Here is an 896,858-nt window from a genome sequence, read left to right on the forward strand (position 1 = left end):
GATCTCGGCGGTCTCGCCGACCACCACGCCCATTGCGTGGTCGAAGAACACACGTTCGCCGATCTTGGCGGCCGGGTGGATCTCGATGCCCGTCATCCAGCGCGCCCAGTGCGCGATGAAGCGCGCCGGCCACTTGAAGCCGTGGGTCCAACAGGCGTGCGCCCAACGGTGCAGCACCACGGCATGGAAGCCGGGGTAGACCGTGATCACTTCCCAGGCGCTGCGGGCGGCCGGGTCGCGTTCGAGGATGCACCGGATGTCGGCGCGCAGTCGAGAGAACATCGCTGCCTTTTGTCGTTATATCTATATGGGGCGGGCAGTCTATAGCCCGCCGCCATCGCTTACGGGCGATAAGGTTTTATTCGGGCAGCGAGCCGCGGGGTGGCTTGGTCGCGTCGCTCATGGCCTTGGCGATGCCGCGCAGGATGTGGATTTCTTCGGGCGTGGGCTGGGCCCGGTTGAACAGCTGCTGCAGCCGCGGCATGAGCTTCTTGGGCGCCTCCGGGTCGAGAAAGCCGATGTCCACCAGCGAGCGCTCCCAGTGGTCGAGCATGCCGGCCACGGCCTGCGCGTCGGCGGCCTGCACCGGGTTGCCGGCCTCGCGCACTTCGTAGCCGCCCAGCGCCAGCCGCCATTCGTAGGCGATCACCTGGATGGCCGCGCCCAGGTTGAGCGAGCCGAATTTCGGGTCGGTGGGAATGGTCAGCGCCACGTTGCAGCGGTAGACGTCTTCGTTCCGCATGCCGAAACGCTCGGAGCCGAACAGGAAGGCGACGTGCTGGTCACCCTGCTTCGCCAGCGGCTCCAGGTGCTCCCGGGGCGTGCGGGTGGGCGGGCCGAAGTCGCGCGGGATCATGGCCGTGGCGCAAAGGTGGGTCACGCCGTCGAGGGCTTCGTCCAGCGTCTCGACGATGCGGGCGTTGGTCAGCACGTCGAGCGCGCCGCTCGCGCGCTGGATGGTTTCCTCGCGCCGCAGCACGTTGGCCCAGCGGGGAGCCACCAGCACGAGTTCGGAGAAGCCCATGGTCTTCATGGCGCGGGCGGCGGCGCCCACATTGCCGGCGTGGCTGGTCTGGATCAGGATGAAACGGGTGCGCATGGCGGGTTCGGGAGACACGGAACGGCGGAGCCGGTAAAATGCCCCGATTCTCGCTGCCCGCATCGCCGGGCCGCCTCCGGGGTCCTCCCCACCGTTCTTCTCACAATCCAATGTCGTCCCCCAACCTGCATCCCATGCTCAACGTGGCCGTCAAGGCCGCACGCGCCGCCGGCGCGATCATCAACCGCGCTGCCCTCGACGTCGAGGCCGTGCGCATTTCGCAGAAGCAGGTCAACGACTTCGTCACCGAAGTCGATCACGCGAGCGAGCAAGCGATCATCGAAACGCTGCTCGGCGCCTACCCGGGGCACGGCATCCTGGCCGAAGAATCGGGCACCGAACACGGCGCCAAGGACTCCGACTACGTCTGGATCATCGATCCGCTCGACGGCACTACCAACTTCATCCACGGCTTCCCCGTGTACTGCGTGTCCATCGCGCTGTCCGTGCGCGGCAAGATCGAGCAGGCCGTGGTCTACGACCCGAGCCGCAACGACCTGTTCACGGCCACCAAGGGCCGCGGCGCCTACATGAACGAGCGCCGCATCCGCGTGTCCAAGCGCACCAAGCTCACCGAGTGCCTCATTTCCACGGGCTTCCCGTTCCGCACCGGCGACAACTTCAAGCAGTACCTGGCCATCATGGCGGACATGATGCCCCGCATGGCCGGCCTGCGCCGCCCCGGCGCGGCGGCCCTGGACCTGGCCTACGTGGCCGCGGGCTTCACCGACGGCTTCTTCGAGACCGGCCTGAACCCCTGGGACGTGGCCGCTGGTTCGCTGCTGGTCACCGAAGCCGGCGGGCTGATCGGCAACTTCACGGGCGAGCCCGAATTCCTCGAACAGCGCGAATGCCTGGCCGCCGCGCCGCGCATCTACGGCCAGCTGGTGCCGCTGCTCGCCAAGTACTCCAAGTTCGCCAATGTCGACGACAAGCTGCGCGCCAGCGACCGCATGCGCGCCGTGTCGGCCTCGACCAAGTCGAACCCCGACGATGCGTCGGCCGACCTCTACGCCCGCAGCACGGTGGTCGATTTCGCCGACGAAACCGCTGAAGGCGACAAGCCCGCCGTGGCCGCCCCCGCCGCGCCGCGCAAGCTCACGCGCGTGCGCCGCGACGCCGCTCCCGCCGCTGGAGCCCCCTCCGAGGGCGACACTTCCGTCAAGTGACGATGCTGGGGCCCCGCGCCGCCCACCGGGTTCGCGCCGCTCTGCGCATTGCGCTGAGCCACTATGTCGCGAGCGGGCTCACCGTGGCGCTGGGGCTGCTGTTCATCTCGGGCGGCATCCACCTGTGGCTGGGCACCCTGGCGGCCTCCACGGCCGCCACCGGCGTGATCGTCACCGCGCCGCCCGACCTGCCCGGCCCGCGCCGCGGCAAGTTCTTCCAGATGCTGCCGGCGCCGCTCATCGGCCTGCCGCTCTTCTTTGCGGTGCAGATGCTGCACACCGCGCCCATCCGCCTCGGGCTGCTGCTGGTGCCGGCCACCTTCATGGCCTTCCTGGCCATGGCCTGGGGCAAGCGGGGCATCCCGATCGCCATCGCGGTGATGTTCTCGATGATCTTCTCCATGGCCACGCAGACCCCGCGCGACATGGCCGATGCCATCGAGCGCACCTGGCATTTCGGGCTGGGCGCGGGCCTCTACGTGATCTGGGCCACGCTCGCCAACCTGCTGCTCAACGGGCGCTTTCGCACCCAGTCGATGGCCGACGTGCTGTATTCACTGGCCGCGCTCATGCGCACCGAGGCCGGCCAGTTCCTGCCGCACGACGACACCCGCGACGTGCGCGACACCCCCGCGCCCGTGCTCGGCCAGCTGCTGCGCGAACAGGCCGCGCTGGCCGACCAGCTGCAGGCCACGCGCGACATCGTGCTCGAATCGCCCCGCACGCCGCGCCGCCAGCGGCTGGCCGCCATGCTGGTGATCGTGCTCGAAATGCGCGACCAGCTGCTCGCGAGCGAGCTCGACCTCGACACCCTGCGCGCCCACCCCGCGCATGCCGCGGCGCTCATCGAAATGCGCGAGGTGCTCGAAGAACTCGCCGACGAGACCATCGCGCTGGCCGATGCGCTGCTGATGCGCCGCCATCCCGCCGCCGTGGCGGACCGGCGCCCTCGGCTCGCGGCCATCCATGTGTCGGCGGACGACAGCGCCAGCACCCATGGGGGCGGCGGCCACATCGGCCCCACCGCCGCCATGCTGGCGCGCGGGCTGGCCAGCCGCATCGGCCACATCAACGACGAGGTGCTGCGCCTGTCGGCCATGGCCCGCGGCGACGTCGAGCCCAACCTTGCCGTGGTGCGCGCCAACTGGCAGATGTTCGTGAGCCCGACCGACTGGTCGTGGCGCCCCTTCTTCACGCTGTGGCGCTGGGACCAGCCGCCGCTGCGCCACGCCATCCGCGCGTCGCTGGCCATCGCCGCGGGCTACGCCATCGCGGTGTCGATGCCGTGGGGCTCGCACGACTACTGGATTCTGCTGACCATCGTGGTCGTGCTGCGCGGCAGCCTCTCGCAGACGCTGGAGCGGCGCAACGCGCGCGTGGCCGGCACGCTGCTGGGCTGCGTGCTCGCGGTGGGGCTGCTGTCGGCGCATCCGTCGGCGCTGGCGCTGCTGGCCATCGTGACCGTGGCGCAGGCCATCGCGCACAGCTTCGCGGTGCGGCGCTACCTCATCACCGCCGTGGCCGCCACCGTGCTGGGCCTGGTGCAGGCCCACATGCTGAACGTCGGCGTGGCGCCCATCTTCGCGCTGTTCGAGCGCATCGCCGACACGCTCATCGGCGCCGCGCTGGCCTGGGGCTTCTGCTATGTGCTGCCGTCATGGGAGCGCACGCAGATTCCGGCGCTGGTGGCGCGCGTGCTCACGGCGCAGGCCCGCCATGCGCGCCTGGCGCTCGGCCTGGGCCAGTTGCAGGCCATCGACAGCAGCCCCGAGCTCGAATGGCGGCTTGCGCGCCGCGAGGCCTACGACAGCCTCTCGGCGCTGGTGCAGGCCACGCAGCGTTCGCTCTCCGAACCGCGCGCGGTGCAGCCGCCGCTGGAGCCGCTCGAACACCTGCAGGCCCACAGCTACCAGCTGCTCGCGCAACTCAGCGCGGTCAAGTCGATGCTCGTGCTGCGCCGCGACCGCCTCACGCCGGGCGAGGTCGAAGGCCCCATCAGCCGCACCTCGCAACGAATCGAGGCCGCCATCGGAACTATGCCGACCACCGGCCCCTCTCACCCCGAGAGCAGCGGTTCCACCGCCGTCGGCGGACCGATTCCCCTGCCCGACCCGTTCGACAACGACATCAGCCCCTGGCTGCTGCGCCGCCTCGATCTGGCCACGGCCCTCGCCACGCAGCTGCGCGACGACGCGGCCCGCATTCTTCAACCACTGAACGAAACCACAGCACAAGCAAAGACGACCACCGCCTGATGATCAAAGAGATACTCGCCCACCCCTGGTTCGGCACATGGGTTGCCGCCCTGATCGCAGTTCCCCTTTCTCTTCTCGCGCACCGTATCGGCGGCCTTGTGTTGAGGCGGGTCACCCGCCCCGCCCCGACGATCCATTCGATGGTGGTCAGCTGCAATTCCGCGGCGCGGTTCGTGCTGCCGCTGCTGGCGCTCAACGTGGTGTGGCAGGGCGCGCCCGACAACCTGCAGTTCATCGGCAACGTGCGCCATCTCACCGGGCTGCTGTTGATCGCCTCAACCACCTGGCTCGCGGTCAGGGCCATCAGCGGCTTCGCCGAAGGCGTGCTGGCGCAGAACCCCTCCGACGTGGCCGACAACCTGCATGCGCGCCGCGTGCTCACGCAGACCCGCGTGCTCGCGCGCACCGCCATGACGGTGGTGCTGGTGGCCGGCGGCGCGATGATGCTCATGACCTTCCCCGGCGCGCGCCAGGTCGGCGCCAGCCTGCTGGCCTCCGCCGGCGTGATCGGCATCGTGGCCGGCCTGGCGGCCAAGCCGGTGTTCAGCAACCTCATCGCCGGCCTGCAGATCGCGCTGGCGCAGCCGATCCGCATCGACGACGTGCTGGTGGTCGAAGGCGAATGGGGCCGTGTCGAGGAGATCACCGGCACCTTCGTGGTCATCAAGATCTGGGACGAGCGCCGGCTGATCCTGCCGCTCACCTACTTCATCGAGAAGCCGTTCCAGAACTGGACGCGCCACTCGTCGCAGCTGCTGGGCGCGGTGTTCATCTACGCCGACTACGGCATGCCGCTCGCGCCGCTGCGCGAAGAGGTCGAGCGCATCGTGAAGTCTTCGCCCGAATGGGACGGCCGCTTCTTCAACCTGCGCGTGACCGACGCCACCGAGCGCACCATGCAGATCCGCGTGCTGTGCACCGCCGCCACCTCGGGCCTGGCCTTCGACCTGCGATGCAACGTGCGCGAAGGGCTGATCGACTTCATGCAGCGCGAGTACCCGCAGTTCCTGCCCAAGATGCGCATCGAGAGCGAAGGTGCGCAGGAGCAACAGCAGCAGCCGATGCTGTAAGCCTGTTGCCGTTGTTCAGGGCGCGATCACGCCGACGGGGTACCTTGCTCCGCGAATGCCCCCCGGCCTGCGGCCTCCTCCTTTATTTCGCTGCACAGGACGGCCATTCAAGCAGCGTGAACGCCCGCAGCAGCCATTCGACCGGGCCATAGGCAAAGCGCTGCATCCACCAGCGGCTCAGCAGCAGTTGCACCGCGAAAATGGAGAACGCAAACCCGAAGCTGGCGAGCGGCCCGACCGAGCCCATCAGCCGCAGTCCGTAAGCCAGGAAGATCCACGCGCACACCAGCGACTGCAGCAGGTAGTTGGACAGCGCCATGCGCCCCGCCGGCGCGAGCCACGCGACAAGCGCCCGCCCGCGCGGCGCCTGGAACAGCAGCACCAGCCCCGACGCATAGGCGGCGGTGAGGAAAGGCGCGGTGAGCAGGCCGAGCGCAAGGCCGACCACCTCGCGGCCGCCGTCGCCGGAGCGCGTGGTCGAGAGGGCATAGAACATGGCGCCCGGCACGCCGATGAGCAGCCCGCAGAAGAACAGGCGCTTGAACAACGGGCGGTGCGCGCCCGCATCCGCCAGCAGCAGGCCGCGCCGCCCGGCGATGAAGCCCGCCAAGAACATCGCCAGCGCCGTCGGTGCCTGCGCGAATGCGAGCACCACCCACACCTGCGCCAGCTCGCGCACATGCTGGGCGATGACCGTTGCAGGGGTGCCCCGGTAGGCTTCCAGCGCCGCGAAGGCCTCGGCATGAAGACTCAGGGTGTCGGCATCCACGCCCGTGCGCGTCATCAGGTAGCCGAGGCTGGCCCACAGCAGCGATGTGAGCAGCACCAGGCTGACCGCCCAGAACGCCATGACGCCGTCGCCGCGACGCCGCAGCAACAGCAGCACGCCGCCGATCACCGCGTAGGTCGTGAGGATGTCGCCGTGGTACAGCACCACCGCATGCAGCAGGCCCAGCACCCACAGCCCCGCCAGCCGCCGCAACATGCGCGGCGCGAAGGGCCTGCCGTCTCGCTCGGCCGACTGCATCTGCAACGTGAAGCTGTAGCCGAACAGGAACGAGAACAGCAGGTAGAACTTGGTCTCGAACAGCAAGGAGCGCGCGAACAGCGCCGCGCGCTCCACCGCCGACTGGGCCATCGGGTCGGACAGGCCCAGGCCGTAGAACGGCGACGAGAAGCTCGCGATGTTCACCACCAGGATGCCGAGCAGCGCGAAGCCGCGCAGGGCATCGACCAGCGGCTGCCGCTCGTGGGACGGAGGCACCGTGCTCATGCCGCCTCCACCGGGCGCAGGCTCATGACGGGCTTGCGCTTCTGCACGATGCCGTGGATGGTTTCCATCAGGAGCCGCGCGCCCTCGCCCGGCTCGCCGTTGCGCCGCACCGTGAGCCCCACCGGGCCTTCGGTGCTGCTGGTGTCGATGGCCACGCGCTCGAGCTCGCCGCGCGCCACAAAGCCTTCGACCGCACCCTGCGGCGCGAACCACACCGCATCGGAGCGCTGGAGCAGCCCGATGGCAAAGCTGGTGTCGGTCGCCTCCACCTGCCGGTTGGGCAGGGCCACGCCCTGCGCAATGAGAAAGGCGTCCGCCGTGTGGCGGATCAGCGAGCCCGACACCGGCAGCACCAGCGGGTAGCCGGCCAGCGCATCGAGCGCCGGCTTGCGCCGCGAGGCCAGCGGATGCCCCGGCCGCACCACCAGCAGCAAGGGTTCGCTGTAGAGATGCTCGAAGGCGAGATCGGCCATGGCCGAGGCCTGCGCGAGCCGGCCCAGCACAAGGTCGATTTCACCCTGGCGCAGCTGCGTCATCAACTGCGCGTTGATGCCGCTGACCACCCGCACGCGCAGCGCCGGATGCGAGGCATGCAGCAAAGCCACCGCCTCCGGCAGCAGGTTGGCCACCATGTTGGGCAGCGCGCCGACGGCCACGTGCAGTTGGTCGGCCTCGGGCATGTCCATGGCCAGGCCCAGGCCTTCGCTCAGCCCGCGCAGCGCAGACACGGCATGGCGCACCAGCACTTCGGCGGCCGGCGTGAGCTCGACGCCGCGGCGGCGCCGCAGCAGCAGCGGGCGGCCGATGATTTCTTCCAGCTCAGCCACGGTCTTGGACACCGCCGGTTGCGTGAGCGACAGCGCCTTGGCGGCGCGCACCAGGTTGCGCTCCTGCGCCACCATCACCAGGCATTGCAGGTGGCGCAGCTTCAGGCGCGCAAAGTTCATGGCTGACATCGGTCTTCCCTTGGAGCGACGGGCTTGCAAATATAACCAGCCGGAATACCTGGCAGAAGAGCTTTCAGTTGTGCCGGCCCCGCCGCCGGCCTAGAGTTGCCTCAGACAAGGAGACAAGCCAAGACATGAACACCGTTTTCAAGAACGCCCTGGGCGGCGCGCGCCGCCGCTTTGCTGTAGCTGCTGCCTGTGCGGCGCTGCTGCCGCTGGGCTTCAGCGCCACGGCGGCGCAGGCGGCCGACGCCCCCTACCCGGCCAAGGCGGTGAAGCTGCTCACCAACTTCCCGGCCGGCGGCCCCATCGACATCCTCGCCCGCGCGCTGGCCGACGCGCTGCAGAAAGACCTGAAGCAGCCCTTCATCGTCGACAACCGCCCCGGCGCGGGCGGCAACATCGGCGCCGACCTGGTGGCCAAGAGCCCGGCCGACGGCTACACGGTGCTGCTGGGCATCGACACCACCTTCACCATCAACCCGCACCTCTATGCGTCGATGCCCTTCGCGGCCAAGGACCTGAAGCCGCTGATGATCTTCAGCTCGTCGGGCCTGAGCTTTGGCGTGGCGGGCAACGTGAAGGCGAAGACGCTGCCCGAGTTCATCGCGCAGGCCAAGGCCGAGCGCGCCACCTTCAGCTCGGCCGGCAACGGCAGCCCGGGCCACATCGCCGCCGAGATCTTCGCGAGCGAGACCGGCGCGAAGATCACGCACGTGCCCTACAAGGGCAACGCGCCGGCGGTGCTGGCGCTGATGGGCGACGAAGTGCAGGCCGGCATCCTCGCCACGCCGGGGCTGCTGCCGCAGGTGCAGTCGGGCAAGCTGCGCGCCCTGGCCGTGACCGGCCGCCAGCGCTCGCCACTGCTGCCGCAGGTGCCCACCGTGGGCGAACTGGGGCTGAAGAACCTGGAGTTCGAGGTGCTCTACCTCGCGATGGTGCCGGCCGCCACGCCCGAGCCCGTGATGCAGACACTGCGCACGTCGCTTCAGAAGGCAATGGCGCTGCCCGAGGTCAAGTCGCGCCTTGCCACGCTCGACATGGTGCCCCTCGGAGAAACCGGCGCCGCCGCCAGCGACCACCTGACCGCCAGCCTTGCGCGCTACGGCCGCATCGTCAAGGCCACCGGCATGAAGGTCGACTGAACAGGGGCATGAGCGCCACACCTGGGTAAACCAGGGCAATGGTTGATTTGAACAATCGAATGCAGCGTCTTCAGAATCGTCCGCAACCGCGGACATCGCGGTCACACTCATTGGCCATTGCCTGAACCGAAGAAGACAAGGACCTGCACATCATGCTGCCGACCCACTCCCTCACCCGCCGCGCCACCCACCGCCTCGTCGGCATGCTGGCCGTAGCCGGCTTCACGGCGGCTTTTGCCACCGGTGCCGCCGCCCAGGCCAAGCTGGACACCCCGCTGCACATCGTGGTCGGGTATGCGCCCGGCGGCGCCACCGACCGCGTGGCGCGCGTGGTGGCCGACAAGCTCGGCACCAAGCTGGGCGTGGCGGTCATCGTCGACAACAAGCCCGGCGCGGGCGGCCGCCTCGCGGCGCAGCAGGTGAAGGTCACGCCGGCCAACCAGAACGTGCTGATGCTCGCCAACCCCGCCGTCATGGTGGTGGCGCCGCTGGTCTTCAAGGACAACAACTACGACCCCGACCGCGACTTCGTGCCCGTGTCGCACGTCAACGACTACGACTTCGCGCTCGCCGTGTCGCCCACCCTGCCGGTGCGCGAACTGAGCCACCTGCTCGCATGGATGCGCGCCAACCCCGACCAGGCCAACGTGGGCGTGCCCGCCACCGGCAGCCTGCCGCACTTCTTCGGGCTCATGGTGGGCGAGAAGGCCAAGGTGCAGACCCAGGTGATCGGCTACCGCGGCTCCGCGCCGCTGCTGAACGACCTGATCGGCGGGCAGGTGCCCATTGCCGTCGACACCGAAGACGTGGTGCTGCCGCAGCACGCGGCGGGCAAGCTGCGCATCCTGGCGCTGTCGGGCGCCAAGCGCTCGCCGTTCGCGCCGAACATTCCCACCTTCAAGGAAGCCGGCCTCGACCTGGCCGCCACCGGCTGGAACACATTCTTCGCGCCGACCACCATGCCCAAGGCCAAGGTCGAGCAGCTGGCCACCGCCATCCGCGAAGTCATGCAAGACCCGGACACGCAACGCAAGTTCAAGGACTCCGGCATGACGCCCGTGGTCAGCACCCAGGCGCAGACCGTGGCCATGCTGAAGGCCTACCGCACGCAGTGGGCGCCGGTCGTCCAGAAGTCCGGCTACCAGCCCTGAAGAAAAAGAACTCCAGGAGATATATGACCAGACCCAACATCATCTTCATCGTGGCCGACGACCTCGGCTATGCCGACCTCGGCTGCTACGGCGGGCGCGATGCCGCCTTCGGCCCCGTGTCGCCCGTGCTCGACGGCCTGGCCGCCAACGGCCTGAAGCTCACGCAGGGCTACGCCAACTCGCCCGTGTGCTCGCCCACCCGCTTCGGCATGATCACCGGCCGCTACCAGTACCGCCTGCGCGGCGCGGCCGAAGAGCCCATCAACAGCAAGAGCCGCGGCAGCACCACCCTGGGCCTGCCGACCGACCACCCCACCCTGCCCTCGTTGCTGAAGGCCAGCGGCTACCAGACCGCCCTCATCGGCAAATGGCACCTGGGCTACCCGCCCAGCTTCGGGCCGCTGCGCTCTGGGTACGACGAATTCTTCGGGCCCATGTCGGGCGGCGTCGACTACTTCACGCATTGCGACTCCACCGGCCGCCACGACCTGTGGTTCGGCGAAGAAGACAAGGTCGAAGAGGGCTACCTCACCGACATCCTCTCCAAGCGCGCAGTCGACTACGTCGACCGCATGGCAGAACTCCAGAAGAAAGAGGACGACGCGCCCTTCTTCCTGAGCCTGCACTACACCGCGCCCCACTGGCCGTGGGAAACCCGCGACGACGCGGCCAAGGCGCCGAACATCAAGGACAACCTGTTCGACCTGGCCGGCGGCAACATTCATGTGTACCGCCGCATGATCCATCACATGGACGAAGGCATCGGCTGGATCATGGCCGCGCTGGAAAAGCACGGCATGGCCGACAACACCCTGGTGGTGTTCACCAGCGACAACGGCGGCGAACGCTTCTCCGACAACTGGCCGCTGGTCGGCGGCAAGATGGACCTGACCGAAGGCGGCATCCGCGTGCCATGGATCGCCCACTGGCCCGCCGTGATCGGCAAGGGCGGCGAAAGCCCGCAGCTGTGCATGACCATGGACTGGTCGGCCACCATGCTCGACGCGGCCGGCGTGGCCGCGCACCCGGACTATCCGCTGGACGGCGTTTCGCTGATGCCCGTGCTCAAGGACGCGTCGAAGAGCTTCCGCCGCCCGCTGCACTGGCGCATGAACCATCGCGGACAAGAAGCGCTGCGCGACGGCGACTGGAAGTACCTGAAGGTGGACGGGAACGAGTACCTGTTCAACATCCCTGGGGATGAACGCGAGCGGGCTAATCTGGCGAAAAAGGAGCCTGAACGACTCGCTGCGATGCGGGCGGATTGGGCGGCTTGGAATGCGACTATGCCGGCTATTCCGGAGGATGCGACTGTGAGTTTGGGGTACTCGGTTAAGGATATGCCGCAGAGGTGACGGGCGGCAGCAAAGAGTGCCGTCGCAGTGCACGCGTGCGGCGCCGACGCCGACGCCGACGCCGACGCCGATTTGGACCAAATTAGTGACTCTGATCGCTCCGCCCTCTCCCAGTCCGTGGTCAAGGCATTTCATACCCATTGAATGACTGCTCAAGACGGCGGAATCAACCGATCGATGCAACAGTTTGACTAACCGCTTGTTGCCTTCGCGAAAGTCACGTTACCAAAGTACCCCCGGGTTCGGCGAAAACAGCCGCCGCATCTAGAGAGCATCAGGCGCAGACGTCAAGGCCTTGTAGATTTCGCCGTAATTCGCCGCCCGTCGAACTTCGCCCAAGAGCATGTCGCAGTCTGGAACCTTGGCCCTGACCCGCCGCACGCTCTCGAGCGTGCGCTTGTCAACATAAGTGACGTCCGCATAGGGCGCCAAGCAAAGCAGGTGCACATCATTCAAGTCACTGCCCTTTCGCTCCGGCTGGTCGTGCCCATGAACCCGCATGCCGTCCTCGATTACGGTGATCGGCAGGCGATTCCGCCTCGCCGTACGTTTTAGAGCGCGCCAGGGCAGCGCATCAGCATCGGCCACCATACGCAGCCGCTGATGGAAGACCAGCAGATCCTGCATCTCGCCGAAAGTCGCATCGCGATCGATGTCCTCGGGTTCGTGACCTGCGCTCAGTAGAAGCTGAATCACAGGTGGCACGATGTGGCTCCAAGGGCCCTGCAATGGCACCTGAGATGCAATTTCCGCGATGAACTGCCCCGCCAACGCGTCGGGATCCGCAATTCGCTTGTCTCCACGGGTGGCGATCTCGCGCGCCAGCGCCTGTCGTTGATGTAACAGTGCCCGACCCACGTCCCCAGGCGCGCGAAACGAGGCCTGCTCCAAATCTTTGATCCGGACGTGGTCAACGTTCGCCGCGCGCCATTTGGAGATTGCGGCTACACGCCTGGCGTTCTCTTGCTGAGCGTTCAAGGCCTCCCGCAGATGGCGCCAGTCCTTGAAGATGTCGGGAAGTGCATCCGCGCCGGAACCGAACGAAAAAATACGGGGGCGCGTCAGCTCGCGTACGCCATGCACATCAGCGTCGGGGAAGTCATAGGCCGCGCAGACTTCCATTCGCCAAGCATCGAACACAGAGCCTGGACCTGCCTCCTTAGATCGGATCCACGCCAACAACGGCCAACTCTGAATGAAGCGCAGACGCTCGTCCACCAACGAATCATCTCGATGCTGCATGAGCTCCTGCACCTGATGCCAGCTGAGCAGCAACACCCACCCGCGCTCAATGAGCCGCGGAACGAACGAACGTGCCGCCTCCTGTCGACTGCGGACCGGGGACGCCCAATCGAGGGCCAATCCCGCTAGATGCGACGAGTCCATTGCGAAGAAGCGCGTGCGAAGGACTGGGCTGGCGGGGGTCATGTGGACATCCGACCTGCTGACTCGCGCTGAACATCCATGACGACCTCTTCGCCATCAAACCAGCCCTGATTGATAACAAAGCTCTTGATGCGCTCCGGAGCAGAGGAGTACGCAACGAGTGCAAGGCTTTCTTTAGCCCTGCTTGCGGTCACGTAGAACAATCGTCTGGTCGCTTCAACGGTTTTGTCGCCCGCGGCCTTGCCTCCGAAGAGATCCTCGTACTTAAAAAGGAAGCCTCGCGCTTCCGTGTCGTCCATTACGACCATGACACGGTCGAACTCGAGTCCTTTGACACCCTGATGCGTATCGAAATGAGCCTTGCCAGCAAGGTACTCGGCCATGGGCTCAACTTGCGAAAATGGCGCCTTCAGGAAGGCTTGGATCGCGAGATCCCGTTCAGACTGGCGGTCCTCACTTTCATCTTCGGCAGAGGACGTTGCAGCCGCTGCTTCAATGGCTCCCGAGCCATGCGCGATAAGGGCATCGGGAAGCTCAAGCAGATTGCATCGGGCGGTGAATTGAAGAATGCTGAGCAGCGAAGGATCAGCGTTGCTTTCCCACAGGCCCTCCAGCTGCGTCAAAAGGTCGTCCACTGCCGCAAGCGATGCCCGCGTGTCTTTGGACTGCTTAAGCGCCGATGCACTAAGCAGAGGCGAATGTGTTTTGAGGATGCGGGCTACCGCAAAACGGTCCTTTGCCCGCCTGGCTTTTACAAGTGGCAAGACCTGCTCTGAGAAAAAGCGGAACGCGGGCAGGCTCCCTCCCAGAAAACTCGTGCGCCAGCCCTCGTAGTCATAGAGCGCCGCGAACGCTTCTAGGAAACCGAGGCGGGCCGCGGCCATCCGGTGCTCAAGGGTCAGTGTCTTGACGGCACGCTGCTGAGACCAATTGTTATCGCCCGTAACCTCAGCCATGTGTGTGCGGATTGCGCTCTCAATTTGTGGCTTGTTCGTGGTGTTGCTTGAAAGAATGAAGAATCTAATGAGCCCCTCCGTGGCCTCATCTGGTGTTTCCTGGTGCTGTTTGTCAGTGGTGCTGCGGACCTTGTTAATGAGCTTGACGATGCGCTTGGGGCATCGGTAATTCATCACTTTCTTCGGCCTTGCCCAATCCGCTGGCAACTCATTGCCGAGGCCATCTTTTCCGTCCGAATAGATGCGCTGCATCATGTCGCCGAGTAGCCCGAGCACAAGCCTTCCCTTCAGGCTGGCCTGCGCTACAAACAAGGCATCGACCAGATGCTTGTTCGTGTCTTGGCTTTCGTCAATGAGAAGTACAGGATGGCGGCCGGCAAGGATGCTTTGCATCGCAGGCTTTGTCCTCAGGAAGTAAGCCGTGAGTTTCAGCACCTCTACGTGGTTCAGGGCGTCACGGCCTCGGTTGTCGCCGACAGGGCTGTACGTGAAGGTCTTGACGTTCGGCAGATTCCGGAGCCGCTTCGTTTTAGACTCAATCTTGCTAAGACGGGTCGCAGACGCCTTGGTCCCTTTTCTTCCCTTGGCCTCTTCGGCTCTCAGATCTGCAATGTCTTCAGCCAGATCAACTTTCAGCCACTCAAAAATGTCGCGATTGAGCCCCTCGATCAATGACCATGCAAAGCTATGGATGGTTCGCACATCGATGAGCGGATCGAACAGAAGGCGACTCTTGATCTCATCGCTGGCAGCGTTGGTGAAGGTAATGACCGCGACTCGCTGGCCCTTCACGCGTAGCCGCTCGCTCATCGTCTTCTGAACGTGCTGAAGCGCGGTCACGAGCGACCGGGTCTTTCCGGACCCGGCCCCTGCAAACAGAAAAAAGCTCTGGGGCGTGTCAAGGTTCAGGCAAGCGGCGATCTCCACGTCAACCTGCGCATCGTTCAGCTGCATATCTAATGTGGCGGCTGGCATCATGCTGCCACCAGCGCACTGCCCTGAGCTGCGTCGCTGGCCGGCACCAGGACGAGTGCTATGGCGCCTTTCCCGAGCACGTCAACTTCCTTGCGTTTGAGTTGGTCTGCGAGCCAAGCAAGGCCCTTGTCGATGTATGCAGGAACGGTCAGCGCATCGATTTCAGTGCTGTACAGGAGCTCCATAGCAAATTCGGCCTTACCTCCTTTGGCGAGGCCATCAAAGACGCGTTTGGCTAAGTCCGCGGCGTCTGTGCTTGCCTCGATAGCTTCCCGAAATCGTCCCAATAAACCGGCACCCTTCATGCCTTTAAAGATCGAGAGATTCTCATATACAAGAGCATCTTCAAAGGTGTTAGCAAGAAGCTCAGTTGGCACCCCTTTCTTGAACTGCAAAAGGACCGGTTGCTGGTAGGCCACGCGGACTCCGTAACCACTCTCATCGGTAATCGAAAGCGCTTTCTCAGGCTTGTCGAGCAGGTTGTCGAATGACTCATCCTTTGGACACCACGACTTCAGCGACTCGTTTCGCGTAAGGAGTCCGTCGCCCCGCGCAGGTGGAACGGATTTCCCACCCTTGTCTTTTGCATCGATGTCCGTAATGACGAGGGTATTCAAGCCAAGATGCTCGATGAGATCCTTAAGCCGATGGGCATGGCTCCCGCCGATCTCTAGCCATGTCACGTAGCACCTACGCAGGAACTCATACTTGTCTCTCGATCGAACGAAATGCGGCACGATGATTCGCTCAGCCGGTCCTTCAACAAAGACGGCGCCGTCAGCAAAGAAAAGGTCGCAATGCGTGGCCTTCAGGTAGCGTTTGACAAACCGCCCGGTCTCGTCTTCGTCTCCAAAAGTCTCGGAAAGATTGACGACGCTAGACATCGGCACCGAGCCTTCAACGGCTTTCACAGGCAGCCGACGGAAGTAACGAAGCGACGCGAACTCGGCCTCATGCGCGATGTGGCTCGAATGTGTGCTCACGACGAGTTGGGTGCGAAGGTCAGTTGAACCTTTCAGCTTGTCGTGTTTGCGCAGCACTTCATAGGCTTGGTTGATGAAGACTTGCTGGACCTGCGCGTGCAGGTGGGCTTCAGGCTCCTCGATGAGCACCAGATGCAACGGCGGGATCAAGTCATCCGCTTCGAGCGTGCTACTGGCGGCCTTCCCAACGCGCATCCACTTGTCGCGAAAGCTCATCAGGGCAAACACGATCGATACGAGATTCTGGTATCCAAGACCGTTGGATTCTTCAGGTAAGCGATGGACGAGATTGCCTCCGGCAGTCTGATGGGTCGGTACAACATACTGGACGGCAGAGGCATGGTTAAGCCCCTCTACCGGCTTTATATTTGTTGAGATCGTCAGCTTCGGATCGGAAACACCTGGATAGCCTATATCTTCGAGCTCTTTGAGTGCAACTGCGAAGCTTTCGGTGAGGCGCTTTCCGAAGGCGGACTGTGCACCGTAGAGTGCCTTCAGGGCTTCGAGATCCTCTGGCTTCGGCTGATCAAACGGGTCAAGATGCTGCGTGTAGTACTGACGAAGCTGGCTTGAAAGCTTGCGACCGCCTGGTCGCGAATCCTCTTGGTCTTCCTCCCCCCGGGCATTCGTCGAAGAAAAGCCGAAGCCACGCTGTGCATTGATTTCGTCGATGCGAATAATCTTTCGCAATGGATCTCCTTCGACTGGCTCGCTGCCCTCTGGTAACGGTTGGGGCGAAGCAATGCCGCCAACCGGTGCCTTCAGCTTGTCTGGATCAAGGAGGTAGGCCCGCACCTCGAAGGTTGTGCGCAGCTTGACGGCAAGGTAATCCGTCAGCGAGCGCGGCCAGATAGAAAAGCCCTCCGGTGGTGCAACCGGGGGTTCAGCTGCGTCGTTGGCGGCCATGACGGCTTCGGCGCCGCGCTTTGCCTTTAAGTAGTCCTGCCTGAGCGCCACCGCGTCTTTTGGCTCGAACCGAAGTCGGACGCCAATAAGCGATCCCGCCCAATCGAGAGTGGGCAGGATTTTCTGTACATGATGAAGTTCATCCGTTGGCACTTTCAGCCACACATCGAGGTGCGGTAATACCGAATCCCAGTCGAACACCTCCTCCTCTGCGCCCGTCTGGGAATCTGCCCATCGGCTCCCCTGCGTGTCAAGCGCAGCCCAGTTGGATAGCGTGAAATCATTGATCGAGAACTCACCACGTTTGACGAGGAATTGGCGAAGAGCGACCATTGCGGAGGTCTTGCCGCTGTTGTTCGCGCCGACGAACACGGTTGTATTGGTCGCGAGGTCGACGCGTACCCTTTGGAGCTTGCGGAACTGCCCGATTTCTACATGCTGGATGTGCAACGGTATCTCCTCTTCTTGCGATCGTTAGTGTTGATCTCTACGTAACCTTGTCGCAATGGCGATCTGCATCAAATGCGGAGAACGAAGAAGCACTCAAAGCAATGCGCGTTGAGCAGATTTCAGAAACCTGAATCGCAAGACGCGTTTGTCTTAGGTGATGCGCTGCGCATCAGGGCATTCTGATGCCCGTAGAACAATTTGCGGATCGGCATTGGAACCCTCCTCGACGCGACATTAACGTGGAGGAAAGTTCCAGAGCATCCCGTCTTTGTGGGATGCCCTGGGACGTCAGCCGATCCCGCCTGCCCTCGCCCCCACGCTGACCTCTAACAACATCTCTGCCTCCCGCGCCAAATCCGCAGCAATCCAAAGCATGTGATCCCGATGCTTCTCCCCCGCCTCCTCGAACCACCCATTGCCGTCGCCATAACAGCACCACAGCAGCGAGTTCAGCTGTGCCAGTTTGATTTCGAGCAGTTCTCTTGCCTCATCGGCTGTCGGGGTGGTGTTCGCCGTGGGCTTCGTAGTGCCGCGTGTGCGGCGGGGAGATTTGGGCGCAGAACGCCCGGCCATAATTCGCTCAGCCATTTGGTGTGCTTCCTCTGAAAAGTTGTGCACGTCATGTGGTCAGACGGTCAGGGTGTTTGCGCGCCCTGGCCGTCGCCTTTTGTGCCTCACGTTCGCACCGATGCACCAAGGGAGCACCGGCAACCCGCCGTGAGGTGGGCGGTTCATCAATTCACTTGATCAGTCGTTCGGGGAGTTCCTTTTCAAGGTGTTCGTCGCCCACAAGGAGGGGCGTCTTGCGGCAGGGGCATTCACTGTAGAGAAGCGAAGCCGAGCAAGAGAAAAGATTTCGTCGAGGATTTCTCGAATCGGCGAGATATCTGCCGGGACACTGCGGCGAGACACAAAGCTCTGACAGTTGGGAGCTGTTGCTCACTGAAATACCGGTGCGAGGCGCTCTCGTCTTTATGTTCGCCAAGGCTGCACATGGACCGAGTCACCCGGATTCGCGAGGCATTTCGATTCGACCAGGCTGCCTGATTTAGGAAAATCTCTTGATGGACATCATCTGCGACCTTTTTCTTGCGACACCAATCCAGGGAGACACGCCCTGGCTGAAGAAACTGGCGCTATTCCATCGCGAGTTTGTTCCAAAGCCGGAGCGGGCGTATGCAGGTTTTCTTGGCCTGAACATCTCCAGGCTCATGGCCGTCGCGCATGTCACGACGGCCCGCAAGGATCGCATTGGGATCTTGAGCATTCCCGTGCGATACAGGGACTCGACACGACTGACTGAAGCCGAGGCAATGGCGGCTGCGGTGCGCCAGTATCCAGATTGGAGTTTGTCGACAAGGTCGAGCTACCCCGCGCTTGGCAACCCGATGTTCTACAGCTTCTTCGGCGGTCCGATCAGTGCCGAGCCGTCAGACGAAGAACGTGCAGGTGGAGGCAACATCGCAATCGACTCGCTCGACGGCCATGCGTGGGTGGGAGACGAGATGGCGATCTACCACTACGACTATTGCAACCTCCTATGAAGACTTTGGACGAGCAGTCGAACTCGTTCAAGACGTTGGCAGCCCGTCACTCAATGCGAGCAAGCTCTGCCTCGATATCGCCTCGCAGCCGCAGCGGATCGACGACGACAATCTTGCCCTCAGGGGTAGGAAAGACGGCAACCTTCATGCGGTCCTTGGCAAGCCCAGGAAGCCATTTCTCGATCCATTCATGAACTTCGATTGGCGTCAGGATCACCTGCGCCCATGAGTCCACGGCCAGCATGCGCGCATAGGGCTCATGCGGCCACACGGGAAACATCGGCGCTCCCGTTTCGTCTGAAATCGAAACCCAGCCATCGGGAGAGCGGAGGCCCCAGACGGCCTCCCAGTCGGCGACCTGACCAATGAAATGCGAGTACCGGGCAGGCCCCTCTAGCTTGAATACGGCCGCAATTTCCTGTTCACGCAGCTGCTTCATCGAGGGCTCTCGCTGACCGAATCCAGATAGCGCGGCCTGGAAGACCGCGTTCCTTTCAATCAAGCCGGATCAAACCCCGGCGCCGAATTGATCTCCGTCGGCTTGTAGATCTTGTGCTGCGCCACGCCGCTGCCCGCATCGGTCACCACCAGCAGGCGCCACAGCGGCTCGCGCACGGAGCAGTCGCTTTCTTCCTTGCTGAGCTTGAAGCTGGGCACGCCGGGCGCGGTGCCCTTGACGACCACGCGCAGCAGGGTCTGGCCCTTGGCGCTGGACACTTCGAGGTCGAAGCCCTTGCCGGTCATGTTCTCGGCCTTGTAGCCGTAGCCGGTGAAGTGCTTGACGACGTATTCGAGGGCAGCGGCCTGCACCTGTTCGGGCGATGCCTTGTTGTCGCCGCCGCCTGCCGCGCCCGCATTGGCCGTGGTCGAGATGGGCTGCGGCACGTTGCCGCGCGCCCTGGCGGCCTGCACTTCGGCGTCGGTGGGCGTCCAGCCGCTCGGGCCGCGCACGAGCACGGCCAGCTTGTGCTCGGGCTCCCAGCTGGCAACGTGCCATTCGTCGTCGTCGCGCACGCGGGTGGACACCTTGGCGTCCTTGTTGCTCTCGACTTCGAGGATGGCGATGCGGTTGGTCTGCACCACGGCGCGGAAGCCGCTGCCGCTGTCATAGCTGCGCTTGAGCAGCGCGAGCCGGTCTTTGGCGCGCTGTATCTGTTGCGCGTTGCGTTCGCCGCCGCCGGCGCGGTGGTGCACGTCGAGCGACTCGAGGTAGAACCAGCGCCCGTTGGCCGCCACGTTCACCCATTCGGCCCAGATGGTGGCGATGATGTTGTCGCCGGTGGCCAGCCAGGCATGCTCGAAGGGCTTGTCGCGAGCGTCGAACACACCCATTTTTGCAACGATCTCGACCGGTGTGAGCCGCGGGCCCGAGAGCCGCATCTCGTCGATCACAGTGAGTACGCGGGGGTCGACTTCCTTGTCCATTCAGTGGAATTCTGGTGAGTTTGAGGGGGTGGGGAGTATGCCGCATCGACCGGCAGGGCAGCCGGTGGATGCGGGCATGGGTGCATCAGGCGCCGCTTCAGCCGGCGAACGGCACGCTGCGGTAGGGGCTGCGCGCATCGCTGAGCAGCATGCGGTTGGTGCGAAGCAGATGCTCTTCGCGCGCATCGGAGTACTTCCAGATGAGCCCGCCCGCGATGTATGCGGCGCTCACTTGCGACCAGCTGGAGTAGGCCTCGCGCATCTTGGTGGCGAGGCCGCCGGCAAAGCCCGCGAACTCGGCGCGCTCGATGTAGCCGAGCTGCACCGCCCAGCGCGAAAGGCTGGCAAGGCGCACGGCGTCCCACGCGACCAGGTCGGGCACATCGGCCGCGGAGACCTGGAAGTGCTTGCGCAGGGCCTCGACCCAGCTCGGGCTGCCGGTCATCAACGCCGACAGCTCCTGCGTCGACTTGCCGCTCTGCGCGGCGAGCTGGCGATAGTCGAGGCTCTTGCGCGCCTTGATCTGGAAGAACGCGGGAAAGAAGGCCTCCATGGCCATCCGCAGCAGCATGGGCGTTTCCCGCGTGGCGGTGTCGATGGCAGCCACTGCATTCCACAGCGGGCGGTAGGCCGAGCGCTGGCCCTCGTCGACCAGCCAGCGGGCAGTCTGCTCGAAGCTGGCGCGGTCGTGCACGCTCCAGACGTCGGCGATGCCCTCGCGCAGCACGTCGCTGTCCTTGCCGGTGGCCACCGCGTTCACGAAGTCGCCATTGAAAGCAGACAGCGGCGCACTGAGCGTGACCAGCCATTGCTCTTGCCCCGTGAGCACCTCGGCGGTGTCGAAGTGAAGCTTGTCGTTGTCCATCAGCGCGTGGCCGAGGGTATCCATCATCCCCATTGAAACTCCCTGTGATCGAAGCCAAACGGACCGGGTTGGCGTGGCGGGCACGCCGCAGCCCGCGGAACGGCACATGTTAACCAGCATGGGCGGCAGGATACCGAGGGCCACGGGTAAAATGAGAGCAATTCTCATTTGCCGCACTTTCGTTCCATGCCTTCCCCCGCTGCGACAGCCCCGATCGATGCGCTTTACCGGGAGCACCGCGACTGGCTTCAAGGCTGGCTGCGGCGCCGGCTGGGCGACGGCCACACGGCCGCCGACCTGACGCAAGACACTTTCGTTCGCGTCATCAGCGGCGGCCAGGCGCAGGCGATCCAGGAGCCGCGCGCCTACCTGACGACGCTGGCGCAGCGGGTGCTCTACAACTTCTGGCGCCGCCGCGAGCTGGAGCGCGCATGGCTCGACGCACTTGCAGCGCAACCGCAGGAACTGGCGCCCTCCCCGGAAACCTACGCGCTGGTGCGCGAAGCGGTCGAAACCATCGACCGCTGGCTCGACGGCCTGCCGCCCAAGGTACGCGAGGCTTTCCTGCTTCGCCGGCTGGAGGGCCTGGCGCATGCCGACATCGCGGCGCGCATGGGCATCTCGATCACCTCGGTCGAGCGCTATGTGAAACAGGCCATCGTGCATCTCTACACCTGCCCGGTGCAGGCGGAGGCCTGAGATGCCTGCGCACGCCCATGCACTGCCGCTCGATGCGGTCACCGAGCAGGCCATCGACTGGCTGGTGCGGCTCGACTCGGGCCACAGCAACGATGGCGACCAACAGGCCTTCGCGCAGTGGCTTGCCATGGCCCCAGCCCATTCCGCCGCATGGATGGACCTGCAGCAGCGCTTGAACCAGCGGATCTCGCCCGCGTTGAGCCAGTTGCAGGCCGACGGCCATGCATCCCCCAGCGTCCGCGCCCTGAGCACGGCTGCGGCCCATCGCCCAGGCCGTCGCGCACTGCTGGGCAGCGCCGCGGTGGCTTTGCTCACGGCCGCTGGCGGCGGAATCTGGTTCAACCGGCGCATGCCGCTCATGGCCTGGTCCACCGACCTGCACACGGGCACGGCCGAACGCCGGCGCTTCGCGCTGGAAGACGGCAGCGACCTGCTGCTCAACGCGCGCTCGTCGGCCGACCTCTATTTCAGCTCGACGCAGCGCCTCGTGCGCTTGCGCGCGGGCGCGTTGATCGCCCAGGTCGCGGCCGACGCGCTGCGGCCCTTCGTCGTGCAGACCGCGCAGGGCACGGTGCGCGCGCTGGGTACGCGCTTCATGGTGCAGCAGGAACAGGGGCGCACGCTGGTGTCGGTGCTGGAACACAGCGTGCGGCTGGCCCCGGGCGACGAAGGCGCCGGCATCGCGTTGGAGCAGGGCAGCAGCGCTTGGATGCAGTCGGACCGCGTCGAAGCGGTCTTCGCCACGCGTGTCGACACCAGCGCCTGGTCGGCGGGCGTGCTGGAAGTGCATGACCAGCCGCTGGCCGACGTGCTGGACGCGCTGCGCCCCTACACGCCTGCCGTGTTGCGCGTGAGCGCCGCGGCCGCGCGCGCGCGTGTCTTCGGCGTCTACCCGCTGGACCGGCCGATGCAGGTGCTGCAGGACTTGGTGGACACGCTGCCGCTGCGCGTGCGCCGCTGGAGCGATCTGGTGGTGTACGTGGACGTGCGCGACGCATGAGCTGACGGTTTTTCGCACCCTCGCGGGACATACAGGGTTGAACACTCCGATCAACCCAGACAGAACCGACGAGGAATGTCCGACGTGACGCTCTCCCCTATTTCATCGGCCCGCCCGAAGGCCGGCCCACCCCTGCCGACGCGCAAGGCCACACTGGCGCTGGCCGCACTGTTCGCATGCGGCAGCGCATCGTTCGCGCAAGCGCCAACCGCATCCCCGGGCGCTCCCGCTGCAACCGACGGCGCCCTGGCATGGAAGCTGCCCGCCGATGAGCTGGGCATCGTGCTGGCACGCATCGCCCGCCAGAGCGGCCGCACCATCAGTGCGGCACCCGCGCTCGTGGCCGGACGCCGGGCGCCTGCGGTGCAAGGGCGCCTGACCGTGGCGCAAGCGGCGCAGCAGGCGCTGGCCGGCAGCGGACTCGCGTTGGCGCAGACACCGAGCGGCACGCTGACGGTGGTCGCGTCCGAAAGCAGCGCGGCGCTGCCGTCCACGCCTGAAGCGGGCTCCACGCTGGCCGAGGTGCGCGTGACGGCGCAGGCCGACCGCACTGGCACCACCGAAGGCACTGGTGCCTACACCGCCAGGGGGCCGAGCAGTTCGGCCACCGGCCTTGGACTGGGCCTGAAGGACACGCCACAGTCGATCAGCGTGATCACGCAGCAGCGCCTGGAAGACCAGAACCTCACCAGCATCGGCCAGGTGCTGGCGCGCACGCCGGGCCTCTCGACCTCGACGCTGGGCACGGAGCGCAACAGCGCCAGCGCGCGGGGCTACCCGATCACCAACTACCAGCTCGACGGGGTCAGCACGCACAGCGAATTCCTGGGCCTGGATGCGCTGCCCACGCAGAGCATCGCGGACATGGCGCTGTACGACCGCATCGAGGTGATGCGCGGCGCCTCGGGCCTGACCACGGGGGCGGGTGATCCGTCCGGCATCATCAACATGGTGCGCAAGAAGCCCACGGCCGCGTTCCAGGGCGTGGCGGAGGCCAGCGTCGGCTCGTGGGGCGACCGGCGCGGCATGCTGGACATCTCGACCCCGCTGAACGAATCGGGCAGCGTGCGCGGCCGGATGGTGGCGGTGCACCAGGAAGGCAACAGCTACATCGACTACTACCGCAAGAAGAAAGATGTGTTCTACGGCGTGGTGGAAGCCGACCTGACCTCCACGCTGAAGCTCACCGCGGGCATCGACCATCAGGAAAACCGGTCGCGCGGATCGCTGTCTTACCTGGGCTATCCGCTGTTCAACAGCAGCGGCGAGCAGGTCGACTTTCCGGTGTCCTTCAACGGCGCGAGCCGCGACAACCGCTTCAACACCAATTCGACCAGCGGCTTCGTGACGCTGGAGCAGTCGCTCGCCAACGACTGGAAGCTCAAGCTCTCGGCCAACTACCTGCGCTCGAAGCAGCGCGAAGACTCGGTCTACCTGGCGGTCAACAGCAGCCTTTTCGACAAGTTCACCGGCGACGGACTGAACCTGAACGCCGAGCGCCGCGACTACAACCTGCGCAACAAGACGGTGGACCTGAAGCTGACGGGCCCGTTCACCCTGTTCGGCCGCCAGCACGAAGCCGTGATCGGCGCCGACTACACCGACTTCCGCAGCCTCACCAACGGCAGCTTCGACATCTCGGGGCTGCGCAATGCGCCAGTCAACATCTACAGCTGGAACAACACGGGCACGCCGGTGTTCGGGGACCGTTACGTCACCTTCGACAGCACGCGGCGGCAAAAGAGCATCTACGGCGCGGGCCGCCTCCAGCTGAGCGACCAGTTCAAGCTGGTGGTGGGCGGCAAGCTGCTTGACTACGACAGCGACTACATCACCGACACCACCGACGGCTACCACACGAACTCGCCTTCGTCCGAGCGGCGCGTGTTCACGCCCTATGCCGGTCTGCTGTACGACCTGAACGAGAACCACACGCTCTACACAAGCTTTGCCACGATCTACAACCCGCAAAGCTCGGTCGACCGCAACGGCGCGCTGCTCGATCCGCAAAAGGGCGACACGTACGAGGCCGGCATCAAGAGCAGCTTCCTCGACGGCCGGGTGACGAGCAGCGCCGCCGTCTACCAGATCAAGCAGGACAACGTCGCGGAGGCGGACTCGGGTTACTTCGTTCCGGGCACCACGACCACGGCCTCGCGCGCCATCAAGGGCGCGACGACGCGGGGCATCGACCTGGAGCTCAACGGCACGCTGGCGCGCGGCTGGAACGTGGCTGCGTCCTACAACTTCAGCACCTCGAAGGACCCCAACGGCCAGCGCATCAACACCACCTTTCCGCGCCAGATGGCTCGCCTGTGGACCACCTATCGCATGCCCGGCGACTGGCGGCGGCTCACGCTGGGCGGCGGCGTGGACTGGAGCAGCGGCTTCTACTACACGGGAGAGGCCTGGCAGATCGAACGCACGGTCACCGCACGCCAGGGCGCCTATGCCGTGGCCAGCCTGATGGCTCGGTACGAAGTCAACGATCAGCTCTCTCTCACGCTCAACGTGCAGAACTTGTTCGACCGCAAGTACATCTCGTCGGTTTCGGGCTGGTGGTACTCGGGCACGTACGGCGCGCCGCGCAACGTGCAGCTGACGGCGCGCTACAAGTTCTGATAGGGCACCAAGCCGCTCGGGCGGCGGCAAACCACGCGGCATTGCGGTCGGCGGCTGCGCTGAAGGGAAAGTCGTCCGTGCGGGTGATGAGGCTGGGAATGGTTGGCGGCCGCGGGTACCAAGCCGATTCAGCCGCCACCCCCCATGCGCTCGACGTTCGCGTCGACCCGCAGCAGCAGCGCCGTCAGCTGCTCGACCTCTTCGGGGGAAAAGTCGGCCAGCGCCTTTTCCACGTGCGCATCCATCAGCAGCTTGGCCTTGGGCAGCCGCTTGGCGGCCAGCGGCGTGAGCGAGATCAGGCGGCTGCGCTTGTCTTCCGGGTCGTCCACGCGTTCGACCAGCCCGTCGCGCTCCATGCGCGCCAGCAGTTGCGCCATGCTGGGCTGCTCGACCTGTGCGATCCGCGCGAGCTCTGCCTGCGACAGCGCCTTGCTCTTTTTCAGCGACACCAGCACCGGCAACTGGCCGGCCGCAAGGCCCAGCTCACGCAGGCCGCCATCGACGATGCGCGTGAATCCGCGGGCCACACGGCCCAGAAGCTTCAGGGGGTTGGGTTCGGGGGTGTCTGCCATGCCGTCATTCTACTTTCATAGGAGCCTATGCTAATATGAATAGGAACCTATCTTTATTCGGAGTCGATCGAATGAACAAGCATCCCCGCATCGCCATCGTCGGCGCCGGTCCCGGCGGCCTCACGCTGGCGCGCCTCCTTCACCTGTCCGGCGTCCACGCCACCGTGTTCGAACGCGACGAAGACCCGCTCTCGCGCCCGCAAGGCGGCACGCTGGATCTTCATGAGGACTCGGGCCTGCTCGCCATCGAGGAGGCCGGCCTCGGCGATGCCTTCCGCCGCTTCGCACGCTATGAAGACCAGGGCTCGCGCCTGCTCGACAAGTCAGCCCGCGTGCTGTTCGAGGAGCCCGATCCTTCGGCCGGCAACCGCCCCGAGATCGACCGCACCGCGCTGCGCGACATCCTGCTGGCCTCGCTGCCGGCCGACTGCGTGCAATGGGGCCGTGCGCTGCGCGACCTGCGGCTTCAGGAGGGTGGGCGCTGGAACCTGCTGTTGGCCGACGGCGAAGCCGGCCCCTTCGACCTGGTGGTCGGCGCGGACGGCGCATGGTCGCGCGTGCGGCCGCTGCTCTCTCCGTACAAGCCGCAGTACAGCGGGCTGACCTTCATCGAGTTCGGTATCGATGACGTGGACGACAGCCATCCGGCGCTCTCCAGGCTGGTGGGCCGTGGCAAGCTCGACGTGGAAGGGGACGGCAAGCTCATCATCGCGCAGCGCAACGGCAATGCGCAGATCCGCGGCTACGCGATCTTCCGCGTGCCGCCCGACTGGGCTGCGAAGCGCTTCGACTTTGCATCGCCCGCCGCAGTGCGCAGCGCGCTGATCGACGAGTTCGCAGGCTACGCCGACGCCCTGACCGACCTCTTCCGCGCCAGCAACGACCTGTTCGTGCCGCGCCCCATCTACGCACTGCCGGTCGGCCATTGCTGGGCGCCCCGCCGCGGGCTCACGCTGCTGGGCGACGCTGCACACCTGATGTCGCCCTTTGGCGGCGAAGGCGTGAATGCCGCAATGCGCGATGCCGTCGAACTGGCGGCCGCGCTGACGAAACAAGCCGATTGGGCCGGCGCGGTGACCGCCTGCGAAGCGCAGATGTTCGAGCGCGTCGCCGAAGTGGCCGAGCGATCGGCCGAAGGCGCGGCCATACAGATGTCGCACATCGGCGAGGCACTGTCGCTCGAACATTTGCGTCAGCACCGGGCCTCCGCAGCCGCCTGAGCCCTCCGCCCGGGCATCCCGGCATGTATCGATTTGACTTTCTTTTAGATATATCTAAAATAATTTCAGACATACATCGAAAAGGATGCCCACCATGAGACATTTCCACTTCGGCCACCACCACTTCCACACCGCGCGCGGCGAGCATGAAGACGGCCTTTCCGGCGGTCGCGGACACCGTGGCGGGCGCGGCGGCGGCGCTGGCGGCCGCGTGTTCGGCCACGGCGGGCTGCGCTTCGTGCTGCTGCAGCTCATCGCCGACAAGCCCGCCCACGGCTACGAATTGATCAAGGCCATTGAAGACCGTCTCGGCGGCAGCTATGCGCCCAGCCCCGGCGTGGTCTACCCCACCCTCACGCTGCTCGAGGAGCTGGGCTACCTGAGCGTGGAAACCGCCGACAACGGCGGGCGCAAGCGCTACAGCATCACCGCCAGCGGGCACGAATTTCTCGCGGCCAACCGCGAGACGGCCGACGCCATGATGGCCCGCATGAGCGGCGGCGTCGACGGCGCCGGCCCGCGCGGCGGGCGCCCGCCGCAAGTCACGCGCGCCATAGAAAACCTCAAGCTCGCCATGCGCATGCGCCTGTCGGGCACACCGCTGACCGAGCAGCAGGCGCACGACTTTGCCGCCGTGCTCGACAGCGCCGCACAGCAGATCGACAAGATCTGAGCCACCACCACCGAATCTCAACCCGCCCTGTTCCCACAGGATTCATGCAATGACTGACTTCAGTACTTCGCCAACCGCCTCCGCACCCGACCGCACGCCGCGCCGGGTGCGGCATGAACTGCGCTTCCGCCAGCTCACGGTCAAGACCGTGGAGCGCGTGACGCCGCACCTGATCCGCGTGACGCTCACCGGCGACGACCTCGCGGGCTTCCACAGCCCCGGCTTCGACGACCACGCCAAGATCTTTTTTCCCGACGCCGCCACCGGCAAGCTCACGCTGCCGACCGCCGGCCCCGAAGGCCCGGTGTGGCCCGCAAGCGGCCGCCCCACCATGCGCGACTACACGCCGCGCCGCCACGACGCCCAGGCCGGCACGCTGGAAATCGACTTCGCGCTGCACGACGCCGGCCCCGCCACGCAATGGGCGGAGCAGGCCAGGCCCGGCGACATCCTCGGCGTGGGCGGCCCTCGCGGCTCTTTCATGGTGCCGACCGAATTCGACTGGCACCTGCTGATCGGCGACGACACCGCCCTGCCCGCCATCTCGCGCCGTCTGGCCGAGCTGCCGGCCGGCACACGCGCGGTGGTGCTGGCGGAGGTCGACAGCGAAGCCGACGAGCTGCCCTTCGAGACCCGCGCCGAACTCACGCTGCAATGGGTGCACAGGCGCGGCGCCGAGCCGGGCACCAGCCCCGTGCTGCTCGACGCGCTGAAGGCCGCGAAGCTGCCTGCCGGCGACTTCCATGCGTGGGTAGGCTGCGAATCGGCCATCGCCAAGGCGCTGCGCGCGCATCTGGTGGGCGAGCGCGGCGCGAATCCGAAATGGACGCGGGCCTCGGGCTACTGGCGCAAGGGCGCGGTGGCGACGCACGACACCCACGACGAGTGACCCGGTATTGCTCCTTCCCCCGCTGGGGGAAGGCCGGGATGGGGGCAAGCAGCGCTCGACAACCCGCTGGTGATCGATAAGCCGCCGAGCCCCCACCCCTGCCCTCCCCCAGCGGGGGAGGGAGAAATTCAATGCGGCACTTCCGCCGGGCCCGACGCCGCCGCACTCCGCTTGGGGCTTCGAATCAGCAGCAGCAGCGGAATCGCGAGCACCGTGATGATCATCATGATCGCGAAGTCATCCAGGTAACCCACCAGCGCCCCCTGCCGCGTCACTTCGGCATTGAGCAGCGCCAGCCCGGTCATCGTGTCTGGCGACATCATCTGCGGCAGCGTGGAAAGCGCCTGGTTGCCGGGCGCCACGGTCGAGGCGATCTGCGCATGCGCCTTGCTGGAGCCTTCGGTCAGCAGCGCCTGCACGATCGAGATGCCCACGCTGCTGCCGATGTTGCGCAGCAGGCTGAAGATGGGCGTGCCCTGGTTGCGCAGCCGCGGGGCCAGCGTGGCGAAGGTGGCGGTCGACAGCGGCACGAAGGTGAAGCCGATGCCCAGCCCCTGGATGAAACCCGAGACGACGATCAGCGTGCTGTCCATCTGCAGCGTGAGCCGCGTCATCTGGTAGAGCGAAAACGCGGTGAGGCTGAAGCCCACGGCCATGATGGCGCGCACGTCCACCTTCTGCACCAGCCGCCCGACGATGATCATCGCGATCATGGTGCCGACGCCGCGCGGCGCCGTCACCTCGCCGGTGTAGACCACCGGGTAGCCCATCAGGCCCTGCAGAAAGTTGGGCAGCAGCGCCATCGTCGCGAACAAAATCATGCCGACGATGAAGGCGAACAGCAGGCCGGTGACGAAGTTGCGGTCTTTCAGCAGGTCGCGGTCGAAGAATGAAACGCCCTGCACCGTCCACGTGTGTACCACGAAGAATCCGAAGGCCACCAGCGCGGCGGCCGCTTCGAGCTTGATCTCCCACGAGTCGAACCAGTCCAGCTGCTCGCCCCGGTCCAGAAAGAGCTGCAGCATGCCGATGGCCAGGCTCAGCGTCACGAAGCCGAAGATGTCGAGCTTCTCGCCCTTGGGCCGGCTCTCCGGCAGATACCGCGCAATGCCCCAGAAGGCGAAGATGCCCACCGGCAGGTTGATGAAGAACACCCAGCGCCAGTCGAAGTTCTCGGTGAGCCAGCCGCCCAGCAGCGGCCCCAGGATGGGCCCGACCATGATGCCCGCGCCCCAGATCGCCATGGCCTGGCCGACCTTCTCGCGCGGGTTGATGTCCAGCAGCACCGCCTGCGACAGCGGCACCAGCGCCGCGCCGAAGATGCCCTGCAGCAGCCGCGCCGCCACGATCCCGACCAGCGAGGTCGCAAGGCCGCACAGCGCCGAAGCCACGGTGAAGCCGATCACCGAGATGATGAAGACCCGCCGCCTGCCCCAGTGCCCGCAGAGCCAGCCGGTCAGCGGCAGCGCGATGGCCGAGGCCACGATGTACGAGGTCAGCACCCAGGTGATCTGGTCTTGCGATGCCTGCAGGCTGCCCTGCATGTGCGGCAGCGCGACGTTGGCGATGGTGGTGTCCAGCGCCTGCATGATGGTCGCCAGCATGATCGAGATGGTGATCATCCCGCGGTGCGGCACCGTGGTTCCGGGCGCGACGCTCACGGCTTCTGCCCTCCGCCCGAGGTGATGTCGACCAGGCTGCCGTGCACCTTGCCGAGCAGGCCCAGCAACTGGGCGCGCTCGGCCTGCGACAGCACCGACATCACGCGGGCGTTGAGCCCGTCGCTGATGCTCAGCGCGGCGTCGAGCGCTTCTTCGGCGCTGGGCTCCAGGTGGATCCTGTTGACGCGGCGGTCGGTCGGGCTGGGTTCGCGGCGGATCCAGCCGGCCGCGGCCATGCGGTCGCACAGGCCGGCCACGGCCATCGGCGTGAGGTCGAGGCGCTGCGCGAGTTCGGCCTGCGACAGCGGCTCGTCTTCGTCATGCATGGCCAGCGCGCCGAGCAGGCGGCACTGGGCGCTGGTGAGTCCGATGCGTTCGCGCGCGAGGCGGTCGAACTCTTCGCTGTAGAGCTTGCCCACGCTCTTGACGAGGAAGCCGAAGCGCTGGGTGAAGTCCCTTTTCATAAGGGACTAGATTATCTACATGTTTATTAGTTTGGCATTAGCGAGCGCCGGCACCCGTCAGAGCCAGCCGGCCCGCCTGAAGCGGTAATACAGGTAGCTGCAGGTGCTGACGATCAGCGCCAGCGCCACCGGGTAGCCGTAGCGGAATTTCAGCTCCGGCATGTGCTCGAAGTTCATGCCCCAGATGCCGGCGAACGCGGTGCACACCGCGAAGATGCTGGCCCAGGCGGCGAGCCGCTTGGTGACTTCGCTCTCCTCGATGGTCACCATCGACAGGTTCACCTGGATAGCGGTGGCGATGGTGTCGCGCACCGCGTCGATGGAGCCGTTGATGCGGCCCAGGTGGTCGCCCACGTCGCGGAAATACTCTTGCGAACTCATGCAGATCTGCGGCACCCGTCCGCCGTGCATCTTGCCGGCCGCCTCCAGCAGCGGCGCCACGGCGCGCTTGAGGGTCATGCTGCGGCGCTTGAGGTCGTACAGCTGCTTGATCTTGTCGCGCGCCGCGCCGCCCTGGCCGAAGATCTGCTGTTCGATCGCCTCCAGCTCCACCTCCAGCGCGTCGATCACCGGAAAATAGCGGTCGACCACCGCGTCCATCAGCGCATAGAGCACGAAGCCCGCGCCGTTGCGCAGCAGCTCGGGTTCGCGCTCGCAGCGCTCGCGCACGCCCAGGAAGCCCTGCTGGCTGCGGTTGCGCACCGACAGCACGTAGTTCTTGCCGACGAACACGTCGACCTCGCCCACGTTGGTGCAGTGCTCGCCCTCGGGCGATGGTTCCACCAGGTGCATGACCACGAACAGCGAATCACCGTATTCCTCCACCTTCGGGCGCTGGTGGCCGTGGTGGGCGTCTTCCACCGCCAGCGGGTGCAGGTTGAATTCCTTCTGCATTTCGCCGAGCTCGGCGTCCGAGGCGTCGCTGAGCGCCACCCACACGAAGCAGCCCGGCCGGGAGATGTAGTCGCTGATGTCCTCGACCGAGATGTCGGCGAGCTTGGAGCCGTTTTCATAGGCGACGCAATTGATGAGCATCGGTACTCCCGCAGTTCACGTTGGTGCAATCTGCGCATGGTGCCACGAGGCGGCGGCAGTGGCTTGCGGCGCGCGTGCCACAGCCGATTCAGGTTGGTCGGCTAGAGTTCGCGCTCGTCCGCCTGGCAAACGGACCATATAAATAGATGAGGGGGGAGGATCATGGAAACAAGTTCGTACGGGGAATCGATCAAGTGAAGCGGGACGTTGGCCTTGCAAAGGCCCTGCTTCTGGCCGTCATGGTTTCGGTGTCGACTGCCACGGCCTGGCAGCTCTGGGTGGTGCGCCACCAGACGCTGGCCGCGGCCGGCACCAACAATCTCAACCTGGCCAAGGCGCTGAACATCTATGCCGAAGGCGTCTTCACGCAGAGCGACATGCTGCTGCAGGGCGTGGCCGACACCCTGGTTTCGGAAGACGACGCGCATGGGCACCTGCAGCGCGTGCAGTCGCTGATCGAGCACCAGAAGCGCATGCTCGACCAGCTCGACGGCGTGGCCGTCCTCGACGCCCAGGGCAACTGGCTGCTGTACTCCAAGGGGCAAGTCCCGCCGGGCACCAACAGCGCGCAGCGGCCCTACTTCACGCACCATCGCGACACCCGCTCGAACGAGATCTTCATCAGTCCGCCGCTGCGCAACCCGTTCTCGGGTGAATGGGGAATCACGGTCAGCCGGCGGCTGGAAGACCGCGAGGGCAGATTCGCCGGCGTCGCGGTCATCGGGCTGGGCCTGGCAAATTTCCTGCGCGCCTTCGGCACCATCGCCCTTGGCAGCAGCGGCACCATCAGCCTGACGACCAACGCCGGAAAGATGCTGGTGCTCTATCCCTACCGCGAACAGGATATCGGGCTCGATTTTTCCAAGTCGGCCAACTTCCAGCGCCACTTTGCCGGCACGGTGGGCACGGCCTCGTTCCGCTCCAGCATGGACGGGCGGCAACGGCTCTACGCCTTTCGCAAGAGCGACCGCTACCCGGTGCTGACCACGGTCACGCTGCGCCACGACGAGGCACTGCAGGCCTGGCGGCAACAGGCACTGCTCACGGTCGGCGTGGTGGGGGCCCTGCTCGCGGCAATGGCGGCGGTGGGCTGGCGGCTGATCATCAACATCGGCCGGCGTGTCAGCGCCGAGGCCTCGCTGAGGGCCGCGCGCGAGGACCTGCTGCAGGCCAACCGCCGGCTGGCCGTGCTGGCCACGCAGGACCAGCTCACCGGGCTGGCCAACCGCCGCAGCTTCGACGAGGTGCTGTCTCAGGAATGCCGCCGCGCGGTGCGCGAAGGAACCAGCCTCGCGCTGCTGCTGCTCGACCTGGACTACTTCAAGCGCTTCAACGACGAATACGGCCACGTGGCCGGCGACCAATGCCTGAGGGCGGTCGCCGACGCCTTGCGGCAATGCGTCAGGCGCCCGGGCGACCTGGTGGCGCGCTACGGCGGCGAGGAACTGGCGGTCATCCTGCCCAACACCGAGCTGCCCGGCGCCCTGGCCGTCGCCGACCAGCTGCTCGCACATGTGCGCGAGCTGGACATTCCGCATCGCGCCAGCCCGCATGAACGGGTCACCGTGAGCATCGGCGCGGCCACGCTGTGGGGCACGCAGGCCAGCGGGCCCGAGCAGCGGCTCATAGAGGCCGCCGACAGCGCACTGTACAGGGCCAAGGAAATCGGGCGCAACCGCGCGATGGGGCATGAAGAGCGATTGGATGGCCGGGCGCCCGGCTGAGGCCGGCAGCAGCCCGGCGCGGCGCGCACCGAACGTAAAATGCCCCGGCATTCCGCCCGTGCACATGCGGGCTCCGGCGCCGCGCTCCCCCATGCACTCCCCCAGCAAGCCCCCCAGTTCCGCGGAGGCAGGCCGCCGCTCCATGGCGCCCGGCACTGCCGCCCCCGCGCGCCGGTGGCACGGATCGCAAGTTATTGATTGAAATGAACAAGTCAGACGTCTCTGCGCACACGCCCATGATGGCCCAGTACCTGGGCCTGAAAGCCGACCATCCGGACACCCTGCTGTTCTACCGGATGGGCGACTTCTACGAGCTCTTCTGGGGCGACGCCGAGAAGGCCGCGCGCCTGCTCGACATCACGCTCACCCAGCGCGGCCAGTCGGCCGGCCAGCCGGTGGTGATGTGCGGCGTGCCCTTCCACGCGGTCGACACCTACCTCGCGCGGCTCATCAAGCTGGGCGAATCGGTCGCCATCTGCGAGCAGGTGGGCGAGGTCGGCGCCAGCAAGGGCCCGGTCGAGCGCAAGGTGGTGCGCGTGGTCACGCCCGGCACGCTGACCGACGCCGAGCTGCTCAACGACAAGAGCGAATCGCTGCTGCTGGCCGTGCATGCCGGCTCGCGCAATACATGCGGGCTGGCCTGGCTCAGCGTGACCGGCGCCGAACTGCGGCTGGCCGAATGCCCGGCCGACGCGCTCGAAGCCTGGATCGCGCGCATCGCGCCCAGCGAATTGCTCTACAGCGCCGAGGTGACGCCGGCCTTCGAGCAGCGCCTGAAGGCCGCGCGCGGCGCCACGCCCTTCACGCTGTCGATCCGCCCCGCGTGGCAGTTCGACGGCGGCCTGGGCGAGCGCAAGCTCTGCGAACAGATGGGCAGCAACAGCCTGGCCGCCTGGAACGCCGAATCGCTGACCAACGCACACGCCGCCGCCGCCGCGCTGCTGGGCTATGCCGAGCACACGCAGGGCCGCGCGCTGTCGCACGTGCAGCGCCTGTCGGTCGAGCGCGACGGCGACCTGATCGAGCTGCCGCCCACCACGCGCCGCAACCTCGAACTGGTGCAGACGCTGCGCGGCGAAGAATCGCCCACCATGTTCTCGCTGCTCGACACCTGCATGACGGGCATGGGCAGCCGGCTGCTGAAGCGCTGGCTGCTGTCGCCCCGACGCGACCGCTCCGAGGCGCAGGAGCGGCTCGAAGCCATCGGCGCGCTGCAGGCCACGGTGCTCGGCGCCACGGCCGCGCCCTGGCGCACGCTGCGCGAGCAGCTCAAGAACACCAGCGACGTGGAGCGCATCGCCGCCCGCATCGCGCTGCGGCAGGTGCGCCCGCGCGAGCTGCTGGCGCTGCGCCAGGCGCTGGCCAAGGCGGAGCAACTGGCGCCGCTGCTGCCCGGCGGCGCCGCGCTGCTGGCCCGGATCACCGAGCGCCTGGCGCCGCCGCCGGGCTGCGCCGACCTGCTGGCGAGCGCCATCAAGCCCGACCCGTCGGCGCTGGTGCGCGACGGCGGCGTCATCGCCACCGGGCATGACGCCGAACTCGACGAGCTGCGCGCCATCAGCGAGAACTGCGACGACTTCTTGCTGAAGCTCGAAGTCAGCGAACGCGAGCGCACCGGCATCAGCAACCTGCGGGTGCAGTTCAACCGGGTGCACGGCTTCTACATCGAGGTGACGCAAAGCGCGCTCTCGAAGGTGCCCGACAACTACCGCCGCCGCCAGACGCTGAAGAACGCCGAGCGCTTCATCACGCCGGAGCTGAAAGCCTTCGAGGACAAGGCCCTGAGCGCGCAAGACCGCGCGCTGGCCCGCGAGAAGTGGCTCTACGAACAGCTGCTCGACGCGCTGCAGCCCTCGGTGCCCGCGCTCACGCAGCTGGCGGGCGGCATCGCCACGCTCGACGCGCTGTGCGCGCTGGCCGAGCGCTCGCACACGCTGCACTGGCGCGCGCCGAGCTTCGTGTCGCACCCGTGCATCGAGATTTCGCAGGGCCGCCACCCGGTGGTGGAGGCCCGGCTGGCCGAAAAGTCGTCGGGCGGCTTCATCGCCAACGACACGCAGCTCGGGCCGCAGCAGCGCATGCAGGTCATCACCGGCCCCAACATGGGCGGCAAATCGACCTACATGCGGCAGGTGGCGATCATCGTGCTGCTGGCCTCCATCGGCTCGCACGTGCCGGCGGCCGCCTGCCGGCTGGGACCGATCGACGCCATCCACACCCGCATCGGCGCGGCGGACGACCTGGCCAATGCGCAGTCGACCTTCATGCTCGAGATGACCGAGGCCGCGCAAATCCTGCACAGCGCCACGGCCCAATCGCTGGTGCTGATGGACGAAATCGGCCGCGGCACCAGCACCTTCGACGGGCTGGCGCTGGCCGCGGGCATCGCGGCCCAGCTGCACGACCGCAGCAAGGCCTTCACCCTCTTCGCCACCCACTATTTCGAGCTGACCGAGTTTCCGGCCACGCACCACGGCGCGGTGAACATGCACGTGAGCGCCACCGAGGCGGGCCGCGACATCGTGTTCCTGCACGAAATGCAGCCCGGCCCGGCCAGCAAGAGCTACGGCATCCAGGTGGCGCGGCTCGCGGGCATGCCCGCGGCGGTGGTCAACCATGCCCGGCAGGCGCTGGAAGCGCTGGAGTCGCAGCATGCGCAGACCCGCGCCCAGGTCGACCTGTTCGCGCCGCCCCCGGTGGCCGAGACTCCGCTGGTCAGCGCCGTAGAATCCGCGCTGGCTGCGCTCGACCCTGACGCCATGAGTCCGCGCGAAGCCCTCGATGCCCTGTATGCCCTTCAAAAATTGAACAAACGTGAACTCGGTGCCGCGTGATCGGGCACCGTTCATGCAAGATGAACTCATGACTTACTGCGTAGGCATCAAACTCAACGCCGGCCTGGTGTTCCTGTCCGACTCGCGCACCAACGCGGGCGTGGACCACATCAGCACCTTCCGCAAGATGATCGTCTACGAGCAGCCGGGCGACCGCGTCATGGTGCTGCTGTCGTCGGGCAACCTGAGCATCTCGCAGTCGGTGCGCGAAATCCTGCAGATCGAAGAACTGCGCGAGACCCGCGAAGACGGCACGCCCGGCGACCCCATCACCATCTGGAACGCCAAGAGCATGTTCGACGCCGCCCGGGTGCTGGGCTCGGCGGTGCGCCATGTGTACGACCGCGACGCCGAGGCGCTCAAGCACGCGGGGCTGGACTTCAACGTGTCCTTCATCTTCGGCGGGCAGGTCAAGGGCGAGGGCATGCGCCTGTTCCTGGTGTATGCGGCCGGCAACTTCATCGAAGCCACCACCGAGACGCCCTACTTCCAGATCGGCGAATCGAAATACGGCAAGCCCGTGCTCGACCGCGTGCTCACCCCCGAGACCCCGCTGGACGAAGCCGCCAAGTGCGCGCTGGTGTCGATGGACTCGACCATGAAGTCGAACCTGTCGGTCGGCCTGCCGCTCGACCTGGTGGTGTACGAGGCCAACAAGCTCGAGACCGACCGCGTGATCTGCATCGACGCCGACAACCCCTACTACCGCATGATGCACAACAGCTGGGGCCAGAAGCTGCGCGAGGTGTTCGACAGCATCGAAGACCCGGTGTGGGACGACGGCCATACCGAGCATCCGCTGAAGATGCCGGCCACGCGCCACAGCCCGCTGCGCAAGATCTCGACCCCCGACGAAAAGCTCATCTGAACGAGGCCATGGCCATGCCGCCCGTCGTGTTCTCGCACGGCAACAGCTTTCCCGCCAGCACCTACCGCGTCGTACTCGACAGCCTGCGCAATCGCGGCTTCGAGGTGGACGCCATCGAGAAATTCGGGCACGACCCGAAGTACCCCGTGACCGACAACTGGCCGCACCTGGTGCAGCAGCTGGCCGACTTCGCCAAGGCACGCGCCGACCGCGCGGGCGGCCCGGTGTTTCTCATCGGCCATTCGCTTGGCGGCTTCCTGAGCCTGATGTGCGCGGCGCGCCACCCCGAGCTGGCGCGCGGCGTGGTGCTGATCGATTCGCCCATCCTCGGCGGCTGGCGCGCGAACACGCTCAACATGGTCAAGCGCACGCCGCTCATGAAGAGCATTTCGCCCGGCGCGGTCAGCCGCAAGCGCCGCAACAGCTGGGAGCATCGCGAGGCGGTGTTCGAGCACTTCCGCAGCAAGAAGGCCTTCGCGAAATGGGACGAGCAGGTGCTGCACGACTACATCGACCACGGCACCTTCGACAGCGACGACACCCGCGCCCTGAGCTTCGACCGCGACGTCGAGACCGCCATCTACAACACCCTGCCCCACACCCTGGGCGCACTGCTGCGCGCGCACCCGCTCAAGTGCAAGGCCGCCTTCATCGGCGGTCGCCAGTCGGCCGAGATGAAGCGCGTGGGCATGACGATGACCCAGCAGGTCACCAAGGGCCGCATCACCATGCTGGACGGCTCGCACCTGTTCCCCATGGAAAAGCCGCTGGCCACAGCCGCGGCCGTGGAAGCCGCGCTGCGCAACCTGCTGTGACCCGCGTCGTCAGTTCTTGGTGACGTGCACCCCGGGCCGCTGGCCTGCATTCCACTTGCCGCCGAGCGCCCGCTCGATCTGCGCGGCCAGCTGAAGCAGCAGCCCGTCGTTCGCCTGCGCGGCCTGCGCCTGGATGCCCAGCGGCAGGCCGTTTTCCTGCGAGGCCATCGGCAGCGAAATGCCCGGCATGCCGCAGAGATTGGCCAGCGGCGTGTACGCGAAGTTCTTCCACAGGTTGGCGAACCAGTCGTAGACGGAAGGGTTGGTGCTCGTCGTCAGGTACTCGCTGGTGCCGACCTTGGGCGTGGGCAGCGCGGTCACCGGCGTCAGGATGATGTCCCACTGCTGGAAGAAGTTGCCGAAGGCGCGCGAGGTGGTGTTGAAAACCGCCTGCATCTTCGATCGCTCGGTGTACGAGGTGTGCAGCCCCGCTTCCCAGATCTTGATGTTGATCGGCTCCAGCAGCTCCGCCGGCGGGCGCTCCAGCCCCAGGCGATGCAGGTGGCCGTCGATGACCTGCGCGAAGTTGCTGATGTAGCAGGTGGTCTGGGCCGCGAAGGCGGTCTGGAAGTCGACCTCGGGCAGCGCCCATTCGACATGGTGGCCCAGCCCTTCGAGGAACTTGCCCACGCGCTCCAGCTCGGCCACGAAATGCGGCGTGGCGCGGAAGTCGCCCCACTCGTGCGACAGCGCGATGCGCAGGCGGCCCGGGTCTTTCTTGATGAGTTCGCTGTACGGCTCGGCCGGCGACCAGAAGGGCATGAACTCGCCCGGTGCGCCGCCGCGCGCGTTGTCCACGAAGGCGGCGGTGTCGCGCACGGTGCGGCTGTGGCAGCCCTGGATCGACACGAGGCCCGACAGGTCCGACAGCCCCGGTGCCAGTGAGAACACGCCGCGCGACACCTTCAGGCCGATGTTGCCGTTCACGCCCGCCGGAATGCGGATGGAGCCGCCGCCGTCGGTGGCGTGCGACAGCGGCAGCACGCCCGCCGCGACCACCGCCGCAGTGCCGGCGGACGAGCCGCAGGTGGTGTATTCGAGGTCCCACGGATTGCGGGTGACGCTGATGGAATTCTCTGCCGAGCTGCACACGCCGAACTCGGGCGTGGTGCTGCGGCCGACGATGTTGAGGCCGGACTTGCGCAGTTGCTGGGTGAGGAAGCTGTCGGCCGCGGGGCGATGGCCCTGCATCATCATGGAGCCGAATTCCTGCAGCCGACCCTTGAGGGTGGGGCCGAGGTCTTTCATGAGGTAGGGCAGGCCCGCGAACACGCCTTCGGGGTTCATGCCGTCCTTGAGCGGGTCGGCCACCACGTCGTCGAACACTTCGACGACGGCATCCAGTTGCGGGTTGACCTTCGCGATGCCGGCGGCGGCCTGCGCTGCAAGTTCCGCTGCGGTCACTTCGCCTTTGCGTACCCGTTCGGCCAGGCCGATGCCGTCATGCGAGGCCCATTCGTCCCAGCTCATTGCCAAAGTCATTTCTTCGTTCTCCATTTGTGTTCAAGGAAAGTTTGTATTTGTTCAGGGCGAGTGCGCAGGCCACCGGATACTCCCCTCCGCGAATGTCCTCCGGCCTGCGGCCTCCCCCTTTATTTCGCTGCGGGGAGCACCCGGCGCCCTGCGCACAGGGCACGCTGCTGGTGTGTGGCTGATCAACGACCGTTCTGTCCAACGATCACGCCGGCGGGGTGCCTTGCGCAGCGAAATAAAGGAGGAGGCCGCAGGCCGGGGGACATTCGCGGAGCAAGGTACCCCGTCGGCGTGATCGCTCCCCGAACAACGATGCGAAACATCGACAGCAAGGTACATCAAGCCCATCCGAACCCCAGTCGCAGAAGCATCAGCGTACCCGTGCCGACAAGAATCGTCCCGGTCACGTCGTTTCGTCGAACGAGGTAGTAGGTCAATGCGGCGGCCACTGCAAAGAGCCGCGCATCGTGCCAGTCGGCCAGCATGCGGCCGTTGCTCAGGAACACGTCGGGCACCACCATCGCGAGCAGCGCCGCCACCGGCGCATGGCGCAATCCGCGCCACAGCCAGCCCGGCAACTTCGGCTCGCTGTCGGGCAGCAGGAAGAAACTGCGCGTGAGCACCGTCACCCCCACCAGCGCGCCCACGGCCAGCCACACGTACACATCGTGCCCCAGGTGCATCAGCGCGTGCCCCAACGGCGGTCGGCCAAGGTGCCGGCCGCGAAAGCCGTGGCGATCGCGGCCACCACATTGAGGCCCATCGGCCACGAGGCCGTGGCCAGCGCCACCAGGCCGGCCGCCAGTGCGGAGCAGCGCACCGCGCGGTCGGTGAGCATCGGCAGCGCGAGGGCCAGCAGCGCCAGCACGCCGATGAAGCGCAGGCCCCAAGCGGCGGGAATCGCGTCGGCCAGGAAGATGCCCGCGAGCGACGCCACATGCCACGCCGCCCAGTTGGTCAGCGCGAGGCCGAGGAAGTAGCCCTGCTGGCGCGTCGTCGTGCGCCCGGAAGGCGGAGGCTGCGGGTGGCGCTGCACGAACTGGGCATACACCGGGTCGCCCGCAAGGTACGACAGCAGCACGCGCTGCATCCTGCGGTGGCCGCCGAAGTAGCGGCGCCAGTTCACGCTGAACACCACGAAGCGCAGGTTGAGCACGCACGCAGTCGCCACGATCACCCACAGCGGCGCCCCGGCCGCGATGAGCGGCAGGCAGGCCAGCTGCGACGCGCTCGCGAACACCAGCAAAGACATGGCCAGGATCACGCCCAGCCCGACGCCGCTCTTGGCCATGGCAACGCCCGCCACCAGCCCCATGGCCATGGTGCCGAGCGCTGCACCCGCGATGTCGCGCCGCCCTTCGGCGAAGGCACCGCGCCAGACGGGATCGGCCATCGATGCGCGCCAGGCGCTCCAACGGCTCACCGTGCGCTCGCGAGTTCCGCACGCGGCGCGGCCGCCAGCAGCCGCCGCGTGTAGTCGTTGGCCGGCGCGCCGAACACCTGACCCGTGGGGCCCTGCTCCACGATGCGGCCCTGGCTCATCACGATGACGCGGTCGCACAGTTGCGCCGCCACGCGCAGGTCGTGCGTGATGAACAGAATGCCCAGCCCCAGGTCGCGCTGGATCTCGCGCAGCAGGTTCAGGATCTGCGCCTGCACCGACACGTCGAGCGCCGACACGGCCTCGTCGGCCACCAGCACCTGCGGCTGGCAGGCAATGGCGCGCGCAATGGCCAGGCGCTGGCGCTGGCCGCCTGAGAACTGGTGCGGATAGCGGTCGAGCGCGGTGCGCGGCAGCTGGATACGGTCCATCAGCTCCTCGGCGGTCTGGCGCGCATGCAGCTTGCTCAGGCCGAAGTTCATGGCGCCTTCGACCATCGACGAGCCCACGGTGCGGCGCGGGTTGAGCGAGCGGTTCGGGTCCTGGAACACCACCTGCACCCGCGAGCGCAGCGGCCGCAGCCGGCCTTCGGGCAGGTCGCGCACTTCGGCGTCGCCCCAGAGAATGCTGCCCGCGCTGGGCGAAATCAGCCGGATCATGCAGCGCGCGAAAGTCGACTTTCCCGAGCCCGATTCGCCCACCACGCCCACCGTCTCGCCGCGATGCACGGCCACGCTGGCGTCCTGCAGCGCGGTGTTGTGCTTCGCGCGGCCGAGCCAGTCGCGCCGCGTGTAGATCTTGCCGACGCCCTGCCCCGCCAGCAGCGGCTTGCCGCCTGGGAGTTCGCGCGCGGGCGGCGGCGTCATGCCGGGCACCGCGTCCAGCAGCATGCGGGTGTAGGCCTCGCGCGGGTTGCGCAGCACCTGTTCGCACGGGCCCTGCTCCACCAGCGCGCCGCGGTGCATCACCATCACGTCGTCGGCGATCTCGGCGACCACGCCCATGTCGTGCGTGATGAAGAGCACGGCGCTGCCCTGCTCGACCTGCAGCTCGGCGATGAGCTTGAGGATCTCGGCCTGCGTGGTCACGTCCAGCGCGGTGGTCGGCTCGTCGCAGATCAGCAGGCGCGGCTTCAGGATGATGGCCATCGCGATCACGATGCGCTGGCGCTGCCCGCCCGAGAGCTGGTGCGGGTAGCTGCCGTGGATGCGCGCCGGGTCGGGCAGCCGCACGCGCTCGAAGATCGAGAGGATGTGCGCCTTGCGCTCGGCCGCGCCCCACGCGGTGTGCGTGCGCAGCAGTTCGTCGACCTGCTCGCCGCAGGTGAGCACCGGGTTCAGCGCGGTCATCGGCTCCTGGAACACCATGCCCATGCCGGTGCCGCGCAACTGGCGCAGCCGCTTGTCGGAAGTGAAGCGGCCATTGTCGACCAGCTTCTCGCCCGAAAGAATCACGTCGCCGCCCGCGAGCACCAGGCCCTTGGCCAGCAGCCCCATCACGGTGGTGGCCAGCACCGACTTGCCCGAGCCGGATTCGCCTACGATGCACAGCGTGCGCCCCGCCTCGATGCGCAGGTCGAGATGCTCGATGGCATGCGGCCGGTCGGCATCGGAGGGCAGCGCGACCCGCAGGCCGCGCACTTCGAGGATGGCGGCGCTTCGATTGGAATCAGTCATTGGATCTGCGCCTCACACGCGCTTGGAAAACTTGGGATCGAGCACGTCGCGCAGGCCGTCGCCCAGCATGTTGATGGCCAGCACCGTGGGCACCAGGAACAGCGCGGGAAACAGCACGTTGCCGGGGCTCTGCGAAAACTGCACACGGCCCTCGGCCATGATGTTTCCCCAGGTCGGTACGTCCGACGGCAGGCCCAGGCCAAGGAAGCTCAGGATGGCTTCGGTCAGCACGGCCGAAGCCGCGATGAAGGTGCCCTGCACGATCAGCGGCGCCAGCGCGTTCGGCAGGATGTCGCGCCACAGGATGGTCGCGTCGGCCGTGGCCAGCGCACGCGCGGCCTCCACGAAGGGCTCGTCGCGCAGGCTCATCACCAGCGCCCGCACCAGCCGGGTCACGCGCGGCACCTCGGGCACCGCAATGGCCAGGATCACGGTCGGCAGGCTGGCGCCCAGCACCGCCACCAGCGTGATGGCGAGCAGCACGGCGGGGATGGCCATCACGCCGTCCATCACGCGCATCAGCACCGCGTCGACGGCGCGGAAGTAGCCGGCCAGCATGCCCAGCAGGCAGCCGAAGGCAATGGCGACGAAGGCGGTGAACAAACCCACCGTCATCGAGATGCGGGTGCCGTAGAGCACGCGACTCCACACGTCACGCCCCACGCTGTCGCTGCCCATCCAGAAGGTGTGGGCGAACTGCGCGCCGTCGGGCATGGTCACCTGCCCTGCGGTGCCCGCGCCTACCGAAATGAAGCTCGGGTCCATGGCGGAAGGATCGAAGGTACCTAGCCAGGGCGCGAACACGCCCAGCAGCGCCAGCACGGCCAGCACGACGACGCCGCCGCGCACGGCGGTGTTGCGCCAGAGTCTTTTCAGGGTGCTCATGTCAGTCAGTCAGTCAATCAATAGCGGATGCGCGGATCGATGAAGAGATAGCTCAGGTCCACCAACAGGTTGACGGCCACGTACACCACCGCGAAGAACAGCACCACGCCCTGCAGCACCGGAAAGTCGCGGTTGAGCACCGCGTCGACCGTGAGCTGGCCCAGCCCCGGAATCGCGAACACGGTTTCGGTGACCACCACGCCGCCCAGCAGCAGCGCCGCGCTCACGCCGATCACCGTGACCACCGGCACCGCCGCATTGCGCAGCGCGTGGTGCTTGAGCACTTCCAGCTCGGTGATGCCCTTGGCGCGCGCGGTGCGTATGTAGTCTTCGGTCAGCGCCTCGCTCACCGCCGCCCGCGTGACGCGCGACAGCAGCGCCACGTAGGTGATGGCCAGCGTGAGGCACGGCAGCACCAGCTGGTTCAGCCACGGCCCCACGCCATCGGCGATGCGCCGGTAGCCCTGCACTGGAAACCACTGCAGCTTCATCGCCAGCAGGTAGATCAGCACATAGCCGACCACGAACACCGGCACCGAGAACCCGGCCACCGAGAACGCCATGACCGCCTTGTCGAGCCAGCCGCCCATGCGCCATGCGGCCAGCGTGCCCAGCGGCAGCGCGATGGCCACCGCCAGCAGCAGCGTGCCGCCGGCCAGCGAGAGCGTGGGCTCCATGCGCTGGCCGATGAGCTCGGTCACCGGCTTGTTCAGGAAGAACGAGAAGCCCAGGTCGCCGTGCAGCACGCCGTTGCACCAGATCGCGAACTGCTCCCACAGCGGGCGGGTCAGGCCCAGCTGAGCGCGGATGCGGTCCAGGTCGTCGTTGGTGGCGCTGTTGCCGCCGATCACGGCCGCCGGGTCGCCGGGGGTGAGGCGCACGATCATGAAGATCGCGAGCGCCACCACCAGCAGCACCGGCAGCGTGGCGAGCAGGCGCTTGCCGAGAAACGTGAGCATGGGCTTATTGCTTCTTGATGTTCCAGTACACCTGCGCGCCGGCCGGCACCAGGCCGCTCACGTTCTTGCGCACCGCGGCGGGCTGGTTGTACTGGCCGACAGGCACGTGCGTGGCGGTCTCGAAGGCGCGCAGCTGCGCGGCCTGCGCCAGCTTCTTCTTGTCGGCGTCGGTCTTGGCCTGGGCGAACTGCACCTTGATCTCTTCGAGCCTGGGGTCGTTCTGCCAGCCGAACCAGCCCTTGTCGCCGCTGGCGTTCATCATGGCCATGGTGATCGGGTTGAGGATGTCCGAGGCGGTCCACGAGGTCATGAAAGCGCTCCAGCCGCCGGCCGAGGGGGCATCCTTCTTGGCGCGGCGCGCCACCAGGGTGGACCAGTCCATCGACTGCATGTCGACCTTGAAGCCGGCCTGCTCCAGCTGCTGCTTGGCCACCAGCGGCAGCTTGCCGATGGTCGGGTTGTCGGTCGGGCGCATCAGCACCACGGGCTCGCCCTTGTAGCCGGCCTCCTCGAGCAGGGCCTTGGCCTTCTGCGGGTTGGCCACGCCGGTGTAGTCGCCGGTCTGCTCCGATTCGAACAGCGTGCCGCACGGGAACATGCTCTTGCAGTAGCGCGTGAGGCCCGGCGTGCCCACCTGCGTGCGCAGGAAGGCTTCCTGCCCCAGCGCCAGCAACGCGGCGCGGCGCACCTTCTCGTTGTTGAACGGCGGCTGCAGGAAGTTGAAGCGCAGGATGAACTGGTTGCCCGCGGGCTGCGCGTCGATCAGCTTGATGTCGGGGTTGGTGCGCAGCGTGGCGTATTGCTCGAAGGCGGGCTGCTCGAGGATGTCGGCCTCGCCGTTGAGCAGCGCATTCATCTGCGTCTGCGCGTCGCGGATGATGAGCCACTCCACGCGGTCCACGTACACGTTCTTGCCGCCGGCCGTGCCCGAAGGCGCCTCGGCGCGCGGCTTGTAGCGCATGTTCTTGGTGAACACCACGCGCTCGCCGGGGCGGAACTCGTCGGCCTTGAACACGTAGGGGCCGGAGCCGATCGACTCCTTGATCTGCGTGTCGCCCGAGGTGTCGGCAATGCGCTTGGGCATGATGAACGGCACGTTCGACGAGGGCTTGCCCAGCGCTTCGAGCACCAGGCCGAAGGGCTCCTTCAGCACGATGGAGAAGGTCTTGGCATCGGGCGTCTCGTAGCGCTCCGTCACCTTGGCGAGCTGCGCGCCGAAGGTGTCGCGGCTCGCCCAGCGCTTGATGGAAGCGACCACGTCCTCGCTGGTGACGGGCTTGCCGTCGTGGAACTCCAGGCCTTCGCGCAGCGTGAAGGTCCAGGTCTTGTTGTCGGGCGACACCTTCCACTTGTCGACCATCTGCGGCTTGATGTGGCCTTCGAGGTCGGTGGCGAACAGCGTGTCGTACACCATGTAGCCGAAGTTGCGCGTCACGTAGGCGGTGGTCCAGATCGGGTCGAGCACAGTGATGTTGCTGCTCGGAATGATCTTGAGCGTGGTGGTCTGCGCCACGGCGGGAACGACGGCCGCGCCAGCCAGGAGCACGGCGGCGCCCCATCGGGCAAGGCGGCGCGACAACACGGCGCGCGAAGGCGAAAAGAGCTGCGGTTGCATGTGATTTCCTGAAGACGGCAAGGGCTCCATTGAGTCATCTGACAGGAAAAATGCATATATACAGTTTTAATCGTCTGTAGTAGAACAGTCGCTTGCCTGCCCCGTGTTTGTCCCCGTGTTGGGGTTTTTCGTGCACACGAAGCGTGCACGCCTTGCCGTGATCACTGTCAATCCTTCGCTGCCCGCGCCCCTGGTTCGCCAGCTCTACGACGCCCTGCTGGCGCAGATCGCCTCCAGCGCCATGAAGCCCGGCGACAAGCTGCCTTCGGTGCGCGCGCTCGCCACCGACTGCGGCGTGAGCACCATGACCGTCACCAACGCCTACCAGCGGCTGGTGGCCGAGGGCCATGTCGAGGCGCGGCGCGCCAGCGGCTACTACGTGGCCGAGGCCGAGCGCTCGGCCACGCGGCGCAAGCCCTTCCTGGGGCGCACCTCGGTCGACTCGCTGTGGCTGCTGAAGCACGTGTACGAGGACGACCGCACGCTGCTGAACGCGGGCTGCGGCTGGATCCCGCCCGAGATGCTGCATATGGACGGTGTGCGCCGCGCGCTGGCCGCGCTGTCGCGCAAGCCGGGCACCGGCATCGCGAGCTACGGCACGCCCTACGGCTACCTGCCGCTGCGCCAGCAGATACAGACGCTGCTCGCGCAGCAGGGCATCGAGACCGCGCCGCACCAGATCGTGCTGACGCACGGCGCCTCGCAGGCGCTGAACCTGGTGGCGCGCTGCCTGCTGCAGCCGCGCGACGTGGTGCTGGTCGACGAGCCCGGCTCCACCAACCTGTACGCGATGCTGCGCTCGCTGGACCTGAAGCTGGTGGGCGTGGAGCGCACCGTGAACGGCCCCGACCTCGCGGCGCTGCAGGCGCTGGCGCAGCGCCACGGCGCCAAGGCCTTCTTCACGTCCGGCAACCTGCACAACCCCACGGGCAGCCAGTGCACGCCGGCCGTGGCGTACCAGATGCTGCGGCTGGCGGAGCAGCTCGACTTCCACATCGTCGACAACGACGTGATGGCCGGCCTGGAGCCGCCGGGCGCGGCCACCCCGCTCGCGAGCCTCGACCGCCTGCGCCGCGTGATCCATGTCGGCAGCTTCTCCAAGACGGTGTCGCCGGCGCTGCGCGTGGGCTTCGTCGCCTGCAGCGAGGAGTTCGCCGAGAAGATGATCCTGCAGAAGATGGTCAACAGCCTCACCACCTCGGAGCTCACCGAGCGGCTGCTGCACGGCGTGCTGGTCGAAGGCCGCTACCGGGCCCACGTGGCAAAGCTGGCCGAACAGCTCCAGGCGGCGCAGCGCACCGTGTGCGACCGGCTGGAAGCGGCCGGCATGCAGCTGTTCACGCGGCCGGCGGGCGGGCCGTTTCTGTGGGCACGCTTCGAGCGCGACGATGTCGACATGCGCGCGCTGGCGCAACGCGCCATTGCCGAGAGCTTCCTGCTGGCGCCTGGCGACCTCTTTCGCACCGATCTGCGGCCCACGCCGTGGCTGCGCTTCAACGTGGGCTACGCCGACGACCCGAAGCTGTACCGCTTCCTGGCGCAAGAAGCGAAAAGGCTGCGCTCCAAGGCCAAGGCGGACCCGGCCTGAGGCAGACGCGGCAAACCCGGAAAAGGGGTTGCCCTGCCTAGAATCGCGCGGGTCATGAAGAAGCCCGAATCCGAATTTCCCTCCACGCCCGCGCTGGCCGACGCACTGATCGTCGATCCCTTCTATCTCGCGATCTCCGTCGATTTCGAGCACGACATGGCTGCCCGCAAGGCGGTGCTGGCCTCCTACTTCGGCTACTCGCTGGGCGAGGCTGAGCGAACCGGGCGCTGCCTGGCGACGGAAGACGGCCGGCTCGGCGCGGCCGCCTGGCTGCTGCCGCGCGCGGAGTCGGTGGACGCGGCCGAATCGGCGGCGAAGAACGAATTCCTCCTGGCAACGCTGGGCCCGCGAGGCCACCACAACTACCACCGCATCGTCGAATTCATGGCCGCGCGTGCGCCGGCCGTGGTGCCGGAAGGTGCCTGGTACCTGTCGATCCTGGGCGTCTCTCCCGCCGCGCAGGGGCGCGGACTGGGCGCCCGGCTGCTGGCGCCGACGCTGGCCGAGGCCGACGCGGCGGGCGTGCCCTGCTTCCTGGAAACCTTCACGCCGCGCAGCGTGGCGTTCTACGAGCGGCTGGGCTTTCGCACGGCGGCGCGGCACCTGGAGCCGGTCACGAGCTCGCCGTACGCGATCATGTGCCGCCTGCCCGGGACATACTTGGCGCCCAGCACGGAAAATGGCTGACCCGTTCCAACCCTCGCGCCGCGCCGGCCGAAGAGCCCTCGAATGTCCCGAGCCCCTGTCGAAGACGCAGAACCTGTCTCGCTGAGCCCCGCCCTCATCGTCGAGGACGACCCGGCCATGCAGGAGCGCCTGCGCCACGTGCTGTCCACGCTCGGCTGCAACGGCAACCGCATTGCGGCTGCCGACAGCGTCGCGGGGGCGCGGCAACTGCTCGGCGAACATGAGTACGGCGTGGTGCTGGTGGACATCGGCCTGCCCGACGGCAGCGGCGTGGAACTGATCGGCTGGCTGCGGGCGCACCACCCGGGCGTGCCGGCGGTGGTGATCTCGGCCTGGCGCACCGAGGAAATCATTTTTGCGGCACTGCGCGCGGGCGCCATCGGCTACCTGCTGAAGGAGCGCGACGACGTCGAGCTGGGCATTGCGCTGCGCAGCATCCAGCAAGGCGGCGCGCCCATCGACCCGAGCATCGCGCGCCACATCCTCGGCTGGCTCGCGACGCAGCAGCCACCGGCCGACGCACAGGCCAGCGCCCCCGGCGAAGCGGCGCCGGCCGCGCTGACGCGCCGCGAGCACAAGATCCTCGAGCTCGTGTCGCAGGGCCTGAGCAACCGCGACATGGCAGAGTCGCTGTCGATCTCCAGACTGACCGTGGAATGCCACACCAAGAACATCTACCGCAAGCTGGCCGTCAACTCGCGCACCGAAGCCGTCTTCCAGGCGCGGCGGCATGGCTTGCTGCGCTGACGGGCGCGCTGCTCCTCTTCCTTCTTGCAGCCCCCGCGGCCTTTGCCCAGGCCGGCGCGGAGGCCCCCGCGCTGCGCGTGGAGGCCGTGCGCGGCAACGGCTGGAACGACACAGCCCCGCCCGCCGAGGGCTGGACGCCCGTCACCCTGCCCGACAGCTGGGCCGCGCGCTGGCCGGGCTTCGACGGCGTGGTCTGGTACAGGCTGACCTGGGACCAGCCCGCGCAGGTGCACGAAGCCGGCCTGCTGCTGCACTACCTGAACATGGCCGGCGAGGTGTCGCTCAACGGCACGCCGATCTCGCGCGACGACAGCCTGGTCGAGCCGCTCACGCGCGCCTGGAACACGCCGCGCTACTGGCTGCTGGCGCCGCCGCTGCTCAAGCCCGGCACCAACACGCTGCTGGTGCGGGTGTCGGGCCTGTTCGCCTACCAGGCCGGGCTGGGGCCTGTGAGCCTGGGCACGCCGGCCGCGATGCAGGCGGATTTCGAGCGCGAGCGCCTGATCCGCCGCGACCTGCAGGTGCTGGGCCTGGCGGTGAGCGCGGCGGCCTCGGCCTTCTTCGCCGCGCTGTGGCTGCTGCGCCGGCGCGAGACGGCCTATGGCTGGTTCGCGCTGATGTCGGTGCTGTGGCTGCTGTTCGGCTACAACCAGATCGCGACCAGCCCCTGGCCCTTTGCCAGCAACCACGGCTGGCAGGCGCTGAACGTTTCCCTGCTGCTGGTGTTCGGCGTGTCTTACGTGGTCTTCGCGCTGCGCTTCTGCGGGCGGCGCATGCCGCGCCTGGAGGGCGCGGCGCTGCTGCTGGCGATGGCCGGCGTGCTCGACCTGTGGCTGGCGCCCGGTGCCGACCTGATCGCGCACCGCGCCATCTGGACCCTGGTGGGCGGGCTCACGGTCATGGCCGTGAACGGCACCGCCATCGTGCATGCCCTGCGCCACCGCGACAGCCCGATGCGCCCCCTCGCCCCGTTCATGGCGGTGTCGGCGCTCACCGATGCGCACGACCTGCTGGTGTTCACGCAGATCATCGACAGCAACACCTACTACACGACGATGTCCTCGTACATCCTGCTGCTGGGCATGGCGCTGACGCTGGCCGCGCAGTTCGTGAAGAGCCTCGAGCGCATCGAGAACTTCAACACCGAACTCATCGAGGAAGTGAACGCCGCCAAGGCCGAGCTGGCCGCCACGCTGGCGCAGCAGCATGCGCTGGAGCTGACGCATGCGCGCATCGGCGAGCGTGTGAACCTGGTGAGCGACCTGCACGACGGACTCGGCGGCATGCTCGTGGGCAGCATCGCCAAGCTGGAGCGCACGCCCGGGGACCTCGGCGCACCCGAGCTGCTCGCCATGCTCAAGCATCTGCGCGACGACCTGCGGCTGATCATCGACGCCACCGGCCGCGACGACGGCGCCCGCGCACTGGGCGAGCTGCTGGCGCCGATGCGCTACCGCAGCACGCAGCTGCTGGAGGCCAGCGGCATCGACTGCCGCTGGAGCGTGTCGAACATCGAGACGCTCGAGCTGCCCGCGTCACAGAGCCTCGACCTGATGCGCTTCCTGCAGGAGGCGCTGACCAACGTGCTCAAGCACAGCGCCAGCCGGCGCGTGGACGTGAGCGTGGCGCGCGCCGGTGCGGAGCTTCGGCTCAGCGTGCGAGACGACGGACGTGGCTTTGCCGTGGAGAACATCGAGAAGGCCGCCGGTGCTGGCCTGCGCAGCCTGCATGCCCGCGCGCGGCGGCTCGGGGCGCAGCTGCAGCTGCAGTCACGGCCCGGCGAAACGCAGGTGCTGCTGCGCATGCCGCTGGCCGCGCAGGCCTGAACGGAACTGCCTCAGTCGGCCCAGACCACCGTGCCGGTCCACGCCGTGGCGAGCACGACGATGCCGAACACGATGCGATACCAGGCGAACGGAACGAAGTTGTGGGTGCTGATGTAGCGCAGCAGCCAGCGCACGCACAGCCACGCACTCACGAACGAGAACACCAGCCCCACGGCGAACAGCGGAATGTCGGCCACCGACAGCAGCGCGCGCTCCTTGTAGAGGCTGTACACGCCCGCGCCGATGAGCGTCGGGATGGCCAGGAAGAAAGAGAAGTCGGTCGCCGCCTGCCGCGACAGCCCCAGCAGCATGCCGCCGATGATGGTCGAGCCGCTGCGGCTGGTGCCGGGGATCATCGCGAAGCACTGCACCAGTCCGACCTTGAGCGCGTCCCAGGGCGTCATGTCGTCCACGTGCTCGATGCGCACCGAGCCCGGCGGCCGCTTTTCGGCCCAGAGAATGATGAAGCCGCCGATGATGAAGGTGCTTGCCACCACGGTCGGGATGAACAGGTGCGCCTTGATGACCTTGCCGAACAGCAGGCCCAGCACCACCGCCGGCAGGAAGCCGATGAAGATGTTCAGCGCCAGCCGCTGCGCCCGCGGCTGCCGGGGCAGCGCGACCACGGTCGACCTGATCTTTTCCCAGTAGACCAGCACCACCGCGAAGATCGCGCCGGTCTGGATGGCGATGTCGAAGACCTTGGCCTTGTCGTCGTCGAAGCCGAGCAGCGAGCCGGCAAGAATGAGGTGGCCGGTCGACGAGATCGGCAGGAATTCGGTCAGCCCCTCCACGATGCCCATGATGGCGGCCTTGACCAGCAAAACGATGTCCACGCGTACTCCTTGAAAGAGCCGCAATTATCACGATGGCGCCGGCGGCCGGCGTTCAGGTGCAGGTCAGCATACCTAGTTCAGGTGATATGCCGCGGCGCCGCGTTGACCCATAGTGGAAACCGCCCGGACGGGTTGATCCGGGGGAGTTTCACCGATGCCCACCTCCACCCTCGCGGACCGCCTCGAAGAGCATGTCTCGACTGCCGAAGACCATGGCGAAGACCGCCGCAAGAACGCGCGGGACATCGAGGAGGAGCAGTGCGCATCGATGCGGCGGGTGGTCCGGGCCACCGGCGCCTCGGCCGGCGAGTTGCGCCAGCTGATGCAACGGCTGCGCGAGATCGACCGCGCCGGCCACGGCACCGGCATCGTGGCGCAGGGGCACATTGCCGCCGACCGCATGGAATCGGTCATGCAGGAGCTGGACCTGGGTGACGGCATCGCCGCCGGACAGCGCACCGACGCGGCCCAGAGCATCGACTTCTGGCTGCTCGAGCCGCTGGACCCGGCGCACGACAAGAAGTGGTACGCCCGCTGGAAGTTCTGGAGCTTCATCCTCGGCGCCGCCGCGCCCGAGGTCTCGCTCACCCTTCAGGGGCTGGCCCTGCGCCCGACCGAGCCCGGCGACGCGCATGCCGACCTGGTGGCCAAGGCGCGCAAGGTGCTCGAGAGCTGGCGCCGCACCTCCGAGGCGCTGTTCTGGGGCGCCTTCGAGTGCTATGTGCGGCAGCAGTCGTTCTCGCTGGAGACGCAGGCCTACCTGCTGCGCTGCATTGCCGCCGTCTTCGCGGGCGACCCGATGAAGCTGTCGAACGCGCAGAGCGAGGAGCTCACACGCATCCTCGCAGACACCTACTGCGACGCGCTCGGCACGTCGGCGACCATGCCTTCGGCGGACATCTACCGGCGCCTGTCGCAGGGCCTGGAGGGCACCGACCGCGAGAGCTTGGTCACGCGCCGGCTGGGCCGCGGCGATGCGGCGCAGATCGCGATGACGGCGCTGTTCTCGGTCATCGAAAACACGCGCGCCTCACGCTGATGAGCGCCGGCGCAGCGCGCGCACCGCGCTGTCGACGGTAGTCAGCACCGGCAGGCCGCTGGCCGCTTTGCAGGCGGCGCGCGCCCGCGCCATGCTGAACTGCGCCAGCGCCAGGCGCGTGCAGCCGCGCTCGCGCAATGCGGCGGCCTGGGCGGCGATGAGCGCGTCGTGCCGCTGCACGTCGCCGGCGTTCAGCGCATCGAGCGCGCCTTCGGCCAGCGCGAGTTCAAGCGGCGTTCCTTGCGGGAATTCGGGCGGCATCGACGCCAGCGTGGGCGCGAAGGTGGCGATCAGCCCCAGCCGGCCCTGCCCTTGCGCCGCCTCGTCGATCATGGCCTCGTTGGGCTTGAGCACCGGAATGCCCGCATGCCGCCGCGCCACCGCCTCGATGCAGGGCCCGAAGGCCGAGCAGGTGAAGAGAATGCCGCGCGCCCCGGTGTCCACCGCGTACTGCGCCAGGCGCTGGAAGCGCTCGTGCATCGCCTCGTCGAGCCCCCTGCCGCCCCGCGCGAGATCGGCCGAGAGGCTGTCGTCGAGCAGGTTCATGCGCTGCGCCTCGGGCCAGTCGCGCGCGAAGGCCTCGTTGATGGGAGCGACGGAGTGCGAGAGCGCGTGGATCAGGGCAATGCGGGTCATGGGGTCGTCGGTGTCAGATGCCTCTGGACGAGGGATTCGCGAACGCGTCCTTCGTCTCTGCGTTGAGCGGGTAGTTGATGTTGATGCCCTTCGGCGGAATCGGCGACATGAACCACCGCGCGTAGAGCTTCTCCATCTCGCCCGACTTCATCATGCCCGACACCACGCGGTCGACCAGCGCCTTGAAGGCCGGGTCGTCCTTGCGGAACATCAGCGACTGGTTCTCGGTGCGCAGGCTTTCGCCGGTGATGGTGAAGTCCTTCGGGTTGCGCGCATTGGCGAGCTGGCCGGCCAGCAGGATGTCGTCGAGCACGAAGGCATGGGCGCGGCCGCTTTCCACCAGCAGGAAGGAATCGCTGTGGTCCTTGCCCGGGAGGTTGGTCACGTCGAGGCCGCGGCCGCGGTCGGCTTCCCGCAGCAGCCGGAACGAGGTGGTGCCGCTGGTGGTGGCCACCGTCTTGCCCTGCAGGTCGGCGATGCTCTTTATGCCCGAATCGGCCTTGACCAGCATGCGCACGTTGTAGCGGAAGATGTCCGGCGAGAACGCCACCTGCTTCTGCCGCTCGACCAGGTTGGTGGTGGAGCCGCACTCGATGTCGACCGTGCCGTTCTGCACAAGCGGGATGCGGTTGGCGGAGGTCACGGCCTGGTACCTGATGTCGATGTTCGGCATCTTCAATTCCGTCTTCAGCGCGTCGACGATGCGGTTGCAGATGTCGATGCTGTAGCCGATCGGCCTGAGGTTGCCGTCGAGGTAGGAGAAGCCGAATGACGACTCGCGGTAGCCGAAGGTGATGGCGCCGCTGGCCTTGATCTTGGCGAGCGTGTCGCTCTCCTGCGCCTGTGCTGCGCCCAGGGGCAGCAGGGACGCGAAAACCAGCGCGAACGCGGCGGCACCGCATGAAGACAGCGGACGAAGCTTGGGCATGAAACGCTCCTCGGAACGACGGTTGAAGAAAAAAGCGAAGGGGGAAAGCGGCTCTCAGCGCGCGGCGGCGCGCGTCACGGCGTCGATCGATTCGGCCAGGCGCTCGACGATCCGCCGCAGGTCTTGCCGGGTGGCGATGAAGGGCGGCGCCAGCAGCACGTGGTCGCCCTGCCGACCATCGACCGTGCCGCCGAAGGGGTAGCACAGCAGGCCGCGCGCCATCGCGTCTTTCTTGACGGCCGCATGGACCTTGAGCGCCGGGTCGAACGACGTCTTGTCCGCGCGGTCGGCCACCAGCTCGAGGCCCCAGAAGAAGCCGCGGCCGCGGATGTCGCCCACGTGCGGATGCGCGCCCAGCGCCTCGGCCAGCATGGCACCGAAGACGATGCCGTCCTCGCGAACCTTTGCAACGAGGCCGTCGCGCCGTATCACCTGCTGCACCGCGAGCGCGGCGGCGCAGGCCATCGGATGGCCGAGATAGGTGTGACCGTGCTGGAAGAAGCCGCTGCCCTTGGACATGGCCTCTACGATGCGGCGCTGCGCCAGCACCGCGCCCACCGGCTGGTAGCCGCCGCCCAGCCCCTTGGCGATGGTCATCAGGTCCGGCACCACCCCTTCCTGCTCGCAGGCGTGCAGCGTGCCGGTGCGGCCCATGCCGCACATCACCTCGTCGAGGATCAGCAGCACGCCGTATTTGTCGCAGACCTCGCGCACCGCCTTGAAATAACCGGGCACCGGCGCCAGCACGCCGGCCGTGGCGCCGCCCACCGTCTCGGCCACGAAGGCGATCACGCGGCCGGCGCCCTGCGCGAGGATGGCTGCTTCCAGCTCGGCCGCCAGGCGCAGGCCGTACTGCTCGGCGCTTTCGCCGGCGCGCTGCTCGCGATACGGGTAGCACGGCGACACATGCGTGGCCGGCACGAGGATGGGCGCAAAGGGCTCGCGCCGCCACGCGTTGCCGCCCACCGCCAGCGCGCCCAGCGTGTTGCCGTGGTAGCTCTGGCGGCGCGCGATGAAATGGGTGCGCTGCGGCTGGCCGATTTCCACGAAGTACTGGCGCGCCATCTTGAGCGCCGCCTCCACCGCCTCGGAGCCGCCGCTCACCATGTACACGTGGCTCATGCCCCCGGGCGCCGAGCCGATGAGCTCGTCGGCCAGCCGCTCGGCCACGTCGCTCGTGAAGAAGCTGGTGTGTGCATAGGCCAGCGTGTCGATCTGCGCATGCATGGCCGCCAGTACCTCGGGATGCGCATGGCCGAGCGAAGACACGGCCGCGCCGCCCGAGGCGTCGAGGTATTCGCGCCCTTCGCGGTCGCGGATGTACATGCCGTGCGAGCCGGCGGCAACGGGCGGGGTCTGGCGGAGATGGCGGTGGAAGACGTGCGTCATGTCGGGCGGGATCGGTGGATTTTCTTTGGAACTAACGTTTCGCCCGAATTATTATTTGGAACATTTGTTCCGTCAACTGCCGCGATTGATCTCGTCCGGTACATTTGTTCCAACCGCAACAGAAGCCATCAGGAAGAGACATCGCCATGGGCGCCAAAGACCGGATCCGCGAGCGCTTCAACGAACTGAGCCCCGCGCTGCAGCAAGTGGCGCGCTACGTGCTCGACCACCCGAACGAGGTGGTCACCGGCTCGATGCGCAACGTGGGCACGCGCTCGCAGAGCACGCCCGCCACGCTCGTGCGCTTCGCGCAGACTCTGGGCTTCGAGGGCTGGCCTCAGCTGAAGGAGGCGTTCGCCGCCGACATGGGGCTGGACGCCGACACATACGGCGAGCGCGCCAAGCAGCTGGTCGGCCGCGCCAGCGACAAGAGCCTGACCGGGGAGATGTTCGAGGTGCAGCGCCGCAACCTCGAGGCCACCCACCGCCAGAGCGAGCAGGCGCTGCAGAAGGCCTGCGCGCTGATAGAAAAAGCCCCCGCCGTGCATGCGGCGGGCTTCCGGGCCTGCTTTCCTATCGCTTTTTCGTTCGTCTACGTGTATCGGCTCTTCCGCGACAGCGTGCACCTGGTCGACGGCCAGGGCGGCTCGCTGGAGATGCAGCAGCGCGCCTTCGCCAAGGGCGACGCGCTGGTGGTCGCGAGCTTCGCGCCCTACTCGCGCGAGGCGCTGCAGGTCACGGAGGCGGCCAAGACGGCGGGCTGCCGCATCGTCGCCATCACCGACAGCGCGGCCTCGCCGCTGTCGCTGTTGGCGGACGAGACGCTGCTGTTCACCATCAGCAGTCCATCGTTCTTCCCGTCGGTCGCGGCCGGCGTGGCGTTGACGGAGGCGCTGGTCGAACTGCTGGCCAGCCGCGCGGGCAAGCCGGGTATCCGGCGCATCGACCAGGCCGAAGCACAGTTGTTCGAATCGGGGGCGTACCTGGTGCCGCCGGCGGTGCGCGGAGGCTGAAGCCCCGCGCCGACCGGGTCAGGCCAGCGCGCGCACCCGGCCGCTCTGCTTGCCGAGGTGGCGCACCAGGAGGTCGCGGTTGGCGGTGATGTGCTCGCGCATGAGCGCCTCGGCGTCGACGGCTTCACCGCGGCTGAGCGACTCGACGATCTGGCGGTGTTCTTCCAGCGCGCGCTCGGCCTGCGCGCGGTGGTAGAGCGGCAACGACGCGTCGCGGTTGTGTGGGCGCAGATTGCTGTCGAAGATGATCGGCAACTGGTAGGCGCGGCCTACCGCCTCGCTCAGCCAGCGGTTCTCGGCCAGCATGAGCAGCTTGCGGTGGAATTCGAGGTTCAGGTCGTGCCAGCGCGTGGCGCGCTCGTCGCTCCAGCCGTCGGAGCGCATCACCTCGTGCTGCTCTGCGAGCATGGCCACCAGTTGTTCCAGCGCGGAGCCGTCCAGCCCGCGCTCGCCGACGATGCGGCAGCCCATGCCTTCGAGGTTGGCGCGCACGCTGAAGGCGTCGAACACGTCCTTGGCGTTGAAGCGGCGCACCTGGAAACCCTTGTTCGGCAGATAGACCAGCAATCCCTCGTCGGCCAGCCGCGCCATCGCGCCGCGCACAGGCGTGCGCGACACGCCCAGCTCGTTGGCGAGGGTGATCTCCATCAGGTGGGAACCGGGTGCGATCGCACCGTCGAAGATGCGATTGCGCAGCGTATCGGCCACGGACAACGCGCGTGTCCGGGAGGTATCTGGGGGGGTCATCGGAAATCGGAAACGGTGCGCCCGGGATCGGGCCGCGCGGATGGTACGGCCCGGTATCAAAGCTTCATATCCCCGATTTCCGTAAAAATCAGTTTTCGGACTTTTTCGATGAACAGGCAAAAATTTATAACATTTACTAACACATTTAAGAATAATCACTGTAGTCGTACTTGGGAAGTACTAAACGGCACCTTTTAGGTGCATTTTTTTATGTTTCTGCCCGGCGACGCCTGCAAAACGGAACCGCGTTCTGAAATGAAGGTCAAAAACTGGCGCGATGCCTTGTCGCGACAGGAGTAACAGCCATGAAACAAGTCAAGCATTGGCAGGATCCAGTCAACGCCGTCGCCGGCGCGTGGCTCATCGTCTCGCCCTGGGTCCTGGGTTTTTCGGACATGCAGTCCGCGATGTGGACGATGGTGGCGACCGGCATCGTGCTGGGCGCCGTGGCGCTGGGCGCGACCTTCGTGCCGCGACAGTGGGAAGAATGGAGCGAGGTCGCGCTGGCGGCCTGGCTCGCGGTGTCGCCCTGGCTGGTCGGGTTCCGCGGCTCGGAAACGGCCTTGATCAACGCAGTGCTCGTGGCCGCGGTGATCCTGGTGCTGGCGCTGTGGGTGCTGGTGACCGACAAGGACTATCTCGGCCATGCGATGGACCGTCCGGCGCACTGACCGGCGACGCGTCATCGGAACGTGACCCGGCGCCCTCGACGGGGGCCGGGTGATCAGGCGATCACGGCCTGGCGGATGAGGCCGGTGAGGCGGCAGGCTGCCCTGGCTGCGCCTCGCCTTCCATCCAGCCCGCATGCCAGCCGCCGCCGAGCGCCTGGATCAGCGAGACGGCAGCGAGCTGCCGGTTGAGCTGCACCTGCACCAGCGTGCGCCGCGCGTTCAGTGCAGCCACCTGGGCAGTCACCACGTCGGTGTAGGCCACCAGGGCCGAGCGGTACTGGTTGAGCAGGATCTGCTCGGTCTTGTCCGCGGCCGCGGAGGCCTCGCGGTACATGCCTTCCTGCTGCGCCAGCGTGGCGCCCGCGGTGAGCTGGTCTTCCACGCCCTGGAACGCGGCGAGCACGGTCTGGCGATAGCGCGCCACGCTGGCGTCGTAGCTGGCCTTGGCCGCGTCCACGTTGGCCGAGATGGCGCCCGCGTCGAACAGCACCTGCGCCGCCGAGAGGCCGAGCGACCAGAGCGAATTCGACGCATTGAACAGGTCGCCGACCCGGCTGGCGCTGCCGCCGACTGCCGCGCTGAGGTTGAAGCTCGGGAAATAGGCGGAACGCGCGATGCCGATCTGCGAGTTGGCCGAGGCCACCGAGCGCTCGGCGGACGCGATGTCGGGCCGGCGCTGCAGCAGGGTCGAAGGCACGCCGGTCGGAATGCCGGGCACGGTCTGTTTCCAAGCCGCGGGCGGCAGGCTGAAATCGGCCGGCACCGCGCCCACCAGCATCGCGATGGCGTGCTCGTAGGTGGCGCGGTTGCGCACCAGCGACAGGCGCGTGGCGCGGGCCGTGGCCAGCTGGCTCTGCGCCTGCAGCACGTCGGACTGCGCGGCGATGGCGGCCTTGTAGCGGTTGCTGGTGATGGTGTAGGCGCGTTCGTAGCCTTCGATGGTCTGGTCGAGCAGCCCGATCTCCACGTCGGCCTCGCGCAGCGACAGGTAGTTGGTGGCCAGGTTGCCGATGGCCGACAGGCGCGCCGATGCCAGGTCGGCCTCGCTGGCCTGCGCATTGGCCGACGCGCTGTTCACCGACTCGCGCAGCCGGCCCCAGACGTCGGGTGCCCAGGTCGCGTCGAGCGTGGCGGAGAAAGCGTTGGAAGGACTGGTGCTGCCCGTGTCCGAGCGCCTGCCGGATCCGTTGAGCGACACCTGCGGGAACAGCCCCGCGCGCTGCCCGCGCACCAGCGCCTGCGCGTTGGCGTAGTTGGCGACCGCCGCGGCGATGTTCTGGTTCGACACCTGCACCCGCGAGGCCAGCTCGTCGAGCGTCGGGTCGCCGAACAGCTTCCACCACTCGCCGCGGTCCAGCGCGTCGGCCGGCGCGGCGGGCAGCCAGCCTTCGGCGGCCTTCTGCTCTTTCCAGTCGTTGGGCAGTGCGGTCACGGGCTGGTGGTAGAGCGGGCCGACCGAGCAGCCCGCGAGCAGCGCGGCCAGCGCGAGCGCCGAAAGCGAAAGGCGCCCCGGCGCGCGGAAAAGAGAAGAAGGAAGCAGTGCTTTCATGGCGATGGTCTCAGGCGGTCGTGGCACGGCTCAGTTCGTGTTCGTGGGCGCTGCGGCGGCGCAGCTTGTCCAGCAGCAGGTAGACCACCGGCGTGGTTAGCAGGGTCAGCATCTGGCTGGCGATCAGCCCGCCGATGATGGCCACGCCCAGCGGCCGGCGCAGCTCGGCGCCTTCGCCGAAGCCGATGGCCAGCGGCAGCGCGCCCAGCGCGGCGGCCATGGTGGTCATGAGGATGGGGCGGAAGCGCAGCAGGCAGGCCTCGCGCACCGCCTCCAGCGGGCTGAGGCCGCGCGAGCGCTCGGCCTCCAGCGCAAAGTCGATGATCAGGATGGCGTTCTTCTTGACGATGCCGATCAGCAGGAACACGCCGATCAGCGCAATGATCGAGAACTCCATGCGGAACATCAGCAGCGCCAGCACCGCGCCTACGCCGGCCGAAGGCAGCGTCGACAGCACGGTGATCGGGTGCACCAGGCTCTCGTACAGGATGCCCAGCACGATGTAGATGACGACCAGCGCCGCCAGGATCAGCATGGCCTGCTGGCTCTGCGACTGCTGCGCGCTCGCCGCCGTGCCCGCGAACGCGCCGCGCACGTTGGTCGGCATGGCGATGTTGGCCTCGGCCTTGGCGATGGCTTCGCGGGCGTCGCCCAGGTTGGCGCCTTCCACCAGGTTGAACGAGATGGTGGTCGCCAGTTCGCCGTCCTGGTGGCTGACCGAAGTGGCCACGGAGCTTTCGTAGAACTTCGCCACCGCGGACAGCGGCACCAGGGACGTGGCCGTGTTGCTCAGCACGTTGCCCGACGAGGCATTGCGCAGCGCCGGGTTGGCCGACACCGGCACCGAGGTGCTGGACGCGCTCGAACCGGAAGCCGCGGCCGTGCCCGTGCTCGTCTTGCTGCCCGACTGCGCCGAATTGGAAGTCGTGGTCGGCGCCGCGACCTGCGTGGTCACCGCCTGCCCCGCCACCACCGTGGTCCTGGTGGCCGGCACATACACGTCGCTCAGCGCATTGGGGCTGAGCGTGTAGCGCGGCGCCCATTCCATGATCACGTGGTACTGGTTGAGCTCGGTGTAGATGGTCGCCACCTGCCGCTGGCCGAAGGCGTTGTACAGCGCGTTGTCCACGGCGGTGGAGGTCACGCCGAGCCGGTTCGCGGTGTTCTTGTCGACCTGCGCCATGGTCTCGACGCCGTTCTCGGTCTGGTCGGTGTCGATGTCGGTCAGCACCGGCTGCAGCTTCATTTCGTCGGCCAGCTTGGACGCCCAGGTGCGCAGGTCGGCCAGGCTGTCGCTCTTGAGCGTGTACTGGTAGGTCGAGTTGCTGGAGCGCCCGCCCGAGCGCACGTCCTGCACGGTGCCCAGGAACACGCGCAGGCCGGCCACCGCATTGAGCTTGGGCCGCAGCCGCGCGATCACGGCCAGCCCGCTGTCCTTGCGCTGGCTGGCCGGCTTCAGGTTGACGAACATGAAGCCGCCGCCTGCCCGGCTGCCGCCGGTGAAGCCGACCACGGTGTCGACCGCCTCGTCGGCGCGGATGATGTCGACCACCTCGCGCAGCTTGGCGGCCATGGCCTTGGACGAAATGCTCTGGTCGGCGCGCAGGCCGCCGTTGAGCTGGCCGCTGTCCTGCTGCGGGAAGAAGCCCTTGGGCGTGGCGCTGAACAGGTACACGTTGAGCCCGACCACCGCCACCAGGATCAGCATGACCAGCCCCTTGCTGTCCAGCGCCCAGTCGAGGCTGTGCTCGTAGCGCTTGAGCACCCAGTCGTAGCTGCGCGCGGCCATGCGACCCAGGCGGCCCTGCGGCTTGTCCTTGTCGTGCTCGCCGCCGGGCTTGAGCATCCAGGCGCACATCATGGGCGTGGTGGTCAGCGAGATGACGAGCGAGATCATCACCGCCGCCGACAGCGTGACCGCGAACTCGCGGAACAGCCGCCCCACCTGCCCGCCCATGAACAGCAGCGGAATGAACACCGCCACCAGCGACACGCTGATCGACAGCACGGTGAAGCCGACTTCCTTGGCGCCCAGCAAGGCCGCCTTCATGCGCGTCATGCCCGACTCGATGTGCCGGCTGGTGTTCTCCAGCACCACGATGGCGTCGTCCACCACGAAGCCCGTGGCCACCGTGAGCGCCATCAGGCTCAGGTTGTTGAGGCTGAAGCCCAGCAGGTACATCACCCCGAAGGTGCCCAGCAGCGCCGCCACCGTGGCCACCGCCGGCACGATGGTCGCGCGCACGCTGCGCAGGAACAGGCTCACAACCAGCACCACCAGGATGACGGAGATGACCAGCGTGAACTCGACTTCGCGCAGCGAGCCGCGGATGGAGTTGGTGCTGTCCGAGGCCACCTGCAGCGTGACGTCGGGCGGCAGCTGCGCCTGCAGCTCGGGCAGCAGCGCGCGCACGCTGTCGACCGTCTCGATGATGTTGGCCGAGGGCTGCCGCGTGATCAGCACGATGATCGCGGGCTCGCCATTGAACAGGCCCAGCGTGCGCGTGTCTTCCACGCCGTCGAGCACCTCGGCCACGTCCTGCAGCCGCACCGCCGCGCCGTTGCGCCAGGCGATGACCATGGGCGCGTAGTCGCTCGCGCGCAGGGCCGGTGTCTGGGTGTAGATCTGCAGCTTGCGGCCCTCGCCCTGCACCATGCCCTTGGGCCGGTTGGCGTTGGAGGCCTGGATGGCGGCGCGCACGTCCTCGGTGCTGATGCCGTAGCGGTTGAGCGCGAAAGGCAGCAGCTCGATGCGCACCGCGGGCAGCGAGCCGCCGCCGATTTCGACGTCGCCCACGCCCTCCACCTGCGACAGCCGCTGGCTCACGATGTTGGAGACCGCGTCGTAGATCTGGCCCGGCGTCTTGGTCTTGGAGGTGAGCGCCAGGATGATCACCGGCGACGAGGCCGGGTTCGCCTTGCGGTAGGTCGGGTTGCTGCGCAGCGTGGCGGGCAGGTCGACCCGGCTGGCGCTGATGGCGGCCTGCACTTCGCGCGCGGCGCCGTTGATGTCGCGGCTCAGGTCGAACTGCAGCGTGACGCGCGAGGTGCCGACCGAGCTGGTCGAGGTCATCTCGTTGACGCCCGCGATGGTGCCCAGGTGCCGCTCCAGCGGCGTGGCCACGCTGGTGGCCATGGTCTCGGGGCTCGCGCCCGGAATGGACGCGTTGACGGAAATGACCGGGTAGTCGACCTGCGGCAGCGGCGACACCGGCAGCACGAAGAAGGCGGCAATGCCGGCCAGCGCCACGCCGATGGTGAGGAGCACCGTGCCGATGGGGCGGCGCACGAAGGGCAGCGAGAGGTTCATCGCTGCGCTCCTTGCGTTGGGCTGAGGCCGGAAACGCTCCGCTCCTCGGCGCAGCCAGAAGGGCGTTGAAAACCGGACGCGCCATTCCTGCGCTCGGCGCGGAAGCGCAGCCGCGCAGCGGCTGTGCCACATGGGGCCGAGCGAAGCAAAGGCCCGAGTGGGTTCCCCTCCCCTCTGGCTGCGCCGAGGAGCGCAGCGTTTCGCGGACAAGGGCTCGCAGCTGTTTGAGCGAAGCGAGTTCTGCGAGACCCCGCGAAACACGAGCACCGCAGGTTGCCCCGTAGCGCAGCGCAGGGGTCGCAGACAGCGGGGTCGCCTTTTCTTTGCTTACTTTCTTTTAACGAAGCAAAAGAAAGTGAGTCGCCCGCCGGGGCGAGTCCCGGCCCCGGAAAAACAAGCCGGCAAGCAGCCAAACGGTTCAAGCCGCTTCCTCCTCGATCGTGCGCCGGGTGCTTCCCCCACCCAGCCGGTCGAACGCAAGATAGATCACCGGCGTGGTGAACAACGTGAGCAGCTGGCTCACGATCAGGCCGCCGAAGATGGCCAGGCCCAGCGGGCGCCGCAGCTCGGCGCCGTCGCCGAAGCTCAGCATCAGCGGCACGGCGGCGAACAGCGCGGCCAGCGTGGTCATGAGAATGGGCCGCAAGCGCAGCAGCGCCGCCTGGTGGATCGCCTCGCGCGCCGACTTGCCCTGATTGCGCTCGGCGTCGATGGCGAAGTCGATCATCATGATCGCGTTCTTCTTGACGATACCGATCAGCAGGATGATGCCGATGATGCCGATCACCCCCAGGTCGTTGCCGGTGATCATGAGCGCCAGCAGCGCACCCACGCCGGCCGAGGGCAGCGTCGAAAGAATGGTGAGCGGATGCACATAGCTTTCATACAGCACGCCCAGCACGATGTAGACGCACACCACCGCCGCCAGAATGAGCCAGAGCTGGTTCGACAGCGAGCGCTCGTACGCGCCCGAAGCGCCCAGGAAGCTCATGGTGATGCTGCTGGGCAACCCGATTTCCTTGGCCGCCGCGCGGATGGCGTCGACCGAGGAGCCGAGCGACACGCCCGGCGCGGTGTCGAAGTTCAGCGTGCTGGCCGGGTACTGCGCCACGTGCGTGATCTGCAGCGGCGCCTGCTGCTCGCTGATGTTGGCAATGGCCGAAAGCGGCGTGGCCGTGCCCGAGCCGGCAATCAGGCTGAGCTGGCCCAGGCTCTGCGGCGTGTTCACCATGCCCGGCATGGCCTCGAGGATCACCCGGTACTGGTTGGTCTCGGTGAAGATGGTCGAGACGATGCGCTGGCCGAAAGCGCTGTAGAGCGCGTCGTCCACCGTGCTCGCGGTGATCGACAGTCGCGCGGCCGTGTCGCGGTTCACGTTCACGAAGGCCGCCAAGCCCTGCGCGCCCGCGTCGCTGCTCACGTTGCGCACCTTGTCGGAGGTCTGCAGCCGCGCCACCAGCTTCGTCATCCATTGGGTGATGGCGGCGCTGTCCACGCCTTCGAGCGACACGCGGTATTCGGTCGGGCCGGTCTCGGCGTCGATGGTCAGGTCCTGCGTGGGCTGCAGGTAGAGCGTGACGCCGGCCACGCCGCGCACGCGCTCGCGCAGCCGGTCCATGATCTTCTGCTGGTTGTCATGGCCGGGCTTCAGGTTGATCAGCATGCTGCCGGTGTGCAGCATGGTGTTGTTGGCCGCGTCCACGCCCACGAAGGAGCTGAGGTTCTCCACGTCGGCGTCCTCGAGGATGGCGTGCGCCGCCTGCTGCTGCAGCTGCGCCATGCGGTCGAAGGACACGTCCTGCGCGGCCTGGATGCGCGCCTGCAGCTGCCCGGTGTCCTGCGTCGGGAACAGGCCCTTCGGAATCGAGAGGTACAGCACCACCGTGAGCACCATGGTGAGCAGCGCGACCAGCAGCGTGAGCGGCTGGTGGTCGATCACCCAGTGCAGCGAACGGTCGTAGCGCACCATCACGCCGTCGAAGAAGCGCTGCGCGCGCGCGCCGAGGCCCTGGCTGGCGGTGTCGCGCTTCGGCTCGTGCTTGAGCCAGCGCGCCGACATCATCGGCACCAGCGTGAGCGACACCACCGCCGAAATCAGGATGGTGATGGCCAGCGTCACCGCGAACTCGCGGAACAGCCGGCCCACCACGTCGCCCATGAACAGCAGCGGAATCAGCACCGCGATGAGCGACACCGTCAGCGAGATGATGGTGAAGCCGATCTGCGTGGCGCCCTTGAAGGCGGCCTGCAGCGGTTTTTCGCCCTCCTCGATGTAGCGCGCGATGTTCTCGATCATCACGATCGCGTCGTCCACCACGAAGCCGGTGGCAATGGTCAGCGCCATCAGGCTCAGGTTGTTCAGGCTGTAGCCCAGCAGGTACATCAGCCCGAAGGTGCCGATGAGCGAAATGGGCACCGCGATGCTGGCGATGACGGTGGCGCGCAGGCTGCCCAGGAAGGCGAAGATCACCAGTACCACCAGCACCACGGCCAGCACCAGCTCCATCTCGACGTGCTCCACCGAGGCGCGGATGCCGGCCGTGCGGTCGCTCAGCACGGAGATGTTCAGCCCGGTGGGCAGGCCGGCCTGCAGCTCGGGCAGCTGCGCCTTGATGGCGTCGACCGTGGCGATCACGTTGGCGCCGGGCTGGCGCTGCACGTTCATGATGATGGCCGGGGTCAGCCTGGTGCTGCCGTCGACCTTGCTGCCGGCCCAGGCGCTGAGCTGTGTGTTCTCGGCGCTGTTGACCACCTGGGCCACGTCGACCATGCGGATCGGCGCGCCGTTCTTGTACGAGACGATGAGGTTCTTGTAGTCATCGACCGTGAGCAGCTGGTCGTTCGAATTGATGGTGTAGGAGCGCTTGGGGCCGTCGAAGCTGCCCTTGGCGCCGTTGGAGTTGGCCGCCGCGATGGCGGTGCGCAGCGTGTCCAGCCCGATGCCGTTGGTGGCCAGCGCCTGCGTGTTGGCCTGGATGCGCACCGCCGGGCGCTGCCCGCCGCTCAGCGACACCAGCCCCACGCCGGAGACCTGGCTGATCTTCTGCGCGAGCCGGGTGTTGACCAGGTTCTGCACCTCGGTGAGCGGCAGCGTGTCGGAGGTGATGGACAGCGTGAGCACCGGCGCGTCGGCCGGGTTGACCTTGGCGTACACCGGCGGTGCCGGCAGGTCGGCTGGCAGCAGCGAACCGCCGGCATTGATGGCGGCCTGCACCTCCTGCTCGGCCACGTCCAGCGTCTGGCCGAGCGAGAACTGCAGCGTGATGATCGACACGCCGGCCGCGCTGGTCGAGCTCATGCGGTCGAGCCCCGACATCTGGCCGAACTGGCGCTCCAGCGGCGCGGTGACGGTGTTGCTCATGACCTCGGGGCTGCCCCCGGGGTAGAGCGTCTGCACCTGGATGGTCGGGTAGTCGACCTGCGGCAGGGCCGACAGCGGCAGGAAGCGGAACGCCACCAGGCCGGCCAGCACGATGGCGACCATCAGCAGCGAAGTCGCCACCGGTCGAAGAATGAACGGGCGTGAGGGACTCATCGGTCGCGGCGCTTGCGGTCGGTCGGTCTGTCTGTTGGAGCGCTATCGGTCAGCGCATCGTGCCGCCGGGCGCGGCGGGCGGCGTGCCCGGCTGCACCGCGGGCGCGGCCGGAGGCACCGAGGGGGTGGCCGAGTCGGTTGAAGCCGGCCGCTGCCGCGTGCCCGCGCCTTCCGCGCCGCCCGCGCCGCCCGCGCCGCCTTCTCGCCGGCCACCTCCGCCAGCACCGCCGCGCTCGCCGCGATGCCCGCGGCGCTCCCCGGAGGCCGCGCCCGCCGGCGGTGCCGCCGGCCGGTCGACCGTGGTCTGCACCCGCGCGCCGTCCTTCAGGCGGTCGCCGCCCTCGGTCACGACCTGTTCGCCGGCCGCGAGGCCGGAGGTGATCGCGACGTTGTCGACGCTCGACTCGCCGCGCGTCACCGTGCGCTGCGCCACGGTGCTGTCGTCCTTCAGCACGTACACGTAGTCGCCGTTGGGCCCGTGGCGCAGTGCCGTCACCGGCACCACCACCGCGCCGCTCACGGTGCGCAGCAGCAGCCGCAGGTTGACGAACTGGTTCGGGAACAGCGCGTTGTCGGCATTGGAGAAGCGGGCCTTGGCCTTGACGGTGCCGGTCGCGGTGTCGACCAGGTTGTCGAGCGTGGCGAAGGTGCCGGTGGCGAGCCTGCGCGTGCGCGTGCGGTCGAAGGCGGTGGCGTCGAGCTTCGCGCCCTGGGCCAGGCGATCCTGCACTTCGGGCACGCGGTCTTGCGGAATCGCGAATTCGACGTCGATCGGCGCGATCTGGGTGATGGTGGCGATGCCGTTGGTGGCGCCGGTCGAGATGTAGTTGCCCGCGTCCACCGGCCGCAGGCCGATGCGCCCGCTCACCGGCGCGGTGATGCGGCTCCAGGTGAGGTTGAGCTTCGCGGTGTTCTCGTTGGCGCGGTCGATGGCCACGGTGCCTTCGAGCTGCTTGACCAGCGCGGCCTGGGTGTCGACGTCCTGCCGCGCGATGGAGTCCTGCCCGAGCAGGGTCTGGTAGCGCGACAGCGTGACGCGCGCCGCCGCCAGCTGGGCCTCGTCGCGCTGGCGTGCGCCGCTGGCCTGCGCCAGCGCGTTCTGGAACGGCTGCGGATCGATGGTGGCCAGCACGTCGCCCTTCCTGACCATCTGCCCTTCCTGGAAGAGCACCGCGGTGAGCACGCCCGACACCTGGGGCTGCACCACCACGTTGGCCAGCGGCGTGACCGTGCCCAGCGCCTCGAGCTGCACCGGGATGTCGGCCTGCCTGGCCGTCGCGATGCCGACCGTGCTGACGGCCGCGCCGCCGGGGCCGCCGGGACCGCCGCCACCGCCGCCGCGTGCACCCGGGCCACCCGCACCGCCCGGGCGCCCGCCAGGGGCCGCGCCCGGCGCACCCGCGGGCGTCTTCGCGCGCTGGATCAGGTACCACGCACCGCCCCCCAGGGCCGCGAGCAACAGCAGCGTCAGCAACGCCCCGACCCAGCGACGCCTGCGCACCTGTGGATGTGTGGGAGACACGTTGGCGGGCAGGGGCTCGGGTGGTTTTTCTTGTTCCATGGGCTGTGCGTGCGAAGGGGGCGAGGTTCGACCTAGAGTACAGCGCGGAATGGTAGCCGCGGAGTTTGCTGCGCCGTAAAGCGTCGGTAAAGCTGCCGCCCGTGCCGCAGCAGTTCACGCCCGCCTGACGCAGTTCGCGCCGCCGCCCGGCATTTCGTCGCACGCCGGTGGCCGGCAGGGGTCGGGCCCGGCAAAGTCCGCTCCATCGATTCTTCTCCCGCCCTTCGGCTTTTCTTCATCTTTCAACGGAGCGCCACCATGCTGATGCAAGTCATCCTCCATACGCCCAAGTGGGTGTTCGCCGTTTTCTTCCTCCTGCTCTGGCTCGGCGCCAGGCAGTTGCTCACCAACGAAGTGAGCCTGTCCCGGGTCACGCTGATGCCCGTCGCCATGGGCGGCCTGTCGCTTTACGGCGTGATCTCGGTCTTCGGCGAATCGTTCGCCGCGCTGCTCGGCTGGGCCCTGGCCGCGGTCGTGATGCTGGCGCTGGTGCTGCAGCGCCCGCTGCCCGCGGCCACGCGCTACGACGCCGCCGAGCGCCGCTTCCACGTGGCCGGCAGCCCGGTGCCGCTGATGCTCATGATGGGCATCTTCCTGACCAAGTACGTGGTGGGCGCGGCCCTGGCCATGCACCCCGAGCTGGGCCACCAGGCCGCCTTCGGCATCGTGGTGCCGACGCTGTACGGCGCCTTCACCGGCGTCTTCGTGGCCCGCGCGGCACGCCTTTGGAAGCTCGCCATCCGTACTGACGCCATGTCGGCCGGCGTGCGCGCCGCCTAATATCGGCAACCGGCCCCAAGGAACTGCCACCATGAACGCGCTCTTGCTCATTCTCAAGATCTCCGTCACGGTGGTGCTCGTCGCCTCCATCGCCGAAGCGCTGGTGCTTTCCCTGCGCAACGGCTGGCGCAGCTACGACTGGAAGGCGTCCGGCGTCTCGGTGGTCGACTTCCTGGTTCGCGAATACCCGCTGCGCTGGCTGTTGCCGCTGGCCTTCTGGACCGGCGCCATGGATTGGTTCTACGCCCACCGCCTGTTCACGCTGCCGATGGACCACTGGACCGGCTGGGCCGCCTGCTTCATCGGCCAGGAGTTCTGCTATTACTGGTACCACCGCGCGGCGCATCGGGTGCGCTGGTTCTGGTGCACCCATGCCATCCACCATTCGCCGAACCAGCTGAACCTGTCGGCCGCCTACCGCTTCGGCTGGACCGGCCGCCTCACCGGCACCCTGGCCTTCTTCATGCTGGCGCCGCTGCTGGGCATGCCGCCAAAGGTGATCCTGCTGATGCTCACGCTGAACCTGCTGTACCAGTTCTGGATCCACGCGACCTGGATTCCGCGCCTCGGCCCGCTGGAATGGTTTCTGAACACGCCCTCGGCACACCGCGTGCACCATGCGTCGAACCTGGAATACCTCGACGGCAACTACGGCGGCGTGCTGATCGTGTTCGACCGGCTGTTCGGCACCTATATTCCCGAGCGCGCCGACCTCCCCTGCCGCTACGGGCTGGTGAACCCGATCACCACGAACAACATCTTCGAGATCGAGTTCACGCACTGGCGCTCGCTGTTCCGCGACCTGGCCTCGGCGCGATCGGTGCGCGCCTTCGTGGGCTATCTCGTGAAGCCGCCGGGCTGGAAGCCCGACGGCCCCGGCGACACCACGGAAGAACTGAGACGGCGCGCGGCCCTGCAGGCAACGCCTCCGGCCCCGTCGACGACCCCTGATTTCATTCCTGTCCAGTACAACAAGGAGCTGTCATGAATCCCTCCTCCGACAACACCCGGCCCTCCGATGTCGAACGCCTCGCCCGGCGCCGGGCCGGCGCCAAGATGGGCTGGTACATCCACGCTTTCGTCTATGTGCTGGTGAATGTGGGCCTGGTCACGATCTCGGCCGCCAACGGGCGCAGCTGGGCCATGTATCCGCTCATGGGCTGGGGGCTGGGGCTGCTGATCCACGGCGCGGTGGTCTGGTTCATCGCGCCCGGCGGCGGCTTCTACGACCGCCTGGTGGAACGCGAACGCCGCGCGCTGGGCGCCGGGGACCGCGGGTGAGCCTGGAGCAGGCCCCGCCACTTCCCCGGTTCGGGTCGGCAAACCTGCGGGACATGCTCCGGCATGGCCTGATCACCGCCGTCTTCTGCTGCCTCATTGCCACGGCGCTCACCATCACTGAAGGCGGCGGATGGGCCGCGCACCTGGTCTATTCGCTGTCGATCGGCACGGTGAGCTGGCTGTTCATCGACTGCGGCCGGCTTCTGCTCACCGGGCACCATGAAATCCACTGGCCCGGCGGCCCCTGGGGCCTCCTGCTGGTGGTGGCGGGCGTGTTCGTCGGCTTTTTCGTCGGAAACCTCATCGGCGACGCATGGGTCGGCGCGCCCGCGTTCGACTTTCTCGACATCCGGGGCCACAAGCTGGCCACCGCCGCCGTCATCACCATCGTCGCGACGGTATGCATGTGCTTCTTCTTCTACAGCCTCGGCAAGAGCAAGCACATGCAGAGCCAGATCGAGGTAGCCCAGCGCAACGCCACCGAAGCAAGGCTCAAGCTGCTCGAAACGCAGCTGGAGCCGCACATGCTGTTCAACACCCTGGCCAACCTGCGGGTGCTGATCACCGTCGACCCGGCGCGCGCCGTGGCCATGCTCGACCGGCTCAACAGCTACCTGCGCATGACGCTCAGCGGCTCGAGGACGCTGTCGCATCCGCTGTCGGCAGAATTCGAGCGGCTGGCCGACTACCTCGAACTGATGTCGGTGCGCATGGGCGAGCGCCTGCGCTACACGCTCGACCTGCCCGAAGCACTGCGCGACGTTCCCGTGCCGCCGCTGCTGCTGCAGCCGCTGGTCGAGAACAGCATCCGCCACGGGCTCGAGCCCAAGGTGGAAGGCGGGGAAATCACCGTGCGTGCGCGCCAGGAGGCAGGCCAGCTGGTCATCGAAGTGATCGACACCGGCGTCGGCCTCGATGGCGCACCGCCCTCCGAGGGCAGCAGTTTCGGGCTGGAGCAGGTGCGCGAGCGCCTGGCCACCGTGTATGGCGCGCAAGGCGCCCTTCGCCTGGCGCCCGGCGGCACCGGCGGCACCTGCGCAACTTTGAATTTCCCCCTGCCCGTTTGAGATTCCAGGATGACCCCGACAGCCCTCATTGCCGAAGACGAGCCCCTGCTCGCGCAAGCCCTCAAGGCCGAACTGGCCGCCGCCTGGCCGGAATTGCAGGTCGTCGCCATCGCAGGAGACGGCCGCGGCGCCGTGCGCGAGGCGCTGCGCCTGCTGCCGCAGGTGCTGTTCTTCGATATCCGCATGCCCGGCCTGGACGGCCTGGGCGCCGTCGCCGAGCTGGCCGACTGCTGGCCTGCCGACCAGGCGCCGATGCCGCAGCTGGTGTTCGTCACGGCCTATGACGAATACGCCGCGCGCGCCTTCGAGGCCCAGGCCATCGACTACGTGCTCAAGCCGGTGCAGCCGCAGCGGCTGCGCAAGACCGTGGCCCGGCTGCAGCAGGCGCTGGCCGCCCGCCAGCCCGCAGCCACGCCCGCCGTGGCCGACGAGGCCCTCGAGCGCACCCTCGCCCAATGGCGCCAGGTGCTGAGCGCCGCGGGCGCGGGCGCCGAAGCCCTCGCGCCGCCGGCCGCCCCGCTGCGCATGATTGCCGCCAGCGACGCCGGCGGCAGCACTGTGCGCATGGTGCCCATCGACGAGGTTCTGTATTTCGAAGCCGCGGACAAATACCTACGCGTGCTGACCGCCACGCACGAATACCTGATTCGCACGCCGCTGAAGCAGCTGCTGCCCCAGCTCGACGCCGACACCTTCTGGCAGGTGCACCGGGCGGTGGTGGTGCGCAGCGCGGCCATCGAGTCGGTACACCGCGACGAGGCCGGCAAGATGCATCTCATGCTGCGCGGGCGCGCCGAGAAGATCCCGGTCAGCCGCCTCTACGCCCACCTGTTTCGCGCCATGTGAAAAGCCGGCTTCCGCCGCACCCATGAAAAAACCGGCCCTCGCGAGGGCCGGTTTTTCATTCAGTCACAAAAGCCGTTGCTAATTAGCGCCAGTGGCCATGACCGCGGTAGTAGCCACGACCGTAGTAGCGCGGGCCGTAATAGGCCGGCGGGCCGTAGTAGACCGGGGCCGGACGGTAATACACCGGCGGCGGGTTGTAGTACACCGGGGCCGGCGGCGCGTAGTAGACGGGTGCCGGCGGCACGTACACAGGGGCCGGAGCCGGGTAATAGCCCGGGTTGCCCACGCCGACAGCCACGCCTGGCACGCCGACGCCGATCGACCAGCTCACGTCGCTGCGAGCGCTGGCCGAGGTGGCCGCAAACAGTGCACCGGCTGCCACGACACCTGCGGCGGCCCATTTGAAGAAAGTAGAACGTGTGAGGCTCATGATGTGGACTCCTTGTTTGGGGCGCTGCGTTCGGGTCTGAACCGCCCATGTACGTATTGAACGCGGCAAATGCAAACGGGGTGCACCCGCCAATGTGAAGAGAGTTGCCAAAGGTAACGCTCAAAGGGCGCCCTCTAGAATGCCGCAATGACCTCCCCGACCGACAAAAACGGCGCCAAAACGACCGCTGCACCGAGCAATTTCCTGCGCCACGTGATCGAGAACGACCTCGCACAGGGCGCCTACGCAGGCCGCAAGTGGGGCGGATCGCCCGGCAGCGCCGCCCACCACGCCCAGGGCATGGCCGATCCGGCCAAGGTGCGCATGCGCTTCCCGCCCGAACCCAACGGCTACCTGCACATCGGCCACGCCAAGAGCATCTGGCTCAACTTCGAGCTGGCCAAGGAATACGGCGGCGTGTGCCACCTGCGCTTCGACGACACCAACCCCGAGAAGGAAGACCAGGAATACGTCGATTCCATCCGCGACGCGGTGAAGTGGCTCGGCTACGAAACCTACCTGGCCGACCGCCCCAGCGCGCCCGGCACGCTGCAGGAGCACGAGTACTTCGCGAGCAACTACTTCGACTTCATGTACGAGGCCGCCGAATACCTCATCGGCGCCGGCCTCGCCTACGTGGACGAGCAGACCGCCGACGAAGTGCGCGCGAACCGCGGCGACTTCAACACGCCCGGCACCGACAGCCCCTTCCGCACCCGCACGCCCGAGGAAAACCTGGCGCGTTTCCGTGCCATGCGCGACGGCCAGGTCGCCGACGGCGCCGCCATCCTGCGCGCCAAGATCGACATGGCCAGCACCAACATCAACATGCGCGACCCCGCGCTGTACCGCGTGCGCCGTGCCCACCACCACAACACCGGCGACAAGTGGTGCATCTACCCGATGTACACCTACGCGCACCCCATCGAAGACGCGCTGGAGCAGATCACCCACAGCATCTGCACGCTCGAGTTCGAAGACCAGCGCCCCTTCTACGACTGGCTGCTCGACCGCCTCGCCGAAGGCGGCCTCGTCGCCAGCCCGCACCCGCGCCAATATGAATTCGCGCGCCTCAACGTCACCCACGTGATGACCAGCAAGCGCAAGCTGCGCCAGCTGGTCGAGGAGAAATACGTCGACGGCTGGGACGACCCGCGCATGCCCACCATCGCCGGCCTGCGCCGCCGCGGCTACACGCCCGAAGCGCTGCGCCTGTTCTGCGAGCGAAGCGGCACCACCAAGTCGGGCGGCTGGATCGACTACGCCAGCCTCGAGGCCGCGCTGCGCGACACCCTCGACCCTGTCGCTCCACGGGCCATGGCCGTGCTCGACCCGGTCAAGCTCGTCATCACCAACTGGGGCGAGCTGATGGGCGGCGACGACTCGCTCGACGACTGCTCGGCCCCCGTGCATCCGCACCACCCCGAAATGGGCAAGCGCGAATTCAAGCTCGGCCGCGAAGTGTGGATCGAGCGCACCGACTACGAAGAAGTGCAGCCCAAGGGCTTCTTCCGCCTGTTCCCCGGCAACAAGGTGCGGCTGAAGTACGGCCACGTCATCGAATGCACCGGCGGCACCAAGGACGCCGACGGCAAGCTCGTCGAAGTGCAGGCCACGCTGGTGCCCGACACCAAGAGCGGCACGCCCGGCGCGGACGCGATCAAGGTCAAGGGCAACATCACCTGGGTGGCCGCCGCCGATGCGGTGCAGGCCGAAGTGCGGCTGTACGAACGGCTCTTCGCGGAAGCCAACCCGGGCAGCGGCGAGCTGCTGGACGAACTGAACAAGACCAGCCTGGAAGTGTGCTCGGCGTTCGTCGAGCCCTCGCTGGCAAAGGCCGAGCCAGGCATCGGGATCCAGTTCGAGCGGCACGGGTACTTCGTGCGCGATTCGAAGGGCGACGCCGATGGCAAGCTGGTGTTCAACCGCGCAGCGGGCATGCGGGACAGCTGGGGCAAATAAGGCGGCCCGCGTCCCTCCAAGGCGAAAGCCGGGGCCTCGATGGCTCCGGCTTTTTTGTTTTTGTCAGTACGCGCCCGGCCGCTTGTAGACGACGCCCAGCACCGCGCTGTTCTCGTCCGTGGTGCAAACGGCGGGCCGCGCTTGCGGCCCGACCTTCAGGTTGATCGTGTAGACCCCGTCGCGCGGCGTCGAACCGCTGTCCACCACGATGCTGGCCGGTGGCACCCGCAATTCACGCGCTGCGGCGGCAACGCAATTCTTGACGCTCGCCTCCGGCGCGCCGCCGACGCGCAGGGACGTGCTGCTGCAGGCCGCCATCAGAAAACCCGCCGCCGCCACGCAAGCGAGATGAATAGAGCTTCGCATCGTCATTTCCGGGTTCTCCTTGGTGATGAACCCATTGGAGCCACCCACCGCAGCGAATGTTGCAGGACAGACCCGGGCTATCCTGTCGGCTCATGAACCTTCCGAGCCCTTCTTCCCGCCTGATCCGCTTCAACAAGCCCTATGGCGTCCTCAGCCAGTTCACGCCCGAGGGCCGCTGGCGCGGCTTGAAAGATTTCATCGACATACCCGGCGTCTACGTGGCCGGCCGGCTCGACGCCGACAGCGAAGGCCTGCTGCTGCTCACCGACGACGGCAAGCTGCAGGCGCGCATCGCCGATCCGCGCTTCAAGATGGAAAAGATCTACTGGGTGCAGGTGGAAGGCACGCCGACCGAAGAGGCGCTTGCTGCGCTGTGCAACGGCGTTCAACTCAACGACGGCCCCACGCGCCCCGCCAGGGCGCGCCTGCTCGACCCGCCGCCCCAGGTTTGGGAACGCCAGCCCCCCATCAGGGAACGCAAGAGCATCCCCACCGCGTGGCTGGAACTAGCGATACGCGAAGGCCGCAACCGCCAGGTGCGGCGCATGACGGCGGCCGTCGGGCTGCCGACGCTGCGGCTGATCCGCGCCGCCATCGGGCCACACACGCTCGAAGGGCTGGCGCCGGGGAGCTGGCTCGGCTGACCCTGTCCCGCATCGAAGAACCTTCAACGACATCTATTCATGCCAATCAATTTCGACTTTTCCGACCGTGCGTCTTCCATGCTGAATCGCCGCTCTGCCCTGCTCGGCGGCCTCGGCCTGCTCGCGATGCCTGCTTCACAGCTGGCCAACGCCGCCTCGCCAAAGAAAGCGCAGCAACCCGCGCACGCCGATGTCTGGCCTCACGCATCCCAGGTGCCGGGCGGCGTGGCCCGCCTGTCGCTCGGGCCGGCTGCAAAGCGGCCTGCTGCCTTTGCAGGCGACATACCTCTGCTCGTGCTGGGCGACGCCATCGAATGGACCGCTCTGGTCGGCATTCCCCTCGCCGCCGAGCCGGGCGAAGCCAGCATCACAGTGCGCCCCGAAGGCCGCCCGGAAAGGCAGATCACCTACACCGTCGCCCCCAAGCAATACCGCGAGCAACGCCTGACGGTCGCCCCGCGCACCGTCGACCTGGCCCCCGAAGACCAGGCCCGCTACGAGCGCGAACGCGAACACCTGAGCGCCGTGATGGCCACGCTCACCGACATGCGCCCCGACGCAGCGCTGCAGATGCGCGTGCCCGTGCCGGGCCGCCGCTCCAGCTCGTTCGGCCTGCGCCGGGTGTTCAACGGCCAGTCGCGCAATCCGCACAGCGGCATGGACATCGCGGCGGGCACCGGCACGCCCGTGCTGGCGCCGCTGCCCGGCAAGGTGATCGACACGGGCGACTATTTCTTCAACGGCGGCACCGTGTGGCTGGACCACGGCGGCGGACTGCTCACGATGTACTGCCACCTGAGCCGGGTCGACGTGAAGGTCGGCGACGTGCTGAAGACCGGCGAGAAACTGGCCGCGGTGGGCGCGACCGGGCGGGTGACCGGGCCGCACCTGCACTGGTCGGTGATGCTCAACCGGGCGATGGTGGATCCGGCGTTGTTCGTTGCGGCTTGAGGCGTTCGAGGCATTGCCGCACAGCACTACACTGCGACCATGCGCCCTTCGGAAGCCTTGTCCCTGCATCGCGCTCGCATTCGCGAGATCGTGCTGAGTCACCATGTCAGCGGAGTTCGGGTTTTCGGCTCCGTATCGCGCGGCGAGGACGGTGCAGACAGCGACCTGGATCTGCTGGTGGACCCCACCGAGCAAACTACGCTCATGGACATTGGCGCCATTCGCTACGAACTGAAAGCCCTGCTTGGCATCGAGGTGGATGTACTCACCCCTGCCGGCCTGCCTCCCAAGTTCCGTGATCGTGTTCTGCGCGAAGCGGTGCCTCTATGAGTCGCAGCGATCCGCGGCGAGTTGTGGACTATCTGGGCCATATTCATCCGGAGTTTTCGTCGATGCACCCTGAAATTCCCTGGCGCATCGCATACGAAATGCGAAACGCGCTCTCGCATGGCTATTTCACTGTCGATCACACCATCGTCTGGCAGACAGTGCAGAACGATTTGCGGCCGCTTCGCGTGCAGATAGCCAAGTCGACCCCGCTCGCCTAAGTCGCCTTCGGCCGCGCCGTACTCCACGCAATCACCGCCAGCAACACCACCTGCAAAGGCAGCCGCGCCACCAGCGCCCAGTAAGGCACGTTCGCGAAAAAGTCCGCCCGCTGCAGCATGTAGACATTCGCGGGCGTCACCGCAAGAGTCAGCAGGAACAGCCCGACTCCCGCAGCCCGGCGCGTCGGCCGCCACAGCAAACCGGCCGCGCCCAGCAGTTCGAAGACGCCGCTCACCCACACGGTCTCGCGCGGGCATGGAATCCACGGCGGCACGATTTGCATCTCGGCTTCGGTCGCCACGAAATGCGCGACGCCGCCGATGGCGAACCACAGGAAGACGAACACCAGCCCCGCCACGCGCCAGCGACTCATGGCGGGGATCGTGGTCATCGAACAGCCGGCCTCACAGCGGCTTGGTCAGGTACACGGCTTCGCGCCCGACGATCGTGCGCTGCGCGGGCATGAAGATCGTGCAGTCGTCGCACAGCGCGCGAATCTCTTCGTCGCCGTTGGTGGCGATCAACTCGCCCTTGGCAAAGGTCTCGAAGCCGATCAGCGGGCGCAAGAACGCGAAGTCTTCCGACTTGATGACGTAGGTCTGCAGCAGCTGGAAGCGGCGTTGCGCCTCGGGCGGCGGCGTGGCCGGGTCCTTGTCGACGAGGCCGAAATACGCGAGGAAGTCGTAGGTGACGGCGGTCGCGAGTTCCGACGCCGAGCGCAGGAAGTGCTGGCCGCACTCGACCACCATCGCCACGCCCTTGCCGTCCGGGCCGCCATGGCTGCCGTACTGGATCAGCGGCGTGCCCGAGCCCAGGCCGTCGGGCATCACCAGGTGCACCGACGGGCGCCCGATGGCCAGCGCGACCTTGGCGTTGCGCTCGAACGCCGGGTACACCCAGAACGGCACCACGGGCTGGCTGGTCGAGTGGATGTCGAGGATGTGGTCGGCCGCCTCCACCACCGGGCGCAGGATGCGCGCACGGCGCAGCTCGGGGCTGTCTTCCTTGCCGTCGAGCCACTCGGGCGACCAGATGCGGTTCAGGTTGTGCACGATCTGGCGGCTGTCGAAGGGCGCCTCTTCCTTGAACGACTCGTAGGCCTCGATGTTGGCGAAGGCCACGGTGAGCGTGCCGATCTTCGGGCGCACGTTGTTGTCGAGCAGATGCGTGGCGGCGGTCATGCCGCAGATCTCGTTGCCGTGCGTGAGCGCGTTGATCAGCACGTGCGGGCCGGGCTTGCCCGACTCGAAGCGGTGCACGTAGTCGATGCCGACGTTGCCCTTGCGGTAGGCGGAGAGGTCGCGGGGGAGGACTTCGAGGGCGGGGGGCAGTTGGGTCATGGGGCTGTGGGGAGTGAGCGAAGCAGCCGGCAAGTTTGCTACAGATGGCCGTTTCGCGCCTCGCACGCCGCCAGGGCCCATTACCAGTTCACTTCACGCTCCGGCGTCGCCGAAATATGGTGGATCGAAAGGTCCGCCCCGTCGTATTCCTCTTCCTGCGTCAGCCGCAGCCCGACCGCCTTCTTCAGCGCGCCGTACACCGCCCACCCTGCCAGGCCGGCCCAGACGACGCCCATCAGCGTGCCGATCAGCTGCGCCCACACGTTCACCCCGCCCATGCCACCCAGCGCCTGCGTGCCGAAGATGCCTGCCGCGATGCCGCCCCAGGTGCCGCACAGGCCGTGCAGCGGCCACACGCCGAGCACGTCGTCGATCTTCCATTTGTTCTGCACCAGCGTGAACATCTTGACGAAGATCGCGCCGGCCACGCCGCCCACCACCAGCGCGCCCAGCGGGTGCATCAGGTCGGAGCCGGCGCAGATGGCCACGAGCCCCGCGAGCGGGCCGTTGTAGACGAAGCCGGGGTCGTTCTTGCCCATGGCCAGCGCGACCAGCGTGCCGCCGACCATCGCCATCAGCGAGTTGACGGCGACGAGGCCGGAGATCTTGTCGATGCTCTGCGCGCTCATCACGTTGAAGCCGAACCAGCCCACGCACAGCACCCATGCGCCGAGCGCCAGGAACGGAATGTTCGACGGCGGGTGTGCGCTGAGCGAGCCGTCGCCCCGGTAGCGGTTGCGCCGCGCGCCCAGCAGCAGCACGGCCGGCAGCGCGAGCCAGCCGCCCACGGCGTGCACCACCACCGAGCCGGCGAAGTCATGGAATTCGTGGCCGGTGAGCGACGCTATCCAGCCCTGGATGCCGAAGTGCTTGTTCCACGCGATGCCTTCGTACAGCGGATAGACGAAGCCGACGATCACCGCCGTGGCGATGAGCTGCGGCCAGAACTTGGCGCGCTCCGCGATGCCGCCCGAGATGATGGCCGGAATGGCCGCCGCAAAGGTCAGCAGGAAGAAGAACTTCACCAGCTCGTAGCCGCTTCTTGCCGACAGTTCAGTGGCGCTCACGAAGAAATGCGTGCCATAGGCCACGCCGTAGCCCACAAGGAAGTACACGATGGTCGACACCGAGAAGTCGACCAGGATCTTCACCAGCGCATTGACCTGGTTCTTCTTTCGGACGGTGCCGAGCTCCAGAAAGGCAAAACCGGCATGCATGGCCAACACCATGATCGCGCCGAGAAGGATGAACAGCGCGTCAGCGCCCTGTTTGAGTGCGTCCATTGAAGCTTCTTGCAGTTTTTTGGTTTGATTTGGTGCAACGCACCCGAATTGCTCGGAGCGGCGCCGTGAGCAAGCAAAAAAGGTGCCTGAAAGCTCTTTGATGGTGCAGAACGAACCAATAACGGGCTTGCCAAGCCCGTTCGCGCACCGGATCAGCCCGCGCCGGCGCGCAGTGCGTCCCGGTAGCGGCGGCTGCAGGGCACCGTAGTGCCGTCGTGCATGTGCAGCCGGGCGTCGCCGCCGTCCAGCGGCTCGATTTCCTTGACGCGGCCCAGGTTCACCGCATGGCTGCGGTGCACGCGCGCGAAGCGGTCGGGGTCGAGTTGGGTCAGGAAGTCGGTGAGCGTGGCGCGCAGCAGGTAGTCGTGGCCGTTGACGTGCAGGCCCACGTAGTTGCCTTCGGCCTGCAGCCAGTCGATGTCGGTGGCGGCGATGAGGAATTCGCGGCGCAGCTTTCGCACGAGGAATCGTTCGGGGCGCGGGGGCGGCGGTGGCGTGGCTTCCGGCACGGAGGGCGCCGCCTCTGTCGCTCCCTCCTCCGGCGAATCGAGCACCCGGGCCTCTCCCTGCAAGCGCAGCAGGAACCGCCGGTAGACCCAGATGCCGAAGATCATGCTGGCGTACACCCGCACGTCCTTCAGGTACTCATAGCCCCACTGGGCGGTCCAGCTGGAAAAGCCGTAGTGCTCGCCGGCCATCGAATAGACCAGCGAGCGCAGCCCGAACATGCCGGCCACGTGGACCACGCTGACCGCCACGCTGGCCGCCAGGTGCCAGGCCAGGAAGCGGAACCAGTGCCTGCTCGCCAGCGGCGCCAGCCGGCGCTCGATGGCCGCCAGCGCCGGCACCAGCAGCAACAGCACGAAGTGGCTCGACACCTCCCAGGTGACGACTTCCCAGCGGGCATGCGGCACCGCGCGATTGCCGACATCCGCGATCGCGACCAGGGTGCTGAACGCGGCCTGCAGCGTCATCAGCACGATCCAGAAGCCCACCTCGACATAGCGGCGGATCGGCTCGTAGCGTTCGTAGAGGTTCTTGCGTGGATCGCCCATGCCCGGAATTCTCGCGAAATCGCCCCCTGGGGCCGGCGAATTTCGTCCCTGGGGGCCACCGCTCGTCACAAAGCGGGGGCAATCCGTCCCGGCGGCGCGCCGCCGCGGCACCGGGCGCCCGAACATCGCGGCCTTCCCGCTTCGAGGCCCCCAAGATGCACACCGCCGCCTACATCCCGCCAGACCATCGCCGCCACGACATCGACGCCCTGCGCGCGCTGGCATTCCTGTTCGTCATCCTCTATCACGTGGGCATGTACTACGTGGCCGGCTGGCACTGGCACCTCAAGAGCCCTCACGAGGCCGAATGGCTGCGCTGGCCGATGGCCATGCTCAACCTCTGGCGCATGGACCTGGTGTTCCTCATCTCCGGCGTGTCGCTGGGCTTCCTGAGCCGCGGCCAGGGCACCTGGGCGCTGCTGCGCAGCCGGGGCCTGCGGCTGATGCTGCCGCTGGCCTTCGGCATGGCGGTGATCGTGCCCTACCAGGCCTACGCGCAGGGCGTGGCCAACGGGATGGTGGCGCCGGGCTTCGGCGCCTTCCTGCTGCGCTACTTGTCGATGAGTGCGCCGTGGCCGAAGCAGGCCTTCGATGGCGCGGATTTCGGCATCACCTGGAACCACCTCTGGTACCTGCCCTACCTGTTCACCTACACGGCACTGGTGGCGCTGACACTGCCGCTGTGGAAGTCCGCCGCCGGCCAGCGGGTGCGGCGCGGCTTCAACGGACTGCGCGGCTGGAAGCTGCTGTTGCTGCCGGCTGTGCCGCTGCTGCTGTGGACGATGCTGCTGGCCTCGCGCTTTCCGGCCACCCACAACCTGGTGCGCGACTTCCATCTGCACAGCATCTATTTCACGATGTTCCTCTATGGCTACTGGATGGGCGTGGACACCGGCGTCTGGAAGGAACTGGAGCGGCTGCGCCGGGTGTCCCTTGCGCTGGCGCTCGCGGTGATCGCCACTTTCTTCGCGCTGCGCGCCGTCACCAGCGGGCCGCCCTCGGGGCTGTCGATGGACGTGCTGCGCGTGCTCTACCTGTGGCTGACGGTCTCGGCCATCCTGGGCTACGGGCACCGGTACCTGAACCGGCCCTGGCCCTGGCTGCGTTGGGCCAACGAGTCGGTGTACCCGTGGTGCGTGCTGCACCAGACGCTGATCATCATCGGTGCGGTGCTGCTGGCCCCGCTCGCGCTCGGGCCGGTGGTAGAGCCCGCGCTGCTGGTGGCTTTGACCATCTTCGGCTGCTGGGCGCTGACCGACGGGCTGGTCCGCCGCGTCAACTTCCTGCGGCCGCTGTTCGGGCTGAAGCTCAGGCGGCCGGCTTCGCGGCAGCCTCTTCCACCGGAACCAGAATGGCGTTCCCCGTCGCCACGAGCTTGAGGGCATCGCCCTCGCCCTGCGCATAGAGCTCGGCCGCCGCGAACACCTGCTTGCGCCCGGCCTTCACCACCCGGCCCCGCGCCACGAAGGCGCTGCCCACGGCGGGCGCGATGCAGTTCACCGAGAAATGCGACGCCAGCACGCGGCCCGCCACGCTGGCGGCCGCGAAGCCGCTCACGGTGTCGAGCAGCGCGCCGATCATCCCCGCATGCAGGAAGCCGGCGTACTGGCCCATGTCTTCCTCGCGGAAGTCCATGCGCAGCTCGGCCTCGCCGTTGGCGGCGCTCGTGACTTCGAAGCCGGCCCAGCGGTTGAAGGCGGCGGTCTTGTTGATGGCCTGGATGGTGTCGAGCATGGCGTGCAGTCCGTTGAAAGCGATGCAGGCCACTCTACGAACCGCCCCCCGCATTCGTCGTCGCGCGCGTGACCGCTCACGCGCCGGCGGTTGCCTTGGCGACAGCGGCCGAAAATTTTCTTGCGATGCCTTAACCCCTTTCGCGCGGCCCGTCCGTAGCAGTGGGGGTCTGTCCCATTTCTTTCTTCGAAGGCATCCCATGAAAGCAACGAACCCCGTCTTCCTTCGCGCCACCGCAGGCGCCGCCGTCCTGCTGGTGCTGAGCTTCAGCGCGCAAGGGCAGGCCGCCACGCAGCCGGCGGCCTTTTCCAGCTCGCGCATCACCCAGGTGAAGGTCTATCCCGGCAGCGCCACCGTCGATCGCGTGGCGCGGGTGGCGGCCGGAAGCCGCTCGGTCACCTTCGCCTGCCTGCCGGCAGGGCTGGACGTGCAGAGCCTGCAGGTGTCGGCCGACGCATCGGTGCGCGTGGGCGAGACCTCGGTGCTGAGCGAGGCGCGCGAGCTTTCCGCGCAGTGCGCGACCAGCGCGCTGGATGGCCGCATTCGCGAGCTGGAAGATCAGAAGGCCGCGCTGCAGGCCGAGAGCGATGCGCTCGGCATGGTCAACGGCTACCTCAAGGGCCTGGCCGGCAGCGGTGGCGACACGCCCCAGGGGGCCCGCGCACCCATGGATGCGCGCAACCTCGTCGCCATGACCGAGGCGATGCGCCGCACCGGGCAGGACTCGCTGCTCAAGCAGCACCAGATCCAGCGCCGGCAGACCGACATCGACCGCCAGCTCAACCCGCTGCTCGCCGAACGCACCCGCACCCAGGGCAGCGGCGAGCAGGTGATGGCCGTGACGGTCACGCTGGCGGCCAGCGCGGACGCCGACGTCAGGCTCAGCTACCAGGTCAACGGCCCCGGCTGGACGCCCAGCTACCGCGCGCTGCTCGACAGCGGCACCGGCAAGGTCCGCATCGAGCGCCAGGCGCTGGTGGCACAGGCCACGGGCGAAGACTGGCGCGGCGTGAAGCTGGTGCTCTCCACCGGCCAGCCGCGCCGCGAAACCACCGGGCGGCTGCCATCGGCATGGCGCATCGGCGTGGAGCCGCCGCCGGCGCGCACGCGTAACGAAGAACTGGCGCCGATGCCCGCCGCGCCGATAGCCATGGCTCCCGAGAGCGCCAGGCAGTCGCGGGAGCGCCGCGCACCGCTGTTCGACGTGAGCGTGTTCGACAGCAGCTTCGCCACAGAGTTTTCAGTGCCGCAAAGCATCGACGTACCCTCCAACGGCCAGCGCGTGACCCTGGCGCTGGGCCAGCATGAAGACACCGCCAGGCTGGTCGCCCGCACCAGCCCGCGCGTGGATGCCAGCGCCTTCCTGGTCGCCGACATGGCGCAGCCCGACGGCGTCTGGCCGGCCGGCCCGATGCTGCTGTACCGCGACGGCGCCTTTGTCGGCAACGGCCGCTGGAGCCCGCCCACCGATGCCCGCCTGACGCTGTCCTTCGGCCGCGACGAACTGGTGCGGGTGCAGGCCGAGCCCGAGCGCGACAACCAGGGCACCGGCGGCTTCGCCGGCTCGCGCGCCGAGCGCAAGGTGCAGCGCGCCTACGTGGTCGAGAACCGCCACCGCACGCCGGTCACGGTGGAGGTACTGGAAGCCGCGCCGGTGTCTGTCGACGAGCAGGTGCGCGTGAGCTCGCAGTTCGCGCCCAGGCCCGACGACCTGTCGTGGAACAAGCAGCCCGGCCTCACGATGTGGCGCTTCGACCTGGACGCAGGCAAGTCCGCCCGCGTGGCGGCCGACTACACCATCGGCTACCCGAAGGACGCGCGGCTGCAGATGCGCTGAGCGCCCTCGCCCGCGGTTCGAGCGCGCATGAACCTCGGGCTTGCGGGCCGCTCCTCAGATCCGAGTCAGGCCGGCGTGGCATCCTCATGGACCCAATCGCTCATCCATGGGAGAAAAAACGTGAGAAGGATTCATCGGCGAGGCGCGCTGGCCTTGTCGGCCGCGTGCGCGGCGTCCGCCCTGCTCGCCGTCTCGGGCTGCGAACGGAAAAGCGCGCCCGCCGCAGCCGCCGCCGCGCCGCCGGAACCCGCCCTGCCGGCCACCGCCATCGGCAGCGTGGAAATCACGCAGGAAGACATCGACTGGTTCCGCCGCAGCAAGGCCGAGTGGGTCGACTGCGAATCCGGCGCACCCGGCATCGTGCCGCCCGACCTGACGCTCGAGCAGTTCGGCGAAGCGCTCGACGGCGCCTCCTCTGCGGCGGTCGAGCGCTTCACCAACGTGACCTCGGCCTTCTTCCTGCACGCGAGCTTCGCGCAGGGGCACTACGCCTTCCAGCCGCCCTTCGGCCAGCGCGACGCCTTCGACGTGACCGACGAGCACATCCGCCTGCTGCAGCGCGCAAACTGGCGCACCTTCATGATCGACTGCAAGCGCCCGTACGGCGACTTCACCCACTTCGAGATCGACATGGCCGACATCCTCGGCCTGCCGCTGAAGAAGGACGCCAAGGGCCGCGCGCAGATCGGCAAGGACGCCGAGCAGCGCATGGATGCGCTGCATGCCGACATGCTCTATGCGCTGCAGGCGTACATCCGCTTCGCGCGGCTCAACCCGGGGCGCTACGTGGTGCCGGGGCGCAGCTTCTCGCGCTTCGTGAGCCGGCCGCTGTGCCGCCCGGTCTCGGCCACGCGCGTCGCGCTCTACCAGCGCGCGCTGAAGGCCGCCGGGCCTCACCCGGATTCGCGCCGCACGGTGGCGCTCAACGAGGCGGCGGCGGCGTTGTTCGCGCTGGACTGAGGGCGCTCAGGCTTCCTGCCCGGGCGCCGTCTCTGGCTTCGGCTTGCCCTTCTGCTTGCGCGCGGCCTTCTTCGCGGCCCGCTCGGCGTCGCGGCGCTGCCCATCGGCCAGCCATTCGGCAAACTCTTCCGGTGTTTCGAGCGTGATGCGCCCGAGGTTGCCGGCGCGGAACTCGTGCATGACGATTTCCGCCGCCTTCTGCAGGTTGACGCGCCCCTTGCCCAGCAGCGCACCGCGCTTGCGGCCGATGGTGTCGAGCAGCGCCTCGTCCTTCATCTCGGCCATGGTGGCGGCGTCGAGCTCCACCAGCTTGAAGCGCGCGGCCACGCCGGCGCCGTAGTGCACCTTGAGGTAGTTGAGCAGCTCGAGCGCCACCTCTTCCTCGTCGAAGGCGTTGCGCCCCACGGCACCGCTGGCGGCCAGGTTGTAGCCGCTCTTGGGCACGATGATGCGCGGCCACAGCATGCCGGGCGTGTCCCACAGGTAGAAGTCGTCGGCCAGCGTGATGCGCTGTTCGAGCTTGGTGATGCCGGCCTCGTCGCCGGTCTTGGCCTTGCGCCCGCCAGTCAGCGTGTTGATGAGCGTCGACTTGCCCACGTTGGGAATGCCGCAGATCAGCACGCGCATCGGCTTGGCCATGCCGCCGCGGTTGGGCGAGAGCTGGTGGCAGGCCTTCACCAGTTGCTGCGCGGGCGTGGTCTGGCTCGCGTCCAGGCCGATGGCGCGGGTGTCGGGCAGCGCGTTGTAGTGCGCGAGCCACTGCACGGTGCGCTCGGGGTCGGCCAGGTCCTGCTTGTTGAGCACCTTGAGGCTGGGCCGCCCGGCCGTGAGCTCCGCCAGCATGGGGTTGGCGCTGGAACCGGGCAGGCGTGCGTCGAGCAGTTCTATGACCACGTCGATGTCTTTCACCCGTTCGGTGATGGCTTTCTGGGTCGCATACATGTGACCGGGGAACCACTGGATCGCCATCGGTAGGCTCTTTCTTTTCGCGCTGACTGCAATTCGGGGAAACGGACCGGCCTTCGGGCCGGGGTGCGAATTGTGAACCGGGAACCTGAACGCTAGCTGCGCGCTACGTTTTCGATAGCTGCGCTCGGCGATTCTGCCTACCCCGCTGAGCCGCGTGTTCGCATCGGCGCGGCACAGCATTGATTTTTGGCGCATTGCGCGCGGGTTGCACACACGCGCAATCCCCTAGAGGGTTTTGCGACGCCCGAGGCGCGTCCGCCCCTATCATTTGAACGAGCGCGGCGCATGAGCGTCGGTCGAGTCGAAAACTTTTTTATGGAGTTACCGCGATGAAACCCGTCTCCGAACTGCTCAAGCGTCACGATTCCGCGGCCTGGCGCACCTCTCCCAACGCCACCGTGTTCGACGCGCTGGCCACCCTCGCGCGCTTCGAGGTGGGCGCGCTGATGGTGATGGAGGGCGAGAAGCTGGTCGGTTTTCTTTCAGAGCGCGACTACACCCGCAAGGTGGCGCTGCAGGGCAAGAACTCGAAGGAAGTGCGCGTTTCGGAGATCATGACGCCCGATGTGATGACCGTCACCCCGCAAACCCGCACGCGCGCCTGCATGACGCTCATGAGCCAGCGCAAGTTCCGCCACCTGCCGGTGGTCGACGGCGAGAAGGTGGTCGGCATGATCTCGATCCAGGACCTGATGGACGACATCATCTCGGACCACGAGGCCACCATCGAGCAGCTGACCACATACATCCAGAGCTGAGAAACCGCCGCATTGCGGACCCTGCCCGGCGCGTGGGTAGGGAATAGACCTACGCACGATGCGTCGCATCCGGGCGCACAGTGAGGCTTCGTTCATCCATCCAGCAGGGAGATTGCATGCAGATTCAGGTCAACACGAGCAACGGCATCACCAACAAGGACGCGCTGGAGCGCTGGGCCGACACCGAGATCAAGCAGCACCTGAGCCGTTTCGTCGACGACGTGACACGCGTCGAAGTACACCTGAGCGACGAGAACCACGACAAGACCGGCGGCGCCGACAAGTGCTGCGTGATGGAGGCGCGCCTGGCGCACCACCAGCCGCTGGCGGTGAAGCAGCACGCCGCCACCCTCGACGAAGCCTTCCGCGGCGCGGCCGACAAGCTCAAGCGGCTGCTCGACAGCACGCTGGGCCGCCTTCACAACCACAGGGACCGCGGCTCGATCCGCACCGACCCCAGCTTCATTGCGGAGTAGGCGGCGCTGCGGCGGCTTTGCGCCGGCGTGCGCGAGGCCGCGCGGCCGTTGCCGTGCCGCCCGACTCGGCCGGAATCGGCAGCGGCCGGTGGCCGCTGGCCATCCACTCGTCATAGAAGCCGATCTTGCTTTCGACCAGCGTGAGCGCCCTCTTCCATTCGGCGATGGTGCCTGTCACGCGTTCGCGGTGCGCTGCCAGCATGTCGCGCCGCTGGCGCAGCGTGGACTTGCCCTGCACCGCCAGCGCCGTGTACTCGCGCATCTCGGCAATCGACATGCCGGTGCGGCGCAGCCTTTCCATCAGGTCGAGCCAGCCGACGTGCGGCTCGCCGTAGAGGCGCCGCCCACCCTCGTCGCGCGCCACGCCGGGCACGAGCCCCTGTGTCTCGTACCAGCGGATGGCGTGCACCGTGCGGCCGGTGCGGGCCGCCAGCTCGCCGATATGGAAGGGCGTGCCCCTGCTCTCAGCCGGCATGGGCTGGGGCGGGAGGCGGCTGCAGCGCCTCCTGCACGAGCGCTGTGTCGAAGTATTCGGTCAGCTCTTTCACCTTGCCTCCTTCGAGTCGGTAGACGTAGCAATAGCGGTTGTTGTAGCGCTTGCCGGCCTTGGTGGGCACGTCGCCGCTGAACAGCACCACCACGCGGTCGCCCTCGGCGATGACGCGCTCCGTCCTGCTGCGGTAGGGCGCCGCGAACTGCGCGAAGAGCGGGTCCAGCAATTCCTCGCGGATCGCCTTCTTGCCCTGGTAGGTGCGCGACCACGCAGTGCTGCCTTCGAGCTTCCAGCTCGCGTCGTCGGCGAGGCTGTCGACGAAGGCCTGGCCGTTGCCCTTGTCCAGCTCGTCGTGGATGTGCTGGACGAGGGCCTTGTTGTCGATCGTGTTCATGGCTTGATTTCCTTGCGTTGAATGAATGAACCGAGCGCCCAGGAGGCGCCCGGAGAATTCATTGGAAATGCTCGAGTGCACTTGAGGTCAAGCGCGCCGTGAACGGAACAGGCGGCAGGCGTTGCCGTCAGCCCCGCTTCGCGCTGGCCATGCCCTTGGCCACTTCGTTGGAGCCCTGCGCCGCGCCGCTCTGCGGCACGATCTCGCCCTCGCGCTCGGTCACCTCCGACAGGCGCGCGGCCAGCTGCTCCGGCGTGTCGGCCTCGATGCCCAGCCACGCGCCTTGCGTCAGCGTGATGTGCGCTGCCTCGAAGGTGCCGGCGCCGGCACAGAGGATGGTGCGGTTCGGCGCGTCCTGCGCGGCCAGCACCAGCATGGCGGGCACCACGGCCTCGGGGCGGAAGGCCTCGAGCATTTCCTTGGGGAACAGGTCCTCGGTCATGCGGGTGGCGGCGGTGGGTGCCAGGCAGTTCACGCGGATGTCGTTCTTCGCGCCTTCGATGCTCAGCGTCTGCATCAGGCCCACCAGCGCCAGCTTGGCGGCGCCGTAGTTGCTCTGGCCGAAATTGCCGTACAGGCCGGACGACGACGTGGTCATCACGATGCGGCCGTACTTCTGCTCGTTCATGAGCGCCCAGACGGCCTTGGTGCAGTTCACGGCGCCCATCAGGTGCACGTCGACCACCAGCTTGAAGTCGGCCAGCTCCATCTTCGCGAAGCTCTTGTCGCGCAGGATGCCGGCGTTGTTGACGAGGATGTCGACGCGGCCCCAGGCGTCGACCGCTTCCTTGACCATGGCCTGCACCGCCTCGAAGTCGGTCACCGAGGCGCCGTTGGCAATGGCTTCGCCGCCGGCCGCCTTGATCTCGTCGACCACCGCCTGCGCGGCGCTCACCGAACCGCCGGAACCGTCGCGCGCGCCGCCCAGGTCGTTCACCACCACCTTGGCGCCGCGCGCAGCCAGCGCCAGCGCATGCTGGCGGCCGAGCCCGCCGCCCGCGCCGGTCACGATGGCCACGCGGCCCTTGAAGTCGATGCTGCTGTTGCTGCTGCTCATGTCTCTTTGTCGCTTTCCTAGGGAGTTGCTTGCCGTAGTTCGTCGTTGCCGCCCGAAAGGCGGCAGCGTGGCGTTTTACCCCAGAAAGGCGCCGGTGCGCAGTCTTGTTGCGCGCGTCAGCCGGCCGGCCCCGGTTCAACCGTGCTCAACCGTGGGCGGAGCGCACCTGCTCGCAGTACGCGACCAGCTGGTCGAGCTCGGCGGACTTGTCGAAGAAGGCGTCGGCGCCCAGCTGCTCCGAACGCTGGCGCATGTCGGTGGTGGCGTAGTTGCTGAGCACCACCACCTTCTGGTGCGGCGCGCGGTTGCGGCAGGCCTGGATCACGCCGAGGCCGTTGCCGCGCTTGAGGAACAGGTCGACGATGGTCAGGTCCCAGTCTTCGCTGTGCAGGCGCAGCCAGGTCACGGCCTCGTCTTCTGTGCTGGCGGAGGCCACGACCTCGGCATCGGCCACGTCCTGCAGGAAACCGACGAGGTTCTCGCGGATCACGGGGCTGTCTTCGACGAGGTAGGCCCTGAAGCTCATGGCGACAGCGCCGGCTCGGCGGCTGGCCGGCAAGTACTGGATGACGAAGGTGGTCGGTGCATGCCCACATCGTCGCAACCCGGGCGACGCCCACGGTGAGCCATGCGGGCCAATGCCTGTAGGCCATCGGCCAGCACGCCTGTCGGCATGCGAGGCGCGGGGCCGCTCAGGTGCCCCGCCGCATCGGGGCCAAAAGCCTAGGCCGCCAGCGCCACCACGCGGCCGCGCGTCATGCCCAGCCGCGAGGGCGACACGTACTGCTCGCGGTAGATCTCGAAGGGCATGGTGTCGGCCGCCTCGATGCGCTTCTGCTCCTGGATCGACTCGGCAGTCATCCGCTCGAACGCGGCCTGCTGCTCGGCCGAGAACGGCATGGCCAGCAGCGCGGCGCGGGTCTGCTCCGACTGGGCGCGCACGAAGCCGACGAAGGAATTGCCGTGCTGCTGCTCGATGGCCGCCAGCACGCGGGCCGAAGGCAGGCTGTCGGGGTCCTGCAGCGCGGCCAGCGCGGCACGCACGGCATCGACATGCTGCGTGCCGCCGCCGCCGTGCGCCGCGTCGAGCGCAGCGGCAATCGGCAGGCATTGCTCGGCCAGCTCCACGCCCCAGTCGGCCAGCGTCACTTCGCTGCCGCCGCGCGCGAGACGCAGGCCCGGCTCGCGGCCGCGCGCGGCGGTGAGGTGCTGGTTGCGCGCGAGGTCGGCGATTTCCTGCGGCGTGTCGTCGGGGCTGTCGCTCAGCAGGCAGTGCAGCAGGAACACGTCGATGAAGCGCATGGTCTGCGCGTTGATGCCGACGGTTTCGAAGGGGTCGAGGTCCATCAGGCGCACTTCGACGTACTCCACGCCTCGCTCGCGCAGCGCATGCAGCGGGCGCTCGCCGGGGTTGATGACGCGCTTGGGGCGGATGGTGCCGTAGAACTCGTTCTCGATCTGCAGCAGGCTGGTGGCAAGCTGGTTGTAGTCGCCGCCCAGGTTGCGGATGCCGATGGCCTCGTAGGCCGGCCACGGGCGCGTGAGCGCATCCTGCAGCGAGGCGCCATAGCCCTCGAGGCTGTTGTAGCTCACGGCCAGCGAAGCCTGCGCGTCGCTCTGGTAGCCGAGCCGGCCCATGCGCAGCGAGGTGCCGTGCGGCATGAACATGCTGCCGTCGCCCAGCGGCTGCAGCTCGTGCGGGCGGCCCGCCACGAAGCTCGAACACAGCGCCGGCGAAGCGCCGAACAGGTACAGCAGCAAAAAGGCGTGGCGGCGGAAGTTGCGGATCAGCGCGAAGTACTGTTCGCTGGACACCTCGGGCAGCGACCAGTTGTAGTGGATGCCCGAGATGGTCTGCATGCGCCGGCCGTAGCGGTGGCTCAGGCCCATGCGGTAGACGCTCTTGGCGCGGCCCACGTTCGACGAGCCATAGCGGCCGATCGGAATGGTCTCGTCGGTCGGCAGGCCGCAGGGCATGCTCGACACCCACAGGCGCTCGTCGCCCAGCGTGTCGAGCACGCGGTAGGTGAACTGGTGCACCCGCGTGAGCTCTTCCAGTGCCGACTCGACGCCGCCGTGCACGCCCGTGATGAGTTCGAGCTGCGATTCGCTGAAGTCGGTCGTAATGTGCGGATGCGTGAGCGCGGAGCCCAGCGCCAGCGGATGCGGCGTGAGCGCGAGCTTGCCGTCCGGCAGCGCCCGCAGGCTTTCCTTCTCGATTCCGCGTCGCATGCCTTTCAGTCGTGTCGCTGAAAGAGCACCCAACCTCTCCTGCAATCTGTTGCTCATATTGTTATGACCCATCAATCTTCTGAGGGGCTGGAAGGTAGCACGGGCGCGCGCGCGTTGCTTGTGCAGGGAATCCCGCATTCGGCTAGCCTGCCGGGCGCTATTTTTTTGATAGCTTCACGCATAGCTGCCACGCGGGTTGAACGGCTCGACCGTCGCTCGATGCGGGCCGGAATCAGGCCTTGGCGCGGCCCGCCGAGAGGTCGATCTCGTCGGACTGGTAGACATGCATCTCCGGCATGCCGTCGGCCATGGCCGCCAGCGCCTTGGCGAAGGCGCGCGAGGCGTCCACCCGGAAGTGCGCCTGCAGCGCGGCCATGTCGCTCCAGCGCTCCACGAAAGTCAGGCGCAGCGGCTGCAGCGCGTCGGTCGTCACTTCATGCGAGATGCAGCCCGGCTCGGCGCGCGAGCGCTGCACGTGCTCGGTGCTGATGGCCAGCATCGCCTGCAGGGTGTCGGGCTTTGCCAGCGCGTGTCCGATGACCAGGATCATGGGTCGCCTCCTTCAGCCGAGCACCCGCAGCAGAAAGCGGTTCAGGTCGGCAATTTCTTCCATGCACACCGAATGCGCCATCGCGTATTCGTGCCACTCGACGGTGTAGCCCAGGCCGGTGAGCGCGTCGCGCGAGCGCACGGCGGCGGCCAGCGGCACCACCGGGTCCTGCCGGCCATGCGCCAGGAACACCGGAGTTTCGTGGTTGGCGGCGTGGCGCTCGGCCGCGGTGGTGGCCGCGATCGGCAGGTAGCCCGAGAGGCCGACGATGCCCGCCAGCCGCTCGGCATGGCGCAGGCCCGTCATGAGGGCCATGGCGCAGCCTTGCGAGAAGCCCGCCACCACGATGCGGCCGGCGGCGATGCCACGGGCCTTCTCGCTGGCGATGAGCGCCTCGATGGTGGCCTGCGAGCGGCGCAGGCCGGCCTCGTCTTCGCGCGCCGCGAGATCGGCCACGGCAATGTCGTACCAGGCCGGCATCTGGTAGCCGCCGTTGATGGTCACGGGAATGACGGGCGCGTTGGGGAACACGAAGCGCACGGGGCCCACGGCTGCCAGGTCGAGTTCATTGGCGATCGGGACGAAGTCGTTGCCGTCGGCGCCGAGGCCGTGCATCACGATCACCGTGGCGGTGGGGTTGGGGGCGGTTTCTATCTCGATGGGGGGACGGGACATGGTCGGGCAAAGGTATTCAGGAACGCGAATGACAGGACCTTAGCGCATTCGGGGCCTGCCAGAGGCATGGAAACGGCCGGTTGGCTGACTTGCACACGGTTGCGCCGTGCCCAACATGGCCTGAAAAGACACCAAGGAAACCCGCGTGAGCCATTCCCCTCCCCTGGTAGAGACCAAGCTGGCCGGCGTCGTGCTGGTCTGTGGCGACTGCGAAGAACGCAAGGACGGCCCCACGAAGCTGAGGGCCAAGCAGGTCCGCAAGGAACTGAAGCACGGCCTGTCGCACCTGCCGGTGCGGCTGCGCGTGGTGCAGTGCAGCTGCCTCGGCCTGTGCCCGAAGAAGGCCGTCGCGCTTGCCGCCGTGGCGCAGGGCCATGCCCCGCTGGCGGCCGAGGCGTGCACCGAGCAGGACGTGGACGCCTTCGCCAAGGCGCTGGCCCGGTCCGTCAAGTGAACGGGCGAGGCGCTATTCGGCCTTGATGCCGACCGCCTTCACGATCTGCGCATAACGCTCGTACTCGCTCGACACCTGCGCCTGGAACTGGCGCTGCGGATGGCCGGTGGCCTCGATGCCCTGTGCCGCGAGTTCGGCGCGGGCGGCCGGTGTCTGCACGATGCGCCCGGCCTCGGCCGCGATGGCGTCGACCACGGGCTGCGGCGTGCGGGCCGGCGCGAACAGCCCGAACCAGGTGCCCGAGCGGTAGCCCGCGTAAGTCTCGCCCACGGTGGGCACCTCGGGCAGCAGCGCATGGCGCTTCTCGCCGCTGGTGCCCAGCGCCACCAGCCGGCCGCTGCGGATCTGCGGCAGCGCCGGGCCCACGGCGATGAACATCACGTCGACCTGCCCCGCGATCACGTCCTGCATGCCCAGCGGGCCGCCGCGGTACGGAATGTGGGTGACGTAGATGCCCGCCTTCTGCTTGAGCAGTTCCATGCTGAGCTGCTGCGGACTGCCGTTGCCGGCCGAGGCGTAGTTGATGCGGCCCGGATGGGCCTTGGCCGCGCGTACGAAGTCGGCCACCGTGCGAAAGCCCGTCTTCGGGTTGGCCACCAGCACGAAGTCGATCTGCCCGAGCGACACCACCGGCACGAGGTCGCGCCGCGCGTCGTAGGGCAGGCCGGCCTGGATGTTGGGGAGGATGGTGATCGGCCCGTCGGCCCCCACCAGCAGCGAATAGCCGTCTGGCTGGGCCTTGGCCACTCCGTCGGCCGCCAGGATGCCCGCCGCGCCGGCGCGGTTGTCGATCACCACCGGCTGCTTCCATTGCTCCGACAGCCGCTGCCCCAGAAAGCGCGCCAGCACGTCGGGCGAGCTGCCGGGCGTGTTGGCGACCGTGATGTGCACGGGCTTCGACGGATAGGCAGGCTGCTGCGCCTGCGCGGCCAGGGGAAGCGACAGGCCGGCCCACAACGCGCCCAGGGCGAACATCGGAGTCAGCAGGAAACGGGCGCGCATGGTGAACTTTCGTTGGCAAAAGGCAAAGCGCGCGATTCTGGAGCGCTCCCGCCCGCAGGCAAACGACCCATTTGTCAGATGCTTAGCTGCGTTCGGGCATATGCCCCGGCTTGCCGGCGCCCCCGATGGGGACGCGGGCACCCCGGATGCAACACAATGGCGTTTCGCATGAAGACCACCACCCCGCAACCGAAGCCCCCTCTTGCCGCCAGCGCCGCCGCGGCGCCGTTCGACAGCGAACGGCTGCTGCGCGACAGCGGCCTGCGCGTGACGCGCGCCGCGCAGACCGTGCTCGAACTGCTCGAACGCAGCTCCCAGCCGCTGACCCACGAGGAAGTGGCCGCCGCCTACACGGCCACCGCCGGCGAGGCGCCCGACCGCGTCACGGTCTACCGCGTGCTCGACCGGCTGGTCGAGGCCGGCCTGTGCGACCGCCGCGTGGGCGCCGACCGGGTCAACCGCTTCTCGCGCCATGTCGAGGCCGCCTCGGGCAACACCTTCGAATGCGACCAGTGCCACAAGGTGCTGGCCCTGCCGTCCGACCCGGAACTGCCGAAGGTGATGGGCCGGCTGGGCAAGGCGCTGCGCAAGCAGGGCATCGACACCCGCAACACCGCGCTCACGCTGCACGGCACCTGCGGAGAGTGCGCAAGGTAGCTTCAGCCGTTCACGCGTTCCAGGACGGGAAGGGATCGGGAAAGTTCTGCCACCACGAGGCGCCGAAGCGCATCTCGTTTTCCGTCAGCAGGCAGGCGTCGAGCCGCGCGCGCAGCGCGTCTTCATCCATGCCGATGCCGATCAGCACCAGCTCCTGCCGCGCGTCGCCCGTGGCCGGGTCCCAGTTCCTGCGGATCAGCTCCAGCGCCTCCGGGTCGGTCGGCCAGTGCTCGCGCGGCACCGCCGCCCACCAGAAGCCCGCTGCACCGTAGCGGCAGGCGCCGCCGGCCTGCGACCACGAGCCCGCGCGGGTGGCGCGGCTCGCGAGCCAGAAGAAGCCCTTGGAGCGCACCACGCCCTCCCACTCGCTCTGCACCAGCTTCCAGAATCGCATCGGGTGGAACGGCAGGCGCGAACGGTAGACGAAGCTGCGGATGCCGTATTCCTCGGTCTCGGGCACGTGTTCGCCGCGCAACTCGGCCAGCCAGCCGGGCGCCTGCTCGGCCTCGTCGAAGTCGAACAGGCCGGTGTCCAGCACCCGGTCGAGCGCCACGCGGCCGAACTCCGACACTTCGATGCGGGCGCGCGGATTCAGGCTGCGCAGGATCGCCATCAGCCGCTCCCGTTCCTCGACGCTGACGAGGTCGATCTTGTTGACCACCAGCACGTCGCAGAACTCGATCTGCTCGATCAGCAGGTCGACCACGGTGCGCGTGTCCTCGTCGCCGAGCGACTGTCCGCGACTGCCGAGGCTGTCGGCCGAGCTGTAGTCGCGCAGGAAGTTGAAGGCATCGACCACCGTCACCATGGTGTCGAGCCGCGCCACGTCGGCCAGGCTCTTGCCGTCTTCACCGGCGAAGGTGAAGGTCTCCGCCACGGGCAGCGGCTCGGAGATGCCGGTGGACTCGATCACCAACTGGTCGAAGCGCCCCTCCTTCGCGAGCCGGCCCACCTCCACCAGCAGGTCTTCGCGCAGGGTGCAGCAGATGCAGCCGTTGCTCATCTCGACCAGCTTCTCGTCGGTGCGCGACAGCTGCGCGCCGCCGTCGCGCACCAGCGCGGCGTCGATGTTGACATCGCTCATGTCGTTGACGATGACCGCCACGCGGCGGCCTTCGCGGTTGTGGAGGATGTGGTTCAGCAGCGTGGTCTTGCCGGCACCGAGAAAGCCGGAGAGCACGGTGACGGGGAGGCGATCGGCCATGGGGGCAGCTTCCATATATGCAACAGAATTGCATTATATGGATCAACGCAACTTGGTTGCGTTTGCCGCTCAGTATTGGAGTTGGGGATACCAGTCCTTGCCCCGCCCTTCGGGCGTCATGTCCAGCAGGTTCCAGATCGGCATGGCGTCGGGCGCGCCGCGCGGGTCCTGCCCCGGGTCGGCAGTGCCGGGGCTCATCTCGGCCGCCCAGAAATGGCGGATGGTCTCGCCGTCGCGCCGGAACACGTTGAACGCCGGGTTGTCGCCGCCGTCGGGCTTCTCTCCGGCGTAGTCGCGGTTGAAATCGTTGCCGCCCGACGAGTACAGCGGCAGGTGGCGCCAGCCACGTTCCCTTGCAAAGGCCGCCATGCGGTCGATGGGCGAGGTGGCGATCACCGCAAACGCCACGCGCTGCAGGATGTCGGGCATTTCGCCGTCGTAGGCGCTGAGCAGCGAGGTGCACATGGAGCATGGCCGCTCCCGCTTCGGGCCGAACATCCAGTTGTAGGTGATGAGGGTGCCGTGCCTGCCGAACAGCTCGGAGAATTTCACCGGGCCGTCGGTGCCCTGGAACAGGTAGTCCTGCGGCACGATGCCGCCCGGCGGAAGCGCGCGGCGCATCTCCGCCACGCGCTCGATGCGGCGGCGCAGATCGATTTCTTCGGCGAGCAGTTCGGTGCGCGCCTTGCGGTACTCGGCGCTTTCGCCGGGAAAGCGGACGGGGTTGGACCTTGCGAGCTGGCTGGCCGAAGCAAGGCCCAAGGAGTCTGCACTGGAAGACATGGCGGATCACCTCCTGAAGCCCGGAAGATGGGCATTGACGTCGATCGCGGCGCCATATTGGCCCCGAACATTGCGCCGCGCCAGTACGCGCTTTTCCCCTGCCGGACCTGGAGTTGTCCTACGCCGCCCTACATTTCGAACGCCTCGACCTGCCGCCCGTCGACGTCGGTGAAGCCGTAGGCACGCGCCAGGTCGGCCACGCGCAGCACTTCGCCGGTCTTGTCCATCACCGCGGGGTCGGCAGCCAGCGCGGCCACCGCCCGGCCCAGATAGCGCGGCGATTCGGTGCGCGCGAGTTCGGGCTTCTCCTGCCAGTGCGCCTCGTCGGTCTTGTGCCCGGCCAGCACGAATTCCGTGCGCATCCAGCCCGGCGACACCGCGACGGACGCCACGCCGTGCGGCTTCAGTTCATGCGCCATGCCGAAGGCCAGCCGCGTCATCGACGCCTTGGCCAGGTCGTAGAACAGGCTGCCGCGCAGGTAGCGGCCCCGGTCCCAGAAGGTGGTGGTGACGATCAGCCCCTTCTTCTGCCGCACCAGCATTGGCGCGGCGCAGCGGCTGGCCACCAGATGGTTGCGCACGCCGCGGTCGAACATCGTGTCCCAGTTCGATAGCGGATGTTCCCAGAACGGCGCCTCGAACACGCCGTTGAAACTCTCGTGGCCGCCCCAGGCGTTGTTGACGAGCAGGTCGAGGCGGCCATGCTCGCGGTCCACGCGATCGAACAGCGCGGCCACTTCGTCTTCACGGGTGTGGTCGCATTGCACGGCGATGCCCCGGCCACCCTGGCGCGTGACCTCCTCGGCCGTGTCGTCGATGCTTCCGGGCAGCGCCTTCAGGTCCGACAGGGCCAGCAGTTGGCCGTAGCTGGAGGCAGGCTGGTCTCGCGTGCTGCGTCCGGTGACGTACACGGTGGCGCCGGCCGCGCCCAGTTCGACCGCGATGCCGCGCCCTGCGCCCCGGCTCGCGCCCGTGACCACAGCCACGCAGTCCTTCAGCGGACGGTCGGTGCTTTCTTCTTTCTGCATCTTTTTCGGCTCCTTGCTTGAGAGCGCATGACGATAGGCCGCGCTCAGCCGCCCGTCTTGGAAGAAACCGAAACCGTTCGCCCGAGGAATTCGGTCGGCGTGACGCCGCACAGCGCGCGGAACTCGTTGACGAGGTGCGACTGGTCGTAGAAGCCGCCTTCCAGCGCAAGGTCGGCCCAGTCCGGCGCCGGCCGCTGCCGCAGCGCGCGCAGGCAGCCGTGCATCCGCGCGAGCCGGCTCCAGGTGCGCGGCGACAGGCCGACGTGTGCATGAAAAAGCTGCTGCAGCCGACGTTCGCCGACGCCGACCGCCACCGCCACATCGCGCAACGGCAGCCGCCCTTCGGACGCTGCGATCAACCGCGTCGCATGCGTGGCGATGTCGTTGCCCGCGATGCGGCTGCCGCGCAGGCGATGCAGCAGCGCGGCATGCAACAGCGCGACACGCTGGGCGTCGCCGGGCGCTTCGGCCATGCGCTCGAGCAGCGCCGAACCCTCCCCTCGCCACAGCGCATCGAGATGGACCGCGCCGCCGCCGATCTCACCGGCCGGCAGCCCGAGCAAGCAGGCAGCGGCGCCAGGGCGCAGGGTGACGGAAAGCCCCTCGACTTGGCCCCGCATGCGCACCACGACCGGTGCGGCCGAGGCGCCGATGGCCTCTACCTCCAGGCCGTCCCCGTCGCCAGCAGACGGCGCGTCGCCGAAGTTGAAGACCAGCCGCACCGCCCCGTCGGGCAGCACGCGCTCGCGCATCTCGTGGCCGTCGGCAAAAGTTTCGCGGTACAGCATGAGGTGCGACACATGCCCGCGCAACGCGGCACCCACCGCAAACGCGCGCAGCGTGCCGGCGGGCACGGCCGATTCCGGCCCGTGCAGGGGGTCGTCTTCGAGCCGGAGGAAAAGGCGTTCGCCCATGGGTGCCGATTGTGTTGAAAAAGAGGCCACCTCAGGTCGCTGAAAATCGGCCTCTCCACTTTTTCGGTACCGTCCGCCGCATGCCCGCCACCGCCCTGCCCGTTCTCTACTCGTTCCGCCGCTGCCCGTACGCCATGCGCGCGCGGCTCGCACTGGCGGCCGCGGAGCAAGCCTGCGAGCTGCGCGAGGTGGCGCTGAAGAACAAGCCCCCGGAAATGCTCGCCGCCTCGCCCAAGGGCACGGTGCCGGTGCTGCTGCCCGGCGACGGCACGGTGCTGGAGCAGAGCCTGGACGTGATGCTCTGGGCGCTGCGCCGCAACGATCCGCTGCGCTGGCTGCAGCCCGAGGCCGGCACGCTCGCTGACATGCTCGCGCTGGTCGCCGAATGCGACGACCGCTTCAAGCCCCTGCTGGACCGCTACAAGTACCCCGACCGCCATGCGGACGGCGGCGCGCCGGCCCGCGAACAGGGCGCGCTGTTCCTGCGCGGCCTCGAAGACCGGCTCTCGGCCGCGCCGCAGCTCGCCGGCCGCCACGCCACCCTGGCAGACGCCGCGCTGATGCCCTTCGTGCGCCAGTTCGCGATGGTCGACGCCGCATGGTTCGCCGCGCAGCCGTGGCCCCGCCTGCAGGCCTGGCTCGACGGCTGGACCGGCTCCGGACTGTTCGAACGCGTCATGCAGAAGTACGCGCCGTGGAAGGCGGGCGAGGCCGGCGTCCGGTTCTAGCCGGACATGACCGCCGCGGAAGCGCGCTGGATGCACTCGATGAAGTGCTGCGCCGCCGGCGTCGACAACTGTCCCCTGCGCCGCAGCACGCACACATTGAGCATGGGCAGTGCCTCGTCCACGTCGACCCGGCGGATGCCGTGGCGCTTGAAAGTCAGCTTGACCAGCGGCTCGACGAACAGGCCGATCAAATCCATGTTCCCCACCAGCCCCAGCGCCACCGTCACCGACTGCCCCTGGATGATGCGCGAGGGCGGCGGAAGCCCGAGCGGCGTGAACAGCGGCGCCACCGACTCGCGCCCCCGGTGGTCGTCGCCCGGCAATATCCATTCGGCCGGGTACAGGTCGAGCAGCGAGCGCGCCCCGCGCAGCGGATGGCGGTTGCGCATGCCCACCACCAGCTGCACCGGAAACAGCTCCAGCGCCTCGAACTGCGGATCGAGCGTGCCCGGCACCACGTGGGCCACCGCGAAGTCGAGGTAGCCGTCGCGCAGCCGCGCCAGCATCCACGGCAGCACCGCTTCGCTGAACTGCACGTCGACGGCGGGCAGGCGGGTGTGGAAATCCTTGAACGCGGGCGGCAGCACGGTGAGCGCGAACGATGCGCTCACCGCCATCGACACCGAGCCGGTGGCGCCGTCGCGGATCTGCGCGATTTCGTCGCGCGCGCGCTGCATGTCGGCCAGCAGCAGCCGCGCGCGCGGCGCAAAGGCCTGGCCGAACTCGGTGAGCCGCACGCCCTTGACGCTGCGCTCCACCAGCGGCGCGCCGACCTCGCGCTCCAGCTCGCGCACGATCTTCGTCACCGCGGGCTGCGACAGCCCCAGCACCCGGGCCGCGGCGCGGATGCTCATCTGCTCGACCACCGCCACGAAGGCGTGCAACTGATTGGGCTTCATGACAACCAAAAGTTATCGTTATGGCCCAATTATTGTCTTTTCATGACAGCGGCGAGTCTCTAGCATCCGGCGCGGCCAGGGGCATACATACCTTCGGCAGACATCCATACAAAGCAAGCACACACTGGAGAGACATGAGCATCCCAAGCAACCCGCCGGCATCGAGCCCCGCGCGCCGGCGCCAGACCATCGTTGCCACCACCATCGGCAACGGCCTGGAGTTCTTCGACTTCACCGTCTACGGCTTCCTGGCGCTCGTGATCGGCAAGCTCTTCTTTCCGACCTTCAACTCCTACGGGCAACTGCTGCTGACGGTGGCGAGCTTCGGCGTGGGCTTCATCATGCGGCCGCTGGGCGGCATCGTCATCGGCGCCTACGCGGACCGCGCGGGCCGCAAGAAGGCCATGACGCTCACCATCTTCCTGATGGCGCTGGGCTGCGCGCTGATCGCGTTCACGCCCACCTACGCGAGCATCGGCGTCGCGGCGCCGATCGTCATCGTGCTGGCGCGGCTCATCCAGGGTTTCTCGGCCGGCGGCGAGGTGGGCGCTTCGACCACCCTGCTGGTGGAACACGCCACGCCGGCCAACCGCGGCTACATGGCGAGCTGGCAGTTCGCCAGCCAGGGCCTGGGCGTGCTGATGGGCGCCGTGGTGGTGGGCGTGCTCACGACCGCGCTCTCGGCCGAATCCATGCAGAGCTGGGGCTGGCGCGTGCCCTTCGTGATCGGCATGCTGATCGCGCCGGTGGGCATCTACATCCGCCGCCACCTCGAAGAGTCGCTGCACATCTCGCCGGCCGAAGCCGCCGCGCCGCGCGAAAGCAGCCTGAAGATCGTCTGCACGCAGCACGGCAAGACGGTGTGGCCGCCATCCTCACGCTGGTGGGCGGCACCACGGCGGCCTACGTGGTCACGTTCTACATGCCGACCTATGCGGTGCGCGAGCTCGGGTTCACGCCCTCGGTGGCGCTGTTCGGCGCGGCGCTCACCGGCCTCATCTCTTTCGCTTTCGCGCCCTTCGTGGGCAAGCTGTCCGACGTGGTGGGCCGCAAGCCGCTGATCCTGTGGAGCCGCATCGCGCTGGCCGTGCTCATCTACCCGGGCTTCCTGTGGCTCAACGCCTCGCCCACGCCCAAGGTTCTTTTCGTGGTGCTCGGCGTCTTCAGCTTCGGCCTGGTGGTGCAGACGGTGCCCGGCATCACGATGCTGCCGGAGATGTTTCCGAAGGCGGTGCGCGCGAGCGGCATGTCGCTGGTGTACAGCGTGGGCGTGGCTCTCTTCGGCGGCTTCGCGCCCTTCATCAGCACCTGGCTGCTGAACGCAACGGGCAGCAAGCTGGCGCCGGCCTGGTACCTGGTGGCGATGACGGTCGTCTCGCTGCTCGGCCTGCTCTGGCTGCGCGACCATACCGGCCGCGACATCGACGCCGCGGGCGCCCACGCGGCCTCTGCCTGAAGAGTTCCTCCCGATATTCCAAGCACAGGAGTCCCCACCTCATGACGACACAACGCTCCGCCGCCACGCGGCATTTCTCAGGCACATATGCCGAAGCCCGCGCCAAGTTCCTCGACGCCGCCGCACAGCGCGGCGCGGCCGTCGAGTCGTTCGTGCTCGATGCGCACCGCGGCGCGCTCGGCGAAGAGCTCGCCACCGACGTTGCGCTCATCGGCGCCATCGACGCGAAGAAGCTGCTGCTCGTGACCTCGGGCACGCACGGCCCCGAAGGCTTCAGCGGCTCGGGCGCGCAGATCGCCACGCTGAACGACGCCGACCTGCTCTCTCGCCTGGAGCAGGCCGGCGTGGCGCTGCTGCTGGTGCATGCCGTCAATCCGCATGGCTTTTCGCACCTGCACCGCACCAACGAAGACAACATCGACCTGAACCGCAACCACATCGACTTCAATGCGCCGCTGCCGGTGAACGCCGCGTACGCCGAAGTCGAGCCGCTGGTGCTGCCCGCCAGCTGGCCGCCCACGCCCGCCGACGAGGCCGCCGTGGGCGCCTATATCCAGAAGCACGGCATGACCGCTTTCCGCGCGGCCGTGACCAAGGGCCAGTACACCTCGCCCGACGGCCTGTTCTACGGCGGCACCGCGCCGTCGTGGAGCAACGGGACCATCCGCAAGATCCTGCGCAAGTACGCGGCCTCGGCCACGCACCTGGGCTGGATCGACGTGCACACCGGCCTGGGCCCCTACGGCCACGGCGAGAAGATCTACCCGGGCCGCAACACGCCCGAAGACCTGGCGCTGGCCCACGCCTGGTGGGGCGCCGACGTGTTCGCGCCGTTCGCGGGCGACTCGGCCTCGGCCGACGTGTCGGGCCCGGTCATCTCGACCGCTTACGACGAATGCCCGAACGCGCGCATCGCGCCCATGGGCCTGGAGTTCGGCACCCTGCCCGACCTGGAGGTGCTGAACCGCCTGCGCGCCGACACCTGGCTGCGCCGCCACCCCGAAGCGCCCGACGCGCAGAAGCGCGAGATTCGCCAGCAGCTGCGCGACGCCTTCTACTGCGACAACGAGGAATGGAAGGGCATGGTGCTGGGGCAGACCCGCGTCGTTCTATTGCAAACGCTGCAGGGCCTGCGCAAAGCCTGATCGCTCACTCGAATTTGGGCGCGCGCCGTTCGCGCAGCGAGGCAACGCCCTCGCGCACGTCGGCGCCTGCAAAGCCCATGAATTCGAGTGCCAGCGACGCGTCGAAGGTCGGCCCGGCCTGGCGCAGCCAGTTGTTCAGCGCGTACTTGGTGAGGCGAATCGCGCTCTGGCTGCCGGCCGCGAGCCGGTCGGCCACCTCGTAGGCGCGCGGCAGCAGGTCGGCTTCGTCCACCACGAGCGACACGAGGCCGATGCGCTCGGCCTCTTCGCCGCTCACCGGCTCGCACAGCAGCAGGTGGTACTTGGCCTTGGCCATGCCGCACAGCAGCGGCCACACGATGGCCGCATGGTCGCCCGCCGCCACGCCCAGTCGCGTATGGCCGTCGACGATCTTCGCGTTTTTGGTGGCAATGGAAATGTCGGCCAGCAGGCCCGCCACCAGCCCCGCGCCCACGGCCGGGCCGTGCATGGCGCTGACGATGGGCTTGTCGCAGTTGATGATGTTGTAGACCAGGTCGCGCGCCTCGCGCCACACGCGCTGGCGCACCGCGTCGTCGGTGGTCATGTCCTGCACCATCGCCAGGTCGCCGCCGCCCGAGAAGCCCTGGCCCTCGCCCCGCAGCACCGCGCAGCGCACCGTGTCGTCGGCCGACACGTCGCGCCATATCTCGGCGAGTTCGCGGTGGCCGTCGTGCCCGGCCGTCGGCAGCTTGCCGTTCGCCGCGCGCATCTGGATGTCGAGCACCGCGCCGTTCGCGCCCCGGCGCGTGATGGCAAGGGTCTGATAGCGGGTGTAGTCCATGGCGGATCCGTCTTTCTTATTTCTTGGCGGCGATCTCGCGGCAGCGCCGAACGTTGCCGTCGAAGCGCGCCGCGAGGCCGGGCTCGCACGCATCGTCGCCGGGGGTGAGCTTGCACATGCCAACCACCACGTAGTCCATGACCGCCGACGTGCACATCGGGTAGGCCGCGAGCTCGGGGTTGGCCTTGACCTTGAAGCCCCAGCGGTCCGAGAACTCCACCGTGCGCGCCATCGCGTCGTGGAAGAAGCCGCGGTCCTTTGCGGCGATGGCGGCCTCCATGCGCGGCAGTTCCTCGTTCAGGTAGCCGACCGCATCGAGCGGGAAGTCGGCGGGATTCTGCTGCGCCGTGGCCATGGATGCGGCCAGCACCAGGGGCAAGGCAGAAAAGATGCGCAAGGCCGGAGCGAGCGCGGAACGAAGGGACGGGCTTTGAGGGTGCATGGCCGTGAATTCTGCAACGTTTTGAAGCACTTTTGAATGAGCGGCGATGCGCGGGCGCGACGGCGCCTACTTTCCCTTCTTCTGCTTGTCGTACTTGCGCCAGTACTGGAACTCGTCCTCGTGCACTTCGAGGTCGATCTCCGAAATGCGCATCTGCAGCCGTTCCTGCACCTCGGCCACGGCCTTGTTGTAGACCAGCGGGCCGACTTCCTCGAGGAAGAAGCCGAGCAGCGCGCCGGCGCCGATGTTGCCGATCGGCTCTTCCATGTTCTCGCGGAAATAGCGCTCGATGGAGGTGATGGCCTGCTGGCGCGCTTCCTTCGAAATCTCGATGGTCATGGGTGTGTGTCTGTCAGGGATGGAGTCGATCGATTGTGCCGGGCGCGGCCGCGTCCCGGCGTTCGCTACCATGCGCCCACAACAACACACAACCGGAGACAGACACCATGAAGATCCGCCCCGCCGCGCTCGCGGCCCTTGCCCTGGCCGCCCTCGCCTCGCTTTCCGGCTGCACCTCCATGACGCCCACCGTGGCGCAGCGCCAGCTGATGCTGGTGGCCAACGACGAGAAGCAGTCCTGGAACGACGCCGGCGCCGTCATCCTCGGCCCCATGGGGCGCGACACCGTGCAGGTGCTCGACATCGGCACCGACCCGCTCGCGCCCAAGGTGCTGGGCACGCTGCAGCTCGACAACACCATCGCCGGCCCGCCGACCAACCTGGCCATCACGCCCGGCGAAACGCTCGCGCTGGTCGCCAACTCGCTCAACGTGGTCGAGGAGAACGGCGTGCGCAAGCAGGTGCCCGACAACCGGCTGTTCGTGATCGACCTGACCACCACCCCGCCCAGGCTGCTGGACACGCTGCAGGTCGGCAAGCAGCCCTCGGGCCTGTCGATCAACCGCGCGGGCAACCTGGCGCTGGTGGCCAACCGCGCCGACAACTCGGTGAGCGTGCTGCGCATCGCGGGCAAGAAGGTCACGCCGATCGACACCGTGGCCATGGGCGATTCCGTGGCGCACGTGCGCTTCACGCCCGACGGCAGGCGCGCGCTGGCGGCCAAGTTCCCGAGCCACAAGATCGCGCTGCTCGACGTGGACGGCGAGAAGGTCAGCTACAACAAGCTCGACCTGGCAGCGGGCCTGTGGCCCTACAACGTCGACGTGACGCCCGACGGCAAGCTCGCGCTCACGGCCGACAACGGCAACTCGGGCGCGTCCGACGGCCAGGTAGACACGGTGAGCGTGATCGACATGGAAGCCGCGCCGCCGCGCGTGGTCGACAAGGTGGTGGTCGGCGACGGGCCCGAGGGCCTGGCCGTGAGCCCGACCGGCAGGCATGCGGTGGCGGTGATCCTGCGCGGCAGCAACGCGGCGAAGAACGCCTACTTCTACAACCGCAACGGCTCGGTGGTGCTGCTGAAGATCGACGGCAAGAAGGTCACGCGCGCCAACGAGGTGGTGGTGCGCGGCCTGCCCGAAGGCGCGGTGTGGAGCGCCGACGGCAAGTACCTCTACGTGGGCAACTTCATCGACAAGGACATCACCATCCTGCGGCTGGACGGCGACACGCTGGTGCCGACGGGCAAGTCGTTCGTGCTGGAAGGCCATCCGGCCGCGATGCGCGGGACAATGACGCACTGAATCCACTTTTCCCGAACGAAGAACAAGCCATGGCGCAACCCAAACGACAACTCCGCACGCTCGAACGCGGCATCCTCTGCCTCGTGATCGGTGCAGCCGTTCTGCTGGCGCCGCGCTTCCTTCAGGGCACGCGCTGGTTCGAGATGGTGGCGGGCGCTTATATCGTGGGCTGGTTCGCGCTGGTGCTGGGCGCGGTGCTGGTGGTGGTCGAGCTGCTCAAGCGCGGCAAGCCGCGCCAGTAGCGCAAGGAGCGCAGCCAGGCCCCGATCGGATCGCCTGTCAGGCCTTCTTGCCGCGCAGCTTGCCGACCAGTTCCACCACGGCCAGCACGATGGCGCCGGCCACCACGCCCACGCCGGCGTTCACACCCATGGAGCCCAGCGTGCCGAACACGCCGCCGGTGGCCTTGGCCCAGTCTTCGACCGCATGGCCGAGTGCCGGCACGCCGTGCACCAGGATGCCGCCGCCCACGAGGAACATGGCCGCGGTGCCGGCCACCGACAGCGCCTTCATGAGCCACGGTGCCGCCACCAGGATGCCGCGGCCCAGGGCCTGCGCACCCGCGCTGGCGCGCCGGCTCAGGTAGAGGCCCGCGTCGTCGAGCTTCACGATGCCGGCCACCAGGCCGTACACGCCGACGGTCATGATGAGCGCAATGCCCGCCAGCACGGTGAGCTGCGTGGTGAACGGCTGGCCCTGCACGGTGCCCAGCGTGATGGCGATGATTTCGGCCGAAAGGATGAAGTCGGTGCGCACCGCGCCCTTGATCTTGTCCTTCTCGACCGCGACCACGTCGACCGAAGCGTCGGCCACGGCCTGTTCATGGCGCCCGGTGTCTTCGGCGTGTTCCTTCTTGTGCAGGAACTTGTGGGCGAGCTTTTCGGCGCCCTCGAAGCAGAGGAATGCGCCGCCGACCATAAGCAGCGGCGTCACCAGCCACGGCAGCCAGGTGCCGATGGCCAGGGCGGCCGGCACCAGGATCGCCTTGTTGATGAACGAGCCCTTGCACACGGCCCACACCACGGGAATCTCCCGTTCGGCCCTGACGCCGGACACCTGCTGCGCATTGAGCGCAAGGTCGTCGCCCAGCACGCCGGCCGTTTTCTTGGCGGCCACTTTGGTAAGAACAGACACGTCGTCCAGGACGGTCGCGATGTCGTCGAGCAGCAGGAGCAGGCTGGAGGCCATGGGCAGGTCGGGAAGAAAAGAGAAGCGGCGAGCTTAGCCGTTGCCCTGGACCCGCCCCTCAATACCCATATGGGGCCGGTTCAGAGCGCGCTCAGCGCCAGTGCCAGCACCGCCACCAGCGAGGCGCCGAACACCGCCAGGCCCACGCGGCGGCGGCGGTGCGTGAGCATCCACAGCGCCACGCCAGACACCGACAGGAAGATCAGGCTGCCGGCCAGTGTGTCGACCAGCAGGATCCACGGCAGCGGCATGCCGCCGCCCTTGTGCATGTTGGTGAGCGTGGCAACGAAGCCGTTGTGCATGGTGGCCACCCCCACGGAGCGATTGCCTTGCCAGTACTCGGCCTGCACCATTTCGTTCGGCCCGCCGAAATTGAAGACCCAGTGCGCCGGCTGCGTGAGCGTCGGTGCCCCGCGGTCATTCTTGTCGGCCCATGCCACGGGTTTGGCGGGCTCGATACGGGTGGAGTTGGGCGGCCCGCTCATGCGCAGTGCCTCCTGCAGCCATCGGCTCATGGCCTCGGGAGTCTCGGGCGCGGGCTCGGGCAGCGCCAGCTGAGCGCGGGTGCGTTCCTGCGCCTGCGGCAGCTTCAGCACGTTGCGGTGGTTCAGCCAGATGCCGCTGAAACCGAACAGCAGCCCCAGCACCGCGCCCCAGAGGCCGATCCAGCCGTGCATGCGGCGGATCCACTGCACGGCGGCCGTGCGGCGCTGGTGGGAGCGCACGCGCGCGGCGTGGCCCAGGGTGCTGCTGTCGTGGTCCATGGCAGCGGGTATCAGGAAACGTCGCGCTTGAGCCGGATTTCCTCGACACGCACGGTGCCGAAGGCGGTGGTCTTGGCGGTCTTCATCTCGCGCTTGAAGCCGGCGAGTTCGTGGAAGCGCATGGCGCGGTCGTTGCGAATGGGCACCCAGATCGTGACCGTGGTGCAGCCCTCTTCTTCCAGGCCTTCGCGCGCGGCGTCCCACAGGGCCACGCCTGCGCCCTTGCCCCAGTGCTCGGGCTTGACGTAGATGGCCCAGATTTCGCCGGTGGTGGGCGGGGTCTTGGGGTCGCGCGAGCGGTCGAAGCCGACGAAGCCGACGATCTGGCCGCCGTGCGTGACCACGTGCACCTGGGGTTCGCTGTATTCGATGGCTTCGCGCCACTTGGCTTCCCGCGACGCCGGGGCCAGGGTGCGCAGCTCTTCTTCGGGGAGGATGCCTTCGTAGGCAGCCTTGGCGGCCAGGGCGTGGACTTCGGCGACGGCCTTGGCGTCGCGCAGGGTGGCGGGGCGAACTTCGTAATCTGACATGAATGCGGGGAAATCAATGGAACCGCGTATTGTCGCCGCACCGCTAAACTGCCCGCTGCATCCGTCGTAACAACAGGAGAAATCGACATGGCCAAGGGTCAGCAACGCAGCACCAAGGAAGCGAAGAAACCGAAGAAGGACACCTCGCCGCCCAAGCCCGTCGGCACCGGCGGCATCGAACCGGTCCGCACGGTCACCACCGCAGTGATCCCGCGCGGCAAGCTCAAGAACAAGTGACCGACGCAGCACCGGCCCCGGCCAGGCCCGCGCAGCCGCGCAATCCGCTGCACGGGCTCACGCTGGAAGCCATCGTGACGGCACTGGCCGGCCACTATGGATGGGAACAGCTCTCGGAGCTGGTTCCCATCCGCTGTTTCGCGATCGACCCGAGCGTGAGCTCCAGCCTCAAGTTCCTGCGCAAGACGCCCTGGGCGCGCGAGAAGGTCGAGAGCCTGTACCTCTTCATGCTGCGCGAGCAACGCCGCGAACAGCAGCAGCAGCAGCAGCAGAATCCAAACACTCCCTGATCCCGCAACGATGAAGGTTCGACTCGAACCGTCGGGCCTCGGCTTCGAGGCCGACGCCGGCACCACGCTGCTGCAGGCCGCCGAGGCCGCGGGCATCGAGCTGCCCAGCTCATGCCGCAACGGCACCTGCCGCACCTGCATCTGCCGGCGGCTGTCGGGCGAGACCCGCCACACCATCGAGTGGCCGGGCCTGAGCATCGACGAAAAAGAAGAAGGCTGGATCCTGCCCTGCGTGGCGCAGGCGCTGGGCGACCTCACGCTCGACGTGCCGGGCGCGCGCGCCCTCTTCCCGGACTGAGTTCGCCGGCCAGGCTACGAAGACACGGGCCTGGCAGCGGCAGGCGCCGCCACCGTCAGCCGGTCGCGCTGCGCCAGCGAGGGGAACAGCTTGAACCACGTGAGCGCCACCAGCATGGTGCCCACGCCGCCCACCACCACGGAGCCGACCGGCCCCAGCAGCGCCGCCGTGGCGCCCGACTCGAACTCGCCGAGCTGGTTGCTGGCGCCGATGAAGATCGAATTCACGGCGCTCACGCGCCCGCGCATGGCGTCGGGCGTTTCCAGCTGCACCAGCGTCTGGCGGATCACCACGTTGACCATGTCGGCCCCGCCAGACACCGCCAGCGCGATCAGCGACACGACGAAGCTCTTGGAGATGCCGAACACCACCATGCACAGGCCGAACAGCGCGATGGCCATCAGCAGGGTGCGCCCCACGTGGCGCTCGACCGGCCGGCGCGTGAGCGCGATCGACATCACCAGCGCGCCCACGGCGGGCGCGCCGCGCAGCAGGCCCAGCCCCCAGGGGCCGGTGTGCAGGATGTCCTTGGCGTAGATGGGCAGCAGCGCCACCGCGCCGCCCAGCAGCACCGCGAACAGGTCGAGCGAGACCGCGCCGAGCACCGGCTTGCGCTTCCAGATGAAGTCGACGCCCGCGAACACCGTGGCCAGCGTGACCGGCTCGCGCGCGGCCGGCGTGTAGGCATAGCGCAGGCGCAGCACCAGCGCGCAGGCCAGCGCAAAGCACACCACGCTGGCGCCGTAGACCACCGCCATGCCGGCCACGAACAGCAGCCCGCCCAGCGCGGGCCCGCCGATGATCGCGCCCTGCATGCCGGCCGAGCTGAAGGCCATCGCGCGCGCCAGCATGGTCGGCGGCACCAGCAGCGGCGTCAGCGCCTGCTGCGCCGGCATCTGGAAGGCACGCACCGCGCCCAGCACCAGCGACAGGCCCAGCAGCAGCCCGCGCGTGTCGTGCTTGCCCATCACCGCCAGCAGCAGCACCAGCGCGACCAGCCCCTGCACCGCGAAGCAGGCCGCGACGATGCGCCCCCGGTGATGGCGGTCGACGATGTGGCCCGCCAGCAGCGCCAGCAGCAGCGCGGGCACGAACTGGTAGAGGCCGACCAGGCCCAGGTCCCAGGCGCTGCCGGTGAGGTCGTACATGTGCCAGCCGATGGCCACCAGCAGCATCTGCGAGGCGGCGGTGCCGAAGAGCCGCGCCGTCCACATCTGCATGAAGGGACGTTCGCGGGTCAGGTCGGAAAAGCTGGGGGAGGAAGCCGCGCCGGCCGGAACGGCGGAGGCTGCGGGGGGCAAGGAAGCGGGAGCGGGGTCGGGGCCGGACATCCGCTCAAGGATAGCCGAGGCTTCATGAGCGGGCCGTGAGGCGAGGCGACCGTCCCTCCACCTCCGTGGGCCCGCTCTCTAAACTCGGTGCCTCCATGACCCTGCCCGCCCCCCTGCACCCCGTTCACGAAGACGACCACCTCCTGGTGTTCGACAAGCCCGCCGGCCTTCTCTGCGTGCCCGGCCGCGGCGAGGACAAGCAGGACTGCCTGAGCGCGCGCGCCATTCGCCAATGGCCCGACGCGCTGATCGTGCACCGGCTCGACATGGGCACCAGCGGCCTGGTGGTGATGGCCCGCGGCATCGAGATGCAGCGCGCCCTGAGCGCCGCATTTGCCGAGCGCCGCGTGCACAAGCGCTACGAAGCCGTGGTCGACGGCGCGATGCCGCTGCGCGAGGAGTGGTCGGTGATCGACGCCCCATTGATGGCCGACTGGCCGCGCCGGCCGCTGCAGAAGGTCGACCCGGCGGGCAAGCCGAGCGTCACACGCTGGAAGGCGATTTCAGCCTGGCCCGGCGAACCGGCTGCTGCTGCCGCCACGCATGTGCTGCTGGAGCCGCTGACCGGCAGATCGCACCAGCTGCGCGTGCACCTGCTGTCGATCGGCCATCCGATATTGGGAGATGCGCTCTATGGCGATGCAGCCTTGCAGGCACGTGCGCCGCGCCTGCTGCTGCATGCGAGCGAGCTGGGCTTCGTGCATCCGGTGACGCGGCAGGAGCTCCGCTTCAGTCGGCCGCCGGATTTCGTTGCCTCGCGTGGCTGAAGAAGAACTCAGCCGCCCTTGACGACCAGCACCGGCATGTTCGCGTCCTGCAGCACGCGCTGCGTGACGCTGCCGAGCAGCAGTTTCTCGATGCCGCTGCGGCCGTGCGACCCCATCACGATGAGGTCGGCCGCGATGGCGATGGCCGTGTCGACGATGCCTTCATGCACCACGTGGCCGTCGATCACGCGCTGGTCGCTGTGCAGGCCTTCGGCCGCCAGCGCCGCCACGCCGCGCGCGAGTGCCGCGTTGGCGCTTGCAGTTGCGGCAGCGAGGTATTCGTTCTGGCCGAGCGCATAGTCCGCGCCCACGCCGATGAAGGGATAGTTGTCGATCACGTGTATCAACGTGATGCGGCTTCCGAAGGCCAGCGCGAGGCCGCTGGCCTTGCTGACGGCGAGCATGGAAGTTTCGGAGCCGTCGATCGGAACCAGGATGTGATTGAACATGGCGGGACCTCGCTTTCGTTCGCAGACAGACCCGGCTCACAAAGAGCCGGGGCTCGAATTTAACCGCTGTTCGGGTGGCCGGACTGTAGGACTCGTACCAGCGGCGGCGCAACGCGCTCTCGCACGCCGCGCCGCGCGGGCTCAGTCGCCCTGAAAACCCTTGGCCCGGCAGGTGATCACGAGCGTGTCGCGCCAGCCTTCGCCGCCCTCTTCGAGCGGCTGGATGGGCGTGGACTCGTGGATCACGCGCGCGTCGTCGAGCAGCAGCAGGGTCCACGGCTCGGTCATGGTGAAGCGTTCGCCGCGCCGGCCGTTGGCCTCGAACACCCGCGTCTCGCCGCCCTTGATGCCCTGGCGGCCGATGAGGGCGACAGCCACCAGGTCGACGCCGTCGCGGTGCGCGCCCTCGGGCGTCGGTCGGCCGATGCCGCCGGCGGTGTCGATGCGGAACTGGTGCGCTTCCACGAACCAGCGCTGCGGTGCGCCGCGCATGTCGCTGCTGGTCTTGCCCAGTTGCTGCAGCAGGCGCTGCCACACAGGCTGCGCCACGGTGGCGTCGAGCATCGGAGCGAACCAGCGCTGCATGCCGCCGTGCAACGCGTTGTATTCGACCGGCTGCCAGTGCGCGCGATGCGGCACCCGCGCCAGCGTGGCGTGGTCGTCGGCCTCGACGGTGAAGCAGGCATGGCGCCGCGTGCGGTAGCGGCCACCGTCCTTCAGGTATTCATCGGGCGGGAGTTCGTTCCAGTCAGCGTGCAGCGCCTCGAGCTGCGACAGAGGTGCGCCGAGCCATTCGCTGACGCCCTGGGGGCTCAGCACCGCATAGCCCTGGCCGCGCAGTGCGTCCGGCAGGTCGGCGGGGGCGATGAACGGAGGTGTGAAAGCAGCCGCGGTCACTGCGCGCTGACCTTCACGTCCTTCCAGAACGCGACGCGGTCGCGAACCTCTTCTGCTTCGGGCTTCGGGTCGGCGTAGTACCAGGCGGCGTCGGTGTTGAGCTCGCCGTTGACCAGCAGCGAGTAGTAGCTTGCGGTGCCCTTCCAGGGGCAGGTGGTCTTGTGGTTGCTGAAGGTGACGACGTCGCGGTTGAGCGAACTCATCGGGAAATAGTGGTTGCCTTCGACGAGCACGGTGTCGTCGCTTTCGGCGATGGTGACGCCGTTCCAGGTTGCTTTCATGTCTTGGTCTCCAAGGGGAGGGGTTGCGGGCGCTGGCCGTTGCGCTGCCGCACGGGGCTTGGGTATTGTGCCGCTGCTTCGGACGGTAGCTTTTTCTGTGGTCGTATCTGGGCTGGTTGTGCAGTTTTTTCCCGGGGCCGGGTCTCGGCCCGGCGGCCGAGCTACTTTCTTTTGCTTCGCCAAAAGAAAGTAGCCAAAGAAAAGGCGACCCTGCTGTCTGCGCCCCTTCGCTTCGCTACGGGCAACCTGCGGTGCTCGACTCCGGCGGGGGTCCGCAGAACTCGCTTCGCTCAAACAGCTGCGGCCCTGATCCCGCCTACGTCTGCGCTCCTCGGCGCAGCCAGAAGGGAGTTGGAAACCGAACGCGCCATCGCTGCGCTCGGCGTGGGCCTGCTGCAGCATTGGCCGAGCGAAGCAAAGGCCCGGATGGCTTCCCCTCCCCTCTGGCTGCGCCGAGGAGCGCAGCGTTTCGCGGATCAGGGCTCGCCCTTGTTTGAGCGAAGCGAGTTTGGGCGAGACCCCGCGAAACGCGAGCACCGCAGGTTGCCCGTAGCGAAGCGGAGGGTCGCAGACAGTGGGGTCGCCTTTTCTTTGCTTACTTTCTTTTGGCGAAGCAAAAGAAAGTGAGTCCGCCGCCGGGCGGATATCCCGGCCCCGAAACCAAACCTAGGCAGCCAACCAATGCACGCTAAAAAGCCTCTCAGGATCCGTCCAGACAGCCCCCGGACGAAACCCCGCCCGAACAGCCAAAGCCCGCAACCCTTCAACGGTGAACTTGTGCGAGTACTCCGTATGAATAGTCTCGCCCTCCTCGAACCCGAACCGCTCACCATTCAAGCAAACGCTCTGGGCCCGCCGGCTCACCAGATGCATCTCGATCCGCCGCCGAGGCGCGTTGTAGAACGCCGCGTGCGAGAACCCGTCCAGATCGAAGTCGGCGTTCAGCTCCGAATTGGCACGACGCAGCAGGTTGAGATTGAACTCTCCCGTCACCCCTTGCGCATCGTTGTATGCCGCATGCAGCCGCGCCGGGTCTTTCACCAGGTCGACACCGATCAGCAGTCCTCCGCCACGCAACATGCGCGCAGCCAGTTGCAGGAAGGCCAGCGCCTCGTCGGGCTCGAAATTTCCGATCGTCGACCCCGGGAAGAAGCCGACTCGCCGCCCCGCCCCGGGCATGGGCGCGGGCAGCACCATCGGCATCGTGTAGTCAGCCGCAATGGGCTGCACCACGAGCTCCGGATAGTCCGCCCTCAACCGCGCCGCGGCCGCTTCCAGGTGCTCGCCGGAAATGTCGATGGGCAGATAGCGCTTGGGCGTCTCCAGCGCATCGAGCAGCAGCCGCACTTTCGTGAGCGACCCGGCCCCGAACTCGACGATCTCCGCATTCGGGCCGACCTGCTGCGCGATCTCTCCCGCGCACTCGCCAAGAATGCGCAGTTCGGTGCGCGTCGGGTAGTACTCGGGCAGATCGCAGATCCGGTCGAACAGCTGCGACCCCGCCACGTCGTAGAAGAACTTCGGCGAAATGCTGCGCGGCGAGCGCGCAAGCCCCGCCTGCATCTCGCGCCCGAACTCCGACAGCGGCGCTGCGGATTCGGATGCAGTGGCAGCGGCGCGCGCCTTGGCGGGCGCGAACGACAGGGAGGAAGAGGAAGTCGGATTTCGCATGATCAGATGTCTTTCGCGAGCCGCAGCCCCGAGAACTGCCAGCGCGCTGCCGGCGGAAAGAAATTGCGGTAGCTGGGCCGCGTGTGCCCGGCCGGCGTGGCCACGCTGCCGCCGCGCAGCACCAGTTGCCCCACCATGAACTTGCCGTTGTATTCCGCCGCGATGCCGGGCATCGGCCGGAAGCCGGGGTATGGGTCGTACGACGAACGCGTCCATTGCCAGACGTGGCCGGTCATCTGGGTGATGCCGGGGGCGTCGTATGCGGCCTCCCATTCGAACTCGGTCGGCAGCCGCGCGCCGGCCCATTCGGCGTACGCGGCGGCTTCGTAGAAACTGAGCTGCGACACCGGCGCATCGGCCTCCAGCGGGCGCGCGCCGTGCAGGCCGAACACATGCCAGCCGGCGGAAGGCCCTTGCGGCGGCTGCAGGCCGAAGCCCAGCCGCGGATCGTCGGGCGCGAGCCAGTAGGCCGGGTGGCGCCAGCCGTTCGCCTGCACCGCCGCCCATCCGTCGGACAGCCACAGCTCGGGCCGCTGGTAGCCGCCGTCGGCAATGAACTGGGCGAAGTCGCCGCAGTTCACCAGCCGGTCGGCAATGGCATGCGGCTGCACCAGCGCCTGGTGGCGCGGTGTCTCGTTGTCGAAAGAAAACTCGCTGCCGCCAAAGCCCACCTCGACCAGCCCCCCGCGCTGCTCGATCCAGCGCATGGCGGGCGGCACGGCGGCCAGCCTCAGCGCCGGCCCGCTCGCGGGCTTGTAGGCGGGCAGCATCGGGTTGCACGACAGCGCATGCAGGATGTCGGTGAGCAGCAGCTCCTGGTGCTGCTGCTCGTGGTTGAGCCCCAGCGTGACGATGGGTTCGATGGCCGCCCAGTCGCCGCCGCCCGCTTCGAGCAGCGCGACCACTGCCTCGTCGACATGCCTGCGGTACGCATGCACCTCGTCCACCGACGGCCGCGTGAGCAGCCCGCGCTGCGGGCGCGGATGGCGCGGGCCGAGCGCTTCGTAGTACGAGTTGAAGAGGTAGTGAAAGCGTTTGTCGAAGGGCAGGTAGCCCGTGGCATGCGGCTGCAGGAGCACCGTCTCGAAGAACCACGTGGTGTGCGCCAGGTGCCACTTGGTCGGGCTCGCGTCGGGCATCGACTGGACGCACTGGTCTTCGGCGGAAAGCGGGGCGGCAAGCGCCAGGCTGGTGGCGCGCACATCGCGGAACTTGTCGCGCAGTGCGCTAGCCGCCTGTGTGATCGGCCGGGAAAGCGTCATGGGGTCTCCAGTCGGGTCAGCCGCACTTTGTAGCCCATTCGCGTGAAGAAGGCGCGTAGGACAAAACGCCGCGGGCTCGCAGCCGAAAAATCGGCGGACAGGCACTGTGGCACAAGACGCGCGGGCTTGCATGGCGGGCTGCGTATCATCCATCGGATGCAAACGACCAACCCATCGGGCACATCGGGCAGGCCGCGAATCGTCATCGTCGGCTGCGGTTTCGGCGGACTGGAAGCGGCGCGCAAGCTCCAGCACGCGGACGTCGACGTGACGGTGATCGACAAGACCAACCATCACCTGTTCCAGCCCCTGCTCTACCAGGTGGCGACCGCCGGGCTCGCGGCACCGTCGATCGCAGCGCCGGTGCGCGCGCTCTTCCGCAAGCAGCCGCGCATCACCACGCTGCTGGGCGAGGTCACGGGCATCGACCCCGCCGCGCGCACGGTGCGGCTGGCCAACGGCGACAGCGTGCCCTACGACCACCTGATCGTCGCGGCCGGCGCCACGCACAGCTACTTCGGCAACGACCAGTGGGCGCCGATCGCTCCCGGTCTGAAGACGCTGGCCGATGCCTTCGAGATCCGCCGCCGCGTGCTGCTGTCGTTCGAGACGGCCGAGATCACCACCGACCCCGACCGCCGCCGCGCGCTGCTCACCTTCGTGGTGATCGGCGCCGGGCCGACCGGCGTCGAGATGGCCGGCACGCTGGCCGAGATCGCCAAGCACACGCTGTCGGGTGAGTTCCGCCACATCGACCCGGCCAGCGCGCAGGTGCTGCTGGTCGAAGGCGGCCCGCGCGTGCTGCAGGCCATGCCCGAGTCGTTGAGCCAGAAAGCGCTGGAGCAGTTGGAGAAGCTGGGCGTCGAGGTGCGGCTGAACGCCCGCGTCACCGCCATCGACCCCACCGGCCTCGAAGTGCAGACCGGTGGCGGCGCTGACGGCGCGCCCGCAGCCAGCTACCGAATCGATAGCAGTTGCGTGGTGTGGGCCGCCGGCGTGGCGGCCTCGCCGCTGGGGCGCATGCTCGGCGCCGCCACCGGCGTCGAATGCGACCGCGCGGGCCGCATCAAGGTCGAGCCCGACCTGAGCCTGGCGGGTTATTCATCGATCAGCGTGGTGGGCGACCTCGCCGCCGCCATGAGCCATGCGCCCGGCAAGCCGCCGAAGCCGGTGCCCGGCGTGTCGCCCGGCGCCAAGCAGATGGGGCGCGCGGCGGCGGCCAACATCCTGCGCCGCATTTCAGGCCAGCCGACGGTGCCGTTCCGCTACGCCGACTACGGCAACCTGGCCACCATCGGCCGCAACTCGGCCGTGGTCGACCTGGGCACGCCCTTCGGCCCGCTGCGCTTCAGCGGCCGCCTCGCGTGGCTGTTCTGGCTGTTCGCGCACGCGTACTTCCTGATCGGCTTTCGCAACCGCATCGTCGTGATGATGGACTGGGCCGGTGCCTACTGGAGCTTCCAGCGCAATGCGCGCGTGGTGGCCGACGTGCAGGGCAAGGGCGAATCCTGAAGATCCGGGCGCCGATGTGCAGCCGGCGCTGCGCTGCCAGGGCTGCGGCGCCCGCTCAGGTTCAGAAGAAAAAGAAACCGTGGTGCCGCGAGTCGCGCTCGCTGCGGCGCCACTCCCAAGGCGGCGTCGGCCTCGGGTCGGCCCACAGCCCCAGGCGCTTGCCCCGGGCCCTGGCCTCCAGCTTGAAGAGCCCGCCGCCGCGCCTGGTGGCGAGCTTGTTGTAGTCGTAGACCCAGGCCCAGCCGTCGGACACCATGCGGCTGCCGACGTCCTCGCCGTTGCAGCTGACGTCGGCTACCGTGCGGCCGTAGCGGTCGGTGTCGATCTCGGTGATGAGCGCGGTTTCGCTGAAGCACAGGCTACCGAGCGCCTGCCGGCTGCGCTGGCCGTAGGGCTGCGCCTTCTCGGGGGCGTCGATGGCCGCGATGCGCACCTTCACGCGTTCGTAGGCGCCGATGCGCCCGCAGCGCGCGGTGAGCGTGTCGCCGTCGCTGATGCCCACGACGAGGCAGGAACGCGGGGCGGCTTGGGTCAGGAGGGGAAAGAAGGCAAGAAGGCAGGAAAGCAGCAGCGCGCGCGAATGCATGAAGAAGCGGGAGATAGGCAGAATGCGGGACCGATCGAGGCTAAGTGATCCACCCGCCGGAACCGGCCGGTACACAGACTTTTTCTTTTGAACCACGTTTCGAAGGAGAGCACGCACCATGCAAGAACCCACCCAGGACGACTGGTTCCTCGCGGCCAACGACGCATGGGACGCCGGCGCGCACAAGAAGGCCCTCTCGCTGTTCCTCAAGGCCGCGGCGGCGGGCGAGACCCACGCGCTGAACAGCGTCGGCTATTTCCTCGACCACGGCATCGGCGTGAAGAAGAATCCCGAGGCGGCGCGCGACTGGTATCGCAAAGCGGCCAAGGCAGGCGACGTGGCGGGCTGCGCCAACCTTGCCATCTGCTATCGCGACGAAGGCAACTTCCGCTGGGCGCGCTTCTGGTTCGAGAAGGCCTATGCGCAGGGCGACGGCGACGCGGCGCTGGAACTGGGCCGGCTCTTCCTGTGGGAAGGTCCGAACCAGAACCGGCACAAGGTGGTGGACTACCTGGGCAAGGCGGTGGCCTCGCAGTCCATCACGCGAACGGACGCACCGAGGCAGGGGCGCTGCTGAAGTCGCTGGGCCTCACGAAGTAAAGCCCGCCCTGCTCAGTTCGCGCGGCTCTCGTCTTCCTGCAGCAGCCGCCACATCACCTTGCCGCTGCCGCTCTTGGGCAGCGCATCCACGAACTGCACCTTGCGCGGGATCTTGTAGACCGCCATGTTCTCGCGGCACCAGTCGATGATCTGCTGCTCGGTGGTGTCCTTGTGCGTGGCGCGCAGCACCACCACCGCCTTGACCGATTCGCCGCGGTAGTCGTCCTTGGTCGAGATGACGCAGGCCTCCTGGATGGCGGGGTGGCGGAACATCAGCAGCTCGACCTCGGCCGGCCACACTTTGAAGCCGCTGGCGTTGATCATCCGCTTGAGGCGGTCGGTGATGAAGAAGTAGCCGTCCTCGTCCATGCGACCCATGTCGCCCGAGCGGAAGAAGCGCTTGCCCTCGAACTCGACGAAGGCAGCCGCGGTGGCATCGGGCCGTTTCCAATAGCCCTGGAACACCTCCGGGCCGTGGATGATGATCTCGCCCGATTCGCCGATGGGCATTTCGGCCAGGGTGTCGGGGTCGACCACCCGCGCGTCGGTGCTCATGAACGGAATGCCCAGGCACTGCTGCTTGGGGTGGTCCGACGGGTTGGTGTGCGACGGCGCGGCGGTCTCGGTCAGGCCGTAGCCTTCCTGGTACTTCAGCCCGTACTGCTCGAACAGGCGCTGCGCCACGGCCTGCGGCATGGCCGCGCCGCCGCCGCCGATGTAGGTCATGCTCGACAGGTCGTAGCTCGCGAAGTTGGGGCTGGCCATGAGGTCGATGACCATGGTCGGGATGTTGGTCCAGGCCGTGACCTTCCAGCGCGAGATGAGCCGGCCGGCCACGTCGCGGTCCCAGCGCGGCATGATGATCAGCGTGGCCGCCGCCAGGATGGCGGTGTGCATCATGCTGACCACGCCGGTGATGTGGAACATGGGCACCACCGCCAGCACCACCGTCTCGGAGGTCGAACAGCCCCAGAGCTGCCCGGCCATCGCGTTGTGCATCAGGCTCGAATGGTGGTGCACGCAGCCCTTGGGCAGGCCGGTGGTGCCGCTGGTGTAGGGCAGCAGCGCCATGTCGTCGGCGCCCACCACGTGCGCGGGCGGCGGATGGCCGGCGGCCAGCACGTCGGTCCAGGCCAGCGCCTCGCCGCCGGCCAGCGCGGGCAGCGGATGGCGGGTGGTGAGCCATTCCTTCCAGGCCGGTGCCGGGGCGTCCTCGCCGGAGATGTCGGCGTCGAAGGCGTCGGTGAACTGCGTCACGATCATGTGCGACAGCCGCTGCTCGGGCGGCAGTGCGTTGCTGGCCTTGGCAAGCTCGGGCGCGAGGTCGCCGGTGATGATCGCCACCTTGGCGTCGGGGTCGGTGATGTAGTGCTTGAGCTCCTCGGCCCGGTTCATCGGGTTGACCGGCACCACCACCGCGTTGGCGCGCAGGATCGCGAAATGCGCAATCACCAGCTGCGGGCAGTTCTGCATGTCCAGGATCACGCGGTCGCCGCGCTGCACGCCCAGCGCATGCAGCGCCCCGGCCAGGCGCTCGGCCTGTTCGGCGAATTCGCGATAGCTGAGCACACGGCCGAAGAACACGAGCGCCGGCTTGTCCGGGTAGCGGGCGGCCGAGGTGGCCAGGTTGTGCCAGAGCGAGGTGGCGGGGACGGTGATCGAATGCGGAAGGCGTTTGGGCCAGAACTTGTAATGCGGGCGTTGTTGCATGGTGAGAACAGGCGGGGAAAGCAGAGGGGAGAGACAAAAAAGCGGCTGCACGCAGCCTAAGCCGCCAATCACGCCGCTCCCATCGGGGAAGCCCGTGGAGCGTCGCCTAGGTGACGCCAATTTTTCTGACACCGCCGAAACACACGCTTGCGCCATGCGACTACAGACAACGGGCGGCCCATCGGCGATACCTGCCCTTCCCCCCACCCACCGCACCAAGGAGTCGACATGGCAGCAGACAAGCACGCAAGCGTTCACTGGGAAGGCGCCGGCAAGACCGGCAAGGGCCTGGTCAGCACCGAGACCGGCGCCCTCAAGGACTACCCCTACGGCTTCGCCAGCCGCTTCGAGGACGACAAGCGCGGCACCAACCCCGAGGAAATCGTCGGCGCGGCCCACGCGGCCTGCCTCACGATGGCCTTTGCCTTCGCGCTCGAGAAGGAAGGCTTCACCGCCACCCGCATCGACACGCGTGCCGCCGTGCGGCTGGCCAAGGATGGCGAGGGCTTCAAGATCGACCGCATCGCGCTCGAACTCGACGCCGCCGTGCCGAAGCTCGACGAAGCGAAGTTCCAGCAGATCGCCGCCGCCGCCAAGGCCGGCTGCCCGCTGTCGAAGGCGCTGGCGAGCGTGCCCGAAATCACCCTGAAAGCCACGCTGGCCGGCTGACCGGGCTGCTTATGATCGTCTCCACAACAAGGAGACGGATCATGAACAAGCCCATCCGGACCGCCCTGGCGGTCCTTTCTTTCAGCCTCGGCACCGCCGCGCTGGCCGCCTACCCCGACAAGCCGATCAAGCTCGTCATCGGCTTTCCGGCCGGCGGCCCGCTCGACCAGCATGCGCGCCTGCTGACCGACAAGCTGCAGGCCGTGCTCGGCCAGCCGATCATCATCGACTACAAGCCCGGCGCCGGCGGCTCCGTGGGAGCCGACGCGGTCGCCAAGAGCCCCGCCGACGGCTACACGCTGATGCTCGCCAACACCGGCGTGGCGGTGATCAACGGCGCGCTCTACAGCAAGCTGCCCTACAACACGCAGCGCGACTTCGTGCCCATCGCCCGCACCGCCATGCAGCCGCTGGCGCTGCTGGTCACGCCCAAGCTGCCGGTGCAGAACCTCAAGCAGTTCGTCGACTACGCCAAGGCGCGGCCGGGCCAGGTCAACTACGGCTCGGCCGGCAACGGCGGCATCAGCCACCTGGTGCCCGAGATGTTCAAGACCGCCACCGGCATCTTCATGGTGCACATCCCTTATCGCGGCAGCGCGCCGGCCTTCACAGACCTGATGGGCGGGCAGGTGCAGTTCATGGCCGAATCGATTCCGCAGGCGGCCAACTATCACAAGCAGGGCAAGGTGCGCGCGCTGGCCGTGACCAGCCGCGAACGCAACCCCGCCCTGCCCGAGGTGCCGACCGTGATCGAGTCGGGCGTCAAGGGCTTCGAGGTGGTGGGCTTCTACGGCTTCCTCGCCCCGAAGGACACGCCGAAAGACGTGGTCGCCAGGCTCGGCGACGCCTTCAGGCAGGTGCTGAACAACCCCGAAGTGCGCGACCGCATGGTGAGCCAGGGCGCCGACCCGGCCTACCTGGGCAGCAAGGACTTCGCTCGCTTCCTGGCAACGGAAACGCCGCGCTGGGAGAAGGCGGTGAAGGCGTCCGGCGCGCGGATGGACTGAGGGTTCCGTTCAAGGCCTCCGCACCGGGCCTGCGCTCCATTCAGGTGCACACAGCTTGCATACCAGTTGGCACAGAAGCTGCTGGTATGCAGGCATATGGCCATTTCCGCATCCGAAATCAGTGCACGCATCGTCGAAGCGGTGATGGCGCAGAAGCTCGCGCCGGGTTCGCGCCTGGGCGAGCAGCAACTGGCGATGCTGTTCGACTGCAGCCGCACCATCGTGCGCGAGGCGCTCACCCGGCTGGCGGCGCGCGGCATCGTCACGGTGAGCGCGCGGCGCGGCTGGTTCGTCATCGAGCCTTCGCAGGACGAGGCGCGCGAAGCCTTCGAGGCGCGGCGCGTCATCGAGCTGGGGCTCATTCGGAGCGCAGGCAGCGCGGGCCGCAACGGGAAGATCGAGAAAGCCGCCCTGCGCCAATTGAAGGCGCACCTGCAGCGTGAAAAAGCCGCACTGAAAGAGAGCGACGTCGGCAACCGCAGCTTCCTGCTCGGCGATTTCCACGTGTGCCTGGCCGAATGCCTGGGCAACACGCTGCTGGCCGACACGCTGCGCGACTACACCGCGCGCACCACGCTGATCGCCATGCTCTACCAGTCCACGCACGATGCGGTGCAGTCGTGCGAAGACCATGTGCAGATCGTCGCGGCGCTGGAACGCGGCGACCACGCCGCCGCCGAGGCGCTGATGGCCGAGCACATCGGCACGGTGCAGTCGGCCCTGCGCGTGCAGGCGCCCACCGACCCGCTCGCGCAGCTGCGCGACGCGCTGGCGCCGCTGCAGAACACCCAGGCCGCCGCGGTTGCGGCGCCAAAGGCCAAGCGCCGCAAGCCGGGCGCCACCCCCCCCGATTCCGATTCTTCGACTTACCTAGGAGCCTTGCTATGACCTTCTCTTTCCTGTCCAAACGCCAGTTCGCGCTCGCCATGGTGTCCGCGGCCATGCTGGCCGCCACCGGCGCGGCGCAGGCCCAGAACGCGCTCGACAACGTGCTCAAGGCCAAGACCATCAAGATCGCCGTGCCGACCGACTACCCGCCCTACGGCTCGGTCGACAAGAACATGAAGCCGCAGGGCCTCGACGTGGAAATGGCCGAGCTCATCGCCGCCAAGCTGGGCGTGAAGGTCGAGCTGGTGCCCGTGACCAGCGCCAACCGCATTCCCTACCTGCAGACCCGCAAGGCCGACCTGGTGATTTCCACGCTCGGCAAGAACCCGGAGCGCGAGAAGGTGATCGACTTCTCTTCCGCCTACGCGCCCTTCTTCCAGGCCGTGTACGCGGCCAAGAGCATGAAGCTCACCAGCTTCGCCGACATGGCGGGCAAGACCGTGGCCGTGACGCGCGGCGCGATGGAAGACCAGGAGCTGAACAAGGTGGCGCCGCCGAACGTCGACTACCGCCGCTTCGAGGACAACAACGCGACCATCGCCGCCTTCGTGGCCGGCCAGACGCAGACCATCGCCACCAGCGCGGCTGTCGCCGGCGACATGCTCGCCAAGAACCCCAAGGTGAGCGCCGAGTTCAAGCTGCTGCTGAAAGACAGCCCCTGCTTCGTCGGCGTCGCCAAGGGCGAGACCGCACTGAAGACCAAGGTGAACGAGATCATTGCCGCCGCCAAGAAGGACGGCACGCTCGACGCCATGTCCAAGAAATGGCTCGGCAAGGCCGCCGGCGACCTGCCCGTCTGATCGAGCCACGCGGCCATGAACATCGAATTCGACTTCGGGGCGGTTCTGTCGGAATGGCCGCTGCTGCTTCGCGGCGTGGCGTGGACCATCGGCCTCACGGCCGTGGGCACCGTGCTGGGCATGATCGTCGGCACCTTCTGCGCCTGGGCGCGCGCGAACGGGGCGGCATGGCTGCGCATCGTGGTGGGCACGTATGTGGAGCTGATCCGCAACACGCCCTTCATCGTGCAGCTGTTCTTCATCTTCTTCGGGCTGCCGGCGGCGGGCGTCAAGCTCTCGCCGGAGGTGGCTTCGGTGATCGCGATGGTGATGAACCTCGGCGCCTATTCCACCGAGATCATCCGCGCCGGCATCGAGGCCACGCCCAAGGGGCAGATCGAAGCTGCGGTGAGCCTGGCGCTGAGCAAGTCGCAGGTGTTCCTGCGGGTGGTGCTGCCGCCGGCGCTGAAGAAGGTGTGGCCCGCGATGGTGAGCCAGATCGTCATCGTGATGCTGGGCTCCGCCGTGTGCGGCCAGATCTCCACCGAGGAGCTGAGCTACGCGGCCAACCTCATCCAGAGCCGCAACTTCCGCGCCTTCGAAGCCTTCATCGTCGCCACGCTCATCTATCTCGCGCTGTCGGTCGCGTTGCGCCGGCTGCTCGACTGGGCGGGGCCGAAGTTCTTCTTCGGCCGCTGACCGAACACGGGCCCTTTCACCATGGTCGATTTTTCTCTCTGGGACATCCTGCGCAACCTGCTGATGGCGTTGCGCTGGACCGTCGTGCTGTCGCTCATCGCCTTCGTCGGCGGCGGCATCGTGGGGGCGCTGCTGCTGTTCCTGCGGCTGCGCGGCGGCAGGTTCGCGAACAAGGCCGTGGGCCTGTACGTGCAGCTCTTCCAGGGCACGCCGCTGCTGATGCAGCTGTTCCTGGCGTACTTCGGCATTGCGCTGTTCGGCATCGACGTGTCGGCATGGACGGCCGCCAGCGTGGCGCTCACGCTGTACACCAGCGCCTTCCTCGCCGAGATCTGGCGCGGCTGCGTGGCCTCGATTCCCAAGGGGCAATGGGAAGCCTCGGGCAGCCTGGCGCTGAGCTTCGGCGAGCAGATGCGCCACGTCATTCTTCCGCAGGCCGTGAAGATCGCCATCGCGCCGACGGTCGGCTTCCTGGTGCAGGTCATCAAGGGCACGGCGCTGGCCTCGGTGATCGGCTTCGTCGAACTCACCAAGGCCGGCAGCATGATTTCGAACGCCACCTTCAAGCCCTTCGTGGTGTTCAGCTGCGTGGCCCTGCTTTATTTCGTACTGTGCTTTCCCGTGAGCCTGTACGCCAAGACCCTCGAGAGGAAAACCCATGGCCGCCGTGCTTGACGAATCGCAACAACAGCCCGCCACCTCGGTGGGTGCGCCCATCGTGCGCATCACCGCGCTGCGCAAGTCCTACGGCACCAACGAGGTGCTCAAGGGCATCGACCTGGACGTCAAGCGCGGCGAGGTGATCGCCATCATCGGCAAGAGCGGCTCGGGCAAGAGCACGCTGCTGCGCTGCATCAACGGGCTCGAGGTGTTCCAGGAAGGCTCGCTCACCGTCGACGGCAAGCCGCTGCTGCATGAAAGCGCCATGGCCATGCGCGAGCTGCGCCAGCGCGTGGGCATGATCTTCCAGAGCTTCAACCTGTTCCCGCATCTCACTGTCGGCAAGAACGTGATGCTCGCGCCCACGCTGGTGAAGAAGCGCGCCGGGCTCGAAGCCGCCTCGCAGGCGCGCAAGCTGCTCACGCGCGTGGGCCTGGCCGAGAAGTTCGACGCCATGCCCGACCAGCTCTCCGGCGGCCAGCAGCAGCGCGTGGCGATTGCCCGCGCGCTGGCGATGGAGCCGGCTGTGCTGCTGTGCGACGAGATCACATCGGCGCTCGACCCCGAACTGGTGGGAGAAGTGCTGCGCGTGGTGGAGTCGCTGGCCGACGAGGGCATGACGCTGCTGATGGTCACGCACGAGATGAGCTTTGCGCGCAAGGTCAGCGACCGCGTGATCTTCATGCACCAGGGCCGCGTGCACGAGATGGGACCGCCGGCGGAGCTGTTCGGCAACCCGCAGACGGCCGAGCTGAAGCAGTTCCTGTCGTCGCTGCACGACTGACTGATCGAGGGGCGCCGCGCGCCATGGGCTATCCTCCGCCCATGGCCTGCCTGCACATCGCGTCGATTATTCGCACCATTCGAAAGATGGTGGGTTAGCGCGCGGTTCCTCTACAGACTTCACGCCATGCAACCCGCCCCACGAGGCGGGTTTTTTGTCTCCTGGGGTTTTCTTCAAGACCACGACAGGAGATTGAACGATGTCATCGAACCCCACCCGCCCCGTAGTTCGTCCCGTGCTTCACATGGTCTGCGGCAAGATCGCCGCGGGCAAGTCGACCCTCACCCAGCGCCTCGCGGCCGAGCCAGACACCGTGCTCATCAGCGAAGACACGTGGCTCGCCACGCTGTACCCGGGCGAGATCCGCGAACTGCCCGACTACGTGCGCGCATCCGGCCGGCTGAAGGCGGCGATGGCCGACCACGTGGTGGCCCTGCTTGCGGCCGGCGTGTCGGTGGTGCTCGACTTTCCCGCGAACACTGTTGCCAACCGGGCCTGGGCGCGCGGCATCTTCGAGAAGGCGGGTGCAGCGCATCGGCTGCATTTTCTGGACGTGCCCGATGAGGTCTGCAAGCAGCGGCTGCGGGCGCGCAACGCGTCGGGCACGCACGCCTTCGAGACTTCGGACGCCCAGTTCGAGTTGATCAGCAGCCACTTCATGCCGCCCTCGCCGGACGAAGGCTTCGAGGTGGTGCGCCATGCCTGAGCCGCTAAGCTCAGGCTCCATGCAGATCGAGCAAGCCCGCCCCGAGGAAGCCGCCACCGTCGCGGCCGTATTGAATGAAGCCGCGCAGTGGATCGCCGCCGAAGGCCGCCCGCTGTGGACGGCCGGCGACATCGCCCCCGAGCGCATCCGGCGCGACACCGAGGCCGGCGGCTATTTCATCGCACGCAATAACGGTGACCTGGCAGGCGTCGTCCGGCTCGACCTCGAAGACCCGCACTTCTGGCCCGAGATCGAAAGCGGGAGTTCGGTGTTCGTGCACAAGCTGGCGGTGCGCAGGGCGTGGGCCGGGCAAGGCGTGCCGATCGCGCTGCTGGGCTTTGCGCGCGAGCATGCGCGCGGACTCGGCCGGCCCTGGCTGCGACTCGACTGCGTGGCCGACCGTGCGCCGCTGCGTGCGCTGTACGAAGGCTTCGGCTTCTCGCTGCACAGCGTGGTCCATAAGGGCGAGCGCGCGTTCGCCCGCTTCGAGCTGGCCGTGCCGCCGCTCGCCGAATAGCCTTTCGACCGGCGCCGCGCGGCGCCCTGTCTGGCTGCGCGCCGCCGCGCCATGGCGGATTTGTCCGACCGATGCCCCGCCCGACTTCTGCTAGCTTCCCGGGCTGGCGGCAAAACGGGTGACAACGGGCGAACGGCCCCAGGCGGTAGAAAGCAGCGCGCATGCTCAACGGCACATCGACAACGGCATATCCCTTCCTGGCGGGCGGCGGCGAACTCGCCGGCCTGATCGCCGGCTTCGACTGGGCCGCCACCGGGCTCGGCCCGCTGGAGACCTGGCCCGGCCACATGCGCAGCGCGGTGTCCATCATGCTCAGGTCGGACGTGGCCATCGCCACGCTGTGGGGCGAGCACGGCGTGCTGATCTACAACGACGCCTACGCCGCGTTCTCGGGCATCCGGCATCCCCAGGTGCTGGGCATGCGCGTGCGCGAGGCCTGGTCGGAGGCGGCGGCCTTCAACGACCATGTGCTGAAGGTCGGCCTGTCCGGGCGGACCCTGAGCTTCCAGGACCAGGAGCTGGTGCTGAACCGCCGCGGCGTGGCCGAGCAGGTGTGGATGAACCTGAACTATTCGCCCCTGCTGGACGACCACGGCAACCCTGTGGGCGTGTGGGCGCTGGTGATCGACACCACCGCCAAGGTGCAGGCCGAGCGCCGGCTGCAGGACGACCGCGCGCGCTTCGCGCAGCTGTTCGAGCAGGCCCCCAGCTTCATGGCCATGCTGGAGGGGCCGCAGCACCGCATCGTGCTGGCCAACCCGGGCTACCTGCGGCTGGTCGGCAACCGGCCGGTGGTCGGCCTGCCGGTGGCCGAGGCGCTGCCCGACGCGGCGGCCCAGGGCTACGTGGCGCTGCTCGACAAGGTGTACCGCGACGGCGAGGCCTTCACCGCGCACGGCTCGCGCTACGACGTGCAGGTGGAGGCGAACGGGCCGGTGCGCGAGTGCTATGTGGACTTCGTGTTCCAGCCGATCCGCGATGCGTCGGGCGCGGTGTCGGGCATTTTCGTGGAGGGCGTGGACGTCACCGCGCGCATGGCCGCGGAGGCCCGGCGCGCGGCGCTCGCCGACTTCACCGACAAGCTGCGGGGCCTGCGCAGCGCGGCCGACGTGGGCCTGGCGGCGGCGGAAATGCTGGCCGCCACGCTCGGCGTGAGCCGCGCGGGCTACGGCAGCGTCGACCACGACACCGGCGAACTGCGGGTGGAACGCGACTGGCACTCGCCCGACTGCGACTCGCTGGTCGGCGTGCTGAACCTGGGCGACTACGGCTCGTTCGTCGACAGCCTGCGCAACGACGAGTTCGTGGCCGTGCCCGACGTGCGGCTGGACCCGCGCACGGCCGCCACCGCCGGCGCGCTGGAAGCACGGCACGCCCGCGCCTTCATGAACGTGCCGGTGGTGGAGCAGGGTCGCCTGGTGGCGCTGCTGTTCGTCAACCACCTGCACGTGCGCGAATGGACGCCCGAGGAAGGCGCCTTCATGCGCGAGATTTCCGCGCGCACGCGCACCGCCGCGGAGCGCGTGCGCAGCGAAGCCGCGCTGCGCGAGGCCAACGAGTCGCTGGAGCTGAAGGTGGCGCAGCGCACGCAGGAGCTGATGGAGGTCGAGGCCCGGTTCCGCCAGGCGCAGAAGATGGAGGCCATCGGCCAGCTCACCGGCGGCATCGCGCACGACTTCAACAACCTGCTGGGGGGCATGAGCACCAGCCTGCAGGTGCTGGAAAAGCGGCTGCAGCTGCAGAAGTTCGACAACGCCGGCCGCTACATCGGCATGGCGCAGGACGCGGTGCGCAGGGCCGCCTCGCTCACGCAGCGGCTGCTGGCCTTCTCGCGCCGCCAGACGCTGGACCCCAAGCCGACCGACGTGAACCGGCTGGTCGCGGGCATCGAGGAGATGGTGCGCCGCACCGTGGGCCCCTCGGTGGTGGTCGAGGTGGTGGGCGCGGGCGGGCTGTGGCTGACGAGGGTGGACGCCTCGCAGCTGGAGAACGCGGTGCTCAACCTGTGCATCAACGCGCGCGACGCCATGTCGCCGCACGGCGGGCGCCTGACCATCGAGACGGCCAACAAGTGGCTGGACGACCGCAGCGCGGCCGAGCGCGAACTGCCGCCGGGGCAGTACATCTCGGTGTGCGTCAGCGACACCGGCACTGGCATGACCAGCGAGGTGGCGGCGCGCGCCTTCGACCCTTTCTTCACCACCAAGCCCATGGGCCAGGGCACCGGGCTGGGCCTGTCGATGGTGTACGGCTTCGTGCGGCAGTCGGGCGGGCAGGTGCGCATCTATTCCGAGCCCGGCGCGGGCACGACCATGTGCCTGTACCTGCCGCGCTTCGTCGGCGAGGCCGAGGCCGACCTGCCGCTGCCGCAGCCGGCGGCCGATCACCGCGGCGAAGGCGAGGTGGTGCTGGTGGTGGAGGACGAGGCCACCATCCGCGCCATCGTGGCCGAGGAGCTTGAAGACGCCGGCTACCGCGTGGTCTCGGTGGCCGACGGCGCCGCCGCGCTGAGGATGCTGCAGTCGGACGAGGGCATCGACCTGCTGCTAACCGACGTGGGCCTGCCCGGCGGGCTGAACGGCCGCCAGGTGGCCGACGCGGGCCGCGTGACCCGCCCCGGGCTGAAGGTGCTGTTCATCACCGGCTACGCGGAGAATGCGGCAGTGGGCAACGGCCTGCTCGAATACGGCATGGAAGTGATCACCAAGCCCTTCGACGTGGCTGCGCTGGTGGCCAAGGTGCAGGAGATGATCGAGCGCTGAACCCTTCCCGCACAGCACCCGGGCCCGCCCAGGCTGTGGCAAGCTCGCGAGCCGCATGACGAACCGTATGACATTCCGCTTCCCACCCTCCCCGTCGTTCCCGACCCTGCCCGCGCGCCGCCGGATGCTGCGCGCGCTGCTGGGCGCCGCGGCCCTGCAGGCGCCCTTCGCGGCGCTGGCCGGCTTCAACTTCTTCACCAGCGAATACACCGCCACGCGCGACGAGCTGCAGGCGCAGATCGCCAGGCGCTTTCCGGTGGCCGAGCGCTACGCGGAGATCTTCATGGTCGGCCTGCGCGATCCGCAACTGGGCCTGGACGCACGCAACAACCGCGCGGCCATCACCGCCACGCTGACCATCGCGAGCCCCCTGCTGGCCGCATCGCCGGTGCAGGGCGTGGTGTCGGTCAGCAGCGCGCTGAAGTACGACGCCGCCACGCGCGCGCTGCGGCTCGACCAGCCCAAGGCCGAGCGGCTCGAGCTGCAGGGCGTCGAGGGACGCGACGCCGAGCGGCTGCAGAAGATCGGCGCGGTGGTCGCGCAGGAACTGCTGCAAGGCCAGGTGCTGCGCAGCTTCACCGCCGACGAGCTGACGGTCGGGCGCAAGACCTACGAGATCGGCGACATCACCGTGTCGGACAACGGCATCAAGGTGCAACTCAAATGAAGATGAAATTCACCCTCCTCGCCGCCACCGCGCTGCTCGCCGCCGGCTGCGCAGCCATCTTGCCCACGGCCAAGCAGCATTTCGACCTCGAGGCCCATCGCGGCGGCCGGGGCCTGGCGCCCGAGAACACGCTGGCCGCGTTCGACAACGCCATCGACCTGGGCGTGACCACGCTCGAACTCGACATCGGGCTCACGGCCGACGGCGTCGTCGTGATCTCGCACGACACCTCGCTCAACCCCGACCACACCCGCGACGCCAGCGGCGCCTGGCTGGCGCCCAGGAGCGGCGCAGCGATCCGCTCGCTCACGCTGGCGCAGCTGCAGACCTACGACGTGGGCCGGCTGAACCCGTCGAGCAACTACGGCAAGCAGTTCGCGCTGCAGCAGCCGCGCGACGGCGAACGCATTCCGACGCTGGCCTCGCTGTTCGAGCGGGTGCAGGCGCGCGGCGCCAATGCGGCCACGGTGCGCTTCAACATCGAAACCAAGATCGATCCGAACAAGCCCGGCGAAACGGCGGCGCCCGAGCCGATGGTGCGCGCGCTGCTGGCCGAGATCGACAAGGCGAAGATGGCCGGCCGGGTGACCGTGCAGAGCTTCGACTGGCGCACGCTGGCGCTGGTCGGCCAGCTCGCGCCGCAGCTGCCGCGCGCCTATCTCACCACGCCGCGCACGCTGCAGGACCCCCGCTGGACCGCCGGCCTGGCACTTTCGAACTTCGCCTCGGTGCCGCAGATGGTCAAGGCCGCGTCGGCCAACGGGACCGGCCCGGTGATCTGGTCGCCGGCCTACGCCGACCTGTCGCCCGCGGTCATCAAGGAGGCGCAGAAGCTCGGCATGACCGTGCTGCCCTGGACCGTGAACCAGCGCGCCGACATGCAGCGCCTGATGGACTGGGGTGCCGACGGCATCATCACCGACTACCCCGACATGCTGCGCGACCTGATGCGCGAACGCGGCCTGGCGCTGCCGCCGCCCGGAAAGGTCGCGCCATGAGCCGCGAAATCGCCACGGCCCAGCTCGACGCCCTGGCCGCGCGCATCGCGGCGCTCAGCGGCAGCGGTGGCGGCCCGGTCACCGCGCTGTCCGACGAGGCACGCGGCAGCGCCGAGCTGCTTGCCGCACTGCCGCCGCGCTACGGCGAGGTGCTGCTGAACCTGCTCGACAGGCTCGAGTCGAGCGCGCTCTTCAGCGAGGAAAGCTGCTCCTTCAGCCAGAAGGACCTGCTCGACAACCTGAAGGTGTGGGCCGACAAGGCCCGTGGCCAGCTGGTGGCATAAGTCGCCGGTTTATCATCCCGCCCCATGCGCACCCTGCTGCTCGCCTTGATGATCGCCCTGCTGCCCATCCGCGGCTGGCTCGGCGACGCCATGGCGGTGGAGATGGTGCGGCACTCGCTGCCGGCGGCCTCGATGGCAACGGCGGCCACCCAAGCCCATTGCCATGAGGCAATGGAGGCGGCGGAAGCCGGCGACGGCATGGACCACATGGCCATGTCCATGGCCGACCACCACGCCGGCTCGCAGCACAACGGCAGCGACAACGACGGCGCCGGCCACCAGGGCTGCGGCACCTGCACCGCCTGCCAGGTCTGCCACACGGTGGCACTCGGCGGCATGCCCTTTGTCGACATCGTGCACAGCGCGCCCCAGGCGCCGCCTGCCGCACACGCGACCCGCTTCGCCAGCGCGGAGCCCGCCCCGGGCCTGAAGCCGCCCATTTCCTGATCTCCCTGCCCGTAGTCCGTCCGCAGTGAGCCTGTCCCGGCTCGCGGCGTCCGTCGTATTGCTCATGGAGATCGAGCGTGAACCCCAATATTGGCCGGCCGCCTGCCGGCCGCGATTCCCCTTCTTCCGTTTCATTCGTCCGCACCACGGCCGCGCTGGCCGCGGCGCTGGTGCTGGCCGGCTGCGCCAGCCTCTCGTCCGACGGCGGCAGCGCCGACGTGCAGGCGCTGACGGCCGGCAATCCGCTCGTGGCCGGCGCCGCGGCCCAGCGTGCGCCCGACGAGGCCTCGCGCAAGCGCATCGGCGAGTTGCTCGCACGGCCGCTGGATGCCGAATCGGCCGTGCGCATCGCGCTGGTCAACAGCCCGCGCGTGCAGGACGCCTTCGCGACGCTGCAACTGAGCGACGCCGACCGCGTGCAGGCCGCGAGCCTGCCGAACCCGGTGCTCGCCTTCAGCCGCCTGCGCGAAGGCAGCGAGCGCGAGTTCGAGCGCATGCTGAGCTTCAACGTGGTGGGCCTGCTCACGCTGCCGTGGCAGGCGCGCTGGGCCGGCCAGCGGCATGAGTCGGCCAAGCTGCAGGCCGCGCAGAGCGTGCTGGTGCTGGCCGCCGACACCCGCCGCGCCTGGGTGCGCGCGGTGGCCGCGCAGCAGAGCGTGGCCTACCTGCGCGACGCGAAGGAGGCCACCGAAGCCGGCGCCGAACTCGCGCACCGCATGGCCAGGGCCGGCAACTGGAGCGCGCTGCAGCGCACGCGCGAACAGCTGCTGCTGGCCGACGCCTCGGCGCAGCTCGCTCGCGCGGAACAGTCGGCCGTCGCCTCGCGCGAACAGCTCACCCGGCTGCTCGGCCTGAGCGGCGGCGACACCGCCTACACCCTGCCCGACCGCCTGCCGCCGCTGCCCGATGCAGTGCCCGAACTCGGCGACGTGCAGGCGCTGGCGCTGCGCGACCGGCTCGACGTGCGCTCGGCCACGGCGCAGAACGCGGCGGTGGCCGGCTCGCTCGGCCTCACGCACGCCACCAGCGTGATCAACGCGATGGAGCTAGGCGTGGTGCGCAACACGAAGTTCGACAACGGCGCGGACCGCTCGCGCAGCACCAAGCGCGGCTTCGAGCTCGACCTGCCGATTCCGGTCTTCGACTGGGGCCAGGCGCGCAACGGCCGCGCCGAGGCGCTGTATCTGCAGTCGGCCGCACGCGTGCGCGACGTGGGCGTGCTGGCCGCGAGCGAGGCGCGCGAGGCATGGCAGGGCTGGAACACCGCCTACGCCATCGCCCGCCGCTACCGCGACGAGGTGCTGCCGCTGCGCAAGCAGGTCAACGAGGAAATGGTGCTGCGCTACAACGGCATGCTCGCGAGCGTGTGGGAGCTGCTCGGCGAAACCCGCGCCAGCGTGCTCGCGGTGAACGCGGGCATGGAGGCGCAGCGCGACTTCTGGCTGGCGGACACCGACCTGCAACTGGTGCTCACCGGCAGTTTGCCCGGCGGCATGACCGCGCTGCAGACCGCCGCGTCCGGCGAGACGCCAGCGGCGGGAGGCCACTGACATGAACCGTCGCAACTTCTTCGCGGGCGCGGCCACGGCCGTTGCCGCCACCACCGTGAGCCGCGTGGGCATGGCCGCATTGCCCGAGCCGGTGTCGCAAGGCTCGACCGCCACCGCGCCGCCGCTCGAGCCGCCCAACGGCCGGCCCTACAACCCTGTCGTCACGCTCAACGGCTGGACGCTGCCCTGGCGCATGAACGCCGGTGTCAAGGAATTCCACCTCGTCGCCGAACCCGTGGTGCGCGAGATGGCGCCCGGCTTCAAGGTCAACATGTGGGGCTACAACGGCCAGTCGCCCGGCCCGACCATCGAGGTGGTCGAGGGCGACCGCGTGCGCATCTTCGTGACCAACCGGCTGCCCGAGCACACCACCGTGCACTGGCACGGCCAGCGCCTGCCCAACGGCATGGACGGCGTGGGCGGCATCACGCAGCCGCACATCCCGCCGGGCAAGACCTTCGTCTACGAGTTCACCGCGCGCCGGCCCGGCACCTTCATGTACCACCCGCACGCCGACGAGATGGTGCAGATGGCGATGGGGATGATGGGTTTCTGGGTCACGCATCCGCGCGAGGCCCGCAGCCATCCGCTGATCGAGCCGGTGCAGCGCGACTTCTGCTTCCTGCTCGGCAGCTTCGACGTGGAGCCCGGCAGCGCCACGCCGAAGGTCAACACCATGACCGACTTCAACATCTGGAGCTTCAACAGCCGCGTGTTCCCGGCCATCGACACGCTGAACGTGCGCCGCGGCGACCGTGTGCGCATCCGCGTGGGCAACCTCACGATGACCAACCACCCGGTCCACATCCACGGCCACGAGTTCGAGGTGACGGGCACCGACGGCGGCCCGGTGCCGCGCACCGCGCGTTGGCCCGAGGTGTCGGTCGACGTGGCGGTGGGCCAGATGCGGCAGATGGAGTTCATTGCCGACGAGGAAGGCGACTGGGCGCTGCACTGCCACAAGGCGCACCACACCATGGGCCCGATGGGCCACGAGGTGCCGACCATGATCGGCGTCGACCAGAAGGGCGTGGCCGAGAAGATCCGCAAGCTCGTGCCCGACTACATGGTGATGGGCGACAAGGGCATGGCAGACATGGGCGAGATGGAGATGCCCATTCCCGACAACACCGTGCCGATGATGACCGGCACCGGCCCCTTCGGCTCGGCCGAGATGGGCGGCATGTTCACGCTGCTGAAGGTGCGGCGCGACCAGAAGCCGGGCGACTACCGCGACCCGGGCTGGTTCAGGCACCCGGCGGGCACCGTCGCGCGGGAAGTGCCCGGGGCGAACGTGCCGCCGGCCACGCGCAGCGCCCCTGCCGCCAAGGGCGGCGGCAACAAGACCGACGCCAAGGGCGGCGGCGACAAGACCGACGCCAGCGTGCGCAAGCCTTCGGGCCACGGCGCGCACGACCACTGATCTCTTTTCCTGGAACCCACCTCATGAACAAGACACTCGCATCCATCGCCGCCTGCCTGGCCCTTGCGGCAGCCGCCACCGCCGCGCAGGCCCACGAGGCCCACGTCGCCAAGCCGCAAGGCGCCGCCACGCCCGCCCCCGAACAGAAGCCCTGGGGCATCGCGGGCAAGGCCGGCGCGGTGAAGCGCACCATCGACATTGCGATGGCCGACGACATGACTTTCACGCCCTCCGTCATCGAAGTGCGCGAAGGCGACACCATCCGCCTGCGCCTGAAGAACCGCGGCAAGGACCTGCACGAACTGGTGCTGGGGACCACCGCCGAGATCGAGGCGCACGCGGCCATGATGAAGAAATTCCCGGGCATGGAGCACGACGAGCCGTGGATGGTGCACGTGCCCCCGGGCAAGACCGGCGACATGGTCTGGACCTTCAACCGCGCCGGCGATTTCGACTTCGCCTGCCTGGTGAAGGACCACTACGAGCTCGGCATGGCCGGCCGCGTCCGCGTGCTGCCCGCCGCCGGCAAATCCTGAAGGAGAAATCATGCATAGAAGAAAGCTGCTGCTGGCATTGGCGTCCACTGCCGTGCCGTTTGCCACCACGACCGCGATGGCCGCGGCGCCGATGGTCGAGATCTGGAAAGACCCGAACTGCGGCTGCTGCCAGGACTGGGTCAAGCACCTCGACAAGAGCGGCTTCGCCACGCGCGTGCACGACGAAGGCAATACCGCCGCACGCACCCGCCTGGGCATGCCCGCCAAGCTGGGCTCGTGCCACACGGGCCTCGTCGGCGGCTACGCCATCGAAGGCCACGTGCCAGCGCGCGAGGTGCAACGGCTGCTCAAGGAAAAGCCCAAGGCCGTCGGCCTCGCCGTGCCCGGCATGCCGGTCGGATCGCCCGGCATGGACGGCCCGGCCTATGGCGACCGGCGCGATCCCTACGACGTGCTGCTGGTGCTGGCCGACGGCAGCACGCGCGTCTATCAAAGCTATCGCTGAACCAACCGCCTACCGAAGAAAGCAAACTCATCATGAAAAAACTGTTCACCGCACTCTCCGCCGCCCTGCTCGCCGCAGCCGCCTTCGCGCAGGCTGCATTGCCTTCCGTCGAGGGCGAGGTCCGCAAGATCGACACCGATGCGAAGAAGATCACGCTGAAGCACGGCGACATTCCCAACCTCGAGATGACGGGCATGACGATGGTCTTCCGCGTGAGCGACCCCGCGCTGCTCACCAAGGTGAAGCCCGGCGACAAGGTGCAGTTCACGGCCGACAAGGTCGACGGCGCGCTCACGGTGCTTTCGATAGCGCCGGCGAACTGAGATTCGCCGGCCGGCTTCAGGACTAGAAGCGTCCCGGATCGAAGGGCGCCAGCGGTATCTCCGCCGCAACGCCAGCGAGCAACTGCGCCGCCAGCCGCCCCGTGCGCGCCGAGCCGCACAGGCCCACGTGGCCATGCCCGAAGGCCAGCACGATGTCGGTGCTGGCACCTGACGGGCCGATGCAGGGCAGCCCGTCGGGCAGGCTCGGGCGATGCCCGAGCCAGTGCTTCACGGAAGGCGCGCCCGGCGCGGGCCGTGCAAGCGTCGGAAACATCGACTGCAGATGCTCATGCAGGATTTCGGCACGGCGCCAGTCGGGCTCCGCTTCAAGGCCCGCGATCTCGACCTGCCCTGCCGCGCGCAGGCCGCCGTCCATCCAGTGCGCGATGAGCTTGCCGTCGGCCACCATGGTCGGCGTGCGCGGGCCCGCCTTGGCGTCTTCGACGACCACGTGGTAGCCGCGCTCCGACTCCAGCGGCACCGCGGAGCCAGCGGCCGCGGCCAGCGCGCCTGAGCGGGCACCGGCGCAGATGGCGGCGCCGTCGCAGGCGATTTCGCCGGCCTCGGTGCGCACGGCACGCAGCCGGCCGCCCTCGATGCGAAACCCCGTTGCGCGGGCGGCGACCCGTTCGGCGCCCGCATCGAGCGCATGCTGCGCCAGGGCCGCCACGTAGGCGCCCGGGTTGCGGCAGTGGCCGGCCTCGGGCACGAAGATGCCCAGGGTGTAGCGCGGATCGAGATCGGGTTCGCGGCGGCGCAGTTCGTGCTCCGGCCATTCCTCCCACTGGATGCCGACGCGCCGGCGCACGCGCCAGCCCAGGGCATCGCCGTCGAACTCCGCGCGCGAGCGGTAGGCGTGCAGCAGCCCGCGCCGCTCGATGAGCTGCGGCACGCCCGCTTCGGCAGCCAGTTGCGCGTGCAGCGCGGGCGCGTCGGCCAGCAGCGTGCGCAGTGCGTCGGCGGTGCGCTGCACGCGCGCCTCGGTCCAGCCCGAGGCCAGGTAGCGCAGCAGCCATGGCAGGGCCCGAGGCAGGTAGCGCCAGCGCAGGGCGAGCGGCCCGAGCGGGTCGGCCAGCCAGCCGGGCACCTTGCGCCAGGCCCCCGGCAACGCGGGCGGCACCACCGAATGCGACGACAGCCAGCCGGCGTTGCCGTAGCTCGTGGCATGCGGGCCGCCCGGCTCGCCGGGCTCCACCACCGTCACGCGCAAACCCGCGCGCAGAGCCTCGATGGCGGTGGCGCTGCCTACCGCGCCCGCGCCGATCACCACGACATGACGGCTCCCGCCGTCGGGGGAGAAACTTCTTGCAACTGTCATGGTGCTGATCGTAGAGGGTGCGGTCTCATAATCGGCCGCCATGCCAGCCTCCTCTTCCAACTCTTTCGCCTCTTCCCATTCCGCCGGTTCCATCACCGACGTCGCCGGCATCGAAGTCGGCCATTTCTCCGACACTCGCCGCCCCACCGGCTGCACCGTGATCATGGCGCGCGACGGCGCGGTGGGCGGTGTCGACGTGCGCGGCGCGGCCCCCGGCACGCGCGAGACCGACCTGCTCGCGCCCGGCAACCTGGTGCAGCAGGTGCATGCGGTGATGCTCGCGGGCGGCAGTGCCTGGGGCCTGGCCGCGGCCGAAGGCGCCATGCGCTGGATGGAAGAGCGCGGCATCGGCATGGACGTGCGCTTCGGCACGCTGCCCATCGTGCCCGCCGCCGTGCTGTTCGACCTGCCGATGGGCGATGCGCGCATCCGCCCCGACGCCGCGGCCGGCTATGCCGCCTGCGAGGCCGCGAGCACGGCGCCGCCCGCCGAAGGCAACGTGGGTGCAGGCTCCGGCGCGCTGGTGGGCAAGCTCTTCGGCGTGCACCGTGCGATGAAGGGCGGCATCGGCACCGCGTCGGTCAAGGTCGGCGGCGTCACGGTGGGCGCGCTGATCGCGGTGAATCCGCTGGGCGACGTGATCGACCACAACACCGGCCAGCCCGTGGCCGGCGCGCGCACCGAAGACGGCAAGTCGCTGCTCGACACCCGCCGCGCCCTGCTGCGCGGCGACAGCCCCAAGCCGCTGCTGGCAGGCACCAACACCACCATCGGCGTGATCGCCACCGACGCGGTGCTGACCAAGGTGCAGGCCAACCGGCTCGCCATGGTCGCGCACGACGGGCTGGCGCGCTCCATCAACCCTGTGCACACCATGAGCGACGGCGACACGCTGTTCGCGCTGGCCACCGGCCGCATGCCGCTGGAAGGCAACGCACCGGGCATGACGGTGCTCAGCACCATGGCCGCCGAGGCGGTCGCCATCGCCACGCTGCGCGCGGTGCAGGCGGCGCGCGCGGTGACGGTGGGCGAGCTGCACATTCCCTGCGCGGCGGACATGGCAGCAACGCGCGGCTGACACTTCACGAGAAGACCACCATGGCGTTCCCCCGGACCTTGAAGCTCATCCTGCTGTCGATCCGCGACCTGATCGCCTCGGCGGGGCCGATCGTGTTCATCGTGATCGGCCTGCTGGTCGCCGCCTACTGGTGGCTGCAACCGCAACCGCCCAAGCACGTCACGCTCGCCACCGGCCCCACGGGCAGCGCCTATGCGCAGTTCGGCAAGCACTATGCGGAAGCCCTCAAGCGCGCCGGCATCGAGGTGGAGCTCAAGCCCACCTCGGGCTCGACCGAGAACCTGCAGCTGCTGCGCACCGGCGGCGCCGACGTGGGCTTCGTGCGCGGCGGCAGCGCCGACCCGGTGGCGGACGAGCAGGCCGGCCTGACATCGCTCGGCAGCCTGTTCTACGAGCCGATCTGGCTCTTCTACCGCGCCGATTCGGCACAGAAGATCGACCGCAAGACCGGCACGCTGACATCGCTCACGCAACTGCGCGGCCTGCGCGTAAACGTCGACCTGCCGGGCAGCGGCCTGCCGGACATCATGGAGCGCATGCTCAAGGCCAACAAGCTCGGGCCCGGCGACCTGCTGCTGTCGAACCTCGAGCAGGCCGCCGCCGCCGAGGCGCTGCAGGCGGGGCTGCTCGACGCCATCGTGCTGTCGTCGGCGCCGCAGTCGCCGCAGGTACAGCACCTGCTGCGCTCCGACGACATCAAGCTCATGGACTTCGGCCAGGCCGACGCCTATTCGCGCCGCTTCCCGTTCCTGTCGGCCGTGACGCTGCCGCGCGGCGTGGTCGACCTGTCGAAGGACCTGCCGCCGCACGACGTGTCGCTGCTGGCCGCCACCACCTCTTTGCTGTCGCGCGACGAAACACACCCCGCCCTGCGGCAGCTGTTCGCGCAGTCCGCGCAGACACTGCACAGCGGCGCCGGCTGGTTCAACCGGGCGCGCGACTTTCCCAACACGCGCACCAGCGAGCTGCCGGTGAGCCCCGAAGGCGACCGCGCCATCAACGGCACGCCGCCGGCCTGGCAGCGCTACCTGCCGTTCTGGGCCAGCAACCTGATCGAGCGGATGTGGCTGGTGCTCGGCGGCCTGCTGGTGCTGATGCTGCCGCTGAGCCGCGTGGTGCCGCCGCTCTACCAGTTCCGAGTGCGCCGCCGCGTGTTCCGCTGGTATGCGCGGCTGCGCGACATCGAGGCCAAGGTCGATGCGCACAAGGGCGAAAAGAAGGCGCTGCTGGACGACCTCGACCAGCTCGACCGCACCGTCAACAAGGTGGCCGTGCCGCTGTCGTATGCCGACGAGCTCTACGCGCTGCGCAACAACATCTACGCGGTGCGCAAGCGCGTGCTCGCGCGAGGCATGCCGGAAGCCGAACCGGCGGCGGCCGCAACGAACAATGCCGGGTGACGGCAAGGCGGTTGCGGGCCGTCGCGCCTGCTGGTGGCCCTCTCAGATCAACGACACCGCCGCCCTGCGCGCGGGCTTCAACGAAGCGCTTGACTTGGAGCGCACTCTAATTTCGAGAATCAACGCCATGGAAACCAGCCTGACCATTGCGGAAGTCGCGAAGCGAACCGGCCTCACGGCCTACACGCTGCGCTACTACGAGCGCATCGGGCTGATTGCCGCGGTGCCGCGTGCACCGGGCGGTCAGCGGCGCTACGCGAGCGCCGACATGGACTTGCTGGATTTCCTGTTGCGCCTGCGCGAGACCGGCATGTCCATCCAGGGCATGCAGGCCTTCGTCAGGCTTCGAAGCCAGGGGGACGCCAGCGTCGGCGAGCGGCGCGAGATGCTCGAGCAGCACCTTGCCGAAGTTCAGGCCCGGGTGGCGGCGCTGCAGCAATCCATGCAGGCGCTGTCGCTCAAGATCGGCCACTACCGCAAGGTCGAGAAGACGAAGAGGCGTCCTCCTCCATCGGGCAAAGCCCGGGAAGGAAAGACGAGCAATGACGAACACACGGAACCAGGGCCACGACGACAACCTGCGCTACACGCGTGGCCTGGCCAAGCTCCAGGAGATCGACGGTGAAGGCGGCGTCAAGGTGGTCGAGAGCCTGGCCGGCATCGCGCCCGACTTCAGCCGCCTGCTGATCGAGTTTCCGTTCGGCGACATCTACTCGCGCCCCGGCCTCGACCTGCGCGCCCGCGAGATCGCGACGGTGGCCGCGCTCACCGCCATGGGCAATGCCGCGCCGCAACTGAAGGTGCATATCCAGGCCGCGCTGAACGTCGGCGTGACGCGCGACGAAGTGGTCGAGATCATCATGCAGATGGCCGTGTATGCGGGCTTTCCGGCGGCATTGAACGGCCTCTTCGCCGCACGCGATGTGTTTGCCGCGGACGATGAAAAAAGCGCGCGGCCCCTTGCGGAACCGCGCGCTCTTGCCGAAGCAGACTGAGCTTTTTTTCAGAAGCCGTCGGCCCCCACCCCAACCCTCCCCCGGCAGGGGAGGGAGAAACTCCAGGAACACCGCGAAGCCGGCTTTGCCGGGCCGCTGGTGTTGCCCCCGGCAGGGGGTAGGCGAAGCGACACGAAGTGCGCGCAGCCTGGGGGCGAGCTTTACTTCAGGGCTTTGTAACGCATGCGCTTGGGCTTGGCGCCTTCTTCGCCAAGGCGCTTCTTCTTGTCGGCTTCGTACTCCTGGTAGTTGCCGTCGAAGAAGGTCCACTGGCTGTCGCCTTCGGCGGCCAGGATGTGGGTGGCGATGCGGTCGAGGAACCAGCGGTCATGGCTGATCACCATGACCGTGCCGGCGAACTCGAGCAGCGCGTCTTCGAGGGCGCGCAGGGTTTCCACGTCCAGGTCGTTCGACGGTTCGTCGAGCAGCAGCACGTTGCCGCCGGCGATCAGCGTCTTGGCCAGGTGCAGGCGGCCGCGTTCACCGCCCGACAGCGTGCCGACCTTCTTCTGCTGGTCGGCGCCGTTGAAGTTGAAGCGGCCCGCATACGCGCGGCTGGCCATCTGGAACTTGCCGACGTTGATGATGTCCAGGCCGTTCGAGATGTCTTCCCACACGGTCTTCTGGTTGGCCAGCTCGTCGCGGTGCTGGTCGACGAAGGCCATCTTCACGGTCTGGCCGATGACGACCTCGCCCGAATCCGGCTTTTCCTTGCCCGCGAGCAGCTTGAACAGCGTCGACTTGCCGGCGCCGTTCGGGCCGATGATGCCGACGATGGCGCCCGGCGGAACGGTGAAGCTCAGGTTGTCGATCAGCATGCGGTCGCCGAAGGACTTGCTCACGTTGTGGAACTCGAACACCTGCTGGCCCAGCCGCTCCGCCACGGGAATGAAGATTTCCTGCGTTTCGTTGCGCTTCTGGTATTCCATGTCGCTCAGCTCTTCGAAGCGGGCGAGGCGTGACTTGCTCTTGGCCTGGCGCGCCTTCGGGTTCTGGCGCGACCACTCCAGTTCCTTCTTCAGCGCCTTGGCGTGGGCTTCTTCGCTCTTCTGCTCCTGCGCCAGGCGTTCGCCCTTCTGCTCGAGCCAGGTGCTGTAGTTGCCCTTCCAGGGAATGCCGCGGCCGCGGTCCATTTCCAGGATCCACTCGGCCGCGTTGTCGAGGAAGTAGCGATCGTGGGTGATGGCCACCACGGTGCCCGTGAAGCGCTGCAGGAACACTTCGAGCCACTCCACCGATTCGGCGTCCAGGTGGTTGGTCGGCTCGTCGAGCAGCAGCATGTCGGGCTTGCTCAGCAGCAGGCGGCACAGCGCCACGCGGCGCTTTTCACCGCCCGACAGCACGCCGATCTTGGCGTCCCAGGCCGGCAGGCGCAGGGCGTCGGCGGCAATTTCGAGCTGGTGTTCGGAATCGGTGCCGGCGGTGGCGATGATGGCTTCGAGCTGGGCCTGCTCGGCCGCCAGCGCGTCGAAGTCGGCGTCTTCGGCGCCGTAGGCGATGTACACCTCTTCCAGGCGCGCCTTGGCGGCGAACACCGCGCCCATGGACTCCTCGACCGATTCGCGCACCGTGTGCTCGGGGTCGAGCTTGGGTTCCTGCTCCAGGTAGCCGATCGTCATGCCCGGCATGGGCAGTGCCTCGCCCTCGAATTCCTTGTCCACACCCGCCATGATCTTGAGCAGCGTGGACTTGCCCGAGCCGTTCAGGCCGAGCACGCCGATCTTGGCGCCGGGGAAAAAGGACAGCGAAATGTCTTTCAAGAGCTGCCGCTTGGGCGGCACGGTCTTGCTGACACGGTTCATCGAATAGACGTATTGAGCCATCTGGGAGTAGTTACCTTGGGTACAAAGATTCGGGGGAAAGCGCGGGCGCCAGAAAAGCACGTTCGGGCGCGGCAAACCACCGATTATCGACTCATGCGACAATAGTCTCCGTTGCCGGGTCCAGTTGCCCGCAACACCGGCTCTCTGCCGGGGACGAAGAAAGCTCCATCCAACAACCCTTTCGCGAGGGCGGACTTTCCGGCTCCCACCCCTGACCTTCATCTGCCTTGACTGGCTCGGCGTCAACAAGACGCCAAGCGGGCCGATGCCACTGCGCCGTGTATGGCGCTTATTGTTTCCAATGAATTTTGACGAACTGAAGCTGGCCCCCGCCATCTTGAAGGCTGTGCACGAGCACGGCTACGACTCGCCCACCCCCATCCAGGCGCAAGCCATCCCCGCGGTGCTCGAAGGTCATGACCTGCTGGGCGGCGCACAGACCGGCACCGGCAAGACCGCCGCCTTCACGCTGCCGATGCTGCACAAGCTCAGCATGAGCCGCAGCGCCACCAACAAGTTCGGCGGCGTCGGCATCCGCGCCCTCGTGCTGACCCCCACCCGCGAACTCGCGGCCCAGGTCGAAGAGTCGGTGCGCACGTACGGCAAGTACCTGCAGCTCGACTCGACCGTGATCTTCGGCGGCGTCGGCATGAACCCGCAGATCAGCAAGCTCAAGAAGGGCGTCGACATCCTCGTGGCCACCCCCGGCCGCCTGCTCGACCTGCAGCAGCAGGGCATGCTCGACCTGAGCCAGGTCCAGATGCTGATCCTCGACGAAGCCGACCGCATGCTCGACATGGGCTTCATCCACGACGTGAAGAAGATCCTGGCCCTGGTGCCCAAGGAAAAGCAGAGCCTGCTTTTCTCGGCCACCTTCAGCGACGAGATCCGCGACCTGGCCGCCACGCTGCTGAAGAACCCGCAGAGCATCCAGGTCACGCCGCGCAACACCACCGTGCAGCGCATCACCCAGGTGATCCACCCCGTGGGCCGCGGCAAGAAGAAGGCGCTGCTCGCGCACATCATCAACGAGAACAAGTGGAGCCAGGTGCTCGTGTTCACGCGCACCAAGTTCGGCGCCAACAGCGTGGCCGAATTCCTCACCAAGAACGGCATCGAGGCGATGGCGCTGCACGGCAACAAGAGCCAGAGCGCCCGCACGCAGGCGCTGGCCGGCTTCAAGAGCGGCGACATCCGCGCGCTGGTGGCCACCGACATCGCGGCTCGCGGCATCGACATCGACGAGCTGCCGCACGTGGTGAACTACGAGATCCCGAACGTCAGCGAAGACTACGTCCACCGCATCGGCCGCACCGGCCGCGCCGGTTCGAGCGGCGAGGCCGTGAGCTTCGTGTGCCTGGACGAAGAAGGCTTCATGCAGGAAATCGAACGCTTCACCAAGCAGACGATTCCCGTGCAGATCGTCGAGGGCTTCGGCCCTGAGGAAGGCGAGCGCGCCGAGCCCATCGCCATGGGCCGCCAGACGATCTGGGGCGGCGCCGGCCGTCCGCCGAGCCGCGATGTGATGCAGGCAGCCGCCAAGGCCGCCCGCACCGAGATGCTGCAACGCATCCGCGAGAACAAGGCCGGCCAGGGTGGCGGCAACGGCGCTGGCGGCGGCAACGGCGGCGGTCAGCGCCGCGGCGGCGGCCAGGGCCAGGGCGGCGGCCAGGCCCGCAATGCCAACGGCGGCGGACAAGGCCAGGGCCCGCGCGGCCCGGGTGCCCGCGCACCGCAAGGCCGCGGCCCGCAAGGTCCGGCACGCGCACCGCACCATGCACCGCATCAGCATCAGCAAGCCCATCAGCCGCATGACGAGCGCCAGCCGCGCCATCACGGCAACAGCCACAGCCCGACGCAAGCCAACCAGGTCGCGCACCTGCGTGCCGAAGCGGTCGCTGGCGGCGCAGGCCAGCCGGATCCGTTGCGCACCAGCGTCGACCACATGGGTGGCGGCCGCGGACGCGGTCGTCCGGGCGGCGGCGGCGGTGGCTACGGCGGCAACCGTTCGGGCGGCGGTGGCCGCTCGGGTGGCGGCGGTGGTGGCTATGGCGGCGGTGGCGGCCGCTCCGGTGGCGGCGGTGGCCGTTCCTTCGGCCGCTGAGGCTGAAGAAAGCACACGCATCCGGGCGGCACGCCTGTCCGGAAACAGAACAAGGGCACTTCGGTGCCCTTGTTCATTGGTGGCGCGGCACCGCCCTGGCCCGGGGCCACAATCGTTACGCCATGCAATACATCCCGCCCAACTACGCCACCCTCTTCGTCGCCACCTGCAACCTTCTCAACCTCGCGAACCCGAACCGGACGTACTACGAGAACCAGGACGCCTACAACGAGCGTGAGTACGAGCGAAAGATCGACTGGACCGGCGAGCGATTCCAAGCGCTCAACGCCGACGTGCTGGCGGTGCAGGAGGTGTGGGACGAGGCGGCACTGAAGGCCGCCATCGCCCGCAGCGGCCTGCGCTACGACTTCGTGTCTGTGCCCGGCGCCGAGAACACGCCGCCGCCCGGCAGCCCCGCCGGCACGCCGGCCAGGCCGGGCGCGCAGGGCACGCCGCGCGTGGGCATCGCGACCCGGCTCAAGGTGGACGAGGTCCGCTCCTTCGTCGACTTCCCGCCAGGCTTCGGCGTCGAGGTGCCGGGCCTGGGCGCGCACACGCGCTTCGAACGCCCGCCCCTGCTGGTCACGGTGCGCATGAAGCACGGCCAGCAGGTGCATGTGCTCACGGTGCACCTGAAGTCCAAGCGCCCGAAGTTCCTGCAGGACGCCCAAGGCAACCACCTCGAGGACCGCGACGACCGCAAGGTGGGCGTGATGGCGTCGCTGCGCTCTCTGCTGATGCGCGGCGCGGAGGCCGCGGCCCTGCGCTGCATCGTCATCGACCTGCTGCAGGGCACGAACGTGCCGCTCGTGGTGATGGGCGACTTCAACGACAACCCGCACAGCGTGACCACGCAGCTCGTGGCGGCCACCTCCGAAGTGGCCTACGACAAGGCCGCGCGCGACGTGGCGCTGTTCAACGCCTACGAGATGCAGGGCGAGTCGGCGCTCAAGAAGGACGTGGCGTACTCGCACATCCACCAGGGCTATCCGGAGGTGCTCGACCAGATCCTGGTGAGCGAGGAATTCGTCGCCACCAGCCGCCACAGCCTGGGCGACGTGCGGCGTGTCGACTACTTCAACGACCACCTGCACGAAGGGCGCGACCGCTCGCGCTCCGACCACGGCTTCGTGCGCGCCCTGCTCAGGCTGCGCACGGACTGACCCGAGGGCCGCTCAGCCCATGCGGCGGCCGGTCTGCCGGTCGAACAGGTGCACGCGCGGCGTGTCGATCGCCAGGTTGACGATCTCGTCGGGCCGGGCATCGACGCGGCCATGCACCGCCAGCACCAGGCGGGACTCGCCGACCTGCACCAGCAGTTCGGTCTCCGCGCCCGTAGGTTCGACCACGATCACCTTGGCGGCTACCGACTGCGGGCCGCCGCCGAGCGTGATGTCGCCGGGCCGCACGCCGTAGTGCACCGGCTGGCCATCGGGCGCCGATGTGGTGGGCGGCACCGGCCAGCGCGCGCCCTGCGCCTCGACCCAGCACTCGCCGCCCGCGCGGCGCACCGTGCCCTCGATCACGTTCATCGACGGAGAACCGATGAACTGGGCCACGAACAGGTTGTCGGGCCGGTCGTACAGGTCGAGCGGCGTGCCGATCTGCTCGACGATGCCGTCATGCATCACCACGATGCGGTCGGCCATGGTCATGGCTTCGATCTGGTCGTGCGTCACGTAGACGGTGGTGGTCTTCAGCCGCTGGTGCAGCGCCTTGATCTCCGCGCGCATGGCCACGCGCAGCTTGGCATCGAGGTTGGACAGCGGCTCGTCGAACAGGAACACCTTCGGGTCGCGCACGATGGCGCGGCCCATGGCCACGCGCTGGCGCTGGCCGCCGGAGAGCTCGCGCGGATAGCGGCCGAGCAATGCGTCGAGGTTGAGGATCTTCGCGGCGCGCGCCACGCGCTCTTCGGTCACCGACTTCTCGGCGCTGCGCAGGCGCAGGCTGAAGCCCATGTTCTCGCCCACCGTCATGTGGGGATACAGCGCGTAGCTCTGGAACACCATGGCGATGTCGCGATCCTTCGACTCGAGGTCGTTGACCACGCGGCCGTCGATCATGATCTCGCCGCCGCTGATGTCTTCCAGGCCCGCGAGCATGCGCAGCAAGGTCGACTTACCGCAGCCCGAGGGGCCGACCAGCACCACGAACTCGCCGTCGGTGATGTCGAAGCCCAGGCCCTTGATGATCTGGACCTTGCCGAAGGATTTCTGGATATTGCGAAAGGAAACGGATGCCATCGTGTTGTCCCTGAGTCGTTCGTTCAGCTCTTGACGGCGCCGGCGGTAAGCCCGCCCACCATGTAGCGCTTGAAGGTGTAGTAGATCGCCGCGGGCGGCAGCGCGTAGATGAGGCCGGTGGCCATGAGCAGCTCCCACGGCGAGTCGTCGGCCGAGAGGAAGTTGCCAAGCGCCACGGCCAGCGTCACGCTCTTGTCGTTGGACAGCAGCAGGAACGCGTAGAGGTACTCGTTCCACGCCAGCAGCAGCGAATAGGTGCCCACCGCCACCAGCGACGGCACCATCAGCGGCAGGTACACCAGGCGGAACAGCTGCAGCGGCGAGGCGCCGTCCATGCGCGCGGCCTCGTCGAGCTCATAGGGCAGCTTGTCCGACGCCTGCTTGAGCACCCAGATGCAGTAAGGCGAGGCGATGGTCACCATTGCCAGGATGAGCGCCCACTGGCTGTTCAGCAGCCCGTAGTTGCCCATGGTCTTGTACATGGGCACGGCCAGGAAGGCCGCCGGAATGAAGTACGTGAACAGCGCCAGGTTCATCACCGTGCGGCCGCCGCGCACCCGCAGCCTGCTGATGGCGAAGGCGGCGGTGGTGGCCACGAACAGCGTGAGCGCGCCCACCGACAGCGCGATCACCAGCGAGTTCCACAGCTGCAGCCAGAAGTGGTCGAGGTAGAAATGCTTCTGCTGGAACACGATGCGGAAGTTGTCCAGCGTCGGGTTCTTGGGCCACAGGTGGCCCGAGGTCGCGGAGTCCTTCGACGAGATCGCGAACAGCACCATGTGGTAGACCGGTATCAGCGTCCACAGCAGCACCGGAATGCCGATGAGCAGCAGCTTGGCCTCGGTCGCCATGGCCTTGGGGGTCCAGCGTTTCATTTCGAGAGCCTCTTCATCATGAAGTACACGAGCGGCAGCACCAGAGGCAGCGCCACCACGATGGATGCCATCGACAGGTCGACCTGGTCGAGCCGCAGGTAGCGGATGCCCAGGGTTGCGAGCACGTGCGTCAGGTCGGCGGGGCCGCCACCGGTGAGCAGGTACACGCTGTTGAAGTCGCCCAGCGTCCAGATCATCGAGAGGATGAGCGAGGTGATGTAGAGCGTCTTGAGCGCGGGCCAGCTCACGAAGCGGAATTTCTGCCACGACGAGGCGCCGTCGACCGAAGCCGCTTCATATTGCTCGGTGGGAATGGCCAGGCGGCCGGCCACGAGGATGAGCGTCCAGAACGGCAGCGACTTCCAGATGTGCACGATCATCGCGAAGGCCAGCGCCAGCGAGGGATCGTTGAGCCAGTTGGGGCCGTCGGCGCCGGTCAGGCGGAAGATGGTGCTGTTGATCACGCCCCACTCCGGGTTCAGCATGAAGCGGATCGACAGGATGGTGGGAATCGAGGGCATGGCCCACGGCAGGATGAAGATCGCCGCGACGATCTTGATCCACCAGCGCGAAGTGACGAAGAAGCCCGACAGCACGAGTGCCACGACCATCTTCAGGTTGATCGCCACGACCAGGAAGATGGCCGTGTTGATCACCGAGCGGAAGAAGATCGGGTCTTCGACCAGCTTCACGTAGCTTTGCGGATGGCGGGCGAGCCAGAGCCCGTAGCCCACCGGGTACAGCACGAACACCACGAACACCAGCAGGTAGGGCACGACCATGACCGCGCCCCAGAACTGCCAGCGCGCATGCCGCGCTCCGGGATTGACGACAGGCGCCGGTGTGGTCGACGCGGCGGCGGTGGCAGTGGCGCTCATGGTGTGCAGCTGCTGGTGTTGACGGGTGCCGTGCGTGCGCGGCCTACTGACCCGCCACCGTCTTGATGCGGGCGATCATCTCGTCCACGGCCTTGTCCACCGGCACCTTGTCGGTCACGACGCGGCTCATGGCCTTGGCCCAGACGTTCTCGTTGTTCAGCACGGTGAACTTGTAGTTCTTGGTGAATTCGAAGGTCACGGTGCCGGCGGCGTACTGGTTGTAGACCGAGAGGCGATGCGGGTCGGCCTTCCAGAAATCACGCTGCTGCGCGGCCTTGGTCACGGGGAACCAGCGGCCCAGCGAGCCCTCGACGTACGGCGTGAGGTTGTCCTCCTGCATCAGGAAGGCGACGAACTCCTTGGCGCGCGCCTTGTTCTTCGCGTCCTTGAACACCACGCCGGTCTTCACCGCGGTGCGGTAGACCATCTTGCTGCCGTCGGGCTTGCTCGGGAAGCCGGCCGTGCGGATGCGCTCGGTGTAGTTCTTGCGCGCTTCCTCGCGCTGCTCCGGCGTGAGCGAGGCGTTGGTCGAGTCGTCGAGCCACTTGGCTGCAATGGAGATGGTCGCGTTGTGCGTCATCACGGTCGTCTTGTTGTGGAACGCGACGTTGTTGTCCGGGTCCTTCCAGCTGGTGGAAGAAGGCGGCGTGCAGCCCTTGGTGTAGGGCGCGGTGTAGTCGGTCATGGCGCCGATCAGGCCGGTGCGCACCTTCGGATCGTCGACCAGCAGCTTGCCGTTGTCATCGACCAGCTTGACGTTGTAGGCGTCCATGAAGGTCAGGAACGAATAGAAGGCGTCGCTCGAATCCACGCCCATGGGCTGGCCGATGCCGAAGGTGCGCTTGCCGCTTTCCTTGCGGCTGGCGGGCTGCACCTTGTCGCACCAGAACGACCAGTACTCCTTCCAGGTGGCCGGGATGTCCGACTCCTTGAAGCCGGCCTCTGCCAGCATGTCGCGCCAGTACTCGATGTGCATCGTCTGCTGCTTGATCGGGAACGCGTAGTACGCCTTGGCCTTGGTCTGGTCGTTGTAGAGGTACGTGGTTTCCAGCGTGTTGGGCGCGAAGCGGTCCTTCATGGGCGTGAGCACGCTGCTGATGTCCTCGAGCTTGCCGTCGTAGGCCCACTTGCCGGTGACCTGGAAGTCGTACACGTCGGCGTAGGCCACGTCGGGTGGGCTGCCCGAGTCGAGCGCGGACACGGTCTTGGGGATCATGTCCTGGATCGGATACTGCGACAGCTCGATCTTGACGTTCTTGTTCTTCTCCTCGAACTTCTTGATGGCGGCGAACAGTGCGTCGTCCTCCGCCTTGTAGAAGCCCTTGACCCACCAGACGGTGAGTTTTTCCTGGGCAGCGGCATTGCCCGCCGCTATGAGGCCCAACGCGACGAGCGTCGGCGCGATCAGCGATTTGACGAGTTTCATGCTTGTTGTCTCCTTCTCTTCTTCGGTGGAATCGGCTCGGGCGCGAGCCAGGGGTGAAAGAACCGGATGCGAACTGCGGGAAAACGCGTGGTCGGCGCCGAAGCTGCTAGCTGGCCTTGAGCCTGGGCGGCGGCCGGCTCAGGCGCGGCAGCCTGCGGCGCGAGCCGAGCACGTCCTCGATGTCCTGCCGCGCGCCGTCGATGAGGCGGATGATGGCCAGCTCGGCCTTCGCGGGGTCGTGCGCGATGACGGCGTCTAGCACCGCGCGGTGCAGGGGCAGCGACAGCGCGGGACCGTCGGGCTTGGTGGTCGATATCTCGAAGCTGGTGCGAAGCAGCGCGTTGAGCACCTTGCTCATCTGCGAGAGCATGCGGTTGCCGGCGGCGGAAAGCAGCCCGTTGTGAAAGCGCAGGTCGAAGGCGACGTACTCGCCGCCGTTCTCCACGGCCTCTTTCATGCCCGCGTAGGCGGCCTCGATCTCCTCGATGTCCTTCGCGCTCGCACGTTCGGCGGCAAGCCGCACGGCCGCGGGCTCGACCACGCGGCGCAGGTCCTGCAGGTCGCGCAGGAACTCGGGCGTGAGGCCGGCGCGCGCCTGCCAGGTGATGACGTCGGGGTCGAACCAGTTCCACTTGTCCTTGGGCAGCACGCGCGTGCCGACCTTCGGGCCGGTGACGATCAAGCCCTTGGCCGCCAGCGACTTGATGGCCTCGCGCACCACGGTGCGGCTCACACCGAGTTCCTCGCCCAGCACGGGCTCCGCGGGGATCGACGCACCGATGGCGTAACGCCCCGACACCACGGCTTCACCGAGCAGCTCGAGCGTTCGACCGTGGATGTTCTTGATCATGAGCGATGTGAATTCCGGTATCCCGCCAATCCAAAAAACAGAGGCTCTGGCAGGCTCTCCGCGCTTATCATATGATGATTGAAACTGCAGCCCGGCAGGACAAACCCTGAGGTTTGTCACCACAAAAACGGTACTCGGAGACAAACCCCATGAGCACGATCCCCAAGAAGAAACCCGGCGAACTTCGCAGCCAGCAATGGTTCGGCCGCAACGACCGCGACGGCTTCATCTACAGAAGCTGGATGAAAGGCAAGGGCGTGCCGCACGACCAGTTCGACGGTCGTCCGGTCATCGGCATCTGCAACACGTTCAGCGAACTCACGCCCTGCAACTCGCACTTCCGCACGCTCGCCGAGCAGGTGAAGATCGGCGTGTACGAAGCAGGCGGCTTCCCGCTCGAATTCCCGGTGATGTCGCTCGGCGAAACGCTGCTGCGCCCCACCGCCATGCTGTATCGCAACCTCGCGAGCATGGACGTGGAAGAAAGCATTCGCGGCAACCCGCTCGACGGCGTGGTGCTGCTCATGGGCTGCGACAAGACCACGCCCGCGCTCATGATGGGCGCCGCCAGCGTCGACCTGCCGACCATCGGCGTGTCGGGCGGCCCGATGCTTTCGGGCAAGTGGCGCGGACAGGAGCTCGGCTCGGGCACCGGCGTGTGGCAGATGAGCGAACAGGTGCGTGCCGGCACGCTCAAGCTGCAGGAGTTCTTCGAGGCCGAAAGCTGCATGCACCGCAGCCATGGCCACTGCATGACGATGGGCACCGCGAGCACCATGGCCAGCATGGTCGAGTCGCTGGGCATCGGCCTGCCGGGCAATGCGGCCTACCCCGCCGTGGACGGCCGCCGCAACGTGCTCGCGCGGCAGGCGGGCCGGCGCATCGTGGGCATGGTGCATGAAGACATGAACATGTCGAAGATCCTCACGCGCGAGGCCATCGAGAACGCGATCAAGGTCAACGCGGCCATCGGCGGCTCCACCAACTTCGTGATCCATCTGCTGGCCATTGCGGGCCGCATGGGTGTCGAGCTCACGCTCGACGACTTCGACCGCCTTGCCGCCGAGCTGCCTTGCCTGGTGAACCTGCAGCCGTCGGGCCAGTACCTGATGGAAGACTTCTGCTACGCGGGCGGCCTGCCGGTGGTGATCAAGGAAATCGCCGACCACCTGCACAAGGATGTTCTCACCGTCACCGGCCAGAGCCTGTGGGAGAACGTGAAGGACGCCGAGAACTTCAACCCGCAGGTCATCCGCACCCAGGCCGAGCCCTTCAAGGACAAGGCCGGCATCTGCGTGCTGCGCGGCAACCTCGCGCCCAACGGCGCGATCATCAAGCCCAGCGCGGCCACGCCGGAGCTGCTGGTGCACAAGGGCCGCGCGGTGGTGTTCGAGAGCGCCGAAGACCTGCACAAGCGCATCGACGACGAGAACCTGGACATCGACGAGCACTGCGTCATGGTGCTGAAGAACTGCGGCCCCAAGGGCTACCCCGGCATGGCCGAGGCAGGCAACATGCCGCTGCCGCCGAAGGTGCTGCGCAAGGGCATCACCGACATGGTCCGCATCAGCGACGCACGCATGAGCGGCACGGCCTACGGCACGGTGGTGCTGCACACGGCGCCCGAGGCCGCGGCCGGCGGACCGCTGGCGTTGGTGCAGGACGGCGACATCGTCGAACTCGACGTGCCAAACCGCAGGCTGCAACTGCATGTGAGCGACGAAGAGCTGGCGAAGCGGCGCGAGAAATGGGTTGCGCCCAAGGCACCGCTGGATTCGGGGTACTGGAAGCTGTATGTCGACACGGTGCTGCAGGCCGACCAAGGGGCCGACCTTGCTTTCCTGCGTGGGCGTCGCGGGTCTTTCGTGCCGCGCGACAATCACTAGCCACTAGGATTCAGGCTGGTTGCTGTTCGGGGCGCGCTCACGCCGACGGGGTGCCTTGCTCCGCGAATGTCCCCCGGGGCTTCGCCCCTCCTCCTTTATTTCGCTGCGGGGAGTACCCGGTGGCCTGTGCGCACGCCCTGAACCAAAACACGACAAGACAGACAAGGACAAATGAAGAGACTGGTAGCCATCGACTGGGGCACGAGCTCCCTGCGCGGCGCCTTGCTGGATACCGACGGCAAGGTGCTGGAAGAACGCAGCGACGCGCGCGGCATCCTCACCGTGCCTGAAGGCGGATTTCCCGAAGTCTTCGAGACGCTGTTCGGCGACTGGATGCGAGCCGAAGGCACCCGCTGCCTCATCTCCGGCATGGCCGGCAGCAAGCAGGGCTGGGTCGAGGCGCCCTACTGCGCCTGCCCCGCGGGCCGCGTCGAAGTGGGCCGCAAGATCATCGACATCCACGCCATTCCCGACAAGCGCATTGCGATCGTTCCCGGCCTGAGCGACGAGCATGACGGCGTGCCCGACGTGATGCGCGGCGAGGAAGTGCAGATCTTCGGCGCCATGTCGATCACCGGACTGGACGACGGCGTCTTCGTGCTGCCCGGCACCCACAACAAGTGGGCCACGGTCAGGAAGGGCCGCGTGGCGGGCTTTCGCACCTACATGACGGGCGAGTTCTATGCATTGCTGAGCCAGCACTCGATCCTCGCCCGCACGCTCGACGCCGCTGCGCCGCTCGACGAAGCCGCTTTCCTCGAAGGCGTGACCCGCTCGGAGAACGGCCACGGCCTGCTGCACAACGCCTTCGGCGCGCGCACGCTGGCGCTGTTCGAGCGCATGCCGAAGCAGGAGCTTGCAAGCTATCTCTCTGGCCTGCTGATAGGCGAAGAGCTGCGCACGCAGTCGTTGCAGGCGGTCGGCGAAGTGGTGCTGATCGGCTCGCCCGCCCTCACCCAGCGCTACACGCTCGCGCTGCGCGCCACCGGCGTCACCACGCGCACGCTGGGCGCAGAAGCCACCTGGGCCGGACTGCACGCGATGTCCGGCTTTCTCGACACCGACAGAACTGCAGCCGCATGACCACTCCCCTCGAAAAATTCAACACCGCGATGCGCGAGCTGCCCCTGGTGGCGATCCTGCGCGGCCTCACGCCAGCGGAAGCGGCGGACGTCGGCGACGCCATCGTCGAGCCCGGCTTCCGGCTGCTCGAAGTGCCGCTCAACTCGCCGCAACCGCTGGAGAGCATCGCGCTGATGCGCAGGCGCTTTCCGCAGGCGCTGGTCGGCGCCGGCACGGTGCTCGGCGCCCAGCAGGTGCGCGACGTGCATGCGGCCGGCGGCGAGTTGATCGTCTCGCCCAACTACAACGCCGATGTCATCGCCGAAGCCGCGCGGCTCGGCATGGTCTGCCTGCCGGGCGTGATGACGCCCACCGAGGCCTTCGGCGCGCTGGCGGCCGGCGCCACCGGGCTCAAGCTGTTCCCGGCCGAGCTGGCCTCGCCCGCCGTGGTGAAGGCGCTGCTGGCGGTGCTGCCGGCCGGCACGCCGGTGATGCCCGTGGGCGGCATCACGCCCATGAACATGGCCGAATGGCGGGCGGGCGGCGCGGCCGGCTTCGGCATCGGCTCCGCGCTCTACAAGCCGGGCAAGCAGGCCGCGGCGGTGCGCGAAGACGCGAAGAAATTCATCGCGGCCTGGACCGGAGTGATCCAGGCCTGACCCCCGGCCAACCCACAAGAACCAGGAGAAACCCCCACGATGTCCGCCGATTCCGACTACGCCAGCCCCGCGGTCCGCAAGCTGCGCGAAGACCTCTCGCTGGCCCTTCGCGCCGCCGCGCACCACGGGCTTTCCGAGGGCGTCTGCAACCACTTCAGCGTGATGCTGCCGGGCGCGCAGGACCGCTACCTCATCAACCCGCGCGGCCTGCACTGGAGCGAGATCGGCCCGGACGACATCGTGCTCATCGACGTGCACGGCGAAGTGCTCGCCGGCCGCCACCGCGTGGAGCCCACCGCCCTGTTCATCCACGGCGCGGTGCACCGGCTCACGGGCCATGCGGTGGTGCTGCATTGCCACATGCCCTACGCGACGGCGCTCACGATCACGGTCGACCGCGCGCTCGACCCGACCTCGAGCCAGAACGCGATGCGCTACATGAACCGCATCGCCATCGACGCCGAATACAACGGCCTGGCGCTCGACGATGCCGAGGGCGAGCGCATCGCCCGCGCCATGTCGGGCAAGGACGTGGCCTTCCTGGCGAACCACGGCGTGATCGTGGCGGGAGGCACCATCGCCCATGCCTATGACGATCTCTACTACCTCGAGCGCGCCTGCCTGCACCAGGTGATCGCGCAGTCGACCGGCCGCCCGCTGGCGCCGGTCGATGCGAAGCTGGCCGCGCACGTGGCGGCACAGATCCAGGGCGAACGCGAACAGTCGGACCTGTTCTTCGAGGCGCTGCGCCGCATGCTGCCGGCGCCGCGCGGCTGAGCGTCCGGCCTACGGGCCATGGGGCCGAAGGCCTGCCCGCGGAGGTGATCCGAGGCGCAAATCTGCTTCAAAATTGTGTCCTGCTCGCGCCGCGTCCTACGCGCACGGGCTTACAGCTCTTCATCCGATTTCGCTCCAGCCTTACAAGAACTTCACACTGGGCCGCGAGGATGAGGCTTCGAAAACACAAGTGGGGATCAGAGATGAAAAAGCTTACTTTGGCATTCGGTGCAGCAGCCTTGTTGTCGCTGGCCGCATTCACCGCACCGGCCCAGGCACAGCCCGCCGGCAGCTTCATCCAGGCGCAGGTCTACGTGGTGCCGCCACCGCCGCCGCGCCCGCGCTACTACGCGCCGCCGCCTCCGCCGCGCTACTACCACGCCCCGCGGCACTACCACGGCAATGACCGCTACTACCGCGACCGCCGCTGGGACGACCGCCGCCACGGTCGCCGCGACAACGACGGCGACGGCGTGCCCAACCGGTACGACCGCCGGCCGAACAATCCGTATCGCTACTGAGGGCCGGAGCCTTTATCGGGCAGGCGCCGCCGCATAGGGCGGCGCATCGCTCGACAGGCCCTGCTTGAGCTGCCGGGAGACCGCGTCGGCCAGCACCTCGGCCTTGCCCGCCTCCACGCCCTCCAGGGCCTGCCGCGCGACGTCGTCGGGCGAGGCCTTGGCACCGGGCACGTGCGCGGCCATGTCGGTGTCCATGAAGGCCACGTGCAGGCTCGTGACCTGCGTGCCCTGCCCCGCCAGTTCGTTGCGCAGGCCGTTGCTCAGCGACCATGCGGCCGACTTGGTGGCGCTGTAGGTCGCCACGCTCGGGAAGGTGGTCCAGCTCAGGGCCGACAGCACGTTGACCACGGCACCGCCGCCGTTGGCCGCGAGCACCGGCGCGAAGGCCTGAGTCATCGCCCAGGGACCGAAGAAATTCGTTTCGAATTCCGCGCGCGCCGCAGCCATCGCATCGGGCGAACCCAGCAGGCTGGAGCCGCGCGAAATACCCGCGTTGTTGACCAGCAGCGATACATCGCCGCAGGCGCGCACGGCCGCCTCGATCTGCGCGGGCTGCGTCACGTCAAGCGCCACAGGCGTCACGCCGGGCAGCGTGACGGAGCTGGCGTCGCGCGCAGCGCCGTAGACCTTGCGCGCGCCCGCGGCCAGCGCCGCCTTCGCGAAAGCGAGGCCGAGGCCGCGATTGGCGCCAGTGATGAAGACGACCGAGTCCTTGATCTGCATGATGTGCCTTTGTGTCGAGAATCGTCAGAAGAAATTGCGGCTTCGCTTCAAGCCTGCGCCACGCGGCGCAGCAAGCCGCTGGTGGTGCGCGGCCAGCCCACCCGGCCGAACCACGCACCGCCCGCGATGGCCGACGCGATCACGATGCCGTAGACCACCAGCGCAACGCCTTGCGCCGCGAACACGCCCGTGAGCCCGCCGCCCCAGCGCAGCGCCAGCCACCCGCCCGTGCCTGCCACCGCGAGCCGCGCGATGTTGCCGAGCACCGGCCACAGCAGCCGGCCGGCGCCCTGCGATGCGAAATACAGCACCAGGCCGACGCCGAAGAAGCCGTAGAGCGGCCCCACCACGCGCAGGTAGTGCGCGCCGGTCTCGAGCATTGCAGGGTCATTGCCGAACAGCAGCAGCCACGGGCGCGGGAACAGCGCCGCCGCGAGGCCGATGGTCTCGGTCAACGCAAAGGCCAGCGCCGCGCCGGCCCAGGTGGCGCGCAACGCGCGTTCGCGCTGGCCCGCCCCCATGCAGGTGCCGACCATCGCGACCAGCGGTGCGCCGAGGCCGAACACCAGCGGCACCAGCAGGTACTCGAGCCGCGAGGCCGTGCCGTAGCCGGCCAGCGCGCCCGAGCCGAAATGCCCGGTGAGCGCGGTCGCGATGCCGATGGAAAGATTGGTGGCCACGGTGGACACCGCACCCACCAGCCCGATGCGCAGGATGTCGCGGAACAGCGGCCAGCGCAGCTTGAGCGCGGCCAGCGTGGGCCGCAGCAGGCTGCGCGGCGAACGCAGGTAGACGATGAGCGCGATGGAGCCCAGCAGGTAGTACAGCAGCAGCGCCATCGCGCCGCCGGCGATGCCCATGCCGGGCAGCGGGCCGATGCCGAAGATCAGCAGCGGCGACGCCGGAATCAGGAAGACCACGCCCACCACCGTCACGTTGGCCGGCACCGACATGTTGCCGGTGCCGCGGATGATGGCCGACAGCGAGTTGAACAGCCACACCAGCACCGCGCCCGAGAACACCCAGTGCGAGTAAGTGAGCGCGGCTTCGAGCGCCGGCCCCGTGCCGCCCATGACCCCGTAGAGCCAGCGCCCGCCCAGTATCAGCGCGAGCGTGAAGCACAGGCCGAAGCCCAGCGCGATGACGATGGCGTGCCACACCAGCGCATCGGCGTCGGCGCGGCGGCGCGCGCCGAGCGCACGGGCGATGGACGAGGCGATGCCGCCGCCCATCGCGCCGCTGGAGGTCATCTGCATCAGCATGACGATGGGGAACACGAGCGCCATGCCCGCGAGCGCGTCGGTGCCGAGCTTGCCGACGAAGTAGGTTTCGATCAGGCCGACGGAGGCCTGCGCCACCATCACCAGCACGTTGGGCGCTGCCAGTCGCAGCAGTGTGGGAACGATGGGCGCCTCCAGCAGGCGGCGGGTGCGCGGGTCGAGTTCGGCGGTGTTGCCGGGAGCGGTCATGGCGGGGCCTCGATGGGTTCGGTTCAGGCGCGTGCCGCGGCGGGCGTCACGGGTGTGCCGGCCTTGGCAGCCGGGCGGCGGATCATCATCACGATCAACGCGGCCACCAGGCAGGCCGCGCCGGCTGCATACAGTGCGGGCGTGTAGGTCAGCAGCAGCGTGCGTGCGAAGCCGGCGCCGTAGGCAGCCGTGGCGGCGCCCAGCTGGTGCGCGGCAAAGACCCAGCCGAACACCAGCCCCACCTTGGCGGGGCCGAAGGCGGCGCCCGCGAGCTTGACGGTGGGCGGCACGGTGGCGATCCAGTCGAGGCCGTAGAACATCGCGAAGATGCCTAGGCCGTAGATGGTGAACTCCGAATGCGGCAGCCAGAACAGCGACAGCCCGCGCAGGCCGTAGTACCAGAACAGCAGCTTGCGGTTGTCGTAGCGGTCCGACAGCCAGCCCGAGAGGATGGTGCCGACGAAGTCGAAGGCACCCATCATCGCCAGCACCGACGCGGCGGGCACGGCGCCCATGCCGTTGTCGCCGCACAGCGAGATGAAGTGCGTCTGCACCAGGCCGTTGGTGCTCAGGCCGCAGATGAAGAAGGTGCCCGCCAGGATCCAGAAGGTGCGGTTGGTCGAGACTTCCCTCAGCACGCGGAACGGCGTGGCGAAGTTCATGGCGGGCGCGGCGGCGGCGGGCGCGGCCGGCTGCGTGCCGGGCTTTTCACCGTAGGGCAGCAGGCCGATGTCGGACGGCCGGTTGCGCATCAGGCACAACGCGAGCAGGCCGATGAGGATGCTGCCGATCACGATCGGCACGATGGCCGAGCGCCAGCCCCAGTGCTCGATCATCCAGGCCGCGAAAGGCAGGAACGCCAGCTGTCCCGTGGCCGAGCTGGCCGTGAGCATGCCGATGACGAGGCCGCGCCGCGCCACGAACCAGCGGTTGGCCACCACCGCGCCGAGCACCAGCGCTGTCATGCCGGTGCCCAGGCCCAGCATCAGGCTCCACAGCACGAACAGCTGCCACAGCTGCGAAGCCATGGTGACGAGCGCCATCCCCAGGCCGACCAGCGCGAGGCCGGTGCAGATGACCGCGCGCAGGCCGTAGCGCTCCATGAGCACCGCAGCGAACGGGCCCATCAGGCCGAACAGCGCGAAGCGCAGCGCGAGCGCCGACGAGATCTGCTCGGTGCTCCAGCCGAATTCCTGGCCGAGCGGCTTGAGCATGGCCCCCGGCAGGCCCAGCGCGGCCGACATGGTCAGCATGGTCAGGAAGGTGATGGCGGCGACGATCCAGCCGTAGTGGATGCCGCGGCGCTGCAGCCATGCGGAAACTTGGGTTGCGAACATGGGACCTCGGATGTTGGAATGCGATGTAGAGGACGAAGAAAAAATCGGGGGCAGCGCGCGGCCATGCGCGTGATGTGGATGCGTGGGGGAAAAAGCGGTGGGTGGGGGAATCAGTCGTCGGCGTCGGGTGCGTCGTCGGCGCCCAGCAGTTCCATCGACTCGTCGATCAGCAGGTGCAGCGCCAGCACGCGCTCCACGCCCAGCAGCGCATTGAGCTTCTGCTGCGCGGTCTTCCAGTGGCCCAGCGCCTCGCGCCGCTTGGCTTCGCCCTCTGGCGTGACCTGCACCAGCCGGCTGCGTGCATCGGCACCGGCGGTCTGCGCCACGAACCCCGCGGCAATCAGCGGCTGCAGGTTGCGGCTGAGCGTGGAGGCGGTCATCTTGAGTTCGGCAGCCAGGTCGACCGGCCGGCAGGGGCCGATGCGGGCCAGGTTCGACAGCAGCGAGTACTGCGTGGTCTTGAGGCCGCTTTGCGAAACCTCGGCGTCGTAGTGCTGCGAGAGGCGGCGCGACAGCTGGCGCACCTTGAAGCTGGTGCAGCCGCGGGGCTTGGTGGGGGTGTCCATGGGATATTATTGTATGTGCAACTATTGCATATGCAATCAACACCGCTCCGCAAAGCCCCCAGAAGGAACACAGGCATGACACAGAACCCCAACCAGCTCGAAGGCTGGATCGCCGAAGAACGCCGCATCACCGAGCGCCTGGACGCCGGCCCCGGTCCCGGCCTCGCCCGCCCCGAGCAGATCGCGGGCAAGACCGGCCTCGAAGTGATGCAGGCCATGCTGGCCGGCGAGATTCCGTACGCGGCCATCGCCAAGACCCTGGACTTCACGATCGTGGAAGTGCGCGCCGGCGTGGCCATCTTCCAGGGCACGCCGCTGCCGCAGCACCTGAATCCGCTGGGCACCATCCATGGCGGCTGGGTCGCGACCATGCTCGACTCCGCCCTGGGCTGCTCGGTGCACACCATGATGCCGCCCGGGCGCGGCTACACGACCGCCGAGCTGGGCGTGAACTACGTGAAGGGCCTGACGCCCAAGGTTCAGCGCGTGCGCGCCGAAGGCAAGGTGATCCATTGCGGCAAGCAGCTGGCCACCGCCGAGGCCCGCCTGTACGGCCCCGACGGCACGCTGTACGCGCACGCAACCACCACCTGCCTGGTGTTCGAGATTCCGCCGGCGCGCTGACCCCGACCTGCCCGGAAGCGGAGTAGGCCTTCGACCTGTAAGTCCAAAGGCGTCGGCCTTCGCACGCCCAGTGATAATTATTCTCATCGCCGCCGCTGCCGAGGCAACAGGCGCCGACGTTTCCAGAATATTTCACAGCCGCTTCCCGGAGGATTTCTTCATGTTCACCGAACGCAAAAGCGTCCGAGGCCGCGCCGCGCGCGCACTGTTCAGCGCCAGCGCCGCCTGGCTGGCCGTTGCCGCCCTGCCCGCGCAAGCCGCGACCGACGAACTCACGCTCTACACGACGCGCGAGCCGGCGCTGATCCAGCCGCTCATCTCGGCCTTCAGCGCCCAGAGCAACATCAAGGTCAACACCGTGTTCGTCAAGGACGGCCTGCTGGAACGGGTGAAGGCCGAAGGCGCGCGCTCGCCGGCCGACGTGCTGATGACGGTGGACATCGGCAACCTCATGGACCTGGTGGACGGCGGCGTGACGCAGCCGGTGAAGTCGGCCGCGCTCGAATCGGCCATTCCCGCCAACCTGCGCGGCGCGGACGGCCAGTGGTTCTCGCTCTCGATGCGCGCGCGCGTGCTGTACGCCGACAAGAGCCTGCCGATCAAGAGCTTCCGCTACGAAGACCTGGCCGACCCGAAGTACAAGGGCAAGGTCTGCATCCGCGCCGGCCAGCACCCGTACAACACCGCGCTGGTCGCCTCGCTGATCGCGCACGACGGCGAAGCCAAGGCCGAGCAGTGGCTGCGCGGCGTCAAGGCCAACCTGGCGCGCAAGGCCACCGGCGGCGACCGCGACGTGGCGCGCGACATCCTGGGCGGCATCTGCGACGTCGGCCTGGCCAACTCCTACTACGTCGGCCAGATGAAGAGCGCCAAGGAAGGCACCGACGCGCGCAAGTGGGGCGACGCCATCAAGGTGGTGCGCCCGACCTTCGCCAACGCCAGGAGCGGCGGCACGCACGTCAACATCAGCGGCGCGGCCGTGGCCAGGAATGCGCCGCAGCGCGCCAACGCGGTCAAGCTGCTCGAGTTCCTGGTGTCGGAACCGGCCCAGGCGCTCTACGCGCAGGCCAACTACGAATACCCGGTGCGCAAGGGCGTGGCGCTCGACCCGATCATCGGCCAGACCATCGGCGAGCTGAAGGTCGATCCGCTGCCGCTGACCGAGATCGCCAAGCACCGCAAGCAGGCCAGCGCGCTGGTCGACAAGGTCGGCTTCGACCAGTGACTTCGACGGAGCCGGGCACACCTTGCCGGCAAGTGACTGAATGAGCTTCCTGCGGCGCCGGCCGCCGGGCCTGCACGCCGCGGGCCCGGCCTGGCGCTGCGCGTCTTTCCTGATCGCCGTCGGCGTGCTCGCCCCGGTGGTCTCGCTCGCGTGGATCGCGTTCGGCTCGGGCGTCGGGCATTGGGGGCCGTTGCTCGCGCACGTGCTGCCGCAGGCGGCGCTCAACACGGCCTTGCTGCTGGCCGGCGTCGGCACGCTGGTGCTGCTGATCGGCACCGGCTGCGCATGGCTGGTCACGGCGCACGACTTTCCCGGGCGCGGTGTGCTGCACTGGGCGCTGCTGCTGCCGCTGGCGATGCCGACCTACATCGTCGCCTTCGCCTACCTCGACCTGCTTCATCCCATCGGCCCGGTGCAGGGCGCCATTCGATGGATGCTGGGCTTCGACAGCCCGCGCCAGTTCCGCCTGCCTGACCTGCGCTCGATGCCCGGCGCGATCTTCGTGCTGGGCTTCGTGCTGTACCCCTACGTCTACATGACGGCGCGCGCGATGTTCATGACGCAGCCGGCCCACCTGATGGAAGCCGCGCGCATGCTCGGCGAGAACCGGCGCGGCGCATTCTTCCGCGTGGCGCTGCCGCTCGCACGGCCGGCGCTGGCCGTGGGCCTGAGCCTGGCACTGCTCGAGACGCTCAACGACATCGGCGCCTCGGAATTCCTCGGCGTCAACACGCTCACCGTGGCGGTCTACACCACGTGGATCACGCGCTCCGACCTCGCAGGCGCCGCGCAGATCGCATGCGCCATGCTGTTCATGGTGGTGGCGCTGGTCTGGCTCGAACGCAACGGCCGGCGGCACCAGCGCTTCGGCTCGGCGCAGCGCATGCGCGCCGTGCAGCCACGCCGTCTGCGCGGGGCCGCGGCATGGGCAGCGACCGCCGCCGCCGCGCTGCCGGTGCTGATCGGCTTCGTGGCCCCGGCGCTGTACCTCGTCTGGGAAAGCGCCAAGCGGTTGCGCCAGGGCGGCGGTATCTCGCAGGGGCTGCTCGCGAGCCTGGGCAACACGCTGGCGCTGGCGGCGGGCGTCACCGTGACGGCCGTGGCCGCGGGGCTGGTGGTCGCATGGACCGCGCGCACGCAGGGCTCCGGCATCAACCGTGCGCGCTGGCAGGCGCGCGTCGCCACGCTGGGCTATGCGGTGCCGGGAACGGTGCTCGCCATCGGGCTGCTGACGCCCGCGCTGACGCTCGACGCGGCGCTGGCCACCGCCTTCGGCTGGCAGGGCCTGCCGCTGATGGCCGCTGGCGTGGTGCTGGTGGTGGCCTGCACGATCCGCTTCCTGGCGATGCCGGTGGGCGGCATCGAGGCGGGTCTATCGCGTATTCCTCCGGCCATCGAGCAGGCCTCGCGGCTGCTCGGCGAAACCACCGGTGGCACGCTGCGCCGCGTGCACCTGCCGCTGCTGCGCCCCGCGCTGGCGGCCGGCGCGCTGCTGGTGTTCGTCGACGCGATGAAGGAGCTGCCCGCCACGCTGCTGCTTCGGTCCGCCAATTTCGACACCCTCGCCACCTGGCTCTACGCCGAGGCCGCGCGCGGCACCTACGAGGAAGGCGCGATTGCCGCGCTCGGCATCGTGCTGGCCGGCCTTCTGCCGGTGGTGCTGCTGGCGCGCAACCAACTGGGTACGCCCGCTGCCACTTCCAGTCCGGATACCCCATGAGTTCTTCGCTGCACCTCGATTCGCTCAGCCTCGCCTACGACACGCCGCGCGGCCCGCACACGGTGGTCGACGGCTTCTCGCTCGCGCTGGACGCGGGCGAAATCGCCTGCCTGTTCGGCCCCTCGGGCTGCGGCAAGACCACGGTGCTGCGCGCGATTGCGGGCTTCGAGCCGGTGCGCGCCGGCACCATCCGGCTGGGCAGCGTGCTGCTGTCGTCCGGCCAGGTTCACCTGCCGCCGGAGCAGCGCCGCGTGGGCATGATGTTCCAGGAGTACGCGCTGTTCCCGCACCTGTCGGCCGCGAAGAACGTGGCCTTCGGGTTGCGCCGCATGCCTCGCGCCGCGCAACATGAGCGCGTGGCCGAAATGCTTGCGCTGGTCGGCCTCGCAGATGCCGCGGAGCGCTATCCGCACGAGCTTTCCGGCGGCCAGCAGCAACGCATCGCGCTGGCCCGCGCGCTCGCGCCCTCGCCCGCCCTGCTGCTGCTCGACGAACCTTTCTCCAACCTCGACGGCGGCACGCGCGAACGCCTGACGGCACAGGTGCGCGGCATCCTGAAACAGGCGGGCCAGACGGCGATCCTGGTCACGCACAACGAGACCGAGGCGCAAGCCATGGCCGACCGCATCGGCGTGATGCACGGCGGGCGCATCACGCACTGGCAAGGCACCGCGGTGGCTTAGCACAAGGGCGTCTTTTCTCGAATGGGCTTTTCGGGAAAAGGTTGTTCGGCCCCGCAAGAATCGCGGCGAGCCGAAACACCTCTTCGAGAACGGAAAGCCCCATGTCCCCGACACTCACCCTCGTCAGCCACCTGCTGTGCCCGTACGTCCAGCGCGCCGCCATCGCGCTGCATGAAAAAGGCGTGCCCTTCGAGCGCGTCGTGATCGATCTCGCCAACAAGCCCCAGTGGTTTCTCGACATCTCGCCGCTGGGCAAGGTGCCGCTGCTGAAGGTGCGCCGGCCCGACGGCTCCGAGGCCGTGCTGTTCGAGAGCAACGTGATCTGCGAGTACCTCGAAGAAACGCAGCCCGGCGCGCGCCTGCACCCCGAAGACCCGCTCGCGCGTGCCCAACACCGCGCTTGGATGGAGTTCGGATCGGCCATCCTCGCCGACCTCTGGGGCTACGAGACCACGCAGGACGCCGCCGTGTTCGAGCAGAAGCGCCTTGCACTCGCAGCGAAGTTCGAACGCTTGGAAGCCACGCTCGGCGACGGCCCCTATTTCGCGGGCAGCAGCTTCAGCCTGGTCGATGCGGTGTTCGCGCCGGTGTTCCGCTACTTCGAGGTGTTCGACGCGATCAGCGACTCGCGCGTGTTCGACGGCAAGTCCAGGCTCAACGCATGGCGGCAGGCACTCGCGGCCCGCCCCAGCGTGCGCAATGCGGTGGTGCCCGAGTACCCGCAGCACCTCATGGCCTTCCTGCGCAAGCACCAGGCCCACCTGCTGGCCCTGGCGGCTTGATCGCCGCGCGCGGAAGCCGACAATAGCGGCCTCCCCCTTCATGACTACAAGGCACCACGAGATGCGACTTCTTCACACCATGCTGCGCGTCGGCAACCTCCAGCGCTCCATCGACTTCTACACCAAGGTGCTCGGCATGAACCTGCTGCGCACGTCGGAAAACCCCGAATACAAATACAGCCTCGCCTTCATCGGCTACGGCAAGGGCAACCCCGACCAGGCAGAGATCGAGCTGACCTACAACTGGGGCACCGAGAGCTACGAACTCGGCACCGCCTACGGCCACATCGCGCTCGGCGTGCCCGACGCCTACGCGGCCTGCGAAAAGATCAAGGCGGCGGGCGGCAACGTCACGCGCGAAGCCGGTCCGGTCAAGGGCGGCACCACCGTCATCGCCTTCGTGACGGACCCCGACGGCTACAAGATCGAGCTGATCCAGCGCGACGAAGGCGCCGCCGGCGGCGGCCTGCGCTGAATCCGGGCGTAGCTGCGCCATGCCAGGCACGAAGAAGGCCACAGGCACGATCCGCCATGTCGCGCTGCTGCGCGGCGTGAACGTCAACGGCATCACGATCAAGAGCGCCGAACTGAAGGCGCTGTTCGTCGAACTGGGCTTCGGCGCGGTGCGCACCGTGCTCGCCAGCGGCAATGTGCTGTTCGACACCGACGAAAGCGACGGCGACGCATTGCGCACCCGCATCGAGCAGGCCCTGCGCAAGCGCTTCGGCTACGACGCATGGATCGTGCTGCTCACGCAGAAGACCGTGGCGGCCATGGCCGCGGACTACCCCTTCGAACGCATCGACGACGAGCGGCATCCGTACCTGGTGTTCGGCTCCGACGCCGCCATGCTCGACGAGATCGTCGAGAAGGCCGGCACCGTCGATGCCAAGGTCGAGCGCCTGAAGCGCGGCAAGGGCGTGCTTTATTGGGAATGCCCGCGCGGCGAAAGCACCGACACGCCAGTCGCCAAGCTGCTGGCGAAGACCCGCTACAAGTCGAGCACCACCGCGCGCAACCTGCGCACGGTCGAGAAGCTGCTCACGGACTGATCAGCAGCCCAGCAGGTCGGCCAGCTCGTTGATGTCGCGCGCATGCAGATGGTTGTCCGGCTGCGGCGACACGTCCTTCGGCCTGGCGCGGCCGAACTCATGCGGGCGCTCGATGTACGCCGTCTTCAGGCCGCAGGTGCGCGCGGCGGCCAGGTCGTCGTGGTGCGCCGCGGCCAGCATCACCTGGCCGGGCGTGGCGTCGAACACGCCCGCCACGCCCAGGTAGGTGCGCGGGTCGGGCTTGTAGGCCTTGAACACCTCGGCCGACAGCACGCAGTCCCAGGGCAGGCCGGCGCGCTTGGCCATTTCGGTGAGCAGGCCGATGTTGCCGTTCGACAGGGTGCAGATGGTGAATTTCTTCTTCAGGCGCGTGAGTCCGGCCACCGCGTCTGGCCAGGCCGGCAGCCGGTGCCACGCACGGCTCAGTTCGCGCTTGGCGGCGGTGTCGAGGCGGTCGGCCAGGCTGAAATCGTGCAGCACCTGTTCGAGCATGCTCAGGTGCAGCTCGTCGAGCAGGGTGAAGCCGCCCTCGCCCGCGGCGATGCGCTCCATCACGGCCTTCATCGCGGGCTGGTAGCCCGCGCGCCACGCCAGCGCGAACGCGGCGCCATCGACACCCGGCAGCGCGCTTTCGGCCTCGGCCGCAATGCCGCTGTGCCAGTCGACCACCGTGCCGAAGACGTCGAACGCGATGACCTTGAGGTCGCTCGCGTCGAACCCGGCGCGCATGGTCAGCGCGGCAGCTGGCTCGCGGCGCGTGCCAGCTGCTCGATGCGGGCCCAGTCGCCGTCGCGGATGGCGTCGGTCGGCACGATCCACGAACCGCCCACGCAGGCCACGTTCGACAGCGCAAGGAACTCCGCCGCGTTGCCCGCGTGGATGCCGCCCGTGGGGCAGAAGGTGACGTCGCCGAACGGGCCTTGCCAGGCCTTCAGCATCGGCAGGCCGCCCGCCTGCAGCGCGGGGAAGAACTTCAGCTGGGTGTAGCCGTCTTCCTGCGCGGTCATGATCTCGCTGCCGGTGGCCACGCCGGGCAGGAGCGGCAGGCCGAGGTCGTGGCAGGCCTTGCCGACGGAGCGCGTGTAGCCCGGGCTCACGCCGAACTTTGCCCCGGCCAGCGCCGACGCCTGTGCGTCGGCCGCGCTGCGGATGGTGCCCGCGCCGGCCACGGCCTCGGGCACTTCCCTGGCGATGGCCTCGATGCACTGCAGCGCCTGCGGCGTGCGCAGCGTGACCTCGAGCATGCGGATGCCGCCGGCCACCAGAGCGCGCGCGAGCGGAATCGCGTCTTTCACGTCGTTCAGCACGATGACCGGAATGACGGGTGCGTCACGCATCACGTCGAGAGGGGTGAGTTTGTCTGTCATCTCATGGCTCCATAGATTTCGTACAGCCCGCAGCCTGGAACTGCGCAGGGCTCGATTCCAGAAACACCGCGGAACCGGCTTTGCCGGGCCGCTGGTGTTGCCCCCGGTAGGGGGAAGGCGAAGCGACACGAAGTGCGCGCAGCCTGGGGGCGAGCCTGATCACAGCCATGAGCAGGCTCCTTCTTCTGCAGTCAATGCGTTTCTGCGCATGCCGGCGAACAGCTCGCGACCTAGGCCGCGTCCGTCGGCGTTGCGCTGTGCTTCGGGCAGCGTCGCGATTTCGCGCGCGGCCCATTCGTCTTCGGGCAGCAACACGGCGAGCGTACCCGCCACCGAGTCCAGCCGGATCACGTCGCCGTCGCGCACCTTGGCGAGCGGGCCGCCGGCGGCCGCTTCGGGTGACACGTGGATGGCGGCCGGAATCTTGCCCGACGCGCCGCTCATGCGGCCGTCGGTGACCAGCGCCACGCGGAATCCCTTGCCCTGCAGCACCGACAGCGGCGGCGTGAGCTTGTGCAGCTCGGGCATGCCGTTGGCCTGCGGGCCCTGCCAGCGCACCACGCAGACCACGTCGCGCTCCAGCTCGCCGGCGGTGAAGGCCTTGTGCAGCGCCGCCTGCGAGTCGAACACCCGCGCGGGTGCCTCGATGACATGGCGGTCGTCCGGCACCGACGACACCTTGATGACGCTGCGGCCCAGGTTGCCGCTCAGCAGCTTCAGGCCGCCGGTGGCGCTGAAAGGGCTGCTCACCGGCCGCGCGACGGCGTCGTTCTTCGATGGTGCGGCGGAGGTCCAGCGCAGCTGTTCGCCGTCAAGCTCGGGGACGTTGGCGAATTCGCGGATGCCGCCGGCGCGCACGGTGAGCACGTCGCCGTGCATCAGGCCGGCGTCCACCAGTTCGCCGATCACAAAGCCGGGGCCGCCGGCCGCCTGGAATTCGTTCACGTCGGCGCTGCCGTTGGGGTACACGCGGGTCAGCAGCGGAATGATGTCGGAGAGCCTGGAGAAGTCGTCCCAGTCGATCACAATGCCGGCCGCGCGCGCCACGGCCACCCAGTGGATCAGGTGGTTGGTGGAGCCGCCCGTGGCCAGCAGCGCGACCATGGCGTTGACGATGCAACGCTCGTCGACCATCTCGCCGATCGGCGGGCACTGGAAGGCAGCCTCGCCTGCCTTGCCCAGCACCGTGCGCACCGCCTCGCGCGTGAGCGTTTCGCGCATCGCGTCGCCGGGCTGGATGAAGGCCGTGCCGGGCACGTGCAGGCCCATGGCCTCGAGCAGCATCTGGTTGCTGTTGGCGGTGCCGTAGAAGGTGCAGGTGCCCTGCGTGTGATAGGCCGCCATTTCGGCGTCGAGCAGCCCCTGGCGGCCGACGAGCCCCTGCGCCGCCTGCTCACGCACCTTCGACTTGGCGCCGTTCGACAGGCCCGAGGGCATGGGGCCGGCGGGCACGAACACGGTCGGCAGGTGGCCGAAGTGCAAGGCGCCGATCAGGAGGCCCGGCACGATCTTGTCGCACACGCCGAGCATCAGCGCGGCGTCGAACATGTCGTGCGTGAGCGCGATGGCGGTGCTCATGGCGATCACGTCGCGGCTGAACAGGCTCAGCTCCATGCCGGGCGTGCCCTGCGTGACGCCGTCGCACATGGCCGGCACGCCGCCGGCCACCTGGGCGGTGGCACCGAGGCGGCGGGCCTCCTGCTTGATGATGTCGGGGTAGCCCTGGTACGGCGCGTGGGCCGAGAGCATGTCGTTGTAGGCGGTGACGATGCCGATGTTGGGTGCGCGCTCGGCCACCACGCGGAATTTGTCGTTGGCCGGAATGCCGGCCACGGCGTGCGCCACGTTGGCGCAGCCCATGCGGTCGGAGCCGCGGTCTCGGTTGCGGATCTCGGCCAGCTGGGAGAGGTAGGCGCTGCGCGGCCCATGGCTGCGCTCGCGGATGCGATCGGTGACGTCGCGGACGGTGGGGTGTGTGCTGCTGCTCATGGGGATAGTGGCTCTTGCTGCGTGTCGCCGGGGCGACTGTGGGCCTGGAGGCCCATGGTACCAAGCCGGGCGCCGCGGGCTGATGAAATCAGGACGCCGGGCGATACGAATTTACTCAGTCATGCCCCACGAGGCGGCGCGCATGAAAAAAGCCCGGCGGACCGGGCTATTTTTGGCTTGCGAGGGTGGCAAGGCGGTCAGTCGACCAGCTTGACCTCGACGCGGCGCGCTTCCGCGTTGTTGCCGGTACCGGCGGTGACTTCGGGCTTGTGCAGGTCGACCTTGGCGGCCGGAACGCCCAGGCCCACGAGCACGTCGCGCACCATTTCGGCCCGCTTCCTGGCGAGCTGTTCGTTGATGGCAGCGTCGCCGGTGGTGTCGTGGAAGCCGGAGATCACCGCCTTGCGGCCGCTTTCCACGCCCTTGATGACCGCGGCCAGCGCCTCGGCGGCGCCGGGCGCCAGGTCGGCGCTGCCGGTTGCGAAGTAGAAGTTCACCACACCGTTGACCACGCGGATGCTGGCGCCGTCGGGGATCGTCACCGTCACCGTCTCGGTCACTTCGGCCAGCTTGGGCTCCGCGCCGGGCGCGGGCGCCGAGATCACCACCGCCGGCGGCTTGGCGGCCGCCAGCGCGGCGGCCGGGCTGTGCGACTTGTGCCAGAGCACGATGCCGATCACGAAGAAGATCACGAGAGCGATCAACGCCATCAGGAAGCCGAGGATGAAATTTTGCTGGCTGTCGTCGTCGCTCATTGCGGGTCTTGCTCCGTAGGAAAGGGGACGGTAAATAATGGTGCGGTGAACCATGATCACGAAATTGTAGGCTCCGGCCCCGGCACGCCCGTGTCGGACCCGGCGCCAAATCCCGGTCCGCCGGGACTCGACCCCATGCCCAAGCCCCTGCGCGACCCGCAACCGATGCTCGAACGCGCCATCGCCGACTGGGGCGGGCATGAGGATCTGTGGCTGTTCGGCTACGGCTCGCTGATCTGGCGGCCCGAGTTCGACTTCATCGAGCGGCGCCCGGCCTGGGTGCGCGGCTGGCACCGGGCGCTGAAGATGTGGAGCCGGGTCAACCGCGGCAGTGTGCAGGTGCCCGGCCTCGTGTTCGGCCTGCTCTCGGGCGGCAGCGTGCGGGGCATGGTGTTCCGGGTGCCGAAGGCCGAAGGGCTCGAGACCCTGCGACGGCTCTGGCTGCGCGAAATGCCGACCGGCGTGTACGACCCCAAGTGGCTGCGCTGCGGCACGGCCGAAGGCCCGGTGCGGGCGCTGGCGTTCACGCTGTCGCGGCGCAGCCCCAACTTCACGGGCGAACTCAGCGACGACCACTACCGCCACATCTTCGCCAACGCGGTGGGCCGCTACGGAACTTCGCTCGACTACGCCCGGCAGACGCTGGCGGAACTGCGCCGCCACGCCATCCACGACGCGGCGCTGGCCCGGCTGGTGGCGCTGGCCTCGGCGCAAGAGCAGCAAGAGCAGCAAGAGCAGCAAGAGCAGTCCGCCGCCGATTGCGGCGCGCCGCAGCCTCCGGTATATGTTCCGGGGTCTGCAGACAAACCCTCCCACCCCTCTTCCGGACCGTCCAAGGAAAACACATGAACCATCGTCGTCTCTCCGCCATTGCCGCCGCCCTGGCCGCCAGCGCCGTACTCGCCGCCTGCGGCAGCATGGGCGGCAAGCCCAGCACGGTCGTGGAGCTGGTGCCGACCGGCGCGATCACGCCCAACCCGACCCGCGGCACGGTGACCTTCACCGCGCTGGACCACGGCGTGCGCGTGTCGGGCGAGGTGCGCGGCCTGGTGCCGGGCAGCGAGCACGGCTTCCACATCCACGAAAAGGGCGACTGCGGCAACAACGGCGATGCCTCCGGCGGCCACTTCAACCCCACAGGCGCCACGCACGGCAAGTTCGCCGCGCCGGGCAGCCATGCCGGCGAACTGCCGAGCCTGGTGGCCGACGCCGGCGGCGTGGCGCGCTTCAGCGTGGAAGACCACTCGATCTCGCTGACCGACGGCACCCCCAACAACGTGATCGGCCGCGCGCTCGTCGTTCACCGCGACCGCGACGACTTCACGACCCAGCCTTCGGGCAATTCCGGTCCGCGCATCGCCTGCGCGGTGATCACGCGCTGAGGCTGCCCGGCCCGGCGAGCCAGAGCGCCTCGGCGTGCGCCAGGGCCTCTGGCGTGTCGATGTCGGTCACCACGCCGATGTCGTCCACCGGCAGGTCGAGCACCGAGTCCGCCGCGCGCATCGCGCGCAGAACGGACGATGCGCCAAGGGGCCCTTCCAGCGCCGCGAGTTGCGCATGGCAGGCGGCCCCGAAGCCGACCGGGTGGCCGCGCTCTCCGCGGTATTGCGGCTGCACCGCCCCCACGCCGGTGCCCAGCGCGGCCGCCACAGCCATCAGCGTTTCGGCCCGCACCAGCGGCAGGTCGCCCGGCAGGATCAGCCAGCCGGCGGCATCGGACGTGGCCCGCACCGCCGCCGCGATCGAATCGCCCATGCCGGGGTGCCCGGCATCTTCCAGGTGCCACGGCAGTCCGCTCGCACGCACCGCGTCCAGCGTGCGGGCCAGCACCGGCTTGCCGGCCAGCGGCGCCTGAAGCTTGGAGCCCGTGCCGCCGGCCGCGATGAAGCGTTCGCCGCGGCCCGAGGCCAGCACGATCACCACCGGGGAATTCGCCTTGTTGGTCGTCATGGGCGGAGTATGTGCGCAACAATCCTGTCATGACTTCCCCTCTTTCCAATGACGCGCTGGCCGCGCTGCGCAAGAGCTACGAGCGCGCCGAGCTCGGCGAGGCCCACAGCGAAGGCGATCCGCTGAAGCAGTTCGAACGCTGGCTCACCGAGGCCATCGACGCGCAGGTGCCCGAGCCCAATGCCATGACGCTGTGCACCGTGGGCAGCGACCTGCGGCCGTCGAGCCGCATCGTGCTCATCAAGGGCTACGACGCGCGCGGCATCGTCTGGTACACCAACTACGAGAGCCGCAAGGGCCGCGAGCTGTCTGGCAACCCGTATGCGTCGCTGCAATTCCATTGGGTCGAGCTGGAGCGCGTGGTGCGCATCGAGGGCCGCGTCGAGAAGGCCGGCGCCGACGAGAGCGACGCCTACTTCGCCAGCCGCCCGCTCGATTCGCGCATCGGCGCCTGGGCCAGCCCGCAGAGCGAGGTGATCAGCGGACGCGACGTGCTGGTGAAGAACGCGGCCCTGTTCGCCGCCAGGCACCTGCTCTCTCCGCCGCGCCCGCCGCATTGGGGCGGCTACCGGCTGGTCCCTGATCGCTGGGAGTTCTGGCAGGGCCGCAAGAGCCGGTTGCACGACCGGCTGCGCTACCGGCTCGAAGGCGCGGACTGGGTGCGCGAGCGTCTCGCGCCCTGAGCCGCATCGCCAGGCCTTGCTTCAGGGCAGCCACTGCACCCAGACCATCACCAGCGTGAGCGTGCCGAGGGCCAGCACCGTCGACACAGCGACGCTGGCCGTCACCAGGTCTTCGGCGGTGCGATAGCGCTGCGAGAACAGGAACACGTTGGCGCCGATTGGCAGCGCCGCGGCCACCACCATCACCGTGAGCGGAATGCCGCGCACACCCAGCACCCAGCCGATGGCGGCCACCAGCAGCGGGTGCAGCAGGTTTTTCACCAGCGCCTGCGTCAGCGCGCCGCGCCAGTGCCGCCCGATGGGCGTGAGCGCAAGCGTGATGCCCACCATCACCAGCGCCACCGGTCCGAAGGCCTGCCCCAGCAACTGGATCGGCTTGTCGATGACCTCGGGCATCACGAGTCCGGTCTGCGCGAACAGCAGCCCGGCCAGGATCGGCAGCGGCACCGGATGGATGATGGCGTTGCGCAGCGCGCGCAGCACGGTGCGCGCCATCGAATGTTTCTGCGCGCCGCCGTCGGCTGCGTGCTCGCGCGCCACCGCCAGCTCCAGCACCACCGTGGCGCTGGTCAGCAGCACCAGCGAGTGCAACGAAATGAGGGTGAGCAACACCACCATGCCGTCCTCGTCGTAGGCCAGGCCGATCAGCGCGATGCCGATCATCACGGTGTTGCTGTAGGTGTTGGCCAGCGCGATCACGGCCGCCGTGCGATTGAATCCGCGCAGCGCCATCGTGCCCGCGAACAGCAGGCCCGAGGCGATGAAGTACGCCGCCACCGGCTTGAGGCTCAGCTGCTCGACGTGCACCGTGCTCATGGCACGGAACAGCAGCGCGGGCGCGAGCAGCAGGAAGATGAGGTTCGACAGGTCCTTCACCGCATTGCCGCCGATCCAGCGGCGCCTTCCGGCAAGGTAGCCCGCGGCGATGAGCAGGACGACGGGAAGAAGCGAGGAGATGACGAACGAATTCACCCGGCGAGGATAGCCGAGCGTTTTTGCTCCTTCCCCTCCCGGGGGAAGGCTGGGATGGGGGCAAGCGGCGCTTGGACAAACCACGGCTTCAACCCAGGCCGCTGGCCCCCACCCCTGCCCTCCCCTAGAGGGGGAGGGAGCAAGGCAGGGTCAGAACGTCACGCGCAGCCCGACCTTCAGCGTCCGCCCCGGCAGCGGGGCATTCGGGTACACCGTGGTCGTGAGGATCGATGTCGGGCTGTAGGCCAGCTTGTTGGTGATGTTGTCGACGCGCGCATACCAGGTGAGGTTCGCGCGCTGCACCTTCATGCGGTACGTGATGGCCGCGTTCCACAGCGTGTACGCATCGGTCTCGCGCGCGCCCACGCTCGGCACCCGGTGCTGCGCGGCGTTGTAGTCGAAGCCCAGTCGCGCGGTCCACGGGCCGTTGCCGTAGGCCAGCGTGGCGCCCAGGCGCAGCGGCGCGATGCGCGGCAGCGGCTCGCCGGTGTCGAGGTTCTTCGCGCGCACGATGTCGCCGCGCCACTCCAGGTCGAGCGTGCCGGCATCAGCCATGCGCGCGAAGCCGTCGGCGCCCAGCAGTCGCAGGTTGCCGTTGGCCTCGATGCCGGTGAAGCGCGCGCGCACGCCGCCGTAGAGGTATTCGGCGAGCGTGTCGGGCGTGCCGGGCTCGGCCACATTGCCTTCGGAGTCCAGCTCGCGGCCCGAGGCGGTCAGCCCGATGTAGTTGCGAAAGCGCGTGACATAGGCGTTCACGCGGGCCGTGTTGGGGCCGTCTTTCCACTGCGCGCCAAGGTCGAAGCCGGTCGACTTTTCCTTCTTGAGCGTCGGGTCGCCCACTTCCCATGCAGCCGTGGCCACGTGCGGGCCGTTGGCCAGCAGCTCATAGTCCTTGGGCGCGCGCTCGGTGTAGGCGATGTTCGAGGTCAGTTGCCACTGCGGCGCGAGGTTGACCAGGGCACCGAACGCGGCGCTGTGCGGGTTGAAGGTGCGCTCGCCGACGGCGAAGCGCGTCACGCTCGGGTCTTCCGGGTAGCCGAGCGAACGCACGCGGACCCGCTCGGTGCGCGCGCCGAAGCTCAGGCGACCCCACGAGGTGCCATATTCCTCGTGCAGGAACAGCGCGGTCGAACGCGTGCGGCTGTGCGGCGCGAAGGCTTCCTCGCCGTCGGCGGCGAATCGGTTGGTCTCGCTGCTGAAGCCGACCAGGCCCTCGAAGTTGCCGATCTTCCGGTGGCGCGCCTCCAGGCGCAGGTCGTTGCTCACGTTGGAGAACGCGGTGCCCGGCTCGCGGCCCTCGAACTCGGTGTGGCGGTAGTTGGTGTGGCTCAGCTTCGCGTGGATGCTGCTGATGAAGCCGCCCGGACGCCATTCGCCTTCGAGCGCCTGGCGGTCGGACTTCATGCCGATGGTCACGTCGTCCTCGGCCACGGTGCCGTAGGTGCTGCGGTAGGTGCTGACCGACGCGCCGACCCAGCCCTGGTCGAAGAACACCGTGCCGCCGAACGCGCCGCCGTGCGCTTGGTTGGCGGAGTTGCAGATCCTGCGCGCCATCCACGGCGAGCCCGGCTTGCTGCACTCCAGGGTGATGGGCACCGACACGTCTTTCGAATCGCGGTTGAAGGCATCGACGTGCAGCGCGATGCGGTCGTTGCCGCCCTCGAGCAGCACGCCGCCGCTCTTTTCCTTGTTGCCGGTGGCATAGCCCAGGTCGGCACGGCCGCCGAAACCGTTGATGGGCTCGGACGGAATGCGGTTGTCGATCACGTTGACCACGCCGCCGACGGCGCTGCCGCCGTACTGCAGCGCCGAAGGGCCGCGCAGCACCTCGATGCGCTCCGTGACCAGCGCATCGACCGGCACCGCGTGGTCGTAGCTCAGCGCCGAGGCGTCGGGCGCGCCGCCGCCGTTCTGCAAAATGCGGATGCGGTCGCCGTCCTGCCCGCGGATGCTGGGCCGGCTCGCGTTGGGACCGAAGTAGCTGCTGCTCACGCCCGGCAGGTTGTTCAGCGTTTCGCCGAGGGTCGATTCGGAGCGCAGCAGCAGCTTGTCGCCCGACAGCGAAGTCGTCGGCGCGATGAGGTCGCTGGCGCCGAGCGGATTGCCGGTGACGGTCACTTCGCGCAGGCTCGCGTCATCGGCGGTGGAAGGCGCAGGCGCGGTCTGCGCGTTGGCCGCACCCGCCAGCGCGGCGAGCGAAAGAACGGCAGCGCCGATGGCGTTGCGACGGAAATTGGGGATCATGAAAAACACTCGTTGAAATCAAGGGGCGACCGGCCGCCACCCGCGCAAGGCGGGTGGAGGCAGCGTCGGAACACGTGGGAAATCAGCGAGCGATTGGTGGACCGCGTGCGTCGAACAGCACGATCCAGCGGGCGATGGCTTCGCCCTGCAGGTAGGCGAAGGTGGCCGACGGCAGCACCATCGGCAACACCACCAGCGGCACGCCGGGCATGCTGAAGCCATGCGAGAGACGGTCGTACAGACGGCACTCGGCATCGGTCTTGTCGCCGAACAGCGCATGGATCCAGCCATGCCGCTGCGCCGGCGCGTGCCTTGCCGAGGGCTCGGCCGCGACGGTCGCGGCCGCCACGGCCCACGCGCGGTCGCCTGGCACGTGCAGCGTGGCATGCACGAGGCCGAGCGTAGCCGTCACCCACACTGCGAAGAGCAGCATGAGTGCGACGGTGCGCGACAGCCTCGGGTTCATCATGCGCGCATCAGAAGTGCGTGGTCATGCTCACGTACAGGCTGCGCCGCGTGCCGTACTGCGGCGCACCCACGCCCACGCCGGTGCCGTCGCGCAGCAGGTAGCTCTTGTCGAACAGGTTCAGGATGGCGATGCGCCCGACGATGTCGCCGCCCGACGGCTCCTTCCAGGTGTGCGAGTAGGCGGCGTTGACCACGGCGTAGTGCGGCAGCGCCGCGCTGTTGGGCGCGCCGCCGTCGGGCGTGCGGCGCAGGCCGCTGCCGAAGATCAGGTCGCCGCTGACCTGGTTGTCGCCGAAGCGGTAAGCCGCCCCGCCCGACAGCGTGTAGGTCTGGTCGTGGTCCAGGTACACGTAGTGGTTGGCGATGTAGCTCAGCTCGTCGGCGCCGAACAGCGACTGGCTCGACACGATGTTCTTGCCCATCGCCTTCTGGTAGGCGAAGTTGGCGTAGGCCGACCAGTGGTCGTCGTTGTAGCGCGCCGACAGCTCCAGCCCGCGCGCGAAGCCCTTGGCGTAGTTGAACGGCGACAGGATCAGCGCCTGGCCGAACTGGCCTTCGTCCAGCAGGTTGGTGATGTTCTTGTAGTACACGTCGGCCGACAGCGACAGGTTGTCGTTCAACTTGTGGTCGAGGCCCAGGTCGAAGTAGTGGGTGCGCTCGGCCTTCACCGGGTCGGAATTGGCGATCTCGGGCTGGTTGGTGGTGCCGGCGTAGAGGTTGATGCTCTGCTGCGAAGCCAGCTCCTGCGGCGGCGGCGTGAAGTAGCGCGCGTAGCCCGCGTGCAGCGCCGTGTCGTCCGAGAGCTTGTAGGCCAGGTTCAGCCGCGGGCTCCACTGGTGCTCCTTGGTGAACGCGTCGACGCTGTCGTAGCGCAGGCCGTAGTTGAAGGTCAGCCGGGGGTCGATGCGCCATTCGTCCTGCACATACAGGCTGGCGAGCCGGCCGACCTTGCCGGAGTTGTCGTTGATGAGCACCGGCGTGTTGCCGGCCTGCGCGCCGCTGTCGTCGACCGGGAACACGTTCACCGCATTGATGCTGCGCGTGCTCTGGCGCGTGTAGGCGCCGCCGAAGCGCAGCGTGTGGGCGTCGTTCAGCTTGTACGACGCATCGGCCTGCAGGCCGTTCGACGAGTTGGAACGCAGGGTGTCCGACGCCACGCCGTTGTAGATCAGGTCGCCCACGGCGTCGGGCAGGTAGTGCAGGTTCGAGTACTGGTGGAAGGCCGAGATCTGGAAATCCAGCGCGCCCACGGTCTTCTGGTAGGACAGCGCGACGAAGCGCGTGGCCTCGGTCTGGCGCTCGCGCACATCGGAAGACGGCAGGCCGTTGTAGCCCGTGCCCAGGTCGCTGTAGCCGGCCAGCGAGAAGGCCGGCGTCTGGTTCGGGTTGGTCGGGATCTGGAACTTGCCGTTGTAGGTGCCGAACATCAGGCCGAGGCGGGTGTCGGCGTCGAGGTAGTAGCTCAGGTTGCCGAAGGTCTTGCCCTGCCGCGTGCGGTCGTTCTGCGCGTTGAGCGTGGGCTGCGGGTTCTCGATGCCGTTGGTGTTGGACACCAGGCTGCCCGACAGGTAGTAGCTCAGGTTGCCGGTGGTGCCGTAGACGGACCCGCTCTCTTCCAGCGTGTTGTGGCTGCCGAAGGTGAAGCCGAGCGAACCGCCGGGCTTGCCGAAGCCCTGCTTCGTCTGGATGTCGACCACGCCGGCGGTGCGCAGGCCGTACTGCGCCGGCAAGGCGCCGGTCAGGAAGTTGACCGAGTCGATGTAGCGCGTGTCCAGCGACTGGCCGAAGCCCGAGATGCCCTCGGGCAACTGCACGCCGTTGACGCGGTACTGCACGTTGCCGTGGTCGTCGCGCACATGCAGCGAGCCGGAGGCCTTGGAGTCCTTGGCCACGCCGGGCAGGGTGAGCAGCACGTCGTCCAGCGGCGTGGCGTCGCCCTTGCCGAGCGCGTCGATGGCCGCGCGGTCGATGCGATAGACGGTCGCGCCGACCTCGGGCGAGAGCTCCATGCGCGCCTTCTTGAGGCGCTCGGACTGGATCTCCACGGTGGACAGCGTGCCCTCGGCGCTGCTGGGCGCAACCGTGGTCGTGGTGGTGGTGCTCGTGTCCTGGGCGAAGGCCGACCAGGACAGCAGGGAAAGAACTGCAATGCCAACGGCACTGCGACGGAAATTGGGAATCATGAATGGGCACTCGTTGAATCGATGAACGATCCGCAGCCGCCCGCTCGATGCGGACAGCTACGGCCGGAACACGGAGGGATTCAGCGAGTGGAAGGCGGACCGCGCGCGTCGAACAGCGCGATCCAGCGGGCGATGGCCTCGCCCTGCAGATAGGCGAAGGTGGCCGAGGGCAGCAGTATCGGCAGCACCACAAGCGGCACGCTGGGCGCCGTGGAGCCGTGCTCCAGCTGGTCGTAGAGCCGGCACTCGGCATCGGTGTGCTCGCCGAACAGGCTGCCCAGCCCATGGGCCGCATGCTTGTGCACGCCGCTCTGCGATGCCTGCTGTACCTGCACCGCCGCCGCGGCCTGCGAGAGGCCCGGCACGTGCAGCGACCGGTGCATGACCCCGAGCGTGCCCGCGATCCACAACGCGAACGCCAGCGCGACGATCAACGCGCGCGACGAACGGGAGGGCGACTGGCGGGCGATGTGCACGGGTCGGGAGCCGATCAGGCGATCAGGCCTTCAGGCGCGAGGCGAAGGTCTTCTGGAACTTCTCGACCTTCGGGCCCACGACGAACGCGCAGTAGCCCTGGTTCGGGTTGTTCAGGAAGTAGTCCTGGTGGTAGGCCTCGGCCGTCGAGTAGTTGTCGAGCTTCGCCACTTCGGTGACGACCGGCGAACGGTAGGTCTTGCTGGCCTCGATTTCGCGGATGACCTCTTCGGCCACCTGCTTCTGCGCGTCGTCGGTGTAGTAGATGCCGCTGCGGTACTGGGTGCCGACGTCGTTGCCCTGGCGGTTGAGCGTGGTCGGGTCGTGTACCACGAAGAAGATCTCGAGGATCTCGCGCAGGCTGATCCGGGCCGGGTCGAATTCGAGCTTCACCACCTCGGCATGGCCGGTGCGCCCGGTGCAGACCTGCTCGTAGGTCGGCTTGACGACCTGGCCGTTGCAATAGCCCGACTCCACGTCGAGCACGCCCTGCACCCGGTCGAACACCGCCTCGGTGCACCAGAAGCAGCCGCCACCGAGCACGATGGTTTCTGTGGGCGACGATGAAGAGGTCATTGCACTGCTCCGGAAGGTTGGAAAAAGACGAACCCGATATTGTCGCGGCTTGACGTGACAGATGCCGCTCACTACATTACTAACCCGCGAGTCATTAAAATCATGCCCACGCCCCGATCCTTTGTCGACAAGATCTGTCCGGTACGCGCCAAGCGCGAGCGCCGGAAGGAAGCGCGCCCCGGCGAATTGCTGGCAGCCGCGCTCGACCTGTTCGTGGAAAAGGGCTTCGCCGCCACCCGCTCAGAAGAAGTGGCGGCAAGGGCCGGTGTTTCCAAGGGCACCCTCTTCCTGTACTTCCCGAGCAAGGAAGAACTGTTCAAGGCCGTGGTCATGGAAAGCCTGGGCGGCCGATTCAATGAATGGAACGCCGAATTCGAGGCGTTCGAGGGCACCTCGGCCGAAATGCTGCGCTACTGCATGAACGTGTGGTGGGAACGCGTCGGCATGACCAAGGCCTCGGGCCTGACCAAGCTGATGATGTGCGAGGGCTCCAACTTCCCCGAACTCGCGGAGTTCTACCGCCGCGAGGTGGTGCGCCCCGGCCACGACCTGCTGCGGCGCATTCTGCAGCGCGGCATCGACCGCGGCGAGTTCGCCAAGGTCGACATCGACCACGCGATCTACTCGGTGGTCGCACCCATGGTCTTCCTCATGCTCTGGAAGCATTCGGCCATGGTCTGCGTCGACGGCGCCGCGACGCTCGACCCCGAGAAATACCTCGCGACGCAGGCCGAAACCGTGCTTTACGGCCTCTGCGCGCGCGCCGGAGACAAGGCATGAAGCATCTCGCAAGGCCGACCGGGCCGCGGGTGTCATCGGCGCCACCTAAAATTGAAGGTTTGTCCTGAGCCCACTAGGAAAGCCACGCCATGAACCCCACCCCCACCCTCGAGCGCTTGCGCTTCAACATGATCGAACAGCAGATCCGCCCCTGGGATGTGCTGGAGACCGACATCCTCGAACTGCTGGCTGAAATCCACCGCGAGGACTACGTGCCCGACGAGCACCGCACCCTGTCGTTCTTCGACATGGAACTGCCGCTGCTGGACGGCTCCGTGCCCGGCGAGATCATGCTGTCGCCCAAGGTCGAGGCCCGCACGCTGCAGGACCTGCACATCCAGAAGCACGAATCGGTGCTCGAGATCGGCACCGGCTCCGGCTTCATGGCCGCCCTGCTCGGCGCCCGCGCCGCCCAGGTGCTGTCGCTCGAAATCAACCCCGTGCTGGCCGCCCGCGCAGCCGAGACGCTGCGCCGCAACGGCGTGACCAACGTCGAGGTGCGCCACGCCGACGGCTCCGTTCCCCTGGCCAGCGGCCCGAGCTTCGACGTGATCGTGCTCAGCGGCTCGGTCGCGCGCATTCCGCAGAACCTGCTGGGTTCGCTGAAGGTCGGCGGCCGCCTCTCGGCCATCGTGGGCGACGAACCCATGATGCGCGCCCACTTCGTCACGCGCACCAGCGAAAGCAAGTGGGACACCATCCAGCCCTGGGACACCGTGGCCCCGCGCCTGCTGAATTTCCCCGAGCCCTCGCGCTTCTCGTTCTGAGCGGACGGCAGCCATGATTGACCAAGTCCGCCCCGCCGACCTCGCCGCCTGGTTCGCCCAGGATGCCGACGCCGCCCCGGTTCTGCTCGACGTGCGCGAGCCCTGGGAGCTGCAGACGGCGAGCGTCGCGCCCCAGGGCTTCACCCTGGTCGCGATCCCGATGAACGAGATCCCCGGGCGCCTGGCCGAGCTGGGCGAAGGCAAGCGCATCGCCTGCCTCTGCCACCACGGCGCGCGCAGCCAGCGCGTGGCCGCCTTCCTGAGCCAGAACGGCTTTGCCGACCTGGCCAACGTGGCCGGGGGCATCGACGCCTGGTCCTCGCACGACCCCACGGTCCCGCGCTACTGATTCTTTCTCCAAGGACGTTCAATGCCTTCCAGGCCCCGGCTCTCGCCACTTTCCGCAGCGCTCGCAAGCACCTTCGCAGCACTGCTCGCATTGCCGGCCCAGGGCCAGACACTGAACGAACTGTATGACGCCGCCCGCAGCTACGACGCCACCTACCAGGGCGCGCGGGCCCAGTACGACGCCAACGTGGCGCGCGCCGCGCAGGCCAAGGCGGGCATCCTGCCGGCCGTGGGCCTCACGGCCGGCGTGACGCGCAGCGACATCGAGATCGACATCCTCACGGGCGCCGGGCGCGGTACCACCACCCCGCGCGACTTCAATACCCAGAACGTCGGCATCAACGCCACGCAGCCGCTGTACCGCCCGGCCAACTGGGCCACCTACGAGCAGGGCAAGCGCCAGGCCGACATCGCGCAGGCGGTGTTCACCATTGCGGAGCAGGACCTGATCGTGCGCGTGAGCCAGGCCTACTTCGACGTGCTTGCCAGCCAGGACAGCCTGGCGCTCGTGCGCGCCCAGAAGGTGGCCGTGGCCGAGCAGCTGGCATCGGCCAAGCGCAACTTCGAGGTCGGCACCTCGACCATCACCGACTCGCGCGAAGCGCAGGCCCGCTACGACCTGGTGATCGCGCAGGAAATCGCCGCCGAGAACGACCTGCAGGTCAAGAAGGTGGTGCTCGACCAGCTGGTCGGCCGCCCCGGCAGCGTGCCGGTGCCGCTGGCGGTGCCGGTGGTGCTGCCCACGGCCATGCCCGCGGACATCAACGCCTGGGTCGCGCAGGCCGACGAAGTGCACCCCGCGATCAAGCAGGCGCGCCTGGGCGTCGACGTGGCCGGGCTCGAAGTGGAGAAGGCCAAGGCCGGCCACAAGCCCACGCTGGACGCCAACCTCGGCTACAACGTCACGCGCAATCCGACCGGCACCACCACCAGCACGGTGGGCACGCGCGCCAACGCGGCCACGGTCGGCGTCACCTTCAACCTGCCGCTGTTCGCCGGCTTCGCGACCGAGAACCGCATCAAGGAAACACTGGCGCTCGAAGACCAGTCGCGCAGCGTGCTCGAAGGCACGCGGCGCAACGTGGCGCAGGCCACGCGCGCGGCGTACCTCGGGCTGGTCTCGGGTGCGGGGCAGGTGAAGGCGCTGGAGGCCGCCGAATCTTCCAGCCAGAGCGCGCTCGATGCGAACCGGCTGGGCTACCAGGTGGGCGTGCGCATCAACATCGACGTGCTGAACTCGCAGAGCCAGCTGTTCCAGACCAAGCGCGACCTCGCGCAGGCGCGCTACAACGTGCTGCTGGGCAACCTGAAGCTGCGCCAGGCCAACGGCACGCTGACCACCGACGACATGAATGCGATCAACGCCACGCTGGCCAGCAACGCCGGCGTGCCGGCGGTGCCCTCGGCCACCGCGCCCGACCGCTCGCCGCAGCAGCAGCAACCGGTGGTGCCGCCGAGCATTCCCGTGATTCCGCCGGTGCCGGTGCAGCCGTTCAATCCGCCCGCGCCGACGATGCCGACGCCGCCCGTGCCTCCGGTGATCCTGAATCCGCCGGTTCGCTGAGGCATTCGTCTTTCTCCCTCCCCTTTCGGGGGAGGGCCGGGGTGGGGGCACGACGGCCTTCACCCATTCGCAACGCTCATTCGGCGCGAGCCCCCATCCCAGCCTTCCCCCAGAGGGGGAAGGAGCAATGCGGGCTCGGTCAGTCCAGCGTAGGTTCGGCGCGCGGCGGCTGGTCTTCTTCCAGCGGCGCGTTCACGGTGTCCACGGGATCGGCAGCCTGCGCGATCGCCAGCACCGCCGCCGCCGTGCGCTCGGCCGCTCCGCGGTTCGACGACGCAAAAGCCTGCGCGGCCTGGGCCATCGCCGCGCGGCGCTCGGGGTTCTCGACCAGCTTCAGCGCCGCCGTCACCGCCTGCTCCATGCCCTCGACGCGCAGCGATGCGCCCGCGGCCAGAGACAACTGCGCCGCCTCCGCGAAGTTGAAGGTCGACGGCCCCATGACCACCGGGCAGCCACAGGCCGCCGGCTCGATGAGGTTCTGCCCGCCCAGCGGCTCGAAGCTGCCGCCGAGCAGCGCCACGTCGGCCAGGCCGTAGTAGAGCGCCATCTCGCCCAGCGAATCGCCGAGCCAGATTTCCGATTCGGCCGGCTGCCCCGCCGCGCTGCGCCGCGCCACCGCGAAGCCTTCGGCCTCGATCAGCGCCGCCACTTCGTCGAAGCGCTGCGGATGGCGCGGCACGATCATCCATTGCACCTCGTGCACACGCTTGGCGATGGAGCGCACCGCGCCCTGCTCCGGCGGCACCGGCGAGGTCGCGCCGAAACGCTTGAGCACTTCGAGCAGCATGCGCTCTTCGCCGTCGCGCGAACTGGCGAGCACGACCATCGGCCGCGGCAGGTGCTCGCGCAGCGACATGGCCGTGGCGAGCTGCCGCGCGTCGGGCGTGGCGTCGAACTTGAGGTTGCCGTACACACCGGCCACCTTGGCGCCGAGCGACACGAGCCGGTGCGAATCGGCCTCGGTCTGCGCCCACACGGCGGCAAGGGCCGAGTAGGCGGGCCGCGAGAGCCAGGCAAGGCGCTCGGCGGCCGCCAGCGATTTTTCATTCAGGCGCGCATTGGCCAGCACCAGCGGAATGCGGCGCTCGGCGCAGGCGGCGGCCATCTCGGGCCAGACCTCGGTTTCCATCAGCACGCCGATGCGCGGCTGGAACTTGTCGAGAAAGCGCGCCACGGCGCCCGGCGTGTCCCACGGCTGCCAGACCTGGGTGTCGCCCGGCTCGAGCAGCTTGGCGCCCTCCTCGCGGCCGGTGGAGGTGCCGTGCGTGAGCAGGATCGGCACGCCCGGATACTGCCGCCGCAATTCGGCAATCAGGATGGCGGCCGCGCGCGTCTCGCCGAGCGAGACCGCATGCACCCAGCACTGGGCATGGCCGGTGATGGACTCGTCGTAGCGGCCGAAGCGCTCCTCGACGGCCACGCCATAGCCGGGCTCGGCCACGGCACGGCGCCGCAGCTTCCGGCGGACCAGCGGTTGCACAGCGGTGGTGAAGACGCCGTAGAGGCGCAGCAGTAGCGAACGCACAGGCTCAGTGGGCGGCTGCCGCCAGTTGGGCGTCGGGCTTGGCGGTACGCAGCAGCGCCAGCATCTCGGCCTCGATGCGCTTGAGCGCGGCATCGGTCTGGCCTTCGAAGCGCAGCACCAGCACGGGGGTGGTGTTCGACGCGCGGATCAGGCCGAAGCCGTCTGGCCAGTCGACGCGCAGGCCGTCGATGGTCGACACCTTGGCCGGCGCCGCGAAATCGGCGCTCTTCACGAGCTTGTCGACCACCGCGTGGGGCTCGCCCTCGGCGCAGGCCACGTTCAGCTCGGGCGTCGAGAAGCTGGTGGGCAAGGCATTGAGCACCGCGCTCGCGTCGGGGCTCTTGCTCAAAATTTCCAGCAGACGGCAGCCCGCATAGGTGCCGTCGTCGAAGCCGAACCAGCGCTCCTTGAAGAAGATGTGGCCGCTCATCTCTCCGCCCAGCGGCGAATCGACTTCCTTCATCTTCGCCTTGATGAGCGAGTGCCCCGTCTTGTAGATCATGGCCTTGCCGCCAGCCGCCTCGATGGCCGGGGCCAGGCGCTGCGAGCACTTCACGTCGAAGATGATGGTGCCGCCCGGCACGCGCGACAGCACGTCCTGCGCGAACAGCTGCATCTGGCGGTCGGGGAAGATGTTCTGCCCGTCCTTGGTGACGATGCCCAGGCGGTCGCCGTCGCCGTCGAAGGCCAGGCCCAGCTCCGCGTCGCCCGAGGCTAGCGCGGCCATCAGGTCCTTGAGGTTCTCGGGCTTGCTCGGATCGGGGTGGTGGTTGGGGAAGTCGCCGTCGACCTCGCTGAACAGCTCGGTCACTTCGCAGCCGATGGCGCGGAAGATGGCCGGCGCGGTGGCACCCGCGATGCCGTTGCCGGAGTCGACCACGATCTTCATGGGCCGGGCCAGCTTGATGTCGCCGGCGATGCGCTTCACGTAGGCCTCGGTCACGTCGACCTTGCGAACGCTGCCGCCGGGGGCGAGCTGCGCGGTGCCGGCTTCCATGGTCTTGCGCAGGCCCTGGATCTCGTCGCCGTAGATGGCGCGGCCGGCCAGCACCATCTTGAAGCCGTTGTAGTCCTTGGGGTTGTGGCTGCCAGTGACCTGGATGCCGCTGGAGGCCAGCGTGTGGGCCGCGAAGTACAGCATGGGCGTGGTGACGGCGCCCACGTCGATCACCTCGATGCCGGTTTCCACCAGGCCCTTGATCAGCGCTTCGACGAGCATCGGGCCCGACAGACGGCCGTCGCGTCCAACGGCCACCGACTTTTCACCGGCGGCGCGGGCGGCGCTGCCGAAGGCCCGCCCGAGTGCTTGCGCCACTTCGGCGTCGAGAGTGACCGGCACGACGCCGCGAATGTCATAGGCCTTGAAGATCGACGCGCTGAGCTGCATGGAATGCGGTTTCCTGCTGGGTTTGTAAACGAGCCATTGTAGGCAACGCCCCGGGGTGCCACATGTCCGAAAACGGCCAGTTGAAACGAGTCGAAACCGTATCATTTCCCCATGCCTTCCACCCACGCCCCCACCGAAGCGCTCGAGAGCGACGCCTGCTACCTGGCGATGAAGACGCACGACGCGCGCTTCGACGGGTCGTTCTTCACCGCCGTGACCTCCACAGGCATCTATTGCCGGCCGGTCTGCCGCGTCAAGCTGCCGCGGCGCGAGAACTGCCGGTTCTTCCGCCACGCGGCGCAGGCGGAGGCCGCGGGCTTCCGTCCCTGCCTGCGATGCCGGCCGGAGCTGGCGCCGCGCGCGGCCAGCTGGTCGACCGAGGACGCCTCCCGCATCCTCGCGCTGCAGGCCGCGCGGCTGATCGACGAGCCCGATGCATGGTCCGAGGACGGCCCCGGCGCGGCGCAGATCGCGGCCCGCCTGGGCGTGAGCGACCGCCATCTGCGCCGCATCTTCGAGGCGCAGTTCGGGGTGTCGCCGCTGCAGTACCTGCAGACGCGCCGCCTGCTGGCCGCCAAGCAATTGATCGCCGACACCCGCCTGCCCATGACGCAGGTCGCGCTGGCCAGCGGCTTTGCGAGCGTGCGGCGCTTCAATGCCGCATTCGTGGAGCACTACGGCCTCAACCCGAGCGCACTGCGCCGAGCCGGCGGCGCGGCCGTGGAGAACGGCGCGGGCCGGGCCATCGAGGTGCGGCTGGGTTTCAGGCCGCCCTACGACGACAACGCCATGCTCGGCTTCTTCGCGCGCCGTGCGCTGCGCGGCATCGAAGTGGTGGCCACGGCCGACGGCAAGGAGCCGGCCAAGGGCAGCACGCCCGCCTATGTGAAGCTGGCGCGCACCCTGCGCATCCAGCAGGGTGGGCAGGCGCATGCCGGCTGGCTGCAACTGCGCTTCGACCTCGATCGCGAACAGGCGCTGCTGTCGGTCAGCGACTCGCTGGCCGCCGTGCTGCCTATCGTCATCAGCCGCGCCCGCGCGCTGTTCGACCTCGACGCAGAGCCGATGGCCATCAACGCCGCGCTGCATGCGGCCTTCCCGCACGGCGACGGCCTGCGCGTGCCCGGCGCGGTCGACGGCTTCGAGCTGGCGGTGCGCGCGGTGCTGGGCCAGCAGATCACGGTGGCCGCGGCGCGCACGCTGGGCTCGCGGCTGGTGGCGGCATTCGGCGAAACCATCGCGACGCCCATCGAAGGACTCGACCGGCTGTTTCCCACGCCGGCCGCAATCGCCCAGGCGAGCGGCGACGCGCTGGGGCAGCTGGGCATCGTGCGACAGCGGCAGGCCGCCCTGCAGGCCATCGCCCGCGAGGTCGCGCACGGCAGGCTGGCGCTGCATGCGGGGGCCGACGTGCCCTCGACCATCGCGGCGCTGCAGGAGTTGCCGGGCATCGGCGCCTGGACCGCGCAGTACATCGCGATGCGCGCACTGCGCTGGCCCGACGCCTTCCCGGCCGGCGACGTCGCGCTGCAGAAGGCGCTGGGCGTGACCACCGCGCGCGCCGCCAGCGAGGCCTCGCAAGCCTGGCGCCCCTGGCGCAGCTATGCGGTGCTCCGCGCATGGCACGCGCCTCCGGCGCCCTCCACCGCCAACGCGGCCGCGGCTGCGTCTCCCCTCATCACCACGGCAGGCCTCACCGCCTGAAATGCCATGAAGTTCAAGAGCAAGCTCATCTACACGTCGCACATCGACACGCCGCTCGGCGGCATCACGATGGCGGCCACCGACCAGGGCCTGGCCGGCGTCTGGTTCGACCAGCAGCGCCACTGGCCCGACACCACGGGCTGGATCGCCAAGGACGACCACCCCGCGCTGGTGGAAGCGGCCGCGCAGCTGCACGACTACTTCGCGGGCAGGCGCGACCACTTCGACATGAAACTCGACCTCTCGCACGGCACCGCGTTCCAGCAGAGCGTGTGGCAGCAGTTGCTGACCATTCCGGCCGGCGCCACGCTGACCTACGGCACGCTGAGCGCCAAGCTCGGCAACCCCACCGCGGTGCGCGCCGTGGGCGCGGCCGTGGGGCGCAACCCGATCAGCGTGATCGTGCCCTGCCACCGCGTGCTGGGCGCCGACGGTTCGCTGACCGGTTACGCTGGCGGGCTCGAACGCAAGACGGCCCTCCTCGAACTGGAAGGCGCGCTGTAAGGCAACCACCAGGAAGAACGAAAAAAGCCGCATGAGCACAACGAACAACAACATTCCCACCAAGGCCGTCGCGCCCGCCAACTCCGCAGCATGGCTCGTCGACCTGGTGCTGCTGGGGGCACTCTGGGGCGCATCCTTTCTCTTCATGCGCATCGGCGCGGCGGAGTTCGGCGCCCTGCCGACGGCGGCCGTGCGGGTGGCCATCGCGGCGCTGTTCCTGCTGCCCATTGCGCTGCTGCGCGGACAGGGCCCGGCCCTCGCAAAGCACTGGAAGGCCAGCTTCGCGGTCGGCGTCTTCAATTCGGGCATGCCGTTCGCGCTCTTCTGCTTCGCGCTGCTGACCATCAACACCGGCCTGGCCGCGGTGCTCAACGCCACCACGCCGATGTTCGGCGCGCTGGTGGCCTGGGCCTGGTTCCGCGAACGGCCCGCGGGCTCGCGGATCGTGGGCCTGGTGATCGGCTTTGCCGGCGTCGCGATGCTCGCGAGCCGCAGCGCCGGCCTGCATGCGGGCGCCACCGGCCATTCGGCGCTGTGGGCCGTGCTCGCCTGCCTGGGTGCGTGCCTGTGCTACGGCATCTCGGCCAGCGCCACGCGCCGCCACCTGGGCGGCGTGCCGGCCCTGACGACGGCCACCGGCAGCCAGATCGGCGCCACGCTGTTCCTGGCCATCCCCGCCTTCTGGCTGTGGCCTGCGCAGATGCCGAGCCTGCGCTCATGGCTCGCGCTGCTGGCGCTGGGCATCGCCTGCACGGGCATCGCCTACATCCTGTTCTTCAGGCTGATCGAGCGCGCCGGCCCCGCACGTGCACTGACTGTGACGTTCCTGGTGCCGGTGTTCGCGCTTTTCTACGGCGCGGTGTTCCTCGACGAGCGCATCACGCAGTGGATGCTGATCTGCGCGGCCGTCATCGTTTGCGGCGTTGCGCTGTCGACCGGCATCGTCAAGCTCGGCCGGCCACGCAAGGCCGCGGCCTGAGCATCCCGCCGCGCGCTCAGGAAAAGGCGCTGGCCACCACGTTGACCGACAGGGCCAGCACCAGCATGTTGAAGGTGAACGACAGCACGCTGTGGATCAGCGTGATGCGGCGCATCTCTTTCGACGTGGCCTGCACGTCGGAGACCTGCGAGGTCATGCCGATCACGTAGGAGTAGTAGAGAAAGTCGAAGTAGTCGGGGGCGTCGTCCTTGCCCGGAAAGTCGAGGCCGCCGTCGGGCCTGCCGCTCTTCTGGTCGATGTAGTAGCGGTGCGCGTAATGGAACGCGTAGATCGAATGCATCATCAGCCACGACCCCGCGAGCGCCACCAGTCCGAGCGCGACGTGGGCGGCACGCTCCCAGCCGTCGAGCTGCTTGACCTCCTGCAGCAGCATGGCGATGGCCACCACGCTCACGCCCACCGCCACCAGCATCGACACCAGGATCACCACGTTGGGCTGGTCCAGCGACTGCGCGCGCTCGCGCGTGCGGCGCGCGTCGAAGGTTTCGGCCAGCCACCAGGTGAGCACCTGGTAGACCAGCACGCCGGCACACCATCCGGCCAGTCCGCGCGCCATGCCGCTCATGGGCCATGGCACCAACGCGACCGCGGCGCCCGTGAGACTGCCGTAGAGAAGACGCTGGGGCCCGGTGGTGGTGGAGAGGTGTTCGCGCATGCGGCGACTGTAGCGCCGCACACGTGCCCGTGACGGCAAAAAACTCGCGCAGTCCGCGACCATCAAGAAAGTCCTACACACGCAGCCGCCGAGCGCGCATGTAATTGATCACGCGCTTCCACTACCTTGCCGGCCGCCCTCAGGGAGCTGCCTTGGAATGCGCATGCGCGAGGCTTTTCTTTTCCATCTGAAGGATCCATTTTCATGTTGCAGCTTCATTCCCGTCCTTTCGACTGGACCGTCCGCTTCGGCGCCATCGGCGCGCTCATCGGCACAGGCTTCCTGTTCGCCGCCGCGCCCGCACTCGCCGATCCGTCGCCGGCGCTCGACCGTTTCAGCTTCTCCGTGGGCGGCTACAACGCCGACCCCAAGTTCAACGCTTCCGTCAACTCGCCCTACGGCTCGCTGCAGTCGGGCGACATCAAGCCCGGCCGCGTGACCATGCCGCGCGTCAGCGCCGACGTGCTGCTCGGCGACAGCCAGGGCATTTCCTTCGACTACTACCAATACAAGCGCGACTACTCGGGCGGCATCGCGAGCAACAACAGCTTCGGCAGCTTCGGCTCGCTCAACACCTTCGGCAACGCCAACATCAGCACCAAGCTGGACTTCGCCAAGCTGTCGTACAAGTGGTGGATCGGCAGTGGCAACACGGTGCTGGGCCTGGGTGCCGGCGCGGCCTACTACCGCGCAACGCTGGGAGCGAGCGCCAGCGCCGTGGTCAACGGACAGGTCGGCACGTACAGCCAGAGTTCGAGCGACAACGCGATCGCGCCGCTGCTGGAAATCGGCGTGCGCCATGCCATCACGCCGGACCTCCGGCTGTTCGCAGACGCCTCGGGCGTGTGGAAGAACGGCGGCCGCTTCCACGGCAACATCTACAACGCCTCCGCGGGTGTGGAGTGGTTCCCGGTGAAGAACGTCGGCTTGGTGCTCGCCTACAACGTGACCAACATCGACCTCACCCGCGACGCCGACTTTGCAGACACGCGCCTGAAGGTGCGGCTGCAAGGCCCCTCGGCTTTCCTGAAGGCCCGCTTCTAGGCAACGCCGCAGCGGCTGCGCGCAGCCAGTCTTCGCAAGACGCGACGCGGGGGCCAGCCTTAGGCTGCGCCCCAACGAACGAAGAACGGAGACATAAGCATGCCTGCAGCCACCACCACGGCCGTCAACGGCCTCGCGCCCTCGTCGGCCCCGCGCCTCCACGCGCGCATTTCACGCGTAACCCTGGGCGACGTGGTCCATCGCTCCGCGCGCCGCTTCGGCGAGCGCACGGCGCTGATAGAGGGCGAACATCGCCTCTCCTACCGCGCGCTCGACGCGGCTTCGAACCGCTTCGCGCACCACCTGCTGGACCTGGGCCTCGCCAAGGGAGCGCGCGTGGGCATGCTGTGCAACAACTCGACCCAGATGGTGATCGCCATGCTGGGCATCCAGAAGGCCGGGCTGGTGTGGGTGCCGATCAACACCGCGCTGGCGGTGGACGCCATCGGCTACATCCTTGCGCACGCCGAAGTGCGGCACGTGGTGATCGACAACGCGCTGCACGCGAAGCCGGAGCTGCGTGAACTGCTGCAGGCCACGGGCGTGTCTCCCCTGCTGTGCGTGCTCGACAGCGACACGCCACCGCCGGGCATCCCGACCGTGCAACAGGCCGTCGCGCAAGGGCCAGAGACGCTGCCCGACGTGGACATCGACAGCACCGACCTCGCGCTCATCATGTACACCAGCGGCACCACCGGACGCCAGAAGGGCGTGATGCATTCGCACGCTTCGGTGCATTCGGTGCTGCTCAGCAACATGGTCGAATGGGGCAGCAGCCCCGAGCGCGCCGATGTGTGGAGCAGCGTGCTGCCGCTGTTCCATTGCGGGCAGCATACGGTGCTGATGTCGGCGCTGTCGGTGGGTGGCGCGGTGGTCGTGCTGCGCGGCTTCGACCCCGGCGCCATGCTGGCCGCCATCGAGCGCCACAGGATCACCGTGGCCGTGGGCCTGCCGATGATGTACGGCGCGCTGCTGGCCCATCCGCAGCGCGCCTCACGCGACTTGTCGAGCCTGCGGCTGTGCGTGTATGCGATGGCGCCGATGTCACGCACGCTGCTGCTGCGCCTGCTCGACGAGTTCTGCCCCAGCTTCGCGCTGGTGTCGGGCCAGACCGAGATGTATCCGGGCGCCACCATCTTCGAGGCGAGCGAGCAGCGCAAGCGCTTCGGCTCCTACTGGGGCGTGGGCACGCTGGTGAACGAGGTCGCGGTGATGGGCGACGGCGGCGAACTGCTGGCCCCCGGGCAGGTCGGGGAGATCGTCTTTCGCGGGCCCAACGTGATGCTGGGCTACTACAAGGACCCGGAGGCCACCGCCAATGCCCAGCGCTTCGGCTGGCACCACTCCGGCGACCTCGGCAGGATGGACGACGACGGCCAGCTCATCTTCCTCGACCGCCTGAAGGACATGGTGAAGTCGGGCGGCGAGAACGTGCCCTCCATCAAGGTCGAGGAAGTGCTGCTGCGCCACCCGGGCGTGATGAACGCCGCCGTGGTGGGCCTGCCGCACGAGCACTGGGGCGAGGCCATCACCGCCTTCGTGACGCGCCGCCCCGATGCGCCCGCGGACTTCGACGAAGCCGCGCTCACGGCGCACTGCAAGGAGCACCTGGGCGGCTTCGAGGTGCCCAAGCAGATCATCTTCCTGGCGGCATTGCCGATGACGTCCACCGGCAAGATCCAGAAGTTCGAGCTGCGCAAGGCGCACCAGGACAACTACACGCGCGGCTGACCGGCGGCCTGCAGCAGCGTCGCGCGCACGTCTTTCTTCAGCACCTTGCCCACCTTGGAGCGCGGCAGGTCGAGCCATACCTCGATCTGCTTGGGCGCCTTCACGCTGCCTATGCGCGACTTGGCGAAGGCCTTGATCTCTTCCACGTCGACCTGCCGCCCGGCATGCAGCTGCAGAACGGCCACCACGCGCTCGCCCCACTTCTCGTCGGGCAGGCCGACCACCGCGCTGTCCTGCACGTCGGGGTGCTGCATCAGCGCCTGCTCCACCTCGGCGGAGTAGACGTTGAAGCCGCCGGAGATGATCATGTCCTTGGCGCGGTCGACGATGTACAGGTAGCCGTCGGCATCGAGGTAGCCGATGTCGCCCGTGTGGTGCCAGCCGAAGCGGCTCGCTTCCTCGGTGGCGCGCGGGTCCTTGTAGTAGCCCTGCATCACGAGCGAGCCGCGCACCACGATCTCTCCGCTCTCGCCGGCGGGTAGCAACGCGCCATCGCCGTTCATCACGCCCACCTGCACCAGCGGCCCAGGCCGGCCGGCCGATGAAAGCCGATGGCGCGCCACGGTGCCGTCGGCATTGAAGTGCTCGCGCGGCGACATCATCGAGATCATCATCGGCGCCTCGGTCTGGCCGAAGAGCTGCGCCATGACGGGGCCGATCTTGTGCAGCGCCTCCTCGAGCCGCGCGGCCGACATGGGCGCGGCCCCGTACCAGAAGCATTGCAGCGAATCGAGCTGCGCCGAGGCGAGCTGCGGATGCTGCAGCAGCATGTAGATGAGCGTGGGCGGCAGGAAGGTGTGGGTGATCTGGTGCGACTCGATGAGCCCGAGGAACTCGCCCAGGTCGGGCCTGGGCATGATCACCACCCGCCCGCCGAGCGCCATCACCGGCAGGCACAGCACGCCGGCCGCATGCGTGAGCGGCGCAAGCGCCAGGTAGGCGGGCCGGCCTTCGAAGGGATAGCCCATGAGCGTCAGCGCCGACATCGCCTCGAGGTTGCGGCCCGACAGCATCACGCCCTTGGGCTGGCCGGTGGTGCCGCCGGTGCCGGCGATCATGGCCACGTCGTCGGGCGGAGAGATGTCGATGGGCGAGTCGTCCAGCCCTTCGAGCCAGTCTTCCAGCGAGGGCGCGAAGGGCTGCCGCCCGTCGAGGCAGACCAGCGCCCGCAGCTTGGGCAACTGCGGGCGCATATGGCCGACCATGTCGGCGTAGTTGCCGTGGAAGAGCAGGCACGTGCAGTCGAACGCATCGAGCACGAAGGCGTTCTCGCTCGCCTCGTTGCGCGGGTTGACCGGGCACCACACGCAGCCCGCGCGCGAGATGCCGAAGACCGTGGCGAAAGCCGTCGCGTCGTTGCTCGAGAGCACGGCCACCTTGTCCCCCGGCCGCACGCCGGCGCGCTGCAGGCCGCGTGCCACGCGCCAGCTGATGCGCTGCACCTGGGCATAGCTCAGGTCGGCGGCGCCCAGGGTCAGGCACGGCGCATGGGCACCCAGCTGGGCGCCCTTGTCGAGGTAGTCGACGAGGCGCATGGCGTCAGCCCAGCCGCGTGAGCGCCGGCTCCTGCACCAGCCCGAAGCTGCGCAGCGCACCCAGCAGCTCGCGATGCCCGAAGGCCTGGCAACCCGAGGCGAAGCCGGCCCGCCTGGGCGGCTGCTGCAGCAGCGAGGCGGCGGCATAGGCCTGCAGCAAGCCGGTCTGCTTGTAGTTGCAGTTGCCGAAGATCACGCAGTGCACACGGCCCAGCGGACCGGAGGCATGCACAGAATCGACGGACTTGTTGATGCGCGGGTTCTCGCGCGGGGGCATGGTGTTCATCACGCCCGCCGCCGTCTTGGCCAGCGCGGCATAGCGGTCTTCGTCGTTCATGCCCTCGGTGGCCTTGAGCGCGGCGGCGACGATCTGCGGCACGCCCTGCATCAGCGCCTTGTTGAAGACGCCGCCGAGCACCTTCACGTTGGCCACGCGCGGATCGCGCTTGAACCACACCGGGTGCGAGGTGCCGCCCCATGGCAATGCCAGCGCCGCCTCGTGCTGGCCCGGAATCGACAGGTGGTACAGGCCGGCGTCGGGTTGCCATTCGACGTACTCGTTCTGCTCCAGGTAGTAGGCCTTGGACGTGGCCGCATTGACCAGGATGGTCTGGGTCGACGCGATGGTCGGGCTGCCGCCCCAGAACACGGCGATGTCCAGCGTGTCGAGCCCCGGCGTCTCCAGGCACAGTTGCGCCGCGATCTCGCCGGTGGTGTACATCTGCGCCAAGCCCGGCGAGAGCAGCAGGCCGGCCTTGGCGAACCTGTCGCCCCATTTGCGCTCCAGCGTGATGAGCCAGTCCTGCTCGCCGGTGGTGTCGGTGTAGTGGCATCCGGCGGCCAGGCAGGCCTCGACGACCTCGGGACCGAACTTGGCGAAAGGCCCCACGGTGTTCAGCACCACCGATGCGCCTGTGAAGAGCTCTGTGAGCGCGCCCACCGAATGCGCCACTTCCACCACCTCGTAGTTCGCGGTCTCTATGCCGGGCACGTTGGACTTCATCGCCGCTTCCACCTTCTGCGCGCTGCGTCCCGCTGCAACGAAGGGAATGTTGTACTCGCGCAGATACTCGCAGATCAGTCGGCCGGTGTAGCCGGAGGCGCCGTAGACGACGACGGGTTTCTTCTTGCTGCTGCTCATGTTGTGTCTCCTTGATGCCGTGTGCTCACATGCCCATGCCGCCGTCCACCGCGAGGCCGGCGCCGGTGATGAACCGGGCTGCGTCGCTGCAGAGGAAGACCACCACGTCGGCCATGTCGCCGACCTCGCCCAGGCGCCCGAGCGGCGTCTGGCCGACCACGTCGCCCACGGCCGCTTCCACGCTGGGCGCGAGCCCAGCGGCCACGATGTCGTTGGCGAGCTTCATGCCCATGTCCGTGGGCACCAGCCCGGGGTAGATGCAGTTCACGCGCACGCCGTAGCCCAGCTTGCCGGACTCCATGGCGGCCACGCGCGTGGCGCGGTCGACCGCCGACTTGGTGGCCGAGTAGCCGGCGATGGCCGGGAAGGCGATGGTGGCCGCGACCGACGCGATGTTGACCACCGCCCCGCCGCCGCCCGCGCTGCCGCCGGGGCGCATCGCGCGGAACGCGTGCTTCATGCCGAGCAGCGTGCCGGCCACGTTGACGTCGAGCATGCGACGCAGGTCGTCGCCGTCGACATCGATCACCAGAGAGGTGATCTCGATGCCCGCGTTGTTGACGAGGATGTCGAAGCCGCCGAGCTCCTTCACCGTGGTCTCGGTGGCCGAGGCCCAGTCGCCGTCCTTCGTGACGTCGAGCGGAACGAAGCCCACCTTCGCGCCTGAAGAAGAAAGCCGGGTGGCGGTCTCACGCCCGAGGTCGGCGAGCACGTCGCCGATCATCACGGACGCACCGGCCGCCGCCAGCGCTTCGGCAATGCTCGCGCCAATGCCGCGCGCGCCGCCCGTCACGAGCGCACGGCGCCCTTTCAAGTCGAACTTGGCCATCACTTGTCTCCTGTGGATATGTTTGTGAGATGGAGCGGCCATGCTAGAAATCGACTTGACACGTGTCAAGGATTTATTTGACGAGTGTCAAGAATCCATAGAATGGCATGCGTGACACGCCGGATGCGGGTTCTTCCGCTTGCGTGCTATGGTTTGCAATCAACACGGATACAGGGGGCCGGCATGCAAGCGGTCCGTTTTGAAATGACGACAGAACAACGCTCAACAAAGAAGCAAGCGGAGCGCGTGCCCAAGGCAAGGATCGACAAGTTCTCGGAGCGGCGTGCGGAACTGGGCGAGGCCGCGCTCACCACATTGGCCGCGCTGGGCTATGCGCGCACCAGCCTGCGCGAGATCGCGCAGAACTCCGAGTTCTCGCACGGCGTGCTGCATTACTACTTCAGCGACAAGATCGACCTGATCATCTGCAGCGTCAAGCAGTACAAGGCGCGCTGCGTCACCCGCTACGACCATGCGGTCGACAGCGCGAACACCTGCGACGAGCTGATGGAAGGCTTCCTGCAGAGCCTGGCCGACACGCTGCGCGACGAAGGCCATGTGCACCGCCTCTGGTACGACCTGCGTTCCCAGGCCCTGTTCGAGGAAGCGTTCCGCTCCGACGTCGTGCAGATCGACAAGAGCCTGGAAGACATGATCTGGCGCATCATGAGCCGCTTTGCCGAGCTGTCCGGCGAAGACCCCGGCTTGACGCCTTCGGCCACCTACGCGCTGTTCGACGGGCTGTTCCAGCAGGCGCTGCTCAAGCATCTTTCGGGCGACGCCGGCGCGGTGGCCGCGATGCAGGCCGACGTGCGGCAGTCCATCGTGCGGCTGTTCTCGCTGCAGGCCAAGCCCGCGCCGGCAGCACGCAAGCGCGCTCAACGCGTGTGAGGCGATGCGATCGCACGTGCGATCATCTTTTTCAGGACCTCACGTGCGCCTTCGCGTCTTCCGTACATGCCTCCCTTCAACACCGCCTACCGGCGGACCTTGCTCGCCGGCCGACTCACCCTGGGCCTGATGACGCCCGTGGCCCGCGCCAACGGCGCCATGGCCGACCCCGAGGCGGAGCGCGAGGTTGCCGCCCTCGCCGACCGGCTCGGCTTTGCCGCGCTGTGGACGCGCGACGTGCCGGTGATGGTGCCGCAGGGCGAAGAAATATCGGTGCTCGACGAACCCTTCGTGTGGCTCGCGATGCTGGCGGGCGCCACGCGGCGCATCGCGCTCGGCACGGCCGCGGCGGTGCTGCCGCTGCGCCATCCGCTGCATGTGGCCAAGGCGGCGCTGTCGCTGAACCGGCTGTCCGGCGAGCGCTTCATCCTCGGCCTGGGCTCCGGCGACCGCGAGGCCGAGTTCGCCATCTTCAGGCAAGACATCGCGCTGCGCGGCGACGCTTTCCGCGAGCGCTGGAACCTGGTGCGCTCGGCGCTCTCGCCCGATGAAGCCGGCCGCGCCGCGCTGCGCGAAGCCACCGGCGGCCACGACCTGATGGCGCCACCCGACGAACGCATCGGCATGCTGGTGGTGGGCTCGGCGCGCCAGTCGCTGCAATGGACCGCCGCCCATGCCGACGGCTGGGCCACCTACCACCGCGACGAGGCACGCCAGCAGGGCCGCATCGGCCTGTGGCAGACCGCGCTGCGCGAGCGCGCGGACGGCGAGGCCAAGCCTTTCATCCAGTCGCTGCAGATCGACCTGCTCGAAGACCCCGCCGCGCCGGCCGAGCCCATCGAGCTCGGCCTGCGCACCGGGCGCGACGCGCTGGTGGCCTATCTCGATCGCATGGAAGACGCCGGCGTGGCGCATGTGCTGATGAACGTGGTGCGCGGCCTCCGGCCCGCCACGGAGGTGGTCGAGGAACTGGGGCGCGAGGTGTTGCCGCGGCTGCAAGGCCACGCACACACGCCGGCGGCCTGACCCGTGCAGAATCCGGCGCTTGCAGTTTCCGTGAACCCAAGGACACCATCCATGACCGATCTCTCGAGCTTCCCCATCACGAAGAAATGGCCCGCGCAGCACCCTGAACGGCTGCAGCTGTATTCGCTGCCCACGCCCAACGGCGTGAAGGTGTCGATCATGCTGGAGGAAACCGGCCTGCCCTACGAGCCGCACCTCGTGAGCTTCGAGACCAACGACCAGATGTCGCCGGAGTTCCTCTCGCTCAACCCGAACAACAAGATTCCCGCCATCCTCGACCCCGAAGGCCCGGGCGGCAAGCCGCTGGCGCTGTTCGAGTCGGGCGCGATCCTGGTGTACCTGGCCGAGAAGACCGGCGAGTTCATTCCGCAGGACGCCGCCGGCCGCTACCAGACCCTGCAGTGGGTGATGTTCCAGATGGGCGGCATCGGCCCGATGTTCGGCCAGCTCGGCTTCTTCAACAAGTTCGCCGGCAAGGACTACGAGGACAAGCGCCCGCGCGACCGCTACGTGGGCGAATCGAAGCGCCTGCTCGGCGTGCTCGACAGGCACCTCGCGAACCGCGAATGGATCATGGGCGACAGCTACACCATCGCCGACATCGCCACCTTCCCGTGGATCCGCAATCTCGTCGGCTTCTACGAGGCCGGCGAGCTGGTGGGCTTCAACGATTTCACGAACGTCGCCCGCGTGCTCGAAGCCTTCGTGGCGCGGCCCGCCGTCGTCAAGGGACTGGGCATTCCCAAGCGCGGCTGAACGGGCCGCGCTCATCGGCGCACTCATGTCACCAGCCGACGCCACCCTTCACCTGCCTCCAGGCGAAATTCATCTCTGGTTCTGCCGCCACGGCGAATCGGGCGATCCGGCGCTGGAGGCGGCCTGCCGTGCGTTGCTGGAGCCTCATGAACTTGCGCGGACCGCGCGCTTCCACTTCCAGCGCGACCGGCATCGCCACCTGCTGACGCGGGTGCTGGTGCGCACGGTCCTGTCGCGCTATGCGCCGGTGCAGCCGCAGGACTGGCGCTTTGCCGAGGGCAGCTTCGGCCGCCCTTGCATCGCAGAGCCGATGACGCAGGCCGTCGACGGGCTGGATTTCAACCTGAGCCATACGGACGGGCTGATCGTGCTGGCGCTCGCGCGAAACCTCGAGGTCGGTGTCGATGCCGAGAGCCTCGCCCGCACGGCCTCTCTGGAGCTCGCCGACCACTTCTTCTCGCCGGCCGAGGCGAAGGCGCTGGCCGCGTTGCCGCCCACACGGCGAGCGCATCGCTTCTTCGAGTTGTGGACCTTGAAGGAGAGCTACATCAAGGCGCGCGGAATGGGCCTGCAGATCCCGCTCGACAGCTTCGGCTTCGCGCTGGACGATGCCGAAGACCGCATCGGATTCGCGCTGTGGGGTGACGCGCGCGGCGACAACGCACCGCATCGGCATTTCTGGCAACTGAGGCCCACACCCGGGCACCTGGTTGCCGTCTGCGCCGCCACCGACGGCAGCGGCATGCGGCTGGTTTGCCGCGACATCGCGCCTCTGCAATGGGAGAGGCCCCTCGACATACGGGCGGTGCGCAGCGGGGGATCGGCGGGCATCTAGAATTCCGCCCCTCTCCCCGATCCCGCACCCATGAACATCGTCGTCAACGAAGAACTCAAAGCCTACATCGACCCACTGACGCCGGAGGAGTACGAAGCGCTGGAACGCAGCATCCTGGCCGAAGGCTGCCGCGACGCGCTGGTGCTGTGGGGGGACGTGCTGGTCGACGGCCACAACCGCTACGGCATCTGCCAGAAGCACGGCCTGCCGTTCCAGACCGTGCAGAACACGCGCTTCAAGAGCATCGACGACGTGCATCTGTGGATGATCGACCAGCACCTGGGCCGGCGCAGCATTTCCGATTTCCTGCGCGGCGTGCTCGCCTTGCGCAAGAAGGACATCGTGGATCAGCAACGCGCCCGCGTGGCCTCCGCCGCCCCGGCGCCGGCGGGCGATGCGCCCTTCGACGTCGATCCGCCGGCCGACACGGGCGCCGAGGAAGGCGCCGTGCCCCTGCCGCCGCCCGCCCCGCTGAACAGCCGCGAGGCCATTGCCAGGGCCGCGCGCCTGAGCAGCAGCCAGGTCGTGATGATCGAGAAAATCCAGAAGCAGGCAGCGCCTGAACTGGTGGCGGCCGTGAAGTCGGGCGTGATTTCCATCAACACCGCCGCGGCAGTGGCCACCTTGCCGGCCGAAGAACAGGTGTCCGCGGCGAATGCCGGCAAGGACGAACTCAAGCAGGCGGCCAAGCGCGTGCGCGAGTCGAAGAAAAAACCACGTGAGGAGCCCGCTGAAACCGCGGCCGGCGACGATGAATCGTCCTCCGACGCGGACACGGTGCAGCTGCTGAAGGAGCGCGTCCTGCAGCTGACTGCGGAGAACGACGCCCTGCGCAAGCAAGTGGCCGAGCTGCAGGCGCGGCTCGGCCACTAAGTGCTTTTAGCGAGCGGTCAGCTTACAGCTGGATTTCGGTGATCTTCGCGCCAGACAGCGAGACGCCGGCTTCCAGGCCAACGTTGGTCATCACGAAGCCCACGACCGGTTGGCGCAGGGTGTTGGTGTCGACGCTGCCGTTGGCACCGATGGTTGCAACGGCCACGGTGGCGTCGGCGCCGGCCGTCCAGCCCTTGCTGTTGCGGAACTTGTCCAGCGCAGCCTGCGTGGTGAACACGTAGACCACGGCCTTCGACTGCGCACCGGCCTGGAAGCCCAGCGAGCCCGAGGTGGTGCTGTAGTACGACTGGGTGCGCCCGTTCACGCGCAGTGCGCCGCGGCCGTATTCGGCGCCCACGCCCATGCTGGCACCCACCACGGCGGGGAACACCAGCACGCCGCTCGAACGCGCGACCAGCTCGCGGGAGCCCTTCACGGAGTCATACAGCTTGGACAGCGAGGCGTCGACCTGCGCGTCGATCGAAGTGCGCGACGACGTGCTGCTGGCCTGATCCTGCGGCTTCGTGGTGGTGCAACCGACAAACGCGATGCTGGCCAGGGCGACAGCAGACGAAACGGCAAGCGTGCGGAGATTCAGGGTGTTCATAGCGTCTTCCTTTGGAAAAACATGGTTCGGCGAAGAAATCTCTGCCTCCCTCGGCAGATGAGCCATGCTAAATCCGCAAAACCGGGGCAAATGGGGCTTGAGGAATCCGCCTACGCGAAGACACGGTGTCGGTGAACGAATCCGGTGCTCGACGCAACAACTTCGCCCGTAATGTTGTGTTTTTATTTGCAACAGGTGTTATATTTTTATCGTCACACATATTGATACAACCCTTTCCTGCGAGCCTGAGTTGCATCCAAACCGGCATATCCGCCCCATGCTGACGCCCTCCGTCGAGGCGCATCGCAGTCACGCATACCTGCCATGACGAGCGCCGCCACTCCCGCGATCAAGGGCCAGCGCGCCTTGCTGAGCTTCAGCGTCGAGGGGTTGCCGCCCCGCGAAGAGCTGCTTCTCAAGTCGCTGGTCCGCCTGCTTGACCACCGCACCCACCAGCACTGGGCCTGGAAGGCCGGCCAGGCAGACCTCCGGGTGGTGGGCGGGCAAGCCAGCGCAGAAGCCGACGATCCGGCGCCGGCCGTGCCGGTACTGGCCATCGGCCAGCCCGATCCGCAGCGCGGCGGCCATTTCCTGTCGCTGCCGCTGCATGCCGATGAGTTGGAGAACACGCTCAACCGGCTCGGCGCGATGGTCGTCCACGCACGCGGCCTCGGGATCGCGGCGCCCGACTCCCACATTGCCGACGACGAGGAATTCCGCCTGCTGCGCTGGCCGCCCGCCGCCCTGCTGGAGACGCCCGCGCGCGTTCGCCTGGCCACCCTCATGACCGGCCGGCCGACCTCCCTGCTGCTGCTGCGGCAGCGCTCGGGCCTCGCGCCGCAGGACTGCCTCGATTTCCTCGCCGACCTGCGGCGCGCCGAGTTGCTCGAAAGCGCCCGCCAACCCGCGCTCGCCGCCGTCGCCGTGCCACCGGTCGCGCTTGCCACGCCGTCCGCGCCCGATTCGGTCCCGCCGCTCGACAGCCGTCCGCAGGCCCTGGCGCGCGACCCCGTGCAACCCGGCCTGCTGGCGCGCATCCGCAGCCGCCTCGGCCTGCTGACGACCGGGCACAAATGACTGTCGAACACAAGATCCTCTTCACCGGCACCATGGGCGCCGGCAAGACCACCGCCATCGGCGCCGTGAGCGAGATACCCCCGGTCAGCACCGACGTACGCAACAGCGACACCTCGGTGGCCAAGGCCACCACCACGGTCGGCCTGGACTACGGCGAACTCACGCTCGACAACGGCGAGAAGCTGCGCCTGTACGGCACGCCCGGCCAGATGCGCTTCGACTTCATGTGGCGCATCCTGGCGCGCGGCGCGCTCGGCCTGGTGATCTTGGTGGACAACAGCCGCCCCGATCCGCTGGCCGACCTGGACGTCTACCTCGACGGCTTTGCCGAACTCATCGCCAGGACTGCCTGCGTGGTCGCCGTGGGCCGCATGGAAGCCCACCCCCAGCCCGACATCGACGCCTATGCGCAGCGTATGGAATCCCGGGGCGTGCTCTGCCCCGTGCTGCCGGCCAACGTCACCGACGCACGGCAGGTGGTCGAGCTGCTGGAGTTGCTGCTGCTGCAGCTCGAAACCTGAGCCCCGTCCTTCACCCTCGAGTCCTCATGCAAATAACGCCAAGAATCAAGCTCGCCGCCGAAGCCGCCATCGACACGCTGATGCACGAGATCAAGGGCGTGAAAGCGGTCGTGATCTCGACCGAGGACGGCCTGGAACTGGCCGCGCGCGTGGAGAACACCGCGCAGGTGGCCCGCCTCTCGGCCATTGCCAGCTCTCTGGCGGCGCTGGGCGCGGTCGCGGGCGAGGAAAGCAACCTCGGCGCCTGCGACAACGTGACCATCGAAGCGACCCACGGCCACATCCTGATGCTGCAGGCGCGCCACCCGGAGATCACCCTCATCGTGAGCGTCGTCACGGGCAAGGACGCGATCATCGGCCAGGTCCTCTACTTCGCGAAGCAGGCAACGCTGTCGCTGCAGCAGGCCTGAGGGCCCGCCCCGGCCGCACCGGTTCGACTCCGGCAGCCGCCCACCTCTTCGCCCGGGTGGCTGCCGACTTTCAGGGGCGAGGTACTAGGAAAGATTCCGATGGCAAATATCAAGCAATCCATGGACGACCTGATGACCTGCGACGGCGCGCTGTGCGCGGCACTGGTCGACTCCAGCAGCGGCATGATCCTGGGTCAGATCGGCTCGGGCGTCGACCTGGAAGTGGCGGCGGCGGGCAACACCGAAGTGGTTCGCGCCAAGCTGCGCACCATGCGCGACCTGGGCCTGAACGACGTCATCGAGGACATCCTCATCACCCTGGGCAGGCAGTACCACATCATCCGGCCGATGCAGAAGAAGGAAGGCCTGTTCGTCTACCTCGTGCTCGACAAAGCCAAGTCGAACCTCGCGCTGGCCCGCCGCAAGACGCTGGACGTGGAGCAGAACCTGGCCGTCTGAGCGCGGGGCGCATGCGCCGAACAGCGCAATGTTCGCGCAATGCTGATTCATAGCATCGCAGGTCTGGCACGGGCGGCTCGCTGCAGCCGCCCGACATCCGGCGTCCGACCCGACCCTGCGAACTCCGATGACATCCGATCCTGCAAGGCCGCCGCGCTATTCAGCCGCAGGCGGCTCCCCGAGCCAATCGAACACCGCCGCGCCGCGCGCGCGATACCCGGCAGTGCCCGGGTCCGCGCAAGCCACTCGGCGCCTTGAACTGCTCGACGCGCTGCGCGGCTTCGCGCTGCTCGGGGTGCCGCTGCTCGACGCGAGGTCGATCACCCTCTTCGCGCTGCTCTTCGGCGCCGGCTTCGCAATGCAGTCCGGCGGCACGCGGCCCTGCAAACTGCGCATGCCGGTGCTGCAGCAGTCGGTGGCGCACCGGCGCTTCTGGGCCAGACTGTTGCGCGCGAGCTTCGGCGTCGGCGTGGCCGCGGGCACGCTGCTGCTGATGCTGCAGCACGGCGACAACCGCGTCGCTGCCTGGCTGCACGGCGGCGCGGGCCTCGTCCTTGCGCGCCTGCTGCGCGACATCGCGCCGCTGTCACTGTGCCTTTTCTGCATGGCGGGCTTCGTGCTGCTGTTCCAGCAAGCCGCGTGGCGCCGATGGTTGTGCAAGCTGGCGCCGATGGGCCGCATGGCGCTGACCAACTTCCTCGCACAGACGCTGGTCGGCCTTGGCTTGTTCCACGGCATCGGGCTGGGCCCGGGGCCGCGGGTCGGCCCCCTGGGGGTTGCGCTCGCCGGTCTCGCGATCTTCGGGCTGCAGGCGCTTTTCAGTTGCTGGTGGCTGGGCCGCTTCCGCTTCGGCCCGGCAGAGTGGGTGTGGCACAGCTTGGTCCACGGCAAGCCACAACCGATGCGCCTGCGCGCGCCGCCGGCCGCTCAGGGCGGCGTGGCGTTGGTGATGCGGTCCGTTGCCGGCGGGGCCAACGGGCTGCCGGCCTTGATGTAGGCCTCGAGCGCGTCCACGTCCTGGTCGCCGCCGAGCGTGTTCGTGCCCTGGTTGAACACAGTGAAGTTGTCGCCGCCCGTGGCCAGGAAGCTGTTCATCGTGACGCGATAGCTGGTGGCGTCGGCCATCGCGGTGCCGTTGAGCGCCATGTTGGTGATGCGCGAGCCGGCGGGCTGCGCAAGGTTGTAGGTGTAGGTGAAGCCGGCCGACGGCAGCAGCACCCTCGGCGCCGCGGTCGTGTTGGCGCCGCTGTTGAACTGCTGCTCCAGCACCGCCCGGATCTGCGCGCCAGTCATGGTCTTGACCACGAGGCTGTTGCCGAAGGGCTGGACCGCGAAGATCTGCCCGTAGGTCACGCTGCCGTCGGAAGCGGGCGCGAGGTCGGCGCGCACGCCGCCCGGGTTCATGAAGGCGATCTGCGCGGCGCCCTTGTCGGCCGGCTTGGTCGCGGCCAGTTGCGCGTCGGCGATCAGGTTGCCCATCACGCTTTCCCGCGACGACGTCTGCGTGCGTGTGGCAGTGGCGGTGAGCTGGCCCACCACGCGCTGCACCAGCGGCCCCGCGATGGTGAGGTACTGGCTGATCAGCGCAGCCACTTGCTGGTTCTTGCCGAACACGGGGTACTGGTCGGTCACCGCATAGGTGGTGGCGCCGCTGGTGTAGCCCTCGCCCTGCACGATCACGTTGTCCGCCGCCTTGGCCGTGACCTTGCGCGTGCGGGTGTCGATGGTCAGGTTGATGTCGGTGAGCAGCGTGCCGTACTGGCCGGCACTGGTCAGCAGGAAGGGCTTGGCCGGGTTGGTCTTGCCGTAGTCGCACACATAGGAACGGTGCGTGTGGCCCGAAATGACGACGTCGACGGCGGCATCGAGCTTGTTGAGGATGGGCAAGATGTCGCCGCTCAGGCCAGTGCAGCTCTTGTCGTTGTAGCCCACGGTGGTGGTGCCGCCTTCGTGGATCACCACCACCACGGCGTCGGCGCCCTGGGCCTTCAGCTGCGGGATGAGCGCATTGGCGGTGTCGGCCTCGTCCTTGAAGCTCAGGCCGGCGACGCCGGCGGGCGTGACGATGTTGGGCGTGCCCTTCAGCGTCATGCCGATGAACGCCACCTTCACCGTGGCGCCGTCCTTGGTGAAGCTCTTCATGCCGGTGGCGGGGAACAGCGTGTTGCCGTCGGTCTTCACGGTGTTGGCCGACAGGAAGCCGAAGTTCGCACCCGGGAAGTTCTTGTTGACGCGGCACGGCTCGAGCGCGGTGTTCTTCGCGCAGCCGCCGTTCTTCATGCGCAGCAGTTCGGTCTGGCCCTTGTCGAACTCATGGTTGCCGACCGCGTTGAAGTCGATCTTCATGGCATTCACCGCCTCGATGGTCGACTCGTCCAGGAACAGCGCGGACACCAGCGGCGACGCACCGATCATGTCGCCGGCCGACACCACCGCGTTGTTCGGGTTCTTCTCCTTGAGCGCCGCGATGGCCGAAGCCATGTAGGCCGCGCCGCCGGCCGGCACCGCAACCGTGCCGCCACCCTTGGCAGGCGCGGAGATCGTCAGCTTCGGGGGCTCGAGGTTGCCGTGCAGGTCGTTGAAGGCAATGAGCTTGACATCCACCGTGCCTGGCACCGCGGGCGCTGGCGCTGGCGCAGGTGCCGGCGGATTGGAAGCGGTGGGCGCCGGCAGCGGCAGGAGGCTGTTCGAATTGTTGCTGCCGCCGCAGGCGGTCAGCGTGGCGAGTACGACGCCCGCCAGGGCGAGCTGTTTCAATGATGGTTGCATGGCACCTCCTCTGTTTTGAGTGCAGCCGATGCTGGTGAAGGCGCATGACGGCGCCGTGAATCCCTTCGGCCCTTGGAGGTTTCGGAGCTTTCTCGAAACTCAGGGCAGCTGGACCAGGCGGGCCGAGACACCTGGGCCAAAGGCACTTTGCAACAACGACAGGGCCTGTGCGCTGCGCGAGTCGGCGAGCGACTGCACCGCGAGCCGCGCCTCGGCAGGCTGCCGCTGCAGGTGCCAGCCCTCCTGCCCAAGACGGATGAGTCGCGCGAGCGCCGCCGGGTCGGCCACGACGAGCCCTGTGGGTTTGATGTCGAGCCAGTCGGTCACCTGGTCGGTCTCGCCGCCCAGACGCTCGGCCGCGGCTTGTGCCAACGCATGCTGCGTGGCCGAGTCACGCACCGCGCCCTGCAGCACGATGCCGCCGCCATGCCAGCGGATCTCGAGCAGCGGAACCGATGCGGCGTCGCTCACGCTGGCGGCTTTTTCAGTCGCGGGGCTCCATGCCGCGAGCACGACCACCACGACAGCCAGCAGGCAGGCGGCCAACGCAACGACTCGATGCAGCGGCTTCATCGCACTTTCTCGATCTCAATCCATAGGGGAACGAGCGCGAGCGTGCCACGCGGCACATGACGCCGATATGACGACCGCGAACGGCGGTCAGGCCTACACGATTCGTCGCGGTGCGACGCCCCCTCCTGCGCACAGGCGCGGTAAGCTGATGGCTCCGCCACCCCAGCCCAAGGAATGCACCCCATGCCAGCGAACGCGAAAGTCACCGGAGATGTCGAGTACAGGGCCGGCGATGGCCCCCTCATCCTGATTCCCCAGGGCCCGATCGAGGTCCAGTTGGCACCCGACAGCGCAGTGCTGAGTTGGGGTGACGGCGGAAGCGCACAGACGACGGCGATTCCCATCGCCGAATACCAGCGCTATCTCGATGAAGGCGTGATCCAGCCGGACTGAGCCGAGCCTGGGCACAGGCGGCAGTGCCCCAGAGCGTTGCCTTCAAGATCTTCAAGAGCCTTTTCGTCGACAGCCGCCGTCGACGAAATCTCCGTCACCTTCACGCCGATGCGCTTCCCAACGCGCCTTGCGCCCTCCATCGCCTGATCCCCCGAGTCAGGCCTGCACGCAGCCTGAAACCTGAGCAACGGTAAGCAATTGCCGTTCGCGCGGACTGCTCGCGTTTGCACTCAAGACCAATCACGCCCTCTCGTCGGCAAAAACGCGCCGGATAGTTCGCGGCGCCCGTCGGCTCGACGTGAAATTTTTCGCGCCTGTCCTTGAAATTGAGCGCGCCAATCTTTCACTGCGTTCTTTGAATATTTCAAAAATTGCAATGAACGTGCAATAAATAATTCAGGGAGCGCTCAGCATCAGTTTTGTTTCGTGCTCTTTTTCACGATTACTTTGAATCGCACCCCCACAAGAATAAATTTGGTGGTCGCGATTGTCATCTGCCTTCAATGATTGAAATATTCAGAACGCAATGTAACCCACTACATTGCGCTGTCCGAACGATCTGAAAGGGTGTGCCGATCTCGCTCGGAAGCCCAGCCCGAGGGCAACCCCTGGTTGGCAGCAGCACATATCGCACCCATTCAATTGCGTTCAAAAGAAGTAATTGATCTCGGATTTAAAAAGCAGGGAATAGAAGATGTTTTCGTTGGAAGTAATTGCTAAGCGTGGTGGAGAAGTCAGCCAAATCCTGGTGAACGAGGTCTCCTTGAAAGCGGCCTCGGTCGTTCGAATTGGCCTGTCGAGTGACAGGATCAAAGGCATGCGTCGTGTCGGCAATGATCTGGTCGTGACCGCTGTTTCGGGCGAGGTCATCACCATTCATGACTTCTTCACCGCTTTCGACGGAAACAGGAACGACCTGGTACTGAACGACGATCAAGAGGGCATGTGGCTCGCCGAAATCAGCGACAACCAGGGCGACCTGGCGGTGGAGTACTTGGATATCGATTCCATCGAGCCATTGCTGCTGCACCAGGACTTCGAGCTCGGCCTCGTGCCTTTTCTGGTTGGCGGCGCTCTGGCGGGAGGAGTTGCCTTCGCCAGCAGGGGCGACGACTTTCAGGCGTTCGTCTTCCCCTCTGCGCTGCCGGCACCGGGCGACACCATTCCGCCCGCGGCTCCCACGATCAATCCGACCAACGGCAAGCTGATCACAGGCTTGGCCGAAGCCGGCTCCGTGATCACCATCAAGGACGACTCGGGCAACATCATCGGCAGCACCACCGCCGCGTCCGACGGCACGTACACCATCGCCCCGGCGAATCCGCCGAAGGACGGCACGGCTCTGCACGCCGTCGCCACCGATGCAGCCGGCAACGCCAGCCCCGAGGCCACGGCCGCGGTCGACGGCAAGCCGCCGGTCATCGGCATCGCCATCCTCAATGACGCCAACAAGGATGGCTTCATCAACGCCAGCGAGAAAGGCGCCGATGTGACGGTGCAGGTCACGCTGGTGTCCGGCGCGACCGCGGGCGACGTCATCACACTTGCTGCAGGCACGGCCTCGTCCAGCATCACCCTGACCGCAGCGGACGTCGCCAACGGCTTTGTCAACGCCTCCTTCGCCAATCCGGTGGAAGGCGACGCGATCAGCGTGAGCGCAACCAGCCGCGACATGGCCGGCAACGTTTCCCCACCGGTGACGACAGGAAACGTCCGCCTCGACACCAGCGCTCCCGGCGCGCCTGCCATCGGTGCTGCCTCGGACGACATGGGCCCGGTGCAGGGGCCGCTCGCCAGTGGCGGCATCACCGACGACACCACGCCCACCCTGACCGGCAGCGGCGCAACGCCGGGCGACGTCATCAAGGTCTACGACAACGGAAGCGCCATCGGCAGCACGACGGTCAGGGCCGACGGCGGCTGGAGCTTCACGCCGCCCAAGCCTCTGCCGGAGGGGACGCATCGGCTCACCACCACCGCCGTCGACCCCGCCGGCAACGAGAGCAGGCCTTCGGCCGCCTTCACGGTCGAGGTGGACACCACGCCGCCTGCGGCGCTGGAAGCCTCCGTCATCCAGGTGCTGGACGACATAGGCGCCGTGCGCGGCCCCATTGCGGCGGGTGCGCAGACCGACGACAGCAAGCCGGAATACGTGGGCAAGGCCGACCCGGCGCAAGTTTCGAGCGTCAGGGTCTACGACAACGGCACGCTGATCGGCAGCACGGCGGTGAACGCCGACGGCACCTGGCGCTTCACGCCCGCACTGCCCCTGTCCACCGGTGCGCACAGCTTCACCGCGCAAGCGGTCGATGTGGCAGGCAACGCCAGCCCTCTCACACCGGCGTCCACCTTCACCCTGCTGGGTGATGCCCCTGCCGCGCCGGCCATCGTCGGCGTGAGCGACAACAAGGGCAGCATCAACGGGAACATCGCCAAAGATGCCAGCACCGACGACAACACCCCCACGCTGAGCGGCACGGGCACCGTCGGCACGGTCGTCACCGTGTACGCCGACGGCGTGGCCGTGGGTTCGGCCAGCGTGGCCGCCAACGGCACTTGGAGCGTCACGACCGATCCTTTGACCGGCGACGGCGTCAAGAACCTGAGCGCCATCGCAGTCGACGGCGCGGGCCAGGCCAGCCCCGCAACCGGCGACTACCCGATCGTGCTCGACACCACGGCGCCGGCGACACCGGCCACCCTCGTGGCCACGGACGACCAGGGCGCAGTCACCGGCGCCATCCTCGCCGGCGGCTCCACCGACGACGCATCGCCCACCTTCAGCGGCACCGGCGCCAGGACCGGGGACATCGCCAAGCTGTATGACGGCGCCACCCCCATCGGCAGCACCGCGGTCAAGGCCGACGGCAGCTGGAGCCTCACGCCGGACAAACCCCTGGGCCAGGGCGCGCACAGCATCACGCACACGCTCACCGATGCCGCGGGCAACACCAGCGCCGCCAGCGCGCCGCTGGCTTTCACGGTCGACACATCGAATGTTGTGGTCAGCGTCGGCCACGCGGTGGACGACCAGGGCAGCAAACAAGGCAACCTCGCTCCAGGGGCTCTCACCGACGACACCACTCCCACGCTCGTGGGCACGGCAACGGCCATGGCCGTCGTGACCGTCACGGAAAACGCGACTGTCATCGGTTCCACCACGGCGGATGGCAACGGCAACTGGCGTCTCACGCTGCCGGCACAGGCCGAAGGCACGCACAAGTACACGGCCACCGCGGTGAACGCGGCAGGCACCAAGGGCGAAGCCTCGCTCTCGCTCACCATCGACACGACGGCACCGACCGCGCCCTCCATCGCCAAGGCCATCGACGACGTCGGTTCGGTGCAGGGCCCGTTGACGAGCGGCAGTTCGACCGACGACACCACGCCCACGCTGACCGGCAGCGGCGCAACGCCAGGCGACGTCATCAGGGTCTACGACAACGCCAGCCCCATCGGCAGCGCGACGGTGCTGGCCGATGGCAGCTGGAGCTTCACGCCGACCACGCCGCTGGCCGAAGGCACGCATCGCCTCAGCACGTCGGCCATCGATGCCGCCGGCAACGAAAGCCCGCGTTCGGGCGACTTCACGGTCGACGTGGACACCACGCCGCCCTCGCGGCCGGACGCCTCGCTCATCCAGGTGCTGGACGACGTGGGCGCCGTGCAGGGGCCCATCGCCTCCGGCGCACAGACCGACGACAGCCGGCCGACCTACACCGGCAAGGCCGACCCCGCGCAGGTGTCGAGCATCAACGTCTACGACAACGGCTCGCTGATCGGCAGCACTGCCGTGAACGCGGACGGTACCTGGCGCTTCGAGCCCGCGCTTCCGCTGTCCACGGGCGCGCACAGCCTCACCGCGCAGGCCGTGGATGCGGCGGGCAATGCCAGCGCCCTCACGCCCGCTTCGACCTTCACGCTGCTGGGCACCGCGCCCGCGGCACCGGCCATCACCGGCGTGAGCGACAACAGGGGCGGCGTGACCGGCAACATCGCCAAGGACACCAGCACCGACGACAACACCCCCACGCTCAGCGGCACCGGCTCCGTCGGCACGGTCGTGACCGTGTACGCCGACGGCGTTGCCGTGGGCTCGGCCAGCGTGGCCGCCAATGGCACCTGGAGCGTGACCACCGACCCGCTGGGTGCCGACGGGGTCAAGAACCTGAGCGCCATCGCGGTCGACGGCGCGGGCCAGGCCAGTCCTGCCACGGGCATCTATCCGATCGTGCTCGACACCGCGCCTCCCGCCACCCCGGGCGTGGTCGTGGCAACGGACAAGGTTGGCGCGGTGCAAGGCACGGTCGCGTCCGGCGGCACCACGGACGACGTCTCGCCCACTTTCAGCGGCAGCGGCGTCAAGGCCGGAGACACCGTCAGGGTGTACGACGGCGCCACCCTCATCGGCAGCGCCACGGTCGCGACCGATGGCGGCTGGAGCGTCACGCCCGCCGCGTCCTTGGGCGCGGGCCTGCACAGCATCACGCAAACGGTCACCGATGCCGCGGGCAACACCAGCGCCGCCAGCGCGCCGCTGGCTTTCACGGTCGACACCTCCGACGTCATCGTCAGCGTCAAGCAGGCCCAGGAGCGCACGTCGGGGCGCGGAGCAAGGCAGATTGCCGGGCTCACCAACGACACCACACCGACGCTCGCGGGCAAGGCCACGGCCGGCGCGGTCGTCACGGTCACCGAAGGCGCTGCAGTTCTCGGCTCCGCCACGGCGGACGCCAGCGGCAACTGGAGCCTCACGCTGCCGGAACAGGCCGAGGGTGCACACGAATACAAGGCCATCGCGGTGAACGCCGCCGGCACCAACGGGCAGGCCATCCTCGGCCTGACCATCGACACCACGCCGCCGAAGATTCCTGCCATCGACCAGGCCACGGACGACGTGGGCACGTTGCAGGGCCCCCTCGCGAACGGAGGCGCCAGCGACGACACCACGCCCACGCTCACCGGCAGCGGCGCAACCGCCGGCGATGCCATCACGGTCTACGACAACGGCAGCGCCGTCGGCAGCACCACGGTCAAGGCCGACGGCAGCTGGAGCTTCACGCCCACCACGCCGCTGGCCGAGGGAGCGCACCGGCTCACGACCACGGCCACGGATCCCGTGGGCAACGAGAGCAAGCCGTCGAGCGACTTCGTGATCACCGTGGACACCGTCGCTCCGGCCACGCCGGTCGCGGCAACCGGCTATGCCGACAACGTCGGCGCCATCCAGAACCCGGCCAGCACCGCCAGGATCACCGACGACACCACGCCGGGCATCAACATCGGGACGCTGCTCAACGGCCTCACGCCCTCGCTGTATGTCGATGGCACCAAGGTCGCCTCGACCTATGACCCGGTCGCAGGCACGCTGACGCCCAATGTCCCGCTCGGCGACGGCGCGCACCAGCTCGGCTACACGCTGACCGACGCCGCCGGCAACGAGAGCATGCAGGCGCCCGCGCTCGCCGTCACCGTCAGCACGAACGCTCCGGCCGCGCCTGTTGCGGCAAGCGGCTATGCCGACAACGTGGGCGCCGTCCAGAGCCCGAACAGCACCGCGCCGGCCACCGACGACGCCACGCCGGGACTCAACATCGCACCGGTGCCATCCGGCTCCACGCCTTCGCTGTACGTCGACGGCACCAAGGTCGCCGCGACCTATGACCCGGCCCTCGGCACGCTGACGCCGGATGCCCCGCTCGCAGAAGGCGCGCACCGCCTCAGCTACACGCTGACCAATACGGCCGGCAACGAGAGCGCCCAGGCGCCGGCGCTTGCCGTCGTCGTCGACAAGACCGCCCCGGTCGCGCCGGTCATGCCGACGAGCTATGCCGACGACATCGGCACCGTACGGAACCCGGCCAGCACCGCGCCGAGCACCGACGACAGCATGCCCGGGCTCAACATCGGCACGGTACCCGCCGACACGACGCCTTCGCTGTATGTCGACGGCACCAAGGTCGCAGCGACATATGACCCGGCCGCAGGCACGCTGACACCGAACGCGCCGCTGGCCGAGGGCTCGCACCGCCTCAGCTACACGCTGACCGATGCGGCCGGCAACGAGAGCGCGCCTTCGGGCGCTCTCGTGGTCAGCATGGACATCACGCCGCCCCCGGCGCTCGACGCTTCGGTGCTGCAGGTGCTGGACGACGTGGGTTCGACGCAGGGCCCCATCGCTTCCGGGGCACAGACCGACGACAGCAAGCCCACCTACGCGGGCAAGGCGGACACTGCACAAGTGGCCAGCGTGAATGTCTACGACAACGGCATGCTGCTGGGCAGCACGGCGGTCAACGCCGACGGCACATGGCGCTTCACGCCGGCGCTGCCCCTGGCAACCGGCCCGCACAGCTTCACCGCGCAGGCCGTGGATGCAGCAGGCAACGTCAGCGCCGCCACGCCCGCCTCCACCTTCACCCTGCTGGGCGACGCGCCCGCGGCCCCCGCCATCACCGGCGTGAGCGACGACAAGGGCAGCGTCAGCGGCAGCATCGCGCAGAACGCGAGCACCGACGACAACACGCCCACGTTGAGCGGCACCGGTACCGTCGGCACGGTCGTCACCGTCTATGCCGACGGCGTGGCCGTGGGCTCCACCAGCGTGGCCGCCAACGGCACCTGGAGCGTGACCACCAGCCCGCTGAGCGGCGACGGCGTCAAGAACCTCAAGGCCATCGCCGTGGATGGCGCCGGCCAGGCCAGCCCGGCCACGGGCGACTACCCGATCGTGCTCGACACCACGGCGCCGGCCACTCCGGCCACCGTCGTGGCCACGGACGACCAGGGCGCTGTCACCGGCGCCATCCCCGCCGGCGGCTCCACCGACGACGCCTCGCCCACCTTCAGCGGCAGCGGCGCCAGGGCCGGCGATACCGTCAAGCTGTATGACGGCGCCGCCCTCATCGGCAGCACCGCCGTCAAGGCCGACGGCACCTGGAGCCTCACGCCCGAGAAGCCACTTGCCAAAGGCGCGCACAGCATCACGCACACGCTCACCGATGCCGCGGGCAACACCAGCGCCGCCAGCGCACCGCTGAGCTTCGCGGTCGATACCTCCGGCGTCGTCGTCAGCATCACCCACGCGGTGGACGACCAGGGCAGCAAGCAGGGCAACCTCGCCCCGGGCGCCGTCACGGACGACACCACGCCCACCCTGGTGGGCACGGCAACGGCCGGCTCCATCATCACGATCAGGGAAGACTCGAGCGCCCTGGGCTCCACCACGGCGGACACCAACGGCAACTGGAGCCTCGCGCTGCCAGTGCAGGCCGAAGGTGCGCACAGGTACACCGCCACCGCCGTGAACGCCGCCGGCACCAAGGGCGAAGCCACGCTGGCCCTGACCATCGACACCACCGCTCCCAACGTGCCCACCATCGCCAAGGCCACGGACGACGTCGGCTCGGTGCAAGGCCCGCTCGCGACCGGCGGTGCCAGCGACGACACCACGCCCACGCTCTCCGGCGCAGGAGCGACGCCCGGGGACGTCATCAAGGTCTACGACAACGGCAGCCCCATCGGCAGCACCACGGTGCAGGCCGACGGCAGCTGGAGCTTCACGCCCACCACGCCGCTGGCAGAAGGCACGCACCAGCTCACCACCACTTCCATCGACCCCGTGGGCAACGAAAGCAAGCCTTCGGGCTCGTTCGTCGTCAACGTAGACACCACCGCGCCAGGCACGCCGGTCGCGGCAACCGGCTATGCCGACAACGTCGGCGCAGTCCAGAACCCGGCCAGCACCGCCAGGATCACCGACGACACCACGCCGGGCATCAACATCGGCACGGTCGACGCAGACCTCAAACCCTCGCTGTATGTCGACGGCATCAAGGTCGCCTCGACCTATGACCCGGTCGCAGGCACGCTGACACCGAACGTCCCGCTCGGCGATGGCGCGCACCAGATCGGCTACACGCTGACCGACGCCGCCGGCAACGAGAGCAAGCCGGCGCCCGCACTCGCCGTTACCGTCAGCACGAACGCTCCGGCCGCTCCGGTTGCGGCAAGCGGCTATGCCGACAACGTCGGCGCCGTCCAGAGCCCGAACAGCACCGCGCCGACCACCGACGACACCACGCCCGGCATCAACATCGGCACCGTGACCAAAGACTTCACGCCCTCGCTGTATGTCGACGGCACCAAGGTCGCGTCGACCTACGACCCGGTCACCGGCACCCTCACGCCGACCAGCGCACTGCCCGAAGGTGCGCACCAGATCAGCTATACGCTGACCGATACCGCCGGCAACGAGAGCAAGCCGGCACCGGCGCTGTCCCTTGCAGTCGACAAGAGCGCTCCGGCCATTCCGGCCATTGGCGCCGCGTCCGACAACATGGGTTCCGTGCAGGGCCCGCTCGCCAACGGAAGTTCCACCGACGACACCACGCCCACGCTCTCCGGCAACGGCGCAACGCCGGGCGACGTCATCAAGGTCTATGACAACGCCACCCCCATCGGCAGCACGACGGTGCAGCCGGACGGCAGCTGGAGCTTCACGCCGGCCACCCCGCTGACCGAAGGCACGCATCGACTCACCACCACGGCCGTCGACCCGGCCGGCAACGAGAGCGCGCCATCGGGTGCCTTCACGGTCAGCGTGGACACCACCGCGCCCGCGACACTCGACGCCTCGAAGATCCAGGTGCTGGACGACGTGGGCGCCGTGCAAGGCCCCATCGCCTCGGGCGCTCAAACCGACGACAGCAAGCCTGAATACGTCGGCAAGGCAGACCCGGCCCAGGTCGCCAGCGTCAACGTCTACGACAACGGCAAGCTCATCGGCAGCACGGCGGTCAACGCCGACGGCAGCTGGCGCTTCACGCCTGCGCTGCCCCTGACGACCGGCCCGCACAGCCTCACCGCGCAAGCCGTGGATGCGGCGGGCAACGTCAGCGCCATCACGCCCGCATCGACCTTCACCCTGCTGGGCGACGCGCCCGCGGCGCCCGCCATCACCGGCGTGAGCGACGACAAGGGCAGCGTCAGCGGCAGCATCGCGCAGAACGCGAGCACCGACGACAACACGCCCACGCTCAGCGGCACCGGTACCGTCGGCACGGTCGTCACCGTCTATGCAGACGGCGTGGCCGTGGGCTCCACCAGCGTGGCCGCCAACGGCACCTGGAGCGTGACCACCAGCCCGCTGAGCGGCGATGGCGTCAAGAACCTCAAGGCCATCGCCGTGGACGGCGCCGGCCAGGCCAGTCCGGCCACGGGTGCATATCCGATCGTGCTGGACACCACGCCGCCAGCCACGCCCATTTCGGTCGTGGCCACGGACGACCAGGGCGCGGTCACCGGCGCCATCCCCGCTGGCGGCTCCACCGACGACGCCTCGCCCACCTTCAGCGGCAGCGGCGCCAGGGCCGGCGACGTCGTCAAGGTGTACGACGGCGCCACACTCATCGGCAGCGCCGCTGCGGCGAGCGATGGAAAGTGGAGCCTCGCGCTCAGCACCCCGCTGGGCGATGGCGCGCACAGCATCACCCACACCCTCACAGACGCCGCGGGCAATACCAGCGCAGCCAGCGCCCCTCTGGTTTTCGCGGTCGACACCGCGAATGTCGTCGTCAGCGTCGGCCATGCTGTGGACGACCAGGGCAGCAAGCAGGGCAACCTCGCTCCCGGCGCACTCACGGACGACACCACGCCCACGCTCGTGGGCAAGGCGACGCGCGGTGCCATCGTGACTGTCCATGAAGAATCGGTCGTGCTCGGCTCCACCACGGCGGACGCCAGCGGCAACTGGAGCCTCACGCTGCCGGCGCAGGTCGAAGGTACGCACAAGTACACGGCCACCGCGGTGAACGCGGCGGGCACCAAGGGCGAAGCCTCGCTCTCGCTGACCATCGACACCACCGCTCCCAACGTGCCCGCCATTGGCAAGGCAACCGACGACGTCGGCTCCGTGCAAGGCCGGCTCATGACCGGCAGCTACAGCGACGACACCACGCCCACCCTCTCCGGCGAAGGGGCGACGCCCGGCGACGTCATCAAGGTCTACGACAACGGCAGCGCCATCGGCAGCACCACGGTCAAGGCCGACGGGAGCTGGAGCTTCACGCCGACCACGCCGCTGGCAGAAGGCACGCACCAGCTCACCGCCACGGCCATCGACCCGGTCGGCAACGAGAGTCCGCGTTCGGGCGCCTTCGTCGTGAATGTCGACACCACCGCGCCAGGCACGCCGGTCGCGGCAACCGGCTATGCCGACAACGTCGGCGCGATCCAGAATCCGGCCAGCAATGCCGCGACCACCGACGACACCACGCCCGGACTCAACATCGGCCCGGTATCCGCGGACCTCACACCCTCGCTGTATGTCGATGGCGTCAAGGTCGCCTCGACCTATGACCCGGTCGCAGGCACGCTGACACCGAACGTCCCGCTCGGCGATGGCGCGCACCAGATCGGCTACACGCTGACCGACGCCGCCGGCAACGAAAGCGGGCAGGCCCCTGCGCTGTCCGTCGCCGTCCGCACTGGCGCGCCAGGCGCGCCGTCCACTCCGGCAGGCTACGCCGACAACGTCGGCGCCATCCAGAGCCCGGCCAGCACCGCGCCGACCACCGACGACGCCACGCCCGGCCTCAACATCGGTCAGGTGTCCAACGGCTTGACGCCGTCTCTGTACGTGGACGACGCCAAGGTCGCTGCGAACTATGACCCCGTGAGCGGCACGCTGACGCCCAACACCCCCCTGGCCGAAGGCGAGCACCGGATCAGCTACACACTGACCGACACGGCCGGCAACGAGAGCAGGCAGGCCCCGGCACTCGTGGTCACGGTCGACAGGACCGCGCCGACGGCACCGAAGGTTCCGGCGAGCTATGCCGACAACGTCGGCACCATCCAGAGCCCGGCAAGCACCGCCGCGACCACCGATGACGCGATGCCCGGCATCAACATCGGCACGGTGGCGTCCGGCTCGACACCGTCGCTGTATGTGGACGGAGCCAGGGTCGCCGCAATCCACGACGCCGCGAGCGGCACGCTGACACCGAGCGCGCCCCTGACCGAAGGCTCGCACCGCCTCAGCTATACGCTGACCGATGCGGCCGGCAACGAGAGCCCCCAGTCGGGCGCCCTCGTGATCGACGTGGACACCACGGTGCCCGCGACGCTGGACGCCTCGAAGATCCAGGTGCTGGACGACGTGGGCGCCGTGCAAGGCCCCATCGCCTCGGGCGCTCAAACCGACGACAGCAAGCCTGAATACATCGGCAAGGCAGATCCCGCCCAGGTCGCCAGCATCAACGTCTACGACAACGGCAAGCTCATCGGCAGCACGCCGGTCAACGCCGACGGCACATGGCGCTTCACGCCCGCGCTGCCCCTGGCAACCGGCCCGCACAGCTTCACCGCGCAGGCCGTGGATGCAGCAGGCAACGTCAGCGCCACCACGCCCGCCTCCACCTTCACCCTGCTGGGCGACGCGCCCGCGGCTCCCGCCATCACCGGCGTGAGCGACGACAAGGGCAGTGTCAGCGGCAGCATCGCGCAGAACGCGAGCACCGACGACAACACGCCCACGTTGAGCGGCACCGGTACCGTCGGCACGGTCGTCACCGTCTATGCCGACGGCGTGGCCGTGGGCTCCACCAGCGTGGCCGCCAACGGCACCTGGAGCGTGACCACCAGCCCGCTGAGCGGCGACGGCGTCAAGAACCTCAAGGCCATCGCCGTGGATGGCGCCGGCCAGGCCAGCCCGGCCACGGGCGACTACCCGATCGTGCTCGACACCACGGCGCCGGCCACTCCGGCCACCGTCGTGGCCACGGACGACCAGGGCGCTGTCACCGGCGCTATCCCCTCCGGCGGCTCCACCGACGACGCCTCGCCCACCTTCAGCGGAACCGGCGCCAGGGCCGGCGATACCGTCAAGCTGTATGACGGCGCCGCCCTCATCGGCAGCACCGCCGTCAAGGCCGACGGCACCTGGAGCCTCACGCCCGAGAAGCCACTTGCCAAAGGCGCGCACAGCATCACGCACACGCTCACCGATGCCGCGGGCAACACCAGCGCCGCCAGCGCACCGCTGAGCTTCACGGTCGACACCTCCGGCGTCGTCGTCAGCATCACCCATGCGGTGGACGACCAGGGCAGCAAGCAGGGCAACCTCGCCCCGGGCGCTGTCACGGACGACACCACGCCCACCCTGGTGGGCACGGCAACGGCCGGCTCCATCATCACGATCAGGGAAGACTCGAGCGCCCTGGGCTCCACCACGGCGGACACCAACGGCAACTGGAGCCTCGCGCTGCCGGTGCAGGCCGAAGGTGCGCACAAGTACACCGCCACCGCCGTGAACGCCGCCGGCACCAAGGGCGAAGCCACGCTGGCCCTGACCATCGACACCACCGCTCCCAACGTGCCCACCATCGCCAAGGCCACGGACGACGTCGGCTCGGTGCAAGGCCCGCTCGCGACCGGGGGTGCCAGCGACGACACCACGCCCACGCTCTCCGGCGCAGGGGCGACGCCCGGGGACGTCATCAAGGTCTACGACAACGGCAGCCCCATCGGCAGCACCACGGTGCAGGCCGACGGCAGCTGGAGCTTCACCCCCACCACGCCGCTGGCAGAAGGCACGCACCAGCTCACCACCACTTCCATCGACCCCGTGGGCAATGAAAGCAAGCCTTCGGGCTCGTTCGTGATCAACGTCGACACCACGCCACCCACCGCCAAGGCCACGCTCAGCGCGATCGGCACCGACACCGGCACGAGCAACAGCGACTTCGTCACCAGCGATCGCACGCTCGTAGCGACGGTCACAGTCGACAAGGCCATGGAGCCGGGCGCCACGGTACAGATATCCCTGGACAACGGAAGGACCTGGAACAAGGCCTCGCTGGTCGGCGGCGATACCTACCAGTTCGACAACACGGCCACCGCCCTGGCCGATGGCAGCCACACGTTCCTGGCACGCGTGGTGGATGCCGCAGGCAATGCGGGCTCGCCCACCTCGCAAGTCATCGTCATCGACACCAGCGCACCGACTGCCGACAACGCCGTCGCCATCACCGCCTACATCGACGACGTCGCGCCCAACACCGGCGAGTACGGCACCGGCACCAGCACGAACGACACGACGCCGACGCTCAAGGGCACCGTCTCTGGCCTGAAGACCGGCGACGTCGTCCAGATCTACGAAGGCACCACGCTGCTGGGCACGGCCACCGTGTCCGGTTCCGCCTGGACCTTCGCCACGCCGGCTCTGGCCGACGGCAGCACCCACAGCTACACGGCGGCAATCGCCGATGCCGCGGGCAACAAGGGTACGACCTCGGGAGCCTTCTCGCTGACGGTAGACACCACCGTGCCGACGCAGGCCGTCACCATCGTTTCCTACACCGACGACATCGGCACCAACCGGGGCGACTTCGCCAGCGGCACGAGCACCGACGACACCGCGCCGGTGCTCAACGGCAAGCTGAGCGATGCCATCGGCGCCACCGACGTGGTTCGGATCTACGAAGGCACGACCCTGCTGGGCACCGCCACCGTCACCGGCACGAGCTGGACCTTCGCCGTTCCGGCCCTGGCCAGCGGCAGCACCCACAGCTACACCGCGGCAATCGCCGACGCGGCGGGCAACGTCGGCGCAGCCTCCCCGGCCTTCACGCTGACCGTGGACACCACGCCCCCAGCGCAGAGCGTGACCATCACCGCCTACACCGACGACGTCGGCACCAACCGGGGCGACTTTGGCAGCGGCACCACCACCGACGACATGACCCCGCTGCTGCGCGGCACGCTGAGCGAAGCCATCGGCGCGACCGACGTGGTGCGGATCTACGAAGGCACGGCGCTGCTCGGCACCGCCACGGTCACGGGCACCAGCTGGACCTTCGCCACGCCCGCGCTGGCCAACGGCAGCACCCACACCTACAAGGCGGTGGTGGCCGATGCGGCAGGCAACCAGGGCGCGGCTTCGAGCGCCTTCACGCTGACCGTGAGCACGTCCGCGCCCGCGCAGACCACGACCATCACCGCCTACACCGACAACGTCGGGTCCATCCAGGGAGACTTCGCCAGCGGCACGAGCACGGACGACACCACGCCCGTGCTTCGCGGCGAACTGGGCACGGCCATCGGCGCCACCGATACCGTGCGCGTCTACGAAGGCACCACGCTGCTGGGCACCGCCACCGTGACCGGCACCCGCTGGAGCTTTGCCACGTCCACGCTGGCCGAAGGCAGCACGCACAGCTACATGGCGGTCGTCACGGATGCCGCCGGCAACGAAGGCGCGCCCTCCTCGCGCTTCACGCTGACGGTCGACACGACCGCGCCGACGCAGGCGGTGGCCATCACGAGCTATCTCGACAACCAGGACCCGCAGCAAGGCACATTCGCATCCGGCAGCAAGACCAACGACACCGCGCCGCAGCTCAACGGCACGCTCGCAGGCACGCTGGGCGCAGGTGAAGTGGTGGCGCTGTACCGCGACGGCGTGCGCCTCGGCGCCGCCACCATGACGGGCGCCGCGACCTGGACCTTCCAGGACACCGCCCTCGTCGACGGCACCAGCTACAGCTACACCGCGCGCGTCGAGGATGCGGCGGGCAACCGCGGCGGAGCCTCGGCAGTCTTCACCCTCGTCGTCGACCAGAGCGCTCCCTCGGCGGCACCGTCCATCGACAGCATCACGGACGACGTGACGCCGGTCACCGGGCCGATCACGTCCGGCAGCACGACCAACGACACCCGCCCCGAGCTCAAGGGTTCCGGCGCGGAGCCGAACGGCACCGTGAGGATCTACGACAGCGGCAGGCTGATCGGCACTGCCACCGCCGACGGCACGGGCACATGGAGCTTCACCCCCGCGGCGGGATCGGAGCTCTCCAACGGCGCGCACAGCCTGACGGTGAGCAACGTCGATACGGCTGGCAACGAAGGGCCGAAGTCGGTTCCCGTGACCTTCACGGTCGACACGGTGGCGCCAGCCACGCCTCCCTCCATCGACAGCGCCACGGACGACGTCGCACCTGTCGTCGGCCCGATCAGCGCGGGCAGCACGACCAACGACGCGCGCCCCGAGCTGAAGGGCACGGGTGCCGAGCCGAATGGCACCGTCAGGGTCTACGACAACGGCGCGCTGATCGGTTCTGCCACGGCAGACGGCACCGGTAAATGGAGCTTCACGCCCGAGATGGGCAAGGAACTCGCCAATGGCGCGCACAGCCTGGCGGTGAGCAGCGTCGACGCGGCCGGCAACGAAGGGCCGAAGTCGGCACCGCTGGCATTCACGGTCGACACCGTCGCTCCAACGGCGGCGCCCTCGATCGACGCCCTCATCGACGACACGGAGCCGGTCACCGGCCCGGTCACCCCCGGCGGCACGACCAACGACACCCGCCCCGAGCTCAAGGGTTCCGGGGCGGAGCCGAACGGCACCGTCAGGGTCTACGACAACGGTTCGTTGATCGGCAGCGCCACCGCGGACGCGGCGGGCAAGTGGAGCTTCACGCCCGAGGCTGGCAAGGAGCTGGCCAACGGCGCGCACAGCCTGGCGGCGAGCAACGTCGACGCCGCGGGCAACGAAGGGCCGAAGTCGGCACCGACGGCTTTCACGGTCGCCACGGTTGCGCCCACAGGCGCGCCGTTGATCGACAGCGTCACCGACGATGTCGCACCGGTCACCGGCCCGATCGTCTCGGGCAGCACGACCAACGACACCCGTCCCGAGCTGAAGGGCTCGGGCGCGCAGCCGACCGGCACCGTCAGGATCTACGACAACGGCGCGCTGATCGGCTCCACCACGGCGGACGCCTCGGGCAAGTGGAGTTTCACGCCCGAAGCCGGCAAGGAACTGGCCAACGGCGCGCACAGCCTGACGGTGAGCAACGTCGACGCGGCCGGCAACGAGGGGCCGAAGTCCACGCCGCTGGCCTTCACGGTCGACACGGTCGTTCCCTCCACGACGCCGTCCATCGACAGCGTCACGGATGACGTCGCGCCGGTCACCGGCCCGATCACCTCGGGCAGCACGACGAACGATGCCCGCCCCGAGCTGAAGGGCTCGGGCGCGGAGCCGAACGGCACCGTCAGGGTCTACGACAACGGTGCGCTGATCGGCACCGCCGCGGCGGACGCCTCGGGCAAGTGGAGCTTCACGCCCGAGGCTGGCAAGGAACTGGCCAATGGCGCGCACAGCCTGGCTGTGAGCAACGTCGACGCCGCAGGCAACGAAGGACCGAAGTCGGCGCCCCTGGCCTTCACGGTCGACACCGTCGCACCCTCCACGGCGCCGTCCATCGACAGCGTCACGGATGACGTCGCGCCGGTCACCGGCCCGATCATCTCGGGCGGCACGACCAATGATGCCCGCCCCGAGCTGAAGGGCTCGGGCGCCGAGCCCAACGGCACCGTCAGGATCTACGACAACGGCGCGCTCATCGGCACCGCCACGGCGGACGCCTCGGGCAAGTGGAGCTTCACGCCCGAAGCCGGCAAGGAGCTGGCCAACGGCGCGCACAGCCTGACCACGAGCAATGTCGATGCTGCGGGCAACGAGGGGCCGAAGTCGGCACCGCTGGCCTTCGCGGTCGACACGGTGGCTCCTTCCTCGGCACCTTCCATCGACAGCTTGATGGACGGCGTCGCGCCGGTCACCGGCCCGATCGTCTCGGGCAGCACGACCAACGAAACCCGGCCTGTCTTGAAGGGCGCGGGAGCGGAGCCCAACGGCACGGTCATGATCCATGACAACGGCACGCTGATCGGCTCCGCAGGCGCCGACGGCGCGGGCAACTGGAGCTTCACGCCCGAAGCAGGCAAGGAGCTGGCCAACGGCGCGCACAGCCTCGCGGTGAGCAACGTCGACGCGGCCGGCAACGAAGGGCCGAAGTCGGCACCGCTGGCGTTCACCGTCGACACCGTGCCACCGCCCGTGGCCACCCTGGGCCTGGACAACTACTCGGACAGCTTCGCCGCTGCAGGCACGCTGGCCGCCAATCAATCTTCCGACCGCTACAGCAACGACAACACCTTCGATCTCGTGCTGACCGGCGCCGACACCTCGGCCGCGAGCTATGAGGTGTCCACCGACGGCGGCACGGTCTGGAAGGCAACGACGGCTGCGCAAAGCAACCTGTCCGACGGAAAGTACCTGTTCCGCGCAACCCTCACCGATGCAGCCGGCAACACCACGCCCGCAGCCAGCATCGTCGCCGTGACCGTGGACCGGACCGCCCCCGGGCTCGATCTGCAGCGCGTCGGGGGCAGACTGGTAGCGGGCAAGACCGAAGCCGGCGCGCTGGTCGCGATCGACGTGGGCAACAACGGGTCTGTCGAGGCGAGCGTCACCGCCGATGCCGACGGCAACTGGACCTGGACGCCATCGACGTCGATCGCCGCCAACACGGTCGTCTCCGCCGTGGCCTACGACCTTGCCGGCAATGCCTCGAGCAAGGGCTCGCAAGCCGCCGACACGACCCCACCCGAGGTCACCATCCAGAAGAGCGACGGCACCCGCTTTTCGGGAACGACCTCGGACGCCGACACGCCAACGGTTTCGCCCACCTCGACGAGGCCGATCACCGTGACGCTCAGCGTCGACAGGAACGCCGACGGCGTGATCGACTACGTGCTCCCCTTCACGGCCACGGTCACCGCCGACGGCGCATGGAGCATCGACGCGTCGTCCGCGCCGGTGAATATCGGCGCGATCGTCACGGCCGTGGCACGCGACTACAACGGCAACGCCTCCGCGCCGGCAGTGGTGACGGTGGGCGGCGGCACCAGCCGGATTTCCGGCACCACCAAATCCGACAACTTCGGCTACGACGTGCAGGCCATCGGCGACTTCAACGGCGACGGCTACAACGACTTCGCGGTCGTGGCGCCCCATGGATCGTCGGCCGAGCGCAGCGCGAACAAGTGGAGCGTCAACATCCTCTACGGCAGCAAGCAAGGGCTGCCGGACCTGAGCAGTGTTTCGAACCTGCCTGGAACCGACGGACTGAAGATATTCACTTCGGGCGATATCTCCGACTCGAACATCCTGACCGCCGTCCAGGGCTATGGCGACGTGAACGGCGACGGCTATTCGGACGTGATCCTCTACGACGACAACCTGAACAGCGCCTGGATCATCTTCGGGAGGTCTTCCGAGGGTGCAGGCTCCGCTCCGGTGAACGTGGATGTGCGCACCATCATCTCGTCCGGCGGCGACAGCAACGGCGTTGCGATCGTGCAGCGCGAGGGCGGGTCGACCTGGTTCGGCGCAGCCGGCGCGCTCGTGGACGTGAACGGCGACGGGTACGCGGACATCATCATGCAGGACTGGCAGCGGGGCACCGGCTCGTCGGGCACGGCCATCCTCTATGGGCACGCCGGCGCCGCGGGCTCGGCAGCCTGGTCCAACTACTACGTCGGCTTCACCGGTTCGAGTCCGGCGAGCTATGTCTCGGACAGCCGCAACTCATCGGCGGAAAGCACCCGACCGCACACGATCATCTACAACGACAACACGAACGGCTACCCCACCAACGTGATGAACATCGGGGACATCAACGGCGATGGCTACGCGGACTTCGCCTACGGCATGTACAACGCCAGGAATCCAGCTGGCAACATCGACAACGCCGGCGCCATCCAGGTGATCTACGGCACGTCGAAAGGCTTCCCGCAGGATTACAGCCTGCAGACCGACTACACGAACATCAGCAATGGCTTCCGCGTCTACGGCGAACAGGCGAACCAGTACCTGGGCACCTACATCGACCCGGAACCCTACGGCTACCTGTCGAACACGGGCATGCCCATCTCCTCGGGCGACGTCAACGGGGACGGCATCGCGGACATGATCATCGGATCGCCGCAATTCGGGCCGGACGCTGGAGAGCAACGAGGGCCGGGCCGCGTCTACGTGGTCTACGGCAAGGCCGGCGGAGCGGCCTCGAACGTCAACCTCGCCAACCTCTCGTCCGCCGATGGCTTCGTCATCACGGCGTCGGACAGCACGGCGGATGCGATGTTCGGCAACGGGACTTCGGTGGGTGACTTCAACGGCGACGGCATAGACGACATCGCCATCGGCGCGCCACTGGCCGACGTGGGCGGCATCAACAACGGTGCCGTCTACATCCTGTACGGCCAGCAAGGCGGCTACTCCGGGTTCCAGAGTGTCACGGCGGCCTACAGGGGTACCCAATCGGCAACGGTATTCGACGCCAACTATCGCCAGAACGGCGACGCGAACTCCGGGTCGATGCTGGGCGTGAACGTGGCGTTGTCCGACCTGAACGGCGACGGGCAGGCCGACCTGGCCCTCGGTTCCCCATACCACGACATGCCGTGGTCGGCGGCGACGGGCTACCTGGAGGTGGTCTATGCGGACGCATTCAACTTCACCAACCTGCTGACGGTCGGCGACGACGTCATCAAGGCCACCGATGGCCGGGACAGGCTTTCCGGCGGCGCCGGCAACGACGTCATCACGGGCGTGCGCTCAGGCGACAGCGCCTACGGCGGCGCGGGCAACGACAGGATCCACATCGAGGAAATCAATGGCGTTGTTCGGGTGGACGGTGGCCTGGGCATAGACACCCTGGTGGTCGATGCCTCCAACATCACGCTGGACCTGGCAGCGCTTGGGCTGAAGGTGAAGGGCTTCGAGAACTTCGATCTCGGCACCGGCGCAGCCAACAAGGGCAATGCCCTCAAGCTGCGGCTCTCCGACGTCCTGAACCAGCAGAGCAGCACGGGCACGGTGAATGGCACGGGCCAGGGTCATCTGCGCGTTACCGGCGATTCAGACGATACGGTGCAGCTGCTGCATGGTTCGGACAAGTGGAGCAACACCGGATCCAGGACGGTCGATGGAGTGAACTACAACATCTATCACAACAGCACCATGGATTCGGCGAACACGCTGGGAGATATCTGGATCCAGCAGGGCATCTCGGTCATCTGAACGAAGAAAGGAGCCCTTTTTGGGGTTCCCTTCTTTTCGACCATGTCCATGGAACCACTTGCATGCTGAATCTTCGCAACATGTCCCGCGCCGTCGTCGTCGGCGGCGGGACCGCGGGCTGGTTCGCAGCCCTGACATTGCGCCGCATGTTCGCGCCGCAGGTCGAAGTCCGGGTGATCGAATCGCCCGACATCGGCATCGTCGGCGTGGGAGAAGGCGGCCTGCTCAACCTGGTCGAGGCTCTGCACCGATGCGGCATCGACCTTGACGAGTTCGTGCGGGAAACCGGCGCGGCCTTCAAACTTGGCTTTTCCTATGAGGGCTGGCGCACCGGCGCCGAGGACGACCGCTATTACCACCTCTTCGGCCGGCCCGGCCTGCCGGAGACGGACTGGATCGAGCGCGGCTTTTACCCGTTGTTCTCGGGCATGGTGCACGAGGGCATCGGCCTGCACCACTACATACCGGGCTTTGCAGAGATCGCATCGAATGCGACGCAGCAGGAGACCGCGGCCATGCTGCGGCAAGGGCCGGGCTCGGGCCTGTCGGCCTCGTTCCATTTCGACAGCCACAAGCTGGCGGACTACCTGCGCCGCGTGGCGGTATCGCGCGGCGTGGTGCACCAGCAGGCCCGGTTCGATGAGCTGGCGTGCGACGAGCAGCGCATGGCGCGCAGCTTCAGGCTGGACGATGGAGAAACCGTCGGCCTCGACCATCGGACTGGCCTCGGGTTTCGTGGAACCGCTGGAGGCGACCTCCATCGGCCAGATGCTGGAGCAACTGCGCAACTTCGAGCGCATCGTCACCGCCAGCAACGGCGTGGTGTCAGGCTTCCTGATCGAAGGCTTCAACGAGGCCAATGCGCGGTGCTGGTCCGGCATCCGCGATTTCTTGCGCATGCACTACGACTGCCCACGGCGGGACACCGCCTTCTGGCGCGACGTGGGGGCCCTGCCCTTGCCGGAGAGCTACGCCGAGCTCAAGCAGTGTTTCCAGCAACGCACGCCGCGGCACGTGGACGTGCAGGACTACGCCATCCATGGATGGCAGAGCATCTTCCACGTCATCAACTGGCTGTTCGTGGCGGCGCCATTGGGCGTGGTACCGCCCGAAGCGGCAACTGCCGAGCTGGCCAGTCTTCCAGCCGTGAGCCGTCGGCGCGTCGCAACGCGCATGGCCGAACTGCGCAGGAGCTCAGATCTTGCTTGAGGCCATGTACGGTTTCGATGCGATCGCCGCGTCATCGGGACGAAAGCTGCAAAGCATGAGATTCGTCTCGGCCAGCTTCGCGATCTGCGCGGACGACATGTTGGCAAGGAGTTCCGCCAGATCCTTGCCAATGCCCAGGCGGCGCATCGCCACCGCCTCGTCCTGCTTCACCAGCTTCTGCGCCAGGAGCATGTACATCAGGTTGAAGTCGCCAATTTCCTTCTGCAACTGCCTGTCTACGCCACTCAGGTTTTCAAGGGACATCGTGTTTCCTCCAGATCTGGTTGGGGAAGGCCGCGCGAGACGACCCTCCAGCGGCCGGCTGCAATCTCCGCGGCATAGGGGGCGGGGATGCTGACGCTGTAGCGGCCGTTCCTTACGACGGCGCAATAGGTGCAAACGGCCCCGCCGGAGGCGTCGTGCAGCGTCCAACGGACGGGCGTGCCATCGGGAGCGGAGTGCGCAACCTTCATGGAGGGCGAGCCGATGTTGGCGCCCACGTGGGCATAGCGCGGATCCACCGTCATCGGCACATGCGCGGGAAAAGGCTGGCTGCCGGACAGGTCGAACCACTCGTCGTGGCTGAGCATGCTGGTCGCCGCCACCTTCCAGATGCGGTGGCGCAGGAAATGCTGGTCGGCGTAGCGCGACGAGAACGTCCGGCTCTTCAGGTATGCGCGCATGTCGCCCGCCATGTCCGTGAAGACGCCCCGGCACGCACCCCACATGCCGGCCAGCATCAGTTCGGTGTGCGAGTGGTAGTCGCGCATGACATGAAACCAGCGGTCGGAGGCGCACCATGCACGCACCGCCGCCTGGTCGCGCGTGGACAACAACGAGTCGGCGTCGCGAAACTGCACGCGATCGACACGGGGATCGTCGAGCGCAAGAAACCGCCACATGGTGCCCGGCAGGTCGTGACCGCCGATGGAGCGCACATCGACGACGGACGCGCCCTCCGCCAGCAGCCGCTCGCAGACGGACCTCGGCACCGAGGCATCGACGTAGAAGCGGCAGACCCACGCAGGAAAGAACTCGCGCGCGGCCCGCACATTGAGCACGGCCATCTCGCAATAGCGCGGATCACCGCCGAACAGGCTGAACGCAATGACGTTGCGCTCGCGACGCCTTTCGTCGAAGCACGGCAGCACGGGCGATTCGGCGGTTGCGGCAGTCGTTTCTTCCGCCGCCTCCAGTATCTTCAGCTCGAGGGATATGGTGCCGAACTCTCGCACTTCCCTCCACTTTCCCAGTTGCCCCGCGGCCTCCGCAAGGCCGTCATAGACGTTCGGGGTCTTCAGGTACTCGACGACACCATGATAGATGTCGTACGCCTGCATCGCCCGGCCCAGCCGCATCTGGCACAGCGCCACGTCGGCCAGGGGCTGCGGGCTGCGGGTTGCCTCCCATGCCTGCGTAGCGAACTTCAACGCCCGCATGAAGTCGCCTTGCGCGAAAGCGGCTCGGAACTCTTCGCCCAGCAGGTTCAAGGCCTGTTGCGTGATGGCGGGCCCGCGGCGCGGAATGGGCACTCTTCTCATACGGGTCTTTCAGCGCTCGCGCAAGGCTTCGCGCGCCTTGTTCAGCGGCTTGAGCAGATAGTCCAGCACCGACTTGCTGCCCGTGTGGATGTCGACGTTCGCGATCATGCCGGGCACGATCGGAAAGCTCTCCCCGCGCTTGTTCTTCAGCTGGTCGACGTCGGTGCGGATGTACACGCGGTAGTAGTACACGTCGCGCTTCACGTCGTCCTGGATGGTGTCCGGCGAAATCGTCGTCACCCTGCCCGGCAGGCTGCCGAAGATGGCGTAGTCGTACGCCGTGACCTTCACCGCCGCTTCCTGGCCCGGATGGATGAAGGCGACGTCGCGAGGCGATATGCGCGCTTCGACCAGCAGCTTCTCGTCGAGCGGCACGATCGCCATGAGCCTGCCGCCCGGGGGCAGCACGCCGCCCACCGTGGTCACCGCGATGTCCTTCACGATGCCGCGCACCGGCGACGCGAAGGTCAGGCGCGTGAGAGAGTCGGAGCGCCCGCGCGTGACCGAGCGCTGCGCCTCGATCTCGGCGTTGGCCCTGGCCAGGTCTTCGCGTGCCTTCACGTAATACTGGCTCTTGAGGTCGGCCGCCTTGGTTTCGGCTTCGTTGATCTGCCGCTTCAGGCGCAGCACCTCGACATCGCTTGCGGCGCCGCGAGCCACCAGCGGCTCGGTCAAGGCAAGCTCCCTGCGCATCAGCGCCAGCGCCTGCGTCACGCCCGAAAGGCTGCTCGCGAGCTGGTCGCGGCGCGACTGGTAGAGCGCGGTCTCCGTGCGCACCAGGTCGGCGTCGGAACTCACTTCGGCGGGAAACACCAACGGCGTGCCTCCCACCTCGGCCGTGAGCCGCGCCGACATGGCCAGCGCGGCGCGCACGCGCGAAGCGCTTTCCTGCACGGTCGACTCGGTCTTCGTCCTGTCGAGTTGCGCGAGCACCTGCCCCTCCTCGACGATGTCGCCCTCGCGCACCTTCAGGTCGACCAGGATGCCGCCCTCGAGCGACTGGATCATCTGCTCGCGCGACGACGGCACCACCTTGCCTGCGCCGGTGGACACTTCGTCGAGCCTGAAGAGCCAGGCCCACGCCAGCAGCGCGAGCAGCAGCGCCGCAATGATCCAAACAAGCAGCGATGCGCGCGGCAAAGGAGGCTCGGGCGGCGAATAGTAGGCGGCGGGCGCGGTCCTGGAGCGTTCCGTGGGCTGGAAAGGAGACTTCGCGCGTGGCGGCTTCGCCCCTGAAGCAAGACCGGGCGGCATCGTCATGCCGACCGCGGTGGCTGGCGCCTTCACCCGTACTTTTTCAGGCGTTGCCATGTGAGAGCCTTCCAAGAACCTGTTCCTTCGAACCATCCATCACGATGCGGCCGCCATCGATCACCACGATGCGGTCCACCCACTGCAGCACCGGCATGCGATGCGTTGCCACCACCAGCGTGCGCGGCCCCATCCAGTTGCCGACCAGATCGATCACGTGCCGTTCAGTGACCTCGTCGAAATGCGCGGTCGGTTCGTCGAGCAGCACGATCGACGGCTGCCGGATCAGCGTACGCGCGAGCAGCAATGCCTGCCGCTGCCCGCCGGACAGACCCAGGCCGCCCTCGTGAATGAGTTCGTCCAGCCCCTCGGCGCGCGACTGGAGAAATGGCAAGGCACCCGCCATCGCGATGGCCTCGAACACCTGGTCGTCGGTGGCCAGCGGCATGCCCATCGTCACGTTCTCACGGATGGAGCCGTGGAAGAGCCGCGCGTTCTGCGTGAGCAGGCCGACGTCGCGGCGCAGGTCGGCCGGGTCGATCAGCGAAAGGTCGAGCGAATCGAGCGCCACGTGGCCCTGCTGCGGCGACTGCAGGCCGGACAGCAGTTGCAGCAACGTGGATTTGCCCGCGCCCATGCGGCCCAGCAACGCGACCTTCTCGCCTGCCTGAATCTGCAATTGCGCGACTGCGAGCGCCGGGCTCTTGTCGTCCTTGCCATAGCGAAACTCGACGCCGGCCAGTGCGTAATGCCCGTGCAGCGCCGGCGCATGCACCAGCCGCGTGCCGTCGGCCTGGTCGACCGGGCGCTGCATGAGCTGGTCGAGGCCGGCGCGCGCCACCTTGGCCTGCTGCCAGCGCGCGAACACGCTCGACAACTGCGCCAGCGGCGAGATCATGCGAGACGCGAGGATCGACGAGCCCACCAGCGCGCCCGTCGTCATGTCGCCGCGCATCACGAGGAAGCAGCCCGCCAGCAGCACCACGGCATACACGATGGTCTGCACCTCTTGCGTCCACGTCATGAGCATGCTCGTGAGAAAGCGTTGCCGCATGCTGACGCCGGCGGACACGTCGTTGACGTGGTTCCACTGGTTCTGGAAGCGCGGCTCGGCGCGCATGAGCTTGATGTCCTCGATGCCTTCGACCGCCTCGACCAACAGGGCGTTGCGCAAGGCCGATTCGCGCATGCCTTCGCTCGCCAGGCGCGCCAGCGGCTTCTGGATGAGCAGGCCCGGAATGACCAGCAACGGCACCGCCGCCAGGGCAACCAGCGCAAGCGGTCCGGCCACCAGCCAGAGAACGACCAGGAACAGCAGGAAGAACGGCAGGTCGGCCACGGCGGAGATGGTGGTGGAGGTAAGCAACTCCCTCACCTGCTCCACCTCGCGCACCTGGGCGATGAAGGAGCCTGTCGACTTGGAACGCGCATTGGTGCGCAGACGCAGCGCATGGCCGAACACGACGTCCGACACCTTGAGGTCGGCGCGCTTGCCGACCACGTCGGAGATGTGGGTGCGCGACACGCGCAGCATGAACTCGAAGGCCACCGCCAGCATCACGCCACCGAACAGCACCCACAGCGTCGGCTCCGACTGCGCGGGCACCACGCGGTCGTAGATCTGCATCGAGAAGATCATCGACGCCAGTGCCAGCACGTTCGCGAACATCGAGGCGAGCATGATGTCGCCGTAGCGCCGCCAGTCGCGCAGCGCGATGGCCCGGAACCAGTTGGCCTTGTAGGGCTTGATGTAGTCGTCCACGCGCGCATCGGGCACGGCGGTGTTGGGCCGCAGCACGGCCACGCGTTTCGCGCGGCGGCGCAGTTCGTCGAGCGGCAGCGCCGTCTCGAGCCCATGGTCGCCCCCGAGCAGCACGCCCAGCTGGCCACGGCCGTTGGAGGCTCGCACCACGCCGACCTCGCCGTTGTCGAACTCCACCACCAGCGGCAGGCGCCATGGGTCGAGCAGCGTTTCGGAGAATTCGCCCAGCCGCACCGTCAGGCCGAGCTGGCGCGCCATGTGATCGAGCAGCGTGTCCAGCGGCGCGCCGCGCTCCCAGGCCAGCGAGACGCGCACGTTCTCCTCTGAAGCGCCTATGCCGTAGTGGCGGGCGACGAAAAGCATGGCGTCGAGCCAGCTCGTGTACTGCGAAGGCAACTTCATGGAAGCACCTCGATTCCCTGCACGGTGGTGTTGTTCAGGCCGTAGTACGCGCGGGACTGCCCGGTGGCGCCTATGTAGCCGACGCGGCTGGTCCAGAGCTCGTGCAGCACGGCCTCTTCGTCGGCTGCGGCCTGGTGGATCTCCTGCTCGGCATTGAGCAGGTCGAGAATGGAACGGGTACCGAGCGTGTACTGCTCGCGGTAGAGATCGCGCGCCTCGGCGATGCTTCGGCGTCGGTCGGCCAGCACGCCCAGGCGCGCCTGCGCGCCGATGACCTGCTCGCGGAAATTGCGTACCTGGTCGCCGGCGTTGAGGCGGGCGGTCTCGATGCGCATGCGCGCAGCCTGTTCGGCCGCCACGGCGGCGTTGACCTGCGCTTCGAGCGCACCACCCTGGTAGAGCACGCTAGACAGGTTGAGCATGACCGAGTGGGAGCCGCCGCTGCGCTCCGGAACACCGGAGTTCATGCCGCCCATGGGCCGGTTGACGGAAGCGTCGAGGCTGAGCGTGGGATAGCGCTGGGCCCTGGCGACTTCGAGCTGGGCGGTGGCGACACGGCGTTCGGCTTCGGCGGCCAGCACCTCGGGCATGAGGCTGGTGTCGGGCTGCATGTCGACGCGCAGTTCACTTGCCAGGTGCTCAGGCAACGGTGCCATGCGCGGCGGCACGGAACGCCCCAGCAGCGTACCCAGGCGCTCGCGCCACTGCGCCAGCTGCGACTTCACCTGCAGCAGGTTGGCACGCGCGCTGTCCACGCGCGACTCGGCCTGGATCGGATCGGCCTTGGTACTGAGGCCCGCGGTGGCGCGCAGCTGTGCGGTCTGCAGCACTTTCTCGACCGCCTGCACCTGCTCCTGCGCAATGGCGACGAGCGATTGGTAGCGGTGCGTCATGACCACGGCTTCGGCCGCCTGCTGCGCGACGGCGTCGATCTGCTTGAGGATCGTCGCCTGCTGGCGCTGTACCTGCGCCTCCGACTGGCCGACCGCACCCGAGACCTTGCCGAAGTCGTACAGCATCTGCGACACCGAGGCGGTAGCGAGACCGCCATTGCTGCGCCCCTGGCCGGCGGAGCCGCGGTCGTTGACGCCCGCGCCCACACCGACACGCACCAACGGGTAATAGCCGGCGCGTGCCACGTCCACGCCGCCCGACTGCTGCGCCAGCACGGCGATGGCGTCGGAGATGGACGGATGGCGCGCCACCGCCTGCCGCACGGCATCGGCAAGTTCCAGCGGCGTCGTGGTTTCGGCAGCCTCGGGCAATGCGGGGCCAGGCTTGACGCCCAGTTCCTTGGCCAGCGTGCTCGGAGCGAGGCGCCGGGACAGCTTCAGCTCGCCGTCGCTGCTTTGCGCGAAGGCGGGCGCACAGGCCGCGAGCAGGCAGGCCGCAGCCAACCGGGGTCGAATGAGTTTTTTGTTCATGTTGTTTTTTCAGGCAGACAGGAGCGACACGGCCGGAGCCCCGCCGCCCTGTTCCGCCAAGGGTTGCGTCAGACCATGACGAGCTGCTGGTTGGAGAGCAATGTGGCCAAGTCCACCCGCAGATCCCGCAGGGTCAGAAGCGGAGCGAAGTCGTGGCCATTGCCCGCACCGTCGCGGTCCACCGAGATCACCGTGTCGCGCCCGTTGACCACCGAGACCTTCAGGTAGCTGGCTTCGTTGCCCGGCGTGAAGCCGACCAGCAGTTCACGCAGGTCGATGCGGTCTGCATTCGGCCAGGCCACGAAAGCGCCGACCTCGAACCCGTAGACGTCGTCCGCCCCATTGCCCCCTGTGGCGTCGCTGGCTGAGAGCAACTTGTAGAGCAACGTGTCGCGGCCCCCGCCCATGAGGGTGAAGGTGTCGTTGCCGCCACGGCCCTCGAACTGGTTGTCCGCCGCGTTGTCGACGAAGATGTCGGAACTGCTGCCGCCCGCCAGGCCCTCGATGTTCCTGAAAGTCGCCGTGCCGAAGCCGGTGTTCTGTGCGCCAGTGATGCTCAGATCGATGGTGAGTGGCGTGTCGCCCGCCAGCTTGTAGTCGACGATGTCCATGCCGCCGGTGTTGCTCCAGGCCTTGACGCCCGACACCGTGACCGTGCCGCCGCCGCCTTCGTACTTGTCGTCGCCCCGGGTGGCGAAGAATGTGTCGTTGTAGCCGGTGCCGACGATGCCATTGCCGATGTTGGCATTGGCGACGTTGATGCCGGATTCGGTGGTCAGCACGAAGGCGTGGTTGGCCTCGCCGGCTTTCAGGCCCGTCCAGGCGGCATTGACGACCTCGATGGTGTTGCCACCCAGCTCGTCCTTGCCACCCACGTCCGCGGCACTGCCGTTGGCGATGCGCAGGAGCGCCAGCGTGTAGGTCTCCTTCGCGTCAAGCCCGTAGAAGTCGACGATCGCCGAGCTGTCGTTGGTCTGGTTGCCGGACTGCGGATTGATGATCTGCGTGGAAACCAGCTTGCCTGCCGAGTTGAACAGCTGCACGGTGTTGCCATACAGCGCATTGATGCCCTGCGCATCGAGGATGCGGAAATGCAGCGAAGTGCCGTCCGCCACCGTGGTGGTGTTGGTGATGAACCGGGTGTTGCCTTTCTGGGTGAACACCAGCAGATCCCGGTCGCCGTCCCAATCCGTGTCGGCCGCAATTGCTCCGGTGACGGAATCGCTGAGCTCGGGCCTGTAGTCCCAATCGCCGATCGTGTTGGTCCCTCCCAGCAGATTGTCTCTGACGAACTCGAGCGTCTTTCCCGAGCTTTTGTTCGTGTAGAGATTGATCGGCCCCTTGTTGCCGTCCTTCGTGACTCCGCCAAGGTCACCGAAGCCCGGCAATTCGATGGCGTCCATCTTGCCGTCGCCATTCCAATCGACCGCGAGCGAAGGACCACCTTGCACCAAGCGTCCGCCATCCGTCACGCCGAACGTATACATGCCCGACGGCGTGGTGCCGATCTTGTCGAGATCCGGGTCGTTCATCTCCAGGTGGCCGCGGCCGTCGTTCAAGAGGATGCGGCTTTGATACTGCTCATCGGGTGTTTTTCCGTAGCCGCGCCCCATGAACAGGTCCATGTAGCCGTCGCCGTTGAAGTCGGCCCAGGTCATGGAGATTCCGTTGCCGAAAAAAGCGTACTGATTGGCAATGTTCTGGAACGCGTTCTCGATGATCTGCGTGTTCTCCCAGGTCCCGTCGCCCTTGTTGCTTGCAACGACCAGGCGGTGCGGCTCCTTGCTTTGCTTCGTCTCCGCCAAGGCGGGATCGGCCGAGGGGCCGCCGATCTTGGTGGTGTAGGCCGTCGCGTGGTAGACGAGATCGATCGTGCCGTCGTTGTTCAGGTCAACGCCCGACAATTCGGTGTCGAAGGGGGCGTTGCCGGCATTGGTCGATTTCGCAGCGCCGCTCCCCACAATGTTGGTATAGCCTGTATCTCTGGCCATCTTGCGGATGTTGCCGTCCGTGTTCAACACGATCTGGGAGTCGTTTCCTTCGACACTGGTACCGCTTCTGCGAGGCTGGTCTCCATAGGCCACGCTGACGAAGCCGGTGCCTGTCTTGTCGAAGGCAACCACGCCGCTGAACGAGCTGTTTACGTTCGAGTCACCGCCTGCGGGACCAAGGGTTTTGTCCTTGTAGTTGTAGTCCCGCCCGCCCACCTGGAGTGCGGTATAGCTGCTGCCATCGAAGATGAATGCCTGCTGGCCATCGCTGGGTGTGCTGTCTTCCGTGAACAGGTCCATGTGCCCATCTCGGTTGACGTCGATGAACGTGGCATTCTGGACAAAGTTGTTCCCCTTGTATGTCGGGTTGTAGTCTTCGCTGAAGACTGACTTTTCGGCATTGCTCTTCAACGCTGTCAGCTTGAAGCTGCCGAGCGTGGCGTTGTTGGTTCCATCGGCATCCAGCATCGTCTGGTTGCTGTGGATGCGCCACATGCCGTTCTCGCCCACGGTGTAGGCAGTTCCCTTCTGGTGCGGATCGCTGGCCGCGGATCCGACAGTCACCTTGGGCTCCTCGGAGACGATCAACTCGCCGGCTGTGTCGTCGGTCGTGATCTGCGTGCCGGAAGCGCTCTTGACGACAGCCTTGACGTCGTAGCTTCCACGCTGCATTGCCGCCGGCACCTGCACGTACCAGATGCTGTGCTGTGCATCGATTTGCACGCTGCCGTCCACCGAGCTGTAGGTCTTGCCGTCGATGGTGACCTCGATGTACTGGCCATCGACCAGCTTGAAGGGCATCGTGCCGTTCACCAGTGGTGTCGGGTCTACGGTGTTCTGGCTGTCGACAGTGAGGGCGTAGTCCGCAGTCAGGCTGAAGTCGCTCGACATGGCGCCTTCGGTGCCGGCCGCGCCGGTCACGACGGCCCGGTAGGTATGGCTCGAGCCGTCCGCGAGAAACCCGAGTTCGTAGGTCCAGTTAGTGCCGTCTACTGTTGCCGTGCCCAGCAACTGCGAGCCTTCGTAGATGCGCACTACGTCGTTGGCGCCGATGGCGGCGCTCATCTTTCCTTTGAGAACCGGATGGGGGTCATCTGTGCGCGTGCCGCTGCCGAAATCGCCCTGGCCGACGCCGACATCATCGGTGTAGCTCGTGATCTCCACCGTGTGCATCGGCACGGCATTGCCCAGCGTGACAGCGTGGGTGCTGGTCGCCTGATTCTGAGCAAGGTCTTGCACCTCGGCCGTGATGGTGACGGTGCCGTTGGTCAGTCCGCTGATGTCGGCCGCGGCGGCAGTCCAACTGCTGCCGGAGACGGTCGCTGTGGCAGTCACGCTGTTCGTGCCGTCGCTGAAGGTGACTTTGACGATCTGGCCGCTCTCGACGTTGGTGGTCGTCCCCCGGACCACCACTGCGTCGTCTTCCTTGGCGCTGACCTGGTCGTCTCCCGCCACCGGCTTTTCGATGGTGATGAGCGGCGCCGTGCTGCTCACGCCGTAGCCATGGTTCTTCGAGCCACTGGCCGTGTTGCCCGCCGCATCGTGGCTGACAACGCTGGCAGCGACGGTGCGGCCGGCGTCGGCCGCCAGGTCGCTGCCCGCCACGTCGACTCGCCAGTTACCGCTTGCATCCACGGCGCTGCTGTAAGCGACGCCATTGACCTGCAGCGTGACAACGTCGCCCGATTGCGTGCCGGCGGTGGTGCCGGACACGGCAACGGCGCCACCGGCCTCGGCCATATTGACGACGTTGTCGGAGGTGATGGCGGCAACGCTGATTGCGGGCGCCGCCAGCGTGGTGTCAAGCACCGCGCTGTCGGTCGCGGCCGGCGTCGAGACATTGCCTGCGAGATCGCGGCTGGTCGCGCTGACGCTGATCGCTGCGCCTTCCACCGGGTTGTCGAACGCGACGTCGAGGAAGCCATTGGCTACATCCGACGCAGTCAGCGTGACGCTGGCGGTTTTGCTGCCATCGGTGAGGCTGATGACATCACCCACGGCCGCACCGGACACGAGCGTAACCTTCACGCTCACTTCGACGCCCTTCTCGCTTGCGTTGATGAAGCCGTCATTGTTGGCGTCGTTGACGATGGCGATGCTGATGAAGGGCGGCTTGCTGTCGACGCTGGCCGTGGCTTCGATGCTCGCGTTGCCAGCGTGATCCGTCGCGACCACATGCAGCACCGTGCCGTGTGCCAGAGCAGTTGCCGGGGTGATGCTGTACCTGTCGTCGGCCGCCGCGGTGGCGCTTCCGATGGCATTGCCTGCATCGTCCCTGATCGTGACCAGAGTGCCGGCTTCCGCCGTACCGGTGATGAAGCTGCCGCTGGTCGGTTTGACGATCGGTGCGACGGGCGCCTTGCCATCCACGATGATCTTGGTTTCAGAACTCGCATTGCCCGCGCGGTCGATGGCTGCGATGCTCAGCTCGACGCCGTCGGAAAGCGACGTTGCCGGAGTGACCCTGTACGAACCATCGCCCGCAGCAGTCGCACTGCCGATGACCGTGCCGGAACCATCCTTGATGGTGACGATGGCCCCTGCTTCGGCGCGGCCTGCGACCTGCTTGCCATTGCTCGGTTCGACTGTCGGCGCGGGAGGCTCCTTGCGGTCGACGGTTGCCGTAGCTTCGGAACCGACGTTGCCGGCGCGATCGGTCGCAACGGCATGCAGTACCGCGCCGTCCATCAGAGCCGTCGAGGGGGTGATGCCGTAGGTGCCGTCCGGCGCAGCGGTCGCGCTGCCGATCACCTTGCCTGCGTCGTCCCTGACCGTGACCAGGGCGCCGACTTCGGCCTTGCCCGTGAGCGCGTTGCCTCGGCCCGCATCGAGCATCGGTGCCGGCGGCGGTGTGCGGTCGACGGTGGTACCGGCTTCGAAACTGGCATTGCCGGCTCGGTCGATCGCAACAATGCGCAGCACAGTGCCGTCAGCAGGCGTGCTCGCTGGCGCGATGCTGTAGACCCCATCGTTCGCGGTGGTCGCGCTGCCAATGATATTGCCGGCACTGTCCTTGACAAGAACCAGAGCACCAACTTCGGCCGTGCCCGTGACCGAACTGCCATTGGTGGGATTGACCGTCGGCATATCGGGCGACTTGCTGTCCACCGTGACGCTGGCTTCACTGCTGGTGTTACCCGCAGCGTCGGTCGCGTCAACCCGCAATTCAGTACCGTTGGCCGGCGGAGTCGCCGGCGTGATGCTGTACTTTCCGTTGGCCGCAGCGGTGGCGCTGCCGATGACAACGCTCGCACCATTCCTGATGGTGACCAGAGCACCAGCCTCGGTCGTGCCGGTGATCGATCTTCCGTCGGTTGGATCGACAGTTGGCACGGGCGGGGGCGCATCGTCGACCACGGCTTTCGCTTCGAGGCCTGCATTTCCGGCGCGGTCGGTTGCCACGATGCGCAACTCCGTGCCGTTCGCTAGCTTGAGCGCCGGGTTGAATCTGTATGTGTCATCGGCTGCGGCGATGACGCTGCCGATGACCGCACCCGCGCCGTCCTTGATCGTGACCAGAGCGCCAGCTTCAGCCGTGCCCGAGACCGAAGTGCCGTTGGATGGGCGAATCGTCGGCGCAGCGGGCGCCGTGCCGTCGACCACGACTGGGGCTTCCTGGCTCGCATTGCCTGCGCGATCCGTCACCACGACGCGCAGCTCGGTGCCGTCCGCAGGCGCGGGCACAGGCGTGATGCTGTACTTGCCGTCGCCCGCCACGGTGGCACTGCCGATGACGGCGTTCGCAGCGTTCCTGATCGAGACCAGAGCGCCAGCCTCGGCCGTGCCGGTGATCGAGGTGCCATTGGTCGGATTGACGGTCGGCGCGGGAGGTGCCTTGCTGTCTACCTTGATCCTGGCTTCGGGGCTGGCATTGCCCGCAGGGTCGGTGGCGACAACGCTCAGCTCGGTGCCGTCCGCTGGAACGGCAACTGGCGTGACGCTGTATGCACCGTCGGTCGCGGCAGTGGCACTGCCGATGGTTTTGCCCGAGCCGTCCTTGACCGTGACCACCGCGCCGGCTTCAGCGTTGCCCGTGATCCTCGTGCCATTGGCTGGATCGACCGTCGGTACTGGAGGCGAAGTGCTGTCCACCGTGATTCTGGTTTCAGTGCTGGGATTCCCCGCAGCGTCGGTGGCTATGACCCTCAGCGCCGCGCCCTCCGCCGGCGCGTTCACTGGAGTGATGCTGTAAGAGCCATTGGCCTCAGCGGTGACGCTGCCGATCACGGCTCCAGAAGCATCCTTGACCGTGACCAGTGAGCCGATTTCAGCGGTGCCCGTGATCGACGTGCCGTTGGTCGGGTTGGCCGTGGGCGCGGCGGGCGGCATTCCGTCTACCCTGATCTTGGCAACCGGGCTGGCGTTGCCGGCCGTGTCGGTTGCCGAAACGCTCAACTCCGCTCCGTCTGTCGGCGCGCTCGCTGGCGTGATGCTGTATTTGCCATCCGCCGCGGCGGTGACGCTGCCCACGACGGCGCCGGTGGCATCCTTGATCGTGACCAACGCGCCAGCTGCAGCCACCCCGGTGATCGCGCGACCATTCGTCGGGTCGACCTTGGGCATGTCGAGCGCCTTGCTGTCGACCTCGATCCTGGCTTCCAGGCTGACGTTGCCCGAGGGGTCGGTGGCGGCAACACGCAACTCGGCGCCATGTGCGGGCGGAACTGCGGGAACAACGCTGTAGGAGCCGTCAGGCTTGACGGTAGCGGTGGCGACAACATTGCCCGAAGCGTCCTTGATCGTGATCACGCTGCCGACCTCCGCCGTACCGGTGATCAGCTTGCCGTTCGTCGGATTGACCTTCGGTTCGTCCGGCGACTTGCTGTCTACCGTCACCTTGGTTTCGAGGCTCGCATTGCCCGCGGAGTCGGCCGCCATGACGCGCAGTTCCGCTCCGTCTGCCGGCTTTGTCGCTGGCGTGAGGCTGTAGGTTCCATCGGCCGCGGCGGTGGCACTGCCGATGACTGCGCCGCTGCCGTCCTTGACGGTGACGACAGCGTCGACTTCGGCCGTGCCCGTGATCAGACTGCCGTTCGTCGGCTTGATCGACGGCGCAGGAGGCGCCTTGCCGTCGACAGTGGCCTTGGTTTCAGGGCTGACATTGCCTGCGCTGTCTGTAGCAACGACGCTCAAAACCACGCCATCTGAAGGCCGGCTCACCGGTGCGACGCTGTAGGAACCATCGTTCGCGACCGTCGCGCTGCCGAGGACAGCGCCTGCCATGTCCCTGATAGTGACGGTAGAGCCTGCCTCCGCAGTCCCCGTTATCGCGTTTCCGTTGGTCGGGCCAACCTTCGGTGCGAAAGGTTCTTTGCGGTCTACGGTTGCCGTAGTTTCGACGCCGACATTGCCGGCACTGTCTGTCGCGGTGGCGTGCAGCATCGTGCCGTCCGCCGGAACGGTCGAGGGGGTGATGCTGTAGGCGCCGTTGGTCGCGGTGGTTGCGCTTCCGATCACGTTGCCCGCGTCGTCCTTGACCACGATCAGGGCATCGGCTTCCGCCAGGCCCGTGATCAAGCGGCCATTGGTCGGGTTGATTGAAGGAGCAGGAGGCGATTTGCTGTCGACGACCGTGGTGGATTCAAGACTGACGTTGCCGGCACGGTCGGTCGCCACTGCGTGCAGCACCGCTCCGTCTGCCGGTGGGATCTGCGGAGCTATCTTGTAGGAGCCATTGGCCGCAGCGATCGCGCTGCCGATGAGATTGCCGGCACCATCTTTGATCGTGACCAGGACGCCGCGCTCTGCGACGCCAGTGATCGAACGACCGTTGGTCGGTTCGGCCGTGGGTGCGAAAGGCGGGTTGCTGTCGACTGTTACCTTGGCTTCGGGGCTGGCCTTGCCTGCGGGATCGGAGACGACGACGCTGAGTTCGGTGCCGTGCGCTGGAGCGGCCACGGGTATCACGCTGTATGTGCCGTCGAGCGCAACGGTCCCGCTGCCGATGACAGTTCCGGCGCCGTCCTTGATCGTGACCAGGGCACCCGCGCCGGCCGTGCCGGTGATCGAGCTTCCATTGGTCGGACTGACCGTGGGCGTATCGAGCAAATGTCCATCCACCCTGCCTCTGGTTTCCGGGCTGACGTTGCCGGCACTGTCGGTGACCGTGACACGCAGTTCGGTTCCGTCTGCCGGGATAGTCGCCGGACTCATGCTGTACGAGCCGTCGCCGCGGGTGGTCGCGCTGCCGATCACGTTGTTCGAGCCGTCCCTGACCAGGACTGTGGCGCCGGCTTCGGCCGTACCCGTGATCGAACTGCCGTTGGTCAGATTGACCGATGGTGCAATGGGCGGCTTCCCGTCGACCGTTACCCTGGCCTCGGGACCGGTGTTGCCGGCACGGTCGGTGGCGACGATGCGCAGATCGGCACCGTCTACCGGCTTGTCAGTCGGAACGACGCTGTAAGCGCCATTGCTACCGGCAGTGGTACTTGCGATGACGTTACCCGTGCCGTCCCTGATCGTGACGACCGCACCAGCTTCTGCCGTGCCGGTGATCGAACTGCCGTTTGTCGGGTTGGCAGTCGGCGCCGCGGGCGGCTTGCTGTCGACGATGGCCGTGGCTTCGATGCTCGCGTTGCCAGCGGCATCACTGGCCACGACGCGAAGCAGGGTGCCATCCGCTGGAGTGGTCACCGGGGTGACGCTGTAAGCGCCGTTGATCTCCGCAGTAGCACTGCCGACGAGGTTGCCCGCGCCGTCCCTGACGGTGATCAGCGCGCCAGGCTCCGCCGTGCCGGTGACCGGATTGCCATCGGTGGAGTCGACGGTTGGAGTGAATGGCGCTTGGCTGTCGACAGTAGCCCTGGCCTCCGAACTGGCGCTACCGTCCGGATTCTTTGCAATGACGCGAAGGACCGTTCCGTCCGGCACTGGCACGGCCGGGCGAACGACGTAGGTGCCGTCGGGTGCGGCGGTCGTGCTGCCGATCAGCGTGCCCGTGCTGCTGGAGACTGCAACTGTTGCGCCGGGCTCCGCCGTCCCGGAGATCGAACCGCCGTTGGTGGGATTGATGGTCGGCTTGGCCGGTGGCGGCGCCCGGTCGGCGGACGCCGGCGGAGACTGCGGCGACGCAACAAATGGCATGGGCACCCCACCGCCACTGCTACCGCCGCCTCCGCCTCCGCCTCCGCCGCCACCACCAGCAGCAGCCGCGGCCAAGCCACCGCCAAGCAACCACGGCCACGCACCGAAATCGGATGCCTTGGGCATGAGCAAGGGCTCGATGGGATCAATGCTCGAGTAGTTGACGGCCAATTCGCCTTGCTCCTGGCTGAGCCCGGCGAGCCAAGAACCGTCTTGTCCTTCATCCAGAACCAGATCGCTCTTGCTCCCATCCATCGCCGAGAAGAATCCACGAACAGTGACGATCTCTCCCGAAATGGAAGTGATGACCAAGTCGGCACCGACCCGACGCATTCCCTTGATCTGCTGTCTGGGCAAGTCCACCCGAACAATAGAAGCCTCTTTCAGAGAAATCTCATTCGCAGAGATTTGAACGCCTTCTCCGGTGCGCTTGACCACGACATACAACAAAATGATTACCTCAACACCGAACCAATGAACATCCAACAGCGCAAATGGAAGCTACGTTCAACCTATGACGTCTTTGAGAACGCAGTCCGCAACTCGTATCCGTAACCGAAAACCGCTTTCAGAATCAACCCGTTGGACGGCTCGATTTTTAACTTTTTCCTGATTTTTGCGACGTAGACATCCAGCACCCGAGAGCGCGAGTCTGCAAATTCCCGGCGAAGCAGGAAATTAAGATTTCCTCTGGCCAATGGAAAATCTATATTCTTGAAAAAATTCAGCGCAAGGTCGTATTCACGTCGCTGCAGGCTTACCTCTCGATCTTCGTAGAACACCTTTCGCTCATCCAACTGGAATTTATAGTTCCTGAAGGCCAAAACGCCGTTTTCCGTTTTCGCGCATCTGGCAGCAGCGCTTCTGGTCATCAGATTTCGCAGCCTCAATCTTATTTCCCCGCTGTCAAAGGGAGGAAAAACAAAATCAAAATTGCCATCTCCAAGAAACCTGTCACCCGCCCGCAGTTGCCATGCAGCCTTGCTCTCGTTGACGGCAAATAAGACCGGTGCGTTCGTCAGCCCTCGAATAGCCTTTACCCAGTTAATATTCACGTCCGTGGGAAGGGCCAAAAGCAGCAGCCCAAATCGGTCGCCCGAGCGGAGTGCGTTCATCAGATCCGTCACGGTCTCGAACGCAACGGAGGCGCAGCCCAGCCGATCGACGCTCTTTCGCAAAGTGGGGCAGCTGAGACTCGATTCGTCGAGTGCTACAACAGGCAATTGCAGCTCGCCCGAAGCCGACCCCAAGGCGCTTGGCGTCGCCTGAATTGGCATATTTGCGGCGCCCGCCGCGCCCAGGGAAAGCTCAGTGGCTACCGGGAATCGACCCTGGCTGGAATAGGAAGAACTCGATGGGGGGAATAAGGCCGGATGCCCACCGGCCTCAGAGAAGCGGTCGCCTTCTTCTTTCGCTATCGACGCCTGCACGATGTCATGGACGCCGCTCTGTTTCAGGAGTAGCGATCGGCTACGAGACTCTGGGGAAATCATTCCAACCTCTCAAGTTCAAGAAGAACGTCAAGAGAGGCTTGTCGCAGCACTCCGCTATGACCGTTCGGGCAGCGGAATGTATCTGCTTGCGACGGACATGATTAATGACATGTTCATGCAATTAATGTCATTAAATAGCAGGAAGGTCGCCCCGGGGAGATCTATTTACGAGCTCGGGGGCACTGAAGAACTGCCTAAAAAATCACCTTGCGCACCATATCTGTGCGCTGTCTTGCTTCTAAAAAATTTCACTTGGCGGCAATGATTCAAGATTCATGTCGATGCAAGTCGGAGGCAAAAATCGCCAGATTCGTGAATTAGTTCACACTATAGTGCTATGTTTGTAAGCACAAAGAAGCCCCTGGCACGCCTATCCGACCCGGACAAGTGGAGTGTTAACGAGGCTTGCCTAGTGCGGCAGCAGAGGGAGTGTCAGGCGAAACACGGTGCCTGCACCGTTACTCGAAACCAGCACGACGTCGCCGCCGTGCAAACGGGTGATAGCCCGTGAAATGTGAAGGCCAAGGCCGGAGCCCGGCACCAGCGAAGAATTGCCGCCCCTGAAGTAACGCTCGAACAACTCGCTCTTTTCAGACTCAGGAATTGGATTTCCCTTATTTGAAACAGTCACGCTAAAAATATTGGAGCTGGCGTCGCATTTCACATCAACCATCGAATCGGCCGGAGAATATTTGATGGCATTCAATATCAAATTCCGGATGGCCATTTCAATTTTTTCCTGATCCCCTTCAAACATTACTGGTTGACCCGCCGCGGTGACGTTCAGACGCACCTGTTCGTCAGGCAATCCGATATTGCGAACGTTTTCAATCACACTCCAGATGTCGAAGCTTCGGACCGTCGAACGCGCACCAGATTCCAGCGTATCGTCCAGAAGGATGTTCTCCACCAAGGTCGTGAGACGGCGCGTAGCCTTGCGGATTTTCTCGACACTGCGCTTGACTCGCTCGTCGTTTCCAGATGGCGATAACCCGAGTGCTTGGGCCACCGCATCGACGATGGCGAGTGGCGTACGGAATTCGTGCGAAAGGATCGCGACGAACTCGCGCTGCCGAACTCGCTCCTCCAAAGCGATCTTGGCGATCTTCATTGAGTCGAAAGCCCGTTTACGCTCGGCCCTCAGTTTTAACTCGGAATCCCTGGAACGGCTTACCACCGCAATGTTGAGAATTGCAAGATTAGCCAGCTGCGTAAACTGTATCAATGACTCCGTGACGAATGATTGCTCCAGCCTCACCATGCCAAGCAGGACCATGCAATAAAAGAGCCATGACGAATTTACAATGACGAAAACGAGTGCGGCAAAAAACTGATGGAAAACCTTTCGACGCACGATGAACCAAAATATGAACGTCGTGTTGAAAGCGCCAACAACAATTTCAAGGTAGAGCAGCCATCTGATGGAATTTTCTATTATTCCGCACAGCGCCAATACAGTGGCCAAAAGGAAAATGGATGCCGCCAGATAAGTGAATCTAGAAGCCCAATGCGAATATTCTTTGTAATTGAAAAACCGGCAAACAAATATGGCGGAAATCGCCATGAGCGCGCAGGTGGTCGCGTCAACAAAACGGTCCGCATACACAGGATCTTCAGGAAAAAACAAGGAACTGGCATATCCCTGCACGGCAAACACCGCTCCCAGCATCACAACCAGGAAAAGCGAATATATGAGGTAATTGGGGTCCCGCGTCCATTTCCAGAAAATCAGGTTCATCAGCACCATCACGCCAATCGAACCGGCAAATGCCGAGAAAAAAAGGCTTCTCTTCAATTCAACCCTGTCGAACACTGATTTTTGCCAGAGATTCAGATCGAGAATTGTCAGACCGTGCGTTTTTACCCTAAAATAATGCACCCTGGCCGTGGAATCCACGACCAGTGGAAATGCCATGATGCTGGATTTGATTTCCCTTTCGGAAAAAGAAAATTGGTCCCCGATCTTGTTGGATGAAATCTTTCCATCGGGGGCCACGCAGTACATCTCGACTTCGTCGATCCAGCCAGGAAATATTTGAACGACCCAGTCGATCGGCGTGCCTTCGTCGTGCTGCAGCGAGACCCGGATCCACAGGGCGTCGTTGGAATACCGCTCCAGAGAGCGAATATCCTCACGGACAAAGCTGTATTTTTGCGGTTCGGAGACGATATCGTTCATGGTGACCTTGCCGGTAGGGTCACGGAACACTTCCACTTCCTTCGCCAACGAAATCGGACCATCATCGCCTTGCCCCTTCTTGAGCACGACGCCTCCTGCGCCCTGGCATGACAGCCAAAGAATCAGTCCGAAGATCAAACACAGGCAGCGATTTTTTTTCATCTCATTGATTTGTCTGGCTCGCCGCCGAAACTCGCGCCGAAGCCGAAGAAATATGCACCATGAACAATACGAAAATCGACAGCCGTGAAAAAATAGTCGTCTACCTGATCGAAGACGAAGAAGACCTGCAAGAGGCCCTCGTATACAGCCTCAACCAGATGGACATCGAGGCACACGGTTTTTCGACGGCTTCGGCGTTTTATCGGGCCTACGCGGTCCGCCGTTGCGACATCGTGGTCATCGACATCGGCCTGCCGGATGAAAACGGGTTTTCAATTGCCCAGCACCTGCGCTCGGCCAGCAACGTGGGGATCGTGTTCGCGACCGCGCGCCACGAGCTGAGCGATCGGGTTCGCGGCCTGCGCGATGGTGCGGACGCGTATTTCGTGAAGCCGGTGCATGCCGAAGAGCTTGCCGCGTCGCTCCAGGCCATCCATCGGCGCCTCAAGGCAGCCGACCGCAGATCCCGTTCCACGCCCCCGCAGGCCGAGGCGCCAAGAGGCACAGGGCGCTGGGAGCTCAGGGAAGAAGACTGGATCCTCTGCGACCCCGGCGACCGGATGCTGCGCCTCACCATGTCGGAGCGAGCCATTGTGGGATGCCTGTTCAAGCGGCGCGACAAGCCCGTGGACCGCGCGGAACTCGCAGCCGCGCTCGGTGGCGACCTGGAGCAGTTCGATCTCCAGCGCGTGGACGTGGTGATCAGCCGCCTGCGGCGCAAGGCGCTGGCCGCGGGCATTTCGCTGCCGCTGCACACCGTCAGGGGCACCGGCTACCGATTCCGGGCCTGAGGCCCTGCTCCGCACACCCGCTCTCATCAGGGAATCTACGGATATATGATTCCTTGAATGGTCTTGATTGCGTGCAGTTTTTGTATACAAATAACGCATCCGAAAGGCGGCGCGAAATTTGCGTCAAAAACTGCTCCCAACCCCTACCTATCCGCACAAGGAAGAAGACCATGAGCACAGTCGTCAGCCAGGCCCCCACGGGGACAAGCGAAGCCGGCATTGCGCCGCACGCCGAGTCGAACGCAGTCATCAAGCCCGGCTACCACCCGCGGCTGACCAACGAAGACCTCGCGCCGCTGAAGAAACAGACCTGGGGGCAATACAACATCTTTGCCTTCTGGATGTCCGACGTGCACAGCGTGGGCGGCTACATCACGGCCGGCAGCCTGTTCGCGCTGGGGCTGTCGAGCTGGCAGGTGCTGGTGTCGCTGCTGGTGGGCATCGTGATCGTGCAGTTCTTCTGCAACCTCGTGGCCAAGCCGAGCCAGGTGACGGGCGTGCCCTACCCCGTGGTTTGCCGCGCACCGTTCGGCGTGCTGGGCGCCAACATCCCGGCCATCATCCGCGGGCTGATCGCGGTGGCCTGGTACGGCGTGCAAACGTATCTGGCGTCGGCGGCCTTCATGGTGCTGGCGCTGCACATGGCGCCGGGTCTCACGCCTTACGCGGACGTGGCGCAGCACGGCTTCGTCGGCCTGTCGGCCCTGGGCTGGGTCGCGTTCATGGTCATGTGGGTGCTGCAGGCCTTCGTGTTCTGGCACGGCATGGACGCCATCCGCAAATTCATCGACTGGGCCGGTCCTGCGGTGTACGTGGTCATGGCCATCCTGTGCGGCTGGCTGGTGTGGAAGGCCGGCTGGAGCAAGATCGACCTGAACCTGGGCGGCATCAAATTCCAGGGCTGGGACGCGCTGCCGGTGATGCTCTCGGCCATCGCGCTGGTGGTGAGCTACTTCAGCGGCCCGATGCTCAACTTCGGCGACTTCTCCCGCTACGGCAAGAGCTTCGACGCGGTGAAGAAGGGCAACTTCTGGGGCCTGCCGGTGAACTTCGTCTTCTTCTCGCTGCTGACCGTCATCACCACAGCCGCAACGCTGCCCGTGTTCGGCGAGCTCATCACCGATCCGGTGCACACCGTGGGCAAGATCGACAGCACCACCGCCGTGGTGCTGGGCGCGCTGACCTTCATGATCGCCACCATCGGCATCAACATCGTGGCCAACTTCGTCTCGCCGGCGTTCGACTTCTCGAACGTGGCGCCGCAGCACATCAGCTGGCGCACGGGCGGCATGATCGCCGCTGTGGGCTCGGTGTTCCTCACGCCGTGGAACCTCTACAACAGCCCCGAGGTCATCCACTACACGCTCGACGTGCTGGGCTCGTTCATCGGGCCGCTGTTCGGCATCCTCATTGCCGACTACTACATCGTGCGCAAGCAGCGCATCGACGTGGACGCGCTCTACACCATGAGCCCCAAGGGCGAGTACTGGTACAGCGGCGGCTACAACCCGAAGGCGATCCAGGCGCTGGTGCCGTCGGCCATCGTGCCCATTCTTTGCGTGATGGTGCCGACGCTGCGCGGCGCCGCCAACTATGCGTGGTTCATCGGCATGGGCCTGGGCTTCATCCTGTATGCGCTGCTGAACCGCAACAGCAAGACCTGAAACATTGGAAGACAAAGAAAGGGACCGCGCCGTGCGCATCAAGATCATCAATCCCAACACGACCTGGAGCATGACCGAGAAGATCGGCGCTTGCGCCCGCGCGGTGGCGCACAGCGGCACCGAGATCGTGGCGGTGAGCCCGGCCATGGGCCCGGTTTCCATCGAGAGCCACTACGACGAGGCGCTGGCCGTGCCGGGGTTGCTGCAGGAGATTGCGGCAGGCGAGCGCGACGGCATCGACGGCTACGTGATCGCCTGCTTCGGCGACCCGGGCCTGAAAGCCGCGCGCGAACTGGCAAGCGGCCCGGTGGTCGGCATCGCCGAGGCGGCGATGCACCTGGCCAGCATGCTCGGCAGCCGCTTCAGCGTGGTGACCACGCTGGGACGCACCATGGGCCAGGCCTGGCACCTGGCCGAGATCTACGGCATGGAGCGCTTCTGCGCCAACGTGCGCGCCTGCGAACTGCCTGTGCTCGAACTCGAGGAACCCGGCTCGCGGGCCCGCGAGCGCATCGTCGACGAATGCCGGCTCGCCCTCGAGCAAGACGGCTCCGACTGCATCGTGCTCGGCTGCGCAGGCATGACCGACCTGTGCGCGCACATCGAGCAGCTGCTGGGCGTGCCTGTGATCGACGGCGTGGCCGCCGGCACCAAGCTCATCGAATCGCTCGTGGCGCTGAAACTGCGCACCAGCAAGCGCGGCGAACTGGCAAAGCCCCTGCCGAAGCCCATCATTGGGGCGCTGGAAGGCTTCACGCTGCCGCGCTAGGCCACAATCCGCGCATGCCCCGCGCCAGTTCCAAACCTCCCGTTTCCGACACCTCCTCCGCCGCAGCCGCGCCGCCCGACGACGGCGCCGCGCCGGCGGACAAGCAAAGCTCCATCGAGAGCATCGCCAACGACATCGCCACCGCCATCGTCGAGAAGCGCCTGCCGCCCGGCACCTGGCTGCGCGAAGAGGCGCTGGGCCGCGTGTATTCGGTGAGTCGCACCAAGGTGCGCGCCGCGCTGCTGATGCTGTCGAAGGACAAGCTCATCGAGATGATCCCCGACAAGGGCGCCTTCGTCTGCCAGCCCACCGTGGAAGAAGCACGCGAGGTGTTCGCGGTGCGCCGCATCCTCGAGAGCGAGGTGGTGCGCCTCTTCATTGCCAATGCACGGCCGCGCGACTACCAGGTGCTCGAGCAGCACGTCAAGTTCGAGCGCACCACGCTGCGCCAGACCACCACCATGGGCACCGTGCGCGAGAAGCTGCTGGGCGACTTCCACGTGGCGCTGGCCGAGGCCACGGGCAACCGCACGCTGGCCGAACTGGTGCGCGAGTTGGTCGCGCGCAGCTCGCTGATCGCGATGCTGTACCACTCGTCGAACGACCCGCACTGCTCGTCCGACGAGCACGCCGAGTTCCTGCGGCTGTGCCGCAAGGGCGACCCGGAGGCCGCGGTGAAGAGCATGACCGAACACCTCGAGCGCATCGAGGCCAGCCTCTCGCTGGACACAGACAAGCCCGACCGCCAGCTCGACCTGGTGAAGGCGCTTCTGGCCTGAGGGTGAAGCCATGCGCCACGGAAGCACCCCGAACCCAGCGAGCCTGGGCACGGCCCTGCGCCGGATGCGCCTGCTGCGCGGCATCAAGCAAACGCATTTCGCACAACTGATGGGCGTGAACCAGGCGACGGTGTCGCGCTGGGAGCGCGGGCAGCTCGCGCTGTCCGCCGCGCAGCAGGCCGCGGCGCACCGGCTGCTCGCGGCCGCGCAGGACGCATCGCAGGACGCCGCCTTGAAGCGGCTGGTCGAATCGTCCACGCGCAAGGTGCACCTGATCTGCGACCGCACGCACCGGCTGCTGGCCGCGTCGCCGTCGCGCCAGGCCGAGTGGCGCGCCGATGCGGCGGAATTCATGGGGCGTTCGCTGATCGGCTACGCCTCGGCAGAAATCCTCGCGGCCGAAGCCACACTCGACGGGCTGGGCTGGCACGCGGGCGAGCTGTCGTCGCTGGAGATTGCAACGGGTGCCAATGCCGACCCGGTCATTCCGATCGTGTCGGGCCGCGTGCTGTGGGAGCGCATTGCACTGGCCGACGGGTGCGCCGGACGCATCGTCACCACCATCGCCTGAGCGCAGACGCCCGATCCACGCATAACTTATGCGTGGACGCCCTCAACGTCGGCCGATAGTCTTGCGGCCATGACCACTTTGATCACCGGCAGCGCCGGCCACCTCGGCGAAGCCCTGATGCGCACGCTGAGCGCGACTTCGCAAGACGCACGGGGCATCGACATCACGCCCTCCCGCTTCACCGACCGCGCAGGTTCCATCACCGACCGCGCCTTCGTGCGCGACTGCATGCGCGGCGTGCGCACGGTCATCCATGCGGCCACGCTGCACAAGCCCCACGTGGGCACGCACAGCCTGCAGGAGTTCGTCGACACCAACATCACGGGCACGCTGGTGCTGCTTGAAGAAGCGGTGGCGGCCGGTGTCGAGGCCTTCGTGTTCACGAGCACGACCAGCACCTTCGGCTCGGCGCTCACGCCCGCCGGAGGCATGCCGGCAGCCTGGATCACGGAAGGCGTGACGCCGATCCCGAAGAACATCTACGGCGTGACCAAGACCTCCGCCGAAAGCCTGTGCGAGCTGTTCCACCGCAAGCAGCGCCTGCCCGTGATCGTGCTGAAGACTTCGCGCTTCTTTCCCGAGGACGACGACGATGCCACCGCGCGCAGCCTCCATTCATTGGAGAACGCGCAGGCCAACGAGCTGCTGCATCGCCGCGTCGACATCGAGGACGTGGTCGATGCCCACCTGCTGGCGGCCAGGCGAGCACCGGCCATCGGCTTCGGCCGCTACATCGTCTCGGCCACCACGCCCTTCACGCAAGACGACCTGCCGATGCTGCGCGAGAGCGCACCGCGTGTGCTGAACCGGCTGTTTCCAGAGTGCGAAGCGCTCTATGCCAGGCAGGGATGGAAGCTGCCCGCGCAACTCGACCGCGTCTACGTGAATGCGCTGGCGCGGCGCGAGCTGGGTTGGCAGCCGCGCCATGACTTCGCGCAAGTGCTGCGGTGCCTGCGCGAAGGCCGCGACTTCCGCAGCCAGCTGGCGCGCGACGTGGGCAGCAAGGGCTACCACCGCGAGGTGTTCGGCGAAGGGCCGTACCCCGTCGCCTGAGCGACTGCCGGCGGAATGAACCCGGCCTGCTTCGGGTTTTTCCGGGTCAAGATTGTCGCATAAGTTGTATACAGTTTCGCGTACACATTGAGGCATGCGCCGTGGCAAGCCGCGCCGCCCCAGCCTCTTCCCTTGCGCAGCAGGAGACAACGATGACGGCCGACGCCACACTTTCCCAAGTCCATCCCGTGGATCAGCGCTTGCCTTCGGGCAAGCTCGCGGCCCTCGGATTGCAGCATGTGCTGGTGATGTATGCGGGGGCCGTCGCGGTGCCGCTGATCGTCGGGCGCGCGCTCAAGCTCTCGCCCGACGAGGTCGCCCTGCTGATCTCGGCCGACCTGTTCTGCTGCGGCATCGCCACGCTGATCCAGGCGCTCGGCGCCACGCAATGGTTCGGCATCAAGCTGCCGGTGATGATGGGCGTGACCTTCGCGTCGGTCGCTCCGATGGTGGCCATCGCCAACGCCAACCCGGGCCAGAACGGAGCCCAGCTGCTGTTCGGCTCGATCATCGGCGCGGGCGTGGTGTCGATACTGATCGCGCCGCTGGTGAGCCGCATGCTGCGCTTCTTTCCGCCGGTGGTCACGGGCACGATCATCGCCGTCATCGGCATCAGCCTGATGCGCGTGGGCATCAACTGGATCTTCGGCAACCCGGTGGGCCCGACGGCGCCCGCGCTGGTCGACCCGGTGTATGCCAAGTGGCTCGCCGAGGTGACGTCGCCGGGGAGCTCCATTCCGGCCGTGCCCAAGGGCTTCGCGATCATGCCGACGGTGCCCAACCCCAAATACGCGGATCTTTCGGGCTTCGGCGTGGCAGCGCTGGTGCTGGTGTCGATCCTGCTGATCGTCAAGTACGCCAAGGGCTTCATCGCCAACATCTCGGTGCTGCTGGGCATCGTGCTCGGCGCCGTGGTGGCGTCCATCACCGGCCTCATGACCTACGAGAAGGTGGGCAAGGCCGCATGGGTCGACATCGTGCTGCCCTTCCACTTCGGCATGCCGCAGTTCGACCCGATCCTGATCCTCACCATGACGCTCATCATGATCGTGGTGATGATCGAATCGACCGGCATGTTCCTCGCGCTCGGCGAGATGACCGACCGCAAGATCGAGCAGAAAGACCTGGCCCGCGGCCTGCGCACCGACGGCCTGGGCACGCTGATCGGCGGCATCTTCAATACCTTCCCGTACACCAGCTTCTCGCAGAACGTGGGCCTCGTGGCCGTCACCGGCATCAAGAGCCGCTACGTCTGCGTGGCGGGCGGCGTGATCCTCATCGTGCTGGGCCTGCTGCCGAAGATGGCCGCGCTGGTGGAGTCGCTGCCCACCGTGGTGCTTGGCGGCGCGGGCCTCGTGATGTTCGGCATGGTGGCCGCCACCGGCATCCGCATCCTGTCGGGCGTGGACTTCAAGACCAACCGCCACAACGCGATGATCGTCGCGGTGTCGATCGGCATCGGCATGATTCCGCTGATCGCACCCAACTTCAAGCAATGGATGCCGCACGCGATTCACTCGCTGATCGAGTCAGGCATCCTGCTGGCGTCGATTGCCGCCGTGCTGCTGAATCTGTTCCTCAACGGCGCGAAGCACGACGAGCAGGCCGTGATCGCCGCGGCCAAGCAGGCCGAGGCGCACTGAGCCTTCCTTCCCGGGTCAGATCATCGCCAGCGGCCCCTTGCGCCGCGGCGGCGGGTGCAGGCGGTCGATTTCTTCCAGGGTTGCCGCGTCGAGCTTCAACGCCGCGGCGGCCAGGTTTTCCTTCAGGTGCGCGGCGCGCACCGCCTTCGGGATCGCCGCCACGCCGGGCCGCGCGATCACCGCGGCCAGCGCCAGTTGAGCGGCTGTCACGCCGAGACGCGCAGCCAGTTCCCCCAACGCCTTGTCACCCGCCAGCGCACCCTGGTCGATCGGGCTGTAGGCCATCAGCGGCATGCCGCGCTCGCGCTGCCAGGGCAGCAGGCTGAACTCGGGCCCGCGCTCGCCCAGCGACAGGTACACCTGGTTGGCCGCGCAGCCCGGCCCGCTGCCGGCGAGCGGCTCCAGCTCTTCCATGTCGTCGGTGTCGAAGTTGCTCACGCCCCAGCGGGCGATGCGGCCGTCGGCCACCAGCGACTGCATCGCGGCGACGGTGTCGCGCAGCGGGTGGTTGCCGCGCCAGTGCAGCAGGTAGAGGTCGATGGCGTCGAGACCCAGCCGCTTCAGGCTGCGTTCGCAGGCCTCGCGCGTGCCGCGCCGGCTCGCGTTGTGCGGGTAGACCTTGCTGACGATGAAAAGCGCATCGCGCCGCACGTCACCCGCGCGCAGCGCCTCGGCAACGGCCTGGCCCACGACGGTTTCGGCGCCGCCTTCGCCGTACATCTCGGCGGTGTCGATGAGCCGGTAGCCCAGGGCGATGGCCTCGCGCACGGCGGCGACTTCGGCCGCGCGGCGGCTTGCATCCTCGCCCATGCGCCAGGTACCCAGGCCGAGTACCGGCATCTCGCCGCCGGTGGGGAGTGAAAGTGTTCGCATCGGCACATGGTAGATGCGGCCGATACCCCTGTCAGCCTGCCGACAACGGCAGCCACACGGTCGCCAGCAGCCCCCGCCCGTCTTCGCCCGCCTCCAGAATGATCTGTCCGTGGTGCCTGTCGAGCACCGACTTCACGATCGCCAGCCCCAGCCCGCTGCCCGACTGCGTCTGGTCGGGGTTGCGGAAGAAGCGGTCGAACACCCGCTCGCGCAGCGCCGGTGGAATGCCCGGGCCCTGGTCGGCCACGCGAAGCACCGCGCGTGCGCCATCGCGGCCGACACGCACACTGACCGTGCCGCCCCCGGGGCTGTACTTGACGGCGTTCTCCACCAGGTTGCTCACCATCGAAATCAGGCTCTCGCGCTCGCCGAACACCGGTACCGAGCCTTCGTCATCCACCGCAAAGTCGAACTTCACGCCGCGCGCCTGCGCCAGCGGCCCGAGCAGCGCGATGCGCTCACGCGCCAAGACGTCGAGCGCAAGCGCCTCAGGCAAGGCGTTCTGCGGTACCTCGTCGCTGCGCATCAGCTGCTGCAACTGCCCGACCAGCCGCGTCGCGCGGTCATTGCTGCGCAGCAGGTTGGCCATGAGCTCGCGCTGGCCCTCGTCGTTCGTCTGCGCCCTCAGCGCCTCGACGTTCACGCGCATCGCCTCGAGCGGTGTCTGAAGTTCATTGGCCGCGTCGGCGATCAGCCCGCGTTCGCGCACACCGCGGTCGCGCACGCTGCGCAGCAGGCCGTTGATGCTGCGCACCATCGGCCGCAGTTCCTTGTGCTGCGGCTCGAACGACAGCGGCGTGAGGTCGGCGGGGCCGCGCTCGGCAGTCTCCCGCGTCACCTGCCGCCACGGCCTCAAGGCGAGCAGCACGGCCAGCCATGCGGGAAACACCAGGAACGGCAGGCTGATGAGCAAGGGCAGGAAGTAGTAGCTGCGGTCGTCGGCGTTGAAGTACAGCCGCAGGAACTTGGGCTCGGCCAGCATCACGCGGGTGTCGAGCACCGGCGAGACCATGGTCCGCGCGCGCAGCGACCGTTCGCCCAGGCGGATGATCTCCACCTTGCCGATGGTCTGGTTGATGATCGGCGGCACCGATGCGCTCGAGTTGTAGATGAGCCTGCCGCGCTGCCACACCTGCATGACCGGCGCCTTGTCCTCGTCGGACGTGAAGTCGCCCGAGGTCTCGAGCAGCGCCATGTCGAAGGCGCGCAGCGTGGCCTGCTGGCGGTCCGGCGAGTCCGCGAGATTCCGCGCGGCGGTGATGATGCAGGCAAAGAGGCTGTCGTAGCGCACGAGCTCGGGAAAGCGGTTGGAGTCGTGCAGGAACAGGCCGACGATGCAGGCCCACAGCAGCCCGACCACCGAAACCTGCGCCAGCAGCAATCGCCTCAGCAGCGAGGGCTGGACCCAGCGCCGCCAACGTTGCCCGAGCGCGTGCCGCCACCCCGCATGCATGGCGGCGCCCGCGCCGGGGCCGGCGTTGTCCTGGACAGGCAAAGAATTCATGTGTTTCCTGGCGGCCGCTCCCTGGGGATCGGGTGCCGCGAGCGGCCGAAGTATCTGCCGGGTCTGCACACCGGAATTCAGCAAGCCTTCATGAAGCTGCATGCGGGCTCTCCAGCGGCCTGAAGCGGCGCGCCGAGCCTTCTAATTTTTAGAAGTCAAAGACATTCCCGTGACACCGAAATCGTTGTCCAAGCAAGCAAACCGCCTCGCCTTGCCTTCTGATTTTGTCAACACTGAGTGGGTGCCAACCCCGACCTCTCGTATGGCCACGGCTCCTAGAATTTTTCAGCGGCCTTGCGTCACGAGCGCGCTCGCCCCATCGAAACGAATTTGGAACAGGTTGAGTCAATGCAGAAAAAGCACAGGATTGCCGTCATTCCCGGAGACGGCATCGGCGTCGAGGTCATGCCCGAAGGTTTGCGCGTGCTCGACGCGGTCGGGCGCCGTTTCGGCATCGACTTCTCTTACGACCACTTCGACTGGGGCTCCGACCACTACGTGCGCACCGGCCTGATGATGCCGGCCGACTGGGCCGACAAGATCCAGGGCCATGACGCCATCTACTTCGGCGCGGTGGGCGCGCCCGACAAGGTGCCCGACCACATCGCCGTGTGGGGCCTGCTCATCAAGATCCGCCGCGACTTCGACCAGTACGTGAACCTGCGCCCCGTGCGCCTGATGCCCGGCGTGCCCGGACCGCTGGCGCACCGCAAGCCCGGCGACATCGACTTCCTGGTGGTGCGCGAGAACACCGAAGGCGAGTACACCTCCGTGGGCGGCCGCCTGTTCGAAGGCACGCCGCGCGAAATGGCGATCCAGGAAGCGGTGTTCACCCGCGTCGGCGTGGACCGCATCATCGAATACGCATTCGAGCTGGCCAGCCGCCGCCCGCGCAAGAACCTGGTGGCCGCGACCAAGTCGAACGGCATCTCGGTGACCATGCCCTACTGGGACGAGCGCCTGGCCGAGATCGCCAAGCGCCATCCGGACATCGCGACCAGCAAGTACCACATCGACATCCTGTGCGCGCACTTCGTGCAGCACCCCGACTGGTTCGACGTGGTGGTGGCCTCCAACCTGTTCGGCGACATCCTGTCCGACCTGGGCCCGGCCTGCACCGGCACCATCGGCATCGCGCCGAGCGCCAACCTGAACCCGGAGCGCAAGTTCCCGTCGCTGTTCGAGCCGGTGCACGGCTCGGCGCCCGACATCGCGGGCAAGGGCATCGCCAACCCGATCGGCCAGATATGGTCGGCCGCGCTGATGCTCGACCACCTGGGCAACAACGACCCGGTGTACGCACAGGCTTCGGCCGCCGTCATCTCGGCCATCGAGACGGTGCTGAGCGAAGGCCCGCGCACGCGCGACATGGGAGGCACCGCGAATACCGTGGACGTGGGCCGCGCGATCGCCGACTGCATCTCGGCATGACGGCGAGCCCCTCATCCCTTTGCGGCCGGGGACACTGAGATGGGCCTGTTCCTGCTGAAGCGCACGCTGACGCTGATCGGCACGCTGGTCGGCGCGTCGATCATCGTTTTCCTCGTCCTCGAGATACTGCCCGGCAACGCCGCACAGATGCTCATGGGCCCCGACGCCTCGCCCGAAGCGGTGGCGGCGCTGGCCACCAAGCTCGGCCTCGACCTGCCCGCGTGGACGCGCTACTGGCACTGGATCGGCGGCCTGCTCACCGGCAACCTCGGCGACAGCTACGCCTACAGCTCGCCGGTGCTCGACCTGATCCTCGAGCGGCTGGCGCTCACCATGCCGCTGGCGCTGCTGGCGATGTTCTTCACCACGGTCATCGCGCTGCTGGTGGGCGTGACGGCCGCGGCGCGCCACAACAAGCTTGGCGACGTCGGCCTGATGGGCATGGCCCAGGTCGGCATCGCCATTCCCAATTTCTGGTTCGCGATCCTGCTGATCCTCGTGTTCTCGGTGAAGCTGCAGTGGTTCTCGGCAGGCGGCTTCGAGGGCTGGGGCGACGGCTTCTTCTCGGGCATCAAGTCGCTCCTGTTGCCTGCACTGTCGCTTGCGGTGGTGCAGGCCGCGATCCTCGCGCGCATCACGCGCTCGGCGGTGCTGGAAGTGATGCGCGAAGACTTCGTGCGCACCGCGCGGGCCAAGGGCGTTTCGCAGCGCATGGTGCTCTGGACGCATGTGCTGCGCAACGCCATGATCCCGGTCATCACGGTGATGGGCATGCAGTTCTCCGAGCTGCTGGCCGGCACCATCGTGGTGGAGAACGTGTTCTATCTTCCCGGCCTGGGCCGGCTGATCTTCCAGGCCATCAGCAACCGCGACCTGATCGTGGTGCGCAACTGCGTGATGCTGCTCGCGGCCATGGTGGTCATCGTGAATTTCGTGGTCGACGTGCTCTACGCCGTCATCGACCCGCGCATCAAGGCCAGCGACATATGAACGCCATCACGGCCCCGGCCCCCAGCGCCGCGGCGCTCAAGCTCCCCGGTTTCTGGCAACGCGCGGTGAAGCACCGCAGCTTCGTCATCGGCGGCGTGCTGGCCGCGCTGCTACTCATCGCGGCGCTGGTGTCCTTCGTATGGACGCCGTGGTCGCCGTATGCGATGGACATGGCGAACAAGATGCAGGCCCCGACGGGCTCGCACTGGCTGGGCACCGATGCATTCGGGCGCGACGTGGCCTCTCTGCTGCTGGTGGGTGCGCGCGCATCCATCCTGGTCGGCATCATTGCCGTGGGCATCGGCTTGGTGGTCGGCACCGCGCTGGGCCTGCTCGCGGCGGCCAGACGCGGCTGGGTCGAGGAAGCGGTAATGCGCCTGTCGGACTTCACGCTGGCCTTCCCCGCGATCCTCTCCGCCATCATGATGACCGCCGTGTTCGGCGCGGGCATCGTGAATGCCATCGTCGCGATCGGCATCTACAACATCCCGACCTTCGCGCGCATCACGCGCGCATCGGCCAACGCCATCTGGTCGCGCGAATACGTGGCCGCGGCGCGCGCCTGCGGCAAGGGCTCGTTCGCCATCACCATGCAGCACGTGCTGCCGAACATCTCGGCCGTGCTGATCGTGCAGATCACCATCCGCTTCGCCATCGCCATCCTCGCGGAAGCCGCGCTCTCGTACCTCGGCCTCGGCACGCAGCCGCCGCAACCGTCGTGGGGCCGCATGCTCAGCGAAGCACAGACCCTGATGTTCCAGCAGCCGCTGCTGGCGGTCTTTCCCGGCATGGCGATCGCGCTGGCGGTGCTGGGCCTGAACCTGCTGGGCGACGGCCTGCGCGACCTGCTCGATCCGCGCCTCGCCCGCGCACGCTGAGACCACGATGCCCCTCCTCGAAGTCAACAACCTCCAGATCGGCCTGCAGACCCAGCGCGGCCCGGCCCCGGCCGTGCGCGGCATCTCGTTCTCGCTGGAGCGCGGCGAAACGCTGGGCATCGTCGGCGAATCGGGCTGCGGCAAGTCGATCACCGTGATGTCGCTCATGGGCCTGCTGCCCTCCAGCGCGCAGGTCACCGGCAGCATCAAGCTCGACGGGCAGGAACTCGTCGGCCTGCCCGAAAAGCAGATGTGCCAGATCCGCGGCAACCGCATCGGCATGATCTTCCAGGAACCGATGACGGCGCTGAACCCGGTGCACACCATCGCGCGCCAGGTCGGCGAGCCGCTGCAGCTGCACCGCGGGCTGACCAAGGCGCAGGCCCGCAAGGAAGCTCTGGGCCTGCTCGACCGCGTGGGCATTCCCGACGCGGCCTCGCGCCTCGACGCCTACCCGCACCAGTTCTCCGGCGGCCAGCGCCAGCGCATCGGCATCGCGATAGCCTTGGCCTGCGGCCCCGACCTGCTGATTGCCGACGAGCCCACCACCGCGCTCGACGTGACCATCCAGAAGCAGGTGCTCGACCTGATCCAGAGCCTGGTCAAGGAAATGGGCATGGCGATGATCCTGATCTCGCACGACCTCGGCGTGATCGCCAACAGCGTGAAGCGCATGCTAGTGATGTACGGCGGCAGCGCGGTCGAAAGCGGCCCGACCGACACCGTCTTCGCGGGCCGCGCGCATCCCTACACGCGCGGCCTGTTCGCGGCGCGCCCCGCCATCGGCGCGGTGCGCGCGGGCAGGCTGCCGACCATCCGGGGCAGCGTGCCCGAGTTGGTCGACATGCCGCGCGGCTGCGCCTTCGCGGGCCGCTGCGCCCACACCATCGACCTGTGCCAGAGCACCCGGCCCCAGGCCACGCTGCTGCCGAACGACCACACGGTGCGCTGCCTGCGGCTCGGCGAGATCGCCGCGCTGAACGCCAAGGCCGCCGCCCTCCCCGCATGAGCCAGTCCACCAATGCCGGCCAGCCCCTGCTGGCCGTGAAGAACCTCTACCGCCACTACGCGCTGCCGCGTGAAAAACTGTTCGGCCCGCCGCCGACCGTGAAGGCGCTCAACGGCGTGAGCTTCGACGTGCACGCCGGCAAGAGCATGGGCATCGTCGGCGAATCGGGCTCGGGCAAGTCGACCATCGCGCGGCTGGTGATGGCGCTGGACACGCCCACGTCCGGCACCGTATCGCTCGAAGGCCGCGACCTGCATGCGCTGTCGAAGGAAGCGCTGCGCACGGCGCGGCGCGATTTCCAGATGGTGTTCCAGGACCCCTACGGTTCGCTCGACCCGCGCCAGACCGTGGCGCGCATCGTGGCCGAGCCGCTGGAGGCGCTGGCCGAGACCAGCCGCGCCGAGCAGCGCGAGCGCGCATCGGAAGCGCTTGCCGCCGTCGGCCTGCGCACCACCGACATGGACAAGTACCCGCACGAGTTCTCGGGCGGGCAGCGCCAGCGCATCGCCATTGCACGCGCGCTCATCACACGCCCCAAGCTCATCGTGGCCGACGAGCCGGTGAGCGCGCTCGACGTGTCGGTGCAGGCCCAGGTGCTCAACCTGATGCAGGACCTGCAGCAGCAGTTCGGCATCAGCTACCTGCTCATCAGCCACGACCTCGCGGTGGTCAACCACCTGTGCGACGAAGTCTGCGTGGTGTTCAAGGGCCGCATCGTGGAGCGGGGCCGCCCGGCCGACCTGTTCGCGCATGCGCAGCACGAATACACGCGCACGCTGCTGTCCGCCGTGCTGCACACGCCGTCGCGCTAGGCGACGCCGGTTCTCAGTTTCATCCTCACCTCCAGGAACTATCGAATGTTGAAGCGACGCACACTCATGACTTCCGCCATGGCCGCGGCAATCCCGGGGGTCTTCCTGCCCCAGGCACGTGCGCAGGCCGGCAAGAACACGCTGACGATCGGCATGCCGCTCGAGCCGCCGGGCCTGGACCCGACCACCGGCGCCGCGTCGGCCATCGCGGAGATCACGCAGTACAACATCTTCGAGACGCTCACCAAGGTGAATGCCGACGGCTCGGTCACGCCGATGCTGGCGGAGAGCTGGTCGTCGTCGCCCGACATGAAGACCTTCGTCTTCAAGCTTCGCAAGGGCGTGCGCTTCGAGAACGACCAGCCCTTCAACGCGCACACCGTGAAGTTCTCGTTCGACCGCGCGGGCGGCGCCAAGAGCACCAACAAGGACAAGCGCTTCTTCAGCGAGATCGGCACCGTGGTGCTCGACGAGTACACGGTGGGCGTCAACAGCACGCTGCCCAACCCCGACCTGCCGTTCATGCTGGGGCAGTCGACCGCCTGCATCGTCGAGCCCAAGAGCGCCGACACCAATGCCACCGCGCCGGTGGGCACCGGCCCGTACAAGCTGAGCGCATGGCAGCGCGGCGCCTCCTGCACGCTGGTCAAGTCGCCGAGCTACCGCGACCCGAGCCTCGCGAAGGTCCCGAAGTTCGTGTTCCGCTTCATGTCGGACACGGCCGCGCAGACCGCCGCGCTGATGGCCAGCGACATCGACATCTTCCCGCGCGCGGGCACCCGCTCGGTCGCGCAGTTCAAGGGCAACCCGCGCTTCCAGGTGATTGAAGTGGGCACGCGCGGCAAGGTGATCCTGACCATCAACAACCGCAAGAAGCCACTGGACGACGTGCGCGTGCGCCGCGCCATCCTGGCGGCCATCGACCGCAACGCAATCATCCAGGGCGCGGCGGACGGCTTCGGCAAGCCCATCGGCAGCCACTACGCCATGGGCGCGCCGGGCTTCGTCGACACCACGGCGATGAACCCCTTCGACATCGAGAAAGCGAAGAAGCTGCTGGCCGAAGCGGGCGTGAAGACGCCGCTAGAACTGCGCCTGCAACTGCCTCCGCCCTCGTATGCACGCCAGGGCGGCGAGATGATCGCAGCGCAGCTGGCGCAGATCGGCATCAACGTGAAGATCCAGAACGTGGAATGGGCCCAGTGGCTCAGCGGCACCTTCGGCGGCGCGCACGATTTCGACCTGACGATGGTCGCGCACGTGGAGCCCTTCGACCTGGTGAAGTACACCGAGCCCGACTACTACTGGGGCTACGACTCCAAGAAATTCCGCGACCTGTTCGTCACCATCCAGAACGAAGAGAACAAGAAGCGCCGCGCCGACCTGCTGGCCGACGCCCAGCGCATGCTGGCCACCGATGCGGTCAACGGCTTCCTCTACCAGGCGGTGTTCCCGACCATCGCGCGCAAGGAAGTGAAGGGCCTGTGGCCGAGCATGCCGATCGTGGTGAACGACCTGGCCGCGATCTCGTGGGGTTGATGCGATGACGACCAAGCCCCTCTATTCGCTGGGCGTGCAGGAGCTGCACGCGGCCTATGCCGCCAAGGAACTGTCGCCGGTGGAAGTGGCGCGCTCGGTGAACGAGCGCATCGCCGCCTACGAGCCCGAGCTGCACGCAACCTGGCTGTTCCGCCCTGAACTCGCGCTCGAGCAGGCGCGCGCCTCCGAAGCCCGCTGGCTGGCCGGCAAGCCGCGCGGCATGCTCGACGGCGTGCCCGTGACCATCAAGGACAACCTCGCCACCGAAGGCGACCCGATGCCGCTGGGCACCGCCGCCTACGACCTGGTGCCGATGAGCTACGACTCGCCGCCCGCCGCGCGCCTGAAGGAAGACGGCACGGTGCTGGTGGCCAAGACCACCATGCCCGACCTGGGCATGCTGTCGTCGGGCCTGTCGAGCTTTCATGAACTCTCGCGCAACCCATGGGACGTTTCGCGCACGCCGGGCGGTTCCAGCTCCGGCGCCGGTGCTGCTGCGGCCGCAGGCTACGGCCCGCTGCACGTGGGCACGGACATCGGCGGCTCGCTGCGCCTGCCGGCCAGCTGGTGCGGCATCTACACGCTCAAGCCCAGCTTCGGCCGCATTCCCCTCAGTTCACCCTACATGGGCCGCTGTGCCGGTCCGATGACGCGCACGGTGGCCGACTCGGCGCTGATGATGGCGTCGGTCGCGCAGCCCGACGATCGCGACTACTCGGAGCTGCCGCCGCCGGTCATCGACTGGAACGCCTTCGAGGTCGATCCGTCGTTCCTCAAGGGCAAGCGCGTGGCGCTGCACATGGACGCGGGCTGCGGCCTGCCGCTCGATCCGCAGATCGCCGAGGCGGTGCGCCGCGCGGCGAAGCGCATCGAGGCTGCCGGTGCGCACGTCGAAGAAATCCCGGCCTTCATGACACCGAAGATGCTGCAGGGCATGGACCACTTCTGGCGCATGCGCTCGTGCATCGACATCCAGGCGATGCCGGCCGAGAAGCGCGCGAAGATCCTGCCGTACATCCGCGAATGGGCCGAGAGCGCCGCCGGATTCTCGGGCGCGCACATCTTCGACGCCTACAGCCAGTTCATCGCCACGCGCGCGGCCACGGTCGCCGCAACCAAGGCCTACGACTTCGTCATCTCGCCGGTGTCGCCCAACCTGCCCGCGCCGGCCGACCACGCCTCGCCGACCAACGATCCGATGCTGCCGCTGGAACACATCGGCTTCACGGTGCCCTACAACATGTCGGAGCAGCCCGCCGCGTCGATCAACTGCGGCTATTCGGCCGAGGGCATGCCCATCGGGCTGCAGATCGCCGGGCGCCGTTTCGACGACCTGGGCGTGCTGCAGTTCAGCCGCGCCTTCGAGCAGATCCGCGAAGCACAGAAACCCTGGCCGGAACCCAAGTGATCCGCCACAAGGAGACATCGACCCCATGAACGCCACCCACTACATCGACGGCCGCCGCGTGGCGTCCGAAGGCAACGCCACCATCGACGTGATCGACCCGAGCGATGGCCAAAAATTCGGCGAGATCGCACGCGGCACCGCCGCCGACATCGATACCGCCGTGCGCGCGGCGCGCCAGGCCATGGGCGACAACTTCGACGGTACCTGGGGCGAGATGACGGCGCTGCAGCGCGGCCGCCTGCTCGGCAAGCTCGGCGCCGCCGTCATGGCCCACCACGAGGAGCTGGCCCAGCTCGAAGCCCGCGACACCGGCAAGGCACTGCGCGTGGCGCGCAACGACGCGACCGCGCTGGCCCGCTACATGGAGTACTACGCCGGCGCCTGCGACAAGCTGCATGGCGACACGCTGCCCTACGAACGCGGCTACACGGTGCTGACCGTGCGCATCCCGCACGGCGTGACGGGCCACATCATTCCCTGGAACTACCCGATGCAGATCGCGGGCCGCAGCGTGGGTGCGTCGCTCGCCGCCGGCAACGCCTGCGTGGTGAAGCCGGCCGAAGACGCCAGCCTGTCGCTGCTGCGGCTCGCCGAGCTTGCGACCGAGGTCGGCTTCCCGGCCGGCGCGCTCAATGTGGTGACGGGCTACGGCAAGGAAGCCGGCGCGGCGCTGTGCGCGCACCCGGGCATCGACCACATCTCCTTCACCGGCTCGACCATGACCGGCCGCAGCGTGGGCCTGGCCGCCGCCGAGCGCCACTGCCCGGTGACGCTGGAGCTGGGCGGCAAGTCGCCGCAGATCGTGTTCGCCGATGCCGACCTGGACGCGGCCGAGCCGGTGCTGCTCAACGCCATCATCCAGAACGCGGGCCAGACCTGCTCGGCCGGCAGCCGCGTGCTGGTGGAACAGTCGGTCTACGAAGAAGTGGTGCAGCGGCTCGCGAAGCGCTTCACCGCCGTGCGCGCGGGCACGCCCGCCGAAGACCTGGACATGGGCCCGCTCATCAACGAAAAGCAGTTCCGCCAGGTGCGCGACATGGTCTCGACGGCCGAGGCCGCGGGCCTGAAGGTGGCGGCGCGCGGCACGGTGTCGCCCAACGCACCGTCCAGCGGCTACTACCAGGAGGCCGTGCTGTTCCGCGATGTGCCGCACGACAGCGATCTGGCGCAGCGCGAGATCTTCGGCCCTGTGCTGGTCGTGATGCCTTTCGCCGACGAGGCGGAGGCGGTGCGCCTGGCCAACGGCACGGACTTCGGCCTGGTGGCCGGCGTGTGGACCCGCGACGGCGCGCGCCAGCTGCGCATGGCGCACAAGCTGCACTGCGGGCAGGTCTTCGTCAACAATTACGGTGCGGCGGGTGGTGTAGAACTGCCCTTCGGCGGCGTGAAATCCAGCGGCTTCGGCCGCGAGAAGGGCTTCGAGGCCCTGCTCGGATTCACGACCCTCAAGACCATCGCAATCAAGCACGGATGAAGACAACACATGACAACCACTGAACAGCAAACGCCGCGCAAGGTCGGCCTCGTCGGCGTCGGCCTGATGGGCCACGGCATCGCAAGCAACATCGTCAAGCATGGCCACCAGCTGACCGTGCTGGAACACGCGGGCAACCAGCCGATCGACGGGTTGCTGAAGGCCGGCGCCACTTCGGTGAAGGACGTGGCTGCGCTGGCTGCTCAGGTCGACGTGCTGATCCTGTGCGTCACCGGCACGCCGCAGGTCGAGGCCGTGATGCTGGGCGACCAAGGCGCACTGTCAGCGCTGCGCCCCGGTACGGTCGTGATCGACTGCTCCACGGCAGTGCCCGCCTCCACCGCCAAGGTGGCCGAGGCGGTGAGCGCCAAGGGCGGCAAGTTCATCGACGCGCCCATGACGCGCACCGCCAAGGAGGCGGCCGAAGGACGCCTGAACCTGCTGGTGGGCGGCGACGCCGAAGTGCTGGCCTCGTGCCTGCCGCTGCTGCGCTGCTTTGCGGAGAACATCACGCACGTGGGCGGCATCGGCGCCGGCCACGCGATGAAGCTGCTTCACAACTTCGTGTCTCTGGGCACCGTGGCGCTGCTGTGCGAGGCAGCCGCCTGTGCGGAGCGCGCCGGCGTGAAGCCAGAGGTGTTCGTCGATGTGCTCGCCAAGGGCGGCGGCAATGGCGTGGCGCTGGAACGCGTCAAGCCCAAGCTGCTGACGGGCGGCACCGATTCGCTGAAGTTCTCGATGGCGAACGCCAAGAAGGACCTTGGCTACTACAACGACATGGCGGAACAGGCGTCGGCCGGGCACGGCATCGCGCAAGCCGTGGATGCGCTGCTGACGCAAGGCGTGGAGAAGTTCGGTCCGGACCGGATGGTGCTTGATCTGGTCGAAGCGTTGCGCTGATTGCCCAGATCGCTTAAGTCCTTGATCTTGTTGGACTCAGCGTGTGTGAATGTGGTGGAGCTGGGGGGATTTGAACCCCCGTCCGCAAGCCTTCATCGCGCAGTTCTACATGTTTAGTGATCTGATTTAAGTCTCGCTTCCGGAACCGCGCAGTCACACGCTGAACCGGACGCCAGCACCCTATTTTCTCGCCCCGACCCAAGGTACCCGGATCGAAGCCAGCCCATGTAATTATCCTTGCAGCCGGGAGGTCAGGATTGCTCCAGACCCCCTTGCCCAGCCCATCGGCCAACTGTTGCAAGGCTCACTGGCAATTAAGCAGCGAGTGCGAAACGTTCGTCGTTTGCAGTTAGTTTGTTTGAATCTGTTTTACGAGCGCATTCAGCTCGACATGCCCCGCTGCGACTCCGAACCCACGTCGAAACCAGTGCAGCCCCAAGCGACTCATTTTAGGCGCTATTGAGTAACTTCAAGAGCTCCAAGGGCGAAGATATTGATGCGTCGGCCTTCCACAGGGCCGAATCGGCCTGCGAACCCATGTAGCCGTAGGTGGCGGCAACGGTGCGCATGCCCGCTGCGCGGCCCGCGATGATGTCCCGCTCGTCGTCGCCCACGTACATGCAGGCATCGGAAGGCACGCCGAGTCGGCGCGCGGCTTCATGCAGGGGCTCTGGATGCGGCTTGGCGAACGGCGTGGTGTCGCCGCTGATAACCGCTCCTGCGGTCTCGAAGAGCGGTATGGCGCGCGTGAGCGGGTCGGTGAACCGCATCGACTTGTTGGTCACGACACCCCATGGAAGCCCCTGCTCGCGCAGTGCTTCGATCAACGCATGAACGCCGTCGAACACCTGCGTATTGAGCAGCATGCGGCGCTCGTAGGTCACGAAGAACTCTTCGCGCAATTCATCGAACTCGGGCGACTCCGGCGTGATGCCGAAGGCCACGCCAAGCATGCCCCGCGCACCGGCCCCTGCCATCGGTCGGTATCTTTCGAGCGGATACGACGCCAAGCCGCGATCGGTACGCATCTTGTCGGCTGCCGCGCCCAGGTCGGGTGCGCTGTCGATCAGCGTGCCGTCGAGGTCGAACAGCACAGCTTTTGTCTTGAGCCCGCTGCTCATGCCGGAGCGCCCGGCTTCCGGGTGGCGAACATGTAGTTGACGCTGGTGTCGCCGCTGAGCCAGTAGCGGCGCGTCAACGGGTTGTGCTCCATGCCCCGGGTGTGCCGCAGGTCGAGCCCGGCTGCCCGGCAATAGGCGGCCAGTTCGCTAGGGCGAATCAACTTCGCGTACTCATGCGTCCCACGCGGCAGCATGCCAAGCACGTATTCGGCGCCCACTATGGCCAGCATGAAAGACTTCAGGTTTCGGTTGATGGTCGAGAAGAACACCCATCCACCTGGCTTCACCAGATCCGCGCAGGCCTGGATCACCGATGCCGGTTGCGGCACATGCTCGAGCATTTCCATGCAGGTGACGACATCGAAACTGCCCGGCTGCTCCGCCGCCAGCGCCTCAGCGCTGATCTCGCGGTACTTCACGCCGCGCGTGCCGGCTTCGAGCGCATGAAGTTGCGCCACCTTGAGCGCCTTGCCGGCCAGGTCGATGCCCAGAACTTCCGCACCCTTGCGAGCCATCGAATCGGCCAGGATGCCACCGCCGCAGCCGATATCGAGCACCCGGCGCTGCGAAATAGGCGCAATACCGTCGATCCATTCCAGGCGCAATGGATTGATTTCGTGCAATGGTCGGAATTCACTTTCCAAATCCCACCAACGGTGCGCGAGTTCTGAAAACTTGGCCAGTTCGGCCGGATCGGCATTCACGTTTTCTGTCATGCAGCGATTATGAAACGAGCCATGCCCGACAACACCGAGCAAGGCTTTGCTGAATGAGCGAATGCCAATTCGACAGACATAAAAAAACCCCGCCGTAGCGGGGTTTTCATGATCGATGGAATCGATTGATTAGTTGGCGCGGGTGCCGACCACTTCGATTTCCACGCGACGGTTCTTGGCGCGACCTTCCTTGGTCTTGTTGTCAGCCACAGGCTGCGACTTGCCCTTGCCTTCGGTGTAGACGCGGTTGCGTTCGATGCCCTTCGAGACCAGGAAGGCCTTGACGGCTTCGGCGCGACGGACCGACAGACGCTGGTTGTAGGCAACCGTACCGATCGAGTCGGTGTGGCCCACAGCGATGATCACTTCGAGGTTCACACCACGGATCTTCTCGACCAGGTCGGTCAGCTTCGCACGGCCTTCAGGCTTCAGAACCGACTTGTCGAAGTCGAAGAAGGCGTCAGCAGCGAAGGTCACCTTGTTGGCGGCCACGACCGGGGGAGCCGGGGGAACCGGAGCAGCAGGCGTAGGAGCCGTAGCGACAGGAGCAGCAGGAACCAGAGCACCGTCGCAACCAGCGGCAGCCGTTGCGGGCGTCCAGTTGGCATCGCGCCAGCACAGTTCGTTCGTGCCGTTCTTCCAGACCAGTTCGCCGGTGCCGTTTTGCCAGTTGTCGATCGTAGGACCGCCGTCCGCAGCGGTGACACGGGTCTGCGCGCCGGCGGCAGTGGCGAGCGCAGCGACTGCAAACATCATCGCCACTTTATTCAGTTTCTTCATGGTTCTCCTCTTGGGGAAAAAGCCGCAGCCGCGCTGCGAATCAAGGACGCTTTAAGTGACCACCACCCAAAACGTTGAGGCGATTGTGCCATAGGGTCTTTGGCAAACAGGCCGCAGGACGGCCCCGAAGCGTAGGACGGAGGCGGAATAGAGGCCTTGTGTTGCGGCGGTGCGACACCCCTCACAGCGTAAAATTTCACCTTCCTGCCGCCAGCACCTCGTTCATGACCTCCTTCGCAAAAGAAACCCTGCCCATCAGTCTTGAAGAGGAAATGCGCAGCAGCTATCTCGATTACGCCATGAGCGTGATCGTCGGCCGAGCGCTTCCCGACGCCCGTGACGGCCTCAAGCCAGTACACCGGCGCGTGCTCTACGCGATGCACGAACTCAACAACGACTGGAACCGGCCGTACAAGAAGTCCGCCCGTATCGTCGGTGACGTGATCGGTAAGTACCACCCGCACGGCGACCAGTCGGTCTACGACACCATCGTCCGGCTGGCCCAGGACTTCTCCATGCGCCACATGCTGGTCGACGGCCAGGGCAACTTCGGGTCGGTCGATGGAGACAACGCGGCCGCAATGCGTTATACGGAAATCCGGCTGGCCAAAATTGCGCACGAAATGCTGGCCGATATCGACAAGGAAACTGTCGACTTCCAGGACAATTACGACGGTTCCGAAAAAGAGCCGAAGGTGCTGCCGAGCCAGTTGCCCAATTTGCTTGTGAACGGCTCGGGCGGTATTGCGGTCGGCATGGCCACCAATATTCCGCCGCACAACCTGAACGAGGTCGTCGACGCCTGCCTCTACCTGCTTCGCAACCCCGAAGCCTCCATCGACGAACTGATGGAAATCGTGCCGGCGCCCGACTTCCCCACCGCCGGCATCATCTACGGCATCAACGGCGTGAAGGACGGCTACCGTACAGGCCGCGGCAAGGTCGTGATGCGCGCCAAATGCCACTTCGAGGACATCGACCGCGGCCAGCGCCAGGCGATCATCGTCGACGAGCTCCCCTACCAGGTCAACAAGAAGACGCTGCAGGAGCGCATGGCCGAGCTGGTGCACGAGAAGAAGATCGAAGGCATCAGCCACATCCAGGACGAGTCCGACAAGTCGGGCATGCGCCTAGTGATCGAGCTCAAGCGCGGCGAAGTGCCCGAGGTCGTGCTCAACAACCTCTACAAGCAGACTCAGCTGCAGGACACCTTCGGCATCAACATGGTGGCGCTGGTCGACGGCCAGCCCAAGCTGTGCAACCTGAAGGACCTGATCCAGGTCTTCCTGCAGCACCGCCGCGAAGTGGTCACGCGCCGCACCGTCTTCAATCTGCGCAAGGCACGCGAGCGCGGCCATGTGCTCGAAGGCCTGGCAGTGGCGCTGGCGAACATCGACGAGTTCATCCGCATCATCCGCGAATCGCCCACGCCGCCGGTCGCCAAGGCCGAGCTCATGACGCGCAGCTGGGACAGCAAGCTGGTGCGCGAGATGCTCACGCGCTCGCGCGCCGACGGCGGCGTGATCAACGCCGACGACTACCGCCCCGAGGGCCTCGAACGCCAGTACGGCATGGGCGGCGACGGCCTCTATCGCCTCTCGGACACGCAAGCCCAGGAAATCCTGCAGATGCGCCTGCAGCGCCTGACCGGCCTCGAGCAGGACAAGATCGTGGCCGAGTACAAGGACGTCATGGCCGAGATCGACGACCTGCTCGACATCCTGGCCAAGCCCGAGCGCGTCTCGACCATCATCGGCGACGAGCTGGGCACCATCAAGCAGGAGTTCGGCCAGTCGAAGGTTGGCGCGCGCCGCAGCCTGGTGGAGCACAGCGCCTACGACCTCTCGACCGAAGACCTGATCACCCCGACCGACATGGTGGTGACGCTCTCGCACAGCGGCTACATCAAGAGCCAGCCGTTGGGCGAGTACCGCGCCCAGAAGCGCGGCGGCCGCGGCAAGCAGGCCACGGCCACCAAGGAAGACGACTGGATCGACCAGCTCTTCATCGCCAACACGCACGACTACATCCTGTGCTTCTCGAACCGCGGCCGGCTGTACTGGCTCAAGGTATGGGAAGTGCCTGCGGGTTCCCGCGGCTCGCGCGGCCGTCCGATCGTCAACATGTTCCCGCTGCAGGAAGGCGAGAAGATCAACGTCGCCCTCGCCCTCACCGGCGAAAAGCGCACCTTCCCGGCCGACCAGTACGTGTTCATGGCGACCTCGATGGGCACCGTCAAGAAGACCGCGCTCGACGAGTTCAACAACCCGCGCAAGGGCGGCATCATTGCCGTGAACCTGGACGAGGGCGACTACCTGATCGGCGCCGCCCTGACCGACGGCAAGCACGACGTGATGCTCTTCAGCGACGGCGGCAAGGCCGTGCGCTTCGACGAGGAAGACGTCCGCCCGCTGGGCCGCAACGCGCGCGGCGTGCGGGGCATGTCGCTCGACCCGGGCCAGGGCGTGATCGCCATGCTGGTGGCCGAGGACGAGCAGCAAAGCGTGCTCACCGCGACCGAAAACGGTTACGGAAAACGCACAAGCATTACGGAATACACGCGCCACGGCCGCGGAACCAAAGGCATGATCGCGATTCAACAGAGTGAGCGCAACGGCAAGGTCGTTGCCGCCACACTCGTGCATTCGGATGATGAGATCATGCTCATTACCGACAAGGGCGTGCTTGTACGCACGCGGGTTGCCGAGATTCGCGAACTGGGTCGTGCGACGCAAGGCGTCACGCTGATCGGACTCGACGAAGGCGCCAAACTCAGCGGGCTGCAACGTATCGTCGAAAACGACGCGAATGGCGAAACCGAGCCTGACGCGGACGATACTTCCTCATCTTCAACGGAGAATCCTCAGTGAAAAAAATCAAACTCGCACTTCTGACGGTCGCCCTGGCTAGCAGTTCGATGGCCGCAATGGCCCAGGACAAGGCCACGCTCATCAAGCAGTTCATCGACATCCAGCGTCCCGGCATCGAATCGCTGGCGCGCGGCCTGGTCGAGCAATCGAGCGCTCCGATCGCACAGGCGGGTTCGCAGTACCTGCAGACGCAGGTGCCGGAAGCCAAGCGCGAGTCTGCCGCCAAGGCTGCCGACGCCGAGCTGAAGAAGTACTTCGACGACGCCTACCCGATCGTGCGCGACAAGGCAGTGCAGCTGGCTCCTGGCGCCCTGACCCCGCTGCTCGAGCAGAACTTCAGCGAAGACGAGCTCAAGCAGCTGCTGGCCTGGATCAACTCGCCCCTGAGCAAGAAGTACCAGGAGCTGAACCCGAAGATGCAGACCGCACTGACGGAAAAGCTGGTGGCCGACACGCGCGCCACCATCGAACCGAAGATGCGCGCACTCGATGAGAACGTCGCCAAGGCCCTCGGCGCCCCGACCGATGCCGCCGCCCCCGCCGCCAAGGCCCCGGCCAAGGCACCAGCCAAGAAGTAAAGCAACGTGACCCAGCAGCAGACGCCGGCCGGCAAGCGCCCCTACAACTTTTCGGCCGGCCCGGCTGCCATGCCGGAAGCGGTGCTGCAACGCGCCGCCTCCGAAATGCTCGACTGGCACGGCAGCGGCATGAGCGTGATGGAAATGAGCCATCGCGGCAAGGAGTTCGGCTCGATCTGCACGCAGGCCGAAGCCGACATCCGCACGCTGCTGGCCGTGCCCTCCAATTTCCACATCCTGTTCATGCAGGGTGGCGGCCTCGGCGAGAACGCCATCGTTCCGCTGAACCTGTCGCGCGGCAAGACCGCCGACTTCGTCATTACCGGCAGCTGGAGCACCAAGTCGCACAAGGAAGCGCAGCGCTACTGCACCGCGCGCGTGGCCGCGAGCAATGCCGACGACCAGCACACCGGATTGCCCGATCCCGCGACCTGGCAGCTGTCCAAGGACGCCTCGTACGTGCACGTGTGCTCCAACGAGACCATCAACGGCATCGAGTTCCAGCAGCTGCCCGACCTGGCGGCGCTGGGCAGCAATGCCCCGCTGGTCATCGATTTCTCTTCGCACGTTGCCTCGCGCAGCGTCGACTGGAGCCGCGTGGGCCTGGCCTTCGGCGGCGCGCAGAAGAACCTCGGCCCGGCCGGCCTGACGATCGTCGTCGTGCGCGACGACCTGCTCGGCCACGCGCTCGAGATCTGCCCGAGCGCGTTCAACTACAAGACCGTGGCCGACAACAACTCCATGTACAACACCCCGCCGACCTGGGGCATCTACATGGCAGGGCTCACGTTCCAGTGGCTGCTGCAGCAAAAGGAAGGCGACCTCACGGGCGTCGCGGCCATCGAGCAGCGCAACATCGCCAAGGCGAAGCTGCTGTACGACTACATCGACGGCTCCGACTTCTACGCCAACCGCATCGACCCCAACTGCCGCTCGCGCATGAACGTGCCGTTCTTCCTGGCGGACGAAGGGCGCAACGAAGCCTTCCTGGCCGGTGCGCGCGAAGCCGGGCTGCTGCAACTCAAGGGGCACAAGTCGGTCGGCGGCATGCGCGCCAGCATTTACAACGCCATGCCGCTGGAAGGGGTGCAGGCGCTGGTGGGCTACATGCGAGAATTCGAGCGATCGCATGCCTAGGCGCATGCTCCGCTCAGTTGCCCGCACCGATGACCGCCTCCGCCCCCACACCACCCTCTTCACCTTCCGATAACTCCGAGAGCCTGGCCGATCTGCGCGTGCAGATCGACTCGCTCGACCAGCGCCTGCTCAGCCTGCTCAACGAGCGGGCCCACGTGGCCGAGCTGGTCGGCGAGGTCAAGAAGCGCGAGGGCACGCCGTTCTTCCGCCCTGATCGCGTGGCGCAGGTCATCGACAAGATGCAGAAGAGCAATGGCGGTCCGCTCAAGGATCTCCACGTGGCGGCCATCTGGCGCGAAATCATGTCGGCCTGCCTGGCGCTCGAATCGCCGCAGCGCGTCGCCGTGTTGGGCCCCGAGGGCACCTTCTGCGAACAGGCCGCCATCGAGTACTTCGGCGGCGCCGCCGACCTGATCTACTGCGCCAGCTTCGACGAAGTTTTCCACGCCACGGCCGCCGGCAGCGCCCAGTACGGCGTGGTCGGCGTCGAGAACTCGACCGAAGGCGTCGTCACGCGCTCGCTCGACCTGTTCCTGCACTCGCCCACCCATGTCGTCGGCGAAGTCAGCCTGCTGGTGCGCCACCACCTCCTGCGCAGCAGCAACTCGCTCGAAGGCGTGGAAGCCGTGCTGGCCCATCCGCAGGCGCTGGCCCAGTGCCAGACCTGGCTGTCCAAGCACCTCCCGAATGCCGAACGGCGCGCCGTGTCGAGCAACGCCGAGGGCGCCCGCCTCGCGTCGACCAATCCGGCCTGGGCCGCGCTGGCCGGCGAACGCGCCGCCACCCGCTTCGGCCTGCACATCGTGGCGCACGCCATCCAGGACGACTCCTACAACCGCACCCGCTTCTCCGTCATCTGCCTGCCGCAGACGCTGGCCATGCCGCCGGCCTCGGGCCGCGACTGCACCAGCCTGATCGTCTCGGTGCCGAACCGGCCCGGCGCGGTGCACGACCTGCTGGTTCCGCTGAAGGCCAACAACGTGTCGATGACCCGCTTCGAGTCGCGCCCCGCGCGCACCGGCCAGTGGGAGTACTACTTCTACATCGACCTCGACGGCCACCCCTCGCAGCCGAACGTGGCCGCGGCCCTGGCCGAACTGCGCGGACTCTGCGCCTTCTACAAGGTGCTGGGCGCCTACCCCGTCAAGTCCTGAGCGGCAGGCAGACACACAGCATGTTCGAACAACTGGGACTGATCGGCTGCGGCCTGATGGGCGGCTCCTTCGCGCTCGCGCTCAAGCGCGCGAAGCTGGTGAAACGCGTGGTGGGCTACAGCAAGTCGCCCTCCACCACTGAGCGGGCACGCCAGCTCGGCGTGATCGACGTGGCGGCGCCTTCGGCGCTGCTGGCGGTGTCGGGCGCCGACATCGTGCTGCTGGCGGTGCCGGTGGCCGCGTCGGAGGCCACGTTCAAGGCCATCCGCCATGGCATCGCAAGCGAAACGCTCGTGATGGACGTCGGCTCGACCAAGGGCGACGTGATCGAAGCCGCCCGCAACGGGCTGCAGCGCCAGTTCGCGAACTTCGTGCCGGCACACCCGATCGCGGGCAAGGAACTGTCGGGCATCGAGCATGCCGAGGCCTCGCTCTTCAACGGCCGCCAGGTCGTGCTGACGCCCGTGAAGACCACGCTGCGCTCCAACGTGCAGCGGGCCTCGCAGGTGTGGAGCGGCATCGGCGCGCATGTGGTCACCATGACGCACGAAGAGCACGACGCCGCCTTCGCGGCCGTGAGCCACCTGCCGCACCTGCTGGCCTTCGCATACACCAACGCCATCGCCAGCCAGCCCCAGGGCGACCGCTTCCTGAGCCTCGCGGGCCCGGGCTTCCGCGATTTCTCGCGCATTGCCGCAAGCGACCCGGTGATGTGGCGCGACGTGCTGCTGGCCAACCGCGAACAGGTGCTGCAGCAGTCGCAGGCTTTTCGCAAGGCGCTGCAAGACCTCGAGGCACTGATGACGGCGGGCGACCTGCAAGGGCTGGAGCAATCCATCGCCACCGCCAGCAAGGCCCGCGCGGCTTGGAAGCCGGCCACCGACACTTCGTCGCAGCAGCAGGACAACTGAGATGTTCTCGACCACCTTCCTCGACCTGCCGGCCCTCGCGGGCGCGGCCGGCACGGTGCGGCTGCCGGGCTCCAAGAGCATCTCCAACCGCGTGCTGCTGCTGGCGGCGCTCGCCAGCGGCACCACCACCATCCACGACCTGCTCGATTCCGACGACACGCGCGTGATGCTCACCGCGCTGCGCGCGCTCGGCTGCGGCATCGATCCGGACGGCAACACCCTGCGCATCACCGGCCTCGGCGGCCAGCTCCAGCCCAGCGAGGCGCTGCTGCCGCTGTTCCTCGGCAACGCCGGTACCGCGATGCGTCCGCTGACTGCGGCGCTGTCGCTGCTGGGCGGCGAGTTCGAGCTCAGCGGCGTGCCGCGCATGCACGAGCGCCCGATCGGCGACCTGGTCGACGCACTGACCCAGCTCGGCTGCCGCATCGACCACCTCGGCAACCCCGGCTATCCCCCGCTGCGCATCCACCCGGTGCCGCACGGTGAACTGGCGCTCGATGCGCCGATCCGCGTACGCGGCGACGTGTCGAGCCAGTTCCTGACCGCGCTGCTGCTGGCGTTGCCGCTGGCTGCAGCCAACGACATCGTGATCGAGGTGGTCGGCGAGCTGATCTCCAAGCCCTACATCGAGATCACGCTGAACCTGCTGGCGCGCTTCGGCATCCATGTGCGGCGCGACGGCTGGGAACGCTTCACGATTCCGGCCGGCAGCCAGTACAGCTCGCCTGGCGACATCCACGTCGAGGCCGATGCTTCTTCCGCCAGCTATTTCATAGCACTGGGCGCCATCGCGACCGGCGTTTCCGGCAGGAACGGCATCCGCATCGAGGGCGTGGGCGCCGATTCGATCCAGGGCGACATCCGCTTCATCGACGCAGCCCGCCAGATGGGCGCGCAGGTCGACAGCGGCCCCAACTGGCTCGAAGTGCGCCGCGGCGCCTGGCCGCTCAAGGCCATCGACATCGACGCCAACCACATCCCCGACGCCGCAATGACGCTGGCCGTCATGGCGCTGTATGCCGACGGCCCGACCACGCTGCGCAACATCGCGAGCTGGCGCGTGAAGGAAACCGACCGCATCGACGCCATGGCCAACGAGCTGAAGAAGCTCGGCGCCGCCGTCGAGGCCGGGCCGGACTTCATCCGCGTGCACCCGTTGGCACAGGCCGGCTGGCGTCCCGCGAGCATCCACACCTACGACGACCACCGCGTGGCCATGTGCTTCTCGCTCGCGGCGTTCAACCCGGCGGGCGTGCCGGTGCGCATCCTCGATCCGCATTGCGTCGCCAAGACCTTCCCCGACTATTTCGAGACCCTGTTCTCGGTGGCCGAGGCCACGGAGGTGCCGGTGATCTGCATCGACGGCCCGACCGCCTCCGGCAAAGGCACGCTGGCGGCCGAAGTGGCGCGGCTGCTGGGCTACCACTACCTCGATTCGGGCTCGCTCTATCGCGTGACAGGCCTGGCCATGCGCCGCGCCGGCCTGAGCGCCGACGCCCAGCACGAAGCGCAGATCGCCGCCCTCGCCGCCGGCCTGCCCCTGCAATTCACCGAGGGCAAGGTGCTGCTGGCCGGCGAAGACGTCAGCGACGAGATCCGCACCGAGGCGGCCGGCATGGACGCCTCCCGCGTCTCCACGCTGCCCGCCGTGCGCGCGGCGCTGCTGGCCCTGCAGCAGCGTTTTCGCCAGTTGCCCGGGCTGGTGGCCGACGGCCGCGACATGGGCACCGTGATCTTCCCCGACGCGGCGCTCAAGGTGTTCCTCACGGCCAGCGCCGCCGAGCGCGCCGAACGGCGCCATAAGCAGTTGATTTCAAAGGGTATTTCGACTACACTCGACAGTCTTCGCTCCGACTTGGAAGCGCGTGATGCCCGGGATTCCTCCCGCAGCGTCGCCCCCCTCAAGCCGGCGCAGGACGCCCGCCACCTCGACAACTCCCAGCTGTCCATCGAGCAATCGATCGACCAGGTGTTGGACTGGTGGCAGCAAGTACAGCCTTTCAAGTCCGCTTGAAAAGCTGGCGCCAGACGGAATATCCGAAGGCGCATACCGCTCCAGCAGGCTCTCTTCGCGCGACAGCGCACCGGCCTGCTGGTTGTTCAACCAACCCGGGTTTATATCCAAAAAGCCCACAAAACCGCCGTCTACAGACCCACAGCAGCCGCACGCAATTTCGCATGAGCGCCTGCCAACCCTGCCTGACGGAAGGAACCATAAATGTCTGAATCTTTTGCCGACCTATTCGAAGAGTCCCTGAAGCGTTCCGAAATGCGCACCGGCGAGGTCATCACGGCCGAAGTCGTGCGTGTCGAACACAACCACGTCGTCGTCAACGCCGGTCTGAAGTCCGAAGCGTATGTGCCGATCGAAGAGTTCAAGAACGACAAGGGCGAACTCGAAGTTCAGGCCGGCGATTTCGTTTCCGTTGCCATCGGCAGCGTTGAAAACGGCTACGGCGACACCATCCTCTCGCGCGACACCGCCAAGCGTCTGGCTTCGTGGCTCGCCCTGGAGAAGGCCCTGGAATCGGGCGACTTCGTCACCGGCACCACCAGCGGCAAGGTCAAGGGCGGCCTCACGGTCCTGGTCAACGGCATCCGCGCGTTCCTGCCGGGCTCGCTGATCGACACGCGTCCGATCAAGGACCTGACCCCGTACGAGAACAAGACCCTCGAATTCAAGGTCATCAAGCTCGACCGCAAGCGCAACAACGTCGTGCTGTCGCGCCGTGCCGTGGTCGAAGCCAGCATGGGCGAAGAACGCGCCAAGCTGATGGAAACGCTGAAGGAAGGCGCAGTCGTGCGCGGCGTGGTCAAGAACATCACCGAATACGGTGCGTTCGTGGACCTCGGCGGCATCGACGGCCTGCTGCACATCACCGACATGGCATGGCGCCGTGTCCGCCACCCGAGCGAAGTCGTTCAGGCCGGCCAGGAAATCACCGCCAAGATCCTCAAGTTCGACACCGAGAAGAACCGTGTCTCGCTGGGTCTCAAGCAAATGGGCGACGATCCGTGGATGGGCGTTTCGCGCCGCTACCCGCAATCGACCCGCCTGTTCGGCAAGGTCACGAACATTGCCGACTACGGCGCGTTCGTCGAACTCGAACCCGGCATCGAAGGCCTGGTGCACGTCTCCGAAATGGACTGGACCAACAAGAACATCGCTCCGAACAAGATCGTCTCGCTGGGCGACGAAGTCGAAGTCATGGTCCTGGAAATCGACGAAGACAAGCGCCGCATCAGCCTGGGCATGAAGCAGTGCAAGGCCAACCCGTGGCAAGAGTTCGCCCAGAACACGAAGCGTGGCGACCGCGTCAAGGGCCCGATCAAGTCGATCACCGACTTCGGCGTGTTCGTGGGTCTGGCTGCCGGCATCGACGGCCTGGTTCACCTCTCGGACCTCTCGTGGAACGAAGCCGGCGAAACCGCCGTTCGCAACTACAAGAAGGGCCAGGAAGTCGAAGCGATCGTGCTGGCAGTCGACGTCGACCGCGAGCGCATCTCGCTGGGCATCAAGCAGCTCGACAGCGACCCGTTCACCACGTTCACCACCGTGAACGACAAGGGCCAGATCGTGACCGGCAAGGTCAAGACGGTTGACGCCCGCGGCGCTGAAATCGACCTCGGCGAAGACATCATCGGCTACCTGCGTGCTTCGGAAATCTCGCGCGACCGCGTCGAAGATGCCCGCAACGTGCTGAAGGAAGGCGACGAAGTCACCGCCATCGTCGTGAATGTGGATCGCAAGACCCGCAACATCCAGCTGTCGATCAAGCAGAAGGACATGGTCGACGAACAAGGCGCCATGGCCAGCCTGAGCCAGCAGTCGGCACGCGAAAACGCGGGCACGACCAGCCTGGGCGCACTGCTGCGCGCCAAGCTCGACAACAGCGACAACAAGTAAGCTGAGTCCGGAGACAGAGCAGGCCCTGGGGCCGCTCTGTCTTTTTTTTCGTCCACGTTTTTGTTTGGCCCATGACCCGCTCAGACCTCGTCGAAGAACTCGCAGCCCGCTTTGCGCAACTGACGCACCGCGACGCCGAATACGCCGTCAAGACCATCCTCGACGCGATGAGCGACGCCCTGGTGCGCGGGCACCGCATCGAAATCCGCGGCTTCGGCAGCTTCTCGGTCAACCGCCGTCCGCCGCGCATCGGCCGCAACCCGCGTTCGGGCGAGAGCGTGCAGATTCCCGAAAAACGGGTGCCGCACTTCAAGCCCGGCAAGGCGCTGCGCGAAGCCGTGGATGCCAAGACAGCCGAGCTCGACGCGGACAAGGAAGCCAAGGCCCGCAAGGCCTGACGCACGGACGATCAGAATGCCTGCAAACGTAGAATGCTCCCGGCAACGGGAACGGCTATGAAATACCTCCTGTGGCTGCTCAAGGCAGCCATTTTTTTTACGCTATTCGCCTTCGCGCTGAACAACCAGCACGACGCGACCGTCTATTTCTTCTTCGGCACCTACTGGCGCGCACCACTGGTGCTCGTCGTGCTCGCGGCCTTTGCCGGCGGGCTCGTGGTGGGTGCGCTCGGCATGCTGCCGGGCTGGTGGAAACACCGTACCGCGGCGGCGCAGTTGCCTGCAGTCCCCGCCGAAGCACCGTCCCCCGCGGCATCGGCGGCCGTGGCCGCTCCTGCAGCGGCCCAGCCCACTTCCGCCCCCGACCTTCCCGCCGTACGTCAACATGGACTTTGATCCCAGCTGGCTGCTGATCGGCCTGCCCATCGCCTTCGTGCTGGGCTGGCTCGCATCGCGCTTCGACATCCGCCAGCTCAAGCTCGAGAACAGGCAAGCCCCCAAGGCCTACTTCCGCGGCCTGAACTTCCTGCTCAACGAGCAGCAGGACCAGGCCATCGACGCCTTCATCGAGGCCGTGCAGAACGACCCCGACACACAGGAGCTGCACTTCGCCCTCGGCAACCTGTTCCGCCGCCGCGGCGAATACCAGCGCGCCGTGCGCGTGCATGAGCACCTGCTGGGCCGCGGCGATCTGAGCCGCAGCGACCGCGAGCGCGCGCAGCACGCCCTGGCGCAAGACTTCCTGCGCGCCGGCCTGCTCGATCGCGCCGAAGCCGCATTGCAGAAGCTCGAAGGCACGCGCTACGAGAACGAGGCCCGCCTGTCGCTGCTGGCCATCTACGAGCGCTCGCGCGAGTGGGCGCAGGCCGCCGACGTGGCCCAGAAGCTCGACGAATCGGATCAGGCGAGCTACGCCACGCGCCGCGCACACCACCTGTGCGAGCAGGCCACCGAGCGCGTGGCTGCCAGCGACCTGCCCGGCGCCACCAAGCTGCTCGCGCAGGCCGTCGAGCTGGCGCCGCAGGCGCCGCGTCCCGCCATCGACACCGCCAACCTCCAGCTGCGCAAGAGCGAACCGGCCGCGGCCTTCGACACCCTCGTGGCGCTCAGCGAAACCGCGCCGCTCGCGCTGCCGCTCTATGCCGCCACGCTGCAGCAGGCGGCCGTCGGCGCGCACCGCGAAGGCGAGGCGCTCGCGCTGCTGCAGCGGCGCTATGTCGAATCGCCGTCGATCGACGTGCTCGAGGCGCTGATCGCCCTCGGCGGCAAGCCCACCGCCACCGCCGAAGATCCGCACCCCACGCCGCGCGACGGCTACATCGCCCACCTCGCGCAGCAGCCTTCGCTGGTGGCCGCATCGCGCTGGCTGGCGGGCGAACGCTTCGAGCACGAGCAGTTCCATCCGCAGGTGCAACGGGCGCTCGACCAGGCCACCAGGCCGCTGATGCGCTACCGCTGCGCGGCGTGCGGCTTCGAGGCGCACCAGTACTTCTGGCACTGCCCCGGCTGCCAGGCGTGGGACAGCTATCCACCCCGCCGCGTGGAAGAACTCTGACCACAATTCAGAACAATGGTCACCCTGAGGCGATTGCGGCCCCAGGGCGTCAACGCCCCGCTCCCTGACCCCGTTGTGCCCGGGCCGACGTGCTCGTCGGCTGTCTGTCACATCAACAAATCACAGGGAGTTTTCAAATGTTCAAGAAGCTGTTGGCCACCACGGCCATGCTGTTCGCCATCACCTCGTTCGCAGCGGTCGATGCCAACAAGGGCACCGTCGCCGAACTCGACGGCCTCAAGGGTGTGGGGCCCTCCATGTCGAAGCGCATCATCGAAGCGCGCAAGGAAAAGGAATTCAAGGACTGGCCCGACTTCATGCAGCGCGTGAAAGGCGTGAAGGAAAAGAAGGCCGCCAAGCTGTCGGCCGAGGGCCTGACGGTCAACGGCCAGGGCTTCTCCGGCGCGGCCGCCGCGCCGAAGGAGACCAAGGCGGCCAAGGCCTCGAAGTCCTGAGCGTCGCCAGCACATCACGAAGCCGCCTCCGGGCGGCTTTTCCATTTGGGGCGACAGCTTGCGGATAATCCAGCGCATGCTGCTGAACGCCCTCGTCATCTGCCTTGCCGCCTGTGTCGGCGCCCTCATGCGCTGGGGCTTTGCCACCTGGCTCAACCCCGGAGGCGTGCTGCCCTGGGGCACGCTGGCGGTCAACCTGATCGGCGGCTACCTCATCGGCATCGCCATCGGCGTGTTCAACGGCCTGCCGGACATCGACCCGGCCTGGCGCCTGATGGTCATCACCGGCTTCCTCGGCACCCTGACGACCTTCTCCAGCTTCTCGGCCGAGGTCGTCGGCATGCTGATGAACGGCCGGCTCGGCCTCGCGCTGGCCACGCTCATGCTGCACCTGGGCGGCTCGCTGTGCCTCACGTGGCTGGGCTTTCGAACCGTGCAGGCTTTCTCGGCCTGAATGTCCAGAAAACTGCCTTATGTCTTGCGGTTATAGATAAGGCCTTTGATAGGGGCCGCCGATAGAATCAACCACAATGCCCCTGGTCTTTCTCGTCGCACTCCCTTTCATTGCCAGCGTGCTGGCCGCGTTGATGCCCTCCAACGCGCGCAACAGGGAGTCGACGCTCGCGGGGCTCGTGGCGCTGGGCTGCGCCATCCAGGCCGCATGGTTCTTCCCGCAGATCGCGCACGGCAATGTGCTCCGGCAAGAAATCGAATGGCTTCCGGCCCTCGGGCTGAACCTGGTGTTCCGCATGGACGGCTTCGCATGGCTGTTCTGCATGCTGGTGCTGGGCATCGGTGCACTGGTGGTGCTTTATGCGCGCTACTACATGTCGGCCTCCGACCCGGTGCCGCGCTTCTTCTCTTTCTTCCTCGCGTTCATGGGCGCGATGATGGGCGTGGTGCTCTCGGGCAACCTGATCCAGATGGTGCTGTTCTGGGAGCTCACCAGCCTTTTCTCCTTCCTGCTGATCGGCTATTGGCACCACCGCCGCGACGCACGGCGCGGCGCGCGCATGGCGCTCACCGTCACCGGCGCGGGCGGGCTGTGCCTGCTGGCCGGCGTGCTGGTGCTGGGCCGCATCGTCGGCAGCTACGAGCTCGACGTGGTGCTGGCCTCGGGCGACCTGATCCGCGCGCATGCGCTCTACCCCACCGCGCTGGTGCTGGTGCTGCTGGGCGCCTTCACCAAGAGCGCGCAGTTCCCGTTCCATTTCTGGCTGCCGCGCGCCATGGCCGCGCCCACGCCGGTGTCGGCCTACCTGCACTCGGCCACCATGGTGAAGCTGGGCGTGTTCCTGATGGCGCGGCTGTGGCCCGTGCTCTCGGGCACCGAGCAATGGTTCTGGCTGGTGGGCGGTGCCGGCGCCATCACGCTGCTGCTGGGCGGCTTCATCGCCATGTTCCAGCGCGACCTGAAGGCGCTGCTGGCCTACTCGACCATCTCGCACCTGGGGCTCATCACGCTGCTGCTGGGCCTGAACAGCCCGCTGGCCGCCGTGGCCGCCGTCTTCCACGTGATGAACCACGCGACCTTCAAGGCGTCGCTGTTCATGGCGGCCGGCATCATCGACCATGAGACGGGCACGCGCGACATCCGCAAGCTCAGCGGCCTGATGCGGCTGATGCCCATCACGGGCACGCTGGCCATCATCGCCAGCGCCTCGATGGCCGGCGTGCCGCTTCTCAACGGCTTTCTCTCGAAGGAAATGTTCTTCGCCGAGACGGTGTTCATCCAGTCGACGCCGTGGGTCGATTTCAGCCTGCCGGTCATCGCCACCATCGCAGGCGTCTTCAGCGTGGCGTATTCGGCGCGCTTCGTGTTCGACGTGTTCTTCGGCCCGCCCTGCGGCGACGAAGTACCCAAGCACCCGCACGAGCCGCCGCACTGGATGCGCGTGCCGGTCGAGCTGCTGGTGCTGGTGTGCCTGGTGGTGGGCGTGGCGCCGGCGTGGTCGGTCGGCCCGATGCTCGCCGCCGCGGCCACGCCCGTGGTCGGCGGCACGCTGCCGGAATACAGCCTGGCCGTGTGGCACGGCTTCAACCTGCCGCTGGTGATGAGCTTCGTGGCGCTGCTGGGCGGCGCCATGCTGTACCTGCTGCAGCGCCGCCAGCGCGCGGGCGGCGGCCTCGAGAACACCCCCCTGCTGCATCGCTTCGACGGCCAGGTCATCTTCGAGCACCTGCTCGCGCTGCTGAGCGAAACCGGCCGACGCAGCCGCCGCCTGTTCGGCACCAAACGCATGCAGTGGCAATTGCTGTTGCTCGTGGTGGTGGCCGTGGCGGGCGCGGCCGCGTCGCTCTGGGCCACGCCCGCGGCGCCCGGCACGCGCGAGCCGCTGCCCTTCTCGCCGATGTTCGCAATGACCTGGCTCATCGGCGGCACCTGCGCGCTGGCCGCCGCCTGGCAGGCCAAGTTCCACCGGCTCGCGGCGCTGATGCTCGCCTCCGGCGCGGGGCTGGTCTCGTGCGTGACCTACATCTGGTTCTCCGCGCCCGACCTCGCGCTCACGCAGCTGGTGGTCGAGGCGGTGACCACGGTGCTGATCCTGCTGGGCCTGCGCTGGCTGCCGATGCGCAGCAAGGACGCCGTCCAACCTGCGCGCGCGCGGCTGCGGCCCTGGGGGCGCCGCGGCCGCGACCTGCTGGTGGCCGCCATTGCCGGCGGCGGCATGGCCGCGCTGGCCTGGGCCATGATGACGCGGACCTTCCCGCAGAGCATTTCCCCCTTCTTCCTCGAACGCGCGCTCACCGAAGGCGGCGGCACCAATGTGGTCAACGTGATGCTGGTCGACTTCCGCGGCTTCGACACCTTCGGCGAGATCACCGTGCTGGGCGTGGTCGCGCTCACGGTGTATGCGCTGCTGCGGCGCTTTCGCCCCGCGATCGAATCGATGGCGCTGCCGATCCAGCAGCGCCTGCAGGTCGACGACGGCAGCAGCGACCTGCTGAATCCGCGCCGCGCCAAGGACACCGCCGTCGGCTACCTGATGGTGCCGGCCGTGCTGGTGCGGCTGCTGCTGCCGCTGGCGGTGCTGGTGTCGGTCTACTTCTTCATGCGCGGCCACAACGCGCCGGGCGGCGGCTTCGTCGCCGGGCTGGTGATGTCGGTCGCGCTGGTGCTGCAGTTCATCGTCTCGGGCACCGAGTGGGTGGAGGAGCACCTGCGCATCTACCCGCGCCGCTGGATCGCCATCGGCCTGCTGTTCGCGCTCACCACCGGCAGCGGCGCGGTGGTGTTGGGCTACCCCTTCCTGACCACGCACACCGCGCACCTGCACCTGCCGCTGCTGGGCGAGGTGCACGTGCCCAGCGCCCTCTTCTTCGACATCGGCGTGTTCGCGCTGGTGCTCGGTGCCACCATGCTGATCCTGACCGCGCTGGCCCACCAGTCCATAAGAAGCCACCGCTGGGCCGATGAACAGGCCGAAAAAGAGGCCGAAGCGGCCGCCGCCGTCACCGCCGCCGGAGGGGCCCGCTGATGGAGGCCGTGCTCGCACTCGCCATCGGCGTGCTCACCGGCTCGGGCGTCTACATGCTGCTGCGCCCGCGCACCTTCCAGGTCATCATGGGCCTGACGCTGATCTCCTACGCGGTCAACCTGTTCATCTTCAGCATGGGCCGGCTCAAGGTCGACAGCGAGCCGGTGCTCGTCAAGGGCTTCGAGGCCACGCTGGCCAACACGGCCGACCCGATGCCGCAGGCGCTGGTGCTCACGGCCATCGTGATCGGCTTCGCGATGACGGCGCTGTTCCTCGTCGTGATGCTCGCCTCGCGCGGCCTGACCGGCACCGACCACGTGGACGGTGAAGAGCGGCAGGAGGCGGAGTGAAGGAAGTTTTTCACCTGCTCGACGAACTGCTCGAGTTCAGCATGCCGCACCTGGTGGCGGTGCCGATCCTGGTGCCCATGCTCACGGCCGCGCTAATGCTGCTGCTGGGCGAGAACCGCCGCCGCGCCAAGTCGGCGCTGAGCGTGGTCTCGGGCCTGGTGGGCCTGCTGGCGGCGCTGGCGCTGCTGCGCTGGGTGAACGCGCCCGAAACCGGCGGCGGCCCCGGCTCCATCGGCGTGTACCTGCCGGGCAACTGGCGCGCGCCCTTCGGCATCGTGCTGGTGGCCGACCGGCTCTCGACCATGATGGTCGCGCTCACCGGCGTCATCGCATTCGCGGCCTCGATCTACTCCACCTCGCGCTGGGACCGCGCGGGGGTGCACTTCCATCCGCTGCTGCAGCTGCAGCTCATGGGCCTGAATGGCGCATTCCTCACCGGCGACCTGTTCAACCTGTTCGTCTTCTTCGAGGTGATGCTGGCCGCGTCGTACGGCCTGCTGCTGCACGGCTCCGGCCGGCTGCGGGTGCAGGCGGGCCTGCACTACATCGCCATCAACCTCGCGGCGTCTTCGCTGTTCCTGATCGGCGCGGCCATTCTCTATGGCGTGACCGGCACGCTGAACATGGCCGACCTGGGCATGCGCATCGCCGAACTCTCGCCGGGCGACCGTGGCCTGGTGCACGCGGCGGCGGCCATCCTGGCGACCGCCTTCTTCGCCAAGGCCGGCGCGTGGCCGCTCAACTTCTGGCTGGTGCCGGCCTACAGCGCGGCGGTCTCCCCGGTGGGCGCGGTGTTCGCGCTGCTGACCAAGCTCGGCATCTACACGATCCTGCGGCTGTGGACCACGCTGTTCGCGCCCGACACCGGCGACTCCGCCGCCTTCGGCCAGGCCGCGCTGGTGGCCGCCGGGCTGGCCACGCTGTTCGTGGGTGCCATCGGCATCGTCGGTACGCAGCGGCTGTCCAACCTTGCGGGCTTCAGCGTGCTGGTGTCCGCCGGCACCCTGCTCGCGGCGGTCGGCCTCGGCCAGCCCGCCGTGTGGGCCGGCGCGCTTTACTACATGCTGAGCTCCACGCTCGCGGTCAGCGCCTTCTTCCTGCTGACCGACATGATCGAGCGCTGGCGCAACGCCGGCATGAGCGTCGCGCCGCACGAGGCGGCGGGCAATGCGCCCTTTCTTGCCGAAGACCTGCGCGCGCTCGCCGACGTGAACCTCGACGACGAGGCGCAGGCGCTCTACGGCCGCGCCATCCCGGCCGGCGTGGCCTTCCTGGGCTTGAGCTTCATGGGCTGCACGCTGCTGCTGGCGGGCCTGCCGCCGCTGTCGGGCTTCATCGGCAAGTTCGCAATGCTCTCGGGGGTGCTCGGGGGCGCGACGCCCGGCACCGCCGGCTGGGCCTTCCTTGCGCTCTTGATCGTCTCGGGCTTCCTGTCGCTGATCGCGCTGAGCCGCACCGGCATCCGCCACTTCTGGACCCAGCCGCACGCCACCATGCCCTCGCTGCCCGCGCTCGAAGTGCTGCCCGTGGCGGGCCTGCTGGCGGCCTGCGTGGCGCTCACCGTGTGGGCCGAGCCCGTGATGCGCCATGCCATGGCCACGGCGCAGGGCCTGAAGAACCCCGTGGCCTATCGCCAGGCGGTGTTCGGCGCCCGGCAGGTGCCCAACCCCGTGCCCGCGGCGGAGAAGAAACAGGAAGGCGCGGCCCCATGAAGCGTTTGCTGCCTTCACCGCCGCTGTCGTTCGCGCTATTCGTCGTCTGGCTGCTGCTCAACCAGTCGCTCGAGGCGAGCACGCTGGTCTCGGCCGTGATCCTGGCCATTGCAGTGCCTTTGCTGACCGAGAGCCTGCGCCCGGCCGCCGTGCGCATGCGCAGGCCCGGCGTCGCGCTGCGGCTGTCGTTCCTGGTGACCTTCGACATGCTCAAGTCGGCGTACGACGTGGCCCGGCTGCTGCTCACCCGCCGCACGAGCGGCATCGCCTCGAAGTTCGTCCAGATACCGCTCGACATGCGCGACCCCAACGGGCTGGCAGTGCTCGCGATGATCATGTGCCTCACGCCCGGCACCGCCTGGGGCGAAGTGTCGTTCGACCGCAGCACGCTGCTGATCCACGTGTTCGACCTCGACGACGAGGCCGCCTTCATCGCGATGATCAAGCAGCGCTACGAACGCCCCCTGATGGAGATCTTCGAGTCATGACACCCGTCCTCTTCTGGGCCCTGAAGTTCGCGCTGTTCCTGCTGGCCGTGGCCATGCTGTGCGCGCTCTCGCGGCTGCTGATCGGCCCCACCGCGCAAGACCGCGTCATGGCGCTCGACTGCCTCTACATCAACGGCATGCTCATGATGCTGGTGCTCGGCATCATCTACGCGAGCAACGTCTACTTCGAGGCGGCCATGCTGGTCGCGCTGTTCGGCTTCGTCGGCTCCACGGCCATGGCCAAGTTCCTGCTGCGCGGGGAGGTGATCGAATGAACGATTTCATCATTGGCCCGCTGCCGCTGTGGGCCGAGATCATCACCGCCGTATTCGCCGTGCTGGGCGCGGCCTTCGCGGCCATCGGCTCCTTCGGCCTGCTGCGGATGCCGACCTTCTTCCGCCGCATCCACGCGCCCACGCTGGGCGCGACGGTGGGCGTGTGGTGCATGACGGTGGCCACCATCGTGTATTTCTCGGTGCAGGGCTTCAGCCTGTTCCTGCACGCGGTGCTGATCGTGCTGTTCATCGCGCTCACCGCTCCGATCACCACCATCTTCCTCATGCGCGCGGCGCTGTTCCGCGAACGGCAAAAGGGCGGCGACGTGCCCCCTGAAGCCAAGTCGAACTGAGGCAGCCGCCCGGGCACGCTCAGCTCGGCTGCAGCTGCTGCATCTCCTTGGCCCGCGCCACCTCCATTTCGCGCGGCAGCGTCACCGCGTTCTTCACCGCGAGAATCTCCGCCATCACGCTCACCGCGATCTCCGGCGGCGTCTTGCTGCCGATGTAGATGCCGATGGGCCCGCGCAGCCGCGCCAGCGATTCGTCGGTCTGGTCGAAGTGCTCGATCATGCGGTCGCGGCGCGCGTCGGCATTGCGCCGCGAGCCGATGGCGCCGACGTAGAAAGCCTCGCTCCGCAGGGCCTCCAGCAACGCCAGGTCGTCGAGCTTGGGGTCGTGCGTGAGCGCCACCACGCAGCTGCGGCGGTCGGGCCGGAAGGCCAGCACCGCGTCGTCGGGCATCTCGATGGTGATGTGCACGCCGGGCAGCGACCATGCGGTGCGGTATTCGGCGCGCGGGTCGCACAGCGTGACCGCGAAGCCGCTGAACTTGGCCATGGTCGCGAGGTACTCGGCGAGTTGGCCGGCGCCGATCAGCAGCATGCGGTATTCGGGCCCGAAGGTGTTGGTCAGTTCGGTGTCGTTCACCGTGAGCTCGTCGGGCGCCTTGGCTTCCGCCAGCCGCACCGCGCCGGTGGCCAGCGTGACGGTGCGCCGCATGAGCCGGCCCTGCTCCAGTTGCGCCACCAGCAGGTCGAGCGAATCGGCATCGGGCGCGTATTCGAGCAGCAGCTCCAGCGTACCGCCGCAGGGCAGGCCAAAGCGGTGCGCCTCGTCGGCGGTGATGCCGTACTTGACGAGCGCGGGAGGCGCGCCCAGCGGCACGTCTTCGCCCTTGCCGTGGGCATGGCTGTAGCGCGCGATCAGGTCGTCCTCGATGCAGCCGCCCGAGACCGAGCCGACCACCGCGCCGTCTTCGGCCAGGGCCATGATCGAGCCCACGGGCCGCGGCGACGAGCCCCAGGTGCGCACCACGGTCGTCAGCAGCGCTCGCTTGCCGGCACGCCGCCAATCACGCAGCGTGCGCAGCACCATGACGTCGAGGTTTTCCATGGCTCGCTCCCTCGGTTCCTCAGGCGGCGTCGCCCGGCGGAACCGGGTCGTCCTTCTTGCCGAGTCCGATCTTCTTCATGAGGCCGGACATGACGCCCGTCTTCTCGGCGGGCGCTTCGGCGCCCTCGGGGGCGGCGGCCGGCGGCGGGCCGTAGCGGCTCTGCATCTCCGCCTCGAAGCGCTTGAAGAAGTCGTCGGCGGTCGACTTGGCCGCGCCGTCGATCAGCCGCTGCCCGAGCTGGGCGATCTTGCCGCCGACCTGGGCCTGTACCGTGTAGTCGAGCTCGCAGCCGGCATCGGGCGCGGCGGCGCCTTCCGACGGCTTGAGCGTGACGCTGGAAGAGCCCTTGGCGAACCCCGCCACGCCGCCCTGCCCCTCGAAGCTCAGCTTGTAGCCGTTGGGCGCCACGATGTCCGACAGCACCACCTTGCCGTTGAACTTGGCCGACACGGGCCCGATCTTCACCGCGAGCGCGACGCTGTAGGTGTTGTCGCCCGTCAGCTCGAACTTGTCGCAGCCGGGAATGCATTTCTTCAGCGTCTCGGGGTCGTTGAGCGCTTCCCAGGCTTGTTGTTGGGTGATGCCGAGGTGGCGGTTTCCGAGCATTTCCATGGTGGGCTTCCTTTTTTTTCGGCGCTGCCGGACGTGTCAACGTCCGGCTCGCATCAGGGCGGCGAGGCTGGCGGCCAGCTGCTCGAGCGCGTTGAGATTGTGGACCGCGAGCATCGCGTCCGCATGGCGGTGCAGCACGGCGGCCCCACGGGCCAGAGGGGCGTAGCCCTCGAAGCGCAGCAGCGGGTTGAGCCACAGCAGCCGGCGCGAATGGCGCTTGAGCCAGAGCATCTCCTGTTGCAGCACTTCGGGCTCCCCGGTGTCCAGGCCGTCGCTGATCACCAGCACCAGCGTGCGGCGACCGGTCAGGCGGCGGGCGTGGGCGCGGCGCAGTTCGGCCAGCGAAGCGCCCAGCCGGGTGCCGCCCGCGAAGTCGTCGATCGCCACGCCGGCGGCGACCAGCATGTCGTCGGTGTCGGCCAGCCGGAAGGCGGGCGTCAGGTCCGTCAGGTCGGTGCCGAAGGCGAACACGTCGCGTCGGCCGGCACGGCGGGTTGCCGCATGGAGAAAGGCCAGCAGCAGGCGCGCATAGCGCTCCATCGAGCCCGAGACGTCGACCAGCACCAGCAGCGGCAAGGGCTGTTCGCGGCGCGCCAGCCGGGGCAGCCGCAGGATCTCGCCGCCGGTGCGCGCAGCCTCGTGCAGCACGCCGGGCCAGTGCATGCGCGCATGCTGCCGGCCGGCATCGCCCGCCGCGCGCAGGCGGCGCGACGGCAGCGACGGAACCGGCAGCGAGATGTCGCGCGCGAGCCGCTCCACCAGCCGGTATTCGGATGCGCCGAGCGCGTTGAAGTCGGCATGCTGCAGCCGCTGGCGGTCGCTCGACGTCATGGCGGCGTCGAACTCGATCTCGCGGTCGGGCTTGGCGGGCTCGGCAGGCTTGGCGGCCTTGCGCGGCGCGGTGAGCGCCTCTCGCACGCGCGGGCGGCGCTTCGACGGCTCCGCCTTGCCCTCGGCGGTGGGCAGCATCTGCGCGAGCAGCTTGTTGGCCAGTTCCGGGTCGCGGAACCAGGCGTCGAACAGCTCGCGGAACACCATGCGGTCCTGCTCGCGGCTGACCATCACGGCTTCCATCGCCGCGCCCAGGTCGAGCTTGTCTTCCACGCCCACCAGCGTGGCGGCCTCGGCGGCCAGCGCGATGCGCGCCGCGTCGGTGCGTACGCCGGCACGGCGCAGCGCCCGGCCGAAGGCGGTGATGTTGCCGGCGAGCTTGCCGCTGCGGACGTCGCCGAGTTGCTGGATGCCGGCCATGCGTGCCCAGCGCGCTCAGCGCGCGGCCGGCTCCTCGGGACGCAGCAGGTCGGACGCCAGCTCCTGCGTGAGCGCGGCCACGTCGTCGCGCTGCTTGAACAGGATGCCGGCGGTGTCGACCACCACTTCGGGATCGAGCTCGACGGTGTCTAGCGCGATCAGCGCGCGCGCCCACTCCACGCTCTCGGCAATGCCGGGCGCGCGCTGGAAAGCGTTGACGAAAGGCGCCTCGCGCAGCCGCGCGACAAAGGCCGACACCTGTGCCGACAGCTTCTCGCTGGCCTGCGGCACCTGGGCCCGCACGATGGCCAGCTCGCGTTCGCGCTCGGGATAGTCGAGCCAGTGGTAGAGGCAGCGGCGCTTGACCGCGTCGTTGAGTTCGCGCGTGCGGTTGCTCGTGAGGATGGTGACGGGCGGCACCACGGCGCGCACCGTGCCCAGCTCCGGAATGCTCACCTGGTACTCGCCCAGGTACTCGAGCAGGAAGGCCTCGAAGGGCTCGTCGGCGCGGTCCACTTCGTCGATCAGCAGCACGGCCCCCGGCGCAGGGGTCTGCAGTGCCTGCAGCAGGGGGCGGCGGATCAGGTAGTGCGGCTGGTAGACCTCGGCTTCCACGTCGCGTGCGGCGCCCGTCGCTTCGGCTGCGCGCATGTGCAGCAGTTGCGCCGCGTAGTTCCATTCATAGAGCGCCTCGCGCTGCTCCAGCCCGTCGTAGCACTGCAGGCGCAGCAGCTCGCGGTTCAGAGCGGTCGACAACGCCTTGGCCAGCTCGGTCTTGCCCACGCCGGGTTCGCCCTCGAGCAGCAGCGGCCGCTGCAGCTTGAGCGCCAGGAACACGGCCGTCGCCAGGCGCCGGTCGGCGAAGTAGCCGGCCTGCATCAAACCGTCGGAGAGGGAGTCGATGGTCGGAAAGATCATGGCGAAGCGTAGCGGAGAGCCAGGGCAGGCCAGCGTGCGCCGCGCCTCCTCTTCGAGAACACCGCGGAACCGGGTCCGCCGGGCCGATGGTGTTGCCCCCTGCAAGGGGGCTGGAGAAGCGACACGAAGTGCGCGAAGCCTGGGGGTGAGCCTAAGCCAGCGCCTTGGTCACGGCGCGCTGGGTGAGCACGCTGATCAGGTTCGCGCGGTAGGCGGCCGAGGCATGGAGGTCGCTGTTGAGGTCGCTCGCGTCGATCTTCACGGCGGAAGCGGCCGCGGCGGTGAAGTTCTGGCTCAGCGCGTCTTCCAGCCCGGCATGCCGGAACACGCCGTTGCCCGCGCCGGTGACGGCCACGCGCACCGCGCCGCTGGCGGCCTGGCTGAGGAAGATGCCGACGAGCGGAAAGTGCGAAGCCTTCTGGCGCAGCTTCTCGTAGGCGGCGCGCTTCGGAACGGGAAAGCGGATCGCGGTGATCAGCTCGTCTTCTTCCAGCGCGGTGGTGAACAGGCCCAGGAAGAAGTCGTCGGCCGCGATCTCGCGCTTCGACGTGACGACGGTGGCGCCCGAGCCCAGCACCGCGCTCGGATAGCAAGCCGCCGGGTCGTTGTTGGCCACCGAGCCGCCGATGGTGCCCATCGCGCGCACCTGCCGGTCGCCGATGCGCGAGGCCAGGTCGGCCAGCGCCGGGAAGGCGGCCTTGACGTCGGCGTTGTTGGCCACGTCGAGGTGGCGCGACATGGCGCCGATGGTGAGGGCGTCGCCGTCTTTCCTGATGCCCGAGAGCTCGGCGATGCCGCTCAGGTCCACCAGCTGTTCGGGCGCCGACAGCCGCAGCTTCATCGACGCCAGCAAGGTCTGGCCGCCGGCCAGCGGCTTGGCGCCGGCGGCAACCAGCTTGGTGGCATCGGCCACGGAAGCGGGCCGTTCGAGGGTGAAGGCGTACATGGTGTGGTTCCTTCTTTGTTGTTCAGGGGGCCGGACGGCCTTGGGTGCTGGCGGCCAGCGCGGGCTCTTGCGGCAGGGTGTCGGCCGCGGCGCTGCCGCTGCCCTTTTGCATCGCTTCCCAGACGCGGCTGGACGATGCGGGCATGTCGAAATCCTTGACGCCCAATGGCGCCAGCGCGTCGAGCACGGCGTTGATCACCGCCGGCGGAGAACCGATGGCGCCCGCTTCGCCGCAGCCCTTGGTGCCCAGCGGATTGTGCGTGCACGGCGTGCACACGGTGTCCAGCTTGAACTGCGGGAACTCGGCGGCGCGCGGCATGGCGTAGTCCATGAAGCTGCCGGTGAGCAGCTGTCCGGTTTCCTTGTCGTACACGCAGTTCTCGAGCAGCGCCTGGCCGATGCCCTGCACCAGCCCGCCATGCACCTGCCCCTCGACGATCATCGGATTGATGATGGTGCCGAAGTCGTCCACCGCGGTGAAGCGGTCCACGCGCACCTCGGCGGTCTGCCGGTCGATCTCGACCTCGCAGATGTAGGTGCCGCCCGGGAAGGTGAAGTTGGTCGGGTCGTAGAAGGCGGTTTCGTTCAGGCCGGGCTCCAGCTTGTCGAGCGGGTAGTTGTGCGGCACGTAGGCCGTGAGCGCCACCTGGCCGAACGGGATCTTCTTGTCGGTGCCCTTGACCGTGAACTCGCCGTTGGCGAACTCGATGTCGGCGTCGCTGGCCTCCATCAGGTGCGCGGCGATCTTCTTGGCCTTGGTCTCGATCTTGTCGAGCGCCTTCATGATGGCCGCGCCGCCCACCGAGATGGAGCGCGAGCCGTAGGTGCCCATGCCGAAAGGCACGCGGCCGGTGTCCCCGTGCACCACGTCGACGTTCTCGACCGGAATGCCCAGCCGCGCCGCCACCACCTGCGCGAAGGTGGTCTCGTGGCCCTGGCCGTGGCTGTGCGAGCCGGTGAACACCGTCACGCTGCCGGTCGGATGCACGCGGATCTCGCCGCACTCGAAAAGGCCTGCCCGCGCACCGAGCGCGCCGGCGATGTTCGACGGCGCGATGCCGCAGGCCTCGATGTAGCTCGAGTAGCCGATGCCGCGCAGCTTGCCGCCGGCCTCGCTGGCCGCCTTGCGCGCCGCGTAGCCGTCGACCTCGGCCAGCACCCGGGCCTTGTCCATGCAGGCATGGAAGTCGCCGGTGTCGTACTGCAGCGCCACCGGCGTCTGGTACGGGAAGGCGGTGATGAAGTTGCGCGTGCGGATCTCGTCCTGCCCCAGGTTCATTTCCCAGGCGCAGCGCGACACCAGCCGCTCCAGCAGGTAGGTGGCCTCGGGCCGGCCGGCGCCGCGGTAGGCATCGACCGGCGCGGTGTTGGTGAACCAGGCATCGACCTCGACGTAGATCTGCGGCGTGGTGTACTGGCCCGCGAGCAGCGTGGCGTAGAGGATGGTGGGCACCGCCGTGGAGAAGGTCGACAGGTAGGCGCCCAGGTTGGCGTCGGTGTGCACGCGCATGGCCAGGAACTTGCCGTCCTTGTCCATCGCCATCTCGGCATGGCTCACATGGTCGCGGCCGTGGGCGTCCGACAGGAAGCACTCGGAGCGCTCGGCGGTCCACTTGATGTTGCGGTTGAGCTGCTTGGCCGCCCAGGTCAGGCACACGTCTTCAGCATAAAGAAAGATCTTGGAGCCGAAGCCGCCGCCCACGTCGGGCGCGATCACGCGCACCTTGTGCTCGGGCAGGCCCAGCACGAAGGCCGTCATCAGCAGGCGCTCGACGTGCGGGTTCTGGTTGGACACGTAGAGCGTGTAGTCGTCGGTGCCCCGGCTGTAGCTGCCGATGGCCACGCGCGGCTCGATCGGGTTGGGAATGAGGCGGTTGTTGACCAGGTCGAGCTTCGTCACGTGCGCGGCGTTCGCGAATGCCGCGTCGACCGCCGCCTTGTCTCCCAGCGCCCACTTGTAGCACTGGTTGTCGGGCGCCTCGTCGTGCAGGGTGACGCCGCCGGCCTTCCTGGCGGCATCGGCCACGCTCACGAGCGCGGGCAGCACGTCGTAGTCGACCACCACCGCCTCGGCGGCGTTCTTGGCCTGCTCGACCGTCTCGGCCACCACCATGGCCACGTGGTCGCCCACGTAGCGCACCTTGTTGATCGCCAGGATCGGGTGCATCGGCTCCTTCATGGGGGTGCCGTCGGGGTTGTTGATGAGCCAGCCGCAGGGCAGCCCGCCCATCTTTCCCTCGATGTCCTTGCCGCTGAAGATGCCGATCACGCCGGGCATCTTCATGGCCTCGGAAATGTCGACCGACTTGATCGTGGCGTGCGCGTGCGGAGAGCGCACGAAAACCGCATGGCTCTGGTTGGCCAGCGTGATGTCGTCGGTGTAGTTGCCCGCGCCGGTCAGGAACCGGTAGTCTTCCTTGCGCCGCAGCGCCTCGCCGATATGCGGCAGATTGGAAAAGTCGGATGCGCCCATGTCGCTCTCCTCAGGCGGTTGCCGTTGTCTTGACGGGCGTGCCCGAGGCCATGGCCTCGCCGCCCATCTTCACGGCCTTCACGATGTTCTGGTAGCCCGTGCAGCGGCACAGGTTGCCGTCGAGCAGCTCGCGGATCTCCGATTCGCTCGACTTGGGGTGATGGGTGCACAGGTCGATGGCGCTCATCACCATGCCCGGGGTGCAGAAGCCGCACTGAAGGCCGTGGCACTCCTTGAAGGCCGCCTGCATGGGGTGCATGGCGCCGTCGGCATCGGCGATGCCCTCGATGGTGGTGATGTCGGCGCCGGCCGCCTGCGCGACCAGGATGTTGCAGGACTTGACGGCACGGCCGTTCACAAGAACGGTGCAGGCCCCGCACTGTGCCGTGTCGCAGCCGACGTGGGTACCGGTGAGATGGAGGTGCTCCCGGATTGCATGCACGAGAAAGGTGTTGGGAGGAGCGTCGACCGTGGCCTCACGGCCGTTGATCTTGAAAGCGACCTGCATTTGGCTGTCTCCGTGAAAGGTGATGGCTAATTCAGCGAAAGCATCTTGGATGCCGACCTCCCGCACTATCCTAGGCAAAACCCTTGACACTTGCACAGACGGCGCGAAATTCTCAAAATGAAACAGCTTGCCATCCTGCGAGCCGGCAAAAGCCCCCACACCGCGCGCACACCCCACGATGCCTGTCGCTTCAATCGTTTCGCCAGCCCCTGAGCGTTCGCTGGCCATCGCCCAGGCCCGCCGCGAGCTGATCCACGGCGAATCCCCCCGGGCGCGCGCAACGGCCCGCGTCGACTCCTGGATCAGCCGCTCCTGGCAGCGCTGCATCGAGGCCGGCCGGCGCCCCCAGCAGCGCATCAGTTTCGACCCGGTGAGCCAGTCCGCGCAGCGCGATGCCGCCGAGCGCAACCGCGTGCTGGTCGCCGCCGCGCGGCCGGTGATAGAGCGGCTCTCGCGCGCCATTGCCGACACCCGTTATTTCGCCATCCTGACCGACGCCGACGGCATCGTGGTCGATGTCGGCAACCTGCCCGACGGCACCGACGCCGCCAGCCGCTATGCGCGCGACATCGGCCGCATCGGCGTCGACCTGTCGGAGCGGGCGATCGGCACCAGCGCCATCGGCACCGCACTGGCCGAGCAGGAATCGGTGTGGCTGCACCGCGGCGAGCACTTCTTCGACGACACCAGCGTCTACAGCTGCGCCGGCGCCCCGCTGTTCGGTCCCCGGGGCGACTGCATCGGCATGCTCGATCTCACCGGCGTGCAGGTGGTGGAACGCCCGGAGCTGCGGCACCTGGCCACCCTGTCCGCGCGCAGCATAGAGAACATGCTGGTGCTGCGCGAACCCTGCGAGCTGCTGCTGCGCCTGGCCTGGCCCGGCAGCGCCGCCAGCGAAGCCACCGAGGGGCTGCTGTGCATCGACGGCGAAGGCCGCGTCACAGGCGCCAACGCGGCGGCCCGCCAGATGCTGCACCAGCCGCTGGCGCGCGAGCAGCAGGCGCTGCATTTCAACGACCTGTTCGCCCTGCCCCTGCACATGATGTTCGACGCCGCCCGGCGCGGCGACGCCATGCTCGAAGTGCCGCTGTGGTCGGGCCTGCGGGTGCAGGTGCAACCCCAGCACGGCGGGCGCGGCACACCGGGTGGGCTGCCCGCGGCGGACAGCCGGCCCCGGCTGCGCGACGTGGAGACCGCCCTGATACGCAAGGCGGTGGCAGACGCCCGTGGCAACGTGGCGGAGGCCGCCCGGGCGCTGGGCATCAGCCGTGCGACCGTGTACCGCAAGCTGTGGCGCGGCCGGCCGGCCGGCGCGCCGGACTGACCCTTCCCAAGCTCGCGGTTGTTCAGCTTTGGTTCAGGCGCCGACCGGGACCTTGTCGAGGAAGCCGGTCACCGAGCGCAGCTTGCCCGCCTCCACCTGCGCGAAGTCGGTGCCCTGGATCAGGTCCTCGGCGCCGCTCGGGCCCAGCGTCCAGGAAAAGCGCAGGTGGTCGCCGTGGGAGTCGGCCTTGCCCAGCAGGTTGAAGCGGAAGCCGGGAAAGCGCTGGTGCACCGCGCCGACCAGCGCGCTGATCTGCTCGCGGCCGCTGGCCTGCGCCATCGGGTCGACGTAGCGGGCATCGGCGGTCCAGCCGGCTTCGATCAGCGCGGCGCGGCGCGCGGCGTCGGTCTCGTTCCAGACGGCGATGTAGCGTTGGGCGATCGTGGCGGCGTCGTGTGCGGCGGTGTTCATGATGACCATTCCTTTCGGGAGTTTCGACCCGCAACATCGCGGGGTGAGTGAATGGTCGCGCCGCACGCGCACAGCGTCGATGACCTGGGAGGTCATGCAGCCCGTGCCATCTCCGCATCCGCGTCGAGCGGAAACACCGGTCTGCGCACCTTGCTGAAAGGAAACAGGCTGTAGTCGGAACTCGTCACGCCGGGGCTGTCGCACTCCACCAGCGCGGCCGACAGCGGCTCGAACACCGGCCGGCAGTACATGCGCGACTTGAGCAGCAGGAAGCGCTCCTTGCGCGGATCGAGCCCCGCGCACTCGAACACGCCGATGTCCCACGGCTCCTGCGTGCGTTCCGTCACCACGATGCGCGCCGCGCCGATGTCGAACAGCACCGTGCGGCCCATGCTGCTGCGCTGGCCGGTGTAGGTGGGGCCGGTGATCACGTATTCGCCGTCGCTCACGGCACGCACGGTGCCCGTCAGCCGCACCGGCGTCTTCTTCAGACCGATGCCTTCGAGCGACACCTTGTTGCCCAGCGCCACGGTCACCTCGGCGCCCTCGCCCGCCGCAACGAGCTGCGCCACCGCCTCGGGGTCGCACAGTGGGCCCACGCCGATGCCGTGCAGCCCTTGCGCCAGCGCCTCCTGCAGCACGTCCATGGTGTCGCAGCTGCCACCCGACATGCAGTTGTCGCCGTGGTCCAGCAGCAGCACCGGGCGCGTGGCGCCTTCCGCGATGAGCTTGGCGCGCGCAATCGATTCGGCCATCGGCTCGCTGCGGTAGACGAAGGCCTCGCGCTCGTTCCACATCTGCGCGGCGATGCGGTCGGCCGTGGCCTGCGCGCGCTCCGGCGAATGCGCATCGACCACGATCACGCTCATGCACGGCGCCTCGATGTCCGACAGCGAGAAGCCCGCCAGGATCGACACCGCGAGCGACTCCGATTTCTCCGCCTCGCGCGCCGCCTCGATGGCCCGCTGCATCGCGCCGGTGAACGATGCGCTGCGCAGCGTGTGCGCCATCAGCGGCAGACGGTGCCAGCGCATCGCTGGCTTGCCGCGTCCGGCGAGCATGTCGAACAGCAGGCGGCCGGCATGCGCGCCGGTTTCGTACATGTCGATGTGCGGATAGGTCTTGAAGCCGACGATCACGTCGGCGTTCCCAACCATCGCGGGCGTGACGTTGGCATGCAGGTCGAGCGCCACGCCGATGGGCACGCCCGGCGCCGCCGCGCGCAGCCGCACGAGCAGGTCGCCTTCGCCGTCCACGCTGTTCTGCGCAACCATCGCGCCGTGCAGGTCGAGCAGGATGGCGTCGCAGCCCGGCGCGGCATCGACGATGCATTGCGTCAGCAAGGTGTAGGCAGCGGCATCGACCGGCCCGCTCGGGTTGGCAGAGGCCGACACCGGCGTGACGAGTTCGGCACCCGCCGCCTCGGCCAGGTCGATGAAGGCCGACATCGCGGTGCGCATGCCCTTGTTGTCGCGGTAGGCCTGCTCGCCGAAAGTCGGCCCGTCGGGCCCGAAGGCCGAGAGCGGCGTGGGCACGGGCGAGAAGGTGTTGGTCTCGTGGTTGAGGCGCGCGATCAGAACTTTCATTGCGCGACTCCCGCGCTTTGCAGCATGGCCTGCAGCAGCACGTTGCAGCCGGCTTCCAGGTGGTCGGGCTGCGCGTCCTCGATCTCGTTGTGGCTGATGCCGTCGAGGCAGGGCACGAAGATCATGGCCGCGGGGCACACGCGCGCGAGGTACACCGCGTCGTGGCCCGCGCCGCTGATCACGTTCATCCAGGTCATCCCTTGCGCCTGCGCGGCTTCGCGCACCGCCGACACCAGCTTCGGCGTGAAAGGCTGCGGCTGGAAATACACGACCTGCTCCACCGACATCTCGACCTTGCCCTTCGTCGCGATGCGCTGCACGGTCTCTTTCAGTTCGGCGTCCATGGCCGACAGCACCACGTCGTCGGCCGCGCGCAGGTCGACACTGAGCTTCACGCGCCCCGGAATCACGTTGCGCGAATTGGGGTAGTTGTCGATCCAGCCGACGGTGCCGCGCCCATGCGGCGCATGGGCGAGCGCAATGCGGTTGACCTCGATCACGAGTTCGGCAGCGGCCAGCAGCGCGTCCTTGCGCAGCGCCATCGGCGTGGGGCCGGCATGGGCTTCCATGCCCTGCACCACCACGTCGTACCAGCGCTGGCCCAGTGCGCCTTCCACCACGCCGATCACGCGCTCGTTGGCTTCGAGCACCGGGCCCTGCTCGATGTGCGCCTCGAAGTACGCGCCCATCGGCGATGCCGCTGCCGACGCGGGCGTGCTGCCCGCGTAGCCGATGGCGGCGAGCGCGTCGGACACGCTGACGCCGTCGTTGTCGCGCTGCGCCAGTGCGTGTTCGAGCGTGAACGCGCCGGCGAACACGCCGGAGCCCATCATCACCGGCACGAAGCGCGAGCCCTCTTCATTGGTCCACACCGCGATTTCGAGCGGTGCCTCGGTCTCCACTTCTGCGTCGTTGAGGCAGCGGATCACCTCCAGGCCCGCGAGCACGCCGTAGTTGCCGTCGAACTTGCCGCCGGTGGGCTGCGTGTCGATATGGCTGCCGGTGGTGACCGGCGGCAGCGCGTTGTTGCGGCCAGCGCGGCGCGCGAAGATGTTGCCGATGGCGTCCACGCGGACTTCGCAGCCCGCCTCGCGCACCCAGCGCACGAACAGGTCGCGGCCCTGGCGGTCGAGGTCGGTCAGCGCGATGCGGCAGACGCCGCCTTTCTCGGTGGCGCCGAGCTGCGCCAGTTCCATCAGCGAATTCCAGAGCCGCTGGCCGTCGATGCGGAGTTCAGTGTGTGAGTTCATGGCTTTGCGGTAAGGATGAGTATTGCGGCAGGCCTCAAGCAAGGCCCACGCCCAGGTAGCGGTCTTTCACTTCGTGGTCGGCCATGAAGGCGGCGTTGCCGGCCTCGTGCACGATCACGCCCTGCTCCACGATGTAGTGGCGGTCGGCCAGCTGCACGCAGACTTCGAGGTTCTGCTCGACCAGCAGGATGGCCACGCCGGCCGCCTTGATGGTCTTCAGCTGCGCGACGATTTCCTCGACGATCACCGGCGCGAGTCCTTCGACCGGTTCGTCGAGGATCAGCAGGCGCGGGTGGTTCATGAGCGCGCGGCCGATGGCCAGCATCTGCTGCTCGCCGCCCGACAGCTGTCCGCCGCCGTTGCGCCGCCGCTCCTTGAGGCGCGGGAAGATGCGGTAGATGTCGGCCAGCTGCCAGGGCGACTCGCGCCGCAGGCCGAGCAGCAGGTTTTCTTCCACCGTCAGCAGCTTGAAGACGCCGCGGTGCTCGGGCACCAGGCACACGCCGCGCGTGGCGATGCGGTGCGGCGGCATGCCCGCGATGTCCGCGCCCTGGAAGCGCACGCGCCCGCTCGTGGGCGTGACCGCGCCGGCAATGCTCTTGAGCGTGGTCGACTTGCCCGCGCCGTTGCGCCCCAGCAGCGTGACGAGTTCGGCCTCGCCCACGCGCATCGAGATGCCCTGCAGCACGTGGCTCTTGCCGTAGTGCGCGTGCAGCGCCTCGACTTCGAGGATGTTCTTCCCGCCGCTCATGCCTTGCCTCCGGTGATCATGTTGCCAAGGTAGGCCGTGCGCACGCGCGCATCGGCACGGATGTCGCCCGGCAGCCCTTCGGCGAGCACGCGGCCAAGCTGCATCACGGTCACGGTGTCGGAGATGTCCATCACGATGTTCATGTTGTGCTCGATCAGCACCACGGTGTGCCGGTCGCGCAGGCTGCGGATGAGCTGCTTCATGTCGTCGAGGTCGTCGATGCCCATGCCCGAGGTCGGCTCGTCGAGGAAGATGGCCTTCGGCTTGGCGGCCAGCGCCATGCCCACCTCGAGGCGGCGCTGCTGCCCGTGCGAAAGCTCGCTGGCCGGCGTGTTCGCGAACCGCTCGAGGCCGACGCGCTGCAGCACTTCGTCCACCGTCTGCTTGCAGGCCAGTTCACCGACCGGTGCGCGCCAGCAGTTCATGGCCTGGCGGGGCGAAACGCCTTGTGCCGCCACGCGCAGGTTCTCGCGCACCGACAGGCTCAGGAACAGCGCCGTGACCTGGAACGAACGCGCCATGCCGCGCTGCACGCGCCGGTGGTCGGGCTCGTGCGTCACGTCGTGGCCGTCGAACAGGATGCGCCCGCCCGTGGTGGTGCCGGTACCCGTGAGCATGTGGAACAGCGTGGTCTTGCCCGCGCCGTTGGGGCCGATCACCGAGTGCACGGTGTTGCGCCTGATCTTCAGGTCGACCCCGCCGAGCGCGGCAAACTTGCCGTAGTGCTTGGTAACGCCGATGGCTTCGATGAGAACGTCGCTCATGCCTTTTCTCCTTGCACGGCGGCAGCGTCCGGCGCCGCCGGTGGCGAGCGCCGGAAGACGCGCTTCCAGACGCCCTCACCCAGCCCCCAGAGCCCGCGCTGCATGCCGATGCTCACGCCGATCAGCAGCAGGCCCAGCAGCAGCAGCCAGCGCGGCCACAGCGTGGAGAGCCAGTCGGCCAGCAGCACGTAGAAGGCCGAGCCCAGCACCGACGCGAACAGGTTGCCGGTGCCGCCGATCACGGTGATGACCAGGATCATTTCGCTCGTGTGGTATTCGGCGTTCGACAGCGGCGCGATGCCGGTCATCATGGCGTGCAGCCCGCCCGCCAGGCCGGTGACGGCGCCGGAGATCATGAAGGCCAGCAGCTTGAAGCGCTTGAGGTCATAGCCCACGGCGGCGGCCCGGTCCTCGTTGTCGCGGATGGCGAGCAGCGTGCGCCCGAAGATCGAATCGGTCACGCGCATCAGCAGGCCGAAGGCGATGAGGAAAATCACCGCCACGAAGGCGTAGTACTTCCACGGCGTGTCCATGAAGCCGGGGCGCGGCACGTCGAGCAGGCCGTTGTCGCCGCCCGTGAGATCGGTCGCGGTGTAGGCGATGAAATAGAACATCTGCGCAAAGGCCAGTGTGAGCATCACGAAGTAGGTGCCGCGCTGGCGGATGGCGACCCAGCCGACCACCGCCGCGCCAATCGCGCCCATGGCCATGGCCGCGAGCAATGCAAGCGGCATGGGCAGGTGCAGGCGCGTGAGCAGGATCGCGATGGTGTAGCTGCCCAGTCCGAAGAAGATGCCTTGCCCGAAGGACAGCAGCCCCGTGTAGCCCAGCAGCAGGTTGCAGCCCAGTGCCGCCAGCGCGTAGATGAGCACTTCGCTCGCGAGCGAGCCCGAACTCAACACAAGCGGCAGGCCCAGCGCGGCGACGAGCGCCAGGAGGAATGTGATTTTTCTCGGCATGGCGTGTCCGTTCATGCTTTCCGGCCGAGCAGGCCATGCGGGCGCAGCAGCAGCACGGCCGCCATCGCGATGTAGATCATCAGGCTGGCGCCCGGCGGCCAGATGGTGCTCATGAGGCTCTGCACGATGCCGATGACCAGCCCGCCCACGAGCGCGCCGCCAAAGCTGCCGAGCCCGCCGATCACCACCACCACGAAGGCCACGCTCAGCGCCTCGACGCCCATGAAGGGCTCGGCCCCGCGAATGGGCGCAGCCAGCACGCCGGCCAGCGCCGCCGTGGCCGCGCCCAGCGCGAACACCAGGCTGAACACGCGGAACACGTTGATGCCGAGCAGCGACACCATCTCGGTCGATTCACTGCCCGCGCGCACCGCGCTGCCCAGGCGCGTGCCTTCGAGCACCCACCACAGCAGCACCGCGAGCACGGCGGTGAAGCCGATCACGAACAGCCGGTACTTCGGATAGACGAAGCTGCCCCACATCACCACGCCCTGGAGCAGGTCGGGCGTGGGCACGCTGTTGCCCAGCGGGCCCCAGAACACGATGACGATCTCCTGCACCGCGAGCGCGAGCCCCACCGTCACGAGGATGTGGAACTCATGCGCCTTGGCATACACGCGGCGCAGCAGCAGCTTCTCGGCCAGCCAGCCGAGCGCGCCGACGAACAGCGGCACCAGCACCAGCGCGGCCCAGAAGTTCAGGCCCCACTGCATGGCCTGGTAGCACAGGTAGGCGCCCAGCAGATAGAAAGCGCCGTGCGCGAAGTTCACGAAACGCAGCAGGCCGAACACGATGGACAAGCCAACGGCCAGCAGGAAATACAGCATGCCGATGCCGATTCCGTTGATGGTCTGGAGCAGGTAGACGGTCATATGTGTGAGTGATGACGGGCTCGGATGCGGCACCCCGACCTTTCGGGAACACCGCGGAACCGGCTTTGCCGGGCCGCAGGTGTTGCCCCCTGCAAGGGGGTTGTAGGCCACACGCAGTGCGCAAGCCTGGGGGTTAGCCCAATCTGCAGCCGGTCTTGTCGGCTGGCAGGAAGGACTTGCCGGAACTCACCACGTCGACGTAGTCGGCCGCGTTCTTCATCTTCGACTTGGCCTTGCCCTTGAGCAGGTAGTAGTCCTTGATGACCTGGTGGTCGGCCTTGCGGATTTCCTCGGTGCCGGTGAGGCCGTCGAACTTCATGCCCTCGAGCGCGGCGATCACCGCCTTCTGGTCGACCGTGCCCGCCTTGACGATGCCGTCGATCAGGATCTTGGTGCAGACGTACGAGCCCGCGAGGCTGTAGTTGGGCACGATCTTGAGCTTGTCGGCGGTGCGCTTCACCAGGTCCTTGTTGAGGGTGGTGTCGGCCGTGTGCCAGTACTGCGCTCCGAAGTACACGTCTTCGCAGAGGTCCGCACCGAGTTCGTCGAACTGCTCCAGGCCCGAAGCCCAGGCCATGAGGATCGTCATGTTCTTGTGCATGCCGAAGCTCACCGCCTGGCGCAGCGCCGCGGAAGACTGCGCGCCGAAGTTCAGCAGCAGCAGCACGTCGGGCTTGGCCGCCATCGCATTCGTGAGGTAGCCGCTGAACTCCTTCTCGTTGAGCGAGTGGTAGCTGTTGCCCACGTGCTCGATGCCCTTCTCCTGGAAGATGTTCTTGGCCGCGCTCAGCAGGCCGTCGCCGAACACGTACTGCGGCGTGATGGTGTACCAGCGCTTGGCCTTCGGCATGGTGGCGATCAGCGGGCGCACCGTCTGCTCGATGGCACCGAAGGTGGGCACCGACCAGCGGAAGGTGGCGGGGTTGCAGTCCTTGCCGGTGATCTCGTCCGCGCCCGCGGTGGTGATGAACAGGCCGCCGGCCTTCTCCGCCTCCTTGCCCATGGCCAGCGCTTCCGACGACAGGATGCCGCCCGCGAAGAACTTCGCGCCCTGCTGCTGCGAGGCTTCCTGCACCTTGCGCACGGCGGTGGCCGGCTTGCCCTCGGTGTCGAGCACGGTGTAGGCCAGCGGGCGCTTGAGCACGCTGCCGTACTGCTCGATGGCCAGCTTCATGCCCAGGTCGGCGTACTTGCCGTTGGCCGCGAAGGCGCCCGACATCGGGACCGGGCAGCCGAAGCGGATCGCCTCGGCCGACTGGGCAAAGGCGGCGCGGCCGGCCAGCAGGGAAGCGGGGGCGGCCGACAGGGCGGCAAGCTGAAGGAGGTGTCTGCGATGCATGGGGATCTCCGGTCGTGGTGGGTGAAACAAGGAAAAGGTGGGGCCTGCGATTGCCGGCGAATTTAAGCGGATAAATAGGATTAATATGCTGGTAAAAACCCGCTAGCAATCCTTGTGCCCAACACCGACCGGAGCTCGCCGATGACGCCGTTTAAGATCGCGCGCTGTTGCGCATCCCGCGCATCTCCCGATGGGCATGGAGCGTTTCAATGAGAGTGGGGCAGAACCGTCCTAAGCGGCAAAAGCTCTCGGACGTCATCGTCGAAGACGTCAAGCGCTGGATCGTGGCGGAGCGCAAGCAGCCCGGCGACCGGCTACCGAACGAGAAAGAACTGATCGAGCTTTTCGGGTACTCGAAGAGCACGGTGCGCGAGGCGCTGAAGGCGCTGGAGGTGCGCGGGCTGGTCTCCATCCGCACGGGGCCCGGCGGCGGGGCCTACCTGCAGCAGGTGTCGGTCGATCATGCGTCGGAGCCGCTGCGCAACTTCCTGCATTTCCATCACCTGGACGGGCACCATATCTATCAGTTGCGCAAGGCACTGGAGCCTGAACTGGCCGTGAGCGTGGTCGGCAGGCTGACGCCGGAGCAGTTCGACAAGCTCGAGGAAAACATCCGCCTGTGCACCATCGAGCCGACCAACGAGGACGAACTGCGCACCCAGCGCGAGGCGGAACTCGCCTTCCACACCATGCTGGCGGAGAGCTGCCCCAATCCGGTGCTCTCGTTCATGTGCCGCTTTCTCAACGACCTGTTGCGCGACCTGGTGGTCTACAAGAAGGCGCTGGACCACCACCACTTCGGCGAGACGAATGTCGACTACCACACGCAGCTGCTCGCGGCCTACCGCAAGGAAGACGCTGAGGAAGTGCGCCGGCTGATGGCCGAGCACATGGTGGATGCAGAAGCGCACATGCACGAGATGGAGGCGCACATCGGGGCCAAGCATTTGCTGCTGCCCAGCGGGCAGCGGTAGGCCGGTCCGTTCAGGGGGTGTGCACCGGAGAAACGGCGAAGGTCAGGCGTGCGCCCGCTCCAGGCAATCCTGAAACGCCAGCACGGCCCGCGACGGCTTCGGCGAACGCCGCAGCAGGCTCACGAATTTGCATGCGTAGTTGAACCGCGCCGGCAGCACCGCCTTCATCAGCCCGCGCTCCTCGAACACCTGCGCATAGTGGTCGGGCAGAAAGCCCAGGAAGCGGCCCGACAGGATCAGCGTGGCAATCGCCTCCTGGTCGAAGCCAGTCGCCTTGCGCGACAGCCGCGCCCTGTGGCTCAGCTCCATGTTGGGCGAGTGATAGCCCAGCCCCGCGAAATGGTGTTCGCCCAGCTTGCCCCAGGTGAGCCTGGCATGGGGGCTGTCGAACAGCGGATGGCCCTTGCCGCAGTACAGCAGCATCGTCTCGTCGAACAGGTCCGCGTACACCAGGCTCTGCGAAGCGCGGTGCGCCGGGATGATGCCGATCTGGAAGTTGCCTTCCAGCACCCCCTGCTCTATGGCGTTGATGGAGCCCACGTGCACCGCCAGGCTCACCTCCGGCGCTATCTCGGTGAAACGCGCAATGGCCTCGCCGATGCGCGCCTTCGGGTTCGTCGCGGTCTTGTCGAACAGCGCCACCTCCAGCTGCCCGCCCATGCGGTTGTGGATGTCGTCGATGCTGCCGCGAAAGGCGTCGACCGAGGCCAGCAGGCGCAGGGTCTCGTCGTAAACGCGCTGGCCCTCGGCGGTGAGCGCGAAACCCGCCCTGCCCCGGCGGCACAGCACCAGGCCCAGCCGTGTTTCCAGGTCTTTCACATGCCGGCTCACGGTGGAGGTGCCGATGTTCAGCTCCAGCTCGGCGGCCGCCATGCCGCCGCAGTCGACCACGCTCTTGAAAACCTTGAGCAACCGCAGGTCCATGTCGCTGAGCTGCCCCAGGACGGCGCGATTGCGGGCACTGTTCTGGGCACCGTTTTGGGCCTTGGCCTTTACTTGCATGAAGTGTCAAGTGAACATTGATATTGCGCCATTCTCCACACTGAAGGGTCTGCCAACAATCGGCGCATTCACAACCCCCTCCGGAGCCCGCCCGCGCGGAACGCCATGACCCTTGCAGCCCCCGCCCTCGAACCCACGCCCGCCATGCGGACCGACGCCGCCTGGCTCGACGCGCACTGGATGCCCTACACCGGCAACCGCAACTTCAAGGCCGATCCGCGGATCATCGTGGAGGCCAAGGGCGCCTACTTCACCGACATCGACGGCCGCAAGATCTTCGACGGCCTCTCGGGCCTGTGGTGCTCGGGCCTGGGCCACGGCCGCCCCGAGATCACCGAGGCAGTGAGCCGCCAGATCGCCAAGCTCGACTACTCGCCCGCGTTCCAGTTCGGCCACCCGCTGTCGTTCGAGCTGGCCAACAGGATCAAGGAACTGACGCCTGCCGGGCTGGACTACGTGTTCTTCACCGGCTCGGGCTCCGAAGCCGCCGACACCTCGCTGAAGATGGCGCGCGCCTACTGGCGCACCAAGGGACAGGCCAGCAAGACTCGCCTGATCGGCCGCGAGAAGGGCTACCACGGCGTCAACTACGGCGGCATCTCGGTGGGCGGCATCGCGGCCAACCGCAAGCTGTTCGGCCAGGGCGTCGAGGCCGACCACCTGCCGCACACGCAACTCGCTTCCAACGCCTTCACGCGCGGCATGGCCGAGAACGGCGCCGAGCTGGCCGACCGCCTGCTCGACCTGATCGCGCTGCACGACGCATCGAACATCGCGGCCGTCATCGTGGAGCCTTTCGCGGGTTCGGCCGGCGTGGTGATTCCGCCCAAGGGCTACCTCAAGCGCCTGCGCGACATCTGCACCGCCAACAACATCCTGCTGATCTTCGACGAAGTGATCACCGGTTTCGGCCGCTGCGGCGCGCTCACGGGCTCGGAAGCCTTCGGCGTGACGCCCGACATCATGAACATCGCCAAGCAGGTGACCAACGGCGCGCAGCCGCTGGGCGCCGTGGTCGCCAGCAAGGAAATCTACGACACCTTCATGGCGGCAGGCGGCCCCGACTACATGCTCGAGTTCCCGCACGGCTACACCTACGGCGCGCACCCGGTGGCCTGCGCCGCCGGCATCGCCGCGCTCGACGTACTGCAGAAGGAAGACATGATCGGCCGCGTGCAGGCGCTGGCGCCGCACTTCGAGAACGCGGTGCACAGCCTGAAGGGCAGCAAGCACGTCAACGACATCCGCAACTTCGGCCTGGCCGCCGGCCTGACCATTGCCGCGGTGCCGGGCGAGCCCGCGCGCCGTCCGTACGAGATCGCCATGAACTGCTGGAAGAAGGGCTTCTACGTGCGCTACGGCGGCGACACCATCCAGCTGGCACCGCCCTTCATCGCCGAGAAGGCCGAGATCGACCGCATGGTCAACGCGCTGGCCGACGCATTGGCGGAGACGGCCTGAGTCCGTCGCGGCCTCCGGCCTGATCGGAGGCCAGGTCCTACAGGCGGCGCGCCGGCCGCCTTTCAATAATCGGTGGCATGACGGCTCTGCGCAGCGACATTCCCGCCCGCCTGGACCGCCTGCCGTGGTCGCGCTGGCATTGGCGCGTGGTGATCGCGCTGGGCGTGGCCTGGGTGCTCGACGGCCTGGAGGTCACGCTGGTGGGCTCCATCGGGGCGGTGCTGGAGCGGCCCGACACGCTGGGCCTCACCGCCGGCGAGATCGGCCTGTCGGGCTCGGTGTACGTGGCGGGCGCGGTGCTGGGCGCCCTGATCTTCGGGCGGCTCACCGACCGGCTCGGGCGCAAGAAGCTCTTTCTCGTCACGCTGGTGGTCTACACGGTGGGCACGCTGGCCACGGCTTTTTCTCCGGATTTCGCTTTCTTCGCGCTCTGCCGCTTCGTTACCGGACTGGGCATCGGCGGCGAGTACGCGGCCATCAACTCGGCCATCGACGAGTTGATTCCGGCGCGCGTGCGCGGGCGCGTCAACCTCGCGATCAACGGCAGCTTCTGGATCGGCGCGGCGCTCGGCGCGGGGCTGAGCCTGGTGCTGCTGGACCCTCATGTGATCGGCCCGGTGTGGGGCTGGCGCGCGGGCTTCGCGCTGGGCGCGGTGCTGGCGGTGGCCATCCTGCTGGTGCGGCGCGACGTGCCGGAAAGCCCGCGCTGGCTCATTGCGCACGGGCGCGCGGACGAAGCCCGGCGCATCGTCGAGCAGATCGAAGCGGAGGTCTCGGCGCAGCACGGCCCGCTGCCCGCGCCGCAGGGCCATGTGGACTACACCGACGCTCGCCAGACCAGCCCCTCGATGCGCGAAGTGGCGCGCGTGCTGTTCAAGCGCTACCGCCAGCGCAGCGTGGTCGCGCTTGCGCTGATGGTGTCGCAGGCGTTCTTCTACAACGCGATTTTCTTCACCTACGCGCTGGTCCTCACGCGCTTCTACGGCGTGCCCGAAGCCAGCGTGGCGCTGTACATCTTTCCGTTCGCGCTCGGCAACGTGCTCGGCCCGCTGCTGCTGGGCCCGCTGTTCGACAGCCTGGGCCGGCGCAAGATGATCGCGCTGACCTATGTGCTCGCGGGCGTGGGCCTGGCGCTCACCGGCTGGGCGTTCATGATGGGCTGGCTCGACGCGCGCAGCCAGGCGCTGTGCTGGTCGGCCGTGTTCTTCCTGGCCTCGGCGGCCGCCAGCTCGGCCTACCTCACCGTGAGCGAAGTGTTCCCGCTGGAAATGCGCGCGATGGCCATCGCCATCTTCTATGCCGTCGGCATGGGCGCGGGCGGCTTCGTGGCGCCGGTGCTGTTCGGCCTGCTGATAGAGACAGGCAGCCGTGGCGCGGTGATGGTGGGCTACGGTATCGGCGCGGCGCTGGTCATCGTGGCCGGGCTGCTGGCCCTGCGCTATGCGGCCGACGCGGAGCGCAAGCCGCTGGAAGAAGTGGCGCCGCCGCTGGCGGCCGACCCGGGCGTGGTTGCTCGAAAAGATTGAGACCACACCACCGCGTTCCGCCGTGAGCGCCGCGGAACCGGCTTCGCCGGGCCGCAGGCGCTGCCCCCCGGAAGGGGGTTGGCGAAGCGACACGAAGTGCGCGCAGCCTGGGGGCAAGTCAAAGACTGCAGGTACGGAAGCCGAAGAATCCGTCGTCGCGCTCCGGCAAGGCGAAGCCGCGCCGCTTGGGTGAACGAAGACGCGCGCGTGTCGCGAACGAGGCGCCGCGCAGCACGCGTGCACGCCCGAATGCAGCAGCGGGATCGAACTCCCCGCCCGCGCTCCACGGATCGGCACGGTAGCCGGGCCAGGGGCTCAGCGTACCGGCGGTCCACTCGTGCACGTCGGCCCAGCGGAAGCCGCGCCGAGCGGCGGTGTGCGCGGCGATCTCCCATTCGACCTCGGTCGCCACGCGGCGTCCCGCCCAGCGCGCCCAGGCATCGGCCTCCCACCAGCTCAGGTGCACCGCGCTGTGGTGGCCGGCGGCGCGCACCGTCGCGCCAAAACGATGCTGCAGCACCGAGCCCCCGGAGCCGTGCCGCGCGGCGCCGATCTGCTCCACATGGCGCGGCCCGCGCCGCCCTTCGATCTGGGCCGAGAGCCAGCGCCAGCCTTCGCCGCGCCACAGTTCCTCGCGGTCGTAGCCGCCGTCGTCGACGAACTCGACATACTGGTTCCAGGTGACGGGCTGGGCGTCGATCTCGAACTCCGGCACGTCGACGCGATGCGCGCTGCGTTCCTGCGCAAAGGCGAAGCCGCTCTCGGGCATGCCCAGTTCCCAGCGGGTGGCCGGCAGCAGCAGCGGCTCGCGCGTGACGACGATGGGCGCCTGCTCGACGCCCAGAGGCAGCCCCAGCGTCTGCGCCATCACGACGAACTGTTCGCCGCGCAGGTCTTCATGCGCCAGCGCCAGCCTGTAGAAGTAGAGGCCGGCGTCGGTCTCGGCCGCATGCTCCAGCAGTTCGAGCGTGCTCTCCAGCGTCTCGAGCAGGTAGGCCTTGGTCTGGGCGAGGTCGGGCAGCCCGGGCGACCAGCGCTGGTCGGGCGTGGCCTGCGCCGGGTTCCACCAACTGTCGGCGCCGGGCTCGATGGCCGCCAGCCGCGTGGGCCGCACCGGGCAATCGGCACCGAAGGCGCGCTGGGTGTTGCGGCCGATCCACCATTCGGCGAACCAGCCGATATGGCCGGCCAGCCAGACCGGCGGCACGACATCGGGCCCGCGCGGCGTCGGCATGCCTTCCCCGAGCGCCTGCTCGAAGAGCGACAGCAGGTGCAGCGTGTGGTTGCGCGCGTCGATCAGCGCCAGGGAAAGCAGATCCCGGCCGGCCCGGCTCATGTCGGGGGAGTCGATCGATTGGGACGTCGCCACGGCCGGGGCCGGAGGGGGGCGCGGTGTCTGGTCCATGAAACATTATGGCCAAGCCACGCCTCCGGGTAGCCCCCAGAAGACACTTTCGATTACATCGATAGAATCCGCACCGCCTCACGCACCCGACCCGCTGGCACACAAGGCCAGTGCGTCGGGTGCGGTCGTATGTGGGGCATCCAATACAAAAATGGAGATGAAATGCAAGGCTTGCTCAAGCTTTCCCGGGCCATCGACTGGCTCAACGCCCAGGTGGGCAAATACGCGATCTGGCTGATCCTGGCCGCCACGGTGATCAGCGCCCTCAACGCGGTGGTGCGCAAGATATTCAACACCAGCTCCAACGCGTTTCTCGAAGTGCAGTGGTATCTGTTCGCCTGGTCGTTCCTGATCGCCGCCGGCTTCACGCTGCTGCACCGCGAGCATGTGCGCATCGACGTCATCAACAGCCGCCTGTCCAAGCGCAAGCAGGTGTGGATCGACATCATCGGCTTCGCATTCTTCCTGACGCCGCTGTGCCTGACGGTGCTCTACCTGTCGATGCCCGTGGTGATCCAGATGTACAAGTCGGGCGAGATGTCCGGCAATTCGGGCGGGCTGATCCGCTGGCCCGTGTGGGCGGCGCTGCCGGCCGGCTTCGTGCTGCTGATGCTGCAGGGCTGGTCCGAGCTGATCAAGCGCATCGCCTTCCTGCGCGGCCAAGGCCCCGACCCCATGGGCCGGCTGACCGACAAGACGGCCGAGGCCGAGCTGATCGAAGCCCTGCGCCTGCAGGCCGAGAAAGACGCAGCCAAGGCCGGCACGGCCGCTCCCGGCACGCAACACTGAACGGCCGAGCACAGACACCATGGAATTCATTGTTGCCAACTTCGCCCCGATCATGTTCGCGGGGCTGATCTGCTTCCTGCTGCTGGGCTATCCCGTCGCATTCAGCCTCGGGGCCTGCGGCCTGTTCTTCGGTCTCGTCGGCATCGAGCTCGGCGTGTTCCAGTCGTCGGTGATGGCCTGGCTGCCCCAGCGGCTGATCGGCATCATGGCCAACGACACACTGCTGGCGGTGCCCTTCTTCACGCTCATGGGGCTCATATTGGAGCGCAGCGGCATGGCCGAGGACCTGCTCGACACGGTCGGCCAGGTCTTTGGCCCGATGCGCGGCGGCCTGGCGCTGGCGGTGATCTTCGTCGGCGCGCTGCTGGCGGCCACCACCGGCGTGGTGGCGGCATCGGTCATCTCGATGGGCCTGATCTCGCTGCCGATCATGCTGCGCTACGGCTACGACCGGCGGCTGTCCAGCGGCGTGATTGCCGCATCGGGCACGCTGGCGCAGATCATCCCGCCCTCGCTGGTGCTGATCATCATGGCCGACCAGCTCGGCAAGAGCGTCGGCGACATGTACAAGGGCGCCTTCCTGCCCGGCTTCATGCTGATGGGCCTGTATGTGGTCTATGTCGTGTTCCTCGCGATCTTCCGGCCCGCGCAGGTGCCGGCGCTGCCGCCCGAGGCCCGCACCTTCCGCGAACCCAACGGCAGCGGCGGCTACACGTCGCTGGTGGCGCTCGCCGCGCTGTCGGCCGTGGTGGCGGTCTGGCTGGCGCGCAACATGGCGGCCGTGCACACCTGGTTCCAGGGCCAGGAAGTGACCTCGGTGGCCACCGACGAGAAGGTCGTGGTCGCCATGTGCGGCGGCGTGTTCGTGGCCCTGGTGATCGCGCTGATCAACAAGGGCCTGAAGCTCAACCTGCTGTCGCGGCTGGCCGAGCGCGTGACCTTCGTGCTCATTCCGCCGCTGCTGCTGATCTTCCTGGTGCTGGGCACCATCTTCCTGGGCGTGGCCACGCCCACCGAAGGCGGCGCAATGGGCGCCCTGGGCGCGCTGATCATGGCCTGGGTGCGCCGGCGCATGAGCCTCACGCTGCTGAAGCAGGCGCTGGCCTCGACCACCAAGCTGTCGAGCTTCGTGATGTTCATCCTGATCGGCGCCACGGTGTTCAGCCTGGTGTTCCAGGCCGCCGACGGCCCGATCTGGGTCGAGCACCTGCTGTCGTCCCTGCCCGGCGGCCCGGTGGGCTTCCTGATCGCGGTGAACGTGCTGGTGTTCTTCCTGGCGTTCTTCCTGGACTACTTCGAGCTGTCGTTCATCGTGGTGCCGCTGCTGGCGCCCGTGGCCCACAAGCTGGGCATCGACCTGATCTGGTTCGGCGTGCTGCTGGCGGTGAACATGCAGACCTCGTTCATGCACCCGCCCTTCGGCTTCGCGCTGTTCTTCCTGCGCTCCGTCGCACCCGACAAGCAATACGTTGACCGCGTGACCCAGAAGGTCATGGAGCCGGTGACGACGATGCAGATCTACAAGGGTGCGATCCCGTTCGTGCTGATCCAGCTCACCATGGTGGGCGTGCTGATCGCGTTCCCGCAGATCGTGACGGGCGCGCTCGACAAGGAGGTCAAGGTCAACCTCGACGACATCGGGGCGCAGATGCGCGACAGCCTGAAGCCCGAGGACGGCGGACCGGCCGCCGACCCCTACGGCGGCCCCGAGGAAGCCGCGCCGGGCGCCGAACCGCAGCCGGGCGCGGAAGGCGCCGCACCGGCACCGGCCCCCGAGGCCGCGCCGGCCGACAGCGGCGAGACCGATCCCATGAAGGCCATGCAGGACGCGCTCAAGCAGCAGCAGAAGCCCTGAACGGCCCCGCAAGTCAAAAGGCCGCCCCGTGCAAACGGGGCGGCCTTTTTCATGCGGGTCGCGTCGGTATCAGATCTTGACCGAGTTCATGTACTGGTTGAACGGGTACTCCGAGAAGCGGTTCCACAGGATCTGGTCGCGCTGGAAGGCGCGCATGTCCTGGTGGATCTTCTTGAACTCGGGCGACTTGGCTTCGTGCTCGGCGAAGACTTCCATCGAAGCCTTGAAGCCCGCGTCCATCACGGCCTTGGGGAACGGCTTGAGTTCGGTCTTGGCGGCAACCAGGCGCTTGAGTGCCACCGGGTTGTAGGCGTCGTACTTGGCGATCATGTCGCGCGCGGCGACCTTGGTGGCCGCGTCGAGGATGGCCTTGTTCTCGTCCGACAGCTTGGCGAAGGCCTTGTTGTTGATGAAGAACTCGAGGTCGGCGCCGCCTTCCCACCAGCCGGGGTAGTAGTAGTACGGGGCCACCTTGTTGAAGCCCAGCTTCTCGTCGTCGTAGGGACCGACGAACTCGGCGGCGTCCAGCGTGCCCTTTTCGAGCGCCTGGTACACGTCGCCGGCGGGCATGTTCTGCGACACCACGCCCAGCTTGGCCATGGCCTCGCCGAACACGCCGCCGCCCATGCGCATCTTCAGGCCCTTGAGGTCGGCGACCGTCTTGATCTCCTTGCGGTACCAGCCGCCCATCTGCGTGCCGGTGTTGCCGGCGCTGGCGGTGCGGAAGTTGTATTGCGCGAAGAAGGCGTCGAGCAGCTTGCGGCCGTTGCCGTACTCTTTCCACGAGTCGGTCTGGCGTGCGGTCAGGCCGAAGGGCACTGCGCAGCTGAACGCGAAGATCGGATCCTTGCCGGTGAAGTAATACGCGGCGGTCTGCGCCATTTCGAGCGTGTCGCCCTGCAGTGCGTCGACCACGCCGAATGCGGGCATCAGCTCGCCGGCGGGGTGGACCGAGATTTCGAACTTGCCGCCGGACAGTGCCTTGACGGTCTTCGACAGCATTTCGGCGCTGCCGAAAATCGTGTCGAGCGAGCGCGGGAAGCTCGAGGCCAGGCGCCAGCGGACTGCGGTCTGCGCATGAACGGCAGGCGCAATGCCGGCAGCCAAAACGCCGGCGATGCCGGCGTTTTTGATTAGGGAACGACGATCCATTGATAGCTCTCCGAGTTCTTTGAAAAAACAAAACGCGGCTTGTGACCGCGTTGGGGACTTTTGTATAAGCCCGGGCGATTGTAAAAACGCGCTTACAGCCTCCGGCGGGGGTTTACCCTGCGCCCGGCGCCTCCCCCTGTCGCGCGCGAACTCGGTCTCGTTTAGACGAGGCATAAAATGTTATATCGCCTTACATACACCGCTGGAAACGGCATCAAGACATGAGACTCCCTAACTCCTTCAAGCCCGCACTGCTCGCGTTCGCCGCGGCCACCGCTTTCGGCGCGCAAGCCGCCGACATCAAGATCGGCGTCGCAGCCGCCCTGTCCGGCGGTGCCGCGCAGTACGGCGCCGCCATCCGCAACGGCTTCCAGCTGGCCGCGGACGAAATCAACGCCGCCGGCGGCATCAACGGCGACAAGATCGTGCTGGCCGTCGAAGACGAGCAAGGCAAGAAGGAAGACGCGATCAACGTCTTCAAGAAGCTGATCTTCCAGGACAAGGTGCTGATGACCTTCGGCCCCACGCTGTCGAACTCGGCCCAGGCGGCCGACCCGATCGCCCAGGCCGCCAAGACCGTGGCCTTCGGCACCTCGAACACGGCCGACGGCATCACCTCGATCGGCGACTACGTGTTCCGCAACTCCGTGACCGAAGCCGACGTGCTGCCCGAGACCCTGCGCGTGGCCATCAAGCACGGCAACGTGAAGAAGGTCGCCGTGCTGTACGGCAACGACGACGTGTTCACCAAGAGCGGCTACGACAACTTCAAGAAGGCCCTGGAAGACCTGAAGCTGCCCGTGACCACGACCGAGACCTTCGCCAAGGGCGACGTCGACTTCAAGGCCCAGCTCACCAAGATCAAGGCCACCAACCCCGACGCCATCGTGCTGTCGGCACTGCTGGCCGAAGGCGCGCCGATCATGGTGCAGGCCCGCCAGCTCGGCCTGAACGTGCCGGTCATCGGCGGCAACGGCATGAACTCGACCAAGATCTTCGACCTGGCCAAGGGCAGCTCGGACAACCTGTACGTCGGCAGCCCCTGGTCGGCCAGCAACGCCACGCCCGAGAACACCAAGTTCCAGAAGGCCTACAACGACAAGTTCAAGATGGCGCCCGACCAGTTCGCCGCGCAGGCCTACGACGGCCTGTACGTGGTGGCCCAGGCGCTCAAGGGCGTGAAGCTGTCGGGCAACCTGGCGGCCGACCGCACGGCCCTGCGCGACGCGCTGCCCAACGTGAAGTGGACCGGCGCCACCGGCGCCTTCGCCTTCACACGCGCCAAGGACAAGGCCGGCAAGCCCGCCGGCTACGACGCGCAGCAGACGGCCATCGTGAGTGTCACGAAGGGCACCGCGTTCGTGATCGAGAAGTAAGCAAGCAGTCCCGGTGGCGGGCCGCGCGGCCCGCCATGCCTCCCGCATATGGCGCAGGACAGTCACTGCGCCGTTTTCTTTTTTGATTTGCCGCAACACGCCTCGTGCCGCGGCCTGACGAAAGCCCATCGTGCTCGATCAGCAGCTTGTCAATGCCTTGTCGCTGGGGTGCGTCTACGCACTCTTCGCGCTCGGCTTCACACTCATCTTCGGCGTGCTCGGCGTCATCAACCTCTCGCACGGCGCGGTGTTCATGGTCGGCGCGTATGCCGCGGCCGAATTCATGCGCGTGTCGGGCATGCCGCTGTGGGTCGGCCTGCCATTCGCCTTCGCCTTCTGCGGCGTGCTGGGGTTCCTGGTCGACGTGCTGGTGCTCAAACCGCTGCGCAAGCGCAACGCACCCCACCTGATCCCGATGATCGCCACCATCGGCGTGGCCATCATCCTGAACAACGGCATCCAGGGCATCTTCGGCGCGGAGAACCTGCGCTTCCCGCCCGGCACCATTCCCGACGATGCGCTGGTGTTCGCCGGCATCCACGTCACCGTGCTCGAGCTGGGCATCGTGCTCGCATCGTTCGTGCTGATGGGCGTGCTGATGCTGTCGCTGCAGCGCACCCAACTGGGCCGCGCGCTGCGCGCCATTGCCGAGTCGCCCAAGGCGGCGTACCTGGTGGGCGTGAACGTCGAGGGCCTGTTCTTCCTGACCTCGTTCGTGGCCGCCGGCCTGGGCGGCGTGGCGGGCGTGCTGATCGGGCTTTACTCGAACGCGCTCTTCCCGCTGATGGGCCAGCCGATGCTCGAGAAGGGCATCGCGGTGATCATCCTGGGCGGCATGGGCGACATCCGCGGCGCGCTGCTCGGCGGCCTGTTCCTCGGTTTCGCCGAGGTGCTGTCGGTGGCCTACGTGGGCTCCAACATGCGCGACGCGGTGGCCTTCGGCCTGCTGTTCCTCGTGCTGCTGGTGCGCCCGAAGGGCCTTTTCGGTTCGCTGAAGGAGCGCAAGGTCTGATGGAAGCCTTCGACAACTTCTGGTCGGTCTACAGCAACCTGGTGCTCTCGCTGGGCATCAACGGCCTGCTGGCACTCTCGATCTGGCTCACCCTCGCCTGCGGCATGCTGGCGCTGGCCAACGCCGCATTCATGGGCATCGGCGCGTACACCGCGTCGATCCTCACGCTGAACTACGGCGCGCCGTTCCCGGTGGCGATTGCCGCGGGCATGGCCGCGCCGGCGCTGGTCGCCTTCATCATCGGCAAGCCGACGCTGCGGCTGTCGGGCGTGTACCTGGCCATGGCCACGCTGGCCTTCGGCGAGGTGGTGCGCATCGCCATCCTGAACGCCGAGTCGCTCACGGGCGGCGCGCTGGGCCTGAACGGCATTCCGCAATCCACCGAGTGGTGGCACGTGGCGCTGGCGCTGGTGCTCGTGCTGCTGGTGCTGTGGCGCATCCGCCGCTCCAAGGTCGGCCGCGCCTTCGAGGCCATCAAGGAAGACGAGACCGCCGCCGGCCTGATGGGCATCGACGTGGCGGGCCACAAGATGCTGGCCTTCGTGCTGGGCGGCGCCATTGCCGGCCTGGCGGGCACGCTGAACGCGCACTTGACCTTCTTCATCGGCCCGGCCGAATACGGCTTCAACCGCGCGGTCGACATCCTGACGATGGCCATCCTCGGCGGCATCGGCAGCCTCACCGGCCCGGTGCTGGGCGGCACCATCCTCACGCTGCTGCCGGAAACGCTGCGCGGCCTGGGCGCCTTCCGCCTCGTGGTCAACGGCTTCATCCTGGTGCTGATCGTGCTGTTCCTGCCCAAGGGCATCTGGGACCCGGCGCGCATCCGCCAGTGGTTCGGACGCAAGGGGAGCGCAGCATGAGCGACAACACCCTTTTGACGCTGAAGAACGTTTCGCGCCATTTCGGCGGGCTCAAGGTGCTGCAGGACGTGAACCTGGACATTCCGAAGGGCGGCATCTTCGGGCTGATCGGCCCGAACGGCGCCGGCAAGACGACGGTGTTCAACCTGATCACCGGCCTGCTGCCCACCACCAGCGGCACCATCCACTTCCAGGGCCAGGACCTGGCGGGCCGCAAGCCCTTCCAGATCACCCGTGGCGGCATCGCGCGCACCTTCCAGAACATCCGCATCTTCAAGGAGATGTCGCTGCTGGAAAACGTGACCGTGGGCATGGACGCCAAGCTGCGCTACGGCCCGCTGGGCCTGCTCGCAAGCACGGGCATGTTCCGCAGCGAGGAAAAGCGCGCCCGTGACCGCGCGCGCGAACTGCTGAGCTGGGTCAAGCTGGACCACAAGGCCAACGACGTGGCCGACAACCTCTCGTACGGCGACCAGCGCAAGCTGGAGCTGGCGCGCGCGCTGGCCACCGAGCCCACGCTGCTGCTGCTCGACGAGCCGGTGGCCGGCATGAACAGCACCGAGAAGAGCGAGCTGATGGTCGAGATCGAGAACATCGCGGCGCGCGGCTTCACGGTCTTCATGATCGAGCACGACATGCGCTTCGTGATGGGGCTGTGCCAGCAGATCGCGGTGCTGAACTTCGGCCGCATCATCGCGCGCGGCGGCCCCGAGCAGATCCGCAACGACCCGCAGGTGATCGAGGCCTACCTCGGCCGCGAAGACGACGAAGCCACGAACGACCAGGAGACCGCGGCATGAGCGCCGGCACCACGACCCCATTGCTGCAGGTGCAGGACCTGAAGGTGAACTTCGGCCATGTGCAGGCGGTGAAGGGCATCGATTTCGAATTGCACGAAGGGCAGATCACCACGCTGGTGGGCGCCAACGGCGCGGGCAAGTCGACCACGCTGCTGGCGCTGTCGGGCCTCGTCAAGAAGACGAGCGGGCGCGTGCTGTTCGCGGGGCAGGACATCACCGCGCTGTCGCCCCACAAGATCGTGGCCGGCGGCGTGGTGCAGGTGGCCGAGGGCCGCGCCACGCTGACCACGCTCACGGTGCGCGACAACCTGGAGCTGGGCGGCTACACGCGCCGCGATGGCGCCGCGGCCCGCGCAGCCGACCTGGAACGCATCTACACCCTGTTCCCGGTGCTGAAGGACCGGGCCGACGGCCTGGCCGGCAACCTCTCGGGCGGCGAGCAGCAGATGCTGGCCATCGGCCGCGCCCTGATGGCCAAGCCGCGCGTGCTGCTGCTGGACGAGCCCTCGATGGGCCTGGCGCCGATCATCGTGCAGGACATCTTCCGCACGCTGCGCGAGATCAACAAGCAGGGGCTGACGATCTTCCTGGTGGAGCAGAACGTGCGCCAGGCGCTGAAGATCGCGGACCGGGCCTATGTGATCGAGACCGGCAGCATCGTGCTGTCGGGCACCGGGCGGGAACTGCTGGGCAACCCTAAGGTGCAGGACGCGTACCTGGGGAGCTGACGGGTCTTTGGTATTCCTCCCTCCCCCGCTTGGGGAGGGTCGGGGTGGGGGCTCGGCGGCCTTCGAACCGCAGCGGCCTCTCCAGCGCCGCTTGCCCCCATCCCAGCCTTCCCCCAGAGGAGGAAGGAGCAAGACCGGAACCTCAGTTGCGGCCGAAGCGGTCCGCGATGGATTTCTCTATACCCGCCGCATCGAGCCCGATGCCGGCCAGCAGCTTCGCCGGATCGCCGTGCTCGATGAACTGGTCGGGCAAGCCCAGCTGCAGCACCGGCTTCTGCACGTTGGCAGCCTGCAGCGCCTCGAGCACCGCGCTGCCGGCGCCGCCCATGATGGCGCCCTCTTCCAGCGTCACGATGGCATCGTGCGTGCGCGTGACCTGCAGCAGCAGTTCGACGTCCAGCGGCTTGGCCCAGCGCATGTTGACCACCGTGGCGTCGAGCGACTCGGCTGCCGCGAGCGCCGGATACAGCAGCGTGCCGAAGGCGAGGATCGCGATGCGCTTGCCTTCGCGGCGGATCTCGCCCTTGCCCAGGGGCAGTGCGTCGAGCGTGAGGTGCGGCGCCACGCCGGCACCCGAGCCGCGCGGATAGCGCACCGCCACCGGGTGGCTCTGCTCGTAGGCGCTGGACAGCAGCTGGCGGCACTCGCGCTCGTCGGCCGGGCACGCGATGCTCATGTTCGGAATGCAGCGCAGGAACGGAATGTCGTAGGCACCCGCGTGCGTGGCGCCGTCGGCACCCACGAGGCCCGCGCGGTCGAGCGCGAACACCACCGGCAGGTTCTGGATCGCCACGTCGTGGATCAGTTGGTCGTAGGCGCGCTGCAGGAAGGTCGAGTAGATGGCGACCACCGGCTTCAGCCCTTCGCAGGCCAGGCCGGCGGCGAAGGTGACGGCGTGCTGCTCGGCGATGCCGACGTCGTAGTAGCGGCCGGGGAAGCGCTTCTCGAACTCCACGAGCCCCGAGCCCTCGCGCATCGCGGGCGTGATGCCCACGAGGCGGCCGTCGGCGGCGGCCGTGTCGCACAGCCACTGGCCGAACACCTGCGTGAAGGTCTGCTTGGCCGGGGCGGTGGACTTGACCAGCCCCACCTGCGGATCGAACTTGCCGGGGCCGTGGTAGGCCACCGGGTCGGCCTCGGCCAGCTTGTAGCCCTGCCCCTTCTTGGTGACCACGTGCAGGAACTGCGGGCCTTCCAGATGCTTGAGGTTCTCGAGCGTGGGCACCAGCGAATCGAGGTCGTGGCCGTCGATGGGGCCGACATAGTTGAAGCCGAACTGCTCGAACAGCGTGGCCGGCACCACCATGCCCTTGGCATGCTGCTCCAGCCGCTTGGCCAGCTCGAACAGCGGCGGCGCGTTGCGCAGCACGCTCTTGCCCACGCTCTTGGCGGCGGCGTAGAAATTGCCGCTCATCAGCTGCGCGAGGTAGCGGTTGAGCGCGCCCACCGGCGGGCTGATCGACATGTCGTTGTCGTTCAGGATCACGAGCAGCTTGCAGTCGCACACGCCCGCGTTGTTCAGCGCCTCGAAGGCCATGCCGGCGGTGAGCGCGCCGTCGCCGATGATGGCCACGGTGTGGCGGTCCTCGCCCTTCTGCTTGGCGGCCATGGCCATGCCCAGCGCGGCCGAGATGCTGGTCGACGAATGGGCGGTGCCGAAGGTGTCGTACTCGCTCTCGCTGCGCTGCGGAAAGCCCGAGATGCCGCCGATCTGCCGCAGCGTGGGCATGCGCTCGCGCCGGCCGGTGAGGATCTTGTGGGGGTAGGTCTGGTGGCCCACGTCCCACACCAGCCGGTCGTGCGGCGTGTTGAACACGTGGTGCAGCGCGACCGTCAGCTCGACCGTGCCGAGGTTCGAGCTCAGGTGGCCGCCGGTGCGCGAGACGTTGTCGAGCACGCAGGCGCGCACCTCGTCGGACAGCTGGCGCAGCTGCGCCCGGTCGTATTTGCGGATCGGCGCGGGGTCGTGGAGTGTGGGAAGCAGCGGAGCAGCCATGGGGGAGGTTTGTTCTTTTCTCTCAGCGATCGCGGTCGACCACCATGTGGGCCAGTGCGCGCAGGGCGGCGGTGTCGGCCAGGCCGCTGTTTTCCAGCGCGGCGAGCGCGTCGGCCAGCAGCTGGCGGGCCTGGGCGCGCGCCCCGTCGAGGCCGAGCAGCGATACGTAGGTGGGCTTGTCGGCCGCGGCATCCTTGCCGGCGGTCTTGCCCAGGGTTTGCGAGTCGGCCGTGACGTCGAGGATGTCGTCGACCACCTGGAACGCGAGGCCGATGGCCGCGCCGTAGTCGCGCAGCGCGGCCAGCGCGGCCGGCGACACGGCGCCGCAGGCGGCGCCCATCTCGACGCTGCCCTGCAGCAGCGCGCCGGTCTTCAGGCGGTGCATTTCGCGCAGCCGCGCTTCGTCAAGCGCGATGCCCACGCTGGCCAGGTCGATGGCCTGGCCGCCGGCCATGCCCTGGCTGCCCGCGGCGCGCGCGAGCAGGCGGCACAGCAGGGCCTGGGTGGCCGCGGGGATCTCATCGCCTTCAGGCGTGAGCAGCTCGAAGGCCAGCGCCTGCAGCGCGTCGCCGGCCAGCAGGGCGTCGGCCTCGCCGAACTTGACGTGCACCGTGGGTTTGCCGCGCCGCAGCACGTCGTTGTCCATGCAGGGCAGGTCGTCGTGCACCAGCGAATAGGCGTGGATCAGCTCGGTGGCGCAGGCGGCGCGCAGCGCGGCGGCCTTGTTGCCGCCCACGGCCTCGCTGGCGGCCAGCACCAGCAGGGGCCTCAGGCGCTTGCCGCCGTCGAGCACGGCATAGCGCATGGCGTCGCCCAGCAGCACGGGGGCGTCGACGCCGACCCAGCGCGAGAGCGCCGCCTCGACGTTCGCCAGATGGGGATCACACCAGCCGGCCAGGGTCTTTGCGTCCCACCGGGGGGGAGCCGTGGTCGTGGCCGCGCTCATTCGGAAGTCCAGACCTTCAGGCTGCCCGCATCGAGCACCTTGATCTGGTCTTCGACCGCCTGCAGCTTGTCGCGGCAGAAGGCGAGCAGCGCGGCGCCGCGCTGGTAGCTGACGAGCAACTGGTCGAGGGGCAGCTGGCCTGATTCGAGTTCCGCAACCAGTTTCTCCAGCTCCTGGAGCCCGGCTTCGTAACTGGCGGGCAGCGGGCCCGTATCAGGCGTTGCCGCCGGGCTGGACGAGGAAGGGGTTGGCACCTTGGGCATGCAAGCGAAACGTGGGTGAAACCGGGCATTTTAGGACTGGGACGGGAACAAGCGGCCACCGCCTGCGGGCCACCCCGGCACGGACCGAGCCAAAAGATGCCCCCCGGGTACAATGCGAACTTCTCTCGTTGGCAACGCCAGCACATTCTTCGGGCCGCCGAGCCATCCAGGCGGCGCCTTTCCGTTCTTTTTTCCTTTTTCTCCCTGTGGGGAGCTTGGTCAGGTCCTCCATGTCTGATTTAAGTCTTCAACTGCAGCAGGCCGCGAGCCAACTTCCAGTTTCCGCGTATTTCGACGAGGCGCTCTATGCCCGCGAAATGCAAAACCTTTTCGCGCGAGGGCCCCGCTATGTCGGCCATCGCCTGGCCGTGCCCGAACAGGGTGATTTCCACACCCTGCCGCAGGAGCACCAGGGCCGCGCGCTGGTCCACACGCCCAAGGGCGTGGAGCTGATCTCCAACGTCTGCCGCCACCGCCAGGCCCTGATCCTGCAGGGCCGGGGCCGGCTCGAGAGCCAGACCGGCGGCAACATCGTCTGCCCGCTGCACCGCTGGACCTACGCCGCGAGCGACCCGCGCACCACGGGCACCCTGATCGGCGCGCCGCACTTCGAGCAGGACCCCTGCCTGAACCTGCACAACTACCCGCTGACCGAATGGAACGGCCTTCTGTTCGAGAAGAACGCCGACGGCTCCGGCCCCGACGTGGCCGCCGACATGGCCGGCCTCGGCCCGCAGGCCGACCTCGATTTCTCGGGCTACGCACTCGACCGCGTCGAGCTGCACGAGTGCAACTACAACTGGAAGACCTTCATCGAGGTCTACCTCGAGGACTACCACGTCGGCCCGTTCCACCCGGGGCTGGGCAGCTTCGTCACCTGCGACGACCTGCGCTGGGAGTTCAAGCCGCGCTATTCGGTGCAGACGGTGGGCGTGGCCAACCGCCTGGGCCGCGCGGGCAGCCCGATCTACCAGAAATGGCAGGAGCAGCTGCTCAAGTACCGCGACGGCAAGCCGCCGAAATACGGCGCCATCTGGCTCACCTACTACCCGCACGTGATGGTCGAGTGGTATCCGCACGTGCTCACCGTGTCCACGCTACACCCGGTGAGCCCGACCAGGACGCTCAACATGGTCGAGTTCTTCTACCCCGAGGAAATCGTCGCCTTCGAGCGCGAATTCGTCGAAGCCCAGCAGGCCGCCTACATGGAAACCTGCGTGGAAGACGACGAGATCGCCGAGCGCATGGACGCTGGCCGCCGCGCGCTGATGCTGCGCGGCGACAACGAGACCGGCCCCTACCAGAGCCCCATGGAAGACGGCATGCAGCAGTTCCACGAGTGGTACAAGGCTGCGATGCAGCAGCCCTGAGCCCCTGCCGCCCACGGCCCGATGAAACCATCGGGCTTTTTTATTTCCTTCTAGTTTTCGAGACTGACTGACGATGCAAGCGCTCTGGATGGTGCTCGGCGCCTTTTTGTTCGCCACGATGAGCGTGGTTGTGAAAATCGCCTCGGAGTGGTTCAACAGCGGCGAGATGGTGCTGGGCCGGGGCCTCATCGGCATCGTGTTCCTGTGGCTTTTGGCGCGCAACCGCGGCGTCTCGCTCGCCACCCGCTACCCCGGCATGCACGCCTGGCGCAGCACTATCGGCGTGATCTCGCTCGGCGCATGGTTCTATGCCATCGCCCACCTGCCGCTGGCCACCGCAGTCACGCTCAACTACATGAGCAGCGTGTGGGTCGCGGCTTTCCTGGTCGGCGGCGCGCTGCTGGCCTGGGTGCCGGTGCCCGGGCGCGACGGCCGGGTGGAGCGCCCGCCGCTGCAGGGCACGCTGGCCATGACGGTGCTCGCGGGCTTCGCGGGCGTCGTGCTCATGCTCAAGCCCACGGTCAGCGGCAACGAAGGCTTCGCCGGCATGCTGGGCCTGCTGTCGGGCCTGACCGCCGCCTTCGCCTACATGCAGGTGGTGGCGCTGTCGCGCATCGGCGAGCCCGAACTGCGCACGGTGTTCTATTTCGCGGTGGGCTCGGCCGTGGCCGGTGCCTTCGCCACGGCCGCCACGGGGTTTTCGGGCGGTGCCTCGTGGACATGGCAGCATGCGCTGTGGCTGCTGCCGATCGGCCTGCTCGCCGCCCTCGGACAGCTCTGCATGACCCGCGCCTACGCCACCGCCAAGACCCAGGCCGGTACGCTGGTGGTGGCCAACCTGCAGTATTCGGGCATCGTGTTCGCGGCCTTCTACGGCGTGGTGCTGTTCAACGACCGCATCGACGCCGCAGGCTGGGGCGGCATGGCTCTTATCATCGCAAGCGGCATTGCCGCCACTGTGTTGCGGCAGCGGGCGGTGCCCAAGGCACCGGCCGAAGAACATTGAACTGAACCGGATCAAGCGGGCCTGTGCAGGCCCCGGCAACGAAGGACACACGCCATGTACACCACCCTCGTCACCGTCGAACAGCTGCGCCAACTGCAGGCCGGCGACAAGCCCTTCATGCTGTTCGACTGCAGCTTCGACCTCATGAAACCCGAAGCCGGCGCGCAGCAGTACGCCGCCGCGCACATTCCGGGCGCGCTGTACGCCAACCTCGACACCGACCTCAGCGCGAAGCACGGCGTACCCGGCGCCCACGGCGAAGTCGTGACCGCGCAGGAAGACGGCGTGCCCGCATCCGGCGGGCGCCACCCGCTGCCGAGCCGCGAGAAGTTCGCGGCCTGGCTTTCGGGCATCGGTTTTGCGAACGACATGCAGGCCGTGGTGTACGACCGCAACGGCGCCAACTACTGCGGCCGCCTCTGGTGGATGCTCAAGTGGATGGGCCACGACGCAGTGGCCGTGCTCGACGGCGGGCTGCAGGCATGGCAGGCCGCGGGCGGCGAGGTGACCGACCGCGAGGAGCCCGCGCGCTTCCAGTCGAACTTCGTGACGGGCGAGCCCATTGCGAAGCTCGTGACCACCGACACCGTGCTGCGCCGGCTCGGCCAGCCTGACCAGAACCTGATCGACGCACGTGCCGGTGCACGTTACCGCGGAGAGGTGGAACCTCTGGACCCGATTGCCGGTCACATCCCCGGGGCCCTGAACCGGCCCTTCGCCGAGAACATCGGACCGGACGGCAAGTTCAAGCCGGCATCGCAGTTGCGTGCCGAGTTCGAAACGCTGCTCGCGGGACGCGACCCGGCGACCGTCGTCCACCAATGCGGCAGTGGCGTGAGCGCCGTGCCCAACCTGCTCGCGATGCAGATCGCGGGGTTCGGGACGACCGCGCTCTATGCCGGCAGCTGGAGCGAATGGAGCAACACGCCGGGGCTGCCGACCCGGCAAGGCGCTGAACCATGAAGCACAACCGACTCCGACGCACCACCGGTCTCGCAATGGCAGCCGCGCTGTTCGCGGCCGCCCCGTTCCTTTCCGCGCAGGCACAGCAGCAGCATGCGCATGTGCACGGCCAGCTCAAGCTCGACGTGGCCGTCGACGGGCCCACGGTGGTGATCGACATGGAGTCCCCGCTGGACAACATCGTCGGCTTCGAACGCGCGCCCAAGACCGACGCCGAGAAAAAAGCCGTCGAAGACGCCGTGGCCGTGCTGCGCGCGGCCGACAAGCTCTTCGTGGTCGACCCGGCCGCCAACTGCAAGCTGGGCCCGGTCGACCTGCGCTCGGGCGCGCTGGGCCTGGGCAACCCCGACCCGGCAGAGCCCGTCGGCCATGCCGACCTCGACGCCACCTTCTCCTTCAACTGCACCAATGCGTCCGCCGCGAAGTTCATCGACGTGAACCTGTTCGGCGCGTTCAAGGGACTGCGCCAGATCGATTCGCAGATCGCCTCCGCGCAAGGCCAGTTCAAGCGCCAGCTCAAGCGTCCCGCCGGCGCGCAGGCGTCGCAGCCGGTCCGGCTGAGCTGGGGCAAGTGACGCTGTGAGCAACTTCCCGCAGGGCGAGACGACGCCATTGCGCGTCGTACTTGCCGCAGAAGCGCTGCGCTTCTCATGGCCCGGCGTGAAGACGCCGTGCATCGACATCGAGGCCTTTCGCATCACCGCCGGCGAATCGGTGTTCCTGCACGGCCCCAGCGGCTGCGGCAAGAGCACGCTGCTGTCGCTGCTGGCCGGCGTGCTGGTGGCCGACGAGGGCCGCGTCACGCTGCTGGGCCACGACTGGTCGAAGCTCTCGGGCACCCAGCGCGACCGCAGTCGCGTGGCGCACGTGGGCTACATCTTCCAGCAGTTCAACCTGCTGCCGTACCTGAGCGTGATCGACAACGTGCTGCTGCCCTGCCGCTTCTCCGCGCGGCGCGAGGCGCAGGCCTCGCGCAACGGCAGCGCGCGCGAAGAAGCCGAGCACCTGCTCGCGCAGATGGGCCTGGACCGCAACCTGTGGAAGCGGCAGGCGCTGCAGCTGTCGGTCGGGCAGCAGCAGCGCGTGGCCGCGGCGCGCGCGCTCATCGGCCAGCCTGAAGTGGTGATCGCGGACGAGCCCACCTCGGCGCTCGACGAAGACCGCCGCGAAGCCTTCCTCGACGTGCTGCTGACGGCCTGCGCGCAGAACCGCAGCGCGCTGGTGTTCGTGAGCCACGACCAGCGCATCGCACAGCGTTTCGTGCGGCACGTGCTGCTGCCAGAGATCAACCGCGCAGCGAGCAGCGCGATGGCGGTGGACGCATGAAGGCGCTGTTCTCGATTGCCTGGCGCAGTGCCTGGAACCGCCGCTTCACGCTCGCGCTCACGGTGTTCTCGATCGCGCTGTCGACCTTCCTGCTGCTGGGCGTGGAGCGCATCCGCACCGAGCTGCGCGAGAACTTCGCGTCTTCCGTGTCCGGCACCGACCTGATCGTGGGCGCGCGCACCGGCTCCACGCAGCTTCTGCTGTATTCGGTGTTCCGCATCGGCGCGGCCACCAACAACATCTCTTGGAAGAGCGTGCAGGCGCTGCAGGCGCACCCCGGCGTCGATTGGGTGGTGCCGCTGTCGCTGGGCGATTCGCACCGCGGCTTCGCGGTGCTGGCCACCTCGCCCGAGTACTTCACGCGCTTTCGCTACGGCGACCGGCAACTGCTGAAGATGCGCGAAGGCAAGCCCTTCAGCGAGCTGTTCGACGCGGTGGTCGGCGCCGAGGTGGCCGACAAGCTCGGCTACCACGTGGGCCAGAAGATCACGCTCGCGCACGGCAGCGGCGAACTCAACGTGGCCGAGCATGCAGACAAGCCCTTCACCGTGGTGGGCGTGCTCGCGCGCACCGGCACGCCGGTCGACCGCACGGTGCACATCGGCCTGCCGGCCATGGAAGCCATCCACCTCGAATGGGTGGGCGGCGCGCCGATGCCCGGCGTGCACATTCCGGCAGAGCAGGTGCGCAAGTTCGACCTCACGCCCAAGAACGTGACGGCCGCGCTGGTGGGCCTGAAGAACCGCGCTGCCGTGTTCGGCGTGCAGCGCTGGATCTCCACCTACACCGGCGAACCGCTGATGGCCATCCTGCCCGGCGTGGCGCTCGACGAACTCTGGAGCGTGATCGGCATCGGCGAGAACGCGCTGCTGCTGATGTCGGCGCTGGTCGCGCTGGTGAGCCTCGCGGGGCTGGTGTCGGTGGTGATGGCGGGGCTCAATGAACGCCGCCGCGAACTCGCCGTGCTGCGCGCCGTGGGCGCAGGGCTGCGCCATGTGCTGGCGCTGCTCGCGCTCGAGGGCGCGATGGTCACCGTGCTGGGCGTGGCCTTCGGCGTGGTGATGGCGGCGCTGGGCATCGCCCTGCTCTCCCCATGGCTGCAGGCGCAGTTCGGGCTGACACTGAGCCTTTCCGAACCTACACTGAACGAGTGGCTGCTGATGGCGAGCCTGCTGGTCGCGGGCTGGCTGGCAAGCCTCTTGCCTGGCATCCGCGCCTACCGCCTCTCGCTGGCGGACGGCCTTTCCCCGAGGATATGAACATGCGCATTGCAAAGAAGACACCCACGGTCCAGCCTTTCATGCGGCTTTCAATGCTGCTTGCCGGCGCCGGCCTTGCCGCCGCGGCCTGGGCCGCGGACCCCGCACCCAAGGACACCACCGCCACCAACCCGCTCGGCGGCAAGGCGGCAGCGGCCCCTGCGGCCGCCAAGGCCACGCCGGGCCAGCCGCGGCAGATCACCTGGGAAGAACTGGTGCCCAAGGACTGGGACCCGGCCAAGGAATTCAAGGGCATGGACCTGAGCGCCCTCGATGACGGCGACCCGCGCGCCAACGAGCTGCTCATGAAGATGCAGGAGGTGTCGAACAACGCACCGACCAATGCCGCGATGAACGGCGTGGAAGTCAAGATCCCGGGCTTCATCGTGCCGCTCGAGGAAGCCAAGGGCGAGGTCACCGAATTCCTGCTGGTGCCCTACTTCGGCGCCTGCATCCACACACCGCCGCCGCCGGCCAACCAGATCCTGCACGTGGTGCCGCAGAAGGGTGCCAAGTTCCGCGCCATGGACACCGTGTGGGTCACCGGCAAGCTGCAGACGTTGCGCAACGACTCCATGATGGGCGTGAGCGGCTACCACGTCAGCGCGGCCAACGTGACCAAGTACACGGGCGGCGCCAAGTAGGTCTTCAGGCTGACAGCAGCGGCCTGTGGTCCCGCGCCGACAGTGTTGACGGCGCGCCGCCGACACAGACCGTTGCATCCGAGGCGCAGGCTCTGTCATCGCCTGTTGCCGCGCGCCGTTGAAAGAGTTCCGGGCACGACACCGGCGCAAAAAGGAACTCCAGATGACAAAAAACCATCGTCCAACAGTCCCGCGGCTCCTTACGATTTCGCTGTGCATAGGGGCAATTGCCCTGGCCGGCTGCGACAACAAGACACCCGGCACGCCGGCTGCCGCCGTCGACCCCGCCGCCTCGTCGATCCCGGCGCCCTCGGTCCCGCAGAACAGCGCACCCGCCGCGGTGCCGGTGGCCTACACGCCGCCCTCGGCCGACAAGCTCTATGAAATGGTCGCGCCCATTGCGCTCTATCCGGACAAGCTGATCGCGCAGATCCTTGCCGGCGCCACTTACCCCGAACAGATCACCGCCGCGCACGACTGGCTTGCGCAGAACCCGAACCTCAAGGCCGGTCCGCTGGCCGACGCGGCCAACCAGCAACCCTGGGACCCGAGCGTGAAGTCGCTCACCGCTTTCCGCAGCGTGGTCAACCAGATGGCGGCCAACATTCCGTGGACCGAATCGCTGGGCAAGGCCTACTACAACGACCCGACCGACGTGATGAACGCCATCCAGGTCATGCGGCAGCGCGCGGCCAAGGCCGGCCGCCTCAAGAACAACGACAAGCTGCGCGTGGTCACCGCGGCAACCACGCCGCCGCGCAACTACGCACCCGCCGCGGATTCGCAGGCGGTGTACTACAGCGGCCCGCCCGTGATCGAGGCGCCGCCGCAGTACATCACCATCGAGCCCGTGCAGCCCGACGTGGTGTACGTGCCCGCCTATGACCCGCAAGTGATCTACGGCACGCCCCAGCCCGTGTACCCGGGCTATGCCTATGCACCGGCGGTCGAGGTGGCGCCGGGCTACAGCCAGGGGCAGGTGCTCGCGGCCGGCGCGCTGGCGTTCGGTGCGGGCGTGGTGGTCGGCGCCGCGCTGGAGCGCCACGACTGGGGCTGGCATTCGTGGAACATGAACTGGGGCGCACCGGGCTGGCGCGGCCGCGACACCGGCGCACCGCCGCCACCGGCCTACCGCCCCGCGGTGGTCTACAACAACAACACCTACGTCTCGCGCTCGACCACGGTGGTCAACAGCGTGACCAACGTGCGCAACGTCTACAACAACAACAACGGTGCACCGCGCGGACTGCCGGCAGGCGCCGCCGCACCCAACTTCGCTGCCGCTCCCGGCTTTGCGCCGCAGCAGCAACAGCAGATGCAGCAGCAAGCCGCGCTGGCCCAACAGCAGCAACAGCAGCAGGCCCGCCAGCAGGAAGCCCTGCTGCGCCAGCAGCAGATGCAGCAGCAGGGACAGCAGCGTGCGCAGCAGCAGGCCCAGCAACAACAGGCCCAGCAGCTTCACGCGCAGCAATTGCAGCAACAGCAGCAGCAAGCGCGGCAGGCACAGGTCCAGCAACAGCAGCAACAAGACCAGCAGCGCCGCCAGCAACAGGCACAGCAGGCACAGCAACTGGCGCAACAGCAGGCGCAGCAACAGCACCAGCCGGCCCGCTTCGCGGGCCAGCCACCGGGCTCGCAGCAGCATGAGCAGCAACAGCGCGAACAACAACGCCAGGAACGCCAGCAACAACAGGCGCAGCAGGCACAAGCACAGGCGCAGCAGGAACAGTCAAGGCGCCAGCAGATGCAGCAACAGCAGGCCCAGCAGCAGGCGCGTGCGCAGCAGCAGGCTCAGGCCCAGGCGCAGCAGCAACAACAGCAGCAGCTCCAGCACCAGCGGGAACAGCAGCAGCAGCAACAACAGGCGCAGAACCAGGCACGCCAGCAGCAGCAGGCACAGATGGAACAGATGCGCCGCCAGCAGCAGCAAGCTCAGCAACAGGCAGCCCATCAACAACAGCAACAGCAGCAACAGGCGATGCAGGTGCAGCAGCAGCGCCAGCAGCTGCAAATGCAACAACAGCAGCAGCACATGCAGCAGGAGCAGGCGCGTCAGGCCCAGATGCGGCAGCAGCAGCAACAACAGGCGCAGCAACAGCAGCAGCACGCCCAGCAACAGGCGCAACAGCAACAACAGCGCGTGGCCGCCGCCGCGGCCGCGGCCGCCCATCGCCCACCCCGCCCCGGCGAGCCGGGACAGCCGCCGCAGCACCCTTGATGATTCCCTGATGAACGAAGAGCCGGCTGCTTGCGCAGGCCGGCTCTTTTTTTCATCAAGGCTCGATCAGTTCTTGCCGATCTCGGTCAGCAGCCGCGTGACGAGGTAGATGCGCGGCACGATCGAATCGACTTCGATGTACTCGTCGCGTGCGTGGTAGCCGAAGCCCGCGAGGCCGAAGCTCTCCACCACCGTGGCCTTGCCCGAGCGCCCCGCGTAGCCGGCGTCTGTGCCGCCACCGGTCATGGGCGTGAGCGCGAGGTCGCGGTCGATTTCCCTGTAGATGGCCTGCGCCTTCTCGGCCAGCGCGCGGCCCTTCTCGCCCGCAATGAAGGCCGGGCGGCCCACTTCCAACTTCACGGTGGTCTCGGTGTCGGGAATCAGCTTGCCGGCCGCAACCTTGGCCTGCAGCGCTTCGTTGAGCTTCTTCTCCGCGCCGGGCTGCGTGATGCGCACGTCGCCCTGTGCCTGCGCCTTCTCGGTGATCTGGTTGAGCGGGCCGGTGGCGCGCGCCACGGTCCAGTTGAGCGTCACGCCGGGGATGTCCTTGGCGAGGTCCTTGGTCTGCAGCATCTGGTACGACAGCTCGTACAGCGCATTGCGGCCCAGCTCCGGCGCGGCGCCGGCATGCGCCGCGCGGCCCTTCACCTCGAGCGTGGCGGTGGCAATGCCGGCCGCGCCCAGCAGCAGCGATTCGCCCTTGGCCACCGACTTGGCCGCCGTCGGCTCGAACGACAGCACGGTGTCGTGCTGGTCGGCCAGGGTCGCGATCAGTTCGCCGGAGCCGACCGAGCCCACTTCCTCGTCGGGGTTCATCACCACGGTGAGCGTGTCGTAGTCGCGCCAGCCGGCGTCGGCCAGGATCTTCAGCGAGGCCATGATGACCGCGAGGCCGCCCTTGTCGTCCGCGATGCCGGGGCCGTAGATGCGGTTGCCGTCGACCTTGTAGGGCTGGCCGTTCAGGATGCCGGCCGGGTACACCGTGTCCATGTGGCCCTGCAGCATGATCTTGCGCTTGCCCGTGCCCTTGAGCGTGGCGATCACGATGTCGGCGCCCGCGCCGGCCGTCGCCTTGCGTCGCTCGGTCTTGAAGCCGGCAGCCTTCAGGCGCCCTTCCACCACGTCGGCCATCTTGAGCAGGCCGTCGACGTTGAGGCTGCCCGATTCGATCAGCACCATTTCCTTGAGGTTGTCGATCACTGCCGGCTGCGCCTTCTCGGCGGCGGCCAGCAGCCTGGCGTCGGGTGCGGCGTGGGCGGCAACCATGGCGCCGAATGCAAGGCCGCAGGCAGCGGCAATGGAGCGGAGGACGAAGAAGGAAGAGTGCTGGGTCATGTGTGTTGTCGACTCTGGTTGATGAGCGGCGCACAGCATATCGGCCGCTTCGCCGGCGGCCAGCAAATCGGCGACACCCGCTGCCGCCTGCCGGTTCTCAGCCCTTGCCGCGGGCCGCCTGTTTCTTCGCGGGTTGCCCGGCCTTCGCCTTGGCGATGCGCGGCGGCTTCAGCGCGGGCGCCTCGCGCGCCGACTGCATGTGCCCGCTCTCGCCGATCGTCATGCCGACGATGCGCGCGAGCTGCCGGCTCACGCTCACGTAGGCGTGGCCCAGGCGGCTGTCGAAGTACAGCGAGTCGCCGCGCGACAGGCGCACCACCTCGCCGTTGTCGAAGTGCACGTCGATCTCGCCCGACAGCACATAGGCGAATTCCTCGCCCGCATGGCGCACGAAATCTTCGGGCCCGTTGATGCGGCGCGCGTGCACCGTGCCGACGATGGGGCTCATCTGCTTGCCTGCCGCCGTGGTGCCCAGGAACTCGTAGGCAATCGCAAGCCCCCGGTAAACCACGCCCTTGCCCGCCCGCGTGACCACCGGGCCGTCGAGCTGCGCGGGCTTGACGCCGGCGCCAGCGAACATCGCGTTCATGTCCATCTCGAGAGCGCGGCCCAGCGCGGTGAAGTTCTCGTAGCCCAGCGCGAGCTGGCCGCGCTCCGCGCGCGAAATGGTGGTGATCGACACGCCCGAGCGCTCGGCAAGCTGCGCCAGCGTCCAGCCGAAACGCTTGCGCGCGCTGCGCAGGCGATGACCGAAAGTGGTGCGGTCCAGCGTGGGCGGCTCGTCCTTCGGCCTGGTCGCCGGCTTGGTCCCTGTGTGTGGATTCACGCTTGGCTTTCTCTTGTGATGCAGGGAGATTCTGCCAGCCCGGTGCCGCCCCATCCATGCGGGGCGGCGCTCGCCGGGCCCGGAAGTTGCGTATCCGCAAATTGCGTGAACGCAAATTTCACCACGACGGTGCACCATGGTTTCCCCTTGGTCGGCCTTTTTTAATTTGCGTATCCGCAAATTTGTTCCTACACTTTTCGCCGATGACTTCCAATACACCAGCGCCCCTCGTGGCCGACTACCTTGTGATTGGCGGCGGCATTGCCGGGGCTTCGGTGGCCCACTGGCTCGCGCCGCACGCCCGCGTGATCCTCCTGGAGCGGGAGTCCCAGCCGGGCTACCACTCCACCGGCCGCTCGGCCGCGCTCTTCATGGAAAGCTACGGCACGGCGCAGGTGCGCGCCCTCACCATGGCCAGCCGAGCCTTCCTCGAGCATCCGCCCGAAGGTTTCTCGGAGCACCCGCTGCTCACGCCGCGCGGCGCCATGATGGTCGCGGGCGCCGAGCACATGGCCGAGCTCGAGGCCCACTGGGAAGTGCTGCGCGCCATGGACACCGGCGCCTCGCGCCTGACCGGCGAGCAGGCGCGCGAACTGGTGCCCGCGCTGCGGCCCGAACAGGTGCAGGGCGCGGTGTACGAGCCCGACGCGGCCGACATGGACGTGCACGCCATCCACCAGGGCTACCTGCGCGGCATGCGGCAGGCCGGCGGCAAGCTGGTCTGCGATGCGGGCGTGACGGCCATCGAACGCGCAGGCGACGTCTGGCGCGTCACGGCCGGCGGCAACGTGTACGAAGCCCCCGTGGTGCTCAACGCGGCCGGCGCATGGGTCGACACCATCGCGCGCCTGGCCGGCGTGCCGCCGCTGGGCATCGAGCCGCGCCGGCGCTCGGCCTTCATCTTCGCGCCGCCCGAGGGCGAGAACGTGGCGCACTGGCCGATGGTGTTCGGCGCCGACGAGAGCTGGTACATCAAGCCCGACGCCGGCATGCTGCTGGGCTCGCCGGCCAACGCCGACCCCGTGGAGCCGCAGGACGTGCAGCCCGAAGAGCTGGACATCGCCTACGCCATCCACCACATCGAGGAAGCCACCACGCTCAGCATCCGCCGGCCCACGCGCACCTGGGCGGGCCTGCGCTCCTTCGTGGCTGACGGCGACCTGGTGGGCGGCTTCGAGCCCGCCGCGCCCGGCTTCTTCTGGGTGGCCGCGCAGGGCGGCTACGGCATCCAGACCTCCGCCGCCATGGGCGAGGCCTGCGCCGCGCTGGCGCGCGGCCTGCCGCTGCCGCAGCGCATCGCGGACTTCGGCCTCACGGCCGAGATGCTGGGCCCGCAGCGGCTGCGCACCGCCGCCGTGGCCGCCTGAACAGAAAAACCCACAACCACAGAAGGGACCATCCATGCGTGTGTTCAGTGCCTCCCTCGCCACCGAGACCAACACCTTCGGCCCGATGCCGACCGGCCTCGCCTCCTTCAAGGACCGCGGCTACTTCCCCGCCGGCCAGCATCCCGATGCGCTGACGATCTACTCGGGCCCGCTTTGGGCGGCGCGCATCCGCGGCAAGGAAAAGGGCTGGACGCTGCTCGAAGGCATGGTGGCCGGCGCACAGCCCAGCGGCATCACCACCCGCCACGCCTACGAGACGCTGCGCGAGGAAATGCTCGCCGACCTGCGCGCCGCGCTGCCGGTGGACATGGTGCTGCTCGGCCTGCACGGCGCGATGGTGGCCGACGGCTACGACGACTGCGAAGGCGACATGCTGCAGCGCGTGCGGCAGATCGTCGGGCCCGACGTGGTCGTCGGCGCCGAGCTCGATCCGCACAACCACCTCACGCCCGCGATGGTCGACAACGCCGACGTGATGGTCTCCTTCAAGGAATATCCGCACACCGACGTGCTCGAGCGCGGGCTGGAGCTGGTGGACATCTGCGCCGCGGCGGTCGAGGGCAAGGTGAAGCCGGTGCATGCGATGGTCGACTGCGACATCATCGTCACCGTGCACACCTCGCGCGAGCCGGCGCGCAGCTTCGTCGAGCGCATGCAGGCCCTCGAAGGAAAGGACGGCGTGCTGTCGATATCGCTCACGCACGGCTTCTCGTGGGGCGACGTGCCCGAGATGGGCACCAAGGTGCTGGTGTACACCGACGGCGACCAGGCCAAGGCCGATGCGCTGGCGCGCCAGCTGGCAGACGAAGTCATCGCCATGCGCGACGGCCTCACGGTCAACTACCCCAGCATCGACGCCTCGCTCGACGAAGCGCTCGCCTTCGACGGCGGCCCGGTGGTGCTGGCCGACGGTGCCGACAACCCCGGCGGCGGCGCGGCGAGCGACTCCACCTTCATCCTGCGCCGCATGCTGGAGCGCGGCATCGCCAACGCGGCTCTGGGCCCGATGTGGGATCCGATCGCGGTGCGCATCGCATTCGACGCGGGCGTGGGCGCCAGGCTGCAGATGCGCATCGGCGGCAAGATCAGCCCGCTGTCGGGCGACCCGCTCGACCTTGACTGCACCGTGAAGGCGCTGATGCACGACCTGGTGATGACGGGCCTGTCGAACACGCCCACGGCCATGGGCGACTGCGCGCTGGTCGAGGCAGGCGGCATCGAGATTGTGCTGATCACGCGGCGCAACCAGGCCATGGGCACCGACCTGTTCACGCAACTGGGCTGCGACCTGGCCGCGAAGAAGATCGTGGTCGTGAAGTCTTCGCAGCATTTCTATGCGTCGTACTCCAAGGTGGCGAAGCACGTCATCTACGCGGGCGCGCCGGGCGCCGTGACGCTCGACCTGACGACGCTGCCTTACCGCAAGGCACGCCTGCCCAAGTGGCCGATCGGCGTCGCGGCCTGATTTTCTTCCTGCCTTTCTTTCGCCCCCACCGACCGGAGAACCGACGATGAAACGACGAACGCTTGCCGCCTTTGCAGCCCTGGGTCTTGCCGCTTGCGCGGCGAGCTTCCCGGCACTCGCCCAGACGCAGCCCAAGACCCTGAAGGTGGTGGCGCACGCCGACCTGAAGATCCTCGACCCGACCTTCACCACGGCCTACATCTCGCGCAACTTCGGCTACATGGTGTACGACACCCTGTTCGCGCAGGACTCCACTGGCAAGCCGCAGCCGCAGATGGTCGAGAAATACACCACCTCGAAAGACGGCAAGCAGTGGAGCTTCACCCTGCGCCCGGGCCTGAAGTTCTCCGACGGCAGCGCCGTGACCGCGGCCGACGCCGTGGCCTCGCTGCAGCGCTGGGCCGCACGCGACAGCCTGGGCCGCGCCATGACGGCGGTGGGCGCCGAATGGAAGGCGACCGACGCGCGCACCCTCACGCTCACGCTGAGCGAGCCCTTCGGCATGGTGCTCGACGCGCTGGCCAAGCCCTCGGGCTTTCCGCCGGTGATCCTGCCCGAGCGGCTGGCCAAGATGCCCGCCTCCGCGCCGCTGCCTGAAGTGCTGGGCTCCGGCCCCTTCATCTTCAAGCGCGACGAATGGGTGCCGGGCAACAAGACGGTGTTCGTGCGCAACCCCAACTACGTGCCGCGCAGCGAGCCATCCAACGGCCTGGCGGGCAGCAAGAAGAGCAACTTCGATCGCATCGAATGGCTCTACCTGCCCGACGCCAACAGCGCGGTGTCGGCGCTCAAGCGCGGCGAGGTCGATTTCATCGAGCAGCTGCCGCCCGACTACATCGCGCCGCTGCGCACCGATTCCAACGTCAAGATCGGCTCCGGCGGCGCTTACCAGGCCTTCCTGGTGATGAACCAGCTGCACCCGCCCTTCGACAACCCGAAGGTGCGCCAGGCGCTGCTGCAGGGTGTGAGCCAGGAGCGCTTCATGGCGGGCATGGGCTTTCCGCTGGACATGCGCATGGCCTACTGCGCCACCTACTTCATCTGCGGCAGCCCCAACGAGACCTCCGCCGGCGCGGAGCCCTACCGCAAGGCCGACGTGGCCAAGGCCAAGAAGATGCTCGCCGACGCCGGCTACAAGGGCGAGAAAGTGGTGCTGATGGTGCCCAGCGACGTGCCCTACCTCAACGCCGAGGCGCTGATGGCCGCGCAGACCATGAAGAGCATCGGCCTGAACGTCGATGCCCAGACCATGGACTGGGCCTCCATCGGCGCGCGGCGCGCCAAGCGCGACGCGGGCGATGCCGGCGGCTGGAACATGTACGTCACGGTGGCCGGCGAGTTCGACGCCAACTCGCCCATCGCCAACGCCTACCTGGGCGCGGCCTGCGGCAACACGCTGCCCGGCTGGCCCTGCGACAAGCCGCTCGACGAGTTGCGCACCGCCTGGCTGAAAGAGACCGTTCCCGCCAAGCGCAAGGAACTGCTCGACGCCTTCCAGGCCCGCGCCTACCAGGCCGTGCCGTACATCAACGCGGGCCAGTACTCGGCCGCGTATGCCGCGCGCTCCAGCCTCAAGGGGCTGGACAAGCTCTGGGCCGGCATGCCGGTGTTCTGGGCGCTCGACAAGTAACGCGCCCGAACAGCGCACGCAGGTCATTCCATGGGCTACATCGTTCGACGTTTTCTCTCGACGCTTCCGGTCATGGCGGTGGTGGCCGTGGTGGTGTTCCTGCTGATCCACCTGTCGCCGGGCGACCCGGCCGCGCTCATCGCGGGCGACCTCGCCACCACCGAAGACATCGAGAAGCTGCGCGCCACGCTCGGGCTGAACCTGCCGCTGTGGCAGCAGTTCACGCTGTGGCTGGGCAAGCTGTTCACCGGCGACCTCGGCACATCGATCTTCACGCAGGTTCCGGTGGCGCAGCTGCTGGGCCAGCGGCTGGAGCCCACGGTGTCGATCGCCGCGCTGACCATGCTCATCACGCTGGTGGTGGCGGTGCCGCTGGGCACGCTCGCGGCCTACCGCGCGGGCAGCTGGATCGACCGGCTGGTGATGCTGTTCGCGGTGCTGGCTTTTTCGGTGCCGGTGTTCCTGGTGGGCTACCTGCTGGTGTACAGCTTCGCCATCCAGCTGCCGTGGTTTCCGGTGCAGGGCTATGTGCGCTTCGCGGACGGCGCGGGCGAATGGCTGCGCTCGCTGGTGCTGCCCTGCGTGAACCTGGCGCTGGTGTACATCGCGCTGGTGACGCGCATGACGCGCGCCACCGTGCTCGAGGTGCTGCATGAAGACTACATCCGCACCGCCCGCGCCAAGGGCCTGGGCGTGCTGCCGGTTCTGGGGCATGCGCTGCGCAACGCGGCCATTCCCATCGCCACCACCATCGGCGCGGGCATCGCGCTGCTGATCGGCGGCGTGGTGGTCACGGAGACGGTGTTCGCCATTCCCGGCGTCGGCCGGCTGGTGATCGACTCTGTGCAGCGGCACGACTACCCGGTGATCCAGAGCGTGCTGCTGCTGTCGGCGGGCGTGTACGTGCTCATCAACCTGCTGATCGACCTGAGCTACCGCTTGTTCGACCCGCGAATCCAGTACTGACGAAGAAGAACCTCACGCAATGTCCACGGTCCTTCCCTTGAACACCGCACAAGCCCCTGCCCACCCTGCTGCCTCGGCCGCCCCGGCCGATGACGAAACGCCTTTCGTCCCGCCGCGCTTTCGCTGGGTGCGCAAGCACCCGACGCTGATCATCGGCGCGCTGCTGCTGATCGCGATTGCCGCACTCTCCATTGCCGCGCCGTGGATCGCCACGCACGATCCGCAGGACATCGACCCGCTCGCGCGCATGCAGCCGCCCTCGGCCGAGCACTGGTTCGGCACCGACGCGCTGGGCCGCGACGTGTTCAGCCGTGCCGTATGGGGCGGCCAGGTGTCGATGATCGTGGGCGCCACGGTGGCGGTGCTGGCCACCTTCTTCGGCATTGCGCTGGGGCTGGTGGCGGGCTTCGTGCGCTGGGCCGACGGCCCCGTGATGCGGGTCATGGACGGGCTCATGGCCATTCCCGGCATCCTGCTGGCCATCGCGCTGATGGCGGTGACGCGCGCCAGCCTGACGACGGTGATCATCGCCATCACCGTGCCGGAGATCCCGCGCGTGGTGCGGCTGGTGCGCTCGCTGGCGCTCACGCTGCGCGAGCAGCTGTTCGTGGAGGCCGCGCATGCGGTAGGCACGCGGCTGCCGACCATCCTGGTGCGCCACGTGCTGCCGAACATCGTGGCGCCGCTGGTGGTGCAGGCCACCTTCGTGGCGGCGGCCGCAGTGCTGACGGAAGCAGCGCTGTCGTTCCTTGGCGTGGGCGTGCCTTCGCAGACGCCGAGCTGGGGAAACATGATGGCCGAGGGCCGCAACTTCGTGACCGTGGCCTTCCACATCATCCTGTACCCGGGGCTGCTGCTGGCGGCCACGGTGCTGGCCATCAACCTGCTCGGCGACGGCCTGCGCGACGCGCTCGACCCGCGCCTGGCGCGGCAACTGTGAAGGACATGCCATGACGATCAACATGTCCCACACCGCGCTCGCCCCGGGCGAGCCGCTGCTCGAGGTCGACAACCTGCGCACCCACTTCCACACGCTGGCGGGCGTGGTGCGCTCGGTCGACGGCGTCTCGTACACCGTTCGCGCCGGCCGCACGCTCGGCGTGGTCGGGGAATCGGGCTGCGGCAAGAGCGTGACGGCGCTGTCCATCCTGCGGCTGGTGCCGACGCCGCCAGGCCGCCACATGGGCGCCGTGCGGCTGCGCGGCACCGACCTGATGCAGCTCAGCGAACGCGAGATGCGGCAGATCCGCGGCAACCGCATCTCGATGATCTTCCAGGAGCCGATGACGTCGCTGAACCCGGTGCTCACCGTGGGCCGGCAGATCGCCGAGACGGTGCAGCTGCACCAGAAGGCCAGCCGCGCCGATGCCCTCAAGCGCGCGGTAGAAATGCTGCGCGTGGTGCAGATCCCCGAGCCCGAGCGCCGCGTGAACGAGTACCCGCACCAGCTCTCCGGCGGCATGCGCCAGCGCGTGATGATCGCGCTGGCCCTGGCCTGCAACCCCGAGGTGCTGATCGCCGACGAGCCGACCACCGCGCTCGACGTGACCATCCAGGCGCAGATCCTCGACCTCATCAAGCGGCTGCAGAAGGAGCTGGGCATGGGCGTGGTGATGATCACGCACGACCTGGGCGTGGTGGCCGAGAGCTGCGACCGCGTCGTGGTGATGTATGCCGGCAAGAAGGTGGAGGAAGCCGACGTGGTCGACCTGTTCGACCGCCCGCTGCACCCCTACACCCGCGCGCTGATGGCCTCGATGCCCGCGATGAACACCGCGAGCACGCGTCTTACCGAGATACCGGGCCTGGTGCCCGCCGCGCACGAGCTGGGGCGCGGCTGCGCCTTCGCGGCGCGCTGCAGCCACGCGCGCGCACGCTGCCGCGCCGAGGCGCCGCAACTCACCCTGCAAGGCGGCGACCACGTGGTGGCCTGCTTCGCGGTCGAAGAACAATGGGCCGGCGTGGAAGAGGTGACGGCATGACGACAACGATCACGTCCACGGCGAGCGCACCGCTGCTGCGGGTGCGCGACCTGCGCAAGCACTACACCGCGCCCAAGCGCTGGCTCAGCCCGCGCAAGCCGCCGATCCAGGCGGTCGACGGCGTGTCTTTTTCGGTGGCGCGCGGCGAGACGCTGTCGCTGGTCGGCGAGTCGGGCTGCGGCAAGACGACCACGGCCAAGTCGGTGCTGCGGCTGGTGGAGCCCAGCGGTGGCTCGGTGCAGCTCGAGGGCGAGGAGCTGCTGACGCTCTCGTCCGAAGACATGCGCATGCGCCGGCGCGACCTGCAGATCATTTTCCAGGACCCGTACGCCTCGCTGAACCCGCGCCTGACAGCCGGCGACATCGTGGCCGAGCCGATGCGCAATTTCAGCAACCTCGGCACGGGCAGCAGCGCGGCCGAGCGGCGCGAGCGCGTGCAGTGGCTGTTCTCGCGCGTGGGCCTGCGGCCGGAGGCGGCGAAGAAGTATCCGCACGAGTTCTCGGGCGGCCAGCGGCAGCGCCTGGGCATTGCACGCGCGCTGGCGTTGAACCCGAAGCTGATCGTGTGCGACGAGCCGGTCTCGGCGCTCGACGTGTCGGTGCAGGCGCAGGTGGTCAACCTGCTGATGGACCTGCAGGCCGAATTCGGCATCGCCTATCTGTTCGTGGCGCACGATCTTGCGGTGGTGCGGCACATCAGCCATCGCGTGGCGGTGATGTACCTCGGGCACATCGTCGAGATCGCGGACCGCGACACGCTGTTCTCGGCGCCGCTGCACCCATACACGGAGATCCTGCTGTCGGCCGTGCCCGTACCCAACCCGCGCACGCCCGCGCGGCGCATGTTGCTGCAGGGCGATCCGCCGAGCCCCGCCAATCCGCCTTCGGGATGCCGCTTTCACACGCGCTGCCCGATGGCGCAGGCGGTGTGCAAGGAGAAGGTGCCCGAGCTTGGCGAGCGCCCTTCTTCTTCCAATGGCGGGCATTGGGTTGCCTGCCATTTCCGCTGAGATGACTTTGCTTGTTGCTCAGGTCGGTTGTTCGGGGTGCGATCGTGCCGACGGGGTACCTTGCTCCGCGAATGTCCCCCGGCCTTCGGCCTCCTCCTTTATTTCGCTGCGCAAGGCACCCCGCCGGCACGATCGTTCAGAGCCCTGGTTGGTTGGCTCGCACAAGCGCTGCGTCCATGTGCACAGGGCGCCGGGTACTCCCCGCAGCGAAATAAAGGAGGAGGCCGAAGGCCGGGGGACATTCGCGGAGGGGAGTACCCGGCGGCCTGTGCACGCACCCTGAACCAGAGCACCAAGAAAAAAACGCCCAAAAAACACGAAAGGACCCGACATGACCGAACCCACACCCCACTACGACCTGCTGATCCGCGGCGGCACAGTCATCGACGGCACCAAGGCGCCGCGCTTCGACGCCGACGTGGGCATCACGGCCGGCCGCATCGCCGCCATCGGCAACCTCGCAGGCCACACCGCGGAACAGATCATCGACGCCACCGGCCGCATCGTCGCACCCGGCTTCATCGACTCGCACACCCACGACGACCAGGCCGTGCTGTCCCAGGCGCAGATGCCGTTCAAGGTTTCGCAGGGCGTGACCACGGTGATCGCCGGCAACTGCGGCATCAGCGCCGCGCCGCTGCGCATCGACATGGACCTGCCGATGCCGCTGAGCCTGCTCGAGTCGCCCGCCGAAGGCCGCTTCACCAGCTTTGCCGCCTACCTCGACGCACTGCGCGCCACCCCCTCCTCGGTCAACGTCGCCGCGATGGTCGGCCACTCGACCCTGCGCGCCGTCGTCATGTCCGACCTCGACCGCCCCGCCAACGACAGCGAGATCGCCGCCATGCAGACCCTCGTCGAAGAAGCCATGCAGGCCGGCGCCATCGGCATGTCGACCGGCACCTTCTACCCGCCTGCGGTGAAGGCCACGACCGAGGAAATCATCGAAGTCGGCCGCCCGCTCAGCGCGCGCAAGGCGCTGTACGTGACCCACATGCGCGATGAGAGCGACCGCGTGATGGAGTCGCTCGAAGAAACCTTCCAGATCGGCCGTGCGCTGGACATCCCCGTGGTGGTGTCGCACCACAAGGTGCAGAACACGCAGAACTTCGGCAAGACCAAGGTCACGCTGCCCTTCATCAAGGAGGCCATGCAGCACCAGTGCATCGGGCTCGACTGCTACCCCTACACCGCCGGCTCCACCATGATCCGCACCGACCGCGGAATGATGGAAGGCCGCGTGCTCATCGCGTCCAGCGTGCCGCACCCCGAGTGCGCCGGCCGCGACCTGAAGGACATCGCCGCCGAATGGGGCGTGTCGGGGGAAGAGGCCGCGCAGCGGCTGCAACCCGGCAGCGCGATCTATTTCATGATGGACGAGGACGACGTGCAGCGCATCCTCGCGTTCGACGACACCATGATCGGCTCCGACGGCATTCCGCTGGGCGACAAGCCGCACCCGCGCCTGTGGGGCACCTTTCCGCGCGTGCTGGGCCACTACAGCCGCGACATCGGCCTGTTCCCGCTCGAAACGGCGGTGTGGAAGATGACCGGCCTCACCGCCCGCAACTTCGGCCTGCACGAACGCGGCACGCTCAAGCCGGGCCACCATGCCGACGTGGTGATCTTCAACGCCGCGACGGTGCGCGACACCGCGAACTACGAAACGCCGATGCAGCCAGCCGAAGGCATCGACGCGGTGATCGTGAACGGGACCGTGACCTGGCGCGACGGCGTGCACAGCGGTGCGCGCAATGGGCAGGTGATCACGCGGCGCGAGACGCAGGCGGCCTGATCCCCTTGAAGGACTCGTTCAGTCGGGGGCGTTCATCACGCGATCGAATTCCTCGTCCGCCGGCACGTTGTCGGCATCGAGTTCGCTCGCATCGGTGAGATCGATGCCGGTTTCATCCGACAGGTCGTCGGAGGCATCGCTCTCTATCTCCTCGAAGTCGTCGGCTGGCGTGTTGTCCTCATCGTCGTCTGAGGGCGAAGCGGAGCGCGCGGTGGCGTCGACGTTGTTCATGATCGGTTCCTAGGCTGATTGCTGACAGGCCCCCTATGGTGCGCCTGTTTCAGCCGTTCCGGTTCATCCGGCACGCAGCGTCGGTGTCGGAAATTTTCCCGCCGGGCGCGTCAGTCCTTGTGCACGTGGCCGTGTTCGCCGTGCCCGGGGTCGTTGTGGCCGTGATCGTGGCCATGCTCGCCGTGGGCCAGCCGGCTCACGCCGGTGACCAGCACGATGCCCGCGGCCAGCCACAGGATCTGCGCCGCCGTCTGGCGGGCCGGCAGGCGCTTCTGCAACTGCGGAATCAGGTCGGCCAGCGCCACGTAGACGAAGCTGCTGCCGGCCAGCACCAGGAAGTACGGCAGCCAGCCGTGCAACTGGTCGACCAGCCACCAGCCCACGATGCCGCCGAGCGTGGTCATGGTGCCGGCGAGCGACACCTTCACCAGCGCCGCGCGCTGGTTGGCCGAACTCTGGCGCAGCACCACGAGGTCGCCGATGTGGTGGGGAATCTCGTGCGCCAGCACGGCGATGGCTGCCACCAGGCCCAGGCGGATGTCTGCGGTGAAGGCCGAGGCGATCAGGATGCCGTCGCCGAAGCAGTGCACGCTGTCGCCGGTCAGCACGGCCCAGCCGCCTGTGCGCGGCGTGTTGTCGTGGCTGTGGGCATGGCCGTGAGAGTGCCCGTGATCGTGGCCATGGTCGTGCCCCGCATGCGCGTCGGCCCCGCCGCCGTGGTGGTGTTCATGGCCGTGGTGCCACAGCTCGGCCTTGTCGAGCAGGAAGAAGAAGACCAGCCCGAACAGCAGCACCGCGAACAGCAGCGCGGGCTCGATGCCGCTTTCGAAGGCTTCGGGCAGGAGATGCATGAAGGCGGTGGCAAGCAGCGCGCCCGCCGCGAGGCTCAGCAGGTGCTGCGGGTTGACGCCGCCCGAACCACTGCGCACGCCCACTTTCAGCAACAGGGCCGCGAGCCAGACGCTCCCGATACCGGCAACCAGGGTTGCCACGATGATGACTATCAAATTCATAGCTGCTTGCGCAAGAGGGGCGGCCACCGAGACGGTCTCGGGGCCGTTGCCCGATCATAAAAAAGAAAAAGGCCGTCACATCGGACGGCCTTCGGCGGGGGTGGCTACAGGGCGCCGTGTTCAGGCGACGCCATTGGCTTTGAACCAGGCCGTGGCGCGTTGCCAGCCGTCGTCCGCCGCGCTCTTGAGGTAGCTGGGGCGGTAGTCGGCATGGAACGCGTGGCCTGCTTCGGGGTACACGACGAAGCTCGAAGCCTTGGCCGCCGGAGTCCCATTGGCCAGAGCAGCTTTCATCTTATCAACCGTGTCAAGGGGGATCCCCTGATCTTTTCCGCCGTACAGGCCGAGCACCGGCGCCTGCAGGCTGGCGGCGATGTCGACGGGGTGCTTCGGGGTCAGTTCGCTGGCCTGGCCGACCAGCCGGCCGTACCACGCCACGCCCGCCTTGACCTTGCCGGTCGCGGCATAGAGCCAGGTGATGCGCCCGCCCCAGCAGAAGCCGGTGATGCCGGCCTTGCTGGTGTCGCCGCCGTGGGCCTTGGCATAGGCCAGCGCGCCGTCGAGGTCGGCCATGACCTGGGCGTCGGGCACCTTGGTGACGATGTCGGCCTGCAGCTTGGGGATGTCGGTGTAGCCGCGCGGATCGCCCTGGCGCGCGTAGAGCTCCGGCGCAATGGCCAGGTAGCCCAGCCTGGCGAAGCGGCGGCAGGTGTCGGCGATGTATTCGTGCACCCCGAAGATTTCCTGGATGACGAGGATCACCGGCAGGCCGGTCTTGCCCTCGGGCGCCGCCGCATAGGCTGGCACCTCGAAGCCGTTGACGGTGTACTTGATCGGGCCGGCCTTCAGGCCCTCGGACGATGTGGCGACGGCTGTCTGCGCGGCGACCGGCAGCACGGCCGCGGCATAGCCCACGCCGATGGCGGCCTTGAGCGCGGTGCGGCGCGTGGCGCCCTGCCCTGTGCTCTCGCCGGGGCGAAGCGAGTCGAAGTCGGAACGGCTGTCGTCAAGGGACATGGGGAGGCTCCAGTGGAATCGTCGAACAAGGGGGATGCGCGAAAAACGCACCGCCGCAATGTAGGCGGTATTCGGCCGGCGGCCTCCATGCCCGGAATTTCAGTGGGGTTGGTCGATGCCGTAGGCGCGGCGCGCCAGCGCGGCGGCAAGCACCTGCGCCGGATCGATCAGGTCGAGCCCGGCCACGGCAGCCGAGCCCTGCAGGCCCAGCGGCACTTCGGTGCAGCCCATGACGATGGTCACAGGTCCGTGGCGATCCGCCAGGCGCAGCGCAACTTCGGAAAAGCACTGCTCGGCCAGCGCCATGTTGCCGGCCTTCACGCCGTCGAAGATGCCGCGCGTGATGGTCCGGCGCTCTTCCGCCAGTGGGATGTGGCAGTGCAGCCCCACGTCGGCCAGCGCCTGCTCATAAAGGCGCACGCGGTAAGTGCCCTCGGTGGCCATCAGCGCCACGCCGCTCGCGCCCTGCGCCGACAGCTGCCGCGCGGTCTCGCGCGCCATGTGCAGCAGCTCGACCTGCGGAAAGCGCTCCTGCAGGCTGGCATGCCAGGCGTGCGCGGTGTTGCAGGCGATGGCCACGGCCCGGCTGCCCAGCGCGGCCAGCCGGCCCAGCGCCTGCAGCATCGGCTCCAGCGGCTGGTGCGCGCCCTGCTCGGTGGAGGCCAGCGCGTCGGTGCGGTCGGGCACCGGCACCTGCGCGAGCCAGTGTTCGGGAAAGGACTGGTCGCGCACCGGCTCGCCGCGCGCGCGCATCTGCTGCGCGCAGGCCTGCACGAAGAGCCGGACGAAATCGGCGCCCGCCGCGGGGCCCATGCCCCCAAGAATGCCGACAACGTTCGTCGAAACCATGATCTCTTTCTATTTCAGGAATGTCGCGGAACCGGCTCTGCCGGGCCGCTGGCATTGCCCCCGCCTGGGGGCGAACTCAAATGGCTGGCTTGTCGCTCAAGGCTTTCAGGTTTTCCTTCAGCTGCGGGCTCATCGGCAGGTTCAGCGGCAGGTTCTTCGGCGGAATCGGCTGCATGAACCATTTGTCGTAGAGCTTCTCGAATTCGCCGCTCTTCATCATGGCGGCGAAGGTGTCGTCGACCACTTTCTTGAACGCCGGGTCGTCCTTGGGCAGCATGCAGGCATAGGGCTCGACCTGCAGCGACTCGCCCACCACCTCGAAGTCCGAAGGCGTCTTCGCGTTGGAGATCAGGCCGAACAGCAGGACGTCGTCCATCGCGAAGGCCACGGCGCGGTCGCTCTCCAGCAGCAGGAACGAATCCGCGTGGTCCTTGCCCAGCACGATGTTCATGCCGAGGTTCTTCTCGATGTTGTACTTGCGCATGACCAGCACGTTGGTCGTGCCGGTGGTGCTGGCCACGGTCTTCTTTGCAAGGTCGGCGTAGTCCTTGATCTTCGAGGACTTCTTCACCAGCAGCCGCGTGCCCGTATAGAAATGATTGATGGCGAAGGCCACGTCCTTGCTGCGCGCGGTGTTGTTGGTGGTGGAGCCGCACTCCAGGTCGATGGTGCCGTTGGTGATCAGCGGAATGCGGTTCTGCGAGGTGACGGGCATCAGCGCCACTTGCAGGTTGGGCTTGTTCAGTTTCTTCTTCACCGCCTCGACCACGGCATTCGAAAGCTCGACGGAAAACCCGATCGGCTTGCCGGGGCCGTCGAGGTAGCTGAAAGGCACCGAAGACTCGCGGTAGGCGAGCGTGATCTTGCCGGACTCGGCGATCTTGGCGAGCGTGTCGGCGGCTTGCGCGCCGGTGCCGGCAAAGAGCACCGCCGCGGCCATGGAAGCCATCAGTGAAGAGGATTTCATTCGAGCTCCGTTCGGTTGGATTGAACAGAAGGGCAGTGTAGGAAGGACGGGCCCAGGCGAATAATTCCAATTGAAACCCGGGCCATGCCCAAAGGTTATGGGTGCAAGACGGGGTCTGCCGGGCATGCACTTTGGCTATGGGGCGGGGTGCTATTTGCATGGGCGGCGGGCGGCGCGCGGCTCTAAAGTCTGCGTTGCGCCTCTTTCTTTTTTCTTCATCACTCCCGGAAAGTTGTCCCAATGCATGTGTGTGTGCTCGGTGCCGGCATCGTGGGCCTGGCCACGGCCTGGCAGTTGGAACGCCAGGGCCACCAGGTCACGGTGATCGATCGCGCGACGCCGGGAGCCGGGGCCAGCGGCGGCAACGGCGCGCAGCTCAGCTATTCCTACGTGCAGCCGCTGGCCGACCCGTCGATCTGGAAGCAGCTGCCCAAGCTGCTGCTCTCTCCCACTTCGCCGCTCAAGCTGCGGCCGCAGCTCGATCCGCTGCAGTGGCGCTGGGGCATGGCGTTCCTGGCCGCCTGCAACGCGCAAACCTCGCAGCGCACCACGGCGCAGCTGCTGGCGCTGGCGGCCGAAAGCCGCGCGGGCTTCGAGGCGATGCGGGCCGACATCTCGCCCGACTGCGATTTCTCGGCCACCGGCAAGCTGGTGCTGTATGCGAGTGCGGCATCGCTGGCAGGCGCGCGTGCGCAGCTGGAGCTGCAGCGCGCCATGGGCAGCGAACAGCGGCTGGTGACGCCCGACGAGTGCGTCGCCATCGAACCCGCCCTGGCAGGCTATCGGGCGCGCATGGCTGGCGCTGTCTACACGCCGAGCGAGTGCGCCGCAGACTGCCTCAAGGTATGCGCCGAGCTGATGCGCGCCTTGAGCGCACGCGGCGTGCGCTTCATGCTCGGCACCGACGTGCACGGCTTCGCGCGCAACGGCGAGCGCATCGCCGCCGTGCGCACCGGCAATGGCGACGTGGAGGCCGAAGCCTTCGTGATGGCGCTGGGCACCGCCTCGCACAGGCTGGGCCGCCTGCTCGGTGCCTACCTGCCGGTGTATCCGCTCAAGGGCTACAGCATCACGGTCGATGTCGACCCCGCACCCGGCGCGGCGCCGCGCGTGAACGTGACGGACAGCGCACGCAAGGTGGTGTTCGCGCGCATCGGCTCGCGCCTGCGCGTGGCGGGCATGGCCGAGCTGGTGGGGCATGACGCGCGCATTCCGGCCACGCGCATCGAGACGCTGGAGGCCGCGACACGCGCCCTCTTCCCGCACGCGAGCCGCTTCGAAGCATTGCACCCCTGGACCGGCATGCGCCCCGCCACGCCGACGGGCCTGCCGATCATCGGCCGGCTGGATAGCGCGCCGTCGAACATGCTGTTCAATACCGGCCACGGCGCGCTGGGGTTCACGCTGGCCTTCGGTTCCGCGCAGCGGATCGCGCGGGCGCTGGCGGATTGACCGGCACGAACGGAACAGCGCGCTAGACGGCGTCCTGCAGCGCCTGCTGCATGCAGCGCGTGATGCCGCGCACCACCACCGAATCGGGCCGCCCCGCGAAGCGCAGGGCTCTGATCGGCACCGGGATGTGCGGCTCCAGCGTGAGCACGTCGACCTTCTCGCGGTCGGCCGAGCGCGCGGTGCAGCCGTCGATCAGCGCAATGCCGATGCCGTGATGCGCCATGGCCAGCGCCGCGTGGTAGGTCTGCACCGTCACCACCGCCTGCTGGAAGCCCACGCCGGCCTGCCGGCAGGCCTGGCTCAGGCTGGTGCCGACGGGGTCGCGGCTGTCCAGGCCGATCACCGGCCGGTCGACCAGGTCGTGCAGCGCCACCGAGCCGTTGCGCAGCAGCGCGCGCGGCAGCATGCCCTTGGGCGCGATGCACACCATGCGGCTGTCGGCCAGCGACTCCTGCGTGAGCGAAGGATGCACCGCCGGGCTGAACGCAAAGCCCACGTCGGCCTCCTGCAGCAGCAGCGCCGACATGATCTGCGGCGAGTGCAGCGACTCGACCGTGATCGCATAGCCCGGGTACTGCTCGCGAAAGGCCTTGAGCGCGCGCGGCAGGATCTCGTAGCTCAGCGCCAGCACGCTCAGGATGCGCAGCTCGCCCGAGTCGCCGGCCGTGCGCAGGTTGGCGGCAAGCCGCTGCACCTCGTCGAGCTGCGCGAACAGCCGCTCGATGTGCGGATACAGCGTGAGCGCCTCGGTGGTCGGCGTCAGCCGCCCCTTGGCGCGCTGGAACAGCGGAAAGCCCAGCTGCAGTTCCGCATGCTGCAAGGTGCGGCTGACCGCCGGCTGCGTGATGTTGATGAGCCGCGCCGCCGCGCTCACGCTGCCGGTGAGCATGATCGCGTTGAAGACTTCGATGTGGCGCAGGCGCATCGCGGGCGGCGGTCGGGTCGTCAGTTGCCGTTAGCTGTTTTGCTGCGGGCGATGTCCATCACCATGCGCGTGCCCAAGTACAGGCGCGGCTCGATGGAGTCGACCAGCACGTACTCTGCATCGGCCGAGTGCGCGCCGAAGCCCTGCAGGCCGAAGCGCTCGATGACGGGCGCCTTGGTCTTCAGCGCCGCGAAGGCCGCGTCGGTGCCGCCGCCGGCGGCCTTGTCGTCCGCGCCCAGCGGCAGGCCGAGCTCGTCCTTGTAGATCTGCTGCGCATGGCGGGCCATGGCGCGCGAGGCGTCCGTGGCTTCCAGCGGCGGACGGCGGCGTTCGAAATTCAGCTGGACCTTGGCTTCGGGAATCAGCTGCTTCTTCACGCGCTCGTTCACCTGCTGCTCGATGCGGTCGTAGTCGCTGACCTTGAGCACGCGCACGTCGGCGCCGGCGGTGGCGCTGGCCGGAATCACGTTGCGGTTGCTGCCCGACTTCGAGATGGTCCAGTTCATCTTGAGGCCCGTGGCCGGGTCGGACAGGTCGCGCATCTGCAGGATCTGGTGCGACAGCTCGTAAAGCGCGTTCACGCCCAGCTCGGGCGCGGAGCCCGCGTGCGAGGCCTTGCCCGCGACATGCAGCGTGACCGAGGCAATGCCGGCCGTCGCAAGCGAGAGCTTGTCTTCCTTGACGTAGGCGCCCTCGAAGGACATGACCGCGTCGTGCTCCGCGCCCATGCGCGTGATGAGCGCACGGGCGCCCGGCGAGCTGATTTCCTCGTCGCCGTTGATCAGCACGGTGAGCGTGCCGTATTCCTTGAACTTCATCGCCTGCAGCATCGACACGATGTGCGTGATGACGGCAATGCCCTGCTTGTCGTCGGCGATGCCCAGGCCGTAGGCCTTGTCGCCCTCGACGCGGAACGGCTGCTTGTTGAGCATGCCGATGGTGTAGACCGTGTCCATGTGCGCGATCAGCAGGATCTTCTTCTTGCCGGTGCCCTTGAAGGTGGCGCGCACCACGCGGCCCATCTTCTCGGGCGTGTCTTCCATGCGGTAGGCCTCGGCGCTGGGGTCGATCAGTTCGACCTCGCCGCCCAGCGCCTTGAACCTGTCGGCGATGAGGTTCGAGATTTTCTCGAGCCCTTCGAGGTCGCGGCTGCCCGACTCGATGGAGACCAGGTCTTTCAGCGTCTCGAGCAGCGCCGGCTTTTCCTTGGCGGCGAGCGCAGCGATGCGGGCGTCCGGCGCGGCGAAGGCGGTGCCGAGCGTGGCGGCGCAGACGGCAAAGACGGCGGTGTGCAGGAACTTGCGATGCGGGAATTTCATTGGGGAGGTTTTTTCTTTCGTCTCGTGTTCGAGCGTGGTTTTCAATGCGCCTTGTCCCAGTTGGGGCCGACGCCGATCTCGGCGAGCAGCGGCACCTTCAGCGCGGCAACGCCGGCCATGATGCGCGGGATTTCCGTGCGCACCCATTCGACCTCTGCCTCGGGCACTTCGAACACCAGTTCGTCGTGCACCTGCATGATCATCTTCGTGCCGCGCTTCTCTTCGTCAAGCACGTTCTGTACCTTCACCATGCTGAGCTTGATGAGGTCGGCCGCCGTGCCCTGCATCGGCGCGTTGATGGCCGCGCGCTCGGCGCCGCCGCGGCGCGGGCCGTTGGGCGAGTTGATCTCGGGCAGGTACAGGCGCCGGCCGAACACGGTCTCCACGTAGCCCTGCTCCTTGGCCAGCGCCTTGGTCTCGTCCATGTAGGCCTTCACGCCCGGGTAGCGCGCGAAGTAGCGTTCGATGTAGGACGCCGCGGCCTTGGTCTCGATGCCGAGGTTCCTGGCCAGCCCGAAGCTGCTCATGCCGTAGATCAGCCCGAAGTTGATGACCTTGGCATAGCGGCGCTGCTCGCTCGACACCTCGCCCGGCGTGGAGCCGAACACCTCGGCCGCCGTGGCGCGGTGCACGTCGATGCCTTCGGTGAACGCGCGCAGCAGCGACTCGTCGCCGCTGATGTGGGCCATGATGCGCAGCTCGATCTGCGAGTAGTCGGCGCTGGCGATCACGCTGCCGGCGGGCGCCACGAAAGCCTCGCGCACGCGGCGGCCTTCGGGCGTGCGGATCGGGATATTCTGCAGGTTGGGGTCGTTGCTGCTCAGGCGCCCGGTGACGGCCACGGCCTGCGCATAGTGCGTGTGCACGCGGCCGGTGCGCGGATTGGCGAGCTGTCCCAGCTTGTCGGTGTAGGTGCCCTTGAGCTTCGACAGGCCTCGGTGCTCGAGGATCTTGGCGGGCAGCGGGTAGTCCTCGGCCAGTTTCTCGAGCACTTCCTCGTCGGTGCTGGGCGCGCCGCTCGGCGTCTTCTTGATCACGGGCAGGCCCAGCTTGGTGAAGAAGATCTCGCCGATCTGCTTGGGCGAGCCGAGGTTGAAAGGCTGCCCGGCGATGTCGTAGGCCTCCTGCTCGAGCGCCATGATGCGCGTGCCGAGTTCGTGGCTCTGCGAGGCCAGCGTGGGCGCGTCGATCAGCACGCCGTTGCGCTCGATGCGGTAGAGCGCCTCGCTCGAATCCATTTCGAGCTGGTAGATGAAGCGCAGCTTTTCGTCGCGCTCCAGCTGGGGCCAGAGGGTGTTGTGGACGTCGAGCGTCTGGTCACTGTCCTCGCACGAGTATTCGGCAGCCTTGGCGATGTCGACCTGGCTGAACGGGATCTGGTGCGCACCCTTGCCGCACAGGTCTTCGTACGAGATGCCGCTGCGGCCCAGGTGGCGCTCGGCCAGGCTCGACAGGCCGTGCGGCTTGTGCACTTCGAGCACGTAGCTCTGCAGCATGGTGTCGTGCGCATAGCCCTGCACCTCGATGCCATGGTTGGCGAACACGTGGCGGTCGTACTTGATGTGCTGGCCGAGCTTCTTCTTGTCGCCGTTCTCCAGCCAGGGCTTGAGCCTGGCGAGCACTTCGTCGATGGGCAGCTGCTGGGGCGCGTCGGGATAGTTGTGCGCGAGCGGAATGTAGGCCGCCTCGCCGGGCGTGACGCTGAAGCTCACGCCGACGATCTGCGCGACCATCTCGTCGAGCGAGGTGGTCTCGGTGTCGATGGCGGCCAGCTCCGATGCCTCCAGCCTGGCAAGCCACGCATCGAACTGCTCCCAGGTCATGACGGTGTCGTACTTGAGATTGCTCGCGGGAGCCGCCGCCTCCAGCGCCGACATGTCGGCGGGCTCGTCGAACAGGCCGCCCTGGTCCTTGCCGGCCTTGGCGCCGGCTTTCTTCTTCTTGATGCTTTCCTCGATCAGCTCGGGCGGCACTTCCTGCGCCTCGAGCGTCTTCACAAGGCTCTTGAAGCCGAACTTCTCGTAGAAGGGCTTGAGCTCGGCCGTCTGCGGCGCGCCGACCGGCAGGCTTTCGAGCGACGGCAGCCCGGCGACGTGGCCGTCGAGGTCGCAGTCGGTGCGGATCGTGACCAGGCGCTTGCTCAGCGGCAGCTTGTCGAGCGCGCCGCGGAGGTTTTCGCCGGCGGCGCCCTTCACTTCAGCGGCGCGTTCGACCAGCGCGTCGAGCGAGCCGTATTCCAGCAGCCACTTGGCCGCCGTCTTGGGACCGACCTTGGGCACGCCGGGCACGTTGTCGACGGAGTCGCCCACCAGCGTCTGGTAGTCGACCATCAAGTGCGGCGGCACGCCGAACTCGGCCGTCACGCCGGCCACGTCGCGCTTCTTGCCGTTCATGGTGTCGATGATGGTGATGTGCTCGTCGACCAGCTGGCTCAGGTCCTTGTCGCCGCTGGAGACGATCACCTCGATGCCCTGCGCGGCGGCGATCTTGGCGAGCGTGCCGATCACGTCGTCGGCCTCCACGTCGGGCACGCTGAGCACGGGCCAGCCGAGCAGCCTGACCACCTCGTGGATGGGGTCGATCTGGCTGCGCAAGTCGTCGGGCATGGGCGAGCGGTTGGCCTTGTATTCGGGGTACCAGTCGTCGCGGAAAGTCTTGCCGGGCGCGTCGAAGATGCAGGCCGCGTAGTCGGCGCGGACCTCGCGGCGCAGCGCGGTCATCATGTTGATCATTCCCCGGATGGCGCCGGTGGCCGGGCTCTTCGGGTCGCCGGGCACGGCCCGAAGGTCGGGCATGGCATGGAAGGCACGGTAGAGGTAGCTCGAGCCATCCACGAGCAGCAGCGTTTTCTTGTCGGTCATCGGGTCATTTTGCCGTGCCCGCACTGGCCTGCGGAACCACACCGGAACGAGGTGCAAACCGACACCCCCGTGCAGGCGCACGCCTACAATCAGTGCATGCCTAGCTCCACACTCCTGGTCGCCCGCCGCATCCTGCTGGCGCTGGCTTTCGCAACCCCGTTTGCCGCCACCGTGCACGCGCAGCAGCCTGCGCCCGCGCCGGCTGCCGCACCGCCGGGCGATCCGCTACAAAATCAGGAGCAGGCCGCCGAAGGCCGACGCAACCAGAAGGTGGAGAACCTGCACACCGAGGACAGCGCCGCCACCGTCGACGAAGTCCGCTACGGCGGCCGCACGCAGAGCATCAACGTCAAGCCCAAGTCGAACATGCCCGGCTACGAAGTGCTCCCGGCCGACGCGGCCACCGGTCGCCAGGGCTCCACGGAAACGGGCGCCAATGGCCCCCGCGTCTGGAACGTGATGAAGTTCTGATGACCGTGCGCCTCTCCGTTTCCGCAGCAGCAAGCGCAACGCGGCGCTGAGCCCCGTCATGGCAGTTTTTACCGAAGTCGATTTCGGCGAGGCAGACGCGCTCGTCCGACGCCTGGGCCTGGGCCCGCTGCGCGAGCTGCGCGGCATCGAGGGCGGCATCGAGAACACCAACTACTTCGCGACCACCGAGTCCGGCGAGTTCGTGCTCACGCTGTTCGAGCGGCTGAGCGCCGAGCAGCTCCCCTACTACCTCTGCCTGATGAAGCACCTGGCGAGCGCCGGCCTGCCGGTGCCCGCGCCCGTGGCCGAGCCGCCAGCGCCCGAGAAGGCCGCCAGGAAGGGGCCGTCCCCCGCCGCAGGCACCGCTGAAGCCGCATGCGACCTGCTGCACACCGTCGCAGGAAAGCCGGCCGCGGTGGTCCAGAAGCTTTCCGGCCGCAGCGAGCTGGCGCCCGGCCCCGCCCACTGCGCCGAACTCGGCGCGATGCTCGCGCGCATGCACCTCGCGGGCCGCGACTACCCCCGCATCCAGCCCAACCTGCGCGGCCTTCCCTGGTGGAACGAGACCGTGCCGGTGGTGCTGCCGTATATCGAGGAATCGCAGGCGACGCTGCTGCGCGCCGAGCTGGCCTACCAGAACCACGTCGCCGAATCGTCGGCCTATGCGGCGCTGCCGCGCGGGCCTGTGCATGCCGACATGTTCCGGGACAACGTCATGTTCGCAACCGGCGACAACGACGATCGCGCCCCGCCCCGCCTGACCGGCGTGTTCGACTTCTATTTCGCCGGCACCGACACCTGGCTGTTCGACCTGGCCGTGTGCCTGAACGACTGGGCCATCGACCTGCCGAGCGGCCGGCACGACGCCGAGCGTTCCGAGGCCCTGCTGTCCGCCTACGAAACCGTGCGCCCGCTGAACGCGGCCGAGCGCGCGCTGCTGCCCGCGATGCTGCGCGCCGCCGCGCTGCGCTTCTGGATCTCCCGCCTCTGGGACTTCCACCTGCCGCGCGAGGCGAGCATGCTCAAGCCCCACGACCCCGCGCATTTCGAGCGCGTGCTGCGCGACCGCGCCACCCACCCGCATGCCATGGCCCAGGCGCTCGCGCCGCTCATGGCAGCCTGACCCTCACCCATGAAACTCAACCTCGTGCCGGCGCGAACCGGCGCCGAATGGGTCCGCCTCGGACTCAAGACCTTCTGGCGGCAGCCGCTGGCCTTCATCTCGCTGTTCTTCCTGCTGATGGCGATCATGTCGACGGTGTCGATCCTGCCGGTGATCGGCAGCATCATCGCGCCGGCGCTGGTGCCGTTCATGACGCTGGGCCTGATGGTGGCCACGTCGGTGGCATACACCGACAACGCCGAGGGCGCCGGCCGCGCGGGCGATGCACGGCGCCCCACGGGTTCGGCAATGCTCGTGGCGGTGTTTTCCGCCATGCGCGCCGAGTGGCGCGCGCTGCTGGTGCTGGGCGTCATTTCAGCCATCTACTTCGTGCTGGCCGTGCTGTTGACCGCGCTGGTCGACGGCGGGCAGCTCGCAAAGGCCTATCTGCTCGACGATCCGCTGACGCCCGAGATCATTGCCAGCAGCGACTTCCAGCTCTCGCGCATGCTGCTGATGTGCCTGAACCTGCCGCTGTCGCTGGCCATGTGGCACGCGCCGGCGCTGATTCACTGGCACCGCGTGGAGCCGGTGAAGAGCATTTTCTTCAGCATCGTCGCGCTGTTCCGCAACTTCGGCGCCTATGCGCTGTTCGGCATCGCGTGGTTCGGCGTGTTCCTGATTGCCGGCATCGGCATGGGGCTGGTGGCAACGGTGCTGGTCGGCGTGGGCGCGCTGGGCGCCGGCGGCGCCGCGCTGGCGGTGGGCAACATCCTGATCATCGGCACGGCGCTGGTGCTTGCGGCGATGTCGCTGAGCTCGACCTGGTTCACCTTCCGCGACACCTTCGATCCCAACTGAAATCAGTCGCCCGCGGCCTGCTCCCTCGCCTTGCGCAGGCTCGCGAACAGCGACCACGCCATGCCGGCCAGCAGCAGCAGGCCGGCACCCAGAGCCCCCCACAGCCACCATTTGCGCAACGACGCCTGAATGGGAGCGGTTTGCGCCTGGACAGCCGGCGCCACGGCGGCGGCAGCGCTCATCAGGGGCAGCGCGACCGAGGCACCGTCGGCGGCAACGGGCTTGTCAGCCGCATAGCCGGGAATGAGCGTGGACAGCGCCAGCGGCGCACCGGGCTCCGCGCCTTCCACGGTGCCCGCGGCTTCCGGCGCCGAGCGCCATGCCAGCGAGAACGGCGCCGCTCCCTGAGCCAGGAACACCAGCGTGCGCGGCACCGCGCCCACGGAAATGGTCGGCGGCGTGGCGCCCAGCACGCTCATGGGGCCGGAGGTACGCAGCCGCAACCGCGCGTGCACGGCTCCGTCGAGCGCCAGCACCGGGGAACGCGCTTCGCCGCCGGCCTGCGCGAGCCGGTACACCACGGTGTCGACCAGCGGGGTTTCGTCCGCCAGGGCCGAGCGTTGCACCGGCTGGCGCTGCCGATGCCGCAGCGCGTAAAGCGGATTGAGCGGCACCGGTCGCGGCTGTACGGCCGATGACGTGGGCGCGGGATCGGACAGCCCGGAAATCGCGACCTGCGCCAAGGTGTTGATGTCGGCGAGGTCGATGCGCAGGCTCTGCAGCGGCAGGCCGCGCGGCGGCAGGTAGTCGCAGTAGTCGGCGGCGCAGCGTTCGGGCTTCAGCGAAGCAGACCATTCGAGCGGCGCGGCCGGTTCGATCTCCTGCACGCTGTCGATGCCCACGCCGGTCAGCGCCACGCCGTGCTGCGGATCGCTCCAGCGCAAGCGCAGGAAGCGCGTGCGCAAATTGCCCAGGTCGACCGCGAGGCGCTCGATGGTCTGGCCGCCATGGGACAGCCGCACGAGTTGCTCCTCACCGCCCACCGAGCGCCAGCGGCGCAGGTCGTCGCTGGCCTCCAGATGGAAAGCGAACAGGCCGCGCGCGTCGGGCGCGATCTCGAAGCGCGCCTGCAGCAGGCTGCCCTTGACCCGGCTCAGGTCGATGAGCCATTGGGCCGCGTCGGCCACCTTGCGGCTGGCGGCCTTGCCTTCAAGCGCCAGGGAGCCGTCGGGGCGCACCGTGAAGGCGAGCGCCGCATCGCCGGATGCCGCGCTGGCATCGACACCGGGCAACGCGAAGATCGGCACGTTCCGCGAGGCGATTCGCGGTGTCGCGGCTTCGCTGCGCAGCCATGCGTAGGGCACCGCATGGCCGGCGCCGTTGCGCACCCGCAGGTCGCGCAAGTCGGCATAGGCGGCGCGGCCATGGATGGAGAGCGGCAGCGTGAGACGGTGGTAAGGCCCGGGGCCTTGCAGTGTGATGGGCGCGGTGGTCGCCGGCTGTGCGACGGCGCTCCCAGCCGTCACGGCCAGGAGCGCGGTGACCGCGCGGAGCGCCCGCATGGAACAAAGATCTCGGCTCATGCAACCCCGCCTTCCGTCGGCGACTTCTCCGACGCATCCTGTGCCTCTTCCCGCTTCGGCGGCACGGGCGCGAAATACCCCACCAGCAGGAGCAAGGCTCCCACCGCGATGAACGACACGATGCGGAACAAACCGCCTCGGTCCGCCAGTTCGACGAAGAACAGCTTCAGCACCACCACGCCGAGCAGCGCCGCGCCAGCCACCCACAGGGTGCGCACCCGGCGCGAATGGCCGAGCACCATCGCGACCACGCCGCAGACGGCCCAGGTGATGGACAGCGCCGCCTGCGTGAGCCATGAGGCATAGAGCGCATCGAAGCGCCATTCGACGCCCGCGTAGTGGTGACAGGTGCGCAGCACCATGCCGGTGAGCAGCGCAAGCCCGGTGAAACCGGCCGCGCCCTTCGCGACCATCGGCTGCACGCGTGCGAACGACGCCGTCGGCAGCGCACGCCACCACAGCACCAGCGCGAACAGCATGAGCCATTGCGCGAGTTCGAGCGGGTTCAGCAGCGGCACATAGGGCAGCGGCGCCGCATCGCCGGGGCTGACGGCGTTCGTCACCCACACCCAGGCGAGCAGGTATGCGGCCACCGGCGTCGCGGCCAGCTCCAGGTAGGCGCCGCGGTATTCGGCCAGCGGCCAGCGTTGCAGCAGCGCGCGCGAGCGCATCGCCCACAGCACCAGCGCCGGCACGATCGCCCAGCCCAGCAGTTGCCAGCTCGACCACTCGGCGCCGACGCGGCCGAGCTGCCATTGGCATTCGCGCGCGGCCAGCAGCAGGAAGAGCCAGAAGCCGGCGACATGGAAAGGCGTCAGCACCCAGGCCTCGAACCACTGCTTCTGCGCGCGCAGCAAGCGCAGATGCCAGGCGAGCGCAAGGGGCCAGGCGATCCAGCCCAGCGTGCTCGACGGCACGTAGAACAGCGTCGGCCCGCCCACGATGCAAAAGGCCGCGATCAGGCCGAAGCCCGGCAAGGTGGCGATGGTCGCCCTGCCCAACTGCTGCCAATCGCGGCGATGCGCGACCAGCGCCGCCAGCGCGGAGGTGACGAGCGCCACGGCCGTCGCAGCCGCCGGCACGTAGACCGACAACCCGTGGCGATCCAGCACGCGAACGCTTTCGTCCAGCATGCCGAACAGCCACCAGCCGAGGCCCCAGACCACCGGCGTCCAAAGCACCACAGGGATGGCGCACCACGCATTGGCCCAGCGCTGCCGCGCCGAGCCGGCAGGCTCGCTCGCGCGAGGCCGCGCTTCGTCGCGCAGCCAGTCGCCTGCCAGCAGTGCGGCCAGGCCGAGCACCACGGGCGTCCAGAAACGCAGGCTGGCGAAGGCCGGTGCGCCGGCTGCATCGAGCCCGGCCGACTGGGTCGCGCCGAATGCGAGAGCGCTGATCACCTGCAGCACCCCGGCCAGCGCGGCGAGCGGGAAATGCGCCATGCGCAGCGCAACCCACAGCACCGCCGTGGCGGTGAGCGGCCACAGCAGCGCGGCCTGCGCGAGGCTCAGCTGGAACAGCATCGCCAGATGCAGCAGGCTCACGCCGGCCAGCACGCCGACCACATTGCCCGTCGACCACACCGGCTGCACGCCGCGCGCCAACGCGGCGCGATGCGCCTGCAGCATCGACCACGCGGCGCTGCCGAGCACGCTGAGCGCGATGACAGTGGCCGCCACGGCACCCTGCCATCCGCTTTCGAGCACGCGCCCGTCGACGACTTCGCCGGTGCGGTGCAGCGTCGCGATGAATCCCGCAACCGCCAGCGCCTGCATGCCGAAGCTCACCCGCGCGAGCGGCGACAACGCGAAGCGGATCGCCACCGCAAAGGTGACCGAGGCGAGCACCGCCGTTGCAGCGGCCGCCCACGGCGGCGTCCACCACTGCCACAGCAGCAGCGTGAGCGCGGCCATGCCGAGCCACGGCAGGGCGCCGCCGGCCACGGCTTCCACGCCCTTGCCCTCGTCGAGCCGGACGCGGCGGTGGATGGCCCACATCGCGAACGCGCTCACGGCCACGAGCACCGGGCCGATCAGCGAACCGTCGAGCAAGGGGTGCCCCGGTGCTGCGTCGAGCCGGGTGGCCTCCAACAGCTTCAGCACGGCGCCGGCGAACACCACGAACGAGAAGGCCCGCGCATACACCCGCTGCTGCCGTGCGCCCAGCCAGTACATGCCAGCGGCTTCCACCGCCCAGGCCGCGCCGGTCCACTGCCCTTCAAGGCCCAGCGGAATCGCGAGGGTGCCGAAGATCACGCCGACGATGGCGTAGGCCTCCGCGAGCAGAGCCAGCCCCTTGGGCTGCGTGGCAAACACCAGCCGGCCCAGCACGAGATAGAAGGCCGCGAGCGCCATCGCCGAGAACGCGGCGCCGTATTCCCACGGACGCATCAGCAGGACCTGCATGCCGAACGCGACCATCGGCGTACCGAACACCAGCGAGCTGTCGACACGGCCCGCGCGGCGCAGGGTGTCGAGCGCGCGGGTGGCCAGCGGCTGGGCGGGCTGCACCGGGGCGTCGAACAGCGTGCGGCGCGCGAACAGCAGGCCGATGGCGGTGAACAGCAGGAAGAAGACGATCAGGAAGGGCTGCACCGTCGCGTACTGGTCGTCGGTGTAGTACTTGTGCGCCCAGCCGGCCGCCAGCGTGAAAGTGCCGACGAAGCCGATCAGGTTGAGCACGCGCCAGGCCCGGAACCACGCGATCAGCACGATGCCGACATCGAGCACCAGCAGGTAGGTGAAGAGCCCCACCGGCTGGTTGGACCCGGTGGACGCCAGCACCGGCGCGGCGAAGCCCTCGAGCGCCGCGACGATCGCCAGCACCGGCGCGTTCTGCAGCACCGCCAGCGCCGCGCTCAGCACCGCCACGCCGAAAAGGAATGCGAAGCCGACGCTGGCCGGCAGCAGCCCGCTGAGCTTCATGGCCGCGAGCGTCGTGAGATAGAAGACACCGATACCCGCGCCCTGCAGGATCAGCGCATAGCCCGCGCGCTTGTTGCGCAGCAGCCAGCCCAGCACCAGCAGGCCGGCGCCGACCAGCGCCACCGCCGCGTAGCGCAATTCGATCGGCACGGTCACGCGTTCGGCCGTGTAGCGCAGCAGGAAAGCCAGGCCAAGGAACAGGATCAGCACGCCGAGCTTGACGAGCATGTTGCCGCCGAAGATCAGGTTGGCGATGGGCGCGGGGAGACGATCGCGCAGCGGGACCGGAGGTGGCGGCGGCGGGCGGCGCACGGGTGCGGCTACCGGGGGCTTGGGAGTCGGAGCTTCAGGAGCGGCGGGCTGGGGTGCGACCTCCGGCCCAGGCACCTGCACGACGGCGACTTGCGGCCGTTGCACCTCCAGCGGCTGGGCGGGCGGCAACGGAACTTCGGCCAGCGCGACTTCGGGCACCGCAGGCAGCTCGGAGGCTTGCACCGCACTGTCGCCCGCGCCCTGCGTCAGCCGCCGCTCGAGCGTGGCGACCCGCTGTTCGAGTTCCATCACGCGCCGCTGAAGCTTCACCATGCCACCGTCGGCGGCCACAGGGTCCGCGGGAGCCTGGCCCGGGATGCGTTCAGCTTCGGTGCGATGCGGCGGGACCTTCTTCTTGCCGAGCAACCGCGGCAACAGGAACGCACCAGCCACCGCGAGCACCAACGCCACGGGCACCGATTCGAACAGCGCCCCTATGAACAGGCCGGCAATGATGCCTATGAACCACATCCTGACTCCCCTTGTTTGGCGAGTGCGGAGTTTACGGCGGTTCAGCAGGCGGGGCCGCACGGCGCCGCGAGCAGCCTGGGTTGTTAGCTATAGCTTTAGTAGCAAGCTCAGATTGGCGTGAGCTTGGCCACCGACAAGGCCAGCCACTTGACGCCGTGCCGCGCGAACTTGACCTGCGCCCGCGCGTCGTCGCCGGTGCCTTCGAGGGCCGTCACCGTGCCTTCGCCGAACTTGTTGTGGAACACCTGCATGCCCGAGCGCAGTCCGTGCGAAGGCGCCGTCTTCTGCGGCGGCACCGGCGGGCTGGCGAAGGTGTCCTTGTCGCGGCTGCCGCCGTAGCTGTTGGCGCCGTAGCCGCCACCGCCGCCTCCCCCGCCACGCGTGCTGCCGTAGCCGCCGCCGTATCCGAAGGCCGAAGTGCCGCCGCCGAAACCCTGGTTCTTGGGCGTGAGCCACTTGAGCGCGCCCTCGGGCAGCTCCTCGAAGAACCGGCTCTTGACGTTGTAGCGGGTCTGGCCGTGCAGCATGCGGGTCTGCGAATGGCTCAGGTACAGGCGCTTGCGGGCACGGGTGATCGCCACGTACATCAGGCGGCGCTCTTCCTCGAGGCTCTCGAAGTCGCTCATCGAGTTCTCGTGCGGGAACAGGCCCTCTTCCATGCCGGTGATGAACACGCAGTCGAACTCCAGGCCCTTGGCGGCGTGCACGGTCATCAGCTGCACCGCGTCCTGCCCGGCCTGCGCCTGGTTGTCGCCCGACTCCAGCGCTGCATGCGTGAGGAACGCGGCCAGCGGGCTCAGCGTTTCGCCGGTCTCCGCGTCGGGCGCGAGCGGCTCGTCGATCACCGGGCGCGCCAGGTCGATGCCCTGGCTCGCGGGCGACTGGCGCAGTTCGTCGACCGGCAGCGCCACCGCGTCGCGGCCGAAGCCCTCCTGCGTGACGAAGCTCTCGGCCGCGTTCACCAGTTCCTCCAGGTTCTCGATGCGGTCGGCGCCTTCGCGGTCGGCCTTGTAGTGCTCGACGAGGCCGCTGTGGTCGAGCACCAGCTCGATGATCTCGCGCAGGCTCACGCCCTGCGTCTGCTCGCGCAGCACGTCGATCTTGGCGACGAAGCCGGTGAGGTTGGCGCCCGCCTTGCCGCCGACCACGCTCACCGCGTCGTGCAGCGAACGGCCGGCCGCGCGGGCCGCGTCCTGCAGGGTTTCGAGCGTGCGCGCACCGATGCCGCGCGGCGGGAAGTTCACGACGCGCAGGAAGCTGGTGTCGTCGTCCTTGTTCTCGAGCAGCCGCAGGTAGGCCAGCGCATGCTTGATTTCCGCGCGCTCGAAGAAGCGCAGGCCGCCGTACACGCGGTACGGCACGGACGCATTGAAGAGCGCGGTTTCGATCACCCGGCTCTGCGCATTGCTGCGGTAGAGCACGGCCATCTCCTTGCGATCGAAGCCATCGCGCGCGAGCTGGCGCATTTCTTCCACCATCCACTGCGCCTCGGCCAGGTCGGTGGTCGACTCGTACACGCGCACCGGTTCGCCGGGGCCCTGGTCGGTGCGCAGGTTCTTGCCCAGGCGCTTCTTGTTGTGGCTGATGAGCTCGTTGGCCGAATCGAGGATGTTGCTGTAGCTGCGGTAGTTCTGCTCCAGCTTGATCTGGTGGCGCACGTCGAATTCGCGCACGAAGTCGGTCATGTTGCCCACGCGCGCGCCGCGGAACGCATAGATGCTCTGGTCGTCGTCGCCCACGGCAATCACGCTGTTGTCGCGCCCGGGCTCGAACTGGCCGCCGACGGTGTTGCCGGAGAGCATCTTGATCCACGCGTACTGCAGGCGGTTGGTGTCCTGGAACTCGTCGATCAGGATGTGGCGGAAGCGCCGCTGGTAGTGCTCCCGCACCGGGTCGTTGTCGCGCAGCAGTTCGTAGCTGCGCAGCATGAGCTCGCCGAAGTCGACCACGCCTTCGCGCTGGCACTGCTCTTCATACAGCTGGTAGAGCTCGACCTTCTTGCGGTCGTCGTCGCTGCGCACCTCGACGTCGCCGGGGCGCAGGCCGTCTTCCTTGGCGCCGGCAATGAACCACTGGGTCTGCTTGGCGGGGAAGCGCTCGTCGTCGACGTTGAACTGCTTCATCAGCCGCTTGATGGCCGAAAGCTGGTCTTGCGTGTCGAGGATCTGGAAGGTGGACGGCAGGTTGGCCAGCTTCCAGTGCGCGCGCAGCAGGCGGTTGCACAGGCCGTGGAAGGTGCCGATCCACATGCCGCGCACGTTGACGGGCAGGATGGCCGTCAGCCGCGTCATCATTTCCTTGGCGGCCTTGTTGGTGAAGGTCACGGCGAGGATGCCGCCGGCCGACACCTGCCCGGTCTGGAGCAGCCATGCGATGCGCGTGGTCAGCACGCGGGTCTTGCCGGAACCGGCGCCCGCGAGGATCAGCGCGTTGCCTGCGGGCAACGTGACCGCGGCCAGTTGCTCCGCGTTCAGGTTCTTGAGCAGCGGCAGGTCCGAAGGATTCGGGGAGTGGGCGTCAGCCGCAGGATCATTAAACAACATCCTCCGATTGTAGAAACCACTGCGTATGCCGGTTATACGAAGAGGCGGAAGACCCGGCTTCGCAAGACCGCGTAAAATCAATCACCGGGCCCAAGTTTCTTGCGCCCGGTTTTTTGTGGGCGTTTTCTTTGCTGAACGCACTGCGAAAACCGGCCGGACCAAGCGCTCTTTCGTTCCCTTCAACGATTCCTTTCTGGAGCCTGGCCATGCAAATCTTCGACTACGACAACATTCTTCTGCTCCCGCGCAAGTGCCGCGTGGAGAGCCGCTCCGAATGCGACGCCAGCGTGAAGCTGGGCGAGCGCAGCTTCCGCCTGCCGGTGGTGCCCGCCAACATGAAGACGGTGGTCGACGAGTCGATCTGCCTGTGGCTGGCGCAGAACGGCTACTTCTACGTGATGCACCGCTTCGACCTCGACAACCTCAAGTTCGTCAAGGACATGCAGGGCAAGGGCGTGTTCGCCTCAATCTCGCTCGGCGTGAAAAAGCCCGACTACGACACCGTCGACCAGCTCGTGGCCGAGGGCCTGACGCCCGAATACATCACCATCGACATCGCGCATGGCCATGCCGACAGCGTGAAGAACATGATCGGCTACCTGAAGCAGAAGCTGCCGAAGGCCTTCGTGATTGCCGGCAACGTCGGCACGCCCGAAGCGGTGATCGACCTCGAGAACTGGGGCGCGGACGCAACCAAGGTCGGCATCGGCCCGGGCAAGGTCTGCATCACCAAGCTCAAGACCGGCTTCGGCACCGGCGGCTGGCAGCTGTCGGCGCTCAAGTGGTGCGCGCGCGTGGCGACCAAGCCGATCATTGCCGACGGCGGCATCCGCGACCACGGAGACATTGCCAAGAGCGTGCGCTTCGGCGCCTCGATGGTGATGATCGGCTCGCTGTTCGCGGGCCACGAAGAATCGCCGGGCAAGACGGTCGAGGTCGATGGCGCGCTGTTCAAGGAGTACTACGGCTCCGCCAGCGACTTCAACAAGGGCGAATACAAGCACGTGGAAGGCAAGCGCATCCTCGAGCCGATCAAGGGCAAGCTGGCCGACACGCTGGTCGAGATGGAGCAGGACGTGCAGAGCTCGATAAGCTATGCGGGCGGCCGCACGCTGATGGACATCCGCAAGGTCAACTACGTCACGCTGGGCGGCGACAACGCGGGCGAACACCTGCTGATGTAAGCGCCCTGCCCTGCGCTGCCGCCGCGCCGTTCAGGCTTCGAGCAAGTGCACCGCGTGTCGGTGCAATGCGTGGGCCGGGTCCGCAAGCGCATCGACCACGCCGAAGTGGTTGAGGCCCGGCAGCACCTCGCACACCGGCACGGTGTTGCGGCCCCACGCCTCGCGGATCATCGCGTTGTGGCGGATGAACTCCTCGCTCTCATCGCCGCCGGCCACTGCGTAGAGCTGGCCGCGCTTCGGCGCGGGCCACAGCGCCGGGCTGGCGCGCAGGGCGTCGGCATCGGTCAGCTTCAGCGTGTTCATCAGGAAAGGCGTGTGCTGCAGCGGACGCAGGTCGTAGAGGCCGGAAATCGACAGCGCGTTGCGCACCAGTTGGGCGGGCAGATCGGGCGCGACCGCTTTCCAGTCGCATGACAGCAAAGCCGCCGCCATGTGGCCGCCGGCCGAGTGCCCCGCCACCGTGATGCGCGAGGGGTCGCCGCCATGGGCCGCGACATGGCGCCACGTCCATTCGAGCGCGCGCACCATCTGCATCAGGATGCCGGGCACGGTCACGGGCTGCTCGGGCGTGCCGGGGCACAGCGCGTAGTTGGGCTGGACCACGCATATGCCGCGGTCGTTGAACGCCGGGGCGATGAAAGAGTGGTCCTTCTTGTCCATGGCGCGCCAGTAGCCACCGTGGATGAAGACCAGCACGGGCGCGTCGGGCACGGGTGCCGGGAAGACGTCGAGCGTTTCGTTCGTGCCGCTGCCGTAGGGAATGTCGATCCGGGCGGGCAAGGTGTCGCGCGCGGCGGCGGAGTCGCGCGCCCAGCGCTGGAAGTACGCGGGGTGGTCTTTCACCCGCGCAAGATTGTTGTACATGCCTTCCAGCCAGGCGGGTTCGTACGAGGCCATGCGGTTCTTTTCTCAGTGCTTCGAAAGGCGCGAATCTTGGCACGGCGCAATGGCCCAAAACCGTGGTTCTGGTTAAAATTTGGCCTGCGTTGGGGGGGTAGCTCAGCTGGGAGAGCGCCGCGTTCGCAATGCGGAGGTCGGGAGTTCGATCCTCCTCCTCTCCACCAACCGACACCGAAAAAGGCCTTGGCATCCGCCAGGGCCTTTTCCTTTTGCGGCTCAGGTGTCGAGCGTCAGGTGCTGGCCGTGCAGCGCGGCGGCCGCCGGCGAAGCGAGAAAGCCGATGGTCTGCGCGGCGACCGAGGTCGACACCCACTCGGCCGGATTGGCGTCGGGCATCGCCTGGCGGTTCGCGGGCGTGTCGAGCACGCTCGGCGCCACGCTGTTCACGCTCACGCCGTGCGGTGCCGCTTCCGCCGCCATGGCTTCCACCAGACGCTGCAGCGCGCTCTTCGAAGCGATGTACGCGGCCATCGCCGGCAGTCCACGTGCGGCGACCTTCGCCGTCACGGCCACGACGCTGCCCGCGCGGCGCTCGATCATCGAAGGCAGCACAGCCTGAGTCACCGCGACGAACGACCATGCGTTGAGATTCATCATCCGGTCCCAGCTCTCGCGCGAGAGCGCATGCGTGGCCTCACCCATCTCGAAACCACCTGCGATGTGCACGAGCGCGTCGATCTGCCCGAAGGACTTGAGCGCCTGCGCGGCAAGACCGGCCATGCCGGATGCCGAGGTCACGTCGCCCGCGAGCAGCAGGTGCCGCGAGTTGTCGAGGCCCGGAAAGACTTCGGCGAGCCGGTCTGCGTGATGGTCGACCAACGCAAGGCGCGCGCCTTGGTCAAGGAAATGCTGGGCCACTGCGCGGCCCAGCGCGCCAGCCGCGCCGGTGATCAAGACATGGGACGTGGTGCTCGCATCGGTCATCGAAATTCTCCTGGTTGAGGGACGTGGTCCGTCGGGTGTGGCGCATCCTAACGCTGCAACTCACAAATTTTTTGGACAAGATCAAAATCTGGGATATACTCGTGGTCTTGCCAGAAAACACTAAATGTTTTCAAAGCAAGGGCTCTTAGCTCAGTTGGTAGAGCAGCGGACTCTTAATCCGTAGGTCGAGTGTTCGAGTCACTCAGGGCCCACCACCAACACTAGGAACTGCGCGGTTCTCGCGCTATTTCTTAAGAAGCACTGTTTTGCAATTGCGAAACGTGCTCCGCAAACAGAGAAACCCCCCGTCGAAAGACTGGGAGGTTTTTTCTTTTCCGGCTTGTCTGAAAAAGCCGCGCGTCACAACACAGCAGCGGCCTCAAATCGAGATCGCGCAATCAGCCAAGGCGGCAGTACCGCTTGCTCGGATGACGCGATGATTGCTGCAAGGTTCAGCGCCATGGCCCAAGTACCGGCCACCCTGATCAAAGACTGGGGGTCGAGTACAATCCCGCAACGCTCAATGGTTCTGAGCGCTGTCCTCCGGGGCAAGCTGAACCCCATACCAGCGCGTCGAAGTCACTACGACGAAGAAAACAAAAATGACTTCATGCAAAAGAATTTGCCGTAGCGTGGACCGCGTAAGAGTTCACGACCACATTCCCGAAGCCCGCCTTGTGCGGGCTTTTTCGTTGGTGCGCATGCGCTGCCAGCCAGCACTGCATGCATAGCAGTCGCGAAGCGGCTGCACTACTTGGGCGTGCTCTTGGAGTACAGTCATAAGTCCTCAACACGGAGCCCGCAAGGGCAGGACAAAATGGCCACACCGGAAGAGGCAACGACCACCGCTTCAGCTGCAAACCTTCTCGGAACAGAAATGGCGCTGACGGCAGCTCTCAGAGCGCTCATCAAGACCCACCCCCAGCCCAGCCTGCTCGCACAAGAACTTGTGCAACAGCGCCAGTTTTCTCAGGCCCATCTTGAAGCAAGTCCCGTATCGGACAAGGCGTTGATGGGCTTCGAATTGACCTGGGCAATGATCCTTCATCAGGATCCTGCGCAAGACGTGCAACTCGTGCCCGCGTCCTAGCGGCAACGCCCGTCGGCCATCTTGGCTCACTGCGTCGACGCGGGTGCGTCATGTGTGTTCTTGCGTGCCTCGCCGCATGCGCACCTGCTGCCAACAAGCAGGACTTTCTTCACAAACGCACAGACCTTGCTGAACAAGTCTGTGCGTTTGGCCGAACCGAACCCATTCCTGTCTCGCCCCAACCTTTTCCGAACGCGCTGAAAAGTGGAGATTCAAGCCGTCGACCGCTCCTCTGGAGCGGTCGATACAAACCCGGCGCTGCAAACAGCGCGCCGGCATGGCTCGATCGAAAACTATTGACAGGGGGAACTGGCAATGAACCAGTTGACGGAAATGAAGCCCATCGCACTCGTGGGCTGCGACAAGGTACGGGCGGTGATGCTGAGCGAAAAGCTCCGGTCCATGGGACATGTATCCGCGACATTCGACCGCGGTGCCGACTTTCTGGTGGCGCTGGGAAGCGGCAGGAAGTTCAGCCTGCTCCTGTTGACGCTGCAGGACGAGGGCGGATGGACCGGAATCGTTGCCATGTGCAAGGTGCTTCATGTGCCCGTACTCCTGGTCGTCGACGAAGCGCAGCGCCATATGCCGGTCGACGAACTGGTCGCGGTACGAGAAGAAGCTTCGAAGGATCACGCCATCGACTTCATCGTCTGGCCAATCAGCGATCTCGATCTGGACTGGCGCATACGCACCCTCGTCCGCCGCATGGAGGTGTCGCCCGCTCCGCCTGTGCGCAACATCGATCTCGCGTTCGACCGCTATCGTTTTCTCGGACCCAACCGCGTGGTCATGAATGACGATCAGGAGGTGCGACTGAAGCCCCGCGAGTTCGAACTCGCGCTATTGCTCTTCCGCAACAGCGGCCAGTTGCTGGAGCGGGACTGGATTCTTTCGTTGCTCTGGGGTACCGGCGTGACGCGCAAGGACAGCCGCGTGCTTGATGTCTGCATGTCGGGCATCCGCCGCAAACTTGCCCTCTCGAGGGAGAACGGCTTCATCCTGCACACGGTCTACGGACGCGGCTATGAACTGGGACGAGTACTGCAGCCGACGCATCAGCCGCAAAGAACAGGGGCCTTCACCAGCCTGCGCGTCGAGGAAGCTCACATCCCGGCGATGTGATTCGCGCCCCAAAGAAGGGGCAGTGAAGGGGCAATGACACCGCGCAGCGGCAAGCTCAGGGTGCGGCGCCTCGCCCGGCAGCCCAGTCATCGACAAAGCGCATGAGCGCCTCCTGGTGCTCACCGATCTCAGCGGCGAGGTACTGGCGTGCGTGCTCCTGGGCGAGTTCGCTCGACAGGAACCACTGTTCACGCGCGAGACTGCCCTGCAGTGGCGGCGTGCCCCAAGCCGCGTTTCTGCTGCCAAGAAAGGCCTCTGTCACCGGCAAGCGCCCGTCGGTCTTGCCAAGCTCCGACAGCGCATTGCGCGGGCCGCCCAGGGTAACGCGAACCCGGAGGATGTCTTCGTCCACGTCGATGGAAGCACCCAAACCACCGGATTGATGCACCTGCCAGAGCTGCGCCGCCGAAGCGTTGCGAACCCAGCTAGCGAGTGCCTTGGCCAAACTTTCGAGAACGATTTTTCTGTTCATGAGGAAATATTCCACATATTTGTCGACTTATTACGCCGCGGAGGGGCACGACCTGCAAAAGCTCCCTGTGCGACATGGCATCTTGCAATGGCTGTCACGCATCACAAGAACATCAAGACAGGGGAAACAAACTCGAAGCTCAAAAGCTCGTTCAGACCCGCTCATGCGGGTATTTTTTTGTCTGCTCGCAGCCTGAATCGACAGCGACGCCAGGGAACCACAAAATGAACCGGCAACGGCGTGCGGCTTCGGGGGTCGGCTATATTTCTTGCCATGGAAAAGGCTTCCGACATAGGCAAACCCACGGTACCCATCGACTTGATCGGACCGGACCACTGGCCTCGTTCGCGGCGCGGCAACGGCCGCACTGCCAAGGTAATCGCTGTCATCGTGGGGGGAATCGCGGCCGCAGGACTGGTCGCCTACCGCTTCTTCGGTGTCGGGCGCTGACCCGGCCACTGAATGAGCCAAAGCCCGCTGCCTCGAAGACAGCGGGCTTTTTTATGGGCACGGACATAAACGAGCATCACGGTAGAGCCCCTAGTGCAGCCGCGAACCCTTGGGCAACCGCTTCGCCAACCACTCGTGCACATCCGCACGAATGCTGCGGCCTTCGAGCAGAAAGTTCTCGAAGCGGCTCGGCACGTAGGGCAGGTACACCAGCGGCATGCCGGCTTCTTCCGGTGTGCGCGCGGCCTTGCGGTTGTTGCAGACGGCGCACGCACTCACGAGGTTGGTCCATGTCCAAGGGCCGCCGCGTGATTCAGGCATTACATGCTCGCATTGCAGGTCGCGTTCCTGGAACACGCCTGCGCAGTAAGCGCAGGTGTGGCGGTCGCGGCGAAAGAGCTTTCTCTTGGTAACGCTCGGAACCACGTCGAAGAGGTTGATCTTCGAGGCCCCGCGCAGCGCGATGATCGGTGCCACCTCGACGCGAGATTGCATGCCGCGCGCCACGTTGAAGCCACCGCGCAGGGTGGCAAGTGGCAGGTCACCGTCTTCCCAGGCCACGGAGCCGGTGGCGTAGTGCAACACCGCCTGCTCCAGCGAGATCCAGGCTTGCGGCGTGCCCTGAATGTCGAGTTGCAGGACGTGAGGATGCATATATCGCCTCCTTTCGCGGCGATGGTCGTCTTGGCGACGTTGGATGAAATCCAGATAACGATGGGGTGCACGAACGGAATCGAACCGTCGTCAGCGGGACCACAACCCGCGGCTCTGCCATTGAGCTACGTGCACCACGAAACATGAGCTGCCTGCTGTCTGGCAGCCGCTACCACTCGCCGACTGCGCGCACGCGCTGATCGAGATCGAGGCCCTCGAGCTGAGGCTCGCGACCAGGCAATGCATCAGCACCTTCCAAATCACGCCGAGCATCGGTCACGATGCCGAATCTGCGGGCCAGGGCCAGCACCATGCGCTTACGCGGCTGTGCGGGACGCACGGTGATCATCCGGATCGGGGTGTTGCGCTTGCGCATGACGGCTCCTTGGTTGATGTGACAGCAAACAGAAAAACTGGCCCCACGTGCACGACTCGAACGTGCAACCCCTTGCTTCGTAAGCAAGTGCTCTGATCCATTGAGCTAACGCGGGTCGAAAAACGGGAATCAAACCTTGCCCGCCTGCTTTCCATTCCGGTTGTGTCCTCACGCGACGGACAGCGCTGGGCGCTGCCCCGTACGACGTCGCTGCACAGGAGTGATCGATTCCTGCACATCCCGCCAGACCGTCTACGCGGTGGGCTCTGGCGGTGTGGTGAAGGCACATCCGGAATGGCCAAGCGCGGCCAACAACAAACAAAACAAAAAGGCCCGGAACCTTTCGGTGTCCGGGCCTCTGCTGAGAGAGCTTGGAAGGTATGCGCCTATGCGCAACCTCCACCCGGTAGCACCTGATCCTCGACTTTTCCAACGCGCAGGCTGCCTGCGGCTTTTGCGGAATACGCGTGGCTCTGGTGCTGATTCAGTCGGATCGACGGCATGCCGCCGAAACCACCGCACGCCCCGACGCGCACGAGCGATCGACCCGAGGCGGGTCGATTGCTGATGAAGGTCAATGCGATATTCACGATGGTTCCTGGGTCAAAGATTGCCGCTGTCGGCCGTCAGGGGTTGGGGAAAAAGGTACGGCTTGGGCCGCGAATGAAGCCGACTGTAAATAGTGTTTACGGCACCGTCAACAACCGGGACAATCTTTTTTTCTCGTTGTTGTTTTTGAACAGTGCCCAATACCACCGTCGCGCGTCGCCGCAATGCCCTCGCGCTTCATCGCCGTTTTCTCGAAGAGGCCGTTGCAGCCGGCCTGCCCGCCAAGGGGCTGGACCAGGCGTTCGCCAAGAAGATCGAAATCTCTCCCAGCATGTGGAGCCAGATCAAGAGTGCCCGGCCCATCGGCGACAACCTGGCGCGGCAGATCGAGCGGCATTGCAACGTGGAAGCCGGCTGGCTCGACAAGGAAGACCGTCCCAGCGAAGTGCCCGATGCAGCGGAAGAGCGCTTCATCGCGGCGGCACGCGAGGCATGGCGCAGCGCCAATGCCAAGGGCAAGAAGGAACTCACCGGCTGGCTGAAGAAGCGCGCGCAGGACGCAGTGCCTGGCAGCGAGTCCGCGCACTAAGCAGCGAGTGCTCAGCCCAATTCGGGCGCGTTGCGCACGATGGCCGCGCGCATGTCGTCCGGTATGGCAACCGCGCGATGGGTTTCCAGCGACGTAGTCACCAATACCTGCTGCATCTGCATGCGCACTTCACCGTCGGCCGGATCGAAGCAGCGCACGCGCAAAGTCATCGAACGCGAACCCAGCCGCTCCACGGCCAGCCCGAGCATCACCTGGTCGCCCATGCGGCTCACGGCACGGAAGTCGACTTCGAGCTTCACGGTGGGCAAGCCGATTCGCCGCTGTGCCACCAGCCCGTGATAGCTGAGGCCGAGGCCTTCGTTCACCCAGTCTTCGACGAGGCCGTTGAGCATCACAAAGTACTGCGGATAGAAGACGATGCCCGCTGGATCGCAATCCGAGAAGCGGATCAGCCGCGGCCGGCAGAACTCGTTGCCGTTGCCCATGCTCAGCCCTCCTCACCCGCCGGCTCGCCGCGCATCACATGCACCCGCAGCAGGCCGAGCTGCGTGTGCAGCTGCTTGACCGTCTTCATGTCGAGCCCCGAGAACATCTCGAGGATCCACTGCTCGTGTTCGCTCGCCATCGTCTCGAAGGTGCGGCGGCCCGTGGGCGTGAGGCTCACGATCCATGCGCGACGATCGTCGGGACTGGGGGCGCGCGCCACCATGCCTTCGCGCTCGAGCTCGTCGGTAAGACCGGTGACGTTGCCGCCCGTCACCATCAGGTAGCGCGACAGCACGCGCATCTTCAGGCCGTCCTTGTAGCGATAGAGCTGCGCCATGTAGTCGAAGCGTGCCAGCGAAATGCCGAAGCGCTCGCGCAGCCGGCGCCGGATCTCGGCTTCGATCTGCGTGGTGCTGGCCAGCATGCGCAGCCACAGCTTGAGCATCGCGTGGTCCTCGTGGCCCGCGCGCGCCTCGTGCCCGAGTTCTTCGGCATCGCTCAGCGCGGCGTGGGAAGCGTCGTTGCGTGTCATGTCACCTCTCCTCCGGAAACCGAGATCGACTGCCCCGTGACCGACGCCGCGCCCGCACCGCACAGCCAGCGCACCGCATCGGCCACCTCGGCCGGCTGCACGATGCGGCGCTGCGGGTTGACGCTCGAGAACTCCGCCAGCGCATCGGCCTCGCTGCGCCCCGTCTTGCCGACCACGTTGGCCACGCTGTTGCGCAGGATGTCGGTGTCGGTATAGCCCGGACACACCGCGTTCACCGTGATGCCCTTGCGCGCCACCTCCAGCGCCAGCGAGCGCGTGAGCCCGACCACGCCATGCTTGGCCGCGGTATAGGCCGCCACGTACGCGTAGCCCTTCTGCCCTGCCGTGCTCGCGATGTTGACGATGCGGCCCCAGCCGGCATCGAGCATGTCCGGCAATGCGGCCTGCGCGCAAAGAAAACTGCCCGTGAGATTGACCGACAGCATGCGCTGCCAGAGATCGAACGAGGTCTTGAGGAACGGCGCACTCTCTGCCGCGCCAGCGTTGTTGACGAGGATGGCGACCGGCCCGCGCGCGGCGCGCGCTTCGGCGAAAGCGGCCTGCACCGCCTCCGGGTTCGCCACATCGGCAGCAGCCACGCCGTGCCCGGCGCCTTCGAGCGAATCTGCCACTCGCTGCAGTGCCTCGCGGTCGCGCCCCAGCAGTGTCAGGACGGCGCCCTCCGCGGCCAGGGTGCGGGCGATCTCGGCGCCAATGCCGCGTGCGGCACCCGTCACGAGTGCATGGCGGCCAGTCAGTGAATTTGAGTGCATACCTGAATGTTTTAGTTCTGAATCATTTTAGCGGAGCAGGCGGACGCGGGGTGTCACCGCATGAAACGGCCGCCGTTCAGGTCCAGGGTGGCGCCGGTCATGAAGGCCGCCGCGGGAGACGCGAGATAGACCACGGCAGCTGCTACTTCCTCCGGCAAGCCGAAACGCCCCATTGGAATGCCTGCCTGCAGCGCCTGTCGGCGCGCGGGGTCCAGCGCATCGAGCAACGGGCCCTGGATGACCGCCGGGGCCAGCGCATTCACGGTCACGCCATGCGGCGCCAGTTCCTGCGCGAAGGAGCGCGTCAGCGCCAGCAACGCGGCCTTGCTGGCCGCATAGTGCACGCCGGTCGCCGCGCTGGCCTGCTGCCCCGCCATCGAAGCAAGGTTGACGATGCGGCCCGCGCCGCGTTCACGCATGTGCAGCCCGGCAATGCGGCAACCGAAGAAGCTGCCGCGCAGGTTGATGGCGAGCACGTCGTCCCATTCCTCAGGCGTGATGTCCCAAAGCGAGGTTGTGGGCGTTCGGGCCGCGTTGTTGACCATAATGTCGACGGCGCCGAAGCGGGCCACGGCCTTGTCGAAGCAAGCAGAGAAAGCGCCCTCGTCACGCACATCGAGTTCCATCGCGAGCCCGCCGGTCTCTTTCGCCGCCGCATCCACGCCTGCAAGGTCGATGTCGGCGAGCGCCACGCGCGCGCCCGCCTCATGGAGTCCGCGCGCAATCGCCATGCCCAGCCCACGCCCCGCACCCGTCACGAACGCCACGCGGCCGGCAAGGGGGAGCGCTGCGTTCGTCATGCGCCTAGCTCCTCGCGGGGCGGCCGTCCCAGGTCAGCGGGCCCACGCCGCGCTCGCGCAGCTTGAACTTCTGCACCTTGCCGTTCTCGGTGCGCGGCAGGTCGGCCAGCACGTCGATGTAGCGCGGCACCGCGAAATAAGGCAGGCGCCCCTCGCAGAAACGCGCGAGCTCGGCAGGGTCGACCGGCACGCCTTCTCGCGCCACCAGCGCGGCCATCACCTCGTCTTCAGCCAGCTCGGAGCGCACCGGATACACCGCGCACGCGGCCACCCCCGGATGGCTCAGCAGCACCTGCTCCACCTCGAATGAAGAGATGTTCTCGCCCCGCCGGCGGATCGCGTCCTTGATGCGGTCGACGAAGCGAAAGGCTCCATCGGCATCGCGCACCACGCGGTCACCCGTATGGAACCAGAGATTGCGCCACGCCTCGACCGTCTTCTCCGGCATGTTGAAGTACCCGCTCGCAAAGGCGTAGGGCTCGTCCGCGCGCAGCAGCAGTTCGCCCGCTTCGCCAGGCGGCAGCGCCACGTCGTCCTCATCGGCCACGCGTGCCTGGAAACCCGGCCGCAGCCAGCCCATGACGGCGCCGCGCGGCGAATCGGGCGCTGTGGCAATGGCGAAGTTGGTTTCGGTCGAGCCGTAGCCCTCCAGCAGCGACACACCCGTGCGCGCCCTGAACGCCGCCCCCGCCGCGGAAGGCACGCCCGGCCCGAGCCCGATGCGCACGCGATGATCCCTCTCCCCCGCCCCTTCCGGTTGCGCGAGCAGGATCGGCACCATCGCGCCCAGCAGGTAGACCACCGTCGCGCGACTCGCGCGCATCGCCGGCCAGAAGCCCGACGCCGAGAAGCGCTGCTCGAACACCACCTCGGCCCCGGTCAGGGCGGCCTGCGCGAAGGTGTTGAGTGCGTTGATGTGGAACAGCGGCAGCGTGGAGCACAGCACGTCATCGGTCCCCACGCCGAGCACCTCCGCGCTGTTCACGCCCCACCAGAAATACTGCGCATGCGGACAGATCACGCCCTTGGCAGGCCCGGTGGTGCCGGAGGTGTACAGGATGGCGAGCGGATCGCCCGGCTGCACCGGTGCGGCCTCCAGCGCGTCTCCTGCCTCGGGATACGGCACCAGGCGCACGCCGGCGGGCGCCGACCACCCGACAGCGTCCGCGTCCCCGACGACCCAGATCTCGCGCAGCGCCGTGCGCCCCAGGTCCGCTGTCGCAAGCCGCTCGACGAATGCGGCCTCGATGACCAGCAGCTTCGCCTCGCTGTTCGCCAGGAAGTATTCGATCTGCGGCCCCATCGATGCCGTGTTGACCGGCACCGTCGATGCGCCCAGCCATCCCGCGCCAAGAAAGCTCTCCAGGAACTCGACGCGGTTGCCGCACATCACCGCGATGCGGTCGCCACGCGCCACGCCTGCGGCCGCCAGCGCACCGGCGCGGATGGCGGCAACCCGCGCCGCATCGCGGTGGGTCCAGGCATGCGCGCCGATGCGCAGCAACGCGCGCGCGCCGAACACCTCGGCTTGCCTCAGCAGCATCGCGGGCAGCGTGCGCCGGGCAGGCGGCACGGCGCGGGCGTCAGTCGTCATCGTGCGTGCCTCCGCCGAGATAGGTCGCCTGCACGCGCGGGTCGCTGGCCAGTTCGGCCGAGGCACCCGACAGCGCGATCTCGCCGGTCTCGAGCACGTAGCCCTGGTCCGAGCTTTCCAGCGCCGCGCGTGCGTTCTGCTCCACCAGCAGGATCGACACGCCGTCTTCCCGCAGCTTGCGCACGATGGTCAGGATGTCGCGCACGATCAGCGGCGCGAGGCCGAGGCTGGGCTCGTCGAGCATCAGCAGCCGGGGCGCCGACATCAGCGCGCGCCCCACCGCCAGCATCTGCCGCTCGCCGCCCGACAGGGTGTCCGCGCGCTGCGACCTGCGCTCGGCCAGGCGGGGGAAACGGTCGTACACCGACTGCAGCCGCTTCTTCATGGCATCGCCGCGCAGCCGCTTGGCGTAGGCGCCGAGCTGCAGGTTGTCGAGCACGGTGAGCTCGCCGAACAGCTCGCGCTTCTCGGGCACGAGGCACAGGCCACGCTCCACGCGCGCCTCCACGTCCAGCCCCTGCAGGTCCTCGCCTTCGAAGCGCAGCGTGCCCTTGCAGGGCAGCAGGCCCATCGCCGCGGCCAGCAATGTCGTCTTGCCTGCGCCGTTCGGCCCGATCACCGAAATGATCTGCCCCGGCTGCAGGTCGAGCGAAACACCGCGCACCGCCTCGACCTGCCCGTACGACACGTGCAGGTCGCCAATCTCCAGCATCGCGGTCATACGACGCTCCCCAGGTAAGCCGCCTGCACGCGCTCGTCGGCGCGCACCGCCGACGGCACGCCCTCCACGAGCTTGGAGCCGAAGTTCATCACCACCAGCCGGTCCACCAGTTTCATCACGAAGTCCATGTCGTGTTCGACGATGAGGATGGTCACGCCTTCCTCGCGCAGCTTGCGCAGCAGATCGCCGAGTGCCATCTTTTCCTTGCGGCGAAGGCCCGCTGCGGGCTCGTCGAGCACCAGCAGCACCGGGTCGGCGGCCAGCGCGCGCGCGATTTCCAGGATGCGCTGCGTGCCCAGCGGCAGGCTGCCCGCGAGTTCGTGCGCGCGGTCGCCCAGGCCGATGCGGTCGAGCTGGCGTTGTGCCTCCTGCAGGATCTGCCGCTCTTCCGTGCGGTCCAGCCGCAGCCCGGCCTTCAGGATGCCCGAGCGTGTGCGCGAGTGCGCGCCCAGCGCCACGTTGTCCAGCAGGCTCATGTGCGGCCGCAGCTTCACATGCTGGAAGGTGCGCGCCAGGCCCAGCCGCGCCACTTCGCGCTGCGGCATGCCTGCGATGTCGTGGGCCAGGAAGCGCACCTGGCCCGAGCTCATCGGCAGCGTGCAGGTCAGCAGGTTGAACATGGTCGACTTGCCCGCGCCGTTGGGCCCGATCAGCCCGACGATCTCGCCGGCCTTCACATCGAAGCTCACGTCGTTCACCGCCACCAGCCCGCCGAAGCGCTTGACCGCGCCGTTCACCGACAGCACCTGCGAGCCGCGCTCTGGCAGCGTGCGGTGCGGCAACGGCTCCACGGGCGGCGCATCGTGGCGCGAAGGCCCCTGGGCGCCGCCGCGCCGGCGCGTCCAGCGGCGCAGCAGCCCCATCACGCCGCCGCGCGCAAAGTGCAGCAGCAGGATGAAAAGCGCCGCGAAGGCCACCGCCTCCAGCTGCCCTGCACGCTGCGTGAGCATGGGCAGCACGTCCTGCAGGCCGTTCTTCAGCACCAGCACCAGCGCGGCGCCCACCAACGCGCCGGCAAGCTGGCCCAGGCCGCCTGCCACTGCCATCAGCAGGTACTCGATGCTTGCGCGCACGTCGAAGGGCGACGGGCTCACGAAGCGGTTCATGTGGGCATAGAGCCAGCCCGCCAGCCCCGCGAAAAGCGCGGCCGTCACGAACAGCGAGAGCCGCACGCGGTACGCGTCCGCCCCCACGCTCGCCAGCAGCGTCGCGCCGCCGCGCAGCCCGCGAATCGCGCGGCCCGGCCGCGACTGCAGCAGGTTGTAGCTGAACAGGCAGGCCAGCCCCACCACCACCCAGATCAGGTAGTACATGGCACGCGGATCGGCCAGCGACCAGCCCGCGATCTGCAGCGCCGGAATGTTCGACAGCCCCGTGTGCCGCCCGAGCGCGTCGACATTGCCGAACAGCATCGCGATTGACAGCCCCCAGGCGATGGTGCTCAGCGGCAGGAAGTGCCCGCCCAGGCGCAGCGTCAGCATGCCGATGGCCAGCGCCGACAGCCCCGTGAGCAGTAATGCGAACAACAGCCCGATCCAGGGCGACATGCCCTGCGTCGTCGTGAGCCACGCGGTCGCATACGCCGCGATGCCCACGAAGGCCGCCTGCCCGAAAGAGGTCGCGCCGCCCACGCCGGTCAGCAGCACCAGACCCAGCGCCACCAGCGCGCCGATGCCGATGTCGTTCAGCAGCGAGACGGTGAAGCTGCCCGCCACGGCCGGCACCAGCGCCAGCACCACGACCAGCCCGGCGATCCACGCCATGCGTTTGCGATTGCCGTTCATTGGTCCACCTCGTCTTCTTCCTCTTCGGCGTGCGCCGCCATGAAGGAGCGCAGCATGAGCACGGGAATCAGCAGGCTAAACACGATCACGTCTTTCAGCGCACCGCTCCAGAACGAGGCAAAGCTCTCCACCACGCCGACCGCGAGCGCCCCCACGGCCGTCATCGGGTAGCTCACGAGCCCACCAATGATCGCGGCCACGAAGGCCTTCAGGCCGATGATGAACCCCGAGTCGTAATACATCGTGGTCACCGGCGCGATGAGCACGCCGATCAGCCCCGCCAGCAGCGAAGCGCAGCCATATGCCAGCAGCGCCGTGCGCACCGGCCGTATGCCGACCAGCCGAGCACCCACCCGGTTCACGGCCGTGGCGCGCAGCGCCTTGCCGGCCACCGTGCGCTCGAACACCAGGAAGAACAGCCCGCTCAGCACGATGGCCGCCCCCACCATCAGCACCACCTGCCCGCTGACGGTGAAGCCGTCGCCCAGCGTGAACACGGCGCTGGTCAGCGGCGTGGTGCGCGAGCCTTCGGGCCCGAAGAACAGCAGGCCCAGGCCCGACAGCAGGAAGTGCAGCGCCAGAGAGACGATCAGCAAAACCAGCACCGATGCATCCGCGATCGGCTGGAACACCACCCGCGCGAGCAGCGGCGCAATGGGCACCACCAGCAGCACGGCGACCGCGATGTGCACCGCCACCGGCACGCCGGGCCGCGCTGCCAGCCATGCGAGCACGCACGGAATGGCCGGCAGCACGCCCCACATCAGCACCGCCTTGGGAATGCGCGCGGCCTCGCCGCGCCGCAGCAGGCTGCCGATCTCGGTGGCCAGCGCCAGCGCGGCCAGCACCGCGACCATGCCGATGGTCGGCGGCACGCGGTCGGTCTCGAATGCCGCGAGCGACAGCGCCGCAAAGGCTGCGATGTCGCCGAACGGCACGAACACCACCCGCGTGACCGAGAAGATCAGCACCAGCCCGAGCCCGGCCAGCAGGTAGACGGCGCCGTTGGCCAGGCCGTCGGTGAGAAGGATGAGCGCCACGTCCCACGTCATCGCGCAGCCCTCCGGAAAGTCGAATGCATGAGGTTCAAGGTGCGAGCTTCCATTGGCCGTTGTCGAGCTTGACGATCACGCGGGCGCGTTCGTCCACGCCGTAGAGACTGCCGGGCTTGAAGGTGTACACGCCGTGCGTGCCCACCACTTCCTTCGTGCTGAAGATGGCATCGCGCAGCGCCACGCGGAACTCGGGCGTGCCCGGTTCGGCCTTCTTCATGGCGCGCGAGGCCGCGTCGGCGAACACCAGCCAGCCGTCGAACGAATAGGCCGAGAAGGCATCGCTGGTCGGCGCGTTGTTGACCTTCTGGAAGACGGCGCGGAAATCGGTCGCGATCTTCTTGGTCGGATAGCTGTCGGGCAGTTGCTCGGCCACGATCACCGGGCCGGTGGGCATCAGCGCGTTCTGGCCGGCCGCGCCGACCACGCGCACGAAGTCGGGGTTGATCAGCCCGTGCTGGCCGTACACGCCGCCCTTGAAGCCGCGCTCCTGCAGGGCCAGGAACGGCAGCGCGCCGGGCGTGCCGGCACCGCCGGTCATCACCGCGTCGGGCCGCAGCGCCACGATCTTCAGCACCTGGCCGGTCACCGATGCGTCGCCGCGCGCATAACGCTCGTTGCTGACCACCTTGATGCCTGCGCCGGGCGCGGCCTTCATGAGCGCGTCGTAGACCAGGTCGCCCCAGGCGTCGGAGAAGCCGATGTAGCCCACCGTCTTCACGTTGTTGCGCTTCATGCGCTCGACCACCGCGTCGATCATCAGCTGCGTGGGCTGCGCCACGGTCATGACCCAGGGGTTGTCGTTGGGGTCGAGCAGGATCGGCGTGAGGCCGATCATCGGCGTCTTCGCTTCCTTGCCCACCTGCGCCATCGCTATTGCCGCGGGCACGCCCGATGTGCCCATGAGCACGTCGACCTTCTCGTCCTCGATCAGCTTGCGCGCATTGCGCCCGGCGGTGGTGGGGTCGGAGCCGTCGTCCAGCACGATGAGCTGCACCTTGCGGCCGTTCACCTCGCCCTTGTAGGCCAGCGCGGCCTGCATGCCCTTGGCGTAGGGCACGCCCAGCGAGGAGTTCGGCCCCGACAGCGACACGCTCAGGCCGACCTTGAGGTCGGCCGCCAGCGCGCTCGCAACGCCACAGGCGGTCAGCACCGCGGCGAGTGTGCCGCGCGTCAAGGTCTGCATCAGGCTCTTCATGTCGTAGCTCCGGTAAGGATGGTGTTGGAGGGAACAGGTAACTCAGATGAACAACTGGATGGCCGGCAGCGCGCGTGCCGCGTTGAGCAGGTCGATGCGCTTCTGGCGGATCGACCAGCCGGCGGGTGTGCGGACCAGGTGATGGCGGGCGGTGCCGCTCAACAGGATCTGGTCTTCGCCGCGCGCCTCGACGTAGAGGAACGGCGTGCGCAGCCATGCCTGGCCGCCCTCCTCGCGCTCGATGCGCGAGGGCTGCAGCACATGCTGGCTGTGGCTGGCCGGGTGCTGCGAATGGGCGCGCGGGTTCTTCAGGCGGTCCACGCGCAGCTGCAGCAGCAGCCGGTCTTCGTAGGCCAGCGAGTTGTGCGAGAACGGGTCGGCCTGCGCCGCGCCCAGCAGCGGCACCCAGTAGTGGCCGTCTTCCGCGAAAAGGGCCAGCCACTCGTCGAGCCGGCGCTCATCGAGCAGGGCCGCTTCATGGGCGACGAAATCGCGCGGGTCCGTCATTGCACGGCCTCCATGCCCGCCGCCATGGACTTCGCCCATGCACGGAACTGGTTGCGCATCAGCAGTTCGTTGGTGCCGTTGGTGGTGACCGTGGCCTGCTGCGTCTCGGCCGGATCGTGGTTGCGATGCAGGCTCACCCATTCGTTGCCGCCGGCGCGCAGGCCTTGCTGGATGCTCTCGAACAGATGCACGTCGTCATGCGCGACCACCGACATCGGCGAGAACACGAGCCGGTTGTAGCTCATGGCGCGCTCGAACAGCAGTTCCGGCGCACCCGCAGCGCGGAAGCTCCAGGCCTCTATCAGCGTGCGGTTGGCGGCCAGCGGGCGAATCACGCGAATGGCCTGCGGCGAGCCCTTGACCGACAGGCTCGGATAGAAGACCGAGTTCTGCGGCGAGCGCTGCAGTATCTCTGCGGCACGCTCCTCACCGTGCGCGGCGCGCATCGCGGCTTCGTACTCGGGCAGTTGCGCGTAGTTGGAGTGGATGCTGAAATTCACCCCCAGCACGCTGTGGCCGTTGGCGAACACGCGTCCGCCCATCTTGTCGAAGAACTCGTAGCCCGAGCCGAAGGGCAGTATCTGTTCCATCGCCATCGGCTTGGAGTCGGTGGGCGCATGGCCTTCCCACAGCGCCTCGGCCGCCTTGGTGGCCGACTCGTGCGTCGACATCGGGTGCACCGTGTCGTTGATGTTCTCCAGGTACATCTTCCAGTTGCAGTGGACGATGTTGCGCAGCACGCCGCCGCCCACCGTCAGCTTGCCTTCGGGCGAGCGGTCCACCATGTTGTCGATGGCGCCCAGCACCTCGCCGAAGTAGTCCTCGAACGAAGGCCCGCTCTCCGACAAGCGCACGAACACGAAGTCGCGGTACACCTTCACGTTCTTCACCACCGACAACCCCTGCCCCGACTCGCAGGCCTTGAGCTGCGTGCCCTCGTAGCCGTTCTTCAGCGGCAGCCCGAGCGGCGCGCCGTCGAGCTTGTAGGTCCACGCGTGGTAGGGGCAGCGAAAGAAACGGCCGGTGTTGCCGCACTCGTCCGTCACCAGCTGCGTGCCCTTGTGGGCGCAGCGGTTGTAGAGCACGTGCACGCCGCCATCGGGCTGCCGCACCATGAGCAGCGGCCGGCCCGCGATGTCCTGCGACACGAAGTCGCCGGACTCCGGCACCTGGCTCGCATGACCGAGAAAGACCCAGGTGTTGGCGAACAGGTGCTCCTGTTCCAGCGCGAAAAGCTCCTCGCTGAGGTACAGGTCGCGGTGCACCCGGTCGTCCCGGACCAGCGCCGCGACAAGATCGGGGCGGTTGCGGTAGGTGGTCATGGCGATGTGCTCGGTGGCGTGGGGGGCTACGGAACCAGCTTCCACTGCCCTTTGGTCATCTGCACGATGACCACGCCGCGCTGGTCGGAGCCATAGCGGTCGTCGGGCTTGAAGGTATAGACGCCGTGCGTGCCCACCAGCTCCTTGGTGCTCACGATGGCATCGCGCAGCGCCGTGCGGTAGGCCGGCGTGCCCGGTTCGCCCTTGGTGCGCGAGGCGGCGTCGGCCAGCAGCAGGTAGGCGTCGTAGGTGTACGACGAGAACGCATCCGTCGGCACCGCGCCGTTGACCTTCTGGTAGGCGCTGCGAAAGGCCATCGACACCTTCTTGATCGGGTTGCTGTCGGGCAGCTGGTCGGCCACCAGCACCGGGCCGCTGGGCACCTGCAGCCCCTCGATGGAAGCGCCGCCCACGCGCACTAAGTCCGCGTTGATGAGGCCGTGCGTGCCGTAGATCTTGCCCTTGTAGCCGCGATCGGCCAGCGCGATGTACGGCAGCGCGCCGGGCGTGCCGGAGTTGCCCGCGAACACCGCATCGGGCCGCGCCGCGACGATCTTCAGCACCTGCCCTGCCACCGATGAATCGCTGCGCGCATAGCGTTCGTTGGCCACCACCTTGATGCCGGCCGCGTCCGCGCTCTTCACCAGCGAGTCGTAGGCCAGGTCACCCAGCGCGTCCGAGAAGCCGATGAAGGCCACCGTCTTCACGCCCGACTTCTTCATGCGGTCGACCACGCCCGCGACCATGAGCGGAAAAGGCTGCGACACCGTCACGGTCCACGCGCCCTCGGGGCCGGCGATGGTGACCGGCGTGGGCGAGATCAGCGGCGTGTTCAGTTCCCTGGCCACCGCGGCGATGGCCATGGCGCCGGGCACGCCGGATGTGCCGATGAGCACGTCGACCTTGTCCTCCGTCACCAGCTTGCGCGCATTGCGCCCGGCGGTGGTGGGGTCGGAGGCGTCGTCGAGCACGATCAGCTGCACCTTGCGGCCTGCGATCTCGGGGTGCTCGGCAATCGCTGCGCGAATGCCCTTCTCGTACGGAATGCCGAGCGCCGCGACAGGCCCGGAGAGCGAGCTGATGAAGCCGATCTTCAGGTCCGCCGCCATGGTTTGCGCGGCGGCCAGCGCGAGCGCCGTGGCGCCGAGGATGTGTGTGAGCTTCAGTTTCATGTCAGGGCACCAGCTTCCATTGGCCTTTGTCGAGCTTCACGACGACGCGCGAGCGGTCGTCCGAGCCGTAGCGATCGGTGGGCTTGAAGTTGTAGACCGAGTGCGTGCCCACCAGCTCCTTGGTGCTGACGATGGCGTCACGCAATGCAAGGCGGAACTGCGGCGTGCCGGGCTCGGCCTTGCTGGCCAGCGCACGCTGCGCGGCATCGAGGTAGATCAGCCATGCATCGAAGCTGTAGGCCGAGAAGGTGTCGGTGGGCGGCGCGCCGTTGGCCTTCTGGTAGGCGGTGCGGAAGTCCATCGCGATCTTCTTCATCGGGTTGGCGTCGGGCAACTGCTCGGCCACCACCACCGGGCCGGTGGGCGCCAGCAGGCCTTCGACCGACGGGCCGCCGACGCGGATGAAGTCGGGGTTGATCAGCGAGTGCATGCCGTAGATCTTTCCCTTGTAGCCGCGCTCTGCCAGCGCCAGGTAGGGCAGCGCGCCGGGCGTGCCCGATGCGCCGGTGATCACCGCGTCGGGCCGCAGCGCCACGATCTTCAGCACCTGCCCGGCCACCGACGAATCGCTGCGCGCATAGCGTTCGTTGCTCACCACCTTGATGCCGGCGGCGGGCGCCGACTTCATGAGCGCGTCGTACACCAGGTCGCCCCAGGCGTCGGAGTAGCCGATGTAGGCCACCGTCTTCACGCCGGCCTGCTTCATCTTCTCGACCATCGCGCCCATCATCAGCGGCGCGGGCTGCGGCAGCGTCACCATCCATGCGCCCTCCTCGCCGGCCAGGTCGGCATTGGCGATGGAGATGAGCGGCGTCTTGGTTTCACGCGCCACGCCGGCGATGGCCAGAGAGCCAGGCGCACCGGCCGTGCCGATGATGACGTCGACCTTGTCTTCCTCGATCAGCTTGCGTGCATTGCGCGCGGCGGTGGACGGGTCGGACGCGTCGTCGAGCTGGATCACCTGCACCTTGCGGCCACCCACTTCCGACTTGTAGGCGACTGCGGCCTTCATGCCCTTGTCGTAGGGAATGCCCAGCGACGACACCGGCCCCGACAGCGAAGTGATGAAACCGACCTTGAGATCGGCGGCCCAGGCGCTCGCGGCGCCCAGCGCGCCGATACCCACGGCCACGGCCGCGAGTGTGCGAATTCGGTTCATGACTTTCATGGCGATGCTCCAGAGGTGGTTTTGGTTGGACGTGAGGAAAACTGGAAACTCAGAGGGCGAGGCTTCCGACGCTGGTGCCGCCGCACACGTACAGCACCTGCCCGGTGACGAAGCTGTTGTCGGCATCCGCAAAGAAACGCACGGCGCGTGCCACGTCGGCCGATTCGCCCAGGCGCTTGACGGGCACCGAGGCGGCAAGCGCGCGTTCCTTCTCGCTGCCGGCCTCGACCACGTCGTAGAACATGTCGGTGCGGATCGGCCCCGGGGCCACCACGTTCACCGTGATGCCGTCGGCAGCCAGTTCGAGCGCCCAGGTGCGCGCCATGCCCAGCATGCCGGCCTTGGTGGCCGAGTAGCTGGTACGCGTGGCGAGGCCCAGCGCGGCGCGCGACGACAGCAGCACGACACGGCCGAAGCGTTGCGCGCGCATCGCGGGCAGCGCACCTTGCACGAGCTGTATCGCACAGCCCAGGTGCAGGTCGACCAGCGCATCGAGGTCGTCGAGCTTGACGTCGGGCAGCAGCGCGGCGCGGATGACGCCCGCGTTGTGCACGATGGTGGTCGGTGCGAAGCGCCCCACCAGTTCGCGCACAGCCGCGCTCGTGGCGGCGCGGTCGCTCAGGTCGACCTCGATGCTGTGCAGCTTCGGGTGGTCGATCTCGGCCTTGCGGCGTGCGAGCGACACTACCTCGTAGCCCTGCGCGAGCAGGTCTTCGCAGATCGCCTTGCCGATGCCGGCGCTGCCGCCGGTGACGGCCGCGACCCTGGGTGCGGCGTTGGTCATGCCGAAGCTCCCACCAACGCCAGCACACGCAGCGGGCTGCCGCTGCCCTTCTCGATCTTCAGCGGCGGGCAGATCAGCACGGCGCCGGCCGGCGGCAGCAGGTCGAGGTTGCTCAGGCACTGCAGGCCGTAGCGGCCCGCGCCGTGCATGTAGTAATGGCACGGATACGGCGGCCGCAGGTGATAGCCCTGGCCCGCATCCGTACCGATGGCCTCGGAGCCGAAGCCCAGCACGTCGCGCTGCTCGACCAGGAAGCGCACGGCCGCGGTGCTCGGGCCCGGCGTGTGCTGGCCCGTCTCGTCGAAGTTCTGATACGCCTCGGGGTCGGTGCGCTTGGACCAGTCGGTGCGCATCAGCACCCACGCGCCCTTGGGGATGCGGCCATGCGCCGCCTCGTAGGCTTCGATGTCTTCCAGCGTCAGCAGGTAGTCGGGGTCGTCCTTCACCTGCGGCGAACAATCGATCACACAGGCCGGCGCCACGAAGTGCTGCACCGGAATGGTGTCGACCGAGTTGTTCGGCAGGTCGCGCCCGGAGATCCAGTGGATCGGTGCGTCGAAGTGGGTGCCCGTGTGCTCGCCGCAGGAAAAGTTGTTCCAGTACCAGCCCGGGCCGCGCTCGTCGTACTTCGAAACTTCCTCGATACGGAAGGGCCAGCACTGGCCCATCTCGGGCGGCAGCGCGATCTGCGGAAACTCGGGCGTCAGCGTCTGCGTGAGGTCGATCACGCGGATGCGGCCGCTGGCCATGGCAGTCACCAGGCCGCCCAGGATCTCGGCGGTGGACATCAGTTCGGTTGTCGTGGTCATTCGTGTGGCTCCTGTCTCAGCCGCCTGCGGCCAGCTCGCGCTCGAGCACCTTGGGGTTGTCGCGCCAGCGCTCCAGCCACTCCTGCGCCACGTCGCCGGGGTACACGTCTTCCACGCCGTCGCGCAACGCCTTCAAGATGGCGTTGGCCAGCGCGGCGGGCGCGAGCTTGGGCGGCGGCGTGTGCTGGTTCCATTCGTCGTCGATCGGGCCGGGGAACACATTGATCACGCGGATGCCGGCCGGCCGCATCTCCGCGCGCAGGCACTGCGCCAGCGAATGCGCCGCCGCCTTCGAGGCGCTGAAGGTGCCGTGCGGCGGAAAGTTGCTCAGTGCATAGATCGACAGCAGGTTGACCCATGCCGTAGCGCCGGTCACGCCGTCGGCCGAGCGGCCCTTCAGCGCCGGACCGAACTCCTGAGCCAGCCGCAGCAGGCCGAAGTAGTTGATGTCCATCTCGGCCTTGGCCACGTCGGTGCCGCGCCGTGCGGCGATGCCGAAGGTGCGGTGCACCTCGGCGTTGTTGATGACGATGTCGACCTTGCCGCCGATGGAGCCCGCAAGCTCGGTCACCTGGCGGCCGTTGGTCAGATCGAGCGGCACCAGCGTGACCTGCGGCAGCGCCGAGATGTCGTCCAGCCCCTCGCCCATCTTCTTCCAGGGCTCGGCATGGCCGACCCAGACGATGTCTGCGCCGGCCTTCACCAGCGCGCGCACTATCGCCTGGCCGGTCTCGGTCTTGCCGTCGGTCACCAGCACCTTGCGGAACTTGGGGTCGCTGGTCATTTCGCGCAGCATCTTGTCGTCGGCCATGTGGGGACTCCCTTCATTCGGAAAACCAATGAGAACGGCCTGGCCCGCGCGGTCGAGCCGGGCGCCTACGCGCACCCTTTGCGGCGCGTCGCCGACCTCGCCATGCAGATGGACCATGAGCGTGGGGCCGGCATCCAGGTGCACCAGGCCCAGCCGCCAGGGCAGCCGCTCGCGGAAGAACAGGTCGTTGCTGTGATGCAGCGTGGTGCTGCCGAGCAGTTCGCCCTCGCCGCTCTGCGCGCGCCAGCGCAGCGCGGCCGAGAGGCACTTGTGGCAGACCTCGCGCGGCGGGTACTGCACCGTGCCGCAGTCATCGCAGGTCTGCAGCTCGAAGCGGCCCTCGGCGGCGGCGGCCGTCAGGCCCAGCGCCACGCGGCCGCGCGCGCCGGGCGGCAGGTTCATCTGCCGGGTGCGCAGAACCGGGTTCTTGCGCGGAGGGCGCATCAGGGGCATGGTCATGCGGGTCTCCCCAGGATCACCGCGCCTGTGCACAGGCAGCGGTCGTAGGTCACCATGCCGAAGCCGGCGACGAGGCCCAGTTGTGCATCGGGCACCGCGCGTTTTTCGGCTTGATCGGTCAGCTGGCGGATCGCCTCGACCATGCCGAGGAAGCCGCCCGCAGCGCCCGCCTGACCTGCCGACAGCTGCCCGCCGCTCGTGTTGTTCGGAAAGCTGCCGTCGAAGGTCATGGTGTGGGCCTGCACGAAGGCGGGGCCCTCGCCTTTCTCGCAGAAACCCAGGTCTTCGAACTGCATCATCACGATGACGGGGTAGTCGTCGTAGGTCTGCACGAAGTCGAGCTCGGCGGGCTGGATGCCGGCCTGCGCGTACAGGTCGTCGCGGTCCTTGCGCCAGCCGCCCTGCACCATCACAGGGTCTTCGGCATACGCGTTGTGGCGTTCGATGGCACCGAGGATGACGACGTGCGCCAGGCCAAGGTCGCGCGCGCGCTCCTCGCTCATCACGAGGAAGGCGTCGGCGCCCGCGCAGGGCATCACGCAGTCGAACAGGTGGATCGGGTCGGAGATGGGCCGGGCCGCCATGTACTCGTCGAGCGTCAGGCCCTTCTTGAACATGGCGTTCGGGTTGCCCAGCGCGTTGGTTCGCTGGTCGACGCAGATGCGGCCGAAGTCTTCACGCTTCGCGCCGTAGGTGCGCATGTAGTTGGCCGTGATGAACGCGAAGATCGAGTTCGGGCCGCCCGAGCCATACGGGTAGCTCGCGTCGCGCGCGAAGTTGCTGAAGCTGCCGAGCGTCTGGCGGAAGGAATCGACATGGTTGGTGTCGGCGCCCACGCAGGCCACGATGTCGGCATCGCCCGCCTGTACCGCCCGCGCGGCGCGGCGCAGGCACATCACGCCCGAGGCACCACCGGTGGGCACATGGTCGAGCCAGCGCGGCGACATGCCCAGGTGCTGCGTGACGCCGACGGCCGTGTCGGGCGCGAGCGAGAAGCTGCTGAGGCACAGGCCGTCGATCTGCTCCTTTGGCACGCCGCTGGCCTTTACCAGCGCCTCGATAGCCTGCCCGATGAACCAGTGCGCTGTGCGCGTGGAATAGCGCACGTAGGGCACGGTGATGGGCACCGCGACCGCGACGCCATCGTAGGAGAGCCGTCGTTTCGTGGTCATGGCTGCCTTTTCTTCATCGCACGCGTGTCGATGCAATGGCCCTGGCCCGGCAACGAATGCGCCATCTCGCGCAGCTGGCCGCGCTGGATCTTCTGCGACGGCGTGAGCGGCAACGCGTCGACGAAGGCGACGTATCCGGGCGCCTTGTAGTAGGCGAGCTGTGCCAGCGCATGCTCGACGATGCTGGCCGCTACCTGCGCGCGCTGCGAGGCATCCATGTCTTCCCTCATCACGATGCAGGCCAGCACTTCGTCGCCGCGCACCGCGTCGGGTGTGGCGGCCACGGCCGATGCCTTCACCGCCGGGTGCTGGTTGAGCACGCTCTCGACCTCGACGGCGGAGATGTTCTCGCCGCTGCGGCGGATCACGTTCTTCTTGCGGTCGACGAAGAAGAAGTTGCCTTCGGCGTCGCGGCGCACCAGGTCGCCGGTGTGGAACCAGCCGTCGGCCCAGGCTTCGCGCGTGGCCTCCTCGTCCTTCAGGTAGCCGGAGAAGAAATACCGGTTCGGGTCGGTACCGGCCGAACGCACCAGCAGTTCGCCCGGTGCATCGACGCCGGCTTCATTGCCATCCTCGCCCACGAGGCGAATCTCGACGAAGTCTTCCTGCCGCCCGAAGCAGCTCGTGCCCACGAGGCGCGGCTCCCGGTTGGCCATGATGCAGGCGGCCGCGCCGGTCTCGGTCATTGCCCAAGCCTCGACCAGCGGGAAGCCGAAGCGCTCCTCGAAGGGCGCGTGGTTCTTGCGGTCCACGCCGGCGCCGAAGCCCCAGCGGATCGCATGGTCGCGGTCGGCCGGCGACTGCGGCGCGGAGAGCAGCATGGCCGGCATCACGCCCAGGTAGTGCACGATGGTCGCGCCGCTTTCCTTCGCGCTGGCCAGCCAGGTCTTCGGGTGGAAGCGGTCGAGCTGCACCAGGCAACCGCCGGCGACCAGCACCACCATGGTGGAGAAGGCCATCGCGTTCATGTGGTTCAGCGGCAGCGGCGTGATGACGCGCTCCGCGTCGGGCCGGATGCTGCAGACGCCGTCGAGCGCCGCGTACCACTCGCCAGCGCGCAGGAAGTAGGCATTGCTCAGGATGCAGCCCTTGGGGCGGCCCGTGGTGCCTGATGTGTAGAGCAGGCCGCATTCGGTGTCTGTGCCGATGGGCTCATGGGCGCGCGGTGCGGCGGTCTTCGCCGGCGGCACCGCGTCTTCGGGGCCCATCGTCTCGAATTCGACACCCGCCCGCGCCGCCGCTGCACGCAGGTCGGCGGCACGGCCCGGCAGCGTCACGGCCAGGCCGATCTCGCTGTGGCCGATCAGATAGACCAGCTCGGCCGAGCGCATCTCGGCGTTGATGGGCACCACGCTCACGCCCAGTGCGTTCAGCGCGAGCCAGTGGAAGATGAAGGCCGGCCGGTTTTCCAGCAGCAGGCCGACGCGGTGGCCGTGCCCATAGCCGGCTTGCGCATAGGCCGCGCGCAGGCGCTCGATCTGCGTGGCAGCCTCACCCCAGCGGATGGCGCCTGCGTCGATGCCGTAGGCGGCGGCAGTCACCGATTCGGTGAACAGGAACTCGGCCTGCGGCGTGCGCGCCGCGGTGGCCGCGAAGACTTGATGGACGGTGGCGTGTGGCATCGCTTTCGTCCCTGTCAGATGAAGAGCTGCACGGCCGGCAGCGCCGCGTCGCAGTTGAGCAGGTTCACGCGCTTGAGCGTCATGCGCAATGCATCGTCCTGCACCGTGAGGTGATGGAAAAAGGTGCCGACGTAGAACTGCAGTTCGTCGCCCTGCGATTCGGTGTAGTGGAATTCGGTGCGCACCACGTAGCGATTGGCTTCAGCATCGAACTGCTCGACCACGGGCACCTGCAGCAAATGGTGGCAGCGGCTCGGCGGCTGCTGCGAGAAAGCACGCGGGCTCTTCAGGCGCTCGATGCGCAGGTCGCGAAGCAGCTTGTCTTCGTAGAGATGCGATGTGTGGTTGAGGCCGTCTTCCTGGTCTGGCACGAGCGGCACCCAGTAGAAGGCGTCGTCGGTGAAGAGCGCATTCCACGCTTCGTAGCGGCGCGTGTCGAGCAGGTGCGCTTCGTTCACGACGAAGTCGATCAGGTCCTGGCGGGTGACTTCGATGCCGGCCATCACATGGTCTCCGTCATGCGCTGGACCCAGCTTCGGTACTGGTTGCGCATCGGCAGCTCATCGGTGCCGCCCGTGGTGATCTCGCCGCCCTTCAGCTCCGAAGGGTCGTAGTCGCGGTGCAGGCTCACCCACTCGTTGCCGCTCGCATGCAGCCCCGCCTGCATGCCGCGGTAGGCCTGCAGGTCGTCATGGCCCACCACCGAGAACGGCGAGTTGATGAGCCGGTTGTACATGGTGGTGCGCTGCAGCAGTTCGGGCGGCGCGCCCTTGAGGCGGAAGGTCCAGCTCTCGATCAGCGTCTTGTCTGCGGAGATCGGCTTCACCACGCGGATCGCCTGGATCGCGCCCTTGATCGTCAGGTTCGGGTAGTACACCGTGTTGTGCCGCGCCATGCCCAGGATCTGCGCCGTCTTCTCCTCGCCGTAGCGGGCCTTCATGGCGTCGTCGTACGCGGGGATCGCCTTGTACTTGCTGTGGATGCTGAAGTGCACACCCGTGAAGCTGTGGCCGTTGTCGTAGGTGCGGATGCCCATGTCCTCGAAGAACTTGTAGTCGGACATGAAGGGCGCGAACTGCTCCACCGCCATGGGCTTGGGCTCGTCTTCCGGCTTGTCGGCCCACATGCGCTTGGCGGTGCCGGCCGAAGACTCGTGCGCCACCATGGGGTGCATGGTGTCGTTGAGGTTCTCGACGAACATCTTCCAGTTGCACTGGTGCATGAAGCGCAGGCAGCCGCCCGCTATTTCCAGTTCGCCTTCGGGCGAGCGGTCGGCCATGTTGTCGATGGAGCTCAGCGAGTCGCCGAAGTATTCGTCGAAGCCGGGGCCGGCGTCGTTGATCTTCACGAAGATGAACCCACGGTGGCTGCGCACATGCTTCACAGTGGTGAGACCCTTGCCCGATTCGCATTCGTGCAGCTGGGTGTTCTCGTAGCCGGTCTTCAGTGGAATCGCCAGCGGCGCGCCGTCCGTCTTGAAGGTCCAGGCGTGGTAAGGGCAGCGGAAGAACTTGCCGGTGTTGCCGCACGCGCCGTTCACGAGCCGCGAACCCTTGTGGGCGCAGCGGTTCATCATCACGCGCACGCTGCCGTCGGAGTGCCGCACGATGATCAGCGGGCGGCCCGCGATCTCGTTGCTGATCCAGTCGCCGGGCTTGGGCAGTTGGCTTTCATGGCCGACGTAGTTCCAGGTGTTGGCGAAGAAGTGTTCCTGCTCCAGCTCGAACAGCTCCTGGCTGGTGTACAGGTCGCGGTGCACCCGGTCGTGCTGCACCAGCGCGCGAACGGCATCGGGGTTGTCTCGGTACGAGGTCATGGTTCTTCAGGCTCCTGGCTTCAGATGTCCAGCACCAGCCGCGCACCCTTGGCGCGCGAGATGCAGATCTGCATGACGTTGCCTTCCGCCTTCTCGCGGGCGGTGAGCACGTAGTCGCGGTGTTCGATCTCGCCTTCGAGCACGGGCACGGCGCACACGCCGCATTCGCCGCGCTTGCAGTCGAACATCGGGTCGCAGCCGTGCTCGATCAGGCAGTCGAGGATGCTCTGGTTGGCCGGCACGGTGAAACGCTGGCCCGACTGGGCGAGCTCCACCTCGAAGGGCTGGTCGCCTTCTTCCGCGACCGGCTCGGTGAAAAGTTCGAAGTGCACGCGGTCGTGTTCCCAGCCGCGCGCCTGGGTGCGCTCGAGCACCGCGTCGAGCATGACCTTGGGGCCGCAGACGTAGAGGCGGTCGCCGGCGGGAACGCCGTCGAGCATTGCATCGATGCCGAGCGGCGCGCCGGCTTCCGCATCGGCGTGCACGTGCAGGTCGTCGCCCAGCAGCGCCTGAAGTTCAGGCAGGAAGGCCATCAGGTCGCGGCTGCGGCCGGCGTAGTGCATGCGCACGGCCGCACCTTCGGCGCGGCGGCGGGCGGCCATGGTGGCGAGCGGCGTCACGCCGATGCCCCCGGCTACCAGCACGGTGCCGCCGGGGCCGGTGTGCAGCGGGAAGTCGTTCTTGGGCGCCTCGATGGCGAGGGTGTCGCCCTCTTTCAGCTGCTCGTGCATGAAGCGCGAGCCGCCCCGGCCTTCGGCTTCCTTGCGCACGGCGATCACATATTCCGCCGGGGCATTGGTGGCGTTGCGCGCCGTATCGAAGTTGATGAGCGAATAGTGACGCCAGTCGGCCTTGCCGTCAGGCAGCGTCACCTGCACGCGGATGTGGGCACCGGCCGAGAAGCCGGGCAGCGCGCGGCCGTCTTCGGCGCGCAGGCGCAGCATGCGGATCAGCGGATTCAACGCACGCGCCTCGACGACGCGCAGTGAAAGGGTGGCTGAGGGTGCGGTCATCTTCGTTGTCTCTTCAGGCCAGTGCGTGCTGCGCCAGCGCGGCCTGCAGCTTGTGGCCGTGTTCGTCGGCCAGCGCCGCGTCGCGCAGTTCGCGCAGCGTGGCCGGCGCCAGCGCGGTGCCGGCGCGCTCCACGGCGCGCATCACGGTGTCGTAGTTGCGGATGCCGCGCTCGTGCGTGTCGCTGTAGCCCTTGACCAGGCGCTGGCACTGGGCAAGCTCCACGGCCAGTTCGGGGTTGCGCTGCGCGGTCGCGGCGATGCGCTGCAGCCATTCCTCGATGCGTCGGTTTTCCTCGGCATAGCGCATGGTCGAGAGGCGCCAGCGCTTGCACGCCGCCACCATGCGCAGCATGAGATAGCCGCGCAGCGAGCTGGTCTGGATCACGCGGCCATGCTGCGTGAAGCGCTCGACGAGCTTCTTCGGCGTCGTCGAATTCATGAGCCAGCGGCCGATGCCACCGGGCAGCGTCTCGCAGATTTCCTGCAGGCGCGGGTGCATGTATTCGTTGATGGCGAGCACCTGGCCGGGCTGGACGCGGGCCTCGCCGCGCACGCGCTCGAAGCGGGTGGCACGGGTCTTCAGCGCCGCGACGCGGGCGGTGTCTTCGTAGGACATCCAGAGCGCGAGGTGGCGCGCGGTTTCGCGCAGCAGGCGGTGCTCATCGTTGCCTGGCAGCGCGGCAACGGCTGCCATGCGGTCCAGGTACAGGCCGGCGTAGGCGGGGTCCTGGTAGTCGATGAGGCGGCGCACGCCTTCGAGCAGGAAGTCTTGCGCCTGCACCGGAAAGTCGCGTTGCACCCGCTCGACCAATGCCCGAACAGCCGGGTGGCGCGGCTGCGGCGCCGGTGCGGTGACCGGCGCTTCCTTCGCAGGCTCGCCGTCGTCACCGCCCTGTGCGCGAGCGAACGCCGCGCCAAAGGCCTTGAGGCTGGGCTTCACACCCACGCCGCCACGTTCGATGGTCGCCTCGAACTGCGCGCGGCTGAACGGCAGCACGCCCGAACCCGCAAGCGCGCCGAACAGCACCGCGCTGATCACGCTGCCCGAAGCCTCGGCCGCCTGCGCCATGTCGAAGCGGATGAAGCGCTTGGCGGCCTTGGCGGTGTGTGCCAGCAGCTGATCGCTGTTGACACGGCCATCGCCAAGTGCGCTCTTCTCGGCGATGGAGAACACGCGGTGCGTGGACGCGATCAGCGTGGTGCGGTCGCGCGTGACCAGGCCCCGCTGCACGGCGCGCCCTGCCTCCATGAGCTCCGACGCCAGCACCACGTCGACGTCGCCGGGCAGCGGCATCAGCGCAAGAATCGGCAAGCCGCCATCGGCCTCGGCCTGCGCCGTCGGGTACAGCTCCACGTAGTAGATGGTTGCGCCGGTGCGCTGGGCCACGCCCGGCACCGATGTGGTCTGGGCGACGTAGCCGTTGGCCTCGCCCATGTCGACGATCCAGTCGGCCAGCACGCCGCCGCCCTCCCCGCCCATGGCGAGGATCGCAATCTTGATAGGTTGTGCAGCGCTCATCATCGCGTCAGAAGGCATAGGCTTCACGGCGACGCGCTTCGCCGCGCTGCAGCCAGCCGATGACGGCGGCACGCACGCGCTCGCGCAGCATGTCCCAGCGGCTGGGGTTGCTCACGATCTGCGCCTTGTAGAACGACGGGCACAGCACCGCGGCATGCGAGACCTCTCCGCAAACGCCGCAGCCTACGCAGCTGTCGAGCACGGTCGCGACCGGGTCGGTGCGCAGGGGATCGGGGTTGGGCTTGATCGACAGCGACGGGCAGCCCGACAGGCGGATGCACGAGTGGTCGCCGGTGCAGGTGTCGGAGTCGACGCCGAACTTCTCGCGCACCATGCGCTTGCCGTCGGCGATGGCCTTGCGCACCAGCGGCTTCTCGCGGCGCTGCTTGTTGAGCATGCATTCCGACTGGGCGATCAGGACCTTGGGGCCCTTATTCGTCGTGGTGAGCGCTTCTTTCAGCGCATCGCGCATGCCCGCCACGTCGTAGGTGCGGCGCAGCGTCCTGACCCATTCGACGCCCACGCCGCGCACGGCACGCTCGATCTCGTGGCCGGTGCTGCGCGTCTTGTTGACGGCGTGCGACGACAGGATGTCCTGCCCGCCCGTGGCCGAGGTGTAGTTGTTGTCGACGACGATGGTGAGGTTGTCGCTCTTGTTGAAGACCGCGTTGGCCACGCCGCTGGTGAGGCCGTTGTGCCAGAACCCGCCGTCGCCCATCATCGAGATCGCGCGCTTGCCGGCCGGCGCATTGAGCGCCGCCGCACCCGCACCCCCCAGGCCGTAGCCCATGGTGGTGTTGCCGATGTTGAAGGGCGGCAGGATGGAGAACAGGTGGCAGCCGATGTCGGCGCTCACGTGGTGCGCGCCGAGTTCGCGCTCCACCAGCTTCATCGCGCTGAAGATCGGACGTTCAGGGCAGCCGGTGCAGAAGCCCGGGGGGCGGGCATGCACCACCTCGCCGAGCGCGGTCGATGGCTGCACGGGCTCGGGTGCGGCATCGACACCGACCGCGGCCACTTCCTTCAGCGGAATCACCTTGCGTACCGGTGCGGGCACCGGCAGCGGCGCCAGGCGGCCGTAGCGTTCGCAGAAGCTGCGCGCGCCCTTGAGCAATTCGGCGGCGGTGTATTCGCCGGCCACCGGCAGCATGTCCTTGCCGTGCAGCGTGGTGTGAGAACCGGCCTGGCGCAGGATGGTCGCGAGGTTCTGCTCTACGAAGTTGGGCTGCCCCTCTTCCACGATCATCACCGCGCGCTTGCCCTTGCAGAAGCGGATCACCTCGCTCTCGATGACGGGGTAGGCCACGTTCATCACGTAGAGCGGCACCTGCGTGTTGCCGTAGACGTCGGCCAGGCCCAGCCGCTCCAGCGCGCGCAGCAGCGTGTTGTAGCTGCCGCCCTGGACGATGATGCCGATGTCGTCGGCGTCTTCCGAGAAGAACTCGTTGAGCTTTCGCTCCTCGATGAAACGCACGGCGGCGGGCCAGCGGTCCTTCACCTTCTCCTGCTCGTGCACGAAGCTCGCTGGCGGCAGCACGATGCGGCCGACGTCGCGCTGCGGATTCTCGAGCGCGTCTTTCAGCGTGAACTTGGCGCGCTTGTTGTCGCCAGCCACGAAGTGCCCGTGCACATGGCAGGCACGGATGCGCAACTGGAGCATCACGGGCGTGTTGCTGGCCTCCGAGAGATCGAAGCCCTGCTTCACCGCATCGACGATGCTCGGCAGGTTGGGGCGCGGATCGAGCAGCCAGATCTGCGACTTCATCGCGAAGGCATGGCTGCGCTCCTGCATGATCGACGAGCCTTCGCCGTAGTCCTCGCCCACGATGATGAGCGCACCGCCGGTCACGCCGCCCGAGGCGAGGTTGGCCAGCGCATCGGAGGCGACGTTGGTGCCGACAGTCGCCTTGAAGGTGACGGCGCCACGCAGCGGGTAGTTGACGGAGGCGGCCAGCGTGGCGGCTGCAGTGGCTTCGCTCGCGCTGTTCTCGAAGCGGATGCCGTGGTCGGCCAGGATGTCCTGCGCGTCGGCCAGCACGTCCATGAGATGAGAGATCGGCGCGCCCTGGTAGCCCGCCACATAGGAAACCCCGGATTCGAGCAGGGCCTTGGTGACGGCCAGAATGCCCTCTCCACGGAACACCTCTCCGCCAGAAAGCCGCAGCTTCTTGACTTCTTCGACGAACGAACGCTCAGCCATGTGGGTCCTTGTTCTCTATCGTGGGAGGATGGGCATCAGTTGCCACATCACGCTTTCTATAATGTTGACAAATGAATGTATCCACAATCATGAATTACCCTAGACATGCAAGCCGCGTGCCCGCGGCGACCGTGAGGTGCCTTCATGGCTGAAGAACAACCCATCGAGTCCCACCGCTTCGTCGACGACTACCTGCCCGCGCTGCTGGCGCAGGCCAGCCAGCTGATTTCGTCGGAGTTCCACGAGGTGGCGCGGCAGCAGGGCTTCTCCGTGTCCGAGTGGCGCGTGATGGCGTCTCTTGCAGGCAGCGAGCCGGTCAGCATCGGCCAGCTCGCGCAGGTGACCGTCACCAAGCAGCCGACGGTGACGCGGCTGCTGGACCGCATGGAATCGCGCGGACAGGTCGAGCGCCTGCCCCATGAAAGTGATCGCCGCATCACGCTGGTGCGCATCACGCGCAAGGGGCTGAAGGCGGTCGAGCACCTGATGGAACTGGCGCGCGAGCACGAGCGGCGCGTGCTGGAGCCCTTCGGCCTGCGCCGTGCCGAGGAACTCAAGCAGACGCTGCGGCAGATGATCGAGCTGCACGTGCACGTGCCCGTCGAAGGGCCAGAGGAAGACTGAAGGATCGAGGCGCGCCTTTTCAGCGGCTCAGAGGCGCGTCACCAGAACGGCCCGTCCCCGGTGGCCTCGCTGCGCGATCCAGTCGAGCGCGAGGGCTGCGTCCGCCAGCGCGAACGGCTGCACGTCGAGATGCAGGCGGCCATCGGCAAGCCTTGCCAGCAGTTCGGGCGCGGCGGCGCGGCCCGCTGCTTCACGCCGGAACATGTTCAGGGGCAACAACGCAACATCACGTTGCAGGAAGTGAGCGATGTCCAGTTGCAGCGTCGGGCCGGCGGTGTAGCCGACCAGCACGGCGCGCCCGCCAGGTCGCACGCACGGCAGGACTTGGGCGAGGACATCGCCGCCCACGGTGTCGACCAGCAGATCAGCGCTGGCTCCAGGGGGCGGCTCGGCACCCGGCATCACGGCGGTGACCGTGCAGCCTGCCTCGCGCGCAAGCTGCACCACGAGCGACCCCACGGCGCCGCTTGCGCCCGTTACCAGCACCTGCTCTCCGGTTTGCAGCCTGGCGACGTCATTCAATGCTACCCAGGCCGAAGTCGTCGGCGAGAAGAACGCCGCGCCCAGCGTCATCGGCACTTGGTCCGGCAATGGCCCGAGCGCTTCGTCGGGCGCGTCGATGCATTCGCACCAGGTGCCGTCGAAGAGCGTGCCCAGGCCGCTGCCGCGCAGCCATACGCGCTGGCCGACCTGGTAGCACCCGCTTGCTACGACGATGCCCGCTGCCTCCACACCGGGCGTGTACGGCAAGGGCGGATGCCGCAGGAAGCTGCCACGCCATACGGTCCGGTCGATGTGGCCGACCGTGGCGGCCTCCATCTGCACGAGGGTGCGACCGGGCCTCGCGACAGGGTCGGCCACTTCTTCCAGCACCGGTGCTGCGTCGAAACCGTGGATGCGAACAGCCTTCATGGCAGAGTAGAGAAAAATTCGAGCACCGTGCGCGCAAAGGCCTCGGGCATCTGGTCGGGCAGCGGCACCATGCCGCCTTCGATATCGACGATGCGGGCCTGCGGCAGATGGTGCTGCAATTCAGCCGCATGCGGCGCGGCAAAGGGATCGTGGGTGGCGCGCACGATCAGCGTGGGCTGCGCGATGCGGCCGATGCGGTCTTCCATGCGGTAAGAAGCCACGGCGCGGTGGCCTTCTTCGACACGATGGCCGACCTTCAATGCATCGAGCACGAAGGCCTCGAGCAGATCGGGCCGCCCTGCCGGATAGAAACCCTGGCGCTTCTGCCACAGCGCGGCGAGATGGGTGCCGTCCTCGCTGGGAGCGACTTCGTCGATGGGCGGGCGTTGTGCGCGCGCACGCCGGAACGGCTCGTCGGTATAGGGCGTCGAAGACAGCACGAGGCTGCGAACACGATCGGGGAACGCCGCGGCAAGCTCCACAGCCACGACCCCGCCCGTGTGATGGCCGACCACGTCGGGCTGCGCGATGCCCAGTTCATCGAGCAATTCGCAGGCGACGCGCGCCCATTGCTCGATGCTCGCGGGCACGCCGCCATCGGAGGAATCGCCGAAGCCTGCCGTGTCCATCGCAATGGCGAGCCGATGCGCGCCCACCAGCGGCAGCACCGCGCGGTACTCGGCCCAGCTGCGCGGCGACTGGTGCAGCAACAGCACGGCGCGCGCATCGCGTTCTCCGCATGCCGCATAGTGCACCTGCCCCACCGACAGGTCCGCGAAGGCGCGGCGGATGGCGGTCATGACAGCGTCTCGTCGGCAGGTGCGCGCCACAGGCCCGCATGCCGCAGTTCGCCGAGCGTGCGCGACAGCACGTCGCGACGGTAGGCGCCGATGTCGCGGCCTTCGTAGTCGTAGAAGCCGCTGCCGCTCTTCAGCCCCAGCCGCCCCTCTTCGACCATGCGGCCGACGATGGCCGGTGCGGTGTAGCGGCCCTTGTCGAGCGAGGCCGACATCTCGCGGCTCGCGTGGTGCAGGATGTCGCAGCCACCGAAGTCGATGAACTCGACCACGCCAAGCGCGGCGAAGCGCAGCCCCAGGCCGTAGCGCGTGGCCTTGTCGATCTCTTCGGCCGTGGCAGCGCCCTCTTCGATCATGCGTGCGGCCTCGTTCATCACCAGGGCCTGCAGGCGCGGCACGATGTAGCCCGGCGACGCACCGCAGACCACGGGCAGCTTGCCGATCTGCTCCATCAGCGCCTTGGTGCGCGCGAGCACGCCGGCGTCGGTGCCGGGGTGGCAGCTCAGTTCCACCACCGGGATCACATAGGCCGGGTTGAGCCAGTGCATGTTGAGGAAGCGCTCTGGCAGCCGCACGAACGCGGCCAGCTGCGTCACGAGGATGCTGCTGGTGGTCGAGGTGAGGATGGCATCGTCGCGGCAATGCCGGTTGATGTGCTCGAAGGCCTCGCGCTTGGCCTCCATGGTCTCGGGCACGCCCTCGAACACGAGTTCGGCGGCGGCAAGCGCGCGCGGGGCCGACGCGGCGTCGACGAAATCCACGCGGGCGGCAATGCGCTCGATCTGCGAAGCGTCGATCACGCCGAGCTGCGCCAGGCCCGAGAGGCTGGCCTCGATCTCGGCCTTCGCTTCGTCGCGCAGGCGCCGCCAGGCTTCGTCGCTGCGCTGGCGCAGGTCGATCAGCGAGATGCGGTGGCCGGCATAGGCGAACGCGATCGCGATGCCGCGCCCCATGCGGCCGGCGCCGACGGCGGCGAACCGGGGCGGCGTGGCGTCATTCGCCATCGTGCAGCCTCTGCTTGAGCTGCGTCGCGCTCAGGCCGGCAAGGCCCAGGCTCTCGAAGGTGCGCGGGCCTTGCCGCAGGTCGCGCCCCAGGAAGCCGCCGACGATGGCCAGCAGCCCGTGCGCAATCGGCGCATCGACACCTGCGTGCCGCGCTGCCGACGCCAGGAAGGCGAGGCCGAGTTCGGTGTCTTCCGTGATGTAGCGGTGCGTGTGCAGGTCGATGTTCTCGCGCCAGTCGCCCGACTTGACCAGTTGCTTGTGCGCATCGCCGTACATCCAGCGGTCGTTGTCGTAGTGGTCGGCCAGCGGATAGTGCGGCGCGCCCTTCCCGAAGGCTTCGCGCACGGCGATGCGCTCCTGGTCGAGCCGGTCGGTCACGTCGCGCACCGCGCGCTGCGTGCCTTCGTTGTGGATGTCCCAGCGCTCGAAGTGCTGCAGCGGCGCGGCGTTCATCACCATCAGCGGGGGATGGATGACGGGGCCGGCATTCATGAGCGCGCCCGAAAGCGCGTCGCCGCAGCCGTGCACCGACGGGTAGGCGCGGCGGATCACTTCGATGGCCTGCGCCTCCTTGCGGGCCGGATACACGCCCGTGGGCAGCCGGATCGCGCGGATGGTGACGTTGACCTCGCGCTCGCCATGCTTGCGCGCCAGGTACGGCAAGGTGCCGGTCTCGGCCCAGGCGACATCGGCACGGCTGCCGGCTTCTTTCACCGTCCTCGCCATCACGTAGCTGCCGAAGGTGCCCGGCGGCAGGAACACCACCTGCCCGTCGGCCAGGTGCGGGGCCATCGCGAGCGCGATGTCGTGCTGGGCGATGGCGGGCGTGGGGATGACGATGAGCTCGGCGTCCTTCAGCGCCGCGCCGATGTCGGCCGTGGCGAGCGCGACCGGGACTTCGCGTGCGCCTTCGGCATCTTTCAGCGTGATCGCTCCTGCGCGCACCACGGGTTCCAGCGCCGCGGCATCGCGGCGCCACAGGCGCACCTCGTGGCCGGTTTCAGACAGGTCGGCGGCGGCCGCATAGGCACCGTGACCACCCCCAAGAATCGCAATTTTCATGTCGAAAGTCGAAAAGCAGGTGTCGATGAACCGGCGGCCGCAGGACGGACCCGGGGAAGCAATGCGCTATTACATTACTTTTCATCGATTCAGGTGTCAATCAAATTCGACGACACCGGGCTGCTCGGAAACCCGAAATGAAAAAGCCCGCGTTCTTGAGAAGCGCGGGCTTTTTCGGGCGAAACGGCCGTCAGGCCGTTCGGAGGCGGGATCAGCGGGTGGGCTTGAACGCGCGCTTTTGCGCGTCGCGGGGCACGAACACCTTGCCCGGGCCGCCGTGGCCGGCGCCGTTGCCGCGGGGCGCAAAGCCCTCGCGAGGCGCAAAACCTTCGCGGGGAGCGAAGTCGCCACGGCCACCGCCGTTGCCGCCGCGCGGGGCGCTGTCGCCCCAGCCCGGCTTGCGGCCATAGCCGCCGCCGTTGCCTTCGTCACGGCCGCCGCCGAAACCGGCGTTCTGGCCGCCGAAGCCGCCAGCACGCGGGCCCGGAGCGCGCGAACCGCGGTCGTTGAAGCCGCTGGCGCCGGCGTAGTTGCTGTTGCCGCCGCCGAAGCCGCCGGCATTGCCACCGCGATGGCCGCCACCGCCGCCACCGAACTTGCGGTCGCGCGAATGGTTGTCACGGCCGCGGCCGCCGAAGTCGCCTTGCGGGCGGGATTGCGGCATGCGCTGTTGCGGCTCCATGCCCGGCACCACTTCCGCCTTGAACTGCTGGCGGCTGTATTGCTCGATGTCCATGATCTTGCGGCGATCGCGGAATTCGGCAAACGTGATGGCCAGGCCATCGCGGCCGGCACGGCCGGTACGGCCGATACGGTGGGTGTAGTCCTCGGCCTTCATCGGCAGGCCGAAGTTGAAGACGTGGGTGATGGTCGGCACGTCGATGCCGCGGGCGGCGACGTCGGTCGCCACCAGGATCTGGACCTGGCCCTGGCGCAGCGCCATCAGGCGGCGGTTGCGCAGACCCTGGCTCAGGGCACCGTGCAGCGCCACGGCGCTGAAGCCTTCTTGCTGCAGGTCGTTGGCGAGGCCGTCGCATTCGACCTGCGTGCTCGCGAACACGATGGCCTGGTTGATGCTGGTGTCACGCAGCCAGTGGTCGAGCAGCTTGCGCTTGTGCTGGGCGTTGTCGGCCCAGAACAGCACCTGCTTGATGTTGGCGTGCTTTTCCTGCGGGCTGTCGATGGTCACGCGCTGCGGCTCGCGCATCACGCGGGTGGCCAGCTGCTGGATGCGCGGCGCGAAGGTGGCGCTGAACATCATGGTCTGCTGGCGCTCGATGGTGAGCTGGTTGACTTCCGCCAGGTCGTCGGCGAAGCCGAGGTCGAGCATGCGGTCGGCTTCGTCGACCACCAGGAACTTGACCTGGTCGAGCTTGATCTGCATCGAGCGCTGCAGGTCGAGCAGGCGGCCCGGCGTGGCGACGACGAGGTCGGCGTTCTGCAGGCGGGCGATCTGGAGCTGGTAGGGCATGCCACCCACCACGTTGGCGATGCGCAGGCCGCGGCAGTGGCGAACCAGTTCGATGGCGTCATGCGCGACCTGCTGCGCGAGTTCGCGCGTCGGGCACAGGATGAGGGCGCCGGGGGTGGCGGCCTTGAAATGACGGGCGTTGGTCGGGTCCTTGCGCTTCGGCTTCTTCGGCACGGTTTCGCCGCGGGCGACGGCTTCGGCGGCCAGGCGCTGGAATTCGGCCTTGGCTTCGGCTTCGGCTTCGGCCTGGCGCTTGATCAGCGTGTGCAGCACGGGCAGCAGGAAGGCGGCGGTCTTGCCCGAGCCGGTCTGGCTGGACACCATCAGGTCGACGAAGCGTGCCGATTGGGCGGTGCCTGCCTGCTCGCCCATGGCGATCGGAATGACCTTTTCCTGGACGGTGGTGGGCTGGGTGAAGCCCATGTCGGCCACGGCGGCGATCAGCTCGGGCGCGAGGCCCAGCTTGATGAAGCCGTTGGGCTTGGCGGGCTCTTCGGCCACGGCCGCTTCGGGGGCGGCGGCGTCGAGCGCCTCGAGGATGGGAGCCTCGGAAACAGTGTCCACGGCAGCGGTGAACTCGTTGTGGGTAGCGGATTGCACAGGCGCGAATTCGCCCTGCGCTTCAAAAGCGTCGGTCATGTATGTCAATCTCAAACGCGAGCGCTGCCGTAGGCGGCGCCCCGTTGGTGGTTAAAAACATCAACCATCCAACGACATTCAGCTTCAGGCTTTCGCCTGGGGCTGCGGCCCTTTTTGATCAGCGGATGCGATCGGGCGCGGTGTGCAAGATAGGGAGATGCAAGAGACGCTGGCCGGGCCTGGAACACATGGCCTGATCAGCGAAGCCCGCAATTATGGCACGAATCCGGGTTTTTACCTAATCAGGATCAATCCGCAAGACGAAGGAAGGTTTCGCGGTAGTGCGCGAGTTCCTCGATGGACTCGTGCACGTCGGCCAGGGCGGTGTGCGCCTGCTGCTTCTTGAAGCTGCTGTAGGCCGTGGGCTTCCAGCGCTTGGCCAGTTCCTTCAGCGTGCTGACGTCGAGGTTGCGGTAGTGGAAATACGCCTCGAGCTTGGGCATGTACTTGACCAGGAAGCGCCGGTCCTGGCCGATGGTGTTGCCGCACATGGGCGAGCCGCTGCGCGGGATGTACCTGGCGATGAATTCCAGCAATTGCTGCTCGGCGGCGGCTTCGTCGAGCGTCGAGGCCTTGACCTTGTCGATCAGGCCGCTGCGGCCATGGGTGCCCTTGTTCCAGGCATCCATGCCGTCGAGCACGGCGTCGCTCTGGTGGATGACGAGCACGGGGCCGTCGATGCGAGGCGTGAGGTCGGGGCCGGTAACGACCACCGCGATTTCGAGCAGGCGCTCTTTCTCGGGGTCGAGGCCGCTCATTTCACAGTCGAGCCAGACCAGGTTCTGGTCGCTTTTCTTGAGGGTGGGCACTGCGGCCGGGGACGTCGGGTCAAGGGATTCGGGCATCGCAGGATTGTCGTCGAAGGTCTGCGGCCCCAGATAGCGAGGGCTAAACTCGCCGCTCCTATGTCCTATTCGCTCATCTTCACCATTGCTTTCGCGGTCGCGCTGGTTGCGGGGCTGCTCGTGAAGTTCTGGCTCGCCTCCCGACAGGTGCGCCATGTGGCACAGCATCGCGGCACCGTGCCGGCCGCTTTCGCGCAAACCATCACCCTCGCCGCCCACCAGAAGGCGGCCGACTACACCATCGCCAAGGCGCGCTTCGGCTTGATCGAAATGGCCTGGGGCACCGCCCTGCTGCTCGGCTGGACGCTGCTCGGCGGGCTCGACGTGCTCAACAAGCTGCTGCTGGCCTGGATCGGCGGCGGCATGGTGCAGCAGCTCGCGCTGCTGGCGGCATTCGCGGCCATCGGCGGGCTGCTGGAACTGCCTTTCACGCTCTGGCAGACCTTCCGGCTCGAGGAGCGCTTCGGCTTCAACAAGATGACCTGGAAACTCTGGCTGGCCGACACGGTCAAGTCGACGCTGCTGGGCGCGGCGATCGGGCTGCCCATTGCGGCGCTCATTCTGTGGCTCATGGGTGCCGCGGGCCAGCTGTGGTGGCTCTGGGCCTGGGGTGCCTGGATGGGCTTCAACCTGCTGCTGATGCTGATCTATCCGACCTTCATCGCACCGCTGTTCAACAAGTTCAAGCCGCTCGACGACCCCACGCTGAAGGCGCGCGTCACCGCCCTCATGAAGCGCTGCGGCTTTGCCGCCAAGGGCCTGTTCGTGATGGACGGCAGCACGCGTAGCGCGCATGCCAACGCCTACTTCACAGGCTTCGGCGCCAGCAAGCGCGTGGTGTTCTACGACACGCTGCTGCGCCAGCTCAACGCGAGCGAGGTCGAGGCCGTGCTCGCGCACGAGCTCGGCCACTTCAAGCACCGCCATATCGTGAAGCGCCTGATCGCCATGTTCGCGCTGAGCCTGGCCGGCTTCGCGCTGCTGGGCTGGGTGTCGACGCAGGTCTGGTTCTACACCGGCCTGGGCGTGCAGCCCAACATGGCCGCGCCGAACAGCGCACTCGCGCTGCTGCTCTTCATGCTCGCGGTGCCGGTGTTCGGCTTCTTCGTGGCGCCGCTGCCAGCGCGCCTGTCTCGCAAGCACGAGTTCGAGGCCGACGCCTACGCGGTGGCGCAGACCAGCGGCGCCCACCTGTCGGCCGCGCTGCTCAAGCTCTACCAGGACAACGCATCGACGCTCACGCCCGACCCGGTGTTCGTCAGCTTCTACTACTCGCACCCGCCGGCCTCGGAGCGCCTTGCGCGCATGACGGCCGCCTGACCGCCCCCTCACCTCATTCAGAAGAAGCCTCCCATGAGCAGCATGTTCAAGCCCAAAGACTGGAAGAACCTCCCTCCCCGCAAGGCGCTGAGCGCCACCGAGATCGTCGCCGGCCTCGCGCGCCTGGACGGCTGGAAGCTCACCGGCGACGGCGCCGATGTCGCCATCGAAAAGACCTTCACCTTCGCCAACTACTTCGAGACCATCGCCTTCGTGAACGCGCTGGCCATGGTGGCTCATACGCAGGACCACCACCCCGACCTGTCGGTGCACTACAACCGCTGCGTGGTGCGCTTCAACACGCACGACGTGAGCGGCCTGTCCGCCACGGATTTCGACTGCGCGCGCGAGGCCGACGCGCTGGTGGCCGCTCCGGCAGCCGCTGCCGCATGACGGTACCCGCCCTTGGCTAAGCCGGGCCGCCGCGCCGCGCCAGCAGCAGCCGCAACGGCTGCGAAGGCCCTCCAGGACGGCCTCGTCGTCGCCAGCCACGGGCGTCACTGCCTGGTCGAGACGCCCACGGGCGAGCGGCTGATCTGCCATCCGCGCGGCAAGAAGAGCCAGGCCGTGGTCGGCGACCGGGTGCACTGGCAGGCCAGCGAAGACGAAGGCACCATCGAGCAGGTGCTGCCGCGCCGCAACCTGTTCTACCGGCAGGACGAAATCCGCACCAAGTCTTTCGCGGCCAATCTCGACCAGGTGCTGATCCTGATCGCGGCCGAACCGGAATTCTCGGAGCACCAGCTGGCACGCGCGCTGATCGCGGCGGAGGCCGAACGCATCAAGCCGATCATTGCCCTGAACAAGAGCGACCTGGCAGAGCCCTTCGAGCGCGCCTGGACCAAGCTGGCACCCTACCGGCGCATGCACCACGGCGTGCTGCCGCTGTCGCTGAAGGCCTCGGGCGAGGCAGACTACGCCTCGCTGATGAAGCTGTTGGCGGGCAAGTCGACGCTGGTGCTCGGTCCGTCGGGGTCGGGCAAGAGCACGCTGACCAACCTGCTGGTGCCGGGCGCGAGCGTGCTCACCCAGGAGATTTCGCAGGCGCTGAATTCAGGCAAGCACACGACCACCAGCACCACCTGGTACTGGATCGACGAAGCGCGCACCACCGGCCTGATCGACTCGCCGGGCTTCCAGGAATTCGGCCTGAACCACATCGCGCCGATGCAGCTCGCGGGGCTCATGCCCGACATTGCAGAGCACGCGAACGACTGCAAGTTCTACAACTGCACCCATCTGCACGAGCCGGGCTGCGGCGTGATCGCGAATGTGGCATCGGCCGATGGGCAAGGGGCCATCAGCGCGAGCCGCTACAAGATCTACGGCGAACTGTTCGCCGAACTGAGCCAGAAGCGGTACTGAGCCAGCGCCTCAGCCGACCCAGGTCCGGTACGAGTTCCAGGTCGGATCGAAGGCCAGGTCGAGCCTTACGGGCAGCTCCGAGTTCTCCTGGATGGATTGCGCATGCGCAATCGCCGCTTCGGGCTGCGCCACATGGAAGTTGATGGTGCGCACGCCCTCTTCCAGCACGACGTGCGTGCAGCAGCCGTCCTCGTGCGTCTGCAGCAGCGCCGTCAGCTGGTCGCCGAAGAGGCGCGCTTCTTCCAGCTCCTCGCCCGATTCGACCGGCACCGCGGCCGAGAGCCGGTGGCACAGGTCGGCGCGCCCCACCAGCGCGGCGGCGGAGTCGTTGCGCATGACGATCAGCTCTACCTCGCCGCCGTCCTCGGTGTCGCGCGTGGCGCTCAGCGCGGACCATGCATGCTCGCCCACCGGAAACAATCCGGTGTGGCCGAGCTCCTCGCGCCAGCAGGCGTCGAAAAGCGGCACGAAATCATCGAGCGGCACGCCGTCGAAAGCAGCCTGCTCGCCAGCGTCGACATAGTCGACCGGACCCACCTTGATGGCCGTGTCGTACTCGCCCAGGATGTGGTCGAGCATGATCAGGCTCATGTGGCGGGCTTGGTCCTGCATGTCCATGGGGATGGGCTTGGCAAAGCCGATCTCCAGCGCCACGAGGCCCTTGTATCGCTCGTGCTTGACCAGCACGTCCGCGCTAGAGAGCTCGAAGTCGTCCATGCGGATGCTGAATCCCTTGCCCATTCGCTGCCGGAAGGCCTCGACCTCCACCTGGGGCAGCGCCGGCGCGCTCTGGACCAGCATCATCACGTCGTCGAAGTCTTCGACCGATCCATGCGCCGTGACCACGAGCGTGAATGCGGGCGAATCGCCCGCAACCTCCACCGCGAGCTTCGGAAAGGAGGGCTCCAGCAGCCCGTTCAAGGCCTCCATCAGCTCTTGGCCGGGCAATGCGCGCAGGCTGTCGAGCTGGCCGCTCACAGCTTGCCAGAAGCTGGCGCAGGCGGCTGAACGCGGGTCGGTGTCGAGGGTCGGCATCGGCAGGGCTTCCTTCATGCGGCGGGGCTCTGGAGGATGTCTTGCAGATGCTGGACCAGCAGACTGCACTGCTCGCGCGTGCCGATGCTGATGCGCAGGTATTGCGCTACGCGCTGCTGCCTGAAATGCCGCACCAGCACCGCGCGTTCGCGCAGCAGCGCGGCCAACTCGGCCGCATTGCGCTGCGGATGGCGCGCGAAGACGAAATTGGCCTGCGAAGGCAGCACCTCGAAGCCCAGGTCCTCGAGCTGCAGCGTGAGGCCTTCGCGGGTGTCGATGACCTTGTCGCAGGCGGTGCGAAACGCGGCTTCGTCCTCGAGCGATGCCACCGCGCCGGCCAACGCGAGCCGGTCGATCGGGTACGAATTGAAGCTGTCCTTGACGCGCACCAGCCCGTCGATCAGGTGCGACTGGCCGCACGCGAAGCCGACGCGCAGTCCGGCCAGCGAACGCGACTTGGAAAGCGTCTGCACCACCAGCAGGTTCGGGTACTTGCCCACCAGCGACAGCGCGCTCTCGCCGCCGAAATCGACATAGGCCTCGTCGACAAGCACCACGCGGTCGGGGCACGCCTGCAGCAGCTGCTCGAGGCGCGAGAGCGGCAGGCCGATGCCGGTGGGCGCGTTCGGATTGGCGATGACGATGCCACCGCAGCCTTCTCGCGCCCGCGCGGCAAGCGAGTCGATGTCGATGCGCAAACCCTCGTCGACCGGCTGCAGCTCGCAGGCAATGCCGTAGATCTGCGCGTAGACCTTGTAGAAGCTGTAGCTCACGTCGGGCATCAGCAACGGCTCGGCTTGCTGGAAGAACGCGAAGAACGCATGAGCCAGCACCTCGTCGGAGCCATTGCCCGCGAACACCTGGTCGGCGCGCAGGCCGTGGCGCCGGGCCACGGCCTCGCGCAGCGCGAGCGAGGTCGGGTCGGGGTAGAGCTCCAGGCCGTTCGCCGCGGCACGCTGGATGGCCTCGACGACATCCGGCGAAGGCGGATACGGGTTCTCGTTGGTGTTGAGCTTGACGAGGTTCGCGATGCGCGGCTGCTCGCCGGGCACGTAGGGTTCGAGCGCGCCGATGCGCGGGCTCCAGAAAGCCGGGACTTGGGTGGTCATGAAGGGTTCCTCGCCTGCTGGCTCAGCCGAGCAGGCGCGCGAGCGTGAGCAGTGCCAGCAGCACCATCCACATCACGACCGAACGCCAGACCAGCCCGACGACGCTGCGCAGGTGGCCGGGCTCGGGCTCGCGCCCGGGCGTGCTGCCGCTGTCCGGCGCCCGGCCGTCGGCGATGGTGTCGCCGGCCTGGGCGCGCGACAGCGGGTCGAGCGTTGGAATGGGGCGCAGCGAGCCGCCGCCGAGCCGCACGTTGACCGCGCCGGAGGTGGCAGCCAGGATCACGCCGTCGTTTTCGTTCGGAAAGCGCTGTGCATCGTTGCGCCAGCAATCGATGGCTTCCTCGAAGCTGCCGACCACCGCGAAGCCGAGCGCGGTGATGCGCGCGGGCAGCCAGTCGACGGCATGCCAGGCGCGCTCGGCGGCTTCCTGGACCGCGACGCTCGAGGGCTGCACGGCGGCGCCGTTCTTGTGCGCCCAGTAGCGCGACACGAACTCGCTCATGCGATAGAACACCGCGCCGGCCGGCCCGAGGCCGATGGCCGCGATGATCGAAAACCACGCCAGCACGCCGAACACGTGGCGGTGCGCGGCGATCACCGAATGCTCGATGACGTGGCGCACGATCTCGCTGCGCGGCAGGTCCGCCGCGTCGACACCCTGCCAGTGCGCGAGCAGCGAGCGCGCGAGCGGCTCGTCGCCCTCGTCGAGCGCGTCGCGGATGTCGGTGAAATGGTGGCTGAACTGACGGAAGCCCAGCGTGACGTAGAGCACCGCAATGCTCCACAGCACCGCGAACGGCAGGCCCAGCGTGAGCACCAGCAGCCAGTGCACGCCCAACGCGAGCAGCGTCGGCACGAACACCGCGAGCCCCCATGCGATCCATCCGTGATGGGGCTTGCCCGCGTCAAAGTTGCGGCTGGTCCAGCGGGTCCACGCCAGAACGCTGCCGTACACGGGGTTGTGCGGGCCCAGCGGCCGCACCTGCTCGATCAGCAGCGCGCACAGGATGGCAAAGAAGCTCATCCTTCGATGATAGCGATCCAGCCTGAAGGTTCAGGCGGCGAGAAAGCGATAGAGATTGCGCAGCATGCCGGCCGTCGCGCCCCAGACGAAACGCTCGTCGGGCCCGTCCTGGTAGGGCATCGAATACCACTCGCGCTTGCGGCCGTCGGTTGCGCTCACGGCGTGGCGGCGGTGGTTGGCGGGGTCCATGAGCCACGCAAGCGGCACTTCGAAGGCCTGCGCCACCTCGTAGGGGTTGATGGTGAGTTCGAAGTCGGGCTGCACCAGCGCGACCACGGGCGTGACGATGAACGAGGTCACGGTCGTGTAGGTCGGCAGGCTGCCGAGCACTTCGATGAACTGCGCGGAGAGACCGACTTCCTCCCACGCCTCGCGCAACGCGGCGGCGGAGATGTTGGCGTCTTCCGGATCGACGCGGCCGCCAGGAAACGCGACCTGGCCCGAATGGTTCGACAGGTGCGTGGTGCGCTCGGTGAGCAGCACGGTCGCGCCTTCGGGGCGCTGCACGATCGGCACCAGCACGGCGGCCTGTGCGGGTGCGCGGTCGATCATTCGCGGCTCGCGGCGCAGCTCGGGCGTCCATGCCGGCGGGTTGGCGAAACGCGCGCGCAGGGCCTGCGCCGTCAGTTGCCCCGCCGACACCGCGGGCAAGCCATCACTGCCATCCACGAAAGGCGTCTCGCGCGGGTCGAACTGCTGCAGCGTGGGCGGCACCACGGCATTGACGGGTTCGAGGGGCGCGGATTGCATGGGGACGACGATGTTGGTCAAGAGATGAAGTGACGGAGGACCGGCTGGAGGGAGTAGAGCGTAAAAAGGCGGCGCTGTCTTTCGGGCTGTGTCCCGTGCGGAGCACCAACGCAAAAAGCCGCCAGAACGGCGGCTTTTCTTGCACGACAGGAAGGCGGCTTATTAGGAAGCCGACGCAGCCGTCGACTTGCTCGGCAGCTTTTCCTTGATACGTGCCGAACGGCCGCTGCGGTCGCGCAGGTAGTACAGCTTGGCGCGGCGCACATCGCCACGGCGCTTGACTTCGATGCCGGCGATCAGCGGGCTGTAGGTCTGGAACGTACGTTCCACGCCTTCGCCGCTGGAGATCTTGCGCACGGTGAAGCCGCTGTTGAGGCCACGGTTGCGCTTGGCGATCACGACGCCTTCGTAAGCCTGCACGCGCTTGCGGGTGCCTTCGACGACGTTCACGCTGACGATGACCGTGTCACCGGGCATGAAATCGGGGATGGTCTTGCCGAGGCGGGCGATTTCTTCCTGCTCGAGGGTCTGGATGAGGTTCATGATTTCCTGATGTTCGATCGTGTCGGGCTACACAAAAGGCGCTTTTGGCTTTCACGGAAGAACCGCAAGAAGACCGGGCGCGGCCGGGCAGAGGATCGGGGAGCCGACGATTATAGCTTTTTTTTCAGCGCGGCCTCATCGGCCTTGCCCAGCCGACCGGCGGCGCGGGCGGCCTCGATCAGCTCCGGGCGGCGCTCGGCCGTGATGGCGAGGCGCTGGTCGCGGCGCCAGCGCTCGATCTGCGCATGGTGGCCTGAAAGCAACGGTGCCGGCACGCCCTGCCCGTTCCATTGCTCGGGACGGGTGTAGTGGGGGCAGTCGAGCAGGCCGTCGAGCGCGGGGTTGAAGCTGTCCTGCACATGGCTCGCTTCGTCGCCCAGCACGCCCGGCTGCAGGCGGGCCACGGCGTCGAGCAACGCCATCGCCGCGATCTCGCCGCCGGAGAGCACGAAATCGCCCAGGCTGACCTGATGCGTGATGCGCGCGTCGATGAATCGCTGGTCGATGCCCTCGTAGCGGCCGCAGACCAGCACCGCGCCTTCGCTGGCGGACCAGCGCTCGACGGATTCGTGCCGCAAGGCCTCGCCGATGGGCGAGAACAGCACCACGGGCGCCTGCGCCCCGCGCGCGGCCAGGGCCGCGTCGAGGCAGGCGGCCAGCGGCTCGGCCATCATGACCATGCCGGGCCCGCCGCCGAACGGACGGTCGTCCACGCGCTTGTAGTTGCCCAGCGCATAGTCGCGCGGATTCCAGAGCACCACCTCCACCTGCTTCGATTCGTAGGCGCGGCGCGTCACGCCGCTGGCCAGGAAAGGCGCGAACAGCTCGGGAAACAGGGTGATGACGTCGAAGCGCATGCCGCGCGAGCGCCCGTCAGAAATCGGGCTGCCAGTCGACCGTGATGAGCCGGCCGGGCAAGTCGACCTTGTCGACGAAGACCGAGACGAAGGGCACCATGCGCTCGACGGCCTTGCCGTCTTCTTCGGCGGCAAGCACCAGCGTGGTCTGCGGGCCGGTGGCGAGCAGTTCGCGCACGGTGCCGAGCACCACGCCTTCGCGGTTGACCACCGACAGGCCGATCAGGTCGACCCAGTAGTACTCGTCGTCGCCGGCGGTGGGAAAGCTGGAGCGCGGCACGAAAACTCGTGCGCCTCGCAGGGCTTCGGCTGCATTGCGGTCGGGCACGTCCTCGGACGTGGCGACGATGCAGTCGGAATGTTCTTTGGCTTCGCGGATCGCAAGCCGGAAAGCGGTGCTCGCAGCGGCTCCGGGAGCCTGCAGGAACCAGCGCTTGGAAGAAAAAAGCGCCTCGGGCTGGGCGCTATGGGGAAGGACCTTGAACCAGCCCTTGATTCCCCATGCATCGGCGATGCGCCCTACTTCGATCGCATCCGCCGGCAATTCGGCGGTTTCGAGTGTGGGCAGCATCGCCGTGCGGGGCGGCTTAGGCCGCCGCCTTGGGAGCTGCCGCGGCAGCTTGCTTGATCAGGCGCAGAACGGTGGGCGAAGCTTGTGCGCCGACGCTCTTCCAGTACGCCAGGCGGTCCTGGGCGATACGGATGCTTTCTTCGTTTTCCTTGGCGGTCGGGTTGTAGAAACCCAGGCGTTCGATGAAACGGCCATCGCGGCGAACGCGCTTGTCCGACACGACGATGTTGAAGAACGGACGGCCTTTGGAGCCGCCGCGGGAGAGTCGAATGACGACCATGATTTATCCTTGGGTGGTCAGCAAGCCTTGTGGATTAAGAAAAGGCCCGCTCACAATGTTCTTCCAGCGTCGAGACACGCGACATGGCCACCCGGCCAGCGACACGCTGAAAAGCCCGCGATTATAGCCCGACACGCGTTTTCTCCGAATCCCGGCCTCGCGCCATCCGTTTTTCGCCCATGCCCCTGACCATCCGCCCCAGCCGCGACGAAGACGTCGCAGCCATCACGGCCATCTACGCCCACCACGTGCTGCACGGCACCGGCACCTTCGAGACGGAGCCACCCTCCCCGGCCGACATGGCTTCGCGCCGCGCCGACGTGCTGGGCAAGAAATTGCCGTATCTGGTCGCGGAAGAAGATGGCGAAGTGTTGGGTTTTGCCTACTGCAACTGGTTCAAGCCGCGCCCGGCCTACCGTTTTTCGGCCGAAGACTCGATCTACATGTCCGAGTCAGCACGCGGCAAGGGTCTGGGCGCCAAGCTGCTCGCCGCGCTGTCGCAGGCTGCCGAGGCGGCCGGCGTGCGCAAGCTGATCGCGGTGATCGGCGACTCGGCCAACGCGGGCTCCATCAGCGTGCATCGCGGCCAGGGCTTCACGCACGTGGGCGTGCTGAAGGACTGCGGCTGGAAGTTCGGCGAATGGCGCGATGTCGTACTGATGGAAAAAGTGCTCGGCGAAGGCAGCACCACCCGACCCGAGTGAAACCCGCATGAAAAACAAGACCACCGCCGCCTGGCTCACCTTCCTCGGCGGCCCGCTGGGGCTGCACCGCTTCTACCTGCGCGGCATGGGCGACTGGCTTGGCTGGCTGCTGCCCATTCCCACGGCTTTAGGCGTCTACGGCATCGAGCGCGTGCGGATGTACGGCGTGGACGATGGCATCAGCTGGGCGCTGATCCCGCTGCTGGGCTTCACCATCGCCGGCTGCGCGCTGACGGCCATCGTCTACGGCCTCATGACGCCGGAGAAGTGGAATGCCCGCTTCAACGCGAGCGCCGCGGCGGACGCGGCGCCCGGCCGCACGAACTGGTTCACCATCGGCGCGGTGGTGCTGTCGCTCTTCTTCGGCAGCACGATCCTGATGGCCAGCATCGTGTTCAGCTTCCAGCGCTACTTCGAGCACCAGGTCGAAGAGGGGCGGAAGATCTCGCAGTGACTGCGGTACCGGCAGCCGCTCAGAACAGCTGCATGCTGATCCAGTAGGCAATCGCCGCCACGAAGGCCGACGCCGGGATCGTGAAGATCCACGCCCACACGATGTTCCCCGCCACGCCCCAGCGCACCGCGCTCGCGCGCTGCGTGGAGCCCACGCCGACGATGGCGCCGGTGATGGTGTGCGTGGTCGAGACCGGAATGCCCAGGGCGGTGGCCAGGAACAGCGTCAGTGCGCCGCCCGTTTCCGCGCAGAAGCCGCCCACGGGCTTGAGCTTGGTGATCTTCTGACCCATCGTCTTCACGATGCGCCAGCCGCCGAACATGGTGCCCAGCGCGATGGCGGCGTAGCAGCTCACGATGGTCCAGGTCGGCGGGTTCGCGTCGCCGGCGTTGGCATAGCCGGTGGCAATGAGCAGCATCCAGATGATGCCGATGGTCTTCTGTGCGTCGTTGCCGCCGTGGCCCAGGCTGTAGGCACCGGCGGACACGAGCTGCAGCCGGCGGAACCAGCGGTCCACGCGCGACGGCGTGGCGCGGCGGAAGCCCCAGGCCACCACGACCATCATCATCGAACCCAGCAGGAAGCCCAGCAGCGGCGACACGAAGATGAAGGCCACCGTCTTCCAGATGCCGGAGGCCACCAGGCCGCTGGTGCCCGTCTTGGCAATCACGGCGCCCACGATGCCGCCGATCAGCGCGTGCGACGAGCTGCTCGGAATGCCGTAGTACCAGGTCACCAGGTTCCAGCTGATGGCGCCCACGAGCGCGCCGAACACCACGTGCACGTCGACCACGCCCGGCTGGGCGATGCCCTTGCCCACGGTGGCCGCCACGCTCAGGTGGAAGACGAAGATCGCGATCAGGTTGAAGAAGGCCGCGAACACCACGGCCTGCCCCGGCTTGAGCACCCCGGTGGAGACCACCGTCGCAATCGAATTGGCGGCGTCGTGGAACCCGTTCATGAAGTCGAACAGGATCGCAAGCGCGACCAGCACTATCACCACCCAGAGGGCGACCTGAACCGTTGCCATCGGTCGCTACCCGCTCAGGAATTCTCGAGGACGATGCCCTCGATCACGTTGGCCACGTCCTCGCACTTGTCGGTGATCGTCTCCAGCAGCTCGTAGATCGCCTTGAGCTTGATGACCTCGCGCACATCCGGCTCCTCGCGGAACAGCTTGCTCATGGCGCTGCGCATGACGCGGTCGGCGTCCGATTCGAGGCGGTCGATTTCCTCGCAGGTCTTGAGCGTGGCCTCGGCCACGGCCGGGTCGGCGATCTTGCCGAGGTACTTGACGGCGTCCTTCAGGCGGTCGCAGCACTTCACGCTCAGTGCCGTGAGGCGCACGATCTCGTCGGTCATGTGGCGCACGTCGTACAGCGCCATGGTCTCGGCCGAGTCCTGAATCAGGTCGGCAACGTCGTCCATCGTGTTGATGAGCTTGTGGATCTGCTCGCGGTCGATGGGCGTGATGAAAGTCTTGTGGATCAGCCGGTTGACGTCGTGCGTCACGCGGTCGGCGGCGCGCTCGGCGTTGTCGACGTCGCGGTTGTACTGCTCGCGCAGGTGCACGTCGCTGTAGTTGGCGACCAGTTGCTCGAACGCCCTGGCCGCCTCCACGATGCGCTCGGCGTGCTGGTTGAACATCTCGAAGAAATTGCCCTCGCGGGGCAGCAGCTTGCCGAACATGGAAACTCCTGGGGTGCGCCAATCACAATTTCATGACGCCTTCATGAAAAAACCGGCGAAGTTTAACGGGCGCGAGCGTCCAATCCGGTCCGACCGGCTTTTCAAGGCCGATGGAACGCCAGAAATTCAGGCCGGCAAGCGCAGCACCGGCAGGTGCCAGCCGCCATAAATGCCGCCCATGCGAAGCGCCACGATCAGCAGCACACCTGCATGAAAGGCCCAGCGGCGCGGCGTGCCGGCGGCCTGCAGCAGCAGGTAGGCCGCAATGCCCGCGATGGCGGCCGAGCCGTAGATGCCGCTGCTCAGCAGCAGCGGAACGCGGGCGGTGAACACGTCGCGCAGCAGGCCGCCGGCCGCGCCGGTCATGGTGCCGACAAGTATCACGATGACGGCCGGCAGGCGCCTTTCCTCGGCCACCTGCGCGCCGGCGATGACAAACAGGCCGAGCCCCAGTGCGTCGGCAACGGCCAGCAAATGCTCGTGCAGGGGCATCCAGTGCACCCAGGCGATGGTGAACGCCGCCGCGGCCAGGATCATGTAGACATAGCGGGTGTCGCGGATCCAGAACACCGGATGCCGGTCGAGCAGCAGGTCGCGCAGCGTGCCGCCGCCCACCGCGGTGACAGAAGCGATCACCACCACGCCCAGCCAGTCGAGGCCCGCGTGGCCGGCCGCCAATGCCCCACTGACCGCGAAAACCGCCACGCCGGCGAGATCGAGGACGTAGAGCAGCACGGCCGTCTAGACGATGCGCTTGACCACCTGGCCCGTGACGCGCGCCAGCGCCGCGCGCGGCACCTTGTCGGGCGCGATTTCGGCAAGCGGCTTCAGCACGAAGGCGCGCTCCCGCATGCGAGGATGCGGCAGGGTCAGGGTCGGCGTGTCGATCACCGAATTGCCGTGCATCAGCAAGTCGAGGTCGAGCGTGCGCGGCGCATTGGGAAAAGGCCGCTCGCGGCCTGCCTGCGTCTCCAGGCGCTGCAATGCCACCAGGAACTGCTCGGCATCCAGGCCGGTGCGCACGGCCACCACGGCATTGATGAAATCAGGGCCTTCGGCGTCCACCGGCTCGCTGCGATAGAGCGACGAGCGGGCCGTCACCTGGGTTCGCTGCAGCGCGCCGATCGCGGCCATGGCCGCCTTCACGGACGCCTCGGCATCGCCAAGGTTGGCGCCGATGGCGACGAAAGCCTGCACGGTCGGGTAGTCCTCGCGCGGGCCGCGGGGGCCGCGCGAGGGGGCACGGCCGGGCGCGCGGCGAGCGGGCGGCCCGCTCCTGGCGCCGGCTGCCGGCGGCTTGCCTGCGGCGCGCGGCGGCGCGGCCTTCGGCTTGCCGGCCTTCGCCGCCGGCTTTTTCCTGCCGTCCTTCGGCTGGTTGGACGCGCTCATTCGCCTGCGGCGCTGCCGCCGCCCTCACCGCCGCCACCACCCGCGGGGCGCGGCTTGCGGCGGCGCCGGCGCTTGCGCGGCGCCGCGGCTTCGCCATCGGGCGGAACGGCACCGGCCTCGACTTCGACCTCGTCGTCCGGCTCCGCATCCTGGCCGCGGCCCTGGTTCTGGGGCGGGTTCTGGCGAGGCGCGGGCTCGTTGCGCAGCTTGGCCGGCGCGGCGGTGTCGCGCACCCGCACGCGCTGGCGAACCTTCTGTTCTTCGCGCACCTGCTCCAGCAGGTCTTGCCGGCGCACGTCGTCGGCAATGCTGAATTCCTGCCACCACTCGGCAATCGCCTCGCTGACCTCGCCCACGTCGGCGCGCAGGCGCATGAAGTCGAAGGCGGCGCGAAAACGCGCCTGCTCGACCAGGCTGTAGGGCGTGGAGCCGGTGCGCTTGTCGAAGCGCGGCTGCATCATCCAGATCTCGCGCATGTCGGCGGCCAGCTTGCCGCGGCCGGACACGTCGCCGATGCGGGCGTTGAACACGTCGTCGATGGCGTCCTGCAGCGCAGGGAACGGCGCCTGCGGGCGCTGGCCGCGCTGGCCTTCCTGGCGCTGGGCCCAGCCGTCGCGCACGTCGGCCCACAGCACGCAGGCCAGCAGGAAGCTGGGCGCCACGGGCTTGCCTTCGCCCACGCGGCGATCGGTGTCCTGCAGGGCGGCCTTGACGAAGGGCTGGTCGGCACGCTCGACCACCACGTCGAGCAGCGGATAGATGCCCTTGGCCAGCCCCAGCTTGTTCAGTTGCTCGACCGTGGCAATTGCATGGCCGGTCTGCAACAACTTGAGCATTTCGTCGAACAGGCGACTCTGCGGCACGTCGGCCAGCAGCCTGCTCGACTCGACCAGCGGGGCGGCCGTCTTGGCTTCCATCTTGAAGCCCAGGGCCGCGAGCTTGGCCGAGAAGCGAATGGCGCGAATGATGCGCACCGGGTCTTCGCGGTAGCGCGTGGCCGGGTCGCCGATCATGCGCAAGGTGAGCTTCTGGGCGTCCTTGATGCCGTTGTGATAGTCGACCACGACCTGGTTGGCCGGGTCGTAGTACATGGCGTTGACGGTGAAGTCGCGGCGCGCCGCGTCTTCTTCCTGCGGACCCCAGACGTTGTCGCGCAGCACCCGGCCGCTGGCGTCCACCGCATGCTTCATGCTGGCGAGCTCGCCCTTGCTGGTGCGCTCGTTGCCCGCCACCTGCTCGGCGGCGGCGTTGTCCATGTAGGCGCGGAAGGTCGAGACCTCGATCACCTCGTGCTCGCGGCCCCGGCCGTACACCACGTGCACGATGCGAAAGCGCCGCCCGATGATGAACGCGCGGCGAAACAGCGACTTGACCTGCTCCGGCGTGGCATTGGTGGCCACGTCGAAGTCCTTGGGGCGCAGCCCCAGCAGCAGGTCGCGAACCGCGCCGCCCACCACGTAGGCCTCGAAGCCGGCCTGCTGCAGCGTGGTGACCACGTTCTTCGCGCGTTCGTCGACCAGGGCCGGATCGATCTTGTGAACCTCTGCCGGCACCTCCTGGCGCTTGCCGAAGCGGCTCTTGCCCTGTGCGCCGCCGGCGGTCTTGCCGAGCAGCTTGTCGATGAATTTCTTGATCATTTGTTGGTTGAAAGCCTAGTTCGCTCTTTTATTCGTTCTCGAGCATGGAGCGGATCAGCGGAATGGTGATCGCGCGTTGCGTCTGCAGGGCATAGCCGTCGAGCTGCGAGAGCAGCTCCATCAGGCTGCCGAGGTCGCGGCTGAAGCGGTGCAGCATGTAGTCGAGCACGTCGTCGGACAGCATCACGCCGCGCGCGTCGGCCGCCTGGCGCAGCACCGCGCGGCGTTCGCTTTCGCTCAGCACCTGCAGGTGGAACACATGGCCCCAGCCGAGGCGGGTGCGCAGGTCTTCGCGCAGCGGCAGGTCGGCCGGCGGCAAGGCGCCGGCGGCGACCACGCCGCGCTGCAGGGTCTGGGCGTTCACGAACCAGTTGAAGGCCGCGTGCTGCTGCACTGCGGTGTAGAGGTGGACGTCGTCGAGCAGGACGGCGCCCCAGCGCTCGTCGAACTCGGGCGGCTCCAGCAGGCCGGCGTGCAGCCAGCCCACGCTGGCGCCCTGCTCGCGCAGTGCGACACGCACCGATTCGAGCAGGTGGGTCTTGCCGCTGCCGCCGTCGCCCCACAGATAGGTCGGCACCGGCGAGTGCAGCGCGGGGCCGCCGGCGCCGCCCACCCACACTTGCAGGTGCCGCAGCGCCGCCTCGTTGGGGCCGGCAAAAAAGGCGTCGAAGCTGGGGCCCGTCGCAATGCCGATATCGAGCGCGAGCTGTTTCATCCCGGGAAGGTTCATGGAGGGGGCCGCGAGGGCCCTTAAAATCGTGAGGAATTCTATCGGCCCGGCCAACATGGTTACCGGGGCCGCCTTCCGCTCCCTAGTCCTCGCATCCTTTCGCGTCCTTCCCGACCTCGACCAACCATGACCTCCTCCACGCCCACCCCGCTCAGCTACAAGGACGCAGGTGTCGACATCGATGCCGGCGACGCACTGGTCGACCGCATCAAGCCCCTGGCCAAGAAGACCATGCGCGAAGGCGTGCTGGCCGGCATCGGCGGCTTCGGCGCCCTGTTCGAGGTGCCCAAGCGCTACAAGGAACCGGTGCTGGTCAGCGGCACCGATGGCGTGGGCACCAAGCTCAAGCTGGCCTTCGAATGGAACATGCACGACACCGTCGGCATCGACCTGGTGGCCATGAGCGTCAACGACGTGCTGGTGCAGGGCGCCGAGCCGCTCTTCTTCCTCGACTACTTCGCCTGCGGCAAGCTCGACGTGGACACCGCCGCTGCCGTGGTCGGCGGCATCGCCCGCGGCTGCGAACTCTCGGGTTGCGCACTGATCGGCGGCGAAACCGCCGAAATGCCCGGCATGTACCCGGCCGGCGAATACGACCTGGCGGGCTTCGCGGTCGGCGCGGTCGAAAAATCGAAGATCCTCACGGGTCAGAACGTCAAGCCCGGCGACGTGGTGCTGGGCCTGGCCTCGGCGGGCGTGCATTCCAACGGTTTCAGCCTGGTGCGCAAGGTGATCGAGCGCGCCGGCGCCGACCTTCCCGCCACGCTGGACGGCAAGCCCTTCCGCGAAGCCGTGATGGAGCCCACCCACCTCTACGTGAAGCCGGTGCTCGAAGCGCTGGGCAAGCACCCGATCAAGGCGCTGGCCCACATCACCGGCGGCGGCCTGCTGGAAAACATCCCGCGCGTGCTGCCCGAAGGCACCGCCGCCCACCTCAAAAAGGGCAGCTGGCCGCAGACCGAGCTGTTCGCCTGGCTGCAGAAGGTGGCCGGCATCGACGACATCGAGATGAACCGCACCTTCAACAACGGCATCGGCATGGTCGTGGTCATCGACGCGGCCGAAGCCGCCGCCTGTGCCGCCACCCTGCGCGCCGCCGGCGAGACGGTGCATGAGATCGGCGTGATCGCCACGCGCGGCGAAGGCGCCCCGGTGGTCGTCGGCTGACCGCCGGCTGCTCCGTCCGATTCCCTGAACAGAGCACGCGACACCCACCGGATGGCCAACAAGCCGCAACCCATCACCCCCGCCGTTGCGACGGCCCCCATCCAACGCCCCCCGGCCTCGCGCGGGGTGATCATCGCGAGCTACCTGCTGATGCTGGGCGCGCTCCTGCTGGTGATGTGGGAGCACCTGCTGCCCGGATTGCTGTGCGTGTGCATCGGCTTCCTGGCCACGCGCTGGTTCGCGCGCGTGCTCACGGGCGGCCTGCAGCGCATTCCGCCGCTCGGCAGGCGCCCTGAACGAGCCGGCGGCTGGGCCAACGTGCTGGCCGTGATCCTGGTGCTGGTGGGGCCGATCGCGCTGCTCACGCTGCTGCTGTCGCAGGCCCGCGAATACATCGTCGACGCGCCCGACCAGTACCGCGAGCTGCTCGACTACACGGCGCGCACGGTGCTAGAGCTGCGCTCCAAGCTGCCCGGCGAGATCGCGGCCTACCTGCCCGAGGGCGCGGCCGAGATCCAGCGCGTGATCGCCAACTACCTGCGCGCGCAGGCCGGCTCGCTGGCCATGGCCGGCCGCGCCTGGCTGCACGGGCTGCTCTTTTCCTACGTGGGGCTGATCGTCGGCGCGCTGGCGGCCGTGGCGCATGCCGCGCCGCGCCGCATGCCGCTGGCCGACCAATTGCACCAGCGCGTGCAGACCTTCGGCGAGGCCTTCGGGCAGATCGTCGCGGCCCAGTTCTGGATCGCCGCCTTCAACACGCTGCTCACGGCCATCTTCCTGCTGTTCGTCATGCCGATGTGGGGCGCGCACCTGCCGTACACGCCGGCGCTCATCACCCTCACCTTCCTCGCGGGCCTGGTGCCCATCGTGGGCAACCTGGTGTGCAACTCGGTGATCACGCTGGTGGGGCTGTCGGTGTCGCCGGTCACGGCGGCGGCCTGCCTGATCTTCCTGATCGTGATCCACAAGGCCGAATACGTCATCAACGCCAAGGTGGTCGGCGCACGCACGCAGATGAGCGTGTGGGAACTGCTGGCCGTGATGTTCGTGGCCGAGGCGGTGTTCGGCCCGGCCGGGCTGGTGGCGGCGCCGCTGTACTACGCGTACCTGAAGAAAGAGCTGCAGGCGGCTGCGCTGGTCTGACCTGACCGCGCGCGCGATCAGCGATGTCCGGATCTGATCGATTCTGGTCCGGCACCGAGCGGCCCGCCGGCTGGCCGCACGAAAGAATCGGGGGCATCATCCACTCCGCACCCTTGCGAGCCGCCGCCATGAAAACCTGTCTGATTGTGATCGACGCGCAGGAGTCGTTCCGCCATCGCCCCTACTGGAACGAAAGCCTGGCCGCCGCCTACCTGGGCGCCCAGAACGCCCTGATCGAAGGCTGCACCGCCGCCGGCCTGCCGGTCGTGCGGATCTTCCACACCGACGGGCCCTCGGACGCGAGCAACCCCTTCGCGGTCGAATCCGGCCATGTGCGTCCCATCGCCGGGCTGGCGCATTTCGAGGCCGCCGCCAACTTCACCAAGCACCGCCACAGCGCGCTGGTCAACAGCGGGCTCGACGTGTGGCTCACGCAGAACGGCATCGGCCGGCTGATCGTGAGCGGCATCCGCACCGAGCAGTGCTGCGAAACCACCACCCGCCACGCGTCCGACCTGGGCTGGCAGGTCGACTACGTGACCGACGCCACCCTGACCTTCGACATGGTGCAGCCTGACGGCAGGCCGCTGTCGGCCGCCGACATCAAGGCCCGCACCGCGACCGTGCTGCATGGCCGCTTCGCCACCGTCTGCACCGTGGCGCAGGCGCTGGAACGGGCCGTGGCATGAGCACCCTGCGCGTAGTGATCCTGGCGTTCGACGGCGTGGAGGCGCTCGATTTCGCCGGCCCCTTCGAGGTCTTCACCACCGCGAGCCGCGTCAGCCAGCGGATGCGACCGGGCACTGCCGCGCCCTTCGAGGTGGTCTCGGCGGCCCTGGGCCAGACGGTGCAGGCGCGCGCCGGCCTGCAACTGCTGGCCAATCACACGCTGGCAGACAGCCCGCAAGCCGACGTGCTGGTCGTTCCCGGCGGCGTGGTCGACGCGCCGCTGGCGAGCCCCGACACCCTGCGCTGGATCGCCCGCAACGCGGCCGGCGCGCAGGTGGTCGCCTCGGTCTGCACCGGCGTCTTCCTGCTGGCCGCCAGCGGCGTGGTCACCAGCGACGCCGTCACCACGCACTGGGAAGACATCGCCGACCTGCGCGCGCAGTTCCCCGCGCTGAACGTGCGCGAAGACCTGCGCTGGGTTGATACCGGGCGCATCGTCAGCTCGGCCGGCATCAGCGCCGGCATCGACATGAGCCTGCACCTCGTGGAGCGCCTGGCCGGCCGCGAACTGGCCGAGCGCACCGCGCGCCAGATGGACTACGCATGGACCCGCAACCCCGCCGGCACCAGCCCATCCGCGTAGTTTTCGTCCTGCTGCCCGGCAGCTTGGTGCTCGACTGGGCCGGCCCGGCCGAGGCACTGCGCATCGCCAACCAGCGGCTGCGGGCCATGGGCCAGCCCGAGCGCTTCGCGATCGAGTTCGCAAGCCCCCGGCCGACCGCGATGGGCTCGGTCGGCGTCGCGCTTTCCGGACTCGCGCCGCTGCCGGTGCGGTGGGACGGCCCCGGCTGGGTCGTGCTGGTCGGACTGCCCGGCGACACCATCGCCGTCGACACCCCGGAGGCGCAAGACCTGCTGCACTGGCTGCGCGGCCAGCGCTTCGAGCGCGGCGGCCTGGAACTGGTGACGATCTGCGCCGGCGCCGTGCTGGCGGCGCATGCCGGCGCGCTCGCGGGCCGTCGCGCGACCACGCACCATCATCACCTGGGCGAACTGCGCACGGTGGAGCCGCGCTGCGACGTGGTCGCCAACCGGGTGTTCGTGATCGACCCGCCGGTCTACAGCAGCGCGGGCGTGACGACCGGCATCGACCTCGTGCTGCACCGCATCGCAGAACTCTGCGGCGAGGCGCTGGCGGCGCAGGTCGCGCAGACCATGGTGGTGGCGCTGCGGCGCGGCCCGCAAGACCCGGAGCTGTCGCCCTTCCTGGCCTACCGCAACCACCTGCATGCCGCGCTGCACCGCGTGCAGGACGCGGTCAGCGAGCAGCCGCAGGCCGACTGGAGCGTGCCGCGCATGGCAGAGGTGGCGCATACGTCGGCACGGCATCTCACGCGGCTTTTCATGGAACATGCGGGCGTCGCGCCGCTGGCCTACCTGCGCAGGCTGCGGCTGGCGGTGGCGCAGCTCGCGCTGGCCTCCGGCGCCAGCGTCACGCGGGCGGCGGAGCAGTCGGGCTTCGGCTCCGACACGCAATTGCGCCGCGCGTGGCACCAGTTCGGCTTGCCGGGCTCGCCCTCGGAGGCCGGCCAGGCTTTCAAGGCCTGAGCTGCGGCACCCGGCGCCGGGCGTTCACCCGGCCATGCAGGCCCGCGCACGCGCGAGCAGCAACGCACGCTCGCGCGTGTTGCGCGTGAGCGCGGCGGCGCGGTCGAACTCCCTGCGCGCCTCGTCGCGGCGCCCGAGCTTGAACAGCAGGTCGCCGCGCACCGTCGGCAGCAGGTGGTAGCCCTTGAGCGCGGGCTCGTCCATGAGCGCGTCGACCACCTCCAGCCCCGCCGCCGGTCCGAATGCCATCGACAGCGCGACCGCGCGGTTGAGCTTGACGATGGGCGACGGCGCGAGCTCGGCCAGCGCGTCGTAGAGCGCGGCGATGCGCGCCCAGTCGGTTTCGTCAGCCGTGCGCGCACGGCCATGGCAGGCGGCAATGGCGGCCTGCAGCGCGTAGGGGCCGAGCGCGCCGCCGAGCGATTCGGCGCGTGCGAGCGCGGCCAGGCCGCGGCGGATCAGCATGTGGTCCCAGCGCGCACGGTTCTGCTCGAGCAGCAACACCGGCTCGCCCGAGGCGCCGACGCGCGCGGCGGTGCGCGAGGCCTGGATTTCCATCAGCGCGACGAGGCCGTGCACTTCCGCCTCCTTGGGCATCAGCTCGGCCAGGATGCGGCCGAGGCGCAGGGCCTCGTCGCACAGCGCGGGGCGCATCCAGTCGTCGCCGGCGGTGGCCGAATAGCCTTCGTTGAAGATCAGGTAGATCACTTCGAGCACCGAAGCGAGCCGGCCTTCCAGCTCGCGGCGGCGCGGCACCTCGAAGGGCACGCGCGCCTCGGCCAGCGTGCGCTTGGCGCGCACGATGCGCTGCGCCACGGTGGCCTCGGGCACGAGGAACGCGCGGGCGATCTCGTCCGTCGCGAGGCCGCCCATCAGACGCAGCGTGAGCGCCACGCGCGCCTCGGTCGACAGCACCGGATGGCAGGCGGTGAACACCAGCCGCAGCAGGTCGTCGCCGATGTCGTCGTCCAGCGCCGCATCGACCGCGTCGGCGAAGTCGGCCTGCGCCATTTCGTGCTGCGCATCGAACTCGCGGCCGATCTCGCCGGCCTTGTGCTCGGCCAGTTGCCGGTGGCGCAGGCGGTCGAGCGCGCGGCGCTTGGCCACGGCGGTGAGCCAGGCGGCGGGGTTGTCTGGCACGCCTTCGCCGGGCCACTGCTCGAGGGCGGAGACAAGCGCGTCCTGCGCCAGTTCTTCGGCCAGGCCCACGTCGCGCACCATGCGCGCGACGGTGGCAATGATCTTCGCGGACTCCATGCGCCACACCGCCTCGACGGTGCGGCGGATGGCGCCCTCGCGGCCCTCTTCTGCGGTCACGGCGGCTCCCGCGATGCGCCGGGAGCTGTCAGCTGCCGGTCTTGCCGCGGGCCTCGGTCTCGGCGCGCAGGCGGTCTTCCTGGGCAAGCAGCTCAGGCGTCATGGCGTCGCCGAAGTCGGCGGCCTCGAACACCTGGCGGATCTCGATCTCGCCCTCCTGGAAGGGACTGCGCTTGATCCACTCGATGGCTTCTTCCTTCGACTTCACCTGGAACAGCCAGAAGCCGGCCAGCAGCTCCTTGGTCTCGGCGAAGGGGCCGTCGATGACGGTGCGCTTGGTCGGGCCTTCGCAGCGCACGCGCGCGCCCTTGGAACTGGGGTGCAGGCCCTCGCCGGCCAGCAGCACGCCGGCCTTGACCAGTTCTTCGTTGAACTTGCCCATGGCGGTGAGGATTTCGGTGCTGGGCATCACGCCGGCTTCGGAATCGGCGTTGGCCTTGACCAGAATCATGAATCGCATGTCTTTTCTCCTGAAGTTGATGAGGCTGGGAGCCGCTGGAAACTGCTGCTCCTGTTCACACGTCGGACGAGCGGAAGTCGGATCGACACGGCGGCATCGATCTATCTGTAATTTTGTGTTTCCGGCCCCAGACGGTGGCGTCAGGGCAGGGAGCTGCAGAAGCGCAACACATGACCGTCGGGTTCGCGGATCGCGAATTCGCGCAGGCCCCAGGGCTGGGACACCGGCGGTTCGACGACCGTCACGCCGCGTTTCACGTAAGCCGCATGCAGGCCGTCGATGTCCTTGCCCACGTGGATCACGATTTCGCCGCGCCAGGGCACGGCCCCGCGGGTGTTGCACTGCCACAGCCGCAGGTAGACCGGGTCGCCGTAGCTGCGGTCGCCCTTCTTCACGCGGGCATAGCTGGGCGGTTCGCCGGCGATGAAGTCGAGCTCGAAGCCCAGCACGTCGCGAAACCAGCGCGCGGCGCGCGACACGTCCGACACCGGCAGCACCGGCTGCACGCCGTGGAACTCATGCAGGGTGCCCAGGTCGGGCGCCGGGCTCACACCGGCCTTGGTGTCCATCTCAATTGGCCATGCGGCGCAGGGCGGCGACGCGCTCGGCGATCGCGTCGATGTCCAGGGCGTCTTCGGCCTTCGACAGGTAGGTTTCGAGGTCGCGCACGGCCTGCGTGGTGTTGCCCTGCTCGGCGTGCGCGATGCCGCGGTCGCGGTATTCGCCCCAGGCGCCGGGCAGCAGGGCGATCAGCCGGTCCTGCACGGCAATGACGCGCAGCCAGTCTTCCTGCGCGTGGTGCACCTCCTTCAGGTTGCGCAGCATGCGCGCGATGATCTCGCGCGAGCTGGCCGGCTGCAGGTACAGGCCCAGCGGCACATCGAAGTCGCCCACCAGGCCGTTGCTGCGCTTGTAGGGCTCGAGCCGCTCCCCGAGCTCTTCGCGCGACAGCGACTTGCCGGTGAACGGATCGATCACCACCTGCCCCTTGGGCAGCGTCACCTTGAGCATGAAGTGGCCCGGAAAGCCGATGCCCCGCGCCTGCAGGTCCAGGCCCTGCGCCAGTTCCATCCACAGCACCGCCAGCGAAATCGGAATGCCGCGGCGGGTGCGCAGCACGGCGTTCAGGTAGCTGTTGTCGGGGTCGTAGTAGTCGTTGAGGTTGCCGCCGAAGTTCAGGTCGTTGAAGAAGAACTGGTTCAGCGCGCGCAACCGCGCCAGCGGGGCCGCGTCGGCCGGCAGGCGGCGCTTCAGGCGGGCCAGGAGCTGGTCGACGTCGCCCAGCACCTGCTGCACGTCGAGGTCGGGGTACTCGTCCTGCGCCAGGCTGGCGGCGGCTTCGAGCAGCGGAAAGTGATCGTCGCTGCGGACCAGCGATTCGAAATACTCCAGCGCGGAGGGAACCTGAAAGCTGAACGTCATGTGTCTTTGTAGAGGAGCCCGCCGGGGGCGTCAAGGCGTGTTCAGCGGCGCAGAAAACTGCGCAAGCGAACGCCCGCCGCCGCCAGCACGCCGAAGTACACCACCACGGAAGCGGCGATCAGCGCGGCCAGCAGGCCGATGCGCAGCAGGCGCTGCGCGCGCAGGCCGACCCAGTCGAAATGCGCCGAGCCCCACGCCAGCAGCGCCGCCAGCACCAGCGTGCCCGCCAGCACCTGCAGCGCGAACTTGCCCCAGCCGGGTTCGGGCTTGTAGCTGCCGCGGCGGATCAAGCCGGCCAGCAGCCAGGCCGAATTGACCAGCGCCCCGATGGCGATGGTCAGCGTGAGCGCCGCGTGCTGCAGCACCGGCACCAGGAAGACGTTGAGCACCTGCGTCAGCACCAGCACGCCCACGGCGATGAGCATCGGCGTGCGCGTGTCGTGCTTGGCGTAGTAGCCGGGCGCGAGCACCTTCACGGCCACGATGCCCACGAGGCCGACGCCGTAGCCCATCAGCGCCAGGGTCGTGCGGCCCACGTCCTCGCCGGTGTAGGCGCCATTGTGGAAAAGCACCGCCACCAGGGGCCTGGCAAAAAGCAGCAACGCGATGGCGCAGGGCGCCGAAAGCATGACCACGAGGCGCAGGCCCCAGTCGAGCAGCGACGAATAGCGCGCATCGTCCTTGGCGGCACGGGCGCTGGAGAGCTGCGGCATCAGCACCACGCCGAGCGCGACGCCGAGCATGGCGGTGGGAAATTCCATCAGCCGGTCGGCATTGGTGATCCATGTCACGCTGCCCACCGCGAGGTGCGAGGCGATCTGCGTATTGATGAGCAGCGAGATCTGCGCCACGCTGACGCCCAGCAGCGCGGGCAGCATCAGCCTGAGCACCTTGCGCGTGTTCGGGTCGGTCCACGCGGTGCGCAGCGCCCGCAGGCTCACGCCGATGCGCGGCAGCAGCCCGAGCCTGCGCAGCGCCGGGATCTGCAGGGCCAGTTGCAGCACGCCCCCCACCAGCACGCCCACGCACTGCGCGTAGATCGGCTCCACGCCCCAGCGCCGGAAAAGCGGCGCGCCGATCACGATCGACAGGATCAGCGCGATGTTCAGCAGCACCGGCGAAGCCGCCGGCACCGCGAACTTGCGCCAGGTATTGAGAATGCCCCCGGCCAGCGCCACCAGCGACATGAAGCCGATGTACGGGAACATCCAGCGCGTCATGACCACGGCCGAGTCGAAGCCCGGCAACCCGCTTGCCATCGCCCACACCATCAGGGGCGCACCGACCACGCCGGCCACGCAGACGATCAGCAGCGTCCAGGTCAGCAGGGTGGCGACATGGTCGATCAGCTGCCGCGCGCCTTCCTGGCCGTCTTCGGTCTTGCGCGCGGCCAGCACCGGCACGAAAGCCTGGCTGAAGGCGCCTTCGCCAAAGACGCGGCGAAACAGGTTGGGAATGCGGAAGGCGACGTTGAACGCGTCGGTCAGCGCGCTGACGCCGAATACCGAGGCGAAAAGCACGTCGCGCACAAGGCCCGTGATCCGCGAAGCGAGAGTCAGCAGGGAGACGGTGGAGGCGGATTTGAGCAGGGACACGGGGGCCGAGTTTAGGCCCCGCCGGCCGCCGGAACGGGCCGATTCGGGCGCGAATTGGGCGAAAGGGCCAACCCGGCCTATAATGGAGGGCTTTGCTGCATCATCCTCAGACACCTAAGGAACTAAATCATGGCATCCGCCAAGCCCAAGAAAAAGAACCCGCGCCTCGCCTCCGGCCGTAAGCGCGTCCGCCAGGACACCAAGCTCAACGCTGCGAACACCTCGCTGCGCTCCAAATACCGTACCGCTGTCAAGAACGTCGAAAAGGCTGTTCTGGCTGGCGACAAGACCAAGGCAAGCGAACTGTTCGCGAAGGCCCAGAGCATCGTCGACACCGTCGCCGACAAGGGCATCTTCCACAAGAACAAGGCCGCCCGCGACAAGAGCCGCCTGTCGGCCAAGGTCAAGGCCCTCGCCCTGGCGCCTGAAAAGGCCGCCGCCTGACACCTGTCAGGCAAGCCCGGACCGGAATTCTCCGGTCCGCCGTTTGATCGGGGTGCGCTGCAGCAAAGTGTAAAAAACCGCCTTCGGGCGGTTTTTTCATGCCTGATCGGCTCGCAAAAAAGAAAAAGGCCTGTCTGTCAGGCCTTCTTGGGGGGGATGGGTGTGTCGGGCACCAGGCAGGCCTCGGCGACCTGCAGGTCGTTGTCTTTCGCGAAGTTCACGCAGAAATCCCAGGCCATGGGCTCGGCATCGCGCAGCGCGCGGTTCACGACCACGCACTTCACGCCGTTGATGGTCGTCGGCACGCACCACGGGGAGTAGCTCAGGTAGCTGCCGGGAAAGGCGCCACCGGGGCGGAAGGAGCTCATCACGCCGGCAAGGCGCTCGGCCCAATCGCTCGGGCGAAAGGTCCGTCCATCCTTGGTGATGCCCTGGATGAAGATTTCTTTGGCTGTGGGGGAAATCATCGTTGAATGAGGCGCCCGAGCAGGTGCTGCGGTGCAACACGCAATTCTATCTGCGCCACTTTTTGCATCCTGAACATGGGGCATTGCTGTAATGCGGAATCCTCAACGAAGCCGTCAAACCGCACGCCTAGAATCCGCGTTCCCTATCTGGAGAACCCGAATGAGCGCTACCGCCCAGCCCACCTCGCCCCACGTCATGAACACCTACGGTCGCCTGCCGATCGCACTGTCGCACGGCCAGGGCTGCCGAGTCTGGGACACCACGGGCAAGGCCTACATCGACGGCCTCGGCGGCATTGCCGTCAACACCCTGGGCCACAACCACCCCGAGCTGGTGCCCGCCCTGCAGGACCAGCTGACCAAGCTGATCCACAGCTCCAACTACTACCACGTGCCCGGCCAGGAACAGCTGGCCGCCAAGCTGACCGAACTGTCGGGCCTCACCAACGTCTTCTTCTGCTCCACCGGCCTCGAAGCCAACGAAGCCGCCCTGAAGCTGGCCCGCAAGTACGGCCACGACAAGGGCATCGAGCGCCCCGAGATCGTCGTCTACGAAGCCGCCTTCCACGGCCGCAGCATCGCCACGCTGTCGGCCACCGGCAACCCCAAGGTGCAGGCCGGCTTCGGCCCGCTGGTCGAGGGCTTCATCCGCGTGCCGCTGAACGACATCGAGGCGCTGAAGAAGGCCACCGAGGGCAACCCGAACGTGGTCGCCGTGTTCTTCGAGACCATCCAGGGCGAAGGCGGCATCCACCCGATGCGCTGGGAATACCTCAAGCAGGTGCGCGCGCTGTGCGACGAGCGCGACTGGCTCATGATGATCGACGAAGTGCAGTGCGGCATGGGCCGCACCGGCAAGTGGTTCGCCCACCAGTGGGCGGGCATCAAGCCCGACGTGATGCCGCTGGCCAAGGGCCTGGGTTCGGGCGTGCCGATCGGCGCCGTGGTGGCCGGCCCCAAGGCCGCCGGCATCTTCGCCCCCGGCAACCACGGCACCACCTTCGGCGGCAACCCGCTGGCCATGCGCGCCGGCGTCGAGACCATCCGCATCATGGAAGAGCACAAGCTGCTCGAGAACGCCGCCACCGTGGGCGCCCACCTGAAGGCCGCGCTGGAGCGCGAGATCGGCGGCCTGCCGGGCGTGAAGGAAGTGCGCGGCCAGGGCCTGATGCTGGGCATCGAGCTCGACCGCCCCTGCGGCGTGATCCTGAACCGCGCCTGCGACGCCGGCCTGCTGCTGAGCGTGACGGCCGACAAGGTGATCCGCCTCGTTCCGCCGCTCATCCTGACCATCGCCGAGGCCGACGAGATCGTCGCCATCCTCGCGCCCATCGTCAAAGCCTTCCTGTCGGAGCCCGCACCCCAATGACGACCGCCACCGCGAACACGAACATCCGGCACTACCTGCAGTTCGCCGACTTCACGGCCGACGAATACGCCTACCTCTTCGACCGCATGGCGGTCATCAAGAAGAAGTTCAAGACCTACGAGAAGCACCAGCCGCTGGTCGACCGCACGATGGCCATGATCTTCGAGAAGGCCAGCACGCGCACCCGCGTGAGCTTCGAGGCCGGCATGTACCAGCTCGGCGGCAGCGTGGTCCACCTGACCACCGGCGACAGCCAGCTCGGCCGCGCCGAGCCCATCGAGGACAGCGCCAAGGTCATCAGCCGCATGGTCGACATCGTGATGATCCGCACCTACGAGCAGACCAAGATCGACGCCTTCGCGGCGCACTCGCGCGTGCCGGTCATCAACGGCCTGACCAACGAGTTCCACCCCTGCCAGATCCTGGCGGACATCTTCACGTACATCGAGCACCGAGGCTCCATCCAGGGCAAGACCGTGGCGTGGGTCGGCGACGGCAACAACATGGCCAACACCTGGCTGCAGGCGGCCGAGATCCTGGGCTTCACGGTGCACGTGAGCACGCCCAGCGGCTACGAGGTCGACCAGTCGATCGCCGGCATCCGCTCGGGCGACAGCTACAAGGTCTTCAAGGACCCGATGGAAGCCTGCCGCGGCGCCGACCTCGTCACCACCGACGTCTGGACCAGCATGGGCTACGAAGCCGAGAACGAAGCCCGCCGCAAGGCCTTCGCCGACTGGTGCGTCGACGAGGACATGATGCGCGCCGCCCAGCCCGACGCGCTCTTCATGCACTGCCTGCCCGCCCACCGCGGCGAGGAAGTGCAGGCCGAAGTCATCGACGGCCCGCAGTCGGTGGTGTGGGACGAGGCGGAGAACCGCCTTCATGCCCAGAAGGCGCTGATGGAGTTCCTGCTGCTCGGCAGGCTCTGAGAAGCTTTCGATCCGCCGGGGCCCGCGCATGGAGCTGATGACCCGCTACCTTCCGCGCTACCAGTTCGCGGAAGAACACAGCCTCCACGTGCCGGCCTCGCCTGCTCGCGTGCTCGACATGGCGGCCCGGCCCGATGTGGTCGACGACCCGGTCGCCCGCCGCCTGATCTCTCTGCGCGAGTTGCCGAACCGGCTGGCCGGGCGCCTGGGCTTCGCGTCGGCGCTGCAGAACCGGCCGGCATTCAGCCTCGGCGAATTCACCCAGCTCGGCCGAGACGGCGAACGCGAACTCGCTTTCGGCCTCGCGGGCCGCTTCTGGCGGTCGGACTACGGACTGGTCCCGCTCGCCGATGCCCGCGCCTTCGCCGCGCTCGACGCCACGGGCATTGCCAAGCTGGTGCTCAATTTCACCGCCCAGCCCGAGGGCCAGGGCACGCGCCTGACCACCCGCACCCGCGTCTGGTGCGGCGACGATGCGGCACGCCGCCGCTTCACCCCCTACTGGCTGCTGATCCGGCCCGCGAGCGGGCTGATCCGTCGCCGCCTGCTGAGGCGCGTGCACGACGCCGCCCTTCTTGCCCCATGAACCCCTGCCAGCAATGCGGCGCCTGCTGCGCCAGCTACCGCGTCGACTTCAGCGTGCACGAACTCGACGACAACGGCGGCAGGGTGCCGTCCGGCCTTGCCGTCGAGGTGAACAACAGCCTCTGCCGCATGCGCGGCACCGATCACACGCCGATGCGCTGCGCCGCCCTCACCGGCAAGATCGGCGAATCCGTGAGCTGCGGCATCTACGAATGGCGGCCCAATCCGTGCCACGAGCTGCAATCGGGCAGCGACGCCTGCGAGCGCGCGCGGGCCCGCCACGGGCTGCCGGCGCTGCCGTCGCCGCACTGAGCCTGCGCTTCAACTCGTCACGCAGGGTGTTGGAAATAACCGACACCACGACCCCTCGCCCGGCGCTAACTTCGCGCCATGGCTCCATCACATCAGCATCGCATCTGGGACATTTCGCCGCCCGTGCATGAAGGCGCGCCGGTCTTTCCCGGCGACACGCCCTACCAACAGCGCTGGGCCGCGACCATCTCGCCCGGCTGCCCGGTGAACGTCAGCGAGATCAAGCTCTCGCCCCACGTCGGCGCGCACGCCGACGCCCCGCTGCACTACGACCCCGAGGGCCAGGCCATCGGCAACGTCGACCTCACGCCCTTCCTCGGCCCCTGCCGCGTGATCCATGCGATCGACAAGGGCCCTCTGATCGAGTGGGAGCACATCGCACACGCCATCGACAGCCACCTGCCCCAGCGCGTGCTGGTGCGCACCTACGACAGCATGCCGGTCGGCCACTGGGACCCGCAGCTCGCGGCCTATGCGCCCGCCACCGTCGAGCGCCTCGCGGCCATGGGCGTGAAGCTCATCGGCATCGACACCGCCAGCATCGACCCGGCCGACAGCAAGACGCTGGAGAGCCACCAACGCATCCGCCGCCTCGACCTGCGCGTGCTCGAGAACCTCGTGCTCGACGACGTGCCCGAAGGCGACTACGAACTCATCGCGCTGCCGCTGAAGCTGGTCAGCGCCGATGCCTCCCCCGTTCGCGCCGTGCTGCGCGAACTTCCCCGCTGAAACCTCCACCATGACGACACTTGCAGACTGCCGCGCGCTCGACGCGCAAGACCCGCTGCGCGCCCTGCGCGACCAATTCATCGTGCCCGAGGGCGTGCTCTACCTCGACGGCAACTCGCTCGGCGTGATGCCCAAGGCCGCGCCCGCGCGCATCGCCGAAGTCGTGACCAAGGAATGGGGCGAAGGCCTCATCCGCTCCTGGAACACCGCGAGCTGGTTCGACCTGCCGCAGCGCCTGGGCGACAAGGTGGCCCGCCTGATCGGCGCCGCGCCCGGCGAAGTGGTGTGCACCGACAGCACCTCGGTCAACCTCTACAAGGTGCTGTTCGCTGCCCTGTCGCAGCAGAAGGACAGCGGCCGCAAGCTGGTGGTGAGCGAGCGCAGCAACTTCCCGACCGACCTCTATATTGCCGAGTCGCTGTGCCGTGAGCGCGGCTTCACGCTCAAGCTGATCGACGCAAGCGAATTGCCCGGCGTGCTGACCGACGAAGTGGCCGTGCTGATGCTCACGCACGTCAACTACCGCACCGGTGCCATGCACGACATGAAGGCCGTCACCGCCGCCGCGCATGCGGTGGGCGCGCTCACAGTGTGGGACCTCGCGCACAGCGCGGGCGCCGTGCCGGTTGCACTGAACGACAGCAACGCCGACTACGCCATCGGCTGCGGCTACAAGTACCTCAACGGTGGCCCCGGCGCGCCGGCCTTCGCCTGGGTGCACACGAAGCACGCGGGCGCATTCGAGCAGCCGCTGTCCGGCTGGTGGGGCCACGCGGCGCCCTTCGAGTTCACGCCGCACTACCGCCCTGCCCCGGGCGTGGGCCGCTACCTGTGCGGCACGCAGCCGATCATCGCGCTGGCCGGGCTCGAATGCGGGCTCGACACCGTGCTCGCCGCCGAGTCGTTCAACGGCGACCACGGCGCGATGGCCGCGCTGCGCACCAAGTCGCTCGCGCTGACCGACATGTTCATCAGGCTGGTCGAGGAACGCTGCGCCGGCCACGGCCTCTCGCTGGTCACGCCGCGCGACCATGCACGGCGCGGCTCGCAGGTCTGCCTCAGTCGCGAGGAAGGCGCCTACGCCATCGTGCAGGCACTCATCGCGCGCGGCGTGATCGGCGACTACCGCGCCGGCGACTCGCAGATGCCCGACATCCTGCGCTTCGGCTTCACGCCGCTGTACATCGGCTTCGAGGACGTGTGGGACTCGGTCGAGCATCTGGTGCAGGTGCTCGAGACCGGCGAGTGGCGACGCCCCGAATTCAACCGCAAGAACGCAGTGACATGAGCACCGAACACAGCCCCGAGCGCATCGTCCACGAAGAAAAGGCGCAGCTGGACTTCAGCAAGTCCATGAGCTACGGCGACTACCTGCACCTCGACGAGATCCTCAACGCGCAGCATCCGCTCTCGCCCGCGCACGACGAGATGCTGTTCATCGTGCAGCACCAGACCAGCGAGCTCTGGATGAAGCTCATGCTGCACGAGCTGCGCGCCGCCACCGCCTGCATCGCGGAAGAAAAACTGGCCGACGCCTTCAAGATGCTGGCCCGCGTGAGCCGCATCATGGAACAGCTGGTGAGCGCGTGGACCGTGCTCTCGACCATGACGCCGCCCGAATACACGGCGATGCGCCCCTACCTCGCCAACTCCAGCGGCTTCCAGAGCGCCCAGTACCGCTGCATCGAGTTCGCGCTCGGCAACAAGAACGCCGCCATGCTCAAGCCGCACGCGCACCGCGCCGACCTGCTCGCGCAGGTGGACGCGGCCTACCGCGCGCCTTCGCTGTACGACGAGTCGCTGCGCCTGCTCGCGCGCCACGGCCTGCCCGTGCCCGCCGACCGGCTGGAGCGCGACTGGACGCAGCCCTACGAAATGAGCGACGGCGTGGAGGCGGCATGGCTCACCGTCTACCGCAATCCGCACGACCACTGGGACCTGTACCAGCTCGGCGAGAAGCTCACCGACCTCGAAGACGCATTCCGCCTCTGGCGCTTCCGCCATGTGACGACGGTCGAGCGCGTGATCGGCTTCAAGCGCGGCACCGGCGGCACCGGCGGCGTGAGCTACCTGCGCAAGATGCTCGACGTGGTGCTGTTCCCGGAGATCTGGAAGCTGCGCACGGACCTCTAGATCTGCAGCCTCGCCGTGCAAACGCCCTCATGAGGCTGGGGTGGTCCGGATTGTTCCTTCGGCGCAACGCGCTACAGTTTTGGAAACAACGGAGGCCACCGCCATGCACGACATCCGGTTCACACCCGAAGAGCTTTCCACCCTGCGCGAACACGGCGTCGTGCTGTTCGCCAACCGCGTGATCTTCGACGCGCAGCCGCCGATGCCCCAGGCACGGATTGCCGCCGTGCAGTCGCTGTGCGCGGGGCCGATCCCCGGTGGACTGCTCGCGCTGTGGGAAGTCACCGCTGGCGGGCGGCTCGACTACGACCTGTCGCTCGAGATGAACGGCAACCTCGAAGGCATCAGCTGGACCGAGCTGTTCTGGAACGGCAGCGACGGCTATCACGACCTGCAGGGCTGGATCGACCACGAACTGGAACTGGCGCAGGAAGCCGCCGAAGAAAGCGGCGAGCCATGGAGCGGCAAGCTCACGCACCTGCCCTTCGGCGGCTTCGAATACACCGACCGCATCTACGCGGTGGTCGAGCCCGGCGCCGAGCACGGCCAGATCGTCGCCTGGAAGAAGGGCCTGCCGCCGGCCTGGACGCATGCGCTGCATGAAGACAGCGTGAACACCGTCGCCTCCGACCTGATGGGCGCCTTCGCTGCGCTGCACCTGGACGAAGACCCGCTGGCCCCCACGAGCGACTATTTCGCGGGGCAGACGCTGCTCGAGTACCTGGACGACCGGCACGAGGAACACGGGCTCGACCTCGACCTGATGGACAAGCTGGTCGCCTTCTATTCGCGCGCCGTGGTCGACTGGCGCACGCCGCTGGCCGAAGGCACGCTGCGCCACAAGCCATCGCTCGCGCGCGTGGCGCTGCGCCACGCCATCGCGACGGACGACGCCGACATGGTCGCCCAGCTCGCCGCTGCGGGCGTGGGCTTCGACGGGCCGCTGCAAGGCAGTGCGCTCGCGGTCGATGTCGCGGTCGGGAATGGCGCCTTCGCCGCCGCGGCGGCGCTGGTGCGTGCCGGTGCGCCGGTGCCTGCGGACGCGCTGGGCAGCATCGACGGGCAGATCTCGCCCGAACTCACGGCCGCGCTGCTGGCCAACGGTGCGGAGCCCGACGTGGCGGCCATCGTGAAGTGCGCGGCCTGCGGTGCGCCCGCGAGCGCGCACCTGATCGCCGAAGCCTGCGAGCGGGCAGGCATCGACGTGGCACCGGCCTTCGTCGCGGACCGCGATGCGATGCTGCTGGAACTGGAGACCACGCTGGCGCAGATGCAGGACGGCAAGCTGGGCCACTACCTGGGGCAGGAAGGAATCGCCGAGCGCATCGAACACCTGCAGGCGTTCCGGCTCTAGGGCTCCAGGGCTACCCGCCGTAGAGCCAGGGCTGGTCGAGCAGCTTCGCGCCCAGCAGGCGCATTGCCATGTCTCGGCCCAGCCGCACCGCGCCGGTCGCGTGGAAGATTTCGCCGTTGCGGCGCGCCCTGGCCTGCACCTGCGCATTGCGCGCCCAGCGCGCCTCGGCATAGCGCGCGAAGGCCGCCGGCACCTCCGCCGCGTTGCCCTCGCCCAGCGCATCGGCCAGCGCCAGCGCGTCTTCGATGGCCATGCCCGCGCCCTGCGCGAGGTAGGGAACCATCGGGTGCGCGGCGTCGCCCACCAGCGCGACGCGTTCGTGCGCCATGTCGGCCGCGCAGGTCATGGGCGCCCGGTCGCCGAGCGACCACGCGCGCCAGGCGGGCATTGCGTCGAGCAGCGACTGCAGGGCGCCGCAGCTGCGGCCCATGGCCTGCCTGAGCGCGGCGATGCTGCTGGCCTGGTCCCAGTCGCGCGCGTCGCCCGCGGGCGCCGATTCGGCGATCACGACCACGTTGAGCCAGTCGCCGCCGCGCACCGGATACGCCACCGCATGCAGGCGCGGCCCCAGCCACACGTCGACCTGCCGGCGGCGCAGCGCAGCGGGAAGCTTCGCCTGCTCGATCATCGAGCGCCATGCCGTGTGGCCGGTGACGCGGGGCGGCTCCGCGGCCGACGGGGTGTCGAGCTGGCGCCGCACCAGGCTCCAGAGGCCGTCGGCGCCGACGATCGCCTCGCCTTCCCAGGCGCGCGCGTCGGTGCTCGACATGCATACCAGGTCGTCGCTGGTCTCGACCTGCGTAATGCGCGCGGCGGTGACGAGCGTGCCGGTGCCGCGCGCACGCACGGCGTCGAGCAGCAGGCCGTGAAGGTCGGCACGGTGCACGCAGCAGTAAGGGGCGCCGTAGCGCTGTTGCATGGCATCGCCGAGCGGCATGCGGGCCAGGTCGGAGCCGCTGTCGGCGCTGTGGACCACGAGCGCATCGGGCCGCGCCGCGATGGCCGCGAGCCCCGGCCCCAGGTCCAGCTGCTGGAGGCGCCGCGTGGCGTTGGGGCCGAGCTGCACGCCGGCGCCGATTTCGCCGAAGACGGCGGCCTGCTCGAAAACGTCGGCCCGGTGCCGATTGCGGGAAAGCGCCAGCGCGGTAGCCAGCCCCCCGATGCCGCCCCCGGCGACGAGGATGTGCGCGGGCATCGGTCTCAGCGGCTTTGCGTGGACGGGCGGGTGGTGGTGGCCTGGTCGGCTTCCGTGGGTTTGAGGGGAGTCTTGGGAGCGCAGCTTCCGCAGCTGTCGCACGAGCCGCAGCCCGATGTCCTGGCCAGCGATGCGGCCAGTTCCCTGGCGCGCTCTTCGTCGACCCAGCCCGCGCGATGCGTGCCGGCCGCGAGCTTCTGCGCGGCACCACGGCGCCAGCCTGCGGGCATCCAGCGCCAGACCGCGTAGAACGCGGCGGCGGCGACGATGAATCCGACGATCAGTTGTTGCGTCATATCTCGAATACTCCAGTCCCCAAGCCTACTCCAGGAATACCGCGGAACCGGCTTTGCCGGGCCGCAGGTATTGCCCCCTGCAAGGGGGTTGGCGGCCACACGAAGTGGGCAAGCCTGGGGGTTTGCTTTTTTACCCTGCTCCGAGTGCCACCGCAACGCGGTAGGTGATGAAACAGGCCATATAGGCAAGCGCGAAAAGGTACCCGGCCATGATCCACACGTACTTCCACGAGCCGGTCTCGCGCTTCACCGCGGCGAGCGTCGAAATGCACTGCGGCGCGAACACGTACCAGACCAGCAGCGACAGCGCGGTCGCCAGCGACCAGCTGCCCGCGATCAGCGGTTCCAGCTGGCCCGCCACGTCGTCGCCCGTGGCCGACAGCGCGTACACCGTGCCCAGCGCGCCCACGGCAACTTCACGCGCGGCCATGCCCGGCACCAGCGCGATCGAGATCTGCCAGTTGAAGCCGATGGGCGCGAAGATGTGCTCCAGCCCGCGGCCGATCATGCCGGCCAGGCTGTACTGGATGGCCGGTCCGGTCGCGCCTTGGGGCGGCGACGGGAAGGTCGAGAGGAACCACAGCAGGATGGTCAGCGTGAGGATGATCGTGCCCACGCGCTGCAGGAAGATCCATGCGCGCTCGTACAGGCCCAGCGCCAGGTTGCGCGGGTTGGGCCAGCGGTAGGCGGGCAGCTCCATCATCAGCGGCGAATGCGCGGTGTTGTCGCGGAAGCGCTTCATCACCCACGCCACGGCCATGGCCGAGACGATGCCGAACACATACAGCGCGAACAGCACCACGCCCTGCAGGTTGAACACCCCGCCCACGGTGCGCGCCGGAATGAAGGCCGCGATGAGCAGCGCATACACCGGCAGCCGCGCCGAACAGGTCATGAGCGGCGCGATCATGATGGTGGTGATGCGGTCGCGCCAGTTGCTGATGGTGCGCGTGGCCATCACGCCTGGAATGGCGCAGGCAAAGCTCGACAGGAGCGGAATGAACGAGCGGCCCGACAGGCCCACGGTGCCCATCACGCGGTCGAGCAGGAAGGCCGCGCGCGGCAGGTAGCCGGAGTCTTCCAGCGCGAGGATGAACAGGAAAAGAATCAGGATCTGCGGCAGGAAGACGATGACGCCGCCCACGCCCGCGATCACGCCGTCGACCAGCAGGCTCTGCAGCATGCCCTCGCCCATGTGCGCCTTGATGAGGCCGCCGAGCGCCTCGGTGCCGGCCTTGATGGCGTCCATCGGCACGTTGGCCCAGCTGAACACCGCCTGGAACATCAGGAACATGGTGACGGCCAGCACCAGCATGCCCCACACGGGGTGCAGCACCAGGCGGTCGATGCGGTCGCTGGTGGCAAGGCTGCCGACCGGCTCCTTCACCGTGAGGCCGAGGATGCGGCGCACCTCGCGCTGCGTGGCCAGCACGTCGTCCAGGCCAGGCGCCTGCCAGGGCTGCGGCGCGGCGGCGGCCACGGGCGCGTCGAGCGCCTCGAGCAGGCCCTGCGCGCCGCCGGTGTGCACGCCGACAGTCTCGATGACCGGCACCCCCAGCTCGCGCGAGAGCGCGGCCTTGTCGACCACGATGCCCTGCTTGCGGGCCATGTCGGTCATGTTGAGCGCCACCACCATCGGCAGGCCGAGCCTCCTGGCTTCGAGCACCAGCCGAAGATTCAGCCGCAGGTTGGTGGCGTCGGTGACGCACACCAGCAGGTCGGGCAGGGCTTCCTTGCTCTGGCCGGTGACGATGTCTCGGGTCACGGCCTCGTCGGCGCTCAGCGCATTCAGGCTGTAGGCGCCCGGCAGGTCGAGCACGAACACGCGCCGGCCCGAGGGCGTGCGCAGCGTGCCTTCCTTGCGCTCGACGGTCACGCCGGCGTAGTTGGCCACCTTCTGGCGGCTGCCGGTGAGCAGGTTGAACAGCGCGGTCTTGCCGCAGTTGGGATTGCCCAGCAAGGCGATGCGGCCCGGCTGCGCGGTGGGCGCAAAGCCGCCGGGGCCCTGGATGACGGCCTCAACCATGGTTGGCAGCCCCCGGCGTCACGTGGATGAGCGCGGCCTCATGGCGGCGCAGCGCGAAGGTGGTGTGCCCCAGCCGTACGGCCAGCGGCTCGCGCCCGGGAATGCCGCTGGCCACGATGCGCACCGCTTCGCCCGGCACGAAGCCGATTTCGGTCAGGCGCAACACGAGTTCGCGGTCATCCGCGCTCTCGGGGCGCGCCACGTCGATCACGGTGGCCCACTGGTTGTCGGGAAGCTGGTCGAGGTGCAGGACGGCGGATGCCGGCGCTGCGCCGTTGTCTTTGGTGTGCACGGTGAGAGGGCGCCCTGAATATCGGCGCGCCAAGTAAGCAATACCCGAATGCTATCAATTCTCACTCGCGCAAACCTGACCACCCTTCAAAAAGGCGGGGTGCAGCCCAGAAACACCGCGGAACTGGCTATGCCAGGCCGCAGGTGTTGCCCCCGGTAGGGCGAAGGCGAAGCGACACGAAGTGCGCGCAGCCTGGGGGCGAGCCTAGTTCAGCCCGAGCATGCCGCGCAGCTTGGACAGGTCTTCGGCCAGCGTATTGACGCGGCCCGCCAGCAGCTTGCGGTCACGCTCGGTGAGCTTCGAATAGGTTTCGAAGCCGCCGTCGGCCGTCCTGTACTTGGCCAGCGTGTCGAACACCACCTTGAAATTGGCGTCGGTCTTGTCCGAGAAAGCCTTGTTTTCCTTCACGACCAGCGGGCGCAGCAGTTCGACGATCTTGAAAGCGCCCTCGAAATTCGACTGGAAGTCCCACAGGTCGGTGTGGCTGTAGCGGTTTTCCTCGCCGGAGATCTTGGTCGCGGCCACTTCTTCCATCAGCACCGCGGCGCCGCCCACCACCTTCTCCGGCGGGAAGGTCAGCGCACCCAGGCGCTTCTGCAGTTCGAGCACGTCGGCCAGCAGCTTGTCGGCCACCGGGTTGAGCTCCTTGGTGTTCTTCTGCACCCACAGGCCGTATTCGATGCGGTGGAAGCCGCCGAAGGCCGGGTCCTTCTCGGCCTTTTCGTGGTCGTCGGCGCGCGAGTCGATCGCCTTGTCGAGGTCGTTGAACAGCTCGGCCACCGGCTCGATGCGCTCGTAGCTGGTGCGCGTGGGCGCATACAGCTTCTTCGCCTTCTCGATATCGCCGGCCTTCACCGCGGCGGTGAAGGCGCGCGTGTCCGCGGCCAGCTTGCGCACGTTCTCGGCGACGTAGATCTTGTAGTCGGAGATCGGTCCGACCAGCTCGAGCGGCGACACGGCGGCCTGTGCGCCAAGGGCACAGAGCCCGGCGAAGCCTGCGACGAAAGTGGCGAGGAAGTGGCGGCGGAACTGCACGGTCATGGATCTCCTTGTTCTGGGCAGTGGTGAAAAAACTTGTGGCACCGATGCCGCTTCAGGCGGCCATCAGGCTGCGCCCCAGCCAGTCGTGCTCGTCCCGCACGCCCGGCAGCGTGAAGAAGAAGCCGCCGCCGATGGGCTTGATGTATTCCTCGAGCGGCTCGCCGTCCAGGCGCTTCTGCACCGCGATGAAGCCGTTCTCCAGGTTGGCCTGGTAGCAGATGAACAGCAGCCCCATCTCGAGCTGGCCCGACTTGGTCACGCCGTTCGAATAATTGAAGGGCCGGCGCAGCATCAGGTTCTTGTCCGAGGCCTTGGTGCGCGGGTTCGCCAGCCGGATGTGCGCGTCCATCGGCGTGGCCTTGCCTTCGGGGTCCTTGGTGTAGTCGGGCACATCGTGCTCGGTCTTGCCGCCGTCCATCGGCGCGCCGGTGGGCTTGAGGCGGCCCATGATGGCCTCCTGCTCCTGCAGCGGCGTGCGGTCCCAGCGCTCCACGAAGTTGCGGATGATGCGCACCGCCTGGTAGCTGCCGCCCACCGCCCAGGCGGGCTCGTCGCCGCCGGGCTGCACCCACACGATGCGGTCCATGAGCTTGTCGTCGGCCGAGTCGGGGTTGGCGGAGCCGTCCCTGAAGCCGAGGAAATTGCGCGCGCTCTCGGCCGGCTTGCCGGGCACCGCCGGAATCGGCGGCACGGTGCCTTCCTGCTTCCAGTGCAGCACCAGCAGGTCGGGCGTGTTCTTGATGATGTCGCGCAGCGCGTGGATGTTGGTGTCGGGCGTGTTGGCGCAGAACTGGATCGACAGGTCGCCGTGGCACAGCGCGGCGTCGAGCGCGTCGTTCGGGTGGCGCTGCATCTGGTTCAGCCGCAGGGGTTTTTTCTTCTCGAGGCCGAAGCGCTCGTCGAACAGCGAAGTGCCGACCGACACCGTCACCGTCAGCCCGTCGGGCTGCACCACCGGCCCGAGGATGCCGGAGCCCGCGGGCGGCAGCTTGGGGTCGGGGTCGGTCTGCGGGCCGCCCTGTGTGAGGAAGGCGATGCGCTCGGTGAGCGTGCGGAACAGCCGCTCCAGGTCGGCGCGGTTCTCGGCCAGCACGTAGAACGACGCGATCATGCCGGCCGTTGGGCGCGGCGTGACGATGCCCGCCTGGTGCCTGCCGCGGAAGGGCACGCGGTCTTGCGTGTGGGTGCTCTGCGGCGCGTCGGTCACTTGCGCGCCGCTGTCCGGCGAATTGGGCGGGTCCGAAGGCGCGGCGCCGGCACGGGCCGAGGCGGCCAAGCCCGCGAAGGCGACGCCGGCGGCGCCGAGCATGCGGCGGCGGTGCGGTGATTCGGGTCGTCCCTCGGGCGGGACGGCTTCGTTGATCTTCGACTTTTCCATGGGGATGCCTGCTCTCACGTCATTCCAGGCCGAGCGCCGCGTTGACCTTGCCGAGTTCCTCGGCCAGCGCGCGCACGGGTTCGGCCAGTGCCCTTCTTTGCGCCTCGTCCAGCGGCGCGGGCTTGAAGCCCTCGCCATCGCGGTAAGGGGCCAGCGCGGCGTCGAAGGCCGCGAAGCGCTCGTCCACGCTCTTCTGCAGCGCGGGCGCCGCCTTTACCAACAGCGGCTGGAGCAGCTCGGCAATCTTCTTCGTGCCTTCGTAGGTGCCTTGCAGGTTGGCGGCTTCGGCGTGGCCGTAGTGGTCTTCGCCGCCGGCCGGCAGGTTGTCGGCCACGCGGCGCAGCAGCTTGGAGGCCGAGCCCGCGAGCCGCTCCGGCGGCATGTTGAGGCCGCGCAGGCGCTCCTTGAGGGTGCCGATGTCGCCCGCGAGCTTCTCGACCATGGGCGCGAGGCCCTTCACGTCGTTCTGGCTGTACAGCGCGTACTCGATGCGATGGAAACCGGTGAAGCCGGGGTCGGCCTCGCGCTTCTCGAAGTAGTCGGCGCGTGCGTTGATGCGGGTGTCGAGGTCGGCGAACAGCTCGGCCATCGGCTCGATGCGCTTGTAGGCCTGGTGCGCCGGCGTGTAGAGCGCCCTCGCCTGCTGCAGGTCGCCGGCCTTCACCGCCTCGGACAGCGCACCCACGGCGTCTTCGAGCGAGCCCGCCTCCAGCCGCAGGAAGGTCTGGTATTCGGCCAGCGCACCGACGTAATTGACCAGCGACGGCCGCGCCGCCTCGGCATCGGACGCGGCCGAGGGCGTGACGCGCAGCTTGCCGCGTGGATTGCTGAGCAGGCCGCAGGTGATGGCGAACTCGCCCGGCTGCAGCTTGACCGTCATGGTCTGCGAGAAGCCCGGCGCGATGTTCTCGCGCTCTTCCACCACCATCACGCCGTCGAGAATTTCCCACTCGAGCGCGCGGTTCGACTTGTTGACGATGGTGAAGGTGGTGCGCCCCGCGGGCACGGTGATCTCGTTGGGGTCGCAGGCGTTGCCCTGGATCGTGACGGTGACGGCGTTGTCGGCCGCCTTGGGCGGCGCCTTGCGGGCCTCGTTCGAGGCATACCAGAAGGCCGCGAGGCCGGCGACCACCAGCAGCGCCGAGCCGGCCACCGCCGCGCGCATCAGTTTCGAGGTGGAGGGCTTGTTGTCGGAGGAGGAAGAAGACATTGCGGGTCTCAGCGGGCAGCGGCCGCGCGTGGCGACGGCGCGGGGGCCGGACGCAGGAAGAAGAACAGGGCGACGGCCAAAAAGGCCAGATAGACGATGACCTCGCCCACCACGGGGGCCGCCTGGTAGCCCAGCAGGCCCGAGAGCACGGCGCCCACGGGGCTGTCCATCGGCAGCTTGTCGCTCATGTCGAACACCACCGTCTGCAGGTGGTTCCACACGCCGCCTTCATGCAGCTTGCGCAGGACGCCGGCCAGCAGACCCGCGGCCACCAGCAGGATGAACAGGCCGGTGAAGCGGAAGAAGCGGCGCAGGTCGAGCCGCACGCCACCCGAATAGAGACCCCAGCCAACGACCACCGACACCGCGATGCCGGCCAGCGCGCCCACGGGCGCTTCCCAGCCGCTGCTCTGCTGGAACACGGCCAGCAGGAAGAACACCGACTCCAGCCCTTCCCGCGCCACCGCGAGAAACACCATGCCGATCAGCGCCCAGCCCTGGCCGTCGGCGCCCTTGGCGAGCGCGTTGTCGATGGAGGCCTGCAGCTCGCCCTTGATCGAGCGCGCCGCCTTGCGCATCCAGAACACCATCGACGTCAGCATGACCACCGCGATGAGCCCTACCACGCCTTCGAACAGCTCCTGCTGCTTCTGCGGAAACTCCGCCGCGAGCAATTGCAGGCCCGCGCCCGCGAACAGCGAAAGCGCGGCGGCCAGCAGCACGCCGACCCACACCGCGGGCATCAGCGCGCCGCGTCCGCTTTGCTTGAGGTAGCTGGCAACGATGCCGACGATCAGCGCGGCTTCGATGCCTTCGCGCAGCATGATGAGAAAGGGAATGAGCATCGGCTTCTGGATTCAGGGCATGGAGAGCCCAGGAGCCAACGAGCATACCGCATCAAATAAGATCCATTCTCATTTGATGGCTTTGATTACCGAATGGTAATGAAAGCGATGTGTCAGGCGCCGATTTCGTGGATGCGAGCGGTGACCGCACCGCCGTCGATCCGCAATTCAGCCACGGCAATGGGCAGCTTGAAGCGGCGCGGCCCCGCGCTGCCCGGATTGACGTACAGCACGCCGCCCCGCTCCTCGATCTTCGGCTTGTGCGAATGTCCCGAGACGACCACGCGCACGCCGACTGCCGCCGGATCGATGCCGAGCTGCGACAGATCGTGGATCGCATACAGCTGCACGCCGCCGAACTCGACGAGTTCGGTTTCCGCGATGCCGTCGGCCCAGGCTTCGCGGTCGTTGTTGCCGCGTACCACCGTCAGCGGTGCCAGTTCGCGCAGCGCATCGAGGATGCCCGGATCGCCGATGTCGCCGCCATGCACGATGAAGTCGCAGCCCCGGAGGGCCGCGACGGCCTGCGCGCGCAGCAGGCCATGGGTGTCGGAGATGAGCCCGACCCGCGTTACCACCGCATCAGGCCGACAGCAGCTGCCGCAGCACGAACGGCAGGATGCCGCCGTGCTTGTAGTAGTCGACCTCGATCGGCGTGTCGATGCGCAGGCGCACCGTCACCTCCTGATGCATGCCGTCGGGGCGGTGCACCACCAGCTTCACGTCCATCTGCGGCTTGAGTTCGCTGCCGATCACCACGTCGATCTTCTCGTCGCCCGTGAGGCCCAGCGTCTGCCAGGAATCGGCGCCGCGGAACTGCAGCGGCAGCACGCCCATGCCGACCAGGTTGGCGCGGTGGATGCGTTCGAAGCTGCGCGCCACCACGGCCTTGATGCCCAGCAGCTGCGTGCCCTTGGCGGCCCAGTCGCGCGACGAGCCGGTGCCGTACTCTTCGCCGCCGAACACCACGGTGGGCACGCCCTGCTCCATGTACTTCATGGCGGCGTCGTAGATGAACATCTTCTCGTTGCCGGGCTGGAACCGCGTGACGCCGCCCTCTTCCTGCGTGCCGTTGGCGTCCGGCGGAATCATCAGGTTCTTGATGCGCACGTTGGCGAAAGTGCCGCGCATCATCACGTCATGGTTGCCGCGGCGCGAGCCGTAGCTGTTGAAGTCGGCCTTGGCCACGCCGTTGGCCTTCAGCCAGATGCCCGCGGGCGAGCTTTCCTTGATCGAGCCGGCCGGCGAGATGTGGTCGGTGGTGATCGAGTCGCCGAACAGCGCCATGATGCGCGCGCCCTTGAAGCCCGCGTCCGACGCGTGCGGCTTCATCTTGAAGCCCTCGAAGAACGGCGGCTCGGCAATGTAGGTGGACTTGGGCCAGTCGTAGACCTGGCCGTTGGTGCCCTTGATGCTCGTCCAGAACTTGCCCGGATCGGTCTTCACCTTGTCGTAGTTCGCGCGGAACGACTTGGCGTTCATGGCATGGCGCAGGTTGTCGTCGATTTCCTTCGGCGTGGGCCAGATGTCGCCCAGGTACACGTCCTTGCCGCCCTTGCCCTTGCCCACGGGCTGGGTCATCAGGTCGGTCATCACGTTGCCGGCGATGGCGAAGGCCACCACCAGCGGCGGCGAGGCCAGGAAGTTGGCCTTCAGGTTCGGATGGATGCGCGCCTCGAAATTGCGGTTGCCCGACAGAACGGCCGCGCCGATCAGGTCGTTCTTGGTGATGGCTTCGTTGATCTCGGGCGTGAGGTCGCCGGCGTTGCCGATGCAGGTGGTGCAGCCGTAGCCGGCGAGGTAGAAGCCCAGCTTCTCCAGGTACGGCAGCAGGCCGGCCTTCTCGAGGTATTCGGTCACGATGCGCGAGCCGGGGGCCAGCGAGGTCTTGATGTGCGGCTTGACGGTGAGGCCGGCTTCCACCGCCTTCTTGGCCAGCAGGCCGGCGGCCAGCATCACGCTCGGGTTGGAGGTGTTGGTGCACGAGGTGATGGCGGCGATCAGCACGTCGCCGTTGCCGATGGTCACTTCGCCCTTGGGCGCCGAAGGGGCGGTGGCGCTCACGTGCGCGGCGGCCTTGGTGGAGCGGTTTGCCACCATCTCGACCACGTCGAGGGGCGCGCCCGCGGGCGGCGACGCCGCCTCGTCATCGCTGCCTTTGCCGGCAGCCAACAGCGGATAGCGCACCTTGAGCTTGTCCGCCGGCTGGTTGAAGCCGTTGGCGTCGTTGGGCTTGCTGTAAAGCTCCGAGAACTTGGTGGACAGGTGGCCCAGGTCGATGCGGTCCTGGGGACGCTTCGGGCCGGCCAGGCTGGGCGACACGGTGCCGAGGTCCAGGCGGACCACCTTGGTGTAGTCGATGTCGCCCGGGGCCGGCATGCCGAACAGGCCCTGCGCCTTGTAGTAGGCCTCGAAGCGCTCGACCTCCTCCTTGGTGCGGCCGGTGCCTTCGAAGTAGGCCACGGTCATTTCGTCGACCGGGAAGAAGCCCATGGTCGCGCCGTATTCGGGCGCCATGTTGCCGATGGTCGCGCGGTCGGGCACGGCGATGGATGCGGCGCCGGGACCGAAGAATTCCACGAACTTGCCCACCACCTTCTCGGCGCGCAGGATGGCGGTGACGTACAGCACCAGGTCGGTGGCGGTGACGCCTTCGCGCAGCTTGCCGGTGAGCTCGAAGCCCACCACGTCGGGCGTCAGCATGTAGACCGGCTGGCCCAGCATGGCGGCCTCGGCCTCGATGCCGCCCACGCCCCAGCCGACCACGCCGATGCCGTTGATCATGGTGGTGTGGCTGTCGGTGCCCACCAGCGAGTCAGGGTAGTAGGTGGGCTTGTCGCCGTCGTCGTACGGGCTCTTGTAGACGCCGCGCGCAAAGTACTCTAGGTTCACCTGGTGCACGATGCCGAAGCCCGGCGGCACCACGCGGAAGGTGTCGAAGGCCTGCATGCCCCACTTCATGAACTGGTAGCGCTCGTTGTTGCGCTGGAATTCCAGCTTCATGTTCAGGTCGAGCGCCTTGGGCGTGCCGTAGTAGTCGACCATCACCGAGTGGTCGACCACCAGGTCGACGGGCACCAGCGGCTCGATGGTCTTGGGCGACTTGCCCAGCTTGGCGGCCACGCTGCGCATGGCGGCCAGGTCGGCCAGCAGCGGCACGCCGGTGAAGTCCTGCAGCACCACGCGGGTGACGACGAAGGGAATTTCGTCGGTGCGCTCGGCGTTGGGCGCCCAGTGGGCCAGCTCTTCGACGTGCTTGGCCGACACCTTCTGGCCGTCGCAATTGCGCAGCACCGATTCGAGCACGATGCGAATGGAAACCGGCAGGCGGTCGACGGTCGGGTATTGCTTGGCCAGCTCCTTCAGGGACCAGTACTTGCCGGATTTGCCGGATGCTGTCTTGAAGGTCTTGAGGGTGGACGCAAAGGCATGCGCCGGTGCTTTGGCCATAGAGGGACTCCTGTTGGTTCGTGGAAGCCTCTCAAAGATAGCAGGGATCGATGTCAGTGGCTGTAGTCGGGGGACTCGGCTCGCCCCCGTTTTTCCGAATGAGCAGCCGGCATTTCAGGCCATGGCCATTCGCGCACCGCCGCGCGTGCGGCGCAGGCCGGTCCATTGCAGTTCGGCCAGCACGACCACGCAGGCCGCCTGGGCCAGCACCCATGCCATGCCCAGCGCACTGACCGCGAACACGCCGCTCACCAGCAGCGCGATGCAGGCCGCGGCCCAGCCTAAATTGCCCACGACGACAAGGCCGATCAACCCGCGCGGCGGCGTGCTGCGGCTGGCCATGAAGGCGGCCATTGCCGCATAGGCCAGCAGGAAGACGCCCGTGCCCATGAGCAGCGGCGACGGCAGGCCGGTCAGCCGCGCCAGCGCGTCGGTGAAGGCCACCTGCAGCGCGCCGGTCGCGGCGCACGAGGCGGCATCGGCCCACATCACGTTGGGCAGGAAACGGGGGGATGCGAAGACGGACATGCGGTTCTCCTTGGTGTAGTACCGGGGTGGTACGGCGCCAATGATTCCGTCGGCGGCGCACCGCGTCGATGACCTCCGAGGTCATGGCGCCGCGCCACCACCGCGCCAGAATGCGGCTCCATGAACTCCATCCGCTCCCATTCGTCCAAGGCCGACCGCCCCGGCGCGCGCGATCCGTTCGGCGTCCACCTGCGGCACTGGCGCACCCACCGCCGCCTGAGCCAGCTCGACCTGGCCCAGGAAGCCGAAGTCTCGACCCGCCATCTGAGCTACGTGGAAACCGGCCGCGCCGCCCCCAGCCGAGAAATGGTGCTGCGGCTGGCCGAACGGCTGGAGGTGCCGCTGCGCGAGCGCAATGCGCTGCTGGTGGCGGCGGGCTTCGCGCCGATGTACCGGCAGCGCTCGCTCGACGACCCGGCCATGGCCTCCGCGCGCCGCGCCATCGACCTGGTGCTGAAGGGACACGAGCCCTTTCCCGCGCTGGCCGTGGACCGCCACTGGAACCTGGTCGCGCACAACGCGCTGGTGCCGCTGCTGATGGAAGGCGCCGCGCCCGAACTGCTGAAGCCGCCCATCAACGTGCTGCGGCTGAGCCTGCACCCCGACGGCGTGGCACCGCGCATTGCCAACCTCGCGCAGTGGCGCACCCATCTGCTCGAGCGGCTCCAGCAGCAGATCGCGGCCACCGGCGACGCGGTGCTGCTGTCGCTGCACGACGAACTCGCGGCCTATCCCCCGCCCGCCGTGAGCCACGACGCCCCGGTGCTCGACACCGCGCTGTCGGCGGTGGCGGTGCCCTTCCAGGTCGTCATGCCGAGCGGCGTGCTGAGCTTCATCAGCACCATCACGATCTTCGGCACGCCGGTCGACGTCACATTGCAGGAACTCGCGGTGGAGTCGTTCTTTCCGGCCGATGAGCAGACGGCTGCGGCGCTGGTTGCATTGGCGGCGCAGCTGGCGCAGTCCACGCCGCAGGCGGATTGAGATCGGCCCTGCCGTCCGCGCCGCGCGGCGGGCCTTCGAAGTCGTCCACCTGGATGACCTTGTCGGCGGCCTTCAGGTAGGCCAGTGCCAGTTCGGGATCCGGCGCCGAGCTGGCCGCCTGTTCCAGCGAATTCGTGCGGCGCAGCACCTTGTTGAGCGCGGCGGTGGTGTCGCCGAGCTGCACCGAAAGCTCCATCGCATGCATCAGGTCGCGCAGGCCGCCGGGCGCGGGCTCGCCGAGGTCGGGCGCCAGGCGCTCGATGATGCGCGGGTTCTTGCGCAGCAGGTCGGCCAGTGCGATCAGCCGCACATCGCGCAGAGGCGCCAGGTGCGAAGTGCGGCGCAGCACCAGCGCGCCGATCACGCGCCGCCCGGCGGTCGGCAGGTTGGCGTACAGGTCGCGCAGGATCTTGCCGGCCTCGTCGAGCTGCAGCCGGATTGCGGCCTGCGCGAACGGCAGCAGCTCGGGCGCCCCGTCGACGCGGTAGCGCCAGATGCACGCGCTGGCCAGGTACAGGTGCGCGAGCACGTCGCCGAGCCTTGCCGACAGCAGCTCCATGCGCTTGAGCTTGCCGCCGAGCATGCCCATTGCGAGGTCGGCGGTGAGCGCGTATTTGGCGCTCATGCGCGCGACCAGCCGTGCCTCCGGCAGCAGGTCTTCGGGCGGCTGGCCCAGCACCGGCGCGCCGAACAGGCTGTGCCACAGGTTGACGCCCACGTGCCTGCCGTGCGCCATCAGCGCCTTGCCCAGCGCGGTTTCGTCGCCCGCCTGCACGGCGGCCATTTCGTCGAGCACGTGCGGGTGGCAGCGCACCGCGCCCTGCCCGAACACGATGAGCGCGCGCGTGAGGATGTTCGCGCCCTCCACCGTGATCGCGATCGGCGCCTGCCGGTAAGCCACGCCGAGCAGGTTCGAAGGGCCCGAGATGATGCCCTTGCCGCCGAGGATGTCCATGCCGTGGTTCACCGCGCGCCGCCCCGCCTCGGTCAGCTGCACCTTGAGAATGGCGCTGGCCACGCTGGGCCGCTCGCCCTTGTCGAGCGCCGCCGCGGTGTAGCGGCGTGCCGCGTCGGTCGCATAGAGCTCGGCGGACATCTGCGCCACCAGCCCCGCCACCGCATGGAACTTGCCGACCGGCATGCCGAACTGCTCGCGGATCTGGCCGTAGCCGTTGCTCACGTAGAGCGCGGTCTGCTGCATCGCCGAGCCCAGCGCCGGCAGCGAGATGGCGCGGCCCGCGGCCAGGCACTCCATCAGCATGCGCCAGCCCTGCCCGACCTGCTTCTCGCCGCCGATGATCCAGTCCATCGGCACGAACACCTGCCGGCCGTGGATCGGGCCGTTCATGAAGGCGCTGTCCATGGGGCGATGGCGCCGGCCGATCTCCATGCCCTCGTGCGGCACGGGAATCAGCGCGCAGGTGATGCCCAGCTCGCCCTGGCCCTCGGGCTGGCTCTCGTCCACGGCATGAAAAGCCAGCCCGACCACGGTGGCCACCGGCGCGAGCGTGATGTAGCGCTTGTCGAAATCGACCAGGAAGCCGCGCGTCATGCGGCCTTCGAACTCGCGCTCTACCACCACGCCGCGATCGGGAATCGACGCCGCGTCAGACCCCGCGTAGGGCGAGGTCAGGCCGAAGCACGGCAGCTCGCGGCCATCGGCGAGGCGTGGCAGGTAATGGTCCTTCTGCGCATCGGTGCCGTAGCGCAGCAGCAGTTCGGCCGGGCCGAGCGAGTTGGGCACCATCACCGTGACGGCCGTGGCGGTGTTGACGGTGGCAATGCGCGTCACCACGGTGGCGTGCGCGAAGTGGCTGAAGCCTAGGCCGCCGAACTCCTCGGGAATGATCATCCCGAAGAAGCGCTTCTCGCGAAGGAAGCGCCACACCTCGGGCGGCAGGTCGCGCGCCTGGTCGATGGCGTGGTCGTCCAGCATGTGGCACAGCGTGCGCACCTCGTTGTCCAGAAAGGCCCGTTCGCGTTCGCTGAGCCGGTTCGGCCCCATGGCCGAGAGCGCGTCGAAATCGGGCCGCCCCGCGAACAACTGGCCCTCGAAGCCGACAGTGCCGGCCTCCAGCGCGGCCCGCTCGGTGTCTCCGAGCGGCGGCAGCGCCTTCGAGAATGGCTTCATGGCCCATCGGCCGATCAGTGTCGCCAGCGGCATGGTGCGTCTCCTTCCGCGACGAACGCGCGCGGATTGACACGATTCTTGAGGCTTGTAACGGGCCGCGCGGGCCGGCCAAGTGCGAAGCCGTGTGTCGGAGACGGTCGCGCCTGGGCCGATCAGCAAGAGCATCGGTCCCATCGAGCAGCACGTCATGGCCGCGGCTGCCCTGCACCGCGATTGCTTCCGCTTTCCGCCGATGCGCCCATGAATGGAGCGCGCAAGAAAAAGCCCCGGCTGGCGGGGCTTCTTCAGTGGCGCGGGCCGAGCCGCGGAGATCAGGCCGTGACCGAGTCCGCCACGCCCTTGTAGTCTTCGATCTTGTCGAAGTTCAGGTACTGGTAGATCTGCGCGCTGGAGGCGTCGAGCACGCCCGAAGCAGCCATGTATTCCTCGCGCGTCGGGATGCGGCCCAGGCGCGAGCAGATGGCGGCCAGCTCGGCCGAGCCGAGGTACACGTTGGTGTTCTTGCCCAGGCGGTTCGGGAAGTTGCGCGTGCTGGTCGACATGACCGTCGCGCCTTCGCGCACCTGTGCCTGGTTGCCCATGCACAGCGAGCAGCCCGGCATTTCGGTGCGGGCACCGGCATTGCCGAACACGCCGTAGTGGCCTTCTTCGGTGAGCTGCTGCGCGTCCATCTTGGTCGGCGGAGCGATCCACAGCTTGACCGGGATGTCGCGCTTGCCTTCGAGCAGCTTGGACGCGGCCCGGAAGTGGCCGATGTTGGTCATGCACGAACCGATGAACACTTCGTCGATCGCGGCACCGGCCACGTCGCTCAGCGTCTTCACGTCGTCAGGGTCGTTCGGGCAGGCCACGATGGGCTCGTGGATCTCGGCCAGGTCGATCTCGATGACGGCGGCGTAGTCGGCGTCGTCGTCGCCCTTGAGCAGTTGCGGGTTCGCGAGCCAGGCTTCCTGCGCGGCGATGCGGCGCTGCAGCGTGCGGGCATCGGCGTAGCCTTCGGCAATCATCCACTTCATCAGCGTGATGTTGCTGTTGATGTACTCGATGATCGGTTCCTTGTTCAGGTGCACCGTGCAGCCGGCGGCCGAGCGTTCGGCCGAGGCGTCGCTCAGCTCGAATGCCTGTTCCACCTTCAGGTCGGGCAGGCCTTCGATCTCGAGGATGCGGCCCGAGAAGATGTTCTTCTTGCCCTTCTTCTCGACCGTCAGCAGACCGGACTTGATGGCATACAGCGGAATCGCGTTGACCAGGTCGCGCAGCGTGACGCCGGGCTGCATCTTGCCCTTGAAGCGCACGAGCACCGATTCGGGCATGTCCAGCGGCATCACGCCGGTGGCGGCCGCGAAGGCCACGAGGCCGGAGCCCGCGGGGAAGCTGATGCCGATGGGGAAGCGGGTGTGGCTGTCGCCGCCCGTGCCCACGGTGTCGGGCGTCAGCAGGCGGTTGAGCCAGCTGTGGATCACGCCGTCGCCCGGACGCAGCGACACGCCGCCGCGGTTGGCCATGAACTCGGGGAGTTCGTGGTGCATCTTGACGTCGACCTTCTTGGGGTACGCCGCCGTGTGGCAGAACGACTGCATGACGAGGTCGGCCGAGAAGCCCAGGCAGGCCAGGTCCTTCAGTTCGTCGCGCGTCATCGGGCCGGTGGTGTCCTGCGAGCCGACCGAGGTCATCTTGGGTTCGCAGTACGTGCCCGGGCGGACGCCCTGGCCTTCGGGCAGGCCGCAGGCGCGGCCGACCATCTTCTGCGCGAGCGAGAAGCCCTTCTTGGTGTCGACCGGGCTTTGCGGCAGGCGGAACAGCGTGGAAACGGGCAGGCCCAGCGCTTCACGCGCCTTGGCCGTCAGGCCGCGGCCGATGATCAGCGGAATGCGGCCGCCGGCGCGCACTTCGTCGAACAGCACGTCGCTCTTGACCTGGAATTCGGCGATGACCTTGCCGTCCTTCAGCGCCTTGCCTTCATAGGGGCGCAGTTCGACCACGTCGCCCATGTTCATCTGCGTGACGTCGAGTTCGATCGGCAGCGCGCCCGAGTCTTCCATCGTGTTGTAGAAGATGGGAGCGATCTTGCCGCCGAGGCAGACGCCGCCGAAGCGCTTGTTGGGCACGTACGGAATGTCTTCGCCGGTGAACCACAGCACCGAGTTGGTGGCGCTCTTGCGCGACGAACCCGTGCCGACCACGTCGCCGGCGTAGGCCACGAGGTGGCCGCGCGCGCGCAGGTCTTCGATGAACTTCACCGGGCCGCGCTTGCCGTCTTCTTCGGGCACGATGCCGGGGCGCGCGTTCTTGTGCATCGCCAGGGCGTGCATCGGGATGTCGGGACGGGTCGTCGCATCGGGTGCGGGCGACAGGTCGTCGGTGTTGATTTCGCCAGCCACCTTGAAGATGCTGACGGTGATGCTCTCGGGCACTTCGGGGCGGCTGGTGAACCACTCGGCGTCGGCCCAGCTCTGCAGAACGCCCTTGGCGTTGGCGTTGCCCTTGTCGGCCTTTTCCTTGACGTCGTGGAACTGGTCGAACATCAGCAGGGTCTTCTTCAGGCCCTCTGCCGCCACGGCGCCCACTTCGGCGTCGTCGAGCAGGTCGATCATGGGGCTGATGTTGTAGCCGCCGAGCATGGTGCCGAGCAGTTCGGTCGCGCGGGCGCGCGAAATGAACTCGCTCTTCTCGGTGCCGTGCGCCACGGCCGCGAGGTAGCTCGCCTTGACCTTGGCCGCGTCGTCGACGCCGGCGGGCACGCGATAGGTGAGCAGGTCCAGCAGGAAGGCACCGTCCTTGGCATTCGCGCTCTTGAGGAGCTCGATCGCTTCAGAGGTCTGCTTCGCGCTCAGGGGCAGCGGCGGGATACCGAGCGCGGCGCGTTCGGCTACATGGTCAACGTAGGCTTGCAACATCTTCTTTTCTCCGGAAACTGGTCTTGCGGGAATGCGGTGCGGTCAAGCAAGAGCCGCACCGCACCCCCGCGCTCGGTACGCTTACTTCTTCTCGCCGTCGGCGCCGTCGAACAGCGCCTTGGGTGGGTTCTTCTTCATTTCTGCGGCGAAGGCGACCTGGGCTTCGGTCTGGCATTCGTCGGCAAGGCGCAGGCCGGCCTTCTGGTTCATCAGCATCGACTTGTTGCCGAGCTGGAGCCACATGGCGCCGGCGCGCGGGTCTTCGAGGCGGATGGCGCCGGTACGGCTTTCGACCGGGTGCATGCGGTACTTCGCGCCCTTGGTGCTGACGGTGAAGAAGCCGGGCTTCTTGTCGTCGGGCGTGACGGTCACGTCGGCGCCGAGTTCGCACTGGGCCTTGCCGATGGACACGCGCTGCGCCACGGCCAGGTCGGCCTCGGAGAGCGTCACGTCGGTGTCGGTGTTGATGGGCGTGACTTCCTCGACGGCCTTGGCGGCCTTGCGGGTGACCTGGTGCTTCTTGGCAGGGGCCTTCGCCGTGCTGGAGGAAGCTGCCTTGGCGGCGGGCTTTGCGGCCGGCTTGGCAGCGTCCTGGGCCATTGCGGCCAGGGGCAGAGCCAGTGCGACAGCTGCAATCAGGGCAATTTTCTTCATGTGTGGGTTTCCTTGAGGCTGGGTTCGGGTGGTTTCAGGAGGCCGCGAGCGCAAACCAGGCTTTCGCCTCGGGGGGCAACGCGCGCCCTGTTGCGTGGGCACGTGTCAGAACCTGCCAGAAATGGCGGTAGCTCGCGCGGTCGTGCAATGTGCCATCAATTTGTGTCGGCGCCCAATCCGCGGCTGCCGCCTTTACAAGGATTTTTGTGGCAATTTGAATCTGCGCCTCGTCGGGCGCGAAGGCTTCGAGGATCGGCCGGATCTGGTTCGGGTGGATGCTCCACATGCGCGTGTAGCCGAATTCGGTGGCCGCCTTGCGGGCTGCCGTGCGCATGGCGTCGGTATTGTTGAACTCGGTGACCACGCAGTGCGACGGCACCTTGCCGTAGGCATGCGCGGCCGAAGCGATGGCCAGCTTGGCACGCACCACCAGCGGATGGCTGAACTGCCCCGCCGCGCCCATGCCGTCGGCGGGAATGGCGCCGGCGTGGGCCGAGACGAAGTCCATCAGGCCGAAGCTCAGCGACTGCACGCGCGGATGCGCGGCGATCTCGAAGGCGTTGTGCACGGCCAGCGGCGACTCGATCAGCACATGCAGCGGCAGCGCGCCGGCGTCGGCCGCCTCGAGCGCGGACACAGCCTGCAACACATCGGCCACCGACTCGACCTTGGGCACCATCAGGTGGCTCAGGCGGTGCCCGGCGCGCCCGGCGATGGTGACCACGTCGCCGGCAAACGCCGGATGATCGACCGGGTGCACGCGCACGCCGACACGCATGCCGGGCCTGGCGGCCAGCGCGAGTTCGGTGACGAGCGCGGCGTGCTCGGCCTCGCCACCCACGGGGGCGCCGTCCTCGCAGTCGAGGGTGACGTCGAACACGCAGGCGCCGAACTCCTCGGCCATCTCGGCCTGGAGCGCGAGGCTCTTCTTCATGCGCGCCTCGACGCCGCTGTAGTGGTCGCACACGGGCAGCGTCACGGCGCCGGCCTGCGCGCCGAGCAGCACCTGGGCGGGGTGGACGGCGTTGGTCATGCGTTGCCGCCCTTCTGCGCGACGAAGAACATGCGCGGGAACGCCAGCAGCCGCTTGCCGTCGGTCCTTGGCGGGTAGGCCTCGTTCACGCGTCGTTCGTATTCGGCCAGGTAGCTGGCCTGCAGCGCCGGCTCGAGGCGATCGACGAAAGGCTTCAGCCCCGTGCCGCGCACCCATTCGACGATGGATGCGGCGTCGGCCATGCGGTGCTGGTAGATGGTGTGCCAGACATCGACGTGCGCGGCGCGCGGCGCCAGCAGGTCGTAGTAGCCGGCCAGGTCGAGCAGCCGGGTGCGCAGCCTGTCGGCGTCGCCGATGGGCTCGGCCCACGGCGCTTCGGCGGCCACGGCGCGCATCAGCCGGTGCGTGGGCTCCTGGCGGTTGTCGGGCATCTGGACGGCGAGCACGCCGCCCGGGGCCAGCGCGTCGAACAGGCGCGGGATCAGCTTTTCGTGATCGGGCACCCACTGCAGGGACGCGTTGGCATAGATGAGGTCGGGCGCTTCTTCCGGAGAACGCGGCGCCCAGGTCGCGATGTCGCTCAACTCGAAGCGCGCCTGCGGCAGGCGCTCGCGCGCGCTGGCCAGCATGGCTTCGGAGTTGTCGGTCCCGGTGACTTGCGCCTTCGGGAACCGGTGAACCAGCAGCTCGGTGGAATTGCCCGGGCCGCAGCCGAGGTCGACCACGCGGGCCGCCTCGGTCAGCGGCACCCGCGCCAGGAGTTCCTGTGCGGGGCGGGTGCGCTCGTCCTCGTAGCGACGGTAGAGCGCGGGGTTCCAGTCGAGCATGCTGCGGATGGCTTACAGCAGGTGGGCAACGCCGGCGCGTTCGCCTTCGAGCTCTTCCAGCGTCTTGTTGATGCGTTCCTGGCTGAATGCGTCGATCTCGAGGCCTTCGACCAGCTTGTATTCGCCGTTTTCGCAGGTGACGGGGAAGCCGAACATCACGTCCTTCGGAATGCCGTACTGGCCGTCCGACGGGATGCCCATGGTGACCCACTTGCCGTTGGTGCCCAGGGCCCAGTCGCGCATGTGGTCGATGGCGGCGTTGGCGGCCGAGGCAGCCGACGACAGGCCGCGTGCTTCGATGATGGCCGCGCCGCGCTTGCCGACGGTCGGCAGGAACACGTTGGCGTTCCATTCCTGGTCGTTGATCATCTTGGCGACGCTTTCGCCGTTGATGGTGGCGAAGCGGTAGTCGGCGTACATCGTGGGCGAGTGGTTGCCCCACACGGTGAGCTTTTCGATGTCGGCCACGGGCTTGCCGGTCTTGGCGGCGATCTGGCTGGCGGCGCGGTTGTGGTCCAGACGCAGCATGGCGGTGAAGTTCTTGCGCGGCAGGTCGGGTGCGCTCTTCATGGCGATGTAGGCGTTGGTGTTAGCCGGGTTGCCGACCACGAGCACCTTGACGTTGCGGCTGGCGACGGCGTTGAGGGCCTTGCCTTGCGCCGTGAAGATGGCGCCGTTGACGGCCAGCAGTTCGGCACGTTCCATGCCGGGGCCGCGGGGACGCGAGCCGACCAGCAGTGCGTAGTCGGCGTCCTTGAAGGCGGTCATCGGGTCGCCGTGGGCTTCCATGCCGGCCAGCAGCGGGAACGCGCAGTCGTCGAGTTCCATCATCACGCCCTTGAGCGCCTTCTGGGCCTTCTCGTCGGGGATTTCGAGCAGTTGCAGGATGACCGGCTGGTCTTTGCCGAGCATTTCGCCGGATGCGATGCGGAACAACAGGGCGTAACCGATTTGGCCGGCGGCACCGGTGACGGCAACGCGGACGGGTTTTTTGCTCATGGGAAGACTCCAGAAGGTGATGAAACGGTGTCGGCGCTCTCGTGGGGCGCCAGGGTTCTGCGGGGTGAAATACCCTCCCGCAGCGCGAGACCGGCCGCATTTTAAGCCGATTCAATAAGCCCCGTCTTATGTCTTATATAAGATATCCTCGGGGGCACCGCCACGGCGCACCCCACCGCTGCCATGAACACGCCCACAACACTCGACGAGCCCGCGACGCCGTCCTTCAGTCCGCTCTACCAGCAGATCAAGACCCTGATCCTGCAGAGCCTGCAGGCGGGCGAGTGGAAGCCGGGCGAGCCCATCCCCAGCGAGATGGACCTGGCCGTGCGCTATCGGGTGAGCCAGGGCACGGTGCGCAAGGCCATCGACGAGCTCTCGGCCGAGAACCTGGTGGTGCGCCGCCAGGGCAAGGGCACCTTCGTCGCCACGCATGCGGAGCAGCACGTGCAGTACCGCTTCCTCAAGCTCGTGCCCGATGCCGGCGACCCCAGCAGCGAAGGCCCCGCGGTGCGCACCATCGTCGACTGCAAGCGCCTGCGCGCGTCGGCCGACGTGGCCCGCGCCCTCGGCCTGCGCACCGGAGATGCCGTGCTGCAGGTGCGCCGCGTGCTGGCCTACGCCGGCGTGCCGACCATCCTCGAAGACCTCTGGCTGCCCGGCACGCCCTTCAAGGGCCTCACGGCAGAGCGGCTGCGCGCGTGGCCGGGGCCGATGTACGCGCTGTTCGAAACCGAGTTCGGCGTGCGCATGGTGCGGGCCGAAGAAAAAATCCGCGCCGTGCTGCCCGATGCCGAACAAGCCGCGCTGCTCGACGTCACGCCGCAGATGCCCCTGCTGAGCGTGGAACGCGTGGCGCACACCTACCATGACATGCCCATGGAATTGCGCCGCGGGCTCTATCGCACCGACACGCACCACTACAGGAACCAGCTGGGCTGACCCCGATGCAGACAAAGGCCGAATCACGGCGCGCCAGCGTGCGCGCGCAACATGCACCGCGTGCTACGAAGTCAATAGCATCCGACTGCAACGGTGCGCTGACTCATGCGCGTCCGCTGCCCGATGGTGCATTGCAATAGAATTTTGCGTTGTTTGCACTTCCGCATAAGAAACAAAAGCGTTCGCTCTCAGAACAAGTCATCCAAGCCACGAAAGCCCTCCCCTCATGACAGAGCTTGCAAATCCTCCCCGGCCACCGCGCCGCGAATTCCGGAACATCAACGCATTCACCGATCTCACGACCTACCGGCTTCCGCCGGCAGGCATCGTGTCGATCCTGCACCGCGTGAGCGGCGTGCTCATGTTCCTGCTGCTGCCGTTCATCATCTGGATGTTCGACACGTCGCTGTCATCCGACTATTCGTTCGCGAAATTCAAGGGCGCCTTCAACGTCGGCATCGGCTTCGCTCCGGGTTGGTTCTTCAAGCTCGTCGCGCTGGCGCTCATCTGGGCCTACCTGCACCACTTCATCGCCGGCCTGCGCCACCTCTGGATGGACGTGAGCCACTCCGCGGTGACCAAGGAATTCGGCCACACCTCCGCCCTCTTCACGCTGGGCGCGAGCATCATCCTCACGCTGGTGCTGGGCGCCAAGCTGTTCGGCCTGTACTGAGAAGGAGCCAACCATGTCTGTGAACTACGGCTCCAAGCGCATCGTCGTCGGCGCGCACTACGGTCTTCGCGACTGGCTCAGCCAGCGCATCACGGGCGGCCTGATGGCGCTCTTCACGATCGTGCTGCTCGCACAGCTGATCTTCACCCGCGGCCCCATCGGCTACGACCTCTGGGCCGGCATCTTCGCGGCGCAGTGGATGAAGGTGCTGACGTTCTCCGTGATCGTCGCCTTGCTCTACCACGTGTGGGTCGGCATGCGCGACGTGTGGATGGACTACGTCCAGCCCGTCGCCATCCGTCTCGTGCTGCAAATTTTCACCATCGTCTGGCTTGTCGGTTGTGCGGGTTGGGCCATTCAAGTGCTTTGGAAGATCTGACCCCACCATGACCTACACAAAAGAAAAAATCACCAAGCGCAAGTTCGACGTCGTGATCGTCGGTGCCGGCGGCTCCGGCATGCGCGCCTCGCTGCAACTCGCACGTGCCGGCCTCAACGTGGCCGTGCTCTCCAAGGTGTTCCCGACCCGTTCGCACACCGTCGCTGCCCAGGGCGGCGTGGGCGCCTCGCTCGGCAACATGAGCGAAGACAACTGGCACTACCACTTCTACGACACGATCAAGGGCTCCGACTGGCTCGGCGACCAGGACGCGATCGAGTTCATGTGCCGCGAAGCACCGAAGGTCGTGTACGAGCTCGAACACTTCGGCATGCCGTTCGACCGCAACCCCGACGGCACCATCTACCAGCGTCCGTTCGGCGGCCACACCGCCAACTACGGCGAGAAGCCCGTGCAGCGCGCCTGCGCCGCGGCCGACCGCACCGGCCACGCGATGCTGCACACGCTCTACCAGAAGAACGTCGAAGCCCGCACCCAGTTCTTCGTCGAATGGATGGCGCTCGACCTCATCCGTGACGACGAAGGCGACGTGGTCGGCGTGACCGCCCTCGAAATGGAAACCGGCGACCTGCACATCCTGCAGGCCAAGACCGTGCTGCTGGCCACCGGCGGCGCGGGCCGCATCTTCCAGGCCTCGACCAACGCCTTCATCAACACCGGCGACGGCCTCGGCATGGCTGCCCGCTCGGGCATTCCGCTGCAGGACATGGAGTTCTGGCAGTTCCACCCGACCGGCGTGGCCGGCGCGGGCGTGCTGCTGACCGAAGGCTGCCGCGGCGAAGGCGCGATCCTGCTGAACAGCAACGGCGAACGCTTCATGGAGCGCTATGCGCCCACGCTGAAGGACCTTGCGCCGCGCGACTTCGTCTCGCGCTCCATGGACCAGGAAATCAAGGAAGGCCGAGGCTGCGGTCCCAACAAGGACTACGTGCTGCTCAAGCTCGACCACCTGGGCGCCGACACCATCCACAAGCGCCTGCCCTCGGTGTACGAAATCGGCGTCAACTTCGCCAACGTCGACATCACGAAGGAACCGATCCCCGTCGTGCCGACCATCCACTACCAGATGGGCGGCATCCCCACCAACATCCACGGCCAGGTCGTGGTGCAGAAGGGCGAGGACAACAGCGCCGTGGTGAACGGCCTCTACGCCGTGGGCGAATGCTCCTGCGTGAGCGTGCACGGCGCCAACCGCCTGGGCACGAACTCGCTGCTCGACCTGCTGGTGTTCGGCCGCGCGGCCGGCAACCACATCGTCGAGTTCAACGACAAGCTCAAGGAACACAAGCCCCTGCCCAACGATGCGGCCGACCGCACGCTGGAGCGCCTGAACCGCCTCGAGTCGACCACCACCGGCGAATACGCCCAGGACGTGGCCGGCGAGATCCGCGCCGTCATGCAGCAGCATGCCGCCGTGTTCCGCAAGCAGGCCTCGATGGACGAAGGCGTGGTCAAGATCGCCGCCGTGCGCGAGCGCGTCAAGGCCATCGGCCTGAAGGACAAGTCGAAGGTGTTCAACACCGCCCGCATCGAAGCGCTGGAAGTCGACAACCTGATCGAAGTGGCGCAGGCCACCATGGTTTCCGCAGCAGCCCGCAAGGAATGCCGCGGCGCGCACACGGTGGAAGACTACGAACGCCCGGCGGACGACCCGGTCGCACCGCTCGGCCGCGACGACGCCAACTGGATGAAGCACACGCTCTGGTACAGCGAAGACAACCGCCTGTCGTACAAGCCGGTCAAGCTTCAGCCCCTGACGGTCGCCTCGGTGCCCCCGAAGGTCCGGACATTCTAAAAATTAGGAACATACGATGAAGCGCACATTCCAGATCTACCGCTACGACCCGGACAAGGACGCCAAGCCCTACATGCAGACCGTCGAGATCGAACTCGACGGCCATGAGCGCATGCTGCTCGACGCCCTGATGAAGCTCAAGGCGCAGGACCCGACGCTGTCGTTCCGCCGTTCGTGCCGCGAAGGCGTCTGCGGCTCCGACGCGATGAACATCAACGGCAAGAACGGTCTGGCCTGCCTGACCAACATGAACACGCTCAAGGGCACCGTGGTGCTCAAGCCGCTGCCGGGCCTGCCCGTCATCCGCGACCTGATCGTGGACATGACGCAGTTCTTCAAGCAGTACAACTCGATCAAGCCGTACCTGCAGAACGACAGCGTGCCGCCCGAGAAGGAGCGCCTGCAGTCGCCCGAAGAGCGCGAAGAGCTCAACGGCCTGTACGAGTGCATCCTGTGCGCGAGCTGCTCCACGAGTTGCCCGAGCTTCTGGTGGAACCCCGACAAGTTCGTGGGCCCGGCCGGCCTGCTGCAGGCCTACCGCTTCATCGCCGACAGCCGCGACGAAGCCACCGCCGAGCGCCTGGACAACCTGGAAGACCCGTACCGCCTGTTCCGCTGCCACACGATCATGAACTGCGTGGACGTGTGCCCGAAGAGCCTGAACCCGACCAAGGCCATCGGCAAGATCAAGGAATTGATGGTGCGCCGCGCCATCTGATCCCTGATCCATATTGCCTAGAGACGCCACCATGCAACCCGCCGCCGACCTCGACCAGCCGCTCAGCGAACGTGCGCTGAGCAAGCTGAAATGGCGCTGCCGGCGCGGACTGCTCGAGAACGACCTGTTCATCGCCCGCTTCTTCGAGCGACACGAATCCCGCATGACCGTGGGTCAGGCGGGAGCGATGGAGACACTGATGGACCTGTCGGACAACGATCTCCTCGACCTCCTTCTGTGCAGAAAGGAGCCCGAGCCCGAATGGGCCGGGGCCGAGGTGGTCGCATTGCTGCAGCTGATGCGCACCGACGGTGCGCAGCGGCCCGCAATTTCTCCTTCGTCCTGAATCCACCTCTGAAAGTAAACCGAAATGAAAGCATCCGATACCAAGGCCACGCTGTCGTTCAGCAACGGCGGCGACAGCGTCGACCTGCCGATCTACAAGGGCACCGTGGGCCCCGACGTGATCGACATCCGCAAGCTGTACGCACAGACCGGCATGTTCACGTACGACCCGGGCTTCATGTCGACCGCCGCCTGCCAGTCGGCCATCACGTACATCGACGGCGACAAGGGCGAACTGCTGTATCGCGGCTACCCCATCGAGCAGCTGGCCACCAACTGCGACTTCCTCGAGACCTGCCACCTGCTGCTGTACGGTGAACTGCCGGACCAGGCCAAGAAGGAAAACTTCACCAAGGTCGTGACGAACCACACCATGGTGAACGAGCAGATGCAGTTCTTCCTGCGCGGCTTCCGCCGTGATGCCCACCCGATGGCCATCATGACCGGCCTCGTGGGCGCCCTGTCGGCCTTCTATCACGACAGCACGGACATCAACAATCCCGAGCACCGCGAGATCGCCGCGATCCGCCTGATCGCGAAGATGCCCACGCTCGTGGCCATGGCCTACAAGTACACGATCGGCCAGCCGTACATGTACCCGAAGAACGACCTGAGCTACGCCGGCAACTTCCTGCACATGATGTTTGCCACGCCGTGCGAGGAGTACAAGGTGAACCCGGTGCTCGAGCGCGCGCTCGACCGCATCTTCATCCTGCACGCAGACCACGAGCAGAACGCCTCCACCTCGACGGTGCGCCTGTGCGGCTCTTCGGGCACGAACCCCTTCGCAGCCATCGCGGCCGGCGTGGCCTGCCTCTGGGGCCCGGCCCACGGCGGCGCCAACGAAGCAGCACTGAACATGCTGTACGACATCCAGAAGGAAGGCGGCGTCGAGAAGATCGGCGAGTTCATCAAGAAGGTCAAGGACAAGAACTCGAACGTCAAGCTCATGGGCTTCGGCCACCGCGTGTACAAGAACTACGACCCGCGCGCCAAGCTGATGCAGGAAACCTGCAACGAAGTGCTGACCGAGCTGGGCCTGGAGCAAGACCCGCTGTTCAAGCTCGCCAAGGAACTGGAAAAGATCGCCCTGGAAGACGAGTACTTCGTGTCGCGCAAGCTGTACCCGAACGTCGACTTCTACTCGGGCATCGTGCAGCGCGCCATCGGCATCCCGGTGCCGCTGTTCACCGCGATCTTCGCGCTGGCCCGCACGGTCGGCTGGATCGCCCAGCTGAACGAAATGATCGGCGACCCCGAGTACAAGATCGGCCGCCCGCGCCAGCTGTTCGAAGGCTCGCCGAAGCGTGACGTGAAGCCGATCTCGGCTCGCTGATCGAGCGCTGCTCGACCTTTGAAGAAGCTGCCTCCGGGCAGCTTTTTTCGTTTGGAGGCCACTGGCGCCCGACGCTCTTCGCCAGCGGGCACTGAGGTCATCGCATATCACGATGGCTTCAAGGGAAAAACAAGAAGAAAATAGTCAACTCATCGCCAGCCGCGATGCCCAAGCCCCATGAGCACCTCAGAACGCAACTTCGCCCGCCGCATCGACCTCACGTCGCTGCAGCTGTTCGTGGCCGTGTGCGAACTGGGCAGCATCGGCCGCGCGTCGGAGCGCGAGTTCATCGCGGCGTCGGCCATCAGCAAGCGGCTGTCCGACCTCGAAGCCACGCTGGGCACCACCCTGCTCTACCGCCATGCGCGCGGCGTCGACCTCACGCCGGCCGGCGAAAGCCTGCTGCACCATGCGCGCTCGGTGCTCTACAGCCTCGAGAAGATGCAGGGCGAGCTCAGCGAGTACGCCGACGGCGTGCGCGGCCATGTTCGGGTGCATGCCAACATTTCGGCCATCGTGCAGTTCCTGCCTGAAGACCTGGGCGTGTTCACGCGGGCGCACGAGGCCATCAAGATCGACCTCGAGGAGCACCTGAGCAGCGAGGTGATCCGTGCGGTGCAGGAAGGCGCGGCCGACCTCGGCGTGTGCCACGTAGCCGGCGGCGCGGGCGAGCTGCAGAGCCTTTCCTACCGGCACGACCGCCTTGCGCTCATCGTGCCCACCGGCCACGTGCTGGCCGCACGAGGCGCCATCGAGTTCATCGACTCGCTCGACTTCGACCACGTCGGCCTGCACACCAACAGCTCGATCTACGTCGCCATGCACGAGGCGGCATTGAATGCCGGGCGAAGCATCAAGCTGCGCATCCACGTCACGGGCCTGGACGCCATGTGCCGGATGATCGAGAACGGCCTGGGCATCGGCGTGATGCCGCAGCGCGCCTTCGAGCTGATGCAGAACGGCATCGGCCGCGGCCTGGCGAGCATCGCCCTGAACGACGCGTGGGCGGCACGCGAGATCCGCCTCGTGGCGCGCGATTTCTCCACCCTGCCGGTGGCCGCGCGGTCGCTGGTGAACCACCTGCACGCCGCCGCGGACGCGGCAAAACAACTCGCGGCCTGAACCCACATTGCAGCCGCACACACGGACAATCCATTTCCCCACGAAAGACAAAGAGACCGACATGGCACGCACGCTCTACGACAAGATCTGGGACGAACACGTCGTCCACACCGAGGAAGACGGCACCGCGATCCTCTACATCGACCGCCACCTGGTGCATGAAGTCACCAGCCCGCAGGCCTTCGAAGGCCTGCGCGAAGCCGGCCGCAAGCTGTGGCGCATCAGCTCGGTCGTGGCCACGGCCGACCACAACACGCCCACCACGGGCTGGGAGCGCGGCTACGAAGGCATCGCCGACCCGACCAGCAAGGAACAGGTCACCACGCTGGACCACAACATCGCCGAATTCGGCGCCGCCGCGTTCTTCCCGTTCCTGAGCAAGCGCCAGGGCATCGTGCACGTGATCGGCCCCGAATCGGGCGCGACGCTGCCGGGCATGACTGTCGTCTGCGGCGACTCGCACACCTCCACGCACGGCGCGTTCGGCGCGCTGGCGCACGGCATCGGCACCAGCGAGGTCGAGCACGTCATGGCCACGCAGACGCTGCTGGGCAAGAAGGCGAAGAATATGCTCGTGAAGGTCGAGGGCAAGCTGCCGCTGGGCTGCACGGCCAAGGACATCGTGCTGGCCATCATCGGCAAGATCGGCACCGCCGGCGGCACGGGCTACACCATCGAGTTCGCGGGCTCGGCCATTCGCGACCTGAGCATGGAAGGCCGCATGACGGTCTGCAACATGGCCATCGAGGCCGGTGCGCGCGCCGGGCTGGTGGCGGTCGACGAGAAGACCATCAGCTACGTCAAGGGCCGCCCGCTCGCGCCCACCGGCGTGGAGTGGGAGCAGGCCGTGAGCTACTGGCGCACGCTGCAGTCCGACCCGGGCGCGAAGTTCGATGCCGTGGTGGAGCTCGACGCCACGCAGATCCAGCCGCAGGTCACCTGGGGCACCTCGCCCGAGATGGTGGTCGAGATCAACGGCCGCGTGCCCGATCCCGACAAGGAGAAGGACGCGAGCAAGCGCGGCGCCATCGAGCGCGCCCTGGTCTACATGGGCCTGGAGCCCAACAAGGCCATGAACGACATCTTCATCGACAAGGTGTTCATCGGCTCGTGCACCAACAGCCGCATCGAAGACATGCGCGAAGCCGCCGCCGTGGTCAAGAAGCTGGGCCAGAAGGTCGCGAAGAACGTGAAGCTGGCCATGGTCGTGCCCGGCTCGGGCGTGGTGAAGGAACAGGCCGAGCGCGAAGGCCTCGACGTGATCTTCAAGGCCGCGGGCTTCGAATGGCGCGAGCCCGGCTGCTCGATGTGCCTGGCCATGAACGCCGACCGCCTGGAACCCGGCGAGCGCTGCGCATCGACCAGCAACCGCAACTTCGAAGGCCGCCAGGGCGCCGGCGGCCGCACCCACCTCGTGAGCCCGGCCATGGCCGCCGCCGCCGCCGTGCACGGCCATTTCGTCGACGTGCGCACTTTTGCCTGATCTGGCCTGACCTGGAGACATCACATGCAGAAATTCACCGTGCACAAGGGCCTCGTGGCGCCGATGGACCGCGAGAACGTCGACACCGACGCCATCATTCCCAAGCAGTTCCTCAAGTCGATCAAGAAGACCGGCTTCGGCGTGAACCTGTTCGACGAGTGGCGCTACCTCGATCCGGGCCTGCCCGGCCAGGATCCGGCCAGCCGCAAGCCGAACCCCGACTTCGTGCTCAACCAGCCGCGCTACGCAGGCGCCTCGGTGCTGCTGGCGCGCAAGAACTTCGGCTGCGGCTCGTCGCGCGAACATGCGCCGTGGGCGCTCGACCAGTACGGCTTCCGCGCGATCATCGCGCCGAGCTATGCCGACATCTTCTTCAACAACAGCTTCAAGAACGGCCTGCTGCCGATCGTGCTGTCCGAAGCACAGGTGGGCCAGCTGTTCGACGAGACCTTCGCCTTCCCCGGCTATACGCTGACCATCGACCTGGAGCGCCAGGTGGTGGTGAAGCCCGACGGCCAGGAGTTCGCGTTCGACGTGCAGGCCTTCCGCAAGTACTGCCTGATCAACGGGCTGGACGACATCGGCCTCACGCTGCGCCACAAGGACAAGATCAAGGCCTTCGAGGCCGAGCGCCTGGCGCAGAAGCCCTGGCTCGCGCATACGATGCTGGCCAACGCCTGAACGCGTTCCGTTTCTTCTCTTCTACACACGACAAAAATGAAAATCGCAGTTCTCCCGGGTGACGGCATCGGCACCGAAATCGTGGCCGAAGCGGTCAAGGTGCTCGACGTCCTCGACCTGAAGTTCGAGATGGAATCGGCGCTGGTCGGCGGTGCCGCCTACGAGGCGCACGGCCATCCGCTGCCCGAATCGACGCTCAAGCTGGCCAAGGAATCCGACGCGGTGCTGTTCGGCGCCGTCGGCGACTGGAAATACGACAAGCTCGACCGGCCGCTGCGCCCCGAGCAGGCCATCCTGGGCCTGCGCAAGAACCTGGGCCTGTTCGCCAACTTCCGCCCGGCCATCTGCTACGAGGAACTGGTGGACGCCTCGAGCCTGAAGCCCGAGCTGATCGCTGGCCTGGACATCCTGATCATCCGCGAGCTCACCGGCGACATCTACTTCGGCCAGCCGCGCGGCCGCCGCACGGCCGTCGACGGCCACTTCCCGGGCGCCGAGGAAGCCTTCGACACCATGCGCTATTCGCGCCCCGAGATCGAGCGCATCGCGCGCGTGGCCTTCGAGGCGGCACGCAAGCGCAGCAAGCGCGTGACCAGCGTGGACAAGAACAACGTGCTGGAAACCTCGCAGCTGTGGAAAGACGTGATGCTCGACGTCGCGAAGGAATATCCGGACGTCGAGCTCGACCACATGCTGGTCGACAACGCGGCCATGCAGCTCGTGAAAGCGCCCAAGAAGTTCGACGTGGTGGTCACCGGCAACATGTTCGGCGACATCCTCTCGGACGAGGCCGCGATGCTCACCGGCTCCATCGGCATGCTGCCCTCGGCGTCGCTCAATTCGAGCAACCAGGGCCTGTACGAGCCCAGCCATGGCAGCGCCCCGGACATTGCCGGCAAGGGGGTTGCCAATCCTTTGGCTACAATACTGTCCGCTGCCATGATGCTCCGCTTCTCACTCAACCAAGCCGAGGCTGCCGACCGTATCGAGTCGGCGGTCAAGGTCGTGCTGGCCTCCGGCCTGCGCACGGGTGACATCTGGTCTGAAGGTACGAAGCGCGTCGGCACCCGCGAAATGGGCGACGCGGTCGTTGCAGCAATCACCAAAAAGACGATTACCGGCTAACCGCAGCCCGCTTCGTCACGCCCCTCCCCGGCTCGACGAGTCGGGGGCAAAAAAAGACAACTTTTTCTTTTTTCATAAGGGCAAACTGAAATGGCGAACGCATCTCAACCTCTGGTCGGCCTCGTTGGCTGGCGCGGCATGGTCGGCTCGGTCCTGATGGACCGCATGCAGGCCGAAGGCGACTTCGGTCTGATCGAGCCGATCTTCTTCTCGACCTCCAACGCCGGCGGCAAGGCCCCGGCCATGGCCAAGAACGAGACCGCGCTGAAGGATGCGAACGACATCGAAGCACTGAAGAAGTGCGACATCGTCATCACCTGCCAGGGCGGCGACTACACCAGCGAGGTGTTTCCCAAGCTGCGCGCCGCGGGCTGGAACGGCCACTGGATCGATGCCGCCTCCACCCTGCGCATGAAGGATGACGCCATCATCGTGCTCGACCCGGTGAACCTGCCGGTCATCGAGAACGCGCTGGCCAAGGGCGGCAAGAACTGGATCGGCGGCAACTGCACCGTGAGCTGCATGCTCATGGGCGTGGGCGCCCTCTACAAGGCCGGCCTGGTCGAGTGGATGACCAGCATGACCTACCAGGCAGCCTCTGGCGGCGGCGCGCAGCACATGCGCGAACTGCTGACCCAGTTCGGCACCCTGAACGCCGAAGTGCGCGCGCTGCTGGACGACCCGAAGTCGGCCATCCTCGAAATCGACCGCAAGGTGCTGCACAAGCAGCAGAACCTGAGCGCGGCCGAGACCGCCAACTTCGGCGCACCGCTGGGCGGCTCGCTGATCCCCTGGATCGACAAGGACCTGGGCCTGGGCAAGAGCCAGGACGATGCCGAATGGGGCATGTCCAAGGAAGAATGGAAGGGCGGCGCCGAGACCAACAAGATCCTGGGCCAGGGCGCGGGCTTCGGCACCGCCGCCGTGCCGGTCGATGGCTTCTGCGTGCGCATCGGCGCCATGCGCTGCCATAGCCAGGCGCTGACCTTCAAGCTCAAGAAGAACGTTCCGCTGGCCGACATCGAAGCGATGATCGCCGCCGACAACCCGTGGGCGAAGGTCGTGCCGAACACGCGGGAAGCAACGGTCAAGGACCTCACGCCGGTGGCGGTGACGGGCACCATGAACATTCCGGTCGGCCGCATCCGCAAGCTGGCGATGGGCCCGGAATACGTTGGCGCATTCACCATCGGCGACCAATTGCTGTGGGGCGCTGCGGAACCGCTGCGCCGCATGCTGCGCATCCTGCTCGAAGCCTGATGCGGGGTGCTCAGGGCCTTTTGAAACACAAATTGTTGCCGAAAGGCAACATAAGATGTGATCGTAAGTATGCGCGCACTGGGTAGAAATGGCGCATTGCCTTGTCAGTGCGTAGTGATGGTGCTAACGTCCTCTTACAAATTCTGGGCCTGAGCCGCCCCCTATCAGCATGACAAGACATCTGTTGCCTGCGGCCAGCCCTTCGGCCGCTCGCCCGCATCTGCCATCGAACGGTTGGCGCCTTTCCATTCTGGGCGCCGCGGCCGCCGTGGCTCTGGGCCTCGCCAGCAGCGACGCCAGCGCGTTCGCGCTGGGTCAGCTGAAGGTCCAATCGGCGCTCGGCGAACCGTTGCGCGCCGAGATCGACGTGACCGAGATCGCTGCCAACGAGGCGGACGGCCTGAAGATCAACATCGCCACGGCCGAAGCCTTCAAGAACGCCGGCGTGCCGTACAACCCGGCGCTCAGCGACGTGCGGGCGACCCTGCAACGTCGTGCAGGCGGCCAGTACGTGGTGCGCCTGAGCGGCAACCGCCCTCTCAACGACCCGTTCATCGACCTGCTGCTGGAAGCCAACGGCTCGTCGGGCCGGATCGTGCGCGACTACACCGTGCTGCTCGATCCGCCGGCCACGCGGCAGGCGGCAGCACCGAGCGTGCCGGCAGCACCGATTGCCCCGCAGATCACGACGCCCGTCGAGCGCCCGGCCGCACGCGCGCGCCGCGAGCGTGCACCGGTGGCCGCAGCGCCCTCGGCTCCCGTCGCTGCGGCGCCCGCGCCGGCAGCCGCCGCGCCGGCAGCTCCCGCCGTGGCCAGCGCCCCCGCCCGTACCGGCGGCGGCGGCGGTGAACAGGTCACGGTGCAGCGCGGCGACACCGCCAGCAAGATCGCCGGCGCCTACAAGCCGGCCGACGTGTCGCTCGACCAGATGCTCGTGGCCCTGCTGGCCGCCAACCCCAATGCCTTCATCGGCGGCAACGTCAACCGCATGCGCGCGGGCGCCGTGCTCGACCTGCCGACCGCCGCCCAGGCAGCAGCCACGCCGGCCGCCGAGGCGCGCCGCACCGTCACGGCGCAGAGCCGCGACTTCGGCTCCTACCGCCAGCGCCTGGCCGAGAATGCGCCGACCTCGAACGTCGCGGCCGCCAGCCGCAATGCCTCGGGCAAGCTGCAGGCCAACGTCGAAGACCGCAACGCCGCGGCCAGCGCACCCGACAAGCTCACCATCTCGCAGGGCAGCGCCTCCACCCGCGCAGCCGACGAAAAAGTCGCGCAGGCCCGCCAGGCGCAGGACGCGAGCAACCGCGTCGCAGAGCTGTCGAAGAACATCGAGGATCTGAACAAGCTCAAGAGCAGTACCGGTGCGGCCGCGCCGGCAGCCGCCCCCGCCGCGCCGGGCATTCCTGTTCCGGCCCCGTCCACGGCTGCCACGACGGCACCCGCGGCAGCCAGCCCAGCGCCGGCACCGGCCGCGGCACCCACGCCAGCTCCGTCGGCCCCGGCCGCCGCGACGCCAGCCCCTGCTGCCGCTGCAGCCGCTGCACCTGCCGCCGCTGTCGCACCTGCGGCAGCCCCCGCCGCTCCCACGCCTGAAGCGACCGCTGCCGCCGCCGCGCCCGCACCCGCACCCGCGACAACAACCACGCCTGCGGCAACGCCCGCGACCGATGCTGCAGCCACGACGGCTGCCGCCGCCCCGACGGGCGATGCCGCCGCGCCGAAGCCGGCCCCGAAGAAGGTGGTGGCACCGCCACCGCCCCCACCTGAGCCCACCTTCTTCGAAGAACTGCTGGACAACCCGCTGATGCTGGCCGGCGCCGCGCTGATCGCGCTGCTGGTCGGCTTCCTGCTTTATCGCGTGCTGGGCCGCCGCCGCGAGGAAATGAGCGAAAGCGTGTTCCTCGAGAGCCGCATTCCCAAGGACTCGTTCTTCGGCGCCAGCGGCGGCGAATCGGTCGACACCAAGAACCGTGGCGACTCCACCGTGTCGTCGCTGTCGTACTCGCCGAGCCAGCTCGACGCGGGCGACGTCGACCCCGTGGCCGAAGCCGACGTCTACCTGGCCTACGGCCGCGACCTGCAGGCCGAGGAAATCCTGCGCGAAGCGCTGCGCCTGAACCCCGACCGCACGGCGATCCATCTCAAGCTGCTCGAAATCCATGCCAAGCGGCGCGACGTGCGGGCCTACGAAAGCCTCGCCACCGAAGTGCACAAGCTGACCGGCGGCCTGGGCTCCGAATGGACGCGCGTGGTCGACATGGGCAAGGACCTCGATCCGGGCAACCCGCTGTACGAATCCGGCGCCAGCCGCAGCGGCGGTGGCGCCAGCGCCGCCGAAACGGCCGCCTTCGCCGGCGCCTTGGCCGCGGCCGCCAAGCCGGTGGCTGCGCCTCCCGCTTCGCCGCCGGTGGCTGTCGCTCCGCCCGCCTTCGTTCCGTCGGTGGCACCGCTGGACTTCGACCTCGACCTGACCGCGCCGCCGCCCCCTGCTCCCGCCCCGGCGCCGGCTCCGAGCCATGCCCCGGTCGGCGCCAGCCTGCCGAAGTCGGCCTACGCGCCCGCGCCGACGGCCGCTCGCCCCGCCGCACCGCTGTCGAACGGCCACGCTGCGACGCCCGTCGACCTGGAGAACGACTTCGACACCGCGCCAGGCGCACTGACCGCCCTGACGCCCGACACCCGCCCCTCTTCGCTGAGCGACGCTGAGCACAACACCCGCCCCGCCATGCTGCGCAACTCGCTGCCGGCGGACTCGGGCTTCATCGAGTTCGACATGAGCGCGCTGGCCGGCCTGCCGGCTCGCAGCGCCGAAACACCCGTGGCACGCCCCACGGTCTCCACGCACGACGACGAGGGCGACGACAGCCCCCACGCCGTCAAGCTGTCCCTCGCACGCGAACTGCAAGCCATCGGCGACGTCGAAGGCGCGCGCTCGCTGGTCGAGGAAGTCGAAGCCGAAAGCGCTGGCGACCTCAAGTCGCAAGCCCGTCAACTGCTCGCGGAACTGCGCTGAGCGGTTGGCGTTGTTCCTGTTCCTGAATTCGTGAGGCTGGCGCTCGGCATCCGCTACAACGGCCAGGCGTACGAGGGCTGGCAAAGCCAGCGCTCGGGCCGCACGGTGCAGGACAAGCTCGAGGCGGCGCTCTCGAAGTTCGCGGCACAGCCCATCGGCACGCTGTGCGCGGGCCGCACCGACGCCGGCGTGCACGCGCTCATGCAGGTGGTGCATTTCGACACCACCGTCGAGCGCGAACCCTTCTCCTGGATGCGCGGCCCCAACCGCTTCCTGCCCGACGACATCGCGGTGCAATGGGCGCAACCGGTGCCCGATGAGTTCCACTGCCGCGCCAGCGCCCTGGCGCGCCGCTACCTGTACGTGCTCTCGCAGTCGCCGGTGCGGCCCAGCCTGGATGCGGGCCGGGTCGGCTGGTCGATGCATGCGCTCGATGGCGACGCGATGCGCGCCGCGGCGGCGCTGCTGGTCGGGCGGCACGATTTCAGCTCGTTCCGCGCCTCGGCCTGCCAGGCCCGCTCGCCGGTCAAGGACCTGCGGCGCATCGAAATCACCCGCATCGGCGACGGCGAGCGCTGCCGCTGGCACTTCGAATTCGAGGCCGACGCGTTCCTGCACCACATGATCCGCAACCTGATGGGCTGCCTCGTGCGCATCGGCCGGGGCGACGAGCCTGTCGAATGGATTTCGCAGGTGCTGGAGGCGCGCAGCCGCAAGGTTGCGGCGCCCACATTCTCGGCGGACGGCCTTTACTTCCTGGGTCCGTTGTACGACGCGAAGTGGGGGCTGCCGGCCGAGGCCACTCTGCAGGCCGGCGGGGCTCCGTATGATGGCCCGCCATGACCTCCCCGAGCGCAGCAGCCACCCGCACCCGCATCAAGATCTGCGGCCTGACCCGTGAGGCCGACGTGGACGCGGCGGTCGAAGCCGGCGCCGACGCCATCGGCTTCGTGCTCTACCCCGGGAGCCCCCGCGCGGTAACGCCGGAACGCGCCGCCGAACTGGCCTCGCGCCTGCCCCCATTCATCACGCCGGTGCTGTTGTTCGTGAACGAAGACCCGTCGACGGTTATCGCGTCGCTCGCCCGCGTGCGGGGCGCCATCGCCCAGTTCCACGGCGAGGAAACGCCCGATCAGTGCGAGGAATCGACCGGCCCGGAGCGCTTTCGTTACATGCGCGCGGCCCGGATTCCCCTCGGGGCTGCCGGAGCCGCCTTCGACCTCGTAAAATACGCGTCCGATTACTCCCACGCCCAGGCCATCCTGCTCGACGCCCATGTCGAAGGTTATGGCGGTGGCGGCAAGGCATTCGATTGGTCACTTCTTCCACCCGCCGTCGACGCTCACCTCGTCTTGAGTGGTGGGCTCACACCTGCAAACGTGAGCGATGGCATTCGCATCCTGCGGACGCGCTGCAAGTCGCTGTCCGTTGATGTGAGCTCGGGCGTCGAAATCGACGGTCCCGGGAACAAGGGCCTCAAGGACGCCGGAAAGATCCGGCAATTCGTCGCAGCCGTCAGGGCAGCCGACGCGTCCTTCTCAAGTTAGCCGCCGCAGCCGTTCGTTGGTCGGGCTGCGGCCCACCGATCGAGAACCATGCAAAGCCAATTCCAGGATTACCAGCAACCCGATGCCACCGGCCATTTCGGCAACTACGGCGGCACCTTCGCGAGCGAAACGCTCACCCACGCGATCAACGAACTGCGCGACGCGTATGCGAAGTTCAAGGACGACCCGGCCTTCCTGGCCGAATTCCACTACGAGCTGAAGCACTTCGTCGGCCGCCCCTCGCCGGTCTACCACGCGGCGCGCACCAGCCGTGAAATGGGCGGTGCGCAGATCTACCTGAAACGCGAAGACCTCAACCACACCGGCGCGCACAAGATCAACAACGTGATCGGCCAGGCGATGCTCGCCCGGCGCATGGGCAAGCCCCGCGTCATCGCCGAGACCGGCGCCGGCCAGCACGGCGTGGCCACCGCCACCATCTGCGCGCGCTACGGCCTCGAGTGCGTGGTCTACATGGGCAGCCAGGACGTGAAGCGCCAGAGCCCGAACGTCTACCGCATGAACCTGCTCGGCGCGACCGTGGTGCCCGTCGAATCCGGCAGCAAGACGCTGAAGGACGCGCTCAACGAGGCCATGCGCGACTGGGTCACCAATGTGGAAAACACCTTCTACATCATCGGCACCGTCGCAGGCCCGCACCCCTACCCGACCATGGTGCGCGACTTCCAGAGCGTGATCGGCACCGAGTGCATCGAGCAGATGCCGGCCATGCTGGCCGCCGACGGCATCACCGGCGAGGCCGAGGGCAGGCAGCCCGACGTGGTGGTCGCCTGCGTGGGCGGCGGCAGCAATGCGATGGGCATCTTCCACCCCTACATTCCGTTCGCGGGCACGCGCCTGGTCGGCGTGGAGGCGGCGGGCGAAGGGCTCGACAGCGGCAAGCACTCGGCTTCCATCCTGCGTGGCAGCCCCGGCGTGCTGCACGGCAACCGCACCTACCTGCTGCAGAACGAAGACGGCCAGATCACCGAGACCCACAGCATCAGCGCGGGCCTCGACTATCCCGGCGTGGGCCCCGAGCACGCCTACCTGGCGGACATCGGCCGTGCCGAGTACGTCGGCGTCACCGACAAGGAAGCGCTCGACGCCTTCCACTACCTGTGCCGCACGGAAGGCATCATTCCCGCGCTCGAATCCAGCCACGCCGTGGCACATGCGATGAAGCTCGCCAAGACCATGCGCCCGGACCAATCCATCCTGGTGAATCTCTCGGGCCGTGGCGACAAGGACATCGGCACGGTGGCCGACCTGTCGGGCGTCGACTTCTACGACCGCCCCTCGATGCGCGGCCTGAGCGTGAAGGGAGGCAAGTGATGAGCCGCATTGCCGCAACCTTCGCAGCGCTGAAAAAAGACGGCCGCCGCGCACTCGTGCCGTACGTCACGGCGGGCTTTCCCTTTGCCGACATCACGCCCGAGCTGATGCACGGCATGGTCGAGGCCGGCGCCGACGTGATCGAACTCGGCGTGCCCTTCTCCGACCCGATGGCCGACGGCCCCGTGATCCAGAAGGCCGGCGAGGCCGCGCTGGCGCTGGGCGTCGGCATGAAGCAGGTGCTGGCCATCGTGGCTACCTTCCGCCAGAAGGACGCGACCACGCCCGTGGTGCTGATGGGCTATGCGAACCCGGTCGAGCGCTACGACCTGGTGCACGGCAAGAAGGCCTTCATCCGCGACGCGGCCGTGGCCGGCGTGGACGGCCTGCTGGTCGTCGACTACCCGCCCGAGGAATGCGAAGCCTTTGCCGCCGACCTCAAGGCCGCAGGCATCGACCTGATCTTCCTGCTCGCCCCCACCAGCACCGACGAGCGCATGGCCCAGGTCGCGCGCATCGCCAGCGGGTACGTCTACTACGTGTCGCTCAAGGGCGTGACGGGTGCCGGCCACCTCGACGCCGAAGCGGTCGGCCAGATGATTCCGCGCATCCGCCAGCACGTGGGCATTCCGGTCGGCGTGGGCTTCGGCATCCGCGACGCCCGCACCGCGCAGGCGGTCGGATCGGCCGCCGACGCGGTCATCATCGGCACCAAGATCATTCAACTCATCGAAGACCAGCCCCGCGACAAGGTCGTGCCGGCCGTGCGTGAATTCCTCGCGGGCATCCGCGAGGCGCTCGACGCGCTGCCCGCCGCGACGGCCAAGAACGCGGCTGGTCGATAATCACCGCCAACACAAGGAGCCCCTGATGAGCTGGCTTGAAAAACTGCTACCCGCCAAGATCGCGCAAACCGACCCGTCCGAGCGCCGCCAGGTGCCCGAGGGCCTGTGGATCAAATGCCCCGCCTGCGAGACCGTTCTGTACAAGACCGACCTCGAGCACAACCAGAACGTCTGCCCCAGCTGCAGCCACCACCATCGCATCGGCGCCCGCGCGCGCCTGGACGCGTTCCTCGATGCCGAGGGCCGCTACGAGGTCGGCCAGGAAGTGCTGCCGGTCGACGCCCTGAAGTTCAAGGACAGCCGCAAGTACCCCGAGCGCCTGAAGGAAGCCCTGGAAAACACCGGCGAGACCGACGCGCTGGTCGTCATGGGCGGCTCGGTGCACAGCATCAGCGTGGTCGTGGCCTGCTTCGAATTCGAATTCATGGGCGGCTCCATGGGCAGCGTGGTCGGCGAGCGCTTCGTGCGCGGCGTCGAAACCGCCATCGAGCAGAAGGTGCCCTTCATCTGCTTCACCGCCACCGGCGGCGCGCGCATGCAGGAAGGCCTGCTCTCGCTGATGCAGATGGCCAAGACCAACGCCGCGCTCACGCGCCTGGCGAAGAAGGGCCTGCCCTACATCAGCGTGCTGACCGACCCGACCATGGGCGGCGTGTCGGCAGGCTTCGCCTTCGTGGGCGACGTGGTGATCGCCGAGCCCAAGGCGCTGATCGGCTTTGCAGGCCCGCGCGTGATCGAATCGACCGTGCGCGTGACGCTGCCCGAAGGCTTCCAGCGCGCCGAGTTCCTGCAGACCAAGGGCGCGATCGACTTCATCAGCGACCGCCGCGAACTGCGCAAGACCATTGCCAGCACGCTGGCGATGCTGCTGCGCCAGCCGGCCGACGCGGTCAGCTGACACAGGCAGGCGTCCAAAAGACAAGGGCCCGGGTGCATTGCACCCGGGCCCTTTTCAGTTGGGCTCGATCAGAACGTCAGTTGATAGGCAAACACCAGCAGGTTGCTCAGCACGATGGCAATCACCTGCAGCACCACGATGGCCGCCAGCGGCGACAGGTCGATGCCGCCGATCAGCGGAATGAAGCGCCGGAACGGCCGCACCAGCGGCTCGGCCAGGCGGGAGATGAGGTCGAGCAGCATCGGGGAAGCGCCCGGAATCCACGACAGCACGGCATAGACCACCAGCAGCGCCGTCAGCCCCGAGACCGCCAGCTGCATCAGCCCCACCAGCGACACCAGCGGCAAGGTCGCGATCCGTCCGAGGTTGCCGATCAGCAGCCAGAGCAGCAGGAACTTCATCAGCACCAGCAGCCACGCCGCGATCAGGCTCGCCAGGTCCCAGCGCTTCACCGGCGGCACGATGCGCCGCAGCGGAAGCACGATCCAGTCGGTGATGGCGAAGATGAAGCGCCCGAGCGGATTGCCGAAAGGCACCCGGTGGTACTGCATGTAGAGGCGCAGCAGGCAGGCGCCGCCGAGCAGGCCGACGATCACGTCGAGAAGGAACGAGGGAATCTGATAGAGCATGAGGCGCAGCCGTGAGCGGAATGCGATGATAGCCACGCAAGGCTCTTCGATGACGACACAACCCCTTTTGCATTCACTGCCATTGTTCCCGCTCGGCACGGTTCTGTTTCCGGGCGGCCTGCTTCCGCTGCGAATCTTCGAGGTCCGCTATCTCGACATGATCGGCAAGTGCCGCAAGGCCGATGCGCCCTTCGGCGTGGTGAGCCTCACCAGCGGCAGCGAAGTGCGCAAGGCCGGCGCCGACACCGAGAGCTTTGCCGGCATCGGCACGCTGGCCATGATCCGCGAGTTCGAGTCGCCGCAAAGCGGCCTGCTGCAGATCGAATGCATCGGCACGCAGCGATTCCGCGTGCGCCATGCCGAACTGCAGAAGCACGGGCTCTGGGTGGCCGAGGTCGAGGCGGTGAACGACGACGTCGCGCTGGAGATCCCGGACGACCTCAGGCACACCGCCACCGCGTTGCAGCGGCTGCTCGACACGCTGGAAGAACGGCGCCGCGCGCAAGGCGAATCGGTGCGGCTGCCTATCGGCACACCCTACCGGCTCGACGACTGCGGCTGGGTAGCCAACCGCTGGTGCGAGCTGGTGCCGATGCAGCTGGAGCTGCGCCAGCGGCTGATGGAGCTCGACAGTCCGTTGATGCGGCTGGAGCTGGTGAGCGATCTGCTGGCGCGCACGGGCATCACCGAGTAGGCATCACATTTGGCAGCTACATTTTTTGTAGCGCTTTGTGCAGGATTGACGGGCATTCAGGGGCGGTCTCGGTTCAAACCTGATGGGCTAAAATGCCAGCCCCGCGCACGCTCCCGGTTGCGCGCCACCCGCCTCCCATGTCCGATCAAAAGACCCCTACGCCTCCCACGCCCGCCGTCGACGAAAACCAGCTCATCGCCGAACGCCGCGAAAAACTCAAGCTGCTGCGCACCGCGCAGGTCGAGGGCAAAGGCGTTGCGTTCCCGAACGACTTCAAGCCCGGCCACCGCGCCGCGGCACTCGTCGAGGCACATGGCGCCACCGAAGCCGAAGCCCTCGACGCGCAAGCCGTTTCCGTGAGCGTGGCGGGCCGGATGATGCTCAAGCGCGTCATGGGCAAGGCCAGCTTCGCAACGCTGCAGGACGCCACCAGCCGCATCCAGCTCTACGTCACGCGCGACGCGGTGGGCGAAGAGGCCTATGCCGAATTCAAGCGCTGGGACCTGGGCGACATCGTCGGCGCCGAAGGCTCGCTGATGAAGACCAAGACCGGCGAGCTGTCGGTCAAGGTCACCCGGCTGCGCCTGCTCACCAAGAGCCTGCGTCCGCTGCCCGACAAGTTCCACGGCATGGCCGACCAGGAACAGAAGTACCGCCAGCGCTACGTCGACCTGATCACCGACGAATCGGCGCGCGTGCGCTTCACCGCGCGCAGCAAGGCCGTGAGCGCGCTGCGCGAGTTCATGGTGGCCAACGATTTCCTCGAAGTCGAGACGCCCATGCTCCACCCCATTCCCGGCGGCGCCAACGCCAAGCCCTTCAAGACGCACCACAACGCGCTCGACCAGGAAATGTTCCTGCGCATCGCGCCCGAGCTGTACCTCAAGCGCCTGATCGTCGGCGGCTTCGAGCGCGTGTTCGAAATCAACCGGAGCTACCGCAACGAGGGCATCTCGGTGCGGCACAACCCCGAGTTCACGATGATGGAGTTCTACGCGGCCTACTGGAACTACCGCGACCTGATGGACTTCACCGAGACGCTGATCCGCACCATCGCCGACAAGGCCGTGGGCACACAGCAGCTCACCTACCAGGGCAAGCCGGTCGACCTGACCCAGCCCTTCGAGCGCCTGACGATCCGCGAAGCCATCCTGAAGCACACCGATGCCGAAGGCGTGGCCCAGGGCGTGGACGACACCGCCTGGCTCATCGCCGCACTGCGCAAGATCGGCCTGAGCGAAGAAAAGGACAAGCTCTCGCAGCGCAGCCTGGCCAGCCTGCAGGTGATGTACTTCGAGGAAACCGTCGAAGAGAAGCTCTGGCAGCCGACCTTCATCATGGAGCACCCGACCGAGATCTCGCCGCTGGCGCGCGCCAACGACGAGCGCCCCGAGGTCACCGAGCGCTTCGAGCTCTACATCACCGGCCGCGAGTTCGGCAACGGCTTCAGCGAGCTGAACGACGCCGAGGACCAGGCCGCGCGCTTCAACGCGCAGGTCGCGGCCAAGGATAGCGGCGACGACGAAGCCATGTACTACGACCACGACTTCGTGCGCGCGCTCGAATACGGCATGCCGCCCACCGGCGGCTGCGGCATCGGCATCGACCGGCTGATGATGCTGCTGACCGATTCGCCGAGCATCCGCGACGTGATCCTGTTCCCCGCCCTGCGCAGGGAATCTTGAGCGTGCCGTCACCGTCGTCGCTGCCGACGATCGGCATCGACTTCGGCACCTCCAACTCCGCCGTGGCCTGCCGGGTCGACGGCGTCGCCCGCCTGCTGCCCATCGAAGGCGCGGCCACCACGCTGCCGACCGCGATCTTCTTCAACTCGGAAGACCGCACCACGCACTTCGGCCGCGACGCCGTCGCGCAATATCTCTCGGGCACCGAAGGCCGGCTGATGCGTTCGCTCAAGAGCCTGCTGGGCAGCGCGCTGATGCAGGAGAAGACCGCCATCTATGACGGTCTCTTGAGCTTCGAGGACATCATCGCGCGCTTCCTGCGCGAGCTGGCAGTGCGTGCCAGCCGCGAGCTGGGCCAGTTGCCCGAGCGCGTCGTGATCGGGCGGCCCGTGCACTTCGTGGACGACGATCCGAAGCGCGACGAGCGCGCCGAGGAAAGCCTGCGCGTCGCGGCGCGTGCGGCGGGCTTCCGCGAAATCGCCTTCCAGCTCGAGCCGATCGCCGCCGCCTTCGACTACGAGCAGCGCATCGCCAAGGAATCGATCGTGCTCATCGTCGACATCGGCGGCGGCACCTCAGACTTCACCGTGGTGCGCGTGGGCCCCGACCGCGCGGCGCGCGAGGACCGCGGCGACGACGTGCTGGCCACCAGCGGCGTGCACATCGGCGGCACCGACTTCGACCAGCGCCTGAACCTCGAGCGCGTGATGCCGCATTTCGGCTTTCGCCACCACGGCCCGCAGGGGCGCGAGGTGCCGAGCAAAGTGTTCTTCGAGCTGTCGTCCTGGCACCTGATCAACTGGCTCTACGCCGCCAAGGCGGTGCGCCAGGCCAAGGAACTGCGCACCAGCTACAGCGACACGCGCCTGCACGACCGCCTCATGAACGTGCTGGAAGAACGGCACGGCCACCGCATCGCCAGCGCCGTGGAAGCGGCCAAGATCGATGCCTCCGTCACCGATGCGGAAACCGCCATCGACCTCGACTGCGCCGAGCGCGGCCTGGTGGCTTCGCTGTCTCCCGCCGACATGGCGCAACAGCTGGCCGGCCCGCTCGAGAACGTGATCGCCTGCGCCCACGCCTGCGTCAAGCGCGCGGGCCTTCGCAGCGGCGACCTCGACGCGATCTACCTGACCGGCGGCTCGTCCGCCCTGCGACCGTTCCAGCATGCGCTGCGCAAGAGCTTCGCGGGCGTGAACCTGGTCGAGGGCGACCTGTTCGGCGGTGTCGCCACCGGCCTGGCCTGCGTGGCGCGCACCGGACGCGCGGCACGCTGATGAAATACCTGGCGGGCTATCCGGCACCCCTACTGGACCAGGTCCGCCAGCTGATGGCCGAAGACCGGCTCGCCGGCCTGCTGCTCAAGCGCTACCCCGAAGGCTCGCACGACATCCAGACCGACCGCGCGCTGTACGGCTACGTGAGCGAGCTCAAGAGCGACTTCATGCGCAAGGCCGAGCCGCTGTCCAAGGTGATGTTCGACAGCAAGCTGCACGTGATACGCAACGCGCTGGGCACGCACACCACCGTGTCCCGCGTGCAGGGCGGCAAGCTCAAGGCCAAGCGCGAGATCCGCGTGGCCAGCCTGTTCAAGGACGTGCCGCTTCCCTGGCTGCGCATGATCGTCGTGCACGAACTCGCCCACATGAAGGAGCGCGAGCACGACAAGGCTTTCTATGCGCTGTGCATGCACATGGAGCCGGAGTACCAGCAGCTCGAATTCGACCTGCGGCTGTACCTGACCCATCTGGAGACGGGCGGGGAACGGCTCTGGCGCCCCCCGGCCGCCTGAAGAAAAAGAGCGCTCGGCTCAGACGGCCGCCAGCAGGCGCAGCGCATCGCGGTGAGTGCGCGACGCGGAAAGCGTGTCCCAGTCGGGCGCGGCCTCTTGCGGCAGCAACGCGAGCCTGCGTGCCTCGCTCGCCGCATCCGGCCGCCATTGCCCGTTGCGCGAAGCCGCCTCGAATCCATCGAGGAATTGGTCGAGCACCCGTCCGTCGCCAATGCTCTGGTTGCACAGCAGCGCCACGTCGCAGCCCGCCGCCAGCGCCGCCAGCGCGGCGTCGGTGTAGCTCAGCAGTTCGCCGTCGATGTAGCGCCCCGCTTCCATGCTCAGGTCGTCGCTGAAGACCGCGCCGTCGAAGGCGAAGCGCTGGCGCAGCACCGCCTTGAGCCACTTCGACGAAAACCCCGCCGGCCGCTTGTCGACCTTGGGGTAGATCACGTGCGCCGGCATCACGGCGGTGAGCGTGCCGGCCAGCCAGTCGTAAGGCCGGGCGTCATCGTTCAGGATGTCCTTGAGGCTGCGCTTGTCGACCGGGATCTCGACGTGCGAATCGGCCGTGACGAAGCCGTGCCCCGGAAAATGCTTGCCGCAGTTGCGCATGCCCTTTTGCAGCATGCCGTGCATGACGCTCTTGGCCAGCAGCGCCACCACGCGCGGGTCGCGGTGGAAACTGCGATCGCCGATCACGCCGCTGCCGCCGTGGTCCAGGTCGAGCACGGGCGCGAAGCTGAAATCGACGCCGCAGGCGCGCAGCTCGGCCGCGAGCACCTGGCCGGCAGCCGTCGCGGCCTGCGTGGCGCGCATGGCGTCGCGCATCCACAGTTCGCCCAGGGCGCGCATCGACGGCAGTCGCGTGAAGCCGTCGGTGCGAAAGCGCTGCACGCGGCCGCCTTCGTGGTCGACGCAGATCAGCAGGTCGGGGCGTATCGCCTTGATCTCGGCATTGAGCGCGGTCATCTGCGCCCGGTCCTGCCAGTTGCGGGAGAAATGGATCACGCCGCCGACCAGCGGGTTGGCAAGGCGCCGGCGGTCGGCCGCGTCGAGTTCGGTCGCGGCCACGTCGATGATCAGCGGCGCATGGGGGCGAGCAGCAAGCTCGGGGGTCATACCTTCTCCACCACCACGAAGCTCGCGGCGTATTCGTTTTCGTCGGTCACGGTCACGTGGGCCGTGAGCCCTTGTGCCTCGAACCAGTCCTTCAGGCCGCCGTGCAGCACGATGACCGGCTTGCCGCTGGGCAGGTTGGCGATCTCGCACAGGCGCCAGCTCATGGGCATGCGCATGCCCATGCCGATCGCCTTGCTGAAAGCCTCCTTGGCGGAAAAGCGCGTCGCGAGGTAGCTGATGCCGCGCTTGGGCCAGCGCGCGCTGCGGGCCTTCCAGACCGCGAACTCGGCGTCGCTCAGCACCTTGCGGGCGAAGCGCTCGCCCTGGCGCTCGAAGGTCGCGGTGATGCGCCGCAGGTCGCAGATGTCGGTGCCAATGCCGTAGATCATTCGGCGCCGGCGCTCATTGCTGCGCCTCGCTGATGCATCGCAGGTAGTCGTGGGTGGTGGCGGCATAGCCGAGTTCGAGTGCGTCGGCCACGAAGGCATGGCCGATCGACACCTCCAGCACGCCGGGCACCGCGCGCAGGAATGCAGTCAGGTTGTCGCGGCTCAGGTCGTGGCCGGCGTTGATGCCCAGGCCCGCGGCATGGGCCGCGCGCGCCGTGTCGGCATAGCGCTGGAGCACGGCCTGCTCGTCGGGCGTGCCGCGCGAGGCGGCATAGCCTTCGGTGTAGAGCTCGACGCGGTCGGCGCCCACGGCCTTCACGGCGGCCATCATCTCGGGAATCGGGTCCATGAACAGGCTGACGCGCACGCCCAGCGCGCGGGCCTCGGCGATCAGCGGGCGCAGGCGCTCGGCATCGTCGGGGAAGGTCCAGCCGTGGTCGCTGGTCGACTGGGTTTCGCTGTCGGGCACGAAGGTGGCCTGGTGCGGCTTCAGCGTGCGCACGAAGTCCATGAGGTTCTGGAACGGGTTGCCTTCGATGTTGAACTCGATGGCGGGCCAGTCCCTGGCGAGCAGCTCGGACAGGTCGCTCACGTCGTGCGCGCGGATGTGGCGGGCATCCGGGCGGGGGTGCACGGTGATGCCCTGCGCGCCGGCGGCCAGGCAGGCCTGCGCGGCCTTGACCACGCTCGGGATGCCCAGGTGGCGCGTGTTGCGGACCAGGGCCACCTTGTTGAGGTTGACGGACAGCGAGGTGACGTTGCCTGAGGTGCTCATAGTGCTTGCAGATCTCTCATCATTTGCCGCGTGCGCAGCGTGGACACGCCGCAATGGTAGTTGAGCAAGGCGCGCAGCTGGTTCCGCAGGGCGCTGTTGCTGCCGGCGTTCATGGTGGCCACTTCGCGCAGCGTGGCGGTGAACGGGGCGCGGTCGTCGAGCACGGCCTGCAGCGCCTGCCAGTCGGCGCCGGCCAGCGCGGCCTCCTTGCCGTCCGCCTGGCGCAGGCCGGCTTCGGGCACGAGGCTGTAGCGGGTGTCGGCCACGAGCGGCTCCAGCGTCAGCGTCTGGACCTCGAGCGACGGCAGCAGCCCGACCCCGCGCAGCAGCAGCAGTTCGAAGGCGCGCAGAGCGGCCGCATGGGTGGCCGCCTGGGCGCCGGCGTGGTCGCCCGCCAGCACCTGCACCACGCCCGCATAGGCGTCGAACAGTGCTTCGTGGGCGTCGTCGCGCGCCAGCAGGCGCAGCAGCAGTTCGTTGACGTAGTAGCCCGACAGCAACGCCTCGCCGGTCGGCATGACGTGGCCGCCCATCCACTCGGCGCCCTTGAGCGTGCGGATCTCGGCGTCGCCGCCGTAGTTGAGCTGCAGCGGCTGAAGCGGCAGCAGCACGGGCCGGAAATTGGAGCTCGGCCGCTTCGCCCCCTTGGCCACCAGCGCGATGCGCCCGTGGTGCCGGGTGAAGACCTCGAGGATCAGGCTCGACTCGCTCCAGTCGTAGCGGTGGAGCACATAAGCCGGTTCGTGCGAAACGCGGTGGGTGGCCATGTCAGTGCGCTAAGGAGCATCGAGGCTTGAGGCCGGCAAACGCCGCGGAACCGGCTTTGCCGGGCCACTGGCGTTGCCCCCTGCAAGGGGGTTGGCGGCTACGCGAAGCGAGCGAGCCTGGGGGTTTGCCTGTCTGTTATTCGTAGCCGAACGAACGGACCCGGGCTTCGTCGTCGGCCCAGCCCGAGCGCACCTTCACCCACAGTTCGAGGAACACCTTGGCGTCGGCCAGCTTCTCCAGCTCCACGCGGGTTTCCATGCCGATGCGCTTGATGCGCTCGCCCTTGTCGCCGATCACCATGGCCTTGTGGCCGTCGCGCTCGACCACGATGGTGGCGGCGATGCGCAGCAGGCGCTTCTGGCCCTTCTTCTGGGGCGGCTCTTCCTCGAACTTGTCGATGATGACGGTCGATGTGTAGGGCAGCTCGTCGCCGGTCAGGCGGAACAGCTTTTCGCGCACCAGCTCGCCCGCGAGGAATTTCTCGCTGCGGTCGGTGAGCTCGTCCTCGTCGTAGAACCAGGGCTGCTCGGGCAGGTACTTCTTGCAGATGTCGAACAGGCGCTCGACGTCCTTGGCGTTCTTGGCCGACATCGGCACGAACTCGGCGAAGCTGTGCTTCTCCTGCATGGTCTGCAGCCAGGGCGCGATGTCGCCGCGGCGGTGCACGTTGTCGAGCTTGTTGGCCAGCAGCACCGTCGGGATGCCCTTGCCGAGCAGCTTGAGCACGCGCTCGTCGGCCGGCGTGAAACTGCCCGCCTCGACCACGAAAAGAATCAGGTCCACGTCGCCGACCGCGCCCTGCACGGTCTTGTTGAGCGACTTGTTCAGCGCGTTGGCATGCAGGGTCTGGAAACCCGGCGTGTCGACGAACACGAACTGCGTGGCGCCCAGCGTGCGCATGCCGGTGATGCGGTGGCGCGTGGTCTGCGCCTTGCGCGAAGTGATGCTGATCTTCTGGCCGACCAGCGCATTGAGCAGCGTCGACTTGCCCACGTTGGGCTTGCCGACGATGGCGATGAGGCCGCAGTGCTGCGGCCCGGTTGCAGGCGCATCGCCTGCGGTGTCTTCGGGTCCCGCTACGGGATTGATAGCATCGTTCATTCTGATTTCACGCGGCGCCGCGTGCCTTGAGCCGGATCAACATGGCCGCCGCGGCAGCCTGCTCGCCGGCGCGGCGCGAGCCGCCGATGCCGCGTTCGCGAAGCCCCAACTCGGGCACCTCGCACTCGACATCGAAAGTCTGCTTGTGCGCCGCGCCCAGTGTGGCGGCCACGCGGTACACCGGCAGCTTCATTTTGTGGCCCTGCAGCCATTCCTGCAATTCGGTCTTCGGGTCTTTCGCCGCGGCTTCCATGCGCGGATTGATCTCGACCGCTTCGTAGAGCCGGTGCACCAGCGCCTGGGCGGCCGCGAAACCGGCGTCGAGATAGACCGCGCCGATCAGCGCCTCGAGCGCATCGGCCAGGATCGACGGGCGGTTGGGGCCGCCGGAACGGGCCTCGCCTTCGCCGAGCTTGAGCAGCGGCGACAGCGCCAGCCCGACCGCCAGTCGGTGCAAGGTATCTTGCTTGACCAGGTTGGCGCGCACGCGCGAAAGGTCGCCCTCGGGCAGCGCCGAAAGACGGATGTAGAGCAGGTGGGAAACCGCGAGATTCAGCACCGAGTCGCCGAGAAACTCCAGGCGCTCGTTGTGGTCGGCCGAGAAACTGCGGTGCGTGAGCGCGAGCTGGAGCAGCCGCGGATCGGAGAAGGTGTGCTGGAGACGCGCCTGCAGCGCGACAAGGCTGCCGTCCACCTTTTTAAGCGCCGCGTTCAGCGGGTCTCGCCCTTGTATTTGAGCGTCAGGTAGGCCGGGCCGAACAGGGGAATCTCGCGCTCGTAGGCATACGAGACCACCACCTTGTCGCCGACCTTCTTGATGTCCAGGTCCTTGCCGCTGACCGACTTGAAGTCGTCGATGGCTTGCGCGCGGTCGAAGATGGCGCGCACTTCGGGTACGGTCGTGCCTTCCTTGGCCTTGTTGGCGGCCTTGTCGATCGCCTGCCACTCGATCAGCGTCGGAATGACCTGCGCGACGACCACGCCCACGCACGCGAGCACGACCGCGACGAACACCAGCCCGATGAACGAAATGCCGCGCTGTTGCGACGCCCTGCCGGCGACAGACCGATGTGTTCTCATGCCCTCTTACCCCTCGAACGATGCCGATGACGGCTTATTGAAACGGACCGATGCGTCCCAGGTCGCCGAAATTCATCCAGACGAAGAACGCCCGGCCGACGATGTTCTGGTCGGGGACGAAGCCCCAGAAACGCGAATCCGCCGAATTATCGCGGTTGTCGCCCATCATGAAATACTGGCCGGCGGGCACTTTGCAGACCACGCCTTCGACCGAGTAGCGGCAGTTTTCGCGGCCCGGGAAGTCGCTGGCGCCCGGCACGAAGTTGGGTGCCGCGTCGTCGTTGAGGATCTTGTGCTGCTTGCCGCCGAGGTTTTCGGTGAACTGCTTGAGCAGGCGCATCGATTCGCCGTCGAGGTAGTCGGCGTCCGGCGCCTTGGACACCGGCTGGCCGTTGATCATGAGCTTCTTGTTCAGGTAGGACACCTCGTCGCCCGGGATGCCGACCACGCGCTTGATGTAGTCCATGCTGGGCTTGGGCGGGTAGCGGAACACCACCACGTCGCCGCGCGCCAGCGGCGTGCCGTCGGTGATCTTGGTGTTGATCACCGGCAGGCGCAGGCCGTAGGTGAACTTGTTGACCAGGATCAGGTCGCCGGTCAGCAGCGTGGGCATCATCGAGCCCGAAGGAATCTTGAAGGGCTCGTACAGGAACGAGCGCAGCAGGAACACCACCAGGATCACCGGAAAGAGCCCGGCGGTCCAGTCGAGCCACCAGGGCTGCATCAGCAGGCGTTCGCTCGCCTTGGCGTCGGCGGTGTCGACCTGCTTGATGCCCTGCCCGGCCAGCCGCTCGTTGCGCTCGGCCAGCGAGGCTTCGAGCCTGGCGGCGGCCTGCTCGCGTTTCGGCAGGAAATAGAAGCGTTCGGCCAGCCAGTAGAGGCCGGTGACCACCGTCGCCAGGAACAGCAGCAGTGCGAAGTTGCCTTCGATCGCGCCGAAATACCAGGCACCGACATAGCCGGCGAAAACCGCGAGTACCAGGGAGGTGAGGAATGCCATTTTTTGATCAGTCTTCGACTTGCAGAATCGCGAGGAAGGCCTCTTGCGGGACCTCGACGGAGCCGATCTGCTTCATTCTTTTCTTGCCGGCCTTCTGCTTCTCGAGCAGCTTCTTCTTGCGGGAGATGTCGCCGCCGTAGCACTTGGCCAGCACGTTCTTGCGAAGGGCCTTGATTGTCTCACGCGCAATGATGGTGACGCCGATGGCCGCCTGGATCGCCACGTCGTACATCTGGCGCGAAATGATCTCGCGCATCTTCGAGACCACCGCCCGGCCGCGGTACTGCGACTGGCTGCGGTGCACGATGATCGACAGCGCGTCGACCTTGTCGCCGTTCAGCAGGATGTCGACCTTCACCACGTCGGACGCGCGGTACTCCTTGAACTCGTAGTCCATGGAGGCGTAGCCGCGGCTCACCGATTTCAGCTTGTCGAAGAAGTCGAGCACGATCTCGCCGAGCGGCATCTCGTAGGTCAGCATGACCTGGCGGCCGTGGTAGGCCATGTTCATCTGCACGCCGCGCTTCTGGTTGGCCAGCGTCATGACGGAGCCGACGTATTCCTGCGGCATGTACAGGTGCACGGTGACGATCGGCTCGCGGATCTCGGCCATGCGGCCGACGTCGGGCATCTTGGACGGGTTCTCGACCATGATCACCTCGCCGTCGTTCTTGACCACCTGGTAGACCACGCTGGGCGCGGTCGTGATCAGGTCCTGGTCGAACTCGCGCTCCAGCCGCTCCTGCACGATTTCCATGTGCAGCAGGCCGAGGAAGCCGCAGCGGAAGCCGAAGCCCAGCGCCTGGCTCACTTCGGGCTCGTAGCGCAGCGACGAATCGTTGAGCTTGAGCTTCTCCAGCGCGTCGCGCAGCGAGTCGTACTCGCTGGCTTCGGTGGGGTACAGGCCGGCGAACACCTGCGGCTGGATTTCCTTGAAGCCGGGCAGCGCCTCGGTTGCCGTGGCCGCCGCACCGCCGGTGCCCGGCCTGATCAGCGTGACCGTGTCGCCGACCTTGGCGGCCTGCAGTTCCTTGATGCCCGCGATGATGTAGCCCACCTCGCCCGCCTCGAGCGAAGGCCGCGGCTCGTTGGCCGGCGTGAACACGCCCACGCTGTCGGCGTTGTACATCGCGCCGGACGCCATCATCTTGATGCGCTCGCCCTTCACGAGCCGGCCGTCGACCACGCGCACCAGCATGACGACGCCGACGTACGGGTCGAACCAGCTGTCGACGATCATCGCGCGCAGCGGGCCGTCGGGGTTGCCGCGCGGCGCGGGCATGCGTGCGACGATGGCTTCTAGGATGTCGTCGATGCCGACACCGGTCTTGGCGGAACAAGGAATCGCGTCGGTCGCGTCGATGCCGATCACGTCTTCGATCTCGGTGCGCGCGTTGTCGAGGTCCGCGTTGGGCAGGTCGATCTTGTTGAGCACCGGCACCACTTCGACGCCGAGGTCGAGCGCGGTGTAGCAGTTGGCCACCGTCTGCGCTTCGACACCTTGCGACGCATCGACGACGAGCAGCGCGCCTTCGCATGCGGACAGCGAGCGACTCACTTCATACGAGAAGTCGACGTGGCCCGGCGTGTCGATCAGATTGAGGTTGTAGACCTGTCCGTCGCGTGCCTTGTAGTGCAGCGCCGCGGTCTGTGCCTTGATGGTTATCCCACGCTCTTTCTCGATGTCCATCGAGTCGAGCACCTGCGCTTCCATCTCGCGTTCCGCGAGGCCACCGCAGCGCTGGATCAAACGGTCTGCGAGCGTCGACTTGCCATGGTCGATGTGCGCAATGATCGAAAAATTTCTGATGTGATTCATCAACGGGAACGCTTAAGTACTTGAATTGGCTCGCGCGCAGAGGGCGACAGGCAAGAAAAAAGGGCGCGTCTTCTGGAGACGCGCCCTGAACCAACAAGCAATGGCAACTGCAGTAGTTGGAACTTCATTGTAGGCAAAAAGGGAAGCACGTACATCCGGGAACAGGCTCCAAAGGGGTCGTTGCAGGTCCACAACATCAAAGATATAAACAGGTTATCAACAGGATCGGTGGAGCAGTTACTGAACAACTTGTGGGCGATCTGTGGAGCACCGGTGGACTGCTGTCTGACATCTCGCATCGTGAAGGCCAGCGCACTCCTTATGCGCTGGCCGGCCGTCGAGGGTGCTCTATTCTACCGAAATTCGTCCTTAGGCCTTTTATAAGTTAGTAGGCACAAACAAAATCGGAGGGTTTCGGCCTCCCAGATTTTTTTTGGGGCACGGCGCCAGAACGTCGTAAACACCTCAAAAAAACGGCCCCAAACCCGACTGCCGGGTGGGGCCACTTGACGCCGGCGTCAGATCAGCGTGCGGGGCGGATCAGGGCGTACTGCGCCCAGTCACCGCGGCGGAACAGCACGCTGAGCGCCTTGCTCTTGTCGGCCTTGCCGATGGCGGACTCGAATTCACGCGCGTTCGCGATGTCCGAATTGCCCACGGCCAGGATGATGTCGCCCTCGCGCAGGCCCGCGCGCGCAGCGGCGTCGCTGGCAGCATCGACCTTCACGCCGCCCTTCAGCTTGAGCTCTTTCTTCTGCGCGTCGGTGAGGTCGCTCACCGCAAGGCCGAGCGATTTGGCGGCCGCGGAAACCGGTGGCTTGGCCGGCGTTTCGTCTCGGTCGGTCGCTCGCTTGCTGGGCTTGTCGGGTTCGATCTCGGCAATGGTCACGCTGAGGTCACGCGACGCACCGCGGCGGAACACCGTGAGCGTGCTCTTCGTGCCGGGCTTGGTGTTGCCCACCAGGCGCGGCAGGTCGCTCGGCTTCTCGATGGCCTTGCCGTCGAACTTGGTGATCACGTCGCCCGGCTCCACGCCGGCCTTCTCGCCCGGCGATCCGGCCTCGACGCCGCGCACCAGCGCGCCCTGCGCCTTGCCAAGGCCGATGGCCTCGGCCACGTCCTTCGTCACCTGGTCGATCTGCACGCCGATGCGGCCGCGCGACACGCGGCCCGAGGTGCGCAGCTGGTCGCTCACGCGGATCGCCTCGTCGATCGGGATCGAGAACGAGATGCCCATGAAGCCGCCCGAGCGCGAATAGATCTGGCTGTTGATGCCGACCACCTCGCCGCGCATGTTGATCAGCGGGCCGCCCGAGTTGCCGGGGTTGATGGCCACGTCGGTCTGGATGAACGGCAGGTATTCGCCGGTGTCGCGCTGCTTCGCGCTCACGATGCCGGCGGTGACGGTGTTCTCGAGGCCGAACGGCGAGCCGATGGCCATGACCCATTCGCCGACGCGCAGCCTGGAGATGTCGCCCACCTTCACGGCCGGCAGGCCAGTGGCCTCGATCTTGACGACCGCGACGTCGGTGCGCTTGTCGGCACCCACGATCTTGGCCTTGAACTCGCGCTTGTCGGGCAGCGTGACCAGCACCTCGGAAGCGTCTTCCACCACGTGCGCATTGGTCATCACGTAGCCGTCGGCCGTCAGGATGAAGCCGGAGCCCACGCCGCGGGGGCGCTCCTCTTCCTGCGGTTGCTGCGGCCGGTTCTGGCGCGGGCCCGAACGGGGCGCGCCCGGCAGCGGCTGGCCGAAGAAGCGGCGGAAGAACTCCTGCATCTCCTCGTCCATCTCGCCGTTGCCGGCGCGCGGCGTCACCTTCTCGATGGTGCGGATGTTGACGACGGAAGGACCGACCTGGTCGACCAGGTCGGTGAAATCGGGCAGCGTGCGCGTCTGCGCGTGCACGGGCTCGACAGGCAGGAAGCTGGCGCCTGCCGTGAGCGCAAGCGCGAAAGCCAAAACACCGGAACGAAGCTTGTGTCCCTCGACTTTGAAGATCATCGGTTTTCTTTCAAAAGAGCAGAGCGGCTAAAAAACAAGTGCTATGAGTCTGCGGCACAGGCTTGGTTCAGCGCAACCGGCCTTGCGCGGCAAATGCGTCGAATCAGCGCGTGCGCGCGAGGCTCTGGGCGAACGCGTTGAGTGTCTGCTGCGGCACTTCGCCGACCGCGGTCAGCCACCAGTCGCTGGCGGGTTCCGGCAGGCGCCGGCGGATCGCATTGGTGGCGCCGATGGTCAGCACGCCGTCGCGCGGCGCGCGTGCGGCATCGTAGCGCTCGATGAAGAGCGACACCGAGGCCAGTCCGTCGGAGAAAGTCCACTGGACCGTGGTCGCGTCCTGTTGTTTCTGCTTGCCGCCGCTGTTGTTGTTGCTGCTGCTCTCGCCGCTCGGGGGACGGCGGAAGAAGCTGCGGGGCTTGAATCCGGCCACCGGCGTGCTGAGGGTCCAGCCCTCGTCCTGTGCGCTGGAGCGCTCGAGCTCGAGCTTCTCGATGCGGTAGCCGGAGGTGTTGGCCATCATCTGTGCCAGCGCCTGCGGCTTCACGGGTGCGTCGAGCTGCAGTTCGGAGAACGCCGACTGCTCCACCACGCGCGATTCGCTGTCGATGGTCTGCAGCTTCACCACGAGGCCGGATCGGCGCTCGCTCCAGACGCGGTAGCCGAAGCGCAGCGCGTCGTGCGGCACCAGCTGCACCACGTCGGCGTCGAAGCCCGCCACGCGGTCCTTGCCGATTGCACGCACGTCGTAGAAATCGCTGATCGACGAATCGGGCTTGTCCGGCAGGTTCGGGAAGAGATCGAGGTTCTCCCGCTTCTCGACCTTGACGACCTTCGCTTCCGGCAGGAAGGTCATGACGTTGCGGTTGCGCCGGAAGGTCGAACGCGGCGGTCCCGACAGGGCCTCGATGCGCTCGATCTGGTGCTCGCCGTCGCGCACGTGCCAGATGCGCGCGCTCGACAGGTCGCCGCCCGGCGCCGACACCACGAAAGTGCCCACGTAATTGCGCTGCCGGGCCCCCGTGTGCATGCGCTGCAGCCACTCGGTGACGCTCATTGCCGGCGGCTCGTCCGTCTGCGCCGCGGCCGCGCTCTTGGAATTCACCGCCGCGCCTGAACGAGGCTGCGCGATGGAAACCTGCGCCAGGCAGAAAGCTGCAAACACGAGCACGCAGGCGCGCGCGGAAATCGGCATCTGAACGGTCATTAGGGGCGGGCTGCTAAGGGCGCGCTGTCAGCGCGTGGGTCCCTCGAAAGTGGCATTGCGCAGGAAGCCCGAAGGCATTTGCGAAGCGCCGCCGGCCTGCTGGTGCGCTTCGAGCAGTTGGTCGAGCCGCGGATCGCGCAGCATGACCTGCGGAGCGCCGTTGCCGACGATGACGCGCGTGGGCGTCAGCGTGCCGCCGGCGGGCTGCTGCGGGCCGTTCAGTGCCGCAGCGGCCAGCACCGAATTGACGGCCGGCTGTTGTTGCTGCTGGATCGACGCGAGTTGCGCGCCAGCCTGGGGAATGGCAGCGCCGTTGCCGACCAGCGTCCAGCCGATGGCGGCCACCGCCATCAGCGAGGCGGCACCGGCCACCAGCTTCCAGCGGAACACCGGCTCGTTGGCCGCCTCCGCCCTGCGCTGCAGGGGAAGCGCCACAGGCGCGGCGACCGGCGCCGCCGCGGGAGCGAGCACCACGGGCTCCGCGGCCAGGCGTTGCTGGAAGCGCGCCAGGAAGGCCGAGCTGTCGCTGCACGGCGAATGGGAGCCCGAACGCAGCACGTCGCCTACCACGTGGTAGGCCTGCCAGGTCGCGCGCGATTCGCTGTCGGCGCAGATGGCCTCGATCGCCTGCGCGAACGACTCGCCCTGCAAATGACCATCCGCAAGTGCGGACACCTGTTCCCGAACCGTCATCGTCTGATTCATTTCATTCACCTGCTTACTTACCAACGTTTGCCGGACTGGTTGTCCAGCAGCGGCTTGACCCTGGCCGAAATGGCCTCGCGCGCCCGGAAAATTCGCGAACGCACCGTGCCGATAGGGCAATCCATGACCTCGGCGATCTCTTCGTAACTCATGCCCTCGATTTCGCGCAGCGTGACCGCCTGGCGCAACTCGGCGGGGAGTGCTTCCATGGCAGCTTCGACGGCACTGGCGATTTCGTTCGCCGCCAGGACCGATTCGGGGGTTTCGTCGGTGGTTGGTTCGTTTCCGGGACGGTAAGTTTCATCTTCGTCCTCAGAAGAAGACCTCAGGGCGGCTTCGGAAACGGTCGGGTCGCGCTTCATGTCCACCAGCGCCTTCTTGGCGGTGTTGACGGCGATCCGGTAGAGCCAGGTATAGAACTGGGCTTCTCCGCGGAACTGATGCAGCGCGCGGTAGGCTCGAATGAAGGTTTCCTGCGCGATGTCCTCGATCAGGTCGACATCGCGCACCATGCGTCCGATCAGGCGCTCGATGCGGCGCTGGTACTTGATGACCAGCAGCTCGAACGCCTTCTGGTCGCCCGCGACCGTGCGCTGGACCAGCTGGAAGTCGACCTCGCCCGGACGCGGCGCTTCCGCAGGCGCGTCGGTCAGCCCGGAATCCGGCGGCACTGGCGGCGGAGAAGTGGTCATCGAGAAAGGTTCAGGGAGCGTCGGCAGGAGCCGTCGCACGCCAGGAGTCGCCCGCTGGCTCCGCGGATGGGGGGCGCGAATATACCGCACGGCGTATGTCGCGCCAGCGCTCCGGCATGGCTCGCTGCTCGATCCAAAGCCAGTGGCGGGCGCGGCCCGGCTCGGTGAGCCGCAGCAGCATCAGAGACTGGAAATCGAGCGCCGCCAGCACACGCGCGTTGCGCACGCCGCGCGCCGCATCGGCACTCGACAAGGACCACTGAAGGCCATCGAAATGCAGCACGCCGACGCCGTCGCGCCGCAGGCCGAAACCCGCCGCGACGCCCGCAAACACGACACTGAGCACCAGCAGCAACTGGCGCCATCCGGCGCTATCGAACAGATAGCAGGACGCGCCCGCGCAGCAGGCACCCAATGCCCACAGGACGACGAGGATCCGGGTTGCGCCGCGTGAGCGCCCCACCGGGTAGTTCACCGACGGTGCGCTGTGCATGACCGAGCAATGCTCAAGCGCGCTTGAACACCAGCGTGCCGTTGGTGCCCCCGAAGCCGAAGTTGTTCTTGACCGCGACGTCGATCTTCAGATCGCGCGCCTCGTTGGCGCAGTAGTCGAGATCGCACTCCGGATCCTGGTTGAAGATGTTGATGGTCGGCGGGCTCTTCTGCTCGTGCAGCGCCAGGACCGTGAACACCGATTCGATGCCGCCCGCGCCGCCCAGCAAGTGGCCGGTCATGGACTTGGTCGAATTGACGACGAGCTTCTTCGCGTGATCGCCGAAGGCCAGCTTGACCGCATTGGTCTCGTTGACGTCGCCGATCTGCGTCGAGGTGCCGTGTGCATTGAGGTATTGCACCTGGTCCGCATTGACGCCCGCATTCGACAGCGCCATGGCCATCGAACGGCGCGGGCCGTCGACGTCGGGTGCCGTCATGTGATACGCGTCACCGGTCAGGCCGAAGCCCGCGACTTCCGCGTAGATCTTGGCGCCGCGCGCCTTGGCGTGTTCGTACTCCTCGAGCACCAGCACGCCAGCGCCCTCGCCCAGCACGAAGCCGTCGCGGTCCTTGTCCCACGGACGGGAGGCCGTGGCGGGATCGTCGTTGCGGGTGCTCAGCGCGCGAGGCGCGGTGAAGCCGCCAATGCCGAGCGGGGAGATGGTCGACTCGGCGCCGCCGGCGATCATCACGTCGGCATCGCCGTACTCGATCATGCGGGCCGAGGTGCCGATGGCGTGCAGGCCGGTGGTGCAGGCGGTCACGACGGCGATGTTCGGGCCCTTGAAGCCGTACTTGATCGACACGTGGCCGGAGATCATGTTGATGATCGACGCAGGCACGAAGAACGGCGAAACGCGGCGCGGGCCGCGGTTCATCAGTTCACCGTGCGTTTCCTCGATCATCGGCAGGCCGCCGATGCCGGAGCCGATGTTGCAGCCGATGCGCACGGCCTCTTCATAGGAAAGCGCGTCGCCGGTCGGCAGTCCGCTGTCCTGCACCGCCTGGATGGCGGCGGCCAGACCCAGATGAATGAAGCGGTCCATGTGACGCGCTTCCTTCTCCGAGATGTATTGGGTGATGTCGAAACCCTTGACTTCACCGGCGAACTTGCAAGCGAAGGCGCTTGCATCGAACGCGGTGATGTTCGCAATGCCCGACTTCCCGGCCAACAGGTTGGCCCAGGATTCGGTTGCGGTGTTTCCGACAGGAGCGATGCAACCGAGCCCGGTCACGACGACGCGGCGTTTGGTCATGCCGGCAAACCTTTCTGGAAGCGCTGAACAGTTGCCTGCCGGCGCGTGCGGTTCAAGTAAAAGCCGCCGGCCGCAGTTGCAATCTTGTCAGCTGGCCGATCAGGCCTTTTGATTCTTGGTGGCGTAGTCGACGGCGTTTTGCACCGTGGTGATCTTCTCGGCGTCTTCGTCGGGAATTTCGATGCCGAATTCGTCTTCGAGTGCCATCACGAGTTCGACCGTGTCGAGAGAGTCGGCGCCGAGGTCGGCCACGAAAGCCTTTTCATTCGTCACTTGGGACTCTTCCACGCCGAGTTGCTCGGCGATGATTTTCTTGACACGTGCTTCGATATCGCTCATTTGGTTCCCTCTGAGGGTTGTAGGTAATCGGTGGATTTTAGCCGGGCGCATTGTGGCATTTGCCGCGCACCCGGTACGGGAAAAGGTTGCGCCTTGCGGCTACATGTGCATGCCGCCGTTGACGTGCAGCTCCTGCCCCGTGACGTAGGACGCCTGGGGCGATGCGAGGTAAGCCACCGCGTGCGCGATGTCGGCCGGCTTGCCCAGGTGGCCCAGCGGGATCTGCTGGAGCAGCGCCTGTTGCTGGGCTTCGGGCAGGCTGGCCGTCATGTCGGTTTCGATGAAACCGGGTGCGACGCAGTTGACAGTGATGTTGCGGCTGCCGAGCTCGCGGGCCAGCGCGCGGGTCATGCCCGCGACACCGGCCTTGGCGGCCGCGTAGTTGGCCTGGCCGGCATTGCCGGAGGCGCCGACCACGCTGGTGATGCTGATGATGCGGCCGTAGCGCTGCTTCATCATCGGGCGGATCACGGCGCGCGAGAGCGAGAAGACGGCCTTGAGATTGGTGTCGAGCACCGCGTCCCAGTCGCTGTCCTTCATGCGCATGGCGAGCGTGTCGCGCGTGATGCCGGCGTTGTTGACCAGCACGTGGATCGCGCCGTAAGCCTTGACGATCTCGTCGACCAGGGCCTCGACCGCTGCGCCGTCGTTCACGTCGAGCGCACGGCCGCGGCCGTCATAAGCGCTCAGGGCCGAAGTAATCTTGGCCGCGCCCTCGTCGGTGGTGCCGGTGCCCACGACCTTCAGGCCGCGCTGCGCCAGTTCCAGCGCGATGGCTGCGCCGATGCCACGCGTCGCGCCGGTGACCAGGGCGACTTGCCCTTCGAATTTGGGAATGCTCATAAGAAAAAGTATCGGGGCCTTGCGCCGGTCAGCCGGCGAGCGATTGTCGGGTGTCCGCGAGCGTGGCCGGGTCGTACACCGACGCGGCTTCCAGATCGGGGGCGATGCGCTTCACCATGCCGGCCAGCACCTTGCCGGGACCGCACTCGATGATGGCGGCTACACCGCGCAGTTTCAAGGCCTGCACGCTCTCTACCCAGCGAACCGGACCGGCGGCCTGGCGCACCAGGGCGTCGCGGATGCGGTCGGCATCGGTTTCGACGGCGACATCGATGTTGTTCAGCACCGGGATCTGCGGCGCAGCCAGCGTGACGGAGGCCAGTTTCTCGCGCAGCGCCTCGGCGGCAGGCTTCATCAGGCTCGAATGGAACGGTGCCGACACCGGCAACAGCAATGCGCGCTTGGCGCCGTTGGCCTTGAGCAGTTCGCAGGCCTTGTCGACGGCAGCCTTGCTGCCGGCGATCACCGTCTGCATGGGGTCGTTGAAATTCACCGCCTCGACGATCTCGGCGCTGCCCGCGCCGAAACTCGCGGTGGCTTCAGCGCAGCCGGCGACCACCTTGCCGGACTCCATGCCCAGCACAGCAGCCATGGCGCCGACGCCCACCGGCACAGCCTGTTGCATCGCTTGCGCGCGGAAGCGCACCAGCGGCGCGGCTTGCGCCAGCGTCAACACGCCGGAAGCGACCAGCGCCGAGTATTCGCCGAGCGAATGGCCGGCCACCACGGCCGGCGTCGCGCCGCCTTCAGCCAGCCAGGCGCGCCAGGCCGCGACACCCGCGACCAGCATCACGGGCTGGGTATTGGTCGTGAGGGCCAGTTCTTCCTTGGGACCGTTCTTGATCAGCGCGCCAACGTCTTCGCCCAGCGCCTCGGAAGCTTCGCGCAGGGTTTCGACCACGGCCGGATGATCGCCCCAGCCGTCGAGCATGCCGACAGCCTGCGAGCCCTGACCGGGGAAAACAAAAGCAAAGGATTTCATTGTTTATGCGTTGTCTCGCATTGCAGCCGCCCTCTCGGGGACGGCGCAACACACTACAGGTTCAATAGCACCGCGCCCCAGGTGAAGCCGCCGCCCACGCCTTCGAGCATGAGTGTTTCGCCCTTCTTCACCTTGCCGGAACGCACGGCTTCGTCGAGAGCCAGCGGGATCGACGCGGCAGACGTGTTGCCGTGCTCGTTCACCGTGACGATGAGCTTTTCGCGTGGAAGCTTCAGCTTCCTGGCCGTGCCTTCCATGATGCGGATGTTGGCCTGGTGCGGAATCAGCCAGTCGATGTCGGCGTCGGTCTTGCCGGCCTTCGCCAGCGTGGCGCGCGCAGCCTCTTCGAGCACGCGAACCGCGAGCTTGAAGACGGCCTGGCCGTCCATGTGCAGCAAGGGCGTGCCCAGCACGTTGCCGCCGGACACATGCCCGGGCACGCAAAGGATGCCCACGTGCTTGCCGTCCGCGTGCAGGTCGCTCGCCAGGATGCCCGGCTCCTCGCTCGCCTCGAGCACCACCGCGCCCGCGCCGTCGCCGAACAGCACGCAGGTGGTGCGATCGTTGAAGTCGAGGATGCGGGAGAACACTTCGGCGCCCACCACCAGCGCGCAACGCGCGGTGCCGGTGCGGATCATCGCGTCGGCGACGGTCAGCGCATAGACGAAGCCGCTGCAGACCGCCTGGACGTCGAACGCCGGGCAGCCGGCAATGCCGAGCTTGTGCTGGAGGATGGCGGCCGACGACGGAAACACCATGTCGGGCGTCGAGGTCGCGACGATGATCAGGTCGACATCGCTGGCCTTGCGTCCGGCAGCTTCGAGAGCGTGCCGGGCGGCCTCGTAGCCGAGATCGCTGCTCGTGACTTCCGGCGCCGCGAAGTGGCGCGCGTGGATGCCGGTGCGCTCGACGATCCACTGATCGGAGGTTTCGATGCCGCGTGTCGCCAATTCCTTGGCGAGATCGTCATTGGTCACGCGGCGTGGAGGCAGGTAGCTGCCGGTGCCGGTAATGCGTGAATAAGGGGTCGTCATCAAACGTGAAGGGCCGTCGCGTCGACCGGCGCCGCCGGCTCCTGCCGCGCGAGCAAAGGCGCGGCGTGGGCGATGCGGGCCCGCACGCGATCGAGCAGGTTGTTGCGAGCGGCATCATAAGCGCGATCGAGCGCATGTCCGAAAGCCACTTCGTCAGCCGAGCCATGGCTCTTGAAAACCAGGCCACGCAGGCCGAGCAAGGCCGCTCCGTTGTAGCGACGATGATCCAAACGGCTTTTGAAAGCTTTTAGAACCGGATAAGCAACAATTGCAGCGAGTTTGGTGAAGACGCTCCGCGAGAACTCCACGCGAATGAACTCGCCGATCATCGAAGCCACGCCTTCGCTGGCTTTCAACGCCACATTTCCGACAAAACCGTCACAAACGACGATGTCGGTCGTGCCCTTGAAAATATCGTTGCCTTCCACGTTGCCGTAGAAGTTGAGATCTTTGGAGTTGGCAGCCGTACGCAGCAGTTGACTGGCTTTTTTGATTGTTTCGCTGCCCTTGATGGCTTCTTCGCCGATATTGAGCAGGCCGACCGAAGGCGCCTCGTTACCGGTCAGCGCCGACACCAGCGCCGAGCCGAGCACGGCGAACTGAAGGAGGTCCTCGGCGTCGCAGTCGACGTTCGCACCCAGGTCGAGCACGGTCGTTGCGCCGCCCTTGGCGTTCGGCAGTTGCGGCGCAATCGCAGGGCGGTCGATGCCGTCGAGGGTCTTGAGCAGATAGCGCGCAATGGCCATCAATGCACCGGTGTTGCCAGCCGACACGGCAGCCTGGGCAGCACCGTCCTTGACCTGCTGGATCGCGACGCGCATCGAAGAATCTTTCTTCTTGCGCAGGGCAATTTCGATCGGGTCGTCCATGCCCACAACTTCGCTGGCTGCGACGATGCGGGCACGCGGATGCGCGGCAAAGCCCGCGAGCGCGGCCGGCGCGCCGACCAGCAGCAGTGAGGCCTCGCTGTGCCGCTCAAGAAACGCGCGGCAGGCCGCGAGCGTGACACGCGGCCCATGGTCACCCCCCATGCAATCCACGGCGAGCGTGATTGCGGCGGGCGCAGCAGTGAATTCGGGAGAAGAAGGCGTAGCCATCAAAACAAAGGCCCGACGCTACGGCAGAAGTAGCTTCGGGCCTTGGCCTTGGGATGCGAGATCAGGCTTCGGACTTGTTCTTGAGCACCTGGCGGCCACGGTAGAAACCGTTGGGGCTGATGTGGTGGCGCAGGTGCGTTTCGCCGGTGGTCGGCTCCACGGCGATGCCGGGCACGACCAGCGCATTGTGGGAACGGTGCATGCCGCGCTTGGAAGGCGACTTCTTGTTTTGCTGGACGGCCATGATGGCTCCTGGACTGTTAGGTGAGTGATGGGATGCGGGCTCAAGCGGTGGCAATGAGAAAGGATGGCTGGCATCCCTGGATCTGCATTGCTGCTCACGGCGGCGCGCGCGAAGCCCATGATTATAGCCCAGCCTGAGGAAAAGAGCTACCTGCCCTCTTCCGACCCGTCTTCCGGCTTGCGCGAGCGCAACGCTCCGAGCACCGCGAACGGGTTCGGCTTGGCTTCTTCGGCAGCCTTGAAGTCGTCGTCGCTGGATGAAAGCTGGACGGGCGTGGGGCAGACGTCATGCACGGGCGTGACGGGAATGTCCATGAGCAGTTCGTCTTCGATCAGGGCATGGAGGTCGAAATCGCGGCTCACGACGAGCAGGTCTTCCTCCGATTCCTCGTCTTCCGCTTCGGCCGTGGCCTCGTCGGCCACGAAACGGAACCAGCGATCGACCGTCAATGGCGTCTCGACCGGCGACAGGCAGCGCTGGCAAACCAGCGGGACCGTGGCCTCGGCATCCAGGTGCAGCCAGGGAACGGCCTTGCCGTCGGCGCCGGGGCGCTCTTCCCCGGTGGCTTTCCAATCGACCACCGCATCGGGCGCGGGAACCGCCAGCTCGGCGGTCAGGCGCAGGTAGTTGGGAACCGGGTCGGCGGCTTCCAGGGTGGCGGCGGCCGCGGCAAAGGCGGGCACGTTGAGCCGTTCGGGGGCAAATTCTCTCTTCATCTTCGCCAGTCTAGCGCGCCAGAAGTTTCACCGGCATGGTGCATGCCTGGGGATGCCATGCGACTCACGCACAATCGTCCCCATGCAACGCCCTGTGATTCTTGCCTCGACCTCGCGCTACCGCCGCGAGCTGCTTACCCGCCTGCGACTGCCTTTCGAAGTGCAGTCCCCTGAAGTCGACGAAACGCCGTTGCCCGGCGAAACGCCGCATGCCCTGGCCATGCGCCTGGCGCTCGAAAAAGCCGACGCCGTCGCTGCCCGCTTTCCCGAAGCCGTGGTCATCGGCTCCGACCAGGTGGCCGACCTCGGCGGCGAAGCGCTCGGCAAGCCCGGCGACCACCAGCGCGCCACGGCGCAACTGCGCCGCATGCGCGGCCAGACGCTGATCTTCCAGACCGCGGTGGCGGTGGTGTGCCGCGCCACCGGCTTCGTCCAGCGCGACATCGCCCCCGTGCGCGTGGTGTTCCGAGACCTCAGCGACGCCGCCATCGAGCAATACCTGCTGGCCGAACAACCCTACGACTGCGCCGGCAGCGCCAAGAGCGAAGGCCTGGGCATCGCGCTGCTGGATGCCATAGACAGCGACGACCCGACCGCGCTGGTCGGCCTGCCGCTGATCCGCACCTGCCGCATGCTGCGCGCCGCGGGGGTCGAACTTCTGTGACGCACGGCAAGCTCTACCTCGTTCCCGCGCCGCTCGATTTCGGCTGCGACACCCAGGCGCCACTGCAGGACGCCCTTCCCCTGGGCACGCTGCAGGCCGCCGCCGGCATCACCCACTGGATCTGCGAGAACGCGAAGTCCGCGCGCGCCTACCTGAAGCGCATCGACGCCGTCACGCCGCTGGCCGCGCCGCTGCAGGCGCAGAACATCCAGGAACTGCCGCGCGAGGTGCACAAGAAAGGCGACCACGCCGGGCAGTTCGACGCCCGCCCCCTGCTCGCCGCCGCACTGGAAGGCCACGATATCGGCCTGCTCAGCGAAGCCGGCATGCCGGCGGTGGCCGACCCCGGTTCCTCGGTGGCGCGCGCCGCGCACGACCTGGGTCTCAGCGTCGTTCCGCTGACCGGCCCGGTCTCGCTGCTGCTCGCACTGGCGGCGAGCGGGCTCAATGGCCAGAACTTCGCCTTCGTCGGCTACCTGCCGCAGGACGCCGGCGAGCGCCAGACGCGCATCCGCGAACTCGAGGCGCTGGCGCTCAAGTCGGGCCAGACGCAGCTCTTCATTGAAACGCCCTATCGCAATGCCGCCCTGCTGCAGGCGCTGATACAGACGCTCCAGCACAACACCCGCCTCGCGGTGGCGCGCGGCCTCACGCTGGCAACGGCCCAAGTGCGCAGCGAAACAGTGAAATCCTGGCGCGCCAAGCCGCAGCCCACCACAGACGAACGCCTGCCCGCTGTGTTCGCGATCGGGCGCTGACCATGGTGGCCATCACCGCCGCCACGCGCTGGGCATCGCGCGCGCAATTCTTTTCCGCCGGTTTCATCTTCGCGACCTGGGGCGTGCACGTACCCACGGTCAAGGCGCACTACGGCATCGACGAAGCGCAACTCGGCCTCGCCATGCTCGCAGCCGGTGCCGGCGCGATGATCGGCCTGACCAGCGCGGGCCGCTGGATCGGCCGCTACGGCCCGCGCCGCATGGCCGGCGTCTGCGGCTGCATCTATGCGCTGCTGCTGGCAGGGCTGATCGCGATGCCGGGCTATGTGGCGCTGCTGGGCCTGCTGGCGGCCTTCGGCCTCGTGACCAGCGTGTTCGATGTCTCGATCAATACCGAGGCCGCGCAGCTCGAACTGCACGGCGGCACGCCGTTGATGAGCGGCATGCACGGCATGTTCAGCCTGGGCGGCATGGCCGGCGCCGCGAGCGGCAGCGCGGCGCTCGCCGCCGGGCTCGGCGCGCAGGCGCACTTGCTGCTGGTTGCGGCGGCGATGGTGCTGCTCGTGGGCGTGGCCTCGCGGCGCATGCTGCCGCGCCCCGCCACCAGCGGCGCGAGCGGGGCCGACCACGGATTCCTGATGCCGCGCGGCACCCTGGCGGTACTGGGCGTGCTCGCCGCGCTGGGCCTGATCGCCGAAGGCGCCATCTACGACTGGAGCGTGCTCTATATGCAGCAGGAGATCGGCAGCCCGCAGCAGCAGGCCGCGCTGGCCTACGCGAGCTTCTCGGCGGCGATGGCGGCAGCGCGCTTCGGCGGCGACGCGATGCGCGCCCGCTTCGCGCCGGCCACGCTGCTGCTGGGCAGCGGCCTGCTCGCCGCGGCTGCCATGACGCTGGTGCTCGTCACCGACATGCCCTGGCTGGCCCTGGTGGGTTTCGCCGGCGTGGGGGTCGGCTTCGCGAACGTGGTGCCGATCCTGTTCTCGGCTTCCGCGAACGTGCCGGGCATCGAGCCCGCGCGCGGCATTGCGTCGGTCTCGGCCGTGGCCTATCTGGGGTTCATGGCAGGCCCCGCGGTGATCGGCCTGCTGGCGCGGGCGACCTCGCTGACCGCCGCTCTCTATGTGGTCGTGGCCTTCGCCGTGGCGCTGGCAGCGTCCGCGCGCTACACCGCCAGCGGCGAAAGCAAATAGAAGCTCAGCGCAGTGCCGGCGCCGTGTGCATCAGGCGCACGGTGGTTTCGGCCATCGAGGCGCCGAACTTCTTGGCCAGCTTCTCGGCCACGTTGTCGCGGCGGGTGTAGTCGATCACCTCGTCGGCCTTGATGACTTCGCGCGCCACGTAGTCGACGTTGCCCAGCTGGTCGGCCAGGCCGTATTCGACGGCCTGCTCGCCGCTCCAGAACAGGCCGCTGAACAGGCCCGGGGTGTCCAGCTTCAGGCGGTCGCCGCGGCCGGTCTTGACCACGTTGATGAACTGCGCGTGGATCTGGTTCAGCATGGTCTGCGCATGTGCGCGCTGCGCGTCGCTCATGGGGCTGAACGGGTCGAGGAAGCCCTTGTTCTCACCGGCAGTCAGCAGGCGGCGCTCGACGCCGACCTTTTCCATCACGCCCGTGAAGCCGAAGCCGTCCATCAGCACGCCGATGCTGCCCACGATGCTGGCCTTGTCGACGTAGATCTTGTCGGTGGCGGCGGCGATGTAGTAGGCGGCCGACGCACAGGTCTCCTCGACCACGGCATAGACCGGCTTCTTGTACTTGGCCTTCAGGCGCTTGATCTCGTCGTTGATGATGCCGGCCTGCACCGGGCTGCCGCCGGGCGAGTTGATCAGCAGGATCACGCCCTTGGCGCCCTCGTCCTCGAAAGCGGTCTTCATGGCGGCGACCACGAACTCGGCGCTGGCGTCGCCGCCGTTGGCGATCTCGCCCTTGATCTCGACGACCGCCGTGTGGGCCGTGGTCTTGGCGGTGCTGGGCGCGCTGCGCGACAGCGCCAGCCAGGCCAGGAAGATGAAGAAGGCCAGCCACGACAGCCGCACGAAGGTTTTCCAGCGCCGCGTGGCCTTCTGTTCGTTCAGGGAGGCGAAGGCGAGTTTTTCGAGCGTTGCGCGCTCCCATCCGGGGCGCTGCGTGGGATCTTTGGCCATGTTGGTGGGGGTGGCCGGCTCAAATGGCTCGAACCCTGCGGGTTCTGTTCGGTTCGGGTCGGTCATGTCAGAAAGTCAGGGGGTGGAGGTTCCAGTCAGTATGCCAGTGCACTACGCCGTCATGCTCGCTGAGTGCGATCTTCACGAGGCCGCCGCGGCACGGGCCGCCCGCGCATTCGCCGGTGTCGGGCCGGTAGACGGCGCCATGCGTGGCGCACAGCAGCCACTGGCCGGTATCGTCGAAGAAGCGGTCGGGCTGGAAGTCCATCTCCATCGCCACGTGGCTGCACCGGTTGAGAAACGCATGCGGCCGCCCCTCGAAACGCACCGCGAAGGCCCGGCAGGTTTCGCCGCCATGAACCACGTCGAAAGGCACCGCGAGGCCGCCCTCGACCAGGTCCGAGGCGTTGCAAAGCGGGATGCGTTCTTCACTCATGGAAGCACTCCAGATTGTTGTTCAGGCGTTGCCCAGGAGCCACGCTTCGAGGTCTGCCACCGAGTGCGCGACGTGCAGCGGCTTGAATTCGTCGAAGCTGGCGGGCTCGTGGGCACCGTAGCTCACGCCCACGCTGGCGCAGCCGGCGTTCTGCGCCAGCTGCAGGTCGTGCGTGGTGTCGCCGATCATCAGGGTGCGCTCGGGCGTGACGTCGAGTTCTTCCATCAGCTCCAGCAGCATGCGCGGATGCGGCTTGCCGAAGGTTTCGTCGGCGGTGCGCGAGGCTTCGAAGCGGTCGCGCAGCGCGACCGACTTCAGCGCCTCGTTCAGGCCGCGGCGCGACTTGCCGGTGGCCACGGCCAGCTTGTGGCCGCGCGCGCGCAATGCATCGAGCATCTGCAGCACGCCGTCGAACAGCACCAGGTCGTCCTGGTGCTGCAGGTAGTGATAGCGGTAGCGCGCTCCCAGCTCGGGATATTTTTCCTTCGGCACGTCGGGCGCCGCGCGAGCCAGCGCCTCGGCCAGCCCCAGGCCGATGACCCAGGCGGCGTCGTTCTCGCTCGGCTTGGCACCGCCGACGTCGATCACCGCCGCCTGGATGCAGCGCACGATCAGGCGCGTGGAGTCGTAGAGGGTGCCGTCCCAGTCGAAGGCGATCAGGTCGAAACGGGGAGGTCGGGAAGCGTCAGTCATGGGCCGTGGGAGTGGGGTGTTGGGCCATCGCCTCGAGGGCGGCGGGCGGCATCAGCATGTTGAGCTCGGGCGGCAGGCCGGCCTGCAGCGCCACGCGTTCTCCGCTGGCCGGATGGTTGAATTGCAGGCGCCAGGCATGCAGGAACATGCGCTTGAGGCCGAGTTTCTGCAGTGCGCGCTGGCGGTCGGATTCGCCGTACTTGTCGTCGCCGGCAATCGGATGGCCCGCCGACGCGAGGTGCACGCGGATCTGGTGGGTGCGCCCGGTCTTGATGGTCACGGCCAGCAATGACACCGGCGCCGCGTCGCCCGGCAGCGTGAGCCGCGCCAGCACGCGCACCAGCGTCACGGCGCGCATCGCGTCCGGATGGTCCTTGGCGACCACGCGCACCCGGCGCTCGCCGGCACCGGCGCCTGAACCGTCGGGCAGCAGGTATTTGGCAAGCGGCGCGTCGAGCACCTTCCTGTTCGCGGGCCAGTCGCCCTCGACCAGCGCCAGGTAGGTCTTGCCGGTCTCGCGCTCGCGGAACTGGTCCTGCAAGGCGACCAGTGCGCTGCGCTTCTTGGCGACCAGCAGGATGCCGGAGGTCTCGCGGTCGAGCCGGTGCACCAATTCCAGGAATTTGGCGCCCGGCCGCGCCGTGCGCAGTTGCTCGATCACGCCGAAGCTCACGCCGCTGCCGCCGTGCACGGCCACGCCGGCCGGCTTGTCGATGGCGAGCACGGCGTCGTCTTCCAGCAGCACCGGGAACTCGCGCGCGGGCGCGGGCGGGGCCGCGCCCTCTTCCGCGCGCGCGGAAATCCGGATCGGCGGCAGCCGCAGCACGTCGCCGGCCTCGATGCGGGTCTCGGCCTGCACACGGCCCTTGTTGATGCGCACCTCACCCGAACGGATGATCCGGTAGACATGCGTCTTGGGCACGCCTTTCAGATGGCGGAACAGGAAATTGTCGAGCCGCTGCCCGGCGGATTCGGCATCGACCGTGAGGAATTTGATGGCGGCATTGGGCGCCGCGGACTCGTCGGAGGCTTTTTGGCCTGCGGGATTTGGAGCAGCCGCGGGGCTCTGCTTCGCACCTATAATGTTTTTCACCAGCGCGGTCATGTAAGTGCTTGATTAGACAGAAGTTTAGTCCACTGCCATCAAATACCCAGGGCGGCGCTGTGAGGTCGATGCCGCTTTGGCGCCGAGCTGCAAACCCCGCGCAATTGCGCAAAGTGGCAAGCCCGGCACCCGAGTCAAGCCGACACCCACGAAACACCGATACGGAATACCCAGCCTGCAGCTGACCAAGCTGCCGGCGGATCGAAGCGAGTCCCTTGTTGTGTTGATGCTGCTGATTCAAATGTGCCTGCACTGGCTGATGCCAGTGGCCTCAGGCATTGGATCGCCCGCAGCGCGCGCCACCATTGCGCAACCGGCTATCAAAAAGATAGCCACTCAACACCGAATCTGGCTCGCGCCCATCCACGCGCCCCCACCCCGACTGTCTTCTTGAGCTAGCGCTCGAGAGGCCTGCTCGCGCCTGGCGCGGCAGTGAACAGCATTCGGGGCCGAAGCGGCAATTCCCTGGTTTCGCGGGCGTCGTCCGTGCATCGTTGGCTCGTCAAGAGCCGGTATAACGATACATATAAGGACAACGCATCATGAAGCGGATGCTGATCAATGCCACGCAGGCCGAAGAACGCCGCCTGGCCATCGTCGACGGGCAGAAACTGCTCGACTACGAAATCGAAATCGAAGGGCGCGAACAGCGCAAGGGCAACATCTACAAGGCGGTCGTGACCCGCGTCGAGCCCTCGCTCGAAGCCTGTTTCGTCGACTACGGCGAAGACCGCCACGGCTTCCTGCCGTTCAAGGAAATCTCCAAGCAGTATTTCGCCGAAGGCGTGTCGGCCAGCCAGGCCCGCATCCAGGACGCGATCCGCGAAGGCCAGGAACTCACCGTCCAGGTCGAAAAGGAAGAGCGCGGCAACAAGGGCGCCGCCCTCACCACCTTCATCTCGCTGGCCGGCCGCTACGTCGTGCTGATGCCGAACAACCCCCGCGGCGGTGGCGTTTCGCGCCGCATCGAGGGCGACGACCGCGCCGAACTCAAGGAGGCGATGGACCAGCTCGAGTACCCGAAGGGCATGAGCATCATCGCGCGCACCGCCGGCATCGGCCGCTCGGCGCCCGAACTCCAGTGGGACCTGAACTACCTGCTCAAGCTCTGGAGCGCCATCGACGGCGCGGCCAAGGGCGGCAAGGGCGCTTTCCTGATCTACCAGGAATCGTCGCTCGTCATCCGCGCCATCCGTGACTATTTCAATCACGACATCGGCGACATCCTGATCGACACCGACGACATCTACGACCAGGCGCAGCAGTTCATGGCGCACGTCATGCCCGAGCATGCCGCCCGCGTGAAGCGCTACCGCGACGACGCAGCGCTGTTCAGCCGCTTCCAGATCGAGCACCAGATCGAGTCGGCCTACGCGCGCACCGTGCAGCTGCCCTCGGGCGGCGCCATCGTGATCGACCACACCGAAGCACTGGTTTCGGTCGACGTGAACTCGGCCCGCGCCATCAAGGGCGGCGACATCGAGGAGACCGCCACCCGCACCAACCTCGAGGCCGCCGACGAAGTGGCCCGCCAGATGCGCCTGCGCGACCTGGGCGGCCTGATCGTCATCGACTTCATCGACATGGACGAGTCGAAGAACCGCCGCGAAGTCGAAAGCCGCCTGCGCGACGCGCTGCGGCAGGACCGCGCCCGCGTGCAGTTCGGCTCGATCAGCAAGTTCGGCCTGATGGAAATGAGCCGCCAGCGCCTGAAGCCGGCACTGTCGGAAGGCTCGTCGATCCCCTGCCCCCGCTGCGGCGGCTCGGGCCACATCCGCGACACCGAATCGAGCGCGCTGCAGATCCTGCGCATCATTCAGGAAGAGTCCATGAAGGACAACACGGCCGCCGTGCATGTGCAGGTGCCCGTGGAAGTCGCATCGTTCCTGCTGAATGAAAAGCGCCCCGAAATCGCCAAGATCGAGCTCAAGCAGCGCGTCACCGTGCTGATGGTGCCCAACAAGACGCTCGAAACGCCGAACTACAAGCTCGAGCGCCTGAAGCACGACGATCCGCGCCTCGACCACATCGAAGCCAGCTACAAGATGGCCGACGAGATCGAAGACCCGACCTCCGTCACGCGCCGTTCGCAAGAGCCCACCAACAAGCAGACGCCGGTCATCAAGGGCGTGCTGCCCGATGCACCCGCGCCCGTGGTGCCGCCCAAGCCCGAAGCCGTGCGCGCGCCCGTCGCGGCACCCGCACCGGTCGCACCGCCCGTGGTCACCGCGCCGGTTCCGGCACAGACCGGCTTCTTCGCCTGGATCAAGAACCTGTTCGGCGGCGCGCCGGCCCCCGCACCGGCGCCGGCGCCCTCCGCGATTCCGGTCGAGGCCCCGAAGCCCCGCCGCGACGGCCGCCCCGGCCGCGACGGCGAAGCACGCGGCGGTTCGCGTGACGGCGAACAGCGCCGTGGCGGCCGTGGCGGCGAAGGCCGCGGTGAAGGCCGCAACGCGGAAGGCCGCGGCGAAGGCGGCGGACGTTCGGGTGGTCGCGACGGCGAACGCCGTGGCGGCCGCGGCGGCGAGCGCCGTGAAGGACGCGAAGGCCGTGAAGGCCGCAACAGCAGCGAACTGCGCGCCGACGGCGCCCCGCAGCAACCGCGCGAACAGCGCGAACCCCGCGAGCCGCGTGAGGCACGCGCACCGCGCGACGGCGAACAACGCCGCAACGGCCGCGGCGAGCGCCGCGAAGGCGAAGGCCGCGAAGGCCGCAACGCACCGGCGGAAGCACTCGACGGCAACCTGAACCTCGAAGCCCAGCAACTGGTCTCGGGCGAAGAAGGCAATGCAGGCGAACGCGCACCGCGCGCCCGCGGCGAACGCCGTGAACGCGGCGAGCGCAACGAGCGTGGCGAACAACGCGGCGAGCGCAACAACAGCGACCGCGCCGAACGCAACGGCGACGCCCAGCAGCCCCGCGGCGAAACCGCCCTTGCCGGCGAAGAAGCCGTCCAGGGCGAGCGCCAGCCGCGCAACGGCCGCGACGAGCAGCGCGCTCCGCGCGGTGAACGTGGTGGTGAGCGTGGTGAGCGCAACGACGGCCGCCGCGAGCGCCGCAACGACGCGCCTCAGGCCGAAGCCGATGCACGCGGGGCCGAAGCTGCAGCAGCCGACGTCGAGCAGTCCAACGACGGCGGCAACGAGCAGGCTCCCCGCCGCGAAGGCGACGAGCGCCGCGGTCGTTCGCGTGACCGTTACGGCCGCGACCGCCGCGAACGCGGTCCGCGCGACGACAGCGAAGCCGGTGCGCAGGCCGCCGAAGTCGCCGTGGCGGAAGCCGCGACGATGACGACCGGCGTGCAGGAAGAAGCCCCGGCGCCCCGCCGCCAGCCGCAGCAGCAACTGCCGATCGCGCCGGAGCAACAACAGGCCGTCGTGGCCGAAGCCGCCGTCGCTGCACCGGAAGTCCGCGAACCCGCACCCCAGCCGGTGCGCACCGAGCGCCCCGCGCCGGTCGCTGCCGCGCCCGTGGCTGCTCCGGCGCCCGTCGCCAACGGCCGCGCGCTGCCGAAGGTCCAGCCCTTCGAGCTGCCGCTGGACGAACTCGCGCAGATCGCCCAGAACTCGGGCCTGCAGTGGGTCAACTCCGACGCCGAGCGCATCGCGCAGGCACGCGCCGCCATTGCCGCCGAGCCGAAGCCGGTGCACGTGCCGCGCGAGCGCCCGCCGGTGGTGGTGCTCGACGAAGGTCCGCTGGTGCTGGTCGAGACCCGTCGCGACCTCGGTTCGATGTCGCTGCCGTTCGAGCAGCAACAGCAGCAGCAACACCCCCTCTGAGCGGAACCCGCCCGGAAATGAAAACGGCGCCCTCGGGCGCCGTTTTTTTATGCCGCTTCGGACACTGGCAAGTCAGGCATCCAGAAGATCAGGCGCTGAAGCAATCCGTCCGTTCCCGGGGCGCCGTGACAGCGCTCGAATCGCCGCTCAGGCGCTCTCGACCTGCGCCGCGCGCTTCCAGGCTTCGGCCGCCTGCGCGGTGTCGTTGCGGTCTTCGGCCAGGTGGGCCAGCGCCAGCCAGGCTCGGCGATACAGATCGGTGTCCTGCAATCCCAGCCCGGCCTGCATGAGCAGCTGCTGGGCCTTGCCCCACAGCTGGCGCTTCATGCAGGCCATGCCCGCGAGGTACTGCAGATTGGGGTCGCGCGGATTGTTGCGCTGCGCGCTCTCGATGCGCGCCAGCCATTCCGCATCGACCGAGTCGAGCCCCGCCTCGAGCGCGCGTGCCAGCTTGACGCGCAGCGCATCGCCCAGGCTGCGCGGATTGCCGACCATCTGCTCCCAGGCCGGCAGCAGCCAGCCGCGCGCGAGCGCCAGGTCGCCGCGCAGCGCGACCATGCGCTGGGCCGCGTGGATCGCGACCTCGGGCATCTGGCGTTCGTTGGTGTCGAGCTCGGACCATGCGCGCTGCAGTTGCGCCGGGTCGTGCGCGCCCGACAGCAGTTCGGTCGCAAGGCCGCGCACGATGCTCTGCGCGGCGGCCTCCGAGAACGCGCGGTGCTTGGCGAGCAGGCGCGCGGTTTCGAGTGCCTCGAGCGTGCGCCGATCCTGCCGGGCCGCCTTGAGCCTCAGCCGCAGCGCGAGCGTGCGGCGCTGCGCGCCCTGCGGCAGTTCTTCGAGGCGGGCGAGCGCAGCGGCCGCATCGCGGTCTTCGAGCGCCCAGCGCGCCGCGCGCAACTGCACGCCTTCGCGCGTTTCCGGACTGGCCAGCACGGTGCGGTCAGCGCTTTCGTTCAGTGCCTGCTGCAGATGGGCATCGCGCGCCGGCTTGTCCTGCAGCGCCTGCGCGCTCTCGGCCGCCAACAGGTGCGACAGCACCCGCACCTGCGGCGCCTGCGGCAGGCTGGCGCCGAGCGCCGACAGCGCCTTTTCCTGCGTGAGCGCGGCCTGCGCGGCCTTGCGCGCGCGCGAGAAACGACCGGAAATCAGCTGCACCATGGCGTCGAGCAGCGCCGCATGCAGCGTGCGCTCCTTCTGCTGCAGCCGCCATTGGCGCGCCTGCTTGGGCAGCGAGAACAGCGCCGCCAGGGCCCGCAGCGCGGCGTGCAGCAGCACGAACACCACCAGCAGGATCACCAGCACCAGGTTCAGCGAAAGATCGACACGCCACGGCGGCCAGAACACGGTGATCGTGCCCTGGTTGTTGCCTGCGAAAAGAGCGACTGCCGCGGCGACGGCGAACAGTGCAAGGAGCCAGATTGCTGCGCGCATGTGCGGGTCAACGTCCTGCGGCGGCGGTGGCCAGGGCGGCCAGCGTGTCGTCGATGCGGACCGGCTCGGTCGTCCTCACCTGCTGCTGCAGTTGCTGCAGCAGGGTGGCGGCGGCCTGCGTGCGGCGCGATGCGGGGTCGAAGTAGCGGTTGAGCGATGCCGCGACCTGGGACAGCTCGGTGCGGGTGGCGTCGAACTGGCGCGACAGCAGCGACAGCCGCGCGTTGAGCAGCTTGAGCTTGAGGTTCTCGCGCAGGAAGTAAGACTGTTCGGGCGCCAGCAGCACCGCTTCCGGGCTCTGGATGCGGCCCACGCGCACCAGCGAGCGGGCCTCGCCGCGAACGGCCAGCAGCATGCGCTGCCACCAGGGCGCGTCGGCGGGAATCGGCTCGGCCTGCCATGCATTGGCGCCGGTGCCGCGCAGGGCCACCGCGTTGAGCGTGGGCAGGTCGTCCACGCCGCGCATGAGTTCGTCGAGCCTTTGCAGGGCCTCGGCGTTGTCGGTGCTGGCACTGCTGCGCAGGCGGTCGGCATCGCGCTGCATGGCGCGCTGCAAGGGGGCGAGCCGCGGTTGCGCGGCACGCGAGATGCGCACGTCGCCCGCTTTCAGCGCGGCCAGCAGCGGCTCGACGCTGCCCGTGACCTGGGCCTGCTGCAGCGCGAGGCGCACGGCCGACTCGATGTCGATCACGAGGTTCTCGTCGCGCGAACGAGAGAGGCTCTGAATGAGTTCTTCGAGCTGCGAACGCTGCAGCGCGACTTCGGCAACGCGCGTTTCAACCAGCGCCACGCGGGCCGAGGCGTCGCGCACGGTGTCGCTGGCCTGGCGCGCCAGCGTGCGCGCTTCCATCGACTGCGAAAGGGCATCGGCACTCTGGCGCGCCAGCTGTTCCTTCATGCCGCTGACCTTCTGCCACAGCGCGACAGCCATGACCAGCGCCACCAGCGCGATGAAGGCCACGAGGCCGAATCCGAGACGCGACAGGATCGCCGCGCCCGCAGCCTGGGCGGCAGGGGTCTGGTGGGGGGCGACAGTGGCAGGCACGGGCACCGTTGCGGCTGAAGGGGGAGAAAGGTCGTCGGACGGGGACGCGGCGCTCATGCGAGGGATTCTATCGACGCGACCAACGCATCCCGCAACGGTGTGCACACACGCAACGCCCCGAAACCAGCGGCGCGCGCGGCTTCGCCGATGCGGGCATGCGTTGCGACGGCGCGTGCCGCCTGCCAGTCGGTGCCGGGCATCGCGCGTTGCAGATTGCCGATGGCTTCGGAACTGCTGAAGAGCCAGATCGCGCGGCCCTGCGCGCCGTCGGTCGCGATGCGGAGTTGTACGACGTCCAGCGACGGCGGCAGGCGCCGGTAGGCGACCACGGTGTCGCGCTGGCCGCCCGCGGCGTCGATTTCCCTGGCGAGCCAGTCGCGCCCGGCGGGCTGCCCGGACTCGTCGCCGCCGCGCACGATCAGCACGCGCACGCCGGCAGCCACATGGCCGTGCACGCGCTCCCACAGCGCCTCGGAATCGAAGCGCGTGGCTTCGGGCGGCGGCGCGTCGATCTGTTCCGGCGGCACGCCCGCACGCAGCAGGGCGCGCGTGGTGCCCGGGCCCGTGGCCCAGAAGCGGCGTCCGGCGGTCATGCCCGGTGTTTCATGCTGGAAGAAATTCTCGACCGCCGTGGCGCTCACGAACATCAGCGCCGCGTAGCGGTCGAGGCGGCGCCAGGCTTCGCGCAGCGGCTCGGCATCGGCCACGGGCGCGATCACGATCAGCGGCAATGCCACCGCGTCGAGCCCCGCGGCGCGCAGGTCGTCGACCCATTGCGCCGCCTCGCGCTCGGGGCGCGTGACGATGACGGGACGGGCGGTCATGCGATGACCTCCGGAATCAGTGGGCCCCGGCGTCGCGCAGCAAGGCGGCCGCTTGCCGGCCGAGCGCATCGGCCTGGGCGAAGTCGCCGGCCTGCGCCAGCGCATGCACCTTCACCAGCGGCACCTTGCCTTCGGGGTCGCCCCAGGCGGCGTCGATGCGCAGCGAGCCGTCGGCCTGCCATCGGGCATGGGCCGCGAGCGGCATGGAGCAGCTGCCACCCATCGCGCGGCTCACGGCGCGCTCGGCGGCGGTGGAGAGCCAGTCGCCGCGGTGGGTGATGGCGGCGAGCAGCTCGATGAGGTCGGCGCGATCCGCCCGCACCTCGATGCCCAGGGCGCCCTGCCCGGCCGCGGGCAGCATGGTGTCGGGGTCGAAGGCCACGCGGATGCGGCTTTCGAGCCCCAGCCGCTTGAGTCCGGCCGCCGCCAGCACGATGGCGTCGTACTGCCCTTCGTCGAGCTTGCGCAGGCGGGTGTCGAGATTGCCGCGCAGCGGTTCGATGCGCAGGTCGGGCCGCAGTGCGCGCAGCAACGCGACGCGGCGCAGGCTGGAAGTGCCGACCACCGCGCCGTGCGGCAGTTCGTCGAGCGAGGCAAAACGGGGGGAAACGAGCGCGTCGCGCGGGTCTTCGCGTTCCAGCACGCACGGCAGCACGAAGCCTTGGGGAAGGTCCATCGGCACGTCCTTGAGCGAATGGACGGCGATGTCGGCGCGCCCTTCCTCGAGCGCGAGCTCCAGTTCCTTCACGAAGAGGCCCTTGCCGCCCACCTTGCTCAGCGTGCGGTCGAGGATCTGGTCGCCGGTGGTGGTGAGGCCCAGCAGGCTGACCGTGTGGCCTCTTTCCTGCAGCAGCGCCTGCACGTGTTCGGCTTGCCACAAGGCCAGCCGGCTTTCGCGCGTGGCGATCACGATATTGCTCAAGGCCGTTCCCAAAAGTACATGTTTCAAACCGCCGGAATGCTAGCATGTTGCGCCGCAACAACGCAGGCGGCGCACCCATTCAAGACCAGGAAAAAAATCGAATGAAAGCCAGCAAGACAACTGCTCCTCCCAAGCGCCGCCAGGCCGAAGACCAGCCGCTGATCGACGATATCCGACTGTTGGGCCGCATCCTCGGCGACGTGATCCGGGAGCAGGAAGGCGAAGAAACCTATGCGCTTGTCGAGAAGGTGCGCACGCTGTCGGTGGCATTCCGCCGCGACGCCGACCACGCCGCCGACCGCGCGCTGAAGAACCTGCTCAAGGGCCTGAGCGCCGCGGAAACCGTGCGCGTCATTCGCGCCTTCACTTACTTCAGCCACCTGGCCAACCTGGCGGAAGACCGCCACCAGATCCGCCGCCGCACCGAAGCCGAGCGCGCCGGCGAAACCGCCGAGGGCGACCTGCAGACCGCGCTGGCCCGCATCCGCAAGGCCGGCGTGAAACCCGACGAGATCGTGGCCTCGCTGGCCCACAGCTATGTGTCGCCGGTGCTCACCGCGCACCCGACCGAAGTGCAGCGCAAGAGCATCCTGGACGCCGAGCGCGCCATCGCGCAGCTGCTCACCGTGCGCGATGAAATCAAGCTGCGCCAGAGCGCCTACGCAGGCGGCAAGGACGCGCTCTCGCCAATCGAGTTCGCGGAGAACGAAACGCAGATGCGCATCCGCGTCACGCAGATCTGGCAGACGCGCCTGCTGCGCTTTTCCAAGCTCACCGTGGCCGACGAGATCGAGAACGCGCTGAGCTACTACGAAGCCACCTTCCTGCGCGAGATTCCGCGCGTGTACGCCGACCTGGAGAAGGCGCTGGCCCAGGGCGGCCACGCGCCTTCGGTGGCGCCCTTCCTGCGCATGGGCCAGTGGATCGGCGGCGACCGCGACGGCAACCCGAACGTCACCGCCGAGACGCTCAACTACGCCCTCAGCCGCCAGAGCGAACTGGCGCTTCGCCACTACCTCACCGAAGTGCACTACCTGGGTGGCGAGCTGTCGCTGTCGGCCACGCTGGTCGACGTGACGGTCGAGATGCAGGCGCTGGCCGAGCGTTCGCCCGACACCAGCGAACACCGCAAGGACGAGCCCTATCGCCGCGCCCTCACCGGCGTCTACGCGCGCCTGGCGGCCACGCTGCGCGAGCTCAGCGGCGGCGAGGCGGCGCGCCACGCGGTCGCGCCGCAGAACCCGTACGCCACGGCCGAAGAATTCCTGGCCGACCTGCGCACCGTCGAGGAATCGCTCGACGAGAAGCACGGCAGCGTGCTCGCGGCGCCGCGCCTGCGTCCGCTGATCCGCGCGGTGGAAGTGTTCGGCTTCCACCTGGCCACGGTCGACCTGCGCCAGAGCTCCGACAAGCACGAAGCCGTGATCGCCGAGCTGCTGGCCACCGCGCGCATCGAGCCCTCGTATGCCTCGCTGGCCGAAGAAGCCAAGCAGACGCTGCTGCTCAAGCTGCTCGACGACGCCCGCCCGCTGCGCGTGCCCGACGCCGACTACTCGCCGCTCGCCAGGAGCGAACTGGCCATCTTCGCCGCGGCCCGCGCCGCGCGCGCGCGCTACGGCGCGGCGGCCATCCGCCACTACATCATCAGCCACACCGAAACGGTGAGCGACCTGCTCGAAGCCCTGCTGCTGCAGAAGGAAGCGGGCCTGCTGCGCGGCGCGATGAACGGCAACGCGACCTGCGACCTGATCGTGGTGCCGCTGTTCGAGACCATCGAAGACCTGCGCAACGCCGCGCCCATCGTGCGCGCCTTCTATGCGCTGCCCAACATCCAGGCGCTCATCGAGCGCTCGGGCGCAGAGCAGGACGTGATGCTCGGCTACTCCGACAGCAACAAGGACGGCGGCATCTTCACCAGCAACTGGGAGCTGTACCGCGCCGGCATCGCGCTGGTGGCGCTGTTCGACGAGCTCAACAAGAAGAAGGCCAACCCGATCCGCCTGCGCATGTTCCACGGCCGTGGCGGCACGGTGGGACGCGGCGGCGGCCCGAGCTACCAGGCCATCCTCGCGCAGCCGCCCGGCACGGTGCGCGGGCAGATCCGGCTGACCGAGCAGGGCGAAGTCATCGGCTCGAAGTACGCCAACCGCGAGATCGGCCGGCGCAACCTCGAGACGCTGGTGGCCGCCACGCTGGAGGCCACGCTGCTGCCGCAGGGCAAGCTGGCGCCCGCCGCCTTCCTGTCGGCCGCGGGCGAGCTTTCGGCGGCGAGCATGGCCGCCTACCGCAAGCTGGTGTACGAGACACCCGGCTTCGGCGACTACTTCTTCGGCTCCACGCCCATCCGCGAGATCGCCGAACTCAACATCGGCTCGCGCCCCGCCTCGCGCAACCCGAGCCACAAGATCGACGACCTGCGCGCGGTGCCGTGGAGCTTCAGCTGGGGCCAGTGCCGCCTCACCATTCCGGGCTGGTTCGGCTTCGGCTCGGGCGTCGAGCAGTTCCTGGCGGCTGCCGGCAACGCCGCCGGCAGGAAGGAGCGCCAGGCGCTGCTGCAGCGCATGTACGAGCAGTGGCCGTTCTTCCGCACGCTGTTGTCGAACATGGACATGGTACTGGCCAAGAGCGACCTCGCGCTGGCCTCGCGCTATGCCGAACTGGTGACCGACCGCAAGCTGCGCCAGAAGGTGTTCTCGATGATCGATGCCGAATGGCACCGCACGTCGGACGCGCTCACGCTCATCACCGGCGCGAAGCAGCGGCTGGAGGGCAATGCCGAGATGCAGCGCTCGGTGCGCCACCGCTTCCCGTACATCGACCCGCTGCACCACCTGCAGGTCGAGCTGATGCGCCGCTACCGCGCGGGCGACGGCGGCGAGAGGCTGCAGCGCGGCATCCACATCTCGATCAACGGGGTGGCGGCGGGGCTGCGCAACACGGGTTGACAACGCAGCGGCGCTTCGCTGTCGAAAGGGGCGCCTTGTGCGCCCCTTCCTACGTGAACACGCGGCAATGAGGCACCCGTAAGGTCATTTAAAGGCGTACGGTCGGGCACGTTCAAAGTTCTCGCAATTGCGCGGCAGCTCGAAGTCGTCAAAAGGAGCCCGTTGCCATGCCCGTCCCGCAGTCCCTTACCCATTCGCAGATCGATTTCGTCGGCAGCGATTTCGAAGCGCTGGCTTCCCACATGCGCCACTGCGCGCGTGCCCACGGGCGATGGTTCTCGGTGCGCAGCCACATGCAGCGCGTGCGCGCGCTGGCTGCCGGCCGGATCGTGACGATGGCCTGCGTGGCGGTCGTCCTGGGCGTCGGCCTGCTCTCCCTCACTTGAGCGCCGCAGCCGTTGTCGACCGCCTCGAGGGGCTCAGTCACTACGCCCGTACCCTCCTGCTGGGTCCGCACGACCCGGTAGCGCCTCCGATCCGCGCCGAACTCTTCGGCACACAACGCTTCGAACAGCATGGCCACAGCCTGGCCCGCGCCCAGGTGGTGGAAGACGACCACCGCAGCACCCACCAGGCCGCGCCTTTTTTTCCGCGCGTGGACGAGAACCTCGCGTCGCTGCGCAGCGCCTTCGACTACATCGCGCTGACATCGCTCAGCGGACGCTACGTGTCGCCGGCCGCCGAATGGCTGCTCGACAACTTCCACCTGGTCGAGGCTCAGCTCCAGCAGATCCATGACGGCGTGCCGCGCAGCTACTACGCGCGGCTGCCCAAGCTGGCCACGCCGCCGCTCGCGGGCCTGCCCCGCGTGTACGGCATTGCCTGGGCCTACGTGGCCCACACCGACAGCGTGCTCAACAAGACGCTGTTCACCGCCTTCCTCAATGCCTACCAGGACGTCGACGAACTGACGCTCGGCGAGCTCTGGGCGCTGCCCACCACCCTGCGCGTGGTGCTGCTGGAGAACCTGCGGCGCATGGCCGAGAGCATCGCCGAGAACAAGGTCGCGCGCGAAGTCGCGCATGCCGCCTGGGACGGCGCGGCCAAGCTCTCCGAGCAGGACCTCGACGTGCTCTACCGCGCGCTGCAGAGCCACGGCCTGCAGGACAACTACCTCACGCAACTGTGGCAGCGCCTGCCGGTGGAGCGCACCGACGACACGCCCGCGCTGGTGCGCTGGACCGAACAGCACTGCCCCAACGGCCCGGCGCTGATCGGCGAGGCGCAGAACGCGCAGGCGGCCGCCAACCTGACGGTCGGCAACATCATCACCACGCTGCGCATGATCGGCCAGGTCGAGTGGAGCGACCTGATCGAGCCGGTGAGCCGTTCGCTGCGCGTGCTGCGCGAGCTGCCGAGCTTCGCGAACGAAAGCGAGATCACGCGCCAGCAGATCACGCATGCGATGGAGCAGGTGGCGCGCGGCACCCAGCGGCCCGAGCGAGAAGTGGCGCAGGCCGTGGTGCGGCTGGCCGCCGCCGCGCCGGCCGAGGACGCCGGGGCCGAGACCGGCCGGGCCGACGGCACCGCGGGCTACTACCTTTTCGGCCAAGGCCGTCCCTCGCTGATCGCCGCGCTGCAGGCAGGCAGCCCGGCTGGCAGCGCCGCGCCGCGCGCGGAGCGACTGGGCCGGCCGCGGGGCCGCCGCGGCTGGCGCCTGCCCGTCTACGTGGGCTCGGTGGCCCTCGGCACCGCCTTGCTGCTGGCCTGGGTGGTGGACGGCCTGCCGCATCGCGAAGACTGGACCACCGTCCTGGCGCTGGTGCTGCTGGCGTGGCCGCTGTCCGAGGCGCTGATCGCGCTGGCCCAGCGCATCATGGCGGAATCGGTGCGCGTGCAGGCGCTGCCGCGCCTCGACTTCGCCGCCGGCATTCCCGAGCGGCACCGCGCCCTCGTCGTCATTCCCACGCTGCTGAGCTCGACCGCCGGCAACGCGCAGCTGGTCCACCGGCTCGAACTGCACTGGCTCTCCAACCGCGAAGCCCACGCGCAGTTCGCGCTGCTGACCGACTGGGCCGACGCCGCGCAGGCCCTGCTGCCCACCGATACGCCGCTGCTCGAAGACGCACTGCAACGCATCGCCGCGCTCAACGCCAAGTACCCGCCGGCCGAAGGCGCCGCACCGCGCTTCCTGCTGCTGCATCGCCCGCGCACCTGGAGCGACACCGAGCAGCGCTGGATGGGCTGGGAGCGCAAGCGCGGCAAGCTCGAAATGCTGGTGCGCCTGCTCGCGGCCGGCGACGCCAGCGGCTTCCTGCCGCTCGCGCCGGGCCAGCAGCTCGCCGCCGGCCGCACGCCCTATGTGCTCACGCTCGACAGCGACACCGGCCTGCCGCCCGGCGCGTTGCGCGACCTGGTGTCGATCGCGGCCCATCCGCTCAACGCGCCCGAGGTCGATGCGAGCAGCCGGCGCGTGGTCGCGGGCTTCGGCATCCTGCAGCCGCGCATCGTCACGCCGTTCCCGATGCGCAACGAGCGCTCGCCGTACCACTGGATGTTCGCGGGCCAGTGCGGCCTCGACCCCTACGGCAGCGGCGCGTCGGACATCTACCAGGACGTGTTCGGCAGCGGCTCCTTCACCGGCAAGGGCCTGCTCAACGTGCGCGCCCTGCACGCCACGCTCGACCGCCGCCTGCCCGACGGCGCGGTGCTCAGCCACGACCTGCTCGAAGGCACGGTGGCGCGCTGCGCGATGGTGAGCGACGTGGTTCTCGTGGAGGACCATCCGCACCATGCCGGCGTCGCGGCGTCGCGCGTTCACCGCTGGGTGCGCGGCGACTGGCAGCTGCTGCCGCTGATGTGGCGCGCCCACCGCTTCGGCATCGACGCGCTGGGGTTGTGGAAGATGAGCGACAACCTGCGCCGCTCGCTGGTGGTGCCGGCTTCTTTCGCGCTGCTCGCGCTGGTGGTCTTCACGCAGGCCGTGCCGCTGGGCTGGGCGCTGGCGGCAGTGGCTTCGGCGCTCATGCTCGGCCCGCTGCTCGGCGCGTTGGCCGGGCTGGTGCCCACGCGGCGCGCCATCGAGCTGCGCCACTTCTTCGACGTGGGCGCGGTCGAGCTGCTGCGCTCCATGGCGGGCGCTGCATGGCAGTTCGTGCAACTGGGTGCGCAGACGCGGCTGCTGCTCGACGCCTGGTTCCGCGCGACGTGGCGGCTGGTCGTGAGCCGCCGGCATCTGCTCGAATGGACCACGGCCGCGCAGGCGCAGGCGCAGGCCAGCCAGCAACTGGCGCCGTTCCTGCGCAAGGAGGCCGTGAGCAGCGTGCTGTGCCTCGTGCTCGCGGTGGCCGCGCACTGGAGCGCCTACCCGGTGGTCGGCCCCCTGCTGTTCCTGCTGTGGGCGCTTGCGCCCGTGGCGGCCTGGTGGAGCAGCCGCGTCGAGGCGAAGGCGGCCGACCCGCTCAGCGCCGGGCAGCGCACTTACCTCGACAAGCTCGCGCACGACACCTGGCGCTTCTTCGAGCACGTGGTGGGCCCGGAGGACAACCACCTGCCGCCCGACAACCTGCAGCTCGAACCGCAGCCCACCATCGCGCACCGCACGTCGCCGACCAACATCGGCATGTACCTGCTCGCCGCATGCTGCGCGCGCGAGTTCCGCTGGATCGACACCGCCGCGCTGCTGGCGCGCCTCTCGGCCACGCTGGACACCGTCGATCGCCTGCAGAAGCACGAGGGCCACCTCTTCAACTGGTACGACACGCAGACGCTCGCGCCCCTGCCGCCCCGGTATGTGTCGAGCGTGGACAGCGGCAACTTCGCCGGCCACCTGGTCACGGTGGCGCAGGCCTGCCGCGCGTTCGCGGCCGAAGGCAGCCAGCCGCAGGAAGCGGCCGCGCTCGAGGCGCTGGCCCTTCGCTGCGACCTGCTGCACGACAGCATGGACTTCAGCGGCCTCTATGACGCCAAGCGTCACCTGTTCCACATCGGCCTGCGCGTGGAAGAGAACGCGCTCGACGCCAGCTACTACGACCTGCTGGCCTCGGAGTCGCGCCTGCTGAGCTTCCTGGCGATCGCCAAGGGCGACGTGCCGCGCCGCCACTGGATGGCGCTGGGCCGGCCCTTCCTGCTGGTGGGCTTCCAGCCCAGCCTCAAATCATGGTCGGGCTCGATGTTCGAGTACGTGATGCCCGCGCTCGTGATGACCGAGCCCGAAGATGGCCTGCTGCAGGTGGCCAACGTCGCCGCCATCGCAGAGCAGCAGGCCTTCGGCCGCGCGCAGAACCTGCCGTGGGGCGTCTCGGAGTCGGCTTACTTCGGGCAGGACCATTCGCTGGCCTACCAGTACTCGCCCTTCGGCGTGCCGCGCCTGGCGCTGCGGCGCACGCCGCCGGCCGACCGTGTCGTGGCGCCCTATGCCAGCGCGATGGCGGCGCCGTTCGCGCCCGAGGCGGCGGTGGTCAACCTGGAGCTGCTCGAATCGCTCGGCGCGCGCGGCGAGTTCGGTTTTCACGACGCAGTCGACTTCACCGTCTCGCGCCAGACCGAAGGCCAGGACTTCACCGTGGTGCGCAACTTCATGGCGCACCACCAGGGCATGTCGCTGGTGGCGCTGTGCAACCTGCTGTGCGCCGACGCGCCGCGCCGCTGGTTCGGCAGCGCCGCGCTGGTGCAGGCGCACGAGTCGCTGCTGCACGAACGCACGCCGCGCCAGATCATCGGCAGCGCCGACCCGCGAACCCCGCCCGAGCCCGGCCAGGCCGAGCTGGCGCCGCTGTTCCAGCCCCGCGTGGTCGACCCGATGGCGCCCGGCTTCCAGCCCACGCACCTGCTGTCGAACGGCCGCTACACCGTGTCCCTGCGGGCCAACGGCGCCGGCGTGAGCCGCTGGCATGCGTTCAACGTCACGCGCTGGCGCGACGACCCGCTCCGCGACAGCTACGGCACCTTCTTCTACCTGCGCGACGAGGGCCGGCAGACGCTGACCTCCCTCACCGCCCTGCCCGCCCCCGGCGACGGCTGGCGCTACCGCACCCGCTTCCTGGCCGACCAGGTGCAGTTCGACGCCACCGGCCCGGGCCTGCAGGTGCGCACCACCGTGCTCATCAGCCCGGAAGACGACACCGAGCTGCGCAACATCACGCTGCACAACGCGGGCGACGAGACACGCACGCTCGAGCTGCTGTCGTACTTCGAGCCGGTGCTGTCGAACCCCAAGGCCGACGAGGCGCATCCGGCGTTCGCCAACCTGTTCGTCGAGTCGCGCTGGGAGCCGGCATGGCGCGCGCTGCTGATGTCGCGCAAGCCGCGCCTGCACGGCGACGCGGTGGCCGCGGCCGCGCACTTCCTGGCCTCGGTGGACGCCAATGTGCTGTCCGTCGACTGCATGACCGACCGGCGCGCCTTCATCGGCCGCAACCGCTCGCTGGCCGATCCGGCGCTCGATGCGCAACCGCTCGCGCACAACGGCCGGCCGGTGAACGGCCTGGACCCCATCGCCTGCCTGCGCGTGCGCCTGTCGCTCGCGCCGGGCGCCACCGCGCGCCTGAGCTTCGCCACCGCCGCCGCGCAGAGCATCGAGGCGCTGATGCCCGGCATCGACCGCTACATGCAGCCCATGCACGTGGAGCGCGCCACCCGCATGGCCGCCACGCTGGCGCAGGTGCGCCTGCGCGACCTGAGCATCGCGCCCGCGCAGAACGTGGCGCTGCAGGACCTGACGACCATCCTCACCTACACCACGCCGCGCGTCATGAGCGACCGCGGGCTGATCGACCTGCGGCAGATCTGGCGCTTCGGCATTTCGGGCGACATGCCCATCGTGCTGGTGCACATCCACTCGATGATCGGCATGGGGCTGATCAACACGCTGCTGCGCGCGCAGCCGTGGTGGGGCTTCGGCGGCGTGGCCTGCGACCTGGTGGTGCTCAATGGCGAACCCAACTCCTACCTGATGCCGCTGCAGCGCGAGATAGAGACGCTGCGCTCGCGCGTGGCGCAGCAGACGCAGAACAGCTTTCCGCGCAACGACACGGCCGGCTTCTACCTGCTGCGCGACCAGGACGTGGTGCCCTCCGAGAAGGCCGCGCTCTCCAGCCTGGCGCGGGTGGTGTTCACGGCCGAGGGGCGCTCGCTCGAGATGCAGGTGGCGGCGCTGCACGAGGCCCGAAACGAGGCCCGCAACGACACGTCTTCGGCCGCCGACGATGCCGCCGCCCCGCGCGGCGTGCCGCTGCTGTCGCACACCGCCGCCGTACCTTCGGCCGGCGCGCCCACCGGCGAGTTCGACGCCGCCACGGGCGAGTTCCACTTCGAGGTCGGCCCGGACCGCCGCACGCCGCGGCCGTGGATCAACGTCATCGCCAACGCGAACTTCGGCTTCCAGGTGTCCGAGTGGGGCACCGGCTTCACCTGGGCCGGCAACAGCCGCATGCACCAGGTCACGCCGTGGTCGAACGACCCGGTGCAGGACCCGGCCTTCGAACACTACCTGCTGCAGGACGTTGCGACCCGCGAGATGTTGCCGCTCACGCCCGCAGGCAGCGGCGACGGCGGGTCGCGCCACCGGGTGCGACACGGCCAGGGCTACACCGTGTTCGAGTGCCGCCAGGGCCCGCTCATGCTGGAAACCACCTTCTTCGCGGACCGCGACGAGGCCGTGAAGATCGTTCATGTGCGCGTGCGCAACGAGGGCGGCGGCCAGCGCCGGCTGCGCGCGCTCTCGATGGTCGAGTGGCAGATGGGCGCGGCACGCGGCGAGCGCCGCACCGTGCATTGCTGGAAGCCCGAGGACCAGCCGGCCGTGTTCGGCGAACAGCGCGAGTCGAGCGCGGGCTTCGGCGGCAGCGCGGCCTTCCTGCTGCTCGCGGGCCTGCCCGGTGCAACGCAGTGGACTTGCGACCGCAACGAGTTCTTCGCCGGGCGCGGCATCGTCGAAGTGCCCGACGCACTGGGCCAGCGCGCGGGCAGCGGGCTCGACGCATGCGCGGCCATCGGCGGCGAATTCGTCGTGGCGGCGGGGGAGACGGCGAGCTTCAGCTTCGTGCTGGGCCACGCCGACAACGCCGAAGCCGCACTCGCGCTCGCACGCCGCTGGCGCCAGCGCGACGTGCCCGAGGCACTGGCGCAGGTGCGCGCCTTCTGGGACGAGCTGCTCGGCCGGCTGCAGGTGCGCACGCCCGATCCGCTGTTCGACGCGCTCGTCAACCGCTGGCTCGTGTACCAGACGCTGGCCTGCCGGCTCTGGTCGAAGGCCGGCTTCTACCAGGCCGGCGGCGCCTTCGGCTTTCGCGACCAGCTGCAGGACGCGATGGCCTTCGCGCTCACCGATGCGTCGCGGCTGCGCGAGCAGATCCTGCTGAACGCGGCGCGGCAGTTCCCCGAAGGCGACGTGCAGCACTGGTGGCACATGCCCGGCGGTGCCGGCGTGCGCACGCATTTCTCCGACGACCTGCTTTGGCTGCCCTATGCGTCGGCGCACTACGTCGAGGTGACGGGCGACGCCTCGCTGCTCGACGAGACGGCCGGCTTCATTGAAGGCCCCGCCATCCCTGACGGTGCCGAAGACGCCTACTACGCCCCGCAGCGCAGCGGCGAGACGGCCAGCATCTACGAGCACGGCGCGCGCGCCATCGACCGCAGCCTGAAGACCGGCGTGCACGGCCTGCCGCTGATGGGAACCGGCGACTGGAACGACGGCATGAACCGCGTCGGCAACGAAGGCCGCGGCGAATCGGTGTGGCTCGCATGGTTCCTGTGCAGCGTGGTGGCGCAGTTCGCGCCCCTCGCGCAGGCACGCGGCGACCACGAACGCGCCGCGCGCTGGACGGCCGCGCGCAGCGGCTGGATCGCCGCGCTGCACGACGCCGGCTGGGACGGCGCCTGGTTCCGCCGCGCCTTCTTCGACAACGGCGCGCCGCTGGGCTCGTCGGCCAACGACGAGTGCCGCATCGACCTGATCGCGCAGGCATGGTCGGTGCTCTCGGGTGCTTCGGACGATGCGCACACCGGACCGGCGATGGCGTCGTTGAAGAAGCTGCTGCACGACGAGCCGGCCGGCCTGCTGCGGCTGCTGACACCGCCCTTCGCCAATTCGCCCAACAACCCCGGCTACATCCAGGCCTACCCGCCGGGCGTGCGCGAGAACGGCGGCCAGTATTCGCACGGCGCGGTATGGGCGCTGATGGCGCAGGCCCACCAGGGCGACCACGAGGCGGCATGGCAGAGCTTCGAGGGCCTGAGCCCCGCCCACCGCGCGCGGCATCCCGTGCGCGGGCCGGCCTACGAACTGGAGCCCTACGTGATGGCGGGCGACATCTACGGTTCCGCGCCTTACCTCGGCCGGGGCGGCTGGAGCTGGTACACCGGCTCGGCCGCATGGCTGCACCGCGCGGCGGTGGAGTCGCTGCTGGGCCTGAGCGTGAAGGGCCGGCTGCTTTCGCTGGCACCGCACGTGCCGGCGCACTGGCCGGGCTTCGAGATCGCGTTGCGGCTGGGCGCGCGCGCGCTCACGCTGCAATGGGGCGATGTGCCGGGCGCCGCAGCGCCGACGCAGCACCTGGCGGCCGGCGAATGGATCGACTGGCAGGCGCTGCCGGCGGGCGCGGTGCTGCGCGTGGCCTGACGGTGCCCGCGCTGGCCTAGACTCGCAACCCACCCCCACACTGCGACCGATAAAGGAAAAGCCATGAAGGGCTCCTGCCTCTGCGGCACCGTCCGGTACGAGGCCACGCGCCTCGCCGGCCCCATCGTCCACTGCCATTGCCAGACCTGCCGCAAGGCGCACAGCGCGGCCTTCACCACCACCGCGCGCGCCGACCGCGGCGACTTCCGCTGGACCGCGGGCGAAGAAGCGATCGGCTCCTTCGAATCGACGCCCGGCAAGCTGCGCCACTTCTGCACCCGCTGCGGCACGCAGCTGATCGCCGAATGGGTGGCGCAGCCGCAGGTGATATTGCGCGTGGGCTCGCTCGACGAAGACCCGGGCGAGCGGCCGTCGATGCACATCTGGACCTCGCACGAGCAACCATGGCTGGACCACGAAACCGATATTCCCTCCTACCCGGAAGCGGCGCCGCCCAAGCCATGAGCACCACCAGGATCCAGTTCCGGCGCAAGCTGATCGTCGCCATCCTGCTGTGCGTGGCCGTCGGCGGCGCGGTGGTGCGGCACTACGCAACGCCCGGCAGCACCACGCGCGACATCGCCACGCTGCTGATGGTGCTGTGGGTGCCGATCATCGGCAACGTCATAGCGTGGCTCATCGGCAAACGGCCGCGCCGCGCGCCCAGGCCGGTGACCGATGCGCCTCCGAGCTTCGACACGCTGGGCACCTTCACGCCGCATGCGCTGGTCGAGCTCACCTTCCGCAAGCCGGCCATCCCGTCGCAGGACGTGCCGGTGGCGCCGGGCGAATACCGCTGCGCGCTGGTGCTCGACAAGGAAGGCTTCTCGGCACGCTGGGTGGTGCCGCCCGGCGACGCACTGGAGCGCGGGCTGCCTGCATCGCTGGCCATCGAATTCCTGTCCCCGGCCCTGGCACGGCCGCGCTTTCCCGAGGGCACGGCCTTCCGCGTGCTGATCGGCGATTCGTTCATTGCCGACGGGCGCGTGCTGCGCGCAGAGGCCTGAGGCCTGCAACCGGGTGGCGATAGCCACCAGGACCCCCGATTGTTCGCCGCAGGGAAACTGACTACTGCCGGCCGGCCCCTTTGTCGGGAAGGCGACGCCTCGCACACTCCAATGCCCTCTTACCAGCATTGGCGCGTGCGCCGCCGGTGCGTCTCCAGGACAGCATTCCATGATGAATTCACCCAGCAGCAACCCGTGCATCGACGACGTCTGCGCAGTGCCGGCGGCCCCGGCAGCGCCAGCGGTGGCGGCCACCCGCTCCGCATGGCTCGCGGTCGGCTCCATCGCGGTCGGCACTTTCGCGATGGTCTCGACGGAGTTCATGCCCATCGGCCTTCTGACCGACATCGCGCGCGGCCTCAACGTCTCCGACGGCACGGCCGGCCTGATGGTCACGATGCCCGGCGTGCTGGCCGCCTTCGCCGGGCCGGCGCTGATCGTCGCCTCGGGCAAGCTCGACCGGCGCACCGTGCTGATCGCGCTCACCACGCTGCTCATCGCGTCGAACCTGCTGGCCGCTTTCGCGCCCAACTTCGCCACCATGCTCGTCGCGCGCCTGCTGCTCGGCCTGTGCGTGGGCGGCTTCTGGACCTTCGCGCCGGCCGCCGCCACGCAGCTGGTGCCGCATGCTGCGCAGGCCCGGGCCATGTCCTACGTGCTGGCCGGCGTGTCGGCCGCCACCGTGCTCGGCGTGCCGGCGGGGTCGTTCCTCGGCACGCTGTTCGGCTGGCGCGCCTCTTTCGCGGTGACGGGCGCGCTCGCCACGGTGGTGCTGCTGGTGCAGCTGTGGCTGCTGCCCGCGATTCCGCCGGTGCGCGCCATCGGCGCACGCGACCTGCTCACGCCGCTCACGCGCCGCATGGCGCAGGTCGGGCTGCTCGCGGTGCTGTTCTTCATCGCCGGCCACTTCGCGGCCTACACCTACCTGAAGCCGCTGCTGCAGCAGGTGTTCGGCCTCGCGCCCAACTCGGTGTCGACGCTGCTGCTGGTCTACGGCGCGGTGGGCTTCATCGGCACCTTCCTGGGCGGCAGCCTGGTGGCACGCAGCGTGCGCGCCACCACCCTGCTGGCGGCGCTGATGCTCGCGACGGCGCTGCTGCTGTCGACGGTGATCGGCACCGGCTTCGTGCCGGGCGCGGTGGTGGTCGTGATCTGGGGCGTGGCCTTCGGCCTGATCCCGGTGGCGCTCACCGGCTGGATGATGGAAGCCGTGCCCGACGCACCCGAAGCCGGCCAGGCGCTGCTGGTGAGCGGCTTCCAGGTGGCCATCGCCTCCGGCGCGCTGATCGGCGGCGTGACGGTCGACAACCACGGCATCTCCAGCGCGATGGTGCTCAGCGGCGCCTTGGTGCTGGTCGCAGCGCTGATCGTCGGCACGCTGGGCCGTGCGCGCGGCGGTGCGCCGCTGGCCGCGATTCCGGAATAATTTCTTGCGCCTAGCGGCGGCCGGGCTTGCCGGCCGCCACGATGGCATCGAGCACCACGCGCAAGGCCTTGCTCACGGGCTTGTCCCGCCGCAGCACGACGGCCAGCGTGCGGTGCATGCGGGGGTTCAGCCGGCTGGTCTTCAGCTCGGGATGGGCGCCGCGCCCCGCCATCGACATGCCCGGCACGATGGCATAGCCGAGCCCCGCCGCCACCATTTCCTTCATCGCCTCGACGCTGCCCAGTTCCATCACGGGTTGCGGCTGCAGGCCATCGGCGGCGAACCAGCGGTCGACCAGCTTGCGCGTGTTGGCCGCGGGCTCGAACAGCACGAGGGGCAACGCACCCAGGTCGGCCGGCGCCACGCGCGCCTTCAGCGGCGCGACATCCGCGCGGCCGATGGCGACGAACTCGTCCTCCAGCACCGGCATGGCGGCCAGTGCACGGCCCGCGGCGGGCAGCGTGACCAGCGCGAGGTCGAGGCTGTTCTCCTCGACCTTGCGCGCCTGGTCTTCGGTGTTGCCCGTGCTCACCACCACGCTGAGCGCCGGGAACTGCTCGCGCAGCGTGCGCAGCACCGCCGGCAGGAAATGCAGGCAGGCCGTCGCGCCCGTGCCCAGCCGCACACGGCCCGTGACGCCGCTCGCATGGTCTGCCAGTGCATCGACCGCGTTCTCCACCGCGCTCCCGATGTGCTGCGCGTGGCGCAGCAGCTCCATGCCCGCCGGCGTGGCCTTGGCGCGCTTGCCGACGCGCTCGATCAGGCGCACCGACAGCCGGCGCTCGAGCTGGCGCACCTGCAGGCTCACGGCCGGCTGCGAGATGCCGAGCCGATCGGCGGCGGCAGAGAAGCTGCCTGTTTCGATGACCAGCACGAAGGAGCGGAGCTGGTCGAGGTTGAGCGTCTTTTCCAAAGTATTCCTTATGCCCCGTATAGCTCACCCAAGCTTCACTTATCGATGATCGGTCGTCAAGATCGAACCCATGTCATCGCCATCCATCGCCTCCGCCATCGTCACGGTCATCGACGCCGAGCCCCATCACATGGCCGCCGTGCAGGCCATCTACAGCCACTACGTGCTGCACGACCTGTGCTCCTTCGAGGAAGAAGTGCCCACCGTCGAGCAGATGCAGGCGCGCCGCGCCGACGTGGCTGCGCGCGGCCTGCCCTACCTCGTCGCGCTGAAAGACGGCGAGGTCGTCGGCTACGCCTACGCTACCGCCTACCGCGCGCGCTCGGCCTACCGGCACACGGTGGAAGACTCGGTGTACGTGGCGCAGGGCATGCACGGCCACGGCATCGGCACCGCCCTGCTGCGCGCCGTGATCGAGCGCTGCACCGCCGGCGGCTTCACGCAGATGGTCGCGTGCGTGGGCAACAGCGCCAACTTGGGCTCGCAGCGGCTGCACGGCAGCCTGGGTTTCGAGCAAGTGGGTGTGCTGCGCGAGGTGGGCTTCAAGTTCGGCCAGTGGGTGGACACCGTGCTGATGCAGCGCGCGCTGAGCTGAGCCTGGCGCATGGCCAAAGAGACCGCCGCGCCCGCGCGCGGGTGATGATGGCCGCGATGCTCGCGAGCCTTTGCATGTACTCTGCGCCATCGCCGATTCGTCGGTCTACTCGACCGCGCTGGCCGACGTGGTGGCGCCGCACCGGCTGGGCGTCGCGCGCCGCCCTCGCCCACCTCGCGGGAACGGTGCGCCGGGCGCAGGGCCGCCCCGGCCTATTCCCCCAGCAGCTCCCCGATCGGCTGCAAATCTTCCACCCGGTCGCAGATCGCCTTGATCACCATGGTGATCGGTATGCCCAGCAACAGGCCCCAGATGCCCCAGAGCCAGCCCCAGAAGATGACGCCCACGAAGACCGCCACCGGGTTCATGCGGCTGGTGCGGCTGGTGAGCCAGGGCATCAGCAGGTTGCCGATGATCGTGTGGATGCCCAGCGACACGCCGGCCACCACGATGCCCATCTGCAGGCTGTTGAACTGCAGGAAGGCCACCAGCCCCGCCGCCACCAGCACGATCACCGAGCCGATGTACGGAATGAGGTTGGTCACGCCCGCGATGATTCCCCAGACGGCCGCGTTCTCCACCCCGATGACCCAGAACGCCAGGCCGGTGGCCACGCCCACCACCACGCTCACCAGGATCTGCACCAGCAGGTAGCGCTCGATGTTGCGGGTGATGTCGTCCAGCACATGGACGGTGACCTTCTTCTTCTGCAGGCTGGAGCCGGTGATCTTGATGAGCTTGCGGCGGAAGGTGTCGCCCGAACACAGCGCGAAGTAGGTGAGGAAGGCCACCAGCGTGAGCTGCCCCATCGCGCTCAGCAGGCCGACGGTGCCGCTGAGCAGGTAGTCGCGCACGTTGAAGCCGGGCCGCTCGATGATGACGCGCGCCACGCCCCGGCGCGAGGCGACCTTGGCCGAGTTTTCCTCGGCTGCCTTCTCGAGCTGCGCGGCGGCGGCCTGCACGCTCTCCAGCGGCGTGGCGCTGGCGTTCTTGTCGCGGCGCATGGCCTGGCCCAGCTTCTGCGCGGCGACCGGCAGCGAATCGAGCAGCTGCGAAGCGCTGCCCGACAGCGAATAGCCGGTCCAGCCGAGCCCGCCGAACAAGCCCATGAGGATCAGCGCCGCGCCGACCCAGCGCGGCAGCTTCCAGCGATGCAGCAGGTCGACCAGCGGCGACAGCGCGTAGGTCAGCAGCAGGCTCAGCATCAGCGGAATGAACACGGCCTGCCCCCACTGCAGCGCGAACACGCTGGCCAGCACCGCGAGCACCACCAGCGAGGCGCTGCGCACGTCGACGGGCATGTGCAGCATCAGGCGCTCGCGCTCTCGCTTTCGCGCGGGCGAGGAGGCCGGCGCTTCGGGGGACGGCGCGGCTTCCGGCGCGGGCACCGCAGCCGCGGCCAGCGCCGGCTCGGCGGCCGGAGGCTCCGGCACGGGCTTCGGGGTTTCGCCCGCGGATGCGTCGCGCTCGCCGGTCATCGCGCTTCCTTGATCACTTCGCGCACGGCCGCCAGCTGGCGCCGCGACACCGCGACGGGCTCGGGAACGGCGTCGAGCCTCAGCGCCCAGCCCTCGGCGTCTTCGCCGTCGTCGTATTTCTCGAGCGCGCGAATGGCTGCGCGCGCGACCAGCGCATTGCGGTGAACGCGCAGGAAGCGGTGCGGATAGCGCTCCTCGAACTCGTTGAGCGAGCCGTCCAGGATGTGGCTGCGCGTGGCGGTGCGCACGGTGAGGTATTTGTATTCGGACTTGAGGTAGAGCACTTCGGACAGCGGCACGCGCTCGGCGCGGCCCCGGTCCTGGATCAGCACGGTTTCCGGCGCGGCTTCGGCCTGCAGCGCGCGGCGCTCCTTCAGGAAGCGCTCGGCCTTCTGCAGCGCCTGCTGCAGGCGCTCGGCGCGCACGGGCTTGGTGAGGTAGTCGACCGCGTCGAGGTCGAAGGCCGTCACTGCGTGGGCCGCATGCGCCGTCACGAAAACCACCGCCGGCGCGTCGGCCCGGCTGCGCAGCGCGCGCGCCACCTCGATGCCGTCGATGCCGGGCATGTGCACGTCGAGCAGCACCAGGTCGAGCGCCATCGTGGCCAGCTGCTGCTGCGCTTCGGCGCCCTGCGCGGCTTCGGCCACCACCTCGGCGCCGGGCGAGCTGCAGTCGCGCAGCAAGGTGCGCAGGCGCGAACGGGCCAGGGCTTCGTCGTCGACGATGAGTGTCTTCAGTGTGCTCGTGTTCATGATTCAGCAGTCTCTGCGGGAATGGCGATGCGCACCCGGTAGTTTTTCTGGTCCATGCCTGCGCTGAACTGCATCTGCATGTCGTGCAGCAGGCGCAGGCGGTCTCTCACATTGGCCAGGGCAATGCCGTGGCCGCGCGGCAGCGGCTGGTCGGCCCAGCGCAGCGGCGGCAGGCTGTTGACCACCTCGATCACCACCATGGAGCCGCGCCGCTCGGTGCGGATGCGCAGCCTGGCGCCCTCGGGGCTGGGTTCCACGCCGTGCTTGATGGCGTTCTCGACCAGCGGCTGCAGCAGCAGCGGCGGCAGCCGCGCCTTGCTGGCGGCGGCGTCCAGGTCCCAGCGGATGCGCAGCCGGTCGCCGAAGCGCACCTGCTCGATGGCCAGGTAGCGCTCGGCCAGCGCGATCTCGTCGGCCAGCGTGCACGATTCGCGCGGGTCGGCCAGCGCCTGGCGGAACAGCTCGGCCAGGTCTTCCAGCATGGTCTCGGCCTTGGCAGGCTCCTCGCGCACCAGCGCGATGGCGCTGTTGAGGGTGTTGAACAGAAAGTGCGGGCGGATGCGCGACTGAAGCTCCTCGAGCCGGGCCGTGGTGGCGGCGGGCGTCTGCCCCTGCGCGCGCAGCACCATCGCGGCCATCACCAGCCCCGCGAACAGCGCGCCGGTGAGCGCGCTGGCCAGCCAGGGCGCGTTCGACAGCACCCCGGTGAGCCGCAGCAGCCCGCAGCCATAGAGCGCCGCGACGGCACCGAGCGCCCCGCCCGCAGCGTACTGCCAGTGGCGCGGCAGCCGGCGCAGCGGCTTCTTCAGCCCGCAGGCCGCCACCAGCCACAGCAGCGTCGCGGGCAAGGCACCCCCGGTAACGGTGGCCGCCTGCACCAGCCACTCGGCCGGCGAGGAAACCACGAACAGCGTGGCGATGGCCACCACCGCCTCCACGAACACCACCGTGCGCAGCACCACGCCGATGCGGCAGGCGTCGAACAGCGAAGGCACCCCGCGCAAGGCATTGCGCGCCCTCTCCGGCGATGGCGGGGACGTGGTGGAAGAGCTGGCCGATAAAATCGCCGGGTTGCGCATCGCGGACATCAGTTACATCGGGTGACCAACCCATTATTGCCTCCTGGACGGCTCCCATGACCCAAAACCAACTCGACAAGAAATCCGAAGCCTGGTCGGCACTGTTCTCAGAACCAATGAGCGACCTCGTCAAGCGCTACACCTCCAGCGTCTTCTTCGACAAGCGCCTGTGGCAGGCCGATATCCAAGGCTCCCTGGCCCATGCCGGCATGCTGGCCGCGCAGGGGATCATCGGCGTGCAGGACCACGCCGCGATCGAACGCGGGATGGCGCAGATTCGCGCCGAAATCGAATCCGGCGCCTTCGAATGGAAGCTCGACCTCGAAGACGTGCACCTGAACATCGAGGCCCGCCTGACCCAGCTGGTGGGCGACGCCGGCAAGCGCCTGCACACCGGCCGCAGCCGCAACGATCAGGTCGCCACCGACGTGCGCCTGTGGCTGCGCGGCGAGATCGACCTCATCGGCGACCTGCTGGTCGACCTGCAGAAGGCGCTGGTGGACATCGCCGAGAAGAACGTCGACGTGATCCTGCCGGGCTTCACCCACCTGCAGGTGGCGCAGCCGGTGAGCTTCGGCCACCACATGCTGGCCTACGTGGAAATGTTCAGCCGCGACGCCGAGCGCATGGGCGAAGTGCGCAGGCGCGTCAACCGCCTGCCGCTGGGCGCCGCCGCGCTCGCCGGCACCAGCTACCCGCTCGACCGCGAACTGGTCGCCAGGACGCTGGGCATGGACGGCGTGTGCCAGAACAGCCTGGACGCCGTGAGCGACCGCGACTTCGCCATCGAATTCACCGCCGCGGCCAGCCTGTGCATGGTGCACGTGAGCCGCATGAGCGAGGAACTCATCCTGTGGATGAGCCAGAACTTCGGCTTCATCCAGATCGCCGACCGCTTCACCACGGGCTCGTCGATCATGCCGCAGAAGAAGAACCCCGACGTGCCCGAGCTGGCGCGCGGCAAGACCGGCCGCGTGGTCGGCCACCTGATGGCGCTCATCACGCTCATGAAGGGCCAGCCGCTGGCCTACAACAAGGACAACCAGGAAGACAAGGAGCCGCTGTTCGACACCGTCGACACGCTCAAGGACACCCTGCGCATCTTTGCCGAGATGATCGGCGGCATCACCGTGAAGCCCGAGGCCATGGAAGCCGCCACGCTGCGCGGCTACGCCACCGCCACCGACCTGGCCGACTACCTGGTGAAGAAGGGCCTGCCCTTCCGCGACGCGCACGAGACCGTGGCCCATGCCGTGAAGGCCGCCACCTCGCACAAGGTCGACCTGGCCGAGCTGCCGCTGGCCGTGCTGCAGCAGTTCAACCCGAGCATCGAGAAGGACGTGTACGACGTGCTGAGCCTGCGCGGCTCGCTGAACGCGCGCAACATCCTGGGCGGCACCGCCCCGGCTCAGGTGAAGGCGCAAGTGGCGCGCCACCGCGCCCGTCTCGGTTGATCGGCTGATCGCGACCGAAGCGGCACCGTGTTCTACGCCATCCCGCTCGAGAACAGACCGAGCTGGCGCAACCCACCGTGGATGACGGTGCTGCTGATCCTCCTGAACATGATCGTGTTCTGGGGGCCGCAGCGCAGCGAGGAAAACGCGCGGGAGCGCGCCGCCGAGTACTACGTCAAGAGCGTGCTGCCCGCGCTGGAGCTGCCGCCCTTCGTCGAATGGCTGGAAAAGACGGACCCGAAGCGCGGCAAGCTGGCCCGGCGCATGCTGCCGCATGAAGAGGCCTATGCGCAGCTGCTGGAAGGCCTGCAGAACGACAGGAAGTTCCTGGCGAAACTGCGAGCCGACGAGATCGTCAAGCCCGCGAACCCGCGGTACGACGAATGGAAGCGCGACCGCCAGCATTACGAGGCGATGCTGCCCGCGCCCTTCACCGCGCGCTGGTCGCAGGACTACAGCAAGGATGCCGAGTTCAAGCCCTGGACCTGGATCACCGCCGCCTTCCTGCACGGCAGCACCGGCCACCTGCTGGGCAACATGCTGTTCCTCTTCCTGTTCGGCTTCTCGGTCGAACTGGCACTCGGCCGCGGTACCTACCTGACGTTCTATCTGCTGGGCGCCGTCGGCGCATCGCTGCTGGCCGGCTGGGCCTATGCCGGCAAGGAGGGCTACGGGCTCGGCGCCTCGGGCGCCATCTCCGCGCTGATGGGCATGTACGCGGTGATGTACCGCCTGAGGCGCATCCGCTTCTTCTACCAGCTGTTCTTCTATTTCAACTACGTCACCGCACCGGCCCTGCTGCTGCTGCCGGCCTGGATCGCCAACGAGCTGATGCAGCACTGGCTGGGCGGCCAGGGCATTGCGTACATGGCCCACCTGGGCGGGCTGCTGACCGGTGCGGCGCTGATGGCCGGCGCGCTGCTGCTGCGCCGCGTGAAGGCCCCCGAAGCGGCCTCCGCCCCCCAGCCCGACCGCTTCGACGAGCACGTGGCCGCCGCGCAGAAATACGGCGCCGCGATGAAGTTCGACCGCGCCTGCGCCGAATGGCGCGCCGCCGCCGCCCTGCGCCCCGGCGACGCCGGAACGCTGCGCGCCTGGTTCAACACGGCGCGGCTGCAGCCCGCGAGCGACGACTTCCACCATGCCGCGCGCCGCATCTTCCGCCTGCCCGCCACCGACCCGGCCACGCTCGCGCTGCAGCACGCCAGCTACAAGACCTACCTCGACCAGGCCAGGCCCGGCGCGCGCCTCAAGCCCGACGACATGGCGCGGCTCGCGCGCCGCTTCGCGCGCATTCGCGAGTTCGGAGACGCCGACAAGCTCTGCCGCATCCTGCTGAAGACGGCGCCTGACCACGCCGAGCTGCCCAACACGCTCTCGGCCTGCGCCAACGGCCTGCTGCACGCGGGCGAACGCGACCGTGCCGTGAGCCTGCTGCCCGACCTGCTGCGCCTGGCGCCCAACGACATGGTGACGCGCGCCCTGCAGCGCGCCTGAACACGACAGACGAAAAGGGAAAACCGACGATGCCCCAACCGACCCATCACAAGGCCTGGCAGCGCCACTGGCACGACGTATTCGACGCCGCGCTGGGCCCCGATGACAAAGAACCGCCCGAGAACGTCGACGAAGATCTCCGGCTGCAATTCGAGTTCGCCAGCCTCGACGCCGAGGCGCGCCGCCGGGCCTTCTCGGTCTTTCCGCGCCATGAGGAAATGCTCGCGCGGCTGCAGCAATACCAGTCGACGCCGGCGCGCGCCATCGGCCCCGACGAGGCCGTGCAACTGCTGCGCGACGGCCTGGCGCTGGTCGAGCCCATGGGCCTCGATGTGCCCGATGCGAACGGCCCCATCGAAGTGCTCGACACCAGCGCGACGACGCTGCTCAAGGCCTTCTCGGAGGCCGACAGCCCCTTCATCGAACTGCACGACGCGCTCGGCGAGATGGCCCTTCGCGAGACGGGCGAAGCCGGGCAGGACGCCTACCACTTCCTGGTCGAGCCGCTCTATCGGCTGGAGACTTCGTACCCGATCCTGCACTGGGTGCTCTGGCCGCTGTGCGCGCCACCCGGCGCGCCGGACGCCACCGAGGCCGACTACCGGCTGTGGCGCGGCGGCTGGTCGGCGGGCTGGGGCCGGGACCGGGTCTTCGTGTTCGACCGCCGCAAGGAATTCGGCCTAGCCTGACAGCGGCAGCGCGCGCCGCATCGGCAACAGCCGCGACAAGCCCCTCGGCGCCGAAAGGCCTTGTGTGTCCTCGCCTGCCCGCCGGTGGCACCGCACTTGCATCGCCGCTCTGTAAAGCTCGCTCGCGGCCGCGCGTTGCATTGAACTCGCAAGCGCGTGCCCGCTCCATTTGGGACCTCCGTCACTTCCCCTGCGCCATGCACGCCTGCAAAAACTCCCGTTTCCCGTTGCTCATGACCATCGCCGCGGTCTGCGCGCTCGCAACGATCGCCGGCTGCTCACGCACCGACAAGGGCGCGAGCGCCACCGCGAAGGCCGCCGCCGCACCGGAAAAGGAAGTCGGCACCGTCACCCTCAAGCACGAGACGCTGGCGCAGAGCACCGAGCTGCCCGGCCGCACCGCCGCGCCGGTCATCGCGGAGATCCGGCCGCAGGTCGGCGGCATCCTCAAGGAGCGGCTCTTCACCGAAGGCTCGCAGGTCAAGGCCGGCCAGGTGCTCTACCAGCTCGACCCGGCACCGCTGCAGGCGGCATACGCCAGCGCGCAGGCCAGCGTGCGCAAGGCCGAGTCGGCACTGGCCACCGCGCGCACCGTGGCGCGCCGCAATGCCGAGCTGGTGAAGATCGACGCCATCAGCCGGCAGGTGTTCGACGAATCCCAGGCCACCGAGCAGCAGGCCGAGGCCGACCTCGGCGTGGCCCGCGCCGCCGAGCAGACCGCGCGCATCCAGCTCGGCTACACGCGCATCACCTCGCCGATCACCGGCTGGGCCGAGCTGTCGACGGTCACGCCCGGCGCGCTGGTCACGGCCAACCAGACGGCGGTGCTGACCACGGTGCAGCAGCTCGACCCGATGCATGTGCACGTCACGCAATCGAGCAGCGAGCTGCTGCGGCTGAAACGCGAACTCGCCAGCGGCCGCCTGCAGCGCGCGAGCGACGCCGAGGCCCGCATCCAGCTGGTGCTGGAAGACGGCAGCAAGTACCCGCATGCCGGCCGCCTCACCTTCAGCGGCGTCACGGTCGATGCCGGCACCGGCAGCGTCACCCTGCGCGCGGTGGTGCCCAACCCCGACAAGCTGCTGATGCCCGGCATGTACGTGCGCGCCGTGCTGCAGGAGGGCACCGACGCCACCGCGCTGCTGGTGCCCCAGCAGGCGGTGACGCGCGCGCCCGACGGCAGCGCGTCGGCACTGGTGGTCGATGCGGAGAACAAGGTCGCCAAACGCTCCATCCAGGTCGGCCGCGCGGTCGGCACGCGCTGGCAGGTGCTCGAAGGCCTGGCCGCGGGCGACCGCGTGATGACCGAGGGCTCGCAGCGGGTGAAGGTGGGCGACAAGGTGAAGGTGGTCGAGCTCGGCGCCAAGGCCGCCAGCCCGGCATCCGGCCCCGTGGCAAGCGCGCAGCCCGACGCCGCCGACGCGGCATCCGACCCCGTGGCGCGCTGAGGTCCGGCCATGGCTCAGTTTTTCATCGACCGGCCCATCTTCGCGTGGGTGCTTTCCATCGTCGTCATGCTCGCGGGCCTGATGGCCATCCGCACGCTGCCGCTGGAGCAGTACCCCGACATCGCGCCGCCGCGCGTGTCCATCAACGCCACCTACACCGGCGCCTCGGCCAAGACGGTCGAGGACTCGGTCACGCAAGTCATCGAGCAGCAGATGAAGGGCCTGGACAACCTGCTCTACATGCAGGCGACCAGCAACTCGTCGGGCGTGGCGCGGCTGTCGCTCACCTTCGACGCCGGCACCAACATCGACGTGGCCCAGATGCAGGTGCAGAACAAGCTGCAGCAGGCCATGTCGCGCCTGCCGCAGCAGGTGCAGAGCCGCGGCGTCACCGTCACCAAGGGCGGCAACGACTTCCTGATGATCGTGTCGATGTACTCCGGCGACGGCAGCGCCTCGGCGGTGGACGTGGGCGACTACATCTCCAGCAACCTGGTGGACGTGATCAGCCGCATCGACGGCGTGGGCGAGGTGCAGACGCTGGGCACCGGCTACGCCATGCGCCTGTGGCTCGACCCCGACAAGCTGCGCAAATATGCGCTCATTCCCTCCGACGTGAGCGCCGCCATCACCGCGCAGAACGCGCAGGTCTCGGCCGGCCAGCTGGGCGCGCTGCCCGCGGCCGCCGGGCAGCAGCTCAACGCCACCATCACCGCGCGCAGCAAGCTGCAGACAGCCGAGCAGTTCGAGAACGTGGTGCTGCGCTCCACGCCCGACGGCGCCGTGGTCCGCCTGAAAGACGTGGCGCGCGTGGAACTGGGCGCGGAGAACCTCACCGTGCGCTCGCAGCTCGGCGGGCGCCCCGGCGCGGGCCTGGGCGTGGTGCTGGCCGACGGCGCCAACGCGGTGCAGGTGGCCGAGGCGGTGAAGGCCAGGATCGAGGAGCTCAAGCCGCTCTTCCCCAACCAGCTGCAGACCTTCGTGAGCTACGACACCACGCCCTTCGTGAGCGCCTCCATCGACGAGGTGGTCAAGGCGCTGCTGGAGGCCATGCTGCTGGTGGTGCTGGTGATGTACGTGTTCCTGCAGAACCTGCGCGCCACGCTCATTCCGGCCATTGCGGTGCCGGTGGTGCTGCTGGGCACCTTCGGCGTGCTGTCGCTGGCGGGCTATTCGATCAACACGCTTACCATGTTCGGCATGGTGCTGGCCATCGGCCTGCTGGTGGACGACGCCATCGTGGTGGTGGAGAACGTCGAGCGCGTGATGCACGAGGAAGGGCTCTCGCCCAAGGAGGCCACGCGCAAGTCGATGGCCGAGATCACGCCCGCGCTGGTGGGCATTGCGCTGGTGCTGTCGGCGGTGTTCATTCCGATGGCTTTCTTCGGCGGCTCAACCGGGGTCATCTACCGGCAGTTCTCGATCACCATCGTCTCGGCGATGGCGCTGTCGGTGTTCGTGGCGCTCACGCTCACGCCGGCGCTGTGCGCCACCCTGCTCAAGCCGGTGCACAAGGGCGAACATGCGGTGCCGCGCCGCGGGCTGCTGGGGCGGCTTGACCGCTTCTTCGCGGCCTTCAACCGCGGCTTCGACAGGAGCGCGGACCGCTACGAAGGCATCGTCGGCGGCATCGTGCGGCGCGGCAAGCGCAGCCTGGTGGTGTACCTGCTGATCGCGGGCGTGATGGCGCTGCTGTTCATACGCCTGCCCACCTCGTTCCTGCCCGACGAAGACCAGGCCTTCCTGCAGGTGCAGGTGACCCTGCCGCCGGGCGCCTCGAATGCGCGGCTGCAGCCGGTGGTCGAGCAGGTGCAGCAGTACTTCGGCAAGCAGGCCGAGGTGCTGAGCGTGAACGTCATCACGGGGCAGAACGGCGACCAGAGCTCGGCGCGCGCCTTCGTCAAGCTCAAGGACTGGTCCGAGCGCACCGGCGCGGGCCAGTCGGCGGCCGAGCTGGCGCGGCGCGCCAACAAGGACCTGTCGACGGTGCGCGATGCGCGCGTCTTCGTGCTGCTGCCGCCGGCGGTGCGCGGGCTGGGCGCCAACGCGGGCTTCAACTTCCACCTGAAGGACATCAACGGCCTGGGCCACGAGGCGCTGGTGAAGGCGCGCGACCAGGCCATCGAGCTGCTGGGCCAGCGGCCCGAAGTCGCCAACGTGCGCAGCAACAACCTGGACGACACGCCCGAGTTCGCGGTGGACATCGACGACGCGCGCGCCGGCGCGCTGAGCCTGGCCACGTCGGACATCGACAGCACGCTGTCGAGCGCCATGGGCGGCACCTACATCAACGACTTCCTCGACAAGGGCCGCGTCAAGCGCGTGTACATGCAGGGCGACACCGACTTCCGCATGCTGCCCGCCGACATCGACCGCTGGAGCGTGCGCAACAGCCTGGGCCAGATGGTGCCGTTCCCGTCGTTCTCCAGCTCGCGCTGGAGCTACGGCTCGCCGCAGCTGCAGCGCTACAACGGCAGCCCGAGCTACGAGTTCGTGGGCGACGCGGCGCCGGGCGTGAGCTCGGGCGACGCCATGGCCGCGGTGGACGCGGTGATGAAGCAGATGCCGCCCGGCATCGGCTACGAGTGGACCGGCGCGTCGCTGCAGGAGCGGCTTTCGGGCGCGCAGGCGCCGCTGCTCTACGCCATCTCGATCCTGTTCGTGTTCCTGTGCCTGGCCGCGCTGTACGAAAGCTGGTCGGTGCCGTTCTCGGTGATCCTGGTGGTGCCGCTGGGCATCGTGGGGGCGCTGCTGTTCACCAGCCTGCGCGGGCTGAGCAACGACGTGTACTTCCAGGTCGGCCTGCTGACCACGGTGGGGCTGTCGTCGAAGAACGCGATCCTGATCGTGGAGTTCGCCAAGCAGCTGCAGGAGCAGGGCAAGGGCGTGGTCGAGGCCACGCTGCAGGCGGTGCGCCTGCGGCTGCGGCCCATCCTCATGACCTCGCTGGCCTTCGGCTTCGGCGTGCTGCCGCTGGCCATCGGCACCGGCGCGGGCGCGGGTGGCCGCCAGTCGATCGGCACCGCGGTGCTGGGCGGCATGGTGGTGGGCACCGCGCTGGGCATCTTCTTCGTGCCGCTGTTCTTCGCGCTGATCCGCGGCTGGCTGGAGGGCCGGCGCAAGGCCAGGCCCGCGCAGGAAACCGTTGCCGGTACCACGGCTGAACAGGGAGGCCACTGATGACGAAGCGCGCATTCCCCCTGCGCTCGCTGGCCCTCTCGGCCATGGCCTCGGCCGTGCTCGCGGGCTGCGTCAACCTCGCGCCCGAATACACCGCGCCCGCATCGCCGGTGCCGCAGGCACTGCCCTCTTCCGGTGTCGAGGCGCCGACGCCGATCGACGTGGGCTGGCGCAGCTTCTTCGTCGAGCCCCGGCTGCGCGGCACCATCGAGCTTGCGCTCGCCAACAACCGAGACCTGCGCGTGGCGGCGCTCAACATCGAGCGCGCGCGGGCGCAGTACGGCATTGCGCGCGCCGGCCTGTTCCCCACCGTGGAAGCCGGCGCCAGCGGCAGCCGCTCGCGCACGCCGGGCAGCCTGTCGACCAGCGGCGAGGCGCGCATCGGCTCGCAGTACAGCGCCGACCTCGGCCTCACCAGCTACGAGATCGATTTGTTCGGCCGCGTGCGCAACCTCGGCGAATCGGCGCTGCAGAGCTACTTCCAGACCGAGGAGACACGGCGCAGCACGCAGATCAGCCTGGTCGCATCGGTCGCGACCGCATGGCTGCAACTGGCGGCCGACGAGCAGCGCCTGCTGCTCGCGCGCAACACGCTGGAGAGCCAGCGCAAGTCTTTCGACCTGGTGGAGCGCAGCCACCAACTGGGCGCGCAATCGGGCCTGGCGCTGGCGCAGGCGCGCAGCACGGTGGACGCCGCGCGCGCCGACGCGGCGGCGTTCGACAGCCAGGTCGAGCAGGACCGCAACGCGCTCGCGCTGCTGGTCGGCGCGATGCCGCCGGCCGACCTGCTGCCTGCGGCGCCCGCTTCGGACACCGCGGCACCGGCCACCGCCGCACAGCTGCTGGTGCCGCCGCCGGGCCTGCCCTCAAGCGTGCTGCAGCGGCGCCCGGATGTACGCGCCGCCGAGCACGCCCTGCGCGCGAGCAATGCCGACATCGGCGCCGCGCGTGCGGCGTTCTTCCCGCGCATCGCGCTCACCGCGTCGGCGGGCACGGCGAGCAGCACGCTGTCGGGCCTGTTCGCGGGCGGCAGCAAGGCCTGGAGCTTCGCGCCCTCGATCAGCGTGCCGATCTTCGACGGCGGCGCCAACCGCGCCAACCTTCGGGTGGCCGAGGCGCAGCAGAAGATCCAGATCGCCACCTACGAGAAGACGGTGCAGACCGCCTTCCGCGAAGTGGCCGACGCATTGGCCGAACGCCGCACGCTGGCCGAGCGGCTCGACGCGCAGCGTTCGCTGCTGGACGCCACCTCGCGCAGCTTCGAGCTGTCGCAGTCGCTGTTCAGGAGCGGCGCCAGCAGCTACCTCGACGTGCTCGACGCGCAGCGTGCCTTCTACGCCGCGCAGCAGACGCTGATCGGCCTGCAGCTCACGGAGCAGACCAACCGGCTGACGATCTACAAGACGCTGGGCGGCGGCTGGGAAGAGAGTTGACGGGAGGCCTGAGCGGCCGCCTTCACCACAGGTCGGCGCGGGTCTGCGCGAGCGTGCTGACGCACTGGTCGACGGCCTTGGCGCGCTCTTCGCGAAGGCGCTGCCAGTTGTCGGCCTTCCATGCGGTCCAGGCCACCGGTTCGGACTGATAGAAGCAGTTGGCCGGCATGGGCGGAAGTCCGAAGCGCGGGCTCGCCAGTGCCAGCCCCGCGCGGAATTGCAGGCGGTACAGCTCGTCGGTACCCGACAGGTTCTCGTAGATCAGGCGCCAAGGGCCGGGGTTGACCGGCGCGTCGGCCACGGCCGGCAGCCTGGCCGCGGACTCCATGTCCTCGCGCGTCCATCCGGTTTCACTGCGGCCGCGCTGCAGCTCTTTCCACGCCCGGGCGGCATAGACACGGGTGGCGATATCGCCGAGCGCCTCCGGCAATTCCTTCATGCCGGGGTTGCCGGCCCATGCCTGCCCCGCCAGTTCCGAGACCGGGTCGCCCGACAGGTCGTCCTTGGAGAAGCCCTGCGCTCCGACGACGGTGCCTCCTGCCACGGCCGATGCCAGCACGCTGATTGCAACCTGCGCCGCCACCGCGCCGCCCGTATGGTCGCGGCGCACCACCCGAAGCTGGTCGAAGCCCTCGGGGTACGACTTGCCGCGCAGGCGCACTTGCGTCTTGCCCACGGGCACGAAGCCGTCGGCTGCCGCATAGCTGCCGAGCGCTGGCGCCGCAACGGCCGCTTCCTGCGGCAGCTTCGCGGCCAGCGGCGGCTGGGTGGTCACGCAGGCGCTGAGCAACAACGCGGCGCCCAGTGCCACGGGTCGCATCGCCGCGGCGCGCGCGGACGTCTTTTCTTCTTTCCTTCTCATTGGTCCTCTCTGGTTTTTCTCTCTTATTGCGCGGCCGGCGTGGGCCGCAGCAGCCAGCGCACTTCCTGCGTCTGCTCGCTGTTCGGGTAGCGCGCCTCCATCGTCGTGAGGATGGGCTGCGCCATGTCGGCGCGGCCCAGCCCCTGCACCAGCGCGCGGACCGCCAGTTCATACGCCTGCGGAATCGCCTCGTGGCCGCGGAAGCGCTTGTCGAAGCCCGACAGCAGCGCCAGCGTGGCGTGCGCGTCGCCGTTGCGCCATTCGGCGCGCGCCATCGCGATCACCATGGCGGGGTCGTCGAGCGAAAAGGTCTTCTCGCGCTCGCGGCAAACCTTGAAGACCTTGAGCGCCTCGGAAGCCATGTCGCGACGCATCAGCAGCGGAATGAAGCGCCGCGCCTGGTCGAGCATGGTGTCCTTCTTCTCCGGCATCATGGCCAGCACGCGGTGGTAGCGGCGCTGCGCGGCAAGGTCGTCCGACGCTGCCGTGCGCTGCGCTTCGTAGGCGGTGCCCAGCGCGGTGGCCAGGTCGCCCTCGGTGATCAGCTGCGCCACCTCGGCGTCGGTGCGCTGCGCGGCGACCTGCTCCGGCGTGCGGCGGTCGGCCGGGGCGCCGCCGTCCAGCTCGCTGCCCGGCGCGGCATCGAAGCCGAAGGCGTCGTGGTGCTGGAACATCACGTAGCCCAGCAGGCTCGCCATGACCCAGCCGAAATAGATGAATGCGAAGTTGGCGATCGGCAGCACGATGCGCCCGTCGAACATCGGCAGCACCAGCGCCAGCGCCACCTGCGCGCCCGAACTCAGCAGGAAAAGGAAGAAGCACAGCAGCGCATACGGCCAGCCGATGATGCGCATCGTGTCCATCACGTGGCCGGGGTTCATGGCCTGGAAGAAGCTGCCCGACTGCACCAGCACGATCACCGCCGCCGGAAAGGTGAAGGACATGACGAACAGCCCCGCCGTGCCGAGGATGGGCGAGTACCAGCCGAGCCAGCCGATCAGGAAGGCCTGCACCATCGTGATGGCGAAGAGCTTCCACGGCAGGTAGGTCCACTCGTCGCTCGACTCGCGCCCGAAGTCGGCCGAATCGCGGATGCCGCGCGCACCCAGCGCGATGATCTTGAAGCTGTAGCGGCTGGCCGCCAGCATGATGCCGATCTCGATGATGACCAGCGCCAGCGCGTCGGGCAGGAAGAACACGCCCTCGAACAGCAGGCTGCAGAAAGACAGCAGCAGGCCGTAGGCCAGCGGGCGCAGCTGGAACGGAAAGGCGAAGAAACTGTTGAGCCGGTGCCAGAACGGCGGCGGCGGCGGCAACACATCTCGGATGATCATGGCTGTGCCTATTTGAAGAAGTCGCTCTGCGTCATGGTGCCGGCGCCGCCCATCCGCATCACGGTGGCCTCTTCGGCATGCACGAGGCGCATCTGGCCCATCTCGCGCTCCAGTCGCTGGGTGAAGCTGCTCCTGTACTGCAGCACCGTTTCACCCATCTTCAGCACGCTGGTGCCCTTGACGACGGCGCTCCTGCGGTCGGAGGCCACCTGGATGTCGCCGAGGTCGTAGTCGTACTCGATGGTGAGGATGCCGCCCATCTTTTCGCCGGCCAGCCTGAAGGTCTCGAAAGCCTCGCGGGTCGCCTTGCAGGCCTCGTCGCGGTCATGGGAGCGCTCGACCGTGTGGCCCATCACCGTGGTCCTGCTTTCGATCCGCGCCTTGCGGCTGAGCTGCTTGCACAGCAGGTCTGCGTCGCGCGAGTAGATGGCATGGGCTTCCTTGCGGTAGTAGTCGTGCACCATCGACTCGTCGAGCTTGCGGCCGCCGACGAAGAAGTACCACGCGCCCACGCAGAGCGCCGCGACGATCGCGATTTGCTTCATTTCTCTTCCCCGACCGTGTGCGGTCCCTCGATTTTTCGGGGGCAGTATACGGTCACACAAGCACACAAAAGTTTCGAACGCTTGCGTTCAGACGGCCGACAGGCCAGCGGCCTTCCGTCTGAATCCGACCCGGGGAACCGCCCGTATATCAGGCATGCGCCCCCATGCCCGACAATCGTTGGATGACAGTACCCAGCCCCGACGCCGAACTGATGGCGCTGATCGACCGGATCGGCCATCGCGACGAAGCCGCCCTGCGCCTGCTCTACGACCGCACCTCGCCCAAGCTCATGGGCCTGGCGATGCGCGTCGTGCGGCAACGCGAGTGGGCCGAGGACGTTCTCCAGGAAGCCTTTCTGACTGTCTGGCGAGTCGCGGGCGACTATCGCTCCTCGCTCAGCCCGCCGCTGGCATGGCTGGGCCTGATCGTTCGCAGCCGGGCGCTCGACCTGTTGCGCCGGCGCACCACCGACCGCGCCCAGCTCACCCAGGAATTCGACGAGCTGATGGCCGACACACTCGAATCGGACGCGCCCAACCCGGCGGATACCGCCGATGCCAGCGAACAGGCATGGGCGCTGCACCAGTGCCTCAGCCAGCTCGAGGGCCGGCAGCGCGAGGTGGTCAGCCTGGCCTACCTGCGCGAAATGAGCCACGGCGAACTGGCCGAGCAGCTCAAGCTGCCGCTGGGCACGGTCAAGACATGGATCCGGCGCGGGCTGGAGAAACTGCGCGTCTGCATGGGACGCTTTGCATGAACGCGATGACGACGACGAAGGCGGTCCTCCCATGAATCTCATCGCACATCCCGAATTGCTCGAGCTGCTGGCCGCGAGCCATGCCCTCGGCACCCTGCGCGGAGGCGCCCGCCGCCGCTTCGAGGCCCTGGCCCGCGAGCAGGCGCCGGTGCGCGCTGCGGCGCTGGTCTGGCAAGGCCGGCTCGCCAGCATGACCGAGCTGCAGCCCTCCGTCGTGCCCGACCCCGCGGTGTGGACCCGCATCCGCAACATGATCGACGCCGAGCAGGCCAAGATCGCCATCGAACGCCAGCGCGACGCCGCCAATGCGCGCGACGACGACAGGTCCCGGCAGCCGCGACAGGGCGGCTGGCTGCGCAGCCTCGCGCTCTGGCGCGGCGCCACGGCGGCCGGCGCGCTGGCCACGGTGCTGGCCGTGACGGTCGGCCTCAACCTGCGCGACCAGCTGCACAACGCCCCCGCGGTGCAGTACGTGGCCGTGCTGAACGACGACAAGGACGCGGCCTCGATGCTCGTGACCTTCGACCCCAAGAAGAAGCAGCTGGTGCTGCAGCGCGTGGGCGGTTTCAAGGAGAGCGACGACAAGTCGCTGCAGCTCTGGGCCCTGCCGCCTGGCGGCGCGCCGCGCTCGCTGGGCGTGCTCGACAACGCGCCGGGCCTGCGCCTTGCCGCGTCGGAGTCCGACGTGCATGCCGTGCCCACGCTGGCCGTCACGCTCGAAGCCAAGGGCGGCGTGCCGCCGGGCAGCGGGCCGAAGGGACCGGTCGTGTTCAAGGGCGCGCTGATCGAGAAAACCATCTAGGCCGGGCGGCTTGCCTGTCAACGGCCGCGGGCCCTGGGGCGTCGTGGTAGAAAACCCCGCCCGCCCTTCGTACTTCTTCCCGTCCTTCCGATGCCTTCGATGAAAACCGCGCTCGCCGCGGTCGCCCTGCTGACGGCGGCACTCGCCGCCCAAGCCCAGCCCGCATTCTTTCCCCAGGAATCCGAGACGGCCGCAGCCGAGGCCGCCTCCGCGCGCGACTACCTGGCCGCCAAGGAGCGCTGGCACAACGAGCTCGCGGCATTCGCACGGGCCGACCAGGAGCGCTTTCCCGCCCCCGGCGGCGTGGTGTTCGTCGGCAGCTCCACGGTGCGCATGTGGACCCGCCTCTCGCAAGATTTCGCCCGCGTGCCCGGCGGTGTCGTGAACCGCGGCTTCGGCGGCTCCACGCTGAACGACTGCAGCCTGTTCGCGCGCGACCTCGTGGTGCGCTACAAGCCGCGCCAGGTGGTGGTCTACGCCGGCGACAACGACCTGGCCGAGGGCCGCACGCCGCTGCAGGTGCTCGACAGCTTCGCGCGCTTTGCCAACGCGGTGCGCGCCGAACTGCCCGACACGCGCATCAGCTTCGTCTCGGTCAAGCCCAGCCCCTCGCGCGAACATCTGCTGCCGCAGATCCGCGAGACCAATCACGTGATCTCGGCCTACCTCAACCTGCTGCCCAACAGCGAATACATCGACATCTACACGCCCATGCTCGGCGCCGACGGCCGCCCGCGCATGGAGCTGTTCCGCAGCGACAAGCTGCACATGACGGACGAGGGCTACCGGCTATGGCATTCGGTGATCGCGCCGCATTTGCCGAATCCTTGACTCGCCCCCAGGTCAGAGGCCTCAGGCCCGTGCCGGCTCCGTCGGCACGTCGTCCGCCGGCGGCGGCACGTCGGCCCCGCGCGTGAAGCGCGCCACGCAGTACATCCCCGAGAACACCGCCAGCAGCAGCAGGCCGTCGCCCCACCAGGGCCGCGCGGTCTGGCTGTCGCCGTAGAAGGCCAGCACCAGCAGCACCGCCACGAGGTGCGCGCAGAACACCGGCAGCGACGCCGAGCCCATCGCTTCCAGCCAGTGCAGCCGCGGGATGCGGCGCATGAGCCACGGCCCGAAGCGCACCGCCAGGATGCCCAGCGCCACCAGGTTCACCAGCCGCAGCGGGCCGAGCTGCCACTTGTCGAACAGCAGGTTCAGCTCCACGTCGCCACCGAACGGCGCCTGCCCGTTGATGCCGTGGTGGCGCCAGTACAGGCCGTAGAGCGCTATGCCGGCCGCCAGCAGCAGCACCCACACCGGAAAGTTCAAAGGCTTCGCGCCCGGCCCGTTGCGGGTGGCGCCGATGCACAGGCCGGCGAACCACAGGAACTGCCACGCGTAGGTGTTGAACGCGCCCATCTCGTGGAACGGCACCGGCACGCCGAGGTAGTGCACGGCCAGCCCGTAGACCCATTCGCTCAGGCCGAACTGCGCCGCGGCCCACACGGTCGCGCTCACCGCCATCACCCACGACCAGCCGTGGCGCATGGCAAAGGCCAGCACCCACGGGCTCATGAGCATGAAAAAGATGTACATCGGCAGGATGTCGAGCAGCGCCGGCTCATAGATCAGCAGCAGGCCGTAGATGAAGCCCTCGCGCGGCTCCGCGAGGTAGTAGGACACCAGGTTCTTCACCGCCGGCTGGTCGATGTGCAGCCCAAGCGCCGCGATCACGGTGAACAGAAACAGCAGGATCGCCGCCTGGCACAGGTAGACCTTGAGCACGCGGCGCCAGAAGGCCTGGCGCATCGAGTCCACGCCGCGCGCATAGCCGATGCGGCTGTACACCAGCCCGGCCACGAAAGCCGACAGCAGCACGAAGCCCTCGGCGGCTGAAACGAAGCCGAAAGGCTGACCCAGCGGGTCGGTCAGTCGCGTGGGCAGGTGGGTGACGGTCATCAGCACGAGCATCAGCCCGCGCAAGGCGTCTATTTCCCAGTAGCGTTTCATCGGTCGGCGGCGAGGTCTTGGTGGCGGTCCGCGCGGCACACGCACGAGGGCCTCGATTGTAAGAAGACTGGCGTACCCGCGCCGTGGACACGAAGGACATATGACCCATGGCACTGTCGAATCGTCGTCCAAATCGGCTACGCTGCGCGCTGCCTCTAGGTGGAGATACTAAAAAGTGACCCGTTTCCTTCCAACATTGCTCCTGGCCGGCGGCGCGCTCCTGTCCGGCCCGGGCCATGCCCTGCAGATCACCAGCCTCACGCCCCAGGGCGAAGTGGCGCGCGTGCGCCAGATCGTCGCCAAGTTCGACCAGCCCGCCGTCAATTTCGGCGACCCCAAGGCCCCCGCGCCGCTGTCGGTGAGCTGCACCGACGCGCAGGCCGGCAAGGGAACCGGCCGCTGGACCGACGCCAAGGCCTGGGTCTACGACTTCGAGAACGACCTGCCTCCCGGCGTGCGCTGCACCGTCACGCGCATTCCCACTTTCAAGCCCGCCAGCGGCGAGCTGACCGGCCCGGAGCGCTACCAGTTCAACAGCGGCGGCCCGTTCGTGCGCAGCTACATGCCGGGCAGCTACAGCCGCATCGACGAGCAGCAGATGTTCGTGCTCGAACTCAACGGCGCGGCCACGCTCGACAGCGTGCGCCAGAACGTGTGGTGCTCGGCCGACGGCGTGGGCGAGCGCATCCCGGTCAAGCTGCTCGACGGCGACCAGCGCGCCGGCCTGCTCAAGGCCTTCGGCCGCGACAAGGCGGCCGAGAAGGAACCGCTGCGCTTCGTCACCATGCAGTGCAACCGCACGCTGACGCCCGGCGCCAAGGTGCAGATCGTCTACGGCAAGGGCGTCGCCACGCCCTCCGGCGTGCCCAACAACGTGGAACGCCGCCTCGAGTTCCAGGTGCGCGAGCCTTTTGCCGCGTCGTTCACCTGCGAACGCGAGAACGCACAGGCCGCCTGCCTGCCGCTGCGCCCGATGCAGCTGACGTTCAATGCGCCGGTCACGCGCAAGCTGGCCTCGCAGATCCAGCTCAAGGGCGACAAGACCATCAAGGCCAAGCTCGACAACGACGGCGGCACGCAGAGCGACGACGACGTGGTCAACAGCGTGAGCTTCGAGCCCCCGCTGAGCGAGAGCACCCAGTTCACCATCGAGCTGCCCTCCAGGTTCGAGGACGCCTCGGGCCGCCCGCTGGCCTCGCCCGGCAGCTTCCCGATGAAGGTGGCCACCGGCATGATGCCGCCGCTGGCCAAGTTCGCCGCCTCGCCCTTCGGCGTGGTCGAGCGCCTCGCCGAGCCCGACACCCCGGCCATGATGCCGGTCACCGTGCGCCGCGTGGAGCCGCAGCTGATGGTGCAGGCGCTCACGCCCGGCAAGGTCAGCGACATGAACCCGAAGACCGACGCGGAAATCATCGCGTGGTTCCGCAAGGTGCGCCGCTACGACAACTTCACCATCTCGCGCGAACAGGCGCGCAAGGACGTCAAGGGCCCGCTGCCCCCGGTGATCGACAAGGACGACCGCACCACGCTGCAGACGCGCATGCTGTCGCTGCTGTCGGGCCAGGCGGGCGTGAAGACGCTGGACATGCCCAAGTCGGATGCCGGCGATCCGCGCCCCTTCGAAGTCATCGGCGTGCCGCTGACGCCGGGCTTCCACGTGCTGGAGATCGCCTCGCAGAAGCTGGGCGAGGCGCTGCTCGACGAGCGCTACAACGCCGGGCGCACGATGTACGTGCGCACCACCGCGCTGGCCACCAACCTGGCCGTGCACTTCAAGCTGGGCCGCGAGAACTCCATGGCCTGGGTGACCACGCTCGACAAGGGCAAGGTCGTGGCCGGCGCAGAAGTGCGCGTGTCCAGCTGCGACGGAAAGGCCGTGGCCAGCGGCACCACCGACGCCAACGGCATCGTCATGCTCAACGGCATCTCGCCGCAGGCACCGTCGTGCAACGGCCCTAACGAATACGACAGCGGCGCCTGGTTCGTCAGCGCCCGCGCCAAGGACGACAAGGGCGTGGAAGACCTCGCCTTCACCTGGAGCGACTGGCAGCGCGGCATCGAGCCCTGGCGCTTCAACGTGCCGACTAACCTGCAGGCCGAGCCCGACCGCATCGCCCACACCATCTTCGACCGCACGCTGCTGCGCGCCGGCGAGACGGTGTCGATGAAGAGCCTGATCCGCACGCAGACCAGCAAGGGTTTCGGCCTGCCCGAGAACCGCCCCGACACGCTGGTCATCACCCACGTGGGCAGCGGCCAGCGCTTCACCCAGCCGCTGAACTGGCGCAAGACCGCCACCGGCGGCCTGAGCGCGGAGAACAGCTTTGCCATTCCGCCCGCCGCCAAGCTCGGCGTGTACGAAGTGATGCTGCGCACCGGCGGCGGCAAGGACGGCGACAGCGAAGGCGACGGCGATGAGGGCTATGGGCGCAGCTTCGGCACCGGGATGTTCCGCGTCGAGGAATTCCGCCTGCCCGTGCTCGAAGGCCGGATCACGCCCACCGAGAAGAAACCGCTGGTGGCCGCCACCAGCGTGCCGACCGACGTTCAGATCAACTACGTGGCCGGCGGCGGCGCGGCCAACCTGCCGGTTCGCGTGTCGGCCATGGTGCGCGGCAAGAGCCTGAGCTTCCCCGACTACGACGCCTTCAGCTTCAACCCGCCGCGCGCCACCCAGGGCGACGCCAGCGATCCGGCGGCCGCGGTCTCCGCCGCTGCCGAAGCCGGCTCGGGCGAGGAAGACATCAACAGCGTGAACGACACCCGCGTGATCGCCGACAAGCTGCCGCTCACCCTCAACAAGGACGGCGCCGGCAAGGTCACCATCGACAAGGTGCCGAAGGTCAAGGCCGCGCGCGAGCTGCTGCTCGAAGCCACCTACGCCGACCCGAACGGCGAGGTGCAGACCATCCGCAGCACGCAGACGCTGTGGCCGGCTTCCGTCATCGCGGGCATCAAGACCGAGGGCTGGGTCTCCACCGCCCAGAAGCTGAAGTTCCAGGCGCTCGCGCTCGACCTCGCGGGCAAGCCGCAGGCCGGCGTGACGCTGAATGTGCGCGCCGTGGCGCGCATCACCACCACCAGCCGCAAGCGCATGGTGGGCGGCTTCTACACCTACGACAACAAGACCGAGACCAAGGACATCGGCACCGTCTGCAGCGGCAAGAGCGACGCGCGCGGCCTGCTGCTGTGCGAGTCGGAGCTGAAGGAAGCCGGCGAAGTCGAACTCATCGCCAGCGCCACCGACAGCGAAGGGCGCGACGCCAAGGCCGTCAGCTCCGTCTACGTGACGAAGCAGGGCGAACTGTGGTTCGGTGGCGAGGACAACGACCGCATCGACGTGCTGCCCGAGAAGAAGAGCTACCAGCCCGGCGAGGTCGCCAAGTTCCAGGTGCGCAGCCCGTTCCGCTTCGCGACCGCGCTGGTCGCCGTGGAACGCGAAGGCATCATCGAGACGCACGTGGTGCAGCTCGACGGCAAGGACCCGACCGTCACCCTGGAGGTCAAGCCCGAGTGGGGCCCCAACGCCTACGTGAGCGTGCTCGCCCTGCGCGGCCGCCTGCGCGAAGTGCCGTGGTACAGCTTCTTCACCTGGGGCTTCAAGTCGCCGCGCGAGTGGTGGACGGCCTTCTGGTACGAGGGCAAGGAATACGTCGCGCCCACGGCGATGGTCGACCTGAGCAAGCCCGCCTATCGCCTGGGCATGGCCGAGATCCGCGTGGGCACGCAGGCCCACCAGCTCGACGTGACCGTCACCAGCGACAAGCCCAGTTACCCGATCCGCAGCAAGGCCCAGGTGACCATCAGCGCCAAGCTGCCCGACGGCAAGCCCGCCGCCGGCGCCGAAGTGGCGCTGGCTGCGGTCGACCAGGCCCTGCTGGAGCTGATGCCCAACGACAGCTGGAACCTGCTGACCGCCATGCTGCAGCGGCGCAGCTGGGGCGTGAGCACCTCCACGGCGCAGATGGAAATCGTCGGCCGGCGCCACTACGGTCGCAAGGCCGTGCCCGCGGGCGGCGGCGGCGGCAAGGGCCAGACGCGCGAGCTGCTCGACACCCTGCTGGTGTGGAACCCGAAGGTGGTGCTCGACGCCAACGGCCAGGCCGTGGTGACGGTGCCGCTGAACGACGCGCTCACCACCTTCAAGATCGTGGCCGTGGCCGATTCCGGCGTGGGCCTGTTCGGCACCGGCCAGGCGAGCATCCAGGCCACGCAGGATCTGCAGATCATCAGCGGCCTGCCGCCGCTGGTGCGCGAGGACGACCAGTTCCGCGCCCAGATCACGCTGCGCAACACCACGCAGAAGCCGATGAAGGTCGAGGCCACGCCGCGCGCCACCCTGCTCACGCTGGAGCCGCAGACCGTGGACATCCCGGCCGGCGAAGCGCGTGAAGTCGCATGGAACGTGACCGCGCCCGCGCAGCTCGCGCAGACGCGCGCCGAAGCCATCCTTTGGGAAATCGAGGCCAAGGACACCATCGGCGGCGCGCGCGATGCCCTCAAGGTTCGCCAGCGCATCGTGCCCTCGGTGCCGCTCACGGTGCAGCAGGCCACGCTGGTGCAGCTCGACGGGCCGTTCACGCTCGACGTGGCACCGCCCGCCGACGCCCTCCCCGGCCGCGGCGGCCTGAAGCTCGCCCTGCAACCCAAGCTGGCCGAAGGCCTGCCGGGCGTGCGCGACTGGTTCGCCAACTACCCCTTCATCTGCCTCGAACAGAAGACCAGCAAGTCGGTCGGCCTGCGCGACGCGAAGATGTGGCAGGGCGTGCTGGCCCAGTTGCCCACTTACCTGGACAGCGACGGCCTGGCCAGCTACTTCCCGCCGCGCGACGGCGAGGCCAACCGCGGCAGCGACATCCTCACGTCGTACCTGCTCGCGGCCACCAACGAAGCCGCCGCGCTCGACCCCGCCTTCGCGCTTGCCGACGACGTGCGCGCGCCGATGGAGTCGGGCCTGATCGCCTTCGTCGAAGGCCGCATCACGCGCGACTTCTGGAGCCCGCGCAAGGACCTGGACGTGCGCAAGCTCGCCGCGCTCGAAGCGCTCTCGCGCTACGGCAAGGCCAAGGGGAGCATGCTCGGCAGCATCACCATCGCGCCGAACCAGTGGCCCACCAGCGCGGTGATCGACTGGCTCAACATCCTCAAGCGCGTGAACGACGTGCCGCAGCGCCAGCAGCGCCTGGAAGAAGCCAACAACGTGCTGAAGGCGCGCCTGTCCTATCAAGGCACCAAGCTGATCTTCAGCACCGAGCAGGACGACTACTGGTGGTGGCTGATGACCAACGGCGACGTCAACACCGCCCGCCTGCTGCTCAGCGTGATGGACGACCCGGGCTGGAAGGACGACATCGGCAAGCTCGCCAACGGCTTCATCGGCCGCCAGCAGAACGGCGCGTGGCACACCACCACCGCCAACCTGTGGGGCGGACTGGCGCTGGAGAAGTTCAGCAAGGTGTTCGAGAGCACGCCGGTGTCGGGCGTTACCGCCGCCACGCTGGGCGCGGTGAAGGCGCAGGTCGACTGGAGCAGGGTCGAGCGCGTGAAGGCCAGCGACCCGGCCGGCGCGCCCAACCAGACCACCTTCTTCGGCGCGCCCGCCTCGCCGGGCAACCTGAAGAACAACACGATGTTCCTGCCGTGGGCGGCATCGCCGTCGGGCGCGCCGGTGCGCGACACGCTGCTGGTGACGCAGCAGGGCACCGGCAAGCCGTGGCTCACGCTGCAGTCGATTGCCGCCGTGCAGCTGAAAGCGCCGTTCGCGGCCGGCTACGCCATCAAGAAGACCGTCACCCCGGTCGAGCAGGCCGTGGCCGGCAAGTACACGCGCGGCGACGTGCTGCGCGTGAGCATCGAAGTCAACGCCAGCGCCGACATGACCTGGGTCGTCATCAGCGACCCGATTCCGGGCGGCGCCACCATCCTGGGCAGCGGCCTGGGCCGCGACTCGCAGATCGCCACGCAGGGCGAGAAGAAGAGCGGCGCGGGCTGGCCCGCGTTCGAGGAGCGCAGCTTTGAGGCATTCCGCAGCTACTACGAGTACCTGCCCAAGGGCGTGGTGAAGATGGAATACACCGTGCGCCTGAACAACGTCGGCGACTTCGCGCTGCCGCCGAGCCGCGTCGAAGCCATGTACGCGCCGGAGATGTTCGGCGAGACGCCGAACGCACGGGTGAAGGTGGAGGCGGCGAAGTAAGCCGCTTCGCCGCCGCCGATTCGAAAGGGAGAACACAGTGGGCCTCGCAATCAGCATCGGCGTGCTCGTCGATCTGCTCGAACACGATCCCGAAGGAGCCGGATGGCTGCAGGAGGAACTGGCGGTGGTGAACAAGGTGCTGGCGGCGGCGGGCCTTCCGCCGCACGCCGAGCCGCGTGAACTGCCGCCGCTGCACTCGCGTGCGGCCATCGGCGGCTTCCCGTACTCGTTCATCCACTACCTGCGCCGGGCCTATGCGCACCGCGCGAATTCGCCCGGCTGGATGGCAACGCCGGTGGAAGACGGTGTCGACCCCTCGGAAGATCCGGTGGTGGAAGACGTGCTCTACAGCTCGGAGAGCCACCTGGTCTGCCACTCGGACGCGGAAGGTTTCTACGTGCCGGTCGATTTCGACGAGGTGCTGTATTCCGAACCGGACGACGACAAGCAATTGGCCGGCGGCATGCTCGGCTCGTCCTACCGCCTGCGCGACGAACTGGTGCTGGTGGCGCCCGCGCTCGGCATCAATCTCACCGACGGCGAGCTGTCGGACGAGGAAGTGGCGCGAATCGGCCGGCTGATCGACGCCGACGAAGGCCTCTACCGGGAATACGTTTCGTGGCTTCGGCTCTACGAAGCGGCCCGGCTGAGCATTGCGCACAAGACCGCGATTGTTTTTAACTGAGCGACCCCGGAGGCCATGAAGATGAAGAAGCCCGTCCGCATCGGCCGCGCGCCTCTTCATCCGGCTTCCACGCCGACGACGCCACAAGACGAGGCCCTGGCGTGCTCCAAGCCATGGGACACGCTCGAAGAAACGGCCTCGCCCGACGTTCGATACTGCGGCGATTGCCGGAAGAACGTGTCCTGGGTGGACACGCCGGAGCAGATGCATGCCGCGGCCATGCAAGACCTCTGCATCGCTGTCGAGCAAGGCAGCCTTCATTTCAAAGAGCGCAATGACACCATGAGCCAATCCCCCGCCGCACGCCAACTTGCCACCGTCACCCTGCTCGTGCGCGACTACGACGAAGCCATCCGCTTCTTCACCGAAGCGCTGCACTTCGAGCTGCTCGAAGACACACCGCGCGGACCCGGCAAGCGCTGGGTGGTGGTCGCACCCGCGCGCAATGCGGGTGCGGCGCTGCTGCTGGCCAAGGCAGTGACCGACGACCAGGAAGCCGGCATCGGCAAGCAGGCCGGCGGCCGCGTCTTCCTGTTCCTTCACACCTCGGACTTTGCGTCCGACCACGCCCACATGACATCGCACGGCGTCCGCTTCCTCGAGGAGCCGCGCCACGAGCCGCACGGCACCGTGGCGGTCTTCCAGGACCTCTGCGGCAACAAATGGGACCTGATCCAACCCAACGACGACGCCTAGCGACGAAATGAACAACATCCGCCTCGCGCTCGCAGGACTTCTGCTGCCCTTGTCTGCACTGGCCGCATCGGGCGATGCGCCGGTGTCCGTCGACTACCGCTACCTGACGGAGTCCTCCGCGCAATCGATCCGCCTGGAATGGCGGGTGTTTTCCGACCCGAACAGCAACTGGTCCGGTGGCTACGTCAGGTACAAGGGTTCGTCGCGCGTGATCACCATCGTCCCGGTCAAGAACGAAGTCGGCGACAAGCCCGAAGGCCGTCCGTGGGAATACATCACCACCTGGGCCGAGATCGTCGACGGCCGCATCGCCGGCCAGTACGTGGTGACGACCCAGGGCGCGAACGTCTACGGCTTCGGCTACAAGAACCTGCGCAGCGGCAAGCAGTATTCTTTCTCGCAGGACCTCGGCTCCGACGACGGCAGGAAGTGCAGCTGGTAGGCGCCTGAATCGGCCGCATCGGCCTAAACTGCCTGTCCCCTCTTCCTCAGGAGACAGGCCATGACCACGCTTGAAATCGCGAACCAGCTCGTCGCGCTATGCCGGCAGGGAAAGTTCGAAGACGCGAAATCGCTCTATGCCGATGACGCCGTGAGCGTCGAGGCCGGCGCCCCGCCCGGCCAGCAGCGCGAGGCGGTGGGCCTTGCGGCCATCGAGGCCAAGGGCAAGTGGTGGAGCGACAACCACGAGGTGCATTCGTTCAAGGTCACGGGCCCGTGGCCGCACGACGACCGCTTCATCGTCGGCTTCGAATTCGACGTGACCATGAAGGCCACCGGCCAGCGCTTCAAGATGGAAGAAGCGGGCCTGTACACGGTGCGCGACGGCGCGATCGTGCGGGAAGAGTTCTTCTACTCGATGGGCGGTTAGCCGCCTCCCGCGGCCGGCGCAGCGGTTACGCCGGTTACGGCAGTGACGACAGGCATTGCCGCCCGCGTTGTGCGGGCGCGAGGGCGGCTGGATGATTCGCGCCGTCACAACTCCGCTCTCGTGCTTTCATGCCCTCTTCCACACCCGACGAACAACGCCGCGCCATGCTGGTACGCGGCAGCGCAACCGTCGCCGCTCTCGCCACCGCGTGGCATGGCGGCCTGGCCCATGCAGCCACCGCATCCGATGCTGCCCAACAGGAACGTGCGGACCTCGCCCGCCACTTCACCGCCGCGGGCACGCCCGGCACCTTCGCGCTGTTCGACGCCGCCACGGCCAAGCTCACGCTGGTCGATGCCAGGCGCGCGGGCCAGCGCTTCGTGCCCGCGTCGACCTACAAGATTCCCAACAGCCTGATCGCGCTGGAGACCGGCGCGGTGAAAGACATCGACGAAGTGCTGCCCTACGGCGGCAAGCCGCAGCGCCGCGCGGAGTGGGCGCACGACATGAACCTGCGCGACGCGATTCGCGTGTCGAACCTGCCGGTCTACCAGGGCGTGGCCCGGCGCATCGGGCTGGCGCGCATGAAGGCGTGGATCGCGCGCCTGCACTACGGCAACGAGGCGCTGGGCGACGTGGTCGACCGCTTCTGGCTCGACGGTCCGCTGAAGATTTCCGCGATCGAGCAGGCGCGCTTTCTCGCGCGGCTCGGGCTGCGCCAGCTGCCGCTGTCGGCGCGCACGCAGGACATGGTCCACGACATCACCCTCGTCGAAAAAACGCCCACGCACGCGCTGCACGCCAAGACTGGCTGGTACTACAAGCCGCCGGAATCCCTCGGCTGGTGGGTGGGCTGGGTGACGGGCGCGGACGGCGGCGTGAAGAGCTTCGCGCTCAACATGGACATGCGCCGCGACGAGGATGCGCCGAAGCGCATCACGATCGGACGTGCGCTGCTGGCCGAGCTGGGCGTGATGCCGGACGCATCGCGCTGAGGCGGCACGACATGCGCCGCACTCACCTCATCGCATGGGCCATTGCCCAATTGGCCCCACTGTTCACCGCAGCCTGTGCGCAGGCCGAGCCGCTGAGCTTCGCCACGCCGCCGGCCGAGATCGCCGCACGCGTGATGCGCGACGCGCCCGGCAGCATCGTGGTCGGCGTATTGCGCCAGGGCGAAACACGCTTCGCGATGCAGCGCAACAGCGTCGCGCAGGCGGGCCCGGTCCGGGAGATCGCCGCCGATGGCCAGCCGATCTTCGAAGTCGGCTCGATCAGCAAGCTCTTCACGGGCGTGCTGCTGGCGCAGGCGGTCGAGCGCGGCGACCTGTCGCTCGACGACACGCTCGGCACGCTGCTGGCCGGACAGGTGACGCTGCCGCGGGAGACCGCGAGCGTCACGCTTCTCCAACTGGTCACGCACACGGGATGCCTGCCCGGCATGCTGCCGGCTCCCCCGATGGCCGAAGGCGGCAACCCGTTCGCGCACGCCGATCGCGCGCGTTTGCTTGCCGGCCTGTCGACGCTCAGGCTCGACCGCGTGCCACCCTGCAACGGCCCCTACAGCAGCCTGGGCCTCGGCCTGCTCGGGCAGGTGCTTGCGGACCGCTACGGCAAGCCCTGGGAACTGCTGGTGCAGGAGAACATCGCCGTGCCGCTGGGCATGAAGGACACGATGCAGCACCTCGGCCCCGAGACCGGCCGCCTGGCGCCCGGCTACGAGGACAGGACACCACGCGCGCCTTGGGACTTCGATGCGCTGGCGGGTGCCGGCGCGTTGCGCTCCACGGCCGCCGACCTGCTGGTGTTCGCGCGTGCGCTCATGGCCGGCCGCAAGGGTCCGCTGGGCGCCGCGGCGGAACGCGCGCTCACCCCGCTGGGCCACAGCGACATCTACGAGCTGGGCTACGCCGTGCGCATCCGCGAGAACGCCGGACGCAGGCTCTACTTCCATACGGGCCAGACCGGCGGCTATCGCGCGCTGCTGGTGTTCGCGCCGGCCACGCAGGAGGCCGCGGTGATGGTTGCCAGCAATGCGTCGGCCGGGGCGGCGCGCATGGCGGACGACATCACCCTGCCGCCGCCGGCACCCGCCAGGCGCCGATCCTCGCGCTGACCGGAACGCCCGTTCCGCCGCACGGCGCTTGCGGGTCGGCCATGAGGGCCCTGGGCGCACCGCCGCATCGAATACCGGCAAAATGCCCCGAGGTGCCCTCATGAACACAAGATTTGTCGAAGCCTTCCTCTGGGCCGCGCGGCTGGGCAGCTTCCGCGCTGCCAGCGACCGGCTCCACATCACGCAGGCGGCCGTGTCCAACCGCGTCGCCTCCCTCGAAGAAGACATCGGCGCGCGCCTGTTCGAACGCGATGCGCGCGAGCTGCGGCTCACCCCGGTCGGCGTGCGGCTCATGGACTACGGCGAACGGCTGCTCGAGCTGCGCCGCGAGATCGTCTCGCTCGGCCGCCCGCGCGAAGACCTACTCGGCCTCGTGCGCATCGGTGCCATCGAAACAGTGGTGCACACCTGGCTGCTGGGTTTTCTGACCAACCTGCGCTCCACCTATCCGGGCATCGAGGTGCAGCTGACCTCCGAGACCACGCTGGCCCTGCATCGCGGCCTGCGCGAAGGCGCGCTCGACATCGCGCTGCAGACCGACCACATCGCCGGCGCGGGCATCGTGAGCACGCCCTGCCTGCCGATGCCGATGGGCTGGGTCGGCGCGCCGGCGGCGGAGCCGGCGCAGACCGTCGACCAGCTGCTGCGCCAGCCCGTGCTGACCATGAGCCCTGGCTCGCAGCCGCACGAGGCGCTGAAGAACCTCTACCGCTCCGTCGGCATTCCGCTGGGCAAGGTGCATTGCGTGAGCTCGATCTCCGCGCTGGCGCGGCTGGTGAAGGCGGGCTTCGGCAATGCGCTGGTGCCGCTGCCGCCGGTGTACGAATACGTGGCCGCCGGCGACGTGCGAATCATCGAGTGCGACGCGCTCATCTCGCCGCAGCGGCTGGTGGTGAGCCACCTGGAAGCGGCCGATTCCGACGCCATCCGCCTGGTGGCCGAGCTGGCCTGCCGCGCGTCGGACCAGTTCACGGCCTCCGCCAACGCACCAACCTGGCGCGGAACGACAGAGGGTTAACCCTCAAAACAGCGCATTCGTGCCCCATGAGGGGGCCAGTAATTCTTGTGGCTGTCGCCCAGAAAAACTCGTTTGTGACAGCACGGCACTGCGGCGGAAGATCGCGCCTTCATTTTTCGAAGGCCCGCCCGCCCCTGTGCCGCCATGACTGCAACCGACCCCCTCCTCTCTCCTGAAAACACCACGGCGAACATCAACGGCCTGCTGTTCGTCGCCTCCGACGTCGACCCCGCCGACGACGCCGACTTCAACCGCTGGTACGACCGAGAACACGTGGAAGAGCGCGTGCGCGTCCCGGGCTTCCTGTCGGGCGCGCGCTACTTCTCGCTCGAGGGTGGACGCAAGTACCTGGGCCTGTACCGCACCGAATCGCTGGCGGTGTTCCGCTCCGCCGGCTACCGCGCCGCGTTCGAGAAGCAGACGCCGTGGTCGGTGGCCAACCTCGACCGCATGCGCCAGCCGATCCGCCGCGTGTGCGCCGTGCAGGCCGTCACCGGCTTCGGCAGCGGCAGCCATGCCGTGGTGCTGCCGCTGGCCGCGGCCGCCAACGCGCAGGCGCCGGTGGCCGGGGCGGAACGCGCCGGCCGCCAACTGGCAGCGCAGGCAGGCTTCGTGCAGTCGTACCTGCTCGTGCCCGACGCCGCGCTCAGCACGCCGCTGCCGCGCGAAGCCACCGAAGGCCGCGTGCTGCAGCCGATGCTGGTCGTCGAGACCAGCAGCGCCGAGGCCGCCCGCGCCGCGCGCGCCACGGCCGCCGCCGCGCTCGACGCCGACCCCGCCAACGGCTGGCTGCTCGCGCTCGGCTGGAAGCTGAGCGCGGCCGAGCTGCGCTGAACCGATCCGACTTTCATGTCTTCACCGAACAAAGGTATCTCCATGACCGAACATGTTCTTCCCACGCCGGCCGCCTCCGGCACCGCGCCCGATGCGCCGTCCGCCAAGATGGGCCGGCTGGCCATGGCCAGCTCCATCGGCACCACGCTGGAGTGGTACGACTTCACCGTCTACAACATCATGGCGGCGCTGGTCTTCAACGCGGTGTTCTTCCCGTCGTTCGACCCGCTGACCGGCACCATCCTGGCCTTCTCGACCTACGCGGTCGGCTACATCTCGCGCCCGCTGGGCGGCGTGGTGTTCGGCCACCTCGGCGACCGGCTGGGCCGGCGCTTCGTGCTGGTGGCCACGCTGGTCATCATGGGCGTGTCCACCGGGCTGATGGGCCTGCTGCCCACCTACGCGGCCTGGGGCATCTGGGCGCCCGTGGCGCTGGTGGCGCTGCGCTTCGTGCAGGGCGTGGCGCTCGGCGGCGAATGGGCCGGCGCGGTGCTGCTGTCGATGGAACACGGCAAGCCCGACGAGCGCGGCCGCAATGCCTCGTTCACGCAGGTCGGCCCGTCGTGCGGCACGCTGATCGGCACCGGCTTCATCGCCATCGTGTCGGCATGGCTAAGCCCTGAAGACTTCCAGAGCTGGGGCTGGCGCATTCCGTTCATCTCCAGCGTGGCGCTGGTGCTGTTCGGCCTGTGGCTGCGCCGCGGGGTCGACGAGACGCCGGTGTTCCGCGAGATGGAAGAAAAGAAGGCCACCGCCAAGACGCCCATCAAGGAAGTGCTCACGCAGCACTGGCGCCGCCTGCTGGTGGCCGGCGGCTCGCGCATCGGCTCCGACGTGCTGTATGCGCTGGTGGTGGTGTTCACACTGACCTACGTGACGACGGTGCTGCACCTGTCGCGTCCGCTGGCGCTCACCGCCACGATGATCGGCGCGGCCTGCAACGCGATCGCGGTGCCGTGGTTCGGCAGCCTATCGGACCGCATCGGCCGCCGCCCGGTCTACATTGCCGGCGCGCTGCTGGGCATGGCGTGGGCCTTCGTGTTCTTCGTGCTGATGGACAGCGCGCACCCGGTGGCCATCTGCGCGGCCGTGGTGGTGGGCCTGCTGATCCACGCGATGATGTACGGCCCGCAGGCCGCTTTCGTGACCGAGCAGTTCCCCGGCCGCGTGCGCTATGCCGGCGCCTCGCTGGCCTACACGCTGGCGGGCATCCTGGGCGGCGGCTTCGCGCCGCTGATCATCGCCAGCCTGTTCAAGTCTTGGGGCAGCACGGTGGCCGTGTCGCTTTACGTGGTGGCCGCGCTGGGCGTCACGCTGGTCGCCCTGGTGGTGGCGCGCGAGACGGCCAAGCGCCCGCTGGAAAGCTGAGGTGGGCATGAGCTTGCGTTTTGCCTGCGAAGCCGTCGAAGCCGACGGCACCCGCACCACCGCCCTGCACACCGTCGCGCCCAGCGCGCTGGTGGTGGCCGGCTGGACAGGCCGCGACGTCGCGGCCATCGAACACCACATCGAGGAACTGGCCGCGCTCGGCGTGCCGCGCCCGTCGAGCGTGCCGCTGTACTACCGCGTGGCCGCGCAGCTGCTGACGCAGTCGCCCGCCATCGAGGCGCTGGGCGACCAGAGCTCGGGCGAGGCCGAACCGGTGCTGTTCTTCTCGAACGGCGAATGGTGGCTGAGCGTGGCCTCGGACCACACCGACCGCCATGTGGAGAGCTACTCTGTCGCCGTGTCCAAGCAGATGTGCGCGAAGCCGGTGGCAGAGACCGCCTGGCGCTGGCGCGACATCGAGGCGCACCAGGACACGCTCGAGCTGCGCTCGCGCATCTTCGAGGACGGCCGCTGGGTCGACTACCAGCGCGGCACGCTGGCATCGATCCGTCCGCTGGCGGCACTGCGCGAAGGCATGGCCCATGGCGGCGCCGCGCCCGAAGGCCTGTTCATGACCTGCGGCACGCTCGGCGCGCTGCCCAACGCGAAGGGCGAAGGCATCCGCCCCGCCGCGCAGATGGAAATCGAACTGCACGACCCGCTGCTGCGCCGGCGCATCGTGCATCGCTATGCGGTCGAAGCACTGCCCGTGGTGGCCTGACGATGAACGACGACTTCACCATTTCCGCCCTGCGCGCACGCATCGCGCGCGGCGAGCTGTCGCATGAAGCGCTGGTCGGGCAAGTGCTCGAAGCGGCAGCGCAGCCCGCCGCGCGGCATGTGTTCACGCGGCTCTATGCCGATGGCGCACTCGCCGCCGCGCGCCATGCCGATGCGGCGCGCAAGGCCGGCGTGGCGCTGGGCCCGCTCGCCGGCCTGCCCGTGTCGGTCAAGGACCTCTACGACATCGCGGGCGAGACCACCATGGCCGGCTCCGCCGTGTGCGCGGGCGAGCCCGCGGCCGCGCACGACGCGGCCGCCGTCGCGCGGCTGCGCACGCAGGGCGCGGCCATCGTCGGCAAGACCAACATGACCGAGTTCGCGTTCTCCGGCGTGGGCATCAACCCGCACCACGGCACGCCGCACAACCCGGCCGACGCGCAGACGCCGCGCATCCCGGGCGGCTCGTCCTCTGGCGCGGCGGTGTCGGTGGCGCTGGGCCTCGCTGTGGCCGGGCTGGGCTCGGACACGGGCGGCTCCATCCGCATTCCCGCCGCGTTGTGCGGAATCGTCGGCTTCAAGAGCACGCAGTCGCGCGTGCCGCGAACAGGCGCCTTCGAACTCGCGCGCTCGCTCGACACCGTCTGCGCCATGGCCCGCAGCGTGGAAGACTGCCTGACGGTGGACGCCGCCATTGCCGACACGCCGCTCGCGGTGCGCCGCCGCCCGCTGCAAGGCATGCGCCTCGCGGTGCCGCGCACGCTGATGTTCGACGACATCGAGCCGGCCGTGGCCGCCGCCTTCGATCGCGCCTTGCAGACGCTGTCGAAGGCCGGCGCGCAGATGGTGGACATCACGCTGGCCGAACTCGCCGAGATCGCGACCGTCAATGCGCCCGGCGGCTTCTCGCCCGTCGAGGCCTCGGCCGTGCACCGCGAGCGCTTCGCCGCGAAGCGCGACGGCTTCGACACCCGCGTGGCCGCGCGCATTGCGCTGGGCACCGAGGTGCGCGCCGCCGACTACATCGCCATGCAGGACCGCCGGCGCGACTGGATCGGCCGCGTCGAGCACGCCATCGAAGGCTTCGACGCCCTGGTGTGCCCGACGGTGCCCATCGTCGCGCCGCCCATCGCCGCGCTCGCGGAAGACGCGGCCTTCTTCAAGGCCAACGGCCTGCTGCTGCGCAACACCTTCGCGATCAACCTGCTGGACGGCTGCGCATTCAGCCTGCCCTGCCATGCGCCGGGCGAACTGCCGGTGGGGCTGATGCTGGCCTCGGTGCGCGGCGACGATGCAAGGCTGGCGGCCGTGGCGCTGGCCGTGGAATCCGCGCTGCACGCACGCTGAACGCGGCGGCAGCCGAGGGCACCCGCGCTGTCGCCGCGGTGCCCGGTTCGGCTATCGTCTTGCGCATGAACCATGTCCTCGTCGTCCCCACGGCCGAATCCCATTTCGAGAGCCTGCACCGCGCGCTCGATGTGGTCGCCCGCGAGCACAAGTACCTTGCGCTGACCGAGGCGCCGCCGCTGGCGCAATCGATCGCCTTCTACCGGAACGTGATCGCCACCGACTTCCCGCACTTCGTGGCGGTCGATGGCGACAGGGTCGTCGGCTGGTGCGACGTGTCGCCGGTGTTCGGGCATTCGCGGGCGCACATCGGCGTCCTCGGCATCGCGCTATTGCCCGAGGCGCGCGGGCGGGGTCTGGGCGCCAAGTTGCTGCAGGCCGCCATCGACAAGTCCTGGACACGCGGGCTGACCCGCATTGCGCTGAACGTGCGCGCCGACAACCTGAACGCCAAGGCGCTGTACGAGCGGCTCGGCTTCGAACATGAAGGCATCGTGCGCCGCGCCAGCCTGATCGACGGCGTCTACCACGACGCCCATGCGATGGCCCTGCTTCGCTAGACTGGAACCAGGTCGTCATCGAACGGAGAGCGCCCATGTGCCGCAGCATCAAGACCCTCTACAACTTCGAGCCCCCCGCCACCGAGCAGGAGATCCGCGCCGCCGCGTTGCAGTTCGTGCGCAAGCTCAGCGGCTTCAGCGTGCCGTCGAAGGCCAACGAGGAGGCCTTCGAACGGGCTGTTGAAGAAGTGGCGGCAACCGCGGCGCGGCTGCTCGAATCGATGGTCACCACGGCCGAGCCCAAGGACCGCGCGGTCGAGGCCGAGCGCGCCAGGGCCCGGTCGGCCGCCCGGTTCGGCGCGGCACCGGAACAGGGCCGGTAAAAGCCCCGCCGCTGCCCGTCGGCGCGGCATTTGATATGGTGTTTGCCGGCCGCTCCAACCGACCGGGAGCTGCTCACAAGCACATGAAAAAGACCTACACCGGCGGCTGTCATTGCGGCGCCGTGCGATTCGAAGCCGACATCGACCTGAGCCTTGGCACCCTTCGGTGCAATTGCGCCATCTGCACCCAGACGCGCTTCTGGCCCGCCATCGTCGCGACCGATGCCTTCCGGCTTCTCGAAGGCGAATCCGAACTCAGCGAGCAGATGCTCGACACCCGCAACAGCCACTACATCGTCTGCAGGCACTGCCGCGTGCGCTCCTTCGGCGTGGGCCATTCGCCCGAGACCGGCACGACCGCCTACGGCGTGAACGTGACCTGCCTGGACGACGCGGACCTCGACGACCTCGCCAACTCTCCCATCCGCTACGTGGACGGGCACCGGGGCACCTGGCACGTCGCGCGCACGGCCATCGGCACCTGAGCGGCAAACGCGCCCTCCACATTCACCACAACCAACAGAAGACAGGAAGCACATGCCCATCGAACTCTGGCTCGCCTTCGTCGCGGCCTCCGTCGTCCTGCTGATCATTCCGGGGCCGACCATCCTCACGGTCATCAGCTATTCGATGTCGCACGGCCGCCGCGCCAACGTGCCGCTGGTGGCCGCCGTGGCGCTCGGCGATTCCACGGCGCTGGTGGTGTCGCTGCTGGGCCTGGGCGCACTGCTCTCGGCTTCGGCCTTCTGGTTCACCGTGGTGAAGTGGGCAGGGGGCCTTTACCTGCTGTACCTGGGCATCAAGCTGCTGCGCGCCGGCATCTCGCCCAGCGAAATGGCCAGGCCGGCGGCACCTGTGTCGCGCTGGCGGCTGTTCGCCAACACCTATCTGGTGACGGCGCTCAACCCCAAGGGCATCGTTTTCTTCGTGGCTTTCCTGCCGCAGTTCATCAGCCCGTCGGCGGACGTGACGCGCCAGATGTGGGTGCTGTCGCTGACCTTCGTGGCGCTGGCCACGACCAACGCCACGCTCTACGCAGTGTTCGCGGCCTCGGCGCGAAAGCTGCTGTCGTCGCCACGCGCACAGCGGCGCTTCAACCTTGCCGGCGGCTCGCTGCTGAGCGCCGCCGGCGTCTGGGCGCTGATGGCGCGCAGGCCCGGCTGAGGCGGCGCGAGTCCGGTCGCGTCAGTTGCGGTTCGGATTGTTCGGCGCGCGGTCGTAGCGGTTGGGCACGCCGTCGCCGTCCCTGTCGCGGTCGTAGCGGTTGGGCACGCCGTCGCGATCGCGGTCGGCCTGCGGGCGCGGCGGCGGCGGGCGGTCGTAGACCGGGGTCACGCAGCCGGCCAGGACGGCCGAGGCGGCCAGGATCAGCGCCAGTGTTTTCGTTGCCATGAAGTTCTCCTAGTAATGTTCGTGGAACCGGCGATCGCCTCCTGCGAGCCGGGGTGTGCGAACTTTGGAATGAAGCGCGCGCCGCCGCCATGAGGCCCGCGCCCCGTCCCCGGGTAGGCCGGCATCCCGATGTGCTTCGCGGAGAATGTCACCGCCACATACTTTTCGAAACGACGCTCTCCTTCATGCAGTTCGCGCCCTCTTCCTTCGACCGAAAGGCCCTGGCCTTCGCCCTGCTCGCAGCGGTTTGCGCGCAACCGGCGCTGGCCCTTGTGAGCTTCGAGGAAGTGAAGCGCGACTTCCGCTCGTCCGACACCGCCGTGGTCGACCGCAACGGCGAGCTGCTGCAGCGCGTGCGCACCGACCCCACCGTGCGGCGCGGCCAATGGACGCCGCTGGCCGACGTGTCGCCGGCCCTGCGCACGGCCATGGTGCTGAGCGAGGACAAGCGCTTCTACGAACACAGCGGCATCGACTGGCGCGCCGTGTCGGCCGCGGCCTGGGGCAACTTGTGGAACACCCGCACGCGCGGCGCCTCGACCATCACGATGCAGCTCTCGGGCCTGCTCGACGAGGACCTGCGGCGCGCCTCGGGCGGCCGCAGCTTCACGCAGAAGATCGGCCAGACCGTGGCCGCCGCGCAGCTGGAGCGCAACTGGCGCAAGGACCAGATCCTGGAGGCATACCTCAACACCGTGCCGTTCCGCGGCGAGATCGTGGGCATCGATGCGCTCTCGCGCACGCTGTTCGGCAAGGCGCCGAGCGGGCTCGATGCGCGCGAAGCGGCGGTGGCTTCGGCGCTGGTGCGAGCCCCCAATGCCAAGCCCGCGCTGGTGGCGCAGCGCGCCTGCGACGTGCTGCGCGCCATGGAGCCGCAGCAGAAGGTCGACTGCGAGGCACTGGACATGTTCACCAGCGCCGCCGTGCAGCGCCGGGCCTTCGAGCCGAACGAGGGCATCGCGCCGCATGCGGCGCGGCGGGTGCTGCGGGAACTGAGGGACGCGAATGCGGGGGCAGCCCCCACCCCGGCCCTCCCCCAGAGCGGGAAGGAGAAAGACAACAAGGAAGCGAGCGTGCGCACCACGCTGCGCGCGCCGCTGCAGCGCTTTGCGCTCGACACGCTGCAGCGCCACCTGCGCGAACTGCGCGACCGCCACGTGGAAGACGGCGCGCTCGTCGTGCTCGACAACGCCACCGGTGAAGTGCTCGCCTGGGTCGGCTCGTCGGGCCCGCTGAGCCAGGCCGCCGAGGTCGACGGCGTCACCGCGCTGCGCCAGCCCGGCTCCACCCTCAAGCCGCTGCTCTACGGGCAGGCCATTGCCGAGCGGCGCATCACCGCCGCTTCGCTGATCGAGGACTCGTCGGCGCAGATCAGCACCGCCAGCGGCCTCTACATTCCGCAGAACTACGACCGCCGCTTCAAGGGCCCGGTGTCGGCGCGCACCGCGTTGGCCGCGTCGCTCAACGTGCCCGCCGTGCGCACGCTGGTGATGGTGTCGCCCGAGGCCTTCGCGCGCGAACTGCGCGCCGCCGGCCTGCCGCTGCGCGAGAGCGGCGACTACTACGGCTACAGCCTCGCGCTCGGCAGCGCCGAGGTGTCGCTGCTGTCGCTCACCAACGCCTACCGCATGCTGGCCAACGGCGGGCGCTACGGCACCACGACGCTGACCGCGCGGCCTGCATCCAATCCAGCCGTTGCGGCCAACAACAAGGCCAAGGCCGCCGAGCCGCCGATGCTCGATGCGGGTGCCGCCTTCATCGTCGGTGACATCCTCTCCGACCCGAACGCCCGCACCCGCACCTTCGGCCTGGACAGCATCCTGTCCACCCGCTTCTGGACCGCCGTGAAGACCGGCACCAGCAAGGACATGCGCGACAACTGGGCCGTGGGCTGGTCGCAGCGCTACACGGTCGGCGTGTGGGTGGGCAACGCCAGCGGCGCGTCGATGTGGGACGTGAGCGGCACCAGCGGCGCCGCGCCGGTGTGGGCCGAGGTGATGCGCTTCCTGCACGCACGCGAGCCCAGCCGCGCACCCGCGCCGCCGCCCGGCGTGGTGCAGGCGCACGTGGAGTTCGGCCCCGGTGCCGACGGCGGCCCGCTGGAGGCCGCGCGCGACGAGTGGTTCCTGCAGGGCACCGAGCAGCCGCTGTTCGCGCTGGACACCGGCATGGCCGGCAGTGCAGCGTCGGCGCGCATCACCGCGCCGTCCGACGGCACCATCATCGCGGTCGACCCCGACATTCCGCCGCTGCGCCAGCGCGTGCGCTTCGAGTCGGAAGGTCGTGGTGTGCAATGGCGCATCGACGGCAAGCATTTCGCGCGCGGCAACAGCGCGCAATGGCTGCCCTGGCCGGGGCGCCACGTGATCGAGCTGGTCGACAGCACGGGCAAGGTGGTCGACCAGCGGCGCATCGAAGTGCGCGGCGCGGGCGTCGTGACCAAGAGCGCGAAGCGATGAGAGCGGGCTTCGCCAATCCGGCCGCGCACGGCTGGCTTCGGCTGGCCGCCTTCCTGATGCTGTTGGCCGCAGCGTTCGCGCTGTGCCTCCCCGCGCAGGCCAAGCCGGTGCCGGTGCCCGCGATGACCTCGCGCGTGGTCGACCTCACGAAGACGCTGAACACCGAAGACGCCAGCTCGCTGCGCGAGGACATTTCCGCCATCGAGCAACGCACGCAGGCCCAGCTCGCGGTGCTGATCGTGCCCACCACGGGGGAGGATTCGATCGAGCAGTTCGCCACGCGCGTCTTCGCGCAGTGGAAGCTCGGCCGCGAGGACGAGAACGACGGCGTGCTGCTGCTGGTGGCGCTGAAAGACCGCCGCATGCGCATCGAGGTCGGCACGGGCCTGGAAGGCCGCGTCACCGACATCCAGGCGGCCCGCATCATCGACGGCGAGATGACGCCGCGCTTTCGCAACGGCGACTTCGCGGGCGGCGTGAAGGCGGCGGTGCAGTCGCTGTCGGAGCTGATCAGCGCGCCGCAGCTGCAGGTGGTGGACGAAGAGCCACCGGCCGAGCAGCAGGACAGGGAGTCTTCGCCGCTGCACCGCGTGATCGACGCGTTCTCCACCGAGTCCAGCCAGTCGCGCATCAACACGACGCTGCTCGCGGTGATGCTCTGGACCATCGGCGTGGGGGTGTGGCACGGGAGCCGGCCGCGCCCGGCCGCGCCGCGCGTGGTGTCGCAAGGCAGCGGCAAGCGGGGCCGCAAGGGCCGGCGCGTGGACGCGCACCGGGCGCAGCGCGAAGGCGCACTCTGGGCCGACCTGAAGACCGAGCCGCCGTCGCCCGAGCGGCGCCGCTGGCCGACGGTGCTGGGCCTGCTCGCGGCCGGCCCTGTGGGCGCGACGCTGGCGCTGGCGAACCTCGCGATGCCGTTCGCCCTCTTCATGCCGGTCGGCTTCATGTATGGGGTCGGCTACCTGTCGGGCCGGTTCAGGACGGCGCGCTATGTGTTCATCTGCATCGCGCTGGCGATCGCGGGTCTCGTCGGGCTCGGCTTCTACCTGGGCGCGGACAAGGTGCCCTGGATCATCGGGGGCGTGATCGCCACCGCCGTGGTCGGCATCGGCCTCGCGGTGATCGTGGCGGGCGTGCGCATTCACTGGAAGCGCGGCGCGCTCGGCTTCATGGTGCGGCTCGCGCTGGTGACGGGCGTCATCGGCTTCGCCTTCGTCCAGCTGCGGCCGGGCCCGGAGCCGGACGAGACCTGGCTCGCCATGGCGCTGGTGAGCTTCATCGCGCTGGTGTTCGGGTTCTTCCCCGCCACGGGCAACGGCAGCGGCGACGACCACGACGACGACCGCGACAGCGGATGGAGCAGCAGCTCGTCGAGCAGCAGCAGTAGCAGCAGCAGTTCGTCGGACAGTTCCTCGTCCTCGGGCGGCGGCTCCAGCAGCGGCGGCGGCGCTTCGGGCAGCTGGTAGCCCTGGCTAGGACGACCTGAAGATGCTCAGGACGTAATCGACGAAGGTCTTGATCTTTGGGGAATTCCGGCGCGCCGGCAGGTAGACCAGGTTGATTTCCTGCGGCTTGAGCTTCAGCTGCGGCAATACCGGCAGCAGCAGGCCCCTGTCCACCTGCGGCTGGGCCAGCGACACCGGCAGCAAGGCAATGCCGCGGGACGACAGCGCCAGTTGCAGGATCAGTTCCATGTCGTCCGACCGGAAAGCGCTTTGCACGCGAACGCGATGGGTCTTGTCGACGGCCGCGAGGTTGACCTCCCGCTTGCGGCCGTCGGCGCCAGTGGTCAGGAACACATGCCGGGAGAAGTCCTGCAGGCTCTCGACGGCCGGATGGGGCGCCAGGTAGTCCGGCGTGGCGCAAAGCATCAGCGCTTCGTCTTTCAAGTGGCGCGCAACCAGTTCGTCGCACCCGTCGCGTCCGCGGCGGATGGCCACGTCGGCCTCGTCGCGGAAAAGGTCGGCGCGGTCGTTGCCGGTCTCGACCACGACCTCGAGTTGCGGATAAGCGGTCATGAACGCCGGCAGGTGGCTCATGAGCAGCGCCCTGCCGTAGTAGTGCGGCACCACGATGCGCAGCCGCCCCGTCACCGCGTTGCCGCCGGAAGACAGGTTGAGCATGACGTCGTCGAGGATGGTCAGCACATGCTGCGCCGCCACCAGGAATTCGCGCCCTTCCTCCGTGAGCGCGAAGCGCGTGGGGCCGCGATGCAGCAGCAGATGGCCCACCGTGGCTTCCAGCCGCTGGAGCTGGCGCGAGGCGGAAGCCTTGGGTACGTTCAGCACATCGGCGGCGGGGGTGAGGCCCCCCAACTGCGCGGCTTTCGTAAACAGCCGCACATCCGACAAAGAAAAGTCCTTCATTTCAGATTCGACGTGATCCGTTTTTCTTTTTCTCCCGGGCGCTCCCTGTTGGCGTGTTGGCGTGTTGGCGGGAGTGCCAGACGCCGAGCAGATGAAAATGAAACTTAAAGATTCACAAGTGACCTTTAGTTTCATTTTCCAGCACATGTCAGACAATTGGTAACGTTTAACTCAACCTTTCCCAAAGGTGGGGAAAAGTTCACTGTTTTGCCAAGAATCTTCGAATCCAACTTGCACAATCCAGCGGACAAGCTCCACGACCGTTGCGTGCTGCGAAAGCGAGCAACCACCGCGCTCGCAGCCCGGGCTTTGCACAGCGGGCAAAATTCGTCCAATCATTGAATGAATAGGCCCATCTGATGCTCGCTCAAGCCCCACGCACCTCCTTGGCGGATGCCGCCGCCGAAAGCATCCGCGCGGAGATCTCCGGCGGCCGCTGGGCCGTCGGCAGCCGCATTCCCATCGAGCCGCAGCTCGCCCTGCTGCTGGGCGTGAGCCGCGGCACGGTGCGCGAGGCCGTCAAGACGCTCGTGTCGCGCGGCCTGCTCGAAGTGCGGCAGGGCTCGGGCACCTACGTGCGCTCCGGCTTCGACCCCTCTTCCAGCCTGCAGAAAATGCGCCGCGCCAGCCTGCGCGACCAGTTCGAAGTGCGCCGCGCACTCGAGGTCGAAGCCGTCCGGCTCGCGGCGGTGCGGCACACGGCCCGCGACCTGCGCCGGCTGAGCACGCTGCTAGACAAGCGCGGGGTTCCCGACGAAGCCGACGACGGCGCCGGCTTCGTCGAACGCGACCTCGCCTTCCACCTGGCGATCGTCGATGTGTCGGGCAACCTCGCGCTGGCCGAGACCTGCCGCTTCATCACCGGCTACATCAAGGAAACGATCGCCAGCACCATGGGCACCGCGCTGCCCGAGCCCGACGAGGCGGCGCACCGCGCCATCATCGACGGCATCGCCAGCGGCGACCCCGACATCGCCGCCGCGGCGGTGCGCGCCTTCATGGCGCCGATGATCGACGCGCTGGCGCTGGGCACGGCATGAGCGCCGCCGCCCTCGAACGCGACGCCGCCGTTCAACGCACCCGCCCCCCGCAACCCGACGCGGCCGAAGACCTGCTGATCGACACAGAGGCCGACAACCGGCCCGCGCCGCAGCCCACGCCCGCGCCCAACCTGGGCCGACGCATCCTGCTCGGCGCGAGCGTGGTGCTGATCGCGTTCAACCTGCGGCCGGTGTTCGCCAGCCTCTCGGTGGTGCTGCCGGAAATCATCAAGGCGACCGGCCTCTCGGCCACCGCCGCGAGCCTGCTGACCACGCTGCCCATCGTCTGCCTGGGCGTGTTCGCGCCGCTGGCACCGGGGCTCGGGCGCCGCTTCGGCACCGAGCGCACGCTGCTCGGCTGCATGGTGCTGATCCTGCTGGGCACGGTGCTGCGCGGCACCGGCAACATTCCGCTGCTGTTCCTGGCGTCGGCCATCGCGGGCAGCGGCATCGCGGTGTCGAACGTGCTGCTGTCGGGCCTGGTGAAGCGCGACTTCGCGAAGCAGGCGGCGCTGATGATGGGCCTCTACACCATGGCCGTGTGCGGCGGCGCCGCCAGCGCGGCGGGCCTCACGGTGCCCATCGAGCATGCGCTGGGCGGCGGCTGGACCATGGCGCTGGCCATGTGGGCGCTGCCGGCCGCGGTGGTCACGCTGGTCTGGGCGCCGCAGGCGCTGCCGGTCAAGGCGGTGGCGAGCGAATCGGGCTTCACGGTGCGCGGGCTGTGGCGCGACAGGCTGGCCTGGCAGGTCACCTTCTTCATGGGGCTGCAGTCCGCCCTCGCCTACATCGTGATGGGATGGCTCGCGCCGATCCTGCGCGAGCGCGGCCTCGGCAGCGAGACTGCCGGCTACGTGGTGTCGCTGTCGGTCATGACGCAGGTGGTGACCTGCCTCGTGGTGCCGGCGCTGGCGGTGAAGCTGCGCAACCAGCGCGGCCTGGCCGTGGCGCTGGCGGTGCTCACGGTGGCGGCCATGCTGGCGATGCTGTTCGCGCCGCTCGGCGGCGTGTGGCTGTGGGCGGTGCTGCTGGGCATCGCGCAGGGCGGCACCTTCGCGCTGGCGCTCACGATGATCGTGCTGCGCTCGCCCGACTCGCACGTGGCCGCGCACCTGTCGGGCATGGCGCAGGGTGTGGGCTACATGGTGGCCGCCTTCGGGCCGCTGGTGGCCGGGCTGCTGCACGGCTGGACGGGGAGCTTCCGCGCCTCGTCGTGGCTGTTCATCGGGCTGGGCATCGCGCTGGTGATCGCTGGCCTCGGCGCCGGCCGCACCAGGCATGTGGGCGCGGTGACGGTGCCGCGCGGCGCCTGATCTTCCTTGCCGCCTACTGCGGCCCGCCGCCGCAGAAGTCGGCCGAGCCGCCGCCGCTGCCATCGCCGGAAAAGCGCGAGCGCGTGCTGACGGTGGCGCTGGCCGGCACGTGCGCGGCCCAGTCGCTCTGCAGCCAGGTGAACTGCCAGCCGTAGGGGCCGCCGGCCTTTGCCGGCTCGCTGTAGGCGATGCGCAGGCTGCCGCTGCTTTCGTCGTGGCAGTGCTTCGAGGTCTTGTATTCCTTCTCGGTGAAGCAGGCGCGGATCAACTTGCTGCACGAGAACGGAACGCCTTCGTACGCGGCCTTGGCGGACGCGGGATCGGCATCGAGCGGCACGAAGTCGGCGGTGGAAAACGACGCGCCGCCGCCCGAATAGCTCTCGAACTGGCGCTGCAGCACCGCCACGGCCCAGCGCCCGTCGGCCAGCGGGTACAGGGCCGGCGCGAGCGCGCGCCGCACCTCGCCATTGCCCACCTCGCCCGCCTCGCCCTCCTTGACGGAGCCGGCGTACCCGGTGAAGTCGTACACCCGGTCGAGCTTCCAATCCGTGGCATCCGCCGCCCGCTTCAGCCGGCCCAGGGCCAGCGGCGCTTCCGACAGCACCACGTAGTCGCCGGCAGCGCCGCCGCGCGGACGATGGAGCGTCAGCGCCTTGGCGTCGCAGGGCTGGAGCAGCAAGGCGCACAGGTGGGCGCGCCATTCGGCATCGATCGACTCGGGCTGCTTCACCGCGACGAAAACCTGCGCCGCCGGGGCGGCAACCGCGGGCACCGCGACCGGCAGCGCGGCCAGTAGCGCCGCAGCAATGGGCATTTTCTTCATGGGGCCGATGGTAAAACCCGGGCCGTGAACTCCGCCCCAACCTCCACTTCCATCCTGCAGCTGCAGGACATCGGCTTCGCCTACCCCGGCCAGAGCGCCATCGCATCCGGCTGGACCGCCTCGATCGGCCCCGGCGTGACGCTGCTCCATGGCGACACGGGCGCCGGCAAGTCGGCCCTGCTCCAGGTGATTGCCGGCGTGCTGCCCGCCAGCGGGCGGCTGACGGTGGCCGGCACCCGGCTGGACGCCTCGCCAGAGGCCTACCGCCGCCAGGTGTTCTTCGTCGACCCCACCACCGAGCGCTTCGACCAGCTCACCGCCCGCGAGTGCACGCGGCAGCTGACCGAGAGCGACACCGGCTTCGACCCCGATGCCTGGCAGGCGCTGGTCGACGGCTTCTCGCTCGAGCCGCACCTCGACAAGAAGCTCTTCATGCTCTCGACCGGCTCCAGGCGCAAGGTCTGGATGGCCGCGGGGCTCGCCTCGGGCCGGCCGCTGGTGCTGCTCGACGAGCCGACCGCCGGGCTCGACGCCGGATCCACCCGCTGCCTCTGGAAAGCCCTTTCGGACATTGCCGGGCGGGGCCGCCGGGCCGTTCTGGTTGCCAGCGCGGCGCTGGTCGACACCGTGCCGCTGGCGGCTACCATCGCCCTGCCGCTGGATTGACAGAGCCTTTCGCGGGGAGATCGCTCCCCCGGATCGGCCACCCTCCCTCCGCCCGGCGACAATCGCTACCTCGTGAACTGATTCATCCCTGAAGTTCACGCCACCCGACAACCCAGGATTTACGGACGCAAGCGCATGAGCTCGAAGCAACCCACCATCGTCTACACCCTCACCGACGAGGCGCCCCTGCTGGCGACCTACGCGTTTTTGCCCATCATCCGCGCCTTCACCAATCCGGCCGGCATCGACGTCACCACCAGCGACATCTCGGTGGCAGCCCGCATCCTGGGCGAATTTCCCGAATTCCTGAGCGACGACCAGAAGGTGCCGGACAACCTGGCCGAACTCGGCAAGCTCACGCTCAAGCCCGAAGCCAACATCATCAAGCTGCCCAACATCAGCGCCTCGGTCGCCCAGCTCAAGGCTGCGATCAAGGAACTGCAGGGCAAGGGCTACAAGATTCCCGACTACCCGGAGAACCCGACCTCGGACGAGGACAAGGACATCCGCGCGCGCTACAACAAGTGCACCGGCAGCGCCGTGAACCCGGTCCTGCGCGAAGGCAACTCCGACCGCCGCGCGCCCAAGGCCGTCAAGGAATACGCGCGCAAGAACCCGCACAGCATGGCCGAGTGGAGCCAGGCCTCGCGCTCGCACGTCTCGCACATGCACGGCGGCGACTTCTACCACGGCGAAAAGTCCATGACGCTGGACCGCGCGCGCAACGTCAAGATGGAGCTGATCACCAAGAGCGGCAAGACCATCGTGCTCAAGCCCAAGGTCGCGCTGCTGGACCGCGAGGTCATCGACTCCATGTTCATGAGCAAGAAGGCACTGCTGGCCTTCTATGAAAAGGAAATCGAGGACGCGCACAAGACCGGCGTCATGTTCTCGCTGCACGTCAAGGCCACCATGATGAAGGTCTCGCACCCCATCGTGTTCGGCCACTGCGTGAAGATCTTCTACAAGGAAGCCTTCGAGAAGCACGGCAAGCTGTTCGACGAACTGGGCATCAACGTCAACAACGGGATGGTCGACCTGTACACCAAGATCGCCACGCTGCCCCAGAGCACGCAGGACGAGATCAAGCGCGACCTGCACGCCTGCCACGAGAACCGCCCCGAGCTGGCCATGGTCGACTCGGCCAAGGGCATCACCAACTTCCATTCGCCCAACGACGTCATCGTGGACGCTTCCATGCCCGCGATGATCCGCAACGGCGGCAAGATGTGGGGCGCCGACGGCCGCCTGAAGGACGTGAAGGCCGTGATGCCCGAATCGACCTTCGCCCGCATCTACCAGGAGATCATCAACTTCTGCAAGTGGCACGGCGCCTTCGACCCCAAGACCATGGGCACGGTGCCCAACGTGGGCCTCATGGCCCAGAAGGCCGAGGAGTACGGCTCGCACGACAAGACCTTCGAGATCCCCGAAGACGGCGTCGCCAACATCACCGACCTGGACACCGGCGAAGTGCTGATGAGCGAGAACGTGGAGCAAGGCGACATCTGGCGCATGTGCCAGGTCAAGGACGCCGCGATCCGCGACTGGGTCAAGCTGGCCGTCACCCGCGCGCGCAACTCGGGCATGCCTGTGGTGTTCTGGCTGGACGCCTACCGCCCGCACGAGGCGCAGCTGATCACCAAGGTCAAGATGTACCTGCACGAGCACAACACCTCGGGCCTGGACATCCAGATCATGAGCCAGGTGCGCGCCATGCGCTACACGCTGGAGCGCGTCGTGCGCGGCCTGGACACCATCAGCGCCACCGGCAACATCCTGCGCGACTACCTGACCGACCTGTTCCCCATCATGGAACTGGGCACCTCGGCCAAGATGCTGTCGATCGTGCCGCTGATGGCCGGCGGCGGCCTCTACGAGACCGGTGCGGGCGGCTCGGCCCCCAAGCACGTGCAGCAGCTGGTGGAAGAAAACCACCTGCGCTGGGACTCGCTGGGCGAATTCCTCGCGCTGGCCGTCAGCCTGGAAGACCTGGGCCTGAAGACCGGCAACAAGAAGGCCTCCATCCTGGCCAAGACGCTCGACACCGCCACCGGCAAGCTGCTGGACAACAACAAGAACCCGTCGCCCAAGACCGGCCAGCTCGACAACCGCGGCAGCCAGTTCTACCTGGCGATGTACTGGGCGCAGGAACTGGCCGCGCAGACCGAAGACAAGGAACTGCAGGCGCTGTTCGTGAAGCTGGCCGACTCGCTCACCAGCAACGAGAAGAAGATCGTCGAAGAGCTGGCGGCCGTGCAGGGCAAGCCCGTCGACATCGGCGGCTACTACCTGGCCGACAAGACGAAGTTCGAGGCGGTGATGCGCCCGAGCGCCACGCTGAACGCGGCGCTGGCTTCGGCGCAAGGCTGACGCGCTGACGAAGCGATGAGCCCACGGGACGGCGGCAAGCGCCGTCCCGGCTCACTCGCGCAGAGCGAGGGACGGAACTAGACTGTTCGCCCCCTCAGCTCTTCCAGGCAGGCCCCTCATGAAATACCGTCTGCTTATTTCCCTCGCCCTGGCCTTCGCAGGCGCCGCCCACGGCGCAGAAGACTGCGAAGCGCTGCGCACCCGCATCGAATCGAAGATCGCCGCCGCCGGTGTCGCGCGTTTCGCCGTGACCGTCGTCGATGCCAACGCAACGGCGGCCGGCCAGGTGGTGGGCAGCTGCGAACTCGGCAGCAAGAAGGTCGTGTACGAGCGCGACGTCGGGCCGGTGCGCGAAGGCGTGGCTCCCGCGCCTGCGTCGGGCGCGCCCTCCCGCGGCAGCGAGCCGATCCTCACCGAATGCAAAGACGGCACCGTGTCCGTCGGCGGCGACTGCAGGAAGCAGCCCTAGCAAAAAGAAAAAGGCCGCCGCCCACCCGGATCAGCTACCCCGGGCCTCCGGGTCCAGCAGCCCCATCTGCATGCCCTCGCGCACGGCCTGCGCACGCGACTTCACGGCCAGCTTGCGGTAGATGTTCTTGACCTGCGCATCGACCGTGTGGGGCGAGCGGTAGCTCGTCTCGGCGATCTGCTTGTTGCTCAGGCCCTGGGAGACCATCCGCAGCACGTTGATCTCTCGCGGGGACAGCGAAGACCGCCCGCAGTCCGGGCCCGGCGGCTGCAGGCTGCGCACCCGCCTTGGCTTGGCGGGCGGCCGCACGGCAGCCGCGTCGGCCTTGACTTCGTGCATCTGGCGCGCATCCAGGATGCGCTGGGCGATCCGCGACGCCGTCGCCGTGTCGCCTTCCGCGACCAGCCGCATCAGGAAGGCCAGTTCGACCTCGTTCGCCTCGGAGAACAGCGAACCCACGGCGCCCGCCGCGGCCACGCAGTCCGCATGCAGCGCCTGCGCGGCCATGGACAGCGCGGCCGGCTCGGTGCCGCGCTTGCCCTCGCGCAGGGGTTCGGTGGGGATCCTCGTTGTTTTTTTATCGGACAGCATGTGTCGGCGCTCGCTCGAGAAGGGTGGAAAACTGCGAGACCCCTTGTCTCGGGGCCTCCGCGTGGCCCTGCAACCACGTCACCCCGAAGATTGCTTTCGTATGACAAACGGCCTTGACCGTGCGTCTCAGTTCTTGCGAGAATCCGCCGCAAATCCGTTACTTTTTGGCACTTTAGGTTTATTTTCAGATTTTCTGAGAGCCTGTCCGCCTGATTCGGAGCGTTTTTGATGGGCTTGCGCGAAACAGAAACCGTCTCCCGTTCCTCCCTGCGGAGCGGCATCTCCCACAGCCATTTCGACGTGGCTGCCGAACCTGCGCACCGGCAATTCCTGGCCTGGCGCGAGCGCGTGGGCCATGTGATCGACGTCGTCCCCTCGGCATCGGACATCGGCAAGCCGTTCCACGCGTCCATCGACCGGTACGAAGTCGGTGACATCGTCTTCACCGACTGCCGCTCCGACGCCATGCTGCTCGAGCGCTCGCTCGCGCGCATCTCCACCGACAACGTCCGCAACTACGCCTTCCACGTGTTCGCCGAAGGCGACGTCGACAGCGTGACCGTGCGCTCCTCGGCCCAGCGCGACGCACCGGCCGCGGCGAAATTCGTGGCGCTCGACATGGGCCAGCCGGTGCGCATGCATCGCAACGCCTGCCATGTGCTGACCTTCTTCGTGCCGGGCGCGATGGTGCAGGAGGTCTTTCCCGATCCCGCGGCCGTCCACGCCCGCACGATGCAGCCCGACTCGCCCATCGCACAGTTGGCGCTGGACCACACGGCCGCGCTCGGCCGGGAGATCGCGACGCTGAGCGCCCCGGCAGCCGAAAGCGCCGTGCGCGACGCCGTGCAGTTGCTGCTCGCGGGCTTCGGCAAGCAGGCGCGCCTGAGCGGCGGCGCGCGTGCAGCCACCCGCGCGGCGATGTTCGGGCAGGTGCGCCGCTATGTGCAGGCCAACCTGCATCGCGCCGACCTGTCTCCGGAGAACGTGCTGGCGGCGCTGCATCTTCCGCGCCCGACCCTGTACCGGCTGTTCCAGCACGAAGGCGGCCTGGGTGCGTACATGCGCCACCTGCGGCTGCGGCATGCGGCCGACGACCTCGTGCGCTATCCGCACACCATGGTGACCGACGTGGCCTACGGCGTCGGCTTCAAGAGCCCGTCGGACTTCACGAGGGCCTTCCGAAGGGCCTACGGCATGTCGCCGCAGGAGTTCAGGGCTTCGTCGGGCGCGCCTCACTGACCACCCGCGCGAGCCACGCCAGCAGCACGGCGACGACCTCGTCGCGGTTGACCTCGTTGAGCGTCTCGTGGCGCGCACCGCCGAACACGTGGCTCGACACGTCTCGCAGCCCCGCCTCGCGGTAGCGCTGCACCAGCGGATAGAACCACTCGGCCTTGTTGCTGACCGGGTCCTGGTCGCCGATGAACAGGTACAGCGGCAGATCGGGGCGGATGTGCTGTCGCATCGCCTCGGGCGTCAGGTCCGCCAGCTTCGCGAACATCGAGCCCAGCCCCTCGGCCGAGACGGTGAAGCCGCACAGCGGATCGGCGATGTACGCGTCGACCTGCGCCGGGTCGCGGCTGAGCCAGTCGAACGGCGTGCGCACATCGGGCAGCGCGGCGTTCATGTCCTCCAGCTTGAAGCCGGACTGCAGCGCGGTACCCAGCAGGTCGAGCGCGGACGTGCCCGAAAGCACGGCCCCCGCCAGCAGCGCGCTGTGCTCGACGAGGTAGTACTGCGTGGCGAACGAGCCCATGCTGTGGCCCAGCAGGATCAACGGCAGCCCCGGGTGCACGCCGCGCACGTGGCGGCTCAGGAGCGCCATGTCGTCCACGAGCCCGGCGAAAGCGCGTGGACCGAACTCGCCCAGCTCGCCGCGCGCGGCGGCGCCCTTGCCGTGGCCCCGGTGCTCGTTGGCGTAGACGACATAGCCGGCCTCCACCAGCGCTTGCGCCAGATGCCGGTAGCGCAGCGAATGCTCGCCCATGCCATGCGCCAGTTGAATCACGGCGCGCTGCGTCGGGCCTTGCCAGCGATGCGCTTCGATCGCGATGCCGTCGTTGGAAGTCAGGTCGAAGTGCGTCTCTGTGCTCGGCATGCAGTGCTCCATTGAAAAGGGAACGCCATCCTAGGGGGTGGCGGGCGCAGGGAGGATCAGGGCTTTCCAGCTTCTTGCGCGCGGCGGGCCGCGAGCAGCCCGGCCATCTTCTTCAAGGCCGCCTCCAGCGTGGGCTCGAGGTGGATCGAGCAGGCCAGCATCAGGTTCAGCGGCTGGCCGAAGTCTTCGACGGCGAACCCGGTGGCGCGCTCGCGCAGCATGCCGCGCGCGTCTTGCTCGCAGGGCAATGCCGCCTGCACGCGCTGTGCGTAGTTGCCCTCGGGCACGCCGTAGGCTGCGACGGGAAGCCCCAGCGCGACCGCCGCGCCCACCTCGAACACCGTGCCGGAATCCGGCTCCAGGCCGCGGAAGCATTCGAGGTTGGCAACCACGCCATCGGCACTGCGCAACAGCCGCATGTTGGCTTCGTAGATCTTCCTTTCCAGGGGAATGGGCGCCGGGTCTTCGCTGCCATCCGCCGGCGGCACGGCCTCGAGGCCCGCTGCATCGCAAGCGGCGGCCAGGCGGACGAAATGCGCCTTCGCATCGGGACGAAAGACATCCGGCCCGGCCAGGTAGACGCGCGGACGCGGCGCGATGTCGAGGGCTTCATTCATCGGCAAAGCATCGGCTATTTCCGGGCCGGGCTCAATCACGGCGGCGTGACGGGAAGTGACAGGCAGCCAGATGCATTCATGGCGGATTGGGCAAGAAGTTCGCACGAAACGGCTACCACCCAGCGCCCGTTTTTCGGAAGAATCGCTGCATCACCCAGGCTACGGTGCCGCTCTAGCGCGAAAGTACCAAACGGCGGCCCGAGCCAGCCTGTCCCCTTCGCATCGCGTTTTGCAGGATCAGGCAGAAACCGCGTTCGATCCGGATACCGCTTGCGGCCCTTGCCGCGAGAAACTTCCCGTCATGCCCGGCGCACGCTCATCTCTGGTGTGCGCCCCGCGGCCAACCGACCAGCACAAGGAGTTCTCCATGACCGCAATCCAGGAAAAAGTCGTCCTCATCACCGGCGCGAGCAGCGGTATCGGCGAAGCGACCGCGCGGCTGCTTGCGCGGCGCGGCGCCAAGGTGGTGCTCGGTGCGCGGCGCACCGACCGGCTCGCGGCGCTCGTGGCCGAGATCGAAGCCACCGGCGGCACCGCCAGCTTCCAGCGCCTCGACGTCACGCACCGGCCCGACGTGGAAGCATTTGCCGAGTTCGCCCTCGAGACGCACGGGCACATCGACGTGCTGGTGAACGCCGCGGGCGTGATGCCGATGTCGCCGCTGTGGAACCGCAAGATCGAGGAGTGGGAACTCATGATCGACGTGAACCTGCGCGGCGTGCTGCTCGGCATTGCGGCCGTGCTGCCGACGATGCAGGAGCAGGGCTGGGGCCACATCGTCAACGTGGCGCCGGTGGCGATGCAGGGCGTGTCGCCCGCCTCCGCCGTCTACCACGGCACGCAGTACGCGGTGAACGCGATCTCCGAGGGGCTGCGCCAGGAGCACGCCGGCCGCCTGCACGTGACGATGATCAGCCCCGACGTGAACGGCCCGGGCGACCCGCTGGCCGAACGCATCGCCAACAGCTACTCGCGCGAGCGCATGCGCACCAACCGGCGCATCGCGGTGCCGGTGGACGCGGTGGCCCGTTCGATTGCCGGCGCCATCGAGGGCTACGGCATCACCGTCGACACGATGCGGCTGCCCTACAGGCAGAAGCCGCATCCCGCCGTGTACGTGCAGTGATTCAGTAGGTCTTGTAGGGCAGGAACTTGCCCGACAGCACCACGTTGACCCGGTCGCCCTTCGGGTCGGCCTGGCGCTGGATGTCCATGCTGAAGTCGATGGCGCTCATGATGCCGTCGCCGAACTCCTCATGGATCAGTTCCTTGATGGTGGTGCCGTACACGCTCACCACCTCGTACCAGCGGTAGATGAGCGGGTCGGTCGGCACCGGCGTGGGCAGCGAGCCCTTGTAGGGCACCACCTGCAGCCATTTCTGCTCTTCCGGCGTGAGGCCGAAGATCTTGCCGACGACCTTGGCCTGCTTGTCGTCGAGCGTCATCTGGCCGAGGCAGGCGGCGGTGGTCCACTCCTTGGAGAGACCGACCTTCCTGGCCACGTCGGCCCACTGGATGCCCTTGCTCACCTTGACGGTGATGATCTTCTCCGTGACGTCGTTGCGGTTCATGCGGTCTCCTGTTTGAACATGCCGGAGCAAGCAACAGCCGTGCCGGAGGTCAGCGCAACTTGCGCTCCGCTTCCTTGATGGGCTGGTCGTTGATGCTCGCGAAGCGGCGCTGCATCAGGCCGTTCTCCGCGAACTCCCAGTTCTCGTTGCCGTGGCTGCGATACCACTGGCCCGCGTCGTCGTGCCACTCGTACTCGAAGCGCACCGCGATGCGGTTGTCCATGAAGGCCCATAGCTGCTTCTTCAGCCGGTAGTCGAGCTCGCGCGTCCACTTGCGCGAGAGGAACTCGACCACCTGCTCGCGGCCGTTGACGAACTCGGCGCGGTTGCGCCACTCGGTGTCGGGCGTGTAGGCCAGGCTCACGCGCACGGGGTCGCGCGAGTTCCAGGCGTCTTCGGCCGCCTGGACCTTCTTGATGGCCGATTCGAGGGTGAAGGGCGGCAGCGGGGGGCGTGATTCCATGAGAGTCTTTCAATGAAGTGGCAAGAGGGAATGCACCGCAATGTGCCACATGTAGACAGACCTGTCTACATGCCTACAATCGCACCATGGACATCTCCGCACTGCCGGCGCGCGAGCGCATCCTGCTCACCGCCCACGACCTCTTCTATGCCGACGGCATCCGCGCCACCGGCATCGACCGCGTCATTGCGACCTCGGGCGTCACCAAGGTCACGTTCTACCGGCACTTCCCGTCGAAGGACGACCTGGTGCGCGCCTTTCTCGACCACCGCCACGGCCTGTGGATGGCGTGGTTCGTCGACGCGCTGGGCCGGCGCGGCGCGCAACGGCGCATCGAGGGCGGGCAGGCGCTGATGGTGCTGGCCGACGTGATGGCCGAGTGGTTCGCCGACCCGGCGTTTCGCGGCTGCGCGTTCATCAACTCGGTGGTGGAGATCGGCGCCAGCGTGGCCGGCGCCACCGGCATCGCGCGCGAGCACAAGCGCGAGATGGTCGAAGTCATCGCGGGCCTGCTGCCCGATGTTCCGCAACGCATGGCGCTCGCGCAGGCTGCGGCGCTGGGCGTGGACGGCGCCATCGTCAAGGCGCAGATGGGCGACGCGGCACTGGCGCGCGAAGCCGTCGACGACCTGCGCCGGCTGCTCCAGGCACTGACGGCCACGCTCGCCGTCGCCTAGGCCGGAGCACTGGCAGCCGGGAGCGTTCGATACCATCGAACCCCGCAGCTTTAGCCGACAAGAAGATGGTTTCACCGCGCCTTCCCTCGACCCAGGGCCTCCAGGCCTTCGAGGCCGTCGCGCGCCTGCGCAGCGTGAACCTGGCGGCCGAGGAACTCAGCGTGACGCCCAGCGCGGTGAGCCACCGCATCCGCCAGCTCGAGCTTCTGCTGGAACTCAAGTTCTTCACCGGCAGCGACTTCAGCCTCAGCGCCGACGGCATGGCCTACCTGGCCCGCGTGCGCGAGGCCATTGCGGCACTGCAGCAAGTGCCCGGCCGCGAGCCGGCGTCGCAGATGCGGCGGCTGCGCGTGGCGGTCACGCCCACCTTCTCGCGGCAGATACTGCTGCCCCGGCTCGCGCGCTTTCGCGATACCTACCCGAACATCGAGCTGATGCTGCAGGTGACGGCGCCGGTGCGCAGCTCCACACTGGAAGAGGTCGACCTGGAGCTGCGCTTCGGCACCGGCCCGTTTCACGACCGCGAGTTCTGCCAGTTGCTGGCCGACGAGGTGTCGCCCGCGTGCAGCCCGGCGTACCTGCAACGCCACGGCCCGTTCGAGGACGGCTTCTCGACCGACGCCGAGGTGTCTCGCTCGCAGTTGCTGCGCACGCCGCTGGAGTCTTGGCGCACCTGGTTCAAGGCCTGCGGCATCGGCCTGCCCGAGCCCGCCAGCGGCCACCAGCTCACCGACCTGGGCCTGGCGCTCGATGCGGCGGCGGAAGACTTCGGCGTGGTGCTGATGCACCTGAAGCTCGGCAGCGCCTGGCTCGACAATGGCCGGCTCGTGCGGCTGTCGCCACGCAGCGTGCCTTCGCCCAACGCCTACTTCCTGTGCTGGCGGCCGGGCACCATGGAGCGCTGGGAATGCGCCACCTTCGTCGAGTGGCTGCGGCAGGCGCTGCGGGACTGAATTCTTTTCAGCCGAGGCCCCCGCTTTTTTCAGATGGCCCGCCGGGGCACCTGCCGATAATGGCCGGTTAGCCCCCGCCAACCCACAAAGACCATCCAGGAGACGCACCGTGCCCGACCTTTCCAAGATCACCAGCATCGAAGACCTGCGGGTGATCGCCAAGCGGCGCGTGCCGAAGATGTTCTACGACTACGCCGACTCCGGCGCCTGGACCGAGGGCACCTACCGCGCCAACGAAAGCGACTTCCAGAAGATCAAGCTGCGCCAGCGCGTGGCGGTGAACATGGAAGGCCGCTCGCTGCGCACCACCATGGCCGGGCAGGAAACCGCGATGCCCGTGGCCATCGCGCCCACCGGCCTCACCGGCATGCAGCACGCCGACGGCGAGATCCTCGGCGCCCGCGCGGCCAAGGCCTTCGGCATTCCGTTCACGCTGTCGACCATGAGCATCTGCTCGCTCGAGAACATCGCCGAGCACACCGGCCGCCACCCGTTCTGGTTCCAGCTCTACGTCATGAAGGACCGCGACTTCATCGAACGCCTGATCGAGCGCGCCAAGGCCGCCAACGTCACCGCGCTGCAGCTCACGCTGGACCTTCAGATCCTGGGGCAGCGCCACAAGGACATCAAGAACGGCCTCACCGCGCCGCCCAAGCCCACCATCAAGAACCTCATCAACCTCGCCACCAAGCCGGCCTGGTGCATGGGCATGCTGGGCACGAAGCGACGCACCTTCGGCAACATCGCGGGCCATGCCAAGGGCGTGAAAGACCTGTCGTCGCTGTCTTCGTGGACCGCCGAGCAGTTCGACCCCGCGCTCAGCTGGGCCGACGTCGAGTGGATCAAGAAGCTCTGGGGCGGCAAGCTCATCCTCAAGGGCATCATGGACGTGGAAGACGCGCGCCTGGCCGCCAACAGCGGTGCCGATGCGCTCATCGTGTCGAACCACGGCGGCCGCCAGCTCGACGGCGCGCCCTCTTCCATCGCGGCACTGCCCGCCATCGTCGAAGCGGTGGGCAGCGAGATCGAGGTGTGGATGGACGGCGGCATCCGCAGCGGGCAGGACGTGCTCAAGGCCCGCGCGCTGGGCGCACGCGGCACGCTCATCGGCCGGAGCTTCCTGTACGGGCTGGGCGCCTACGGCGAGGCCGGCGTGACGCGCGCGCTGCAGATCATCCAGAAGGAGCTCGACATCACCATGGCCTTCTGCGGCCGCACGAACATCGACGACGTCGATTCGAGCATCCTGCTGCCCGGCACGTTCTAGGGCCTGCGCGAAGGCCACTTCGGAGGTAGGCCGATGAGGCGCCGGCTGACACGGCGCCCCCACGTGCAGGCGCAGAATGTTTTGGCAACAACAACATCGCCCGCACGGCGGCAAAGGCACCATGAGCGCAGTCACGCCTACCCATGGAGGCCAGACGGCTTCCTCTTCTTCTTCGTCCCCACCGCACTACAGCGCCGAAGAAAAACGCCACCGCGTCTTCGCGATCATGGCGGCCTCCTCGGGCAACCTGGTCGAGTGGTTCGACTTCTACGTGTATGCCTTCTCGGCGCTGTACTTCGCGCCGGCCTTCTTTCCCAAATCGGACCCCACCGCGCAACTGCTGAACACCGCAGGCGTGTTCGCGGCCGGCTTCCTCATGCGGCCCATCGGCGGCTGGCTGTTCGGCCGCGTGGCCGACCGGCTCGGGCGCAAGACCTCGATGCTGATCTCCGTCACCATGATGTGCGGCGGCTCGCTCGTCATCGCGGCGCTGCCCACCTATGCGCAGATCGGCGCCTGGGCGCCCTTCCTGCTGCTCATCTGCCGCCTGTTCCAGGGCCTGTCGGTGGGCGGCGAATACGGCACCACCGCCACCTACATGAGCGAGGTCGCGCTGCGCGGGCAGCGCGGCTTCTTCTCTTCGTTCCAGTACGTCACGCTGATCGGCGGCCAACTGCTGGCGGTGCTGGTCATCGTGGCGCTCGAGCAGATGCTGACCGAGGCCGAGCTCAAGGCGTGGGGCTGGCGCATTCCGTTCGTCATCGGCGCCATCGCCGCCGTGGTCGCGCTGCTGCTGCGCCGCACGCTGCATGAAACGCAGAGCGCCGAGGCCCGGGAGAACAAGGAGGCCGGCAGCATCGCGGGCCTCTTCAAGCACCACACGCCTGCGTTCCTGACGGTGCTGGGCTACACCGCCGGTGGCTCGCTCATCTTCTATACCTTCACCACCTACATGCAGAAGTACCTGGTGAACACGGTGCACCTGCCGATCAAGACGGCGAGCTACGTCATGACCGGCGCGCTGTTCGTCTACATGTGCATGCAGCCGGTGTTCGGCGCGCTGTCGGATCGCATCGGGCGGCGCAACAACATGCTGCTGTTCGGCGGACTGGGTGCGCTGGCCACGGTGCCCATTCTCACGGCCCTGCAGCACACCACCAGCCCGGTGCTGGCCTTCGTGCTCATCATCTTGGCCCTGGCCATCGTGAGCTTCTACACCTCGATCAGCGGCATCGTGAAGGCCGAGATGTTCCCGCCCGAAGTGCGCGCGCTGGGCGTCGGGCTGGCCTACGCGGTGGCGAACGCCATCTTCGGCGGCTCGGCGGAGTACGTGGCGCTGGGCCTAAAGTCGCTGGGCCACGAGTCGGCCTTCTTCTGGTACGTGAGCGCGATGATGGTCCTCGCCTTCGTCGTCAGCCTGCGCCTGCCGCGGCAAGCCAGCTACCTGCATCACGATCACTGAGGGTGCAAAACCCCTTTGTTCGGGCAATTCAGACCCGAACCAAGGGGACATACTTCCGCCTCCTAGAGGAAAGAGGCATGAAGTCAAAGCTGGAAACAGCCATGGTGTGCGGCGTTGCCGTGCTCGTCTACGGCGCGCTGATCGGCGTGTTCGCGGCCTATCCACCAGCCGCCACCGGCGACTGGGCAGCCTGGGCCCAGGCCTTCGGCTCCGTCACCGCCATCGGCCTGGGGCTGTGGGTCGTGCAGCGTCAGCACACGCTGGAGATGCAGCGCCGCGAGGCACGCAAGCTGGCGGCCCGGCTTTCGATGCACCAGGGGGCGCTGCAACTGATCAACGCGGTTTATGTGGTCGCGGAGAAGGTCAAGTCGCACCCCGACGAAACCGCGCTCGACCTGCTTCACCTGTCGCTCGAAGTCGAAGGCATCACGTCGGCGCTGGCGAATGTGGACCACCTGCGCTTCGAAACCCCGCGTGCGATCGATGCGCTATTGGCGGCGCAGTCGGCTTCGAGGAAGCTGCTGGCGCATCTGCAGCGGGCTTATGACTTGTCTCTGGATGGGCGGGGGCACAAGTGGGCGCCGGTGAAGGAGTTTGCTGAGCAGGCCAGTGCTTTGGTGAGGCCGCCTATGGAGGCGTTTCGTGCGGAGCTTGCGCAGGCGCAGAAGTAGGCAGCGCCTAGAAGTGCTTCTCGGCGTGCTCGCAAGGGCTTTCTTCCTGCGTTCTCACAACTCAAATATCCGCGCCATCCCCACCCACTTCTCCCCCACAGGCGTCCAGGGCGTAGCCGCCTGAAACTTCCACATCAGCTCCTCCCACTCCCTGATCTTCGGGTCGCTCTTCGAAGCCAGCGCCATCGCCTCCGCGTCATACCGCGCGTCGTCCGTCTCCATCAGCATCACCATCCGCGTGCCCAGCCGATAGATCTCCATCGCAATCACGCCATGCGCGACAAGATGCGCGCGCACCTCGGGCCATATCTCGCGGTGATACGCCTCGTACTCGGCAATCAACGCCGGGTCGTCCTTGAGATCGAGGGCAAGGCAATGGCGCATGAAAACTCCAGTCCAAGAAAATCAGGTCAACGCTCGGTCCAGGTGCGTATACCCGCCGTCCACGAACACCCACTGCCCCGTCGTGTGCGAAGCGCGCTCCGACAGCAGGAACACGACGTTGTCCGCAATCTCCTGCGGGGTGGTCATGCGGTGCCCCAGCGGAATCTTGCTGGTGATCTCTTCCAGCTTGCGGTCGGGCTCGTCGAAGCCCGATATCCATCGCTGGTAGAGCGGTGTCATCACTTCGGCGGGAATCACCGCGTTCACGCGCACGCCGTCTTCCCGCAATGACGCGGCCCACTCGCGGGTCAGCGAAAGTTGCGCGCCCTTGGCAGCGGTGTAGCCGCTGGTGTTGCCCTGGCCGGTCACCGCCGTCTTCGACGAGATGTTGACGATCGCGCCCCTGCTCGCCTTCAGGTGCGGCAGGCAGTAGTGCGCCATCACGTAGCAGTGGATGAGGTTGCGTTCGAGCGAACCGACGAAGGCCTCGCGCCCGGCTTCCAGGCCCACGCTGTCGTTCACGCCGGCGTTGTTGACCAGCCCGTCGATGCGGCCGAACTCCGCGGCGGTGTCGGCCACGGCCTTGGCGCAAGCCGCCTCCTCCATCAGCTCGAACTGGAAGAAGCGCATGCGCGGCTGCAGCGCGCGCAGCGCTTCTTCGAACGGCGCATCGAGCGGGTTCTTGCCGCAGATCACCGGCACCGCGCCCTCGCTCGCCAGCGTCATCGAGATGGCAGCGCCAATGCCGCTGCCGCCGCCGGTGACGAGCACCACCTTGTCTTTCAGATGGAGGTCCATGGTCGTGCAGTGCCTTTCTGTTTTCTGTTCATCCGCGAAAGCGGTAGCGTTCCAGCGATTCGGGCTTCATGGTGATGGAGAAGCCCGCGCCCTTCGGCGGCATGTAGGCCGCATTGCGGATCTCGCAGGGTTCGATGAAGTGCTCGTGCAGATGGTCGACGTACTCGACCACGCGGCCTTCGCGCGTACCGGAGATGCAGAGGTAGTCGATCATCGACAGGTGCTGCACGTATTCGCACAGGCCCACGCCGCCGGCATGCGGGCACACGGGCAGCTTGTACTTCGCGGCCATGAGCATCACGGCAAGGATCTCGTTCACGCCGCCGAGGCGGCATGCGTCGATCTGCACCACGTCGATGCCGCCGCGCATGATGAACTGCTTGAACATGATGCGGTTCTGGCACATCTCGCCCGTGGCCACCTTCACGGGCGCCACGCCTTTGCGGATCTTGCGGTGGCCCTCGACGTCGTCGGGGCTGGTGGGCTCCTCGATGAACCACGGCCTGGCAAAGGAGAGTTGCCGCACCCAGTCGATGGCCTGGTCGACTTCCCAGACCTGGTTGGCGTCGATCATCAGGTGGCGCTCGGGGCCGAGCACCTCGCGCGCCACCGTCAGGCGGCGGACGTCGTCCTGCAGGTCGCGCCCCACCTTGAGCTTGATGTGGTTGAAGCCGGCGTCCACGGCCTCCTGCGCAAGCGTGCGCAGCTTCTCGTCGGAGTAGCCGAGCCAGCCGGCTGACGTGGTGTAGCAGGGGTAGCCCTCGGCCTTCAGCGTGGCGATGCGCCCGGCCTTTCCCTTCGCGGCTTCGGTGACGAGCGCCAGCGCCTCGTCGGGCGTGATGCAGTCGGTGATGTAGCGGAAGTCGATGCAGCGCACGAACGCCTCGGGGCTCATGTCGGCCACCAGCTGCCACACGGGCTTGCCTTCGGACTTGGCCCACAGGTCCCACATCGCGTTGACGACCGCGCCGGTGGCCAGGTGGATCGCGCCCTTGTCCGGGCCGATCCATCGCAGCTGGCTGTCGGAGGTCACGTGGCGCCAGAAGCGCCCCATGTCCTGCGCCACCCATGCAAGGTCGAGCCCCACCACCAGGTGGCGCATGGCCTCGATGGCGGCGCAGCAGATTTCGTTGCCGCGTCCGATGGTGAATGTGAGGCCGTGGCCCTCGAGCCCCGGCTGGTCGGTTTCGAGCACGACATACGCCGCCGAATAATCCGGGTCGGGGTTCATCGCGTCGGAACCGTCGAGCTGCTGCGAGGTGGGAAAGCGCACGTCGAGCACGCGCATCGATCGGACTGTGGTCATGTTCAGTCGTACAGTACGGCCGCGATCTTGGGGTCGGCGATGTTGGTCTTGTCGTACCAGAAGAACCCGGTGTCCACCACCTTCGGCAGCTTCTCGCCCTTGATCGCCTTCACCGCCATCTCCACGGTCTTGTAGCCCATGCCCACCGGATTCTGCGTGATGGCGCCGGCCATGCTGCCGTCCATGATCGCGTTCTTCTGCTGCTTGCCGGAGTCGTAGCCGATGATCACGACCTTGCCGTTGCGCTTCATCTCCTTCACGCCGTTGACCACGCCGATGGCGGAGCCCTCGTTGGCGCCGAAGATGCCCTTGAGGTTGGGCGATGCCTGCAGGATCGACTTGGTGATCTCGGTCGACTTGAGCTGGTCGCCGCCGCCGTACTGCACGCTCACGATCTTGATGTTGGGGTAGGCCGACTTGATGCGGTTGACGAAGCCGTCGCGCCGGTCCACGCCGGTGCGGCTGGTCTGGTCGTGCACCACCAGCGCCACTTCGCCGCTCTTGCCGATCAGCTCGGCCATCTTGTCGGCGGCCAGCGCGGCGGCGGCCTTGTTGTCGGTGGTCGTGGTGGTGACGGGTATGTCGCTGTCCACGCCGGAGTCGAAGGCCACCACGGGAATCTTCGCGGCCTGCGCCTTCTTCAGCAGCGGAATGGCGGCCTGGCTGTCGAGCGCGGCAAAGCCGATGGCCTGCGGCTTCTTGGCCAGCGCGGCGGAGAGCATGTCGATCTGCTTGTCGACCATCGCCTCGGTCTCGGGGCCTTCGAAAGTGACCTTGACCTTGAAGTCTTTCGCGGCCTGCTCGGCGCCCGACTTCACGGCCTGCCAGAACTGGTGCTGGAAGCCCTTGGACACGAGCGGGATGTAGACCTCCTGTGCCTGCTGCGCGTGCGCCGCAAAGCCCGACAGGCCGATGAGGGCCGCGCCCAGCGTGGTGGTGACTGCTCTTCTCTGGATCATTCGATGTCTCCTGTGGTTGTGAAAATCAGCTCAGTGCCTGCTGCCGCCGCGCCGGCGAAGGATGTCCGCGTACACGGCAAGAATGATGATCACGCCCGTGACCACGGTCTGCCACTCCTGCGCGACCGAAAGAATGCGCAGGCCGTTGGTCAGCACGCTCATGATGAAGGCGCCGATGATGGTGCCGACGATGGTGCCGGTGCCACCGCTGAGCGACGTGCCGCCGATGACCACCGCAGCAATCGCATCGAGTTCGTAGCCCTGCCCCAGCGCAGGCTGCGCGGAGTTCAGGCGCGAGGCAATCAGCAGACCTGCTATGCCGCAGATGCCGCCGCTCACCGTGTAGACCAGCACTTTCCAGAAATCGGTGTTCACGCCGGAGAGCCGCACCGCTTCCTCATTGCTGCCGAGCGCGAAGGTGTAGCGCCCGAGGATGGTCTTGTTGAGCACGATGCTGGCGGCAACGGCCACCAGGAACAGGATGAGCACCGCATTCGGAATCGGCAGCGACGGAACCAGGTAGCCGATCAGCGAGTCCTGCGAGATGACGGTGAAGCCCGGCGTGTCGTTGAAGTAGATCGGCTTGGTGCCCGAGATCACCAGCGACAGGCCCTTGAGCAGCATCATCATGCCCAGCGTGGCAATGAACGGCGGTATCTTGAGCTTGGCGATCAGCACGCCCGACACGAAGCCCGCCAGCGCGCCGAAAAGTATCGCGGCCGCAATGCCGAGCGCGAGCGGCATGCCCATGTAGGTGAGCACCACGCCGGCCATGACGGCGCAGAAGGTCATCAGCGTGCCCACCGACAGGTCGATGCCCGAAGTGATGATGACGAAGGTGCAGGCAATCGCCAGCACGCCGTTCACCGCGGTCGACTGGAGAATGCTCACCAGGTTGTCGGCCTGCAGGAACTGCGGCGACGCGATGCTGAAGAACACCATCAGCACGATCAGGCTGGCAAAGGCCAGCATCTTCTGCCGCGTGGCCGGACGAAAGAGCCGTGCCTTCAGCGAGAAGCCGGGCGTGGCAGCGGTGGTGGCGGTGGGGGTCGTCAAGGGGTGTCTCCAGTGTCGTCAGGTGGCGGTGGCGGCTTCGCGCCGGGTGGCGAGCTGCATGATCTTTTCCTGCGAGGCTTCGCGCCCCGCCAGTTCGCCGGTGATGCGGCCTTCGCACATCACCAGCACGCGGTGGCTCATGCGCAATATCTCGGGCAACTCCGAAGAGATGATCACGATGGCCTTGCCCTGTTCTGCCAGCGCGTTGAGCAGGCGGTAGATCTCGGCCTTGGCGCCCACGTCGATGCCGCGCGTGGGCTCGTCGAAGAAGAGCACGCCGCAGTCGCGCAGCAGCCACTTGGCAATCACGATCTTCTGCTGGTTGCCGCCGGAGAGCAGCCGCACCTGCTGCTGGGTCGAGGGCGTCTTGATGTTGAGCTGCTTCACGAAGCGCTCGCCCGCCGCGCTGATGGCGGCCTGGTCGATGAACATGCCCATCGACAGGAAACGCTTCATGTTCGGCAGCGCAATGTTGGTCTCCACGTCCATGCCGGTGGCCAGGCCGAAATGCTTTCGGTCTTCCGAGAGATAGCCGATGCCGTGCGCCACCGCGTCTTCGGGCGAGCGGATGGACACTTTCCTTCCGCGCACGAAGACCTCGCCGGCATCGATGCGGTCCGCGCCGAACACGGCGCGTGCAAGCTCGGTGCGCCCCGCGCCCATCAGCCCCGCAAAGCCCAGGATCTCGCCCTTGCGCAGCACGAAGCTGGCGTTGCGCACCATGGTGCCGCGGCAGATGCCCCGTGCTTCCAGCACCACTTCGTTGCCCGAGGTGTCGGGAAATTCGTTTTCCACGTCGGTGAGCCGGCGCCCCACCATCATGGCGATGAGCGAGTCCATCGGCGTCTCGGCCATGGGCACGGTGGCGATGTACTGGCCGTCGCGCATCACGGTCACGCGGTCGGCAATGCGCTTGAGCTCGTCCATCTTGTGCGAGATGTAGACCACCGCCACGCCCTGCGACTTGAGCTGCCCGATGATGCGGAACAGGTCGGCCACTTCCTCGTTGTTCAGCGCGGCGGTGGGCTCGTCCATGATGAGCACGCGCGAGTCGAAGGACAGCGCCTTGGCGATCTCCACCATCTGCTGCCTGGCCACCGTGAGTTCGCCCACCGGCGTGCGCGGGTCGAGCCGCAGGTTCATGCGCTCGAAGATGCGTTGCGTTTCCGCGCGCATGACCTCCTCGTCGATGAACAGTCCCAGGCGCCCGCGCGGCTCGCGGCCGATGAAGATGTTCTGCGCCGCGCTCAGGTGGTTCATCAGGTTGAGCTCCTGATGGATGATGCCGATGCCCAGCGCCTGCGCAGCGCGCGGGCTGTCGATGTCCACGGGCTGGCCGTCGAGCAGCACCTCGCCGGAGTCCTTGCTGTAGACGCCCGCGAGCACTTTCATCAGCGTGGACTTGCCGGCGCCGTTCTCGCCCATGATGGCATGCACCTCGCCTGGCTGCAGATCGAACTGCGCCTTGTCGAGCGCGCGCACGCCGGCAAATGACTTGCAGAGGTCGCGGATGGTGACGATGGATGGCATGGCGCGTTCAGTCCGTGGCAATGTCGTAGAAGCGCTGCGCGGTGCCTCGCCAGACTTGCGCCTGTTCGTCGGCCGACAGCTGTCCGATGAGGTTTTCGCTCACCGAGATCCAGCCCGCGTAGTCGCCGGCCAGCGTGAGGACCGGCCAGTCGCTGCCCCACATCAGGCGAGCGGGTCCGAAGCATTCGAGCAGGTGCTCCCATACCGGGCGCACCACGCGCACGGCCGCCTCGACGCTGCCGTGCGTCGACTGCGGCGCCTCGCCCCAGAGGCCCGAGAACTTGCAGCACACCTGCGGCAGCGCAGCGACTGCGGCGATCTCCTTGCGCCACTGCGCAAAGGCTTCGCTACCGTGCGCACCCACCGGCGGCTTGGCGCCGTGGTCGATCACCACGGGCAACCGCGGCCAGTCCTTCAGAAAGCGCAGCAGCGGCGACAGGTGCCTCGGCTTCACCAGCGCATCGAAGCGCAGCCCGAGCCGCACGAGCGCGCGCACCGCATCGGGATGCGGCATGCGCGCGATCCAGTCGTCATCGGGCAGGTCCTGCAGCATCGGCCGCACGCCCTTGAACTTCGGATGCCGCGCCATGCGCTCCAGCGATGCGGCGGCTTCGGGCCGGCCCAGGTCGACCCAGCCGACCACGCCGCCGATGATGTCGTGCGCGGCCGCGAGCTCATGCATGAAGCCGGTCTCGGCTTCGGAGTCGGCCGCCTGCACCAGCACGGTCCGCGTCACGCCATGCGCTTGCATGAGCGGCATCAGGTCTTGCGGCATGAAGTCGCGCACCAGCAGCTCCAGCGCCGGCACGTCGGCGCGCAGCCACGTGTAGTCGCCGCGCGCGGGCTGCCAGAAGTGCTGGTGCGAGTCGATGCGTGTGACCATGCGTTTCCAATCGTCGGCAGCTGGGCTGGGGTCCATGGCGGGGCTATTCATTCAGATCGCGAGGCCGTCGTCAATCGATGCGAACGGCAATGCGGCTTGGCGTTAGAACGTATGGCTGATACCGAAGTACGTGCCCGATTGCCGGCCGCCCGCGGGCGGGTTGTTGTTGGTGGCTTCCACCGAGAAGTTGGCCGTCGAGCTGTTGTAGACCTTGCCCACCGATGCATAGAGCAAGGTGCGCCTGGACAACGCATAGTTGGCGCCCAGCATGTACAGGTTGGCGCTGCCGGCGTTGCGGTTCTGCGTGACGCGGAACACGGAGCCGATCATGGTGAGCCAGGGCGTGACCTGGTAGTTGGCGCCGACCCAGTAGTGGTTGGCCTTGCTCGGCGCGGTGAGCGGTGCATCGGGCGCGGACAGGCGCTGGTAGCCGGCGAACAGCTTCAATGCATCGAAGGTCGCGGTACCGCCGAGCGTGAGTTCCTTCGACGTGAGGAACAGGTCCGAGTACTTGCCGTTCTTGTCGCGCGCCACGTCGTAGATGGCACGCACTTCGAACGAAGGCGCGGCATAGACCAGCGAGACGCCGTCCTTGCGCAGCTTGCTGAAGCCGTCGGTCTGCTCGCCGAGCCCGGTCTGCAGGGTGGCACTGAAGCCGCCCCAGGTCGGCGTGGTGTATTCGATGCCGTTGTCGTTGCCCTGCCAGTTGCGCCCGCGCACCAGCGTGGCGGTGCCGATGAACTGCTGGCCCGTCGGGTCGAGATACCAGACGTCGTTGGAGATCGACAGGTTCTTGCCGAAGACCAGCTTGCCCCAGTAGTCCTGCAGGCCGACATACGCGCGCCGGTTGAGCAGCAGGTCGGCGCCGTTGGGCTTGGCGGCAGGCAGGTCGAAACCACCTTCGAGCACGAACAGTGCGGTCATGCCGCCGCCCAGGTCCTCCGTGCCCTTGATTCCCAGCATGCTGGTACCCCACTGGTTGCCGGCGTGACGCCACAGGGTGCCGCCGCCGCGGCCGGACTTGTCGGCGATGTTGTTCTGGTAGTCGACACCGGCAACCGCGCGGCCGTAGAGAGTCACGCTGCTTTGGGCCTGCGCGCTCGTCGCGCCGAGCCCGAGGCAGACACATGCGACGCCGGCGTTGGCGATGGATCGGGAATTCAGCTTCTTCGTCATCTTCTCGTCTCCTTTTGTTGTTCCTGAACGGGGTATGAGGCGACCGGTCAAGGTCCCTGGTGTGTGACAGCTTTTTGGCCTTACCAATTGGCATGACCACTTTGCCATATTGCCGAATTGGCCTTACCAGAACAAACCCTTTTCGGGTTTTCCCGTGGAAAACAAGGGTGGCGGACGCAGATTGACTGTATTTACAGTGTCAAACTGGCATGACCAGATAGCCTCGCTGCGCCGCTGGGCACAGATCCAAATGCTTCCTCCCGCCAAACCCGCCGACACCCGGCGCCTCTATCAGCAGATCGCGGACCAGATCCGGACCTTCATCCGGGAGGGCAACCTGCCGCCCGGCGCGCGCTTGCCTCCGGAGCGGGAACTCGCCTTGCAGCTGGGTGTGTCGCGGCCTTCGCTGCGCGAAGCGCTGATCGCCCTGGAGATCGACGGGCGCATAGAGATACGGATGGGTTCGGGCGTCTATGTCTGCGCGTCGCAAGACACGTCCGAGCGCGCAACGCCGGCGGTCGGCGAGAGCCCTTCTGAAATGATGCAGGCCCGCGCCATGCTCGAAGGCTCCGTGGTGACGCTGGCGTCGGCCCGCGTCACTTCACAGCAGCTCGAGCGCGTGAAGAACTGCCTGGAAGACATGCGCCAGGACGGCCTCCACGGCCGGTCGCAGCTAGAGAACGACCGGCGTTTTCACCTCGCCATTGCGGAGATGACGGAGAACTCCGTCCTTGTACGGCTCGTGGGAGAGCTTTTCGACGGGCGGCACAGCCCGATCTCGTCGCGCATGAGCGCAAGCACCGAAGACTCGCAGGCCTGGAAGGCCGCGTTCGCCGAGCACGAGGCCATCTACCGCGCGCTGGAGGCGCGGGACCCTCAAGCCGCCGTGGCGGCGATGCTTCATCACCTGAGCGCATCGCATGCGCGATGGACGGGGGAAACGCAGGCATCCGTGCCCTGACCGGCGCCTGCGCCCATCGCTGAAGCGCGGCGCGGTACGGCTATTCGGCGTACACGCCGGCCGCCTTGATGATCGGCGTCCACTTGGCGATTTCTTCCGCCACGAACTTCTTGTGGCCCGCGGGCTCGATGCGCCCGTCGGTCGCCACCACGGCGCCCAGCAGTTCCTCGCGGTGGATGAAGTCGGGGTCTTTCAGCGCCGTCTTCACCGCATCGCTCAGCTTCTTCAGCACCGGCGCGGGCGTGCCCTTGGGCGCATACAGGCCGTGCCAGATCGTGACCTGGAAGTTCTTCAGGCCCGCCTCGTCGAGCGTGGGCAGGTCTTTCAGCGCCGGCAGCGCGAGCCGCCTGGGCGTGGTCACGGCAAAGGCCTTGACCTTGCCGGACTGGATCTGCGGCGTGGTGTTGGTGGTCTGGTCGCACAGCAGGTCGATCTGCCCGCCGATCAGGTCGGTGATGGCCGGTGCGGTGCCCTTGTAGGGAACGGCGGTCATCTCGGTCTTGGTGGCGCTCTGGTAGAGCAGCCCGCACAGGTGCGAGGCCGAACCCACGCCGGCATTGCCGATGTTGATCTCGCCCTTGTTGGCCGCGATCCAGCTCGTCAGCTCCTTGTAGTTGGTGGCGGGGATGCTCGGCTTGGAGATGAGCGTCATCGGCACGTCGTTGACGATGCCCAGGTATTCGAAGTCGCTCTCCACCTTGAACGGCAGGTTGCGCACCAGGCTCGGCACGGTGGCCATCGCGATGTGGTTGAGCAGCAGCGTGTAGCCGTCGGGCGTGGCGCGCGCAACCTTGGCCGCGCCGATGGAACTGCCGGCGCCGGGCACGTTGTCGATGATCACCGTGCCGCCGCCCAGCGGCTTGCGCAGCGCCTCAGCCAGGTCGCGCGCGACGCGGTCGGTCGGGCCGCCGGCCGCGAAGGGCACGACGATGGTGATCGACTTGCCGGCCGGGAAGTCCTGCGCGTGCGCGCCGGCGGCAATGGCGATCGCCGCGAGGGCGAACAGTTTTTTCATGAAGTCTCCGTTGCGTTGTCAAAAAAAGAAATTCAGGGCGCGCGCGAAGGCACGCGGCTCTCGAGCGCGGGCGGCTGCCATTGCGGCTGGATGTGGCAGCCGTTCCTGCCGTCGGTGTCGTAGCGCGGCATCAATGCCCTGCACCGCTGCGCGAGGCCTTCGGGCGTGGGCTTCTCGCCCTTGTCGATCCAGTCGAGCAGTGCGGCGAAGAGCGCCGGGTATTCCGAATCGCTCAGGTAGCTGTGCTCGCGCTCGCTGCTGAAGCTCTGCACCAGCAGGCTGCCGGTGCCGGCCGCGTCGCGGATGCGGCGGTACGCGTTCTCCAACTCGACGAATGCCGTGGGGTCGTCTATCGCATGCAGGCCCACGGTCGGCAGCGACGTGCGCCCTGTGGGCTGGCTGTCGGCCGCCAGCGCGCCCTTGGCCTGCGGGTCGGCCGCGTAGCGCAGCACGCCGGCATTGAGCGCCGCATCGTCGGCCGAGCCGCTGTAGACCGCGCCGATGTTGCCGAAGGGGTTGCGCCCGCCGAGACGCTTCTGCACCAGGTCCTGGAACAGCCAGGTGGCCCACGTCAGGTGGCCGAGCAGCGAGCGCTCCTGGATCTTCACGACCGAAAGAATGGTCTTCAGCCGCGCGGCCTGCTCCGGCGTGCGCTGCGCGGCGGGCAGGCCGACGCCGGTGCATTCCTTCACGCGCGCGGCAAGGTCGGCGCGGGTGAGCTTCGAGTCGAGCGGCAGGCCCATCCACAGCGGGTACTGCGGCTCGTCGGGCTTCGGATGGTTGTGGCAGACGTACTGGTACACGACGCGCAGGTCGAGCCGGAAGTCGTAGGCGCTGTTGCCGCCGCCGAGCACGCCGCTGGTGAGCATCAGGCCGTCGTAGGGGCTCTTGGCTCCGCCCGCGGGCGCATACAGTTCGGCCGCCTTCGCCGCCACGCCTGCGCCGTAGCTCTGCCCGTGCAGCAGCGTGCGATGCGGCTGGCCGAAGTGGCGCACGAAGATCTGGCGCAGCCGCTCGGTGTCTTCGGCAGCCATGGTCACGCCGTAGCCGCCGCGCCGGTAGGTGGAGCCGGCCCAGGCATAGCCGGCCTTCACGGTGACGGCCCAGCGCTTGAGGTCTTCCTCGCTGCGCTCGAGCTTGGGCGGGCCGGTCTCGGGGCCGCCGTGGGCGTGCATCACGAGCACGCGGTTCGCGTCGTTCGCCCAGCCGCCCGGAATGGCGATCCAGTAGAGGGCGCCCGCGCTGTCCTCACCGGTATAGCAGCGGGTGGCTTCCGGCACCGGCGACGGGCATGCAGCCGCCTGGGGTCCGGTGGGCGCCGCGTGCGCGGAAAGCATCGGCGCCGCGCCGATCAGCGCGAATGCCGCGAGGCAGGAGAGTCGTTTGTTCAATGGCGTACTCCGAATTCGAGCGCCGCGTTCGCCCCCGGGCTGGAGACGAAACCGAGGACGCCGCTGTTGAAGATGAAATTGCCCGGTCGGCCCGCATCGGCCTGCGCCACGCCGGGCACCGGCGTGTCGTAGCTCAGCCCCGCGGTCGCACCGCCGAGGCCAAGGCCGCCGCCGGCCACCGTGGCATCGTGGTTCTCGCCCTTGACGCTGACCAGCGCATAGCTGCCGTCGGCAACGCCGGCGGCAAGGCTCTGCTGCAGGCCATGCACGCGCATGCCGAAGCTGGTGGCCGACTCGCGCACCAGGTGCAGCGGCACGGCGGCGCCGTTGACGAGGCCGATCACCATCGAGCCGGTGAGCGTGCCGCCGGTGGTCACGGCACCGCCGGCGGGCGAAGTGGTGAAGAGGTCGAAGGCGGCGCGCGCGGTGTTGTAGGCGACGTAGCCCTTCTCGGTCTGCGTGCAGTTGGCGTCGTAGACCATGAAGCCGCCCGAGACCGGGTCGCGGCAGTACTGGAAGGTGCCCGCATTGCGCAGCCGCACCGACGAAGCGAAGGCATTGGCGCTGCCGGCGCCCTGCTGCACGCCCACGGCATTGAACACGTTCGCCACCGGCTTGAAGTCGCCCGACACCGGCGCGGCCGAGAAGCTGTTCTGGAACGCCAGCAGCGGCGCGAAGCCTCCGCCGCTCGGTGCGTTCACGCCGCCCGACAGCACGCCGCCGGCGCCGAAGCTGAACACCGCCCCGCTCTCGGCGCTGGCATAGCTGCAGCTGCCTTCCGACACCAGCGAGCCGGTGCGCTGGGTGCCGGCGGCGCGCTGCAGGCTTGCGTCGATGGTCACGGTGTAGGCCATGGTGGCCGGGTCGATCTGCACGCGAAGTTCCTCGCCGAAGCTGTTGCCGCCCTTGTAGCTGGTCACGGAGGCGGGCAGGTTCGGGCAGGCCAGCGGGTCGCCGACTTCGGTCACGCAGCTGTAGTTGACGGCCGCGTCGAGGCTGCCGCTGCCACGGTACTTGGGCCACGACGGGAACTGGCACAGCGGGCGCGTGCGGCCGTAGGTGCCGGCCACTGCATCCACCGCCACGCCGGTGGCGGGTGCGAGCCCGGCCTCCACCCAGCCTTCGAGCGCCGCCAGCGAATCCCAGTTGGGTATGAAGCTGCCGGTGCCGTGGCCCATGCCGGGCACGGTGTAGAAGCGCACGTTCTGGTCGACCGACGCCTGGCCCACGGTGGCGATGAGCTGCCTGTAGTAGTCGATGGTCGAGTTGGGGCTGATCACTTCGTCGGCCAGGCCGTGCACCATGATGAGCCGGCCGCCGTGCGCGAAGAAGGGCGCGAGGTTCGGGTTGGTCGCGTCGGTGAGGTTCGACACCTCGGTCACGCGCGCGGCATGGCTGCCCGGGCCAGCGGGTCGAAGGTCAGCGTGTCGAAGCCCGCGATGCGCGTGACGAAGAACTTCACCCACTGGTCGCCGGTGACGTACATGTTCGCATCGGACGACGTGGCCGGATTGCCCGGCACCTTGCGCGTGCCGAGATCACGCGTGGTGTAGGGGCCCGCCACCAGCGCGCCTTCGAGCAGGTTGTAGCCGCCCGCGCGCTTCACGCCGTTGGCCAGCGAATAGGTGGTGAAGTCCAGCGGCGACTCGATGGCGTGCACGGTGGCGATCTGCGCGTCCGACAGGCAGGTGTCGCCCGTATCGGCGCCGCCGCTGCAGCGCAGCGAGGCAATGATCTGCGCATTGAGCAGGCGGCAACTTTCGACGTTGCTCACGATGTTGTCGGCCGCGCCGTCGAGCTTGTCGCAGGCCTGCATCACGGTCCTCTGCACCAGCAGCGTCTTGGCCACGTTCATCCAGCCCGCGCCGCCGTTGTTGTAGAGCGCGCGGCCCACGGCCACGTTCGACAGCCGCGTGCCGGTGTAGTTGAGCGCGGGTTCGTTGGCGATCACGCCGTCGTAGTCCTCGGGCCAGCGCTGGATGTAGCTGAGCGCATCGCGCCCGCCGGTCGAGGTGCCCAGGAAGTAGGCGTGCTTCGGCTTCACCGCATAGCGCGCGAACACCAGCGCCTGCGCCACGTCGCGCGTCTTCTTGAGCGAATTGCCGCCGTAGTTGGCGAGCTGCTCGTCGTTGGCCGCGAACCTGCCGTCGGTGATGCTGCTCGACTGATGGCCGGAGTCGTCGCCGTAGGTGGCGTAGCCCAGCGCCAGCGGCGCGGGCTTGCCGGCGGGGCCGAAGCGGATGACCTCGGTGCCGTCGATGAGCACGCCGTCGAAACCGCCGCCGCCGAAGTGGATGGTCTTCTGGTTCCACTTCTCCGGCAGGTTCACCGCGAAGTTGATGACCGAGGCGCTCGGGTCGACCGGCTGGATGGTGCCGCGCACGCGGCAGTAGTCGCCGAGCGTGTTGCCCGCATCGCCCGCGGCCACCGGCGTGGCGCTGGTGACGGTGGCGCCCTGGGTGGGGAGGCTGATCAGCGTGGCAGGCAGGCTCTTGCCGTTCAGGTCGGCGCAGGCAACCACCGGTTGCACCGGCGCGGGTGGCTGGTTGTCCGGCGGATCGTTGGAGGGCGGGTTGTTGCCGCTTGCCGGGGGCGTGGCGGGCAGCAGGCCGACACCGCCGCCCCCTCCTCCTCCGCCACCACCACCGCAGGCGGCAAGGATCAGCGAAACCAGCGAAAGGCCGATCGCATACAGGACGGCACGAATCATCGATGCAGGGCGCGTTGTGCGCATGGGTTTGTCTCCGGCATGCGGCCTCGTCGGGCCGCTTGTTCTTGAATGGGCGGCCGGACGATAGATTCGGTGTGACTTAGGGTCAAATAAAATAAAAAGGCACTTTCAATACCAAAAACATATGGACATAAGGGCACTTCGCTACTTCGTGGCCGTCGCGGGCACCGGCCACATGACGCGCGCGGCCGAGCAGCTCGGCATCCAGCAGCCGCCGCTGAGCCTGCAGATCAAGGCGCTGGAACGCGAGCTGGGCATGCCGCTGTTCCGCCGCCACCCGCGCGGCGTGGCGCTCACCGACGCGGGCCGGCTGTTCCAGGCCGAGGCGCTGCGCATGCTGCAGGACATGGAGTCCATGAAGCAGCGCATGGCCCGCGTGGCCAAGGGCCAGGCCGGCACGCTGGCGGTCGGCTTCACCAGTTCGGCGGCGGCGCACCGCTTCATGCCCGAGGCGCTGCGCGCATTCCGCCGCGCCTACCCCCTGGTGGAACTGCAGCTGCGCGAGGACAACGCCGCCGAGCTCACCGAGGCTCTGGCCGCCGGGCGGCTGCACTGCGGCCTGCTGCGCGTGCCGGTGGCCCGGCCCGAGGGGCTGGTGTTCGAGACGATGCTGCGCGAACCGGTGCTGGTGGCCATGCCCAGCGACCATCGCTTTGCCCTCGCCCGCCCCAAGGCTTCGCGCCCGCTGCCGCTTGCCAGGCTGTGCGAGGAAGGCATCATCCTCGTGCGGCGTCCGGGTGCTCCCGGCCTCTATGCCGAGCTGCTCGCGCTGTGCCACGCCAAGGGGCTGCGCCCGCGCGTGGTGGCCGAAGTCGATCGCATGATGACCAACCTGAACCTCGTGGCCGCGGGCGTGGGCGTGTCGGTGGTGCCCGCCTCGATGACCGGCGTGCACGCGCACGCCATCGCCTACATGCGGCTGGCCGACGGCGGCCAGCTCGACGCGCCGCTCACGCTGGTGTCGCGCGCGGAAGAAGACAACCTGCCCGCGCAGCATTTCGCGGCGCTGCTGCGCAAGCTGGCAGGCGAGCACGCCGGCAACCACCCGTCGGCGCCATGAGCGCGCAGGCAAGACGCCGCTTCGCGCAGGGTGCGGGCGCCTTGCTCGCCGCTGCCTGCGCGGCGCCGGGCCTGCTGCGCGCGGCCCCTCCTGCCTGGCCGCAACGCGCGGTGCGGCTGATCGTGGTGTACCCGCCCGGCGGCGTGAGCGACGGCACGGCCCGCGTGCTGGCCGAACCGCTCGCACAGGCGATCGGCGCGCCGGTGCTGATCGAAAACCGCCCCGGCGCGGGCGGCAGCCTGGGCATGGACGCGCTCGCGCGTTCGGCGCCCGACGGCTGCACGCTGGCTTTCTCGGCCATCAGCCCGCTCACGCTGCATCCGCTGCTGGCGCGCGTGCCCTACGACCCGCAGCACGCCTTCGTGCCCGTGGCCAGCGTGATGCGCACGCCGGTGCTGGTGGTCGGCACGCCGGCCTTCGCGGGGCGCGGCTTCGGCGCGCTGATCGCACAGGCGCGCAGCCGGCCGGGCGCGGTGCGCTGGGCCACATCGGGCGTGGCCACCATCGGCCACATGGTGCTGGCGCAGGTGCGCATGCAAAGCCGCACCGACATCACGCACATCCCCTACCAGGGCGGCGGCCCGCAACTCAACGATGCGCTCAGCGGGCAGTTCGAGGTGCTGTCCACCAACGTGGCCGCGCAACAGCTGCAGTACATCGAGGGCGGCCGCTTCCAGCCGCTGGCGGTGGGCGCGCCCGCGCGCATCGAGGCCCTGGCCGAGGTGCCGACGCTGGCGGAACTGGGCTTCGAGAAGGCGAACCGCGATTCGCTCTTCGGCATCTTCGCGCCGGCGCGCACGCCGCCAGCGGTGGTGCAGCGGCTCAACGCCGAGATCAACCGCGTGCTGCGCAGCGACGGCGTGCGTGCGCGGCTGCGCGAGGCCTACAACCTGCCGGCCGGCGGCAGCACAGAAGATTTCGCGCGCGAGATCGCCATCGACCGGCGGCGCAACCGCGAGCTGGTGGCCGGCGACCGTTCGCAGTTCGACTGAGCGCGGCAGAGGCCGCGCCGTTCAGCCTTCGGCCCAGAGACGCGGATAGTCCTTCACGAAGCCGTCGGGCGTGGCGACCAGCACCGCGCTGTAGTCGAAGCGCCATGCCTCGTAGGCGTACTCGGCTTCGCCGCGCCGCTCGTAGCGCTGCGCCAGTTCGCTCAGCACGCCGCCGTCCAGGTCCAGCCACGCGGCCGGGGCATCGGCACTCTCGCCCTTCTCGAGGTTGAGCCGCCGCAGCTGCAGCAAGTTGGTGGCGGGCGTGAAGCCCAGGTCCAGATCGACGCAATGCGACATGTCGGTCACGGCTTCGTCGTTGAGCTTCCAGTGGCCGCGCGCGTCTCGCGTGATCGACAGGTCGATGGCCGAGCCGCCGAGCCAGCCGCGCACGGTGCCCCATTGGGTGTGCCAGTGCAGGTCGCAGCGCACGCGGTAGTGCAGCTGGCCGATGCGGCCGTCTTCCATGCGGAACACGGCGGCACCGTCGAGTTGCCAGGCCGAGGCATTGCGTTCGAGGCGGCAGGCGTCGTGACCCGGTGCGTCGAGCCTGCGCCAGAGAATGGAGGCAACGGTTTGCATGGCGCGGATGATGGACCGGCATGCTGCGGTGCGCAAGCCTTGTCCCTTCGTCATGGCCGAAGAAAATTGGCCGCCGATGCATGCCGGACAATGCCGGGCACCATGACAAAGCTCCCCGCGGCGCTCGCGCTGCTCCTGTCCGTTTTCTTCTGCGGCGCCGGCCATGCCGCAGCCGCGCTGAAAGACGGCGACATCGTCTTCCACACCTCGCGCTCGGCGCAGAGCGTGGCAGTGCAGCGTGCCACCGGCTCGCGCTACAGCCACATGGGCATCGTGCTGATGCGGGGCGGCAAGCCCTACGTGTTCGAGGCGGTGTCGACGGTGCGCTACACGCCGCTCGCACAATGGACCGCACGCGGCAATGGCGGCCACTACGTGGTCAAGCGGCTGCGCGATGCCGACCGGCTGCTGACGCCGGGCGCAGTGGCCACGCTGCGCGCCCGCACCGCCGATTTCGAGGGCCGCCCTTACGACCTGACGTTCGAATGGTCGGACCAGCGCATCTACTGCTCCGAACTCGTATGGAAGCTCTACCAGCGTGCGCTGGGCGTGCGCATCGGCGAACTGCAGAAGATCCGCGAATTCAACCTGACGGACCCGGCGGTGCGCGCCAAGATGCGCGAGCGCTACGGCGACAAGGTGCCGATGGACGAGCCGGTGATCTCTCCGGTGGCGATGTTCGAGTCGCCGTTGCTCAGGACCGTCGAGAGGCGCTGAGGGGTTTTTCAGGGTAGCGCTCACGCCGACGGGGTGCCTTGCTCCGCGAATGTCCCCCGGGCTTCGCCCTCCTCCTTTATTTCGCTGCGCAAGGCACCCCGCCGACGTGAGCGTTCAGAGCACTGGTTTATCGGCTCGCACAAGCGCTGCGTCCATCGTGCACAGGCCGCCGGGTGCTCCCCGCAGCGAAATAAAGGAGGAGGCCGAAGGCCGGGGGACATTCGCGGAGGGGAGTACCCGGCGGCCTGTGCACACGCCCTGAAAGCGCCCCCAAAAGCGCCCCTCAACAGGCAAGACAGTCCCACCCGCGAGACAATCGTTGCCGTGAGTTCCCAGCCCCCGTCAGCCCCGCGAATCCGCCGCATCGCCCACCTCGACATGGACGCCTTCTATGCGTCCGTCGAGCTGCTGCGCTACCCGCAGCTCAAGGGCCTGCCCGTGGTGATCGGCGGCGGCCGGCGGCGGGTGGACGAGGCCATCCGCGACCTGCCCGAGGGCGGCACGCTGGCCGACATTCCGGTCGACTCTTTCCCAAGGCTCAAGGACTACACCGGCCGCGGCGTGATCACCACCGCCACCTACCCCGCGCGCCAGTTCGGCGTCGGCTCGGCCATGGGGCTCATGAAGGCCGCCAAGCTGTGCCCGCAGGCCATCATCCTGCCGGTGGACTTCGACGAATACCGGCGCTTCTCGCGCGCCTTCAAGCAGGTCATCCTCGAAGTCGCGCCGCTCATGGAAGACCGTGGCGTGGACGAGGTGTACATCGACTTCACCGACGTGCCCGGCGGCCAGCGCGACGGCGGGCGCTCGCTGGCGCGACTGCTGCAGAAGGCCATCTTCAGCGAGACCGGGCTGACCTGCTCCATCGGCGTGGCGCCCAACAAGCTCATCGCCAAGATGGCGAGCGAATTCAACAAGCCCAACGGCATCTCGGTGGTCTATGAAGACGACCTCGAATCGCGCATCTGGCCGCTGCCCTGCCGCAAGGTGAACGGCATCGGCCCCAAGGCCGACGAGAAGCTCAAGCGCTTCGGCATCGAGACCGTCGGCCAGCTCGCGGCGCGCGACCGCGACTGGCTCATCGCCAACTTCGGCAAGGCCACCGGCGCCTGGATGCACGAGGTGGCCTGGGGCCGCGACGACCGCCCGGTGGTGACCGAGAGCGAGCCCGTGTCGATGAGCCGCGAGACCACCTTCGACCGCGACCTGCACGCGGTGCGCAACCGCGCCGAGCTGGGCGCGATCTTCACCAGGCTGTGCGAGCAGGTGGCCGCCGACCTGCAGCGCAAGGGCTACGTGGGCAAGACCATCGGCATCAAGCTGCGCTACGACGACTTCAAGATCGCCACGCGCGACCAGACCATCGGCCACTTCACCGCCGACGCGAAGACCATCCGCCAGACCGGCGGCCAGTGCCTGAAGCGCGTGCCGCTCGAACGCCCGCTGCGGCTGCTGGGCGTGCGCGTGGGCGCGCTGGCCAAGGCCGGCAGCCCCGAGGCGCTGGCGCCTGCCGGCGGCGCGCAGCGCGCGGCCTCGGAGCCGGTGGCCACCACGGCCTCTCTCTTCTGACGGGCGCCACCACGATGCTGAAACGCTGGCTCCGGAACACAGCATTCACGCTGCTGGGGCTGGCCTCGCTGGTCGGGCTGTATGTCGCGGTGGCGTGCGCGCTGGTGTTCTGGCCGGCCAACGGCGCGAAGCCGGCGGGCGATGCACCCGCCGAAGTGCAGGCCTGGGTGCTGAGCAACGGCGTGCACACCGACTACGTGTTCCCGGTCCGCTCGGCCACCATCGACTGGCTGCAGGTGTTTCCGCTGAAAGACTTCAAGGCGCCGCCGCCCGATGCCGAGTTCATCGCCATCGGCTGGGGCGACCGCGAGTTCTACCTGAACACGCCCACCTGGGGCGACCTGACGGTCTCGCGCGCCTTCGGGGCGCTGTCGGGCGGCAACCGCTCGCTGCTGCACGTGAGCTACCTGCGGCGCGGGCAACTGGGCCGCGGCGCATTCGAGCTGCCGCTGTCGCAGGCCCGGTATGCGCAGCTCGTCGGCCATGTGCGCGCCAGCCTGCCGCCGGGGCCGGCGCAAGCCATCGCGGGCGCGCACTACGACGGCCAGGACGCCTTCTACGAAGCCGAGGGCGCCTACAACCTCTTCGAGACCTGCAACACCTGGATCGGCCGCGGCCTGCGGCAGGCGGGCGTCACGGTGAGCCGGTGGACGCCCTTCGACTTCACCGTGACCTGGCACCTCCAGCCGGCGCGGCCCTGACCAGGCAGGCTCAGGGCCTGGGCACGCCGCCCTGCCACTGCGGCCAGTTGGCCACGATGTGGTCGACCACGCGGCTGCCCACGCGCTCGACGTTCTCCACCGTCTCCGCAAAGCCGCCGGCCGTTTCGCCGGGGGCGGGGTCCAGGTGCTGCAGCGTGGTTTCCTTCGGGTTGCCCTGGTCGAAGTTGACCGCGCCGCGCAGGCTCATCACGCGGTCGGTGCCGTGGGTGCGCTTGATGACCAGCGTGATGGCGGCGGCCTCCATCTCGGTGATGACGTAGTCGTCCGCGCCGTAGAGCTTGGCGATGTACTGCGCCTGCTTCGACATGCCCGGGCCGTGGAAGAAGGTGTCGCCCGTCATGTGGGTGCCGGTGCCGACGAAGGGCGCGCGGCGGGCCGCCGCGTCGGGGTAGCGCAGGCGGTACTTGCGCGCCGACTCGGAGTCTTTCAGCGGCGTGTCGGCCGACAGCCTCATGGCCCAGCGCACGAGGTCGGGGTTGAGCTGGAAGCGGCGGTATTCCTCGTAGCCCTTGCGCGGCATGAAGGTCGGTTCGCCGGGCTTGTTTTCTTCAGGCGCCCAGCGGTGGCCCAGGTCGTAGTCGACCAGCCAGGTGCCCCAGTTCACTTCGCCGATGGTGCCGCGCGAGGGCGGCGTGCCGGCCACGCCGGAGATGACGTAGTAGGCCTGCGAAAAATCCAGCCGCGGGTTCAGCAGGATCGCCTGCATCGACGACGAGGAGTTGACCTTGCCCATGCCCAGCACCGCGCCGCACACGCCGTCGGTGTTGCAGTACACGGGCTGCAGCGCGCCGGGCACGGCGATGGGCTTGGCGTCTTTCCAGTAGCGCTCGTACCAGTGCTGGAACTCGCCGGCACGGTCGCCCGTGTTCTGGCCGATCTCGAACATGGCGGCGACGAACACCTTGACCTTCACGGGCGGTGCGGAAGCCGTGGCCGGCACGGCGGTGGAGGTAGAAGTGGAAGCGCAGCCCGCGGCAAGCAGCGCGGTTGCCGGCAGCAGGAGCCAGCGGGTACGGAAGGACGAAGGGCGAGAAGACATGGAGAAGCTCGATGAGGGAAAGAACAGACGGCCCGCATTTGCGGCGTCCTACAGGCCGTGATTGTCGGCGCTGGCAAAAACGGTGCGTACCACCACGCAAACCCCATGCCGGCCACTGTTCTTTCCACCTCTCCCGTGTCGCAGCCGTCCGCGCGGCCACCGTCGAAGCCCACGCCCATCGCCAACGGGCTGGTCTACGTGAACCCCGACATGCCGGGCATTCGCCGCCTGAAGCACGGCACGCGCTTTCGCTACCGCGACGCCAAGGGCCAATGGCTGCGCGACGTGGACGAAATCTCGCGCATCCGCATGCTGGCCATTCCGCCGGCCTACACCCAGGTCTGGATCTGCCCGCTGCCCAACGGCCACCTGCAGGCCACCGGCATCGACGCGCGCGGGCGCAAGCAGTACCGCTACCACGCCGACTGGCGCGTGATGAAGGACGAGACCAAGTTCGAGCGGCTCGAAGCCTTCGCGCTCGCGCTGCCGCGCATCCGTGCCCGCGTGGCGCGCGACCTGCAGGCCGACAGGAAAAACAAGGCGCCCGACCGCAGCCAGGTGCTGGCGGCGCTGGTGCGCCTGCTCGACACCACCCTGCTGCGCATCGGCAACGAGGAGTACGCAAGCAGCAACGGCTCCTACGGCCTCACCACGCTGCGCAACCGCCATGTGGACGTGCACGGCACCGCGCTGCGGCTGCGCTTCAAGGGCAAGAGCGGCGTGATGCACGAGGCCAGGCTGGAAGACCCGCGCGTGGCCAAGGTGGTGCGGCAGTGCCAGCAGTTGCCCGGGCAGGCCCTGTTCCAGTACGCGGGCGAAGACGGCGAGCTGCACAGCGTGTCGTCCACCGACGTGAACGACTATCTTGCCGAAGCCTCGCCCGGCGAACGCTTCACCGCCAAGGACTTCCGCACCTGGCACGGCACGGTGCAGGCCCTGGAGCTCACCCGGCTGGCCTGCGAGCCGGGGCGCAGCGCGACGGACGGCACCCGCTACCGCGCCAAGGACATCCTCGCGGCAGTCGCCAAGCAGCTCGGCAACACGCCGGCGGTCTGCAAGAAGGCCTATGTGCACCCGGCCGTGCTGGCGCTGGGCAGCGCGCTGTCGGACAACGATGAAGACGCCGCCACCGCGCTGTTCGAGAAGATCGCGGGCCGCAAGACCGCGCGGCCTTCACGCGGGCTCTATGCGGCCGAACGCCGGCTGCAGGCCTTCCTGCGCACGCACCGGCAAGCGCAGGCGCGTGCTGCGGCGGGCGACAGCCGCCGAGGCGGCAGGAAGGTTCAGGCCGCGGTGGCGAGCGCGAAGCGCACGCTGTCGCCGTCCACGGCGACGACGTAACCCAGGTCTTCCGCCAGGTTCTGCAGCGCGACGGCATCGATGGCCAGCGCGCGCGGCGCACGATGCGCATCGAGCACGGCGTCGGTGGCGCCCGCTTCGCGCGGCATTGCAGAAAGCCGCAGCGCATTGGCGCCTTCGGCCTGCACGCGGATCGTGCCGGCTTCGTCGGCACTGTCGTGCAGGTAGCCCAGCACGCCGAGGAACAGATAGCGCAAGGCCGCCGCCGCGGGCCAGCGTTGCTCGTCCTCGCTCGGTTCGAGCGCGGGGTCGATGTCGAGCGTCACGCCGTGCAGGTCGAAGGCCGCGCGCATCAAGGTCGTGCATTGCGCCACCAGCGCGCTGCGGGCGATGCCGTCGTCGGTGGTCGCCAGTTCCCAGTCGCGCAGCGAGCGGATGGCACCGACCAGTTCGGCCACCTGGTTGTCGATCAGCGCCACGCGCTCTTCGCAGGCGGCGGCATCGACGGTGGCTGCGCTGACCTGCCGCTTGAGCATCAGCAGCGCCATGCGGATCACCGAGACCGGCGCCGCCATGTCGTGCCGCAGGGCGGGCAGGGCCCGGGTGAGAAGTTCGTGGCGCACGCCTGCGGCGATCCAGCTGCGCGCACTGGGAGAAGACTTCATTGCGCGGCTGCCAGAGGCGTGGGGTTCATCGGCACGGTCACGGGTACTTCCTGAAACGAGAGGGAGTAACAAGTATCGTGCCCGGCTACCGCGCCGGGTGTAGGAGCGAGCCTACGAGCCTCAGGGCTTGCCCAGGTAGGTGCGCACGTCCTTCACCAGCACACCGGCGGCGGCGATGGCCGAGCGCAACTGCGCTTCGGTCACGCCCAGCGTCTGGGTCCAGTAGCGCACTTCGTGCGCCTCGTTCACGTTGATGCGGGCGGCGTCTGGCGGCCCGCGCTTGCTCAAGTCATCGGCCATGGTGATTTCCTTTGTAGAAGGAACCACGATGCGGCGCGCCCCGGAGGCGCGTGGAAGGACTGCGGCGCACCCGCTTGCAGGAAAACGCGAAGCGCCCGGCGGCACACCTGCCTACGCTGCGCGCAGCCGCGCCTGCAGTTCGCGCTTGAGCAGCTTGCCGTTGGGGGTGGTCGGCATGGTATCGATCACCTCGATGCGGGTGGGGCGCTTGTAGGGCGACAGGTGCTCCGCCAGGTGTGCGCGCAGCGCCGCCTCATCGAGCACCGCACCCGGCTCCAGCTCCACGAAGGCGACCACCTGCTCGTTGCCATCCGCCTCTGGCACGCCGACCACCGCGCACAGGTGCACGCCGCCGAAACGGCCGATGACCGCCTCGACCTCCGCCGGATAGACATTGAAGCCCGAGCGGATGATCATTTCCTTGAGTCGGCCGACCACGAACAGCGCGCCGTCGGGGCCGAAGCGCCCGAGGTCGCCGGTGGCGTACCAGCCGCCGGGGCGCATCACCTGCGCGGTGGCGGCCGCGTCGCGGAAATAGCCGAGCATGAGGCCCGGGCCGCGCAGCCAGATCTCGCCGGTGTCGCCTTGCGGCACGTCGCGCCCCTCGATCGACACGATGCGGGCCTCGCCGCCCTCCACCGCATGGCCGGCCGCCGTGTCCGAACGCGGGGCTTCCGTGCGCGTGAGGAACACCGAGCCCGCGTACTCCGAGAGCCCGTAGCCGTAGTGCAGCGGCTGGCCGAACAGCCGCTCCACGCGCTGCTTGAGCGCGGGGTCGAGCGGAGCCGAACCGGTGTACACGTAGCGCAGATGCGGAAAGCGCGGCACCACGCGCTCGCTGTCGATGTGGGCCAGCAGGCGCGCGTACATGGTCGGCGGCCCGAGCAGGTTGGACACCTGCTCGTGCGCCAGCGCCTGCAGCATGTCGGCCGGCGAGAAGCTGCCGCGCAGCACCAGCGAAGCGCCGCCGGTGAGCGCGGCCATCAGCACGGTGCCGATGCCGAAGATGTGCGTCATCGGCAGGAAGGCGTAGGCACGGTCGCGTTCGCTCAGCGCCCTCACGCCAGCCGACACCCGCCCGAAGTGCAGCAGCCCGCGGTGCGAGACCATCACACCCTTCGGCGTGCCCGAAGTGCCGGAGGTGAAGATGATGGCGGCGGTGTCGGCCAGGGCCGGGTCGGGCTCGGTGCGCGCTTCTTCGCGCGTTGCCGAGCGCATCACGCCCGCAAGCGAGGACGGCACCGCACCGGCGCGCCGGGCGTGCTGTTCGGCCGCCTGCGAAGCGCTTGTGGTGAAGCAGCAAAGGCGCGCGTCCGCCCGTTCCACGATCGCCGCGATCTCGCCCGGCGACATGCGCGCATTCACGCCGCAAGACCATGCGCCGATGCGGCTGCACGCCATCAGAAGCGCGATGTGCGCGGCGCAGTTCTCGGCCACCAGCACCACGCGGTCGGTCGGACGCACGCCGGCGTCCAGCAGGTCTTGCGTGGCGGTTTCGGCCATTGCCTGCAGCGCCGCGTAGGTGGTCGTGGCGCCGGGCTCGAAAAGAAAGACTGCCTCCGGCGTGCGTGCCGCGCGGGCCTCCAGCAGCTCGTGAATGCGTGATTGCCGCATCGCCTATTCCGCCTCGATGCCCTTGGACGCGGTGGCCCAGAGCTGCCGGTCCGACTTGCCCTTGGTAGCGAGCAGGTCGGCCGCGCCGGACCACACGTCGTAGCCCTGCTCGCGCAGGCGGCTCGCGATGTCTTCGCGCGCCAGCATCTTCTGCGCGGCGACATTCATGCGCACGACCAGTGCCGGGTCCATGCGCGCCGGGCCGTACAGGCCGAACCAGCCGCCCACGTCGTAGCCCGCCACGCCCGACTCGATCATGGTCGGCACCTCCGGCAGCATGCGGTTGCGCTGGCGCGAGGTGACGGCCAGCGCGCGCACCTTGCCGGACTGGATGAAGGGCTTGGAGGTCGCGATGATGTCGAACATCATCGTCACCGTGCCCGCCATCACGTCGGCCAGCGCGGGTGCGCTGCCCTTGTACGGCACATGGGTGAGCTGCACGCCGGCCATCTTCTCGAGCAGCGCGCCGCTCAGGTGGTTCGAGGCGCCCACGCCCGCCGAGCCGTAGAACACCTTGCCTGGCCGCGCTTTCGCATATTCGAGCAGCTCGGCCACGCTGCGCACCGGCACGTCGTTGTTGATGACGAGCACGTTGGTGTAGTCCACCAGCGGCGCGATGGGCACGAGGTCCTTCATCGGGTCGAACGCCATGTGCCGCTGCACGTTGGGGTTGATGGTGATGGTCGGGCTCGCGCCGAAGAACAGCATCGTGCCGTCGGCCGCGGCCTTGGCCACCGCGTCGCCGCCGAGCGAGCCGCTCGCGCCGGGCCGGTTGTCCACGATCACCTGCGTGCCCAGCGCCTGGCTCAGCGCCGGCGCGAGCAGGCGCGCGGCCCCATCCACCGGGCCGCCGGCCGAATAGCCGACCACCAGCTTGATGAGCGGCGGCAATGGCTGCTGCGCGAAGGCGCGGTGCGGCAGTGCGCCGAGTGCCGCGCCGCCGGCCAGCCCGGCCATGAGTTGGCGGCGCGAGAAGTGAGTCGATGTCATGAGCGTTGTCTCCTGTTGTTGATCTACAAGTCAGGCTCGAAAGCCAGGCAGGACTGTTCTTTCGTGAAACACCGCGGAACCGGCTTTGCCGGGCCGCAGGTGTTGCCCCCGGTAGGGGGTTGGCGAAGCGACACGAAGTGCGCGAAGACTGGGGGCGAGCCTCATGCAGGCAAATCGAGGACTTGCCGCGCGAGGATGTTGCGCTGTATCTCGTTGGTGCCGCCGTAGATCATTGCGGCCGTCGAACCGATGAGCGGCGAGAGCACGTTGAAGCTCTGCCCGTCGAGCACCTGGTCGCCGGCCACGGCGCCCTGCTCTTCGGCCGCCTCGACCAGCAGCGCGCCGATGCGGTGATAGGTCTCGCTGGCCCAGATCTTCAGCAGCGACACCGAAGCGGGCAGCGGCTTTCCGGCCCGCACGATGTTCGCGAAGCCCGTGTACGCCGCCGACAGGTCGAGCACGTCGAGCCGCAGCGCCGCGAAGCGCTGCGCGAACACCGGGTCGGCAAACAGCCGCCGCGCCTGCGCCAGCCGCGCAAGCTGCCCCAGCGCGTACTGCGACTGCTTGGGGCTGCCCAGGAAGATGCGCTCGAAGCCCAGCAACGCCTTCGCGATGGTCCACCCGCCGTGCAGCCTGCCGACCAGGTTTTCCGCCGGCACGCGCACGTTGTCGAAGAACACCTCGCAGAACTCCGGCTCGCCGGCCAGCGTGCGGATCGGCCGGATGGTGATGCCCGGCGTGCGCAGGTCGCACAGCAGGAAGCTGATGCCCTCCTGCTTGCGCGCGTCCTTGTCGGTGCGCACCAGCATGAAGATGTGGTTGGCGTCCTGCGCGAGCGTGGTCCAGATCTTCTGGCCGTTGACCACGAAGTGCTCGCCCTGCGCGTCGCGCGCCGGCATCGCCTCGGTGCGCAGGCCCGCGAGGTCCGAACCGGCATTGGGCTCCGAGTAACCCTGGCACCACACATGCTCGCCGCTGAGGATGCGCGGCAGAAAGCGCTGCTGCTGTTCGGGCGTGCCGTGCTGTATGAGCAGCGGGCCGATCATCACGATGCCCTGGTCGGGCGCGCGCGCCACGCCGTGCTGCTCCAGCTCCTCGATCCACGCGATGAGCTTGTCGGCCGGCAGGCCCATGCCGCCGTGCGCCTGCGGCCATGCGGGCGCGATCCAGCCTTGCGCCGACAGCGTGAGATACCACTCGCGCATCTCGCTCCATCGCGCGCGGTGCGACAGGTAGCGAAGCTGCTGCGGATAGCGCTGCTGCAGGAAGGCGCGCACCATGCGGCGGAAGTCGGCCTCGGGCAACGCCGCCCAGTCGGCGGTGCGGGGGAATCCGCCCTGCCACTGCGCAGTGCCCGCTGCCGCCTCCGCATCGCGCGACAGCGATGCATGCCGGTGCCGGTGCGCGCTGGCATTGCCCAGCCAGGCCGACAGGCACAGCACGCGCTTGTAGAACAGGCTCAGGTCGCATTCCTGCGTGTAGCCGATGGCGCCATGCAGCTGCACCGATGCGCGCGAGGCCTGCAGCGCGGCCGCCGTGCAGCGCGCATTGACGCGGCTGGCCTCGGCCTCCATGCGCTCTGCCGTCGGTTCCTGCCCCGCCTGCGCCAGCACCTCGTCCAGCGTCGCCTTCGCCACTTCGAGGTGGATGAACATGTCGACGCAGCGGTGCTGCAGCGCCTGGAAGCTGCCGATGGGCTTGCCGAACTGCGAGCGCGTGCGCAGGTAGGCCAGCGTCTGCGCGAGCATGGCCTGCCCCGCGCCCAGCAGCTCGGCCGACTGCAGGATCTGCCCGCCCGCGAGCGCCCGGCGCAGCGCCTCCTGCGCGGCCGGGCCCTCGGCCAGCACAGCGTCGGCCGGCAGCCTGACGTGCTCGAAGCGCAGGTTCGACGCCTGGCTGCCGTCGACCAGCGGCACCGGCGTTTCGCTCACGCCCACGGTGCCGCGCGGCACCCACAGCAGCACCGCGTCGTCTTCGCCACGCGCCGACACCAGCCAGCCGCTGGCGGCGGCGCCGGGCAGCACCATGAGCTTTTCGCCCTGCAGCAGCACGCCGCCGGCATCGCCCGCCAACGCTTCGCAGCCGCAGGCCAGCGGCACCGCGCTGAGGTCGCCCGCGCTCTCCTGCCACGCCAGCGCCGGCAGGCTGCGGCCCGCGACCAGTTCGGCCAGCAGCGTATCGGCGCGCGGGGTGTGCAGCGCCGACAGCAGCAGCGCGCCGAGGCCAGCCACGGCCAGCAATGGCTCCGGCGCCGCGTGCTCGCCGGCCGCGCGCAGAATTTCCGCCGCACCGGCCAGCCCCAGCGCGAGGCCGCCGGCCGATTCGGGCGCCAGCATGCCGGGCCAGCCCAGGGCGGCGATGTCGCGCCAGCCTTCGGCCTCGTCGGCATCCGGTTGTTCCATGCGCTGGCGCCGCCGCTGGGTGGCGCGGCTGCGAACGAAGTAGTCGAGCGCCGATTCGCGCACCGCCGAAAGTGATTCAAGGTCCATCGCCGCAGCGTGCCCGAAGACCCCGCCGCCGAGCATTTGCATTTGCCGAAGGGAGGGTTTCGCATTCAGAGAGCCACCCCGCGCGAGGCGGGGCTAGATTCGGCGCATGACCACCAAGATCAAGAAATCCCTGCATACGGAGCTGGGCCACAGCACGCCCGACAGGATCACCGTGCGCGGGCGCGACCTGCCTTCGGAAATCCTCGGCCACCTCAACCTGGGCGACATGGCCTTCCTGGAGCTGACCGGGCGCATCCCGACGCCCCAGGAGTCGGTGACCTTCAATGCCATCGTCGTCACGCTGGTGGAGCACGGCATCACGCCCAGCGCCCTGGCGGCGCGCCTTACCTATGCGGGCGCTCCCGAAGCGCTGCAGGCCGCCGTGGCAGCCGGGCTCTGCGGACTGGGCACGGTGTTCGTCGGCAGCACCGAAGGCGCGGCCAGGATGCTCTACGAAGCAATCCCCTTCGGCGAGAAACCCACGCGCCCGCTCGCCGACATGGCGAAGGACATCGTGGCCGACCACCGCGCGCGCAAGCAGATCGTGCCGGGCCTGGGCCATCCGCTGCACAAGCCCATCGACCCGCGCACGCCGCGCCTGTTCCAGATCGCGGCGGAGAACGGGCTCTCCAGCCACTATGTCGCGCTGATGCAGGCGGTGCAGGAAGAAGCCGAGCGGGTGTCGGGCAAGTCGCTGCCGATCAACGCCACAGGTGCCATCGGCGCGATCGCGGCGGAGTTCGGTTTTCCCTGGAAGATCATTCGCGGCTTCGGCGTGATGGCGCGCGCCATCGGCCTCGTGGGCCATATCCTGGAAGAGATCGACGACCCGATGGCGGTGGAGATCTGGCAACGCGTGGAGAAGGAAGCCGGCGGCCCGCGCCAGGACTGAGCAAAGAACGATGAACAACGCCAACGACAAGAACTACCCCGACATCCGCGACGCCGTGCGCGACCTGTGCGCGCAGTTTCCCGATGCCTACTTCCGCAAGATCGACGAGGCGCGCGGCTACCCCGCCGAATTCGTCGATGCGCTCACCAAGGCCGGCTGGATGGCGGCGCTGATTCCGCAGGAGTACGGCGGCTCCGGCCTGGGCCTGACCGAAGCCTCGGTCATCATGGAAGAGATCAACCGCTGCGGCGGCAACTCCGGCGCCTGCCATGGCCAGATGTACAACATGGGCACGCTGCTGCGGCACGGCAGCGAGGCGCAGAAGCGCAACTACCTGCCGAAGATCGCCAACGGCGAACTGCGCCTGCAGTCGATGGGCGTGACCGAGCCCACCACCGGCACCGACACCACCAAGATCAAGACCACCGCCGTGAAGAAGGGCGACCGCTACGTCGTCAACGGCCAGAAGGTGTGGATCTCGCGCATCCAGCACTCCGACCTGATGATCCTGCTGGCGCGCACCACGCCGCTGGCGGACGTGAAGAAGAAGTCCGAGGGCATGTCGATCTTCATCGTCGACCTGCGCGAGGCCATCGGCAAGGGGCTCACGGTGCAGCCCATCCTGAACATGGTGAACCACGAGACCAACGAGCTGTTCTTCGAGAACCTCGAGATCCCGGCCGAGAACCTGATCGGCGAGGAAGGCCAGGGCTTCAAGTACATCCTGGACGGGCTCAACGCCGAGCGCACCTTGATTGCCGCCGAGTGCATCGGCGACGGCTACTGGTTCATCGACCGCGTGACGAAGTACACCAAGGAACGCGTGGTGTTCGGCCGGCCCATCGGGCAGAACCAGGGCGTGCAGTTTCCGATTGCCGAGGCCTTCATCGAAGTGGAAGCCGCGAACCTGATGCGCTACGAGGCCTGCCGCCTGTTCGATGCGCACCAGCCCTGCGGCGCGCAGGCCAACATGGCGAAGTACCTGGCGGCCAAGGCGAGCTGGGAGGCCGCCAATGCCTGCCTGCAGTTCCATGGCGGCTTCGGCTTCGCGTGCGAATACGACATCGAGCGCAAGTTCCGAGAGACACGGCTTTACCAGGTGGCGCCGATCTCGACGAACCTGATCCTGAGCTATGTTGCAGAGCACATGCTGGGCCTGCCCCGTTCGTTCTGAAGGACTTCCCATGAACTCCGTCGACCATCCGAGCAAGGTGCTCGCGACTTTCGCGGCCGAACTGCAGTTCGCCGACATTCCCGCCCCCGTGCTGCGCCGCACCGAGGACCTGATGCTCGACTGGCTGGGCTCGGTGCTGGCGGCCCGCACGGCGCGGCCCGTACGCAGCATCGAGCGCTTCGCCCGGACGATGGGCCCCGCGGAAGGCCCCAGCGAAATACTGACTTCGCGCCAGACCAGCTCGCCGCTGTTCGCCGCGCTGGTGAATGCGGCGGCCTCGCACTTCGTGGAGCAGGACGACGTGCACAACGGCTCGGTGTTCCATCCGGCCGCCGTCGTCATCGCGCCCGCGCTCGCGGTGGCGCAGAGCCTCGGTGCGAGCGGCGCGCAGCTGCTCACGGCCGTGGTCGCAGGGTATGAAGTCGGCATCCGCGTCGGCGAGTTCCTCGGCCGCTCGCACTACAAGACCTTCCACACGACGGCGACCGCGGGCACGCTCGCGGCGGCTGCTGCAGTGGGCCGCCTGCTGAACCTCACGCCGCAGCAGATGCTGCACGCCTTCGGCTCGGCCGGCACGCAATCGGCCGGCGTGTGGGAGTTCCTGCGCGACGCGGCAGACTCCAAGCAGTTGCACTGCGCGCACGCGGCGGCCAGCGGGCTGATGTCGGCCTACCTCGCGCAGGACGGCTTCACCGGCGCGGCGAAGATCCTCGAAGGTGCGCAAGGCCTGGGCGTGGGTATGTCTAGCGACGCCGACCCGGCCAGGCTCACCGACGGCCTCGGCACGCGCTGGACGCTGGCCGAAACCTCCTTCAAATACCACGCATCCTGCCGCCACACCCACCCCGCCGCCGATGCGCTGCTGCAGGTGATGCAGCAGAACAACCTGAAGCCCGCCGACGTGTCGCGCGTGACCACGCACGTGCACCAGGGCGCCATCGACGTGCTGGGCCGCGTCGATGTGCCGGCCACGGTGCACCAGGGCAAGTTCTCGATGGGCACGGTGCTGGGTCTGATCGCCGTGCACGGCCGCGCGGGCCTGGGCGAGTTCGACCGCGACTTCCTCGCGCCCGAGGTCTCGGCCTTCCGCGAGAAGGTGACGATGGAGCTCGACGAAGAGGTCGACACCGCCTACCCGGCGCGCTGGATCGGGAAGGTCAGCGTCCACACCACCGACGGCCGCAGGCTGCAGGGCCGCGTGGACGAGCCAAAGGGCGACCCCGGCAACAGCCTGGACCGTGCGGAGATCGAGGACAAGATGCAGCGCTTGGCGCACTACGGCGAAGGCGCCACCGCCGACGAGGCGAAGGCGCTGTGCGAGCAGGTCTGGAAGCTGGCCGATACGCCGCGCGTGGGGCGCTGGCTGATCGGCTGAAGCGGCTCAGGCGAAAAGTCGCCCCTGGCCAGGCACGCGCGGGTCGAGCCCGGCGGTGCCGACGAGGTCCCAGAAGCCGGCGGGCGAACTCGACACCACGGGCACCCGCAGGCGGGCTTCGACTTCGCGCACGGCATCGAGCGTGACCAGTCCGCCGCACGAGATGAGGATGCCGTCGGCGCCGGGCTGGGCTTCGAACACCTTCAGGCACAAATCGACCAGCACCCGGGTCGGCACTTCGCCCACGGCCTTCACGTCGGAGATGGAAAGGCCTTCGAGCGCGAGAGGCTCGAAGTCGCTCTGCTCCAGGTACTTGCGCAGGTGCTGGTTGACTTCATCGATGTACGCCGTGGCCACCGCCACGCGCCGCACGCCGAGGTGACGCAGTGCACCGACGATGGCGTTGCTCATGGTGGTGCAGGGCAATCCGGTGGCGCGCGTCATCTCGGCTTCGAGCTCCCGGTTGAAGGCCGCGCCGCGGAAGAAGCTCAGCGATGTGCCCATGAGCGAGACCACGCTCACGCCCTCTTCCTTGAGCGCCACGGCCTTCTCGACCACCGAGTCGATGACATCCAGATAGCCGCGCGTGGAAATCTCTCCGAGGCCCAGGCCTTTGGCACTGAAGCGGATGCGCTCGCCGTAGAGCAGCGGGCCGTCCACCGGCACTGCGCCGGCTGCGGGGGGGACTATCAGGCCGAGGTGGGGTGTTGTCATTTCAGTGTTTCGTGTTTTGTTTGTGGGTCTTTCGGGGCGTGTGCGAGCCGATCAACAAGTGCTCTGAGCGCTCACGCTGGCGGGGTACCTTGCGCAGCGAAATAAAGGAGGAGGGGCGAAGCCCCGGGGGACATTCGCGGAGCAAGGTACCCCGCCGGCGTGAGCAAGCCCCGAACAAAAAAACCTCAGTTCCCCTCAGCCACGATGCGCTGGTCAGAAATGATCTTCTTCCACCGCGAAGTCTCCGCAGCCATGTCCTTCCCAAGCTGCGATGGCGTTGAATAGGCACGCAGCGTGCCCTGCGCCGCGGCAGCAGCACCGGCCTCCGGCGTGTCGAGCACCGACTTCACCGCAGCCGACAGCTGCTCGACCACTTCGTTCGGTGTGCCAGCCGGCGCCAGCACGAAGATGCGCGGCGCCACATCGAAGCCCGGCAACGCATCGGCCAGCGGCGGCACGCTCTCCGCGCCTTCGAGCTTCGCCGTGTTCATCAGCGCCACCGCGCGCAGCTTGCCCGCCTTGGCCTGTGCCATGCCTGCCGTCGCGCTCACCACGCCAAGGGGAATCTGCCCGCCGATCACGTCCGGCACGATCTGCGCGGCGCCGCGGTACGGCACATGCACCACCGAGCTGCCGGTGGATTGCTTGAGCATCTCGAAGCCCAGGTGCTGCACCGTGCCGACGCCCGACGTGGCATACGAATAGCGCGAGGCATTGGCCTTGAGCTCCTTCACCAGCTCCGCGGGCGTCTTCGCGGGAAAGTCGTTGTTGGCGACGATCATCAGCGGCGAGATGAAGGCGCCCGCCACCGGCTTGAAGCTGGTGAGCGGATCGATGCCGATCTTCGGCTGCAGCAGCTTGGCGATGAGCAAGGCGCTGTCGCCCATCATCAGCGTGTACCCGTCGGGCGGCGCCTTGGCGACGAACTCGGCCGCGATGAGCCCCGTGGCGCCGGTGCGGTTCTCCACCAGCACCTGCTGGCCCAGCACGGCCGACAGGCGCACGCCGAGCAGGCGGGCCACCGCATCCACGCCGCCGCCGGCCGAGTAACCGACCACGAGGCGGATCGGCTTGTCGGGGTACTTCTGGGCCCGGGCCACGGGCGCCGCGAGGGCAAAGGCACCCGCAAAGCCCAGGGCCGCCATCGCGCGCAGTGCATGGCGGCGCTCGGGTCGATTCGCTTGTCTGGCTTTCATCTTGTCTCCGTTGTCTTGTTCGGAATCGCCGGCCGGCTGCTCAGGCCTTGCCCTTGCCGTGCGAGGTCGGCAGCTTCGCCAGCTCGCGCACGCGGTCGGCATTGGGAGCGAAGCCCAGGCCCGGCGTCTCGGGCAGCGTGAGCCAGCCCTGGTCGGGCACCGGCAGGCCGTCGAAGATCTGCTTGAGCATCTGCACCGCCACGTAGTGGTACTCGACCAGCCCGCCGTTCGACACGCCCGCATGCAGGTGCATGTTGTGGAAGGGCCAGGCGCCGCCGTTGTCGATGGGCACGTTGAAGGCCTGCGCCATGCCCGCGATCTTCAGCACCTGCGAGTAGCCGCCAGAGATGGTCACGTTGGGCTGCAGCACGTCGGCGGCCTGGTTCACCAGCAGGTCGCGAAAGCGGAAGGCCAGGCCCTCGTTCTGGCCGCAGGCCAGCGGAATGCGGGTGCGCGCGCGCAGCTGGGCCATCTGGCGCACGTCGTTCTGCGTGAGCGGCTCCTCGAAGAAGCTGATGCCGTAGGGCTCGATGCGGTGCGCCAGCTCGGTGGCGTGGAACAGGTCGAGGCCGCAGTTGGCGTCGACGTACAGCTTCACGTCGGGGCCCACGGCCTCGCGCACCGCCGCCACGCGGCGCACGTCCTCGGCGATGACCTCGTCGAGCGGGCGCGGCTCGTCGCGGCGTGCGAGCGCGTGGTTGCCGACGGTCATCTTCAGGCGCTGGAAGCCCTGGGAGACCCACAGCCTGGCGGCGGCGGCGAGCTGGTCGCGCTCGAAGAAGCCGAAGCCGAAGGTGGCGTACACCGGCACCCTGGCGCGCGCGCCGCCCAGCAGGCGCCACAGCGGCTGGCCGAGCGCCCTGGCCTTGATGTCCCACAGCGCGATGTCGAGCGCGGCGATGGTGTGGCTGGCATAGCCGGTCTGGCCGCGCGGCGAGAGCAGCCAGTAGAGCTTCTCCCACAGGCGCTCGGTGGCCATCGGGTCTTCGCCGATCAGCGCGGGGCCGGCCACTTCGCGCACGGCGGCGGCGATGATTTCTTCCTCGGTGATGGCGGTCATGCCGTGGCCGACGAGGCCGGTGTCGGTCTCGATCTCCGTAAGGCACAGCGACAGCGAGGTCTGCTTGTTCAGGCCGACCACGTCGATGGTCACGGGAATGTTCAGCGGCGTGGCGCTGACGCGAACGATCTTCAAGGGTGTCTCCTTTGGTTTGCGCGATCTTTGCGCGCGGGCCACGGGAGAACAATTCGTTTTTGGCGAGCGCGAGGCTTCGCGCGGCGCGAAGGCTGGCGCGCCCTCGCGTTCAGTCCGGCCGGCCGAGGTGCTCGAGCACGGAGCGCGCGGCCACGGTCAGGTCCTGCTGCCTGCGCACGCACAGCAGGTGCCGGCGCAGCGCCCAGGGCGCGTCGAGCTTCAGGCAGCGCAGCCGCAGTATCTGCAGCTGCGGCAGGATGGCCGCATAAGGCAGCACGCCGATGCCCACGCCCTGCTCCACCATGCGGCACACCATGTCGAAGCTGCCCACCTGCATGCGCACCTTCAGCGGCACCTGCGCTTCCAGCGCGGCGGCCAGCAGCACCCGGTGCAGCGCGGTGCCTTCGCGCACCACGATATGGTCGTAGCGCAGAACCTCTTCCACGCCGATGCGCTTGCGCCGGGCCAGAGGATGGTCGCGTGCGATCACCACGGCCAGTTCGTCGTTGCGGTACGGCAGGCATTCGAGGCCTTCGGCGGGCGTGTGGCTCTCGATCACGCCGATGTCGGCCAGGCCCGCCTGCACGGCCTTCACCACCTCGGTGCTGGCGCGCTCCTGCAGGTCGATCTTCAGCACCGGGTGCAGCCGCAGGAAGGAGCCGATCTGCGCCGGCAGGAACTGCGCGATGGTTGACGCGTTGGCCGTGATGCTGACCACGCCCGCCACGCCGTTCTGGAAATCGTCGAACTCGGCGCCGAGGCGGTCCATGGCCGAGAGCACGGCGCGCGCATGCAGCAGCAGGCCATGCCCCGCCGAAGTGAGCGTGACGCCGCGCGCATGGCGCACCAGCAGCGGCAGCCTGGCGCGGGCCTCGAGGTCGGAGATGCGCTTGCTGGCGGCCGCAAGCGCGATGTGGCAGCGCTTGGCGCCTTCGCTGATGCTGCCGTGGTCGGCCACGGTCACGAACAGGCGCAGCGACTTCAGGTCGGCGGACATGGCGTGCGCGCCCTCAGTGCGAAACAAGGTGGTCGAACAGCTCGCGCGCGGAAGCCGGCAGCTGCTCGCGGTTGCGCGCGATCAGCTTCAGCTCGCGCTCGGCCCAGGCATCGCTGAGCGCCACGGTCGAGATGCGCATCGCCATCGACAGGCGCTGCGCCGACGACGCCGGCAGCACGCCCACCCCCACGCCCGCCTCGATCATCAGGCAGATGGCCTCGAAGCTGCTCACCTGGATGCGCGGGTTGAAGCCCCGGCCCGCGAGCTCGGCGCGGCGCTGCAGGAAGCGGTGGATGGCGCTGCCGTGGTGCAGGCCCACGTGCTGCTCGTCGAGCGTTTCGGCGAAGGCCACGGAGGGCGCGCCCGCCAGGTGATGCGTGGTGGGCACCACCAGCACGAGCTGGTTGCTGCCGAAGGGGCGCGCGTCGAAGTCGCCGGTGTGCACGTCGCCCGCGAGGATGCCGATGTCGGCCTCGCCGTCGGCCACCGCGCGCACGATCTCCTCGCTCAGGTATTCGCGCAGGTCCACCTGCACGGCAGGATGCTGCGTGAGGAAGCCGGCCAGCTTCTGCGGCAGGTATTCGGTGATCGACGTGGTGTTGGCGAACACCCGCACATGGCCCTTGATGCCCTTGCCGAAGTCCTGCATGTCGCAGCGCAGGTGCTCCATCTGCTGCATCACGCGCTTGGCGTGGTACAGCACGGCCTGCCCGGCGGCAGTGAGCGTCACGCCCTGCGCGCTGCGGTGCAGCAGCTTGCCGCCCACCGCCTCTTCCATCTGCTTGATGCGGGTGGAGGCCGCGGCCAGCGAGATGCAGGCTTTCTCCGCACCGCGCGTGAGGCTGTGCGCGTCCGCCACGTAGACGAACAGTTTCAGGTCGAACAGGTCGAAGTGCAGGTTCACCGGGCGCGGGCACGAAGGAGGAAGGGAACGCGCATTGTCCGGCGAATGAAGCCGAAGCCGCGCCCGGACTGCTGCGGGTTTGTCCTCAGACCGGGTCCCAGCTGAACACGTCGGCCGAACGGTCCAGCGGGAAGAAGCTGGCACGCATCGCGGGCATGGCGTGCTCGGCGATGCTCTGCGGCGTCCAGCCCTCGGAGCGGTGGATGGAGCGCACCGGGCGCGGCTGGCTGATGAGCGAGATCTCGTTGTTGCGCACCGAGAAGATCTGCCCGTTGACCGCGCCGGCTGCATCGCTCGCCAGGTACACCGCGAGCGGCGCGACCTTGGCGGGCGTCATCTGCTTGATCTTGTCGACGCGGGCGCGCTGCTCGTCGGTGTCGGTGGGAATGGCGCCGATCATGCGGCTCCAGGCAAAGGGCGCGATGCAGTTGGAACGCACATTGAATTTCTGCATGTCCAGCGCGATCGACTTCGACAGCGCGACGATGCCGAGCTTGGCCGCCGAGTAGTTGGCCTGCCCGAAGTTGCCGATGAGGCCCGAGGTCGAGGTCATGTGCACCAGCGCGCCCGAGTTCTGCTCCTTGAAGTGCGTGGCGGCCGCGCGGCTCGCGTAATACGAGCCGTAAAGATGCACCTTGAGCACCGAGTCCCACTCGTCGACCGACATCTTGTGGAAGAAGCGGTCGCGCAGGATGCCCGCGTTGTTGACCACCGCGTCGATGCGGCCGAAGCTGTCGAGCGCGCATTGCACGATGCGCGCGGCGCTGGCGGCATCGGCCACGTTGTCGGTGTTGGGCACGGCCTGCCCGCCGGCCGCGCGGATCTCGTCGGCCACCTGCTGCGCGGGGCCGGCGCTGCCGCCTTCGCCGTCGAGCGCCGCGCCGATGTCGTTGACCACCACCTTCGCGCCATGCGCCGCCATCGCCAGCGCGATGTCGCGCCCGATGCCGCCGCCCGCGCCGGTGACGACGACCACTTTTCCTTCAACCATGCTTGTCTGTGCTCCGGATGTTCGCCCGCGCAATCGGCGGGCAAATCCAGAATGCCACAGGAGCGGCGGGCACGGGTTTCGGGTTTCCGAAGAGGGGCTTCGGCAAGGCCCCTGCGGCCTACTGCCGCGCGGTACGGATGTTCGCCGGCAGCGCCTGCGGCCAGCTCGTGCGGAACGGGTTGATGTCCAGCCCGCCGCGCCGCGTGTAGCGCGCATACACCGCGAGCTTGGTCGGCTTGCAGCGGCTCCAGATGTCCGTGAACATGCGCTCGGCGCAGGGCTCGTGGAATTCGTTGTGGTTGCGAAAGCTCACGATGTACGCGAGCAGCCCGGCCTGGTCGATGGGCGGGCCGCTGTAGCGGATCTGCACGCTGCCCCAGTCGGGCTGGCCGGTGACGAGGCAGTTGCTCTTCAGCAGCCGGCTGGTGAGGGTTTCGTTCACGTGCACCTGCGTGGTGTCGCTGCTCAGCAGATCGGGGGCGGGCTGGTAGCGGGTGCACTCGATGTCGAGCCGGTCGAGGTCGAGGCCGTCGATCTCGTGCACCGGTTCGCGGTCGAACAGCTCGGGCGTGAGCAGTTTCACGCCGATGCCGCCCGACTGGTCGCTGCCGCGCCAGGCGGCCTCGGCGAGGTCGGTGCGCAGGTGCTCGCGCACGGCGTCGATGCTGGCGAAGGTGCTGTTGTTGAAGCTGTTCAGATAGAGCTTGAAGCTCTTGCTTTCGATGATGTTGGGCGTCTCGCACGGGATGGTGAAGTGCGCGATGGCCAGCTGCGGCTTGCCGCGCGCATTGAGCCAGCTCACCTCGAACGCGGTCCACAGGTCGGCGCCGAAGAAGGGCAAGGCGCCGGACCTGATGCCCATGGCCTCGCGCTGCGTGGCGCGCGCGATGGGGAACAGCAGCGAGGGGTCGTAGCGGTCCGCGTAGGCCGAGGCGCGGCCCAGTTGCGATTGCTCGGGGGTGTTGGGGTTGTGGTCTGTGCTCATGGCTTTGGATCTCGGGCTTCGGCCGCGTGCGCGAACGGTGCGATGTGGTTGGCGAGGATGGCGCACACCTCGGGCGGCAGGTCGTGGCCCATGCCGGGTACGGAAACGAAACGCGAGCCCGGAATGCGCCGGGCGGTGTCTTCGCCGCAGGCCATGGGCACGAGCGCGTCGGCGTCGCCGTGCAGCACCAGCGCCGGGCACTGGATGCGTGGCAGCACCTGGGGGCGCTCGTCGTCCGCGCCGATGGCGAGCATCTGCCGCATCAGGCCGGCCGGGTGGTAGGAACGCCGCATGCTGAAGGTCAGGCGCTCCGCCAGCTCCTGGTCGGTCTGCGGGTAGGCGGGGCTCTGGATCAGCCGCAGCAGCCTGATGCTGTGCGCCACCAGTTCGGCCTCGCTCTTGCCCAGGGGCCGGCGCATGAGCATGGCCGTCACCTCGCGGCGCGGCCCGGGCAGGCCGCGCGCGCCGCTGGAACTCATGATGCTCACGAGGCTGGTGCTGCGCCGTGGCGCGAAGGCGGCGATGCGCTGGGCGATCATGCCGCCCATCGAGGCGCCGACGATGTGCGCCCGCGCGATGCCCAGCGCGTCGAGCACGCCGAGCGAATCGAGCGCCATGTCCTGCAGCGTGTAGGCCGAGCGCACCTTGAGGCCGAGCCGGTGGCGGATGGTCTGCCACACCACGTTGCCGGTGCCCGCGTGGTCGAAGCCCTGGCTCAGGCCGATGTCGCGGTTGTCGTGGCGCACCACGCGAAAGCCCGCGTCCACCAGCCGCTGCACGAAGCCGTTCGGCCATGCCACCAGCTGCATGCCCAGGCCCATGATGAGCAGGATGACGGGGCGCCCTTCGCCTCCGGTGTCGTCGACTTCGATCTGCAGCCCGTTGGCAGTGACTTTCATCGGTTCCTTTTTGCCTACTTGAACTCGCGCTCGCGCAGCCACTTGGTGGCGACCCACTTCTCGCCCGCCAGCACCGGCGCGCCGCCGTGCAGGGTGCGGGTGGCGGGGTCGGGCCGGTCGTAGCTGAAGAACACGCCGGTGCCGCGCACCGGGGCCACCTCGAGGCCCACGTCGGGGAAGGTGGTGGCGCCGCCGCCCTCGGGCTCCTGCAGGTACATGACGAGCGTGGCCACGCGCTGGCCGCCGCGCTTGAGGATGGTGGGCGTGCCGGGCTCGCCGGGGTCGAAGTAGTCGTAGTGCGGGCGGTACTGCGCGCCGGGGGCGTAGCGCAGGATCTGCAGGCCCTCGCCGAACTCGAGCGGCCAGCGCAGCAGCATGGCGATGCGCTGCTCCAGGCGCGCGACGATCTCGTTCTCGCCGCGCTCGAAGAACATGCCGTCGCTGGTGCGGTCGACGTTGAGCACCTCGCCGCCGGTGCGCGTTTCCACGGTGAGCGAGCGCGCCAGCCGCACCCGCGCGGCGGCGATCAGGCCTTCGCATTCCTCGCCCGACAGCAGGTTGCCGAACACCACCACGCGCGGATGCCGCATGGTCTGCAGCACCTGCACGCGGCGGTCGCCGGCATCGAGGTACAGCGGCGCGCCGTCGAGGTCGGGGCCGGGCATTTCGGTGCGCACGGGCGGCAGCGCCACCTCGACGTTGGGAAAACCGGCTTCGAGCTGGGCCAGCGCCGTATCGGCGGCGGCGTCATGCCAGCCGGCCGCGCGCATGGACGCGCGCAGCGCCGGCACCGAGTGCCCGGCCGCGAGCTGGGCCACCAGCCATTCGCGCAGTTCCGGACTGATCGCTTGCGACATCTCAGTAAACCTCCAAGTTGCGCCAAGACTCAAGACGCATGAAACCACCGCTGCTCGCGCCAGGAACACCGCGGAACCGGCTTTGCCGGGCCGCCGGTGTTGCCCCCTGGAAGGGGGTTGGCGAAGCGACACGAAGTGCGCGAAGACTGGGGGTCATCCCAGCCTTCTCCTGAACACCAGCCTTTCGGCTGTCGACACTTGAGCGTCGAAACCATAACCCTCGAGGTCGAACTTTTCCAGTGCCTTGGGCGTCGCTGCCTTGTGCTGCGCCGCCCATCGGGCCAGCAGGCCGCGGGCGCGCTTGGCGAAGAAGCTGACGATCTTGTACTTGTCGCCCTTCCACTCCTCGAACACGCATTCGACCACACGGGCCTTGAGCACCTTCCTGTCGACCGACTTGAAGTACTCCTGCGAGGCCACGTTGACGACCACCGGCGTGCGGTCGGCCGCGAGCCGCTCGTTCAGGTGCTCGGCGATGCGCGAGCCCCAGAAGGCATAGAGGTCCTTGCCGTGGCGGTTGGCCAGGGCGGTGCCCATCTCGAGGCGGTAGGGCTGCAGCAGGTCGAGCGGGCGCAGCAGGCCGTAGAGGCCGCTGAGGATGCAGACGTGGTCCTGCGCCCAGTCGAGCTGCGCCCGGGTGAGCGTGCGGGCGTCGAGGCCGCCGTAGACGTCGCCGTCGAAGGCGAAGGCGGCCTGGCGGGCGTTCCTGGGCGTGCTCTTGCTCGACCAGGCCTCGTAGCGGGCCACGTTGAGGGCAGAGAGCTTGTCCGACAGGTGCATCAGCTCGGAGATCTGCTGCGGCGACTTCTCGCGCAGCAGCTTGATGAGTTCGACCGAGGGGCCGCGCGGGGACTCGAAATGGGGTTGGGTGGCGGGGATTTCGGCGGGGACCGGGGTGTCGTAGTCGAGCGACTTCGCGGGGGAGAGCAGGAACAGCATCCCGGAATTATGAGTGGCCGAAGTGACCGGAGGCAGCGCCGGTAAAATCACCGGCAATCCCACCTCGTTACGACGGCACCCGAGGGTGCCGTTTTGCATTCCCCATGAGCGAACCCACCACCTCCCCCGCCCAACCCGGCCTCGACAGCCTGTCGAAATCGTTCGAACCCGCCGCCATCGAGGCGCACTGGGGCCCGGAATGGGAAAAGCGCGGCTACGCCAAGGCGGGCTACCGCGGCACGCAGCAGCCCAGGGAAGGCGCCGAGTCGTTCGCGATCCAGCTGCCGCCGCCCAACGTGACCGGCACGCTGCACATGGGCCATGCGTTCAACCAGACGATCATGGACAGCCTCACGCGCTACCACCGCATGAAGGGCGCCAACACGCTGTGGGTGCCGGGCACCGACCATGCCGGCATCGCGACGCAGATCGTGGTGGAGCGCCAGCTGCAGGAGCAGAAGATCAGCCGCCACGAACTCGGCCGCAAGAACTTCGTGGCGCGCGTGTGGGAGTGGAAGGAAAAGTCGGGCAACACCATCACGCAGCAGATGCGCCGCATGGGCGACACGGTCGACTGGAGCCGCGAGTACTTCACGATGGACGACGACCTGTCGAAGGTCGTGATGCACACCTTCGTGAAGCTGTACGAAGAGGGCCTCATCTACCGCGGCAAGCGCCTGGGCAACTGGGACCCGGTGCTCAAGACGTCGGTGAGCGACCTCGAGGTCGAGAGCGAGGAGGAAGACGGCTTCCTCTGGCACCTGTCGTACCCGCTGGAAGACGGCAGCGGCGCGCTGACCGTGGCCACCACCCGGCCCGAGACCATGCTCGGCGACACGGCCGTGATGGTCCACCCCGAGGACGAGCGCTACAAGCATCTCATCGGCCAGCGCGTGAAGCTGCCGCTGGTGGGCCGGCTGATTCCGATCATTGCCGACGACTACGTGGACAAGGAATTCGGCACCGGCGTGGTCAAGGTCACGCCGGCCCATGACTACAACGACTACGCGGTCGGCCAGCGCCACAAGCTCGAGATGATCGGCGTGCTGACGCTGGACGCGACCATCAACGACAACGCGCCCGAAAAATACCGCGGCATGGACCGCTTCGTGGCGCGCAAGGCCGTGGTGGCCGACCTCGACGCGCTGGGCCTGCTGGTCGAGGTGAAGAAGCACAAGCTGATGGTGCCGCGCTGCGCGCGCTCGGGCGCCATCGTCGAGCCGATGCTCACCGACCAGTGGTACGTGGCCATGACCCGTCCCGGCGCCGACGGCCAGTCGATCGCGCAGAAGGCCATCGACGTGGTGAAGTCGGGCGAGGTGCGCTTCGTGCCCGAGAACTGGGTCAACACCTACAACCACTGGATGGAGAACATCCAGGATTGGACCATCTCGCGCCAGCTCTGGTGGGGCCACCAGATTCCCGCCTGGTACGACGAGGAAGGCAATGTGTACGTGGCCGAGGACGAAGCCGCTGCGCAGGCCAAGGCGCCCGGCAGGAAGCTGACGCGCGACGAGGACGTGCTCGACACCTGGTACTCGTCGGCGCTGGTGCCCTTCTCTTCGCTGGGCTGGCCCGAAAAGACCAGGGAGCTGGAGCTGTACCTGCCCTCCACCGTGCTGGTGACGGGCTACGACATCATCTTCTTCTGGGTCGCCCGGATGATCATGATGACCAAGCACTTCACCGGCAAGGTGCCGTTCAAGGACGTCTACATCCACGGCCTGGTGCGCGACGCGCAGGGCAAGAAGATGAGCAAGTCCGAGGGCAACGTGCTCGACCCGGTCGACCTGATCGACGGCATCGCGCTGCCCGAGCTGCTGGACAAGCGCAGCCAGGGCCTGCGCAAGCCCGAGACCGCGCCCACGGTGCGCAAGAACACGCAGAAGGAGTTCCCTGAGGGCATTCCGGCCTTCGGCGCCGATGCGCTGCGCTTCACCTTCGCTTCGCTGGCCTCGCTGGGCCGCAGCATCAACTTCGACTCGAAGCGCTGCGAGGGCTATCGCAACTTCTGCAACAAACTGTGGAACGCCACGCGCTTCGTGCTGATGAACTGCGAAGGCCAGGACTGCGGCCTGCTGGAGCACACCAAGGAAGACTGCAAGGTCGGCGGCCCGGCCCACGGCTACCTGAAGTTCAGCCGCGCCGACTACTGGATCGTGTCGCAGCTGCAGCGCGTCGAGGCCGAAGTGACCAAGGGCTTCGAGGAATACCGCCTCGACAACGTGGCCAACACGATCTACCAGTTCGCCTGGGACGAGTTCTGCGACTGGTACCTCGAAATCGCCAAGGTGCAGATCCAGACCGGCGACGACGCGCAGAAGCGCGCCACCCGCCGCACGCTGATCCGCGTGCTCGAAACGCTGCTGCGCCTGGCGCACCCGGTGATTCCGTTCATCACGGAGGAGCTGTGGCAGAAGGTGTCGAAGGTCGCGGGGCGCGAGGGCGAGTCGATCATGGTGGCGGCGTATCCGCAGAGCCAGCCGGAGAAGATCGACGAGGCGGCCGAGGCGTACGTGGCGCGGCTGAAGAGCCTGGTCGACGCATGCCGCACGCTGCGCGGCGAGATGAACGTGTCGCCCGCGATGCGCCTGCCGCTGTACGCCGTGGCCGACGACGCCGAAGGCGCTGCCTTCCTGCGCGAAGCGGCGCCCGTGCTGCAGGCGCTGGCCAAGCTCAAGGAAGTGAAGGTCTTCGACGACGAGGCCTCCTGGCAGGCAGCCGCGGAAGCGGCGCCGGTGGCGGTGGTTGGCGCCGCGCGCCTGTGCCTGCACATGGAAATCGACAAGGCGGCCGAGAAGCTGCGCATCGGCAAGGAAATCGCTCGCATCGAGGGCGAGATCGCCAAGGTGCACGGCAAGCTCGGCAACGAGGCCTTCGTGGCCAAGGCGCCGCCGGCCGTGATCGAGCAGGAGCGCAAGCGCCTGGCCGATTTCACCGCCACGCTGGAGCGCCTGCGCGACCAGCTTGTGCGCCTCGGCTGACAGACGGACAAAATACCGGGCGTTTAGGATGCTGGTTCGGCACTTGCTTGCCGCTCCTGCGACCACTCCCGGGACCCCCCCCTTTCTTTCTTCCAACGAACCGACGCCGAACTGCCCATGTCCACACCATCGACACGTATCCGCAAGGCTGTATTTCCCGTTGCGGGCTTTGGCACCCGCTTTCTGCCCGCCACCAAGGCACAGCCGAAGGAAATGCTGCCGGTGGTCGACAAGCCGCTGATCCAGTACGCCGTCGAAGAGGCCTACGCCGCGGGCATCCGCGACATGATCTTCGTGACCGGCCGCAACAAGCGCGCCATCGAGGACCACTACGACACCGCCTACGAGCTCGAAAGCCAGCTCGAGGCCAGCGGCAAGACCGCCCTGCTGAACATCGCCCGCTCGGTCATGCCCGACGACATGACCTGCTCCTACGTGCGCCAGCCGCGCATGCTGGGCCTCGGCCATGCCGTGCTGTGCGCCGAGCACCTGGTGGGCAACGAGCCCTTCGCCGTGCTGTTGGCGGACGACCTGATGGTCGGCCCCAAGGGCGGCGAACCCGTGCTGGCGCAAATGACCGCGGCCTTCGCCCGCCTCGGCGGCTCGCTGCTGGCGGTGCAGGAAGTGCCGCTGGAGCACGTCAAGCGCTACGGCATCGTGGCCGGCGACGCGATAGAGGAAGGCCTGGTGAAGGTCAGCCACATGGTCGAGAAGCCGAAGCCCGAAGACGCGCCCTCTCGCCTGGGCGTGGCCGGCCGCTACATCCTGACGCCGGGCGTGTTCGCCGAGATCCGCAACCAGCCCAAGGGCGCGGGCGGCGAGATCCAGCTGACCGACGGCATCGCGGCGCTGATGAAGAAGGAATCGGTGTACGCGTACTCGTACAAGGGCATCCGCTACGACTGCGGCAGCAAGGAAGGCTTCCTGCAGGCGTCGGTGGAACTGGCGCTGGCCCACCCTGAAGTGGGCGCGGAGTTCCGCGAATACCTCAAGAGCCTGAAGCTGTAACAGCGCTCGTCGCGCTTGTGCAAAGGGCCGCTTTCGCGGCCCTTTTCTTTTGCTTCCTCAGCGGCGCTTGAGCACGTGGATGAAGTCGGTGCCGACGGTTTCCTGCTCCATCAGCTCGTTGCCGGTCTGGCGCGCGAAGGCCTGGAAGTCGCGGATCGACCCGGGGTCGGTCGACACCACCTTCAGCAGCTGCCCGCTCGTCATCTCGTTGAGCGATTTCTTCGCCTTGAGGATGGGCAGCGGGCAGTTCAGCCCGCGCGTGTCGAGCTCGCGGTCAGCCTGCACTTCCACGCTCCTCGGGTTCCGGCGGCAGGTTCAGGCCGCGGCGGCGCTCTTCGTTTTCCGCGGCGGTGAAGAACACGGGCTCATGGCCGCGCGTGCGCAGCCAGTCGGCCAGCGCGTAGCCGGTGCCGGCCGGCCAGCACTTCAGGTCGGGCAGGTCGTAGAGGCGGTAGTCGACCAGTTCGGGCGAAAGCTTCACCTCGCCGTCGGCCACCACGTGGTAGGCGATGATGACCTGGTTCATGCGCTGGAAGTCGTACGCGCCGACGATCTTGAGCGCGCTGACGTCGAGGTTGGTTTCTTCCTTGACCTCGCGCGCAACGCCTTCCTCGGGCGTCTCGCCGGCCTCCATGAAGCCGGTGATCAGCGCGAACATCTTGCCCGGCCATGCCGCATTGCGCGCCAGCAGCACCTGGCCGCGGTACTCGACGATGGCCGCGAGCACGGGCGTGGGGTTGTTCCAGTGGGTGTGACCGCAGTTGGAGCAGCGCAGGCGCTCCTTGGGACCGCCGTCTTCCATCAGCGCGATCCACTCGAGCGGCGTGGCACAGACCTGGCAAAACTTGGGATGGGGCATGGGGTCTCTTTTCTTTTTATGGCGCCGCCTCGGTCAAGGCGGACGCGGGTTGGCTGAAGACGATCAGGCCGGGAACACGCCGGTGGAGAGGTAGCGGTCGCCGCGGTCGCAGACCACGAACACGATGGTCGCGTTCTCGACCGTCTTCGACACCTCGAGTGCGGCCCAGAGCGCGCCGGCAGCCGAGATGCCGCCGAAGATGCCCTCTTCGCGCGCAAGGCGGCGGCACATTTCTTCGGCGTCGTCCTGGCTCACGCTGATTTCCTGGTCGACCCGGCTCGGATCGAAGATCTTCGGCATGTATTCGGCCGGCCATTTGCGGATGCCCGGAATGCGCGAGCCTTCGGCCGGTTGCGCGCCGACGATGCGGATGGCGGGGTTCTTCTCTTTCAGGAAGCGCGAAACGCCGGTGATGGTGCCCGTGGTGCCCATCGCGCTCACGAAGTGGGTGACCTTGCCCTTGGTGTCGGCCCAGATCTCGGGGCCCGTGGTCTCATAGTGGATGCGCGGGTTGTCGGGGTTGGCGAACTGGTCGAGCACCCGGCCCTTGCCCTGCGCGACCATCTGCTCGGCGAGATCGCGCGCATATTCCATGCCGCCGCTCTTGGGCGTGAGCACCAGTTCGGCGCCGAAAGCCTTCATGGTCTGGGCACGCTCGACGGAGAGGTCCTCCGGCATGATCAGCACCATTCGGTAACCCTTGATGGCCGCGGCCATGGCCAGCGCGATGCCTGTGTTGCCGGAGGTGGCTTCGATCAGCGTGTCGCCGGGCTTGATTTCACCGCGCTCCTCGGCGCGCTTGATCATCGAGAGGGCCGGCCGGTCTTTCACCGAGCCTGCCGGATTGTTGCCTTCCAGCTTGCCGAGAATCACGTTGCCACGCTTGGCATTTTCTGCGGCATGGATGCGTTGCAGGGCGACCAGGGGGGTCTTGCCGATGGCATCTTCGATCGTCGGATAATTCATGGCAGCCACTGTGCCATAATTTTGGGCTTCGTTCAGAACCCTGCCCGGGTGGTGAAATTGGTAGACGCAGGGGACTCAAAATCCCCCACCGAAAGGTGTGCCGGTTCGATTCCGGCCCCGGGCACCACATATTCTCAGGCGTCGCGCGCGAAGCCACTGCTAACAAAAAGCAAAGTGTTCCGCATCCGTTCCGCGACACGTTCCGCTTTTCTTTCCAAATGAAGGTCTCCGAACTGCTCGGCACCGAGCTTGATCGCTGGGTGGCCAAGGCCGACAACAAGAAGTTCGACGAGGAATTCCACCCCTCCACTGACTGGGCGACCGGCGGCCCGATCATCGAGCGCGAGGGCATCCATACAGCTCCCATGCCTGCAAAGGGTTCAACCTGGTGCGCGATCGCCGTAGGGCGCCTGACCGTGCGTGCCAACGGAGGCACTGGTGGCGGCTGGATCGAGGGGCCAACGCCGTTGGCGGCGGCGATGCGGGCCTACGTCGTTTCCAAGTTCGGATACGAGGTGGCTTAGGCGGGGATCGGGCCCGCCTCGAACAACTCCACTGCCGGCAGCCGCAGCAGCTTCTTCGCCTCCTCCATCGTGCCGGCCAGCCACAGATCGACGTCGCCCAGTTCGATAGGGATCACGCTCCGCTTGTCCTGTTGGTCAGGCGGCAGCTTCGGATCTGGCTTGTGCATCCGGTTCATCAGCGGGTGTGCGTCTGCGTTCAAGGTCAGCATCGTGTAGCTCTCGTGCACCTCGCCCGTCGCCTTGTCGGTCCAGGTGTTCCACAGACCGGCCAGGCCCCACGGCGTGCCGTCGACTCGGCGGAACTGCCACCACTGGTTCTTCCCCGTCTCCCAGTTGGGCTCCATGAAGCTGGCGGCCGGGATGATGCAGCGCTGCCCGCGCTTCCACGGATCCTTGTAGCTGGCCTTCTGCTCCAGCTCCTCGCTACGCGCGTTGTTCGTTGGGAACTTGAGCTTCGGCTCCTTGGCGAACCAGGGGATCAGCCCCCACTGCCCCACGACCAGTTCGCGCTCGTAGCCTGTCTCATCGCGCGCGCGACGGATGAATGGCGCCTGCGTCCGCGGGAAGACGCTGATCGCAGGCAGCAATGGCCGTCGGCTGCGCCGTTCGTCGATACGCCAGTAGCGCTCTGCCTCGGCGGATTCAGGGGTCCGATATTGGTTACACATGCTCTTTTTTTCCTTTCGGGAGCCGGTCTGGCCGATGTCACATTCTGCGACCTCACGACCGATTGACGCTGCGTCCTGACCGGAGAGATACTGTATTTCCATACAGTATTTTAGGAGCTTTCGATGTCACCCCCTTCCGCCGCCAACCCACCACCGATCCTTTCATTCGCGGCGGAGGTCAAGTTCCGCCTGCTCGCCGCCGAGGTCGGGCTCGTGGAAGAAGGCGGGCAGCTGTCGCAGGCGCAACTGGACTTTGCCCAGGGCGTGGCCGAGCTGTGCGCGGCCGTGGGTGACCAGTTCCGCAGCTCGAGCGCCTCCAGTGCTGGCGACCTGATCCGCGCCTACTATGGTCCCGTGCCGTTCTGAGGCAGCTAGGAAGCAGCCATGAAAGACGTCGAGTTTTTCAACTTCATGATGCCGCCAAGCATCTGGAACAAGAAGCCGAGCCCCTCGCGTTTCAAGATGGACATCGAATACGCGGCGAAGACCTACCCAGGCGCCACGCCCATTCTCAGCACGCGGGAGATCCGGGAAATTCCGGAGACGGAGGCCGATCACGCAGAGCGTGCAAAGTACATCTGCGGGTACAGCAAAGGCGGAATGACCTCCGAGGAGATTTTTGCAACCTGGCGCCAGGTAAAGAGTCAGGCGCCGAATGCCGGCAGCGACAATCCGCCCCATGAGCCAAGCTGACATCTTCCCCACCGACACCACCACTCTCTATACGCCAGCCTGGTACAGCGACAAGGTCCGCGAAGAACTCGAGCTGCCGCTGGCGCCAGGCGACTACAAGGTCACGCCGGGCGAGCGCTGGACGGTCACGTCTCTGAAGGACGGCGCGACGGTCTACAGCGGGATTGGCCCGGTCGAGATCCTGCGTTCGCGTGCGAAGGCCTGAAGCGATGTCCAACCTCTTCATTTCCATGACCGAAGCAGTCATCAGACACTGGAAGGCGAACGACAACGCATACCCGAAGAAATTTGTTCTCGCGCCCGAACAGCACAAGGGCTACGTGGCGTCACGCCGCGCTGGGATTGGTGGACCAAAGGCCGACGTGAGCGAGCACATGGGCGTGCCCGTTGAGGTCGTAGAAGGCTCGCCGGGCGTGATGGTGGCCGCCGACGGCACCGAGGTGTCGCTGCAATGAAGGTGCGGCGCTTCATCCTGCTGGCCGGCTTGCTCGTGCCGCTGCTGGCCGCGGCCGAGCCGCGCACCTGCCTGGTGGTTGGCGTCAGCGACGGCGACACCCTGACCGCGCGCTGCGGCACGGTCGGCAACTACGAGCAGATCAAGGTGCGCTTCAACGGCATCGACGCGCCTGAGAAGAAGCAGCCGTTCGGCGAGCGAGCAAAGCAGGCGCTGTCCGATCTCGTCTACATGAAGGAGGCTGCGCTCGATTGCCCGAAGACCGACCGCTACGGCCGCAGCGTCTGCCGCGTGATGGTGGCGCCAGCCTCGGCGCCGTCCGGGCCGAAGACTCTTGATGCTGGCCTGGCCATGATCACAGTCGGGATGGCGTGGTGGTATCGAACTTACGCACGCGAGCAGACGCCGCAGGAACGCGGGCAATATGAGTTCGCGGAGACCGAGGCGCGGGCCAAACGCGCGGGCCTGTGGATAGACGCTGCCCCGGTACCGCCGTGGGACTGGCGCAAGGAACGGCACTCGCGACTACAGCGGGCAGGTTGAGTTGGCGTACTTGGGGTCGATGTTGGCAGAACGGCAACTCCAACTTCCGGTGGGCTCGCGAGTCCATGTGATGGTGCTGGCGGGAGCCCCTTGCAACGGAGACCCGGCTGCGTTTCCCAAAGTGGCCACTATTGTGGAAAACTCGATAGCCGACAGGCTCACCTGCGGCACCCCAGTTCCGCTCGACGTCCAGGTCTCAGCGATGGCGGGAGCCGAATTGCCTGCAGTTGCTTGAAGACTTGATCCTGTTGCCTGGGGATCGCACTTACCCTGGGAAGCTGCCCCGATCGCAGTCTTGCCGTTCAGAAGGCACAGCTCCACTATGGGCTTGAGGGTGCCCGCCTCTCCGATGACACGCTGTACCTGTGATCGCAAGACATGGGTTTGATATTGCGGTATAGCAACAGCCGCCAGCACCCCAACAATCGCTGTGACGATCATCAGTTCAATCAGCGTAAAACCTTGCGAGATTGAGCGGTTCATGTTGGCCGCGCTCCTCCAATAAAAAAGCCGCCAAGTGGCGGCTCTTTGGGTCATGAGAAGCGAATTAAGCGCCGCTGGAAACACAGCCGGCGGGCGTGTACTTCTTCGCAACGGTCGTGGCGCAGGTCCAGCTGCCGTTGGCATCACGGTTCCAGCTGAGGGTTTGACCGGTCAGAGCAGCAGAAGACGAGCTGCCGAACGTCGACTTGAGTTCCACGGTCGGGCCAGCGCCGCTTGCGCCAGCAGTGATCGTCAGCGCGGGAACGCCACCCTTGCCAACTGCCGGAGCTGCACCATTCAGAGTGTTGCCATCGTTGTCTTTCAGCAGATTGGATGCGCTGGCTGTACCGCCGCAGGTCGTTGCATCGGTCGCGGCGCCGGTAGACATTTGCCCATTGTTCAAGCAGTCTTCGACAGGCGTCTTTTGCCCAGCCGTCTCACCCATCACACGGGAAACTTGGGACTTGGCAACGTAAGTTTGGTACTGGGGAATCGCGATGGCGGCCAAGATGCCGATGATCGCGACAACGATCATCAGTTCGATCAGGGTGAAGCCGGCTTGTGCGCGGCGAGCGATGGTTCGACGGTTCATGTGAATCCTCAGAGTTAGTTGAACGCCGAGGGCTTTCCCCCGGAGCGAGTCTCTAACTGCAGAAGGCATGCCATCCCCAAAAAACAAATCTCCCGGCTCGAAAGTGCAAAAAAGTTCTCAAAATCTCTTGCGTGCTGGGCTGAATTGGGCGGCAAGGCCACGATTTGGCGACAATTTGTGTCTCGCGGTAACAAAATTGTCAGCCGCCAGTGCACTTACAGAATGATTCGATCGCCGAATTCAGCGATCAAATAGGCCCTCATCGCCGCCTCTAGGTGATTCCGCCCCCACGCCGCACTTGGATAGGCAGCAGGTCTAGCAACAACACCTTTTTCCATTCGGAGCACTCCGTCGAAGGGGACGCCCGAAGGCACTGTTGTGAAGTGCATATCGAACTCGCTCAGGATCGACCCTGCATGACTCCAGTTGCTGCTGTATGCGAGCACGGGCCGGCTGGCCTGTCCTGGGATGAGTATCACTGGTTCGCTGTCCATCCACTCAGGAGAGTGGCGCTGGGCCTTAGCAACCCAAAAATCCAATTCTCGTCCCGTTAAGTCGGCGAACTTCGGGAGCGTGCCAAGGTCTTCTTTAGGTAGCAATTCCCCAATCAGTTGGTCAATGCTCACGCCGAAGAACTGCGACAGCACCTTCAACTCAAAGATGCCTGGCTCTCCCTCGCCCTGTTCCCAACGAATGATCGTTCGTTTTGTAAAGCCCAGGGCATCGCCAAGCTGCTGCTGGGTGAGGCGCCGGTCATTTCGCAGTTTTTTGATGTTAGGTACGGGGTGTGCTGCCATCTGCCAAGGATAGCGCCAGCCTCAGCACTACTGACCGCAGACTACGTCGGGCGAGGTACTACGCCCAGGAGGCCATTCACTGGCTTGCTCAGGTCCCCCTGATCCAGCCATGCGCGCAGGCGCGCCACTGACACTTCCTTGATGGGCCCGATCTTGAAGTCCGGCGGGAAGTGTTTGCTGTAGGCTTCCTTGGCGGACTGCCTATCGGTGTAACCCAGGAGGATTTTGTGCTCGTCGAACTTGCCAGCCGCGTCAACCTGGTCGACGACGAAGGCGCGGAGAGACCGATGGTTCGGGCCGATGTAGACGTCGACCTGCTCATCGTCAGCGCCAGTTGTCCGCTTGATGTAGCCGTAGTGGGCATGCATTTGCCGCATCCACGGCGTTCCGTCCTTTCCAACGCCTTTGCGCACCGAACCCTCAGGAAACTCGACTGTCACGTCCAGGCCCGCGATACGCACGTGGCCCATCTGATAGTTACCCGCGGCCAACTGTGCCTCTGTCGGCTCGGGCAGGGTACTAAGTGGCGAAGTGGCAGCCTCATGGGCGCCACTGTCTAGGTTTGCGGTGGTGTTCATCCTGGCCGCAGTCTCCGCTTCGCCCCAGAGTTCCTCCACCCCTACCGGGGGCCGTCCGCTGCTGCTACATTGCGGGTATGGCAAAAGATCCCAAGAACTTCACGGGCGAAGATATGTCGCGCCTGTTGAATGCTGAGGAGCGACGCCTGCAGTCCCGCGAGGACTGGAAAGGCTTCAGCTTAGCCACGATGGGCATCGGCGCAGCGCTTTTGTTAGTCATTTGCGTCGGCGCTTACTTCTTCAGTTTTCTGCCCTGAGGCGCGCTTGCCGAGACTCCTGCATGCGACGCAGGCCCGGCCGTTCACCACCTGATACCGGCACCCGCGCTGCAGCCGCAACTGCAGAAGGAACTAACGCTTCGTTCGCTCGCGTGCTGCCCGCCGCGAACCGGACCACAGATGGCGAGGTTGTCGCCTTCGCGATGCTACGTGCGACCACTGGAGCCGCGAGAGCTGCTGAAACTGCGCCAGCGTTGCCGGTGGCCAGCGCCGTGCCCAGACCTGCTGCCCAGCCGATCATCGCGCCCTGGCGCGCGGTCCCGGACGGGTTCGCGAATACCTTGCTGCCCTCGCGGCGGTTCGAAGCCATGCGGCCCATCATCGTGATCTTCTGCTCGAGGTTCGGAAAACCCGACGTATTGAAGAGCGCGCGGCGTGCTGGCTGGCTCATGTTCGCCAAATTCGTCAGGAAAGTCTCGGAGCTGAAGGCGTCGCCGAGCTCGTTCTGCTGTCCAGGCTTGGCGCGGCCCAAGCGCTGAAGCACTGCTGCTGCCACCTCGCGGCGGTTCTCGACTGGCATGGACTTCATCAGCCGGTTGATCTGCGTGCCGCCGTCGGCCAGGCCGGTGGTAGCCGCCTTGAAGATCTTCTCGGGTGCGTCCTTGTTCACGATGGCCGAAATCTGGTCCATGCGCTCGCTGGCCAGCCGCGTGAAGGTGTTCGCCCGGGTCCATGCCTGCTCGGCCTGCGGCCCGGCCGCCTTCGCTGTGACGCCGAGGTCTTCGCTCAACGCTGCGTAGAGCTTCGACCACTTGTCGCGATTGATCTCGGACGTGAAGTTGGCATCCGACATTTCGCGCCCGACCAGGGTGCGCATCTTCTTGATGCTCTCGTAAGGGAGCGAGGCGTCATCCAGATTCACGGGCGCCGGATTCATGACACTGCTGCGCGATCCGGCCGGCGCTTGGCGCTCGGCAGCCGCCTCCAAGTCGGCGATCAGCGATTTTTCGAGGCCATTGAGTTTGGCATTGCGGAACCATGCCGAAAGGTTCTCGGCGCCGTCGATCCCAGCATTCAGCTCCTGCAGCGCAGCACGGGTGTTGCTCACCGTGATGGGCGCGTCCGGCGCGATGTACCGGTCCAGGTTGTTGTAGAGCCGCTGCTGGGTCTCGCGCACGTTGTCGCGGAAGGTGGCCACGCCGCGGGCAATGGCCTCGCCGGCATCCGCCCCGCTCGCGGTCGGGGCCAATCGGTCTGTCAGGTCCTGCACGCTCTTCGCGAGCGCTTCTGCTTGCTGCTCGCCGCGGCGGACCATGATCCCTGAGCCGCCGACGACGTTGGATAGGCCGGTCTCGGCACCCTGCAGCGCCCGGCTTTGAGTCGCCTGACCAAGGGTCGGCGTAGTGCCGGCAGCTTCCTCGAAAGTGGCGATGTTGTCCGCCACACGCTGTCGACCGGCCTCGCCCCCGCGCAGCGCGCCGCGCACGCCAGCCTGCGCTGCGAACGGGACGGCGGTAGGGGCCAGGGCGCCGGCAATGCCAGCGACGCCTTGTGCTACCGCGCCGCCGCCCGCCTCGCGCGTGATCCCTGATGCGCCGGCGCCCGTGGCGCCGCTCACCGCCTGCATGCCGGGCGCGGCAGCCATCATGCTGCCAAGGGCCTTGGTGATAGGCCCAGCCGCAGCTTGCGCCAGCGCCTGCCCAGCACCCACGCCAGTCAGGGCGGTAGCTGCGCCGGTGGCCGCGTCTTGCACCACGCGCTCGGTCGCGTTCTCCGGCTTGGCCACGCCCGTCTGGTCCATGATGTTGCCGAGGGCGCTGGCGACCTTCTGGAAGCGGAAGCCGTTCCCTTCGCCCGCCACGGCGTCTAGCCCGGCATTGACCGGGCCGGTGATGGCGTCAGACACCATGCCCGGCAGCGCGGCCGCACCCTGCACGACGGCGCGCGCCGCCAGTCCTGCCTGGTGTCCGAGTTCGCCGAGCACAGATCGATCGGGCTTCGGCGGCTCGGCTGCCGGCGCGGCCGGCGCCGCTGGCGCGGGATATGGCGCTGGCGCGACGACCTGGTCTTTCGCCCAGAAGGCATCGGGACTCGCCGCTGTAGCCGGGGGCGTGGCGGGCACTGCCGTCGACGGCGCCGGGGCGGCGGCAGTGCCCACTGGAGCTGCAACTGCCGGCGCGGCTGCGGCAGGCGCAGCGGGGGCGACGACCTCGTCTCCTTCCCAGAACTCAGCCATTACGACTTCCTCCGCGTGGTGCCATCGGGTGCGATGTAGGTGGCGCCTACCGGCAGCTTGGCGTGGTCCGCAGGACTCGTGACCGGGGCGGCTTGGGCGGCTGCAGCGCCTGGTCGAATCTTGGCGATCCGCGCGTCAGCGTCGGGCACCTCGGCCAAGATACCGCGCATCGACAGTTCACGGTTGGCCCGTTTCTGCTTGACCACCTCGGCACTGTCGCCCGGTTGCGGGAAGTACTGCTTGTCGGCGCTGTCGAATTCGCTGGGCGCGATGGCGGCGCCCGACTCGCGGCGCAGCACGGCGTTGACGAAGTTGCGCTTCGCCTGGTCCAGTTGCTGGGCAGCGGCCGTGTTGAACTGATTCACGATGCCGCCGGTGATCGGGTTGTTTGCCCCCGGCGTCGAGAACAGTTTCCCGTCCTTTTCCAACTTGTCGAAGATCTCGTTCGCCTCCTGCATGCGGCTGCCGAACTGCAGCGCTTTTGCCTGAGTGTCGGTGAGGTTGTTCTTGCCCTTCGGCGTGTCGGGATCGGCCGGGCCGCCCTTGATGAATTTCAGGTTCCCGTCGGGAGTGCGTTCGTAGCCGGCCGGCGGCGCGTGGCCCAGCAACTCCTTGCCCTCCATGCCAGCGATCTGCTGTGTCGCTGCTTGGCGCTGCGCCGGCGTGCTGTTGGGGTCTGCCACGACCGCCTGCAGGCTCGCCTTGCGCTGAGCAAGCGCCAGCGCCGGCTCGGCCGCTGCCGCCGCGCGGTCGTCGCGATTGGCGTCGAGCGTGACCTTTTTGCCCTCAAGCGAAAGCCGCTGCTGGTTGATACCCAGTTCCTGCTGCGCGCGGGCATCGGCCAGCTTGGCGCGCGCGTCAGTGCCGCGTTCCTGAATTGTGGCGCGCTGGGTGTCGCCGGCCTCCTTGGCTGCGACTTGGGCCATACGTGCTCGCGCATCGATCGGAAGCAACGCCGCCTGTACCGCCACCTCATTCGGCACCGCGCCGCGCCGCGTCATCACGCTGCTGTTCAGAGCGTTCCGAAGGTTGGCCTGTTCATTGAACTGGGCGCGGCGGTCGGCCTCGGCGCCGGCTCCGTCGATGATGGTTGCGCCTCCCTGCGGGATCGAGGCATTCGACGCCTGCAGGTTGGCCAGTTGCGCATTGGTGTCGGCCATGCTGCCCAGAGGGTTGGCACGTGCCGGCGTGGCGGCAACGCCTGTGGCGGGCAGCGTTGCAAGCTGCGCTTGAGGCGTCGGCGCCGCTGGCGCGGCAGCTGCTGGCGCTGGCGCGGCTGTCGGCGCAACGTCCACAGGTTGCGCCTCCACAGCAGGCGCTGCCGGCGGCTGCACGGGTGCAGCAGGTGCTGGAGCGGGCGCATCCGGATACGGCGCCGCCGATTCGTACCGGCCACGCGGGATCTCTGCCACGTAGGGCTTGGGACTTGCTACCGCCGCTGCGGTGGGCGAGAGAGATGCCAGTTGCACATCGGCAGCCCTCTGCATGTCGGTTCGGGCGCTTGCGGACATGCCCCCCAGCGCCAGAGCCGCAGCCTCAGGAGATGCGAACGTCGGCAGGGGTTTGCGCGGGTCGTCGATCTCGCCGCCGTTGGCGTAGCCCGCGATGGACTGCACCGGGCGCGCCGCAAGACTTGCCGCCGCAGTGCCCGCCGCTGGCGCCGCCGCGAGATTGGAGCGCCGCACGCCGGGCGCGGACATCATCGCCGTGCGAGCGTCGGCGCCGGTGTTGAAGGCCGCATTCCGGTTCGCATAGTCCAAGGGCGCGGCGGCCGAAGGCGGCGCCACCGCAGGGGCCGGCGCGGCAGGCTTCAACGCGATCGGCGTCAATGCAGCGGGCGCACCCAGCACCGGCGGCGCGGCCGGTGGCGGCGGAGCGCGAAAGGAATCGACAGTGCTTACGGTACCGCCAGGCGCCGCACCATTGACCGCGATGTTTCCGGTGACGCTCCCGCCAGAGTAGGAGTTGCCGACGCGCGTAACGGCGCCGGGATCGATCGCGCCGCCGTCGGCGCGCGCCAAGCGACCCATCTTCTCGGCTGGGCTGCGCGTTGGGGTGTGGGTTGCGTCGATCAGCGCCTCGAGCTTTTCCTTGCCGACGGCTGCCGTGGTGTCCGCAGGCAGCATGAACTCGCCAGCAGATGCCCAGATCGGCACCTTGTCTTCCGTCGGACCGCCAGGACCATGCACGGGGCCGCCATGCTCCATCGGCTTCGCCTTGGCGTGGGAGGCTGGCATCTGCGCCAACATGGCCGCCGCACCACCCTTCTTCACCGGGCCGCCGTCCTTGAGCCCTGCCGCTTTCATGCGCTTCTCCAAACCAGTGTTGCCGGCGTAGTCGCTGATGTTGCTCAGCCGAGCCGATGCGGGCTGCGCTGGAGCCTCGGCAGCCGGTGCAGGCGCTGGGGCCCGAGCAGGGGTGTTGCCGTAGTAGCGGTCGAACATGCGCCGCACCATTCCGCCGTCGGCGAAGTGCTGGATCTCGATGCGCTTTGTCCGCGCCAGGATGGCGGCGGCGTTGCCTTGCGCGGAATCGGTCATGAGGGCCTCTCAGAGTACTGAGCGGCATTCTTCGCGCGCGAGGCGAAAGGGTCGAACCCTAGTGGGGTCTCCGTACTCACATCGCGGCGGCGGTGCTACCAAAAAGGCGCATTGCGCAACACAGGCTGTTACATTCGGTGTAGCGGTGTCGCTCTAAGACCGATGATGGCGTTCGGAGAAAGACTATGGAAACAAAAATCGATCAGATTCTCAAAACTCTTGATGCCATTCAAGAAGCAGAAAAAATTCGATCTACGGGATGGTTTTCTCGTATTTTCAAAATCATCGAGATTGCACTAATTCCACTCACTGTTGCTGGACTCGCATACTATGGCAATAAGGCCGCTACTCAGATTGCAGACGGACAGCTAGCACTTGCCAGATCGGCAGCTGAAGATCGAAAAGCAGAATTCCAAAGAACGATTCAGAGCAAGTATTTGGAGCTGTTCTACCGGGACATCACCTCGAATGACGCCACGCAACAAGCGAGTGCTCTGGCACTACTCAAGCTGCTTGAACCAAGCTTGGCGAACGACGTTGCCACATATGTAGCGGCGAACAGTCGCATATCTGCACAAATTAAAGCGGAGGTTAAAAACGAAAATCAGCGGGTTCAGGCAGCCACTCAAGTTTCAATCCGCACAAGAAGTTCGGATGTGATGAATGGTTATACTGTCGGAATTTACTACTTATCTACTGACGCCGCGGCTGAAAAAACAGCACATCGAATTCAATCCCACTTAAAACAAAAGCTACCGGGCATTGAAATCCGCCCGTATCCCTCAAAGCCGGACTTTCTTAATGAACAGACCAACGCAGCGACTTTAGAGGTGAGATATGACGCTGGAATTGAGGATAAACAAGCTGCGCGATTAAAAGCTCTTCTAGAAATGCCTCCAATTATTAACTCTGCAAATCTACTAGCGGTCAGCCCTCCCTCCCCCAATTTCATTTCTGTCTTTGTTCCAGCGGGGGGCTGACACCACCATTTAGTCGCAGCGGGGTCTGAGACCGTCATTTCGACGCATGCTCCGCGATCTTGCGCACCGCATCGCCCGCGCGCTTTGAGCCGGCCGAGCTGCCGAGCCAGTAGTTGCAGGCCTGGCCGAAGCCCAGGATCAGCGCACCGAACAGCGTGTTCAGCAGCCCCGCCTGCCGCTCGGTCCAATCGCGCTCAAAGACGAACAGCATGTAGATGCAGATGAAGAAGCCCACCGTGATGATGGCGCTGATGACGACCGGCGCCCAGGCAATGCCGCTGCCGGATTGAGCAAGCGCAACAGTCTGTTTGCGCGCGCTGTCGGTATCGGCCAGGTAGGCGGCGTCGCTTGCCTGGTCGATGCGGGCCAGTTCGATCTGCATCTCCATCTCGGCTTGCTTCAGTGCGCGGATCTGGTCGCCGGTGAGCGTGCCCAAGGCGAGTGCGGTGGCCAGATCGGCCTCGCTGGCGTTCGGGTTGCCGAACACCTTGTCGGCGATAACCTTGACGGCCGCGCCGGCAAGCGGGCCACCCAAGGCAGTGGCCAAGCCGGGCGCGACGGCGCCGATGGTTGCTTTCCAGTCGAACGAATCAGCCATGAAGCGCTCCACAGGTGATGGTGCCAGGGGGCAATGGGCCTGCTTGCACGAAGCGCGGCGATCCAACATGCACGGGACGCGACCAGTCCACGATGCCGATCGGCCGGCTCCGCGCGGCTTCAGATTCCAGCACCGCGACGCGCTCGCGTAGCCGCGTCAGTTCCTCGCGCAGCGCCTTGATTTCGTCTTCCATGGTCAGCCTTTCAGGTTCTGCAGGTTGGAGGCCACGCGCCGGGCCCAGCCTTTGCCGTAGGTCGGCCAGTTGCCGCTGTCGGTGTAGAACTGCAAGCGGTAGCCGTTGAAGGCGGCGGCGATCAGTGGTCCAGCGGCGCGCGCTGCAGCCACGGTCTGCGCGCCGATCACGCCGTCGGGGTAGGCGCCGACCGCGCGCTGCAGCCACTTCGCCGACTGGGTGACACCGCTATTCACGGCAGCGTCGAACACATCGAAGCGCACGCTGTCGGGCAACTCGTCGGCGCGCACCGGCGCCCAGTAGTCGCGCCTGTAGATGGCTTTCGCTGCGTCCTGCGTCAGCGCCTTTACGTCCACGTTGGGGTATGAGCGCTTGCTGATGCCCCAGTTCGTTTCCCCGCCCGGGTCGCGCGGATCGTTCACGTAGCCGCCCTCGTGCCCCAGCAGGCGGTCAAATGCTTGATCGAAGTTCATGGTGTTCTCCGGTTCGGGGTCTGGTAAACCGGCGCAGCCACCGGCGCGGTCTGCGTCTTGACGGCGCGCATGTCGCCCTCGAGGTTGTCCATGCGGAAGCGCAGCAGCGCCTGCTCACCCGCCAGCGTCGTGACCTGGGTGTTTCCCGCCTTCACGGTGATCTGCAGTTCGGCCACATCGCGCGCCGTCTGGTTCGTCGTGAAATACATGCTGATCAGGAAGAAAGCGGCTGTGCCGAGCGCGCACAGCAGCCCCCACAGGGGGATACGCACATCGACGATGCGAGACACGCGCTGCAGGTCTCCGGGCTGGGATTCTTGGGACATTCCACGTACTCCAGCGGCGTCTACCGCTCCACGATCTTGAGAAACACGGACCGGTCATCGATCCGTGGCGGGGTGTTGGTGGTCGTGATGCGGCAGGTCACGCGCAACTTGTTGGGGCCCGTGGCGGGCTTCGTGCCGCCGCTGAGCCATACGGTGGCCGTGGTGGCGTCGAAGGCTTGGTCCACCACGGTTAGGGTCGGATCGACGATGAACTCTGCGCCGGCGATGCTGTCGCCCGGGTTCAGCGCGAGCCAGGCTGACCAATCGAAAGCGTAGTCGAGCGTCGCGTCGGGGTCCTTCTCAATCACGGCTTCACCGCGGTCAACGACGTAGGTGGTGGGCTTGATGGTGGCCATGCTGGTCTTTCAGTCGGTGAAGGCAATGCGCCGGTTCTCGCCGGCCAGGGCGACGATGCGGCTCTCGGCTTGCACATCGAAGCCCCGCACTTCGGCGACGACGACAAGCCCGCGCTGCTCGGGCTGCACGTCGCGCGTGCGCTCGTTGCGCTCGAAGACATAGCGGTGCCGCATGCGCGCGGTCTGCGAGACGGCAGCGAGAACCTGGGCCGCCACGAAGGCGCGCACCGTGTCGGCAACCGTGGCCGTGGCCGCCTGGGACACGCCGGCGAGCGTCTGTGCTGCCGCAGATGCGATGCCGACGAGGGCCGCAGCGCCCTGGGCAACGCCGTCGAGCGTTTGAGAGCCGGCGATGTGCGCGACGTTCTGCACCGTCGCAGTGGCCGCCTGGGAGACCCCCGCCAGCTGCTGCGCCGCCGAAGCCTTTCCGGCCACGACCGCAGCGGCGTTTTGGGTCACGCCACCGAGAGTCTGAGCGGTGCTGAAGTGCGCGTCGGTCGCGGTCACCGTGACGGCTGCCACCTGGCTGACGCCGCCCAGCGTCTGCCCGCCTGCGATGGATGCAGCAGTAGACCCCGTCGCCGCTTGGGACACAGTCGAGAGGGTCTGGCCCGCACTTGTCCTGACGACGACTGCACCGGTTGCCGCCTGGCTGACGGTCGCAAGAGTTTGTGCTGCGGACGCGCTTACTACTCCTGCGACTGCCGCGACCTGGGAGACCCCGTCAAGCGCCTGCGCAACAACCACCGTCCCAACGTCAGGGAAGGGCGACACGGGCAACGTGAAGTTTGCCGTGTATCGCCCCACGCCCTTCGTGACTCGCACGTCATCGATATTCCCGGGAAAGTCGTAGGCAGCGTTGCGCGTCGTGACCTGGGCACCGATAGCCAGGAAAGAGGTCTGGTAAGAAAAGTTGCGCGAATCGGTAACAGAGGCTTCCTGTATCCCGTCAACGAACAGCTTGATGGTCGAGCCAGCACGGGTCGCTGCAACGTGATGCCATGCACCGTTGGTGAGCACCGACGTGCCGGTGGCAATCGCACCGTTCGCTGCGCCCGTGCTGCCATAGAAGTTCAGTCGCCCGGCAGAGTTCAGCTCTAACTGCCATGTGACCTGAAGCGGCACATAGAAGTCAACGATGAGCTGCTCGCGTGTCGTGCTGGTCTTGATCCAGGCTTCGACGGTGAAATCGCCCGAGCCGAAAACGAAGTCGGCAACACCCGGTGTTGTGACGTAGTCACCCGTGCCGTCAAGCGCGAGGGAGGCGGAGCCGAACTTCGGCGACGTGGTGCTGAGCTTTGCGCCATCGACGGCCGTGAGCGTCTTCCCGGTCTGCTCGGTGAACGTCGTGGCATTGTTTGCCCCATCGAAATGCGCGAGCAGCACCACGCTCGCGAACGAGCCATCTCCTCCAGGAATGTTGCGATCAGCCACGAGGCTCCAGGCTTACGGGTTGCCTTCGGTGATCGTCCAGCCGGTGATCTGCGCGGTCTGGCCGGACACGATCGACGTGTTGTCCACGGTCAGGTCGCCGCCGCCACCCGTTGCCGTCACGCTGCCCTGCATGTGGCACGTGGTGCCCGCGCTGTCCTTGATGCGGTAGTGCGCGGCCGTGCCGGACCCCGACGCCGTCGCGCTGATTGGCGTGCTGCTGAACGTGAGCACGCCGCCCGTCTGGGTCGACCAGTCGGAGGCCAGAGCGAACTCGGCGAGCAGCGTGCCGCTGTCGGCCGCGGCGCAGTTGGCCGGCTGGGCGCCGGTGCGGATCTGCACCTTCGCCGACGTGCCGATGGTCGTTTCGATCTGTGCGCTGCGGGCGTTGCGCAGCGCGGTGCCCATCTGAATGGTCATGGGAAGCTCCTTGAATCCCGGCACTGTGCCGGCTCAAGGAGCCCCCGGCTAACCCTACTGGGGTGCCATCAAAGCGAGGTCGAATCGCTCCCGCTGATGCTGGCCCCAGCGTTGATGCCATTGAGCGAGGCAGCTGCCACCTGGGTGGTGCTGGTCAGAGCGGCAATGGCCGCCTGCACCCGATCGCTCAGCGTCTGATTCTTTGAGCGCAAGTTCGCCTCGTTGCCAGCCTCCTTGATCTGGGCGTCAGCGATGGCCAGCCGCACGCGCGGCTCAAGCGCGGCGCTTTCGGCCTGGTAGAGCGCCACCAGGTTGCGGGCCAATTCGCTGCGCACGCTGACCATGGCCGTGGCGAGGCCGGCCGCCACCTGGTCGCCCTGCAGCAACGTCCGGATGTAGTCGCCTGCGCTGGCCACCGCCTTCATCCACATGTCCAGCGCCTGCTGGACCGCGAAGCGGGTGTTCTCCAACTCGGCTCGGAACGCTTCAATGCTGATGTCGCGGCTCTGCTCGGCCAACTTGTCGCGGGTGTCTTGGTGGATCAACTGCACCTGGTGCACGAGCGCACCGGGCGGCAACGGGAAGCCGCGGTTTGCGAAGCTCTGCATGGCGTCGCTCTCAGCGCGCATGGCTTCGATCTGCAGCCGCGAGCGTCCGCGCTCCCAGAGCTGTTGTTCCACGGCCGCATTGACGCCCGTGCCGCCTGTGGTCAGCGCACGGTTGATCCAGGCAATCGCGTTGTCGAAGTAGGAGCGGTCCGGGAAGTAGGTCTGCAGGTAGTCGACGTAGCCCATCGTGATCTCGTCGTGGATCTCGGCGCGGGCATCATCGAAGATCGCCTTGGCGTCCGCCGGGTTGTTGTCCGGAAGAACTGGCTTGATCGGCATGACATAGCTGGTGTCGAGGTCGACCAGCGGCACCTGGGGCGCAGGATCGGTGATCTCGATGGCGTCGTCGGCGCGCGCAGATGCTGCGTTCAGCAACAGCACGGCGTTGCGCCATTTCCCGTTCATGACCTGCGACACGATGACAGGCGCGCCGGCACCGCCAGTGCTCGGGTCAGGAACGGAAACGAGGTCGCCGGGATTGATAGGGGTGGTCATGGTCGTGTCTTTCGCGAGAGGTCGGCCACTTCGAATTCGAGGCTGTCGATCTCGAAGTCGGCACCGTCCTGGTTGTAGAAAACGGGAATCAGGTAGTTCGTCTTCAGGCCCTTGCCGAGCTTGAAGCGGTGCTGCTGCAGATCGTCCGAGTAGCCCCGCGCCTCGTATTCGAAGGAGCCGGCCGGGCCCGCAACCTTGAGCACGAGCTTCGCCTCGGAGGCTGCTCCCATGTAGACCTCGGAGACCGTCTTCTGCTGCGGGGTGCCGAAATCCAGCTTCCCGGGCGAGATGGCGGCCTGAATGGGCGCGCCGGCGTCGCTGTTGCCCTCCAGCAGGAACAAGCCGTCCACCTTGGCGCCGTAGTAGCGGTCGCCGATGCGCGCGAAGCTGTTGAAGGCGTAGTTCGCGTAGGTGGTGCTGCCGAAGCCGGACAGGTTGACGGCGTGCACTTCAAGGTCGGCGCCCGGCGTGGAGAGCAGCACGTCGAAGGTGAAGCCGTCGCGGATGTCGATGGTCTCGACACCGCCGGCAATGCTCATCGGGATGTCGAGCCCGAAGGCGTCGCGCATGTCGGCGATCGCGATGCTGGTGCCCGTCATCGGGACATCAAAGCCGAAGCTGTCGCGGGCGTCAGCCTGGTTGACAGCAGTGGCCAGCAGCGGCACATCGAACACGATGCCGTCGAGCAGGTAGCGCAGCGTCTCGGAGGCCTCCACGCCGAAGGTGCCCGCGGCGGCCGGCATGACGCCCAGGACCTGGCCGCCCGGGTGATCCGACAGGAAACCGCTCGGCGCAGGTGCTGCGGCCGTGCTGGTGAAGACCTGGCCCGACAGGACGTTCATCGCGCCGGCGGCGGGCGGCATGGTGCCGATGATCTTGTTGTTGGAGACGATCGTCGGCGTGCCGCCGTACATCGCGCCTTCGGCCGCGGGCATGACGCCCGCGAACTGGGAGGCGTCACTTTCGGCCAGGAAGCCGGTCAGCGCCGGCATGCTGGCGCGGATGCCGTTGCCTACGCCCAGGAAGCCCACGGCGCCCGGCATCACCGTCACGAACTGCGCGGCGTTGCTGGTCTCGCTGAGCAGGCCCTGGGCGCCGGGCGTGACGCCGACGATGCCCCCGGAGCTGAACACCTCGATGTCTGGCTCGTCGATGCTGTCGCCGGAGCTGAAGAGCGCGGCGGCTATGAACAGGTCGGAGCCTGGGGGCACCGCCGAGGGTTCGGTGGCGATGATCGCGCCATTCTTTCGATAGGTCGCCAGGCCGCCTGCCGACACATCCATCTGGAATTCGTCGCTGGACAGGTAAGAGGTCAGGAACGTGCCCGTGAGCGACTTGACGGAGCCGGTGTTGAACAGCAGGCCGTGCAGCAGATGACCGTATCCTGCGGGCGGATCGCCAGCTTCGCGCGTGACGCCCACCGCGGCGCCCATGACGGCCTGCGGCACCAAGTAGGTGATGCGCGCGCCGCCGTGCGCCGCCGCGATCGAGTGCGCGAACGATGTCCAGCCCTGTGGCGGCACGTCGACGGCGAACGCCGGCGAGCCGATCACTTCGGCCGTGGCCGGGTGGAACACTTCGACTGTGTAGGTGTAAGGGGTCAGCGGCGACAGGTTGACCGGGTAGTTCGGATCCCAGACTGTGCTGGTGCGATTCGTGACCGGGTCGGTTGTCGTGACCCACGCACCCTTTGTGGTGTTTGGCGCCCCAAGTCGCACAGCTGTGCGGGACTCGGAGCTCCAGTAGGCCGGGCGCGCAGGCTGATACGGCACTTCGGGCACCGTGTAGCTGTAGCCGTTTCGGATCAGTTGGTTGGTCATGGGCTGGCCTCAAGTCGGTGGGGCGATACGGCTGTCCGACGCCCAGGGCGTGCCTGGCGTGGCGCCTGCCGGCTGGCCGTTCCGGCGCAGGAACGTGAGCGCGGCGAAGTCCTCGAGCTGGAACTTGCCGACGTCGCTGACAGGGGCTGCAGCCTGATCGGTGAGCACCGCCCTCTTCCGCCACGTGGCGCCGCGGTCGCGCGACTCGTAGAGGGAATGCGCGCCGTCGTACATCGGGGCCACGATCACGCCGGGCGCGATGGCGGTCACAACGCCTGTGCAGTAGTTCGGCTGCGGCGCCGGCGGCATGGTTGCAACGGAGACGCCGTCGGGCGTGAACAGCAGCACGGGCGGCTCGTTCTGGATGTTGGTGTAGACCGTGGCCAGCGGCCGGGTGACGACGACGGCGCCACCCTCCACGCCGACGCAGCCGCCGCTCCAGAACGCCAGGGCGGCATTGACCTCGCCGTCGAACAGCGTCAGCGTGGACAGCAGCGTGCGCGCGTTGGCGTCGACGATGCCCAGCTTCACCTTCGCCTTCAGCACAAAGTCGGCGCCCGGATTCGGCGCATAGGGCACCACCACGTAGGCCAGTGCGCGCGACGCGCTCAGCGGCGCCGCATAGAAGCCGCAGGCGTTGACCGCGGTATTGAACATCGTCGCGTAGCCGGGGACGGGCAGCGTCTGGATGGTGTCGAAGAATTCCTGGAACAGCGCGGTGCTGCTGGCCTCGCTCCACGACGCGCCGGCGTCATCGGTGAACTGAAACACCAAGCCCGGGCACGCGGCGGCATCGACGCTCGATCCGCTGTAGTGCGGCCGGAGGTAGGCGCCCATGAACACGTGCCGGCCCGGCGCGATGCGAGCCGGCGCCGCGTAGGTCGCGAGCTGGTTGGGCAGGTAGAGCGTATCGCCGAGGACGCGCGTGGTGCCGTCGTCGCGCAGGAAGGCATGGTAGTGCTGGCCGCTGGGGTCCAGGCTCTGGAACACATAGGCCGACTGGAACTTCCGAGCGCCGGCCGGGCCGTAGACCTCGCCGGGCACGAAGGTGAACTGCGTGCCGTACTCGAAGGGCGCGAAAGCGGTGAAATCGTAGAAGGGCACGAAGCGGGTGCCGTTGCGGGTGCGGTAGGTCTGCAGCTTGTAGGCGTTGCAGGGCTTGCCGTCGAAGTCGGTGGCCGTGCCCAGCAACGTGGATGCGGTGTCCAGGCCGAGCCCGCGGCCGTAGTAGCGGATGCGATCGACGCCCAGCAGCCCGTCGTCAGCGATGAAGGTGCCGCGGTCGGTGAAGCGCCCGCGCGCCGTGGCGGAGCCCACCACACGCTTCTCGCCCGCGATCATGCCGAGGCTGTAGAAGCCATCCTCCAGCAAGCCCTCGTGCGTCACCTCCAGGAAGTCGCCGCGTTTGTGCGCCACGACCTGGCCGCCGGTGGCCGGGTCGAAGCGGCGCTTCTTCAGGTAGGGCACGGTCGACGACGTGTCCAGGAAGGTCGCGTCCTTCCCGCCCTGACCGCTGAAGCCGTCGCGGTACTTGACGGGCTTCATGCGACCTCGCGGGTGTTGACGAAGTTCGTCCAGAAGTCGGGGGTGGGAGGCGGCGGCCCGGCCGTGTCGATGCGCATGTGCAGCACCGAGCCGCCAGCACTGCCGGTGGCCGAGCGCTGGATGTCGACGCTGGGAATCAGCTTCGCGACCGTGGGCGCCTGAGGGATCGTGCCGCGCAGCACGCCGGCGGTCCAGACCTCTACCGTGCCGGCCAGCTGGTTGACCTTCATTTCGAAGGCGCACACCGTGCCCACGCTGCCCGGCTGCGTCCAGTTCACAACCTCCGGACTGCCACCAATGCTGCACAGGAACTGCACGAAGTACTGCGAACCCGACCCGGGCGTGAGCGTCAGGCCGATGTAGTCGCCCGACGATCCGCTGCTCGAGGTGTAGACCTTCAGGCGCAGGAAGTTCTGCGATGAGTAGGCAGACGCGGTGTTCTTGATGCTGCCGCTGAACGTGAAGTCGTCGGTGGACAAAATGTCCGTGGTGAGGTGCAGCCCTTCGTCGTTGGCAGCGGCCGACACCACGCATTCACCTGAGCCGTTCAGTTCGCACTGCCCGGCACCGGTCAGGCTTGCCCCCCAGGATGCGCCCGTCGCCGCGCGGCCCGCGATGGAGCCCGCCGCACCAACGAAGTCATCCTCGAAGAGCAGAGCCATGGCTTAGCCCGACGGCAGCGCCGTGGTGTAGAAGTCGACCGCCTGGGGCGCGCCGCTCACCAGCGCCACGCTGGTCAGGATGCCGTCCGTGCCGCCGGTGCCCAGCGTGCCCTGAATGCGCTTCTGGCTGGTTGACAGCGTGCCGTCGTCGGCCGAGAGCACGTGGCGGAAGAACGTCGCTGTGCCAGTGGCGGCGTTGGTGCCGCTCCAGGTCTCGCCCGGCGCCTTCGCCAGCACGCCGCCCGCGGCGGTGGTGTCGTAGTTGATGCCCGATCCGCCATTCTTGATGGTCACGAGCAGCGTGTTGCCGGAAAGTGCGGCGTCGGCCGTGGCTGGGACCGGGCCGGAATAGATGCGGATCTCGCCGCCGGCCATCGCTGCCTTGAGCGAGCCGGAGTCGAGCATGTAGTTGCGCAGGCCAGTGGAGAGTTTGAGCACGGCGGTTCCTTTCAGGGGGTGGGGGTTGCGGTCGGTCCCGCGAAGATCTGCAGCTTGGAGCCGTTGGCCTGCACCTTGGGCGATGCGAAGCGCACCACGCTCAGCAGCACGCCCGCAGTGCTGCCCTTGGCCGAGGCGGACACCATGAAGGCGCCGCGCACGGTCTTGTCGGCGGTGAAGACGAATTCCGACAGGCTGGCGGCGTTGCTCACCGAGCCGCCGGACACGGCGCCCTCGTCGAATTCCTTGCGCGAGCCGCTGTAGGCCGTGCACTCGGTGGCGAGGCTGGCGATGGTCGCTGCGGTCTCGCTTCCGTCGGGCGTGTAGTCGCCCTCGAACAGGCCGATGTACCAGGTGGGCACCTGGGTGACGCTCTTGAAGGCCAGGCCCAGCAGGAAGTTCAAGCCTTCCATCGGCACGCGGTTCAGCCGCGGGGGATCTTCGGCGAGCAGCCGGCCATCCGGGCTCCACGACAGCGCACGGTACAGCACGCCAGCTTTTTGGTGGTTCATAGGTCGGTTTCCTTGACGATGGTTTCGACTGCGAAAGAGCCCCGCGCGGCGCCGATGGGCCGGGCCGGCTCCTGGCGCGCGCAGAGGATGTGATGGGCGCCGTCCTGCTCACGGAAAAGTGTGGCGCCGGCGCGGGCCTTGCCGAACTTCAGCGCGCCTTCCTGGACGTTGGTGGCCGAGCCGTCCGGGGCGCCGATCACCAGCCCGCGCGGCGACAGCCAGAAGGCCTGCTGCGTGCCCTGCCCGTCCGACGTGCGCACAGTGCCGCCCGAGCCCTGCAGGCCACCGTAAGGAAGCACCGAGACCGGCGTGGTGTCCAACAGGCCGCCAGCCAGCCAGTACGTGCAGTCGGCGCAGACGAAGACACCGGTGTCCATCGGCTCTATGACAGTGATGGGCGCCGGGAACGGGATGTAGCCTTTCGAGGGCGAGAACAGGCCGTAGTAGTAGGGCTCCGAGAAGCACAGCAGATTGCCAACAGCCGAAAGCAGCGAGCCGTTGTAGTGGCGCACCGTGCTGCCCGCGGGCATGTCGGCCAGTAGCAACGAGCGCAGCACCGGGCCGTTGTTGGCCAGCGCCACGATGTCGCCGCCGTCGGCGAAGGTTCCGTTGAACACCGAGCCGTTCGGGCCGGTCATGTAGATCATGGTGTTCGCGCCCAGGCCGGCAATGCGCAGGCCGCCGTTCTCGGGCAGCGTCAGCGCGACGGGCGGCGTGGAACCGGATTCGCCCAGCGGGCCCAGTTCGGTGAATGCCAGCTGGTAGCGCCCGGCTGGAAGCGCGCCGGCGATGGCCGAGACCGTGGGGACCACGGCGGTGCGCGGCGTCACCAGCGGCAGCGCGCTGGCGCCGCGCAGGCGGCCGATGCGCTGCCCGTTCGACCACACCACGTCGCCATCAGGCATGCGCGCATAGCTGATCGCGGCCATCTCCGGCAGGTCCGACAGCACGCTGGTGGGCGTCAGGCCAACGTCGGAGGGCTCGAGGTGCAGCAGGTCGTTGCCGATGGCGCAGTAGCCTTCCGTCTCGTCGCCCCACACCGAGTGCGCGGCAGCGCCGGACAGCGCCAGGGTGATGCCGCGGCGGCGCTTGAGGTAGCCGCGGCCCGTGATGTCGATGTTCTCGCCGGCCGACAAAAAGGTGGCCTTTGATCGGTCCGGCAGCGTGCGCGCCAGTTGCGTCGGCGGCAGCCGGTTGTTCACGCCAGGCGCGAAGGAGCCGAGGTTGACGCTGCGCATGGTCAGAACCGCATCCGCACCACAGGCGGACGCTTGTCGCGGCGCTTGCGCTGCACGTTGGCGTCAGGGCGCTGCCCGAAGCTGGCCGTGAAGGCGGCTTCGTGCTTCGCGGCGGCGTTCGGGTCGAAGGTCTCGGAGTCCTTCTTCAGGTAGGCGCACCGGTACATCCACTGCATCAGGCGGTCGTGATACAGCGTCTTGATCTCAGGGATCACTTCCAGGTTGTCGACGCTGTACGGGACGAGCGGCGTGCGGTAGACGGTCATGGCCACGGTCGGCGAGACGGCTATGTCCTCGGCGCGCGGGATCCGGTAGAAGCGAATCGTGTCCGAGCCGGTGTGGATGAAGTGGCAGGGGCGGCCCGCCAGCGTCTCCCAGGCCAGGTGCTCGCAGTCGAGCTTCTCGGTGCTGGTCTCGTGGATGGGGCGGCCGTTCCACGAGGCCCGTTTGATCTTGAGCACGGACGGGTGCAGGGGGTATTCGCCCACGCCCGCCTGCAGGTTGATCGAGCAGACGGCCGACGTGGTGTGATCCTCGATCAGCAGCGCCCGCTCGGCGACCTCGTTCACCGCCTCCGTCAAGTAGCCGACGATGTCCTCGTCCGACCACAAGGTATCGCCATCGCCCCCGCCCAGGCTGTTGGCCTGGTCGTCGAGGACGCGGCGAAACGTGGCGATGAACTGCTCGACGTTCATCAGGCGCCCGCGGCTTCTTCGCTGACTTCCTTGAAGATCGCGTCGGCTTCGTCGCGCTGGACCTGGAAGCCCACGCGTTTCTGCAGTGCCCGCAGGTCGGGTGTGCCGTCGTTCTTGAAGTCGCCTTCGTTGTCGCCGTCGAGCATGGCGCGGATGGCGTCGGCAATGACCTTCTTGCGGTCGAACTCGGGTTTCTGTTCGTCGTCCACGATCTCGTCGGGCGACGTCAGGCAGCCGCGCGAGATCGCCTCCCGGCGGAACATCAGCGGGACTTCGGTGCCGGCGCGCTCGATGACGAGCATGTGACCGCTGGTGAGGCCGATGGACACGGCCTCGTCGGTGGGGGCGTAGAGCTTCATGGCAGTTTTTCCTTTGTGCAAAAAACCCGGCAGGGATTAAGCTGCCGGGGGTTGAAGAGCCCTTGCGGGCCCGATCACTTCACCAGGAGAAAGGTGAGGCTCAGCCCTGATTGCTGAGGCTGCGGCCTTGGACGATGTAGCTGACGCGCAGACGTGCGGCGCCGGCGGTTGCAGCTGTACCCGTCTGGGAGATGGTCGCCTTGAGCCACTCGGCGATCGTGTGCTTGTAGCCCGTGGGCGTGAGAGCGGTGCGTGCCACCGTCTTCAGGTCCACCGCGTTCATGTAGCGCGTCGCCGAGTTGGCGTCGCCCAGCGACAGCGTCGCCGTGGTGGCGCTGTTCCAAGCGGTGAGCACGGTGAGGTCGCCGCCGAGCACGATAGCGTTCTGGGGCAGCTGGAATGCGTTCTCGGCGGTGCCGTAGGCGACCGGGTCGGCGTAGCTGATGTCGATGATGGCTTCGAGCGGCGATTGCCGGTCGGCTTTGCGTTGGAGTGCCATGGTCTGTCCTTTCAGTGACAGGGAGGGATTGGGGTGTTCTGCGCGAGACGCGAAGGGGGCGGAGCGCTGGGCCCCGCCCTCGCCTGCTTACTGCAGGTAGTGGTCCACCGTGACGATCCCGAAGTCCTCGACCGACTTGGCGTAGATCGAATAGAACTTGGGCTTCAGGAGACCGAACATCTTGTCGACGTTGATACCCTGCTGGCTGTTGTACTGGAAGGACTTCTCGTCCCATTCCGGCACACCGATGTCGGCCATGCCCAGCGCCTGCGAGCCGCACAGGAGCGTGCGGGTGCCGTTGACCGTGCCGCCCGAACCCCACTTCGAGCCAGAAGCTGCGCCCTTGGTGTTGTAAACCAGGCGGTGCTCGTGGATGACGGCGCCGTCGACGGTGATCGTCGCGCCGGTGAACCACGGGCTGTCCAGGCCCGACTTCGTCGCCACGCCGACGACGGCGCGCTGGTAGTCGGGATCCTTCTTCAGCTGCGCCAGCGTGCCGGGCTGCACGAAGAGCACGTAGTACTCCTTGCCTTCCGACATCAGCGGCTTGACGTAGTTCTCCTTCGCGTAGGCGATGAGGTCCACGATCATCTTGTAGCTGACGGTGTACGAGCTGGTGATCGAGCCCGTATTCGAGGTCGCCAGCTGCGTACCGTCCCACATGAGGGAGCGCTTGGCGCTCGGGGCCGTCACGTCGGCCGCGAACGACAGGTTGGGGAACGAGGAGCCGACACGCGGCGCGCCGTTGTTCATGAAGGCATACGAGATGCCGGACATGGTCAGGAAGGCCAGCTGGTCGACACGGTTGGCCAGCCAGTAGCTCAGGCGGCTCTTGCCCATCTCGCGGAAGTTGATGACCGTCTTCTGGTCGGCCAGCTTGCCCTTGTTGCGCACGCCGTGGTTGATCAGGTCGATGTTGAGCACTTGGGAGTAGCTCTTCATCTCTTCTTCGTTGCCCTCGCGCTCGTTGTCGCCGATGCCGCCGTCTTCGACCAGGTCGGCCACCAGGTGCATGATGACCTGCTCGCCCTTTTCGGTCTTGGTGAGCTCGGTGATGCGCTGGATCACGGCGTTCTCGCCGCTGCCCAGGAAGCGCTTGATGAACATCTGGTCGCGTGCGGCTTGCCACACGTCGCGGGACCAGACGATCTTCTGTTGCGGCGTGAGTGCCGCGAAATTGGTTGCAGCCATTTGGCATGCTCCTTTTGCTTGGGTTTGGAACGTCGGTTCAGGCGTTGCGCTGCCAATGCGGGAACATGTCTTTGGGGGCGGACAAGGCGCCGGGCTGCTTTACCGTCCTGCCTGTGGACGAAGGTCACCTTGTGACGCCCGAGGGTCGGTGACTCCCTCGGGCCTTTCGCTACAGGCTCAGTCGCCGCGCAGCTTCTTCTTCTCGGCGTCCGGGAGAGCTTCGAACTGCGCCTCGGTCATGGTGGTGACGTCGATGCGGCCCTGCGTTGCCCGGTTGCCAAGACCGTTGACGATGGCGGGGGGCTGCAGGTTCGAATCTGTCGCTCCACGCTCTATCGCCTTGGCGGTTCGAGTGTCAACCGCAGGAGCTGCCGCCGTCGATTCCCTACTGGGGGTAGGAGCCGCTGCCGCAGTGGCCGGAGCGAACTTCGGGGCCACTTCGGCAACAGCCTTGTTCAGCGCCAGGTGAGGCTTCATGCCCTCGGAGATATAGGCGTCGCGCGTGGCCACCACGATGCGCAGCGCGGTTGCGCCCTCTGTGGTGTTGAGGAACGGGTAGGCCGCGATAGCGGCGTCCGAGGCTTCCTGCAGCGCCGTGGCCTGCTGCTCGGCTGTCAGCTCACCACGGATGCGCGTGCTGGCGCGCTGCTCGGCGGTGTCGACGATGTGCGCGTTGATGGCCTGGCGGATCTTCGCGGCCTTGCCGCTGTCGCCGTCGAGCAGGGCTTCCGCGTAGGCGGCCTCCTGGGCGTCGATGTCGAACGCGGGGGCCGCAGGAGCAGCGGGTGCCGCTGGCGCCGGGGCCGGAGCGCCGCCCTGGCTCTTCAGGCGCAGCACCTCGGCCTCCAGCTCGGCAGCGCGGGCCTCCGCGTTCTTGCGCGCGGTGTTCACCTCGTTGAAGCGACCCTTGGGGATGTGGCCACCGTTCTGGCGAGCAACCTCTTCGGCCTCGTCGGTTGCGGGTGCTGCAGCGGGCGCCGGCGCGGCGGCCGGAGCCGGCGCGGCTGTGCCCTCGGCGCTTTCGACCAGAGCCTTCAGCGCCTCGGCGCTCAGGTCGTTGGTGTTGACGCTGTTGCCGTTGTTGTCGAGAACAACCGGGTCGTCGGTCGGGGTGAAGTTGTCGCCACGGTCTTCCGCGGTCTTCGGGTCGACGGTGACGGGCACTTCGCTCACGGTCACAAGTTCTTCAGCCATGTTTTCTCCTGGTGGTGGGTCGGGTGATGCGGATCAGTCGGCTTTGCCGTTTTTGTCTTCGTCTGCCTCTTCCTGCACAGCCTGCAGGGCGGCGATCTTTTCCTTCGCCCGGGCGAGCGCCGCCTTGAAGCGCTTCGGGTCCTTGCGAATCTCTTCGGCCTCGGCGAGCGTGCGCAGGTCGGAGTCGATCTGCCAGTCTTCGGGGCCTTTTTCTGCGGTGGTAGCCATGAGGGTTCCTCTTGCGGGTGGTTGAAAAGGGGTTACGCGGCAGCGTCGTGCAGGCGCTGCTTGAGCGCGTAGCCCATGAGGGGCCAGACCTTCTGCACGGCGTTCTCGCGCGCAATACGCCGACCAATCTCGGCGTCGAAGTTCTCGGGGCTGGCACACGCGCTCTCGCCCGTGACGGTGAAGCCGTTGCGCAGCACCAGGACGCAGAAGGTCAACAGGCCCAGCGCCGCCGGCGGCTTCACGTCGCCGGAAACGACTATGTGGTGACGCAGGCTTGCCTCGCCCGCAACACCTTCGGCGGCGGTGAAGTAGTGCTCGCTGGCGATGTTTGCTTCGATGTCGTCAGGCGTGACGCGCGGCGCGGTCTTCCCCTTGGACTGGATCAACTGCTCGACTGAGGCGTCTTGCTGGCCCGGCGACAGATCGGGCAGCGGGCCCAGGCCAGTTGCGGTGGCGCCGTCGCTGAAGGTCTTCGTTGACAGGTGGTCAACTAATGCAGCAGTGCGCTCATCCGCCCGGTCTGCGCTCTCCTTCCAACGCTCCCCCAGCTTTTCTGAGACTGCGGCGAAGTTGCTCTTCTTTCCCGCTTCCGGCTTTGACTCGGGTTCTGCACAGGGCAACTCGTCGCGCAGGCCGGGCGCGGACGCAGGGGCCGGAACCTGGCTCCAGAACGCTCGGTGCAGGTGGTTCCATGCGCGGTTCACGCGGTCATTGAAGCCCGGGTGCAGCGCGCCCAGTTCTTCCATCGCGTCGCGGATGGCGCCGTACAACAGACTGGCCTGCGGCTTCTCGGGCTCCGGGACCGGGCACACGACGTTCAAGAAATTCGTAATTCCTTCGCCTATATCTTTTGCTGCATGCGGGTTTTCGGCGAGCACCCTTGCTGCACCGCAAACCAATTCGGCCTCAAGTTGCTCGCGGCGGATGCGGCGAGTAGTGGCACACACCGATGTGGCGGCGGTCAACGCATCGTTGGCGCGCAGATCAACGACTACGGGCTTTTCCGTCTGCTTGCCCAAAGCCTTGAGACTGCTCTCTGCCTCAGACCGGACCGATTCGGCTGCCTGCACCGCAACTTGCGCGCGGGCCTGCCCCTTCTGGAAGGGCATCCAGGTGCAGTAGGAGTCGCGGGGCGTGAGTTGGTCTTCTTGCACCAACGGCACGCTGGTGCGCGGGTGCGGCGCGCCTTTGGCATCGAACACGGTGAGGTTCACCATTCGATCGTTCCAGACGCGAGCGATGACGGCAGCGAGCGGCTGGCCTTCGGGCGGCGAAGCGAATCCGCTTTCGCCGACCAGCCGGGACGGGTGAAACCAGACGACGCGGCCGACGGTGGGGGTGATGAAATCGCTCATGGGAAGCTCCTTGGTGGTGGTTGTGGTGATCAGGCGGGCATCTGCGCCATCGGGTTGCGCACCCCGTCGTTTTCAGGGGTCTCGATGCCGTGGGCCACGCCAAGCTCAGGGCTGGCCGGCGTGATCGGGTTCGTGTTGTTCGGGATCAGGCCCTCGGGCGCCGTGGGCAGAGTCGTGCCGAGCTCGGGCACCAAGGTGCCGCCGTCGGCGTCCACGAAGCCCTGCGAGCCGAGCAGCGTGTCGGCGAGCAGCGCCGTGGCCGGGGTCGCCGCGATGACCTGCGCGGTCTGCAGCGCGCTGTACATCGTCCGGCCCTTGGCCTCTACCGTCTCGGCGTCGACCTTGCCGGCCTGCGCCTTCGCGACGGCCGCCTGGGCCTGTGTGAGCGCGGCCTTGGCCTCGGTCAGCGGATCGACCGGGGGCGCCTTCGCGGCGGTCATCCCCTCGATGATTTCCTGCTTGTCCTGCAGGTTCGAGTAACGCACCACGATCTGGTCGGGGATGTTGATGCCCTTCTCCTTCATCTCGAGCGCCTGGTTGAACTGGCTGTTCTCGAAGGTGATCTGCATCGGCTGCTCGCTGACCACCACGTCGTATTCGCCGACGGTGATGTCGTTGAAATAGCTGCCGTCTGGCATCGGCTTGTTGATCTCCAGCGTCTGCTCGACCTTGTTGCCGAACTGGTCGGTCTCGGTGATGCGGAAGATCCGGTGGCTGTCGTAGTAGCGCTGGATCATCTTGTAGAGCCGCACGGCGAGGAGCGCGCGCGTGTAGCTCAGGTTGTCCAGGGGAACGGCCAGCTGCTGTTGGCTGGCGAACTGCTTGGACTGAATGGCGACGCCGGCGACCTCGGGGCCGTTGCCGCCGCGCATGGCTTCGGGGACCGTGACATCCTTCAGGGCCACGGTGGCGCGGTCGATCAGGCGGTCGATGCCTGTCGGCACGCTGTTCGGCTCGATCTTCGAAGGCTTCTGAGCGCCCTTCCGGTATTCGACGACCAGGCCGGTCTTGGCGCCATCGGTCTCCAAGTCCTCCGACTCCATGTTCGTGAGCGACTCCTCCTCGACCATCCACCCGCTGTTGGCCGCCGTGTTCACGATGGCGATGAACTGGCTCACGCCCTTGTTCAGCGCCTCCTGCGGCCCGATGGCGTTGTCCACCATGCCGCGCGTCTTGCCGCGGCGGAAGTAGGCGAAGTACGGCACCACGGTGAAATGCTCGTGAGGGCTGTACTGGTCGAACAAGAGCGCGCAGTAGGTACTGACGGTCCACTTGATGCGCCGGCGCATGCGCGAGGCCCTGACGGCGCCCTTCTGCATGGCGGCGTCCACCTGGTCGGGCGTCATGTTGTCCAGCGTCTCGACGTCGCCGGTGTCCGGGAACACCAGGCACTTGGTGTTCTCGTAGACCCACTTCTGCCGGTCGACGATGCGGTAGCGGCGCAGCAGCTTGCCTTCGAGCGTGTTGTAGGCGTCGAAGCTGCCGCTGCTGCTCTTGAGGCGGTCGCCGAACCGGTTGCGGCGCGTCTCCTCGTCCATCTCGCCCCAGTCGTGGCCGTCGTCGCCCGACGCCTCGGCCTTGGTGCGCGCATCCTTGCCGTAGAGCTGCTCGATCTCGTCCAGCGTGAGCCAGCGCGTGATGATCACGTCGCCCCAGCTGTCGGGGTCGTAGGACTTCGCGTCTGGATCCGGCACCACGTCGAGCGGGTCGAGCGTCTCCACCTCGATCTCGCCCTTGATGTTCTTGTCGAAATTCATGCGCAGGTTGAAATACCCGCGCTGCTGGATCACGCCGTCGCCGAAGACCTGCGTTTCCTTCCAGTGCAGCTTCGCCTGGTCTGCGATCTGCATGGTGACCTTGGAGAGGATGGTGGCCGTGGCCAGGTCGCCCTTCTCGCCGCGCGGCTTGAACGCGATGTCCATCCGGTTGTGGATCTGGTAGCCGATGGCGCTGTTGACGCTCGGCATGATCTCGTTGAACTCGTAGAAGGGGCGGCCCTCCTCGGTCAGGATCGCCTTGTCTTCCTCGCTCCACTGTTCGCCGCCGCCCAGGTACATGCCCTCGCACTTCTGGGCCTGCTCCATGTAGTGCAGGTGGCCCTGGTCGCGGCCGTAGAGGTAGCGGTACCAGTTCTCGCGCGCCAAGGCGTCGCCGGTGGGCTCTGGGGTGTTCTTCGAAGGGTAGACAGCAGAGGCCATGGTTTATGCGGCTTGCGCCGATCGTTTCTTGGAGGCGTGCGTCTTCAGACGGTCACGCCAGGATTTCGGCTTCTCGCCCTTGGCAAAGACCTCGCGGTAGCCCTGTGCGAATTGGCGAAAGGCGTCGGCGCCGTTGGAGGCGCGGTCGTGGCGCGGGTAGTCGGACCAGACGCCCAGACGGCTGTTCCACTCCTTGCGGTAGGCCTGGAGTGCGGCCAGCCCTTCTGAGCAACCTTTCTCGTCGAACCAGCAGTTCGGCAGCACGCCGCGCACCAGTTGGATGCCCGTGGTCACCGCCTGGATGCGGTCGACAATCTCGATGTTGGTCACACCAAGGTCGGCCAGGAGCTCCGAATAGCTCTTCGTGCTGTTGCCTTGGATCCGGCGCGCGGCGCCATCGTGGGGCAGGTAGTGGCGGCCCCAGACGTAGCCCATCTTCTGCATCTCGAGCACGAAATGGGATGGCGGCTCACCGCTCGCCTCGTAGTAGCGCAGCCAGTGATGACGGATGCCGACCTTCTGGTGGAACCAGATGGCCGTCTCGTCGTTGAGGCCGATGTCCCAGAAAGTGTCTACCGGGATGCCCGGCATGTGCGGCAGCGCCGTGATGCGGCCTTCCTTGCGTGCGGCGGCCATCTGCGCGGCGTAGTAGGTGCCCTCAGTGGACACTTGGAAGGCCTCGTCGGGGGTCGACGGGTACTCCTGCCACATCTTCTCCTCGGCGCCTGAGAAGTCGGCCTCGCGGGTGGCCACGTACCAGGCGCGCTGGTGCGCGTCGAGCGTGACGTCCATGTCCGCTTCGACCTTGTCGAAGTAGGCCTTGTCCTTGTCCGTGATGATGACGCCGGCCGGGTCCATGCGGTACTCGGGCGCCGAGTGCCAGGCGTAGAAGTGGAACCGGTAGTCGCGCTCGGTCAGTTCACGCTTGGATTGGTGCTGTGCCTGAGCCTTCTGCGACATCTTGTAGAAGTCGCCGTCGCGGCCCTCGGCGGTGCTCTCGATCACCAGCACGCCGGACTTTGGCACGGCCGGGATAGAGCCTGTGACGACCTCGGCCGCCTTGTCGGGGAACTTGGCGCAGATCTTCCCGAACTCGGACACATGCAGCCGGTGGATGGTCCCGGAGCGCATGGAGGTGGCCACGCGCACGCTGCTGTTGTTGTGCGCGAACTTCAGCTGGCTCTGGCTGTCGCGTGCCAGCGGGAAGCGCTCGCGGATTTCGGCGGGCAGGTTGTCGTAGCCGAACTTCACCTTGTCGGCAAAGATGGCCTCGGCCGCCTCACGGTCCTGCGCGATGATGCCGCAGCGCTGGTCGGCGTTGAACAGCGCGTGGTCGAGCCACAGAATGGCAACGAGGGTCGTGAAGCCCAGCTGGCGGGCCTTCAAGATCAGGTTTCGATGCCACAGGCGCTTGATGAACCTGCGCTGCGCCGCGTTGGGTTTGAAGGGCAGCACGAACGACTCGCCCTCTTCCACCACGCCGCGGGGCCCGACCTTGTCGTCGCCCTTGATCATGATTTTGTATAGGCAGCCCGAGAACAGGCGCCACTCCGGGTCGGCCAGGCAGCGCTTCAGCTCCTCCGCATCGGTCGGGAGGGGCAACAGGGGCGTGTCGCTGACGATCTTCGCCACCGTCAGTCCTCGTCGTGCTCAGGGTCGCGCGCAACGGGCTGGAAGGCGTTGCCGTTGCTGTTGGCGATGCCATGCAACAGCGAGGTGAGCGCATCGACCGGCGCGTTGTCCTTGTCGTCGAGGCCGAATGCCTGGCGCTCAAGGGCGATCAGCACGCGCAGGGACTCGCCCAGATCCTTCATGGTCTTGGCGCGCCCCGGCAGGCTGACAATCTTCTGGTAGAGGTCATTGAGCCGGTCCTGGCCCTTGTCGTCCTCCTTGCGCATGAGGTCGCCCAGCTGCGCCAGAAGGTCGGCGTTCTCGGGCCCGGCCTGCAGCTCCAGCTCGTCCATCAGCCGCATGACGATGGATCGGGAGCGCTGAACGTCGCGCCGCTGCCCCAGCTTCACCGTTGCAATCGCCTGCGCATTCGCGTCGATGGTCTCGCGCTCGGAAACAGCGCTGGCTTTGTTAACAGGGGCGTTAACGAGCGCCTTGTTAACTAGGTCATCCGCCTTGGCTTGGATCTTCGCGGTTAGGTCACGGACCCATCCCGCCCTCTTGGCGTGCTTGCTGATGGTGACGTGGGAGACACCGGAACCGTCAGCGATCTCGCGCAGGCTCTTGATGCCCGCACGGAAGTCCAGCTCGATGCGCTCCCAATCGGGGGCGATCTTGGCGGTGGGGGACGTCGCTGCTGTCATGGGCGGCGATGGTCGTCGCGCGCGCGCATATGGGAAACCTCTACTGGGGGTGGGCCGAACACTCGGCAAAATCAGCAGATGGTCAAACCCACTACTCCCCCCCTTTTTGGTCACATGACGCCGGCTCACTCCCCGTTCGACGATGTGCTCTCTGGCATCCAGGAGAACGAACACCGCAAGGCCAACCCTGTGATTCGGACGGCGGAAAACCTTAAGAAATACATCGAAGACTTCGAAGCCAGCTTGGATGCGGAGCATGAGGTCGCGCTGCGAATTGCGTCCTTCGGGGGTGTGGTCCAGTTCCACGCGGAGACCATTGGCTTCGCCAAGCCCGACCTGGTCACATTCATCGGTATCACCGACGAGGGGGAGCGTGTCCAGCTTGTGCAGCACTACACGCAGTTGAACTTCTTGCTGAAGGCCGCCAAGAAGCTTCAGCCACAAGCGCGCCGAATAGGCTTCCTGTAACGACGAACGGACCCCGAAAGGTCCGCTGCGGAGCGACAGTCAGCATCCAGTCGTTCAGTGGAAGCGCAGCCTAGTGTCACACCAACACGCGCCCGGTGCCTGCCCTTTGGGGGCAATCAAGCCGGTTTCGCCGGCGGAGCTACTGAGTATTGACGGTGGCCGGTGCTGATCTCCGGCATGCGGGCATTCCCATGTGTCAGCCGCCCGCAAGCAGCGTTGCATAGCCCACTGTTAGGTATCCGCGCATCAGCCTGCGCATTCACCATCGCGGCTGCTCACTCAAGCGAGAACACGCCCCACGCCTTTCAGCTAGTAGTTCCGCTGCCGGTCGCGCCGGCCCTTGGGTGAGCACCCGTGATGCGCCTCGCCGAAGCAAGGCCGTCGGGCGCTGCTGGCCGCGCCCCATGGGATCACTATCCCCGCCATTCCCCTTTCGCCAGACCGCAGGTTCACGGCCGATAAGTCCCGGCCCACGTCACCCTGGGCCGCCCGCTGGCGCGGGATATGGAAGGTCCGCTGGCGCCGCCTTGTCGGGCCATGTATCCGACCTGGGCGTGGAGGAGCGGCGCTGCGCTTGTCTTGCAAGAAGGTTGATGGAGAGGCCTGCTGCAGCTCCTTGGCCCGCCGCGCGTTGGCACGACAGCCGGGAATCGAACCCAGATCACCATCAAGGATGCGGCCTGTGCGCTCCGCCGGGAACCCCCAGCGGCAGGCTGCATGCTTGATGTGGCCGGTTGCCTCCGGCGCTGCTCTTGCGGCAGCGGCTTGCCAACAGGGAATCAGGTCAGATCGAAGGGCACATGCGCCAGCCGGGCGTCAGGTGCGGGCGCTCGCGCTTGGCGAGGCGGAGCACGAAGGCGCGGGCTTGGGTCAGCAGCACAGCGGGACGAGCGAAGCCGGCGCCGTCGATCCGGGCCGCCAGCTTGAGGCCGCCGGAAACGAGGTCACAGGCGACGCGGTAGACCGCGCGGGCGCCGGCGGCGACATAACCGAAGCCGATGGCGACGGCACTGGAGGCGGCGGCCAACGCGATGAGCGCGAAAGCGGCGATGCTGGAGCGGAAGGATTTCATGGGCGTCCTCAGGCGGTTGAAGTGCGAGAGCCCTCATCTTCTTGCCGCCCTGCCCAGGCTCCAATCCCTACTGGGGTGACTTCAACGTGCACGGCTTCTGGCACAAGCCCCAAAAGACGGCATCCTTATGATCCGCCAGCACAAACCCGGCCAGCAATTGACACATTCAGAAGCATTTAGGAGATACTGGCGCTACAACTCCGCCAGCACACAATGTTTTATCAAGTCCACATCGAAACAACCGAAAAGGTCGGCAAGTCCGGAAACTACCGCCAATACTATGAACTCGACAAAACCGATCTCGCGGAAATTGAAGAGCGCATTGTTGGTCCATATCTGCGCGGCGAGGAATTTCAGTTCGACGGCTACTTTCTCAACAAGAAAGAGATCAAGCGTCTCGCTGTGAAGACTACTGCACGAACCACGGCTGAGCTATCGAAGTACGAGAACGAGAACATGCCGCCAAACGTGATCATGTACGTATCGCCAAACGACATCCTCAGCTACAAGGACCATGCAAAGGACATCACGAATGAGGTTTTTGACCGAGTGAAGGCCGCCATCTCAAAGGGCTCGACCGCCAATGCACCGAGCACGAAAGGCGCGAAGGAGATGGATCGCTCGAAAGTCTTCATCGTACATGGCCGAGACGACCTGGCTAAAGTCTCAACAGCTCGCTTTATTGAAAAGCTCGGACTTTCCGCAATCATTTTGCATGAGCAGGTCAACGCTGGACAAACGATCATTGAGAAGATCGAGGAGCACACAAACGTTGGCTTTGCGATTGTGCTCTACACGCCTTGCGATACTGGCAGCCTCGCTGGCGAACCAGCCAAACCGCGTGCGCGGCAGAACGTTGTTTTTGAGCATGGCTATTTGATTGGAAAGCTCGGGCGTCGCAACGTCTGTGCTTTGGTAAAGAGCGGCGTCGAGATTCCCAATGACGTGACTGGGGTCGTCTATGTGCCCCTGGATGAGCACAGCGCGTGGCACCTCGCCATTGCCAAAGAACTCAGGAACTCGGGCTATGAGATCGACATGAATAAGGTGGTGTAAGGCTCAATCCCGAACACGCGCCGGAACGCCGAAATACTAGGCCACCGCTACCAAGCGGTAAACACTCGCCGAACCGCAACAGCTGCCGCGACAACCGCCAGCACCCATGGCAGCATCAGAGTGGTACCGCTCTTGGAGTAAACGAACACCGCAGCCTGGGTAAAGATCCAGGCGATCACCCTGCCAAGCCATCGAAGTTCGAACCCCAGCGGCTGGGCGCCGCCTCGCGAGGGGTGTTCGCCATGAATGGTTCGAATGAAAAACTGCACGTTGACCACCCCAGTCTTGAAGCGAGGGACACCGTATTCACCGTTGTTGACAGAGAACGACTCAAATCTGGCATCAGAGACGAAGACGCGGGTGATCTTTGCTTCCATGCGCTCGTCGCCAAAGTTTCGCTGCATCTCCTTCACAGCTGCTTGCGCAATCGTCTTAAACGCAGTCCCCATCACGGGCATTGGCATGCGGCCGGTTGAACGAACGAACATGCTGACCTCCCACTTCACCCACCATCGAAGCAGGGCACTGGAAAGGTCTTTCCGATCAGTTGCATAGACCAAAACAGCCTTTTTATGCTCTTCTGAAAATCGAAAGCGCAGCGCGAAGTAGACAAGCGCAAGAGCTGCAGCAAACCAGACACGCCACTCGAACGTCTTGACGGCTGGAGCGTAGCCGAGAAAGCGGTCACTGACCTTATCGAACGGAATGCCCAGCCACCACGCAAGTAGCACGACCACGCTTGCTACAACCAGGTTCCTCCGGACCTTGGAATCTTCGTCTTCCATCACTCGCTCCGATGTTCTATTGAAACATTCTCCAGCATCAGCACATCGATGCCATTCCCGCACCCACTGTCGAGCGCGCACGCCACCTCCACGGCTGCGCGCGCGTCGTGGCCCAGGTGCATGGCTGCCAGCGCGAAGTCCCGGCCGCTGCCCATCGCTCGCCGCCCCTCCTCGAACACCAAGGGGACCGGGGTGCGCTCGTACTGGCAGACGCTTCCGTCGACATGAATCACCAGGAAGTTGGCTGCGTTCTCGGTCTGCAGCTTAGGGAAGTCGGCAGGTACGGCGCCGGCGCGCAGCCATTCGACCAGCTGCACACCGACATCGAGGTCACCGGAGAAGGCGCAAAGGCCGCCCGGCCAGCGGTGGATCTTGGTGACCGTGCCGCCGGTGTAGCCCGCGTGCACGGCGCGCTTGTCTGCGGCGAGGGTCTTGCCGTCCCATGCGATCACGGTCACGCGGTCGCTCCCCAGCGCGCCATGTCGTCGTCGGCGGCCACCTCTGGCTCGGGCCATTCGGCGTATGGCTTCGGACGGTAGTTCCCCGGCGTGCCGGTCATGCAGTTCAGGGAGTAGCAAGCCTCAGCGCACTCCTCGGCCGCCTCGGGCGGGATGCCTTCGACGCGCTCGATGTACCGCGCCTTGACCTTTTCCAGCCACTCGGTGAGGTGCTTTTCCGCCTCGGCGCGCGCCGGCGCCATTGCCGCGTCACCCACGGCGCGCAGCAGGACGCCGACGGCAAAGCCGCTAGCGGTCAATTTCTTCTTGGGCATCATGGTTCTTGTCCTGGTGGTCAGTTGAAAGCGATTTCTTCTTGCTGCGGCACGCCCTGCAGCGCGCGGATGGCGTCGTCGCGCTCCCTCTCGCGCGCCGCGGCCGCTGTCTGGTTGCGGCGGACCTCGGCCAGGCCGTCGGCCAGTTCGCGGGCGTTCTGCAGGCTGGACATCTCGTTGGCCGTGCCGACCAGCAGGCTGGCCAAGGTCCGCGCCTCGCTTGGCGTCAGGTCAACGCAGAATTCGCCGACCTCGAACTTCCACATTCCGCTCGGCAGCCGGCCAAGGAAAACGGCCCGGGTCTCCGGCATTTCCTCGACAGGCTCGAACACGCCCGGCACGACGCGGCGCAGGCGGCCGTCTTCGAGCATGCGTTTGACGTGGTCATCGACCACGCTGTAGCTCTGGCCGGTCATTTCCTTGACGACCTGCCGCGTGGCGACTCGGCCAGCGTTGTGCAGGTCCAGGATCGTCTGGAAGATCTGCTCGCCGACGCCGCGGCGAATCGGCTGTGGTGGCTTGTGCGTCATTGGGCCCTTTTCTCGGTAGTGGGTTGGGTCTTGGCGAACTGGGCCACGAGGGCTTCGAAGTCGCTGGTGTTCACATGGCCGGTGCGCAGCTTCAGTTCGAGCTCGCACGCGGCGTTGATGAGGCTGCGGCGCTCGAATGTGGGGATCAGCCGCTCGGCGGCCAGCAGCCCGCTTTCGATGGAGGCGCGGCGCGCGGCCGGGATCTCTGCCTCGCCAGCCTGGTCATGCACGGCGTTGACGGCTCCGCGGATGATGCGCAGCTCGGGCTGGTCGGCGTCGACCTCTTCGGCGATGGCCGCGCCGAGAACGACGTAGAGCACCCGGCCGGCGCCATTGACCATGCGGTCGCTGTCATCGCCGATCAGGGCATGGATATGGGCGCTCACGGCGACGGCGCGCCAGTCGCGCTCGATCAGCGCGCGCTCAATGAGGCTCAGACCTGGGCGGCGGCGCATGGCTTCTCCCTGGCGAACCGGAATCCGACCTGCCCCGCCAGCCGCTCGAGGTGCCCGTGCTTCACCAGCGCCTGCACATGGTCATTGGCGGCGTTCGCGCTGGCATAGCCGAAGCGCCGCGCGATCACCGGGATGGTGGGCATGTTGTCGTTCGCAGCCTCGTACTCGCGCATGAAGTCGAGCACGGCAGCCTGCTTGGCGGTGAGGCGGCTCAAGCGGCCACCTCGCGGCGCTTTGCCGGCGCGTCGGCACCCGGCGGCGGCAGCTTCTTCAACCACGACTGCGCGAAGTCGGCAACGCCCCCGGGAACGTCCTTGCCGGGCTGCCCGCGCGCTGCAAACTCGGCATCGCAGCGCCAGATGCGCCCGAACTTCGAGTGCTCGCCGACGCATGCCACCACCTTGACGACCAGTCCCAAGTTGGGTGATTCCTTGCCCTTCAGGCCATCGATGACCTCGCACATGTCACCAGCCTTGATCGGTTCGTTCACAGCGTGTCTCCTTGCCCGATGGGCGCGATGTTCAAAAGCTGCAATGCGCGATCCAACATGTCCTGCTCGGTGAATCCGTAGTGCTTCGGGAAGCCCTTGGTTCCCAAGCCGTGCACGCCGCTGGCGCCTCGGTGGTGCTCGACGCACAGCGGCATCAGCGTCATCCAGTCGCCCTTCCCCCAGCCCTGGCCGGCGCGCAGGTGGTGGAGCTCTATATCGGGCGTGAAAACGTTCAGCGCCATCTGGCAGCACATGCAGCCGAGGCCTGCAAGCCGGGCTTTGTGCTGCTGCTCGGCCACGCCGCCGGCGCGGTGCGGGGTCTTGGGTGCCGATACGGGGATTTCCGTCACGGGCGCGGCGTAGGTGCCGCGGCATTCCACCTTGGCGTACAGCGGCTGGGCTTTGCGGACGTAGGGTTTGCGGGCGAAGGTCATTCATTGAACCCCTCAAGCACTGAATTCATCATGGCGTCAGCGCCTTCTTTCAAGTGCGGCCAGAGGTAGCGGGCGGCATGCGGCCCGCGCAGGAACTGGATGACCTGCAGGTGGAACTCGCGAAACTCGTTTTCGTCGGCCGCCGCGTAGGAGATGCTTTTCGGAATCGGCACCACGCCGCCGGATGGCCCTGCCGCCCACGTAACCCAGCCGGCACCGACCTTGATCCAGTAGAGGTATTGCTCAAAGACTTCGAAGCGCTCTTGAGCGTCGAACAGCGCCTGCTCGAGCGCGAAGTGCCGGCGATGGAACGGGCCGCTGCGCGCCAGGTGCGTTTGCAGGGCAAGCATCTCGCCCGGCTCCAGCCGGAGGATGCTGTTCCAGAGCCTGCGCCATTGGCGCTTGCCGCGTTCACCCAGGCCATCGATGATTCCAAAGATGACCCGGCGCGCAGCGTCTTTGTCAGCCTCGCTGATTTGGCTTTCGTGCTGGCGCACGAGGGTTATGTCGGTCAAGAGGTCACCTCCACTTCAACGGAATAGGTCTTCGGCGCGCCCTTGCGCTGGGCGTAGCGCCACTCGACACGAGCGCTGCCGTCGTCAATCTGCAGCCAGTCCGCGACTCCATCGCGCACGCTCTTGAGCGAGCCTTGCAGGTTGTCGCCATCCAGCGGGCGCGGCGCGATACGGGTGATCGTCACAACTGCGGTGGCGGGCGCGCGCGGCACGCAGGCGACGCGCAACGCGAGCGCGGCTTGGCTGCGGTGTAATTTCGCGCGCGCAGATTTCTTGCTCCAGTGCTCCCGCGCGTTGAGCGTGGAGATGGTCTTCACAGGCACAGCGACCTTCATGCCGCCCTCGCCTTCTCGATATTCGCCGAGCATTCCTTGACCTTCTCGTGCCACACCCGCCATTCGGTGCCAAAGGCTGCCTGCATGGCTTGCGTATATGCAGGCACCAAGGCGCCGGCCTCCCTCGACTGCCAGAACGGCAGGCCGTGGGCGAAAGCGCGGACGGTGCACGTCTTGCATGCCGCGTCGTACAGCGGGTAGTCGGGCTGCTTGATGGCAGCGGCGCAATTCAGGCACATGGCGCCTCCGCAAGCGCAAATTTCTGGTACTCGCCCGTTTTGGTGACCTTGACGACGCGGCCCTTCTCGATGTCGTTCTTCAGGTAGGCATAGATGTGCGAGGACTTGACGCCGGTGGCGGCACAGATCTCCGCACGTGTCATCGCCCCGTGGGCCAGCGCGGCGCGGATGCGTCCGCTGTTGCTCTCAGGCCGAAATGCGTTGCCGCACCCCGTGGCTGGGTTCTTCCTGCCGCGCAGAGTCTTGGGCGCGCCACGCCGGCCGGTCTCATCGGACTTGTGGCTCAGGCCGCGGAAGGAGCTGAAGTCCTTGCCTTCTTCCTTCCGGCGCCGATCCACGTTGGCGGTGCTCTTGGCGCTCAGGGCAGCAGAGCCAGTGAACTTCGCCCAGTCAAATGGGGCGTCCGTGAGGCCGATGCCGGGCCAGATGTCGTAGTTCATGCAGTCACCCCATAGTTCGATTCCTTGGCGTCGTAGCCGCCCAGCAGGTCGGCCGGCACGCGGACCGATCCAGCGCGGTCGCCGAGGTAAGCGAGCGCCCAGTTGATGTGCGCGCCGGTCACCGAGGCGCCGCGCTGCGCCTGGTCGAGGATGTCGTGAGCCTTCTGTGCCCACTGGTCGAGGGATTCGCGGGCGCGGATCATGCGCAACTCCTTGCAAATGTTCGATCGAGGATCAGCAGCGCGCCGGCCTCGTCGCCACCGGCACAGCCGATGGCATTGGCGATCGCCAGCTTCAATCCGTCCAAACCGGCGGGCAGCGGCCTTTCGCCGGTGGCGCGGCCGCGCGCGCGCTCCGCATGCTTCTCGTTGATCGCGCGCGCTTGGCGGGCGTACTGGCTGCGCAAGGCGCTGCTCATGCCGATGGCGTTCGCAGGCTGGTAGGTCTCGCGCGGCGCGCACGCGGCGCACAGGGCCAGGAACTGGGGCAGACTCGGCGGGAACTCGGGATGACGCTCCTGGCACTGGTCGAGCGCCCGCACCACCGTCGACTCTTCGAAGCAGCGCAGCCCGAACGCCCAAACTGTGCGCGCGCTGGCCACGCCCTTGTCGCGGCCGGCGGAATCGGTGACGCCCGAAGCAAACTTGCTCAGGAACAGGTTGCCGTAGTAGCCGTGCAGCACCTTGAACACGTTGTTCACGATGCCCTCGTCGGGCTGCGGCTGGGCCGAGGCGAACTGCTCGGCGTTCACGGCAATCGGCTTAAGCATTGAAGACTCCCGGTTGGTCCATGTCGAAGATCGCGGCGGCTGCCGCGGAATGCTTGTGCGGCGCGCCAGGAGCGCGCTGTGCGAATGGGGTGAAGGTCCAGTCCGACCGGAAGTGCTCGTCGGGGCCGAAGAAGGTGGCGGGCTGCTTGATAAACCGCGGCTCGGTCTTCGATGCAGCACAGAACGCCGCGTAGCGCTGTACGCCGGCGAGCATCTCGTCAGCCGAGGCGCCGGCCTTGCGCCGTGCGCGCCACGCCTTCAGCGAGCCTGCCTTCGACGCGCCAGGCCGCTTCGGGTACGCCTGCCACGCCAGTTCAAATTCGGCGGTGTCTTCTGAACGTAGTGAAGAAGACTCTTCTCTCTTATCTAGACCGCTTTTCGTCCGCTTTGTGTCCGCATCTGACGCGGACAAACTTCCGCTGCCATGCGGACCAGGTTCCTCTGCGCGCTCCTTGCGCTTGCGCTTCGTTTCCTGGGCTCTACGCTTGGCAGACTGGCCGTTGTGCTCATCAAACTCGGGGGCGAAAAGGCCGTATTCGGCGTCGTATTCGAGCCAGCCGATGTCCTGCATGGCATCAGCGAACCCGGGCCAAGCGATCTCCTCGTCCAGCGCTTTCGGGTTGTATCCCTCCAGCAAGCCGTCTTCTGTCTGCTCGTCGAACAGGCTCCAGACCGCATGCAGTCCGCCGATGATCCGAAATTTGTCCGCATCCAATGCGGACGCCATCCGGACAACTTTCGGATGGCGGCGCAGATCGGCGCGCATCTTGATCCAGTCGCCGGCCACTAGACGATCTCCCAATGCACGACGGGATGACTGTGTGTCTTGACGCTCTGCGCCCGCACGTAGCCGCCAAACTCGATCAGGCCGAGGTTCTTGGCCATCGTGGTCAGCGCGCCCCAGCACTTGTGCGAGTCGGGCTGGCGCTGGGCGACATGGCGGAACTCCTCCATCGTCATGTGCGTGGCGCCCTGCTGCTTGCGCAACTCCAGCCAGGCCTTGAGCTCGGTGATGGCGTGCTGGGTCCATGCGACGTTGACGTCGAGGGTCAACTGTTGGCCGGCGGCCTTGGCCGCCGATGAGAGAGAGGCGTTGAGGGTCATGCGGCCTCCGCGAACAAGCCCTGCGCCTGTTCCTTCGTGGCGGCGGCCAGGTTGCCCACGGACTGGTCGAAGTAGCTTTTCTTCAGTTCGGCACCGACGAAGCGGCGCCCCATCTCCAAGGCCACGAACCCTTCGGAGCCGATGCCCATGAACGGGCTGAGCACAACGTCGCCTGGGTTGGTCCACAGCATCACGCCGCGGCGGATTACTTCCAACTGCAGCGGGCAAATGTGGCGCTCGTCGTCGTGCTCGCGCGCCGACCGGAACTGCAGCGTGTCCGATGGGTTGATATCCATCCACACCGGGCTGGCGACCTGCTGCCAGAGCGACACAGGAAATTCCTCGGCGGTGTGCGTGACGTGCTCCGACTCGCCGGGCGCGCGAACAGTGATCAGGTAGTCCGGGATGCCCATGCGGGTCATTTCCGAGCGCTCGCGGATGCTCTTGTGCAGCAGGCCCAGCGCCTTGGTGCGCGTCATCGCCGTCACGGGGTCTTTCCAGATGGTGACCTTGGCATGGAAGATGAAGCCGTGGCGCTGGAAGGCACGTAGCAGGTCGCCCGGGAAATCCTTGAGGCCTATCACGCCGTCTCGCTCCTTGCTGCTCGGCATGTCCATGCAGTGGAACGACACGTTGCGTCCAGGCTTCATGACGCGGCGCAACTCGGCGATCAGGAAGTCGAAGTGCTCGAAGAACTCGGCATCGCTCCGAACGTTGCCCATGTCGCGCGGGCTGTTCGAATAGGTGTAGAGCGACGCAAACGGCGGGCTGAAGATCGAGTAGCCGACGCTGTGGTCGGGCAGCCCCCTGAGCACCTCAACGCAGTCGCCGTGATATGCGGCGTAGCGGTCGGTGACGACTTGATCGATGCAGTTCATGCAGCCTCCAGAAAGGATGGAACGGCGACGGGAAGCGCCGCCGCATGGGTGTTGGTGTTGCGCACAGAGCCCGTGACTTCGGCCATGACGGCTTCGCAGGTCTCGGCGCTGAGCGAATCGGCCATGAGCCCGGCTTCGCGTTCCTTGCGCTTCAGATTTGTGACGACTGCGCCTTCGGCCTTGCTGGCAAAGATGTGCACATGCACGTCCTTGGTCTGGCCGAAGCGCCAGCACCGGCGCACGGCTTGGTAATAGGCCTCGTAGCTGTCGGTGACGCCGACAAAGGCCATGCGGCGCGCGTGTTGCCAGTTCAGGCCCCAGCCGCAGATCGATGGTTTGCTGACCAGCACGCGAATGCGGCCCTCTGCGAAGTCGATCAGGCGCCGCTCTTTGGTGTCGACGTCATCGGCGCCGGAGATCTGCACCGCTCCGTCGATGGCGCGAGTGAGTGCATCACCCTCCGCATTCAGATCGCACCACACGACCCACGGCTCCGCGCCGTCGGCATTCACCATGGCGGCGCATTCGCGCACGCGGTCTTCGAGGGAGGCTTTGCGGGCTTCCCGACGCTCACTCAGGGTCTGCGCCTCCGCGGCGAACAGCATGCCGTTCAGCGGCATCTCGAAGTCGACGTGATGCTGGTGGAGATGCAACGGCGGGAGGTTGTAGGCGCCGTCATCGAATCCCAAGTTCGAAGGCTTGCGGATCATTGCGCCCCAGGTTGCGACCCAGCGCCAGAAGATCGAGCGAGCATGCCCCTTGAGACGCCAGACGCTGGTGTCGCCGCCGTCGTGCGTGAAGAACTCGGCCAGCATCTCCGCGCGGGTGCAGATGCCAAGGAACTCCGCATGGGTGCCCAGTTCTGTCCAGTCGTTCGGCGCTGGGGTCGCGGTGGCCGGCAGTTTGAAGGGCGTGTCGTGGTATGCGGCCGTCAGCGCTTGGAAGGTCTTCGTGTCGTGGTGCTTGATGCATCCGGACTCATCGAGGACCACGCCGCCGAAGATCGAGGCATCGAATTTGTGAAGGCGCTCGTAGTTCGCGATGTTGATGCCGTCGGTCAGGTCCGATGCTTCCCGGCACACGGTGGCGCGCACGCCGATCTTTGCCGCTTCGACTGCAAGCTGCGCCGCGACGGCAAGCGGCGTGTGGATCATGAGCGGCATGCCCGTGTAGCGGTTCACGGCATCGGCCCATGCCAGTTCCATGCGCATCTTGCCCAGCCCGGTGTCTGCAAAGATCGCGGCGCGACCGCGGCGGGCGGCCCAGCGGGTCAGCGCTTCCTGGAATCCGAAAAGGGACTCGGGCAGCGCCAGGTCACCGACGATGCCGGTGGACGGCACCGTGCCGAGCTTCGACGAGACGAAGTCGGCGTAGTTCATCCGATGCTCCCCATGCGCAACGCGAAGTTGCGGTCGGCGTCGCGCAGCCCCTGCTCGCGGCCGGTCAGCGTGATGTGGGCCGGCTTGCTGGTGGGCTTGCGCTTCGGCGCCGGGAACTGGGACGCGAGCACGCTGGGCTGATCGCGCCAGAAGAACGCGCTGTTTCGCGAGGCCGGGAGGTGTCCGGGCAGCAGGCCGGCGGTGTCGTCCATGCCGTCCACCATGTCTTGGTTGAGTGCGGGGATCATTCGGGAACCCCGTTCCACTCGCGGCCGTCGAGCAGGCGGCCGGCGGCTTTCTTGCCTGTGCGGCGTACTTCCACGACGCCGGCAGGGATGCCGTCCGGTCCCCAGGTTCCACGTCCCGGGTGTGCAGGCAGGTGCCACCATGGCTCCCCCTTCTCTCGCATGTCTGCGCCGCGCGAGAGGGCGCATTCACCGCCATTGCGATCGATGCAGCAGAGGTGGGACGACGCTCCGTTGGGGTCCACATCGTGGGCCGTCCATTCCCCCCACTGCTTGAACAGGAAGGGCACTCCGGCCTCCTGACATTGATCGCGCAGGCTGCGTGCCCAGTCGGGATGCATTGGCCGCGCGCGGGCGCCGCTCTCGCCACCGACGATCACCCAGTCAATGCCGCGCATGCCGTCTAGGTGGTGTTCGCATCCGTTCTCGCGGTGCATGCGCGGACGGTCGACCCATGTGGCCCAGCGGAACGACACCGGCCCCAGCAGCGGCTCCATGCTTAGAAATCGCTTCGCAGCCGACACGGCCTGCAACTTGGGAATGTCACGATCGGCCTCGGCTTGGTTGACGACGGTGGCGCCGATCCAGACGTGTGGATACAAGCGCTCGAAGTCGAACGGCACCGGCAGCATGTTTCCCACATTGCCGATGCGCTTTGTGAGCAGCAGCCAGTCGAGATTCGGTGTGGCAGCGATCAGTTCGAAGAGGTCGGCGCGCCACTGCGGGTCCACAGCGTTGTCGAACACGTCGGCCAGGCTGGCGCAGAACACGCGCTGTCGGCGCCCGTGCTGAATCATGAAGACGTCGGCTTGGGCATTCCAGCGCTTCGGCAGATTCCAGTTCGATTCACTGGTGCGGCGGCGCGGCGCACCCGGACCCCAGTTGATCGCCTGCCCGCCACCGAAACGAGCATTGCGCGACTCCGCATAGCAGTGGTCGCAGCCAGGTCCGACCTTCTGGCAGCCCTCCCACGGATTGAATGTGTGGTCGGTCCATTCGATCTTGCTGTCGGCTGCCATCACGCCCCCCCCAGCGTTTCCAGCCTGCGCATCGCGCTGGCCAGCTGGTTGCGGATCTCCTGCACCTCGTGCGCGTTCTTGGGTCGCGCGTCGGGCGCCAGGAACTTCTCGACCAGGTACATGATGGGCGTGTTGTCGCCCGTCTTCTCGATGTAGCGCTCGAGGCTGTCGACGCTGAACTTGCGCGAGGGGTCGTCGCTGATCTGCACCGACAGATTGCCGGGCGCGACATCCAGATCGATCGCCACGCGGCCGAGACCGCGCTGGTAGACGCCAGCGCCGACGCACTCTCGCAATGAGCGGAAGCGCTCCAACAGACCGGGGACGAAGTCCAGCGTGAGCTGTTCCTTCGTGCCGTTCTGAGAACTAGTGATAACGGGTGAGACCATGCTGTTTCTCTGCTTCTCAGTGCTTATCAATGGGGGGCAAAACAATGGCGGCATGCAACACGTACATGCCGCCGCTCTACTAGGGCTTGCCGATCTCTTGGCTCGACGCGCCTGGAATGAGGCTCAAGACCAGAAACACGACCAGGTACCAGCCGCAGATCACCTCAAGGGCGAAGGTCAGGGGTGTGAGGTCGGGCATGGGTCAGGCTCGCGTGAGGCAGCCGCCGAGGCCGACCAGCATCAGCACGACGCCGCAGGCGGCCACGTGTCGGTCAACGCTGCAGAAGCCGGCGAGCGCAGTTGCGGCGCCAGCCGTGAAGATGAGGAAGCCAAGGGCGCGGGGCATGACTCAGGCCGCCTTGGCTTCGGCCAGTTCGGGCCAGATGCCCGCATAGGTCTTCTGGCACAGCTGTTGCCGCGTCAGCTCGCCCTTGCTGTCTTTTTCAGCCTTGACGGCCGCGGTGGGATTCATGTCCCGGCGACCGGTCAGGCACTGGTAGAGGTATTGCTCGTCGATGCCCGTCATGGCGGACAGTCGCTTGCGCTCGTCGGGGGTGAATTGCTTAGCCATCGCCTCATCTTAGCGAATCGCTAGATCATGTCAATCGATTCGCTAGAGACGAGTTCTAGCGCCGTGCTAGAAATGCGGCCTATGGACGAACAAGACCACGACAGCCACCGGACGAGGCGCCTTCGCATGCTTGCAAACGTGGTCGAGGGCGGAATTCGGGCGATCGGCGACGAGGCCAAGGTCAACTGGCAGACGCTGGATCAGGTACTCAAAGGCACCCTGTTGCCACCTCGGGCCGATGGTTCAAGAAGTCCGCGCCGGCTTGGCCATGAAGCGGCCATGAAGATCGAGGACGCTCTTGAGTTGGGCCGGGGATGGTTCGATTCCAATTCCGCGATTCCGTCTCACCTGAACCCTGGAAACATCGCGCTGAAGAAGCTTGGCGCTGGCACGCCCATCGTTCCAGGCGAAAAAGTCAGCCTGGCCTCGCTCAGGGGTGCCGAGTTGGTTGAGCAAGACACCACTATCGAGCAGTTCGACACCGGGGGCGCGATGGGCAGCGGACTAGTTCTTCACGATCAGCCTGGCGTCATTCGTAAGTGGGTGGTGAGCCCAGAGTGGGTGCAGCAGAACGTGCACCGCATCACAAGCCCGAAGAATTTGGCAATCGTTACTGGCTTCGGCGATTCAATGCGCCCGCTCTACAACCCCGGCGACCCGCTCCTTATCGATCGCGGGATCGACCGGGCCGACATCGATGGGATCTACTTCTTTCGAGTCGGCGACGAAGGCTTTGTGAAGAGGTTGCAGCGGATTCCGACCCTGCAAGGGGTGATCATTCGAGCAAAATCTGAAAACTTGCGATATGACCCGTTCGACATTGTCGATGGCATGGACTTTCAGGTGTTCGGCCGCGTGGTGAAGGCTTGGCGGGGCGAGGACTTCTGATGCGCGCGATGGCGGCGCTGATTTTTGCGGCCTGTGCGGCATTTGGAGCTCACGCCCAAGACTGCCAGCGCGCCACGCGCAACTACGAGGTGTCGCGAAACTCGCTGAGACCGGACCAGGGCATGGTCGACAGGGCTTGGCAGGAGATGCAGGCAGCTTGCGGTGCAGCGCCGGCCGCCCAGCGGTACGAGCCAGCGCAGCCTGTGCACCGAGGGCCTGGCCAGTTCGTGAACTGCGACCAAGCCGGCTGCTGGGGTGCCCAAAATGGTGTTCGCTACAACTTCGTCGCTGGCGGCAACCTGCAGGGGACGGATGGTACGTTCTGCGCGCGCGGCGCGGGCAACACGTTCAGCTGCAACTAACAAAACTTCGAGGTTGGCAGAAATGCAGGCCAATTCGTTTAGAGGCATTCCAACACGAGAGCTCGGCATATGAACCTATCCGAAATATCGGCCTACTACAAAGATTCCGAAACGGATGTTTTTGGCTATGTAGGTCGTATTGAGAAGTCTGGGTATGACAGGGTTTGCGATGCGATTGAGGCACGAGGCACGAAACGAAAGAAGAGCATTCTTTTTCTGTGTACAGGAGGCGGCAACCCCAATACAGGGTACCGAATCGCGCGCGCATTTACACATCACTACGGCTCTGAAAATTTTACCGTCGCAATCCCCGCCGAGTGCAAAAGTGCGGGAACTCTGGTCTGTATCGGCGCGTCCCGCCTGATTATGTTTGACAAAGGGGAGCTAGGGCCACTTGATGTCCAATTTCAGAAAAAAGATGAAATTTTTCAACAGACTTCGGGCCTCGATATTCTTAGGGGCATGACGTATTTGAAAAGCGATGCACTTGCGACCTTCAATCAGTATCTCCTAGATATCAATTCATCTAGCGGGCTAAGCACGAAAGTAGCGTCTGAATTGGCTGGAGATTTGGTTCGTGGGATTTATGAACCAATGTACGCCCAAATTGACCCCGTCCGCTTGGGCGAAATGAATGCGGCATTGCAGATTGCACACGAGTATGGAACTCGCCTCAATGACAAGTCGAAAAATCTTAAGCCAGACGCACTTGGGAAACTAATCAATAATTATCCTGCCCACGGATTTGTAATTGACCGCGCTGAAGCTAGAACGCTATTTGAAAGAGTTGAACGCAACGATCACCCAGCTATGCTGGAGATGCGTGATTTCGTGGTCAACGCGATGTGGCGAGGAGGTCGGCAGAACGACCCCTACGTGCTAGACTTAGTCGCCTTCATTGAGGCAATCGCACCAAAGGAATCTCCAGATGCACAGCCCGAAACTGCTGGAGCAATTCAGCCTGAAGCGGCACACTCCAACACCGCCGAGCCACAAGGAGCAGGCGGACAGCCTCCGTCAGGCGATGGCGAAGAACAACCACTTAGCTGAAGCCGGCGCTGCGTTTGCCCGTCAAATTCAAGAGCGTCAGGCGCAAAAAAAGTAAGCCCAACAACTTCAACCGAGCCCGCCATGTGCGGGCTTTTTCATGAGCGACTGGTAAGAATCGCCGCCACGACGGCCAGCGCATGCTCAGCTGATTGGGCCGCCTTCACAGAGCACGCCAGCATCAGGTTCAGCGGCAGGTCGAAGTCCTCCACGGTCAGGCCGTCCGCATCGCGCAGCGCACCATCTACGCGCTCGACGGGCCCGCGCTTGCGCACCTGATCAACATAGAGGCCGCTCCCTATGTGGCGCGCCATAAAGCCCCTGACCAAGCCCGCCGCGCGCGGGCTTTTTCACGTCCGCGTGTAGCTACAAGCGTGCTCCCAAAAATATTTCTAGCGAATCGCTTGCATAGCTTCTAGCGATTCGCTACGATTCGTCCCGAGCGCTGCATCCCGCAGCAACTTGGAGATGAAGATGAAGGCAAAGCAGGACTGGTCAGTAGGCGCCACCGTCAAGGTCGGTTTCCTGTCGCTGACCGTGATCGCCAAGGTTCCGACTCCTGGCGACTTCAGGCCCGACGCATACGTGCTGGCCAACGCGGCGAAGGGCACGTTCTACGAATTCGTGCCGCACAACGGCCTCACCAAGATCGAGGCTTACGAAGCCCGTGAGCTGATCGCCGAGGGCCAGCGCATTGCTGCACAACAGGCCGCCGCCGCGATCGCCAAGGCCTCGGCCGCCGCATCACGCACCGCCGTCATCGCTCAGATGCTCGAGGCCGCGTGATGCCCATCACCCATTCCCACGAAGCCCGCCAGAGCTTCCTCTTCGACAACGCGATGGACCTGCCCGAAGGCGCGGCAGCAATCGAGGTTCAAGTCGCTGAAGGCCCCGCTGCCTTCGTCCTCTTCAACAAGCATTTCGCCCAGCGCGATCTGGAGGCTGCATGACGTACAGCGCCACCAACACTGAGGGCGCCGGCGTGCGGCCTTGCCATGCCAAGGACCTGCAGAAGCTCGAAAGCAAGTTCTTCATCGAGGCCTGCGACGTGAAAGACCTGCAGGGCGATGAAGCACAGCAGGTGGTCGCGGAATGCCTCGCGGGCAGCGGGCTCGAGCTCGAACCGGAGCGCCTTGCCTGCGACCGCGCTTTGAACGCCAGCAAGGCCACTCCGGCCTACTTCACGCCGTCGGACCACTTCGCGCTCGAGCAACAACAGCACCGCATGGGAGGTGCATCGTGAGCGCCGCGCCCCATTACGACAACGCCCTCCACATGATGGAGGTGCAAGGCGGCAGCTTCGTGAAGTCGCTCGCGCACTGCTACTACATGGCAGACCCTGCGAACAAGGCGATCTTGCGTGAAGCGTTTGCCAAGTACTTCGACGCCTACGAAGAGCGCTATCAGCAGCACGTCGCGGCGCGGGGTGCGGAGGTGGCGGCATGAAGGCCTACGCCGTAGTCCACGGTCCGCGCCGAAAGGTTCTGTCCGTTGCCCTGGATCGCTGGACGGCTCGCCATGAAGCCGCGGCAAAGCTCGACTTTCAAGCCGTCTGCGGAATCACTGGGTCGCATCACCAAATGGATCGCGTGCTGCGTGAACACCGTGCAACGGTCGTTCAGGTTGAGTTCGACTTTGCGAAACCAGTCTTGAAGGTGAGTGCCGCATGAACTTCGCCGACCTCCCCGACTGGTTCATCTACCTGCTGGTGTTCGCCCTGTTCGGCGTAGCGCCTGCTGTGTCTCCCCTGCTTGGGCCCGATGAGGTCGAAGCAGCACAGGTGACCGCTCAAGTCGTCAACGACAACGCTGCCGAGACGGTGGCGATGAAAGGCAAGCCATGACCACCATCAAGTCCAGCACCCCCGGCCACTGGGGCGACACCCACGCCAACACGCGCCTTGCGACCGAAGAAGCCGACGAGCGCCAGGACATCGAACGCATGAACGGATGGACTCGCGTCCTTGTGTTCCTCACCGTCGCCCCGCTGCTCGTTGCGCTGGGCATTCATCTGTACTTCCGCTGAAAGAGACCATGAACACCGCTACTGAAGAGCGCACCATCGACATGCTCGATGCCGCCCCCACGACGCACAGCGCCCCTGCACTGACGAGCCGCCGCGACATTGCCGCCGCCCCAGCCAGCGCCGGCCCGATGGGCAACGCGCTCGCCTTCCTTCAAGCCGGCGGCACCATTGACCAGATGCGCGACATCCTGGCGCTGCAGCGTGAATGGGAGGCCGGCGAAGCGAAGAAGGCCTACGTCGCAGCGATGGCGCAGTTCAAGAAGAACCCGCCCAAGATCCTCAAGGACAAGCGGGTGTATTTTGAGTCCAAGAACGGCGGCACCGCGACCGATTACTGGCACGCCACGCTCGGCAATGTCGCAGAGGCAATCATCGAAGGCCTGGCTGAGGTTGGCGTCAGCCACTCGTGGAAGCCGGAACGCATCGGCGACCGGGTGCACGTCACCTGCACGCTGACCCATGCCCAGGGCCACAGCGAATCTATCTCGCTCGACGGCCCGCTGGACAGCAGCGGCACCAAGAACAACATCCAGCAGGTTGCCTCCACGACGACGTACCTGTCCCGCTACACACTGCTGATGATCACCGGCCTTGCCGTCAAGGACGAGATCCTGCCGGACAACGATGGCGGCCCTGGCGGCGCGGGCGGCGGCGCGCCCTTCGATACCGACGACCACGGCGATCGCAAGGCGGCGACTTATGACCACGCGATGTTCACCGCCAACCTGGCGCAGTGGAAAGCCGTGATCAGCGATGGCCGCAAGACGCCCGATGCGCTGATCGACTTCATCGAGAAGCGAAATCTCCCGCTCACCGACGAGCAAAAGAAAACCCTGCGCGCCGTCCGTGCCGCCTGACCAGGACATCCAAATGAACACCACACACGCCATCGTTATTCACGACCTCGTCCAAGGCAGTCGGGAATGGCACGCCTATCGTGCAGTGCATTTCAACGCGAGCGACTGCGCCGCAATGTTGGGCTGCTCGCCCTACCAGACCCGAGACGAACTGAAGCTGCGCCTGCACACCGGCCTGACGGCAGACGTGGACCCGCGCACCCAGGCGCGCTACGACAACGGCCACCGCATTGAAGCCCTGGCACGCCCGCTCGGCGAAGACGTGCTCTGCGACGAACTGGTCCCGATGGTGGTGTCGCGCGGCAAGTACAGCGCGTCGTTGGACGGCGCTGTGCCGTTCGCCACGCCCGGTGTTATCCGCTTCACCCGACTATGGGAACACAAGCAGCTGAACGATGCTCTGCGCGAGGCCATGGTCGACGGCGCGACTGGCGCGGACCTGCCGAAGTCCTACCGCGTGCAGATGGAACAGCAGCTTTTCTGTACCGATGCCGAAGATGTGTTGTTCACTGCATCCGACTGGGACGGCGAAACCCTGATCGAAGCCCGCCACGTGGTCTACGTGTCCGACCCGGACCTGCGCGCGGAGATCCTGGCCGGCTGGCAGCTGCTGGAAGAAGAGATGGTTGGCTACGTGCCGCCCACCGCCGGCGCGATCGTCATTGCGCGCACCTACGCGGCTATGCCGGCACTGCAGTTCGACGTGTCAGGCGACCTCGAAATCAAGCACAACCTGGGTGTGTACCTGGAAGCGCTCGAGGCCTTCGCCGCCGCTGCGCCGAAGAAGCCGAGCACTGACCAGGAATTCGCCGACGCGGTGTCGGCCGGTAAAAAGGGCCGCGAGATCGCCAAGGTTGCCGTCAGCACCAAGGCCGACCTGTTGCGCCGCACAGGCTCGCTGAACGAAGCGATGGGCGTGCTCGACGAGATCGAGAAGCTGGGCACCGAGCTGGGCAAGACGCAGGAGAAGCTGGTCGAGCGCCGCAAGGAAGAGGTCAAGGCCGAGATGACTCGGACCGCCCGCGACCTGTTGGCCGCGGAGGTGGCATCGCTCAATGCGGATCTGGGCGAGGAACTGATCGCGCCAATTGGCCATGTGGTTGGCGAGTTCGCTGAGGCGGTGAAGAACAAGCGCAGCTTCGACAGCATGCAGGCTTCAGTCAACGAGGCCCTGGCAGCGCTGAAGATCAGCTATCGCCAACGTGCAACGCTGTTGCGCACCAACCTCGACACGCTCAGCGCCCTCGACAAAAAGCACAGCCATCTTTTCAACGACAAGGCGGCGATCCTGACGAAGGCGCCCGACGACTTCGCGGCGCTGGTGAAGGTCCGTTGCAGTGAGTTCGACAGCGCAGAGGCCCTGCGTGTCGAAGCCGAGCAGAAGCGCATCCAGGCGAGTGCCCAACAGGCTGCCGCCACGCAGGTGCAGCGCGCCCACGCTCAGACCAAGTCCACCCTGAACGGCGCCGATGTTGCGCTTTGCGACCAGACGATCGCCACGCTGGAGGCGCAGGTCTTCGAAGAAGAGGCCTACGGCACGCACTGCCAGGCTTTGATCGAGTCGCGCGACCAAGCGCTGCAGGTGGCCCGCTCTGCGCGCGAATCCGCCGTCGCGAGAGCCGCAGCTGCAGCGACGCCGGCACCAGCGCCCGCGCCTGCCGCCGTGGTGGCTGCGCCGGCGCCCGCCGCTGCCCCCACGGTCTACCAGATGGCCTCCCGCGCACAGCCCGCTGCCACACCGGCCGCGCCCGGCGGCGACACCAGTCCGTCGAACCTGCTGATCGGCGGCATCAACCGCCGCCTCGGGTACGACGTCAGCGCTCTGTTCCTGAAGCAACTCGGGTTTGAGCCTGCACGCATCGACGGCGCGCGCCGCTTCTACCGCGACAGCGATCTGCCGCTGATCGGCCGCGCTATCGCGGCGCACACCCTCCGCGTCACTGAACTGCAAGTCGACGCCGCCTGACCCGCCTCCGCTCAAAGGAATTTGCCATGTCCAAGTCTTATACCGCCCCCGCCGCCTTCTCCGAAGAGGAGTACGTCGCCATTCCGATGACGCCCGTCGAGTCCAAGCAAGTGGCGGCCGTCGGCTACGACGCTGCGCGCAAGACGCTGGCCGTCAGCTTCTCGCGCACCGGCGGCGCGATCTACCACTACCCGAACGTGGAGGCGAAGACGCACGCCGAATTCGTGGGCGCCGAGTCCATCGGCAAGTACTTCGGCGCGCACATCAAGCCGCTGCCGTTCAAGAAGTTCAAGGCCCCCGAGGCAGCTTGACATGGACTTCACCATCATCCCCTTCGAGAAGATCAACCAGGCGCTGGAGCAGGCCGAGAAGGCCGGTGCGCCGGACATCGAGGCGGCATGCCAACAGGCCGCGGCCGAGCTCGGTGTGCCGGTGGAAACGGTCCGCGAAGTGGCGCTCGCGCCGGAGGCATCCTGATGGATCTCCTCGACACATCCCCTGCGGCCCACTCCCAGGCCGCCCGCGACCCGAGCCGGTACACCGACGTCTTCGTCGAGCTGGAGCGCGCGAAGCTCGAACTGCTCAAGGTCTCCGACACCATCGCCGCCGCGCGTCGTGACTTCTTCGAAAACGGCGTCTCGACGAGCGCCGAGATTCGCAGCGCCCGCAGCGCTGAACAGCGCCGGCTCGAGATCCTGGTGCAGACGCTCAAGATCGAAGCGCTGGAGCTGCGCGCCAAGGCCCGCGAACTGAAGGGCCAGAGCTTCCTTGAGGCTCTCATCAAGCAGGCCGAAGCCATCGGCCGCAGCGACCTGGTCGAAGCGGCCAAGGCCGAATCCCTGCAGGCCCTCGATGCATCGGGCCTGCGCCTCGCCTACAGCATGAAAGGTCCGGCATGAATCCCCAATCCCCATCCTCATCCAGCAGCAGCGAGGCGGAGCGCGACTATCCGCCACTGCCCGAGCCGCTGGAGATCAACTGGCCGGAACTGAATTCGCAGGCACTTGGCTGCGGCGTCGAAGATCGCGGTTTGCGCGACCGCTACCAATGCGCTGAATACGGATGGGAGGACGGCGTGGACAGGGCCATCGAGCGTGTCCCCGAGGAAATCTACGATGCCGACCAGATGCGCGCCTACGTCGATGCCGACCGAGCAGCCCGCGCCACTCCCCCCAGCCTCCCCATCGACTTCAAGCAAGCGAGCGAGCAAGGCGGGTGGCAGTTGGTGCCGACCATTGGCGCCCGCGTCAAGGCCAACTACCCGATCACCGTGCTCAATCCGACCGAGTACTTCACGGTTTCCGAGATGCGCATGAACTCGGATGGCCGCATTGCAGTGCGCGGAGAGGACACCTGCTGGTTTAGCCTGCAGTCACTGGTCTCCCCCTCCCCCCACCCAGAAGAAGGAGCGCTGCTCCTGGGGGGCGATGAGGGTGGGAAGAAGGAAGGTGGGGCATGAGTGCGCAGAACACGCCGGGGCAGTTGCCAGTCGAACAGTGGGACTGGGACGAAATGTGCCGCCGTCAGCGCGCCATCGCGGAATCGAGCATCGGGGATGACCGCGCCTACGAGTTCGAGTGCTTGCGCGCATTCGAGAAGATCCGCGACAAAGAAGCCGCCATCGCCAAGGCCGCCAATGTTGCGAAGGACACCCAGCCATGACCCACCACCCCAACACCCCCGCCTCCCGCACAGAACAAGCAGCGCCTTCCGTTGCCTCTGGGGCGGTGGTGGATGTGCGCAGACTGGCGGCAGAAGCTCGCGCAAACCCCGGCATCGAGGTCGCTCTCTCAGAAGGCACAGCGAACGCCTTTCGCGATGCCCTCGCCGCACCCGGTGCCGCTACCGCTGCGCGCGGGCAGGAGGTTGACGAAGCAACCGCATTGAAGGGCGGCCGGTGGGTATCCGCTGCCGACATCGAGCACATGACCGGCGAGCTACTGTCACTTGCCACTGGCGATCCCTACACGCCGACCAAAATGGTTGATGCGTTCCATACGCTGCGCGCTGCCCTCGCGTGGCAGGCGATCCACGAAGACGACCTGAGCGCAACCGAGCGGTTCATTGTCGATGGCGGCGTCAAGCAGGCGGCCTTCTTCCCCGTCGATGCGAACCGACTGGCGAACATTGCGCTGCATTGCATCCGCGAGGTCCGCGCTACCCGTGCTGCCGCCGCTGCGCGCGAGCCCTGTGCAACGTGTGGCGCATCGGAACCCTTCACGGGTAGCTGCGGCACCAGTGATGGCGACACGCGAGCCCTTTGCAAACGCGCATCGCGCCAAGAAGCGCCAGCAGCGAGCGCGGAGGAATGGATGCCCGTGACGCCAGAACAGCACAGCAAGGCGTTCGCGGCCGGCGATTTGATGGCACTTGCCGAAGAGGCAGGCGGCGCACGCATGGCAGAGAACGTGGTGCAAGTCACTCGCAGCGACATCGAACGCATCATCTACTTCGCGAAGAACCGTGAGGACACCGCTGCCCGCTCCCCCGCAACTGTGGCGCAGCCGGTGGATGCTGGAGCATCGCGCAAGAGCGCGAAGGACGCGGCCGAATACGAAGTCCGCGAATGGATGGGTGAAAACGATGTAGTGCTGAAATCTGCCGCCTATCGCGCACTCATCACCTTGGTGCTGGCAGCCCAATCTGCCGCCCAGCCCTGCCCCTCTCAGGGATGCGGGGGAGATGGGGGCGTAGAGGCAGCGAGCATGTACGCACAGAAACATGGCCTCGCGGTCACGGTCGAGTGGATGCGCGGCTGGAATGCTTGCCTTGATGCAGTCGCCGCCTCCTCCACCGACAAGGGCGATGGGGGGAGCAAGGAATGAGCACGACGAGAGCAGCAGGAATGCCGCGCAAGCCCAGCTACCGGAAGCCATGCCCGGATCCCGTGAAGGGAGTGCGCTGCGAAGTTTGCGGCGGCGAGTTCGTATGCCTTCAGCCTGAACGCAAGAAGATCAACCCAACCAAACCCCGCGCCGCCCTCTCCGGCCTGGAGCATGTCGGGAAGGAGAGCGAGTGATGCGAGCGATTGACCTTTTCGCAGGAGCTGGCGGCTTTTCGACCGGCGCGCGCATGGCAGGCGTGGATGTGGTCTGGGCCGCGAACCACTGGCAAGCCGCAGTAGATGTGCACGCGGCTAATCACCCGGAGACCGCACATGCATGCCAGGATCTGCAGCAGGCCGACTGGCGCGGCGTGCCAGCCCACGACCTGCTGATGGCCTCGCCTGCTTGCCAGGGCCATGCCAACGCCCGCGGCAAGGAAAAGCCACACCACGATGCGCTGCGCAGCACGGCCTGGGCTGTGGTGTCTGCCTGCGAGTTCCATCGCCCTCAGGCGGCGCTGGTTGAGAACGTGCCCGAGTTCACGAAGTGGGCGTTGTTCCCGGCTTGGTGCGCGGCGATGTCGGCGCTGGGGTATGCGGTGGCGCCGCATCTAATCGACTCGGCAGATCACGGTGTCCCGCAGCACCGCGTGCGCTTGTTCCTCGTGTGCACGCAGGGTAAGCACCCGCTGCAGCTTACCTTCGAGCCCCGCACGCACGTCGGCGCTGATTCAGTGATTCAGTTCGCATCGGGAAAATGGTCGCCCGTCATCAAGCCTGGCCGCTCGACAAACACCCTTGCTCGAGTGGCTGCCGGCCGCGCACGGTTTGGCCGCCGCTTCGTGATGCCCTACTACGGCAGCGGCTCAGGATTGACCGGTCGCTGCCTGTCTCGTCCGCTCGGCACTGTCACAACGGTAGACCGCTGGGCTCTGGTCGATGGCGATCACATGCGCATGCTCACCGCCGCTGAGAACCGCGGGGCCATGGGATTCCCAGACAGCTACACGCTTCCGACGAACCACCGCCAAGCTGTGCACATGCTGGGCAACGCTGTCTGCCCTCCAGTTGCGCGCGACGTGATCAACGCATTGAAGGAATCCGCATGACAACCCCCACACAGATGCCCGAGAGCTTGAAGGTAGCGGCATATCTCGTCACCAACCTGAGCAGCGGCGAGCCCAGCATCTGCTTCGAAGACGAGCGCGGCGACTACGGCGACGAGGATCACACGCCCGTTTTCGAAGAGCTCATCAAGAAGTCCGACCTCGAAGCCGCCCTCCAATCAGCCCTCAAGGACAGGGATGCGGAGATTGAGAGGCTGAAGAAGGATGCGGAGCGGTCGGCGGACTGGTGTTCAGAGGTTCGGCAGGACCGTGAAATGGTCGCGAGTGCTCTGCAAGCACTACTCAAGGATCCGCTCAATCCGGAGACGACTGAGATGGCACACCTGGCTCTCGGGGAGCACATAAATGGATAAATTCGAAGTCGGCGCGAGCTATAGCGTCCTGCACCTCGACGATAGGTCTGAGGTCGTCAAGATTGCCGCACGCAAGGAAATGACAGTCACTCTGACGGATGGCCGATGCGCAGCCCTGCTGCATGGTGCTGGTCCAGACGGAAGTGCGGAAGAGCTTTTTCGGCTTGGCGAATGCGGCGCGTTTGCGAAAGGTGGTGTTGTTCGTGCGTGCCACCGCAAAAAATCCATTGACGCCGCCATCGACTCCATGAAGGGGGATGCAAATGGCTGCTGAAGCCTTTCCTTTGCAGTGGCCCGCCGGCCGAGAGCGATCACGCCGGCGCGAGCAGGCTTCCTTCGATACGGGAATGGCCGCCGCACGAGACGCAGCTTTCAACGAGGTGCGCTTGCTAGGTGGGCGCCATGTCGTGCTGTCCACCAACGTGCCGCTCCGTCAAGACGGCAAGCCCTACGCCAACTTCCCGCGGATCGAAGACCCCGCTGCAGCCATGTACTTCACCTACAAGGACAAGCAGATGTGCTTCGCCTGCGACCGATGGACAAGGGTCGAAGACAACATCCAAGCCATCCGCAAGACCATCGAAGCGCTTCGCGGTATTGCGCGCTGGGGAACTGGAGACATGCTGCAGGCGGCATTCACCGGCTTCACCGCCCTGCCCGCGCCCATCGTGGCCGGCATGAAGCGCCACTGGCGCGAGGTGCTCCAGTACGGCGACGGCCGGCCTGACGCGGCAATCATCCGAGGCTGCTACCAAAGGCTGGCCAGCTTGGCGCACCCCGACCGCGCGGGCGGCTCGACGGAGCGCATGGCCGAGCTCAACCAGGCGCGCGACGACGCGCTGAAGGAACTCTCATGACCACCACCGAAGCGTTCGAGACAGGCCTGCGCGCTGAGTTTGAGGCGTGGGCGAAGGAACGCGGCCACCCACTGTGCGACGTGATCCCGAAGTACGGCCCGGCGTCATCGATCAGCGACACGACGCTGCGCTTCTCCGACATCGCATGGGAGGCCTACCGCGCAGCCACAGAGCGCGCGGCAAAGCAGGAGCGCCCGACGATGCTAAGCGCCGATGACATGGCTGACCTGGAACGACTGAACCAAGTCTTTGATGATGGCGAAGGCTGGGATCTGCCGAAGGAGCGCATGAAGCGCCTCGCCGAGTTGGGCCTAGTCCGCTGGCACGGCGTCACGCGATACAGCATCACGTCGTTCGGCCGTTACTGCCTCAGCGAGTTCGAGTTGCCACTGTCCACGGTCGAGGAATACAACGCCAAGGCATATGCCGAAATGCTTGAACGCAACGGCATCGATGCTGCTGCCATCAGAGCGAGCAGCGGGAAGGGGGACTGCGATGTCTGATCGGGCACTGCTTGAGGCGGCTGCGAAGGCTGCTGGCGTGGAAGGCCACTTCTGCGCAAAAAAAGAGCTGGACACAGAACGCTGGGGCATCGTGACCTTCCTTGGCTACGGGCAGGCAGCGTTCTGGAACCCGCTGACCGACGACGGCGACGCGCTGCGGCTGGCTGTGAAGCTACATATCGACGTGAAACACTACGGAGATTACGTCGTCGCGTGGTTCGATGGCGGATACATCGGGACCGGATGCATCCCATACGACGACGATCCCTGTGCCGCTACCCGTCGCGCCATCACCCGCGCTGCTGCCTCCATCGGCAGCGGGAAGGAGTCTGCATCGTGATAGAAACCAAAAGTCACATCAAGTGGCAAGGTCGCCAATACTTCGAGGCCAAGGAGTTGGGGTTCTCAACGACCGGCAAATTCATCGTTTCGTTGTTCACCACGGAGCCTGCCGAGATGCGTGGCGGCTACTTCACCGCAGTGCCCATCAGCGACGCTGGTTACCGCGCCAAGTACAAGACCAAGGCCGCCGTGCAGGATAACGGCGACGAGTTGATCATCTACTGCGACTGGGGTCGTTCGCATCGTCTCGGCGCGTCACGCGAAGTCATCGAACAGCTTATCGACGACGCTCGCTCGCACAAGATCCCCGTCCGCGCTGCTGCCGAGACATCCAGAGAGAGCGGGAGGGGGGGATGAGCGCACAACCGCTGACCGAAGAACTGCTCAGCCAGAGCGAGGTGAAGGCGCTCACGGGCAGCGCCAACCTGGACGAGCAGGAACGAATCCTGAAGCAGGACGGCATCCCGTACCGCCGGCGCGACCGACGCATACTGGTGAGCCGATTCCACACCCGCGAGTGGCTGGCCGGACGCACGGTCGCGCCGTCGCGCGGGGTCAACCTGGCACTGGTGAAATGACCGGCAAGTATCCGCGGCTCCGATCGCATTCGCGCAAGCGCGCCTCCGGCAAGGTAGTTGTGTACTACTTTTACGATATGCGCCTGGACGGCAAGCCCGACATCCCGCTCGGCACAGACTTCGACGAGGCCCTGAAGAAGTGGGACGAGATCCACAACCAGAAGCCGCGCATCGCCGGCACGCTCGAGCAAGCCTTCAGCGCCTGGGAGGTTGACGAGGAATCCGGGCTGCTGAGCTACACGAACGCCGAGACCCGCCGCGGATACGCCAAGCACCTGCGCAAGCTCCGGCCACCCTTCGGCCCAGCGACGTGGGATCAGGTGGACCTTCCGATCCTGAAAGGCTACCTTCGCGCGCGTTCGGCGAAAACGCAAGGCAATCGGGAAATGGCCCTGCTGTCGATCATCTGGAACTGGGCGCGCGGCGAGGGCATGACGACGCTGCCGTGGCCGGCGGCCGGGATGGAAAAATCGAAGTGGAAGAACACCGAGAAGCCCCGCAAGATCAAGGTGCTGGACGAGATGTGGGAGGCGATTCGCTTCGAAGGCAACCAGACGCTGCAAGACTGCATGGATCTGGGGGCCGCCACCGGCATGCGCTTGACCGACTGCGTCGAGGTGCTGCTTCCCAAGGGCGACATCCTGCACCTGGAGGCCAGCAAGACGGGCAAGGAGGCCGAATGGGACCTGAGCCTGTCCGCGACGCTTCCGGACCTCCTGCGCCGGCGTAGAGCCCTTGGCGCGGATCACCTGATGCTGCTGTCCACCCCAGAGGGACAGCCGGTCGAGCTTCGGAAACTGGGCTACCAGTGGGACAAGGCCCGCAAGCGCGCGGCCGTGAAGGCCAGCATCGCCAACGACGACGACCTAGTGCGCAAGATTCGCGCGCTCTACCTGCGCGACGCCCGCAAGCGTGCCGCCCAGAAGTCGGAAAGCCTAGAGGCGGCATCACAGCTGCTTCAGCATGGCGACACACGCACGACAGAGCGCCACTACGGCGGGGTACGCAAGCTTAAGCCGGTGGCCTGAAAACACGTTCCGCATCCACCGATCTTCAGAGGAAGGTTAAAGGGGCAAGATGCGGAACGTTTCGCCCGGAAACCCGCATGAATGCTGGATTTTTCATGGGACTCAAAATCCCCCACCGAAAGGTGTGCCGGTTCGATTCCGGCCCCGGGCACCACACTTTGGCTCGCCCCCAGGCTGCGCGGCACTTCGTGTCCGCTTCGCCTTCCCCCTGCCGGGGGCAACACCTGAGGCCCGGCTAAGCCGGTTCCTCGGTGTTCCTGGAATGGGCCTCTCCCACTACGACTGCCCGTTGGCCTCTATCAGGCCTGTATGCACCGTCGGGTGCGCCAGCCGCACCCGCAGTTCGCGCTTGAGCCGCGTGTTGTCCAGCCGGCGCGATTCCCCCATGAAGCTCAGCAACTGCAGCGGCAACTGCCGCTCGGCCTCGCCGCGGGCCACGCGCGGGGGGCGGGGCATGCCGTACAGGTCGGCGGCCAGGTCCATGTAGTCGCCCATCTTCAGTTCGGTGTCGTCCGACGCATGCACGATGCGCTGCGGCTTGCCGCGGAACAGCGCGGCCTCGCAGGCTCGCGCCAGGTCGTCGGCGTGGATATGGTTGGTGTAGACGTCGTCCTCGTGCCGCAGCACGGGGGTGCCGCGCTGCAGGCGGGCGCGCGGCGTGCCGTTCTCGCGGTCCGGCGCATAGATGCCGGGAATCCGCAGGATGCTGGCCCGGATGCCGGCACTGCGGCCCAGCCATCGCACGGCGCGTTCGGCGTCCACGCGGCGGTGCGAGCGGGGCGTGTCCGGCCGCACCCCGCGGGTTTCGTTCACGCGTGCGCCGCCGCAGTCGCCATAGACGCCGCTGGTAGAGCCGTAGACGAAGGTCGAAGGCACCGAGCGCAGCCGCAGCGCGCGAGCCAGCGCGGTGGTGCGCTGGTCGCGCCACCAGGCGGCGCCCCCGTCGCGGGCAGGCGGCGCCAGGTGCAGCACCCGGGTCGCGATGCCCGCCAGCCTGCGCAGGGTGGCCGCGTCGTCCAGGTTGCCCACCAGCGGGCGCACGCCGGCTGCCCGCAGGGCGGCCACCCGGTCCCTGGAGGAAGTGAGCGCCACCAGTTGCATGCGGCCCGAAAGATCGCGCGCGACACGCTGGCCGACGTCGCCGCAGCCCACGATGAGAAGGCGCTCGCGCCGGAAACGCGCCGGCAGAGCGCCGGAGGGGCTATTGATTGAAGGCAAAATCCTGTTCCTGTCCCAATTCAGTTGCTCCCGCGCTGTTTGCAGCGCCCAGGAGATTACCCCCCGAAGAATACCGATGACTGCTACCGCGCCGCATGAGGCAGGCTTTTCCATCACCGTCGAGCCCAGCGGGCGCCATTTCGTGGCGCAGGGCGATGAAACCATCCTCGCGGCCGGCATCCGGCAAGGCATCGGCCTGCCCTACGGCTGCAAGGACGGCGCCTGCGGCTCCTGCAAATGCAAGAAGCTCTCGGGCGAGGTCACGCTCGGCTCCCACCAGAGCAAGGCGCTGAGCGCCGAAGAACAGCTGGCCGGCTTCGTGCTGACCTGCTGCGCCCACGCCACCAGCGACGTGGTGCTCGAGTCGCGCCAGGTCACGGAAGCCGGCGCGCTGCCGATCCGCAAGATGCCCGTGCGGGTGATGGGGCTCACGCGCCAGTCGCACGACGTGATTCTCTTGCGCCTGCAGCTGCCGGCGGGCGAGCCGCTGCAGTTCTACGCGGGCCAGTATGTCGAATTCATCCTGCGCGACGGCGCCCGCCGGAGCTACTCGATGGCCAATGCGCCGCACACCGTCGGCGTGCCCGGCACGGGCATCGAGTTGCACCTGCGTCACCTGCCGGGCGGCAAGTTCACCGACCACGTGTTCGGCTCGATGAAGGAAAAGGAAATCCTGCGCATCGAAGGCCCCTTCGGCAGCTTCTTCCTGCGCGAAGACTCCGACAAGCCGATCATCCTGCTGGCCTCGGGCACCGGCTTCGCGCCCATCAAGGCGCTGCTGGAACACATGCAGTTCAAGGGCATCTCGCGGCCCGTGTCGCTCTACTGGGGCGGCCGCCGCCCCGAAGACCTGTACATGGACGCCTGGGTGCGCGAGCAGATGCCCAACATGCCCCAGCTGCGCTACGTGCCCGTCATCTCCAACGCCACGCCGCAGGACAACTGGACCGGCCGCACCGGCTTCGTCCACCAGGCCGTGCTGGAAGACTTCGCCGACCTGTCGGGCCACCAGGTCTATGCCTGCGGCGCGCCCATCGTGGTGGATTCGGCCAAGCGCGACTACGTGGCGCTGGCCGGGCTGCCCGAAGAAGAGTTCTTTGCAGACGCGTTCACCACCGAGGCCGACAAGGCCGTTCCCTGAAGACAACACAAGAAACATGAAGACGAGACACTTCCTTCTCACCCTCCTTGCAAGTGCCACCGCCCTGATGGGCACCGGCACGGCCATGGCGCAGCAGCAGCGCCCCATCCGCCTCGTCGTGCCCTACGCGGCCGGCGGCCCGATCGACAACACCGCGCGCATCCTGGCCGAACGCGTCAAGGACACGCTGGGCCCGGTCATCATCGACAACAAGCCCGGTGCGGGCGGCAACATCGGCGCGGACATCGTGGCGAAGGCACCGCCGGACGGCCTGACCATCGGCATCGCGGCCACCGCCACGAACGCGGTGAATCCGTGGCTCTACAACAAGATCCCGTTCAACGCCGCGACCGACTTCGCGCCCATCACCCAGATGGTCCGCGTGCCCAACGTGCTGGTGATGAACGCCGACACCGCGAAGCGCCTGAACATTAACAGCGTGGCCGACCTCATCCGCTACGCCAAGGCCAACCCCGCCAAGCTCAACTACGGCAGCGGCGGCAACGGCAGCGCGGGGCACCTGGCGGGCGAGCTGTTCAAGAAGGAAGCGGGCATCTTCGCGGTGCACATTCCGTACAACGGCGGCAGCCCGGCGCAGCTGGCGCTGATCTCGGGCCAGGTCGACTTCAACTTCGACAACCTCGCCACCGCCGCGCCGAACATCCGCTCGGGCAAGCTGAAGGCGATTGCGGTGACGACGCTGCAGCGCAGCAGCTCGCTGCCCGAGGTGCCGCCCATCGCCGACACGCTCAAGGGCTTTTCCATCGACACGTGGTGGGGCCTGGTGGCACCGGCGGGCACGCCGCACGACGTGGTCGTGAAGCTGAATCAGGCGTTCGTGGCCGCGCTCAATGCGCCGGAAACGAAGACGCGCTTCGCCGGCCTGCTGGCCGAGCCGGTGGCCAGCTCGCCGGAGCAGTTCGGTGCATTCATGAAGAGCGAGCTGGCGAAGTACGAAGCCGTCGTCAAGGCGACTGGCGCCAAGGTCGACTGAAGGCGCCCCCCTCGGGGGCCCTTGTTCATTCGCCCAGGTACGCGGCCCGCACGCGCGGGTCGCTCAGCAGGGCCTTGGCCTCGCCGCTCATGGTGATCAGGCCCGACTCCATCACGTAGCCGCGGTCGGCCAGCTGCAGCGCGCGGTTGGCGTTCTGCTCCACCAGCAGGATCGTGACGCCCTGCGAGGCCACGGTTTGCACCACCTCGAAGATCTTGTCGCACATGATCGGCGACAGGCCCATGGTCGGTTCGTCCAGCAGCAGCACCTTGGGGCGCGCCATGAGCGCGCGGCCCATGGCCAGCATCTGCTGCTCGCCGCCGGACATGGTGCCGGCCAGCTGGTCCTTGCGCTCGCGCAGGCGCGGGAAGGTGACGAACACGCGCTCCATGTCGCTGGCGATCTCAGCCTTGTCCTTGCGGATGTAGGCGCCGATCTGCAGGTTCTCGGTGATGGTCATGCGCGTGAACACGCCACGGCCTTCCGGCACCATCACCAGGCCTTCGGACACCAGGTCCCAGGCGCCGCGGCCCTTGATGCTGCGGCCCAGGAATTCGATGTTGCCGGCCCCGGCCGGCAGCGTGCCGGTGATGGCCTTCATGGTGGTGGTCTTGCCGGCGCCGTTGGAGCCGATCAGCGAGACCAGCTCTCCCTCGCGCACCTCGAAGTCCACGCCCTTGACGGCCTGGATGCCGCCGTAGCCCACCTTCAGGCCGCCGACCTTCAGCAGAGTCTTGCCGGCCGCCTTGGCCTGCGCGGCGCTGGCCAGGGTGTCTTGTTCGCTCGTCATCGTTGCTGTCGTCATTTCAGTGGCCTCCGGTGCCGAGGTAGGCCTCGATCACCTTCTCGTTCTTCTGCACGTCGTAGGGCGTTCCCTCGGCGATCTGCTTGCCGTAGTCCAGCACGGTGACGCGGTCGCACAGGCCCATGATGAGCTTGACGTCGTGTTCGATGATGAGGATGGTGCGGTTGTCGCGGCGGATGCGGTCGATCAGCTCGCGCAGCGCCACCTTCTCGGTGGAGTTCATGCCCGCGGCCGGCTCGTCCAGCGCGATGAGCTGCGGATCGGTGGCCAGGGCGCGCGCGATTTCCAGGCGGCGCTGGTCGCCGTAGCTCAGCGTGCGCGCCTTGTAGTCGGCGAACTTGCCGATGCCCACGTAGTCGAGCAGCTCCTGCGCGCGCTTGGCGATGGCGGCCTCCTCGGCCTTGAAGCTGCCCGTGCGCAGCATGGCGCCGAACACGCCCGAATGGGTACGGATGTGGCGCCCGACCATCACGTTCTCCAGCGCCGTCATTTCGGCGAAGAGGCGGATGTTCTGGAAGGTGCGCGCAATCCCGGCCTTGGCCACTTCGTGCACGGCCGTCGGCTGGTAGGGCTTGCCGGCCAGCTCGAAGGTGCCGCTGTCGGGCGTGTACAGGCCGGTGATCACGTTGAAGAACGTGGTCTTGCCCGCGCCGTTGGGGCCGATCAGCCCGTAGACCTGGCCGCGCTTGATGGTGATGCCCACGTCCGAGAGCGCCTGCAAGCCGCCGAAGCGCTTGGAGATGCCGCGTACGTCGAGGATGGTGTCCGTAGTCGTCGTCATGTTGATTTCTCCTTCGGCGTTCACGGATTGATCGACATGGGACGCGAGGCTGCACCCGGCAGCTCGTCGGCGGGCGTATCGATGCCCGGCGCATGGGTCTGCAGCGAGCCCGGGGCCACGGCCGCATGGGTCGGGTCGACGGGGGCGCCGCCCTTCTTCGTCAGGGACTTGCCATGCTCCGGCGACGGCCACAGGCCGCGCGGGCGCACCAGCATGATGACGATCATGGCCAGCGCGATGAACAGCTGGCGCAGGATGGATGCGTCGAGGCGGCCGTCGGTGGCCGCCTGCAGCGGGCCGGCCACGTAGCGCAGCACCTCGGGCAGCGCCGCCAGCAGCACGGCGCCCAGAATCACGCCGGGAAGATGCCCGATGCCGCCGAGCACCACCATCGCCACGATCATCACCGACTCCATCAGGCTGAAGGACTCGGGCGACACGAAGCCCTGGAAGGCCGCGAACATCGCGCCCGACACGCCGCCGAAGCTCGCGCCCATGCCGAAGGCCAGCAGCTTCATGTTGCGGGTATTGATGCCCATGGCCTTGGCGGCGATCTCGTCTTCGCGGATGGCCATCCAGGCGCGGCCGATGCGCGAGGTCTGCAGGCGGTGCGAGATGATCACGGTCGCGACCACGAGCGCCAGGAACAGGTAGTAGTACAGCGACACCGAGGAGATCGTGAAGCCGTCGAACTTCCATGCCTTGCCGAGGTCGAGGCCCCAGAACTTGATGGAATCGATGGCCGTAATGCCCTTGGGCCCGTTGGTGATGTTGACGGGCTGGTCCAGGTTGTTCAGGAACACGCGGATGATTTCGCCGAAGCCCAGCGTGACGATGGCGAGGTAGTCGCCGCGCAGCTTGAGCGTGGGCGCGCCCAGCAGCACGCCGAGCACGGCGGCCACCACCAGCGCCAGCGGAATCACGATCAGCAGCGAGGTGTGCATGCCGTTCGGGAACATCTGCGCGAACCACGGGAAGGTCTCGGTCAGGTGAGACGAGCCCATGAGCGCGAACAGATAGGCGCCCACCGCGAAGAAGGCCACGTAGCCCAGGTCGAGCAGGCCGGCGTAGCCGACCACGATGTTCAGGCCCAGTGCCAGCAGCACGTAGAGCAGGGCGATGTCGGCGATGCGCACCCATGCGTTGCCCTGCATCTGCAGCAGCAGCGGCAGAGCGAGCACGGCGATGGCGCCGATGACGTAGAGCGCGAGGTTCTTGCTGTTCTTCATGGCTCGCTCCTTACGCACGGTCCGCCACACGTTCGCCGAGCAGGCCCGACGGACGCAGGGTGAGCATGACGATCAGCACGATGAACGCGAAGATGTCGCTGTAGTTGCTGCCCAGCACGCCACCGGTGATGGTGCCGATGTAGCCGGAGCCGATGGCCTCGATGAGCCCCAGCAGGATGCCGCCGACCACCGCGCCCGCGAGGTTGCCGATGCCGCCGAACACCGCCGCGGTGAAGGCCTTGAGGCCGGGCAGGAAGCCCATCGCGTGCTGCGCGATGCCGTAGTTCGACGCGTACATCACGCCCGCGATGGCCGCGAGCACGGCGCCGATGATGAAGGTGGCCGAGATGACCATGTCGGGGCGGATGCCCATGAGGGCGGCCACGCGCGGGTTCTCCGCGGTGGCGCGCATCGCGCGGCCGAGCTTGGTGTAGTTGACCAGCCACATGAGCACCACGAGCGAGAACGCCGTGACGCTGAGGATCATCACCTGCGTGGGCGAGATCACCGCGCCACCCACGTGGATGGGGTCGGTCGGCAGCAGGTTGGGATAGGCCTTGTTGGTCGGCTTCCAGATGATCATCGCCAGCGTCTGCAGCAGGATCGACATGCCGATGGCGGTGATCAGCGGCGCGAGCTTGGGGCTGTTGCGCAGCGGCCGGTAGGCCACTTTCTCGATCACGAAATTGAGGGTTGCCGCGACGATGCAGGCAATGATCAGGGCAATGAGCAGAACCAGCCAGCCCGGTGTGTTGGGCATGCCGTCCTTCATGAGGCCGATGATGGTCCAGCTCGTCAGAGCCCCCACCATTAATACTTCTCCGTGCGCAAAGTTGATCAGATTGATGATGCCGTACACCATGGTGTAGCCCAAGGCTATCAAGGCATACATGCTGCCGAGAACCAGACCGTTGATGATCTGCTGCAGCAAAATGTCCATATCGCGTTCCCTATGTGTTGCACCGTTGCGGGGTGCCATTCACCCACCGGGGCACCGGTTTGGCGCCCCCAGCTTGATAAGCAAAAAACCAGCCAACATGTGTCGCCGGCGGATTTGTGGGCGGGATTGTAGTCACGCGCCAGCGCTGATTTGGTGCGTGTTGACCGGGGTTTACCCGCTCACCTCATGCTGTATGCGCGTGAGTTCATGCACGGCTTGCGTGCATGTTGCAAGACCGTATCAGTCGTTGCCTTCAGCGTTCAGGCGACGCAGTTCCCGGAGCTTCTCGCCGATGCGGATCTCGAGTCCGCGGTCGACCGGCTCGTAGAAGACCTGGCCTTCCAGGCCGTCGGGAAGGTAGCGCTCGCCGGCGGCGAAACCGCCCTCCTCGTCGTGCGCATAGCGGTAACCCTTGCCGTAGTCGAGCTCTTTCATGAGCTTGGTGGGTGCATTGCGCAGGTGCATGGGCACCGGGCGCGTGCTGTCCTTCTTCACGAGGGCGCGCACTGCGTTGTAGGCCTTGTAGACCGCGTTCGACTTGGGCGCGATCGCGAGGTAGACCACGCACTCGGCCAGCGCCAGTTCGCCTTCGGGGGTACCCAGCCGTTCGTAGACCTCGGCCGCGTCGAGAGCGAGGCGAAGCGCGCGCGGGTCGGCCAGGCCGATGTCTTCGCTTGCCATGCGCACCAGCCGGCGTGCCATGTAGCGCGGGTCGGCGCCGCCGTCGAGCATGCGCACGAACCAGTAGAGGGCGGCATCGGGGTCGCTGCCGCGCACGGACTTGTGCAGCGCGCTGATGGTGTCGTAGAACTGCTCGCCGCCCTTGTCGTAGCGCCGCATGCGTTCGCCCAGCACACGCAGCAGCCATTCGTCGGAGATGTTCGAGAGCTTCTCGGCACGCGCCGCTACGGCCAGTGTCTCGAGGGTGTTGAGCAGCCGGCGCGCATCGCCGTCGGCATAGGCCACGAGGCGGTCGACCGCTGCAGCGTCGATGGCGGGCACGGCCTGGATATCCTGCGCGCGCGCCACGATCTGCTTGAGATCGCCTTCGTCGAGCGACTGCAGCACGTACACGGCGGCACGCGAGAGCAGCGCGGAGTTGACCTCGAACGACGGGTTCTCGGTGGTCGCGCCGATGAAAGTGAAAAGGCCCGACTCCACGTGCGGCAGGAACGCGTCCTGCTGGCTCTTGTTGAAGCGGTGCACTTCGTCGACGAAGACGATGGTGCGCTGCTGCGTGAGCCCGTCGCGCGCGGCGGTGGCAAGGTCCACCGCTTCGCGGATGTCCTTCACGCCGCCGAGCACCGCGCTGATGCTGAGGAACTGCGCGTCGAACGCATCGGCCATGAGCCGCGCGATGGTGGTCTTGCCGGTGCCGGGCGGCCCCCAGAGGATGCACGAGTGCGGCTGGCCCGACTCGAACGCGATGCGCAGCGACATGCCCGGCCCCAGCAGATGCTGCTGGCCGATCACTTCGCCGAGCGTGCGCGGACGCAGGCGCTCGGCGAGGGGTTGATGCGCGCTGGTGGCCAAACCCGTGGTGCGTCCTGGCTTACTGCTTGACGACGTCGGCACCGGCGGGTGCCTTGAAGTCGAACACACCGGCCGGCAGCGACGGATTCACTTCGACCTTGTTGAACTTGAGCACCGAACGCTGGCCGAAGCTGTCGAGAATCTCGAGCGCCGCGAGCGCATCGCCCTGGAAGCCCACCTGCACGCTCTGCAGCTGGCCGTCCTTGTTCTTAGGCGTGGCCTTGACCCATTGCAGGCCGTCGCGGTCGGGCATGGCCTCGAGCGTGAAATCGGCCTGCAGCGCCTTCAGGTCGGGCGCGGCGGCAATCAGCGCGGCGGGCGTGGAGCCCAATGCCTGAGCCTGTGCGCGCTGCGTGACTTGGTTCAGGTCGGCGTCGTAGAGCCACAGCGTCTTGCCGTCGGCCACGATGCTTTGCGCGAAGGGCTTCTGGTAATCGAACTTGAATTTGCCGGGGCGCTGGAATTCGAAGGTGCCGGTCGAAGTCTTGGTGCGGCCCGGCTGGCCTTCGCGCGACGGCGCGGTCACGGTCTGGGCGAAGTCGGCACGGCCGGACTTGACCGTCTTCACGAAGGTTTCGAGGCTCTCGAGCCCGCCCGCCCACGCGTTGGCGGAACACATGAGGCCGATCAATAGCCAATGACGCAATTTCAATTTGAATTCCTCGCAATAGCTTTTGGGCTGTGCCACGGAGCGTGACACTCGACTTCGACCCTAACCGCCGCGAATTGCGGCAGGTGTAGGTCTTGATGAAGATTTGCAATGCCGGATGGCTTTTTGCAAATTTCCTTTCAGCCCGTAACCTGAAATACCGGTTCGTCCCCGCGAATTATTCGGCCGCGCGCGCCGGCACCAGGATTTCCCGCTGGCCGCTGCCGCTCATGGCGCTGACCAAGCCGGCCTTTTCCATGTCCTCGACCAGGCGGGCCGCGCGGTTGTAGCCGATCTTCAGGTGCCGCTGCACGAGCGAGATACTGGCCTTGCGGTTCTTGAGCACGACTTCCACCGCCTGGTCGTACATCGGGTCTTTCTCGGCATCGCCGCCGCCGAGCATGTCGCCGTCACCGTCGCCATCGACCGTGCCGCCTTCGAGCACGCCCTCGATGTAGTCGGGCTCGCCCTGGCTCTTGAGGTAGGCCACCACGCGGTGCACTTCCTCGTCGCTCACGAAGGCGCCGTGCACGCGGATCGGCAGGCCGGTGCCGCTGGGCATGTAGAGCATGTCGCCCATGCCGAGCAGCGCTTCGGCGCCCATCTGGTCGAGGATGGTGCGGCTGTCGATCTTGCTCGACACCTGGAACGCGATGCGGGTCGGGATGTTGGCCTTGATGAGGCCGGTGATCACGTCGACGCTGGGGCGCTGCGTGGCCAGGATCAGGTGGATGCCCGCGGCGCGCGCCTTCTGCGCGAGGCGGGCGATCAGCTCTTCGATCTTCTTGCCGACCACCATCATCAGGTCGGCCAGTTCGTCGATCACCACGACGATGTGCGGTTCGCGCTTGAGCGGTTCCGGATCGTCCGGCGTCAGGCTGAAGGGGTTGTAGATGAACTCCTCGCGCGCCTTGGCTTCGTCGATCTTGGTGTTGTAGCCGGCCAGGTTGCGCACGCCCAGCTTGCTCATGAGCTTGTAGCGGCGCTCCATCTCGGCCACGCACCAGTTCAGGCCGTGGGCCGCCTGGCGCATGTCGGTGACCACGGGCGCCAGCAGGTGCGGAATGCCTTCGTAGACCGACATTTCGAGCATCTTCGGGTCGATCATGAGCAGGCGGACGTCGCGCGCCTCGGCCTTGTAGAGCAGCGAAAGGATCATTGCGTTGATACCCACCGACTTGCCCGAGCCGGTGGTACCGGCCACCAGCACGTGCGGCATCTTCGCGAGGTCGGCCACCACGGGGTTGCCGATGATGTCCTTGCCGAGGCCCATGGTGAGCATCGACTTGCCTTCGTTGTAGATCTGCGAGCCCAGGATTTCGCTGAGCTTGATCGACTGGCGCTTGGCGTTCGGCAGTTCGAGCGCCATGTAGTTCTTGCCCGGGATGGTCTCCACCACGCGGATGGACACCAGCGAGAGCGAACGCGCGAGGTCCTTCGCGAGATTGACGATCTGCGAGCCCTTGACGCCGGTGGCGGGCTCGATTTCATAGCGCGTGATGACAGGGCCCGGCGAAGCGAGCACCACGCGCACCTCGACGCCGAAGTCCTTGAGCTTCTTCTCGATCATGCGCGAGGTCATCTCGAGCGTGTCGGAAGAGACGGTTTCCTGGCGCACTTGGGCGGCATCGAGCAGGTCGACCTGCGGCAGCTTGCTGTCGGGCAGTTCCTTGAAGAGCGGCTTCTGGCGCTCCTTGACGACGCGATCGCTCTTGGGCACCTCGGTCATCGCGGGCTCGATCTGCACGGGCGGCGAAGGGACGCGGCGCTTGGGCCGCGGCTCGATGCGGATTTCGTCATCGTCGTCCGCGAAGGCCGACGACGCGGAAGACATGGACGGCTCGCCTCCCCTGATGTCCGACGCACCGCCGCCGCGCGTGAACGCGGGCTCGTCGGCCTCGGCGCGCTCGCGGGCCGCCTGCTTGCCCATGGCGATGTCGGCGGCCATCTCGCGCTTCTCGCGGCGCGACTCGAAGAGCGAATAGGCGCGTGCGCCGATGCGCTCGGCGATCAGGCTCCAAGAGAAGCGGAACACCAGCGCCGAACCGATCACGCCGCCGGCGATGGCGACCAGCGCCGAGCCGGTGAAGCCGAGCCAGCGCACGCTGGCCGGCCCCACCAGGGCACCAATCGCGCCGCCGCCGGCACCGCCCGGCAGGTGGCCTTCGAGACGGTACAGGCGCGACCATTCGAGCATCGCGCTCGCGCACAGCAGCAGCGCAAGACCGAACCAGAAGGCGAGGCGGCTGCGGTTGAAGCGGCCGCGCGGCGCCTGCTCGGCCGCCGAAGTCGGTTCGCCACCGCGCAGCCAGCTGGCCAGCGAAGACAGCCACGCGCGCAGCCCGGCCGCAAGGCACCACCACACGGAAAAGCCCGCGGCAAAGTAGCTGCCATCGGCCAGCCAGGCGCCGAAGCGGCCACCCCAGTTCTTGATTTCGCCCCCGGTGCCCGATGTCGACCACGCGGCATCGGACAGCGTGAAGCTCAGCATTGAAAGCAGCCAGAACAGCAGCGCTGCGAATCCAGCAATCAGCGTGATTTCGTGGGCGAAGCGCATGGCGCGCGTGCGCACGGGTTGCCCGTCGGCGGCAGAGGAAGATTGAAGCGTATTGAGCGAATAGGTCATGAAAAACGCGGCACCCGGTCCAGAAAATCGGGGGCCGGACACACGAACACTACAACAAAAGGCCGGAGCCGCCCGCAGCGGACCCGGCCCCGGAAGCTCAAGCCAGGGACAGGAGCCGTTCCTTGACGATCATCGACCCGTCGTCCAGGGTCTGCACGAAGCCGCGCTCCTCGAGGTCCTTCATGACGCGGCTCACCATTTCGCGCGAGGCGCCGACCATCTTGGCCAGATCCTGGCGGGAGATCTTGTCGCGCACCTTGAGGATGCCCGCGCCGTCTTCGATGGCGAACTCGAGCAGCGAGCGGGCCACGCGGCCGTACACGTCCATCAGCGCCAGCGATTCGATCTTGCGGTCGGCGTGGCGCAGGCGCTGTACGAGGCCACGCATGATGTTGTAGGCCATCGAGGAGTTCTCGGGCAGGCAGCGCGCGAAGGCGTCGCGGCCCAGCATGAGCACGTCGCACTGGATCTCGGTACGCACGGTGGCCGAGTGCGGCTCGTCGTCGATCAGGCTCATCTCGCCAAGGTAGTCGCCAGGATGCAGCGTGGCCAGGATGACCTCGCGGCCGCGGCTGTCGGCGCTGGTGACGCGGGCACGCCCGGTCAGGATGATGTAGAGCGCGTCGGACTTCTTGCCCTGCTCCACGACGACTTCCGCGCGCTTGAAGCGCTTCTTGATGATCGCGTCCGCGATGCTGGCGGACTGCGTGGCCGTCAGCGACGCGAACAATGGAACGCGCCGAAGCAATTCGAGGTTGGACAGCATCGACATTTATCAATCCCTGCTACAGCGCGCGGAGCGGTCCAAAAGGCAGGCCAATGGATTACTACAATCGCGCGCATTGAAAACACCGTTCACCCGGTGTTGAACCGGGCGGTGATACTCCATATATATCGCTACCACCCTGAAAATGTACACGCTGAATCAGCGTATATCCTAGGTTTTCTACTCATGTCCGCTCCCCAACACGCCAAGGTTTTGATTCTCGGCTCCGGCCCCGCCGGCTACACCGCCGCCGTCTACGCAGCCCGCGCAAACCTGCAGCCGCTGCTCATCACGGGCATCGCCCAGGGCGGCCAGCTGATGACCACCACCGAGGTCGACAACTGGCCGGCCGACGTTCATGGCGTGCAGGGACCGGAGCTGATGCAGCGCTTCCTGGAGCATGCAGAGCGCTTCAAGACGCAGATCGTGTTCGACCACATCAACAAGGTCGACCTGAGCAAGCGCCCGTTCACGCTGACCGGCGACAGCGGCACCTACACCTGCGACTCGCTGATCATCGCCACGGGCGCTTCGGCGAAGTACCTGGGCCTCGACTCTGAACAGAAGTTCATGGGCCGCGGCGTCTCCGCATGCGCCACCTGCGACGGCTTCTTCTACCGCGAGCAGGAGGTCTGCGTGATCGGCGGCGGCAATACCGCCGTGGAAGAAGCGCTCTACCTCGCCAACATCGCCAACAAGGTGACGCTGGTGCATCGCCGCGACAAGTTCCGTGCAGAGCCCATCCTGATCGACAAGGTCAAGGAAAAGGTCGCCGAAGGCAAGATCGTGCTGAAGCTGCACAGCGAACTCGACCAGGTGCTGGGCGACGACACCGGCGTGACGGGCATCCGCATCAAGAATACGCAGACCGGCGCCACCGAGCAGATCGACCTGAAGGGCTGCTTCATCGCCATCGGGCACCATCCCAACACCGACATCTTCCAGGGCCAGCTGGAAATGAAGGACAACTACATCCTGACCCGTTCCGGCCTGCAGGGCTTTGCCACGATGACCAGCATTCCGGGCGTCTTCGCCGCCGGCGACGTGCAGGACAACGTGTATCGCCAGGCCATCACGAGCGCCGGTACCGGCTGCATGGCGGCACTCGACGCACAGCGCTTCCTGGAACAGGACGGCACGCTCTGAGAGGCGGGCCCTCCAAAAGGGCTATAATCCGAGGCTTTGCCGAAACAGGGCTCTCTCACGAGTCGCGGCAAAGTCGGGGTACCGCCACCCGTTTCTGGCGAGGTCAAGCTGCAAAACACCTGCAATCGCCACGATTGCGCCGGTGCCAGCTGTTCAAGAAAGAGTGTCCACATGGCACGCGTATGCGACGTAACGGGCAAAGGCCCGATGGTCGGAAACAACGTTTCCCACGCCAACAACAAAACCAAGCGCCGGTTCCTGCCGAACCTGCAATACCGCCGTTTCTGGGTCGAGACTGAAAACCGCTGGGTTCGCCTGCGCGTTTCGAGCGCCGCGCTGCGCCTGATCGACAAGAACGGTATCGACTCCGTGCTCGCAGACCTGCGCGCACGCGGCCAAGCTTAAGGAGCTGAATCATGGCAACGAGCAAAGGCGGACGCGAAAAGATCAAGCTGGAATCCACCGCGGGTACCGGCCACTTCTATACGACCAGCAAGAACAAGAAGACGATGCCTGAAAAGATGTCGATCATGAAGTTCGACCCCAAGGCGCGCAAGCACGTCGAATACAAGGAAATCAAGCTGAAGTAATTCAGCCCTGGTTCCCAACACAAGAACCCGCTGCTTACCCAGCGGGTTTTTTGTTGCCTGTCGAATCGCAATCGACGAACGCAAAAAGCCGACCCGGAGGTCGGCTTTTTGATTTGGAGGCGAGAGCGGTTGTTAAGCGCGCGCGGCCCGCAGACGCGTCGAGAAGTCACGCAGACCCGCAATGCCGCTGGCTTCCGCACGGTGGCACCAGGCCGCCAGATCGGCTGCCAGTTGCTCGCGCGACTGCGAAGTGTTCATCCAGAGCTGACGCAGCTCCTCGCGCATCGTGACCATCTTGTCCAGCACCGGGTGTGCGGCACGAGCCTGGGTGACATGCGTGCGGGCCGAAGCAGGCACCTTGTCGTCGTCGCGATGCAGCCAGCGCTTGGCAGCCTTGAGCACCGACAGGTCGGCACCCTTGTTCTTGAGGGCTTCCAGTTCCTGGCTGGTGGCACGGCGCATTTCGCGCGCATAGCCGGCCATGACTTCGTAGCGGTTGGCAATGACGGCTTCGAGCGTCTTCTCATTGGCCACGGGCTGGATGTCGCCCATCAGCATCTTCGGCGGCACCTTCTTGACCTTGGCCCAGCCCAGCTTCTGCAGCGCCTGGATGTAGATCCAGCCGATGTCGAACTCGTACTTCTTGACCGAGAACTTGGCCGAGGTCGGGTAGGTGTGGTGGTTGTTGTGCAGCTCTTCGCCGCCGATGATCAGGCCCCAGGGCATGATGTTGCGGCTGGCGTCGGGCGCCTCGAAGTTGCGGTAGCCCCAATAGTGGCCGATGCCGTTGATGATGCCGGCGGCGGTGATGGGAATCCACAGCATCTGGACAGCCCACACGGCCATGCCGAGCGTGCCGAACAGCGCCAGGTTCAGGATCAGCATGAGGCCCACGCCTTGCCAGCTGTAGCGCGAATACAGGTTGCGCTCGATCCAGTCATCGGGCGTGCCGTGACCGTAGCGCTCCATCGTTTCCTTGTTCCGGGATTCGGCGCGATAGAGTTCGGCGCCGCGCCAGAGCACTTCGTCGATGCCCTTGACCTGCGGGCTGTGTGGGTCGTCCTGGGTTTCGCACTTGGCGTGGTGCTTGCGGTGAATGGCAACCCATTCCTTCGTCACCATGCCGGTGCCGATCCAGAGCCAGAAACGGAAGAAGTGCGAGGGAATAGGGCCCAGATCCATGGCCCGGTGCGTTTGCGTCCGGTGCAGGAAGATGGTGACCGCGGCAATCGTGATGTGCGTGGTGACGAGCGTGTACAGCACGACTTGCCACCATGCGATGTCCCACAGGCCGTGTCCGAGCCATTCGATGGCCGCGTTCAAAACGGCGGAGTCAGGAAGCAACATTGAGTCAGGTACTCCATGGCCACACGAAGGTGCAGCCTTCAGATAACCCGCGATTTTAAAGGCGAGGGCCTAGAACAAGCCCTTTAAACCTTCAAGAAATGCGCTGATTAACCCTAGTTTGGAGTGCAATCCCTATTTGCGGTTCCATACGGCGGCAAAGAAACCGTCCGTCGAGTGGCGATGCGGCCATAGCCGCAGATAGCGCCTGCCATCCTCGCCGCCCGCGCACAGGGCCTCGAAACCCTCCACTTTGAGCCCTTGCAGCAGCTCAGCGGCGTCCACGGGCACGAAATCAGGGTTCGCGGCGCCAAAAGCCTCGGCAATGGCCTCGTTTTCCTCCGGCAGCACACTGCATGTGGCGTAAATCAGACGTCCGCCCGATTTCACCAGCCGTGCCGCGCTCTGTAGGATGGCGGCCTGCTTGACCGTCAGTTCTTCCACCGCCTTGGCCGACTGGCGCCATTTCAGGTCCGGATTGCGCCGCAGCGTGCCCAGTCCCGAGCAAGGCGCATCGACCAGGACGCGGTCGATCTTGCCCGCCAGGCGCTTGATGCGGTCGTCGCGCTCGTGGGCGATCGCAGCCGGATGCACGTTCGACAGCTTGCTGCGCGCCAGCCGTGGCTTGAGCGCGTCGAGCCGGTGGGCCGACGTGTCGAAGGCGTAGAGCCGGCCGGTGTTTCGCATCGTCGCGCCGATGGCCAGCGTCTTGCCGCCGGCGCCTGCGCAGAAATCGACCACCATTTCGCCGCGCTTGGCGTCCAGCAGCAGTGCCAGGAGTTGAGAGCCTTCGTCCTGCACCTCGATGGCGCCGCGGGCAAAGGCGTCCAGCTTGGTCAGCGCCGGCTTGCCTTCGATTCGCAAGCCCCAGGGCGAGAACGGCGTTGCTTCCGATTTGATAGCAGCCTTCGCAAGCTCGGCCTTCACGTCCGCGCGTTTATCGGTCAGCGCATTGACGCGCAGGTCGAGCGGCGCCGGCTGCTGAAGGCTCTCGACCAGCGGCCAGAAACCGTCGCCAAGCTGGGCCTTGAGCGGCGCTACCAGCCATTCCGGCAGGTTGTGGCGATGGCGCTCGAGCAGGTCGTCGGGTTTCACCGCGTCGCAGTTGTCAAGCCAGCGTTTCTCGGTGTCGTTGAGCGCGCTTTTCAGGAAATCGCGCGGGCCGTAGAAGCCGAGGATCGCCATGCGGCGCTCCTTGGAGCCGGTGCCCGAAGGCGAAAGATGGTCGAACAGAAGCTTCTTGCGAAGCACGGTGTAGACGGTTTCGGCGAGCGTCGCGCGCTCGCGCGGGCCGAACTCGCGGTGGTCGCGGAAAAACCGCGAAACGACCTGGTCGGCCGGGTGATCGAATTTCAGGACAAGGCCGACCAGATCGGCGGTGGCCTCCAACAGGGCTTTGGGGTGCATGCCCCGATTGTCTCAGCCAGCGGAGCCGGCGGACTGAAGGGCTATGCGCTGCGCGTCCAGACCACCCCGAAAGCCTCGCGCTCGATGTCTTCCAAAGTAGGCGAGTGCCCCGCCCACAGCACCAGCGTGGCGCCGGGCAAAGTGAGCGTCTGCTCCAGTTGGCGGCACATGTGCCAGCGGTCTTCGTCGTCCAGCCCGGGCAGTTCGATGAACACGACGTACGCACGGCGCCACGGAAATTCCCGAAGGTTCTTGCGCACCAGCCAGGCCCGCGACGCCGGCAGGCAGCGCACGAGGTCGGCCCGCAGTTCGCCCAGTTCGTAGTCGTTCAGGTCATGGCGCGATATCTGGCTGAAGAACGGCGTGGCGGTGATTTCTTCCCAGGCACGCGCCTCGGCTTCCTCCGCTTCCTTGAGCCGGCCGCGCCACAACTTGAGCGCCATCTCGTCGTGCGGCCCGGCGTCCGGGTCTTCGAGCGAGGCTACGGCGCTCTTGGCGGCCCACCAGCGGCTGGCCGCGCCGGAACCGTGCAGCCGCTCGAGCACCACCAGCCGGGCCGCGCGGTCGCTCGCGGGCAGCATCTGGGCCAGCCCGCGCAGCGCGCCGGGATGCTCGGGCGCGATCTGCAAGGCGTTCTCGTAGCGCATCCGCACCGGCGCCGAGGGGTTGAGGCGGCGCTCGGAATCGGCCCATTCGACCATTTCGTCCGGCGTGTTGCGCTCACCGCGCGCGGCCAGCACGTCGATGCGTTCGCGGATGCGCGCACGGTGGGCGTGGTGCTGCCTCCAGTCGGCGGCGTGGGCGCGGCACCAGCGGTTGTCGAAATATTCGATCCATTTCTTCCGGTCAGCCAGCAGTTCCAGCGCGGGACGCGCCGACCATTCGGGCAAGACCGCCTTCTGCTCGAGGGCCTCCAGCCGGTCGCGCAGGACCGGATGGGTGTCCTCCAGGTCGCTCACGCGGCGCATCGCCTCGCGCAACGCCTGGCGCGCGAAATCGTCGGCCGGCGGCGTGCGCACCCGCTTGCGCAGGGCGGCGAACGGCCCCGGCGGCAGCGGCTCGCGTTCGGCGCGCGCCCAATGCCAGGGCCAGAACTCGTTGGCGTACCAGTTTCCCTTGATCGCGATCTCGGTCAGCGCCGCGGCGGCCACCGAGGTGCCCAGCAGCCGGCCCGAGATGCGGTCGGCCTCGTATTCGTCCTGGCGGGCCAGCGCGAAAGTCTTGGCCGCGAAGCGCGGGAAGTACCAGCGGAAGAAGGCTTGCGAGACCAGCGCCATCACGCCCTCGTCGCGCTGCAGGCTGGCATCGAGCTTGAGCCACGACAGCCGCGTGCGGTAGATCCAGGCGCTGAGCTTGCCGTGGTTGCCGCGCAGGTGGCCGTATTCGTGCGCCAGCACCGACAGCAGCCGCCGCCGGTCGAGCATCATCAGGAGCGGCAGGCCGATGTTCAGCGAGTTGACGGCGCCGCCGAACAGCCCGAAACGCGGCACCTGCCGGATGCTGGCGTTGAATTCGTCGTCGAGGTAGACGTGATGGACCGGCGGCCCCTTGATCTTCGACCGGATGCGGTCGAGCGCCTCGAAGAGCGCGGGTGCGTCGTCGCGCTGCAGTTCCACGCCCTCGGGTTCGTCGAAGCGCACCCACAGCGCGCGAAGCGTGGCCCAGAGCAGGCCGCCCGCGAACAGCAGCAGCCAGCCGCGGGTGAAGGTGAAACGTTCCTCGCGCACCGGCAGCAGCACCCAGGCGATGAGGCCCACCGCGAGCCCCAGGCAGCCGAGCACCCACAGGTAGCCGAGCGCGGCAAAGGCCGCCACGCTGCGTCGATAGCGCGCACTGTCGTCCGCGCTGGCATGCTCGCTCAGTCGAACCAGGTGAACAAAATCAGCGCGATCCATCCGACTCCCGTCAAATCAAGCCACGACAGTTTTTGAAGAAAGAAGCCCCCGTTGAACAACGACGACGACCTCCCTCCCCTGATCGAAACACCTCCCGGCCGCTACCGCCACTACAAAGGCGGCGAATACGAGGTGCTCGGCACCGTCCGCCACAGCGAGACCCTGGAGCCGATGACGCTGTACCGCGCCTTGTATGGAGCCCACGGACTCTGGGTCCGCCCTGCCGCGATGTTCGGCGAGACCGTCGAGATAGACGGCGTGCCGCGGCGGAGATTCACGCCGATCTAGCCATCACGGCCCGGCCCGGGCCGGCTCTGAAGGAATGCGTCAGCCGCAGCGGACCTCGGTCACGCGGTTGCGCGCATCGACGTCCAGGTTCAGGCGTCCGCCGTTGAGTTCCATCGTCGCTGCCTCGCCGGGCTTCAGCACCCGCACGACGCCAGCTCCGGCGCGCACGCGGGCGGCGGCTTCCAGCTGCGGCGTCAGCGGCTGGCCGACCGCGAAGCGGGCACCATCTGCGTTGCACTGATAGACCGGTGCCGGGGGTGGCACGGGCGCGGCGGGCGCAGGAGCGGGTGCGGGGGCCGGGGCGGCGCAGCCCGCGAGCAGGGCGACAGCGCCGGCGACGGTCAGCAGCAGCGATTTGGTTTTCACTTCGAACTCCCGAAAACCCGCGAATATAAAACAACTTTACGGGTTGTGACTCGATGTATCAGCCAGCCATCCGGCGATCGCTGGTGGATACAACAGGTGCTCCTGCGCGAGCACCCGGCCGGCCAGCGTGGCGGCCGTGTCGTCGGGCAGCACCGGCACCACGGCCTGCGCCAGGATCGGGCCGTGGTCGAGTTCGGTCGTCACCTGGTGGACGGTCACGCCGGCCACCTTGCAGCCCGCCTCGATGGCGCGCTGATGGGTGTGGAGCCCCGGGAAAGCGGGCAGCAGCGAGGGATGGATATTTATCAGCCGCCCCGCATAGCGTCCGACGAAGCCGGGCGTCAGGATGCGCATGAACCCGGCCAGCACCACCAGCGCGGGCGAATGGGCGTCGACGGCTGCCGCCAGGGCCTCGTCGAAAGCCTCGCGGGTCGCGAACTCGGTGTGCGGCACCACGGCGGTGTCGATGCCGTGCGAACGGGCAATGGCCAACCCGCCGGCCTCGGCCTTGTTGCTGATGACCGCGGCGATGCGGGCGCCGAAGCGCTCGGCCCAGCGGTCGCGTTCGGCGGCGCGCACGATGGCCGCCATGTTGGAGCCGCCGCCGGAGATCAGGATCACGATGTTCTTCATGGGAGGCGGGATTATCCGCGCCGTGCTTGTCGCGACGCGGACACCGTTTCACAGCACGACCGTGCTAAAACTCACGGTTCCGGAGACACACCGCGTCTGCGGTGAACCGATCAACACAGCGAGGCACGCATGGATTTGAGCTTCACACCCGAAGAACAGAAGTTCCGCGAAGAGGTTCGCGCCTGGGTCAAAGAAAACCTTCCCCAAGAGATTTCGCACAAGGTGCACAACGCGCTGGAGCTGACGCGCGACGATTTGCAAGGCTGGGCCAAGATCCTCGGCAAGAAGGGCTGGCTGGGCTACGGCTGGCCGAAGGAATTCGGCGGCCCGGGCTGGACCGCCGTGCAGCGCCACCTGTTCGAGGAAGAAACCGCACTGGCCGGCGCGCCGCGCATCATTCCGTTCGGCCCCGTCATGGTGGCACCGGTGATCATGGCCTTCGGCAATGCCGAACAGCAGAAGCGCTTCCTCCCCGGCATCGCCAGCGGCGAAGTCTGGTGGAGCCAGGGCTACAGCGAGCCCGGCTCGGGTTCCGACCTCGCCTCGGTCAAGACGAAGGCGGAGCGCAAAGGCGACAAATACATCGTCAACGGCCAGAAGACCTGGACCACGCTCGGCCAGTACGGCGACTGGATGTTCAACCTCGTGCGTACCAGCAACGAGGGCAAGCCCCAGACCGGCATCAGCTTCCTGCTGCTCGACATGAAGTCGCCCGGCGTCACCGTGCGCCCGATCAAGCTGCTCGACGGCGGCCATGAAGTGAACGAGGTGTTCTTCGACAACGTCGAAGTGCCCGCCGAAAACCTGATCGGCGAAGAGAACAAGGGCTGGACCTACGCCAAGCACCTGCTCTCGCACGAGCGCACCAACATCGCCGACGTGAACCGCGCCAAGCGCGAGCTCGAGCGCCTCAAGCGCATCGCCAAGAGCGAAGGCGTGTACGAAGACCAGCGCTTCCGCGACGAGATCGCCAAGCTCGAAGTCGACATCGTCGCCCTCGAGATGATGGTGCTGCGCGTGCTGTCGGCCGCCACCTCGGGCAAGAACTCGCTCGACGTGGCCGGCCTGCTCAAGATCCGCGGCAGCGAGATCCAGCAGCGCTACAGCGAACTGATGATGCTGGCAGGCGGCCCCTATTCGCTGCCGCTGATCCGCGAGGCAATGGAAGCCGGCTGGCAAGGCGACTTCCCGGGCGGCAACCCGGCGCTCGCGCCGCTGACGTCGACCTTCTTCAACATGCGCAAGACCACCATCTACGGTGGCTCGAACGAAGTGCAACGCAACATCGTCGCGCAGACGGTTCTGGGCTGAGGAGACACGAACATGGATTTCAATTTTTCCGACGACCAGGAACAACTGCGCGACGCGGTTCGCAAGTGGGTCGACAAGGGCTATGACTTCGAGCGCCGCCGCGGCATCGAGGCCAAGGGCGGCTTCTCGCGGGAAGCCTGGGACGAACTGGCCGAACTCGGCCTGGGCGGCCTCTACATCAGCGAAGACGACGGCGGCCTGGGCATGGGCCCGGTGGCCGGCATGGTCGTCATGGAAGAACTCGGCCGCGGCATCGTGCTGGAGCCCTTCGCGCAGACGCTGATCGCCGGCGCGGTGCTCAGCGGCTATGCCGACGCGAACACCAAGGAAGGCTGGCTGCCGCGCATCGCCGGCGGCCAGGCCATCGTGGTGCTGGCCTACCAGGAGCGCAAGGCGCGCTACCGCCTGGACGTGTGCGACGCCCACGCCGCGAAGAGCGGCAGCGGCTGGTCGCTGAACGGCGCCAAGAGCGTGGTGCCGGTCGGCGACGAAGCCGACGCCTACCTCGTGCCCGCCAAGGTCGACGGCAAGATCGCCCTCTTCCTCGTCGAGCGCAGCGCCAGCGGCGTCGAGGCCCGCGGCTACGGCACGCAGGACGGCAGCCGCGCGGCCGAGGTGGTGTTCGACAAGGCCGACGCCACGCTGGTCACGCTCGACGGCCTGGCAGCGCTCGAATACGCGGTGGACGTCGGCATTGCCGCCACCTGCGCCGAAGCGGTGGGCGTGATGGACAAGACCGTGGCCCTCACCGTCGACTACATGAACCAGCGCAAGCAGTTCGGCGTGACCATCTCGACCTTCCAGGCGCTGCGCCATCGTGTCGCCGACATGAAGATGCAGCTCGAGCTCGCGCGCTCGATGAGCTACTACGCCACGCTCAAGCTCAACGCCCCGGCCGACGAACGCCGCCAGGCACTGGCACGCGCCAAGTACCAGCTCGGCGTTTCCATGCGCTACGTGGCCGCGAACTCGGTGCAGCTGCACGGCGGTATCGGCGTGACCGACGAATACATCGGCAGCCACTACTTCCGCAAGCTCACGCAGCTCGAGCTGACTTTCGGCGACACGCTCCACCACCTGGGTGAAGTGTCGGCCCGCATGCAGGACACCGCCGGCGTCTTCGCCTGACGACGACGGCGACACACCCGCAATCCGGCAACGCCGGTTTCACGGTGTTCCGATAGCATCCAACGCCCGCCCGCCTTGCGCCGACGGGCGTTTTCACGTGGACTCCAGCCCCAGGAACGAAACATGCAATCCCGCCGCACCCTTCTAGCTATGGCCGTCATCGGGACCGCCGCCACCGCCATGCTGACCGCCTGCGCCACCTCTTCATCGCCCTCGCCGTCGTATGCAGAGCGGCCGCCCGTCGTGTTCGTCCACGGCAACGGCGATTCGGCCGCGCTCTGGCAGACGACGATCTGGCGTTTCGAGTCCAACGGCTGGCCGGCCGACCGGCTGTTTGCCTTCGACCAGCCGAACCCGCTCGCGCGCGACGACGATGCCGTGGCCCAGCCCGGACGCAGTTCGACGGCCGAATCCGCGGCGTTCCTCAAGGCGCAGGTCGACAAGGTGCTGAAGGCCACGGGCGCCGCCAAGGTGGTGCTGATCGGCAATTCGCGCGGCGGCAACACCATCCGCACCTACGTGCAGAACGGCGGCGGCGCGGCCGTGGTGAGCCACGTGGTGCTGGGCGGCAACCCGGCGCACGGCATCTGGGCGGTGAAGGGTTTCCGCGAGAACAACGAGTTCTCGGGGCTGTCGGGCTTCATGCAGCAGCTCAATGCGCCCAAAGGTCCGGACGGCCAGGAAGTCACACCAGGAGTGACGTGGATGACCCTGCGCTCCGACAACAACGACAAGTACGCGCAGCCCGACGGCGTGTGGATCGGCGCCCCCGGCAAGCCGACCAACATCGGCTTCGACGGCCCTGCGCTCAAGGGCGCGACCAACGTCGTGCTGCCGCGCGTGGATCACCGCGAGACTTCTTTCTCGCCCGCGGCATTCGCGGCCACATGGCAATTCCTGACCGGAGAAGCACCGCGCACCACCGCCGTGGTGCCGGACACCAAGGTCGTGCTCGACGGCCGGGCGATCGGCGCCGAAAACCTCGCGCTGAACGGCGCGCAGGTCACGGTGTATGCCGTGGACCCGGCAACCGGCGCGCGGCGCGGCGAGGCCGTGCACACCAAGCCGGTCGGCGCCGATGGCCGCTGGGGCCCGTTCAACGCGCGCGGCGACACCGCCTATGAATTCGTCCTGAGCGCACCGGGCTACGGCACCACGCACATCTACCGCAGCCCCTTCCCACGCAGCGGCAGCTTCGTGCACCTGCGGCCGGAGCGCATCACGCCGGCCGACAACGGTGCGAGCTCCGTCGTCGTCTTCACGCGTCCGCGCGGCTACTTCGATGCCCAGCGCGACACCATGCGCTTCGACGGCAAGAGCCCGCCTCCCGGCGTGCCGCCCAAGGGCGCGGGCGTGGCCACCTCCAGGCTGCGGCTGGAGGGCGGCGGCGCGCCGCGCGCGGTGGCGGGCGAATTCAACGGCGAGCGCATCACCGGCCTGACGTGGCCGGCCGCCCAGGAGCACGTGACGGTGCTCGAGCTGACCTACTGAAGAGGCACCCGCCATGACCGACTCCGCCGCCCCCTTCGTGCTGCAGTCGCGCGACGCGCGCGGCGTTGTCACGCTGACGCTCAACCGCCCGGCCTCGTTCAACGCGCTGTCGGAAGGCATGCTGGGCGCGCTGGAGCAGGCGCTGGCCGGCATCGCAGCCGACGAGAGCGTGCGCGCCGTCGTCATCGCGGCAGCCGGCAAGGCTTTCTGCGCCGGCCATGACCTGAAAGAAATGCGCGCCAAACCATCGCTCGGCTACTACCGGCAGCTGTTCGAGCGCTGCGGGGCGATGATGCTGTCGATCCAGAAGCTCGACGTGCCGGTGATCGCGCGCGTGCACGGCATCGCGACCGCGGCGGGCTGCCAGTTGGTGGCCGTGTGCGACCTGGCGGTGGCATCGAGCGAAGCCCGCTTCGCGGTCAGCGGCGTGAACGTGGGGCTGTTCTGCGCCACGCCCAGCGTCACGCTGTCGCGCAACCTCGGGCGCAAGGAAGCCTTCGAGATGCTCGTGACGGGCGAATTCATTGGCGCGGAAGAAGCGCGCGAGAAGGGGCTGGTCAACCGGGTGGCGGCATCCGCTGAACTCGACGCGGCCGTCGAGGCGCTGGTGGCGAGCATCGTCGCCAAGCCGCGCAAGGCGCTGGCGCTGGGCAAGGCCCTGTTCTACCGCCAGCTCGAAACCGGCATCGAGGCCGCCCTGGCAGACGCCAGCCGGACCATGGCCTGCAACATGATGGACGAGAGCGCGCTGGAAGGCGTTCAGGCCTTCATCGAGAAGCGCCCGCCTTCCTGGAAGCGCTGAAGCTAGGTGTCGTGCAGCCGCGAGCTTTGCGGCAGGTGCGCCATCAGGAACTCCATCTGGTCGGCCAGGATGCGCCGGTTGCGCAGGATGAAGTCTTCCCAGAGGCTGGGCACGTACGGCGCGTAGAGTAGCGGCATGCCGGCCTGCTCGGGCGTGCGGCTGCTCTTGCGGTGGTTGCACGGCTTGCAGGCCGTGACCACGTTCATCCAGGTGTCGATGCCCCGCTGGGCAAAGGGAATGATGTGCTCGCGAGTGAGCTCGTCTTCATGGAAGTGCCCGCCGCAGTAGGCGCAGACGTTGCGGTCGCGCGAGAACAGCTTGCTGTTGGTCAGCCCCGGCCGCTGCGTGAAGGGATTGATGCGCGGCACGCCCTTGGTGCCGATGATGCTGTTGATCGCGATCTGCGATTGCTCGCCCGTGATGGCGTTGTGGCCGCCACGGAACACAGCCACCTGCGCGCCCACTTCCCAGCGAACTTCGTCCGCCGCATAGTGGATCACCGCCTGTTCCAGCGAAATCCATGACTGGGGCAGCCCTTGGGCCGACAGCTTCAAGACCTTCACACACGCCTCCTCGAAAAGTGAGAGAACACGGAAAGACCAGGGACACGGAGCGCGTTGCAGACCCACGCCGATCAACGCACTGCGTCACAATATACCGGCTTTGTGACAAATCGGCCTGATTCGCCCAATCGACGGGCGAAAGGCGCTATCAAAAAGATACTCACCGATGCAGGTTTTCCGCGGCTTCCGGCACCCGGGCGTAGCCCCCGCCTGCGCCCTCACCATTGGCAATTTCGACGGCGTGCACCGTGGCCACCAGGCCATGCTCGCGCTCTTGCAGACCGAGGCCCGCCAGCGCGGGCTGCCGAGCTGCGTGCTCACCTTCGAGCCCCATCCGCGCGACTACTTCGCCGCGCTCACCAAGAAGCCCGACCTGGCGCCGGCGCGCATCGGCACGCTGCGCGACAAGCTCAGCGAGCTGGCCGCCTGCGGCGTGGCACAGACCATCGTGCTGCCGTTCGACAGCCGGCTGGCTTCCCAGACGCCGGAAGAATTCATCCAGAACGTGCTGGTCGACGGCCTGGGCGCGCGCTATGTGCTGGTGGGCGACGATTTCCGCTTCGGCGCCAAGCGGGCCGGCGACTACGCCATGCTCGACGCGGCAGGCGACGCCCGCGGCTTCGACGTGGCGCGCATGAACAGCTACGAGGTGCACGGCCTGCGGGTTTCCAGTTCCGCCGTGCGCGAGGCGCTGGCCGAAGGCCGCATGGCCGACGCCCAGACGCTGCTCGGGCGGCCCTACACGATCTCCGGCCACGTGGTCCACGGCCGCAAGCTCGGCCGCGCGCTGGGTGCATCGGCGCCGGGCCTGGACGACGGTTTCCGCACCCTCAACCTGCGCTTCAAGCACTGGAAGCCGGCCGCCAGCGGCATCTTCGCGGTGCTGGTCCACGGGCTGGCCTACCAGCCGCTGCCGGGCGTGGCGAACCTGGGCGTGCGCCCCTCGCTGGACGCCAACGACGTCAACGGCGGGCGGGTTCTGCTGGAAACCCATTGCCTGGAGTGGCCCTCGCATCTGGGGACCGAAGGGGCCTACGGTAAAATCGTGCGCGTGGAACTCCTGCACAAACTGCACGACGAATTGCGCTACACCAGCCTCGAGGCCCTCACAGCGGGCATCGCGAAGGATGGGCGCGACGCACGTGCGTTCTTTGCGTCCACCCACGCCGAAACCCACCGCCAGACCACGCGCGACCGAATTTAGCCCTGCACGCCCGTGCTGCCGCCCTTCGACAAGCTCAGGGCGAACGGCTATACCTTCCGCACCGACACGCTTCATGCAGTTCGGGCTGAGCCTGTCGAAGCCCCCTAGAAGCCTTCTGCTTCGCACCCCAACATGTCTGACGCTGCTTCCCCCAAAGATTACCGCTCCACGCTGAACCTGCCCGACACCCCCTTCCCGATGCGCGGCGACCTGCCCAAGCGCGAACCGGGCTGGGTGAAGGAATGGAACGACGAAGGCCGCTACCACCGCCTGCGCGACGCCCGCCACGGCGCGCCCAAGTTCATCCTGCACGACGGCCCGCCGTACGCCAACGGCCAGATCCACATGGGACACGCGGTGAACAAGATCCTCAAGGACATGATCACCAAGGCGCGCCAGCTCGAAGGCTACGACGCGCTCTACGTGCCGGGCTGGGACTGCCACGGCCTGCCGATCGAGAACGCCATCGAAAAGCAGTACGGCCGCAACCTGAGCCGCGACGAGATGCAGGCCAAGAGCCGCGCCTTCGCCACCGGGCAGATCGCACAGCAGATGGCCGACTTCCAGCGCCTGGGCGTGCTGGGCGAATGGGACCATCCCTACAAGACCATGGACTTCGCCAACGAGGCCGGCGAGCTGCGCGTGTTCAAGCGCGTCATCGAGCGCGGCTTCGTCTACCGCGGCCTGAAGCCGGTGTACTGGTGCTTCGACTGCGGCTCCTCGCTGGCCGAGTTCGAGATCGAATACGCCGACAAGAAGAGCCAGACCATCGACGTCGCCTTCAAGGCGCACGAGCGCGAGAAGGTGCTCAAGGCCTTCGGCACCGACCACACGATCCTGGGCGACATCTTCGCCGTGATCTGGACCACCACCGCGTGGACCATCCCCGCCAACCAGGCGATCAACCTCAACCCCGAGCTCGAGTACTCGCTGGTCGATACCGAGCGCGGCCTGCTGATCCTGGCCAACTCGCTGGTCGAGATGTGCATGACGCGCTATGCGCTCGACGGCAAGGTGCTGGCCACGGTCAAGGGCGAGAAGCTGGGCGGCCTCGAATTCGAGCATCCGCTGTATGACGCGGACGCCGGCTACAGGCGCCTGTCGCCCATCTACCTGGCCGACTACGCCACCGCCACCGACGGCACGGGCCTGGTGCACTCCTCGCCCGCCTACGGCGTGGACGACTTCAACTCCTGCATCGCCCACGGCCTGGCATACGACGACATCCTGAACCCGGTGCAGGGCAACGGCAGCTACGCGCCCGACTTCCCGCTGTTCGGCGGCCAGAACATCTGGAAGGCCGTGCCGGTCATCATCGCCGCGCTGCGCGATGCCAACCGCCTGCTGACCACCGAGACCATCACCCACAGCTACCCGCACTGCTGGCGCCACAAGACGCCGGTGATCTACCGCGCCGCGGCGCAGTGGTTCGTGCGCATGGACGAGGGCGAAGGCGTGTTCACCAAGGACAAGGCGCCCAAGACGCTGCGCCAGACCGCGCTCGACGCCATCGAGCAGACCAGCTTCTACCCCGAGAACGGCAAGGCCCGCCTGCACGACATGATCGCCGGGCGGCCCGACTGGTGCATCAGCCGCCAGCGCAGCTGGGGCGTGCCGATCCCGTTCTTCCTGCACAAGGACTCGGGCGAGCTGCATCCGCGCACCATGGAAATCCTCGACCAGGCCGCCGACATCGTCGAGAAGGGCGGCATCGAGGCCTGGAGCCGCGTCACGGTCGAGGAAATCCTCGGCGCCGAAGACGCACCGCACTACACCAAGAGCACCGACATCCTCGAGGTGTGGTTCGACTCGGGCTCGACCTTCTCCCACGTGCTGCGCGGCACGCACCCCACGGTGCACCACGAGACGGGGCCGGAAGCCGACCTGTACCTCGAAGGCCACGACCAGCATCGCGGCTGGTTCCACTCGTCGCTGCTGATCGCCTGCGCGCTGGAAGACCGCGCGCCGTACCGCGGCCTGCTGACGCACGGCTTCACGGTCGATGCCAAGGGCATCAAGATGAGCAAGTCGCTCAAGAACGGCATCGACCCGCAGGAAATCAGCAACAAGCTGGGCTCGGAAATCATCCGCCTGTGGGTGGCCGCGAGCGACTATTCGGGCGACATCGCCGGCGACGACAAGATCCTCGCCCGCGTGGTCGATGCCTACCGCCGCATCCGCAACACGCTGCGCTTCCTGCTCGCGAACACCAGCGACTTCGACATCGAAAAAGACGGCGTGCCGCTCGACCAGCTGTTCGAGATCGACCGCTACGCGCTGTCGCGCGCGGCGCAGTTCCAGGCCGAGATCCTCGCGCACTACAAGGTGTACGAGTTCCATCCGGTGGTGGCCAAGCTGCAGATCTACTGCTCGGAAGACCTGGGCGGCTTCTACCTCGACATCCTGAAAGACCGCCTCTACACGACGGCCCCGGGCTCGCTGGCACGGCGCAGCGCGCAGACGGCGCTGTGGCACATCTCGCAAGCGATGCTGCGCTGGATGGCCCCGTTCCTGAGCTTCACGGCCGAAGAGGCGTGGAAATTCGTGGGCACCGGCAAGCCAGGCGAATCGATCTTCACGCAGACCTACAGCAAGTTCGACGCGCCCGACGAGGCCCTGCTCGCCAAGTGGAACCGCATCCGCGAGATCCGCGACGTGGTGAACAAGGAAATCGAGACGGTCCGCGCCGAAGGCAAGGTCGGCTCGTCGCTGCAGGCCAACCTGCAACTGACGGCACCGGCCGGCGACTTCGCGCTGCTGGATACGCTGGGCGACGACCTGAAGTTCGTCTTCATCACCTCGGCCATCGCGCTGGCGGCCGGCGAGACGCTGTCGACGGTGGTGACCCCGAGCGCCGCGCAGAAGTGCGAGCGCTGCTGGCACTACCGCGACGACGTGGGCCACGACGCGGCCCATCCGACGATCTGCGGGCGCTGCACCAGCAACCTGTTCGGCGCCGGCGAATCGCGGAGCTTTGCCTGATGGCCGCCGCCCGCTCCATGTCGGCCTCGCGTTCGCGCGGCAGCAGCATCTGGCCCTGGCTGGGGCTGGCGGTGATCATCGTGATCATCGACCAGTTCACCAAGACGCTGATCCTGGGCTACTACAAGCTCGGTGACGCGACCTACGTGACGAGCTTCTTCAACGTCGTGCGCGCGCACAACACGGGGGCCGCCTTCTCTTTCCTCGCAGATCACTCGGGCTGGCAGCGCTGGCTGTTCACGGCGATCGGCGTGGCGGCGGCGGTGTTCATCGTGTGGATGCTGAAGTCGCACGCGGGGCAGAAGCTGTTTTCGTTCTCCATGGCCTGCATCCTGGGCGGCGCCATCGGCAACGTGGTCGACCGGATGATGCACGGCTACGTGGTCGACTTCCTGAGCTTCCACGCGGGGAACTGGTACTTCCCGGCATTCAATGCCGCGGACAGTGCGATCACGCTCGGGGCCATCTGCCTGATCCTGGACGAGATCCGGCGGGTTCGCCGGGGCAAGTAGGTTTTCTCAGGGGCCCCGCGGGGCCCCTTCTTCTTTGGGCTTTTCCCTCGCCCAGGCCCTCCGGGTTTTTCCCCCTTTCAGGCGATGTCATAACAAAGTCATACTGCGGCGGTCCAATGTAATCGATTACATGAACACCGCAAGATGAGTATCCAAGACGTTGCAGCCAAAGCCGGGGTCTCCGTGGCCACGGTCTCGCGCGCCTTCAATTTTCCCGACAAGGTCACGCCCGCCACCCGCGAACTGGTGGAGCGCGTGGCGCAGGAACTCAACTACCTGCCCAACGCCAGTGCGCGCACCCTGCGCACGCAACGCAGCCGCGTGCTCGGCATCGTGCTGCCGACGCTGCTGAACCCGACCTTCGCCGAATGCCTGCAGGGCATCGCGCGGGCCGCAGTGGCGGGCGGCTACGCGATCATTCCCGTCACCACCGGCTACCGGCTCGACGAGGAGGAGCGCGCCGTCCACCTGCTGCTGGCGGGCAACGTCGACGGGCTGATCCTGGTGGTGTCGAACCCCTCGACCTCGGCGGCGCTGCCCCGGCTCCAGGCCGCCGGCGTGCCCTACGTGCTGGCCTACAACCGCCATGCGGACCACCCCTGCGTGTCGGTCGACAGCGAAGGCGCGGTGGCCGACGCGGTCAGCCGGCTCGTGCTGCTGGGCCACCGGCGCATCGCGATGGTCAGTGGCACGCTGGCCGCATCGGACCGCGCGCAGCAGCGCTACCGCGGCTACCTCAAGGGCATGGCCGACACCGGGCTCGACGCACAGCCGGTGATCGAAGTGCCCTTCGTCGAGACCGCCGTCGACGCGCTCTGCACCCACCTGCAGGCACGCCAGCGCCCCACCGCGCTGATCTGCTCGAACGACCTGCTGGCCATCCGCAGCATCCGCGCCGCCCACCTCGGCGGCCTGTCGGTGCCCGAGGACCTCAGCGTGGTCGGCTTCGACGGCATTGCGCTCGGCGAAGACCTCACGCCCGCGCTCACCAGCATCACCCAGCCCAACAGCGACATCGGCCGCCAGGGCGTCGAACTGCTGATCCAGGCGATTGCCGGCGGCACCACGCTGCGGGCGGATTCGAGCCTGCAGCTTCCCCATGCCTTCCGAGACGGCGAGTCGTGCGCTTCGGCGCGCGAAGACAACAACGCCGCGACTTTCTGACCTCACCAACCTCTTTCTCCGACTCATCCTCCAAGGAGCTCCCGCATGTCCTCCCGCTTCCATCGCCTGGCCCGCCTGGGCCTGATCGCCGCCACGCTCGCCGCCGGCAGCGCCATGGCCCAGACCGCCATCTGCTACAACTGCCCGACCGAATGGGCCGACTGGGGCACCCAGCTGAAGGCCATCAAGGCCAAGACGGGCGTCACCGTGCCGCCCGACAACAAGAACTCGGGCCAGTCGCTGGCCCAGTTGGCCGCCGAGAAGGCCAGCCCCGTCGCCGACGTCACCTACCTTGGCGTGACCTTCGCGGTGCAGGCCGCCAAGGACGGCCTGGTCGAGCCCTACAAGCCGGCAGCGTGGAAAGACATTCCCGAGGGCATGAAGGACCCGGCCGGCAACTGGTTCACCATCCACTCGGGCACGCTCGGCTTCATGGTCAACGTCGACGCGCTCAAGGGCAAGCCGATTCCGAAGTCGTGGGCCGACCTGCTCAAGCCCGAATACAAGGGCCTGATCGGCTATCTCGACCCGGCCTCGGCCTTCGTGGGCTATGTCGGCGCGGTCGCGGTGAACGAAGCGCGCGGCGGCACGCTCGACAACTTCAAGCCGGCCATCGACTACTTCAAGGCGCTGCAGAAGAATGAGCCGATCGTGCCGAAGCAGACGTCGTATGCGCGCGTGCTCTCGGGCGAAATCGCGATCCTGCTGGACTACGACTTCAACGCCTACCGCGCCAAGTACAAGGACAAGGCCAACGTCGCGTTCGTGATCCCGAGCGAAGGCACGCTGGCCGTGCCCTACGTGATGAGCCTGGTCGCCAAGGCCCCGCACGCGGCCGACGCCAGGAAGGTGCTCGACTTCACGCTGTCCGACGAAGGCCAGGCCATCTGGGCCAAGGCTTACCTGCGGCCGGTGCGCGCGAGCGCGATGCCCAAGGAAATCGAAGCCCAGTTCCTGCCCGCCAGCGACTACGCCCGTGCGAAGAGCGTGGACTACGGACGCATGGCTGCCGCGCAACGCGCTTTCTCCGATGAGTACTTGAAGGAAGTTCGCTAACTCTTTGTGCTTCGTTGCGGGGCGCGCTTTTCGGGGCGCGCTCCCGACGACGGGGTGCCTTGCTCCGCGAATGTCCCCCGGGGCTGCGCCCCTCCTCCTTTATTTCGCTGCGCAAGGCACCCCGCCGTCGTGATCGTTCAGAGCACTGGTTGATCAGCCGCAAACCAGCGGCGCGTCCAGTGCACAGGACGTCGGGTGCTCCCCGCAGCGAAATAAAGGAGGAGCCCGCAGGGCGGGGGACATTCGCGGAGGGGAGTACCCGATGGCCTGTGCACACGCCCTGAAGAAGAGCCTCAAGCAACAAGACAAGGCGAAAAAGCCGACATGAAGTCCAACAACTCCTGGAACCCAAGCTGGCGCCTGCTGGCCTGCGCAGCGCCCGCTGCCGCCTTCTTCGCGGCCTTCTGGCTGCTGCCGGTCGTGCGCCTGCTGACGCTGCCCGCCGACAAAGGCTGGGCAACCTATTTCGCCGTGCTCACGGATTCGCGCTACCTCGCGAGCATGGCCAACACGGTGGTGCTCTCCATCACGGTCACCCTCGCCACCCTGGTGCTGGGCGCGGCAGTGGGCATCTACCTCGCGCGGCATGCCTTCGTCGGCAAGCGCATGCTGCTGTCGCTGCTCACGCTGCCGCTGTCGTTCCCGGGCGTGATCATCGGCTTCTTCGTGATCCTGCTGGGCGGGCGCCAAGGCGTGGTCGCGGACCTCAGCGACAGCCTGATCGGCCAGCGCATCACCTTCGCCTACGGCCTGCTCGGGCTGTTCCTGGCGTACCTTTATTTTTCGCTGCCGCGCGCCATCGCCACCTACGCAGCCGCAGCCGAGTCGATGAACACCCAGCTCGAGGAAGCCGCGCGTTCGCTCGGCGCCTCGCGGCTGCGCGTGGCACGCGACGTGTGGATGCCCGAGCTCGCGCCCACCACGCTGGCCTGCGGCGCGATCCTGTTCGCCACGTCGATGGGCGCCTTCGGCACGGCCTTCACGCTGGCCAGCAAGTTCGAGGTCATTCCCATCACCATCTACAACGAGTTCACCAACTACGCCAACTTCGCGCTCGCCGCGTCGCTGTCGATCTCGCTGGGCATCGTGACCTGGCTGGTGCTGTTCGTGGCGCGCCGCTTCGGCGCCAATCCCGTCGCACGCTGAGGCACATCCACCATGCGAAAGAACACTCAGGCCAAGGCGCCCTTCCTGCTCGCCGTCACGCTCATCGTGAGCCTCTTCATGATCGCGCCGATGCTGCTGTCGGTGATGGCGGGCCTGGTCAACAACTACAGCACCGGCCTCAAGAGCGGCTTCACGCTGCGCTGGCTCGGCGAGGTGTGGGAGAACTACGGCGGCACCGTCGGCTGGTCGCTCGCGCTGGCCGTGGCCTGCGTGATCGGCACCGTGCTGATCGGCGTGCCCTGCGCCTATGCGCTGGCGCGCAGCCGCTCGCGCGCCGCACGCATCTTCGAGGAACTGCTGACGCTGCCGGTCGCGGTGCCTGGCCTGGCCACGGCGCTTGCGCTGATCCTCGCCTACGGGCAGCTCACGGCCTTTCGCCAGAGCTTCGCCTTCATCCTCGTGGGCCACATCGTCTTCACGCTGCCGTTCATGGTGCGCACCGTCAGCTCGGCCTTCGAGCGCGACGACCTGCTCGCGCTGGAGGAAGCCGCGCGCTCGCTGGGCGCGAACTTCCGCCAGCGCTTCATGGGCATCCTGGTGCCGGCCGTGTTCCCCGCCATCGTGGCCGGCAGCCTGATGGTGTTCACGCTCTCGGTCGGCGAATTCAACCTCACGTGGATGCTGCACACGCCGCTCACGCGCACGCTGCCCGTGGGGCTGGCCGACAGCTATGCCTCGATGCGCATCGAGATCGGATCGGCCTACACGCTGGTTTTCTTTGCCGTCATCCTTCCGGTGCTGTGGGCCCTGCAGTACCTTGCCAACCTCATGCAGAAACGCCATGGAACTTGAACGCATCACCATCGACATCGCCAACTGCGCAAAGACCTATGCCGACGGCACGCGCGGCCTGCAGCCGACCAACCTGCGGGTGGAAGCCGGCGAAGTGCTGGCGCTGCTGGGCCCTTCTGGCTGCGGCAAGACCACGCTGCTGCGGCTGATTGCCGGGCTGGAGGCGCCCGACGCGGGCAGCCGCATCGTCTTCGGTGACCAGGACGTGACCCAGCGCCCGGTCGAGCACCGCGGCGTGGGCATGGTGTTCCAGAGCTACGCGCTCTTTCCGCAGATGACGGTGGCGGCCAACATCGGCTACGGCCTGCGAATTCGCGGCGTCTCGCCCGAAGAAGAGAAGCGCAGCGTGGGCGAGCTGGTCGACCTGGTGCGCCTGGGCGGCCTGGAGAACAAGCGCCCCGCCGAGCTTTCTGGAGGCCAGCGCCAGCGCGTGGCCCTGGCGCGCGCCGTGGCCGTGCGCCCGCGCGTGCTGCTGCTCGACGAGCCGCTGGCCGCGCTCGACGCCAAGCTCAAGGAATCGCTGCGCGACGAGCTGGCCGAGCTGCTGCGCCGCCTGCACATCACGGCCATCCACGTCACGCACGACCAGCAGGAGGCCCTGGCCATCGCCGACCGCCTCGCGGTGATGCGCGCCGGCCGCATCGTGCAGGTGGGCCGCGGCGAAGACCTCTACCGCGCCCCCGCGCACCCCTTCGTGGCCGAGTTCCTGGGCCGGGTCAACCGGCTGGAGCGCACGGCCGAGGCCATTGCGCAGGGCGTCGTGCGGCTCGGCGGAACCACCCTGCCCTGCCCGGGCGCCTGGCGCGACCATGCAACCCTGCTGGTGCGCCCCGAAGACATCGAAGTCGGCGCGCCCCAGCTGGACTGGGCCGCCGGCATCGTCGAGCGCCGCACCTTCCTCGGCGACCGCGTCCAGCTGCACCTGCTCGCGCAGGACCAGCCCCTGCTGGTGGCCGACGTGGGTCGCGACAAGCCCTTCAAGCCAGGCGACACCGTGGGCTTTCGCATCCACCCCGACCGCCTGATGACGTCGCAGGAGACCACCACCGCATGACGACAAGCAACACACCCCAAGACACCACCTTCCTGGTCCAGCTGACCGACCTGCACATCCGCGAGCCGGGCCGGCTGGCCTACGGCCGCATCAACACCGCGCCCTACCTGGAGCGCGCCGTGCAGTCGGTGCTGGCGCTGCGCCAGCCGCCCGACGCGGTGGTCGTCACCGGCGACCTGACCGACTTCGGCCGCGCGGCCGAGTACGAACACCTCGCGCGCCTGCTGGCCCCGCTGGCCATGCCGGTCTACCTGATGCCCGGCAACCACGACGACCGCGACCAGCTGCGCCGCAGCTTCCCCGGCCACGCCTACCTGGGCACGGGCGCCAGCACCGACGGCTTCATCCAGTACTCGGTGCGCGTCGGCCCGCTGCGCCTGCTCACGCTCGACACCTGCGTGCCCGGCGCGAGCCACGGCTCGCTGTGCGAGAAGCGCCTGGCCTGGCTCGAAGCGCAGCTGGAAGCCTGCCGCGGCGAACCCGTGGTGATCGCCATGCACCATCCGCCGTTCGAGACGCTGATCGGCCACATGGACGAAATCGGCCTGCTCCAGGGCTCGGAGGCGCTGGAGGCGCTGGTCTCGCGCTACCCCAACGTCGAGCGCATCATCTGCGGCCACCTGCACCGCGCCATCGACGTGCGCTTCGGCGGCACCATCGCCTCGACCTCGCCGGCGCAGGCGCACCAGGTCTGCCTCGATCTGGCGCCGGACGCGCCCTCGGCCTGGACGCTGGAACCGCCCGGCTTCCGCGTCCATGCGTGGCTGCCGCGCAACCGCCGGCTGGTGACGCATCTGGCGGCTTGCGGTAGCTTCGAAGGCCCCTATCCCTTCCACGATAACGGAGCGCTTATCGACTGATTCGCTATCTTGTGGAAAATGGGGTCAAAACGAACCAAAACGAAAAGGATAGAACCCGACACCCATGAAGCATCTTCTGAACCTGCTGGCGGCAGTCGCATTGCTGGTGTGGGGTACGCACCTCGTTCGTACCGGCGTGCTGCGCGTATTCGGCGCCAACCTGCGCAAGATCCTCGTGCAGAGCATGCGCAACCGCTTCACCGCAGCCCTTTCGGGCATCGGCGTGACCGCCCTGGTGCAATCGAGCACGGCCACCTCCCTCATGACCTCGTCCTTCGTCGGGCAGGGCCTGGTCACGCTGCCGGCTGCGCTGGCGGTGATGCGCGGCGCCGACGTGGGCACCGCGCTGATTTCCGTGCTGTTCTCGGCCGACCTGTCCTGGCTGTCGCCGATGTTCATCTTCGTGGGCGTGGTGCTGTTCATCACGCGCTCGGCCTCGGTGGCGGGGCGCGTGGGCCGGGTGCTCATCGGCCTGGGGCTCATGCTGCTGGCGCTGCAGCTGGTGGTGGAAGCGACCGAGCCGCTGTTCTCGTCGCCCGCCGTGCGCACGCTGCTGGCCTCGCTCAACAGCGACGTGCTGCTGGAGATCACCATCGGCTCGGTGCTGGCCATCGTGGCCTATTCGAGCCTGGCGGTGGTGCTGCTGGTGGCGGCCATGGCCACCTCGAACGTGGTGCCGCTGGACGTGGCGCTGGGCCTGGTGCTCGGCGCCAACCTCGGCAGCGGCCTGCTGGCGGTGCTGACCACGGCCAAGTCGGCGGTGTCGGTGCGGCAGGTGACCGTCGGCAACCTGCTGTTCAAGGCGCTGGGCGTGGCCATCGTGGCGCCCTTCATCGGCCTGTGGATCCGCCACGTGCAGCCCGAGCTGCCGAACCAGGCGCACGGCGTGGTGCTGTTCCACCTGGGCTTCAACGTCATCATCAGCGTGGGGTTCATCGGGCTCACCCAATGGGTGGCCAAGCTGGTGACGCGGCTGCTGCCGGCGCCGCAGCAGCCAGCCGGAACCATGCGGCTGCATCACCTCGACCCGTCGGCGCTCTCGACCCCTTCGCTGGCTATTTCGAACGCGGCGCGCGAGGCGCTGCACCAGGCCGACATTGTGGAGACCATGCTCATCGGAACGCTCGACGTGATCCGCCACAACGACCTGCGGCTGGCGCAGGAGCTGCGGCAGCTCGACGATGCGGTGGACGAGCTGTACTCGGCCATCAAGTACTACATGACGCGCATCTCGCGCGAGGCGCTGGGCGAGGAAGAAAGCCGGCGCTGGACCGACATCATCAGCTTCACGATCAACATGGAGCAGATCGGCGACATCATCGAGCGGGTAATCATCGACATCGAGGACAAGAAGATCAAGCCGCAGCGCAACTTCTCCGAAGCCGGCATGGCCGAGATCGTGGAGCTGCACGGCCGGCTGATCGCCAACCTGCGGCTGAGCATGAGCGTGTTCCTGAACGGCAACGTGCGCGACGCCCAGAAGCTGCTCGAAGAAAAGGCGCGCTTCCGCGACCTGGAACGGGCCTACGCCACCACCCACCTGGACCGCCTGTCCGACCGGACCACGCTGAGCATCGAGACCAGTTCGCTGCACATCGACCTGATCAGCGACCTGAAGCGCATCAACTCGCACATCTGCTCGATCGCCTATCCGATCCTGGAGTCGGCCGGGGCGCTGGCGCCGAGCCGGCTGAAGGATCCCCAGCTGGGCCAGCTGGAGAGCTGACCTGACAGCGCCCCGGCCGGAAGGAAGCTACTTCTGCGCGGCAGGCTTCAGCGCCGGCGCGGCTTTCTGCCCCCGCCGCGCATAGCGCTGCGCCAGCACCGCGCACACCATCAGCTGCATCTGGTGGAACAGCATCAGCGGCAGCACGATGGCGCCCACGGCATGCGAAGCGAACAGCACCTTCGCCATGGGAATCCCGCTCGCGAGGCTCTTCTTGGAGCCGCAGAAGACGATGGTGATCTCGTCCGCCGTATCGAAACCCAGCTTGCGCGCGGTGAAGGTCGTGAGCGTGAGCGCCAGTGCCAGCAGCACGGCGCACACCAGCAGCAGGCCCAGCAGCGCGCTCACGGGAATCTGCTTCCAGAGCCCCTCGATCACCGCCGCGCTGAACGCGGTGTAGACCACCAGCAGGATCGATCCCTGGTCCACGAACTTGAGCACCGCCGCGCGCTTCTGCACCCACTTGCCGATGACCGGGCGCAGCAAATGGCCGGCCAGGAAGGGCACCATCAGCTGCAGCAGGATGCGGCCGATCGAGTCGAAGGACGAGGTCGCGCCGCCGTTGTGCGGCAGCACCACCAGGTTCACCAGCACGGGCGTGATGAACACGCCCAGCAGCGTGGATGCCGAGGCGCTGCAGATGGCGGCCGGCATGTTGCCCCGGGCCATCGCGGTGAAGGCGATGGCCGACTGCACCGTCGCCGGCAGCACGCACAGGAACAGCACGCCGGTGTAGAGCTCGGGCGTCACCAGCGGCGACAGCACGGGCTTGAGCGCGAGCCCCAGCAACGGGAACAGGACGAAGGTGCTCGCGAACACCAGCAGGTGCAGCCGCCAGTGGGTGATGCCCGCCATGATCGCCTCGCGCGACAGCTTGGCGCCGTGCAGGAAGAACAGCAGCCCGATGGCGACCGTGGTCAGGCCTTCGAAGAAATGCGCCGTGCGCCCGCTGGCGGGCAGCAGGCTGGCGATGGTCACGACCGTGACGAGGGCGAGCGTGAAGTTGTCGGGGAGGAAGCGTGAACGGGCCATGGAACGCATTGGACGCCGGCGGCATTCAAAAGAGAAATGGATTTATCTGATGGATATATGATTCGAGCGCATGAATGTCACGCTTCGCCAGCTTCGCGTGTTCCGCTCTGTGGCCGAGGGACGCAATTTCAGCCGCGCCGGCGACCAGGTCGGCCTGAGCCAGCCGGCGGTCAGCCGCTCGATCCTGGAATTGGAGTCGCAGCTCGGGCTCAAGCTGCTCGACCGCACCACCCGCGAGGTGGTTCTGACCGAAGCCGGCCAGTCGCTCGCGGCCCGGCTCGACCGCGTGCTCGACGACCTCGACCAGACCCTGCAGGACGTGGCCGGCCTGGCCAGCGCGCGCGGCGGCAAGGTACGGGTGGCGAGCAGCCCCACGCTGTCGGCCAACCTGATGCCCGGTTGCATCGCCACCTGCGCGGTGCAGGCGCCGGGCATCCAGTTTCTTCTGCTCGACCGCATCCAGCAGGACGTGCTCGACAGCGTGCGCAGCGGCGAGGTCGATTTCGGCGTGGTCATCGAGCCCTCGGAGGCCGAGGACCTGCATTGCGAAGCGATCCTCGACGACCCATTCGTGCTCGTGGTGCCGCCCGCGCACCGGCTCGCGCAGAAGGCATCGGTGCGCTGGACCGCGCTGGACGGCGAATCCCTGGTGCTGCTCGACCATGCCTCGGGCAGCCGACGGCTGATCGACCAGGCGCTGGAGCGGCATGGCGCGCACTGCGAAGTGAAGCAGCAGCTCGGCCACCCGACCACCGTGTTCCGCATGGTCGAGGCGGGCATCGGCATCAGCGTGATGCCGGAGCTTTCATTGCCGCCGGAGGGTTTGCCGCAGCTCGTGGTGCGGCCGCTGGTGCCGCGCGTTCAGCGGGCGATCATGCTGATCCGGCGCCGCAACCGGGCGCTTTCGCCGCTCGCGGAGCGGGTGTGGGGCATCGTGCGCGAGACCGCCGCGCTCAGTGCGTCAGCGGAGCCCGGTTCGACGACGCAGAAGGATGGCTGAGCCGCGCCTGCCGCTGCCGCACGCAGAAATCGATCAGGTCTTCCACCTCGGTGGCCTTGTCGAACACCGCGTCGGCGCCCAGCAGGGCGCACTTACGGCGCATCTCGGGCGTCGCATAGTTGCTCAGCACCACCATCTTCTGCATCGGATGACGGTCGCGGCAGGCTTCGAGCACGCGGAAACCGGTGCCGTCCTTCAGGAACAGGTCGATGATGGCCAGGTCCCACTGGGTCGGGTTGCGCGTGAGCCAGCGCAGGCCCTCGGCTTCGGATTCGGCCTGGCCGATGGGGTCTACCCGCGCTACCTCGCGCAAGGTGCCCACCAGGTTCTCGCGAATGGTGGGGTTGTCTTCGACGATGTATGTGCGAACGGTGTTCATGCGGCTTTGCCTCTGAGCTTTGGCCCAAGGCTACAAAGTGCGCCAGTCACAAGTCGAAGGCATGACACCACTGCCCGGGTAGGACAAGACTGTCCTTTCCGACTTATCAGAGCGTGAGGATCGTGCAGCCCGTGGTCTTGCGCGCCTCGAGGTCGCGGTGCGCCTGCTGCACGTCGTCCAGCGCATAGCGCTGGTCGATCGGGATCTTCACCGCGCCGCTTCGCACCACCGCGAACAGGTCGTCGGCCATGGCCTGGGTGCTCTCGCGCGTGGACATGTGGGTGAAGAGCGTGGGCCGCGTGACGTACAGCGAGCCCTTGGAGGCCAGCGTGCCCAGGTTCACCGGCGGCACCGGACCCGAACCGTTGCCGAATACCGCCAGCAGGCCGAAGGGCCGCAGGCAGTCGATCGAGCCTTCGAAGGTGTCCTTGCCGACCGAGTCGTACACCACCTTCACGCCCTTGCCGCCAGTGATTTCCTTCACCCGCGCCGCGAAGTTCTCGGTGCTGTAGTTGATGGCGTGCGCCGCGCCGTGTTCGAGCGCCAGCTTGCACTTGGCGTCGCTGCCGGCAGTGCCGATGAGCTGCAGGCCGAGCACCTTGGCCCACTGGCAGGCGATGAGGCCCACGCCGCCCGCGGCAGCATGGAACAGGATGAAGTCGCCGGCCTGCAGGCCTTCGGCGGGCAGCGTCTTCTTCAGCAGGTACTGCGTGGTGAGGCCCTTGAGCATCATGGCCGCGCCGGTCTCGAAGGAAATGTCGTCGGGCAGCTTGCACACGCACTTGGCCGGCATCACGCGCAGTTCGCAGTACGAGCCGGGCGGCGGGCTGGCATAGGCGGCGCGGTCGCCGGCCTTCAGGTGCGTCACGCCCTCGCCCACCGCCTCGACGATGCCGGAGGCTTCCATGCCCAGCTGCAGCGGCATGGCAAACGGATAGAGCCCGCTGCGCTGGTAGGTGTCGATGAAGTTCAGGCCCACCGCCTTGTGGCGGATGCGGATCTCGCCGGGGCCGGGTTCGCCGACCTCGACCTCGACGATCTTCAGTTCTTCGGGACCGCCGGGGCGATCGATACGGACGGCTTTGCTCTTCATGATGGCAGTCTCCACGCGCAGGAAAAAAGAAGAGGGGCATCCTGCCATGTTTGCCTTTCCCGCGACAGCACGGGGCATTGCCGACCGGTAGAGTCGGCGCCCATGCAGACACAGCCGCAGCGCCTCACACCCCTCGTCGTTTTCATGCTGGTCGTTCCGCCGCTTCTGTGGGCAGGCAACGCCGTCGTCGGGCGCCTCGTGCGCGAGCTGGTGTCGCCGCTCACGCTGAACTTCGTGCGCTGGATCATCGCGTTCGTCATCGTGCTGCCGCTGGCCGCGCCGGTGCTGCGCCGCGACAGCGCCCTGTGGCCGCACTGGCGGCGCTATGCGCTGCTGGGCCTGCTCGGCATTGGCCTCTACAACGCGTTCCAGTACCTCGCGCTGCAGACCTCCACGCCGATCAACGTCACGCTGGTGGGCTCGAGCGCGCCGCTGTGGATGCTGGCGACCGGCGCCCTCTTCTTCGGTGCACGCATCAGCGCGCGCGAGGTCGGCGGCGCACTGCTGTCGATGGCGGGCGTGCTGCTGGTGCTCAGCCGCGGCGAATGGCGGCAGTTGATGGCGCTGCGGCTGGTGCCGGGCGATCTCTACATGATCCTCGGCTCCATCGCGTGGGCCTTCTACAGCTGGATGCTGGCGCGCACGCACGAACCCAGGGGCGTGCGGCAGGACTGGTCCGCCTTCCTGATGGCGCAGCTGGTGTTCGGCATCGCGTGGTCGGGCGCGCTGGCGGCCGGCGAATGGACGCTGACCGACGCGCACATCGACATCGGCTGGCCGCTGGTGGCCGCCATGCTGTTCATCGGCATCGGCCCGGCGGTGCTCGCCTACCGCTGCTGGGGCACCGCGGTGCAGCGCGCGGGCCCGCAGGCAGCAAGCATCTTCATGAACCTCACGCCGCTGTTCGCGGCGGTGCTCTCCGCCGCGTTCCTGCGCGAACTGCCGCACTGGTACCACGGCGCGGCATTCCTGCTGATCGTGGGCGGGATCGTGGTGGCGTCACGGCGCTGAAGGCGCCGCCGCCGGTCAGTACGTGCCGGGGTAGGCGCCGCCGTCCGCCAGCACGTTCTGGCCGGTCATGTAGCCGGCCTGCATGCTGCACAGGAACGCGCAGATGGCGCCGAACTCGGCCGGGGTGCCGAAGCGCTTGGCAGGAATGTTCTTCTTGCGGGCTTCCCACACGGTGTCGAAATCCTGGCCCGTCTTCTGCGCCGTGCCGGCCATGGTGCCCTTCAGCCGGTCGGTGTCGAACGAGCCGGGCAGCAGGTTGTTGATGGTCACGCCCTGCGCCGCGATGGGCGTGCGCGCCACGCCGGCCACGAAGCCGGTGAGGCCGCTGCGCGCGCCGTTCGACAGGCCCAGGATGTCGATCGGCGACTTCACCGAGCTCGACGTGATGTTCACGATGCGCCCGAAGCCGCGCTTGGCCATGCCGTCCACCGTGGCCTTGATGAGTTCGATGGGCGTGAGCATGTTGGCGTCGACCGCCTTGATCCACGCTTCGCGGTCCCAGTTTCGGAAGTCGCCGGGCGGCGGGCCGCCGGCGTTGGTGACGACGATGTCGAAGTCGTGGCCCAGCGCGAACACCGCCGCGCGTCCGGCTTCGGTGGTGATGTCGGCGGCCACGTGCTTCACGAACGGGCCCGATGCGCCCGCAGCCTCGGCCAGCTTCTTCGCCGCGGCTTCGAGCGCCTCGGCGCCGCGCGCGACGATCACCACGTTCACGCCCTCGCGCACCAGCGCCTCGGCGCAGCCGTAGCCCAGCCCCTTGCTCGCGCCGCACACCAGTGCGGTCTTGCCTGCAATACCCAGATCCATGTCGTGTTTCTCCAATGATTGCGGCAAAGGGCTTCAGCGCCCCTTGCGCGTGAAAACGAAAATGCCCGCGATGACGAGCACGGTGCCGGCCGCGATCCACGGCGTGAACGGCTCGCCGAGTATCAACACCCCCATGAGGATGGTCGACAGCGGCCCGATCATGCCGGTTTGCGCGGCCACCGCGGGGCCGATGCGCTCGATGGCCATCATCACCATGAGGACGGGCACCGCCGTGCACAGCGTGGCGTTGAGCACCGATAGCCAGATGACCTCGGGCGCGAGCCCGAAGGCCGCGCTCATGGGCCGCGTCAGCACGAACTGCAGGATGCACAGCACGCAGGCCACGGTGGTCGCCAGCCCCACGAGCCGCAGCGAGCCCAGCCGCTTGACGAACTCGCCGCTGTAGACGAGGTAGCCCGCATAGCTCACGGCGCTCAGGAACACCAGGAACGCGCCCCAGGCCGCGGCACCGCCGCCCTTGCCGCCGCCACCCGTCCACAGCTCGTGGCCGAACACCAGCAGCACGCCGGCGTAGCTCACGACCATGCCGAGCACCTGCGGCCGCGTCGGGCGGCGCCGGTACAGCAGCCAGCCGAAGAACAGCACCAGCGTCGGGTTGAGATAAAGAATGAGCCGCTCGAAGCTGGCCGAGATATAGGCCAGCCCCGCGAAGTCGAGAAAGCTCGCGAGGTAGTAGCCCGAGAAGCCGAGCCCCACCACACCGAGCCAGTCGCGCGCGGTGAGCGACGGCTTGCCGCGCCCGGCCCACCATGCCATGACCGCGAACAGCGGCAGCGCGAACAGCATGCGCAGCATGATGAGCGTCACCGCGTCCACGCCGTAGCGGTACGCGAGCTTGACGATGATGGCCTTGCCGCTGAACGCGATGGCGCCCAGCGTGGCCAGGACCAGGCCGGTGGCGATGCCCTTCCTGGCGGCATCGTGGGAGGGTCGAGGGGGGATGCCGGCCGTCGCGGCTGTCTTGTTCATCCCCCGATCATCGCGGCAAGCTCAAACCCTCGCTCGTGCTCAGTAACCCGCGGCCACGCCGTCGCGGCGCGGATCGCTGGCGGCCACGTAGCCTTCGACCGAAGGCTCGCCCGCGCGCCAGATGAACTGGCCCGCGCCGAAGTCTTGGTAGGAGTCGTTGATCACTTCCAGGTGGTGGCCCAGGTCGCGCAGGCCCTGCACCGTGGCCGGGTTCATCGCCGCCTCGACGTTGATCTCCAGCCCCGCGTTGAAGCGCCAGCGCGGCGCGTCGCAGGCCGCCTGCGGGTTCTGCTTGTAGTCGAGCATGCGCACCAGCGTCTGCATGTGGCCCTGCGGCTGCATGTTGCCGCCCATCACGCCGAAGCTCATGACCGGCTGGCCGTCCTTGGTGAGGAAGGCCGGGATGATCGTGTGGAATGGGCGCTTGCCCGGCGCCACCACGTTGGGGCTCTCGGCCTTCAGGCTGAAGCCGTGGCCGCGGTTCTGCAGGCTGATGCCGAACTCGGGCTCCACGCAGCCCGAGCCGAAGCCCATGTAGTTGCTCTGGATGAAGCTCACCATCATGCCGCTCTCGTCGGCCGCCGTGAGGTAGATGGTGCCGCCCTTCACCGGGTTGCCGGCCTTGAAGTCCTGCGCCTTCTTCACGTCGATGAGGCGCGCGCGCGAGGCGAGGTAGGCGTCGTCGAGCATCTGCTCGGTCGTCACTTCCATGGTCTTGCGCTCCGACACGTAGCGGTACACGTCGGCGAAGGCCAGCTTCATGGCCTCGATCTGCAGATGCTGCGACTGCACCGAATCGACCGGCAGCGAGGCGATGTCGAACTTCTCCAGGATCCCCAGCGCGATCAGCGCCGCGATGCCCTGGCCGTTCGGCGGGATCTCGTGCAGCGTGTGGCCGCGGTAGTCGCGCGAGATGGGCTTGACCCACTCGGGCTGATAGGCCGCGAGGTCGGCCACGGTGAGCGCGCCACCCTGCTCGGCCGAGAACTTGGCGAGCGCCTCGGCGATCTCTCCGCTGTAGTAGGCCTCGCCCTTGGTGCGGGCGATGGCCTTGAGCGCGCGCGCGGCGGCGGTGAAGCGGAACAGCTCGCCCACTTCGGGCGCGCGGCCCCAGGGGAGGAAGGTCTGCGCAAAGCCCGGCTGCGACTGCAGCACCGGCGTGGCCGCGGCCCACTTGCCCTGCACCACCGGCGGCACCAGGTAGCCGCGTTCGGCGATGTCGATGGCCGGCGCCAGCAGGTCGGCGAAAGGTAGCTTGCCGAAGCGCTCGCTCATCGCAACCCAGCCGCGCACCGCGCCCGGCACCGTGACCGAGTCGATGCCGCGCATGGGCGGATTGGCCGCGTCGGCACCGTACTTGGCCTTGAAGTATTCGGGCGTCCAGGCCTTGGGCGCCGGGCCCGAGGCATTGAGGCCGTGCAGTTCCTTGCCGTCCCACAGGATGCAGAACGCATCGCTGCCCAGGCCGTTGCTCACCGGCTCGACCAGCGTCATCACCGCCGCGGTGGCAATGGCCGCATCGACCGCGTTGCCGCCCTGCTGCAGGATGCGCAGCCCGGCCTGCGAGGCCAGCGGGTGCGAGGTCGACACCACGTTGCGCGCGAAGATCGGGATGCGGGTGGAGAGGTAGGGGTTGTTGAAGTCGAAGTTCATTTCGATGTGCTCTGCGTTACTCGTTGGTGATCTTGCGGTCGACCACGATCTTTTTCCACTTCGCGGCGTCCACCGCCACCATCTTCGCGAACTGGTCGGGCGAGCCCGGCGTGGCGGGTTCGATGCCCAGGCGCGCGAGCTTTTCCTTCACTTCGGGGTCGGCCAGCGAGTCGTTCGCAGCCTTGTTGATCTTCGCGACGATGTCCGCCGGCAGGTTCTTCGGGCCATAGAAGCCGAACCAGGTGTTCGATTCGTAGCCGGGCAGCGTGTCGGCAATGGGCGGCAGCTCCGGCGCCAGCGGGCTGCGCTTGAGCGAGGTGACGCCCAGCGCGCGCAGGCGGCCGTCGCGCACATGCGGCATGCCGGTGGGCAGCGAGTCGAACAGCACGTCGACCTTGCCGCTGATCAGGTCGGGAATGGCCAGCGCCGTGCCCTTGTAGGGAATGTGCGTGACGAACACGCCGGCCTGCGCCTTGAACAGCTCCGCCGTGAGCTGCACGATGGTGCCGTTGCCGCTCGATGCGTAGTTGAGCTTGCCGGGGTTCTTCTTGGCGTAGTCGATCCACTCGCGCACCGTCTTCGCCGGCGAATTGACCGGCACCAGCATGATGCTGGCCGCGTCGCCCACGTGCGCGATGGGCGTGAAGTCGCGCACCGTGTCGTAGGGCAGCTTGCTGACGGCCGGGCCGATGGAGTGCGTGCTGGTGGTGGCCAGCAGGATGGTGTAGCCGTCGGGCGCGGCCTTCGCGGCCTGGTCGGAACCGATGGCGCCGCCGGCGCCGGGCTTGTTGTCGACCACCAGCGTGGTGCCGAGCTTCTCGCTCATCTTCTGTCCCAGCGTGCGGGCGAACAGGTCGGTGGCACCGGCAGCCGGGAACGGAACGATCAGGCGTATCGGCTTGTTCGGGTAGCCCTGGGCCAGGACGGCGGAAGACGCGGCCATGCCGAGCGCGACGGCAAGCACCTGGAGGAAGCGGAGGCGTTTCATGTGCGGGGAATTCTGTGCCTGTGTAAAAAAAGAATGCTATGCAGCGGCAGCGCATCAAGCCAGATAATTCCGCTTATTCAACTATCAATGCTGTTTATGACCAAGGGTGCCGCCGAAGACATCTCGCTGCAGCAACTGCGCGCGCTGACGGCGGTGGCCGAAACAGGCAGCTTCACGCTCGCGGCCGAGGCGCTGCAGCTCACCCAGCCTGCCATCAGCCACCTGATCAAGCGGCTGGAGGAGGAGCTGGCACAGCCGCTGGTGGTGCGCGGGCGCCGCATCCGCATGACCAACGCAGGCCAGATGATGGTCGACACCGCCGTGCGCGCGTTGCGGCTGATCGACGAGTCGGTGGACGCCTGCCGCTCGCAGTCGCAACTGCGCGAGGGCCGCATCGTGCTGGCGGTGGGGCACCTCACGGCCGGTGCCCTGCTGCCGCCGCTGCTCGGCCGCTTCTCGCAGAAGCACCCGACGCTCGCGACCACGCTGCTCGACAGCACGGCCGAGCAGATGATCTCGCGCATCCTCTCGCAGGAGGCCGACCTGGGTTTCGGCTCGGACATCGGCCAGAAGCACTCCGAGCTCGCGACCGAGCCGCTGTTCTCCGAGCGCATGGCGCTGTTCGTGCGCGACGACCATCCGCTGGCGCAGCACGCAGTGGTAGAGGCCCGGCACCTGGAGGGCCTGCCCTTCATCCACGTCAACCCCGACGCCAACGTGTGGCGCGCCGTGAGCCGCCAGCTCGCGAGCGCGGCCAATGTGTACCCGCACGTGGTGCACCATGTGTCGATGCTGTCGACCGCGTTCGGCCTGATCCAGGCAGGCGCGGGCGTGGCGCTGGCGCCGCGCTATGTGGAAGTGCTGATGCCGCCCAACCTGCGCGCAGTGGCCGTCACGCGGCCCACGCTCGAATACCCGGTGGTCGCCATACGGCTGGCCAAGCATCCGTTGAGCCCGGCGGCGATGGCTTTCCTGGCGATGGCGCGGCAGCATATGAAGCCGCCGCGTTCTATCAGGCCCTAGCTCTCTGTCGTTCAGGGCGCGATCACGCCGACGGGGTACCTTGCTCCGCGAATGTCCCCCGGCCTTCGGCCTCCTCCTTTATTTCGCTGCGCAAGGCACCCCATCGGCCTGATCGTTGAGCGCCGCTGTGGAAGCTGCATTTGTTGGCGATTGGCGAGACTTCGTGCCGCGCAATGCGGCTCTTTCGCCTGGTTCTTCTCTAGAGTGAATGCCCCTGTCACTCCACACCCCGCCTGGGGGCGCAACTCCACACAAGCCAATTGAATGTTCGAAGGCTGCTTGCCTCGCGGCAGGTCATCGGTGCGAAAGCAGCGATGCAGATGCGAGGTATCAAAGGCGACGGCCGGGGTGTTATCAGCACCCCGACCGTCTAACCAAGTTCGTGCACACCCCTAGAAGGAACCGCACAAAAATGGCTACCAAGACTATAGCCCGGCCTCGCACGCCGGTAGCTTCCGAAGACACCGCCCAACACCCAGCGGATCTTCTCGAAAACACCCTCTCCCAGCTCGAAGCCCTCCTGTGGGTCTGCCACGGAGAAGACATCGACTGGTGCAGCGGTGACGCACCCCGACAACTCGACAACCTGCTCTGGCTGGCCGCCGACCTCTCCCGCAAGGCAGGCCAACTTTTCCAGCTGACCGAAACGGCGAGGCGCGCAGCGCCAAAGCCAGGCCCGGCCTGAACGCCCAAGCAGCGCCCAGGTGCGCAGGGCGCCGGGTGCTCCCCGCAGCGAAATAAAGGAGGAGCCCGAAGGGCGGGGGACATTCGCGGAGGGGAGCACCCGGCGCCCTGCGCACCCGCCCTGAACAGCAGCCCCCACCATCGACAAGCAGCAAAAACAAAAACGGCGCCCGAAGGCGCCGTCTTGAAGCGTGCAAAACTAGAAGATCAGTCTTCGACGAAAGCTTCTTCGCGCTTCGACTTCACAGCCGGCAGCAGCACGATGATCAGCAGCAATGCAGCTGCAGCCAGCAGGCTCGCCGAGATCGGGCGCGTGACGAACACGCTCCAGTCGCCGCGCGACAGCAGCAGCGAACGGCGCAGGTTCTCTTCCATCATCGGGCCCAGGATGAAGCCCAGCAGCAGCGGCGCGGGTTCGCATCCGAGCTTGAAGAAGGTGTAGCCCACCAGACCGAAGATGCCGACCATCCACACGTCGAAGGTGTTGTTGTTGGTCGAGTACACGCCAATCGCGCAGAACAGCACGATCGCCGGGAACAGGTACTTGTACGGCACCGACAGCAGCTTGATCCACATGCCGATCAGCGGCAGGTTCAGGATGATCAGCATCGCGTTGCCGATCCACATCGAGGCGATCAGGCCCCAGAACAGCTCGGGGTTGCTGGTCATCACCTGCGGGCCCGGCTGGATGTTGTGGATCGTCATGGCACCCACCATCAGCGCCATCACCGCGTTGGGCGGAATGCCCAGCGTCAGCAGCGGGATGAAGGAGGTCTGCGCGCCGGCGTTGTTGGCCGACTCGGGAGCCGCCACGCCGCGGATGTTGCCCTTGCCGAAGGGCACTTCGCCCGGCTTCAGCTTGGTCTTCTTCTCGATCGTGTACGCCGCGAAAGCCGCCAGCAGCGCGCCGCCGCCGGGCAGGATGCCCAGTGCCGAACCCAGCGCAGTGCCGCGCAGCACGGCGGGAATCATGCGCTTGAAGTCTTCCTTGGTCGGGAACAGGCCCGAGACCTTGGCGGTGAACACTTCGCGCTCGTCGTCGGGACGCGAGAGGTTGGCGATGATTTCACCGTAGCCGAACACGCCCATGGCGATGGCCACGAAGCCGATGCCGTCGGTGAGCTCCGGAATGTCGAAGCTGTAGCGCGCCACGCCGGAGTTCACGTCGGTACCGACCAGGCCGAGCAGCAGGCCCAGCACGATCATCGCGATGGCCTTGAGCAGCGAGCCCGAAGCCAGCACCACGGCACCGATCAGGCCCAGGATCATCAGCGAGAAATACTCGGCCGGGCCGAACTTGAAGGCCAGCTCGGTCAGCGGCGGCGCGAAGGCGGCCAGGATCAGCGTGCCCACGCAGCCCGCGAAGAACGAGCCCAGGCCCGCGGCAGCGAGTGCCGGACCCGCGCGGCCCTTGCGTGCCATCTGGTAGCCGTCGATCACGGTCACCACCGACGAGGATTCGCCCGGCAGGTTCACAAGAATCGCGGTGGTGGAGCCGCCGTATTGCGCGCCGTAGTAGATGCCGGCCAGCATGATCAGCGCCGACACAGGAGGCAGCGCGTAGGTGGCGGGCAGCAGCATCGCGATGGTCGCGACCGGGCCGATGCCGGGGAGCACGCCGATCAGCGTACCCAGAATACAGCCGACCAGGCAGTACAGCAGGTTGGTGAAGGTAAAGGCAACGCCAAAACCCATCGAGAGGTGTTCAACCAATTCCATGATGTGAGCAGCTTTCTTCTCAGCCGGTGATGAAGGTCGGCCAGACCTGGATCTGGAGCTTCAGCGCCCAGATGAATGCAACGTAGCTGCCCACGGCCAGGACGGTCGCGAGGATCAGCACTTTCTTGAGGTCGAACTCGTTGCCTGCGAGGCTCGAGATGATCACCAGCGCGTAGATCGCGATGATCATGCCCATGGCCGGCACGCCGATGCTCGGCAGGCCGCCGAGCAGAATGCCGAACGCGAGGTTGGCGCCCAGGATGAACACCACTTGCTTCCAGGCCCACTTGCCGATCTTTTCGCCGTCGTTGGTTTCGACGGTGAGGCCGCTGAACATGATCCCCAGGCCGATGAGAGCCATCAGGATGCCGAGCATCAACGGGAAGTACCCCGGACCCATGCGGGCGCCGCTGCCCACGCTGTAGGTGGTGGCGCCCCATGCGAACGCCACGCCCACGACCGTGAACATCAGACCCGAGAAAAAGTCTTTCTGACTTTTGATTTTCACAACCGAACTCCTCGAATATTTTCGATGGAGGCGATTGTGGAGTCAGCTCCCGGTCAGCCCGATGTGGGTTCCACTAACCGGAGGCCTAGGGATAACCCGAAAGGCCACACGGGCCTTTGCTTGGCTTTGCGTCGCTATTCGAGCGGCGGCGTGGCGCTCAGCACTTCCTCGATGGTGGTCACGCCCTCGGCCACGCGCAGCGCGCCGGCCAGGCGCAGCGGGCGCATGCCGTCGATCACGGCCTGGCGACGCAGGCCCGCCAGGTTGGGCTCTTTCGTCACCTGCGTCTTGAACGGCTCGCTGATGCTCAGCAGTTCGTAGAGACCCATGCGGCCCATGTAGCCGGTCATGCGGCAGTCGACGCAGCCCACCGGCTTGTACGCGCGCACCGAGCCCGTGATCTGCCACGGCTTGACGATGGTCTCCAGGCTCTCGCGCGTGACGGTGTCGTCGGGCTGCTTGCAGTGCGGGCACAGCGTGCGCACCAGGCGTTGCGCGAGCACGCCCAGCATCACCGCGTTGATGAGGTAGGAAGGCACGCCCAGCTCCATGAGCCGCGTGATGGCGCTCGGCGCGTCGTTGGTGTGCAGCGTGCTGAACACCAGGTGGCCGGTGAGCGCGGCCTGCACCGCCATCTCGGCGGTGGCGAGATCGCGGATTTCGCCGACCATGATGATGTCCGGGTCCTGCCGCATCAGCGCGCGCAGGCCCTCGGTGAAGCCGAAGTCGAGCTGCGGCTGCACCTGCGTCTGGTTGAACGACGGCTCGATCATTTCGATCGGGTCTTCCACCGTGCTCACGTTGACCTCTTCGGTGGCCACGCGCTTGAGCGTGGAGTACAGCGTGGTGGTCTTGCCCGAGCCCGTGGGCCCGGTCACCAGGATGATGCCGTTGGGCCGCGTGACCAGTTGTTCCCAGCGCTGCGCGTCGTGCTGCGAGAAGCCCAGCGCATCGAGATCTTTCACCGCGGTGTCGGGGTCGAAGATGCGCATGACCATCTTCTCGCCGAAGGCGGTGGGCAAGGTCGACAGGCGCATTTCGACTTCTTCGCCGCGCATGTTGCGGGTCTTGATGCGGCCGTCGAGCGGGCGGCGTTTCTCGACGACGTCCATGCGGCCGAGCAGCTTGATGCGCGCGACCATCGCGTTCATCACCCCCATCGGCATCTGGTAGGCCGGATGCAGGATGCCGTCGATGCGAAAGCGGATCACGCCCTGCTCGCGGCGCGGCTCCAGGTGGATGTCGCTCGCGCGCTGGTCGAAGGCGTATTGCCAGAGCCAGTCGACCACCTGCACCACGCTCTGGTCGTTGGCGTCGAGCTGCTTGTTGCTCTTGCCCAGCTCCACGAGCTGCTCGAAGCTCGCGCCGCCGGTGTTGCCGCCGGCCTTCTGCGCGGCGCGCACCGACTTCGCGAGCGAGAAGAATTCGGCCGTGTAGCGCTGGATGTCGGCCGGGTTGGCGACCACGCGGCGCACCGTGCGGCGCGACTGGCGCTCGACCTCGGCGATCCAGTCGGTGAGGAAGGGCTCGGCCGTGGCCACGACCACCTCGTTGGGCAGCACCTGCACCGGCAGCACCTTGTGGCGCTCCGCATACGCCGCGCTCATGGTGTCGGCCACCTTGCCCACGTCGACCTTGAGCGGATCGATGCGCAAGTAAGTAAGGCCGGCACGGCCCGCGAGCCATTGCGTGAGCATCTCGAGGTCGAGCGGCTTGCTGTCGCTCTCGCGGGTCATCGCCACGTTGGCCAGGCGCACCAGCGGTGCCTGGCGGCTCTCGGCCTGGGCGCAACGCGCGATGGTGCGCTTGGCTTCGACCGGGGAGATCACGCCGTCGGAGGCGAGCCATTCGATCAGGCGCCGCAGATCGAGCGGGCCTTCGTGGCGCGAGGCCGGCGAGGCGGAAACGGAAGCAGCGGGTACAGCGCTCATGAGCCGGTGGTTCGGGTGAGTGTCGGGTTCTGGGGTTTGAACACCCGCAGCCACTTGGGTGCGGGCAAGCCCCATCGAGTCTGGATCGTTTGGGCGCGCTCGGCAAGCGCCTCGCGCTTGGGGCGGCTCGGCGTGCGCTGCGCGAGCACCACCGTGTTGCCTTCGCGCGTCGGCTTGAAGGCCCAGACCGCGTCCGCGCCGAAGGCACTCGCAATCTTCTCGAGGCTGCGCTCGTAGCTCGACGAGCGGCCGAAAAGGTTGACGGTCATGCAACCGTCATCGGTGAGCAGCGCGCGGCAGTCGGCGTAGAAGTCTTCGCTGTCGAGCACGGGCGCCGCGGCCTCGTGGTCGTAGAGGTCGACCTGCAGCGCGTCGACCGTGCCGTGCCATTCGGGCTTGCGGATCTCGGCCGCCGCGTCGGCGATCACCACGCGCAGCTTCGGGTCGTCGGCCGGCAGCTTGAACCAGCCGCGGCAGGCAGACACCACCTGCGGATTGAGCTCGATCGCGGTGGTGCGCATGCGCAGGATCTTGCGGCTGAACTTGGTGAGCGTGGCGGCGCCCAGGCCGAGCTGCATCGCGTGGCGGCTGGCCACGGTCTTGCCGTCGGCGAACAGCAGCCACGCCATCATGCGCTGCACGTACTCGAGTTCGATCTCGAAGGGCGCGTCGATCTTCATCGAGCCCTGGACCCATTCGGTGCCGAGGTGCAGATAACGGATGTCACCCCAGTCGGAAAAATTGACTTCGGGAAGAGAGACGGGGGTTTTGCTCGATGCCATCAGACGACTAGATTGTGGGCAGCCAGAACCTCGCGCCAGGCGCCGAGCTTGCGCTCGAAACTCCATGACGCATTGGCGGGGCTGGTGGAAGGCAGCTGGTAGACCGGCACGCCCAGCGTCCGGGTGTGGCGCGCGTGCTTGAAGCTCTCGCCGCCGTTGTGGCCGATGGCCGCGAGCTTCGGCAGATGCAGGCCGGCGATGTCGTTCACCACGGGCGCGCGGATGGCGGAGTCGAGACTGCCTTCGCGCTCGCAGGACGCATACACGTCCCACACGCCCAGGCCGCGATCGAGCAGCCACCGGCAGCGCGGCCCGTAGCTGTCGGCGCCCGAGGGAAGGGGAATGTCGGGCCACACGGCTTGCAGGATCTTCCAGAACTGGTTTTGAGGGTGTGCATAGTACTGCTGCCGCTCGAGCGACTTGACCCCGGGGAAGCTGCCGAGGATGAGTACGACGGTCTTTGGCGAGACGATGGGCTGCAGGCCGGTGAGCACGGCGCTGGCGGCGGCATCGGGTGCGACGGGAAGCTTCATGGACGGTATCGTGCCACCGCCTTCCGCCAGCGAACAAAAATGAAAAAACCCGCCGGAGCGGGTTTTTTTGGCGAATGCCGGAACAGGTCCGGGCTTGCTTACTTCTTGGCGGCTTCGTTCTCGGCCGTGCCGGGGATCTTCTCGCCGATGGCCTTGCCGGTGGAGCGCATGCCGTCGGCAGTCTTGTGGCCGGCGTTCTCGACGACTTCGCCCGTCTTGGCGGCGGCGTTCTTGGTGGCGTTGGTGGCCTTCTTGGTGGTGCGCTTGGTGGCGTTCCATGCCTTCTTGGTGCCATTTTCGGTGGCGTTCACGGCCTTCTTGGTCGTGCGCTTGGTGGCGTCGTAGGCCTTTTCCGCTCCACGCTCGGTGGCGTTCACAGCGTCCTTGCCGGCTTCCTTCACCTTCTCGGTGGTGCTCGGCTGGGCGGTGGCCGGCGTGGCGGTGGCGGGTGCCGTGGTCTGAGCCACAGCCGACACGCCGATGGAGGCGAGCGCCAGCGCGAGGACAACGGGCATCGTGCGAATGAAAGACGTGGTCATGAAAAGGCTCCTTGTTGGATGAAGTTTTTAGCAGTGACTGACTTGCCACTGGTCTAGCAACGAGCTAGCGAACCCAAAGGATGACAGCAAATTTGCAACCTCTGCATACACGGATGCAGGTCGGGACATTGGCCTACGCGATGTGGGGCGCGCGTTCCGACATGGCCATGAGAATCTGTAGCCGCGGAAGCACTTCGAGCGCATTGCGCGTGGTGGCCGCGGCCAGTTCCTCGATGCCGATGCCCCTCAACCCGGCCACCACTTCCGCGATGCGCGGCAGCTCGCCGGGCTCGTTGCGGCCCTGCGGCTGGCCGGCGTCGCGCTGGGCCTGCGTGCGGTAGAGCCAGTGAGGCTGTATGTCGGGCGCATCGGTCTCCATCACGATCGACTCCATCGGCAGGCTTGCCGCCAGCCGACGCAGCTGGAGGGCGCGCTCGAAGGTCACCGCCCCGCCGAAGCCCAGCTTCAGTCCGAGGGCGATGCACGCCTCGGCCTGCTGCTCGCTGCCGTTGAACGCATGCGCGATGCCCAGCCACGGCTTGCCGCCCGCCGTCTGCCGCAGATGCTTGAGCACCTTGTCGACCGAACGCCGCACATGGATGAGGATGGGTAACCCGTGCTTGCGTGCCAGTTGCAACTGAGTGTGAAAAAACCGCTCCTGCCTGTGGCCGTCCAGGCCCTCGACGAAATAGTCCAGCCCGATCTCGCCGACCGCCACCAGCCGGGGATCGTCGCGCCGCGCGGTCAGTTCGGCGTCCAGCGCCTCCAGGTCGGCGTCCGCGGCCTGGCCGGTGCACAGCGGATGGATGCCCAGCGCGTAGGCGTCGCCCTGCAGGTGGGCCAGCTCCCGCACGGCCTGGAAATTGAAGGCGGCCACCGCGGGGATGACGCACATGGCCACGCCGCGCTCGGCCGCGCGGGCGCGGATGGCGGGCATCTCGGCACCGAATTCGTGCGCGTCCAGGTGGCAGTGGGTATCGATGAAGGTAGCCATCGCGCGATGATGCCCGAAGGGATGCGCAGGCTCGGAAAGCGTGCTACTGTGAACTCCTTCACGCGATATTTTTGCCGGAGGTGCTCCGATGCGCAGGCCTGCTTTCTACAGCCGATCGCCCCGCACGCTGCCACCGGCCGCAGACGATGCGGCCGATCGGGCGGATGCATCGGCATCGTCCGAAGCGGACGGCGCCGCACCGCCGCCTGCCGCCTCCAAGCCCCCCAGGACGGGCTGGCAGCCAGGGCGCCGCAGCTTCGCCCTGCTCATCGTGCTGTGCGCGGCCCTCGTCACCGGCACCGCACTGTGGGCGCCCCGGCCCGGCGGCAAGGCGCTCACCCAGAAAGACATCGACGCGGCCGTGCTGCGCACGCTGCAGACCAACACCCTGCCCTCGCCCGCCGCCAAGGCGGCCGACATCATCCGGCCGTCGGTGGTGCGGGTGGTGAGCTACGGCGAGGAGAAGAACACGCCGGAAGCCAAGGTCCAGAAGCGCGGGCGCAACATGGCCAAGGGCAAGCCGCCGGAAGCACCCAACGACGGCGGCCCGTCGGGCGAAGTCGAGCGCGGCGTGGGCACCGGCGTGGTGATCGTCGACAAGGGCGTCATCCTCACCAACCTGCACGTGGTCGCGGGCGCCGACAAGATCAAGGTCACCTTCTTCGACGGCCTGGAAGCCGTGGCCACCATCACCGGCGTGCAGCCCGAGAACGACCTCGCGGTGCTGCAGGCGCAGAAGGTGCCCGACGACCTGATTCCCGCCACCATGCGCTCCACCGCCGACCTGCGCTCCGGCGACCAGGTGGCCGCGGTGGGCTTTCCGTTCGGCATCGGGCCTTCGGTGTCGGCCGGCGTGGTGTCGGGGCTCAAGCGCTCTTTCCGCTCGCCCGAGGGCAAGCAGGAGCTGGGCAACCTGATCCAGTTCGACGCGGCCGCCAACCCCGGCAATTCGGGCGGCCCGCTCATCAACATGGACGGCGAGGTGCTCGGCATCGTCACCGCCATCCTGAACCCGACGCAGCAGCGCACCTTCATCGGCATCGGCTTCGCGGTGCCCATCGAGACCGCCGCCTCGGCCGCCGGTTCGCCGCCGTTCTGATCGATCTTCTACCCAGACCCAGCCTCTACTTCTTCGAAAGCCCTTCGCATGAGCACAGAGACAGCCGCCCCCACGCCCGCCGGCACCGCCGAACTGATGGAGCAGATCCTCTACGAGGTGAAGCGCGTGGTCGTCGGGCAGGACCGCTTCCTGGAGCGCGTCATGGTCGCCATGCTCGCGGGCGGGCACCTGCTGGTGGAAGGCGTGCCGGGCCTCGCGAAGACGCTCACCATCAAGACGCTGGCCGACACCGTGCGCGGCCAGTTCAAGCGCATCCAGTTCACGCCCGACCTGGTGCCGGCCGACCTGGTGGGCACGCGCATCTACAACCAGAAGACCGGCGAATTCAGCACCTCGCTGGGCCCGGTGTTCGCCAACCTGCTGCTGGCCGACGAAATCAACCGCGCGCCGGCCAAGGTGCAGAGCGCGCTGCTTGAAGTGATGCAGGAGCGGCAGGTGACCATCGCCGGCGAAACCCACAAGGTGCCGCGACCGTTCCTGGTGATGGCCACGCAGAACCCCATCGAGACCGAAGGCACCTACGCGCTGCCCGAGGCGCAGGTCGATCGCTTCATGATGAAGGTCATGGTCGACTACCCGAGCGACGAGGAAGAGTTCGTCATCGTCCAGCGCGTGATCGGCGCGCCCGTGGCGGCCACGCCCGTCGCCACCACCGAGCAGCTGGCCGAGCTGCAGGCCGAGGCGCGGCGCGTGTATGTCGACCCTTCGCTCATCCAGTACGCGGTGAAGCTGGTGTCGGCCACGCGCACGCCCGAGAAGCACGGCCTGAAGGACCTGCGCCGCTTCATCACCTTCGGCGCCAGCCCGCGCGCCAGCATCAGCCTGACCGAAGGCGCGCGCGCCCTGGCGCTGCTGCGCGGCCGCAGCTACGCGCTGCCCGAGGACATGACCGCGCTGGTGCCCGACGTGCTGCGCCACCGCGTGACGCTGTCCTACGAAGGCCTGTCCGAAGGCCTGACGCCCGATGGGCTGGTCGACAAGATCATGCGCGCGGTCCCCGCCCCACCCAAGCCGCTCGAACATGAAAAGCTGGTGGCGTAAGGCCCCCGCGGCCGCGAACGACGAACGGCTCGCCGCTGAAGCCGGCGGCGCTGAACGCGCGCTGCGCCGGCTCGAGTGGACGGTGATCCGCCGCCTCGACGGCCTGCTGCAGGGCGACTACCGCACGCTGATGCGCGGGGCCGGGCTCGACCTGGCCGACCTGCGCGAGTACCAGCACCACGACGACGTTCGCCACATCGACTGGAACGTCACCGCGCGGCTGCAGACGCCGCATGTGCGCGTGTTCACCGAAGACCGCGAGATGACCGCGTGGTTCGTGCTCGACCTGAGCCGTTCGGTCGACTTCGGCTCGGGCCTGAAGGCCAAGCGCGAGATCTCGGCCGGCTTCGTCGGCGTGCTCGCGCGGCTGCTCACCCGACACGGCAACCGGGTCGGCGCGCTGGTCTACGGCAGCGACCTCGAAGCGGTGATTCCGCCGCGCAGCGGGCGCCGCCATGTGCTGCACCTGCTGCATGCGATGGACAAGCGCGCCGACAAGGCGGAGCACACGCCCCGGCAGAAGGGCATGACGCGGCTGGACACCCTGCTCAAGTCGGCCGCCACGCTGATGCCGCGCCGCTCCACCGTGTTCGTGGTGTCCGACTTCCTGAGCGAGCCCGGCTGGGAACGCCCGCTGGGCCAGCTGGCGCAGCGCCATGAAGTGGTTGCCGTGCGCCTGTTCGACCCGCTCGAACTCGAGCTGCCGGACCTGGGGCTGGTGCCGCTGCGCGACGCCGAGACGGGCGAGCAGCTCTGGGTCGACACCCACGACGCGGGCTTTCGCAAGCGCTTCGCCCGCATCGCGGCCGAGCGCGAAGCCGCCTTGCGCGGCGCTCTGGCCAAGGCCGGCGTCGACGCGCTCGAACTCTCGACCAGCGACGACCTGGTGGAAGCCATCGTCCGTTTCGCCGATATGCGCAAGCGCCGCACGCGCATCGGCCTCGCAGGCATGAAGGCGGTGGCAGCATGACTTTTCTCTGGCCTCAATTCCTCTGGCTGCTGGCGGCGCTGCCGCTGCTGGTGCTGCTCTACGTCTGGCTGATACGCCGCAAGAAGAAGCTGGCGGTGCGCTATGCCAGCCTGTCGATCGTGCGCGAGGCCATGGGCGCGGGCCAGACGATGCGCCGCCATATTCCGCCCGCGCTGTTCCTGCTGGCCATGGCCGCGATGCTGATCGCCGCGGCCCGGCCGATGGCGGTGGTGGTGCTGCCGTCGAACCAGCAGACCATCATCCTCGCGATGGACGTGTCGGGCAGCATGCGCGCGGCCGACGTGCTGCCCAACCGGCTGGTGGCGGCGCAGGAGGCGGCCAAGAGCTTCATCAAGGACCTGCCGCGCAGCGTGAAGGTGGGCGTGGTGGCCTTCGCCGGCAGCGCGCAGGTGGCACAGTTGCCGACCACCAACCATGAAGACCTGGTGACCGCCATCGACAGCTTCCAGCTGCAGCGCGCCACGGCCACCGGAAATGCCATCGTGGTGTCGCTGGCCACGCTGTTCCCCGACGCCGGCCTGGACGTGGAGCAGTTCAGCGCGCCGAGCCGCCAGCGCGGCGCGGCCATCGACTCGTCGGAGAAGAAGCTCAAGGACTTCACGCCCGTGGCGCCCGGCTCGTTCACCTCGGCCGCGATCATCATGCTGACCGATGGCCAGCGCACCACCGGCGTCGATCCGCTCGACGCAGCCAAGGCCGCGGCCGACCGCGGCGTGCGCATCTACACCGTGGGCGTGGGCACCGTCGACGGCGAGACCATCGGCTTCGAGGGCTGGTCGATGCGCGTGCGCCTCGACGAGGACACGCTCAAGGCCATCGCGCAGAAGACCAATGCCGAGTACTTCTACGCCGGCACGGCGAGCGACCTGAAGAAGGTCTACGAAACGCTGAGCACCAAGCTCACCGTGGAGAAGAAGGAAACCGAGATCTCGGCGCTGTTCGCGCTCGGCGCGGCGGTGCTGACGCTGCTGTCGGCGGGGCTGTCGCTGCTCTGGTTCAACCGCATCCTCTAGCGTCCGGAGTCATCCGGCGGTAATCGGACACGACCGCCGCGACCGCAGCGGTTTCGCACTCGCGCCCGGCTAGCGAGCCTGGCGAAGGTGGCCAGACTGGCCTTCAATGATCGATTTTCGTGCTGCTCAGCAAGAAAATAAATCACTTTCGATCATTGAAGTCCCTCCTTAAAGTTGCGCCCGGTTCAACTCTGACTGGCGAAACTTTCATGTCCACCGCGACCACCCGCATCCCGTTCCATCTGGCGTTTCCTGTCCGCGACATTGCCGAAGCTCGAGCGTTCTACGGCGAACTGCTCGGTTGCCCCGAGGGCCGCAGCGCGCCGGAATGGGTCGACTTCGACTTCTACGGCCATCAGATCGTGGCCCACCTGGCCCCGGACGAATGCGGTCATCGGCAGAGCAGCGCCGTGGACGGCCACGACGTGCCGGTACGTCACTTCGGCGCGATCCTGCCGATGGATCAATGGCAGCGCATGGCCGACAAGCTGGTGGCGCGTCAGACACAGTTCGTGATCGAACCTTACGTGCGCTTCAAGGGAGAGCCCGGCGAACAGGCCACGATGTTCTTTCTCGACCCCTCGGGCAACGCGATCGAGATGAAGTCCTTTGCCGACCTGAGCTCGCTGTTCGCACGCTGAAAGCCCGCCATGCCCACGAGCAACACGAAATCGGTGGCATTGGCTGCCATGCTGGTCGCCTGCGCTTCTGCTTCGGCCCAGTCCGACACCTTGGGCAAGATCAAGGAGTCGAGCTCCATCACCATGGGCGTGCGCGATGCTTCGGGCGCCATGTCTTTCACGCTGGGCCCCGGAAAGTACACAGGCTTTCATGTGGAGATCTGCGAGCGAGTCATCGCCGACATCAGGAAGGCGCTGCACCTCGACAAGATCGACGTGAAGTACCAGCTCGTGACACCGCAGAACCGAATCCCCCTCGTACAGAACGGCACGGTGGATATCGAATGCGGGACGACCACCAACAATGCAGCGCGGCAGAAGGACGTCGCGTTCGCGCCCACGTTGTATGTCGAGGGCATCCGAATCGCCGTCAAGACGAACTCGGGCATCGCATCACCTGCGCAGCTGGCCGGCAAGACGGTCGCGGCCACCACCGGCAGCACGTCCGTGCAAGCGCTGCGAAGGCTCGGGCGCGACGGCGTGGCGGGCGTATCCGAAGTGCTGTCCAAGGACAACAGCGAAGGCTTCCTGCTTCTTGAAGGTGGCCGCGCCGAGGGCTTCATCGCAGACGGCCAGATTCTGGCCACGTTGATTTCCAGGAGCAAGGAACCGGAAAAGTACAGGCTCCTGGATCAGGTCTTCAGTGTCGAGCCCATTGCAATCATGTTCCGCAAGGGCGACCCGGCATTCAAGAAGATGGTCGACGACAGCATCCTGGCACTCGCCAGGAGTGGCGAAGTCTCACGCATCTACGACAAGTGGTTCATGCAGCCCATCCCTCCCAATGGCGCCAGGGTGGGGCTGCCGGCCAACGCCATGACCAAGGCCGCCTGGGCCGCTCCGTCGGACAAGCCGCTGGAGGCTTACGAGGCACGCTGATGCGCCCCATTGCCCCCAGACGACGCGTTGCCGCCTCGCGCACTGCATCCATCTTGCGCCACGCGGGACGGCCATCCGCCCGGGTGCCTGGTCCAGGTGCACGGCTACGGCTTGCGCAGGCGGCCCGACTTTCCCGCGCGGCCGCGCGTGGGCAGCAGCGGGTTGCCCGGCTGCGCATCGGCGGCCTCCCGCAGGTGCTCTGCAAAATGCGCCACGATCGGTGGACTGACCCGCGGCTTGCGTTGCAGCAGGCCGATCTCGCGGTAGAAGGTGAACTCCCCGAGCGAAACGACACGGACTCCGGAAGGCAGGGGAAGGTGCGCTTCGACCAGCGGAACCAGCGCGACCCCCAGGCCCTTGGAAGCAAGGTGGATCAATCCGGGAATCTCATCGATCTCGATCGCGTCGTTGACCGAGACCGCCTCGCGGCGGAGAAATCCCTCGACCATGCGGCCGCCGAAAGAAGCCCGGTCATACCGAAGGAACGGCTGCTGCTGAATCAGCGCGCGCCAGTCCTTCGTCACGGGCAAGGCCTTGGGTACCACCAGCACATAAGGCTCGTGAATCAGCGCCTGCCACGTCAGATCGGAAGGCAGGCCGAAAGGTGGGCGGATGATGACCGCCGCATCGATCTTTCCCGCATCGAGGTCATCCATCAAGCGCATCGAAACGCCCGGCGACACATGCACGCGCACCAGTGGAAAGGCCTTGCGGAGCTTTTCGAGCGCGCGTGCCAGCAACGTGGGCTGGGCCGAAGCGATCGAGCCTATGCGCAGCAATCCTCTGGTGGCATTGTCCTCGGGCAGCTCCCCGAGTTTTGCGAACAGCGCGCAGATCTCTTCGGCGCGCGGCAGGGTCGTCTGCCCCGCAACGTTCAAGGTGGCGGAGCGCCCGGTTCGATCGAACAGTTCGAAACCCAAGGCCTCTTCCAGCCGCTTGATCTGGCTGCTCACCGCGGATTGGGTAAGACCGATGCGGTCCCCCGCTGCCGCGAAGGTGCCGTGCTTGCACACCGCGATGAAGGTCTTGAGTTCGCCAATCACCGCACGAGCATCTCAAATATCGATGAAGAGGTCAATGATTCATCGAATGAATCGTTCAATACAACGCAACGAATGACGGAGCCCAACGCTCTCCAACCTCAACCAGGAAAACCATGAGCAATCCCATCTACGTCCAGGAATACAAGGCCATCGCCGAAGTGCTGCAGAAGTACAACGAAGGCGGCAAGCAGGCCAGCAGCAGCATCATGAAACCGGCCTTCAGCGAGCAGGCGACCATCTTTGGCGTCGGGGCCGATGGCCAGTTGACTGGCGGCCCGATCCAGGGGTTGTTCGACACCATCGACAGCGCCTTCCGCCCGTCGCCCGAAGCACAGGGCGTGATCGTCGGCATCGACATCGTGGGCACCGCCGCCAGCGCCCGGATCGACACCAACGACATTTCGGGCTTCTGCTTCACCGACTTCTTCAATCTGCTGAAGGTCGACGGCAAGTGGACCGTGGTCAGCAAGATCTACCACACGCACGTCGCGCCCTGAGTACTGCCAGCGATCGCGACGGCGTGTTCGTGCAGCGGCGCCGAACCGTGGAAGGCCACGGATGCTTCAGCGCGTGTTCTTCGTGATCTGCGGCGTCTTCACCGCCCCGATGCCGCCCAGGAACAGATCGGCCACGATCGGCGCGATGGCCGCGTGGTCGAGCCGGCCGTCGGGCTTCATCCAGGTGAACATCCAGTTGATCATGCCGAACAGCAGCATGGTCAGCGGCTTGGCGAGGTCGTCGCTCGGCGCGCCGGGGCGCAGTGCCGAGACGGCGCGCGCAAAGCCCGCGACCACCTCGCGCTCTTTGTCGAGCACGCGCTCGCGGTCGGCCTCTTCGAGAAAGCGCACGTCGTCGGTCAGCACGCGGTGCGCGTCCTGCGCGCCGGCATATTCCTCGACGATGCGGTAGATGAAGCGGCGCAGGCGCTCTTCGTCGGTCTGCGTCGAGGCCTCTTCCTCGGCCACCAGGGCGGCGAGCTTGGACACGTGCGTCTCGGCGATGCTGATCAGCAGGCTGCTCTTGTCCTTGTAGTAGTGGTAGAGCGTGGCCTTCGAGAGGCCGCAGGCCTCTGCCACCTGGTTCATCGAGGTGGCGGGGTAGCCGCTGCGCGCGAACAGTTGCGCGGCCTGCGCGAGGATCAGTTCACGCTGGTCGTCGTAGGTGGCGGATCTTCCACGCGGCATCGGGTCGGTTTCCTGGGTTGGGCTGTTGGAACAACGCGCGATCTTGCACGAAGCGCGATCGCGTTCAGCCGCGCTTGGTCGCGATGAGCGAGCGCACGTCGGTGGCCGGCAGGCGCGGCCTGCCCTGCTCCACCCGGGCGAGCGGCGCTACCTCGTGCAGGCTGGCGAGGCTGCGTACCGTGAGCGCCTGGTAGGTGTGCGTGCCTTCCAGCTTCCAGGCGATCTCGTCCTCGGTCAGCTCGCGCTTCACCTTGGCCGGGATGCCCGCCACCAGCGAGCGCGCCGGCACCTTCATGCCGGCCGGCACGAAGGCGCAGGCCGCGACGATGGCCTTCTCGCCGATCTCGGCCTCGTCCATGACCACCGCGTTCATGCCCACCAGCGCGTCGCGCCGCACGATGCAGCTGTGCAGGATCGCGCCGTGGCCGATGTGGCCGTTGGCCTCGATCACCGTGTCGTTGTCGGGAAAGCCGTGCACGCAGCAATGGTCCTGCACGTTCGAGCCCTCCTCCAGCACGATGCGGCCGAAGTCGCCGCGCAGGCTGGCGCAGGGGCCCACATAGCAGTTGGGGCCGACGATCACGTCGCCGATGAGCACGGCCGTGGGGTGCACGTAGGCGCTCGGATCGACGACCGGGATCACGCCGTCGATGGAATAGCTGGGCATTCGGTCTCCTTTGTCTTCGGGTCTCAGGGTTTGCCCTGAAGCGACCCCGCTTGTGTCGGAATCGAGGTCGATCCTAAAATCAACCGAACGGTCGGTCAATAGTGTTTGCACGCCAGGCCGCCTCCCACGAAGGACGAAAGAGACACGCAATGACTGAGCCTTTGGTACTCATCAGCAACGCGGGCGCGGTGCGCACGCTGAGCCTGAACCGCCCCGCGGCGCTCAACAGCTTCACCACCGGGCTGCATGCCGAGCTGATGGCCGCCCTCGAAGCGGCGGCGAACGACGAGGTCGTGCGCTGCGTGGTGCTCACCGGCGCCGGCCGCGCCTTCTGCGCGGGGCAAGACCTGGCCGACCCGTCGGTCGCGCCCGACCCCACGCCCGGTGCCGCGCCCAAGGACCTGGGCCATGTCATCTCCAGCTACTACGCCCCGCTCGTCGCGCGCCTGCGCTCGATGCCGGTGCCGGTGGTTGCCGCCGTCAACGGCGTGGCCGCCGGCGCGGGCGCCAACCTGGCGCTGTGCTGCGACCTCGTGGTGGCGGGCCGCTCGGCCAGCTTCATCCAGGCCTTCACCAAGATCGGCCTCGTGCCCGACACGGGCGGCACCTGGCTGCTGCCGCGCCTCGTCGGCTCGGCCCGCGCGCTGGGCATCGCGATGCTCGGCGACAAGCTGCCCGCCGAGGAAGCCGCGCGCATCGGCCTGATCTGGCAGTGCGTGGACGACGCGGCCCTGGCCGAAACAGCCGCCGCGCTCGCCACGAAGCTGGCGGGCATGCCCACCCGCGCCCTCGTCGCCACCCGCCAGACCATGGCCGCCGCGCAGGACATGGACCTGGACACCGCCCTCGCCGAAGAAGCCCGCATCCAGCGCGACCTGGGCAACGCCGACGACTACCGCGAAGGCGTCGAGGCCTTCCGCGCCAAGCGCGCGCCCGTCTTCAAGGACCGCTGAGCATGACCGACACACAACGCACGCCGCAGCAGACGGCCGAATACGTCCGCGACGGCATGTTCGCCAACGACAACGCCACCAAGGGCCTGGGCATGCGCATCGTCGAGGTCGGCCCCGGCCAGGCCACGATCGAGATGCGCGTGCGCTCCGAAATGCTCAACGGCCACGCCACCTGCCACGGCGGCTTCATGGCCACGCTGGCCGACTCCACCTTCGCCTTCGCCTGCAACTCGTACAACGAGCTGACCGTGGCCTCGGGCTTTTCCATCGACTTCATCGCCCCGGCGCGCGAGGGCGACCTGCTCACCGCGCGCTGCCACGAGGTGTCGAAGGCCGGCCGCACCGGCGTGTACGACACCGAAATCACCAACCAGCGCGGCGAGCGCATCGCGATGTTCCGCGGCCGCTCCTACACGGCCAAGGGCCGCCCCGCCGTCGCTGCCTGAGGAGACATCCAGACCATGACAGCCAGACACCCCGCCCCCGGCGAACTCGACCCCATCGAAACCGCCAGCCGCGACGAGATCGCGGCACTGCAGCTCACCCGCCTGCGCGCCACGCTGCAGCGCGCGTACGACAACGTGCCGCACTACCGCAAGGCTTTCGACGCCAAGGGCGTGCACCCGGGCGACCTGAAGTCGCTGGCCGACCTGTCGAAGTTTCCGTTCACGGTGAAGAGCGACCTGCGCGACAACTACCCCTTCGGCATGTTCGCCGTGCCGCGCACGCAGGTGGCGCGCATCCATGCCTCGTCGGGCACCACCGGCAAGCCGACCGTGGTGGGCTACACGAAGAACGACATCGACACCTGGGCAGACCTGGTCGCGCGTTCCATCCGCGCGGCCGGCGGGCGTGCCGGCGACATGATCCACGTGTCCTACGGCTACGGCCTGTTCACCGGCGGCCTGGGCGCGCACTACGGCGCCGAGCGCGCGGGCTGCACCGTCATCCCGATGTCGGGCGGCCAGACCGAGAAGCAGGTGCAGCTCATCCAGGACTTCAAGCCCGACATCATCATGGTCACGCCCAGCTACATGCAGGTGATCATCGAGCAGTTCGAGCGCCAGGGCCTCGACGCGAAAGACAGCTCGCTGAAGATCGGCATCTTCGGCGCCGAGCCCTGGACCGAAGCCATGCGCCGCGACATCGAGGCCAAGGCCGGCATCGACGCGGTGGACATCTACGGCCTCAGCGAAGTGATGGGCCCGGGCGTGGCCAGCGAATGCGTGGAGAGCAAGGACGGACCCGTGATCTGGGAAGACCACTTCTACCCCGAGATCATCGACCCCGAGACCGGCGAGCTGAAGGCCGACGGCGAAGAAGGCGAACTGGTCTTCACCTCGCTGAGCAAGGAAGCCATGCCCATCGTGCGCTACCGCACGCGCGACCTCACGCGGCTGTTGCCGCCCACCTCGCGCGCGTTCCGCCGCATGGGCAAGATCGTCGGGCGCAGCGACGACATGATGATCATCCGCGGCGTCAACGTCTTTCCCACGCAGGTGGAGGAGATCGTGCTCGCGCACGAGCGCCTGTCGGGCCTCTACCAGGTGCACGTGCGCCGCGACGGGCTGCTCGACGAGGTCGAGGTGCACTGCGAGCTGCAGCCGCGCACGAGCATCGACGAGAGCGAACGCAAGGCCATCGCGAGCTGGGTGCAGGACCGCGTGAAGACGCTGGTCGGCATCTCGACCACGGTGCGCGTGTTCGACCCCGACTCCATCGAACGCACGCAGACCGGCAAGGCCCGGCGCGTGTTCGACACCCGGCCGCGCTGAGCGCGCGCCGCTTCAACCCTCTTTCCAAAGGACACGCACATGTACACCCAGGCAATGGACACCATGGGCAAGGACGCAGGCGACGGCAAGCAGAAGGCCGTGCGCTCCGCCGAAGAGATGCGGCTCGAGGAGCGCTTCGACGCCCACATCGACGCTGGCGACTTCATCGAGGCGAAAGACTGGATGCCCGAGCACTACCGCAAGACGCTGGTGCGGCAGATCAGCCAGCATGCGCACTCGGAAATCGTCGGCATGCTGCCCGAGGGCAACTGGATCAGCCGCGCGCCCACGCTCAAGCGCAAGGCCATCCTGCTGGCCAAGGTGCAGGACGAAGGCGGCCACGGCCTCTACCTGTATGCCGCGGCGGAGACGCTGGGCACCTCGCGCGACCAGATGTTCGACGCGCTGCACAGCGGCAAGGCCAAGTACAGCTCGATCTTCAACTACCCCACGCTCACCTGGGCCGACATGGGCACCATCGGCTGGCTGGTCGATGGCGCCGCCATCATGAACCAGGTGCCGATCTGCCGCTGCTCGTATGCGCCGTATGCGCGCGCCATGATCCGCATCTGCCGCGAGGAAAGCTTCCACCAGCGCCAGGGCTATGAAGCCCTGCTCACCATGATGACCCACGGCACCGACGCGCAGAAGGCCATGGTGCAGGACGCGGTCAACCGCTGGTGGTGGCCCTCGATCATGATGTTCGGCCCGCCGGACGACCAGTCGCCCAACAGCGCGCAGTCGATGCGCTGGGGCATCAAGCGCTTCAGCAACGACGAGTTGCGCCAGAAGTTCGTCGACGCCACGGTGGAGCAGGCGCGCATCCTCGGCGTGACCCTGCCCGACCCCGACCTGAAGTGGAACGAGGAGCGCCAGGCGCACGACTTCGGCGCCATCGACTGGAGCGAGTTCTGGCGCGTGATCGGCGGCGACGGCCCCTGCAACCGCGAGCGGCTGCAGGCCCGCGTCGACGCCTGGGAAGAAGGCGCATGGGTGCGCGAAGCCGCGATGGCCCATGCCAACAAGCAACCGATGAAGGAGGCGGCATGACCGTCGAACAGAAACAAGAGTGGCCCCTGTGGGAAGTATTCGTGCGCAGCAAGGCCGGCCTCGACCACAAGCACTGCGGCAGCCTGCACGCGGCCGATTCGAAGATGGCGATCCAGATGGCGCGCGACGTGTACACCCGCCGCCAGGAAGGCAGCAGCATCTGGGTGGTGCGCTCCGAGCAGATCGTGGCCAGCGACCCGGGCGACAAGGACATGTTCTTCGACCCGGCGGAAGACAAGGTCTACCGCCACCCGACCTTCTACGCGCTGCCCAAGTCGGTCGACCACATGTGAGCAGGGCCAGGACCATGCAAGCATCGATCGAACTGAACCGCACGCCCGCCGTGCAATACCTGCTGCGCATCGGCGACACCTGCCTCGTGCTGGCACAGCGCCTGGGCGAGTGGTGCGGCCACGCGCCAGTGCTGGAAGAAGACATCGCGATGGCCAACATCGCGCTCGACCTCGTCGGCCAGGCCCGGGCGCTGCTCACCCACGCCGGCAAGCTGGAAGGCGCCGGCCGCGAGCATGACGAAGACCAGCTCGCCTACCTGCGCGAGGAGCGCGACTACTTCAACCTCACCATCGCCGAGCTGCCGCGCGGCGACTTCGCCTTTGCCGTGGTGCGCAACACCATGGTGTCGACGCTGCTCAAGCTGCTGTGGCAGCGCCTGGCCGCATCGAGCGACGCCGAGGTGGCCGCCATCGCCGGCAAGGCGGTGAAGGAAGCGCGCTACCACCAGCAGCACTCGGGCGACTGGGTCGTGCGCCTGGGCGACGGCACGGAAGAATCGCGCCGCCGCACGGAGAAAGCGCTGAAGCAGCTCTGGCTCTACGTGCCCGAACTGTTCGAGAGCGACGCCGTGGATGCCGAAGCCAGCGCCAGCGGCCTCGGCCCGGCCTGGAGCGAACTGCGCGAGCCCTGGCTCGCCGACATGCAACAGGTGCTGGACGCCGCCGGCCTCGCCATGCCCAAGGAAGCCGCCTTCCGCAGCACCGGCAAGCACGGTGTGCACAGCGAGCACATGGGCTACATCCTGGCCGAGATGCAGCACCTGCAGCGCAGCTTCCCCGGAGGCGTGTGGTGATGAACGCGCTGGCGTCGCGCGTCGATGCGGCGTGGGCCGTGCTCCACACGGTGCCCGACCCCGAGGTGCCGGCCGTGTCGGTCTGCGACCTGGGCATCGTGCGCGACGTGATCGAGCACGAAGACGGCCTGGAGATCGTGCTCACGCCCACCTACTCCGGCTGCCCCGCCACCGAAGCCATCGAGCACGACGTGCTGGCCGCCGTCGAGCAGGCCGGCCTGGGCCGTGCTCGCGCCACGCTGCGCCGCGCGCCCGCATGGACGAGCGACTGGATCAGCGAGGAAGGCCGCGCCAAGCTCAAGGCCTACGGCATCGCGCCGCCCGCCCACCTCACCCCGGAAGCCGCGGCCAACACTGCCATGCCGATCAAGCTCTTCGGCCGCATCGCCGGCGAGCGCATCGCCTGTCCGCGCTGCGCGAGCGAGCGCACCGAGCGCCTCTCCGCATTCGGCTCCACCGCCTGCAAGGCCCTGTACCGCTGCATGGCGTGCAAGGAGCCGTTCGAACACTTCAAGCCGATCTAGAAAAGCACCCCCGCGATGAGCACCCTCTTCCATCCCCTGCGCGTGAAGGCCATCGAGCCCGACACGGCCGAGGCCGTCATCGTGTCCTTCGAAGTCCCCACCGACCTGCAGGAAGTGTTCGGCTTCACGCAAGGCCAGTACCTCACGCTTCGCAAGGACATCGACGGCCAGGACCTGCGCCGCTCCTATTCGATATGCGCCGGCCTCGACGACGGCGAGCTGCGCGTCGGCGTGCGCAAGGTGCGCGGCGGCGTGTTCTCCAACTGGATCAACGCCAGCCTGCAGCCCGGCGACACCCTGCAGGTGATGGCGCCGCAGGGCCGCTTCTTCGTGCCCATCGAGCCGGCCTCGGCGCGGCACCACGTCGGCATCGCGGGCGGCAGCGGCATCACGCCGATCCTGTCGATCATGAAGACGGTGCTGGCGCGCGAGCCCGCGAGCCGCTTCACGCTGATCTACGGCAACCGCCAGCTGCAGTCCACGATGTTCAAGGAAGAAATCGAGGACCTGAAGAACCGCTACATGACCCGGCTGGTGCTGCAGCACGTGTTCTCCGACGAGCACACCGATTCGCCCCTGGGCTTCGGCGTGATGAACCGCGAGAAGATCGGCGAATTCCTGCAGAGCGTGGTGCCCGCCGCGCAGATCGACCATGTGTACGTGTGCGGCCCGTTCCAGATGAACGACGAGGCCGAGGCCGCGCTGCTGGCGGCGGGCGTGCCCGAGGAGCGCATCCACATCGAGCGCTTCGGCGTGGCGCTGCCCTCGGCCACGCAGGTGGGCGCGGTGGTGCACGAGGCCCAGCCCGGCGACGCCAAGCAGTCGCGCATCACCATCGTGCGCGACGGCCTGCAGCGCGAGATCACCTTCACCGAAGGCCAGCCCAGCATCCTCGACGCGGCTTCGGCGGCGGGGCTGGAAGTGCCGTTCTCCTGCACGTCGGGCGTGTGCGGCACATGCCGCGCCAAGCTGGTGGACGGGGAAGTCCGAATGGAGCGCAACTTCGCTCTCGACAAGAATGAGGTGGCCGCGGGTTTCGTGCTGACCTGCCAGGCGCACCCCCTCACCGAATGCGTCACGCTCTCCTTCGACGAGCGGTGATAGATACTTCAGTCCTCAACAATTTTTCAACCCGGAGACAAGTCCAAATGAAATTCTTCAAGCCCCTGCTGATCGCAGCGCTGTGCGCCACCGCCGCCGCCTCGTGGGCCGACGTCAATGTCGGCGTCACCATCTCGGCCACCGGCCCGGCAGCATCGCTGGGCATCCCCGAGAAGAACACCATCTCGCTGATGCCCAAGACGATCGGCGGGCAGAAGATCAACTACATCGTGCTGGACGACGCCTCCGACACCACCGCGGCCGTCAACAACACGCGCAAGCTCATCGCAGAGAACAAGGTCGACGTGATCCTGGGCTCGACCACCACGCCGGCCTCGCTCGCCATGATCGACGTGGCCAGCGAAGCGCAGACGCCGATGATCTCGGTGGCCGCGTCGGCCCGCATCATCGAGCCGATGGACGCCAAGAAGAAGTGGGTGTTCAAGACGCCGCAGAACGACATCATGATGTCCCTGGCCATCGCCGAGCACATGGCCGCCAACGGCGTGAAGACCGTCGCCTTCATCGGCTTCTCCGACGCCTACGGCGAAGGCTGGTCGCAGGAATTCGCCAAGGCCGCCGACCTGAAGAAGATCAAGGTCGTGGCCAACGAGCGCTATGCCCGCACCGACACCTCGGTGACCGGCCAGGCCCTGAAGATCATGGCCGCCAAGCCCGACGCGGTGCTGGTGGCCGGCTCCGGCACGCCGGCCGCGCTGCCGCAGAAGACGCTGAAGGAACGCGGCTACGGCGGCAAGATGTACCAGACTCACGGCGTGGCCAACGCCGACTTCCTGCGCGTGGGCGGCAAGGACGTGGAAGGCACCTTCCTGCCCGCCGGCCCGGTGCTGGTGGCCGACCAGCTGCCGGCCAGCAACCCGGTGAAGAAGTCCGCGCTCGCCTATGTGTCCGCGTATGAAGCCGCCTACGGCAAGGGCTCGGTCTCGACCTTCGGCGCGCACGCCTGGGACGCCGGCCTGCTGATGAGCTCGGCCGTGCCGGCCGCGCTGAAGAAGGCGCAGCCCGGCACGCCCGAATTCCGTGCGGCGCTGCGCGACGCGCTGGAGCAGACCAAGGATGTGTCCGGCGCGCACGGCGTGTTCAACATGACCGCGCAGGACCACCTGGGCCTGGACCAGCGCGCCCGCGTGATGGTGAAGATCGAGAACGGCGCCTGGAAGTATCAGCCCTGATCCTGGGCTCACCCCCAGGCTCCGCGCACTTCGTGTCGCTTCTCCCACCCCCTGCCGGGGGCAACACCTGAGGCCCGGCAAAGCCGGTTCCTCGGTGTTCCTGAACTGAGTCACGGGCGACGCCCGAAGGTTGTTTTATGGATTTGCAGATTGCCCTGTTGCTGGGGCAGGACGGCATCGTGAACGGCGCGGTCTACGGACTGATGGCGCTCGCGCTGGTGCTGGTGTTTTCGGTCACGCGCGTGATCTTCATCCCGCAGGGCGAGTTCGTCGCCTTCGGTGCGCTCTCCATGGCCGCGCTGCAGGGCGGCCGCGCGCCTTCCACGCTGTGGCTGCTGCTGGCGCTGGCGGTGATCGTGCTGGTGGTGGAAGCATGGCGCTGGAAGCGCGGCGCCGTCGTCGACTGGCGCTCGGCGCTGACATGGTGCGTGGCCTTCCCGGCCTTGGCGGCGGTGCTGATACTGGGCCTGAAGCCCACATCGCTCGCGATGCAGTCGCTCGCCACGCTGGTGCTGATCGCGCCGCTGGGCCCGCTGCTCTACCGCGTCGCCTACCGCCCGCTGGCCGACGCCAGCGTGCTGATGCTGCTGATCGTCTCGGTGGCGCTGCACGGCGTGCTGGTCGGCCTGGGGCTCTTCTTCTTCGGTGCCGAGGGTTCGCGCACCAGCGCGTTCTCCGAGGCGCGCTTCGACCTCGGCGGCATTCCGGTCAACGGACAGTCGCTGGTGGTGGTCGGCGTCACGCTGGTGCTGGTGATCGCCATGTTCTGGTTCTTCGGCCGCTCGATGATCGGCAAGGCGCTGCGCGCCACCGCCATCAACCGCGTGGGCGCACGGCTCTCGGGCATTCCCACCGAACTGTCGGGCGACCTGAGCTTCGCGCTGGCCGCCGTCATCGGCGCCATCTCGGGGCTGTTGATCGCTCCCATCACCACGGTCTACTACGACACCGGCTTCCTGATCGGCCTGAAGGGCTTCGTGGCCGCCATCGTCGGCGGGCTCGCGAGCTATCCGCTGGCGCTCGCGGGCGCGCTGCTGGTCGGCCTGCTCGAAGCCTTCTCTTCCTTCTGGGCCAGCGCATACAAGGAAGTGCTGGTGTTCACCCTGATCATCCCGGTGCTGCTGTGGCGCTCGCTCAACAGCCATCATGTGGAGGACGAGGAATGAACCAGTCTCCGTCGACCACCGCTTCTACCACCGCGAACGCGGCGCCCGAGGGCCGCCCGCTGGTGACGCCGCGCGTACTCACGCTGGTCTTCATCGTCGCGCTCGCGCTGGCCTGGGGCTGGCTGCCCGAGTTCACCGTCTCGGTGCTCAGCAACATCGGCCTCTACGCCCTGGTGGCGGTGGGCCTCGTGCTGCTGACCGGCGTGGGCGGCATGACCTCCTTCGGTCAGGCTGCCTTCGTCGGCATGGGCGCGTATGCCACGGCCTGGATATGCACTTCGCCCACGGCCGCCGGCTGGCTCGGCGGCCTCGCGGGCTCGGCGCTGGTGCCCTGGCTCGGCCTGCTGCTGGGGCTGGTGCTGACCTTCGCGCTGGCCTGGGCGCTCGGCGCGGTCACGCTCAAGCTTTCGGGTCACTACCTGCCGCTGTGCACCATCGCCTGGGGCCTGAGCCTCTACTTCCTGCTCGGCAACATGGAATTCCTCGGCGGCCAGACCGGCATCACCGGCGTTCCGCCGCTGGTGGTGGCGGGCGTCTCCTTCGCCACGCCGCGCATGCTGGGCGTGGTGATCTGGGCCGTGCTGCTGCTCGCGCTGTGGGCCATGCACAACCTGCTCGACTCGCGCGAGGGCCGCGCCATCCGCGCGCTCAAGGGCGGCCGGCTGATGGCCGAGTCGATGGGCGTGGACACCGCGCGCCACCGCATCAAGCTGTTCGTGCTGGCGGCCCTGCTCGCGGCCATCTCGGGCTGGCTCTATGCGCACATGCAGCGCTTCGTGAATCCCACGCCTTTCAACCTCAACATCGGCATCGAGATGCTGTTCATGGCGGTGGTGGGCGGCGCGGGCCACCTGTGGGGCGCGGTGCTCGGCGCCACGCTTATCACGCTGCTCAAGGAAAAGCTGCAGGACGTGCTGCCCGCGCTGCTGGGCACCAGCGGCAACTTCGAGGTGGTGGTGTTCGGCCTCTTGATGCTGTTCGTGCTGCAGCGCTTTGCCGACGGCCTGTGGCCCACGCTGGCGCGGCTGTCGCGCCGCTGGGTGCGCGAAGTGCCGCGCGCCGCCGGCGCCGGTCCCGCCGCATCGACGATGGAGCCGCTCGCACAGCGCGCGGTGCCCGCCGCCGGCACCCTGCTGCTGCAGGCCGACGGCGTGAGCAAGCGCTTCGGCGGCCTGGTGGCCAACAACGACATCTCGATGACGCTGAAGGCCGGCGAGGTGCATGCGCTGATCGGCCCCAACGGCGCCGGCAAGAGCACCTTCTTCAACATGATCTCGGGCGTGGACGACCCGACCACGGGCGAAGTGCGCCTGGTGGGCCAGCCGATGTCGGGCAAGCCTTCGCGCGCCTTTGCCGCGCTGGGCCTGGGCCGCACCTTCCAGCACGTGCGCCTGCTGGGGCAGCGCAGCGTGGCCGAGAACGTTGCGCTCGGCGCCCACCTGCGTGCGAAGCGCGGCTGGCTCGCGGCCATGCTGCGCCTGGACCGCGCCGAAGAGGCCGCGCTGATGGCCGAAGCCCGCAGGCACATCGACCGATGCGGCCTCGGCGCGCATGCCGAGACGCCCGCCGCATCGCTCTCCCTCGGCCAGCAGCGCGTGGTGGAAATTGCCCGCGCGCTCGCCGCCCAGCCTTCGGTGCTGCTGCTCGACGAACCCGCCGCCGGCCTGCGCCACCTGGAAAAGCGCGCGCTCTCCGAACTGCTGAGCCAGCTGCGCGCCGAAGGCCTCGGCATCCTGGTGGTGGAGCACGACATGGAATTCGTGATGAACCTGGCCGACCGCATCACGGTGCTCGAGTTCGGCACCGTCATCGCCACCGGCACGCCCGCCGAAGTGCAGGCCAACCCGCGCGTGCTCGAAGCCTACCTGGGCGGCGCCGACGACGAACTGCTGGAAGACGCACGATGAGCCATCCCATTCTTCAACTGGAAGACTTCTGCGTTGCCTACCGCACCGTGGAAGCGGTGCACGGCGTGCGCCTGCAGGTGAACGAAGGCGAGATCGTCACGGTGATCGGCCCCAATGGCGCCGGCAAGACCACGCTGCTGTGCGCGGCCATGGGGCTGCTGCAATCGACCGGCCAGCTGATGCTGGACGGCGAGCGCATCGCGCGCCCCGGCGTCGAGACCATGGTGGCGCGCGGCGTGGCGCTGGTGCCCGAGCGGCGCGAGCTGTTCGGCGAGATGTCGGTCGAAGACAACCTGCTGCTCGGCGGCTTCTACCAGTGGCGCAAGGGCAAGCGCGACCAGCGCGCGCGCATGGACGAGATCTTCGAGATCTTCCCGCGCCTGAAGGAACGCCGCCCTCAGATGGCCTCCACGCTCTCGGGCGGCGAACGCCAGATGCTGGCCATCGGCCGCGCGCTGATGGCGCGCCCGCGCCTGCTGATGCTCGACGAGCCCTCACTGGGCCTGGCGCCGCTGGTGGTGCGCGAAGTGCTGCGCGTGGTGTCGCAGCTGCGCAGCCACGGGGTGTCGGTGCTGCTGGTGGAGCAGAACGCACGCGCCGCGCTGCAGGTGGCCGACCGCGCCTATGTGCTGGAGATGGGCGCCGTGGCGCTCGAAGGCAAGGCGCGCGACCTGCTGCATGACCAGCGGATCATTGATACCTACCTGGGTATCGGCAAGAAGGATTGAACGGTTTTTCTCCCTCCCCTTCCGGGGGAGGGTTGGGGTGGGGGCACGGCGGCCGCTGACAGGGCACAGCGCCGAACCGATGCCGCTGGCCCCCATCCCCGCCTTCCCCCAGAGGGGGAAGGAGCAAGACAGACATCGCGAAAGGACCCGCACCATGACCACCACCCTCCAAAGCTACATCGCCGGCCGCTGGATCGGCCAGCAGGCCGCGCAGCAGCTGCGCAGCGCCGTCAACGGCCAACCCGTGGCAAGCACCCACGCCGAGGCCATCGACTTCGCGGAGGCCCTGCAGTACGCGCGCCGCACCGGCATTCCCGAGCTCATGAAGCTCGACTTCCAGCAGCGCGCCGAGCGCCTGAAGGCGCTGGCCAAGTACATCGCCGCGAACAAGGAAACGCTCTACGCCATCTCCGCCCACACCGGTGCCACGCGCGCCGACAGCTGGATCGACATCGAAGGCGGCGCGGGCACGCTGAGCGCCTATGCCGGCATCGGCACCAACGAGCTGCCCTCGGGCAACCTGGTGCACGAAGGCCCGGCCTTCCCGCTCGGCAAGAAGGGCGGCTTCGCGGGCACGCACATCCTGGTGCCGCGCGGCGGCGTGGCGGTGCACATCGACGCGTTCAACTTCCCGGTGTGGGGCCTGCTCGAGAAGTTCGCGCCCAGCTTCCTCGCGGGCATGCCCTGCATCGGCAAGCCGGCCACGGCCACCAGCTACCTGACGGAAGCGCTGGTGCGGCTCATCGTGCAGTCGGGCATCCTGCCCGCGGGCAGCCTGCAACTGGTCATCGGCAGCACGGGCGACCTGCTCGACCGGCTCGAAGGGCCCGACGTGGTCACCTTCACCGGCTCGGCCGACACCGCCGCCAAGCTGCGCGTGCACCCCAACATCGTGCGCCAGTCGATCCCGTTCAATGCCGAGGCCGACTCGCTGAACTGCGCGATCCTCGCGCCCGACGTGACGCCCGACGACGAGGAGTTCGATCTCTTCGTGAAGGAGGTCGCGCGCGAGATGACCATCAAGGCCGGCCAGAAGTGCACCGCCATCCGCCGCGCGATCGTGCCGCGCCAGCACCTCGACGCGGTGGCCGAGCGGCTGCGCGCGCGGCTGGCCAAGACCGTGGTCGGCGACCCGTCGCGCGAAGAAGTGCGCATGGGGGCGCTGGCCTCGCGCGACCAGCAGGCCGACGTGGCCGAGCGCGTGGCCACGCTGCTGCAGGGCGCGGAGCTGGTGTACGGCGAGCGCGACGGCTTCTCGCCGGTGGGCGACGGCGTGGGCGAAGGCGCCTTCTTCGCGCCCACGCTGCTGCTGAGCCGCAAGCCGCTGGAGCACGACGCCGCGCATGACGTCGAGGCCTTCGGCCCCGTCAGCACGCTGATGCCCTACGACGGCATCGACGAGGCGCTGGCACTGGCCGCGCGCGGCCGCGGCAGCCTGGTCGGCACGCTGGTCACGCGCGACCCGGCCATCGCCGCCAAGGCGATTCCCGTGGCTGCCGCATGGCACGGCCGGCTGCTGGTGCTCGAGCGCGAGGCCGCGGCCGAATCGACCGGCCACGGCTCGCCGCTGCCGCAGCTCAAGCACGGCGGCCCGGGGCGTGCCGGCGGCGGCGAAGAGCTCGGCGGACTGCGCGCCGTCAAGCACTACCTGCAGCGCACCGCATTGCAGGGCTCGCCCACCATGCTGGCCGCCATCACCGGCGAGCATGTGCGCGGCGCGGCCGTGCGCGAGAGCGAGGTGCATCCGTTCCGCCGCTACTTCGAAGACCTGCGGGTCGGCGACTCGCTGCTCACGCATCGCCGCACGGTCGGCGAGGCCGACATCGTGGCCTTCGGCGGCATCTCGGGCGACTATTTCTACATGCACTTCGACGAGGTGGCGGCGAAGCAGTCGCCGTTCGGCAAGCGCATTGCGCACGGGTACTTCGTGCTGTCGGCGGCGGCCGGCCTGTTCGTCTCGCCCTCGCCCGGCCCGGTGCTCGCCAACTACGGCCTGGACACGCTGCGCTTCACCAAGCCCGTGGGCATCGGCGACACCATCCAGGCGCGCCTGACCTGCAAGCGCAAGATCGACCGCAACAAGAAAGACGCCAGCGGCCAGGGCCAGGGCGTGGTGGCCTGGGACGTGGAAGTGACCAACCAGGACGGCGAGCTGGTCGCCAGCTACGACATCCTGACGCTGGTCTCCAAGAAGCCGGAAGCGGTGCAGGCATGACGACGATGTTCGACCTCACGGGCAAGGTCGCGCTGGTCACGGGCGGCAACGGGGGCATCGGCCTCGGCATGGCGCAAGGACTTGCCAAGGCCGGCGCGCGCGTCATCGTGGCCGCGCGCAACACGCAGAAGTCGGCCGCCGCGGTCGAGGCGCTGAAGGCGCTGGGCAGCGACAGCTTCGCGCTCGAAGCCGACGTGAGCGACGAGGCCTCGGTGCAGAAGCTGTTCGACGAGGCCGCCGCGCGCTGCGGGCGGCTCGACATCCTCATCAACAACGCCGGCACCACGGTGCGCAAGCCTGTCGACCAGCTCGCGCTGTCCGAATGGCACAAGGTGATGGACACCAACCTCACCAGCGCCTTCCTGTGCAGCCGCGCCGCGCATGCGCACCTGAAGGCCGCGGGCGGCGGCAAGATCATCAACATCGGCTCGATGATGTCGATCTTCGGCGCGCCCTATGCGCCGGCCTACGCCGCGAGCAAGGCCGGCATCGTGCAGCTCACCAAGTCGACCGCGCTCTCGTGGGCGCCCGACAACATCCAGGTCAACGCGATCTTGCCCGGCTGGTTCGAGACCGAGCTCACCGACGGCGCGCGCAGCCAGATCCCGGGCCTGTACGACCGCGTGGTGGCCCGCGCCGCCGCCGGCCGCTGGGGCCAGCCGGGCGACATCGCCGGCACCGCCGTGTTCCTGTCGAGCGCCGCGTCCGACTACGTGACGGGCACCGCGATTCCCGTGGACGGCGGGTTTTCTATAGCCGGATAGATCAACGCGGCCGTGTAAATTCGGCCGCCATGCTCTTCTGGTTCCAGATCTTCGCCTTCATTGCCGGCACCGCCGCGCTGCTCTACGCTTCGCGCGGCCCGCTGAGCCGGCCCGGCTCGCACGGCTTCTACCGCTTCTTCGCATGGGAATGCATGCTGGTGCTGGCGCTGGTCAACCTGCCGTGGTGGCATGACGATCCGTTCTCGGCCAGGCAGATCGTCTCCAGCATCTTCTTCGTGCTGTCGATCTGGCTGCCGATCCATGCGGTGCGCCTGCTCAAGGCGCAGGGCAAGCCGACAGAGGCGCGCAGCGACGACCCCGCGCTCTACGGCTTCGAGAAGACATCCGCCGTCGTCAGCAGCGGCGCTTTCCGCTACATCCGCCACCCGATGTACACCGCGCTGATGCTGCTGGCCTGGGGTGCGTTTCTCAAGCAGTTCAGCTGGCTCACGCTGCTGCTGGTGCTCGCGGCCACGGTGCTGCTGTTCATGACGGCGCTGCGCGACGAGCAGGAATGCATCGCGCATTTCGGCGATGCCTACCGCGACTACATGCGGCGCACGCGGCGCTTCATTCCCTTCGTTCTGTAGCTGCACGGCGCGGGCGCGCGCCTTATACCGCAGGCCCGTGCCGCTACCTTGCGGGATGCTGACCCGCACGATCAGGTTCCGTTCACACGAACCTCCTAGCATTCCCGCATGCTTCTCGCACGCGTCCGCCATTTCGCCAGAGCGCACTACCGTTGGTGGTGCGTGGCGGGCCTGCTGCTGGTTGTTCTCCAGCCCTTCATCGCGGTCCATTACCGCTGCGACGGCCTGGAAGACGAGCCGATGCTGCGGGTGCGCAGCGTCAGCGACACCACGCAGTTCGAGGCCGACGATCGCGCCGACCACCCGAGCGACCACGAGACCACGGTCTTCGCCCAGGCGCCGGCGAGCATCGACCACCCCGACGCCTTCGACTTCGGGCTGAGCACGCTCATGGCCATGGTGCTCGCGATGCTGCCGCTGGCCGTGGCCTTGGCACGGCTTGCCACGCCCATCGTGCGCGAAGCGCCCGAGCACGTGCCGCCGCACGGCGGCGCGCCGCCCTGCGCGCAGCCCTGGCGGCGCCTGCCGCCCACCGCCGCCCCGCCCTACGGGATCTGAGAAACCGGCGCCTCGCGCGTCGCGTCCTCCCGCTGACGTCTGCGCAGCGGGCCTCTCTTCCTCGTCGAAAGGACTGACATGTCCAAATTTTTCAGGTGCGCCTGCCGCACCTTGCGCAGCCCTGCGCCTGTTGTTTGCATCCATCCGCAAGGAGTGGCGCCATGGACGCGCTGAACCTCGCCTTCTTTCACTGGATCCACGCCGGCAGCCATCCCACGCCGTGGGTGCTCTCGGTCGCCGTCGCCTTCGCGCTGTGGGGCAGCTGGCTCGCCGCGGGCATCGTCGTGGTGGCGCTGTGGCGGCAACGCGCCGACCGCGCCTACCTGTGCATCGTGGCCGCCGCCGCCGGCGTGACTTCGCTGATCGCGCACACCATCGCCACGGGCCTCAATGTTCCTCGCCCGTTCGCGGCGGGGCTGGGCCAGGCCTACATCGAGCATGCGAGCCGCGGCTCGCTGCCGAGCACGCACGCGGCCGTCATGTTCATGGTCGCCCTGGCCTTCATGCTGCGCCCCAGCCTGCGCCGCATCGGCGTGCCGCTGCTGGCGCTGGCCGCCGCCACCGGATGGGCGCGCGTGTACGTGGGCGTGCATTTCCCGCTCGACATCGTCGCCGGCCTGCTGCTGGGCGCGGTGATTGCCGGCGCGATCGCCATCGCGCGGTGGCTCTTTCTCTTCTTCGTCCCGCGAACTGGCCGCGCATCCGCCGACAGTCCGGCGACCAGCTCTCTCTGGAGGCACTCATGATCTCTTCGTCCGCCGCAAGACATTCGCGCCCCGGTGCCGGCATCGCTCCCGGCGCGGTCCTGCCGCCCCACACCTCGGGCACCCCCGAGCCGCTGGCCCAGGCCGGCATGCCCGACGCACCCGCCCCCGACGCGCGCAGCATCTCGTGCGTCATTCCCTGCTACAACGAGGCGGCCAACCTGCGCCTCATGCTGCCGCTGCTGGAAGACATCCTCTGGGCCACGCGGCTGCGCTGGGAAATCATCGTGGTGGACGACGGCAGCACCGACGACACCGCCGCCGTGGCCGAGGCATGGTGCGAGCTCGCGGGCTTCCGCTGCATTTCACTGTCGCGCAACTTCGGCAAGGAAGCCGCACTCACCGCCGGCCTTGCGGCGGCCACCGGCGACGCCGTGGTGCTGCTCGACGGCGACCTGCAGCACTCGCCCGAGCTGATCCACGCGATGCTCGCGCAATGGACGGCCGGTGCCGAGGTGGTCTACGCGGTGCGCGAGCAGCGCAGCGACGAAAGCCGCTTCAAGCGGCTCGGCAGCAAGCTCTTCTACGGCCTCGTCAATTCTTCGGACCGCTTCGAGGTGCCCAAGGACGCGGGCGACTTCCGCCTGATGGACCGCAAGGTGGTGGACGCGCTCATGGCCATGCCAGAGCGCAGCCGCTTCATGAAGGGCCTCTACGCCTGGGTGGGCTTCCGCGCCGTGGCGCTGCCCTACACGCCCGCGCCGCGCGCCGAAGGCACCACCAAGTTCAACGCGCGCCGGCTGATCGGCCTGGCCATCGACGGCCTCACCGCCTTCACCACCTGGCCGCTGCGCATGGTGAGCGTGGCGGGCCTCCTGCTCGCGGTGCCGGCCTTCGGCTACGGCACTTTCGTGACCATCGACCACCTGCTGTTCGGCAACTCCGTGTCCGGCTGGACCACCATCGTCGTGAGCCTGATGTTCTTCATCGGCATCCAGATGATCTCCACCGGCATCGTGGGCGAGTACATCGCCCGCATCTACGAGGAGGTGAAGGGGCGTCCGCTGTACGTGGTCCGGCGCGAACACGGCAAGGGACTCCAGGCCGAGCCCGGGAAACCATGAGACGGCCCGGCTCCGCCTGGTGGACATCGCCCCGACCCCTCTGGCTCATTGCCGCGCTGTTCGCGTGGCTGCTCGCGACCGCTTGGGTGCGCCCGCTGATGGCGCCCGACGAAGGGCGCTACGGCAGCGTGGCGCTGGCGATGCTGCATTCCGGCGACTGGCTGGTGCCGCGGCTGGACGGCCTGCCCTTCTTCCACAAGCCGCCGCTGTTCTACTGGATCGGCGCGGCGGCGATGTCGGTGGCGGGCCCGGTCGAATGGGCGGCGCGGCTGCCTTCGATCATCGGCGCGGGCACGGCGGCGGCGGCGCTGTTCCTGTTCCTGCGGCGCTGGTCGACGATGCGGCAGGCGCTGCTGTCGACCGTGGTGCTGGTGACCACCCCCTTCTTCTTCCTGGGCGCGCAGTTCGCCAACCTCGACATGCTGGTGGCCGGCTGCATCTCGGCCACGGTGCTGCTGGCCGCCGGCGCGGCGCTGGCGCGGGAGCGCGGCGAGCCCTGGCGCGCCCTGCTCGCGGGCGCCTACCTGATGGCCGCGGCCGGGCTGCTGGCCAAGGGACTGATCGGCCTGGTGCTGCCCGGTGCGGTGCTGGTGCTGTGGTGCGCCGCCACGCGCAAGACCGTGGTGCTGAAGCTCGCGCTCTGGCTGCCGGGCTGGGCGATCCTGCTGGCGGCGGCGGGCCCGTGGTTCGTTGCCATGCAGCTGAAGTACCCCGAGTTCTTCGACTACTTCGTCATCACCCAGCACTTCCGGCGCTTCGCTTCGTCGGGGTTCAACAACGAGCACCCGTTCTGGTTCTACGTACCGGTGCTGGCGGTGCTCACGCTGCCGTGGTTCGCGTGGGTGCTCGTGCCGCGCGGCAAGGACGGGGAGCCCCGGTCGCGCCTGTCCGACGTCGACTGGCTCATGTGGATCTGGCTGGCGGTGATCGTGGTGTTCTTCTCGCTGCCGCGGTCCAAGCTGGTGGGCTACGTGCTGCCCGCGCTGCCGCCGCTGGCCTGCCTGATCGCGCAGCGCGTGCTGGCAGGGCGCGCCGTCGAGAAGCTGCTGCCCAGGATGCGCGCCACGTCGGCGGTCGCGGCCGTGCTGTGCGTGGCGTGCGTGGTCGCGGTCGCGCTCTACTCGGTGCCGCCGGGCACGCGGCTGCGGCTGCCGGCCGGCCAGTCGGTGGCGCCGGGCGACCAGGTGATGATGCTCGACAGCTACTACTACGAGATTCCCTTCTACTGGAACCTGCGCCAGCCGGTGCTCGTGTCGGACGACTGGAAGGCCGCCGCCACCGACACCCGCGACAACTGGCGCAAGGAGATCTTCGACGCGAGCCGCTTCGAGCCCGCGCGCGCCGACGCCACGCTGATCGACCGGACGCAGCTGGCGCCCGTGCTGTGCGTGCCGCGCACCACCTGGCTGGTCGGGCCGATCGCCTCGCAGCTGTCGAACCCATGGCTGGGCAAGGCGCAGCTGGTGGCGGTCAACGAAAGCATCGCGGCCTGGCGCTTCGCGGGGAGCGCCACGCGCGACCCGGACTGCCTGGGCGCCCCTGCCTCCGCGCCCGCCGGTGCCGCCATACCATCCCCTCCCGTGCCTGCCCCCTCCACGAATGGCAATGACTGACACCACCGGCCCGCTGGAACCGACGATGCGCCACCTCTGCGTGTGCGCGGACGACTTCGGCATGAGCCCCGGCATCAACGCCGCCGTGCTTGAGCTTGCCGAGCTGGGCAAGATCTCCGCGACCAGCGGCATGGTACGGCGCGGCGCATGGGCCGCGGGCGCACGGGCGCTGCGGCGGCTGGACGCCACGCGGCTGGACGTGGGCCTGCACCTGGACCTCACGCGCCCCGACACGCCCGACGGCCCCGAGCCCGGCCTCGCGGGGCTGATCGCGCGGACCTACACGCGCACCGTGTTCTCGCCCGTGCTGCACGCCGACATCCGCGACCAGTTCACCCGCTTCGAAGACGCGATGGGCCGTGCGCCGGCGTTCGTCGACGGCCACCGGCATGTGCACCAGTTCCCGGTGGTGCGCGAGCTGCTGGTCGACGAGATCGTGCGCCGCTACCCGAAGTCGCCACCGTGGGTGCGCTATACCGCGCCCGGCGCCTGGAGCGGCCCCGACCGGCTGAAGGCCCGCGTGATCCATGCGCTGGGCGGCGCGCGGCTGGCAGCGCTCGCCGCCGAGCACGGCATTCCGGTGAGCCGGCGCCTGCTCGGCGTGTACGACTTCACCGGCGACGTGCAGGGCTACGAAGCGCGCCTTGCCGACTGGCTCGCGGCCTGCCGCACCGGCGACGTGCTGATGTGCCACCCCTCGACCGGCATCCAGCCCGGCGATCCGCACGGCTCTGCGCGCATGCGCGAATACGCGGTGCTGCGCGCGCTCTCGCTGCCACCCCAGGGGCAAGCCGGCGCGATCGCGATCACGCCGCTGTCGCAGGTCTTCAGGCGCGGCGAACTCGCCCACGCGTAGGCCCCCGCCATGTGCAACACGGGGGCGCTAACATGCGCGCCTCCTCATCCGCGCAGCCCGACTCTCCCATGCCCTCCCCGAAAAGCACCGCCTTTCCCTCGGCGGCGCAAGCCGCACTGCTGTTCCTCGCGCTGTGCCTGTGCGAGATCGTCGTGGGTGCGGCGCTGCGCGATGCCAACCGGTGGCTCGGCCTGAACGGCATGCAGATCGGCGTGCTGTCGGCGGTGCTCGGCAACGGCTGCGTGTTCGCGGCCGTGATGCATGCGCAGCAGCTCACATGGCGCGAGCTGTTCCACCAGTCGCGCGCTTCCGCCGGCGTCACGCTGCTGCTGGTGGTGCCGCCGGTGCTGCTGCTGGTGCCCGCGCTGCTGCTGACCGTCACCTCCGCGTTCAACCTGCTGGTGCGCATCGCGCCGCTCTCGGCCTGGGAAGAAGCCATGTTCAGCCGCATGGCCGACGGCAGCGTGGCGGCCGTGCTGGCGGTGTGCGTGGTGGCGCCGCTGCTCGAGGAAATGCTGTTCCGCGGCATTGTGCTGCGCGGCTTCCTGCAGCGCTATCCGCGCTGGCAGGCCATTTTTCTCTCGGCCCTGCTGTTCGGCGCCGCGCACATGAACATCTACCAGTTCGTGGTCGGCCTCATCATGGGCACGGTGCTCGCGTGGCTCTACGAGCGCACGCGCTCGCTCATTCCCTGCATTGCGCTGCATGCCGCGTACAACAGCGCCACGCTGCTGCTGGCGGACTGGCTCGACGCCGCGTCGCCGGCACGCCTGCTGTGGGTCGCGCTGCTTGCACTTGCCGCCGCCGTGTGCGGCACGCTGGTGCTGCGGCTGATGCTGGTGGCCAAGCCGGCGCGGCCTACGTCGGCCTAGATCGCGGATCGGAGCCACGCATGCTGGGTCGACGCATCTACTTGCCGGACCGCAATGGAACCGGCAGCCGCGTCGCATCGTCGATGACTCCAAGTCTGCACTTGCGTGTTCCGAAAAGAATCGGGATCACGCCCTCCTCGTAGGCGAAGCCGCCTTCAAGCGAGTAGTTCTTTCCAGCTTCCAGCACCGTTTTGATCGCAATGTTGCATGTGCGATTGCCGGACGCCATTTCGAAGTAGACGAGGGTTATTTCTTCGTTCGCGGGGACTTTGACATAGCCCTCGGGCTTGCTCTTGGACGACCGGACGTCGAATAGATTACCGGAGCCTAGACCACGGGCCAGATCGCCCGACATCCACACGCTGATCGACTCATGGCGCCCGGAAGCTCCGACCAGAACACTCCGCAAATTGGCACTAGGTATGCCGTCGGGGAGCGCGTACGGTATTGGCGGCGTACTGCTGCACGCTGCGAGGATGGCTGTGCAAGAAGCAGCCACGATGGAGCGAAAAAGCCGGCCCGATGGCAGACGAGGTGCAAGATGCTTGTTCATATCAGTTAGGCAGCCGTCGCTCGCGGATTCGGCCAGCGAGTGTGCCGAGGTTTCAAAGGCGAGAGATTGTGAGAGTGAGACGGGCGAGGACCACGGGCCTTTGTCACGAAAGAGCCCTATTGCTCGGACTACCGGCAGCTTTGGAGCCGATGCTCAACTGTCCGCGGAGACACGTTGATGCTGCAAGGTCTGTGGCCACCAGCGCCGCTGCCCACTACTTGGCCTAGGTCCGAGCAGCCGGCAGCGGCCGCGCATCGACCGCCTCCCCGTCGACGATGAAGTGCCCGCCCGCCACGTGGTGCAGCGTGCGCAGCTCGTCATGCCCGTCGAAATTCCAGCGCCCGTTGGCGAACACGCGCGAATCGGCCTGCGCGGCGATCACCTCGCCCAGGAACAGGTCGTAGCTCTGCTGGATGTGCGGCTCCGGCAGCAGGCGGCATTCGAGCCACGCCGCGCAGCCTTCGAGCAGCGGCGCATCGGTGGCCGTGCCCGCGAAGGTCTGCAGGCCGTAGGCCGCGAACTTGTCGTGCCCCGACTGCTCGACGATCTCGCGGCCGGAGCTGTTGCCCAGCGCTTCCGTCAGGTCGAGCTGCGCGCGCGTGGGCACCTGCAGCGCGAAGCTGCCGGCGCCTTCGAGCAGCACGCGCGTCCAGGTGCTCTTGTCGAGCACCACCGCCACCTTGGGCGGCGCGAAATCCAGCGGCATGGCCCAGGCCGCGGCCATGATGTTGCGCTGGCCGCCGTGCGCCGCGCTCACCAGCACGGTGGGGCCGTGGTTGAGCAGGCGGTAGGCCTTGTCGAGGGGAACGGGCAGGCGGTGGTGGGGGACGTTCATGGCAGGGGCTCCGGGAGCGGCAGTTCAGTTGCCTGATTCTGTCGCAGGCAGGCGCCGCACCACCACCGTGCGGATGCGCTGCGCATCGACGTCGGTCACTTCGAATTCGCAGCCGTCGTGCACCCATGTCCGGCCCTGCGGAGGCAGGCCGCCGAAGCGCGCGAGCAGGAAGCCCGCGACCGAGGTGTAGCTGTCGTCGTCGCTCAGCAGGCCGTGCGTCTGCAGCGCCTGCTCCAGCAGGTGCAGGTCGGCGCTGCCGGAAACCGTCCAGGTGTCGGCGGCGGTCTGCTGGATTTCCAGCGTCTCGTCCTCGTCAGGAAACTCGCCCGCGATGGCTTCGAGCACGTCGATGGGCGTGACCACGCCGGTCAGGGTGCCGTGCTCGTCGTTGACCAGCGCGAGCTGCCCGCGCGCGCCGCGCAGCGTGTCGATCAGGCGGATCACGGTGGTCGACTCGGGCACGTAGATCGGCGCGCGCAGGCCGCCGCTCTCGTCGATCTTTCCGTGCCGCAGCAGGTGGCCCAGCAGGTCTTTCGCGCGCGCCACGCCCACCACCTCGTCGAGCGAGCCGCGGCACACCGGGAAGATGCCGTGCGGCGTGTCGAGCAGCTGCTCGCGCACCGCCTCGGGGTCGTCGTTCAGGTCGACCCAGGAGATGTCGGCGCGCGGCGTCATCACCGAGCGCACGTTGCGCTCGGCCAGCGACAGCACGCCGCTGACCATGTTGCGCTCCTCGAGCGCGAACGCGGGCTCGGGCAGCGGCGCTTCGCCGTCGGCCGTGGCACCGGCCGGTGCCGGTTCGCCCGGCACGCGGCCGCCCAGCAGCCGCAGGATGGATTCGGCCGTGCGGTCGCGCAGCGGACGGCGCGCCTCGTGCTTCAGCGCATTGCGCTTGGCCCACTGGTTCAGCGCCTCGATCATCACGGAGAAGCCGATGGCGCCGTACAGGTAGCCCTTCGGAATGTGGAAGCCCAGGCCCTCGGCCACCAGGCTCAGGCCGATCATCAGCAGAAAGCTCAGGCACAGCACCACCACAGTGGGGTGCGCATTGACGAAGCGCGTGAGCGGCTTCGACGCCCACAGCATGATGCCGATCGAGATGATCACCGCCGCCATCATCACCGGCAGGTGGTCGACCATGCCCACGGCGGTGATGACCGCGTCGAGCGAGAACACCGCGTCGAGCACCACGATCTGCGTCACCACCAGGCCGAAGCTCGCGTAGACGGTGGAGCCGCCGGCCGTGTGCGTCACGCCCTCTAGCCGCTCGTGCAGCTCCGCGGTGGCCTTGAACAGCAGGAACAGGCCGCCCACCAGCAGGATCAGGTCGCGCCCCGAAAAGCCCTGGCCGAACACGGTGAACAGCGGCGTGGTCAGCGTGACCAGCCACGACACCACCGACAGCAGCGCCAGCCGCATGAACAGCGCCAGGCCCAGGCCTAGCCGCCTGGCGCGGTCGCGCAGGTGCGGCGGCAGCTTCTCCGCGAGGATCGCGATGAAGATCAGGTTGTCGATGCCCAGCACGATCTCCAGGACGACCAGCGTCAGGAGACCGATCCAGGCGGCGGGGTCGGTGAGCAGTTCAACGATCATGGTGGAAGAAGAAGGCGCGGCAACGCGCATGGCCCGGCATGGCGCGGGCCATGTCGGGCGACAACAGGGAAGAGGCGGAATGGACGGGAGCCGCGAGGGGGTCGGTCGCGGCGCACGGAGACAGGCGGAAGCTGGCGCAGGCCAGCGGCCTACTGGGAGGCTCGGAGGAAGATTTCACCCCTCCAGTCTATAGAACCCGAGTCAGCCGGCCGGCAGGCGCTGCATCAGGCAGGCCAGCAGCACCGGTTCGTTCTCGATCTTCGAGCGGTCGATGCGGCGCGTCCGGCCGTTCGCGATGATCACCAGATGCTCGTCCACCAGCACCCCGTCGGTTTCCGATTGCGTGTGCACCGTGTCGATGCTCGACCAGGCGATGAGTTGCCCCTCGTGCACCAGACCTTCCGCATTCATGGCCAACGCGCCGAAGTCCACCGTGTCGCCGGCATGCATGCGCCGCTCGACATCGCCGCGCAGCACTTTGCCGATCGCCTCCTCCACCTCGGCCCGCAGCGCGGCCGCGTGGTCCCACAGGCCGAGCCGCAGCCGCGTGGTCTTGCCGCTGCGCGTGGTGATCAGCATGTGGTCGCGGCCGTGGCGATGGCGCAGCCGCGTCACGTCGGCAAAGGCAACGGTGCGGCGGCCGAGCTGCAGGCCGTGCGCGCCGAGCGTCAGCACCGGCGGCGTGCGCCACCACGCGAAGAAATCGCCGCCGCGCCAGACGATCAGGTAGAGCCCCGCCGGAACGGCCATCGACGCGAGAAAGAGCATGCCCTCGTCGGACACCGGCTCGCCGTCGGAAAGAAACGGCAGGATGAAGATTCGCGCGGGCACCAGCATCACCGCGGACAACGCATAGGCCACGGCCACACCGCCCAGCACGCAGTGGAACGCGTGGCGGGGAAAGATTCTGGCGTGGCGGATAGGCATGTGGACTGCCCGATGCGCGGACAGCGCGCGCAGGGCCTGGATCGAAAAAAGCAGGGGCACACCTTAACAGCGCGACGCGGTCCGAACGCGCGTGCGCCTGCCGTCGCGGGGCTCTTTTTTCCGGTATCGGCGCTGCGTCGGCGGGGCCGATAGGTAGGAAGATTTAAATTCCGCGCCGGCCGCTGCGCGAGCCCTGCTCAAGCGCTCACTGCGCGCGCTGCTTCGCCACGAACTCCGGCGTCACCGTCCCCTGCTTGTTGCCGAACTGCGCGATGACGTAGTTCGCGAGCGCCGCGACTTCGGTGTCGGTGTAGGCCTTGTCGAATGCGGGCATGTAGACCTCGTTGTCGTGCACGCGCATCTTCACGCCCCGCAGGATCATCTGCGTGACGTTCGCGCCGCCGGGGTCGTTCACTCCGCGCGTTCCCAGCAGCGACGCGTAGCTGGTCTGCTGCCCCTGGCCGTTCCATTGGTGGCAGCTGGCGCATGCCGCGGCGAAGAGCCTGAGCCCCTGCTCATGCCCTTCGGCCGTGTTGGCCGCCGGCGCGGCCGCGCTCGAGGCCACGGCCCAGGGCGCCTTCGCATCGATCTCGATCGGATCCTTGCCGGACTTCGCGGGCACCGTGCGCAGGTAGCTCACGAGCGCCGCGGTGTCCTCGGCCTTCAGGTACTGCAGGCTGTGCTCCACCGCCTCGCCCATCGGCCCCGAGGCCGAGCCCCGGCCATCGGCGTGCCCCGTGGTGAGGTAGGCGGCAATCTCCGCGTCGCTCCATCCGCCGATGCCGTTCTTCGCGTCCGACGTGATGTTGTAGGCGCGCCAGCCCTGGACCGTTTCGCCCGCCAGGTTGTTGCTCGTCTCCAGCGCGAAGGCGAAGTTGCGCGGCGTGTGGCATTCCGCGCAATGGCCCAGCGCGGTGGCCAGGTACTTGCCCTGGTTCCACGCGGGCGGCTGCGACGGGTCGGCCTCGAAGCGGCGGCTCTTGAAGAAGGCCGCGTTCCAGAAGCCCATGGCCCAGCGCTGGTTGAACGGAAAGCCCAGGTCGGGCTCGCGGTTCGGCTGCTTCACCTGGGGCAGGCTGAAGAGATAGGCCTTGATCGCGAGCACGTCCTTGCGGCTGAGCGCTGTGTACGCGGTGTACGGGAACGCCGGGTACAGGCGCTTCCCGTCGGCGCGCACGCCGTCGTGCATGGCGCGCACGAACTGTTCGTCGCTCCAGTTGCCGATGCCGGTGGCCGGGTCGGCCGTGATGTTCGACGAATAGATGGTGCCGAACGGCAGCACGAAAGGCAGCCCGCCCGCAAAGGGCTCGCCCTTGCCGGGCACCGTGTGGCACGCGATGCAGTCGGCGGCCTTGGTGAGGTACTCGCCGCGCACCAGCAGCGCCGCATCGGCCGGCGCGCCGGCCAGCACGGGCGCCTCGCCCTCCGACTTGTCGGTGCGGTTCAGAAAGAAGTACAGCGCCGCGCCCACCACGAACACGGCCACCAGCAGCTTGAAGAGTCGCTTCATGCCGTGCTCCTTTCGCCTGGCGCCGCCTGCGGGGCATCGGCGATCTTCTTCTTCAGCGCTTCCTTGTCCTGCACCAGCAGCGCGCGGTTCACGGGCAACGCGCGCAGGCGCACGCCGGTGGCCGCGAAGATCGCATTGGCCAGCGCCGGCGCGGCGATGGCGGTGCCGACCTCTCCTAGCCCGCCGGGCGCCTCCCCGCTCTTGATGGTGTGGACCTCGACCGGTGGCGACTCGTTGATGCGCAGCATCCGGTAGTCGTGGAAGTTGCTCTGCTCGATGGCGCCGTCGCGCAGCGTGATCTCGCTGAACAGCGCGGCGCTGAGCCCGAACAACAACCCGCCCTGGATCTGCGCCTCGATGGAGCTCGCGTTCACCGCAATGCCGCAGTCGAGCGCGACCACCGCGCGCCGCAGCCGCACCTCGCCCTGCGGCGTGACCTCGACCTCGACCATGGCGCACACGCGGCTGCCGAACGGGTCGCCAACGGCCACGCCGCGCCCCACGCGTGCCGGCAGCGCGCCCTTGCCCCAGCCGATCTTTTCGGCGGCCAGGTCGAGCACCGCGAGCGTGCGCGGGTTCTTCTTCAGCAGCGCGCGCCGGTAGGCCACTGGGTCCTTCTTCGCGCGCTGCGCCAGTTCGTCGATGAAGCTCTCCAGCACGAAGAGGTTGTGCGTCGGCCCCACGCCGCGCCACCAGCCGACGTTCAGGCCGCTCGGCATGTCGTGCCGCACCCACTCCACCTTGAGGTTCGGCAGGTCGTAGCAGGGCTCGGCGACGCATTCGATCAGGTCGCCGTCCATGCCGTCCTTGCCCATGAAGGCCGGCGCCCAGCGGCCCAGCACGGTGCCGCCCGAGATGCGGTCGCCGAACCACAGGATCTGCCCGTCGCCGTCGACCACGGCCGAGATGTCGTCGTGGTACATCGGCCGAACGATGTCGTGGCGGATGTCTTCCTCGCGCGTCCACACCACCTTCAGCGGATACGCCACCTGCTTCGCGAAGGCCACGGCCTGTTCGACCGAGTCGGTCTCCAGCCGGCGGCCGAAGCCGCCGCCCAGGTACTGGTTGTGCAGCACGACCTTGTCCTCGGCCAGCCCGGTGATCTTGGCGGCCACGCTCACGCAGCGCGCCGGCACCTGGGTGCCGACCCAGATCTCGCAGCCGTCGGGCCGCACATGCACCGTGGTGTTGAGCGGCTCCATGGTCGCGTGCGCCAGCATCGGCAGGTCGTAGGTGGCCTGTACCAGCGTGCCCTCGGGCCGCTTGCCGGTTTCCTTGCCGACGATGGCCTTGTCCTTCGCGAGCGCATCGGCCAGCGCCGAGCGCAACTGCTGCGTCGTGAGCGTGGCGTTCTGCCCCGGTGTCCAACGGATCTTGAGCGCGTCGAGGCCGCGCTTGGCGGCCCAGAAATGCTCGCCCACCACGGCGACCGCGTCCTTGATGCGCAGCACGTCGATCACGCCGGGAATCGCGCGCGCGGCCTTGTCGTCCACCGAGGCCAGCACGCCGCCGAGCGTGGGGCTGGCCTTGACCGTCGCCACCTTCATGCCCGGCACACGCACGTCGATGCCGAACTGCGTGCTGCCGTTGACCTTGCCGGCCGAGTCGACGCGCCGCAGCGGCTGGCCGATGAGCTTGAAATCCTTGGGCTCCTTCAGCGCCACCTTGGCCGGCATCGGCAGCTTCGCGGCGGCCGATGCGAGCGCGCCGAAGCCGAGCTGCCGGTTCGAGGCCGCATGGCTCACCACGCCGCGCGCGACCGTGCAGCTCGCGGGGTCGACGCTCCATTGCGCGGCGGCTGCGCCGACCAGCAGCGTGCGCGCGACGGCACCGGCCTCGCGCAGCACGGAGTAGGTGCCGCGCGTGCTGGTCGAGCCGCCGGTGATCTGGCCGCCGAGCAGCGGCATGCCGTAGAGCGCTTCGTTGGGCGGCGAATGCTCCACGCGCACCTGGTCGAGCTCGACGCCGAGTTCCTCGGCCAGCAGCATGGCCGAGCCGGTGTAGATGGCCTGGCCCATCTCCACCATCGGCATCACGAGGCGCACGCCGCCGTCGGCGTCGATGCGGATGAAGGCGTTGGGCGCGAAGGCGGGGTTGCCGTCCGCAAGCGCGGCGGCCGCGTCCGCGGGTTGCTGGCGCGCGCTGATGGCCGCAAAGGCCTTGCTGCCTCCGACCCAGGTGAAGGCCAGCGCCAGGCCACCCGCCTGCAGGGCGGCGCGCCGGCTGATTCCGGCGGCGGCGCTCACGATGCGCTCCTGGCCGGCATCGTCACCACCGACTGCAGCACCTCCGGCTTGCCCGTGGCGGCCTGCTTGATGGCGGCCCGGATGCGCGAGTAGGTACAGCATCGGCAGACGTTGCCCGACATGGCGAGGTCGATGTCGGCGTCGCTCGGGTTGGGCGTGCGCTGTATCAGCGCCGCGGCGGACATGATCTGCCCGGACTGGCAGTAGCCGCACTGCACCACGTCCACGTCGAGCCAGGCCTTCTGGATGCTCTGGCCGGCCGGGGTCAGCGCGATGGCTTCGATGGTGGTGACGGCCTTCTTTCCGATCGCGCCGACCGGTAGCACGCAAGAGCGCACGGGCTGGCCGTCGAGGTGCACGGTGCAGGCGCCGCATTGCGCGATGCCGCAGCCGAACTTGGTTCCTGTCAGCCCCACGATGTCGCGCAATGCCCAGAGCAAGGGCATGTCGTCGGGAGCGTTGACAGCAACGGACTGGCCGTTGATGTTGATATCAATCATGGGCCCTGCCTTTTCTGCTTGTTTCATCGGGGGTCGGGACTGCACCATAGCGCCAGTTTGAAAAATGCGCTCGGGCTTTTCCAAACCTGCCGGCAAGCGGCAACGAAAGTTTTCATCGTCAGCTTCCGGTCCGTCGGAGGCTGCCAGCATTCCGCGACAACAAAAAAGCAAGAAGGCCATGTCCATTCCCGCAGAAACCGCACCGCCGCCCGGCGCCACCCGCCGCCCCGGCGTCGCCGACCTCGTGGCGGGCGTGTCCATCGCCGGCCTGCTGCTGCCGGAAGCCGTGGCCTATTCAGGCATCGCGGGCCTGCCGCCCCAGGCCGGGGTGATCGCGCTCTTCGCCGGCCTGCTGGTCTACGGCATATTCGGCAGCAGCCGCTTCGCGATCGTCTCGGCCACCTCGTCGTCGGCCGCCGTGCTGTTCGCGGCCACCACATCGATGCCGGGCATCGACACGGCCACGCGGCTGGCCATGGGCGCGGCCATCGTCGCCCTGGCCGGGGTGTTCTTCGTGATCGCGGGCATCGCGAAGCTGGGCGCGGTGTCCAGCCTCATCGCCAAGCCGGTGCTGCGCGGCTTTGCGCTGGGCCTGGCGCTGACCATCGTGGTCAAGCAGTTGCCCAAGGTGCTGTCGGTGCAGCCGGCGCACAGCGACTTCTTCCGCCTCTTCGCCGGGCTGGCCACCGAATGGCGGCACTGGAACCTGGCCGGCGCGGCGATGGCGTTGGCAGCGTTGCTGCTGCTGCGCGGCCTCTCGCGCTGGCGCGCGGTGCCGGCGGCGCTGCTGGTGATCGTCTGCGGCATCGCGCTCGACGTGAGCGGGCTGTGCCATGCGTGGGGCGTGGCGGCGGTGGGGCCGATCTCGCTCGACTTCTCGCACCCCGGCGTGCCGCAGCTCGACCGCGCGCAGTGGCAGAACCTGGGCGGGCTCGCGTTCGCGATGGCGCTGATCCTCTATGCGGAGTCGTACGGCTCGATCCGCACCTTCGCCATGCGCCACGGCGACAACGTCTCGGCCAACCGCGACCTGCTGGCGCTGGGCGGGGCGAACATGCTGTCGGCGCTGTTCCAGGGCATGCCGGTGGGCGCGGGCTATTCGGCCACGTCAGCCAACGAATCGGCGGGCGCGCAGAGCCGCGCGGCGGGCATCGTGGCCGGGCTGGTGGTGGGGGTGGCGGTGTTCACGCTGCTGCCGTGGATCGCGCACACGCCCGAGCCGCTGCTGGCGGCCATCGTGATCAACGCGGTGAGCCATTCGCTCAACCCCTCGGCGCTGCGGCCGTATTTCCATTGGCGGCGCGACCGCCTGGTGGCGCTGGTGGCGGTGGCCGCAGTGCTGGTGCTGGGCGTGCTCGACGGGCTGCTGGCGGCCATCGGCGTGAGCCTGCTGCTGCTGCTGCGCGGCTTCTCGCGCACCACGGTGAGCTGGCTCGGCCGGCTGGGCCAGAGCCACGACTACGTCGACACCGCCCGGCACCCCGAGGCGGTGGTGCCGCCGGGCGTGCTGATCGCGCGGCCCGAGGTGCCGCTTTTCTTCGGCAATGCCGATGCAGTGTTCGCGTCGATCCGCGCGCGCATCGACGCCACGCCGGGCCTGCGGCGCATGGTGCTGAGCCTGGAAGAGTCGCCCGACCTCGACGCCACCAGCATTGAGGCGCTGTGCGATTTCGCGGCCTACGTGCGCGTGCGCGGCCTGCGCCTGTCGCTGGCGCGGGTGAAGGACGACGTGCGCGACCTGCTGGCCAAGGTGAACTCGCCCGACCTGCACGCGGAGGTGTATGCGCCTTGGAGCGTGGACGATGCGGTGCAGTCGCCGCAGCAGCAGGTCAGCGCGTGACCGCCTGCCGCCTTGACTCGCCGGGGCTGACACCCGTGTGCTCGCGGCCAGGCGCGCGCCTGGAACATGGCGCAGCGCATCGAGGCCGGCGCGCAAGCCTTCAAGGCGGCCTGGTTCAGCTGGCCAGGAAGTCGGGCTGGCGGAATTTCTTCTCGAGGAACTGCCCGTTGGCCACCAGCGCGGCGGCATCGCTCGACGCCACGTTCGCGACGATCTCGCGCAGCTTGGCATCGAGCAGGCCCAGCTGTTCGCCGAGCAACTGGCGCGCCGTCTTGCCATCCTTCACCGCATGCGTCATGCGAAAGGCCGGGGGCAGCGCGACGTAGTTGGCGAGCGTTTCGGGCAGGTAGCGCAGCACGGTCTCGCGCACGGTGAAGAGGTCGTCGCCGTGCGCGCCGGCGCCCACCAGCCGCGGCAGCACCTCGCCCACCGAGCCGCGCACGTTGTCCAGGCTCTTGCGCATGTCGTCTGTGAGGTGCGGCTGCGCCCGCGCGACCACACGGTCGAGGCGCTCCAGCGTCTGCTCCACACTGAGGCTGTCTTCGATGCGGCGCTCCAGCTCGGGCGCCTTGCGGCCCATGAGCCAGCCGGCCACATACAGGCCGGCGGTGATCAGCAGCCAGCCGCGGTCGATCACGCCCGCGAACAGCAGCGCCGGCCCCAGCAGCGCCAGCGCGCAGCCCAGGATGTTGCCGTTGCCGTAGAGGAACAGCAGCGCGCGCAGCTTCAGCGAACGCTCCGGCATCACTGGTAGCCCCGGATTTCCTTGAACACCTGCGCCAGCCGCAGCTTGCGGCCGTCGAATTCGCGGCCTCCAGAGAGCTGCGCGATCTGCCGCATCTCGTCCACGTTGCCTTCGCCGAACAGGATCGGGAAGATGCGCGCCGGCAGGCCGCCTGCCGCATAGCGGTCGTGGAACTCGCTCGGCCGCAGCCCGGAGTTGTTCTCGCCGTCGGTCAGCAGCACGATGCTGACGAAGCGCCCGGGCTCGTTCTGCTGCTCCTGCCGCGCGAGGTCTTCGGCGGCGGCCAGCGCCGAGTAGATGGCGGTGCCGCCGTCGGCCTTCATGGCATCGGCGCGCTGGCGCAGCTCGGCGCGGGCGCTGTCGATCTGGTCGGCTTCGAAGCGCACCCACACCGGGGCCTGCACCCGGGTGGCGAAGGTGATGAGCACCACGCGCTCGCGGCTCTGGAAAGCGCTGTAGCGCGTGCTGGCGGTGGCCGCGGCGGTGCCGGCCGCATCTGCGCCCGACAGCAGCTTGAGCGCCTCGCGCATCGACTCCAGCCGCGCGCCCTGCATCGAGCCGCTGAGGTCGAGCACGAAGATCGAGGTGGCGGGCTTGCGCCATTGCGACTGGTAGGTGCCGAGCACCGCGTCGATCACCTCCAGCCGGTTGGGAAAACCCAGCTCGGCCACGGCGGCGGTGGGCAGCGCGCTGGCGGCGGCAACCTCCGGATTGGCGGGGCGCAGGAAAGCAGCCGACAAGGCATCGCGCTGGAACGGCGCGGCCTTGAGCGCGCCGACCAGCCGGGTGTAGGCATCGCGCTTGCGGTCGTTGAGCAGCATCAGCGGATAGTCGGCCGAGATCATTCCGTCGCGCGGGTAGATCAGCGCGAGCTGGTCGGCCTTGGGCAGCTTCTCGTTGGCGCGCAGGATCACTGCCTCGTAGTTGACCATCGCGTCGATGGCTGACGGGTCTTTCACGTAGGCGTCGGCCAGCCAGCCCGAGCTGCCCGCCGTGAGCTTCTGGCCCGAGAGAAAGGCCTTGAGCGTCTTCTCGTCCACGTCCTGCGCCGTCAGGTCTTCCGTCTTGCCGGCCAGTGCGGAGGCCACGGCGAAGAGCGCGCTCATGCCGGTGTTGGAGCTGGTGGCGTTGGTCATGCCGTAGCGCAGCTGGCCGGAGCCCGCGGCCTTGGCGATCTCGGCCCAGCCCGGCGGCTTCCGGTTCCAGCCGAGCTGCGCGGCCTTGGCGTTCTTCACGCCGAGCGCAATGCGCGAGTAGAAGAGCTTGTCGCGCGCCAGCGGCTTGGTCTGCAGCGCCAGCGCCGGGTAGGCGCCGTTGGGCGGCAGGATCGCGTCGAAGCGCTCGCCGGCGTTGATGCGCTCGACGATGTCCAGCGTGCCGGCGTACGAGAACTTCACCTCCACGCCGGCCGCCTTGGCGGCATCGACGATGGGGCCTTCGATGTCCTTCAGTTCCGAGCCCGCGAGGATGGAGAAGGCGGCCGTATCTGCAGCAGGCGCCGGGGTGCCCTGCGATTCATCCTTGCCGCAAGCCGCAAGGCCCAGCGACAACGCCGCCAGCAGCGTCAGCGCCAGCCGGCGCGACCACAGGCTCACAGTGCGACCTCGCCGCGCGGCTGCTGCAGCGCCTCGCTCGTTTCCTGGCGGCGCACGCGGTCGAGGTAGGTGCGGCTCTTGGCGACTTCGTTCGTCAGCGTGTCCACCGTGGTCTGCATGGAGTCGAGCGCCCGGCTCTTGAAGTCGGCGATCGTGTCCATGGTCTGGTAGATGTTGGCAAAGGCCTGCTGCAGCTTGGCGATCTCGATGGTGCTGGAGGCGGCCTGCTGATGGATGGCGCTGCTCTGGTCGCGCAGCATCTCGCTGGTGCTGGCGATGAGGTTGCCGGTGGTGGCGTTGAGCGCGCTGATCTGGTCGAGCACCAGCTTCTGGTTGGACAGCGCCTGCGCCACGATCACCGCGGTGCGCAGCGCGGCCACGGTGGTGGTGGTGGCGCGGTCCACGCCCTTCATCAGCTCCAGGTTGTTCTTGCGGATCATGTCCAGCGCCAGGTAGCCCTGGATGTTCACCGCGAGCTGAGTGAGCAGGTCGGTGACCTTCTGGCGCGAATAGAACAGCATTTCCTCGCGGATCACGCGCGCCTTCTCGGGGTCGATGGTTTCCAGCGCGCGCGCCTTGGCGTCGAGCTGGCCGTCCAGCGCCTTGCCGATGTGCACGTATTTCTCGAGCCGCTCCATCAGCGTCCAGAGGTTGACCTTTTCCTGCTCGATGGCGGTGTTGTCGCGCAGCAGCTCGTCCTTGCCGCGCTTGAGCGATTCGATGATGGCGTTCAGGTGCGACTGCGACGACTGGTAGCGCTCGAAGTAGGCCAGCAGCCTGTTGCCCAGCGGAATGATGCCCAGCAGCTTGCGCGCCGAGAACAGGTCGCCCTGCTTCGAGGGATCGAGGTCTTCCACCTGGTGGCGCAGGTCGATGAGCGACTGGCCGATCTGCGCGCCCTTGTCGAACAGGCCGTTGCGCAGCGAGCCCACAGGCCGCTCCAGCATGCGGTTGGACACCGAAGCCGAGGCCTCGATGTCCTTGCTGCCCATCGAGTGGATGCGCTCCACCGCTTCCTTGAACTGCGGATGCTGGCTGTCGTGCTGGGTGATGTCGTCGATGAAACGCGCCACCTGCGCGTCGAGCTCGGCCACGTCCTCGGGCTTCAGGCGCACCTTGCCGCTGGCCGATTCGACCGGCACCGGCGCGACGGGCGCGGGCGGCTCCAGCGTGAAGGCCTGCGGCGGCTGCAGGTCGATGGGCGCGGTTGCGGCGGTGGTGATGGTGGTTGCAGTGGTGACAGGCGCGTTCATGGTCGATCCTCGGTTCGTTCGTTGTCTGTTCGGCGATTCACTTGAAGCGGGCTTCGATGCCCGCGGTCATCCGCTCGAGCCACTCGAAGCTCGGCGGGTCGATCACGTCGACGAGCACGTCCGGCACCTTCACGCCGCGCGCGGCCCAGGTCTCCGGGCCCTTGGTGTCGCCGCCGGTGCGGTAGCCGTATTCGTGGGCCAGTTCGCGCAGGGCCGGATCGTTTTCGAGTGCTGCGCCCAGGCGCGCGCCGCCCGGCGTATAGGGCACCAGCACATGCTTCGAATAGACGGTGGGCTTGGGATAGAGCAGCACCATGTCGCTCTTGAGCCGGTCGGGGTTCTTGAGCCAGAACTCGACCATCTGCGACTCGTAGGCCACCAGCAGCGGCGCCTTGCCCATGCCGAGCGCCAGGTAGTCTTCGAACGGCCCGGCCGACGACTGCTCCTGGAAGCCCTGCCGCAGGAAGAGCGGCGCGACCACCGGCATGACGCGGTCCACGTCCTGCTGGCTCTGCACGATCTGCTGGCTGTTGGCCAGGTAGCTCGCCAGCGCCAGGTACATGGCCGCCGAGTTGGAGGTGCGCACGTCGGTCGAGTTGATGAGCAGCGACTTGCTGGTGGAGAACGCGCTGCTCGCCTTGAGCTCCTTCCAGCGCGTGCCCTTCTCGATCATGGCCATCAGGCCCGGCAGGTCGACCACGTAGTAGAAGTCGCCCTGCTTCTGCGCGATGCCGTTGGCCACGAGGATCTCGGCAATCGGCCGCCAGCTGGCCAGCACGATGGGCGTGTAGAACGGATTGAAGACGTTGGGCGCCTTGGCCAGCGTCTTGAGCTGCGCCGCGGCGGGCGCGCCCGAGGGGAATCCGAAGTCGAACTTGCTGGCGTCGTAGCGGCCGGCAATGGCGCGGGAGCCGGCCTTCTCGACCACCACGGTGATGCCCTGCGCGGCAAGGGCTTTCTGCACGCGCGGGTCGGCAAAGAAGGTTTCTTTCTCGGAGCCGATCAGGCCGCGCAGCGTGACCTGTTTGTCTTGTTCGATGCGGGCCGCTGCGGCGGTGGCCGAGTCATCGTGCAGCCGGGTGTTCGAATACCAGACGCCGCCCGCCACCGCGGCCAGCAGGACCGCGGCCAGCACCGGCGCGATCAGCTTGCGAATTTCCAAGTCTCATGCTCCTCGCCCCCTGTGAGCGGGGGTCGAGAAACATTCTGCCGACGCAATATGACGGAATATGACAGTCAGGTGTCAGCGGCGATCCGCGCGGTGATGCGCAGGAATTTCTCCACGTCGGCCACCGAATTGCAGTGCAGCGGCGACACCCGCACGGTGCCCGCGATGCCGAAGGATTCGAGCATGCGCTTCGAATAGATGCTGGTGGCCACGCGTTCGTACACGGTCACGCCGTGCTTCGCATATTCGACCACCGCCTGCGTGCAGTCGATGCGGTCGAAACCGATGCCCAGGATCAGGTCGCGCTTCGTCAGGTCCTCGTGGTCGAGGAACACTTCCACGCCGGGCATCTCGCGCATGCCGGTGGCGTTCTCGTTGCCATCCAGCAGCAGGGCCAGCAGCGCGCGCTCGTGCAGCTCGATGTGCGTGATGCCGGCCACGAACAATGCGCGGCGGTCGGTGGCGTCGCTGAAGTGGCCGCCTAGCCAGCACACGTAGTCGACGATCTCTGTGAGCACCGCGAACTGCCAGGGCGCCGAACTGCCGAGGTCCCAGTAGCCGGGCTTCTTGCCGGCCAGCTTGTGGTGCGGCAGCACGGCCGCGCGCTCCGACAGCCACGACAGCCCCGAGCCCCGGCAGCCGAAGAACTTGTAGGGCGCGAGGTTGATGCCGTCCACCGGTGTCTTCTGCAGGTCGATGAGGCCGTGCGGCGCGTGCTGCACGGCGTCGACCAGGATGTAGAGGTCGGGCTTGATCTCGCGCGCGCGGCGCACGATGGCCTCCATGTCGAGCTTGGCGCCCGAGATGTTCGACGCGTAGATCACGTTGAGCAGGCAGGTGTCCTTGTCGACCAGCCGCACGATCTCTTCCACGTCGATGCCGCCGGTGACGGGGTTGCTCGGCGCCACCCGCAGCTCGCGGCCCAGGCGATCGGCGTAGAGGCTCATCGCGTCGAATGCGGAAGGATGTTCGAGCACGGTGGTGACCATGTTCGTGCCCGGCACGTTCTCGGCAATGGCGCGCACCATGTCGAACATGGCGCCTGAAGCGGAGAACGAGGCGTACACGCTGCCGCCCCTGGCATTGAGGATGGTGCGCAGGTCTTCGCTGCCCTTGGCCTGGATGTCCTGCAGCTCGACGGCCGTGGCGTGGATGCGCTCGGCGTTGTCGGGTATGGCGTCGACCTGCGCGAAGCGTTCGACCGCCGCCTTCAGCCGGAACGATCCGCCGGCGTTGTCGAAGTACAGGCGCTCGCGCCCGTGGTGGTCATGCCCGACGCCGATGAAGCGCTGCTGCACCTCGCGCATCAGCGCATCGGAGAAGGCCAGGCCTCGCGGATATTGCTGTTGGAGTTCGGCTGCCATCGGTCAGACGCCCTTGTTGTTGGGGTTCTTGTAGATCTCGCGCACCGCGTCCGTCATCGGGAAATTCAGGTTCGCGTTCCTCGGCGGGATCGGCGACATGAACCACTTGGTGTAGAGCTGCTCGATGGCGCCCGACTTCATGAGGCCGGTGACGGTCTCGTCCACCACGGCCTTGAACTGCGGATCGTCCTTGCGCAGCATGATGCCGTAGGGCTCCTGGCGCAGTGACTCCTTGAGGATCTTGTAGTCGCCCGGGTTGGGCGCGCTGGCGATCATGCCGGCGAGCTGCACGTCGTCGAGCACGTAGGCGTCGGCGCGGCCGCTGGACAGCAGCAGGAATCCGTCGGACGTGTCCTTGCCTGCGATCTCGTGGACCTCGATGGCGCCGTTCTTGCGCACGCCGCGCAGCAGCTGGATCGAGGTGCTGCCGGTGACGGTGGCCACGTTCTTGCCGTTGAGGTCGGCGAAGGTGTTGATGCCCGAGTCCTTGCGCACCGCGGCGGTGATGTTGGTCACGAAGTGGCTGGGCGCGAAGTCGACCTGCTGCTGGCGCTGAGTGGTGTTGGTGGTGGTCGCGCAGTCGAGGTCGACCGTGCCGTTCTGCAGCAGCGGAATGCGGTTGGCCGAGTTGAGCATGGTGTAGCGCACATCGAGCTTGGCCAGGCCCAGCTTGGCCTTCACCGCGTCGACGATCTTCAGGCAGATGTCGTTGGTGAAGCCGATGGAAGCGCTGTCGGAGCCGAGCTTGTACGAGAAGGGAATCTGGCTGTCGCGCCCGCCGATCTGGATGAAGCCGCTGTCCTTGATCTTCTGAAGCGTGCCGCCGTCCTGGGCGCTGGCGGCGCCGCAGGCGAAAGCAAGGGTGAGACCGAGCGCGAGGGGCAGTTTCCTGAAGTCCATGGTGGTTCCTTGAAGAGTCGATGACATTGGCCTGGGCGAATCTTCTGCCTCTCGATGAATTTCCAAAAGCGATTTTTTGTGATCGAATCGCATGAATAAAAGTGTTTCATTTGCCCATTTTCGGGACCCGCCGCCGTGATGACTTTCAAGCAACTCGAAGCCCTCTACTGGATCGCCCGGCTCGGCGGCTTCGCCCAGGCGGCCAACCAGCTGCATGCCTCGCAGTCGGCCATTTCCAAGCGGGTGCATGAGCTGGAGCTGCTGTTCGACACCGAACTGTTCGACCGCAGCCAGCGCACCGCGCGCCTCACCGAAAAGGGCGAGGAGATGTATGTGCTCGCGCAGAAGCTGCTGGCGCAGCGCGACGCGGCCATCGAGCAGTTCGGCAAGCCCGGCGTGGTGGAGCGCCGCATCCGCATTGGCGTGACCGAACTCACGGCCATGACCTGGCTGCCGCGGCTGGTGGGTCTGATCCGCCAGCACTACCCCAAGGTGATCCTGGAGCCCGACGTGGACGACAGCCTGAAGCTGCGCGACAAGCTGCAGGCCGATGAGCTGGACCTGGTCATCGTGCCCGAGACCTTCGCCGACTCGCGCATGCCGCACAAGGTCATCGGCAAGGTCAAGAGCATGTGGATGTGCAAGCCAGGCGTGGTGCCCGCCGCAGGCAACATGCGGCTGCACGAGCTGGCGCGCCACCGCATGCTGGTGCAGGGCAACAGCTCGGGCACCGGCCGCGCCTACGACGCCTGGATGAAGGAACAGGGCGTGCAGCCGGCCGACGTGATCGTGGTGAGCAACCTGGTGGCGCTGACCGGGCTCACCGTGTCGGGCCTGGGCGTGAGCTACCTGCCGCGCCAGTGCCTGGAGCCGCTGGTGGCGGCCGGCATGCTCGCGGTGATCGACGTGACGCCCGCGCTGCCGCTGGTGCACTACGTGGCGATGCACAAGGGCGAGCACCGCAGCGCCCTCACCTCGTCGATCGTGATGCTGGCGCAGGAGTGCTGCGACTTTTCAAGGATGTTCCAGGCGCAGCCGGCGGAGGAGGACGAGGTGCGCGCTGCGGCTGAAGGCTAGGCGGGGGCGGCGGCAGAGGCCAGCGCGGGTCCGTGCATGTCCTGCCGCGCCGCACAAGAAAAAAGGCCGGGTCGATGCCCGGCCTTGTGTCTCGCGCAGCGAGCTGCCGAGCCCTATTTCACCGCCAGCGAAGCGCGGTAGTCCAGGGCGTACGCGAGCTTGCCGGGCTTGGCGGCCGTCATCGGCGTGTTCAGGTCATTGAAGGTCGCGGTGTCGAAGGTCGAGAGCTTGCCCATCTGCAGCGCCGTCAGGCCCGACGAACCGATGATGGTGGTGTCCGGCGTGGCGTTCATCAGGCCCGAGGCCGCCTGGATGGCCTGCAGGTAGCTCGTCGCATCGGTCAGCTTGTAGGCCGAGAGCTTGAGGCTCTGCGGCGCGGCCTGCAGCCATTCGGACCAGTAGAACTCCAGGAACTCGGTGCTGTTGGCCGGCTGCTTGTAGCCGAGGTCGCGAGTGAAGTACAGCAGCGCGCGGTACGGGTCGTCCTTCAGGCCGTTGCTCAGGCCCAGCAGCGGCGGCAGTTCGGCCGGCGTGATGGCGCTGCCGTCGGGCAGCTTGAGCCACACGAACTTGTTCTGGCGCATCGTGCGCCAGAAGCTGGCGTTGTTCAGGTCCATGTAGTGGCCCTTCTTCACCACCTTGACCTTGACTTCGGGGCCGCCACCGTTCGGCGCTTCCCAGAAGCTGGTGAGGGTATGGTGGCCGTCCGTCAGGTACAGCACGCCGCGCGGGCCGACCACGGCGGACTTCAGCGCGGTGATGTCGAAGGCATTCTTGGTCGAGCAGGTGAAGCTGCCGGGGTCGGTCAGCAAGGAAGTACCCGCGATGACCGTTGAGCCCTTGGCACCGTCGGTCAGGCCCACGGCTTCGCAGTAGTCGTCGAATTCCTTCTTCCACTGCGTCGAGTCGTTGCCGGCCGAATCCTTGGTCTTGCGGTAGCGCCCCTGCTTGTAGTAGATCTGGTCGTAGCCGATGGCCGGCTGCGTGGGATGCGCGTCGCCGATGCGGATGTCCATGGCGCTGCCAACGGTGGCCGACGCATAGGTATTGCTCACCGCCGGCACCGGCAGTGCACGGCACACACCCGAGATATGCGTAGCCGCCACGCCCGTGCTCGCAGCCGAGCCGATGTAGTACGCCGTCTGCTTGCCCACGGGCAGCAGCACGCGTCCGATCTTCTGGCTGTCGACCCACTGGCCGGCGACGAGGCCGTTCATGCCGCTGACGGTGGAGGTCGCCGCGCCGCCGATTCCGGCGTTGACGCTGAGCTTGACGTCGTTGTCGATGGTGTCGGTCTGCAGCAGGTTGGCGCCGATCGACACGAAGTTGCGCTGCGTGCGACCGGTGAGTGCGCCGGTGGCGGGGTCGAGCTCGGGCTGGCTGCACAGCCACTCGCCGTCGAGTGCGGTGGCGGCCAGCGCGGTGGTCGCGCTCTGCAGCACCCAGGTGCCGGTGCGGAAGCTGCCGTCGGCGGCGGTGGTTGCGAATTCGTCGGCGAGCAGCGTGGCCGCGCCCGACTGCGCGTTGACCATGACGCGGCCGATGCGCTGGCCGCCCAGGGTCAGCGCCAATGCGCCGGGGTAGGTCTTCTGGTCGCCTTCGGCGGCGAGCAGGCCGGCCTGGCCGCCGCTGCAGCCGTCGGCATAGGCCTGGCCCATGCAGGCACGCACGCTGCCGTCGGCCTTGATGCTCAGCTGGCCGAAGTCGGATGCGGGAGCGCCCTGCACCATGCCCTTGGCGTTGTACGCGCTGGTGAGCTTGATGAAGTTGTAGACGCCGGCAAGCCGCGACACGTCGGCCACGCCCTGGTTCGACGCGGCGATCTCGCCCTGCAGCACCGCGCCGTTGCCCGCCTTGAGGTTGGGCACCTGCGCCAGCGAACCGCTGAGCAGGCTGCCGTCGAGCTGGAAGCGCAGGCTGAGCTTGGGCAGCGCCGCGACCAGAGCGTCGGGCACGCCGGTGCCTGCGACGGCCGCGAAGTTGCCGGCCAGCAGCGAGCCGTCAGGCTGCGTGGCGTAGCTTGCGCTCACCGAGCCCGCGAGGCCGAAGCGTGAATCGACGAAGCGCAGCGTGAGCTTGCCGGTGGCAGGCTGGTCGAGCGCGATGGACACGGTGTCGCCGAAGCTGGCCGTGCCCGAATACTGCGAGCCGCCCACCAGCGGCTGCAGGGCCACGGCGGCCGGCGCGGGCTGATTGTTGTTGTTGTTGCCGCCATTGCCGGCCGAAGGGCCGCTGGTCGGGAAGAAAGTACCTCCTCCACCACCACCACCGCCGCCACAGGCTGCGAGCGAAATGGCCGCGATGCCGGCCAGGCCCGCGACGCGGGCGCGGGTCCATTTATTTTTTGTCATGTGAGTCCACAGAAAGGGGCTGAACACCCGGGACAAGCCTTGGCCCCGGGGCTGCTGGAAGCGGCCCGATTCTGTGAACTTAAGGTGACAACTTTGTGAATAACCGTGAGCAACAGGCTCCAGCCGATGAACGGCCTAGGCCGCGCGCGTCAGCATCCGCCCCGCGCGCGCCAGCACCCGCGCCTCGGCCTCGCCCCCGCGATAGGCCAGCACGCCGTTCACGAACACCCGCTCCACGCCCAGGCTCACGCCATGCGGCTGGTCGTAGGTCGCGGTGTCGGCAATGGTCTCGGGGTCGAACACGACCACGTCGGCCATCGCACCCACGCGCAGCAGTCCACGGTCGGCGATGCGCAGGTTGCGCGCGGTCATGCCGGTCATCTTGTGCACCGCCTGCTCCAGCGTGAACAGCCGGCGCTGGCGCCAGTAGCGCGCGAACACGCGAGGGAACGCGCCCCACAGCCGCGGATGCGGATGCCGGTCGTGCGGCAGGCCGTCGCTGCCGATCATGGTGAGCGGATGCGCAATGACGCGCTCCACGTCTTCCTCCTGCATCTGGAAGTAGCAGGCGCCGCCGGGCTTCAGCCGCAGGCAGGCCTCCTGCTCGGTGGTGCCCCATTCGCGCGCGATGTCGGAGATGAGGCGGCCCGTCATCTCGGGATGCGGGTCGGACCAGGTGAGCAGCACATCGATCACGCCGTCGACCAGGTCCTCGCGCAGCACGGTGGAGCCGGCCACGTAGGGGTACACGTCCATCGCGATCTTCTGGCGCCGCGCGAACGACTCGATCAGCGGCAGCGTCTCCCTGGTGCGGCCCCAGTTGGCGGGGCCGGCGCACTTGTGGTGCGAGATGACCAGCGGCACGCCGGCCTCGAAGGCGCAGTCGCCGGCCTCGTGCAGGGCCTCGATGATCTGCTGCATCTCGCTGCGCAGGTGCGTGGCGTACACGCCGCCGTGGCGGGCCACCACGCGCGCCAGCGCCGTGACCTCTTCGGTCGGCGCGGCAAAGGCTTCTTCATAGAACAGGCCGGACGACATGCCGTGCGCGCCGTCGGCCATGCAGCTGTCGAGCAGCGCTTCCATGCGCGCCAGCTCTTCGGCGCTCGCGGGGCGGTCGAGCGCTTCCATGGCCGCGAAGCGCAAGGTGGTGTGGCCCACCAGCGCGGCCACGTTGAGCGCGGGTTGCGTCGCATCGACCGCGGCGCGGTACTCGGCCATGCTCGCGTGCCTGAACGAATCGGCGCCCAGCAGCGTGAGCGGCGGCAGCGATTGCGGCGTGCGGTACGGCGCGAGCGAAATGCCGCAGTTGCCGGTCACCACGGTGGTGATGCCCTGCGACACCTTGGGCAGGCACAGCGGGTCGCGCAGCACGATGGCGTCGTCGTGCGTGTGCGCGTCGATGAAGCCGGGCGCGATGACCTTGGCGCGGCAGTCGACAGTGTCGATGTCCGCCAGCGCCAGGCCTTGGGGCAGCCGCCCGCGCAGGCCCTCGCCGAGCGCGACGATGCGGTCGCCCTGCAGCAGCACGTCGCCGGGCCACGAAGGCCCGCCCGAGCCGTCGACCACCAGGCCGCCTTCGAGCAGCACGGCCTTCGATGATGCGTTGTTGTCAGCCATGCTTGACACCCCCGCCGTCCCAGCTTTGCAGCGGATGCGTGGTCGCATCGATGCCGTGCCGCTGGAACGCATCGCGCGCGCGCTGCAGGCGCTGCACCGCGGGCTCGCCGCGCCGCTGCGCCACCAGCACCGTCAGTATCTCGATGGCCGTGAGGTGCGTCAGGTAGGCGTCGATGCCCACGTGCATCACCGCGTCGTCGGGCACCGACAGGCCCAGAAGAAAGTCGGCCTTGGCCGCGAGCGCCGTGCCGGGCCGCGTGAGCGCGACCACCTTGGCGCCCTGCCCGCGCGCGATGTCCACCGCGTCGAGCAGCGACGGCATGCCGCCCACGTGCGATATGGCGATGACCACGCCGCCCGGGCGCTGCGCCGCGCCGGCCACCTGCTGCAGGTGGTAGTCGGCCCAGGCATTGGCCGACAGGCCCAGGCGGAACAGCCGCGCCTGCAGGTCGTTGGCCATGAACCACGATGTGGCGCCCGCGCCGTACAGGTCCACATGCGGCGCCGCCGCGATGGCCGCCACCGCGCCGTCGAGCACCTGCATGTCGAGCTGCCCGCGCACGCCCGAGACCGATGCCGCCGCGCTGCGCGCGATCTTGCCGACCACTTCATCGGCCGCGTCCTCGATGTTCACGCGGCGGTGCAGCGGCGAGCCGCCGAGCGCCAGCTCCTGAGCGAGCGCGAGCTTGAACTCGCGCAGCCCGGCAAAACCGAGGTCGCGGCAGGTGCGCATGATGGTCGGCACCGAGCTGCGCGAGCGCTCGGCCAGCTGTTCGAAGCTCTCTTCGAGCACGCGGTCGGGGTCTTCGAGGATCAGGTCGAGAATCGCGCGCCGCGTCGCCGGGGCGTCGCTGCGTATCTGCGCGATTTTCTGGAGCAGGGAGGGGGTCATCGCAGCGTGCTCAGAAGTGCATGGCGACGGCGTCGCTCACGCGGTAGTCGTTCTCGACCACCGGCATCCAGTGCCATTTGTCGAAGGTGGTGCAGGGGTGCGAAATGCCGAGGCCGACACGGTCACCCACCCTGGGCGCCTCGGCTTCTTCGCTCGCATCCCAGCGCAGGTAGGCGTGCTGGTCGTTCAGCGCGGTGATCTTCCAGCCGGCGGGCACGGCCTGCGGCTGCAGCACGCCGCGCGCGGCGCGTGCGATGGGCACCGGCAGCGCGAGGTCGAAGGAGATGTCGCGCTTGCCCACCGCCAGGATCGCCAGGCCGGGCTCGGGGCGCGATTGCACCGTGGCCCACACTTCCATCGCCGGCACCAGGCTTTCGCCGCAACCGCAGCCCAGGCGCTCGTCGACCGCGCTCACCATGCGCTTGTAGAAGCCATGGTCGTGCGTGACGTAGCAGCCCGAGCGCAGCAGGCCGCGCACCGGCGCGCCGAGCGCCGGCTTGAGCCGGCCCGCCACGAGGTCGAAGATGGCCGAGCCGCCGGCCGAGACCAGCACCTCGTCGGTCTCGAACAGCTTGCCGGTATCGCAATGGCGGGCAACGGCTTCCACGCGGTCCATCAGCGCCTTGGCATAGGCCGCGTCGGGCTCGCTCTGGCCGGTGGCGCCCTGCCCTTCGTAGCATTCGATGCCCACCAGCTTGACCGCATCGCTGGCACGCAGCCGCGTGGCCAGCGCCACGGCTTCCTCATGCGTGCGGCAGCCGGTGCGGGCGCCCTCCACGCCGATCTCGATCATCACCTCGAAAGGCACGCTGGCGGGATGGCGGTTCGACCAGTCCTCGATCAGCGCGAGCTGCGCCAGCGAATCGACCAGGAACACGATGCGCAGGTCGGCATGCTGGCTCAGCAGCATCTGGATGCCCGCCAGGTCTTCGTCGCTCACCACCTGGTTGGCGATGACCGTGCGGCGCGCGCCGGCCGCCACGCCCACGGCCAGTTGCGTGACCGTGGCGAAGGTCAGGCCCCAGGCGCCGGCGTCGAGCTGGCGCTGGAACAGCTGCGGCGACATGGTGGTCTTGCCGTGCGGCGCGAGGTCGATGCCCCACTCGCGCACGCGCGACTGCATCCAGGCCAGGTTGTGCTCCAGCGCCTCGCGCTTGAGCACGGCCAGCGGCAGCGGCAGGTCGCCGGCGAGCACGTTCCATCCGGCGGCGCCGACTTCGCTGCGGCGGCGCGGCGCCTGCGTGCGCGGATAGCCCTTGAAGTTGCTGCCCAGCAGCGGGTCGTTGAAATCGTTGGCGGCGGTCATGGAGGTCATGCGGCGATGTTGGATGGAAGTTCTCTGGTTCGGATGCAGGCGCTGTAGTGTCCTGCCGAAATTTCTTCGAGCGGCGGCACGGCCTGGGCGCAGGCTTCGATGGCATGCGGGCAGCGCGTGCGGAACACGCAGCCCGAGGGCGGCGAGATGGGGCTGGGAATGTCGCCCTTCAGCGCGATGCGCTCGGTCGCCACCTCGGGGTCGGGCTTGGGGCTGGCGGCCAGCAGCGCGCGGGTGTAGGGGTGCGCGGGGCGCGCGAACAGCTCGTCGGTGGTGGCGACTTCCATCACCTTGCCCAGGTAGAGCACCACCACGCGGTCGCACAGGTACTCGACCACGTCGAGGTCGTGCGAGATGAAGAGCATCGTCAGGCCGAGGCGCTCGCGCAGGTCCGCCAGCAGGTTGATGACCTGCGACTGGATGGAAACGTCGAGCGCCGACAGCGGCTCGTCGGCCACGATGAATTCAGGCTCCACCGCCAGCGCACGCGCCACGCCGATGCGCTGGCGCTGCCCGCCCGAGAACTCGTGCGGAAAACGGCTCGCATGCTCCGCGCGCAGGCCCACGGTTTCCAGCAGCTCGGCGATGCGCTTGTCGCGCGCGGCGGCGCCCTTGTGCAGGCCGTGCGTGGAGAGCGCCTCGCCGAGGATGGCGCTGATGCGCATCTTGGGGTTCAAGCTGGCGTACGGGTCCTGGAAGATGATCTGCAGCTTGCTGCGCAGCTTGCGCATGCGCTCGCCCGACAGCGCGCCGATGTCGTCGCCGCGGTACAGCACCTGGCCGCCGGTGCGCTCGAGCAGCCGCAGCACGGTGCGGCCGATGGTGCTCTTGCCCGAGCCCGATTCGCCGACCAGGCCCAGCGTTTCGCCGGGCTGGATGGCGAAGGACACGTCGTCGACCGCGCGCACCGGGCGGTCGCTGCTGCCGAAGTATTTCTTGAGTCCGCGGACTTCGATGAGGGGGGCGGCGGTGGTCATCGTGGGTATTCGGTATTGGCTCCCTCCCCTTCCGGGGGAGGGTTGGGGTGGGGGCACGCGGCCGTTTCATTGTTGCGACGGTCTCCACCGCCCAGAGCCCCCACCCCAGCCCTCCCCCGGAAGGGGAGGGAGCAAGACGGGGACAGCAGCGTGAGCGTCATGCAACCCTCGCCAAAGGTTGCGCCGGCTGCACCCGCACGCAGCGCGCCTCGCGCCCATGATGGGTCTCGATCAGCGGCGGCATTGCCGCGCTGCACGCGGGCAGCGCCAGGTCGCAGCGCGGCTCGAAGGCGCATCCCGGCGGCGGCGCCAGCGGGCTCGACACCTGGCCGCGGATCGCGAACAGCCGCTTGGGCTTGGGCTGCCCCGGCAACCGCGCCTTGCCCGGCAGGCAGGCCAGCAGGCCCTGCGTGTAGGGATGCTCGGGCTGCGCGAACAGCGGCCGTACCGGAGCGCTTTCGACCACGCGCCCCGCATACAGCACCACCACGTCGTCGGCATGGTGCGCGACCACGCCGAGGTTGTGCGTGATGAAAAGGATGCTCATGCCCGTCTCGGCCTGCAGCCGGCGCATGAGCTCCAGGATCTGCGCCTGGATGGTCACGTCGAGCGCGGTGGTGGGCTCGTCGGCGATCAGCAGCGTCGGGTCGCAGGCCATGGCCAGCGCGATCATCACGCGCTGCCGCATGCCGCCCGAGAGCTGGTGCGGATATTCGTGGATGCGCTGCGCCGCGGCCGGTATCTCGACCAGCTCCAGCATGCGCAGCGCATGGGCCAGCGCCGCCTTGCGGTCCAGCCCCTTGTGCAGGCGCACGCTCTCCGCAATCTGCTCGCCGATGGTGAACACCGGGTTCAGGCTGGTCATCGGCTCCTGGAAGATCATCGACAGCTGGTTGCCGCGCAGCGAGCGCATCTCGCGTTCGCCGATGCGCAGCAGGTCGAGCGTCTTGCCTTCGCGCGTCACGAAGGAAGCGCTGCCGCTGACCTGCGCGTTCGCCGTCTTGGGCAGCAGGCGCATCAGCGTGAGGCTGGTGACCGACTTGCCCGAGCCCGATTCGCCGACCAGCGCGGTCGTCTTGCCGGGCTGGATGGAAAAGCTCACGTCGGCCACCGAACGCACGAGGCCGTCTTCGGTCGGGAAGCTGGTGCTCAGGTTGCTGACCGCGAGGCGTGGGGTGTTGTTGGCGTTCGTCGTCATCACGAGGTTTTCTTCAGCTTGGGGTCGAGCAAATCTCGCACGCCGTCGCCCAGCAGTTGCAGCGACAGCGCCGTGAAGATGATCGCGAGCCCCGGGAACAGCACCACCCAGAAGGCCTGGTGCGCGTACTGCTGGCTGCCCGCGACCATGGTGCCCCAGGTCGGGATCTCGGGCGGCACGCCGACGCCGAGGAACGAGAGCCCCGCTTCCGCCAGGATGGCGTAGGCGAAGATGAAGGACACCTGCACCAGGATCGGCGACATCAGGTTCGGCAAGATGTGCCGCCACAGGATGCGCGAGGTGCGCACGCCCAGCGCGCGCACGGCTTCCACGAACAGCAGTTCGCGCACCACCAGCGTCGATGCGCGCACCACCCGCGCCACGCGCGGCGTGTACACCAGCACCAGCGCCAGCACCGTGTTGATGAGCGATGGCCCGAGGATGGCCACCAGCGCAATGGCCAGCAGGATGTCGGGGAAGGACATCATCGCGTCGACCACGCGCATCAGCGGCGTATCGAGCCGGCGGAAGAAGCCGGCCATCAGGCCCAGCACCGTGCCGGCGACGACCGCGCCCAGCGCCGTGAGCGCCGCGATGGCCAGCGAGTAGCGCGCGCCGTGCACGATACGCGAATACATGTCGCGCCCCAGTTCGTCGGTACCGAGCAGGTGCTCGGCGCTCGGCGCCTTCAGGCGTTCCAGCACGGCCGTGTCGTTGGGGTCGGCGGAGGCGAACAGTGGCGCGCCGATGGCCATGACGGCAATCACCAGCAGCACCAGCGCGGAAACCATCACGATGCGGCGATGCATCAGCTGGCGGAGCATTCGGGGCATACGCATCGCTCAGACCTTCACGCGCGGATCGACCACCGCATACAGCAGGTCGATAGAGAAATTGATGAGCACGTAGATCGCGGCAATCACGAGCAGCGCACCTTGAATGACCGGGTAGTCGCGCCGCAGCACCGCACTGACCACGAGGTTGCCCACGCCGGGCAGGCCGAACACGGTCTCGGTGATGACGGCGCCGCCGATCATCAGCGCGACGGTGAGGCCGATCACCGTGACGATGGGCACCAGCGCATTGCGCAGCGCGTGCTTGAGCACGACCACGCTTTCGCTCAAGCCCTTGGAGCGCGCGGTGCGCACGTAGTCCTCGCCTAGCACGTCGAGCATCGAGGCGCGGGTGAAGCGGATGATGAGCGCGGAGTTCAGCAGGCCCAGCACGGTGGCCGGCAGCACCAGCGCATGCAGCCGCTCGGCGAACGGCGCATCGGGCGCGCCGTAGCCCGACACCGGGAACCAGCCGAAGGACACCGCGAATATCTGTATGAGCACGATGCCGAGCCAGAAGCTCGGAATGCTCGCGCCCAGCATCGCGATGCCGGTAAACAGCTGGTCGACCACGCGCCCGCGGAACACGGCCGAGACGATGCCGCACGGCACGCCGATCAGCGCCGCGATGGCCACGGCCATCAGCGCGAGCAGCGTGGTGGGTTCGGAGCGCTCCCACAGCGCCTGCGTCACCGGGCGCTGCAGGAAGATGGAAGTGCCCAGGTTGCCCTGCAGCACCTCGCGCAGCCAGTAGCCGAACTGCACGGGCAGCGGCTTGTCGAGGCCGTACTCCTTCTGCACGCGCGCGATGTCGGCGGCGGTGGCCTGGTCGCCCAGCAGCACCGAGACCGGATCGCCCGATGCCGCGCGCGTGAGCACGAACACGAGCACCGCCACGATGGCCAGCACCACCAGCATGCCGGCCGCCCGGGAAGCGATGTAGCGCAACAGCGATTTCTTCATCACGCGGAAAACTCGATGGCCGCCGCGCTGCCCACTGCAACGTACTGGCCGGTGAACTGGATGTCGCCGCCCTTGACGCGGAAGACCGTCACGTTGTCGCCCTGCTTGTTGTGGCACACGTAGAGGAACCTGCCGCTCGGGTCGAGCGTGCAGCTGCGCGGGTAGTTGCCGCGCGACCATTCCTCGCGCACCAGCGTGGGGGCGCCGGTGCGGGCGTCGACCTTGAAGAGCGAGATCGAGTCGTGCAGGCGGTTGAGCGACACGAAGTGCTGGCCGTCCGGCAGCATGCGGATACCCGATGCGTAGCTGGTGCCCTTGAAGCCCTTGGGCAGCGCCGAGGTCTCGCTCACCAGTGTGAGCACGCCGCTGGCGTCGTCGTAGCGCATGAAGGCGATAGTCGAGGCCTCCTCGTTCACCAGGTAGAACCACTTGCCGTTCGGATGGAAGATGAAATGGCGCGCGCCCGAGCTTTCGGACACGGCCACCGTGCTGGGCTGGCTCAGCACACCGGTGCCACGGTCGAAGCGGTACGAGATGACGCGGTCGAGCCCCAGGTCCGCCACCAGCACGAAGTTGCCCTTCGGGTCGGCATGCACCATGTGGGCATGCGGGCCGTCATGGTCGCTGGTGGCAAAGCCTTCGTGCGAACGCGCGGCGGCCGGCACCAAGTCGGCGCCGGGCTTGCACGCGGTGGCGCCGCAGGCGTCGGCGTCCTTGTAGACGACAGCGGCGCGGTCGGTGTCGGGCGTGCCGTCGGCGCGCAGCGCGATCACGCTGACATCGCCGCTGGCGTAGTTGGCGGTGAACAGGAAGCGCCCGTCGGGGTGCACGCTGATGTAGGCCGGGTCCTTGCCGCCGCAGGGCATTTCAGACACGAACGACAGCGCGCCATTCGCGCCGATACCCGTACCGATACGAAAAGCAGACACCGAGCCGGCCTCGAACTCGTTGGCCGCATACAGCATGGGCAGCGTGGGATGGCGCGCGAGCGACGCGGGGTTGCGCAACTTGGCGCCCTCCCCCGTGCTGGCCACGGCCACTGGCGCGCCGGGAATGGGCTTGAGCGCGCCGGTCGCGCTGTCGAGCACGAACTGGTGCACGCCCAGTCCGCGCCCGCCGCGCCACGGCTTGCCGCCGTCGCTGTAGGTGCCGACGTAGGCGTAGACGGGGCCGGCGGTTGCGGCCTGGACGGTGGAGGCGGTGAGGCCAAGGGCTCCGAGGCCGGAGGCCAGTGCGCTGGCTTGCAGAAGTTGGCGACGCGACGTCATGGCTGTGCTCCCCGCCTTACTTGATCTTCGCGTTCCAGAAGAACGGCCAGGTCGCGGGCGTGTAGTTGTCCAGCGCCGGGCTCTTGGCCGAGAGGCCGTTGAACTTGCCGACGTTGATGTACGGAACCTCGTCGTACACCACCTGCTGCACCTTGCCCCACAGCGCGCCGCGCTTGGCAGGGTCGCTCTCCACGTTGAAGGCCTGCAGCGCCGACTTCTTGGCAGGCGAGTCCCACCAGCCGGGCGCGCCGTCGCCAAGCTGCGGCGGCGAGAGCATGGGCTCGGGGAACTGGCCCGAATGCGTGACGTAGACGTCCCACAGCTTGGCGTCGTTGCGCCGCTGCACCAGCGTGGCCCAGTCGACCACGTTGAGGTCGACCTTGAAGCCGGCGCGCTTGAGCTGCTCGGCCATCAGCAGCGCCATGTTGTAGTGGAAGTCGTACTGGCGGCTGGTGAGCACGCGGATCGGCTCGCCCTTGTAGCCGGCCTTGGCCGCGAGTTCCTTGGCCTTGGCGGCGTTGCGCTGGTTGTACTGGTCGGCACCGGCCGTCGAATAGAAAGGCGAGCCCTTGGGGAAGTGGTTGGCCTCGGCCACGAAGAAGCGCGTGTCGCCGAAGCCGGCCGCGAGCATTTCGCCTTCGCCCAGCGCGGTCTGGATCGCCTGGCGCACCGGCTGGCTGGCGGCCACGCCCTCCTTGGTGTTGAGCACGAGGTACGGGAAGCCGAACGAGGGCGTCATGATCGGCACGGTCTTGCCGCCCGACTTCTCCAGGCGCGGCAGCGCTTCCACCGGCAGCAGGTCGGCAAAGTCGTACTGGCCGGCCAGCGCGCCTTCGACGCGCGTGCTGGCGTTGGGCACGGGCACGAAGCGCAGTTCTTCGATGGCCGCTTCGCGCTTGCCGCCGTAGCCGCTCGCGGCCTCCTTGCGGGCCGAATACTTGTCGAAGCGCGTGAGCAGCACGAACTGGTCGGGGCGGCGCTCCTTGAACTTGTAGGGGCCGGTGCCCACGAAGTCCTTCAACGGCGAAGCGATCGAGTCCTTGGCCATGATTGCCGCCATGCCGCTGGGCAGCGCGAGCTGCGACAGCAGCGGCGCGTAGGGTTCCTTCAGCACCACCTCCACCGCCAGCGGGCCCTTGGCCTTGAGGCTGTCGATTTCCTTGCCCACGGCCTTGCCGCGCGGCGACTGCTCCATCCAGCGCTGCAGGCTGGCCACCACATCGTCGGCCGTGAGCTCGCGGCCGTTGTGCAGCATCACGCCCTTGCGCAAGGTGATGGCGTAGGTCTTGCCGTCGGCCGAGATCTTCGGCATGCCCTCGGCCAGCATCGGCACCACGTTCCACTTGGCGTCGAAGGTGTAGAGCGTCTCGTACACGTGCTGCATGATGGTTCCGACCAGGTCGGCGGTCGATGCCATCGGGTCGAGCGTCTGCGGCTCGGCCACCATCGCCAGCGTGGCGAAATTGCGCGGGCCCTGGGCATGGGCGCTCTGGTGGGGCAGCGCGGCGCACAGCATCGCGAGCAGGGAAGCGCCCAGCAGGCTGCGCTTCGACAGCATGGGCAGGCGCTGGACAAGACCGGCGTGGGGCATGGGGAACTCCTTCATGGGGCGGGCGAATTTGTGAAAGAAATTTTCTTTTCGGCCCGGACTTTGAAGCACTATCCATGCCAAATCATCCGTGTTAACCCTTGCCTGAGGGTTTTTCTGAAATAGATTTTCAGATTGGATGGATACTCGCGGCTTCCCATTCCCAGACAGTTCTTCAACCTCCAGGAGTCCCCATGCCTCTCGAATACCTCGGCGCCCCGCCCCTTGCCTCCGACCGCCAGGTGCGTCCGTTCTCCCCGGCCGTGCGCGCCGGCGACTTCGTCTACGTGTCGGGCCAGGTGCCCGTCGACAAGAACGGCGAGCTGGTGGTGGGCGGCATCGAGGCGCAGACGCGCCAGGTCATGGAAAACATCAAGACCGTGCTGGCGCTGGCCGGCGCCACGCTCGACGACGTGTGCAAGAGCACCGTGTGGCTGCAGGACGCGCGCGACTTTGGTGCTTTCAACCGCATCTACATGAGCTACTTCGGCGAGAACAAGCCGGCGCGCTCGACCACCGAGGCCCGGCTGATGATCGACGCGCGCGTCGAGATCGACGTCGTCGCGTACAAGCCCAAGGCCTGATCGGCCTCTCAGCCTTTCTGCAGTTCGGTCTTGCGCTGGATGATGCGCGAGACCAGGCCGTATTCGACGGCTTCTTCAGCCGACAGCCAGCGGTCGCGCTCGATGTCGGCCAGCACCACGTCGATGGGCTTGCCGGTCTCGCGCGCGATCTCGTGCGCGATGCGCTGGCGGGCCTTGATGATTTCCTGCGCTTGGATGGCGATGTCCGTCGCCTGCCCGCCCGCGCCGCCGCTGGGCTGGTGGATCAGGAAGCGCGTGTTGGGCAGGCACACCCGGCGCTCGCGCGGCGCCGCCAGGAACAGGTGCGTGGCCGCGCTGCCGACCCAGCCGGTGCCGATCATGTTCACCGGCGCGCTGATGAAGCGCACGATGTCGTGGATGGCGTCGCCCGACTCCAGGTGGCCGCCGGGCGAACTCACGAGGATGTCGATGGGCTTGTCGGCGCTGTCGGCGTCCAGCGCGATGAGCCGGCGCGTGACGTCGGCGGCCACCGAATCGCTGATGCTGCCGAAGATCAGCAATGTGCGCGACTTGAACGCCTTTTCCTCCAGGTAGGAGTTGCGCGGCTCGGCGGTGGCGGCGGGCTTGGTGTCGTCATCGTCGGATTGCGTCGAGAACATGGGCATGTCGGTCATGAAGAAAGCTCCTGTGGTTGGACTGTCTTGACGAACAGGCCCACAGTTTCGTGACATTGCGCGCCATGGCAAGCTGCGCCGATGCTCGATGAACGCTATCTCTCGCAATTCCCGGCATTGAGAAGCCGGCTGGTTCGCGCGGCGGCGCGCATGCTGGGCGGCGCGGCGGACGCCGAGGACGTGGTGCAGGACACCTACCTGCGCGCGCTCGAAATGGGCGACAGGCCCGGGCCCGATTCGACGCAGGCCTGGCTGACAACGGTGATGCAGAACTTGGCCATCGACCGGCTGCGGCGCGACGGCTGGATGCGGCGCTGGCTGCGGGATGCCGAAGCACTGTCCCCCGAGGCACCCTCGGCGGAAGCCGATGCCGCGCAGGCCCAATCCATCGACCAGGCGCTGCGCCTGATCGCCGCCAGGCTGTCGCTGGCCGATGGCGCCGCCGTGCTGCTGCGCGAAGTCTTCGAAGCCAGCTTCAAGGAAATTGCAGAGGCCAGCGGCAAGACCGAGGCGGCCTGCAGGCAGCAACTGCATCGCGCGCTGCTTCGGCTGCGCCATGAAAGAAACGAAGACGAAGCCGGCTCGGATGCGGCCTTCCATGTGTACCGGCAGGCGCTGGGCGACTGCGATGCCCGGATGCTGCTTGCGCTGCTGCGGCAGCCGCCGGCGCGGGCCGTCGCGATGTCGGCAGCAGTGGCGGTGTCCGCGCCCGTTGCCGACGATGCCGCGCCGCACACGGTGTGCCGGGTCATGCAGATCGGAGGGCGCCTCGGCCTGGTGCTGACGCTGAGGGGCAAGCTGCTGTGCGTGCTGCCGCTGGATGTGCGGCAGACGGAAGAGGCGCTGTACTAGGGTTGCCTACTTTGCACCTAGTGGCCGTGAAATAAGTCACAAAATGCAAGGATCGTCATTTGAAATGTAATCCATTGGTATTGGTTTTGCGTATCTTGGGTTTGCTTCGATTTCGAGGCGCATGCGCCCCACAAGGGCGCCAATCCCAGAAGGCACCGTCAAAGGACGGTCAAAGACCCATGACGCACGAAGAACAATTCTTGGCCGCTGCCGAGGCTGCAGGACGGCTAGGCGATATCGATGCACTGGACACGCAGATTTCCGGCATCTGCTCCATGCTCCATGCCCTCTACATGGCCCATCCGGCAAAGGAACAAGTCCGTCGCCAGTTCGATCGGCTGATGGCGAAACTGCTCGACTCGCCCTACGTGATCGACGAACCCGATCGCGCGCTGGTACTGCGGGCCACCGCTTCTGCCTTGTTGACGAATCGCTAGGCACGAAGAAAGGCCGCACAGCCTCTTCAGCCCGCCAGCCGCCCAGCCACCAGCTGCAGCACCCGGTCACACCGCTTCGCCAGCTCCTGGTCATGCGTGACCATCACGAATGCCGTGCCGTGCCGGTGCGCCAGGTCGAGCATCAGCGCGAACACCGTGTCCGCCGTGCTGCGGTCGAGGTTGCCGGTGGGCTCGTCGGCCAGCACGCAGGCGGGCTGCGTGACCAGCGCGCGCGCGATCGCCACGCGCTGGCGCTCGCCGCCCGACAGCTCGGCCGGCCGGTGGTGCAGGCGCTGGCCCAGGCCCACGCTCTCGAGAATCCTCGACGCCGAAGCCGCCGCCGTCGCGGGCTCCACGCGCCGGATTTTCAGCGGCATCGCCACGTTGTCGAGCGCGCTGAATTCGGGCAGCAGATGATGGAACTGGTAGACGAAGCCCAGGTGCTGGTTGCGCAGCCGCCCCTGTTCGGCCGCGTCGGCATGGGCGATGTCCTTGCCCAGCAGTTCGACCTTGCCCGAGGTGGGCGCGTCGAGCCCGCCCATCAGGTGCAGCAGCGTGCTCTTGCCGGAGCCCGAGGAGCCGACGATGGCCAGGGTTTCACCGGCGTGCACGTCGAGGTCGACGCCGTGCAGCACGGTCAGGTCCAGCCGGCCTTCGTGGAAACGCTTGGTGAGGCCTCGGGCTTTCAATACGACACCATTGGCGCCGGGCCGCCCCAAGCCGATGGCGGCCCCCTCGGGGGGCAGCGAGGACACGGCAGTGCCGAGCGTGGGGGTCATTTCACTCATAGCGCAGGGCCTCGGCCGGGTTCACGCGGCTGGCGCGCCAGCTCGGATACAGGGTGGCCACGAAGGACAGCACCAGGGAAATGATCGCAATGGGCACGATGTCGCTTTGCTGCGGATCGCTCGGCATCTTGCTGATGAGGTAGATGTCCTTCGGCAGGAAGCTCGCATGGAACAGCCGCTCCAGGAACGGCACGATCACGTCGATGTTGTAGGCGATGCCCAGCCCCAGCAGCAGACCGGCCACGGTGCCGATCACGCCCACCATCGCGCCCTGCACCACGAAGATGCCCATGATGCTGCGCGGCGAGCTGCCCAGCGTGCGCAGGATGGCGATGTCGGCGCGCTTGTCGGTCACGGTCATCACGAGCGTGGAGACCAGGTTGAAGGCTGCCACCGCCACGATCAGCGTGAGGATGATGAACATCATGCGTTTCTCGACCTGCACGGCCGCGAACCATGTCTTGTTCTGGCGCGTCCAGTCGCGGATGAGGAACTCGCCCGGCAGGCTCACGGCCAGCTGGTCGGCCACTTCGCGCGCTTCGTTCAGGTCCTTGAGCTTCAGGCGGATGCCGGTCGGCCCCTCGAGGCGGAATACCTTGGCGGCGTCCTGCTCGTGGACCATGGCGAGCGCGGAGTCGTATTCGTAGTGGCCGGAGTCGAAGGTACCGACCACGGTGAACTGCTTCAGCCGCGGCACCACGCCAGCCGGCGTGACCTGGCCGCCCGGCGCCACCAGCGTGACCTTGTCGCCCGGCTGCACGAACAGCGAGCGCGCCAGCTCGGCGCCCAGCACGATGCCGAATTCGCCCGGCACCAGCTTGTCGAAGGTGCCGCGCGCGGCGATGCTGTTGGTGTCGGTCACCTCGGGCTCGAGCCTGGGGTCGATGCCGCGCACCACGGTGCCCTTCATGTCCTCGCCGCGGGCAATGAGCGCCTGCGTGTTGATGAAGGGCGCAGCGCCGATCACCTCGGGATGCTTGCGCGCGGCAGCCATGATTTCTTCCAGCTGCGGCAGCGCCTGTCCGTCGCGCGAGAAGATCTCGATGTGCGACACCACGCCGAGCATGCGGTCGCGCACCTCCTTCTGGAAGCCGTTCATCACACTGAGCACAATGATCAGCGCCGCCACGCCCAGCGCGATGCCGAGCATCGATACACCGGAGATGAAGGAGATGAAGCCGTTGCGCCGCGTCGCCCGGCCTGCGCGCGTGTAGCGCCAGCCTAGCTGCAGTTCATAGGGGAATCGCATCAAATTTTCCGCCGAGCCGCCTCAAGGGAAATTGGCCCGCCCTCGGGGGGCAGCGAATACACGAAGTGATGAGCGAGGGGGTAGGTCATACGTCGGAATTGTGGCATTCCGGACAACCTCAGGGCTTCCCGGACAATAGGGAGATGGCCGAAACCTTCCCACGTCACCTGTTGATCCCCTTTGCCGGCCGCGGTTCCCCGGCATGCCGCGCGGCGCTGCCCACGTTGCGGCTCCCCAATCTCGAGACCCTGCTGCTGCGCCTGACCCTCGCGGACACCGACACGCAGGACGAAAGCACGCGCTCACCACCGCACGAACGCGCTCTCGCGCGGGAGTTGGGCATCACTGCGGACGACGGCTGCATTCCCTGGGCCGCGCTTGAGGCCCGGCGCCTGGGCATCGCCGCCGCCAGCGACACCGAGGGCTGGGGCGTGGTCACGCTGTGCAACTGGCAAGTCGGCATCGACGACGTGGTGCTGGGCGACCCGTCCGTCATCGAGATCGACGCCGGCGAATCGGCCACGCTGCTCGAAGCCGCCCGCCCCTTCTTCGAGGAAGACGGCATCGCGCTGCACCCCTCGCCCGTGCCCGGCCGCTGGCTGGCGCGTGCGCGCATCTTCGACGGACTGGCCACCGCCTCCATCGACCGTGCCGTGGGCTGGCCCATCTCGCAGTGGTCGCCGCTGGCCGAGGCTGCCCGGCCGCTGCGCCGCCTGCAGAACGAAATGCAGATGCTGCTCTACACCCAGCGCGTGAACGACGACCGCGCCGCGCGCGGCGTGCCGCCCATCAATTCGTTCTGGCTCAGCGGCACCGGCGCGCTGGCGGCGCAGCCCCTGCCGAGCGCCGCCTGCGAAACCACCGTGTGCGAAGCCCTGCGCGTCGCCGCCATCCGCGACGACGGCGTCGGCTGGGCCGCCGCCTGGCAGGCGCTGGACGCGGGCGACATCGCCTCGCTGCTGGCCGACTACACGCGCGGCGCCGATGTGTCGCTCACCCTGTGCGGCGACCGCGCGGCACAGCGCTACACCGTGCAGCAGCGCGGCCTGAGCCGCTGGGCCAGGAGCCTGTTCGACCGCAAGCGCGCGGCCGAAGTGCTGGAGTCGCTGTGAAGATCGTCGACCGCGAGATCCCTCCGCGCACCGTCTGGGCGCTGGAGCAGGCCGGCGTGCACCCGCTGCTGGCCCGCCTGTTCGCAGCGCGCGGCGTGCGCGCCAAGGACGAACTCGACGACGGCCTCGCCCGACTGCTGCCGCCGGACACCCTGCGCGGCACGCAACAAGCCGCCGTGCTGCTGGCCAACGCCATCGCGCAGGACAAGCGCCTGTGCATCGTGGCCGACTACGACTGCGACGGCGCCACCGCCTGCGCGGTCGGCGTGCGCGGCCTGCGCCTGCTGGGCGCCAAAAACGTGAGCTACCTCGTGCCCGACCGCGTGGTCGACGGCTACGGACTCACGCCGCCCATCGCCGAGCGCGTGGCCGCGAGCGGCGCCGACATGCTGATCACCGTCGACAACGGCATCGCCAGCGTCGAAGGCGTGGCCGCCGCCAAGGCGCGCGGCCTGCAGGTGCTGGTGACCGACCACCACCTGCCGGGCCCGGAGCTTCCCCTGGCCGACGTGCTGGTCAACCCGAACCAGCCCGGCTGCGAGTTCGAGAGCAAGAGCATCGCGGGCGTCGGCGTGATGTTCTACGTGCTGCTGGCGCTGCGCTCCGAGCTGCGCAGGCGCGGCGTGTTCGACACGCCTGCGCCCGCCGCCGGGCCGCCCCAAGGCGGGCCAGCCTCCCCCTCGGGGGGTGGCGAAGCACATGAAATGGCAAGCCGGGGGGCAGGCAAACCCCAGCCCAAGCTCGATGCGCTGCTGCCGCTGGTCGCGCTCGGCACCGTGGCCGACGTGGTGAAGCTCGACGCCAACAACCGCCGCCTCGTGGCGCAGGGCCTGCGCCGCATCCGCGCCGGCGCAATGCCCGCCGGCGTGGCCGCGCTGTTCAAGGCGGCGGGCCGCAATGCTTCTGCGGCCACCACCTTCGACTTCGGTTTCGCGCTGGGCCCGCGCATCAACGCGGCCGGCCGGCTGGCCGACATGACGCTGGGCATCGAATGCCTGCTGACCGACGACGCCGGCCGCGCCGAGGAGCTCGCGCGCATGCTCGACGGCATCAACCGCGAGCGGCGCGACATCGAAGGCGGCATGCGCGACCAGGCACTGCTGCTGGCCGAGTCGCTGTTTTCCACCGGCGCCGACGGCGAGGGCATCGCGGCGCCGCCGCCGGCCATCAGCGTGTTCGACGCGGCCTTCCACGAAGGCGTGGTGGGCATCGTGGCCTCGCGCATCAAGGACCGCTTCCACCGCCCAACCTTCGTCTTCGCCGCGAGCGGCGCGCCGGGCAAGGAGCAGGAGCTCAAGGGCTCGGGCCGCTCGATCCCGGGCTTCCACCTGCGCGACGCGCTCGACCTCGTGGCCAAGCGCCATCCGGGCGTGCTGCTGCGCTTCGGCGGCCACGCGATGGCGGCCGGCTGCACGGTGGCGCGCGAGCACTTCGAGACTTTCGAAAAAGGCTTCGCACAGGTCGCCCGGGAGCTGCTGGCCGACGCCGCGCTCACCCGGCAGATCGAGACCGACGGGCCGATCGCGCGCGAGTACATGCGCATCGATCTCGTCGACACGCTGCACCGCGAGGTCTGGGGCCAGGGCTTCGCGCCGCCCACCTTCAGCGAGGAGGTCGAGGTGGTGTCGCAGCGGCTGGTGGGCGAGAAGCACCTGTCGCTCAAGCTCAGGCACCAGGGCCAGCCGATCGACGCCATCTGGTTCAGCCACACCGAGCCGCTGCCGCCCAGGGTCAAGCTGGCGTTCCGGCTCGACGCGGACGAATGGCAGGGCGTGCGCCGGCTGCGCTTCCTGGTGGAAGGCGCGGAGTTCTAGCGGAAAAACGTCAGGCAAGCCGCTGCGCGGCAATTTGTGAGACGCGGTGCATGGTGTGGCGCGGTCTCGCGGATACGATCGGTTACCTTACTGTCCTCGGCGTTTTTTGCCCCGATCTGCCCGGATGCCGCTCCTGCCCCGCCCCAGCCCTGCCTTCATGAAAGGCCGTCGCTCGTGACCGACGGCGTGAGCCATGGCCTGCTGGGCGGCCTGATGGCATGCGGCCTCGTGTTGCTGCTAGTGTTCGGCACGCTGATCCACGGCTACTACGTGCTGGCCTGCGGCTTCGCGCTGCTCGGCTTCGCCGGAATGAACAGCCTGGCGCCGAACGATCCGCTCGCGCACTGGGCGGCGGCTGCGCTGGCACTCTGGGCGATCTTCCGGCTGCAATTCGCTCGGCAGCTGCTGCGGCTGCGGCACTTCGCGCCCCGGCTGGACCGGGTCGCGCAGGGGGTCGGCATCGCGCTGGTGCTGACCTTGCTGTATGCCGCGGTCGAGACACAGCTCGCGTGGACGCTGCGCGCCGTGCAGGGGCTGGTGGTCGCCGCCACGGTGGTCCTGGTGGCCGGTGCGCTTTTCTCGCTGCGCGGCCTGCGCTGGCCCGCGCTGCTCTTCTGCATCGGCGCCCTGATGTTGCTGGCGGGCATCTCCGTGACCCGCCTGCCGAGCTGGAGCGAGACGCCCTGGCCCCCCGGGCGGCCGAACATGGCGCAAGCCGCGGCGATCGCGGAGCTCGTGATGCTCGCCCTGGCCGTCGGCGTGCGCCTGCGGCATGTGCTGCGTTCCGAAAAGGCGCTGGAGGCACGCACGCACGCGCTGATGGGCGCCATGGGCACCGACGCCCTCACCGGTGCCACCAGCCGCGCCGGCTTTGAAAGCCGTGGCGACGAATGGCTGCGCGACGGCCGGCCGTTCTCGCTGATGCTGGTCGGCCTGAACGGCTTCAGCCGCGTGACCGAGCGGCACGGCCGCGCGGGCAGCGACGCGGTGCTCACGGCCATCGCGCAGCGGCTGCGCCAGCAGGTGCGCGCCGACGACATGGTGGCGCGCCTGGGCGACGACGAATTCGCATTGCTGCTGGCCGGCAGCCCGACGCGCCAGAAGCTCGCCGAAATGGCGATCCGCATCGAGACCGCCGGCGCGACGCCGGTCACTTACGAAGGCCGGCTGCTGGCGGGCGGCGAGCTGAACATGGGCATCGCCTGCCACCCCGCCGATGGCGATACGTTCGCCAGCCTGATGGCTTCGGCGGGCGAGGCGCTGCAACGCTGCAAGCGCCAACGCATGGGCCCGGCCTATGCGTTCGCGGGAGAGCATTCGGGCGGCCCCGCGCGCGGCGCATGAAAAAACCCCTGGCTCACGGATGAGCCAGGGGTTTCGAATGGTGCCGCTTGTCGGAATCGAACTGACGACCTTCCGCTTACAAGGCGGGTGCTCTACCAATTGAGCTAAAGCGGCTGGTGAATTTCTTCAGTGCGTGATTCTAGTGGCGTGGCCGGCATGGTCCGGCCGGCCGGCCGAATCACTTGATGCGTTTCAGCGACGGCCTGGATCCGCCACCGGCCGGCGGGCGCGGCGGCTCGTCGGCGGGATCGGTCGCGGGGCCGGCGTCGACCGTTTCGTCGGCATCGTCGCCCGTCACCAGGTGGACGATCTTGCCGGCGTCGCCCTCGGTGCCGCGCGAGGCATCGCGCAGCGGCATGCGCGCGGGGCCTTGCGGCGAAGGCGCCGGCGCATCGGCGTGGTGGCTGTTGCCGCCGTCCGACGCGGAAGCGGCCGGCACCGGCGCGGGAAACGCCATGCCCTGCCCGTTCTCACGCGCGTAGATGGCGATCACGCGCCCTACGGGCACGCTGATCTCACGCGCACTGCCCGCGAAACGGGCCTTGAACTCGATGAAGTCGTTGCCCAGCTTGAGCGAGCTGGTCGCGTCGAAGCTGATGTTGAGCACGATCTCGCCGTTCTTCACGTACTCGCGCGGAACCTGGACGGTGTCGTCGACCTGCACAGCGACGTAGGGGGTGAACCCGTTGTCGGTGCACCATTCATAAAGCGCCCGGATGAGGTACGGGCGGGTGGAAGACGACTCGAGCGCGTTGATCATGAAATTGGTACCGTGCAATCGCGAAATCGCGGCCCCGGATTGGCCACTGTCTCTTCGCGGAACACCGCGGAACCGGCTCTGCCGGGCCGCAGGTGTTGCCCCCGGGCGGGGGTTGGCGAAGCGACACGAAGTGCGCGAAGCCTGGGGGCGATCTTAATTACTTTCGCATGACCTTTTCAGACGGCGTCAGTGCTTCGATGTAGGCCGGACGCGAGAAGATGCGCTCGGCGTACTTCAAGAGCGGCGCGGCGTTCTTGCTCAGGTCGATGCCGTAGTAGTCGAGGCGCCACAGCAGCGGCGCGATGGCCACGTCGAGCATCGAGAAGTTGTCGCCCAGCATGTACTTGTTCTTGAGGAACACGGGGGCCAGCTGCGTCAGGCGGTCGCGGATGTGCGAGCGGGCCTTTTCGAGCGCCTTGTCGTTGCCCTTGGCGGTGCGGTTCTCGAGCGTCGACACGTGCACGAACAGTTCCTTCTCGAAATTGAGCAGGAACAGGCGCACGCGGGCGCGGTCGACCGGGTCGCCGGGCATCAGCTGCGGATGCGGGAAGCGCTCGTCGATGTACTCGTTGATGATGTTCGACTCGTACAGGATCAGGTCGCGCTCGACCAGGATCGGCACCTGGCCGTACGGGTTCATCACGCTGATGTCTTCGGGCTTGTTGTAGAGATCGACGTCGCGAATCTCGAAGTCCATGCCCTTTTCGAACAACACGAAGCGGCAGCGGTGGGAAAAGGGGCAGGTCGTTCCTGAATACAAGACCATCATGGCGAGAGACTCCTAAAAATCAAAAAGAGTGGGTCGCGTTGGCAACCCACTCTGTGGGACCGGGCGCCTTGGGTGGCGCTCGGTCGGCGTGGACGGAACTACTTGACGTCTTTCCAGTACGAGGCGTTCAGTCGCCACACAAAAACCACCGACATGGCCAGGAACAGCAGCACCCACACGCCGATGCGGATGCGGGTGTTCTGTGCCGGTTCGGCCATCCATTGCAGGTAACTCACCAGGTCGCCGACGGCATTGTCGTACTGCACGGGTGTCAGGGTGCCGGGAGTGACTTGCTCCCAGCCCTTGAACACTTCGGTTTCGTGGCCGTGCTGTTCGACCTTGGTGTAGACCGGGCGGCGTTCGCCTTGCAGCTCCCACAGGGGGTTCGGCATGGCGACGCTGGGGAACGCAAGATTGTTCCAGCCGGTGGCTTTGGTGTCGTCGCGGTAGTAGGTGCGCAGATACGTGTAGAGGTAATCGGCACCCGTGCCGCCGTGGCCGGCGCGCGAACGTGCGACGAGCGTGAGGTCGGGCGGCGTGGTGCCGAACCATTCCTTGGCCTGTCGCGGATCGATGTTCGCCTTCATGGTCTCGCCGACCTTGTCGGTCGTGAACAGAAGGTTGTCCTTGATCTGCTGCTCGGTGATGCCGATGTCCTGCAGGCGGTTGTAGCGCATGAACGCTGCCGAGTGGCAGTTCAGGCAGTAGTTGACGAACAGCTTGGCGCCGTTCTGCAGCGCGGCCATGTCGTTGGTCTTGGTGTTGGCCTTGTCCCAGGCGATGCCTTCGGACTCGGCCGACGCGGCAGCGGAGAAGGTCAGGCCCAGCGCCAGACCCAGGACCGCGAGCCAGCCGGAAATGCTTTTCTTCTTCATCGTGTTTCTCTCAGCTCTCTTGGGCAGCATGTCTCAATGGGCGGCGAAGACCACGCGCTCGGGCACGGTCTTGAACTCGCCCTTGCGGCTCCACCACGGCATCAGCAGGAAGAAGCCGAAGTAGACCAGCGTGCCGATCTGCGAGACGGTCTGCGCAATGTCGAGCGCGAACGACCCGATGACCAGGTTGCCCCAGACGCCCGGCGGCTGGATGCCCAGGTAGCCGAGGATCAGGAAGAAGAAGACGAAGGCGCCGTACACATACTTGTGCCAGCTCGGACGGTAGCGGATCGACCTGACTTCGCTGTGGTCCAGCCACGGCAGGAAGAACAGGATGATGACGGAGCCGCCCATCACGACCACGCCCCAGAACTTGGCGTCGAAGGACTTGAGCAGGAAGATGACCACGGCGGCCACCACGACGAGCGCCACCTTGAAGGCCGTGCCCGACTTGCCCTTGACGAAGTTCAGGATGGCGCCCGCGGCGATGATCAGCGAGAACACGTTGACCATATCGTCGGTGGTTGCGCGCAGCATCGAATAGAACGGCGTGAAGTACCACACCGGCGCGATGTGGTTCGGCGTCTTCAGCGAATCGGCCGGAATGAAGTTGTTGTACTCGAGGAAGTACCCGCCGGCTTCGGGCGCGAAGAAGATCACGGCCGAGAAGATCGTGAGGAACACCACCACGCCGAAGATGTCGTGCACCGTGTAGTACGGGTGCGACGGAATGCCGTCGAGCGGATGGCCGTCAGGGCCGCGCTTGGCCTTGATCTCGATGCCGTCGGGGTTGTTCGAACCCACTTCGTGCAGCGCGATCAAGTGGGCCACCACGAGGCCCAGCAGCACCAGCGGCACGGCGATCACGTGGAAGCTGAAGAAGCGGTTCAGCGTGGCGTCGCTCACCACGTAGTCGCCGCGGATCAGCAGGGCCAGGTCGGGGCCGATGAACGGGATGGCGGCGAACAGGTTCACGATCACCTGGGCGCCCCAGTAGGACATCTGGCCCCAGGGCAGCAGGTAGCCCATGAATGCTTCGGCCATCAGGCACAGGAAGATCGCGCAGCCGAACACCCAGATCAGCTCGCGCGGCTTGCGGTAGCTGCCGTACATGAGGCCGCGGAACATGTGCAGGTACACCACGATGAAGAACGCCGAGGCGCCCGTCGAGTGGATGTAGCGGATGAGCCAGCCCCACGGCACGTCGCGCATGATGTACTCGACCGATGCGAACGCCTGGGCCGCGTCGGGCTTGTAGTGCATCACGAGGAAGATGCCGGTGACGATCTGGATCACCAGCACCAGCATGGCCAGCGAGCCGAAGATGTACCAGAAGTTGAAGTTCTTCGGCGCGTAGTACTTGCCCCACTGGTCGTTCCAGAGCTTGCTGAGCGGGAACCGGTTGTCGACCCAGTTCAGCAGCTTCTCGCCGGTTGGTGCGTTGGGGGAAATCTCGTGGAATTCAGCCATGTTCTTCTTCCGCCTCAGGCCTTCTTGGAGTCTTCACCGATCAGGAGCTTGGTGTCCGACAGGTACATGTGCGGCGGCACCGGCAGGTTGTCGGGCGCGGGCTTGTTCTTGAAGACTCGGCCGGCCAGGTCGAAAGTGGAACCGTGGCAGGGGCAGAGGAAGCCGCCTTCCCAGTCGGCGGGCAGCGAGGGCTGCGGGCCGGCCTGGAAGCGGTCGCTCGGGGAGCAGCCCAGGTGCGTGCAGATGCCGACCACGACCAGCACTTCGGGCTTGATCGAACGGTGCTCGTTCTGTGCGTACTTGGGGGTGAATTCGTCGGGGTGGCGCTTGGAAAGGGGGTCGGCGAGCTGCCCGTCCAGCTTGGGGAGTTCCGCGACCTGCTCGGGGGTGCGCTTGAGGATCCAGACCGGCTTGCCTCGCCACTCGACGGTGATCTTCTCGCCGACCTTGAGGCCCGCGATGTCGACCTCTACCGCTGCGCCGGCGGCTTTTGCCTTCTCCGAAGGCTGGAAAGTGCTCACAAAGGGTATGGCGGTTGCCACGCCACCCACCACGCCGGCACAACTGGACGCGATCAGCCAGGTACGTTTGCCTGTGTCGATCCGGGGCGAGCCGGAGGTCATGTCACTCATGGGGATCCTCTTGTCTTCTTCGCTGGAGCAGGGCCAACCCTTGGCTTGAACAGGGTCAACCGGAGATTGTAGCGGGGCGCTGGGGGAGAATTCAACGGGCGTATTACCCCCTGCCCGCCTGCCGGCGAGCACAGAGGCCCGTTCGAGGTGGTGCGCCGAATGGCGACGAGTGCCGTCGCCGATGCTGTCGTCAGTTCAGCAGCCCGTGCTGCATCGCTTCATGAACCGCCTGGGTTCGGGACTTCACGGACAGCTTGCGATAGATGCTCTTGGCATGAAACTCGATGGTGTTGACCGACAGGTAGACCGCATCGGCGATCTGGCGATTGCTCCAGCCCTGTGCGATCAGCCGCAGCACCTTCAGTTCCCTCGGCGACAGCAAGGCGCGCGGCAGCTTCTCGGCCGCTGGCGCCTCTTCCCGCTGCTCCTGCACGCGGATCGGCTCGATCGTGCGCGCCTTGGCGGACGCGGCGATCGAACCCAGGATGCGCCTTGCAATGCGCGAGTCCATCGGCGCGCCGCCGCGTTCCACCGAACGCAGCAGGTATGCGAGTTCGATGTCGTCCACCTCGGTCAGCAGATAGCCGATGGCGCCCGCGGCAATGGCGGCGCCCACCAGTTCCTGATCGTCGGTGTCCGACATGCCTACGCTTTCGATGCCCGGGTAGTTCTGGCGCACATGGTGCAGCAGCGAGATGCCGTCCTTCGATGGCAGCCGCATGTCGACCAGCGCGAGGTCATAAGGAAGAGCAGCCAGCAGGTTGCAGGCTTCGGCGCGGCTCGACGCCACCACGATGCGGCGGCGCGGCGCGAGCTCGGCCAGGATGCGCCGCATGCGATCGGCGACGGCGAGATCGTCGGCCACGATCAACGCCGCATGGAAGACACCGCCATACATCTGCGCGACCGAAGACAGCGGCCGCACGGACTGGCTACGGACACTCATATTCATTTCCATGACCGCACTCCCCTGGCGACACGGAAAACCGTGTCCATGTATGCATTGGCAAAGCTCGAAAACAGATTGACCACGCGACATCCCTCTGGCTGATTGCTACCCACGGGTAGCTTCGAAATGTTGTCTTTCGTTTCAGATGTCGCAGGAACGATGCCTGCGCGGGACAGCACCGTGCGAACAGGCATGCCACTGCCTGTAGTACTTTGATTTCATTGGAAAAAATGGCGCGGACAGGTCGTCGAACGCGGTCCTGGGAGGGCCTCGAAAAGGCCGTTTTCACGCAGTTGTTACGTGGCGTTTTGAGCGCGCGTTACGTAGCACCGCGCAACACGAAACACGCTCGACTTCGCATGTCGGCGCATTGCCCACGGATTTATGTGATGCCCGCGAAGCCGCATGGGCACTGGCTTTGCGGGCATCGCCACTTTTTTTCGAACACGCATCGCAGCGCTCGCGGGACCGCAGAACTACGGATCCCGGTGATGTTCAGCAAGTACCTCGATTCCTAGCATCGGTTGCACCGGGTAACGCAATGAAACCCGCCCCTGCTTTCACGCGCCAAGCGCAGTGGAAGGCCGGAAGTTGCCATCGATACATCAAGGAAAAAAGGTCCAAATGACTACATCCAAGCGCTCTGCTGTTCGCTCCTCATCCATCATGCGCAAAGCAGGTGTCAGCCGCCTTCTTGCGTCCGTGCTGGTGGGGGCTGGTTATGTGATGACGTTGCCTGTGGCGCATGCTCAGGTCACGATCGGCAACGCATCCGTGGTTGTCGACCCGCCGGGCAACGGCCTCCTCAATATCACCAGCAACAACAGCGGCGTACTGAGCGCCGGAGCCGGCATCACCACGCCTACGCTGAGCGCTGGCAGCATTACTGCTGGCACCGTCTCCGCAGGCAGTGTCAGTGCGGGTAGCGTCACTGCAAGCACCGGTACCATCAGCACGCTGAGTTCCACCAGCATCACCGCCGGTACCGTCAACGCCACCAGCGTCAGCGCTGTCGACCTGACCGCAAGCAACGGCACCATCAACACGCTGAGCTCCGCGAGCATCACCGCTGGAACCGCCAACGCCACCAGCGTCAGCGCTGTCGACCTGACCGCAAGCAACGGCACCATCAACACGTTGAGCTCCGCAAGCATCACCGCTGGTACCGTCAACGCCACCAGCGTCAGCGCTGTCGACCTGACAGCAAGCAACGGCACCATCAACACGCTGAGCTCTGCCAGCATCACCGCTGGTACCGTCAACGCCACCAGCGTCGGCACAGCCGATCTGACCGCGAGCAACGGCACCATCAATACGCTGAGTTCCGCAAGCATCACCGCTGGTACCGTCAACGCCGCCAGCGTTGGCACCGTCGACCTGACTGCCAGCAACGGCACCATCAACACGCTCAGCTCGGCCAGCATCACCGCCGGCACCGTCAACGCCACCAGCGTTGGTACCGTCGACCTGACTGCCAGCAACGGCACCATCAACACGCTCAGTTCCGCCAGCATCACCGCCGGCACCGTCAGCGCCACCAGCGTTGGCACCGTCGACCTGACTGCCAGCAACGGCACCATCAACACGCTCAGCTCGGCCAGCATCACCGCCGGCACCGTCAACGCCACCAGCGTTGGTACCGTCGACCTGACTGCCAGCAACGGCACCATCAACACGCTCAGTTCCGCCAGCATCACCGCCGGCACCGTCAGCGCCACCAGCGTTGGCACCGTTGACCTGACTGCCAGCAACGGCACGATCAACACCCTGAGTTCCACCAGCATCACTGCCGGTACCGTCAACGCAACCAGCGTGGGCACAGTGAACCTCACGGCCAGCAACGGCACCATCAACACGCTCAGCTCCACCAGCATCACTGCCGGTACCGTCAACGCAACCAGCGTCGGCACAGTGAACCTCACGGCCAGCAACGGCACCATCAACACGCTCAGCTCCGCCAGCATCACCGCCGGTACCGTCAACGCGACCAGCGTCGGCACCACCAACCTCACGGCCAGCAACGGCACCATCAACACGCTCAGCTCCGCCAGCATCACCGCCGGCACCGTGCACGCAACCAGCGTGGGCACGGTGAACCTCACGGCCAGCAACGGCACGATCAACACGTTGAACGCCACCAACGTCAGCACGACCAACCTGTCGGCTGCCAGCGCCACCGTCAACGCACTGACCGCCAACTCGATGAGCGCCACGACGGTGAACGCAAGCACGGTGAATGCGGGCACGGTCAACGCCACCAACGGCAACTTCCAGACGATCACCGCGGCCAACGGCAACATCACGGTGCTCAACACGCAGACCGGCAACATCACCACGATCAACGCGGTGACGGGCAACGTCACGACGTTGAACGCGGGCACGGTCAACGTGACGGGCAACGTGACGGCCGGCGGCACGGTCACGGCGGGCAACGGCGTGGTCGCGAACGGCCGCGTGCAGAACGTGGCGCCCGGCATCCTGCCCACGGATGCGGCGAACATGCAACAGCTGAACCAGGTGAGGGCCGAGACGCAGGACGCGCGCAAGACCGGCAGCACCGGTGCCGCGATCGCCTTGGCGGCGGCCTCGGTGCCAGCGCTGGAGGCCGGCAAGCAGTTCGGCGTGGGGGTCGGCGTCGGCTCCTACGACGGTCGCTCGGCCATCGCTGCGGCGGTCAGCTTCCGCCTCGGCGAGTCGTCGCAGATCAAGGTGAACGTCGGCACCGGCCAGAGCGGCAAGATCGGCGGCGGCGTGGGCGCTTCCTGGTCCTGGTAAGCGCGCCTGGCGCGGCAGCGGCATGGCGTCCGCTTCCCCCGCGCCAGCCATGAAGAAAGAAAGCCGGCCCCTATACTGGGGAGCCGGCTTTTTCGCATCTGCATCGAGGTCGGCGCGTCCCGGCTGACCTCCTGACCCGTTCCTTCCACGGCCTCATGAACTCATCTGCACTCGCCCCTTCTCCCACCCTGTCCGCGGAAGATGCCGGCCGCCTCCTGGAGCAGGGCCTGACGCTGCATCGCACAGGCCGTTTCGCTGAAGCCCTCCAGGTCTATGACGACCTGCTCGCCCGCGTGCCGGGACATGCCGACGCGCTGCACCTCACGGGCGAGGCGCTCTACCGCCAGGGCCGCCCCCGGCTGGCACTGAACTACGTGAACCGCGCCATCGCGCAGTCGCAACACCCGTTCTACTTCAACACGCGCGCAACCATCTTCATGCACCTGGGCCTGCTGGCCGAGGCGCAACAGGACCTGAGCCGCGCGATCAAGGCGCTGCCCCACTACCCCGAGGCCTACGTGAACCTGTCGGCGGTCTATCGCCAGCAGAAGAAGTTCCGCCAGGCGCGGGACGCCGCGTCGCAGGCCACGCGGCTCGCACCGCTGGCGCCTGCCGCATGGAACAACGCCGGCGCGATCGACATGGAGCAGAACCGCTTCGACGAGGCGCTCGGGCAGTTCATGCAGGCGCTGAAGCTCGACCCGAAATACACCACCGCGCACAAGAACATCGGCAAGATCCGCGCGCATCAAAAAGACTGGTCGGGCGCGCTGGATTCGCTCGCACAGGCCGCCGCCGACCCGCTGGACTTCGAGGCGTCGTACCTGCTGGCCAGGGCGCTGCTCGACGGCGGCCGCGCCGACGAAGCCATTGCGCCGATGCAGCACGCCATGCGCAACTGGTCCGCCGAAGACCGGCACAAGGTGCTGTCGGACCCCGAGGGCATCGCGGCGCTGTATGGCGTTTGTGGCACGCTGGAAGGCGCGTCGATGCGCTTCGACGAATCGGCCGAGCTCTACAAGCTGGCGCTCGAAAGCCTGCCCGAGAACGAACTGCTGCTGAACAACCTGGGCACGGTGAACTTCCGCCTCGGCGACTACGACAAGGCCATCGAAGTGCTCAGGAAGGCGCTGGAGGCGCACCCGCGCCAGGTGCTCGCACGTTGCAACCTCGGCGTGACATACGTGATGGCCGGCCAGTCGGAGGCGGCGATCGCCGAGTTCGAGCAATGCCTGCGTGACGACCCGGCCTTCATGCCCGCCATGGTATGGATGCTCGGAGAAAAGGCGCACATCGCACACTGGGACGGCGTGCCCGAACTGCGCGCGCGCATTGCCTCGCACCTGGACAACCCGGCCAACGACCAGGCGGTGTCGTCCTTCATCCTGATGTCGAACTACGACGACGCCCGCCGGCTGATGCACTGGACCCGGCGCTCCGCCACGGTGGCCCAGAAGGCCTCGGCCATCAAGCCCTTCGCCGACGCCGGCGCGCGCCGCACGTCGCCGCGCATCCGCGTGGGCTACTACTCCTTCGACTTCCGCAACCACCCGGTGGCGCACCTGACGGCCGAGCTCTACGGGCTGCACGACCGCAAGGATTTCGAGATCTTCGTGTACTCCTACGGCCCCGACGACGGCCACCCGGCGCGCGCGCGCATCGCGGCGTCGGCGGAGCATTTCGTCGACATGCACGGCCAGTCGATCCAGCAGATGGCCGAGCGCATCCGCGAGGACGAGATCGACATCCTGATCGACCTCTCGGGCGACACGCGCGGCGCCAAGCCGCAGGTCATGGCCTACCACACGGCCCCCGCCCAGCTCATGTGGCTCGGCTACATGGGCACCAGCGGCTCGACCAACTACGACTACCTGGTGTCGGACAACTTTCTTTCGCCGCAAGGCACGGAAGACTGCTACACCGAGAAGCTGCTGCGCCTGCCCGAGACCTTCCAGGTGATCGACACGAAGCGGCCCGTCAATCCGCACAAGGCCACGCGCGCGGCCCATGGCCTGCCGGAAGACGCATTCGTGCTGTGCAATTTCTCGCAGTCCTTCAAGATCCAGCCCGAGACCTTCGACGCGTGGGTTCGCATCGTGCAGGGCATCCCGGGCTCGGTGCTCTGGCTCGCGCAGGGGCCGAACGGCTTCGAGCAGAACTTGCGCGCGCACTGGGACAAGGCCGGCCTCGCGGCCGAGCGCCTGATCGTGTCGCCGCGCATGCCGGTCGACCAGCACCTGGCGCGCATCGGCCTGGCCGACCTGTTCATCGACACCTTCCCCTACAGCAGCGGCGCCACCGCGAACGACGTGCTGTGGTCGGGCGTGCCGCTGCTGGCGCTCACGGGCTCGACGATGGTGTCGCGCATGGCAGGCAGCCTGCTGGGCGCCATCGGCCTGCCGGAGCTGGTGGCCACGAACCATGCGGAATACGTGGACAAGGCGGTCCACTACGCCACGCACCCCGACGAACTCGCGGTGCTGCGTGCGCGGCTGGCGGTGGCCAAGGAAGCGCGGCACGGCTATTTCGACACGCCGCGCTTCGTGCGGCACCTCGAGGACGGCTTCAGGCAGATTGCCGCGCGCAACCGTGAAGGGCTGCCTGCCGCGCACGTCGACGTTGCGCCGCGCCCGCTGGAGAAGTGAGCAATCGCGGGCATACTCGGCTCTCCTTCAACAGCAGAGCTCCAGCAGCCTTTTGAATCATGAGCATCCTCAGTGAATTCAAGGAATTTGCCGTCAAGGGCAACGTGATCGACCTCGCGGTCGGCGTGATCATCGGCGGCGCGTTCGGCAAGATCGTCGATTCGCTCGTGGCCGACATCATCATGCCGCTGGTGGGCCTGGTGTTCGGGAAGCTCGACTTCTCCAACCTCTACGTGGTGCTGGGCACCGCGCCGGCCGGCGTGGCGAACACGCTGGCCGACCTGAAGAAAGCCGGCGTTCCCGTGCTGGCCTATGGCAACTTCATCACCATCGCGGTCAACTTCGTGATCCTGGCCTTCATCATCTTCATGATGGTCAAGCAGATCAATCGCCTGAAGCGCAGCGAAGAGCCGGCACCGGCCGCCGCGCCCGCAACCCCTGAAGACGTGATTCTGCTGCGCGAGATCCGCGACAGCCTTAAACGCCCCTGAGGGCTCGGGCCATGCGCAATGCCTCGATGAGGCTGGACGCATCGGCCTGCCCCGTGCCCGCGATGTCGAACGCGGTGCCGTGATCGGGGCTGGTGCGCACCAGCGGCAGCCCGAGCGTCACGTTCACGCCCTTCTCCACGCCCAGGTACTTGACCGGGATCAGGCCCTGGTCGTGGTACATCGCAATCACCACGTCGAATTCGCCGCTGGACGGCACGCCGCCCTTGGCGCGCGCGCGCATGAACACGGTGTCGGGCGCATAGGGCCCGTGGGCGTCGATGCCTTCGGCGCGCGCGGCGTCGATGGCCGGCACGATGACCTCGCGCTCCTCCGAACCGAACAGCCCGCCTTCGCCCGCATGCGGATTGAGGCCCGCCACGCCGATGCGCGGCACGCGGCCCAGCGCATGCGTCAGCGCCCGGTGCGTGATGCGCAGCGTTTCGAGCACGCCCTCGAAGCGGACGGCCTCGATGGCCTGTCGCAGCGACACGTGGATGCTGACGAGCACGGTGCGCAGCTCGTCGTTGGCCAGCATCATGCGCACCGGCACGTCGGCCACGGTGCGGCCCAGGTGCGCGGCGGCCTCGGCCTGCAGCAGCTCGGTATGGCCGGGATACGGAAAGCCGGCGGCGGACAGCGCCTCCTTGTGCAGCGGCGCGGTCACGATGGCGGCAACCTCGCCACGCAACGCCGCCCGCGCGGCCCACACCACGCATTCGCCCGCCACGCGCCCGGCCTCGGCGCTGACCCGGCCGATCTCGATGCCCGAAGGCGGCGCAATCACCTGCAGCACCGGAATGCAGCGCGGCGGCACGGCGGCCGCCTCGGCGACCGAGCCGATCTCGAGCACCGGCCAAGCCGGCTCGCCCGGTGCTGCCAGCGCCTGCGAGGCCTGGCGCATCGTGCCAACGTCGCCCGCGACGAAAGTGCCGCGCGTGGCATCGGGTGCCTCGCGAAACGCCTTGGCAATGATCTCCGGGCCGATGCCCGCGGGGTCGCCCAGGGTGATGGCGATGGGGCCGTTCACTGCGCTCATGCCGGGTTGTCGATGTCGATGAACTCGTGCACCAGCCCGAGTTGCGCGGCCACGTGCCCGGCCACCGCCTGCGCACCGTATCTCTCGGTGGCGTGGTGCCCGCAGGCCAGGAAGGCCACGCCCATCTCGCGCGCGTAGTGGGCCTGCGGCTCGGAGATCTCTCCGGTGATGAAGGCGTCGGCACCGGCCGCGATGGCCGCCTCGAAGTAGCCCTGGGCGCCGCCCGTGCACCAGGCGACGGTCTTGATGGGACGCTGCGCCGTATCGAGCAGCGTGACGGGCCGCTTCAGCACGCCCTCCACATGGGCCGCGAGCGCCTTGGCATCGGCAAAGCCCTCTGCGTTTTCGCGCGTGCCCAGGAAACCCAGCTCCTGTTCGCCGAAGCGCCCGGTGGCGCCGGGATGCGCGACGAGCCCCAATTGCAGGCCGAGCTGCGCGTTGTTGCCCAGCTCCGGGTGCGCATCGAGCGGCAGGTGGTAGGCGAACAGGTTGATGTCGTGGCCGAGCAGCAGACTCAGCCGCTGCTTCATCCAGCCGGTGACGCAGCCGCTCTGGCCGCGCCAGAACAGGCCGTGGTGGACGAAGATGGCGTCGGCTTCGGCGCGGATGGCGGCTTCGATCAGCGCGCGGCTGGCAGTCACGCCCGAGACGATCTTGCGGACCACGGTGCGCCCCTCGACCTGCAGGCCGTTGGGTCCGTAATCCTTGAAGCGCCCGGGGGCGAGCAGCAGGTCGAATGCGTGAAGCAGTTCGTGACGGGTGGTGCTCATCGCGACATTGTCGCGCGCCCCGCGGGCGCCGCGCCGTCGCGCATGGCATGGCCGCGCACGGCAAGCGGCAGGAACGCGAGCAGGAAGCCCAGCGCCGCCAGCACCGCGACGTAGTGCGCCGGCGCCATGGTGTCGTGCTGCAGCCAGAGCGTGAGGATCACCGGCGTGAGCCCGCCGAACACCGCATAGGACATGTTGTAGGCGAACGAAAGGCCGGTGAACCGCACCGGCGCCGGAAATGCACGCACGCCCGCGATCGGCACCGTGGCGATGGTGCCCACGAACAGGCCGACCAGCCCGTAGTGCCAGAACAGCGTGGCCGGCGTGCCGGGCAGGCCCGTGTAGAACAGATAGGCCGTGGCGAACAGGCCGCCCCAGCCGACGAGCATCACCGTGCGGGTGCCGACGCGGTCGCTGGCCCAGCCCGCGAGCATGCAGCCCAGCGTCAGGGTCAGCGTGGCGAGCGCATTGGCTTCGAGCGACAACGCGGCCGGGATGTGGTGCACCTTCTGCAGGTAGGTGGGCGTGTAGAGCACCACCACCACGATGGCGGCCGACAGCACCCAGGTCAGCAGCGCCACGTAGACGCAGGCCAGCCGGTGCTCGCGCAGCACCGTGCGCAGCGGCAGTTCGCGCGCCACGCTGCGGCGGCCGGCCAGTTCCTTGAACACCGGCGTCTCGTGCAGGAAGCGGCGCAGGTATACCGACACCAGCCCGAACACCCCGCCCAGGACAAACGGAATGCGCCAGGCGAAGTCGCTCACCTGGTCGGGCGAGTAGTGGCGGTTGATGGCCACCGCGATCAGCGAGCCCAGCAGGATGCCGCCGGTGATGCCCGAGGTCAGCATGCCGATGCCGAAGCCGTAGCGCCTGGCCGGCACATGCTCGCCCACGAACACCCAGGCGCCCGGCATTTCGCCGCCGATGGCCGCGCCCTGCAGCACGCGCATCAGCAACAGCAGCAGCGGCGCCGCCACGCCGATGCTCGCGTAGGTCGGCAGCAGGCCGATCACCAGCGTGGGCGCCGCCATCAGGAAGATCGACAGCGTGAACATGCGCTTGCGGCCGAAGATGTCGCCGAAATGCGCAATGACGATGCCGCCCACCGGGCGCGCCAGATAGCCGGCCGCGAAGATGCCGAAGGTCTGCAGCTGCCGCAGCCAGTCGGGCATGTCCACCGGGAAGAACAGCGCCCCCAGCACGGTGGCGAAGAAGACGTAGATGACGAAGTCGTAGAACTCCAGCGTGCCGCCGAGGGCGGACAGGGCCAGGGTCTTGTAGTCGCTCGAGTCGAGCGTGCGGGCCGGCGCCGGCTGCGCGCCGTCCGGGAGGGTTGCTTCTGGGGTCATGGCTGACGGAGAAATCGTTGCTGCGCGCACCGGTCCTCAAGACCGGGTGGGAACGGGAGGCGGCGCGCCGACGAAACGCCTGGCCGCATCCGCCGGGTGGGCAGCGCGGGAGGCCTGGAAAACACGGTCCGGATCGGAACCGACGCGGGATGCTAAGGGTTATCCCGGATTCCCGCAGCCCGCTGGCCCCAATCTCGACCGCCCGGCGCGGTTTATGGGCCGTGCCGTTGAGGGACAATCGCAGGCAGTGCCGCGCCTGGAATGGCGCTCTTCGAACGTCTTTCCATCAAGTCTTCATGAAACGTACCTGGCTGCTTTTTGCCCAAGCCGTGACCGTCCTGCTCGCGGCGTACTTCGTCGTCGCGACGCTCAAGCCCGAATGGCTCAACAAGCGCTCGACCTCGCTGGGCGGCGTGGTGTCGGTCGTGCAGGCGCCCACGGGCAGCGCCGCCATCGCAGCGCCCGGCAGCCTGGCCGCGCCGGCCAAGAAGGCGTCGCCGGCGGTGGTGAGCATCAACACCAGCAAGGCGGCCCAGCGCCATCCGCGCAGCAACGATCCGTGGTTCCGCTTCTTCTTCGGCGACCAGGACGACCAGCCCCAGGTGGGCCTGGGCAGCGGCGTGATCGTCAGCACCGACGGCTACATCCTCACCAACAACCACGTGGTCGAAGGCGCCGACGAGATCGAGGTGACGCTCAACGACAGCCGCCACGCGCGCGGCAAGGTGATCGGCACCGACCCCGACACCGACCTGGCCGTGCTGAAGATCGAGCTCGACAAGCTGCCGGTGATCGTGCTGGGCGACTCCGACGCACTGCAGGTGGGCGACCAGGTGCTGGCCATCGGCAACCCCTTCGGCGTGGGCCAGACCGTGACCAGCGGCATCGTCTCGGCGCTGGGCCGCAACCAGCTCGGCATCAACAATTTCGAGAACTTCATCCAGACCGACGCGGCCATCAACCCCGGCAACTCGGGCGGCGCGCTGATCGACGTGAACGGCAACCTGCAGGGCATCAATACGGCGATCTACTCGCGCTCGGGCGGCAGCATGGGCATCGGCTTCGCGATTCCGGTGTCGATGGCCAAGATCGTGCTCGAGGGCATCGTCAAGGAAGGCCAGGTGCGCCGCGGCTGGATCGGCGTGGAGCCGAGCGACCTCTCGCCCGAACTGGCCGAGACCTTCGGCGTGAAGGCCGACTCGGGCGTGATCATTACCGGCGTGCTGCAGAACGGCCCCGCGGCCAAGGCCGGCATCCGCCCGGGCGACGTGATCACTTCGGTGGGCGAAAAGAAGACGGATAACGTGCAGGCGCTGCTGACCGCGGTGGCCGGCCTCAAGCCGGGCAGTACCTCGCGCTTCGCGCTGCAGCGCGGCAGCGACAAGATGGAACTGGACGTGACGCCGGGCCTGCGGCCGAAGAGCCCGGTGCGGCAAGTGCCAAATGAATAGGCTCGCCCCCAGGCTGCGCGGCACTTCGTGTCCGCTTCGCCTCCCCCCTACCGGGGGCAACACCTGAGGCCCGGCTGAGCCGGTTCCTCGGTGTTCCGGGCTTTGGGATCGCCTGCGGCGATCCCATTCAGGGAATCAGCTGGATGACGCGGAGTCGGCGCTTTCTTCGTCTTCCTGCTTCTTGCCGCTGCTGGCGAAATACTTGGCGCCGATGATGCCGACTTCGTACAGCAGGCACATGGGCACCGCCAGGGCCAGCTGCGACACCACGTCGGGCGGCGTAAGCACCGCGGCCACCACGAAGGCCACCACGATGAAGTAGCCGCGGAAGGACTTAAGCTTCTCGATGGTGACCATCTCGAAGCGCACCAGCAGCATCACGACGATCGGCACCTGGAAGGCGACGCCGAACGCGATGTAGAGCGAAAGAATAGCCTCCACGTAGGAGGAAATGTCGGGAGTGGCCTGCACCGCCGCGGGCGCGAAGCGCTGGATGAAGCTGAACATCTTGTCCAGCACGAAGAGCTGCACGAAGGCGATGCCGGCGTAGGCCAGCAGGCTGCCGAAGAAGATCAGCGGCAGCGCGAACTTCTTTTCGTGGCTGTAGAGGCCCGGCGCCACGAACATCCACGCCTGGTACATGAGCCAGGGCAGCGCCAGCAGCACGGCCGCCATCATCAGCACCTTGAGCGGTACGAAGAACGGCGAGAACACGCCGATGGCGATGAGCTTCGCGTCGTGCGGCATGTGGGCCTTGATCGGCATGGCGATCAGGTCGATCAGCCCGCCGGGACCCGGCCAGATGGCCAGCAGGATGCCGGCGACCACGAGCCCGTAGACACAGTAGAGCAGGCGGTCGCGAAGCTCGACCAGATGCGCCACGAACGGCTGCTCGGTGCCCGCCAGCTCGTCTTCTTTGTCTATGTTCTTGTTGTCGGAATCGGCCATTGGAAAAGAAGATAGCGTGACGTCGGCCGGCGTGCGGCGCGCTCAGAACGCGGTGTTGTGGATGCGCTAGTTGATCTTGTTGATCGTGTGCGGACGGAAGCGCGCAACGCGCGCCGCGCCCGACAGCGCCTTGGTGCGCACGCCGTTGCGCGCCTTGTACCACTGCGGCATGGCACCCTGCTTCAGGCGCCAGTTCTTGCGCGGGTGCTTGTACTCCGGCGGCGGTGGCGGCTCGGGTTCGGCCAGCGCCGAGAGGGTTTCGCCCGATCCGGAGAACTGCTTTTCGAAGTCGCTCGCACCGGTGTGGATGCTGTGCTCGACGTCGCGCGCCGCATCCTCCACGGTGGTCTTCATCTTGCGCAGTTCGTCGAGCTCCATCGAGCGGTTGACTTCGGCCTTGACGTCGTTGACGTAGCGCTGCGCCTTGCCGAGCAAGGTGCCGACGGTGCGGGCCACGCGCGGCAGCTTCTCCGGGCCGATGACGATCAGCGCCACGACGCCGATCAGCGCCAGCTTCTCAATGCCGAGGTCGAGCACGTGCGGACCGTGCTCAGGACTTCTGGCGCGCTTCGACGTCGATCGTCGACTTGTCGCCGTTGGCCGGCTGGCCGGTCACTTGCTGGGCCGGGGCCGACGGGGCGGCGGCATCGGACGAGCTGCCGTCCTTCATGCCGTCCTTGAAGCCCTTGACGGCGCCACCAAGGTCGGAACCCATGTTCCGCAGCTTCTTGGTGCCGAAGATCATGACCACGACGAGCAGCACGATCAGCCAGTGCCAGATGGAAAAAGAACCCATGGAAGACTCCTAAGAATGTGTCCGATTTTAGTCGGGCGTAATGTGACAGTTTGGCTTAATGCCGCTCAGCCGCGAAGCCATGGCCGGGGACCGCCCATGACATGGACATGGAGATGGTGAACTTCCTGCCCACCCTCGGCGCCCGTGTTGACCACGACCCGGAAGCCGCCTTCCGGATAGGGCTTGCAGCCCTGCTCCAGCGCCAGCCTGGGTGCCAGGGTCATGATCTTGCCCATGAGGGCAGCGTCGTCGGGCGTCAGCTGGGCCATGGAGGCGATGTGCTTCTTGGGCACCAGCATGAAGTGCACCGGCGCCCAGGGCGCGATGTCGTGGAAGCCGAACAGGTCTTCGTCTTCGTAGACCTTGCGCGAGGGAATCTTGCCCTCGATGATTTTGCAGAAGATGCAGTTGGGATCGTGTGACATGTTCAGACAGCCATGGGCTTGCGTTCGCTCCAGTTCAGCCAGCCCTTGACCAGCCGATAGATCATCCACACGGCGGTGGCGAAGAGGATGGGGAAACCGACCAGGATCCAGATGGTGATGAACCCCAGGATGGACCAGCACAGCCCCCACCAGAAGGTGCGGATCTGCCAGGTGAAATGGCTCTGGTAGAGCGTTCCCGCGGCGTCCTCGCGCTTGATGTAGTTCAGCACGATGCCCACGATGCCCGTCAGGCCGCCGGTGAACCACGACAGCGCATACAGCACGTAGACCGCCAGCGTGATCTGGCGCAGGCTCTCGAGCTGCTCGGGCGTCTTGCCCGAGGAGAAGTCGTCGATGGTCGTGATGTCGTTCATTCGGAGACCCCGCCTTTTTCTTCGATGCTGCGCTGCTGCACCTTGCGCAGGGCTTTTTCCTCGATGCCGCTGGTTCCCTCGCGGCGCTCCAGCTCCGCGACCACGTCGGCCGGCGAAAAACCGTAGTGCGCCAGCGCCACCATGGTGTGGAACCAAAGGTCGGCCACTTCGTTCACTATTTTCGAGCGATCGCCGCCATGGTCGGCGTCCTTGGCGGCCATCACGACCTCGGTGGCTTCCTCGCCGATCTTCTTGAGGAAGGCGTCGGGGCCCTTGTGCAGCAGGCGCGCGACGTAGCTTTTCTCGGGGTCGCCGCCGCGGGCGGGAAGGCGCGTCTCGATGACGGCGGCCAGCCGGGCCAGGGCGTCGGAGGTGTTGTCGTTGTTTACGGTGGCCGTCATTTGTAGATCGACTCCGGGTCTTTCAATACGGGTTCGACCACGGTCCAGTTGCCGTTTTCGTACTTGCTGAAGAAGCAGCTGTGGCGGCCGGTGTGGCAGGCGATGCCGGGCTCGTGGCCGAGCTGCGTGACCTTGAGCAGCACCACGTCGTTGTCGCAGTCGAGACGGATCTCGTGCACGGTCTGCACATGGCCCGATTCCTCGCCCTTGAACCACAGCTTGTTGCGCGAACGGCTGAAATACACCGCGCGGCCCAGTTCGGCGGTCTTTTCGAGCGCTTCGCGGTTCATCCACGCGAACATCAGGACGTCGTTGCTGCCCTGTTCCTGCGCGATGACCGGCACCAGGCCGTTCGCGTCCCACTTCACTTCATCGAGCCAATTCATGGAGATATTGTCGGGGATAGAAAAAGACCCTCAAAAGCTCAGCTGCGCACGGGGATTCCGCGCTCCGCCATGCGGGCCTTGGCCTGTCCGACCGTGAATTCGCCGTAGTGGAAGATGCTGGCGGCCAGCACCGCGTCGGCGCCGCCGTTCTGGATGCCGTCGGCCAGGTCGTCCAGGCTGCCCACGCCGCCCGAGGCGATCACCGGCACGCCGACCGCGTCGCTCACCGCACGGGTCAGCGCCAGGTCGAAGCCGCTCTTGGTGCCGTCGCGGTCCATGCTGGTCAGCAGGATCTCGCCGGCGCCCCGGCGGACCATCTCGGCGGCCCACTCGACGGCGTCGAGGCCGGTGTTCTTGCGCCCGCCGTGGCTGTAGACGTCCCAGCCGGCGCCGCGCGTGGCGGCTTCTTCCGGCGTGCGTCGCTTGGCATCGATGGCCACCACGATGCATTGCGAGCCGTATTTCTGCGAGGCGGCGTCGATCACGTTCGGGTCGGCGATGGCGGCCGAATTGAAGCTGGTCTTGTCGGCGCCGGCGTTGAGCAGCCGGCGCACGTCGGCCACGGTGCGAACGCCGCCGCCCACGGTCAGGGGAATGAAGACCTGCGAAGCCACGGCCTCGATGATCGGCAGGATCAGGTCGCGGCCGTCGCTGGTGGCGGTGATGTCCAGGAAGGTCAGCTCGTCGGCGCCCTGCGCGTTGTAGCGCGCCGCGATCTCGACCGGATCGCCGGCGTCGCGCAGTTCGAGGAAGTTGACGCCCTTGACGACTCGGCCGCCGGTGACGTCGAGGCAGGGAATGATGCGTTTGGCAAGCATGGGGTGAACCGGAAAAGAATCAGGAAACGCAAAGCTGTTGCCAGCCCTGCCATTGGGCGCCGGGTGCCAGCAGCACCGGCTCGTCGATGCGGGCAGCCTCGACGCAGAGCATGTGGCGAAAGCCGTCTTCGGGCATGTCGGCGAGTTTCGCACCCAGCACGGCACCGGGGTTCCAGACCACGGTTTCGGTGCAACTGGCGCTTTGAGAGATTTCGAGCGTGCCGGCGGGCTGCACCAGCCGCAGCGGCTTGGGCGGCGCGGCATACACGCTGTCGAATTCGGCGTCGAAATGCAACGCCGGCGCGGTTTCCACATGGCGGTCGTCGCGCAGCGAATCCCAACGGTTGGCCCCCTGCAGCCCTTCGAGGCGCACCTGGGCGATGTCGTCGACCCGCAGGTAGGTGTGCAGCGCCGCGGCGAAGGTCCAGGGCGCATGGTCGGTGTTGAGCAGCGTGAGCGCCAGGCGCAGCTTGCCGGCGGCCAGGGTGGCTTCGAGCCGTGCCTCGAAAGCGTGCGGCCAGAGCTTGCGGGTGGCTTCGCTGTCGCGCAATGTCAGCCTGAGAGTGTCAGGTGTGTCGGTGGCCTGGGTTTCCCAAGGCAGGTTGCGCATGAAACCATGCTTGGGCAGCATGCCGCGCTGGTTGAATTGCGGGCAACATATCGGCACGCCGCCGCGGATGGCCGCCTGCCCGTCGAATATGGCGCGCGGGCTCAGGTAAAGCCTTTCCACCCCGTCGGCCGTGATCCAGGAGAGCACTTGCGCGCCGTGCAGCGCCACGGTGAGGCTGCTGCCGTCGGCGCCACGGGCGCATACGGCGGGCTGGCCGCGAAACTCGATCGAGCTGATTTCCATGCAAGGAATTGTAGGCAGCACCAGCCGCAAGGCCGCCGCATGGAATTGGGCCCCTGGAGCCATTGCGTGCCATGGGGCTTCTTCGATACCCTGTGGCCGAAGAAATACTCATACACGACAAAAGGGGATACGCATGAAAAAGAAGCTGCCGATGGCTGCCTGGATCCTGATCGCCATGGTGCTCGGTATCCTCGTGGGCTACATGATCTTCACGAGCTTTCCGGACAAGAAGGCCGCGAAGGAAATTGCCGACTACGTCTCCATCGTCTCGGACGTGTTCCTGCGCCTCATCAAGATGCTGATCGGGCCGCTGGTGTTTTCCACGCTGGTGGTGGGCATCGCGCACATGGGCGACGCCAAGTCGGTCGGCCGCGTCTTCGGCAAGGCCATCGGATGGTTCCTGACCGCGTCGCTGGTCTCGCTGGTGATCGGCCTGGTCATGGCCAACCTGCTCAAGCCTGGCGAGAACCTGGGCCTGCCGCTGCCCGACATCGGCGCCTCGGCCAACCTCGCGACCTCCAAGTTCACGCTGAAGGACTTCGTGAGCCACACGGTGCCCAAGTCCTTCGTCGAGGCCATGGCCAACAACGAGATCCTGCAGATCGTGGTGTTCTCGATGTTCTTCGGCGTGGCGCTCGCCTCGCTGGGCGACAAGGCAAAGACGCTGGTGGCGGCCATCGAGGAGCTGTCGCACGCCATGCTCAAGATCACCGGCTACGTCATGAAGCTCGCGCCGCTCGCGGTGCTGGCCGCCATGGCCGCCACGGTGGCGGTGAACGGGCTGGGCATCCTGCTGAAGTTCGCGGTGTTCATGGGCGACTTCTACCTGGGCCTGTTCGTGCTGTGGGGCGTGCTGACGCTGGCGGGCTTCCTGTTCCTGGGCCCTCGGGTGTTCAAGCTGCTGGTGCTCATCAAGGAAGCCTTCCTGCTGTCCTTTGCCACCGCGAGCTCCGAGGCGGCCTATCCGAAGATCCTGCAGGCGCTCGACCGCTTCGGCGTCAAGCGCAAGATCTCCAGCTTCGTGATGCCGATGGGCTATTCGTTCAACCTCGACGGCTCGATGATGTACTGCACCTTCGCCGTGCTGTTCATCGCCCAGGCCTACGACATCCACATGCCGATCAGCACGCAGGTCACGATGCTGCTGATCCTGATGCTCACCTCCAAGGGCATGGCGGGCGTGCCGCGCGCCTCGCTGGTGGTGATTGCCGCCACCCTGAACCATTTCGACATTCCAGAGGCCGGCCTGCTGCTGATCCTGGGCGTGGACACCTTCCTCGACATGGGCCGCTCCGCCACCAATGCGGTGGGCAATTCCATCGCCACGGCCGTGGTCGCCAAGTGGGAAGGCGAACTGCTCTCCGAGAGCGACGCCGAGATCAACGCCAAGGCGCTCGACGAGGAAGCCAGCGCCACCCTCGCCCACCCGACGCACGCATGAGCCGTTACGCCATGAAACGCATCGGCATGCTGTTCGCGGCCGTGGCGCTGGCCGCGGCGGCTGTTGCCGCCCAGGCGCAGGAACTCACCGGCACGCTGGCCAAGGTGCGCGCCAGCGGCACCATCGCCATCGGCTACCGCGAGTCGTCGGTGCCGTTCTCGTTCCTCAACACGCGCAAGGAACCCATCGGCTATTCGATCGAGCTGTGCCGCTCGCTGGTGAGCGCCATCGAGGACGCGGTGGACAAGAGCCTCGCCATCAAGTGGGTGCCCGTCACCTCGGACTCGCGCATCGACGCGGTCGTGAACGGCCAGGTCGACCTGGAGTGCGGCTCGACCACCAACAACCTCGAACGCCAGAAGCGCGTGAGCTTCTCGCCGACGATGTTCGTCTCCGGCACCAAGGTGCTGGTGCGCAAGGGCTCGCCGATCAAGTCGTTCCGCGACCTCGCCGGCAAGAAGGTGGCGGTGACGGCCGGCACCACCAACGAGAAGACGCTGCGCGACCTGTCGGCCAAGTTCAAGCTCGGCATCGACCTGCTGGTGGCGCGCGACCACGCGGAGTCGTTCGGGCTCGTGAAGAGCGGGCAGGCCGATGCCTTCGCGACCGACGACGTGCTGCTCTACGGCCTGATCGCGCAGGACGCCGCCAGGGCCAGCTACGAGGTGGTCGGCGACTTCCTCTCCTACGACCCCTACGGGATCATGTACCGCAAGGACGATCCGCAGCTGAACAAGGTCGTCGTCGACGCCTTCCAGGTGCTGGCGGAAGACGGCGAGATCGAGCGGCAGTACAAGCGCTGGTTCCTGCGCAAGCTGCCGACCGGGGAAAGCATCGACCTGCCGATGAGCGCGCAGCTGCAGACGATCATCCAGACGATGTCGGTGAAGGCCGAATAAGCCTTCGCCCGGCGGCCGCCGTCAGCGGGCCGGCCACTCCCAGCGCGGGATCTCGCTCATGTCGAGGTTGGCGATGCGCGTCTCGCCGAACCGTTTCTCCAGCACCACGGGCTGCACGCCGTCGCTGTTCTCCAGCGCGGCAATCAGCCGCGCGGCGTGCGACACCACGATCACCTGCGAGCCGCGCGCGGCCTGCGCGATAAGCCGGCCGAGGGCTGGAAGCAAGTCGGGGTGCAGGCTGGTCTCGGGCTCGTTGAGCACCAGCAGCGCGGGCGGACGCGGCGTGAGCAGCGCCGCGATCCACAGCAGGTAGCGCAGCGTGCCGTCGGACAGCTCGGCGGCCGTCAGGGGCCTGAGCAGGCCGTGCTGGTGCATCAGCGTCTCGAAGCGGTCGCCGGAGGCGCGCACCTCCACGCGGGCACCCGGAAAAGCGTCGTCCACCGCGCGGTCGAGCGCTTCGCCGTCGCCGATCTCGCGGATGGTCTGCAGCGCCGCGGCCAGGTCGGCGCCGTCGTTGGCCAGCACCGGCGTGCGGGTGCCCAGCTGCGGCTGGCGCGCGGGCGCCTCGGCGTCGGAGCGGAAGTGGTCGTAGAAGCGCCAGGAGCGCATCTGCTCGCGCAGCGTGAGCATCTCGGGCGCGTCGCGCGGGTCGGCGTGCTCGGTCATCATGCTGGCGAAGGCCGGAATCGGCCGGCCGACGGCCTGCCAGCCCTTGCCTTCGCGCAGGCGCAGCGCCGCGCCCTTGCGGTCGACCAGTTGCGTCGACAGCCGCAGCAGCGGGCCGCTCCAGATGGCCTCGTGCTTGATTTCAGGGTCGTGCGAGAAGGCCGTCGACGGCACGGGCGGCGGCAGGCCGATGTCGATGGCGTAGCCGAAGTCTTCGGCCGTGGTGCCGGCAAAGCCGAGCTTGAGCGCGACCGGCTCGCTGCGCGTGGTGCCCTGCACCGGCAGTTCCCCGCGCAGCATGGCCGCCGAGAAGCGCTCCGGCCCCGCCCACAGCGTGGAAGACAGCCCGCCTTCGCGCACCAGCGAACGGATCACCCCGCCGTTGGCGATGTCGGCCAAGAGCCGCATCGCCCGGTACACGCTCGACTTGCCGCTGCCGTTGGCCCCGGTCACGACCGTGAGCCGGCCCAGCGGCACCGTCAGTTGCCGCAGCGAGCGGTAATTGGCGATGGCGAGCGCGGAAAGCACGCGCTGCGCGGCGAAAGCGTCAGGCTGCCAGTTCGTCCGCGCGGGCCTGCGCGGCGGCGAAGTCGAGATCGCCCGAATAGATGGCGCGGCCGCAGATCACGCCCTCGACGCCGTCGGACTCGACCGCGCAGAGCTTGTCGATGTCGGCCATGTTCGACAGGCCGCCAGAGGCGATCACCGGAATGGTCAGCGCCTGCGCCAGCTTGACGGTGGCCTCGATGTTGATGCCCGAGAGCATGCCGTCGCGGCCGATGTCGGTGTAGATGATCGACTCGACGCCGTAGTCCTCGAACTTCTTGCCCAGGTCGGCCACCTCGTGGCCCGTGAGCTTGCTCCAGCCGTCGGTGGCGACCTTGCCGTCCTTGGCGTCCAGGCCCACGATGATGTGGCCGCCGAAGGCGCTGCAGGCATCTTTCAGGAAGCCCGGGTTCTTGACCGCGGCGGTGCCGATGATCACGTAGCGCAGGCCGTCGTCGATGTAGCGCTCGATGGTGTCGAGGTCGCGGATGCCGCCGCCGAGCTGCACCGGGATGTCGTCGCCCACTTCTTTCAGGATCGCCTTGATCGCCGCGTGGTTCTGCGGCTTGCCCGCGAAGGCGCCGTTCAGATCGACCAGGTGCAGCCGCCGCGCGCCGGCCTCGACCCATTTGCGGGCCATGGCAGCGGGGTCTTCGCTGAAGATGGTGGACTGGTCCATGTCGCCCTGTTTGAGGCGAACGCAGTGGCCGTCTTTGAGATCAATGGCGGGAATGAGGAGCATGGTGCCGGTCAGCAGGAGCGAGGGTTCAAGAAAAGAGAGCGGAATTTTTCAAGGACACCACGGACCGGCTTGGCCGGGCCGTTGGTGTCGCCCCCGGCAGGGGGTTGGCGAAGCGGACACGAAGTGCCGCACAGCCTGGGGGCGAGCAACATGTCATGGATTCCAGTGGAGGAAGTTTCGGTAGAGCTGAAGCCCGTGGTCCGCACTCTTCTCCGGGTGGAACTGGGTTGCAAAAATGTTATCGCGTGCAATGGCTGCGGTAAAGCTCGCGCCGTAGTCGGCCTCGCCGACGCTGTGCACGGCGTCGGCCGGACGGGCGTAGAAGCTGTGCACGAAGTAGAAGTAGCTCAGGTCGGGAATACCCGCCCACACCGCATGCGGGCGGGCCTGGCGAACCTGGTTCCAGCCCATCTGCGGCACCTTGAAGCGGCTGCCGTCGGCCTGCAGCCGCCCGGCCAGGTCGAACTTGACGACCTCGCCCGGTATGAGGCCGAGGCCGTCGGTCGGGCCCTCGTCGCTGCGCGACAGCATCATCTGCATGCCCACGCACACGCCGAACAGCGGCTTGCTGGCCGCCGCCTCGAGCACCGATTCCTGCAGGCCGGAGTCGCGCAGCTCGCGCATGCAGTCGGGCATGGCGCCCTGCCCCGGCAGCACCACGCGGGTGGCCTTGCGTACCACGTCGGGGTCGGAGGTGACGAACACCTCCACGCCCACCTGGTCGGCCGCATGGCGCACGGCCTGCGACACGGAGTGCAGGTTGCCCATGCCGTAGTCGACGACGGCGACGGTATTTGCTACAGATTTCATAGCTGATGGCCGAACGCGTTCAGAGCGAGCCCTTGGTCGAGGGAATGACGCCGGCGGAACGCGGGTCGAGCTCCAGCGCGCCGCGCATGGCGCGCGCGAAGGCCTTGAACACGGTCTCGCACTGGTGATGCGCATTGACGCCCTTGAGGTTGTCGATGTGCAGCGTGACGAAGGCGTGGTTCACGAAGCCCTGGAAGAACTCGTAGGTGAGCTGGCTGTCGAAGGTGCCGATCATGCCGCTGGTGAAGGGCACGTGCATCACCAAGCCGGGGCGGCCCGAGAAGTCGATGACGACGCGGCTCAGGGCTTCGTCGAGCGGCACGTAGGCGTGGCCGTAGCGGCGGATGCCCTTCTTGTCGCCGATGGCCTTGGCCACGGCCTGGCCCAGCGTGATGCCGACGTCTTCCACCGTGTGGTGGCCGTCGATGTGCAGGTCGCCCTGGCAGTCGATGTCGAGGTCGATCAGCCCGTGGCGGGCGATCTGGTCGAGCATGTGGTCGAAGAAGCCGATGCCGGTGGAGAGCTTGGCGCGGCCGGTGCCGTCGAGGTTGACGCTGACGGTGATCTTCGTTTCGGCGGTGTTGCGGGTGACGGACGCGATGCGGTCGCCGCTGTCCTGGCTGGTGGGGGTGGTCATAGTGAGGCTTCGAGCGCCGCGAGCATCCGCGCGTTCTCGTCGGCCGTTCCGACGGTGAGGCGCAGGCAGTTTGCGAGCAGTTCGTGCATTTTAGAAACGTTCTTCACCAGAACCCCGCGAGCCTTCATGCCTTCGAAGGTCTTGGCCGCGTCGGGCACGCGCAGCAGGATCATGTTGGCGTCGCTGGGCCAGGTCCTGACGCCCGGCAGGCGGCCGAGCCCCGTCATGAGGCGCTCGCGCTCCTCTCGGATCTGGCGGGCCTGGGCCTCGAACACCTCGGCGTGCTCCAGCGCGAACAGCGCGCACTCGCAGTTGAGCACGCTGATGTTGTAGGGCGGGCGCACCTTGTCGATCTCGGCGACCAGCGCCGCCGGCCCCATGAGGTAGCCCAGCCGGATGCCGGCCAGGCCGAACTTGCTGAGGGTGCGCATCAGCAGCACGTGGCCGTGCTTCGCCAGGCGGTCGATGTAGCTGCGGGCGGCGAAGGGCTGGTAGGCCTCGTCGATCACCACCAGGCCGCCCTGCGCGCCCTGGGCCTCGACGACTCTCTCCAGGACGGCGTCGTTCCAGAGATTGGCGGTCGGGTTGTTCGGGTAGGCCAGGTAGACGATGGCGGGCTTTTCTCGCGCGATGGCGGCCAGCATGGCGGCCTCGTCGAGCTCGAAGTCGGCCGTGAGCGGCACGCCGGCGAACTTCAGGCCCTGCAGCTGCGCGCTCATGGCATACATGACGAAGCCGGGCAGCGGCGCCAGCACCGTCGCGCCGGGCAGGTCGCAGGCAATGGCCAGCAGCGAGATCAGCTCGTCCGAGCCGTTGCCCAGCATCAGCGCGAAGCCTTCGGGCATCTGCGCGTGGGCCGCCAGCGCGCGCCGCAGATCGGCGCCGCGGTCGCCGGGATAGCGGTTGAGCGCCAGCGCGCCGAGCCGCGCGCCCAGCTCGGCCTGCAGCGCGGGCGGCAGGCCGAAGGGGTTTTCCATTGCGTCGAGCTTGACGAGGCCGCGCGCGTCCTGAACCGCGTAGGCATGCATGGACCGCACGTCGCTGCGGATGCGGTCGAGCGGCGGGCGGGCGGATTCGGGAGCGGTCATTTGGTGCAGCGGTAGCTGTTCTTCAGGGCGCCGGCCATGACCAGTTGCACTGGCATGTCGGCTTCGTAACTGTCGGCGTTGCGGGTGAGCTCGGTCTGGTAGAGCGAGCGGGCCATGGAAGGCTCGAGGCGGCGCCCCTCGACGCAGAACACGGGCTTGAGCCCATTGCGCTGCGACGATTCGACGCCTTCGCGCAGGCCCTCCAGCACACCCACGAGGTAGTAGCCGGCGTAGGCCTTGCCGTCTTTCTCGGTGGCCTCGAGCGTGCGCAGTTCGCGGATGCTCATGGCCTGGGCGCAGGCGGCCGTGGCCAGCGCGATCAGCAGGAAGGCGGCACGTTTCATGGCGTCACTGGCGATAGCGCGGCGGCGGCGCGTAGCTGCCGTCGGCCGGGAAGGCGCTGGGCTGCTGCTGCGGCGATGCGTCGCGGCGCTGGCGGCGCGGCACGTCGCGCTGTTCCAGCTCGAACAGCGCGGCGCCGATCACGCCGATGTTGCGCACGTCGCCGGCTTCCGTGTTGGCGGCATAGGCGCGCCCCGGCGTGGCGAAGCGGAAGGCGGCGACCTCGCTCTCGCTCTTGCGGAAGCCCTCGATGGTCAGCGCCTGCATCGGGCCCAGCACGTAGCCGCCGTTGCGCAGGCTGCCGGGCCTGCCGTTGAGCACGTCCAAGCCGTCGACCGTGGCGATCACCTCGTAGCTGCGCTCGCTGAGGTTGCGAAAGCGCAGCGTGTAGCGCGATCCCTCGACACCCGCCAGGCGGAACATGTCGTCGCCGCCGCTGCCCCGGCGCGCGCGCTGCAGCGGCAGCGGGCTGCCGGTCTCGTCGAGCACCGACCATTCGACGTCGCCGTCGGCCAGCAGCAGGTTCAGGCGGCGCTCGGGGTTGCTGCCCACCGCCCGGCGCACGGCACCTGCTTCGTTGTAGCCCAGCGAGGCCGTGTCGTCCGGCTGCGCGGACAGGCGCTTGGCGACGACCGTGCGGGTCTTCGATTCCAGGCCCTCGCCCCACTGCGTGCCGAGCCGCGGCGCGGTCGCCGCGGCGGGAGCGGCGCTGTTGGTGGTGACCGCCTGCGGCATCTGGCTGCAGGCGGCAAGCAATGCCGCGCCGGCGACGAGGCCGGTAGCGAACTTGAAAAGACGCGAACGATGGAGACGATCAATCATCTTGCTGGCTCCTCCCTGGGGGGTCATGGAGCCTCAGATCTTACGCAGGCGCATGCGCGCGGCCTCTGCGTGCGCCTGCAGGCCCTCGCCCTCGGCCAGCGTGACGGCGACGGGGCCGAGCACCTGGGCGCCGGCTTCGCTGACCTCGATCAGGCTGGAGCGCTTCTGGAAGTCGTACACGCCCAGCGGGCTGGAGAAGCGCGCCGTGCCGCTGGTGGGCAGCACGTGGTTGGGACCGGCGCAGTAGTCGCCCAGGCTTTCGCTGGTGAAGGCACCGAGGAAGATCGCGCCGGCGTGGCGCAGCAGCGGCTCCCACCGGTTGGGCTCGCTGCTGCTCACTTCGAGGTGTTCGGGGGCGATGCGGTTGCTGATCTCGCAGGCCTCTTCCATGCTCTTCGTGTGGATCAGTGCGCCGCGGCCGTTGAGCGAAGCGGCGATGATTTCCGCGCGCGGCATGGCGGGCAGCAGGCGGTCGATCTCGGCCTGCACGCGGTCGATGTAGGCCGCGTCGGGGCACAGCAGGATGCTCTGGGCGAGTTCGTCGTGCTCGGCCTGGCTGAACAGGTCCATGGCCACCCAGTCGGGCGGCGTGCTGCCGTCGGCCAGCACCAGGATCTCGCTCGGGCCGGCGATCATGTCGATGCCCACGGTGCCGAACACGCGGCGCTTGGCGGCGGCCACGTAGGCGTTGCCGGGGCCGGTGATCTTGTCGACGGCGGGAACGGTGGCGGTGCCGTAGGCCAGCGCGGCCACGGCCTGGGCGCCGCCGATGGTGAAAGCGCGCGTCACGCCTGCCACGTAGGCGGCGGCGAGCACCAGCACGTTGCGCTCGCCTTTCGTCGACGATTCGCCGCCGGAGCCGCCGGTCGCAACGCTGCCCTTCACAGGCGTCGGCACGACCATGATGATTTCGCCGACGCCGGCCACATGCGCCGGGATCGCGTTCATCAGCAGGCTGGACGGATAGGCCGCCTTGCCGCCGGGCACGTAGATGCCGACGCGGTCCAGCGGCGTGACCTTCTGGCCCAGCAGCGTGCCGTCCACGTCGCGATAGCTCCAGCTTTCGCCGCTGGCCTTCTTCTGCGCCTCGTGATAGCTGCGCACACGGTCGGCCGCGGCTTGCAGCGCAGCGCGCTGGTCTTCAGGCAGCGAATCGAAGGCTTCCTTGAAATCGGCTTGCGTCAGCTCGAGCTCCGACACGGCAGCCGCGCCGAGCCCGTCGAAGCGGCGGGTGTACTCCAGCACCGCCTCGTCGCCCCGCTTCTGCACGTCGGCCAGGATGTCGGCCACGACCTTCTCGATGGCCGCGTCGTCGTCCGCGGACCAATGCAGCCGCGCCTTGAATTCAGCGTCGAAGCTGGCTGAAGTCGTGGACAGTCGGGCGGGGGCTGCTTTCAGAGTCATGGGCGTGGGTTTCGTGGGTTTCAGGAGGACGGAATGGCCGACGCGAACGCGTCGATGATGTGGCGGATCGGCTCGCGCTTGAGCTTGAGCGCCGCCTGGTTCACCACCAGGCGCGCGCTGATGTCCATGATGCGTTCTACCTCGACGAGGTGGTTGGCCTTGAGCGTGTTGCCGGTGGAGACCAGGTCGACGATGGCGTCGGCCAGCCCGGTCAGCGGCGCCAGCTCCATGCTGCCGTAGAGCTTGATCAGATCGACGTGCACGCCCTTGCTGGCGAAGAAGTCGCGTGCCAGGCCCACGTACTTGGTGGCCACGCGCAGGCGGGAGCCCTGCTTCACGGCGGAGGCGTAGTCGTAGTCGGCGCGCACGGCCACGCTCAGGCGGCAGGCGGCGATGCGCAGGTCGAGCGGCTGGTACATGCCCTGGTTGCCGTTCTCCAGCAGCACGTCGAGCCCGGTCACGCCGAGGTCGGCGCCGCCGTACTGCACGTAGGTGGGCACGTCGGAGGCGCGCACCAGCACCACGCGCACGTCGGGCCGGGTGGTTTCGAGAATCAGCTTGCGCGACTTCTCGGGGTCTTCGGTGACCTCGATGCCGGCCGCGGCCAGCAGGGGCATCGTCTCTTCGAAGATGCGGCCCTTGGAAAGCGCCAATGTGATCATGCGGCGGCTCCCGTCACGCGTTCGATGTCGGCGCCGAGGCCGCGCAGCTTGGATTCCATGCGGTCGTAGCCCCGGTCCAGGTGATAGATGCGGTCGACCAGCGTCTCGCCCTCGGCCACGAGGCCGGCAATGACGAGGCTGGCGGAAGCGCGCAGGTCTGTGGCCATCACGGTGGCGCCCGACAATTGCGGCACGCCGGTGACCATCGCGACCTTGCCTTCGACGTGGATGTGGGCGCCCAGGCGCACCATCTCGTTCACGTGCATGAAGCGGTTCTCGAAGATGGTCTCGGTGACCATCGAGGCGCCGCGCGCGATCACGTTCAGGGCCATGAACTGGGCCTGCATGTCGGTGGGGAAGCCCGGGTATTCGGTGGTGCTGAAGCTCTGCGCCTTCAGGTGTTCGTAGGCAGGGCCCCTGGAGCCGATGCGCACGCCGTCTTTTTCGCAGGCCACGGTGCAGCCGGCGTCGCGCAGCTTGTCGATCACGGCGTCGAGGTGGTCGCCGCGCGCATGGCGCAGGAAAGCCTCGCCGCCGGTGGCCGCCACGGCGCACAGGAAGGTGCCGGCCTCGATGCGGTCGGCCACCACGGCATGCTCGCAGCCGTGCAGCTTCTCGACGCCCTGGATGCGGATGTGGCTGGTGCCGTGGCCTTCGATCTTCGCGCCCATGCGGATCAGCATTTCGGCCAGGTCGACGATCTCGGGCTCCTGGGCAGCGTTCTCGAGCAGCGTATCGCCCTCGGCCAGCGCGGCCGCCATGAGGAAGTTCTCGGTGCCGGTGACGGTGACCATGTCGGTCAGGATGCGCGCGCCCTTCAGGCGGGTGCGGCCCTCCGGCAGGCGGGCGACCATGTAGCCGTGCTCGACCACGATCTCGGCGCCCATGGCCTGCAGGCCCTTGATGTGCTGGTCGACCGGCCGCGACCCGATGGCGCAGCCGCCCGGCAGCGACACCCTGGCATGGCCGAAGCGCGCCAGCAGCGGGCCCAGGGCCAGCACGGAGGCGCGCATGGTCTTCACGAGCTCGTAGGGCGCCTCGGGCTTGGTCAGGTCGGCGGCGTCCAGGCGCACGGTGCCGTTGTCGTCTCGCTCGGCGGTCACGCCCATGTTGCGGACCAGCTTGAGCATGGTCGACACGTCCTGCAGGCGCGGCACGTTGTGCAGCACCACGGGCTGGTCGGTCAGCAGCGCAGCGCACAGCTCGGGCAGCGCGGCGTTCTTGGCGCCGGAAATGAGTACTTCGCCGCGGAGCTCTCGCCCGCCGCGAATCAGAAGTTTGTCCATCGAAATTCCAGCGAAATCAGGGGCCGCCAGGGCCGGAAAGTTATTTTTCCACTGCCGCCCATTCGGCCGGCGTGTAGGTCTTCATCGAAAGCGCGTGCACCTCGTCGGTGTGCATTTTCGCACCGAGGGTGGCGTAGACCCGCTGATGGCGCTGGATCGAGCGCTTGCCCTCGAATTCGGCCGAGACGATGGTGGCGTACCAATGCCGGCCGTCGCCCTCGAGCGTGATGTGCTCGCATGGGAGATGGGACTGGATCAGGGCCTGGAGTTGTTCGGCGGTCATGGGATTTTGGGGAAGAGGCGCTCAGCTACGGATCTTGTAGCCGATGCGCAGCAGGTGGACGGCAATGGCGCTCACCACCAGCCAGGCGGTGCCGACGATGCCCAGGCTCAGCCACGGCGAGGCGTCGCTGACGCCGAAGAAGCCGTAGCGGAAGCCGTCGATCATGTAGAAGAACGGGTTCAGGTGGCTCACCTTCTGCCAGAAAGGCGGCAGCGAGCCGATCGAATAGAACACGCCCGACAGGAAGGTCATGGGCATGATCAGGAAATTCTGGAACACCGCCATCTGGTCGAACTTCTCGGCCCAGAGGCCGGCGATGAGGCCCAGCGTGCCCAGCATGGCCGCGCCCAGCAGCGCGAACACGATGATCCACAGCGGCGCCACGAAGTCGGGCACTGCGAAGAGCATGGTCACCAGGAACACGCCCAGCCCCACGGCCAGCCCGCGGATGATCGACGAGCCCACGTAGGCGAAGAACCAGCCCCAGTGCGACAGCGGCGTGAGCAGCACGAACACCAGGTTGCCCATGATCTTGCTCTGGATGATCGACGAAGAGCTGTTGGCGAAGGCGTTCTGCAGCACGCTCATCATCACGAGGCCAGGCACCAGGAAGGCCGTGTAGCCGACCGTGCCGTAGACCGTCACGCGGCCCTCGAGCACATGGCCGAACACCATGAGGTAAAGCAGCGCGGTGAGCACCGGCGCGCCGACGGTCTGGAAGCCGACCTTCCAGAAGCGCAGCGTTTCCTTGTAGAGCAGCGCGCGCCAACCGGTTACCGCCATCATCTTGCAACCTCCAGCGGGGTCTGCTCGCCCGCCATCAGGTCGATGAACACGTCTTCCAGGTCGGCCTTGCGCATTTCCACGTCTTCCACCGCGACGCCGGCTTCGCGGATCGCGGCCAGCAGTTGTTCGACTTCATGGGCGTTCTGCGCCGGCAGCTGCACGATGCGCCCGGTGATGCGCGCGTTCTTCGCGATCTCCCAGGGCAGCATGGCGTCGGTCTTGAACCGCAGCACGTTGCTCGCAGCCGATTTCAGCAGTTCGCTGGTGCGGGCCAGCGCGATCACGCGGCCCAGCTTGAGCATGGCGATGCGGCTGCACAGCGCCTCGGCCTCTTCCAGGTAATGGGTGGTGAGCAGCACGGTGCTGCCCTGCTTGTTGAGCCTGGCGACGAACTGCCAGAGCGTCTGGCGCAGTTCGACGTCGACGCCGGCGGTGGGCTCGTCGAGCACGATCACCGGCGGCTTGTGCACCAGCGCCTGCGCCACCAGCACCCGGCGCTTCATGCCGCCGGAGAGCTGGCGCATGTTGGCCGTGGCCTTGTCGGCGAGGCCCAGGCTCTGCAGCAGCTCGTCGATCCAGGCCTCGTTGTTCTTGATGCCGAAGTAGCCCGACTGGATGCGCAGCGACTCGCGCACGTTGAAGAAGGGGTCGAACACCAGCTCCTGCGGCACGATGCCCAGCTGGCGGCGGGCCTGCGCGAAGTCGCGCTGCACGTCGAAGCCGTGGACGCTGATGGCACCCGACGTGGGACGCGAGAGCCCCGCGAGCATGCTGATCAGGGACGTCTTGCCGGCGCCGTTGGGACCGAGCAGGCCGAAGAATTCGCCCGGTTCGATCTGGAAGCTGACCTCGTCGACAGCCTTCAGCCCTTGCTTGCCTTGGGCTTTCTGCTGTTTGGAGGGGGGGTAGGTCTTGGAGACCGATTGGAATGAGATCGCGGGCATGGGAGCCCGCGATTTTACGGGGCTGTTACTTTTTCAGGGCGCGGCGGGCAAAAGGCCCGCAACGCCGTACAGGGTGGCCAGTTCGCGCAGCCGCGGGGAGAGGCCCTTGACCGAGAACCCCCGGCCCAGCGCGCTCGATTCGCGGCGGCACTCCAGCAGCACGGCCAGCGCCGACGAATCGAACTGGGCCAGCGCGCTCGCGTCCACCACGGTGGAAGACGAATCGGTCTGGCCCTTCAGCCCCTGCTGCAGCATGCGCATGCAGGCGGGGGCCTCGTCATGGGTGAGCCGGGTGGGCAGGACCAGCATCGCTCGGCCCTCAGCCCTTGGCGTTGCCCTTGTTTCGCGCGGCCAGCGCGGCGATCAGGCCGTCGATGCCGCTCTTGTTGATTTCCTGCGCGAACTGGGTGCGGTAGGTATCGACCAGCCACACGCCCAGCACGTTCAGGTTGTAGACCTTCCAGCCGGCGCCCTGGCCGGGGGTCTTTTCAAGGCGGTAGTCCAGCTGGACCGGGTCGCCACGGCCCGTGACCTCGGTACGCACCAGCACGTCGGTGTCGCTTGGCGAGCCGCGGAACGGGCGAACGGTGACGGTCTGGTCGGTCACCTGGTCGAGCGCGCCGGCATAGGTGCGCACCAGCAGGGTCTTGAACTCGTCCTGCAGGCGCTTTTGCTGCTCCGGCGTGGCGGTGCGCCAAGCCGGGCCGACGGCCGAGGCCGTCATGCGCTGGAAGTTGACGTTGGGCATGATCTTGCTGTCGACCAGCACCATGATCTTGTTCACGTCACCCGACTTGATGCTGGTATCGGACTTGATGGTCTCGAGCACGTCGGTCGAGAGGCGCTTGACGAGCGCATCGGGCGCTTCGTCGGCTGCGCGCGCGGGCTGCACGAAGGCGACAGCGGCACCGAACAGCAGGGCGCCGGCCAGCACCAGGCGGCCGAGATCGCGTCGTTGCAAGGTCTTGTTGTTCATGGAGAGTCCCTCAATCAAGTTTGAAAATCTGCGAAGCACGTCAAAGCAGCGGTGTGCACAGACAAGAACGGGTTCGAGCGGCACGGCGCCTACCGGGTTCCTGTCCGGGAGGTGAAGCCTTGCAACCGGATGCAAGCAGCTCAGCCTCCCGAGCGCGCCGCACGCTTACTTTCCGGCGCCGTCGTCAGGCGGGTTGCCGTCGTAGATCTGGCTTTGGCGGCGCTGCAGGAAAGCGTCACGCGTGAACGAATACTTGTCGAGCGCCGCGTCGCCGAGCAGGCGGCCGGCCCGCAGGTACTGGGAACGGGTGTCGACCACGTCCAGCACCGTCAGCGAATTGCGCCAGGCAACGTCGTGAATGTGGTTCACCGGGTCGCCCCAGAAATCCAGCGGCTTGGCCGCAGCGTCGCGCACGGTGGACGGGCCCAGCAGCGGCAGCACGAGGTAGGGGCCGGGGGCCACGCCCCAGTAGCCGAGCGTCTGGCCGAAGTCTTTCTCGTGGCGGGGAATGCCCGCTTCGGTCGCGACATCCAGCAGGCCGCCAAGGCCTAAGAACGTATTGACGTTCAGGCGCATGAAGGTTTCCGCGCTGTCCTGCAGCTTGAGCTGGGCCACGTTGTTGGCCAGGCTCCAGACGTCGCCGATGTTGCCGAAGAAGTTGTTCACCCCGGTACGCACCATGGAGGGCAGCACCTTCTGGTAGGCCGTGGCTACCGGGACGAGCACCGCGTCGTCGACGGTGTCGTTGAAGCGGGTGACACCGCGGTTGAACGGCTCGAGCGGGTCGGCCGGGTTGGCATTGGGGCCGGTGGCGCATCCGGCCACGAACGCGAGGACCGCTGCGGCACTTGCCCAGCGCAGGCCGCTACCCATGCGGTGCACGGGGCTTGACAGATTTGATCGTGTTTTCATTTTTTGTTGGCTGTTCCGGCCGACGAGGTATTACCTTCCGCCGCCTTGCTGTACAGGAACTGACTGATCAGGTTCTCCAGCACCACGGCCGACTGGGTCGCGGTGATGGTGTCGCCTGCCTGCAGGTTCTTGTCGTCGGCGCCCGCCTCGATCCCGATGTACTGCTCGCCGAGCAGGCCACTGGTCAGGATCTTCAGAGAGCTGTCCTTGGGAAAACTGTAACGGTTTTGCAAAGCCAGTGTTACGTTGGCCTGAAAGGTCTTGTCGTTGAAGGAGATCGACTCCACGCGGCCGACCACCACGCCGGCGCTCTTGACCGCGGTCTGGGGCTTGAGCCCGCCGATGTTGTCGAAGCGCGCCGTCACCGAGTAGGTCTTCTGGAAGTTCAGGCTCAGCAGGTTGGCCGACTGCAGAGCGAGGAACAGCAGCGCAGCCGCGCCGATCAGGACGAACAGGCCGACCCAGATGTCGTTGTTGGAACGTTGCATGGTTTGCACTCTCTAGAACGATTGGGGCCCGGCCCCTTTTAGATACTGAACATCATGGCGGTGAGCAGGAAATCGAGCCCCAGTACCGCCAACGACGCCGTGACCACAGTTTTGGTGGTCGCCCGCGAAACGCCCTCGGGCGTGGGCTGGGCCTCGTAGCCCTGCAGCAGCGCGATGAAAGTGACGGTGAAGCCGAACACGATGCTCTTGATGACGCCGTTGCCGACGTCGCGCCACACATCGACGCCGCCCTGCATCTGGCCCCAGAACGCGCCCGGGTCGACGCCCAGCATCAGCACGCCCACCACGTAGCCGCCCATGATGCCGACCGCGCTGAACACCGCCGCCAGCAAGGGCATGGTGATGACGCCGGCCCAGAAACGCGGCGCAAGGATGCGCTGCACCGGATCGACCGCCATCATTTCCATGGCGCTCAGCTGCTCGTCGGCCTTCATGAGGCCGATTTCTGCGGTGAGGGAAGTACCGGCGCGCCCGGTGAACAGCAGCGCCGCCACCACGGGGCCCAATTCGCGCACCAGGCTCAGCGTGACCAGCAGGCCCAGCGCCTCGGACGATCCGTACCGCTGCAGCGCGTAATACATCTGCAGCCCCAGCACGAATCCCACGAAGAGCCCCGACACGCCGATTATGGCGAGCGAGTAGTTGCCCAGGAAATGGATCTGGTCGCGCACCAGGCCGAAGCGCCGCATGATCCGCGCGCCGGGGCCGACCAGGCGCATGAAGAGCTTCGCGCCGTGGCCCAGGTTGGCCAGATGGCTGCGCACCGCAAAGCCGACATCGGCAGGCTTCCACCAACTCATGAGCGGCCCCCTTCGACATTGCCGAAATCGGCTTCGATGCTGACGCCGGGGTAGTGGAAACGAACCGGCCCGTCGGGCAGCGCATTCACGAACTGGTGCACCAGCGGATCGTCGCTGTTGCGCACGTCGTCGGGGGCGCCCTGCGCCGCGATGCCGCCGTTGGCCAGGATGATCACGTGATCGGCGATGCGGAAGGTCTCCTCCAGGTCGTGCGACACGATGATGCTGGTGAGCCCGAGCGTGTCGTTGAGCTGCCGGATCAGCCGCGCGGCGGTGCCGAGCGAGATCGGGTCCAGCCCGGCGAAGGGCTCGTCGTACATCACGAGGTCGGGGTCCAGCGCGATCGCGCGTGCCAGCGCCACCCGGCGCGCCATGCCGCCCGAGACCTCGCTGGGCATCAGGTCGCGCGCGCCGCGCAGGCCGACCGCGTCGAGCTTCATGAGCACGATGTCGCGCACCAGCGCTTCGGAGAGTTGTGTGTGCTCACGCAGCGGGAAAGCCACGTTGTCGAACACGCTCATGTCGGTGAACAGCGCGCCGAACTGGAAGAGCATGCCCATGCGCCGACGCGCCGCATAGAGCGCCTTCGCGTCGAACCTGACGACGTCCTGACCATCGAAAAGAACCGCGCCGCGCTGTGCGCGCTGCTGCCCGCCGATCAACCGCAGGACCGTGGTCTTGCCGCCACCCGAAGCGCCCATGAGCGCCGTCACCTTGCCGCGCGGCACACTGAAGGACACGCCGTCGAGGATGGCGCGCGCACCGTAGCCGAACGTGACGTCGCGAAACTCTACGAAAGGATGTGGCTGTGTAGCAGGGTCCATCTCAATAAAAAAGCCGGGCGCCCTTTCAAGCATCCCGGCATGCGGTTTTGCAGCGGATGATAACGGGGCCGCGACGGCGACCACGAAACTGAAACAAAATTCAGCGCGGCAAGTCGCTGAATCCCATCAGAAACTCATCCACCGACCGCGCGGCTTGACGGCCTTCGCGAATCGCCCACACCACCAGCGACTGCCCGCGGCGGATGTCGCCGGCGGCAAAAACCTTCGGTACGTTGGTGGCATAGCCGCCGATGAAGTCGACCGTTGCCTTGGCGTTGCCGCGTCCATCCTTCTCCACGCCGAAGGCGTCGAGCACGGCAGCCACGGGGCTCACGAAGCCCATGGCCAGCAGCACGAGGTCGGCCTTGAGCACCTGCTCGCTGCCGGCGACTTCCTGCATCTTGCCGTCCTTCCATTCGACGCGAACGGTCTTCAGGCCGGTGACCTTGCCCTTCTCGCCGATGAATTCCTTGGTCGAAATCGCGAACTCGCGCTCGCAGCCCTCTTCATGGCTGGAGCTGGTGCGCAGCTTGATCGGCCAGTAGGGCCAGGTCAGCGGGCGGTTTTCTTCTTCGGGCGGCTGGGGCATCAGCTCGAACTGCGTGACGCTCACGGCGCCGTGGCGGTTGCTGGTGCCAACGCAGTCGGAGCCGGTGTCGCCGCCGCCGATGACGATGACGTGCTTGCCGTCGGCGCGCAACTGGCCCTTGACCTTGTCGCCCGCGTTGACGCGGTTCTGCTGCGGCAGGAACTCCATCGCGAAATGGATGCCGTCGAGGTCGCGGCCGGGCACCGGCAGGTCGCGCGACTGCTCGGCGCCGCCGGTAAGCAGCACGGCGTCGAACTCTTTCTGCAGCTGCTCGGGCGTGACGGTTTCCTTGGCCAGGTTCGTGACCTTGGAGCCCTTGCCCAGCGGGTCTTTCGCGGCGCCGACCATCACGCCGGTGCGGAACACCACGCCTTCGGCCTTCATCTGCTCCACGCGGCGGTCGATGTGCGACTTCTCCATCTTGAAGTCGGGAATGCCGTAGCGCAGCAGGCCGCCGATGCGGTCGTTCTTCTCGAACAGCGTCACGTCGTGGCCGGCACGCGCCAGTTGCTGCGCAGCCGCCATGCCGGCCGGGCCCGCGCCCACCACCGCCACCTTCTTGCCGGTCTTGTGCTTGGCGACGCGCGGCGCCACCCAGCCTTCGTCCCAGGCGCGGTCGATGATCGCGTGCTCCAGCGACTTGATGCCGACCGCGTCGTCGTTCACGTTGAGCACGCAGGCCGCCTCGCAGGGCGCGGGGCAGATGCGGCCGGTGAACTCGGGGAAGTTGTTGGTCGAGTCGAGCACCGCGAAGGCGTTCTGCCAGTCGTTGCGGTACACCAGGTCGTTGAAGTCCGGAATGATGTTGTTGACCGGGCAGCCGCTGTTGCAGAACGGCGTGCCGCAGTCCATGCAGCGCGCACCCTGCACCTTGGCCTGCTCGGCGTTCAGGCCGACGACGAATTCCTTGTAGTGCTTGACGCGCTCGTCAACGGGCTTGTAGCCCTCTTCGATGCGCTCATGCTCCATGAAGCCGGTGATCTTTCCCATCGTGCTTTCCTTTGTTCTCTGTACTCGTGGGCGCTCAGACCGAAGCCGGGGCCGTTTGCGGTGCGGGGGCCGTCAGCGCATGCGGCTCGAGGCCGATGTGCGCGTTGTTGCCGGTGCTGGTGAGCTCGACCTTGCGGTCGTGCAGCTCGGCCAGCGCGCGCTTGTATTCGTTCGGGAACACCTTCACGAACTTGGTGCGCGACACGGCCCAGTTGTCGAGCAGCTCGCGCGCGCGCTTGCTGCCGGTCCAGCGATGGTGCTCTCCGAGCAGCTTCTTGAGCTGGGCTTCGTCGGTCTCGCCGCCGTGCCAGATCTTGCGGTGCACGCTCGCGGTCTGCTCGGCCGAGGTCAGCACCTTGTCGAGCGACACCATCGAGAGGTTGCAGCGCGAGGCGAACTGGCCGTCTTCGTCGTACACGAAGGCGACGCCGCCGCTCATGCCGGCCGCGAAGTTGCGGCCCGTCTTGCCGAGCACGGCGACCGTGCCGCCGGTCATGTATTCGCAGCCGTGGTCGCCGGTGCCTTCGATGACCGCCGTGGCGCCCGACAGGCGCACCGCGAAGCGCTCGCCGGCCACGCCGCACAGGTAGGCCTCGCCGGTGGTCGCGCCGTACAGCGCGGTGTTGCCGACGATGGTGTTGCGCACCGCTTCGCCGCGGAAGTCGAGGCTGGGTCGAACCACCACGCGGCCGCCCGAGAGGCCCTTGCCGGTGTAGTCGTTGGCGTCGCCGATCAGGTACAGCGTGATGCCGCGCGCCAGGAAGGCGCCGAACGACTGGCCGCCCGTGCCTTCGAGCTGGATGCGGATCGAGTCGTCGGGCAGGCCCTGCGGATGCACCTTGGTCAGCGCGCCCGAGAGCATGGCGCCCACCGAGCGGTTGACGTTGCGCGCCACCTCGATGAACTGCACCTTCTCGCCCTTCTCGATGGCGGGGCGCGACTTCTCGATGAGCTTCACGTCGAGCGCCTTGTCCAGGCCGTGGTCCTGGTTCTCGACATGGAAGCGCGGCACGTCGGCCGGCACGCTCGGCAGCGCGAACAGGCGGCTGAAGTCGAGGCCCGAGGCCTTCCAGTGCTCGATGCCCTTGCGCATGTCGAGCAGGTCGGCACGGCCGATCAGGTCGTCGAACTTGCGGATGCCCAACTGGGCCATGATCTGGCGCACTTCTTCGGCAACGAAGAAGAAGTAGTTGACGACGTGCTCGGGCTTGCCGGAGAACTTCTTGCGCAGCACCGGGTCTTGCGTGGCCACGCCCACCGGGCAGGTGTTCAGGTGGCACTTGCGCATCATGATGCAGCCCTCGACCACCAGCGGCGCCGTGGCAAAGCCGAACTCGTCGGCGCCCAGCAGCGCGCCGATGGCGACGTCGCGGCCAGTCTTCATCTGGCCGTCGGCCTGCACGCGGATGCGGCTGCGCAGGCGGTTGAGCACCAGCGTCTGCTGCGTCTCGGCCAGGCCGATTTCCCACGGGCTGCCCGCATGCTTGATGGACGACCAGGGCGATGCGCCCGTGCCGCCGTCATGGCCGGCGATCACGACGTGGTCGCTCTTGCACTTGGCGACGCCCGCGGCGATGGTGCCCACGCCGATCTCGCTCACCAGCTTCACGCTTATGCTGGCGTGCGGCGCGGTGTTCTTCAGGTCGTGAATCAGCTGCGCCAGGTCTTCGATCGAGTAGATGTCGTGGTGCGGCGGCGGCGAGATCAGGCCCACGCCCGGCACCGCATAGCGCTGCTTGCCGATGTACTCGGTGACCTTGCCGCCCGGCAGCTGGCCGCCCTCGCCCGGCTTGGCGCCCTGTGCCATCTTGATCTGGATCTGGTCGGCCGAATGCAGGTACTCGGCCGTGACGCCGAAGCGGCCCGACGCGACCTGCTTGATGCGCGAGCGCAGCGAGTCGCCGTCGCGCAGCGGCATGTCGACCTCGACGTTGGCCGCGCCGATCACGCTCTTGAGCGTGTCGCCCTGCTTGATCGGGATGCCCTTGAGTTCGTTGCGGTAGCGCGCGGGGTCTTCACCGCCTTCGCCGGTGTTGCTCTTGCCGCCGATGCGGTTCATGGCCACGGCCAGCACCGAGTGCGCCTCGGTGCTGATCGAGCCGAGCGACATCGCGCCGGTGGCGAAGCGCTTCACGATTTCGGACGCAGCCTCGACTTCGTCGACCGGAATGGCCTTGGCGGGGTCGATCTTGAACTCGAACAGGCCGCGCAGCGTGAGGTGGCGGCGGTTCTGGTCGTTGATGAGCTGGGCGTATTCCTTGTACGTGTTCCAGTTGTTGGCGCGCGTGCTGTGCTGCAGCTTGGCGATGGCGTCGGGCGTCCACATGTGCTCCTCGCCGCGCGTGCGCCAGGCGTATTCGCCGCCGGCGTCGAGCATGTTGGCGAGCACCGGGTCGTCGCCGAAGGCGGCCTTGTGCATGCGGATGGCTTCCTCGGCGATCTCGAAGACGCCGATGCCTTCCACGCGGCTGGCGGTGCCGGTGAAGTACTTGTTGACCGTCTCGCTGTTCAGGCCGATGGCTTCGAACAGCTGGGCGCCGCAGTAGCTCATGTAGGTGCTGACACCCATCTTCGACATGATCTTCGACAGGCCCTTGCCGATGGCCTTGACGTAGTTGTAGACCGCCTTGTCGGCGCTGAGGTCGCCCGGCAGGTCGGCATGCATGGCCACCAGCGTTTCCATGGCGAGGTACGGGTGCACGGCTTCCGCGCCGTAGCCGGCCAGCACGCCGAAGTGATGCACTTCGCGCGCCGAGCCGGTCTCGACCACCAGGCCGGCCGTGGTGCGCAGGCCTTCGCGAACCAGGTACTGGTGCACGGCCGACAGCGCCAGCACGGCGGGAATGGCCACCTGCGTCGGGCTCACGCCGCGGTCGCTGATGATCAGGATGTTGTGGCCGCCCTTGATGGCGTCCACTGCTTCGGCGCACAGCGAGGCCAGCTTGGCTTCGACGCCTTCGTCGCCCCACGCGAGGGGGTAGGTGATGTCGAGCACGTAGCTCTTGAACTTGCCCTGCGTGTACTTGCCGATGTCGCGCAGCTTCGCCATGTCGGCGAAGTCGAGGATCGGCTGGCTCACTTCGAGCCGCATCGGCGGGTTGACCTGATTGATGTCCAGCAGGTTGGGCTTGGGGCCGATGAAGGACACCAGCGACATCACGATGGCTTCGCGGATCGGGTCGATCGGCGGATTCGTCACCTGCGCGAACAGCTGCTTGAAGTAGTTGTACAGCGGCTTGTTCTTGCTCGAGAGCACGGCCAGCGGGCTGTCGTTGCCCATGGAGCCGATGCCCTCTTCGCCGGCCTGCGCCATCGGGCTCATCAGGAACTTGATGTCTTCCTGGGTGTAGCCGAAGGCCTGCTGGCGGTCGAGCAGCGCGACTTGCGAGAGCGGCGCGGAGACCGGCTCGGCCTTGACGCTGTCGAGCTTGATGCGCAGGTTCTCGATCCACTGCTTGTAGGGCTTGCTGTTGGCGAGGTTGGCCTTGACCTCCTCGTCGTCGATCATGCGGCCCTGTTCCAGGTCGATCAGGAACATCTTGCCGGGCTGCAGGCGCCACTTGCGCACGATCTTCTGCTCGGGCACGGGCAGCACGCCCGATTCGGAGGCCATGATGACCAGGTCGTCGTCGGTCACGCAGTAGCGCGAGGGACGCAGGCCGTTGCGGTCGAGCGTGGCGCCGATCTGGCGGCCGTCGGTGAACACGATGGAGGCCGGGCCGTCCCACGGCTCGAGCATGGCGGCGTGGTACTCATAGAACGCGCGGCGGCGCGGGTCCATGGTGGCGTGCTGTTCCCAGGGCTCGGGAATCATCATCATCACGGCCTGGCTGATGGGGTAGCCGGCCATCGTCAGCAGCTCGAGGCAGTTGTCGAAGGTGGCGGTGTCGGACTGGCCGGCGAAGCTGATCGGGTAGAGCTTCTGCAGGTCGGCGCCCAGCACGGGCGAGGACATCACGCCTTCGCGGGCCTTCATCCAGTTGTAGTTGCCCTTGACCGTGTTGATTTCGCCGTTATGGGCGACGTAGCGGTACGGGTGGGCCAGCGGCCACTCCGGGAAGGTGTTGGTCGAGAAGCGCTGGTGCACCAGGCCCAGGGCCGAGACGCAGCGCTTGTCCTGCAGGTCGAGGTAGTAGGTACCGACCTGGTCGGCCAGCAGCAGGCCCTTGTAGACCACGGTGCGGCTCGACATGCTGGGAACGTAGTATTCCTTGCTGTGCTTGAGCTTCAGGCGCTGGATGTTGGCGCTGGCGGTCTTGCGGATCACGTAGAGCTTGCGTTCCAGCGCGTCCTGCACGATCACGTCGTTGCCGCGGCCGATGAACACCTGGCGCAGCAGCGGTTCTTTTTCGCGCACGGTGGGCGACATGGGCATGTCGCGGTTGACCGGCACGTCGCGCCAGCCGAGCAGCACCTGGCCTTCGGCCTTGATGGCGCGTTCCATTTCCTGTTCGCAGGCTTCGCGCGAAGCGTGTTCCTTCGGCAGGAAGATCATGCCGACGCCGTACTCGCCCGGCGGGGGCAGCGTGACACCCTGCTTCGCCATTTCTTCGCGGTACAGGTGGTCGGGCAGTTGGATCAGGATGCCGGCGCCGTCGCCCATCAGCTTGTCGGCACCGACGGCGCCGCGATGGTCGAGGTTTTCGAGGATCTTCAAGCCCTGCAGCACGATGGCATGGCTTTTCTCGCCCTTGATGTGTGCGACGAAGCCGACGCCGCAGGCATCGTGCTCGTCGGCACCGGAATACAGACCGTGTTCTTGGAGATGTTGAATCTCGGCAGCCGTCGTCATGGGCGCGCTCCTTCAGTTTTCGCAGGGAAAGGGAGCATATTGCGATGCACAAAGAATGCCAAACACTTTAATGGGGGTCAGATTCGAATTAAATGTTGAGTTTTCTTGTCAGAATTTAATTGGGGACGCATTAAAAAAGGTAGCAGAAGCCTGAGACAGATCAATGGCTTGGCGCCGATCCGCCTTCAGGAAACAGTGCCTGAAGGCGGCCGGCCCGCCTTGGCCTTCACCACCCGCCGCTCCGTCGACTTCTGCAAAGTGCCCAGAAAATCATCATCGCCCGCCGCCCAGCCGCGCAGGGTGGCCTCGGTGAGCGCATCCTGGTCGGCCATGCGTACGCCGGCGCGCACCAACTCGACATAGGCGGCCTCGCGCGCGAACGGCGTATTGCCGAGCTCCCAGTACAACGGGTGCGGCGTCAGCAGCTTGTCGTGCCGCAGCCCTGCGTAGTGGCCGTGGCTGGACCAGGGAAAGTCGCGCGCGTCGGCCACCATGCCGGCCCGCACCGGGTTGAGGTCGATGTAGGCCATGCAGGTCAGCAGGTAGCGCTCGGTCTGGATCAGCGTCGACCTGTAGCGCCCTTCCCACAGGGTGCCGCTGCGGCCGTGGCGGTCATTGAAGTAGCGCACGTAGCTGCGCCCCACCGACTGCATGAACTGCGGCAGGCCGGTGGCGCTGTCGGGCGTCGCCAGCAGGTGGAAGTGGTTGTCCATCAGCACGTAGGCATGCACCGCGACGCGGAAGCGCACGGCGTTGTCGGCCATCAGCGCGAGCAGCTTCTCGTGGTCCGCCCGGTCCACGAAGATCGGCTGGCGGTTGTTGCCGCGCTGGATCACGTGGTGCGGCATGCCTGCCAGGGTGAGACGGGGAAGACGGGCCATGGATGGTGTTGACGCTCGGGACTTGTATGCTAAGCGGCCCGTTTACAAACAATTGGTGGGAGCCGCGAATGTTCAAGCTTTTCAAGGAATTGATCGATTCGGTGAAGGAAGGCATGGCGGAGGGAAGGGCCGAACTGGCGCAGGAAGCCGCCGAGCGCGAGGCGAAGCTGCAGGAAACCGGTGCGGCGCTGGACGCGCGCCTCGCCGCCTCGTCCCGCTTCGAGAACTTCGCCGTGGCGCTGGCGGCCGTGTACCGGGAGACCTTCGCGTCCGACCTGCGGGAGGCCGAGGAAGCCCGTCGCAGCGCGGTGCATCTGCTGTGCATCGGCATTGCAGACAAGGAGATCGAGCCCTGGAAGAAGCTGCTGGACCGCGACTTCTCCGTCACGGACGGCGAAAGCGCCGAAGCCACGGTGGCAACCATCGCCGGCGACCTCCCCTCCCAGCCCAACGACGGCGACCTGGCGCTGTGGATCGGCCGCGCCAGCCACCTCGCCACGGGCGCGGCGGCAGTCGGCCATGTGGAAGCCCATACGGCACTGGCGTGGCTGGTGCCCGTCGTGGAACTGGCCGTCGAGCGTTTCAGCGGCTGGGACGACTACGCACGCAACTTCCTCGCGGGCGAACGCGACGCGCCGGGTAGCAATTTCGTCGGGCGCAAGCTCCTGGCTTCAGTGACGGAGAAACTGCTCGAAAACGAGCGCAGTCCCTGGAAGACCGTGGCCTGGCCCACGCGGGACGAGCTGCCCGCCCTGCTGGCCTCACGTCCCGCCCGAGAGAACACCGCGGGGCTCAGCCCAGCTTGAAGCGCGTGTCGCCCAGCGCGTCGAGCCCGAACTGCGACAGCAGCTCGCCCAGGCGCGCCGCCGCGCTCGCCTTGCGCTGGCCCGTGTAGCGCGCCAGGATCAGCTCGTTCTTCATGCTGTGCTCCCAGCCGACCAGTTCGGTGACGGTGACGCTGTAGCCGTTGGCTTCCAGATACAGGCAGCGCAGCACGTTGGTGAGCTGGCTGCCGATCTCGCGCGTATGCAGCGGATGGCGCCACAGCTCGGCCAGCGGGGTGCGCGAGAGCGCCAGCGCCTTGGTCTCGCGCAGGCAGGCGGCCACTTCGGCCTGGCAGCAGGGCACCAGCACCATGCAGCGTGCTTTCTTGGCGAGGCCGAAGGCAATGGCGTCGTCGGTGGCCGTATCGCAGGCATGCAGCGCGGTGACGACGTCGATCTGCGCCGGCAGCTCGCTCGCCTGCGCGGATTCGGCCACGGTGAGATTCAGGAACGACATGCGGCCGAAACCCAGCCGCTGGGCCAGGGCGCGCGAGCGCTCGACCAGCTCGCTGCGCGTCTCGATGCCGTACACATGCCCGCCCTGCCGCGCGCGGAAGAACAGGTCATAGATGATGAAGCCCAGGTACGACTTGCCCGCGCCATGGTCGGCCAGCGTGGCCCCGGCGCCTTCTTCCGGCAGCTCGCGCAGCAGCTGCTCGATGAACTGGAACAGGTGGTAGACCTGCTTGAGCTTGCGCCGCGAATCCTGGTTGAGCCGGCCCTCGCGGGTGAGGATGTGCAGCTCCTTGAGCAGCTCCACCGACTGGCCAGGCTTCAGCACTTCGGCCAGCTCGGCGTCGGCCTTGGCGAGCTTGTTGGTCTTTGCAGCCTTGGGGGCGAATCTGGTGTTCATGGCTTGGCACTCCCGGGGCCGACGTCGAGCGCCGCCCAGCCCGTCCGGCCGAGAGCTTCGAGCGTGTCGATGTTGCGCTCGAAGATCGCCTCCGCCTCGGGAAACGCATCGACCGCGCGGTCCACGCTCTCCTCGCGCAGCAGGTGCAGCGTGGGATACGGCGCGCGGTTGGTGGCGTTGCCGATGTCGTCCGGCTCCGTGCCGGCGAACTGGAATTGCGGATGGAAGCTCGCCAGCTGGAACACGCCGTCGAAACCTGCGCGGGCGAGCCGGCGCTCGGCACGCGCCGTGAAATCGTTGAAATCCAGAAAATCGGCCAAGGTGTTCGGTGCAATCAAAAGGGTGGTGTCGCGCACGGCGGCGTCGAGCGCCGCGAGGTCTCTGGCTTCGGCCAGCAGCGCGTCCATCAGGTCGGCTTCTTCGGCGGATTCGTACACGGCGTAGTGGATCTGCCCCTTCACGTGCACCGCCTTCGCAAAGGGGCACAGGTTCAGGCCGATCACCGCGCGTTCGAGCCAGCGCCGCATGTCGGCGCAGGCCTGGGCGGCCCCGATTGTCGCCGGGCCGCTCATGCCATCCCCGCCGCAGGGCGAATCCGCCCCAGTCGCCGCGCGATCGTCATGCCGACCAGCGAGCAGGCCAGCGTGGCCGCCCAGGTCCAGTGCCAGCCGCCGACGCGATGCGCCACCCAGGCGACCGCCGGCGGCGCCAGGAACTGGCCCAGCGAGGAGGCCTGCTGCATCAGGCCGACGGTGGTGGACACCGTGGCCGGCCCGGGCGCGAACCGCACGCCGAGCAGAAACAGCGTCGCCGGCACCATGCCCCCGCCCAGCGAGAAGGCGCAGACCGCGACGTAGCGCAGCGCAGGCGGCAGGCCCAGCGCATCGGCGCCCTGCCCGGCCTGGGCGAAAGCCGCGACGCCGCCGAGCGCCATCGCGAGGAAGCCCCATTGGAGCAGCCGCTCGGGCGCCATGCCGCGCTGCAGCCAGCGGCCGCCGGCAATGTTGCCGACGATGTTCATGGCGGCTGCCAGCGCGGTCAGCAAGGCATTCCAGCCGGCCGGCACGCCGGCGCCGGCATAGATGGCCGGAAGAAAGCCGATCACCGCCATCCATTGGGCGGAGTAGACGGCGAAAGTCAGCGCGACCAGCCAGGGCGCGCGCGCACCCACCGTGGCGCGCAGCCGGGACGACCATGCCGTCGAAGCGCCGCCCGCAGCGGCCGGGCGCAGCCGGTCGGCCGGCACCGCCAGCCAGAGCCAGAGCGCGGCCAGGGCGGAAACCACCGACAGCGCCCACCACCAGTCCGGCCATCCGCCCCAGCCGATCAGGGCCGGCCCGACCAACAGCGCCAGCGCAACGCCGAGCGGCATGTAGGCGCCCCAGAGCCCCAGCGCGGCCTTGTCGGCGCCCGGGGGCGTCAAGGCGCGGATCAAGCCCGGGCCCGGCATGACGGTCAGCAGAAAACCCACGCCTTCGACGGCCCGCAGCACAAGCAGCCACCGCACCGCATGGGAGCCTTCCACCGCGACGCTGCCGACCCAGCCGCCCAGCAGGCTGGCGACCGTCAGGACCACGAGCCCCGTCAGCATGCTGCGCCGCAGGCCGATGCTGTCGGCCGCGAGCCCGGCAACCAGCCCCAGCGTCATGCTGGCGACCTGTACCAGCGACAGCAGGAAGCCAGCCTCGACCAGCCCGATGCCCAGCGAAGCCTGCAGCGCGGGCACCGCGGGCGGCAGCTTGCCGAGGTGCAAGGCGCCGCTGACGCCACCCAGCAGCACGGCAAAAGCGGCAACCGGAACACGGGGACGCGCGGCGTTGCTCACGCGATCCCCCGCCGTCCGGTGAGCCTTTCATGCTCGCGCACGGCGAAGCGGTCGGTCATGCCGGCGATGTAGTCGGCCACCGCGCGGGGCCGGTCGCGGCGGTCGGCGTACGAGGCGGGCATTTCGCCGCCGCGCTCGATGTAGGCGTCGAACAGCTCCCGCACCACCTGCTGCGCCTGGTCGGTGGTCTGGGTGACTTGCGGATGGCGGTACAGGTTGCGAAACAGAAAGCGCTTGAGCGCTTCGGATTGCGCCTGCATCGTCTCGCTGAAGGCGACGAGAGGCGGGGCATGCCGCACGGCGTCGGCATCGGCCGGTGCAACGGCTTCAATCGCAGCGCGCGTCGTGTCGATCACGTCGTAGACCTGGGCGCTGAGCATGCGCCGGATGGTCTCGTAGAGCACGCGGCGGCCCTGCAGCCGGGGGTATTCGGCGAGCGCTTCACGGCGGTAGCGCTCGAACAGCTCCACTTCGCCCAGTTGCTCGACGCCGATGAGCCCGGAACGCACGCCGTCGTCGATGTCGTGCGCGTTGTAGGCGATGGCGTCGGCCAGGTTGCACAGCTGCGCCTCCAGGCCCGGCTGCGTACGGTCGAGGAAGCGGCGGGCCACGCCATGGGGCTCGGCCGCCTCCAGCCGTTCGGCATTGGCGCGCGAGCAGTGCTTCAGGATGCCTTCGCGCGTCTCGAAGCTCAGGTTCAGGCCGTCGTACTGCGGATAGCGATGCTCCAGCGCATCGACCACGCGCAGGCTCTGCAGGTTGTGCTCGAAGCCGCCGTGCTCGGCCATGCAATCGTTGAGCGCATCCTGGCCCGCATGGCCGAAGGGCGTGTGGCCCAGGTCGTGGGCCAGCGCGATCGCCTCGACCAGGTCTTCGTTGAGGCGCAGGGCGCGGGCAATCGACCGCCCCAGTTGCGCAACCTCCAGCGAATGCGTGAGCCGCGTGCGGAACAGGTCGCCTTCATGGTTCAGGAAGACCTGCGTCTTGTAGACCAGCCGGCGGAAGGCAGTGGAATGCACGATGCGGTCGCGGTCGCGCTGGAAGGCGTCGCGCGTGGGCGCGGGCGGCTCCGCATGGCGCCTGCCGCGCGACTGCGCGGGCTGGCAGGCATAGGCCGCGAGGCTCATCCCTCGCAGCACTGCGCGAGCACTTCGCGCACGAGCGCGTCGGGCGCGCTGCGAACCACGGCCGAGCCGGGCTTGTCGATCACCACGAAGCGGATTTCGCCGGCTTCCGATTTCTTGTCGACGCGCATCAGCTCCAGGTAGCGCTCCGCGCCGAGTGCCGGGCCGACGACCGGCAGGCCGGCGCGTTCGATCAGCCGCGTGAGGCGCTCGACGAATGCGGCATCGACGCCGCCCAGCCGCTGCGACAGATGGGCCGCCATGACCATGCCGCAGCCGACCGCCTCGCCATGCAGCCACTCGCCGTAGCCCAGGCCCGATTCGATGGCATGCCCGAATGTGTGGCCGAAATTGAGGATGGCGCGCAGGCCGGTCTCGCGCTCGTCCTGGCCGACGACCAGCGCCTTGATCTCGCAGCTGCGCTTGACGGCATGGGCCAGCGCGGCCGGGTCGCGCGCGGTCAGCGCCTCGATGTTGGCCTCGATCCAGTCGAAGAAGGCCATGTCGTGGATCGGGCCGTATTTGATGACCTCCGCCAGCCCCGCGCTGAGCTCGCGCGGCGGCAGCGTCTGGAGCGTGCCCAGGTCGCACACCACGAGCTGCGGCTGGTAGAACGCGCCGATCATGTTCTTGCCGAGCGGATGGTTGATGGCTGTCTTGCCGCCGACCGAGGAGTCGACCTGCGCCAGCAAGGTGGTCGGCACCTGCACGAACGGCACGCCGCGCATGTAGCTTGCGGCGGCGAAGCCCGTCATGTCGCCCACCACGCCGCCGCCCAGGGCGAACAGCACGGTCTTGCGGTCGCTGCCGCGGCCCAGCAGTTCGTCGAAGATCAGGTTCAGCGTCTGCAGGTTCTTGTGCGCTTCGCCGTCGGGCAGCTCGAGCAGGTGCACGGTGCGGAAGCGGCCGGCCAGCGCGGCCTGCAGCGCCTTGGCGTAAAGCGGCGCCACCGTGGTGTTGCTGACGATCAGTGCGCTGGCCGCGGCCGGCGTGGCGGCAAAGCTCGCGGGGTCGTCCAGCAGGCCGGCGCCGATGAGGATCGGGTAGCTGCGGTCGCCGAGCTGGATGTCGACGCGTTCTGGCGGAGCGGAAAGTACGGACAGGGACATGGCAGCGAGTTTAGGCGCTGCGGCCGGGGCCGGCTCAGTCGGAGGGCTCTTCCGGGTGGGCACCCGGCTCGACGATCCCGGCCAGCTCCAGCTGCATGACGATGATGTTCACCAGCATGGCGATGGACGGACGGCCGGTGTCGACCACGTCGTGCGCCGTGGCCCTGTAGAACGGATCGCGCGCGTCGTGCAGTTCGCGCAGCCGGCCCAGCGGGTCGGCCACCTGCAGCAAGGGACGCTTGACGTCGTGGCGCAGGCGCCGGAACAGGTCTTCGGGCGAGGAGCGCAGATAGATCACGTGGAAGTGATCGCGCAGCTGCGTGCGGTTGGCTTCCCGCAGCACCGCGCCGCCGCCGGTGGCCAGCACGCCCTGGGCGTTGGCCGCCAGGTCGGCGATCACGGTTTGTTCGAGGTCCCGGAAGGCGGCCTCCCCTTCGCGGTCGAAGTAATCACGGATCGAGCAGCCGATGCGGTGCTCGATCACGTGGTCGGTATCGACGAATGGAAGGTTCAGCCGCATCCCCAGGCGCCGGCCCACTGCGGATTTTCCGGCGCCGGGCAAGCCGACGAGTGCGACCGCCACGCGGTGGCTGCTACGCCCGCGCGTCAGCGCGCGGCGTTGCGGTCGGTAATCATCTTCGGGGTGATAAAGACGAGCATTTCAGTCTTGTTGGCAACGCGTTCGCGCTTGCGGAACAGTGCACCCAGGTAGGGCACTTCACCCAGCACCGGCACGCGCGATTCGTCATTGGTTTCGGTGAGTTCGAAGATACCACCGATGACGACCGTGCCGCCGTTCTCGACCAGCACTTCGGTCTGCACGTGCTTGGTGTTGATGGCCGGGCCGGCGGAAGTGTTGACGCCGCGCGCATCCTTGCTCACGTCCAGGGTCAGGATGATGTTGCCCTCGGGCGTGATCTGCGGCGTCACTTCCAGCTTCAGCACGGCCTTGCGGAACGAAATGGAGGTCGCGCCGCTGGACGTGGCCTGCTGGTAGGGAATTTCCTCGCCCTGCTCGATCAGCGCCTTGGTCTGGTCGGCCGTGATCACGCGGGGGCTGGAAACCAGCTTGCCCTTGCCATCGGCTTCGAGCGCGGAGATTTCGAGGTTCAGCATGCGCGAGAAGCTCGAATTGAAGAGCGAGAACGCGAAGGAACCGGCCGAGTTGCCCGTGCCGCCCGCATCGCCTGCAGGCAGGTTGATGAAGTTGCTGCTGGTCGGCGAGCCGAAAGTGACGGTCGGGCTCGTGGTGGTCGAGCTCAGCGTCGTGGTGCCGCCGGTCGTCGTGGACGAAGAGGTGGTTCCCCCGCCGGTCACCGAGGGCCAGGTGCCGAACGAGTTGTTGCGGTTGATCACGCCGCCGCCCAGCTTGACGCCCAGCGACTTGCCGAAGGTGTCGGAAGCTTCGACGATCCGGGCTTCGATCAGCACCTGCCGCACCGGGATGTCCAGCTTCTGGATGAGGTCGGCGATCTGCGCGAGCCGCGACGGGATGTCCGACACGAACAACTGGTTCGTGCGGGATTCCGCGATCACGCTGCCACGGGGGCTCAGGATACGGGTGGTGGTACCACCACCGCCCCCGCCACCGCCGGAGGCGCCCGTGCCGGTCAGGCCTTGCGCAATGGCAATGGCCTTGGTGTAGTTGAGCTGGAACGACTGGGTCCGCAGCGGCTCCAGGTTCTCGATCGTGGCCTTGGCCTCGAATTCGAGCTTTTCCTTGGCGTTGATCTCATCCTTGGGCGCGATCCACAGCACGCTGCCGTTCTTGCGCATGCCCAGGTTCTTCGCCTGCATGATGATGTCGAGCGCCTGGTCCCAGGGCACGTCCTTCAGGCGCAGCGTCAGGGCGCCGGTCACCGAGTCGGAGGTCACGATGTTGAAGTTCGTGAAGTCGGCGATCACCTGCAGGAGCGAACGGATCTCGATGTTCTGGAAGTTCAGCGAGAGCTTTTCGCCGTTGTAGCCGACGCCCTGGGTCAGCTTGGTCGGATCGACCTTGCGGGCCCGCATCTCGACCACGAACTGGTTTTCGCTCTGGTAGGCGCTGTGCTCCCAGTCGCCCTTGGCCTCGATGGTCATGCGCACGCGGTCGCCGGCCTGTTGCGAGGTGATCAGCTGCACCGGGGTACCGAAGTCCGCCACGTCGAGGCGGCGGCGCAGGCCTTCGGGCAAGGTCGACTTGGTGAACTCGACGACGAGGTTCTTGCCCTGCTGCTTGACGTCGACGCCGACCTGGTTGTTCGGCAGATCGACGATCACTCGGCCGGTGTTGTCGGAGCCGAGGCGGAAGTCGACATCGCGCAGCGGCAGGGTGTCGCGGTTGCGGTTCTCGGCGAAGGTGGTGGCGGCGGACACGGCAAGCGCCGTACCGGCCACGGGCTCGAGCACGACCAGCAGCGACTTGCCCTGGATTTCGGCCTTGTAGGCGGTTGCCTGCTTCAGGTTCAGCACCACGCGGCTGCGGTCGCCGGCCTGGACCACGTTGACCGAGCGCAGGTTGCCCTGGTTCACTTCGATGGCGGAGCGTCCGATGGCGTTCGTGACGCCCGGGAAATCAAGCGCGATGCGTGCAGGCGTCTGAACGGCGAATCCCGCCGGAACCGCGGCGAGCGGCTGCGCGAGATCGATGCGGATCACTTCCGCGCCGGATTGCGTCGAGCTGGTGACGGATTCGATCGCGTTCTGCGCATGGGCCACGGCCCAGGCGCCCAAGGTCAGCAGACCCAGCCCGGCAGCGCGCAGCCACTGTGCCATCGTTGATTTTTTCTGGTTCATTTCGCACTCTCTTGCAACTGCAGCGTGGCTACGCGTTCGATCCATTCACCGGCGGCGTCCTGCACGATTTCGCGCAAGGCCACTTCGGTTTCGTTGATACGGGTGATGCGCCCGTAGTTGAGCCCCAGGTATTCGCCGACGCGCACCTTGTAGAGCAGCTTGTCGACACGCACCAGCGCCACCGGCTGGCCGTTGCGGTTCATGCTGCCGACCATCGCCATGGCGTCGAGCGGGAAGGCTTCGAGCGCTTCCTTGCGGCGCGCCAGCTCGGGCGCGATCAGCTCCGAGGTGCTCGGCTGGTTCGATTCGCGGCGCAGCGCCTGCGTGAGCTTCAACATGTTGAACGGCTCGAACGAGGAAGCTTCGGTGTAGGTCTGCGGCGTGAACTTCTTGGGCTCCGTGATGCGGGGCACCGAGGGCTTCACCTGGGCGCGCTGCTCGGCCATCCAGCGCTGCAGGTCTTCCTGGTCGGAATCGCAGGCGCTGAGGCCCGCGGCGACCAGCATGACCCCTATGACTTTGGTGGCGACTTTCATTTCTTCGCCTTCGGTGCTGCAGCGCGCTTCTGGGCAGCCCGCTCGTCATCGTCGAGATAGCGGAAGGTGCGCGCCGTGGCGTCCATCGTCAGCGTGTCCTTGTCCTTCAGCGGGGTGATCGTCACGCCGTTGAGCGTCACGATGCGCGAGAGGCCGGCGACGTCGGCCACGAAGGCGCCCATGTCGTGGTACTTGCCGGTGACGCGGACCGCGATCGGCAATTCGGCGTAGTAGTCCTTGACCACCACCTGCCCGGGCCGGAACAGCTCGAACTGCAGGCTGCGGCCAAGCCCGGCCTGGTTGATGTCCGAGAGCAGCGCATCCATTTCCGCCTTGCTGGGCAGCTGCTTCTCGAGCAGGGTCACGTACTGCTGCACCTGCTCGCGCTGCTTCTTCAGCAGGTCGAGGTTGGCGGCCTGCGCGACCTTCTTCTGATAGTCGGCCTTGAGCGTGACTTCCTTGTTGCGCTCGGCTTCGAGTTCGTCGTTCGAATTGGTCAGCCAGACGAACCACAGGGCCACCAGCACCAGTGCGGTCACCGCCAAGCACAGCGCATAGCGCGGTATGGCCGGCCACACGGAGGGGTCGTTCGGATTGAGCCCGCGGAACTGCTCGCTGAAACGCTGCAATGCAGCGCCGACATCCACTTTGGGTAAGGATCGTTTGCTTGCCATGATCGGTTACCCCTTGGATTGCGCCGCGGCGGGCGTCAACGCCTTGTCGGCGGCTTCCTTCTGGGCGTCGGTGGGCCGCTTCAGGCCGATGCGCATCGTGAAGTTGGCGACGCGTCGCTGGTCACGCTGGCTCAGGTTGACGTTCGCCGAAGTGATTTCGACCAGTTCCGGCTTCACGAGCCAGGGGCTGTTGTTGCCCAGGTTGCGCAGCAGTTCGGACACCCGCTCGTTCGACTGCGCCATGCCTTGCAGCGTGACGGTCTGGTTGTCCTGCTTCATGCTGGTCAGGTAGACGCCGTCGGGCAACTGCCGCACCAGTTCGTTGAAAAGGTGGACCGGAAGATTCCGGTCGCCCTGGAGGTCTTCGACCGCCTGCTGGCGTGCGCGCAGGGCCGCGATTTCTTCCTGCAATGTCGAGATTTCCTTGATCTCGACTTCGAGCTTCTTGATCTCCGCCTGGAGAAAGCTGTTCTTCGATTGCTGGGCGGAAATCTGGGCTTCGTACCAGAGGTATCCCAGCACGGAAATCAGTACACCCAGAAGAGCCGCGGCGCCCAGGGTTCCATAGAACGCCTCGCGCCGCCGCTTGCGGGCGGCTTCGCGGTGCGGGAGCAGATTGATCAGGATCACTGCAGAAATCTCCGCATGGCCAGCCCGCACGAGGTGAGGTAGGAAGGTGCTTCGCGCCGCACCTTCTTCTCCCGGATGTTCGGGCCGAAGTCCATGCCGTCGAAGGGATTCACCAGGGAACAGGCGAACGAGGTCTGGCGCGTCACCGCGTTGGTCAGCCCGGGCAGCGACGAGGAGCCGCCCGCCAGCAACACATAGTCCACGCGGTTATGCGGCGTGCTGGTGAAGAAGAACTGCAGCGCACGCGCGATTTCCTGGGCGATGCTTTCCACGAAGGGCTTGAGCACGCCGGAGCCGTAGTCGTCGGGCAGGTCGCCGCTGCGCTTCTTGGCCTCGGCCTCTTCCGCGGAAAAACCGTACTGCCGGACGATCAGCTGGGTCAGCTGGGCGCCGCCGAATGCCTGGTCGCGGTCGTACAGCACTTCCTGATTGCGCAGCACCTGCATGCTGGTGGTGAAAGCGCCCACTTCGAAAAGCGCGACGACGGCGTCGACGCCCTTGCCGGGCAATTGCTCGATCAGCCGGGCGGTCGCCAGGCGCGATGCATAGGACTCGACGTCCAGGATCATCGCCTTCAGACCCGCCGCTTCGGCCAGGCCTTCGCGATCCTGGACCTTCTCCTTGCGGGAAGCCGCAATCAGTACTTCCACGTCGCCGGCCGAAGTCGCACTCGGGCCGGTCACGCAGAAGTCGAGGCTCACCTCATCCAGGGAGAACGGGATGTACTGATTGGCTTCCGACTCGACCTGAATCTCGAGCTCCTGCTCGCTCATGCCGCCGGGAAGAATGATCTTCTTGGTGATCACCGCGGAAGGGGGCAGGGCGAGCGCCACGTTGCGCGTGCGCGTGCCGCTCTTGCGGACGACGCGGCGCACGGCTTCGGCCACTTCGTCGAATTTCTCGACGTTGCCGTCGGTGATCCAGCCACGCTCCAGGGGCTCGATGGCACAGCGTTCCAGGACCAGCTTGCCGCTGGCCTCACGGCCGAGCTCGACCAGCTTGACGCTGGACGAACTGACGTCCAACCCCAGCAGGGGAGCGTTCTGACGACGAAACAATGATCCAAGAGAAGCCAAGTGAGGTCCCTTTTCCCCTGTATTTGTAACCAATGGAAAAACTTGCGTTCGGTTGCATGCTAGCAGCAGGCGTAGCGGCAACCAAGCGACGCCAGGGGGCAAAGTTCCGGAGCGTTGTCAAAAGCTGACGGCAAAGCCGCATTCTGTAACTTTTGAATTAGCGCGTCGCGAGGGTAACAAAGATCGGATGGTTCGAAGGGAGCGGCTTTTTATAATGTCGGGTGACTCCCCGGCCCTCCATGCAAGAAAAAACTTCAAGCCCCACAGGGCCAGCCAAGACCCCTCCCCCCAAACGCCCAGCCTGGCTGAGATGGCTGCTGCGCCTGTTCTTCTGGGGATTCGGCATTGCCGCGGCCGGCGTGCTGTCGGTCCTGTGCGTGGTGGCGGTGGCCCTGGCGGTCGCGTATCCCAACCTGCCGGACATCAGCGAGCTGTCGGACTATCGGCCCAAGCTGCCGCTGCGGGTGTTCTCGGCGGAAGGCACGCTGATCGGGGAATTCGGGGAAGAGCGCCGCAACCTGACGCCCATCTCCGCCATTCCCAAGGTCGTGAAAGACGCCGTGCTGGCCGCCGAAGACTCGCGCTTCTATGACCACGGCGGCGTGGACTACAAGGGCATGGTGCGCGCCGGCCTGGCCAACCTGAACCGGGTGAAGAGCCAGGGCGCATCGACCATCACCATGCAGGTCGCGCGCAACGTCTACCTGAGCTCCGAAAAGACGCTGACCCGCAAGGTCTACGAAGTGCTCCTGACCTTCAAGCTGGAGCACCTGCTGACCAAGGACCAGATCTTCGAGATCTACCTGAACCAGATCTACCTCGGCAACCGCGCCTATGGCTTTGCCGCCGCGTCCGAAGCGTATTTCGGCAAGCCCCTGCAGGAACTCACGATCGCCCAGGCCGCCATGCTGGCCGGCCTGCCGAAGGCGCCTGGCGCGAACAACCCGGTGAACAACCCGCAGCGCGCGCGCGGCCGTCAGTTCTACGTGATCGACCGCATGCAGGAGGCCGGCTTCATCACCGCCGAACAGGCGGCCGAGGCCAAGAAGGAAGAGCTGCACCTGCGCGACGCCGCCGACCCGAACCGCCTGCATGCCGAATACGTGGCAGAGACGGTGCGCCAGCTGATGTACGCGCAATACGGCGACAGCACCTACACGCGCGGCCTCAAGGTCTACACCTCGCTGGTGGCGGCCGACCAGGCTGCCGCCTACAAGGCGCTGCGCAAGGGCATCATGGATTACGAGCGCCGCCAGATCTATCGCGGACCCGAGAAGTTCGTCGACCTGCCCGCCGACGCCAAGGACCTCGACGAAGCGGTGGACGACGCGCTCAGCGACCACCCCGACAACGGCGACGTGATGGCCGCCGTGGTGCTCAAGGCCACGCCCAAGCAGATCGACGCGGTGCGCGCCAACGGCGACGCAGTGCAGATCACCGGCGAAGGGCTCAAGCCCGCGCAGTCCGGCCTCTCCGACAAGGCGCCGCCCAACATCAAGATCCGTCGCGGCGCGGTCATCCGCGTGGTGAAGACGCCCAAGAACACCTGGGAAATCACCCAGCTGCCCGAAGTGGAAGGCGCCTTCGTCGCCATGGATCCGCGCGACGGCGCCATCAAGGCGCTGGTCGGCGGCTTCGATTTCGGCAAGAACAAGTTCAACCACGTGACCCAGGCCTGGCGCCAGCCGGGTTCGAGCTTCAAGCCGTTCATCTATTCGGCGGCGCTCGAAAAGGGCTTCACCCCCGCCACCGTCATCAACGACGGCCCGCTGTTCTTCGACGCGGGCACCACCGGCGGCCAGCCCTGGGAGCCCAAGAACTACGGCGGCGGCTACGACGGCCCGATGTCGATGCGCACCGCGCTCATGAAGTCGAAGAACCTCGTGTCGATCCGCATCCTGCAGTCCATCGGCACGCGCTACGCCCAGGAGTGGATCACCAACTTCGGCTTCGACAAGGACAAGCACCCCGCCTACCTGCCGATGGCGCTGGGCGCGGGCTCGGTCACGCCGATGCAGATGGCGGTGGGCTACTCGGTGTTCGCCAACGGCGGCTACCGCGTCAACCCCTACCTCGTGACCCGCATCACCGACCACAAGGACAAGGTGCTGGTCGACAAGCAGCCGCCGCTGCTCAACGAGTCGCTGCGCGCCATTCCACAGCGCAATGCATTCATCATGGACACGCTGCTGCAGTCGGTGGCGCGCGCCGGCACCGCCGCCAAGGCGCAGGCCATGCTCAAGCGGCCCGACCTCTACGGCAAGACCGGCACCACCAACGACTCCCTCGACGCCTGGTTCGCCGGCTTCCAGCCGACCATGACCGCCATCTCGTGGATCGGCTACGACACGCCCCGCAACCTGGGCGACCGCGAGACTGGCGGAGGCCTGAGCCTGCCGATCTGGATCAACTACATGGAAACCGCCATCAAGGGCGTGCCGGTGACCGACATCGCGACGGCACCGCCCTCCGGCATCGTGAACGTGGGTGGCGAGTGGTACTACGACGACTACGCACCGGGACGTGGCGTGGCATCGCTCGGCGTGGAAGCCGCGCCCGTGGCACCGGTCGAAGCCCTGACCGGCGCGCCGGTCAGCCCGCCGGCCCCGCCCGAGGAACGCAGCCGCATCCTCGATCTCTTCAGGAACTGACGCGGCGGCGGATCAGGCAGCCGCGAATTCCAGCGGCTGCCCGGCCTGCAAGGTCGCTTCGCGCGAGAGATTGGCGAAGAGTTCTTCGCCGGTCTTGGTGTCGACCCAGGCCTTGCCGTCGTGCCGGTAGTGATAGCCGCCCGAACGCGCGGCCAACCAGATTTCCTGCAGGGGCTTCTGCAGATTCACGATCAACTGGCTCCCGTTCTGGAATGAAATCGTGATCATCCCGCCAACCCTCTGGTTGTCGATGTCGGCATCGGTCGCGTCGTTGATGCGGTCGCAGCTCTCCTCGATGGCGGCGAGCGCGGCTTCGGCGCGGTCCATGTACTCAATGTCGGTCATTACAATTTCGCTATGTTGAACGTTCGCCAAATTCTAGTGAGCACCCGCGTCCGCGCTGCGCTCATGGTCTGCCTCGCCGCAGCCACCACCGGTCTGGCCGCTTGCGGACAGAAGGGGACCTTGTACCTCCCGACCGATCCCGCGGCGGCCCAGCGGGCGACGTTGCCCCAACTGCTGACGCCGGGCGGATCGGATTCCACTTCGAGCACGAACACCCCCCCCACGCCAGCCTCGCCGGCCACACCAGCCAGCGGCACCACCACGAACAACACCAACGACAGCAGCGGAACCCGCAAATGACCGGCAGCGTTTCTTCGTCCTCATCCCTGCCCGGCCAACCCCACATCGCCGAGCGCGATGGCGCGCTGCACGTCGAAGGTGTCGCGCTCGACGCGCTGGCCCGCGAGCACGGCACCCCCCTCTTCGTCTACTCGAAGCAGTGGATGCTCGACGCCCTGGCCGCGTACCAGCGCGGCTTCGAGGGGCGCGATGCCCTCATCTGCTACGCCATGAAGGCCAACTCGTCGCTCGGCGTGCTGCGCGTGTTCGCCGAGGCGGGCTGCGGTTTCGACATCGTCTCCGGCGGCGAGCTGTCGCGCGTGCTGGCGGTCGGCGCCGATCCGAAGAAGATCATCTTCTCGGGCGTCGGCAAGACGCGCGCCGAGATGCGCCAGGCCCTCGCGGCCGGCATCGCCTGCTTCAACGTCGAGAGCGAGGCCGAACTCGACGTGCTCAACGAGGTTGCCGCCGCCGAAGGCCGGCGCGCGCCGATCAGCATCCGCATCAATCCGAACGTCGATCCGAAGACGCATCCGTACATTTCCACCGGCCTGAAGGGCAACAAGTTCGGCATCGCGCATGACCGCGCGGTGGAGGCTTACCGCCACGCCGCGAGGCTGCCGGGCCTCGAGGTGGTCGGCATCGACTGCCACATCGGCTCGCAGATCACCGAAGCCTCTCCATACCTCGACGCCTGCGACCGCGTGCTGGACCTCGTGGAGGCCATCGAGGCGGCCGGCGTGCCGATCCATCACCTCGACTTCGGCGGCGGCCTGGGCATCGACTACAACGGCGAAGTGCCGCCCAAGGCCGATGCGCTCTGGCAGCAGCTGCTCGCCAAGCTCGACGCGCGCGGCTTCGGCGGGCGCAAGCTGGTCATCGAACCTGGCCGCTCGCTCGTCGGCAATGCGGGCGTGTGCGTGACCGAGGTGCTCTACACCAAGCCCGGCGAAGACAAGAACTTCTGCATCGTCGACGCGGCCATGAACGACCTGCCAAGGCCTGCGATGTACCAGGCTTTCCAGCGCATCTTGCCGGTGCGCGCCCGCGTCGGCGACGCACCGGTCTACGACGTGGTCGGCCCGGTCTGCGAAAGCGGCGACTGGATCGGCCGCGACCGCGCACTCAACGTGGTGGCTGGCGACATGCTCGCCGTGCTGTCGGCCGGCGCGTATTGCATGAGCATGTCCAGCAACTACAACACGCGCGGCCGTGCCGCCGAGGTGCTGGTGAGCGGCGCCACCGCCAAGCTGATCCGCCGCCGCGAGACGATGGAAGACCAGCTGCGCGCCGAGATCGACGGCTGATCCGTCCTTGCCCGGCAGTCCCGGCGGTCAGCCGGTGCGCAGCGGCTTGCTGCCGCCGCGCGCCGTGGCGGCGCCAGCCTTTGCCTTGCGCTTGCGCGCGAAGTCCCACACGCGCCAGGCAAGCAGCACTGCGATGATCGCCGCGTAGACGAACACTTCGGCGAAGTTGTTCTTGCCCGCGCGCATCCAGAAGAAGTGCAGCAGGCCGAGCCCCGCGATCACGTACACCAGCTTGTGCAGCATCTGCCAGCGCTTTGCGCCCATCGCCTTGATCGCGCGGTTGAACGAGGTGGCGGCCAGCGGCGTCAGCAGCACGAAGGCGGTGAAACCCACCAGGATGAACGGCCGCTTCGCAATGTCCTTGACGATGTCGCCCCACTCGAAGCCCATGTCGAACCAGCTGTAGCACAGCAGGTGCAGCACCACGTAGAAATACGCGAACAGGCCCAGCATGCGGCGATACCGCGCGAGCGCGTTCCACTTGCTCATCACGCGCAGCGGCGTCACCGCCAGCACGATGCAGATGAAGCGCAGCGTCCAGTCGCCCGTGGCACGGATCAGGAACTCGGCCGGGTTCGCGCCGAGCCCGTCCGTGAAGGCTCCGTAGGCCAGCCGCGCGAACGGCAGCAGGCACAGCAGGAAGATGACCGGCTTGGTCGCCGGATGCATGAGCAGCTTGTTCATGGGGCAACGGCCGGACGGCGACGCAGGCTCAGTAGTTCTTCTTCAGGTCCATGCCGGCGTAGAGCTGGCCGACCTGGGCTTCGTAGCCGTTGAACATCTCGGTCTTGCGGCGCTTGGCGAACAGGCCGCCGCCGTCGCCGATGCGGCGCTCGGTGGCCTGGCTCCAGCGCGGATGGTCGACGTTCGGGTTCACGTTCGAATAGAAGCCGTATTCGTTGGCCGCCGCCTTGTTCCAGGCCGTGCTGGGCTCCTTCTCGACGAAGCGGATCTTGACGATCGACTTGGCCGACTTGAAGCCGTACTTCCACGGCACCACCAGCCGCACCGGCGCGCCGTTCTGGTTGGGCAGCACCTCGCCGTACATGCCGAAGGCCAGCAGCGTGAGCGGATGCATCGCCTCGTCCATGCGCAGGCCTTCGGTGTAGGGCCAGTCGAGCACGCGCGAGCCGACGAAGGGCATGGTCTTGGGGTCGGCCAGGGTGACGAACTCGACGAACTTGGCGTTGCCCTGCGGCTCGACCTTCTTGATCAGCTCGGCCAGCGAGTAGCCGACCCACGGAATCACCATCGACCAGCCCTCGACGCAACGCAGGCGGTAGATGCGCTCTTCCTGCGCGCTGAGCTTGAGCAGGTCTTCGATGCCGTACTTGCCCGGCTTCTTGACCAGGCCCTCGACTTCCACCGTCCACGGCCGGGTCTTGAGCGTGCCGGCGTTCTTGGCCGGGTCGGCCTTGTCGGTGCCGAACTCGTAGAAGTTGTTGTAGGTGGAGGCGTCCTTGTAGTCGGTGAGCTTGTCCATGGACATGGCACCCGGCACGGCCGACTTGGCGCCCGGCAGCGCCGCGAGCTTGCCCGGCGCCGCCGTCTGGGCCCACGCCTCGCGCGCCGCGAAGCTCGCCAGCGCCGCGCCCGCCGCGCCGCCGGCCATGAGCTTCAGCAGGTCGCGCCGGCTCTCGTATGCAGCGCGCGGCGTGATTTCGCTCGGCACCGGATGGATGAAACCGTTGTCGTCGCTGCTGTGGCGGCGAAGCGGACGGGAATGAAACGACATGGCAAGCCTTTCGCTGGAATCTTTGTGCTCAGGGTAGTTCGTGAGCTGCCCCGATTTGGTTACGCGCCGGCAGGGCGCGCGGTTTCAATTCTTCGCGAAAGACTGCGGGCTTGCGCCTACAGCGTTCCGTAGCTGTGCAGGCCGCTCAGGAACATGTTGACGCCCAGGAAGGCGAAGGTGGTGACCGCCAGGCCGCCCAGCGCCCACCACGCGGCCACGGTGCCCCGCAGCCCCTTCACGAGCCGCATGTGCAGCCAGGCCGCGTAGTTGAGCCAGACGATCAGCGCCCAGGTTTCCTTCGGGTCCCAGCTCCAGTAGCCGCCCCAGGCATCCGCCGCCCACAGGGCGCCGAGCACGGTGGCGATGGTGAAGAAGGCGAAGCCGACCGTGATCGACTTGTACATGACGTCGTCGAGCACGTCGTTGGCCGGCAGCCGCGCCGCGATGCGCTTGCGACCGAGCAGGATGCCAGCGGCGATCAGCGCCGAGATGCCCGCGTAGACCACCCAGTAGCTGCCGCCGGCTTCCTGCACGCGCTGGCGGAAGGCCACGGGCACGAAACACAGCGCCACGCCCAGCAGCCAGATCGGCGTGAGCTTGTACCAGCGCTTCTCGTCGGCCTGTTCCTTGATGAGATATGCGAAGGCCACCATGGCCGCCAGCGCGAAGGTGCCGTAGCCGATGAAGTTGGCCGGCACGTGCAGCTTCATCCACCAGCTCTGCAACGCGGGTACCAGCGGCTGGATCTCGTGCGCCTCGCGCACGATGGTGTACCAGAGCAGGAAACCGACCGCCGCGCTCACGACCAGCATCACGAAGGCGCCGAGCGCGCGCGTGTTGTAGCGCTCCTCGAAGTACAGGTAGAACGCCGCCGTGAGCCAGCAGAACAGCACGAACACTTCGTACAGGTTGCTCACGGGGATGTGTCCGATGTCCGGGCCGAGCTGGTGGCTCTCGTACCAGCGCACCATGGTGCCGATCAGCGCCATCGTCACGGCGGCCCAGGCGAGGCGCGAGCCGATCATGTCGAAGGTGTCCGACTGCCTGCCGCCGAAGAAGCCGAGCCAGTAGAACAGCGTGCTCATGAAGAACAGCACGCTCATCCACAGGATGGCCGACTGGCTCGACAGGAAGTACTTGAGCCAGAACACCGTGTCGGCACGCGCCAGGTCGCCCTGGTACGAGCTGATGGCCAGCAGCGACGCGGCCGCCACCACGATGGCCAGCACCCGCAGCGGGCGCCAGAACCAGCCGATGGCGATCATCGAGATCACCGCGGCGGCCAGGATCGGCTTCTCGTAGTAGTCCATCGACCCCGCATAACGCGTGAACGCGAACAGGCCGCCCGCCAGCACCAGCGCCGCGAACACCCAATCGAACAGGTTGCGGCGCGAGAGCCAGCTTTCATTGAGCGTGAGGGTCGTGGTGTTCATGTTGTCTCGGGTTCCGTCTTCTTCAGGGCGAGCAGCTTGTGCTTGAGGTGCTCGAATTCGCGGCCGCTGTCCATGGTCTTGCGATTGACCGAGAACGCCATCGTGGCAGTGGTGGCGCCGTCGGCCGCATTGCCTTCGGGCGTCAGCCACACCCAGAGGCGCCGTTCGCGCACGTACAGCATGGCAAAAATCCCGATGATCAGCAACAGGCAACCCAGATAGACGACGTTCTTGCCAGGGGCGCGCGCCACCTGGAACACGCTGGCCTGCACCTGGGTGAAGTCGGTCATCATCATCGCGACCGGGGCCGGGTAGAAGTGCGCGTCGCTGATGGCCAGCACGGCCTGCGTGAGGTAGGCCTGCGACCTCTCGTCGTTCGGCAGCACGGCCAGGCCGGCGCCTTCGCGGCTCAGGTTGAGCACCTCGAACAGCACGTCGTTGAGGATGCGCACCAGCACGCCGCCCGCGCGCTCGCGCTCGGACTCGGGCACGTTGACTTCCATGAACTCCGCGATCGCCTGCCAGCCGCCCAGGGCGGTGGCGTCCGGCCTGGCGCGCTCGCTGCCCGAGAACAGCGCCAGCGCGCGGGTGGCCGACACGCGCAGCTGCTCGGCCATTTCGGGGCGCTTCGGATCGGTGGCCTTGGCGATGTAGCGCTCGATGGCGCGCGCGCGGATGTCGGGGTCGGCGAGCGCGGCGCGCATGCGCACGAAGCCGTCCATGGAGCCCTGCTCGTCGGCCGGCACGCGCAGGTAGCGGAACGGGTCTTCGGGCTTCTCGCGCATGCCGAGCAGGAACACCGGCTGGCCGTCGCCGGTGTCGACCGGCACCATGTAGTTCTGGTACTCGCGCGCCTGGCCGGCGGCGTCGCGCAGCTTGTAGCCGATGCTCGGGCCGATGTTGCGCAGCACCTTCGGCTTGTTGACCTTGTTGGCAGCGCCCAGGCGCGACTCGATGTCGTGGCGCAGGTCGACCTTGCGCACGTCGGCGCCGCTGCTCATGGCGCCGGCGTCGGCGAAGTTCTCGACGTTGATCACGCGCAGCGCGGCGTATTCGAGCGTGAGCTTGTCCTTGCCGTTGGTGATTTCGGTGCTTGGGCCGCCGATGATGCCCTCGACCTCGAAGGGCTTGGCCGCGGCCGCCATCGGCACCGCCTTGAGCTTCACCTTGGAGCCGCCGTCGTCGAAGCTCGACTGGTAGATCTCCACGCCCTTGTAGCTGGCCGGATGGTTGACCTCGATGCGCGCCGGCACCTGCTCGCCGGTTTCGCGGTCGTGCAGCACCACTTCGCTGGCGAACAGCTTGGGCATGCCGGTCGAGTAGTAGTCGACGATGAACTTCTTCAGCTCGATGGAGAACGGCAACTCCTGCAGCAGCACGCCGTCGGCCTGGTTGAGGATGGCCACGCTGCCCTGCCCGCCCTCGGGCACGAGGATGTTGCCGCGGAAGGTCGGGTTGCTGGCCGACAGGCGGTGCTCGGGCGCCACGTCGGCGATCATGCCGCCGCCGGTGAACACGCTCTTGCCGTTGAACCAGGTCTGCGCGCGCACGATGAGGTCGCCGTCCAGCAGGCCGCCGATGCACACCAGCACGATCGCGCTGTGGGCTGCGATGTAGCCCAGCTTGTGGGCGCCGCCCGCGCGCGCCGCGACCATCCAGCCCGCGCCGGTCGGGCGGCTGCCGTGGGTGGCCTCGCGCTGCTGCAGCTTGACCTTCCAGCCGCCGCTCACCAGCAGTTGCCCGATGCGCCTGGCGGCGGCCTCGGGGGTTTCGCCCAGGCGGCTCTCAGCGCGCTGGCCGAAGGCCTTCAGGCTCTGCGCGCGGATGTCTTCCTTGAAGGTCTTGAGGTCGACCAGGATGCGCGGCGTGTTGCGCGCGACGCACAGCGAAGTGCTGATCACCAGGAACAGCAGGATCAGCATGAACCACCAGGCGCTGTAGACCGTGTCGAGACGCGCCGCGCGGAACAGCTCGGCCCAGAAGGGCCCGAACTGGTTGATGTAGTTGTTGATCGGCTCGTGCTGCTTGAGCACGGTGCCGATGATCGACGCGATGCAGATGACGGTGAGCAGCGCGATCGCGAAGCGCATCGACGACAGCAGTTCCACCGCAGCGCGAAGCATTTGCGGGCCGCGATGAACGCGAAGGCCATGGGTGGAGACGGACATCGGGGCGAAAAGTAAGGGAAGACGGGGAAAAAGCAAAAGGGCGGGCCATCCTGGTGGATCGGCCCGCCCTTTGTTTGGGGTTGTTGTCGGTGGTTAGTTCACGCTCGGGGGCGCGACGTCATCAGCGCAGGCCGGCGATGTAGTCGGCCACGGCGGCGATTTCGCGGTCGTTGAGCTTGGCGGCGACGCCGGTCATGGGTGCGCTGTTGGTGCGCACGGGGGTGCCGTCGCCGCGGAAGGCCTTGAGCTGGGC

862 protein-coding genes, 7 tRNA genes, 1 other RNA gene and 2 pseudogenes (2 of these 872 cut by a window edge) are annotated in these 896,858 nt (G+C 67.5%); 402 read left to right on the forward strand and 470 right to left on the reverse strand.

What is annotated here, in order from left to right; genetic code table 11:
- On the reverse strand, nt 1-282 hold the 5' portion of the coding sequence (gene cysE / locus C4F17_RS09130) for a serine O-acetyltransferase (RefSeq protein WP_081266531.1). 492 nt of this gene lie to the left of the window's left edge; the window shows 282 of its 774 coding nt (coding positions 1-282); it begins with the start codon at nt 280-282; the stop codon falls past the left edge of the window.
- A 76-nt stretch (nt 283-358) separates the two neighbouring features.
- Complete coding sequence (locus tag C4F17_RS09135; RefSeq protein ID WP_106935019.1) at nt 359-1,099, reverse strand: RNA methyltransferase; 741 nt, start codon at nt 1,097-1,099, stop codon at nt 359-361.
- A 110-nt stretch (nt 1,100-1,209) separates the two neighbouring features.
- Here C4F17_RS09135 and C4F17_RS09140 point away from each other — a divergent pair, with 110 nt between their 5' ends.
- The 3 genes from C4F17_RS09140 to C4F17_RS09150 are packed head-to-tail and all read left to right on the forward strand — an operon-like array spanning nt 1,210 to nt 5,593.
- On the forward strand, nt 1,210-2,268 hold the full coding sequence (locus tag C4F17_RS09140) for an inositol monophosphatase family protein (protein ID WP_106935020.1): 1,059 nt from the start codon (nt 1,210-1,212) through the stop codon (nt 2,266-2,268).
- Nucleotides 2,269-2,270: 2 nt separating this feature from the next.
- Nucleotides 2,271-4,523: an FUSC family protein gene (locus tag C4F17_RS09145; protein WP_106935021.1), complete on the forward strand. Its 2,253-nt coding sequence runs from the start codon at nt 2,271-2,273 to the stop codon at nt 4,521-4,523.
- Nucleotides 4,523-5,593 carry a mechanosensitive ion channel family protein gene (locus C4F17_RS09150; RefSeq protein ID WP_106935022.1) on the forward strand — a complete coding sequence of 357 codons (1,071 nt, stop codon included), beginning with the start codon at nt 4,523-4,525 and terminating at the stop codon, nt 5,591-5,593. Before C4F17_RS09145 ends, C4F17_RS09150 begins: the two co-directional genes overlap by 1 nt.
- An 82-nt stretch (nt 5,594-5,675) precedes the next feature.
- Here the strand turns inward: C4F17_RS09150 and C4F17_RS09155 are convergent, their stop codons facing one another.
- Both C4F17_RS09155 and pcaQ read right to left on the reverse strand, forming a co-directional pair.
- On the reverse strand, nt 5,676-6,866 hold the full coding sequence (locus C4F17_RS09155) for a DUF418 domain-containing protein (protein ID WP_106935023.1): 1,191 nt from the start codon (nt 6,864-6,866) through the stop codon (nt 5,676-5,678).
- Nucleotides 6,863-7,822: a pca operon transcription factor PcaQ gene (gene pcaQ / locus C4F17_RS09160; protein WP_106935024.1), complete on the reverse strand. Its 960-nt coding sequence runs from the start codon at nt 7,820-7,822 to the stop codon at nt 6,863-6,865. The genes C4F17_RS09155 and pcaQ overlap by 4 nt, the downstream gene beginning before the upstream one ends.
- 125 nt (nt 7,823-7,947) lie before the next feature.
- Here pcaQ and C4F17_RS09165 point away from each other — a divergent pair, with 125 nt between their 5' ends.
- The 3 genes from C4F17_RS09165 (at nt 7,948) to C4F17_RS09175 (ending at nt 11,464) form a co-directional block, all read left to right on the forward strand.
- On the forward strand, nt 7,948-8,958 hold the full coding sequence (locus C4F17_RS09165) for a Bug family tripartite tricarboxylate transporter substrate binding protein (RefSeq protein WP_106935025.1): 1,011 nt from the start codon (nt 7,948-7,950) through the stop codon (nt 8,956-8,958).
- A 152-nt stretch (nt 8,959-9,110) separates the two neighbouring features.
- Nucleotides 9,111-10,109 carry a Bug family tripartite tricarboxylate transporter substrate binding protein gene (locus C4F17_RS09170; RefSeq protein ID WP_199851937.1) on the forward strand — a complete coding sequence of 333 codons (999 nt, stop codon included), beginning with the start codon at nt 9,111-9,113 and terminating at the stop codon, nt 10,107-10,109.
- A 23-nt stretch (nt 10,110-10,132) separates the two neighbouring features.
- Nucleotides 10,133-11,464: a sulfatase family protein gene (locus C4F17_RS09175; RefSeq protein WP_106935026.1), complete on the forward strand. Its 1,332-nt coding sequence runs from the start codon at nt 10,133-10,135 to the stop codon at nt 11,462-11,464.
- 264 nt (nt 11,465-11,728) lie between these two features.
- Here the strand turns inward: C4F17_RS09175 and C4F17_RS09180 are convergent, their stop codons facing one another.
- The 4 genes from C4F17_RS09180 to C4F17_RS09195 form a co-directional block, all read right to left on the reverse strand.
- On the reverse strand, nt 11,729-12,892 hold the full coding sequence (locus tag C4F17_RS09180) for a hypothetical protein (RefSeq protein ID WP_159053628.1): 1,164 nt from the start codon (nt 12,890-12,892) through the stop codon (nt 11,729-11,731).
- Nucleotides 12,889-14,784 (reverse strand): UvrD-helicase domain-containing protein, encoded by a 1,896-nt coding sequence (locus C4F17_RS09185; protein ID WP_106935028.1) that lies wholly within the window; start codon nt 14,782-14,784, stop codon nt 12,889-12,891. The genes C4F17_RS09180 and C4F17_RS09185 overlap by 4 nt, the downstream gene beginning before the upstream one ends.
- Complete coding sequence (locus C4F17_RS09190) at nt 14,781-17,120, reverse strand: AAA family ATPase (protein WP_106935029.1); 2,340 nt, start codon at nt 17,118-17,120, stop codon at nt 14,781-14,783. The genes C4F17_RS09185 and C4F17_RS09190 overlap by 4 nt, the downstream gene beginning before the upstream one ends.
- A 288-nt stretch (nt 17,121-17,408) precedes the next feature.
- Nucleotides 17,409-17,708 (reverse strand): hypothetical protein, encoded by a 300-nt coding sequence (locus tag C4F17_RS09195; protein WP_106935030.1) that lies wholly within the window; start codon nt 17,706-17,708, stop codon nt 17,409-17,411.
- Between the two features lie 476 nt (nt 17,709-18,184).
- Here C4F17_RS09195 and C4F17_RS09200 point away from each other — a divergent pair, with 476 nt between their 5' ends.
- Nucleotides 18,185-18,664 (forward strand): hypothetical protein, encoded by a 480-nt coding sequence (locus C4F17_RS09200; RefSeq protein WP_106935031.1) that lies wholly within the window; start codon nt 18,185-18,187, stop codon nt 18,662-18,664.
- A 46-nt stretch (nt 18,665-18,710) separates the two neighbouring features.
- Here the strand turns inward: C4F17_RS09200 and C4F17_RS09205 are convergent, their stop codons facing one another.
- The 3 genes from C4F17_RS09205 to C4F17_RS09215 all read right to left on the reverse strand — a co-directional run bounded on the left by C4F17_RS09205 (nt 18,711) and on the right by C4F17_RS09215 (nt 20,981).
- The gene (locus C4F17_RS09205) at nt 18,711-19,103 is read right to left on the reverse strand and encodes a DUF2750 domain-containing protein (RefSeq protein WP_106935032.1); all 393 of its coding nucleotides are present in this window, start codon (nt 19,101-19,103) and stop codon (nt 18,711-18,713) included.
- A 59-nt stretch (nt 19,104-19,162) separates the two neighbouring features.
- Entirely contained in the window at nt 19,163-20,089 is a 927-nt protein-coding gene (locus C4F17_RS09210; protein ID WP_106935033.1) for a DUF3883 domain-containing protein, read from the reverse strand.
- A 97-nt stretch (nt 20,090-20,186) separates the two neighbouring features.
- Complete coding sequence (locus C4F17_RS09215) at nt 20,187-20,981, reverse strand: DUF1266 domain-containing protein (RefSeq protein ID WP_159053630.1); 795 nt, start codon at nt 20,979-20,981, stop codon at nt 20,187-20,189.
- Nucleotides 20,982-21,140: 159 nt separating this feature from the next.
- Here C4F17_RS09215 and C4F17_RS09220 point away from each other — a divergent pair, with 159 nt between their 5' ends.
- The 3 genes from C4F17_RS09220 to C4F17_RS09230 all read left to right on the forward strand — a co-directional run bounded on the left by C4F17_RS09220 (nt 21,141) and on the right by C4F17_RS09230 (nt 25,275).
- Nucleotides 21,141-21,653, forward strand: coding sequence for a sigma-70 family RNA polymerase sigma factor (locus C4F17_RS09220; RefSeq protein ID WP_081266517.1), 513 nt, complete (start codon nt 21,141-21,143; stop codon nt 21,651-21,653).
- A gap of 1 nt (nt 21,654) precedes the next feature.
- The gene (locus C4F17_RS09225) at nt 21,655-22,653 is read left to right on the forward strand and encodes a FecR family protein (RefSeq protein WP_106935035.1); all 999 of its coding nucleotides are present in this window, start codon (nt 21,655-21,657) and stop codon (nt 22,651-22,653) included.
- Between the two features lie 84 nt (nt 22,654-22,737).
- Nucleotides 22,738-25,275, forward strand: coding sequence for a TonB-dependent siderophore receptor (locus C4F17_RS09230; protein ID WP_234382688.1), 2,538 nt, complete (start codon nt 22,738-22,740; stop codon nt 25,273-25,275).
- Nucleotides 25,276-25,403: 128 nt separating this feature from the next.
- Here C4F17_RS09230 and C4F17_RS09235 read toward each other — a convergent pair whose 3' ends face one another.
- Nucleotides 25,404-25,847 carry a MarR family winged helix-turn-helix transcriptional regulator gene (locus tag C4F17_RS09235; protein ID WP_081266514.1) on the reverse strand — a complete coding sequence of 148 codons (444 nt, stop codon included), beginning with the start codon at nt 25,845-25,847 and terminating at the stop codon, nt 25,404-25,406.
- A 71-nt stretch (nt 25,848-25,918) separates the two neighbouring features.
- On the opposite strand from C4F17_RS09235, the gene C4F17_RS09240 reads away from it, so the two are divergent.
- The 3 genes from C4F17_RS09240 to C4F17_RS09250 all read left to right on the forward strand — a co-directional run bounded on the left by C4F17_RS09240 (nt 25,919) and on the right by C4F17_RS09250 (nt 28,629).
- Nucleotides 25,919-27,067 (forward strand): FAD-dependent oxidoreductase, encoded by a 1,149-nt coding sequence (locus tag C4F17_RS09240; RefSeq protein WP_106935037.1) that lies wholly within the window; start codon nt 25,919-25,921, stop codon nt 27,065-27,067.
- A 94-nt stretch (nt 27,068-27,161) separates the two neighbouring features.
- On the forward strand, nt 27,162-27,740 hold the full coding sequence (locus tag C4F17_RS09245) for a PadR family transcriptional regulator (protein ID WP_106937497.1): 579 nt from the start codon (nt 27,162-27,164) through the stop codon (nt 27,738-27,740).
- A gap of 49 nt (nt 27,741-27,789) precedes the next feature.
- Nucleotides 27,790-28,629, forward strand: coding sequence for a siderophore-interacting protein (locus C4F17_RS09250; RefSeq protein ID WP_106935038.1), 840 nt, complete (start codon nt 27,790-27,792; stop codon nt 28,627-28,629).
- 128 nt (nt 28,630-28,757) lie between these two features.
- Here the strand turns inward: C4F17_RS09250 and C4F17_RS09255 are convergent, their stop codons facing one another.
- Genes C4F17_RS09255 through C4F17_RS09265 form a run of 3 tightly spaced genes read right to left on the reverse strand, consistent with a single transcriptional unit; the run spans nt 28,758 to nt 31,789 of the window.
- On the reverse strand, nt 28,758-30,251 hold the full coding sequence (locus C4F17_RS09255) for a DHA2 family efflux MFS transporter permease subunit (protein ID WP_199851965.1): 1,494 nt from the start codon (nt 30,249-30,251) through the stop codon (nt 28,758-28,760).
- Between the two features lie 35 nt (nt 30,252-30,286).
- The gene (locus tag C4F17_RS09260; RefSeq protein ID WP_106935040.1) at nt 30,287-30,754 is read right to left on the reverse strand and encodes a MarR family winged helix-turn-helix transcriptional regulator; all 468 of its coding nucleotides are present in this window, start codon (nt 30,752-30,754) and stop codon (nt 30,287-30,289) included.
- Between the two features lie 57 nt (nt 30,755-30,811).
- Nucleotides 30,812-31,789, reverse strand: a complete 978-nt coding sequence (locus C4F17_RS09265) for a magnesium and cobalt transport protein CorA (protein ID WP_081266508.1) — start codon at nt 31,787-31,789, stop codon at nt 30,812-30,814.
- A gap of 194 nt (nt 31,790-31,983) precedes the next feature.
- On the opposite strand from C4F17_RS09265, the gene C4F17_RS09270 reads away from it, so the two are divergent.
- The 4 genes from C4F17_RS09270 (at nt 31,984) to C4F17_RS09285 (ending at nt 38,030) form a co-directional block, all read left to right on the forward strand.
- Nucleotides 31,984-33,513, forward strand: coding sequence for a diguanylate cyclase (locus C4F17_RS09270; RefSeq protein ID WP_106935041.1), 1,530 nt, complete (start codon nt 31,984-31,986; stop codon nt 33,511-33,513).
- Nucleotides 33,514-33,716: 203 nt separating this feature from the next.
- Nucleotides 33,717-36,347 (forward strand): DNA mismatch repair protein MutS, encoded by a 2,631-nt coding sequence (gene mutS, locus C4F17_RS09275; protein WP_106935042.1) that lies wholly within the window; start codon nt 33,717-33,719, stop codon nt 36,345-36,347.
- Nucleotides 36,348-36,375: 28 nt separating this feature from the next.
- A complete protein-coding gene (locus C4F17_RS09280) occupies nt 36,376-37,215 on the forward strand; it encodes a proteasome-type protease (protein WP_106937498.1) in 840 nt (279 codons plus the stop codon).
- An 8-nt stretch (nt 37,216-37,223) separates the two neighbouring features.
- Nucleotides 37,224-38,030, forward strand: a complete 807-nt coding sequence (locus C4F17_RS09285) for an alpha/beta fold hydrolase (protein ID WP_199851938.1) — start codon at nt 37,224-37,226, stop codon at nt 38,028-38,030.
- Between the two features lie 9 nt (nt 38,031-38,039).
- On the opposite strand, the gene C4F17_RS09290 is transcribed toward C4F17_RS09285, so the two are convergent.
- The 7 genes from C4F17_RS09290 to C4F17_RS09320 form a co-directional block, all read right to left on the reverse strand.
- A complete protein-coding gene (locus tag C4F17_RS09290; protein WP_106937500.1) occupies nt 38,040-39,512 on the reverse strand; it encodes an amidase in 1,473 nt (490 codons plus the stop codon).
- A 329-nt stretch (nt 39,513-39,841) separates the two neighbouring features.
- Nucleotides 39,842-40,186 carry an AzlD domain-containing protein gene (locus tag C4F17_RS09295; protein ID WP_081266749.1) on the reverse strand — a complete coding sequence of 115 codons (345 nt, stop codon included), beginning with the start codon at nt 40,184-40,186 and terminating at the stop codon, nt 39,842-39,844.
- Nucleotides 40,186-40,926 carry an AzlC family ABC transporter permease gene (locus tag C4F17_RS09300; RefSeq protein ID WP_234382690.1) on the reverse strand — a complete coding sequence of 247 codons (741 nt, stop codon included), beginning with the start codon at nt 40,924-40,926 and terminating at the stop codon, nt 40,186-40,188. The genes C4F17_RS09295 and C4F17_RS09300 overlap by 1 nt, the downstream gene beginning before the upstream one ends.
- Complete coding sequence (locus C4F17_RS09305; protein ID WP_106935044.1) at nt 40,923-42,560, reverse strand: dipeptide ABC transporter ATP-binding protein; 1,638 nt, start codon at nt 42,558-42,560, stop codon at nt 40,923-40,925. The genes C4F17_RS09300 and C4F17_RS09305 overlap by 4 nt, the downstream gene beginning before the upstream one ends.
- Nucleotides 42,561-42,572: 12 nt before the next feature.
- Nucleotides 42,573-43,445: an ABC transporter permease gene (locus C4F17_RS09310; protein WP_081266502.1), complete on the reverse strand. Its 873-nt coding sequence runs from the start codon at nt 43,443-43,445 to the stop codon at nt 42,573-42,575.
- A gap of 17 nt (nt 43,446-43,462) precedes the next feature.
- Entirely contained in the window at nt 43,463-44,404 is a 942-nt protein-coding gene (locus C4F17_RS09315) for an ABC transporter permease (protein ID WP_106935045.1), read from the reverse strand.
- Between the two features lie 4 nt (nt 44,405-44,408).
- Nucleotides 44,409-46,019 carry an ABC transporter substrate-binding protein gene (locus C4F17_RS09320; protein WP_106935046.1) on the reverse strand — a complete coding sequence of 537 codons (1,611 nt, stop codon included), beginning with the start codon at nt 46,017-46,019 and terminating at the stop codon, nt 44,409-44,411.
- 157 nt (nt 46,020-46,176) lie between these two features.
- On the opposite strand from C4F17_RS09320, the gene C4F17_RS09325 reads away from it, so the two are divergent.
- The 4 genes from C4F17_RS09325 to C4F17_RS09340 are packed head-to-tail and all read left to right on the forward strand — an operon-like array spanning nt 46,177 to nt 50,867.
- Complete coding sequence (locus C4F17_RS09325; RefSeq protein ID WP_106935047.1) at nt 46,177-47,607, forward strand: aminotransferase-like domain-containing protein; 1,431 nt, start codon at nt 46,177-46,179, stop codon at nt 47,605-47,607.
- Nucleotides 47,608-47,661: 54 nt separating this feature from the next.
- Complete coding sequence (locus C4F17_RS09330; protein WP_106935048.1) at nt 47,662-48,294, forward strand: GNAT family N-acetyltransferase; 633 nt, start codon at nt 47,662-47,664, stop codon at nt 48,292-48,294.
- Nucleotides 48,295-48,336: 42 nt separating this feature from the next.
- Nucleotides 48,337-49,041, forward strand: a complete 705-nt coding sequence (locus C4F17_RS09335) for a response regulator transcription factor (RefSeq protein ID WP_106935049.1) — start codon at nt 48,337-48,339, stop codon at nt 49,039-49,041.
- Nucleotides 48,951-50,867, forward strand: coding sequence for a sensor histidine kinase (locus C4F17_RS09340; protein ID WP_106935050.1), 1,917 nt, complete (start codon nt 48,951-48,953; stop codon nt 50,865-50,867). The genes C4F17_RS09335 and C4F17_RS09340 overlap by 91 nt, the downstream gene beginning before the upstream one ends.
- 11 nt (nt 50,868-50,878) lie before the next feature.
- Here the strand turns inward: C4F17_RS09340 and C4F17_RS09345 are convergent, their stop codons facing one another.
- Nucleotides 50,879-51,703, reverse strand: a complete 825-nt coding sequence (locus C4F17_RS09345) for an undecaprenyl-diphosphate phosphatase (RefSeq protein WP_081266496.1) — start codon at nt 51,701-51,703, stop codon at nt 50,879-50,881.
- 154 nt (nt 51,704-51,857) lie between these two features.
- Between C4F17_RS09345 and C4F17_RS09350 the strand changes: the two genes are divergently transcribed.
- Nucleotides 51,858-52,742 (forward strand): hypothetical protein, encoded by an 885-nt coding sequence (locus C4F17_RS09350; RefSeq protein ID WP_106935051.1) that lies wholly within the window; start codon nt 51,858-51,860, stop codon nt 52,740-52,742.
- Here the strand turns inward: C4F17_RS09350 and C4F17_RS09355 are convergent.
- From C4F17_RS09355 to C4F17_RS09365, 3 genes are read right to left on the reverse strand one after another with little or no spacing between them, the layout of a single operon-like run.
- On the reverse strand, nt 52,734-53,378 hold the full coding sequence (locus C4F17_RS09355; RefSeq protein WP_106935052.1) for an aspartate/glutamate racemase family protein: 645 nt from the start codon (nt 53,376-53,378) through the stop codon (nt 52,734-52,736). The genes C4F17_RS09350 and C4F17_RS09355 overlap by 9 nt on opposite strands.
- A gap of 13 nt (nt 53,379-53,391) precedes the next feature.
- A complete protein-coding gene (locus tag C4F17_RS09360; RefSeq protein WP_106935053.1) occupies nt 53,392-54,306 on the reverse strand; it encodes a transporter substrate-binding domain-containing protein in 915 nt (304 codons plus the stop codon).
- A 54-nt stretch (nt 54,307-54,360) separates the two neighbouring features.
- Entirely contained in the window at nt 54,361-55,695 is a 1,335-nt protein-coding gene (locus C4F17_RS09365; protein ID WP_106935054.1) for an aspartate aminotransferase family protein, read from the reverse strand.
- A 146-nt stretch (nt 55,696-55,841) separates the two neighbouring features.
- Here C4F17_RS09365 and C4F17_RS09370 point away from each other — a divergent pair, with 146 nt between their 5' ends.
- Nucleotides 55,842-56,708, forward strand: a complete 867-nt coding sequence (locus C4F17_RS09370) for a MurR/RpiR family transcriptional regulator (RefSeq protein ID WP_106935055.1) — start codon at nt 55,842-55,844, stop codon at nt 56,706-56,708.
- An 18-nt stretch (nt 56,709-56,726) separates the two neighbouring features.
- Here the strand turns inward: C4F17_RS09370 and C4F17_RS09375 are convergent, their stop codons facing one another.
- Entirely contained in the window at nt 56,727-57,455 is a 729-nt protein-coding gene (locus tag C4F17_RS09375) for a GntR family transcriptional regulator (protein WP_081266494.1), read from the reverse strand.
- A gap of 305 nt (nt 57,456-57,760) precedes the next feature.
- On the opposite strand from C4F17_RS09375, the gene C4F17_RS09380 reads away from it, so the two are divergent.
- Nucleotides 57,761-58,126, forward strand: coding sequence for an SPW repeat protein (locus C4F17_RS09380; protein WP_106935056.1), 366 nt, complete (start codon nt 57,761-57,763; stop codon nt 58,124-58,126).
- 61 nt (nt 58,127-58,187) lie between these two features.
- Here C4F17_RS09380 and C4F17_RS09385 read toward each other — a convergent pair whose 3' ends face one another.
- The 4 genes from C4F17_RS09385 to C4F17_RS09405 form a co-directional block, all read right to left on the reverse strand.
- On the reverse strand, nt 58,188-59,675 hold the full coding sequence (locus C4F17_RS09385; protein WP_106935057.1) for an efflux transporter outer membrane subunit: 1,488 nt from the start codon (nt 59,673-59,675) through the stop codon (nt 58,188-58,190).
- 10 nt (nt 59,676-59,685) lie between these two features.
- Nucleotides 59,686-62,985, reverse strand: a complete 3,300-nt coding sequence (locus C4F17_RS09390; protein WP_106935058.1) for an efflux RND transporter permease subunit — start codon at nt 62,983-62,985, stop codon at nt 59,686-59,688.
- 418 nt (nt 62,986-63,403) lie between these two features.
- A complete protein-coding gene (locus C4F17_RS09400; RefSeq protein ID WP_106935059.1) occupies nt 63,404-66,520 on the reverse strand; it encodes an efflux RND transporter permease subunit in 3,117 nt (1,038 codons plus the stop codon).
- A gap of 49 nt (nt 66,521-66,569) precedes the next feature.
- A complete protein-coding gene (locus tag C4F17_RS09405; RefSeq protein WP_106935060.1) occupies nt 66,570-68,081 on the reverse strand; it encodes an efflux RND transporter periplasmic adaptor subunit in 1,512 nt (503 codons plus the stop codon).
- 258 nt (nt 68,082-68,339) lie between these two features.
- Here C4F17_RS09405 and C4F17_RS09410 point away from each other — a divergent pair, with 258 nt between their 5' ends.
- Genes C4F17_RS09410 through C4F17_RS09430 form a run of 5 tightly spaced genes read left to right on the forward strand, consistent with a single transcriptional unit; the run spans nt 68,340 to nt 72,055 of the window.
- Nucleotides 68,340-68,861 carry a DUF6622 family protein gene (locus tag C4F17_RS09410; protein ID WP_081265872.1) on the forward strand — a complete coding sequence of 174 codons (522 nt, stop codon included), beginning with the start codon at nt 68,340-68,342 and terminating at the stop codon, nt 68,859-68,861.
- Between the two features lie 31 nt (nt 68,862-68,892).
- Nucleotides 68,893-69,849 (forward strand): sterol desaturase family protein, encoded by a 957-nt coding sequence (locus C4F17_RS09415; RefSeq protein WP_106935061.1) that lies wholly within the window; start codon nt 68,893-68,895, stop codon nt 69,847-69,849.
- On the forward strand, nt 69,846-70,142 hold the full coding sequence (locus tag C4F17_RS09420; RefSeq protein ID WP_081265870.1) for a 2TM domain-containing protein: 297 nt from the start codon (nt 69,846-69,848) through the stop codon (nt 70,140-70,142). The genes C4F17_RS09415 and C4F17_RS09420 overlap by 4 nt, the downstream gene beginning before the upstream one ends.
- A gap of 53 nt (nt 70,143-70,195) precedes the next feature.
- A complete protein-coding gene (locus C4F17_RS09425; protein WP_172839760.1) occupies nt 70,196-71,209 on the forward strand; it encodes a sensor histidine kinase in 1,014 nt (337 codons plus the stop codon).
- A gap of 9 nt (nt 71,210-71,218) precedes the next feature.
- Nucleotides 71,219-72,055: a LytR/AlgR family response regulator transcription factor gene (locus C4F17_RS09430; RefSeq protein ID WP_106935062.1), complete on the forward strand. Its 837-nt coding sequence runs from the start codon at nt 71,219-71,221 to the stop codon at nt 72,053-72,055.
- An 82-nt stretch (nt 72,056-72,137) separates the two neighbouring features.
- On the opposite strand, the gene C4F17_RS09435 is transcribed toward C4F17_RS09430, so the two are convergent.
- Nucleotides 72,138-72,485: a hypothetical protein gene (locus C4F17_RS09435; RefSeq protein ID WP_081271540.1), complete on the reverse strand. Its 348-nt coding sequence runs from the start codon at nt 72,483-72,485 to the stop codon at nt 72,138-72,140.
- Nucleotides 72,486-72,632: 147 nt separating this feature from the next.
- Here C4F17_RS09435 and C4F17_RS09440 point away from each other — a divergent pair, with 147 nt between their 5' ends.
- On the forward strand, nt 72,633-74,447 hold the full coding sequence (locus C4F17_RS09440; RefSeq protein ID WP_106935063.1) for a glutamine--tRNA ligase/YqeY domain fusion protein: 1,815 nt from the start codon (nt 72,633-72,635) through the stop codon (nt 74,445-74,447).
- Between the two features lie 63 nt (nt 74,448-74,510).
- Here C4F17_RS09440 and C4F17_RS09445 read toward each other — a convergent pair whose 3' ends face one another.
- A complete protein-coding gene (locus tag C4F17_RS09445) occupies nt 74,511-74,819 on the reverse strand; it encodes a hypothetical protein (RefSeq protein WP_172839978.1) in 309 nt (102 codons plus the stop codon).
- 86 nt (nt 74,820-74,905) lie between these two features.
- On the opposite strand from C4F17_RS09445, the gene C4F17_RS09450 reads away from it, so the two are divergent.
- The 4 genes from C4F17_RS09450 to C4F17_RS09465 are packed head-to-tail and all read left to right on the forward strand — an operon-like array spanning nt 74,906 to nt 76,956.
- Nucleotides 74,906-75,457: a pseudouridine synthase gene (locus C4F17_RS09450; protein ID WP_106935064.1), complete on the forward strand. Its 552-nt coding sequence runs from the start codon at nt 74,906-74,908 to the stop codon at nt 75,455-75,457.
- 39 nt (nt 75,458-75,496) lie between these two features.
- Complete coding sequence (locus C4F17_RS09455) at nt 75,497-76,408, forward strand: M23 family metallopeptidase (protein WP_199851939.1); 912 nt, start codon at nt 75,497-75,499, stop codon at nt 76,406-76,408.
- Nucleotides 76,409-76,447: 39 nt separating this feature from the next.
- Nucleotides 76,448-76,738: a nucleotidyltransferase family protein gene (locus tag C4F17_RS09460; protein ID WP_106935065.1), complete on the forward strand. Its 291-nt coding sequence runs from the start codon at nt 76,448-76,450 to the stop codon at nt 76,736-76,738.
- On the forward strand, nt 76,735-76,956 hold the full coding sequence (locus C4F17_RS09465; protein WP_106935066.1) for a HepT-like ribonuclease domain-containing protein: 222 nt from the start codon (nt 76,735-76,737) through the stop codon (nt 76,954-76,956). Before C4F17_RS09460 ends, C4F17_RS09465 begins: the two co-directional genes overlap by 4 nt.
- Here the strand turns inward: C4F17_RS09465 and C4F17_RS09470 are convergent.
- The 4 genes from C4F17_RS09470 to C4F17_RS09485 all read right to left on the reverse strand — a co-directional run bounded on the left by C4F17_RS09470 (nt 76,953) and on the right by C4F17_RS09485 (nt 80,635).
- Nucleotides 76,953-77,348, reverse strand: a complete 396-nt coding sequence (locus C4F17_RS09470) for a DoxX family protein (protein ID WP_234382693.1) — start codon at nt 77,346-77,348, stop codon at nt 76,953-76,955. The two genes, C4F17_RS09465 and C4F17_RS09470, sit on opposite strands and share 4 nt — an antisense overlap.
- Nucleotides 77,349-77,361: 13 nt before the next feature.
- Nucleotides 77,362-78,297, reverse strand: coding sequence for a succinylglutamate desuccinylase/aspartoacylase domain-containing protein (locus C4F17_RS09475; protein ID WP_106935067.1), 936 nt, complete (start codon nt 78,295-78,297; stop codon nt 77,362-77,364).
- 80 nt (nt 78,298-78,377) lie between these two features.
- Nucleotides 78,378-79,580 carry an ammonium transporter gene (locus C4F17_RS09480; protein WP_106935068.1) on the reverse strand — a complete coding sequence of 401 codons (1,203 nt, stop codon included), beginning with the start codon at nt 79,578-79,580 and terminating at the stop codon, nt 78,378-78,380.
- 152 nt (nt 79,581-79,732) lie between these two features.
- Nucleotides 79,733-80,635, reverse strand: a complete 903-nt coding sequence (locus C4F17_RS09485; RefSeq protein ID WP_106935069.1) for a LytTR family DNA-binding domain-containing protein — start codon at nt 80,633-80,635, stop codon at nt 79,733-79,735.
- Nucleotides 80,636-80,790: 155 nt separating this feature from the next.
- Here C4F17_RS09485 and C4F17_RS09490 point away from each other — a divergent pair, with 155 nt between their 5' ends.
- The gene (locus C4F17_RS09490) at nt 80,791-82,014 is read left to right on the forward strand and encodes an acyltransferase family protein (protein WP_106935070.1); all 1,224 of its coding nucleotides are present in this window, start codon (nt 80,791-80,793) and stop codon (nt 82,012-82,014) included.
- Here the strand turns inward: C4F17_RS09490 and C4F17_RS09495 are convergent.
- Nucleotides 81,944-82,369: a PaaI family thioesterase gene (locus C4F17_RS09495; protein WP_106937503.1), complete on the reverse strand. Its 426-nt coding sequence runs from the start codon at nt 82,367-82,369 to the stop codon at nt 81,944-81,946. The genes C4F17_RS09490 and C4F17_RS09495 overlap by 71 nt on opposite strands.
- 199 nt (nt 82,370-82,568) lie before the next feature.
- Between C4F17_RS09495 and C4F17_RS09500 the strand changes: the two genes are divergently transcribed.
- Both C4F17_RS09500 and C4F17_RS09505 read left to right on the forward strand, forming a co-directional pair.
- On the forward strand, nt 82,569-84,206 hold the full coding sequence (locus tag C4F17_RS09500) for a DUF4139 domain-containing protein (protein ID WP_106935071.1): 1,638 nt from the start codon (nt 82,569-82,571) through the stop codon (nt 84,204-84,206).
- Between the two features lie 120 nt (nt 84,207-84,326).
- Nucleotides 84,327-85,166: a hypothetical protein gene (locus C4F17_RS09505; protein ID WP_159053631.1), complete on the forward strand. Its 840-nt coding sequence runs from the start codon at nt 84,327-84,329 to the stop codon at nt 85,164-85,166.
- Between the two features lie 6 nt (nt 85,167-85,172).
- On the opposite strand, the gene ylqF is transcribed toward C4F17_RS09505, so the two are convergent.
- Nucleotides 85,173-86,135 carry a ribosome biogenesis GTPase YlqF gene (gene ylqF, locus C4F17_RS09510; RefSeq protein WP_106935073.1) on the reverse strand — a complete coding sequence of 321 codons (963 nt, stop codon included), beginning with the start codon at nt 86,133-86,135 and terminating at the stop codon, nt 85,173-85,175.
- A 329-nt stretch (nt 86,136-86,464) separates the two neighbouring features.
- Between ylqF and C4F17_RS09515 the strand changes: the two genes are divergently transcribed.
- Together C4F17_RS09515 and C4F17_RS09520 are read left to right on the forward strand one after the other, a co-directional pair.
- On the forward strand, nt 86,465-86,893 hold the full coding sequence (locus C4F17_RS09515) for a CBS domain-containing protein (RefSeq protein ID WP_081271529.1): 429 nt from the start codon (nt 86,465-86,467) through the stop codon (nt 86,891-86,893).
- 116 nt (nt 86,894-87,009) lie between these two features.
- Nucleotides 87,010-87,369: an HPF/RaiA family ribosome-associated protein gene (locus C4F17_RS09520; RefSeq protein WP_081271528.1), complete on the forward strand. Its 360-nt coding sequence runs from the start codon at nt 87,010-87,012 to the stop codon at nt 87,367-87,369.
- Here C4F17_RS09520 and C4F17_RS09525 read toward each other — a convergent pair.
- From C4F17_RS09525 to C4F17_RS09555, 7 genes are all read right to left on the reverse strand, one after another.
- Nucleotides 87,356-87,844, reverse strand: coding sequence for a MerR family transcriptional regulator (locus tag C4F17_RS09525; protein ID WP_106935074.1), 489 nt, complete (start codon nt 87,842-87,844; stop codon nt 87,356-87,358). The two genes, C4F17_RS09520 and C4F17_RS09525, sit on opposite strands and share 14 nt — an antisense overlap.
- On the reverse strand, nt 87,834-88,256 hold the full coding sequence (locus C4F17_RS09530) for a nuclear transport factor 2 family protein (RefSeq protein ID WP_081271526.1): 423 nt from the start codon (nt 88,254-88,256) through the stop codon (nt 87,834-87,836). The genes C4F17_RS09525 and C4F17_RS09530 overlap by 11 nt, the downstream gene beginning before the upstream one ends.
- 127 nt (nt 88,257-88,383) lie before the next feature.
- Nucleotides 88,384-89,313 carry an SDR family NAD(P)-dependent oxidoreductase gene (locus C4F17_RS09535; protein ID WP_081271525.1) on the reverse strand — a complete coding sequence of 310 codons (930 nt, stop codon included), beginning with the start codon at nt 89,311-89,313 and terminating at the stop codon, nt 88,384-88,386.
- Nucleotides 89,314-89,458: 145 nt separating this feature from the next.
- Nucleotides 89,459-89,839 carry a response regulator gene (locus C4F17_RS09540; protein ID WP_081271524.1) on the reverse strand — a complete coding sequence of 127 codons (381 nt, stop codon included), beginning with the start codon at nt 89,837-89,839 and terminating at the stop codon, nt 89,459-89,461.
- A 197-nt stretch (nt 89,840-90,036) separates the two neighbouring features.
- Nucleotides 90,037-91,602 (reverse strand): glutamate--cysteine ligase, encoded by a 1,566-nt coding sequence (gene gshA, locus C4F17_RS09545; RefSeq protein ID WP_106935075.1) that lies wholly within the window; start codon nt 91,600-91,602, stop codon nt 90,037-90,039.
- A 175-nt stretch (nt 91,603-91,777) separates the two neighbouring features.
- Nucleotides 91,778-92,095 (reverse strand): putative quinol monooxygenase, encoded by a 318-nt coding sequence (locus C4F17_RS09550; RefSeq protein WP_106935076.1) that lies wholly within the window; start codon nt 92,093-92,095, stop codon nt 91,778-91,780.
- A gap of 12 nt (nt 92,096-92,107) precedes the next feature.
- On the reverse strand, nt 92,108-92,770 hold the full coding sequence (locus C4F17_RS09555) for an alpha/beta hydrolase (RefSeq protein WP_106935077.1): 663 nt from the start codon (nt 92,768-92,770) through the stop codon (nt 92,108-92,110).
- A 145-nt stretch (nt 92,771-92,915) separates the two neighbouring features.
- On the opposite strand from C4F17_RS09555, the gene C4F17_RS09560 reads away from it, so the two are divergent.
- Nucleotides 92,916-93,224, forward strand: coding sequence for a hypothetical protein (locus C4F17_RS09560; protein WP_159053632.1), 309 nt, complete (start codon nt 92,916-92,918; stop codon nt 93,222-93,224).
- A 12-nt stretch (nt 93,225-93,236) separates the two neighbouring features.
- Here the strand turns inward: C4F17_RS09560 and C4F17_RS09565 are convergent, their stop codons facing one another.
- Nucleotides 93,237-94,226 carry a Bug family tripartite tricarboxylate transporter substrate binding protein gene (locus tag C4F17_RS09565; RefSeq protein WP_234382696.1) on the reverse strand — a complete coding sequence of 330 codons (990 nt, stop codon included), beginning with the start codon at nt 94,224-94,226 and terminating at the stop codon, nt 93,237-93,239.
- Nucleotides 94,227-94,394: 168 nt separating this feature from the next.
- On the opposite strand from C4F17_RS09565, the gene C4F17_RS09570 reads away from it, so the two are divergent.
- The gene (locus C4F17_RS09570) at nt 94,395-94,883 is read left to right on the forward strand and encodes a Fur family transcriptional regulator (protein ID WP_106935079.1); all 489 of its coding nucleotides are present in this window, start codon (nt 94,395-94,397) and stop codon (nt 94,881-94,883) included.
- Nucleotides 94,884-94,893: 10 nt separating this feature from the next.
- Here the strand turns inward: C4F17_RS09570 and zigA are convergent, their stop codons facing one another.
- The 4 genes from zigA to C4F17_RS09590 form a co-directional block, all read right to left on the reverse strand.
- A complete protein-coding gene (zigA, locus tag C4F17_RS09575; protein ID WP_081271517.1) occupies nt 94,894-96,087 on the reverse strand; it encodes a zinc metallochaperone GTPase ZigA in 1,194 nt (397 codons plus the stop codon).
- A gap of 69 nt (nt 96,088-96,156) precedes the next feature.
- Nucleotides 96,157-96,870 (reverse strand): DUF899 family protein, encoded by a 714-nt coding sequence (locus tag C4F17_RS09580; protein ID WP_106935080.1) that lies wholly within the window; start codon nt 96,868-96,870, stop codon nt 96,157-96,159.
- 128 nt (nt 96,871-96,998) lie between these two features.
- Entirely contained in the window at nt 96,999-97,898 is a 900-nt protein-coding gene (locus C4F17_RS09585; protein ID WP_106935081.1) for an SDR family oxidoreductase, read from the reverse strand.
- 44 nt (nt 97,899-97,942) lie between these two features.
- Complete coding sequence (locus C4F17_RS09590; protein ID WP_106935082.1) at nt 97,943-98,812, reverse strand: helix-turn-helix domain-containing protein; 870 nt, start codon at nt 98,810-98,812, stop codon at nt 97,943-97,945.
- A gap of 80 nt (nt 98,813-98,892) precedes the next feature.
- On the opposite strand from C4F17_RS09590, the gene C4F17_RS09595 reads away from it, so the two are divergent.
- Nucleotides 98,893-99,540: a glutathione S-transferase gene (locus C4F17_RS09595; RefSeq protein ID WP_106935083.1), complete on the forward strand. Its 648-nt coding sequence runs from the start codon at nt 98,893-98,895 to the stop codon at nt 99,538-99,540.
- On the opposite strand, the gene C4F17_RS09600 is transcribed toward C4F17_RS09595, so the two are convergent.
- Complete coding sequence (locus C4F17_RS09600) at nt 99,537-100,439, reverse strand: LysR family transcriptional regulator (protein ID WP_106935084.1); 903 nt, start codon at nt 100,437-100,439, stop codon at nt 99,537-99,539. The two genes, C4F17_RS09595 and C4F17_RS09600, sit on opposite strands and share 4 nt — an antisense overlap.
- Before the next feature lie 134 nt (nt 100,440-100,573).
- Between C4F17_RS09600 and C4F17_RS33715 the strand changes: the two are divergent.
- The 3 genes and pseudogenes from C4F17_RS33715 to C4F17_RS09610 all read left to right on the forward strand — a co-directional run.
- Nucleotides 100,574-101,191: pseudogene (locus C4F17_RS33715) on the forward strand (MFS transporter); the annotation flags it as partial.
- Between the two features lie 170 nt (nt 101,192-101,361).
- Entirely contained in the window at nt 101,362-101,895 is a 534-nt protein-coding gene (locus tag C4F17_RS33720; RefSeq protein WP_325002270.1) for an MFS transporter, read from the forward strand.
- Between the two features lie 41 nt (nt 101,896-101,936).
- Nucleotides 101,937-103,040 (forward strand): M14 family metallopeptidase, encoded by a 1,104-nt coding sequence (locus tag C4F17_RS09610; RefSeq protein WP_106935085.1) that lies wholly within the window; start codon nt 101,937-101,939, stop codon nt 103,038-103,040.
- A 4-nt stretch (nt 103,041-103,044) separates the two neighbouring features.
- On the opposite strand, the gene C4F17_RS09615 is transcribed toward C4F17_RS09610, so the two are convergent.
- The 3 genes from C4F17_RS09615 to C4F17_RS09625 all read right to left on the reverse strand — a co-directional run bounded on the left by C4F17_RS09615 (nt 103,045) and on the right by C4F17_RS09625 (nt 104,623).
- The gene (locus C4F17_RS09615; RefSeq protein ID WP_106935086.1) at nt 103,045-103,842 is read right to left on the reverse strand and encodes an enoyl-CoA hydratase/isomerase family protein; all 798 of its coding nucleotides are present in this window, start codon (nt 103,840-103,842) and stop codon (nt 103,045-103,047) included.
- Nucleotides 103,843-103,858: 16 nt separating this feature from the next.
- The gene (locus tag C4F17_RS09620; protein ID WP_234382698.1) at nt 103,859-104,239 is read right to left on the reverse strand and encodes a hypothetical protein; all 381 of its coding nucleotides are present in this window, start codon (nt 104,237-104,239) and stop codon (nt 103,859-103,861) included.
- A gap of 111 nt (nt 104,240-104,350) precedes the next feature.
- Nucleotides 104,351-104,623 carry a DUF2164 domain-containing protein gene (locus tag C4F17_RS09625; protein ID WP_081271507.1) on the reverse strand — a complete coding sequence of 91 codons (273 nt, stop codon included), beginning with the start codon at nt 104,621-104,623 and terminating at the stop codon, nt 104,351-104,353.
- 107 nt (nt 104,624-104,730) lie between these two features.
- On the opposite strand from C4F17_RS09625, the gene C4F17_RS09630 reads away from it, so the two are divergent.
- Both C4F17_RS09630 and C4F17_RS09635 read left to right on the forward strand, forming a co-directional pair.
- Nucleotides 104,731-105,927, forward strand: a complete 1,197-nt coding sequence (locus tag C4F17_RS09630) for a lactonase family protein (RefSeq protein WP_106935088.1) — start codon at nt 104,731-104,733, stop codon at nt 105,925-105,927.
- A 29-nt stretch (nt 105,928-105,956) separates the two neighbouring features.
- The gene (locus tag C4F17_RS09635) at nt 105,957-106,169 is read left to right on the forward strand and encodes a hypothetical protein (RefSeq protein ID WP_106935089.1); all 213 of its coding nucleotides are present in this window, start codon (nt 105,957-105,959) and stop codon (nt 106,167-106,169) included.
- A gap of 37 nt (nt 106,170-106,206) precedes the next feature.
- Here C4F17_RS09635 and C4F17_RS09640 read toward each other — a convergent pair whose 3' ends face one another.
- The 3 genes from C4F17_RS09640 to C4F17_RS09650 form a co-directional block, all read right to left on the reverse strand.
- Nucleotides 106,207-107,115, reverse strand: a complete 909-nt coding sequence (locus C4F17_RS09640) for a DUF808 domain-containing protein (protein WP_081271504.1) — start codon at nt 107,113-107,115, stop codon at nt 106,207-106,209.
- Nucleotides 107,116-107,195: 80 nt separating this feature from the next.
- Nucleotides 107,196-107,879, reverse strand: a complete 684-nt coding sequence (locus C4F17_RS09645; RefSeq protein ID WP_106935090.1) for a PepSY-associated TM helix domain-containing protein — start codon at nt 107,877-107,879, stop codon at nt 107,196-107,198.
- A gap of 11 nt (nt 107,880-107,890) precedes the next feature.
- On the reverse strand, nt 107,891-108,409 hold the full coding sequence (locus tag C4F17_RS09650) for a GNAT family N-acetyltransferase (RefSeq protein ID WP_081271502.1): 519 nt from the start codon (nt 108,407-108,409) through the stop codon (nt 107,891-107,893).
- Nucleotides 108,410-108,496: 87 nt separating this feature from the next.
- Here C4F17_RS09650 and C4F17_RS33125 point away from each other — a divergent pair, with 87 nt between their 5' ends.
- The 3 genes from C4F17_RS33125 to C4F17_RS09660 are packed head-to-tail and all read left to right on the forward strand — an operon-like array spanning nt 108,497 to nt 109,234.
- Nucleotides 108,497-108,646 (forward strand): hypothetical protein, encoded by a 150-nt coding sequence (locus C4F17_RS33125; RefSeq protein ID WP_172839976.1) that lies wholly within the window; start codon nt 108,497-108,499, stop codon nt 108,644-108,646.
- Entirely contained in the window at nt 108,643-108,936 is a 294-nt protein-coding gene (locus C4F17_RS09655; RefSeq protein WP_106935091.1) for a VF530 family DNA-binding protein, read from the forward strand. Before C4F17_RS33125 ends, C4F17_RS09655 begins: the two co-directional genes overlap by 4 nt.
- A 10-nt stretch (nt 108,937-108,946) precedes the next feature.
- Nucleotides 108,947-109,234 (forward strand): 2Fe-2S iron-sulfur cluster-binding protein, encoded by a 288-nt coding sequence (locus tag C4F17_RS09660; RefSeq protein ID WP_081271500.1) that lies wholly within the window; start codon nt 108,947-108,949, stop codon nt 109,232-109,234.
- A 14-nt stretch (nt 109,235-109,248) separates the two neighbouring features.
- Here the strand turns inward: C4F17_RS09660 and C4F17_RS09665 are convergent, their stop codons facing one another.
- Nucleotides 109,249-110,454 carry an MFS transporter gene (locus C4F17_RS09665; protein WP_081271499.1) on the reverse strand — a complete coding sequence of 402 codons (1,206 nt, stop codon included), beginning with the start codon at nt 110,452-110,454 and terminating at the stop codon, nt 109,249-109,251.
- 206 nt (nt 110,455-110,660) lie between these two features.
- Here C4F17_RS09665 and C4F17_RS09670 point away from each other — a divergent pair, with 206 nt between their 5' ends.
- The gene (locus tag C4F17_RS09670) at nt 110,661-111,332 is read left to right on the forward strand and encodes an RluA family pseudouridine synthase (protein WP_106935092.1); all 672 of its coding nucleotides are present in this window, start codon (nt 110,661-110,663) and stop codon (nt 111,330-111,332) included.
- Nucleotides 111,333-111,340: 8 nt separating this feature from the next.
- On the opposite strand, the gene C4F17_RS09675 is transcribed toward C4F17_RS09670, so the two are convergent.
- From C4F17_RS09675 to egtB, 5 genes are all read right to left on the reverse strand, one after another.
- Nucleotides 111,341-111,781, reverse strand: coding sequence for a universal stress protein (locus tag C4F17_RS09675; RefSeq protein WP_007833935.1), 441 nt, complete (start codon nt 111,779-111,781; stop codon nt 111,341-111,343).
- Nucleotides 111,782-111,922: 141 nt separating this feature from the next.
- Nucleotides 111,923-112,678 carry a 2OG-Fe dioxygenase family protein gene (locus tag C4F17_RS09680; protein ID WP_106935093.1) on the reverse strand — a complete coding sequence of 252 codons (756 nt, stop codon included), beginning with the start codon at nt 112,676-112,678 and terminating at the stop codon, nt 111,923-111,925.
- Nucleotides 112,675-112,959, reverse strand: a complete 285-nt coding sequence (locus tag C4F17_RS09685; protein ID WP_081271497.1) for a DUF427 domain-containing protein — start codon at nt 112,957-112,959, stop codon at nt 112,675-112,677. Before C4F17_RS09685 ends, C4F17_RS09680 begins: the two co-directional genes overlap by 4 nt.
- A 666-nt stretch (nt 112,960-113,625) precedes the next feature.
- Complete coding sequence (egtD, locus tag C4F17_RS09695; protein ID WP_106935094.1) at nt 113,626-114,630, reverse strand: L-histidine N(alpha)-methyltransferase; 1,005 nt, start codon at nt 114,628-114,630, stop codon at nt 113,626-113,628.
- Nucleotides 114,631-114,632: 2 nt separating this feature from the next.
- Nucleotides 114,633-115,892, reverse strand: coding sequence for an ergothioneine biosynthesis protein EgtB (gene egtB / locus C4F17_RS09700; RefSeq protein WP_106935095.1), 1,260 nt, complete (start codon nt 115,890-115,892; stop codon nt 114,633-114,635).
- A 156-nt stretch (nt 115,893-116,048) separates the two neighbouring features.
- Here egtB and C4F17_RS09705 point away from each other — a divergent pair, with 156 nt between their 5' ends.
- Nucleotides 116,049-117,404, forward strand: coding sequence for an NAD(P)/FAD-dependent oxidoreductase (locus C4F17_RS09705; protein WP_106935096.1), 1,356 nt, complete (start codon nt 116,049-116,051; stop codon nt 117,402-117,404).
- 61 nt (nt 117,405-117,465) lie between these two features.
- On the opposite strand, the gene C4F17_RS09710 is transcribed toward C4F17_RS09705, so the two are convergent.
- Nucleotides 117,466-117,990 (reverse strand): thermonuclease family protein, encoded by a 525-nt coding sequence (locus C4F17_RS09710; RefSeq protein ID WP_106935097.1) that lies wholly within the window; start codon nt 117,988-117,990, stop codon nt 117,466-117,468.
- A 118-nt stretch (nt 117,991-118,108) separates the two neighbouring features.
- Here C4F17_RS09710 and C4F17_RS09715 point away from each other — a divergent pair, with 118 nt between their 5' ends.
- A complete protein-coding gene (locus C4F17_RS09715) occupies nt 118,109-118,567 on the forward strand; it encodes a tetratricopeptide repeat protein (RefSeq protein ID WP_234382699.1) in 459 nt (152 codons plus the stop codon).
- Nucleotides 118,568-118,602: 35 nt separating this feature from the next.
- On the opposite strand, the gene C4F17_RS09720 is transcribed toward C4F17_RS09715, so the two are convergent.
- Entirely contained in the window at nt 118,603-120,300 is a 1,698-nt protein-coding gene (locus C4F17_RS09720) for a long-chain fatty acid--CoA ligase (RefSeq protein WP_081271491.1), read from the reverse strand.
- 228 nt (nt 120,301-120,528) lie between these two features.
- On the opposite strand from C4F17_RS09720, the gene C4F17_RS09725 reads away from it, so the two are divergent.
- The 19 genes from C4F17_RS09725 to C4F17_RS09815 all read left to right on the forward strand — a co-directional run bounded on the left by C4F17_RS09725 (nt 120,529) and on the right by C4F17_RS09815 (nt 136,465).
- Nucleotides 120,529-120,969, forward strand: coding sequence for an OsmC family protein (locus tag C4F17_RS09725; protein WP_081271490.1), 441 nt, complete (start codon nt 120,529-120,531; stop codon nt 120,967-120,969).
- A 41-nt stretch (nt 120,970-121,010) separates the two neighbouring features.
- Complete coding sequence (locus C4F17_RS09730) at nt 121,011-121,976, forward strand: Bug family tripartite tricarboxylate transporter substrate binding protein (RefSeq protein WP_106935098.1); 966 nt, start codon at nt 121,011-121,013, stop codon at nt 121,974-121,976.
- Nucleotides 121,977-122,072: 96 nt separating this feature from the next.
- Nucleotides 122,073-122,864, forward strand: coding sequence for a GntR family transcriptional regulator (locus C4F17_RS09735; protein ID WP_106937505.1), 792 nt, complete (start codon nt 122,073-122,075; stop codon nt 122,862-122,864).
- On the forward strand, nt 122,861-123,664 hold the full coding sequence (locus C4F17_RS09740; protein WP_106935099.1) for a transporter substrate-binding domain-containing protein: 804 nt from the start codon (nt 122,861-122,863) through the stop codon (nt 123,662-123,664). The genes C4F17_RS09735 and C4F17_RS09740 overlap by 4 nt, the downstream gene beginning before the upstream one ends.
- 15 nt (nt 123,665-123,679) lie before the next feature.
- The gene (locus C4F17_RS09745) at nt 123,680-124,342 is read left to right on the forward strand and encodes an amino acid ABC transporter permease (RefSeq protein WP_081271487.1); all 663 of its coding nucleotides are present in this window, start codon (nt 123,680-123,682) and stop codon (nt 124,340-124,342) included.
- A 21-nt stretch (nt 124,343-124,363) separates the two neighbouring features.
- On the forward strand, nt 124,364-125,017 hold the full coding sequence (locus C4F17_RS09750) for an amino acid ABC transporter permease (RefSeq protein ID WP_081271486.1): 654 nt from the start codon (nt 124,364-124,366) through the stop codon (nt 125,015-125,017).
- Entirely contained in the window at nt 125,001-125,786 is a 786-nt protein-coding gene (locus C4F17_RS09755) for an amino acid ABC transporter ATP-binding protein (protein WP_081271485.1), read from the forward strand. Before C4F17_RS09750 ends, C4F17_RS09755 begins: the two co-directional genes overlap by 17 nt.
- A gap of 199 nt (nt 125,787-125,985) precedes the next feature.
- Nucleotides 125,986-126,492 carry an AAA family ATPase gene (locus C4F17_RS09760; protein ID WP_106935100.1) on the forward strand — a complete coding sequence of 169 codons (507 nt, stop codon included), beginning with the start codon at nt 125,986-125,988 and terminating at the stop codon, nt 126,490-126,492.
- Between the two features lie 19 nt (nt 126,493-126,511).
- Complete coding sequence (locus tag C4F17_RS09765; RefSeq protein ID WP_106935101.1) at nt 126,512-127,009, forward strand: GNAT family N-acetyltransferase; 498 nt, start codon at nt 126,512-126,514, stop codon at nt 127,007-127,009.
- Nucleotides 127,010-127,170: 161 nt separating this feature from the next.
- Nucleotides 127,171-129,771 carry a PAS domain-containing protein gene (locus C4F17_RS09770; protein WP_106935102.1) on the forward strand — a complete coding sequence of 867 codons (2,601 nt, stop codon included), beginning with the start codon at nt 127,171-127,173 and terminating at the stop codon, nt 129,769-129,771.
- A gap of 67 nt (nt 129,772-129,838) precedes the next feature.
- Nucleotides 129,839-130,438, forward strand: coding sequence for a DUF1439 domain-containing protein (locus C4F17_RS09775; protein WP_081271481.1), 600 nt, complete (start codon nt 129,839-129,841; stop codon nt 130,436-130,438).
- Between the two features lie 2 nt (nt 130,439-130,440).
- Nucleotides 130,441-131,436, forward strand: coding sequence for a glycerophosphodiester phosphodiesterase (locus C4F17_RS09780; RefSeq protein WP_106937506.1), 996 nt, complete (start codon nt 130,441-130,443; stop codon nt 131,434-131,436).
- Nucleotides 131,433-131,720, forward strand: coding sequence for a hypothetical protein (locus C4F17_RS09785; RefSeq protein ID WP_106935103.1), 288 nt, complete (start codon nt 131,433-131,435; stop codon nt 131,718-131,720). Before C4F17_RS09780 ends, C4F17_RS09785 begins: the two co-directional genes overlap by 4 nt.
- Before the next feature lie 24 nt (nt 131,721-131,744).
- Nucleotides 131,745-132,167, forward strand: coding sequence for a hypothetical protein (locus C4F17_RS09790; RefSeq protein WP_106935104.1), 423 nt, complete (start codon nt 131,745-131,747; stop codon nt 132,165-132,167).
- 77 nt (nt 132,168-132,244) lie between these two features.
- Entirely contained in the window at nt 132,245-133,717 is a 1,473-nt protein-coding gene (locus C4F17_RS09795) for a TolC family protein (RefSeq protein WP_199851940.1), read from the forward strand.
- 1 nt (nt 133,718) lies between these two features.
- Complete coding sequence (locus C4F17_RS09800; RefSeq protein WP_106935105.1) at nt 133,719-135,140, forward strand: multicopper oxidase family protein; 1,422 nt, start codon at nt 133,719-133,721, stop codon at nt 135,138-135,140.
- 23 nt (nt 135,141-135,163) lie between these two features.
- Nucleotides 135,164-135,676, forward strand: a complete 513-nt coding sequence (locus C4F17_RS09805) for a cupredoxin domain-containing protein (RefSeq protein ID WP_106935106.1) — start codon at nt 135,164-135,166, stop codon at nt 135,674-135,676.
- Nucleotides 135,677-135,686: 10 nt separating this feature from the next.
- Nucleotides 135,687-136,142 carry a DUF411 domain-containing protein gene (locus C4F17_RS09810; RefSeq protein WP_106935107.1) on the forward strand — a complete coding sequence of 152 codons (456 nt, stop codon included), beginning with the start codon at nt 135,687-135,689 and terminating at the stop codon, nt 136,140-136,142.
- A 32-nt stretch (nt 136,143-136,174) separates the two neighbouring features.
- On the forward strand, nt 136,175-136,465 hold the full coding sequence (locus C4F17_RS09815) for a copper-binding protein (protein ID WP_093078801.1): 291 nt from the start codon (nt 136,175-136,177) through the stop codon (nt 136,463-136,465).
- A 22-nt stretch (nt 136,466-136,487) separates the two neighbouring features.
- On the opposite strand, the gene C4F17_RS09820 is transcribed toward C4F17_RS09815, so the two are convergent.
- Nucleotides 136,488-137,783: an NAD(P)/FAD-dependent oxidoreductase gene (locus tag C4F17_RS09820; RefSeq protein ID WP_106935108.1), complete on the reverse strand. Its 1,296-nt coding sequence runs from the start codon at nt 137,781-137,783 to the stop codon at nt 136,488-136,490.
- Nucleotides 137,784-137,823: 40 nt separating this feature from the next.
- Here C4F17_RS09820 and C4F17_RS09825 point away from each other — a divergent pair, with 40 nt between their 5' ends.
- From C4F17_RS09825 to C4F17_RS09840, 4 genes are all read left to right on the forward strand, one after another.
- Nucleotides 137,824-138,861, forward strand: a complete 1,038-nt coding sequence (locus C4F17_RS09825; RefSeq protein WP_106935109.1) for a P1 family peptidase — start codon at nt 137,824-137,826, stop codon at nt 138,859-138,861.
- A 20-nt stretch (nt 138,862-138,881) separates the two neighbouring features.
- On the forward strand, nt 138,882-140,261 hold the full coding sequence (locus C4F17_RS09830) for a TAXI family TRAP transporter solute-binding subunit (RefSeq protein ID WP_081271472.1): 1,380 nt from the start codon (nt 138,882-138,884) through the stop codon (nt 140,259-140,261).
- 127 nt (nt 140,262-140,388) lie between these two features.
- Nucleotides 140,389-140,886 carry a MerR family transcriptional regulator gene (locus C4F17_RS09835; RefSeq protein ID WP_106937508.1) on the forward strand — a complete coding sequence of 166 codons (498 nt, stop codon included), beginning with the start codon at nt 140,389-140,391 and terminating at the stop codon, nt 140,884-140,886.
- Nucleotides 140,804-141,256: a carboxymuconolactone decarboxylase family protein gene (locus tag C4F17_RS09840; RefSeq protein WP_081271471.1), complete on the forward strand. Its 453-nt coding sequence runs from the start codon at nt 140,804-140,806 to the stop codon at nt 141,254-141,256. The genes C4F17_RS09835 and C4F17_RS09840 overlap by 83 nt, the downstream gene beginning before the upstream one ends.
- A 161-nt stretch (nt 141,257-141,417) precedes the next feature.
- Here C4F17_RS09840 and ettA read toward each other — a convergent pair whose 3' ends face one another.
- On the reverse strand, nt 141,418-143,079 hold the full coding sequence (ettA, locus tag C4F17_RS09845; RefSeq protein WP_081271470.1) for an energy-dependent translational throttle protein EttA: 1,662 nt from the start codon (nt 143,077-143,079) through the stop codon (nt 141,418-141,420).
- A 301-nt stretch (nt 143,080-143,380) separates the two neighbouring features.
- On the opposite strand from ettA, the gene C4F17_RS09850 reads away from it, so the two are divergent.
- Nucleotides 143,381-145,183: a DEAD/DEAH box helicase gene (locus C4F17_RS09850; RefSeq protein WP_106935110.1), complete on the forward strand. Its 1,803-nt coding sequence runs from the start codon at nt 143,381-143,383 to the stop codon at nt 145,181-145,183.
- Nucleotides 145,184-145,305: 122 nt separating this feature from the next.
- On the forward strand, nt 145,306-146,346 hold the full coding sequence (locus C4F17_RS09855; RefSeq protein WP_106935111.1) for an endonuclease/exonuclease/phosphatase family protein: 1,041 nt from the start codon (nt 145,306-145,308) through the stop codon (nt 146,344-146,346).
- A 12-nt stretch (nt 146,347-146,358) separates the two neighbouring features.
- On the opposite strand, the gene C4F17_RS09860 is transcribed toward C4F17_RS09855, so the two are convergent.
- From C4F17_RS09860 to C4F17_RS09880, 5 genes are all read right to left on the reverse strand, one after another.
- Entirely contained in the window at nt 146,359-147,429 is a 1,071-nt protein-coding gene (locus C4F17_RS09860; RefSeq protein WP_106935112.1) for an ABC transporter ATP-binding protein, read from the reverse strand.
- Nucleotides 147,430-147,452: 23 nt separating this feature from the next.
- Nucleotides 147,453-148,304 carry a carbohydrate ABC transporter permease gene (locus tag C4F17_RS09865; protein WP_081268034.1) on the reverse strand — a complete coding sequence of 284 codons (852 nt, stop codon included), beginning with the start codon at nt 148,302-148,304 and terminating at the stop codon, nt 147,453-147,455.
- Nucleotides 148,301-149,182, reverse strand: a complete 882-nt coding sequence (locus tag C4F17_RS09870) for a carbohydrate ABC transporter permease (RefSeq protein ID WP_081268033.1) — start codon at nt 149,180-149,182, stop codon at nt 148,301-148,303. The genes C4F17_RS09865 and C4F17_RS09870 overlap by 4 nt, the downstream gene beginning before the upstream one ends.
- Nucleotides 149,183-149,225: 43 nt before the next feature.
- Nucleotides 149,226-150,608: an ABC transporter substrate-binding protein gene (locus C4F17_RS09875; RefSeq protein WP_081268032.1), complete on the reverse strand. Its 1,383-nt coding sequence runs from the start codon at nt 150,606-150,608 to the stop codon at nt 149,226-149,228.
- Nucleotides 150,609-150,714: 106 nt separating this feature from the next.
- Nucleotides 150,715-151,458 carry a FadR/GntR family transcriptional regulator gene (locus tag C4F17_RS09880; RefSeq protein ID WP_081268031.1) on the reverse strand — a complete coding sequence of 248 codons (744 nt, stop codon included), beginning with the start codon at nt 151,456-151,458 and terminating at the stop codon, nt 150,715-150,717.
- 149 nt (nt 151,459-151,607) lie between these two features.
- On the opposite strand from C4F17_RS09880, the gene C4F17_RS09885 reads away from it, so the two are divergent.
- From C4F17_RS09885 to C4F17_RS09905, 5 genes are all read left to right on the forward strand, one after another.
- The gene (locus C4F17_RS09885; RefSeq protein WP_106935113.1) at nt 151,608-153,344 is read left to right on the forward strand and encodes an IlvD/Edd family dehydratase; all 1,737 of its coding nucleotides are present in this window, start codon (nt 151,608-151,610) and stop codon (nt 153,342-153,344) included.
- Between the two features lie 171 nt (nt 153,345-153,515).
- Nucleotides 153,516-154,427 (forward strand): 2-dehydro-3-deoxygalactonokinase, encoded by a 912-nt coding sequence (locus C4F17_RS09890; protein WP_106935114.1) that lies wholly within the window; start codon nt 153,516-153,518, stop codon nt 154,425-154,427.
- Nucleotides 154,424-155,065, forward strand: a complete 642-nt coding sequence (locus C4F17_RS09895; RefSeq protein WP_106935115.1) for a 2-dehydro-3-deoxy-6-phosphogalactonate aldolase — start codon at nt 154,424-154,426, stop codon at nt 155,063-155,065. The genes C4F17_RS09890 and C4F17_RS09895 overlap by 4 nt, the downstream gene beginning before the upstream one ends.
- Before the next feature lie 39 nt (nt 155,066-155,104).
- Complete coding sequence (locus C4F17_RS09900) at nt 155,105-155,842, forward strand: aldolase (protein WP_081268027.1); 738 nt, start codon at nt 155,105-155,107, stop codon at nt 155,840-155,842.
- A 203-nt stretch (nt 155,843-156,045) separates the two neighbouring features.
- Nucleotides 156,046-156,363: a hypothetical protein gene (locus tag C4F17_RS09905; protein WP_106935116.1), complete on the forward strand. Its 318-nt coding sequence runs from the start codon at nt 156,046-156,048 to the stop codon at nt 156,361-156,363.
- A gap of 12 nt (nt 156,364-156,375) precedes the next feature.
- On the opposite strand, the gene C4F17_RS09910 is transcribed toward C4F17_RS09905, so the two are convergent.
- From C4F17_RS09910 to C4F17_RS09925, 4 genes are all read right to left on the reverse strand, one after another.
- Nucleotides 156,376-157,086 (reverse strand): SDR family oxidoreductase, encoded by a 711-nt coding sequence (locus C4F17_RS09910; RefSeq protein ID WP_106935117.1) that lies wholly within the window; start codon nt 157,084-157,086, stop codon nt 156,376-156,378.
- A gap of 47 nt (nt 157,087-157,133) precedes the next feature.
- Nucleotides 157,134-158,555: an MATE family efflux transporter gene (locus C4F17_RS09915; RefSeq protein ID WP_106935118.1), complete on the reverse strand. Its 1,422-nt coding sequence runs from the start codon at nt 158,553-158,555 to the stop codon at nt 157,134-157,136.
- Nucleotides 158,556-158,578: 23 nt separating this feature from the next.
- Nucleotides 158,579-159,892, reverse strand: coding sequence for an MFS transporter (locus C4F17_RS09920; protein WP_106935119.1), 1,314 nt, complete (start codon nt 159,890-159,892; stop codon nt 158,579-158,581).
- Nucleotides 159,893-160,002: 110 nt separating this feature from the next.
- Nucleotides 160,003-160,458: a MarR family winged helix-turn-helix transcriptional regulator gene (locus C4F17_RS09925; protein ID WP_106935120.1), complete on the reverse strand. Its 456-nt coding sequence runs from the start codon at nt 160,456-160,458 to the stop codon at nt 160,003-160,005.
- 75 nt (nt 160,459-160,533) lie between these two features.
- Between C4F17_RS09925 and C4F17_RS09930 the strand changes: the two genes are divergently transcribed.
- From C4F17_RS09930 to C4F17_RS09960, 7 genes are all read left to right on the forward strand, one after another.
- Entirely contained in the window at nt 160,534-161,082 is a 549-nt protein-coding gene (locus C4F17_RS09930; RefSeq protein ID WP_106935121.1) for a PaaI family thioesterase, read from the forward strand.
- A gap of 160 nt (nt 161,083-161,242) precedes the next feature.
- The gene (locus tag C4F17_RS09935) at nt 161,243-162,307 is read left to right on the forward strand and encodes a Fe(3+) ABC transporter substrate-binding protein (protein WP_106935122.1); all 1,065 of its coding nucleotides are present in this window, start codon (nt 161,243-161,245) and stop codon (nt 162,305-162,307) included.
- 40 nt (nt 162,308-162,347) lie between these two features.
- On the forward strand, nt 162,348-164,027 hold the full coding sequence (locus C4F17_RS09940) for an ABC transporter permease (protein ID WP_106935123.1): 1,680 nt from the start codon (nt 162,348-162,350) through the stop codon (nt 164,025-164,027).
- A complete protein-coding gene (locus C4F17_RS09945; protein WP_106935124.1) occupies nt 164,024-164,710 on the forward strand; it encodes an ABC transporter ATP-binding protein in 687 nt (228 codons plus the stop codon). The genes C4F17_RS09940 and C4F17_RS09945 overlap by 4 nt, the downstream gene beginning before the upstream one ends.
- 101 nt (nt 164,711-164,811) lie before the next feature.
- A complete protein-coding gene (locus tag C4F17_RS09950) occupies nt 164,812-165,492 on the forward strand; it encodes a glutathione S-transferase family protein (RefSeq protein WP_106935125.1) in 681 nt (226 codons plus the stop codon).
- Nucleotides 165,493-165,553: 61 nt separating this feature from the next.
- Nucleotides 165,554-165,967 (forward strand): lactoylglutathione lyase, encoded by a 414-nt coding sequence (gene gloA / locus C4F17_RS09955; protein ID WP_081268016.1) that lies wholly within the window; start codon nt 165,554-165,556, stop codon nt 165,965-165,967.
- Nucleotides 165,968-165,986: 19 nt separating this feature from the next.
- A complete protein-coding gene (locus tag C4F17_RS09960) occupies nt 165,987-166,544 on the forward strand; it encodes a DUF1697 domain-containing protein (protein WP_106935126.1) in 558 nt (185 codons plus the stop codon).
- On the opposite strand, the gene C4F17_RS09965 is transcribed toward C4F17_RS09960, so the two are convergent.
- From C4F17_RS09965 to C4F17_RS09980, 4 genes are all read right to left on the reverse strand, one after another.
- Nucleotides 166,545-167,273, reverse strand: coding sequence for a haloacid dehalogenase type II (locus tag C4F17_RS09965; RefSeq protein WP_081268014.1), 729 nt, complete (start codon nt 167,271-167,273; stop codon nt 166,545-166,547). It abuts the gene before it with no gap.
- 2 nt (nt 167,274-167,275) lie between these two features.
- Entirely contained in the window at nt 167,276-167,911 is a 636-nt protein-coding gene (gene eda / locus C4F17_RS09970) for a bifunctional 4-hydroxy-2-oxoglutarate aldolase/2-dehydro-3-deoxy-phosphogluconate aldolase (RefSeq protein ID WP_106935127.1), read from the reverse strand.
- Between the two features lie 159 nt (nt 167,912-168,070).
- Nucleotides 168,071-169,900, reverse strand: a complete 1,830-nt coding sequence (edd, locus tag C4F17_RS09975) for a phosphogluconate dehydratase (protein WP_106935128.1) — start codon at nt 169,898-169,900, stop codon at nt 168,071-168,073.
- A 197-nt stretch (nt 169,901-170,097) separates the two neighbouring features.
- Nucleotides 170,098-170,655, reverse strand: coding sequence for an OmpA family protein (locus tag C4F17_RS09980; protein ID WP_081268011.1), 558 nt, complete (start codon nt 170,653-170,655; stop codon nt 170,098-170,100).
- A gap of 135 nt (nt 170,656-170,790) precedes the next feature.
- Here C4F17_RS09980 and C4F17_RS09985 point away from each other — a divergent pair, with 135 nt between their 5' ends.
- Nucleotides 170,791-171,504, forward strand: a complete 714-nt coding sequence (locus C4F17_RS09985; RefSeq protein ID WP_106935129.1) for a gamma-glutamylcyclotransferase — start codon at nt 170,791-170,793, stop codon at nt 171,502-171,504.
- Nucleotides 171,501-172,037, forward strand: coding sequence for a superoxide dismutase family protein (locus C4F17_RS09990; RefSeq protein WP_081268009.1), 537 nt, complete (start codon nt 171,501-171,503; stop codon nt 172,035-172,037). Before C4F17_RS09985 ends, C4F17_RS09990 begins: the two co-directional genes overlap by 4 nt.
- Here C4F17_RS09990 and C4F17_RS09995 read toward each other — a convergent pair.
- Nucleotides 172,027-172,605: a nucleotidyltransferase family protein gene (locus C4F17_RS09995; RefSeq protein WP_106935130.1), complete on the reverse strand. Its 579-nt coding sequence runs from the start codon at nt 172,603-172,605 to the stop codon at nt 172,027-172,029. The genes C4F17_RS09990 and C4F17_RS09995 overlap by 11 nt on opposite strands.
- Nucleotides 172,606-172,634: 29 nt before the next feature.
- Between C4F17_RS09995 and pdxH the strand changes: the two genes are divergently transcribed.
- Entirely contained in the window at nt 172,635-173,288 is a 654-nt protein-coding gene (gene pdxH, locus C4F17_RS10000; RefSeq protein WP_106935131.1) for a pyridoxamine 5'-phosphate oxidase, read from the forward strand.
- Nucleotides 173,289-173,309: 21 nt separating this feature from the next.
- Here the strand turns inward: pdxH and C4F17_RS10005 are convergent, their stop codons facing one another.
- From C4F17_RS10005 to msrA, 6 genes are all read right to left on the reverse strand, one after another.
- A complete protein-coding gene (locus C4F17_RS10005) occupies nt 173,310-174,260 on the reverse strand; it encodes an AEC family transporter (protein ID WP_106935132.1) in 951 nt (316 codons plus the stop codon).
- Nucleotides 174,261-174,410: 150 nt separating this feature from the next.
- Nucleotides 174,411-176,504 carry a TonB-dependent receptor gene (locus tag C4F17_RS10010; protein WP_106935133.1) on the reverse strand — a complete coding sequence of 698 codons (2,094 nt, stop codon included), beginning with the start codon at nt 176,502-176,504 and terminating at the stop codon, nt 174,411-174,413.
- A gap of 82 nt (nt 176,505-176,586) precedes the next feature.
- Nucleotides 176,587-176,973: a hypothetical protein gene (locus C4F17_RS10015; protein ID WP_106935134.1), complete on the reverse strand. Its 387-nt coding sequence runs from the start codon at nt 176,971-176,973 to the stop codon at nt 176,587-176,589.
- A gap of 7 nt (nt 176,974-176,980) precedes the next feature.
- Nucleotides 176,981-179,155 (reverse strand): TonB-dependent receptor, encoded by a 2,175-nt coding sequence (locus C4F17_RS10020; protein ID WP_106935135.1) that lies wholly within the window; start codon nt 179,153-179,155, stop codon nt 176,981-176,983.
- Nucleotides 179,156-179,235: 80 nt separating this feature from the next.
- Nucleotides 179,236-179,631 (reverse strand): hypothetical protein, encoded by a 396-nt coding sequence (locus C4F17_RS10025; RefSeq protein ID WP_081268004.1) that lies wholly within the window; start codon nt 179,629-179,631, stop codon nt 179,236-179,238.
- Nucleotides 179,632-179,653: 22 nt separating this feature from the next.
- Nucleotides 179,654-180,205, reverse strand: coding sequence for a peptide-methionine (S)-S-oxide reductase MsrA (gene msrA, locus C4F17_RS10030; RefSeq protein WP_081268003.1), 552 nt, complete (start codon nt 180,203-180,205; stop codon nt 179,654-179,656).
- 102 nt (nt 180,206-180,307) lie between these two features.
- Between msrA and C4F17_RS10035 the strand changes: the two genes are divergently transcribed.
- From C4F17_RS10035 to C4F17_RS10050, 4 genes are all read left to right on the forward strand, one after another.
- Nucleotides 180,308-180,985, forward strand: coding sequence for a TetR/AcrR family transcriptional regulator (locus C4F17_RS10035; RefSeq protein ID WP_106935136.1), 678 nt, complete (start codon nt 180,308-180,310; stop codon nt 180,983-180,985).
- A gap of 89 nt (nt 180,986-181,074) precedes the next feature.
- A complete protein-coding gene (locus C4F17_RS10040) occupies nt 181,075-181,752 on the forward strand; it encodes a protein-L-isoaspartate O-methyltransferase family protein (RefSeq protein ID WP_081268001.1) in 678 nt (225 codons plus the stop codon).
- A 13-nt stretch (nt 181,753-181,765) separates the two neighbouring features.
- Nucleotides 181,766-182,101, forward strand: coding sequence for a rhodanese-like domain-containing protein (locus C4F17_RS10045; RefSeq protein WP_081268000.1), 336 nt, complete (start codon nt 181,766-181,768; stop codon nt 182,099-182,101).
- A gap of 21 nt (nt 182,102-182,122) precedes the next feature.
- A complete protein-coding gene (locus C4F17_RS10050) occupies nt 182,123-183,664 on the forward strand; it encodes a TolC family outer membrane protein (protein WP_106935137.1) in 1,542 nt (513 codons plus the stop codon).
- A 139-nt stretch (nt 183,665-183,803) separates the two neighbouring features.
- Here C4F17_RS10050 and C4F17_RS10055 read toward each other — a convergent pair whose 3' ends face one another.
- Nucleotides 183,804-185,189, reverse strand: coding sequence for a 3-deoxy-D-manno-octulosonic acid transferase (locus C4F17_RS10055; RefSeq protein ID WP_106935138.1), 1,386 nt, complete (start codon nt 185,187-185,189; stop codon nt 183,804-183,806).
- A gap of 4 nt (nt 185,190-185,193) precedes the next feature.
- Nucleotides 185,194-186,576, reverse strand: a complete 1,383-nt coding sequence (locus tag C4F17_RS10060; protein ID WP_081267997.1) for a phosphomannomutase/phosphoglucomutase — start codon at nt 186,574-186,576, stop codon at nt 185,194-185,196.
- Between the two features lie 111 nt (nt 186,577-186,687).
- Here C4F17_RS10060 and C4F17_RS10065 point away from each other — a divergent pair, with 111 nt between their 5' ends.
- From C4F17_RS10065 to C4F17_RS10075, 3 genes are read left to right on the forward strand one after another with little or no spacing between them, the layout of a single operon-like run.
- Nucleotides 186,688-188,280, forward strand: a complete 1,593-nt coding sequence (locus tag C4F17_RS10065; RefSeq protein ID WP_106935139.1) for a DNA-3-methyladenine glycosylase 2 family protein — start codon at nt 186,688-186,690, stop codon at nt 188,278-188,280.
- Nucleotides 188,281-188,286: 6 nt separating this feature from the next.
- On the forward strand, nt 188,287-188,784 hold the full coding sequence (locus C4F17_RS10070) for a methylated-DNA--[protein]-cysteine S-methyltransferase (RefSeq protein ID WP_106935140.1): 498 nt from the start codon (nt 188,287-188,289) through the stop codon (nt 188,782-188,784).
- 31 nt (nt 188,785-188,815) lie between these two features.
- Entirely contained in the window at nt 188,816-189,763 is a 948-nt protein-coding gene (locus C4F17_RS10075; protein WP_106935141.1) for a DMT family transporter, read from the forward strand.
- 16 nt (nt 189,764-189,779) lie between these two features.
- Here C4F17_RS10075 and C4F17_RS10080 read toward each other — a convergent pair whose 3' ends face one another.
- Complete coding sequence (locus C4F17_RS10080; RefSeq protein WP_081268039.1) at nt 189,780-190,439, reverse strand: DUF1345 domain-containing protein; 660 nt, start codon at nt 190,437-190,439, stop codon at nt 189,780-189,782.
- A gap of 204 nt (nt 190,440-190,643) precedes the next feature.
- On the opposite strand from C4F17_RS10080, the gene C4F17_RS10085 reads away from it, so the two are divergent.
- Nucleotides 190,644-191,483: a hypothetical protein gene (locus C4F17_RS10085; protein ID WP_106935142.1), complete on the forward strand. Its 840-nt coding sequence runs from the start codon at nt 190,644-190,646 to the stop codon at nt 191,481-191,483.
- A gap of 99 nt (nt 191,484-191,582) precedes the next feature.
- Nucleotides 191,583-193,214, forward strand: a complete 1,632-nt coding sequence (locus C4F17_RS10090) for a class I adenylate-forming enzyme family protein (RefSeq protein WP_106935143.1) — start codon at nt 191,583-191,585, stop codon at nt 193,212-193,214.
- Here the strand turns inward: C4F17_RS10090 and C4F17_RS10095 are convergent.
- From C4F17_RS10095 to C4F17_RS10105, 3 genes are read right to left on the reverse strand one after another with little or no spacing between them, the layout of a single operon-like run.
- On the reverse strand, nt 193,199-194,749 hold the full coding sequence (locus C4F17_RS10095; protein WP_106935144.1) for an AMP-binding protein: 1,551 nt from the start codon (nt 194,747-194,749) through the stop codon (nt 193,199-193,201). The two genes, C4F17_RS10090 and C4F17_RS10095, sit on opposite strands and share 16 nt — an antisense overlap.
- A gap of 4 nt (nt 194,750-194,753) precedes the next feature.
- Entirely contained in the window at nt 194,754-195,890 is a 1,137-nt protein-coding gene (locus C4F17_RS10100; protein WP_106935145.1) for a DUF5938 domain-containing protein, read from the reverse strand.
- A 25-nt stretch (nt 195,891-195,915) separates the two neighbouring features.
- Nucleotides 195,916-196,719, reverse strand: coding sequence for an SDR family NAD(P)-dependent oxidoreductase (locus tag C4F17_RS10105; protein WP_106935146.1), 804 nt, complete (start codon nt 196,717-196,719; stop codon nt 195,916-195,918).
- Nucleotides 196,720-196,923: 204 nt separating this feature from the next.
- On the opposite strand from C4F17_RS10105, the gene C4F17_RS10110 reads away from it, so the two are divergent.
- From C4F17_RS10110 to C4F17_RS10130, 5 genes are all read left to right on the forward strand, one after another.
- Complete coding sequence (locus tag C4F17_RS10110; protein ID WP_106935147.1) at nt 196,924-197,610, forward strand: TetR/AcrR family transcriptional regulator; 687 nt, start codon at nt 196,924-196,926, stop codon at nt 197,608-197,610.
- A 66-nt stretch (nt 197,611-197,676) separates the two neighbouring features.
- Nucleotides 197,677-198,636 carry a TIGR03571 family LLM class oxidoreductase gene (locus tag C4F17_RS10115; protein WP_106935148.1) on the forward strand — a complete coding sequence of 320 codons (960 nt, stop codon included), beginning with the start codon at nt 197,677-197,679 and terminating at the stop codon, nt 198,634-198,636.
- 51 nt (nt 198,637-198,687) lie between these two features.
- Nucleotides 198,688-199,392, forward strand: coding sequence for a glutathione S-transferase N-terminal domain-containing protein (locus C4F17_RS10120; protein WP_106935149.1), 705 nt, complete (start codon nt 198,688-198,690; stop codon nt 199,390-199,392).
- A 25-nt stretch (nt 199,393-199,417) separates the two neighbouring features.
- Nucleotides 199,418-200,227 carry a 4'-phosphopantetheinyl transferase family protein gene (locus tag C4F17_RS10125; protein ID WP_106935150.1) on the forward strand — a complete coding sequence of 270 codons (810 nt, stop codon included), beginning with the start codon at nt 199,418-199,420 and terminating at the stop codon, nt 200,225-200,227.
- Between the two features lie 30 nt (nt 200,228-200,257).
- Complete coding sequence (locus tag C4F17_RS10130) at nt 200,258-201,100, forward strand: plasmid replication/partition related protein (protein ID WP_106935151.1); 843 nt, start codon at nt 200,258-200,260, stop codon at nt 201,098-201,100.
- A gap of 22 nt (nt 201,101-201,122) precedes the next feature.
- On the opposite strand, the gene C4F17_RS10135 is transcribed toward C4F17_RS10130, so the two are convergent.
- On the reverse strand, nt 201,123-201,707 hold the full coding sequence (locus C4F17_RS10135; protein ID WP_081267983.1) for a BPSL1445 family SYLF domain-containing lipoprotein: 585 nt from the start codon (nt 201,705-201,707) through the stop codon (nt 201,123-201,125).
- A 324-nt stretch (nt 201,708-202,031) separates the two neighbouring features.
- Here C4F17_RS10135 and C4F17_RS10140 point away from each other — a divergent pair, with 324 nt between their 5' ends.
- From C4F17_RS10140 to C4F17_RS10160, 5 genes are all read left to right on the forward strand, one after another.
- Nucleotides 202,032-202,784: a hypothetical protein gene (locus tag C4F17_RS10140; protein ID WP_106935152.1), complete on the forward strand. Its 753-nt coding sequence runs from the start codon at nt 202,032-202,034 to the stop codon at nt 202,782-202,784.
- Nucleotides 202,781-203,305 carry a GTP-binding protein gene (locus C4F17_RS10145; RefSeq protein WP_106935153.1) on the forward strand — a complete coding sequence of 175 codons (525 nt, stop codon included), beginning with the start codon at nt 202,781-202,783 and terminating at the stop codon, nt 203,303-203,305. The genes C4F17_RS10140 and C4F17_RS10145 overlap by 4 nt, the downstream gene beginning before the upstream one ends.
- Nucleotides 203,306-203,331: 26 nt before the next feature.
- Nucleotides 203,332-203,715: a roadblock/LC7 domain-containing protein gene (locus C4F17_RS10150; RefSeq protein ID WP_106935154.1), complete on the forward strand. Its 384-nt coding sequence runs from the start codon at nt 203,332-203,334 to the stop codon at nt 203,713-203,715.
- A gap of 99 nt (nt 203,716-203,814) precedes the next feature.
- Nucleotides 203,815-204,174: a hypothetical protein gene (locus C4F17_RS10155; protein ID WP_081267979.1), complete on the forward strand. Its 360-nt coding sequence runs from the start codon at nt 203,815-203,817 to the stop codon at nt 204,172-204,174.
- A gap of 127 nt (nt 204,175-204,301) precedes the next feature.
- A complete protein-coding gene (locus C4F17_RS10160; protein ID WP_081267978.1) occupies nt 204,302-205,171 on the forward strand; it encodes a DUF418 domain-containing protein in 870 nt (289 codons plus the stop codon).
- Here the strand turns inward: C4F17_RS10160 and C4F17_RS10165 are convergent.
- Both C4F17_RS10165 and C4F17_RS10170 read right to left on the reverse strand, forming a co-directional pair.
- Nucleotides 205,102-206,943 (reverse strand): bifunctional metallophosphatase/5'-nucleotidase, encoded by a 1,842-nt coding sequence (locus tag C4F17_RS10165; RefSeq protein ID WP_106935156.1) that lies wholly within the window; start codon nt 206,941-206,943, stop codon nt 205,102-205,104. The two genes, C4F17_RS10160 and C4F17_RS10165, sit on opposite strands and share 70 nt — an antisense overlap.
- A 99-nt stretch (nt 206,944-207,042) precedes the next feature.
- On the reverse strand, nt 207,043-207,516 hold the full coding sequence (locus C4F17_RS10170; RefSeq protein ID WP_106935157.1) for a hypothetical protein: 474 nt from the start codon (nt 207,514-207,516) through the stop codon (nt 207,043-207,045).
- A 183-nt stretch (nt 207,517-207,699) separates the two neighbouring features.
- On the opposite strand from C4F17_RS10170, the gene C4F17_RS10175 reads away from it, so the two are divergent.
- The 4 genes and pseudogenes from C4F17_RS10175 to C4F17_RS33365 all read left to right on the forward strand — a co-directional run bounded on the left by C4F17_RS10175 (nt 207,700) and on the right by C4F17_RS33365 (nt 229,048).
- Nucleotides 207,700-207,909, forward strand: coding sequence for a hypothetical protein (locus tag C4F17_RS10175; RefSeq protein WP_081268037.1), 210 nt, complete (start codon nt 207,700-207,702; stop codon nt 207,907-207,909).
- A 694-nt stretch (nt 207,910-208,603) separates the two neighbouring features.
- A complete protein-coding gene (locus C4F17_RS10180) occupies nt 208,604-227,839 on the forward strand; it encodes an Ig-like domain-containing protein (protein WP_106935158.1) in 19,236 nt (6,411 codons plus the stop codon).
- Between the two features lie 146 nt (nt 227,840-227,985).
- Nucleotides 227,986-228,490, forward strand: a pseudogene (locus tag C4F17_RS33800) (tryptophan 7-halogenase); the annotation flags it as partial.
- A gap of 39 nt (nt 228,491-228,529) precedes the next feature.
- Nucleotides 228,530-229,048 (forward strand): tryptophan 7-halogenase, encoded by a 519-nt coding sequence (locus C4F17_RS33365; protein ID WP_234382713.1) that lies wholly within the window; start codon nt 228,530-228,532, stop codon nt 229,046-229,048.
- On the opposite strand, the gene C4F17_RS10190 is transcribed toward C4F17_RS33365, so the two are convergent.
- From C4F17_RS10190 to C4F17_RS10225, 8 genes are all read right to left on the reverse strand, one after another.
- Nucleotides 229,034-229,312 (reverse strand): flagellar transcriptional regulator FlhD, encoded by a 279-nt coding sequence (locus C4F17_RS10190; RefSeq protein ID WP_106935159.1) that lies wholly within the window; start codon nt 229,310-229,312, stop codon nt 229,034-229,036. The two genes, C4F17_RS33365 and C4F17_RS10190, sit on opposite strands and share 15 nt — an antisense overlap.
- Nucleotides 229,294-230,538, reverse strand: a complete 1,245-nt coding sequence (locus tag C4F17_RS10195) for a tetratricopeptide repeat protein (protein ID WP_159053634.1) — start codon at nt 230,536-230,538, stop codon at nt 229,294-229,296. The genes C4F17_RS10190 and C4F17_RS10195 overlap by 19 nt, the downstream gene beginning before the upstream one ends.
- A 60-nt stretch (nt 230,539-230,598) precedes the next feature.
- A complete protein-coding gene (locus C4F17_RS10200) occupies nt 230,599-231,900 on the reverse strand; it encodes an HlyD family efflux transporter periplasmic adaptor subunit (protein WP_234382715.1) in 1,302 nt (433 codons plus the stop codon).
- Complete coding sequence (locus tag C4F17_RS10205; protein WP_106935161.1) at nt 231,887-234,004, reverse strand: type I secretion system permease/ATPase; 2,118 nt, start codon at nt 234,002-234,004, stop codon at nt 231,887-231,889. Before C4F17_RS10205 ends, C4F17_RS10200 begins: the two co-directional genes overlap by 14 nt.
- A complete protein-coding gene (locus C4F17_RS10210) occupies nt 234,001-235,428 on the reverse strand; it encodes a TolC family outer membrane protein (RefSeq protein WP_106935162.1) in 1,428 nt (475 codons plus the stop codon). The genes C4F17_RS10205 and C4F17_RS10210 overlap by 4 nt, the downstream gene beginning before the upstream one ends.
- Before the next feature lie 68 nt (nt 235,429-235,496).
- Nucleotides 235,497-244,991 (reverse strand): Ig-like domain-containing protein, encoded by a 9,495-nt coding sequence (locus C4F17_RS10215; protein WP_159053635.1) that lies wholly within the window; start codon nt 244,989-244,991, stop codon nt 235,497-235,499.
- A gap of 26 nt (nt 244,992-245,017) precedes the next feature.
- A complete protein-coding gene (locus C4F17_RS10220) occupies nt 245,018-245,998 on the reverse strand; it encodes a winged helix-turn-helix domain-containing protein (protein WP_106935164.1) in 981 nt (326 codons plus the stop codon).
- 409 nt (nt 245,999-246,407) lie between these two features.
- The gene (locus C4F17_RS10225) at nt 246,408-248,339 is read right to left on the reverse strand and encodes a sensor histidine kinase (RefSeq protein ID WP_106935165.1); all 1,932 of its coding nucleotides are present in this window, start codon (nt 248,337-248,339) and stop codon (nt 246,408-246,410) included.
- Nucleotides 248,340-248,398: 59 nt separating this feature from the next.
- Here C4F17_RS10225 and C4F17_RS10230 point away from each other — a divergent pair, with 59 nt between their 5' ends.
- The 7 genes from C4F17_RS10230 to C4F17_RS10260 all read left to right on the forward strand — a co-directional run bounded on the left by C4F17_RS10230 (nt 248,399) and on the right by C4F17_RS10260 (nt 255,609).
- Entirely contained in the window at nt 248,399-249,130 is a 732-nt protein-coding gene (locus C4F17_RS10230; protein ID WP_234382717.1) for a response regulator transcription factor, read from the forward strand.
- A gap of 170 nt (nt 249,131-249,300) precedes the next feature.
- Complete coding sequence (locus C4F17_RS10235; RefSeq protein ID WP_081266787.1) at nt 249,301-250,794, forward strand: NCS1 family nucleobase:cation symporter-1; 1,494 nt, start codon at nt 249,301-249,303, stop codon at nt 250,792-250,794.
- Nucleotides 250,795-250,825: 31 nt separating this feature from the next.
- Nucleotides 250,826-251,563, forward strand: a complete 738-nt coding sequence (locus C4F17_RS10240) for an aspartate/glutamate racemase family protein (protein WP_106937510.1) — start codon at nt 250,826-250,828, stop codon at nt 251,561-251,563.
- Between the two features lie 14 nt (nt 251,564-251,577).
- Entirely contained in the window at nt 251,578-252,342 is a 765-nt protein-coding gene (locus tag C4F17_RS10245; protein ID WP_106935166.1) for a GntR family transcriptional regulator, read from the forward strand.
- 10 nt (nt 252,343-252,352) lie between these two features.
- Nucleotides 252,353-252,913 (forward strand): helix-turn-helix transcriptional regulator, encoded by a 561-nt coding sequence (locus C4F17_RS10250; RefSeq protein ID WP_081266790.1) that lies wholly within the window; start codon nt 252,353-252,355, stop codon nt 252,911-252,913.
- 69 nt (nt 252,914-252,982) lie between these two features.
- A complete protein-coding gene (locus tag C4F17_RS10255; RefSeq protein ID WP_106935167.1) occupies nt 252,983-253,966 on the forward strand; it encodes an NAD-dependent epimerase/dehydratase family protein in 984 nt (327 codons plus the stop codon).
- A gap of 152 nt (nt 253,967-254,118) precedes the next feature.
- Nucleotides 254,119-255,609 (forward strand): nucleobase:cation symporter-2 family protein, encoded by a 1,491-nt coding sequence (locus C4F17_RS10260; RefSeq protein ID WP_106935168.1) that lies wholly within the window; start codon nt 254,119-254,121, stop codon nt 255,607-255,609.
- Nucleotides 255,610-255,624: 15 nt separating this feature from the next.
- On the opposite strand, the gene C4F17_RS10265 is transcribed toward C4F17_RS10260, so the two are convergent.
- Together C4F17_RS10265 and C4F17_RS10270 are read right to left on the reverse strand one after the other, a co-directional pair.
- Nucleotides 255,625-256,482 carry an aldo/keto reductase gene (locus C4F17_RS10265; protein WP_106935169.1) on the reverse strand — a complete coding sequence of 286 codons (858 nt, stop codon included), beginning with the start codon at nt 256,480-256,482 and terminating at the stop codon, nt 255,625-255,627.
- A gap of 31 nt (nt 256,483-256,513) precedes the next feature.
- Entirely contained in the window at nt 256,514-257,986 is a 1,473-nt protein-coding gene (locus C4F17_RS10270; RefSeq protein WP_234382719.1) for a sensor histidine kinase, read from the reverse strand.
- A 348-nt stretch (nt 257,987-258,334) separates the two neighbouring features.
- Here C4F17_RS10270 and C4F17_RS10275 point away from each other — a divergent pair, with 348 nt between their 5' ends.
- From C4F17_RS10275 to C4F17_RS10315, 9 genes are read left to right on the forward strand one after another with little or no spacing between them, the layout of a single operon-like run.
- Nucleotides 258,335-259,417 (forward strand): tartrate dehydrogenase, encoded by a 1,083-nt coding sequence (locus C4F17_RS10275; RefSeq protein WP_106935170.1) that lies wholly within the window; start codon nt 258,335-258,337, stop codon nt 259,415-259,417.
- A 39-nt stretch (nt 259,418-259,456) separates the two neighbouring features.
- On the forward strand, nt 259,457-260,407 hold the full coding sequence (locus C4F17_RS10280) for an ABC transporter permease (RefSeq protein ID WP_081266795.1): 951 nt from the start codon (nt 259,457-259,459) through the stop codon (nt 260,405-260,407).
- Nucleotides 260,404-261,285, forward strand: a complete 882-nt coding sequence (locus C4F17_RS10285; protein WP_106935171.1) for an ABC transporter permease — start codon at nt 260,404-260,406, stop codon at nt 261,283-261,285. The genes C4F17_RS10280 and C4F17_RS10285 overlap by 4 nt, the downstream gene beginning before the upstream one ends.
- A gap of 7 nt (nt 261,286-261,292) precedes the next feature.
- Entirely contained in the window at nt 261,293-262,294 is a 1,002-nt protein-coding gene (locus tag C4F17_RS10290; protein ID WP_106935172.1) for an ABC transporter ATP-binding protein, read from the forward strand.
- Nucleotides 262,291-263,106, forward strand: a complete 816-nt coding sequence (locus C4F17_RS10295; protein WP_081266798.1) for an ATP-binding cassette domain-containing protein — start codon at nt 262,291-262,293, stop codon at nt 263,104-263,106. The genes C4F17_RS10290 and C4F17_RS10295 overlap by 4 nt, the downstream gene beginning before the upstream one ends.
- A 45-nt stretch (nt 263,107-263,151) precedes the next feature.
- Entirely contained in the window at nt 263,152-264,645 is a 1,494-nt protein-coding gene (locus C4F17_RS10300) for an ABC transporter substrate-binding protein (protein WP_106935173.1), read from the forward strand.
- 4 nt (nt 264,646-264,649) lie between these two features.
- On the forward strand, nt 264,650-266,053 hold the full coding sequence (locus tag C4F17_RS10305; RefSeq protein ID WP_081266800.1) for an amidase: 1,404 nt from the start codon (nt 264,650-264,652) through the stop codon (nt 266,051-266,053).
- 25 nt (nt 266,054-266,078) lie between these two features.
- Entirely contained in the window at nt 266,079-267,527 is a 1,449-nt protein-coding gene (locus tag C4F17_RS10310; RefSeq protein WP_106935174.1) for an aldehyde dehydrogenase family protein, read from the forward strand.
- A 9-nt stretch (nt 267,528-267,536) separates the two neighbouring features.
- Nucleotides 267,537-268,427 carry an NAD(P)-dependent oxidoreductase gene (locus tag C4F17_RS10315; RefSeq protein WP_106935175.1) on the forward strand — a complete coding sequence of 297 codons (891 nt, stop codon included), beginning with the start codon at nt 267,537-267,539 and terminating at the stop codon, nt 268,425-268,427.
- Nucleotides 268,428-268,479: 52 nt separating this feature from the next.
- On the opposite strand, the gene ssrA is transcribed toward C4F17_RS10315, so the two are convergent.
- The 4 genes from ssrA to ompA form a co-directional block, all read right to left on the reverse strand.
- Nucleotides 268,480-268,864: a transfer-messenger RNA gene (gene ssrA, locus C4F17_RS10320) on the reverse strand.
- 12 nt (nt 268,865-268,876) lie between these two features.
- Entirely contained in the window at nt 268,877-269,548 is a 672-nt protein-coding gene (gene gph, locus C4F17_RS10325) for a phosphoglycolate phosphatase (protein ID WP_081266803.1), read from the reverse strand.
- Nucleotides 269,545-270,264 carry a bifunctional 2-polyprenyl-6-hydroxyphenol methylase/3-demethylubiquinol 3-O-methyltransferase UbiG gene (ubiG, locus tag C4F17_RS10330; RefSeq protein ID WP_081266804.1) on the reverse strand — a complete coding sequence of 240 codons (720 nt, stop codon included), beginning with the start codon at nt 270,262-270,264 and terminating at the stop codon, nt 269,545-269,547. The genes gph and ubiG overlap by 4 nt, the downstream gene beginning before the upstream one ends.
- A gap of 129 nt (nt 270,265-270,393) precedes the next feature.
- Nucleotides 270,394-271,044: an outer membrane protein OmpA gene (gene ompA, locus C4F17_RS10335; protein WP_081266805.1), complete on the reverse strand. Its 651-nt coding sequence runs from the start codon at nt 271,042-271,044 to the stop codon at nt 270,394-270,396.
- A gap of 224 nt (nt 271,045-271,268) precedes the next feature.
- Between ompA and gyrA the strand changes: the two genes are divergently transcribed.
- The 18 genes from gyrA to mnhG all read left to right on the forward strand — a co-directional run bounded on the left by gyrA (nt 271,269) and on the right by mnhG (nt 290,666).
- The gene (gene gyrA, locus C4F17_RS10340; protein ID WP_081266806.1) at nt 271,269-273,914 is read left to right on the forward strand and encodes a DNA gyrase subunit A; all 2,646 of its coding nucleotides are present in this window, start codon (nt 271,269-271,271) and stop codon (nt 273,912-273,914) included.
- Nucleotides 273,911-274,492 carry a DUF2059 domain-containing protein gene (locus C4F17_RS10345; RefSeq protein ID WP_081266807.1) on the forward strand — a complete coding sequence of 194 codons (582 nt, stop codon included), beginning with the start codon at nt 273,911-273,913 and terminating at the stop codon, nt 274,490-274,492. Before gyrA ends, C4F17_RS10345 begins: the two co-directional genes overlap by 4 nt.
- A 69-nt stretch (nt 274,493-274,561) precedes the next feature.
- On the forward strand, nt 274,562-275,629 hold the full coding sequence (gene serC / locus C4F17_RS10350; protein WP_234382874.1) for a 3-phosphoserine/phosphohydroxythreonine transaminase: 1,068 nt from the start codon (nt 274,562-274,564) through the stop codon (nt 275,627-275,629).
- A 29-nt stretch (nt 275,630-275,658) separates the two neighbouring features.
- On the forward strand, nt 275,659-276,783 hold the full coding sequence (gene pheA / locus C4F17_RS10355) for a prephenate dehydratase (RefSeq protein WP_081266809.1): 1,125 nt from the start codon (nt 275,659-275,661) through the stop codon (nt 276,781-276,783).
- A gap of 20 nt (nt 276,784-276,803) precedes the next feature.
- Nucleotides 276,804-277,694: a prephenate dehydrogenase gene (locus C4F17_RS10360; protein ID WP_106935177.1), complete on the forward strand. Its 891-nt coding sequence runs from the start codon at nt 276,804-276,806 to the stop codon at nt 277,692-277,694.
- Between the two features lies 1 nt (nt 277,695).
- Nucleotides 277,696-279,708: a bifunctional 3-phosphoshikimate 1-carboxyvinyltransferase/cytidylate kinase gene (locus tag C4F17_RS10365; protein ID WP_106935178.1), complete on the forward strand. Its 2,013-nt coding sequence runs from the start codon at nt 277,696-277,698 to the stop codon at nt 279,706-279,708.
- A 204-nt stretch (nt 279,709-279,912) separates the two neighbouring features.
- Nucleotides 279,913-281,601, forward strand: a complete 1,689-nt coding sequence (gene rpsA, locus C4F17_RS10370; protein WP_081266812.1) for a 30S ribosomal protein S1 — start codon at nt 279,913-279,915, stop codon at nt 281,599-281,601.
- A gap of 71 nt (nt 281,602-281,672) precedes the next feature.
- Nucleotides 281,673-281,999: an integration host factor subunit beta gene (locus C4F17_RS10375; protein WP_081266813.1), complete on the forward strand. Its 327-nt coding sequence runs from the start codon at nt 281,673-281,675 to the stop codon at nt 281,997-281,999.
- A 57-nt stretch (nt 282,000-282,056) separates the two neighbouring features.
- Nucleotides 282,057-282,395 (forward strand): LapA family protein, encoded by a 339-nt coding sequence (locus C4F17_RS10380; protein ID WP_081266814.1) that lies wholly within the window; start codon nt 282,057-282,059, stop codon nt 282,393-282,395.
- Entirely contained in the window at nt 282,385-283,554 is a 1,170-nt protein-coding gene (gene lapB / locus C4F17_RS10385; RefSeq protein WP_106935179.1) for a lipopolysaccharide assembly protein LapB, read from the forward strand. The genes C4F17_RS10380 and lapB overlap by 11 nt, the downstream gene beginning before the upstream one ends.
- A gap of 137 nt (nt 283,555-283,691) precedes the next feature.
- The gene (locus tag C4F17_RS10390) at nt 283,692-284,009 is read left to right on the forward strand and encodes a ComEA family DNA-binding protein (protein WP_081266816.1); all 318 of its coding nucleotides are present in this window, start codon (nt 283,692-283,694) and stop codon (nt 284,007-284,009) included.
- A 76-nt stretch (nt 284,010-284,085) separates the two neighbouring features.
- Nucleotides 284,086-284,463 (forward strand): fluoride efflux transporter CrcB, encoded by a 378-nt coding sequence (crcB, locus tag C4F17_RS10395; protein WP_081266817.1) that lies wholly within the window; start codon nt 284,086-284,088, stop codon nt 284,461-284,463.
- 76 nt (nt 284,464-284,539) lie between these two features.
- Entirely contained in the window at nt 284,540-287,488 is a 2,949-nt protein-coding gene (locus tag C4F17_RS10400; protein WP_106935180.1) for a monovalent cation/H+ antiporter subunit A, read from the forward strand.
- On the forward strand, nt 287,488-287,838 hold the full coding sequence (locus tag C4F17_RS10405; RefSeq protein WP_106935181.1) for a Na+/H+ antiporter subunit C: 351 nt from the start codon (nt 287,488-287,490) through the stop codon (nt 287,836-287,838). The genes C4F17_RS10400 and C4F17_RS10405 overlap by 1 nt, the downstream gene beginning before the upstream one ends.
- A gap of 41 nt (nt 287,839-287,879) precedes the next feature.
- Nucleotides 287,880-289,550, forward strand: a complete 1,671-nt coding sequence (locus C4F17_RS10410) for a monovalent cation/H+ antiporter subunit D (protein ID WP_081266938.1) — start codon at nt 287,880-287,882, stop codon at nt 289,548-289,550.
- Nucleotides 289,547-290,038 carry a Na+/H+ antiporter subunit E gene (locus tag C4F17_RS10415; protein WP_081266820.1) on the forward strand — a complete coding sequence of 164 codons (492 nt, stop codon included), beginning with the start codon at nt 289,547-289,549 and terminating at the stop codon, nt 290,036-290,038. Before C4F17_RS10410 ends, C4F17_RS10415 begins: the two co-directional genes overlap by 4 nt.
- The gene (locus C4F17_RS10420; protein WP_081266821.1) at nt 290,035-290,313 is read left to right on the forward strand and encodes a K+/H+ antiporter subunit F; all 279 of its coding nucleotides are present in this window, start codon (nt 290,035-290,037) and stop codon (nt 290,311-290,313) included. Before C4F17_RS10415 ends, C4F17_RS10420 begins: the two co-directional genes overlap by 4 nt.
- Nucleotides 290,310-290,666, forward strand: a complete 357-nt coding sequence (gene mnhG, locus C4F17_RS10425) for a monovalent cation/H(+) antiporter subunit G (RefSeq protein WP_081266822.1) — start codon at nt 290,310-290,312, stop codon at nt 290,664-290,666. The genes C4F17_RS10420 and mnhG overlap by 4 nt, the downstream gene beginning before the upstream one ends.
- 19 nt (nt 290,667-290,685) lie before the next feature.
- On the opposite strand, the gene C4F17_RS10430 is transcribed toward mnhG, so the two are convergent.
- From C4F17_RS10430 to C4F17_RS10460, 7 genes are all read right to left on the reverse strand, one after another.
- Nucleotides 290,686-291,708 (reverse strand): XdhC family protein, encoded by a 1,023-nt coding sequence (locus C4F17_RS10430; RefSeq protein ID WP_106935182.1) that lies wholly within the window; start codon nt 291,706-291,708, stop codon nt 290,686-290,688.
- Between the two features lie 19 nt (nt 291,709-291,727).
- The gene (locus C4F17_RS10435) at nt 291,728-292,321 is read right to left on the reverse strand and encodes a CoxG family protein (protein ID WP_106935183.1); all 594 of its coding nucleotides are present in this window, start codon (nt 292,319-292,321) and stop codon (nt 291,728-291,730) included.
- A gap of 36 nt (nt 292,322-292,357) precedes the next feature.
- On the reverse strand, nt 292,358-293,572 hold the full coding sequence (locus C4F17_RS10440) for a vWA domain-containing protein (protein WP_106935184.1): 1,215 nt from the start codon (nt 293,570-293,572) through the stop codon (nt 292,358-292,360).
- Nucleotides 293,573-293,587: 15 nt separating this feature from the next.
- Complete coding sequence (locus C4F17_RS10445; protein ID WP_106935185.1) at nt 293,588-294,490, reverse strand: AAA family ATPase; 903 nt, start codon at nt 294,488-294,490, stop codon at nt 293,588-293,590.
- Nucleotides 294,491-294,641: 151 nt separating this feature from the next.
- Nucleotides 294,642-295,436, reverse strand: coding sequence for an FAD binding domain-containing protein (locus tag C4F17_RS10450; protein ID WP_106935186.1), 795 nt, complete (start codon nt 295,434-295,436; stop codon nt 294,642-294,644).
- A 22-nt stretch (nt 295,437-295,458) separates the two neighbouring features.
- Nucleotides 295,459-297,909: a xanthine dehydrogenase family protein molybdopterin-binding subunit gene (locus C4F17_RS10455; RefSeq protein ID WP_106935187.1), complete on the reverse strand. Its 2,451-nt coding sequence runs from the start codon at nt 297,907-297,909 to the stop codon at nt 295,459-295,461.
- A 10-nt stretch (nt 297,910-297,919) separates the two neighbouring features.
- Nucleotides 297,920-298,417, reverse strand: coding sequence for a (2Fe-2S)-binding protein (locus C4F17_RS10460; protein ID WP_081266829.1), 498 nt, complete (start codon nt 298,415-298,417; stop codon nt 297,920-297,922).
- A 178-nt stretch (nt 298,418-298,595) separates the two neighbouring features.
- Between C4F17_RS10460 and C4F17_RS10465 the strand changes: the two genes are divergently transcribed.
- Nucleotides 298,596-299,741, forward strand: a complete 1,146-nt coding sequence (locus tag C4F17_RS10465) for a helix-turn-helix domain-containing protein (RefSeq protein WP_081266830.1) — start codon at nt 298,596-298,598, stop codon at nt 299,739-299,741.
- A gap of 33 nt (nt 299,742-299,774) precedes the next feature.
- On the opposite strand, the gene C4F17_RS10470 is transcribed toward C4F17_RS10465, so the two are convergent.
- From C4F17_RS10470 to C4F17_RS10505, 8 genes are all read right to left on the reverse strand, one after another.
- Nucleotides 299,775-300,152 (reverse strand): nuclear transport factor 2 family protein, encoded by a 378-nt coding sequence (locus C4F17_RS10470; protein ID WP_081266939.1) that lies wholly within the window; start codon nt 300,150-300,152, stop codon nt 299,775-299,777.
- Between the two features lie 92 nt (nt 300,153-300,244).
- Nucleotides 300,245-301,738 carry a M81 family metallopeptidase gene (locus C4F17_RS10475; RefSeq protein WP_106935188.1) on the reverse strand — a complete coding sequence of 498 codons (1,494 nt, stop codon included), beginning with the start codon at nt 301,736-301,738 and terminating at the stop codon, nt 300,245-300,247.
- Complete coding sequence (locus C4F17_RS10480) at nt 301,735-302,988, reverse strand: Zn-dependent hydrolase (protein WP_106935189.1); 1,254 nt, start codon at nt 302,986-302,988, stop codon at nt 301,735-301,737. The genes C4F17_RS10475 and C4F17_RS10480 overlap by 4 nt, the downstream gene beginning before the upstream one ends.
- 34 nt (nt 302,989-303,022) lie before the next feature.
- Nucleotides 303,023-303,739 (reverse strand): ABC transporter ATP-binding protein, encoded by a 717-nt coding sequence (locus C4F17_RS10485; protein WP_106935190.1) that lies wholly within the window; start codon nt 303,737-303,739, stop codon nt 303,023-303,025.
- Nucleotides 303,736-304,503 carry an ABC transporter ATP-binding protein gene (locus C4F17_RS10490; RefSeq protein ID WP_106935191.1) on the reverse strand — a complete coding sequence of 256 codons (768 nt, stop codon included), beginning with the start codon at nt 304,501-304,503 and terminating at the stop codon, nt 303,736-303,738. The genes C4F17_RS10485 and C4F17_RS10490 overlap by 4 nt, the downstream gene beginning before the upstream one ends.
- The gene (locus tag C4F17_RS10495) at nt 304,500-305,462 is read right to left on the reverse strand and encodes a branched-chain amino acid ABC transporter permease (RefSeq protein WP_106937512.1); all 963 of its coding nucleotides are present in this window, start codon (nt 305,460-305,462) and stop codon (nt 304,500-304,502) included. The genes C4F17_RS10490 and C4F17_RS10495 overlap by 4 nt, the downstream gene beginning before the upstream one ends.
- A gap of 11 nt (nt 305,463-305,473) precedes the next feature.
- A complete protein-coding gene (locus tag C4F17_RS10500) occupies nt 305,474-306,334 on the reverse strand; it encodes a branched-chain amino acid ABC transporter permease (protein ID WP_081266835.1) in 861 nt (286 codons plus the stop codon).
- A gap of 133 nt (nt 306,335-306,467) precedes the next feature.
- Complete coding sequence (locus C4F17_RS10505) at nt 306,468-307,673, reverse strand: ABC transporter substrate-binding protein (protein WP_081266836.1); 1,206 nt, start codon at nt 307,671-307,673, stop codon at nt 306,468-306,470.
- A gap of 209 nt (nt 307,674-307,882) precedes the next feature.
- On the opposite strand from C4F17_RS10505, the gene C4F17_RS10510 reads away from it, so the two are divergent.
- A complete protein-coding gene (locus tag C4F17_RS10510) occupies nt 307,883-308,647 on the forward strand; it encodes a FadR/GntR family transcriptional regulator (RefSeq protein WP_081266837.1) in 765 nt (254 codons plus the stop codon).
- Nucleotides 308,648-308,689: 42 nt separating this feature from the next.
- Here C4F17_RS10510 and C4F17_RS10515 read toward each other — a convergent pair whose 3' ends face one another.
- Nucleotides 308,690-309,649 (reverse strand): LysR family transcriptional regulator, encoded by a 960-nt coding sequence (locus C4F17_RS10515; protein WP_081266838.1) that lies wholly within the window; start codon nt 309,647-309,649, stop codon nt 308,690-308,692.
- Nucleotides 309,650-309,754: 105 nt separating this feature from the next.
- Between C4F17_RS10515 and C4F17_RS10520 the strand changes: the two genes are divergently transcribed.
- Both C4F17_RS10520 and C4F17_RS10525 read left to right on the forward strand, forming a co-directional pair.
- A complete protein-coding gene (locus tag C4F17_RS10520; protein WP_106935192.1) occupies nt 309,755-311,110 on the forward strand; it encodes an aspartate aminotransferase family protein in 1,356 nt (451 codons plus the stop codon).
- A gap of 77 nt (nt 311,111-311,187) precedes the next feature.
- A complete protein-coding gene (locus C4F17_RS10525; RefSeq protein ID WP_106935193.1) occupies nt 311,188-312,636 on the forward strand; it encodes an MFS transporter in 1,449 nt (482 codons plus the stop codon).
- 118 nt (nt 312,637-312,754) lie between these two features.
- Here C4F17_RS10525 and C4F17_RS10535 read toward each other — a convergent pair whose 3' ends face one another.
- Complete coding sequence (locus C4F17_RS10535) at nt 312,755-314,041, reverse strand: SUMF1/EgtB/PvdO family nonheme iron enzyme (RefSeq protein ID WP_106935194.1); 1,287 nt, start codon at nt 314,039-314,041, stop codon at nt 312,755-312,757.
- A 162-nt stretch (nt 314,042-314,203) separates the two neighbouring features.
- Here C4F17_RS10535 and C4F17_RS10540 point away from each other — a divergent pair, with 162 nt between their 5' ends.
- Both C4F17_RS10540 and C4F17_RS10545 read left to right on the forward strand, forming a co-directional pair.
- Nucleotides 314,204-314,830 (forward strand): TRAP transporter small permease subunit, encoded by a 627-nt coding sequence (locus C4F17_RS10540; RefSeq protein ID WP_081266842.1) that lies wholly within the window; start codon nt 314,204-314,206, stop codon nt 314,828-314,830.
- Between the two features lie 19 nt (nt 314,831-314,849).
- Nucleotides 314,850-316,685: a TRAP transporter large permease gene (locus tag C4F17_RS10545; protein ID WP_106935195.1), complete on the forward strand. Its 1,836-nt coding sequence runs from the start codon at nt 314,850-314,852 to the stop codon at nt 316,683-316,685.
- A gap of 69 nt (nt 316,686-316,754) precedes the next feature.
- On the opposite strand, the gene C4F17_RS10550 is transcribed toward C4F17_RS10545, so the two are convergent.
- Complete coding sequence (locus C4F17_RS10550; protein WP_081266844.1) at nt 316,755-317,837, reverse strand: TRAP transporter substrate-binding protein; 1,083 nt, start codon at nt 317,835-317,837, stop codon at nt 316,755-316,757.
- A gap of 221 nt (nt 317,838-318,058) precedes the next feature.
- Between C4F17_RS10550 and C4F17_RS10555 the strand changes: the two genes are divergently transcribed.
- From C4F17_RS10555 to C4F17_RS10575, 5 genes are all read left to right on the forward strand, one after another.
- On the forward strand, nt 318,059-319,213 hold the full coding sequence (locus tag C4F17_RS10555; RefSeq protein WP_106935196.1) for an ABC transporter substrate-binding protein: 1,155 nt from the start codon (nt 318,059-318,061) through the stop codon (nt 319,211-319,213).
- A 130-nt stretch (nt 319,214-319,343) separates the two neighbouring features.
- Nucleotides 319,344-320,225, forward strand: a complete 882-nt coding sequence (locus C4F17_RS10560) for a branched-chain amino acid ABC transporter permease (RefSeq protein ID WP_081266845.1) — start codon at nt 319,344-319,346, stop codon at nt 320,223-320,225.
- Entirely contained in the window at nt 320,225-321,088 is an 864-nt protein-coding gene (locus C4F17_RS10565; RefSeq protein ID WP_081266846.1) for a branched-chain amino acid ABC transporter permease, read from the forward strand. Before C4F17_RS10560 ends, C4F17_RS10565 begins: the two co-directional genes overlap by 1 nt.
- Nucleotides 321,085-321,888 carry an ABC transporter ATP-binding protein gene (locus tag C4F17_RS10570; protein ID WP_106935197.1) on the forward strand — a complete coding sequence of 268 codons (804 nt, stop codon included), beginning with the start codon at nt 321,085-321,087 and terminating at the stop codon, nt 321,886-321,888. The genes C4F17_RS10565 and C4F17_RS10570 overlap by 4 nt, the downstream gene beginning before the upstream one ends.
- The gene (locus tag C4F17_RS10575; RefSeq protein ID WP_106935198.1) at nt 321,885-322,616 is read left to right on the forward strand and encodes an ABC transporter ATP-binding protein; all 732 of its coding nucleotides are present in this window, start codon (nt 321,885-321,887) and stop codon (nt 322,614-322,616) included. Before C4F17_RS10570 ends, C4F17_RS10575 begins: the two co-directional genes overlap by 4 nt.
- A 142-nt stretch (nt 322,617-322,758) precedes the next feature.
- On the opposite strand, the gene dxs is transcribed toward C4F17_RS10575, so the two are convergent.
- Genes dxs through xseB form a run of 3 tightly spaced genes read right to left on the reverse strand, consistent with a single transcriptional unit; the run spans nt 322,759 to nt 325,821 of the window.
- Complete coding sequence (gene dxs / locus C4F17_RS10580) at nt 322,759-324,612, reverse strand: 1-deoxy-D-xylulose-5-phosphate synthase (protein WP_106935199.1); 1,854 nt, start codon at nt 324,610-324,612, stop codon at nt 322,759-322,761.
- A gap of 22 nt (nt 324,613-324,634) precedes the next feature.
- Nucleotides 324,635-325,558 carry a polyprenyl synthetase family protein gene (locus tag C4F17_RS10585; protein WP_081266850.1) on the reverse strand — a complete coding sequence of 308 codons (924 nt, stop codon included), beginning with the start codon at nt 325,556-325,558 and terminating at the stop codon, nt 324,635-324,637.
- A complete protein-coding gene (gene xseB / locus C4F17_RS10590; RefSeq protein ID WP_081266851.1) occupies nt 325,555-325,821 on the reverse strand; it encodes an exodeoxyribonuclease VII small subunit in 267 nt (88 codons plus the stop codon). The genes C4F17_RS10585 and xseB overlap by 4 nt, the downstream gene beginning before the upstream one ends.
- Before the next feature lie 230 nt (nt 325,822-326,051).
- Between xseB and C4F17_RS10595 the strand changes: the two genes are divergently transcribed.
- The 8 genes from C4F17_RS10595 to C4F17_RS10630 all read left to right on the forward strand — a co-directional run bounded on the left by C4F17_RS10595 (nt 326,052) and on the right by C4F17_RS10630 (nt 334,607).
- Nucleotides 326,052-327,191, forward strand: coding sequence for an aromatic ring-hydroxylating oxygenase subunit alpha (locus C4F17_RS10595; protein WP_081266852.1), 1,140 nt, complete (start codon nt 326,052-326,054; stop codon nt 327,189-327,191).
- 73 nt (nt 327,192-327,264) lie between these two features.
- The gene (locus tag C4F17_RS10600; protein WP_234382721.1) at nt 327,265-328,197 is read left to right on the forward strand and encodes a DMT family transporter; all 933 of its coding nucleotides are present in this window, start codon (nt 327,265-327,267) and stop codon (nt 328,195-328,197) included.
- Between the two features lie 54 nt (nt 328,198-328,251).
- On the forward strand, nt 328,252-329,160 hold the full coding sequence (locus tag C4F17_RS10605) for a sulfurtransferase (RefSeq protein ID WP_081266853.1): 909 nt from the start codon (nt 328,252-328,254) through the stop codon (nt 329,158-329,160).
- Nucleotides 329,157-329,735 carry a DUF2796 domain-containing protein gene (locus C4F17_RS10610; RefSeq protein WP_106935200.1) on the forward strand — a complete coding sequence of 193 codons (579 nt, stop codon included), beginning with the start codon at nt 329,157-329,159 and terminating at the stop codon, nt 329,733-329,735. The genes C4F17_RS10605 and C4F17_RS10610 overlap by 4 nt, the downstream gene beginning before the upstream one ends.
- 4 nt (nt 329,736-329,739) lie before the next feature.
- On the forward strand, nt 329,740-330,486 hold the full coding sequence (locus C4F17_RS10615) for an ABC transporter ATP-binding protein (protein WP_106935201.1): 747 nt from the start codon (nt 329,740-329,742) through the stop codon (nt 330,484-330,486).
- Nucleotides 330,483-331,745, forward strand: a complete 1,263-nt coding sequence (locus C4F17_RS10620) for an ABC transporter permease (RefSeq protein WP_106935202.1) — start codon at nt 330,483-330,485, stop codon at nt 331,743-331,745. Before C4F17_RS10615 ends, C4F17_RS10620 begins: the two co-directional genes overlap by 4 nt.
- A 2-nt stretch (nt 331,746-331,747) precedes the next feature.
- Nucleotides 331,748-332,389 carry a DUF3299 domain-containing protein gene (locus C4F17_RS10625; protein WP_106937513.1) on the forward strand — a complete coding sequence of 214 codons (642 nt, stop codon included), beginning with the start codon at nt 331,748-331,750 and terminating at the stop codon, nt 332,387-332,389.
- Nucleotides 332,390-332,552: 163 nt separating this feature from the next.
- On the forward strand, nt 332,553-334,607 hold the full coding sequence (locus C4F17_RS10630) for a DUF3300 domain-containing protein (protein ID WP_106935203.1): 2,055 nt from the start codon (nt 332,553-332,555) through the stop codon (nt 334,605-334,607).
- Between the two features lie 66 nt (nt 334,608-334,673).
- On the opposite strand, the gene C4F17_RS10635 is transcribed toward C4F17_RS10630, so the two are convergent.
- Together C4F17_RS10635 and C4F17_RS10640 are read right to left on the reverse strand one after the other, a co-directional pair.
- Nucleotides 334,674-335,942 (reverse strand): M20/M25/M40 family metallo-hydrolase, encoded by a 1,269-nt coding sequence (locus C4F17_RS10635; protein WP_106935204.1) that lies wholly within the window; start codon nt 335,940-335,942, stop codon nt 334,674-334,676.
- 97 nt (nt 335,943-336,039) lie between these two features.
- Complete coding sequence (locus C4F17_RS10640) at nt 336,040-336,768, reverse strand: helix-turn-helix domain-containing protein (RefSeq protein ID WP_106935205.1); 729 nt, start codon at nt 336,766-336,768, stop codon at nt 336,040-336,042.
- Nucleotides 336,769-336,971: 203 nt separating this feature from the next.
- Here C4F17_RS10640 and C4F17_RS10645 point away from each other — a divergent pair, with 203 nt between their 5' ends.
- The 8 genes from C4F17_RS10645 (at nt 336,972) to C4F17_RS10680 (ending at nt 347,004) form a co-directional block, all read left to right on the forward strand.
- Entirely contained in the window at nt 336,972-338,135 is a 1,164-nt protein-coding gene (locus C4F17_RS10645; protein ID WP_106935206.1) for an NAD(P)/FAD-dependent oxidoreductase, read from the forward strand.
- A 34-nt stretch (nt 338,136-338,169) separates the two neighbouring features.
- Nucleotides 338,170-339,621 carry a M81 family metallopeptidase gene (locus tag C4F17_RS10650; protein WP_106935207.1) on the forward strand — a complete coding sequence of 484 codons (1,452 nt, stop codon included), beginning with the start codon at nt 338,170-338,172 and terminating at the stop codon, nt 339,619-339,621.
- A gap of 46 nt (nt 339,622-339,667) precedes the next feature.
- Nucleotides 339,668-341,251: an ABC transporter substrate-binding protein gene (locus C4F17_RS10655; protein ID WP_106935208.1), complete on the forward strand. Its 1,584-nt coding sequence runs from the start codon at nt 339,668-339,670 to the stop codon at nt 341,249-341,251.
- Nucleotides 341,252-341,281: 30 nt separating this feature from the next.
- The gene (locus C4F17_RS10660) at nt 341,282-342,217 is read left to right on the forward strand and encodes an ABC transporter permease (RefSeq protein ID WP_081266863.1); all 936 of its coding nucleotides are present in this window, start codon (nt 341,282-341,284) and stop codon (nt 342,215-342,217) included.
- 19 nt (nt 342,218-342,236) lie between these two features.
- Nucleotides 342,237-343,157 carry an ABC transporter permease gene (locus C4F17_RS10665; protein WP_106935209.1) on the forward strand — a complete coding sequence of 307 codons (921 nt, stop codon included), beginning with the start codon at nt 342,237-342,239 and terminating at the stop codon, nt 343,155-343,157.
- Nucleotides 343,158-343,167: 10 nt separating this feature from the next.
- Nucleotides 343,168-344,199: an ABC transporter ATP-binding protein gene (locus C4F17_RS10670; protein WP_081266865.1), complete on the forward strand. Its 1,032-nt coding sequence runs from the start codon at nt 343,168-343,170 to the stop codon at nt 344,197-344,199.
- Nucleotides 344,196-345,209 carry an ABC transporter ATP-binding protein gene (locus C4F17_RS10675; protein ID WP_199851941.1) on the forward strand — a complete coding sequence of 338 codons (1,014 nt, stop codon included), beginning with the start codon at nt 344,196-344,198 and terminating at the stop codon, nt 345,207-345,209. Before C4F17_RS10670 ends, C4F17_RS10675 begins: the two co-directional genes overlap by 4 nt.
- Nucleotides 345,210-345,540: 331 nt before the next feature.
- Nucleotides 345,541-347,004 carry an N-acyl-D-amino-acid deacylase family protein gene (locus tag C4F17_RS10680; protein WP_106935210.1) on the forward strand — a complete coding sequence of 488 codons (1,464 nt, stop codon included), beginning with the start codon at nt 345,541-345,543 and terminating at the stop codon, nt 347,002-347,004.
- An 18-nt stretch (nt 347,005-347,022) separates the two neighbouring features.
- Here C4F17_RS10680 and C4F17_RS10685 read toward each other — a convergent pair whose 3' ends face one another.
- The 5 genes from C4F17_RS10685 to C4F17_RS10705 all read right to left on the reverse strand — a co-directional run bounded on the left by C4F17_RS10685 (nt 347,023) and on the right by C4F17_RS10705 (nt 351,081).
- Nucleotides 347,023-347,235 (reverse strand): hypothetical protein, encoded by a 213-nt coding sequence (locus C4F17_RS10685; protein ID WP_081266868.1) that lies wholly within the window; start codon nt 347,233-347,235, stop codon nt 347,023-347,025.
- 110 nt (nt 347,236-347,345) lie between these two features.
- Nucleotides 347,346-348,248 carry a ZIP family metal transporter gene (locus C4F17_RS10690; protein ID WP_106935211.1) on the reverse strand — a complete coding sequence of 301 codons (903 nt, stop codon included), beginning with the start codon at nt 348,246-348,248 and terminating at the stop codon, nt 347,346-347,348.
- A gap of 120 nt (nt 348,249-348,368) precedes the next feature.
- On the reverse strand, nt 348,369-349,265 hold the full coding sequence (locus C4F17_RS10695) for a dienelactone hydrolase family protein (RefSeq protein ID WP_081266870.1): 897 nt from the start codon (nt 349,263-349,265) through the stop codon (nt 348,369-348,371).
- Nucleotides 349,266-349,364: 99 nt separating this feature from the next.
- On the reverse strand, nt 349,365-350,114 hold the full coding sequence (locus C4F17_RS10700; protein ID WP_106935212.1) for an aspartate/glutamate racemase family protein: 750 nt from the start codon (nt 350,112-350,114) through the stop codon (nt 349,365-349,367).
- Between the two features lie 76 nt (nt 350,115-350,190).
- Complete coding sequence (locus C4F17_RS10705; protein WP_106935213.1) at nt 350,191-351,081, reverse strand: transporter substrate-binding domain-containing protein; 891 nt, start codon at nt 351,079-351,081, stop codon at nt 350,191-350,193.
- A gap of 240 nt (nt 351,082-351,321) precedes the next feature.
- Between C4F17_RS10705 and C4F17_RS10710 the strand changes: the two genes are divergently transcribed.
- Entirely contained in the window at nt 351,322-352,533 is a 1,212-nt protein-coding gene (locus C4F17_RS10710; protein WP_106935214.1) for a D-amino acid dehydrogenase, read from the forward strand.
- 22 nt (nt 352,534-352,555) lie between these two features.
- On the opposite strand, the gene C4F17_RS10715 is transcribed toward C4F17_RS10710, so the two are convergent.
- Genes C4F17_RS10715 through polA form a run of 3 tightly spaced genes read right to left on the reverse strand, consistent with a single transcriptional unit; the run spans nt 352,556 to nt 357,638 of the window.
- Nucleotides 352,556-353,458 carry a LysR family transcriptional regulator gene (locus C4F17_RS10715; protein WP_081266874.1) on the reverse strand — a complete coding sequence of 301 codons (903 nt, stop codon included), beginning with the start codon at nt 353,456-353,458 and terminating at the stop codon, nt 352,556-352,558.
- A 20-nt stretch (nt 353,459-353,478) separates the two neighbouring features.
- A complete protein-coding gene (locus C4F17_RS10720; protein WP_106935215.1) occupies nt 353,479-354,777 on the reverse strand; it encodes a M20/M25/M40 family metallo-hydrolase in 1,299 nt (432 codons plus the stop codon).
- A gap of 41 nt (nt 354,778-354,818) precedes the next feature.
- Nucleotides 354,819-357,638: a DNA polymerase I gene (gene polA / locus C4F17_RS10725; protein ID WP_081266876.1), complete on the reverse strand. Its 2,820-nt coding sequence runs from the start codon at nt 357,636-357,638 to the stop codon at nt 354,819-354,821.
- A gap of 96 nt (nt 357,639-357,734) precedes the next feature.
- Here polA and C4F17_RS10730 point away from each other — a divergent pair, with 96 nt between their 5' ends.
- The 3 genes from C4F17_RS10730 to C4F17_RS10740 are packed head-to-tail and all read left to right on the forward strand — an operon-like array spanning nt 357,735 to nt 360,072.
- A complete protein-coding gene (locus tag C4F17_RS10730) occupies nt 357,735-358,109 on the forward strand; it encodes a hypothetical protein (protein ID WP_106937515.1) in 375 nt (124 codons plus the stop codon).
- A 58-nt stretch (nt 358,110-358,167) separates the two neighbouring features.
- A complete protein-coding gene (locus tag C4F17_RS10735) occupies nt 358,168-359,232 on the forward strand; it encodes a homoserine kinase (protein ID WP_106935216.1) in 1,065 nt (354 codons plus the stop codon).
- Nucleotides 359,233-359,241: 9 nt separating this feature from the next.
- Complete coding sequence (locus C4F17_RS10740) at nt 359,242-360,072, forward strand: BPSS1780 family membrane protein (RefSeq protein WP_106935217.1); 831 nt, start codon at nt 359,242-359,244, stop codon at nt 360,070-360,072.
- A 2-nt stretch (nt 360,073-360,074) separates the two neighbouring features.
- On the opposite strand, the gene C4F17_RS10745 is transcribed toward C4F17_RS10740, so the two are convergent.
- The 3 genes from C4F17_RS10745 to C4F17_RS10755 form a co-directional block, all read right to left on the reverse strand.
- A complete protein-coding gene (locus tag C4F17_RS10745) occupies nt 360,075-361,574 on the reverse strand; it encodes a DUF3999 domain-containing protein (RefSeq protein WP_106935218.1) in 1,500 nt (499 codons plus the stop codon).
- 17 nt (nt 361,575-361,591) lie between these two features.
- Nucleotides 361,592-365,302 (reverse strand): DUF2339 domain-containing protein, encoded by a 3,711-nt coding sequence (locus tag C4F17_RS10750; protein ID WP_106935219.1) that lies wholly within the window; start codon nt 365,300-365,302, stop codon nt 361,592-361,594.
- A 107-nt stretch (nt 365,303-365,409) separates the two neighbouring features.
- Nucleotides 365,410-367,845 carry a UvrD-helicase domain-containing protein gene (locus C4F17_RS10755; protein ID WP_106935220.1) on the reverse strand — a complete coding sequence of 812 codons (2,436 nt, stop codon included), beginning with the start codon at nt 367,843-367,845 and terminating at the stop codon, nt 365,410-365,412.
- A gap of 206 nt (nt 367,846-368,051) precedes the next feature.
- On the opposite strand from C4F17_RS10755, the gene C4F17_RS10760 reads away from it, so the two are divergent.
- Nucleotides 368,052-369,029, forward strand: coding sequence for a GMP reductase (locus C4F17_RS10760; protein WP_081266881.1), 978 nt, complete (start codon nt 368,052-368,054; stop codon nt 369,027-369,029).
- Between the two features lie 30 nt (nt 369,030-369,059).
- On the opposite strand, the gene C4F17_RS10765 is transcribed toward C4F17_RS10760, so the two are convergent.
- Nucleotides 369,060-369,926, reverse strand: coding sequence for an alpha/beta hydrolase (locus tag C4F17_RS10765; RefSeq protein WP_106935221.1), 867 nt, complete (start codon nt 369,924-369,926; stop codon nt 369,060-369,062).
- A 91-nt stretch (nt 369,927-370,017) separates the two neighbouring features.
- Between C4F17_RS10765 and C4F17_RS10770 the strand changes: the two genes are divergently transcribed.
- A tRNA-Ala gene (locus C4F17_RS10770) sits at nt 370,018-370,093 on the forward strand.
- A 52-nt stretch (nt 370,094-370,145) separates the two neighbouring features.
- Here the strand turns inward: C4F17_RS10770 and C4F17_RS10775 are convergent.
- Complete coding sequence (locus C4F17_RS10775) at nt 370,146-370,853, reverse strand: SDR family NAD(P)-dependent oxidoreductase (RefSeq protein ID WP_081266883.1); 708 nt, start codon at nt 370,851-370,853, stop codon at nt 370,146-370,148.
- A gap of 139 nt (nt 370,854-370,992) precedes the next feature.
- On the opposite strand from C4F17_RS10775, the gene C4F17_RS10780 reads away from it, so the two are divergent.
- The 3 genes from C4F17_RS10780 (at nt 370,993) to C4F17_RS10790 (ending at nt 373,068) form a co-directional block, all read left to right on the forward strand.
- A tRNA-Lys gene (locus C4F17_RS10780) sits at nt 370,993-371,068 on the forward strand.
- 602 nt (nt 371,069-371,670) lie between these two features.
- Complete coding sequence (locus C4F17_RS10785; protein WP_155742437.1) at nt 371,671-371,943, forward strand: hypothetical protein; 273 nt, start codon at nt 371,671-371,673, stop codon at nt 371,941-371,943.
- Between the two features lie 315 nt (nt 371,944-372,258).
- Nucleotides 372,259-373,068 (forward strand): response regulator transcription factor, encoded by an 810-nt coding sequence (locus tag C4F17_RS10790; protein ID WP_106935222.1) that lies wholly within the window; start codon nt 372,259-372,261, stop codon nt 373,066-373,068.
- Between the two features lie 55 nt (nt 373,069-373,123).
- On the opposite strand, the gene C4F17_RS10795 is transcribed toward C4F17_RS10790, so the two are convergent.
- Nucleotides 373,124-373,540, reverse strand: coding sequence for a hypothetical protein (locus C4F17_RS10795; RefSeq protein ID WP_106935223.1), 417 nt, complete (start codon nt 373,538-373,540; stop codon nt 373,124-373,126).
- Nucleotides 373,541-373,813: 273 nt separating this feature from the next.
- On the opposite strand from C4F17_RS10795, the gene C4F17_RS33370 reads away from it, so the two are divergent.
- The gene (locus C4F17_RS33370; protein ID WP_155742438.1) at nt 373,814-373,990 is read left to right on the forward strand and encodes a hypothetical protein; all 177 of its coding nucleotides are present in this window, start codon (nt 373,814-373,816) and stop codon (nt 373,988-373,990) included.
- A 90-nt stretch (nt 373,991-374,080) separates the two neighbouring features.
- Here C4F17_RS33370 and C4F17_RS10800 read toward each other — a convergent pair whose 3' ends face one another.
- From C4F17_RS10800 to C4F17_RS33375, 5 genes are all read right to left on the reverse strand, one after another.
- Entirely contained in the window at nt 374,081-374,644 is a 564-nt protein-coding gene (locus C4F17_RS10800) for an HNH endonuclease (protein WP_081266887.1), read from the reverse strand.
- 61 nt (nt 374,645-374,705) lie between these two features.
- Nucleotides 374,706-374,779: transfer RNA gene (locus C4F17_RS10805), tRNA-His, on the reverse strand.
- Nucleotides 374,780-374,813: 34 nt separating this feature from the next.
- A complete protein-coding gene (locus C4F17_RS10810) occupies nt 374,814-375,020 on the reverse strand; it encodes a short-chain dehydrogenase (protein WP_106935224.1) in 207 nt (68 codons plus the stop codon).
- A 38-nt stretch (nt 375,021-375,058) separates the two neighbouring features.
- Nucleotides 375,059-375,135: transfer RNA gene (locus tag C4F17_RS10815), tRNA-Arg, on the reverse strand.
- A gap of 271 nt (nt 375,136-375,406) precedes the next feature.
- The gene (locus C4F17_RS33375) at nt 375,407-375,610 is read right to left on the reverse strand and encodes a hypothetical protein (protein WP_234382724.1); all 204 of its coding nucleotides are present in this window, start codon (nt 375,608-375,610) and stop codon (nt 375,407-375,409) included.
- Nucleotides 375,611-375,762: 152 nt separating this feature from the next.
- Here C4F17_RS33375 and C4F17_RS10820 point away from each other — a divergent pair, with 152 nt between their 5' ends.
- Nucleotides 375,763-376,158 (forward strand): hypothetical protein, encoded by a 396-nt coding sequence (locus tag C4F17_RS10820; protein WP_106935225.1) that lies wholly within the window; start codon nt 375,763-375,765, stop codon nt 376,156-376,158.
- 11 nt (nt 376,159-376,169) lie between these two features.
- Here the strand turns inward: C4F17_RS10820 and C4F17_RS10825 are convergent, their stop codons facing one another.
- From C4F17_RS10825 to C4F17_RS10935, 23 genes are read right to left on the reverse strand one after another with little or no spacing between them, the layout of a single operon-like run.
- Complete coding sequence (locus C4F17_RS10825) at nt 376,170-376,604, reverse strand: acyl-CoA thioesterase (protein ID WP_081266890.1); 435 nt, start codon at nt 376,602-376,604, stop codon at nt 376,170-376,172.
- A 2-nt stretch (nt 376,605-376,606) separates the two neighbouring features.
- Nucleotides 376,607-377,137, reverse strand: a complete 531-nt coding sequence (locus C4F17_RS10830; RefSeq protein ID WP_081266891.1) for a MarR family winged helix-turn-helix transcriptional regulator — start codon at nt 377,135-377,137, stop codon at nt 376,607-376,609.
- Nucleotides 377,134-377,910, reverse strand: coding sequence for an SDR family NAD(P)-dependent oxidoreductase (locus tag C4F17_RS10835; protein ID WP_081266892.1), 777 nt, complete (start codon nt 377,908-377,910; stop codon nt 377,134-377,136). The genes C4F17_RS10830 and C4F17_RS10835 overlap by 4 nt, the downstream gene beginning before the upstream one ends.
- A gap of 53 nt (nt 377,911-377,963) precedes the next feature.
- The gene (locus C4F17_RS10840; protein ID WP_106935226.1) at nt 377,964-378,710 is read right to left on the reverse strand and encodes an SDR family NAD(P)-dependent oxidoreductase; all 747 of its coding nucleotides are present in this window, start codon (nt 378,708-378,710) and stop codon (nt 377,964-377,966) included.
- Nucleotides 378,711-378,714: 4 nt separating this feature from the next.
- The gene (locus tag C4F17_RS10845; protein WP_106935227.1) at nt 378,715-380,304 is read right to left on the reverse strand and encodes an ATP-dependent acyl-CoA ligase; all 1,590 of its coding nucleotides are present in this window, start codon (nt 380,302-380,304) and stop codon (nt 378,715-378,717) included.
- Nucleotides 380,294-381,025 carry an ABC transporter ATP-binding protein gene (locus C4F17_RS10850; RefSeq protein ID WP_081266895.1) on the reverse strand — a complete coding sequence of 244 codons (732 nt, stop codon included), beginning with the start codon at nt 381,023-381,025 and terminating at the stop codon, nt 380,294-380,296. The genes C4F17_RS10845 and C4F17_RS10850 overlap by 11 nt, the downstream gene beginning before the upstream one ends.
- On the reverse strand, nt 381,022-382,809 hold the full coding sequence (locus tag C4F17_RS10855; RefSeq protein WP_106935228.1) for a branched-chain amino acid ABC transporter ATP-binding protein/permease: 1,788 nt from the start codon (nt 382,807-382,809) through the stop codon (nt 381,022-381,024). The genes C4F17_RS10850 and C4F17_RS10855 overlap by 4 nt, the downstream gene beginning before the upstream one ends.
- Nucleotides 382,806-383,861, reverse strand: coding sequence for a branched-chain amino acid ABC transporter permease (locus C4F17_RS10860; protein ID WP_081266897.1), 1,056 nt, complete (start codon nt 383,859-383,861; stop codon nt 382,806-382,808). The genes C4F17_RS10855 and C4F17_RS10860 overlap by 4 nt, the downstream gene beginning before the upstream one ends.
- Nucleotides 383,862-383,895: 34 nt before the next feature.
- Nucleotides 383,896-385,059, reverse strand: a complete 1,164-nt coding sequence (locus tag C4F17_RS10865) for an ABC transporter substrate-binding protein (RefSeq protein ID WP_081266898.1) — start codon at nt 385,057-385,059, stop codon at nt 383,896-383,898.
- Nucleotides 385,060-385,101: 42 nt separating this feature from the next.
- Entirely contained in the window at nt 385,102-385,566 is a 465-nt protein-coding gene (locus tag C4F17_RS10870) for an aromatic-ring-hydroxylating dioxygenase subunit beta (protein WP_106935229.1), read from the reverse strand.
- Nucleotides 385,563-386,888 (reverse strand): aromatic ring-hydroxylating dioxygenase subunit alpha, encoded by a 1,326-nt coding sequence (locus C4F17_RS10875; protein ID WP_106935230.1) that lies wholly within the window; start codon nt 386,886-386,888, stop codon nt 385,563-385,565. Before C4F17_RS10875 ends, C4F17_RS10870 begins: the two co-directional genes overlap by 4 nt.
- Nucleotides 386,889-386,914: 26 nt before the next feature.
- Nucleotides 386,915-388,060 carry an ABC transporter substrate-binding protein gene (locus C4F17_RS10880; RefSeq protein ID WP_106935231.1) on the reverse strand — a complete coding sequence of 382 codons (1,146 nt, stop codon included), beginning with the start codon at nt 388,058-388,060 and terminating at the stop codon, nt 386,915-386,917.
- A gap of 1 nt (nt 388,061) precedes the next feature.
- Nucleotides 388,062-389,228, reverse strand: a complete 1,167-nt coding sequence (locus tag C4F17_RS10885) for an ABC transporter substrate-binding protein (RefSeq protein WP_106935232.1) — start codon at nt 389,226-389,228, stop codon at nt 388,062-388,064.
- Between the two features lie 49 nt (nt 389,229-389,277).
- Nucleotides 389,278-390,012 (reverse strand): SDR family oxidoreductase, encoded by a 735-nt coding sequence (locus tag C4F17_RS10890; RefSeq protein WP_106935233.1) that lies wholly within the window; start codon nt 390,010-390,012, stop codon nt 389,278-389,280.
- The gene (locus C4F17_RS10895) at nt 390,009-390,821 is read right to left on the reverse strand and encodes a cyclase family protein (RefSeq protein ID WP_106935234.1); all 813 of its coding nucleotides are present in this window, start codon (nt 390,819-390,821) and stop codon (nt 390,009-390,011) included. The genes C4F17_RS10890 and C4F17_RS10895 overlap by 4 nt, the downstream gene beginning before the upstream one ends.
- Before the next feature lie 16 nt (nt 390,822-390,837).
- The gene (locus tag C4F17_RS10900) at nt 390,838-392,091 is read right to left on the reverse strand and encodes an SDR family NAD(P)-dependent oxidoreductase (protein WP_106935235.1); all 1,254 of its coding nucleotides are present in this window, start codon (nt 392,089-392,091) and stop codon (nt 390,838-390,840) included.
- Nucleotides 392,088-393,263: a thiolase family protein gene (locus tag C4F17_RS10905; RefSeq protein WP_106935236.1), complete on the reverse strand. Its 1,176-nt coding sequence runs from the start codon at nt 393,261-393,263 to the stop codon at nt 392,088-392,090. The genes C4F17_RS10900 and C4F17_RS10905 overlap by 4 nt, the downstream gene beginning before the upstream one ends.
- Complete coding sequence (locus C4F17_RS10910; protein ID WP_106935237.1) at nt 393,260-394,885, reverse strand: AMP-binding protein; 1,626 nt, start codon at nt 394,883-394,885, stop codon at nt 393,260-393,262. Before C4F17_RS10910 ends, C4F17_RS10905 begins: the two co-directional genes overlap by 4 nt.
- A 14-nt stretch (nt 394,886-394,899) precedes the next feature.
- Nucleotides 394,900-395,388 (reverse strand): aromatic-ring-hydroxylating dioxygenase subunit beta, encoded by a 489-nt coding sequence (locus tag C4F17_RS10915; protein ID WP_106935238.1) that lies wholly within the window; start codon nt 395,386-395,388, stop codon nt 394,900-394,902.
- Nucleotides 395,388-396,701 carry an aromatic ring-hydroxylating dioxygenase subunit alpha gene (locus C4F17_RS10920; protein ID WP_106935239.1) on the reverse strand — a complete coding sequence of 438 codons (1,314 nt, stop codon included), beginning with the start codon at nt 396,699-396,701 and terminating at the stop codon, nt 395,388-395,390. The genes C4F17_RS10915 and C4F17_RS10920 overlap by 1 nt, the downstream gene beginning before the upstream one ends.
- Nucleotides 396,702-396,721: 20 nt before the next feature.
- A complete protein-coding gene (locus C4F17_RS10925) occupies nt 396,722-397,714 on the reverse strand; it encodes a PDR/VanB family oxidoreductase (protein ID WP_106935240.1) in 993 nt (330 codons plus the stop codon).
- A gap of 13 nt (nt 397,715-397,727) precedes the next feature.
- Nucleotides 397,728-399,236, reverse strand: coding sequence for an indolepyruvate oxidoreductase subunit beta family protein (locus C4F17_RS10930; RefSeq protein WP_106935241.1), 1,509 nt, complete (start codon nt 399,234-399,236; stop codon nt 397,728-397,730).
- A gap of 4 nt (nt 399,237-399,240) precedes the next feature.
- A complete protein-coding gene (locus C4F17_RS10935) occupies nt 399,241-401,433 on the reverse strand; it encodes a thiamine pyrophosphate-dependent enzyme (protein ID WP_106935242.1) in 2,193 nt (730 codons plus the stop codon).
- 144 nt (nt 401,434-401,577) lie between these two features.
- Between C4F17_RS10935 and C4F17_RS10940 the strand changes: the two genes are divergently transcribed.
- Nucleotides 401,578-402,057 (forward strand): MarR family winged helix-turn-helix transcriptional regulator, encoded by a 480-nt coding sequence (locus C4F17_RS10940; RefSeq protein ID WP_081266913.1) that lies wholly within the window; start codon nt 401,578-401,580, stop codon nt 402,055-402,057.
- A 27-nt stretch (nt 402,058-402,084) separates the two neighbouring features.
- Here C4F17_RS10940 and C4F17_RS10945 read toward each other — a convergent pair whose 3' ends face one another.
- The 6 genes from C4F17_RS10945 to orn all read right to left on the reverse strand — a co-directional run bounded on the left by C4F17_RS10945 (nt 402,085) and on the right by orn (nt 408,788).
- On the reverse strand, nt 402,085-402,969 hold the full coding sequence (locus C4F17_RS10945; protein ID WP_106935243.1) for a quinone oxidoreductase family protein: 885 nt from the start codon (nt 402,967-402,969) through the stop codon (nt 402,085-402,087).
- A complete protein-coding gene (locus C4F17_RS10950; protein ID WP_106935244.1) occupies nt 402,966-403,769 on the reverse strand; it encodes an alpha/beta fold hydrolase in 804 nt (267 codons plus the stop codon). Before C4F17_RS10950 ends, C4F17_RS10945 begins: the two co-directional genes overlap by 4 nt.
- Nucleotides 403,766-404,770, reverse strand: coding sequence for a 3-hydroxybutyryl-CoA dehydrogenase (locus tag C4F17_RS10955; RefSeq protein ID WP_106935245.1), 1,005 nt, complete (start codon nt 404,768-404,770; stop codon nt 403,766-403,768). Before C4F17_RS10955 ends, C4F17_RS10950 begins: the two co-directional genes overlap by 4 nt.
- Nucleotides 404,760-405,833: an NAD/NADP-dependent octopine/nopaline dehydrogenase family protein gene (locus C4F17_RS10960; RefSeq protein ID WP_106935246.1), complete on the reverse strand. Its 1,074-nt coding sequence runs from the start codon at nt 405,831-405,833 to the stop codon at nt 404,760-404,762. Before C4F17_RS10960 ends, C4F17_RS10955 begins: the two co-directional genes overlap by 11 nt.
- 211 nt (nt 405,834-406,044) lie before the next feature.
- Entirely contained in the window at nt 406,045-407,943 is a 1,899-nt protein-coding gene (locus C4F17_RS10965) for a DEAD/DEAH box helicase (RefSeq protein WP_106935247.1), read from the reverse strand.
- A gap of 248 nt (nt 407,944-408,191) precedes the next feature.
- Complete coding sequence (gene orn, locus C4F17_RS10970) at nt 408,192-408,788, reverse strand: oligoribonuclease (RefSeq protein WP_106935248.1); 597 nt, start codon at nt 408,786-408,788, stop codon at nt 408,192-408,194.
- Nucleotides 408,789-408,848: 60 nt separating this feature from the next.
- Between orn and C4F17_RS10975 the strand changes: the two genes are divergently transcribed.
- Genes C4F17_RS10975 through rsgA form a run of 3 tightly spaced genes read left to right on the forward strand, consistent with a single transcriptional unit; the run spans nt 408,849 to nt 411,473 of the window.
- Nucleotides 408,849-410,108 (forward strand): M48 family metallopeptidase, encoded by a 1,260-nt coding sequence (locus C4F17_RS10975; RefSeq protein ID WP_106935249.1) that lies wholly within the window; start codon nt 408,849-408,851, stop codon nt 410,106-410,108.
- A gap of 33 nt (nt 410,109-410,141) precedes the next feature.
- Nucleotides 410,142-410,501 carry a 4a-hydroxytetrahydrobiopterin dehydratase gene (locus tag C4F17_RS10980; protein WP_106935250.1) on the forward strand — a complete coding sequence of 120 codons (360 nt, stop codon included), beginning with the start codon at nt 410,142-410,144 and terminating at the stop codon, nt 410,499-410,501.
- A 12-nt stretch (nt 410,502-410,513) separates the two neighbouring features.
- Complete coding sequence (rsgA, locus tag C4F17_RS10985; RefSeq protein ID WP_081266922.1) at nt 410,514-411,473, forward strand: ribosome small subunit-dependent GTPase A; 960 nt, start codon at nt 410,514-410,516, stop codon at nt 411,471-411,473.
- A 9-nt stretch (nt 411,474-411,482) separates the two neighbouring features.
- Here the strand turns inward: rsgA and C4F17_RS10990 are convergent, their stop codons facing one another.
- The 8 genes from C4F17_RS10990 to rpsP all read right to left on the reverse strand — a co-directional run bounded on the left by C4F17_RS10990 (nt 411,483) and on the right by rpsP (nt 417,642).
- On the reverse strand, nt 411,483-412,526 hold the full coding sequence (locus C4F17_RS10990) for a hypothetical protein (RefSeq protein WP_234382727.1): 1,044 nt from the start codon (nt 412,524-412,526) through the stop codon (nt 411,483-411,485).
- On the reverse strand, nt 412,523-413,617 hold the full coding sequence (gene hisC, locus C4F17_RS10995; RefSeq protein WP_106935251.1) for a histidinol-phosphate transaminase: 1,095 nt from the start codon (nt 413,615-413,617) through the stop codon (nt 412,523-412,525). Before hisC (C4F17_RS10995) ends, C4F17_RS10990 begins: the two co-directional genes overlap by 4 nt.
- Before the next feature lie 22 nt (nt 413,618-413,639).
- Nucleotides 413,640-414,641 carry a CobD/CbiB family protein gene (locus tag C4F17_RS11000; RefSeq protein WP_081266924.1) on the reverse strand — a complete coding sequence of 334 codons (1,002 nt, stop codon included), beginning with the start codon at nt 414,639-414,641 and terminating at the stop codon, nt 413,640-413,642.
- A gap of 30 nt (nt 414,642-414,671) precedes the next feature.
- Nucleotides 414,672-415,391 carry a CoA pyrophosphatase gene (locus C4F17_RS11005; RefSeq protein ID WP_106937517.1) on the reverse strand — a complete coding sequence of 240 codons (720 nt, stop codon included), beginning with the start codon at nt 415,389-415,391 and terminating at the stop codon, nt 414,672-414,674.
- A gap of 162 nt (nt 415,392-415,553) precedes the next feature.
- On the reverse strand, nt 415,554-415,934 hold the full coding sequence (gene rplS, locus C4F17_RS11010) for a 50S ribosomal protein L19 (RefSeq protein WP_081266925.1): 381 nt from the start codon (nt 415,932-415,934) through the stop codon (nt 415,554-415,556).
- Between the two features lie 110 nt (nt 415,935-416,044).
- On the reverse strand, nt 416,045-416,791 hold the full coding sequence (trmD, locus tag C4F17_RS11015; RefSeq protein ID WP_081266926.1) for a tRNA (guanosine(37)-N1)-methyltransferase TrmD: 747 nt from the start codon (nt 416,789-416,791) through the stop codon (nt 416,045-416,047).
- Nucleotides 416,792-416,807: 16 nt separating this feature from the next.
- Complete coding sequence (gene rimM, locus C4F17_RS11020; protein ID WP_081266927.1) at nt 416,808-417,362, reverse strand: ribosome maturation factor RimM; 555 nt, start codon at nt 417,360-417,362, stop codon at nt 416,808-416,810.
- Between the two features lie 16 nt (nt 417,363-417,378).
- Nucleotides 417,379-417,642: a 30S ribosomal protein S16 gene (rpsP, locus tag C4F17_RS11025; RefSeq protein WP_007831311.1), complete on the reverse strand. Its 264-nt coding sequence runs from the start codon at nt 417,640-417,642 to the stop codon at nt 417,379-417,381.
- 179 nt (nt 417,643-417,821) lie between these two features.
- Between rpsP and C4F17_RS11030 the strand changes: the two genes are divergently transcribed.
- Nucleotides 417,822-418,346, forward strand: coding sequence for a GNAT family N-acetyltransferase (locus C4F17_RS11030; RefSeq protein WP_106935252.1), 525 nt, complete (start codon nt 417,822-417,824; stop codon nt 418,344-418,346).
- A 7-nt stretch (nt 418,347-418,353) separates the two neighbouring features.
- Entirely contained in the window at nt 418,354-418,800 is a 447-nt protein-coding gene (locus C4F17_RS11035) for a hypothetical protein (RefSeq protein WP_081266929.1), read from the forward strand.
- A gap of 19 nt (nt 418,801-418,819) precedes the next feature.
- On the opposite strand, the gene C4F17_RS11040 is transcribed toward C4F17_RS11035, so the two are convergent.
- The 6 genes from C4F17_RS11040 to hda all read right to left on the reverse strand — a co-directional run bounded on the left by C4F17_RS11040 (nt 418,820) and on the right by hda (nt 424,230).
- Nucleotides 418,820-419,830 carry an inorganic phosphate transporter gene (locus C4F17_RS11040; protein ID WP_081266930.1) on the reverse strand — a complete coding sequence of 337 codons (1,011 nt, stop codon included), beginning with the start codon at nt 419,828-419,830 and terminating at the stop codon, nt 418,820-418,822.
- 14 nt (nt 419,831-419,844) lie between these two features.
- Nucleotides 419,845-420,489 (reverse strand): DUF47 domain-containing protein, encoded by a 645-nt coding sequence (locus C4F17_RS11045; RefSeq protein WP_081266931.1) that lies wholly within the window; start codon nt 420,487-420,489, stop codon nt 419,845-419,847.
- Between the two features lie 126 nt (nt 420,490-420,615).
- The gene (locus tag C4F17_RS11050) at nt 420,616-421,224 is read right to left on the reverse strand and encodes a trimeric intracellular cation channel family protein (RefSeq protein WP_106935253.1); all 609 of its coding nucleotides are present in this window, start codon (nt 421,222-421,224) and stop codon (nt 420,616-420,618) included.
- A 6-nt stretch (nt 421,225-421,230) separates the two neighbouring features.
- On the reverse strand, nt 421,231-421,878 hold the full coding sequence (folK, locus tag C4F17_RS11055; RefSeq protein ID WP_106935254.1) for a 2-amino-4-hydroxy-6-hydroxymethyldihydropteridine diphosphokinase: 648 nt from the start codon (nt 421,876-421,878) through the stop codon (nt 421,231-421,233).
- Nucleotides 421,875-423,515, reverse strand: coding sequence for a polynucleotide adenylyltransferase PcnB (gene pcnB / locus C4F17_RS11060; RefSeq protein ID WP_106935255.1), 1,641 nt, complete (start codon nt 423,513-423,515; stop codon nt 421,875-421,877). Before pcnB ends, folK begins: the two co-directional genes overlap by 4 nt.
- A gap of 28 nt (nt 423,516-423,543) precedes the next feature.
- On the reverse strand, nt 423,544-424,230 hold the full coding sequence (gene hda, locus C4F17_RS11065; protein WP_285412070.1) for a DnaA regulatory inactivator Hda: 687 nt from the start codon (nt 424,228-424,230) through the stop codon (nt 423,544-423,546).
- A gap of 141 nt (nt 424,231-424,371) precedes the next feature.
- Between hda and purM the strand changes: the two genes are divergently transcribed.
- From purM to C4F17_RS11090, 5 genes are all read left to right on the forward strand, one after another.
- The gene (gene purM / locus C4F17_RS11070; RefSeq protein WP_106935256.1) at nt 424,372-425,412 is read left to right on the forward strand and encodes a phosphoribosylformylglycinamidine cyclo-ligase; all 1,041 of its coding nucleotides are present in this window, start codon (nt 424,372-424,374) and stop codon (nt 425,410-425,412) included.
- Nucleotides 425,413-425,463: 51 nt separating this feature from the next.
- The gene (locus C4F17_RS11075) at nt 425,464-426,555 is read left to right on the forward strand and encodes an AI-2E family transporter (protein WP_081270624.1); all 1,092 of its coding nucleotides are present in this window, start codon (nt 425,464-425,466) and stop codon (nt 426,553-426,555) included.
- A 128-nt stretch (nt 426,556-426,683) separates the two neighbouring features.
- Nucleotides 426,684-427,244, forward strand: a complete 561-nt coding sequence (locus C4F17_RS11080; protein ID WP_106935257.1) for an isochorismatase family protein — start codon at nt 426,684-426,686, stop codon at nt 427,242-427,244.
- Complete coding sequence (locus C4F17_RS11085) at nt 427,241-427,867, forward strand: DJ-1/PfpI family protein (RefSeq protein WP_106935258.1); 627 nt, start codon at nt 427,241-427,243, stop codon at nt 427,865-427,867. The genes C4F17_RS11080 and C4F17_RS11085 overlap by 4 nt, the downstream gene beginning before the upstream one ends.
- On the forward strand, nt 427,828-428,832 hold the full coding sequence (locus tag C4F17_RS11090) for a GlxA family transcriptional regulator (protein ID WP_106935259.1): 1,005 nt from the start codon (nt 427,828-427,830) through the stop codon (nt 428,830-428,832). Before C4F17_RS11085 ends, C4F17_RS11090 begins: the two co-directional genes overlap by 40 nt.
- A 24-nt stretch (nt 428,833-428,856) precedes the next feature.
- Here the strand turns inward: C4F17_RS11090 and C4F17_RS11095 are convergent, their stop codons facing one another.
- The 5 genes from C4F17_RS11095 to murJ form a co-directional block, all read right to left on the reverse strand.
- A complete protein-coding gene (locus C4F17_RS11095; RefSeq protein ID WP_106935260.1) occupies nt 428,857-430,149 on the reverse strand; it encodes an RNA polymerase sigma factor in 1,293 nt (430 codons plus the stop codon).
- A gap of 28 nt (nt 430,150-430,177) precedes the next feature.
- On the reverse strand, nt 430,178-430,609 hold the full coding sequence (locus tag C4F17_RS11100; protein ID WP_106935261.1) for a YciI family protein: 432 nt from the start codon (nt 430,607-430,609) through the stop codon (nt 430,178-430,180).
- Between the two features lie 140 nt (nt 430,610-430,749).
- The gene (locus tag C4F17_RS11105; RefSeq protein ID WP_106935262.1) at nt 430,750-431,178 is read right to left on the reverse strand and encodes a bleomycin resistance protein; all 429 of its coding nucleotides are present in this window, start codon (nt 431,176-431,178) and stop codon (nt 430,750-430,752) included.
- 1 nt (nt 431,179) lies between these two features.
- Nucleotides 431,180-432,031: a SirB1 family protein gene (locus tag C4F17_RS11110; RefSeq protein WP_106935263.1), complete on the reverse strand. Its 852-nt coding sequence runs from the start codon at nt 432,029-432,031 to the stop codon at nt 431,180-431,182.
- A 41-nt stretch (nt 432,032-432,072) separates the two neighbouring features.
- A complete protein-coding gene (gene murJ, locus C4F17_RS11115) occupies nt 432,073-433,626 on the reverse strand; it encodes a murein biosynthesis integral membrane protein MurJ (protein WP_106935264.1) in 1,554 nt (517 codons plus the stop codon).
- Between the two features lie 129 nt (nt 433,627-433,755).
- Here murJ and rpsT point away from each other — a divergent pair, with 129 nt between their 5' ends.
- Nucleotides 433,756-434,070: a 30S ribosomal protein S20 gene (gene rpsT, locus C4F17_RS11120; RefSeq protein ID WP_007831346.1), complete on the forward strand. Its 315-nt coding sequence runs from the start codon at nt 433,756-433,758 to the stop codon at nt 434,068-434,070.
- A 137-nt stretch (nt 434,071-434,207) separates the two neighbouring features.
- On the opposite strand, the gene C4F17_RS11125 is transcribed toward rpsT, so the two are convergent.
- Nucleotides 434,208-434,537 carry a DUF3579 domain-containing protein gene (locus tag C4F17_RS11125; RefSeq protein ID WP_081270633.1) on the reverse strand — a complete coding sequence of 110 codons (330 nt, stop codon included), beginning with the start codon at nt 434,535-434,537 and terminating at the stop codon, nt 434,208-434,210.
- Nucleotides 434,538-434,697: 160 nt separating this feature from the next.
- Between C4F17_RS11125 and C4F17_RS11130 the strand changes: the two genes are divergently transcribed.
- From C4F17_RS11130 to C4F17_RS11165, 8 genes are all read left to right on the forward strand, one after another.
- Entirely contained in the window at nt 434,698-435,906 is a 1,209-nt protein-coding gene (locus C4F17_RS11130) for an aspartate aminotransferase family protein (protein ID WP_106935265.1), read from the forward strand.
- Nucleotides 435,903-436,838: an ornithine carbamoyltransferase gene (gene argF / locus C4F17_RS11135; protein WP_106935266.1), complete on the forward strand. Its 936-nt coding sequence runs from the start codon at nt 435,903-435,905 to the stop codon at nt 436,836-436,838. Before C4F17_RS11130 ends, argF begins: the two co-directional genes overlap by 4 nt.
- 28 nt (nt 436,839-436,866) lie before the next feature.
- Nucleotides 436,867-437,424, forward strand: a complete 558-nt coding sequence (locus C4F17_RS11140) for a hypothetical protein (RefSeq protein WP_106935267.1) — start codon at nt 436,867-436,869, stop codon at nt 437,422-437,424.
- Complete coding sequence (locus C4F17_RS11145; RefSeq protein ID WP_106935268.1) at nt 437,421-437,735, forward strand: YkgJ family cysteine cluster protein; 315 nt, start codon at nt 437,421-437,423, stop codon at nt 437,733-437,735. The genes C4F17_RS11140 and C4F17_RS11145 overlap by 4 nt, the downstream gene beginning before the upstream one ends.
- 78 nt (nt 437,736-437,813) lie before the next feature.
- Nucleotides 437,814-438,464 carry an arylformamidase gene (gene kynB, locus C4F17_RS11150; RefSeq protein ID WP_081270638.1) on the forward strand — a complete coding sequence of 217 codons (651 nt, stop codon included), beginning with the start codon at nt 437,814-437,816 and terminating at the stop codon, nt 438,462-438,464.
- Nucleotides 438,465-438,474: 10 nt separating this feature from the next.
- Complete coding sequence (gene kynU, locus C4F17_RS11155) at nt 438,475-439,752, forward strand: kynureninase (protein ID WP_106935269.1); 1,278 nt, start codon at nt 438,475-438,477, stop codon at nt 439,750-439,752.
- Entirely contained in the window at nt 439,749-440,597 is an 849-nt protein-coding gene (gene kynA, locus C4F17_RS11160) for a tryptophan 2,3-dioxygenase (protein WP_106935270.1), read from the forward strand. The genes kynU and kynA overlap by 4 nt, the downstream gene beginning before the upstream one ends.
- A gap of 103 nt (nt 440,598-440,700) precedes the next feature.
- Nucleotides 440,701-441,951, forward strand: coding sequence for an SMI1/KNR4 family protein (locus tag C4F17_RS11165; protein ID WP_106935271.1), 1,251 nt, complete (start codon nt 440,701-440,703; stop codon nt 441,949-441,951).
- A gap of 10 nt (nt 441,952-441,961) precedes the next feature.
- On the opposite strand, the gene C4F17_RS11170 is transcribed toward C4F17_RS11165, so the two are convergent.
- The 11 genes from C4F17_RS11170 to C4F17_RS11220 form a co-directional block, all read right to left on the reverse strand.
- Entirely contained in the window at nt 441,962-443,146 is a 1,185-nt protein-coding gene (locus C4F17_RS11170; RefSeq protein ID WP_106935272.1) for an FAD-dependent monooxygenase, read from the reverse strand.
- 5 nt (nt 443,147-443,151) lie between these two features.
- A complete protein-coding gene (locus C4F17_RS11175; RefSeq protein WP_081270642.1) occupies nt 443,152-443,442 on the reverse strand; it encodes a DUF6587 family protein in 291 nt (96 codons plus the stop codon).
- Nucleotides 443,443-443,572: 130 nt separating this feature from the next.
- Nucleotides 443,573-445,468, reverse strand: a complete 1,896-nt coding sequence (gene feoB, locus C4F17_RS11180; RefSeq protein WP_106935273.1) for a ferrous iron transporter B — start codon at nt 445,466-445,468, stop codon at nt 443,573-443,575.
- Nucleotides 445,461-445,760, reverse strand: a complete 300-nt coding sequence (locus C4F17_RS11185; protein ID WP_081270644.1) for a FeoA family protein — start codon at nt 445,758-445,760, stop codon at nt 445,461-445,463. Before C4F17_RS11185 ends, feoB begins: the two co-directional genes overlap by 8 nt.
- 204 nt (nt 445,761-445,964) lie before the next feature.
- Nucleotides 445,965-446,801 carry an iron uptake system protein EfeO gene (efeO, locus tag C4F17_RS11190; protein ID WP_106935274.1) on the reverse strand — a complete coding sequence of 279 codons (837 nt, stop codon included), beginning with the start codon at nt 446,799-446,801 and terminating at the stop codon, nt 445,965-445,967.
- Between the two features lie 52 nt (nt 446,802-446,853).
- Nucleotides 446,854-448,179, reverse strand: a complete 1,326-nt coding sequence (efeB, locus tag C4F17_RS11195) for an iron uptake transporter deferrochelatase/peroxidase subunit (RefSeq protein WP_106935275.1) — start codon at nt 448,177-448,179, stop codon at nt 446,854-446,856.
- A gap of 19 nt (nt 448,180-448,198) precedes the next feature.
- Nucleotides 448,199-449,389 (reverse strand): iron uptake system protein EfeO, encoded by a 1,191-nt coding sequence (gene efeO, locus C4F17_RS11200; RefSeq protein ID WP_106935276.1) that lies wholly within the window; start codon nt 449,387-449,389, stop codon nt 448,199-448,201.
- A gap of 8 nt (nt 449,390-449,397) precedes the next feature.
- Nucleotides 449,398-450,234 (reverse strand): iron uptake transporter permease EfeU, encoded by an 837-nt coding sequence (gene efeU, locus C4F17_RS11205; protein WP_106935277.1) that lies wholly within the window; start codon nt 450,232-450,234, stop codon nt 449,398-449,400.
- A gap of 113 nt (nt 450,235-450,347) precedes the next feature.
- Entirely contained in the window at nt 450,348-450,812 is a 465-nt protein-coding gene (locus tag C4F17_RS11210; RefSeq protein WP_106935278.1) for a metallophosphoesterase family protein, read from the reverse strand.
- A 4-nt stretch (nt 450,813-450,816) separates the two neighbouring features.
- Nucleotides 450,817-453,684 (reverse strand): aconitate hydratase, encoded by a 2,868-nt coding sequence (locus C4F17_RS11215; RefSeq protein WP_106935279.1) that lies wholly within the window; start codon nt 453,682-453,684, stop codon nt 450,817-450,819.
- A 114-nt stretch (nt 453,685-453,798) separates the two neighbouring features.
- Entirely contained in the window at nt 453,799-454,212 is a 414-nt protein-coding gene (locus C4F17_RS11220; RefSeq protein ID WP_106935280.1) for a hypothetical protein, read from the reverse strand.
- A 120-nt stretch (nt 454,213-454,332) separates the two neighbouring features.
- Between C4F17_RS11220 and C4F17_RS11225 the strand changes: the two genes are divergently transcribed.
- Nucleotides 454,333-455,196 (forward strand): helix-turn-helix domain-containing protein, encoded by an 864-nt coding sequence (locus C4F17_RS11225; RefSeq protein WP_106935281.1) that lies wholly within the window; start codon nt 454,333-454,335, stop codon nt 455,194-455,196.
- Here C4F17_RS11225 and C4F17_RS11230 read toward each other — a convergent pair.
- The 6 genes from C4F17_RS11230 to C4F17_RS11255 all read right to left on the reverse strand — a co-directional run bounded on the left by C4F17_RS11230 (nt 455,084) and on the right by C4F17_RS11255 (nt 463,698).
- Nucleotides 455,084-457,360 (reverse strand): acyl-CoA dehydrogenase, encoded by a 2,277-nt coding sequence (locus C4F17_RS11230; protein WP_106935282.1) that lies wholly within the window; start codon nt 457,358-457,360, stop codon nt 455,084-455,086. The genes C4F17_RS11225 and C4F17_RS11230 overlap by 113 nt on opposite strands.
- Nucleotides 457,361-457,638: 278 nt before the next feature.
- Complete coding sequence (locus tag C4F17_RS11235) at nt 457,639-460,224, reverse strand: bifunctional aconitate hydratase 2/2-methylisocitrate dehydratase (protein WP_081270653.1); 2,586 nt, start codon at nt 460,222-460,224, stop codon at nt 457,639-457,641.
- 81 nt (nt 460,225-460,305) lie between these two features.
- Nucleotides 460,306-460,878 (reverse strand): hypothetical protein, encoded by a 573-nt coding sequence (locus C4F17_RS11240; protein ID WP_106935283.1) that lies wholly within the window; start codon nt 460,876-460,878, stop codon nt 460,306-460,308.
- A gap of 34 nt (nt 460,879-460,912) precedes the next feature.
- Nucleotides 460,913-461,911, reverse strand: a complete 999-nt coding sequence (locus C4F17_RS11245; RefSeq protein ID WP_106935284.1) for an HpcH/HpaI aldolase/citrate lyase family protein — start codon at nt 461,909-461,911, stop codon at nt 460,913-460,915.
- On the reverse strand, nt 461,908-462,699 hold the full coding sequence (gene tam / locus C4F17_RS11250) for a trans-aconitate 2-methyltransferase (RefSeq protein ID WP_106935285.1): 792 nt from the start codon (nt 462,697-462,699) through the stop codon (nt 461,908-461,910). Before tam ends, C4F17_RS11245 begins: the two co-directional genes overlap by 4 nt.
- 12 nt (nt 462,700-462,711) lie before the next feature.
- On the reverse strand, nt 462,712-463,698 hold the full coding sequence (locus tag C4F17_RS11255; RefSeq protein WP_081270657.1) for a malate dehydrogenase: 987 nt from the start codon (nt 463,696-463,698) through the stop codon (nt 462,712-462,714).
- A gap of 183 nt (nt 463,699-463,881) precedes the next feature.
- Here C4F17_RS11255 and C4F17_RS11260 point away from each other — a divergent pair, with 183 nt between their 5' ends.
- From C4F17_RS11260 to accD, 18 genes are all read left to right on the forward strand, one after another.
- Nucleotides 463,882-464,640 carry a GntR family transcriptional regulator gene (locus C4F17_RS11260; protein ID WP_106935286.1) on the forward strand — a complete coding sequence of 253 codons (759 nt, stop codon included), beginning with the start codon at nt 463,882-463,884 and terminating at the stop codon, nt 464,638-464,640.
- 226 nt (nt 464,641-464,866) lie between these two features.
- Entirely contained in the window at nt 464,867-465,313 is a 447-nt protein-coding gene (gene sdhC / locus C4F17_RS11265; protein WP_081270659.1) for a succinate dehydrogenase, cytochrome b556 subunit, read from the forward strand.
- Nucleotides 465,314-465,326: 13 nt separating this feature from the next.
- Nucleotides 465,327-465,692 (forward strand): succinate dehydrogenase, hydrophobic membrane anchor protein, encoded by a 366-nt coding sequence (sdhD, locus tag C4F17_RS11270; protein ID WP_081270660.1) that lies wholly within the window; start codon nt 465,327-465,329, stop codon nt 465,690-465,692.
- Nucleotides 465,693-465,699: 7 nt separating this feature from the next.
- Nucleotides 465,700-467,508, forward strand: coding sequence for a succinate dehydrogenase flavoprotein subunit (gene sdhA / locus C4F17_RS11275; RefSeq protein ID WP_081270661.1), 1,809 nt, complete (start codon nt 465,700-465,702; stop codon nt 467,506-467,508).
- 16 nt (nt 467,509-467,524) lie between these two features.
- On the forward strand, nt 467,525-468,226 hold the full coding sequence (locus C4F17_RS11280; RefSeq protein ID WP_081270662.1) for a succinate dehydrogenase iron-sulfur subunit: 702 nt from the start codon (nt 467,525-467,527) through the stop codon (nt 468,224-468,226).
- A gap of 31 nt (nt 468,227-468,257) precedes the next feature.
- Complete coding sequence (locus tag C4F17_RS11285) at nt 468,258-468,572, forward strand: FAD assembly factor SdhE (RefSeq protein ID WP_081270663.1); 315 nt, start codon at nt 468,258-468,260, stop codon at nt 468,570-468,572.
- 24 nt (nt 468,573-468,596) lie between these two features.
- On the forward strand, nt 468,597-469,907 hold the full coding sequence (gene gltA / locus C4F17_RS11290) for a citrate synthase (protein ID WP_081270664.1): 1,311 nt from the start codon (nt 468,597-468,599) through the stop codon (nt 469,905-469,907).
- A gap of 177 nt (nt 469,908-470,084) precedes the next feature.
- Nucleotides 470,085-471,029, forward strand: a complete 945-nt coding sequence (locus C4F17_RS11295) for a LysR substrate-binding domain-containing protein (RefSeq protein WP_106935287.1) — start codon at nt 470,085-470,087, stop codon at nt 471,027-471,029.
- Nucleotides 471,030-471,090: 61 nt separating this feature from the next.
- Nucleotides 471,091-472,512 carry a 3-isopropylmalate dehydratase large subunit gene (gene leuC / locus C4F17_RS11300; protein ID WP_081270666.1) on the forward strand — a complete coding sequence of 474 codons (1,422 nt, stop codon included), beginning with the start codon at nt 471,091-471,093 and terminating at the stop codon, nt 472,510-472,512.
- Nucleotides 472,513-472,536: 24 nt separating this feature from the next.
- Nucleotides 472,537-473,193, forward strand: coding sequence for a 3-isopropylmalate dehydratase small subunit (leuD, locus tag C4F17_RS11305; protein ID WP_081270667.1), 657 nt, complete (start codon nt 472,537-472,539; stop codon nt 473,191-473,193).
- 36 nt (nt 473,194-473,229) lie between these two features.
- Complete coding sequence (leuB, locus tag C4F17_RS11310; RefSeq protein ID WP_106935288.1) at nt 473,230-474,318, forward strand: 3-isopropylmalate dehydrogenase; 1,089 nt, start codon at nt 473,230-473,232, stop codon at nt 474,316-474,318.
- A gap of 90 nt (nt 474,319-474,408) precedes the next feature.
- Nucleotides 474,409-475,578, forward strand: coding sequence for an aspartate-semialdehyde dehydrogenase (gene asd, locus C4F17_RS11315; protein WP_106935289.1), 1,170 nt, complete (start codon nt 474,409-474,411; stop codon nt 475,576-475,578).
- 169 nt (nt 475,579-475,747) lie between these two features.
- Nucleotides 475,748-478,591, forward strand: coding sequence for a FimV/HubP family polar landmark protein (locus C4F17_RS11320; RefSeq protein ID WP_106935290.1), 2,844 nt, complete (start codon nt 475,748-475,750; stop codon nt 478,589-478,591).
- Between the two features lie 30 nt (nt 478,592-478,621).
- Nucleotides 478,622-479,434: a tRNA pseudouridine(38-40) synthase TruA gene (truA, locus tag C4F17_RS11325; RefSeq protein WP_106935291.1), complete on the forward strand. Its 813-nt coding sequence runs from the start codon at nt 478,622-478,624 to the stop codon at nt 479,432-479,434.
- A complete protein-coding gene (locus C4F17_RS11330; RefSeq protein ID WP_106935292.1) occupies nt 479,431-480,138 on the forward strand; it encodes a phosphoribosylanthranilate isomerase in 708 nt (235 codons plus the stop codon). Before truA ends, C4F17_RS11330 begins: the two co-directional genes overlap by 4 nt.
- A gap of 48 nt (nt 480,139-480,186) precedes the next feature.
- Entirely contained in the window at nt 480,187-481,473 is a 1,287-nt protein-coding gene (gene trpB / locus C4F17_RS11335) for a tryptophan synthase subunit beta (RefSeq protein ID WP_106935293.1), read from the forward strand.
- The gene (gene trpA, locus C4F17_RS11340; protein WP_106935294.1) at nt 481,473-482,318 is read left to right on the forward strand and encodes a tryptophan synthase subunit alpha; all 846 of its coding nucleotides are present in this window, start codon (nt 481,473-481,475) and stop codon (nt 482,316-482,318) included. Before trpB ends, trpA begins: the two co-directional genes overlap by 1 nt.
- A gap of 25 nt (nt 482,319-482,343) precedes the next feature.
- Nucleotides 482,344-483,216 carry an acetyl-CoA carboxylase, carboxyltransferase subunit beta gene (gene accD / locus C4F17_RS11345; protein WP_012746558.1) on the forward strand — a complete coding sequence of 291 codons (873 nt, stop codon included), beginning with the start codon at nt 482,344-482,346 and terminating at the stop codon, nt 483,214-483,216.
- Nucleotides 483,217-483,284: 68 nt separating this feature from the next.
- Here accD and C4F17_RS11350 read toward each other — a convergent pair whose 3' ends face one another.
- A complete protein-coding gene (locus C4F17_RS11350; protein WP_081271184.1) occupies nt 483,285-483,845 on the reverse strand; it encodes a YggT family protein in 561 nt (186 codons plus the stop codon).
- Between the two features lie 49 nt (nt 483,846-483,894).
- Between C4F17_RS11350 and C4F17_RS11355 the strand changes: the two genes are divergently transcribed.
- The 4 genes from C4F17_RS11355 to C4F17_RS11370 all read left to right on the forward strand — a co-directional run bounded on the left by C4F17_RS11355 (nt 483,895) and on the right by C4F17_RS11370 (nt 488,016).
- Nucleotides 483,895-484,539: an LON peptidase substrate-binding domain-containing protein gene (locus C4F17_RS11355; RefSeq protein ID WP_234382732.1), complete on the forward strand. Its 645-nt coding sequence runs from the start codon at nt 483,895-483,897 to the stop codon at nt 484,537-484,539.
- A 137-nt stretch (nt 484,540-484,676) separates the two neighbouring features.
- The gene (gene lysS, locus C4F17_RS11360; RefSeq protein ID WP_106935296.1) at nt 484,677-486,224 is read left to right on the forward strand and encodes a lysine--tRNA ligase; all 1,548 of its coding nucleotides are present in this window, start codon (nt 484,677-484,679) and stop codon (nt 486,222-486,224) included.
- A complete protein-coding gene (locus tag C4F17_RS11365; RefSeq protein WP_409195055.1) occupies nt 486,221-487,501 on the forward strand; it encodes an Hsp70 family protein in 1,281 nt (426 codons plus the stop codon). The genes lysS and C4F17_RS11365 overlap by 4 nt, the downstream gene beginning before the upstream one ends.
- Nucleotides 487,501-488,016 (forward strand): YgjP-like metallopeptidase domain-containing protein, encoded by a 516-nt coding sequence (locus C4F17_RS11370; protein WP_081271187.1) that lies wholly within the window; start codon nt 487,501-487,503, stop codon nt 488,014-488,016. Before C4F17_RS11365 ends, C4F17_RS11370 begins: the two co-directional genes overlap by 1 nt.
- 18 nt (nt 488,017-488,034) lie before the next feature.
- Here C4F17_RS11370 and nagZ read toward each other — a convergent pair whose 3' ends face one another.
- From nagZ to C4F17_RS11480, 22 genes are all read right to left on the reverse strand, one after another.
- Nucleotides 488,035-489,117, reverse strand: a complete 1,083-nt coding sequence (gene nagZ, locus C4F17_RS11375) for a beta-N-acetylhexosaminidase (protein WP_106935298.1) — start codon at nt 489,115-489,117, stop codon at nt 488,035-488,037.
- Nucleotides 489,114-489,506: a holo-ACP synthase gene (acpS, locus tag C4F17_RS11380; RefSeq protein WP_081271189.1), complete on the reverse strand. Its 393-nt coding sequence runs from the start codon at nt 489,504-489,506 to the stop codon at nt 489,114-489,116. The genes nagZ and acpS overlap by 4 nt, the downstream gene beginning before the upstream one ends.
- A 13-nt stretch (nt 489,507-489,519) precedes the next feature.
- Entirely contained in the window at nt 489,520-490,281 is a 762-nt protein-coding gene (locus tag C4F17_RS11385; RefSeq protein WP_106935299.1) for a pyridoxine 5'-phosphate synthase, read from the reverse strand.
- Nucleotides 490,278-491,048, reverse strand: coding sequence for a DNA repair protein RecO (recO, locus tag C4F17_RS11390; protein WP_106935300.1), 771 nt, complete (start codon nt 491,046-491,048; stop codon nt 490,278-490,280). Before recO ends, C4F17_RS11385 begins: the two co-directional genes overlap by 4 nt.
- A 136-nt stretch (nt 491,049-491,184) precedes the next feature.
- Nucleotides 491,185-492,150, reverse strand: a complete 966-nt coding sequence (era, locus tag C4F17_RS11395; RefSeq protein WP_081271192.1) for a GTPase Era — start codon at nt 492,148-492,150, stop codon at nt 491,185-491,187.
- A gap of 7 nt (nt 492,151-492,157) precedes the next feature.
- Nucleotides 492,158-492,844, reverse strand: a complete 687-nt coding sequence (rnc, locus tag C4F17_RS11400) for a ribonuclease III (protein WP_081271193.1) — start codon at nt 492,842-492,844, stop codon at nt 492,158-492,160.
- 17 nt (nt 492,845-492,861) lie between these two features.
- Complete coding sequence (locus C4F17_RS11405) at nt 492,862-493,230, reverse strand: DUF4845 domain-containing protein (protein WP_081271194.1); 369 nt, start codon at nt 493,228-493,230, stop codon at nt 492,862-492,864.
- A gap of 34 nt (nt 493,231-493,264) precedes the next feature.
- Nucleotides 493,265-494,230: a signal peptidase I gene (gene lepB / locus C4F17_RS11410; protein ID WP_106935301.1), complete on the reverse strand. Its 966-nt coding sequence runs from the start codon at nt 494,228-494,230 to the stop codon at nt 493,265-493,267.
- 7 nt (nt 494,231-494,237) lie between these two features.
- Nucleotides 494,238-496,049, reverse strand: coding sequence for a translation elongation factor 4 (gene lepA / locus C4F17_RS11415; protein WP_106935302.1), 1,812 nt, complete (start codon nt 496,047-496,049; stop codon nt 494,238-494,240).
- A 523-nt stretch (nt 496,050-496,572) separates the two neighbouring features.
- Nucleotides 496,573-498,054: a DegQ family serine endoprotease gene (locus tag C4F17_RS11420; protein WP_106935303.1), complete on the reverse strand. Its 1,482-nt coding sequence runs from the start codon at nt 498,052-498,054 to the stop codon at nt 496,573-496,575.
- A 103-nt stretch (nt 498,055-498,157) separates the two neighbouring features.
- Nucleotides 498,158-499,258, reverse strand: a complete 1,101-nt coding sequence (locus C4F17_RS11425) for a MucB/RseB C-terminal domain-containing protein (protein WP_106935304.1) — start codon at nt 499,256-499,258, stop codon at nt 498,158-498,160.
- 27 nt (nt 499,259-499,285) lie between these two features.
- Entirely contained in the window at nt 499,286-499,963 is a 678-nt protein-coding gene (locus C4F17_RS11430; RefSeq protein ID WP_106935305.1) for a sigma-E factor negative regulatory protein, read from the reverse strand.
- 17 nt (nt 499,964-499,980) lie between these two features.
- Complete coding sequence (rpoE, locus tag C4F17_RS11435) at nt 499,981-500,655, reverse strand: RNA polymerase sigma factor RpoE (protein WP_081271200.1); 675 nt, start codon at nt 500,653-500,655, stop codon at nt 499,981-499,983.
- Nucleotides 500,656-500,665: 10 nt separating this feature from the next.
- Nucleotides 500,666-501,148 (reverse strand): hypothetical protein, encoded by a 483-nt coding sequence (locus C4F17_RS11440; RefSeq protein WP_106935306.1) that lies wholly within the window; start codon nt 501,146-501,148, stop codon nt 500,666-500,668.
- 13 nt (nt 501,149-501,161) lie between these two features.
- Nucleotides 501,162-502,406 (reverse strand): beta-ketoacyl-ACP synthase II, encoded by a 1,245-nt coding sequence (gene fabF, locus C4F17_RS11445; protein ID WP_081271202.1) that lies wholly within the window; start codon nt 502,404-502,406, stop codon nt 501,162-501,164.
- 99 nt (nt 502,407-502,505) lie between these two features.
- The gene (gene acpP / locus C4F17_RS11450; RefSeq protein WP_007830471.1) at nt 502,506-502,745 is read right to left on the reverse strand and encodes an acyl carrier protein; all 240 of its coding nucleotides are present in this window, start codon (nt 502,743-502,745) and stop codon (nt 502,506-502,508) included.
- A gap of 99 nt (nt 502,746-502,844) precedes the next feature.
- Nucleotides 502,845-503,588, reverse strand: a complete 744-nt coding sequence (gene fabG / locus C4F17_RS11455) for a 3-oxoacyl-ACP reductase FabG (protein WP_106935307.1) — start codon at nt 503,586-503,588, stop codon at nt 502,845-502,847.
- A 28-nt stretch (nt 503,589-503,616) separates the two neighbouring features.
- A complete protein-coding gene (gene fabD / locus C4F17_RS11460; protein ID WP_106935308.1) occupies nt 503,617-504,570 on the reverse strand; it encodes an ACP S-malonyltransferase in 954 nt (317 codons plus the stop codon).
- A 53-nt stretch (nt 504,571-504,623) separates the two neighbouring features.
- On the reverse strand, nt 504,624-505,604 hold the full coding sequence (locus C4F17_RS11465; RefSeq protein WP_106935309.1) for a beta-ketoacyl-ACP synthase III: 981 nt from the start codon (nt 505,602-505,604) through the stop codon (nt 504,624-504,626).
- Nucleotides 505,604-506,701 (reverse strand): phosphate acyltransferase PlsX, encoded by a 1,098-nt coding sequence (gene plsX / locus C4F17_RS11470; protein ID WP_081271206.1) that lies wholly within the window; start codon nt 506,699-506,701, stop codon nt 505,604-505,606. The genes C4F17_RS11465 and plsX overlap by 1 nt, the downstream gene beginning before the upstream one ends.
- Before the next feature lie 61 nt (nt 506,702-506,762).
- The gene (rpmF, locus tag C4F17_RS11475; RefSeq protein WP_007830466.1) at nt 506,763-506,945 is read right to left on the reverse strand and encodes a 50S ribosomal protein L32; all 183 of its coding nucleotides are present in this window, start codon (nt 506,943-506,945) and stop codon (nt 506,763-506,765) included.
- Nucleotides 506,946-507,091: 146 nt separating this feature from the next.
- Entirely contained in the window at nt 507,092-507,661 is a 570-nt protein-coding gene (locus C4F17_RS11480; RefSeq protein ID WP_106935310.1) for a YceD family protein, read from the reverse strand.
- An 82-nt stretch (nt 507,662-507,743) separates the two neighbouring features.
- Here C4F17_RS11480 and C4F17_RS11485 point away from each other — a divergent pair, with 82 nt between their 5' ends.
- From C4F17_RS11485 to C4F17_RS11495, 3 genes are read left to right on the forward strand one after another with little or no spacing between them, the layout of a single operon-like run.
- Nucleotides 507,744-508,325 carry a Maf family nucleotide pyrophosphatase gene (locus C4F17_RS11485; protein ID WP_106935311.1) on the forward strand — a complete coding sequence of 194 codons (582 nt, stop codon included), beginning with the start codon at nt 507,744-507,746 and terminating at the stop codon, nt 508,323-508,325.
- Nucleotides 508,322-509,083: an SAM-dependent methyltransferase gene (locus C4F17_RS11490; protein WP_081271209.1), complete on the forward strand. Its 762-nt coding sequence runs from the start codon at nt 508,322-508,324 to the stop codon at nt 509,081-509,083. The genes C4F17_RS11485 and C4F17_RS11490 overlap by 4 nt, the downstream gene beginning before the upstream one ends.
- Nucleotides 509,084-509,085: 2 nt before the next feature.
- Nucleotides 509,086-510,237 (forward strand): MFS transporter, encoded by a 1,152-nt coding sequence (locus tag C4F17_RS11495; RefSeq protein ID WP_106935312.1) that lies wholly within the window; start codon nt 509,086-509,088, stop codon nt 510,235-510,237.
- Between the two features lie 4 nt (nt 510,238-510,241).
- Here the strand turns inward: C4F17_RS11495 and C4F17_RS11500 are convergent, their stop codons facing one another.
- Genes C4F17_RS11500 through C4F17_RS11515 form a run of 4 tightly spaced genes read right to left on the reverse strand, consistent with a single transcriptional unit; the run spans nt 510,242 to nt 513,426 of the window.
- Nucleotides 510,242-511,258 carry a S49 family peptidase gene (locus C4F17_RS11500; RefSeq protein WP_081271211.1) on the reverse strand — a complete coding sequence of 339 codons (1,017 nt, stop codon included), beginning with the start codon at nt 511,256-511,258 and terminating at the stop codon, nt 510,242-510,244.
- A 1-nt stretch (nt 511,259) separates the two neighbouring features.
- Entirely contained in the window at nt 511,260-511,628 is a 369-nt protein-coding gene (locus C4F17_RS11505; protein WP_081271212.1) for a Rieske (2Fe-2S) protein, read from the reverse strand.
- A gap of 21 nt (nt 511,629-511,649) precedes the next feature.
- Nucleotides 511,650-512,321 carry an HAD family hydrolase gene (locus C4F17_RS11510; RefSeq protein WP_081271213.1) on the reverse strand — a complete coding sequence of 224 codons (672 nt, stop codon included), beginning with the start codon at nt 512,319-512,321 and terminating at the stop codon, nt 511,650-511,652.
- A complete protein-coding gene (locus C4F17_RS11515) occupies nt 512,314-513,426 on the reverse strand; it encodes an RluA family pseudouridine synthase (RefSeq protein WP_172839963.1) in 1,113 nt (370 codons plus the stop codon). The genes C4F17_RS11510 and C4F17_RS11515 overlap by 8 nt, the downstream gene beginning before the upstream one ends.
- A gap of 542 nt (nt 513,427-513,968) precedes the next feature.
- Here C4F17_RS11515 and C4F17_RS11520 point away from each other — a divergent pair.
- Entirely contained in the window at nt 513,969-517,205 is a 3,237-nt protein-coding gene (locus C4F17_RS11520) for an Rne/Rng family ribonuclease (RefSeq protein WP_106935313.1), read from the forward strand.
- A 147-nt stretch (nt 517,206-517,352) separates the two neighbouring features.
- Here C4F17_RS11520 and C4F17_RS11525 read toward each other — a convergent pair whose 3' ends face one another.
- From C4F17_RS11525 to hemC, 4 genes are read right to left on the reverse strand one after another with little or no spacing between them, the layout of a single operon-like run.
- The gene (locus C4F17_RS11525) at nt 517,353-518,636 is read right to left on the reverse strand and encodes a heme biosynthesis protein HemY (RefSeq protein WP_081270060.1); all 1,284 of its coding nucleotides are present in this window, start codon (nt 518,634-518,636) and stop codon (nt 517,353-517,355) included.
- Nucleotides 518,637-518,643: 7 nt separating this feature from the next.
- Nucleotides 518,644-519,738, reverse strand: a complete 1,095-nt coding sequence (locus C4F17_RS11530; RefSeq protein WP_081270059.1) for a uroporphyrinogen-III C-methyltransferase — start codon at nt 519,736-519,738, stop codon at nt 518,644-518,646.
- On the reverse strand, nt 519,735-520,505 hold the full coding sequence (locus C4F17_RS11535; protein WP_106935314.1) for a uroporphyrinogen-III synthase: 771 nt from the start codon (nt 520,503-520,505) through the stop codon (nt 519,735-519,737). The genes C4F17_RS11530 and C4F17_RS11535 overlap by 4 nt, the downstream gene beginning before the upstream one ends.
- Before the next feature lie 16 nt (nt 520,506-520,521).
- Nucleotides 520,522-521,427, reverse strand: a complete 906-nt coding sequence (gene hemC / locus C4F17_RS11540) for a hydroxymethylbilane synthase (protein ID WP_234382752.1) — start codon at nt 521,425-521,427, stop codon at nt 520,522-520,524.
- Nucleotides 521,428-521,528: 101 nt separating this feature from the next.
- Between hemC and ppc the strand changes: the two genes are divergently transcribed.
- From ppc to C4F17_RS11570, 6 genes are all read left to right on the forward strand, one after another.
- Nucleotides 521,529-524,372 (forward strand): phosphoenolpyruvate carboxylase, encoded by a 2,844-nt coding sequence (gene ppc / locus C4F17_RS11545; RefSeq protein WP_106935315.1) that lies wholly within the window; start codon nt 521,529-521,531, stop codon nt 524,370-524,372.
- 167 nt (nt 524,373-524,539) lie between these two features.
- Entirely contained in the window at nt 524,540-524,758 is a 219-nt protein-coding gene (locus tag C4F17_RS11550; RefSeq protein ID WP_081270055.1) for a hypothetical protein, read from the forward strand.
- On the forward strand, nt 524,755-532,935 hold the full coding sequence (locus C4F17_RS11555) for a GH36-type glycosyl hydrolase domain-containing protein (RefSeq protein WP_106935316.1): 8,181 nt from the start codon (nt 524,755-524,757) through the stop codon (nt 532,933-532,935). Before C4F17_RS11550 ends, C4F17_RS11555 begins: the two co-directional genes overlap by 4 nt.
- A 63-nt stretch (nt 532,936-532,998) precedes the next feature.
- Nucleotides 532,999-533,400 carry a GFA family protein gene (locus C4F17_RS11560; protein WP_106935317.1) on the forward strand — a complete coding sequence of 134 codons (402 nt, stop codon included), beginning with the start codon at nt 532,999-533,001 and terminating at the stop codon, nt 533,398-533,400.
- Nucleotides 533,397-533,942, forward strand: coding sequence for a hypothetical protein (locus C4F17_RS11565; protein WP_106935318.1), 546 nt, complete (start codon nt 533,397-533,399; stop codon nt 533,940-533,942). The genes C4F17_RS11560 and C4F17_RS11565 overlap by 4 nt, the downstream gene beginning before the upstream one ends.
- Nucleotides 533,943-534,111: 169 nt before the next feature.
- Nucleotides 534,112-535,368 (forward strand): MFS transporter, encoded by a 1,257-nt coding sequence (locus C4F17_RS11570; RefSeq protein WP_081265847.1) that lies wholly within the window; start codon nt 534,112-534,114, stop codon nt 535,366-535,368.
- A gap of 10 nt (nt 535,369-535,378) precedes the next feature.
- Here the strand turns inward: C4F17_RS11570 and C4F17_RS11575 are convergent, their stop codons facing one another.
- Entirely contained in the window at nt 535,379-536,302 is a 924-nt protein-coding gene (locus tag C4F17_RS11575) for a LysR family transcriptional regulator (protein ID WP_106935319.1), read from the reverse strand.
- Between the two features lie 49 nt (nt 536,303-536,351).
- Here C4F17_RS11575 and C4F17_RS11580 point away from each other — a divergent pair, with 49 nt between their 5' ends.
- A complete protein-coding gene (locus C4F17_RS11580) occupies nt 536,352-536,876 on the forward strand; it encodes a GNAT family N-acetyltransferase (RefSeq protein ID WP_106935320.1) in 525 nt (174 codons plus the stop codon).
- Between the two features lie 212 nt (nt 536,877-537,088).
- Here the strand turns inward: C4F17_RS11580 and C4F17_RS11590 are convergent, their stop codons facing one another.
- From C4F17_RS11590 to C4F17_RS11600, 3 genes are read right to left on the reverse strand one after another with little or no spacing between them, the layout of a single operon-like run.
- The gene (locus C4F17_RS11590) at nt 537,089-538,354 is read right to left on the reverse strand and encodes an AI-2E family transporter (RefSeq protein ID WP_106935321.1); all 1,266 of its coding nucleotides are present in this window, start codon (nt 538,352-538,354) and stop codon (nt 537,089-537,091) included.
- Complete coding sequence (locus tag C4F17_RS11595) at nt 538,351-539,106, reverse strand: LytR/AlgR family response regulator transcription factor (protein ID WP_081265843.1); 756 nt, start codon at nt 539,104-539,106, stop codon at nt 538,351-538,353. The genes C4F17_RS11590 and C4F17_RS11595 overlap by 4 nt, the downstream gene beginning before the upstream one ends.
- Nucleotides 539,103-540,110 carry a sensor histidine kinase gene (locus C4F17_RS11600; RefSeq protein WP_234382887.1) on the reverse strand — a complete coding sequence of 336 codons (1,008 nt, stop codon included), beginning with the start codon at nt 540,108-540,110 and terminating at the stop codon, nt 539,103-539,105. Before C4F17_RS11600 ends, C4F17_RS11595 begins: the two co-directional genes overlap by 4 nt.
- Between C4F17_RS11600 and C4F17_RS33380 the strand changes: the two genes are divergently transcribed.
- From C4F17_RS33380 to C4F17_RS11630, 7 genes are all read left to right on the forward strand, one after another.
- Nucleotides 540,055-540,210, forward strand: coding sequence for a hypothetical protein (locus C4F17_RS33380; RefSeq protein WP_234383002.1), 156 nt, complete (start codon nt 540,055-540,057; stop codon nt 540,208-540,210). The genes C4F17_RS11600 and C4F17_RS33380 overlap by 56 nt on opposite strands.
- A 31-nt stretch (nt 540,211-540,241) precedes the next feature.
- A complete protein-coding gene (gene argH / locus C4F17_RS11605; RefSeq protein ID WP_081265842.1) occupies nt 540,242-541,639 on the forward strand; it encodes an argininosuccinate lyase in 1,398 nt (465 codons plus the stop codon).
- A 27-nt stretch (nt 541,640-541,666) separates the two neighbouring features.
- Nucleotides 541,667-543,136 carry a rhomboid family protein gene (locus C4F17_RS11610; protein WP_106935322.1) on the forward strand — a complete coding sequence of 490 codons (1,470 nt, stop codon included), beginning with the start codon at nt 541,667-541,669 and terminating at the stop codon, nt 543,134-543,136.
- Between the two features lie 29 nt (nt 543,137-543,165).
- The gene (locus C4F17_RS11615) at nt 543,166-543,825 is read left to right on the forward strand and encodes a hypothetical protein (protein WP_081265840.1); all 660 of its coding nucleotides are present in this window, start codon (nt 543,166-543,168) and stop codon (nt 543,823-543,825) included.
- Nucleotides 543,826-544,058: 233 nt separating this feature from the next.
- Nucleotides 544,059-545,273, forward strand: a complete 1,215-nt coding sequence (locus C4F17_RS11620; protein WP_234382755.1) for an efflux RND transporter periplasmic adaptor subunit — start codon at nt 544,059-544,061, stop codon at nt 545,271-545,273.
- A gap of 9 nt (nt 545,274-545,282) precedes the next feature.
- Nucleotides 545,283-548,453, forward strand: coding sequence for an efflux RND transporter permease subunit (locus C4F17_RS11625; RefSeq protein ID WP_106935324.1), 3,171 nt, complete (start codon nt 545,283-545,285; stop codon nt 548,451-548,453).
- Entirely contained in the window at nt 548,453-549,886 is a 1,434-nt protein-coding gene (locus C4F17_RS11630; RefSeq protein WP_106935325.1) for an efflux transporter outer membrane subunit, read from the forward strand. Before C4F17_RS11625 ends, C4F17_RS11630 begins: the two co-directional genes overlap by 1 nt.
- Nucleotides 549,887-549,908: 22 nt before the next feature.
- Here C4F17_RS11630 and C4F17_RS11635 read toward each other — a convergent pair whose 3' ends face one another.
- The 3 genes from C4F17_RS11635 to C4F17_RS11645 are packed head-to-tail and all read right to left on the reverse strand — an operon-like array spanning nt 549,909 to nt 552,627.
- Nucleotides 549,909-550,748 (reverse strand): hypothetical protein, encoded by an 840-nt coding sequence (locus C4F17_RS11635; RefSeq protein ID WP_155742378.1) that lies wholly within the window; start codon nt 550,746-550,748, stop codon nt 549,909-549,911.
- Between the two features lie 23 nt (nt 550,749-550,771).
- Nucleotides 550,772-552,082, reverse strand: coding sequence for a hypothetical protein (locus tag C4F17_RS11640; RefSeq protein ID WP_106935326.1), 1,311 nt, complete (start codon nt 552,080-552,082; stop codon nt 550,772-550,774).
- Between the two features lie 8 nt (nt 552,083-552,090).
- Entirely contained in the window at nt 552,091-552,627 is a 537-nt protein-coding gene (locus C4F17_RS11645) for a hypothetical protein (RefSeq protein WP_106935327.1), read from the reverse strand.
- Nucleotides 552,628-552,809: 182 nt separating this feature from the next.
- Between C4F17_RS11645 and C4F17_RS11650 the strand changes: the two genes are divergently transcribed.
- From C4F17_RS11650 to C4F17_RS11660, 3 genes are all read left to right on the forward strand, one after another.
- Entirely contained in the window at nt 552,810-553,385 is a 576-nt protein-coding gene (locus C4F17_RS11650) for an RNA polymerase sigma factor (protein ID WP_234382757.1), read from the forward strand.
- 31 nt (nt 553,386-553,416) lie between these two features.
- Nucleotides 553,417-554,187, forward strand: coding sequence for an anti-sigma factor (locus C4F17_RS11655; RefSeq protein WP_081265832.1), 771 nt, complete (start codon nt 553,417-553,419; stop codon nt 554,185-554,187).
- Between the two features lie 99 nt (nt 554,188-554,286).
- Nucleotides 554,287-555,018: an SGNH/GDSL hydrolase family protein gene (locus C4F17_RS11660; RefSeq protein WP_081265864.1), complete on the forward strand. Its 732-nt coding sequence runs from the start codon at nt 554,287-554,289 to the stop codon at nt 555,016-555,018.
- A 21-nt stretch (nt 555,019-555,039) separates the two neighbouring features.
- Here C4F17_RS11660 and opgC read toward each other — a convergent pair whose 3' ends face one another.
- Entirely contained in the window at nt 555,040-556,182 is a 1,143-nt protein-coding gene (gene opgC / locus C4F17_RS11665) for an OpgC domain-containing protein (protein ID WP_106935329.1), read from the reverse strand.
- A gap of 175 nt (nt 556,183-556,357) precedes the next feature.
- Between opgC and C4F17_RS11670 the strand changes: the two genes are divergently transcribed.
- The 16 genes from C4F17_RS11670 to C4F17_RS11745 all read left to right on the forward strand — a co-directional run bounded on the left by C4F17_RS11670 (nt 556,358) and on the right by C4F17_RS11745 (nt 574,080).
- Complete coding sequence (locus C4F17_RS11670; protein WP_106935330.1) at nt 556,358-562,378, forward strand: alpha-2-macroglobulin family protein; 6,021 nt, start codon at nt 556,358-556,360, stop codon at nt 562,376-562,378.
- A 37-nt stretch (nt 562,379-562,415) separates the two neighbouring features.
- Complete coding sequence (locus C4F17_RS11675) at nt 562,416-563,063, forward strand: hypothetical protein (protein WP_106935331.1); 648 nt, start codon at nt 562,416-562,418, stop codon at nt 563,061-563,063.
- 21 nt (nt 563,064-563,084) lie between these two features.
- The gene (locus C4F17_RS33385; protein ID WP_234382759.1) at nt 563,085-563,759 is read left to right on the forward strand and encodes a VOC family protein; all 675 of its coding nucleotides are present in this window, start codon (nt 563,085-563,087) and stop codon (nt 563,757-563,759) included.
- Nucleotides 563,760-563,766: 7 nt separating this feature from the next.
- Nucleotides 563,767-564,201, forward strand: a complete 435-nt coding sequence (locus C4F17_RS11685; RefSeq protein ID WP_106935332.1) for a hypothetical protein — start codon at nt 563,767-563,769, stop codon at nt 564,199-564,201.
- Between the two features lie 60 nt (nt 564,202-564,261).
- Complete coding sequence (locus C4F17_RS11690) at nt 564,262-564,630, forward strand: nuclear transport factor 2 family protein (RefSeq protein WP_081265827.1); 369 nt, start codon at nt 564,262-564,264, stop codon at nt 564,628-564,630.
- A 164-nt stretch (nt 564,631-564,794) separates the two neighbouring features.
- Nucleotides 564,795-565,625, forward strand: a complete 831-nt coding sequence (blaOXA, locus tag C4F17_RS11695) for a class D beta-lactamase (protein ID WP_081265826.1) — start codon at nt 564,795-564,797, stop codon at nt 565,623-565,625.
- A gap of 11 nt (nt 565,626-565,636) precedes the next feature.
- Nucleotides 565,637-566,746 carry a serine hydrolase domain-containing protein gene (locus C4F17_RS11700; protein WP_106935333.1) on the forward strand — a complete coding sequence of 370 codons (1,110 nt, stop codon included), beginning with the start codon at nt 565,637-565,639 and terminating at the stop codon, nt 566,744-566,746.
- Nucleotides 566,747-566,846: 100 nt separating this feature from the next.
- The gene (locus C4F17_RS11705; protein WP_106935334.1) at nt 566,847-567,764 is read left to right on the forward strand and encodes a LysR family transcriptional regulator; all 918 of its coding nucleotides are present in this window, start codon (nt 566,847-566,849) and stop codon (nt 567,762-567,764) included.
- Nucleotides 567,765-567,908: 144 nt separating this feature from the next.
- Nucleotides 567,909-568,598, forward strand: coding sequence for a DUF4286 family protein (locus C4F17_RS11710; protein ID WP_106935335.1), 690 nt, complete (start codon nt 567,909-567,911; stop codon nt 568,596-568,598).
- 42 nt (nt 568,599-568,640) lie between these two features.
- On the forward strand, nt 568,641-569,966 hold the full coding sequence (locus C4F17_RS11715; RefSeq protein ID WP_081265822.1) for an MFS transporter: 1,326 nt from the start codon (nt 568,641-568,643) through the stop codon (nt 569,964-569,966).
- A gap of 7 nt (nt 569,967-569,973) precedes the next feature.
- Nucleotides 569,974-570,687 (forward strand): DUF2848 domain-containing protein, encoded by a 714-nt coding sequence (locus C4F17_RS11720; RefSeq protein ID WP_106937518.1) that lies wholly within the window; start codon nt 569,974-569,976, stop codon nt 570,685-570,687.
- Between the two features lie 2 nt (nt 570,688-570,689).
- Nucleotides 570,690-572,033: an amidase gene (locus C4F17_RS11725; protein ID WP_199851942.1), complete on the forward strand. Its 1,344-nt coding sequence runs from the start codon at nt 570,690-570,692 to the stop codon at nt 572,031-572,033.
- Between the two features lie 65 nt (nt 572,034-572,098).
- Entirely contained in the window at nt 572,099-572,593 is a 495-nt protein-coding gene (locus C4F17_RS11730; RefSeq protein ID WP_081265820.1) for a GNAT family N-acetyltransferase, read from the forward strand.
- Between the two features lie 35 nt (nt 572,594-572,628).
- A complete protein-coding gene (locus C4F17_RS11735) occupies nt 572,629-572,916 on the forward strand; it encodes a DUF2277 domain-containing protein (RefSeq protein WP_081265819.1) in 288 nt (95 codons plus the stop codon).
- A gap of 83 nt (nt 572,917-572,999) precedes the next feature.
- The gene (locus tag C4F17_RS11740) at nt 573,000-573,401 is read left to right on the forward strand and encodes a GFA family protein (RefSeq protein ID WP_081265818.1); all 402 of its coding nucleotides are present in this window, start codon (nt 573,000-573,002) and stop codon (nt 573,399-573,401) included.
- Nucleotides 573,402-573,453: 52 nt separating this feature from the next.
- Nucleotides 573,454-574,080, forward strand: coding sequence for a LysE family translocator (locus C4F17_RS11745; RefSeq protein ID WP_081265817.1), 627 nt, complete (start codon nt 573,454-573,456; stop codon nt 574,078-574,080).
- Between the two features lie 21 nt (nt 574,081-574,101).
- On the opposite strand, the gene C4F17_RS11750 is transcribed toward C4F17_RS11745, so the two are convergent.
- A complete protein-coding gene (locus C4F17_RS11750; RefSeq protein ID WP_081265816.1) occupies nt 574,102-574,308 on the reverse strand; it encodes a thrombospondin type 3 repeat-containing protein in 207 nt (68 codons plus the stop codon).
- 185 nt (nt 574,309-574,493) lie between these two features.
- Between C4F17_RS11750 and pbpC the strand changes: the two genes are divergently transcribed.
- Both pbpC and C4F17_RS11760 read left to right on the forward strand, forming a co-directional pair.
- Nucleotides 574,494-576,767, forward strand: a complete 2,274-nt coding sequence (gene pbpC / locus C4F17_RS11755) for a penicillin-binding protein 1C (protein WP_081265815.1) — start codon at nt 574,494-574,496, stop codon at nt 576,765-576,767.
- A complete protein-coding gene (locus C4F17_RS11760) occupies nt 576,764-578,233 on the forward strand; it encodes a TPM domain-containing protein (protein WP_106935336.1) in 1,470 nt (489 codons plus the stop codon). The genes pbpC and C4F17_RS11760 overlap by 4 nt, the downstream gene beginning before the upstream one ends.
- Nucleotides 578,234-578,239: 6 nt before the next feature.
- Here C4F17_RS11760 and C4F17_RS11765 read toward each other — a convergent pair whose 3' ends face one another.
- Nucleotides 578,240-579,133 (reverse strand): LysR family transcriptional regulator, encoded by an 894-nt coding sequence (locus tag C4F17_RS11765; RefSeq protein ID WP_106935337.1) that lies wholly within the window; start codon nt 579,131-579,133, stop codon nt 578,240-578,242.
- A gap of 359 nt (nt 579,134-579,492) precedes the next feature.
- On the opposite strand from C4F17_RS11765, the gene C4F17_RS11770 reads away from it, so the two are divergent.
- Nucleotides 579,493-580,173, forward strand: a complete 681-nt coding sequence (locus C4F17_RS11770) for a FadR/GntR family transcriptional regulator (RefSeq protein ID WP_081265812.1) — start codon at nt 579,493-579,495, stop codon at nt 580,171-580,173.
- The gene (locus C4F17_RS11775; RefSeq protein WP_234382771.1) at nt 580,170-581,486 is read left to right on the forward strand and encodes a CynX/NimT family MFS transporter; all 1,317 of its coding nucleotides are present in this window, start codon (nt 580,170-580,172) and stop codon (nt 581,484-581,486) included. Before C4F17_RS11770 ends, C4F17_RS11775 begins: the two co-directional genes overlap by 4 nt.
- 13 nt (nt 581,487-581,499) lie before the next feature.
- Here C4F17_RS11775 and C4F17_RS11780 read toward each other — a convergent pair whose 3' ends face one another.
- On the reverse strand, nt 581,500-582,309 hold the full coding sequence (locus tag C4F17_RS11780) for a hypothetical protein (RefSeq protein WP_106935338.1): 810 nt from the start codon (nt 582,307-582,309) through the stop codon (nt 581,500-581,502).
- 24 nt (nt 582,310-582,333) lie between these two features.
- Between C4F17_RS11780 and C4F17_RS11785 the strand changes: the two genes are divergently transcribed.
- The 3 genes from C4F17_RS11785 to C4F17_RS11795 all read left to right on the forward strand — a co-directional run bounded on the left by C4F17_RS11785 (nt 582,334) and on the right by C4F17_RS11795 (nt 585,817).
- On the forward strand, nt 582,334-582,975 hold the full coding sequence (locus tag C4F17_RS11785) for an ABC transporter ATP-binding protein (RefSeq protein ID WP_106935339.1): 642 nt from the start codon (nt 582,334-582,336) through the stop codon (nt 582,973-582,975).
- A 135-nt stretch (nt 582,976-583,110) separates the two neighbouring features.
- The gene (locus tag C4F17_RS11790; protein WP_106935340.1) at nt 583,111-585,348 is read left to right on the forward strand and encodes an NADP-dependent isocitrate dehydrogenase; all 2,238 of its coding nucleotides are present in this window, start codon (nt 583,111-583,113) and stop codon (nt 585,346-585,348) included.
- A 118-nt stretch (nt 585,349-585,466) separates the two neighbouring features.
- The gene (locus C4F17_RS11795) at nt 585,467-585,817 is read left to right on the forward strand and encodes a DUF1161 domain-containing protein (protein WP_106935341.1); all 351 of its coding nucleotides are present in this window, start codon (nt 585,467-585,469) and stop codon (nt 585,815-585,817) included.
- Between the two features lie 30 nt (nt 585,818-585,847).
- Here C4F17_RS11795 and C4F17_RS11800 read toward each other — a convergent pair whose 3' ends face one another.
- Nucleotides 585,848-586,408 (reverse strand): helix-turn-helix transcriptional regulator, encoded by a 561-nt coding sequence (locus C4F17_RS11800; protein WP_106935342.1) that lies wholly within the window; start codon nt 586,406-586,408, stop codon nt 585,848-585,850.
- A gap of 300 nt (nt 586,409-586,708) precedes the next feature.
- Between C4F17_RS11800 and C4F17_RS11805 the strand changes: the two genes are divergently transcribed.
- Nucleotides 586,709-587,647 carry an AraC family transcriptional regulator gene (locus C4F17_RS11805; RefSeq protein WP_234382773.1) on the forward strand — a complete coding sequence of 313 codons (939 nt, stop codon included), beginning with the start codon at nt 586,709-586,711 and terminating at the stop codon, nt 587,645-587,647.
- Here C4F17_RS11805 and C4F17_RS11810 read toward each other — a convergent pair.
- Together C4F17_RS11810 and C4F17_RS11815 are read right to left on the reverse strand one after the other, a co-directional pair.
- On the reverse strand, nt 587,619-588,506 hold the full coding sequence (locus C4F17_RS11810) for an alpha/beta fold hydrolase (RefSeq protein WP_081265860.1): 888 nt from the start codon (nt 588,504-588,506) through the stop codon (nt 587,619-587,621). The genes C4F17_RS11805 and C4F17_RS11810 overlap by 29 nt on opposite strands.
- A gap of 56 nt (nt 588,507-588,562) precedes the next feature.
- Nucleotides 588,563-589,123, reverse strand: coding sequence for a nucleoside 2-deoxyribosyltransferase (locus C4F17_RS11815; protein WP_081265805.1), 561 nt, complete (start codon nt 589,121-589,123; stop codon nt 588,563-588,565).
- Between the two features lie 367 nt (nt 589,124-589,490).
- On the opposite strand from C4F17_RS11815, the gene C4F17_RS11820 reads away from it, so the two are divergent.
- On the forward strand, nt 589,491-590,249 hold the full coding sequence (locus C4F17_RS11820) for an SDR family oxidoreductase (protein ID WP_106937521.1): 759 nt from the start codon (nt 589,491-589,493) through the stop codon (nt 590,247-590,249).
- Nucleotide 590,250: 1 nt separating this feature from the next.
- Here the strand turns inward: C4F17_RS11820 and cynS are convergent, their stop codons facing one another.
- Both cynS and C4F17_RS11830 read right to left on the reverse strand, forming a co-directional pair.
- Nucleotides 590,251-590,694 (reverse strand): cyanase, encoded by a 444-nt coding sequence (gene cynS, locus C4F17_RS11825; protein ID WP_081265803.1) that lies wholly within the window; start codon nt 590,692-590,694, stop codon nt 590,251-590,253.
- A 49-nt stretch (nt 590,695-590,743) separates the two neighbouring features.
- Entirely contained in the window at nt 590,744-591,157 is a 414-nt protein-coding gene (locus C4F17_RS11830; RefSeq protein WP_106935344.1) for a nuclear transport factor 2 family protein, read from the reverse strand.
- Nucleotides 591,158-591,243: 86 nt separating this feature from the next.
- Here C4F17_RS11830 and C4F17_RS11835 point away from each other — a divergent pair, with 86 nt between their 5' ends.
- The 5 genes from C4F17_RS11835 (at nt 591,244) to C4F17_RS11855 (ending at nt 596,187) form a co-directional block, all read left to right on the forward strand.
- Nucleotides 591,244-591,834: a TetR/AcrR family transcriptional regulator gene (locus C4F17_RS11835; protein ID WP_106935345.1), complete on the forward strand. Its 591-nt coding sequence runs from the start codon at nt 591,244-591,246 to the stop codon at nt 591,832-591,834.
- A gap of 65 nt (nt 591,835-591,899) precedes the next feature.
- Nucleotides 591,900-592,787 (forward strand): LysR substrate-binding domain-containing protein, encoded by an 888-nt coding sequence (locus tag C4F17_RS11840; RefSeq protein WP_106935346.1) that lies wholly within the window; start codon nt 591,900-591,902, stop codon nt 592,785-592,787.
- 109 nt (nt 592,788-592,896) lie between these two features.
- Nucleotides 592,897-594,054, forward strand: coding sequence for an alpha-hydroxy acid oxidase (locus tag C4F17_RS11845; protein ID WP_106935347.1), 1,158 nt, complete (start codon nt 592,897-592,899; stop codon nt 594,052-594,054).
- A 121-nt stretch (nt 594,055-594,175) separates the two neighbouring features.
- Nucleotides 594,176-595,516 (forward strand): MFS family transporter, encoded by a 1,341-nt coding sequence (locus tag C4F17_RS11850; protein ID WP_106935348.1) that lies wholly within the window; start codon nt 594,176-594,178, stop codon nt 595,514-595,516.
- Between the two features lie 77 nt (nt 595,517-595,593).
- Nucleotides 595,594-596,187: a hypothetical protein gene (locus C4F17_RS11855; protein ID WP_081265797.1), complete on the forward strand. Its 594-nt coding sequence runs from the start codon at nt 595,594-595,596 to the stop codon at nt 596,185-596,187.
- A gap of 54 nt (nt 596,188-596,241) precedes the next feature.
- Here C4F17_RS11855 and C4F17_RS11860 read toward each other — a convergent pair whose 3' ends face one another.
- The 8 genes from C4F17_RS11860 to C4F17_RS11895 all read right to left on the reverse strand — a co-directional run bounded on the left by C4F17_RS11860 (nt 596,242) and on the right by C4F17_RS11895 (nt 604,267).
- The gene (locus tag C4F17_RS11860) at nt 596,242-596,571 is read right to left on the reverse strand and encodes an L-rhamnose mutarotase (protein ID WP_106935349.1); all 330 of its coding nucleotides are present in this window, start codon (nt 596,569-596,571) and stop codon (nt 596,242-596,244) included.
- A 21-nt stretch (nt 596,572-596,592) separates the two neighbouring features.
- Nucleotides 596,593-597,369: an SDR family oxidoreductase gene (locus tag C4F17_RS11865; RefSeq protein ID WP_106935350.1), complete on the reverse strand. Its 777-nt coding sequence runs from the start codon at nt 597,367-597,369 to the stop codon at nt 596,593-596,595.
- Between the two features lie 28 nt (nt 597,370-597,397).
- Entirely contained in the window at nt 597,398-598,675 is a 1,278-nt protein-coding gene (locus C4F17_RS11870; protein ID WP_106935351.1) for an L-fuconate dehydratase, read from the reverse strand.
- 2 nt (nt 598,676-598,677) lie between these two features.
- Complete coding sequence (locus C4F17_RS11875) at nt 598,678-599,634, reverse strand: ABC transporter substrate-binding protein (RefSeq protein ID WP_081265793.1); 957 nt, start codon at nt 599,632-599,634, stop codon at nt 598,678-598,680.
- 30 nt (nt 599,635-599,664) lie between these two features.
- Complete coding sequence (locus C4F17_RS11880; protein WP_106935352.1) at nt 599,665-600,690, reverse strand: ABC transporter permease; 1,026 nt, start codon at nt 600,688-600,690, stop codon at nt 599,665-599,667.
- A gap of 18 nt (nt 600,691-600,708) precedes the next feature.
- Entirely contained in the window at nt 600,709-602,220 is a 1,512-nt protein-coding gene (locus C4F17_RS11885; protein ID WP_106935353.1) for a sugar ABC transporter ATP-binding protein, read from the reverse strand.
- 7 nt (nt 602,221-602,227) lie between these two features.
- Nucleotides 602,228-603,103, reverse strand: coding sequence for an amidohydrolase family protein (locus C4F17_RS11890; protein WP_106935354.1), 876 nt, complete (start codon nt 603,101-603,103; stop codon nt 602,228-602,230).
- A gap of 102 nt (nt 603,104-603,205) precedes the next feature.
- On the reverse strand, nt 603,206-604,267 hold the full coding sequence (locus C4F17_RS11895; RefSeq protein WP_409196341.1) for a porin: 1,062 nt from the start codon (nt 604,265-604,267) through the stop codon (nt 603,206-603,208).
- Nucleotides 604,268-604,529: 262 nt separating this feature from the next.
- On the opposite strand from C4F17_RS11895, the gene C4F17_RS11900 reads away from it, so the two are divergent.
- Nucleotides 604,530-605,240 carry a FadR/GntR family transcriptional regulator gene (locus C4F17_RS11900; protein WP_106937522.1) on the forward strand — a complete coding sequence of 237 codons (711 nt, stop codon included), beginning with the start codon at nt 604,530-604,532 and terminating at the stop codon, nt 605,238-605,240.
- A 40-nt stretch (nt 605,241-605,280) separates the two neighbouring features.
- Here C4F17_RS11900 and C4F17_RS11905 read toward each other — a convergent pair whose 3' ends face one another.
- The 4 genes from C4F17_RS11905 to C4F17_RS33730 are packed head-to-tail and all read right to left on the reverse strand — an operon-like array spanning nt 605,281 to nt 610,380.
- Nucleotides 605,281-606,255 (reverse strand): tripartite tricarboxylate transporter substrate-binding protein, encoded by a 975-nt coding sequence (locus C4F17_RS11905; protein ID WP_106935356.1) that lies wholly within the window; start codon nt 606,253-606,255, stop codon nt 605,281-605,283.
- Nucleotides 606,256-606,287: 32 nt separating this feature from the next.
- On the reverse strand, nt 606,288-607,592 hold the full coding sequence (locus C4F17_RS11910; RefSeq protein WP_442805201.1) for a hypothetical protein: 1,305 nt from the start codon (nt 607,590-607,592) through the stop codon (nt 606,288-606,290).
- Nucleotides 607,593-607,642: 50 nt separating this feature from the next.
- The gene (locus tag C4F17_RS33725) at nt 607,643-609,028 is read right to left on the reverse strand and encodes a tannase/feruloyl esterase family alpha/beta hydrolase (protein WP_325002535.1); all 1,386 of its coding nucleotides are present in this window, start codon (nt 609,026-609,028) and stop codon (nt 607,643-607,645) included.
- Nucleotides 609,025-610,380, reverse strand: coding sequence for a tannase/feruloyl esterase family alpha/beta hydrolase (locus C4F17_RS33730; protein ID WP_325002536.1), 1,356 nt, complete (start codon nt 610,378-610,380; stop codon nt 609,025-609,027). The genes C4F17_RS33725 and C4F17_RS33730 overlap by 4 nt, the downstream gene beginning before the upstream one ends.
- A 121-nt stretch (nt 610,381-610,501) precedes the next feature.
- Here C4F17_RS33730 and C4F17_RS11920 point away from each other — a divergent pair, with 121 nt between their 5' ends.
- Together C4F17_RS11920 and C4F17_RS11925 are read left to right on the forward strand one after the other, a co-directional pair.
- Entirely contained in the window at nt 610,502-611,437 is a 936-nt protein-coding gene (locus C4F17_RS11920) for a LysR family transcriptional regulator (RefSeq protein WP_106935358.1), read from the forward strand.
- Nucleotides 611,434-612,429, forward strand: coding sequence for a Bug family tripartite tricarboxylate transporter substrate binding protein (locus C4F17_RS11925; protein ID WP_106935359.1), 996 nt, complete (start codon nt 611,434-611,436; stop codon nt 612,427-612,429). The genes C4F17_RS11920 and C4F17_RS11925 overlap by 4 nt, the downstream gene beginning before the upstream one ends.
- A gap of 21 nt (nt 612,430-612,450) precedes the next feature.
- On the opposite strand, the gene C4F17_RS11930 is transcribed toward C4F17_RS11925, so the two are convergent.
- Nucleotides 612,451-613,008 carry a putative glycolipid-binding domain-containing protein gene (locus C4F17_RS11930; RefSeq protein ID WP_106937523.1) on the reverse strand — a complete coding sequence of 186 codons (558 nt, stop codon included), beginning with the start codon at nt 613,006-613,008 and terminating at the stop codon, nt 612,451-612,453.
- 102 nt (nt 613,009-613,110) lie between these two features.
- Here C4F17_RS11930 and C4F17_RS11935 point away from each other — a divergent pair, with 102 nt between their 5' ends.
- The 3 genes from C4F17_RS11935 (at nt 613,111) to C4F17_RS11945 (ending at nt 615,995) form a co-directional block, all read left to right on the forward strand.
- Entirely contained in the window at nt 613,111-613,725 is a 615-nt protein-coding gene (locus C4F17_RS11935; RefSeq protein WP_106937524.1) for a YiiX family permuted papain-like enzyme, read from the forward strand.
- 378 nt (nt 613,726-614,103) lie between these two features.
- Nucleotides 614,104-615,294, forward strand: a complete 1,191-nt coding sequence (gene dinB / locus C4F17_RS11940; RefSeq protein ID WP_106935360.1) for a DNA polymerase IV — start codon at nt 614,104-614,106, stop codon at nt 615,292-615,294.
- A 14-nt stretch (nt 615,295-615,308) separates the two neighbouring features.
- Nucleotides 615,309-615,995 carry a TIGR02117 family protein gene (locus C4F17_RS11945; protein WP_106935361.1) on the forward strand — a complete coding sequence of 229 codons (687 nt, stop codon included), beginning with the start codon at nt 615,309-615,311 and terminating at the stop codon, nt 615,993-615,995.
- Between the two features lie 10 nt (nt 615,996-616,005).
- Here the strand turns inward: C4F17_RS11945 and C4F17_RS11950 are convergent, their stop codons facing one another.
- Nucleotides 616,006-617,055, reverse strand: a complete 1,050-nt coding sequence (locus tag C4F17_RS11950; RefSeq protein WP_199851944.1) for a purine-nucleoside phosphorylase — start codon at nt 617,053-617,055, stop codon at nt 616,006-616,008.
- A gap of 105 nt (nt 617,056-617,160) precedes the next feature.
- Between C4F17_RS11950 and C4F17_RS11955 the strand changes: the two genes are divergently transcribed.
- Complete coding sequence (locus C4F17_RS11955) at nt 617,161-618,396, forward strand: DNA topoisomerase IB (protein WP_106937526.1); 1,236 nt, start codon at nt 617,161-617,163, stop codon at nt 618,394-618,396.
- Here the strand turns inward: C4F17_RS11955 and C4F17_RS11960 are convergent.
- The 5 genes from C4F17_RS11960 to C4F17_RS11980 all read right to left on the reverse strand — a co-directional run bounded on the left by C4F17_RS11960 (nt 618,339) and on the right by C4F17_RS11980 (nt 624,412).
- On the reverse strand, nt 618,339-619,019 hold the full coding sequence (locus C4F17_RS11960; RefSeq protein ID WP_106935362.1) for a hypothetical protein: 681 nt from the start codon (nt 619,017-619,019) through the stop codon (nt 618,339-618,341). The genes C4F17_RS11955 and C4F17_RS11960 overlap by 58 nt on opposite strands.
- Nucleotides 619,020-619,139: 120 nt before the next feature.
- On the reverse strand, nt 619,140-619,319 hold the full coding sequence (locus tag C4F17_RS11965) for a DUF3606 domain-containing protein (RefSeq protein ID WP_081265779.1): 180 nt from the start codon (nt 619,317-619,319) through the stop codon (nt 619,140-619,142).
- A gap of 111 nt (nt 619,320-619,430) precedes the next feature.
- Nucleotides 619,431-620,933 (reverse strand): class I adenylate-forming enzyme family protein, encoded by a 1,503-nt coding sequence (locus tag C4F17_RS11970; RefSeq protein WP_106935363.1) that lies wholly within the window; start codon nt 620,931-620,933, stop codon nt 619,431-619,433.
- Nucleotides 620,934-620,936: 3 nt separating this feature from the next.
- Complete coding sequence (locus C4F17_RS11975) at nt 620,937-621,923, reverse strand: Bug family tripartite tricarboxylate transporter substrate binding protein (protein ID WP_106935364.1); 987 nt, start codon at nt 621,921-621,923, stop codon at nt 620,937-620,939.
- Between the two features lie 161 nt (nt 621,924-622,084).
- A complete protein-coding gene (locus C4F17_RS11980) occupies nt 622,085-624,412 on the reverse strand; it encodes an acyl-CoA dehydrogenase (RefSeq protein ID WP_106937527.1) in 2,328 nt (775 codons plus the stop codon).
- A 106-nt stretch (nt 624,413-624,518) separates the two neighbouring features.
- Between C4F17_RS11980 and C4F17_RS11985 the strand changes: the two genes are divergently transcribed.
- From C4F17_RS11985 to C4F17_RS11995, 3 genes are read left to right on the forward strand one after another with little or no spacing between them, the layout of a single operon-like run.
- A complete protein-coding gene (locus C4F17_RS11985) occupies nt 624,519-625,304 on the forward strand; it encodes a citryl-CoA lyase (protein WP_106935365.1) in 786 nt (261 codons plus the stop codon).
- Between the two features lie 10 nt (nt 625,305-625,314).
- Nucleotides 625,315-626,478, forward strand: coding sequence for an acyl-CoA dehydrogenase family protein (locus C4F17_RS11990; RefSeq protein ID WP_106935366.1), 1,164 nt, complete (start codon nt 625,315-625,317; stop codon nt 626,476-626,478).
- Between the two features lie 10 nt (nt 626,479-626,488).
- Nucleotides 626,489-627,853, forward strand: coding sequence for an MmgE/PrpD family protein (locus C4F17_RS11995; protein WP_106935367.1), 1,365 nt, complete (start codon nt 626,489-626,491; stop codon nt 627,851-627,853).
- Between the two features lie 6 nt (nt 627,854-627,859).
- Here the strand turns inward: C4F17_RS11995 and C4F17_RS12000 are convergent, their stop codons facing one another.
- From C4F17_RS12000 to yaaA, 10 genes are all read right to left on the reverse strand, one after another.
- Nucleotides 627,860-628,567 (reverse strand): aspartate/glutamate racemase family protein, encoded by a 708-nt coding sequence (locus C4F17_RS12000; RefSeq protein WP_106935368.1) that lies wholly within the window; start codon nt 628,565-628,567, stop codon nt 627,860-627,862.
- A 185-nt stretch (nt 628,568-628,752) separates the two neighbouring features.
- A complete protein-coding gene (locus C4F17_RS12005) occupies nt 628,753-629,763 on the reverse strand; it encodes a Bug family tripartite tricarboxylate transporter substrate binding protein (RefSeq protein WP_106935369.1) in 1,011 nt (336 codons plus the stop codon).
- A gap of 40 nt (nt 629,764-629,803) precedes the next feature.
- The gene (locus tag C4F17_RS12010) at nt 629,804-630,958 is read right to left on the reverse strand and encodes a mandelate racemase/muconate lactonizing enzyme family protein (protein ID WP_106935370.1); all 1,155 of its coding nucleotides are present in this window, start codon (nt 630,956-630,958) and stop codon (nt 629,804-629,806) included.
- 109 nt (nt 630,959-631,067) lie between these two features.
- The gene (locus C4F17_RS12015) at nt 631,068-631,955 is read right to left on the reverse strand and encodes a LysR family transcriptional regulator (RefSeq protein ID WP_081265770.1); all 888 of its coding nucleotides are present in this window, start codon (nt 631,953-631,955) and stop codon (nt 631,068-631,070) included.
- A 13-nt stretch (nt 631,956-631,968) separates the two neighbouring features.
- Nucleotides 631,969-632,859 (reverse strand): LysR family transcriptional regulator, encoded by an 891-nt coding sequence (locus C4F17_RS12020; RefSeq protein ID WP_106935371.1) that lies wholly within the window; start codon nt 632,857-632,859, stop codon nt 631,969-631,971.
- An 85-nt stretch (nt 632,860-632,944) separates the two neighbouring features.
- Complete coding sequence (locus tag C4F17_RS12025; RefSeq protein WP_106935372.1) at nt 632,945-633,850, reverse strand: SDR family NAD(P)-dependent oxidoreductase; 906 nt, start codon at nt 633,848-633,850, stop codon at nt 632,945-632,947.
- A 118-nt stretch (nt 633,851-633,968) separates the two neighbouring features.
- On the reverse strand, nt 633,969-634,835 hold the full coding sequence (gene queF, locus C4F17_RS12030) for an NADPH-dependent 7-cyano-7-deazaguanine reductase QueF (RefSeq protein WP_106935373.1): 867 nt from the start codon (nt 634,833-634,835) through the stop codon (nt 633,969-633,971).
- Nucleotides 634,832-635,734: an alpha/beta fold hydrolase gene (locus C4F17_RS12035; RefSeq protein WP_106935374.1), complete on the reverse strand. Its 903-nt coding sequence runs from the start codon at nt 635,732-635,734 to the stop codon at nt 634,832-634,834. Before C4F17_RS12035 ends, queF begins: the two co-directional genes overlap by 4 nt.
- Before the next feature lie 14 nt (nt 635,735-635,748).
- Nucleotides 635,749-636,591, reverse strand: a complete 843-nt coding sequence (locus C4F17_RS12040) for a 2OG-Fe(II) oxygenase (RefSeq protein WP_106935375.1) — start codon at nt 636,589-636,591, stop codon at nt 635,749-635,751.
- A gap of 153 nt (nt 636,592-636,744) precedes the next feature.
- Nucleotides 636,745-637,530: a peroxide stress protein YaaA gene (yaaA, locus tag C4F17_RS12050; protein ID WP_106935376.1), complete on the reverse strand. Its 786-nt coding sequence runs from the start codon at nt 637,528-637,530 to the stop codon at nt 636,745-636,747.
- Between the two features lie 104 nt (nt 637,531-637,634).
- Here yaaA and C4F17_RS12055 point away from each other — a divergent pair, with 104 nt between their 5' ends.
- Nucleotides 637,635-640,514, forward strand: a complete 2,880-nt coding sequence (locus C4F17_RS12055; RefSeq protein WP_106935377.1) for a valine--tRNA ligase — start codon at nt 637,635-637,637, stop codon at nt 640,512-640,514.
- A gap of 117 nt (nt 640,515-640,631) precedes the next feature.
- Nucleotides 640,632-641,522 carry a UTP--glucose-1-phosphate uridylyltransferase GalU gene (gene galU, locus C4F17_RS12060; protein ID WP_081265762.1) on the forward strand — a complete coding sequence of 297 codons (891 nt, stop codon included), beginning with the start codon at nt 640,632-640,634 and terminating at the stop codon, nt 641,520-641,522.
- A 57-nt stretch (nt 641,523-641,579) separates the two neighbouring features.
- Here the strand turns inward: galU and C4F17_RS12065 are convergent, their stop codons facing one another.
- From C4F17_RS12065 to cysM, 3 genes are all read right to left on the reverse strand, one after another.
- Nucleotides 641,580-641,807 carry a sulfurtransferase TusA family protein gene (locus C4F17_RS12065; protein ID WP_106937528.1) on the reverse strand — a complete coding sequence of 76 codons (228 nt, stop codon included), beginning with the start codon at nt 641,805-641,807 and terminating at the stop codon, nt 641,580-641,582.
- Entirely contained in the window at nt 641,797-642,381 is a 585-nt protein-coding gene (locus C4F17_RS12070) for an NUDIX domain-containing protein (protein WP_106935378.1), read from the reverse strand. The genes C4F17_RS12065 and C4F17_RS12070 overlap by 11 nt, the downstream gene beginning before the upstream one ends.
- 63 nt (nt 642,382-642,444) lie before the next feature.
- The gene (cysM, locus tag C4F17_RS12075; RefSeq protein ID WP_081265760.1) at nt 642,445-643,347 is read right to left on the reverse strand and encodes a cysteine synthase CysM; all 903 of its coding nucleotides are present in this window, start codon (nt 643,345-643,347) and stop codon (nt 642,445-642,447) included.
- Nucleotides 643,348-643,389: 42 nt separating this feature from the next.
- On the opposite strand from cysM, the gene C4F17_RS12080 reads away from it, so the two are divergent.
- Both C4F17_RS12080 and C4F17_RS12085 read left to right on the forward strand, forming a co-directional pair.
- A tRNA-Leu gene (locus tag C4F17_RS12080) sits at nt 643,390-643,474 on the forward strand.
- 91 nt (nt 643,475-643,565) lie between these two features.
- Nucleotides 643,566-643,871 carry a phage protein NinX family protein gene (locus tag C4F17_RS12085; protein WP_106935379.1) on the forward strand — a complete coding sequence of 102 codons (306 nt, stop codon included), beginning with the start codon at nt 643,566-643,568 and terminating at the stop codon, nt 643,869-643,871.
- Here C4F17_RS12085 and C4F17_RS12090 read toward each other — a convergent pair.
- On the reverse strand, nt 643,868-644,539 hold the full coding sequence (locus C4F17_RS12090; RefSeq protein WP_106937529.1) for an SOS response-associated peptidase: 672 nt from the start codon (nt 644,537-644,539) through the stop codon (nt 643,868-643,870). The two genes, C4F17_RS12085 and C4F17_RS12090, sit on opposite strands and share 4 nt — an antisense overlap.
- A gap of 123 nt (nt 644,540-644,662) precedes the next feature.
- Between C4F17_RS12090 and C4F17_RS12095 the strand changes: the two genes are divergently transcribed.
- The 5 genes from C4F17_RS12095 to C4F17_RS12115 are packed head-to-tail and all read left to right on the forward strand — an operon-like array spanning nt 644,663 to nt 646,229.
- Nucleotides 644,663-644,905, forward strand: coding sequence for a hypothetical protein (locus C4F17_RS12095; RefSeq protein WP_106935380.1), 243 nt, complete (start codon nt 644,663-644,665; stop codon nt 644,903-644,905).
- Between the two features lie 18 nt (nt 644,906-644,923).
- On the forward strand, nt 644,924-645,232 hold the full coding sequence (locus C4F17_RS12100; protein WP_106935381.1) for a hypothetical protein: 309 nt from the start codon (nt 644,924-644,926) through the stop codon (nt 645,230-645,232).
- A complete protein-coding gene (locus tag C4F17_RS12105; protein WP_106935382.1) occupies nt 645,219-645,437 on the forward strand; it encodes a hypothetical protein in 219 nt (72 codons plus the stop codon). Before C4F17_RS12100 ends, C4F17_RS12105 begins: the two co-directional genes overlap by 14 nt.
- A gap of 4 nt (nt 645,438-645,441) precedes the next feature.
- A complete protein-coding gene (locus C4F17_RS12110) occupies nt 645,442-645,687 on the forward strand; it encodes a hypothetical protein (protein WP_106935383.1) in 246 nt (81 codons plus the stop codon).
- The gene (locus C4F17_RS12115; RefSeq protein ID WP_106935384.1) at nt 645,684-646,229 is read left to right on the forward strand and encodes a thermonuclease family protein; all 546 of its coding nucleotides are present in this window, start codon (nt 645,684-645,686) and stop codon (nt 646,227-646,229) included. The genes C4F17_RS12110 and C4F17_RS12115 overlap by 4 nt, the downstream gene beginning before the upstream one ends.
- Here the strand turns inward: C4F17_RS12115 and C4F17_RS12120 are convergent.
- The 4 genes from C4F17_RS12120 to C4F17_RS12135 all read right to left on the reverse strand — a co-directional run bounded on the left by C4F17_RS12120 (nt 646,212) and on the right by C4F17_RS12135 (nt 648,679).
- Nucleotides 646,212-646,712, reverse strand: a complete 501-nt coding sequence (locus C4F17_RS12120; protein ID WP_106935385.1) for a pilin — start codon at nt 646,710-646,712, stop codon at nt 646,212-646,214. The two genes, C4F17_RS12115 and C4F17_RS12120, sit on opposite strands and share 18 nt — an antisense overlap.
- Nucleotides 646,713-646,776: 64 nt before the next feature.
- Nucleotides 646,777-647,304 (reverse strand): pilin, encoded by a 528-nt coding sequence (locus C4F17_RS12125; protein WP_106935386.1) that lies wholly within the window; start codon nt 647,302-647,304, stop codon nt 646,777-646,779.
- Nucleotides 647,305-647,519: 215 nt separating this feature from the next.
- Complete coding sequence (locus C4F17_RS12130) at nt 647,520-648,101, reverse strand: helix-turn-helix domain-containing protein (RefSeq protein WP_106935387.1); 582 nt, start codon at nt 648,099-648,101, stop codon at nt 647,520-647,522.
- A gap of 41 nt (nt 648,102-648,142) precedes the next feature.
- A complete protein-coding gene (locus C4F17_RS12135; RefSeq protein WP_159053636.1) occupies nt 648,143-648,679 on the reverse strand; it encodes a hypothetical protein in 537 nt (178 codons plus the stop codon).
- 77 nt (nt 648,680-648,756) lie between these two features.
- Between C4F17_RS12135 and C4F17_RS12140 the strand changes: the two genes are divergently transcribed.
- A complete protein-coding gene (locus C4F17_RS12140; protein ID WP_106935389.1) occupies nt 648,757-648,936 on the forward strand; it encodes a hypothetical protein in 180 nt (59 codons plus the stop codon).
- On the opposite strand, the gene C4F17_RS12145 is transcribed toward C4F17_RS12140, so the two are convergent.
- A complete protein-coding gene (locus C4F17_RS12145; RefSeq protein ID WP_106935390.1) occupies nt 648,920-650,881 on the reverse strand; it encodes a hypothetical protein in 1,962 nt (653 codons plus the stop codon). The genes C4F17_RS12140 and C4F17_RS12145 overlap by 17 nt on opposite strands.
- A gap of 251 nt (nt 650,882-651,132) precedes the next feature.
- On the reverse strand, nt 651,133-653,673 hold the full coding sequence (locus C4F17_RS12150; protein ID WP_106935391.1) for a hypothetical protein: 2,541 nt from the start codon (nt 653,671-653,673) through the stop codon (nt 651,133-651,135).
- A 185-nt stretch (nt 653,674-653,858) separates the two neighbouring features.
- Here C4F17_RS12150 and C4F17_RS32745 point away from each other — a divergent pair, with 185 nt between their 5' ends.
- Complete coding sequence (locus tag C4F17_RS32745; RefSeq protein ID WP_159053637.1) at nt 653,859-654,653, forward strand: hypothetical protein; 795 nt, start codon at nt 653,859-653,861, stop codon at nt 654,651-654,653.
- A 34-nt stretch (nt 654,654-654,687) separates the two neighbouring features.
- On the opposite strand, the gene C4F17_RS12155 is transcribed toward C4F17_RS32745, so the two are convergent.
- The 24 genes from C4F17_RS12155 to C4F17_RS12270 all read right to left on the reverse strand — a co-directional run bounded on the left by C4F17_RS12155 (nt 654,688) and on the right by C4F17_RS12270 (nt 675,802).
- On the reverse strand, nt 654,688-655,251 hold the full coding sequence (locus C4F17_RS12155; RefSeq protein ID WP_106935392.1) for a hypothetical protein: 564 nt from the start codon (nt 655,249-655,251) through the stop codon (nt 654,688-654,690).
- Nucleotides 655,244-655,444 (reverse strand): hypothetical protein, encoded by a 201-nt coding sequence (locus C4F17_RS12160; protein ID WP_106935393.1) that lies wholly within the window; start codon nt 655,442-655,444, stop codon nt 655,244-655,246. Before C4F17_RS12160 ends, C4F17_RS12155 begins: the two co-directional genes overlap by 8 nt.
- Before the next feature lie 2 nt (nt 655,445-655,446).
- Entirely contained in the window at nt 655,447-655,917 is a 471-nt protein-coding gene (locus C4F17_RS12165; RefSeq protein WP_106935394.1) for a glycoside hydrolase family 108 protein, read from the reverse strand.
- Nucleotides 655,914-656,243 (reverse strand): hypothetical protein, encoded by a 330-nt coding sequence (locus C4F17_RS12170; protein WP_106935395.1) that lies wholly within the window; start codon nt 656,241-656,243, stop codon nt 655,914-655,916. Before C4F17_RS12170 ends, C4F17_RS12165 begins: the two co-directional genes overlap by 4 nt.
- 20 nt (nt 656,244-656,263) lie before the next feature.
- On the reverse strand, nt 656,264-656,599 hold the full coding sequence (locus C4F17_RS12175) for a phage fiber-tail adaptor protein (RefSeq protein ID WP_106935396.1): 336 nt from the start codon (nt 656,597-656,599) through the stop codon (nt 656,264-656,266).
- Nucleotides 656,600-656,608: 9 nt separating this feature from the next.
- Nucleotides 656,609-658,033, reverse strand: a complete 1,425-nt coding sequence (locus C4F17_RS12180; RefSeq protein ID WP_106935397.1) for a LamG domain-containing protein — start codon at nt 658,031-658,033, stop codon at nt 656,609-656,611.
- 12 nt (nt 658,034-658,045) lie between these two features.
- Nucleotides 658,046-658,450, reverse strand: a complete 405-nt coding sequence (locus C4F17_RS12185; protein ID WP_106935398.1) for a hypothetical protein — start codon at nt 658,448-658,450, stop codon at nt 658,046-658,048.
- 68 nt (nt 658,451-658,518) lie between these two features.
- A complete protein-coding gene (locus C4F17_RS12190) occupies nt 658,519-659,553 on the reverse strand; it encodes a hypothetical protein (RefSeq protein WP_106935399.1) in 1,035 nt (344 codons plus the stop codon).
- Nucleotides 659,550-661,373 carry a hypothetical protein gene (locus C4F17_RS12195; protein ID WP_106935400.1) on the reverse strand — a complete coding sequence of 608 codons (1,824 nt, stop codon included), beginning with the start codon at nt 661,371-661,373 and terminating at the stop codon, nt 659,550-659,552. Before C4F17_RS12195 ends, C4F17_RS12190 begins: the two co-directional genes overlap by 4 nt.
- A gap of 9 nt (nt 661,374-661,382) precedes the next feature.
- A complete protein-coding gene (locus tag C4F17_RS12200) occupies nt 661,383-662,918 on the reverse strand; it encodes a hypothetical protein (protein WP_106935401.1) in 1,536 nt (511 codons plus the stop codon).
- A complete protein-coding gene (locus C4F17_RS12205; protein WP_106935402.1) occupies nt 662,915-663,580 on the reverse strand; it encodes a hypothetical protein in 666 nt (221 codons plus the stop codon). The genes C4F17_RS12200 and C4F17_RS12205 overlap by 4 nt, the downstream gene beginning before the upstream one ends.
- Before the next feature lie 3 nt (nt 663,581-663,583).
- Complete coding sequence (locus tag C4F17_RS12210) at nt 663,584-664,018, reverse strand: hypothetical protein (RefSeq protein WP_234382776.1); 435 nt, start codon at nt 664,016-664,018, stop codon at nt 663,584-663,586.
- A gap of 11 nt (nt 664,019-664,029) precedes the next feature.
- Complete coding sequence (locus tag C4F17_RS12215; RefSeq protein WP_106935404.1) at nt 664,030-664,530, reverse strand: hypothetical protein; 501 nt, start codon at nt 664,528-664,530, stop codon at nt 664,030-664,032.
- Entirely contained in the window at nt 664,527-665,768 is a 1,242-nt protein-coding gene (locus C4F17_RS12220) for a hypothetical protein (RefSeq protein ID WP_106935405.1), read from the reverse strand. Before C4F17_RS12220 ends, C4F17_RS12215 begins: the two co-directional genes overlap by 4 nt.
- A 2-nt stretch (nt 665,769-665,770) precedes the next feature.
- Nucleotides 665,771-666,463, reverse strand: coding sequence for a phage adaptor protein (locus C4F17_RS12225; protein ID WP_106935406.1), 693 nt, complete (start codon nt 666,461-666,463; stop codon nt 665,771-665,773).
- On the reverse strand, nt 666,463-666,822 hold the full coding sequence (locus C4F17_RS12230; protein ID WP_106935407.1) for a hypothetical protein: 360 nt from the start codon (nt 666,820-666,822) through the stop codon (nt 666,463-666,465). The genes C4F17_RS12225 and C4F17_RS12230 overlap by 1 nt, the downstream gene beginning before the upstream one ends.
- A 100-nt stretch (nt 666,823-666,922) precedes the next feature.
- Nucleotides 666,923-667,321, reverse strand: a complete 399-nt coding sequence (locus tag C4F17_RS12235; protein ID WP_106935408.1) for a hypothetical protein — start codon at nt 667,319-667,321, stop codon at nt 666,923-666,925.
- An 87-nt stretch (nt 667,322-667,408) separates the two neighbouring features.
- On the reverse strand, nt 667,409-668,512 hold the full coding sequence (locus tag C4F17_RS12240; RefSeq protein WP_106935409.1) for a N4-gp56 family major capsid protein: 1,104 nt from the start codon (nt 668,510-668,512) through the stop codon (nt 667,409-667,411).
- Between the two features lie 177 nt (nt 668,513-668,689).
- Nucleotides 668,690-669,706 carry a hypothetical protein gene (locus C4F17_RS12245; RefSeq protein WP_106935410.1) on the reverse strand — a complete coding sequence of 339 codons (1,017 nt, stop codon included), beginning with the start codon at nt 669,704-669,706 and terminating at the stop codon, nt 668,690-668,692.
- 33 nt (nt 669,707-669,739) lie between these two features.
- Entirely contained in the window at nt 669,740-669,934 is a 195-nt protein-coding gene (locus tag C4F17_RS12250) for a hypothetical protein (protein ID WP_106935411.1), read from the reverse strand.
- A 32-nt stretch (nt 669,935-669,966) separates the two neighbouring features.
- Nucleotides 669,967-671,289 carry a Gp49 family protein gene (locus tag C4F17_RS33735; protein WP_234382779.1) on the reverse strand — a complete coding sequence of 441 codons (1,323 nt, stop codon included), beginning with the start codon at nt 671,287-671,289 and terminating at the stop codon, nt 669,967-669,969.
- Between the two features lie 29 nt (nt 671,290-671,318).
- Complete coding sequence (locus C4F17_RS12260) at nt 671,319-673,487, reverse strand: portal protein (protein WP_106935412.1); 2,169 nt, start codon at nt 673,485-673,487, stop codon at nt 671,319-671,321.
- 3 nt (nt 673,488-673,490) lie between these two features.
- Nucleotides 673,491-675,119, reverse strand: a complete 1,629-nt coding sequence (locus C4F17_RS12265; RefSeq protein ID WP_199851945.1) for a terminase — start codon at nt 675,117-675,119, stop codon at nt 673,491-673,493.
- A gap of 2 nt (nt 675,120-675,121) precedes the next feature.
- A complete protein-coding gene (locus C4F17_RS12270) occupies nt 675,122-675,802 on the reverse strand; it encodes a hypothetical protein (protein ID WP_106935413.1) in 681 nt (226 codons plus the stop codon).
- Nucleotides 675,803-675,880: 78 nt separating this feature from the next.
- On the opposite strand from C4F17_RS12270, the gene C4F17_RS12275 reads away from it, so the two are divergent.
- Nucleotides 675,881-676,270 carry a DUF6173 family protein gene (locus tag C4F17_RS12275; protein WP_159053638.1) on the forward strand — a complete coding sequence of 130 codons (390 nt, stop codon included), beginning with the start codon at nt 675,881-675,883 and terminating at the stop codon, nt 676,268-676,270.
- A 784-nt stretch (nt 676,271-677,054) separates the two neighbouring features.
- Here C4F17_RS12275 and C4F17_RS12280 read toward each other — a convergent pair.
- Nucleotides 677,055-677,342, reverse strand: coding sequence for a hypothetical protein (locus C4F17_RS12280; protein WP_106935415.1), 288 nt, complete (start codon nt 677,340-677,342; stop codon nt 677,055-677,057).
- 213 nt (nt 677,343-677,555) lie between these two features.
- Between C4F17_RS12280 and C4F17_RS12285 the strand changes: the two genes are divergently transcribed.
- Nucleotides 677,556-678,398 (forward strand): TIR domain-containing protein, encoded by an 843-nt coding sequence (locus C4F17_RS12285; RefSeq protein ID WP_106935416.1) that lies wholly within the window; start codon nt 677,556-677,558, stop codon nt 678,396-678,398.
- Between the two features lie 47 nt (nt 678,399-678,445).
- Here the strand turns inward: C4F17_RS12285 and C4F17_RS12290 are convergent, their stop codons facing one another.
- The 23 genes from C4F17_RS12290 to C4F17_RS12390 all read right to left on the reverse strand — a co-directional run bounded on the left by C4F17_RS12290 (nt 678,446) and on the right by C4F17_RS12390 (nt 689,747).
- Complete coding sequence (locus C4F17_RS12290) at nt 678,446-679,183, reverse strand: hypothetical protein (RefSeq protein WP_106935417.1); 738 nt, start codon at nt 679,181-679,183, stop codon at nt 678,446-678,448.
- Nucleotides 679,183-679,641, reverse strand: a complete 459-nt coding sequence (locus tag C4F17_RS12295) for a hypothetical protein (protein ID WP_106935418.1) — start codon at nt 679,639-679,641, stop codon at nt 679,183-679,185. The genes C4F17_RS12290 and C4F17_RS12295 overlap by 1 nt, the downstream gene beginning before the upstream one ends.
- Nucleotides 679,638-679,958, reverse strand: coding sequence for a hypothetical protein (locus C4F17_RS12300; protein ID WP_106935419.1), 321 nt, complete (start codon nt 679,956-679,958; stop codon nt 679,638-679,640). Before C4F17_RS12300 ends, C4F17_RS12295 begins: the two co-directional genes overlap by 4 nt.
- A gap of 17 nt (nt 679,959-679,975) precedes the next feature.
- Nucleotides 679,976-680,485, reverse strand: coding sequence for a hypothetical protein (locus tag C4F17_RS12305; RefSeq protein WP_106935420.1), 510 nt, complete (start codon nt 680,483-680,485; stop codon nt 679,976-679,978).
- The gene (locus C4F17_RS12310) at nt 680,482-680,940 is read right to left on the reverse strand and encodes a hypothetical protein (RefSeq protein WP_106935421.1); all 459 of its coding nucleotides are present in this window, start codon (nt 680,938-680,940) and stop codon (nt 680,482-680,484) included. Before C4F17_RS12310 ends, C4F17_RS12305 begins: the two co-directional genes overlap by 4 nt.
- Complete coding sequence (locus tag C4F17_RS32750; RefSeq protein ID WP_159053639.1) at nt 680,919-681,155, reverse strand: LexA family protein; 237 nt, start codon at nt 681,153-681,155, stop codon at nt 680,919-680,921. Before C4F17_RS32750 ends, C4F17_RS12310 begins: the two co-directional genes overlap by 22 nt.
- Nucleotides 681,152-681,430, reverse strand: coding sequence for a hypothetical protein (locus tag C4F17_RS32755; RefSeq protein ID WP_159053640.1), 279 nt, complete (start codon nt 681,428-681,430; stop codon nt 681,152-681,154). Before C4F17_RS32755 ends, C4F17_RS32750 begins: the two co-directional genes overlap by 4 nt.
- Complete coding sequence (locus tag C4F17_RS12320; RefSeq protein WP_106935423.1) at nt 681,427-681,864, reverse strand: Ref family recombination enhancement nuclease; 438 nt, start codon at nt 681,862-681,864, stop codon at nt 681,427-681,429. Before C4F17_RS12320 ends, C4F17_RS32755 begins: the two co-directional genes overlap by 4 nt.
- Nucleotides 681,861-682,379 (reverse strand): DUF1367 family protein, encoded by a 519-nt coding sequence (locus C4F17_RS12325; RefSeq protein ID WP_106935424.1) that lies wholly within the window; start codon nt 682,377-682,379, stop codon nt 681,861-681,863. The genes C4F17_RS12320 and C4F17_RS12325 overlap by 4 nt, the downstream gene beginning before the upstream one ends.
- Nucleotides 682,376-682,747, reverse strand: a complete 372-nt coding sequence (locus C4F17_RS12330; RefSeq protein ID WP_159053641.1) for a hypothetical protein — start codon at nt 682,745-682,747, stop codon at nt 682,376-682,378. The genes C4F17_RS12325 and C4F17_RS12330 overlap by 4 nt, the downstream gene beginning before the upstream one ends.
- Entirely contained in the window at nt 682,711-682,953 is a 243-nt protein-coding gene (locus C4F17_RS12335; RefSeq protein ID WP_106935426.1) for a hypothetical protein, read from the reverse strand. Before C4F17_RS12335 ends, C4F17_RS12330 begins: the two co-directional genes overlap by 37 nt.
- Nucleotides 682,944-683,393 (reverse strand): hypothetical protein, encoded by a 450-nt coding sequence (locus tag C4F17_RS12340; RefSeq protein WP_106935427.1) that lies wholly within the window; start codon nt 683,391-683,393, stop codon nt 682,944-682,946. Before C4F17_RS12340 ends, C4F17_RS12335 begins: the two co-directional genes overlap by 10 nt.
- Nucleotides 683,390-683,596, reverse strand: coding sequence for a hypothetical protein (locus C4F17_RS12345; protein WP_106935428.1), 207 nt, complete (start codon nt 683,594-683,596; stop codon nt 683,390-683,392). The genes C4F17_RS12340 and C4F17_RS12345 overlap by 4 nt, the downstream gene beginning before the upstream one ends.
- The gene (locus C4F17_RS12350) at nt 683,593-684,162 is read right to left on the reverse strand and encodes a hypothetical protein (RefSeq protein WP_159053642.1); all 570 of its coding nucleotides are present in this window, start codon (nt 684,160-684,162) and stop codon (nt 683,593-683,595) included. Before C4F17_RS12350 ends, C4F17_RS12345 begins: the two co-directional genes overlap by 4 nt.
- Nucleotides 684,155-684,949 carry a Pyocin large subunit-like protein gene (locus C4F17_RS12355; protein WP_106935430.1) on the reverse strand — a complete coding sequence of 265 codons (795 nt, stop codon included), beginning with the start codon at nt 684,947-684,949 and terminating at the stop codon, nt 684,155-684,157. Before C4F17_RS12355 ends, C4F17_RS12350 begins: the two co-directional genes overlap by 8 nt.
- Complete coding sequence (locus C4F17_RS12360) at nt 684,949-685,266, reverse strand: hypothetical protein (RefSeq protein WP_106935431.1); 318 nt, start codon at nt 685,264-685,266, stop codon at nt 684,949-684,951. The genes C4F17_RS12355 and C4F17_RS12360 overlap by 1 nt, the downstream gene beginning before the upstream one ends.
- Nucleotides 685,263-686,144, reverse strand: a complete 882-nt coding sequence (locus C4F17_RS12365) for a DNA-methyltransferase (RefSeq protein ID WP_106935432.1) — start codon at nt 686,142-686,144, stop codon at nt 685,263-685,265. Before C4F17_RS12365 ends, C4F17_RS12360 begins: the two co-directional genes overlap by 4 nt.
- Nucleotides 686,141-687,523 (reverse strand): helicase-related protein, encoded by a 1,383-nt coding sequence (locus tag C4F17_RS12370; protein WP_106935433.1) that lies wholly within the window; start codon nt 687,521-687,523, stop codon nt 686,141-686,143. The genes C4F17_RS12365 and C4F17_RS12370 overlap by 4 nt, the downstream gene beginning before the upstream one ends.
- Complete coding sequence (locus C4F17_RS12375; protein WP_106935434.1) at nt 687,520-687,771, reverse strand: hypothetical protein; 252 nt, start codon at nt 687,769-687,771, stop codon at nt 687,520-687,522. Before C4F17_RS12375 ends, C4F17_RS12370 begins: the two co-directional genes overlap by 4 nt.
- Nucleotides 687,768-688,787, reverse strand: coding sequence for a phage Gp37/Gp68 family protein (locus tag C4F17_RS12380; RefSeq protein ID WP_106935435.1), 1,020 nt, complete (start codon nt 688,785-688,787; stop codon nt 687,768-687,770). The genes C4F17_RS12375 and C4F17_RS12380 overlap by 4 nt, the downstream gene beginning before the upstream one ends.
- A complete protein-coding gene (locus C4F17_RS12385; protein ID WP_106935436.1) occupies nt 688,787-689,176 on the reverse strand; it encodes a hypothetical protein in 390 nt (129 codons plus the stop codon). Before C4F17_RS12385 ends, C4F17_RS12380 begins: the two co-directional genes overlap by 1 nt.
- Nucleotides 689,177-689,378: 202 nt before the next feature.
- Entirely contained in the window at nt 689,379-689,522 is a 144-nt protein-coding gene (locus tag C4F17_RS32760; protein WP_159053643.1) for a hypothetical protein, read from the reverse strand.
- 3 nt (nt 689,523-689,525) lie between these two features.
- Nucleotides 689,526-689,747 (reverse strand): hypothetical protein, encoded by a 222-nt coding sequence (locus C4F17_RS12390; protein WP_106935437.1) that lies wholly within the window; start codon nt 689,745-689,747, stop codon nt 689,526-689,528.
- Between the two features lie 81 nt (nt 689,748-689,828).
- On the opposite strand from C4F17_RS12390, the gene C4F17_RS12395 reads away from it, so the two are divergent.
- On the forward strand, nt 689,829-690,635 hold the full coding sequence (locus C4F17_RS12395; RefSeq protein ID WP_234382781.1) for a S24 family peptidase: 807 nt from the start codon (nt 689,829-689,831) through the stop codon (nt 690,633-690,635).
- 431 nt (nt 690,636-691,066) lie between these two features.
- Nucleotides 691,067-692,047 (forward strand): SDH family Clp fold serine proteinase, encoded by a 981-nt coding sequence (locus C4F17_RS12405; protein WP_106935439.1) that lies wholly within the window; start codon nt 691,067-691,069, stop codon nt 692,045-692,047.
- 95 nt (nt 692,048-692,142) lie between these two features.
- Here C4F17_RS12405 and C4F17_RS33405 read toward each other — a convergent pair whose 3' ends face one another.
- Nucleotides 692,143-692,358, reverse strand: a complete 216-nt coding sequence (locus C4F17_RS33405) for a hypothetical protein (RefSeq protein WP_106935440.1) — start codon at nt 692,356-692,358, stop codon at nt 692,143-692,145.
- A 160-nt stretch (nt 692,359-692,518) separates the two neighbouring features.
- Between C4F17_RS33405 and C4F17_RS12415 the strand changes: the two genes are divergently transcribed.
- From C4F17_RS12415 to C4F17_RS32800, 25 genes are all read left to right on the forward strand, one after another.
- Nucleotides 692,519-692,830, forward strand: a complete 312-nt coding sequence (locus tag C4F17_RS12415; RefSeq protein ID WP_234382784.1) for a hypothetical protein — start codon at nt 692,519-692,521, stop codon at nt 692,828-692,830.
- Nucleotides 692,830-692,994 (forward strand): hypothetical protein, encoded by a 165-nt coding sequence (locus tag C4F17_RS32765; protein ID WP_159053644.1) that lies wholly within the window; start codon nt 692,830-692,832, stop codon nt 692,992-692,994. Before C4F17_RS12415 ends, C4F17_RS32765 begins: the two co-directional genes overlap by 1 nt.
- Nucleotides 692,991-693,287: a hypothetical protein gene (locus C4F17_RS12420; protein ID WP_106935442.1), complete on the forward strand. Its 297-nt coding sequence runs from the start codon at nt 692,991-692,993 to the stop codon at nt 693,285-693,287. The genes C4F17_RS32765 and C4F17_RS12420 overlap by 4 nt, the downstream gene beginning before the upstream one ends.
- Nucleotides 693,284-693,490 carry a hypothetical protein gene (locus C4F17_RS12425; protein WP_106935443.1) on the forward strand — a complete coding sequence of 69 codons (207 nt, stop codon included), beginning with the start codon at nt 693,284-693,286 and terminating at the stop codon, nt 693,488-693,490. Before C4F17_RS12420 ends, C4F17_RS12425 begins: the two co-directional genes overlap by 4 nt.
- Nucleotides 693,487-693,714, forward strand: coding sequence for a hypothetical protein (locus tag C4F17_RS32770; RefSeq protein ID WP_159053645.1), 228 nt, complete (start codon nt 693,487-693,489; stop codon nt 693,712-693,714). Before C4F17_RS12425 ends, C4F17_RS32770 begins: the two co-directional genes overlap by 4 nt.
- Nucleotides 693,711-693,887: a hypothetical protein gene (locus C4F17_RS32775; RefSeq protein WP_159053646.1), complete on the forward strand. Its 177-nt coding sequence runs from the start codon at nt 693,711-693,713 to the stop codon at nt 693,885-693,887. Before C4F17_RS32770 ends, C4F17_RS32775 begins: the two co-directional genes overlap by 4 nt.
- Nucleotides 693,884-694,069 carry a hypothetical protein gene (locus C4F17_RS32780; protein WP_159053647.1) on the forward strand — a complete coding sequence of 62 codons (186 nt, stop codon included), beginning with the start codon at nt 693,884-693,886 and terminating at the stop codon, nt 694,067-694,069. Before C4F17_RS32775 ends, C4F17_RS32780 begins: the two co-directional genes overlap by 4 nt.
- Before the next feature lie 8 nt (nt 694,070-694,077).
- The gene (locus C4F17_RS12430) at nt 694,078-694,926 is read left to right on the forward strand and encodes an ERF family protein (protein WP_159053648.1); all 849 of its coding nucleotides are present in this window, start codon (nt 694,078-694,080) and stop codon (nt 694,924-694,926) included.
- A gap of 13 nt (nt 694,927-694,939) precedes the next feature.
- The gene (locus C4F17_RS12435; protein WP_106935445.1) at nt 694,940-696,892 is read left to right on the forward strand and encodes a YqaJ viral recombinase family protein; all 1,953 of its coding nucleotides are present in this window, start codon (nt 694,940-694,942) and stop codon (nt 696,890-696,892) included.
- Between the two features lie 26 nt (nt 696,893-696,918).
- On the forward strand, nt 696,919-697,203 hold the full coding sequence (locus C4F17_RS12440) for a KTSC domain-containing protein (protein ID WP_106935446.1): 285 nt from the start codon (nt 696,919-696,921) through the stop codon (nt 697,201-697,203).
- A gap of 1 nt (nt 697,204) precedes the next feature.
- Entirely contained in the window at nt 697,205-697,369 is a 165-nt protein-coding gene (locus tag C4F17_RS32785) for a hypothetical protein (protein WP_159053649.1), read from the forward strand.
- Nucleotides 697,369-697,791: a hypothetical protein gene (locus tag C4F17_RS12445; RefSeq protein WP_106935447.1), complete on the forward strand. Its 423-nt coding sequence runs from the start codon at nt 697,369-697,371 to the stop codon at nt 697,789-697,791. Before C4F17_RS32785 ends, C4F17_RS12445 begins: the two co-directional genes overlap by 1 nt.
- Nucleotides 697,788-698,351 carry a hypothetical protein gene (locus tag C4F17_RS12450; RefSeq protein ID WP_159053650.1) on the forward strand — a complete coding sequence of 188 codons (564 nt, stop codon included), beginning with the start codon at nt 697,788-697,790 and terminating at the stop codon, nt 698,349-698,351. The genes C4F17_RS12445 and C4F17_RS12450 overlap by 4 nt, the downstream gene beginning before the upstream one ends.
- Nucleotides 698,348-698,554: a hypothetical protein gene (locus tag C4F17_RS32790; RefSeq protein WP_159053651.1), complete on the forward strand. Its 207-nt coding sequence runs from the start codon at nt 698,348-698,350 to the stop codon at nt 698,552-698,554. Before C4F17_RS12450 ends, C4F17_RS32790 begins: the two co-directional genes overlap by 4 nt.
- On the forward strand, nt 698,551-699,717 hold the full coding sequence (locus tag C4F17_RS12455) for a hypothetical protein (protein ID WP_159053652.1): 1,167 nt from the start codon (nt 698,551-698,553) through the stop codon (nt 699,715-699,717). The genes C4F17_RS32790 and C4F17_RS12455 overlap by 4 nt, the downstream gene beginning before the upstream one ends.
- Nucleotides 699,718-699,910: 193 nt before the next feature.
- Nucleotides 699,911-700,825: a DNA cytosine methyltransferase gene (locus C4F17_RS12460; RefSeq protein WP_106935450.1), complete on the forward strand. Its 915-nt coding sequence runs from the start codon at nt 699,911-699,913 to the stop codon at nt 700,823-700,825.
- Nucleotides 700,822-701,196, forward strand: a complete 375-nt coding sequence (locus C4F17_RS12465; RefSeq protein WP_159053653.1) for a hypothetical protein — start codon at nt 700,822-700,824, stop codon at nt 701,194-701,196. Before C4F17_RS12460 ends, C4F17_RS12465 begins: the two co-directional genes overlap by 4 nt.
- A complete protein-coding gene (locus C4F17_RS32795; protein ID WP_159053654.1) occupies nt 701,189-701,470 on the forward strand; it encodes a hypothetical protein in 282 nt (93 codons plus the stop codon). The genes C4F17_RS12465 and C4F17_RS32795 overlap by 8 nt, the downstream gene beginning before the upstream one ends.
- Nucleotides 701,471-701,543: 73 nt before the next feature.
- Nucleotides 701,544-702,053 (forward strand): J domain-containing protein, encoded by a 510-nt coding sequence (locus tag C4F17_RS12470; RefSeq protein ID WP_159053655.1) that lies wholly within the window; start codon nt 701,544-701,546, stop codon nt 702,051-702,053.
- A complete protein-coding gene (locus tag C4F17_RS12475; protein ID WP_106935453.1) occupies nt 702,050-702,556 on the forward strand; it encodes a hypothetical protein in 507 nt (168 codons plus the stop codon). The genes C4F17_RS12470 and C4F17_RS12475 overlap by 4 nt, the downstream gene beginning before the upstream one ends.
- The gene (locus C4F17_RS12480; protein ID WP_106935454.1) at nt 702,549-702,896 is read left to right on the forward strand and encodes a hypothetical protein; all 348 of its coding nucleotides are present in this window, start codon (nt 702,549-702,551) and stop codon (nt 702,894-702,896) included. The genes C4F17_RS12475 and C4F17_RS12480 overlap by 8 nt, the downstream gene beginning before the upstream one ends.
- The gene (locus tag C4F17_RS12485; protein ID WP_106935455.1) at nt 702,893-703,255 is read left to right on the forward strand and encodes a hypothetical protein; all 363 of its coding nucleotides are present in this window, start codon (nt 702,893-702,895) and stop codon (nt 703,253-703,255) included. Before C4F17_RS12480 ends, C4F17_RS12485 begins: the two co-directional genes overlap by 4 nt.
- Nucleotides 703,252-703,476, forward strand: a complete 225-nt coding sequence (locus C4F17_RS12490) for a DUF4224 domain-containing protein (RefSeq protein WP_234382787.1) — start codon at nt 703,252-703,254, stop codon at nt 703,474-703,476. The genes C4F17_RS12485 and C4F17_RS12490 overlap by 4 nt, the downstream gene beginning before the upstream one ends.
- On the forward strand, nt 703,473-704,504 hold the full coding sequence (locus tag C4F17_RS12495) for an integrase (RefSeq protein ID WP_234382790.1): 1,032 nt from the start codon (nt 703,473-703,475) through the stop codon (nt 704,502-704,504). Before C4F17_RS12490 ends, C4F17_RS12495 begins: the two co-directional genes overlap by 4 nt.
- A 63-nt stretch (nt 704,505-704,567) precedes the next feature.
- Nucleotides 704,568-704,658 (forward strand) — tRNA-OTHER (locus C4F17_RS32800).
- Between the two features lie 122 nt (nt 704,659-704,780).
- Here C4F17_RS32800 and C4F17_RS12500 read toward each other — a convergent pair.
- Nucleotides 704,781-705,722 carry an SDR family oxidoreductase gene (locus tag C4F17_RS12500; protein WP_081265753.1) on the reverse strand — a complete coding sequence of 314 codons (942 nt, stop codon included), beginning with the start codon at nt 705,720-705,722 and terminating at the stop codon, nt 704,781-704,783.
- A gap of 76 nt (nt 705,723-705,798) precedes the next feature.
- Between C4F17_RS12500 and C4F17_RS12505 the strand changes: the two genes are divergently transcribed.
- The gene (locus tag C4F17_RS12505; protein WP_106935456.1) at nt 705,799-706,863 is read left to right on the forward strand and encodes a CDP-6-deoxy-delta-3,4-glucoseen reductase; all 1,065 of its coding nucleotides are present in this window, start codon (nt 705,799-705,801) and stop codon (nt 706,861-706,863) included.
- 16 nt (nt 706,864-706,879) lie between these two features.
- The gene (locus tag C4F17_RS12510) at nt 706,880-707,857 is read left to right on the forward strand and encodes a Bug family tripartite tricarboxylate transporter substrate binding protein (protein WP_106935457.1); all 978 of its coding nucleotides are present in this window, start codon (nt 706,880-706,882) and stop codon (nt 707,855-707,857) included.
- A 25-nt stretch (nt 707,858-707,882) separates the two neighbouring features.
- On the opposite strand, the gene C4F17_RS12515 is transcribed toward C4F17_RS12510, so the two are convergent.
- The 8 genes from C4F17_RS12515 to C4F17_RS12550 form a co-directional block, all read right to left on the reverse strand.
- Complete coding sequence (locus C4F17_RS12515; protein WP_081265852.1) at nt 707,883-708,647, reverse strand: ABC transporter ATP-binding protein; 765 nt, start codon at nt 708,645-708,647, stop codon at nt 707,883-707,885.
- A gap of 16 nt (nt 708,648-708,663) precedes the next feature.
- Nucleotides 708,664-709,443 carry an ABC transporter ATP-binding protein gene (locus tag C4F17_RS12520; RefSeq protein WP_081265853.1) on the reverse strand — a complete coding sequence of 260 codons (780 nt, stop codon included), beginning with the start codon at nt 709,441-709,443 and terminating at the stop codon, nt 708,664-708,666.
- Nucleotides 709,444-709,463: 20 nt separating this feature from the next.
- Nucleotides 709,464-710,672: a branched-chain amino acid ABC transporter permease gene (locus C4F17_RS12525; protein ID WP_106935458.1), complete on the reverse strand. Its 1,209-nt coding sequence runs from the start codon at nt 710,670-710,672 to the stop codon at nt 709,464-709,466.
- 10 nt (nt 710,673-710,682) lie between these two features.
- Nucleotides 710,683-711,612 (reverse strand): branched-chain amino acid ABC transporter permease, encoded by a 930-nt coding sequence (locus C4F17_RS12530; RefSeq protein WP_081265749.1) that lies wholly within the window; start codon nt 711,610-711,612, stop codon nt 710,683-710,685.
- 240 nt (nt 711,613-711,852) lie between these two features.
- Nucleotides 711,853-713,145: a replication-associated recombination protein A gene (locus C4F17_RS12535; RefSeq protein WP_081265748.1), complete on the reverse strand. Its 1,293-nt coding sequence runs from the start codon at nt 713,143-713,145 to the stop codon at nt 711,853-711,855.
- A gap of 19 nt (nt 713,146-713,164) precedes the next feature.
- Nucleotides 713,165-713,764 carry an outer membrane lipoprotein chaperone LolA gene (gene lolA / locus C4F17_RS12540; RefSeq protein WP_234382792.1) on the reverse strand — a complete coding sequence of 200 codons (600 nt, stop codon included), beginning with the start codon at nt 713,762-713,764 and terminating at the stop codon, nt 713,165-713,167.
- 208 nt (nt 713,765-713,972) lie between these two features.
- Nucleotides 713,973-716,420, reverse strand: a complete 2,448-nt coding sequence (locus C4F17_RS12545) for a DNA translocase FtsK (RefSeq protein ID WP_106935460.1) — start codon at nt 716,418-716,420, stop codon at nt 713,973-713,975.
- Nucleotides 716,421-716,517: 97 nt separating this feature from the next.
- The gene (locus tag C4F17_RS12550; protein ID WP_081265745.1) at nt 716,518-717,192 is read right to left on the reverse strand and encodes a Crp/Fnr family transcriptional regulator; all 675 of its coding nucleotides are present in this window, start codon (nt 717,190-717,192) and stop codon (nt 716,518-716,520) included.
- Nucleotides 717,193-717,372: 180 nt separating this feature from the next.
- On the opposite strand from C4F17_RS12550, the gene trxB reads away from it, so the two are divergent.
- The 3 genes from trxB to rpmG all read left to right on the forward strand — a co-directional run bounded on the left by trxB (nt 717,373) and on the right by rpmG (nt 718,922).
- Nucleotides 717,373-718,332 (forward strand): thioredoxin-disulfide reductase, encoded by a 960-nt coding sequence (gene trxB / locus C4F17_RS12555; RefSeq protein ID WP_081265744.1) that lies wholly within the window; start codon nt 717,373-717,375, stop codon nt 718,330-718,332.
- A 171-nt stretch (nt 718,333-718,503) separates the two neighbouring features.
- Nucleotides 718,504-718,737 (forward strand): 50S ribosomal protein L28, encoded by a 234-nt coding sequence (gene rpmB, locus C4F17_RS12560; protein ID WP_081265743.1) that lies wholly within the window; start codon nt 718,504-718,506, stop codon nt 718,735-718,737.
- A gap of 11 nt (nt 718,738-718,748) precedes the next feature.
- Nucleotides 718,749-718,922, forward strand: coding sequence for a 50S ribosomal protein L33 (rpmG, locus tag C4F17_RS12565; RefSeq protein ID WP_007830291.1), 174 nt, complete (start codon nt 718,749-718,751; stop codon nt 718,920-718,922).
- A 132-nt stretch (nt 718,923-719,054) separates the two neighbouring features.
- Here rpmG and C4F17_RS12570 read toward each other — a convergent pair whose 3' ends face one another.
- From C4F17_RS12570 to C4F17_RS12580, 3 genes are all read right to left on the reverse strand, one after another.
- Entirely contained in the window at nt 719,055-720,269 is a 1,215-nt protein-coding gene (locus tag C4F17_RS12570) for a DesA family fatty acid desaturase (RefSeq protein WP_081265742.1), read from the reverse strand.
- A gap of 132 nt (nt 720,270-720,401) precedes the next feature.
- Nucleotides 720,402-721,673 carry an RsmB/NOP family class I SAM-dependent RNA methyltransferase gene (locus tag C4F17_RS12575; protein ID WP_106935461.1) on the reverse strand — a complete coding sequence of 424 codons (1,272 nt, stop codon included), beginning with the start codon at nt 721,671-721,673 and terminating at the stop codon, nt 720,402-720,404.
- A gap of 41 nt (nt 721,674-721,714) precedes the next feature.
- Nucleotides 721,715-723,568, reverse strand: coding sequence for a M48 family metallopeptidase (locus C4F17_RS12580; protein ID WP_106935462.1), 1,854 nt, complete (start codon nt 723,566-723,568; stop codon nt 721,715-721,717).
- A gap of 51 nt (nt 723,569-723,619) precedes the next feature.
- Between C4F17_RS12580 and C4F17_RS12585 the strand changes: the two genes are divergently transcribed.
- Nucleotides 723,620-723,856, forward strand: a complete 237-nt coding sequence (locus tag C4F17_RS12585; RefSeq protein ID WP_106935463.1) for a DUF1653 domain-containing protein — start codon at nt 723,620-723,622, stop codon at nt 723,854-723,856.
- Between the two features lie 39 nt (nt 723,857-723,895).
- Here C4F17_RS12585 and C4F17_RS12590 read toward each other — a convergent pair whose 3' ends face one another.
- Together C4F17_RS12590 and purN are read right to left on the reverse strand one after the other, a co-directional pair.
- The gene (locus C4F17_RS12590) at nt 723,896-724,222 is read right to left on the reverse strand and encodes an I78 family peptidase inhibitor (RefSeq protein ID WP_106935464.1); all 327 of its coding nucleotides are present in this window, start codon (nt 724,220-724,222) and stop codon (nt 723,896-723,898) included.
- Nucleotides 724,223-724,258: 36 nt separating this feature from the next.
- Nucleotides 724,259-724,855, reverse strand: a complete 597-nt coding sequence (gene purN, locus C4F17_RS12595; RefSeq protein ID WP_106935465.1) for a phosphoribosylglycinamide formyltransferase — start codon at nt 724,853-724,855, stop codon at nt 724,259-724,261.
- A gap of 129 nt (nt 724,856-724,984) precedes the next feature.
- Between purN and C4F17_RS12600 the strand changes: the two genes are divergently transcribed.
- The 4 genes from C4F17_RS12600 (at nt 724,985) to C4F17_RS12615 (ending at nt 729,587) form a co-directional block, all read left to right on the forward strand.
- The gene (locus tag C4F17_RS12600) at nt 724,985-726,166 is read left to right on the forward strand and encodes an acyl-CoA dehydrogenase family protein (RefSeq protein WP_081265736.1); all 1,182 of its coding nucleotides are present in this window, start codon (nt 724,985-724,987) and stop codon (nt 726,164-726,166) included.
- A 12-nt stretch (nt 726,167-726,178) separates the two neighbouring features.
- Nucleotides 726,179-727,294, forward strand: coding sequence for an acyl-CoA dehydrogenase family protein (locus C4F17_RS12605; protein ID WP_106935466.1), 1,116 nt, complete (start codon nt 726,179-726,181; stop codon nt 727,292-727,294).
- A 123-nt stretch (nt 727,295-727,417) separates the two neighbouring features.
- Nucleotides 727,418-728,785 carry an alpha/beta fold hydrolase gene (locus C4F17_RS12610; RefSeq protein WP_106935467.1) on the forward strand — a complete coding sequence of 456 codons (1,368 nt, stop codon included), beginning with the start codon at nt 727,418-727,420 and terminating at the stop codon, nt 728,783-728,785.
- Between the two features lie 13 nt (nt 728,786-728,798).
- Nucleotides 728,799-729,587, forward strand: a complete 789-nt coding sequence (locus C4F17_RS12615; protein WP_106935468.1) for an enoyl-CoA hydratase — start codon at nt 728,799-728,801, stop codon at nt 729,585-729,587.
- A 2-nt stretch (nt 729,588-729,589) separates the two neighbouring features.
- Here the strand turns inward: C4F17_RS12615 and C4F17_RS12620 are convergent, their stop codons facing one another.
- A complete protein-coding gene (locus C4F17_RS12620) occupies nt 729,590-730,150 on the reverse strand; it encodes an HNH endonuclease (protein WP_081265732.1) in 561 nt (186 codons plus the stop codon).
- A 166-nt stretch (nt 730,151-730,316) separates the two neighbouring features.
- On the opposite strand from C4F17_RS12620, the gene C4F17_RS12625 reads away from it, so the two are divergent.
- The 10 genes from C4F17_RS12625 (at nt 730,317) to C4F17_RS12670 (ending at nt 742,667) form a co-directional block, all read left to right on the forward strand.
- The gene (locus tag C4F17_RS12625) at nt 730,317-731,354 is read left to right on the forward strand and encodes a bifunctional riboflavin kinase/FAD synthetase (RefSeq protein WP_106935469.1); all 1,038 of its coding nucleotides are present in this window, start codon (nt 730,317-730,319) and stop codon (nt 731,352-731,354) included.
- 132 nt (nt 731,355-731,486) lie between these two features.
- Nucleotides 731,487-734,336 carry an isoleucine--tRNA ligase gene (gene ileS / locus C4F17_RS12630; protein WP_106935470.1) on the forward strand — a complete coding sequence of 950 codons (2,850 nt, stop codon included), beginning with the start codon at nt 731,487-731,489 and terminating at the stop codon, nt 734,334-734,336.
- Nucleotides 734,336-734,848 carry a signal peptidase II gene (gene lspA / locus C4F17_RS12635; RefSeq protein WP_081265729.1) on the forward strand — a complete coding sequence of 171 codons (513 nt, stop codon included), beginning with the start codon at nt 734,336-734,338 and terminating at the stop codon, nt 734,846-734,848. Before ileS ends, lspA begins: the two co-directional genes overlap by 1 nt.
- Nucleotides 734,849-734,992: 144 nt before the next feature.
- Nucleotides 734,993-736,012: a LacI family DNA-binding transcriptional regulator gene (locus C4F17_RS12640; protein ID WP_106935471.1), complete on the forward strand. Its 1,020-nt coding sequence runs from the start codon at nt 734,993-734,995 to the stop codon at nt 736,010-736,012.
- Nucleotides 736,013-736,057: 45 nt separating this feature from the next.
- Nucleotides 736,058-737,068: an ABC transporter substrate-binding protein gene (locus C4F17_RS12645; RefSeq protein WP_106935472.1), complete on the forward strand. Its 1,011-nt coding sequence runs from the start codon at nt 736,058-736,060 to the stop codon at nt 737,066-737,068.
- Nucleotides 737,069-737,392: 324 nt separating this feature from the next.
- Complete coding sequence (locus tag C4F17_RS12650; RefSeq protein ID WP_106935473.1) at nt 737,393-738,214, forward strand: ABC transporter permease; 822 nt, start codon at nt 737,393-737,395, stop codon at nt 738,212-738,214.
- A gap of 12 nt (nt 738,215-738,226) precedes the next feature.
- Nucleotides 738,227-739,027, forward strand: coding sequence for an ABC transporter permease (locus C4F17_RS12655; protein ID WP_106935474.1), 801 nt, complete (start codon nt 738,227-738,229; stop codon nt 739,025-739,027).
- Nucleotides 739,017-740,081: an ABC transporter ATP-binding protein gene (locus tag C4F17_RS12660; protein ID WP_081265724.1), complete on the forward strand. Its 1,065-nt coding sequence runs from the start codon at nt 739,017-739,019 to the stop codon at nt 740,079-740,081. The genes C4F17_RS12655 and C4F17_RS12660 overlap by 11 nt, the downstream gene beginning before the upstream one ends.
- A complete protein-coding gene (locus C4F17_RS12665) occupies nt 740,078-740,941 on the forward strand; it encodes a phosphodiesterase (protein ID WP_106935475.1) in 864 nt (287 codons plus the stop codon). The genes C4F17_RS12660 and C4F17_RS12665 overlap by 4 nt, the downstream gene beginning before the upstream one ends.
- Before the next feature lie 64 nt (nt 740,942-741,005).
- Nucleotides 741,006-742,667: a Na/Pi cotransporter family protein gene (locus C4F17_RS12670; protein WP_081265722.1), complete on the forward strand. Its 1,662-nt coding sequence runs from the start codon at nt 741,006-741,008 to the stop codon at nt 742,665-742,667.
- A gap of 27 nt (nt 742,668-742,694) precedes the next feature.
- Here the strand turns inward: C4F17_RS12670 and C4F17_RS12675 are convergent, their stop codons facing one another.
- Nucleotides 742,695-743,699 carry a bile acid:sodium symporter family protein gene (locus C4F17_RS12675; RefSeq protein ID WP_106935476.1) on the reverse strand — a complete coding sequence of 335 codons (1,005 nt, stop codon included), beginning with the start codon at nt 743,697-743,699 and terminating at the stop codon, nt 742,695-742,697.
- A 70-nt stretch (nt 743,700-743,769) separates the two neighbouring features.
- On the opposite strand from C4F17_RS12675, the gene C4F17_RS12680 reads away from it, so the two are divergent.
- A complete protein-coding gene (locus C4F17_RS12680; protein WP_106935477.1) occupies nt 743,770-744,699 on the forward strand; it encodes a LysR family transcriptional regulator in 930 nt (309 codons plus the stop codon).
- Here C4F17_RS12680 and C4F17_RS12685 read toward each other — a convergent pair.
- Both C4F17_RS12685 and C4F17_RS12690 read right to left on the reverse strand, forming a co-directional pair.
- On the reverse strand, nt 744,653-745,078 hold the full coding sequence (locus C4F17_RS12685) for a response regulator (protein ID WP_081265720.1): 426 nt from the start codon (nt 745,076-745,078) through the stop codon (nt 744,653-744,655). The two genes, C4F17_RS12680 and C4F17_RS12685, sit on opposite strands and share 47 nt — an antisense overlap.
- A 106-nt stretch (nt 745,079-745,184) precedes the next feature.
- On the reverse strand, nt 745,185-746,171 hold the full coding sequence (locus C4F17_RS12690) for a quinone oxidoreductase family protein (RefSeq protein WP_106935478.1): 987 nt from the start codon (nt 746,169-746,171) through the stop codon (nt 745,185-745,187).
- Between the two features lie 102 nt (nt 746,172-746,273).
- Between C4F17_RS12690 and C4F17_RS12695 the strand changes: the two genes are divergently transcribed.
- Nucleotides 746,274-747,182: a DMT family transporter gene (locus tag C4F17_RS12695; protein WP_106935479.1), complete on the forward strand. Its 909-nt coding sequence runs from the start codon at nt 746,274-746,276 to the stop codon at nt 747,180-747,182.
- Between the two features lie 15 nt (nt 747,183-747,197).
- On the opposite strand, the gene C4F17_RS12700 is transcribed toward C4F17_RS12695, so the two are convergent.
- The 4 genes from C4F17_RS12700 to C4F17_RS12715 are packed head-to-tail and all read right to left on the reverse strand — an operon-like array spanning nt 747,198 to nt 751,620.
- Nucleotides 747,198-747,989 carry an SDR family oxidoreductase gene (locus C4F17_RS12700; protein WP_081265718.1) on the reverse strand — a complete coding sequence of 264 codons (792 nt, stop codon included), beginning with the start codon at nt 747,987-747,989 and terminating at the stop codon, nt 747,198-747,200.
- 33 nt (nt 747,990-748,022) lie between these two features.
- A complete protein-coding gene (locus C4F17_RS12705; RefSeq protein WP_106935480.1) occupies nt 748,023-748,979 on the reverse strand; it encodes a DMT family transporter in 957 nt (318 codons plus the stop codon).
- Between the two features lie 39 nt (nt 748,980-749,018).
- The gene (locus tag C4F17_RS12710) at nt 749,019-750,632 is read right to left on the reverse strand and encodes a gamma-glutamyltransferase family protein (RefSeq protein WP_106935481.1); all 1,614 of its coding nucleotides are present in this window, start codon (nt 750,630-750,632) and stop codon (nt 749,019-749,021) included.
- 16 nt (nt 750,633-750,648) lie between these two features.
- Nucleotides 750,649-751,620, reverse strand: a complete 972-nt coding sequence (locus C4F17_RS12715; RefSeq protein ID WP_106935482.1) for a Bug family tripartite tricarboxylate transporter substrate binding protein — start codon at nt 751,618-751,620, stop codon at nt 750,649-750,651.
- Nucleotides 751,621-751,716: 96 nt separating this feature from the next.
- Here C4F17_RS12715 and C4F17_RS12720 point away from each other — a divergent pair, with 96 nt between their 5' ends.
- Both C4F17_RS12720 and C4F17_RS12725 read left to right on the forward strand, forming a co-directional pair.
- The gene (locus C4F17_RS12720; RefSeq protein WP_081265714.1) at nt 751,717-752,643 is read left to right on the forward strand and encodes a LysR family transcriptional regulator; all 927 of its coding nucleotides are present in this window, start codon (nt 751,717-751,719) and stop codon (nt 752,641-752,643) included.
- 412 nt (nt 752,644-753,055) lie between these two features.
- On the forward strand, nt 753,056-753,328 hold the full coding sequence (locus C4F17_RS12725; protein WP_106935483.1) for a hypothetical protein: 273 nt from the start codon (nt 753,056-753,058) through the stop codon (nt 753,326-753,328).
- Nucleotides 753,329-753,534: 206 nt separating this feature from the next.
- Here C4F17_RS12725 and C4F17_RS12730 read toward each other — a convergent pair whose 3' ends face one another.
- The 7 genes from C4F17_RS12730 to C4F17_RS12760 form a co-directional block, all read right to left on the reverse strand.
- Nucleotides 753,535-755,046, reverse strand: coding sequence for a tripartite tricarboxylate transporter permease (locus C4F17_RS12730; protein WP_081265712.1), 1,512 nt, complete (start codon nt 755,044-755,046; stop codon nt 753,535-753,537).
- 19 nt (nt 755,047-755,065) lie between these two features.
- Complete coding sequence (locus tag C4F17_RS12735; protein ID WP_081265711.1) at nt 755,066-755,554, reverse strand: tripartite tricarboxylate transporter TctB family protein; 489 nt, start codon at nt 755,552-755,554, stop codon at nt 755,066-755,068.
- Between the two features lie 134 nt (nt 755,555-755,688).
- Complete coding sequence (locus tag C4F17_RS12740) at nt 755,689-757,485, reverse strand: GspE/PulE family protein (protein ID WP_081265710.1); 1,797 nt, start codon at nt 757,483-757,485, stop codon at nt 755,689-755,691.
- The gene (locus C4F17_RS12745; protein ID WP_081265709.1) at nt 757,482-758,267 is read right to left on the reverse strand and encodes a spermidine synthase; all 786 of its coding nucleotides are present in this window, start codon (nt 758,265-758,267) and stop codon (nt 757,482-757,484) included. The genes C4F17_RS12740 and C4F17_RS12745 overlap by 4 nt, the downstream gene beginning before the upstream one ends.
- On the reverse strand, nt 758,267-758,800 hold the full coding sequence (locus C4F17_RS12750; RefSeq protein WP_081265708.1) for a DNA-deoxyinosine glycosylase: 534 nt from the start codon (nt 758,798-758,800) through the stop codon (nt 758,267-758,269). Before C4F17_RS12750 ends, C4F17_RS12745 begins: the two co-directional genes overlap by 1 nt.
- 98 nt (nt 758,801-758,898) lie before the next feature.
- Nucleotides 758,899-759,339 carry a hypothetical protein gene (locus C4F17_RS12755; RefSeq protein ID WP_081265707.1) on the reverse strand — a complete coding sequence of 147 codons (441 nt, stop codon included), beginning with the start codon at nt 759,337-759,339 and terminating at the stop codon, nt 758,899-758,901.
- A gap of 133 nt (nt 759,340-759,472) precedes the next feature.
- Nucleotides 759,473-760,333, reverse strand: a complete 861-nt coding sequence (locus C4F17_RS12760) for a TatD family hydrolase (protein WP_106935484.1) — start codon at nt 760,331-760,333, stop codon at nt 759,473-759,475.
- A gap of 88 nt (nt 760,334-760,421) precedes the next feature.
- Here C4F17_RS12760 and C4F17_RS12765 point away from each other — a divergent pair, with 88 nt between their 5' ends.
- From C4F17_RS12765 to C4F17_RS12790, 6 genes are all read left to right on the forward strand, one after another.
- Nucleotides 760,422-761,432: a S1C family serine protease gene (locus tag C4F17_RS12765; protein ID WP_106935485.1), complete on the forward strand. Its 1,011-nt coding sequence runs from the start codon at nt 760,422-760,424 to the stop codon at nt 761,430-761,432.
- 48 nt (nt 761,433-761,480) lie between these two features.
- Entirely contained in the window at nt 761,481-762,494 is a 1,014-nt protein-coding gene (locus tag C4F17_RS12770) for an AAA family ATPase (RefSeq protein WP_081265704.1), read from the forward strand.
- Complete coding sequence (locus C4F17_RS12775) at nt 762,475-763,464, forward strand: DUF58 domain-containing protein (protein ID WP_081265703.1); 990 nt, start codon at nt 762,475-762,477, stop codon at nt 763,462-763,464. The genes C4F17_RS12770 and C4F17_RS12775 overlap by 20 nt, the downstream gene beginning before the upstream one ends.
- Entirely contained in the window at nt 763,461-764,498 is a 1,038-nt protein-coding gene (locus C4F17_RS12780; protein ID WP_081265702.1) for a VWA domain-containing protein, read from the forward strand. The genes C4F17_RS12775 and C4F17_RS12780 overlap by 4 nt, the downstream gene beginning before the upstream one ends.
- Before the next feature lie 263 nt (nt 764,499-764,761).
- On the forward strand, nt 764,762-765,139 hold the full coding sequence (locus C4F17_RS12785; RefSeq protein ID WP_409196338.1) for a VOC family protein: 378 nt from the start codon (nt 764,762-764,764) through the stop codon (nt 765,137-765,139).
- A gap of 48 nt (nt 765,140-765,187) precedes the next feature.
- Nucleotides 765,188-766,057 carry an amino acid ABC transporter substrate-binding protein gene (locus C4F17_RS12790; RefSeq protein WP_442805202.1) on the forward strand — a complete coding sequence of 290 codons (870 nt, stop codon included), beginning with the start codon at nt 765,188-765,190 and terminating at the stop codon, nt 766,055-766,057.
- 104 nt (nt 766,058-766,161) lie between these two features.
- Here C4F17_RS12790 and C4F17_RS12795 read toward each other — a convergent pair whose 3' ends face one another.
- Entirely contained in the window at nt 766,162-767,100 is a 939-nt protein-coding gene (locus tag C4F17_RS12795; RefSeq protein WP_081265699.1) for a LysR family transcriptional regulator, read from the reverse strand.
- A gap of 113 nt (nt 767,101-767,213) precedes the next feature.
- Between C4F17_RS12795 and C4F17_RS12800 the strand changes: the two genes are divergently transcribed.
- Nucleotides 767,214-767,597 (forward strand): nuclear transport factor 2 family protein, encoded by a 384-nt coding sequence (locus C4F17_RS12800; RefSeq protein ID WP_081265698.1) that lies wholly within the window; start codon nt 767,214-767,216, stop codon nt 767,595-767,597.
- A 66-nt stretch (nt 767,598-767,663) separates the two neighbouring features.
- On the opposite strand, the gene C4F17_RS12805 is transcribed toward C4F17_RS12800, so the two are convergent.
- Together C4F17_RS12805 and C4F17_RS12810 are read right to left on the reverse strand one after the other, a co-directional pair.
- Nucleotides 767,664-768,284 (reverse strand): TetR/AcrR family transcriptional regulator, encoded by a 621-nt coding sequence (locus C4F17_RS12805; RefSeq protein ID WP_106935487.1) that lies wholly within the window; start codon nt 768,282-768,284, stop codon nt 767,664-767,666.
- Between the two features lie 64 nt (nt 768,285-768,348).
- Nucleotides 768,349-768,951, reverse strand: coding sequence for a phenylacetic acid degradation protein PaaY (locus C4F17_RS12810; RefSeq protein WP_106935488.1), 603 nt, complete (start codon nt 768,949-768,951; stop codon nt 768,349-768,351).
- Nucleotides 768,952-769,100: 149 nt separating this feature from the next.
- On the opposite strand from C4F17_RS12810, the gene C4F17_RS12815 reads away from it, so the two are divergent.
- The 21 genes from C4F17_RS12815 (at nt 769,101) to C4F17_RS12915 (ending at nt 789,731) form a co-directional block, all read left to right on the forward strand.
- Nucleotides 769,101-769,904 (forward strand): enoyl-CoA hydratase-related protein, encoded by an 804-nt coding sequence (locus C4F17_RS12815; RefSeq protein WP_106935489.1) that lies wholly within the window; start codon nt 769,101-769,103, stop codon nt 769,902-769,904.
- A gap of 2 nt (nt 769,905-769,906) precedes the next feature.
- Entirely contained in the window at nt 769,907-770,350 is a 444-nt protein-coding gene (gene paaI / locus C4F17_RS12820) for a hydroxyphenylacetyl-CoA thioesterase PaaI (protein ID WP_106935490.1), read from the forward strand.
- Between the two features lie 15 nt (nt 770,351-770,365).
- The gene (gene paaK, locus C4F17_RS12825; RefSeq protein ID WP_106935491.1) at nt 770,366-771,679 is read left to right on the forward strand and encodes a phenylacetate--CoA ligase PaaK; all 1,314 of its coding nucleotides are present in this window, start codon (nt 770,366-770,368) and stop codon (nt 771,677-771,679) included.
- A gap of 39 nt (nt 771,680-771,718) precedes the next feature.
- Nucleotides 771,719-772,729, forward strand: coding sequence for a 1,2-phenylacetyl-CoA epoxidase subunit PaaA (gene paaA, locus C4F17_RS12830; protein ID WP_081265692.1), 1,011 nt, complete (start codon nt 771,719-771,721; stop codon nt 772,727-772,729).
- Entirely contained in the window at nt 772,726-773,022 is a 297-nt protein-coding gene (gene paaB, locus C4F17_RS12835; RefSeq protein ID WP_081265691.1) for a 1,2-phenylacetyl-CoA epoxidase subunit PaaB, read from the forward strand. Before paaA ends, paaB begins: the two co-directional genes overlap by 4 nt.
- 14 nt (nt 773,023-773,036) lie before the next feature.
- Nucleotides 773,037-773,816 carry a 1,2-phenylacetyl-CoA epoxidase subunit PaaC gene (gene paaC, locus C4F17_RS12840; RefSeq protein WP_081265690.1) on the forward strand — a complete coding sequence of 260 codons (780 nt, stop codon included), beginning with the start codon at nt 773,037-773,039 and terminating at the stop codon, nt 773,814-773,816.
- Nucleotides 773,816-774,340: a 1,2-phenylacetyl-CoA epoxidase subunit PaaD gene (paaD, locus tag C4F17_RS12845; protein WP_106935492.1), complete on the forward strand. Its 525-nt coding sequence runs from the start codon at nt 773,816-773,818 to the stop codon at nt 774,338-774,340. The genes paaC and paaD overlap by 1 nt, the downstream gene beginning before the upstream one ends.
- Before the next feature lie 15 nt (nt 774,341-774,355).
- Nucleotides 774,356-775,441, forward strand: a complete 1,086-nt coding sequence (gene paaE / locus C4F17_RS12850; protein ID WP_106935493.1) for a 1,2-phenylacetyl-CoA epoxidase subunit PaaE — start codon at nt 774,356-774,358, stop codon at nt 775,439-775,441.
- A 47-nt stretch (nt 775,442-775,488) separates the two neighbouring features.
- Nucleotides 775,489-776,634 (forward strand): ABC transporter substrate-binding protein, encoded by a 1,146-nt coding sequence (locus C4F17_RS12855; RefSeq protein WP_081265687.1) that lies wholly within the window; start codon nt 775,489-775,491, stop codon nt 776,632-776,634.
- 137 nt (nt 776,635-776,771) lie between these two features.
- Nucleotides 776,772-777,800 (forward strand): branched-chain amino acid ABC transporter permease, encoded by a 1,029-nt coding sequence (locus C4F17_RS12860; RefSeq protein ID WP_106935494.1) that lies wholly within the window; start codon nt 776,772-776,774, stop codon nt 777,798-777,800.
- On the forward strand, nt 777,797-779,707 hold the full coding sequence (locus tag C4F17_RS12865; RefSeq protein WP_106935495.1) for a branched-chain amino acid ABC transporter ATP-binding protein/permease: 1,911 nt from the start codon (nt 777,797-777,799) through the stop codon (nt 779,705-779,707). Before C4F17_RS12860 ends, C4F17_RS12865 begins: the two co-directional genes overlap by 4 nt.
- Complete coding sequence (locus C4F17_RS12870) at nt 779,704-780,435, forward strand: ABC transporter ATP-binding protein (RefSeq protein ID WP_081266386.1); 732 nt, start codon at nt 779,704-779,706, stop codon at nt 780,433-780,435. The genes C4F17_RS12865 and C4F17_RS12870 overlap by 4 nt, the downstream gene beginning before the upstream one ends.
- Nucleotides 780,436-780,589: 154 nt before the next feature.
- Entirely contained in the window at nt 780,590-782,650 is a 2,061-nt protein-coding gene (gene paaZ / locus C4F17_RS12875) for a phenylacetic acid degradation bifunctional protein PaaZ (RefSeq protein ID WP_081266387.1), read from the forward strand.
- On the forward strand, nt 782,647-783,414 hold the full coding sequence (locus tag C4F17_RS12880; protein ID WP_234382796.1) for an SDR family NAD(P)-dependent oxidoreductase: 768 nt from the start codon (nt 782,647-782,649) through the stop codon (nt 783,412-783,414). Before paaZ ends, C4F17_RS12880 begins: the two co-directional genes overlap by 4 nt.
- A gap of 29 nt (nt 783,415-783,443) precedes the next feature.
- Nucleotides 783,444-784,004 carry a methyltransferase family protein gene (locus C4F17_RS12885; protein ID WP_081266388.1) on the forward strand — a complete coding sequence of 187 codons (561 nt, stop codon included), beginning with the start codon at nt 783,444-783,446 and terminating at the stop codon, nt 784,002-784,004.
- Between the two features lie 108 nt (nt 784,005-784,112).
- Nucleotides 784,113-784,562: a hypothetical protein gene (locus C4F17_RS12890; RefSeq protein ID WP_106935496.1), complete on the forward strand. Its 450-nt coding sequence runs from the start codon at nt 784,113-784,115 to the stop codon at nt 784,560-784,562.
- A gap of 161 nt (nt 784,563-784,723) precedes the next feature.
- The gene (locus tag C4F17_RS12895; RefSeq protein ID WP_106935497.1) at nt 784,724-785,308 is read left to right on the forward strand and encodes a phosphatase PAP2 family protein; all 585 of its coding nucleotides are present in this window, start codon (nt 784,724-784,726) and stop codon (nt 785,306-785,308) included.
- On the forward strand, nt 785,305-786,390 hold the full coding sequence (locus tag C4F17_RS12900; protein WP_106935498.1) for a glycosyltransferase family 2 protein: 1,086 nt from the start codon (nt 785,305-785,307) through the stop codon (nt 786,388-786,390). Before C4F17_RS12895 ends, C4F17_RS12900 begins: the two co-directional genes overlap by 4 nt.
- Nucleotides 786,387-788,003: an ArnT family glycosyltransferase gene (locus C4F17_RS12905; RefSeq protein ID WP_106935499.1), complete on the forward strand. Its 1,617-nt coding sequence runs from the start codon at nt 786,387-786,389 to the stop codon at nt 788,001-788,003. Before C4F17_RS12900 ends, C4F17_RS12905 begins: the two co-directional genes overlap by 4 nt.
- Nucleotides 787,996-788,859, forward strand: a complete 864-nt coding sequence (locus C4F17_RS12910; protein ID WP_106935500.1) for a ChbG/HpnK family deacetylase — start codon at nt 787,996-787,998, stop codon at nt 788,857-788,859. The genes C4F17_RS12905 and C4F17_RS12910 overlap by 8 nt, the downstream gene beginning before the upstream one ends.
- A gap of 68 nt (nt 788,860-788,927) precedes the next feature.
- Complete coding sequence (locus tag C4F17_RS12915; RefSeq protein ID WP_106935501.1) at nt 788,928-789,731, forward strand: CPBP family intramembrane glutamic endopeptidase; 804 nt, start codon at nt 788,928-788,930, stop codon at nt 789,729-789,731.
- Nucleotides 789,732-789,768: 37 nt separating this feature from the next.
- Here the strand turns inward: C4F17_RS12915 and C4F17_RS32805 are convergent, their stop codons facing one another.
- The 7 genes from C4F17_RS32805 to C4F17_RS12950 form a co-directional block, all read right to left on the reverse strand.
- Entirely contained in the window at nt 789,769-790,284 is a 516-nt protein-coding gene (locus tag C4F17_RS32805) for a hypothetical protein (protein ID WP_159053656.1), read from the reverse strand.
- A 223-nt stretch (nt 790,285-790,507) separates the two neighbouring features.
- Nucleotides 790,508-791,119 carry a flavin reductase family protein gene (locus C4F17_RS12925; RefSeq protein WP_106935503.1) on the reverse strand — a complete coding sequence of 204 codons (612 nt, stop codon included), beginning with the start codon at nt 791,117-791,119 and terminating at the stop codon, nt 790,508-790,510.
- 24 nt (nt 791,120-791,143) lie between these two features.
- Nucleotides 791,144-792,712, reverse strand: a complete 1,569-nt coding sequence (locus C4F17_RS12930; protein WP_106935504.1) for a TerC family protein — start codon at nt 792,710-792,712, stop codon at nt 791,144-791,146.
- A gap of 201 nt (nt 792,713-792,913) precedes the next feature.
- Nucleotides 792,914-793,639, reverse strand: a complete 726-nt coding sequence (locus C4F17_RS12935) for a hypothetical protein (protein WP_234382799.1) — start codon at nt 793,637-793,639, stop codon at nt 792,914-792,916.
- Between the two features lie 205 nt (nt 793,640-793,844).
- Nucleotides 793,845-795,149: a c-type cytochrome gene (locus C4F17_RS12940; protein WP_106935505.1), complete on the reverse strand. Its 1,305-nt coding sequence runs from the start codon at nt 795,147-795,149 to the stop codon at nt 793,845-793,847.
- On the reverse strand, nt 795,146-797,395 hold the full coding sequence (locus C4F17_RS12945) for a xanthine dehydrogenase family protein molybdopterin-binding subunit (protein ID WP_106935506.1): 2,250 nt from the start codon (nt 797,393-797,395) through the stop codon (nt 795,146-795,148). Before C4F17_RS12945 ends, C4F17_RS12940 begins: the two co-directional genes overlap by 4 nt.
- Nucleotides 797,392-797,895: a (2Fe-2S)-binding protein gene (locus C4F17_RS12950; protein ID WP_106937537.1), complete on the reverse strand. Its 504-nt coding sequence runs from the start codon at nt 797,893-797,895 to the stop codon at nt 797,392-797,394. Before C4F17_RS12950 ends, C4F17_RS12945 begins: the two co-directional genes overlap by 4 nt.
- A gap of 178 nt (nt 797,896-798,073) precedes the next feature.
- Between C4F17_RS12950 and C4F17_RS12955 the strand changes: the two genes are divergently transcribed.
- Nucleotides 798,074-799,735 carry a SulP family inorganic anion transporter gene (locus tag C4F17_RS12955; RefSeq protein ID WP_106935507.1) on the forward strand — a complete coding sequence of 554 codons (1,662 nt, stop codon included), beginning with the start codon at nt 798,074-798,076 and terminating at the stop codon, nt 799,733-799,735.
- 115 nt (nt 799,736-799,850) lie between these two features.
- Here the strand turns inward: C4F17_RS12955 and C4F17_RS12960 are convergent, their stop codons facing one another.
- The 6 genes from C4F17_RS12960 to C4F17_RS12985 form a co-directional block, all read right to left on the reverse strand.
- A complete protein-coding gene (locus tag C4F17_RS12960) occupies nt 799,851-800,480 on the reverse strand; it encodes a hypothetical protein (RefSeq protein WP_106935508.1) in 630 nt (209 codons plus the stop codon).
- Nucleotides 800,480-802,075 carry a vWA domain-containing protein gene (locus C4F17_RS12965; protein ID WP_106935509.1) on the reverse strand — a complete coding sequence of 532 codons (1,596 nt, stop codon included), beginning with the start codon at nt 802,073-802,075 and terminating at the stop codon, nt 800,480-800,482. The genes C4F17_RS12960 and C4F17_RS12965 overlap by 1 nt, the downstream gene beginning before the upstream one ends.
- Nucleotides 802,072-803,328, reverse strand: coding sequence for a toxic anion resistance protein (locus C4F17_RS12970; protein WP_106935510.1), 1,257 nt, complete (start codon nt 803,326-803,328; stop codon nt 802,072-802,074). The genes C4F17_RS12965 and C4F17_RS12970 overlap by 4 nt, the downstream gene beginning before the upstream one ends.
- Before the next feature lie 37 nt (nt 803,329-803,365).
- On the reverse strand, nt 803,366-804,490 hold the full coding sequence (locus C4F17_RS12975; RefSeq protein WP_106935511.1) for a hypothetical protein: 1,125 nt from the start codon (nt 804,488-804,490) through the stop codon (nt 803,366-803,368).
- Between the two features lie 74 nt (nt 804,491-804,564).
- A complete protein-coding gene (locus C4F17_RS12980; RefSeq protein WP_106935512.1) occupies nt 804,565-805,860 on the reverse strand; it encodes an aminotransferase class V-fold PLP-dependent enzyme in 1,296 nt (431 codons plus the stop codon).
- 3 nt (nt 805,861-805,863) lie between these two features.
- Complete coding sequence (locus tag C4F17_RS12985) at nt 805,864-806,760, reverse strand: transporter substrate-binding domain-containing protein (RefSeq protein WP_106935513.1); 897 nt, start codon at nt 806,758-806,760, stop codon at nt 805,864-805,866.
- Nucleotides 806,761-806,898: 138 nt separating this feature from the next.
- Between C4F17_RS12985 and C4F17_RS12990 the strand changes: the two genes are divergently transcribed.
- Complete coding sequence (locus tag C4F17_RS12990) at nt 806,899-807,837, forward strand: LysR family transcriptional regulator (RefSeq protein ID WP_106935514.1); 939 nt, start codon at nt 806,899-806,901, stop codon at nt 807,835-807,837.
- A gap of 113 nt (nt 807,838-807,950) precedes the next feature.
- Here the strand turns inward: C4F17_RS12990 and C4F17_RS12995 are convergent, their stop codons facing one another.
- From C4F17_RS12995 to C4F17_RS13040, 10 genes are all read right to left on the reverse strand, one after another.
- On the reverse strand, nt 807,951-810,188 hold the full coding sequence (locus C4F17_RS12995) for a ParB/Srx family N-terminal domain-containing protein (RefSeq protein ID WP_106935515.1): 2,238 nt from the start codon (nt 810,186-810,188) through the stop codon (nt 807,951-807,953).
- A 135-nt stretch (nt 810,189-810,323) separates the two neighbouring features.
- Nucleotides 810,324-811,805 carry an N-acyl-D-amino-acid deacylase family protein gene (locus C4F17_RS13000; protein ID WP_106935516.1) on the reverse strand — a complete coding sequence of 494 codons (1,482 nt, stop codon included), beginning with the start codon at nt 811,803-811,805 and terminating at the stop codon, nt 810,324-810,326.
- Nucleotides 811,798-812,697: a MurR/RpiR family transcriptional regulator gene (locus C4F17_RS13005; RefSeq protein ID WP_081266407.1), complete on the reverse strand. Its 900-nt coding sequence runs from the start codon at nt 812,695-812,697 to the stop codon at nt 811,798-811,800. Before C4F17_RS13005 ends, C4F17_RS13000 begins: the two co-directional genes overlap by 8 nt.
- 10 nt (nt 812,698-812,707) lie before the next feature.
- A complete protein-coding gene (locus C4F17_RS13010) occupies nt 812,708-814,003 on the reverse strand; it encodes an amino acid deaminase (RefSeq protein WP_409196337.1) in 1,296 nt (431 codons plus the stop codon).
- Between the two features lie 5 nt (nt 814,004-814,008).
- On the reverse strand, nt 814,009-814,989 hold the full coding sequence (locus tag C4F17_RS13015; protein WP_106935518.1) for an ABC transporter ATP-binding protein: 981 nt from the start codon (nt 814,987-814,989) through the stop codon (nt 814,009-814,011).
- Between the two features lie 157 nt (nt 814,990-815,146).
- Nucleotides 815,147-816,187, reverse strand: a complete 1,041-nt coding sequence (locus tag C4F17_RS13020) for an ABC transporter ATP-binding protein (protein ID WP_106935519.1) — start codon at nt 816,185-816,187, stop codon at nt 815,147-815,149.
- Nucleotides 816,187-817,026, reverse strand: a complete 840-nt coding sequence (locus C4F17_RS13025) for an ABC transporter permease (protein WP_081266411.1) — start codon at nt 817,024-817,026, stop codon at nt 816,187-816,189. The genes C4F17_RS13020 and C4F17_RS13025 overlap by 1 nt, the downstream gene beginning before the upstream one ends.
- A gap of 3 nt (nt 817,027-817,029) precedes the next feature.
- Nucleotides 817,030-817,971 (reverse strand): ABC transporter permease, encoded by a 942-nt coding sequence (locus C4F17_RS13030; RefSeq protein WP_081266485.1) that lies wholly within the window; start codon nt 817,969-817,971, stop codon nt 817,030-817,032.
- A gap of 11 nt (nt 817,972-817,982) precedes the next feature.
- Nucleotides 817,983-819,251 carry a lactonase family protein gene (locus tag C4F17_RS13035; protein WP_106935520.1) on the reverse strand — a complete coding sequence of 423 codons (1,269 nt, stop codon included), beginning with the start codon at nt 819,249-819,251 and terminating at the stop codon, nt 817,983-817,985.
- A 16-nt stretch (nt 819,252-819,267) separates the two neighbouring features.
- Nucleotides 819,268-820,842, reverse strand: a complete 1,575-nt coding sequence (locus tag C4F17_RS13040; protein ID WP_106937538.1) for an ABC transporter substrate-binding protein — start codon at nt 820,840-820,842, stop codon at nt 819,268-819,270.
- Between the two features lie 191 nt (nt 820,843-821,033).
- On the opposite strand from C4F17_RS13040, the gene C4F17_RS13045 reads away from it, so the two are divergent.
- Nucleotides 821,034-821,423: a RidA family protein gene (locus C4F17_RS13045; protein ID WP_081266413.1), complete on the forward strand. Its 390-nt coding sequence runs from the start codon at nt 821,034-821,036 to the stop codon at nt 821,421-821,423.
- A gap of 8 nt (nt 821,424-821,431) precedes the next feature.
- Here the strand turns inward: C4F17_RS13045 and C4F17_RS13050 are convergent, their stop codons facing one another.
- Nucleotides 821,432-822,058 (reverse strand): ATP-dependent Clp protease proteolytic subunit, encoded by a 627-nt coding sequence (locus C4F17_RS13050; RefSeq protein ID WP_409195003.1) that lies wholly within the window; start codon nt 822,056-822,058, stop codon nt 821,432-821,434.
- 81 nt (nt 822,059-822,139) lie between these two features.
- Here C4F17_RS13050 and C4F17_RS13055 point away from each other — a divergent pair, with 81 nt between their 5' ends.
- Both C4F17_RS13055 and C4F17_RS13060 read left to right on the forward strand, forming a co-directional pair.
- Nucleotides 822,140-822,910: a sigma-70 family RNA polymerase sigma factor gene (locus tag C4F17_RS13055; RefSeq protein WP_106935521.1), complete on the forward strand. Its 771-nt coding sequence runs from the start codon at nt 822,140-822,142 to the stop codon at nt 822,908-822,910.
- A gap of 179 nt (nt 822,911-823,089) precedes the next feature.
- Entirely contained in the window at nt 823,090-823,347 is a 258-nt protein-coding gene (locus tag C4F17_RS13060; protein ID WP_106935522.1) for a hypothetical protein, read from the forward strand.
- A gap of 26 nt (nt 823,348-823,373) precedes the next feature.
- Here the strand turns inward: C4F17_RS13060 and lolD are convergent, their stop codons facing one another.
- Both lolD and C4F17_RS13070 read right to left on the reverse strand, forming a co-directional pair.
- Entirely contained in the window at nt 823,374-824,135 is a 762-nt protein-coding gene (gene lolD, locus C4F17_RS13065; RefSeq protein ID WP_234382801.1) for a lipoprotein-releasing ABC transporter ATP-binding protein LolD, read from the reverse strand.
- Complete coding sequence (locus tag C4F17_RS13070) at nt 824,128-825,384, reverse strand: lipoprotein-releasing ABC transporter permease subunit (RefSeq protein ID WP_081266415.1); 1,257 nt, start codon at nt 825,382-825,384, stop codon at nt 824,128-824,130. The genes lolD and C4F17_RS13070 overlap by 8 nt, the downstream gene beginning before the upstream one ends.
- A gap of 143 nt (nt 825,385-825,527) precedes the next feature.
- Between C4F17_RS13070 and C4F17_RS13075 the strand changes: the two genes are divergently transcribed.
- The 3 genes from C4F17_RS13075 to C4F17_RS13085 all read left to right on the forward strand — a co-directional run bounded on the left by C4F17_RS13075 (nt 825,528) and on the right by C4F17_RS13085 (nt 829,654).
- The gene (locus C4F17_RS13075) at nt 825,528-826,496 is read left to right on the forward strand and encodes a hypothetical protein (protein WP_106935523.1); all 969 of its coding nucleotides are present in this window, start codon (nt 825,528-825,530) and stop codon (nt 826,494-826,496) included.
- A complete protein-coding gene (recJ, locus tag C4F17_RS13080; RefSeq protein WP_106935524.1) occupies nt 826,493-828,310 on the forward strand; it encodes a single-stranded-DNA-specific exonuclease RecJ in 1,818 nt (605 codons plus the stop codon). Before C4F17_RS13075 ends, recJ begins: the two co-directional genes overlap by 4 nt.
- 174 nt (nt 828,311-828,484) lie before the next feature.
- The gene (locus C4F17_RS13085) at nt 828,485-829,654 is read left to right on the forward strand and encodes a GGDEF domain-containing protein (RefSeq protein WP_106935525.1); all 1,170 of its coding nucleotides are present in this window, start codon (nt 828,485-828,487) and stop codon (nt 829,652-829,654) included.
- A gap of 38 nt (nt 829,655-829,692) precedes the next feature.
- On the opposite strand, the gene C4F17_RS13090 is transcribed toward C4F17_RS13085, so the two are convergent.
- The 7 genes from C4F17_RS13090 to C4F17_RS13120 form a co-directional block, all read right to left on the reverse strand.
- Nucleotides 829,693-829,768: transfer RNA gene (locus C4F17_RS13090), tRNA-Thr, on the reverse strand.
- Between the two features lie 64 nt (nt 829,769-829,832).
- Nucleotides 829,833-830,414, reverse strand: a complete 582-nt coding sequence (locus C4F17_RS13095) for a ClpXP protease specificity-enhancing factor (protein WP_081266419.1) — start codon at nt 830,412-830,414, stop codon at nt 829,833-829,835.
- Between the two features lie 157 nt (nt 830,415-830,571).
- Nucleotides 830,572-831,183 carry a glutathione S-transferase N-terminal domain-containing protein gene (locus tag C4F17_RS13100; RefSeq protein ID WP_081266420.1) on the reverse strand — a complete coding sequence of 204 codons (612 nt, stop codon included), beginning with the start codon at nt 831,181-831,183 and terminating at the stop codon, nt 830,572-830,574.
- A gap of 98 nt (nt 831,184-831,281) precedes the next feature.
- The gene (locus C4F17_RS13105) at nt 831,282-832,058 is read right to left on the reverse strand and encodes a cytochrome c1 (RefSeq protein ID WP_106935526.1); all 777 of its coding nucleotides are present in this window, start codon (nt 832,056-832,058) and stop codon (nt 831,282-831,284) included.
- Nucleotides 832,059-832,091: 33 nt separating this feature from the next.
- Nucleotides 832,092-833,528: a cytochrome b gene (locus C4F17_RS13110; protein ID WP_106935527.1), complete on the reverse strand. Its 1,437-nt coding sequence runs from the start codon at nt 833,526-833,528 to the stop codon at nt 832,092-832,094.
- 14 nt (nt 833,529-833,542) lie between these two features.
- Nucleotides 833,543-834,160, reverse strand: a complete 618-nt coding sequence (gene petA, locus C4F17_RS13115; protein ID WP_081266423.1) for a ubiquinol-cytochrome c reductase iron-sulfur subunit — start codon at nt 834,158-834,160, stop codon at nt 833,543-833,545.
- Nucleotides 834,161-834,350: 190 nt separating this feature from the next.
- Nucleotides 834,351-835,106: a response regulator transcription factor gene (locus C4F17_RS13120; RefSeq protein ID WP_234382803.1), complete on the reverse strand. Its 756-nt coding sequence runs from the start codon at nt 835,104-835,106 to the stop codon at nt 834,351-834,353.
- A 669-nt stretch (nt 835,107-835,775) separates the two neighbouring features.
- Between C4F17_RS13120 and C4F17_RS13125 the strand changes: the two genes are divergently transcribed.
- The 3 genes from C4F17_RS13125 (at nt 835,776) to mscL (ending at nt 841,020) form a co-directional block, all read left to right on the forward strand.
- Nucleotides 835,776-837,884 carry a beta strand repeat-containing protein gene (locus tag C4F17_RS13125; protein WP_234382805.1) on the forward strand — a complete coding sequence of 703 codons (2,109 nt, stop codon included), beginning with the start codon at nt 835,776-835,778 and terminating at the stop codon, nt 837,882-837,884.
- A 155-nt stretch (nt 837,885-838,039) separates the two neighbouring features.
- Nucleotides 838,040-840,529 carry a tetratricopeptide repeat protein gene (locus tag C4F17_RS13130; protein ID WP_106935530.1) on the forward strand — a complete coding sequence of 830 codons (2,490 nt, stop codon included), beginning with the start codon at nt 838,040-838,042 and terminating at the stop codon, nt 840,527-840,529.
- 59 nt (nt 840,530-840,588) lie between these two features.
- Entirely contained in the window at nt 840,589-841,020 is a 432-nt protein-coding gene (mscL, locus tag C4F17_RS13135; protein ID WP_081266427.1) for a large conductance mechanosensitive channel protein MscL, read from the forward strand.
- On the opposite strand, the gene pdxA is transcribed toward mscL, so the two are convergent.
- The 3 genes from pdxA to C4F17_RS13150 are packed head-to-tail and all read right to left on the reverse strand — an operon-like array spanning nt 841,007 to nt 844,175.
- Nucleotides 841,007-842,047 (reverse strand): 4-hydroxythreonine-4-phosphate dehydrogenase PdxA, encoded by a 1,041-nt coding sequence (gene pdxA, locus C4F17_RS13140; protein ID WP_106937540.1) that lies wholly within the window; start codon nt 842,045-842,047, stop codon nt 841,007-841,009. The two genes, mscL and pdxA, sit on opposite strands and share 14 nt — an antisense overlap.
- 5 nt (nt 842,048-842,052) lie before the next feature.
- Nucleotides 842,053-842,826: a Nif3-like dinuclear metal center hexameric protein gene (locus C4F17_RS13145; RefSeq protein WP_081266428.1), complete on the reverse strand. Its 774-nt coding sequence runs from the start codon at nt 842,824-842,826 to the stop codon at nt 842,053-842,055.
- Nucleotides 842,823-844,175, reverse strand: a complete 1,353-nt coding sequence (locus C4F17_RS13150) for an MFS transporter (protein WP_106935531.1) — start codon at nt 844,173-844,175, stop codon at nt 842,823-842,825. Before C4F17_RS13150 ends, C4F17_RS13145 begins: the two co-directional genes overlap by 4 nt.
- Nucleotides 844,176-844,471: 296 nt before the next feature.
- Between C4F17_RS13150 and C4F17_RS13155 the strand changes: the two genes are divergently transcribed.
- Nucleotides 844,472-845,626, forward strand: a complete 1,155-nt coding sequence (locus tag C4F17_RS13155) for a S1C family serine protease (protein ID WP_081266430.1) — start codon at nt 844,472-844,474, stop codon at nt 845,624-845,626.
- A 135-nt stretch (nt 845,627-845,761) separates the two neighbouring features.
- Here the strand turns inward: C4F17_RS13155 and tatC are convergent, their stop codons facing one another.
- From tatC to C4F17_RS13200, 9 genes are all read right to left on the reverse strand, one after another.
- Nucleotides 845,762-846,574, reverse strand: a complete 813-nt coding sequence (gene tatC / locus C4F17_RS13160; RefSeq protein ID WP_081266431.1) for a twin-arginine translocase subunit TatC — start codon at nt 846,572-846,574, stop codon at nt 845,762-845,764.
- Nucleotides 846,575-846,640: 66 nt separating this feature from the next.
- Complete coding sequence (gene tatB, locus C4F17_RS13165; protein ID WP_106935532.1) at nt 846,641-847,111, reverse strand: Sec-independent protein translocase protein TatB; 471 nt, start codon at nt 847,109-847,111, stop codon at nt 846,641-846,643.
- Nucleotides 847,112-847,124: 13 nt separating this feature from the next.
- On the reverse strand, nt 847,125-847,370 hold the full coding sequence (gene tatA, locus C4F17_RS13170) for a Sec-independent protein translocase subunit TatA (protein WP_106935533.1): 246 nt from the start codon (nt 847,368-847,370) through the stop codon (nt 847,125-847,127).
- 65 nt (nt 847,371-847,435) lie between these two features.
- Nucleotides 847,436-847,795, reverse strand: a complete 360-nt coding sequence (locus C4F17_RS13175) for a histidine triad nucleotide-binding protein (protein WP_081266434.1) — start codon at nt 847,793-847,795, stop codon at nt 847,436-847,438.
- A 2-nt stretch (nt 847,796-847,797) separates the two neighbouring features.
- On the reverse strand, nt 847,798-848,169 hold the full coding sequence (locus C4F17_RS13180; RefSeq protein ID WP_081266435.1) for a DUF4870 family protein: 372 nt from the start codon (nt 848,167-848,169) through the stop codon (nt 847,798-847,800).
- Nucleotides 848,166-848,570, reverse strand: coding sequence for a phosphoribosyl-ATP diphosphatase (locus C4F17_RS13185; RefSeq protein WP_106935534.1), 405 nt, complete (start codon nt 848,568-848,570; stop codon nt 848,166-848,168). Before C4F17_RS13185 ends, C4F17_RS13180 begins: the two co-directional genes overlap by 4 nt.
- Nucleotides 848,567-848,956 carry a phosphoribosyl-AMP cyclohydrolase gene (hisI, locus tag C4F17_RS13190; protein WP_081266437.1) on the reverse strand — a complete coding sequence of 130 codons (390 nt, stop codon included), beginning with the start codon at nt 848,954-848,956 and terminating at the stop codon, nt 848,567-848,569. Before hisI ends, C4F17_RS13185 begins: the two co-directional genes overlap by 4 nt.
- A 38-nt stretch (nt 848,957-848,994) precedes the next feature.
- The gene (gene hisF, locus C4F17_RS13195; RefSeq protein WP_081266438.1) at nt 848,995-849,774 is read right to left on the reverse strand and encodes an imidazole glycerol phosphate synthase subunit HisF; all 780 of its coding nucleotides are present in this window, start codon (nt 849,772-849,774) and stop codon (nt 848,995-848,997) included.
- Between the two features lie 19 nt (nt 849,775-849,793).
- Nucleotides 849,794-850,627: a D-hexose-6-phosphate mutarotase gene (locus tag C4F17_RS13200; RefSeq protein WP_106935535.1), complete on the reverse strand. Its 834-nt coding sequence runs from the start codon at nt 850,625-850,627 to the stop codon at nt 849,794-849,796.
- A 133-nt stretch (nt 850,628-850,760) separates the two neighbouring features.
- On the opposite strand from C4F17_RS13200, the gene C4F17_RS13205 reads away from it, so the two are divergent.
- Complete coding sequence (locus C4F17_RS13205; RefSeq protein ID WP_106935536.1) at nt 850,761-852,068, forward strand: dicarboxylate/amino acid:cation symporter; 1,308 nt, start codon at nt 850,761-850,763, stop codon at nt 852,066-852,068.
- Between the two features lie 26 nt (nt 852,069-852,094).
- On the forward strand, nt 852,095-852,967 hold the full coding sequence (locus tag C4F17_RS13210; RefSeq protein WP_234382898.1) for an amino acid ABC transporter substrate-binding protein: 873 nt from the start codon (nt 852,095-852,097) through the stop codon (nt 852,965-852,967).
- 21 nt (nt 852,968-852,988) lie between these two features.
- On the opposite strand, the gene C4F17_RS13215 is transcribed toward C4F17_RS13210, so the two are convergent.
- The 22 genes from C4F17_RS13215 to C4F17_RS13320 form a co-directional block, all read right to left on the reverse strand.
- On the reverse strand, nt 852,989-854,161 hold the full coding sequence (locus C4F17_RS13215) for an AAA family ATPase (RefSeq protein WP_106935538.1): 1,173 nt from the start codon (nt 854,159-854,161) through the stop codon (nt 852,989-852,991).
- Nucleotides 854,162-854,180: 19 nt separating this feature from the next.
- Nucleotides 854,181-854,921, reverse strand: coding sequence for a 1-(5-phosphoribosyl)-5-[(5-phosphoribosylamino)methylideneamino]imidazole-4-carboxamide isomerase (hisA, locus tag C4F17_RS13220; protein WP_106935539.1), 741 nt, complete (start codon nt 854,919-854,921; stop codon nt 854,181-854,183).
- Nucleotides 854,922-855,074: 153 nt separating this feature from the next.
- The gene (hisH, locus tag C4F17_RS13225) at nt 855,075-855,731 is read right to left on the reverse strand and encodes an imidazole glycerol phosphate synthase subunit HisH (RefSeq protein WP_081266444.1); all 657 of its coding nucleotides are present in this window, start codon (nt 855,729-855,731) and stop codon (nt 855,075-855,077) included.
- Nucleotides 855,732-855,750: 19 nt separating this feature from the next.
- Nucleotides 855,751-856,368: an imidazoleglycerol-phosphate dehydratase HisB gene (gene hisB / locus C4F17_RS13230; RefSeq protein ID WP_081266445.1), complete on the reverse strand. Its 618-nt coding sequence runs from the start codon at nt 856,366-856,368 to the stop codon at nt 855,751-855,753.
- Nucleotides 856,365-857,456 (reverse strand): histidinol-phosphate transaminase, encoded by a 1,092-nt coding sequence (hisC, locus tag C4F17_RS13235; protein WP_106935540.1) that lies wholly within the window; start codon nt 857,454-857,456, stop codon nt 856,365-856,367. The genes hisB and hisC (C4F17_RS13235) overlap by 4 nt, the downstream gene beginning before the upstream one ends.
- Nucleotides 857,453-857,800, reverse strand: a complete 348-nt coding sequence (locus tag C4F17_RS13240; RefSeq protein WP_081266447.1) for a hypothetical protein — start codon at nt 857,798-857,800, stop codon at nt 857,453-857,455. Before C4F17_RS13240 ends, hisC (C4F17_RS13235) begins: the two co-directional genes overlap by 4 nt.
- Nucleotides 857,801-857,804: 4 nt before the next feature.
- A complete protein-coding gene (locus C4F17_RS13245) occupies nt 857,805-858,620 on the reverse strand; it encodes a hypothetical protein (RefSeq protein ID WP_106935541.1) in 816 nt (271 codons plus the stop codon).
- 33 nt (nt 858,621-858,653) lie between these two features.
- On the reverse strand, nt 858,654-860,024 hold the full coding sequence (hisD, locus tag C4F17_RS13250) for a histidinol dehydrogenase (RefSeq protein WP_106935542.1): 1,371 nt from the start codon (nt 860,022-860,024) through the stop codon (nt 858,654-858,656).
- Nucleotides 860,025-860,044: 20 nt separating this feature from the next.
- Nucleotides 860,045-860,686, reverse strand: a complete 642-nt coding sequence (gene hisG, locus C4F17_RS13255) for an ATP phosphoribosyltransferase (RefSeq protein ID WP_081266450.1) — start codon at nt 860,684-860,686, stop codon at nt 860,045-860,047.
- A complete protein-coding gene (gene murA, locus C4F17_RS13260; protein ID WP_106935543.1) occupies nt 860,683-861,972 on the reverse strand; it encodes a UDP-N-acetylglucosamine 1-carboxyvinyltransferase in 1,290 nt (429 codons plus the stop codon). The genes hisG and murA overlap by 4 nt, the downstream gene beginning before the upstream one ends.
- 40 nt (nt 861,973-862,012) lie before the next feature.
- Nucleotides 862,013-862,255 (reverse strand): BolA family protein, encoded by a 243-nt coding sequence (locus tag C4F17_RS13265; protein ID WP_093048598.1) that lies wholly within the window; start codon nt 862,253-862,255, stop codon nt 862,013-862,015.
- Between the two features lie 21 nt (nt 862,256-862,276).
- The gene (locus C4F17_RS13270; RefSeq protein WP_081266453.1) at nt 862,277-863,041 is read right to left on the reverse strand and encodes an ABC transporter permease; all 765 of its coding nucleotides are present in this window, start codon (nt 863,039-863,041) and stop codon (nt 862,277-862,279) included.
- The gene (locus tag C4F17_RS13275) at nt 863,038-863,985 is read right to left on the reverse strand and encodes an ABC transporter ATP-binding protein (protein WP_081266454.1); all 948 of its coding nucleotides are present in this window, start codon (nt 863,983-863,985) and stop codon (nt 863,038-863,040) included. The genes C4F17_RS13270 and C4F17_RS13275 overlap by 4 nt, the downstream gene beginning before the upstream one ends.
- 33 nt (nt 863,986-864,018) lie before the next feature.
- Nucleotides 864,019-864,294 carry an STAS domain-containing protein gene (locus C4F17_RS13280; RefSeq protein ID WP_081266455.1) on the reverse strand — a complete coding sequence of 92 codons (276 nt, stop codon included), beginning with the start codon at nt 864,292-864,294 and terminating at the stop codon, nt 864,019-864,021.
- Between the two features lie 10 nt (nt 864,295-864,304).
- Complete coding sequence (locus C4F17_RS13285; RefSeq protein WP_081266456.1) at nt 864,305-864,961, reverse strand: MlaC/ttg2D family ABC transporter substrate-binding protein; 657 nt, start codon at nt 864,959-864,961, stop codon at nt 864,305-864,307.
- 165 nt (nt 864,962-865,126) lie between these two features.
- The gene (locus C4F17_RS13290) at nt 865,127-865,873 is read right to left on the reverse strand and encodes an MlaA family lipoprotein (RefSeq protein WP_106935544.1); all 747 of its coding nucleotides are present in this window, start codon (nt 865,871-865,873) and stop codon (nt 865,127-865,129) included.
- Entirely contained in the window at nt 865,870-866,361 is a 492-nt protein-coding gene (gene mlaD / locus C4F17_RS13295; RefSeq protein WP_081266458.1) for an outer membrane lipid asymmetry maintenance protein MlaD, read from the reverse strand. The genes C4F17_RS13290 and mlaD overlap by 4 nt, the downstream gene beginning before the upstream one ends.
- 38 nt (nt 866,362-866,399) lie before the next feature.
- Nucleotides 866,400-867,182 carry a lipid asymmetry maintenance ABC transporter permease subunit MlaE gene (gene mlaE / locus C4F17_RS13300; RefSeq protein WP_081266459.1) on the reverse strand — a complete coding sequence of 261 codons (783 nt, stop codon included), beginning with the start codon at nt 867,180-867,182 and terminating at the stop codon, nt 866,400-866,402.
- On the reverse strand, nt 867,179-868,039 hold the full coding sequence (locus C4F17_RS13305; RefSeq protein WP_106935545.1) for an ABC transporter ATP-binding protein: 861 nt from the start codon (nt 868,037-868,039) through the stop codon (nt 867,179-867,181). Before C4F17_RS13305 ends, mlaE begins: the two co-directional genes overlap by 4 nt.
- Before the next feature lie 67 nt (nt 868,040-868,106).
- Nucleotides 868,107-869,585 (reverse strand): glutamate synthase subunit beta, encoded by a 1,479-nt coding sequence (locus tag C4F17_RS13310; RefSeq protein ID WP_106935546.1) that lies wholly within the window; start codon nt 869,583-869,585, stop codon nt 868,107-868,109.
- Nucleotides 869,586-869,619: 34 nt separating this feature from the next.
- Complete coding sequence (locus C4F17_RS13315) at nt 869,620-874,377, reverse strand: glutamate synthase-related protein (RefSeq protein ID WP_106935547.1); 4,758 nt, start codon at nt 874,375-874,377, stop codon at nt 869,620-869,622.
- Nucleotides 874,378-874,562: 185 nt separating this feature from the next.
- On the reverse strand, nt 874,563-875,258 hold the full coding sequence (locus C4F17_RS13320; protein ID WP_106935548.1) for a transposase: 696 nt from the start codon (nt 875,256-875,258) through the stop codon (nt 874,563-874,565).
- 68 nt (nt 875,259-875,326) lie between these two features.
- Here C4F17_RS13320 and C4F17_RS13325 point away from each other — a divergent pair, with 68 nt between their 5' ends.
- Nucleotides 875,327-876,064 carry a DUF1266 domain-containing protein gene (locus tag C4F17_RS13325; RefSeq protein ID WP_159053657.1) on the forward strand — a complete coding sequence of 246 codons (738 nt, stop codon included), beginning with the start codon at nt 875,327-875,329 and terminating at the stop codon, nt 876,062-876,064.
- Here C4F17_RS13325 and C4F17_RS13330 read toward each other — a convergent pair.
- From C4F17_RS13330 to C4F17_RS13380, 11 genes are read right to left on the reverse strand one after another with little or no spacing between them, the layout of a single operon-like run.
- A complete protein-coding gene (locus C4F17_RS13330) occupies nt 876,051-876,935 on the reverse strand; it encodes a class I SAM-dependent methyltransferase (protein WP_106935549.1) in 885 nt (294 codons plus the stop codon). The two genes, C4F17_RS13325 and C4F17_RS13330, sit on opposite strands and share 14 nt — an antisense overlap.
- On the reverse strand, nt 876,932-877,507 hold the full coding sequence (locus C4F17_RS13335) for a DUF1415 domain-containing protein (RefSeq protein WP_106935550.1): 576 nt from the start codon (nt 877,505-877,507) through the stop codon (nt 876,932-876,934). Before C4F17_RS13335 ends, C4F17_RS13330 begins: the two co-directional genes overlap by 4 nt.
- The gene (locus C4F17_RS13340; protein WP_106935551.1) at nt 877,504-878,760 is read right to left on the reverse strand and encodes an MFS transporter; all 1,257 of its coding nucleotides are present in this window, start codon (nt 878,758-878,760) and stop codon (nt 877,504-877,506) included. Before C4F17_RS13340 ends, C4F17_RS13335 begins: the two co-directional genes overlap by 4 nt.
- Nucleotides 878,757-879,887, reverse strand: coding sequence for a deoxyguanosinetriphosphate triphosphohydrolase (locus C4F17_RS13345; RefSeq protein ID WP_081266468.1), 1,131 nt, complete (start codon nt 879,885-879,887; stop codon nt 878,757-878,759). Before C4F17_RS13345 ends, C4F17_RS13340 begins: the two co-directional genes overlap by 4 nt.
- Nucleotides 879,884-880,993 (reverse strand): 3-dehydroquinate synthase, encoded by a 1,110-nt coding sequence (gene aroB / locus C4F17_RS13350; RefSeq protein ID WP_199851946.1) that lies wholly within the window; start codon nt 880,991-880,993, stop codon nt 879,884-879,886. Before aroB ends, C4F17_RS13345 begins: the two co-directional genes overlap by 4 nt.
- Nucleotides 880,994-881,027: 34 nt before the next feature.
- Entirely contained in the window at nt 881,028-881,576 is a 549-nt protein-coding gene (locus C4F17_RS13355; RefSeq protein ID WP_081266470.1) for a shikimate kinase, read from the reverse strand.
- A gap of 23 nt (nt 881,577-881,599) precedes the next feature.
- The gene (pilQ, locus tag C4F17_RS13360) at nt 881,600-883,771 is read right to left on the reverse strand and encodes a type IV pilus secretin PilQ (RefSeq protein WP_081266471.1); all 2,172 of its coding nucleotides are present in this window, start codon (nt 883,769-883,771) and stop codon (nt 881,600-881,602) included.
- A complete protein-coding gene (locus tag C4F17_RS13365) occupies nt 883,768-884,307 on the reverse strand; it encodes a pilus assembly protein PilP (RefSeq protein WP_081266472.1) in 540 nt (179 codons plus the stop codon). Before C4F17_RS13365 ends, pilQ begins: the two co-directional genes overlap by 4 nt.
- On the reverse strand, nt 884,304-884,981 hold the full coding sequence (locus tag C4F17_RS13370) for a type 4a pilus biogenesis protein PilO (RefSeq protein ID WP_081266473.1): 678 nt from the start codon (nt 884,979-884,981) through the stop codon (nt 884,304-884,306). Before C4F17_RS13370 ends, C4F17_RS13365 begins: the two co-directional genes overlap by 4 nt.
- 6 nt (nt 884,982-884,987) lie before the next feature.
- On the reverse strand, nt 884,988-885,611 hold the full coding sequence (locus C4F17_RS13375) for a PilN domain-containing protein (RefSeq protein WP_081266474.1): 624 nt from the start codon (nt 885,609-885,611) through the stop codon (nt 884,988-884,990).
- Nucleotides 885,608-886,687: a pilus assembly protein PilM gene (locus tag C4F17_RS13380; RefSeq protein WP_081266475.1), complete on the reverse strand. Its 1,080-nt coding sequence runs from the start codon at nt 886,685-886,687 to the stop codon at nt 885,608-885,610. Before C4F17_RS13380 ends, C4F17_RS13375 begins: the two co-directional genes overlap by 4 nt.
- Nucleotides 886,688-886,926: 239 nt before the next feature.
- On the opposite strand from C4F17_RS13380, the gene C4F17_RS13385 reads away from it, so the two are divergent.
- Nucleotides 886,927-889,338, forward strand: a complete 2,412-nt coding sequence (locus C4F17_RS13385; RefSeq protein WP_106935552.1) for a penicillin-binding protein 1A — start codon at nt 886,927-886,929, stop codon at nt 889,336-889,338.
- 12 nt (nt 889,339-889,350) lie between these two features.
- Here the strand turns inward: C4F17_RS13385 and cyaY are convergent, their stop codons facing one another.
- Nucleotides 889,351-889,683, reverse strand: a complete 333-nt coding sequence (cyaY, locus tag C4F17_RS13390; RefSeq protein WP_081266477.1) for an iron donor protein CyaY — start codon at nt 889,681-889,683, stop codon at nt 889,351-889,353.
- Between the two features lie 63 nt (nt 889,684-889,746).
- Between cyaY and lptM the strand changes: the two genes are divergently transcribed.
- Nucleotides 889,747-889,983 (forward strand): LPS translocon maturation chaperone LptM, encoded by a 237-nt coding sequence (gene lptM / locus C4F17_RS13395; protein WP_325002751.1) that lies wholly within the window; start codon nt 889,747-889,749, stop codon nt 889,981-889,983.
- Nucleotides 889,980-891,269, forward strand: a complete 1,290-nt coding sequence (gene lysA / locus C4F17_RS13400) for a diaminopimelate decarboxylase (protein WP_106935554.1) — start codon at nt 889,980-889,982, stop codon at nt 891,267-891,269. The genes lptM and lysA overlap by 4 nt, the downstream gene beginning before the upstream one ends.
- Before the next feature lie 27 nt (nt 891,270-891,296).
- Here the strand turns inward: lysA and C4F17_RS13405 are convergent, their stop codons facing one another.
- The 5 genes from C4F17_RS13405 to C4F17_RS13425 all read right to left on the reverse strand — a co-directional run.
- Nucleotides 891,297-891,953, reverse strand: coding sequence for a sulfite oxidase heme-binding subunit YedZ (locus C4F17_RS13405; RefSeq protein WP_106935555.1), 657 nt, complete (start codon nt 891,951-891,953; stop codon nt 891,297-891,299).
- A gap of 28 nt (nt 891,954-891,981) precedes the next feature.
- Nucleotides 891,982-893,004, reverse strand: coding sequence for a protein-methionine-sulfoxide reductase catalytic subunit MsrP (gene msrP / locus C4F17_RS13410; protein ID WP_106935556.1), 1,023 nt, complete (start codon nt 893,002-893,004; stop codon nt 891,982-891,984).
- Between the two features lie 116 nt (nt 893,005-893,120).
- Entirely contained in the window at nt 893,121-894,437 is a 1,317-nt protein-coding gene (gene ccsB, locus C4F17_RS13415; protein ID WP_106935557.1) for a c-type cytochrome biogenesis protein CcsB, read from the reverse strand.
- Nucleotides 894,434-896,605, reverse strand: coding sequence for a cytochrome c biogenesis protein ResB (locus tag C4F17_RS13420; RefSeq protein ID WP_106935558.1), 2,172 nt, complete (start codon nt 896,603-896,605; stop codon nt 894,434-894,436). Before C4F17_RS13420 ends, ccsB begins: the two co-directional genes overlap by 4 nt.
- 121 nt (nt 896,606-896,726) lie before the next feature.
- A protein-coding gene (locus C4F17_RS13425) for a c-type cytochrome (protein ID WP_081268055.1) crosses the window boundary here: on the reverse strand, nt 896,727-896,858 show its final stretch. 549 nt of this gene lie beyond the right edge of the window; only the last 132 of its 681 coding nucleotides appear in the window; the start codon falls outside the window, past its right edge; the stop codon is at nt 896,727-896,729.

The organism is Variovorax sp. PMC12 (assembly GCF_003019815.1).
In the GTDB taxonomy this organism is placed as follows: Bacteria; Pseudomonadota; Gammaproteobacteria; order Burkholderiales; family Burkholderiaceae_C; genus Variovorax.

Coding starts and splice junctions, on each gene's coding strand:
- C4F17_RS09135 (WP_106935019.1), bottom strand. CDS start 1,099: ATGCGCACCCGTTTCATCCTGATCCAGACCAGCCACGCCGGCAATGTG.
- C4F17_RS09140 (WP_106935020.1), top strand. CDS start 1,210: ATGTCGTCCCCCAACCTGCATCCCATGCTCAACGTGGCCGTCAAGGCC.
- C4F17_RS09145 (WP_106935021.1), top strand. CDS start 2,271: ATGCTGGGGCCCCGCGCCGCCCACCGGGTTCGCGCCGCTCTGCGCATT.
- C4F17_RS09150 (WP_106935022.1), top strand. CDS start 4,523: ATGATCAAAGAGATACTCGCCCACCCCTGGTTCGGCACATGGGTTGCC.
- C4F17_RS09155 (WP_106935023.1), bottom strand. CDS start 6,866: ATGAGCACGGTGCCTCCGTCCCACGAGCGGCAGCCGCTGGTCGATGCC.
- pcaQ (WP_106935024.1), bottom strand. CDS start 7,822: ATGTCAGCCATGAACTTTGCGCGCCTGAAGCTGCGCCACCTGCAATGC.
- C4F17_RS09165 (WP_106935025.1), top strand. CDS start 7,948: ATGAACACCGTTTTCAAGAACGCCCTGGGCGGCGCGCGCCGCCGCTTT.
- C4F17_RS09170 (WP_199851937.1), top strand. CDS start 9,111: ATGCTGCCGACCCACTCCCTCACCCGCCGCGCCACCCACCGCCTCGTC.
- C4F17_RS09175 (WP_106935026.1), top strand. CDS start 10,133: ATGACCAGACCCAACATCATCTTCATCGTGGCCGACGACCTCGGCTAT.
- C4F17_RS09180 (WP_159053628.1), bottom strand. CDS start 12,892: ATGACCCCCGCCAGCCCAGTCCTTCGCACGCGCTTCTTCGCAATGGAC.
- C4F17_RS09185 (WP_106935028.1), bottom strand. CDS start 14,784: ATGATGCCAGCCGCCACATTAGATATGCAGCTGAACGATGCGCAGGTT.
- C4F17_RS09195 (WP_106935030.1), bottom strand. CDS start 17,708: ATGGCTGAGCGAATTATGGCCGGGCGTTCTGCGCCCAAATCTCCCCGC.
- C4F17_RS09200 (WP_106935031.1), top strand. CDS start 18,185: ATGGACATCATCTGCGACCTTTTTCTTGCGACACCAATCCAGGGAGAC.
- C4F17_RS09205 (WP_106935032.1), bottom strand. CDS start 19,103: ATGAAGCAGCTGCGTGAACAGGAAATTGCGGCCGTATTCAAGCTAGAG.
- C4F17_RS09210 (WP_106935033.1), bottom strand. CDS start 20,089: ATGGACAAGGAAGTCGACCCCCGCGTACTCACTGTGATCGACGAGATG.
- C4F17_RS09215 (WP_159053630.1), bottom strand. CDS start 20,981: ATGATGGATACCCTCGGCCACGCGCTGATGGACAACGACAAGCTTCAC.
- C4F17_RS09220 (WP_081266517.1), top strand. CDS start 21,141: ATGCCTTCCCCCGCTGCGACAGCCCCGATCGATGCGCTTTACCGGGAG.
- C4F17_RS09225 (WP_106935035.1), top strand. CDS start 21,655: ATGCCTGCGCACGCCCATGCACTGCCGCTCGATGCGGTCACCGAGCAG.
- C4F17_RS09235 (WP_081266514.1), bottom strand. CDS start 25,847: ATGGCAGACACCCCCGAACCCAACCCCCTGAAGCTTCTGGGCCGTGTG.
- C4F17_RS09240 (WP_106935037.1), top strand. CDS start 25,919: ATGAACAAGCATCCCCGCATCGCCATCGTCGGCGCCGGTCCCGGCGGC.
- C4F17_RS09245 (WP_106937497.1), top strand. CDS start 27,162: ATGAGACATTTCCACTTCGGCCACCACCACTTCCACACCGCGCGCGGC.
- C4F17_RS09250 (WP_106935038.1), top strand. CDS start 27,790: ATGACTGACTTCAGTACTTCGCCAACCGCCTCCGCACCCGACCGCACG.
- C4F17_RS09255 (WP_199851965.1), bottom strand. CDS start 30,251: ATGATCACCATCTCGATCATGCTGGCGACCATCATGCAGGCGCTGGAC.
- C4F17_RS09260 (WP_106935040.1), bottom strand. CDS start 30,754: ATGAAAAGGGACTTCACCCAGCGCTTCGGCTTCCTCGTCAAGAGCGTG.
- C4F17_RS09265 (WP_081266508.1), bottom strand. CDS start 31,789: ATGCTCATCAATTGCGTCGCCTATGAAAACGGCTCCAAGCTCGCCGAC.
- mutS (WP_106935042.1), top strand. CDS start 33,717: ATGAACAAGTCAGACGTCTCTGCGCACACGCCCATGATGGCCCAGTAC.
- C4F17_RS09280 (WP_106937498.1), top strand. CDS start 36,376: ATGACTTACTGCGTAGGCATCAAACTCAACGCCGGCCTGGTGTTCCTG.
- C4F17_RS09285 (WP_199851938.1), top strand. CDS start 37,224: ATGGCCATGCCGCCCGTCGTGTTCTCGCACGGCAACAGCTTTCCCGCC.
- C4F17_RS09290 (WP_106937500.1), bottom strand. CDS start 39,512: ATGACTTTGGCAATGAGCTGGGACGAATGGGCCTCGCATGACGGCATC.
- C4F17_RS09295 (WP_081266749.1), bottom strand. CDS start 40,186: ATGCACCTGGGGCACGATGTGTACGTGTGGCTGGCCGTGGGCGCGCTG.
- C4F17_RS09305 (WP_106935044.1), bottom strand. CDS start 42,560: ATGACTGATTCCAATCGAAGCGCCGCCATCCTCGAAGTGCGCGGCCTG.
- C4F17_RS09310 (WP_081266502.1), bottom strand. CDS start 43,445: ATGAGCACCCTGAAAAGACTCTGGCGCAACACCGCCGTGCGCGGCGGC.
- C4F17_RS09315 (WP_106935045.1), bottom strand. CDS start 44,404: ATGCTCACGTTTCTCGGCAAGCGCCTGCTCGCCACGCTGCCGGTGCTG.
- C4F17_RS09320 (WP_106935046.1), bottom strand. CDS start 46,019: ATGCAACCGCAGCTCTTTTCGCCTTCGCGCGCCGTGTTGTCGCGCCGC.
- C4F17_RS09330 (WP_106935048.1), top strand. CDS start 47,662: ATGAAGAAGCCCGAATCCGAATTTCCCTCCACGCCCGCGCTGGCCGAC.
- C4F17_RS09335 (WP_106935049.1), top strand. CDS start 48,337: ATGTCCCGAGCCCCTGTCGAAGACGCAGAACCTGTCTCGCTGAGCCCC.
- C4F17_RS09340 (WP_106935050.1), top strand. CDS start 48,951: ATGCCACACCAAGAACATCTACCGCAAGCTGGCCGTCAACTCGCGCAC.
- C4F17_RS09350 (WP_106935051.1), top strand. CDS start 51,858: ATGCCCACCTCCACCCTCGCGGACCGCCTCGAAGAGCATGTCTCGACT.
- C4F17_RS09355 (WP_106935052.1), bottom strand. CDS start 53,378: ATGACCCGCATTGCCCTGATCCACGCGCTCTCGCACTCCGTCGCTCCC.
- C4F17_RS09360 (WP_106935053.1), bottom strand. CDS start 54,306: ATGCCCAAGCTTCGTCCGCTGTCTTCATGCGGTGCCGCCGCGTTCGCG.
- C4F17_RS09365 (WP_106935054.1), bottom strand. CDS start 55,695: ATGACGCACGTCTTCCACCGCCATCTCCGCCAGACCCCGCCCGTTGCC.
- C4F17_RS09370 (WP_106935055.1), top strand. CDS start 55,842: ATGGGCGCCAAAGACCGGATCCGCGAGCGCTTCAACGAACTGAGCCCC.
- C4F17_RS09375 (WP_081266494.1), bottom strand. CDS start 57,455: ATGACCCCCCCAGATACCTCCCGGACACGCGCGTTGTCCGTGGCCGAT.
- C4F17_RS09380 (WP_106935056.1), top strand. CDS start 57,761: ATGAAACAAGTCAAGCATTGGCAGGATCCAGTCAACGCCGTCGCCGGC.
- C4F17_RS09385 (WP_106935057.1), bottom strand. CDS start 59,675: ATGAAAGCACTGCTTCCTTCTTCTCTTTTCCGCGCGCCGGGGCGCCTT.
- C4F17_RS09390 (WP_106935058.1), bottom strand. CDS start 62,985: ATGAACCTCTCGCTGCCCTTCGTGCGCCGCCCCATCGGCACGGTGCTC.
- C4F17_RS09400 (WP_106935059.1), bottom strand. CDS start 66,520: ATGAGTCCCTCACGCCCGTTCATTCTTCGACCGGTGGCGACTTCGCTG.
- C4F17_RS09405 (WP_106935060.1), bottom strand. CDS start 68,081: ATGGAACAAGAAAAACCACCCGAGCCCCTGCCCGCCAACGTGTCTCCC.
- C4F17_RS09410 (WP_081265872.1), top strand. CDS start 68,340: ATGCTGATGCAAGTCATCCTCCATACGCCCAAGTGGGTGTTCGCCGTT.
- C4F17_RS09415 (WP_106935061.1), top strand. CDS start 68,893: ATGAACGCGCTCTTGCTCATTCTCAAGATCTCCGTCACGGTGGTGCTC.
- C4F17_RS09420 (WP_081265870.1), top strand. CDS start 69,846: ATGAATCCCTCCTCCGACAACACCCGGCCCTCCGATGTCGAACGCCTC.
- C4F17_RS09425 (WP_172839760.1), top strand. CDS start 70,196: ATGCTCCGGCATGGCCTGATCACCGCCGTCTTCTGCTGCCTCATTGCC.
- C4F17_RS09430 (WP_106935062.1), top strand. CDS start 71,219: ATGACCCCGACAGCCCTCATTGCCGAAGACGAGCCCCTGCTCGCGCAA.
- C4F17_RS09435 (WP_081271540.1), bottom strand. CDS start 72,485: ATGAGCCTCACACGTTCTACTTTCTTCAAATGGGCCGCCGCAGGTGTC.
- C4F17_RS09440 (WP_106935063.1), top strand. CDS start 72,633: ATGACCTCCCCGACCGACAAAAACGGCGCCAAAACGACCGCTGCACCG.
- C4F17_RS09445 (WP_172839978.1), bottom strand. CDS start 74,819: ATGACGATGCGAAGCTCTATTCATCTCGCTTGCGTGGCGGCGGCGGGT.
- C4F17_RS09450 (WP_106935064.1), top strand. CDS start 74,906: ATGAACCTTCCGAGCCCTTCTTCCCGCCTGATCCGCTTCAACAAGCCC.
- C4F17_RS09455 (WP_199851939.1), top strand. CDS start 75,497: ATGCCAATCAATTTCGACTTTTCCGACCGTGCGTCTTCCATGCTGAAT.
- C4F17_RS09460 (WP_106935065.1), top strand. CDS start 76,448: ATGCGCCCTTCGGAAGCCTTGTCCCTGCATCGCGCTCGCATTCGCGAG.
- C4F17_RS09465 (WP_106935066.1), top strand. CDS start 76,735: ATGAGTCGCAGCGATCCGCGGCGAGTTGTGGACTATCTGGGCCATATT.
- C4F17_RS09470 (WP_234382693.1), bottom strand. CDS start 77,348: ATGACCACGATCCCCGCCATGAGTCGCTGGCGCGTGGCGGGGCTGGTG.
- C4F17_RS09475 (WP_106935067.1), bottom strand. CDS start 78,297: ATGACCCAACTGCCCCCCGCCCTCGAAGTCCTCCCCCGCGACCTCTCC.
- C4F17_RS09480 (WP_106935068.1), bottom strand. CDS start 79,580: ATGGACGCACTCAAACAGGGCGCTGACGCGCTGTTCATCCTTCTCGGC.
- C4F17_RS09485 (WP_106935069.1), bottom strand. CDS start 80,635: ATGGGCGATCCACGCAAGAACCTCTACGAACGCTACGAGCCGATCCGC.
- C4F17_RS09490 (WP_106935070.1), top strand. CDS start 80,791: ATGCACACCGCCGCCTACATCCCGCCAGACCATCGCCGCCACGACATC.
- C4F17_RS09495 (WP_106937503.1), bottom strand. CDS start 82,369: ATGCTCGACACCATCCAGGCCATCAACAAGACCGCCGCCTTCAACCGC.
- C4F17_RS09500 (WP_106935071.1), top strand. CDS start 82,569: ATGAAAGCAACGAACCCCGTCTTCCTTCGCGCCACCGCAGGCGCCGCC.
- ylqF (WP_106935073.1), bottom strand. CDS start 86,135: ATGGCGATCCAGTGGTTCCCCGGTCACATGTATGCGACCCAGAAAGCC.
- C4F17_RS09515 (WP_081271529.1), top strand. CDS start 86,465: ATGAAACCCGTCTCCGAACTGCTCAAGCGTCACGATTCCGCGGCCTGG.
- C4F17_RS09520 (WP_081271528.1), top strand. CDS start 87,010: ATGCAGATTCAGGTCAACACGAGCAACGGCATCACCAACAAGGACGCG.
- C4F17_RS09525 (WP_106935074.1), bottom strand. CDS start 87,844: ATGCCGGCTGAGAGCAGGGGCACGCCCTTCCATATCGGCGAGCTGGCG.
- C4F17_RS09530 (WP_081271526.1), bottom strand. CDS start 88,256: ATGAACACGATCGACAACAAGGCCCTCGTCCAGCACATCCACGACGAG.
- C4F17_RS09535 (WP_081271525.1), bottom strand. CDS start 89,313: ATGAGCAGCAGCAACAGCAGCATCGACTTCAAGGGCCGCGTGGCCATC.
- C4F17_RS09540 (WP_081271524.1), bottom strand. CDS start 89,839: ATGAGCTTCAGGGCCTACCTCGTCGAAGACAGCCCCGTGATCCGCGAG.
- gshA (WP_106935075.1), bottom strand. CDS start 91,602: ATGAGCAACAGATTGCAGGAGAGGTTGGGTGCTCTTTCAGCGACACGA.
- C4F17_RS09550 (WP_106935076.1), bottom strand. CDS start 92,095: ATGATCCTGGTCATCGGACACGCGCTGGCAAAGCCCGACACCCTGCAG.
- C4F17_RS09555 (WP_106935077.1), bottom strand. CDS start 92,770: ATGTCCCGTCCCCCCATCGAGATAGAAACCGCCCCCAACCCCACCGCC.
- C4F17_RS09565 (WP_234382696.1), bottom strand. CDS start 94,226: ATGCGCGCCCGTTTCCTGCTGACTCCGATGTTCGCCCTGGGCGCGTTG.
- C4F17_RS09570 (WP_106935079.1), top strand. CDS start 94,395: ATGAAGACCACCACCCCGCAACCGAAGCCCCCTCTTGCCGCCAGCGCC.
- zigA (WP_081271517.1), bottom strand. CDS start 96,087: ATGGCCGATCGCCTCCCCGTCACCGTGCTCTCCGGCTTTCTCGGTGCC.
- C4F17_RS09580 (WP_106935080.1), bottom strand. CDS start 96,870: ATGTCTTCCAGTGCAGACTCCTTGGGCCTTGCTTCGGCCAGCCAGCTC.
- C4F17_RS09585 (WP_106935081.1), bottom strand. CDS start 97,898: ATGCAGAAAGAAGAAAGCACCGACCGTCCGCTGAAGGACTGCGTGGCT.
- C4F17_RS09590 (WP_106935082.1), bottom strand. CDS start 98,812: ATGGGCGAACGCCTTTTCCTCCGGCTCGAAGACGACCCCCTGCACGGG.
- C4F17_RS09595 (WP_106935083.1), top strand. CDS start 98,893: ATGCCCGCCACCGCCCTGCCCGTTCTCTACTCGTTCCGCCGCTGCCCG.
- C4F17_RS09600 (WP_106935084.1), bottom strand. CDS start 100,439: ATGAAGCCCAATCAGTTGCACGCCTTCGTGGCGGTGGTCGAGCAGATG.
- C4F17_RS33720 (WP_325002270.1), top strand. CDS start 101,362: ATGCCGACCTATGCGGTGCGCGAGCTCGGGTTCACGCCCTCGGTGGCG.
- C4F17_RS09610 (WP_106935085.1), top strand. CDS start 101,937: ATGACGACACAACGCTCCGCCGCCACGCGGCATTTCTCAGGCACATAT.
- C4F17_RS09615 (WP_106935086.1), bottom strand. CDS start 103,842: ATGGACTACACCCGCTATCAGACCCTTGCCATCACGCGCCGGGGCGCG.
- C4F17_RS09625 (WP_081271507.1), bottom strand. CDS start 104,623: ATGACCATCGAGATTTCGAAGGAAGCGCGCCAGCAGGCCATCACCTCC.
- C4F17_RS09630 (WP_106935088.1), top strand. CDS start 104,731: ATGAAGATCCGCCCCGCCGCGCTCGCGGCCCTTGCCCTGGCCGCCCTC.
- C4F17_RS09635 (WP_106935089.1), top strand. CDS start 105,957: ATGGCGCAACCCAAACGACAACTCCGCACGCTCGAACGCGGCATCCTC.
- C4F17_RS09640 (WP_081271504.1), bottom strand. CDS start 107,115: ATGGCCTCCAGCCTGCTCCTGCTGCTCGACGACATCGCGACCGTCCTG.
- C4F17_RS09645 (WP_106935090.1), bottom strand. CDS start 107,879: ATGGACCACGACAGCAGCACCCTGGGCCACGCCGCGCGCGTGCGCTCC.
- C4F17_RS09650 (WP_081271502.1), bottom strand. CDS start 108,409: ATGTCAGATTACGAAGTTCGCCCCGCCACCCTGCGCGACGCCAAGGCC.
- C4F17_RS33125 (WP_172839976.1), top strand. CDS start 108,497: ATGGCCAAGGGTCAGCAACGCAGCACCAAGGAAGCGAAGAAACCGAAG.
- C4F17_RS09660 (WP_081271500.1), top strand. CDS start 108,947: ATGAAGGTTCGACTCGAACCGTCGGGCCTCGGCTTCGAGGCCGACGCC.
- C4F17_RS09665 (WP_081271499.1), bottom strand. CDS start 110,454: ATGCAGATGTGGACGGCGCGGCTCTTCGGCACCGCCGCCTCGCAGATG.
- C4F17_RS09670 (WP_106935092.1), top strand. CDS start 110,661: ATGACCCTGCCCGCCCCCCTGCACCCCGTTCACGAAGACGACCACCTC.
- C4F17_RS09675 (WP_007833935.1), bottom strand. CDS start 111,781: ATGTTCAATCACATCCTGGTTCCGATCGACGGCTCCGAAACTTCCATG.
- C4F17_RS09685 (WP_081271497.1), bottom strand. CDS start 112,959: ATGAAAGCAACCTGGAACGGCGTCACCATCGCCGAAAGCGACGACACC.
- egtD (WP_106935094.1), bottom strand. CDS start 114,630: ATGCGAAATCCGACTTCCTCTTCCTCCCTGTCGTTCGCGCCCGCCAAG.
- egtB (WP_106935095.1), bottom strand. CDS start 115,892: ATGACGCTTTCCCGGCCGATCACACAGGCGGCTAGCGCACTGCGCGAC.
- C4F17_RS09705 (WP_106935096.1), top strand. CDS start 116,049: ATGCAAACGACCAACCCATCGGGCACATCGGGCAGGCCGCGAATCGTC.
- C4F17_RS09710 (WP_106935097.1), bottom strand. CDS start 117,990: ATGCATTCGCGCGCGCTGCTGCTTTCCTGCCTTCTTGCCTTCTTTCCC.
- C4F17_RS09715 (WP_234382699.1), top strand. CDS start 118,109: ATGCAAGAACCCACCCAGGACGACTGGTTCCTCGCGGCCAACGACGCA.
- C4F17_RS09720 (WP_081271491.1), bottom strand. CDS start 120,300: ATGCAACAACGCCCGCATTACAAGTTCTGGCCCAAACGCCTTCCGCAT.
- C4F17_RS09725 (WP_081271490.1), top strand. CDS start 120,529: ATGGCAGCAGACAAGCACGCAAGCGTTCACTGGGAAGGCGCCGGCAAG.
- C4F17_RS09730 (WP_106935098.1), top strand. CDS start 121,011: ATGAACAAGCCCATCCGGACCGCCCTGGCGGTCCTTTCTTTCAGCCTC.
- C4F17_RS09735 (WP_106937505.1), top strand. CDS start 122,073: ATGGCCATTTCCGCATCCGAAATCAGTGCACGCATCGTCGAAGCGGTG.
- C4F17_RS09740 (WP_106935099.1), top strand. CDS start 122,861: ATGACCTTCTCTTTCCTGTCCAAACGCCAGTTCGCGCTCGCCATGGTG.
- C4F17_RS09745 (WP_081271487.1), top strand. CDS start 123,680: ATGAACATCGAATTCGACTTCGGGGCGGTTCTGTCGGAATGGCCGCTG.
- C4F17_RS09750 (WP_081271486.1), top strand. CDS start 124,364: ATGGTCGATTTTTCTCTCTGGGACATCCTGCGCAACCTGCTGATGGCG.
- C4F17_RS09755 (WP_081271485.1), top strand. CDS start 125,001: ATGGCCGCCGTGCTTGACGAATCGCAACAACAGCCCGCCACCTCGGTG.
- C4F17_RS09760 (WP_106935100.1), top strand. CDS start 125,986: ATGTCATCGAACCCCACCCGCCCCGTAGTTCGTCCCGTGCTTCACATG.
- C4F17_RS09765 (WP_106935101.1), top strand. CDS start 126,512: ATGCAGATCGAGCAAGCCCGCCCCGAGGAAGCCGCCACCGTCGCGGCC.
- C4F17_RS09770 (WP_106935102.1), top strand. CDS start 127,171: ATGCTCAACGGCACATCGACAACGGCATATCCCTTCCTGGCGGGCGGC.
- C4F17_RS09775 (WP_081271481.1), top strand. CDS start 129,839: ATGACATTCCGCTTCCCACCCTCCCCGTCGTTCCCGACCCTGCCCGCG.
- C4F17_RS09780 (WP_106937506.1), top strand. CDS start 130,441: ATGAAATTCACCCTCCTCGCCGCCACCGCGCTGCTCGCCGCCGGCTGC.
- C4F17_RS09785 (WP_106935103.1), top strand. CDS start 131,433: ATGAGCCGCGAAATCGCCACGGCCCAGCTCGACGCCCTGGCCGCGCGC.
- C4F17_RS09790 (WP_106935104.1), top strand. CDS start 131,745: ATGCGCACCCTGCTGCTCGCCTTGATGATCGCCCTGCTGCCCATCCGC.
- C4F17_RS09800 (WP_106935105.1), top strand. CDS start 133,719: ATGAACCGTCGCAACTTCTTCGCGGGCGCGGCCACGGCCGTTGCCGCC.
- C4F17_RS09805 (WP_106935106.1), top strand. CDS start 135,164: ATGAACAAGACACTCGCATCCATCGCCGCCTGCCTGGCCCTTGCGGCA.
- C4F17_RS09810 (WP_106935107.1), top strand. CDS start 135,687: ATGCATAGAAGAAAGCTGCTGCTGGCATTGGCGTCCACTGCCGTGCCG.
- C4F17_RS09815 (WP_093078801.1), top strand. CDS start 136,175: ATGAAAAAACTGTTCACCGCACTCTCCGCCGCCCTGCTCGCCGCAGCC.
- C4F17_RS09820 (WP_106935108.1), bottom strand. CDS start 137,783: ATGACAGTTGCAAGAAGTTTCTCCCCCGACGGCGGGAGCCGTCATGTC.
- C4F17_RS09825 (WP_106935109.1), top strand. CDS start 137,824: ATGCCAGCCTCCTCTTCCAACTCTTTCGCCTCTTCCCATTCCGCCGGT.
- C4F17_RS09830 (WP_081271472.1), top strand. CDS start 138,882: ATGGCGTTCCCCCGGACCTTGAAGCTCATCCTGCTGTCGATCCGCGAC.
- C4F17_RS09835 (WP_106937508.1), top strand. CDS start 140,389: ATGGAAACCAGCCTGACCATTGCGGAAGTCGCGAAGCGAACCGGCCTC.
- C4F17_RS09840 (WP_081271471.1), top strand. CDS start 140,804: ATGACGAACACACGGAACCAGGGCCACGACGACAACCTGCGCTACACG.
- ettA (WP_081271470.1), bottom strand. CDS start 143,079: ATGGCTCAATACGTCTATTCGATGAACCGTGTCAGCAAGACCGTGCCG.
- C4F17_RS09850 (WP_106935110.1), top strand. CDS start 143,381: ATGAATTTTGACGAACTGAAGCTGGCCCCCGCCATCTTGAAGGCTGTG.
- C4F17_RS09855 (WP_106935111.1), top strand. CDS start 145,306: ATGCAATACATCCCGCCCAACTACGCCACCCTCTTCGTCGCCACCTGC.
- C4F17_RS09860 (WP_106935112.1), bottom strand. CDS start 147,429: ATGGCATCCGTTTCCTTTCGCAATATCCAGAAATCCTTCGGCAAGGTC.
- C4F17_RS09865 (WP_081268034.1), bottom strand. CDS start 148,304: ATGAAACGCTGGACCCCCAAGGCCATGGCGACCGAGGCCAAGCTGCTG.
- C4F17_RS09870 (WP_081268033.1), bottom strand. CDS start 149,182: ATGAGCGCCACTGCCACCGCCGCCGCGTCGACCACACCGGCGCCTGTC.
- C4F17_RS09875 (WP_081268032.1), bottom strand. CDS start 150,608: ATGAAACTCGTCAAATCGCTGATCGCGCCGACGCTCGTCGCGTTGGGC.
- C4F17_RS09880 (WP_081268031.1), bottom strand. CDS start 151,458: ATGATCAAGAACATCCACGGTCGAACGCTCGAGCTGCTCGGTGAAGCC.
- C4F17_RS09885 (WP_106935113.1), top strand. CDS start 151,608: ATGAGCACGATCCCCAAGAAGAAACCCGGCGAACTTCGCAGCCAGCAA.
- C4F17_RS09890 (WP_106935114.1), top strand. CDS start 153,516: ATGAAGAGACTGGTAGCCATCGACTGGGGCACGAGCTCCCTGCGCGGC.
- C4F17_RS09895 (WP_106935115.1), top strand. CDS start 154,424: ATGACCACTCCCCTCGAAAAATTCAACACCGCGATGCGCGAGCTGCCC.
- C4F17_RS09900 (WP_081268027.1), top strand. CDS start 155,105: ATGTCCGCCGATTCCGACTACGCCAGCCCCGCGGTCCGCAAGCTGCGC.
- C4F17_RS09905 (WP_106935116.1), top strand. CDS start 156,046: ATGAAAAAGCTTACTTTGGCATTCGGTGCAGCAGCCTTGTTGTCGCTG.
- C4F17_RS09910 (WP_106935117.1), bottom strand. CDS start 157,086: ATGCAGATCAAGGACTCGGTCGTCTTCATCACTGGCGCCAATCGCGGC.
- C4F17_RS09915 (WP_106935118.1), bottom strand. CDS start 158,555: ATGACCGCTCCCGGCAACACCGCCGAACTCGACCCGCGCACCCGCCGC.
- C4F17_RS09920 (WP_106935119.1), bottom strand. CDS start 159,892: ATGTTCGCAACCCAAGTTTCCGCATGGCTGCAGCGCCGCGGCATCCAC.
- C4F17_RS09925 (WP_106935120.1), bottom strand. CDS start 160,458: ATGGACACCCCCACCAAGCCCCGCGGCTGCACCAGCTTCAAGGTGCGC.
- C4F17_RS09930 (WP_106935121.1), top strand. CDS start 160,534: ATGACACAGAACCCCAACCAGCTCGAAGGCTGGATCGCCGAAGAACGC.
- C4F17_RS09935 (WP_106935122.1), top strand. CDS start 161,243: ATGTTCACCGAACGCAAAAGCGTCCGAGGCCGCGCCGCGCGCGCACTG.
- C4F17_RS09940 (WP_106935123.1), top strand. CDS start 162,348: ATGAGCTTCCTGCGGCGCCGGCCGCCGGGCCTGCACGCCGCGGGCCCG.
- C4F17_RS09945 (WP_106935124.1), top strand. CDS start 164,024: ATGAGTTCTTCGCTGCACCTCGATTCGCTCAGCCTCGCCTACGACACG.
- C4F17_RS09950 (WP_106935125.1), top strand. CDS start 164,812: ATGTCCCCGACACTCACCCTCGTCAGCCACCTGCTGTGCCCGTACGTC.
- gloA (WP_081268016.1), top strand. CDS start 165,554: ATGCGACTTCTTCACACCATGCTGCGCGTCGGCAACCTCCAGCGCTCC.
- C4F17_RS09960 (WP_106935126.1), top strand. CDS start 165,987: ATGCCAGGCACGAAGAAGGCCACAGGCACGATCCGCCATGTCGCGCTG.
- C4F17_RS09965 (WP_081268014.1), bottom strand. CDS start 167,273: ATGCGCGCCGGGTTCGACGCGAGCGACCTCAAGGTCATCGCGTTCGAC.
- eda (WP_106935127.1), bottom strand. CDS start 167,911: ATGACAGACAAACTCACCCCTCTCGACGTGATGCGTGACGCACCCGTC.
- edd (WP_106935128.1), bottom strand. CDS start 169,900: ATGAGCAGCAGCACACACCCCACCGTCCGCGACGTCACCGATCGCATC.
- C4F17_RS09980 (WP_081268011.1), bottom strand. CDS start 170,655: ATGAGCGACGACGACAGCCAGCAAAATTTCATCCTCGGCTTCCTGATG.
- C4F17_RS09985 (WP_106935129.1), top strand. CDS start 170,791: ATGCCCAAGCCCCTGCGCGACCCGCAACCGATGCTCGAACGCGCCATC.
- C4F17_RS09990 (WP_081268009.1), top strand. CDS start 171,501: ATGAACCATCGTCGTCTCTCCGCCATTGCCGCCGCCCTGGCCGCCAGC.
- C4F17_RS09995 (WP_106935130.1), bottom strand. CDS start 172,605: ATGACGACCAACAAGGCGAATTCCCCGGTGGTGATCGTGCTGGCCTCG.
- pdxH (WP_106935131.1), top strand. CDS start 172,635: ATGACTTCCCCTCTTTCCAATGACGCGCTGGCCGCGCTGCGCAAGAGC.
- C4F17_RS10010 (WP_106935133.1), bottom strand. CDS start 176,504: ATGATCCCCAATTTCCGTCGCAACGCCATCGGCGCTGCCGTTCTTTCG.
- C4F17_RS10015 (WP_106935134.1), bottom strand. CDS start 176,973: ATGATGAACCCGAGGCTGTCGCGCACCGTCGCACTCATGCTGCTCTTC.
- C4F17_RS10020 (WP_106935135.1), bottom strand. CDS start 179,155: ATGATTCCCAATTTCCGTCGCAGTGCCGTTGGCATTGCAGTTCTTTCC.
- msrA (WP_081268003.1), bottom strand. CDS start 180,205: ATGACCTCTTCATCGTCGCCCACAGAAACCATCGTGCTCGGTGGCGGC.
- C4F17_RS10035 (WP_106935136.1), top strand. CDS start 180,308: ATGCCCACGCCCCGATCCTTTGTCGACAAGATCTGTCCGGTACGCGCC.
- C4F17_RS10040 (WP_081268001.1), top strand. CDS start 181,075: ATGAACCCCACCCCCACCCTCGAGCGCTTGCGCTTCAACATGATCGAA.
- C4F17_RS10045 (WP_081268000.1), top strand. CDS start 181,766: ATGATTGACCAAGTCCGCCCCGCCGACCTCGCCGCCTGGTTCGCCCAG.
- C4F17_RS10050 (WP_106935137.1), top strand. CDS start 182,123: ATGCCTTCCAGGCCCCGGCTCTCGCCACTTTCCGCAGCGCTCGCAAGC.
- C4F17_RS10060 (WP_081267997.1), bottom strand. CDS start 186,576: ATGCAGCTCAGCGCGTCGATCTTCAAGGCCTATGACATTCGCGGCGTC.
- C4F17_RS10065 (WP_106935139.1), top strand. CDS start 186,688: ATGCCTTCCACCCACGCCCCCACCGAAGCGCTCGAGAGCGACGCCTGC.
- C4F17_RS10070 (WP_106935140.1), top strand. CDS start 188,287: ATGAAGTTCAAGAGCAAGCTCATCTACACGTCGCACATCGACACGCCG.
- C4F17_RS10075 (WP_106935141.1), top strand. CDS start 188,816: ATGAGCACAACGAACAACAACATTCCCACCAAGGCCGTCGCGCCCGCC.
- C4F17_RS10080 (WP_081268039.1), bottom strand. CDS start 190,439: ATGCGCGAACACCTCTCCACCACCACCGGGCCCCAGCGTCTTCTCTAC.
- C4F17_RS10085 (WP_106935142.1), top strand. CDS start 190,644: ATGTTGCAGCTTCATTCCCGTCCTTTCGACTGGACCGTCCGCTTCGGC.
- C4F17_RS10090 (WP_106935143.1), top strand. CDS start 191,583: ATGCCTGCAGCCACCACCACGGCCGTCAACGGCCTCGCGCCCTCGTCG.
- C4F17_RS10095 (WP_106935144.1), bottom strand. CDS start 194,749: ATGCGCCTCGTCGACTACCTCGACAAGGGCGCCCAGCTGGGTGCCCAT.
- C4F17_RS10100 (WP_106935145.1), bottom strand. CDS start 195,890: ATGAGCAGCAGCAAGAAGAAACCCGTCGTCGTCTACGGCGCCTCCGGC.
- C4F17_RS10105 (WP_106935146.1), bottom strand. CDS start 196,719: ATGGCCAAGTTCGACTTGAAAGGGCGCCGTGCGCTCGTGACGGGCGGC.
- C4F17_RS10110 (WP_106935147.1), top strand. CDS start 196,924: ATGACGACAGAACAACGCTCAACAAAGAAGCAAGCGGAGCGCGTGCCC.
- C4F17_RS10115 (WP_106935148.1), top strand. CDS start 197,677: ATGCCTCCCTTCAACACCGCCTACCGGCGGACCTTGCTCGCCGGCCGA.
- C4F17_RS10120 (WP_106935149.1), top strand. CDS start 198,688: ATGACCGATCTCTCGAGCTTCCCCATCACGAAGAAATGGCCCGCGCAG.
- C4F17_RS10125 (WP_106935150.1), top strand. CDS start 199,418: ATGTCACCAGCCGACGCCACCCTTCACCTGCCTCCAGGCGAAATTCAT.
- C4F17_RS10130 (WP_106935151.1), top strand. CDS start 200,258: ATGAACATCGTCGTCAACGAAGAACTCAAAGCCTACATCGACCCACTG.
- C4F17_RS10135 (WP_081267983.1), bottom strand. CDS start 201,707: ATGAACACCCTGAATCTCCGCACGCTTGCCGTTTCGTCTGCTGTCGCC.
- C4F17_RS10140 (WP_106935152.1), top strand. CDS start 202,032: ATGACGAGCGCCGCCACTCCCGCGATCAAGGGCCAGCGCGCCTTGCTG.
- C4F17_RS10145 (WP_106935153.1), top strand. CDS start 202,781: ATGACTGTCGAACACAAGATCCTCTTCACCGGCACCATGGGCGCCGGC.
- C4F17_RS10150 (WP_106935154.1), top strand. CDS start 203,332: ATGCAAATAACGCCAAGAATCAAGCTCGCCGCCGAAGCCGCCATCGAC.
- C4F17_RS10155 (WP_081267979.1), top strand. CDS start 203,815: ATGGCAAATATCAAGCAATCCATGGACGACCTGATGACCTGCGACGGC.
- C4F17_RS10160 (WP_081267978.1), top strand. CDS start 204,302: ATGACATCCGATCCTGCAAGGCCGCCGCGCTATTCAGCCGCAGGCGGC.
- C4F17_RS10165 (WP_106935156.1), bottom strand. CDS start 206,943: ATGCAACCATCATTGAAACAGCTCGCCCTGGCGGGCGTCGTACTCGCC.
- C4F17_RS10170 (WP_106935157.1), bottom strand. CDS start 207,516: ATGAAGCCGCTGCATCGAGTCGTTGCGTTGGCCGCCTGCCTGCTGGCT.
- C4F17_RS10175 (WP_081268037.1), top strand. CDS start 207,700: ATGCCAGCGAACGCGAAAGTCACCGGAGATGTCGAGTACAGGGCCGGC.
- C4F17_RS10180 (WP_106935158.1), top strand. CDS start 208,604: ATGTTTTCGTTGGAAGTAATTGCTAAGCGTGGTGGAGAAGTCAGCCAA.
- C4F17_RS33365 (WP_234382713.1), top strand. CDS start 228,530: ATGGAGAAACCGTCGGCCTCGACCATCGGACTGGCCTCGGGTTTCGTG.
- C4F17_RS10190 (WP_106935159.1), bottom strand. CDS start 229,312: ATGTCCCTTGAAAACCTGAGTGGCGTAGACAGGCAGTTGCAGAAGGAA.
- C4F17_RS10200 (WP_234382715.1), bottom strand. CDS start 231,900: ATGGCAACGCCTGAAAAAGTACGGGTGAAGGCGCCAGCCACCGCGGTC.
- C4F17_RS10205 (WP_106935161.1), bottom strand. CDS start 234,004: ATGAAGTTGCCTTCGCAGTACACGAGCTGGCTCGACGCCATGCTTTTC.
- C4F17_RS10210 (WP_106935162.1), bottom strand. CDS start 235,428: ATGAACAAAAAACTCATTCGACCCCGGTTGGCTGCGGCCTGCCTGCTC.
- C4F17_RS10220 (WP_106935164.1), bottom strand. CDS start 245,998: ATGATTTCCCCAGAGTCTCGTAGCCGATCGCTACTCCTGAAACAGAGC.
- C4F17_RS10225 (WP_106935165.1), bottom strand. CDS start 248,339: ATGAAAAAAAATCGCTGCCTGTGTTTGATCTTCGGACTGATTCTTTGG.
- C4F17_RS10230 (WP_234382717.1), top strand. CDS start 248,399: ATGAACAATACGAAAATCGACAGCCGTGAAAAAATAGTCGTCTACCTG.
- C4F17_RS10235 (WP_081266787.1), top strand. CDS start 249,301: ATGAGCACAGTCGTCAGCCAGGCCCCCACGGGGACAAGCGAAGCCGGC.
- C4F17_RS10245 (WP_106935166.1), top strand. CDS start 251,578: ATGCCCCGCGCCAGTTCCAAACCTCCCGTTTCCGACACCTCCTCCGCC.
- C4F17_RS10250 (WP_081266790.1), top strand. CDS start 252,353: ATGCGCCACGGAAGCACCCCGAACCCAGCGAGCCTGGGCACGGCCCTG.
- C4F17_RS10255 (WP_106935167.1), top strand. CDS start 252,983: ATGACCACTTTGATCACCGGCAGCGCCGGCCACCTCGGCGAAGCCCTG.
- C4F17_RS10260 (WP_106935168.1), top strand. CDS start 254,119: ATGACGGCCGACGCCACACTTTCCCAAGTCCATCCCGTGGATCAGCGC.
- C4F17_RS10265 (WP_106935169.1), bottom strand. CDS start 256,482: ATGCGAACACTTTCACTCCCCACCGGCGGCGAGATGCCGGTACTCGGC.
- C4F17_RS10270 (WP_234382719.1), bottom strand. CDS start 257,986: ATGAATTCTTTGCCTGTCCAGGACAACGCCGGCCCCGGCGCGGGCGCC.
- C4F17_RS10275 (WP_106935170.1), top strand. CDS start 258,335: ATGCAGAAAAAGCACAGGATTGCCGTCATTCCCGGAGACGGCATCGGC.
- C4F17_RS10280 (WP_081266795.1), top strand. CDS start 259,457: ATGGGCCTGTTCCTGCTGAAGCGCACGCTGACGCTGATCGGCACGCTG.
- C4F17_RS10285 (WP_106935171.1), top strand. CDS start 260,404: ATGAACGCCATCACGGCCCCGGCCCCCAGCGCCGCGGCGCTCAAGCTC.
- C4F17_RS10290 (WP_106935172.1), top strand. CDS start 261,293: ATGCCCCTCCTCGAAGTCAACAACCTCCAGATCGGCCTGCAGACCCAG.
- C4F17_RS10295 (WP_081266798.1), top strand. CDS start 262,291: ATGAGCCAGTCCACCAATGCCGGCCAGCCCCTGCTGGCCGTGAAGAAC.
- C4F17_RS10300 (WP_106935173.1), top strand. CDS start 263,152: ATGTTGAAGCGACGCACACTCATGACTTCCGCCATGGCCGCGGCAATC.
- C4F17_RS10305 (WP_081266800.1), top strand. CDS start 264,650: ATGACGACCAAGCCCCTCTATTCGCTGGGCGTGCAGGAGCTGCACGCG.
- C4F17_RS10310 (WP_106935174.1), top strand. CDS start 266,079: ATGAACGCCACCCACTACATCGACGGCCGCCGCGTGGCGTCCGAAGGC.
- C4F17_RS10315 (WP_106935175.1), top strand. CDS start 267,537: ATGACAACCACTGAACAGCAAACGCCGCGCAAGGTCGGCCTCGTCGGC.
- gph (WP_081266803.1), bottom strand. CDS start 269,548: ATGAGCAGCGGGCTCAAGACAAAAGCTGTGCTGTTCGACCTCGACGGC.
- ubiG (WP_081266804.1), bottom strand. CDS start 270,264: ATGACAGAAAACGTGAATGCCGATCCGGCCGAACTGGCCAAGTTTTCA.
- ompA (WP_081266805.1), bottom strand. CDS start 271,044: ATGAAGAAACTGAATAAAGTGGCGATGATGTTTGCAGTCGCTGCGCTC.
- gyrA (WP_081266806.1), top strand. CDS start 271,269: ATGACCTCCTTCGCAAAAGAAACCCTGCCCATCAGTCTTGAAGAGGAA.
- serC (WP_234382874.1), top strand. CDS start 274,562: ATGCCGGAAGCGGTGCTGCAACGCGCCGCCTCCGAAATGCTCGACTGG.
- pheA (WP_081266809.1), top strand. CDS start 275,659: ATGACCGCCTCCGCCCCCACACCACCCTCTTCACCTTCCGATAACTCC.
- C4F17_RS10360 (WP_106935177.1), top strand. CDS start 276,804: ATGTTCGAACAACTGGGACTGATCGGCTGCGGCCTGATGGGCGGCTCC.
- C4F17_RS10365 (WP_106935178.1), top strand. CDS start 277,696: ATGTTCTCGACCACCTTCCTCGACCTGCCGGCCCTCGCGGGCGCGGCC.
- rpsA (WP_081266812.1), top strand. CDS start 279,913: ATGTCTGAATCTTTTGCCGACCTATTCGAAGAGTCCCTGAAGCGTTCC.
- C4F17_RS10375 (WP_081266813.1), top strand. CDS start 281,673: ATGACCCGCTCAGACCTCGTCGAAGAACTCGCAGCCCGCTTTGCGCAA.
- C4F17_RS10380 (WP_081266814.1), top strand. CDS start 282,057: ATGAAATACCTCCTGTGGCTGCTCAAGGCAGCCATTTTTTTTACGCTA.
- lapB (WP_106935179.1), top strand. CDS start 282,385: ATGGACTTTGATCCCAGCTGGCTGCTGATCGGCCTGCCCATCGCCTTC.
- C4F17_RS10390 (WP_081266816.1), top strand. CDS start 283,692: ATGTTCAAGAAGCTGTTGGCCACCACGGCCATGCTGTTCGCCATCACC.
- crcB (WP_081266817.1), top strand. CDS start 284,086: ATGCTGCTGAACGCCCTCGTCATCTGCCTTGCCGCCTGTGTCGGCGCC.
- C4F17_RS10400 (WP_106935180.1), top strand. CDS start 284,540: ATGCCCCTGGTCTTTCTCGTCGCACTCCCTTTCATTGCCAGCGTGCTG.
- C4F17_RS10405 (WP_106935181.1), top strand. CDS start 287,488: ATGGAGGCCGTGCTCGCACTCGCCATCGGCGTGCTCACCGGCTCGGGC.
- C4F17_RS10410 (WP_081266938.1), top strand. CDS start 287,880: ATGCCGCACCTGGTGGCGGTGCCGATCCTGGTGCCCATGCTCACGGCC.
- C4F17_RS10415 (WP_081266820.1), top strand. CDS start 289,547: ATGAAGCGTTTGCTGCCTTCACCGCCGCTGTCGTTCGCGCTATTCGTC.
- C4F17_RS10420 (WP_081266821.1), top strand. CDS start 290,035: ATGACACCCGTCCTCTTCTGGGCCCTGAAGTTCGCGCTGTTCCTGCTG.
- mnhG (WP_081266822.1), top strand. CDS start 290,310: ATGAACGATTTCATCATTGGCCCGCTGCCGCTGTGGGCCGAGATCATC.
- C4F17_RS10430 (WP_106935182.1), bottom strand. CDS start 291,708: ATGGAAAACCTCGACGTCATGGTGCTGCGCACGCTGCGTGATTGGCGG.
- C4F17_RS10435 (WP_106935183.1), bottom strand. CDS start 292,321: ATGGAAATGCTCGGAAACCGCCACCTCGGCATCACCCAACAACAAGCC.
- C4F17_RS10440 (WP_106935184.1), bottom strand. CDS start 293,572: ATGGCCGGCATCCAGCAACTCGGCGACGTCCGCAGCGGCAAGCTCGCC.
- C4F17_RS10445 (WP_106935185.1), bottom strand. CDS start 294,490: ATGATCTTTCCGACCATCGACTCCCTCTCCGACGGTTTGATGCAGGCC.
- C4F17_RS10450 (WP_106935186.1), bottom strand. CDS start 295,436: ATGTACGCCTTCACCCTCGAACGGCCCGCTTCCGTGGCCGATGCCACC.
- C4F17_RS10455 (WP_106935187.1), bottom strand. CDS start 297,909: ATGGGCGCATCCGACTTTTCCAATCTGCCGCATATCGGCGAGGCGCTG.
- C4F17_RS10460 (WP_081266829.1), bottom strand. CDS start 298,417: ATGCAGGTCGCTTTCAAGATCAACGGCCGTGAGGCCACGGTCGACGCT.
- C4F17_RS10465 (WP_081266830.1), top strand. CDS start 298,596: ATGCCTGTCGCTTCAATCGTTTCGCCAGCCCCTGAGCGTTCGCTGGCC.
- C4F17_RS10470 (WP_081266939.1), bottom strand. CDS start 300,152: ATGAACACCGCCGCACACGACGCCGCCACGATCGCCCAACGCTACATC.
- C4F17_RS10475 (WP_106935188.1), bottom strand. CDS start 301,738: ATGAAAGTTCTGATCGCGCGCCTCAACCACGAGACCAACACCTTCTCG.
- C4F17_RS10480 (WP_106935189.1), bottom strand. CDS start 302,988: ATGAACTCACACACTGAACTCCGCATCGACGGCCAGCGGCTCTGGAAT.
- C4F17_RS10485 (WP_106935190.1), bottom strand. CDS start 303,739: ATGAGCGGCGGGAAGAACATCCTCGAAGTCGAGGCGCTGCACGCGCAC.
- C4F17_RS10490 (WP_106935191.1), bottom strand. CDS start 304,503: ATGAGCGACGTTCTCATCGAAGCCATCGGCGTTACCAAGCACTACGGC.
- C4F17_RS10495 (WP_106937512.1), bottom strand. CDS start 305,462: ATGCCGAGAAAAATCACATTCCTCCTGGCGCTCGTCGCCGCGCTGGGC.
- C4F17_RS10500 (WP_081266835.1), bottom strand. CDS start 306,334: ATGACCGTCTACCTGCTCCAGACCATCAACGGAATCGGCATCGGCATG.
- C4F17_RS10505 (WP_081266836.1), bottom strand. CDS start 307,673: ATGCATCGCAGACACCTCCTTCAGCTTGCCGCCCTGTCGGCCGCCCCC.
- C4F17_RS10510 (WP_081266837.1), top strand. CDS start 307,883: ATGAGAGTGGGGCAGAACCGTCCTAAGCGGCAAAAGCTCTCGGACGTC.
- C4F17_RS10515 (WP_081266838.1), bottom strand. CDS start 309,649: ATGCAAGTAAAGGCCAAGGCCCAAAACGGTGCCCAGAACAGTGCCCGC.
- C4F17_RS10520 (WP_106935192.1), top strand. CDS start 309,755: ATGACCCTTGCAGCCCCCGCCCTCGAACCCACGCCCGCCATGCGGACC.
- C4F17_RS10525 (WP_106935193.1), top strand. CDS start 311,188: ATGACGGCTCTGCGCAGCGACATTCCCGCCCGCCTGGACCGCCTGCCG.
- C4F17_RS10535 (WP_106935194.1), bottom strand. CDS start 314,041: ATGGACCAGACACCGCGCCCCCCTCCGGCCCCGGCCGTGGCGACGTCC.
- C4F17_RS10540 (WP_081266842.1), top strand. CDS start 314,204: ATGCAAGGCTTGCTCAAGCTTTCCCGGGCCATCGACTGGCTCAACGCC.
- C4F17_RS10545 (WP_106935195.1), top strand. CDS start 314,850: ATGGAATTCATTGTTGCCAACTTCGCCCCGATCATGTTCGCGGGGCTG.
- C4F17_RS10550 (WP_081266844.1), bottom strand. CDS start 317,837: ATGGATCGTCGTTCCCTAATCAAAAACGCCGGCATCGCCGGCGTTTTG.
- C4F17_RS10555 (WP_106935196.1), top strand. CDS start 318,059: ATGAGACTCCCTAACTCCTTCAAGCCCGCACTGCTCGCGTTCGCCGCG.
- C4F17_RS10565 (WP_081266846.1), top strand. CDS start 320,225: ATGGAAGCCTTCGACAACTTCTGGTCGGTCTACAGCAACCTGGTGCTC.
- C4F17_RS10570 (WP_106935197.1), top strand. CDS start 321,085: ATGAGCGACAACACCCTTTTGACGCTGAAGAACGTTTCGCGCCATTTC.
- C4F17_RS10575 (WP_106935198.1), top strand. CDS start 321,885: ATGAGCGCCGGCACCACGACCCCATTGCTGCAGGTGCAGGACCTGAAG.
- dxs (WP_106935199.1), bottom strand. CDS start 324,612: ATGGCTGCTCCGCTGCTTCCCACACTCCACGACCCCGCGCCGATCCGC.
- C4F17_RS10585 (WP_081266850.1), bottom strand. CDS start 325,558: ATGAGCGCGGCCACGACCACGGCTCCCCCCCGGTGGGACGCAAAGACC.
- xseB (WP_081266851.1), bottom strand. CDS start 325,821: ATGCCCAAGGTGCCAACCCCTTCCTCGTCCAGCCCGGCGGCAACGCCT.
- C4F17_RS10595 (WP_081266852.1), top strand. CDS start 326,052: ATGTCTGATTTAAGTCTTCAACTGCAGCAGGCCGCGAGCCAACTTCCA.
- C4F17_RS10600 (WP_234382721.1), top strand. CDS start 327,265: ATGCAAGCGCTCTGGATGGTGCTCGGCGCCTTTTTGTTCGCCACGATG.
- C4F17_RS10605 (WP_081266853.1), top strand. CDS start 328,252: ATGTACACCACCCTCGTCACCGTCGAACAGCTGCGCCAACTGCAGGCC.
- C4F17_RS10610 (WP_106935200.1), top strand. CDS start 329,157: ATGAAGCACAACCGACTCCGACGCACCACCGGTCTCGCAATGGCAGCC.
- C4F17_RS10620 (WP_106935202.1), top strand. CDS start 330,483: ATGAAGGCGCTGTTCTCGATTGCCTGGCGCAGTGCCTGGAACCGCCGC.
- C4F17_RS10625 (WP_106937513.1), top strand. CDS start 331,748: ATGCGCATTGCAAAGAAGACACCCACGGTCCAGCCTTTCATGCGGCTT.
- C4F17_RS10630 (WP_106935203.1), top strand. CDS start 332,553: ATGACAAAAAACCATCGTCCAACAGTCCCGCGGCTCCTTACGATTTCG.
- C4F17_RS10635 (WP_106935204.1), bottom strand. CDS start 335,942: ATGACCCAGCACTCTTCCTTCTTCGTCCTCCGCTCCATTGCCGCTGCC.
- C4F17_RS10645 (WP_106935206.1), top strand. CDS start 336,972: ATGACTTCCAATACACCAGCGCCCCTCGTGGCCGACTACCTTGTGATT.
- C4F17_RS10650 (WP_106935207.1), top strand. CDS start 338,170: ATGCGTGTGTTCAGTGCCTCCCTCGCCACCGAGACCAACACCTTCGGC.
- C4F17_RS10655 (WP_106935208.1), top strand. CDS start 339,668: ATGAAACGACGAACGCTTGCCGCCTTTGCAGCCCTGGGTCTTGCCGCT.
- C4F17_RS10660 (WP_081266863.1), top strand. CDS start 341,282: ATGGGCTACATCGTTCGACGTTTTCTCTCGACGCTTCCGGTCATGGCG.
- C4F17_RS10665 (WP_106935209.1), top strand. CDS start 342,237: ATGTCCACGGTCCTTCCCTTGAACACCGCACAAGCCCCTGCCCACCCT.
- C4F17_RS10670 (WP_081266865.1), top strand. CDS start 343,168: ATGACGATCAACATGTCCCACACCGCGCTCGCCCCGGGCGAGCCGCTG.
- C4F17_RS10675 (WP_199851941.1), top strand. CDS start 344,196: ATGACGACAACGATCACGTCCACGGCGAGCGCACCGCTGCTGCGGGTG.
- C4F17_RS10680 (WP_106935210.1), top strand. CDS start 345,541: ATGACCGAACCCACACCCCACTACGACCTGCTGATCCGCGGCGGCACA.
- C4F17_RS10685 (WP_081266868.1), bottom strand. CDS start 347,235: ATGAACAACGTCGACGCCACCGCGCGCTCCGCTTCGCCCTCAGACGAC.
- C4F17_RS10690 (WP_106935211.1), bottom strand. CDS start 348,248: ATGAATTTGATAGTCATCATCGTGGCAACCCTGGTTGCCGGTATCGGG.
- C4F17_RS10695 (WP_081266870.1), bottom strand. CDS start 349,265: ATGTCCCTTGACGACAGCCGTTCCGACTTCGACTCGCTTCGCCCCGGC.
- C4F17_RS10700 (WP_106935212.1), bottom strand. CDS start 350,114: ATGGTTTCGACGAACGTTGTCGGCATTCTTGGGGGCATGGGCCCCGCG.
- C4F17_RS10705 (WP_106935213.1), bottom strand. CDS start 351,081: ATGAAATCCTCTTCACTGATGGCTTCCATGGCCGCGGCGGTGCTCTTT.
- C4F17_RS10710 (WP_106935214.1), top strand. CDS start 351,322: ATGCATGTGTGTGTGCTCGGTGCCGGCATCGTGGGCCTGGCCACGGCC.
- C4F17_RS10715 (WP_081266874.1), bottom strand. CDS start 353,458: ATGCGCCTGCGCCACATCGAAGTCTTCAACGCGATCATGCTCACCGGC.
- C4F17_RS10720 (WP_106935215.1), bottom strand. CDS start 354,777: ATGAAATTCCCGCATCGCAAGTTCCTGCACACCGCCGTCTTTGCCGTC.
- polA (WP_081266876.1), bottom strand. CDS start 357,638: ATGACCGACAAGAAAACGCTGCTGCTCGTGGATGGCTCGAGCTACCTC.
- C4F17_RS10730 (WP_106937515.1), top strand. CDS start 357,735: ATGCCTAGCTCCACACTCCTGGTCGCCCGCCGCATCCTGCTGGCGCTG.
- C4F17_RS10735 (WP_106935216.1), top strand. CDS start 358,168: ATGGCAGTTTTTACCGAAGTCGATTTCGGCGAGGCAGACGCGCTCGTC.
- C4F17_RS10740 (WP_106935217.1), top strand. CDS start 359,242: ATGAAACTCAACCTCGTGCCGGCGCGAACCGGCGCCGAATGGGTCCGC.
- C4F17_RS10745 (WP_106935218.1), bottom strand. CDS start 361,574: ATGCGGGCGCTCCGCGCGGTCACCGCGCTCCTGGCCGTGACGGCTGGG.
- C4F17_RS10750 (WP_106935219.1), bottom strand. CDS start 365,302: ATGTGGTTCATAGGCATCATTGCCGGCCTGTTCATAGGGGCGCTGTTC.
- C4F17_RS10755 (WP_106935220.1), bottom strand. CDS start 367,845: ATGTTGTTTAATGATCCTGCGGCTGACGCCCACTCCCCGAATCCTTCG.
- C4F17_RS10760 (WP_081266881.1), top strand. CDS start 368,052: ATGCAAATCTTCGACTACGACAACATTCTTCTGCTCCCGCGCAAGTGC.
- C4F17_RS10765 (WP_106935221.1), bottom strand. CDS start 369,926: ATGGCCTCGTACGAACCCGCCTGGCTGGAAGGCATGTACAACAATCTT.
- C4F17_RS10775 (WP_081266883.1), bottom strand. CDS start 370,853: ATGACCGATGCGAGCACCACGTCCCATGTCTTGATCACCGGCGCGGCT.
- C4F17_RS10785 (WP_155742437.1), top strand. CDS start 371,671: ATGGCCACACCGGAAGAGGCAACGACCACCGCTTCAGCTGCAAACCTT.
- C4F17_RS10790 (WP_106935222.1), top strand. CDS start 372,259: ATGAACCAGTTGACGGAAATGAAGCCCATCGCACTCGTGGGCTGCGAC.
- C4F17_RS10795 (WP_106935223.1), bottom strand. CDS start 373,540: ATGAACAGAAAAATCGTTCTCGAAAGTTTGGCCAAGGCACTCGCTAGC.
- C4F17_RS33370 (WP_155742438.1), top strand. CDS start 373,814: ATGGAAAAGGCTTCCGACATAGGCAAACCCACGGTACCCATCGACTTG.
- C4F17_RS10800 (WP_081266887.1), bottom strand. CDS start 374,644: ATGCATCCTCACGTCCTGCAACTCGACATTCAGGGCACGCCGCAAGCC.
- C4F17_RS10810 (WP_106935224.1), bottom strand. CDS start 375,020: ATGCGCAAGCGCAACACCCCGATCCGGATGATCACCGTGCGTCCCGCA.
- C4F17_RS10825 (WP_081266890.1), bottom strand. CDS start 376,604: ATGGGCAACGGCAACGAGTTCTGCCGGCCGCGGCTGATCCGCTTCTCG.
- C4F17_RS10830 (WP_081266891.1), bottom strand. CDS start 377,137: ATGACACGCAACGACGCTTCCCACGCCGCGCTGAGCGATGCCGAAGAA.
- C4F17_RS10835 (WP_081266892.1), bottom strand. CDS start 377,910: ATGCACTCAAATTCACTGACTGGCCGCCATGCACTCGTGACGGGTGCC.
- C4F17_RS10840 (WP_106935226.1), bottom strand. CDS start 378,710: ATGACGAACGCAGCGCTCCCCCTTGCCGGCCGCGTGGCGTTCGTGACG.
- C4F17_RS10845 (WP_106935227.1), bottom strand. CDS start 380,304: ATGACGACTGACGCCCGCGCCGTGCCGCCTGCCCGGCGCACGCTGCCC.
- C4F17_RS10850 (WP_081266895.1), bottom strand. CDS start 381,025: ATGACCGCGATGCTGGAGATTGGCGACCTGCACGTGTCGTACGGGCAG.
- C4F17_RS10855 (WP_106935228.1), bottom strand. CDS start 382,809: ATGAACGGCAATCGCAAACGCATGGCGTGGATCGCCGGGCTGGTCGTG.
- C4F17_RS10860 (WP_081266897.1), bottom strand. CDS start 383,861: ATGACGTGGGACGTGGCGCTCATCCTTCTCACCGACGGCCTGGCCAAC.
- C4F17_RS10865 (WP_081266898.1), bottom strand. CDS start 385,059: ATGAAGAGCCTGATGCAGACCTTGACGCGCGGCACACTCGCCGCGGTG.
- C4F17_RS10870 (WP_106935229.1), bottom strand. CDS start 385,566: ATGACGGACCCGCGCGATTTCGTCGCCCATGAAGCGGCCCTGCTCGAT.
- C4F17_RS10875 (WP_106935230.1), bottom strand. CDS start 386,888: ATGACCACCTACCGCAACCGCCCCGATCTTGTCGCGGCGCTGGTCCGG.
- C4F17_RS10880 (WP_106935231.1), bottom strand. CDS start 388,060: ATGAAACTGAAGCTCACACACATCCTCGGCGCCACGGCGCTCGCGCTG.
- C4F17_RS10885 (WP_106935232.1), bottom strand. CDS start 389,228: ATGAAAGTCATGAACCGAATTCGCACACTCGCGGCCGTGGCCGTGGGT.
- C4F17_RS10890 (WP_106935233.1), bottom strand. CDS start 390,012: ATGACCAACGCCGCACCCAGGGTCGCGGCCGTCACCGGCGGCAGCGCC.
- C4F17_RS10895 (WP_106935234.1), bottom strand. CDS start 390,821: ATGACCACGACAACCGAACTGATGTCCACCGCCGAGATCCTGGGCGGC.
- C4F17_RS10900 (WP_106935235.1), bottom strand. CDS start 392,091: ATGACCATGCCCCTGATGCGCCCTCCGCGCAAGAACCCGGTTCTGCGC.
- C4F17_RS10905 (WP_106935236.1), bottom strand. CDS start 393,263: ATGACCACGAAACGACGGCTCTCCTACGATGGCGTCGCGGTCGCGGTG.
- C4F17_RS10910 (WP_106935237.1), bottom strand. CDS start 394,885: ATGCCACACGCCACCGTCCATCAAGTCTTCGCGGCCACCGCGGCGCGC.
- C4F17_RS10915 (WP_106935238.1), bottom strand. CDS start 395,388: ATGGCCGGCATCGAAGTCACCCGCCAGGACCTGATCGACTTCGTCGTG.
- C4F17_RS10920 (WP_106935239.1), bottom strand. CDS start 396,701: ATGACCTCGTACCGAGACAACCCCGATGCCGTTCGCGCGCTGGTGCAG.
- C4F17_RS10925 (WP_106935240.1), bottom strand. CDS start 397,714: ATGACCGCACCCTCAGCCACCCTTTCACTGCGCGTCGTCGAGGCGCGT.
- C4F17_RS10930 (WP_106935241.1), bottom strand. CDS start 399,236: ATGATGAGCGCTGCACAACCTATCAAGATTGCGATCCTCGCCATGGGC.
- C4F17_RS10935 (WP_106935242.1), bottom strand. CDS start 401,433: ATGGCTGAGCGTTCGTTCGTCGAAGAAGTCAAGAAGCTGCGGCTTTCT.
- C4F17_RS10940 (WP_081266913.1), top strand. CDS start 401,578: ATGGCTGAAGAACAACCCATCGAGTCCCACCGCTTCGTCGACGACTAC.
- C4F17_RS10945 (WP_106935243.1), bottom strand. CDS start 402,969: ATGAAGGCTGTTCGCATCCACGGTTTCGACGCAGCACCGGTGCTGGAA.
- C4F17_RS10950 (WP_106935244.1), bottom strand. CDS start 403,769: ATGACCGCCATCCGCCGCGCCTTCGCGGACCTGTCGGTGGGGCAGGTG.
- C4F17_RS10955 (WP_106935245.1), bottom strand. CDS start 404,770: ATGGCGAATGACGCCACGCCGCCCCGGTTCGCCGCCGTCGGCGCCGGC.
- C4F17_RS10960 (WP_106935246.1), bottom strand. CDS start 405,833: ATGAAAATTGCGATTCTTGGGGGTGGTCACGGTGCCTATGCGGCCGCC.
- C4F17_RS10965 (WP_106935247.1), bottom strand. CDS start 407,943: ATGACCGACGCTTTTGAAGCGCAGGGCGAATTCGCGCCTGTGCAATCC.
- orn (WP_106935248.1), bottom strand. CDS start 408,788: ATGCCCGAATCCCTTGACCCGACGTCCCCGGCCGCAGTGCCCACCCTC.
- C4F17_RS10975 (WP_106935249.1), top strand. CDS start 408,849: ATGTCCTATTCGCTCATCTTCACCATTGCTTTCGCGGTCGCGCTGGTT.
- C4F17_RS10980 (WP_106935250.1), top strand. CDS start 410,142: ATGAGCAGCATGTTCAAGCCCAAAGACTGGAAGAACCTCCCTCCCCGC.
- C4F17_RS10990 (WP_234382727.1), bottom strand. CDS start 412,526: ATGAAGGAAGCCCTGCCGATGCCGACCCTCGACACCGACCCGCGTTCA.
- hisC (WP_106935251.1), bottom strand. CDS start 413,617: ATGACCACCCAAGTCCCGGCTTTCTGGAGCCCGCGCATCGGCGCGCTC.
- C4F17_RS11000 (WP_081266924.1), bottom strand. CDS start 414,641: ATGAGCTTCTTTGCCATCCTGTGCGCGCTGCTGATCGAGCAGGTGCGG.
- C4F17_RS11005 (WP_106937517.1), bottom strand. CDS start 415,391: ATGCAATCCGCGCCCCTCGAACCCGTCAATGCCGTGGTGCCGCCCACG.
- rplS (WP_081266925.1), bottom strand. CDS start 415,934: ATGAACCTCATCCAGACCCTCGAGCAGGAAGAAATCGCCCGCCTCGGC.
- trmD (WP_081266926.1), bottom strand. CDS start 416,791: ATGCGCTTCGACGTCATCACCCTGTTTCCCGAGCTGTTCGCGCCTTTC.
- rimM (WP_081266927.1), bottom strand. CDS start 417,362: ATGCTGCCCACACTCGAAACCGCCGAATTGCCGGCGGATGCGATCGAA.
- rpsP (WP_007831311.1), bottom strand. CDS start 417,642: ATGGTCGTCATTCGACTCTCCCGCGGCGGCTCCAAAGGCCGTCCGTTC.
- C4F17_RS11030 (WP_106935252.1), top strand. CDS start 417,822: ATGCCCCTGACCATCCGCCCCAGCCGCGACGAAGACGTCGCAGCCATC.
- C4F17_RS11035 (WP_081266929.1), top strand. CDS start 418,354: ATGAAAAACAAGACCACCGCCGCCTGGCTCACCTTCCTCGGCGGCCCG.
- C4F17_RS11040 (WP_081266930.1), bottom strand. CDS start 419,830: ATGGCAACGGTTCAGGTCGCCCTCTGGGTGGTGATAGTGCTGGTCGCG.
- C4F17_RS11045 (WP_081266931.1), bottom strand. CDS start 420,489: ATGTTCGGCAAGCTGCTGCCCCGCGAGGGCAATTTCTTCGAGATGTTC.
- folK (WP_106935254.1), bottom strand. CDS start 421,878: ATGAGCGCGTCCAACCAGCCGAAGGACGGCAGGAAAAAGCCGGCGGCG.
- pcnB (WP_106935255.1), bottom strand. CDS start 423,515: ATGATCAAGAAATTCATCGACAAGCTGCTCGGCAAGACCGCCGGCGGC.
- hda (WP_285412070.1), bottom strand. CDS start 424,230: ATGAAACAGCTCGCGCTCGATATCGGCATTGCGACGGGCCCCAGCTTC.
- purM (WP_106935256.1), top strand. CDS start 424,372: ATGACCTCCTCCACGCCCACCCCGCTCAGCTACAAGGACGCAGGTGTC.
- C4F17_RS11075 (WP_081270624.1), top strand. CDS start 425,464: ATGGCCAACAAGCCGCAACCCATCACCCCCGCCGTTGCGACGGCCCCC.
- C4F17_RS11080 (WP_106935257.1), top strand. CDS start 426,684: ATGAAAACCTGTCTGATTGTGATCGACGCGCAGGAGTCGTTCCGCCAT.
- C4F17_RS11085 (WP_106935258.1), top strand. CDS start 427,241: ATGAGCACCCTGCGCGTAGTGATCCTGGCGTTCGACGGCGTGGAGGCG.
- C4F17_RS11090 (WP_106935259.1), top strand. CDS start 427,828: ATGGACCCGCAACCCCGCCGGCACCAGCCCATCCGCGTAGTTTTCGTC.
- C4F17_RS11100 (WP_106935261.1), bottom strand. CDS start 430,609: ATGCGATTCATGATTCTGGTCAAGGCCAACGCCGATTCCGAAGCCGGC.
- C4F17_RS11105 (WP_106935262.1), bottom strand. CDS start 431,178: ATGGACACCAAGGCCGGTGTGAGCCCGGCGCCCGACCTGGGCACCCTG.
- C4F17_RS11110 (WP_106935263.1), bottom strand. CDS start 432,031: ATGACGTTCAGCTTTCAGGTTCCCTCCGCGCTGGAGTATTTCGAATCG.
- rpsT (WP_007831346.1), top strand. CDS start 433,756: ATGGCATCCGCCAAGCCCAAGAAAAAGAACCCGCGCCTCGCCTCCGGC.
- C4F17_RS11125 (WP_081270633.1), bottom strand. CDS start 434,537: ATGATTTCCCCCACAGCCAAAGAAATCTTCATCCAGGGCATCACCAAG.
- C4F17_RS11130 (WP_106935265.1), top strand. CDS start 434,698: ATGAGCGCTACCGCCCAGCCCACCTCGCCCCACGTCATGAACACCTAC.
- argF (WP_106935266.1), top strand. CDS start 435,903: ATGACGACCGCCACCGCGAACACGAACATCCGGCACTACCTGCAGTTC.
- C4F17_RS11140 (WP_106935267.1), top strand. CDS start 436,867: ATGGAGCTGATGACCCGCTACCTTCCGCGCTACCAGTTCGCGGAAGAA.
- C4F17_RS11145 (WP_106935268.1), top strand. CDS start 437,421: ATGAACCCCTGCCAGCAATGCGGCGCCTGCTGCGCCAGCTACCGCGTC.
- kynB (WP_081270638.1), top strand. CDS start 437,814: ATGGCTCCATCACATCAGCATCGCATCTGGGACATTTCGCCGCCCGTG.
- kynU (WP_106935269.1), top strand. CDS start 438,475: ATGACGACACTTGCAGACTGCCGCGCGCTCGACGCGCAAGACCCGCTG.
- kynA (WP_106935270.1), top strand. CDS start 439,749: ATGAGCACCGAACACAGCCCCGAGCGCATCGTCCACGAAGAAAAGGCG.
- C4F17_RS11165 (WP_106935271.1), top strand. CDS start 440,701: ATGCACGACATCCGGTTCACACCCGAAGAGCTTTCCACCCTGCGCGAA.
- C4F17_RS11170 (WP_106935272.1), bottom strand. CDS start 443,146: ATGCCCGCGCACATCCTCGTCGCCGGGGGCGGCATCGGGGGGCTGGCT.
- C4F17_RS11175 (WP_081270642.1), bottom strand. CDS start 443,442: ATGACGCAACAACTGATCGTCGGATTCATCGTCGCCGCCGCCGCGTTC.
- feoB (WP_106935273.1), bottom strand. CDS start 445,468: ATGGTTGAGGCCGTCATCCAGGGCCCCGGCGGCTTTGCGCCCACCGCG.
- efeO (WP_106935274.1), bottom strand. CDS start 446,801: ATGACCGTGCAGTTCCGCCGCCACTTCCTCGCCACTTTCGTCGCAGGC.
- efeB (WP_106935275.1), bottom strand. CDS start 448,179: ATGGAAAAGTCGAAGATCAACGAAGCCGTCCCGCCCGAGGGACGACCC.
- efeO (WP_106935276.1), bottom strand. CDS start 449,389: ATGTCTTCTTCCTCCTCCGACAACAAGCCCTCCACCTCGAAACTGATG.
- efeU (WP_106935277.1), bottom strand. CDS start 450,234: ATGCTCATTCCCTTTCTCATCATGCTGCGCGAAGGCATCGAAGCCGCG.
- C4F17_RS11215 (WP_106935279.1), bottom strand. CDS start 453,684: ATGGCCAAAGCACCGGCGCATGCCTTTGCGTCCACCCTCAAGACCTTC.
- C4F17_RS11220 (WP_106935280.1), bottom strand. CDS start 454,212: ATGTCCGTCTTCGCATCCCCCCGTTTCCTGCCCAACGTGATGTGGGCC.
- C4F17_RS11225 (WP_106935281.1), top strand. CDS start 454,333: ATGAACTCCATCCGCTCCCATTCGTCCAAGGCCGACCGCCCCGGCGCG.
- C4F17_RS11230 (WP_106935282.1), bottom strand. CDS start 457,360: ATGCCGCTGGCGACACTGATCGGCCGATGGGCCATGAAGCCATTCTCG.
- C4F17_RS11235 (WP_081270653.1), bottom strand. CDS start 460,224: ATGTTGCAAGCCTACGTTGACCATGTAGCCGAACGCGCCGCGCTCGGT.
- C4F17_RS11240 (WP_106935283.1), bottom strand. CDS start 460,878: ATGAAGAAAATTGCCCTGATTGCAGCTGTCGCACTGGCTCTGCCCCTG.
- C4F17_RS11245 (WP_106935284.1), bottom strand. CDS start 461,911: ATGACCAACGCCGTCCACCCCGCCCAGGTGCTGCTCGGCGCGCAGGCC.
- tam (WP_106935285.1), bottom strand. CDS start 462,699: ATGCTCGACTGGAACCCCGCGCTCTACCGTCGCTACGAGGACGAGCGC.
- C4F17_RS11255 (WP_081270657.1), bottom strand. CDS start 463,698: ATGAGCAAAAAACCCGTCCGCGTTGCCGTCACCGGTGCCGCCGGCCAA.
- C4F17_RS11260 (WP_106935286.1), top strand. CDS start 463,882: ATGAACACGCCCACAACACTCGACGAGCCCGCGACGCCGTCCTTCAGT.
- sdhC (WP_081270659.1), top strand. CDS start 464,867: ATGACAGAGCTTGCAAATCCTCCCCGGCCACCGCGCCGCGAATTCCGG.
- sdhD (WP_081270660.1), top strand. CDS start 465,327: ATGTCTGTGAACTACGGCTCCAAGCGCATCGTCGTCGGCGCGCACTAC.
- sdhA (WP_081270661.1), top strand. CDS start 465,700: ATGACCTACACAAAAGAAAAAATCACCAAGCGCAAGTTCGACGTCGTG.
- C4F17_RS11280 (WP_081270662.1), top strand. CDS start 467,525: ATGAAGCGCACATTCCAGATCTACCGCTACGACCCGGACAAGGACGCC.
- C4F17_RS11285 (WP_081270663.1), top strand. CDS start 468,258: ATGCAACCCGCCGCCGACCTCGACCAGCCGCTCAGCGAACGTGCGCTG.
- gltA (WP_081270664.1), top strand. CDS start 468,597: ATGAAAGCATCCGATACCAAGGCCACGCTGTCGTTCAGCAACGGCGGC.
- C4F17_RS11295 (WP_106935287.1), top strand. CDS start 470,085: ATGAGCACCTCAGAACGCAACTTCGCCCGCCGCATCGACCTCACGTCG.
- leuC (WP_081270666.1), top strand. CDS start 471,091: ATGGCACGCACGCTCTACGACAAGATCTGGGACGAACACGTCGTCCAC.
- leuD (WP_081270667.1), top strand. CDS start 472,537: ATGCAGAAATTCACCGTGCACAAGGGCCTCGTGGCGCCGATGGACCGC.
- leuB (WP_106935288.1), top strand. CDS start 473,230: ATGAAAATCGCAGTTCTCCCGGGTGACGGCATCGGCACCGAAATCGTG.
- asd (WP_106935289.1), top strand. CDS start 474,409: ATGGCGAACGCATCTCAACCTCTGGTCGGCCTCGTTGGCTGGCGCGGC.
- C4F17_RS11320 (WP_106935290.1), top strand. CDS start 475,748: ATGACAAGACATCTGTTGCCTGCGGCCAGCCCTTCGGCCGCTCGCCCG.
- C4F17_RS11330 (WP_106935292.1), top strand. CDS start 479,431: ATGACCTCCCCGAGCGCAGCAGCCACCCGCACCCGCATCAAGATCTGC.
- trpB (WP_106935293.1), top strand. CDS start 480,187: ATGCAAAGCCAATTCCAGGATTACCAGCAACCCGATGCCACCGGCCAT.
- trpA (WP_106935294.1), top strand. CDS start 481,473: ATGAGCCGCATTGCCGCAACCTTCGCAGCGCTGAAAAAAGACGGCCGC.
- accD (WP_012746558.1), top strand. CDS start 482,344: ATGAGCTGGCTTGAAAAACTGCTACCCGCCAAGATCGCGCAAACCGAC.
- C4F17_RS11350 (WP_081271184.1), bottom strand. CDS start 483,845: ATGCTCTATCAGATTCCCTCGTTCCTTCTCGACGTGATCGTCGGCCTG.
- C4F17_RS11355 (WP_234382732.1), top strand. CDS start 483,895: ATGACGACACAACCCCTTTTGCATTCACTGCCATTGTTCCCGCTCGGC.
- lysS (WP_106935296.1), top strand. CDS start 484,677: ATGTCCGATCAAAAGACCCCTACGCCTCCCACGCCCGCCGTCGACGAA.
- C4F17_RS11370 (WP_081271187.1), top strand. CDS start 487,501: ATGAAATACCTGGCGGGCTATCCGGCACCCCTACTGGACCAGGTCCGC.
- nagZ (WP_106935298.1), bottom strand. CDS start 489,117: ATGACCCCCGAGCTTGCTGCTCGCCCCCATGCGCCGCTGATCATCGAC.
- acpS (WP_081271189.1), bottom strand. CDS start 489,506: ATGATCTACGGCATTGGCACCGACATCTGCGACCTGCGGCGCATCACC.
- C4F17_RS11385 (WP_106935299.1), bottom strand. CDS start 490,281: ATGAGCACCTCAGGCAACGTCACCTCGCTGTCCGTCAACCTCAACAAG.
- recO (WP_106935300.1), bottom strand. CDS start 491,048: ATGGCCACCCACCGCGTTTCGCACGAACCGGCTTATGTGCTCCACCGC.
- era (WP_081271192.1), bottom strand. CDS start 492,150: ATGAACGATGCTATCAATCCCGTAGCGGGACCCGAAGACACCGCAGGC.
- C4F17_RS11405 (WP_081271194.1), bottom strand. CDS start 493,230: ATGAGAACACATCGGTCTGTCGCCGGCAGGGCGTCGCAACAGCGCGGC.
- lepB (WP_106935301.1), bottom strand. CDS start 494,230: ATGGCATTCCTCACCTCCCTGGTACTCGCGGTTTTCGCCGGCTATGTC.
- lepA (WP_106935302.1), bottom strand. CDS start 496,049: ATGAATCACATCAGAAATTTTTCGATCATTGCGCACATCGACCATGGC.
- C4F17_RS11420 (WP_106935303.1), bottom strand. CDS start 498,054: ATGATCTTCAAAGTCGAGGGACACAAGCTTCGTTCCGGTGTTTTGGCT.
- C4F17_RS11425 (WP_106935304.1), bottom strand. CDS start 499,258: ATGACCGTTCAGATGCCGATTTCCGCGCGCGCCTGCGTGCTCGTGTTT.
- C4F17_RS11430 (WP_106935305.1), bottom strand. CDS start 499,963: ATGAATCAGACGATGACGGTTCGGGAACAGGTGTCCGCACTTGCGGAT.
- rpoE (WP_081271200.1), bottom strand. CDS start 500,655: ATGACCACTTCTCCGCCGCCAGTGCCGCCGGATTCCGGGCTGACCGAC.
- C4F17_RS11440 (WP_106935306.1), bottom strand. CDS start 501,148: ATGCACAGCGCACCGTCGGTGAACTACCCGGTGGGGCGCTCACGCGGC.
- fabF (WP_081271202.1), bottom strand. CDS start 502,406: ATGACCAAACGCCGCGTCGTCGTGACCGGGCTCGGTTGCATCGCTCCT.
- acpP (WP_007830471.1), bottom strand. CDS start 502,745: ATGAGCGATATCGAAGCACGTGTCAAGAAAATCATCGCCGAGCAACTC.
- fabG (WP_106935307.1), bottom strand. CDS start 503,588: ATGAGCATTCCCAAATTCGAAGGGCAAGTCGCCCTGGTCACCGGCGCG.
- fabD (WP_106935308.1), bottom strand. CDS start 504,570: ATGAAATCCTTTGCTTTTGTTTTCCCCGGTCAGGGCTCGCAGGCTGTC.
- C4F17_RS11465 (WP_106935309.1), bottom strand. CDS start 505,604: ATGACGACCCCTTATTCACGCATTACCGGCACCGGCAGCTACCTGCCT.
- plsX (WP_081271206.1), bottom strand. CDS start 506,701: ATGGCTACGCCTTCTTCTCCCGAATTCACTGCTGCGCCCGCCGCAATC.
- rpmF (WP_007830466.1), bottom strand. CDS start 506,945: ATGGCCGTCCAGCAAAACAAGAAGTCGCCTTCCAAGCGCGGCATGCAC.
- C4F17_RS11480 (WP_106935310.1), bottom strand. CDS start 507,661: ATGAAGAGAGAATTTGCCCCCGAACGGCTCAACGTGCCCGCCTTTGCC.
- C4F17_RS11485 (WP_106935311.1), top strand. CDS start 507,744: ATGCAACGCCCTGTGATTCTTGCCTCGACCTCGCGCTACCGCCGCGAG.
- C4F17_RS11495 (WP_106935312.1), top strand. CDS start 509,086: ATGGTGGCCATCACCGCCGCCACGCGCTGGGCATCGCGCGCGCAATTC.
- C4F17_RS11500 (WP_081271211.1), bottom strand. CDS start 511,258: ATGACCGACCCGAACCGAACAGAACCCGCAGGGTTCGAGCCATTTGAG.
- C4F17_RS11505 (WP_081271212.1), bottom strand. CDS start 511,628: ATGAGTGAAGAACGCATCCCGCTTTGCAACGCCTCGGACCTGGTCGAG.
- C4F17_RS11510 (WP_081271213.1), bottom strand. CDS start 512,321: ATGACTGACGCTTCCCGACCTCCCCGTTTCGACCTGATCGCCTTCGAC.
- C4F17_RS11515 (WP_172839963.1), bottom strand. CDS start 513,426: ATGACCGCGCTGGTGAAAAACATTATAGGTGCGAAGCAGAGCCCCGCG.
- C4F17_RS11520 (WP_106935313.1), top strand. CDS start 513,969: ATGAAGCGGATGCTGATCAATGCCACGCAGGCCGAAGAACGCCGCCTG.
- C4F17_RS11525 (WP_081270060.1), bottom strand. CDS start 518,636: ATGCGCGCAGCAATCTGGCTCCTTGCACTGTTCGCCGTCGCCGCGGCA.
- C4F17_RS11530 (WP_081270059.1), bottom strand. CDS start 519,738: ATGAGCGCCGCGTCCCCGTCCGACGACCTTTCTCCCCCTTCAGCCGCA.
- C4F17_RS11535 (WP_106935314.1), bottom strand. CDS start 520,505: ATGACCGCCCGTCCCGTCATCGTCACGCGCCCCGAGCGCGAGGCGGCG.
- ppc (WP_106935315.1), top strand. CDS start 521,529: ATGAAAGCCAGCAAGACAACTGCTCCTCCCAAGCGCCGCCAGGCCGAA.
- C4F17_RS11550 (WP_081270055.1), top strand. CDS start 524,540: ATGCCCGTCCCGCAGTCCCTTACCCATTCGCAGATCGATTTCGTCGGC.
- C4F17_RS11560 (WP_106935317.1), top strand. CDS start 532,999: ATGAAGGGCTCCTGCCTCTGCGGCACCGTCCGGTACGAGGCCACGCGC.
- C4F17_RS11565 (WP_106935318.1), top strand. CDS start 533,397: ATGAGCACCACCAGGATCCAGTTCCGGCGCAAGCTGATCGTCGCCATC.
- C4F17_RS11570 (WP_081265847.1), top strand. CDS start 534,112: ATGATGAATTCACCCAGCAGCAACCCGTGCATCGACGACGTCTGCGCA.
- C4F17_RS11580 (WP_106935320.1), top strand. CDS start 536,352: ATGTCATCGCCATCCATCGCCTCCGCCATCGTCACGGTCATCGACGCC.
- C4F17_RS11590 (WP_106935321.1), bottom strand. CDS start 538,354: ATGACCGGCGAGCGCGACGCATCCGCGGGCGAAACCCCGAAGCCCGTG.
- C4F17_RS11595 (WP_081265843.1), bottom strand. CDS start 539,106: ATGAACACGAGCACACTGAAGACACTCATCGTCGACGACGAAGCCCTG.
- argH (WP_081265842.1), top strand. CDS start 540,242: ATGACCCAAAACCAACTCGACAAGAAATCCGAAGCCTGGTCGGCACTG.
- C4F17_RS11615 (WP_081265840.1), top strand. CDS start 543,166: ATGCCCCAACCGACCCATCACAAGGCCTGGCAGCGCCACTGGCACGAC.
- C4F17_RS11620 (WP_234382755.1), top strand. CDS start 544,059: ATGACCATCGCCGCGGTCTGCGCGCTCGCAACGATCGCCGGCTGCTCA.
- C4F17_RS11625 (WP_106935324.1), top strand. CDS start 545,283: ATGGCTCAGTTTTTCATCGACCGGCCCATCTTCGCGTGGGTGCTTTCC.
- C4F17_RS11630 (WP_106935325.1), top strand. CDS start 548,453: ATGACGAAGCGCGCATTCCCCCTGCGCTCGCTGGCCCTCTCGGCCATG.
- C4F17_RS11635 (WP_155742378.1), bottom strand. CDS start 550,748: ATGAGAAGGAAAGAAGAAAAGACGTCCGCGCGCGCCGCGGCGATGCGA.
- C4F17_RS11640 (WP_106935326.1), bottom strand. CDS start 552,082: ATGATCATCCGAGATGTGTTGCCGCCGCCGCCGCCGTTCTGGCACCGG.
- C4F17_RS11645 (WP_106935327.1), bottom strand. CDS start 552,627: ATGAAGCAAATCGCGATCGTCGCGGCGCTCTGCGTGGGCGCGTGGTAC.
- C4F17_RS11650 (WP_234382757.1), top strand. CDS start 552,810: ATGACAGTACCCAGCCCCGACGCCGAACTGATGGCGCTGATCGACCGG.
- C4F17_RS11655 (WP_081265832.1), top strand. CDS start 553,417: ATGAATCTCATCGCACATCCCGAATTGCTCGAGCTGCTGGCCGCGAGC.
- C4F17_RS11660 (WP_081265864.1), top strand. CDS start 554,287: ATGAAAACCGCGCTCGCCGCGGTCGCCCTGCTGACGGCGGCACTCGCC.
- opgC (WP_106935329.1), bottom strand. CDS start 556,182: ATGAAACGCTACTGGGAAATAGACGCCTTGCGCGGGCTGATGCTCGTG.
- C4F17_RS33385 (WP_234382759.1), top strand. CDS start 563,085: ATGAAGAAGCCCGTCCGCATCGGCCGCGCGCCTCTTCATCCGGCTTCC.
- C4F17_RS11685 (WP_106935332.1), top strand. CDS start 563,767: ATGAACAACATCCGCCTCGCGCTCGCAGGACTTCTGCTGCCCTTGTCT.
- C4F17_RS11690 (WP_081265827.1), top strand. CDS start 564,262: ATGACCACGCTTGAAATCGCGAACCAGCTCGTCGCGCTATGCCGGCAG.
- blaOXA (WP_081265826.1), top strand. CDS start 564,795: ATGCTGGTACGCGGCAGCGCAACCGTCGCCGCTCTCGCCACCGCGTGG.
- C4F17_RS11700 (WP_106935333.1), top strand. CDS start 565,637: ATGCGCCGCACTCACCTCATCGCATGGGCCATTGCCCAATTGGCCCCA.
- C4F17_RS11705 (WP_106935334.1), top strand. CDS start 566,847: ATGAACACAAGATTTGTCGAAGCCTTCCTCTGGGCCGCGCGGCTGGGC.
- C4F17_RS11710 (WP_106935335.1), top strand. CDS start 567,909: ATGACTGCAACCGACCCCCTCCTCTCTCCTGAAAACACCACGGCGAAC.
- C4F17_RS11715 (WP_081265822.1), top strand. CDS start 568,641: ATGACCGAACATGTTCTTCCCACGCCGGCCGCCTCCGGCACCGCGCCC.
- C4F17_RS11720 (WP_106937518.1), top strand. CDS start 569,974: ATGAGCTTGCGTTTTGCCTGCGAAGCCGTCGAAGCCGACGGCACCCGC.
- C4F17_RS11725 (WP_199851942.1), top strand. CDS start 570,690: ATGAACGACGACTTCACCATTTCCGCCCTGCGCGCACGCATCGCGCGC.
- C4F17_RS11730 (WP_081265820.1), top strand. CDS start 572,099: ATGAACCATGTCCTCGTCGTCCCCACGGCCGAATCCCATTTCGAGAGC.
- C4F17_RS11735 (WP_081265819.1), top strand. CDS start 572,629: ATGTGCCGCAGCATCAAGACCCTCTACAACTTCGAGCCCCCCGCCACC.
- C4F17_RS11740 (WP_081265818.1), top strand. CDS start 573,000: ATGAAAAAGACCTACACCGGCGGCTGTCATTGCGGCGCCGTGCGATTC.
- C4F17_RS11745 (WP_081265817.1), top strand. CDS start 573,454: ATGCCCATCGAACTCTGGCTCGCCTTCGTCGCGGCCTCCGTCGTCCTG.
- C4F17_RS11750 (WP_081265816.1), bottom strand. CDS start 574,308: ATGGCAACGAAAACACTGGCGCTGATCCTGGCCGCCTCGGCCGTCCTG.
- pbpC (WP_081265815.1), top strand. CDS start 574,494: ATGCAGTTCGCGCCCTCTTCCTTCGACCGAAAGGCCCTGGCCTTCGCC.
- C4F17_RS11760 (WP_106935336.1), top strand. CDS start 576,764: ATGAGAGCGGGCTTCGCCAATCCGGCCGCGCACGGCTGGCTTCGGCTG.
- C4F17_RS11765 (WP_106935337.1), bottom strand. CDS start 579,133: ATGAAGGACTTTTCTTTGTCGGATGTGCGGCTGTTTACGAAAGCCGCG.
- C4F17_RS11770 (WP_081265812.1), top strand. CDS start 579,493: ATGCTCGCTCAAGCCCCACGCACCTCCTTGGCGGATGCCGCCGCCGAA.
- C4F17_RS11775 (WP_234382771.1), top strand. CDS start 580,170: ATGAGCGCCGCCGCCCTCGAACGCGACGCCGCCGTTCAACGCACCCGC.
- C4F17_RS11780 (WP_106935338.1), bottom strand. CDS start 582,309: ATGAAGAAAATGCCCATTGCTGCGGCGCTACTGGCCGCGCTGCCGGTC.
- C4F17_RS11790 (WP_106935340.1), top strand. CDS start 583,111: ATGAGCTCGAAGCAACCCACCATCGTCTACACCCTCACCGACGAGGCG.
- C4F17_RS11795 (WP_106935341.1), top strand. CDS start 585,467: ATGAAATACCGTCTGCTTATTTCCCTCGCCCTGGCCTTCGCAGGCGCC.
- C4F17_RS11800 (WP_106935342.1), bottom strand. CDS start 586,408: ATGCTGTCCGATAAAAAAACAACGAGGATCCCCACCGAACCCCTGCGC.
- C4F17_RS11810 (WP_081265860.1), bottom strand. CDS start 588,506: ATGCCGAGCACAGAGACGCACTTCGACCTGACTTCCAACGACGGCATC.
- C4F17_RS11815 (WP_081265805.1), bottom strand. CDS start 589,123: ATGAATGAAGCCCTCGACATCGCGCCGCGTCCGCGCGTCTACCTGGCC.
- C4F17_RS11820 (WP_106937521.1), top strand. CDS start 589,491: ATGACCGCAATCCAGGAAAAAGTCGTCCTCATCACCGGCGCGAGCAGC.
- cynS (WP_081265803.1), bottom strand. CDS start 590,694: ATGAACCGCAACGACGTCACGGAGAAGATCATCACCGTCAAGGTGAGC.
- C4F17_RS11830 (WP_106935344.1), bottom strand. CDS start 591,157: ATGGAATCACGCCCCCCGCTGCCGCCCTTCACCCTCGAATCGGCCATC.
- C4F17_RS11835 (WP_106935345.1), top strand. CDS start 591,244: ATGGACATCTCCGCACTGCCGGCGCGCGAGCGCATCCTGCTCACCGCC.
- C4F17_RS11840 (WP_106935346.1), top strand. CDS start 591,900: ATGGTTTCACCGCGCCTTCCCTCGACCCAGGGCCTCCAGGCCTTCGAG.
- C4F17_RS11850 (WP_106935348.1), top strand. CDS start 594,176: ATGAGCGCAGTCACGCCTACCCATGGAGGCCAGACGGCTTCCTCTTCT.
- C4F17_RS11855 (WP_081265797.1), top strand. CDS start 595,594: ATGAAGTCAAAGCTGGAAACAGCCATGGTGTGCGGCGTTGCCGTGCTC.
- C4F17_RS11860 (WP_106935349.1), bottom strand. CDS start 596,571: ATGCGCCATTGCCTTGCCCTCGATCTCAAGGACGACCCGGCGTTGATT.
- C4F17_RS11865 (WP_106935350.1), bottom strand. CDS start 597,369: ATGGACCTCCATCTGAAAGACAAGGTGGTGCTCGTCACCGGCGGCGGC.
- C4F17_RS11870 (WP_106935351.1), bottom strand. CDS start 598,675: ATGACCACAGTCCGATCGATGCGCGTGCTCGACGTGCGCTTTCCCACC.
- C4F17_RS11875 (WP_081265793.1), bottom strand. CDS start 599,634: ATGATCCAGAGAAGAGCAGTCACCACCACGCTGGGCGCGGCCCTCATC.
- C4F17_RS11885 (WP_106935353.1), bottom strand. CDS start 602,220: ATGCCATCCATCGTCACCATCCGCGACCTCTGCAAGTCATTTGCCGGC.
- C4F17_RS11890 (WP_106935354.1), bottom strand. CDS start 603,103: ATGGTCACACGCATCGACTCGCACCAGCACTTCTGGCAGCCCGCGCGC.
- C4F17_RS11900 (WP_106937522.1), top strand. CDS start 604,530: ATGCTTCCTCCCGCCAAACCCGCCGACACCCGGCGCCTCTATCAGCAG.
- C4F17_RS11905 (WP_106935356.1), bottom strand. CDS start 606,255: ATGAAAAAACTGTTCGCCCTCGCGGCGATCGCCATTGCCGCCGGCGCG.
- C4F17_RS11910 (WP_442805201.1), bottom strand. CDS start 607,592: ATGCTTTCCGCGCACGCGGCGCCCACCGGACCCCAGGCGGCTGCATGC.
- C4F17_RS33730 (WP_325002536.1), bottom strand. CDS start 610,380: ATGCGCACAACGCGCCCTGCATCGATGATTCGTGCCGTCCTGTATGCG.
- C4F17_RS11920 (WP_106935358.1), top strand. CDS start 610,502: ATGGACATAAGGGCACTTCGCTACTTCGTGGCCGTCGCGGGCACCGGC.
- C4F17_RS11925 (WP_106935359.1), top strand. CDS start 611,434: ATGAGCGCGCAGGCAAGACGCCGCTTCGCGCAGGGTGCGGGCGCCTTG.
- C4F17_RS11930 (WP_106937523.1), bottom strand. CDS start 613,008: ATGCAAACCGTTGCCTCCATTCTCTGGCGCAGGCTCGACGCACCGGGT.
- C4F17_RS11935 (WP_106937524.1), top strand. CDS start 613,111: ATGACAAAGCTCCCCGCGGCGCTCGCGCTGCTCCTGTCCGTTTTCTTC.
- dinB (WP_106935360.1), top strand. CDS start 614,104: ATGGACGCCTTCTATGCGTCCGTCGAGCTGCTGCGCTACCCGCAGCTC.
- C4F17_RS11945 (WP_106935361.1), top strand. CDS start 615,309: ATGCTGAAACGCTGGCTCCGGAACACAGCATTCACGCTGCTGGGGCTG.
- C4F17_RS11950 (WP_199851944.1), bottom strand. CDS start 617,055: ATGTCTTCTCGCCCTTCGTCCTTCCGTACCCGCTGGCTCCTGCTGCCG.
- C4F17_RS11955 (WP_106937526.1), top strand. CDS start 617,161: ATGCCGGCCACTGTTCTTTCCACCTCTCCCGTGTCGCAGCCGTCCGCG.
- C4F17_RS11960 (WP_106935362.1), bottom strand. CDS start 619,019: ATGAAGTCTTCTCCCAGTGCGCGCAGCTGGATCGCCGCAGGCGTGCGC.
- C4F17_RS11965 (WP_081265779.1), bottom strand. CDS start 619,319: ATGGCCGATGACTTGAGCAAGCGCGGGCCGCCAGACGCCGCCCGCATC.
- C4F17_RS11970 (WP_106935363.1), bottom strand. CDS start 620,933: ATGCGGCAATCACGCATTCACGAGCTGCTGGAGGCCCGCGCGGCACGC.
- C4F17_RS11975 (WP_106935364.1), bottom strand. CDS start 621,923: ATGACATCGACTCACTTCTCGCGCCGCCAACTCATGGCCGGGCTGGCC.
- C4F17_RS11980 (WP_106937527.1), bottom strand. CDS start 624,412: ATGGACCTTGAATCACTTTCGGCGGTGCGCGAATCGGCGCTCGACTAC.
- C4F17_RS11985 (WP_106935365.1), top strand. CDS start 624,519: ATGACCACCAAGATCAAGAAATCCCTGCATACGGAGCTGGGCCACAGC.
- C4F17_RS11990 (WP_106935366.1), top strand. CDS start 625,315: ATGAACAACGCCAACGACAAGAACTACCCCGACATCCGCGACGCCGTG.
- C4F17_RS11995 (WP_106935367.1), top strand. CDS start 626,489: ATGAACTCCGTCGACCATCCGAGCAAGGTGCTCGCGACTTTCGCGGCC.
- C4F17_RS12000 (WP_106935368.1), bottom strand. CDS start 628,567: ATGACAACACCCCACCTCGGCCTGATAGTCCCCCCCGCAGCCGGCGCA.
- C4F17_RS12005 (WP_106935369.1), bottom strand. CDS start 629,763: ATGAAAGCCAGACAAGCGAATCGACCCGAGCGCCGCCATGCACTGCGC.
- C4F17_RS12015 (WP_081265770.1), bottom strand. CDS start 631,955: ATGTCCGCCGACCTGAAGTCGCTGCGCCTGTTCGTGACCGTGGCCGAC.
- C4F17_RS12025 (WP_106935372.1), bottom strand. CDS start 633,850: ATGGTTGAAGGAAAAGTGGTCGTCGTCACCGGCGCGGGCGGCGGCATC.
- queF (WP_106935373.1), bottom strand. CDS start 634,835: ATGAGCACAGACCACAACCCCAACACCCCCGAGCAATCGCAACTGGGC.
- C4F17_RS12035 (WP_106935374.1), bottom strand. CDS start 635,734: ATGAAAGTCACTGCCAACGGGCTGCAGATCGAAGTCGACGACACCGGA.
- C4F17_RS12040 (WP_106935375.1), bottom strand. CDS start 636,591: ATGTCGCAAGCGATCAGTCCGGAACTGCGCGAATGGCTGGTGGCCCAG.
- yaaA (WP_106935376.1), bottom strand. CDS start 637,530: ATGCTGTTCCTGCTCTCCCCCGCGAAGTCGCTCGACTACGACACCCCG.
- C4F17_RS12055 (WP_106935377.1), top strand. CDS start 637,635: ATGAGCGAACCCACCACCTCCCCCGCCCAACCCGGCCTCGACAGCCTG.
- galU (WP_081265762.1), top strand. CDS start 640,632: ATGTCCACACCATCGACACGTATCCGCAAGGCTGTATTTCCCGTTGCG.
- C4F17_RS12070 (WP_106935378.1), bottom strand. CDS start 642,381: ATGCCCCATCCCAAGTTTTGCCAGGTCTGTGCCACGCCGCTCGAGTGG.
- cysM (WP_081265760.1), bottom strand. CDS start 643,347: ATGAATTATCCGACGATCGAAGATGCCATCGGCAAGACCCCCCTGGTC.
- C4F17_RS12085 (WP_106935379.1), top strand. CDS start 643,566: ATGAAGGTCTCCGAACTGCTCGGCACCGAGCTTGATCGCTGGGTGGCC.
- C4F17_RS12090 (WP_106937529.1), bottom strand. CDS start 644,539: ATGTGTAACCAATATCGGACCCCTGAATCCGCCGAGGCAGAGCGCTAC.
- C4F17_RS12095 (WP_106935380.1), top strand. CDS start 644,663: ATGTCACCCCCTTCCGCCGCCAACCCACCACCGATCCTTTCATTCGCG.
- C4F17_RS12100 (WP_106935381.1), top strand. CDS start 644,924: ATGAAAGACGTCGAGTTTTTCAACTTCATGATGCCGCCAAGCATCTGG.
- C4F17_RS12105 (WP_106935382.1), top strand. CDS start 645,219: ATGAGCCAAGCTGACATCTTCCCCACCGACACCACCACTCTCTATACG.
- C4F17_RS12110 (WP_106935383.1), top strand. CDS start 645,442: ATGTCCAACCTCTTCATTTCCATGACCGAAGCAGTCATCAGACACTGG.
- C4F17_RS12115 (WP_106935384.1), top strand. CDS start 645,684: ATGAAGGTGCGGCGCTTCATCCTGCTGGCCGGCTTGCTCGTGCCGCTG.
- C4F17_RS12120 (WP_106935385.1), bottom strand. CDS start 646,712: ATGAACCGCTCAATCTCGCAAGGTTTTACGCTGATTGAACTGATGATC.
- C4F17_RS12125 (WP_106935386.1), bottom strand. CDS start 647,304: ATGAACCGTCGAACCATCGCTCGCCGCGCACAAGCCGGCTTCACCCTG.
- C4F17_RS12130 (WP_106935387.1), bottom strand. CDS start 648,101: ATGGCAGCACACCCCGTACCTAACATCAAAAAACTGCGAAATGACCGG.
- C4F17_RS12135 (WP_159053636.1), bottom strand. CDS start 648,679: ATGAACACCACCGCAAACCTAGACAGTGGCGCCCATGAGGCTGCCACT.
- C4F17_RS12140 (WP_106935389.1), top strand. CDS start 648,757: ATGGCAAAAGATCCCAAGAACTTCACGGGCGAAGATATGTCGCGCCTG.
- C4F17_RS12150 (WP_106935391.1), bottom strand. CDS start 653,673: ATGACCGATTCCGCGCAAGGCAACGCCGCCGCCATCCTGGCGCGGACA.
- C4F17_RS32745 (WP_159053637.1), top strand. CDS start 653,859: ATGGAAACAAAAATCGATCAGATTCTCAAAACTCTTGATGCCATTCAA.
- C4F17_RS12155 (WP_106935392.1), bottom strand. CDS start 655,251: ATGGCTGATTCGTTCGACTGGAAAGCAACCATCGGCGCCGTCGCGCCC.
- C4F17_RS12160 (WP_106935393.1), bottom strand. CDS start 655,444: ATGGAAGACGAAATCAAGGCGCTGCGCGAGGAACTGACGCGGCTACGC.
- C4F17_RS12165 (WP_106935394.1), bottom strand. CDS start 655,917: ATGAACTTCGATCAAGCATTTGACCGCCTGCTGGGGCACGAGGGCGGC.
- C4F17_RS12170 (WP_106935395.1), bottom strand. CDS start 656,243: ATGTCCCAAGAATCCCAGCCCGGAGACCTGCAGCGCGTGTCTCGCATC.
- C4F17_RS12175 (WP_106935396.1), bottom strand. CDS start 656,599: ATGGCCACCATCAAGCCCACCACCTACGTCGTTGACCGCGGTGAAGCC.
- C4F17_RS12185 (WP_106935398.1), bottom strand. CDS start 658,450: ATGACCATTCAGATGGGCACCGCGCTGCGCAACGCCCGCAGCGCACAG.
- C4F17_RS12190 (WP_106935399.1), bottom strand. CDS start 659,553: ATGACCACCCCTATCAATCCCGGCGACCTCGTTTCCGTTCCTGACCCG.
- C4F17_RS12195 (WP_106935400.1), bottom strand. CDS start 661,373: ATGACCAACCAACTGATCCGAAACGGCTACAGCTACACGGTGCCCGAA.
- C4F17_RS12200 (WP_106935401.1), bottom strand. CDS start 662,918: ATGAAGCCCGTCAAGTACCGCGACGGCTTCAGCGGTCAGGGCGGGAAG.
- C4F17_RS12205 (WP_106935402.1), bottom strand. CDS start 663,580: ATGGCTCTGCTCTTCGAGGATGACTTCGTTGGTGCGGCGGGCTCCATC.
- C4F17_RS12215 (WP_106935404.1), bottom strand. CDS start 664,530: ATGAACCACCAAAAAGCTGGCGTGCTGTACCGTGCGCTGTCGTGGAGC.
- C4F17_RS12220 (WP_106935405.1), bottom strand. CDS start 665,768: ATGCGCAGCGTCAACCTCGGCTCCTTCGCGCCTGGCGTGAACAACCGG.
- C4F17_RS12225 (WP_106935406.1), bottom strand. CDS start 666,463: ATGAACGTCGAGCAGTTCATCGCCACGTTTCGCCGCGTCCTCGACGAC.
- C4F17_RS12230 (WP_106935407.1), bottom strand. CDS start 666,822: ATGAAGCTCTACGCCCCCACCGACGAGGCCGTGTCCATCGGCCTCACC.
- C4F17_RS12235 (WP_106935408.1), bottom strand. CDS start 667,321: ATGGCACTCCAACGCAAAGCCGACCGGCAATCGCCGCTCGAAGCCATC.
- C4F17_RS12240 (WP_106935409.1), bottom strand. CDS start 668,512: ATGGCTGCAACCAATTTCGCGGCACTCACGCCGCAACAGAAGATCGTC.
- C4F17_RS12245 (WP_106935410.1), bottom strand. CDS start 669,706: ATGGCTGAAGAACTTGTGACCGTGAGCGAAGTGCCCGTCACCGTCGAC.
- C4F17_RS12250 (WP_106935411.1), bottom strand. CDS start 669,934: ATGGCTACCACCGCAGAAAAAGGCCCCGAAGACTGGCAGATCGACTCC.
- C4F17_RS33735 (WP_234382779.1), bottom strand. CDS start 671,289: ATGAGCGATTTCATCACCCCCACCGTCGGCCGCGTCGTCTGGTTTCAC.
- C4F17_RS12260 (WP_106935412.1), bottom strand. CDS start 673,487: ATGGCCTCTGCTGTCTACCCTTCGAAGAACACCCCAGAGCCCACCGGC.
- C4F17_RS12270 (WP_106935413.1), bottom strand. CDS start 675,802: ATGACAGCAGCGACGTCCCCCACCGCCAAGATCGCCCCCGATTGGGAG.
- C4F17_RS12275 (WP_159053638.1), top strand. CDS start 675,881: ATGGTCAAACCCACTACTCCCCCCCTTTTTGGTCACATGACGCCGGCT.
- C4F17_RS12280 (WP_106935415.1), bottom strand. CDS start 677,342: ATGAAATCCTTCCGCTCCAGCATCGCCGCTTTCGCGCTCATCGCGTTG.
- C4F17_RS12285 (WP_106935416.1), top strand. CDS start 677,556: ATGTTTTATCAAGTCCACATCGAAACAACCGAAAAGGTCGGCAAGTCC.
- C4F17_RS12290 (WP_106935417.1), bottom strand. CDS start 679,183: ATGGAAGACGAAGATTCCAAGGTCCGGAGGAACCTGGTTGTAGCAAGC.
- C4F17_RS12300 (WP_106935419.1), bottom strand. CDS start 679,958: ATGATGCCCAAGAAGAAATTGACCGCTAGCGGCTTTGCCGTCGGCGTC.
- C4F17_RS12305 (WP_106935420.1), bottom strand. CDS start 680,485: ATGACGCACAAGCCACCACAGCCGATTCGCCGCGGCGTCGGCGAGCAG.
- C4F17_RS12310 (WP_106935421.1), bottom strand. CDS start 680,940: ATGCGCCGCCGCCCAGGTCTGAGCCTCATTGAGCGCGCGCTGATCGAG.
- C4F17_RS12320 (WP_106935423.1), bottom strand. CDS start 681,864: ATGACCTTCGCCCGCAAACCCTACGTCCGCAAAGCCCAGCCGCTGTAC.
- C4F17_RS12330 (WP_159053641.1), bottom strand. CDS start 682,747: ATGCTCGGCGAATATCGAGAAGGCGAGGGCGGCATGAAGGTCGCTGTG.
- C4F17_RS12335 (WP_106935426.1), bottom strand. CDS start 682,953: ATGTGCCTGAATTGCGCCGCTGCCATCAAGCAGCCCGACTACCCGCTG.
- C4F17_RS12340 (WP_106935427.1), bottom strand. CDS start 683,393: ATGAACTACGACATCTGGCCCGGCATCGGCCTCACGGACGCCCCATTT.
- C4F17_RS12345 (WP_106935428.1), bottom strand. CDS start 683,596: ATGATCCGCGCCCGCGAATCCCTCGACCAGTGGGCACAGAAGGCTCAC.
- C4F17_RS12350 (WP_159053642.1), bottom strand. CDS start 684,162: ATGCTTAAGCCGATTGCCGTGAACGCCGAGCAGTTCGCCTCGGCCCAG.
- C4F17_RS12360 (WP_106935431.1), bottom strand. CDS start 685,266: ATGACCCTCAACGCCTCTCTCTCATCGGCGGCCAAGGCCGCCGGCCAA.
- C4F17_RS12365 (WP_106935432.1), bottom strand. CDS start 686,144: ATGAACTGCATCGATCAAGTCGTCACCGACCGCTACGCCGCATATCAC.
- C4F17_RS12370 (WP_106935433.1), bottom strand. CDS start 687,523: ATGAACTACGCCGACTTCGTCTCGTCGAAGCTCGGCACGGTGCCGTCC.
- C4F17_RS12375 (WP_106935434.1), bottom strand. CDS start 687,771: ATGATCCCCGCACTCAACCAAGACATGGTGGACGGCATGGACGACACC.
- C4F17_RS12380 (WP_106935435.1), bottom strand. CDS start 688,787: ATGGCAGCCGACAGCAAGATCGAATGGACCGACCACACATTCAATCCG.
- C4F17_RS12385 (WP_106935436.1), bottom strand. CDS start 689,176: ATGGTCTCACCCGTTATCACTAGTTCTCAGAACGGCACGAAGGAACAG.
- C4F17_RS32760 (WP_159053643.1), bottom strand. CDS start 689,522: ATGCCCCGCGCCCTTGGCTTCCTCATCTTCACGGCTGGCGCCGCAACT.
- C4F17_RS12390 (WP_106935437.1), bottom strand. CDS start 689,747: ATGGCTAAGCAATTCACCCCCGACGAGCGCAAGCGACTGTCCGCCATG.
- C4F17_RS12395 (WP_234382781.1), top strand. CDS start 689,829: ATGGACGAACAAGACCACGACAGCCACCGGACGAGGCGCCTTCGCATG.
- C4F17_RS12405 (WP_106935439.1), top strand. CDS start 691,067: ATGAACCTATCCGAAATATCGGCCTACTACAAAGATTCCGAAACGGAT.
- C4F17_RS33405 (WP_106935440.1), bottom strand. CDS start 692,358: ATGGCGCGCCACATAGGGAGCGGCCTCTATGTTGATCAGGTGCGCAAG.
- C4F17_RS12415 (WP_234382784.1), top strand. CDS start 692,519: ATGAAGGCAAAGCAGGACTGGTCAGTAGGCGCCACCGTCAAGGTCGGT.
- C4F17_RS32765 (WP_159053644.1), top strand. CDS start 692,830: ATGCCCATCACCCATTCCCACGAAGCCCGCCAGAGCTTCCTCTTCGAC.
- C4F17_RS12420 (WP_106935442.1), top strand. CDS start 692,991: ATGACGTACAGCGCCACCAACACTGAGGGCGCCGGCGTGCGGCCTTGC.
- C4F17_RS32770 (WP_159053645.1), top strand. CDS start 693,487: ATGAAGGCCTACGCCGTAGTCCACGGTCCGCGCCGAAAGGTTCTGTCC.
- C4F17_RS32775 (WP_159053646.1), top strand. CDS start 693,711: ATGAACTTCGCCGACCTCCCCGACTGGTTCATCTACCTGCTGGTGTTC.
- C4F17_RS32780 (WP_159053647.1), top strand. CDS start 693,884: ATGACCACCATCAAGTCCAGCACCCCCGGCCACTGGGGCGACACCCAC.
- C4F17_RS12430 (WP_159053648.1), top strand. CDS start 694,078: ATGAACACCGCTACTGAAGAGCGCACCATCGACATGCTCGATGCCGCC.
- C4F17_RS12435 (WP_106935445.1), top strand. CDS start 694,940: ATGAACACCACACACGCCATCGTTATTCACGACCTCGTCCAAGGCAGT.
- C4F17_RS12440 (WP_106935446.1), top strand. CDS start 696,919: ATGTCCAAGTCTTATACCGCCCCCGCCGCCTTCTCCGAAGAGGAGTAC.
- C4F17_RS32785 (WP_159053649.1), top strand. CDS start 697,205: ATGGACTTCACCATCATCCCCTTCGAGAAGATCAACCAGGCGCTGGAG.
- C4F17_RS12445 (WP_106935447.1), top strand. CDS start 697,369: ATGGATCTCCTCGACACATCCCCTGCGGCCCACTCCCAGGCCGCCCGC.
- C4F17_RS12450 (WP_159053650.1), top strand. CDS start 697,788: ATGAATCCCCAATCCCCATCCTCATCCAGCAGCAGCGAGGCGGAGCGC.
- C4F17_RS32790 (WP_159053651.1), top strand. CDS start 698,348: ATGAGTGCGCAGAACACGCCGGGGCAGTTGCCAGTCGAACAGTGGGAC.
- C4F17_RS12455 (WP_159053652.1), top strand. CDS start 698,551: ATGACCCACCACCCCAACACCCCCGCCTCCCGCACAGAACAAGCAGCG.
- C4F17_RS12460 (WP_106935450.1), top strand. CDS start 699,911: ATGCGAGCGATTGACCTTTTCGCAGGAGCTGGCGGCTTTTCGACCGGC.
- C4F17_RS12465 (WP_159053653.1), top strand. CDS start 700,822: ATGACAACCCCCACACAGATGCCCGAGAGCTTGAAGGTAGCGGCATAT.
- C4F17_RS32795 (WP_159053654.1), top strand. CDS start 701,189: ATGGATAAATTCGAAGTCGGCGCGAGCTATAGCGTCCTGCACCTCGAC.
- C4F17_RS12470 (WP_159053655.1), top strand. CDS start 701,544: ATGGCCGCCGCACGAGACGCAGCTTTCAACGAGGTGCGCTTGCTAGGT.
- C4F17_RS12475 (WP_106935453.1), top strand. CDS start 702,050: ATGACCACCACCGAAGCGTTCGAGACAGGCCTGCGCGCTGAGTTTGAG.
- C4F17_RS12480 (WP_106935454.1), top strand. CDS start 702,549: ATGTCTGATCGGGCACTGCTTGAGGCGGCTGCGAAGGCTGCTGGCGTG.
- C4F17_RS12490 (WP_234382787.1), top strand. CDS start 703,252: ATGAGCGCACAACCGCTGACCGAAGAACTGCTCAGCCAGAGCGAGGTG.
- C4F17_RS12495 (WP_234382790.1), top strand. CDS start 703,473: ATGACCGGCAAGTATCCGCGGCTCCGATCGCATTCGCGCAAGCGCGCC.
- C4F17_RS12505 (WP_106935456.1), top strand. CDS start 705,799: ATGACTGCTACCGCGCCGCATGAGGCAGGCTTTTCCATCACCGTCGAG.
- C4F17_RS12510 (WP_106935457.1), top strand. CDS start 706,880: ATGAAGACGAGACACTTCCTTCTCACCCTCCTTGCAAGTGCCACCGCC.
- C4F17_RS12515 (WP_081265852.1), bottom strand. CDS start 708,647: ATGACGAGCGAACAAGACACCCTGGCCAGCGCCGCGCAGGCCAAGGCG.
- C4F17_RS12520 (WP_081265853.1), bottom strand. CDS start 709,443: ATGACGACGACTACGGACACCATCCTCGACGTACGCGGCATCTCCAAG.
- C4F17_RS12525 (WP_106935458.1), bottom strand. CDS start 710,672: ATGAAGAACAGCAAGAACCTCGCGCTCTACGTCATCGGCGCCATCGCC.
- C4F17_RS12530 (WP_081265749.1), bottom strand. CDS start 711,612: ATGGACATTTTGCTGCAGCAGATCATCAACGGTCTGGTTCTCGGCAGC.
- lolA (WP_234382792.1), bottom strand. CDS start 713,764: ATGTGTTCCGCCAACGCGTGGGCGGGCGGGCTCGAGAGCCTCGAAACC.
- C4F17_RS12545 (WP_106935460.1), bottom strand. CDS start 716,420: ATGACCTATTCGCTCAATACGCTTCAATCTTCCTCTGCCGCCGACGGG.
- C4F17_RS12550 (WP_081265745.1), bottom strand. CDS start 717,192: ATGTCGATGCTGTCCAACCTCGAATTGCTTCGGCGCGTTCCATTGTTC.
- trxB (WP_081265744.1), top strand. CDS start 717,373: ATGTCCGCTCCCCAACACGCCAAGGTTTTGATTCTCGGCTCCGGCCCC.
- rpmB (WP_081265743.1), top strand. CDS start 718,504: ATGGCACGCGTATGCGACGTAACGGGCAAAGGCCCGATGGTCGGAAAC.
- rpmG (WP_007830291.1), top strand. CDS start 718,749: ATGGCAACGAGCAAAGGCGGACGCGAAAAGATCAAGCTGGAATCCACC.
- C4F17_RS12570 (WP_081265742.1), bottom strand. CDS start 720,269: ATGTTGCTTCCTGACTCCGCCGTTTTGAACGCGGCCATCGAATGGCTC.
- C4F17_RS12575 (WP_106935461.1), bottom strand. CDS start 721,673: ATGCACCCCAAAGCCCTGTTGGAGGCCACCGCCGATCTGGTCGGCCTT.
- C4F17_RS12580 (WP_106935462.1), bottom strand. CDS start 723,568: ATGGATCGCGCTGATTTTGTTCACCTGGTTCGACTGAGCGAGCATGCC.
- purN (WP_106935465.1), bottom strand. CDS start 724,855: ATGAAGAACATCGTGATCCTGATCTCCGGCGGCGGCTCCAACATGGCG.
- C4F17_RS12600 (WP_081265736.1), top strand. CDS start 724,985: ATGGATTTGAGCTTCACACCCGAAGAACAGAAGTTCCGCGAAGAGGTT.
- C4F17_RS12605 (WP_106935466.1), top strand. CDS start 726,179: ATGGATTTCAATTTTTCCGACGACCAGGAACAACTGCGCGACGCGGTT.
- C4F17_RS12610 (WP_106935467.1), top strand. CDS start 727,418: ATGCAATCCCGCCGCACCCTTCTAGCTATGGCCGTCATCGGGACCGCC.
- C4F17_RS12615 (WP_106935468.1), top strand. CDS start 728,799: ATGACCGACTCCGCCGCCCCCTTCGTGCTGCAGTCGCGCGACGCGCGC.
- C4F17_RS12625 (WP_106935469.1), top strand. CDS start 730,317: ATGCAGGTTTTCCGCGGCTTCCGGCACCCGGGCGTAGCCCCCGCCTGC.
- ileS (WP_106935470.1), top strand. CDS start 731,487: ATGTCTGACGCTGCTTCCCCCAAAGATTACCGCTCCACGCTGAACCTG.
- lspA (WP_081265729.1), top strand. CDS start 734,336: ATGGCCGCCGCCCGCTCCATGTCGGCCTCGCGTTCGCGCGGCAGCAGC.
- C4F17_RS12640 (WP_106935471.1), top strand. CDS start 734,993: ATGAGTATCCAAGACGTTGCAGCCAAAGCCGGGGTCTCCGTGGCCACG.
- C4F17_RS12645 (WP_106935472.1), top strand. CDS start 736,058: ATGTCCTCCCGCTTCCATCGCCTGGCCCGCCTGGGCCTGATCGCCGCC.
- C4F17_RS12650 (WP_106935473.1), top strand. CDS start 737,393: ATGAAGTCCAACAACTCCTGGAACCCAAGCTGGCGCCTGCTGGCCTGC.
- C4F17_RS12655 (WP_106935474.1), top strand. CDS start 738,227: ATGCGAAAGAACACTCAGGCCAAGGCGCCCTTCCTGCTCGCCGTCACG.
- C4F17_RS12660 (WP_081265724.1), top strand. CDS start 739,017: ATGGAACTTGAACGCATCACCATCGACATCGCCAACTGCGCAAAGACC.
- C4F17_RS12665 (WP_106935475.1), top strand. CDS start 740,078: ATGACGACAAGCAACACACCCCAAGACACCACCTTCCTGGTCCAGCTG.
- C4F17_RS12670 (WP_081265722.1), top strand. CDS start 741,006: ATGAAGCATCTTCTGAACCTGCTGGCGGCAGTCGCATTGCTGGTGTGG.
- C4F17_RS12675 (WP_106935476.1), bottom strand. CDS start 743,699: ATGGCCCGTTCACGCTTCCTCCCCGACAACTTCACGCTCGCCCTCGTC.
- C4F17_RS12680 (WP_106935477.1), top strand. CDS start 743,770: ATGAATGTCACGCTTCGCCAGCTTCGCGTGTTCCGCTCTGTGGCCGAG.
- C4F17_RS12685 (WP_081265720.1), bottom strand. CDS start 745,078: ATGAACACCGTTCGCACATACATCGTCGAAGACAACCCCACCATTCGC.
- C4F17_RS12690 (WP_106935478.1), bottom strand. CDS start 746,171: ATGAAGAGCAAAGCCGTCCGTATCGATCGCCCCGGCGGTCCCGAAGAA.
- C4F17_RS12695 (WP_106935479.1), top strand. CDS start 746,274: ATGCAGACACAGCCGCAGCGCCTCACACCCCTCGTCGTTTTCATGCTG.
- C4F17_RS12700 (WP_081265718.1), bottom strand. CDS start 747,989: ATGGATCTGGGTATTGCAGGCAAGACCGCACTGGTGTGCGGCGCGAGC.
- C4F17_RS12705 (WP_106935480.1), bottom strand. CDS start 748,979: ATGAACAAGACAGCCGCGACGGCCGGCATCCCCCCTCGACCCTCCCAC.
- C4F17_RS12710 (WP_106935481.1), bottom strand. CDS start 750,632: ATGAACTTCGACTTCAACAACCCCTACCTCTCCACCCGCATCCCGATC.
- C4F17_RS12715 (WP_106935482.1), bottom strand. CDS start 751,620: ATGAAACGCCTCCGCTTCCTCCAGGTGCTTGCCGTCGCGCTCGGCATG.
- C4F17_RS12720 (WP_081265714.1), top strand. CDS start 751,717: ATGACCAAGGGTGCCGCCGAAGACATCTCGCTGCAGCAACTGCGCGCG.
- C4F17_RS12725 (WP_106935483.1), top strand. CDS start 753,056: ATGGCTACCAAGACTATAGCCCGGCCTCGCACGCCGGTAGCTTCCGAA.
- C4F17_RS12730 (WP_081265712.1), bottom strand. CDS start 755,046: ATGGAATTGGTTGAACACCTCTCGATGGGTTTTGGCGTTGCCTTTACC.
- C4F17_RS12740 (WP_081265710.1), bottom strand. CDS start 757,485: ATGAGCGCTGTACCCGCTGCTTCCGTTTCCGCCTCGCCGGCCTCGCGC.
- C4F17_RS12745 (WP_081265709.1), bottom strand. CDS start 758,267: ATGGCATCGAGCAAAACCCCCGTCTCTCTTCCCGAAGTCAATTTTTCC.
- C4F17_RS12750 (WP_081265708.1), bottom strand. CDS start 758,800: ATGAAGCTTCCCGTCGCACCCGATGCCGCCGCCAGCGCCGTGCTCACC.
- C4F17_RS12755 (WP_081265707.1), bottom strand. CDS start 759,339: ATGACCACGTCTTTCATTCGCACGATGCCCGTTGTCCTCGCGCTGGCG.
- C4F17_RS12760 (WP_106935484.1), bottom strand. CDS start 760,333: ATGGCTACCTTCATCGATACCCACTGCCACCTGGACGCGCACGAATTC.
- C4F17_RS12765 (WP_106935485.1), top strand. CDS start 760,422: ATGCGCAGGCCTGCTTTCTACAGCCGATCGCCCCGCACGCTGCCACCG.
- C4F17_RS12770 (WP_081265704.1), top strand. CDS start 761,481: ATGAGCACAGAGACAGCCGCCCCCACGCCCGCCGGCACCGCCGAACTG.
- C4F17_RS12775 (WP_081265703.1), top strand. CDS start 762,475: ATGAAAAGCTGGTGGCGTAAGGCCCCCGCGGCCGCGAACGACGAACGG.
- C4F17_RS12780 (WP_081265702.1), top strand. CDS start 763,461: ATGACTTTTCTCTGGCCTCAATTCCTCTGGCTGCTGGCGGCGCTGCCG.
- C4F17_RS12790 (WP_442805202.1), top strand. CDS start 765,188: ATGCTGGTCGCCTGCGCTTCTGCTTCGGCCCAGTCCGACACCTTGGGC.
- C4F17_RS12800 (WP_081265698.1), top strand. CDS start 767,214: ATGAGCAATCCCATCTACGTCCAGGAATACAAGGCCATCGCCGAAGTG.
- C4F17_RS12805 (WP_106935487.1), bottom strand. CDS start 768,284: ATGCCGCGTGGAAGATCCGCCACCTACGACGACCAGCGTGAACTGATC.
- C4F17_RS12810 (WP_106935488.1), bottom strand. CDS start 768,951: ATGCCCAGCTATTCCATCGACGGCGTGATCCCGGTCGTCGATCCGAGC.
- C4F17_RS12815 (WP_106935489.1), top strand. CDS start 769,101: ATGACTGAGCCTTTGGTACTCATCAGCAACGCGGGCGCGGTGCGCACG.
- paaI (WP_106935490.1), top strand. CDS start 769,907: ATGACCGACACACAACGCACGCCGCAGCAGACGGCCGAATACGTCCGC.
- paaK (WP_106935491.1), top strand. CDS start 770,366: ATGACAGCCAGACACCCCGCCCCCGGCGAACTCGACCCCATCGAAACC.
- paaA (WP_081265692.1), top strand. CDS start 771,719: ATGTACACCCAGGCAATGGACACCATGGGCAAGGACGCAGGCGACGGC.
- paaB (WP_081265691.1), top strand. CDS start 772,726: ATGACCGTCGAACAGAAACAAGAGTGGCCCCTGTGGGAAGTATTCGTG.
- paaC (WP_081265690.1), top strand. CDS start 773,037: ATGCAAGCATCGATCGAACTGAACCGCACGCCCGCCGTGCAATACCTG.
- paaD (WP_106935492.1), top strand. CDS start 773,816: ATGAACGCGCTGGCGTCGCGCGTCGATGCGGCGTGGGCCGTGCTCCAC.
- paaE (WP_106935493.1), top strand. CDS start 774,356: ATGAGCACCCTCTTCCATCCCCTGCGCGTGAAGGCCATCGAGCCCGAC.
- C4F17_RS12855 (WP_081265687.1), top strand. CDS start 775,489: ATGAAATTCTTCAAGCCCCTGCTGATCGCAGCGCTGTGCGCCACCGCC.
- C4F17_RS12860 (WP_106935494.1), top strand. CDS start 776,772: ATGGATTTGCAGATTGCCCTGTTGCTGGGGCAGGACGGCATCGTGAAC.
- C4F17_RS12865 (WP_106935495.1), top strand. CDS start 777,797: ATGAACCAGTCTCCGTCGACCACCGCTTCTACCACCGCGAACGCGGCG.
- C4F17_RS12870 (WP_081266386.1), top strand. CDS start 779,704: ATGAGCCATCCCATTCTTCAACTGGAAGACTTCTGCGTTGCCTACCGC.
- paaZ (WP_081266387.1), top strand. CDS start 780,590: ATGACCACCACCCTCCAAAGCTACATCGCCGGCCGCTGGATCGGCCAG.
- C4F17_RS12880 (WP_234382796.1), top strand. CDS start 782,647: ATGACGACGATGTTCGACCTCACGGGCAAGGTCGCGCTGGTCACGGGC.
- C4F17_RS12885 (WP_081266388.1), top strand. CDS start 783,444: ATGCTCTTCTGGTTCCAGATCTTCGCCTTCATTGCCGGCACCGCCGCG.
- C4F17_RS12890 (WP_106935496.1), top strand. CDS start 784,113: ATGCTTCTCGCACGCGTCCGCCATTTCGCCAGAGCGCACTACCGTTGG.
- C4F17_RS12895 (WP_106935497.1), top strand. CDS start 784,724: ATGGACGCGCTGAACCTCGCCTTCTTTCACTGGATCCACGCCGGCAGC.
- C4F17_RS12900 (WP_106935498.1), top strand. CDS start 785,305: ATGATCTCTTCGTCCGCCGCAAGACATTCGCGCCCCGGTGCCGGCATC.
- C4F17_RS12905 (WP_106935499.1), top strand. CDS start 786,387: ATGAGACGGCCCGGCTCCGCCTGGTGGACATCGCCCCGACCCCTCTGG.
- C4F17_RS12910 (WP_106935500.1), top strand. CDS start 787,996: ATGACTGACACCACCGGCCCGCTGGAACCGACGATGCGCCACCTCTGC.
- C4F17_RS12915 (WP_106935501.1), top strand. CDS start 788,928: ATGCCCTCCCCGAAAAGCACCGCCTTTCCCTCGGCGGCGCAAGCCGCA.
- C4F17_RS32805 (WP_159053656.1), bottom strand. CDS start 790,284: ATGAACAAGCATCTTGCACCTCGTCTGCCATCGGGCCGGCTTTTTCGC.
- C4F17_RS12925 (WP_106935503.1), bottom strand. CDS start 791,119: ATGAACGTCCCCCACCACCGCCTGCCCGTTCCCCTCGACAAGGCCTAC.
- C4F17_RS12930 (WP_106935504.1), bottom strand. CDS start 792,712: ATGATCGTTGAACTGCTCACCGACCCCGCCGCCTGGATCGGTCTCCTG.
- C4F17_RS12935 (WP_234382799.1), bottom strand. CDS start 793,639: ATGCCTATCCGCCACGCCAGAATCTTTCCCCGCCACGCGTTCCACTGC.
- C4F17_RS12940 (WP_106935505.1), bottom strand. CDS start 795,149: ATGAAGCGACTCTTCAAGCTGCTGGTGGCCGTGTTCGTGGTGGGCGCG.
- C4F17_RS12950 (WP_106937537.1), bottom strand. CDS start 797,895: ATGATTGATATCAACATCAACGGCCAGTCCGTTGCTGTCAACGCTCCC.
- C4F17_RS12955 (WP_106935507.1), top strand. CDS start 798,074: ATGTCCATTCCCGCAGAAACCGCACCGCCGCCCGGCGCCACCCGCCGC.
- C4F17_RS12960 (WP_106935508.1), bottom strand. CDS start 800,480: ATGCCGGAGCGTTCGCTGAAGCTGCGCGCGCTGCTGTTCCTCTACGGC.
- C4F17_RS12970 (WP_106935510.1), bottom strand. CDS start 803,328: ATGAACGCGCCTGTCACCACTGCAACCACCATCACCACCGCCGCAACC.
- C4F17_RS12980 (WP_106935512.1), bottom strand. CDS start 805,860: ATGGCAGCCGAACTCCAACAGCAATATCCGCGAGGCCTGGCCTTCTCC.
- C4F17_RS12985 (WP_106935513.1), bottom strand. CDS start 806,760: ATGGACTTCAGGAAACTGCCCCTCGCGCTCGGTCTCACCCTTGCTTTC.
- C4F17_RS12990 (WP_106935514.1), top strand. CDS start 806,899: ATGACTTTCAAGCAACTCGAAGCCCTCTACTGGATCGCCCGGCTCGGC.
- C4F17_RS12995 (WP_106935515.1), bottom strand. CDS start 810,188: ATGACAAAAAATAAATGGACCCGCGCCCGCGTCGCGGGCCTGGCCGGC.
- C4F17_RS13000 (WP_106935516.1), bottom strand. CDS start 811,805: ATGGCTGACAACAACGCATCATCGAAGGCCGTGCTGCTCGAAGGCGGC.
- C4F17_RS13005 (WP_081266407.1), bottom strand. CDS start 812,697: ATGACCCCCTCCCTGCTCCAGAAAATCGCGCAGATACGCAGCGACGCC.
- C4F17_RS13010 (WP_409196337.1), bottom strand. CDS start 814,003: ATGACCGCCGCCAACGATTTCAACGACCCGCTGCTGGGCAGCAACTTC.
- C4F17_RS13015 (WP_106935518.1), bottom strand. CDS start 814,989: ATGACCACCGCCGCCCCCCTCATCGAAGTCCGCGGACTCAAGAAATAC.
- C4F17_RS13020 (WP_106935519.1), bottom strand. CDS start 816,187: ATGACGACGAACGCCAACAACACCCCACGCCTCGCGGTCAGCAACCTG.
- C4F17_RS13025 (WP_081266411.1), bottom strand. CDS start 817,026: ATGCGTATGCCCCGAATGCTCCGCCAGCTGATGCATCGCCGCATCGTG.
- C4F17_RS13035 (WP_106935520.1), bottom strand. CDS start 819,251: ATGACGTCGCGTCGCCAACTTCTGCAAGCCAGCGCACTGGCCTCCGGC.
- C4F17_RS13040 (WP_106937538.1), bottom strand. CDS start 820,842: ATGCCCCACGCCGGTCTTGTCCAGCGCCTGCCCATGCTGTCGAAGCGC.
- C4F17_RS13045 (WP_081266413.1), top strand. CDS start 821,034: ATGCCTCTCGAATACCTCGGCGCCCCGCCCCTTGCCTCCGACCGCCAG.
- C4F17_RS13050 (WP_409195003.1), bottom strand. CDS start 822,058: ATGACCGACATGCCCATGTTCTCGACGCAATCCGACGATGACGACACC.
- C4F17_RS13055 (WP_106935521.1), top strand. CDS start 822,140: ATGCTCGATGAACGCTATCTCTCGCAATTCCCGGCATTGAGAAGCCGG.
- C4F17_RS13060 (WP_106935522.1), top strand. CDS start 823,090: ATGACGCACGAAGAACAATTCTTGGCCGCTGCCGAGGCTGCAGGACGG.
- lolD (WP_234382801.1), bottom strand. CDS start 824,135: ATGAGTGAAATGACCCCCACGCTCGGCACTGCCGTGTCCTCGCTGCCC.
- C4F17_RS13070 (WP_081266415.1), bottom strand. CDS start 825,384: ATGCGATTCCCCTATGAACTGCAGCTAGGCTGGCGCTACACGCGCGCA.
- C4F17_RS13075 (WP_106935523.1), top strand. CDS start 825,528: ATGGCCGAAACCTTCCCACGTCACCTGTTGATCCCCTTTGCCGGCCGC.
- C4F17_RS13095 (WP_081266419.1), bottom strand. CDS start 830,414: ATGATCAACGCGCTCGAGTCGTCTTCCACCCGCCCGTACCTCATCCGG.
- C4F17_RS13100 (WP_081266420.1), bottom strand. CDS start 831,183: ATGATGGTCTTGTATTCAGGAACGACCTGCCCCTTTTCCCACCGCTGC.
- C4F17_RS13105 (WP_106935526.1), bottom strand. CDS start 832,058: ATGAAGAAGAAAAGCATTTCCGGCTGGCTCGCGGTCCTGGGTCTGGCG.
- C4F17_RS13110 (WP_106935527.1), bottom strand. CDS start 833,528: ATGGCTGAATTCCACGAGATTTCCCCCAACGCACCAACCGGCGAGAAG.
- petA (WP_081266423.1), bottom strand. CDS start 834,160: ATGAGTGACATGACCTCCGGCTCGCCCCGGATCGACACAGGCAAACGT.
- C4F17_RS13120 (WP_234382803.1), bottom strand. CDS start 835,106: ATGAGTGTCCGTAGCCAGTCCGTGCGGCCGCTGTCTTCGGTCGCGCAG.
- C4F17_RS13125 (WP_234382805.1), top strand. CDS start 835,776: ATGCGCAAAGCAGGTGTCAGCCGCCTTCTTGCGTCCGTGCTGGTGGGG.
- C4F17_RS13130 (WP_106935530.1), top strand. CDS start 838,040: ATGAACTCATCTGCACTCGCCCCTTCTCCCACCCTGTCCGCGGAAGAT.
- mscL (WP_081266427.1), top strand. CDS start 840,589: ATGAGCATCCTCAGTGAATTCAAGGAATTTGCCGTCAAGGGCAACGTG.
- C4F17_RS13145 (WP_081266428.1), bottom strand. CDS start 842,826: ATGAGCACCACCCGTCACGAACTGCTTCACGCATTCGACCTGCTGCTC.
- C4F17_RS13150 (WP_106935531.1), bottom strand. CDS start 844,175: ATGACCCCAGAAGCAACCCTCCCGGACGGCGCGCAGCCGGCGCCGGCC.
- C4F17_RS13155 (WP_081266430.1), top strand. CDS start 844,472: ATGAAACGTACCTGGCTGCTTTTTGCCCAAGCCGTGACCGTCCTGCTC.
- tatC (WP_081266431.1), bottom strand. CDS start 846,574: ATGGCCGATTCCGACAACAAGAACATAGACAAAGAAGACGAGCTGGCG.
- tatA (WP_106935533.1), bottom strand. CDS start 847,370: ATGGGTTCTTTTTCCATCTGGCACTGGCTGATCGTGCTGCTCGTCGTG.
- C4F17_RS13175 (WP_081266434.1), bottom strand. CDS start 847,795: ATGTCACACGATCCCAACTGCATCTTCTGCAAAATCATCGAGGGCAAG.
- C4F17_RS13180 (WP_081266435.1), bottom strand. CDS start 848,169: ATGAACGACATCACGACCATCGACGACTTCTCCTCGGGCAAGACGCCC.
- C4F17_RS13185 (WP_106935534.1), bottom strand. CDS start 848,570: ATGACGGCCACCGTAAACAACGACAACACCTCCGACGCCCTGGCCCGG.
- hisI (WP_081266437.1), bottom strand. CDS start 848,956: ATGAATTGGCTCGATGAAGTGAAGTGGGACGCGAACGGCCTGGTGCCG.
- hisF (WP_081266438.1), bottom strand. CDS start 849,774: ATGCTTGCCAAACGCATCATTCCCTGCCTCGACGTCACCGGCGGCCGA.
- C4F17_RS13200 (WP_106935535.1), bottom strand. CDS start 850,627: ATGGAAATCAGCTCGATCGAGTTTCGCGGCCAGCCCGCCGTATGCGCC.
- C4F17_RS13205 (WP_106935536.1), top strand. CDS start 850,761: ATGAAAAAGAAGCTGCCGATGGCTGCCTGGATCCTGATCGCCATGGTG.
- C4F17_RS13210 (WP_234382898.1), top strand. CDS start 852,095: ATGCTGTTCGCGGCCGTGGCGCTGGCCGCGGCGGCTGTTGCCGCCCAG.
- hisA (WP_106935539.1), bottom strand. CDS start 854,921: ATGCTCCTCATTCCCGCCATTGATCTCAAAGACGGCCACTGCGTTCGC.
- hisH (WP_081266444.1), bottom strand. CDS start 855,731: ATGAAATCTGTAGCAAATACCGTCGCCGTCGTCGACTACGGCATGGGC.
- hisB (WP_081266445.1), bottom strand. CDS start 856,368: ATGACCACCCCCACCAGCCAGGACAGCGGCGACCGCATCGCGTCCGTC.
- hisC (WP_106935540.1), bottom strand. CDS start 857,456: ATGACCGCTCCCGAATCCGCCCGCCCGCCGCTCGACCGCATCCGCAGC.
- C4F17_RS13240 (WP_081266447.1), bottom strand. CDS start 857,800: ATGAAACGTGCCGCCTTCCTGCTGATCGCGCTGGCCACGGCCGCCTGC.
- C4F17_RS13245 (WP_106935541.1), bottom strand. CDS start 858,620: ATGATTGATCGTCTCCATCGTTCGCGTCTTTTCAAGTTCGCTACCGGC.
- hisD (WP_106935542.1), bottom strand. CDS start 860,024: ATGACTCTGAAAGCAGCCCCCGCCCGACTGTCCACGACTTCAGCCAGC.
- hisG (WP_081266450.1), bottom strand. CDS start 860,686: ATGATCACATTGGCGCTTTCCAAGGGCCGCATCTTCGAAGAGACGATG.
- murA (WP_106935543.1), bottom strand. CDS start 861,972: ATGGACAAACTTCTGATTCGCGGCGGGCGAGAGCTCCGCGGCGAAGTA.
- C4F17_RS13265 (WP_093048598.1), bottom strand. CDS start 862,255: ATGACCGCCGAACAACTCCAGGCCCTGATCCAGTCCCATCTCCCATGC.
- C4F17_RS13270 (WP_081266453.1), bottom strand. CDS start 863,041: ATGATGGCGGTAACCGGTTGGCGCGCGCTGCTCTACAAGGAAACGCTG.
- C4F17_RS13275 (WP_081266454.1), bottom strand. CDS start 863,985: ATGCCCGCGATCTCATTCCAATCGGTCTCCAAGACCTACCCCCCCTCC.
- C4F17_RS13280 (WP_081266455.1), bottom strand. CDS start 864,294: ATGCTGGTCCTGCCCACCCGGCTCACCCATGACGAGGCCCCCGCCTGC.
- C4F17_RS13285 (WP_081266456.1), bottom strand. CDS start 864,961: ATGAACAACAAGACCTTGCAACGACGCGATCTCGGCCGCCTGGTGCTG.
- C4F17_RS13290 (WP_106935544.1), bottom strand. CDS start 865,873: ATGAAAACACGATCAAATCTGTCAAGCCCCGTGCACCGCATGGGTAGC.
- mlaD (WP_081266458.1), bottom strand. CDS start 866,361: ATGCAACGTTCCAACAACGACATCTGGGTCGGCCTGTTCGTCCTGATC.
- mlaE (WP_081266459.1), bottom strand. CDS start 867,182: ATGAGTTGGTGGAAGCCTGCCGATGTCGGCTTTGCGGTGCGCAGCCAT.
- C4F17_RS13305 (WP_106935545.1), bottom strand. CDS start 868,039: ATGCTTGAAAGGGCGCCCGGCTTTTTTATTGAGATGGACCCTGCTACA.
- C4F17_RS13310 (WP_106935546.1), bottom strand. CDS start 869,585: ATGGGAAAGATCACCGGCTTCATGGAGCATGAGCGCATCGAAGAGGGC.
- C4F17_RS13315 (WP_106935547.1), bottom strand. CDS start 874,377: ATGACGACGGCTGCCGAGATTCAACATCTCCAAGAACACGGTCTGTAT.
- C4F17_RS13320 (WP_106935548.1), bottom strand. CDS start 875,258: ATGGCCCGTCTTCCCCGTCTCACCCTGGCAGGCATGCCGCACCACGTG.
- C4F17_RS13325 (WP_159053657.1), top strand. CDS start 875,327: ATGTTCAAGCTTTTCAAGGAATTGATCGATTCGGTGAAGGAAGGCATG.
- C4F17_RS13330 (WP_106935549.1), bottom strand. CDS start 876,935: ATGAACACCAGATTCGCCCCCAAGGCTGCAAAGACCAACAAGCTCGCC.
- C4F17_RS13335 (WP_106935550.1), bottom strand. CDS start 877,507: ATGAGCGGCCCGGCGACAATCGGGGCCGCCCAGGCCTGCGCCGACATG.
- C4F17_RS13345 (WP_081266468.1), bottom strand. CDS start 879,887: ATGAGCCTCGCGGCCTATGCCTGCCAGCCCGCGCAGTCGCGCGGCAGG.
- aroB (WP_199851946.1), bottom strand. CDS start 880,993: ATGTCCCTGTCCGTACTTTCCGCTCCGCCAGAACGCGTCGACATCCAG.
- pilQ (WP_081266471.1), bottom strand. CDS start 883,771: ATGAACCAGAAAAAATCAACGATGGCACAGTGGCTGCGCGCTGCCGGG.
- C4F17_RS13365 (WP_081266472.1), bottom strand. CDS start 884,307: ATGAAAGTCGCCACCAAAGTCATAGGGGTCATGCTGGTCGCCGCGGGC.
- C4F17_RS13370 (WP_081266473.1), bottom strand. CDS start 884,981: ATGGCAAGCAAACGATCCTTACCCAAAGTGGATGTCGGCGCTGCATTG.
- C4F17_RS13385 (WP_106935552.1), top strand. CDS start 886,927: ATGCAAGAAAAAACTTCAAGCCCCACAGGGCCAGCCAAGACCCCTCCC.
- cyaY (WP_081266477.1), bottom strand. CDS start 889,683: ATGACCGACATTGAGTACATGGACCGCGCCGAAGCCGCGCTCGCCGCC.
- lptM (WP_325002751.1), top strand. CDS start 889,747: ATGGTCTGCCTCGCCGCAGCCACCACCGGTCTGGCCGCTTGCGGACAG.
- lysA (WP_106935554.1), top strand. CDS start 889,980: ATGACCGGCAGCGTTTCTTCGTCCTCATCCCTGCCCGGCCAACCCCAC.
- C4F17_RS13405 (WP_106935555.1), bottom strand. CDS start 891,953: ATGAACAAGCTGCTCATGCATCCGGCGACCAAGCCGGTCATCTTCCTG.
- msrP (WP_106935556.1), bottom strand. CDS start 893,004: ATGTCGTTTCATTCCCGTCCGCTTCGCCGCCACAGCAGCGACGACAAC.
- ccsB (WP_106935557.1), bottom strand. CDS start 894,437: ATGAACACCACGACCCTCACGCTCAATGAAAGCTGGCTCTCGCGCCGC.
- C4F17_RS13420 (WP_106935558.1), bottom strand. CDS start 896,605: ATGTCCGTCTCCACCCATGGCCTTCGCGTTCATCGCGGCCCGCAAATG.